At 58.7% G+C, this 922,746-nt stretch carries 831 protein-coding genes, 2 tRNA genes, 2 other RNA genes, 19 pseudogenes and 1 riboswitch (2 of these 855 running past the window's edge); of the genes and pseudogenes, 360 read left to right on the forward strand and 494 right to left on the reverse strand.

The annotated features are described in order from the left end of the window. Together msub_RS10510 and msub_RS10515 are read right to left on the reverse strand one after the other, a co-directional pair. A protein-coding gene (locus msub_RS10510; protein ID WP_048495974.1) for a monovalent cation:proton antiporter-2 (CPA2) family protein crosses the window boundary here: on the reverse strand, positions 1-1,858 show its 5' portion. It extends 35 nt beyond the left edge of the window; the window shows 1,858 of its 1,893 coding nt (coding positions 1-1,858); the start codon lies at positions 1,856-1,858; the stop codon falls past the left edge of the window. Positions 1,859-1,927: 69 nt separating this feature from the next. Continuing rightward, positions 1,928-2,788, reverse strand: coding sequence for a LysR family transcriptional regulator (locus msub_RS10515; RefSeq protein WP_048495975.1), 861 nt, complete (start codon positions 2,786-2,788; stop codon positions 1,928-1,930). A 191-nt stretch (positions 2,789-2,979) separates the two neighbouring features. On the opposite strand from msub_RS10515, the gene msub_RS22125 reads away from it, so the two are divergent. Then, positions 2,980-3,255, forward strand: a complete 276-nt coding sequence (locus tag msub_RS22125; protein WP_227506698.1) for a hypothetical protein — start codon at positions 2,980-2,982, stop codon at positions 3,253-3,255. A gap of 433 nt (positions 3,256-3,688) precedes the next feature. Beyond that, positions 3,689-4,159 carry a hypothetical protein gene (locus msub_RS10525; protein ID WP_048495977.1) on the forward strand — a complete coding sequence of 157 codons (471 nt, stop codon included), beginning with the start codon at positions 3,689-3,691 and terminating at the stop codon, positions 4,157-4,159. A gap of 49 nt (positions 4,160-4,208) precedes the next feature. Here the strand turns inward: msub_RS10525 and msub_RS10530 are convergent, their stop codons facing one another. Beyond that, the gene (locus msub_RS10530) at positions 4,209-4,844 is read right to left on the reverse strand and encodes a pyridoxamine 5'-phosphate oxidase family protein (protein ID WP_319803316.1); all 636 of its coding nucleotides are present in this window, start codon (positions 4,842-4,844) and stop codon (positions 4,209-4,211) included. Between the two features lie 77 nt (positions 4,845-4,921). On the opposite strand from msub_RS10530, the gene pdxR reads away from it, so the two are divergent. Continuing rightward, a complete protein-coding gene (gene pdxR / locus msub_RS10535; protein WP_048495979.1) occupies positions 4,922-6,355 on the forward strand; it encodes a MocR-like pyridoxine biosynthesis transcription factor PdxR in 1,434 nt (477 codons plus the stop codon). A 21-nt stretch (positions 6,356-6,376) separates the two neighbouring features. Here pdxR and msub_RS10540 read toward each other — a convergent pair whose 3' ends face one another. Continuing rightward, positions 6,377-6,772 carry a DUF2784 domain-containing protein gene (locus msub_RS10540; RefSeq protein ID WP_048495980.1) on the reverse strand — a complete coding sequence of 132 codons (396 nt, stop codon included), beginning with the start codon at positions 6,770-6,772 and terminating at the stop codon, positions 6,377-6,379. An 82-nt stretch (positions 6,773-6,854) separates the two neighbouring features. On the opposite strand from msub_RS10540, the gene msub_RS10545 reads away from it, so the two are divergent. Both msub_RS10545 and msub_RS10550 read left to right on the forward strand, forming a co-directional pair. After that, positions 6,855-7,592, forward strand: a complete 738-nt coding sequence (locus msub_RS10545; protein ID WP_048495981.1) for a maleate cis-trans isomerase family protein — start codon at positions 6,855-6,857, stop codon at positions 7,590-7,592. Positions 7,593-7,748: 156 nt separating this feature from the next. After that, positions 7,749-10,319, forward strand: a complete 2,571-nt coding sequence (locus msub_RS10550) for a GcvT family protein (protein ID WP_048497060.1) — start codon at positions 7,749-7,751, stop codon at positions 10,317-10,319. 26 nt (positions 10,320-10,345) lie between these two features. Here the strand turns inward: msub_RS10550 and msub_RS10555 are convergent, their stop codons facing one another. Further along, complete coding sequence (locus tag msub_RS10555; protein WP_048495982.1) at positions 10,346-11,728, reverse strand: L-serine ammonia-lyase; 1,383 nt, start codon at positions 11,726-11,728, stop codon at positions 10,346-10,348. A 309-nt stretch (positions 11,729-12,037) separates the two neighbouring features. Between msub_RS10555 and gbdR the strand changes: the two genes are divergently transcribed. Continuing rightward, complete coding sequence (gene gbdR, locus msub_RS10560; RefSeq protein ID WP_048495983.1) at positions 12,038-13,162, forward strand: choline metabolism transcriptional regulator GbdR; 1,125 nt, start codon at positions 12,038-12,040, stop codon at positions 13,160-13,162. Here the strand turns inward: gbdR and msub_RS10565 are convergent. The 8 genes from msub_RS10565 to msub_RS10600 all read right to left on the reverse strand — a co-directional run bounded on the left by msub_RS10565 (position 13,154) and on the right by msub_RS10600 (position 20,011). Further along, on the reverse strand, positions 13,154-14,890 hold the full coding sequence (locus msub_RS10565; RefSeq protein ID WP_048495984.1) for a formate--tetrahydrofolate ligase: 1,737 nt from the start codon (positions 14,888-14,890) through the stop codon (positions 13,154-13,156). The two genes, gbdR and msub_RS10565, sit on opposite strands and share 9 nt — an antisense overlap. Continuing rightward, positions 14,887-15,801, reverse strand: a complete 915-nt coding sequence (locus tag msub_RS10570) for a methylenetetrahydrofolate reductase (RefSeq protein WP_048495985.1) — start codon at positions 15,799-15,801, stop codon at positions 14,887-14,889. The genes msub_RS10565 and msub_RS10570 overlap by 4 nt, the downstream gene beginning before the upstream one ends. Before the next feature lie 66 nt (positions 15,802-15,867). After that, positions 15,868-17,229: a glycine cleavage T C-terminal barrel domain-containing protein gene (locus msub_RS10575; protein ID WP_048495986.1), complete on the reverse strand. Its 1,362-nt coding sequence runs from the start codon at positions 17,227-17,229 to the stop codon at positions 15,868-15,870. Between the two features lie 116 nt (positions 17,230-17,345). Next, positions 17,346-17,801, reverse strand: a complete 456-nt coding sequence (locus tag msub_RS10580; protein ID WP_048495987.1) for a DUF4112 domain-containing protein — start codon at positions 17,799-17,801, stop codon at positions 17,346-17,348. A 12-nt stretch (positions 17,802-17,813) separates the two neighbouring features. Then, entirely contained in the window at positions 17,814-18,461 is a 648-nt protein-coding gene (locus msub_RS10585) for a DsbA family oxidoreductase (RefSeq protein ID WP_048495988.1), read from the reverse strand. A gap of 11 nt (positions 18,462-18,472) precedes the next feature. Then, positions 18,473-18,805: a DUF2252 family protein gene (locus msub_RS22135; protein WP_048495989.1), complete on the reverse strand. Its 333-nt coding sequence runs from the start codon at positions 18,803-18,805 to the stop codon at positions 18,473-18,475. After that, positions 18,786-19,091 (reverse strand): DUF2252 family protein, encoded by a 306-nt coding sequence (locus tag msub_RS22140; RefSeq protein WP_048495990.1) that lies wholly within the window; start codon positions 19,089-19,091, stop codon positions 18,786-18,788. The genes msub_RS22135 and msub_RS22140 overlap by 20 nt, the downstream gene beginning before the upstream one ends. A gap of 56 nt (positions 19,092-19,147) precedes the next feature. After that, positions 19,148-20,011 carry a LysR substrate-binding domain-containing protein gene (locus msub_RS10600; protein WP_048495991.1) on the reverse strand — a complete coding sequence of 288 codons (864 nt, stop codon included), beginning with the start codon at positions 20,009-20,011 and terminating at the stop codon, positions 19,148-19,150. Positions 20,012-20,122: 111 nt separating this feature from the next. Between msub_RS10600 and msub_RS10605 the strand changes: the two genes are divergently transcribed. Then, complete coding sequence (locus msub_RS10605; RefSeq protein WP_048495992.1) at positions 20,123-21,025, forward strand: DMT family transporter; 903 nt, start codon at positions 20,123-20,125, stop codon at positions 21,023-21,025. 19 nt (positions 21,026-21,044) lie between these two features. On the opposite strand, the gene mtgA is transcribed toward msub_RS10605, so the two are convergent. Together mtgA and msub_RS10615 are read right to left on the reverse strand one after the other, a co-directional pair. Continuing rightward, the gene (gene mtgA, locus msub_RS10610; protein ID WP_048495993.1) at positions 21,045-21,737 is read right to left on the reverse strand and encodes a monofunctional biosynthetic peptidoglycan transglycosylase; all 693 of its coding nucleotides are present in this window, start codon (positions 21,735-21,737) and stop codon (positions 21,045-21,047) included. A 28-nt stretch (positions 21,738-21,765) separates the two neighbouring features. Beyond that, positions 21,766-22,635, reverse strand: a complete 870-nt coding sequence (locus tag msub_RS10615; RefSeq protein ID WP_048495994.1) for an NAD(P)-dependent oxidoreductase — start codon at positions 22,633-22,635, stop codon at positions 21,766-21,768. Positions 22,636-22,774: 139 nt separating this feature from the next. Between msub_RS10615 and msub_RS10620 the strand changes: the two genes are divergently transcribed. The 6 genes from msub_RS10620 (at position 22,775) to msub_RS10645 (ending at position 29,392) form a co-directional block, all read left to right on the forward strand. Next, on the forward strand, positions 22,775-23,080 hold the full coding sequence (locus msub_RS10620) for a 2OG-Fe(II) oxygenase (protein ID WP_048495995.1): 306 nt from the start codon (positions 22,775-22,777) through the stop codon (positions 23,078-23,080). Between the two features lie 14 nt (positions 23,081-23,094). Beyond that, complete coding sequence (locus tag msub_RS10625; protein ID WP_227506699.1) at positions 23,095-24,342, forward strand: polyhydroxyalkanoate depolymerase; 1,248 nt, start codon at positions 23,095-23,097, stop codon at positions 24,340-24,342. Between the two features lie 180 nt (positions 24,343-24,522). Next, a complete protein-coding gene (locus tag msub_RS10630; RefSeq protein WP_227506700.1) occupies positions 24,523-24,906 on the forward strand; it encodes an SDR family oxidoreductase in 384 nt (127 codons plus the stop codon). A gap of 25 nt (positions 24,907-24,931) precedes the next feature. After that, positions 24,932-26,839, forward strand: coding sequence for a PHA/PHB synthase family protein (locus msub_RS10635; RefSeq protein WP_048495996.1), 1,908 nt, complete (start codon positions 24,932-24,934; stop codon positions 26,837-26,839). 79 nt (positions 26,840-26,918) lie between these two features. After that, complete coding sequence (locus msub_RS10640) at positions 26,919-28,409, forward strand: M17 family metallopeptidase (protein ID WP_053077950.1); 1,491 nt, start codon at positions 26,919-26,921, stop codon at positions 28,407-28,409. Positions 28,410-28,435: 26 nt separating this feature from the next. Next, entirely contained in the window at positions 28,436-29,392 is a 957-nt protein-coding gene (locus tag msub_RS10645) for a DUF6635 family protein (protein ID WP_048495997.1), read from the forward strand. Positions 29,393-29,432: 40 nt separating this feature from the next. Here the strand turns inward: msub_RS10645 and msub_RS10650 are convergent, their stop codons facing one another. After that, on the reverse strand, positions 29,433-30,071 hold the full coding sequence (locus tag msub_RS10650) for an SDR family oxidoreductase (RefSeq protein WP_048495998.1): 639 nt from the start codon (positions 30,069-30,071) through the stop codon (positions 29,433-29,435). A 67-nt stretch (positions 30,072-30,138) separates the two neighbouring features. Further along, entirely contained in the window at positions 30,139-30,594 is a 456-nt protein-coding gene (locus tag msub_RS10655) for a GatB/YqeY domain-containing protein (RefSeq protein WP_048495999.1), read from the reverse strand. 132 nt (positions 30,595-30,726) lie between these two features. On the opposite strand from msub_RS10655, the gene msub_RS10660 reads away from it, so the two are divergent. The 5 genes from msub_RS10660 to msub_RS10680 all read left to right on the forward strand — a co-directional run bounded on the left by msub_RS10660 (position 30,727) and on the right by msub_RS10680 (position 34,535). After that, on the forward strand, positions 30,727-31,620 hold the full coding sequence (locus msub_RS10660; RefSeq protein WP_048496000.1) for a patatin-like phospholipase family protein: 894 nt from the start codon (positions 30,727-30,729) through the stop codon (positions 31,618-31,620). Positions 31,621-31,760: 140 nt separating this feature from the next. Next, positions 31,761-31,919, forward strand: a complete 159-nt coding sequence (locus msub_RS22530) for a PEP-CTERM sorting domain-containing protein (RefSeq protein WP_082146457.1) — start codon at positions 31,761-31,763, stop codon at positions 31,917-31,919. Between the two features lie 90 nt (positions 31,920-32,009). Beyond that, positions 32,010-32,204 carry a hypothetical protein gene (locus msub_RS10670; RefSeq protein WP_048496002.1) on the forward strand — a complete coding sequence of 65 codons (195 nt, stop codon included), beginning with the start codon at positions 32,010-32,012 and terminating at the stop codon, positions 32,202-32,204. Between the two features lie 802 nt (positions 32,205-33,006). Further along, complete coding sequence (locus tag msub_RS10675; protein WP_048496003.1) at positions 33,007-33,819, forward strand: hypothetical protein; 813 nt, start codon at positions 33,007-33,009, stop codon at positions 33,817-33,819. A 290-nt stretch (positions 33,820-34,109) separates the two neighbouring features. Continuing rightward, on the forward strand, positions 34,110-34,535 hold the full coding sequence (locus msub_RS10680; protein WP_048496004.1) for an OsmC family protein: 426 nt from the start codon (positions 34,110-34,112) through the stop codon (positions 34,533-34,535). Positions 34,536-34,570: 35 nt separating this feature from the next. On the opposite strand, the gene msub_RS10685 is transcribed toward msub_RS10680, so the two are convergent. Further along, entirely contained in the window at positions 34,571-34,999 is a 429-nt protein-coding gene (locus tag msub_RS10685) for an organic hydroperoxide resistance protein (RefSeq protein WP_048496005.1), read from the reverse strand. 40 nt (positions 35,000-35,039) lie between these two features. Continuing rightward, positions 35,040-35,534, reverse strand: coding sequence for a MarR family winged helix-turn-helix transcriptional regulator (locus msub_RS10690; protein WP_048496006.1), 495 nt, complete (start codon positions 35,532-35,534; stop codon positions 35,040-35,042). Between the two features lie 179 nt (positions 35,535-35,713). On the opposite strand from msub_RS10690, the gene msub_RS10695 reads away from it, so the two are divergent. The 5 genes and pseudogenes from msub_RS10695 (at position 35,714) to msub_RS10705 (ending at position 38,156) form a co-directional block, all read left to right on the forward strand. Beyond that, positions 35,714-35,917 carry a hypothetical protein gene (locus msub_RS10695; RefSeq protein WP_048496007.1) on the forward strand — a complete coding sequence of 68 codons (204 nt, stop codon included), beginning with the start codon at positions 35,714-35,716 and terminating at the stop codon, positions 35,915-35,917. 81 nt (positions 35,918-35,998) lie between these two features. After that, positions 35,999-36,097 (forward strand): annotated as a pseudogene (locus msub_RS21530) (zinc-binding dehydrogenase); the annotation flags it as partial. 193 nt (positions 36,098-36,290) lie between these two features. After that, positions 36,291-36,416, forward strand: coding sequence for a PEP-CTERM sorting domain-containing protein (locus msub_RS22535; protein WP_227506795.1), 126 nt, complete (start codon positions 36,291-36,293; stop codon positions 36,414-36,416). An 87-nt stretch (positions 36,417-36,503) separates the two neighbouring features. After that, positions 36,504-37,283 (forward strand): sterol desaturase family protein, encoded by a 780-nt coding sequence (locus msub_RS10700; protein ID WP_048496008.1) that lies wholly within the window; start codon positions 36,504-36,506, stop codon positions 37,281-37,283. A 204-nt stretch (positions 37,284-37,487) separates the two neighbouring features. Beyond that, the gene (locus msub_RS10705) at positions 37,488-38,156 is read left to right on the forward strand and encodes a glutathione S-transferase family protein (RefSeq protein WP_048496009.1); all 669 of its coding nucleotides are present in this window, start codon (positions 37,488-37,490) and stop codon (positions 38,154-38,156) included. A 51-nt stretch (positions 38,157-38,207) separates the two neighbouring features. On the opposite strand, the gene msub_RS10710 is transcribed toward msub_RS10705, so the two are convergent. Beyond that, positions 38,208-39,887, reverse strand: coding sequence for a methyl-accepting chemotaxis protein (locus tag msub_RS10710; RefSeq protein WP_082146458.1), 1,680 nt, complete (start codon positions 39,885-39,887; stop codon positions 38,208-38,210). A gap of 305 nt (positions 39,888-40,192) precedes the next feature. Here msub_RS10710 and msub_RS10715 point away from each other — a divergent pair, with 305 nt between their 5' ends. Further along, positions 40,193-41,017 carry a hypothetical protein gene (locus msub_RS10715; RefSeq protein WP_048496011.1) on the forward strand — a complete coding sequence of 275 codons (825 nt, stop codon included), beginning with the start codon at positions 40,193-40,195 and terminating at the stop codon, positions 41,015-41,017. A 34-nt stretch (positions 41,018-41,051) separates the two neighbouring features. On the opposite strand, the gene msub_RS10720 is transcribed toward msub_RS10715, so the two are convergent. Next, positions 41,052-42,194 (reverse strand): iron-containing alcohol dehydrogenase, encoded by a 1,143-nt coding sequence (locus msub_RS10720; protein ID WP_048496012.1) that lies wholly within the window; start codon positions 42,192-42,194, stop codon positions 41,052-41,054. 138 nt (positions 42,195-42,332) lie between these two features. Here msub_RS10720 and msub_RS10725 point away from each other — a divergent pair, with 138 nt between their 5' ends. Then, on the forward strand, positions 42,333-43,325 hold the full coding sequence (locus msub_RS10725; RefSeq protein WP_048496013.1) for an MBL fold metallo-hydrolase: 993 nt from the start codon (positions 42,333-42,335) through the stop codon (positions 43,323-43,325). Between the two features lie 79 nt (positions 43,326-43,404). Here msub_RS10725 and msub_RS10730 read toward each other — a convergent pair whose 3' ends face one another. The 3 genes and pseudogenes from msub_RS10730 to msub_RS10740 all read right to left on the reverse strand — a co-directional run bounded on the left by msub_RS10730 (position 43,405) and on the right by msub_RS10740 (position 45,987). Beyond that, positions 43,405-44,139 (reverse strand): J domain-containing protein, encoded by a 735-nt coding sequence (locus tag msub_RS10730; RefSeq protein WP_048497064.1) that lies wholly within the window; start codon positions 44,137-44,139, stop codon positions 43,405-43,407. Between the two features lie 46 nt (positions 44,140-44,185). Next, positions 44,186-44,882: pseudogene (locus msub_RS10735) on the reverse strand (VWA domain-containing protein). 115 nt (positions 44,883-44,997) lie between these two features. Then, the gene (locus msub_RS10740; RefSeq protein ID WP_048496014.1) at positions 44,998-45,987 is read right to left on the reverse strand and encodes an aldo/keto reductase; all 990 of its coding nucleotides are present in this window, start codon (positions 45,985-45,987) and stop codon (positions 44,998-45,000) included. A 48-nt stretch (positions 45,988-46,035) separates the two neighbouring features. Between msub_RS10740 and msub_RS10745 the strand changes: the two genes are divergently transcribed. Next, a complete protein-coding gene (locus msub_RS10745) occupies positions 46,036-47,064 on the forward strand; it encodes a substrate-binding periplasmic protein (RefSeq protein WP_082146459.1) in 1,029 nt (342 codons plus the stop codon). A 69-nt stretch (positions 47,065-47,133) separates the two neighbouring features. On the opposite strand, the pseudogene msub_RS10750 reads toward msub_RS10745, so the two are convergent. The 5 genes and pseudogenes from msub_RS10750 to msub_RS10770 all read right to left on the reverse strand — a co-directional run. Beyond that, positions 47,134-47,400, reverse strand: a pseudogene (locus msub_RS10750) (zinc ribbon domain-containing protein YjdM); the annotation flags it as partial. Beyond that, on the reverse strand, positions 47,384-48,298 hold the full coding sequence (glsB, locus tag msub_RS10755) for a glutaminase B (RefSeq protein WP_048497065.1): 915 nt from the start codon (positions 48,296-48,298) through the stop codon (positions 47,384-47,386). The gene glsB and the pseudogene msub_RS10750, both read right to left, overlap by 17 nt. Positions 48,299-48,369: 71 nt before the next feature. Beyond that, positions 48,370-49,839, reverse strand: coding sequence for an alanine/glycine:cation symporter family protein (locus tag msub_RS10760; protein ID WP_048496017.1), 1,470 nt, complete (start codon positions 49,837-49,839; stop codon positions 48,370-48,372). A gap of 288 nt (positions 49,840-50,127) precedes the next feature. After that, the gene (locus msub_RS10765) at positions 50,128-51,537 is read right to left on the reverse strand and encodes a sigma-54-dependent transcriptional regulator (RefSeq protein WP_048496018.1); all 1,410 of its coding nucleotides are present in this window, start codon (positions 51,535-51,537) and stop codon (positions 50,128-50,130) included. Positions 51,538-51,590: 53 nt separating this feature from the next. After that, positions 51,591-53,237 carry a transporter substrate-binding domain-containing protein gene (locus tag msub_RS10770; protein WP_197083814.1) on the reverse strand — a complete coding sequence of 549 codons (1,647 nt, stop codon included), beginning with the start codon at positions 53,235-53,237 and terminating at the stop codon, positions 51,591-51,593. Between the two features lie 819 nt (positions 53,238-54,056). Between msub_RS10770 and glmS the strand changes: the two genes are divergently transcribed. From glmS to msub_RS10800, 6 genes are read left to right on the forward strand one after another with little or no spacing between them, the layout of a single operon-like run. Beyond that, positions 54,057-54,515 (forward strand): methylaspartate mutase subunit S, encoded by a 459-nt coding sequence (gene glmS / locus msub_RS10775; protein ID WP_048496020.1) that lies wholly within the window; start codon positions 54,057-54,059, stop codon positions 54,513-54,515. Beyond that, positions 54,512-55,897, forward strand: coding sequence for a glutamate mutase L (locus msub_RS10780; protein WP_048496021.1), 1,386 nt, complete (start codon positions 54,512-54,514; stop codon positions 55,895-55,897). The genes glmS and msub_RS10780 overlap by 4 nt, the downstream gene beginning before the upstream one ends. Further along, the gene (locus msub_RS10785) at positions 55,851-57,377 is read left to right on the forward strand and encodes a methylaspartate mutase subunit E (protein ID WP_227506703.1); all 1,527 of its coding nucleotides are present in this window, start codon (positions 55,851-55,853) and stop codon (positions 57,375-57,377) included. The genes msub_RS10780 and msub_RS10785 overlap by 47 nt, the downstream gene beginning before the upstream one ends. Before the next feature lie 33 nt (positions 57,378-57,410). Beyond that, positions 57,411-58,667 carry a methylaspartate ammonia-lyase gene (locus msub_RS10790; RefSeq protein ID WP_048496023.1) on the forward strand — a complete coding sequence of 419 codons (1,257 nt, stop codon included), beginning with the start codon at positions 57,411-57,413 and terminating at the stop codon, positions 58,665-58,667. A gap of 3 nt (positions 58,668-58,670) precedes the next feature. Next, positions 58,671-59,861, forward strand: coding sequence for a CaiB/BaiF CoA transferase family protein (locus msub_RS10795; RefSeq protein ID WP_048496024.1), 1,191 nt, complete (start codon positions 58,671-58,673; stop codon positions 59,859-59,861). Beyond that, positions 59,858-60,730, forward strand: a complete 873-nt coding sequence (locus msub_RS10800; RefSeq protein ID WP_197083816.1) for an HpcH/HpaI aldolase/citrate lyase family protein — start codon at positions 59,858-59,860, stop codon at positions 60,728-60,730. Before msub_RS10795 ends, msub_RS10800 begins: the two co-directional genes overlap by 4 nt. A 6-nt stretch (positions 60,731-60,736) precedes the next feature. On the opposite strand, the gene msub_RS10805 is transcribed toward msub_RS10800, so the two are convergent. Further along, positions 60,737-61,672 (reverse strand): LysR family transcriptional regulator, encoded by a 936-nt coding sequence (locus tag msub_RS10805; RefSeq protein WP_048496025.1) that lies wholly within the window; start codon positions 61,670-61,672, stop codon positions 60,737-60,739. A gap of 153 nt (positions 61,673-61,825) precedes the next feature. Here msub_RS10805 and msub_RS10810 point away from each other — a divergent pair, with 153 nt between their 5' ends. Both msub_RS10810 and msub_RS22540 read left to right on the forward strand, forming a co-directional pair. After that, on the forward strand, positions 61,826-62,215 hold the full coding sequence (locus msub_RS10810) for a hypothetical protein (protein ID WP_048496026.1): 390 nt from the start codon (positions 61,826-61,828) through the stop codon (positions 62,213-62,215). Positions 62,216-62,332: 117 nt separating this feature from the next. Continuing rightward, positions 62,333-62,629: pseudogene (locus msub_RS22540) on the forward strand (ABC transporter substrate-binding protein); the annotation flags it as partial. Positions 62,630-62,687: 58 nt separating this feature from the next. Here the strand turns inward: msub_RS22540 and bla are convergent. The 3 genes and pseudogenes from bla to msub_RS10825 form a co-directional block, all read right to left on the reverse strand. Further along, positions 62,688-63,587 (reverse strand): class A beta-lactamase, encoded by a 900-nt coding sequence (gene bla, locus msub_RS10820; RefSeq protein WP_082146461.1) that lies wholly within the window; start codon positions 63,585-63,587, stop codon positions 62,688-62,690. A 78-nt stretch (positions 63,588-63,665) separates the two neighbouring features. Continuing rightward, positions 63,666-63,752, reverse strand: a pseudogene (locus msub_RS22160) (RidA family protein); the annotation flags it as partial. An 18-nt stretch (positions 63,753-63,770) separates the two neighbouring features. Beyond that, on the reverse strand, positions 63,771-64,250 hold the full coding sequence (locus msub_RS10825; RefSeq protein WP_048496028.1) for an FKBP-type peptidyl-prolyl cis-trans isomerase: 480 nt from the start codon (positions 64,248-64,250) through the stop codon (positions 63,771-63,773). 118 nt (positions 64,251-64,368) lie between these two features. Between msub_RS10825 and msub_RS21545 the strand changes: the two genes are divergently transcribed. Next, positions 64,369-64,704, forward strand: coding sequence for a hypothetical protein (locus msub_RS21545; protein WP_048496029.1), 336 nt, complete (start codon positions 64,369-64,371; stop codon positions 64,702-64,704). Between the two features lie 37 nt (positions 64,705-64,741). On the opposite strand, the gene msub_RS10835 is transcribed toward msub_RS21545, so the two are convergent. The 5 genes from msub_RS10835 to msub_RS10855 form a co-directional block, all read right to left on the reverse strand. Further along, entirely contained in the window at positions 64,742-66,853 is a 2,112-nt protein-coding gene (locus tag msub_RS10835; protein WP_048496030.1) for an FUSC family protein, read from the reverse strand. 10 nt (positions 66,854-66,863) lie between these two features. Then, on the reverse strand, positions 66,864-67,727 hold the full coding sequence (locus msub_RS10840; RefSeq protein ID WP_048496031.1) for an efflux RND transporter periplasmic adaptor subunit: 864 nt from the start codon (positions 67,725-67,727) through the stop codon (positions 66,864-66,866). Between the two features lie 3 nt (positions 67,728-67,730). Then, positions 67,731-67,937, reverse strand: coding sequence for a DUF1656 domain-containing protein (locus tag msub_RS10845; protein WP_048496032.1), 207 nt, complete (start codon positions 67,935-67,937; stop codon positions 67,731-67,733). Between the two features lie 118 nt (positions 67,938-68,055). Continuing rightward, positions 68,056-69,825: a DEAD/DEAH box helicase gene (locus msub_RS10850; protein ID WP_048496033.1), complete on the reverse strand. Its 1,770-nt coding sequence runs from the start codon at positions 69,823-69,825 to the stop codon at positions 68,056-68,058. A gap of 41 nt (positions 69,826-69,866) precedes the next feature. Then, positions 69,867-70,322, reverse strand: coding sequence for a CopD family protein (locus msub_RS10855; protein WP_048496034.1), 456 nt, complete (start codon positions 70,320-70,322; stop codon positions 69,867-69,869). A gap of 378 nt (positions 70,323-70,700) precedes the next feature. Here msub_RS10855 and msub_RS10860 point away from each other — a divergent pair, with 378 nt between their 5' ends. The 9 genes and pseudogenes from msub_RS10860 to msub_RS22360 all read left to right on the forward strand — a co-directional run. Beyond that, a complete protein-coding gene (locus tag msub_RS10860; RefSeq protein WP_048496035.1) occupies positions 70,701-70,907 on the forward strand; it encodes a cold-shock protein in 207 nt (68 codons plus the stop codon). Between the two features lie 235 nt (positions 70,908-71,142). Next, entirely contained in the window at positions 71,143-73,596 is a 2,454-nt protein-coding gene (locus msub_RS10865) for a sensor domain-containing protein (RefSeq protein WP_048496036.1), read from the forward strand. Positions 73,597-73,782: 186 nt separating this feature from the next. Then, positions 73,783-75,774, forward strand: coding sequence for a hypothetical protein (locus msub_RS10870; protein WP_048496037.1), 1,992 nt, complete (start codon positions 73,783-73,785; stop codon positions 75,772-75,774). Between the two features lie 120 nt (positions 75,775-75,894). Next, positions 75,895-76,206, forward strand: a complete 312-nt coding sequence (locus msub_RS10875) for a TIR domain-containing protein (RefSeq protein ID WP_048496038.1) — start codon at positions 75,895-75,897, stop codon at positions 76,204-76,206. Between the two features lie 233 nt (positions 76,207-76,439). Further along, the gene (locus msub_RS10880; protein WP_227506704.1) at positions 76,440-76,988 is read left to right on the forward strand and encodes a hypothetical protein; all 549 of its coding nucleotides are present in this window, start codon (positions 76,440-76,442) and stop codon (positions 76,986-76,988) included. A gap of 36 nt (positions 76,989-77,024) precedes the next feature. Continuing rightward, complete coding sequence (locus tag msub_RS10885; protein ID WP_048496039.1) at positions 77,025-77,639, forward strand: PEGA domain-containing protein; 615 nt, start codon at positions 77,025-77,027, stop codon at positions 77,637-77,639. Between the two features lie 353 nt (positions 77,640-77,992). After that, positions 77,993-78,946, forward strand: a complete 954-nt coding sequence (locus msub_RS10890) for an MBL fold metallo-hydrolase (protein WP_048496040.1) — start codon at positions 77,993-77,995, stop codon at positions 78,944-78,946. A 290-nt stretch (positions 78,947-79,236) separates the two neighbouring features. Next, the gene (locus msub_RS10895) at positions 79,237-80,205 is read left to right on the forward strand and encodes a magnesium and cobalt transport protein CorA (RefSeq protein WP_048497069.1); all 969 of its coding nucleotides are present in this window, start codon (positions 79,237-79,239) and stop codon (positions 80,203-80,205) included. Between the two features lie 64 nt (positions 80,206-80,269). Then, a pseudogene (locus msub_RS22360) lies at positions 80,270-80,383 on the forward strand (DUF3010 family protein); the annotation flags it as partial. Positions 80,384-80,451: 68 nt separating this feature from the next. Here msub_RS22360 and msub_RS10900 read toward each other — a convergent pair. Then, on the reverse strand, positions 80,452-80,712 hold the full coding sequence (locus msub_RS10900) for a hypothetical protein (RefSeq protein WP_048496041.1): 261 nt from the start codon (positions 80,710-80,712) through the stop codon (positions 80,452-80,454). Positions 80,713-80,900: 188 nt separating this feature from the next. Here msub_RS10900 and msub_RS10905 point away from each other — a divergent pair, with 188 nt between their 5' ends. After that, positions 80,901-81,272, forward strand: a complete 372-nt coding sequence (locus tag msub_RS10905) for an SDR family NAD(P)-dependent oxidoreductase (RefSeq protein WP_227506705.1) — start codon at positions 80,901-80,903, stop codon at positions 81,270-81,272. Positions 81,273-81,420: 148 nt separating this feature from the next. Continuing rightward, on the forward strand, positions 81,421-82,167 hold the full coding sequence (locus msub_RS10910) for an NYN domain-containing protein (protein WP_048496042.1): 747 nt from the start codon (positions 81,421-81,423) through the stop codon (positions 82,165-82,167). A 181-nt stretch (positions 82,168-82,348) separates the two neighbouring features. Here the strand turns inward: msub_RS10910 and msub_RS10915 are convergent, their stop codons facing one another. Together msub_RS10915 and msub_RS10920 are read right to left on the reverse strand one after the other, a co-directional pair. Beyond that, positions 82,349-82,633, reverse strand: coding sequence for a PepSY domain-containing protein (locus msub_RS10915; protein ID WP_048496043.1), 285 nt, complete (start codon positions 82,631-82,633; stop codon positions 82,349-82,351). 38 nt (positions 82,634-82,671) lie between these two features. Then, a complete protein-coding gene (locus tag msub_RS10920; protein WP_048496044.1) occupies positions 82,672-83,211 on the reverse strand; it encodes a cytochrome b/b6 domain-containing protein in 540 nt (179 codons plus the stop codon). Between the two features lie 240 nt (positions 83,212-83,451). On the opposite strand from msub_RS10920, the gene msub_RS10925 reads away from it, so the two are divergent. Then, complete coding sequence (locus msub_RS10925; RefSeq protein WP_082146463.1) at positions 83,452-83,847, forward strand: MOSC domain-containing protein; 396 nt, start codon at positions 83,452-83,454, stop codon at positions 83,845-83,847. Here msub_RS10925 and msub_RS10930 read toward each other — a convergent pair whose 3' ends face one another. From msub_RS10930 to msub_RS10945, 4 genes are all read right to left on the reverse strand, one after another. Continuing rightward, the gene (locus msub_RS10930; RefSeq protein ID WP_048496045.1) at positions 83,848-84,138 is read right to left on the reverse strand and encodes a hypothetical protein; all 291 of its coding nucleotides are present in this window, start codon (positions 84,136-84,138) and stop codon (positions 83,848-83,850) included. A 177-nt stretch (positions 84,139-84,315) separates the two neighbouring features. Further along, the gene (locus msub_RS10935; protein WP_264750649.1) at positions 84,316-84,804 is read right to left on the reverse strand and encodes a hypothetical protein; all 489 of its coding nucleotides are present in this window, start codon (positions 84,802-84,804) and stop codon (positions 84,316-84,318) included. A 70-nt stretch (positions 84,805-84,874) separates the two neighbouring features. Continuing rightward, entirely contained in the window at positions 84,875-85,516 is a 642-nt protein-coding gene (locus msub_RS10940) for a DUF1294 domain-containing protein (protein WP_048496046.1), read from the reverse strand. Further along, positions 85,513-86,565 carry a nuclease-related domain-containing protein gene (locus msub_RS10945; protein WP_048496047.1) on the reverse strand — a complete coding sequence of 351 codons (1,053 nt, stop codon included), beginning with the start codon at positions 86,563-86,565 and terminating at the stop codon, positions 85,513-85,515. Before msub_RS10945 ends, msub_RS10940 begins: the two co-directional genes overlap by 4 nt. A gap of 264 nt (positions 86,566-86,829) precedes the next feature. Here msub_RS10945 and msub_RS10950 point away from each other — a divergent pair, with 264 nt between their 5' ends. Further along, positions 86,830-87,174, forward strand: a complete 345-nt coding sequence (locus msub_RS10950; RefSeq protein WP_048496048.1) for a PBPRA1643 family SWIM/SEC-C metal-binding motif protein — start codon at positions 86,830-86,832, stop codon at positions 87,172-87,174. 29 nt (positions 87,175-87,203) lie between these two features. Continuing rightward, on the forward strand, positions 87,204-87,638 hold the full coding sequence (locus tag msub_RS10955; protein ID WP_048497073.1) for a DUF3010 family protein: 435 nt from the start codon (positions 87,204-87,206) through the stop codon (positions 87,636-87,638). A gap of 57 nt (positions 87,639-87,695) precedes the next feature. Here the strand turns inward: msub_RS10955 and msub_RS10960 are convergent, their stop codons facing one another. The 6 genes and pseudogenes from msub_RS10960 to msub_RS10980 all read right to left on the reverse strand — a co-directional run bounded on the left by msub_RS10960 (position 87,696) and on the right by msub_RS10980 (position 91,355). Further along, the gene (locus msub_RS10960; RefSeq protein ID WP_227506707.1) at positions 87,696-88,271 is read right to left on the reverse strand and encodes a hypothetical protein; all 576 of its coding nucleotides are present in this window, start codon (positions 88,269-88,271) and stop codon (positions 87,696-87,698) included. A 26-nt stretch (positions 88,272-88,297) separates the two neighbouring features. Further along, positions 88,298-88,693 carry a hypothetical protein gene (locus tag msub_RS10965; protein WP_048496049.1) on the reverse strand — a complete coding sequence of 132 codons (396 nt, stop codon included), beginning with the start codon at positions 88,691-88,693 and terminating at the stop codon, positions 88,298-88,300. Next, entirely contained in the window at positions 88,686-89,630 is a 945-nt protein-coding gene (locus msub_RS10970) for a hypothetical protein (RefSeq protein ID WP_048496050.1), read from the reverse strand. Before msub_RS10970 ends, msub_RS10965 begins: the two co-directional genes overlap by 8 nt. Then, entirely contained in the window at positions 89,627-89,965 is a 339-nt protein-coding gene (locus msub_RS10975; RefSeq protein WP_048496051.1) for a type VI secretion system PAAR protein, read from the reverse strand. Before msub_RS10975 ends, msub_RS10970 begins: the two co-directional genes overlap by 4 nt. Positions 89,966-90,070: 105 nt before the next feature. After that, positions 90,071-90,184 (reverse strand): annotated as a pseudogene (locus msub_RS22475) (5'-nucleotidase); the annotation flags it as partial. Between the two features lie 274 nt (positions 90,185-90,458). Next, a complete protein-coding gene (locus tag msub_RS10980; protein ID WP_197083818.1) occupies positions 90,459-91,355 on the reverse strand; it encodes a GGDEF domain-containing protein in 897 nt (298 codons plus the stop codon). 186 nt (positions 91,356-91,541) lie between these two features. Between msub_RS10980 and msub_RS21560 the strand changes: the two genes are divergently transcribed. Next, a complete protein-coding gene (locus msub_RS21560) occupies positions 91,542-91,682 on the forward strand; it encodes a hypothetical protein (RefSeq protein WP_227506708.1) in 141 nt (46 codons plus the stop codon). 46 nt (positions 91,683-91,728) lie between these two features. On the opposite strand, the gene msub_RS10985 is transcribed toward msub_RS21560, so the two are convergent. Then, a complete protein-coding gene (locus tag msub_RS10985; protein WP_156182811.1) occupies positions 91,729-92,670 on the reverse strand; it encodes a TerC family protein in 942 nt (313 codons plus the stop codon). A gap of 438 nt (positions 92,671-93,108) precedes the next feature. On the opposite strand from msub_RS10985, the gene msub_RS10990 reads away from it, so the two are divergent. The 3 genes and pseudogenes from msub_RS10990 to msub_RS22365 form a co-directional block, all read left to right on the forward strand. Continuing rightward, complete coding sequence (locus msub_RS10990) at positions 93,109-93,603, forward strand: DUF2628 domain-containing protein (protein ID WP_048496053.1); 495 nt, start codon at positions 93,109-93,111, stop codon at positions 93,601-93,603. A 336-nt stretch (positions 93,604-93,939) separates the two neighbouring features. Further along, positions 93,940-94,152 (forward strand): hypothetical protein, encoded by a 213-nt coding sequence (locus msub_RS21815; protein WP_048496054.1) that lies wholly within the window; start codon positions 93,940-93,942, stop codon positions 94,150-94,152. Between the two features lie 143 nt (positions 94,153-94,295). Then, positions 94,296-94,400: pseudogene (locus msub_RS22365) on the forward strand (PBPRA1643 family SWIM/SEC-C metal-binding motif protein); the annotation flags it as partial. A 241-nt stretch (positions 94,401-94,641) separates the two neighbouring features. Here the strand turns inward: msub_RS22365 and msub_RS11000 are convergent. The 4 genes and pseudogenes from msub_RS11000 to msub_RS11010 form a co-directional block, all read right to left on the reverse strand. Then, positions 94,642-95,730 (reverse strand): ice-binding family protein, encoded by a 1,089-nt coding sequence (locus tag msub_RS11000; RefSeq protein ID WP_319803324.1) that lies wholly within the window; start codon positions 95,728-95,730, stop codon positions 94,642-94,644. Between the two features lie 106 nt (positions 95,731-95,836). Next, positions 95,837-95,932, reverse strand: a pseudogene (locus tag msub_RS21100) (type II toxin-antitoxin system HigB family toxin); the annotation flags it as partial. Positions 95,933-96,033: 101 nt separating this feature from the next. Continuing rightward, a complete protein-coding gene (locus msub_RS11005) occupies positions 96,034-96,342 on the reverse strand; it encodes a hypothetical protein (RefSeq protein ID WP_048496055.1) in 309 nt (102 codons plus the stop codon). A 564-nt stretch (positions 96,343-96,906) separates the two neighbouring features. After that, positions 96,907-97,242, reverse strand: a pseudogene (locus msub_RS11010) (LysR substrate-binding domain-containing protein); the annotation flags it as partial. Between msub_RS11010 and msub_RS22545 the strand changes: the two are divergent. Then, complete coding sequence (locus tag msub_RS22545; RefSeq protein ID WP_082146546.1) at positions 97,208-97,453, forward strand: DUF1127 domain-containing protein; 246 nt, start codon at positions 97,208-97,210, stop codon at positions 97,451-97,453. The pseudogene msub_RS11010 and the gene msub_RS22545 sit on opposite strands and share 35 nt — an antisense overlap. A 580-nt stretch (positions 97,454-98,033) precedes the next feature. On the opposite strand, the gene msub_RS11015 is transcribed toward msub_RS22545, so the two are convergent. The 14 genes from msub_RS11015 to urtA form a co-directional block, all read right to left on the reverse strand. Continuing rightward, positions 98,034-98,450, reverse strand: a complete 417-nt coding sequence (locus msub_RS11015; protein ID WP_048496056.1) for a helix-turn-helix domain-containing protein — start codon at positions 98,448-98,450, stop codon at positions 98,034-98,036. A 433-nt stretch (positions 98,451-98,883) separates the two neighbouring features. Continuing rightward, complete coding sequence (hepT, locus tag msub_RS11020) at positions 98,884-99,300, reverse strand: type VII toxin-antitoxin system HepT family RNase toxin (RefSeq protein WP_048496057.1); 417 nt, start codon at positions 99,298-99,300, stop codon at positions 98,884-98,886. Beyond that, a complete protein-coding gene (mntA, locus tag msub_RS11025; protein WP_048496058.1) occupies positions 99,282-99,695 on the reverse strand; it encodes a type VII toxin-antitoxin system MntA family adenylyltransferase antitoxin in 414 nt (137 codons plus the stop codon). Before mntA ends, hepT begins: the two co-directional genes overlap by 19 nt. Before the next feature lie 262 nt (positions 99,696-99,957). Then, positions 99,958-101,313: a S41 family peptidase gene (locus msub_RS11030; protein WP_048496059.1), complete on the reverse strand. Its 1,356-nt coding sequence runs from the start codon at positions 101,311-101,313 to the stop codon at positions 99,958-99,960. Between the two features lie 36 nt (positions 101,314-101,349). Beyond that, on the reverse strand, positions 101,350-101,508 hold the full coding sequence (locus msub_RS21570) for a hypothetical protein (RefSeq protein WP_156182750.1): 159 nt from the start codon (positions 101,506-101,508) through the stop codon (positions 101,350-101,352). Positions 101,509-102,061: 553 nt separating this feature from the next. Next, complete coding sequence (locus msub_RS11035; RefSeq protein ID WP_048496060.1) at positions 102,062-104,656, reverse strand: DEAD/DEAH box helicase; 2,595 nt, start codon at positions 104,654-104,656, stop codon at positions 102,062-102,064. A 5-nt stretch (positions 104,657-104,661) separates the two neighbouring features. Further along, positions 104,662-105,609: a Hachiman antiphage defense system protein HamA gene (locus msub_RS11040; RefSeq protein ID WP_048496061.1), complete on the reverse strand. Its 948-nt coding sequence runs from the start codon at positions 105,607-105,609 to the stop codon at positions 104,662-104,664. 126 nt (positions 105,610-105,735) lie between these two features. Further along, complete coding sequence (locus msub_RS11045) at positions 105,736-106,428, reverse strand: DarT1-associated NADAR antitoxin family protein (protein ID WP_048496062.1); 693 nt, start codon at positions 106,426-106,428, stop codon at positions 105,736-105,738. Next, complete coding sequence (locus msub_RS21115) at positions 106,428-107,060, reverse strand: DarT ssDNA thymidine ADP-ribosyltransferase family protein (RefSeq protein WP_197083819.1); 633 nt, start codon at positions 107,058-107,060, stop codon at positions 106,428-106,430. The genes msub_RS11045 and msub_RS21115 overlap by 1 nt, the downstream gene beginning before the upstream one ends. A 480-nt stretch (positions 107,061-107,540) precedes the next feature. Continuing rightward, positions 107,541-108,239 (reverse strand): urea ABC transporter ATP-binding subunit UrtE, encoded by a 699-nt coding sequence (gene urtE / locus msub_RS11050; protein ID WP_048496063.1) that lies wholly within the window; start codon positions 108,237-108,239, stop codon positions 107,541-107,543. After that, positions 108,239-109,063, reverse strand: coding sequence for an urea ABC transporter ATP-binding protein UrtD (urtD, locus tag msub_RS11055; protein ID WP_048496064.1), 825 nt, complete (start codon positions 109,061-109,063; stop codon positions 108,239-108,241). Before urtD ends, urtE begins: the two co-directional genes overlap by 1 nt. Next, complete coding sequence (gene urtC / locus msub_RS11060) at positions 109,060-110,199, reverse strand: urea ABC transporter permease subunit UrtC (protein WP_048496065.1); 1,140 nt, start codon at positions 110,197-110,199, stop codon at positions 109,060-109,062. Before urtC ends, urtD begins: the two co-directional genes overlap by 4 nt. Before the next feature lie 3 nt (positions 110,200-110,202). After that, positions 110,203-111,807: an urea ABC transporter permease subunit UrtB gene (urtB, locus tag msub_RS11065; RefSeq protein ID WP_048496066.1), complete on the reverse strand. Its 1,605-nt coding sequence runs from the start codon at positions 111,805-111,807 to the stop codon at positions 110,203-110,205. 86 nt (positions 111,808-111,893) lie between these two features. Beyond that, the gene (gene urtA, locus msub_RS11070) at positions 111,894-113,192 is read right to left on the reverse strand and encodes an urea ABC transporter substrate-binding protein (protein ID WP_048496067.1); all 1,299 of its coding nucleotides are present in this window, start codon (positions 113,190-113,192) and stop codon (positions 111,894-111,896) included. A gap of 359 nt (positions 113,193-113,551) precedes the next feature. Here urtA and atzF point away from each other — a divergent pair, with 359 nt between their 5' ends. The 3 genes from atzF (at position 113,552) to msub_RS11085 (ending at position 120,331) form a co-directional block, all read left to right on the forward strand. Continuing rightward, on the forward strand, positions 113,552-115,399 hold the full coding sequence (atzF, locus tag msub_RS11075; RefSeq protein WP_048496068.1) for an allophanate hydrolase: 1,848 nt from the start codon (positions 113,552-113,554) through the stop codon (positions 115,397-115,399). Between the two features lie 152 nt (positions 115,400-115,551). Continuing rightward, on the forward strand, positions 115,552-119,184 hold the full coding sequence (gene uca, locus msub_RS11080; RefSeq protein WP_048496069.1) for an urea carboxylase: 3,633 nt from the start codon (positions 115,552-115,554) through the stop codon (positions 119,182-119,184). A gap of 463 nt (positions 119,185-119,647) precedes the next feature. Next, the gene (locus msub_RS11085; protein WP_227506709.1) at positions 119,648-120,331 is read left to right on the forward strand and encodes a GntR family transcriptional regulator; all 684 of its coding nucleotides are present in this window, start codon (positions 119,648-119,650) and stop codon (positions 120,329-120,331) included. A gap of 93 nt (positions 120,332-120,424) precedes the next feature. Here msub_RS11085 and msub_RS11090 read toward each other — a convergent pair whose 3' ends face one another. From msub_RS11090 to msub_RS11105, 4 genes are all read right to left on the reverse strand, one after another. Next, positions 120,425-121,168, reverse strand: a complete 744-nt coding sequence (locus msub_RS11090) for a SapC family protein (RefSeq protein ID WP_048496071.1) — start codon at positions 121,166-121,168, stop codon at positions 120,425-120,427. Positions 121,169-121,203: 35 nt separating this feature from the next. Continuing rightward, entirely contained in the window at positions 121,204-122,862 is a 1,659-nt protein-coding gene (locus msub_RS11095) for a ShlB/FhaC/HecB family hemolysin secretion/activation protein (protein WP_048496072.1), read from the reverse strand. Beyond that, positions 122,843-139,561 (reverse strand): leukotoxin LktA family filamentous adhesin, encoded by a 16,719-nt coding sequence (locus msub_RS11100; RefSeq protein ID WP_048496073.1) that lies wholly within the window; start codon positions 139,559-139,561, stop codon positions 122,843-122,845. Before msub_RS11100 ends, msub_RS11095 begins: the two co-directional genes overlap by 20 nt. Before the next feature lie 219 nt (positions 139,562-139,780). Then, positions 139,781-140,563, reverse strand: coding sequence for a helix-turn-helix transcriptional regulator (locus msub_RS11105; protein WP_048496074.1), 783 nt, complete (start codon positions 140,561-140,563; stop codon positions 139,781-139,783). A 641-nt stretch (positions 140,564-141,204) separates the two neighbouring features. On the opposite strand from msub_RS11105, the gene msub_RS11110 reads away from it, so the two are divergent. Continuing rightward, the gene (locus msub_RS11110; RefSeq protein WP_048496075.1) at positions 141,205-141,474 is read left to right on the forward strand and encodes a ComEA family DNA-binding protein; all 270 of its coding nucleotides are present in this window, start codon (positions 141,205-141,207) and stop codon (positions 141,472-141,474) included. A gap of 40 nt (positions 141,475-141,514) precedes the next feature. Here the strand turns inward: msub_RS11110 and msub_RS11115 are convergent, their stop codons facing one another. Then, positions 141,515-142,330 (reverse strand): helix-turn-helix domain-containing protein, encoded by an 816-nt coding sequence (locus msub_RS11115; RefSeq protein WP_048496076.1) that lies wholly within the window; start codon positions 142,328-142,330, stop codon positions 141,515-141,517. Between the two features lie 178 nt (positions 142,331-142,508). Between msub_RS11115 and msub_RS11120 the strand changes: the two genes are divergently transcribed. The 7 genes from msub_RS11120 (at position 142,509) to msub_RS11150 (ending at position 150,404) form a co-directional block, all read left to right on the forward strand. After that, complete coding sequence (locus tag msub_RS11120) at positions 142,509-143,987, forward strand: alanine/glycine:cation symporter family protein (RefSeq protein WP_048496077.1); 1,479 nt, start codon at positions 142,509-142,511, stop codon at positions 143,985-143,987. 63 nt (positions 143,988-144,050) lie between these two features. Continuing rightward, positions 144,051-145,466, forward strand: coding sequence for an aspartate ammonia-lyase (locus tag msub_RS11125; RefSeq protein ID WP_227506798.1), 1,416 nt, complete (start codon positions 144,051-144,053; stop codon positions 145,464-145,466). Then, positions 145,463-146,494 carry a type I asparaginase gene (locus msub_RS11130; RefSeq protein WP_048496079.1) on the forward strand — a complete coding sequence of 344 codons (1,032 nt, stop codon included), beginning with the start codon at positions 145,463-145,465 and terminating at the stop codon, positions 146,492-146,494. Before msub_RS11125 ends, msub_RS11130 begins: the two co-directional genes overlap by 4 nt. Positions 146,495-146,585: 91 nt before the next feature. After that, positions 146,586-147,365 carry a (Fe-S)-binding protein gene (locus msub_RS11135; RefSeq protein WP_048496080.1) on the forward strand — a complete coding sequence of 260 codons (780 nt, stop codon included), beginning with the start codon at positions 146,586-146,588 and terminating at the stop codon, positions 147,363-147,365. Further along, positions 147,362-148,801: a LutB/LldF family L-lactate oxidation iron-sulfur protein gene (locus tag msub_RS11140; RefSeq protein WP_048496081.1), complete on the forward strand. Its 1,440-nt coding sequence runs from the start codon at positions 147,362-147,364 to the stop codon at positions 148,799-148,801. Before msub_RS11135 ends, msub_RS11140 begins: the two co-directional genes overlap by 4 nt. After that, on the forward strand, positions 148,798-149,451 hold the full coding sequence (locus msub_RS11145) for a LutC/YkgG family protein (protein ID WP_048496082.1): 654 nt from the start codon (positions 148,798-148,800) through the stop codon (positions 149,449-149,451). Before msub_RS11140 ends, msub_RS11145 begins: the two co-directional genes overlap by 4 nt. Beyond that, positions 149,448-150,404 (forward strand): DMT family transporter, encoded by a 957-nt coding sequence (locus tag msub_RS11150; RefSeq protein ID WP_048496083.1) that lies wholly within the window; start codon positions 149,448-149,450, stop codon positions 150,402-150,404. Before msub_RS11145 ends, msub_RS11150 begins: the two co-directional genes overlap by 4 nt. A gap of 23 nt (positions 150,405-150,427) precedes the next feature. Here the strand turns inward: msub_RS11150 and gloA are convergent, their stop codons facing one another. Then, positions 150,428-150,976: a lactoylglutathione lyase gene (gene gloA, locus msub_RS11155; protein ID WP_048496084.1), complete on the reverse strand. Its 549-nt coding sequence runs from the start codon at positions 150,974-150,976 to the stop codon at positions 150,428-150,430. A gap of 232 nt (positions 150,977-151,208) precedes the next feature. Here gloA and msub_RS11160 point away from each other — a divergent pair, with 232 nt between their 5' ends. The 4 genes from msub_RS11160 (at position 151,209) to msub_RS11175 (ending at position 156,666) form a co-directional block, all read left to right on the forward strand. Further along, positions 151,209-152,234 (forward strand): DUF6160 family protein, encoded by a 1,026-nt coding sequence (locus msub_RS11160; protein ID WP_048496085.1) that lies wholly within the window; start codon positions 151,209-151,211, stop codon positions 152,232-152,234. 65 nt (positions 152,235-152,299) lie between these two features. Then, positions 152,300-153,358, forward strand: coding sequence for a lysylphosphatidylglycerol synthase transmembrane domain-containing protein (locus msub_RS11165; protein WP_048496086.1), 1,059 nt, complete (start codon positions 152,300-152,302; stop codon positions 153,356-153,358). Further along, positions 153,355-155,598, forward strand: coding sequence for a glycosyltransferase (locus msub_RS11170; RefSeq protein WP_048496087.1), 2,244 nt, complete (start codon positions 153,355-153,357; stop codon positions 155,596-155,598). The genes msub_RS11165 and msub_RS11170 overlap by 4 nt, the downstream gene beginning before the upstream one ends. 120 nt (positions 155,599-155,718) lie before the next feature. Then, positions 155,719-156,666: a YbgA family protein gene (locus msub_RS11175; protein WP_048496088.1), complete on the forward strand. Its 948-nt coding sequence runs from the start codon at positions 155,719-155,721 to the stop codon at positions 156,664-156,666. A gap of 20 nt (positions 156,667-156,686) precedes the next feature. Here msub_RS11175 and msub_RS11180 read toward each other — a convergent pair whose 3' ends face one another. The 3 genes from msub_RS11180 to msub_RS11190 form a co-directional block, all read right to left on the reverse strand. Next, complete coding sequence (locus msub_RS11180; protein ID WP_048496089.1) at positions 156,687-157,418, reverse strand: DUF481 domain-containing protein; 732 nt, start codon at positions 157,416-157,418, stop codon at positions 156,687-156,689. Positions 157,419-157,438: 20 nt separating this feature from the next. After that, on the reverse strand, positions 157,439-158,458 hold the full coding sequence (trhO, locus tag msub_RS11185; RefSeq protein ID WP_048496090.1) for an oxygen-dependent tRNA uridine(34) hydroxylase TrhO: 1,020 nt from the start codon (positions 158,456-158,458) through the stop codon (positions 157,439-157,441). 136 nt (positions 158,459-158,594) lie between these two features. Further along, the gene (locus msub_RS11190; RefSeq protein WP_048496091.1) at positions 158,595-159,326 is read right to left on the reverse strand and encodes a DsbA family protein; all 732 of its coding nucleotides are present in this window, start codon (positions 159,324-159,326) and stop codon (positions 158,595-158,597) included. A gap of 127 nt (positions 159,327-159,453) precedes the next feature. Between msub_RS11190 and msub_RS11195 the strand changes: the two genes are divergently transcribed. Continuing rightward, positions 159,454-160,428: an NAD(P)H-dependent flavin oxidoreductase gene (locus tag msub_RS11195; protein ID WP_048496092.1), complete on the forward strand. Its 975-nt coding sequence runs from the start codon at positions 159,454-159,456 to the stop codon at positions 160,426-160,428. Between the two features lie 58 nt (positions 160,429-160,486). After that, the gene (locus tag msub_RS21575) at positions 160,487-160,660 is read left to right on the forward strand and encodes a DUF6435 family protein (protein ID WP_156182752.1); all 174 of its coding nucleotides are present in this window, start codon (positions 160,487-160,489) and stop codon (positions 160,658-160,660) included. Between the two features lie 11 nt (positions 160,661-160,671). Here the strand turns inward: msub_RS21575 and msub_RS11200 are convergent, their stop codons facing one another. Further along, on the reverse strand, positions 160,672-161,016 hold the full coding sequence (locus msub_RS11200; protein WP_048496093.1) for a chaperone modulator CbpM: 345 nt from the start codon (positions 161,014-161,016) through the stop codon (positions 160,672-160,674). A 13-nt stretch (positions 161,017-161,029) separates the two neighbouring features. After that, positions 161,030-162,001, reverse strand: coding sequence for a DnaJ C-terminal domain-containing protein (locus msub_RS11205; RefSeq protein ID WP_048496094.1), 972 nt, complete (start codon positions 161,999-162,001; stop codon positions 161,030-161,032). Positions 162,002-162,228: 227 nt separating this feature from the next. Here msub_RS11205 and msub_RS11210 point away from each other — a divergent pair, with 227 nt between their 5' ends. Further along, positions 162,229-163,437 (forward strand): MFS transporter, encoded by a 1,209-nt coding sequence (locus msub_RS11210; RefSeq protein ID WP_048496095.1) that lies wholly within the window; start codon positions 162,229-162,231, stop codon positions 163,435-163,437. 2 nt (positions 163,438-163,439) lie between these two features. Here the strand turns inward: msub_RS11210 and fba are convergent, their stop codons facing one another. From fba to tkt, 4 genes are all read right to left on the reverse strand, one after another. Beyond that, positions 163,440-164,504 (reverse strand): class II fructose-bisphosphate aldolase, encoded by a 1,065-nt coding sequence (gene fba / locus msub_RS11215; RefSeq protein WP_048496096.1) that lies wholly within the window; start codon positions 164,502-164,504, stop codon positions 163,440-163,442. Between the two features lie 220 nt (positions 164,505-164,724). Continuing rightward, on the reverse strand, positions 164,725-165,885 hold the full coding sequence (locus msub_RS11220) for a phosphoglycerate kinase (RefSeq protein WP_048496097.1): 1,161 nt from the start codon (positions 165,883-165,885) through the stop codon (positions 164,725-164,727). A 149-nt stretch (positions 165,886-166,034) separates the two neighbouring features. Continuing rightward, positions 166,035-167,069 (reverse strand): type I glyceraldehyde-3-phosphate dehydrogenase, encoded by a 1,035-nt coding sequence (gene gap / locus msub_RS11225; protein ID WP_048496098.1) that lies wholly within the window; start codon positions 167,067-167,069, stop codon positions 166,035-166,037. Further along, entirely contained in the window at positions 167,069-169,069 is a 2,001-nt protein-coding gene (gene tkt / locus msub_RS11230; protein ID WP_048496099.1) for a transketolase, read from the reverse strand. The genes gap and tkt overlap by 1 nt, the downstream gene beginning before the upstream one ends. A 236-nt stretch (positions 169,070-169,305) precedes the next feature. On the opposite strand from tkt, the gene msub_RS11235 reads away from it, so the two are divergent. From msub_RS11235 to msub_RS11270, 8 genes are all read left to right on the forward strand, one after another. Continuing rightward, complete coding sequence (locus msub_RS11235) at positions 169,306-170,307, forward strand: metalloregulator ArsR/SmtB family transcription factor (RefSeq protein WP_048497077.1); 1,002 nt, start codon at positions 169,306-169,308, stop codon at positions 170,305-170,307. A gap of 149 nt (positions 170,308-170,456) precedes the next feature. Further along, a complete protein-coding gene (metK, locus tag msub_RS11240; RefSeq protein WP_048496100.1) occupies positions 170,457-171,647 on the forward strand; it encodes a methionine adenosyltransferase in 1,191 nt (396 codons plus the stop codon). A gap of 456 nt (positions 171,648-172,103) precedes the next feature. Then, positions 172,104-173,498, forward strand: coding sequence for an adenosylhomocysteinase (gene ahcY, locus msub_RS11245; protein WP_048496101.1), 1,395 nt, complete (start codon positions 172,104-172,106; stop codon positions 173,496-173,498). Positions 173,499-173,510: 12 nt separating this feature from the next. After that, the gene (gene metF / locus msub_RS11250) at positions 173,511-174,380 is read left to right on the forward strand and encodes a methylenetetrahydrofolate reductase [NAD(P)H] (RefSeq protein ID WP_048496102.1); all 870 of its coding nucleotides are present in this window, start codon (positions 173,511-173,513) and stop codon (positions 174,378-174,380) included. 299 nt (positions 174,381-174,679) lie between these two features. Continuing rightward, positions 174,680-175,438, forward strand: a complete 759-nt coding sequence (locus tag msub_RS11255; protein ID WP_048496103.1) for a transporter substrate-binding domain-containing protein — start codon at positions 174,680-174,682, stop codon at positions 175,436-175,438. Positions 175,439-175,527: 89 nt separating this feature from the next. Further along, positions 175,528-176,199: an amino acid ABC transporter permease gene (locus msub_RS11260; protein WP_048496104.1), complete on the forward strand. Its 672-nt coding sequence runs from the start codon at positions 175,528-175,530 to the stop codon at positions 176,197-176,199. Positions 176,200-176,212: 13 nt separating this feature from the next. Further along, a complete protein-coding gene (locus tag msub_RS11265; RefSeq protein ID WP_048496105.1) occupies positions 176,213-176,959 on the forward strand; it encodes an amino acid ABC transporter ATP-binding protein in 747 nt (248 codons plus the stop codon). Between the two features lie 142 nt (positions 176,960-177,101). Beyond that, on the forward strand, positions 177,102-177,461 hold the full coding sequence (locus msub_RS11270; protein ID WP_082146466.1) for a type II toxin-antitoxin system Phd/YefM family antitoxin: 360 nt from the start codon (positions 177,102-177,104) through the stop codon (positions 177,459-177,461). Between the two features lie 175 nt (positions 177,462-177,636). Here the strand turns inward: msub_RS11270 and msub_RS11275 are convergent, their stop codons facing one another. From msub_RS11275 to msub_RS21130, 7 genes and pseudogenes are all read right to left on the reverse strand, one after another. Continuing rightward, entirely contained in the window at positions 177,637-178,395 is a 759-nt protein-coding gene (locus msub_RS11275) for a substrate-binding periplasmic protein (RefSeq protein ID WP_197083820.1), read from the reverse strand. Between the two features lie 192 nt (positions 178,396-178,587). After that, the gene (locus tag msub_RS11280; RefSeq protein WP_082146467.1) at positions 178,588-179,520 is read right to left on the reverse strand and encodes a formate/nitrite transporter family protein; all 933 of its coding nucleotides are present in this window, start codon (positions 179,518-179,520) and stop codon (positions 178,588-178,590) included. A gap of 234 nt (positions 179,521-179,754) precedes the next feature. Continuing rightward, positions 179,755-179,859: pseudogene (locus msub_RS22175) on the reverse strand (PIN domain-containing protein); the annotation flags it as partial. Between the two features lie 150 nt (positions 179,860-180,009). Beyond that, the gene (locus msub_RS11285) at positions 180,010-180,318 is read right to left on the reverse strand and encodes a hypothetical protein (RefSeq protein ID WP_197083821.1); all 309 of its coding nucleotides are present in this window, start codon (positions 180,316-180,318) and stop codon (positions 180,010-180,012) included. A 199-nt stretch (positions 180,319-180,517) separates the two neighbouring features. Further along, positions 180,518-180,952 (reverse strand): ABZJ_00895 family protein, encoded by a 435-nt coding sequence (locus msub_RS11290; RefSeq protein WP_048496107.1) that lies wholly within the window; start codon positions 180,950-180,952, stop codon positions 180,518-180,520. Between the two features lie 699 nt (positions 180,953-181,651). Next, positions 181,652-182,002, reverse strand: coding sequence for a hypothetical protein (locus msub_RS22180; RefSeq protein WP_048496108.1), 351 nt, complete (start codon positions 182,000-182,002; stop codon positions 181,652-181,654). 71 nt (positions 182,003-182,073) lie between these two features. Beyond that, positions 182,074-182,466 carry a type VI secretion system PAAR protein gene (locus tag msub_RS21130; protein WP_082146468.1) on the reverse strand — a complete coding sequence of 131 codons (393 nt, stop codon included), beginning with the start codon at positions 182,464-182,466 and terminating at the stop codon, positions 182,074-182,076. A gap of 42 nt (positions 182,467-182,508) precedes the next feature. Here msub_RS21130 and msub_RS21820 point away from each other — a divergent pair, with 42 nt between their 5' ends. The 5 genes from msub_RS21820 (at position 182,509) to msub_RS11325 (ending at position 187,814) form a co-directional block, all read left to right on the forward strand. Next, positions 182,509-182,925, forward strand: a complete 417-nt coding sequence (locus msub_RS21820) for a type I restriction enzyme endonuclease domain-containing protein (RefSeq protein ID WP_048496110.1) — start codon at positions 182,509-182,511, stop codon at positions 182,923-182,925. A 112-nt stretch (positions 182,926-183,037) separates the two neighbouring features. Beyond that, entirely contained in the window at positions 183,038-184,390 is a 1,353-nt protein-coding gene (locus msub_RS11310) for an adenosylmethionine--8-amino-7-oxononanoate transaminase (RefSeq protein WP_048496111.1), read from the forward strand. A gap of 30 nt (positions 184,391-184,420) precedes the next feature. Further along, the gene (locus tag msub_RS11315; protein WP_048496112.1) at positions 184,421-185,155 is read left to right on the forward strand and encodes a 16S rRNA (uracil(1498)-N(3))-methyltransferase; all 735 of its coding nucleotides are present in this window, start codon (positions 184,421-184,423) and stop codon (positions 185,153-185,155) included. 270 nt (positions 185,156-185,425) lie between these two features. Continuing rightward, positions 185,426-186,655 carry a DUF445 domain-containing protein gene (locus msub_RS11320; protein WP_048496113.1) on the forward strand — a complete coding sequence of 410 codons (1,230 nt, stop codon included), beginning with the start codon at positions 185,426-185,428 and terminating at the stop codon, positions 186,653-186,655. Positions 186,656-186,764: 109 nt separating this feature from the next. Continuing rightward, positions 186,765-187,814 (forward strand): HDOD domain-containing protein, encoded by a 1,050-nt coding sequence (locus tag msub_RS11325; RefSeq protein WP_048496114.1) that lies wholly within the window; start codon positions 186,765-186,767, stop codon positions 187,812-187,814. Here msub_RS11325 and msub_RS11330 read toward each other — a convergent pair. Both msub_RS11330 and msub_RS11335 read right to left on the reverse strand, forming a co-directional pair. Then, the gene (locus msub_RS11330) at positions 187,797-189,158 is read right to left on the reverse strand and encodes a YihY/virulence factor BrkB family protein (RefSeq protein WP_048496115.1); all 1,362 of its coding nucleotides are present in this window, start codon (positions 189,156-189,158) and stop codon (positions 187,797-187,799) included. The two genes, msub_RS11325 and msub_RS11330, sit on opposite strands and share 18 nt — an antisense overlap. 139 nt (positions 189,159-189,297) lie before the next feature. Further along, complete coding sequence (locus msub_RS11335) at positions 189,298-190,233, reverse strand: D-2-hydroxyacid dehydrogenase (protein ID WP_048496116.1); 936 nt, start codon at positions 190,231-190,233, stop codon at positions 189,298-189,300. Positions 190,234-190,312: 79 nt separating this feature from the next. On the opposite strand from msub_RS11335, the gene tmpT reads away from it, so the two are divergent. The 5 genes from tmpT (at position 190,313) to msub_RS11360 (ending at position 198,074) form a co-directional block, all read left to right on the forward strand. Next, on the forward strand, positions 190,313-190,966 hold the full coding sequence (gene tmpT, locus msub_RS11340) for a thiopurine S-methyltransferase (protein ID WP_048496117.1): 654 nt from the start codon (positions 190,313-190,315) through the stop codon (positions 190,964-190,966). Between the two features lie 376 nt (positions 190,967-191,342). Then, positions 191,343-193,265, forward strand: a complete 1,923-nt coding sequence (locus tag msub_RS11345; protein WP_048496118.1) for a PrkA family serine protein kinase — start codon at positions 191,343-191,345, stop codon at positions 193,263-193,265. A gap of 39 nt (positions 193,266-193,304) precedes the next feature. Next, entirely contained in the window at positions 193,305-194,594 is a 1,290-nt protein-coding gene (locus msub_RS11350; protein WP_227506800.1) for a YeaH/YhbH family protein, read from the forward strand. After that, positions 194,591-196,150: a SpoVR family protein gene (locus msub_RS11355; RefSeq protein WP_048496120.1), complete on the forward strand. Its 1,560-nt coding sequence runs from the start codon at positions 194,591-194,593 to the stop codon at positions 196,148-196,150. The genes msub_RS11350 and msub_RS11355 overlap by 4 nt, the downstream gene beginning before the upstream one ends. Then, on the forward strand, positions 196,095-198,074 hold the full coding sequence (locus msub_RS11360; RefSeq protein ID WP_156182813.1) for an alkaline phosphatase D family protein: 1,980 nt from the start codon (positions 196,095-196,097) through the stop codon (positions 198,072-198,074). Before msub_RS11355 ends, msub_RS11360 begins: the two co-directional genes overlap by 56 nt. Here msub_RS11360 and msub_RS11365 read toward each other — a convergent pair whose 3' ends face one another. After that, positions 198,075-198,821, reverse strand: coding sequence for an LrgB family protein (locus tag msub_RS11365; RefSeq protein ID WP_048496121.1), 747 nt, complete (start codon positions 198,819-198,821; stop codon positions 198,075-198,077). Then, a complete protein-coding gene (locus msub_RS11370) occupies positions 198,814-199,194 on the reverse strand; it encodes a CidA/LrgA family protein (protein ID WP_048496122.1) in 381 nt (126 codons plus the stop codon). The genes msub_RS11365 and msub_RS11370 overlap by 8 nt, the downstream gene beginning before the upstream one ends. A 194-nt stretch (positions 199,195-199,388) precedes the next feature. On the opposite strand from msub_RS11370, the gene msub_RS11375 reads away from it, so the two are divergent. Further along, a complete protein-coding gene (locus msub_RS11375) occupies positions 199,389-200,867 on the forward strand; it encodes a WS/DGAT/MGAT family O-acyltransferase (protein ID WP_048496123.1) in 1,479 nt (492 codons plus the stop codon). A gap of 22 nt (positions 200,868-200,889) precedes the next feature. Here msub_RS11375 and msub_RS11380 read toward each other — a convergent pair whose 3' ends face one another. Further along, complete coding sequence (locus msub_RS11380) at positions 200,890-201,516, reverse strand: TetR family transcriptional regulator (RefSeq protein ID WP_048496124.1); 627 nt, start codon at positions 201,514-201,516, stop codon at positions 200,890-200,892. Between the two features lie 194 nt (positions 201,517-201,710). On the opposite strand from msub_RS11380, the gene msub_RS11385 reads away from it, so the two are divergent. Further along, positions 201,711-202,814 carry a ferredoxin reductase gene (locus msub_RS11385; protein ID WP_048496125.1) on the forward strand — a complete coding sequence of 368 codons (1,104 nt, stop codon included), beginning with the start codon at positions 201,711-201,713 and terminating at the stop codon, positions 202,812-202,814. Positions 202,815-202,868: 54 nt separating this feature from the next. Continuing rightward, on the forward strand, positions 202,869-203,942 hold the full coding sequence (locus msub_RS11390; protein WP_048496126.1) for a fatty acid desaturase family protein: 1,074 nt from the start codon (positions 202,869-202,871) through the stop codon (positions 203,940-203,942). Here the strand turns inward: msub_RS11390 and msub_RS11395 are convergent. From msub_RS11395 to msub_RS11410, 4 genes are all read right to left on the reverse strand, one after another. Then, entirely contained in the window at positions 203,932-205,767 is a 1,836-nt protein-coding gene (locus msub_RS11395; RefSeq protein WP_048496127.1) for a sensor domain-containing diguanylate cyclase, read from the reverse strand. The genes msub_RS11390 and msub_RS11395 overlap by 11 nt on opposite strands. A gap of 116 nt (positions 205,768-205,883) precedes the next feature. After that, complete coding sequence (locus msub_RS11400; RefSeq protein ID WP_048496128.1) at positions 205,884-206,321, reverse strand: RrF2 family transcriptional regulator; 438 nt, start codon at positions 206,319-206,321, stop codon at positions 205,884-205,886. A gap of 29 nt (positions 206,322-206,350) precedes the next feature. Next, positions 206,351-206,743, reverse strand: coding sequence for a YbaN family protein (locus tag msub_RS11405; protein WP_048496129.1), 393 nt, complete (start codon positions 206,741-206,743; stop codon positions 206,351-206,353). A gap of 23 nt (positions 206,744-206,766) precedes the next feature. After that, the gene (locus msub_RS11410; protein ID WP_048496130.1) at positions 206,767-206,982 is read right to left on the reverse strand and encodes a hypothetical protein; all 216 of its coding nucleotides are present in this window, start codon (positions 206,980-206,982) and stop codon (positions 206,767-206,769) included. A 166-nt stretch (positions 206,983-207,148) separates the two neighbouring features. Here msub_RS11410 and msub_RS11415 point away from each other — a divergent pair, with 166 nt between their 5' ends. After that, complete coding sequence (locus msub_RS11415) at positions 207,149-207,634, forward strand: hemerythrin domain-containing protein (protein ID WP_048496131.1); 486 nt, start codon at positions 207,149-207,151, stop codon at positions 207,632-207,634. Positions 207,635-207,747: 113 nt separating this feature from the next. Continuing rightward, on the forward strand, positions 207,748-208,740 hold the full coding sequence (moaA, locus tag msub_RS11420) for a GTP 3',8-cyclase MoaA (protein ID WP_048496132.1): 993 nt from the start codon (positions 207,748-207,750) through the stop codon (positions 208,738-208,740). 145 nt (positions 208,741-208,885) lie between these two features. Here the strand turns inward: moaA and msub_RS11425 are convergent, their stop codons facing one another. The 10 genes from msub_RS11425 to rlmE all read right to left on the reverse strand — a co-directional run bounded on the left by msub_RS11425 (position 208,886) and on the right by rlmE (position 219,300). Then, entirely contained in the window at positions 208,886-209,416 is a 531-nt protein-coding gene (locus msub_RS11425) for a nitrous oxide reductase accessory protein NosL (protein WP_048496133.1), read from the reverse strand. Positions 209,417-209,431: 15 nt separating this feature from the next. Continuing rightward, the gene (locus msub_RS11430) at positions 209,432-210,262 is read right to left on the reverse strand and encodes an ABC transporter permease (RefSeq protein WP_048496134.1); all 831 of its coding nucleotides are present in this window, start codon (positions 210,260-210,262) and stop codon (positions 209,432-209,434) included. Continuing rightward, positions 210,259-211,191: an ABC transporter ATP-binding protein gene (locus msub_RS11435; RefSeq protein WP_048496135.1), complete on the reverse strand. Its 933-nt coding sequence runs from the start codon at positions 211,189-211,191 to the stop codon at positions 210,259-210,261. Before msub_RS11435 ends, msub_RS11430 begins: the two co-directional genes overlap by 4 nt. Then, a complete protein-coding gene (locus tag msub_RS11440; RefSeq protein WP_048496136.1) occupies positions 211,188-212,456 on the reverse strand; it encodes a nitrous oxide reductase family maturation protein NosD in 1,269 nt (422 codons plus the stop codon). Before msub_RS11440 ends, msub_RS11435 begins: the two co-directional genes overlap by 4 nt. A gap of 225 nt (positions 212,457-212,681) precedes the next feature. Further along, positions 212,682-214,580 carry a TAT-dependent nitrous-oxide reductase gene (gene nosZ / locus msub_RS11445; protein ID WP_048496137.1) on the reverse strand — a complete coding sequence of 633 codons (1,899 nt, stop codon included), beginning with the start codon at positions 214,578-214,580 and terminating at the stop codon, positions 212,682-212,684. Positions 214,581-214,644: 64 nt separating this feature from the next. Continuing rightward, positions 214,645-216,744, reverse strand: coding sequence for a transcriptional regulator NosR (gene nosR, locus msub_RS11450; protein WP_048497081.1), 2,100 nt, complete (start codon positions 216,742-216,744; stop codon positions 214,645-214,647). A 151-nt stretch (positions 216,745-216,895) separates the two neighbouring features. Beyond that, positions 216,896-217,297 (reverse strand): hypothetical protein, encoded by a 402-nt coding sequence (locus tag msub_RS11455; RefSeq protein ID WP_048496138.1) that lies wholly within the window; start codon positions 217,295-217,297, stop codon positions 216,896-216,898. Positions 217,298-217,332: 35 nt separating this feature from the next. After that, on the reverse strand, positions 217,333-217,719 hold the full coding sequence (locus msub_RS11460; RefSeq protein ID WP_048496139.1) for a putative zinc-binding protein: 387 nt from the start codon (positions 217,717-217,719) through the stop codon (positions 217,333-217,335). Positions 217,720-217,761: 42 nt separating this feature from the next. Beyond that, positions 217,762-218,511: a Crp/Fnr family transcriptional regulator gene (locus msub_RS11465; protein WP_048496140.1), complete on the reverse strand. Its 750-nt coding sequence runs from the start codon at positions 218,509-218,511 to the stop codon at positions 217,762-217,764. Between the two features lie 165 nt (positions 218,512-218,676). Then, complete coding sequence (rlmE, locus tag msub_RS11470) at positions 218,677-219,300, reverse strand: 23S rRNA (uridine(2552)-2'-O)-methyltransferase RlmE (RefSeq protein ID WP_048496141.1); 624 nt, start codon at positions 219,298-219,300, stop codon at positions 218,677-218,679. Between the two features lie 163 nt (positions 219,301-219,463). Between rlmE and msub_RS11475 the strand changes: the two genes are divergently transcribed. Both msub_RS11475 and msub_RS11480 read left to right on the forward strand, forming a co-directional pair. Beyond that, the gene (locus msub_RS11475) at positions 219,464-221,110 is read left to right on the forward strand and encodes an NAD(P)/FAD-dependent oxidoreductase (RefSeq protein ID WP_048496142.1); all 1,647 of its coding nucleotides are present in this window, start codon (positions 219,464-219,466) and stop codon (positions 221,108-221,110) included. Continuing rightward, entirely contained in the window at positions 221,107-221,847 is a 741-nt protein-coding gene (locus msub_RS11480; protein ID WP_048496143.1) for a TrmH family RNA methyltransferase, read from the forward strand. The genes msub_RS11475 and msub_RS11480 overlap by 4 nt, the downstream gene beginning before the upstream one ends. 9 nt (positions 221,848-221,856) lie before the next feature. On the opposite strand, the gene msub_RS11485 is transcribed toward msub_RS11480, so the two are convergent. The 6 genes from msub_RS11485 to msub_RS11510 all read right to left on the reverse strand — a co-directional run bounded on the left by msub_RS11485 (position 221,857) and on the right by msub_RS11510 (position 231,018). Beyond that, on the reverse strand, positions 221,857-222,663 hold the full coding sequence (locus msub_RS11485) for a peptidylprolyl isomerase (protein ID WP_048496144.1): 807 nt from the start codon (positions 222,661-222,663) through the stop codon (positions 221,857-221,859). Positions 222,664-222,863: 200 nt separating this feature from the next. Continuing rightward, a complete protein-coding gene (narI, locus tag msub_RS11490; RefSeq protein WP_048496145.1) occupies positions 222,864-223,541 on the reverse strand; it encodes a respiratory nitrate reductase subunit gamma in 678 nt (225 codons plus the stop codon). 20 nt (positions 223,542-223,561) lie between these two features. Continuing rightward, positions 223,562-224,302, reverse strand: coding sequence for a nitrate reductase molybdenum cofactor assembly chaperone (narJ, locus tag msub_RS11495; RefSeq protein ID WP_048496146.1), 741 nt, complete (start codon positions 224,300-224,302; stop codon positions 223,562-223,564). Between the two features lie 10 nt (positions 224,303-224,312). After that, entirely contained in the window at positions 224,313-225,887 is a 1,575-nt protein-coding gene (gene narH / locus msub_RS11500; RefSeq protein ID WP_048496147.1) for a nitrate reductase subunit beta, read from the reverse strand. Next, positions 225,884-229,627 carry a nitrate reductase subunit alpha gene (locus msub_RS11505; protein ID WP_048496148.1) on the reverse strand — a complete coding sequence of 1,248 codons (3,744 nt, stop codon included), beginning with the start codon at positions 229,625-229,627 and terminating at the stop codon, positions 225,884-225,886. The genes narH and msub_RS11505 overlap by 4 nt, the downstream gene beginning before the upstream one ends. A gap of 122 nt (positions 229,628-229,749) precedes the next feature. Beyond that, positions 229,750-231,018 carry an MFS transporter gene (locus tag msub_RS11510; protein ID WP_048496149.1) on the reverse strand — a complete coding sequence of 423 codons (1,269 nt, stop codon included), beginning with the start codon at positions 231,016-231,018 and terminating at the stop codon, positions 229,750-229,752. A 183-nt stretch (positions 231,019-231,201) separates the two neighbouring features. Here msub_RS11510 and msub_RS11515 point away from each other — a divergent pair, with 183 nt between their 5' ends. The 3 genes from msub_RS11515 to ubiT all read left to right on the forward strand — a co-directional run bounded on the left by msub_RS11515 (position 231,202) and on the right by ubiT (position 234,394). After that, entirely contained in the window at positions 231,202-233,061 is a 1,860-nt protein-coding gene (locus tag msub_RS11515; RefSeq protein WP_048496150.1) for a histidine kinase, read from the forward strand. A gap of 17 nt (positions 233,062-233,078) precedes the next feature. After that, entirely contained in the window at positions 233,079-233,735 is a 657-nt protein-coding gene (gene narL, locus msub_RS11520; RefSeq protein ID WP_082146469.1) for a two-component system response regulator NarL, read from the forward strand. A gap of 89 nt (positions 233,736-233,824) precedes the next feature. Beyond that, positions 233,825-234,394 (forward strand): ubiquinone anaerobic biosynthesis accessory factor UbiT, encoded by a 570-nt coding sequence (gene ubiT, locus msub_RS11525; RefSeq protein WP_227506712.1) that lies wholly within the window; start codon positions 233,825-233,827, stop codon positions 234,392-234,394. A gap of 35 nt (positions 234,395-234,429) precedes the next feature. Here ubiT and msub_RS11530 read toward each other — a convergent pair whose 3' ends face one another. Next, positions 234,430-235,272: an iron-sulfur cluster assembly protein gene (locus msub_RS11530; RefSeq protein ID WP_048496152.1), complete on the reverse strand. Its 843-nt coding sequence runs from the start codon at positions 235,270-235,272 to the stop codon at positions 234,430-234,432. A 585-nt stretch (positions 235,273-235,857) separates the two neighbouring features. Here msub_RS11530 and msub_RS11540 point away from each other — a divergent pair. The 3 genes from msub_RS11540 to msub_RS11550 all read left to right on the forward strand — a co-directional run bounded on the left by msub_RS11540 (position 235,858) and on the right by msub_RS11550 (position 237,519). After that, a complete protein-coding gene (locus msub_RS11540; RefSeq protein WP_048496154.1) occupies positions 235,858-236,610 on the forward strand; it encodes a Crp/Fnr family transcriptional regulator in 753 nt (250 codons plus the stop codon). Between the two features lie 97 nt (positions 236,611-236,707). Continuing rightward, positions 236,708-237,235: a cytochrome c oxidase subunit 3 family protein gene (locus tag msub_RS11545; RefSeq protein ID WP_156182814.1), complete on the forward strand. Its 528-nt coding sequence runs from the start codon at positions 236,708-236,710 to the stop codon at positions 237,233-237,235. Between the two features lie 23 nt (positions 237,236-237,258). Continuing rightward, positions 237,259-237,519, forward strand: a complete 261-nt coding sequence (locus msub_RS11550; RefSeq protein ID WP_048496156.1) for a cytochrome C oxidase subunit IV family protein — start codon at positions 237,259-237,261, stop codon at positions 237,517-237,519. Here the strand turns inward: msub_RS11550 and msub_RS11555 are convergent. The 6 genes from msub_RS11555 to msub_RS11580 all read right to left on the reverse strand — a co-directional run bounded on the left by msub_RS11555 (position 237,503) and on the right by msub_RS11580 (position 243,035). Next, complete coding sequence (locus msub_RS11555; RefSeq protein ID WP_048496157.1) at positions 237,503-237,811, reverse strand: cytochrome C oxidase subunit IV family protein; 309 nt, start codon at positions 237,809-237,811, stop codon at positions 237,503-237,505. The two genes, msub_RS11550 and msub_RS11555, sit on opposite strands and share 17 nt — an antisense overlap. A 4-nt stretch (positions 237,812-237,815) precedes the next feature. Then, a complete protein-coding gene (locus msub_RS11560; protein WP_197083822.1) occupies positions 237,816-238,433 on the reverse strand; it encodes a cytochrome c oxidase subunit 3 family protein in 618 nt (205 codons plus the stop codon). A gap of 11 nt (positions 238,434-238,444) precedes the next feature. Further along, positions 238,445-239,221, reverse strand: a complete 777-nt coding sequence (locus msub_RS11565; protein ID WP_048496158.1) for a CbbQ/NirQ/NorQ/GpvN family protein — start codon at positions 239,219-239,221, stop codon at positions 238,445-238,447. A gap of 13 nt (positions 239,222-239,234) precedes the next feature. Beyond that, entirely contained in the window at positions 239,235-241,064 is a 1,830-nt protein-coding gene (locus msub_RS11570) for a nitric oxide reductase activation protein NorD (protein WP_048496159.1), read from the reverse strand. Positions 241,065-241,160: 96 nt separating this feature from the next. Then, positions 241,161-242,573, reverse strand: coding sequence for a cbb3-type cytochrome c oxidase subunit I (locus msub_RS11575; protein WP_048496160.1), 1,413 nt, complete (start codon positions 242,571-242,573; stop codon positions 241,161-241,163). A 15-nt stretch (positions 242,574-242,588) separates the two neighbouring features. Then, positions 242,589-243,035 carry a c-type cytochrome gene (locus msub_RS11580; RefSeq protein WP_048496161.1) on the reverse strand — a complete coding sequence of 149 codons (447 nt, stop codon included), beginning with the start codon at positions 243,033-243,035 and terminating at the stop codon, positions 242,589-242,591. Positions 243,036-243,348: 313 nt separating this feature from the next. Here msub_RS11580 and hemN (msub_RS11585) point away from each other — a divergent pair, with 313 nt between their 5' ends. Then, positions 243,349-244,728, forward strand: a complete 1,380-nt coding sequence (gene hemN, locus msub_RS11585; RefSeq protein WP_048496162.1) for an oxygen-independent coproporphyrinogen III oxidase — start codon at positions 243,349-243,351, stop codon at positions 244,726-244,728. Between the two features lie 16 nt (positions 244,729-244,744). On the opposite strand, the gene norR is transcribed toward hemN (msub_RS11585), so the two are convergent. Next, entirely contained in the window at positions 244,745-246,322 is a 1,578-nt protein-coding gene (gene norR / locus msub_RS11590) for a nitric oxide reductase transcriptional regulator NorR (protein ID WP_048496163.1), read from the reverse strand. Positions 246,323-246,435: 113 nt separating this feature from the next. Between norR and msub_RS11595 the strand changes: the two genes are divergently transcribed. Then, positions 246,436-247,107 (forward strand): hemerythrin domain-containing protein, encoded by a 672-nt coding sequence (locus tag msub_RS11595; protein ID WP_048496164.1) that lies wholly within the window; start codon positions 246,436-246,438, stop codon positions 247,105-247,107. Here the strand turns inward: msub_RS11595 and msub_RS22550 are convergent. Beyond that, positions 247,084-247,398, reverse strand: coding sequence for a DUF6522 family protein (locus msub_RS22550; RefSeq protein WP_406564695.1), 315 nt, complete (start codon positions 247,396-247,398; stop codon positions 247,084-247,086). The two genes, msub_RS11595 and msub_RS22550, sit on opposite strands and share 24 nt — an antisense overlap. Before the next feature lie 19 nt (positions 247,399-247,417). On the opposite strand from msub_RS22550, the gene msub_RS11600 reads away from it, so the two are divergent. Continuing rightward, entirely contained in the window at positions 247,418-247,726 is a 309-nt protein-coding gene (locus tag msub_RS11600; protein ID WP_048496165.1) for a carboxymuconolactone decarboxylase family protein, read from the forward strand. 57 nt (positions 247,727-247,783) lie between these two features. Here msub_RS11600 and gdhA read toward each other — a convergent pair whose 3' ends face one another. The 5 genes from gdhA to gnd form a co-directional block, all read right to left on the reverse strand. Then, complete coding sequence (gdhA, locus tag msub_RS11605) at positions 247,784-249,124, reverse strand: NADP-specific glutamate dehydrogenase (RefSeq protein ID WP_048496166.1); 1,341 nt, start codon at positions 249,122-249,124, stop codon at positions 247,784-247,786. Between the two features lie 75 nt (positions 249,125-249,199). After that, positions 249,200-251,992, reverse strand: a complete 2,793-nt coding sequence (gene acnA, locus msub_RS11610) for an aconitate hydratase (protein WP_048496167.1) — start codon at positions 251,990-251,992, stop codon at positions 249,200-249,202. An 18-nt stretch (positions 251,993-252,010) separates the two neighbouring features. Further along, on the reverse strand, positions 252,011-252,250 hold the full coding sequence (locus msub_RS21135) for a hypothetical protein (protein ID WP_156182754.1): 240 nt from the start codon (positions 252,248-252,250) through the stop codon (positions 252,011-252,013). A 155-nt stretch (positions 252,251-252,405) separates the two neighbouring features. Next, positions 252,406-252,669: a hypothetical protein gene (locus tag msub_RS11615; protein WP_048496168.1), complete on the reverse strand. Its 264-nt coding sequence runs from the start codon at positions 252,667-252,669 to the stop codon at positions 252,406-252,408. Beyond that, on the reverse strand, positions 252,666-253,643 hold the full coding sequence (gnd, locus tag msub_RS11620) for a phosphogluconate dehydrogenase (NAD(+)-dependent, decarboxylating) (protein ID WP_048496169.1): 978 nt from the start codon (positions 253,641-253,643) through the stop codon (positions 252,666-252,668). The genes msub_RS11615 and gnd overlap by 4 nt, the downstream gene beginning before the upstream one ends. Before the next feature lie 413 nt (positions 253,644-254,056). Between gnd and msub_RS11625 the strand changes: the two genes are divergently transcribed. Further along, positions 254,057-254,515, forward strand: coding sequence for a hypothetical protein (locus tag msub_RS11625; RefSeq protein WP_048496170.1), 459 nt, complete (start codon positions 254,057-254,059; stop codon positions 254,513-254,515). A gap of 40 nt (positions 254,516-254,555) precedes the next feature. Here the strand turns inward: msub_RS11625 and msub_RS11630 are convergent, their stop codons facing one another. From msub_RS11630 to msub_RS11640, 3 genes are read right to left on the reverse strand one after another with little or no spacing between them, the layout of a single operon-like run. Next, the gene (locus msub_RS11630) at positions 254,556-254,783 is read right to left on the reverse strand and encodes a hypothetical protein (RefSeq protein WP_048496171.1); all 228 of its coding nucleotides are present in this window, start codon (positions 254,781-254,783) and stop codon (positions 254,556-254,558) included. Between the two features lie 15 nt (positions 254,784-254,798). Then, a complete protein-coding gene (locus msub_RS11635; RefSeq protein WP_048496172.1) occupies positions 254,799-256,499 on the reverse strand; it encodes an NADPH-dependent assimilatory sulfite reductase hemoprotein subunit in 1,701 nt (566 codons plus the stop codon). Continuing rightward, the gene (locus msub_RS11640; RefSeq protein ID WP_048496173.1) at positions 256,499-258,298 is read right to left on the reverse strand and encodes an assimilatory sulfite reductase (NADPH) flavoprotein subunit; all 1,800 of its coding nucleotides are present in this window, start codon (positions 258,296-258,298) and stop codon (positions 256,499-256,501) included. The genes msub_RS11635 and msub_RS11640 overlap by 1 nt, the downstream gene beginning before the upstream one ends. Positions 258,299-258,588: 290 nt before the next feature. Here msub_RS11640 and msub_RS11645 point away from each other — a divergent pair, with 290 nt between their 5' ends. Further along, positions 258,589-259,827 carry an NAD(P)/FAD-dependent oxidoreductase gene (locus msub_RS11645; protein ID WP_048496174.1) on the forward strand — a complete coding sequence of 413 codons (1,239 nt, stop codon included), beginning with the start codon at positions 258,589-258,591 and terminating at the stop codon, positions 259,825-259,827. A 121-nt stretch (positions 259,828-259,948) separates the two neighbouring features. Here msub_RS11645 and aceF (msub_RS11650) read toward each other — a convergent pair whose 3' ends face one another. Together aceF (msub_RS11650) and aceE (msub_RS11655) are read right to left on the reverse strand one after the other, a co-directional pair. Further along, on the reverse strand, positions 259,949-261,280 hold the full coding sequence (aceF, locus tag msub_RS11650; protein ID WP_053077954.1) for a dihydrolipoyllysine-residue acetyltransferase: 1,332 nt from the start codon (positions 261,278-261,280) through the stop codon (positions 259,949-259,951). 10 nt (positions 261,281-261,290) lie between these two features. Beyond that, positions 261,291-263,960 carry a pyruvate dehydrogenase (acetyl-transferring), homodimeric type gene (gene aceE / locus msub_RS11655; RefSeq protein ID WP_048496175.1) on the reverse strand — a complete coding sequence of 890 codons (2,670 nt, stop codon included), beginning with the start codon at positions 263,958-263,960 and terminating at the stop codon, positions 261,291-261,293. 468 nt (positions 263,961-264,428) lie between these two features. Between aceE (msub_RS11655) and argC the strand changes: the two genes are divergently transcribed. Further along, positions 264,429-265,364: an N-acetyl-gamma-glutamyl-phosphate reductase gene (gene argC / locus msub_RS21140; RefSeq protein WP_082146471.1), complete on the forward strand. Its 936-nt coding sequence runs from the start codon at positions 264,429-264,431 to the stop codon at positions 265,362-265,364. A gap of 23 nt (positions 265,365-265,387) precedes the next feature. On the opposite strand, the gene msub_RS21145 is transcribed toward argC, so the two are convergent. The 10 genes from msub_RS21145 to msub_RS11700 form a co-directional block, all read right to left on the reverse strand. Then, positions 265,388-266,023 (reverse strand): Crp/Fnr family transcriptional regulator, encoded by a 636-nt coding sequence (locus msub_RS21145; RefSeq protein ID WP_197083823.1) that lies wholly within the window; start codon positions 266,021-266,023, stop codon positions 265,388-265,390. 337 nt (positions 266,024-266,360) lie between these two features. Beyond that, positions 266,361-266,558, reverse strand: a complete 198-nt coding sequence (locus tag msub_RS22555; protein WP_082146474.1) for a GreA/GreB family elongation factor — start codon at positions 266,556-266,558, stop codon at positions 266,361-266,363. Between the two features lie 86 nt (positions 266,559-266,644). After that, positions 266,645-267,400, reverse strand: a complete 756-nt coding sequence (istB, locus tag msub_RS11665) for an IS21-like element helper ATPase IstB (RefSeq protein ID WP_036202190.1) — start codon at positions 267,398-267,400, stop codon at positions 266,645-266,647. Between the two features lie 14 nt (positions 267,401-267,414). Beyond that, on the reverse strand, positions 267,415-268,959 hold the full coding sequence (gene istA, locus msub_RS11670) for an IS21 family transposase (RefSeq protein ID WP_197083768.1): 1,545 nt from the start codon (positions 268,957-268,959) through the stop codon (positions 267,415-267,417). Positions 268,960-269,152: 193 nt separating this feature from the next. Then, positions 269,153-269,416 carry a hypothetical protein gene (locus msub_RS21585; protein ID WP_156182756.1) on the reverse strand — a complete coding sequence of 88 codons (264 nt, stop codon included), beginning with the start codon at positions 269,414-269,416 and terminating at the stop codon, positions 269,153-269,155. A gap of 127 nt (positions 269,417-269,543) precedes the next feature. Next, positions 269,544-270,221 (reverse strand): metallophosphatase domain-containing protein, encoded by a 678-nt coding sequence (locus msub_RS11680; RefSeq protein WP_227506713.1) that lies wholly within the window; start codon positions 270,219-270,221, stop codon positions 269,544-269,546. A 78-nt stretch (positions 270,222-270,299) separates the two neighbouring features. Beyond that, a complete protein-coding gene (gene ovoA, locus msub_RS11685) occupies positions 270,300-272,453 on the reverse strand; it encodes a 5-histidylcysteine sulfoxide synthase (protein WP_048496178.1) in 2,154 nt (717 codons plus the stop codon). 109 nt (positions 272,454-272,562) lie between these two features. Continuing rightward, positions 272,563-273,279, reverse strand: coding sequence for an RNA polymerase sigma factor (locus msub_RS11690; protein ID WP_048496179.1), 717 nt, complete (start codon positions 273,277-273,279; stop codon positions 272,563-272,565). Positions 273,280-273,291: 12 nt separating this feature from the next. After that, complete coding sequence (locus msub_RS11695; protein ID WP_197083824.1) at positions 273,292-273,735, reverse strand: plastocyanin/azurin family copper-binding protein; 444 nt, start codon at positions 273,733-273,735, stop codon at positions 273,292-273,294. Between the two features lie 376 nt (positions 273,736-274,111). Further along, positions 274,112-274,525, reverse strand: a complete 414-nt coding sequence (locus msub_RS11700) for a hypothetical protein (protein ID WP_048496181.1) — start codon at positions 274,523-274,525, stop codon at positions 274,112-274,114. Between the two features lie 705 nt (positions 274,526-275,230). Here msub_RS11700 and msub_RS11705 point away from each other — a divergent pair. From msub_RS11705 to msub_RS11720, 4 genes are read left to right on the forward strand one after another with little or no spacing between them, the layout of a single operon-like run. Continuing rightward, a complete protein-coding gene (locus msub_RS11705; protein ID WP_048496182.1) occupies positions 275,231-276,838 on the forward strand; it encodes a cbb3-type cytochrome c oxidase subunit I in 1,608 nt (535 codons plus the stop codon). Continuing rightward, positions 276,835-277,440, forward strand: a complete 606-nt coding sequence (locus msub_RS11710) for a cbb3-type cytochrome c oxidase subunit II (protein WP_048496183.1) — start codon at positions 276,835-276,837, stop codon at positions 277,438-277,440. The genes msub_RS11705 and msub_RS11710 overlap by 4 nt, the downstream gene beginning before the upstream one ends. A gap of 8 nt (positions 277,441-277,448) precedes the next feature. Further along, a complete protein-coding gene (locus tag msub_RS11715; RefSeq protein WP_053077955.1) occupies positions 277,449-278,045 on the forward strand; it encodes a c-type cytochrome in 597 nt (198 codons plus the stop codon). Between the two features lies 1 nt (position 278,046). Next, a complete protein-coding gene (locus tag msub_RS11720) occupies positions 278,047-280,245 on the forward strand; it encodes a heavy metal translocating P-type ATPase (protein ID WP_048496184.1) in 2,199 nt (732 codons plus the stop codon). Positions 280,246-280,412: 167 nt separating this feature from the next. Here msub_RS11720 and msub_RS11725 read toward each other — a convergent pair whose 3' ends face one another. Then, positions 280,413-281,480, reverse strand: a complete 1,068-nt coding sequence (locus tag msub_RS11725; protein WP_197083825.1) for a tellurite resistance/C4-dicarboxylate transporter family protein — start codon at positions 281,478-281,480, stop codon at positions 280,413-280,415. Positions 281,481-281,673: 193 nt separating this feature from the next. On the opposite strand from msub_RS11725, the gene msub_RS11730 reads away from it, so the two are divergent. The 4 genes from msub_RS11730 to msub_RS11745 all read left to right on the forward strand — a co-directional run bounded on the left by msub_RS11730 (position 281,674) and on the right by msub_RS11745 (position 285,314). Further along, positions 281,674-282,402, forward strand: a complete 729-nt coding sequence (locus msub_RS11730) for a succinate dehydrogenase iron-sulfur subunit (protein WP_048496185.1) — start codon at positions 281,674-281,676, stop codon at positions 282,400-282,402. Positions 282,403-282,408: 6 nt separating this feature from the next. Beyond that, positions 282,409-283,605 (forward strand): trans-sulfuration enzyme family protein, encoded by a 1,197-nt coding sequence (locus tag msub_RS11735; protein ID WP_048496186.1) that lies wholly within the window; start codon positions 282,409-282,411, stop codon positions 283,603-283,605. Between the two features lie 99 nt (positions 283,606-283,704). Beyond that, a complete protein-coding gene (locus tag msub_RS11740) occupies positions 283,705-284,868 on the forward strand; it encodes a cytochrome P450 (protein ID WP_048496187.1) in 1,164 nt (387 codons plus the stop codon). Positions 284,869-284,987: 119 nt separating this feature from the next. Beyond that, positions 284,988-285,314 carry a carboxymuconolactone decarboxylase family protein gene (locus tag msub_RS11745; RefSeq protein ID WP_048496188.1) on the forward strand — a complete coding sequence of 109 codons (327 nt, stop codon included), beginning with the start codon at positions 284,988-284,990 and terminating at the stop codon, positions 285,312-285,314. A gap of 97 nt (positions 285,315-285,411) precedes the next feature. On the opposite strand, the gene msub_RS11750 is transcribed toward msub_RS11745, so the two are convergent. From msub_RS11750 to msub_RS11800, 11 genes and pseudogenes are all read right to left on the reverse strand, one after another. Next, positions 285,412-285,723, reverse strand: a complete 312-nt coding sequence (locus tag msub_RS11750; protein ID WP_197083826.1) for a hexameric tyrosine-coordinated heme protein — start codon at positions 285,721-285,723, stop codon at positions 285,412-285,414. A 150-nt stretch (positions 285,724-285,873) separates the two neighbouring features. Beyond that, positions 285,874-286,962: a methyl-accepting chemotaxis protein gene (locus tag msub_RS11755; RefSeq protein WP_048496189.1), complete on the reverse strand. Its 1,089-nt coding sequence runs from the start codon at positions 286,960-286,962 to the stop codon at positions 285,874-285,876. 115 nt (positions 286,963-287,077) lie between these two features. Next, complete coding sequence (locus tag msub_RS11760; RefSeq protein ID WP_048496190.1) at positions 287,078-287,440, reverse strand: DUF488 domain-containing protein; 363 nt, start codon at positions 287,438-287,440, stop codon at positions 287,078-287,080. 36 nt (positions 287,441-287,476) lie between these two features. Beyond that, positions 287,477-288,181, reverse strand: a complete 705-nt coding sequence (locus msub_RS11765; protein ID WP_048496191.1) for an anaerobic ribonucleoside-triphosphate reductase activating protein — start codon at positions 288,179-288,181, stop codon at positions 287,477-287,479. A 1-nt stretch (position 288,182) separates the two neighbouring features. Next, entirely contained in the window at positions 288,183-288,329 is a 147-nt protein-coding gene (gene nrdD / locus msub_RS22370; protein ID WP_048496192.1) for an anaerobic ribonucleoside-triphosphate reductase, read from the reverse strand. After that, a pseudogene (locus tag msub_RS11775) lies at positions 288,322-290,070 on the reverse strand (ribonucleoside triphosphate reductase); the annotation flags it as partial. The gene nrdD and the pseudogene msub_RS11775, both read right to left, overlap by 8 nt. 150 nt (positions 290,071-290,220) lie before the next feature. Then, positions 290,221-290,423: riboswitch (cobalamin riboswitch) on the reverse strand. Positions 290,424-290,525: 102 nt separating this feature from the next. After that, positions 290,526-291,065 carry an iron transporter gene (locus msub_RS11780; RefSeq protein WP_048496194.1) on the reverse strand — a complete coding sequence of 180 codons (540 nt, stop codon included), beginning with the start codon at positions 291,063-291,065 and terminating at the stop codon, positions 290,526-290,528. A 42-nt stretch (positions 291,066-291,107) separates the two neighbouring features. After that, on the reverse strand, positions 291,108-292,295 hold the full coding sequence (locus msub_RS11785; RefSeq protein WP_048496195.1) for an FTR1 family iron permease: 1,188 nt from the start codon (positions 292,293-292,295) through the stop codon (positions 291,108-291,110). Further along, complete coding sequence (locus msub_RS11790; RefSeq protein ID WP_048496196.1) at positions 292,292-292,705, reverse strand: hypothetical protein; 414 nt, start codon at positions 292,703-292,705, stop codon at positions 292,292-292,294. Before msub_RS11790 ends, msub_RS11785 begins: the two co-directional genes overlap by 4 nt. Positions 292,706-292,743: 38 nt before the next feature. Then, a complete protein-coding gene (locus tag msub_RS11795; RefSeq protein ID WP_053077956.1) occupies positions 292,744-294,177 on the reverse strand; it encodes a 4Fe-4S binding protein in 1,434 nt (477 codons plus the stop codon). 90 nt (positions 294,178-294,267) lie between these two features. Next, a complete protein-coding gene (locus tag msub_RS11800) occupies positions 294,268-295,287 on the reverse strand; it encodes a sodium:calcium antiporter (protein WP_048496197.1) in 1,020 nt (339 codons plus the stop codon). Positions 295,288-295,501: 214 nt separating this feature from the next. Between msub_RS11800 and msub_RS11810 the strand changes: the two genes are divergently transcribed. From msub_RS11810 to msub_RS11825, 4 genes are all read left to right on the forward strand, one after another. Continuing rightward, positions 295,502-296,140 carry a TetR/AcrR family transcriptional regulator gene (locus msub_RS11810; RefSeq protein ID WP_048496199.1) on the forward strand — a complete coding sequence of 213 codons (639 nt, stop codon included), beginning with the start codon at positions 295,502-295,504 and terminating at the stop codon, positions 296,138-296,140. Next, positions 296,124-297,452, forward strand: a complete 1,329-nt coding sequence (locus msub_RS11815) for an efflux RND transporter periplasmic adaptor subunit (RefSeq protein WP_048496200.1) — start codon at positions 296,124-296,126, stop codon at positions 297,450-297,452. The genes msub_RS11810 and msub_RS11815 overlap by 17 nt, the downstream gene beginning before the upstream one ends. Next, positions 297,449-300,544: an efflux RND transporter permease subunit gene (locus msub_RS11820; protein WP_048496201.1), complete on the forward strand. Its 3,096-nt coding sequence runs from the start codon at positions 297,449-297,451 to the stop codon at positions 300,542-300,544. The genes msub_RS11815 and msub_RS11820 overlap by 4 nt, the downstream gene beginning before the upstream one ends. Positions 300,545-300,652: 108 nt before the next feature. Beyond that, positions 300,653-301,123 (forward strand): cytochrome c, encoded by a 471-nt coding sequence (locus msub_RS11825; RefSeq protein WP_048496202.1) that lies wholly within the window; start codon positions 300,653-300,655, stop codon positions 301,121-301,123. Between the two features lie 6 nt (positions 301,124-301,129). Here msub_RS11825 and msub_RS11830 read toward each other — a convergent pair whose 3' ends face one another. From msub_RS11830 to hemN (msub_RS11840), 3 genes are all read right to left on the reverse strand, one after another. Beyond that, positions 301,130-302,020: a U32 family peptidase gene (locus tag msub_RS11830; RefSeq protein ID WP_048496203.1), complete on the reverse strand. Its 891-nt coding sequence runs from the start codon at positions 302,018-302,020 to the stop codon at positions 301,130-301,132. 13 nt (positions 302,021-302,033) lie between these two features. Further along, positions 302,034-303,029, reverse strand: a complete 996-nt coding sequence (gene ubiU / locus msub_RS11835; RefSeq protein ID WP_048496204.1) for a ubiquinone anaerobic biosynthesis protein UbiU — start codon at positions 303,027-303,029, stop codon at positions 302,034-302,036. Between the two features lie 401 nt (positions 303,030-303,430). After that, entirely contained in the window at positions 303,431-304,840 is a 1,410-nt protein-coding gene (hemN, locus tag msub_RS11840; RefSeq protein ID WP_082146477.1) for an oxygen-independent coproporphyrinogen III oxidase, read from the reverse strand. Positions 304,841-305,099: 259 nt separating this feature from the next. On the opposite strand from hemN (msub_RS11840), the gene msub_RS11845 reads away from it, so the two are divergent. Continuing rightward, a complete protein-coding gene (locus msub_RS11845; RefSeq protein ID WP_048496206.1) occupies positions 305,100-306,632 on the forward strand; it encodes a cryptochrome/photolyase family protein in 1,533 nt (510 codons plus the stop codon). Positions 306,633-306,635: 3 nt separating this feature from the next. Here the strand turns inward: msub_RS11845 and msub_RS11850 are convergent, their stop codons facing one another. The 7 genes from msub_RS11850 to msub_RS11880 all read right to left on the reverse strand — a co-directional run bounded on the left by msub_RS11850 (position 306,636) and on the right by msub_RS11880 (position 314,711). Then, positions 306,636-307,754 carry an ABC transporter ATP-binding protein gene (locus msub_RS11850; RefSeq protein ID WP_048496207.1) on the reverse strand — a complete coding sequence of 373 codons (1,119 nt, stop codon included), beginning with the start codon at positions 307,752-307,754 and terminating at the stop codon, positions 306,636-306,638. Positions 307,755-307,772: 18 nt separating this feature from the next. Then, the gene (locus tag msub_RS11855) at positions 307,773-308,642 is read right to left on the reverse strand and encodes a carbohydrate ABC transporter permease (RefSeq protein ID WP_048496208.1); all 870 of its coding nucleotides are present in this window, start codon (positions 308,640-308,642) and stop codon (positions 307,773-307,775) included. After that, a complete protein-coding gene (locus tag msub_RS11860; RefSeq protein WP_048496209.1) occupies positions 308,635-309,561 on the reverse strand; it encodes a carbohydrate ABC transporter permease in 927 nt (308 codons plus the stop codon). The genes msub_RS11855 and msub_RS11860 overlap by 8 nt, the downstream gene beginning before the upstream one ends. Positions 309,562-309,625: 64 nt before the next feature. Further along, the gene (locus msub_RS11865) at positions 309,626-310,885 is read right to left on the reverse strand and encodes an ABC transporter substrate-binding protein (RefSeq protein ID WP_048496210.1); all 1,260 of its coding nucleotides are present in this window, start codon (positions 310,883-310,885) and stop codon (positions 309,626-309,628) included. Positions 310,886-310,920: 35 nt separating this feature from the next. Further along, positions 310,921-312,381, reverse strand: a complete 1,461-nt coding sequence (locus msub_RS11870) for a carbohydrate porin (RefSeq protein ID WP_048496211.1) — start codon at positions 312,379-312,381, stop codon at positions 310,921-310,923. 124 nt (positions 312,382-312,505) lie between these two features. Further along, on the reverse strand, positions 312,506-313,876 hold the full coding sequence (locus msub_RS11875) for an ATP-binding protein (protein WP_227506803.1): 1,371 nt from the start codon (positions 313,874-313,876) through the stop codon (positions 312,506-312,508). Positions 313,877-313,994: 118 nt separating this feature from the next. After that, positions 313,995-314,711, reverse strand: coding sequence for a response regulator (locus msub_RS11880; protein ID WP_048496212.1), 717 nt, complete (start codon positions 314,709-314,711; stop codon positions 313,995-313,997). A 121-nt stretch (positions 314,712-314,832) separates the two neighbouring features. Between msub_RS11880 and msub_RS11885 the strand changes: the two genes are divergently transcribed. Further along, positions 314,833-316,092 (forward strand): transporter substrate-binding domain-containing protein, encoded by a 1,260-nt coding sequence (locus msub_RS11885; RefSeq protein ID WP_048496213.1) that lies wholly within the window; start codon positions 314,833-314,835, stop codon positions 316,090-316,092. A 6-nt stretch (positions 316,093-316,098) separates the two neighbouring features. Here msub_RS11885 and msub_RS21160 read toward each other — a convergent pair whose 3' ends face one another. Next, positions 316,099-316,284, reverse strand: a complete 186-nt coding sequence (locus msub_RS21160; protein ID WP_082146479.1) for a hypothetical protein — start codon at positions 316,282-316,284, stop codon at positions 316,099-316,101. 165 nt (positions 316,285-316,449) lie between these two features. On the opposite strand from msub_RS21160, the gene thpD reads away from it, so the two are divergent. Further along, complete coding sequence (gene thpD / locus msub_RS11890) at positions 316,450-317,355, forward strand: ectoine hydroxylase (protein ID WP_048496214.1); 906 nt, start codon at positions 316,450-316,452, stop codon at positions 317,353-317,355. Positions 317,356-317,362: 7 nt separating this feature from the next. On the opposite strand, the gene msub_RS11895 is transcribed toward thpD, so the two are convergent. Then, entirely contained in the window at positions 317,363-319,051 is a 1,689-nt protein-coding gene (locus tag msub_RS11895) for an HAD family hydrolase (RefSeq protein WP_048496215.1), read from the reverse strand. Between the two features lie 65 nt (positions 319,052-319,116). On the opposite strand from msub_RS11895, the gene msub_RS21165 reads away from it, so the two are divergent. Both msub_RS21165 and msub_RS11900 read left to right on the forward strand, forming a co-directional pair. Continuing rightward, positions 319,117-319,260, forward strand: coding sequence for a DUF2256 domain-containing protein (locus msub_RS21165; protein ID WP_082146552.1), 144 nt, complete (start codon positions 319,117-319,119; stop codon positions 319,258-319,260). Then, positions 319,257-320,774 (forward strand): FAD-binding domain-containing protein, encoded by a 1,518-nt coding sequence (locus msub_RS11900; protein WP_048496216.1) that lies wholly within the window; start codon positions 319,257-319,259, stop codon positions 320,772-320,774. Before msub_RS21165 ends, msub_RS11900 begins: the two co-directional genes overlap by 4 nt. 65 nt (positions 320,775-320,839) lie before the next feature. Here the strand turns inward: msub_RS11900 and msub_RS11905 are convergent, their stop codons facing one another. From msub_RS11905 to msub_RS11920, 4 genes are all read right to left on the reverse strand, one after another. Further along, positions 320,840-323,248, reverse strand: a complete 2,409-nt coding sequence (locus msub_RS11905; RefSeq protein WP_048497091.1) for a phosphoketolase family protein — start codon at positions 323,246-323,248, stop codon at positions 320,840-320,842. Between the two features lie 120 nt (positions 323,249-323,368). Beyond that, positions 323,369-323,755, reverse strand: a complete 387-nt coding sequence (locus msub_RS11910; protein WP_048496217.1) for a DUF302 domain-containing protein — start codon at positions 323,753-323,755, stop codon at positions 323,369-323,371. Between the two features lie 31 nt (positions 323,756-323,786). Continuing rightward, positions 323,787-326,141, reverse strand: a complete 2,355-nt coding sequence (locus tag msub_RS11915) for a heavy metal translocating P-type ATPase (RefSeq protein ID WP_048496218.1) — start codon at positions 326,139-326,141, stop codon at positions 323,787-323,789. Beyond that, positions 326,134-326,361: a membrane protein gene (locus msub_RS11920; protein WP_048496219.1), complete on the reverse strand. Its 228-nt coding sequence runs from the start codon at positions 326,359-326,361 to the stop codon at positions 326,134-326,136. The genes msub_RS11915 and msub_RS11920 overlap by 8 nt, the downstream gene beginning before the upstream one ends. Before the next feature lie 819 nt (positions 326,362-327,180). Between msub_RS11920 and msub_RS22190 the strand changes: the two are divergent. Continuing rightward, positions 327,181-327,327, forward strand: a pseudogene (locus msub_RS22190) (helix-turn-helix domain-containing protein); the annotation flags it as partial. Positions 327,328-327,333: 6 nt separating this feature from the next. Here the strand turns inward: msub_RS22190 and msub_RS11925 are convergent. The 4 genes from msub_RS11925 to msub_RS11940 form a co-directional block, all read right to left on the reverse strand. Continuing rightward, entirely contained in the window at positions 327,334-327,819 is a 486-nt protein-coding gene (locus msub_RS11925) for a winged helix DNA-binding protein (RefSeq protein WP_227506716.1), read from the reverse strand. 146 nt (positions 327,820-327,965) lie between these two features. Then, positions 327,966-329,270 carry a TRAP transporter large permease gene (locus tag msub_RS11930; RefSeq protein WP_048496221.1) on the reverse strand — a complete coding sequence of 435 codons (1,305 nt, stop codon included), beginning with the start codon at positions 329,268-329,270 and terminating at the stop codon, positions 327,966-327,968. A gap of 4 nt (positions 329,271-329,274) precedes the next feature. After that, on the reverse strand, positions 329,275-329,814 hold the full coding sequence (locus msub_RS11935) for a TRAP transporter small permease (protein ID WP_048496222.1): 540 nt from the start codon (positions 329,812-329,814) through the stop codon (positions 329,275-329,277). Positions 329,815-329,854: 40 nt separating this feature from the next. After that, positions 329,855-330,829, reverse strand: coding sequence for a TRAP transporter substrate-binding protein (locus msub_RS11940; RefSeq protein WP_048496223.1), 975 nt, complete (start codon positions 330,827-330,829; stop codon positions 329,855-329,857). Between the two features lie 295 nt (positions 330,830-331,124). Between msub_RS11940 and msub_RS22380 the strand changes: the two are divergent. The 6 genes and pseudogenes from msub_RS22380 to msub_RS11970 all read left to right on the forward strand — a co-directional run. Then, positions 331,125-331,412, forward strand: a pseudogene (locus msub_RS22380) (ATP-binding protein); the annotation flags it as partial. Positions 331,413-331,484: 72 nt separating this feature from the next. Next, positions 331,485-332,390, forward strand: a complete 906-nt coding sequence (locus msub_RS11950; RefSeq protein ID WP_048496225.1) for a cation diffusion facilitator family transporter — start codon at positions 331,485-331,487, stop codon at positions 332,388-332,390. A 75-nt stretch (positions 332,391-332,465) separates the two neighbouring features. Further along, positions 332,466-333,308: a cytochrome c oxidase assembly protein gene (locus tag msub_RS11955; protein WP_048496226.1), complete on the forward strand. Its 843-nt coding sequence runs from the start codon at positions 332,466-332,468 to the stop codon at positions 333,306-333,308. Beyond that, the gene (locus tag msub_RS11960; RefSeq protein ID WP_048496227.1) at positions 333,305-333,928 is read left to right on the forward strand and encodes an SCO family protein; all 624 of its coding nucleotides are present in this window, start codon (positions 333,305-333,307) and stop codon (positions 333,926-333,928) included. The genes msub_RS11955 and msub_RS11960 overlap by 4 nt, the downstream gene beginning before the upstream one ends. Before the next feature lie 43 nt (positions 333,929-333,971). Beyond that, a complete protein-coding gene (cadR, locus tag msub_RS11965) occupies positions 333,972-334,430 on the forward strand; it encodes a Cd(II)/Pb(II)-responsive transcriptional regulator (RefSeq protein ID WP_048496228.1) in 459 nt (152 codons plus the stop codon). An 85-nt stretch (positions 334,431-334,515) separates the two neighbouring features. Continuing rightward, a complete protein-coding gene (locus msub_RS11970) occupies positions 334,516-335,175 on the forward strand; it encodes a cation diffusion facilitator family transporter (protein ID WP_048496229.1) in 660 nt (219 codons plus the stop codon). Here msub_RS11970 and msub_RS11975 read toward each other — a convergent pair. Then, a complete protein-coding gene (locus tag msub_RS11975) occupies positions 335,172-336,089 on the reverse strand; it encodes an AEC family transporter (protein WP_048496230.1) in 918 nt (305 codons plus the stop codon). The genes msub_RS11970 and msub_RS11975 overlap by 4 nt on opposite strands. A gap of 236 nt (positions 336,090-336,325) precedes the next feature. Here msub_RS11975 and msub_RS11980 point away from each other — a divergent pair, with 236 nt between their 5' ends. Further along, entirely contained in the window at positions 336,326-337,033 is a 708-nt protein-coding gene (locus msub_RS11980) for a Crp/Fnr family transcriptional regulator (RefSeq protein WP_048496231.1), read from the forward strand. Between the two features lie 139 nt (positions 337,034-337,172). On the opposite strand, the gene wrbA is transcribed toward msub_RS11980, so the two are convergent. Beyond that, complete coding sequence (gene wrbA / locus msub_RS11985) at positions 337,173-337,772, reverse strand: NAD(P)H:quinone oxidoreductase (protein ID WP_048496232.1); 600 nt, start codon at positions 337,770-337,772, stop codon at positions 337,173-337,175. A gap of 190 nt (positions 337,773-337,962) precedes the next feature. Between wrbA and trhA the strand changes: the two genes are divergently transcribed. Further along, entirely contained in the window at positions 337,963-338,628 is a 666-nt protein-coding gene (gene trhA / locus msub_RS11990) for a PAQR family membrane homeostasis protein TrhA (protein WP_227506717.1), read from the forward strand. Here the strand turns inward: trhA and msub_RS11995 are convergent, their stop codons facing one another. Continuing rightward, positions 338,629-339,192: a Yip1 family protein gene (locus tag msub_RS11995; protein WP_048496234.1), complete on the reverse strand. Its 564-nt coding sequence runs from the start codon at positions 339,190-339,192 to the stop codon at positions 338,629-338,631. Positions 339,193-339,265: 73 nt separating this feature from the next. On the opposite strand from msub_RS11995, the gene msub_RS12000 reads away from it, so the two are divergent. After that, positions 339,266-340,423: an NnrS family protein gene (locus msub_RS12000; RefSeq protein WP_048496235.1), complete on the forward strand. Its 1,158-nt coding sequence runs from the start codon at positions 339,266-339,268 to the stop codon at positions 340,421-340,423. Positions 340,424-340,681: 258 nt separating this feature from the next. After that, the gene (locus msub_RS12005; protein ID WP_048497092.1) at positions 340,682-342,274 is read left to right on the forward strand and encodes an MFS transporter; all 1,593 of its coding nucleotides are present in this window, start codon (positions 340,682-340,684) and stop codon (positions 342,272-342,274) included. 38 nt (positions 342,275-342,312) lie between these two features. Here msub_RS12005 and msub_RS12010 read toward each other — a convergent pair whose 3' ends face one another. The 3 genes from msub_RS12010 to msub_RS12020 all read right to left on the reverse strand — a co-directional run bounded on the left by msub_RS12010 (position 342,313) and on the right by msub_RS12020 (position 345,531). Continuing rightward, the gene (locus msub_RS12010; RefSeq protein ID WP_197083828.1) at positions 342,313-343,395 is read right to left on the reverse strand and encodes a DUF2157 domain-containing protein; all 1,083 of its coding nucleotides are present in this window, start codon (positions 343,393-343,395) and stop codon (positions 342,313-342,315) included. Between the two features lie 124 nt (positions 343,396-343,519). Beyond that, the gene (locus tag msub_RS12015; RefSeq protein WP_048496237.1) at positions 343,520-345,022 is read right to left on the reverse strand and encodes an MFS transporter; all 1,503 of its coding nucleotides are present in this window, start codon (positions 345,020-345,022) and stop codon (positions 343,520-343,522) included. A gap of 47 nt (positions 345,023-345,069) precedes the next feature. Continuing rightward, positions 345,070-345,531, reverse strand: a complete 462-nt coding sequence (locus tag msub_RS12020) for a universal stress protein (protein WP_048496238.1) — start codon at positions 345,529-345,531, stop codon at positions 345,070-345,072. A 308-nt stretch (positions 345,532-345,839) separates the two neighbouring features. Between msub_RS12020 and msub_RS12025 the strand changes: the two genes are divergently transcribed. After that, entirely contained in the window at positions 345,840-347,183 is a 1,344-nt protein-coding gene (locus msub_RS12025) for an MFS transporter (protein ID WP_048496239.1), read from the forward strand. 96 nt (positions 347,184-347,279) lie between these two features. Here the strand turns inward: msub_RS12025 and msub_RS12030 are convergent, their stop codons facing one another. The 3 genes from msub_RS12030 to msub_RS12040 all read right to left on the reverse strand — a co-directional run bounded on the left by msub_RS12030 (position 347,280) and on the right by msub_RS12040 (position 350,649). After that, positions 347,280-347,723: a YtoQ family protein gene (locus msub_RS12030; protein WP_048496240.1), complete on the reverse strand. Its 444-nt coding sequence runs from the start codon at positions 347,721-347,723 to the stop codon at positions 347,280-347,282. A gap of 51 nt (positions 347,724-347,774) precedes the next feature. Further along, a complete protein-coding gene (locus msub_RS12035; RefSeq protein WP_156182760.1) occupies positions 347,775-349,232 on the reverse strand; it encodes an NAD-dependent succinate-semialdehyde dehydrogenase in 1,458 nt (485 codons plus the stop codon). Between the two features lie 109 nt (positions 349,233-349,341). Beyond that, a complete protein-coding gene (locus msub_RS12040; protein ID WP_048496241.1) occupies positions 349,342-350,649 on the reverse strand; it encodes a M24 family metallopeptidase in 1,308 nt (435 codons plus the stop codon). Between the two features lie 204 nt (positions 350,650-350,853). On the opposite strand from msub_RS12040, the gene msub_RS12045 reads away from it, so the two are divergent. Next, entirely contained in the window at positions 350,854-351,909 is a 1,056-nt protein-coding gene (locus tag msub_RS12045) for a LacI family DNA-binding transcriptional regulator (protein ID WP_197083829.1), read from the forward strand. On the opposite strand, the gene msub_RS12050 is transcribed toward msub_RS12045, so the two are convergent. From msub_RS12050 to msub_RS22560, 6 genes are all read right to left on the reverse strand, one after another. Beyond that, complete coding sequence (locus msub_RS12050; RefSeq protein ID WP_082146480.1) at positions 351,906-353,462, reverse strand: sugar ABC transporter ATP-binding protein; 1,557 nt, start codon at positions 353,460-353,462, stop codon at positions 351,906-351,908. The two genes, msub_RS12045 and msub_RS12050, sit on opposite strands and share 4 nt — an antisense overlap. Then, the gene (locus tag msub_RS12055; RefSeq protein WP_156182761.1) at positions 353,459-354,409 is read right to left on the reverse strand and encodes an ABC transporter permease; all 951 of its coding nucleotides are present in this window, start codon (positions 354,407-354,409) and stop codon (positions 353,459-353,461) included. Before msub_RS12055 ends, msub_RS12050 begins: the two co-directional genes overlap by 4 nt. A 28-nt stretch (positions 354,410-354,437) precedes the next feature. Beyond that, positions 354,438-355,439, reverse strand: coding sequence for an ABC transporter permease (locus msub_RS12060; protein ID WP_082146481.1), 1,002 nt, complete (start codon positions 355,437-355,439; stop codon positions 354,438-354,440). A 66-nt stretch (positions 355,440-355,505) separates the two neighbouring features. Beyond that, complete coding sequence (locus msub_RS12065) at positions 355,506-356,480, reverse strand: sugar ABC transporter substrate-binding protein (RefSeq protein WP_048496244.1); 975 nt, start codon at positions 356,478-356,480, stop codon at positions 355,506-355,508. A 120-nt stretch (positions 356,481-356,600) separates the two neighbouring features. Continuing rightward, positions 356,601-358,202, reverse strand: coding sequence for a chaperonin GroEL (groL, locus tag msub_RS12070; protein WP_048496245.1), 1,602 nt, complete (start codon positions 358,200-358,202; stop codon positions 356,601-356,603). 31 nt (positions 358,203-358,233) lie between these two features. Then, entirely contained in the window at positions 358,234-358,518 is a 285-nt protein-coding gene (locus tag msub_RS22560) for a hypothetical protein (RefSeq protein WP_156182762.1), read from the reverse strand. Positions 358,519-358,681: 163 nt separating this feature from the next. On the opposite strand from msub_RS22560, the gene msub_RS12080 reads away from it, so the two are divergent. The 9 genes from msub_RS12080 to msub_RS12120 all read left to right on the forward strand — a co-directional run bounded on the left by msub_RS12080 (position 358,682) and on the right by msub_RS12120 (position 368,353). Beyond that, a complete protein-coding gene (locus msub_RS12080) occupies positions 358,682-359,485 on the forward strand; it encodes an SDR family NAD(P)-dependent oxidoreductase (protein ID WP_048497096.1) in 804 nt (267 codons plus the stop codon). Positions 359,486-359,990: 505 nt separating this feature from the next. Continuing rightward, a complete protein-coding gene (locus msub_RS12085) occupies positions 359,991-361,061 on the forward strand; it encodes a hypothetical protein (RefSeq protein ID WP_197083830.1) in 1,071 nt (356 codons plus the stop codon). A 178-nt stretch (positions 361,062-361,239) separates the two neighbouring features. Next, positions 361,240-362,220: a sialic acid TRAP transporter substrate-binding protein SiaP gene (locus tag msub_RS12090; protein ID WP_048496248.1), complete on the forward strand. Its 981-nt coding sequence runs from the start codon at positions 361,240-361,242 to the stop codon at positions 362,218-362,220. Between the two features lie 26 nt (positions 362,221-362,246). After that, positions 362,247-362,765, forward strand: coding sequence for a TRAP transporter small permease (locus tag msub_RS12095; RefSeq protein WP_048497097.1), 519 nt, complete (start codon positions 362,247-362,249; stop codon positions 362,763-362,765). A gap of 10 nt (positions 362,766-362,775) precedes the next feature. After that, on the forward strand, positions 362,776-364,050 hold the full coding sequence (locus tag msub_RS12100; protein WP_048496249.1) for a TRAP transporter large permease: 1,275 nt from the start codon (positions 362,776-362,778) through the stop codon (positions 364,048-364,050). 23 nt (positions 364,051-364,073) lie between these two features. Further along, positions 364,074-365,114 carry a thiamine pyrophosphate-dependent dehydrogenase E1 component subunit alpha gene (locus tag msub_RS12105; RefSeq protein ID WP_048497098.1) on the forward strand — a complete coding sequence of 347 codons (1,041 nt, stop codon included), beginning with the start codon at positions 364,074-364,076 and terminating at the stop codon, positions 365,112-365,114. A 10-nt stretch (positions 365,115-365,124) separates the two neighbouring features. Further along, the gene (locus tag msub_RS12110) at positions 365,125-366,123 is read left to right on the forward strand and encodes an alpha-ketoacid dehydrogenase subunit beta (protein ID WP_197083884.1); all 999 of its coding nucleotides are present in this window, start codon (positions 365,125-365,127) and stop codon (positions 366,121-366,123) included. Next, positions 366,113-367,447, forward strand: coding sequence for a biotin/lipoyl-containing protein (locus msub_RS12115; RefSeq protein ID WP_048496251.1), 1,335 nt, complete (start codon positions 366,113-366,115; stop codon positions 367,445-367,447). The genes msub_RS12110 and msub_RS12115 overlap by 11 nt, the downstream gene beginning before the upstream one ends. A 21-nt stretch (positions 367,448-367,468) precedes the next feature. Further along, a complete protein-coding gene (locus tag msub_RS12120) occupies positions 367,469-368,353 on the forward strand; it encodes a 2-oxo acid dehydrogenase subunit E2 (protein WP_048496252.1) in 885 nt (294 codons plus the stop codon). Between the two features lie 104 nt (positions 368,354-368,457). Here msub_RS12120 and msub_RS12125 read toward each other — a convergent pair whose 3' ends face one another. Continuing rightward, positions 368,458-368,832 (reverse strand): SirB2 family protein, encoded by a 375-nt coding sequence (locus msub_RS12125; RefSeq protein WP_048496253.1) that lies wholly within the window; start codon positions 368,830-368,832, stop codon positions 368,458-368,460. Positions 368,833-368,958: 126 nt separating this feature from the next. On the opposite strand from msub_RS12125, the gene msub_RS12130 reads away from it, so the two are divergent. The 3 genes from msub_RS12130 (at position 368,959) to fabB (ending at position 372,140) form a co-directional block, all read left to right on the forward strand. Continuing rightward, positions 368,959-370,143: an NnrS family protein gene (locus msub_RS12130; RefSeq protein ID WP_048496254.1), complete on the forward strand. Its 1,185-nt coding sequence runs from the start codon at positions 368,959-368,961 to the stop codon at positions 370,141-370,143. A 264-nt stretch (positions 370,144-370,407) separates the two neighbouring features. Next, positions 370,408-370,917, forward strand: coding sequence for a bifunctional 3-hydroxydecanoyl-ACP dehydratase/trans-2-decenoyl-ACP isomerase (gene fabA, locus msub_RS12135; protein ID WP_048496255.1), 510 nt, complete (start codon positions 370,408-370,410; stop codon positions 370,915-370,917). 11 nt (positions 370,918-370,928) lie between these two features. Next, positions 370,929-372,140, forward strand: a complete 1,212-nt coding sequence (gene fabB / locus msub_RS12140) for a beta-ketoacyl-ACP synthase I (RefSeq protein WP_048496256.1) — start codon at positions 370,929-370,931, stop codon at positions 372,138-372,140. Between the two features lie 6 nt (positions 372,141-372,146). Here the strand turns inward: fabB and msub_RS12145 are convergent, their stop codons facing one another. Beyond that, positions 372,147-372,503: a helix-turn-helix transcriptional regulator gene (locus tag msub_RS12145; protein ID WP_048496257.1), complete on the reverse strand. Its 357-nt coding sequence runs from the start codon at positions 372,501-372,503 to the stop codon at positions 372,147-372,149. A gap of 159 nt (positions 372,504-372,662) precedes the next feature. On the opposite strand from msub_RS12145, the gene trhP reads away from it, so the two are divergent. The 8 genes from trhP (at position 372,663) to msub_RS12185 (ending at position 380,945) form a co-directional block, all read left to right on the forward strand. Then, complete coding sequence (trhP, locus tag msub_RS12150) at positions 372,663-373,982, forward strand: prephenate-dependent tRNA uridine(34) hydroxylase TrhP (RefSeq protein WP_048496258.1); 1,320 nt, start codon at positions 372,663-372,665, stop codon at positions 373,980-373,982. Positions 373,983-374,459: 477 nt separating this feature from the next. Continuing rightward, positions 374,460-375,908, forward strand: coding sequence for a Fe-S cluster assembly protein SufB (gene sufB, locus msub_RS12155; RefSeq protein ID WP_048496259.1), 1,449 nt, complete (start codon positions 374,460-374,462; stop codon positions 375,906-375,908). A gap of 208 nt (positions 375,909-376,116) precedes the next feature. Beyond that, a complete protein-coding gene (sufC, locus tag msub_RS12160; RefSeq protein ID WP_048496260.1) occupies positions 376,117-376,902 on the forward strand; it encodes a Fe-S cluster assembly ATPase SufC in 786 nt (261 codons plus the stop codon). A 15-nt stretch (positions 376,903-376,917) separates the two neighbouring features. Further along, entirely contained in the window at positions 376,918-378,216 is a 1,299-nt protein-coding gene (gene sufD, locus msub_RS12165) for a Fe-S cluster assembly protein SufD (RefSeq protein ID WP_048496261.1), read from the forward strand. A 6-nt stretch (positions 378,217-378,222) separates the two neighbouring features. Then, the gene (locus msub_RS12170; protein WP_048496262.1) at positions 378,223-379,476 is read left to right on the forward strand and encodes an aminotransferase class V-fold PLP-dependent enzyme; all 1,254 of its coding nucleotides are present in this window, start codon (positions 378,223-378,225) and stop codon (positions 379,474-379,476) included. A gap of 13 nt (positions 379,477-379,489) precedes the next feature. Continuing rightward, entirely contained in the window at positions 379,490-379,843 is a 354-nt protein-coding gene (locus msub_RS12175; RefSeq protein ID WP_048496263.1) for a HesB/IscA family protein, read from the forward strand. 88 nt (positions 379,844-379,931) lie between these two features. Then, entirely contained in the window at positions 379,932-380,474 is a 543-nt protein-coding gene (sufT, locus tag msub_RS12180) for a putative Fe-S cluster assembly protein SufT (protein WP_048496264.1), read from the forward strand. Further along, positions 380,475-380,945, forward strand: a complete 471-nt coding sequence (locus msub_RS12185; RefSeq protein ID WP_048496265.1) for a SufE family protein — start codon at positions 380,475-380,477, stop codon at positions 380,943-380,945. Between the two features lie 13 nt (positions 380,946-380,958). On the opposite strand, the gene msub_RS12190 is transcribed toward msub_RS12185, so the two are convergent. Further along, entirely contained in the window at positions 380,959-382,170 is a 1,212-nt protein-coding gene (locus tag msub_RS12190; protein WP_048496266.1) for a flagellar assembly protein T N-terminal domain-containing protein, read from the reverse strand. Between the two features lie 9 nt (positions 382,171-382,179). Further along, positions 382,180-382,722, reverse strand: a complete 543-nt coding sequence (locus msub_RS12195; protein WP_048496267.1) for an LPP20 family lipoprotein — start codon at positions 382,720-382,722, stop codon at positions 382,180-382,182. A gap of 462 nt (positions 382,723-383,184) precedes the next feature. Here msub_RS12195 and msub_RS12200 point away from each other — a divergent pair, with 462 nt between their 5' ends. The 4 genes from msub_RS12200 to trmL all read left to right on the forward strand — a co-directional run bounded on the left by msub_RS12200 (position 383,185) and on the right by trmL (position 386,852). Then, positions 383,185-384,306 carry a tRNA nucleotidyltransferase gene (locus msub_RS12200; RefSeq protein WP_048496268.1) on the forward strand — a complete coding sequence of 374 codons (1,122 nt, stop codon included), beginning with the start codon at positions 383,185-383,187 and terminating at the stop codon, positions 384,304-384,306. 21 nt (positions 384,307-384,327) lie between these two features. Next, on the forward strand, positions 384,328-385,074 hold the full coding sequence (locus msub_RS12205; protein ID WP_048496269.1) for a pteridine reductase: 747 nt from the start codon (positions 384,328-384,330) through the stop codon (positions 385,072-385,074). A 129-nt stretch (positions 385,075-385,203) separates the two neighbouring features. Continuing rightward, positions 385,204-386,382 carry an acetyl-CoA C-acetyltransferase gene (locus msub_RS12210; protein WP_048496270.1) on the forward strand — a complete coding sequence of 393 codons (1,179 nt, stop codon included), beginning with the start codon at positions 385,204-385,206 and terminating at the stop codon, positions 386,380-386,382. Between the two features lie 5 nt (positions 386,383-386,387). Next, on the forward strand, positions 386,388-386,852 hold the full coding sequence (gene trmL / locus msub_RS12215; protein ID WP_048496271.1) for a tRNA (uridine(34)/cytosine(34)/5-carboxymethylaminomethyluridine(34)-2'-O)-methyltransferase TrmL: 465 nt from the start codon (positions 386,388-386,390) through the stop codon (positions 386,850-386,852). Positions 386,853-386,934: 82 nt separating this feature from the next. On the opposite strand, the gene secB is transcribed toward trmL, so the two are convergent. Both secB and msub_RS12225 read right to left on the reverse strand, forming a co-directional pair. Beyond that, positions 386,935-387,438: a protein-export chaperone SecB gene (secB, locus tag msub_RS12220; protein ID WP_048496272.1), complete on the reverse strand. Its 504-nt coding sequence runs from the start codon at positions 387,436-387,438 to the stop codon at positions 386,935-386,937. Positions 387,439-387,572: 134 nt separating this feature from the next. Further along, positions 387,573-387,989, reverse strand: a complete 417-nt coding sequence (locus tag msub_RS12225) for a rhodanese-like domain-containing protein (RefSeq protein WP_048496273.1) — start codon at positions 387,987-387,989, stop codon at positions 387,573-387,575. 147 nt (positions 387,990-388,136) lie between these two features. On the opposite strand from msub_RS12225, the gene gpmM reads away from it, so the two are divergent. The 4 genes from gpmM (at position 388,137) to msub_RS12245 (ending at position 393,151) form a co-directional block, all read left to right on the forward strand. Next, a complete protein-coding gene (gene gpmM, locus msub_RS12230) occupies positions 388,137-389,684 on the forward strand; it encodes a 2,3-bisphosphoglycerate-independent phosphoglycerate mutase (RefSeq protein ID WP_048496274.1) in 1,548 nt (515 codons plus the stop codon). Positions 389,685-389,704: 20 nt separating this feature from the next. Beyond that, positions 389,705-390,838 (forward strand): murein hydrolase activator EnvC family protein, encoded by a 1,134-nt coding sequence (locus tag msub_RS12235; protein ID WP_227506718.1) that lies wholly within the window; start codon positions 389,705-389,707, stop codon positions 390,836-390,838. 97 nt (positions 390,839-390,935) lie between these two features. Beyond that, complete coding sequence (locus msub_RS12240; protein ID WP_048496275.1) at positions 390,936-392,339, forward strand: S41 family peptidase; 1,404 nt, start codon at positions 390,936-390,938, stop codon at positions 392,337-392,339. Beyond that, positions 392,336-393,151: a divergent polysaccharide deacetylase family protein gene (locus msub_RS12245; RefSeq protein WP_048496276.1), complete on the forward strand. Its 816-nt coding sequence runs from the start codon at positions 392,336-392,338 to the stop codon at positions 393,149-393,151. The genes msub_RS12240 and msub_RS12245 overlap by 4 nt, the downstream gene beginning before the upstream one ends. Before the next feature lie 42 nt (positions 393,152-393,193). On the opposite strand, the gene hisF is transcribed toward msub_RS12245, so the two are convergent. The 5 genes from hisF to msub_RS12270 form a co-directional block, all read right to left on the reverse strand. Then, positions 393,194-393,970, reverse strand: a complete 777-nt coding sequence (gene hisF, locus msub_RS12250) for an imidazole glycerol phosphate synthase subunit HisF (protein WP_048496277.1) — start codon at positions 393,968-393,970, stop codon at positions 393,194-393,196. A 7-nt stretch (positions 393,971-393,977) separates the two neighbouring features. Continuing rightward, positions 393,978-394,715 (reverse strand): 1-(5-phosphoribosyl)-5-[(5-phosphoribosylamino)methylideneamino]imidazole-4-carboxamide isomerase, encoded by a 738-nt coding sequence (hisA, locus tag msub_RS12255; RefSeq protein ID WP_048496278.1) that lies wholly within the window; start codon positions 394,713-394,715, stop codon positions 393,978-393,980. Continuing rightward, complete coding sequence (gene hisH, locus msub_RS12260; RefSeq protein ID WP_048496279.1) at positions 394,709-395,350, reverse strand: imidazole glycerol phosphate synthase subunit HisH; 642 nt, start codon at positions 395,348-395,350, stop codon at positions 394,709-394,711. Before hisH ends, hisA begins: the two co-directional genes overlap by 7 nt. Before the next feature lie 57 nt (positions 395,351-395,407). Then, complete coding sequence (hisB, locus tag msub_RS12265) at positions 395,408-396,001, reverse strand: imidazoleglycerol-phosphate dehydratase HisB (protein ID WP_048496280.1); 594 nt, start codon at positions 395,999-396,001, stop codon at positions 395,408-395,410. A 116-nt stretch (positions 396,002-396,117) separates the two neighbouring features. Continuing rightward, a complete protein-coding gene (locus tag msub_RS12270) occupies positions 396,118-396,579 on the reverse strand; it encodes an SRPBCC family protein (protein ID WP_048496281.1) in 462 nt (153 codons plus the stop codon). A gap of 194 nt (positions 396,580-396,773) precedes the next feature. On the opposite strand from msub_RS12270, the gene msub_RS12275 reads away from it, so the two are divergent. The 4 genes from msub_RS12275 to msub_RS12290 all read left to right on the forward strand — a co-directional run bounded on the left by msub_RS12275 (position 396,774) and on the right by msub_RS12290 (position 400,587). Next, positions 396,774-398,975: an AsmA family protein gene (locus msub_RS12275; protein ID WP_048496282.1), complete on the forward strand. Its 2,202-nt coding sequence runs from the start codon at positions 396,774-396,776 to the stop codon at positions 398,973-398,975. Continuing rightward, on the forward strand, positions 398,975-400,042 hold the full coding sequence (mutY, locus tag msub_RS12280; RefSeq protein WP_048496283.1) for an A/G-specific adenine glycosylase: 1,068 nt from the start codon (positions 398,975-398,977) through the stop codon (positions 400,040-400,042). Before msub_RS12275 ends, mutY begins: the two co-directional genes overlap by 1 nt. A 75-nt stretch (positions 400,043-400,117) precedes the next feature. Beyond that, a complete protein-coding gene (locus msub_RS12285; RefSeq protein ID WP_048496284.1) occupies positions 400,118-400,390 on the forward strand; it encodes an oxidative damage protection protein in 273 nt (90 codons plus the stop codon). 121 nt (positions 400,391-400,511) lie between these two features. Continuing rightward, positions 400,512-400,587: transfer RNA gene (locus msub_RS12290), tRNA-Phe, on the forward strand. A gap of 77 nt (positions 400,588-400,664) precedes the next feature. Here msub_RS12290 and msub_RS12295 read toward each other — a convergent pair. The 14 genes from msub_RS12295 to msub_RS12360 all read right to left on the reverse strand — a co-directional run bounded on the left by msub_RS12295 (position 400,665) and on the right by msub_RS12360 (position 409,121). Further along, positions 400,665-400,844, reverse strand: coding sequence for a hypothetical protein (locus msub_RS12295; protein ID WP_048496285.1), 180 nt, complete (start codon positions 400,842-400,844; stop codon positions 400,665-400,667). A gap of 299 nt (positions 400,845-401,143) precedes the next feature. Beyond that, the gene (locus msub_RS12300; RefSeq protein WP_048496286.1) at positions 401,144-402,109 is read right to left on the reverse strand and encodes a phage integrase; all 966 of its coding nucleotides are present in this window, start codon (positions 402,107-402,109) and stop codon (positions 401,144-401,146) included. Next, positions 402,106-403,371 (reverse strand): hypothetical protein, encoded by a 1,266-nt coding sequence (locus msub_RS12305; RefSeq protein WP_048496287.1) that lies wholly within the window; start codon positions 403,369-403,371, stop codon positions 402,106-402,108. Before msub_RS12305 ends, msub_RS12300 begins: the two co-directional genes overlap by 4 nt. A gap of 117 nt (positions 403,372-403,488) precedes the next feature. Continuing rightward, positions 403,489-404,652 carry a zonular occludens toxin domain-containing protein gene (locus tag msub_RS12310; protein WP_048496288.1) on the reverse strand — a complete coding sequence of 388 codons (1,164 nt, stop codon included), beginning with the start codon at positions 404,650-404,652 and terminating at the stop codon, positions 403,489-403,491. 21 nt (positions 404,653-404,673) lie between these two features. Next, the gene (locus msub_RS12315) at positions 404,674-404,937 is read right to left on the reverse strand and encodes a DUF2523 family protein (RefSeq protein ID WP_048496289.1); all 264 of its coding nucleotides are present in this window, start codon (positions 404,935-404,937) and stop codon (positions 404,674-404,676) included. 2 nt (positions 404,938-404,939) lie between these two features. Further along, the gene (locus tag msub_RS12320; protein ID WP_048496290.1) at positions 404,940-405,917 is read right to left on the reverse strand and encodes a hypothetical protein; all 978 of its coding nucleotides are present in this window, start codon (positions 405,915-405,917) and stop codon (positions 404,940-404,942) included. A gap of 345 nt (positions 405,918-406,262) precedes the next feature. Continuing rightward, entirely contained in the window at positions 406,263-406,505 is a 243-nt protein-coding gene (locus tag msub_RS12325) for a major capsid protein (protein WP_048496291.1), read from the reverse strand. A 5-nt stretch (positions 406,506-406,510) separates the two neighbouring features. Beyond that, positions 406,511-406,720, reverse strand: a complete 210-nt coding sequence (locus msub_RS12330) for a hypothetical protein (protein ID WP_048496292.1) — start codon at positions 406,718-406,720, stop codon at positions 406,511-406,513. Positions 406,721-406,746: 26 nt separating this feature from the next. Continuing rightward, positions 406,747-407,043 carry a hypothetical protein gene (locus msub_RS12335; RefSeq protein ID WP_048496293.1) on the reverse strand — a complete coding sequence of 99 codons (297 nt, stop codon included), beginning with the start codon at positions 407,041-407,043 and terminating at the stop codon, positions 406,747-406,749. A 333-nt stretch (positions 407,044-407,376) separates the two neighbouring features. Next, positions 407,377-407,643: a hypothetical protein gene (locus tag msub_RS12340; RefSeq protein ID WP_048496294.1), complete on the reverse strand. Its 267-nt coding sequence runs from the start codon at positions 407,641-407,643 to the stop codon at positions 407,377-407,379. Next, on the reverse strand, positions 407,640-407,969 hold the full coding sequence (locus msub_RS12345; RefSeq protein ID WP_048496295.1) for a hypothetical protein: 330 nt from the start codon (positions 407,967-407,969) through the stop codon (positions 407,640-407,642). The genes msub_RS12340 and msub_RS12345 overlap by 4 nt, the downstream gene beginning before the upstream one ends. Then, on the reverse strand, positions 407,966-408,295 hold the full coding sequence (locus msub_RS12350; RefSeq protein ID WP_048496296.1) for a hypothetical protein: 330 nt from the start codon (positions 408,293-408,295) through the stop codon (positions 407,966-407,968). Before msub_RS12350 ends, msub_RS12345 begins: the two co-directional genes overlap by 4 nt. After that, positions 408,292-408,921, reverse strand: a complete 630-nt coding sequence (locus tag msub_RS21825) for a hypothetical protein (protein ID WP_197083832.1) — start codon at positions 408,919-408,921, stop codon at positions 408,292-408,294. The genes msub_RS12350 and msub_RS21825 overlap by 4 nt, the downstream gene beginning before the upstream one ends. Next, positions 408,918-409,121 carry a hypothetical protein gene (locus msub_RS12360; RefSeq protein WP_048496297.1) on the reverse strand — a complete coding sequence of 68 codons (204 nt, stop codon included), beginning with the start codon at positions 409,119-409,121 and terminating at the stop codon, positions 408,918-408,920. Before msub_RS12360 ends, msub_RS21825 begins: the two co-directional genes overlap by 4 nt. A gap of 116 nt (positions 409,122-409,237) precedes the next feature. Between msub_RS12360 and msub_RS12365 the strand changes: the two genes are divergently transcribed. After that, positions 409,238-409,504: a hypothetical protein gene (locus msub_RS12365; RefSeq protein WP_048496298.1), complete on the forward strand. Its 267-nt coding sequence runs from the start codon at positions 409,238-409,240 to the stop codon at positions 409,502-409,504. A gap of 342 nt (positions 409,505-409,846) precedes the next feature. Here the strand turns inward: msub_RS12365 and msub_RS12370 are convergent, their stop codons facing one another. The 5 genes from msub_RS12370 to msub_RS21830 form a co-directional block, all read right to left on the reverse strand. Further along, positions 409,847-410,830 (reverse strand): hypothetical protein, encoded by a 984-nt coding sequence (locus tag msub_RS12370; RefSeq protein ID WP_048496299.1) that lies wholly within the window; start codon positions 410,828-410,830, stop codon positions 409,847-409,849. Then, complete coding sequence (locus msub_RS12375; RefSeq protein WP_053077957.1) at positions 410,820-411,977, reverse strand: ParB/Srx family N-terminal domain-containing protein; 1,158 nt, start codon at positions 411,975-411,977, stop codon at positions 410,820-410,822. Before msub_RS12375 ends, msub_RS12370 begins: the two co-directional genes overlap by 11 nt. Before the next feature lie 23 nt (positions 411,978-412,000). Next, positions 412,001-412,939, reverse strand: coding sequence for a DNA cytosine methyltransferase (locus tag msub_RS21180; protein ID WP_082146483.1), 939 nt, complete (start codon positions 412,937-412,939; stop codon positions 412,001-412,003). A 479-nt stretch (positions 412,940-413,418) separates the two neighbouring features. Further along, a complete protein-coding gene (locus msub_RS12380; protein WP_048496300.1) occupies positions 413,419-413,808 on the reverse strand; it encodes a diacylglycerol kinase in 390 nt (129 codons plus the stop codon). Between the two features lie 46 nt (positions 413,809-413,854). Next, the gene (locus tag msub_RS21830; RefSeq protein ID WP_197083833.1) at positions 413,855-414,010 is read right to left on the reverse strand and encodes a hypothetical protein; all 156 of its coding nucleotides are present in this window, start codon (positions 414,008-414,010) and stop codon (positions 413,855-413,857) included. A gap of 188 nt (positions 414,011-414,198) precedes the next feature. Here msub_RS21830 and msub_RS12385 point away from each other — a divergent pair, with 188 nt between their 5' ends. After that, complete coding sequence (locus msub_RS12385) at positions 414,199-415,167, forward strand: calcium/sodium antiporter (RefSeq protein ID WP_048496301.1); 969 nt, start codon at positions 414,199-414,201, stop codon at positions 415,165-415,167. Between the two features lie 3 nt (positions 415,168-415,170). Continuing rightward, entirely contained in the window at positions 415,171-415,791 is a 621-nt protein-coding gene (gene rhtB / locus msub_RS12390; RefSeq protein ID WP_048496302.1) for a homoserine/homoserine lactone efflux protein, read from the forward strand. Positions 415,792-415,798: 7 nt separating this feature from the next. On the opposite strand, the gene msub_RS12395 is transcribed toward rhtB, so the two are convergent. The 8 genes from msub_RS12395 to dctP form a co-directional block, all read right to left on the reverse strand. Then, positions 415,799-416,227: a DUF4124 domain-containing protein gene (locus msub_RS12395; RefSeq protein WP_227506719.1), complete on the reverse strand. Its 429-nt coding sequence runs from the start codon at positions 416,225-416,227 to the stop codon at positions 415,799-415,801. 138 nt (positions 416,228-416,365) lie between these two features. Next, positions 416,366-417,577 carry a glycolate oxidase subunit GlcF gene (gene glcF / locus msub_RS12400; protein WP_048496304.1) on the reverse strand — a complete coding sequence of 404 codons (1,212 nt, stop codon included), beginning with the start codon at positions 417,575-417,577 and terminating at the stop codon, positions 416,366-416,368. Between the two features lie 2 nt (positions 417,578-417,579). Next, positions 417,580-418,647, reverse strand: a complete 1,068-nt coding sequence (gene glcE / locus msub_RS12405; protein ID WP_048496305.1) for a glycolate oxidase subunit GlcE — start codon at positions 418,645-418,647, stop codon at positions 417,580-417,582. Next, entirely contained in the window at positions 418,640-420,112 is a 1,473-nt protein-coding gene (locus msub_RS12410; protein ID WP_048496306.1) for an FAD-linked oxidase C-terminal domain-containing protein, read from the reverse strand. The genes glcE and msub_RS12410 overlap by 8 nt, the downstream gene beginning before the upstream one ends. Positions 420,113-420,168: 56 nt before the next feature. Then, complete coding sequence (locus msub_RS12415) at positions 420,169-420,591, reverse strand: GlcG/HbpS family heme-binding protein (RefSeq protein ID WP_048496307.1); 423 nt, start codon at positions 420,589-420,591, stop codon at positions 420,169-420,171. Between the two features lie 19 nt (positions 420,592-420,610). Continuing rightward, complete coding sequence (locus msub_RS12420) at positions 420,611-422,149, reverse strand: TRAP transporter large permease (protein ID WP_048496308.1); 1,539 nt, start codon at positions 422,147-422,149, stop codon at positions 420,611-420,613. After that, positions 422,146-422,859, reverse strand: coding sequence for a TRAP transporter small permease subunit (locus msub_RS12425; protein ID WP_048496309.1), 714 nt, complete (start codon positions 422,857-422,859; stop codon positions 422,146-422,148). The genes msub_RS12420 and msub_RS12425 overlap by 4 nt, the downstream gene beginning before the upstream one ends. 100 nt (positions 422,860-422,959) lie before the next feature. Then, positions 422,960-423,976: a TRAP transporter substrate-binding protein DctP gene (dctP, locus tag msub_RS12430; RefSeq protein WP_197083886.1), complete on the reverse strand. Its 1,017-nt coding sequence runs from the start codon at positions 423,974-423,976 to the stop codon at positions 422,960-422,962. A 373-nt stretch (positions 423,977-424,349) separates the two neighbouring features. Here dctP and msub_RS12435 point away from each other — a divergent pair, with 373 nt between their 5' ends. The 6 genes from msub_RS12435 to msub_RS12460 all read left to right on the forward strand — a co-directional run bounded on the left by msub_RS12435 (position 424,350) and on the right by msub_RS12460 (position 429,611). Next, positions 424,350-425,108, forward strand: coding sequence for an FCD domain-containing protein (locus tag msub_RS12435; RefSeq protein WP_048496311.1), 759 nt, complete (start codon positions 424,350-424,352; stop codon positions 425,106-425,108). Between the two features lie 155 nt (positions 425,109-425,263). After that, complete coding sequence (locus msub_RS12440) at positions 425,264-426,034, forward strand: ABC transporter ATP-binding protein (protein ID WP_048496312.1); 771 nt, start codon at positions 425,264-425,266, stop codon at positions 426,032-426,034. Positions 426,035-426,136: 102 nt separating this feature from the next. Next, positions 426,137-426,889, forward strand: coding sequence for a transporter substrate-binding domain-containing protein (locus msub_RS12445; RefSeq protein WP_048496313.1), 753 nt, complete (start codon positions 426,137-426,139; stop codon positions 426,887-426,889). A 68-nt stretch (positions 426,890-426,957) separates the two neighbouring features. After that, entirely contained in the window at positions 426,958-427,662 is a 705-nt protein-coding gene (locus msub_RS12450; protein ID WP_048496314.1) for an ABC transporter permease, read from the forward strand. Between the two features lie 15 nt (positions 427,663-427,677). After that, on the forward strand, positions 427,678-428,400 hold the full coding sequence (locus msub_RS12455; RefSeq protein WP_048497102.1) for an ABC transporter permease: 723 nt from the start codon (positions 427,678-427,680) through the stop codon (positions 428,398-428,400). A 149-nt stretch (positions 428,401-428,549) separates the two neighbouring features. Further along, the gene (locus msub_RS12460) at positions 428,550-429,611 is read left to right on the forward strand and encodes a succinylglutamate desuccinylase (protein ID WP_048496315.1); all 1,062 of its coding nucleotides are present in this window, start codon (positions 428,550-428,552) and stop codon (positions 429,609-429,611) included. 50 nt (positions 429,612-429,661) lie between these two features. Here msub_RS12460 and msub_RS12465 read toward each other — a convergent pair whose 3' ends face one another. Further along, positions 429,662-432,688, reverse strand: coding sequence for an efflux RND transporter permease subunit (locus msub_RS12465; protein WP_048496316.1), 3,027 nt, complete (start codon positions 432,686-432,688; stop codon positions 429,662-429,664). Further along, positions 432,688-433,767 (reverse strand): efflux RND transporter periplasmic adaptor subunit, encoded by a 1,080-nt coding sequence (locus tag msub_RS12470; RefSeq protein ID WP_048496317.1) that lies wholly within the window; start codon positions 433,765-433,767, stop codon positions 432,688-432,690. The genes msub_RS12465 and msub_RS12470 overlap by 1 nt, the downstream gene beginning before the upstream one ends. Positions 433,768-433,932: 165 nt before the next feature. On the opposite strand from msub_RS12470, the gene msub_RS12475 reads away from it, so the two are divergent. Then, positions 433,933-434,568: a TetR/AcrR family transcriptional regulator gene (locus tag msub_RS12475; RefSeq protein WP_048496318.1), complete on the forward strand. Its 636-nt coding sequence runs from the start codon at positions 433,933-433,935 to the stop codon at positions 434,566-434,568. On the opposite strand, the gene astB is transcribed toward msub_RS12475, so the two are convergent. From astB to msub_RS12505, 6 genes are all read right to left on the reverse strand, one after another. Then, positions 434,565-435,905 carry an N-succinylarginine dihydrolase gene (gene astB, locus msub_RS12480; protein ID WP_048496319.1) on the reverse strand — a complete coding sequence of 447 codons (1,341 nt, stop codon included), beginning with the start codon at positions 435,903-435,905 and terminating at the stop codon, positions 434,565-434,567. The two genes, msub_RS12475 and astB, sit on opposite strands and share 4 nt — an antisense overlap. 14 nt (positions 435,906-435,919) lie before the next feature. Beyond that, positions 435,920-437,395, reverse strand: a complete 1,476-nt coding sequence (gene astD, locus msub_RS12485; RefSeq protein WP_048496320.1) for a succinylglutamate-semialdehyde dehydrogenase — start codon at positions 437,393-437,395, stop codon at positions 435,920-435,922. Next, a complete protein-coding gene (gene astA, locus msub_RS12490) occupies positions 437,383-438,483 on the reverse strand; it encodes an arginine N-succinyltransferase (RefSeq protein WP_048496321.1) in 1,101 nt (366 codons plus the stop codon). The genes astD and astA overlap by 13 nt, the downstream gene beginning before the upstream one ends. A 64-nt stretch (positions 438,484-438,547) precedes the next feature. Continuing rightward, positions 438,548-439,567: an arginine N-succinyltransferase gene (locus tag msub_RS12495; RefSeq protein WP_048496322.1), complete on the reverse strand. Its 1,020-nt coding sequence runs from the start codon at positions 439,565-439,567 to the stop codon at positions 438,548-438,550. A 9-nt stretch (positions 439,568-439,576) separates the two neighbouring features. Then, positions 439,577-440,791: an aspartate aminotransferase family protein gene (locus msub_RS12500; RefSeq protein ID WP_048496323.1), complete on the reverse strand. Its 1,215-nt coding sequence runs from the start codon at positions 440,789-440,791 to the stop codon at positions 439,577-439,579. 99 nt (positions 440,792-440,890) lie between these two features. After that, the gene (locus tag msub_RS12505; RefSeq protein ID WP_048496324.1) at positions 440,891-442,351 is read right to left on the reverse strand and encodes an exonuclease domain-containing protein; all 1,461 of its coding nucleotides are present in this window, start codon (positions 442,349-442,351) and stop codon (positions 440,891-440,893) included. A 163-nt stretch (positions 442,352-442,514) separates the two neighbouring features. On the opposite strand from msub_RS12505, the gene msub_RS12510 reads away from it, so the two are divergent. After that, the gene (locus tag msub_RS12510) at positions 442,515-443,639 is read left to right on the forward strand and encodes a DcaP family trimeric outer membrane transporter (RefSeq protein WP_048496325.1); all 1,125 of its coding nucleotides are present in this window, start codon (positions 442,515-442,517) and stop codon (positions 443,637-443,639) included. Positions 443,640-444,087: 448 nt separating this feature from the next. On the opposite strand, the gene aceF (msub_RS12515) is transcribed toward msub_RS12510, so the two are convergent. Beyond that, complete coding sequence (gene aceF, locus msub_RS12515) at positions 444,088-445,776, reverse strand: dihydrolipoyllysine-residue acetyltransferase (protein WP_048496326.1); 1,689 nt, start codon at positions 445,774-445,776, stop codon at positions 444,088-444,090. 10 nt (positions 445,777-445,786) lie between these two features. Next, on the reverse strand, positions 445,787-448,450 hold the full coding sequence (gene aceE, locus msub_RS12520; protein WP_048496327.1) for a pyruvate dehydrogenase (acetyl-transferring), homodimeric type: 2,664 nt from the start codon (positions 448,448-448,450) through the stop codon (positions 445,787-445,789). A gap of 661 nt (positions 448,451-449,111) precedes the next feature. Between aceE (msub_RS12520) and msub_RS12525 the strand changes: the two genes are divergently transcribed. Further along, positions 449,112-450,476, forward strand: coding sequence for a KamA family radical SAM protein (locus msub_RS12525; RefSeq protein ID WP_048496328.1), 1,365 nt, complete (start codon positions 449,112-449,114; stop codon positions 450,474-450,476). 72 nt (positions 450,477-450,548) lie between these two features. Here msub_RS12525 and trxA read toward each other — a convergent pair whose 3' ends face one another. After that, the gene (gene trxA / locus msub_RS12530; RefSeq protein WP_048496329.1) at positions 450,549-451,412 is read right to left on the reverse strand and encodes a thioredoxin; all 864 of its coding nucleotides are present in this window, start codon (positions 451,410-451,412) and stop codon (positions 450,549-450,551) included. Between the two features lie 211 nt (positions 451,413-451,623). Here trxA and lon point away from each other — a divergent pair, with 211 nt between their 5' ends. Together lon and msub_RS12540 are read left to right on the forward strand one after the other, a co-directional pair. Then, entirely contained in the window at positions 451,624-454,074 is a 2,451-nt protein-coding gene (lon, locus tag msub_RS12535; protein ID WP_048496330.1) for an endopeptidase La, read from the forward strand. Positions 454,075-454,217: 143 nt separating this feature from the next. Then, on the forward strand, positions 454,218-455,477 hold the full coding sequence (locus msub_RS12540) for a PQQ-dependent sugar dehydrogenase (protein WP_082146484.1): 1,260 nt from the start codon (positions 454,218-454,220) through the stop codon (positions 455,475-455,477). A 12-nt stretch (positions 455,478-455,489) separates the two neighbouring features. Here msub_RS12540 and msub_RS12545 read toward each other — a convergent pair whose 3' ends face one another. Then, positions 455,490-455,984, reverse strand: coding sequence for a MarR family winged helix-turn-helix transcriptional regulator (locus msub_RS12545; RefSeq protein ID WP_048496331.1), 495 nt, complete (start codon positions 455,982-455,984; stop codon positions 455,490-455,492). A 232-nt stretch (positions 455,985-456,216) separates the two neighbouring features. Between msub_RS12545 and msub_RS12550 the strand changes: the two genes are divergently transcribed. The 9 genes from msub_RS12550 to msub_RS12590 all read left to right on the forward strand — a co-directional run bounded on the left by msub_RS12550 (position 456,217) and on the right by msub_RS12590 (position 465,622). Continuing rightward, positions 456,217-457,101, forward strand: a complete 885-nt coding sequence (locus tag msub_RS12550) for a tetratricopeptide repeat protein (protein ID WP_048497104.1) — start codon at positions 456,217-456,219, stop codon at positions 457,099-457,101. 74 nt (positions 457,102-457,175) lie between these two features. After that, complete coding sequence (locus msub_RS12555) at positions 457,176-458,288, forward strand: branched-chain amino acid ABC transporter substrate-binding protein (protein WP_048496332.1); 1,113 nt, start codon at positions 457,176-457,178, stop codon at positions 458,286-458,288. A gap of 162 nt (positions 458,289-458,450) precedes the next feature. Next, the gene (gene livH, locus msub_RS12560) at positions 458,451-459,377 is read left to right on the forward strand and encodes a high-affinity branched-chain amino acid ABC transporter permease LivH (protein WP_048496333.1); all 927 of its coding nucleotides are present in this window, start codon (positions 458,451-458,453) and stop codon (positions 459,375-459,377) included. Next, positions 459,377-460,648 carry a high-affinity branched-chain amino acid ABC transporter permease LivM gene (locus msub_RS12565; RefSeq protein WP_048496334.1) on the forward strand — a complete coding sequence of 424 codons (1,272 nt, stop codon included), beginning with the start codon at positions 459,377-459,379 and terminating at the stop codon, positions 460,646-460,648. The genes livH and msub_RS12565 overlap by 1 nt, the downstream gene beginning before the upstream one ends. Before the next feature lie 6 nt (positions 460,649-460,654). Then, the gene (gene livG, locus msub_RS12570) at positions 460,655-461,410 is read left to right on the forward strand and encodes a high-affinity branched-chain amino acid ABC transporter ATP-binding protein LivG (protein ID WP_048496335.1); all 756 of its coding nucleotides are present in this window, start codon (positions 460,655-460,657) and stop codon (positions 461,408-461,410) included. A 9-nt stretch (positions 461,411-461,419) separates the two neighbouring features. Next, the gene (locus tag msub_RS12575; RefSeq protein WP_048496336.1) at positions 461,420-462,121 is read left to right on the forward strand and encodes an ABC transporter ATP-binding protein; all 702 of its coding nucleotides are present in this window, start codon (positions 461,420-461,422) and stop codon (positions 462,119-462,121) included. Between the two features lie 230 nt (positions 462,122-462,351). Next, entirely contained in the window at positions 462,352-462,816 is a 465-nt protein-coding gene (locus msub_RS12580; RefSeq protein ID WP_048496337.1) for a DUF3015 domain-containing protein, read from the forward strand. 92 nt (positions 462,817-462,908) lie between these two features. Further along, positions 462,909-464,774, forward strand: coding sequence for an Lnb N-terminal periplasmic domain-containing protein (locus tag msub_RS12585; RefSeq protein WP_048496338.1), 1,866 nt, complete (start codon positions 462,909-462,911; stop codon positions 464,772-464,774). Further along, a complete protein-coding gene (locus msub_RS12590; protein WP_048496339.1) occupies positions 464,744-465,622 on the forward strand; it encodes an alpha/beta hydrolase in 879 nt (292 codons plus the stop codon). The genes msub_RS12585 and msub_RS12590 overlap by 31 nt, the downstream gene beginning before the upstream one ends. A gap of 150 nt (positions 465,623-465,772) precedes the next feature. Here the strand turns inward: msub_RS12590 and pnp are convergent, their stop codons facing one another. The 13 genes from pnp to ftsH form a co-directional block, all read right to left on the reverse strand. After that, entirely contained in the window at positions 465,773-467,908 is a 2,136-nt protein-coding gene (pnp, locus tag msub_RS12595) for a polyribonucleotide nucleotidyltransferase (RefSeq protein WP_264750620.1), read from the reverse strand. A 400-nt stretch (positions 467,909-468,308) separates the two neighbouring features. Next, entirely contained in the window at positions 468,309-468,578 is a 270-nt protein-coding gene (gene rpsO, locus msub_RS12600; protein WP_048496340.1) for a 30S ribosomal protein S15, read from the reverse strand. A gap of 77 nt (positions 468,579-468,655) precedes the next feature. Continuing rightward, complete coding sequence (truB, locus tag msub_RS12605; protein ID WP_048496341.1) at positions 468,656-469,597, reverse strand: tRNA pseudouridine(55) synthase TruB; 942 nt, start codon at positions 469,595-469,597, stop codon at positions 468,656-468,658. Further along, positions 469,594-470,019, reverse strand: a complete 426-nt coding sequence (gene rbfA / locus msub_RS12610; protein WP_048496342.1) for a 30S ribosome-binding factor RbfA — start codon at positions 470,017-470,019, stop codon at positions 469,594-469,596. The genes truB and rbfA overlap by 4 nt, the downstream gene beginning before the upstream one ends. A 25-nt stretch (positions 470,020-470,044) precedes the next feature. Further along, complete coding sequence (gene infB / locus msub_RS12615) at positions 470,045-472,594, reverse strand: translation initiation factor IF-2 (RefSeq protein WP_048496343.1); 2,550 nt, start codon at positions 472,592-472,594, stop codon at positions 470,045-470,047. 18 nt (positions 472,595-472,612) lie between these two features. After that, on the reverse strand, positions 472,613-474,106 hold the full coding sequence (gene nusA / locus msub_RS12620; protein ID WP_048496344.1) for a transcription termination factor NusA: 1,494 nt from the start codon (positions 474,104-474,106) through the stop codon (positions 472,613-472,615). 54 nt (positions 474,107-474,160) lie between these two features. Then, positions 474,161-474,622: a ribosome maturation factor RimP gene (gene rimP, locus msub_RS12625; protein ID WP_048496345.1), complete on the reverse strand. Its 462-nt coding sequence runs from the start codon at positions 474,620-474,622 to the stop codon at positions 474,161-474,163. 319 nt (positions 474,623-474,941) lie between these two features. Further along, a tRNA-Leu gene (locus msub_RS12630) sits at positions 474,942-475,026 on the reverse strand. A gap of 7 nt (positions 475,027-475,033) precedes the next feature. Beyond that, positions 475,034-475,414, reverse strand: a complete 381-nt coding sequence (gene secG / locus msub_RS12635) for a preprotein translocase subunit SecG (protein WP_048496346.1) — start codon at positions 475,412-475,414, stop codon at positions 475,034-475,036. 24 nt (positions 475,415-475,438) lie between these two features. Then, positions 475,439-476,197 carry a triose-phosphate isomerase gene (gene tpiA, locus msub_RS12640; protein ID WP_082146485.1) on the reverse strand — a complete coding sequence of 253 codons (759 nt, stop codon included), beginning with the start codon at positions 476,195-476,197 and terminating at the stop codon, positions 475,439-475,441. A gap of 75 nt (positions 476,198-476,272) precedes the next feature. Beyond that, entirely contained in the window at positions 476,273-477,616 is a 1,344-nt protein-coding gene (gene glmM / locus msub_RS12645) for a phosphoglucosamine mutase (RefSeq protein ID WP_048496348.1), read from the reverse strand. Beyond that, positions 477,616-478,446 carry a dihydropteroate synthase gene (gene folP / locus msub_RS12650; protein WP_048496349.1) on the reverse strand — a complete coding sequence of 277 codons (831 nt, stop codon included), beginning with the start codon at positions 478,444-478,446 and terminating at the stop codon, positions 477,616-477,618. Before folP ends, glmM begins: the two co-directional genes overlap by 1 nt. 94 nt (positions 478,447-478,540) lie before the next feature. Continuing rightward, positions 478,541-480,484: an ATP-dependent zinc metalloprotease FtsH gene (ftsH, locus tag msub_RS12655; protein ID WP_264750622.1), complete on the reverse strand. Its 1,944-nt coding sequence runs from the start codon at positions 480,482-480,484 to the stop codon at positions 478,541-478,543. A gap of 382 nt (positions 480,485-480,866) precedes the next feature. Here ftsH and msub_RS12660 point away from each other — a divergent pair, with 382 nt between their 5' ends. Further along, positions 480,867-481,178: a YhbY family RNA-binding protein gene (locus msub_RS12660; RefSeq protein ID WP_048496350.1), complete on the forward strand. Its 312-nt coding sequence runs from the start codon at positions 480,867-480,869 to the stop codon at positions 481,176-481,178. Positions 481,179-481,297: 119 nt separating this feature from the next. On the opposite strand, the gene greA is transcribed toward msub_RS12660, so the two are convergent. The 7 genes from greA to grpE all read right to left on the reverse strand — a co-directional run bounded on the left by greA (position 481,298) and on the right by grpE (position 491,275). Continuing rightward, complete coding sequence (gene greA, locus msub_RS12665) at positions 481,298-481,777, reverse strand: transcription elongation factor GreA (RefSeq protein WP_082146486.1); 480 nt, start codon at positions 481,775-481,777, stop codon at positions 481,298-481,300. Between the two features lie 4 nt (positions 481,778-481,781). Then, entirely contained in the window at positions 481,782-484,997 is a 3,216-nt protein-coding gene (gene carB, locus msub_RS12670) for a carbamoyl-phosphate synthase large subunit (protein WP_048496352.1), read from the reverse strand. 79 nt (positions 484,998-485,076) lie between these two features. After that, positions 485,077-486,207, reverse strand: coding sequence for a glutamine-hydrolyzing carbamoyl-phosphate synthase small subunit (carA, locus tag msub_RS12675; protein ID WP_227506722.1), 1,131 nt, complete (start codon positions 486,205-486,207; stop codon positions 485,077-485,079). A 424-nt stretch (positions 486,208-486,631) separates the two neighbouring features. Continuing rightward, on the reverse strand, positions 486,632-487,432 hold the full coding sequence (gene dapB / locus msub_RS12680) for a 4-hydroxy-tetrahydrodipicolinate reductase (protein ID WP_048496354.1): 801 nt from the start codon (positions 487,430-487,432) through the stop codon (positions 486,632-486,634). Positions 487,433-487,457: 25 nt separating this feature from the next. Continuing rightward, on the reverse strand, positions 487,458-488,582 hold the full coding sequence (dnaJ, locus tag msub_RS12685; protein ID WP_048496355.1) for a molecular chaperone DnaJ: 1,125 nt from the start codon (positions 488,580-488,582) through the stop codon (positions 487,458-487,460). Positions 488,583-488,659: 77 nt separating this feature from the next. After that, the gene (gene dnaK, locus msub_RS12690; protein WP_048496356.1) at positions 488,660-490,585 is read right to left on the reverse strand and encodes a molecular chaperone DnaK; all 1,926 of its coding nucleotides are present in this window, start codon (positions 490,583-490,585) and stop codon (positions 488,660-488,662) included. A 90-nt stretch (positions 490,586-490,675) separates the two neighbouring features. Further along, complete coding sequence (grpE, locus tag msub_RS12695; protein WP_048496357.1) at positions 490,676-491,275, reverse strand: nucleotide exchange factor GrpE; 600 nt, start codon at positions 491,273-491,275, stop codon at positions 490,676-490,678. A 273-nt stretch (positions 491,276-491,548) separates the two neighbouring features. On the opposite strand from grpE, the gene recN reads away from it, so the two are divergent. Further along, positions 491,549-493,228, forward strand: a complete 1,680-nt coding sequence (gene recN / locus msub_RS12700) for a DNA repair protein RecN (RefSeq protein WP_048496358.1) — start codon at positions 491,549-491,551, stop codon at positions 493,226-493,228. Positions 493,229-493,327: 99 nt separating this feature from the next. On the opposite strand, the gene fur is transcribed toward recN, so the two are convergent. After that, the gene (gene fur / locus msub_RS12705) at positions 493,328-493,738 is read right to left on the reverse strand and encodes a ferric iron uptake transcriptional regulator (RefSeq protein WP_048496359.1); all 411 of its coding nucleotides are present in this window, start codon (positions 493,736-493,738) and stop codon (positions 493,328-493,330) included. A gap of 122 nt (positions 493,739-493,860) precedes the next feature. Between fur and msub_RS12710 the strand changes: the two genes are divergently transcribed. Beyond that, the gene (locus msub_RS12710) at positions 493,861-494,187 is read left to right on the forward strand and encodes an outer membrane protein assembly factor BamE (protein ID WP_048496360.1); all 327 of its coding nucleotides are present in this window, start codon (positions 493,861-493,863) and stop codon (positions 494,185-494,187) included. 2 nt (positions 494,188-494,189) lie between these two features. Here msub_RS12710 and msub_RS12715 read toward each other — a convergent pair whose 3' ends face one another. The 3 genes from msub_RS12715 to msub_RS12725 form a co-directional block, all read right to left on the reverse strand. Further along, positions 494,190-494,468, reverse strand: a complete 279-nt coding sequence (locus tag msub_RS12715) for an RnfH family protein (RefSeq protein WP_048497107.1) — start codon at positions 494,466-494,468, stop codon at positions 494,190-494,192. After that, complete coding sequence (locus msub_RS12720; protein ID WP_048496361.1) at positions 494,468-494,914, reverse strand: type II toxin-antitoxin system RatA family toxin; 447 nt, start codon at positions 494,912-494,914, stop codon at positions 494,468-494,470. Before msub_RS12720 ends, msub_RS12715 begins: the two co-directional genes overlap by 1 nt. A 71-nt stretch (positions 494,915-494,985) precedes the next feature. Next, positions 494,986-496,611, reverse strand: coding sequence for a sodium-dependent transporter (locus tag msub_RS12725; protein ID WP_048496362.1), 1,626 nt, complete (start codon positions 496,609-496,611; stop codon positions 494,986-494,988). Positions 496,612-496,787: 176 nt separating this feature from the next. Between msub_RS12725 and smpB the strand changes: the two genes are divergently transcribed. From smpB to msub_RS12740, 4 genes are all read left to right on the forward strand, one after another. Beyond that, positions 496,788-497,267 (forward strand): SsrA-binding protein SmpB, encoded by a 480-nt coding sequence (smpB, locus tag msub_RS12730; protein ID WP_048496363.1) that lies wholly within the window; start codon positions 496,788-496,790, stop codon positions 497,265-497,267. A 179-nt stretch (positions 497,268-497,446) separates the two neighbouring features. Then, complete coding sequence (locus msub_RS12735) at positions 497,447-498,865, forward strand: WS/DGAT/MGAT family O-acyltransferase (protein WP_048496364.1); 1,419 nt, start codon at positions 497,447-497,449, stop codon at positions 498,863-498,865. Between the two features lie 90 nt (positions 498,866-498,955). Continuing rightward, positions 498,956-499,320, forward strand: a transfer-messenger RNA (tmRNA) gene (gene ssrA, locus msub_RS21185). A gap of 175 nt (positions 499,321-499,495) precedes the next feature. Further along, a complete protein-coding gene (locus msub_RS12740) occupies positions 499,496-500,698 on the forward strand; it encodes a tyrosine-type recombinase/integrase (RefSeq protein WP_048496365.1) in 1,203 nt (400 codons plus the stop codon). On the opposite strand, the gene msub_RS12745 is transcribed toward msub_RS12740, so the two are convergent. Beyond that, positions 500,665-501,552: a hypothetical protein gene (locus msub_RS12745; protein WP_048496366.1), complete on the reverse strand. Its 888-nt coding sequence runs from the start codon at positions 501,550-501,552 to the stop codon at positions 500,665-500,667. The genes msub_RS12740 and msub_RS12745 overlap by 34 nt on opposite strands. A 410-nt stretch (positions 501,553-501,962) precedes the next feature. Here msub_RS12745 and msub_RS22565 point away from each other — a divergent pair, with 410 nt between their 5' ends. Both msub_RS22565 and msub_RS12755 read left to right on the forward strand, forming a co-directional pair. Continuing rightward, positions 501,963-502,400 carry a helix-turn-helix transcriptional regulator gene (locus msub_RS22565; RefSeq protein ID WP_406564696.1) on the forward strand — a complete coding sequence of 146 codons (438 nt, stop codon included), beginning with the start codon at positions 501,963-501,965 and terminating at the stop codon, positions 502,398-502,400. Between the two features lie 191 nt (positions 502,401-502,591). Next, positions 502,592-503,494: a protein rep gene (locus msub_RS12755; protein ID WP_197083834.1), complete on the forward strand. Its 903-nt coding sequence runs from the start codon at positions 502,592-502,594 to the stop codon at positions 503,492-503,494. Positions 503,495-503,559: 65 nt separating this feature from the next. Here the strand turns inward: msub_RS12755 and msub_RS12760 are convergent, their stop codons facing one another. From msub_RS12760 to msub_RS12780, 5 genes are read right to left on the reverse strand one after another with little or no spacing between them, the layout of a single operon-like run. After that, positions 503,560-504,402: an HNH endonuclease gene (locus msub_RS12760; RefSeq protein WP_048496368.1), complete on the reverse strand. Its 843-nt coding sequence runs from the start codon at positions 504,400-504,402 to the stop codon at positions 503,560-503,562. Next, positions 504,392-505,999, reverse strand: coding sequence for an ATP-binding protein (locus msub_RS12765; RefSeq protein WP_048496369.1), 1,608 nt, complete (start codon positions 505,997-505,999; stop codon positions 504,392-504,394). The genes msub_RS12760 and msub_RS12765 overlap by 11 nt, the downstream gene beginning before the upstream one ends. A 9-nt stretch (positions 506,000-506,008) precedes the next feature. Further along, positions 506,009-506,440: an EcoRII N-terminal effector-binding domain-containing protein gene (locus msub_RS12770; protein WP_048496370.1), complete on the reverse strand. Its 432-nt coding sequence runs from the start codon at positions 506,438-506,440 to the stop codon at positions 506,009-506,011. 2 nt (positions 506,441-506,442) lie between these two features. After that, on the reverse strand, positions 506,443-508,350 hold the full coding sequence (locus msub_RS12775; protein WP_048496371.1) for a DEAD/DEAH box helicase: 1,908 nt from the start codon (positions 508,348-508,350) through the stop codon (positions 506,443-506,445). A gap of 38 nt (positions 508,351-508,388) precedes the next feature. After that, on the reverse strand, positions 508,389-508,691 hold the full coding sequence (locus msub_RS12780) for a hypothetical protein (RefSeq protein WP_048496372.1): 303 nt from the start codon (positions 508,689-508,691) through the stop codon (positions 508,389-508,391). Positions 508,692-508,877: 186 nt separating this feature from the next. Between msub_RS12780 and msub_RS12785 the strand changes: the two genes are divergently transcribed. From msub_RS12785 to msub_RS12805, 5 genes are all read left to right on the forward strand, one after another. Then, positions 508,878-509,111, forward strand: coding sequence for a helix-turn-helix transcriptional regulator (locus msub_RS12785; RefSeq protein WP_048496373.1), 234 nt, complete (start codon positions 508,878-508,880; stop codon positions 509,109-509,111). Positions 509,112-509,326: 215 nt separating this feature from the next. Continuing rightward, complete coding sequence (gene dcm, locus msub_RS12790; protein WP_048496374.1) at positions 509,327-510,580, forward strand: DNA (cytosine-5-)-methyltransferase; 1,254 nt, start codon at positions 509,327-509,329, stop codon at positions 510,578-510,580. 31 nt (positions 510,581-510,611) lie between these two features. Continuing rightward, positions 510,612-511,061 carry a very short patch repair endonuclease gene (locus tag msub_RS12795; RefSeq protein WP_264750653.1) on the forward strand — a complete coding sequence of 150 codons (450 nt, stop codon included), beginning with the start codon at positions 510,612-510,614 and terminating at the stop codon, positions 511,059-511,061. Further along, positions 511,042-512,256 (forward strand): type II restriction endonuclease, encoded by a 1,215-nt coding sequence (locus msub_RS12800; RefSeq protein ID WP_048496376.1) that lies wholly within the window; start codon positions 511,042-511,044, stop codon positions 512,254-512,256. Before msub_RS12795 ends, msub_RS12800 begins: the two co-directional genes overlap by 20 nt. Continuing rightward, positions 512,253-513,266: a hypothetical protein gene (locus msub_RS12805; protein ID WP_048496377.1), complete on the forward strand. Its 1,014-nt coding sequence runs from the start codon at positions 512,253-512,255 to the stop codon at positions 513,264-513,266. Before msub_RS12800 ends, msub_RS12805 begins: the two co-directional genes overlap by 4 nt. Before the next feature lie 80 nt (positions 513,267-513,346). On the opposite strand, the gene msub_RS12810 is transcribed toward msub_RS12805, so the two are convergent. Next, entirely contained in the window at positions 513,347-514,198 is an 852-nt protein-coding gene (locus msub_RS12810; RefSeq protein ID WP_048496378.1) for a hypothetical protein, read from the reverse strand. A 215-nt stretch (positions 514,199-514,413) separates the two neighbouring features. Between msub_RS12810 and msub_RS12815 the strand changes: the two genes are divergently transcribed. Then, positions 514,414-514,650: a helix-turn-helix domain-containing protein gene (locus tag msub_RS12815; protein WP_048496379.1), complete on the forward strand. Its 237-nt coding sequence runs from the start codon at positions 514,414-514,416 to the stop codon at positions 514,648-514,650. Here the strand turns inward: msub_RS12815 and msub_RS12820 are convergent. The 7 genes from msub_RS12820 to msub_RS12850 all read right to left on the reverse strand — a co-directional run bounded on the left by msub_RS12820 (position 514,629) and on the right by msub_RS12850 (position 524,329). Next, the gene (locus tag msub_RS12820) at positions 514,629-515,558 is read right to left on the reverse strand and encodes a recombination directionality factor (protein ID WP_048496380.1); all 930 of its coding nucleotides are present in this window, start codon (positions 515,556-515,558) and stop codon (positions 514,629-514,631) included. The genes msub_RS12815 and msub_RS12820 overlap by 22 nt on opposite strands. A gap of 62 nt (positions 515,559-515,620) precedes the next feature. Beyond that, positions 515,621-516,616, reverse strand: a complete 996-nt coding sequence (locus msub_RS12825) for a YqaJ viral recombinase family nuclease (protein ID WP_227506807.1) — start codon at positions 516,614-516,616, stop codon at positions 515,621-515,623. Between the two features lie 92 nt (positions 516,617-516,708). Further along, on the reverse strand, positions 516,709-517,674 hold the full coding sequence (locus msub_RS12830; protein ID WP_048496382.1) for a DUF932 domain-containing protein: 966 nt from the start codon (positions 517,672-517,674) through the stop codon (positions 516,709-516,711). Positions 517,675-517,705: 31 nt separating this feature from the next. Then, on the reverse strand, positions 517,706-518,056 hold the full coding sequence (locus tag msub_RS21195) for a hypothetical protein (RefSeq protein WP_082146487.1): 351 nt from the start codon (positions 518,054-518,056) through the stop codon (positions 517,706-517,708). A gap of 446 nt (positions 518,057-518,502) precedes the next feature. Beyond that, positions 518,503-521,625: an efflux RND transporter permease subunit gene (locus msub_RS12840; RefSeq protein WP_048496384.1), complete on the reverse strand. Its 3,123-nt coding sequence runs from the start codon at positions 521,623-521,625 to the stop codon at positions 518,503-518,505. Further along, a complete protein-coding gene (locus msub_RS12845; protein ID WP_048496385.1) occupies positions 521,622-522,917 on the reverse strand; it encodes an efflux RND transporter periplasmic adaptor subunit in 1,296 nt (431 codons plus the stop codon). Before msub_RS12845 ends, msub_RS12840 begins: the two co-directional genes overlap by 4 nt. 5 nt (positions 522,918-522,922) lie before the next feature. Further along, the gene (locus msub_RS12850) at positions 522,923-524,329 is read right to left on the reverse strand and encodes a TolC family protein (RefSeq protein WP_227506724.1); all 1,407 of its coding nucleotides are present in this window, start codon (positions 524,327-524,329) and stop codon (positions 522,923-522,925) included. 128 nt (positions 524,330-524,457) lie between these two features. Between msub_RS12850 and msub_RS12855 the strand changes: the two genes are divergently transcribed. Both msub_RS12855 and msub_RS12860 read left to right on the forward strand, forming a co-directional pair. Beyond that, positions 524,458-524,742, forward strand: coding sequence for a hypothetical protein (locus msub_RS12855; protein ID WP_048496386.1), 285 nt, complete (start codon positions 524,458-524,460; stop codon positions 524,740-524,742). A gap of 149 nt (positions 524,743-524,891) precedes the next feature. Beyond that, positions 524,892-525,131 (forward strand): hypothetical protein, encoded by a 240-nt coding sequence (locus msub_RS12860; RefSeq protein WP_048496387.1) that lies wholly within the window; start codon positions 524,892-524,894, stop codon positions 525,129-525,131. A 161-nt stretch (positions 525,132-525,292) separates the two neighbouring features. Here the strand turns inward: msub_RS12860 and cadR (msub_RS12865) are convergent, their stop codons facing one another. Then, positions 525,293-525,700, reverse strand: coding sequence for a Cd(II)/Pb(II)-responsive transcriptional regulator (gene cadR, locus msub_RS12865; protein ID WP_004364961.1), 408 nt, complete (start codon positions 525,698-525,700; stop codon positions 525,293-525,295). Positions 525,701-525,795: 95 nt separating this feature from the next. On the opposite strand from cadR (msub_RS12865), the gene msub_RS12870 reads away from it, so the two are divergent. The 3 genes from msub_RS12870 to msub_RS12880 are packed head-to-tail and all read left to right on the forward strand — an operon-like array spanning position 525,796 to position 528,519. Beyond that, complete coding sequence (locus tag msub_RS12870; RefSeq protein ID WP_004574643.1) at positions 525,796-526,692, forward strand: cation transporter; 897 nt, start codon at positions 525,796-525,798, stop codon at positions 526,690-526,692. A 3-nt stretch (positions 526,693-526,695) separates the two neighbouring features. Next, complete coding sequence (gene lspA, locus msub_RS12875) at positions 526,696-527,208, forward strand: signal peptidase II (protein WP_004863699.1); 513 nt, start codon at positions 526,696-526,698, stop codon at positions 527,206-527,208. A gap of 21 nt (positions 527,209-527,229) precedes the next feature. Further along, a complete protein-coding gene (locus msub_RS12880) occupies positions 527,230-528,519 on the forward strand; it encodes an ISL3-like element ISPpu12 family transposase (RefSeq protein WP_048496388.1) in 1,290 nt (429 codons plus the stop codon). Positions 528,520-529,006: 487 nt separating this feature from the next. On the opposite strand, the gene msub_RS12885 is transcribed toward msub_RS12880, so the two are convergent. The 8 genes from msub_RS12885 to msub_RS12920 all read right to left on the reverse strand — a co-directional run bounded on the left by msub_RS12885 (position 529,007) and on the right by msub_RS12920 (position 537,358). Further along, a complete protein-coding gene (locus msub_RS12885) occupies positions 529,007-529,636 on the reverse strand; it encodes a c-type cytochrome (protein WP_454786187.1) in 630 nt (209 codons plus the stop codon). A gap of 72 nt (positions 529,637-529,708) precedes the next feature. Continuing rightward, positions 529,709-532,069 (reverse strand): heavy metal translocating P-type ATPase, encoded by a 2,361-nt coding sequence (locus msub_RS12890; RefSeq protein ID WP_048496389.1) that lies wholly within the window; start codon positions 532,067-532,069, stop codon positions 529,709-529,711. Next, the gene (locus tag msub_RS12895) at positions 532,062-532,289 is read right to left on the reverse strand and encodes a DUF805 domain-containing protein (RefSeq protein ID WP_048496390.1); all 228 of its coding nucleotides are present in this window, start codon (positions 532,287-532,289) and stop codon (positions 532,062-532,064) included. Before msub_RS12895 ends, msub_RS12890 begins: the two co-directional genes overlap by 8 nt. 27 nt (positions 532,290-532,316) lie before the next feature. Next, complete coding sequence (locus tag msub_RS12900) at positions 532,317-533,672, reverse strand: APC family permease (RefSeq protein ID WP_082146488.1); 1,356 nt, start codon at positions 533,670-533,672, stop codon at positions 532,317-532,319. 11 nt (positions 533,673-533,683) lie between these two features. Continuing rightward, the gene (locus msub_RS12905; protein WP_048496392.1) at positions 533,684-534,037 is read right to left on the reverse strand and encodes a hypothetical protein; all 354 of its coding nucleotides are present in this window, start codon (positions 534,035-534,037) and stop codon (positions 533,684-533,686) included. A gap of 151 nt (positions 534,038-534,188) precedes the next feature. Beyond that, positions 534,189-534,938 (reverse strand): copper resistance protein B, encoded by a 750-nt coding sequence (locus msub_RS12910; protein WP_048496393.1) that lies wholly within the window; start codon positions 534,936-534,938, stop codon positions 534,189-534,191. Then, positions 534,935-536,740: a copper resistance system multicopper oxidase gene (locus tag msub_RS12915; protein ID WP_048496394.1), complete on the reverse strand. Its 1,806-nt coding sequence runs from the start codon at positions 536,738-536,740 to the stop codon at positions 534,935-534,937. The genes msub_RS12910 and msub_RS12915 overlap by 4 nt, the downstream gene beginning before the upstream one ends. A gap of 84 nt (positions 536,741-536,824) precedes the next feature. Further along, the gene (locus msub_RS12920; RefSeq protein WP_048496395.1) at positions 536,825-537,358 is read right to left on the reverse strand and encodes a cupredoxin domain-containing protein; all 534 of its coding nucleotides are present in this window, start codon (positions 537,356-537,358) and stop codon (positions 536,825-536,827) included. 200 nt (positions 537,359-537,558) lie between these two features. On the opposite strand from msub_RS12920, the gene msub_RS12925 reads away from it, so the two are divergent. Next, on the forward strand, positions 537,559-538,224 hold the full coding sequence (locus msub_RS12925; RefSeq protein ID WP_048496396.1) for a response regulator transcription factor: 666 nt from the start codon (positions 537,559-537,561) through the stop codon (positions 538,222-538,224). Then, the gene (locus tag msub_RS12930) at positions 538,211-539,545 is read left to right on the forward strand and encodes an ATP-binding protein (protein WP_048496397.1); all 1,335 of its coding nucleotides are present in this window, start codon (positions 538,211-538,213) and stop codon (positions 539,543-539,545) included. Before msub_RS12925 ends, msub_RS12930 begins: the two co-directional genes overlap by 14 nt. 90 nt (positions 539,546-539,635) lie before the next feature. Here msub_RS12930 and merA read toward each other — a convergent pair whose 3' ends face one another. From merA to merT, 4 genes are read right to left on the reverse strand one after another with little or no spacing between them, the layout of a single operon-like run. Continuing rightward, positions 539,636-541,090 carry a mercury(II) reductase gene (merA, locus tag msub_RS12935; protein ID WP_206769573.1) on the reverse strand — a complete coding sequence of 485 codons (1,455 nt, stop codon included), beginning with the start codon at positions 541,088-541,090 and terminating at the stop codon, positions 539,636-539,638. Further along, the gene (gene merF, locus msub_RS12940; RefSeq protein ID WP_454786188.1) at positions 541,032-541,355 is read right to left on the reverse strand and encodes a mercury resistance system transport protein MerF; all 324 of its coding nucleotides are present in this window, start codon (positions 541,353-541,355) and stop codon (positions 541,032-541,034) included. Before merF ends, merA begins: the two co-directional genes overlap by 59 nt. Then, complete coding sequence (gene merP / locus msub_RS12945; RefSeq protein ID WP_048496398.1) at positions 541,303-541,605, reverse strand: mercury resistance system periplasmic binding protein MerP; 303 nt, start codon at positions 541,603-541,605, stop codon at positions 541,303-541,305. The genes merF and merP overlap by 53 nt, the downstream gene beginning before the upstream one ends. A gap of 15 nt (positions 541,606-541,620) precedes the next feature. Beyond that, positions 541,621-541,977 carry a mercuric ion transporter MerT gene (gene merT / locus msub_RS12950; RefSeq protein WP_011783480.1) on the reverse strand — a complete coding sequence of 119 codons (357 nt, stop codon included), beginning with the start codon at positions 541,975-541,977 and terminating at the stop codon, positions 541,621-541,623. Positions 541,978-542,050: 73 nt separating this feature from the next. On the opposite strand from merT, the gene merR reads away from it, so the two are divergent. Then, on the forward strand, positions 542,051-542,485 hold the full coding sequence (merR, locus tag msub_RS12955; protein WP_011783479.1) for an Hg(II)-responsive transcriptional regulator: 435 nt from the start codon (positions 542,051-542,053) through the stop codon (positions 542,483-542,485). A 218-nt stretch (positions 542,486-542,703) separates the two neighbouring features. On the opposite strand, the gene msub_RS12960 is transcribed toward merR, so the two are convergent. From msub_RS12960 to msub_RS21600, 8 genes are all read right to left on the reverse strand, one after another. Beyond that, positions 542,704-543,291, reverse strand: a complete 588-nt coding sequence (locus tag msub_RS12960; RefSeq protein WP_048496399.1) for a hypothetical protein — start codon at positions 543,289-543,291, stop codon at positions 542,704-542,706. Between the two features lie 12 nt (positions 543,292-543,303). Continuing rightward, positions 543,304-544,329, reverse strand: a complete 1,026-nt coding sequence (locus msub_RS12965; RefSeq protein WP_048496400.1) for a hypothetical protein — start codon at positions 544,327-544,329, stop codon at positions 543,304-543,306. Then, complete coding sequence (locus msub_RS22570) at positions 544,313-544,594, reverse strand: IS3 family transposase (protein WP_082146489.1); 282 nt, start codon at positions 544,592-544,594, stop codon at positions 544,313-544,315. The genes msub_RS12965 and msub_RS22570 overlap by 17 nt, the downstream gene beginning before the upstream one ends. Before the next feature lie 108 nt (positions 544,595-544,702). Next, positions 544,703-546,268: an IS66 family transposase gene (tnpC, locus tag msub_RS12970; protein WP_048494322.1), complete on the reverse strand. Its 1,566-nt coding sequence runs from the start codon at positions 546,266-546,268 to the stop codon at positions 544,703-544,705. A gap of 75 nt (positions 546,269-546,343) precedes the next feature. After that, the gene (tnpB, locus tag msub_RS12975) at positions 546,344-546,679 is read right to left on the reverse strand and encodes an IS66 family insertion sequence element accessory protein TnpB (protein ID WP_048494323.1); all 336 of its coding nucleotides are present in this window, start codon (positions 546,677-546,679) and stop codon (positions 546,344-546,346) included. Further along, a complete protein-coding gene (tnpA, locus tag msub_RS12980) occupies positions 546,676-547,041 on the reverse strand; it encodes an IS66-like element accessory protein TnpA (protein ID WP_048494324.1) in 366 nt (121 codons plus the stop codon). The genes tnpB and tnpA overlap by 4 nt, the downstream gene beginning before the upstream one ends. Positions 547,042-547,136: 95 nt before the next feature. After that, positions 547,137-548,552, reverse strand: coding sequence for a UvrD-helicase domain-containing protein (locus tag msub_RS12985; RefSeq protein WP_048496401.1), 1,416 nt, complete (start codon positions 548,550-548,552; stop codon positions 547,137-547,139). Beyond that, positions 548,549-549,835: an ATP-dependent nuclease gene (locus msub_RS21600; RefSeq protein WP_197083837.1), complete on the reverse strand. Its 1,287-nt coding sequence runs from the start codon at positions 549,833-549,835 to the stop codon at positions 548,549-548,551. Before msub_RS21600 ends, msub_RS12985 begins: the two co-directional genes overlap by 4 nt. 303 nt (positions 549,836-550,138) lie before the next feature. Here msub_RS21600 and istA (msub_RS12995) point away from each other — a divergent pair, with 303 nt between their 5' ends. Next, positions 550,139-551,683 carry an IS21 family transposase gene (gene istA / locus msub_RS12995; RefSeq protein WP_197083768.1) on the forward strand — a complete coding sequence of 515 codons (1,545 nt, stop codon included), beginning with the start codon at positions 550,139-550,141 and terminating at the stop codon, positions 551,681-551,683. Positions 551,684-551,697: 14 nt separating this feature from the next. Continuing rightward, positions 551,698-552,453: an IS21-like element helper ATPase IstB gene (gene istB / locus msub_RS13000; protein ID WP_036202190.1), complete on the forward strand. Its 756-nt coding sequence runs from the start codon at positions 551,698-551,700 to the stop codon at positions 552,451-552,453. Positions 552,454-552,525: 72 nt separating this feature from the next. Here the strand turns inward: istB (msub_RS13000) and msub_RS13005 are convergent, their stop codons facing one another. Further along, positions 552,526-552,933 (reverse strand): ATP-dependent nuclease, encoded by a 408-nt coding sequence (locus msub_RS13005; RefSeq protein WP_048496402.1) that lies wholly within the window; start codon positions 552,931-552,933, stop codon positions 552,526-552,528. 547 nt (positions 552,934-553,480) lie between these two features. Between msub_RS13005 and msub_RS13010 the strand changes: the two genes are divergently transcribed. Both msub_RS13010 and msub_RS13015 read left to right on the forward strand, forming a co-directional pair. Continuing rightward, positions 553,481-554,077 (forward strand): exopolysaccharide biosynthesis protein, encoded by a 597-nt coding sequence (locus msub_RS13010; protein WP_048496403.1) that lies wholly within the window; start codon positions 553,481-553,483, stop codon positions 554,075-554,077. A 182-nt stretch (positions 554,078-554,259) separates the two neighbouring features. Next, entirely contained in the window at positions 554,260-555,147 is an 888-nt protein-coding gene (locus msub_RS13015) for a chemotaxis protein (protein WP_048496404.1), read from the forward strand. Here the strand turns inward: msub_RS13015 and msub_RS13020 are convergent. From msub_RS13020 to mqo, 5 genes are all read right to left on the reverse strand, one after another. Next, a complete protein-coding gene (locus tag msub_RS13020) occupies positions 555,144-556,007 on the reverse strand; it encodes a hypothetical protein (protein WP_048496405.1) in 864 nt (287 codons plus the stop codon). The two genes, msub_RS13015 and msub_RS13020, sit on opposite strands and share 4 nt — an antisense overlap. Positions 556,008-556,053: 46 nt before the next feature. Continuing rightward, positions 556,054-557,724: an acetolactate synthase large subunit gene (locus tag msub_RS13025; protein ID WP_048496406.1), complete on the reverse strand. Its 1,671-nt coding sequence runs from the start codon at positions 557,722-557,724 to the stop codon at positions 556,054-556,056. A gap of 48 nt (positions 557,725-557,772) precedes the next feature. Further along, entirely contained in the window at positions 557,773-559,797 is a 2,025-nt protein-coding gene (locus msub_RS13030) for a hypothetical protein (RefSeq protein WP_048496407.1), read from the reverse strand. A 52-nt stretch (positions 559,798-559,849) separates the two neighbouring features. Then, the gene (locus tag msub_RS13035; RefSeq protein ID WP_048496408.1) at positions 559,850-561,082 is read right to left on the reverse strand and encodes an ATP-grasp domain-containing protein; all 1,233 of its coding nucleotides are present in this window, start codon (positions 561,080-561,082) and stop codon (positions 559,850-559,852) included. 156 nt (positions 561,083-561,238) lie between these two features. Beyond that, positions 561,239-562,720, reverse strand: coding sequence for a malate dehydrogenase (quinone) (gene mqo / locus msub_RS13040; RefSeq protein WP_048496409.1), 1,482 nt, complete (start codon positions 562,718-562,720; stop codon positions 561,239-561,241). Positions 562,721-563,041: 321 nt separating this feature from the next. On the opposite strand from mqo, the gene nhaD reads away from it, so the two are divergent. Both nhaD and msub_RS13050 read left to right on the forward strand, forming a co-directional pair. Continuing rightward, positions 563,042-564,292 carry a sodium:proton antiporter NhaD gene (nhaD, locus tag msub_RS13045; protein ID WP_048496410.1) on the forward strand — a complete coding sequence of 417 codons (1,251 nt, stop codon included), beginning with the start codon at positions 563,042-563,044 and terminating at the stop codon, positions 564,290-564,292. Positions 564,293-564,301: 9 nt separating this feature from the next. Further along, a complete protein-coding gene (locus msub_RS13050; protein ID WP_197083838.1) occupies positions 564,302-565,285 on the forward strand; it encodes a calcium/sodium antiporter in 984 nt (327 codons plus the stop codon). Between the two features lie 52 nt (positions 565,286-565,337). On the opposite strand, the gene msrB is transcribed toward msub_RS13050, so the two are convergent. Then, on the reverse strand, positions 565,338-565,763 hold the full coding sequence (msrB, locus tag msub_RS13055; protein ID WP_048496412.1) for a peptide-methionine (R)-S-oxide reductase MsrB: 426 nt from the start codon (positions 565,761-565,763) through the stop codon (positions 565,338-565,340). A gap of 10 nt (positions 565,764-565,773) precedes the next feature. Next, positions 565,774-566,427: a peptide-methionine (S)-S-oxide reductase MsrA gene (gene msrA / locus msub_RS13060; RefSeq protein ID WP_048497111.1), complete on the reverse strand. Its 654-nt coding sequence runs from the start codon at positions 566,425-566,427 to the stop codon at positions 565,774-565,776. A gap of 289 nt (positions 566,428-566,716) precedes the next feature. Between msrA and msub_RS13065 the strand changes: the two genes are divergently transcribed. After that, complete coding sequence (locus msub_RS13065) at positions 566,717-567,691, forward strand: metallophosphoesterase (RefSeq protein WP_048496413.1); 975 nt, start codon at positions 566,717-566,719, stop codon at positions 567,689-567,691. Here msub_RS13065 and msub_RS13070 read toward each other — a convergent pair. The 16 genes from msub_RS13070 to pedF form a co-directional block, all read right to left on the reverse strand. Next, positions 567,688-568,176: a CDP-archaeol synthase gene (locus tag msub_RS13070; RefSeq protein WP_227506726.1), complete on the reverse strand. Its 489-nt coding sequence runs from the start codon at positions 568,174-568,176 to the stop codon at positions 567,688-567,690. The genes msub_RS13065 and msub_RS13070 overlap by 4 nt on opposite strands. 24 nt (positions 568,177-568,200) lie before the next feature. Further along, complete coding sequence (locus tag msub_RS13075; RefSeq protein ID WP_048496414.1) at positions 568,201-569,577, reverse strand: class II fumarate hydratase; 1,377 nt, start codon at positions 569,575-569,577, stop codon at positions 568,201-568,203. Between the two features lie 74 nt (positions 569,578-569,651). Further along, positions 569,652-569,936 (reverse strand): hypothetical protein, encoded by a 285-nt coding sequence (locus tag msub_RS13080; protein WP_048496415.1) that lies wholly within the window; start codon positions 569,934-569,936, stop codon positions 569,652-569,654. A gap of 60 nt (positions 569,937-569,996) precedes the next feature. Continuing rightward, positions 569,997-571,796: an ATP-binding protein gene (locus tag msub_RS13085; protein ID WP_048496416.1), complete on the reverse strand. Its 1,800-nt coding sequence runs from the start codon at positions 571,794-571,796 to the stop codon at positions 569,997-569,999. Then, complete coding sequence (ercA, locus tag msub_RS13090; protein WP_048496417.1) at positions 571,780-572,943, reverse strand: alcohol dehydrogenase-like regulatory protein ErcA; 1,164 nt, start codon at positions 572,941-572,943, stop codon at positions 571,780-571,782. The genes msub_RS13085 and ercA overlap by 17 nt, the downstream gene beginning before the upstream one ends. 44 nt (positions 572,944-572,987) lie before the next feature. Continuing rightward, entirely contained in the window at positions 572,988-574,829 is a 1,842-nt protein-coding gene (locus msub_RS13095; protein ID WP_227506727.1) for a S9 family peptidase, read from the reverse strand. Positions 574,830-574,878: 49 nt separating this feature from the next. Beyond that, positions 574,879-576,042, reverse strand: a complete 1,164-nt coding sequence (gene pqqE, locus msub_RS13100; protein WP_048496418.1) for a pyrroloquinoline quinone biosynthesis protein PqqE — start codon at positions 576,040-576,042, stop codon at positions 574,879-574,881. Beyond that, positions 576,039-576,314 carry a pyrroloquinoline quinone biosynthesis peptide chaperone PqqD gene (pqqD, locus tag msub_RS13105; RefSeq protein WP_048496419.1) on the reverse strand — a complete coding sequence of 92 codons (276 nt, stop codon included), beginning with the start codon at positions 576,312-576,314 and terminating at the stop codon, positions 576,039-576,041. The genes pqqE and pqqD overlap by 4 nt, the downstream gene beginning before the upstream one ends. Beyond that, positions 576,314-577,069 carry a pyrroloquinoline-quinone synthase PqqC gene (gene pqqC, locus msub_RS13110; protein WP_048496420.1) on the reverse strand — a complete coding sequence of 252 codons (756 nt, stop codon included), beginning with the start codon at positions 577,067-577,069 and terminating at the stop codon, positions 576,314-576,316. Before pqqC ends, pqqD begins: the two co-directional genes overlap by 1 nt. Then, entirely contained in the window at positions 577,066-577,995 is a 930-nt protein-coding gene (gene pqqB / locus msub_RS13115; RefSeq protein ID WP_048496421.1) for a pyrroloquinoline quinone biosynthesis protein PqqB, read from the reverse strand. Before pqqB ends, pqqC begins: the two co-directional genes overlap by 4 nt. Positions 577,996-578,050: 55 nt before the next feature. Next, positions 578,051-578,122 carry a pyrroloquinoline quinone precursor peptide PqqA gene (gene pqqA / locus msub_RS13120; RefSeq protein ID WP_007153157.1) on the reverse strand — a complete coding sequence of 24 codons (72 nt, stop codon included), beginning with the start codon at positions 578,120-578,122 and terminating at the stop codon, positions 578,051-578,053. Between the two features lie 333 nt (positions 578,123-578,455). Continuing rightward, the gene (exaC, locus tag msub_RS13125; protein WP_048496422.1) at positions 578,456-579,976 is read right to left on the reverse strand and encodes an acetaldehyde dehydrogenase ExaC; all 1,521 of its coding nucleotides are present in this window, start codon (positions 579,974-579,976) and stop codon (positions 578,456-578,458) included. A gap of 167 nt (positions 579,977-580,143) precedes the next feature. Continuing rightward, the gene (locus tag msub_RS13130) at positions 580,144-581,043 is read right to left on the reverse strand and encodes a bifunctional transcriptional activator/DNA repair enzyme AdaA (protein WP_048496423.1); all 900 of its coding nucleotides are present in this window, start codon (positions 581,041-581,043) and stop codon (positions 580,144-580,146) included. A gap of 142 nt (positions 581,044-581,185) precedes the next feature. Beyond that, positions 581,186-582,961 carry a PQQ-dependent methanol/ethanol family dehydrogenase gene (locus msub_RS13135; RefSeq protein ID WP_048496424.1) on the reverse strand — a complete coding sequence of 592 codons (1,776 nt, stop codon included), beginning with the start codon at positions 582,959-582,961 and terminating at the stop codon, positions 581,186-581,188. Between the two features lie 195 nt (positions 582,962-583,156). Beyond that, complete coding sequence (locus msub_RS13140; protein WP_048496425.1) at positions 583,157-584,113, reverse strand: substrate-binding periplasmic protein; 957 nt, start codon at positions 584,111-584,113, stop codon at positions 583,157-583,159. A 76-nt stretch (positions 584,114-584,189) separates the two neighbouring features. Further along, the gene (gene pedF, locus msub_RS13145; protein WP_048496426.1) at positions 584,190-584,618 is read right to left on the reverse strand and encodes a cytochrome c-550 PedF; all 429 of its coding nucleotides are present in this window, start codon (positions 584,616-584,618) and stop codon (positions 584,190-584,192) included. 260 nt (positions 584,619-584,878) lie between these two features. Here pedF and msub_RS13150 point away from each other — a divergent pair, with 260 nt between their 5' ends. Genes msub_RS13150 through msub_RS13165 form a run of 4 tightly spaced genes read left to right on the forward strand, consistent with a single transcriptional unit; the run spans position 584,879 to position 588,608 of the window. After that, entirely contained in the window at positions 584,879-586,063 is a 1,185-nt protein-coding gene (locus tag msub_RS13150; protein ID WP_048496427.1) for an ABC transporter substrate-binding protein, read from the forward strand. A 42-nt stretch (positions 586,064-586,105) separates the two neighbouring features. Continuing rightward, a complete protein-coding gene (locus msub_RS13155; protein ID WP_048496428.1) occupies positions 586,106-587,080 on the forward strand; it encodes a YVTN family beta-propeller repeat protein in 975 nt (324 codons plus the stop codon). Further along, on the forward strand, positions 587,077-587,799 hold the full coding sequence (locus msub_RS13160; protein ID WP_048496429.1) for an ABC transporter ATP-binding protein: 723 nt from the start codon (positions 587,077-587,079) through the stop codon (positions 587,797-587,799). Before msub_RS13155 ends, msub_RS13160 begins: the two co-directional genes overlap by 4 nt. Positions 587,800-587,801: 2 nt before the next feature. Further along, a complete protein-coding gene (locus msub_RS13165; RefSeq protein ID WP_048496430.1) occupies positions 587,802-588,608 on the forward strand; it encodes an ABC transporter permease in 807 nt (268 codons plus the stop codon). 210 nt (positions 588,609-588,818) lie between these two features. Here the strand turns inward: msub_RS13165 and msub_RS13170 are convergent, their stop codons facing one another. The 3 genes from msub_RS13170 to msub_RS13180 are packed head-to-tail and all read right to left on the reverse strand — an operon-like array spanning position 588,819 to position 591,278. Then, positions 588,819-589,490 carry an ABC transporter ATP-binding protein gene (locus tag msub_RS13170; RefSeq protein WP_048496431.1) on the reverse strand — a complete coding sequence of 224 codons (672 nt, stop codon included), beginning with the start codon at positions 589,488-589,490 and terminating at the stop codon, positions 588,819-588,821. Further along, on the reverse strand, positions 589,483-590,259 hold the full coding sequence (locus msub_RS13175) for an ABC transporter permease (RefSeq protein WP_048496432.1): 777 nt from the start codon (positions 590,257-590,259) through the stop codon (positions 589,483-589,485). Before msub_RS13175 ends, msub_RS13170 begins: the two co-directional genes overlap by 8 nt. After that, complete coding sequence (locus msub_RS13180; protein ID WP_082146491.1) at positions 590,256-591,278, reverse strand: ABC transporter substrate-binding protein; 1,023 nt, start codon at positions 591,276-591,278, stop codon at positions 590,256-590,258. Before msub_RS13180 ends, msub_RS13175 begins: the two co-directional genes overlap by 4 nt. Positions 591,279-591,543: 265 nt before the next feature. On the opposite strand from msub_RS13180, the gene msub_RS13185 reads away from it, so the two are divergent. Further along, positions 591,544-592,221 carry a response regulator gene (locus msub_RS13185; protein ID WP_048497115.1) on the forward strand — a complete coding sequence of 226 codons (678 nt, stop codon included), beginning with the start codon at positions 591,544-591,546 and terminating at the stop codon, positions 592,219-592,221. A gap of 129 nt (positions 592,222-592,350) precedes the next feature. Here the strand turns inward: msub_RS13185 and msub_RS13190 are convergent, their stop codons facing one another. The 4 genes from msub_RS13190 to msub_RS13205 all read right to left on the reverse strand — a co-directional run bounded on the left by msub_RS13190 (position 592,351) and on the right by msub_RS13205 (position 598,696). Further along, positions 592,351-594,612: a hybrid sensor histidine kinase/response regulator gene (locus msub_RS13190; RefSeq protein ID WP_048497116.1), complete on the reverse strand. Its 2,262-nt coding sequence runs from the start codon at positions 594,610-594,612 to the stop codon at positions 592,351-592,353. Continuing rightward, on the reverse strand, positions 594,590-595,759 hold the full coding sequence (gene nosP, locus msub_RS13195) for a nitric oxide-sensing protein NosP (protein WP_082146557.1): 1,170 nt from the start codon (positions 595,757-595,759) through the stop codon (positions 594,590-594,592). The genes msub_RS13190 and nosP overlap by 23 nt, the downstream gene beginning before the upstream one ends. A gap of 238 nt (positions 595,760-595,997) precedes the next feature. Then, positions 595,998-597,101 carry a porin gene (locus msub_RS13200; RefSeq protein ID WP_048496433.1) on the reverse strand — a complete coding sequence of 368 codons (1,104 nt, stop codon included), beginning with the start codon at positions 597,099-597,101 and terminating at the stop codon, positions 595,998-596,000. Positions 597,102-597,292: 191 nt separating this feature from the next. After that, the gene (locus msub_RS13205; protein WP_048496434.1) at positions 597,293-598,696 is read right to left on the reverse strand and encodes a WS/DGAT domain-containing protein; all 1,404 of its coding nucleotides are present in this window, start codon (positions 598,694-598,696) and stop codon (positions 597,293-597,295) included. A 322-nt stretch (positions 598,697-599,018) separates the two neighbouring features. Here msub_RS13205 and msub_RS13210 point away from each other — a divergent pair, with 322 nt between their 5' ends. Next, positions 599,019-599,942: an alpha/beta hydrolase gene (locus msub_RS13210; protein ID WP_048496435.1), complete on the forward strand. Its 924-nt coding sequence runs from the start codon at positions 599,019-599,021 to the stop codon at positions 599,940-599,942. A gap of 90 nt (positions 599,943-600,032) precedes the next feature. Then, positions 600,033-600,782 carry an FFLEELY motif protein gene (locus msub_RS13215; RefSeq protein ID WP_048496436.1) on the forward strand — a complete coding sequence of 250 codons (750 nt, stop codon included), beginning with the start codon at positions 600,033-600,035 and terminating at the stop codon, positions 600,780-600,782. Positions 600,783-600,803: 21 nt separating this feature from the next. Here the strand turns inward: msub_RS13215 and msub_RS13220 are convergent, their stop codons facing one another. Next, entirely contained in the window at positions 600,804-601,082 is a 279-nt protein-coding gene (locus msub_RS13220) for a polyhydroxyalkanoic acid system family protein (protein ID WP_048496437.1), read from the reverse strand. 124 nt (positions 601,083-601,206) lie between these two features. Here msub_RS13220 and ubiE point away from each other — a divergent pair, with 124 nt between their 5' ends. The 9 genes from ubiE (at position 601,207) to msub_RS13265 (ending at position 607,404) form a co-directional block, all read left to right on the forward strand. Beyond that, positions 601,207-601,998, forward strand: a complete 792-nt coding sequence (ubiE, locus tag msub_RS13225; protein ID WP_048496438.1) for a bifunctional demethylmenaquinone methyltransferase/2-methoxy-6-polyprenyl-1,4-benzoquinol methylase UbiE — start codon at positions 601,207-601,209, stop codon at positions 601,996-601,998. Next, positions 601,998-602,639 (forward strand): ubiquinone biosynthesis accessory factor UbiJ, encoded by a 642-nt coding sequence (locus tag msub_RS13230; protein WP_048496439.1) that lies wholly within the window; start codon positions 601,998-602,000, stop codon positions 602,637-602,639. The genes ubiE and msub_RS13230 overlap by 1 nt, the downstream gene beginning before the upstream one ends. After that, a complete protein-coding gene (ubiB, locus tag msub_RS13235; protein ID WP_048496440.1) occupies positions 602,636-604,279 on the forward strand; it encodes a ubiquinone biosynthesis regulatory protein kinase UbiB in 1,644 nt (547 codons plus the stop codon). Before msub_RS13230 ends, ubiB begins: the two co-directional genes overlap by 4 nt. A gap of 27 nt (positions 604,280-604,306) precedes the next feature. Then, positions 604,307-604,723: a phosphoribosyl-AMP cyclohydrolase gene (gene hisI, locus msub_RS13240; RefSeq protein ID WP_048496441.1), complete on the forward strand. Its 417-nt coding sequence runs from the start codon at positions 604,307-604,309 to the stop codon at positions 604,721-604,723. A 12-nt stretch (positions 604,724-604,735) separates the two neighbouring features. Further along, a complete protein-coding gene (locus tag msub_RS13245) occupies positions 604,736-605,065 on the forward strand; it encodes a phosphoribosyl-ATP diphosphatase (protein ID WP_048496442.1) in 330 nt (109 codons plus the stop codon). Positions 605,066-605,154: 89 nt separating this feature from the next. Continuing rightward, positions 605,155-605,391 carry a Sec-independent protein translocase subunit TatA gene (gene tatA, locus msub_RS13250; RefSeq protein ID WP_048496443.1) on the forward strand — a complete coding sequence of 79 codons (237 nt, stop codon included), beginning with the start codon at positions 605,155-605,157 and terminating at the stop codon, positions 605,389-605,391. Between the two features lie 11 nt (positions 605,392-605,402). Next, positions 605,403-605,906: a Sec-independent protein translocase protein TatB gene (tatB, locus tag msub_RS13255; RefSeq protein WP_082146494.1), complete on the forward strand. Its 504-nt coding sequence runs from the start codon at positions 605,403-605,405 to the stop codon at positions 605,904-605,906. Further along, positions 605,903-606,688: a twin-arginine translocase subunit TatC gene (gene tatC / locus msub_RS13260; RefSeq protein WP_048496444.1), complete on the forward strand. Its 786-nt coding sequence runs from the start codon at positions 605,903-605,905 to the stop codon at positions 606,686-606,688. The genes tatB and tatC overlap by 4 nt, the downstream gene beginning before the upstream one ends. Further along, a complete protein-coding gene (locus tag msub_RS13265) occupies positions 606,685-607,404 on the forward strand; it encodes a 16S rRNA (uracil(1498)-N(3))-methyltransferase (RefSeq protein WP_048496445.1) in 720 nt (239 codons plus the stop codon). Before tatC ends, msub_RS13265 begins: the two co-directional genes overlap by 4 nt. A gap of 6 nt (positions 607,405-607,410) precedes the next feature. On the opposite strand, the gene msub_RS13270 is transcribed toward msub_RS13265, so the two are convergent. From msub_RS13270 to msub_RS13290, 5 genes are all read right to left on the reverse strand, one after another. Then, on the reverse strand, positions 607,411-608,328 hold the full coding sequence (locus msub_RS13270; protein ID WP_048496446.1) for a DUF808 domain-containing protein: 918 nt from the start codon (positions 608,326-608,328) through the stop codon (positions 607,411-607,413). 73 nt (positions 608,329-608,401) lie between these two features. Then, positions 608,402-609,625, reverse strand: a complete 1,224-nt coding sequence (locus msub_RS13275; protein ID WP_048496447.1) for a UbiH/UbiF/VisC/COQ6 family ubiquinone biosynthesis hydroxylase — start codon at positions 609,623-609,625, stop codon at positions 608,402-608,404. Further along, positions 609,618-610,901 (reverse strand): 2-octaprenyl-6-methoxyphenyl hydroxylase, encoded by a 1,284-nt coding sequence (ubiH, locus tag msub_RS13280; protein ID WP_048496448.1) that lies wholly within the window; start codon positions 610,899-610,901, stop codon positions 609,618-609,620. The genes msub_RS13275 and ubiH overlap by 8 nt, the downstream gene beginning before the upstream one ends. 6 nt (positions 610,902-610,907) lie before the next feature. Beyond that, positions 610,908-612,227 carry a Xaa-Pro aminopeptidase gene (gene pepP / locus msub_RS13285; protein ID WP_048496449.1) on the reverse strand — a complete coding sequence of 440 codons (1,320 nt, stop codon included), beginning with the start codon at positions 612,225-612,227 and terminating at the stop codon, positions 610,908-610,910. A 26-nt stretch (positions 612,228-612,253) separates the two neighbouring features. After that, a complete protein-coding gene (locus tag msub_RS13290; RefSeq protein WP_048496450.1) occupies positions 612,254-612,853 on the reverse strand; it encodes a UPF0149 family protein in 600 nt (199 codons plus the stop codon). A gap of 219 nt (positions 612,854-613,072) precedes the next feature. Between msub_RS13290 and msub_RS13295 the strand changes: the two genes are divergently transcribed. From msub_RS13295 to msub_RS21835, 5 genes are all read left to right on the forward strand, one after another. After that, complete coding sequence (locus msub_RS13295; RefSeq protein ID WP_048496451.1) at positions 613,073-613,279, forward strand: TIGR02449 family protein; 207 nt, start codon at positions 613,073-613,075, stop codon at positions 613,277-613,279. Beyond that, positions 613,279-613,575, forward strand: a complete 297-nt coding sequence (locus msub_RS13300) for a cell division protein ZapA (protein ID WP_048496452.1) — start codon at positions 613,279-613,281, stop codon at positions 613,573-613,575. Before msub_RS13295 ends, msub_RS13300 begins: the two co-directional genes overlap by 1 nt. 61 nt (positions 613,576-613,636) lie before the next feature. Then, positions 613,637-613,818: non-coding RNA, 6S RNA (gene ssrS, locus msub_RS21215), on the forward strand. Positions 613,819-613,822: 4 nt separating this feature from the next. Beyond that, positions 613,823-614,458 carry a 5-formyltetrahydrofolate cyclo-ligase gene (locus tag msub_RS13305; RefSeq protein WP_048496453.1) on the forward strand — a complete coding sequence of 212 codons (636 nt, stop codon included), beginning with the start codon at positions 613,823-613,825 and terminating at the stop codon, positions 614,456-614,458. A 63-nt stretch (positions 614,459-614,521) separates the two neighbouring features. Continuing rightward, positions 614,522-614,686 (forward strand): hypothetical protein, encoded by a 165-nt coding sequence (locus msub_RS21835; protein ID WP_197083839.1) that lies wholly within the window; start codon positions 614,522-614,524, stop codon positions 614,684-614,686. Between the two features lie 104 nt (positions 614,687-614,790). On the opposite strand, the gene ilvA is transcribed toward msub_RS21835, so the two are convergent. Then, positions 614,791-616,326 carry a threonine ammonia-lyase, biosynthetic gene (gene ilvA / locus msub_RS13310; protein WP_048496454.1) on the reverse strand — a complete coding sequence of 512 codons (1,536 nt, stop codon included), beginning with the start codon at positions 616,324-616,326 and terminating at the stop codon, positions 614,791-614,793. 151 nt (positions 616,327-616,477) lie between these two features. On the opposite strand from ilvA, the gene rpiA reads away from it, so the two are divergent. The 3 genes from rpiA to ppa all read left to right on the forward strand — a co-directional run bounded on the left by rpiA (position 616,478) and on the right by ppa (position 619,505). Further along, positions 616,478-617,158: a ribose-5-phosphate isomerase RpiA gene (gene rpiA / locus msub_RS13315; RefSeq protein ID WP_048496455.1), complete on the forward strand. Its 681-nt coding sequence runs from the start codon at positions 616,478-616,480 to the stop codon at positions 617,156-617,158. 120 nt (positions 617,159-617,278) lie between these two features. Further along, entirely contained in the window at positions 617,279-618,445 is a 1,167-nt protein-coding gene (locus tag msub_RS13320) for an acyl-CoA dehydrogenase family protein (RefSeq protein ID WP_048496456.1), read from the forward strand. Between the two features lie 532 nt (positions 618,446-618,977). Beyond that, positions 618,978-619,505, forward strand: a complete 528-nt coding sequence (ppa, locus tag msub_RS13325; protein WP_048496457.1) for an inorganic diphosphatase — start codon at positions 618,978-618,980, stop codon at positions 619,503-619,505. Positions 619,506-619,586: 81 nt separating this feature from the next. Here the strand turns inward: ppa and msub_RS13330 are convergent, their stop codons facing one another. Both msub_RS13330 and msub_RS13335 read right to left on the reverse strand, forming a co-directional pair. Next, complete coding sequence (locus msub_RS13330; protein ID WP_048496458.1) at positions 619,587-620,639, reverse strand: DUF2333 family protein; 1,053 nt, start codon at positions 620,637-620,639, stop codon at positions 619,587-619,589. A 7-nt stretch (positions 620,640-620,646) separates the two neighbouring features. Then, complete coding sequence (locus msub_RS13335; protein ID WP_048496459.1) at positions 620,647-622,647, reverse strand: bifunctional diguanylate cyclase/phosphodiesterase; 2,001 nt, start codon at positions 622,645-622,647, stop codon at positions 620,647-620,649. Between the two features lie 195 nt (positions 622,648-622,842). On the opposite strand from msub_RS13335, the gene msub_RS13340 reads away from it, so the two are divergent. The 12 genes from msub_RS13340 to msub_RS13395 all read left to right on the forward strand — a co-directional run bounded on the left by msub_RS13340 (position 622,843) and on the right by msub_RS13395 (position 636,465). After that, positions 622,843-624,453, forward strand: a complete 1,611-nt coding sequence (locus msub_RS13340) for a diguanylate cyclase (protein WP_048496460.1) — start codon at positions 622,843-622,845, stop codon at positions 624,451-624,453. A 271-nt stretch (positions 624,454-624,724) separates the two neighbouring features. Then, positions 624,725-625,165, forward strand: coding sequence for a type II 3-dehydroquinate dehydratase (gene aroQ / locus msub_RS13345; protein WP_048497119.1), 441 nt, complete (start codon positions 624,725-624,727; stop codon positions 625,163-625,165). A 27-nt stretch (positions 625,166-625,192) separates the two neighbouring features. Next, positions 625,193-625,651 carry an acetyl-CoA carboxylase biotin carboxyl carrier protein gene (gene accB / locus msub_RS13350; protein WP_048496461.1) on the forward strand — a complete coding sequence of 153 codons (459 nt, stop codon included), beginning with the start codon at positions 625,193-625,195 and terminating at the stop codon, positions 625,649-625,651. A gap of 18 nt (positions 625,652-625,669) precedes the next feature. Continuing rightward, positions 625,670-627,016: an acetyl-CoA carboxylase biotin carboxylase subunit gene (gene accC, locus msub_RS13355; protein WP_048496462.1), complete on the forward strand. Its 1,347-nt coding sequence runs from the start codon at positions 625,670-625,672 to the stop codon at positions 627,014-627,016. A 2-nt stretch (positions 627,017-627,018) separates the two neighbouring features. Then, positions 627,019-627,915, forward strand: a complete 897-nt coding sequence (gene prmA, locus msub_RS13360; RefSeq protein ID WP_048496463.1) for a 50S ribosomal protein L11 methyltransferase — start codon at positions 627,019-627,021, stop codon at positions 627,913-627,915. Between the two features lie 61 nt (positions 627,916-627,976). Continuing rightward, positions 627,977-629,197, forward strand: coding sequence for a DUF3426 domain-containing protein (locus msub_RS13365; protein WP_048496464.1), 1,221 nt, complete (start codon positions 627,977-627,979; stop codon positions 629,195-629,197). Positions 629,198-629,421: 224 nt separating this feature from the next. Further along, the gene (gene dusB, locus msub_RS13370) at positions 629,422-630,420 is read left to right on the forward strand and encodes a tRNA dihydrouridine synthase DusB (protein WP_048496465.1); all 999 of its coding nucleotides are present in this window, start codon (positions 629,422-629,424) and stop codon (positions 630,418-630,420) included. Beyond that, entirely contained in the window at positions 630,417-630,734 is a 318-nt protein-coding gene (gene fis, locus msub_RS13375; RefSeq protein WP_048496466.1) for a DNA-binding transcriptional regulator Fis, read from the forward strand. Before dusB ends, fis begins: the two co-directional genes overlap by 4 nt. 48 nt (positions 630,735-630,782) lie before the next feature. Then, positions 630,783-632,363: a bifunctional phosphoribosylaminoimidazolecarboxamide formyltransferase/IMP cyclohydrolase gene (purH, locus tag msub_RS13380; RefSeq protein ID WP_048496467.1), complete on the forward strand. Its 1,581-nt coding sequence runs from the start codon at positions 630,783-630,785 to the stop codon at positions 632,361-632,363. 110 nt (positions 632,364-632,473) lie between these two features. After that, positions 632,474-633,760, forward strand: a complete 1,287-nt coding sequence (gene purD, locus msub_RS13385) for a phosphoribosylamine--glycine ligase (protein ID WP_048496468.1) — start codon at positions 632,474-632,476, stop codon at positions 633,758-633,760. Between the two features lie 104 nt (positions 633,761-633,864). Further along, positions 633,865-634,800, forward strand: coding sequence for an alpha/beta fold hydrolase (locus tag msub_RS13390; RefSeq protein WP_048496469.1), 936 nt, complete (start codon positions 633,865-633,867; stop codon positions 634,798-634,800). Positions 634,801-634,890: 90 nt separating this feature from the next. Next, positions 634,891-636,465 (forward strand): cation:proton antiporter family protein, encoded by a 1,575-nt coding sequence (locus msub_RS13395; RefSeq protein WP_048496470.1) that lies wholly within the window; start codon positions 634,891-634,893, stop codon positions 636,463-636,465. 15 nt (positions 636,466-636,480) lie between these two features. Here msub_RS13395 and senA read toward each other — a convergent pair whose 3' ends face one another. Next, complete coding sequence (gene senA, locus msub_RS13400) at positions 636,481-637,845, reverse strand: selenoneine synthase SenA (RefSeq protein ID WP_082146559.1); 1,365 nt, start codon at positions 637,843-637,845, stop codon at positions 636,481-636,483. Between the two features lie 369 nt (positions 637,846-638,214). Between senA and msub_RS13405 the strand changes: the two genes are divergently transcribed. After that, positions 638,215-639,591, forward strand: a complete 1,377-nt coding sequence (locus tag msub_RS13405) for a sigma-54 dependent transcriptional regulator (RefSeq protein WP_048496471.1) — start codon at positions 638,215-638,217, stop codon at positions 639,589-639,591. A gap of 13 nt (positions 639,592-639,604) precedes the next feature. Beyond that, positions 639,605-640,666: a transporter gene (locus msub_RS13410; RefSeq protein ID WP_082146495.1), complete on the forward strand. Its 1,062-nt coding sequence runs from the start codon at positions 639,605-639,607 to the stop codon at positions 640,664-640,666. Positions 640,667-640,678: 12 nt separating this feature from the next. Here the strand turns inward: msub_RS13410 and msub_RS13415 are convergent, their stop codons facing one another. The 6 genes from msub_RS13415 to dauA form a co-directional block, all read right to left on the reverse strand. Continuing rightward, a complete protein-coding gene (locus msub_RS13415; RefSeq protein WP_048496472.1) occupies positions 640,679-641,176 on the reverse strand; it encodes a hypothetical protein in 498 nt (165 codons plus the stop codon). After that, a complete protein-coding gene (locus tag msub_RS13420) occupies positions 641,176-641,868 on the reverse strand; it encodes a C39 family peptidase (RefSeq protein WP_048496473.1) in 693 nt (230 codons plus the stop codon). Before msub_RS13420 ends, msub_RS13415 begins: the two co-directional genes overlap by 1 nt. Before the next feature lie 12 nt (positions 641,869-641,880). Further along, complete coding sequence (locus msub_RS13425) at positions 641,881-642,231, reverse strand: hypothetical protein (protein WP_048496474.1); 351 nt, start codon at positions 642,229-642,231, stop codon at positions 641,881-641,883. 55 nt (positions 642,232-642,286) lie between these two features. Next, positions 642,287-643,237 carry a hypothetical protein gene (locus tag msub_RS13430; protein ID WP_048496475.1) on the reverse strand — a complete coding sequence of 317 codons (951 nt, stop codon included), beginning with the start codon at positions 643,235-643,237 and terminating at the stop codon, positions 642,287-642,289. Positions 643,238-643,613: 376 nt separating this feature from the next. Beyond that, entirely contained in the window at positions 643,614-645,206 is a 1,593-nt protein-coding gene (locus msub_RS13435) for an isocitrate lyase (RefSeq protein ID WP_048496476.1), read from the reverse strand. A gap of 233 nt (positions 645,207-645,439) precedes the next feature. Next, entirely contained in the window at positions 645,440-647,176 is a 1,737-nt protein-coding gene (dauA, locus tag msub_RS13445) for a C4-dicarboxylic acid transporter DauA (RefSeq protein ID WP_048496478.1), read from the reverse strand. A gap of 137 nt (positions 647,177-647,313) precedes the next feature. Between dauA and msub_RS13450 the strand changes: the two genes are divergently transcribed. The 3 genes from msub_RS13450 to msub_RS13460 all read left to right on the forward strand — a co-directional run bounded on the left by msub_RS13450 (position 647,314) and on the right by msub_RS13460 (position 649,424). Then, positions 647,314-647,493 (forward strand): hypothetical protein, encoded by a 180-nt coding sequence (locus msub_RS13450; RefSeq protein ID WP_048496479.1) that lies wholly within the window; start codon positions 647,314-647,316, stop codon positions 647,491-647,493. Positions 647,494-647,581: 88 nt separating this feature from the next. Beyond that, entirely contained in the window at positions 647,582-648,526 is a 945-nt protein-coding gene (locus msub_RS13455) for a ChaN family lipoprotein (RefSeq protein ID WP_082146496.1), read from the forward strand. 187 nt (positions 648,527-648,713) lie between these two features. Continuing rightward, positions 648,714-649,424: an SIMPL domain-containing protein gene (locus msub_RS13460; protein WP_048496480.1), complete on the forward strand. Its 711-nt coding sequence runs from the start codon at positions 648,714-648,716 to the stop codon at positions 649,422-649,424. A 9-nt stretch (positions 649,425-649,433) separates the two neighbouring features. Here msub_RS13460 and msub_RS13465 read toward each other — a convergent pair whose 3' ends face one another. After that, a complete protein-coding gene (locus msub_RS13465; protein ID WP_048496481.1) occupies positions 649,434-650,501 on the reverse strand; it encodes a beta-N-acetylglucosaminidase domain-containing protein in 1,068 nt (355 codons plus the stop codon). A 126-nt stretch (positions 650,502-650,627) separates the two neighbouring features. Between msub_RS13465 and msub_RS13470 the strand changes: the two genes are divergently transcribed. The 6 genes from msub_RS13470 to msub_RS13495 all read left to right on the forward strand — a co-directional run bounded on the left by msub_RS13470 (position 650,628) and on the right by msub_RS13495 (position 656,929). Next, the gene (locus msub_RS13470; RefSeq protein WP_048496482.1) at positions 650,628-651,086 is read left to right on the forward strand and encodes a hypothetical protein; all 459 of its coding nucleotides are present in this window, start codon (positions 650,628-650,630) and stop codon (positions 651,084-651,086) included. A 145-nt stretch (positions 651,087-651,231) separates the two neighbouring features. Continuing rightward, positions 651,232-652,308, forward strand: a complete 1,077-nt coding sequence (locus tag msub_RS13475; RefSeq protein ID WP_048496483.1) for a TRAP transporter substrate-binding protein — start codon at positions 651,232-651,234, stop codon at positions 652,306-652,308. A gap of 100 nt (positions 652,309-652,408) precedes the next feature. After that, entirely contained in the window at positions 652,409-652,954 is a 546-nt protein-coding gene (locus msub_RS13480) for a TRAP transporter small permease subunit (protein ID WP_048496484.1), read from the forward strand. Beyond that, positions 652,951-654,246, forward strand: a complete 1,296-nt coding sequence (locus msub_RS13485; protein ID WP_048496485.1) for a TRAP transporter large permease — start codon at positions 652,951-652,953, stop codon at positions 654,244-654,246. The genes msub_RS13480 and msub_RS13485 overlap by 4 nt, the downstream gene beginning before the upstream one ends. A 245-nt stretch (positions 654,247-654,491) precedes the next feature. Beyond that, entirely contained in the window at positions 654,492-655,805 is a 1,314-nt protein-coding gene (locus msub_RS13490) for an SAM-dependent methyltransferase (RefSeq protein ID WP_048496486.1), read from the forward strand. Next, positions 655,805-656,929, forward strand: a complete 1,125-nt coding sequence (locus msub_RS13495) for an NAD(P)/FAD-dependent oxidoreductase (protein WP_048496487.1) — start codon at positions 655,805-655,807, stop codon at positions 656,927-656,929. Before msub_RS13490 ends, msub_RS13495 begins: the two co-directional genes overlap by 1 nt. A 189-nt stretch (positions 656,930-657,118) precedes the next feature. On the opposite strand, the gene msub_RS13500 is transcribed toward msub_RS13495, so the two are convergent. Then, on the reverse strand, positions 657,119-658,561 hold the full coding sequence (locus msub_RS13500; protein WP_048496488.1) for a dihydrolipoyl dehydrogenase: 1,443 nt from the start codon (positions 658,559-658,561) through the stop codon (positions 657,119-657,121). A gap of 188 nt (positions 658,562-658,749) precedes the next feature. On the opposite strand from msub_RS13500, the gene msub_RS13505 reads away from it, so the two are divergent. Continuing rightward, on the forward strand, positions 658,750-659,421 hold the full coding sequence (locus tag msub_RS13505) for a LysE family transporter (protein WP_048496489.1): 672 nt from the start codon (positions 658,750-658,752) through the stop codon (positions 659,419-659,421). Here msub_RS13505 and msub_RS13510 read toward each other — a convergent pair. Beyond that, positions 659,366-660,418 carry a 3-deoxy-7-phosphoheptulonate synthase gene (locus tag msub_RS13510; RefSeq protein ID WP_048496490.1) on the reverse strand — a complete coding sequence of 351 codons (1,053 nt, stop codon included), beginning with the start codon at positions 660,416-660,418 and terminating at the stop codon, positions 659,366-659,368. The genes msub_RS13505 and msub_RS13510 overlap by 56 nt on opposite strands. Before the next feature lie 356 nt (positions 660,419-660,774). On the opposite strand from msub_RS13510, the gene msub_RS13515 reads away from it, so the two are divergent. After that, complete coding sequence (locus tag msub_RS13515) at positions 660,775-661,563, forward strand: secretin N-terminal domain-containing protein (RefSeq protein WP_048496491.1); 789 nt, start codon at positions 660,775-660,777, stop codon at positions 661,561-661,563. Between the two features lie 2 nt (positions 661,564-661,565). On the opposite strand, the gene msub_RS13520 is transcribed toward msub_RS13515, so the two are convergent. Continuing rightward, positions 661,566-662,072: a DnaJ domain-containing protein gene (locus msub_RS13520; protein ID WP_048496492.1), complete on the reverse strand. Its 507-nt coding sequence runs from the start codon at positions 662,070-662,072 to the stop codon at positions 661,566-661,568. A 333-nt stretch (positions 662,073-662,405) separates the two neighbouring features. Here msub_RS13520 and msub_RS13525 point away from each other — a divergent pair, with 333 nt between their 5' ends. Both msub_RS13525 and msub_RS13530 read left to right on the forward strand, forming a co-directional pair. Further along, the gene (locus msub_RS13525; protein ID WP_048496493.1) at positions 662,406-663,506 is read left to right on the forward strand and encodes an efflux RND transporter periplasmic adaptor subunit; all 1,101 of its coding nucleotides are present in this window, start codon (positions 662,406-662,408) and stop codon (positions 663,504-663,506) included. Next, complete coding sequence (locus msub_RS13530; RefSeq protein WP_048496494.1) at positions 663,506-666,601, forward strand: efflux RND transporter permease subunit; 3,096 nt, start codon at positions 663,506-663,508, stop codon at positions 666,599-666,601. Before msub_RS13525 ends, msub_RS13530 begins: the two co-directional genes overlap by 1 nt. 65 nt (positions 666,602-666,666) lie before the next feature. Here the strand turns inward: msub_RS13530 and msub_RS13535 are convergent, their stop codons facing one another. Both msub_RS13535 and msub_RS13540 read right to left on the reverse strand, forming a co-directional pair. Beyond that, entirely contained in the window at positions 666,667-667,632 is a 966-nt protein-coding gene (locus tag msub_RS13535) for an AraC family transcriptional regulator (RefSeq protein ID WP_048496495.1), read from the reverse strand. A gap of 100 nt (positions 667,633-667,732) precedes the next feature. Further along, positions 667,733-669,412 carry a putative bifunctional diguanylate cyclase/phosphodiesterase gene (locus msub_RS13540; protein ID WP_048496496.1) on the reverse strand — a complete coding sequence of 560 codons (1,680 nt, stop codon included), beginning with the start codon at positions 669,410-669,412 and terminating at the stop codon, positions 667,733-667,735. Between the two features lie 93 nt (positions 669,413-669,505). Between msub_RS13540 and msub_RS13545 the strand changes: the two genes are divergently transcribed. The 5 genes from msub_RS13545 to msub_RS13565 all read left to right on the forward strand — a co-directional run bounded on the left by msub_RS13545 (position 669,506) and on the right by msub_RS13565 (position 673,850). Beyond that, positions 669,506-669,868, forward strand: coding sequence for a hypothetical protein (locus msub_RS13545; RefSeq protein ID WP_156182768.1), 363 nt, complete (start codon positions 669,506-669,508; stop codon positions 669,866-669,868). Positions 669,869-669,939: 71 nt separating this feature from the next. After that, on the forward strand, positions 669,940-670,254 hold the full coding sequence (locus tag msub_RS13550) for a DUF3301 domain-containing protein (protein ID WP_048496498.1): 315 nt from the start codon (positions 669,940-669,942) through the stop codon (positions 670,252-670,254). A 129-nt stretch (positions 670,255-670,383) separates the two neighbouring features. After that, on the forward strand, positions 670,384-671,310 hold the full coding sequence (locus msub_RS13555; protein WP_048496499.1) for an esterase/lipase family protein: 927 nt from the start codon (positions 670,384-670,386) through the stop codon (positions 671,308-671,310). Between the two features lie 7 nt (positions 671,311-671,317). Then, positions 671,318-672,421, forward strand: coding sequence for a lipase secretion chaperone (locus msub_RS13560; protein ID WP_048497123.1), 1,104 nt, complete (start codon positions 671,318-671,320; stop codon positions 672,419-672,421). Between the two features lie 79 nt (positions 672,422-672,500). Next, complete coding sequence (locus tag msub_RS13565) at positions 672,501-673,850, forward strand: sensor histidine kinase (RefSeq protein ID WP_048496500.1); 1,350 nt, start codon at positions 672,501-672,503, stop codon at positions 673,848-673,850. Here msub_RS13565 and msub_RS13570 read toward each other — a convergent pair. Further along, on the reverse strand, positions 673,819-674,478 hold the full coding sequence (locus msub_RS13570) for a response regulator transcription factor (protein WP_048496501.1): 660 nt from the start codon (positions 674,476-674,478) through the stop codon (positions 673,819-673,821). The two genes, msub_RS13565 and msub_RS13570, sit on opposite strands and share 32 nt — an antisense overlap. Before the next feature lie 207 nt (positions 674,479-674,685). Here msub_RS13570 and msub_RS13575 point away from each other — a divergent pair, with 207 nt between their 5' ends. The 3 genes from msub_RS13575 (at position 674,686) to msub_RS13585 (ending at position 678,337) form a co-directional block, all read left to right on the forward strand. Continuing rightward, entirely contained in the window at positions 674,686-676,008 is a 1,323-nt protein-coding gene (locus tag msub_RS13575) for a substrate-binding domain-containing protein (protein WP_082146497.1), read from the forward strand. A gap of 152 nt (positions 676,009-676,160) precedes the next feature. Next, positions 676,161-677,456 (forward strand): pyridoxal phosphate-dependent aminotransferase, encoded by a 1,296-nt coding sequence (locus tag msub_RS13580; protein ID WP_048496502.1) that lies wholly within the window; start codon positions 676,161-676,163, stop codon positions 677,454-677,456. Positions 677,457-677,512: 56 nt separating this feature from the next. Further along, the gene (locus tag msub_RS13585; protein WP_048496503.1) at positions 677,513-678,337 is read left to right on the forward strand and encodes an inositol monophosphatase family protein; all 825 of its coding nucleotides are present in this window, start codon (positions 677,513-677,515) and stop codon (positions 678,335-678,337) included. A gap of 472 nt (positions 678,338-678,809) precedes the next feature. On the opposite strand, the gene slmA is transcribed toward msub_RS13585, so the two are convergent. The 9 genes from slmA to msub_RS13630 form a co-directional block, all read right to left on the reverse strand. Further along, positions 678,810-679,397 (reverse strand): nucleoid occlusion factor SlmA, encoded by a 588-nt coding sequence (gene slmA / locus msub_RS13590; RefSeq protein ID WP_048496504.1) that lies wholly within the window; start codon positions 679,395-679,397, stop codon positions 678,810-678,812. Positions 679,398-679,517: 120 nt separating this feature from the next. After that, on the reverse strand, positions 679,518-680,327 hold the full coding sequence (locus msub_RS13595) for a thiazole synthase (RefSeq protein ID WP_048496505.1): 810 nt from the start codon (positions 680,325-680,327) through the stop codon (positions 679,518-679,520). Between the two features lie 74 nt (positions 680,328-680,401). Continuing rightward, positions 680,402-680,602, reverse strand: a complete 201-nt coding sequence (gene thiS, locus msub_RS13600) for a sulfur carrier protein ThiS (protein ID WP_048496506.1) — start codon at positions 680,600-680,602, stop codon at positions 680,402-680,404. Between the two features lie 24 nt (positions 680,603-680,626). Then, positions 680,627-680,986 carry a DUF423 domain-containing protein gene (locus msub_RS13605; protein ID WP_048497125.1) on the reverse strand — a complete coding sequence of 120 codons (360 nt, stop codon included), beginning with the start codon at positions 680,984-680,986 and terminating at the stop codon, positions 680,627-680,629. Between the two features lie 43 nt (positions 680,987-681,029). Then, positions 681,030-681,830, reverse strand: coding sequence for a symmetrical bis(5'-nucleosyl)-tetraphosphatase (locus msub_RS13610; RefSeq protein ID WP_048496507.1), 801 nt, complete (start codon positions 681,828-681,830; stop codon positions 681,030-681,032). Next, on the reverse strand, positions 681,823-682,656 hold the full coding sequence (gene rsmA / locus msub_RS13615) for a 16S rRNA (adenine(1518)-N(6)/adenine(1519)-N(6))-dimethyltransferase RsmA (protein ID WP_048496508.1): 834 nt from the start codon (positions 682,654-682,656) through the stop codon (positions 681,823-681,825). The genes msub_RS13610 and rsmA overlap by 8 nt, the downstream gene beginning before the upstream one ends. After that, positions 682,653-683,663 carry a 4-hydroxythreonine-4-phosphate dehydrogenase PdxA gene (gene pdxA / locus msub_RS13620; protein ID WP_048496509.1) on the reverse strand — a complete coding sequence of 337 codons (1,011 nt, stop codon included), beginning with the start codon at positions 683,661-683,663 and terminating at the stop codon, positions 682,653-682,655. Before pdxA ends, rsmA begins: the two co-directional genes overlap by 4 nt. Continuing rightward, complete coding sequence (locus msub_RS13625) at positions 683,663-685,003, reverse strand: peptidylprolyl isomerase (protein WP_048496510.1); 1,341 nt, start codon at positions 685,001-685,003, stop codon at positions 683,663-683,665. Before msub_RS13625 ends, pdxA begins: the two co-directional genes overlap by 1 nt. A 62-nt stretch (positions 685,004-685,065) precedes the next feature. Then, positions 685,066-687,372, reverse strand: coding sequence for an LPS-assembly protein LptD (locus tag msub_RS13630; RefSeq protein ID WP_048497126.1), 2,307 nt, complete (start codon positions 687,370-687,372; stop codon positions 685,066-685,068). A gap of 261 nt (positions 687,373-687,633) precedes the next feature. Here msub_RS13630 and msub_RS13635 point away from each other — a divergent pair, with 261 nt between their 5' ends. From msub_RS13635 to msub_RS13645, 3 genes are read left to right on the forward strand one after another with little or no spacing between them, the layout of a single operon-like run. Beyond that, on the forward strand, positions 687,634-688,686 hold the full coding sequence (locus tag msub_RS13635) for an aminoglycoside phosphotransferase family protein (protein WP_048496511.1): 1,053 nt from the start codon (positions 687,634-687,636) through the stop codon (positions 688,684-688,686). Then, positions 688,683-689,363: an N-acetylmuramate alpha-1-phosphate uridylyltransferase MurU gene (gene murU, locus msub_RS13640; protein WP_048496512.1), complete on the forward strand. Its 681-nt coding sequence runs from the start codon at positions 688,683-688,685 to the stop codon at positions 689,361-689,363. Before msub_RS13635 ends, murU begins: the two co-directional genes overlap by 4 nt. A 4-nt stretch (positions 689,364-689,367) precedes the next feature. Next, positions 689,368-690,126: a DnaJ domain-containing protein gene (locus msub_RS13645; RefSeq protein ID WP_048496513.1), complete on the forward strand. Its 759-nt coding sequence runs from the start codon at positions 689,368-689,370 to the stop codon at positions 690,124-690,126. 8 nt (positions 690,127-690,134) lie between these two features. Here the strand turns inward: msub_RS13645 and msub_RS13650 are convergent, their stop codons facing one another. Further along, a complete protein-coding gene (locus msub_RS13650; protein ID WP_227506729.1) occupies positions 690,135-691,082 on the reverse strand; it encodes a DUF3530 family protein in 948 nt (315 codons plus the stop codon). A gap of 116 nt (positions 691,083-691,198) precedes the next feature. On the opposite strand from msub_RS13650, the gene rpe reads away from it, so the two are divergent. From rpe to trpC, 6 genes are all read left to right on the forward strand, one after another. Beyond that, positions 691,199-691,885 (forward strand): ribulose-phosphate 3-epimerase, encoded by a 687-nt coding sequence (rpe, locus tag msub_RS13655; protein WP_048496514.1) that lies wholly within the window; start codon positions 691,199-691,201, stop codon positions 691,883-691,885. After that, positions 691,882-692,571, forward strand: a complete 690-nt coding sequence (locus msub_RS13660) for a phosphoglycolate phosphatase (RefSeq protein ID WP_048496515.1) — start codon at positions 691,882-691,884, stop codon at positions 692,569-692,571. Before rpe ends, msub_RS13660 begins: the two co-directional genes overlap by 4 nt. 232 nt (positions 692,572-692,803) lie before the next feature. Next, complete coding sequence (trpE, locus tag msub_RS13665) at positions 692,804-694,291, forward strand: anthranilate synthase component I (protein ID WP_048496516.1); 1,488 nt, start codon at positions 692,804-692,806, stop codon at positions 694,289-694,291. A 16-nt stretch (positions 694,292-694,307) separates the two neighbouring features. Continuing rightward, on the forward strand, positions 694,308-694,889 hold the full coding sequence (locus msub_RS13670) for an aminodeoxychorismate/anthranilate synthase component II (protein WP_048496517.1): 582 nt from the start codon (positions 694,308-694,310) through the stop codon (positions 694,887-694,889). An 11-nt stretch (positions 694,890-694,900) separates the two neighbouring features. Further along, positions 694,901-695,929 carry an anthranilate phosphoribosyltransferase gene (gene trpD, locus msub_RS13675; RefSeq protein WP_048496518.1) on the forward strand — a complete coding sequence of 343 codons (1,029 nt, stop codon included), beginning with the start codon at positions 694,901-694,903 and terminating at the stop codon, positions 695,927-695,929. Between the two features lie 162 nt (positions 695,930-696,091). Then, a complete protein-coding gene (trpC, locus tag msub_RS13680; RefSeq protein ID WP_048496519.1) occupies positions 696,092-696,913 on the forward strand; it encodes an indole-3-glycerol phosphate synthase TrpC in 822 nt (273 codons plus the stop codon). A gap of 134 nt (positions 696,914-697,047) precedes the next feature. Here trpC and msub_RS13685 read toward each other — a convergent pair whose 3' ends face one another. From msub_RS13685 to msub_RS13700, 4 genes are all read right to left on the reverse strand, one after another. Continuing rightward, entirely contained in the window at positions 697,048-697,662 is a 615-nt protein-coding gene (locus msub_RS13685) for a DUF4202 domain-containing protein (protein ID WP_048496520.1), read from the reverse strand. A gap of 409 nt (positions 697,663-698,071) precedes the next feature. Beyond that, positions 698,072-698,689 (reverse strand): glutathione S-transferase family protein, encoded by a 618-nt coding sequence (locus tag msub_RS13690; protein ID WP_048496521.1) that lies wholly within the window; start codon positions 698,687-698,689, stop codon positions 698,072-698,074. A 90-nt stretch (positions 698,690-698,779) separates the two neighbouring features. Next, positions 698,780-699,514, reverse strand: coding sequence for an alpha/beta fold hydrolase (locus tag msub_RS13695; RefSeq protein WP_048496522.1), 735 nt, complete (start codon positions 699,512-699,514; stop codon positions 698,780-698,782). A 1-nt stretch (position 699,515) separates the two neighbouring features. Beyond that, the gene (locus tag msub_RS13700) at positions 699,516-700,616 is read right to left on the reverse strand and encodes a M14 family zinc carboxypeptidase (protein WP_048496523.1); all 1,101 of its coding nucleotides are present in this window, start codon (positions 700,614-700,616) and stop codon (positions 699,516-699,518) included. A 285-nt stretch (positions 700,617-700,901) separates the two neighbouring features. On the opposite strand from msub_RS13700, the gene msub_RS13705 reads away from it, so the two are divergent. The 4 genes from msub_RS13705 (at position 700,902) to msub_RS13720 (ending at position 704,992) form a co-directional block, all read left to right on the forward strand. After that, positions 700,902-701,870: an ABC transporter substrate-binding protein gene (locus tag msub_RS13705; RefSeq protein ID WP_048496524.1), complete on the forward strand. Its 969-nt coding sequence runs from the start codon at positions 700,902-700,904 to the stop codon at positions 701,868-701,870. Between the two features lie 97 nt (positions 701,871-701,967). Continuing rightward, positions 701,968-703,002 carry an ABC transporter permease gene (locus msub_RS13710; protein WP_048496525.1) on the forward strand — a complete coding sequence of 345 codons (1,035 nt, stop codon included), beginning with the start codon at positions 701,968-701,970 and terminating at the stop codon, positions 703,000-703,002. Between the two features lie 10 nt (positions 703,003-703,012). Further along, positions 703,013-704,071: a betaine/proline/choline family ABC transporter ATP-binding protein gene (locus msub_RS13715; protein ID WP_048496526.1), complete on the forward strand. Its 1,059-nt coding sequence runs from the start codon at positions 703,013-703,015 to the stop codon at positions 704,069-704,071. Between the two features lie 180 nt (positions 704,072-704,251). After that, complete coding sequence (locus tag msub_RS13720; protein ID WP_227506731.1) at positions 704,252-704,992, forward strand: substrate-binding periplasmic protein; 741 nt, start codon at positions 704,252-704,254, stop codon at positions 704,990-704,992. Here msub_RS13720 and msub_RS13725 read toward each other — a convergent pair. Then, on the reverse strand, positions 704,968-705,942 hold the full coding sequence (locus msub_RS13725) for an META domain-containing protein (protein WP_048496528.1): 975 nt from the start codon (positions 705,940-705,942) through the stop codon (positions 704,968-704,970). The genes msub_RS13720 and msub_RS13725 overlap by 25 nt on opposite strands. 144 nt (positions 705,943-706,086) lie before the next feature. On the opposite strand from msub_RS13725, the gene msub_RS13730 reads away from it, so the two are divergent. The 6 genes from msub_RS13730 (at position 706,087) to modC (ending at position 710,650) form a co-directional block, all read left to right on the forward strand. After that, positions 706,087-706,833 (forward strand): glutathione S-transferase family protein, encoded by a 747-nt coding sequence (locus msub_RS13730; protein WP_048496529.1) that lies wholly within the window; start codon positions 706,087-706,089, stop codon positions 706,831-706,833. Between the two features lie 111 nt (positions 706,834-706,944). Next, complete coding sequence (locus msub_RS21225; protein ID WP_227506732.1) at positions 706,945-707,175, forward strand: hypothetical protein; 231 nt, start codon at positions 706,945-706,947, stop codon at positions 707,173-707,175. Then, positions 707,141-708,103: an alpha/beta hydrolase gene (locus tag msub_RS13735; protein ID WP_048496530.1), complete on the forward strand. Its 963-nt coding sequence runs from the start codon at positions 707,141-707,143 to the stop codon at positions 708,101-708,103. Before msub_RS21225 ends, msub_RS13735 begins: the two co-directional genes overlap by 35 nt. Before the next feature lie 56 nt (positions 708,104-708,159). Beyond that, on the forward strand, positions 708,160-708,891 hold the full coding sequence (gene modA / locus msub_RS13740; RefSeq protein ID WP_048497128.1) for a molybdate ABC transporter substrate-binding protein: 732 nt from the start codon (positions 708,160-708,162) through the stop codon (positions 708,889-708,891). Continuing rightward, a complete protein-coding gene (gene modB / locus msub_RS13745) occupies positions 708,891-709,571 on the forward strand; it encodes a molybdate ABC transporter permease subunit (protein WP_048496531.1) in 681 nt (226 codons plus the stop codon). Before modA ends, modB begins: the two co-directional genes overlap by 1 nt. After that, complete coding sequence (modC, locus tag msub_RS13750) at positions 709,568-710,650, forward strand: molybdenum ABC transporter ATP-binding protein (protein ID WP_048496532.1); 1,083 nt, start codon at positions 709,568-709,570, stop codon at positions 710,648-710,650. Before modB ends, modC begins: the two co-directional genes overlap by 4 nt. Before the next feature lie 62 nt (positions 710,651-710,712). Here the strand turns inward: modC and crp are convergent, their stop codons facing one another. Beyond that, complete coding sequence (gene crp / locus msub_RS13755) at positions 710,713-711,354, reverse strand: cAMP-activated global transcriptional regulator CRP (protein ID WP_007153756.1); 642 nt, start codon at positions 711,352-711,354, stop codon at positions 710,713-710,715. A 272-nt stretch (positions 711,355-711,626) separates the two neighbouring features. Here crp and msub_RS13760 point away from each other — a divergent pair, with 272 nt between their 5' ends. The 3 genes from msub_RS13760 (at position 711,627) to msub_RS13770 (ending at position 714,089) form a co-directional block, all read left to right on the forward strand. Continuing rightward, the gene (locus msub_RS13760) at positions 711,627-712,049 is read left to right on the forward strand and encodes an OsmC family protein (protein ID WP_048496533.1); all 423 of its coding nucleotides are present in this window, start codon (positions 711,627-711,629) and stop codon (positions 712,047-712,049) included. A 260-nt stretch (positions 712,050-712,309) separates the two neighbouring features. After that, positions 712,310-713,104 carry an adenosylmethionine decarboxylase gene (gene speD, locus msub_RS13765; RefSeq protein ID WP_048496534.1) on the forward strand — a complete coding sequence of 265 codons (795 nt, stop codon included), beginning with the start codon at positions 712,310-712,312 and terminating at the stop codon, positions 713,102-713,104. Between the two features lie 136 nt (positions 713,105-713,240). Next, positions 713,241-714,089 carry a pirin family protein gene (locus tag msub_RS13770; protein ID WP_048496535.1) on the forward strand — a complete coding sequence of 283 codons (849 nt, stop codon included), beginning with the start codon at positions 713,241-713,243 and terminating at the stop codon, positions 714,087-714,089. 12 nt (positions 714,090-714,101) lie between these two features. Here msub_RS13770 and msub_RS13775 read toward each other — a convergent pair whose 3' ends face one another. Beyond that, positions 714,102-714,968 (reverse strand): phosphoribulokinase, encoded by an 867-nt coding sequence (locus msub_RS13775; RefSeq protein WP_048496536.1) that lies wholly within the window; start codon positions 714,966-714,968, stop codon positions 714,102-714,104. 18 nt (positions 714,969-714,986) lie between these two features. Continuing rightward, a complete protein-coding gene (locus msub_RS13780) occupies positions 714,987-718,742 on the reverse strand; it encodes a DUF1631 family protein (RefSeq protein ID WP_048496537.1) in 3,756 nt (1,251 codons plus the stop codon). 225 nt (positions 718,743-718,967) lie between these two features. Here msub_RS13780 and msub_RS13785 point away from each other — a divergent pair, with 225 nt between their 5' ends. Further along, positions 718,968-719,993 (forward strand): aminopeptidase, encoded by a 1,026-nt coding sequence (locus msub_RS13785; protein WP_227506812.1) that lies wholly within the window; start codon positions 718,968-718,970, stop codon positions 719,991-719,993. Here msub_RS13785 and argA read toward each other — a convergent pair. The 7 genes from argA to coaBC all read right to left on the reverse strand — a co-directional run bounded on the left by argA (position 719,967) and on the right by coaBC (position 729,332). Continuing rightward, positions 719,967-721,274, reverse strand: coding sequence for an amino-acid N-acetyltransferase (gene argA, locus msub_RS13790; protein ID WP_048496539.1), 1,308 nt, complete (start codon positions 721,272-721,274; stop codon positions 719,967-719,969). The two genes, msub_RS13785 and argA, sit on opposite strands and share 27 nt — an antisense overlap. 188 nt (positions 721,275-721,462) lie before the next feature. Next, on the reverse strand, positions 721,463-722,632 hold the full coding sequence (gene argE / locus msub_RS13795; RefSeq protein WP_048496540.1) for an acetylornithine deacetylase: 1,170 nt from the start codon (positions 722,630-722,632) through the stop codon (positions 721,463-721,465). 26 nt (positions 722,633-722,658) lie between these two features. Next, complete coding sequence (locus msub_RS13800; protein WP_048496541.1) at positions 722,659-723,909, reverse strand: hypothetical protein; 1,251 nt, start codon at positions 723,907-723,909, stop codon at positions 722,659-722,661. Positions 723,910-723,933: 24 nt separating this feature from the next. Then, complete coding sequence (argB, locus tag msub_RS13805; RefSeq protein WP_048496542.1) at positions 723,934-724,830, reverse strand: acetylglutamate kinase; 897 nt, start codon at positions 724,828-724,830, stop codon at positions 723,934-723,936. 58 nt (positions 724,831-724,888) lie between these two features. After that, positions 724,889-727,531 carry a phosphomannomutase/phosphoglucomutase gene (locus msub_RS22480; protein ID WP_048496543.1) on the reverse strand — a complete coding sequence of 881 codons (2,643 nt, stop codon included), beginning with the start codon at positions 727,529-727,531 and terminating at the stop codon, positions 724,889-724,891. Between the two features lie 96 nt (positions 727,532-727,627). Further along, positions 727,628-728,089: a dUTP diphosphatase gene (gene dut, locus msub_RS13815; protein WP_048496544.1), complete on the reverse strand. Its 462-nt coding sequence runs from the start codon at positions 728,087-728,089 to the stop codon at positions 727,628-727,630. A gap of 40 nt (positions 728,090-728,129) precedes the next feature. Further along, entirely contained in the window at positions 728,130-729,332 is a 1,203-nt protein-coding gene (gene coaBC, locus msub_RS13820) for a bifunctional phosphopantothenoylcysteine decarboxylase/phosphopantothenate--cysteine ligase CoaBC (protein WP_048496545.1), read from the reverse strand. Positions 729,333-729,516: 184 nt separating this feature from the next. On the opposite strand from coaBC, the gene radC reads away from it, so the two are divergent. From radC to rpmG, 3 genes are all read left to right on the forward strand, one after another. Next, positions 729,517-730,191 (forward strand): RadC family protein, encoded by a 675-nt coding sequence (radC, locus tag msub_RS13825; RefSeq protein ID WP_048496546.1) that lies wholly within the window; start codon positions 729,517-729,519, stop codon positions 730,189-730,191. A 228-nt stretch (positions 730,192-730,419) separates the two neighbouring features. Continuing rightward, positions 730,420-730,656: a 50S ribosomal protein L28 gene (gene rpmB / locus msub_RS13830; RefSeq protein ID WP_048496547.1), complete on the forward strand. Its 237-nt coding sequence runs from the start codon at positions 730,420-730,422 to the stop codon at positions 730,654-730,656. A gap of 11 nt (positions 730,657-730,667) precedes the next feature. Continuing rightward, on the forward strand, positions 730,668-730,823 hold the full coding sequence (rpmG, locus tag msub_RS13835; protein ID WP_008173465.1) for a 50S ribosomal protein L33: 156 nt from the start codon (positions 730,668-730,670) through the stop codon (positions 730,821-730,823). Positions 730,824-730,896: 73 nt separating this feature from the next. Here rpmG and msub_RS13840 read toward each other — a convergent pair whose 3' ends face one another. The 3 genes from msub_RS13840 to msub_RS13850 form a co-directional block, all read right to left on the reverse strand. After that, positions 730,897-731,757 carry an endonuclease/exonuclease/phosphatase family protein gene (locus tag msub_RS13840; RefSeq protein WP_048496548.1) on the reverse strand — a complete coding sequence of 287 codons (861 nt, stop codon included), beginning with the start codon at positions 731,755-731,757 and terminating at the stop codon, positions 730,897-730,899. 63 nt (positions 731,758-731,820) lie between these two features. After that, complete coding sequence (locus msub_RS13845) at positions 731,821-732,456, reverse strand: thiol:disulfide interchange protein DsbA/DsbL (protein WP_048496549.1); 636 nt, start codon at positions 732,454-732,456, stop codon at positions 731,821-731,823. 144 nt (positions 732,457-732,600) lie between these two features. Then, positions 732,601-733,209, reverse strand: a complete 609-nt coding sequence (locus tag msub_RS13850; RefSeq protein ID WP_048496550.1) for a c-type cytochrome — start codon at positions 733,207-733,209, stop codon at positions 732,601-732,603. A 177-nt stretch (positions 733,210-733,386) separates the two neighbouring features. On the opposite strand from msub_RS13850, the gene yihA reads away from it, so the two are divergent. After that, a complete protein-coding gene (yihA, locus tag msub_RS13855) occupies positions 733,387-734,010 on the forward strand; it encodes a ribosome biogenesis GTP-binding protein YihA/YsxC (protein WP_048496551.1) in 624 nt (207 codons plus the stop codon). Positions 734,011-734,014: 4 nt separating this feature from the next. Here the strand turns inward: yihA and gntR are convergent, their stop codons facing one another. The 6 genes from gntR to msub_RS13885 all read right to left on the reverse strand — a co-directional run bounded on the left by gntR (position 734,015) and on the right by msub_RS13885 (position 739,547). After that, positions 734,015-735,013 (reverse strand): gluconate operon transcriptional repressor GntR, encoded by a 999-nt coding sequence (gntR, locus tag msub_RS13860; RefSeq protein WP_197083840.1) that lies wholly within the window; start codon positions 735,011-735,013, stop codon positions 734,015-734,017. 50 nt (positions 735,014-735,063) lie between these two features. Then, entirely contained in the window at positions 735,064-735,582 is a 519-nt protein-coding gene (locus msub_RS13865) for a gluconokinase (protein ID WP_048496552.1), read from the reverse strand. Position 735,583: 1 nt separating this feature from the next. Next, positions 735,584-736,900, reverse strand: a complete 1,317-nt coding sequence (locus msub_RS13870) for a TRAP transporter large permease (protein WP_048496553.1) — start codon at positions 736,898-736,900, stop codon at positions 735,584-735,586. Next, complete coding sequence (locus msub_RS13875) at positions 736,893-737,495, reverse strand: TRAP transporter small permease subunit (protein ID WP_082146499.1); 603 nt, start codon at positions 737,493-737,495, stop codon at positions 736,893-736,895. Before msub_RS13875 ends, msub_RS13870 begins: the two co-directional genes overlap by 8 nt. 61 nt (positions 737,496-737,556) lie before the next feature. Further along, positions 737,557-738,567, reverse strand: a complete 1,011-nt coding sequence (locus tag msub_RS13880; protein ID WP_048496554.1) for a TRAP transporter substrate-binding protein — start codon at positions 738,565-738,567, stop codon at positions 737,557-737,559. A 293-nt stretch (positions 738,568-738,860) separates the two neighbouring features. Continuing rightward, on the reverse strand, positions 738,861-739,547 hold the full coding sequence (locus tag msub_RS13885; RefSeq protein WP_048496555.1) for a TetR/AcrR family transcriptional regulator: 687 nt from the start codon (positions 739,545-739,547) through the stop codon (positions 738,861-738,863). Between the two features lie 187 nt (positions 739,548-739,734). On the opposite strand from msub_RS13885, the gene msub_RS13890 reads away from it, so the two are divergent. The 4 genes from msub_RS13890 to coaD all read left to right on the forward strand — a co-directional run bounded on the left by msub_RS13890 (position 739,735) and on the right by coaD (position 744,389). Then, positions 739,735-741,180, forward strand: coding sequence for a coniferyl aldehyde dehydrogenase (locus tag msub_RS13890; RefSeq protein ID WP_048496556.1), 1,446 nt, complete (start codon positions 739,735-739,737; stop codon positions 741,178-741,180). A gap of 194 nt (positions 741,181-741,374) precedes the next feature. Then, on the forward strand, positions 741,375-742,010 hold the full coding sequence (locus msub_RS13895; RefSeq protein WP_048496557.1) for a hypothetical protein: 636 nt from the start codon (positions 741,375-741,377) through the stop codon (positions 742,008-742,010). A gap of 23 nt (positions 742,011-742,033) precedes the next feature. Beyond that, positions 742,034-743,623, forward strand: coding sequence for a GMC family oxidoreductase (locus msub_RS13900; protein ID WP_048496558.1), 1,590 nt, complete (start codon positions 742,034-742,036; stop codon positions 743,621-743,623). 283 nt (positions 743,624-743,906) lie between these two features. Further along, positions 743,907-744,389 carry a pantetheine-phosphate adenylyltransferase gene (gene coaD / locus msub_RS13905; protein WP_048496559.1) on the forward strand — a complete coding sequence of 161 codons (483 nt, stop codon included), beginning with the start codon at positions 743,907-743,909 and terminating at the stop codon, positions 744,387-744,389. A 47-nt stretch (positions 744,390-744,436) separates the two neighbouring features. Here coaD and msub_RS13910 read toward each other — a convergent pair whose 3' ends face one another. The 5 genes from msub_RS13910 to msub_RS13930 all read right to left on the reverse strand — a co-directional run bounded on the left by msub_RS13910 (position 744,437) and on the right by msub_RS13930 (position 750,530). Further along, a complete protein-coding gene (locus msub_RS13910; RefSeq protein WP_156182770.1) occupies positions 744,437-745,726 on the reverse strand; it encodes a DUF945 family protein in 1,290 nt (429 codons plus the stop codon). Positions 745,727-745,748: 22 nt separating this feature from the next. After that, positions 745,749-747,890 (reverse strand): polyphosphate kinase 1, encoded by a 2,142-nt coding sequence (gene ppk1, locus msub_RS13915; protein ID WP_048496561.1) that lies wholly within the window; start codon positions 747,888-747,890, stop codon positions 745,749-745,751. A 68-nt stretch (positions 747,891-747,958) separates the two neighbouring features. Continuing rightward, complete coding sequence (hemB, locus tag msub_RS13920; protein ID WP_048496562.1) at positions 747,959-748,975, reverse strand: porphobilinogen synthase; 1,017 nt, start codon at positions 748,973-748,975, stop codon at positions 747,959-747,961. A gap of 141 nt (positions 748,976-749,116) precedes the next feature. After that, positions 749,117-750,148 (reverse strand): lipase secretion chaperone, encoded by a 1,032-nt coding sequence (locus msub_RS13925; RefSeq protein WP_048496563.1) that lies wholly within the window; start codon positions 750,146-750,148, stop codon positions 749,117-749,119. 160 nt (positions 750,149-750,308) lie between these two features. Then, complete coding sequence (locus tag msub_RS13930) at positions 750,309-750,530, reverse strand: hypothetical protein (protein ID WP_048496564.1); 222 nt, start codon at positions 750,528-750,530, stop codon at positions 750,309-750,311. A 270-nt stretch (positions 750,531-750,800) separates the two neighbouring features. Here msub_RS13930 and msub_RS13935 point away from each other — a divergent pair, with 270 nt between their 5' ends. The 4 genes from msub_RS13935 (at position 750,801) to panP (ending at position 755,496) form a co-directional block, all read left to right on the forward strand. Then, complete coding sequence (locus msub_RS13935; protein WP_048496565.1) at positions 750,801-751,433, forward strand: TetR/AcrR family transcriptional regulator; 633 nt, start codon at positions 750,801-750,803, stop codon at positions 751,431-751,433. A gap of 2 nt (positions 751,434-751,435) precedes the next feature. Then, the gene (locus msub_RS13940; RefSeq protein ID WP_048496566.1) at positions 751,436-753,136 is read left to right on the forward strand and encodes an isovaleryl-CoA dehydrogenase; all 1,701 of its coding nucleotides are present in this window, start codon (positions 751,436-751,438) and stop codon (positions 753,134-753,136) included. A gap of 144 nt (positions 753,137-753,280) precedes the next feature. Continuing rightward, positions 753,281-753,625 (forward strand): DUF503 domain-containing protein, encoded by a 345-nt coding sequence (locus msub_RS13945; RefSeq protein WP_048496567.1) that lies wholly within the window; start codon positions 753,281-753,283, stop codon positions 753,623-753,625. Between the two features lie 194 nt (positions 753,626-753,819). Continuing rightward, positions 753,820-755,496 (forward strand): pyridoxal-dependent aspartate 1-decarboxylase PanP, encoded by a 1,677-nt coding sequence (gene panP, locus msub_RS13950; protein WP_048496568.1) that lies wholly within the window; start codon positions 753,820-753,822, stop codon positions 755,494-755,496. 171 nt (positions 755,497-755,667) lie between these two features. Here the strand turns inward: panP and msub_RS13955 are convergent, their stop codons facing one another. Then, positions 755,668-755,934 (reverse strand): hypothetical protein, encoded by a 267-nt coding sequence (locus tag msub_RS13955; protein WP_048496569.1) that lies wholly within the window; start codon positions 755,932-755,934, stop codon positions 755,668-755,670. A gap of 97 nt (positions 755,935-756,031) precedes the next feature. After that, positions 756,032-757,591 (reverse strand): inorganic phosphate transporter, encoded by a 1,560-nt coding sequence (locus msub_RS13960; protein ID WP_048496570.1) that lies wholly within the window; start codon positions 757,589-757,591, stop codon positions 756,032-756,034. A gap of 203 nt (positions 757,592-757,794) precedes the next feature. Between msub_RS13960 and msub_RS13965 the strand changes: the two genes are divergently transcribed. The 3 genes from msub_RS13965 (at position 757,795) to msub_RS13975 (ending at position 762,090) form a co-directional block, all read left to right on the forward strand. Further along, on the forward strand, positions 757,795-758,898 hold the full coding sequence (locus msub_RS13965; protein ID WP_048496571.1) for a GGDEF domain-containing protein: 1,104 nt from the start codon (positions 757,795-757,797) through the stop codon (positions 758,896-758,898). 94 nt (positions 758,899-758,992) lie between these two features. After that, positions 758,993-759,439, forward strand: coding sequence for a flavodoxin (locus msub_RS13970; RefSeq protein WP_048496572.1), 447 nt, complete (start codon positions 758,993-758,995; stop codon positions 759,437-759,439). Positions 759,440-759,537: 98 nt separating this feature from the next. Next, complete coding sequence (locus msub_RS13975) at positions 759,538-762,090, forward strand: EAL domain-containing protein (protein WP_048496573.1); 2,553 nt, start codon at positions 759,538-759,540, stop codon at positions 762,088-762,090. A 26-nt stretch (positions 762,091-762,116) separates the two neighbouring features. On the opposite strand, the gene msub_RS13980 is transcribed toward msub_RS13975, so the two are convergent. The 3 genes from msub_RS13980 to msub_RS13990 all read right to left on the reverse strand — a co-directional run bounded on the left by msub_RS13980 (position 762,117) and on the right by msub_RS13990 (position 764,462). Beyond that, positions 762,117-762,971 (reverse strand): acyl-CoA thioesterase, encoded by an 855-nt coding sequence (locus msub_RS13980; RefSeq protein ID WP_048496574.1) that lies wholly within the window; start codon positions 762,969-762,971, stop codon positions 762,117-762,119. Positions 762,972-763,101: 130 nt separating this feature from the next. Further along, positions 763,102-764,256 carry an NAD(P)/FAD-dependent oxidoreductase gene (locus msub_RS13985; RefSeq protein WP_048496575.1) on the reverse strand — a complete coding sequence of 385 codons (1,155 nt, stop codon included), beginning with the start codon at positions 764,254-764,256 and terminating at the stop codon, positions 763,102-763,104. 38 nt (positions 764,257-764,294) lie between these two features. Next, positions 764,295-764,462 carry a rubredoxin gene (locus msub_RS13990; protein ID WP_048496576.1) on the reverse strand — a complete coding sequence of 56 codons (168 nt, stop codon included), beginning with the start codon at positions 764,460-764,462 and terminating at the stop codon, positions 764,295-764,297. 267 nt (positions 764,463-764,729) lie between these two features. On the opposite strand from msub_RS13990, the gene msub_RS13995 reads away from it, so the two are divergent. The 5 genes from msub_RS13995 to phoR all read left to right on the forward strand — a co-directional run bounded on the left by msub_RS13995 (position 764,730) and on the right by phoR (position 768,951). Then, on the forward strand, positions 764,730-765,287 hold the full coding sequence (locus tag msub_RS13995) for a hypoxanthine-guanine phosphoribosyltransferase (protein WP_048496577.1): 558 nt from the start codon (positions 764,730-764,732) through the stop codon (positions 765,285-765,287). After that, positions 765,268-765,852 carry a chorismate--pyruvate lyase family protein gene (locus tag msub_RS14000; RefSeq protein WP_197083841.1) on the forward strand — a complete coding sequence of 195 codons (585 nt, stop codon included), beginning with the start codon at positions 765,268-765,270 and terminating at the stop codon, positions 765,850-765,852. The genes msub_RS13995 and msub_RS14000 overlap by 20 nt, the downstream gene beginning before the upstream one ends. Positions 765,853-765,921: 69 nt before the next feature. Continuing rightward, positions 765,922-766,809 (forward strand): 4-hydroxybenzoate octaprenyltransferase, encoded by an 888-nt coding sequence (ubiA, locus tag msub_RS14005; RefSeq protein WP_048496578.1) that lies wholly within the window; start codon positions 765,922-765,924, stop codon positions 766,807-766,809. Between the two features lie 76 nt (positions 766,810-766,885). After that, complete coding sequence (gene phoB, locus msub_RS14010; protein ID WP_048496579.1) at positions 766,886-767,578, forward strand: phosphate regulon transcriptional regulator PhoB; 693 nt, start codon at positions 766,886-766,888, stop codon at positions 767,576-767,578. Positions 767,579-767,631: 53 nt separating this feature from the next. Then, complete coding sequence (gene phoR / locus msub_RS14015; RefSeq protein ID WP_048496580.1) at positions 767,632-768,951, forward strand: phosphate regulon sensor histidine kinase PhoR; 1,320 nt, start codon at positions 767,632-767,634, stop codon at positions 768,949-768,951. On the opposite strand, the gene msub_RS14020 is transcribed toward phoR, so the two are convergent. Next, on the reverse strand, positions 768,948-769,823 hold the full coding sequence (locus msub_RS14020) for a response regulator (protein WP_048496581.1): 876 nt from the start codon (positions 769,821-769,823) through the stop codon (positions 768,948-768,950). The two genes, phoR and msub_RS14020, sit on opposite strands and share 4 nt — an antisense overlap. A 229-nt stretch (positions 769,824-770,052) precedes the next feature. Here msub_RS14020 and msub_RS14025 point away from each other — a divergent pair, with 229 nt between their 5' ends. Both msub_RS14025 and msub_RS14030 read left to right on the forward strand, forming a co-directional pair. Next, positions 770,053-771,303 (forward strand): lytic murein transglycosylase, encoded by a 1,251-nt coding sequence (locus tag msub_RS14025; RefSeq protein WP_048496582.1) that lies wholly within the window; start codon positions 770,053-770,055, stop codon positions 771,301-771,303. 30 nt (positions 771,304-771,333) lie between these two features. Next, on the forward strand, positions 771,334-772,026 hold the full coding sequence (locus tag msub_RS14030) for a pseudouridine synthase (protein WP_048496583.1): 693 nt from the start codon (positions 771,334-771,336) through the stop codon (positions 772,024-772,026). Positions 772,027-772,028: 2 nt separating this feature from the next. Here the strand turns inward: msub_RS14030 and msub_RS14035 are convergent, their stop codons facing one another. The 3 genes from msub_RS14035 to ilvD all read right to left on the reverse strand — a co-directional run bounded on the left by msub_RS14035 (position 772,029) and on the right by ilvD (position 775,255). Beyond that, positions 772,029-772,508: an asparaginase domain-containing protein gene (locus msub_RS14035; protein ID WP_048496584.1), complete on the reverse strand. Its 480-nt coding sequence runs from the start codon at positions 772,506-772,508 to the stop codon at positions 772,029-772,031. An 18-nt stretch (positions 772,509-772,526) separates the two neighbouring features. Beyond that, positions 772,527-773,477: a D-alanyl-D-alanine endopeptidase gene (gene pbpG, locus msub_RS14040; RefSeq protein WP_082146500.1), complete on the reverse strand. Its 951-nt coding sequence runs from the start codon at positions 773,475-773,477 to the stop codon at positions 772,527-772,529. Positions 773,478-773,566: 89 nt separating this feature from the next. Next, positions 773,567-775,255: a dihydroxy-acid dehydratase gene (gene ilvD, locus msub_RS14045; RefSeq protein WP_048496585.1), complete on the reverse strand. Its 1,689-nt coding sequence runs from the start codon at positions 775,253-775,255 to the stop codon at positions 773,567-773,569. A 170-nt stretch (positions 775,256-775,425) separates the two neighbouring features. On the opposite strand from ilvD, the gene msub_RS14050 reads away from it, so the two are divergent. After that, on the forward strand, positions 775,426-777,843 hold the full coding sequence (locus msub_RS14050) for a phosphoketolase family protein (RefSeq protein WP_048496586.1): 2,418 nt from the start codon (positions 775,426-775,428) through the stop codon (positions 777,841-777,843). On the opposite strand, the gene msub_RS14055 is transcribed toward msub_RS14050, so the two are convergent. Both msub_RS14055 and msub_RS14060 read right to left on the reverse strand, forming a co-directional pair. Continuing rightward, on the reverse strand, positions 777,824-780,550 hold the full coding sequence (locus msub_RS14055; protein ID WP_082146501.1) for a cation-translocating P-type ATPase: 2,727 nt from the start codon (positions 780,548-780,550) through the stop codon (positions 777,824-777,826). The two genes, msub_RS14050 and msub_RS14055, sit on opposite strands and share 20 nt — an antisense overlap. 327 nt (positions 780,551-780,877) lie before the next feature. Beyond that, on the reverse strand, positions 780,878-781,975 hold the full coding sequence (locus msub_RS14060; RefSeq protein WP_048496587.1) for a DUF2156 domain-containing protein: 1,098 nt from the start codon (positions 781,973-781,975) through the stop codon (positions 780,878-780,880). 281 nt (positions 781,976-782,256) lie between these two features. On the opposite strand from msub_RS14060, the gene msub_RS14065 reads away from it, so the two are divergent. Further along, on the forward strand, positions 782,257-783,210 hold the full coding sequence (locus msub_RS14065; protein WP_048496588.1) for an alpha/beta fold hydrolase: 954 nt from the start codon (positions 782,257-782,259) through the stop codon (positions 783,208-783,210). 153 nt (positions 783,211-783,363) lie between these two features. Here the strand turns inward: msub_RS14065 and msub_RS14070 are convergent, their stop codons facing one another. From msub_RS14070 to ald, 11 genes are all read right to left on the reverse strand, one after another. Then, on the reverse strand, positions 783,364-783,975 hold the full coding sequence (locus tag msub_RS14070) for a Yip1 family protein (protein WP_048496589.1): 612 nt from the start codon (positions 783,973-783,975) through the stop codon (positions 783,364-783,366). Between the two features lie 155 nt (positions 783,976-784,130). Beyond that, the gene (locus msub_RS14075; RefSeq protein ID WP_048496590.1) at positions 784,131-785,084 is read right to left on the reverse strand and encodes a carbohydrate kinase family protein; all 954 of its coding nucleotides are present in this window, start codon (positions 785,082-785,084) and stop codon (positions 784,131-784,133) included. A gap of 32 nt (positions 785,085-785,116) precedes the next feature. Continuing rightward, complete coding sequence (locus tag msub_RS14080; RefSeq protein WP_048496591.1) at positions 785,117-786,166, reverse strand: LacI family DNA-binding transcriptional regulator; 1,050 nt, start codon at positions 786,164-786,166, stop codon at positions 785,117-785,119. A 31-nt stretch (positions 786,167-786,197) separates the two neighbouring features. Then, entirely contained in the window at positions 786,198-787,334 is a 1,137-nt protein-coding gene (locus msub_RS14085) for an ABC transporter ATP-binding protein (RefSeq protein WP_048496592.1), read from the reverse strand. A 70-nt stretch (positions 787,335-787,404) separates the two neighbouring features. Continuing rightward, complete coding sequence (locus msub_RS14090; protein ID WP_048496593.1) at positions 787,405-789,021, reverse strand: alpha-amylase family glycosyl hydrolase; 1,617 nt, start codon at positions 789,019-789,021, stop codon at positions 787,405-787,407. Between the two features lie 15 nt (positions 789,022-789,036). Beyond that, the gene (locus tag msub_RS14095) at positions 789,037-789,834 is read right to left on the reverse strand and encodes a carbohydrate ABC transporter permease (protein ID WP_406564706.1); all 798 of its coding nucleotides are present in this window, start codon (positions 789,832-789,834) and stop codon (positions 789,037-789,039) included. A 56-nt stretch (positions 789,835-789,890) separates the two neighbouring features. Then, on the reverse strand, positions 789,891-790,883 hold the full coding sequence (locus msub_RS14100) for a carbohydrate ABC transporter permease (RefSeq protein ID WP_048496595.1): 993 nt from the start codon (positions 790,881-790,883) through the stop codon (positions 789,891-789,893). 6 nt (positions 790,884-790,889) lie between these two features. Further along, entirely contained in the window at positions 790,890-792,161 is a 1,272-nt protein-coding gene (locus msub_RS14105) for an ABC transporter substrate-binding protein (RefSeq protein WP_156182772.1), read from the reverse strand. 29 nt (positions 792,162-792,190) lie between these two features. After that, positions 792,191-793,597, reverse strand: coding sequence for a carbohydrate porin (locus msub_RS14110; protein WP_048496596.1), 1,407 nt, complete (start codon positions 793,595-793,597; stop codon positions 792,191-792,193). Between the two features lie 233 nt (positions 793,598-793,830). Continuing rightward, positions 793,831-794,403, reverse strand: coding sequence for a glutathione S-transferase family protein (locus msub_RS14115; RefSeq protein ID WP_048496597.1), 573 nt, complete (start codon positions 794,401-794,403; stop codon positions 793,831-793,833). A gap of 22 nt (positions 794,404-794,425) precedes the next feature. Next, on the reverse strand, positions 794,426-795,544 hold the full coding sequence (ald, locus tag msub_RS14120; RefSeq protein ID WP_048496598.1) for an alanine dehydrogenase: 1,119 nt from the start codon (positions 795,542-795,544) through the stop codon (positions 794,426-794,428). 177 nt (positions 795,545-795,721) lie between these two features. On the opposite strand from ald, the pseudogene msub_RS14125 reads away from it, so the two are divergent. Next, positions 795,722-796,174 (forward strand): annotated as a pseudogene (locus msub_RS14125) (dienelactone hydrolase family protein); the annotation flags it as partial. 52 nt (positions 796,175-796,226) lie between these two features. On the opposite strand, the gene msub_RS14130 reads toward msub_RS14125, so the two are convergent. The 6 genes from msub_RS14130 to cysZ all read right to left on the reverse strand — a co-directional run bounded on the left by msub_RS14130 (position 796,227) and on the right by cysZ (position 804,153). Beyond that, positions 796,227-796,922: a lysophospholipid acyltransferase family protein gene (locus msub_RS14130; protein ID WP_048496599.1), complete on the reverse strand. Its 696-nt coding sequence runs from the start codon at positions 796,920-796,922 to the stop codon at positions 796,227-796,229. Between the two features lie 170 nt (positions 796,923-797,092). Beyond that, a complete protein-coding gene (locus msub_RS14135) occupies positions 797,093-797,299 on the reverse strand; it encodes a cold-shock protein (protein WP_044389091.1) in 207 nt (68 codons plus the stop codon). A 238-nt stretch (positions 797,300-797,537) separates the two neighbouring features. Beyond that, positions 797,538-797,918: a fluoride efflux transporter CrcB gene (crcB, locus tag msub_RS14140; RefSeq protein ID WP_048496600.1), complete on the reverse strand. Its 381-nt coding sequence runs from the start codon at positions 797,916-797,918 to the stop codon at positions 797,538-797,540. A 17-nt stretch (positions 797,919-797,935) separates the two neighbouring features. After that, positions 797,936-800,386: an acyl-CoA dehydrogenase gene (locus msub_RS14145; RefSeq protein ID WP_048496601.1), complete on the reverse strand. Its 2,451-nt coding sequence runs from the start codon at positions 800,384-800,386 to the stop codon at positions 797,936-797,938. Between the two features lie 139 nt (positions 800,387-800,525). Further along, the gene (rapA, locus tag msub_RS14150) at positions 800,526-803,387 is read right to left on the reverse strand and encodes an RNA polymerase-associated protein RapA (protein ID WP_048496602.1); all 2,862 of its coding nucleotides are present in this window, start codon (positions 803,385-803,387) and stop codon (positions 800,526-800,528) included. A gap of 16 nt (positions 803,388-803,403) precedes the next feature. Continuing rightward, positions 803,404-804,153 (reverse strand): sulfate transporter CysZ, encoded by a 750-nt coding sequence (cysZ, locus tag msub_RS14155; RefSeq protein WP_048496603.1) that lies wholly within the window; start codon positions 804,151-804,153, stop codon positions 803,404-803,406. A gap of 97 nt (positions 804,154-804,250) precedes the next feature. Between cysZ and msub_RS14160 the strand changes: the two genes are divergently transcribed. Beyond that, positions 804,251-804,655, forward strand: coding sequence for a VanZ family protein (locus msub_RS14160; protein ID WP_048496604.1), 405 nt, complete (start codon positions 804,251-804,253; stop codon positions 804,653-804,655). 422 nt (positions 804,656-805,077) lie between these two features. On the opposite strand, the gene msub_RS14165 is transcribed toward msub_RS14160, so the two are convergent. Then, positions 805,078-805,290 (reverse strand): hypothetical protein, encoded by a 213-nt coding sequence (locus msub_RS14165; protein WP_048496605.1) that lies wholly within the window; start codon positions 805,288-805,290, stop codon positions 805,078-805,080. Between the two features lie 56 nt (positions 805,291-805,346). On the opposite strand from msub_RS14165, the gene mnmH reads away from it, so the two are divergent. From mnmH to msub_RS14190, 5 genes are all read left to right on the forward strand, one after another. Further along, positions 805,347-806,450: a tRNA 2-selenouridine(34) synthase MnmH gene (gene mnmH / locus msub_RS14170; protein WP_048497136.1), complete on the forward strand. Its 1,104-nt coding sequence runs from the start codon at positions 805,347-805,349 to the stop codon at positions 806,448-806,450. Between the two features lie 141 nt (positions 806,451-806,591). Further along, a complete protein-coding gene (locus msub_RS14175; protein WP_048496606.1) occupies positions 806,592-807,428 on the forward strand; it encodes a mechanosensitive ion channel family protein in 837 nt (278 codons plus the stop codon). Positions 807,429-807,590: 162 nt separating this feature from the next. Then, entirely contained in the window at positions 807,591-808,148 is a 558-nt protein-coding gene (locus msub_RS14180; RefSeq protein ID WP_048496607.1) for an aminoacyl-tRNA deacylase, read from the forward strand. 82 nt (positions 808,149-808,230) lie between these two features. Continuing rightward, entirely contained in the window at positions 808,231-809,526 is a 1,296-nt protein-coding gene (locus msub_RS14185) for an FAD-dependent monooxygenase (protein ID WP_048496608.1), read from the forward strand. Between the two features lie 42 nt (positions 809,527-809,568). Next, positions 809,569-809,934, forward strand: a complete 366-nt coding sequence (locus msub_RS14190) for a histidine triad nucleotide-binding protein (protein WP_048496609.1) — start codon at positions 809,569-809,571, stop codon at positions 809,932-809,934. Positions 809,935-810,013: 79 nt separating this feature from the next. Here the strand turns inward: msub_RS14190 and phoU are convergent, their stop codons facing one another. The 5 genes from phoU to msub_RS14215 form a co-directional block, all read right to left on the reverse strand. Further along, positions 810,014-810,736 carry a phosphate signaling complex protein PhoU gene (gene phoU / locus msub_RS14195; protein ID WP_048497137.1) on the reverse strand — a complete coding sequence of 241 codons (723 nt, stop codon included), beginning with the start codon at positions 810,734-810,736 and terminating at the stop codon, positions 810,014-810,016. Between the two features lie 33 nt (positions 810,737-810,769). Further along, positions 810,770-811,657 (reverse strand): phosphate ABC transporter ATP-binding protein PstB, encoded by an 888-nt coding sequence (pstB, locus tag msub_RS14200; RefSeq protein WP_048496610.1) that lies wholly within the window; start codon positions 811,655-811,657, stop codon positions 810,770-810,772. An 11-nt stretch (positions 811,658-811,668) separates the two neighbouring features. Next, complete coding sequence (gene pstA, locus msub_RS14205; RefSeq protein ID WP_048496611.1) at positions 811,669-812,943, reverse strand: phosphate ABC transporter permease PstA; 1,275 nt, start codon at positions 812,941-812,943, stop codon at positions 811,669-811,671. Continuing rightward, the gene (gene pstC / locus msub_RS14210) at positions 812,936-814,324 is read right to left on the reverse strand and encodes a phosphate ABC transporter permease subunit PstC (RefSeq protein ID WP_048496612.1); all 1,389 of its coding nucleotides are present in this window, start codon (positions 814,322-814,324) and stop codon (positions 812,936-812,938) included. The genes pstA and pstC overlap by 8 nt, the downstream gene beginning before the upstream one ends. A gap of 144 nt (positions 814,325-814,468) precedes the next feature. Beyond that, positions 814,469-815,521, reverse strand: a complete 1,053-nt coding sequence (locus msub_RS14215; protein WP_082146502.1) for a substrate-binding domain-containing protein — start codon at positions 815,519-815,521, stop codon at positions 814,469-814,471. A 194-nt stretch (positions 815,522-815,715) separates the two neighbouring features. Here msub_RS14215 and msub_RS14220 point away from each other — a divergent pair, with 194 nt between their 5' ends. After that, positions 815,716-816,120 (forward strand): acyl-CoA thioesterase, encoded by a 405-nt coding sequence (locus tag msub_RS14220; protein ID WP_048496614.1) that lies wholly within the window; start codon positions 815,716-815,718, stop codon positions 816,118-816,120. 2 nt (positions 816,121-816,122) lie between these two features. Here the strand turns inward: msub_RS14220 and msub_RS14225 are convergent, their stop codons facing one another. The 7 genes from msub_RS14225 to msub_RS14255 form a co-directional block, all read right to left on the reverse strand. Continuing rightward, on the reverse strand, positions 816,123-817,115 hold the full coding sequence (locus msub_RS14225; RefSeq protein WP_048496615.1) for a dihydroorotate dehydrogenase-like protein: 993 nt from the start codon (positions 817,113-817,115) through the stop codon (positions 816,123-816,125). Beyond that, entirely contained in the window at positions 817,108-820,701 is a 3,594-nt protein-coding gene (gene nifJ, locus msub_RS14230) for a pyruvate:ferredoxin (flavodoxin) oxidoreductase (protein ID WP_048496616.1), read from the reverse strand. Before nifJ ends, msub_RS14225 begins: the two co-directional genes overlap by 8 nt. 109 nt (positions 820,702-820,810) lie before the next feature. Beyond that, positions 820,811-821,932: a tRNA-queuosine alpha-mannosyltransferase domain-containing protein gene (locus tag msub_RS14235; protein WP_048496617.1), complete on the reverse strand. Its 1,122-nt coding sequence runs from the start codon at positions 821,930-821,932 to the stop codon at positions 820,811-820,813. A gap of 2 nt (positions 821,933-821,934) precedes the next feature. After that, on the reverse strand, positions 821,935-823,008 hold the full coding sequence (gene corA / locus msub_RS14240) for a magnesium/cobalt transporter CorA (protein WP_048496618.1): 1,074 nt from the start codon (positions 823,006-823,008) through the stop codon (positions 821,935-821,937). A 105-nt stretch (positions 823,009-823,113) separates the two neighbouring features. Continuing rightward, the gene (locus tag msub_RS14245) at positions 823,114-824,289 is read right to left on the reverse strand and encodes an MFS transporter (RefSeq protein WP_048496619.1); all 1,176 of its coding nucleotides are present in this window, start codon (positions 824,287-824,289) and stop codon (positions 823,114-823,116) included. Next, positions 824,286-825,083 carry an ABC transporter permease gene (locus msub_RS14250; RefSeq protein WP_048496620.1) on the reverse strand — a complete coding sequence of 266 codons (798 nt, stop codon included), beginning with the start codon at positions 825,081-825,083 and terminating at the stop codon, positions 824,286-824,288. Before msub_RS14250 ends, msub_RS14245 begins: the two co-directional genes overlap by 4 nt. After that, entirely contained in the window at positions 825,070-825,678 is a 609-nt protein-coding gene (locus msub_RS14255; protein WP_048496621.1) for an ABC transporter ATP-binding protein, read from the reverse strand. The genes msub_RS14250 and msub_RS14255 overlap by 14 nt, the downstream gene beginning before the upstream one ends. Positions 825,679-825,865: 187 nt before the next feature. Here msub_RS14255 and msub_RS14260 point away from each other — a divergent pair, with 187 nt between their 5' ends. After that, positions 825,866-826,393 (forward strand): hypothetical protein, encoded by a 528-nt coding sequence (locus msub_RS14260; RefSeq protein ID WP_227506735.1) that lies wholly within the window; start codon positions 825,866-825,868, stop codon positions 826,391-826,393. Positions 826,394-826,400: 7 nt separating this feature from the next. On the opposite strand, the gene arsJ is transcribed toward msub_RS14260, so the two are convergent. Beyond that, positions 826,401-827,594, reverse strand: a complete 1,194-nt coding sequence (gene arsJ / locus msub_RS14265) for an organoarsenical effux MFS transporter ArsJ (RefSeq protein ID WP_048496623.1) — start codon at positions 827,592-827,594, stop codon at positions 826,401-826,403. Position 827,595: 1 nt separating this feature from the next. After that, positions 827,596-828,600, reverse strand: coding sequence for an ArsJ-associated glyceraldehyde-3-phosphate dehydrogenase (locus msub_RS14270; RefSeq protein ID WP_048496624.1), 1,005 nt, complete (start codon positions 828,598-828,600; stop codon positions 827,596-827,598). 171 nt (positions 828,601-828,771) lie between these two features. Here msub_RS14270 and arsB point away from each other — a divergent pair, with 171 nt between their 5' ends. From arsB to corA (msub_RS14285), 3 genes are all read left to right on the forward strand, one after another. Beyond that, entirely contained in the window at positions 828,772-829,842 is a 1,071-nt protein-coding gene (gene arsB / locus msub_RS14275) for an ACR3 family arsenite efflux transporter (protein ID WP_048496625.1), read from the forward strand. Positions 829,843-829,970: 128 nt separating this feature from the next. Then, a complete protein-coding gene (locus msub_RS14280; protein ID WP_048496626.1) occupies positions 829,971-830,771 on the forward strand; it encodes an undecaprenyl-diphosphate phosphatase in 801 nt (266 codons plus the stop codon). Positions 830,772-830,880: 109 nt separating this feature from the next. After that, the gene (gene corA / locus msub_RS14285) at positions 830,881-831,834 is read left to right on the forward strand and encodes a magnesium/cobalt transporter CorA (protein WP_048496627.1); all 954 of its coding nucleotides are present in this window, start codon (positions 830,881-830,883) and stop codon (positions 831,832-831,834) included. 72 nt (positions 831,835-831,906) lie between these two features. Here the strand turns inward: corA (msub_RS14285) and uvrD are convergent, their stop codons facing one another. Together uvrD and msub_RS14295 are read right to left on the reverse strand one after the other, a co-directional pair. Beyond that, a complete protein-coding gene (uvrD, locus tag msub_RS14290) occupies positions 831,907-834,072 on the reverse strand; it encodes a DNA helicase II (RefSeq protein ID WP_048496628.1) in 2,166 nt (721 codons plus the stop codon). A gap of 390 nt (positions 834,073-834,462) precedes the next feature. Further along, positions 834,463-835,914, reverse strand: coding sequence for an NAD-dependent succinate-semialdehyde dehydrogenase (locus msub_RS14295; RefSeq protein ID WP_048496629.1), 1,452 nt, complete (start codon positions 835,912-835,914; stop codon positions 834,463-834,465). A 171-nt stretch (positions 835,915-836,085) separates the two neighbouring features. Between msub_RS14295 and msub_RS14300 the strand changes: the two genes are divergently transcribed. Beyond that, entirely contained in the window at positions 836,086-837,099 is a 1,014-nt protein-coding gene (locus tag msub_RS14300) for a histone deacetylase family protein (RefSeq protein WP_048496630.1), read from the forward strand. A 4-nt stretch (positions 837,100-837,103) separates the two neighbouring features. Here msub_RS14300 and thiI read toward each other — a convergent pair whose 3' ends face one another. Continuing rightward, a complete protein-coding gene (gene thiI, locus msub_RS14305; RefSeq protein ID WP_048496631.1) occupies positions 837,104-838,558 on the reverse strand; it encodes a tRNA uracil 4-sulfurtransferase ThiI in 1,455 nt (484 codons plus the stop codon). Between the two features lie 110 nt (positions 838,559-838,668). Between thiI and ppnN the strand changes: the two genes are divergently transcribed. After that, positions 838,669-840,051 carry a nucleotide 5'-monophosphate nucleosidase PpnN gene (gene ppnN, locus msub_RS14310; RefSeq protein ID WP_048496632.1) on the forward strand — a complete coding sequence of 461 codons (1,383 nt, stop codon included), beginning with the start codon at positions 838,669-838,671 and terminating at the stop codon, positions 840,049-840,051. 31 nt (positions 840,052-840,082) lie between these two features. On the opposite strand, the gene msub_RS14315 is transcribed toward ppnN, so the two are convergent. After that, positions 840,083-840,418 (reverse strand): c-type cytochrome, encoded by a 336-nt coding sequence (locus tag msub_RS14315; protein WP_048496633.1) that lies wholly within the window; start codon positions 840,416-840,418, stop codon positions 840,083-840,085. 227 nt (positions 840,419-840,645) lie between these two features. Here msub_RS14315 and msub_RS14320 point away from each other — a divergent pair, with 227 nt between their 5' ends. Next, positions 840,646-841,749, forward strand: coding sequence for an enoyl-CoA hydratase/isomerase family protein (locus msub_RS14320; RefSeq protein ID WP_048496634.1), 1,104 nt, complete (start codon positions 840,646-840,648; stop codon positions 841,747-841,749). A gap of 17 nt (positions 841,750-841,766) precedes the next feature. Here the strand turns inward: msub_RS14320 and msub_RS14325 are convergent, their stop codons facing one another. The 3 genes from msub_RS14325 to msub_RS14335 all read right to left on the reverse strand — a co-directional run bounded on the left by msub_RS14325 (position 841,767) and on the right by msub_RS14335 (position 844,870). Beyond that, a complete protein-coding gene (locus tag msub_RS14325) occupies positions 841,767-842,264 on the reverse strand; it encodes an ankyrin repeat domain-containing protein (RefSeq protein ID WP_048496635.1) in 498 nt (165 codons plus the stop codon). 72 nt (positions 842,265-842,336) lie between these two features. Continuing rightward, positions 842,337-844,493, reverse strand: a complete 2,157-nt coding sequence (locus msub_RS14330) for a tRNA(Met) cytidine acetyltransferase TmcA (protein ID WP_048496636.1) — start codon at positions 844,491-844,493, stop codon at positions 842,337-842,339. Further along, positions 844,493-844,870: a DUF2237 family protein gene (locus msub_RS14335; protein WP_048496637.1), complete on the reverse strand. Its 378-nt coding sequence runs from the start codon at positions 844,868-844,870 to the stop codon at positions 844,493-844,495. The genes msub_RS14330 and msub_RS14335 overlap by 1 nt, the downstream gene beginning before the upstream one ends. Before the next feature lie 194 nt (positions 844,871-845,064). Here msub_RS14335 and msub_RS14340 point away from each other — a divergent pair. The 3 genes and pseudogenes from msub_RS14340 to msub_RS14350 all read left to right on the forward strand — a co-directional run bounded on the left by msub_RS14340 (position 845,065) and on the right by msub_RS14350 (position 849,131). After that, a pseudogene (locus msub_RS14340) lies at positions 845,065-847,387 on the forward strand (ATP-dependent helicase). Positions 847,388-847,550: 163 nt separating this feature from the next. Beyond that, a complete protein-coding gene (locus tag msub_RS14345; RefSeq protein WP_048496639.1) occupies positions 847,551-848,756 on the forward strand; it encodes an OmpA family protein in 1,206 nt (401 codons plus the stop codon). A 75-nt stretch (positions 848,757-848,831) separates the two neighbouring features. Further along, on the forward strand, positions 848,832-849,131 hold the full coding sequence (locus msub_RS14350) for a hypothetical protein (protein WP_048496640.1): 300 nt from the start codon (positions 848,832-848,834) through the stop codon (positions 849,129-849,131). Here the strand turns inward: msub_RS14350 and msub_RS14355 are convergent. Then, positions 849,088-850,362 carry a methyltransferase gene (locus tag msub_RS14355; protein ID WP_048496641.1) on the reverse strand — a complete coding sequence of 425 codons (1,275 nt, stop codon included), beginning with the start codon at positions 850,360-850,362 and terminating at the stop codon, positions 849,088-849,090. The genes msub_RS14350 and msub_RS14355 overlap by 44 nt on opposite strands. On the opposite strand from msub_RS14355, the gene msub_RS14360 reads away from it, so the two are divergent. Continuing rightward, positions 850,361-851,083 carry a tRNA/rRNA methyltransferase gene (locus msub_RS14360; protein WP_048496642.1) on the forward strand — a complete coding sequence of 241 codons (723 nt, stop codon included), beginning with the start codon at positions 850,361-850,363 and terminating at the stop codon, positions 851,081-851,083. The two genes, msub_RS14355 and msub_RS14360, sit on opposite strands and share 2 nt — an antisense overlap. A 156-nt stretch (positions 851,084-851,239) precedes the next feature. Here msub_RS14360 and msub_RS14365 read toward each other — a convergent pair whose 3' ends face one another. Further along, positions 851,240-852,688: a D-amino acid dehydrogenase gene (locus msub_RS14365; RefSeq protein WP_227506814.1), complete on the reverse strand. Its 1,449-nt coding sequence runs from the start codon at positions 852,686-852,688 to the stop codon at positions 851,240-851,242. Further along, positions 852,622-853,380, reverse strand: a pseudogene (locus msub_RS14370) (polyphosphate kinase); the annotation flags it as partial. The gene msub_RS14365 and the pseudogene msub_RS14370, both read right to left, overlap by 67 nt. Before the next feature lie 111 nt (positions 853,381-853,491). On the opposite strand from msub_RS14370, the gene msub_RS14375 reads away from it, so the two are divergent. Together msub_RS14375 and msub_RS14380 are read left to right on the forward strand one after the other, a co-directional pair. Then, the gene (locus msub_RS14375) at positions 853,492-854,301 is read left to right on the forward strand and encodes a TatD family hydrolase (RefSeq protein WP_048496645.1); all 810 of its coding nucleotides are present in this window, start codon (positions 853,492-853,494) and stop codon (positions 854,299-854,301) included. Continuing rightward, positions 854,298-855,506 carry an HD-GYP domain-containing protein gene (locus msub_RS14380; protein WP_048496646.1) on the forward strand — a complete coding sequence of 403 codons (1,209 nt, stop codon included), beginning with the start codon at positions 854,298-854,300 and terminating at the stop codon, positions 855,504-855,506. The genes msub_RS14375 and msub_RS14380 overlap by 4 nt, the downstream gene beginning before the upstream one ends. Positions 855,507-855,598: 92 nt before the next feature. On the opposite strand, the gene msub_RS14385 is transcribed toward msub_RS14380, so the two are convergent. The 7 genes from msub_RS14385 to msub_RS14415 all read right to left on the reverse strand — a co-directional run bounded on the left by msub_RS14385 (position 855,599) and on the right by msub_RS14415 (position 862,797). After that, positions 855,599-857,872, reverse strand: a complete 2,274-nt coding sequence (locus tag msub_RS14385; protein WP_048496647.1) for a PhnD/SsuA/transferrin family substrate-binding protein — start codon at positions 857,870-857,872, stop codon at positions 855,599-855,601. Next, positions 857,869-858,828 (reverse strand): ABC transporter substrate-binding protein, encoded by a 960-nt coding sequence (locus tag msub_RS14390; protein WP_048496648.1) that lies wholly within the window; start codon positions 858,826-858,828, stop codon positions 857,869-857,871. The genes msub_RS14385 and msub_RS14390 overlap by 4 nt, the downstream gene beginning before the upstream one ends. Before the next feature lie 106 nt (positions 858,829-858,934). Next, positions 858,935-859,843 carry a lysine exporter LysO family protein gene (locus tag msub_RS14395; RefSeq protein ID WP_048496649.1) on the reverse strand — a complete coding sequence of 303 codons (909 nt, stop codon included), beginning with the start codon at positions 859,841-859,843 and terminating at the stop codon, positions 858,935-858,937. A gap of 28 nt (positions 859,844-859,871) precedes the next feature. Further along, entirely contained in the window at positions 859,872-860,243 is a 372-nt protein-coding gene (locus tag msub_RS14400) for a PA4575 family protein (protein ID WP_048496650.1), read from the reverse strand. A 12-nt stretch (positions 860,244-860,255) separates the two neighbouring features. Further along, positions 860,256-860,576, reverse strand: a complete 321-nt coding sequence (locus tag msub_RS14405) for a DUF2288 domain-containing protein (RefSeq protein ID WP_048497138.1) — start codon at positions 860,574-860,576, stop codon at positions 860,256-860,258. A 91-nt stretch (positions 860,577-860,667) separates the two neighbouring features. After that, complete coding sequence (locus msub_RS14410; RefSeq protein WP_048496651.1) at positions 860,668-861,039, reverse strand: response regulator; 372 nt, start codon at positions 861,037-861,039, stop codon at positions 860,668-860,670. 66 nt (positions 861,040-861,105) lie between these two features. Next, a complete protein-coding gene (locus tag msub_RS14415) occupies positions 861,106-862,797 on the reverse strand; it encodes a diguanylate cyclase (protein WP_048496652.1) in 1,692 nt (563 codons plus the stop codon). A 106-nt stretch (positions 862,798-862,903) separates the two neighbouring features. Here msub_RS14415 and msub_RS14420 point away from each other — a divergent pair, with 106 nt between their 5' ends. Together msub_RS14420 and msub_RS14425 are read left to right on the forward strand one after the other, a co-directional pair. Continuing rightward, positions 862,904-864,697 (forward strand): ATP-binding protein, encoded by a 1,794-nt coding sequence (locus msub_RS14420; protein WP_048496653.1) that lies wholly within the window; start codon positions 862,904-862,906, stop codon positions 864,695-864,697. Further along, positions 864,684-866,360: a GAF domain-containing protein gene (locus msub_RS14425; protein ID WP_082146561.1), complete on the forward strand. Its 1,677-nt coding sequence runs from the start codon at positions 864,684-864,686 to the stop codon at positions 866,358-866,360. Before msub_RS14420 ends, msub_RS14425 begins: the two co-directional genes overlap by 14 nt. A 47-nt stretch (positions 866,361-866,407) precedes the next feature. Here msub_RS14425 and msub_RS14430 read toward each other — a convergent pair whose 3' ends face one another. Further along, positions 866,408-866,947 carry a ferritin-like domain-containing protein gene (locus msub_RS14430; protein ID WP_048496654.1) on the reverse strand — a complete coding sequence of 180 codons (540 nt, stop codon included), beginning with the start codon at positions 866,945-866,947 and terminating at the stop codon, positions 866,408-866,410. A 100-nt stretch (positions 866,948-867,047) separates the two neighbouring features. Further along, positions 867,048-869,810: an aconitate hydratase AcnA gene (acnA, locus tag msub_RS14435; protein ID WP_048496655.1), complete on the reverse strand. Its 2,763-nt coding sequence runs from the start codon at positions 869,808-869,810 to the stop codon at positions 867,048-867,050. Positions 869,811-870,309: 499 nt separating this feature from the next. Here acnA (msub_RS14435) and msub_RS14440 point away from each other — a divergent pair, with 499 nt between their 5' ends. Continuing rightward, entirely contained in the window at positions 870,310-871,764 is a 1,455-nt protein-coding gene (locus msub_RS14440; RefSeq protein WP_048496656.1) for a hypothetical protein, read from the forward strand. A 43-nt stretch (positions 871,765-871,807) separates the two neighbouring features. On the opposite strand, the gene msub_RS14445 is transcribed toward msub_RS14440, so the two are convergent. After that, a complete protein-coding gene (locus tag msub_RS14445; protein WP_048496657.1) occupies positions 871,808-873,256 on the reverse strand; it encodes a rhomboid family intramembrane serine protease in 1,449 nt (482 codons plus the stop codon). A gap of 324 nt (positions 873,257-873,580) precedes the next feature. On the opposite strand from msub_RS14445, the gene msub_RS14450 reads away from it, so the two are divergent. Further along, entirely contained in the window at positions 873,581-874,021 is a 441-nt protein-coding gene (locus msub_RS14450) for an OmpA family protein (RefSeq protein WP_048496658.1), read from the forward strand. 76 nt (positions 874,022-874,097) lie between these two features. On the opposite strand, the gene msub_RS14455 is transcribed toward msub_RS14450, so the two are convergent. The 5 genes from msub_RS14455 to msub_RS14475 all read right to left on the reverse strand — a co-directional run bounded on the left by msub_RS14455 (position 874,098) and on the right by msub_RS14475 (position 878,180). After that, positions 874,098-874,499 (reverse strand): MAPEG family protein, encoded by a 402-nt coding sequence (locus msub_RS14455; RefSeq protein WP_048496659.1) that lies wholly within the window; start codon positions 874,497-874,499, stop codon positions 874,098-874,100. Positions 874,500-874,501: 2 nt separating this feature from the next. Then, entirely contained in the window at positions 874,502-874,744 is a 243-nt protein-coding gene (locus msub_RS14460; RefSeq protein ID WP_048496660.1) for a GlsB/YeaQ/YmgE family stress response membrane protein, read from the reverse strand. A 95-nt stretch (positions 874,745-874,839) separates the two neighbouring features. Next, on the reverse strand, positions 874,840-875,538 hold the full coding sequence (locus msub_RS14465; RefSeq protein WP_048496661.1) for a lysophospholipid acyltransferase family protein: 699 nt from the start codon (positions 875,536-875,538) through the stop codon (positions 874,840-874,842). A gap of 48 nt (positions 875,539-875,586) precedes the next feature. After that, on the reverse strand, positions 875,587-876,183 hold the full coding sequence (locus tag msub_RS14470) for a class GN sortase (protein WP_048496662.1): 597 nt from the start codon (positions 876,181-876,183) through the stop codon (positions 875,587-875,589). Then, positions 876,180-878,180, reverse strand: a complete 2,001-nt coding sequence (locus msub_RS14475) for a marine proteobacterial sortase target protein (RefSeq protein ID WP_227506816.1) — start codon at positions 878,178-878,180, stop codon at positions 876,180-876,182. The genes msub_RS14470 and msub_RS14475 overlap by 4 nt, the downstream gene beginning before the upstream one ends. A gap of 337 nt (positions 878,181-878,517) precedes the next feature. On the opposite strand from msub_RS14475, the gene pdsR reads away from it, so the two are divergent. The 3 genes from pdsR to msub_RS14490 are packed head-to-tail and all read left to right on the forward strand — an operon-like array spanning position 878,518 to position 882,578. After that, the gene (pdsR, locus tag msub_RS14480; protein WP_048496664.1) at positions 878,518-879,219 is read left to right on the forward strand and encodes a proteobacterial dedicated sortase system response regulator; all 702 of its coding nucleotides are present in this window, start codon (positions 878,518-878,520) and stop codon (positions 879,217-879,219) included. 3 nt (positions 879,220-879,222) lie between these two features. After that, positions 879,223-881,253, forward strand: a complete 2,031-nt coding sequence (locus msub_RS14485; RefSeq protein ID WP_048496665.1) for an ATP-binding protein — start codon at positions 879,223-879,225, stop codon at positions 881,251-881,253. A gap of 17 nt (positions 881,254-881,270) precedes the next feature. Continuing rightward, positions 881,271-882,578, forward strand: a complete 1,308-nt coding sequence (locus tag msub_RS14490) for a DUF3422 family protein (protein WP_048497140.1) — start codon at positions 881,271-881,273, stop codon at positions 882,576-882,578. 6 nt (positions 882,579-882,584) lie between these two features. On the opposite strand, the gene msub_RS14495 is transcribed toward msub_RS14490, so the two are convergent. Next, positions 882,585-883,370 (reverse strand): ATP-binding protein, encoded by a 786-nt coding sequence (locus msub_RS14495; RefSeq protein ID WP_048496666.1) that lies wholly within the window; start codon positions 883,368-883,370, stop codon positions 882,585-882,587. A gap of 85 nt (positions 883,371-883,455) precedes the next feature. Between msub_RS14495 and msub_RS14500 the strand changes: the two genes are divergently transcribed. Together msub_RS14500 and cysK are read left to right on the forward strand one after the other, a co-directional pair. Beyond that, on the forward strand, positions 883,456-883,899 hold the full coding sequence (locus msub_RS14500; RefSeq protein ID WP_048496667.1) for a methylglyoxal synthase: 444 nt from the start codon (positions 883,456-883,458) through the stop codon (positions 883,897-883,899). A gap of 135 nt (positions 883,900-884,034) precedes the next feature. Further along, entirely contained in the window at positions 884,035-885,006 is a 972-nt protein-coding gene (gene cysK / locus msub_RS14505; protein WP_048496668.1) for a cysteine synthase A, read from the forward strand. Positions 885,007-885,045: 39 nt separating this feature from the next. On the opposite strand, the gene msub_RS14510 is transcribed toward cysK, so the two are convergent. The 30 genes and pseudogenes from msub_RS14510 to tssF form a co-directional block, all read right to left on the reverse strand. Next, positions 885,046-885,624: a porin family protein gene (locus msub_RS14510; protein ID WP_048496669.1), complete on the reverse strand. Its 579-nt coding sequence runs from the start codon at positions 885,622-885,624 to the stop codon at positions 885,046-885,048. 209 nt (positions 885,625-885,833) lie between these two features. Next, positions 885,834-886,688 (reverse strand): DNA ligase, encoded by an 855-nt coding sequence (locus tag msub_RS14515; RefSeq protein ID WP_048496670.1) that lies wholly within the window; start codon positions 886,686-886,688, stop codon positions 885,834-885,836. A gap of 77 nt (positions 886,689-886,765) precedes the next feature. Continuing rightward, positions 886,766-887,215, reverse strand: a complete 450-nt coding sequence (locus msub_RS14520) for a DUF4124 domain-containing protein (protein ID WP_227506737.1) — start codon at positions 887,213-887,215, stop codon at positions 886,766-886,768. Positions 887,216-887,311: 96 nt separating this feature from the next. Beyond that, positions 887,312-888,328 carry a hypothetical protein gene (locus msub_RS21605; RefSeq protein WP_156182774.1) on the reverse strand — a complete coding sequence of 339 codons (1,017 nt, stop codon included), beginning with the start codon at positions 888,326-888,328 and terminating at the stop codon, positions 887,312-887,314. Further along, positions 888,312-891,725 carry a hypothetical protein gene (locus msub_RS14530; RefSeq protein WP_156182775.1) on the reverse strand — a complete coding sequence of 1,138 codons (3,414 nt, stop codon included), beginning with the start codon at positions 891,723-891,725 and terminating at the stop codon, positions 888,312-888,314. The genes msub_RS21605 and msub_RS14530 overlap by 17 nt, the downstream gene beginning before the upstream one ends. Positions 891,726-891,740: 15 nt before the next feature. Further along, complete coding sequence (locus tag msub_RS14535; RefSeq protein WP_082146503.1) at positions 891,741-892,373, reverse strand: DUF4123 domain-containing protein; 633 nt, start codon at positions 892,371-892,373, stop codon at positions 891,741-891,743. Between the two features lie 9 nt (positions 892,374-892,382). Continuing rightward, the gene (locus tag msub_RS14540) at positions 892,383-893,396 is read right to left on the reverse strand and encodes a hypothetical protein (RefSeq protein ID WP_048496674.1); all 1,014 of its coding nucleotides are present in this window, start codon (positions 893,394-893,396) and stop codon (positions 892,383-892,385) included. Positions 893,397-893,503: 107 nt separating this feature from the next. Continuing rightward, entirely contained in the window at positions 893,504-894,490 is a 987-nt protein-coding gene (locus msub_RS21610; RefSeq protein WP_156182776.1) for a hypothetical protein, read from the reverse strand. Positions 894,491-894,696: 206 nt separating this feature from the next. After that, a complete protein-coding gene (locus tag msub_RS14550) occupies positions 894,697-895,716 on the reverse strand; it encodes a hypothetical protein (protein WP_048496676.1) in 1,020 nt (339 codons plus the stop codon). Beyond that, complete coding sequence (locus msub_RS22575; protein ID WP_048496677.1) at positions 895,713-896,399, reverse strand: type VI secretion system baseplate subunit TssF; 687 nt, start codon at positions 896,397-896,399, stop codon at positions 895,713-895,715. The genes msub_RS14550 and msub_RS22575 overlap by 4 nt, the downstream gene beginning before the upstream one ends. 147 nt (positions 896,400-896,546) lie before the next feature. After that, positions 896,547-896,899 (reverse strand): annotated as a pseudogene (tssE, locus tag msub_RS14560) (type VI secretion system baseplate subunit TssE). A gap of 3 nt (positions 896,900-896,902) precedes the next feature. Further along, positions 896,903-897,195: pseudogene (locus tag msub_RS14565) on the reverse strand (type VI secretion system contractile sheath large subunit); the annotation flags it as partial. After that, positions 897,116-897,400, reverse strand: coding sequence for a DUF4124 domain-containing protein (locus msub_RS21230; RefSeq protein ID WP_082146562.1), 285 nt, complete (start codon positions 897,398-897,400; stop codon positions 897,116-897,118). The gene msub_RS21230 and the pseudogene msub_RS14565, both read right to left, overlap by 80 nt. A 95-nt stretch (positions 897,401-897,495) precedes the next feature. Further along, on the reverse strand, positions 897,496-898,809 hold the full coding sequence (locus msub_RS14570; protein ID WP_156182777.1) for a hypothetical protein: 1,314 nt from the start codon (positions 898,807-898,809) through the stop codon (positions 897,496-897,498). Positions 898,810-898,811: 2 nt separating this feature from the next. Further along, positions 898,812-899,375: a hypothetical protein gene (locus msub_RS14575; RefSeq protein ID WP_048496680.1), complete on the reverse strand. Its 564-nt coding sequence runs from the start codon at positions 899,373-899,375 to the stop codon at positions 898,812-898,814. Further along, positions 899,372-900,565: a hypothetical protein gene (locus msub_RS14580; protein WP_048496681.1), complete on the reverse strand. Its 1,194-nt coding sequence runs from the start codon at positions 900,563-900,565 to the stop codon at positions 899,372-899,374. The genes msub_RS14575 and msub_RS14580 overlap by 4 nt, the downstream gene beginning before the upstream one ends. A 110-nt stretch (positions 900,566-900,675) precedes the next feature. Continuing rightward, positions 900,676-904,146 carry a toxin VasX gene (locus msub_RS14585; RefSeq protein WP_156182778.1) on the reverse strand — a complete coding sequence of 1,157 codons (3,471 nt, stop codon included), beginning with the start codon at positions 904,144-904,146 and terminating at the stop codon, positions 900,676-900,678. Further along, positions 904,139-905,068, reverse strand: a complete 930-nt coding sequence (locus tag msub_RS14590; protein WP_197083845.1) for a DUF4123 domain-containing protein — start codon at positions 905,066-905,068, stop codon at positions 904,139-904,141. The genes msub_RS14585 and msub_RS14590 overlap by 8 nt, the downstream gene beginning before the upstream one ends. Beyond that, positions 905,061-907,142 carry a type VI secretion system Vgr family protein gene (locus tag msub_RS14595; RefSeq protein WP_048496684.1) on the reverse strand — a complete coding sequence of 694 codons (2,082 nt, stop codon included), beginning with the start codon at positions 907,140-907,142 and terminating at the stop codon, positions 905,061-905,063. Before msub_RS14595 ends, msub_RS14590 begins: the two co-directional genes overlap by 8 nt. 116 nt (positions 907,143-907,258) lie before the next feature. Continuing rightward, positions 907,259-910,852, reverse strand: a complete 3,594-nt coding sequence (gene tssM, locus msub_RS14600) for a type VI secretion system membrane subunit TssM (protein WP_048496685.1) — start codon at positions 910,850-910,852, stop codon at positions 907,259-907,261. Between the two features lie 32 nt (positions 910,853-910,884). Beyond that, positions 910,885-912,330 carry a type VI secretion system protein TssA gene (gene tssA, locus msub_RS14605; protein ID WP_048496686.1) on the reverse strand — a complete coding sequence of 482 codons (1,446 nt, stop codon included), beginning with the start codon at positions 912,328-912,330 and terminating at the stop codon, positions 910,885-910,887. Positions 912,331-912,364: 34 nt separating this feature from the next. Next, on the reverse strand, positions 912,365-913,012 hold the full coding sequence (gene vasI / locus msub_RS14610; protein ID WP_048496687.1) for a type VI secretion system-associated protein VasI: 648 nt from the start codon (positions 913,010-913,012) through the stop codon (positions 912,365-912,367). Then, entirely contained in the window at positions 913,009-914,580 is a 1,572-nt protein-coding gene (locus tag msub_RS14615; protein WP_048496688.1) for a sigma-54-dependent Fis family transcriptional regulator, read from the reverse strand. The genes vasI and msub_RS14615 overlap by 4 nt, the downstream gene beginning before the upstream one ends. Positions 914,581-914,755: 175 nt before the next feature. After that, on the reverse strand, positions 914,756-917,389 hold the full coding sequence (tssH, locus tag msub_RS14620) for a type VI secretion system ATPase TssH (protein ID WP_227506741.1): 2,634 nt from the start codon (positions 917,387-917,389) through the stop codon (positions 914,756-914,758). Between the two features lie 10 nt (positions 917,390-917,399). Continuing rightward, positions 917,400-918,227 carry a type IVB secretion system protein IcmH/DotU gene (gene icmH / locus msub_RS14625; RefSeq protein ID WP_048496690.1) on the reverse strand — a complete coding sequence of 276 codons (828 nt, stop codon included), beginning with the start codon at positions 918,225-918,227 and terminating at the stop codon, positions 917,400-917,402. 3 nt (positions 918,228-918,230) lie between these two features. Next, positions 918,231-919,565 (reverse strand): type VI secretion system baseplate subunit TssK, encoded by a 1,335-nt coding sequence (gene tssK, locus msub_RS14630; protein WP_048496691.1) that lies wholly within the window; start codon positions 919,563-919,565, stop codon positions 918,231-918,233. Then, complete coding sequence (gene tssJ / locus msub_RS14635; protein WP_048496692.1) at positions 919,565-920,098, reverse strand: type VI secretion system lipoprotein TssJ; 534 nt, start codon at positions 920,096-920,098, stop codon at positions 919,565-919,567. The genes tssK and tssJ overlap by 1 nt, the downstream gene beginning before the upstream one ends. Then, entirely contained in the window at positions 920,095-921,405 is a 1,311-nt protein-coding gene (gene tagH / locus msub_RS14640; protein ID WP_048496693.1) for a type VI secretion system-associated FHA domain protein TagH, read from the reverse strand. The genes tssJ and tagH overlap by 4 nt, the downstream gene beginning before the upstream one ends. Before the next feature lie 17 nt (positions 921,406-921,422). Further along, positions 921,423-922,439, reverse strand: coding sequence for a type VI secretion system baseplate subunit TssG (gene tssG, locus msub_RS14645; protein ID WP_048496694.1), 1,017 nt, complete (start codon positions 922,437-922,439; stop codon positions 921,423-921,425). Next, positions 922,403-922,746, reverse strand: the end of a protein-coding gene (gene tssF, locus msub_RS14650) for a type VI secretion system baseplate subunit TssF (RefSeq protein WP_048496695.1). The gene runs 1,429 nt beyond the window's last position; 344 of the gene's 1,773 nt are visible here — the last part of the coding sequence; the start codon falls outside the window, past its right edge; its stop codon occupies positions 922,403-922,405. Before tssF ends, tssG begins: the two co-directional genes overlap by 37 nt.

The following is a 922,746-nucleotide window of genomic DNA, read 5'->3' on the forward strand; positions in this document are numbered from 1 at the left end:
GCACATCCTCCTGCTTCGGCTCGTCCCAGTCCCGCTGCATGGCGCTGCTCAGCGCCTCTTCCAGTTTCATGAACAACTCACCGTAACGAGGGCTGAAACTGATGCCCTCCTCGATTTCTTTCCAGGCGTCGAACAACTCGTCCTCATGGGCCTTTTCATTGTCCAGAAACGCCCAGGTCATCTGACGGGCACGCATCGGGTGCACGCCCATTGCAGTCAACGCGTGGCCGCCGAGTTCAAGCGCCGAGTGATAGGTTTCGCTTACCACGTCATCCGCCCCCGCCTCTCTCAAGCGGTATCCGTGGCCACGGTCAAAGGCGCGGGCAAGCACCCAGACGCCGGGGAAGAACTGCTTCACGTGTTCCACCATCTGCACCGAGCGGTCGCGATCATCAATGGCGACGACCAGCAGGCGGGCCTGCTCGATGCCGGCTGTTTCCAGCAAATCCGACCGGCTGGCATCGCCGAAGAAACTCTTGATATTGATCTGTCGAAGGTTCTCGATCTGTTCTATCTCATGGTCCAGGGCGACGATTGGAATGCTGTTGGCCCGTAACAGACGGCAGATTATCTGGCCGAAACGACCGACACCGGCGACAATCACCGGCGCCTGCTCATCAATGGTGTCGGCTTCCCGATCGTCGTTTTTTGAACGTCGGTAACGTGGCAACACGACCCGGTCGTAGGCGATGAACAGCAATGGTGTCAGAAACATGGAGAGCGCCACCACCAGCGAAAGAACCTGTGACGTCTCCACCGGGATGACGTTGTTCTGAACGCTGTACGTGAGCAGGACAAAGCCAAACTCGCCGGCCTGTGCCAGGCCCAGCGTAAACAGCCAGCCGTTACTGCCACGAACCCGGAAGACCAGTGCCAGGACAAGAAGAATGGCCGCTTTCACAACAATAACGGCCACCGCCAGAGACACCACCGTGCCCCACTGCGCTGATAACACATCAAAATTGATGCTGGCGCCCACGGTGATAAAAAACAGGCCCAGCAGCAGCCCCTTGAAGGGCTCGATGTTCGCTTCCAGCTCGTGGCGGAACTCACTGTTGGCCAAGACTACGCCCGCAAGAAAGGCACCCAGCGCCGGTGAAAGACTGACCAGACTCATGAGAGCGGCGATCCCGATGATCAGCATCAGGGCGGTGGCGGTGAAGACCTCCCGTAATCCGGACTGCACCACATACCGGAACAGCGGCCGGCTGAGGTAGTGGCCGCCGACAACGACCGCTGCGATGGCTGCAACCACCACCAGCCCATGCGCCCAGCCGGGCAGGCTGGCCACCAGACTCAGGCCGCTTTCGTGGTCAGCCGAGGTGCCCGTTCCATCCATCAGTTCCGGTAGAGCCAGCAGCGGAATCAGCGCAAGCATGGGAATAACGGCGATGTCCTGAAACAGCAACACCGAGAAAGCACTTCGCCCGCCCTCGGTTCTGCCCAGGCCTTTCTCGTTGAGAGTCTGCAGCACAATCGCGGTGGAGGACAGCGCAAAGATCAGACCGACAGCAAGCGCCGTCTGCCACTGTAGCCCAAGCCAAATGCCCACGCCCGTACCGGCTGCCGCTGTCAGTACGACCTGAAGCCCACCAAGCCCAACCAGCCGGACCCGCATGGCCCAGAGCGCCTTGGGATCGAGTTCCATACCCACCAGGAACAGCATCATCACCACGCCAAACTCGGCAAAATGCTGGATGGTATTGGCCTCCTGGCCGACCAGCCCCATTAGCGGGCCAATCACTACGCCCGCCACCAGGTAGCCGAGTACGGAGCCCAGACCCAGCCGCTTGGCCAGGGGCACCGCGATCACCGCCGCAACGAGGTAGATAAACGCCTGAACAAAGTAGACTGTCATTGATTGTTCTCTTTATCTGAAACCAGACCGGCTGCAGCCCCGGCGGCCCATCGCCCCCGGCAAATCTGTTCAACGCAGGCTCTGGAAAGCACCTTTTACATGGGAGGCGAGAGCATCGGTCAGCGGGTCCGAACCCCGACGCACCAACGCCAAATGATAAACGCCGATCTCCGGCAGGCTGTCGCCGGCAATCTCTTTCAGGGGCGGGCGTACCAGGCTTTTCGGGAACGGTGCCACGGCAAGATCCGCCAGCATGGCAGCCTCCTGCCCGGAGCAATGCTCACAGGTGTAGGCAATTCTATAGGCTATGCCCGCTGTGTCGAGCGCCCGTAACGTCATACGGCGCCAGGCACAATCTTCATGGGCCATGGCAATCGGCAATGGCGAACGCAGGTACGCCGAGGCTCCTTCACGACCCGCCCAGACAAGAGGCTCTTCATGAACCACCTCACCGCGGGTAACAGCGCCCTCATCCGCCACGGTTACCAGGGTCATATCCAGTTGGCCAGCGTCCAGACGAGCCAGGTTCTGTTTGCTGGAGCCAACAACCACATCAACCAGTACGGCGGGATAGGATCTGGCGAACTCCGCAAGCACCTCCGGCAGAATGCGGGTGCCGACATCGTCGGAAGTTCCGATACCGACTTTTCCCTCAAGGATTGGTGATATGAAATGCTGGACGGCTTCTTCATTAAGGCGCAGCAACCGCCGACCGTAATCGAGCAGAATTTCACCGTCTGCCGTCAACGTGACCCGCCGCGGTTCACGGATGAACAGCGTTTTGCCCAGGTTCTTTTCAAGCTGCTTGATCTGCATGCTCAGGGCCGAGGGCGTACGATGCACCACTCGTGCTGCACTGGTGAAAGTGCCGCATTCAGCGATCGCGACAAAGCTCCTCAGAACTTCGTTATCAAGCAGTGGAATCTTCACTGAAAACCCTCGTGAGTCAGATTCTGGCCGGAAACTGACTTAAGCATAACTGAACGAGAACTTAAATTCTTTTCGTTTGATTGAAGGTATCGAGAGGACCACACTAGGCTCTGCGAGTATCCGTATGCGAGTTACACGATGTCTCCACGCGAGCCGCTGCAAGCCATTCACCAACCGTCGGGGCCGTAGATATGTTGAAGAGTACAGAGCACCACGCAACCGCGGCAATGCTGCCGGTCACCTCCTGGCTGGAAGGGTATTCCAGGCGTCAGCAATTCCGCCGTATGGCGCAGTCGCTGCTGAAGGAAAAGGATGACATACTTTCGGATCTCGGCTACGACCGACATGATCTGGAAGGCGCCCTGCACCTTCCTATCCGCAACGACGCCATGCAGTACATTGAAGCGTGTCGCTCCAAGCGCGCCATGGAAGCACGGCGGACAAAAAGTCCCCAACTTGCCGGCTAAGGCAGAAAAGCGCACCAATTCATAGTCGTCTGACAGCACATCGGCCAGATGGCGGATGTGCTCAGGTGTAATTTCACAGCAGCCACCAACGACGCTGGCACCATCCCCCAACCACTGTTTCACCTGAATTGCATAGGCCCCGGGGGAAACGTCCGGCCAGCTCAGGCATTGCCTGCAAAATCACCTCCGGATCACAGGGTTTTGAGGGGATCTTCGGACATTGGCTCCGGTTCGTTCTGAGGGTTGTCATCTCTACTCAAGAACAGCCATGGTAGCCCAATAATCGCTGACGGCGGAACCTAAAGGCCAACTTCCAGGACAAGCCAAACCTCACACGGACTGGATTACCAGAGAATGAGCAATCCTTAAGCGAAATCATCCGTCCTTACTTGTAGCCTGCGCCTGAATTGATCAACGCTGAGGACTACCCGACATGATCAACATGCTGGCAGCAATCCCGGTCAGGGCGTTATTTGCCCGACTGTTTTCACTCGTATTTTTTCTGTTGGCCTTCACCCTCGTCAGTACCACGGTCATGGAAGTTGTCAGGCACCTTCAGTCCGGGCAACAGCTCATGGAAGCGCTTATCAAAGGCGTCAACGGTAGTATCATAGCGCTGGCGGTTTATGAGCTGGCAATGGTCATCCGTTCCGAATATAGCGGACGATCAGAGTCGCACGACGTCATCACCATGATGAGACGAACCCTGCCACGCTTCATCGGAACGGTATGCGTTGCAATGTCGCTTGAAGGGCTGATTATGATCATCAAGTACAGTCAGCTTGATCTGGCCGGCAACCTTTATTATCCCGTCGCCATCATTAGCAGCACCGCGCTCCTGCTCGCGGCACTCGGGGTGTTTCTGAAGATGGCGCCCAGCGAGCAGAAAAACTCCTGTGAATGAAGCCTCCGAATCGCCGGCAGGGCCAACGATACGCTCAGAAATCAAGGGGTCATCGGCCTCCTGCCGGCAGGGTTCCACGCCAAACCGGCAGCGCCAGATCCTCCGGATCGTCATTCGGACCGCCGGTGCGACTTTTGAACGCGCCTTCTTCAATCGGTATCCGGAATAATGCCGTTGCCTTTCGCTCCTTGTCATTCGGCGCCCTGACCTGCTCCCACCGCCCTGGCTCAATCTGGTTGATGATGGCGCGGAACGCGGCATCAAAGGCCGCATCGTCGGTTACCGGCACAGCCCGGCCGTACAGCACCAGTGACTCGTAGTTAGCGCTGTGATGGAACGCTGATTTTGTCATAACCCACTCATTCGTCACCGCAAACGAAATGCAAAGTAATGCGCCAGAGCCGAGACGCCGGGACAACCGTCCGCCGTTGAGTGTGTGAAGGTAAAGATCATTACCAAGCCGCCATGCGGTGATCGGAATAATGCGAGGCTCGCCATCTTCAACAAATCCCACATGCGCCGTTTTGAGCCGATCAATCAGCCGGTATGCTGTTTCTCTGTCATAGCTGGCTCGCTTTACCGCCCTCTGCACCCTGCTGCGTGGACAGGAAGTCAGGGGTGATGCGGTGGCTCCTGTCGCGTCAATCGTTGTCATCAAAAGCTCCTGAATAGTCCCGTACTTCATCAAATATACGTCTATTGAAAGGCAGTTCTGATACCATCAAAAGATCCAGATTGTGAATTTTTATAGGACCAGTTGATGTGATTGACGATATCCGGCTGGACGGCGAGCATCCCCTGCAACACCAACTGTATCAACGACTGTCCGAGCGGATACTCGACCAGCGATACCCACCCGGGCGCCAGCTGCCACCCAGCCGCCAGATGGCTCAGGATCTCGGCATCAGCCGCAATACGGTGAACGCCGTTTATGACCAGCTCAAAGCGGAGGGCTTTCTTCAAAGCCGAGCGGGCAAGGGTGTCTTTGTCCATGAAGACATTAAATCAGCGGTGAACCCCTCTGGGCCGGGCCTGAACAAATCTGGTGGCGTGTCCATGGAACTGCCACCGCTGCCTGCACTGCCACGGGGGAAGTCGAAGCCTGTTGAAGACGCCAATTTGCCATTTCAGCCGGGCCTGCCGGATCTGGACGCGTTTCCCATCCGCAGCTGGAACCGGATCCTGCACCACCAGGAAAGCCGGCGGACACTGAGGGGATATGACAGCATCCAGGGATATCAGCCCCTGAGACGCGCCATCGCTGCGTACGTGAGAACCTCCCGCGGTGTTCGCTGCGAAGAACATCAAGTCATCATCACCAACGGCGCACAACAGGCGCTCTCGCTTATTGCCGACGCTTTTCTGCAGCGTGGAGACAGTGTCCTGTGTGAGAATCCAGGCTATCGTGGCGCCCGAAACGCGCTGGGCCGTTTGGGCAATCCACTGATTCCAATCCCCCTTAAAAACCAGGTCCTGGATGTTGAAGCACTGCAAGGCCTGAAGCCTGCCAGGGCCAGACTCCTGTTCTGCACACCCACGCACCAATACCCCATGGGCGGCATTCTTGATCTCTCCCAGCGCATGGCGCTTGTTCAATGGGCCCAGAAAAACGGATGCTGGATTATCGAGGACGACTACGACAGCGAGTTCCACTTCTACAACAAACCCTTCGCCGCCATTCAGGGCATGTTCGAAAACGGACCCGTGCTCTATATGGGCAGTTTCAGCAAAACTCTGCTGCCCGCATTACGCGTCGGCTATCTGGTGGTCCCGGAGACGGTGGTCGAACCCTTGCTCTGGGCAAAGCAGATTAGCGGTGGCGAGACGCCACTTCTTACCCAGGCAACCATCGCCGAATTCATTGAGAGTGGCCAGTTCACACGCCATCTGCGGCGCATGCGCCAGCTATACCGGGACAAGTGGCAACTCTTCCAGCGCGAGGTTACGGAAAAGCTCGGCGGTCTTGCTCAACCGGTGGCGGAAAGCGCCGGGATGCATCTGGTGCTTGAAGGGGATTTTGACGATTTAGCGCTCAGCCAATGGTTGAAGACCAAGGGGTTTGGAAGTACGCCACTGAGCGCACATTTTCTCGGAGAGGAAACAAAAACTGGCCTGGTTATGGGCTTTGCCAGTGCCAATGACCGCGAGATCGTTCATTGCGTGGCGACATTGCGATCAGGACTGACGAAACTATGAGTTCAAAGTAACTCCACCGTCTCAACGACGGGCAGGTCGCACCAGAAACCAGCTGGCCAGGACCAGCGCGCCGAACACCGTGTAAGCCAGAATAAACACCCAGTCCGGCGCACTGTAATACAGGAGGGACTGCAGCCAATGCTGGATGAACGATCCCTCGTAGCCCGCCTCCCCGGCCTTTGCCCGAAGCGCCATCTCCCAGGTCGTAAGCGGGCAAAGCACACCCAGCCAGGATTGCAGAACCACGATAGCGATCACAACCAGATGGCTCAGGCGGAACCAGAAATTACGGACCCACCGCCAGTGCAGGAAATAGCCAGCGAACGTTGCCATCAGGCCCAATATGACGAAGGCCACCAGCATCGTGTGCAGGATCAGGAGTGCATCAGCAAAGATCAGGAACCAGTGGGCGTCCATCGCGAACCTCCAAAGACTGCGGTATTCCCAGTTTTCGTCTATTGTAGAGGCACGTCAATCACTGCCAGAGAGGGAGCGATCAATGAACCACGCACCACCTCCAGCCAGGCTCGGATTCCTCTACCCGGGTCACGCGGCCGAAGACGATTATCCCCTGATGGGTTCCATGGTACAGCCCCCGGCTGAGGTCACCCTCATCCACACCGAATTCCTGGAAGACGCCCATACCGTTGAAGCCCTCAGTGAGATGGGCAGCGTCGGCCGACTTTCGCAAGGCGCGGAAGCGCTGGCCGGCTCAGAGATCGAATCGGTGATGTGGACCTCCACCAGCGCCAGCTTTGTACTCGGCCTGGAGGGCATTCGCCAGCAGATCGATGCCCTTGAGAAACTTCTCGGTGTACCCGCGTCCACGACGGCAATGGCGTTTGCCAGAGCGGTTAAAACCATTGACGCAAAACGGGTGGCCATTGCTGCCACCTATCCGAAAGACGTCGCACAGCGATTCCGGGAATTCCTCCAGCATTTCGATATTGAAGTGGTGCACCTGGCAAGTCGCGGCATAATCACGGCGGCCGAGGTGGGTACTCTGGGGAAGGACGAGGTGATCAACTTCGCACTGGCAAACACAAGGGAAGACGCCGATGCGCTGCTCATTCCCGACACCGCCCTCCACTCTGCCGCCTGGCTGACCGATCTGGAACAGGCCACCGGAAAACCGGTGCTAACCGCCAATCAGGTCAGCTTCTGGGAGGCCCTGAGACTATGTGGCAAGCTGACACCTCAATCAGGGCTTGGGCATCTGTTTGAAGAAGCCCCCTGACACCAACACAAAACCCGCACTCCCGGCCCTGCCGTTTTTGGACGGCTCGGTGTCGTATTGGATTTACCTGCCCTGAGCAATTAGAGCCACATTGACTATAGGCCCTGCCCGGTATGCGGCATGGTGGCGTTCATTGCAGGTAAAGGGGATCCAAACATGGCACAACTACCGAAACGGGCAAAAGTTGTCATCATTGGCCAGGGCGGTATCGTTGGCTCGTCGGTAGCGCACCACCTGATCGAGCAGGGCTGGGATGACATCGTGGGTCTGGAAAAATCCGCCATTCCCTCAGATATCAGTTCCACCTCCCACGCTTCGGATTTCTGCTTCACCACCTCCCACGACAAGCTGAACATATACACCACCAAATACAGCCAGGCGTTTTATGAAAAACGCGGCAATTACGTGAAATGCGGCGGCATGGAAGTGGCCCGTTCTGATGACGACGAGCGAATGGACGAGCTTCGTCGCAAGGTGGGTTCCGGAAAAGCGTTCGGCACCAATGTCAGCATGATCTCGCCCAAACAGGCAAAGGAGCTGTTTCCATTACTGGACGAAAGTCAGATACAGGGCGCGATGTGGGACCCGGATGCCGGGCTGGTGGTGCCCCGCTCCCAGAGTGTTGCCGGCGACCTGGTGGAAGAAGCCGTGGCCACCGGCAAACTGCAGGCCTTTGCTTACACACCGGCCATCCGCATTGATGTCCAGGACGGCCGGGTGCGCGGCGTTGAGACCCACAAGGGCTACATTGAGACCGAGTACGTGGTTCTCTCCATGGGCATCTGGGGGCCCCTGATGGCCAACACCGCCAACGCTCCCCTGCCCCTGATGCCATTGGAGCATCCGTTGCTGTTTTTCGGCCCCTACGAAGAGCTCAATGGCACCGGCAAGCAGATCGTTTATCCGTTGTTCCGCGACCAGGGCAACTCCGCCTATGTGCGGGACACCGGCGACCCAACCACCACCGAAGGCGGCCGTATCGAATGGGGCTATTACGAAGCGGAGAACCCACGGCTGGTATACCCCGGTGCCATTGCGGAGCCCGGTGATGCGCGGATGTCCCCCTCAATGCGGGATCTTTCACTGGACCAGGTCATGGACGCCTATGAAAAGGCCATTGAGATGACTCCGATCCTCGGCGAGCTGGGGTGGGAGGAGAAACACTCGTTCAATGGTCTGCTCTCGGTCACGCCGGATGGCGGTTCACTGATGGGCGAATCCCCGGAAGTTAGAAACCTGTGGTTCTGTGAGGCAGTCTGGGTCAAGGACGGTCCCGGAGCCGGCAAGATACTGGCGGACTGGATGACCCATGGCTCCCCAGAGATGGATCCCCACAGTATCGATATCGCCCGCCATTACCCACTGCAGAAAACCCCGGACTTCGTGTACAACCGCTGCTACGAAACGGCGAAAAAGATCTACACCCCTGCGGTTCACCCGCGGGAGCCCTACCTTACCGGCCGCAAGATGCGAACCAGCCCGTTCTACCTGCGAGAAGTCGAATTGGGCGCCTACTTCATGGAGGCCGCTGGCTGGGAGCGTGCCCACGGGTATGCGGCCAACGAGTCTACTCTGCTGGCGAAATACCGCGACCGAATACCAGTACGAGAGCACGAATGGGACGCCCGGCATTTCTGGGAGGTTTCCAACGCCGAGCAGTTGGAGATGAGCGAATCCGTGGGCATGATCAATCTCTCCCATTTCGCCATTTTTGACATCTCTGGCGACGACGCGGAATCGCTGCTGGAATACCTGTCGGTCGCCAAAGTAGGTGACACCACGCCCCACGGCAAAGGTGTCTACACCCACTTCCTCGACGGCCGCGGGGGCGTGCGCTCAGACCTGACGATCATTCGGCGGGGCGAGAAAAACTATCGAGTCGTCTGCGGCGGCGATACCGGCCACCGGGACTACTGCTGGATCACCCGCATGGCCCGGGAGAAGGGGCTAGACAACATCCAGTTGCGGGACCGCACGGATGATCTGGCGACCCTGGGACTCTGGGGCCCCAAAGCCCGGGAGACACTGGCGCAGTTTGTTACCGACCCGAACCAATTGTCCGCAGACAACTTCCCATTCGCCACTGCACAGGACCTTAACATCCAGGGCGTTCCGGTCTGGGCCTTCCGGATATCCTACGTTGGCGAGCAGGGCTGGGAGCTCTATTTCCCGTTCAGCTATGGTTTGAGAATCTGGGACCTGCTCTATGATGCGGGCGTTACGCCGGTGGGCATCGAAACCTACGCCAACACCCGGCGCCTGGAGAAAAGCCTGCGGCTACAGAACGTGGACCTGGAAACAGAATACAACCTTTACGAAGCGGGCTTGCAACGGCCCAAGGTCAAGGAAGCGGATTTCCACGGCAAAACCGCTTACCTGGAACAGCGGGGATTATCCCGGCAACCGGCCTACCTGTGCACCATGACCATGGCAGAGCACAGCGATGCAAATGGCGTTCTGCGCTATCCGGTCGGCCAGTGGCCGATTCTGGATCCGCAAACCGGTGAAGTGCTGGTGGATAGCCACGGGCGCCGGTCCTACAACACCAGTGTGGCCTGGGGGCCTTCGGTGGGCAAGATCATCCTGCTGGGCTACATCCCAGCCGAGTACGCCCAGGAAGGCCGTGAACTGACCCTGGAATACTTTCAGGAACACTACCCGGTCCGCATCGAAGCGGTGGGTTACCGGGCGCTGTTTGATCCGGACAACGAACGGGTCAAATCCTGACCGGATTCAGCGAAGAGGCGCGACGGTCAGCACTCGATGATGTTGACCGCAAGGCCTCCCCTGGAGGTTTCCTTGTATTTATCCAGCATATCGCGACCGGTTTCCCGCATGGTGTGCAGCACCTTGTCCAGGGAAACGTAATGCTTGCCGTCTCCCCTCAGGGCCATGATGGCGGCATCGATAGCCTTCACCGAGGCCATGGCATTGCGCTCGATGCAGGGAATCTGCACCAGCCCACCGATGGGGTCGCACGTCATGCCCAAATGATGCTCCATGCCGATTTCCGCGGCATTTTCTACCTGTTCCGGTGAGCCGCCCGTCGCCGCTGCGAGTCCGGCTGCGGCCATGGCACAGGCCGACCCCACCTCGCCCTGGCAGCCCACCTCGGCTCCGGATATGGACGCATTTTCCTTGAACAGCACGCCAATGGCGCCAGCAGTGAGCATAAAACGCACAATGCCGTCTTCGTCCGCCCGGGGGCAGAACCCCCAGTAATAGTGAAGTACCGCCGGGATAATCCCTGCGGCGCCATTGGTGGGCGCTGTCACAATCCGCCCGCCGGCGGCGTTTTCTTCGTTCACGGCCAGGGCATAAAGATTCACCCAGTCCAGCGCACTCAGGGAGGGTGAAATCAGATCCACCCGCTGCTTGTCCATCAACGACCGATACAGGGACGCGGCCCTGCGCCGAACCTTGAGGCCACCGGGCAACTCGCCCTCATGCTGAACGCCCTTCTGCACGCACTCCCGCATGACCTGCCATAGTGCCAGGATGCCACTACGCACCTCATCTTGCGTGCGCCAGGCCTGTTCGTTGGCATACATGATGTCGGCGATGGCCAGCTCGTGTTCCCGGCACAGCGCCAGCAACGCCCTGGCACTGCTGAAAGGGTATGGCTGCGGGGTGGCATCCTCGCGAACTTTAAGGGTGCCGTCAGCGGTTGCATCCACCACGAACCCGCCGCCTACAGAATAATAGGTCTTTTCGTACAGACACTGTCCATCCCGGCCGAACGCCTGACAGGTCATGCCGATGGGATGTTCGGGAAGTGATTTGCGGCGGTAGTAGACCAGATCGGTATTTTCACGGAACCGAACGGCCCGCTGCCCTTCAATGGAGAGGGTTCCACAGTTGCGGATCTGCTCAATGCGGGCCGGCATTACCTCGGGGTTAATCGTGTCTGGTCGCTCACCTTCCAGCCCCATCATTATCGCAGGGCCGGTGCCATGCCCCTTGCCGGTAGCGCCGAGCGACCCGTAAAGGGACACCTTAAGCCGGCCAACGGAAGAAAGCAGACCTTCCTTCACAAGAGTCCCGGCAAACCTTCTGGCCGCTTCCATGGGCCCCACCGTGTGCGAACTGGAGGGGCCAATACCAACCTTGAACAGCTCAAACAGACTGACTGCCACTGTGAGTCTCCTGTTGAAGAACGTGATTCAACAGTAGCGCTAATCGAGGCCAATCACATGCTTTGTGGCGACACGGAAACGATGATTTCCGACAGCGGGACAGGTCGCGCTGAGTCCATCCTGGCGTGCTCCGTGTCGCATGTGGACCATCCGCATATCCGCCCCCATCATAGAATGAAAGAAGTATAGAACTGATCACTTATTGCACGACCCAGATACAACAGCTAGTGTTCAGGTTGTGGTGGTCGGTACGGACATCCCGGGTATTGGCCGGCGCAACTGGCCCAGGCAGGGCAAAGGGGGTTGTTTATGACCACTGATACCGGCTCGCAATCGGACAGGCCCAGCCAGCAGCCCTATCGGGTCGGCTTCCTGCTGATTGACAACTTTACCCTGATTGCCCTTGCCACTGCGGTTGAACCCCTGCGGGTGGCCAACCAGTTGGCGGGCACCGAACTCTATTCCTGGAAGCTGCTTACCGCCGAGGGCGGCTACGCCCGCGCCAGTGACGGCATCACCATGGTTCCGGATGCCTCCCTTCAGGAGGAGCACAGCCTCGACCTGGTCATTGTTGTTGCCGGCATTGATGTCACCCGCAGTTTTTCACGCCATGAAGTCCAATGGCTTAAACAGATGGCGCGGCGGCATGTCCTGATGGGGGCGGTCTGTACCGGGCCTTACGTACTGGCCAGTGCCGGATTGCTGGACGGTTATGCCTGCAGTGCCCACTGGGAATGTCTGGAAGCCATGCAGGAAGACTTTCCAAGGGTTCAGACCAACAACCACCTGTTTACCGTCGAGCGTGAACGCATGACCTGCACCGGTGGCACTGTACCCATGCACATGATGCTCAGCTTCCTGGGCCGGCGGCATGGCCAGGAACTGAGCAATGCTGTCTCCCACATGTTTGTCTGCGACCGGGTCCGGGAGGAACGGGAACAACAGCCCATGCCCATGCACCCGGGCCTGGCCCGGGCGCAACCCAAGCTGGCGGAAGCGGCCCAGCTTATGGAAGCCAATATCGAAGAGCCGATTGAACTGCATGAAGTGGCAACCCTGGCCGGAATCTCTCGCCGGCAACTGGAACGACTGTTCCTGAAGCATATGGGGTGCACGCCCTCGCGCTATTACCTGCGGGTGCGCCTGAACCGGGCGCGCCGGTTGCTCAAGCAGACGTCCTGTTCCATTGTCGAGATTGCCTCCATGTGCGGCTTTGTCTCCGCCACTCACTTCAGTCGCTGCTACCGAAAGACCATGGGGCGGGCTCCCAAATATGAACGGATGGAAACCTTCGCGCCGGTCAGCTCTGATGGTCCGCTGACCGACACCATGGCCAGCCTGCCGTCTGCTTCCCTGCAAGCCCTGAAACGGGCCCGGACCGAGCCCACCTACGGAACCTTTGAGGATTCCCCCGGGCACCCGGTCTCAGGTTAACCCCACCACGAGGCCGTTGTCGTCCAGGGCAATGTCCAGAGCGGCAGGCCGCCGCGGCAGCCCCGGCATGGTCATGATATCGCCACAGACCGCCACCACGAATCCGGCTCCGGCCGCCAGCCGCACTTCCCTGACAGGCAGCATATGCCCGGACGGGGCGCCCTTTACCGACGAGTCCACCGAGAAGCTGTACTGGGTCTTGGCAATGCACACCGGCAGGTGGCCGAACCCCAGGCTCTCGTATTCCTCCAGCTGTCGTTTGGCGATCGATGTAAACTCAACGCTTCCGGCATGGTAAATACGGGTGGCAATGGTCCGGATCTTGTCCGCCAGGGGCAGGCTGTCCTCATAGAGGAATTTCACCTCCGGTTTGCCCTCATCCATCTGGTCCAGCACCGCCTGGGCCAGTTCGGTGGCGCCCTCGCCACCGGTTGCCCAGTGGTCGGCCGACACTGCCCGCACGCCCAACTCCTCGCTGATGGACTGGACCAGTGCCATCTCTTCCTCGGCGTCATCCGGGAAGCGGTTGATGCACACCACCGGAGTCAGACCAAACTGCTGCAGGTTGCGGATATGCCGCTCCAGATTGGCAGCCCCCCTGCGCAGCGCCGCCAGGTCGGGAATCGCCAGTTGGCTGCGGGCAATGCCGCCCTGCATTTTAAGGGCCCGAATGGTGCAGACCACCACCGCGGCATCCGGGCGCAAGCCCGTGTGCCGGCACTTGATATCAATGAACTTTTCCGCGCCCAGGTCGGCGCCGAATCCGGCCTCGGTAACCACCACGTCATTCAGCGCAAGGGCAGCGCGGGTTGCGGTGACGGAATTGCATCCGTGGGCGATGTTGGCAAAGGGGCCGCCATGAATAAACACCGGATTATGCTCCAGACTCTGCACCAGGTTCGGGTGTAACGCGTCCTTCAACAGCACGGTCAGCGAACCTTCCACGCCCAGGTCACGGACGGTCACCGGCGACATGTCAGGCCGCCGGCCAACGATAATATTTCCCAACCGCTGCTTCAGATCCGCACGTCCGTCCGCCAGGCACAGAATCGCCATGATCTCGGAAGACACAGTGATATCAAACCCGGTCTCCCGGGGCACGCCATGGGCGGCGCCGCCCAGCCCGGATACCACGTTGCGCAGGGAACGATCGGTCAGGTCCAGAACCCGTCGCCAGCTCACATGGCGAGGATCCAGGCCGGCTTCGTTTCCCCAGTGCATGTGGTTATCAATCAGCGAAGCCAGGAGATTATGAGCGGTTGAAATGGCATGGAAGTCACCATTGAAATGCAGATTGATGTCTTCCATTGGAATCACCTGGGCCCGGCCTCCGCCGGCAGCCCCACCCTTCATGCCAAAGCAGGGCCCCAGGGACGGCTCCCGCAGACACACGGAGGAGCGGACACCCAGCCGGTTCAGGCCATCGTTCAGCCCGACACTGGTTGTGGTTTTCCCCTCGCCCGCCGGCGTCGGTGTAATGGCGGTCACGAGCACCAGTTTGCCTCTGGGGGCAGAGTCGGACGTATCCACATACGCCATGTCCAGCTTTGCCTTGTAGTGGCCAAAGGGCACCAGGCTCTCTGCCGGCAAGCCAAAACGCTGCTGCGCCAGCAGAAGTATCGATTGGGGCTGGACCGAACGGGCAATCTCGATATCCGGAGTACCCGGCGGCAGAAACTCCGCCGGCGCTGGCGTGTCGGGTGTCAGTTTATTGTACTGAAGACTCATGGCACTGCCTCCCTCTTGTCCTCAAAGGACCCACTGTGATCCCGAATCCATTGCGCTGACTGGCGCAGGCCTCCGAACGGAAACAGATGAATGCCGCGCAGTAGAGTCTCCGGATTTTCCAGGCAATACCGCACCAGTGCCCGGACCAAATCGTCGGGTTTCCAGGCACCCAGCATCCGGGCACTGCCAGGGCGACGAAGCAGCATACGTGCGGATGCGCCTACCCCACACATGGCTGCATAAGCGATAAGCGTTTTAACCCGCGTTGGGCCCGCCATGCCGATATAGACAGGCACCTCTTCGAGCACGTTGCCCAGGCCCTGCAGCCAGTCAATCACCACCTCGGCATCGAAGGTGAACTGAGTAACCACCCAGAGTCTCGTGGCGGTCGTACGGGCGTAGTCACGCTTGATGCTCAATGCCTGTGTCAGGGTTGCCCGATCTGCCATGGGATGCCCGTCCGGATGAGCCGCAACCCCGATACCGTGGAACCGGAACTGGGCCAGCAACCCCGATTCGAGCACGGCCAGGGTGTCGGGGAAAGGCCCGGCCACCGCATCGCTGTCGCCCGCAATCAGCAGCAAACGGTCCACCCCGCTTTCATTCAGTTGGGCCAACCAGTCCCGCAGCTGCTCTCGGCTCTGGGCCATTCGGGCAGGCACATGCGGCACTGGTTGCATACCCAGAGCCAGCAGACGACGGGAGGCTTCCAGCGTGTCCCTGAACTGCCCCCTGGGCAGGAAGGGTACGTAAACGCAGGTGCGCGCCGGCAGAAGGTCCGGCAGATGCTCTGTCGTCAAGATCTGGCGGGGTGTCGCCTCGATGGACGCCGAGCGCACCAGATCACGAAACCGTTCTGCTGCCTCCTCATCGGGCCGATTGAATGCCTGCCTTTCGCTCACCAGTGTCATAAACCGCGCACCCCATTGCCAACGGTGTTTACCCGACAGCTGCTATCGCCGGCTCTTCCCGTTCTGTTAATCGGCGAAGTCGATTCCCTTGGCCCGGGCTCTTTCGCGGGCGTTGGGATTCACCGAGGGCCGGAAGGGTACTTCCACCACCTCCGCCTCCACAGCGGTTGAGCCGTCCGCGGCGGCGTATTCCACCGGAAGATGCACGGTCAGCCGCGTGCCGACAGCTCGAAGGTCAAACGGCACGTAAGCCAGCGCGATGTTGGTCTCAAGTTCCGGCGAGTACCAGGGGGAGGTAACATAGCCTTCCGGTTCGCCGCCATCCGGGCCGCTGATCAGCCAGAAATCATTGGAGTAATCGGTCACCTTGCTACCGCCAAAGCGGATGCCCACCATGATGTGGCTGAAAGGCGGACGACCGGCATCCAGCTGCTCACGGACCTTCTCAAGCTTTTGCTTGCCGATGTAATCGGCCTCCTTGTTGCGCGGCACCTGGTAGGCCAGGTTGCACTGGAACGGCAGGGTTTCCTGATCCACATCCTGCCCCCAGGACAGAATGCCCGCGGCAATCCGGCGATGGTGGGCAGGCGCTATAACCCGCAGGTTGTGGGGTTCGCCGGCGGCAAGCACGGTGTACCACAGATCCTCGGCGTATTTGGTCGCCTCCTTGAGGTAGATCTCGTAGCCTTTCTCTCCGGTAAAGCCGGTCTGGGAAACAATCACGTCGTGGCCGGCCACCTGGCCTTCCATCAAGCCGTAGTAGGGAATGCCCCGAACCGCTTCGCCAAACAGATCGGCCATGAGCGCTTCGGACTTGGGGCCCTGAATCTGCACCGGTGCCACATCAATTTCCGCGATGGTGACATTGAAGCCCATGCCGATGTTTACGCCCCGCATCCAGAGCTCCAGATCGCTGTCAGAAAGCGAGAACCAGAACTCATCTTCGGCGATCCGCAGTAGAACAGGGTCATTGATGATGCCGCCCTCTTCATTGCACAGAATGACGTACTTGCCACGCATGGGCTTGATTTTGGTCGCATCCCGGGTGATCACGTAATTCACGAAGCGTTCTGCATCCGGGCCTTTGACCTGGATCTGACGCTCAACCGCCACGTTCCACATGGTGACGTCGTGGATCAGCGACTCGTACTCCAGCATGGCACCACCGTCTTCGGGTCGAACATAGCCCCGGGGATGGTACATACGGTTGTAGACCGTCGCCCGCCAACAACCGGCCTCATAGGCCAGATGCCAATACGGCGACTTGCGGACCCGCGTGGAAATCAGCATCTCCACCGGAGTGGGGCCAGATTGGCGCAGGTTGATGGGAACACGTCGATCAGACTGGTCGACGCTGTCAGGGTGGCGTGCAGCACCGGCCCGTTGTTGTGGATAATCCAGAAGTGCTTGCTCGAATTTAACAGCCATTGCTATCTCCCCCTTGCCGGGTTGTTGATAGCCCTAATGTGGCCGTCTTTGAGTTTTAAGGAAGGAACCAATACGACACTGAGTCGACTAAAAGCGTCAGAGGAATCCCGGCCGCTCTATAGAACCAGCGCCAGCCCACCCGTAACAACAGCGAACAGAATCGATAGCCAGATTACGGTCATCCAGGGGAAAGGCGGTGGGGGTGGCTCAATCGCCAATTCCTTTTCCAGGTAGTTTCTCAGCAAGCGGGTGTTACGGGTGTTGGCTTTGTACACGGCATCAAAGGCATCGCCCACCACCGGCAACAGGCCACCGACAAAGTCGATGCCCATATTGCGCAGCATCTGTAGCTTCACCGCCTTACTGGCGCCGGCCCGCTGCGCCTCAAGCAGCACATAGCCGGACAGGATCAGACCGGCCGCATCACCCACCACCGGCAACAAGCCGATAACCGCGTCCGCACCAACCCTAATCCTGGTAAAGGGGATACCGATGCTGCTCTCCGTCAGCCGGCTGAACTTGTCGAGCCGCGCCAGTCTGGCCCGCTGTTGGACTTCGGAAGGTTTCGGCATGACGTCTCCAGTTCACTCGGACTTTGTACCAATTTCCTCAAACGCCTGCACCAGTGTATCCGGTTCCTGGGCTCCGGAGATGAGATACTTGCCGTTAATGATAAATGCCGGCACCGCCGAAACACCCGCCTGCTGGTATGTGAGTTCGTCTTCCCGCACCATTTTGGCGTAGTCATCCGACTTCAGCACTTCCCGGGCTTTTGCCGAATCCAGCCCCAGGCCGTCGACGCATCGAATCAGGTTCTGGTGGTCTGAGACGTCCTCGGCACGGCCGAAATAGGCGTCAAACAGTGCCTGTTTCATCTCCGTTTGGCGGCCTTGTTCGCCGGCCCATTTCACCAATCGATGGGCGTCAAAGGTGTTGCAGGTGAAGCGCTCCTGCATTCTTTCAAAGTTAAGACCGAGATCTTTCGCAATGGTCATCATCTGGCTCTGGGTCGCGCGCATCTCCTCCTCACTTCGCCCGTATTTTCGGGCCAAAGCGGGAAGGATCGGCCCTCCTTCTCCACTGTGATCCGGGTTCAGTTCAAACGCATGCCACTGAACACTAAACTCATATTCAGAGGCCAGCTGCTCCATGGCTCGCTCCAGGCGGGCATAGCCAATGGCACACCAGGGGCAGGCAATGTCGGAAACAATGTCGATGTGGATCTTCTTCATGTCGAATCCTGTCAGTTGGTGGACGGGGCAAAGGCGTCAAGAAATGTCTGGAAATCCTGCGCTACACATTCCGAATAGTGGGTGGCAATCGCCGACACCAGGGTAACGAATTCGCTTTCCCGGTCTTTTGTCAGCTGTTTCAGGGTCTGGTCAAACAAAAAGGGCTCATCCGGATTAACTGAGCGGCTGGCGCGCTTGTGCTCGGTGGCCAGAACCTCGCCCCAGGTGCCTGCCATTTTCAAAAAGTGCTTCTTCTTGTCAAATTTGTCGGTCGGAAAGTCATCTTTGAACGGCGACCGTTCCCTGACCGAGAAGACTGCACCGTCAAGTTCCAGCCAGCCCATAAATCACCTCGCCGTCGTGATTGGCGAAGGCGCCGAAGTTACAGACATGGGCATCACCCTGTATCCAGGTCTGGGTGCCGGCCACCCCGCCAAACAGAGCAAACCGCCAATCGTTATACATGTCCTGCCAGAACAGATGGCTGGTACCACGGAAAAACCGGTAGGGCGCTTCAGCCATTGCCGCAAACTTTTTCTTGCGGGCCGGTGCATCAAGCTCGGCGTTGTTCTCGTTGATCGCTTGAATGACCTGTTGATCGCGATTATGAAGCGTCAGCTCCTTGATCATATTCAGCTCTCTTGGGAAGTTTTCGCACATTAAATCCAGCCTAACACGGAGGCCGGTCAGGCATCTCCCGCAAGATGTTCCCGAATCAGCTCCGCCATCTGCCGGGCAGGTTCAGTGGGGCGGCCCGATGGCCGGTGCAGGGCCATCTCGATGGATTGCAGGGCCGGCATACCGCTTCTCTCGTCCAGGACACGTAACTGGGGGGTGAGCATGTCGCGGGTTACCGGTACTACCGCCAATCCGGCCACAACAACAGGCATCAGCCCGGTCATGGACTGGCTGGAATAAGCCAGACGCCATTGCCGGCCCGCAGCAAGCAGGGCCTGCTCGGCCACCTCCCGGAAAACATCGGCACCCGGGGAGTAAAGCGCGAGAGGAATCGGATCGGTCAGGGATGGCTGTTTCTCTGCACCCACGGCCCAAACCAGTGGTTCCCGCCGGATAACCTCGCCACCGGGAGAGCGGGTCTGACGGGTCACAACCGCCAGATCCAGCTCACCGGCCTGCACCTGCTCCAGCAGCCTGACACTGGAGCCACAGATAACCTGCAGCTGAACCGCCGGAAATAGCTGGCTGAAGTGGGAAAGAACGGAGGTCAGTAAAAACGCATAGTCTTCCGGAATGCCCAGACTCAGTTGCCCCGAAACCCGGCGCTGCCGCAGAGAATCCAGTGCCTCGTTGTTCAGGGCCAGCATCTTCCGGGCGTAGCCGATCAGCTGCTCACCCTCTGAGGTGAACCGTATACGCCGGCCCTCTCGCTCGTGGAGGGGCACCTCCAACAAGGCTTCCAGGCGATGCAACTGCATGCTTACGGTTGACTGGGTATAAGCAAGCCGGTCAGCCGCCGCGGTAACCGTTCCGGTATCGGCAATGGCCACCAGCGTTTGCAGCACGTTCAGATCGAGAATCCGGGGACGCAAATCATCACCTCCTGTGATGTTTTTGATCAAAAACTGTTGTTTTTGTGATGCTTAAACCGAGTATATCCTCCCACTGTCAGATCGCAACACACCAGCAAAAGAGGACTGCCCATGAGGATTCTTGACGCGACCATCCGTCTGCCCAACATCCTGAGCATCATCGCGGCTCTGGTTGCCGTTGTGCTTTGGGCGATGGCCCCCTTGCTGGTCGATGCAGCCCAGTCCATCCCGCCCTTCCAGCTTACGACCATCGCCCTGATCAGTGGCGCACTGGCCGTGCTGCCCATGAGTTTCCGGGGCCGCGAAGCGCACAGATCCGTGAAAGTGTCCTGGCAATGGAAACTGGTGATTTTCGGGCTTGTGCCGTTGCTGGTACTGGGGGCAGTCGGCGCCTATCTGGTAGGTTTGAGCATTGCGCCTACTGCAGAGGCATCACTGATCACCTATACCTGGCCGGTCATGTTCATCCTGATCAGCCAGTGGGCTTTCCATCGGCGGATTGCCCTGCCGGTAATCGCGGGAGCGTTGATCGCCTTTTCCGGTGCGGCCTTATTGCTGGGTCCGGAAGTTCTGAGCAATGGTTCCTCAGGCAACCTGACCGGCTACGGGCTGGCTCTTCTGGCCGGGGCCTGCTGGGCCCTGTATTCGTGGATCTGCCAGGCAACACCCGTGGCGATCGCGCCGGTAATGCCGGGCCTGTTCCTTCTGGCAGCCGCCGGAGCGGCAGCCGCAGATACCGTTTCCGGCTCTGCCCATGCGCTGCCTTCAGGAACCGCGCTCGCCGCTGGTGTCGCCCTGGGCCTGGGGCCATACGGCCTCGCCATGGTGGCCTGGGATCTGGCGTTGAGGAAAGGCCCTACGGCCCTGGTGGGCAGCCTCGCTTACGCGGTGCCAGTGCTGGCCGCTCTGTTCCTGGTATTGGCCGGCATTGCCGCGCCAGACTGGCGGCTTCCGCTGGCGGCGATGCTGGTGGTTCTGGGTTCGCTGGTGGCATCCAGCCGCCGGCGGGCCTGAACCGGACACGGACAAGACCCTAAAGATCCCGCAGATACCCCGCCCCCAGCTGCGCCATCTGCTGCCGAATCCAGCCTGTACGCTCCAGTACATAGGAAGAAGGCGAGGCCACGCTCAAAACCTTGGGATTCGGGAGCACAGCCGCCAGCAGGGCGGCCTGATACTCAGAAAGATAGCGGGCGGGCTTGCCGAAATAAGTCTGGCTGGCTGCCTCAACCCCGTAGATGCCGGGCCCGAACTCAGCGATATTCAGGTACACCTCCAGCACCCTCTGTTTTGGCCACAGAAAATCCAGCCCCAGAGCCATCGCCGCTTCTATGGCCTTGCGGATAAAACTGCGGTCATTCCAGAGAAAGAGGTTCTTGGCGGTCTGCTGGGTAATGGTGCTGGCCCCTCGAAGCCCCTCGCCAGCCCGATACTCCGACAGCGCCTGTCGAATCGCAGCAAAATCCACGCCCACATGATGCGGAAACCGTTGATCCTCGCTGGCGACCACCGCCAGAGGCATCCAGAGCGAAATGCCGGACATGGGCACCCACTCATGGGCCACAGAACTCTGGGAATGCGACAACTGGTAGCCCAGGATAAATGCCGAAGTAGGCGGATTCACAAACCGGAACAGCAGCATCACCAACAGAATCAGCGCTATCGCGCCACCGAAGATCAGCAAGAGGTAGTGCAATAGTTTTCGAAAACCCGAAGCCTTGGCCACTGTTCAGAATCCGCTCTCTATCAAAAACCTAATGCAGCTTTTCCAGGTATTCGAACACCGCTGCAAAATCATCGCGGCCACGCCCCGCGTTGTTGGCCTGACCATAGACTGACTTGGCCAGACTGGCCAGGAATAGCGGCTGTTTGTGTTCGTAAGCCGTTACATCCAGCAACTGTAAATCCTTGAGCATCAGTTCCAGAGGAAACTGCGGGTCATAATCACCCTCTTTGATGAGTTCGGCCTTACCCTTGAGAAAAGGCGCAGTCACCGGCAGGTTCGGCAGCGTATCCATCAGGAAATCCCGACTGAATCCAAGTTTCTCACCCAGCAGTGCGGTTTCGGAATACACGAGCATGCTCTGGGCAAGCAGCGCATTCACCAGCATTTTGAAAGCACTGCCCTGGCCAACTGGCCCCACATGAAGAATTTTCTGGCCCATATGATCAAGCAGCGGCCGAACCTCCTCCACATCAGCCGATTCCCCACCGAGCAGAAATGTCAATTCACCGGTTTCGGCCGGCATTTTTGTTCCTGCCACAGGCGCATCCAGGAAACGCAGCCCCCGGTCGTCGGCGCGCTCCGCACACTCCCGGGTGTAGGAAGGATTTACCGTAGAACAGTTAATCCAGAGTGCGCCTTCACCCATCGCATTAATGAATCCACCATCACCAAAGGCAACTTTTTCAACCACTTCCGGTGCGCTGAGCATGGTGAATACCATGTCTGCATCAGCCACCGCCTGCCGGGCAGAATCCGCAGCCTGTGCGCCCGCTTTCCTGAGTGGCACCATGGCTTCCGAAGACCGGTTGAAGACTGTCAGCGTGATCCCTTCATGCTTGAGCAGATTGGTGGCCATGCGGCTACCCATAATGCCAAGGCCGATAAACGCGACGTTCATTCGATTCTCCTTTTTGGTCCCGAACAAAGAGTGTAGTTCAGCCAGATTTGCGGAAAAACCCGTTTGGAGCAAGATTGACCGCTGCACAACAAACCACGCAGACTGTCAGTCAAGTCCTTGAGGAGCAACCACGCCAACAATGCCAGCGAACGTGAAAACCCGGGTCCTGTTTCACTCCAGGCGCCTGAACATCTACCTGGTGCGATACCCTGAGGGGCACAAGGTTGGGCCGCACCTGGATATGATTTCCGAGGGCCGCCTATACAAGCTCAATTGTGTGCTGGTGAAACCCAAAGCCGGTGGCGAATTCATCTGCGACAAGAACATTTTCAACCTGTTCGGGCGGGTTTACCTGTTTCGCCCGGATCTGCATCAGCATCGGGTCTCAAAAATCGAGCGCGGAAATCGGTGGCTCTTGAGTTTTGCGTTAATCTCCGGCCCTTGAAGTGAAGTGTGCTAATGTGGACGGAACTCAAGCAGGACAGTGCCATGATGTATTTTGCCCACGAAATGAGCCGCGCTGCGTTGATGCCCTTGCGTATGGCGACAGACGCACAGAGTAAACTGCTCAGACATCCACTGAGCCCCCTGTCCCATCTGCCAGGTGCTCGCAGCATTGCTTCCGCCTATGGCGTATTCGGCGACTTGACCCGGCGCTACCCGAAACCAGCTTTCAATCTGCACTCAACAGTGTGCGACGGAGAGCAGGTCGACGTCAGCGAAGTCATCATCCAGCGCAAACCCTTTGCCCAGCTCAAGCATTTCCAGCGCAGCGTATCGCGGCCCGATGACCCGAAACTCCTGATCGTTGCGCCGCTGTCCGGGCATTTTGCCTCACTGCTTCGCGGCACCGTCAAGGAAATGCTGCCAGACCACGACGTCTACATCACCGATTGGCGCGATGCCAGTCGGGTGCCCTTGTCCGCTGGCGACTTCGGGCTGGACGACTATATCGATTATGTTATCGATTTTATTGAACAGCTCGGGCCTGACACCCATGTATTGGCGGTTTGCCAACCTGTCGTGCCGGTGCTCGCAGCTACCGCCCTCATGGCCGAAGATAAAAATCCGGCGACGCCTCGCTCACTGGCTCTCATGAGCGGCCCCATAGACGGACGTATCGATCCCACCGCACCCTGCGAACTGGCCACCAAACACAATCTGGCCTGGTTCCGGCGCAACCTTGTTCACCCGGTACCGGCGCCCTACCCGGGGGCCATGCGGAAAGTGTATCCAGGATTCCTGCAACTGACCGGATTCGTGAACATGAACTTCGACCGCCACGTTGACGCCTACCGGGGCCTGTTCAAATCCATGCGTGACAAGGAAGTCGACAAGATCAGGCGTCATCGTGAGTTCTACGACGAGTACCTTGCGGTCATGGACCTGCCGGCCACCTATTACCTGGACACTATCCAGCGTGTCTTCCAGGAGTTTCACCTTGCCCGGGGCTGCTTCATGCACCGTGGCCGAAAGGTGAATCCCGCCGCTATCGAAAAGACAGCACTGATGACGATTGAGGGTGAAAAGGACGACATTTCCAGCCCCGGGCAAACCCGGGCAGCCCATGACCTGTGCGTGAATATCCCCGACGCCAGACGCCTGCACCATCTGCAACAGGGTGTTGGCCATTACGGTGTCTTCAATGGCAGCCAATGGCGCGAATCCATTGCGCCCCGGCTCAAGACATTCATCCGCGAAGCGTGACAGGCTTCACATTTTCTTGTCGCAACTCAGGTGCTCTGCTAGCTTGAATGAGGTGATCAATAATAAGGAATAACGAATAGAGCGGGCTACCGCTCCCGTCAGCCTGAGGGCGACGAAGTTGCCAGGGAAATCGAGGCGACCGGCGTCCGGGCACTTGCCTTCAAAGCAGACCTGTCAAAAATGCCGGAGGCACCGAGCCTGGTGCGTCAGGTTCAGGAACAGTGGGGCCGCATCATCAACATCACTTCTTTCGTCGGGCAGGCCGGCAACTTCGGGCAAGCCAACTTTGCGGCCAGTAAGGGCGGCATTATCGCGTTTACCAAGACCGTGGCACTGGAGATGGCAAAGCACAACATTACGGTCAATGCCATTGCCCCGGGCTTCACCGAAACCGAAATGCTGGCACAGGTCCCGGAGAATATTCGAGAACAGATCATTGCCCGGGTTCCAATGGGTCGTTTTGGCAAACCGGAGGAAATTGCCCGCGCCGTTGTTTTTCTGGCCGCAGAAGGAGATTACATCACCGGCCAGCAGATCAACGTTAACGGCGGCGTTTACATGTAACACGTGAAAGGCAGAGGGTGAAAACATGGCTGATAAACCAATAACAAAGCAATCACCGCCTGAATTCGAACCCGACGTGGTAAGCCGCTCACTGGCACGAGCGAGCGTGCATGGTGGTCACCTGATCAAGCGCTCTATCATGCGCCGTTTACGCGGCGGCTCGCCAAACCCCACCAGCATTCAAAGCATGGCAAAACCGTTTGTCACCATGACCGGCAAGCTTGCCACCCAGCCGGACACGCTTCTTTTCGCGCAGATGCGTCTGGCCCGAGACGCCACGCGGTTCTGGTCTGGCTTGCTGACCAGCAGTATCGGCAAGAAACCACTGGCCGTGGCCGAGCCGGAACCCGGCGACCCCCGCTTCCGGGACCAGGCATGGAACGACGTCATAGCCTTCAATGCCGTCAAACAGGCCTATTTGCTGTCAACTCGCTGGGTGATGGACACCATTGACGATGTCAGGGATCTGGACGATCACAATAAGCGGAAAGTCCGCTTTTTTACCAGCCAGATGACCGATGCCCTCGCCCCGAGTAACTTCATCCTGAGCAATCCGGAAGTATTGCGCACAACCGTCAAGACACGGGGCAAAAACCTGCTGCGAGGCCTGGCGAACCTGCTTCGTGATCTGGACGAAGGCAAGGGCCCGATGCCCTTCCGCATGTCTGACCCGGACGCCTTTGAGGTGGGCGACAATCTGGCCAACACCCCTGGCGACGTCGTGTTCCAGAACGATCTGATGCAACTCATCCAGTACCGGCCGACGACCGACAGCGTCCATCGCCGACCTTTGCTGGTGATCCCCCCCTGGATCAACAAATACTACATTCTTGATCTTGGTGAGAAAAAGTCGTTCATCCGCTATTGGGTGGAACAGGGGCATACCGTGTTTGTGGTTTCCTGGGTAAATCCCGGGCCGGAGCTGGCGCATAAGAGCTTTGAAGATTACATGCTCGAAGGTCCGGTCGCCGCCATGGATGCGATCGAGCAGGCTACGGGCGAGAGAGAAATCAATACCGTCGGATACTGCATCGGCGGAACCCTGTTGGGTTGCACCCTCGCCTGGCTGGCCGCTCGCGGCGATGCCCGCGTAAAAAGCGCGACTTTTCTCAACAGCTTGATGGATTTCTCGGAAGTCGGCGACCTGGAGGTCTTTATTGACGAGGACTCTATTGCCAAAATCGAGAAGGCCATGAACAAACAGGGCTATCTTGAGGGTGCCTCCATGGCAACGGCCTTCAACATGCTGCGGGCCAACAGCCTGATATGGTCGTTTTTCGTCAACAATTACCTTCTCGGGCGCGACACGGCACCCTTTGACCTGTTGTACTGGAACTCGGACGCCACTCGCATGCCAGCGACCATGCACAGTTTTTACCTGCGCAATATGTATCTGAACAACCGGCTGCGCGAACCCGGTGGTATTACCCTCGCAGGCACGCCGATCAATCTGGGAAAGGTCAAAATTCCAAGCTACTTCGCATCCGCTATCGAGGATCACATCGCGCCCTGGATTTCCTGCTACAAGGGAGCCCGTAATCTGGGTGGACCACTGCGTTTTGTCCTCGGCGGTTCGGGACACATAGCCGGCATCATCAATCCACCGGAGAAGAAGAAGTACGGTTATCGTCTGAACAAGGCAAACCCACCGGATCCCGACGACTGGCTGAAAGACGCCAAACAGTTTGAAGGTTCCTGGTGGCCCGACTGGGTGGCATGGGCTGAACAGTTCGGTGGCGGCGAGGTGGCGGCCCGCAATCCGGGAGAGGGAAATCTGCCCGTGATAGAGCCCGCGCCCGGAGCCTACCTGCGCAACGAGCCGGCACCTCCAACCCCGGCAATCCGGAGGCGACGGCAACCGCCACGAAGGAAATCGGCTTCCGGTAAGCAGGGCAAGCAGAAAGCCCCGGCACCCGAGAAAGTCCCCCAGTGAGCCACCTGCGGAGTGCGAGTGCAGTTCTGGAACTGTCTCCTCCGCCCATTTGTACGAAAACTTCGCAAGGAAACCACCTATGACGCCTGAACTCCCGGAATTACATAAGATACGGATACAAAGCGAGGAAGCCACCCCCGCCTCCTGGGAATTCGAGCCGACAACGGGCATTGTCATTCTGCTACCGAATGCTGATCGCAGTGCAATCGCATCGACACCCTGGCGTGATTTTCTGACCCGGATGCTCTCAAGGTATCCGGAAACCGAGAACCCGGTACATTTCTCCACCCCTCACGGGGGGCGTGCCGCGGCTGTCTCTGTCTCAGAGAGTGTATCGACTTTCAAAGCTCTGACGCTGGCCCGCAAAGCGATCGGACCGTTGCTGGCTGAGCGCCCGTCAGAGCTGACCGTTATCTCCCTTTTGGATGATGAACATGCTGCTGGCGTTATGGGAGAGGCACTGTTGGCGGCAATTCACGCCGGCCTGTTCCAGCTGCCTCGCATTTCGGGCACCTCCCCGACGCCAAAGACGCTTGAGGCCATCCACTTTTACGGCACCGGTTTTAAACACGCAGACTTCAAGCACGTTGAAGCAACCGCAGAAGGCAACAACCTGGCCCGATGGCTGACCCATTTGCCAGGCAACTACCTGACGCCAGGCATTTATCGGGATTTGGCCGAATCCCTGGCACAAAAGGAAGGCTGGGAGACCCATTTTTACGACCTGGATGAACTGGAAAAGCTTGGTGCCGGGGCATTCCTCTCCGTTGTACAAGCCAGCCCGGTCAGGGACGCGGGCATACTGCACCTGAAGTACCGCCCCGACGGCGCTCAGGGCAAACCACTCGCCCTGGTAGGCAAAGGGATCTGTTTCGACACCGGTGGCAGCAACCTGAAGGTAAGCGGCAGCATGCTCGGCATGCACGGCGATATGCAGGGCAGCGCCGTTGCGCTTGGCGCCTTTCTGGCCATAACCCGCCTGAAGTTGTCCCAACCGGTGGATTGCTGGCTCGCGCTTGCCGAAAACCACATCGGGTCCCGGGCCGTTAAATGCAACGATGTCGTTACTGCCCTGGATGGCACCACCATTGAACTGATCAACACCGATGCCGAGGGAAGAATGGTTCTCTCCGATACGCTGGCACTGGTGTCCCGAGGCAAACCTCGGGCAATCATTGACTATGCAACGCTTACGGGTGCGGTCGTAGCCGCGCTGGGGCAGCGGATGGCCGGCGCCATAACCAATCGCCGTGACTGGGTGGAGCCCATAATCCAGGCCGGGGAGCGTTGCGGAGAGCGAGTCTGGCCGTTTCCGTATGAAGACGATTACGACGAAGACCTGGAATCAAAAGTTGCCGATACCCTGCAATGCCGAACAACAGGCCCCGGCGATCACATCTATGCAGCGCGCCTGCTAGGGCGTTTTGTGGATAAAGACATCGGTTGGATACACGTCGATATGGCGTCCTCCGGCACGCATAAGGGCGGGTTGGCCCACATCCCGACAGACTTGCAAGGTTTTGGTGTACGCTTCGGAGTGGAATGGTTCAAAAGGCTGATCGAAGAATAACAGTGCTGAATTCGATGTAACCAACCATGCCCGAAACGCAGGAACAAACCGCTTCCGAAGCCGAGGTAGAACAGGCACTCCGGTCAGCCGTCGAGCGCTACTTTGACGATTGCCGGGCCCGGATACCAGCGTTCATCGACCGACATTTCCATTATCCGGGTGCTATTGCAACCAATCGGAAGGCGCTGGGATGGGACATGCTTCGGGCGCCAATCAATCTGCTGTGGGCGCCGGTATACGCTCTCGCCTGCGTGCTGAAAATGCTGCTCCCAAAGAGTTCAGGCTTGAGCTGGTTCCATAGACTGGTCAACCGCGTGCCCGCCGGTCTTACCACCCGGGTACAGCAGCATATCTCCCACCTGATCCTGGTAGAGCTTTTGAACAATGGACACGAAAAAGCTTTGCTGGAGAGCTACCTGATCGAAGAGCTGGAAGCTGTCTATCAGCGCTCTGACTGCGACCCTATCAATCACACGCAATTCAAAAAGCTGATTGGACCGCTGGTAGCTGACACGCTCAGTCAGTATCGCGTAACCCGCACGGCTTCCGCCGATATTTCCAACAGCATTACCTGTACGGTGTTGGGCGCATTTGCCTTTCAGAAGTTTACCCCGGGAGGCATTGGCCTGGGCGTAGTGCTCGCATCCATGCTGGCAAAAACCCTGGCCGCCAGGGACTTCATCCTGGGCGAAACCATCGGCGGCTGGTACTACAGCCTATTTCCACCGGAGCCTTCATTGGCAACAACCGCTGGCGTTATGCTTGCCGTCATGGCCGCATTGGCTGCGTTTGCAGCTTTATCCGGCGTGATTTTCGATCCCGTTCAGGCTGCGGTGGGGTTGCACCGAAGGCGACTGCACAAACTGCTTGATCATCTACAAAAAGACATTACGCTCAGCACCCAAAGCAGCTTCCGACCAAAGGACCAGTTTGTCGCGCGAATTCTGGACACGTTCGACATGATCAGATCGAGTCTGCTCTAGCGGTCCGAATTCCAGACTGGCTATTGCTGATAGGTGGAAGTTACAGTTTTGCCATAGCCTCGGGTACCGGCGTATCGCCCGACACCACGTCAAATACCCGGTTTGCGGTATTATCTGAATCCAGCACTGCCAGCAGTACCCGTGCAACATCCTGGCGTGGAATCTGGCCGAAGTTCTCCAATCCCGCACTCACCGCAACCTTGCCAGTGCCTTCATCATCTGTCAGCCGGCCCGGCCGAACAATCGTGTAAGTCAGACCACTGTTCTTCAGGTGCTCATCAGCATTGTGCTTGGCCTGAAGGTAATGACGAAGTTTCTCCGGCCCCTTCTCCGGCGCTCCAGCCCCCATGCTGCTCACCATGATAAAGCGCCTGATCCCCATGGCGCAGGCCGTATCCACCATCCGGATGGCACCGTCCTGATCGACATCGATGGTCTTATCAGGCCCGGTATGAGGGCCTGAGCCCGCGGTGAAGATCACCGCATCGCAACCTCTCATGGCCTCACTGCAGTCCTGTTCCAGATCGCCCAGTACCGTTTCCGTAGCGCCCAGTTGCTGCAACTCAGGGCCCTGATCCGGATGACGTACCAGAGCCCGGGCCTCATGACCACTCTCTGCCAATTCCCGCAACAGATATTGCCCGATTTGCCCGTTGGCGCCGGCGATGAACACATGCATGGTGGTTCTCCTGGTTAGCTGATTGGCGTTTACTTCCTGTTACAGCTGAAGGTACCGCGCGTGAATTTCAACCCGCCAGCGCTTCCCGCACCTTCTTGCTAAGATGGCCCATATCAACCCGGCCAAGTACCTGGGGCTTCAGTTCGTTCATCACTTTACCCATATCCTGCATACCCTGGGCGTCGGTTGAGCTGATCGCCATGCGGATAAGGCCATCCAGGTCATCCTCGTTCAGGGCGGCGGGCATGAACTCTTCGATGATCACCATTTCCGCCCGTTCCTTGTCACCCAACTCCTCACGACCGGCATCGTCGTACTGACTGGCGGCATCGCGGCGTTGCTTCAGCATTTTGTCCAGCACCTTCAGAACGTCCTCGTCATTCAGCTCGCGGCGTTCATCAATCTCGATCTGCTTTACGGCAGACTGGGCCATGCGCAAGGTTACAAGCCGGGTTTTATCCTTGTTCCGCATTGCCTCTTTCACTGCGTTGTTCAATTGTTCCTTGAGTGTTGGTGCCGTCATTGTCGACCTCCTGTTTTGTGGTTTATATCTGATTCATGGGGACGAAATGCGAATATTACAAAGGCCAGGCATTCCATGCTGCATGCCGAACGGTAGAATGGAGTAAATCAGTCGATTCATCAGGGCCCACGCATGAAGCTCAACCCGTTTAACACCCGTATCGGCCTGGCTCTGGGAGGCGGTGCGGCCAAGGGCATTGCCCACATTGGCGTACTGAAGGCCTTCGAAGAAGAGCAGATCAGGATTCATTGCATTTCCGGCACCAGCGCGGGCGCACTTATCGCCTGCTATTACGCCTTCGGCCGACCGGCAGAGTCCATACTTTCCATTTGCTCGACGCTGAACCTGTCGAAAATTATCAATTTCACGCTTGAGCGTGGAGGCCTGTTCAGCACCAATGCCATCCGGGAGATGATCCATCGCGATCTTGGGGATGTCCGGATCGAAGACGCTGAAATCCCGCTGGCCATCTGCGCAACGGATATCGAAACCGGCGAGCAGCTCATTTTCAGAGAAGGGAACCTGGCGGATGTCGTCTGCGCCTCCATGGCAGTACCCGGCCTGTTTGTGCCAGTGGAGATTGATGGCCGGATTCTGGTAGATGGCGGGCTGGTTGAGAACGTCCCGATTTCACCCCTGGCGAAAATGGGCGCAGGGATTACCGTCGCCATCGACCTGAGCCATGTCAGCCGGTACCCGAAACCGGAGAGTACCTTTGATGTAATCACCAACGCCATCAACATCGGGATCGACTTCAATACCCGCAAGCAGCTCAAAAACGCTGACATAGCCGTGCCTCTGGATTTAAGCCATTACAGCCTCACCAACAACGCCGATCGCGTGGAAGAGCTTTATCTGGAGGGCTATCACCCCATGAAGAAGAAGATACGCACGGTGCTCTGGTACAAGCGAATGAATGCCATTATCAGCCTGCTGAAAGCAGTCAGGACGCTGCTGCCCTTCAAAGTACCCGAGATTCTCCAAAGCCTTAAACACCATACTTTTACCGCGCGCAATCGAAGTTAGCGACTCCCCCTTCAAACCGCCGGATATCTTTACACCTGTGCATTTGCCCAAAATCCAGGTCATTGATTGCGCAGGTTTCAGCATCCCTGGCCTGAAAAATGGCATGCCCATTGTGAGCCCACAAAAATCGAAGGTTCACTATGAAATACATTATCACTGGACTGATTCTCTCAACCCTCTCTGCGACTGCGCTGGCAGGTATAACAGGCCCAGTCACCCCGGTTCCCGAGCCCGGCATGCTGGGTTTATTTGCAGCCAGCGTGGCGGCGCTGTTTGTCGTCAGGAAATTCCGGAAATAATAGTAGGTTGCAGTAAAGCAAACCTTTACGGACATACAGGGACGAGGAAGCAGTGACGCTGCAGTTCCATAAACGCCCGAACAAAGTTCTATGGCAACCTATCAGATACTTTACCTGCTCAGCATTCCGCTTATTTTGGCAGCCCAGTACCGCTTCGCCCGGAACGAACTTCTCCGGGATCGGTATGACCGCTGGTTCAATAACCTGAGCCTGGGCTTTATCAACGAAGCCCTTCTTCTGGCTCTGGATTTGTCCGGCTACTGGCTCACGCGAATATCCGCCTGAACTCCCGTACAGAGTCCCTGATCAATCTGCTTTTTGTGACACCGGGCACGCATCAGCAGCTTGGCGCGCTATTGGCACTGCCACTTCGAACCTTCAGGAAAGAAAAAGTCAGCCGGTCTGAATAGGCTGCTTGTACGTCCCCGCCTACTCCCTCTGAATGTGGCCGAATCGATATGATCAAGCCCACCGAAGCATTAAGGTAGGCGCCTCGCTGATGCTAACTTCCCGGTTCACCGAAACCTGATCAAACCTTCCGGCGGTGAACCAAAAACCCCGTTTGAAGACTATTCTTCACACCCGACCATTTTCAATGCGAACGGAGCTTGCGCATGATTACAGTTCACAAGCCAGTGGCCAAAGGCATTTCCGGCGACTACGATTTTGCCTGAAGAAGCAAAATCGCTTTGCTCAGTTGTATCCGCTGCTTTCGCTGTCAACCTTGAAACCGGATCGCCTTACCGGTAGCCATCCATACTGGTGAAGAGGGGGTCTTCTCCCCCTTAGTACGGTAGCGAACAGACAGAACCTCACTGACACGCTAGCCTGAAAACGTTACAAGCCGCTAATCGGTAGTATGGCTATGAACCCACACAGAACCTTTCCTCAAGGCGGTTTCGCCCCACGCGACGGCCGATCTTTCTTAAGAAGCCAACGATCTGTCCGGCCTCTGCACGGTTTCCGGATGTCCAACCCCCATCAGCGTTGTGCGCGAGAGCAATGCTCTCCCTCAAGTAATGGTGATAGCTGTCCCCTGAAAACGGTAAAAGCAGATTTCCCAAAAGATGTTTAGAGGGAGTGCATTATGTTTAAAAGGACTTTTAATTCAGGTCTTGCTGCAACAGTACTATGCGCCAGTGTATTACTGAGTGCCTGTGGCGGAGGCGGAGGCTCTGGTAGCTCCGGTGGCTCTGCCAGTCCTGCCAGCTCGGATGGAGATGCCACCACGCTGAAAGCCGGACTCTACAAGGCAAAAGTACTGTACCTTAATGGAAATCCTCAACAAACCGCTACCATTTACCTCAGCCCGACAGGCAAGTTTGCAGCTGTCTTCGGAGGGAATTCGGGACTTACGCTTGGAAATCTCGACTTTGCTAACACGAGAATCACCGGGACCAGTAGTGACTACCGCCAACCGGATCCTAAAGGTTTTTTTGAAGATAAGGGCGTTGAGGACGGAACGATAACCGGGACTATTACCTCACAAGGGTCTGCAACGTTTTCTACCTCTGACGCAAAGGGTCAGGTTGATACGAACGTCACGCTGCAGCGGCAAAATGCTCTCAGCGATTTGGGGATCTCGCTGGGGAGAGCTTCTGGTACTTATGTAGCTTCACCTGATGTATTTCTGAACATCTCTAGCGACGGATCACTCTATGCTGAGCACTATACGCTGGAGACGGGCTGCCGATTTGAAGGAACCGACAGCGTCTCCGTGCCTGATGCTTCAATCAACGTCTTTAATATCACCTACACAATGTCCAACTGCAACGACGACAATCACAATGGCGAATACTCCGGCGTCGGCTTTTTCGGCCCGGCACCAGATGGGCGAATGCAAATGATATTCGCAGCCCACAACGGCATCGTGGCGATGAAATTCGAAGGCATCAAATAAGAGGCCCGCATTGAGCGCCATCAAGGCGAAGCGCGTTCACTCCACGGCAGGACCGCAGGAGCTACCCCTTTGGCATCTGGTTCCTGAAGTATCTCTGGCTGGCAATCTGTCATCCGTGGAAACGGCCAATGCCCCATCCCCTGGTCGGTAACGCCGAAATGGATTGTCGCCCTGTTGACGAGGTTTAGATCCCATGTTTAAGTCAGATAGGGTTTATTGTGCGCAGCCTTTTTAGCCGCGCCAATAAATCCGGAAGCTCATACAGCAATCTGAAATGGCAAGGAGACACCATGAAACGCAATGCAAGCGCACACTGGGAAGGCAGCCTGAAGGATGGCAAGGGTACAGTTTCCACAGAAAGTGGCGTACTTTCAGAGCAGCAGTATTCCTTCAAAACCCGTTTTGAGAATGGCAAGGGAACCAACCCGGAGGAGCTGCTCGGCGCTGCCCATGCAGGCTGCTTTTCCATGGCATTGTCCATGATCCTGGGTGAGTCCGAGCATGTACCTGACAGCATTGACACCAAGGCCAGTGTGACTCTGAGCCAAGGGAGCGACGGCTTCGAAATATCAGCCATCCATTTTGACGTTACTGCAAAAGTACCCGGAATTGGGCAGTCAGAATTCCTGGAGGCGGCCAACACCGCCAAGATGAACTGCCCGGTATCAAAAGCTCTGAAATCTGACATCACCATGGACATTCATCTGACCGAGTAGCCCTGTCCGGTCCTTTAATCCATGGAAACCCGGTGTCAGTCGACCCGGTTGAGAGTTACATAGATGTTGCCACGGGTAGCGTTGGAATAGGGGCACACCTTATGGGCTTCATCAATCAGCTGCTTGGCCTGGGCATCGTCCATGCCCGGCAGGCTGATACGCAGCTCCACTTCAATACCGAACCCGCCGGGAATCTGACCAATACCGACAACGCCTTCAATAGAGGCATCTTCCGGTATTTTCAGCTTGTCACGGCCCGCCACAAACTTCATTGCCCCGATGAAGCACGCGGAGTAACCGGCCGCAAACAGCTGCTCCGGGTTCGTGCCTTTGCCGCCGGCACCGCCCAGTTCTTTGGGCGTCGACAGCTCAACGTCCAGAACGCCGTCGGAAGAAATGGCCCGGCCATCACGGCCGCCGGTTGCTTCTGCGTAGGCACGATATGCAACTTGTTCGATAGACATAATGCTCTCCTCTTTGCTTGGTTCAGGCGAGAGCGCCCGGTCAGGCGATCTCTTCCAGATGATTGTCCAGATGACTGTGCAAGCGGTTCCTCAGGGCACAGAGCTGGGTTTTCAGGTCTTCAAGTTCGGTCAGTGAGCAACCAGAGGCGCTCGCTATCCGCTCAGGAATCCGCCCTGCCACTTCCTGCAGGCTCCGTCCTTTCTCGCTAAGTCGAATGATCACCTGCCTCTCGTCCTCAGGTGACCGATGCCGCTCCAACAACTTCTGTTTCTCCAGGCGTTTCACAAGCGGCGTCAGGGTGCCGTAATCCAGGAACAGACGCTCCTTGAGACCAGAGACCCGGATGCCGTCCTGTTCCCACAACACCAGCATCACCAGATACTGGGGATACGTCAGCCCCAGCTCCGACAACAACGGCTTATACAGCTTGGTCATGGCCAGCGACGCGGAATAGAGGGCGAAACACATCTGCCGGTCCAGCGTCAGCAGGTCGGCTCCGCGCTCCAATAGTTCTGAGGATTCAGGCTCTGGCATATAACTCGCTCACGATTACCTTGTGCACGATTTAAATTAGCGCAGTAAACTGCCGGATGCAACCCCAGTGCGATGAAACCAACGAGGGCGGAGCATGAATAGTACAAAAGGTATAAAGTTCATGATGAACCCGAATCCGGGCGACATCCGGGTCGCCTTTAGCCGGAGATAATCACGCTATGGAAACCGCCAACCTGTTTTGGGGACTGCTGTTCAGCTCCATCGGAATCGGTTATTTCATTTACGGGCGAAGGCAGTCAAACCTGGTCGCCCGTTACTGCGGGATAGCCCTGATGCTGTACCCTTACCTGGTAACCAATACCCTTGCCCTGGTGGCTGTTGGCATTGTGCTGATGCTAGCGCCCCGGTTTATTGATATCTGATGATCACACTTTTGGAGGCCACAGCATGATTGTCGTCACTCTGTCGCAACCAGGCGGATTGGATAATCTTGAGATCATTGACCGGTCATTGACCACTCATTCGCATTGAAAGATATTGCGGATGCATTCCGCTACGAGGAGTCTGGCAAGCATTTCGGCAAGATCTGTCTGGAGTTTTAGGGCGGGAACTCGCCGATGCCTGCCATCCGACGTCGACCCGTCGAATATTTTTACAGCTGAAAATTTGCAAAAAATCCAGGTTATTGATTCCCGTAGCTTCGGTGCCATTGGCCTGGAAAATGCTTCATTCATAATGAGCCCACAACATGGAAGGTTCATTATGAAATACCTCATCACTGGATTGATCGTCTCAATGCTCTCTGCAACTGCTCTCGCCGGTATCGTACCACCTCCGGTTTCGGTTCCGGAACCCGGCATTCTGGGATTATTTGCAGCGAGTGTGGCAGCACTCTATGTCGTCAGGAAGTTTCGTAAGTAGTGCTTTTCCACAACAAAACCTTTTACAGGTAGCAGGGACAAGGAAAGCAGGGACGCTGCAGTTCCAGAAGGGCCCTAATAAAATGCCATGGCCGCTTATCAGATTCTGTACCTGATCAGTATTCCGCTGGTTGTTGCAGCGGAATATCGCTTCACCCGAAACGAGCTTGTCCGCGATCGTTACGATCGCTGGTTTAACAACCTGAGCCTGGGCTTTATCAACGAGGCCCTTCTTCTTGCCTCTCCGGTATGGATTTCCCTGTTTCTGCTACCAGCGTCACCTTCTCCCCGCCTAAACCCATTGCTGGCGGCCCTGATTGCTTTCCTGGTTCTGGATTTGGTCAGCTACTGGCTCCACCGCGCATACCACCACTTCAGCGCGCTCTGGCGACTGCATCGCGTGCACCACTGTGACCTTGAACTGGATTATTCAACGACCTTTCGTCACCACCCAGGGGAAGTCCTTGTCAGTTTGCTCGTTATCTATCTGCTGATGGCAACACTGGCCCTGGCACCCAGTCAGGTCATCCCCTATGTGATTGCAGTCAAGGCCGCTCAGCTTCTGGCCCACTCGAATATCCGCCTGAACACCCGTGCAGAGTCCCTGATCAACCTCTTTTTCGTGACACCGGGCACGCATCAGTATCACCACTCAAGACAACAACCCGAGACCGATTCCAACTTCGGGGAGGTTTTGACTGTCTGGGACCGGCTGTTTGGCACCTATACCTGCCCTCTTTGCTCCCCGACGCCTTCAGGTTTTGGCCTGAACGAGTTTTCAGAGGCCAGCGACCAGCAACTTGGCGCGCTACTGGCAATGCCCGTAAGGCCCTTCAGGAAAAAAGGAACCGGTAGCAGGCATGGGTAGGTTGCTTATAGGCCCCGCTCTTTCCGCTCCGAATGTGGCGGAATCGATATGATGAAGCTCCCTGAAACATTAAGGTAGACCCTGAGCCTGTGACTAATTTCCGGTTCACCGAACTCTGACCAGACCTTCCGGCAGTGAACCAAAAACCCATTTCCAGACTACTCTTCCTACCTGGCCATTTTTCAATGCGAACGGAGCTTGCACATGATTACAGTTCACCACCTCAACAATTCCCGCTCACAACGCATTCTCTGGATGCTGGAAGAGCTCGGCGTGCCCTATGAGATCAAACGCTACGAGCGTGACCCGAAAACCATGCTGGCACCGGAGAGCCTGAAGAAGGTTCACCCGCTGGGCAAATCCCCGGTGATTACCGACGGTGATCTGGTGGTCGCGGAATCCGGTGCCATTATCGAATACCTTGCCCACACCTACGGCAAAGACACCATGCTGCCGGAGGATGGCGGCCAGGCGTGGCTCGATTACACCTACTGGTTGCATTACGCCGAAGGGTCCCTGATGCCGCCGCTGGTGATGCGCCTGGTGTTCGAGAAAATAAAAACCAGCCCCATGCCGTTCTTCATCAAGCCAGTGGCCAAAGGCATTTCCGACAAAACCAATGAGACCTTCATCGGACCGATGATCAAGACCCACCTCGATTTTGTCGAAGACCATCTGGCAAAAAACACCTGGTTTCTGGGAGACAACCTAAGCGCGGCGGACATCCAGATGAGCTTCCCGCTGGAAGCCTCCGTAGCCCGCGGCATCGTCGGCAGGAACCGGCCCCATATCACCGCCTGGGTGGAACGGGTGCATGCGAGGCCGGCCTACCGGCAGGCACTGGAAAAGGGCGGAAAATACGATTTTGCCTGAACCAGCGAGCCGATGATACCGACCGCAAAGTACCGAAACTGATGAGGGCAGCTACCTGTTACCCGTCAGTAGAAGATCCGGATTAAAGCCCATGACCACCGCGCCCCAGTGCTTGCCGTTCACATACACGGGAATCGAGAGATCATTCAGAATTTCTCCCGTATCGCGGATATAGGTCTGCAGCAGGAACCGTTCGGTGTGGCTGGCTCGCCGTTGTTCCGTTTCGTTGCTGTTATAGAGCCGCTGATCACGGCTGAAGAGAAGGTCTTTTTCACGATCACCGGTGATTGGCTGCGACGTTGCTTTGTGGTGAACCGGAATGTAACCATTGGCGTCCAACAACAGGCTGTAAATCGTACCGTCAAAGCGCTCTTTACTGCGGTCGGTCAAATCCTGGAGCGCCTGTTTGAAACGATCGACGAATCGGGTCCGGTACTTTTGTGGCCAGGTATTCGGCACCGGTTCATAACGGCGGTCAAAGATGTCAACGCCTTGCTGGGCCAGCTCATTGAGCCTGTTCTCGAATTCTGCCGCCAGCGCCTGACGCTCTTCCAGAATTTCCTCGAACGCGCCTCGCCCGATTCGGTAGCGGGCCAACAACGCCATTGAGGCCTCGGTAGCCTTGCGCAGTTGCTCGGAGTAGGCGTCCGATTCGGCGATTTCCCTCGCCAGTTCACGGCCAAGTTGATGAATCTGGTTGCCGTGCTCGTGCACCTGACGATTGGTAATACTGACCTCCTCCACTGAGGAGGTAATCGAGAGCAGCTCTTCGTGCGCCTGCTCGATGTACTGCAGCATGTCGCCAAACTGGGATGCTGTCGAGGTGACGTCCTTGCGGGCCTGATCGGTGTGCTCCAGCAACTGTGCGGTGTCCTTTTCGGTGCGAACAACCCGGGAATCCATATCGCTGATGATCTGATTCACGTCACCCGTGGCCGACGCAATCTTCTGGGCGAGTTGGCGCACTTCATCGGCCACCACAGCAAAGCCACGACCGGCCTCGCCCGCGCGGGCCGCCTCGATGGCGGCATTCAACGCCAACAGATTGGTCTGGTCTGAGAACCCCTGCACCATCTCCAGAATCTTGCCGATTTTACCCGCGCTCTCGCTGAGGCCTGCCACCGTCTCGCGGAAGGTCAGCAACTGGTCATTAACCTGCCGGATTTGTTCCGCCACCTGAGAAAGCGCCTGATTGGACTGCCGCACGCCGTCAAGATTCCGGGAATTGAGCTCCGAAACCGATCCGGTTCGCTGGGTAATGTCCTCCAGGGCGGTGGCACCCTCGCCACTGGACTGGGCAATCAGCTCCGAGACTTCTTCCTGCTTGCTGGCGCTCTGCTGTGCCTCGCCGGTGAGCTTGCGCAGCCGCGCGGACTGCACCGCCACCTGCACCGCATGATGGCGCAGATCTGACAGCGCGCTCCGCATGCTGACCAACAGCTCATTGTGCTCTCTGGCAATCCGCCCTGCCTGGCCGGAGCCGACTGGCTGGTCCCTGGATATATCGAGCACCCCCTGGCCCGCGCCGGAGTCCGTCTGCGTTTCGGCACTGGCCGACCGATCACGGCCCAGCCACCAGGCCAATCCCGTTATCAGAAAAGCCAGCCCAAACCCGATCAGGGCAAAAGCCGGCACCACCACAACCAGTGCAAACAGGGCCAGAACCAAAACGCTGCTGACGCGGCATGCCCAGGGTTGCCATAGACGACCTTCTGAAGCGACTGCATTCATTGTTGTTTTCACTCTCTGCAGGAAACAGTATTTTTTGGTTATCGGCAGGGCTCACCAGAACTTCAGCGCATTTTCGGCTCCACCACAACTGCAAGCCGAGTAGCTTCTGGTGGAATGGCCCGGAGGAAATCAATCAGTCCCGGTTGGCCCTGGTGTCGATATGCTTCACACACCCTCGACCTCAACCTGTAAACAAAAATTCCAAGCCGCTGAATCAAAACAAAAAATTAATCTTGGCTCTGATATTGCGGCATTACAGAAGACCGACAAACTACCTTACGGTTGTCGCGTCACGGAGGTGTGCAATGCTAAGAAGGACGCTGTACCCCGGTTTTGCAGCAATAACCCTATGCACCAGTCTAATTTTGAGCGCCTGCGGGGGCAGTTCGAGCAGCACCACTACCACCTCAGGTGGTGCCCCTACCACACTGAAAGCCGGTCTGTATGAGGCGAAAATACTGTACGTAAATGGCGCCCCTCCGAAAGCCGCGACCACTTATCTGAGCCCTACGGGAAATTTTGCCGCTGTTTTTGGAGGCAGCGCCGGGCTTACTCTTGGCAATCTCGCCTTTGCTAACATGAGGATCAGCGGGACTAGCCATGATTACCGCCAACTAGATCCTGGCCAGCCAGATCCTAAAGGCTTTTTTGAAGATAAGGGCGCCGAGCAAGGAGTCATAACCGGGACGATCACCTCTCAGGGGTCGGCTACCTTTTCGACCGCCGACGCTTCGGGCCAGGTGAATACCAACGTCACCTTGCAGCGAATAAACTCGCTCAGCGATCTGGGCATCTCTCTGGGCACAGCCTCCGGCACTTATGTCTCTAGAGAGGAGGGGCAGCCGGATGTATCCCTGACTGTGGATGGAAACGGCTCTTTGTACTCTGAGTACTACAAGCAGGCTACGGGTTGCGTCCTTCAAGGAACCGAAACCGTTTCAATCCCCGATACTTCGATTAATGTCTTCAACATCACCTACACGATGTCCAACTGCAACAACGATAACGTTAATCGCAATGGCGAGTACTCCGGCGTCGGATTTTTTGGCCCGACGCAAGATCAAAGAATGCAAATGGTTTTCGCAGCTGATAACGGAACGGTGGCCATGCGGTTCGATGGCGTCAAATAGATCCAGGCTGCACCAGCCTTTCAATCGAGTTTGATCAAAGCGACTGTCGCATGATGCTTTCTATGGCTTCGGTTGATAACTCAACCGGATTGGCCTTCACGGAGGAGGAGCTGGCTGCCGCCTGCGAGGCAGACATAATGTGATCTTCGGTCACACCAATCGACGCAAGCCCGGGCAAACCGTTCCGGGCAATCCACTCGCGAAAGCGTGGCAACGCCTGGTCCGGGGACGCCTCAAATACCTCAGCAATCCAGCCAATCACCTGCTCAATACGGGCCTTCTGGCCAGCGTCAACCACGCTATCCCGGTTTGCCGCAATTCCGGCCGGCAACAGGGCGCCGCAAATGGCGCCATGGGGCGCGCCACATAAACCGCCCAGCGGCCCGGCGATGCCATGCACGACACCCAGCCCCGAGTTGGCCAGCGCAAGCCCGCCAAACAGGCTTACCTGGGCCAGGGCGTCACGTGCCTGCCTGCTTTCACTCTCCATCAACTGCTTCAGGGCCAGAAGCCCCTTGGGAATCGCCTCTTTACATAACATGTCCGTGAACAGGTTTGCGCGCGACGAAAGGTAGGGCTCGATGACCTGGGTGATCGCATCCAGCCCGGAATGCAGGCTGACGTGCCTGGGGCAGTTGTCAGTAAGTGACGGGTCCACCAGAGCAAGGTCAGGCAGTAACTGGTTATCCCTCAGGCTTACCTTGCGACGGGCTTCCGGAATATCGATCACAGCGTTCCGGGTAACTTCGGCCCCGGTTCCCGACGTGGTGGGAACCAGGATCAGAGGCAGTCGCCTGGCGGCTAATGGCAGGCCGTCGCCGACCACCTCCAGATGCGCCATCAACTCGGTCTGCCCTGGCAGCATGGCCGCAAGTACCTTGGCTGAATCCATCACAGAGCCGCCGCCAATGCCAAGGACCAGGTCGACACCCAGTGATTTGCCCTGAGCAATAGCGGCAATCAATGTCTCCAGGTCCGGCTCCTTTCCAACCGACAGTGTCTGCACGATATCGACTGCCGTAAGCGACTCGAATACCCCAGCGAGCCTTGCGGGATTGCTGCCGTGCACAACCAGAACCCGGCCACCAAGGTTTGCGGCCCGTCTGTTAAGTTGGGCTATCTGACCCCGCCCGAATACAATCTCGGTGGGGGTGACCAAATTGAAAGCACCTGACATAGAACAATTACCCAGCGGATAGGAACAGATGCCCACTTTATTTCAAGCAGACACTCAAATCGAATTACGGTCAAAATCCGGCATGTCTACCCTGGTCGTGCAGCGATTCCGGCTCTACCCCGCTAGCGAGCCCCATTCATGACCATAGACCGTGAACGCCTTGCCGCCCTTGCGGCAGAACCTCATTTTTACCAGGGCAAGTATCGCAATCTGGAGCCGGTGCCCCGCCATGGCCTGGGGGATTTCCTTCGCTGGCAACTGGCTCCCCGCCGGCGTTTTCCGCCGGGTAAACGCTACACACTTCTGCGCCCGGATGGCCACTTGCTGGCGCACCCGCCATTAGTGCCGCAACTGGTCTGGCTCGGGCATGCGTCGTTCCTGTTCCAGTACCGCGGCCTGAACGTACTGACTGACCCGGTGTTGTCGGACCGAGCCAGCCCCTTCCGGTTGGTCGGGCCGAAGCGGTTTACGCCACCAGCCCTGACGGTCGAGGAAATGCCGCCTATCCACCTCGTACTGATATCCCACAATCACTACGACCATCTCGACGAAGCAACGGTGCGCCGGTTGCACCAACGTTTCGGGGACAACCTGCGCTTCTGTATTCCCATGGGCATGCGACGCTGGTTCGAAAAGCGCGGTATCCATAACCTGGTGGAACTGGACTGGTGGCAATCCGCGCCCCTGGCGGGCGATACCGAAGTGTTCTGCCTGCCAGCGCAGCACTTCAGCGGACGAACCCCTACCGACACCAACACCGCGCTCTGGTGCAGTTGGCTGCTGGAGATAGAGGGATTTCGGTTCTATTTCGGTGGGGACACAGGTTATGGGCAGGTTTTTCAAACGATTGGCGAGCTGTTCGCGCCTATTGATCTGGCGCTGCTACCCATCGGCGCCTACGACCCGCGCTGGTTCATGTCGCCGGTACACGTAGCACCGGAAGAGGCCGCCAGGATTCACCAGGATATTGGCGCCCGCCAGTCAGTCGCCATGCACTGGGGCACCTTCGTGCTCACCGATGAGCCCATGGACGAGCCTCCCCGGCGCCTGCGGCTGGCGCTGGAGAAACAGGGCATCAGTGAGTCGGATTTCCGGGTGATGCAACACGGGGAGGTGTGGTCGCCGCAATAATGAAGAGCAGTGACAGGCAGAATACTTAGCCCCTTTTATTCCCCTTAACCTTCCCCAGGGGCTCAGTTACAGAATCTACCTAAGACCCCAGCAGACATTCTTTGGCCTCATTGATACGCGCCGCCAGGTAGTTGCTGCCACCACGATCAGGATGAAGTTTCTGCATCATCCGTCGGTGGGCCTGGATAATATCTTCCCGGCTGGCACCGGGCGCCAATCCGAGGATATCCAGGGCTTCGCTTTCGGTCAGAGGGCCGCCGGCGCCCGCAGAACTGCCACGGTCGCCGGCGTTTCCAGTGTCCGTGTCAGCCTGGTCATCAGCACGCCAGGAATCCCCGAAACGACGATCAAGGTAAGTTTCCAGCAGCCTGGCAGAGTCCTCATCCTGCTCCCGACAATACCGCAGCAGCTCGATAAATTCGCTCTCGCTCAGATCTGCCAGTGCCCGGCCGGCCATGGGGCCCTTCAGGATCTCACCACTCATGGTTCCGGAGTCATGGTCCAGGCTCATCTTGAGAATGTCGCTGGAGACGTGGGACTGGTTGCCCGATGAGGCTGTCGCGTCGCCTTTGCCCAGCCCCGACGCGCCGCCCATCAGCAGAGCCGGCAATACCCGGCGCAGCAGTGGGAACAGCAGCACTAACAAGGCGAACACAAAGTGCAGACGGCCGGTAACGGCCAGCAGGGCCACCATTGTCACGCCAGCGCTCAATACCAGTTTGAGTATGGCGGCCTTGCGCTGGCTGGCCGGCTGGTTACGCACCCAGACCCACGCGACAACCGACAGGAAGATAACCAAAAGCGTTAATGGCACTGAGATACCCCGGGCTGGTTGGCCCATCAGTGGATTGTTACAAGCGCTAGCGGATCTGCCGGGTCAGGCGCTTGACCTCCGGGGAGTTGCGGCGGGAAAAATCCCGTAACGCCCGTGCGCCCCCGGAAGCATAGACCGCGACCGCGGCCATAAGATCCTTGAGAACCTGCGGGCTGTTGCGATCAAAGGGCGCGTAAGCGCCACCGGAGAGTTTGCTGACCTGCTGGAACACCGCTCTGGCATGGGCGTCTTCGCCCTCATGGAACATGAACACGGGGGTTCTCAACATGCCCAGTTCTCCGGCGGTATGACAAAGCTCATCCACCGGCTCTTCGCAGCAGTCTCCGATAAACACCACTGCCTTGACGGGTTTTGCGCGGGTTTCTCTCACCGCGTGGGCCAGCACCCGGCTGATCTGGGTGCGACCACCGAGGCAGGAAACGCCGTTCATCAGCTTCAGCAGTTGGCCGGTCCCGGTGACAAACCCCGTGGCTTTGAACTCGCCGAAACCGCGATAGTAACAAAGCTGAATGGCCAGCCCGCCCATATCCCGGGTCGCCACAAACAGCTCACTCTGCAAGTGGCAGGCCTGATCCCAGGTCGCCTCGCGGCTTGCGGTCGCCCTCCAGCGCGAAAATCAGCCGCCCCTGCCCGCCGCCATGTTTGGGCAGGGTGCGAACCTCGTTAATAAACTGATCGATCGCCTGTTTGTCGGATCGGTTGCGTAGCTCTTTGTCGGACATGGCCCCCTGAAACCGCCTGAATTCGCCAGTGATTCAGTAAAAGCTTAGGGCAAAGCCAACGTAATTCACAGGAGCCGGCCAGAGCAACATATCCCGACTTGAGCCTGACCACACATTACCGAGTCGGAGGCGCCATAAACTCGGGCCCGACGGGATCGTCAATGTACCTGTCCAGGATGTCATCAATGGCGGCCATTGCCTCCTTATCGAGCGACCAGCCTTCGATGTCATCCACTGGATCCAGCTGTTCCGGCCTTCTCGCACCCCAGAGCGCGGTGGTAACACCGGGCTGATCCACCAGCCAACGAAGCGCCAGCGCCAGTACATTTTTCTGATAGCGCTCTTTGGCAAATGCATCCAGCTCAGCCACCGCATTCAGGTATTGGCGATAACGATCACCCTGGAACTTCGGATCGTTCTTGCGCAGATCGTCACCGGTGAACTGCGTATCTTCCCGCATCTTGCCGGTCAGCAGGCCGCGGCAAAGCCCACCATAGGTAATGGTGGCAATGCCGTTTTCCCGGCAGTACGGAAGGATTTCCTGCTCGATATCCCGTTCGAACAGGTTATACGGGGGCTGCAAGCTGTGCAGCGGCACACTCTTCTGCAACTCGTCCATTTGTGAGGGTGTAAAGTTGCTCACACCAATGGCCCGGATTTTCCCGGCCTGATAGAGCTTTTCCAGCGCCCGGGCAGTTTCTTCCATGGGCGTCTTCGGATCCGGCCAATGAACCTGGTAAATGTCGATCCTGTCCGTCTGAAGGCGTTTCAGGGAATCCTCGATCTCACGCTCTATGCGCGAGGCAGTGGAATCCCGCCAGACTTTGTCGTGATCGTCGCTCCAGTTAAGAGCCACCTTGGTGGCCAGGGCAACCTTATCCCGCCGGCCATTGGCAAGGGCTTTGCCCACAATCTCCTCGGAGCGCCCGAAGCCATACACCGGCGCCGTATCGATCAGACCAATGCCTTTGTCGATAGCCCTGTGGATGGTATCGATGGACCGGGCTTCGTCCGTTCCGCCCCACATCCAGCCACCAATGGCCCAGGTGCCGAGCCCGACAGGGGTTACCTGAATGTCCGTGTTTCCGAATGTTCGCTTATCCATGCTTTCTCCCGTTGCCTTGAAAATTATCTGGAAAATTCAGCTCAGTGAATGTTTCGTACTAATAGACATGCGAGGGTGGGCGCGAGATTTCAACCCCAGGAGTCTCATGCGCTGCGTTCAACGCGTTCGGCATTGGATAACCAAAAAGGCGTTCGCACTTTCGTTCTGTTACAGACATTTATTTTCCGGCTCGATATTCTGAAGCAGCATGGGCACAGGCCGTTACGATACGATGGCTGGCGGGTTTCCGGGATAAAGGGTTTGCGAATGGTTTGGAACTACCGTTTCAGTGGAACGATTCTCGCGGGAATGCTGCTAATCAGCGGGCTTTCCAGCGCCCATGCCTGGGGCGAACCGATCACTGTCGTGACCGAGCACTCGCCTCCCGGTGAATACTTCGATGAAAATGGCCGTGTAACCGGCCCTACCGCCGAACTTGTCCGTGAATTGATGCACCGTGCCGGCGTGCCGGGTGACATTACTCTGCTTCCATGGGCCCGGGGCTTTATGCTGGCCCGGAGAGGACCCAATATTGCATTGTTTGAAACCACGCGATCAGAAATACGGGAACACCAGTTCAAGTGGGTTGGTCCAATCAAACGCATCACTGGCGGTCTTTTTGTCCGTCGCCAGGATGATATTTCAATAGAGACATTGGACGACGCGCGCGCCCTTGATGGCATCTGCGCTTATCGCGGCAGTTCCGGCGGACAATCACTGGAAGCTCGGGGCTTTACTAATCTGGAGCAACCCACCCTGTCGGAGCAGTGTCTGGAAATGCTGATGCACGGTCGTGTCGATGCCTGGATGACCAGCGACATTGCCCGTTTGCCGATATTTGCCGAAACGGGTTATTCAGAGGACGAAGTCAGACTGGCCTATGCCACCTCGACGAAATATCTGTACATTGCGATGTCCCTGGATACGCCGGATGCGACTGTCAATCTTTGGCAAGCAACCCTTGACCAGATGAAACTGGATGGCACGCTTGCACAGTATTACCGGGGCATCTACCCCGATGAAATGATCGAAGCACTCAGCCAGCCGGGACATCCCGATATTCCCTGGCTGGACTAGGGCAAAGCCCGCCTCGTGCGATGCCAGCCGAGAAAACTATCCAGAAAATAAACCAGTCCCGGTTGTTCATCAAACCTTCTTCACAAACTCCGACGTCAGCTTCATGGCGCCTATGCTGTCGATCTTACAATCGATGTCATGGTCGCCACCTACCGGGCGAATGTTTTTCACCTTGGTGCCAACCTTGACCACCGAACTGGAACCCTTGATTTTCAGATCTTTGATCACGGAAACGGTGTCGCCATCCTGCAGCTCGTTGCCGTTAGCATCACGAATCACGCTCGCCGCTTCTGCGGCGGCCGCCTCAGCTTCGATCCACTCATGCGCACGCTGAGGATACAGCGAGGCTTTCCGACAGCAGCTCCAATGCATACTGGGCCACCACCGAATTGCCGTTATCGTCGAGCGCTGGCGACCAGGCGCAGACGGAGAACTGGCCCGGCACTATCGCCACAATGCCACCACCGACACCACTCTTGGCCGGCAGGCCAACACGGTAGGCAAACTCGCCGGCAGCGTCATACATGCCGGAGGTGAACAGCAGCGAGTTGATCCTGCGTGCCAACTCCGCTTCCACGAACTGCTCGCCCGCCTGGCGGGAATAGCCATCTGCTGCCAGGTAATTCAGTGCCACCGCCAGATCGACACAGTTCATGCTTAACGAGCAGCAAGCGAAATAGGTGTGGAGCACATCGTCAACTTCGTTATTAATGTTGCCGAATGCCTTCGTTAAATAAGCCATCGCGGCGTTCCGCGAACGGTGTTTCCATTCCGAGGCCAAGACGTCACGGTCGATCAGTATGGACGAATTGCCAGACAGACGCCTCGCTGTGTCCTGGATGACCTGTACCGGCGTCGCGAAAGCGCTGACCAAAGAGTCGGCGACAACAATAGCTCCAGCATTGATGAATGGGTTGCGCGGTTTGCCGCATTCCGCCTCAAGCTGTATCAGGGAGTTGAACGGCATGCCGGAAGGGTTGAGCCCGACCCTCTCCCAAAGTGTGTTACCGAAGACTCGCAGCGACAGGGTCAGCAGGAATACCTTCGATATACTCTGCACCGAGAACGGCTCCCGGGCATCGCCAGCGGCGTAAACGCGACCGTCGTTGGTACAGATCGCGATACCAAACCGGTTCGCGTCCTGTTTTGACAGCGCCGGAATATAGCTTGCAACCTTCCCCTGGCCGAGCCGTGTACTTGCCTGGTGGCGGATTCCTTCCAGCCACTCCTGCACACCTTCGACAGTCGTCGATGAAACACCCGGGCGCGAAGACCCCTTCACGCCCGGGTAATGCGCCAGCAGATTCATCGTGTCGCTGCGGCACTTTCAGCAACGAACCGGCCGGTCCCTTGACGATCTTCAGGTTCGATCTCCCAGGCGGTCGCATCGATGTTGAGATCCACAAAGTTGGCGGCATCGAACACTGGCCGCGGGATACCGGCCTCAACCTGATCGTCAAAGTCGCGCAGGATCCTCAGCCCAGGCCGCATCAACATAATCAATGCAAGCAGGTTCGCCAGTGCCAGCAATCCCATCGTCACGTCTGCAAATCCGAATACAGTACTGAGATCCGTCGTCGCACCCCAGCCACACAGGACAATAACTGCAACGCGGAAGGCGTTGAACAGCATATGATTTCCTTCACTAAAGAAGTTGAGGCTGTTCTCGCCCAGGTAGTAGTTGTAAATAATGGTGCTGAAACCGAAAAGCATTAATGCAATGCTGACGAATTCGCGCCCCCATTCACCGACATGAGTGGCCAGTGATGCCTGGGTAAGGGCCACCCCGCCGACATCGGTACCCAGAGTCGGGTCATAGGCGGTACCCAGCAGGATAATCAGTGCGGTGCAGGTACACAGCACAAGGGTATCGATAAACACCGAGAGCGCCTGCACGCCACCCTGGTTTACCGGGTGCGGCACATAGGCTACGGCGGCGACATTTGGCGCGCTGCCAAGCCCTGCTTCGTTCGAGAACAGGCCCCGCTTCACCCCCATCAGTATGGCGGCGCCAATACCACCGCCAACTGCAGGCTCAAGGCCGAACGCACTCTTGACGATCAGCGCCAGCATGGTCGGCACTTGCTCGAGATTCATCGCCAGCACCACCACCGCGATCGCCAGATAGCCAAATGCCATAACGGGCACCAGTACCTCAGCCGTTCGGGCGATGCGTTTGACACCGCCAAATATGATGACCCCGACAGCAATCGCCATCGCGATTCCGGTGTAGATCACGGGAACCCCGAAAGCATCCTCAAACGACGTCGCAACGGAGTAGGACTGCAGTGCGGTGAAACCGAATCCGAAGGTCACCAGCAGCAGAAATGAATAGACAACCGCCAGCCACTTCCAGTTCCGCCCCAGCCCGCGTGAGATGTAGTACGCAGGACCGCCGCGATAAGTACCATCCGGCTCGGCCGTCTTGTAGGCCTGGGCAAGCGTACACTCCAGGAAACTGGTGGCCATACCCATCAGGCCCACGACCCACATCCAGAATATGGCACCGGGCCCACCGAGGGTGATGGCGACTGCCACACCCGCGATATTGCCGCCACCGACCCGGCCGGCAACGGACAGCAGCAACGCCTGGAACGAGCTCAGGTGGCCGTGCTTGTCACGGCTGAACGCCTGGCCCGCACCAAAAATACGGAACATTCGGCCGAAGTAACGGAACTGTACAAAGCGTGATGCGACGGTAAAACCAATACCGACCGCGATCAGCATTGCGATCAGGAGCTTGCCCCAAAGAAAGTCGTTGAGTAGTTCCAGCATCGGGAACCTCCACGTTTGTTGTTGTGAGTGTGTGGCGCCCATCCAACGACAGCGCCGCCACGACTAGAGCAAGCACTGCGCCAATCCTTCGGAATTCTCCTAACCACTTGTTGCAAAAGGATAAATAAGGGATTTAATGCGGAAGCCGTGTAGGCGGAAGGGATATAACCTGAAGCGCAAGGGGGCAGGTAATATCAGGATTAATCTTTAAATATCCGTTAGATACAAGATAAAAACGAGGTTATAGCTGTCCAAAAGGTTATAGGGGTTCAAACGGCCCTATGACACTCAGGACTGCAGTTTTTTCATTCGCTTGCTCAACGCAGGCTGGGAAATGTCCAGCAGTCGAGATGCAATGGACTGATTGCCGTCGGCACGCCTCATTGCCTCCTGCACCAGCAAATCCGCCACATCACGCAGCGCCGGCAATGGTTCATCGGCGATGAAAACAGAGCGGTGCTCGACAGGCGCGCGGGTGGTTTCCGAACCACTGAAATCGATGGCCCGCTTGAACACAGACATCGACAGCATGCGGGAGCGATGGACGCCCACGGCGTCATACACCATGGCACGCAACTCCCGCACGTTCCCGGGGAAGTCGTAGTTGGACAAAAGTACCGGCAGCTCCGCAGGTACGACCGGTCTGGTTTTCCCCATCTCCTCGGCAGCCTTGGCGAGAAAGTGCTCCAGCAACAACGGTATATCCTGCTTGCGGTGCCTTAACGGCGGTATCCGTACATGGTGGGTGCGCAGGCGGTAGTATAGGTCCTTGCGGAATTCCCCTGCTGCCTGCTTCGTTGCCAGGTCCTGATGGGTGGCAACCAGCACCCTGGCCCGTAGCTGTTTTGGCCGGTCGCTACCCAGGGGATAGTATTCCCCCTCCTGCAGTAGCCGCAGAAGCTTCACCTGGGACGCCATACTAAGATCACCAATCTCGTCGAGGAACAGGGTTCCCTCAGCGGCCTGCTCGATCATGCCGGCGCGCGCCGTCTCGGCCCCGGTAAAGGCACCACGCTGGTGGCCAAACAGCGTATCGGCGAACATGTTGTCATCAAGCCCGGCGACATTGACACAAACCAATGATCCCGGGCGTTTGCTCAGGGTATGTGTAGCGCGAGCGATCAGCTCCTTGCCAGTCCCGCTTTCGCCGCAGACCAGGATCGGCTCGCGGCTCACCGCGACCGATTCCAGATACTGGAACACCGACCGCATGCCCTTATCCCCCGTGACAATAGGCGCAAACACCTCGGGATGATCCAGAGTGTCGTTGAGGACATGCCGGCGTAGCGCCTGGTTTTCCTGCCGCAACTCCTGCAGCCGGATAGCCCGCTTGATACCTTCGATCAACCGGTCCTGCTCGTCAGTTTTGACGAAATAATCGAAAGCGCCGAGCTTGATGCAGTTGACGGCTGTTTCTACCTGATTCAGTCCGCTGATGACGATCACCCCAACCTCCGGGTGTTCCTCAACAATCTGATGCAGCAGTTCCTCACCACCAACGTGCGGCATGGTCAGATCAAGTGTGACAAGACCGATATTCTCCCGCGCCAGTATCCCCATCACGTCACGGCTATCCTGACAGCGGTGAAGATGGGTGATACCACCGCTGCGTTCCAGCGCAATCCCGAGACTTCGCAGGAACGAGGGCTCGTCGTCCACCAGCAACACACCAAACGTGGGGTACAGGCTCTTCGTCATCGAACGTGGCTCCGGTCTCGTCTGCGAATATTCACGGGGTTTTGTTGGCATTCTCAATCAGTCTGTCGTGCGGGCTGCAGTGCTGGCAGGGCCAGCCGAACGGTGGTTCCCTCGCCCACTTTGGAATCGAAGGTCAGCCGCCCCCGGTGTTCATTCACGATACCGGCCGACACCGACAGCCCGAGCCCCGTACCGCCACTCTCGCGTTTGGTGGTAAAAAACGGATCGGTCAGACGGCCGATGACGTCGGGGTCCATACCACAGCCCTGATCCCTGACCTCCAGCAATACCTGGGGCCGCCCCATTTTATCAGTGTCAGTATAGGTTCTTAGAAATATACCCTGCTGCGGGTTTTCCAGCGCCTGGCAGGCATTCACGATAAGGTTGATCACTACCTGCTCGATCCGCTGGACGTTGCCCCTGACAGCCGGAAGATCGGCACCGTATTCAACCTCGAAATGCCAGGTTGCTTTGCGGATTGAGGTGTCCACCAAGCGGATTGCCGTCACAACGACTGCGTTGAAATCCGGGATCTCGCTCAGGTCCTTACTGCCATGGCGAGAGAAGTCCTTGAGGTCGCCAACAATGCGTTTGATACGGCGGCTGCCTTCCAGCATTTCCTCGAGCATAAGGGGAATCTCATCCCGCATACGCGAGTACTCGAGACCTCCAAGCATGAAGTCTCCATGCTCGCGATAGTGAGCATCCAGTATGTCCAGGCAATCCGCGTAGGCCTCCTGCAACACCGGCAGGTTAAGCAGCAGGAGGCTGCTTGGATTGTTGATCTCATGGGCCACACCGGAAACCAGGACACCCAGCGACGCCATCTTGTCGGCCTGGATCAGTTGCTGCTGATGCTCACGTAAAGACCTGGAACGGCTGTCCACTTCCCGCTGTAATGTCCGGTTCCAGATCACAATACTGCCCAGAACCAACAGCAGTGTACCAGACACCGCCGCGCCGACCTGGCCGATCAGCTTCCATGGAATACTGCCAGCCTCTTTAAGCGGCCCCAGCCACTTGTCGTAAATCTCCTGATAACGGCCGGTATTCTTGAGAATCGCCAGCCCCTCGGAAAACTGGGCCAGCAGGTCGGACTGGCCGTTCCGGACAGCGTAGCCGTATGACAACGAGAAGGGTCTCGCCACTGGCACAATGTTAGTCAATCCCAGTTGCCGAGTCAGGTAGAGCGCCGGCAGGTTGGCAACCAGCGCATAGTCTCCCTTTCCGGAAGACAGCAAGCGCAGCGCATCGGCATGGGTATCGACGGGAATCAGCTTGGCGCCGACCTGATGCTCAATCAGGTAATCCTCCATGATGTCACCGCGCTGCACCACGACCTCCTTGTCCTTCAGGCCGCTCACATCAACAACCGGATCGCCACGTCGGGCAAAGATTGATTGATGCACAATCGCATGGGGTGGGGAGAAGTCGAAGACCTTGGCGCGCTCATCGGAATACGACATCCCCTGAAGCACATCAATCTCGCCGTCGACAAGCTTTTTACGCATCTCGGACCACTCGCCAAGTTCGATCTTGACGTTAATCCCCATGACCTCGGCAATCGCCCGGGTCAGCTCAACATTGTAGCCAGCGGGCTCGCCGTTCTCGTCGATATACTCATAGGGAGGATGATAGTGGTCTCCGCCCACAATGACCTGCAACTTGCTGCGCTCAGGCGGGGCTGCCTCAATCGACAATGGGGTCACCACACACAACAGTATTGCCAGCAATTGCGGCCACCGTATGGCGGCCCGATCTGTCAAGAATAGCTGTACTGATTTCATTGCCGGTGTCAGCCCCGTGGATGAAAAGGCGCCGGGTGGGCTCAGGGAACGTTACTTTACGCAATGGAAATCGGTAAATGCAATTTCCGGGTTCTGAGTTTGCCGGGATGGTGGGGTTATTTCCCTTGGGAAAAGAACTCGCTGCGCTCAGACACCTTTTCCTGGCGGGAAATAACCCCACCACCCCACTCTTAGGGGCCAAACAGGTTTCTCTTGAGTGTTGCAGGGTCTGGCTTCGCTTTGTCTGAAAAGCCGGATGTACAAACAAGCTTGCAGGCAACCCCAGGTAAAACCAGGGAAAATAGTTGCGACAACTGGAGGTTCATAAGGGTATGGGGGTGGTTTAGATTTTGGACAGGTAAAGGTGTCTGAGCGCAGCGAGTTCTTTTCCAGCCCAAAATCTAAACCACCCCCGTGCCCCTCCACCGAACCAACCAGTCCTACCCAATACCCGCCACCCGCACCAAAAGAGTACTCCCACAAAATTCAGGGAATGCCGGGCATTAGACGAATTGATGAGTTGACCCAACTTCCGTTTATCCCCTCGACTTTCTGCCAACAAAATCAGTGCATTGCATCAGACTGGGCTGATCTGCCTCATTACCAGTAAGAAATAATTACCTTTTGATAATTGCAAATAAATCTTTCTTACCTATTATTGTTTCCCAACGTTACTCCACCGCAGCCCGAGTGGCTGCCTCTATCACTTAAGCAGGGAGAATGGGAGCTAAGATGAACGCCGCAGCAAAGCACTACAAGGTCGTCCTGGGTGTGATTGGGTCTGATTGTCACGCCGTTGGGAACAAGATCATCACCAGCGTGTTGGAACAGGAAGGCATCGCCGTCGTCAATCTCGGGGTAATGGTCAGCCAGGACGAGTTCATCGACACCGCCATTGAGACAGGGGCCGATGCCATCCTGGTCTCTTCCATCTATGGCCACGGTGAGATTGACTGCGCGGGTTTTCGTGGCCGCTGCATCGAGCGTGGTGTGGGCGACATCCTGCTTTACGTAGGGGGCAACCTGGTCATCGGAAAACGCCCTTTCAGCGAGGTCGAGGCCCTGTTTCGCGATATGGGATTCGATCGCGTCTGTTCACCCCGCTCTGATTTGGTCGACATTGCCGCAACCCTGAAGGACGACATCCTCGAGCGGCGGTATGCCGGGGAGCCAATGCGGATAACGGCATGATTATCACCGCTATCGATATCGGTTCAACCTGGACCAAGGGCGCTGCGTTCCAGTTGGATGCCAACGAAACGCTGCGGTTGCTTGCCCGTGAAGCGCGGCCCACCACGGTCCATAACCTGGCGGAAGGTTTTTTCCAGGTGCGCGATGCGCTGGACCAGCAAGCCGGCTCCGGCACCCTGGTGTATTCCTCCTCCGCCAAGGGCGGGCTGGCGGTGGCCGCCCTTGGCCTGGTGCCCGACATCACTTCCGAGATGGCCAAGATTGCGGCCTATTCGGCGGGCGCCCGGTTGAGCCAGGTCTATTCCTATCGCCTGACCCGTGCCGACATCCTGGCACTGGAGCAAAACCCACCGGATATCCTGTTATTCGCCGGGGGCACCGATGGCGGCAATGCCGACTACCTGTTGGCGAACGCCGACGCCCTGGCCAGGTCCAGCCTGGACTGCCCCATTGTCTATGCCGGTAACCGCTCGGTGCGCGACGAGCTGGCGGAACGGTTGCAGGGCCGGGACGTGCGTTTCGTCGACAACCTGCTGCCCGAGATCGGCCGCCCCAATCCGGAACCGGCACGGGCCGCGCTGCGAGACCTGTTCCTGGACCGGATCGTTACCGGCAAAGGCCTGGATCGCATCGTTGCCGCTACCGGCGTCGAGCCTGTACCAACCCCTTACGCGGTCTATGAATTCGCCCGGCTGTTAAAGGCCCATCAGCCCGATTGGGACGAGTTCATGCTGATCGACCTGGGTGGCGCGACCACGGACGTCTACTCCTGCCACGCTGAGCAACCCGTTGCCGGCACCGTGCACCGTGGCCTGCCGGAACCGCCCCTGAAGCGCACCGTCGAGGGCGACCTGGGCATGCGGGTTTCCGCCGGGGCAGCGGCCGTGTCGGGCCGGGCGTTAATTGACGAAGGGCTGGGACGTGCGCCGGAGCGGCTGGACGCCTTTGCCGGGCACGTGGAAAGGATCTCCGCCAATCCGGGGATGCTGCCGGATGACGCCACCAGCCAGCAATTCGACGCCGTACTTGCCGGCGCCTGCCTGGCCGAGGCCTGCAGCCGCCATGCCGGCCGCATGCATGAAGTCAGCACCGTCGATGGATTGGTCAACGTGCAGACCGGCCGGGACCTGAGAGGTGTCAAGCGCATCATCGGTTCGGGCGGTTACTTGGCCAGCGAGCCGCAGTTCGACCCCAACCCCTGGCTGCAACGGGTACGGTTGGACGAGCGCAGCCACCAGATACTGGCGCCCCAGTCCGTCCAGTACTACCGCGACGAGCACTACCTGGTTCCGTTGCTGGCCAACGCCGCCCGCCATTGTCCAGAGGCGGCGGCCCATGCTGCCGGCGTTCTCCTGCAACCTGTCACTCACCAAGCCTCCTGAACCGAGACCGACGCCCATGCCCTTTGATGCCACGTTACCACTGGAAAACAAAGCCTTGTCCCGCGACGCCTTCGAGCAGGAACGGGAACAGACCCTGGGTGGCTGGCCCACCGGCGCGGACGTCAACTTTGAGGAGGGGGTGCGCTATCAGCTCGACCTGCCTCCCGAGAAGCGCTTCTCGGAGGCGATGCGCAAGGCGGACGAGACAGGCGCGACCCTGCTGCAGCCACGGGCCGGGGTGGCGCTGCTGCAGGAACAGATCGAACTGCTCACCGGCTTGCAGGATGTGTGCGATGTATTGCCGACCACCATTGATGCGTACACCCGCCACAACCGGTATCAGGAGGCCGATGTCGGTATCGCCCGCTCCAGGGAGGCCGGGCGTTCCCTGATGAACGGCTTCCCCGCGGTCAACCACGGCCTCCGGGGCTGCCGCGAACTGGTCGAGGCCCTGAGCAAACCGGTGCAGGTACGCCACGGCACGCCGGATGCCCGCCTGTTGGCGGAGATCACCCTGGCGGCCGGCTTCACCAGCTACGAAGGTGGTGGTATCTGCTACAACATCCCCTACGCCAAGAGCGTGCCGCTGGCACGAAGCATTCGCCACTGGCAATACTGCGATCGCCTGGTCGGTCTCTACGAAGAGGCCGGGGTGCGCATCAACCGCGAACCCTTCGGGCCGCTGACAGGCACCCTGGTGCCACCGTTCGTGTCCCACTGCGTGATGATCCTGGAAGGCCTGCTGGCGCTGGAACAGGGGGTGCGCTGCATCACCCTCGGTTACGGCCAGGCCGGCAACCTGGTACAGGACATCGCCGCGATCCGTTCCCTGCGGGAACTGGGGGAGGAATTTTTCAGTGCCGCCGGCTATGAGGGCTACCAGCTGTCGACGGTGTTTCACCAGTGGATGGGGGGGTTCCCGGAAGAGGAATCCAAGGCCTATGGGGTGATCTGCCTGGGTGCGGCGGCGGCTTCACTGGCCGGCGCTACCAAGGTCATTGTAAAGACCCCACACGAGGCGGAGGGAGTGCCGACCCTGGCCGCCAACCGGGACGGCCTGAAAGCCACCCGCCAGATGATCAACATGTTGAGCGAGCAGGTCAAACCCACCAGCGCCGAGATCGAACTGGAAACCGATATGATCAAGCGGGAAGTTCGCGCCGTGTTGTCCAAGGTGTTCGAGCTGGGTGAAGGCAATATTGCCGTTGGCACGGTGCGGGCGTTCGAGTCCGGGGTCATGGACATTCCCTTCGCCCCGGCGCAGGCCAACGCCGGCGTGCTGATGCCGGTGCGGGACGACCATGGCGCCCTGCGCGTGCTGGAGAAGGGCAATTCACCGCTGCCGGACGACGTGCTCGCCTTCCACCGCGACAAGATCGACGAACGCGCCCGCTCCGAAGGGCGCGAAGCCAGCTTCAAGATGGTGGTTGACGATGTGAACGCCATCTCCGACGGTCGCCTGGTCGGCCGGCCCAAATAATTCGATAACCGTACGACGGGAACGCTTAGCGATATGAAAATCAAGAATGCCTATTTCGTCGGGGGCCTGTCCTCTTTCTATTTCGACGACCAGCAGGCCATCAAGGACGGCGCCGGCCTGGACGGTTTCACTTACCAGGGGGCGGCGGTGACTTCCGGCTTCCAGGCCATCCGCCAGGCCGGCGAGTGCGTGTCCGTCATGCTGGAGCTGGATGACGGCAGCATCGCCCTTGGCGACTGTGCGGCGGTGCAGTATTCCGGCGCCGCCGGGCGTGATCCCCTGTTCCGGGCGGACGCCTTCGTGCCGTTTATGGAAACCCACCTGCGCCCTCTCCTGACAGGAATGGACGTCCGCCGTTTCGATGTCAACGCCCGCTATATAGACGGCCTGGTTATTGATGGCAAACCGCTTCACACCGCCATTCGTTACGGTGTTTCCCAGGCGTTGCTGGATGCCGCGGCCCTCGCAAGGCGTTGCCTGAAAACCGAAGTGATCTGTCGTGAATACGAACTCCCGGTGGTGGCGGAGGCGGTGCCGCTGTTCGGCCAAAGCGGCGACGACCGCTATGGTGCGGTCGACAAGATGGTGCTGAAAAAAGCCGACGTCCTGCCCCACGGCCTGATCAATAACATTCCGGACAAGCTGGGTGACCAGGGCGGCCGCCTGATCGAATACGTTGACTGGCTGGTGCACCGCATACGGCACCTGAGCCAGGGCAATGATTACCGGCCGGATCTGCACATCGACGTCTACGGTACCGTGGGGATGATCTTCAACCAGGACCCGACGCTGATCGCGGATTACCTGGCCCGGCTCGGTGACGTGGCCGGGGAGCTTCCCCTCTGTATCGAAGGGCCGGTGGACGCGGGTGGCAAGGGCGCCCAGATTGAAGCCCTGGGTGGCATCCGCCAGCGGCTTGATGCCCTTGGCGCCAACATCCGTATCGTCGCGGACGAATGGTGCAACACCTACCAGGACGTGGTCGATTTCGCCGATGCCCAATGCTGCCACATGGTGCAGATCAAAACGCCCGACCTGGGCAGCGTCCACAACGTGGTCGACGCCGTGCTCCACTGCAACCGCAGGGGCGTCCAGGCCTACCAGGGCGGAACCTGCAACGAGACTGACATTTCCGCCCGCACCTGCGTACACCTGGCCCTTGCCGCCCGCCCGATGCGCATGCTGGTCAAGCCCGGCATGGGTTTCGACGAAGGCATGACCGTGGTGGGCAATGAGATGCATCGCAGTGTTGCCCTGCTGAAAACCCGGCAACACCCGGAAAGAGGATAAGACATGATTAACGAACACCCTGACAACAACCGTTCGCCCCAGCCCTACGAGGGCCTGTTGGTGGTCACCATCGAGCAGGCCGTGGCGGCACCGCTGTGTTCCTGCCATTTTGCCGAAGGCGGGGCGCGGGTGATCAAGATCGAACGCAGCGGTGGCGATTTCGCACGCAAGTACGACAGTGTGGTGAAGGGGGAATCCTCCTATTTCGTGTGGGCGAACCACGGCAAGGAATCCCTGCAACTGGACATCAAGGACCCGAACGACGCCAGCCTGTTGCACAACATCCTGGCCAGGGCCGACGTCTTTATCCAGAACCTGGCTCCCGGCGCCATCGGCCGTGCCGGTTTCGACACCGACGAACTGCGCGCCCGCTATCCCCGACTGATCACCTGCGACATCAGTGGCTATGGTGAGAGCGGCGACTACCGCGACATGAAAGCCTACGACTTCCTGGTGCAGTGTGAGAGTGGCCTGGTGGCCATCAACGGCTCCCCCAAGGGCCATGGCCGCATTGGCGTATCCATCTGTGACATCGGCGCCGGTATGAACGCGATCATCGGCATCCAGCGGGCGCTGTTTCAGCGCGAGCGCAGCGGCCTGGGCTCGGGAGTGAAGGTTTCGCTGTTCGACACCGCGGCGGACTGGATGACAGTACCGCTGATGCATACGGTCTATGGTGGTAAGGCGCCGCAACGGGTGGGCCTGCACCATCCGTCCATCGCCCCCTATGGCGGCTATGAGACCCGGGATGGGGAGATATTGGCGATTTCCATCCAGAACGAACGGGAGTGGCTGCGCTTCTGCAGCGAGGTGCTGCAACAGCCAGAGGTAGCGACCGACGAACGCTTCAACCAGGCCGAGGCGCGGGTACGCAACCGCGCCGAACTGGACACCTACATCGAGGCGGTGTTCTCAGCCCGCACGCGCCAGGAACTGGAGCAGACCCTGAAGAGCGCCGACATCGCCTACGGCGCGGTCAACTCGGTGGAAACCTTCGCGCAGCACCCCCAGCTGCGCTACCGTTCGGTCACCTTGCCGGACGGCGCCGAGGCTGAACTGGTCGCACCGCCGATCCGTACCTCGGATGACGCCGGGACTAACAGCTACCGCCCGGTACCAGCGTTCGGCCAGCACAGTCATATCATCCGTGAGGAGTTCGCGGAGCAGCCATCATTCCGGAGAGCCACGTCATGATGAGCCCGTTACCGGAAAAACTGCCACGGTGGCGTTCCGTGCTGTTCGTGCCGGCCCAGGTCAAACGCTACGTTGACGCCGCCCACACCCGGGGTGCGGACGCCGTCCAACTGGACCTGGAAGACAGCGTTCCACCGGATGGCAAGGAAGCCGCTCGGGCCGGGCTCGGTGCGGCCATCGCGCAGATTGGTGAACACCCGGTGGACGTTCTGGTCCGTATCAACCGCGACCTGCGCAACACAGTCCGGGACCTGGAGTGCGCCGTTGTCGCCGGGGTGTCGGCCATTTCCCTGCCCAAAGTGCAGGGCGCCGACCACCTGAGGCTGATCGACGAGCTGATGACCGAACTGGAGCGGGAGCGCAGCCTGCCGGTTGGCGGTATCCGGCTGATCGCCATGGTGGAAACGCTGGACGCGCTGGCTGGCATGGTGGACATCGCCCGTGCCTGCCCTCGCCTGGCTGGCCTGACCCTGGGCAGCGAAGACCTCAGTGCCGACGGCGGTTTCGAACCCACCCCGGACAACCTGTTCCACCCTTGCCAGCGGCTGGTATTCGCTGCTAAGGCGGCAGGTCTACAGGCCTATGGCTTTCCGGGCAGCATTGCGGAGTTTGGGGACTTGGACGCTTATCGCCAGCAGGTACAGCAGGGCCGGTCGATGGGCTTTGAAGGTTCCTACTGCATCCACCCCAAGCAGGTCGACATACTCAACCAGGTGTTCCAGCCTACCGCAGAGGAAGTCGCCCAGGCCCAGCGGGTGCTGGCGGCCTATGAGGTGGCAATGGCCGAGAACCGGGGCGCGGCCACCCTGGATGGCAAGATGATTGACCTGCCAGTGGTGCAGCGGGCACGGATGGTACTGGGCCGTTAGCAGTCCTCAATAACCGCTGCCAAAGAACTCGGCCATAAACGCCGGCCCTTCGCTTTCCACGAACTGCTTGAACTGGGCAGCGGCCGAACTCAGTTCCTTGTCCTTCAAGTGGACCACGTACCAGGTGCGCAGCTCCGGCATGCCCTGGACGTCCAGCTCGACCAGGCGGCCAGTGAGCAGTTCCAGGTGGAAGGTGTGCTTGGAAATGACCGCCAGGCCCATGTTGGCCATGACCGCCTGCTTGATGTTCTCGTTGCTGGACATTTCCTGGATGCGGGGCATGTCCAGGCCCCTGTCCTCGAAGAAATGCTCCAGCACCATGCGGGTGCCAGACCCGGACTCCCGTGCCAGGAAGGTTTCTCCGGTCAGTTGCCCGGGCTCAATCCCCCGGCTCTCCGCCAGCGGGTGGTTGGGGCTGGCAATAATGACATAGGGGTGCTTGGCAAAGGGCGCCACGTCTACTTCGATCCGGTGGGGCGTTCGGCCCATCAAGGCCAGGTCGACCTGTTCATTTTCCAGCAGGTCAATCACATTGCGCCGGTTGGCGATACTGATGTCCAGCTTCGCCTCCGGGTGATCGGCCTGGAACTTGGCCACCAGGTGAGGCCCGAAATTGCGCGACGTGGTCACCATGGCCACCTTCACCGTGCGGCGCTCCACCCCTTGCAGTTCCTGTATGGCTTCGCTGGCTTCTTTCAGTGTCTGAGTGATACGCCGGGCATAGGGCACCAGTTTTTCGCCGGCCACAGTGAGCACTATATGGCGGCCCTTCTTCTCGAACAGGGCGGCGCCCAACTCCTCCCCCAGGCTACCCATCTGCATCGATACCGCCGGCGGTGTCAGTTCGAGGATCTCAGCCGCACGCAGGAAGCTGAGTGTCTCCGCCGCCACCAGGAAGATCTGGAGTTGGCGCAGGGTAACCTTGTGGAGTTTGTCTTGCATTTGCTCTATCCGTATTCGTGCGCCTACAGCGGTGCGGGAATGTTACCACTTTCGGGGAAAACCCGGGAAGGCGTCTGCAACGGCGCCTTCCCCTAAAAATTGTTATGATATAACATTTCACTCACCTGTTATTCAGCGTGAATCCATTTCAACATGATCAAACGATTTACACTGTATTTGCTGACCGCACTACTCATCACCCCGATCATCACTCCGGCGGCATTCGCCCAGCCCACGCCGGCCAACACCCTTTCAATCCAGGCGGCGTTCGAATTCTTAAGCCTGGATCCTTCACGAAGTGGTTATGTGTTCACCCGCATGCAGGTGCTGGAAACCCTGTTGAATGTCGATGCCTCGGGGCGGCTCACTGACGGGCTGGCGAGTGAATGGCGGATACGTGAACAAGGCAGGGCCTGGGAACTGACCCTGCGGCCGGGGGTTAAATTTCACAATGGCAGCGGCCAAACCCGGCCCACTCCAGAAGGTGCCACTCAACAACATCTCAGCCACCGGCGACAACACCATCCTGATAAAACTGGATAGCCCTTACCGGCCACTCTGGGCAATTCTCGCGCATTATTCCACCGCCATACTGGCGGCCAGCGCGTTCGACGACAACAAGCAGGTGGTGGAACTGGTGGGCACCGGGCGGAAGCCCGGGTGCTGCAGGCCCGCAGCGGCCAGGCGGATATCGTCTTTGGCCTTGATCCCGCGGCCGTTCCCATGCTCAAGCGTTTGCCGAACTTGGAGATTATCAGTAGCGACCTGCCCCGCTCGCTGGTCCTCAAACTCAACCTCGGTCATCCGTTCCTCAAGGACAAGGCAACCCGCCAGGCCCTGAGCCTGGGTATCAACCGCAAAGGCATTGCCACTGCCATCCTCCACAGCCCGGACTCGGCCAGTGGGCAGCTCCTTCCGCCGTACATGAGTGACTGGTACCTGGAGGACGTTTCTGCCCAACAGGATACAGAGGAAGCCGCACGCCTGCTGGAAGCAGAGGGCTGGAAGTCGCAACTCAGACTTTCGAAGCCATTGCCCCTATCATGGCAATCACATCGTCCCGCTGCTCTTTTGATGCCTTGGGTCCGAAGGTATAGGCAACCGCAACTACGGCGCCACGATCAGCAGGCCAGGCGATGCCAATGTCGTTGGCATTGCCTACTCCGTTAGTCCCCGTTTTTTCCCCAATCAACCACGAAGAGGGCATGCCTGCACGCAGCCGGGCATCCCCCGTCTTACCCTCTATCATCCATGCGGCGAGCTGATGCCGTGAGGAAGGCGAAAGTGCCTCTCCAAGCAGTAGCCGCTGCAACGTTTTCATCATCGCCAGCGGCGTCGTGGTGTCTCTTTTATCGCCCTCATGATCGTGCTCATTGAGCTCTGGTTCGTAACGATCCAGCCGGGTGACATCGTCACCAATGGAACGCAGGAAGGCAGTGACCGCTTCGGGCCCACCAACGAAGCGCACCAAGACATTCGCGGCGGCGTTGTCGCTCCATGCCACCACTGCCTGGCATAGCTCAGCAACGGTCATCCCCGGCTCTCCCAGATGTTTTTCCGTAATCGGTGTCCAGCCCCCAAGGTCCGATTCACTCACTACAAGGCGGAGATCAAGCGCAGCGTCACCGCGGTCTACCTGCGCCAGCACCGCCGCCGCGATGAAGAGCTTGCCGGTGCTGTTGAAAAGGAACCGCTCATCGCCTCGATGGCTGGCGACTGCACCCGTGGAGCAGTTCATCAATGCCACACCCAGCCGACCTCCATATTGGCTCTCAAGCTGCCGTAGTTGGTTTGAGATGTCCTTCGACGTATCTCGCGAAGGTGGTGCACCAGCGAAAGCGGGAACCGGAAGAGCAATGGCAGCACTGGCTGCCGTCATTGATGCAAGAATCTGGCGGCGTGAGAACGTCGACATAGAGTTACCTGAAGTAGGTTATCGGGACTGGGAACGTTGCCAGAGGCAATGGTAACGACATACCACGATCGCTCCTGATTACTCGGGTAATTTTGCAATGACTTTGATTTCGAAATCAAAGACCACCAGCCATGCCACGCCGACTGCCTTACAGTTCGGGTAAGGCTCACTGATGCAAATCCTTCAGTGATGCCCACCCGGCCCATGCACGTGGCCGTGCGCCAACTCTTCCGGATCGGCGGCGCGCACGTCAATGATTTCGATATCGAAGGTCAGGGTTCTACCGGCCATCGGATGGTTGGTGTCGACATCGGCAAACTTGTGACCAACCTTGGTCACAACCACATGGCGCGGGCCCTGCTCGGTTTGCACCTGGGCGATCATGCCCGGTTTCCAGCGTTTGGCCCCCATCAAATGTTTGATCGGTACACGCTGCACGGCATCGGCCTTGCGCGGTCCGTAGGCTTTATCCGGAGTGACGGTGGCGCTGAACGTATCGCCGGGTTCACGACCTTCCAGAGCTTCCTCCAAGCCTCGGATAATACCACCGTGGCCATGCAGATAGGCGTTCGGCTCACCGCCACGGGAGTCTTCAACAACGTTGCCTTGCTCATCACGCACACTGTAGTGAAACAAGACCACCTGATTCTTTTCGATTGGCATAGGGTTCTCTGCGACGATTGAGGGTAAAAGGTACGCCATTATAACCAGCTTCGACCTTGACTCTCATTACACCTCAGCCGTGCCAATAAGCCTTACTGCGCTCATCCATCGGAAAGAAATGCTCGATCCGCAAATTCTGAGCGGTAACATCCAGGGGCGTACCGATGGTTGCAATGGTGGAAAAGATTCTGAGCTATTGATCCCCCAGATTCAGGGTAAAAGGAATCGCCGGGTAATCCAGGTGTTCCACCACGTGGCAGGCGATATTCTGCCAGTCGCCCACGAAGGGTTTGATAACAGGCGCTTGGTTCCGGCCAAGTCCGTTTACAGCATCTGTGCTAAATGCAGAACCATGCCTTTGCTGGGCTGGCTGCGGCCAGTTTCCAGAAAACGGATGTGCTTTGACGACACCTCGCATGCAAGGGCGAAACCCAACGACAAGGTGGCCGGTTGAAGGCGGGTCAACCGCGAGGGCTTGCAGGCGTTTAGCTTTATGATCGGCCCGAGACCACGGCGGCGCCCTGCCCTCTCTTCGATTGTGGAGCCGGTTTGCCGGTCGTTTCCGCCACGGTGCGAGCGGTGCGTTCAAATGTCAGCGCCAGACGCTCAAACATGCCTTCGATGATGGCGGTCTGCTGGTTGGGTTCACCGGCCTCTTCAATCGCACGCAGCAGATTGGCGCTGGCTTCCCTGAAATCCGGATGGAACTGGCCCTTCGAGCTTTCCAGATAGGTTTTCGACAATGCCTTCTGCCATTCCAGCAGGCGCAGGTTGACCGATGCGGAACGGTGTTTCTGGATCAACCGGCGCAGGCGGATGGACACATGCCCCAGGTTCAGCCCGGTGAAGCCCAGGTCAGTCATGTAGCGGTCGCTGGAACCGGTGCCCTGATCGAAATTGGCGATCCGCAGCAGGCGCTCCCCCATGCGGCCATTGAACCAGTTCTCCGGGTGTTCGTGATTGTCGATGTCCAGCAGATCCCTTGCGGTGGCGTGGATCAGACGACGTTGCAGCAACTGGCTGTCCGGCGGTGAAATGAGCCTGAACACCCAGCATAGCACGCTGATCCCGACAAACAGCCCCAGCGCCGTACTGACCGCCGTGTCGGCGTTGAAGGTCATGTTGTTGCTGGGTTGGGTGATGATGGTAAACGGAATGCAGAAGCCCAGCCCGTATGGCAGCGTGGGCCGGCTCGCCAATACCAACAGGCCGACAAAGTAGGGCCCGGCCAGGACCAGCACCAGCATCTCGAAGTCGCCGCTGCTGCGGGACAACAGGCCCAGACCGAACAGCAGTGCCACGGGAATCGACACCATGGTGCCGATCAGTACCCGCGGCAGGATGACGGACAGGGCAACGAGCGAGAAACGCGAGAACATCACCGAGAAGACAACCGGCATGATCATCAGCATGATTGCAGCCTGGCTGGCCGTCTGTACCCATACGATGGCTCCGATCAGGAACACCGCGGCCGTCCGCAACCCGTTGACGGCGCCCACCAGCGGATCACGATGGGTCTTCAGGCGCGGCGCATTGAGCAGTGTCTGGTCGCGATTCTCCAGCGCATTGTAGGCGCGCAGTACCACCACCAAATCGCCCACCATTTCCAACGCCGTCTGGCTGAGGCGTGAAACGATGGCCTCCTCCCCTTCCTGCTGGTCACGCAGCTGCTTCAGTTGGCGGCGCAGTTGCTGGGCCAGGCGATAGCCCTCTTCGTAACTGTCGGTCTCGGCGATTTGCGCGAGCTGCCGGCGCATGAGTGCGAGCAGCTCGGCAAAGGCGGGCGAGACCAGTTCCGCATGATTGCGGCGGAAACGACCGATAATCTGCGTCACCGCCAGCAGGGACAGGATGCGGTTACACAACAGGCTCGCGGCCCGGCCCCGCCCCGGCCCTTCGGGGCCTTCGTACGCCACCGCGCTGGAGTCGTCGTTCACCGCCACCAGGGTTTCCAGAATCTGGTCGGCATGTTTGTGGCGTTGCTCGTGGGAGCTGTCCGGATCCAGCTCCACTGTGATGTATTCCAGCGTGCCGTTGATGGCCGATCGGGCCTGCGCGCGCAGGCTGTCCTTGACCTTCAGCGGCCACAGCAGTTGGCTGACCAGCATGGCGCAGATGGCCCCCACGGTAATCTCGCTGATACGGGCCTGGGCGATGGCAAACACCGCCTGGCTGTCGGCGGCACTGGCATTAGCCATCACCAGCACGACCACCAGGCCGGCGGTCATGCCCGCCATGGCAAAGGCATAGATGTAGTTGATGCTGTGGACCATGGACGCCGCGGCCGAATTGAGCCCGATCCACACGGTCAGACACCCCAGCGCCAGCACCGGATAGCCCGACAGGAACGCCAGGATCAGGATACCGACCCCACCCCCAACCACCGATCCGACGATCTGGCAGATGGCCTTCTCGATCACCAGGCCGCTCTCGGGCCGGATCTGCAGGAACACCGCCGAGACCAGCGCCCAATAAGGCCGGTCCAGTTGCAGGTACATGGACACAAACAGCGCCAGGGCCATCGAGATCACCCCTTTCAGGGCAAAGATGACCGCACGCCGCTCCGGCATCAGCAACTGGGCGAGGGCGGGATGCAGCGCCATGGGCCAGGCCCTACTGGTCGTCGCCGAGGTAGATGGAGACGGTCATCCCGGCGCTGATATTGACGTCGTCCGGCACCGGGTCCAGGGCGATATCGACCGGAATACGCTGGGCCAGCCGCACCCAGTTGAACGCCTGCTGAACCTGCGGCAGGAGCTGGTTGTTGCTGCTGGTGTTGCTGTTGGCAATGCCCCTGGCGATGCTGGTCACGGTGCCGGTCAGGGTTTCGCCGCCGCCCATCAGCCTGATCCGGGCCTCCTGGCCGGGGTGTACCCGCTGCAGCTTCGTTTCCTCGAAATAGCCGGTCACGGAAAAGGACCCGGACTTGATCAGCGAGATCACGGGATTGCCCCGGGTCACGTAATTGCCTTCCCGCAGGCTCAGGTTGCTGATGGTGCCACTCTCCGGCGCCACCACTTCGGTGCGCCCAAGATCGATCTGGGCGGTATACAGCTGGGCCTGGGCCAGGTTATAGGCCGCCTTGGCAGACTCCGATTTGATGCGGTAGGTTTCCAGGTCCTCTTCACTGATGGCCCGACGCCCGGACAGCTGCTGACGCCGCTTGTACTTGTGTTTGGCCAGTTCCCAGGCAATCCGCTTCTGATCCACCCTGGCCTTGGCCTCTGTGACGGCCGCCTTGTAACGGGTGTTGTCGATGTGGAAGAGCACCTCGCCTTGCTTCACCGTCTGGTGATTACGGACGGCCAGATCTGTGACCCAGCCGGACACATCTGGCGCAATGGTGATGACGTCCGCCTGAATCCGGCCATCGCGGGTCCAGGGTGAATACAGGTAGTGGTTCCAGACCCAGGTACCGGCGGCGATTGCCACAGCGACCACCAGAAGGGTCGTCCCTACACGTAACAGCTTTACCATGTGTCAGGTCCATTTTCCGTACAGAAAGACAACCGCCGCCAGGAAACAGACGAAAAGCCCGACGTCGAACCACGCTTCCTTCCAGATCAGTCGACGCAGGTCCAACTGGTGAAGAACCAGGCGTGTGGCGAACGTCAGCGCAAAGGCGATGGGCACAAACACCACCAGTGGGCTGAACAGCATTCCACCAAAACCCAGTTCATGCAGCATGGGCACCGGATCTCCATCGTTACCGGAAGAAAGTCAGAGCAAATCACCCGAAACACACTCTCGGCGATCGGAACTCCCCTGGAAGGATAGTTGAAGCCGTCGAATCCTGGGGGACGAATTATGCCTCATTCGCCTTCCGATACTGCCCCCGATAATCAAAAATCCGCTCCTGAACCTGCCAATAATGCTTCTGCTTGCGGGCAATCACAAAATCCGGGGCCGACAGTAAGGCCTGGCTTTCAAGCACCTCATCCGTCTTGCTGAACGTTCTTGGCGCCTGGCCATTCGCGAAACGACGCCCGAACAGTTTATTGAAGACTGTGCGCTGCGCGGGCTTGCTGAAATCAAACGACTCGCCGAGTTCTTCCCCATCTTCACCGTGATAGGTAATCCTCAGTTTGCTGTCATTAACGCCTAACGTGATCCCGGCACAACGGATCACCATGGCATCCTTGAGTTTCAGAGCATCTCTGAGCTGATCGTCCGGGTCGATAATGGCTTTTTGGCACTGATGGCAGTTGCGGGCCGCGATATCATTCTCGCCACCGCAGTGTGGGCACTCCTTGAACCGGAACCGGTAATCACACTGTTGCGGGCGCCCGTTCTGCCCGGCAGCTTCATCCCCGTCCGCAGGTTCCAGCAGCCCCTGGCAACGGCGCCCGTAATGCTCAACTACACGGCCATCACTGTCGATTTTGCCCCAGAAGATGTTGGCAAACCCACAGTCCGGGCAGAACACCTGCACCGGTTCACTGTCGGGGTTCGGTTTCGGCTCCCCTACCTCCGGGTGATGCAGATTCACATGGTTACCCGCGTAATCAATCACCAGGCAGTCCTGTTTGCCTTCGTCCAGGCGTAAACCGCGGCCCACGATCTGCTGATACAGGCTCACCGACTGGGTAGGACGCAGAATGGCAATAAAGTCCACATGGGGCGCATCAAAGCCCGTGGTGAGCACGGACACATTCACCAGATACTTCAATTGTCGCTGTTTGAAGCGCTGAATCAGCAAGTCCCGATCCTTCAGATCGGTCGCACCGGTCACCAGGGCGGCCTGATGTTCCGGCAGATAGCCGGTGATCTCCCGTGCATGCTCCACCGTCGCCGCAAAGATCATCACGCCCTGGCGCTCTGCGGCCAACTCCATCACCTGTTCGATAATGGCCCTGGTTACCCGCTGATGTTTGCTCAGCAGCTGGTTGACGTCTTTCTCCGCATATTCGCCGAAGCGGCCCTGAGCCAGCGCGGAGAAATCGTATTGTGCCACCGCCGCATTCACCAACTCGGGCCGGGTGAGATACCCCCGATTGATCATGTAGCTCAACGGCAGTTCATAGATGCAGTGCTGAAAGGGCTTATCCTCTTCACTTCGAACAAAACCCCGGTAGTGATAACGATAGATCCAGCCCATGGCGAGGCGATAGGGTGTGGCGGTAAGCCCGAGCACCTTGAGGGAATCGTTCTGTTGCCGCAGCAGCTCGATGATCCTCTGATACTGACTGGTTTCCTCGCCGCTGACCCGATGGCACTCATCAATGATGACCAGCGAGTATTCATCCCGGAACTGATCCAGATTCGCCGATACCGACTGCACACTGGCAAAGGTCACCTGATGCCGGTTTTCCTTACGCCTCAACCCGGCGGAGAAAATGCCGCCCGCTAACCCATAGCTCTGGTATTTGGCGTGATTCTGCTCCACCAGCTCCTTTACGTGGGTCAGCACCAGAATCCTGCGCCGGGCAAGGCGGGCCAACTCGGCAATAACCAGGCTTTTGCCGGCGCCGGTGGGCAACACGATAACGGCGGACTCATCCGATTTGCGGAAATGACTCAGCGTGGCGGCAACGGCTTCCTGCTGGTAAGGGCGGAGCTTGAAAGGCGCGTTCATTTTGTTACGAAAGCAGGCTTTGTCGTCGTTTTCCAGTTGGCTTACAGATAGCGACCGCCAGCACCGACCACCACCACAACCAGCCCAAGAATCAGGTTGGTGCCCACCAGCTTGCGGATCTGAGCCACCTGGCGCCCGCCCTCCTGGGGATCCTGGTTGGCAACTGCCTGCTTCAGCCGCCGGAAGGGGGCAAAATAGACATGGAAAAAGAGCAGCATCATCACGATCCCCAGCGCCTGCATCACATGGATATGCCAACCGGCACCCGCCATGCCACCGAACACACCGAAGACCATCCAGTAACCGGTCACCAGTAACAGGATCACCGCTGCCCATACCCACCGGAAAAATCGGGACAGAGTACAACACCAGAGCGCGCCCCGCTGCGACGCATCAATCACCTCAACCACCGCCGGCCGCATGGCCATGTAGGCGAAAAACATGCCGCCAACCCAGATCACGGCGGAGAGAACGTGCAGTGCAATGGCCAGACTCATAAACCAACTCCGGAACAAAAATGTGTGCGATGAGCATAAGCTGCACCCGCCTCAAAACCAACTCTGTCGATCGCTGGCCAATAACGACGCAGCAAATCCCGATAAAGCCATTCAGCATGACCATGTCGCTGCTCCGGTTCACAGGAAAGGTATTTCCCCAATATCCGAAACTTTGCTATGCAGGGCCTGTTAATTAGCGTACCGTCTCTTTCGTTGGAAAGATTTAGCAAAGCATTTCACGAATAAGACCTCTTGTGTTACCACACCTTTTGTCCTGTTTTTGATCCTGCACGTTTTTTTGTTTCCCGCATATCGCTGATCAAAGATCACAACGATCTTTTGGCGGCACCTTATTGATTAATTTCAGGATAGCTATTTATGTCTACAATTACCGGTAACGTTAAGTTCTTCAACGAAGCAAAAGGTTTTGGCTTTATCACTCGTGAAGGCGGCGCCGACGTCTTTGTTCACTACAGCTCTATTCAGGGTAGCGGTTTCAAAACTCTGGCCGAAGGCCAGGAAGTTGAGTTCTCCGTGACCCAGGGCCAGAAAGGCCCGCAGGCAGAGAACGTTATTGGCCTGTAAATAACAGCCAATACGTCATGAAGAAAGGCAGCCTCGTGCTGCCTTTTTTTATGGAAAATCGAAAACCCGACTCCAAATGCGTCCGCCAGCTAACGGCATGGTGAGCTCCGATTACGTTTGAGCTTTTCTGCTATGATGCCTGCAGGTTGCAAAGACGCTGGCCGACACACTGGAAAGGCTTGCTGCGTAGAACGGCATCTGCCTGTTTGCATAAAGGGATTTTGAGGACTGGTTTATGACAGGGACGTCAGATAAACACGAGATTTTCACTGATCTCACTGAAGCACTGGCCATGGCTTTCTCAGTGATCTGTGTGGCGGTCATCGTCAAGGACGGAGATTCCCCGAGCCATCTCATCGGCGATCCGGAGACAGCGCAGCTGCTAATGACGTTGGACAGCGTTCAGGCGACATTGGCTGACGGGCTCTCCAGAACCGAAGTGCCACCACCAGGCACAGCCCTGGAAGCAGCCGCCTTCATTGCTGTTGAACCCCTGAACATTCCTCACCAGGAATCCGTGGCCACGGTGGTCGCATTCGCAGGCAAACACCTGGATGATTGCGAGCGCGCAGTTGCACTTCTGCACTCACTGGTGACGGAAACGCTCAATGAGTTAATGTTTCTGAGGCAAACACCCTTTCTGGCAGCTGCTTTTGCGGAAATCGAATGTGGTGTAACAATCGCCGATCCCAATCTGGAAGACACGCCTTTAGTCTATGCCAACGCCGCATTCGAGCGTATGACGGGGTATTCAAAAGCGGAATTATTGGGTCGTAATTGCCGCTTTCTTCAGGGTGATCTCCAAGACCAGCCCAGTCTTCGCACTATTCGCAATGCGCTTGCGCGTGGCACAGACTGTACTGCCGTAGTGACTAACTTCCGCAGTAACGGTGAGTCGTTCGAAAACCGCCTCAAACTTCGGCCCATCCGGGCGCATGACGGTAAGATCTCTCACATAATTGGTATTCAGCTTGATGTCACAAGAGAACACTCCGCTCTCGAATCTCTGGCGCTGCAAAAACGCCGCTATGAAAGTCTCATTGAAACGCAGTCAAGCTACATCTGGCTCATGGATGCAGACGGAGAGCTTAAGAGTGTGCCCGAGAAATGGCTAGAGCTTGCTGGTCTTCCACCCTCGAGCGACCCGCCAGAGCTGCGGGCGATCCGCAGTGTCCTGACTCCGGAGGCAGCACAAGCTTTCCATGAGGGGTGGAGCAAAGCCCTCAGCAATCTGACACCGTTTGAAGTGATCTATCAGCTGCCGGCCCAAACCCTATCCCCCAGGTGGTTTCTGGACCGCATTACGCCGGTGCGCGATGATGAGAACAGACTTCTTGAGTGGATTGCCTCGTCTCAGGAAATCACTGAATTGATACGCGCCGAAAAGGAAATTGAGCGTGCCGCGTATGAGGACCGTCTGACTGGTCTACTATCGCCGGAAGGCTTTGCCCAGCGCCTTGACGAGCATCTCAGAGCGCGGGATCTGCACCCGGCCAGCCCGGTGGTAGTAGTCGACATCAGAGCCCTTAGAGAAATCAATAACACCCGTGGTTATGACGTTGGCGATGAAGTCCTGAGGGAGGTCGCCCGGCGACTGACCTCCGAGTTGGGGCCAAGCGCACTGGTGGCGCGCACCGGCGGTGACGAGTTCACCGTGCTTGCACCACTTGAAAATCAGCGCACTCGGCGTCAATTGCGAAAATGCATGGCAGCCGTCTTCGGTGTCCCTTTTGAAATCAGAGGCTTTTCCTTCAACGTGGAAGCATCTTTCGGCTACGCCCGGATCCGCAGCAGCGCCGGGGACGCCCGGAAGCTTATGACCGATGCGGCATTGGCGTTGCACCTGAGCCAGTTGAATCCGGCGTTGACCTGGTCCCAATACACAAAAGCGCTCGAGCGTGAAACGCGCAAAACCGTGGAACTCACAACGAAGCTACGCCACGCTCTGGAAGCAGAGCAACTGGAACTCTATTACCAACCTCAGGTTGATCTCGAGAGCGGGCGCATCATCTCGGCGGAATCTTTGCTGCGATGGAATCATCCGGAGATGGGTTTCATACCGCCAGACCAATTCATCCCTCTGGCGGAACAAAGTCAGCTCATCGGGCCGATAGGAGATTGGGTTCTGCGCCGAGCCTGCCGGGACCTCAAGGCGTGGAAAGATGCGGGCCTGGGGACCTGCCCGGTGTCGATCAATGTATCCCTGATCCAGTTCCAACTGGGGTCTATTCCAGACACAGTGCGCCGGGCATTGACTGACTTCAACGTCGCACCGGAGGAGTTGACCCTGGAGATCACAGAAAGCGTCTTCGAGCAGCACGGCAGGGCCTTGAAGCAGGATCTGGAAGCCCTCAGTGCGATGGGAATTCGGCTGTCCCTGGACGACTTTGGAACAGGCTATTCGTCTTTGGGCCATTTAAAAGACTATCAGTTCAATGAGATCAAGATAGACAAAAGCTTTGTTAGCCAGTTGGACGAGGGTGATTACGCACAAGCGATCGTCAAAGCAACGATCTTCATCGCCGCAGCACTTGGTGCAGATGTCGTTGCCGAGGGGATTGAAGCATCAGAGCACATAACGACTTTGCGGCAACTTGGATGCACAAAAGGCCAGGGTTACTATTTCAGCCGGCCTGTACCCGAACCCATTTGGCATCAATTGCTTATCAACAAAAAAGTGCTTCCCTGACGGCCGGGAGGTTGGGTGGCGGCATGCGCCAGGATGTCGACCGGTTGCTAAGTGCTATCCGGCGGTTACAACGCCATGCGCGGGCATGGGGGTATTAAATGCGGTTGACTGCCATGAAGAAGGCGGTCTGAAAAAACAAGACGATCAAAGTTGACACAGTTCAAGGTTCGCTCAAGGATGATTGTCATGACCAGATCTAAAAATGACATCGAAAACCAGAGCAGCGGTACGCCAGCAAACCTTGTAACGGCCTTTGAAGACGCCGTCAGCCGCCTGGCTGAAGTCAATGCCGTGGAGGGTGTTTCGCCCGTATTCGAAGTGATTGAAGCGGCAAAGTCCCTGGTGCTCAGCCCCGAAGGGCTGGAGGCAATTTACCAACGTGTCCCGGCCATCGAATCGGCCGGGTTCTTTGGTGGCAGCGATTGGGACTTTCCCCAGACACTGGTGCCCTCCCTCGCTGCACGCACGGTTCGACACGGTGAGCCAACCGAAACACTGGTCGAATGCCTGAGCCAGATTCGCCTTTTGGCGGTGGCCAAAGGCGACTGCATACACGCCTCAATCTCGGCGGAACATGCCCATCATTTCCTCGCCCAGGTGATGGCGATGAACCTTGATCTGGTGGTCAGTGACGACCTGCAGGAAAGTGATCGGCTGCGGCCCGATCAACTCGGCCATGCCGTTCAGAACCTGTACCACTTCCTGCTTCAGCATCTGGGTTATGAAAACCTGCTGGAACACCTGGTGGCTGAAGTCTGGCGAATTCTGGAGCAACGCCCGGTGCAGGTTGAGGGCGTCAAACAGATGGTGACCCAGATTGCCGTCTGCCTGAAAAAACCGGACGCCCTGGGCGGTGAAGTCAGCGACGACGCCCTGCAACTGATCAACGCCCTGTTCAGCCCCACCGAAGGTTGCCGTGAAGACCCCGGCTTTGAAGTCTATTCCGAACGACTGGCGGAAATGGACGACGCCACCCTGATGCGAGAGGCCATCGCCTTTGCCCGGGCCATGCACAACACCGGCCTGGTGTCCGCCTATATGCCGGTGTTCATTCGGTACCTGCGTGACCGCTGGAATGCCCTGATTCCCACAGCCCTTGGGCTGAGTTACACCGGTGCCGATGCGTTTCACTGCTACCCCGCGCTGATACACCGCCTGATTGACGACGCCGTATTTCCCGAAACCAGCCAATGCACCTATGGCCTGGCCATGATGCTGGAACGGGGCATTCTCTACTCGCCCCCAGTGGCGCCATCCCTGTGGCGCCAGATCCGCATGACGCTCTGCGACGCCGCAGCCGAGAAAATCGCGACCGTCTTCGGCGGGGCTCGCTCACCCGAATGCGTCTTACTCGCCGACGTACTGAACGTACTGGGACGGCCACTGGGCGTCGGCCAGGGCAACTACCCTACCTGCCAGTCCACCCGCGCGCTGTCCATGTGGGCCTACAACATGCCCGCAGAATTACTGCGTATCCTTGCCTGGGCGGCGCGGGACGATGAAATCGTCATGCGGTTCGAAGGCAACAGCATTTCTTCACGGGAGCTCGGTGCAGGGCTGGCAACCGAGCCACCCGTTGATGTCGATGCCGTTTCCCTGCTGACCGTGCCGCATCTGGACCGCATCTATTTTGAAATGGGGCGACGCAGCGTTGGCCGAGGGGAAGACCCTCATAAATGGGTCAACGCCGAATTTCACGGCGACCACGTCGGCCACGGATTTCGCATCGCCGTAGACGTTTTTACCGGCGGCCTGAAAGACTTCGAAGGGTTTGTCCGGGATTTCTACGCCGCCTATCACCCCTTCTATAACGGCAACATTCCCGTGATCAATCCGCAGCCGGCCGGCATTGCAGTAACTGACAGCGCCACACGCTTTCTAGGCTGGCACGCCATCACCATCCAACGGCTCGCAATGGATAAAGACAAGACCATGCGCGTGTACTTTTTCAACCCCAACAACGACAGCGGGCAGAACTGGGGCCAGGGCGTTATTACCTCAACCCACGGCCACGGCGAACTGTTCGGCGAAGCCTCCCTGCCCGTCGCCGAATTCGCCTCCCGGCTGTACGTGTTCCACTATGACCCGATGGAAAAAGGCGATCCGGATGATGTCCCGGCCGATGAGGTTAACCGGGCCATGGAACTGGCCCGGGGCAGTTGGGCCTCAGCCCGGTAGTCAGCGACTCCTTGCTTTCCATGCCGGATGTGTACTATGCCAACACAACTCCAAGCCTTGAACCTATTACTGTGAGCACCCTCCATCGACGTGAAAAAGGCCACCCAACACTGCCCCCCCATGGCAAAGCCAAAACGAATCTACCTAGCCGGCCCGGAAGTCTTCTTCCCGGCTGAAGAACACCAGGCCATCGTGGCCGAGAAAAAACGCCTGTTTCAGGACTACGGGTTCGAGGGCATCGACCCACTGGACCGCCGACACTACCGGGAACGGACGAGCTCAACCGGTCTGGACGAACTGGGCCACACCATTGAGGACTTTGAGATGAGCGACAACCTGATGTCGGCAGCGCCTTTGTCGATCGCGTATATCAAGAAAGTAACAAAGCCGAAGCCCTTGGCGTCATTCCATGAGGTGAGTGAGCCCTTTTGATTCACTGGCGGTTCCCTGCATAGTCTATTTTCGGCGCCTGGCAGGAGTATGCTGCCTACCTGACAAGAGATTCGGCCGAGTTCCTCCAAGCGATTTCACGAGATTTTACTCCGCTTACCCCCTCAGTCCGTAGCATGGTCACCAGCGCTCGGCTACCATGGCCCGCTGCCGCTGAGCCTCCGCTCAGCGGTAGGCAATACTCAAAAAAACAGATAAGTAAAAAGGAACCGACTGTGCGAAACGCAAGGATTCTGGCGGTGCTAGCCGCTCTGCTCTACCTTACCGGCTGCGCCTCCGGCGCCCAAATGGGCAACATGGTGTATGACGGGCCAGTGAAGGCCTACGACACAGCCCTGGAAAACAATGTGGATGTCACCAGCGTATCGGGCGGCGAGAAAACAAACCCCGCATGGACCTCCGAGATCGACAACGACGCCTTCGCGGGCGCTCTGAAACAAACCCTGCAGAAACAGGGACTGCTCTCCGGCTCTGGCCGCTATCAGCTCGAAGCTCTCCTGCTGGAAGTTGACCAGCCTATGTTCGGGCTGGACTTCGAGGTAACCACCCGCGTGAAGTACATCCTGACCGACCGCGACAACGGCGCAGTTGTCTTGAATGAAACGATCGCCGCACCGTACACAGCCACCGTTGGCGATGCCTTCGTCGCCATCAAACGCCTGAGGCTGGCCAACGAAGGATCCGGAAAAGCGAATATCCAGGGTCTGGTTGAGAAACTCTCCGAACTGCAAATCCAACCTGGCGACATCTCCCTCGCGCAATAACTTTTCTGGAATTCAGCACTACTACAAGGAAGCACCATGAAGTATCCGCTACTACTCACACTGGCCGCCATCGCGTTTCTGTCTACCGGTTGCGCATCGGTGGTCTCCGGAACCGACCAGAAACTTACCTTCAACAGCGAGCCTGAAGAAGCTACCGTTACGGTTTCCGGCCGTGTACTCGGTAAAACCCCACTGACTGTGCCGGTGGACCGGGGCTCCAACCAATCCATTACCTTTGAAAAGGAAGGCTACGAGACCTACACCGCTCAGCTTTCCACCACAACCAACCCGTGGTTCTTCGGTAATATCGTGCTTGGCGGCCTGGTGGGTTCCACTACCGATGGCGTCTCCGGTGCCATTCACGAGTTTTCCCCGGACCAGTACTTTGTCACCCTGCAGCCAAAGACACCCACCGGCGTCTCAACCTCCAGGCCGCGACAGATCAAGGAAATCATCATCGCGTTCAGCGGAGAGTTTCGCCACCAACTGGCCGCCGGTGGGGGTGAAAAAGTGGACACTGTCGTGCACTTGCTGGGTATCGACGCCTCACAGAAAGGCACCACCGTGCGGGCGCTGAACCAGCTTGCATTGGCGAACGAGAACGACCTTGAGCTGGCTGAAATGATTATTGAGGTTTACGACGTTCAGTAACGGTTCACTCTCGAAAACCGGGGCGGGCGGGTTCCGGTTTTCCTGGGCTTTTGGTCAGTTACCAAATAAGTGGCTGCAAAGACTTCAACAAGTCAAAGCCCAGTTGCTGACACCAACTCATCGCCTCCGGCGCCACCAGCCTGTCCTAACCCGGATCCTTCGCGTAATCAAAGATCATTCGCCGCTCCCCTGTTTGTTGTTATTGTGTGTACGTTAAGACCCGACCACGCTATCACGTCCGGCCGCGATGTTCGCCAAAGGACCTGAACAAGTCCAAACCGGGTTTTCATACGAACCATACACTCTCGATCAATCGTGTATCTTTCCCAAAACAAGGAAACGGAGTGAATACTATGCCTTTGACGATCAAGTGGTTCCTTTCCGTAATCACGGCATTAACGATGGCCAGTGCCGCCCAGGCGGAAGCGCCGCTTAAAAAGGAGCAGGCGCCGGGCTATCACCGGATCATGGTGGGTGATTTTGTTGTGACCGCCCTGTCCGATGGAACAGTTGAACTGCCCGTGGATGACCTGCTGCTGAACACCACCAAAAAGCATGTGCATGAAACCCTGGCCGAGAATTTCCTTTCCGCGCCCCTGGCCACTTCGGTGAACAGTTATCTGATCAACACCGGCGAAAAACTGGTGCTTGTCGATACGGGCGCCGGCAGCCTGTTCGGCCCGACTCTCGGTTTCCTGGTCGAAAACATGAAGGCAGCGGGCTACACCCCCGACCAGGTGGATGAGATCTTCATTACCCACATGCACCCGGACCACGTCGGTGGCCTGGTGTCCGAGGGCGAGATCGTGTTCCCCAACGCCACGGTCCGCGCCCATCAGCAGGACGCCGATTATTGGCTCAGCGAAGCCAACCTGGAAGCAGCGTCGGAAGAGGCCAAAGGCTTTTTCAAGGGCGCTATGGCGTCGGTCAATCCTTACGTGAAGGCTGGCCAGTTCAAAACCTTCAAAAAGAACCAGGAGCTGGTTCCGGGCATTTCTTCTGTAGCGGCAGTGGGCCACACTCCGGGGCATAGCATGTACAAGGTGGAAAGCCAGGGCCAGACCATAATGCTGTGGGGCGATCTGATCCACGTGGCTGCCGTGCAGTTCCCCGAGCCTGACATTGCGATTCAGTTTGATGTGAACAGTGAAACCGCTGTAAAAACCCGCGCGGAAGTCTTTGCCGATGCACGGGAGAAGGGCTACCTGGTTGGCTCTTCACACCTTTCATTCCCCGGCCTTGGCCACCTGACAGGGGCGGAAAGGGGCTATGAGTTCATTCCGGTCAACTACGACAGCGAGCTTTAACACGCTACGCCCCTGCCGTTGCCACAACGTTCAGGGGCTGGTTTTCCAAGGGCCCGGTTTTCGAAGTTTAACAATTCATCACCAAGCAAATAGGCAGTACCCGAAATCACTGCTAGGCTCGTTCAGATAGCCGCAGACAGCGTAAGAGCACAGAAATCCGCCTCCGTTTTTCTCACCGGCCTCCGATCTGCGCCAGTACCTTGTGACATCCATGAACGTTCGCGTCGGAACCAGCACTACCCTGGAAGCCCAGACAGAAGCAGTTTTCCAACCCCCGGGAGTCTATGACCATGTTGATCAATTGCGTCGCCTACCAGGACGGCAAAAAACTCCGGGACATCGGCGTTGCCGAAATCCACGAATACGCCGACAAACCCGACTGCTTTGTCTGGGTGGCGCTGCGGGATGCGGACGCCGAGGAACTGGAGCAGATGAAGCACGAATTCGGCCTGCACGATCTGGCCGTGGAAGATGCCCATTACGAAAACCACCAGCGCCCTAAAATCGAGGAATATGGCAATACCCTGTTTGCTGTCATGACGACCCTCGACGTCGTAAACGGCGAAATCCTCCAGGGGGAAGTCGATGTATTTGTTGGTGAAAACTATGCCTTATCGGTCCGCAACGACAGCCAGCAGGGGTTTCTGGGTGTCCGCGAACGTTCCGAGCGGGAGCCCCAGCTCTTGCGCAAAGGGCCCGCGTTTGTTCTCTACGCACTGTTGGATGCGGTTGTCGACCGCTACTTTCCGATCATGGAAATGCTGGAAACCGAGATTGAATCGCTGGAGGAGCAGATTTTCATACGGGGATCAGAGCGACGCAACATGGAGCGGCTTTACGCGCTCAAACGCAAGGTCATGTTGCTGAAACACGCTGTAGGGCCGCTGATGGAGTCGGTGGGGCATCTGCACGGCGGGCGCGTACCGGCTCTGTGCGCTGATACCCAGGATTACTTCCGTGACGTCTCGGACCACCTTGCACGCATCAATGCATCGATCAATACAGTGCGCGAGACCATCACCACGGCGATTCAGGTCAACCTGTCCATGGTCGCGATTGAAGAAGGCGAAGTGAACAAGCGCCTTGCTGCCTGGGCCGCCATTTTTGCGGTCGCCACCGTGCTGGCCGGCATCTGGGGCATGAACTTCAAGCACATGCCGGAACTGGATTCGGCGTACGGCTATCCGGCAGCCCTGTTGACCATGGTCTGTGCCTGCGGCTTTCTCTACTACCGGTTCAGGAAAGCGCGCTGGTTATAAGTCAGGTTCCTGGTCCCCGTCGACCGGGCGTCCAACCAATCGATTAGCTTTGAGAAGGAAGGCTATGATTGTATGCGGAGTTGAGCTGACTGGCAGCGACGCGGTGGTGTGCTTGCTGAATATGGACAGGGGTCAGTTCAACCTGCCGGAGTGCAAGGTGCGCAAACTGTCACTGCCTATGCGGGGCACCTGCAGGGTCAGCGTAGCTGACGGCCTGGTCTGCAATTTTCCGGCACCCCAGGCGGATCAAGTCCCGGCGGCCTGCTCCACCGCGGCGTCTATTTTCTCAATGGCTTGATTGAGAACCTTTTCAGACTCCTTGTGGTTGCCCGCCTTGTGGAGCGCTTCTCCTTTTGCACGGAGTTTCTCAACCTCAGCCCTGGTGGTTGCATCCAGCTCCGCTGACTGAAGCTGAGAATCGACCTGTTTCATAAGCGTGGGGCACTGATTACTGAACGCCGGTGATGAAAAAAGCAGCATTGCGAGTAAAACGAAAAGATAGCGCATGGGTATTCTCCTTTTTATCCATCCGTCCTCTTAACAGCATAGTCGATTCAAATCGGAAGCGGGAACTATTTCGAAGGTCAAGCAGCGCGAACAAGGCGCGTGCCATGAGCAGGAACCGTTCTGCGTTACAATATCGCGGAAGCTCCTCAAAGAGCCCACGCATCAAGATCAGAAAGCAGGAGCATTCAATGACGTTTGATTTCCACGGCCGGCGCGTAATCGTCGCTGGCGGCAGTAAGGGTATTGGCCGAGCCATCGCATTGGGATTTGCCCATACCGGTGCCAGCGTTTCTGTATGCGCACGCGGACAGACAGCCCTGGACGCACTGGCGGAAGAAGCGGAAGGCGAAGGGCTGTCGCTACATGTGGCCGCCTGCGACATCGGCGACAAAGCTGCGCTGGAGACTTATCTGCAGAGCGCCATGGGCGAGCTGGGTGGCCTGGACGTGCTGGTCAATTGCGCCTCGGCGTTCGGGCGGGAGGACAACGAAGAAGGCTGGCTGAGCAGCGTTGAGGTGGATCTGATGGGCACGGTTCGCGGCGGCCAGGTTCTGTCCTGAACCATGGCACAGCAGCCAGGTAACAGGCATGGCCCAAACTTTCCAGCCCGCGAACATCGGAAAGCGTGGCCGGGTCTGGTCTAAGCACCTCCCTTGCGTTAAATGCTAGGATTCATCCAACCCATGGAGACAAGGACATCTCAGAGACATGAACACCAACTACAAGATCGCCCTGCTGATTGATTGCGACAACGTCAGCAACCAATCCATTGAGGGCGTGCTTCAGGAACTGGCCAAATACGGAGCCGTCAACGTGCGCCATGCGCATGGCAACTGGAATGGCCCGCAACTGGGTGGCTGGATCGAAAAGCTGCATGCCAACGCCATTCGCCCCGTGCAGCAATTCGCCTACACCACCGGCAAGAACGCCACCGATGCCTCCATGATCATCGACGCTATGGACCTGCTCTACAGTGGCAACGTCAATGCCTTCGCCCTGATGACCAGTGATTCCGACTTTACGCCCCTGGTGATGCGCATTCTGGAGGCAGGGCTACCAGTGTTTGGTTTCGGCGAACGCAAAACCCCAATGCCGTTTGTGAACGCCTGTTCCCAGTTCATCTACACGGAGAACCTGCGCGAAGAGAGCGAAGAATCGGATAACAGCGAGACTGGCGGGCCTGCCAAACCCAAGCCCACCGCCAAGCGAACGCGCAAAGAGCTTCGGGGCGACACGGTTCTGGTTCGGACATTGCGCACGGCGGTGGAGCAAACCGCGGATGACGACGGCTGGGCGCACCTCGGCGCGGTTGGCACCTACATTTCCAATAACAGCTCCTTCTCCCCCGTTAACTACGGGTACAAGAAGCTGAGTGATCTGGTCCGGGCCAGCGAGCTGTTTGAGATGAGTGTTCGGGACAAGAATACCCTCTACATCAAGAGCCCGGAGAAATAGGTCGCGGCTCATTTCCGAACGGCGATTTATCGACCGGCTTTTTAGCCTGCCATCACCCGCTTCCTCCCTGCTGATAGCCTGAGCCAGGCAAAGGAAGCGGATAATCGAACTCACAGAATAATACGCTGTTCCTCTCAGAGCGTTTCACCCTGTACATCAAATCGTCTGCCAGTCGGCTCGATCAGTCGCCGATTTCTTCCTTCACGGGCTTGCCGTTAACCGGATTGTAGTAGATTTCTACACGCTTTCCGTCTTTCTGCCAGCCATAGATTTCATAACAGTTGGTGTCAGTCACGTTGAAGCGCTTGATCTTGTAACCCTGCTCCTCCAGGGATTTACGAAACATATCCTGATCCTTCCAGGAGGACTTGGGCGCTTCGGTGCATTGCGGATCAGCCAGGGCCATTCCGGACACGGAGGTAGCAACAACAAGGGCCAGTGCTTTGGTGATAGTCTTTGCTTTCATGGTCATTCCTTTTTTGAGTGATAAACGAAAGGTCACGCTCAGGCCAGGTCATCCCCGGACGCAGCGCGTTTTTTGCCGGTAATCATGGCGCGCGGCAGGTTTTCACCGTGACGCCGACTGGCTACAAACACCCCGGCCAGGTGTGCAACCACAAGAACCATGACGCCGTCCGCCAGAAAGCCATGAGTCTCTTCCATCCATTCCACACCCCAGAACATGTCGGTGGTCTGGAGCCAGCCGCTGAATGCCGTTGCTGCCAGCGCAATCATCAGCAGAATCACCATGGCACCACCGGCCGGGTTGTGGCCCAGGTGGCGACGTTCGCGTTTGGCGGCGATATCACCCAGGTAATTCAGGACGGTTTTAGGGCCATGGACGAAATGGTGGAAACGGGCATAGTGAGAGCCAATCAGGCCCCAGATCACCCGGAAGGTCAGCAGCCCGGCGATGATGTAGCCGGAGATTTCATGGGGATCATCCCATTCGCCCCCGGTAATCCAGGAAAACGTGAAACAACCGACCAGGGACCAGTGAAAAATACGGACCAGCGGATCCCACACGCGAACGGATTCAGGCATTGTCTGTTCCTTCAGGGTATTGATTGGTGCCGGTGGAATTCGAATTCACCGGAATGCAGTCATGGGTCCTGACTTTAGAGGTTCTTTCTTAAGTGAGCCTTAACGCAGGTCGCCTGAAAACTTAAGGCGCTCCTAAGCTCTCTGTCAGGTCAGCCTAAGAGTGGTTTGAGACGGTTTGCAATCAAATCCAGTAGCGCCAATCATTCCAGTCATGACATCAGCCCCGCCCGTGGCGAGGCCATGGAAGCACTCCAAAGCGTGGCGGTCACACCCGGAAAAGGCCTGGAAGGCGACCGATTCAAAGGCCGCGAAACCAGCAAACGGCAGGTCGCCCTGATCCAGCAAGAACACCTGCAAGCCATTGCGTCCTGCCTTCAACGTGAAGCCATCGCACCCGAGCTTTTCCGACGCAACATTGTGGTGTCTGGCCTGAACCTGCTGGCCCTGAAGGGCAAGCAATTCCGAATCGGCAATGTGGTGCTGGAATACACAGGGCTTTGCCATCCCTGCAGCAAAATGGAAACGTCACTGGGGCCCGGCGGTTACAACGCCATGCGCGGGCACGGAGGAATCACAATGCGGGTGGTTGAAGCGGGTGAGCTTGCCCTTGGGGACGACGTCCGGGCCTGTCTGTAATCAAGTTTCACTGAGAGTGGAAATACCGTTGACCTCAATCACCGTTTTGGCACCCGCCCGCTCAATGATTTTCAGGAGGGTGGACTGAATGGTTTCGTCTTCCCGGGCGTCACCGCCACTCACAAACGTTTGCTTCTGGGGTTCCGCGCCCTCTTCCTCGGTAAATGAAATCACAACCTCGCTGGCTGAATCCGGCGTTTTACCAAAGTACTCCAGCGAAACTAACGGATAGCCGTGAAAGCCCTTCTTAACCTGCTTTGCAATACGCTTCTTCGCTTTATCCACGTGCATAATCGGAGCCTTTCGCTGCGTTTGTTATCTGGGTGCGCATGAGCACCCAGATCAAAACACAAAACCCTATTTTTCGGACGTTGTAAACGCTTTTGTGAATACGCTCAGGCCGCGTTTGGAACGGTTAAGTTCGAGTCCCGACTAAGTGCAAAAATGCCTGGCTCTCAGAGCTTAATGTCACTGGTTCTTCAAATCGCGATAAACCTCACAAGCCTTATCTCGCTCTCGCGCCAACTGGGGGTCGCTATTTCCCATAGCAGCAACCGTCGCCGCATTACACGCCCGCCGGGCCTCTTCCAGCCCGGAGAGCGTTTGTGCGGAACCGATATTGGCAACAATAGGTTTGAAAGACACCGCAGCATTACAGTACATATTCTGAACCTGCACCTGCCGCAAGCCTTCTACCCCTGATTGCTTCAACTCCAGACAAAGGGCATTGAATAGCTTTGAGGCCTTAACAGTGCATTTGGAGAACTTGCTGATATTTTGCTGGTAATTCGCACATACACTTTCCGGACGCACTCGCCATAGCTGATGCTGGTATGAGACAGGCGTACCCTCGTATTCGACAACGACGGGAGTAATCTCAAGGTTTCTGGTTTCATTGAAATGATTCGATACCGTCGTCTGCACGGTATTCAGGTATGCGGAGAACACCAAACTCACCGGGTCCAAGATTTTATGCTCCGAAATTAATCCAGATTCGGAAAACCGATAAAGGCTTTTCCGTTGTCTACTACCAGATAAGCGGCTGCAACGACTTCGACAAATCAAAGCCCAACTGTTGACGCCAGCTCATTGCTTCCGGGGCCACAACTAGCCACCCCAGAGCGCCAAGATTGGACAAGACCGCCAGCCAGAAAACGAACTGATAGCTGCCCTTCCGCGTCTTGTGCCGAAAAGCCTTCTGGGCCACCAGTGCACCGGGCCAGCCACAACACAGTTCGAAAAGATGCAGCGTGTTCTCCGCGATGCGTTGGCCACCCCGCTGCGCCGCCTGCTTATCGATCCAATACATCACAAACAACACCAGACTCACCCCACCGTAGGCAGCCAGAATAGAGACAGGCAGATACCTCTGATAGAACAGTCCAGCCAGAGTGATGAAAAACAACAGCACCACTGCAGCCGCCACCCAGAACCCCGGGGCCATGCTGGCGCCAACCTTTGCCGCTCCAGCGTATTGAAAGCGCCCTGCCCTTGGCCGACCCTGAGCATCCGTCGCAATGCTGTATGTCACCTTGCGATTGGAAACCGGCCGGCCCCTGCCGGCATAACTGCTGATATGCGCAAAGACCCGTTCACCACCGACCTCCGGCGTAATAAAACCAAACCCCTTGGCGTCATTCCACGCAGTGAGTAACCCTTTCTGATTCAAAGCACTTCTCCTTGCAGAACCTTATACCGAGTACACGCTTTATCCCTGTCTCTGAGAAGGCGCGGATCCCGATTGCCAATCGCGGCAGCGATTAAGGCGTTACATTCCTGCCGTGCCAGAAACAATTCCGAAGGAGGTTTGTGAACACGCTGAACCACAGTGCCCGAAGTAGTCGCCGGCACAACAGCTCTCGAATCAGTGCTGTGTTCGTTGACCGATTTACGAGGAACAGGCTGAGGTGCGACCTGAACCTTGTTTTCAGCGTTCCTTTTAGTGGCTATTGCCATCGCCCCAGAGACAAAGTTCGAATAGGCATTCACTCCAATCACACCGACTCCCAGCATCAAGACCGGGAATACCAGCAGCTTGAGACGCCACCTGCTCCGCCGACGGGGCACGTGACCGTAGCGCTCGGCCACCAAGCCTCTTACATGGCGAGCATGGGCCTGATCGGTGGCGAACGATGCCTTTAGGCGACCGGACGCCACCTTTTCCCGGACCTCCGCAACTTGCTCCGGGGTCAGCACCAACTCCCGGTGGGATTTTATAAAGCGGATATACCCGAGCCCCTGAGTCACGTTTTCCGGCATAGGCGTTTTGAAGGTGCTGTCCCCCACGAACACCACCACCGAATGCATCTGATGGTCACCCAGCCCGAGTAGCGTCTGCAGTGTTCTAACGTGCTTATAGTTCTGGTGCAGCGGGTTCTGGAACTTGTGGTTGGACCGATAAATCTTCTGAGTCCAGGTGCGCTTATGAGCGCCACCGAAGATCCAGCCCCTCATGTTTTTGGTCTCGACAACGAAGACCCCAAACTCCGAAATCAGAACATGGTCGATTTGGGTGGTGCCATCTTCCGTGGCGAAGGTAACGTTCTTGATGAGATGGTAGCGGGACTTATCCAGGAACCACCGCGCAGAGAGGTTCACCAGAAACTCGCCAAACTTGCCTTTGAACAAGGGCGACTTGATCAGGCCCGCTATGATGGCAAGAGGTAACAGATACCAGACGGCAGCAATAAGAGGCTGGTAAACCGGGCTCAAATCCATTTCTCAGACATCCTTGTTTCGCATCCTTCAAACAATCCAATCTGAACGATAAATCAGTCTTTACTTCAGTGCCTTAGGATTTTTGTAACGCCTTTTGGAGGAAACCCAAGCCATTATGGCCTGGAAACCAGATCTTTCCCGTCTCTCCTGGTCCCGGCTTTCTCGATTCAAAAAACTATATCTGCTTATATCCCCGTTCCCGCAACCATGCTAAAAGACTCCACCCGGCAGTAGCCCGGGCATTCTTCCCACCAGGATCTCAGCATGTCAGACAAATTTTTCTTCAAGGGCCGGCAGGATGCACGCCAGCACCACACCGCTTACGGCGGCTTTCAGACCAACGCCAGCCAGAAGAGTGGCAGCCTGAAGTATCCGCTCACGCTGGTGGTTACCAGTGAAGCACGCAAGCAGGAAGTTGAGGCTCAGGTGGCCGGGGCGAAGCTGCACGCGAGTATTTCGGTTGATACCAGCGAGGGCGCCGTTGAATCTATCAACGAGCTCACCGCTATCCTGAATAAAGGAGGAACGGTCACCACGGTAAAACCGCCCTCCCGCAACGACGTCTGCAATTGCGGTAGCGGACTCAAATTCAAGAAGTGCTGCGGCTAACGACAGCCGGGGCATAGAGGGCAATGGCTATGATTGTTTGCGGAGTTGAGCTGACTGGCAGCGATGCGGTGGTGTGTTTGCTGAATATGGACAGGGGGCAGTTCAACCTGCCGGAGTGCAAGGTGCGCAAATTGTCACTGCCGAAAAACCATAGCCGTGAAGATCTGCAGCGGTTTCAGGCGGCCTTTGCGGAGTTAATGGCCGAGTACGGCGTCAGCAGTGTCGCGATCAAAGAACGGATGCCCAAAGGCAAATTTGCCGGCGGCGCCATCAGCTTTAAAATGGAAGCGGCCATTCAACTGATCAGCAGTGTTGAGTTGACGGTGACCATGCTGCCCCCGGCACTGATCAAGTCCACCCTGGCAGCCAACCCGCTGCCCATTGCCTTTGCCGACACGGGGTTGAAGGCCTTTCAGGAAACTGCTTTTATCGCTGCTTATGTGGGGCAGCTGCATGGTCGTTGAAGCTGTCAGCGTAGACGGCTTAAATTTTTCTCCGACAACTGTAAAAACCGGGTTTAATCAGTTCGAGACCCCGGATGAGAAACGCGTTTGATGAGCATAGGCTTCAAGCTCTCTCCGGACGTCTCGATAAGCCTCTTGATTCCGCGACTCCAAGAACGCGGCAAACTCGAAAGCGTTAAAACCGTGGAAAGCCTTTTCGGGGCTATCAATTGGTAGTTCCGGATCCGCTCCCAGGCGTAGCAATGCATGTAGGTAGTCATTATTGGCGTTCAGTACCGCCTCATGCACCGGTGCAAGCCCGTGGTAATAGCCGTTAACGGGCTCTCCCCTTGCCGCAAAATGTCGAAGCAACGCGTAACCACGTCTCCTCATGATCGAATCAGCATCGTGTGTATCTAACGATGCGCCCACGAAATTGATCAGGGGTTGCGAACAGCCGCCCATCGCGCTCATCGCTTTTCCGCATCGCTCATATGGCCAGTCGGAATGCGTTAAAAGCCAATACGCTACTGCAGGCCTGATCGCCAGGCTATCAGAGTCGAAAGGACTCCACGGCATTTCTTCAGGATCAAGAAGCGCGAAAACTGTGAGCCCCCAGGCATCCGAGCCGAAAGCCCAGGTATGATAGATCATCGGGAACGAGGCCCCGAGCACCTTCTCTAGTCATATGCTCCCAGGTACCAACCGGTGAAAAAGAACAGAACCATTAGGACCGCATACACGGAGAAAGGCAAAATCACCCACATTTTCAGCGAAAGCGGAAGCGGTTCATTCTCGTCACCCATTCTGGCTTCGATCCGGGGCCCGATTCGTGGCAGGTTTCGGAATAGAAAAAATATGTAAACATGCGAAATTCTCATCCAACGACCAATTGGGCCGTTCCCCCAGATGATGCGAATGCTATCCAGTTGTTTGCCCGGCGTTGCAATTCTCCGTTCAACTTCCTCGGTTTTTCGGAAAAAAAACGTGACCATCAGGAACATCAGAATGATGCCAAGCCCCAGAGAAGCAGCACCTGTGATGGCCGCTAACTCTGTCCATTGCTCCTCACTCATGAAAAACCTCCCTGAGGTTTTCGCCAATGGCCTCACCAGTGTTTCCACCAGCTTGGCCACCAGCCGCTGCGCCGAGCCCTCCAGCGATGACGGCACAAGCAATACCACCTATTCCTGCGGTAGTCACAGCGAAGACTGTGCAAGCCGAAACTGCAACGGTTGCACCAATACTGCCTCCAGCATGCGAACCAGCAAATTTACCTCCCTCCTGATAAGCAACGACCTGACATTCGCTCTCGCTTCCAGTGGTGCATGCTTCTTTGATTTTTGACGCCGAGATAGTCGCATCCAGAGCAATCCCCACATAGCCGACGTTTCGGGCATATCGGGCACCTTTTGCCAGTCGCTCATAGTACGTGGTGTAACCTGGAATGGCACCAACCCCTGAAGTCTTCCAATGATGCACGATACTCTTGGATGACAACCCAAGCGCCCGTTTGAGCCTTTCATCGCTGTCTATTGACATACCCTTGCGTGCGACACTACCCAGAGCGAAATCCAGTTTCCTGAAAAGTGCCCGCCGTCTCTCGAAAAACCCGGAATGATTAAGATGCCCATACTTCCGGTAACTGTCTTGGTATAGCCGCTCAATGCTTTTCAGTGTCTTTTCAATGCTGCCAATCTGCTTCGAGACCATCACTGCGCCAGCCCCCAAACCCGCCGACCCTGTCGAAGTGACCGCTTCCAGCAGATCGTAGTAATCGACGATAAACTGCGCCTCGCCTGGATCGAGCGCCCGAACCTGAGCATTTACTTGTGCCGCCACCTCCATCAGATCAGCTTCTTCCGTGGTGCACGCCTTTCCTTCCGGGTCACCCAGGACAATCATCTCTCCCGGCAGAACCCTGTCGCCGAGGCCCGGGTTCAACCGATCAAAGTGATCCGGCTTTGCGGATGCGTCTCCGTACAATGCAGTCAACAACTGCGTTCTGCTCATCGGGCTCCGGACCACATGGTAGCCAGGTTCGACGGTACCTTCTGCGTATCCCCAATCACAACGCTGCCACTGCCGATGGTCACACCCCCGCATGAAATGGAACCGCCAGTCACCGCTGCGGGAATGCCATTGATCAGCACCGTTGCCGAACCTGAGGCAATGGCTCTGGGGTGGGGAGGGTGTTTGGGCTTGGAGTGAGGCGCGAGGGAATCGCCAACGCGGGCGACGGGCTTGCCGTCAATCAGCACATTGGGGGAGCCGGCGATAACGGGTGTGGGAGGGAAACACTCATGATCGGTGCCCATATCACCCAACAATACGACTTTCTTGCTCATTCCTTTATTCCTTCCGTCCTTGAAGGTTTATCCATTTTATATGGCTGCCGTCACTGGCAACCTGGTCCGCAATAGTAAACAAAGAATCTACAATGCCCAAATTCTCTATTGTTTCTCAGAATCCTTCAAAGGCGACCCGGACCTGTAAGGCACCTTCCCCGCAGGGGTATATCTGGCAGCTGGCTCCAGGTACACATCCTGATCATCGAAGAAGATATGCGCCCTGAACGTCCCCCGGTAAGTTCAGCGGCTTTGATCTGGATGCCATCATTCTCTCCAACACCTATTGCGAAAGCGCTGCTTGTACTGCCGGCCTGGTTGGGCTGAGCGTCTTTGACTACTCACCAGCAGGCACACTTTTTAACCCCGGCACCCAGCGACCGCCAGCCAGGCAAGAGTCAGTTGCTATTCCTCCGCGCCCCGTAATCAGTCGGAGCCAGATAAACTTGGACCATGACGCCAGCTAAAACCGGGGCACCCATTAACCTGTTGACTACAACTGGCTAATGGATGGCCCGGTTTTCACGGTGTTTTTGGCCTCTACGTCGAATTCAGAGAATAAGACACTATTCCGCTCAGAGCGTTTCACTTTGTACATCAGGTCGTCTGCCAGGCGAACAGCTTCGTCGGAATTCAACGGTGGAAACGGAAACACGGCCACCCCCACGCTGAATCCTATGGGCCAGTTGTTACTCTCGGCCAAATCCAAAAGAGCTGCGTGCAGATCTTTAAAAAAGCTGCGTGCGCCGAGCATGCTGGTTTCAGGCAGCAGTATGGCGAATTCGTCGCCTCCCAGCCGGGCGCCCAGATCGGAGACCCTGAGTCTCTTGGTCAGAGCACAGCCTACAGCCTTCAGAATTTCATCACCGGCACTGTGGCCAAACGAGTCGTTGACACCTTTGAATCCGTCTATATCGATATAGCCCAGCGCCGAACTGTGGCCATGGCGGCGGGCAATATCGAAAACCGATGCAGATGCCTGCCCGAACGACCGGGCATTGTGAAGGCCGGTCAGACTATCCATCTGCGCAAGTGCCGTCTGGGTTTCCAGGAGCTGTCGAATTATCGACATGAGATAGACCGTCAGAGCAAAAAAGCTTAATCGAACCAGGGCGTTCCAGAACGCGATTGCCGGGTGGCTATACGACTGACCGGACGTGTGGTCGACCAGCAGCCAGACAATAGCGGCCGCCAGGGCCATCAGGAAGGCTACTCGTCGGCTCAGGTACCAGGCCGCAATGGCGACGGGAATCAGATAAAAAAGTGCCAGCGCAATTTCGTTCCCTGTCAGCTGATCGATAACACCAATAACCAGTAAGATCAGCGCGCAAAGAAGGCCAACTCGCAAGGCAGACTGGGAAGAGAGTAATGCATGAATATGATCGAGCATTGGCAGCGCACCCTTCATGAATGCACGTGATAGCCAGGGGGCATACGGTCCCGGTTTCCATGAACGAAGGTCATGTTCAAGAGATGTTACCTATCTTCTTCCTCTTGTTCCCCGGTTGCCAGTGATACTTTATTAACCTCCACCATCAATTCATCTGGCGGCGAACCAATATGAAAGCCCACGTCCTTGCACGGGCCTTTTGAGATGAGCGAGGGCGGCATCTACGGTTCCGGTGGCCAGCTATTCGTGGCAGAGCAACCGGGCGAACACCGGTACTTCTCGGCAGAGCTGTTCCGCCGTTGCGTGAGGGCGCTGGCTCATGCCTGACCAGTGCCCAAATAATAAATCTGTCCCGGTTTTCCCTTCAGGCGTGTCAGCTTTCCTGATGCCGGTCCGTCCAGTACCAGCTGATCAGCATGGTTGCCGAGATGATGACTGCCACCGTTGCCAGCGACCAGCTGATGGGAATGGTGTACCAGTGTTCGATCAGCAGCTTGATGCCGATGAACACCAGTACCAGCCCCAGCCCATAATCCAGTAGTGAAAAGCGGTCGGCCAGGCCGGAGAACAGGAAATACATGGCCCGCAGCCCCAGGATTGCGAAAATATTGGACGTCAGGACAATAAACGGATCGCGGGTGATCGCAAATATCGCGGGGATGCTGTCGACGGCAAAAATGAGATCGGATATCTCCACCATGATCAGCACAACCAGTAACGGCGTCGCCCACAGACGGCCCTGCTCCCGAACCAGGAAGTGATGCCCGCGCAGTGATTTGGTAATGGGAATATGGCCCCGAATCCAGCGCAGAAACCGATTGTTCTCGACATCGGATTCCTTGTTCGCCGCCCAGGCCATCTTGATACCGGTGAATACCAGAAACGCGCCGAAAACATACAGAATCCATTCGAAATTGGTCACCAGCCAGGTGCCCATCAGGATGATGCCCGTACGCATGATCACGGCGCCCAGAACGCCGTAGATAAGAACCCGACGCTGGAGCTCGGCGGGAATTCCGAAGAAGTTGAATAACGTCAACCAGACAAACACATTGTCGACAGAGAGGGATTTCTCGATCAGGTAACCGGTCAGAAAGGCGGTCGCCTTTTCGTTGGCAACCTGGATGCCCTCAGTGCTGTAAAGGTATGCCCAAAGGCCGGCATTAAACAACAGAGAGACAAGAACCCACACTGCCGACCAGATCGCGGCTTCTTTCATGGAGACCTTGTGCACGCTTCCGCGCACGAACAGATCCACGGCGAACATGATCAGGATAAAAGCCGCAAAAACCGCCCAGATCCACCAACCTGCCATTGACTGTATCAAAGAGTTCCTCCCTTTCTTTCACTGAGTTTTACAGTCTAGCAAAGTAGAACTTCTACCCGCATTCTATAGTTTGCCGGCAAGCCGCCGGAATCCGTTAACCAAGGTATGGCTGCCATCGCCTAAGAGGCACTGGAAGAAGCTCAGAGTTGCTCTGCCGCTGTGGATTTTGTACGTCGCCCCATCGCAGGTCGCCCAGGCGGCAAGTTCAGTCACCTTGTCTGAATAGTTCATTGGGCCTCCGTGTTCCGGAAAACTCCGGAATATGGAGGCCAATATCAGCCGTCCTGCGGATCAGGGTAGTGACGTGGATCAGACCTGGAACCCGGAATGTCCCGGTTTTTATAGGGTCCGTTGCACGGAACCTTCGGCACGTTCTACAATTGTCGCCCCGTCAGGAAGGCGGGCCAGGGATCCTGAAAATTATTGATGCTGATCCCTGAAGTAACGTCCCTCAATTTTGAAAGGAATCAATTTGCCATGTCCTTGCATACCTTCAACGTTTACCAACACGCTGATCGCTCAACCAAAGCCGTGAAAGTGGGCTTCTCCTGGCCCTGCCTTTTCTTCGGAATTTTCTGGCTTGGGGCCAAGCGCCTTTGGGCATTATTGGGCTTTCTCGTTTCTCTTACAGCTATAAGCTACCTGGTTGAAGGCTTGGTCCACGATGCTCTGCCTACCTTTGAGGCAGGGGTGTTTTCATTGCTCCTCAATGTGGCTTTTATGGTGGGTTGGGTGGTTTTTTCCAATTATGCCAACGGGCTGTGGGCATCAAGCCTTGATGAACGCGGATACGAACTGTTAGCGACGATCGAAGCTGCCCATCCCGATGCTGCGATCAGCCAGGCTCTGTCCGGCAATACTGACCAGCAACAGGGCTCCGCGGTCGTATCAACTTCTTCGTCCGGCAACTTTTCCGCTTGATCCCCATGCTCGCCAGGACTGAACTCAACTGGCGAGCCAAGTCCCTCGCTTCCGCAGTATTATGAAATCAAGGGTAGACTGAAATCTGGAGGAAATTCGACAAACTTTTCGTCGCCAGTCAGCTTCCTGCTAGTGAGCGCCGCCCGATTCGATTCATCTGCCGGAAGCCATGGCCCTGGCTCCTAGTTTCAACTCCGAGAAAACAGCTCTGTCCTGGCTTTTGCAGGCAAGTCAGCTTTCCTGATGCCGGTCCGTCCAGTATCAGCTGATCAGCATGGTTGCCGAGATGATGACTGCCACCGTTGCCAGCGACCAGCTGATGGGAATGGTATACCAGTGTTCAATCAGCAGCTTGATGCCGATGAAAACCAGCCCCAGCCCAGTTCGGACGCGGGCGTCTGGAAAATCGGGGATCGAGCCTATTATTACTTCTTGTCTGATTCAGAATCCTCGTTTGTATTCTTTCAGTCCGGCAACGATAACTTGATCAAGCTGGAATCTGACTTTCTCGATTCTGATGGCTTTCGAAGAGTGCTTGGGGATATTTAGATAGGTGAAAAGCTGTGTCAAAAGCATAGTATAGGGACAGGAAATCAGCCCCTCCCGGTTTTCCCTATATCTCCGTTCCCACAACCATACTAAAAGACTCCACCCGGCAGTAGCTCGGGCATTATTCCCATCAGGATCTCAGCATGTCAGACAAATTTTTCTTCAAGGGCCGGCAGGACGCTCGCCAGCACCACACTGCTTACGGCGGCTTTCAGACCAATGCCAGCCAGAAGAGTGGCAGCAATCAGGACATTACTTTCCTGCGCAATGAACCATAAAAAAAGGCAGCCGAAGCTGCCTTCTGTCGATCGAGCTGTCTGGTAATGAGGGCCCCGCGAAAGGCAACGGGCAATACCTGACTCTGTAGCTCCGGTTGTTCAGACTGTTAACACGACTGAATGGGTGTGCCGTTTTAACAATGCTGTCCTGGTTTCATCCTTTTTATCGGGCATCCATTTTATGGCGCTGTAATGGTGTTCATTTCCAGGGTTACAGCAGTCTGCCGTTAACCGTTGCGCTTGTTTTAACCGTTACGCCTTTCTCGGCGAGCACAATGCCTTTGAAACTTGCACCTGTATCAAGTACCACACCGGTGCCGCCGCCAACCTGCCAGAACACATTCTCCGCCACCGCCCCGCCTGATAAAAGCACTTGGGTATTACTTGCCTGAAGTACATCGCCGGCTACCTGGAAGATCCAGACATCGTTGGCGCTGCCCGCAAGCGTCACGCTCGTATTGATCAACACGTTTGTACCCCATTTATAAAGACCTGGGACCAGTGTCTTGCCGCTCACATCACCTGCGTGCAGTTCAGTAAAGTCAGGGGTGGTTCTGCCTGCTGCGTCAGTGTAGGCCGTTCCCATGTCGAGTACCGCGTTGGCAACCAGTGTGTTGTCTGGTGCTGTGCCGGAAAAGCACGCTCTGCCACCAGCACTGGCGACATAGGCGTCATCAGCGCCGTAGATGATGCCAGTTATTTCATCGCAAGAAACACTGTTCATGGCCGCCGCAGTGATTGGGCTGGCACCGATGTTCCCAGTGATAGCGGATTGAAACACGTTGGTAATACCGGTTTTAGTCAGTATCACAAAATCTCCGGCGGTTCTGAGATTGACGGGTTCCGGACCAGTCGCGACGGTGTCTCCGGTCTCAAATGTCCAGCTGTAACCGGCTGCAAGCGCATTGGCCGCGAGATCTGTTACCGCCGTTGTCAATGTCGCGGTATAGAGGGTGTTGGCAGCAAGATTGTTTACGGGGTTAAAGGTCACCAGCTTGTTCGAGTAGCTGACGCTACCTTGTACGGCTGTTCCACCCATGCTCAGAGTGAAGCTGTCTGAATTAACGCTGGCAGGATCCAGTATTTCGCTAAACACCGCATCAATGTTTCGGTTGAGTGCAAAGCCTGTCGCTGCACCAGTCGGGTCTGTAGAGACTACCGTGGGAGCGTCAGTGTCAGCCGCGATCCCGCTTCTGAACTGCCAGACGTAGTCGTTTGCCAGTGACTTACCGGATAGGCTTTTTGCCGCTGCGGTAATGGTAGCGGTGTACGGCGTATCGGCGGTGAAACCGGGACAGATCTATTTTCGCACACATTCTGTGCCTACAGACCCAATGTTAACCGAAGTGCTGAACAGGTTGGTAGCAGGCCAAATCTCTGCTGCACCATTAAGGAAACCACGAGAATTAATCCCGAAATTCAATGAAGGCAACCATCCTCAAATGATTGCCGCCGATGTCGATAACCCACCATTTGTCCCGATACTTGAAATTGTCCAGTGACGGGAATACCTGGCTGCATCGTTAAACGGCTACCTCTTACTTCTCTTTACTGACAGGCAGGTTGTCACCAGCCCGATCGGCCGGTGACAACCTGCCGGCCATTACATTGCCCCCTTCTCCTCGTCGGACATCATGTCCTTTTCCATCGCTTCCTTGTCCATGTTTCCCTTCTTCATGCCATCCTTCATTTCATTGTGCATGCCGTCATCCATCATGCCTTCATCTTTCATCTCGTCAGGCATGGTGTCGGCCTGCTTTGTGTCCTTGTCCATGCCGTCGTCTTTCATGTCAGCCTGCATCATCTTCTTTTCCGCACCCATGTCGTCCTTACCCATTTCATCCGCATGGGCCGGGGCCATCATGGCCAAGGCGGTGCCAAGGGCGAGCAGTGTGGCTGTCAGGGTTTTCATTATGCATTCTCCTTATTGGAAACATTCACTGTTCGACGTCGCTGAGCCCATGGGCAACACACCGGCGGCGTCAGAATGCAGAGTGCAATGGCAAGGTCACAGGGCCGTCACGGCCCGGTCAAGACTCTATAGAGGAACAGTCACAAAACCCTCACGGCCAAGGCGCCTCGTTCTGGGCAGGCCCGAGCCTGGGCTTAATCATTTCGGTCCCGGTCTTCGTTCCTTTGCAGATCGACAGGACCCTTTAATCCGAAGGGGACTTTTCAAGCAGAGCTCTAACGTCACTCAGCGAGTATGACCACGCTGCACCATTTCGGCTACCTCGAAAATACTGGATGGAAGTATTCTTCCCCGCCACTGAACATCAGGCCATTTTGGCCGAGAAAAAGCGCCTGCTTCAGGAATACGGACTGGAGGGCATAGATCCGCTGGATACTGAACTGGCACTGTGCGCCAACGAGGCGGAATCTACAGTTCCGGTGGCCAGCTCTTCGTGGCAGAGCAGCCCGGAGAACACCGGTACTTTTCGGCCGAACTGGTCTGCGACTGGTACAAAAAATGACTTCAGGAAATCTCGGAGGAAATCCAGGACACAAAGGCTCTGACCTTTTCGGTTCTGAACTTGGCCTCCGGGGCGACCAGATAATAGTGATACTCCGCGGGCATCGAAAAGTTGATCGGCCGGATCAGGAGACCGGCTTCCAGCATATCGGCGACCAGAGTGTGACGAACCAAAGAAATGCCACGCCCGGCAAGGACCGCTTCTACCTGCGCAGATGCCTCATTCACGGCCAGTTTGATAGCAATGTCAGGAATATCAATGCCCAAGGCCTTCTGAAACTCGGTCCATGAGCCCTGCATATCAATGGATTCATCAAGGAGCCAAGGCACATCAGCAAGGTCAGCCGCTTCCTCCTCTGCTCAGGCAGCCAATTACCTTCACAGCAGTAAAGCCGTTAAAAACCGTCTGATTCATAAAATCAGCCGATGGCATATGAATTGGAGGACTCGCCGACAACTTGCCTGCCTATCTGACTTCATGCTGAAAGACATCGGTATCTCGAGAATCGATGCCGAACAGGAAGCCCGAAAGCCTTTCTGGAATGAGTGACACCTACACCTTTGCCGATGTGAGAACTGCAACTTCAAAGACGCTAAGCAAAAAAAGGGGCAAGGTTATGGGCAAACACAGGGACCATGGTGAAAAGGGCTCATCCGCGACATCGTCAGAAGCGCGGACTCAAACACGCTCGACAAACCGTGCAGATCGACTCAAAACAGGCATCTTTGCTCTTTTGAGGACATTGCAAAGCCGACGGAAAGCTAAAGAGGAGCTTCGTTGTCTCTCAGACCATATACGAAGAGACATTGGCATGTAGCCTCAGAATCGATCACCGGAGGGCGATCGCATTAGGGCACTCCTCCCGGCGAGTTCCGGTTAAAGCTTACCAGCGATGATCGCTGACCAGCAGTCTGACCCGACGCGGGCATCGTAATTTGATGAGAGAGTGTGAGTGAAAATCGGGCGTGGACGGATTTATGAAATACGAACACGCCATTGTGAAATTTGAGGGAGACGTTGCCATCCTGCTCTGCAACGGCTGCGGCATAACGATCTCAGAGGGCCTGCGAATGACAGAGAAAGCCAGGTCCGAAAATGTGACCAGAATGAGTGAACCACTACAAAAATCTCAGAAAAAAAGTACCGGAGGCACTCCAAACCGCTTTCCTAGTGCTTCCATATGTTTGCGGGTCAGTTTTTTTCCTTCAGCACCGTTGAGAATTTTGCTCACATTGCCTTTTGATCCCAGCTCCGGCAGATCCGCCACCCCAAGACCGTGTTGAGCCATCAGGGTTTTAAGTACAGCAACCCCCCTGTCCGTTGCCGCGACAGTGGCATTAAAGCCGGAAAACTCAGCAGCCTGGTCCTCCCAACGCTGAATGCTGGCAGCCAGAATCTCAATGAGCAGTTTGTTGGCGTCATAGTCGTCCACCAACTGATCCATCATCTCCAACGCTTGCTGATAGTCATCCTGAGTCTCAATATGAGCCACGAACGGCACCTGGGCCAGCGCATCTCTTATCTCAACAAAAGCAGGCGATAACATAGGCCTCACTCCTTTTTACGACGGTACTTGTCAGTCAGCCGGTCGTAGAAACCTGCCGGCAACGAGTCGCAGTGAACTTCCGCAACAAAATGGAATTGGCAAAACAAGGATTGTGATATGAAAAGCCCCGCCCCGCTAATCGCTTTGACTTTTGCCTCTCTCTCGGCCTGCGCTCAAACTGACCAATACATTACTGCCGCCTATGATGGTATGAAATTCCAGGCGCCTGCCTCTCCGGTTATCGTTGGGTCATTACCGATTAGGTGCGAACAATGACATTCTCCTGGTCAAATATTCCGACACCGTTGGCAAGCAGTACATCAGTTCTGGTACCGAAAACACCCTCGAAACCGGAGGCTGCGGATGGTCGGACTTTCTCGATTCTGAGGGCTTTCGAAGGAGGCTCGGGGACATTTAAGTTGGTGAACGCACGCTACGCCATTAAATCCGAAAACACCTTGGCAAAGGCCCGAAAATCGCCGAGATGCCTGGTGCAGATGGCGTACACAATCTCCCAGTTCACATCGTCATAGTTGTGAACCATGACATTCCGGAACCCGACGGATTTGCGCATGCGAGCAGCCAGTTCGATATCGATAACGCCGGACTGGGCCAGCGCTTCAAACGCCTGCCCCATGGTTTTTGGCGCCGTGGCTTCGGCGTGCTCTGCAAGCCAGTGTGAGGCAATATCAACGCACATCTGCACGGCACGGGTGAGGTTCAGCGAGATAATATCCTGCGCATCCAGGTCAACCAGCAGAGCATCCAGGCTTTCGGGTAGTCGGGATTCCACCCGCTGAATGCACCGCCTGAGGGACTCCAGTTTCTGTGCTACGAGTTGCTCATCCATGCCTTGCGCCGGCCTTCCAGTATGCGTTTTTGATAGGGAACAAAGTCTTCATTTTCCATGATATTGCGATAGATCAGATCGCCCCATTGGTGGCGCGTTCCGATCACCTGTACCGCAGTGCTGACAATCTGGTCCAGTAAAGGCTGGCCCACTGTGCGCAAGTCCACCAGATCAACCGGGCGGTTGAAAGCCAGCGCAATGGCTTCTGTTATCGCAATACGCTCATCCGCGCTGAGTTCCTTGTCCGCCTGGACGGCAACATCAATATCACTGTCTGGCCGGGCCGCACCACGGGCCATGGAGCCGAAGAGAGCGGCAAGCCGGATGTGTGGAAAACCGGCGAGTAGCTCGCTGATTTTCTCGATATCAGGATGTTTGGTTACATCAGGTGACATGGCGCTCGCCTACGGGGTTTACGTCTTGAGTGTATCAGAAAGCGCCAAGGCGGGTGGCAAAACGACATAATAGTGAAAGGCCCCAACGTCATACACCCCCTTCCTTGGCGCAAATCAAGCGCACCTATTTAGGTACGCAAATGCCAGCCATCTATTCTTCTACTGATCCATTTTTCTAAAACCGGCGAAAACCGGGACAGATCGATTTTTTAGATCTTGTAGCGTCCTTCCCAGAGGGAGCCACTGCGTTTTTCGAGGGCATTCACAAAACGGGTCTGTCGACCAGCTTAATGACCCGCTCCAGCATCGGGTCTTTGCCTTCCTCGCGCCCTTTTCGGCCAAGGTACTTGAGACGGATGTGTGGCGGGATGCCGACATCTTCATATATCTCACCGTCGTAGGCCCGGTAGATTTCATTGGACAAGGTCAGGTGCCAGCCATTTGGCAGATGGCGCTCGAGCGTGTCGGAAAGGATGCCCTGGGTAGGCTCGCCAATAAGGGTGAGACGGGGATGCTGCAGCAGGGAGAGCACGAAGATTTCTGCGGCACTGGCCGTTAGCTCGCTGGTCAGCACAAACAGGTTGCCCTGGTAAGTCTCATTGGCAGGCGTGACATAGACAGACTGCTTTCCGGTAAATCCATTGCCATGACGGGCTGACTTGGTGAAAGCCAGCCGTTTGCGATCCATCAGGTACGCTGCAAAGCGCAGTGCGACACCATCGTACCCCCCACCATTATTGCGAAGATCGATCACCAGATTGGGGAGCTCGCCAACATCTGCCAGCACGCTCTTCATCACACTATCGACCGCACTGAGATCCGCAGCCGGTTTGCCTGACTTGCCGCTTTGGCCGGCCATGGCCCGGATGTTCAGGTAACCGATGAGGTCATTAAGGCGCCCCCACTCCACCAGCCGGTTGCCGCCATGGCTAACGGCGCTTGCGAGATAATCCTCATGGATCACGTCACGCGCCGACTCTTTGAGATCGCCCAGGTAGCTGGTGAGCTCCCGGTCATCATTGGCGTCTTCAAGTTCCTGTGTCAGCCGCCTGAAGAGCGCCGGCTGGGCACCTGCGCTGTAATGACCCCAGGGTGAATGCAGACGAATATGGCCATCCTTCAGGGGCCGTAGCATCGCAACCATGATGACAAAGAGCGTTTCCTGTGATGTGTTCGCGTTAATCTGGGGAAGATAGTCATGATGCGCCCGGTCCCAGGCCACGCCCTTGAGTTCAAACAGGGCGTATTGCTCGTGAAAGGTTCGCCAGAAAACGTCAAAGTTGTATTGCGGATCCTTTGCCCTGTGCCTGTGACTTTCAGTGACACTGGCGGGCAATCCTTTCAGGCGACGGAATCTGATGCGTGCTACGCCAGTTACCCGATGGGCACTGAACGCCTGGCCACCAGGGGATACCGCCAAATCTTCGTAATAGTGGCCAAGTTCTTCAATACTGCCCGCATGAATCTTCAGGCAGCTGATGCTGGTTTCTTCAAAAAGGGTGTACCAATCCTCCTCGATCAGCAACACATTGCCGTAACCCCGGGAACGCCAGACCCCGTGCAGGCGCGCAAAATCAGGGCTGGAAAGAGAACTGCCACGGCGTTGGGCGGTTTTCATAGAGGACTCCAGGTCCACATCTGTTGTTTTCAGACGTCAGGTTACAGTCCCGGGGTACCGGATGTTCAGGTTTTTATCAGGGTAGACCTCGCTGGCATCCAGCTTGCGGTAATCCGCCCGAACCTCCTCCAGAAAAAGTTGAATAAAATTACCGCGAAAGGGCAGGCCCCAGTAATAGAGTTCGTAGTCCTGCATTGTGACTCCCCCACTCTGACAGTTGAGAAGATAACTGTTGTCTGGAAGTGTAGCGCACAGGAAAAGACCCGATCCGAAAGCCAGTTCTATTCAACTCAATACCGCTGGTTTAGCAACCTGATTTCAAAAGCCGCCAATGTTAGGGAAAACCGGGGCTGAAAATAGATCTGTCCCGGTTTTCTGGAGTCATAATCCTAGCAAAACCGGGACGGCTCTAATTTTCCAAGCTCATCCATGAATGTTACTGCCGGTCCGGAGGAATAAATCTGTCCTGGTTTCGGAGGATACGAGGTGGCCGCCGCAGCGTTCGAACCGTCATGTTCATGGCCATACTCTCTTCCATCCAGTGCAATCCTGTCTTCAAACACTTTTGCGAGCGCCTGAAAACCTGGCGGGAATCCCGAAAGCAGCCTTGATCGCCTGGATGAGAAAGATGATTGTGGTGCTCAATACCACGATCAGAAACCAGGATTCATGGCGGGGTAATATTGCTTAAATTATGGAACTGACACCACAGTCACTTGTTAGATTGAGTAACAGAGTACTTCGCCAACTAGTATCCAGCCTTCATCAAATGCCTTTTAAAGATGTTAGGAAGTTTATCTTTATTGATAGTAGCGAGTGCTTTTTCAGCAGAACCCCCTACCTTCTTGATCTTGCTAGCAATTGAAAGTGCAACAGATCTGTTTATTCCACAGCTCATTAGTTCTAGAACAACAGGGTCGTAGCTGCCCATTTCAAGCATAGAATGCAAATTTAGGATGTAGGCATTCTCTTCAATTTCTTCTTCGCTCAAGAAGTACGAAACCATATCAGACCAGAGCATAAGGTACTTAACAGAAATAAACGTTAAGTTAGTGCTGATGTGACTAGTAACTCTCCTCGCTGCCTTATCGACTTCTGCCTCATCATTAATGTTTTCTCCGATAAGATCGAGGATGAAGAATTTATGTTTTTTTCCAGCCATCCAACGATGGGCATCTCTTACAAGCCTTCCTATATTAACGTAATTGTCTTTCGCATAACCATTGTTATTGAGTTCATATTCTATATTGAAAATTTCATTGAGCCTGTCGAAAACACTCCATAGCTGAAAGTAATAACTTTTTTCCTGGAACGTTACGTAATCCAAATCACTACCGCCTTTGGTCATGGGCTTCTTGCTAATCAGCCAATTTCCAATACCTTCGGATTGAATCGCTTCGAAAAGCTTATTTTGCAAAATAGGATCAATAAACGGATTTTTTGCTATAAGTTCCTGAGGCATAGTAATACATTTGTACATAGCCTCTAACTTTTTAGAAAAATCTTCAGCGCTTTCTATCGAAATCCCTGAGCTTGATAGAATCCTATCGAAGTGATTTCTATCAGTTCTAAAGATCGACCTTAAATATGATAGATTGCTGTAAATATCTTTATCATCTGTCATATCACGTATCTGATCTTCTGACATATCAGCAATTTCTGATAGGTGATCTTCATTCTTCTGAAGGAAAAGGTTCGAAGATGTATCAACAGTTTTGTTTACCTCAGCTTCAAGTTTCTTGCTTCCCCATTCATCATCAACAACATCAATACAGTAGATTTCACCGTAAAGCTTTGTATTGGCTCTGCCTGCGCGACCAAGAAGATTAAGAAAATCAAAGGCCGGCATATCGTGAGAATTCACTTTAGGGCTTATGACAATGAGTCTGTCCGCTGGCAAGTTCACACCCTGTAGCAAGGTGGATGTGCAAACAATATTCTTGATAATAGACTCCGAATAGAGCTCCTCTACCTCTTGCCTTGCAATATCTGGAAGCCCTGCATGGTGATAAGCAACTCCGAGCCTGAGAGTTCGTATTAGAGAGTAATCTGGATGCACTTCTTCAGATAAGAAATCGATTAAATCTTTAACTCTAGAATCGGCTGCTTCGATAATTTTTGGGTTCTTTAAGGCGATAATAGGAGCAATTTTGTTCGCCCATTTCTCTGCAAGATTTTTCTTCGGAGCATAATAAATATTATGGTCCTCAGGAGAAAAAATATCCGCAATAACCTCTAGCGCCTCCCCTTTATTTGTTTTAATTTTCGAATACAGGGATTTTTTCAGTTTAATCTCGCCTGATAGAGTTCGTCCAGTTGGGCTCGATATTTTGTATCTAGCAATTTTTTTGATTGGAAAAAAAGTAAGCGCTGATCGGACTTGAAACACTGGTGAAGAGAGTGTTTGATGATCAACAATAGAGATATTACAGATTTTCTTAATGCTATCTGAAAGTGAGCTTATGAATGGCCCTGCAACGACAATTTGGGTAGAAGCCCAAATAGAGATCACTCGATATAGGATGTTCTCAAATATAACTCCTCTAGAACCAGCTTCAATATTATGCACTTCATCCATGAACATCAGTTCCGGTGCTGCCACATTTTTATCTTGTAGAAGTTTCAAACATCTCTCTGGAGTTAGCACATAGATAGTAGCTAGATCATCTTTCTGATTTTCTATGTAGGTCGTATATACATGCGCTTTTTCGTGGAGCTGGCTCTTTAGTACATTGCTCACTTGGTTTATCAGTGCTTTAGTGGGTACTATGAAAACTATATTCTTTGCGCCACTTTCTACTAGCTCCAGAATATATTTTTTTATGATGAAAGATTTACCCGCAGATGTTGGGGCCGAGATAGCTATGTTCTCTCCGGAGTTAAGGGACTCCCAGAGTTTTTTCTGAAACTCAGTGAAAAAAATCTTTGTCTCATCTGAGAATTCATGCTCTAGCAGTGCCCTGTGAGCCGCCAGCTCGAAGTTTAGTAACGTTCCATATTCGCTAAGAGTGTTATCTTTGTGGAAGAGTTTGGGTATATGGCTGCTGGTTATCAGATTTCCAGTTCTTGATTGGAGGATATAGCATGCACGCTTGTATATTTCATTTTCTCTATCGGTCAGATGAAGTAGCGCTCCAAACGCATTTGCCATATTGCGCTCTTTGTCATCGTCACTAAGAGCAGCTATCGAAGCAAGCCAGGTAGCTTTTTTGATCTCTTCATTATCAAGATCAACCTGTACATTATCTGTTACTTTGTCCTCTAGAAATAGCTTTTCCAATAGCTTGTCAAAAACTCGAACAAAGTCTTCATGATTTGCTGCCTGAGAATATATCTGCGTCATATCATTTATTTTTCATTTGATACATAGTCTACGCCGTGAATTTCTCTATAGAGCGCGTTTTTGAACTTAGATACATTAGTCAAAGGCACAATAAATACATCGATGTATATCTTCCTTAACTCTGGGTATTTATTTAACTTGTCATCTAGAAGATTTTGTATTTCTTTTGATCTGCTAGTAAGCCATTCGCTGAACATCTTCTCTGCTTCGTCTTTATTTTTGGCCTTCTCTTCAATCGTACTAATTTTACTTGATTCGAAAACCAGAAGAACGGGGTGCGCCTTGACGCAACCTTTGTACTGTTCAGTGCCCGGGGTGAACGCTTTATAAAGATTCTCGGCATCATCTAATGATGAAAAATTCTCCGAAATATTTGATCGAGCAATGAACATCTCATGCCCTAGTTGACCGGAACTATAGTTGTCGTAAAATCTATCCAGTGACTCTAGTGCGTCTTCCATGGCCCCCGCAGCTCCCTGGTGAATCTTGGACTCCCCTATTAAAATAGCTAATTCATCTTTATAGTCACCAAAAAAAATACCATCACCGCCTTTGACTTGATCGTTCGTATTTGTAATAAGAGATAGTTTGTGGCTCACAAGAGGTGTGTGGAGAAATTTTTCTGTTAGAAGATACAAGAGAAGTTCTCCGTACTTACCATCCATATCTGGATTTGTCTTTCCGAAGAATCTCATCGCCTTTTGGAATGGAACTTTTCCTTCTTTGTGGAAGCTCGCTAGCTGCTTCTTATCAAAAACATAGTGTTCGATTGATTCAGCCAGTGACTCGGTTAGAGAAAGCATCTCTTGCTGAGTGCCTGAAAAGTCCAGTGAGAAGAATCGACAAACGGTTTTCTTGTCCTCAAGAACGGAGTGTACTTTGAAATGATCTTCAATCCATGAATGCTTGCCAGCTACTAGGCTTGGCCAATTAATCGCCTTTAATTTTTCCATATTGATCACTTTTATATTTATTACTTCCGCCTCATTAGCAGGACAACCTAACACTTTGCTCACCGGAAAATTAATATGAACCTGCGTAGCGGCAGAAAATCCGACAACATGCGTTTGTTAGGCAACTTATACAAGGCTATCTTGAACCCCTATATTTCTTCGCTGATTATCATAATGCTCTTTAGTGAATCTCAGAAAAGACTCAGGCGATTCCAATGCACCCTCTAGTAATTCAAGATTAAAAAGGCTTAGGTACAAGGCAACTGCGTGAGCTTGGCAGTTTATTGATTTTTTTGGATTAAACTCAATGTCTGTAAAACACTGATAACTTTTAACCTCATCTGATAAAGAAACATTCCGGTGAAGGGCATTTATATAAATCCAGTCATAAAAGTATGTGCGAGGAATCAACGGAAATTTCTTACCAAAAAACTCAAACCCAACTAAATTTCCAGACTCTTTAAGCCGGATGTCTTTTTTCGCAGCGCGTGAATCTAGGCCAAAGAGATCTTTGTATGGCCCTCCTCGTTCAAACACTTTACTCCCCTGGAAAGCGGTTTCGACGGTGAACTCCTTTCCATATTTTCTAGTCTTTATTTTCAAGTTAAAGGCACTTAAATTAACACCCAGTTCAATTTCGGACTTACTTGATATTTCGAGCACTCTCTTGTAGCCCAATTTATGAACTACAGAATGCAGAGCTTCAATTGACCTTTTCTTCTGTGATGCGGATAGACCGGGAAACCACTGAAAATCAATTAGCTTTTCAGTGACTCCTACAAACTCTTCGTTTGGAATAAAAAGGGGTCGAACAGCCATTATTGATACTTCCGCTTGTAAGATCTTGCAGCATAGTATCCTTTATTTTCGGCATGAATTTGTGCCTGCATATCGCCCAACAGCTCTGAATAATTTTTCTTGGCTTGACGGCTAGGAAACACTACACCTATAAAATCTGACAAATCGATAGAATCAATTACTAAAACTTCTGCCTGTACATCTGTCGGATCATAGATCTTCAAACACTGATCAGATCTTGATTCATGTCCAGGAATTTCATCATACATACCCTTTAAAGCAGATATTCCGGCTAGATCACTAATCGGTATTCCACTTATTCTGGCATCTGCGGCGTTGTGTTTACAGAACAGGCAGTCCTGACTCCATAGGACTCTAGGGTGGATGCCTATTACACACCAATCTCCCCCTTTTTCCCTTCTGTATTTATAAAACATCTGGCTGTTTGGATGGGCGATAGATAACGAGATCGTATTCGTGTGATTATCCAATCTTAGCTCATCATTAATCCCTGGCGGGTTTGCTAAGCCCGCAATCCGATCACGTGATAGCAACCCATCCGTCAATATGCTTTCCAAATTTGAGAGCTGCGTAAAATGCAGTAAACAAGGCAACTTTAGCTCTTTTACATAACTTTCTATTTCAACCGACATAAAGATCCCTAGTCGATATTCTATCTGCATAACAGTGATTGGGCTGAGCGCTTCGTTTCCGCATAAAGTTGACGTCCACAAACCACCTACACGACACTTATCGAAATGTGATTTTTATCTATTTAATCAGTGCTTTAAATAAATACCACCATAACCTTCCTCGTAATCATATGACGACTTCATGATCGAAATAACGAAGCTGTCAAAATTCTCCAATCGCGAAGGCCAAGCACAGCTTTTGACGGGAATCGAAACACGAAAAGGCAAGAAAAAGGCCCAAACAGCTTAGACAGGCTCATCGGTCGTCATCCCTAACTATCGGTGTGTGCGTAGCGTATAGGTACCTACCTTAGCCCAACTTGGCACCGAATTCCTGTTGAGGTTACAAAAAAACAAAAACTCTGCGCCAAGCATCGCTCAGCGCAGAGTTCTGAAAGATAAGTCTTTTAGTCTTGTCAGGACAGGAGAGTACCTACGCGGTTACACAGTCAGGTGCTTTTTGATCAACTCATCCGTCAACCCAGCAATCTCATCCTCAGCAACCCTCCTCCCCCGATCCAGAATCGCAAACCGATCCGCATACTTCCGCGCAAACGGCAGCTTCTGCTCAACCAGCAGCACTGTAAGCCCATCCTCTTCGATGAGTCGTCGAATAACCTCCCCAATCTGCGCCACAATATTCGGCTGAATCCCCTCACCCGGCTCATCCAGAATCAGCAACCTGGGCTCGATCACCAGCGCCCGCCCAATGGCCAGCTGCTGTTGCTGACCACCCGAGAGGTCACCGCCTCTGCGGTGCCGCATTTCCTTCAGCACCGGGAACAGCTCATACACCCGCTCGGGAATTTTCTTGCTGCCGTCCTTGCGTACGGCCAGGCCGGTGCGAAGGTTTTCTTCCACGGTCAGCAGGGGGAAGATCTGCCTGCCCTGGGGCACGTAGCCGATGCCCAGTCTTGAGCGGTCTTCAATTTTCTTCTTGGTGAGCTCCACGTCGCCGGCGAATTCGATGCTGCCGCTCTTGGTGGTTTCCTCGCCCATGATGCATTTCATCAGGGTGGTTTTGCCCACGCCGTTGCGGCCCATCACGCAGGTGCACTGGCCCTGGGGTACATCCAGGGCCAGATCCCAGAGGGTGTGGCTTTCGCCGTAAAACTGGTTGAGCTTCTGGATCTTCAGCATTACGCCTCCTCCCCCAGGTAAACCTTGATCACTTCCGGGTCGTTGGAGACCTGGTCCATGGTGCCTTCGGCCAGCACGCTGCCCTGGTGCAGCACGGTCACTTGGCGGGCGATGGAGCGCACGAAGCCCATGTCGTGTTCCACCACCACAACCGACTGCTTGCCAGCCAGGCTGGTGAGCAGTTCCGCGGTTCGCTCCATTTCCTGCTCGGTCATGCCGGCTACCGGTTCGTCCACCAGCAGCAGTCGGGGTTTCTGCATCAGCAGCATGCCGATTTCCAGCCACTGTTTCTGGCCGTGGGAGAGAATTCCGGCGAGGCGGTCCCGCAGGTCCTTCAGGCCGATCATTTCCAGCACTTCGTCGATGCGGTCGCGGTATTCGGGTTTCATGATGGCGGTGAGCGTGGGGAATACCCGCTTGTCCGCCGCCATGGCCAGTTCCAGGTTTTCGAACACCGTGAGGGCTTCGAACACCGTGGGTTTCTGGAACTTGCGGCCGATGCCCAGGGAGGCGATGTCCGGCTCGTTCATGGTGAGCAGGTTGTGGCGGCTGCCGAACCACACGGAGCCGGTATCCGGCCGGGTTTTACCGGTGATTATGTCCATCATGGTGGTTTTGCCCGCACCGTTGGGGCCGATGATGCAGCGCAGCTCACCGTCGTCGATGGTGAGGTTGAGGTTGTTGATGGCCTTGAAGCCGTCAAAGCTCACGTTCACGTCTTCCAGGTACAGGATCGGGCCGTGGCGCACATCCACCGGCGATTGCACCTGGGTAAGAAACTCAAATACATGCTCGCGGTCGGCCAGTTCCTGAAAAATGCTCATGCGGTGGCCTCCTGCCCGGTGGGTGTGTCGTCATCGGGTTGGGCTCGGCGGCGTTTCTGCAACAACCCGGCAATGCCCTTGGGCAGGAACACGGTGACCAGCACAAACAGGCCGCCGAGGGCGAACAGCCAGGCGTCCGGCATGATGCCGGTGAACACGGTTTTGGCGTAGTTCACCAGGATGGCACCGATCACCGCGCCATAGAGGGTCGCGCGGCCACCCAGGGCTACCCACACCACGATCTCGATGGAGAACAGCGGCGAGAATTCACTGGGGTTGATGATTCCTACTTGAGGCACGTACAGCGCCCCGGCCACGCCCGCCAGCATGGCGGAGACCACAAACACGAACAGCTGCACCCGCTCCACCCGGTAACCCAGGAAGCGGGTACGGGCCTCAGCATCCCGGCAGGCCACACTCACCCGGCCCAGCTTGCTGGTCACGATGCCCCGGCAGATCACGTAGCCGAAGGCCAGGGCGATTCCGGTGGCGATAAACAGCCCGAGGCGGGTAGCGTCGGTGCGCAGGTTGAAGCCGAGAATGTCCTTGAAGTCGGTGAGGCCGTTGTTGCCGCCAAAGCCCATCTCGTTGCGGAAGAAGGCCAGCATCAACGCAAAAGTCAGCGCCTGAGTGATGATGGAGAGATACACCCCGGTTACCCGCGAGCGGAAGGCCAGGAAGCCGAACACCAGCGCCAGCAGGCCCGGGGCCAGCAGCACCATGAGGAAGGCAAACCAGGCCATGTCGAAGCCGTGCCAGTACCAGGGCAGCGTGTCCCAGTTCAGGAACACCATGAAGTCCGGCAGGATCGGGTCACCGTACACGCCCCGGTCGCCAATCTGGCGCATCAGGTACATGCCCATGGCGTAGCCACCGAGGGCAAAGAAGGCGCCATGGCCCAGGCTGAGGATGCCGAGGTAACCCCACACCAGATCCACAGCCACCGCCAGCAGGGCGTAGCACAGGTATTTGCCCAGCAGGGTGACGGTGTAGGAACTCACGTACAGGGCGCTGTCCTGGGGCACGAACAGGTGCAACGCGCTGACGATGATCAGGGCGGCAAACAGCACGCCCAGGAAGATTTGAGTGGAACGCTCCTGAAACGGCCGGAGCAGCCAGTTCTGTGATACCGCCATAACTCAGCCCTCCGCCGCTCGGCCTTTCTGGGGGAAGAGCCCCTTCGGCCGTTTCTGAATGAACAGGATGATGATCACCAGCACAATGATTTTCGCGAGCACGGCGCCGGCCCAGGGTTCCAGCAGCTGGTTGATGGTTCCGAGGGAGAGGCCCGCCAGCAGGGTGCCCCAGAGGTTGCCCACGCCACCGAACACCACCACCATGAAGGAATCGATGATGTAGTTCTGGCCCAGATTGGGGCCCACGTTGGTGATCTGGGAGAGCGCGACACCGGCCAGGCCGGCCACACCGGAGCCCAGGCCGAAGGTCATGATGTCCACTTTGGTGGCCTTGATGCCCATGGAACGGGCCATGGCACGGTTCTGGGTTACAGCGCGCACTTCCAGGCCCAGGCGGGTCTTGCGCATGATCAGCATGAGGCCGGCGAACACCACCAGGGCGAAGCCGATCACGTACATGCGGTTGAGCGTTAATGAGAGTGCCTCGTTGATCATCACCGAGCCGCTCATCCACTCCGGGGTAATCACGGTGCGGTTCAGCGGTGAAATCACGGTGCGCACCAGTTGCTGCAGGATCAGGCTCACGCCGAAGGTGGCCAGCAGGGTTTCCAGCGGGCGGCCTTTGAGGTGCTGGATCACGGTGCGCTCAATGGCAATGCCCGCCAGCGCCGCCACCAGGAAGCCGGCGGGTATGGAGAGAACCAGCGCCAGGCCGGGCTGGCCCGGCAACAGTTGCTGCATGCCCCAGGTGGTGTAGGCGCCGAGCATGATCAGCTCGCCGTGGGCCATGTTGATCACGCCCATCACGCCAAAGGTGATGGCCAGGCCAATGGCGGCGAGTACCAGCACCGAGCCCAGGGAGAGCCCGAAATACAGGGTCTCGGCGGCGCGATTGAGTTTGAGTTTCTGGTCGATGCGCTCCATGGCGGCTTCAGCGGCGGCGACCAGTTCCGGGTTGTCGCTGCGCATGGCGGTCAGCAGCGCGGCCCGGGCCTGGCTGTTCAGGCTGCCGGAAAGGGTCGCCACGGCGGCCACATCGCCCTGCTCTTCCACCCGGTAGATGGCCAGGGCCTCAATAAGATCGGCCTGTACCGATTCGCTCTGCTCGGCGTCAATCAGTTCCGGCAGGCGCTCGGCCAGGGTGTCGTCCACGCTGCCTTTGAGGGCGCGGGCGGCGGTGAGTCGGTTGTCTTCGTCGGGGCTTTTCAGGTCGATCACCGAGAGGATGCTTTCCAGCTCGGTGCGCAGGGCGTTGTTCACCCGGATGGTGTCCAGGTCCCGGCGGGAGATTTCACCCAGGTTTTCCCGGGTCAGGGCATTTTCCACGGTCCAGTCCCGGCCGCGGTTTTCCAGGATAACGATGAACTGACCACTGGCCTCGATGCGGCCGAGTTTGTTGGCGGCAAAGGATTCCAGCCAGTAGCGGGCGCGTTCATCGCCGCTGTCGGCGATACGGTTGACCACCTGTCGCTTTTCCGCAAAGGAGGCGTCGGCCAGCGTGGTGAGCAGTTGCTGTGCTTCTGAATCCGCCACCTGGGCCGAAGCCACGGCTGGCCAGAGCAGGCAACAGATAAGCAGAAGCTGGCTGAGCGATCGGCTGATGCCCATGGGTGCGTCCTGTCCTTGAGAGTGAATGTGGAGCTGGTTCACGAGGGGGCGGGGAACTGGCCCCGCCCCGCACGCTCACGATGGTGTTACTCGGAAGCCACTTTCGCAGCGCCGCCACAGGTGCCGGCAACCACGTTGAAGTTTCCGCAGAACAGCGGCTTGCGCCAGTCACTGATCAGGTCTTTGGAACCCGGCAGGAAGTCAGACCAGGCATCGCCGGCTACGGTGGACGGGGTTTCCCAGACCACGGAGAACTGGCCGTTGTCCTGGATCTCGCCGATCAGCACCGGCTTGGTGATGTGGTGGTTGGGCATCATGGTGGCGAAGCCGCCGGTGAGGTTGGGCACGCTCACGCCGATGATGGCGTCTTTCACCGCGTCCACGTCGGTGGTGCCGGCTTTCTTCACCGCTTCCACGTACATGTTGAAGCCGATGTAGTGGGCTTCCATCGGGTCGTTGGTAACGGCGTCTTCCTTGCCGGTGTATTCAACCCAGGCGTCGATGAAGTCGTAGTTGGCGTCGCTTTCCACGCTCATGAAATAGTTCCAGGCGGCCAGGTGGCCCACCAGCGGCGCGGTGTCGATACCGGAGAGTTCCTGTTCACCCACGGAGAAGGCCACCACCGGGATGTCGGCAGCGTCGATGCCCTGGTTGGCCAGTTCCCGGTAGAAGGGCACGTTGGCATCGCCATTGATGGTGGAAACCACGGCGGTTTTCTTGCCGGCGCTGCCGAACTGTTTGATGTCGGAGACGATGGACTGCCAGTTGGAGTGACCAAACGGCGTGTAGTTGATCATGATGTCTTCGGCGGCCACGCCCTTATCCTTGAGATAGGTCTCGAGGATCTTGTTGGTGGTGCGCGGGTAGACGTAATCGGTGCCCGCCAGCACCCAGCGCTCCACGCCGATGTTGTTCATCAGGTAGTTAACCGCAGGAATCGCCTGCTGGTTGGGTGCGGCGCCGGTGTAGAAGACGTTTTCCGAGGATTCCTCACCCTCGTACTGTACCGGGTAAAACAGCAGGCCATTCAGCTCTTCCACCACCGGCAGCACGGACTTGCGGGACACCGAGGTCCAGTTGCCGAATATGACGTCCACTTTTTCCTGGGCCAGCAGCTCCCGGGCTTTTTCCGCGAACAGCGGCCAGTTGGACGCGGGGTCCACCACTACCGGCTCCAACTGGCGGCCGAGGATGCCGCCGGCGGCGTTCTGCTTCTCGATTAGCATCAGCATGGTGTCTTTCAGGGTGGACTCACTGATCGCCATGGTGCCGGACAGGGAATGCAGGATGCCCACCTTGATGGGGTCTTCCGCGGCAACGGAATTGAAAGAGATGGAGAGAGCGAGTGCAGAGAGGCCCAGTTTCACGTGTTTTTTGAGGTTCATGTTGCGCGTCCTTTTCTTGAGTCGGGTCTTGGATTGAAGCTTGCAGTTCGTCATGAAACGCACCAGGGCCTCTGCATCTGCTGTTCCACATTCCCTATATATCCCGCCAAAACAGTTAGTTATCTAGTATACAAGCCGGCCGAGCACCATCAGGCACACCATAACCAGCTCCCAAACCCCTGTTTTCCGGTTCAGTTTTGGTGCGCCCGCACCGGCGCTGGGCAGGCGCCAAGGCCAGGCTTTTATCCGATAAAACCCTAACCAACTGTTTTTACTCGCTTATCAAGAAATTTCCGCAAATGGCACAGGCATTGCCATTCCACATGTATACAAGTTGATAACGCACATGAGGACGAGCAATGCCTTCGACACTCGGATGGACCATAAAGGACTGGCAAAGCGCCTATAGAGAAGGTGCAACGCCGGCGGCGCTGCTGGGTGAGCTGCTGACCGGCCTGGATAGCAAAGACGTGGCCTGGATTTCCCTGCTGGATGGCGACGGCCTGGCCAATGCCCTGGCAGAACTGGAACAGACCCTGGAAGCCGCCGGCGGCGACAAGGCCGCGCTGCCGCTCTATGGCGTTCCGTTCGCGGCAAAAGACAATATTGATGCGAAGGGCCTCGAAACCACGGCTGCCTGCCCGGCTTTCGCCTATACCCCGGAAGAAGACGCCACCACCATCGCCCGCCTGAAGGCCGCCGGCGCGGTAGTGATCGGCAAGACCAACCTGGACCAATTTGCCACCGGCCTGGTGGGTACCCGCTCGCCCTACGGCGCGGTGCCCAACAGCTTCAAGCCGGACGTGGTCAGCGGCGGTTCCAGTTCCGGGTCGGCTTCCGTGGTGGCCCGGGGCCTGGTGCCGTTTTCCCTGGGCACCGACACCGCCGGCTCCGGCCGGGTGCCGGCAGGGCTGAATAACCTGGTGGGGCTGAAGCCGACCAAAGGCCAGTTCAGCATTCGGGGTGTGGTGCCGGCCTGTCGCTCCCTGGATTGCGTGTCCATCTTTGCGCTTACCGTCAACGATGCCGGGCTGGTGTCTGAGGTGATGACCGGTTTCGACCCCGGCGATGCCTTCTCCCGCAAGGCACCTTACGCCCTGCCCCTGAACGGCCCCGCCCTTCGCCGACCCGGACCGATCAGACGGCTCGCCATTCCGGAACGTCCGCAGTGGTTCGGTGACCAGCAGGCCGAAGCGGCCTGGAACACCGCCATCAGCCTGTGGCGCGGGCTGGATGTGGAGCTGGTTCCCATGGATTTCAGCCCCATGCTGGAACTGGCGGCGCTGCTCTACGAAGGCCCCTGGGTGGCCGAGCGCCATGCCGCTGTGGAGGCGTTCATGGCCAGCCACGCTGATGCTATGAACCCGGTGGTTAAAGGCATTATCAGCAACGCCGGCAAGTTCAGCGCCACCGACACCTTCAAGGCCCAGTACCGCAAGGAAGAGCTGGAGCGCCAGATCGATGAGCTGCTGGCCGATGTGGACGCCCTGCTGGTACCCACTGCGCCTACCGCACCCACCATTGCAGCGGTCAACGCCGACCCGGTGACCCTCAACAGCCAGCTGGGCACCTACACCAATTTCGTAAACCTGGCGGACATGAGCGCCCTGGCGATCCCCGCCGGCTTCCGGGACGACGGCCTGCCCTTTGGCGTAACCCTGATCAGCGGCGCCTGGAAAGACACCGAACTGCAGCACCTGGCCTGCCAGTGGCTGAACGCCCACCCGACGCCCTTGGGCGCCACCGATAAAGACCGCCCGGAAGAAACCCCGGGCGCGGCCATTTCAACGCCCACGGTTCAGGTGGCGGTGGTGGGCGCTCACCTCAGCGGCATGCCCCTGAACAGCCAGCTCACCGAGCGCTTCTCGGTGCTGCTGGAGCAAACCACCACCTCCGCCAATTACCGGCTCTACGCCCTGCCCAACACCACACCGCCAAAACCCGGCCTGAAACGGGTTGCTGCAGGCCAGGGAGAGGACAAAAAGGGTGAGCAAATCATCGTGGAAGTCTGGGAAATGCCCGCCTCCGCCTTCGGCTCCTTTGTGGATCTGATTCCCGCACCCCTGGGCATCGGCAACGTGGAACTGGCCGATGGCCGCTGGGTAAACGGTTTTATCTGTGAAGGCTACGGCTTCGACGGCGCCCGGGATGTCACCGACTTCGGTGGCTGGCGCGCGTTTATCACCGCTGAAAGTGGGGTCAGATGAAGTTGGGGTCAGATGAAAAGGGGGTCAGATGAAAAGGGGGTCAGATGAAGTTGGGGTCAGATGAACTTTTCATCTGACCCCATTTTAAACATTCGAAAAGGGGTCAGAAGAAAGCGTTCTTCTGACCCCGGGTTCACAGGAGATTCCAGACCATGTTCTCTAAAGTACTGATCGCCAACCGGGGCGAAATCGCGGTCCGCACCATTCGCACCCTCAAGGCCATGGGCGTTGGCAGTGTTGCTGTCTATTCCCACCAGGATCGTCATAGCCTGCATGTAACCCTGGCCGATGAGTCCGTGGCCCTGACCGGTAACGGCGCCAGCGAAACCTATCTGGACAAGGCCCAGATTCTGGCGGCCGCCAGGCACACCGGCGCCGAGGCGATTATTCCGGGGTATGGTTTTCTCTCCGAGAACGCCGATTTCGCCGAAGCCTGCGAGGCCGATGGCATTGCCTTTATCGGCCCCACTCCGGAACAGATGCGCGAGTTCGGCCTGAAGCACCGGGCCCGGGAACTGGCGGAAGCCGCCGGTGTGCCCCTGGCGCCTGGCAGCGGCCTGCTGGACAGCCTGGACGAAGCCCTGCAAACCGCCGACCGGCTGGGCTACCCGGTGATGCTGAAAAGCACCGCCGGCGGTGGCGGCATCGGCCTGACCCGCTGCAACAGCGAACGCGAACTGCGGGACGCCTTTGACACCGTGCGCCGTCAGGGCCAGAGCTTCTTTAACGACAGCGGTGTGTTCCTGGAGCGCTTCATCGCCCGGGCCCGCCATGTGGAAGTGCAGATGTTCGGTGACGGCGCAGGCAATGTGGTGGCCCTGGGCGAACGGGATTGTTCCCTGCAGCGCCGGAACCAGAAAGTGGTGGAGGAAACCCCGGCCCCGAACCTGCCGGCCGCCACCCGCCAGAAGATGCTGGATGCCGCCGTCTCCCTCGGGCAGTCGGTGAATTACCGCTCCGCCGGCACCGTGGAATACATCTACGACGCTGATCGGGACGAATTCTACTTCCTGGAAGTGAATACCCGCTTACAGGTAGAGCACCCGGTCACCGAGTCTGTCACCGGCCTGGACCTGATCGAATGGATGCTGAAGATCGCCGCCGGGGAAAGCCCGGACCTGGCCGGTTTCGAGCCAGAACTGAACGGCGCGTCCATGGAAGTGCGCATCTACGCCGAGGATCCGTTGAAAGACTTCCAGCCCTCCCCCGGCGAACTAACCGACGTGCACTGGCCGGAAGACGATGTGCGGGTGGATACCTGGGTGGAAAACGGCAGCGAAGTGTCCGCCCACTACGACCCCATGATTGCCAAGCTGATCGTGCACGGCAAAGACCGGCACGACGCCCTGGCCAAACTGAAAGCCGCCCTGGCGGAAACCCGGCTGATGGGCATTGCCACCAACCTGGATTACCTGCGCCAGGTGGTGGCCCAGCAGAGTTTTGCCGATGGCATTATCTCCACCCGCGCACTGGAGAGCTTCGAGTTCAAACCCTCGGTAGCGGAAGTGGTCAAACCCGGCACCTACACCACGGTGCAGGACTACCCGGGCCGCGTGGGTTACTGGAACATCGGCGTGCCGCCCAGTGGTCCGATGGACGATTATGCCTTCCGCATTGCTAATCGCATCGTCGGCAACCATCACGAGGCCGCGGGCCTGGAGGCCACGCTGATCGGCCCCAGCCTGAAGTTCCACAAGGATTCCGTCGTCGCCCTGACCGGTGCCCTCACCGAAGCCACACTTGACGACAAGCCGGTGGAATTCTGGAAACCCATCACCGTAAAAGCCGGCCAGGTTCTGGCGGTGGGCAAGGCCATCAAGGGCTGTCGCACTTATCTGGCCGTGCGCGGTGGCTTTGATGTGCCGGTTTATCTTGGCAGCCGCTCCACCTTCGCCCTCGGCCAGTTCGGCGGCCACGGTGGCCGGCCCTTGCGCCCCGGCGACATGCTCGGCATCAGCCAGATCAACCTGCCGGCCTGCACCACCACGGCACCGACACACGATCCCGCCCCGGCGGATCCAGACCTGATTCCGAACTACCCGGATCACTGGGAAATCGGCGTGCTCTATGGCCCCCACGGTGCGCCGGATTTCTTCACCGAAAAGTCCATCGAGAAATTCTTCGAGCAGGACTGGGAAGTGCACTACAACTCCAACCGCCTGGGCATCCGCCTGAACGGTCCCAAACCAGAGTTCACCCGTGCAGACGGCGGCGAAGCGGGCCTGCACCCGTCCAACATCCACGACTGCGAATACGCCATCGGCTCCATCAACTTCACCGGCGACATGCCCGTGATCCTCACCAAGGACGGCCCCAGCCTGGGCGGCTTTGTGTGCCCGGTGACCATCGCCAAGGCGGAGCTGTGGAAAGTCGGCCAGGTAAAACCCGGCGACACCATCCGGTTCGTGGCCATTGATAACGACACGGCCGTGGAACTCTCCGAACGCCAGGAACTGGCCATCAAGAGCCTGATGGCACCGCCGGAAGTGGCTCTGGTGAAACCGGACCTGGCTCCGGTAAACGATCTTTCCGCGACCATCCTCGCCCATCTGGAAGAAACCGACGGCCGCCCGGAGGTCACCTATCGCCAGGCCGGCGACCAGTACATACTGCTGGAATACGGCCCCAACGTGATGGACCTGGGCGTCCGCCTGCGCATCCACGCCCTGATGGAAGCCATCGCCGACGTGCAACCCAACGGCCTGCTGGAACTCTCGCCGGGCGTGCGCTCCCTGCAGTTGCGGTACGATGCCCGCATCCTGCCCCAGGCGGCGTTGATGGAGTATTTACTGGATCTGGAAGCCACCCTGCCGCCCACCGACGAGCTGAAAGTGCGCAGCCGGTTGATTCACCTGCCCATGGCCTTCGAAGACAGCGCCACCCTGGAAGCCGTGGACAAATACCGCCAGTCGGTCCGTGAGACCGCGCCCTGGCTGCCCAACAACGTCGACTTCATGCAACGCATCAACGGCCTGCCCAGCCGCGAGGCCGTCCGCGACATCCTGTTCTCGGCCCGCTATTTGGTGCTGGGCCTGGGCGACGTCTACCTCGGCGCCCCCTGCGCCGTGCCCCTGGACCCAAGGCACCGGATGCTCACCTCCAAATACAACCCGGCCCGCACCTACACGGCCGAGGGCACCGTGGGCATCGGCGGCGTGTACATGTGCATCTACGGCATGGACTCCCCCGGCGGCTACCAGCTTGTCGGTCGCACCCTGCCGATCTGGAACAAGTACCTGAAGAACCCCCAGTTCGCTGAAGGCGCCCCGTGGCTGCTACGGTTCTTCGACCAGGTGAGCTACTACCCGGTGACCGAAGCCGAACTGGACGAAATGCGCGACCAGTTCCGCGCCGGCCAGCTGACCGTAAAAATCGAGGAAGAAACCTTCGACCTGAAATCCCACCAGGCCTTCCTGGACGCCAACGCCGACTCCATCGCCGAGTTCCGCGAACTGCAGCAGGCGGCCTATGCCAAGGAAGTGGCCCTGTGGAAAGACAGCGAAGCGGCGGAACTGGATAAACTGGCCAAGGCGCCACCGAAAGCGGATGTCTCCGACCTGGCGAAATTCGGGGAGCTGGTGAGTGCGGAGATTGCCGGTAACATCTGGAAGTGCCTGGTGAAGCCGGGTGATACCGTGGCCGAGGGTGATCCGCTGGTGATCGTGGAGGCTATGAAAATGGAGTTCGAGATAAACGCGACCCAGGCCGGGGAGATCAGTGCCATGCATGTGGAGCCCGGCAAGGCCGTTACTCCCGGGGAGCCTTTGTTGAGTATCAAGATTTAGGCCTGGGAGTTTGGCCTCCTCTGGCCGCTTGCTCGGGTGTTTAGCCGATGGGGGCAGGCCTGTCACAGACACGCCGTGAACCCATCCATGGGGGCTTGAGCGCAGCATCCCTGCTGCGCACAGTCTGTGACAGGCCTGCCCCCATCGGCTTCCAGACATAAGGTGATTGCGGTTTGAGAAAAAGAAAGGTGACTTGGTTGCCTGACGGGCAAAGTAGGTCTGATCTTTCAAAGTAAAACCGTCAAAGTGCCGGTATTGGTTTCTGGCAGGCAACGGGAGTCGGGGACGGATGGTGGGGTGAGGGTTTCAAAAGTGTGCGCAGCAGGGATGCTGCGCTCAAGTCCCCATGGATGGGTTCACGACGTCTTTTGAAACCCTCACCCCACCAGCCGGCCCCAGCGCCCAACTCCAAACAAGAGGAATAACCGGGAAAATGGCAACAAACACCAAAAGAAAAGAGTCCATGGCAGACAGGGTTTACGAAGCCCTGAAGGACGACATCTTTGAGTTCCGCCTGATCCCTGGAGACAAATTCAGCGAGGGCGATGTGGGAACGCGCCTGCATGCCAGCCGCACACCGGTTCGGGAGGCATTGTACCGGTTGCAGCGGGAAGGCTACGTGGAGGTGCTGTTCCGCAGTGGCTGGCAGGTGAAGCCGTTTGATTTCCGGCAGGTGGAGGAGCTGTATGACCTGCGGATTACCCTGGAACGGGCGGCGATGCACAAAATCTGTGCCCTGGATGAGGAACCGCAGGCGATACGCACACTCATTGCCATCTGGAACCCGGATCATCCTTCCGAGCGAGCCGTGGGCAGCACCGTGCGGGCGCTGGATGAGAGTTTTCATTGCGACCTGGTGGCCGCCGCCGGCAACCGGGAGATGACGCGGATTCACCGGGAGATCACCGACCGGCTGCGGATTGTACGCCGGCTGGATTTTACCCGGGAGGATCGGGTGGATGCGACCTACGTGGAGCATGCAGCGATTCTGGACGCGCTGCGAACCAATTTGGCCAGCGACGCCGCAGATCGCCTGACCCAACACATACGCGCCAGCCAGAAAGCGGTTCGGGAGATTACCATGGAGCGGATTCGGGAAGCGGCGGAGGCCCACCGGCGGGTGGCCACGGAAGCCGGGGTCAGATGAAATTTTCATCTGACCCCGGAGGCAGTGAGTTTGCCAACTACCAGCCTGCTCCGGATGACGGATCATGGGAGGCGGCCGACTGGCCGCATAACTTCAACCTCGGGAGATTTCCGCTTCGCCTATGTCCTGGCGCATGTACTGCGGGAATCGGCTGGCGTTTCCGATCGACATGAGATGGGCGTATATCCAGCCCAGATACCCGTCCCGATTCAACTGCCCGAGCACGCCGTCGTCGAGTTCACGCAACCTGGCTTCGTCCACGATCTTCAGGTCCCGGAGCAGGAAGTTCCTCTGTTCACGGTTGGAAACCCGGATTTCCCGGGTAACCAGCAGGTCCAGTTCCTGCAGCTTCTGTGCAAACTGCAGTGTCCTGTCACTTTCCGCCAGGTAACCGTTCAGGAAATTGATGACGTTCTTAAGGTACTCGGTATCGTTACCTTCACCATCAAACAATGGCTCCCCCTCTTCCTCTGAAAAGGCATGGAAACTGTCGTCCAGACACACTGTATAGTCGCCATCCTTGCCGCCCCTGGCCAATACAAACGGATAGCGCCGCACGAATGCCGGCACATAGCAGCCGGCGCGCCAGGCGTTGTTCTCGTCGAGAAACAGATTCTCGTTCTGGCGCAGCCCCAGCAGCGCCACCGCGCCCAGTTCCCCGGCGGATTCACCGGCAAAAACAATGGGGTAGTCCCGGGCCGCCTGGAAGAATTCACTGCCGGCCAGCGGCACGTAGTGGGTTTCTTTGGCGAATTCCGCCGTCCCCAGGCCGGTTTTGAGCTTCAGGTTACGATGATTGTCCCGGTTCAGGGGCACAATGTGCTGGTAAAAAAGCATGAAAAGTCCCTTCTTGTCTTGGTCTTGGTTCTGGTTCAGAACTGGTAGCTGATGCGGGCCAGCAGTTTGCCGGCGTCCTGGTCTGGCACCACGTCCCGGAGGGTCTGGCCCCAGTATATCTCGCCGTTCAGATGATCACCGTATTGCCAGCGCAGACCCAGGCCAAGGCTATACAACTCCTCGTTGGACGGGCTGATATCTTCAACCTTGCCATAGTCTGCGAACACGAAGGGCTCAAGGCCGTCTCGCCATCGGTAACGGCCTTCGACGCTGGCAAACAGGCCATCGGCGCCGGCAACCGCACCGGAGGGATAACCACGGACACTGCCCGAGCCGCCAGACTGGAACAGCAGGGTTGGCGGCACGGTATCGTCTTCTGAAAACTGCCAGCCGCCACGGAAAAATCCGAGAAATCCTCCGCCCAGCGCCTGCACCCAGGACGCATCGCCGTCGTAAAGGGTGTAGTCCTCACTGGCTCCGAACACATTCTCCACGTCCGCCTGCACGGCGCCCTGGCGAAAGCTCCAGTTGGCCGTTCCCAGGTACCCGTTGACTTGCGCGCCCAGCGCCCAGCGATCCACGTCAAACTCGCTGACCGCCTCGCCCTCAAGTTCCGTGGTGGACTTGATCGCGGCGTTCTCGAGGTAGCTCTGAATCAGGACCGTATCACCGGAGTACCAGGGCTGGTCCCAGCGCAAGGCAATTTCCCGGGAGTCACCGGTAACGTTCAGGGCTTCGAACGGGCCTTTGACAATTTCGATATCGCCCTGGCTGAACCGCACGCCCAGTCGGCCGCCCCAGCGATTCACCGGCGCATCGTAACTGAACAGACCGTTCACCGAACCTTCCGAGCCCACTGCAAACAGGGTCAGGCGGTCGTCGATCCTCAGTGGTCCGTTCACCACCAGCGAAGCGCCAAGACGTTCCTCGCCGGTGCTCTCCGAGCCGGCGTTGTCGGCAAAAACCTGCCCGATGAGCCGCGGCTGCTCGTTGATGGTCAGGCGGATATCGGTTTCTCCGGATTCCTCGCCTGCGGCCAGCGCCGCCCTCAGGCTGAAGTTGGCGGTGCGGTTGATCCGGGTCAGGGCCGGTCGTAATGTTCGCACATCAACGACTTCACCGGTCTCCACCGGCAGTCCCCACAGCACCACCGGGTCCCGCGTGTAATGCTCGTTGGCGATGATCACCTTACCCAGGCGGCCCTCCACCAGTTGCAACCTGAGGACGCCGTTCTGTATCTGTTGCGGCGGCACCAACGCACGGGCGTTAACCAGGCCCTCGCCGGCATACAGCTCGTTAATGGCATTCACCAGCTTGTTGATGTCGCCGAACGTGACGGTCCGGCCCTCGTAGCCGGCAATCAGCTCGCGGATCTGTGCCATGGGCAGTAATTCGGAATTATTGATGCGAACCTCGCGAAGCTCGAAGGTCACGCCGGATTCCGGCAAACCGCCCGCTCCAATGGCAGGCGGTGTTTCGAGCGGGTCCTTCTCGAGTTCCCGGGGTTGTTCCCGAAAATACTCCTCACTCTGAAGGGTTCTCTCCTGTTGCAGCGCCGGGTCAAGGATTCTCAGGTCCGGGGCTGGCGCCTGCTGGGCGGCGACCAGGCCGCTGCCCACTGCCAGCCCGACACCCGCCAGATACACCCGGCCCTTTCGGGCCATCGGCGGGTGATCAGACTTCTTTTTCGTCATCCGTGCTCTCCATTGTTGTTGTGGCCTGGCGATCGTCCAGGTTGACAGCGCTTCCCTCAATACCACCGGCCGATTCCAGAGCCGGCGCAACCGGGCCCGAGAAGTCCATGGGCACGGTGAGGCTGCGCAGGATCGCGTCGGTACCACCCTGCAGCGTTCGGTCCGTATTCCGGGCTACACTGGCGCCGTTGACTTCCAGGCCGGTGTCCTGACGGCTCTCGTTGTAGTTCGGGCTCTGCACATCGTGGCCCGGGCGATAGTGGGAGACATAGGCGTCGGTCCAGGTCCAGCCATCGCGCATGCGCAGGCTGAACCGGGTATCCGGCTCGAATAGCTGAACATCCACGTCCCGAACCGCGGAACTGCGATTGTTCATGTACAGGGTATTGGTGCTGGTGATAACCGACAGATCCGTGCCCACCCAGCCGGAATCAATCGCAAAACGGTCCGTGGTGGTGGCAACGGTGGCCTGCTCGGCATGGAACTGTGCCATTTCAATGCTGCCGCTGCTGTCGATACCGAGGGACACGACATCGGCGAGATTGCCATCCGCGCCGGTAACCACGCCATCAAGCCGGGCTCCGGTATGCTCGATGTCCGTCGCGATGGTTCGGCCCTGCAGGCTGATCCGGGCCGGCACGGCAATCCTGTCACCGGAAATGGCGTCACCGGCCAGAACAGCGACTGGTCCGCCAGCGGTCAGCCGAGCGAAGTTGACGTCGTTGCCCGCCGCCAGCGACTGCCCGCCCGCAGACTCGATAACATCTACAAGGATGGTGTCTACCGCCCGCAAACTGACATCCGCCCCGGAAGAAACCGCATCCAGCATGGAAATACTGGCACCGGCCTCCGCCAGAACGCCGCCGCCCACATCCACGGAATCCGCCACGGTGATATTGCCACCGGCACTGGCGGCAAAGTCACCACCGGCAAGCACGTCTCCGGTAATATCCAGCGCGCCGGCGGCCGTCAGGGAGACACCGGTACCGGCGTTCAGGCCATTGCCGAGGCTGATGCTGCCGCCAGCCGTGGCAATGATGTCCTGCCCCGCCTCGATGGTTCCGGAAGTGGCAACCCCATCCCCTTCATAGCTGGCAATCACGATGTCTCCGGCAGCATCCAGGTTGACAGTGCCGGTTTCAGCCAACAGGCCGCCCAGCAGGATATCGCCGTCAGAACCCTCCACACCCAGGGTAGAGAGATAGATGTTGCGGCCGGCTTCCAGCGACCCCGAACGGGAATCGAAATCGCCGCCGATGGCCACGTTGATGTCCCGCGCCGCCCGGATGGTATAGCCTCGGCCGGCGTCAATCCGCTCGAGAAACAGCTCGCCGCGCAAGGCGCGGGTGATCACATCCCGACTTGCCTTCACCAGGTTACCGGAAATGTCGCCATTCGAGGATTCCAGGAAGGCATCACCACCAAGGTCCGGATCGTCGGTTTCCTTGCCCACCCGGATTTCGCGGAATGTGATGTCGCCATCGGCAATCAGTTCTACCAGACCATCGGCGCTCAAGTACCCCCCCGCCTCCGGGTCCTTCTGGCCATGGCTCTGATTGCCGGTGGTGTGGATGCGGATCTCGGCATCGGCGCTGTCGGCATTGGCAAACTCCACGGCAGCATCCGTCGCGTCCACCACGATATTGCCACTGAGGGATTCGAGCCGTCCGAGTTCCGCCGTCTGGCCGGCATCCACCACCAGGTCGTCCCCGGCGGACGCCTCGCCAACGCTGACATTGCCATCGGCCACCAGGTTGATGACGGTGCCCGCATTGGCGCTGCCAACCTCCAGGTTGCCGTCGCTCGCCAGATCCACGTAGGTGCCCGCTTCCACCGAGCCAAGGGAGCCGTTGCCACCGAAGCTGCCGACAATGTCGCCGTCGTTGGCCAGCACGCTGTCCAGCGTCACATCCGCCAGGCTGTCGAACCGGATAATGCCCTCCAGTGCGGCCAGGCCGCCACCGGTCACCGTATCGAGGAATGAGAGGTACAGGGCGCCGGTTTTGCTGAGCACTGTCGGCTCGGCCGAGGCAAGTTGCAGACTCTGGTCGGCACTGCCGATATCCCCCACGGCAGTGAGCGTCAGCGGGCCACCGCTGGCAATGCGGTGTGCGTCGCCATCACCCTGAATGGTAGCGCCCTTCAGCGCCATGGCGCCGGTCGATTCGGCCTGGCCGATGAGCAGGTCATTGGCTTCGACACCCAGCCAGACGTCGCCGCCAGCCTGCAGGTTCAGGGCCTCGCCATCGCCCGTCAGGACATTCAGGCTTTGGGTCGCGGAACCGATATTGCCATTCACGTTCAGGTTCACCGCCCCGCCCTGGATGATATTGATCCCGGTGTTGTCATAGGCGCCGACCAGATCCCCCCCGGCGACCGACAGCCAGATGCTATCCCCGGCAAAGGCCCGGCCCAGGCTCAGGCTGCCCTGCTGGTACAGGTACAGGGCATTGGCCGCCCGGGCACTCAGGTCACCGGTGATCGCGGTCTGGATGGGTGCCTCGGCGGTGCCGATGTTGCCGCCGGCCGACTCGAGGATCACATCGGTACCGCTGACCACGGTCTCGCCGGGCCGCGCGGTGGTGATGGAGCCGTCGGTCAGCACGCGAACGGCGCCACCGTCTACGTTGTACAGGTTGAAGTCGGTTTCGCCGCCGAGGAAGATGTCGCTGTCTGCCGTGGCCGTTATGGTGCCACTGGCCTGAACATCCAGGTCCTCCCGCTGGGTCACCCGGATGATCCTGGCGTTGTCTTCGTCAAAGCTGACGTCATCAAACTCCGCCGATGACAGCGCCAGGAGTTCTTCGTCGCTGACCCCATCAAGGCCGCTGGTGACGTCAATCACAACATCATCCGCCAGAGTGCGGCCTATGTTACCGGCGGCCAGGGATACGTTCTGGCCAATAATGTTGGCCTCTTCGTTAACCAGCGATCCGCCCGCGTCTTTCTCGATCAGCGCTTTCGAAATGCTGTTGCGCAGCTGGCTTTCGGTCCATACGGCACCGGATGCCACCTGTTCACCAGTCGCCTCCGACAACTCGAACTGGAAGTTCTCGTCGTAGGCGCTGCCGCCAAACTCGGCATGCAGATCGTGGTAAGTCCGGGTCTGCTGCTGCTCGTAGGCGGCTATCTCGGCGTCATCCCAGCCGTTGCTGTCGGCCAGGAAAGCCCGCTCCGAATCGCTCAGGCTGTACTCGAAGTCCGCATCGTAGGCATCGGTAACGATGTTGCCTTCAGCATCCCGGCTCAGGCCGCGCAACTGCCAGTAGCGGTTGTACCGGGCCTCACCGGCAGTCACTAATGCCTGTTTCTGCTGCTCCAGCGAGGCTTCGGCACCCGCACCCAGCAGGTTCATATCGTTCCAGAGGTTGAGCAACTCATCCGCCCGGCGCTCGTCACGAACGTCGTTGGTGTTCACATCCACCAGATCGCCATCAGCGACCGCAACAGTCACATCACCGCCGCCCTGGATCTGCCAGACGTTCAGGTCACCACTGGTTTCCCGCACGCCCACGTCCTGCTGGGCGTTGATAATCACCCGGCCGTCCTGCGCCACACCGCTGTTGAGGCCCAGCATCGCGCCGGCCGCGCCAACCGAACCCTGGCGGGCGGTGAGTACGAGATCGTTACCCTGCACCAGCGCACTGGCATTCAAGGCGAGTATGCCGTTCTGGGAGCTCAGGTTTACGCCACCATTGCCAGTGGTCACTGCGTCCACCCGCAGATCGCCCCGGATGCCGTCAATCGAGACATCACCGGCCACGGTGGATGCATCCAGGCCTCCATTACCAACGGCAACAGACAGCGGGCCCGGGCCACCGATGCCGCTTGTGGCCTCCAGCTCAAGCCGATCCGCGTCAATCAGTACATCGGAGTTGCTGGCCGTGATGCTGCCGTTGGAGGTATCCAGGCGGATTCGGCCCGCGGCATTGCGAAGGTCGCCCGAGAGCCGGAGGTCGGCATCGGTGCTCACATCCAGGTCGCCGGCATCGAAGCCGATGAAGTTGATGGCAATGTCTTTGTCCGCGTCGGCAACATTACGGGTGATCTCGAAGGCGCCCCGGGTCGAGCTTTGCTTCTGCCAGTAGCGCACTTCAAGGCACACAATGAAGTGAGCCTCACAGGTCGTCCAGGTCTGTGGCTCAGAGAATACCGGGTCATCAATGCTGAAATCCTCAGTGCCCGGCGTTGCATTGAAGCCCACGTACTCGGCATTTTCCATGGGGTTGGCATCGCCAGAGGGCAACCAGCCGGTATCCGAGCTGATAGTACCGCTACCGCTGTCGATGAAGCCGATGGCAGTATCCGAATAGCGCGTCACGGTGCGGGTCTCAGAGAACTCCTGCCCTTCCAGCCAGACAAAATCCAGCCCTTCGCTCGGAGAGTAGCTGGCCGACCGGGTGTTGCTCCGGGTTTCGTCCAGATAGGCGCTGCTGCGCTCAATCTCATCAGAGCGGCCACGGTAGACCTGCACATCATCACCAACGCGGGTGTAGATCGTGCTGTTGAGGACGGTAGTCTCGGATGCCGTGCCCCGGTTAAGCAGGTCGGTGTCATTGATGCGCAGCACGCCTTCAATGTCATCGCCCAGGCTGATGTCGGAGAGCTGCAGGGCCTTGCCGGTGGTGTTGTTGATCTTCACCCGGCCATAGCCGTCGAGGACGTTGATCTGGCCGTTGCCGGTACTCATGATCTCACCGGTCAGCTCCATGTAGCCGCCGGCTACGTCCACCTCGTCCAGCAGGATCCGGTCGGCCTTGGCATCGTAGCGGTAGCCGATAATGCCATCGCTCGGGTCGGAATCCGTGATGCGCACAATTTGTTCGCCCACATTGTCCCTGTAGTTATCGCGCGCGTCGTCCATCGCGGCTTTCGCGGCGTCATCAATGGTCACTTGCCAGTCGGCGATGCCTGACTGCACGGTGCCATTGATGTTCAGATAGCGGGCACTGGCCACCAGGTTGTTGCCGGCAATGTAGTTGCCCGGGTCGTAGCCTTCGGCATTGAAGTCGGCACCCCGTGGGTCGTTGCCGACGTGGCGGAAGGCGTCGATATAGCTGAGCAGGATATCCGCACCGGCACCAATATCGAGGGAGTTGCCGCGGATATCCGCCTGGATGTACAGACTGCCCTTGGTACTTTCCAGATCGACACTGCCGCCCAGGTTGAGGATATCGCCCTGCACAAAAATGTCTGTTGGCAAAAGTCCAGCGAACGGAGAGTTTACGGAATCGGAACGATCACTGAGATCCGGCAGCGTTACGTCGGACGGGTTAAAGGTATTGGCGACCGTAATCGATGGTGCCGGCGAGTTGGCACCACTGACGACGCTGCTGAATCCGGCACTGCCATGATCGCCGCTGTTCAGCGCCCCGATGTCAGAGGCACTGGACACCAGTGAACCGTTGAGGGTGATATCACCCACCGCATCGTTGGGAATTTCCAGCCCTTCCAGGCGGAGGAACGCAGGCGTCGGGTTATCGATGGTGATACTGGCATCGCCGGGGGCATCCAGTACGCCACTGCCGACCAGGGCATCGCCGGTGACGCTGATGTTGCCGCCACGGGCAATCACCGGGTCCACTTCCACGATCTTGATGGGCAGATCCCGGGGTGCGAACAGTTTACCGTCCTTGACGATATCCTCCCGCGCGTAGCCTAGCTCATCCACGAAGAATCCGATCAGCGCTTCTTTCAGCAGATTGATTTCCGCCTGGAAGGCTCGTTTCTCGGTTTCCGAGGCCGCGTACTCCGCCTGCATCGCATACAGTTCGTCAATCCGCTCGGTAATGGTCTGGTTGTAGCTGCCGTCGACAACGCGGTAGGAAATGCCGTCGGTTTTCTGCACTTCCTCGATCACTACCTGGTCGGTGTCGGGGTCAAAACGATAACCGAGTTCCAGAATTTCCTTGTTGTGCACGCCGGCTTTGAGGGCGCCGTTTACGGTGACGACCTCGTTGGAGGTACGGTGGGTATCGCCGGAGATGGTCTTCAGTGACACCTCCTCGGCACCCACCAGGTCGGCCAGGCCATTCACTATGCCTTCAACAGCCTGCTTTGCCAGATCCGTTGCCGTGCCACGGGCGGTGAGGTCCTGATTGCCCGGGCGGGCATTGATGAAAATGTCGCGAACGCCATGCACTTCACTGCCAGAGGCAATGGTCACCTTGCTGTCGTTGTCCAGGGTGGTATTGACCACCGCCGGGCCGCTCATGGCGAAGGCCGTGTTGTTCCACAAGTCCATCCGCCCAGTGAGCTGGTAACGGCCATCGTCGCCCGCCGCACTCATACCGGCATTCAAGGTGACATCGCCATAGCCTTTGAGGAAGCTGCCGGCCGCCAGGTTAACGGTGTTATCCGCCGTCATGGTCAGGTCGGTGGTGCCATCCGCGGCACCGGCAAGGCCATAGGTCTTGACGTTACCCGCCACTTCAGCGACCGCATCGGTGCGCGCACCGATCGACAGATCACCCACCGACGTGATGCGGGCACCCTCGCCCACCGACACATCAGTGTTCGATGTCAGGGTCATAAAAGCATCACCGCGGGCGATCGGCAGGCCACCGCCGGCATCAATGCGCAGGCGGTCCTCCAGATCGAACTTCGCCTCGGCATTGATCAGCAGGAAGCCGGGGTCGCGCCAGTCGCCGGTCGCCTCAAGGGCCGCGTTCTGGCCGATGTCCACCAGGCTATCCAGGGTGACGTCCGTGGTAATACTGGCTGCGGCCGCGTTGGCAATGCCACCGGCGCCGGAGGTGAGGCTGTATTCCCGGCCTTTTTTGGTCGCTTCCGCCAGACTGCGAATTTCAACATTCCGGGCGTCCACTTTGGCGCCGTCAGCCACGTTGACTTTGGCCTCTGCGTCCACGTCATGGCGGGTAAAGCCCCCGCTGGCACCGAGCGCCGAGGCCTGAACCGTATTCAGGTTGGCATTGAAGTCGCTCACATGGGTAGCGCTCAGGTTCAGATCGGCCAGCGTGGCGGTTCCGCCGTTGGCCAGGTTGGTCGTCGTGGTGCTGGTGTCTTTGGTGACGGCAGTGGTAGAGGCACCGGCAATGATGCCGCCGCTGCCCGCTTCGGCGTCCACCCGGTTTCTGGTTTTGCTGTCTGCCATCACCGTCAGTGAATCCCGACGGGTGTCGGTCATGGTGGCGCTGAAGGTGGCAGTTGTGGTGCCCTCGGCGGTTGCCGTGCCGGTGTTGCGGCCGTCAGAGGCTGCGCCCACGGCAAATCCATCCGCCCTGGCATACTGGGCACTGGTGTTATCCGCCGATACCCGAACGTCACCGGCCAGATCCAGGGAACCCGCGGCCAGCGCGGTTGCATCAGAGGCGCCTTTGGCGGTTGCCGACGTGGCGCTGATGCCAATCACCAGGCCGCCGGAGGAACCCTCGGCTTGGGCATCGGCACTGTTATCGTTGCCAGAGGCTTTCGAAACGGTGGCGTCAACATTCAGGCCGCCGCTGCCGGAAACCGAGCTGCCTTCATCCAGCGTCGCTGTTACCGTGGTATCCGTCCGGGCGTCCGCGATGGAGGCACCAATGGACAGGCCGCCGGATACAGTCCAGCCCTGGGCAAAGGCCGTTGCGTCCGGCGTGGCTTCGGCGAGAACATCCAGGCCGCCATAGTTCACCTTGAGGGCGCTATTGTAGACACCGGCATCAATTGTCGAGGTGTCCAACGCGGTCGCTACCGAGCCGCCGCCGGCCGCACCAAGACCGCCGGCCGCGGCAATGGTGTGTACATCCACCGCGCCGGAACCGTCGGCTTCGATGCGAGTGGAGAAACTGTCGTTGAACGTGGCCCCTTCAATGCGCGCATCCACGCCACTGTCTTTAGCGGCCGTGGCGACGACCACGCCAACGGCGCCGGCGCCAAAGGCGGCACCAATCGCATCGGCCTCGATGGAGGTGGCGTCTTCAGCCTCCACAGAGGTGTATTGCAGGCTGGGGCTGTTCGGGCCGCTGGTCAACGAACCACTCAGGCCCGCGTTCACGGCATTATCGATGCGACTGTCTACCACCGCCGCACCGAGCCCCACGATACCGGCACCGCCGGCCACGGCATCCGCCTCAATGGCGTCGCCACCGTCGCCGTTCAGGGCATAGGCGCCAATATCAAGATCACCGGTCAGGGTCAGGCTGGAGCTGCCAGCCACCTGGGCGGTGACGGTGTTGTAGACCCGGTCGATAATTACCGAGCCTCCCGCACCCAGGGTCCCGCCGATACCCACTGCCCCGGCGGTGCTCTTGAGGCGGGTTTTGTCCGTGGCTTTTACCGTTACGTCGGCAGCGGTGACACCGGAATCCGCTATCCTGGCCGTCGTCGTATCGGCGAGGCTGGCGTCCGTGGCCGCCCGCAGGTCGTAGGTGCCCGCCGAGTTGATGGCGGAGACCTGGTCGCCGTCAAGTTCATCGGCGGCATCACCGGTGCGGTCCGCGTTGGCCAGCGAATCCAGTTCGCTCAGGGTACCGGAACCGCCCTTGTCGAGTTCCTCGTTGGCATCGCCGCGCTCACCGCTGCCAATGAAGGTCACCGACAGGGCACCGGAAATGCCGAGGGTGCCACCGCCGCCGGCGGCCACACTGGTGGCGTCAATCTTCGAGTCGCTCAGGGCGTCGACGGTGACATTCCCCGTTGTGCGCAGGGTCGAATTCTCCACTGTGGCACCGACACTGGAATGCAGCACAGACACATGGCCGCCGGCACCCAGCCCCATGCCTGCCGGGGATGCGCCAATGCCGATTGCGCCGGCGAAACTGCTGAGATCCGCCGAATCCGCCGCCGTCACTTCAATATTACCCGTGGTATTCTCGTTACCAAGGTCAACACCGCTGGCCCGGGCAATGGTCCGGTTTTCGGCCACGTTTGCCGTCACCGAACCGGCCACCCCGGCGGCACCGGCGCCCGCCGCACCAACCGCCCAGGTGTCGATTTCGCTGCCGGTACGGGCATTGATCCGGGTGTCTCCGGTGACCGATAGAATGCTGTCGGAATCACCGGCACTGCCGTCCCGCTTGTCACGATCCACCGTGGCTTCTGTGGTCAGAGAGCTGATGGCCAGGTTCATGGCACCGGCCGCTGCAGATCCGCCTGCCACCCCGATAGAACCAGAGGCCAGCAGCAGTTGGTTGTCCGTTGCAGCGTCAACAATCAGGCCGCCCGCGGTGACATCGGTGCCGTTATCCAGGTAGGCCAGAGTGGTGGCATCGTGCAGGGCAAAGGTACCACTACCGGCAGCCACCCCACCCGCGCCGCCGGCCGCACCGGCGGACATCACGGTGGTACCAAGGCCAGTGTAGGCATCCACCGTTACATTGCCTTTGGCCCGGGCATCCACGCCACTCAGGAAGGCCTCAGTCTGGCGGTTAACCACATCCACCACCAGCACCCCGGCACCGGCACCACCAGCACCGCCGGCAAGGCTGATGCCCATGTTCGAGGTGTAGGCGTGGCTGGAGCCATTCACATCCAATTGCTGGGCGGCATTGGCGCCGTCCGCTGTATTGATGGCCGCGCCGGTGATTCCGGCGCGGGTGGCACCGCCGACAATATTGGTGGTACCCGTGAGGGCACCGGCGGCCGTGCCCGCACTGAAGCCAGCCGTAACGGCAAAGGTCGAAACGCTTTGCAATGACTGGGCATTGACCGCAACACCCCGTACCGATTTACGGTCGCTCTGCAGATCCGTAGCGGTGATATCAACGAGATCTTCCAGGCGGGTGAGCTCTGGCGTGCTGATGAGATCTCCGGTCGCCACATCCAGAACACTGCCGCTGTCTCTGGCCAGGGCACTGACCTGCGTACCGCTGCCGCTGATCAGGGCCTCGGTGCTGGCCAGCATGTGGTTCACCACCAGGGAGGCGCCGCCACCGAAGGAGCCGGAGCTGACGCCGGCGGCACCGGCAAACACTTCCAGAACGTCGTTATTGGCGGCCAGCACACCAACGTTGTTCTGTGCCGTAACATCGGCATCGTCCCGAATCTCTGAACGGGTGCTGGTATTCAGAAGGTTGACGGACACCGAACCGGAAACGGCATCACCGCCACCGGCAGACAAACCGGCGGAGACAGTGCCAATACGGGCCTGGGAATCGGCATCCAGAAGCACATCGGCTACATTGAACTGGCCACCGGACAGCTCGGCCACCACGTCGTTACCGATGCGATTAACGGCAACCGAGGCACCCACAGCCGTGCCCCCGACCTGAACCGCACCCGCCAGGCTGTCGATGGTGCTGTTGTCGGCCGCGGTAATCTCGACATCCGCCGCGGTGTTGTCCAGGTTCACATCCGTGGCTTTGGCGCTGAGGGTGTTCTCGGTAAAGCTGTTGGCGCTGGACACACCCGCAGAGACCAGGCCCGCCGCTCCGGCGGAGGCCGCCAGCGTCTTGATTTCAGAATAGCTGGTGGTATTGACCGTCAGGCTGTCGGTGCCGATCAGCTCCGTGCCTTCAATTCCGGCTGTGTAGCCGCCAGTGATGGTATTGACGGAGGCGGCCAGCCCGCCGCCCACGGAACCGCTGCCACTGATAACGCCAGCCAGGGACCAGATACTGGCCCGATTGGCCGCGGTGCCAGTGCCCACGGTAGCCGACACATTGCCGGCTGTGATGCTGCCGGCGTTGATCAGGGCGTCGGTCTGCAGCGTCATCAGGTTGATACTGGAAGACCCGGCCAGGGCAACGCCCTGGGTACCGTCGCTGACGGCGCCGGCAACGGCAATGGAGGCAATATCCGCATCCTGGGTGGCCTTGACGGTCACCCTGCCCTTGTCAGCGGCAGCGCCGCCGTCGGTCACTGTCGCCAGCCCGCCGAGTTCGGCAGACACGGTACCACCAATGTCGTTATAGCTTGCCGCAGCGCCGATGGCCGCCTGGCCACCCACGGTGGCGGAAAGACTGCCTGCCAGGGAGAAGAAATTGCCGTCCGCCCCGGCGGTGACGGAAACATTATCGGCATTGAGGCTGGAGTTGCCCAGAACCCGCGCCGCCACATCGGTACTGCTCAGGGTAATGGCGCCGGACCCGAGAGCCGAGAACCCGTTGCCACCCGAAACGCTGGCGCCGGCCGCAATACCGATCGCCTTGCGGGAGTTCAGGGCAGAAACGTCCAGGTCGCCATCGGTGGCGGTCACGGACGAATCACGAATCTCCGCCACATAGCTGCCCTGGAGGTCGGTAAAGCCAACGGCCGCTCCGGCCGCCGCGTTGCCAGCACTGATCGCGAGCGACCCGGCGAAACCCACGACCGTCTCGCCAGAAGCAAATTCCTCATTATCGAGTGTCAGCCCGGTCTGGCTGGAATCCACATCCGAAAGCGCGTTGGCGTCGAAATCGCCCTGTGCGCCGGCAGTGTTATCCCGGAACAGATTATCCGGGTCGGCGGTGTCGGCGGTGCTGCGAGCCGTCACGGTCACGTCACCGGCCGCTTCCACCGTCGAGGCCGTCACCAGGTTTCCATAATCCACCACTTCCGGCGTTGCCGCGTCGCCGTCGTCATCTTTGGTGCCGTACTGGCCGGTAATGCCGGCCTGCAGGTCGCTGTCCACTGTCATGATGTAGACCGAACCGGCGCCGGCAAAGGAACTGCCGGTGGCCGCGCTGCCACCGAAGGCGCCCGCCAGGATTCGGGCCGCGCCCAGGGCACTGACATCCACAGTGTCGAAGCCGGTCAGGCTGCTGCCCCGGATGAAGGAGCTGACATCGTTATCAATCCGGGCGTACGTGGCGGCAAGGCCAACGCTGCCGCCGGAACCGCCCCCCAGGCCCAGGGCCAGGGAGCCGCCGCCCGTAAGAATGCGGGAACGGTCGTAGCCGGTCACATTGGCGGTGCTGCCGGCGCCAGAGCCAACCAGCTCACTGTCCTCAATCTCGGCCTCGTAATCGGAGTCGATGGCCGCCACCGAGACGGAACCGGCTCCGGCCGCGCCGGCGCCACTGGAGGAGCTGGCTGCCAGGGCGACGCCGATGGAGAGGATATCGCCAGAACCCGCCGCGAGAACATCAAGCAGATCCACCCTGCCATCCACGTTGTACAGGCCGGCACGAACGCTGTTGCTGATATCATTCACAGCCACCGCGGCGGCAATGGCTGCCGCACTGCCACTGCCTCCGCCGGCTATGGAAATGGCCGCGGCACCGGAGGCGCTGATCTGATCGACATCGCCGATAGCGCGAACGTTCACGCTGGTGGCAGGGTCACCGGTCCCCTGAAGAAGACTGGTGTCGCGCACTTCCGCAACGGTATCCATTTCCGCCAGGTTCAGTGTGATGGAACCGGCTCCGGTCAGGCTGCTTCCGGGCTGTTTGCCGGCCGCTCCGAAGGCGCTGCCGGCCTCGCTCAGGGCTGCCAGGAAGCTGCCGTTCTGAGCTTTGGTCTGGGTAGGTGTTGGAGACGGCGCCGTGGGCGGCGGAGTTGCGCCGCCCGGGGAATTGACAGCAACCGCACCCGCAGCGCCAATCACGCCGACCGTGCCCTGGCTCACTGCATCCACCGTCAGATCGGCCGTCCTGATTCCGGCGGCCTCACCCGATGCCACAGCCGTATCCGCCGGAGGCGTTTCCGGGGACTCGCCCTCTTCCAGGGCCCGATCCTCGCTGTTATCGCCCACATAGGCACGGGTATCGCTTTTCACATCGTTATAGGCGAAGACCACGCCAATGGCGGTTTTTGATCCACCGTCGCCACCCGGTGGCGCAAGTGCCACGGCACCGCCAACGGTCCACAGGTTCATGGAATAGTCCGCGCCGAGATTGACGGCGTCGGCCACAACCCGTGCGCCGCTGTGAATACTGGCGTGGGTGGTGGTATCGGTGTTGGCGTAACTGAGGATGCCATTGCCCGCAACGCTGGAACCCTGGCCGGCAGAGGGCGCCACCACGTACATCAACTCACGGGTTGAGGCATCCACGTTCAGGGCGTGGGTCTGAACCACGGCACCGTCACCAATGCCGGCAATAGTGCTGCTATCGAATTCGGTCCAGCCAATGGCACCGCCACCGGCGTTGTCCGAGGGCGCGGCCCGGGAAGTCAGGTAGGTCAGCAGTGACAGGTTGCCGGTAACGCTGGCTGTTTCCATGGCGGTGCGGGCATCCACGTCCACGCCGCCGGACCACTGCCAGGTGAGATCGGTATTGATATCAAAGCTGTCTTCGCCTTCAGGGGGCTCGAAGGTAATGGCAAAGTCGCTGTCCCAGGTGTCATCGGCACCGGTAGAGACCAACGTGGCGCCCTCGCCCACCCAGGCACGGGTGTCGTGGCTGACAAACGTGCCGTTGAAACTGCCGTACACGGCGGTGGTGGTTTCCGAACTGCCGCCGGCACTCTGGGCAAACGCATTGGAATAGCTGGTCAGCAGGTAGTCCGGCAGGCCGAAGGTTTCATAGGCCTGCCCGTCCGGCGCCAGGTACAGGCCAACGATATTGTTGACCGTGGCCAGGAAATCGTCGGGGCCATCCCATTCGGCCGGGTTGAACTCTGCAATAAGCTCGTCGTAGTCATAGTCCAGCGGCAGCTCGCTGCGGGCTCCCACACCGATGTTCCTGGCGGTAATGGAAACACCATCGCCAATAATGGCCTGGCTGGAGTGCAGGTAATCAGCATAGGCAATGGCAACGCTGCCAGAGACTTTGGCGCCGTCCTTTTCCGAAACCGAGTTCACCCGGCTGTCGGCAATGCTACGAACCCCCTGGTCCACCACCCGGGACCGTACCGAGACGTTGCCATTGGCAAGATCAACGGTGGCACCACCACCAATGATCGCCTTGGCATACTGTTCACTGAACGTAAGACTGGCGCCGGCGGCCAGACGAACACCGGCCGGTTTGCCGGTTGCGCTCAACTGGCCCTGAATAAAGCTGTTGATGGCGGAGGAGCGCTGACGGCGGCTGCCTACCAGGTAATCGAAAACGTTGTTGCCATTCTGGACGACGGCCTTGGTCACCCGGGTATCGCTCATGTTCTCCGCCACAACGTCCAGCGCGGAAGACGCGGCATCGGATGACAGGTCAGCGTTGAACGACGCCAGAGCAGAGGTGTTGAAGTCGGAGATGGCCAGGGTAAGGGCACCCTGGGAGGTCGCGGGCGCCTTCGGATCCACGAAGGCGAGGCTGGCGGCTTCCGTGGTCAGGCTGTCCATATTGCTGGCGCGGACTTCCACCGAATCCGCCGTCAAAACAACGTCTTTTCCAACAACGGCTTCGGTGTTCACACGGGCGCGCCCGATTCCCAGGGCGAAAGCCGCAGCCGTATTACCGGTATTACCAGTCTTGGCCCGGGACACCTCGGCCTCCGCAGATACTTCCAGCTTGTTCCTGCTTTCAGCAACCACGGAGAGACCCGTTGCGGTGACCTGGGCATCGTCTGAAATCCGTGCAGCTGTGGTACCGGATACCTGCCCGTAAATCACGCCAAAACCGGTCGCAGGCAGAGACCCATTTGCCAGACCGCCGGTGGCACCTCGCACCATACGCTCAGCGTTGGCTTTCACGGTGACATTGCTGGCAGCATCCAGCTCGGCACCCGCGCCAACGGTAACCGTTGCATCGGCAATGGCCAGCCCGGCAGTGATCGGAAAGCCCAGGGCCAGCAGTGAGGTCAGATCCGTCGGGTCATCGAAGCTCTCAATGGCATTGTCCTGAATCTCCGAGGACTCCAGGCTGGCCATCTGTTCCATCACCGTCAGGGGGCCTGTTGGGTCCGCTGGGTCCAGGCCGGCCAGCCACGCGAAATCCACCTCGGCAATGGCCTCGGCGGAAATGTCGATGTTGCCGCCCTTGATGGCGCCGTTCACCGTGACATTAGCCTCAGCATCCGACCAACCGGCTATCTGGACATCCGAGGCACGGGCTTTTAGTGTGACATCGCCGTCTGCTCCGGCAGCACCGGTATAGCCCGCCCTCTCAACGTAGCGGGCATCAATGAGTGCGCCGTTCTCGACATTGATAGCGACATCGGCCGTTTGCGCCAAACGCACGCTATTGGTCACATTACCAACGCTGGTGAAGTAGTCACCAGGGCTGGTGGACTGGCAGATATTACAGGTGAAGTTGTCGCCGGAGGTGAGCGTGATATCGCCCGCGTTGTAGCCATCCGTGGCGAAGGTGAGAATGCTGGCGCCATCCTTGACGGTGATATTCGGCGCCTGCAGGGTCACACTGCCGGAGTCCCCTTCGGAGGCCACGGTGTAGAGATCCGCACTCGCCGCATCAGCCAGTCCCGCCGGGTTATCAGAAAGCTGACTGGCAGGATCAATAGTAACCGCGGTTTTACTGCTATCAATCCGGCGGGTGTTGATCGTGGCACCGGCATCAATGGTCACCGAATCACCGGCGTTGATCAGTACATCGCCGCCGTTCGTGTAATAGGCGGTCGATTCCATGGTCACATTGGCGTTACCCACCAGGAACTGGCCATCTTCACCGCTGGTACCGCCGGACAAATCGGCATTCAGGCCGGCCAGTGTCAGATCGTTACCGGTGGTCTCGAGGGTACCACCATCGCCGGTTGAACCGGCCGAGGCATCAAGCAGCGCGCTGCCGGATACTGCGGTGGTGCCTGTTGCATCGAGCAGAAGCTCGCCGCCGTCACCGCCCTGATCGGCGCCGGCCACGCTGACCGCTGCGGTATCGCCGATTGTCAGATCCTGATCGGACCGTAGAGTGACCGAGCCACCGTTGTGCGGGGTGGCATCCGGAGACTGGCCGCTTGCGCTGATCGTGCCGTCAACCTGCAGATTTGCGCCCGAAGCCACATCGATACGGCCCCCGTCGCCACCGTCTGAAGCACCATCAGCCAGCACACGGCCGCTGGTGGCAATGGTCACATTACTCTCTGCGGCCACGGACACCTGGCCACCTCGGCCTCCGGTCTGCGCGGAACTGGCATCCAACAGCCCGGACACGGCCGCGTCTTCACTGGCCCGAATAGTAATACCGCCATCCACCACGGCCACAGCGGTGCCCGCCTGCAGTCCTTCGGTATTCACCGTGGCCTCGAACAATGCCTGCCGGGCTTCATCGGTCGCCGACCGTAGCGAACCAGTCACCGCCACATCGGTGCCATAAACGGCAATAGCAGAGGCGCTGTTCACCGTGCCTTCAATACTGATGATGCCGGTGGCGGACTGCGGGGCGTTACCGGCCAGAAGGTCACCCACGGCTTCATCACCAATCACACCTTCAGGGCTGATCAGCGCATCCATGAAATCGGAAGTGGGCGTGGCGAACAACAAGCTGCCAACGTTCAATACACCCTGGGCGCCAACAACAATGCCATGGGGATCAGCAAACACGATGTGGCCACCGATCTTTTCGTTGAGCAGGCCGTTCAGGGTGCCGTTGATCACCGCCTGGGAATCGTGCACCAGATTGATGAGATTTCGGGTTTCTGCGGGAAGATGGAGGTTAACGGTGTTACCGGCCGCCACCTGGAAATGATTGAAGCTGTTGAAGCCGCTATCACCCTTGACCGTTGTGGTGCGGATGTCCGTGAAGGTGCCGTTGATGTCCAGCGTGGTGTCGGTCCGGCCGCTGACTTCAATGGTATTGGACGCCGCCTGGGCAACCGGTGCAATACCCAGCGCCGCCACAATCGCCGACGTCAGGGGATGCTTGACCAGAGGAAGGTCGAGCCTGCCAACCCGCCGGCCCTCCCGTTTTTGTTGGCGGGTGGGGAGGTGCCTGGAGCGTACATTCATGGCGCAAGTCCTTTACTGCGTTAACCCTATCAGGCGCCCCGGCGGCAATTTTGGGTACTGCATGTCAGCACTGCAGAAATACAGCCAACGCCCCTGTCATCATTTGTCAGGATGACTTTTAATATTTCCGAATGTTAATGCTTGTTAACAAAACTTTACACCCCCTGATCAGGGGGTATTTGCCATCAGGCCGGGAAGGACGCAGAAATTGGGGAAGGGTTAATCATGGCCGAGCCAGAGGGCAGTCAACGCCGCACGACTGCGCACATTGAACTTTCGGTAAAGGGTAACCACGTATTGGTGGGTGGTGTTCTGGCGCTGGTTGAGCTCGCTGGCAATTTCCTTTTCCGACATCCCCGTCAACAGGCAGGAGAGAATATTCCGCTCGGTAGGCGTCAGCGGCTCACCCGCCACCAGAACCCCAAAGCTCAGCAGCACCTGCCGGAAATACCAGACCAGTGAGCGAAGTGCGAACTCGGCGACCTCCAGGTCCTCCTTCGTATAGGAGGGAGCGTCCCCCAGCCGGTGCAGAGCGACGTATACTTCGCTGTCCTCATTGACAGGCGCAACCACAAACAGGGTGTCTGAAATCCCGCGTTCCCGGTAGAACTTCCGATAATGCTCACTATCAAAAAACTCCTCCGTGACATGATCACGAATCAGCGTGGCGCGGAAACGCCCGGCATTGCGGATGTGATTCAGGGAACTCTGGTCGGGTTCGCCATTGTTCATGGCACGGGCCGCCACCCGGTAAAGCTTCCGGTCGGCTTCGGTCCCATTGAAATAGAACATCGGCCCGGCCCGCCAGCCTTGCATGGGATCGTTTTCTGGCCTGTTGCTCAAGCGCATGGCAGAGAGAACATAGCCTCCGCCGGCATTAACCATTCTGGCAAGGCGCTCCATCAGGTGCTGCAGGGATGCTTCCGCCTTGGAGGCAGGAAAGGTGGATAGCTCATCCCACAGATCGTAGATCGCTTCTCGGGTCTTGACATCGATGTTCATCGCGCGCCCTGTCAGTAACAGTTGGTCTCGGGAGACCCGATTATTTAACTTTTGTCAAAAAGAAGAAAAAGTAGGAAATCCGGCAATAAGAATCAAGTTTGTTGGAGCTCTCCTCTGAGACACTCACTCATTGTTCTCAGCGGTCGTTTGCCAACCGCCCCGCTGCTCCGATTGCCAGACCATGGGTGGGAGCGGTGCCGACCTTTGGGGTGAGCGTGAGAGTGAACCCAGGTTCATTCTGGCAGCTGCTGAAATGCTTACAAACCTGTAAGACATATCGCACAAAGCCCGGAGCGATTCTCCGATAGGTACGAATTCAATCCCCAGTAAAATGGTCATTGTCAGGGATGACAAGCCAGCAAGGAACGTTGGCTCAAGGATGAGAACTCCACGGATCAGGAGTTGCCCGAGGGATCAGGGCTTACAGGGATGGCAACAAGGATGACGCGCTCAGGATGAGTCGCACGCCTGACGGAACGGGCAGGGGTCAGCCACGGAATTTGGGATCACACGGAACGTGGTCCCGTCCGTGCACTTCTACCGCTCACCGCACATTTCTGCTCTCCCCCAACATTTCGCTCCTGCTGCTTTGCGCCCTGGCACAACACCAATAACGCAAATTAGCCTCAGGAGCTTATACCATGAAACGCACGCCCCTCTTAGCCACCCTCGTTCTGCTGTTCAGCCTGGTGACCGGTTTTGCCTACGCGCAAGATGTCGCCGTCAATATCAACACCGCCGATGTAGCCACCCTCGCAAGCCTGAACGGCATTGGCCAGAGCAAAGCCGAAGCCATCGTCGCCTATCGGGAAGCGAACGGTCCTTTTGCGGTAACCGCAGACCTGGCGAACGTGAAAGGCATTGGCGAGCGGACCATTGAGAAGAACGCAGAGCGCCTGACCGTCAAGTAATACGCCGGGCAGTGGCGCACTGCCGCTGCCCTGTTTTACGCTAGTGACGAGCTCGGAAAAGATACTCTTCTGGTGACATATCGTTACCAACTGCATCGCGAATAGCAAGATCGATCCGGTCGCTGCTCAGGTCATGTAACCCGCAATTGGCCAGAGCCTTTCGGACAACGACATTCTGCCCAAGGTATTCGTAGAGCACCCTGGCGCAACAGGGCATTCGCTCGCTGTTGTCGGAAACCCCTATCTTAAGCCCCGTCAACCGGGTAACCCGGTTACGAAAACTGGGAAAGAGAATAGTCTGCGTAATCTCGTGCCGGTTGAGTGTTTCATAATCCACCAGGAACAGCCGGTCCGTCAGCAAATAAGCGATACCCTGATACCGATTGTGGCATGGCGGCTCATTGCTGGTCGCCCGCATTCGTTCCGTACGCTGAAAAACCACCCGGTTGCCTCGGCGCTCCAGACACACCAGATTCTGAAGCACCTTCCCGGGCGCCGACATGGACTGGTAGTACTCGTAGTAGTATCCCAGGTAACTATCAATATCCCCCCGAGCGTCATGATCAAGTCGATCAAGGTGCTCCTGGACGGAATCCTCGCCCTGGCTTGGCTGGGCCTTGATCTTCGGGCGTACATCCACGATGCGTCGGAACTGGCCGTGCGGCAGAAGAATTTCCTGCTCTTCCACACCAAAAAACTCGCACATGCGGCGCAGTGTATTCGCCGAGGGCTTGTGCTGGCCGCCCAGGTATCTGTTGAATTGCGGTCGATTGATCCCAAGGCGGCGGCAAACCTCCGCAATGGACTTGTAGTAGCTGCAAAGCAGCCTGAGATTCTGAGCCAGGTCCTGATGCATTCGATGAATCGCTCGCAGTTTCGTCCAGAAGCCCGGTGCGCCAAGTCGCGATAGCGCTAGTTGACGCTATAACTGCGCCAAATCACGCCAATCAGGCAACAGTTCGCAAATTCTAGCAGGCGCACTCAATTGATTAAATAGCAACTTCACACAACAACAATCGTCATCGGAGTTGCTTATGTTGGAGTTTCTGAACGAATTACTGTGGGGCAAGGTTCTGATTGCCCTGCTGGTCACCGTCGGTATTGGATTCACCGTCGCATCCCGCTTCGTACAGTTCCGCTATTTCGGGCGCATGTTCCGGATTCTCAGCGCCAGCCAGGCTTTTCAGAAAGACAAACACGGGCATCTGAGCTCGTTTCAGGCGCTTCTGCTTTCCGTAGCCGGTCGTGTTGGCGGCGGCAATATCGCCGGCGTCGCGGTTGCGATTACGCTTGGCGGCCCCGGTGCCGTGTTCTGGATGTGGGTTGTAGGGCTGATGGGCATGGCCACCAGCTTTCTGGAATGCTCCCTGGCCCAGACCTATAAAGTGGCTGAACCGGACGGCACCTATCGCGGTGGGCCGGCGCACTACATCTCCCGTGGACTTGGTGCCCGCTGGAAGTGGATGGCAGGGCTGTATTCGATTCTGTTGCTGTTAACTTTCGGTTTTGGATTTACGGCCCTGCAGTCCTATGCGGTAGCAACATCTGTCGATGATGCATTCGGGATCCCCGTGTTCTATACCGGCATTGCCCTGGCGATGGTTGTAGGCCTGATTATCTTCGGCGGCGTCCGTCGTATTGCCCGGGTTGCTGAATTCCTGGTTCCAATCATGGCAGGCAGCTATCTGCTGATCACTGCCGTCGTTCTTGCCCTGAATATCGAACAGATTCCGGATGTCTTCATGCTGATCGTCAACAGCGCCTTCGGCCTTGAGCCAGTTGTCGGTGGCGGTATCGGCGCGGCGATTCTGATGGGCGTCAAGCGCGGCCTGTTCTCCAACGAAGCAGGACTGGGCAGTGCGCCCAACGTCGCGGCTGTCGCCTATGTACCCCATCCCGCAAATCAGGGCGTGGTTCAGGCGTTTTCCGTCTTCATCGACACTCTGATTATCTGTTCGTCCACGGCCTTTATCATTCTCCTGAGCGGTATCTATGACCCGGCTGGAATGAGCGATGTTGGAGGTGTGGCTCTCACGCAGTCAGCGTTGGCAGATCACGTTGGTGACTGGGGGCGCAGCTTCGTGAGCTTTGCCCTGATGCTCTTTGGCTTCAGCACTATCCTTTACAATTACTACCTCGGCGAAAACAGCATCAATTTCTTCAGCACCGAGAATCAGAACTTCTTCAACACCTTCCGCGTTGCCATCATCGGCCTGGTTTGCTGGGGCGCAACGACTGATCTTGGCACTGTATTCGGTTTTGCAGACGTAACCATGGGCCTGCTTGCTCTGGTAAACCTGATTGCGCTGATCGCCCTGTTCAAGCCAGGCCTTCGCATCCTGAAAGATTTTGACGACCAGATTGCCGAGGGTATCGAACAGCCGGTTTTTGATGTTGCACGCTTCAAGGATCTGAATCTGGATGCCGCCGCATGGGAAATCGAACCGGAGGACATCGAGCGCGTTCGATCTCGCGGCGGCCGGAGCAGCCAACCCGCCACTGAACGTTCCTGAACAAACCTTAGCGGCCCCTCCCGGGGCCGCCTTTAACCAGACTTGTTGCCTGACTTCAAGGAAATATCCCGTAGCATGAACACTCGCATTGAACATGATCTCCTTGGCGATCTCCCCGTTCCGGCCGATGCCTGGTACGGTATTCAGACCCAGCGCGCCCTGGATAACTTTTCAATCACCGGCGTTCCCATCAGCCATTTCCCTGACTTTGTCCGGGCATTGGTCATGGTGAAAAAAGCGGCCGCGATGGCTAACCGCGACTTGGGAGCTCTGGCGCCCCGCAAAGCCGAAGCCATCATGGCCGCATGCGATGACATCATCGCCGGCCACTTACACGACCAGTTCGTAGTGGACCTCATTCAGGGCGGCGCAGGCACCTCAACCAACATGAATGCCAACGAGGTGATTGCAAACCTGGCCCTGGAGAAACTCGGCCATGGCAAAGGCGAGTACCACCAGCTTCATCCGAATGACGACGTCAATCGCTCGCAGTCCACCAATGACGCCTACCCCACCGCAGTGTGCCTCGCCGTGCAGTTTGCCGCGGAACCGCTGGAGCAGGTCATCACTGACCTCAGGAAAAGCCTTGAACAGAAAGGACGGCAGTTCTCGGAGGTGGTCAAGATGGGGCGCACCCAGTTGCAGGACGCTGTACCGATGACCCTGGGCCAGGAGTTCGAGGCCTTCGCCGTCAACCTTGGCGAAGATATCGACCGCCTGCACGAAGCCAGTCGATTGCTCTGCGAAGTAAACCTTGGTGGAACCGCAATTGGCACGGGCATCAATACCCATCCTCGTTACCAGGCTCTTGCGGTCAACTACCTCGCTGAAATTTCCGGAAAACCCCTCGTTTCTGCGAGCAACCTGGTGGAGGCGTCATCCGACATGGGTGCCTTTGTGCTGTTTTCCGGCATCCTCAAACGCTTTGCGGTGAAGCTGGGCAAGATGTGCAACGACCTCCGGCTGCTCTCCTCGGGCCCCCGCACGGGCCTGGGAGAAATCTTCCTGCCTCCCATGCAGCCGGGCTCCTCCATCATGCCTGGCAAGGTCAACCCGGTTATCCCCGAGGCGGTGAACCAAACTGCCTATCAGGTGATTGCCAGCGACCTGGCCGTGACCCTCGCAGCCGAAGCCGGACAGCTTCAGCTCAACGCCATGGAGCCGTTGATCGTCTACAACCTGCTCAACTCCATGAAAATGCTTGGCTCTGCCTGCAGCATGCTCGACGAACGATGCATTAAAGGGATTCGCGCCAACACCGAGCAATGCGCACGGCATCTGGACAACAGCATCGGGATTATCACCGCTCTCGTTCCGAGGCTCGGATATTCCAACGCCACGCGAATCGCCTCGAAGGCGTTGAATTCCGGCTCCACGGTAAGGGAACTGGTGCTGGCAGAAGGCCTGCTGGATGCCGGTGAGCTGGACCGCCTGCTCAGCCCCCGGGCCATGCTTGCACCTGCCGGCGACGACCTGTGAACCCCCGGGTAATGGTGCTCTACACTGGAGGGACCATCGGCATGGTCTCCTCCAACGGTGTTTATGTTCCGGGCCCGGATTTCAGCGCACGACTGGCCCGCCACCTCGGACAAAGACGCAGCGAATTACCGCAGTTCGATGTGGTCGAACTGGACCAGCTCATCGACAGTGCAAACCTGACACCTGCAAACTGGACGACCATGGCGCGGGTGCTTGCAAAGAACTGGGATCACTATGATGGCTTTGTGGTGCTGCATGGCACGGACACTATGGCCTTCACCGCCTCGGCCATCTCCTACATGCTCAATGGCTGCAACAAGCCGGTCATCCTGACCGGGTCGCAGATCCCGCTTGAGCAGTCCCGTACCGATGCTCTGGACAATGTCATCACCTCGCTGATTCTGGCGTCGTCCTCAGAGATTGCAGAAGTTTGCCTGTACTTCCGCGGTAACCTGCTCCGGGGCAACCGTGCCCGGAAACTGAAGACCAGTGAACTGGATGCGTTCGATTCCCCCAATGCGCCCCGGCTTGGCCAGGGTGGCATCGACCTGGACCTGCGGCACGATCTGCTCCTTGCCCCCGGGAAGCCGGATTTTCAGATACCCACGTTTAACCCCCGGTCCGTGGCGGCCCTTACACTGTACCCGGGCATGCCCGCCGCCCTCGTTGAAGCGACCCTGGCATTACCAGAGTTGAAAGGGCTTATTATCCATAGCTATGGTGCCGGCAATGCTCCGGACGCGGACACCAGTCTGGTCCGGGTTTTAGCGCAGGGGATAGGGCGCGGCATTGCGGTTCTGAATGTCAGTCAGTGCCTGCAAGGCCGGGTGGCCCAGAAGGCCTATGCCTCCGGCGCGGCTCTGGACAGGATCGGGGTCGTTCCCGGTGCAGATCTTACCCCGGAAGCGGCCTTCGCCAAGCTGCACTTTCTGCTGGCTAAAGGGCTCTCAGGCAATTCTCTCCGACAGGCGCTGCAAACACCTTTGAGCGGGGACTCAAAGCTGGCTTCAGTTAAAGGAAATGACTGACATCCAAGTGCCCCTAAAGTCGCCTAGCAACAACGCGTTCGCCACCCTATGATTACCGGATAACAATTCAAATTCCGTTGAGTGTTGGCACATGGTTGATCCCATCAAGGTTTACCCATCAAAACCTGCGAAAGTCTATTTCTACGGCACCTGTCTGGTGGACATGTTCTACCCGGATGCGGGTATTGCCGGAGTGGAACTGCTGGAGCGGGAAGGCATTGAAGTGCTGTTCCCGCAAAACCAGACCTGCTGCGGCCAGCCGGCCTACACCTCCGGCTACCATGACGAGGCCCGTTCGGTGGCCAAAGCCCAGTTGGATCTGTTCCCGGACGACTGGCCGATTGTGGTGCCCTCCGGTTCCTGTGGCGGCATGATGCGCAAGCATTACCCGGCCCTGTTCAAGGACACAACGGACGAAGTGAAAGCAGCCGGCATTGCCGGGCGGGTCTGGGAACTCACCGACTTCCTGCTCAACGTCTGCCACATCAAGCTGGAAGATCTGGGCGAGCCTACCACCGTGGCGATGCACACCTCTTGCTCTGCCCGCCGTGAAATGGGCGTGGCGGAAGTAGGTCCGAAACTGCTGGGCCAGTTGAAGAACGTGAACCTGGTGGAGCAGATCCGCCCGGAGGAATGCTGCGGCTTCGGCGGTACCTTTGCCGTTCGCCACCCGGAGATTTCCGGGGCCATGGTGAGCGAGAAGGTGGACACCCTGGTGGACACCGGCGCCAAAGAGTTTGTCACCACCGATTGCGGCTGCCTGATGAACATTGCCGGCTACGCCGAGAAGAACCAGAAACCCCTTGAGGGCCAGCACATTCTCAGTTTCCTTTGGGCGCGAACGCAGGGCAAAGGGGGGCAGCAGTCATGAGCGAAACAGCCGAGCACACTGGCCATCACATTGACGTAAAACAGTTCCACCCCCGCGCCCAGGCGGCCATTCAAAATCCGAAGATCCGCAAGAATTTCCGCAGCGCCATGGACGGGCTGATGGCCAAGCGCAAGGCGGCATTCGAGGGCTGGGATCTGGAGACCCTGCGGGATCTGGGTGCCAACATCCGTATGCGGGCGCTTGCCAACCTGCCGGATCTTCTGGAGCAGCTTGAGGCCAAGCTCACCGAGAACGGAGTCAAGGTGCATTGGGCAGTGGACGGCGATGAAGCCTGCCGGATCGTTACCGCTATCTGCAAGGCCCGGGATGCCAAGACGGTGATCAAGGGCAAGTCCATGGTGTCCGAGGAAATGGAACTGAACCATTACCTGGAGCACGAGGGTATCGAGGCACTGGAATCGGACCTGGGAGAATACATCGTGCAACTGGCCGATGAAACTCCCTCGCACATCATCATGCCGGCGATTCACAAGAATACCGGTGAGATTTCCCAGTTACTGCACGACAAAACCGGCACCGATCTTTCCAACGATGTGGAATACCTCACCGCCAGCGCCCGCCTGCAGCTGCGGGAAAAGTTCATGAACGCGGATGTGGGGGTTTCCGGAGTCAATTTTGCGGTGGCGGAAACCGGCACCCTGTGCCTGGTGGAAAACGAAGGCAACGGCCGGATGACCACCACGGTCCCCAAATGCCACATTGCCGTGACCGGTATCGAGAAGGTGGTGCCAACCCTGGAGGACGTCACCGGCCTGCTGGCCCTGCTCACCCGTTCGGCCACCGGCCAGCACATCACCACCTATTTCAACATGATTTCCGGCCCGCGCAAGGCCGAGGAGCTGGACGGCCCCGAGGAAGTCCATCTGGTGCTGGTGGACAACGGCCGCTCGTCCATCTACCAGGACGACGAGCTGCTCGACACCCTGCGCTGCATCCGCTGCGGCGCCTGTATGAACCACTGCCCGGTGTACACCCGGGTGGGCGGCCATACCTACGGCACCACCTATCCGGGCCCGATCGGCAAGATCCTGATGCCACACCTGATTGGTCTGGATGAAGGCCGCCACCTGCCCACCGCGTCCAGCCTGTGCGGCGCCTGCGGCGAAGTGTGCCCGGTAAAAATCCCCATCCCGGATCTGCTGGTGCGGCTGCGCCAGGAATCGGTGGACGGCGACAAGCTGCACCCGGCCAAGGTCCGGGGCCACGGCGCCAAGCGCGGGACCATGGAAGCCATGATCTGGAAAGGCTGGGCCTGGATGCACGCCAGCCCCGGGTTCTACCGTTTCGGCACCGGTGCCGCCAGCAAACTGAGAGCCCTGCAGCCCGCCAGTGCCGGGGCCTGGACCGACTATCGCACGGCGCCAAAACTGGCCGCCAAAACCCTGCACCAACGGATGAAGGAGCGCGGCCAATGAGTTCCCGGGAAACGATTCTGCAGCGCCTGCGCAACCGCACTGGTGGCGAGCTGACGGTACCGGCGTGCGATTTTTCCGTGCTTGAGCGGCCAGACTGGTCCACGGAGGAGCGCATTGAACGGTTCGAGAAAATGATCGAGTCGGTCCATGGGGAAGTTCACCGCTGCACCGAAGATAGCTGGATGGATCGCCTTGCCGAAATCCTGTCCACCCGGGGTGCCCGCAACCTGCTGGTGGCGAAGTCTCACGACATCGGCCAGTCGCTGCGTAATGCCGGCCGTAACGATCTGCCGGAACTGCTGATCTACGATGAGCCCATTGAAAGCTGGCAGGCGCATCTGTTCAATGAAGTGGAGGCCAGCATCACCTCCACCCGGGGTGGGATTGCCGAAACCGGCTCGCTGATCCTCTGGCCGACGGTCGATGAACCGCGGCTCATGAGCCTGGTACCGCCCGTGCACATTGCTATCCTCAAGGCCTCGGAACTCTATACCACCTTCCATGAGGCCATGAAGGCGCAGAACTGGGCCGCTGGCATGCCGACCAATGCCCTGTTAATCTCTGGCCCTTCCAAAACCGCCGACATCGAACAAACCCTTGCTTACGGTGTTCACGGCCCCAAAGAGTTGATTGTACTGGTTATTGAATGATCCGAGGCGCCCTGCTCATCGCCCTGGCTGCCCTGCTCTGGGCGACCACGGGTATTGTTGCGAAATTCCTGTTCACCGGCACCGCACTGCAGCCCATCACCCTGGGCTTTCTGAGGCTGGTGGTGGCGTTGCCGTTTTTCTGGCTGCTGATGCGGCGGGAGCAGGCTCGCCTTGAGCGCGCCAGCCACGGCAGCATGGTGCCGGGCAGCTCACTACGAAGCCTGACGCTCAAAGCCCTGCTTCCGCTCGCCGCTCTGGGACTGTTCCAGGCGTTCTACCAGGGCAGCTACCTGCTGGCGGTAGACCTCACCGGTGCCGGCATTGCCACCCTGATTGCCCTCTGTCTGCCCCCGGTGCTGGTGGCCATTCTTGCCGCGCCCCTGCTGGGGGAAAAACCCGGTATGCTTACGGTTCTCTCACTGATCGCGGCCATTGCCGGTACCGCCATGCTGGTGCTGAGCGATATGGACACCAGCGGTACCCTGCGCCTTGCCGGCATCATGATGGCGTTGCTGGCCGCCAGCGTTTACACCGGCTTTACCCTCACCAGCCGCTACAGTTCCGCCGGCACGCCAGTGTTTACCACGGCGTTTATCTGCTTCTTTACGGCAGCATTGATCCTGTTGCCGGTGGTGGCACTCAGTGGCGGGTTCGAAGGCCTGGGCAGCCTGGAGTTAAGACACTGGCTGATGGTGGGCTATATCGGCGTGGTGCCGACCTGCATTGGCTATGTGAGCTTCTTCAGCGGCATGAGAACCACACCGGCCACGCTCTCGAGCATCATCGTGACTCTGGAACCCCTGTTCGTGGCCCTGCTGGCCTGGGTGTTCCTGGAGGAGATACTGGGGCCTATCGGCATTGCCGGCGCGTTGATCCTTACCGTAGCGGTGATCGTCGCCTCCCGCTACGGCAGCAAACCCGCGTCCGGCCCGGAGGAGACCGGTGCGGACTGAGCAGACCCGGTTGGCTTTGAGGATCAGCTCTCTTTGCGCTGCTTCTCAAGCATGTCGGGCTGCAGGATTTCGATCCAGTAGCCGTCCGGGTCCTTGATAAAGGCCAGGCCTTTCATCTTGCCGTCGTCCGGCTTTTTCACGAATTCCACACCCAGCCTTTCCAGGCGATCGCAGGCGGCGTACACATCCGGTACCGCAATACCAATGTGGCCAAAGCCCTGGGGCTCGTCGTTGCCATTGTGATAGGCGAAATCGTTGTCGTCTTCGGTGCCCCAGTTGTGAGTGAGCTCGAGCATGGCTTCGCGGCCGAAGGTGTACGTGGTGCGGTGGGCGTCATCATGGGGCACCAGGCCGGCCTGGCGGTCATCCAGGTAACCCAGGAAATACAGGGTGAACTTCATCTCCGGAAAGTCCAGTTTGCGAACCAGGCGCATGCCCATCACTCGGGTGTAGAAGTCCATGGAGCGCTCAGGTTCCTTGATGCGCATCATGGTCTGGTTGAATACGTAACCCTCGGTCTCGGGTACCGCTTCGTCATGGAGGCCGGGGGCCTGTTCGAAATGCTTGGGCATTTTGGTTTTCCCTTTTTTACGCAGGATTCAACCATTATAACTGTGTTCGTTTCAGCGGGATTTCAAGGGGGGATTGTGATCCCGCTCACAGACCTTTGTCCCCCGGCGGCTTATCGTAACAATCTGTAACAAGACTCAGTTGCTGCTGCATTGGTTGTGCTGTCCCCCTGCAGCCCGGTGAGTGTTTTAACGCTCTCCGCTCACAATAATAAACCGTACTTTTGGGGCCACCATGACTCAGTCACACACCTGCCACCGAATAAAAGCCACGCCTGCTGCGCTTTCAGCCTGGGTTCTCGCCCTGGTCCTGCCGTTGCCGGCGATGGCGGAGTTCCAACCGATGAACGATGGCGCCCTGGCCGGTATTACCGGGCAGGCGGGGGTGACCATTGAGCTGGAAACCAAACTCAGCATTGACCGGCTGAGCTGGACCGACGAGGGTTCATTGAATGTGAACGGGCTGCGGTTATCCGGTCAGAACGATACAGTTCTGGACAACATGAAGCTGACTATTGATATTGCCGGCGATGGAGAGGTGCTTGAGCATGGGTTCTCCGAGATAGCCCGCCGAGCCAATGCGGGGTTGCTGGACCCAACCAATCCGGATGTGGCCGATGCTCTGGCAAAGTATTCTGTCGCCGGCTCTTTTGGCAAGCAGTTCGGGAGCGGTGATCTGGTGATGCACCTGGGTGCGACCAGTTACGGCGACCCGACCAGCCTGGACGACTATCTGCAGGCGGTGGATTTTGAGCTCGCCGTGGATAGCGTGACAAGCACCGGCAGCGAAGGTTCGGCCACGCTGTTTTCCGATATTCTGCTGCAGGGCTATATCGGCCCTACCGACCTGGTGATCCGTAACGGTGGCAGCTCCACCCGCACCCTGGCGAACGGTAATCAGGTGTCCGGTTCGGAACTGCAACTGGACACCCACTTCGAGATAACCAACGGCAGCCTGAACTGGGATGCCGCTGATGTGATTCTCCTGTTCAACTTCGCCGCGGTGGGCATTGAGGGGCTGCAGATTCATAACCGCCGGGGCGACGACACCCTGGGGCATTTCGGGATGGCCAGTGCAACGGCGAAACTGTCGCGGGGCACCAGCGCCGCATCTGGCAACGAGGGCCTGTCGGTGCACGAGGTGGAGTTCCGGGCGGATATCGATATGCCCGTATTCAAGATAGGTGGCACCAGTATCGGTAGCGTGCAGTTCACAGACTTTGCCATCACCGATACCACCATGATGGTCTATGGCCACTAGTCCGACACTGGACACCAACCATACCCTACCCTGTAAACTGCCCGTCTTACTCTGACGGGCAGCCCATGACCGAAACGACAGACATCAACTACTCCAGCGGCACCTCCTGGCCACGGCTGGCGGTGTTCAGCCTTTTGTTCGTTGGGCTGACCGCCGCCGGCCTGTATACCGTGTACGACCAGTTTGCCGGGCGCAGTATTACATTTGATCCCCGGCTGATCCGGCCGGCGGCGGTGCTTTCCATCATCGGTCTTTTGCTGATCTACTTCATGTCAGACGGTCTGCGCCTCTACTTCACGCTCAGGGCACTCGGCCACCGCCTGCCCTTGCCGACCATGTTCCGGCTGGTGTTCATCAATATCTTTTTCTCCAACATTACCCCTATGGCGACGGGGGGCGGCTTCGCGCAGATCTGGTATCTTCACAATCGCGGCATCCCCGTGGGAACAGCCACCGCAGCCACCACCATCCGGACGGTTCTGGCAGTCATATTCATCTTCTCCCTGACGCCGGTATTTTTGCTGACACTGGATGCGCTGCAGGACCACGCCATCACCGGAAGCGTCGGCACGGCCCTGGCGATCTTTATCCTCATCTACCTCGGGTTCTTCGCCGTTCTGCTGTTCCAGACCCAGTGGCTGATCGGCCCACTCACCCAACTTCTGAGCACGGCCCGCCGGATGCACCTGATCAGCGAACCCCGCCACCGGCGCTGGCAGTTCAAGGCCCGGCGAGAGATGCTGCGATTCTCCGGCAGCTTCAGCGACTACCTTCGCGGCCGGCCGCTGTTCGTGGTTCTGTCCATTCTTTTTACGGCGGTTTTTCTGCTCAGCCTGTTCAGTTTTCCTGCGCTGCTGATCTACTGGCTGGGCTATAGTGTGGATTATCTGATTTCCCTGGGGCTGCTGGTGGTCACCACGTTCATCATGTATTTTTCCCCCACGCCCGGTGCTTCCGGCATTTCCGAGGGTGTTTTCGGCAGCTTCTTCCAGGATATTCTCTCGGGTAATCACCTGATACTGGTGATTGTCGGCTGGCGTTTGCTCACTATCTACCTGGGCATGATAATCGGGCTGGTGGTTTTCCAGAGGGAGCTGATCGCCAATCGCAGGAGCGCCGGATGATTTTCCGAAACCCGCTGAAACTTCTGTTCTACCTGTGCCTGCTGGTGGTCGTTCTACTGGTAGGTTACAAGGTTTACCTGAATCTGTTCACCGAGGATTTTGAAGGGATTCATACCGAGCAGGTCGAGCGGATTGATCGCCAGATCGAGCCCGGCAAGCCCTTCAGCTTCGCCGTGGTGGGCAACATCAATAACTCGGTGGGGGTGTTTGAAGATCGCATCATTCCCGAGCTGAACAATTCCGGAATCGACTTACTCGTGTCTGCCGGCAATGCCGTCAGCGGTGGCGGTGAGGACAAGTACCGCGCCCTGTACGGCACACTGAGCCACCTGGATATTCCCTACCTGCTTACCTTCGGAGCCCACGAATACGAGGATTTTGGCAGTTTCCGGTTCTATGACCACTTCGGCCCACACTTTTTCAGCATTCAGGCGGGTAACGCCCGGCTGATATTCCTGGACAGCACCGGCAAGACACCCTGGCGATGGCAGATGCGCTGGCTGAAAGAACTGCTGGAGCGGGACACGTCCGAGGCAAGAATCCTGTTTATCGGGCATCCGCCCCTGCACCCCGATAAAGACGCCCCCTTTGACCAGAAAGAAGACTATCTGGCGCCGCCCGAGTTCCGGGACGCACTGCTCAAGACCGCGAAAACCCACGACATCGATCTGGTATTTTCCGCCAACCTGTCTTTGTACTCGGAACAGGCGGTAGGCGGCACCACCTTCATAACGACCGGAGGCGCCGGCGGCCTGGTGATGAATAACGACATCAGTTTCTACCACTACGTGCGGGTGAATGTGGGCGCCAATGGTGAGGTAAGCCATAGCCTGCAGCGCGTGACGGTGGGCCAGCACCCGATTCTCAAGCGCCTGGAGAGCCTCTGGTTCTTTATCTACTCCCTGTTCTACACCGGCTACCTCAATTTTCTGCTGATTGTTGCGGTGTTTGCCGCCCTTGCGATCAAGCTCTACGGCGCCATTTTCATCGGCAAGGACTATTATCCGGATTACGACCTGGATCCGGCGCCCTGGCTGGAACGCCAGCTTCGAATCGCCATGTTTACCAACAACTACCTGCCCTTTATCGGCGGCGTACCCATTTCAATTGAACGGTTGCGCCGGGGTCTCGAAGATCTCGGGGACAAACTGCTGGTTGTGGCGCCCCGCTACAAGGGCCAGCCGGAGACCGAAGCCCACGTGCTCCGGGTGCCCTCGCTGCTTGCCATGGGTGAGGACCGGGAGTTCCGGCTGGCCAACATTTTCCTGGGCCGGATCCGTAAACGGCTTCGCGCCTTCAAGCCCGATATTATTCACCTGCACCACCCCTTCTGGCTGGGTTCCCTGGGGTTGTTTGTTGCCCGTCGGCTGAAGGTGCCGGCTATCTACACCTATCACACCCGCCTGGAGCACTACGCTCATTTTGTGCCGCTGCCGGGCATGCTGTTCCGAAACCTGATCTCCCACGCCCTGATCAAGCGCTTTGCCAACAAGTGTGACGGCGTAATCGTGCCGACCTACTCCACTGAGGAATACCTGCGGATGATCGGGGTGAAAACACCGACGTTCGTGCAGCCCACCGGCATTGAATACCAGCGCTTTCAGGATGTTCGCCCGGAGGAGATGGATCAGCTGCGGAACAGGCTCAATCTGGGCGACGAGAAAGTGTTTATCAGCGTTTCCCGGTTATCCAACGAGAAAAACATCGATTTCATGATTGAGGCGATTGACGCCCTCCGGCAGGAGACTGATGTGCCCTTCCGGTTCCTGATGATCGGCGATGGCCACCAGAAAGAGCGCCTGCAAGCGAAGATAGAGGAACTGGGGCTGCAACAGCATTTCACTCTGGTGGGCGCCGTTCCCCCGGAAGACATGGCCACCTGGTACCGGTTGGGTGACGCCTTCCTGTTTGCCTCCAAGTCCGAAACCCAGGGTATGGTGATCCTGGAAGCAATGGCCGCCGGCCTGACGGTGGTGGCCGTGCGCTCCAGTGGCATAGAGGATGTGGTACGGCACGGATTCAATGGCTTCAAGACGCCGGAGAAGCAGGACCAGTGGCGGGCACAGGTAAAAAGACTCCTGGAAGACGATGAGCTGCGGGAGAAGCTGGCTGCGCAGGCGCTGGATTTCGCCAAAGATTATTCCGTGGAACAGTTCGCTGCCGATGTGCGCACCATTTACGCCACCACCCTGGCCATGTTTGCCAAGAAGCGGAACCGGACTGGCAGCAAACAGGCATAGGTATGGTTACAGTTTTCGCCATCACCGTGATCGGGCTAGACTGAATTCACGTATTACAGAAACCGTTTTAGCCATTGGACCGACTCTTTGATCGGGCCGGCTTCCTTATCGGAGAGTAACGTGAGCGGCATCCCCGTCGGAATCAGCACCTGCCTGCTGGGCAAGGAAGTTCGCCATGACGGCGGACACAAGCATTCCCGCTACTGCACCCAGGTGCTGTCAAAGCATTTTGAGTTTCGTTCCATCTGCCCGGAGCTGGAAGCGGGTCTGGGTGTGCCCCGCCCCGCCATTCACCTGCGCGAATACAGCGATGGCCTGCAGCTGATTGAAACCAAAGGCACGGCGGATCACACGGACACCATGCAGGGCTTTATCCACCAGGTTCTGCCCACTCTGGCGGATCTTCGGGGTTACATCCTGATGGCCAAGTCACCGAGTTGCGGTATGGAGCGCATCAAGGTGCACAACGAGAAAGGTCAGGTTACCCGCCGGGACGGCCGCGGGATGTTCGCCGAGGCACTACTGAATGCCTATCCGCTGATGCCGGTGGAAGAAGAAGGGCGCCTCAATGACGACATGCTCCGGGAAAACTTTATTGAGCGGGTGTTTGCCTACGATGACTGGATGCAGAATGTCGCCAGCGACAAGCTCTCAGCCAGGGCGTTGATTGAATTTCACACCCGACACAAGTTCCAGCTTCTGGCCCACTCAGAGAAAATTTACCGGCAGCTCGGTCCCATGCTTGGAGACCTGAAATCGGAGCCGCTGGAAGATATTGCCGGGCGCTATATCCACCTGTTCATGGAAGCCATGAGCCAGAGGGTCAGCCGGGGTTCGCACATGAACGCCATGCAGCACGTGATGGGCTACCTGCGGGGTTCCATGGGCGATGAGGACCGCAAGGTTCTGATGGAGCAGATGGAGGCTTACCGCAGAGGAGAGGTGCCACTGGTGGTGCCCATGACCCTGCTGCGCATGGCCCAGCGGCGGGAGCCGGTAGATTACCTGCATGCCCAGCAGTACCTCACGCCTTACCCGGACGAACTGGGGCTTAGAAACAACGTCTGACCCCAAGTCCACGCGTTCAATCAGAAACCGTAGAGGAGCGAGAGCGAGGTTTCGGTATCGGTGCTTTCAGAGCCCGCCGGAGGATCTGACCGGTGCTTCACCCGAAACGCGGCCTTCATGGAAAGATTGCCCACCACGTTCGCCTGCAGTGACGTTTCCGACTCGGTCACACGGTTGTTGTCTTCCAGGCCGATTTCCGTGCTGAGCTTCTGTTGAAACAGGGAGTTGGTGGACAGGGCATAATTAAACTGGCCTGCCAGACGGGCAATCGCCTCATCTTCGGTATCTTCACCCCGGGCGTTCACCATTTCCAGCTTGTTGTAGCGGTAACCGCCACCGATGGAGAGATCAAGAAAGGAACGCTCGCCAGAGGTCCAGACCCGGTGGCCATAACCGGTGGAGACCGTGGACTCAAAATCGTAGCCGGAAAAGCGATCGTCCACATAAGAGCCCCGGAGAAACCAATACTGGTTCTTAGCGAATTTGTAATTGGTCTCCAGGGCAGCCTGATATTTTTCGGCGGTGGTTTCGTCTTCGGTCTCGGAATAATTAGCCCGGAATTCACCGGTGTTACGCCAGGTTTCGACTTCATGGATCAGGCCTAGGCGGCCTTTGATATTGGTCTCTTCGGTATTGCCTGAAGTAATCAACACGCCCAGCTCGGTTTCGCCCTGCCAGTTATCGGCCTCTTGCCCATTGGCCAAAGGTGCGATAGCTACTGCGGTAATGGCTACAGCCTGTCGTAAATCCATGAGGTCTCCTTTCGGGTTGGTCAGGCCCCTTCGGTGCTTCTCGCCCTCTCGCCATCCAGGCTTTTCCGGGCCTGACGTTCTCTTTCCGCCTTTTTCCGGGCCTTGCGCTCAGCAATGATGCGCGCGGCCTCACCGCCAACGTGGGCCTCGCCGCGCTGCTCGGCCAGACGCATCTGCCGCTCACGCTCGGCAAACCGGGCTTTCTGCGCTTCGGTCAGTGAATCAATGCACTGATGACAGCTGACACCCTGCTCATACTCCGGGCGCTGCTTGTCCTCTTCGGTGATCGGCCGGCGGCAGGCATGGCACTGATCAAAATCACCTCGCTCCAGCCGGTGGTTGACAGTTACCCGGTCATCAAACACGAAGCACTCCCCGTGCCACAGGCTCTGCTCTTCGGGCACCTCCTCCAGATACTTCAGGATGCCACCCTTGAGGTGATACACCTCCTCGAAACCCTGCTCCTTGAGATAAGCCGTGGATTTCTCGCAACGGATCCCGCCGGTGCAGAACATGGCCACCTTCTTGTGCCTGGAGGGATCCAGGTTCTGCTTCACGTATTCCGGGAACTCACGGAAGGTATCGGTAGCCGGGTTGACGGCGTTTTTAAAGGTGCCGATTTCCACTTCGTACTGATTGCGGGTATCTACCAGCACCACGTCCGGATCGGAGATCAGATCGTTCCATTCCTTCGGCTCCACATAGGTGCCAACAATGCGCTTCGGATCGATTCCGTCCACCCCCATGGTGACGATCTCTTTCTTGAGCTTTACCTTGGTGCGTTTGAACGGCTGGATGTCCACGAAGGACTCTTTGTAATCAATGCCGTCAAACCGCTCGTCGCTGGCGATCCACGCTTTCACCGCATCAATGCCTTCGCGGCTGCCGGCGACGGTGCCGTTGATGCCCTCCCGCGCAAGCAGCAACGTGCCGTGCACGTCTTTCTCGAGCATCAGGTCCAGCAGGGGCTGGCGGAGGGATTTGTAATCATTCAGGACTGCGAACTTGTACAGTGCGCAGACAACAACGTTGTCGCTCATCATCTTCTCCTGCGGGCCGGACCGTAAATCCGGGGCATGGGTTCGGGGCTTATTAAAAGATCTCAGAGGCCAGAGCCCGAGAGGGCGCAAATTTTAACCATCTCAGGCTCACGATCAAGTGCGGATTATGCGGCCATCAATCTGTCTCGCTGGCGAGCTCACGCTCCACAACCGCTGAGAGCTGCCCCCAGCCAGGACGCGTGAGGCGGATGTTATCCACCAGAACAGTCGGAGTGCTGGTTACCCGCAATTGCATGGCCACCTGACGGCTCTGCTCCACCGCCTCCCGGTGAAGCTCCGTGGTCATGCAGGTCCGGAAGCGGCGTTCTTCCAGACCGAGGTCAACCGCGTAGCGAGTGAAGGTGGCCACCGGATCATTGGAGCCACTCCATTCTGTCTGGCTCTCGAACAGGCGATCATGCATCTTCCAGTAGGCATTCTGGTCTCCTGCGCAACGTGCCGCCTGGGCGGCCGGCATGGCATTGGCGTGCTGCTGCAGTGGCAGGTCGAAGTAGACAAAGCGGACCTTGCCGGTGTCCACATACTTCTCTTTCAGCTGTTTGCTCGCTGAGTAGAAGCTGCCACAGGCCGGACACTGGAAATCCGCAAACTCGCGTACCACAACCCGGGCGTCTTCGGGCCCGACAGCGACCCCGTACTGGTCCAGCTGCGCCGGGAAAGGCGCGGCATCAGCAGCAGCCACCGGCAATTCGTCTGAGGTTGGATCCGGTGACGCTGTCAGGAACGCCATTCCGAGGCCTATGGCCACAAGCACGAGCACGACGATGCCGGTATAAAGCGGCTTTTTCGATTTCGACCTGGCGGGAGGCGGCGCTCCGGTTTCCTTGCGACGTTTGGCTTCACCCATTGAGGGGCTCCTTGTTATGGTTCTGGACTTCCCGAATTAAAAAGCTGGTGATCGTTTCTGGAACCAGCCCGGCACGCTAAGATCATTTATATCCTACAAAAGTTCCAAGGAAAATGAAGGTATCGTCATGCCATTGCCCGATTCCCTGCAAGACACGCTTACCCTGCCCCTGGTTGCCGCCCCCATGTTCCTGATCTCGGGGCCAGAGCTTGCCCTGGCCTGCTGCAAGCAGGGCATTATCGGGAGTTTTCCGGCCCTGAACCAGCGCACCAGCGAAGGTTTCGAGGACTGGTTGAGCCAGATGAACGAAGAGCTGGCTGCATTTCGAAGCGCGAACCCGACTGTAAAAACAGCGCCCTATGCCGTAAACCTGATTGTTCACCGTACCAACCCGCGCTGGCAGGCGGATCTGGAGCTGTGTGTGAAACATCAGGTGCCCATCGTTATTACCTCCCTGGGCGCCGCCAGCCAGGTGGTGGAAGCGGTTCACGGGTACGGCGGTTTGGTATTCCATGATGTGACCAACCAGAAGCATGCCCGCAAGGCGGCGCAGGCTGGTGTCGACGGCATCATCGCCGTGGCGGCTGGCGCCGGCGGCCATGCCGGCACCATCAACCCGTTTGTGCTGGTGCATGAAATCCGGGAAGTGTTTGACGGCACCATCCTGTTGGCCGGCGGGCTCTCCCATGGCGAAGACCTGCTGGCGGCACAGGCCCTCGGCGCAGACCTCGCCTACATGGGCACCCGGTTTATCAACACCCGTGAGTCCCAGGCGGACGATGCCTACCGGAACATGATCATCGAGGCGGTCTCCGGTGATATTATTCACACCCCGGCGGTGTCCGGCATACCCGCCAGCTTTATGCGCCAGAGCCTGGAAGCTGCAGGCTTCCCGATGGACAAGCTGAACCAGGCCGGAGAAGTCAACTATGGCGAAAAGCTCAAGCCCATTGCCGATGAAGCCAAGGCCTGGAAGACCGTCTGGTCGGCCGGCCAGGGCGTGAGCCAGATCCACGACGTGCTGAGCGTCGCCGATCTGGTGAAGCGGCTTACTGACGAATACCACAATGGCCAGGTACGCCTGGACCAGGCGCGTTTGTGAACTTTCTGGCGTAGCAAACGTAAATGCTTGAACAGTCTGCCAAAACAGGTTCAGAAACATGCTGGGATTTTTGAAGGGTGATCCGAAAAAAAAGCTGCAGAAGGCCTATGAAGACAAACTCGCCAAGGCCCTGCACGCCCAACGCAACGGCGATTTGAGGACTCACGGAACCCTCATGGAGGAAGCGGAGAAAATCTACGCCGACATCCAGGCGCTGGAAGAAAAGAAATAACCGGGGGAGTTCTACTCCCCCATCAACTGCCGTATCCGATGATTGAGCCGCGCCACTTCCCGGCGCATGTCCTCAACCTCATCAAGCAACTCCAGCGACATGGCCAGGCCGGGCAGGTTCATCTTCAGGTCCCGCTGCAATCGCTGGGCTTTGCGCAACCGGCTCAGGGCGGCGACATTGAACTGCCACTGCAGGGCTTCCGGGGTATCCTCCAGCGGCGCAATAATGCCGTAGTCGACCAGCTTGATAACAAACTCGGCATGGCACTCGCCACGCTCACAGATTTCACGCAGGGTGAAGGTGCTGCCATCCTGGTCAATCACTTCTACCGTAAGAATATGATCTTGCTCACTCATTCCCTACTCCCGCTCACACGTGAAGCTTGCTGCGTGGATTGAAGTTTTTCTCGGCTTCGGCCAGTTGCTCATAGAGCTTCTCCGCTTCCGGGCTATGGTTCTCGGGCATGGTCACCTGCAGAACCACGATCTGATCACCAGGATGCTTACCGGGGAAGCCCTTGCCCTTGAGCCGGAGTTTGCGGCCACTGGTGGAGCCCCTGGGCACTTTCACATTCACCTTCGAGCCGACCGTAGGCACGGTTACCGTTGCCCCGAGAGCAGCCTCCCAGGGTGCCACTGGCACGGTGACCAGGACATCACGGCCTTCAACAGTGAAATGCGGATGCGGCGCGAATTCCACTTCAATGAACAGATCACCGGGCTCGCCACCGCCCACACCGGGCGCCCCCTGGCCTTTCAGGCGGATATGCTGGCCCTCACGCATGCCGGCGGGAATCTTCACCTTCAGGGTCTTCTGCCGCGGAACCACCCGGCCATGCTGGTCCGCTTCATGGACGGTAAACGACACCTGTTTGTCGGAGCCATGGAAGGCCTCTTCCAGGAACAGTGCGATCCTGGCATGGACGTCTTCACCGCGCATTCTCATGTTCTGACGGAAACCGCCACCGCCAAAGCCGCCGGCGGATGCACCGCGACGCCCGCCACCGAAGATCTCCTCGAAGAAATCGCTGAACTGGCGGGCATCCGCTTCGGTGTAACCACCGCCACCAAAGCCGGAGGCACTCTGCCAGCCGGGGGGCGGCTCAAACGAGCCATCCGCTTTTGCGCCGTATTTGCGCAGTTGATCGTATTCCGCCCGTTTCTCGGGGTCTTTCAATACCTCGTAGGCTTCACCAAGATCCTTGAACTTGGTGTCGGCGTCTTCCTCTTTGCTGACATCCGGATGGTATTTCCGGGCCAGCTTGCGGTAGGCCTTTTTGATTTCCTCGGCGGAGGCAGACTCGCTCACACCGAGTACGGCGTAATAGTCCTTGAAGTCCATGGCACTCCTCATGACTGATCATCATCGCTGATCACTTGTTGATCCCTGATACCTATAGTTGACGCTAACGCCAGAATTACAAGCTCGGCGAGTTCCGCTGTTGCGCCAGATCAATCCTTGCGATTGACCAAAAATTGCCGCCACCGTGGTAATTCGTATGGCGAATCGCCCGGGTTGGCGTCACACTTCAGGGTTTCATCCGCCTTGTCGGCCACAGGGAGAGACTTTTGACCAGCGTACCAACAACACGCTTCCGGATTTTCCTGATCGAATTCGCCCTCGCCCTGGGCGGCTTTGCGATCGGCACCGGTGAGTTCGCCATCATGGGCCTGATGCCCAATGTCTCGCAGGATCTGGGCGTGACCGAGCCCCAGGTGGGACACCTGATCAGTGCCTATGCGCTGGGAGTCGTCGTGGGTGCGCCTTTGCTGGCAGTGATCGGGGCCCGTTTTTTCCGGCGCCAGCTACTGATCTGGCTGATGGCTTTCTACGCGGTGGGCAACCTGGCGAGCGCGCTGGCCGAAGACTACACCGGCGTCATGATTGCACGTTTTGTGGCCGGCCTCCCTCATGGGGCGTATTTCGGCGTGGCCTGCTTGGTTGCGGCGTCCCTGGTGCCAGTCCATCAACGGGCGAAAGCAGTGAGCCGGGTGATGATGGGTCTGACACTGGCGCTACTGCTGGGGAACCCCATGGCGGCCTGGATGGGGCAGTCACTGGACTGGCGTTACGTGTATATATTCGTGGGCCTGATTTCCGTGATCACACTGACCATGGTGATCTGTGTGCTTCCGGTTGACCGGAAGGAAGAGCGCCGGGGATCGTTCAGCGAAATCCGCGCGTTCAATCGCGCCGGCATCTGGTTCGCCCTGGCCATTGGTGCCATCGGCTTTTCCGGTATGTTCGCCGTGTTCAGCTACCTTGCGCCCACACTGCTGGAAGTGACGAACGTTCAGAAATACTGGATTCCGCTGGCAATGGCGGTATTCGGCCTGGGTGGTTTTACCGGCAATCTGCTGGGTGGCTGGCTGTTCGACCGGCTGGGGTTCCGGGCTGTTGGCGTGATTCTGCTGCTGAGCGCCGGCATTCTGCTGGCGTTTCCCTCCACCACCGGTTCTCTGCCGGCAATACTGGTCGCCTGTTTCCTGGTCGCCATGATGGGTTCTCTGGGCCCGGCACTGCAGACGCACCTGATGGATGTGGCCCATGGCGCCCAGAACCTGGCGGCCGCCTCGCACCATGCTGCCTTCAATGTCGCCAATGCCCTCGGGCCCTGGCTGGCCGGTATGGCCATCACGGCAGGCTTCGGCTGGTCATCGACCGGTTACGTGGGGGCCACCACGGCAACCATCGGGCTGGTGATTTTCCTGGCAGCCTGGCGCCACAACGAGAAAGGCCTCCGGGATACGGAGGCCAATCAGGTTTCGGTCTCTTAAGCTTACTTGACCTTGGGGTCCAGCTCGCCAGAAGCGTAACGCTCGAACATACGCTCAAGGTTAACCGGCTTGATCTTGCTGGCATTGCCGGCACAGCCGAAGGCCTCGTAGCGTGCGATGCACACCTCGGTCATGGCCTTCATGGTTTCCTTGAGGAATTTCCGCGGGTCGAACTCGGCCGGGTTTTCGGCCAGGAAGCGACGGACCGCGCCAGTGCTGGCCAAACGCAGGTCGGTGTCGATGTTGACCTTGCGCACGCCGTGCTTGATGCCCTCTACAATTTCCTCGACCGGTACGCCGTAGGTTTCCGGGATCTCACCACCGTATTCGTTGATGATCTTCAGCCACTCCTGGGGTACGGAGCTGGAGCCGTGCATGACCAGGTGGGTGTCCGGGATGCGGGCGTGGATGGCTTTGATCTGGTCGATGGCCAGGATGTCGCCTGTGGGCGGGCGGGTAAACTTGTAAGCGCCGTGGCTGGTGCCGATGGCGATGGCCAGGGCGTCCACGTGGGTTTTCTTGACGAAATCCGCCGCTTCTTCGGGATCGGTCAGCATCTGGCTGTGGTCCAGAGTGCCTTCGGCGCCGATGCCGTCTTCTTCACCGGCCTGGCCGGTTTCCAGGGAACCCAGGCAGCCCAACTCGCCTTCCACGGAGACACCGCAGGCGTGGGCCATTTCAACGGTGCGACGGGTCACGTCGACGTTGTATTCGTAGTCGGTGGGGGTTTTACCATCTTCACCGAGGGAGCCGTCCATCATCACGGAGCTGAAGCCCAACTGGATGGAGCGCTGGCACACGGAGGGGCTGGTGCCATGGTCCTGGTGCATGACCACCGGGATGTGCGGGAATTCTTCGATGGCCGCCAGGATCAGATGGCGCAGGAAGGGAGCGCCGGCATATTTACGAGCACCGGCGGAGGCCTGGACAATCACCGGGGAGTCGGTTTTGTCGGCGGCTTCCATGATGGCGCGCATCTGTTCCAGGTTGTTGACGTTAAAGGCTGGCACACCGTAACCATGCTCGGCGGCGTGATCCAGCATTTGCCGCATCGAAATCAGGGCCATGGGTCGTCTCCTTCATTTGGACTTTGGATGTTTGAATTCTGTTTTGTTGCAGACTCCTGTGGTCAGGCTTGGGAGTCTGCTTCGGCTGGCGGAGGGGCTGACTGCCCGGAACACGCCGTGAATACGTCCCTGTAGGCTTGAGCGCAGCATCCATGCTGCGCACAGTTACGGGCAGCCAGCCCCTCCGCCAGCCTCGCGAATCTAGCTAAAGAAAAACGCCTTACGCGCCACGCTCCTCCAGTACCGCTACTGCCGGGAGCGTTTTGCCTTCGACAAATTCCAGGAAGGCGCCACCACCGGTGGAGATATACGAGATTTTGTCAGCAACACCGTACTTGTCAACGGCGGCGACGGTGTCTCCGCCTCCAGCCAGGGAGAAAGCATCGCTTTCGGCGATGGCGTGAGCAAGCGCCTTGGTGCCATTGCCGAACTGGTCGAATTCGAAGACGCCGACCGGGCCATTCCACAGGATGGTTTTGGCGTTCTTCAGCAGTTCCGCGAACTCGCCGGCGGTTTCCGGGCCTACGTCGAGGATCATGTCGTCGTCGCTGACGTCGGAGATATTCTTGACGGTTGCGGTGGCGGTTTCGGCGAATTCGCTGGCAACCACCACGTCGACCGGCAGGGGGATTTCAACGCGGCTGGCGATCTCTTTGGCGGTGTCGATCAGGTCGTGCTCACACAGGGATTTGCCGACCGGGTGACCGGCTGCCGCCAGGAAGGTGTTGGCGATACCGCCGCCCACGATGATGGAGTCGCAAACCTTTTCCAGTGCATTCAGCACGTCCAGCTTCGTGGAGACCTTGGAGCCGCCAACAATGGCAACGACCGGCTTGGCTGGGTTATCCAGGGCTTTGCCCAGGGCTTCGAGTTCGGCGGCCAGCAGGGGGCCGGCGCAGGCTTCGGGGGCAAATCTTGCCACACCATGGGTGGAGGCCTGGGCGCGGTGGGCGGTGCCGAAGGCGTCCATCACGTAGACATCGCACAGGGCGGCGTACTTCCGGGACAGTTCTTCGTTGTCTTTCTTCTCGCCTTTGTTGAAGCGGACGTTCTCGAACAGGACCACTTCGCCGTCAGCGACTTCAACGCCATCGAGGTAGTTCTTGATCAGGCGCACTTCCTGGCCGAGGACTTTGGTGAGGTGATCGGCGACGGGCTTCATGGAGGAAGCTTCATCGTAAACGCCCTCTTCCGGGCGGCCCAGGTGGGACATCAGCATGACTTTAGCACCGGCGTCTCTGGCAGCCTTGATGGTGGGCAGTGACGCACGGATACGGGCATCGCTGGATACCTTGCCGTCCTTGACCGGGACGTTCAGGTCTTCGCGGATCAGCACTCGCTTGCCGGCGAGGTTGAGGTCGGTCATTTTCTTGATGGCCATAACAATCTTCCCTATGTCTGCATGAACATGGGGTCAGATGAAAGCGTTCATCTGACCCCGTTTTCAGTCTTTTCCAGCCAACTGTCGGATTTTCACTAGGTTCAATCCGACCTACGGTAGGTCGGTTCGAGCGCAGCGATAACCGGCAATCAGGTTTTGTGTTTCGTCAGCCAGCTTTTGCTGACATCGAGCATCCGGTTCGCGAACCCCCACTCATTATCGAACCAGCACAGCACTTTCACCATGGTGCCGCCGGATACCCGGGTCTGGCCGCCGTCCACCACGCCTGAGTGGGCGTCGTGGTTGAAATCGGAGCTGGCCAGTAGTTCGTCGGTATAGCCGAGGATACTCTTTAACGGGCCGTTTGCGGCCTCTTCTAACAGTTTGTTAACCGTTGCCACGTCAGTAGGCGTACGCACGTTCACCACCATGTCGATGGCGGAGACGTTCATGGTCGGAACCCGCATGGCCACCGAGCTGAATTTGCCCTCCATGTTGGGCAGCAGCCGCTCAATGCCTTTCGCAAGGCCGGTTTCTACCGGAACGATATTGTGCAGGGCGCTGCGGGTTCGGCGCAGATCCTGGTGATGGTAGGCGTCGATCACCGGCTGGTCGTTCATGGCGGCGTGGATGGTGGTGGTGCTGCCCTGCTCCACGCCGAAGGCTTCGTCCAGAACCCTGATCACCGGCACCAGACAGTTGGTGGTGCAGGAGGCGGCGGCGACAATGACATCGTCTGCGGCAAGATCGCTGTGGTTGACGCCGTAGACCACGGTGCGGTCGACGTCCGACTCAGCAGGCTGCGAGAACAGCAGGCGTTTGGCGCCGGCATCGATGTGTTTCTGGGCCGTGGCGCGATCAGAGAAGGCGCCGGAGCATTCAAGCACCAGATCCACATCCAGCAGGCGCCAGGGCAACTCCGCCGGATCAGCGTGGCGCAACACCCGGATAGCATCGCCATTGACCACCAGATCCTGGCCCGAGACGGAAATCTCACCCTGAAACCGGCCATGGGTGGAGTCGTATCGGGTCAGGTGGGCAATGGTGGCGATATCCGACAGCTCGTTGATCGCGACCACCTGAAGATGGTCACGAAAGCCGTTTTCATAGAGCGCACGCAACACGCACTGGCCAATCCGGCCGTACCCGTTGATGGCAATGCGAAAAGGCGCGGAGTCTGTCATCAGGCGTCCAGCAGTTCCGCAGCCACTTCCAGGACATTGTCGACGGTAAAGCCGAACTCCTTGAACAGCTCACCCGCAGGCGCAGACTCACCAAAGGTGGTCATACCGATGATGCGGCCGTCCAGGCCCACGTACTTGTACCAGTAATCGGCGATGCCGGCTTCAATGGCGATGCGGTTGGTCACGTCGAGCGGCAGTACCTGCTGCTTGTACTTAGCGCTCTGGGCATCGAACACGTCAGTGGAGGGCATGGAAACCACGCGAACCTTTTTGCCCTGCTCACGCAGCTTGTCGGCCGCATCCTGGGCCAGACCGACTTCAGAGCCGGTGGCAATCAGGATCAGATCCGGGGTGCCTTCGCTGTCTGACAGGACATAGGCGCCCTTGGCCACGTCCGCCAACTGCTGGGCATTGCGCGGCTGGGCCGGCAGGCCCTGCCGGGAGAACACCATGGCGGTCGGGCCATCGGTGCGCTCAAGAGCGGCTTTCCAGGCCACTGCGGATTCAACGGTGTCCGCCGGACGCCACATGCTCATGTTGGGCGTGGTGCGCAGGCTGGCCATCTGCTCGATCGGCTGGTGAGTCGGGCCGTCTTCGCCCAGGCCGATGGAATCGTGGGTGAACACGAAGATGGAGCGCTGCTTCATCAGCGCGGCCATGCGCACGGCGTTACGGCAGTATTCCATGAAGATCAGGAAAGTTGCGCCGTAGGGCACGAAACCACCGTGCAGGGCGATGCCATTCATGATGGCGGCCATGCCGAATTCACGCACGCCATAGTAGATGTAGTTACCGCTCGCATCTTCTTTGGTCAGCCCCTTGGTGCCAGACCAGATGGTCAGGTTGGAACCGGCCAGGTCGGCAGAGCCACCCATCAGTTCCGGCAGCAGCGGGCCGTAGGCATTCAGAGTGTTCTGGGACGCCTTGCGGGAGGCGACGGTCTCGCCCTTGTCCTGGCACTCCTGGATATAGGCCTGGGCTTTCTCGGCAAAATCGGCGGGCAGGTCACCGGCCATTCGGCGCTTGAATTCTGCAGCCAGCTCGGGCTCGGCCTTCTCGTAGGCGGCGAACTTCTGCTCCCATTCGGACTGAGCTGCGGCACCTTTCTCACGGGCATTCCAGGCTTTGGCAATGTCGGCCGGGATCTCGAACGGGCCATACTGCCAGCCCAGTTGCTCTCGGGTCAGGGCGATTTCGTCATCACCCAGCGGCGCGCCGTGGCAGCTTTCCTTGCCCTGTTTGTTGGGCGAACCAAAGCCGATGATGGTCTTGCAGCAGATCAGGGTGGGCTGCCCGGTATTGGCACGACCTGCCTCGATGGCTGCGCGAACGGCCTCCGGATCGTGGCCGTCGACTGCAGGAATCACCTGCCAGCCATAGGACTCGAAGCGCTGCGGCGTGTTGTCGGTAAACCAGCCGTCAACTTCGCCATCGATGGAAATGCCGTTGTCATCATAGAAGAGGATGAGCTTACCCAGGCCCAGGGTGCCGGCCAGGGACGACACTTCGTGGGAAATACCTTCCATCAGGCAGCCATCGCCCAGGAACGCGTAAGTGTAGTGGTTAACAATCTCGTGCCCCGGACGGTTGAACTGCGCGGCCAGCGACTTCTCGGCAATCGCAAAGCCCACCGCGTTGGCAATGCCCTGGCCCAGGGGACCGGTGGTAGTTTCAATGCCCGGCGTGTAACCGTACTCGGGATGCCCCGGGGTTTTTGAGTGCAACTGGCGGAAGTTCTTGATGTCGTCAATGGAAACGTCGTAACCGCTCAGGTGCAGCAGCGAGTACTGCAGCATGGAGCCATGACCGTTGGACAGCACGAAGCGGTCCCGGTTGGCCCACTGAGGGTTGGCCGGGTTGTGGCTCAGGTAATCGTTCCACAGAACCTCGGCGATATCCGCCATACCCATGGGCGCACCCGGGTGGCCGGATTTGGCTTTCTGAACCGCATCCATGCTCAGCGCGCGAATGGCGTTGGCGAGATCTTTACGAGACGGCATTGACGTTTCTCCAGTGTTTTGCAGGAAAAGAATTCGTAGTGATTAAAGGACGATCAAAATAAGGCGCGTATTTTCGCCGATTACTGTGTGCCGGGGCAAATCGGCATGCGACTCTTTCACGATTGTTTGCCTGACGGTTGCCGAAACGGACCGATTTCAAAGAACAGGAAATCTATATCAAAGTTTTTTGATATGGCTATTGATTGACCACCCAAAGCCACTTAAACTCCTCCTCCATGACATCTCTGAACGCACACGCAAACAACCTGGCCTCCGTGGACGCACTGGCTCCGATCTTCAAGGCGAGCGGAGACCCCCTGCGCCTGGAGATCCTGCGGGTGCTGAGGCGGGATACTTTTGGGGTGCTTGAACTCAGCCAACTGTTTGATATGCGCCAGTCGGGCATGAGCCACCACCTGAAAGTGATGAACAAGGCCGGCTTGCTTGAGCCCCAGCGAGAGGGCAATGCAATTTTCTATCGCCGCCCCCTGCACCTGGACAGCGACAAGCCCACGGACCAGACCATCCGGCAGATTTTCGAAGCGGTTGACCGGGTGCCCCTGCCAACGCAGTTGCAGGAAAAGATTGAAGCCATCCGCAACCAGCGAGCCGACCAGTCCCAGGCGTTTTTCTCCCGGCACTCAGAGCAGTTCCGGGAGCAGCAGGAACTGATTGCCGCCTTTGAGCTATACGCCGAGCCGGTCGCAGAGCTGATCCGCAAGCGGTCACGGAAACACCAGTGGCAGACGGCCCTGGAAATCGGTCCCGGCGAGGGTGCGTTTCTGCCGGTGCTGTCAGGATTGTGCGAGCACGTTGTGGCCCTGGATAACAGCCGGGACATGTTGGCCAAGGCCACCCGCACCTGTATCGACGAACGGCTGAACAACATCGATCTGATCGAGGGCGTCACCGATACGCTGCTCGCCCGGGGCGATGCCTTTGACCTGGTGGTTGCCAACATGGTGCTGCACCACGTACCCAGCCCGGCCGACATTTTCCTGGATGCGGCGGCGCTGATGAACAACGGCGGCTGCCTGGTCATCAGTGACCTGTGCAGCCACGACCAGGACTGGACCAAGGAGAACTGCGGCGACCTGTGGCTCGGCTTTGAGCCGGAAGAACTGACCGCCTGGGCCTCCGATGCGGGCCTGAAGGCCGGAGAGCAGCTGTTTATCGGCCTGCGCAACGGCTTCCAGATTCAGGTTCGGGAATTCTGGAAGGACAGCGGGCAGATTTGATGCTGACCGTCTCAATATCAACAAATTTTGATATACGGATACGTAGTTTTACGTATTCTTACACTAACCAACAATCCGGTGACTGGAAGGCACTTTAAGAACATCACTTACCGGTCTGAATTTGAAACGCTCACAGAGGAGCACGCTTTATGTCTGACTACAACATCTTCACCTCCGAATCGGTCTCTGAAGGCCACCCGGACAAACTGGCTGACCAGATCTCTGATGCTGTCCTGGATGCCATCCTGGCGGAAGACCCCCACGCCCGGGTTGCCTGTGAAACCATGGTGAAAACCGGTGTGGCCATTGTCGGCGGAGAGATCACCACCAGCGCCTGGGTCGACCTGGAAGACCTGGTTCGCGGTGTGATCAAGGACATCGGCTATACCTCATCCACCGTGGGCTTCGATGGCGACACCTGCGGTGTGATCAACATCATCGGCAAGCAGTCCGTCGACATCGCCCAGGGCGTTGACCGCCAGAAGCCGGAAGACCAGGGTGCCGGGGACCAGGGCCTGATGTTCGGCTATGCCAGCAACGAAACCGACGTGCTGATGCCGGCGCCGATTACCTTCTCCCACCGTCTGGTTCAGCGCCAGGCGGAAGCCCGCAAGAGCGGCCTGCTGCCCTGGCTGCGCCCGGACGCGAAAAGCCAGGTCACCTGCCGCTACGAGAACGGCCGGGTTGCCGGTATCGACGCCGTGGTTCTGTCGACCCAGCACGACGAAGACGTGACCCAGGAAGACCTGAAAGAAGCGGTGATGGAACTGATCGTCAAGCACGCGCTGCCGGCAGAGCTGCTGCACAAGGATACCCAGTTCCACATCAACCCGACCGGCAAGTTCGTGATCGGTGGCCCGGTGGGCGACTGTGGTCTGACCGGCCGCAAGATCATCGTCGACACCTACGGCGGCATGGCGCGCCATGGTGGCGGCGCGTTCTCCGGCAAGGATCCGTCCAAGGTTGACCGCTCCGCCGCCTACGCCGGCCGTTACGTGGCCAAGAACATTGTCGCCGCCGGTCTGGCCGACAAGTGCGAGATCCAGGTGTCCTACGCCATTGGCGTGGCGCAGCCAACCTCGATCTCCCTGAACACCTTCGGCACCGGCAAGATCAGCGATGACAAGATCATCGAGCTGGTGCGCCAGCACTTCGATCTGCGGCCGTACGCGATCACCAACATGCTCGACCTGCTGCACCCGATGTACCGGGCCACCGCAGCCTACGGCCACTTCGGCCGTGAGCCTTATGAGATGACCGTCGGTGGCAAGACCTTCACCGCGTTCCCATGGGAGAAGACTGATCGGGCGGCGGCTCTGAAGGATGCCGCTGGTATTTGAGTAGGGTTCTGACATTGGAGTCAGGCCCGCTTTGATTCAGCCCGCCACCTTGTGGGGGTGGCGGCGCTGAGGTAGGTCCTTCAGGGACACGCTCGAGCCATCCATGGGCGCTTAGCTTCGGCCATCCATGGCCGAAGATAGTCCCTGAAGTACCTACCTCACCACCGCTCCCGACGTCTGGTGCGGGCTTATCGGAATAAAAGCGTCCCTCTCTCAAAGAGTCAGAGAGCCACAGAAGATTTAACGGCGTATCCATGACGGCATACGCCAAAGGTTTGAACAAGGAGGTGGGGGACTGCCCCGCGGAATGCCGAAGGCCATGGATGGCCTTCGACAAGCGCACATGGATGTGCTCGTAGCGGTTCCGCGGGGCAGTCCCCCACCTCCGATAACACCGAATTAGCGGTACCGGATACCAAACTCCGAGGCCGAAAAACACTGACAGGAGAACACCAAATGAGCACTCCGGCAGAGAAACTGAACAATTTTGACGACTACAAAGTCCGCGATATCTCCCTGGCCGGCTGGGGGCGGAAGGAAATCAACATTGCAGAGGGCGAAATGCCCGCCCTGATGAAGCTCCGCGAGAAGTACAAGACCGAGCAGCCGCTGAAAGGCGCCAACATCATGGGCTGTATCCACATGACCATCCAGACTGCCGTGCTGATCGAAACCCTGGTAGAACTGGGTGCCAACGTGCGTTGGTCCTCGTGCAACATCTTCTCCACCCAGGATCAGGCCGCAGCTGCCATCGCGGCACAAGGCATTCCTGTGTTTGCGTGGAAAGGCGAGACCGATGAAGAGTACGACTGGTGCCTGGAGCGCACCGTGGGCGCCGACGTCGACGGCTGGGCACCGAACATGATCCTGGACGACGGCGGTGACCTGACCGCTCTGCTCCATGAAAAGTACCCGGAAATCCTGGCCAACTGCCACGGCGTGACAGAGGAAACCACCACCGGCGTGCACCGCCTGCAGGAAATGCTGCGTGAAGGCACTCTCAAGGTGCCGGCCATCAACGTGAACGATGCGGTCACCAAGTCCAAGAACGACAACAAGTACGGTTGTCGCCACAGCCTGAACGACGCCATCAAGCGCGCCACCGACCACCTGCTTTCTGGCAAGAAAGCACTGGTCATTGGCTACGGCGATGTGGGCAAAGGCTCCGCTGCTTCCCTGCGCCAGGAAGGCATGATCGTGAAAGTCACCGAAGCTGACCCGATCTGCGCCATGCAGGCCTGCATGGACGGATTCGAAGTGGTGTCTCCATACATTGACGGCGTGAACACCGGCACCGAGGCTGGCGTTAACCGGGCCCTGCTGCAGAACACCGACATTCTGGTGACCACCACCGGCAACATGAATGTGTGCGACGCCCACATGCTCAAGGCGCTGAAGCCTGGCGCCGTGGTGTGCAACATCGGCCACTTCGATAACGAGATCGATACCGCGTTCATGCGCAAGAACTGGGAATGGGACGAGGTGAAGCCGCAGGTTCATATTGTGTACCGCGACAAGGCCACCAACGACCACCTGATTCTGCTCTCCGAAGGCCGTCTGGTGAACCTGGGCAACGCTACCGGTCACCCGTCACGGATCATGGACGGCTCCTTTGCCAACCAGGTGCTGGCACAAATGTACCTGTTCGAGCGCAAGTTCGCCGACCTGCCGGAAGACGCGCGGCAAAAAGGTGTGTATGTACAGGTTCTGCCCAAGCACCTGGACGAGGAAGTGGCTCGGGCCATGGTGGAAGGTTTTGGTGGCGTGATCACCAAAATGACCCCGGAGCAGGCCAAATACATCGGCGTACCGGTCGAAGGCCCGTACAAGCCGGAAAGCTACAAGTACTGATCGGGTATCAAGATGCAATCCCAGAAACAGTTCAGGCGCCGTTTCAGCTTTGAGTTTTTCCCGCCCAAGACCGACCAGGGCAAGGAAAAGCTGCAGAACGTGCGCAACCGGCTGGCCGAGGTGAATCCGGACTTTTTCTCCGTCACCTTCGGGGCCGGTGGTTCCACCCGGGACCGCACCATTGAGACCGTGCTCAACCTGCACCAGCAGGGCATTTCCACGGCACCGCACCTGTCCTGCGTCGGGGGCACCCGCGAGGGAATCAGCGAGCTGCTGGATGTGTACAAAGAAAACGGGATCAACCGGATTGTCGCCCTTCGGGGCGACATGCCCTCCGGTATGGGTGCGGCGGGCGAGCTGCGCTACGCCAATGAGCTGGTGGAGTTTATCCGCGAGCACAGCGGCGACCATTTCAACCTGGAAGTGGCAGCCTACCCTGAGTTTCATCCTCAGGCCCGCAATGCCGAGGAAGATCTGCAGAACTTTGCCCGCAAGGTGAAGGCCGGCGCCAACAGTGCCATTACCCAGTACTTCTTCAATGCAGACAGCTACTTCTATTTCATTGACCGTCTGGAGAAGATGGGCGTCACCATTCCGGTGGTGCCGGGCATCATGCCCATCGTCAACTTCTCCAGCCTGGTGCGCTTCTCCGACATGTGCGGTGCGGAAATCCCGCGCTGGATTCGCAAGCAGCTCGAAGCCTACGGCGACGACAGCGAATCCATCCGCAAGTTCGGTGAGGAAGTGGTAACCGACATGTGTGAAAAGCTCCTGAAGGCCGGTGCGCCGGGCTTGCATTTCTACACCCTCAACCAGGCAGAACCCAGCATCAGCATCTGGAAGAACCTGGGCATCAGTGAGCGGGAAAAGATCGCTTTCTGATAAATCTAGTGGTGTCGGATTACGGCCCTGTGGGCCTAATCCGACCTACAAATATTCCTCTACAGCTGCGAGTGAACCCCGGGGTCAGATGAACGCCTTCATCTGACCCCTTTTTCATCCCCCTCCGGTCAAACCTCCGCGCCAAGCATTTGATTTTCTGTGTGCATCTGCGTAATAGTCTAAAGTGTATGTGATGCAGTTCCATCCACGCTCCCCGGAGATCGCAGTCAACAGCCGCGGTTGGTCCGGTCTGCCTTACCGGGCAAATGGAGCCTCACAAGAAAGAAAAAGGAGAAAGCATGAGCACGAAATGGCTGAAAACAGTAGGTGCCACCCTGGCCCTGACCGTGGCAGCAGGTACCGCCAGCGCAGAAACCCTCAAGGTGGTCACTGACCCGAGTTTCGTTCCGTTTGAAATGATGGACGCGGAAACCGGCAAGATGATCGGGTTTGATATGGAGATCATCCGCGAAGTGGCAGACCGTGCCGGCTTTGAAATCGATCTGAACACCATGGATTTCAACGGCATCATCCCGGCACTGCAATCCGGTAGTGTCGACATCGCCATCGCCGGCATCACCATCACCGACGAGCGCGAGGAAATCGTTGATTTCTCCAATCCGTACTACGATTCCGGTCTGCGTCTTCTGGTGCGCGAAAGTAACGATGAGGTCAAGGAATTCGATGATCTGGAAGGCAAAAAGATCGGCACCAAGATCGGCAGCACCAGCTACGACTACCTCATGAAGAACCTCGAAGCCGATGACGGTGTTACCCCCTACCCGGGCAGTGCCGACATGTACATGGCGCTGATGTCGGGCGCCGTCGACGCGGTCTTCTACGATGCGCCGAACGTGGGCTACTTTGCCCGCACCAAGGGTGAAGGCAAGGTGAAAACTGTTGGCCCCCTGTACGAAGGTCAGCAATATGGCATCGCCCTGGTTGAGGGCAGCGAATGGGTAGACGAGGTGAACACTGCCCTGGCCTCGATGAAGGAAGACGGCACCTACAAAAAGATCTACGAAGAGTGGTTCGGCGCCATGCCGGATGACATGTAAGAGCTGAGAAGCACCTACTTACCACTCCCGGCGCCGGGGCCTCTGAGCCCCGGCTTTTCTGACCTCATCATCCTGTGGAGACACTTACAGTGGAATCCCAGTTTCAGTTCAGCTGGCAAGCAGCCTTAAATTCGATCCCCATTCTGATTGAGGGGATCCCCTACACCCTGATGATTTCGTTTGGCGGCCTGCTCATTGGCTTTATCCTGGGCATCTTCTTCGGCTTGCTGAGTATCAACAAATATTGGTTCCTGAAGTGGCCGGCGACCGCGTACATCGAAATTTTCCGTGGTACGCCCATTCTCGTTCAGGTGCTGTTTATCTTCTACGGTCTGCCCGACCTGATCGGCACTCCCATTAACCCGTTAACCGCGGGTATTGCAGCGATCGCATTGAATTCCGGCGCCTATATCTCGGAAGTGGTCCGCGGGGGCGTTCAATCCATCGACAAGGGCCAGACCGAAGCGGGCCTCTCCCTCGGCCTGTCACGCACCCAGACCTTCTGGTCGGTCGTCTGGCCCCAGGCTTTCCGGCGCATGGTTCCGCCCCTCGGTAACCAGGCCATTGTCAGCATCAAGGACACCTCCCTGTTCTCGGTGATTGGCGTGGGCGAACTGGTTCGCCAGGGCCAGATCTACATAGCAACCACCTTCCAGGCGTTCGAGGTGTACTTCATGGTTGCGCTCCTGTATCTCGCGATCACCCTTTCACTGTCCCTGATTCTCCGCTTCATCGAGCGGCGTGGACTGGTCTCCGTCTGAAGGAAAGCGACTCATGACTGATATCGTCAAAATGAAGGGCATGAACAAGTACTTTGGTAAGCTGCATGTCCTGAAAGATATAGACCTGACCGTTGCCAAGGGCGAGGTTGTGGTGATTATCGGCGCCAGTGGCTCCGGCAAGTCCACCCTGATCCGCTGCGTGAATGGCCTGGAGGAATTCGAATCCGGTCAACTGGAAGTGGATGGCCATCCGCTGGCCCCCAAGAGCGGCAACCCGAAATCCCTGGCCGATATCCGCAAGGAAGTGGGCATGGTGTTCCAGCAGTTCAACCTGTTCCCGCACCTGACGGTGAAAAAGAACATCATGCTGGCGCCGCGGAAGGTCAAGGATGCGTCGGAAACCATCGCCAACGCCACCGCGGAGCGGCTGCTCAACCGGGTAGGCATTGCCAGCCAGGCCGACAAATACCCCAGCCACCTGTCCGGCGGCCAGCAACAGCGGGTCGCCATCGCCCGGGCCCTGGCCATGGAACCCCGGCTGATGCTGTTCGACGAACCCACCTCAGCGCTCGACCCGGAAATGATCGGCGAAGTGCTGGACGTCATGCGCGAACTGGCCAAAGAAGGGATGACCATGATGGTCGTGACCCACGAGATGGGCTTCGCCCGGGAAGTGGCCGACCGCGTGATCTACATTCACGAAGGTCAGATCGTTGAACAGGGCAAACCGGACGATGTGTTCGACAACCCGCAGAATGAACGCACCCAGGCGTTCCTTTCACGGGTGCTGGCGCACTGAACCAGGCCAGTTCCACAAAGCCTCCGCTTGCGGGGGCTTTTTTCTTGAATGCCCGCCACCAAATCGCAACAACGCCCCACAAAACCGATTAACCCACCGGCGATGTGCAAACGCATGGCCGGACAAGAATGCAGTAACCCCCATGGCCAAAGCCCCCTGCAAGAAAACCAACAAAAGCTTCGAACAGACCCTCTGGGACACCGCCGACAAACTGCGCGGCGCCCTGCCGGACAACTACTTCTCCCGCCTGGGCATCGATGTGAGCAAACTGGCGGAGAAATCCGTAAGCATCTCTGCGTTACGCAACAATCCTGCGCAGCATTTTGGCGATCAGCCCATTGCCGTTCTGAGCCACAACAAGCCCGCAGGCTATGTGCTCGGCGCGGAACTGTTCGAGGAAATGATGAAACTGATAGGCGACAAGGAAGCCGCTTGCGGAGCTGGTTTCACGGGGTCGGATCAGCTCCTGAAACAGGCCTTGTTGTCGTTACGGAAGCGGTGATTGTATTCAATAACCACAAGCCGCTGCATTTCCTACAAGTATGCGCTTACGCTACCACGATTGAAGATGTAGAAATGAAAGGGAATTCTTAATGACAATACATGGAGTTGTGCCTGACTGGACAACGTTTGAGCAAAACCGGGACTATTTCTCAGGTTTTCAACAGGGCTGCCCCTCACTCTGAATACCGTTCCGGAACCTGCGAGGGTGCCAGAGCGTCACTCAGGCCATAAGCCCGCAGTATTTGCCCATACTCCCCATTGAGCCGGATTATATTGAGTCCCCGATTGAAGTGTTCCAGCAGCTCTTCGCTGTGGGGTTTGCCTCTTACCACGCCGAAGTACAGGGGCTGCATGAGCAGCGGGGCTGACAAGCGAACCTTACTCTTCACGGTGGGGTTGGCCTCGACAAAGGCCTTGGCGACCAGCTTGTCTTCAATACCCGCATCGACCCGGCCCTTGGCGACCATTTGAACGACGTTTGAAATTGTGCCGACAGGCAGTTTATTCAGGGTATCGGCCTGATCGAAACCGGCCCCGAAGCGCGCCCCCTCCCGATAAGCAATCCTTAGCCCGGCAAGATCGTTGACGTGCCGGGGGGCCAGATCGGTTCCTGCAGGTAAAAGAGCGACGATCGGGCTGAGAAAGTAGGGCTGGCTGAATGCTACCAGTGCTTCACGCTCCTTTGTATGCCATATGCCGACCAAGCCGTCTGCTGCCTGGTTACGGGCGTTCCACATGACCCGTCGCCAAGGCTGGAGTCGTACCGTAATATTGTCATAGCCTGACGCTTTCAGGGCCGCTTCCACAATCTCGGTGGCAAAGCCTTTGTGGGAGTCAGTATCGTCCAGATAAGGTGGCCAGGGTGGGCCTACCAACAAGAGCTCGCGACCGGCAACAGGGAACGCCAAAGAGAGCAAAAGCGCCAGCGACACAACAAGCCGCCTTGCTCGCGAGACAGGGCCGCCCAGCCGCCAACCAGAAAGAAAAAAGACCGTTAACATTTTTTTTGCACCCTGCCCTGCTCCTATTGATCAAACGATAGCATTGATCCTCTTGGCAGGATCGTAATTCAGAAGAACTCGACGACTCCTTCTGATCTTACAGGCCACCAGTTTCTTGAGGCATCACATTTCTTCATGAACCTGGCCGTAGGCCAGCATCGCGAACAGGCCGGTACCGCCGATAATGTTGCCGATGAGTACCGGCGAAATATGATAGATCAGGGCGTTGAAGAAACTCATTTCCCCACTGAGCACCAGAGTGAAGATCTCGTTTGACCCGGCAATCACATGGGTAAAGTCACCCGCCGCAATCAGCCAGGTAAACATGACGATAACCAGCACTTCGGATCTCTTCGCCGAAGGCAGCATCCACACAATAGCCGCTATGAAAAAGCCTGATGGAATGCCGCGCAAAAGTGTCTCGGCCGGAGTCAGCGTTGCCAGGTGGCGCGACATCTCCACCATCGCCGCGAGGATGTCGGCGGGAAGGATGCCTCCGTGGACGCCGATGGCGGCGGTAATAAACGTGCCACACAGATTGGCCACTAGCACAATTCCCCAAAGGCGGGCGGTACAATAGAACCGGTTACGCGTCGGCTGGGCCAGAACCGGCAGCACGACGGTGATGGTGTTCTCGGTGAACAGTTGAAGCCGGCACAGGATCACGAGGACAAACCCGAACGAGTAGCCCAGGCTTTCGATCAACGTCAGGTAGGGGTGATCTGAGCCCAGATTGGAGCGGATAATTCCCTCGACGAGGACCGAGGTCGAAATCCCCAGCCCCGCTGCCACACCGGACCACCAGAGCGAAATTTTAGGGCGCTTTAGCTCCTCTTCGCCCTCGCGCAGGATGATGGAGTAGACCGTCAGCGACGATAGATTGCGATGTTCGGCTACGGTCTCACGTTCCTTCGGAGTCAGTGACTTTTCGCTCGAGGTCGGTGTCTGTTCGCGGGATTCGCGATCCTGGACCTTGGCGCGAGACTCTTGCTCGTCCGCAACCTCCTTGGCTTTCTTTTCGGAGGTGGTATCCCGATTGGCTTCCCCGTCACTCATTCAGCTGTCCTTTAGCCATCCAGAAACGCGTGTGTTGTTGCAAGATTGAAACCGCCGGAAAGTTGTCTTTGGTATCTATGATAGCTTAGATGCTTTAATCGAAAACCGGGACAGATTTATTTTTCCACATTTACCGCCATGTTCGATGATGGCCGTGGAATCGGTCTGCCCCAGGAACAGGGGTTTAATCACCCGGATCGCCTCGTTGTCGTTACGGAACGGTGATTGTATTCAATAACGAGCTTTGAACAGATTCGTGAGTGCCGGCCGCATTAACGTGTCTCGCAAAGGCGCGGGATAGAGAACGCAGGCATCGTAAACCACGGTAAATTTGCTCATTGGCGCTCAGTATGCCATGCCCTCATCCTGGGAGAACGCGGTCAACTCTGCCAGCGTTTCACGTCTCTGTCGGTCGATACTCTCTTTGTAGGTGAGCACATCGGTCAGCAAGACCCGCCTGTGAACACCGACCTTGCGGAACGGGATGTCTCACTTTTCGAGCAGGCCGATGAGATAAGGGCGGCTAACGTTAAGCACATTGGCAGCCTCCTGCGTGCTCAATTCCTGATGATGGGGTATCAGACTGATGGCGTTCCCCCGAGACATCTCCGAGAGCACATCCAGAAGAATCTGGATCACATGGCCCGGCAGCGCCAACTCGTCGGTTTCACCATTGCTTCCCCGCAAGGACATCTGAACCCGATCGACGTTTGCATACTTCGCCAACGTTCGGCTGGATATTTTTGCTTGTTCCATCTCTGCCTGAGTCGGCAAATGAACTACTTTCTGGACCGTCATGGCATTCGTCTCCGCAAAAATTCCGAGTTAGGTTTGTTGAATTAAAGCTTGCCACAAACGAAATAACCGAAAGCAGTGAAATATTCGAAACGGAATTGTGGCGCCAAAGAATTGAAGTGAATCACCAAACGCTCCCGCCGGCCGCCGGCTATTTTGACGAAGCCTCCGGACACCGATTCAGGCAACACCTTCTCGCTCGCTAAGCCAGATTCAGCTTCGTGATATACCGACGCGCCACCTTGCCAAAGATCAGCAAGCACACGAGGGTCTGCAATAGAATGGCAACCACAAAGCCGATCATCAGAATGCCCAGCGGAAGCTCTGAGACAACCAGCATGACATCACCAATCGCAGGGGCGTCGGCTGAAAGGAATAGAAGGGCAATGAGGGAAATGAACGAGACGACCAGCGCACTGATGTTCACAGAGACAGACATTATCCAGTTCTCCCGGAGCGTCGGCGCCCTGCCAAACGCCGAAACCGATGCGGCCATTGCGCCATAGGCGGCACCGATCATCGCCCCGATCTGCACGCCGGAATTCATCTCGATGTTGAATACTTCACCGATCGTAATAATGCAGAGCTGGAAGGCTGCGTAGAGGCCGGTAAAGTTGAGGATGGTCTTTGTAATCATGTTTAAGCTTCCTTGCTTTTTCGGTTTTGAAGTTGTTGACACGTTCTAAAGAACTTCGAAATCTTGGACACTCGCATCGCGGCAGGTGCAGGCAAGCCTCGCAGTTTGCCTTCAGCAGGAGCGTTTCATTCAGACTGCATTAATACACCTGCCACCAGAACAACCGCGAGCGTTCCATACATCGACAGAAAAGGGACAAGACACCACGTTTGCCACAACTTTGGCAGCGGAACATCTGGGTCACCCAACGTCGATGCTCGCTTGTGGCAGAAACGAGACGACCGACAAGCGCCTCTGACCAGATCTGGCTGATACTGGAAAGACTGCCAGAATGTGTCGCGACTCGTTGTTCTATCTTCTTGGCATAACGAAAGCCCGTGGTCACTATCATAAGGATGAAAAACAGGCTTAGCAGGATACCTCCTGCCACCACATACGCTGCGAAGATTCGCCATTCCTCACTCACCGTTGCGCACCTCGTATATCATTTCTCCCGCGGCCGCTCCCATATCCCCGATTGTTTTTCCACCGATGGCGCTGCCCACTCCTGCAGCTATGATTCCACACGCTACGCCGCCCACCCCAGCAGTGCCGATGCCTACTGCCACGCAGAGTAACGGAGCTACCAAGGCTCCCGCCGTGCCGACCGCAGCTGAGCCAGCAAATCGCAAAGACTCGGTTAGCCCAACTTGCTCACATTCATTCGCTCGCCCAGTCGAACACGCCTCGTAAATCTTGTACCCAGCCAGCCCGGCATCCAATACCACAACCAATCGCCCGGCGTTGCTCGTAAAATTCCGGAACGTTCAGCCTACCGTGTTTTCTGAAGGTATTCTGATACAGCGCCTCAATGTCCTTCAGTGTCGCGTTAATGCTCTTGATCTGTTGGCCAATCATCGCCGCGCCTGCACCCATGCCGGTTGCGGCATTCACCGTCATCAGTTCCCCTGGCAAAACTCGGTTGCCCAGCCCCGGATTCAGACGCTCAAAATTGTCAGGTTTCGCAGATGCATCACCATAAAGCCGAGACAACAGCTCGTTGCGGCTCATTGGTTCGTGAACAACATGGAATCCGGGCTCACTCAGATCCCGATTGTCGTCGGCGTCAGGATGAGTTGTGCTTACCTCTCTGGCGTTGCCTGAACAGACTCCCCGGCAGTCGCTGAAGATACTGTTGCTTTCGGGGTGACGGGGGATACTCCCGAAAATGGCGCAGGCGTGTGAGTATCACCAATCACCACAGACCCCGACCCAATCGTCACGCCACCACAGGAAATAGCGCCACCGGTCACGGCGGCCGGCTTGCCATTGATCATGACCGTTGCCGAACCACCGGTGATAGTCCGGGGATGGGGTGGATGCTTCGGTTTGGAGTGGGGTGCCAGCGGGTCGCCCACGCGGGCAGCGGGCTTGCCGTCAATCAGTACATCCGGGGAGCCAGCAATCACTGGCGTGGGCGGAAAACCTTCGTGGTCGGAGCCGAGGTCTCCGAGCAGGACGATTGCTTTACTCATGTCGCTTCCTTTGCGTTTGGTTGAGCCTTCCTGGCTCTGTGAGTGGACAGGCGCAGTTTATACGGAAGCGCTCGCCCGGCCAAATGCTGTGTTTACATCAACGGCCTGCCGCTGGTGGTGTTCGAGTTCAAAAGCGCCACCCGTGAGAACGCCACGATCCACGATGCCTGGAAGCAGCTGACCATTCGCTACGCCCGGGGTATTCCGGAACTGATGAAGTACAACGCCCTGTGCGTGATCAGCGATGGGGTCAACTCCCGCCTGGGCTCCCTGTTCGCGCCCTACGAGTACTTTTATACCTGGCGCAAGGTGAAATACACCGACTGGAACCAGCGGGAGGATATCAAGGCCGAATTGAAAGTGGACCTCATCCTGCTATTGGGAAAGCATGGGTACCCGCCCGTCGACCGGGACGAGGTCTACAAGGAAATCTTCGAGCAGGCGGAAAACTTCAAGTAATACCGGGCAAGGTCGACCTGAAACCGATTGGCGGCCACCCGCTGTTAACTGTAATATCCGCACAGGTTAACCGCCAACCATCAAGAACCTGACCGTCTGACGGAGATTTATCATGCGCAATGCCGACCTCGTCGCCCGCGGCCTCAAGACCGTATGGCACCCCTGCACCCAGATGAAAGACCACGAAGGCGCTGTGCCGCTGGTACCTATCAAGCGGGGCGAAGGGGTCTGGCTGGAAGATTTTGAAGGCAACCGGTTTATCGACGCCGTAAGTTCCTGGTGGGTCAACCTGTTCGGCCACGCCAACCCCAGAATCAACGCCGCCATCCAGAAACAGATTGGCGAGCTGGAGCATGTCATCCTGGCCGGCTTTACCCATGAGCCGGTAGTCAACCTGTCCGAACGGCTGATCGAGGTTACCCCGCCCGGCCTGAACAAGGTGTTTTACGCCGACAACGGCTCCTCCGCCATTGAGGCGGCACTCAAGATGAGCTTCCACTACTGGAAGAACCAGGGCAAACCGGCCAAGAAAAACTTCGTGAACCTGAGCAACAGCTACCACGGTGAAACCCTGGGCGCCCTCGCTCTCGGCGATGTCTCGCTCTACAAGGACACCTATCAGCCGCTCCTGATGGAAGTACTGACAGCCCCCTCGCCAGACGCCTACAACAAGGAACCGGGCGAAACCGACGAAGTCTACGCCCTGCGCCAGTTCGAGGCCATGGAGAAGCTGCTGGCGGAAAAGCACGACGAAATCTGTGCCGTGGTGGTGGAACCACTGATCCAGTGCGCCGGCGGTATGCGCATGCACCACCCCATCTACCACACCAAACTGCGGGACGCCTGCGACCGTTACGGGGTGCACCTGATTGCCGATGAGATCGCCGTCGGCTTCGGCCGTACCGGCACCCTGTTCGCCTGCGAACAGTCGGGTATCACGCCGGATTTCATGTGTCTCTCCAAAGGGCTGACCGCCGGCTACCTGCCGCTGTCCGTGGTGCTAACCACCGATGAGGTCTACAACGCCTTCTACGACGACTACGAAACCCTCAAGGCCTTCCTGCACAGCCACAGCTACACCGGCAACCCCATCGGCTGCGCCGTGGCCCTGGCCACCCTGGACATCTTCCGGGACGACAACATCATCGAGAGCAACAAGCGGCTGTCCGCCTGCATGGCCGACTCGGTCGCCCACCTGGCGGACCACCCCAACGTGGGCGACATCCGCCAGCACGGCATGACCCTGGCGGTGGAGATGGTGAAGGACAAAGCCTCGAAAACCCCGTTCCCCTGGCAGGAGCGCCGGGGCATCCGGGTTTATCAGCACGCATTGACGCGCCAGGCCTTGCTTCGCCCCCTGGGTAATGTGGTTTACTTCATGCCGCCTTACGTGATCACCGAAGAACAGATTCGCCACCTCGCCCAGGTTGCAACAGAAGGCATAGAGATCGCGGTTCGGGACTGAGAACCGCCCCGTAAACCGAGAGATCCGCCCATGCGCCTACCCCGCATCTACACTGATTCCGCCCTCAACGAGGGCGGCACTGCAGCACTTGATGACAACGCCGCCCAGCACGTAGGCCGAGTACTGCGCATGCAGCCGGGGCAGGAACTGCGGCTTTTCAACGGCGATGGCAACGACTACCCCGCCACCATCACCAGCGCCAGCAAAAAGAACGTGGAAGTCCAGGTGGGCACTCCGCAGGCCAACGCCACCGAATCCCCCCTGGAAATCGTCCTCGGCCAGACCCTCTCCAAGGGCGACCGCATGGATTACGCCGTGCAGAAAGCCGTGGAAATGGGCGTCACCCGCATCGTTCCGCTGACCACCGAACGCTGCGACGTCAAACTGAAAGGTGACCGGGAAGACAAACGCCTGCGCCACTGGCAATCCGTCGCCATCAGCGCCGCCGAACAATGCGGCCGCGCCCGCGTACCCGTAATCCTTCCGGTGATGACCATTACCGAGTGGCTGGAACACACCCGGGATTGCGAGGTGCGCCTGGTCCTGCACCACCGCACCGAGCAGGCCCTGAAAGCCATCACTCCTCCCGAACGCGTTGCCCTCATGATCGGCCCCGAAGGCGGCCTTTCCCCCGAGGAAATCGCCCAGGCCGAAGACAAAGGCTTCCTGCCGGTCGCCCTCGGCCCACGGGTTTTGCGCACCGAAACCGCTCCGGTGGCGGCCATGGCGCTGTGCCAGTGGCTTTGGGGTGATATCGGCGGCTGACCCTCACCGACCGTACCGCCGTCTCGTGCTGGCACCCAAGTCATTGACATACAGGGGGGCGAACAACATTATCCTGTTCGGTTTACACGCGGTTGAAGACAACTCTTCATTCGGGGGCTGGGTTTCGGAGGGGGCTCTCCAAAACTGTGCGGAGCCATGGATGGCGGAGCCCAAGCGTCACAGGGACGTGCCGCCAGGAGCGTGTTTTGGAGAGCCCCCTCCGAAACACAGCGAACTCCCAAATACCAGAAAATAAACGCGAGTATCAGGATGACAAGCCTGCTAAGCACCCAAGAATTCTGGCAATACCTCAGCATCCCGGTGATTGCCGCCCTGATTGGCTGGAGCACCAACTGGCTTGCCATCAAGATGACCTTCTACCCCCTGGAATTCATCGGCAAACCACCGCTCCTTGGCTGGCAGGGCATCATCCCGTCAAAAGCCCGAAAAATGGCGGCCATCAGCGTTGACGCCACCATCGCCAAAATCGGCACGGTACGGGAAATTTTCCAGCAGATTGATCCGAAAGTCCTCGCCACCCACATCGTCTACTCGGTCGACCCACGCATCGAAGAATACGTGGACGAAATGATGCTGAAGGAATACCCCACCTTCTGGGAAAACCTGCCGGCCTCTGCCCGGAAAATGGTTTACGACCGGGTGCGCCGGTCCACGCCGCAACTGGTGGACAACCTCGTTGAAGACGTGTCTGACAACATCGAGGACCTGCTCGACATCAAGGGCATGGTGATCGAACGCCTGGCCAGCGACAAAAGGCTGCTTAACAGGATTTTCCTCGAATGTGGCGAAGTCGAGTTCCGGTTCATCATCAACTCCGGCCTCTATTTCGGTTTCCTGTTCGGCCTGGTTCAAATGGCTGTCTGGTATGTTTACCCGATGTGGTGGGTGCTGCCCTTCTTCGGCCTGCTCGTGGGCTGGGCCACCAACTGGATTGCCCTCAACGTCATCTTCCGCCCGCTACACCCCAGAAAAGTAGGCCCCTTCCGGATTCAGGGCCTGTTTCTGAAGCGTCAGCCTGCGGTGGCGGAATCCTTCTGCCACATTGTTACCCACGAAATTCTAACCGTTGGCAACATCATCAACGCCATTCTCGAAGGCCCCAAGGGCGACCGTGCCCGCAACATGGTGAAGAAACACATCAAGCCCCTGGTGGACGAAACCGCCGGCATGGGCAAGGCGTTGACCCAGGTAGCCTTTGGCCCCACCGGTTTTGCCACCCTGAAAAACCAGGTGGGCGAGAAAGCCATCGAAATATCCCGGACCTCCTTTAACAACCCGGTCTTCGAGAAAGACCGGGCCCGGGCGGTCGAATCCATCATGGTGGAGCGAATGGTTGCCCTTTCCTCAGAGGAGTTCCAGGATCTGCTCCGGCCCTGCTTCCAGGAAGATGAAATCAAGCTTATCCTGGTAGGCGCGTTCCTCGGCCTGGCCGCCGGTATCTGCCAACTGGTCTTCGTGTTCGGAGAATCCTTGCTGTAAATTCCCGCGTTAATTCCCGGGCTTAATCTGTGCAAGGGTGCGTCGTACATCTATACTCACCGCGTACCGGTGTTTCATTTTTCACGACGGCTTTACGCGGAGGCAACGGATGCCAGGTTTTCTCTCCTGGATTTCAGGATTATTCACTACCGCAACGCCCACACCACCCGCCCCGGAGGCGCGATTGTTCAATCCGTCGCAGGAGACTCCGTCAGGCGATAACCAGGACAGGGCCCCGGAGCTCGCCCAGCAGCTTGAGGAACACCTGTTCTGCTGGTTGCTGGATGCCGAACCTTCCGCTCTGAGAACCGACTTCTCCGCCAGTGAGGACATACTGGAGGAACTGCACCAGCGTCTGTCCAATAACCGCATGGACGAGCTCCCCAGGCAGCCAATGAGCCTGCCAATGCTGATGCGGGCACTGTCTGACGAGTCCACAGACCGGCAGCGGCTTACCGACATCATCCTGGGAGACCCCTCCCTGACTGACCAGCTTCTTCAGATTGCCAACAGCCCCTACTTCCGCCCGGGCGATCATGCCATTGAGTCGGTGGACCAGGCGGTGTTTGTGCTCGGCGTGGATGGTATCCGGAATGTCATAGCGGCTGCGGTAATGCGCCCGATGATGGCCGCCAGGAACAGCCGGGAAGCGCTCTTCGGCCAGCGTGCCTGGCGCTGGGGCCTGACCTGTGCGCGGGCATCGGAACTGATTGCGAGAATACATGGTGAGGACACCAGCGCCCATTTCATGGTGGGACTGCTGCCTTCGCTGGCCTACATTACCATCCGGCGGGAGTTGCAGCGGATCTGTCGGTCCCGGACAACCACCGGAGAACCCGAGCCAGCCCTGATTCGCCACGCGCTGGCCCGCTACCAATGGGCCACCTGCCAATTGCTGGCCAACGAGTGGAATCTGCCGCCCAAGTACCACGCCTACCTTCTGGCGGCAGAACGCCCTGCCCCGAGACAGAAACACACACCGCTGACCGATGGCATGATCATCGGTACCCGGGAAGTTCTCCGGCACGCCAACCAGCGCAATCTGGCGGAAGAGGCCCTGCCCAAGGTTCTCCGGCTGACCGAAGAACAGATCAGCAATGTCCGCCGGGCACTGCAGACCATGCTCCGGGAGGGTGGGCGCTCAACTGTCCGGAACTGATTCCGTTTCGGGCGGTGGCGTGCGGCTCGTCTCCGGCAGGCTGCGAGTTCCGCGCAACAGCTCGGCGAAAGTCCGGCTCTCATCCGCTCTTTGCGTGCCAAGAAGGTCTGCCGGCACCGCTGCCGGAATCCGGTCAACAATCCGGTCCTCGTCGTGGCGCACGACCTTCAGAACCTCGCCTACGGTAATCAGGTCCAGCGCCCGCCCGGGCACCAGTTTGTCACCCTGCCTCCCGGCCAGGGACAGCAGGCCGGCCCTGATGAGTTTGTCACTCAGGGCACGGGTAACCTCTCCCGGCACTCTCAGATGGTGCTCCATTACTTCCTGCTGTGGTGCCGGTTTGCCCTCACTGAACGGTTTGGCAACCATCCACATGATGGCCAGCCCCACCCGCTCCTGTAATTCCGGGGCCAGTTGTACCTCCCGGCGCTTCGCCACCGATCCGGGATTCTGCAGATAGAACGCCAGGCTGGCGCCCAGCAGCAGGATCATCCAGTTCAGGTAGATCCAGATCAGCAGGATAATGCCGATCGCAAAACTGGAATAAATGGCCGCGTATCTGGCGGACCCGGCCACAAAGGAGGCAAACAGCATGCCCGCAGCCTGCCAGGAGACCCCGGCAATCAGGCCGCCAATAAAGGCATAGCGCAACTTGACTCGGGTATTGGGCATGAAGATATAAACAAAGGTAAAAGCACCGACCACCAGGAAGAACGGTGTGAAGCGGCTGACGACCAGAATCAATGAACCAAAGGGCTCGATCTCAATCAGCGCCTGCACAAAGGTCGACGAGAAAATAGTGGCGCTGATACCGATCGCCGAGACCATCAGCAGTGGCCCCACCATGATCACACTCAGATAGTTGCTGAAGCGCTGTGCCATGGAACGCATATCCGGCACGCGCCAGATCATGTTGAAGGAGCGTTCGATCTTCTGCAGCAGGGAAACCACCGTGTAAACCAGCAGAGCAAGGCCCACCGAACCCAGCACACCCACTTTCATGTTGTCCACGAATCCGAGAATCTTCTCCGCCAGGTCGACGCCCTCGGCCCCCAAAGGCTGGAAAAACTGAAACAGGAAAGGCTCCATTTTCTGGTGCACCCCCAGAGCCTTGAGCACCGAAAAGCTCAGTGCCAACAGCGGCACAACGCTCAGCAGCGTGGTGTAGACCAGACTCATGGCATGAAGGGTCAACTGCCCACTTAACACATCCCTGGCCATCGCATAAGCGGTACGGCCTACCTTGTACAACCAGGTCCAGGGCCAGCTCTGGGGCGGGTTGGGGTTGGCCAGAATCCAGCTCTCTGCAGCCTGGAGCCGTTCTTTCAATTGGAATGAAGCCACTATAGGTCCTGTCGTTCCTTGTTTTATTCAGGTTATCAGTCAGATATCCAGTCTCAACCAAGTATGGCTGATTCGCGAGTGATTGCGACACCCGCGTCCACAACAGGACCGGCAGGGGTTCCAGAAACTATCGCGTTTTTCAGGTAACCGATGCGAGATTGGCGGCAGTAATACCCACAATCCGCTGCCGCGCCTCGCGGCTTGCCCAGGCAGAGTGCGGAGTAATGATCAGGTTGGGAATATCGTCCGCCAGCAGGGGGTTGCCGTTTCGGGGTGGCTCCGCGGTGAGCACGTCGAATCCCGCACCACCGATTTCCCCGGCCCTCAGGGCATCCGCCAGCGCCTGTTCGTTCACCAGTCCACCGCGACTGGTGTTGATCAGCAACGAATCCGGCTTCATCATTTTCAGCTCCCGGGCGCCGATCAGATCACGGGTTTCATCGGTGAGCAGGCAATGCAGTGACAACACATCCACCCGGGGCAAAAGCTCGTCCAGAGGCATCCGGGGGTAACCATCAACGGTTCCCGCCCCCTGCCCCGGCCGGGCGCCCAGCATCACTTTCATGCCAAAGGCCGCCGCCCGTTCCGCCACCCCCTGGCCCAGATCACCATAGCCCACTATTCCAAGCGTACGCCCCTCCAGCTCCATGATCGGATGATCCATCAGGCAGAACATCTTGCTCCGGCCCCAACGCCCGGCCTGCACATCCCGGCTGTAATCCAGCAGACGGGTTGCCAACGCCAGCATCAGTGCCATGGTGTGCTGGGCAACAGTGGAACGACCGTAGTTGGTGACGTTCATAACTTTGATGCCGTGCGCCTTTGCGGCGGCCTGGTCAATGTTATTCAGCCCCGTGGCCACCACGGCGATGGTTTTCAGCTCCGGACAGGCCTCAAAATGCTCCCGGCCAAGCACCACCTTATTAACGAGAACCGTATCAAAACCCCGAATGCGATCCAGCACCGCCTCTGCAGGCGTGGTGTCATGCTTTTCAAGCGCACCGGTTACCGACTCAATCGGGGACAGATCCACGTCATCGCCAAGGGTTTTGGCATCAAGGAACACCGCTTTCATACATTTCTCCTGAATCCAGATAGCCAAAGATTAAGTTAGACTGACACAAACGTCCAAATGTCCGAGAGGGGAGGCAACCATGGAACACGAATTCTGGCACGAACGCTGGGCCAAAAAGGAAATCGGATTTCACGAGGGCACCGTTAACCAGTACCTCTATGACCACTGGCCCGATCTGGCCGGCAAGAGTAACGAAACGGTCCTTGTCCCTCTGTGCGGCAAGGCGCACGACATGTGGTGGTTGCATGACCGGGGCCACCCGATCATCGGCGTGGAACTCAGCGACATCGCCTGCAAGGACTTCTTCGAAGAAGCCGGCGAAAAAGCCAACGTCCGCCCGGGCGAGCCCTTCACCACCTTCAGACACGACAACCTGCAACTCTGGTGTGGTGATTTTTTCCAGCTGGTTCCCGAAGACCTCAAACACATCCGCCTGGTCTACGACCGCGCCGCCCTCATCGCCCTGCCCCCGGAAATGCGCAAAGGCTATGTTGAACACCTGACGGCCGTCATCCCGGATGGCACCAGAATACTGCTGATCACCCTGGACTACGACACCGAAATCAAGGGCCCGCCGTTCAACGTCAGCGACAAAGAAGTCCGCGAGCTCTACCAGAACGACTATAAAATCGAACACATCCTGACCAACACCCTGGCAAAGGATCATCCGTTTACCAAGCGAAAAGGTCTGGAAAACGCCTCGGAAAGCGTGTTCCGTTTAACCAAACTGTAGCGCTCCGGCGACTCACCTCAAAGGCCTGACCGGAGTGTATCGGGGGTCTTTCCGAAAACGAATTTGATGTCTGAGCGCAGCGAGTTGCCAATTCGTTTTCGGAAAGACCCCCGGTGCACTCCAGCCCGCAAGCTACAAAAACCCCACACCGCTCTAACATAATTTAATGAACCTTAACCACTCACCCACTGTCCAACTTCCCAACCGTGAACTAAGCTCAAAGTAAGCAAGCCGCCCGCGACAAGTTCGCGCACAGGCTTGTAAGTATCCATTCCTTCCACCCATAACTAAATAAACCGCCCGGACGGGCGGAGCCAACTGCAACGGGGAAATTGCGTGAACTGAAAGCTGAAGATACAGCGAGCGAGGGCGATCTATGAGCATACTGCAGCACTTCAAAGACCGGTATGAGAGTACCCAGGAAGAAGAATACACCCTGGAGGAATACCTGGAGATCTGCAAAAAGGACGCAACGGCCTATGCCACGGCCGCTGAGCGAATGTTAATTGCCATCGGCGAACCCGAACTCGCCGACACCTCCCGTGATACCCGGCTGTCACGCATCTTTTCCAACAAGGTCATCAAGCGCTATCCCGAGTTTTCCGAGTTCTATGGCATGGAAGATGCCGTGGAAAACATCGTCTCCTTCTTCCGCCACGCCGCCCAGGGCCTGGAAGAGAAGAAACAGATTCTTTACCTGCTTGGCCCGGTGGGCGGCGGTAAATCCTCCCTGGCGGAAAAACTCAAGTCACTGATGCAGAAGGTGCCTTTCTACGCCATCAAGGGTTCGCCGGTGAACGAGTCGCCGCTGGGCCTGTTCGACCCGGCCGAGGATGCCCAGATTCTGGAAGAGGAATACGGCATCCCCGCCCGCTACCTGAAGAGCATCATGTCGCCCTGGGCCGTCAAACGCCTGCACGAGTACGGTGGCGACATCAGCCAGTTCCGGGTAGTCAAGAAATACCCCTCCGTGCTCGACCAGATCGGCGTCTCCAAGACCGAACCTGGCGACGACAACAACCAGGACATTTCCGCCCTCGTGGGCAAGGTCAACATCCGCATGCTGGAAGATTTCTCCCAGGATGACCCGGATGCCTACAGCTTCAGTGGCGGGCTGTGCAAAGCCAACCAGGGCCTGATGGAGTTTGTGGAAATGTTCAAGGCGCCGATCAAGGTGCTGCACCCGCTGCTGACCGCCACCCAGGAAGGCAACTACAACACCACCGAAGGCATGGGTTCCGTGCCCTTTGACGGCGTTATCCTGGCCCACTCCAACGAATCCGAGTGGCAGACCTTCCGCAACAACAAGCACAACGAAGCCTTCCTTGACCGGGTGTACATCGTCAAGGTGCCTTACTGTGTGCGGGTGACCGAAGAAATCGAGATCTACAGGAAGCTGCTCAGCAACAGCTCGCTGGAAGGCGCTCCCTGCGCGCCAGACACCCTGGACATGCTGGCCCAGTTCTCGGTGCTGTCCCGGATCAAGGAGCCGGAAAACTCCAGTATCTTCTCGAAAATGCGGGTCTACGACGGCCAGAACATCAAGGACACCGACCCCAAGGCCAAATCGATCCAGGAATACCGCGATGCCGCCGGCGTGATGGAAGGCATGGACGGCCTGTCCACCCGGTTTGCCTTCAAGATCCTGTCCAAGGTGTTCAACTTTGACACCACCGAAGTGGCGGCCAACCCGGTGCACCTGCTCTATGTGCTGGAAAAGCAGATTGAACAGGAGCAGTTCCCGCCCGAAACCCATGAGAAATATCTCCGGTTTATCAAGGAGTTCCTGGCACCGCACTATGTGCAGTTTATCGGCAAGGAAATCCAGACCGCGTATCTGGAAAGCTACAGCGAGTATGGCCAGAACCTGTTCGACCGCTACGTCACCTATGCCGACTTCTGGATCCAGGACCAGGAATACCGCGACCCGGAAACCGGCGAAATTCTCGACCGCTCGGCCATCAACGACGAGCTGGAGAAAATCGAGAAGCCGGCAGGCATCAGCAATCCGAAGGACTTCCGCAACGAGGTGGTCAACTTTGTCCTGCGGGCCCGGGCCAACAATCAGGGCCGCAACCCGTCCTGGCTCAGCTATGAAAAGCTGCGCAGCGTGATCGAGAAGAAGATGTTCTCGAACACCGAGGACCTGTTGCCGGTGATTTCCTTCAACCCGAAGGCCAGCAACGAGGATCAGAAAAAGCACAAGCAGTTCGTCGAGCGTATGGTCGATCGAGGCTACACGGAGAAGCAGGTTCGGCTGTTGGCCGAATGGTATCTGCGGGTACGCAAGTCTCACTAAGTCGGTGACCACTCACTGAGCTGGAGTTACGCCATGGGAATGACCCACATAGTCGACCGGCGACTGAACGGTAAGAACAAGAGCGCGGTGAACCGGGAACGGTTCCTGCGCCGCTACCGCCACCATATCAAGCGTGCGGTGGCGGATGCGGTGCAGAAGCGCTCGATTACAGATATTGAACGGGGCGAGAACGTCAGTATTCCGTCCCGGGACATCGAAGAGCCCATTTTCCACCATGGCCCGGGCGGCAAGCGGGAAGTGGTGCATCCGGGCAACCAGGAATTCGTGGCCGGGGATACCATACCCAAGCCCGAAGGCGGCGGAGGCCAGGGTTCCGGACAGGGGCAGGCCAGCCCGGATGGCGAGGGCATGGATGAGTTCGCCTTCCAGATTACCCAGGAAGAATTCCTGGATTTTCTGTTCGACGATCTCGAACTGCCCAACCTGGCCCGCAAGAAGCTGAAAGACACCGAAGCGTTCAAGTATGTCCGCTCCGGTTTCAGCACCCAGGGGGTACCGGCGAAACTGGATGTGGTGCGCTCATTGCGCGGCGCCCACGCCCGGCGTCTGGGCCTTGGCGGCGCCCGCAAGAAGAAAATCCGGGATCTGGAGAAACAGCTTGAGGCCCTGAAATCGGCACCGGAGGATCTGGACCCGGCCTTCAGCCATGAAGACCAGATTCAGGTTCTGGAAGAGGAAATCGCCCGGCTGAAGGCCAATGTGAAGCGCATTCCCTTCATTGATGAGATCGACCTGCGCTACCGTCAGCATCTCAAGCAACCGCAACCGGCCACCAGCGCTGTGATGTTCTGCCTGATGGATGTGTCCGGCTCGATGACCCAGATGCACAAGGACATCGCCAAGCGCTTTTTCATCCTGCTATATCTGTTCCTGAAGAAGAACTACAAGAAGATCGAAGTGGTCTTCATTCGCCACCACACCAGCGCCAAGGAAGTGGACGAGGAGGAATTTTTCTATTCCCGGGAGACCGGTGGCACCATCGTCTCCAGTGCCCTCAAGCTGATGCACAAGATCATTGAGTCCCGTTACTCCCCGGCTGAATGGAATATCTACGCGGCCCAGGCATCCGACGGCGACAACTGGAACGACGATTCCCCGGTCTGTGGCAAGATTCTGGCCGACAGTATCCTGCCGCTGGTCCAGTACTTCGCCTATGTGGAAATTACCCCGCAGGATCACCAGATGCTCTGGTACGAATACGAGAAGATCCAGGAGCGCTTCCCCCAGAGTTTTGCCTTGCAGCAGATCGCCGACCCCGGCGAAATCTACCCGGTGTTCCGCCAGCTGTTCGAGAGGAAAGCCGCATGACCAATCTGATGGACCGCCCAAGCCCGCCGGACAATGATCAGCCCAGAGCCCGGGAGCCGATTTCCACGAGCTCCGAATGGACTTTTGAGCTGATCCAGAAATACGACGACGAGATCGCCAAATGTGCTGCCGAGTTTGGCCTGGACACCTATCCGAACCAGGTTGAGGTGATTAGCGCCGAGCAGATGATGGATGCCTACAGCTCCGTCGGCATGCCGGTTGGCTATCATCACTGGTCCTTCGGCAAGCAGTTCCTGAGCACCTCCAAGGGCTACCAGCGCGGCCAGATGGGGCTGGCCTATGAGATCGTCATCAACTCCAACCCCTGCATCGCCTACCTGATGGAGGAGAACACCCTGCCGATGCAGGCGCTGGTGATTGCCCACGCCTCTTACGGCCACAACTCCTTCTTCAAGGGCAACTACCTGTTCCGCACCTGGACCGACGCCAGTGCCATTATCGATTACCTGGTATTTGCCCGGAATTACGTGGCCGAATGCGAGGAGCGCCATGGCGTGGATGCCGTGGAGCAAATCCTCGACTCCTGCCATGCCCTGATGAACTACGGTGTGGATCGCTACAAGCGGCCGGCGCCGATCTCCGCCTCGGAGGAAATCCGCCGGCAGAAGGAGCGGGAGGAATACCAGCAGCGGCGCATTAACGACCTGTGGCGCACGATCCCGAAGCTGGATGAAGATGACGACACGGTGAACCGCCGCAAGCGCTACCCGGAGGAGCCCCAGGAAAATATCCTGTATTTCATCGAGAAAAACGCGCCACTGCTGGAAACCTGGCAGCGGGAGATCATCCGCATCGTGCGCAAGCTGGCCCAGTATTTCTACCCCCAGCGCCAGACCCAGGTAATGAATGAGGGCTGGGCCACCTTCTGGCACTATACCCTGCTGCACCGCATGTATGACAAGGGCCTGGTAAACGACGGTTTCATGCTCGAGTTCCTCCAGAGCCACTCGGCAGTGGTGTATCAGCCGCCGTTCAACAGCCCCTGGTATTCGGGCATCAACCCCTACACTCTCGGCTTTTCGATGTTCACCGACCTGCGCCGGATCTGTGAGAACCCGACCGGGGAAGACCGCCACTGGTTCCCGGACATCGCAGGCAGTGACTGGCTGGAGACCCTGCATTTTGCGATGAAGAACTTCAAGGACGAAAGTTTCATCCAGCAGTTCCTGTCCCCGAAGGTAATGCGGGATCTCAAGCTCTTTGCGATCCAGAACGACGACCAGGAAGACGTTTACCGCGTGACCGCCATTCACGACGACCCCGGCTACCGGGATCTGCGTGAAAAGCTGGCCCGCCAGTACAACCTCAGTTACCGCGAGCCCAACATTCAGGTCTGGAACGTGGATGTGCGCGGTGACCGTTCCCTGACCCTGCGCCACATTCCGGTGGATCGGGTGCCCCTGGGCAAGGAAACGGAAGAAGTGCTGCGCCATGCGCACCGGTTGTGGGGCTTTGATGTGCACCTTGAAAGCGTGGATGATGGCACCACTGTTCAGGAATACTACTGCCCGCCCAGGGAACTCGAGGAGGATTGATCTGGACCCGACTGGCACTCTCGGGCCGGTTTTGGCTGGCCCGATACTGCGCCATACTGCACCAGACTCGCTGGTGTTCTGGTTGGCAACCAGCGAGAATCCATCATTTTATGTCCGGGTGTTCGACGGCGATGCAAGCCTGCTCGACCGCCCGGTAAACGACCAGGAGGTCACCCGGCTCAGGATCGGTGCCCGCGCCTGGGTGAACCTCCTGGTCATCGAACCGGACACCACGTTACCCGGGAATACCCGGCTTGAATACGACGTCGGCCTGGGCTCGGATGCCGGTCTGGAACCGGAATGGATCCGGGACTGGGCGCCTCACCTCTGCCCGGAGGGCCGCGAACGGCCCGGCTTTACCCTGAAAACAAAACTCGACCGGATTCTTCACGGTTCCTGCCGCAGGCCCCACCATCCTGCCCCCGATGGTCTGGTTCGTGTGGATGAGGAACTGCACGGGGCAAACCGGCTGGAAGATACCCCCTCCCTGTTACTCATGACCGGCGACCAGATCTACGCTGACGATGTGGGCGGCCCGATGCTGCACGCCATCCACTGCGTGATCCACCAGCTCGGCCTGTACCAGGAAGTCCTCGAAGGGGCCTCGCTCAGCCACAGCCGTGAGCTGGCGTCGATGACGCCGGCCTACTATCACCGGGATGCCTTGTTGCCGGAAACCGAATCCAACGAAGACCTGACCGACCGCTTCTTCGGTGGCGTCCGGAAGCCCGTGTTTACCACCGCCAATGCGGGCAATCACCTGATTTCCTTCGCCGAGGTGATGGCCATGTACCTGCTCGTGTGGTCGCCTGAGCCCTGGCGGCTTGTAACGGCATCGGAGCCGGTCAGCAACCCGGACGAACTGGCCCGTTACCGTAGTGAACAGAAGGCCATTGATGCATTTCGGGAGAGCCTCCCCCGGGCCACCCGGGCGATGGCCAACGTGCCTGTGTACATGATTTTCGATGACCATGATGTGACCGATGACTGGAACCTCTCCGCCCTGTGGGAAACGACCGCGTACGAGCATCCGTTTTCCCGGCGGATTATCGGCAATGCGTTGCTGGGGTATCTGCTGTGCCAGGGCTGGGGCAACCAGCCGGAGAACTTTAGCGCCATCATCGAGCACTGCCAGCAGTTGCTGGATGCCGAGAAGGACCAGAACGAACTGGACAAAACGGCCCATGACGAGCTGATCGACCGGTTGTTTCACTTTCACCATTGGCATTACAGCCTGCCCACGTCGCCGCGTCTGGTCGTGCTGGACACCCGCACCCACCGCTGGCGCAGCGAGATCCGCCGGAGCCACCCGTCCGGGTTGATGGACTGGGAATCGCTCACCGATTTTCAACAGGAGGTTATGGGAGAGCAAGCAGTGGTAGTGGTCTCACCGGCCCCCATGTTCGGGGTTAAGCTGATCGAAATGATCCAGCAGGTGTTCACCTTCTTTGGCAAACCCCTGCTGGTGGATGCAGAAAACTGGATGGCCCACCGGGGCGCCGCCAATGTCCTGCTCAATATCTTCGGGCACCCCCGCACGCCGCGGCACTTCGTGATTCTCTCCGGGGATGTGCACTACTCGTTTGCCTATGATGTGCGGCTGCGCCATAAGAAAAACGGCCCCCACATCTGGCAGATCACCAGCAGCGGTATCAAGAACGAGTTTCCCAACACCCTGCTGGAATGGATGGACCGCCTCAATCGCTGGCTGTTCGCGCCCTGGTCGCCCCTGAACTGGTTCACCAAACGGCGGCGGATGTGGATTTCCCCCAGGCTACCCGAAGGCCGGGAGGCTGGCGAGCGGCTGTGGAATCGCTCCGGCATCGGCGATGTGAGGCTGGACGAAGAAGGTGCGCCTACGGCCATCCGGCAACTCAACGCCGGCGGCGGGGGCACCCTCTTTCAGCAACACGAAGACGACTGATCAGGCATTGACGGAGGGCAGCCAGGCTGCCAGCAGATCGACCAGCCAGGGCACCAGCAGGGCCGTTGCAAAGGCGGAAAGCGCCATCGCCAGACCGGAGAACGCCCCCATCTGGGGGCTTACCTGGAAGGCCCGGGCGGTGCCTATGCCGTGGGCTGCAACACCCATGGCAATGCCTTTGGCGGTGTCATCCCGCACCCGGATCCAGTCGAACAGCTTGGTGCCCAGCACTGCACCGGTGATCCCGGTGATCACTACCAGTACCGCCGTCAGCGAGGGCAGTCCGCCAATTTTTTCCGAAATCCCCATGGCCACCGGTGCCGTGGCCGATTTCGGCGCCAGGGACATCTGGATCTCCAGGGAGCCGCCCAGCATCCGAGCCAGGCCAATGGAGCTTCCGGCCGCGATCACCACACCGCAGAACAGTGAAATGGTGACCGGCAGCCAGAGCTGGCGCAGCCGGGAAAACTGCTGATACAGGGGCACCGCCAGAGCCACAGTAGCCGGCCCCAGCAGGAAATGAACAAACTGGCCACCGGCAAAATAATCACTGTACGAGGTGCCGGTCGCCAGCAGCAGGAGAATCAGCATCGCCACCGACGTGACCACCGGGTTGGCCAGTGGATTGGAATTGGTTTTCAGGTACAGGCGATAGGCCAGCCCGTAGGCTACCAGGGTGATGGTCAGCCCCAGCAACGGCGAGGCAGACAGGTAAACCCAGATATCTCTCAGGCCCGGCTCATTCATCCTGCTGCCCCCTCTCGGCCAGGGGTTTGGTAAACCAGCGGGTGGTCACCTGCATGATCAGGGCGGTGGCGACCATGGTAATCACGGTACTCAGAAGCAACGCCAGGGTGATTGGCACCCACTCGTCGGCAATGCGGCCAAAATGCGCCATCATGCCCACACCGGCGGGCACAAACAGAAGCGACAGGTGGCTGAGCAGCGCGCTTGACGCCTGGTCAACGGAGGCCGGGGTCCGCCCCCGGATCAACAGGGTTATGAATAGCATGACCATGCCAAGTACCGGCCCGGGAATGGGCAGGCCCAGCAATCGAACCGTTATTTCACCCACCAACTGGTAAACCAGTAGCAGGGTAATGCCGTTGAGGAACTGCATGGGTAGTCTTCCAGTCATTCAAACATCTGGATTATTGTTGTTAAAACGGCTGTTACAAACTGTACTTCTACATCGCACACAATAGCTCAAAACCGGGGAACTTTCTGACCGGGAAGATCGTGTACCGGAGCAGTTATCAGTATACTTGCACCGCACAACTAAAATACCTGGACAATCGTGGAGAGACACAAGGAATGAAACGCCTGGGAACCCTGGATGCCTCCTGGCTGGCGGTAGAATCAGAAGACACCCCGATGCACGTGGGCAATCTGCAGATTTTTTCGCTGCCTGAGGGCGCCCCTGAAACCTTTCTTCGGGACATGATCACCCGTATGAAAGAAACCGGGGATGTCGCACCCCCTTGGTGCTACAAGCTTGCCTGGTCCGGCCTGCTGGGCCGGGTGCTGGCGCCGGCCTGGAAAACCGATAAGGACATCGACCTGGACTACCACGTCCGCCACTCTGCCCTGCCCCGCCCGGGCGGTGAACGGGAACTGGGCATCCTGGTATCCCGCCTGCACTCCAACCCCCTCGATTTCGCCCGCCCGCTCTGGGAGTGCCATGTCATCGAAGGGCTGGAGAACAACCGCTTTGCCCTGTACACCAAGATGCATCATTCAATGATTGATGGCATCAGCGGTGTGCGCCTGATGCAACGGGTGCTGACCACAGACCCGGACAAAACCGGCATGGCGCCCCCCTGGTCGGTTCGGCCGGAACGCCGGCGCGGCAGCAAAACCGACTCCGAAGCCAGTGTACCCGGAGCTTTTTCACAGGCCATGGATGCCCTGAAGCTGCAGGCGGATATGGCACCGAGGCTGTGGCAGGCCGGCAATCGGCTGGTCCATTCGGTCCGCCATCCAGAGGATGGCCTGACGGCGCCTTTCACCGGGCCGGTGTCGAAGATCAATCACCGGGTCACCGGCCAGCGCCGGTTCGCTACCCAGCATTACCAGCTGGATCGGATCAAGGAGCTCTCCCGGGTTTCCGGCGGCTCCCTGAACGACATCGTGCTGTACCTGTGCGGCACCGCCTTGCGACGTTTTCTGCTTGAGCAGGACGAGCTTCCCGACACACCGCTCACGGCAGGCATACCGGTCAATATCCGGCCCTCCGATGACCAGGGTACCGGCACCCAGATCAGTTTCATGATCGCCTCCCTGGCCACCGACGAAGCGGACCCGCTGACGCGACTTCAGAACATCAAGAGCTCGAGCCGGCGGGCCAAGGAGCATCTGCAGAAGCTGCCCAAGAGCGCACTGACCCAGTACACGATGCTGCTGATGTCACCCTACATCCTCCAACTGATGTCCGGGCTGGGCGGGCGCATGCGCCCGGTGTTCAACGTAACCATCTCCAACGTACCCGGCCCCCAGAGAACGCTCTACTATGAGGGCGCCCGGCTGGAGGCCATGTACCCGGTGTCACTGATTACCCACGGTGGCGCCCTGAACATTACCTGCCTGAGTTACGCCGGCTCCCTGAACTTCGGCTTTACCGGCTGCCGGGACACACTCCCCAGCATGCAGAAGCTGGCGGTGTATACCGGGGAGGCACTGGATGAACTGGAACGTCTGATTTTGCCGCCGCCGGCAAAACCGGAAGCCGCTGAAAAGCCCCCAGCAACCACGAAGCCACGGAAACCACGCAAGAAGCCGGCGCCGAAAAACTGAAGGTGCATGCCCGGGCAGCCGTTCAACCCGGGCTTTTCCAGTTGGCCGCGCCGACAAAAATCAACTGAAGAAAACGAGTGGTCCGCTTCCGGATCTGCTCGATCTGGTAATCATCCTCCGGTGAAACACCCAGCAGATCGGTCAGGCTGAAAGCCACACTCCGGACCGCCAGATCACAGGTCATAACCAGATCCTGGTCGGTCAGGTGCTCCGCCAGTCTCAGTCTGCGCAAGTCGTTGGCCAGCTCACTGGCAAAAAACCGCATCTCGCTGCGTATGCCTTCCTGCACTGCCCGGCTCTCCCCCGTCAGCCCCTGGGCCATGAACAGAAAAAAGCTGCGGTTGGCCTGGGCATGGCTTATAAAAATCGCCACGGATTCTTCAATCAGTTTGTCCGCCTGCAGCACATTGGCCCGGGCCTCTCGCATCATCCGGCGCAACACCAGCCCCAGCTCATCCACCAGCTGCAAGCCCAGATCATCCATATTCCGGAAATGACGATAGAACGAGGTTGGCACCACGCCCGCCTGTCGCGTTACCTCCCGGATGCCCAGACTGGCGAAATGCCGCCCCTTACCCACCAGTGTCAACGCCGCATTCATCAGTTTCTCGCGGGTTTCACCGGGCTTTCTTCGCTGTTTTTCCGCCATTGCCTGCCCGTACTGCCTGCCGTTGATCAATGGTTGACAAGTGTACACATCCGGAAAAATAAAAGTACAGAATCTCTGTCATTTCAGGCCAACGCGCAGTCCCCCATTGCCACCCCCAAAACGCTTGTGTACATTCGTACACATTAGTGTACAACTGTACACGGTAAGAATGACATTTACGGGAGACAACGACCATGTTAGCGAGACAGACCCAGAGCCGGACGCTGCATTGGCTTGGCCGGCAGCTTTTTAACCGGGATGACCCGGCTGCATTCTTCGATCCATTGCTTGAGCGCATCAATCCAATGTGGGTACAGGCGTACACACCGGCTCGGGTGGAGCAGGTCATTGAGGAAACTGCGGATACCCGGACCCTGGTCCTCAGGCCGTCCCGGCGATGGTCAGGCTTCAAGGCCGGACAGCATGTAAACATCTGTGTTGATGTGGGTGGTGTTCGGCGCAACCGGACATTCAGCCTGTCCAGTTCGCCGATCCTCTGGCGGGAACAGGGGCGGGTAACCCTCACCATCAAACGCCTGCCGGGCGGGCGGGTGACCAACTGGATACACGATGAACTCCAGGCCGGCATGGTCATCGGGGTGGGCGAGGCCTTCGGTAACTTCCTGGTTCCCGAGCCCGCCCAGCCGGTTTTGTTCATTGCCGGCGGCAGCGGGATCACCCCGGTGCTGAGCCAGCTTGAAACCATGGCCGCCACCGATTACCGGGCACCGGTCACCCTGCTGTATTTCGTGCGGACAGAAGCCGATGTGATCGCCCGGGAAAAACTCCAGGCCCTGGCCGCACGCTACAGTGCGCTGACCGTGACCATCATTACAACCCATGAGGGCGCATCACCCCGGTATCTGTGCGCTGCGGATTTTGACCGAATACCCGGAATCCGGGCACGGCAGGTCTACCTTTGTGGCCCGAAAGGGTTGATGGACCTGGCCCGGGACCTGCTCCACCAGCGCGACATCGACGACACCGACATCCACAGCACGTTCTTTTCGGTGCCACAGGCAGACCTCGGCAAGGAGGCCCTGGGCGGCCAGGTACGATTTGCCGAAAGCGGCATCGACGTCGGCTCCGAGGGCGATGCCAACCTGCTGGACATCGCCGAAGCCGCCGGCCTGACACCGCAGCATGGCTGCCGGATGGGCATCTGCCATCAGTGCAGCTGCCGAAAAACCTCCGGCACCGTGGTCAATCGCCTGACCGGCCAGGCCTCCGGCCCCGGCGAGGAAACCATCCAGATTTGCATTTCGGTGCCCCGGGGCCCGGTTGCCATCGACCTCTGATCACCGACAACCAATGACATCGCGGGACGCCAAAGCCCCGCAGGGAGCAACACCATGAAACACATGACCGAAGCACAGCTTTCAGAGCTCGAAAAGGAACTTGACGCCATCCGGGATGAGGTGATCGCCGATCTCGGCGAACGGGATGCCCGATACATCCGCCGTATGGTGCGCCTCCACCGGATGCTCGAAGCGGGCGGCCGGGTGATGATGCCGTTCGGCTTCATTCCACCGGTCTTCGTTGCAGCAACCGCAACTCTGGGGGTTGCCAAGATCCTGGAAAACATGGAGATCGGCCACAACGTGATGCACGGCCAGTACGACTGGATGAATGACCCGGCCCTGCACTCGCAGACCTACGAATGGGACACCGTCTGCACCGGTGATTCCTGGCGCCGCACCCATAACTACGAGCACCACACCTACACCAACATCATCGGCAAGGACCGGGACTACGGCTACGCGGTTCTCCGGCTGAATAATGACGAACCCTGGAAGCCCCGGCATTCCCTGCAGTTCATCAACTACCTTCTGCTCAGCGTGTTCTTCCAGTGGGGCGTGGGCCTGCATGAACTGGAAACCGAGAAGCTCCAGCGCCGGGAGATCAGCCTGCGTGACAAGCTGCCGTTTCTGAAAGAGTTCGCCCGCAAGGGGGGCCGACAGGCGTTCAAGGACTATGTGTTCTTCCCGCTGGTTACCTTCCCGGTGGCGCCCATCGTGCTGGCGGGTAATATCGGCGCCAACCTGATCCGCAACCTCTGGTCGTCAACGGTGATTTTCTGTGGTCATTTCACCCAGGACGCCGAGACCTTCAGTGAGCAGGAATGCGAGGGCGAGAGCAAAGGGCACTGGTACCTGCGCCAGCTCACCGGCTCCTCGAATTTTACCGGCGGGCGCTGGCTGCATATCCTGAGTGGGCACCTGAGCTACCAGGTGGAGCACCATGTGTTTCCCGACCTGCCAGCACACCGCTACCCGGAAATCTCCGGGAAGGTACAGGCGGTCTGCCAGAAGCATGGTATCCACTACAACACCGGCAGCTTCGCAAAGCAGTACGGCACCGTTGTGAAGCGGGTACTCCGATATTCCCTGCCGGAGCGGCTCACGGGCACGGTGACTACGGCGTAACTGGCTCGCCGGCTTCAGGGCGCAGGTTTCCGGGGGGATGGACAGTTACCCGGTTCCTGCCAGCCTGCTTGGAGGCATAGAGCGCTCCGTCAGCCGCCGCAATCAGCTCGCCCGGCTCCACGGAACGGCCGCCGGGAGCCATTGCCACGCCGACGCTTACGGTGACAGGAACCGGCCGGCCTTCCCACTCAAACCGCAGGTCACGCTCAACCGTCAAACGAACCGTCTCTGCCAGTGTGCTGGCCCCGATGGCGTCAGTGTAGGGAAGGATAATGGCAAACTCTTCGCCGCCGTAACGCGCAACAATGTCAGTTTCCCGCCGAACGACCGCTGTCAGGGTGTCAGCGAGGCGTTGCAGGCAGGCATCGCCGGCCTGATGCCCGAAATTGTCGTTAAATGATTTGAAGTGATCCACATCGATCATGATCAGAGCCATAGGTCCCTGCCGCCGGCAACGGGCGGATTCTTCTTCCAGTCTGCTATCGAAAAAGCGGCGATTAAACACGCCGGTTAACCCGTCCGTGGAGCTCAGGGCTTCCAACTGCCGGTTGGCTGCCTCCAGCTCGGAGGTTCGCTCAGCCACCCGCGACTCCAGTTTTTCAGTCATTTCCTGCTGCACCTGCTGGTTCTTGAGCGCCATGTGCCGCAAACGATCGGCGAGCGCGATAGACAGAATTATGACCTCGAATGCGGAACCAATCTGAATACCGAACTCGGTGATGAAATTGGCAGGCACCACGGCAAAGGTCTTCAGGGTGTACAGCAGCATACCCGACAGCAGCGCCGTCCAGGCCAACATAAAGTACCTGGCCGGCCGGAAACGGCGATACAGGCAAAGCCCACCAGCCAGAATGACAAACCCCACCGCCACGGCCGCCGCAAACGTGTTCACCCTGATAACCAGGCCGTAGGCCGGCCAGAACAGTGATGCCGCGCCGGTTACCACGAAAAATACCATGAAGGCCAGAAAGACCTTCTCCAGCCTCGGGGCGTTCTCCCGCAATGCCAGAAAGGACCGGGAAAACCCGAGAACGCAACACATGCCGGTGGAGATCAGAAATCCCACGGCGCGGTTGTTCCACCAGGGTGATTCCGGCCAGAGATGCTCAAAGGCCAGGCCGTTCAACGTGAACTGCAGTAACCCGTAAGACAGAATATAGGAGACGTACCACAGATAACTGGTGTCCCGGATAGAGACGAAAATCAGAAAATTGAAAATGGCCATACAGACCAGGAGTCCGTAGTAGAGCCCGAGCAGGAAACGCTCCTGATGATCCGCCGAGCTGAACCTGTCCGAATCCCACAGCAGGGTTCTCATCTGCACTGCGCCCGAAGTCTGTACCCGGAAAAACACATCAACGCTTTGCCCGGAAGACAGTTTCAGGAAGAAATTGATATTGTGATGATCCCTGAAACGCAGCAGGAAGGGAACGGAATCTCCGGCTGTCTGCCTAGCAATACTGCGGTCTGCCTTGACGACAAACATCTCCATTCGATCAATAATCGGGTAGAGACCCTCGATGATCCAACGGTCATTGGGGCTGGACTGATTGGTTACACGGGTATGGAACCAGTAGGTCGAATTGCTGAAGCCGAAGTTGTAGGCTTCCTCCGGCATTCCTTCGGATGCGATCTTCGGCCACCGATCCATAATCTCGGAAATGTTCAGGCGGGAGGAGGAATCTTCGTAGTAGGTTAGATGCCTGGAAATATCAAGGCGCCCGGTGTTTTCATCCAGAACAACGGGGAAACTGTCTGGTATACCGACCGCGGCCGCACCGGTCGAATACAGAGCCAGCACGAAGAAAAAAGCAAAATGAATCACTCCCCGCCGAACCCCCCTTGTTATTGTTTAATGCCTGGGCTCCATACTATCGGACCCGGCGAACCGCGGGCAGTGATATATGTATTTGATTGGTAAGTTTCTGTATCGCCTTCCGGTCAGGCGATCTGCAGAAGCCTCAGCAACTGGGGTCGATGCTGGTCCTGGATGATATCGGCCAGAGTGTATTTATCGAGCACTTCCAGGAAGGCGTTCAGGGCCTCACCGAACATCGACTTCAGGCCACACACGGGGGTGATCTTGCAGGCATTTTTCGAAGAGAAACATTCCACAATGCTCAGATCCTGCTCGGTTTCCCGCACCAGAATTCCGATATTGATATCAGAAGGGGCCATGTGCAGACGCATGCCTCCTTTCTTGCCACGGATGGTCTCGATATAACCCTTCTTGTTGAGCTGGTGTACCACCTTCATAAGGTGGTTCTTGGAAATATCATAGCTGTCGGCAATTTCCTGAATGGTTGCCAGACGATCACCCTGAGCTGCCAGATAAATCAGTACGCGAAGCGAGTAATCCGTGTAACGGGTGATATGCATTCAATACTCCAGTTGTTATCACAATTCAGTCAGTAGGATGGCCGCGTCAGCAGGTAGCAGGCGGTGCCGCACAGAAACACGCCGGAAAGCGCCAGCACCAGCCCGGAAGCCCCCAGCACGACCAGCAACCCCCAGCTCAGTGCCATCATGCCACAGGCCAGAGCCTTGGCCCTGGCGGGAATCGCCCTGCGGGTCCGCCATTGATCGATCGCGGGACCAAACCTGGGGTGGTCATCAAGCCACCGGGCAAATTCGGGCGACCCCTTGCTGGCAAAAAACGCCGCCAGCAGAACAAAAGGCGTTGTTGGCAAAAGTGGCAATGCTATTCCTGCAATTGCCAGTGTTGCGGATATATACGCAAGAATACGAAATCCGGTTTTGCCGAAACGGTCGCCCATCACCGGGGCCTCACTAAGGTTCATAACTACATCTATTCTACCGGGATTCAGTGGACAGGTCTGCCCAGGCGGCTGAGAAATACCAGCCTGGCAATGTACGAAACCTTGATACCTACCGCGAACAGCAGGGTTCCCACGTGGGCGAGAACCTGAACGGCCATGGGAACGTAGTGCGCCAACGGATAGGCCAGCACGATCGACAGTACCAGCCCCAGCAATGACCAGACCATCCCGCTGTTCGCCGCGATTAACCGATTTTCCATTTGAAACCTCCTGAATACATCTTTAATATGTATTTTATAAACTTCTTTTCATGGAATTTCAACTGCCAAAATCTTTAATTATCAATACAAGGGGGGACGTCCGGAACAGGACACCTGGGAAAATAACTAAAACATTTATTTTTTATATACCTAAAGGAGAAGTGCGATGTCACCACAAACCTGGCTTGAAACAGCTTCAGAGGAAGAGCTGATTGAACACATCCTCAACCGCTATCACGACACCCACCGGGAGCAACTGCCCGAAATGATTCGTCTGGCCCAGCGCGTGGAAAGAGTGCACGGAAGTCATCCTGACTGTCCTGCTGGCCTGAGCGCCCACCTTGAGGCCATGCAGGAAGATCTGGAGAACCACATGGCCAAGGAGGAGCAGATACTCTTCCCGATGATTACCCGCGGGATCTCGGGCATGGCACGGGGGCCGATCTCGATTATGCGCAACGAGCATGAAGACCACAGTGCGGCGCTCGCCCGGCTGGGGGTGCTCACCAACAATCTGGCCCTGCCGGAAGAGGCGTGCGGCACCTGGAGGAAACTCTATGAGGACATTGCCGTCTTTCAGGCGGACCTGGCTGCCCATATCGCGCTGGAAAACAGTGTGCTGTTTGCACGGATAGACGGCCTGACGGCCTAGTGTCCCGCCGGGCTGACGTGCTTACCTCCCGTGGGGTATCGGAAAAATTGATCCAATCTGCAATACTTGGCCTATACTCAGTGCAAAAAACAAGCGGTAACAGGATCACCCCGATGCCCCAGAGTAAGCTGACAGACCGTTTTGGCCGAACCGTCAATTATGTGCGGCTGTCCGTCACTGATCGCTGCGACTTTCGCTGCGTGTACTGCATGGCCGAGGACATGACGTTCCTGCCCCGGCAGCAGATTCTCACGCTGGAAGAAATTGCCCGGGTTGCCCGCAATTTTGTCTCCCTGGGTACCGAAAAAATCCGCCTGACCGGCGGTGAGCCTCTGGTGCGCAAGGACATCCTGGAACTGGTCAAGGAAATCGGCACCTACGGGCTGCGTGACTTTGCCATGACCACCAACGGCAGCCAGCTGACCACCATGGCCGAGCCGCTGCGCAAGGCCGGCATGCACCGGCTGAATATCAGCCTCGATTCCCTGGATGTCGAAAAATTCCGCAACATCACCCGCACCGGCAATCTCGGCCAGGTTCTGGATGGCATTGATGCAGCTCGCGAGGCGGGCTTCCGTGGCATCAAGCTCAATACCGTGGTCATGAAAGGCCGCAACGACCAGGAAATCCCGGAGCTGATTGAATTCGCCCGTAAGAAGCAGGTGGACATCAGCTTCATCGAGGAAATGCCCCTGGGCGAGATTTCCGAGCACGACCGGGGGCTGGCCCTGTGTACCAGCGAAGAGGTGCGGGATATCATCCGCCAGCACCACGAACTGGTGCCCGCCACCGAGGATTCCGGCGGCCCTGCGCGCTACTACCGGATGCCGGACAGCAGCACCAAAGTTGGGTTTATCTCGCCGCACTCCCACAATTTCTGCTCGACCTGCAACCGGGTACGGGTCACCGTCGAGGGCCGACTGCTGCTTTGCCTGGGCAATGAGCATTCGGTGGATCTTCGCCGCGTTCTGCGCGGCAATCCGGTGACGGACGACAAATTGCGCCAGACCATTATCAATGCCATGGACCTGAAGCCCGAGCGGCATCATTTCTCGACCAATGGGGATGTGCAGATTCTTCGGTTCATGAATATGACCGGCGGTTGACCCCCAGCCCTTTGACCTTTCCAGCCTATTGAGCGTGGTGCAGGAGCGGGTGTGGCCGCCTTTTCCAAAACACGCTCCTTGCGGCACGTCCATGTGACGCTTGGAAGCAAAGGGGTCAGATGAAAGCTTTCATCTGACCCCATGTTCACATCCCACTCATCTGCCCCATCGGCGCGCCGGCAGTCAGATGATCCAGGGTGATTTCACTGTACTTCAGAACCTTCCCGCCATATTCCTTCATGAACTCTTGGGCAGCACTTTCGGTGGCGAATGAAGCCAGTGTCGGCCCCATGGCGCCTTTTCGATCGGAGCCAACCACATAGAACGCATCCCTGGCGTCGATCAGGGCGGTGTCGTTCGGGTTTTGCCAGTCTGTCTGGGCCATGTCGTGGACGTACAGGGTGTGATTACGGTTGACGTTTTCCGGCTGCAGCAGCCAGGCGAACATGTCCCTGGTGGAACAAAACTTTCGGACCTTCTGGTCTTTTTCAGTGATGGCCTGGCCCTTGGGGCCCGGGAAGCCTTCGATGATCATGCCACAGACGTGGCATTCGTCGCCGCTTTCGAAATGGACCGGATCGGGTCTGGCGGTGGTCTGCTCTTCCTCGCCGGAGCAGGCTGTCAATGTGAAGACGGCCAGGGCGGCAAGGAGCCAGTTCAGTTTGTTTTGTTTCATCAGGGTCAACTCCGGTCAGATACGGCGGTTTCGGAAAAGTAACAGGGCTCCCACCAGCGGGATGACACACCAGAGCACCAGGCCAACCCAGAGGCCGAAGGCACCGATGGGCAGGTCGGCGCCGAGACTGAGGACGCCGCTGAGTTGCGCTGCGCCATCGAAGGCCACGATGTTGAGCAGACGGTAGATGTCGGTGGGATTGAGCATCAGCAGCCAGGGCAGCAACCCGGCGCTGAACTTGCCCTCGCTCGCCACCAGGGTGCCGAGCAGCAACAGATCAAAAATGAGCACGAAGAAGAACCAGATCGCCAGGGCCAGACCGGCGGCGATGGGCTTCTCACTGACCCGGACGCTGACCATGTAGGCCAGCGCAATAAAGCCCCAGCCCAGCAGCACCGTGGAGACAATAAAGCGGGCCATGGCAACGGCCAGGCTGGCAATGGCCACATCCTCCACCAGCATCGCGATCGCAACACCGGCAACGCCAAAACCGATCAGCGTGGCCAGCGCCAGAGTCAGGCCGTGGCCGAGGAACTTGCCCAGCAGCAGTTGGCTGCGGCTGAGCGGGTAGGTCATCAGCAACAGTAGGGTGCCGCCCTCCTCTTCCCCGACAATGGCGTCGTAGGCCAGCAACAACGCGATCAGGGGGATCAGGAAGATGCCCAGGCTGGCGAGGCTGGCAATGGTGGCTGGCGTAGAGGCGTAACCCACCTGACCGGACGCTGCGGCACCGAACCAGGCGATGCCCAGCGCGAGGGTGGCGAACACCAGTGAAATGGCAACCAGCCAGCGGTTGCGCAGGCTGTCGCTTAGTTCCTTACGGGCAATGGTCCAGATGCTGTTCATTGGTTGCCTCCCCGATGGGCCAGGCCACCGGAGCCGATAAAGTGCACGTAAATATCTTCCAGGCTGGGCTGATGAATACTGACATCCGCCACCTCGCCCGATGCCATCACCGCTTTCAGCAAGGCCATTTTCTCCCTGGGTTGAACGTCTACCCTCAGGCGTCCGTTGTCGGTTTTGATCATCGTCCCACTGTTGGTGGTCGCCTTATCGACGACCCTCTCCAGCGCAGAAATACTGTTAGCCGGGTCCAGCGACAGAGTCACCGGCATATTCGCCTGCCGCCTCAGGGCTGCCAGGTCTCCCACCGCCTGCAACGCGCCCTCGGTGAGAATCGCGGCCCGATCGATGTAAGGCTCGACACCGGGCAGAACGTGGGAACACAGCACAATGCCCGCACCTCCGTCCCGCAGGTCCCGGAGCAACCGGTACAGGTCTGCCGTCGCGACCGGATCCAGCCCCACGGTCGGCTCATCCAGCATCAGCAGCTTCGGCCGGCCCAGCAACGCCTGGGCCAGGCCAAGCCGCTGGCGCATACCCTTGGAGTAGGTCCTGGTCCGGGCATCCATGGCATCACCGAGGCCCACCTGCTCAAGCAACCCGGGCACCTGCCGCAGTGCGGCACCCTTCAGCCGCGCAAAATGCCTGAGGATCTCCCGCCCGGTCAGCTGCGGATAGAACATCACGTTCTCCGGCAGGTAACCGATGTGCTGGGTAACCTGAGGATCGCCGGCGTGGCCACCGAGTACCGACACCGTGCCCTGGGTCGGCTGCATCAGCCCCAGAATCAGCTTGATGGACGTGGTCTTGCCAGCCCCGTTATGGCCGAACAGCCCAAGAATCTCACCCGGCTCCAGACGCAGATCAATACCCTGCAGCACCGGGCGCTTGTCGTACCGGTAACTCACATTCTCAAGACGGAAACAGCTCATCGGATCTCCGGTTTCAGATCGGCGGGAATTCGCATCAACGGATAGGAGTCGGCAACCCCGGCGTCCTTCACCACCGGAAAGGCATCCTGCACCCAGCGCAGGGTATCCACCGCCGGGCTGAACATCAGGATCTTCGCCTCCGGATACTTCCAAAGCAGCCGGTCGACATTGTCATTTGGCTCATAGGGAACATCCCCAACCCCGTCCTGGTTCCGGTCCCAGCCCAGGTAGTCACTCCAGTAATTCCCCCGCCCGTCTTCCGACCACTCCTGAGTGCGGGTGGCAACATACTTCACCTGCCGCTGGTTATTCACAAAGGCATTCCCGAATACCTCGTTATCCTCGGAGCCGGCCGTCAGATGAATCCCGATGTTGCTGTCCGCAAACAGATTGCCCTCAAAGACGTTGTACAGCGAGTTATAGATAAACACCGCCTTGCCTTCGGCCCCATCAATCACCACCCCCCCGGTCCGGCCCTGGGACACCCCGGTCACCACATTGCCCCGCAACTCCGACTGGGTAATGAAATTCATCAGAATGCCGTAGTTTTCGTCATTTACCGACCGGTTATTGATCACCCTCAGCCGCTTACTCTGCATCAGCGCATAACCGGTTCGGGTATTACGCGTGACATTGTTCTCGAGCAGATTATCCATCGAATACATGTAATGGATACCGTAGCGCAGATCGGCCATCACATTGCCCCGGATAACGTTGTGATTCGCGGTCTCGATATAGATCCCATCCCGGGTCTGACGGATGTCATTGCCCTCGATCAGCGCCCCGGTGGTATTGTAAAGATGAATGCCGTTACCCCGGTCGTTCGGGCGCATACTGGCATCGCCGCGAATCGTATTGTTGCGCACCGTCACATCCGGCGTGGCATCCAGCCAGACCCCGAACGCCGGCCCCTGCAAACGGTTGTCCGCAACCACCGCCCCCCGGGCCTCCCGGGCGACAAAAATCCCCGCATCCAGCTCATTCAGATTGCTGCCCCAGTTGCGCACGGCACAACCAGAAAAGGTCACCTCCTCGGCAACAATATCCACCGCATTGCCCTGCCCGCCCGGATCAATCACCGTGTCAGGGTGGCAAGACACCGTCACACCGGGCACCCGAATTGCCAGAGACGAAATTTGCTCAGGGGGAAGCTCAAAGGTCGCCCCCGGTTCCAGGGCATCAAGCTGTGCTTGCAGGCCCGCGTTCGCGGTCAGCGATAACAGAGCGACTGACAGGGCCACCCCATAACGCAAAAGTGAATACATCAAGTTCTCTCAAAGAAAGGAAATATCCGAGGCCAGCACCAAGGTGCGGCAAGCCAAGAGGAAGGCCCTTTCCAAAACTGTGCGGAGCCAAGGATGGCGGAGCCCAAGCGTCACATGGATGTGCCGAAGGAGCGTGTTTTGGAAAGGGCCTTCCTCTTGGCTTGCTACTCCAAAGATACAAGGCTGGGGCCCCAGTAACGGAGCCCCCGCCAAGCAAAAGACCTATCAGGCCTTCTCAACAAGCATACGACCCCGCATCTCCATATGCAGCGCATGACAGAACCAGTTGCAGTAGTACCAGTGAACCCCTGGCTGATCCGCCACGAAAGTCACCGAAGACGTCTGCTGCGGACTGATCTCCATGCTCACACCATGGTTCACCATACAGAACCCGTGAGTCACATCCTCAATGGTGTCCAGGTTGGTGATGAACACCGTAACCTCATCGCCCTGCTTCACCTTGAACTCAGTCGTCCCATACATCGGTGCCACCGACGTCATATACACCCGCACCTTGTTACCGTCCCGGATGACCTTGTTGTCGGCTTCCAGAACAATGCCATCCTTCTTGGCCTGCTCCCGGGCAGACGCAAAGAAAGGATCGTCACGAGTATAGATCTTCTGCGTCTTGATCTGATCACGGCGCACCAGGATGCAGTCATGGGGCTCGGCAAACGTCGGGCCATCGTGCACCAGCTTCATTTCCTCGCCGGAAATATCGATCAGCTGGTCATTTTCCGGGTGCAGCGGGCCGACCGGCAGGAAGCGGTCCTTGGAGAACTTCGACAGCACCACCAGCCACTTGCCATCCGCGTCCCGGGACTCGGTCAGCGAGGCGTGGTTGTGGCCCGGCTGGTAATGCACATCCAGTTTCTGGCGGATGTAGTCCACCTTCTCGCCATTGTAGTGCTTGATGGCGTCCGCAATGTTCCACTTGCACACCTGGCTGTCGATAAACAGCGTGGTGTAGGCATTGCCACGCCCGTCATAGGTGGTGTGCAGGGGCCCGAGACCCAGCTCCGGCTCGGCAACCACCACATCGCGCTCATCCTTAAGTTTGCCGGCAAACAGATCATCCAGCTTGTCGATGGCGATCACCGTGCAGGTCGGGGACAACTTGCCGTTGGCAATAAAGTACTTGCCGTCCGGAGAGGTATTCAGACCATGCGGGTTCTTCGGAACCGGAATGTAGCGGGTCAGTTCCGAACCGGCACGACCATCCAGAACCGGCACCTTGGAGTCGCCCAGGGTCTTGAAGTCGCCGTTCTTGACCGCCTGCTCGATGCGCTCGATATTGAACACCACGGCCCAGTCGCGGTCGTTACGCATGGTACCGGCCAGGTCCAGCGCTTTCTCGGAGTTGTAGCAGGTAGAACAGGCGTATTTGCCAGTGTAGTCCGCATCGGTATTGTCCAGGTTACCGTCAACGATGACCTGGAAAGCCACCTCCATGGTCTCCGCGTCCACCGCATTGAACATGGTAAAGCTGTTCTCAAGGCTGGTGTCGCTGCCATCGTTCGGATGCGGGATCACATACTCGGCGTTACAGAAGACGTATTTGGTTTTCGGCACCTTCTGCAGACGCAGGCCATGAATCGCCTGAACATTGGGAATGGTGGTGATCTTGTCGCACTTCATGATGTCCAGCCGGATCCGGGCAACCCGGGTATTGGCCTTGTCGTTGATGAACAGGTATCTGCCATCGTAGCGGCCGTCCGTCATGGAGATGTGCGGGTGGTGGGCATCGCCGTTGGAGAAGCGGCTGCTGTCGCCCAGCACTTGCTTACTCTCGTTGGTGATCCCCCAGCCGGTGGCGGAATCCACGTTGAACACCGGAATCCGCATCAGCTCCCGCATGGAGGGAACGCCCAGTACCCGGACTTCACCGGAATGGCCGCCACTCCAGAAACCGTAGTATTCGTCCAGCTCACCCGGATGCACAACCCAGTTATTGCGGGCATCCTCGGCGGCAGCCGCGAACGCCTCCCTTGACATCACCGCGGCACCAAGGCCGGTAGCCCCGGCAACACCAGCCAGTGCCGCTGCACCCATGAACCGGCGGCGGCTCTGACCACTTTCCGGAAGCTCCGGGGCATCCTTGGTCAGATCATCTCGTTTTTTCATAGCATCCAACTCCGTTATTGGTAATGGCGGTTTTACTTCTCATGCTTTCTTTTTTTGGAACTATTCAAGTGACCTGTACCACGGGGATTTCCTCCGGGTGGCCCGGGGCGTTATGGCCACGGCGCTTGCCGCGACGCTTGACGATCAGCGGCGGGCACTTGTGGTCGTCGAAATAGGTCATCTGGCAATCCAGGCAGTAATGGCACTCCATGTAGTTGATGTGCCCGTCCGGATGGATGGCCTGCACCTCACACTCGTGATCACACAACCGGCAGGGGTTGCCACACTCCTTGCGCCGCTTGAGCCAGTCGAACACCCGCAACTTGCTCGGCAACGCCAGCGCTGCGCCCAGCGGGCAGAGATAGCGGCAGAACACCTTGCGGGTAAACAGATTCACCACCAGCAACGCAACGGCATAGGTAACAAAGGGCCAGCTGCGGTCAAACTTCAGGGTGATTGCTGTTTTGAACGGTTCCACCTCGGCCAGCCGCTCGGCCGTTGCCATGGAGTCCAACGACAACCCGAACAGCACCAGCAGAATGATGTACTTGATGGCCCACAGCCGCTCATGAACGGGAAATGGCACGGTGTACTGGGGCACCTTGAACTTGCGGGCGATTTCATTCAGCAGCTCCTGGAGCGCCCCGAACGGGCACAGCCAGCCGCAATACACCGCCCGGCCCCACAGCAGGATGATGCCGGCGACCACGGCCCAGAGAATGAAAATCACCGGATCGATCAGGAAGGTGTTCCAACTGAAGCCGCTGATCAGGCTGTTAACAAAGGTCAGCACATTCACGATGGAAAGCTGCCCCAGGGCGAACCAGCCGATGAAAAACAGGGTGTAGGTCAGGAAGGCGTGGCGAATCCAGCGCATCATCTTCGGCTTCTTCACCAGCCAGTCCTGGAAAAACAGGATGAACAGCAGCACGCCAATGCCGATGCCCAGCACCACAATCTGGAACTCCCGCTGGTACCACATCTGTACCCACATGGGCTGGTCCGCCAGCATGTCCTCTTCGGTCATCACCGGTTCCGGGCGGGTGTAGTACTGATCCGGCAACTGGTATATCAGGGGGAACACCTGGAACTCGCTATCCAATGGCCCGGTCTGGCGCTTGACGGTAAGCTCCAGCGTCCACTCCGAGCCGGGATCAAATTTATACTGCTGCCGGATTATGAAAATCGCCATCTCATTGAAGTCCGGCATGCCCTCGGCATAGACATCGCTCAGCCGGTAATAATCGAGATCCCGGAAGTTGAAGGTGTCACCGAACTGGCGGATCTGAATGCGGTCGAAAATACCGCCACGGACGTAACCGGAGCCCTTGAAGGAGTAGTCGCCATTGGCCATGACGGCGATGGCGTGTTCGCCCTCCTTCAGCTCGCCGGTCAGCCACTGGAATTGTTTTTGCCCCAGCAGATTGCGGCCGATGGTCGGCACATCCAGGTAGGCGGCATAAAGATCAATCAGGGGCTCGTCACGCTGGTCCTGGGGCGTGGTATCTATGCCTTCCGCATCTGTGCCCTTGAAGGCATCATCCACTTCGCCCCGGGTCAGCTTCAGCCGGCGCACCGAGCCTTCCCCGAGCAGAGTCTGCCAGCTCTTGTCCTGGAAGCTGTCGGTCTGGATGTTGGCCATTGGCGGGCGGGCGTCGCTCAGGCTTTCAACGAGCCCCAACTCTGCGGCAACCCGGTGGGCCGACTTCATGATGACCTCATTCACCACCATCACCGTGACCGTCGCGCCGGACAGACCGTCCACGGCCACCTTGTGTTCCGATGATGTGCCACCAACGGTTACCCGCTGGTCTGCCTTGAGCCCCAGGTACTGATCGGTGAATTCGTGCAGTTTGCGCTCGGGGATGCCAACCAGCAGGATCGGCTCGTGGTGCTCGATAACCCTGGCCCCGACGATTTTCCCTTCGGTACCAAGCACCACCACAATGTTCAGAGGCTTGCCGGAATAGGCCGGTGTCTGGACGAAGTCCAGACTCTGGTAGGCATAGCCCTTCAACTCATCCCCGGCATAGAGTTCCTGGATGGCGCGGTTACTCTCCCTCGGCACCACGGCGGACACCGCCGGAAACGCCTTCTGGATGACCTGCCGGGCAGCGACCGGCTGATACTCGCTGAGCGGCACTGCGTGAAGGGCCCCGGCCATGAGCGACAGAAGAAGCAGGAAAACCAATCGGAAATATGCGGTCACTGAGGGCTCCAAAAGAAAAAACTCTTACTGCCAAGCCTAGGCAAACTTGAGGGAAATCAAATACCCCTTTTTGCATACACCAGGCGGAATTTGGGGATAGGCGCTGTCAGCCCAGGCTGACAGCGTTTCCCTCTGCATCGAGGGGCAAGTAGTTTCCGATATGCCCAAGGCGGATCGACTCCACCATCATGGTCAACGGCTGCTGCGCTTCGTCGGTTGACGGCGCCATGCCGCCCCGGCCGGACATGGCAGCGACAAACACCACATCCCAGTTCTGCCCGGTGGATCGGGATTGCTCGACAAGCCCCCCGAAATCGGGCGCCTCGTCCGGTGTCTTGTCCACGCAGATCACCGGCGTCAGGGCTCCGCCTTCCCCGCGCTCGAAGGCGGCCTGTTCGTCTGCGGACGCCTCGTCGGGCAATTCGGCCCGGCAGAACACGAATAACAGGCGCTGGGCTTCCTGCTGGCTGCGGGACGCCTGAATCAGGTCACTGTAACTGCTGATCATCGGGATAATCCTTGCTGGTAACGGGCCGCGGCAGCTTACGCCTGCCGGGCAATTAACTGGCCGGACAGGGTGAGCCGGCGAACGTCGTCGCAAACCTCTTCCACGGCGTCATCGCCGTAACTCTGTCCGTAATGCTTCTTGAAGCCGAATTCGTAGAGCCGGACATGCTCGTCCGGCTCGACACCGATGTTCTCAAGGCAGGCCCGGGCGCAGTGCAGCGGGCAGCCATCAATCACCGTGATCGGACGACCGGACCGGGCGGTTTTCACCAGCGAAGGCACCTTGCCGCCCACTCCTGAGATACACGACATTTCAAATTCCCCGGCGTGGTCGAGCCGGACTGCGACGTTATTGGCCAACTGCGCAACATCGGAGCAGCCGGAGCATGAGTAGATCAGTGGGCGTTGCTTTCTCGCGGTCACTTTTCCTCCTTTCCAAAGAGCCTGGAGGCTGAACAGGGTTGATCACTGGCTGATTTCGATAAGCCGCTGGGGGTCTGAAATGAACAGCCGGCTGCGGTTGACCCGCACCAGCCCATTGGCTTTCAGATCGGCCAGAATCCGGGAGAAGGTCTCCGGCTGCATGGCCAGCCTGGAGGCCACCAGACACTTGGGCAGTGGCAACTCCACCTCTCCGCCCTCTTCCGTCCCGTTGGGCAGCAGATCAATCAGATAACGGATCAGCCGGTCCCGGGCGTTCTGTACGGTCATGATTTCCAGATCGTGAAACCGGGAAACAGCCCTTTTGGCGTAGTGCCGGAGCGCGGCCTGGGCATACTGTGAATTGCTTTCGATCATGTCCTGATAGGCCTTGACCGGAATCATCAGCACTTCGCTGGATCTCAGGGCTTCCGCGTAGCAGGCATATTGGGGAGGGTCGGCGTAGATCATGACTTCGGCGAAGCAGTCGCCCGGGGCGATGCTGTCCAGGGTACGGTCAATCCCGGAGGAGTCGAGGCGGTACAGACGCAAGCGGCCGGTAATCACGAAGAAGAAATGGTGCGCAGGCATGTCCTGGCGATACAGCAACTGGTGATGCCCCAGACGCAGCCGGCGGGATTGCTGGACCAGGTGCTTCAGGTCTTTGCCATCGAGCTCCGAAAACAGGGGGTGGCTCCGCAGGGTCCTCAGGCCGTCATCATCGTCAAACGGTTTATTGACGGCAACAAGGACGGGTTTGGTGTAGCGGGTTTCAGCCGTTTGTGTGGGCACCATTGATGTATCCCTCTGCATATTCATGCATCCAAAATCATGTTTTAGATACTAGAAGGATACTGGTTGAAAGTCGCTCCCCCCATGGGGGTAGTACGGGGGTTATTCGGGAGTAATTGACCTAACTCAAAGATTATCATTACTAACCAGTTTCGTGGCCGCGAGGTATCAGTTGCTCCGGAATCCCCTGGCCACCAGATACACTTCCCGGGAGCGCGCCCTTGAGGAGTCGGGCTTGCGCACCACCACCTTGTCGAAGCACTCACGCACGGCTTTGACATAGGCGTCGTAACCTTCGCCGTGGAACACCTTGGCGACGAAGCTGCCCTTCGGCTTGAGCACCTGGCAGGCCATGTCCAGGGCCAGCTCCACCAGGTACATGGACGCGGCCTGGTCCGCCACATTCACGCCACTGATGTTCGGTGCCATGTCAGAGATAACCACGTCTGCGCGGGCACCATCCAGGGTGGCCATGATTGCGTCAAACACCGTTTGTTCGGTGAAATCCCCCTGGATGAACTCCACCCCGGCGATGGCGTCCATCGGGAGAATATCCGACGCCACCACACGGCCCTTATGACCCACCAGATTGGCAGCCACCTGGGACCAGCCACCCGGCGCGGAACCCAGATCCACCACCAGCGCCGCGGGTTTGATCAGGCGATCCTTGTCGTTGATTTCCAGAAGTTTGTAACTGGCACGGGAGCGGTAGCCGTCCTGCTGGGCCTGTTTCACAAAGGGATCGTTGACGTGCTCTTCGAGCCAGCGGTTACTGCTTTTGGAACGGGCCATGGGCTGCCTTCTGTTCACTGCGGGGAAGCCCGCATTGTACGCTCCCCCATACGGCACCGCAAAAGCAGCCTGGCGGCCTGACAAGCCCCCTGCACGACAGTACAATGGGCTCACTTTGCCAACCGCAACCTGCCGGGCCATGATCCGGCGGCCAGGAAATCCCATGATCCGCGTTACCGAACTGGCATTACCCCTTGATCACCCGAAGGACGCCCTGCGGGCCGCCATCCTGCAACGCCTGCAGCTCCGTGACGAGGAACTGCTGCACTTCACCGTGTTCAAGCGCAGCTACGACGCCCGCAAGAAAAACAGCGAGATCAAGTTCGTCTACATCATCGACCTGGCCGTGCAGGACGAAGTCGCCGTGCTGGACCGATTTGCCGGCGATGCCCATGTTCGCCCGGCGCCGGATACCACCTACCACCCGGTCGCTGAGGCACCCGCAAACCTGGCCGAACGACCGATTGTGGTCGGGCTCGGGCCTTGCGGGCTGTTTGCCGCCCTGTTGCTGGCCCAGATGGGCTTCCGGCCCATTGTTCTTGAGCGCGGCAAGGATGTCCGCCGCCGCACCAAGGACACCTGGGCCCTGTGGCGCAAAAAGCAGCTGTCCCCGGAATCCAACGTCCAGTTTGGCGAGGGCGGGGCCGGCCTGTTTTCAGACGGCAAGCTCTACAGCCAGATCAAGGATCCGAAGTTCTACGGCCGCAAGGTCATGGCTGAGTTCGTCAGGGCGGGCGCCCCGGAAGAGATTCTTTACGTCAGCAAGCCGCACATCGGCACCTTCCGCCTCACCGGCGTGGTATCCCGGATGCGGGAGGAAATCATCAGTCTGGGGGGCGAAATCCGCTTCGAGCACAAGGTCACCGACCTGCTGGTTGAAGACGGCCAGGTCCGGGGCGTGCAACTGGCCAGTGGCGAGCAACTGATGAGCCGCCATGTGGTGATGGCCCTGGGCCACAGCGCACGGGATACCTTCCGCATGCTGCACGGGCGCGGTGTGTTCGTTGAAGCCAAGCCCTTTGCCATCGGCTTCCGGATCGAGCACCCGCAAAGCCTGATCGACCATGCCCGGCTGGGCAAATACGCCGGCCACCCGGCCCTCGGTGCGGCAGACTACAAGCTGGTGTACCACGCCAGCAACGGCCGCGCGGTGTACAGCTTCTGCATGTGCCCGGGGGGCACCGTGGTGGCCGCCACGTCGGAACCCGGACGGGTCGTAACCAACGGCATGAGCCAGTACTCCCGCAACGAACGTAACGCCAATTCCGGCATCGTCGTCAATATTGATCCGGCAACGGACTTTCCCGGCGACCCACTGGCGGGTGTGGAACTGCAGGAAACGCTGGAAGCCCATGCCTACGTTCTGGGCGGCAGCGACTACTGCGCGCCGGCGCAACTGGTTGGCGACTTTATTGCCGGCAAACCGTCAGAGAACCTTGGCGACGTTATGCCCTCCTACAAGCCTGGCATCCGCCTGGGCGACCTCGCGTCTTCACTGCCGGATTACGCCATCGACGCCATCCGTGAGGCCCTGCCGGCCTTCGGGCGACAGATCCGGGGCTTTGACCGGGCCGATGCGCTGCTGACCGGCATCGAGACCCGCACCTCATCCCCGGTGCGCCTGACCCGCGACCGCGAAAGCCTGCAAAGCCTGAACACCCGAGGCCTGTACCCGGCCGGTGAAGGTGCCGGATACGCCGGCGGCATTCTTTCCGCCGGCGTGGACGGCATCAAGGTCGCCGAGGCGGTCGCCACCGCAATGCTGGCAGACCTTCAGTCAACCGGTGCAAACCGGGGAGCCGAACTGTGAAGCTGGAGGACATCAGGAAGCTGCACCAGAAGAAATACCGCCAGTCCCTCGGGCACTTTCTGGTGGAAGGCGAGCACCTGGTTCTGGAACTGGAAAAAGCGGCAGCAGCCAACCCCCACTGGCGGCAGGCCCGGCTATTGGTCACCAGCACCTATCAGGACTGGCCCAGCCGCTGGCCCCGGCAACTGATCAGCGACCGGCAAATGGCGCAACTGGCGGACACCAAGACCCCGCAAGGCATACTCGCGGTTGTACCCTTGCCAGCGCCGGTGACCAGCCAGCCTGTTGCGGGAGAAAAAACCGTGTACCTGCACGAAGCCCAGGACCCCGGCAACCTTGGCACCATATTGCGGACCCTGGCATGGTTTGGCGGCATGCGCTGCCTGCTCAGCCCCGGCAGCGTTGATCCCTATAATCCGAAAGTGGTGCGCGCCAGCATGGGGGCCATCTTCCATGTGCCGGTGGAGACCGACGTCAGCCTCGATACACTCGCCAGCCGCTACCCGCGCATTGCCTGCCTGGACATCGGCGGCGAAACCATTGCCCGCCCCGGGTTCCGGGACCACGACTGCTACCTGTTCGGCAACGAAGCCCGGGGCGTCCCTGCCGAAGCACTGAGCAGCCTGAGTGCGCGGCGCTTCACCATCCCCGGCGCCGCAGCCATTGAATCCCTGAATCTGGCCTCGGCCGTCAATATGGCGGTGTATGAGCTGAACCGGGGTAGCCCATCTGCTTAAGTCCTTGATCTATTGCATCAGGGGCGAATCCGGTAATTCGAGATCAACACCCTCCACACCGGTTTCCGCCGCCAGCACCTGTAAATACTGGCGGAAGGCTCGTCTGGTCACGCTTTCGCTCAGGTATTGGCGAATCTGCGGCTTTACGTGCTCATAGGGCAGCGATTCGCCGTCGATTCGCTGGTCGACTCGCACGATATGCCAGCCGTACCGGCTCTCGATCAGTTCCGGGTTCAGGCCTTCCTGCAGGCTGAGAACCGGGCGTTCGAATTCTTCCACGGTCTGGCCTTTGCTGATCTGGCCCAGGCTGCCGCCCTGGTGGCGGGATTCGCAGGCAGAGTACTGTTTGGCCAGGTCGGCGAAACGGGCACGGCCATTGAGCAGAGAGGATAGCAACTGTCGGCCGGCCTCTTCCTGGCGCATGCGTTCCTGGGCGTCGTCCGGGGCGGCCGCGAGAAGGATGTGGCTGACCGCCATCAGGGTCGGACTGCGGAAGCGGGCCGGGTTGGCGGCGTAGAAGCGCTCGCAGTCCTGCTCGGTGGGCTCCGGGACGTTGAGTTCCAGTTCCAGCACGCGGGCGATGCGGTCTTCTTCGTCGGCGATGTCGCCCAGCTTGAGGCGGCTGGCCTGCTGCAGGAGCAGTTCGCGGATCACAAGGCTTCTGGCGGCCTCGTGCCAGGCTTCGGCGACTTCTTCAGCGGGGTGGTGCTGCATTTCCCGGGCAATGTCGTCCTCAAAGATGAGGGTGTCCCCCACGTAGACCGGGGGGAACTGGTTTCTGGGCTTTTCGGCTTCGCCAACAGGGATCAGTTGCATGATGGTTACCTTTTGATCTGGTTGTCGGATTACGCTTCGCTAATCCGACCTACGTGTATCCGGGGGCTGTATGGGGCTTTGTCGGATTACGGCTTCGCCTAATCCGACCTACGTTCCTGCTTTCGGGCTCAGGTAGGTCGGATTAGCGTGGCCCCGCCACGCGTAATCCGACACCTTCACTGTCGCCTCAATTCACACCATTACGCCCGCTTGCGTACCACCTGATACTTCCGCCCGAAATACTCCACCGGCACGCTGAGCATGTGCACCAGGCGGGTGAACGGGAACAGCACGAAGATGGTCAGCCCTAGCAGGATATGAATCTTGTAGATCCAGCCCATGCCCAGCAGGTTTTCCGCTGCATCGCCCTGGAAGGTGAAAATCCCCTGCGCCCAGTTTGCCAGGCGCAGCATATTGCCGCCGTCCAGATGGCCCAGGGTTGGCGGGATGGTCAGCAGGCCCAGGGCCACCTGAATCACCAGAACCACAATGATCATGTTGTCGGCGAAGGTACTGCTGGCCTTCACCCGTGGGTCCGTCAGGCGACGGTAGGCGAGCATGCCGCCGCCAACCAGCGTCATCACGCCGGCGATACCGCCAACTACGATGGCCATCACCTGTTTCTGCCCGGCAGAGATCAGCCATTCATACGCCCAGTGGGGCGTCAGCAGGCCAACCAGGTGACCAAACAGAATCACCAGAATACCGACATGAAACAGCACGCTGGCAATGACCATGTTTTTCTTGCGCAGCATCTGGCTGGATTGCGCCCGCCAGGTGAACTGGCCCTGATCATACCGGGCCCAGGTGCCTATAAACAGGACGACCAGCGCGAGGTAGGGATAGATTCCGAATAACAGTGTATTGAGATAGGACATGGCTGTTTCCTCCTGTGCCCTCAGGCACGCCCGGCCTGACGGGGCGTGGCGTCCGTCATCAGTTGATCACTCAGGTGAATGGTCTGGGTCTGCTCCAGTTCGCGGCGGCGCTGGCCGACAACGCCTCCAGTACTGCAGGAACTGCCCTGATCATCGACAAACTTCACCATTTCCTCTTCCCAGACTTTGTCCAGGGCCTCCGGGGTGTCGTCACGCTCTTCCGAAGCAACGATCCGGGCCAGTTCCTGGCGGTTTGCGGTACGGCCAGACAACACCAGCAGGGAGTCCATCATCACGTGATAGAAGCTTTCCCGCTGGTACAGGCGCTCGCCCAGCAAGCCGAGGATATGGTGGATATCCTCCAGCCAGTTCCGGATTTCGTCCCAGGGCCGAGTGGATAGGTATTCCAGGAACAGGGGCAGATAGTCCGGCAGTTCCCGGGCATCAATCTCCAGACCGTTGGTGCGGTATTCCTCCATCAGGTCCACCATCGCCTGGCCACGATCCCGGGATTCCCCATGCACGTGCTCGAACAGCAGCAGAGAGGTAGCCCGGCCCTTGTCGAACATGCCCACGTAGTTCTCCTGCATGTCCAGAAGGTCGCCATCGCACAGCATGTCCACGCAGCGCAGCAGTTGCTCCTTGTTCTGCCGGGGCAACCGGCTGTCCTCCAGGACAGCGGCAATCAGGGCATCTTTGGAGGCCTGGAGTTCGTCGGTCGGGTACTCAAGCACCCGTGCCAGTACTTTTAAAAGTTGCATCTTGGCCTCCTTATTCCTGCAGTTGTTTCGGGTCGACCTGCTTCACGGTCGACAACTTCTGGACCATGCTGGTGGTCTGTTTGCGGCCACCGAACATGTTGAATTTGCTGTCGCCGTTGCAGCCGTCGCCGAAGCTGAAGCCGCAGCCGCCGCGCTCGCCGTGGGCGGTCGCGTCGGGGAAGGCTTCCTTCGCCAGCTCGCGATGGCTGGTGGGGATCACAAAGCGATCCTCGTAGTTGGCGATAGCCAGGTAGCGATACATTTCGTCCGCCTGGGCCTTGGTCAGCCCGGCTTCCTCAAGGGCACGCAGGTCTTCCTTGCCTTCCACGGTCTCCGCGCGCTTGTACAGACGCATGGCCATGATCCGCTTGAGGGCCCGGACAATCGGCTTCTCGTCACCAGCGGTGAGCAGGTTGGCCAGATACTTCACCGGGATCCGCAGGCTTTCGATCTTCGGCAATATGCCGTCAAATTCGACCTTGCCGGCTTCCGCCGCGGACTGGATCGGGCTCAGGGGCGGCACGTACCAGACCATGGGCAGGGTGCGGTATTCCGGGTGCAGAGGCAGGGCAAGTTTCCAGTCCACCGCCATCTTGTAGACCGGGCTCTGCTGGGCGGCTTCGATGACATTCATCGGAATGCCGTCTTTCTTGGCCTGCTCGATTACTTTGGGGTCGAACGGGTCCAGGAAGATTTCCAGCTGTTTCTCATACAGCTCGTGCTCACCGGGAACGCTGGCCACTTCCTCGATGCGGTCTGCGTCATACAGCAGAACGCCCAGGTAGCGAATCCGGCCCACGCAGGTCTCTGAGCACACGGTGGGCATACCGGCTTCGATACGCGGGTAACAGAAGATGCACTTCTCGGACTTGCCGGTTTTCCAGTTGAAGTAGATCTTCTTGTACGGACAGCCGGAGACACACATGCGCCAGCCACGGCACTTGTCCTGGTCGATCAGCACGATGCCGTCTTCTTCCCGCTTATAGATGGCACCACTCGGGCAGCTGGCGACACAGGCCGGGTTCAGGCAGTGCTCGCACAAGCGCGGCAGGTACATCATGAAGGTGTTTTCGAACTGGCCGTAGATATCCGCCTGTACCTGGTCAAAGTTCTTGTCCTTGCGGCGCTTGGCGAACTCGGTACCGAGTATTTCCTCCCAGTTCGGGCCCCATTCGATTTTCTGCATGCGCTGGCCGGAGATCAGCGAGCGCGGCCGGGCAATCGGCTGGTGCTTGGTATCGCCGGCGGTATGCAGGTGTTGGTAGTCAAAATCAAATGGCTCGTAGTAATCGTCAATTTCCGGCAGGTCCGGGTTGGCGAAAATGTTCGCCAACACCCGGAAACGGCCACCGATCTTCGGGCGGATCTTGCCGGAGCTGTCGCGCATCCAGCCGCCTTTCCACTTGTCCTGGTTCTCCCACTCTTTCGGGTAGCCGATACCGGGCTTGGTCTCGACGTTGTTGAACCAGGCGTACTCCATGCCTTCACGGCTGGTCCATACGTTTTTGCAGGTCACTGAACAGGTGTGGCAACCGATGCACTTGTCCAGGTTCAGCACCATGCCGACTTGGGAACGGATTTTCATTTTACAGCCTCCTGAACAGTGTCATTGCCTTCGCCATCGAGCCAGTCGACGTTGTGCATCCTGCGAACCACCACGAATTCGTCGCGGTTGGAGCCTACGGTGCCGTAGTAGTTGAACCCGTAGGAGAACTGGGCGTAACCGCCGATCATGTGGGTAGGCTTCGGGCACACCCGGGTCACGGAGTTGTGGATACCACCCCGGGTGCCGGTGATTTCCGAGCCCGGAATGTTCACGATCCGCTCCTGGGCGTGGTACATCATCACCATGCCGGGCATCACCCGCTGGCTCACCACCGCCCGGGCCGCGATGGCCCCGTTGGCGTTGAACAGTTCGATCCAGTCGTTGTCCTCGATGGCCAGTTCTTTGGCGTCGTCTTCACTCAGCCAGACGATCGGACCACCCCGGGACAGGGTAAGCATCAGCAGGTTGTCGCTGTAGGTGCTGTGAATCCCCCATTTCTGGTGCGGGGTGATCCAGTTCAGCGCTTTTTCCGGGTTACCGTTACTGCGCTGGTTGAGCATGTGAGACACGGTTTTGGTGTTGATCGGCGGGCGGTACACCAGCAGGCTCTCACCGAACGCCCGCATCCACTCGTGATCGAGATAGAACTGCTGGCGACCGGTGAGTGTGCGCCAGGGGATCAGCTCGTGCACGTTGGTGTAGCCGGCGTTGTAGGACACGTGCTCGTCTTCCAGGCCAGACCAGGTCGGGCTGGAGATGATCTTGCGCGGCTGCGCCACGATATCCCGGAAGCGGATCTTCTCCTCTTCCTTGTTCTTGGCCAGATGGGTGTGATCCAGACCGGTAAACTCGGACAGCGCCGCCCAGGCTTTTACCGCGACCTGGCCATTGGTTTCCGGAGCCAGGGTCAGGATCACTTCCGCCGCATCAATGGCACTTTCAATCTTCGGGCGGCCAGCGTTGGCACCGTCGATATGCCTGAAGTTCAGATCCCCCAGGAACTTCACTTCTTTCTCGGTGTTCCAGTTGATGCCCTTGCCACCGTTACCCAGCTCGTCCATCAGCGGGCCAAGTGAGGTGAAACGGGCGTAGGTGTTCGGGTAATCCCGCTCAACGGTGATGAAGTTGGGCGCGGTCTTGCCCGGGATCAGGTCGCACTCGCCGCGCTTCCAGTCCTTCACATCGAACGGCTGGCCCAGTTCGGCCGGCGCATCGTGCAGCAGCGGCAGGGTAACCACGTCTTTCTCGACACCCAGATGACCTTCGGTGGCCTTGGAGAACGCCTTGGCAATGCCCTTGTAGATTTCCCAGTCACTGCGCGCTTCCCAGGCCGGATCGGTGGCGGCGGTCAGCGGGTGGATGAACGGGTGCATGTCGGAGGTATTCAGGTCGTTCTTCTCGTACCAGGTGGCCGTCGGCAGAACGATGTCTGAATACAGACAGGTGGTGGACATGCGGAAGTCCAGGGTCACCAGCAGGTCGAGCTTGCCTTCCGGCGCCTCGTCGTGCCACTTGACCTCTGTCGGCTTGGCGCCGCCCTCGTGCCCCAGATCCTTGCCTTGCAGGCCACTGCGGGTGCCCAGAAGGTACTTGAGCATGTACTCGTGGCCCTTACCGGAGGAACCCAGCAGGTTGGAGCGCCAGATAAACATGTTGCGCGGATGGTTCTGGGGCGCTTCGGGATCTTCGCTGGCAAACGCCAGGGAACCGTCCTTCATGGATTGCGCCACGTAGTCCGAAACTTCCATTCCGGCATTTTCCGCCTCTGCGGCGATGCCCAGCGGGTTGCGGTTCAGCTGCGGAGCCGACGGCAACCAGCCCATGCGCTCGGCACGCACGTTGTAGTCGATCAGGCTGCCACCGAATTTCGATTTGTCCGCCAGCGGCGACAGGATCTCGTCCACACCCAGTTTTTCATAACGCCACTGGCCGGAGTGGGCGTAGAAGAAGGAGGTGGAGTTCATGTGCCGGGGCGGACGCTGCCAGTCCAGGCCAAAGGCCAGCGGCTGCCAACCGGTCTGCGGGCGCAGTTTCTCCTGGCCTACATAGTGCGCCCAGCCGCCACCGCTCTGACCGATACAGCCACACATGATCAGCATGTTGATCAGGCCGCGGTAGTTCATGTCCATGTGGTACCAGTGGTTCATACCGGCACCCACGATGACCATGGAACGGCCCTTGGTCTTGTCGGCGTTGTCGGCAAATTCACGGGCAATGCGGATCACTTTGTCGGCGGGTACGCCGGTGATCTTTTCCTGCCAGGCCGGGGTATAGGGTTTCACCTCGTCGTAAGAGGTAGCGCCGTCGTCGTCACCCAGGCCACGGCTGATGCCATAGTTGGCCACCATCAGATCATAAACGGTCACCACACGACCTTCGGAGCCATCCGCCAGTTGCACTTTGCGGGTCCCCAGCTTGTGCTTGAGGATGTCCTTGATTTCCACGTGCTTGAAGTAGTCGTGTTCGATACCACCGAAGTACGGGAAGGCAACGTCCACAACGTCGTCGTGCTTCTCGACCATGGATAGCTGCAGGTTTACATCGGAGCCTTTGGCGGTCTGCTTCAGGTTCCACTTGCCCTTCTCGCCCCAGCGATAGCCGATGGAGCCATTGGGTGCGGTCAGCTCACCGGATGCTTCGTCAATGGCGATGGTTTTCCACTCGGGGTTGTTCTCTTCACCCAGTCCGTCCACCAGATCGCTGGCGCGCAGGAAGCGGCCCGGCACGAAGCTGCCGTCGTCCTTCTCTTCCAGCATGACCAGGTAGGGCATGTCGGTGTAGCGGCGTACGTAGTCGGTGAAGTATTCACTGGGCTTGTCGACGTGGAATTCTTTCAGGATTACGTGGCCCATGGCCATCCCCAGGGCTGCGTCGGTGCCCTGCTTGGGATTCATCCACTCGTCGGACAGCTTGGAGACTTCGGCGTAGTCCGGCGTGATGGCAACGGTCTTGGTGCCCTTGTAGCGCACTTCGGTAAAGAAGTGGGCGTCCGGCGTACGGGTCTGGGGCACGTTGGAGCCCCAGGCAATGATGTAGCCGGAGTTGTACCAGTCGGCGGATTCCGGCACGTCGGTCTGCTCGCCCCAGGTTTGCGGGGAGGCCGGCGGCAGGTCGCAGTACCAGTCGTAGAAGCTCATGCAGACGCCGCCGATCATGGACAGGTAACGGCTGCCGGCGGCGTAGGAAACCATGGACATGGCGGGAATCGGCGAGAAGCCAAGCACCCGATCCGGGCCATACGTCTTGGCGGTGTACACGTTGGACGCGCCAATCAGCTCGTTGACTTCGTCCCAGTTGGAGCGCACAAAGCCGCCCATGCCACGGCGAGGCTTGTACTCGGCGGTCTTCTTCGGATCTTCGACAATGGAAGCCCAGGCATCCACCGGGTCCTTGTGCTCAACCTTTGCCGCGCGCCAAAGCTTCATCAGGTGCTTGCGCATCAGCGGGTACTTCAGGCGGTTGGCGCTGTACATGTACCAGGAGTAGCTGGCGCCGCGGGGGCAACCACGGGGTTCGTGGTTGGGCAGATCCGGACGGGTACGGGGGTAATCGGTCTGCTGGGTTTCCCAGGTCACCAGGCCGTTCTTGACGTAAATTTTCCAGCTGCAGGAGCCGGTGCAGTTGACGCCATGGGTGGAACGCACGATCTTGTCGTGCTGCCAGCGCTGGCGGTAGCTGTCTTCCCACTCGCGGCTGACCTCGTGGGTTTCGCCGTGGCCGTCGGCGAACGGCTCGCGCTTCTTCCTGAAGTAATTCAGTTTGTCGATCAAATGACTCATGGTCTCTCTCTCCGTCTTCCGGATCGTTTCTCCGATTTGAGACCATTGTGCGTGAGAAAAACCGCAAAATCTGCGTGGTTACTACCTCATAACCCACCTCTACCACCCTGGGGGTAGATCGCTTATATCCCCGGGTGGAGAAGGCTTTCGCGCTCGTGCCGGCGACTCTCCCGGGCAAACAGGAAGAGGCAGCTGATGAGTAACAGGAAGATGATCATAAAGACCGCGCTGCGCACGCCCAGCCAGTGGTTGACGCTGCTGAAGATCACCGGCAGGACAAAAGCCACGGAACAGGCACCCACCAGCAACAGACCGGCAACGAACGCCGCCACCGGGCGGTTTTCAATAATCACCATCCGCTGCAGACTGGCCATGGTGCAGCCCATCGCCAGGCCCAGGGTCACTATGAAAAATCCCTCCACCGGCATGGGCAGGGCAAATTCAACACGAATGGTCGCATCAACGCCCTGGATAAACAGGGTCATGGGTGGGTAGGACAGCAGGAACAGGGCCACAAGGCACACCATCAGCGCACGGCTGACAACCCTGGCGCTGCCATACCGATCCGAAAGCCCGCCTCCGACAATCTGGGCCAGGGCACCGGGAATAACAAACCATTGTGCCAGGCGGGCGCCGGAGTCCACCGGCAGGGCAAACTGGGCCGATAGGTAGTCTGGCAACCATAACGCCAGGGCAAAGAAGCTGCCCGCCACAACGCCAAAATAGCCGCACAACTGCCAGGCGCGCCTGTGCTTCATCTGGCGCAGCAGGACCCTGACCGAGGTTTCCGCCGCCGGATCCGCTGCCGCGTCCTCGGGATCAGTGAGAATCAGCAGGAGCGCGAGAACCAGTGCCAGCACAATCAGGTAAGCCAGCGGAACCCCGTGCCAGGAGAATGCCTGGTGAAACAGCGGCACCAGGTAATAATTGAAACCGGCCCCGGTAACTCCGGCACCAAACACTCCCAGTACCAGCCCGAGCCGCGATGACTCGCAATGGCTGGTGACGAACTGCAGGCCGGCGCTGTAGAACCCGCCGGCCAGGCCAAGCCCGCCAGCCGCCACCAGATAACCCGGGAAGGTATCGGTGGTCAGCAGAATCACCATGCAGGCGGCAAGCCCTGCCAGACAGATCAGCATTACCCGGCGGGCACCGAACTTCTGGGCAGCCAGCCCGGCAGGAACAGCCAGCGCCGCACTGACCGCCATGGGCATTGCCAACAGGAACCCGAATTGGAGATTGCCGAGGTTCAGCTCGGAGCGCAGGTGTACGCCCACAACCGCAAACAGGGTCCAGCACCCGGCCGCAATGACAAAGCCAGCCACTGCCAACGGCAGCACCACTGCCAGTGACGCCAACCGCTCGTCTGTTCGATCCGCCTCGGACTCCATTACCGTCACTCTGTAAAATAAACCTGTCTTTAAGTTTCATCTTTTGCTCCCGAAACGGTCAAAGATTATGATGGGATATCAACCATTGGGGTAATTGACTATCCTCAATGAGGTATCACGGAACTACAGGCCCGGGCATAACCTGACCCGGTCACCCCGACGCTTTGATGTACATGAGACCTGATGAAATCCAGAAGCCCGCTTGTTAACCGAATCGCCATTGTCGTTGGCGCCGTGGTGCTGACAGCACTTGTCAGCATGGCGACCACGCTCGCGGTTTCAAAAAGCATTGAGGGCAATGCCACAGCAATCAATCTGGCGGGCGCCCTGCGCATGGGCGCATTCCACATGCTGGCCCGCACCGCCGGCCCGGTGGCGGCGGAATCCGGGCCCGGGTCCATGTCACATATGCTGGACAGCTATGACGCCAGGCTGACTGACAACGGTATCACCTCGGCCATTCCCGCGTCCGGCGACCACCCCCTGAGCACCCAGTACCGCGCCATACAGGAGTCCTGGACGACAACGCTCCGGCCGTCGCTTCAGGAACACAAACAGGGCACACCTATCACCGACAGCATGCTGGCGGTCACCCGCGACTACGTGAATAAGGTAGACCAGCTGGTGACCATGCTGGAGCAGCGGACTGAAGCCCGCATCGATCTGTTGCATCTGATCCAGGTGATCAGCCTGGTGTTTTCCATCCTGATCATCGTAGCGCTGTTTATTGACCTGAAAAACCGCATTCTGCGGCCGCTGCGCAAACTGGTCAGTATTGCCATCGCCGTGGGCGACCAGGACTTCTCCCGCAAGGCCCATCTCAGGGGCTCCGATGAACTGGCAAGGCTCGGCCAGGCCTTTGACCAGATGACCAGCGAGCTGGCCCTCACCTACTACGATCTGGAGGAGCGGGCCCGGCTCAAGACCGAAGAACTGGAAAAGAGCCACACAGCCCTTCAGTTGCTCCACTCCGCTAGCCGGGATCTGTTTGCCAAACATGACCTGTGCCACGGGGCCATTCCCATGCTGCAGGAGCTGGAGCAGTTGCTGGGCATTGGACCCATCCGCCTATATCTCCATGACAAAGAGTCCGCAGAGCCCGTGGAAGCCATTGCCACGGCCTCCCGGGAGCGGCCCTTTTATTGCCGTGACCATCACTGCAACGCCTGCCTGGTAACCCCTGAGGTGTACGACGAGCTTCCGGTAGAAGATAACGATGGGCGTCGGCTGCTGCTGCCCATCCGCACCCCCGGGCAACTACTGGGAACGCTGGAAGTCTGGTATCGCGCGGATGTGGGCCTGTCAGAAACCTCGCGGCGCTTGCTGGAAACCCTCAGCGACCAGTTGGCCACTGCCATTTTCCTGGAACGGCAGATTACCGAGGAGCAGCAACAGACCCTCGCCGAAGAGCGCACGGTCATCGCCCGGGAGCTGCACGACTCCCTGGCGCAGTCACTCTCCTACCTGAAAATGCAGGTGGCCCGGCTGCGCCGTCTCAATATTGACGGCGAACAGAAGCAGACCCATGAGGCCATTCTGGATGAACTCAGCACCGGCCTGAACAGTGCTTACCGGCAACTGCGGGAACTGCTGGCCACCTTCCGGCTGAAGCTGGACACACCGGACCTCGCTACCGCTCTGCGCAAGACCATTGAGGAATTCTCGGAACGGCTGGGCAAGCCGGTTGAGCTCACGTACAACCTGCCACCCCAGACCCTGTCGCCCAATGAAGAAATCCATACCCTGCAGATTGTCCGGGAAGGCCTGGCCAATGCCGTCAAGCACGCCGATGCCACCGACATCACCGTGGAGGTGCTGTTCGAGTCACCCCAGGTACGGGTAAGAATCCGCGACAACGGCAAGGGCCTGCCCGGAGGCGACCAGCCGGTCAATCATTACGGCCTGATCATCATGCAGGATCGTGCCAGGACCCTCGGTGGCCAGGTCAAAGTACAGAACCGGGATGAGGGCGGCGTTGAAGTCACGCTGCTGTTCGTGCCCAAAAGCCGGAACCTGATTCCCACGGAAGTTTCCAATGCCTGATGACAAGAGAGAACACGATGTCTGAATCGCCCGCCAGTATCCTGCTGATCGACGACCACCCCCTGCTTCGACAGGGCATCAAGCAGCTCATCGAGATGGAAGACGACATGGTTGTTGCCGGTGAAGCAAGCAATGCCGCCGACGGCATCCGCCTGGCCACCGAGCTGGAGCCGGACCTGATCCTGATGGACCTGAATATGCCGGAAATGGATGGCATTGAGGCCCTGAAGAAGCTGCGGGAACAGAACATCAGCTCCCGCATCGTGATGTTTACCGTGTCAGACCAGGAAGACGACGTGGTAGCGGCCCTGCGGGCCGGTGCAGACGGTTATCTGCTGAAAGACATGGAACCCGAGGACATGATCACCCAACTGCACCAGGCGGCGGTCGGCAAGATGGTCATCAGCGACCGGCTGACCACCCTGCTGGCCCAGGCACTGCGCTCCAACAAACCCCAGCAGACCTCACGCCCGGATTTCGACAGCCTGACACCCCGGGAAAAGGATATCCTGCGCCTGATTGCCGAAGGCCTGTCCAACAAGATGATTGGCCGCAAGCTGGATATCAGCGACGGCACCGTGAAGGTCCACGTGAAGCACCTGCTGAAAAAGCTGAACCTGCGATCGCGGGTGGAAGTGGCCGTATGGGCCGTAGAGGAAGGCCTGCACCGCTGAAAAACTGAAAGTGGGGTCAGATGAAAACGGGGTCAGATGAACTTTTCATCTGACCCCGTTTTCATCTGACCCCGACTTCACCGGCGCTTATGAGTTATATCAAAGCCCTGCGCCCGGCTTTCGCCTACCCTGCTCCGGTCTCACCAAACACGGAGCTGACCATGCACCTGTCGCTGCCCAAGTTGCCCTCATTCGCCCTGCACTCACCACTGCTCGACCAGACTCTCTCGGTACTCAGCGAATACCTCCCCTCGCCTACCCCGGCACTCGGCGCGCTGGACCGACGCATCCCCATGCCCTTCAAACAGATAGCGGCGGAAGCCCCTCTGAATCGTCTCTTTGCACAAGCTATTCGTGAGGGCGAATTTGAAGACTTCGAGGGCCGGCGCATCCGGTTGGAAGTGAATGGTGGGCAGCCGGGCATCACTCTGGGCTTCTGGGCCGGTCGGCTGCGGGTGATTGACGGCCCGGGAGAGGCGACCATCCGGGGTTCCCTGGCGGCCTTCAAGACCCTGGCAGAGCGCCGACAGGATCCGGACCAGCTGTTTTTTCAGCGGCGCCTGATTATTGAGGGAGACACGGAGCTGGGCCTGGGACTAAAAAACCTGCTGGACAGCCTGGAGTGGCGGTTCAGTATTCGCCAGCTGTTTTCAAGCTGACGGGTTCCGGGTTCGACCCTCACCTGTGTGCTGGCTCAAATCAGCCCCAATTCCAGGCGAGCCTCTTCATCCAGGCTGTCATAGCTCCAGGGTGGATCAAATACGATATCCACCTGGCTGTCTTCAACGTGCGGAACCTGCAGTAGCTTGCCTTTCACATCCCCGGCAATGATGTCGCCCATACCGCAACCGGGTGAGGTAAGGGTCATTTCCACGCGGACGGACTGGCGTTCCTGGTCGATCTCCAGCTTGTAGATAAGCCCCAGGCTGACGACATTCACCGGAATCTCGGGATCGTAGACCAGCCGCATCGCATCCCAGCATTGCTGTTCGCTGATCAGGCCATCCTCCGGTGGCTCGAACAGGATGACATCCGATTGAAAGCCCAGGTTTCGCGTGACCTCTGGCGACAACCGGTACAGATTGCCCTCGTAGTTGACGGTAAAGCTGCCACCGAGTGCCTGGGTTATCGAAACCGAGGCTCCCTCCGGAAGGGTGACAGAGTTTCCGTAGGGTACCCGCAAGGCTTCACAGTCTTGCGACAACGTGAAGGTTTTGGGGGGAGTTGCCGGCTTTTTCGAGTTCGGGGCCTTGATGGTCAGGGTCTGGAGACTGCCCTCGCCATGCAGCCCGATCTCCATCTCCTGAAGGTAAGGCACACTCGCCGCCTCGAAATACAGGGTCAGGTCGTCGAAGTCTTTCCTGATATCCTCCCCGGACTCCTCACCCGGCGGGCAAAAAGCCAGGCAGGTCTCGGCCTGCTGGGTACCGCCCTTCTCCACATAAACACGCGCCGCCATTCCTGGAACTTCCTGCTTGGCCAGCAGGGAGAGCAGATAGTTACGGGCTTCCGGTGTCACTTCAGCATCAATCTTCACGATCCGTTCACCTGTTCCTCTTCAGAGAAAATGCACATTATCCAGGATGATTGTTTGCCTGGGCCGACGGCCGGGCAACGTCCTTCGGGCTCCGTTCCCGGGCCCCGTCGCCACGCCTTTCACGTTCCCGCTTCAACTGGTTGGATTTACATTCGTTACTCACAAGATCGAGCCACCTCAGGTGCTGGTCCCAGATCTTTTCCTCAATGTGTTCGGGCTTATTGCAAACCATCGCTATTTCCTCACCAGGCTGACAGGTCTGTTTAACCAAAGATGGTCGGTTATGACAAGGGGAGCAAATATCAAGCCTCACAGAAAAAATCTCTGTAAATACAAGCGACCAGGAATTGACGGTCTCCATTGGCACGGTCGTATTTCGCGCCATCACAGACCGACACTGTCATGATGACAGCAGTGAACCCGGAGAAAGGGTGTCTGCATGACAACAAGGCTGGCGTTAACTTTACTGGAACTGAGCCTTCCCTTTATTTAACAACACCTTACAACCTGGCACACCGAATGCTAGACCTTGCCTGTAACGACGCTCCAGGCGTCTGAAACCAAAGTGCAAAAGGTCCTCTGGTCATGCTGGATATAACCGATTCCATCGATTCCCCAACCTTCGGCAACATCGCCGCAAACCGACCGGCAAGCCTGGACGAAACCGGCTCCGGAACACCGGCGGCCGATTCCTCCTGGAACACCTGGGATCTGATCGCCCTTTCCGAGCTATCTACCTTCTTCCAGGCGGGGGAGCTGGTTACCCGATTGAACGACATGCCAGAGTCACTGTATGTCGTGGGCAGTGGCGCGGTGAAAAGCTTTTATCTGGACGCCCAAGGCAACGAATGCATCACGGCATTCTATCTTCCAGGTGAGATCTTCGGGCTTGAAGGATTCAACCGCACCAACCTGTCATTTGCCCACCAGATGCTGAAAACGGGATATTTATACCGGATACCGTATCGGGAAATTTTTCATGCCCTCAATAAAGACGTGGATTGTCAGAAATATATTCTGCAACTGCTCAGCCACGAGATGTTCGAGGCTCAGAGAATGTCGGTCATCAATGGTCATTACACGGCGGAAGTCCGGCTTGCCTACTTCCTGCTGAACCTATGGCAAAGACTAAACCCGAAGGAAAAACAGGGCGCGGTCTTCAGCCTGCCCATGACAAGAGTCGCGATCAGCAATTTTCTCGGGCTGACACCCGAGACCATCAGCCGATGTTTCGCCTTGTTCAAAAGGAATAACTGGATCGAAGCCGCAGGAAGCAAAATAAAGCTGACGGATATTGAAAGCCTGAGTCATCTCGTAACGGGAATCCCCACCCGATAACCGGGGCCTCACCAGGATTATCGCAATGTCAAATGAGTATTTGCTAACCGACAGCGTCGCGGAACCAGGCGGTGTAGATCTGCCCGGTGATGTTGCCATGTGGTTTTTTATCCTTATGGAATTAACCGTCTTTGCAATCTTCTTTATCGGATTTGCAACCACGCAGAACTTCTATCCGGACATGTTCACGGCCGGCAAAGCCTCCCTGCATTCACTGGCAGGTCTGATTTGCACGTTGGCCCTGATCACCAGCAGCTATTTCGTCGCGCTGGCAGGGATTCGGTTACGGCAGGGGAATCAATCGGGCTGCAGCCTGTTTTTGCTGGCGGCATTAATGACCGCAACGGTCTATCTGGTCACAAAATTCTGGGAATACTCGCAACTGATCGAGGCCGGGTACAACCTGTCTTCCAATACGTTCTACACACTCTATTTCTTTACTACGTTCTTCCACCTCATGCACGTTGTCCTGGGCATGGTGATTCTGGGTTACATGCTGCGACGCACCCGCCAGGGCGCTTATGCAACCGGGGAGCACTCGGGTTTCGAGTCCGGAGCCTCTTACTGGCACATGGTTGACCTGGTGTGGATTGTACTTTTCCCGATCATTTACGTGATCCACTAGAATGCGAAGACCGGAGTGACTGTATGAGCACACTGACGTTCAAGGCAACCGGTTCCTGGTTGCTTCTCATTGCCCTGACTCTGCTCTCAGTGGCTGCTTCCGAATCGGTGAGGAACCCGGCGGTGATGATCCTGATCGTCGTTCTGGCCGTGATCATCAAGGGCCAGAGTATCGTCGACGTTTTCATGGGGCTGCAGTCCGCACCCGCTCTCTGGCGCCGGCTCCTGCTCAGCTACGTTATCGTGGTTCCGGCAACGATCGGAGCCGTTATTGTGTGGCTGTGAACTGCAGGTAACCCAGGGAAATTCCGACCATGGAAGTCATGGCCAGGAAATAGCCCGTTACAAGCCGGCGGGTCAGCGGTGCTGCGTTACGCAACCCCATAAAGTCCTGAATGATCCAGCGGCCCTTCATGAGCGTGACCGAGCAGACGATAACGATGGCCACAAGCGAGGGCCGGCCGGACTCACCAACCGCCGCGCTGAGCAGCGTCAGGCTGATCAGCCCCAGCCATACCAGGCGCGTCCTGTCCCATGTCCGCTTTCCGGTTTCCTGGCTTTGTTGTGTCTGCTCCATGGATTTACCTCAAGATGTAGATCAGTGGGAAGATTAGAATCCAGACCATATCAATCATGTGCCAGTAGCTGGCGGCCCCTTCCAGGCCTTCGTGGGACTCCGCCGAATAGTGACCCAGTGCGGCCAATACAGCGGTTCCAAGAATGGTGAAGGTACCGATGACAACGTGAAGGAAGTGATTGAACATCAGATAGTAGTAAGTGGCGAAAAAGTAGTTGGTACGGGCGGTGATGCCCCTGGCTTCATTCCACTGGTATTCCCAGGCCTTGATCAGGCAATAGGTGACGCCGGCAGCCACCGTGCAAAGCAGCCAGATCACGGTCTGGCGTCGGGCGCTCCGCTTGATTGCCTGTACCGACCGGGCGACACAGAAGCTGCTGGTGAGTAACACAAGGGTATTGAGGAAGCCAGCCAGGGTGTTGAGCTGTGGCGGCCCCTCGCGGAATTCCACCGGAAAGTAGAACTTTGCAATCAGAAAGGCGAGAAAGAAGAAGGCGAATTCGGTCAGCTCCGCATAAATGAAAACCCATACGGCGATGCTTCCCGGTGTGTGGCCCTTTTCGTTTCCCGTTCCCTTTGCGGTGGCAAACTCCGGGTCACCGACCATCTCAAGCGTGGTCATTGTGCCGGCCGTCAAAAGTGCGCATCGACCAACCGAAGCAGCGATTGCCGGGTTGTCGGCTCATCGGTCAGTGGTTCGATCACGCAATACAGGCAGGCTTTGCGGGCGGGACAGCCACTTTTGAGCATCTTCCCGGCGTAGATCAGTAAGCGGGTCGAGACCGCTGCCGTGAGATCGATATCAGTCAGCCGGCGAATATCCGTCGCCAGTTTCACCAGTTGCCCGGCGCTGGCCTCATCAATACCGGACTCATGGGCAATGATCGACGCTTCAACCGAAGCCTCCGGATAGCCAAAACTCATGGCAACAAACCGTTGCCGGGTGCTGGGTTTCAGGCCCTTGATCAGATTCTGGTAGGACGGGTTATAGGAGACCACCAGCATAAAGTCCTCATGGGCGGTCAGGGTTTCGCCGGTGCGCTCCAGGTGCACGGTTCTGCGATGATCCGACAGCGAATGCAAAGCAACCGTTGTGTCCTTCCGAGCCTCGATAATTTCATCGAGATAACAGATTCCGCCCTCACGGGCAGCCCGGGTGAGCGGGCCGTCCTGCCAGTAGGTTCCGTCGGGGCCGATGAGGTGCCGACCCAACAGATCGGCAGCGGTCAGGTCATCGTGACAGGAAACGGTGTACAGAGGGCGTTCCAGTTGCTCCGCCATGTACTCGACAAAGCGCGTCTTGCCGCAGCCGGTCGGGCCTTTGATCAGCACTGGCAAACGATGCTGGACCGCATGTTGGAATATTTCATATTCATCATTCTGAATCTGATAATAACTCTGGCTATTCATGACTACCTCAAAATCAGTGCGTTGAAACGTTCAGGTAAATCCGTGGCAGTACTCTCGGGAGCTGGGTGGGATCACTGACCACGGCAAAGCCATCGCGGCCAAACAGGTAGGGCAGGTAATCGTGGCCGCACTCATCCACCGTAACGCAGTAGGGGGTTATGCCCAGCTGCCGGGCTTCGATAATCGCCTGGCGGGTATCTTCAATGCCGTAGCGCCCTTCGTACTGATCCAGATCGTTGGGCTTGCCGTCACTGACCAGCAACAGCACCCGGTGGGCCTGGGGCTGCCGCTCCAGAATCCGGCTGGACTGTCGGATTGCCGCGCCCATACGGGTGTAGAACCCCGGTTTGATTCGGGCAATGCGGCCACGGACCCGATCACTGTACGGCTCGCCAAAGTTTTTCATCAGCTGATAGCGGACATGACTGTTGCGCACGGAGGAGAACCCGTAGATGGCGAAATCATCCCGGGTCTGGTCCAGGCCTTCGGCCAGCACCATCAGACTGTCGCGGATGACATCAATCACCTGGCAGTCGTCACTCACATAGCCTTCGGTCGACAGGGACAGATCGGCCAGGATCAGGCAGCAGAAGTCACGATGCGTCTTGCGCTGATCCAGAAAAAAGTTCTGCCGGGCGGTATCCCTGAGCGGTTTGCTGTACTCATCGATCCAGGCATCGAGATCAAGGTCCTGGCCGTCTGGCTGGCCCCGAAGCCGGGTATTGCCAAGCCCCACCAAGGCGAACTTGCGCCTGACCTCCTCACTGGTCTGCCGGAGATGTGCCGGTAAACTGACTGGCTCTGCTTCATCCGCCAGAAGTGGCTGCAAGAGGCAGACGTCCGGCCGCAAGCGGCCTTTCCGGTAATGCCACTCCGGTAAACGGATTCCCGGCCCCAGGCACAGTTCATCGTTTTCTGCGGCGGGCAGATCCAGGTCAAACTTCACTTTTGCCGCCGTGGCTTTGCGCTGGCGTGACACCGTAATCAGGTCGATGTCATTGGCGATCTGCTCGAAATCATCATCGCTGTCGTCATCCTGACAGCGGTCAAGATTGATCTGTTCGGTCCAGCTCATGAGGCTGTCGGGCAGAAACACCAGCAAGCCATCCGTTTCATGCTCATCATCGATTCGCTGCGCCTGTTTGCGTTGCTGCAGGGTTTGTTGTTCGGACGAGCGCTCTCCCGCCTCCAATTCCGGCCCGGACCCGGTGGTTGCGACCGGCACGCTGAACAGCGTCGGCGGTTGGGGGTACAACCATAGCCAGACCGGAAAGCAGTCAAATGCCGATGAGGGCAGATCTGCCAGCAGGCCAGGCTCCCGCAATGCCTGGGCAACCGCCAGTTCACGCCGCCGGAGATCCTCGGGAATATCGTCAACTGGCGGTCTCAAAGCCATCAGTTCAGCCACCAGCTCCTTATACTGCCTGTTGAGGCCGGGATACGACGATGTCAATGCCAGGGCGGCCTGCTGATTGTCCCGAAACCAGTTGCTTACCTGTGGAAGGCGGGCGGCCATCGCCACCAGCCAGTAATAGAGCGATGTATTGAGCCGGGGGGACGAGAATACCGCCAGTGACGCCGGCAAACGCACACTTCGGTCGTCCTGCCATGGCAGGGCAAAACGCTGATGGCTGCCGGCAACACGCTGCATACCCGTTCGCCTGAGCCGGACCTTTCGGGCATCGGCAGGCTCCAGGGTTTTGCCCGGCGCGCCGCCCAGCGCCCGATAATAGAGCGTAAGCTCCGCCTGCAGATCCGTGAGATTGACTGATGCGCTGGTAAAATCCGAGGTTACCTGCCGGGTAAGCCAGCGATCCCAGATCTTGCCGATAAATTCTTCCATAGTTGCTCCCGGATAGTTGGGCTGCCCCTCGCCCGAGCCCGACCCGGGTAGACAGGGCGCAAGCGGAGGCAGCGAGCCGTTTATCTGATCAGATCACTATGAAGTTTGCGGCATAGCCGCACCGGCTTCAGCGCGAACGGTTTCTCGACCAACGAAGAAGCTGGCAAAATAAGCGACAAGTCCGAGGGCGAATATGACACCAAAGCCAAGCCGAACCCAATATACGCCCATCAGTTCACCTTGGGTGGCCATGAAGCTGAGCGCCTCGCCTGACTCGGGAATTCGCTGCATTGCGACCTGCCAGGCGCCGGCGGCTGTCAGAGCCAGGGTAATACCGATCATGCTGATACACATGGCCCAGAAGCCGAATTTCTCCACTCTTTGGGCAGCCAGTGGGTTTCCCTGAGGGCGGCCCCGCAGAATCGGCATGGCATAGGAAATAATACACATCACGATCATCGCATAGGCACCAAAGAACGCCAGGTGTCCATGGGCAGCGGTTAACTGCGTGCCGTGAGTGTAGTAATTGACCGGAGCCAGAGTATGAAGAAAGCCCCAGACCCCGGCGCCAAGGAAGGCCATCACCGAGCAGCCCAGAGCCCAGGTCACGGCGACCTGATTATGGTGCGAGCGGCGGCGCTCTTTGACCACCTTGAAAGCAAAGAGCACCATCATGAAGAAAGGTACCGGCTCCAGAGCGGAGAATACCGAACCCATCCACAGCCAGTACTCTGGCGCGCCAATCCAGAAGTAGTGATGGCCCATCCCGATTAATCCGGAGATCAGGGCCATGGCGATGATCAGGTACAGCCACTTTTCAATGTATTCACGATCCACGCCGGTGACCTTGATCAGTACAAAGGCCAGAATCGCACCAAGGATCAATTCCCACACACCTTCTACCCAAAGGTGTACGACGAACCACCAGAAATACTTGTCGAGCGCCAGGTTGGCCGGGTTGTAAAACGAGAACAGGTAGAAAACCGCCAGCCCGACCAGACCGGTGATCAGAACCATGTTTATAACGGTCTTCCGTCCTTTAAGAATGGTCATTCCGATATTGAAGACAAAAGACAGACAGACAATCACGATGCCAATCTTGGTGATGGTGGGCTGCTCCAGGAATTCCCGGCCCATGGTTGGCCACAGATGATTCTTGGTGATTCTTGCCAGTTCCGCATAGGGGACGAGGAGGTATCCGAGCACTGTTACAACACTGGCCACAGCAAAAATCCAGAAGGTAATTCTGGCCAGCCTGGGACTGAAAAGCTCGGTTTCAGACTCCTCTGGAACCAGGTAGTAACTCGCCCCCATGAACCCAAACAGTATCCAGATGATCAAGAGGTTTACGTGAACCATCCGCGCAACATTGAAAGGGATGGCAGGGAATCCGATATCGCCATTGATATACTGGATGCCCATCAAAAGGCCAAAGGCAATCTGCGCGGCGAACAGTACCAATGCAAAAATAAAATAGGGTTTTGCAACCTGCTGAGATGTGTACTTCATCATTGTCTTCCTGCCTCAACCTTCAACATTGGGTGGCCAGTCGTTGTCATCGATCCTGGAGGTCCAGATCAGGAACTCCGCCAGGGCATCAACTTCTTCCTGAGTGAGATTGAACTGGGGCATCTTGCGTCGGCGCGGGTTATCCATGGGCTGTGCCGCAAGCCAGGACTGCATATAGCCCTTAAAGGCTTCTTCATTTCCCACACCTCTTCGATCAAAGACGTTAGCCAACTCAGGCGCATAGTAAGCACCCTCACCCATCAGGCTGTGGCACCCGATACAGTTGTTGGTTTCCCACAGCTCCTTGCCATGGGCTACTTCAGGGGTAATGTTCTCACTGCGGCTTCGCTCCGGAAGTTGCCGTACGGTATCAACGGTCAACCCCAGGAGGAGCAACAGAAAGAAAAAGCTACCGCCGTAGTAGATGTTCCTGGCCATACCTTTGGTAAATTTCTCAGCCATAGCTGACTCCTGTTATGCATTGGTCGTTCAAACTGCGACCCTCACAAGCAATTGACGCGCCAACACTTCATCCAATTGATTTAATTAGACTTTTTAATGCATACAGGAAGTTCGTGGTAGGAAGGACAACGCCAAATTCAGGTTGATTTGATAGCGGGTGTCAGAGTGACACCGGGCATTCGGGCAACTGCCCTTAACGAAAATCTTTTCATTGGGAAACAGTGAGTTGAAGATCTGGCCCCGGAATTGCTGTGGTAATGCGACAGACGAAACAGCCAGCAATCCAGATACCCGGGACAATGAGGAGTGCCCCATGACAGTCGATTTCAATGCGGATCTTCTGGTGAAATATGACACCTATGGCCCGCGCTATACCTCGTACCCAACTGCCGTGGAGTTTTCGAGCGGTTTTGGCGAAGCCGAATACAGGCATGAGCTCGAGCAAAGCAACCAGCGGCGGACGCCCCTGTCGCTTTATTTTCACATCCCCTTCTGCCAATCCCTCTGCTTCTATTGCGCCTGCGCCAAGATTATTACCCACAAGCAAGAACGCAGCATTCCCTATCTTGAGCGGATTCATACCGAGATTGCACGGCAGGCGGAGCTGGTCGATCCGAATCGGGAAGTCAGTCAGCTTCACTTCGGAGGCGGTACACCCACGTTTCTACATGATGAACAACTCTCGGCGCTGCTGGGGGAAATCCGCAGGAACTTCACCCTGGCGCCTCCAGAGTCCCGCGAATTTTCGATTGAGATCGACCCGCGGGCGGTACGCAAAACCACGATCCCGTTACTGCACGAGCTTGGCTTCAATCGCATCAGTCTGGGTGTGCAGGATTTTGATCCCAAGGTTCAGAGGGCGGTGAACCGAATTCAGTCGGTCGAACAGACGTTCGCTGTAATCGATGCAGCGCGGGCCGCTGGCTATCGGTCAACCAATGTGGATCTGATCTATGGCTTGCCACACCAGACGGTTGAGAGCTTCAGTACCACTCTGGATACCGTGCTCTCGAAACGGCCAGAGCGTCTGGCCATCTATAACTATGCGCATATGCCTGACAAGGTCAAAGCCCAGAAGCTTATCAATGATGATGACCTTCCATCGCCCGAAACCAAGCTGGCCATCCTGGAGATGACCGTTGAGCGGCTGCAGGACGCCGGTTATGTCTATCTCGGCATGGACCACTTTGCACTGCCTGACGACGAGCTGACCCTGGCCAAACACAACGGCCAGCTGCAAAGGAATTTCCAGGGTTATTCCACCTACGCCGACACGGATCTGATCGGAATTGGCATGACCTCCATCGGTAAAACGAATCACAGTTTCAGCCAGAACATTCGACAGGAGGACGATTATTTTGCCGCCATCGACAGTGGCTCTCTGGCTATCGCCCGAGGTTACCAGCTGTCTCTCGACGACCGGATCCGACGTGATGTGATCCAGTCTTTGATGTGTCAGAACGAGGTGGTTTACGAGACAGTCAGCGCACGTTATGGCATCGATTTCTTCGATTATTTTTACCGGGAGATGCGACAGCTTGCCGGGATGGCCATGGATAACCTCGTTGTTATCAGCGCTCACCGGGTGGCCGTCACACCGACCGGGCAATTACTGCTACGGAACATAGCCATGGTATTCGATGCATACCTCCACCCAACCGAAAGCAAGCATCAGTTTTCCAAGGTTATCTGATCCATGAGGGGTTTCTTCAGGGGCTGCTGGTCAAGCTTTTGAGACCAAGCCGCTTGGCCATTCGGTGCAGGTTGCCCCGATCCATGCCCAGGGATTTTGCAGCCTGTGACCAGTTCTGGTTGTTTACGGCCAATCGCTCCGAAATGAGTTTTCTCTGAAAGTCCGCCAGCGCATCGTTCATGGCGGTATCCGAAGAGCTTTTCGGTTCCGGAGAGGTGTCTGGCTCGAAATCACGGGTAGGCCGAAACGTTATCGGTTGAACCTCGCCACCATCGATAAGGTCACAATGCCGGGATTCAATTGTGGCAATACCCCGTTGCTGCTCCGACCTCGCCCTGAGAGATGCCCGGCTGATCACGTGCTCCAGCTCGCGGACGTTGCCGGGCCAGGAATAGCCACCCATCTGGCTCAGCGCTTCCGGGGCAATACGGAGGCTCTTCAAACCGAGCTTGAGTCGCATTTTTTCGGCAAAGTACCCGGCCAGTAGCGGAATATCTCCATGACGGCGCCTCAAGGGGGGCACTTCCACCGGAAAAACACTGAGTCGATGGTAGAGGTCGCGACGGAACTGACCGTTTTCAACATCCTGTTTCAGGTCCCGATTCGTAGCCGCCAGTATGCGAACATCGACACGCCGGGTTTTATCCGCCCCCACCCTCTGAACCTCACCATTTTGCAGGACCCTTAACATCTTGGCTTGCAGGAGCGGAGACAGCTCACCGATCTCGTCAAGGAACAGAGTGCCGCCGTCTGCCAGCTCAAACTTACCGTCCCGATCCGAGGTGGCGCCGGTGAAGGCGCCCTTGGTATGGCCAAAGAGCTCGCTTTCGGCAAGAGACTCCGGCAGCGCCGCGCAGTTGATATGAACCAGCGGCTGATCGCACCGCGATGACAACAGGTGAATGGTCCGGGCTACCAGCTCTTTGCCGACGCCTGTCTCACCACCAATCAGAACAGACAAGTCCGACGCTGCTACCAGTTCGAGTTCTTTGTTGAGGTGCTGCATTTCAGCACTTTTTCCGATGAGTTCTCCGCCATCCCGTTTCAGCGCCTCACTAACCAGTTCCTGTGCCAACAGGTTCTTATGTCTGGCTTGCTGCTCCAGCCATTCAATCAGTAAAGCCGAGCGCATGGCAGCCGCCGCCAGGGCTGAGAATGCCGACATGGTCTGATCATCAACACCATCGAACATGCCCGGCGTCAAACCATCCAGTGTCAGAATGCCAAGCAGCTGTTGATCAACATAAAGGGCACAACCCATGCAGGCGTGAACTTCCAGGTTGCCTTCGTGCCCCAGCACCAGTCCGTCATAGGGGTCGGGCAAATCGGAATCGGCAGGAAAGCGCACCGGTTGCTCGGACGCAATAATCTGCTGGAAGCGCGGATGCTGGCGCGGATCAAACCGCCGCCCGAGAGTGTCGGTCGACAGACCGTCTATCGCTACCGGCACCAAGAGCTCATTTTCATACTTGAGCAGCACGGACGCATCACATGGCATAACCCGGCGCACCGCACCCAGCAGCCTCTGGTATCGATCCTGCGCTGACAGATCTTTTGTCAGATCGACAGCAATATCGAGCAATGCCTCAATCATTTTCACCCTCCAGATTCATGGCGTTGATGATGCGCCGAGAAAATAAGAACAATTCTTGACACCCATTAAAATGTATTCTATATATATCTTAAAGCAAGAGAGGAGGATCAGCAATGAACTATCAGGACATTCTCGGCAACTGCAGTGAAACCACCGTCGGCCAGTTGGTCGGTCGATGCCCCCAGACTCTGGACGTATTCAGAAAGCACGTCCCGGAAATCGAGGCCCACCGCCTGACAACCGTCGACATCGTCGCATCCATTGCCGGTGTCGAGCCGAAGCGGTTGTGTCAGGAATTGTTTGATACGGTAATGGAACAGACACCGATTGAGGAACTGGACACAGATGTGCTGCTGGAGCTCATATCAAGAGGCTACGATGCCCGGCATATAGAAAAACTTCCGGAAATTCACCGGCTCGCCCGCAAGATCGAGGCAGTACACAGGGCAAACCCTGACGTCCCCAAAGGCATCACACTGGCCGTCAAAAAGCTGGAACATATGCTCACTGACCACATTGAGCGGGAGAACGCCTACGTGCTGAAGCGAATGGAGCATGACCAGCCGCCCCGGCCTGACACTCCGATCGCCCAGATGAATGAGGAGCACTCCCTTATCAAACGGCAACTGAACAAGCTACGCCAGATGACCCGGAATTACCGGGCTCCGGATTCAGCCTGCCGGTCCTGGCAGCGGTTTTACCAGGAGCTCAAAGCGCTGGATTTCCGGTTGTCTGAGCAGATCTATCTGGAGAAGGAAGTGTTATTCCCGAGATTCCAGTTCTGATGATGGATTGATATGTCTGAAAGGCCCGGTTCCGCACGACTGCCAGAAGAAGGTTGGTGACCTCGGTCGATCTACAGGTGATAGGCCCGGGAGGGACATCCCGGCTCGCATCAACGTCAACCGTATCCGGCCCAAGTCCTCACCCTCACCGTTTTCGACCAGCGTGCGGACGTCGCCGTCACTCATCGCTATTCTCAGCGAAGCCACGGACAAATCCAGGCACGTTGGGAGCAGTTCGGCATCAACAAGGAAGATCATCAATACACAATGACGATTCCACAATTTATCCATTTACTGGGAGTAATCTATTATGACCACGCAGACCCCGGGCCAAAGACGCAATAGCCTTACCCCTGACATTGAGAAGGCCTGGCGCGAGTTCAGCGGCGCCGTCTTTAAAGACGGCGCCCTGGACAAGCGAACCAAACAGCTCATTGCAGTGGCGGTGGCCCATGTAACCCAGTGCCCCGACTGTATTCAGGGACATGCGCGCGCTGCTGCCCGCGAAAAGGCCACTGAGGAGCAGATCATGGAAGCCATCTGGGTTGCGGCAGAAATGCGCGCGGGTGGTGCCGTTGCTCACTCAAGGCGAGCGTTCGAGGCCTTGGATCGTGGCTGACCTGACTTCGGGTTCAACCACGCCGTTACAGACTATTGGTTTACTCGGTCTGTCTTGCTAGACCACGCCTTGCTGAAGCATGGCCTGTGCTACCTTGATAAAACCGGCGATATTAGCGCCCGCAACATAGTCGATGGTCGACTCACCCTTCTGACCGTATTGCTGACAGGAATGGTGGATCGAGATCATGATGTTATGCAACCGTGCATCCACCTCCCCATCAGTCCAGTGCTGGCGCATAGAGTTTTGCGCCATTTCCAGTCCGCTTACGGCAACACCGCCAGCATTCGAGGCCTTGCCCGGTGCATAGAGAATGTCAGCTCCCTGGAAGCGCTCCACCGCCTCAAGGGTTGAGGGCATGTTGGCGCCTTCGGCAACACAGAAGCAGCCATTACCCAGCAACGCTTCGGCATCAGCAGTATCCAGCTCATTCTGGGTAGCGCAGGGCAGTGCGATGTCACAGGGAAACACCCATGGTTTTGCTCCGCGCTCAAAAGCCAGGTCAAACCTTTCCGCAAGCTCAGAAATACGCCCGCGCCGGTTGTTCTTCAGATCCATGAGATAATCCCATTGGCTCTCAGTGAAGCCATCTGGATTGTAGACAGTTCCTTCTGAGTCCGAAAAAGTCACCACAACTCCATCCAGGTCCATGATCTTCTCTGCGGAATATTGAGCCACGTTACCGGATCCGGAGATCGCGACCCGCTGACCGGTCAGAGTTTTCCCGCGGGTTTTCAGCATTTCCTCCACAAAATAAACCAGGCCATAACCGGTTGCTTCAGGACGAATGAGACTTCCTCCAAAGCTCCTGCCTTTACCGGTGAAGGTGCCAGTCACTTCATTGGCAAGCTTGCGATACATACCGTAGAGGTAGCCGATTTCCCGTTCGCCGACACCAATATCCCCCGCAGGAATATCACGGTCAGGGCCGATATGCCGGTGCAACTCTGTCATCAGGGACTGGCAGAAACGCATGACTTCGCCATCACTTCTGCCCTTGGGGTCGAAGTCAGCCCCCCCTTTGGCGCCACCCAGCGAAAGCGTTGTCAGAGCATTCTTGAAGACTTGCTCAAAGGCGAGAAACTTGAGAATGCTCAGATTCACTGAAGGATGAAAACGCAGGCCGCCTTTAAAAGGGCCAATAGCGCTGTTCATCTGCACCCGATAGCCCCGGTTAACCTGAACCTCGCCCCTGTCGTCAACCCAGGGAATACGGAACTGGATGATCCGCTCCGGTTCCAGCATACGATCAAGCAGCCCATGCCCGGTATATTCAGGATGTTCTTCGAGGAACGGCCAGAGACTGACCAGCACCTCCTCAACCGCCTGATGGAACTCGGGCTGGTCTGGGTCACGTTGGCGGACCCGATCTAAAACCTCATTGAATGACACTTTCATGTACTCGTCCTCCGGACTATCTTTTGCCTCTTGCCAACTCTTTCAATTGTTCACGGCACATAACAGCAATCTGGTCTATTCGGCCAATACCTGCCTCAGAACGTAAGGCAGAATACCGCCATGCACGAAATAGCCCTCCTCTGCAGGGGTATCAATTCGGACTGTCGCGGTGATTTCCCGCACCTGGCCGTCAGACTCAACCTGAACAGTGACCGTACGGGGTATGCCTTCCCTGCTTTCGAGGCCGATAACAGAGAAGGTTTCCCGCCCCGTCAGACCGAGCGTCTCTGCGGACTCACCGTCCTGGAATTGCAGCGGAAGCACACCCATGCCGATCAGGTTGGATCGATGAATCCGTTCAAACGACACTGCCAGCACAGCCCGCACGCCTAACAGCGCAGTACCTTTTGCCGCCCAGTCCCGGGACGAGCCGGACCCATAGTCGGCCCCGGCAAGAACGACCAGCGGCACACCCTCTGATGCATAACGGGTTGCCGCATCAAAGATGCTCAGCTGTTCCCCATCCGGCCAGTGCCGTGTCACTCCGCCTTCCGTACCCGGCACCAGCTGGTTGCGAAGCCGGACGTTGGCAAAAGTACCGCGGATCATGACGTTGTGGTTGCCGCGTCGGGAGCCGTAGGAATTAAAGTCCGCGGGCGCAACACCCTGCTCCGTCAGGTAGCGACCGGCGGGTGAGTCCTTCTTGATCGCACCTGCGGGAGAGATGTGATCCGTGGTCACCGAATCCCCGAGTAACGCCAGTACTCTGGCGCCGATAATATCGCGGACCGGGGCCGGCTCACGACCAACGCCATCGAAGTACGGCGGGCGCTGGACATAGGTGGAATCCTCATCCCAGGCAAAGCGGTCACCTTCGGGAATGCGCATTCCGCGCCAGTTATCATCACCGTGGTACACGTCAGCATAACCTTCGGTAAACATCCGTGTCTGGAGGTTGGCGTCGATCACTTCCTTTATCTCAGTGTTGGTTGGCCAGATATCACGTAGGTAGACCGGTTTGCCATCCTTGCCGGTTCCCAGAGCATCGTTCAACAGATCCGTCTGCATGGTTCCGGCGAGGGCATAGGCAATCACCAGCGGTGGTGAAGCCAGAAAGTTCATCTTTACTTCGGAATGAATACGGCCCTCGAAGTTGCGGTTTCCGGAAAGTACGGCAGCGACGGAGAGGTCATTGGCGCCCACAGCGGTGCTGACTTCCGCGATCAATGGGCCGGAATTGCCGATGCAGGTAGTGCAACCATAACCGACCAGGTTGAAGCCAAGTTTTTCGAGATAGGGGGTCAGACCGGACCGGTTGTAGTAGTCGGTAACAACGCGAGAGCCCGGGGCGAGGCTGGTCTTGACCCAGGGTTTGCTGTCCAGACCACGCTCGACTGCCTTTTTGGCGAGTAGCGCGGCACCGATCATCACTGAAGGGTTGGATGTGTTGGTGCAGGACGTGATCGCCGCGATGACGACGGCACCGTGGTCGATGCTGGTGGACTTGCCGTCCAGTACCAGTTCAGTGGGGGCCGATGGCCAGCTGGCTGCCGGCTCTGAGCCCGTGTACTGATGAGGTGGAACGTCCTGGTTCATCGACGGACCGACGGCAATAGGATCGCTGGCCGGAAAAGACTCATCCGATGCTTCGTCAAGCCCGCCCAGAACCGCGACCTCGTGGGATTCGCCGGCTAACAGAGAGCGCACGGCACGTTGGGTGCTGGCCAGGGGTATCCGGTCCTGGGGGCGTCTGGGTCCGGCGATGGATGGTTTTATAGTGCCCAGGTCCAGTTCAACGACCTGGCTGTAATCCGGTACGTGTTCGGGGTTATTCCAGAGGCCCTGCTCCTTCGCGTAGGCTTCCACGAGTCTGATCTGATGCGCATCGCGCCCGGTGAGCCGCAGGTAGTCCAGGGTTTCATTATCAATCGGGAAAATGGACCCCGTCGAGCCATATTCAGGACTCATGTTGCCCAGCGTCGCCCGGGTCGCCAGCGGCACATTGGCCACTCCCGGGCCGAAGAAATCGACAAACTTACCAACCACCCCGATTTTGCGCAGAAGCTCAGCAACCGTGAGCACCAGGTCAGTTGCGGTCGTGCCCTCAGGCAGTTCCCCGCTAAGTTTCAGCCCTATTACCTGCGGGATCAGCATGCTCATCGGCTGACCGAGCATGGCGGCTTCCGCTTCAATGCCACCAACTCCCCAACCCATTACGCCGAGGCCATTGACCATGGGTGTATGGGAGTCTGTTCCCACCAGTGTATCCGGGTAAGCCTGCAGCCCGTTGGGACCTTCCCGGGTAAATACGACGCGGGACAGGTATTCGAGGTTGACCTGATGACAGATACCCGTGTCGGGTGGCACTACCAGAAAATCATCGAAGGACTGCTGGGCCCAGCGTAACAGCTGATAGCGCTCCTGGTTACGTTTGAATTCAAGCTCTGAATTAGTCCCGAATGCATCCGCCCGGCCGAAGACATCGACAATCACCGAGTGATCAATGACCAGTTCCGCCGGAATCAGCGGATTGACCTTGCGCGGATCTCCGCCCAGTTCGGTGATAGCATCACGCATGGCAACAAGATCGACAACACAGGGAACGCCAGTGAAGTCCTGCATCAACACGCGAGCCGGGGTGTATTGGATCTCCGCGTTGATAGCAGATTCCGGATCCCACTGTTGCAGTGCCCGAACCTGGTCAGCCGTGACCAGACGGCCATCTTCATTGCGTAGCAGATTCTCCAGCAACACCTTCAAACTGTAGGGCAGACGGGAAGATCCCTGGACCCGGTCAATTCGGTAGATTTCATAGGATTGATGGTCAACAGAAAGGGTATCCCTTGCGTTAAAGCTGTTCAAAGTCATGGTTATGGTCCTTTTCTGTCAGATTTCTGCATAATGTCGCTTGCGCGACGTCTTTCCGATACCGGGATTGAAAGTGTTGGTGGGATCACACGCGCAGTAATGTGCAGCAAGCCCCGGCTTGGCAGTAAAGAGATGGCCGACATTGTGTTCGGCCGGATATTCCGCACCTCGCGCGTCGAGCCGTTCCATCATTGCTTGTTTAAGCGCAACAACATCTGCAGCGTTTAAAGAGAAATCGCCAGCATCCAGCCGCGTCAATACAGGATGAGCCGATCACCGAATGCGGCTGCCTCCCCAGTGGTGCGCGCAGCTTTTCCAGCTTGAACAGTGTGGCGCCAGCCAGCCCAACCACCTGTTGCCCCTGGTTGATGGTGTGAATCACGTCTATCCGCAGGGCGTTGATGATCACCGCCTCACGGGTCGTACCGCCCTTTCGGCGTCGAGCCCTCTGTCAGGCCGGTATTGGCCGCCTGCATAATGATGATTTTGTCGGCGTGAACGCATGCGTCAAGCACCCGCCAAAGCTCAAGCAATGTGCCGGGGCGCACGACGGCAAGCGCGGCACCTTCGCCCGAGCGGTAGCCCTTACGAAAGCGTTCCGTCGACCGCGCCCCGGTCAGGACATGGCGAGGCCCGACAATGCTTTCCATCGCACTCAAGAATCTGGCATCTGTCATTGTGGCGTTTCCGTATGACCACCGAAGCCGAAGCGCATTGCTGACAGCAGCTTGTCGCTGTAGGTTGTCTCGCGCCGGCTGCGGTAGCGGGCAAAGAGGGCGGCGGACAGAACATGGGCAGGCACCGCTTCTTCCATCGCAGCGTCAATTGTCCACTGGCCTTCCCCCGAGTCGGATACACTTCCCGAGTATTTCTCAAGGTGAGGGTCATCGATGAGCGCTGAGGCGCAAATATCCAGCAGCCAGGAAGAGATGACGCTCCCTCGTCGCCAGACCTCCGCCACATCCGCCACATCAATAGGGTATCGCTCCTCCGGCGGGAGCTTTTCCGATGCCCGACCTTTAAGGATGTCGAATCCTTCGGCGTAGGCCTGCATCAATCCATATTCGATGCCGTTGTGAACCATTTTGACAAAGTGGCCCGCTCCTGCGGGTCCAGCATGAATGTAACCGCTCTCCACTCTGTTATTCGGACCATTGCGACCGGACGTCCGGTTCAGTGCGCCAAGCCCCGGCGCGAGAGTTTCGAACACCGGTTCCAGATGACTGATCGTCGACTCGTCGCCGCCAATCATCATGCAGTAGCCGCGTTCCAGTCCCGGTACTCCGCCTGAAGTGCCTACATCGACGTAATGGAGATTGTTTGACGCACAGAGTTTTGCCCGGCGTATGTCATCCTTGTAGAAACTGTTCCCGCCGTCGATGATGATGTCACCGGACCCAGAAAGTGAAATCAGTGCTTGAATCGTGTTTTCTGTGGGTTGGCCCGCAGGTAGCATTACCCAGAAAACACGCGGCGGTGTCATCGTTGCTACCAGCGCGTCGATGGACTGCGCCGCCGTTGCTCCCTCGGCAGCAAGAGCGGCGGTCGTCGCTGCATCGTGATCAAAGCCCACAATGTCGTGCCCGCCACGCATCAGTCGACGAGCGATATTGGCTCCCATTCGTCCGAGACCGATTACTCCTACGCGCATTACTGCTCTCCTCACGTGACTCTTTCATCTTGCAGACGATCAGGCTTTTCCTGGTGACTCTTCTCTACGTCTTTTGCGGGCCCGCTTGATCTGGTTGGATTTGCATTCGTTGCTTATGAGCTCCAGCCACCTCAGGTGCTGATCCCAGACCAGGTCTTTAGTTTGCTCGGGCTTACTGCTAGTCATTGTTGCCTCTCCATGCACCGAGAAAATGAGAATAGTTCTTGACACCACTTAAAATGTATTCTATCTATATCTTATACAAAGAAAGGGAGATCAGCAATGAACGATCAACAAGCATCGATTGAAGAGCTGGATATAGACGTGCTGCTCGAGCTCATATTGAGGGGCGGCCTCATCTGAACCCAAACCTGCTGCACTCAGGGGTTCAGTTCCAAGCGGAGGAAAGGATCATGGCATTCAAACAACTAAAAGACCTGATTGAATGGATAACCGAATACCACGAAATGCTGGAAAAGCAGTATGAAACTCTTGCTGGCAGCCAGAAAGATGAGCGCATGCAGATGGCCCTCAGCTTCCTGGCCAGCCGTGAGCATCATCTGGCGGAAATGATGGAGGATTTTCTCCAGGATGCGGATGACGATCTGATGGACAGCTGGCTGGTGGATTCACAGGAGTTCGATATCCGAAAGATTCCGTCCCACATACCGGAATGTACTGGCTGCGCGGACATACACGATGTGCACAAGAATATCCTGCAGGCCCATAAGACCCTGACTGACATGTACGAGTTGCGGTCACAACTAGCCCAGAATACCCGGGAGGCAGATCTCTTCCGGGAGCTGGCCGCCAACCAGCAAGCAGAGGCCCGTCTGCAATCCAGGGATATTGGGCGGCTGGAGATGTATTAGTGGAGCACCACCAACGTTCACCGCCTGCATGAAACCCCGGTCAAGCCGGGGTTTCGTTTTTCTGAAGATACTCCCGGTATACCTGGATGGAGGCCATCAGGCTTTCCCGATAAGCGGCACCGTATTGATTGCCACAGGAATCCGATTCCCGAATGGCAGACTCGTACTGGGCAATACCCTGATGAGCAAAGACCAATGCCGCTGCCCTACCATCACGGTTCTCAACAAAGGCCAGCCTTTGCCATTCCCGACTCTCCGGGGTATCCATTGATCATCTCCAGAGTTATTTCACCGCTTCATGGAGCATAGCCGGTGTACGCTCGGCTTCAACCACCCCGGTGCGCACCAGAAAATCACCAAAGTACTCCGCAGCCTGGCGTTGCTCCCGGTAGGCACGGAACAGCGGCCGCAATTCGGTCAGAACCGTGTCAACATCAATGTTTTCCCGGTACAGCCGGTTCATCCGCTGGCCGGAAAAGTCGGCTCCCAGATACAGGTTGTATTTACCAATGGCCTTGCCGGTGAGCGCAATCTCGCCCAGATAGGGCCGGGCACAGCCGTTGGGGCAGCCAGTGATCCGGATGTTAATGGCATCGGGTTCCAGTCCCTCATCGGCCATCAGCCGTTCGATCTGGTCAATAAACCCGGGCAGAAAACGCTCGGATTCTGCCATGGCCAGCCCGCAGGTCGGGAAGGCCACACAGGCCATGGAATGCTGGCGCAGGGGTGTGCTGCGATTGCCAGCGTCCAGGCCGTATTCCTCCACCAAAGCATCAATGGCGGGCCGCTGCTCGGCGGAGACCCCGGCAATCACCAGATTCTGGTTGCAGGTAATCCGGAAATCGCCCTGGTGGAGCTCGGCAATCTTACGCAGCGCTGTGCGTATCTGGCCGCCCTCTTCTGTATCCGCCACCCGGCCCGTGGGAATCAGCAGGGTCAGGTGTTGCAGGCCGTCCTCGCCCTCTACCCAGCCGAAACGATCGCCATTACTGGTCAGGCTGAAACTGCGGGGCTTTTCAAAAGCCTGGCCATGGTATTCCTGAAATTTTTCCCGGAACCAGTCCATACCGCGATCATCAATGGTGTATTTGAAGCGGGCGTGGGCTCGATTGGTGCGATCTCCGAAATCCCGCTGGATGGCACAGATGGCCTGACAGGCATCTACTATCTGGTTTTTCGGCACATACCCGGCCATGGTCGCCAGCCGTGGGTAAGTCGCCGGATCGCCATAGGTGAGTCCCATGCCGCCACCAACCACCACGTTGAAGCCCTCTATCCGGTTATCCTCGACAATGGCAATCAGGCCGATGTCGTTGGCGAACACATCGCAGTCATTCTCCGGCGGAATGGCCAGGGCTATCTTGAATTTCCGGGGCAGGTATTTGTAGCCGTAGAACGGCTCTTCCTCTTCCCCCAGGGCTGCCACTCGTTCTTCGCCCAGCCAGACTTCCCCATAGGCACCGGAGCGCCAGCGCAGACGGTCACTGATCGCCAGGGACAGTTCGTGAATCTCCCGGTGCAGGTGCGACAGCTGCGGGTTGACATTGCTGATCACGTTGCGATTGACGTCGCCGCAAGCCCCCCGGGTATCCAGCCCCAGGTCGTTGACCATTCTCATGAAGGTCTGCATTTTTTCCTTGAACACACCGTGAAACTGGAACGTCTGGCGGGTGGTCAGGCGCAGGGTGGCGTTGGCGCACTCATCGGCAATCCGGTCCAGACCCAGCCATTGCTGGCTGGACAGCACGCCTCCGGGCAGGCGCAGGCGCACCATGAACTGGTACAAAGGCTCCAGCTTCTGGCGCCGGCGCTCGTCCCGCAGGTCCCGGTCGTCCTGCTGGTAGCTGCCATGGAATTTGGTCAGTTTGGTGTCATCCTCCGGCAACGCGCCGGTGGCCCGGTCCCTCAGTCCCTCCAGGATGGTGCCGCGGAGGTAATCACTCTCACGTTTGATAATCTCGGCTTCTGGCAATTTCTTACTCATCAGTACACATCCCGCTGGTAACGTTTATCCCGGTTCAGTTGGCGCAGGTAATCTTCAGCCTGGTCTGCAGTTTTGCCGGCCTGCTCACAGACAACGTCGAGCAGGGCCTGGTGAACATCCGGCGCCATATGCTCGGCATCGCCACAGACATACAGACTGGCGCCGCGCGCAAGCCAGGCCCAGACGTCCGCCCCCTGTTCCCTCAGGCAGTGCTGAACGTAACGTTTCTCATCCTGATCCCGTGAGAAGGCCACGTCCAGCCGGGTCAGCAGACCCTCCCGGCGCCACTTCAGCCACTCACTCTGGTACAGGAAATCGCTGCGGAAGCGACGGTCGCCGAAAATCAGCCAGTTATCACCCGTCACCTCCCGCTCTTCCCGCTCCTGCATGAACGCCCGAAAGGGTGCCACGCCAGTGCCGGGGCCGATCATGATGACCGGTACCTCATCGTTGTCCGGCAGTGCAAAGTTCTTGTTCGGATCGATGTAAACGGGCACGGTAGCGCCCTCTTTCAGCCGGTCTGCCAGCCAGGTGGAGGCCACGCCTTCGCGATTCCGGTCGTGGCTCTGGTACCGCACGGCGGCCACGGTAATGTGGACTTCGTCTTCCTCGGCGGCCTGGCTGGAACTGATGGAGTAAAGCCGCGGAGGCAGCTTGCGTAGCAGGTTCACCAGTTGCTGCGGCTGCAGTGATGGCATCGGCCAGCATTGAACCAGATCCAGCAGATCCCGGCCCTCCATCCAGTCCCGGAGTTCGCCGGCATTGTCGGCCAGGGCGCTAAGCTCTTCCTGGCCCGCCAGTTCCGCCCACTGCTTGATCAGTGGCGGGGTCAGCAGCGTGATCTCACGGTGCCGGGCCAGGGCCTCGCCCAGAGTACCGGCCTCGCCATTGATATCCACGGGCGCTTCACTGTCGAAGGCCAGTGCCGACAACAGCTGTGACACCAGTTCCGGGCTGTTTTCCGGGCACACCGCCAGGGCATCGCCCGGCTTGTACTGCAGCCCCGAATCTTCCAGGGACAGCTCGATATGTCGTACTTCTTTGTCCGAGCCCTGGCCGCTCAACAGCTGGTTGGTCAGGATCGTCGCCTGAAACGGGTTCTTGCGGCCATAGAGCGATGCTGCTGCCGAACCAACAGCCGTTGAGGCAGAGGCTACCGGCTGGGAGGCGCCGGCCTCGGATGCCACGGCCTCAAGCACCCGTTCAATCCACTGTTCTGCCAGGTCTTCATAGTCCACATCACAGTCAACCCGCTCGGCCAGACTGGAGGCACCCAGCTCTGTCAGACGCTGGTCAAAATCCTTACCGGTCTGGCAGAAATGCTGGTAGCTGGAATCCCCGAGTCCCAGAACGCTGTAGCGCAACTGGCCCAGTTTCGGGGCCTTCTTGCCCATCAGGAATTCGTAAAAATCCAGCGCGTTGTCGGGGGGATCGCCCTCGCCCTGGGTTGATGTCACCAGCGCCAGGAACTGTGCCTGCTTGAGCTGTTTGGGTTTGTAGTCCGCAAGATCAACAACGTTGGCGGCTACGCCTTTCTCCGCCGCCCGGACCGCCAGCTGTTCCGCCACGCCCTCGGCGTTGCCGGTCTGGGAACCGAAGAGGATGGTCAGCTCGCTCCCGTTCTGGGCCGATGCCGAAGTTGCCGGAAAAGCCTGAGCCGTCGAACCCGAAGCTGCACAGAAACCTGCCAGGTACCCGACAAGCCAGCTCGTCTGGCCCGGGTCGAGCTCAGCCAGCAACTGGCTGAGACGCTGCTGCTGATCCGCTGTAAGCGGAGATGCTAGGAGAGTGTTTTTCATAGTAAGCCACCGCAACACAGTGTGAAGGGCCGTGCCGGAAAGTACTCCGGGCGCGGCCACAATGTCACAGGCACTCTAGGAATCAAACGCAACACTTATAAATCAGATTATATTTATTTTATTTATCACTAAAACCGATAAACTACTTAACTATATGATATTTAGGCGCTTTATGCTTATTCGAAAATATTCGATGGTAGATGATCTCGATCATTTCATGTTTTTTGGTTTTAGATCTAACATTCCTACCAAACTTTTAATTCTATAAAACACCCAGAAGGAGCAGGCCCATGGCCAAAACAGAGACTACCCAGCATCACACCGTCGTTGTCATCGGCGCCGGAGCCGCAGGCACCAGCGTTGCCGCCTCTCTGCTGCGGCAACGGCCGGGGCTTGATGTTGCCATTGTTGAGCCAAACGACGTTCACTACTACCAACCCGCCTTCACACTGGTGGGTGGCGGCGCCTATTCCCTCGCCAAAACGGCCAGGCCACAAGCCGAAACTCTGCCCTCCAAGGCCCGCTGGGTAAGGGCCGCCGTCATTGAACTAGAGCCAGATAGCCAATCGGTAACCCTATCGGATGGCCGCAGGCTGGCCTATGATGTTCTGGTGGTGACACCCGGGCTCAAGCTGGATTGGGATGGCGTGGATGGCCTGCAGGATACCCTCGGGCGCAACGGTGTCTGCAGTAACTATGAGCCGTCACTGGCGGAATACACCTGGCAGTGCCTGAAGACATTCAAGGGCGGCAAGGCATTGTTCACCCAGCCACCGGCACCCATCAAATGCGCCGGCGCACCCCAGAAAATTGCGTATCTCGCAGCGGACTACCTTCGTAAAAAAGGCCTGGCCGTAAGCAGCGAACTGAAATTTTTTGCCGCCGGCGGTGCCCTGTTCAGCGTACCGGACTTCGTACCGCCACTGACCCAAGTGGCGAAGCGCCACAACGTCGGTTTGCTGATGAACCACAACCTGGTTGCTGTGGATGGCGACAAAAAAGTTGCCACCTTCCGCTTCACCAACAGAGACGGCGAAACCAGCGAGGTAAAGGAAAGTTTCGATTTTCTACATGTCACGCCGCCACAATGCGCCCCGGACTTTATCCGGAACAGTGCCCTGGCAAACGCAGGTGGCTGGGTAGATGTGGACCAGCATTCCATGCAGCATGTCCGCTACGAAAACGTGTTCAGCCTGGGGGACGCCAGCTCGCTACCAACCTCTAAAACTGCGGCGGCCATTCGCAAGCAATCACCAGTGGCCGTCGCCAATATACTTGCCAGGCTGTCCGGTAACAGTCTCGACGCCAGCTATGATGGCTACACTTCCTGCCCCGTGGTTACCGGCTACGGCAAAGTTATGCTGGCAGAATTTATCTATGGCGGTAAGGTGACCCCGACACTGCCCCTGAGCCCATTCAAGGAATCCCGATTCTATTGGCACGTGAAAAAACGTGCTCTGCCAACCTTCTACTTTGATTACATGCTCAAAGGCAAGGAACGGGATATTGCTCATAAACCACTGAAATGAGATGTCGGCGGTGAATGCAATCGTCTCATGCTTCCATAGTTTCTGGAGCATCGGAAAATTCGGGAGGTCGGGCTCGCATTTGGAACCAGTCCAACTGGCGGCTCGACTGACGCGATGTTTTTCAGAGTAACAATCTCCTGAGGTCAGCCAGCAGGTCACCTATTAGATTGACAAACTTACCACCGTCCACCCCATTCACCGCCCGGTGATCGTATGACAGCGACAGCGGCAGAATCAGCCGTGGCTGGAAATCCGCGCCGTCCCAGACCGGCTTCATCGCCGCCTTGGAAACCCCCAGAATCGCCACCTCCGGTGTATTCACGATCGGCGTAAATGCCGTGCCGCCAATACCACCCAGACTGGTGATGGTAAAACAGGCACCCTGCATCTCTGCCGGCTTCAGCTGCTTGGCCCGGGCCTTCTGGGCCAGCTCGGCACTCTCGGCAGCGAGCTCCCAAAGGCCCTTCTTGTCCACATCGCGGATCACCGGCACCATCAGCCCGTTGGGCGTATCCACCGCAATCCCGATGTGAATGTACTGCTTGCGGATCACCTCCTTGCGATCCATGTCCAGCGACACATTAAACTGCGGCAGTTCCGCCAGAGCCGTGGCACAGGCCTTCAGCAGGAACGGCAGAGGCGTCATCTTCACGCCCTTCTTCTCGCCGGCCGCCTTCTGGGCCTTGCGGAAATCCTCCATATCGGTGATATCCGCATCCTCGAACTGGGTCACATGGGGCACGTTCAGCCAGCTGCGCTGCATATTGTTCGCCGTGGCAAACATCATGCGGGACATGGACTCCCGCTCGATCTCGCCGAACTGACTGAAGTCCGGCAGTTTGATGCCGGGAATACCCGCGCCGCCGCCACCGGCCACCGTGCTGCCCTGCTGCGTCTGCTGAAGCTGACCTTTCACATAGGCCTGAACGTCATCCTTCAGAATACGGTGCGTGGGACCGGAACCCTTGATCCGGGTCAGGTCCGCGCCAAATTCCCGGGCCAGCTTACGAACGGCCGGACCGGCGTGCACTTTGGTTCCCGGGGCCGGCGGTTCATAGGTGGTCGACCCCACGTCCGGCTTCGATTCCCGTTCTCCAGAGGCCTTCTCCGGCGTTTTTTCCTTACCGGACTCCGACGAATCCTGGCTGGCTTTCTGATCGTCTTCTGCCGCTTCGGGCTCTTCCGTTTCGCCCTCATCGCCGCCACCGGCATCATCACTGGCCTCCATCATGCCGACCACGTCACCTTCCTTGACCTTGTCACCCACCTTTACGGTGATTTTGGTCATCTTGCCCGCGCCCGGTGAAGGCAGCTCCACGGACGCCTTGTCGGACTCAACGGTCAGAATCGGATCCTCCGTTTCAACGGAATCGCCCTTGCTGACATGAACTTCAATAACTTCAACCTCGTCTGCACCGCCGAGATCGGGAACTTTTATTTCCTGTTCACTCATGACGGTCTCCTTAAGCCAGCACCGGGTTCATTTTGTTCCGATCGATTCCGTATTTGCGCATAGCCTCGAGAACCACCTCATTCTTCAGTTCACCGTCACGGGCCAGAGCCGCCAGCGCCGTCACCGCAACGTAGTAGCGATCCACCTCGAAGTGGTTCCGCAGTTTCTCGCGGGTATCACTGCGGCCGAAGCCGTCGGTGCCCAGGGTCAGGTAGGTCTTGGGAATATAGGCACGCACCTGCTCGGACAACAGCTTGATGTAGTCCGTGGACGACACCACCGGCCCCTGCTGTTTTTCCAGGCACTGGGTGGTGTAGGCCTTCTTGGGCGTGTCGTCCGGATGCAGGCGGTTCCAGCGTTCAATGTGCAGACCGTCCCGCGCCAGTTCGTTGAAACTGGTCACGCTCCAGACATCACTGGCAACACCAAAATCGTCCTTCAACAGCTCGGCGGCCGCACGCACCTCGTTAAGGATAGCGCCGGAGCCCATCAGCTGAACCCTGGGAGTCTTCTCGCGGGCCTTGGTTTCGACGGAATCCAGCAGGTACATTCCCTTGATGATCCCCTCTTGCACCTTCTTGCCTTCAGGCATGGCGGGCTGCTCGTAGTTTTCGTTTTCGATGGTCAGGTAGTAGAAGACGTTCTGGTTGTCTTCAAACATTTCCTTGATGCTATGCTGGACTACCACGGCGATTTCGTAACCGTAGGCCGGGTCGTAGGCCTTACAATTGGGAATGGTCTGCGCCAGGATATGGCTGTGACCGTCCTGGTGCTGCAGGCCTTCACCATTAAGCGTGGTGCGCCCGGCAGTGCCGCCTACCAGGAAACCGCGGGCCTGGATATCGCCGGACGCCCAGGCCAGATCCCCCACACGCTGGAAGCCGAACATGGAGTAGAACATGTAGAACGGCACCAACGGGAAGTTGTTGGTACTGTAGGACGTCGCCGCCGCCATCCAGGCCGCCATGGAGCCCGCCTCATTGATCCCTTCCTCAAGAACCTGGCCTTTCTTGTCTTCCTTGTAGTACATGATCTGTTCACGGTCTTCCGGCACGTACTTCTGGCCTTCCGAGCTGTAGATACCCAACTGGCGGAACATGCCCTCCATGCCAAACGTACGGGCCTCATCCGGCACGATGGGAACGACACGCTTACCGATACGCTTGTCTTTGGTCAATGCCGTCAGCAGCCGCATGAACGCCATGGTGGTGGAGATCTCGCGGCCATTGGAGCCTTCGATCACTGCCTTAAAAGTGTCCAGTGGCGGCGCCTGAAGCGGCTGGCAGTCCTTGCGACGCTTGGGATAGAAGCCCCCCAGCTCCTGCCGCCGCTTATTCATGTAGACAATTTCCGGGCTGTCCGGCGCCGGACGGTAGTAAGGCACGTCCTTCAGTTCTTCGTCTCTCAGCGGCACCGCAAAACGGTCACGGAAGGCTTTGAGCTGCTCAATATCCAGCTTCTTCAGGGAGTGCGCCGTGTTCTGGGCTTCGCCCGCACTGCCAAAGCCGTAACCCTTGATGGTGTGTGCCAGAATCACCGTTGGCCGACCGTCATTGTTGTGGATGGCGTGGTGGTAGGCCGCGTAAATCTTGTAGGGATCGTGGCCACCCCGGTTGAGCTTGTTAATGTCCTCATCGCTGAGGCTGTCCACCATCTTGGACAACTCCGGGTACTTGCCGAAGAAATGCTTGCGGGTATAGGCCGGACCGTTGCTCTTGAAGTTCTGCAGGTCGCCGTCAACGACTTCGTCCATGGCGCGCTGCATGAACCCTTCTTCGTCTCTTTCGAACAACGGGTCCCACTGACGACCCCAAACCACCTTGAGGACGTTCCAGTCGGCACCGCGGAAAACACCCTCCAGTTCCTGAATGATTTTGCCATTGCCCCTCACCGGGCCATCCAGACGTTGCAAGTTGCAGTTGATAACAAAGATTAAGTTGTCAAGCTTGTCCCGTCCTGCTACACCAAGGGCACCCAGGGATTCGGGCTGGTCGCACTCACCGTCGCCCAGAAAGCACCAGACTTTGCGATCCCCCATATCGATGAGCTCGCGGCGGTGCAGGTACTTCATGACGTGAGCCTGATAGATGGCCTGAATCGGCCCGAGACCCATGGACACCGTCGGGAACTGCCAGTAATCCGGTAACAGCCAGGGGTGGGGATAAGAGGGAAGCCCATTGCCGTCCACTTCTTCCCGGTACTTGTCCAGTTGCTCCTCGTCGAAACGACCTTCCAAATAGGAGCGGGCATAAATACCAGGCGAAGAATGACCCTGGAAGTACACCAGATCCGATTCCCGCTTTTCGTCGCCGCCATGGAAGAAATAATTGAACCCCACGTCGTATAGGGTAGCGGCAGAGGAAAAGGAGGATACATGGCCGCCGAGATCACCTGGTTTCTTATTCGCCCGCAGTACCATGGCCATCGCATTCCAGCGGATCAAAGAACGTATACGACGCTCCATGAAAAAGTCACCAGGCATCTGCGATTCCTGTGCGACCGGTATGGTGTTGCGAAAGGGAGTATTGATCGTGAAGGGCGCATCTGCACCTTCTCGGCTTACCCGCTCGGAAAGCCGACTCAGCATATACTGAGCTCGACCGACACCTTCAACCTGCATAACGGATTCCAGCGCTTCCAACCATTCACGGGTTTCTGTCGGATCTTCATCTTTATACATGAGCCTCTCCTTCAGTAGTCAACGCCAGTCAAAGCGATGTTCAACATCCGAGCACGCCGGGCTATACCTATGCAGTGCGTCGATTTGTTTCCATCTTAAGATCGGTTGGAGAATTTCACTCACGACCTGAATCAAGTCCACGAAGCACGCGGTTATTGACAAAAAGAACGTTTGGTTTTTTTTGCGTGTTTGCTGGATTTCAGCGCCGTTGCCCTTTTAGCTCAAAGATTGCTGTTCCACAGATGCCGATCTGCATATCCAAAAAAAGAGGGCCACTCGCAGAATCGAAATCGAGAATCATCGCATCTGAACCACTCTCGACATCCCAGCATAGTTAATGCGTGATTAGTTCAGACGCTTGATGATTAAGATCAATTAAAACGTTGTAAAACCAGGGCCAAAGGAGTCACATTAAAAAAGGAGCACCCCAATTTATAGGCCATTATCTCGACGGAGTTACCGACGTTTATGACAGTAAAAATTTTTATTGACGGTAATGAAGGAACTACCGGCCTTCAATTATCAACGCTACTGAATCAACGAAATGATATTTCACTAATCTCAATTGATCCTGCTTTGCGAAAGGAGCCTGTCGAACGGCAATATCGAATGAATTCGGCAGATGTAGTTTTTCTTTGCCTACCGGACGACGCGTCGAAAGATGCTATGAACTTGATCTCAAGCCCTGACACCTGCGTTATTGACACTAGCAGTGCCTTTCGAGTGCATACCGACTGGGTGTATGGTTTGCCGGAATTGGAGAACGAACAGCGTAGTCGAATTCAGAATAGTAAACGAATAAGCAACCCCGGGTGTCACGCTACTGCATTTATATTGTCCATACGACCATTAGTTGACGCTGGCTTACTGCCAAAAAATTACCCGATTTCGGCTTTTTCCTTTACTGGATACAGTGGTGGGGGTAAAACAATGATCGATTCATATGAAGCTTTGGGCGCCAATCCTCCACCAACTCCACAGCCATACGCACTGAATTTGGAGCACAAACACTTACCAGAGATCGTTTTTTACGCTGGCTTAACGAAAACGCCCGTCTTTATTCCATCTATTGGATCGTTCTACCAGGGGTTGTCAGTATGGATACCAGTAATAGTTGAAGGGGTCTCGCCTCAGAGTATTTACGAAGCGTACCAAGATCGCTACAAAACAGAGAGATTTATTCGTGTTCATGAGCCTAACAGTCACGATTTAAGGCCTGACTATTTCTTTGATGTCGAGGGAAGTAACTATACGAACAGAGTAGACATATTTATAATGGGGAACAGCGTTCGGCAATGCATCGTGGCCCGAATCGACAACCTAGGCAAGGGGGCGGCCGGGTCGGCAATCCAAAACTTAAATATTTATATAGGAGCACCGGAAAATTATGGCTTAAAAGATTAAACTCTTACACTAAAGGAGTTTTTTTACTTTAATTTAGAATACTTTTTTCTTGACAACTTCATTCTTGAATAGGTTTCAGGCGCAACTCCTATATACGACGCCAAGTATTTGTCCGGAGCTTTACTTATTAAATCCAGATCCTCAGTCATTAAAATATCATACCTTTCTTTGGCATTATATGATTGAAAAAAATATTCTCGCATGGAGACAACTTCCTCAAATTTCTTAAGAAAGTGAATCTTAAGATAATCCCACAAACTATTATTACATATGCTATTTCTTTTAAAATTTTCTATTTCAACACTCCAAACAACACAATCCGACACCGCCTGAAGAGAGAGTCTACGAAATTGAGTACTGAGCTCTAAAAATGGAATAAATACAAACTCTCCACCTGAGACAAAAAATAAGGTGAATGATTTTTGTCCAGATATTTTTAGAAATAATCTAACAAGTCCGGACTCTAAATAGTACATCTTGTTAGGCTTTAAATTTTGATCAACCAGTACAGTTCTCGAGGACACCTTTTCTCGACGGAATTCTTTGGTGATTATATTATTAATGCATCCGTTATTTATACAAGATACCTCGGCGTCAACTAGAATACTTTTGAGTCTTTTTGCTATAATCTTTCTATTTTCACAATGATATTTTTCCATGGCATGACCTGCAATATGAAATATCTTAGTTCCTTGATTCTCCATGCTATTGATGAAAAAACCAATAGATCTAAATCATTAATTGACTTCGATCATTTATTTCATTTGCCTCAGAAAAGTTCTTCGGGGTTACCTTCGTTTCAAAAAATTTCCTTTGGAGGGCACCAGCGACAGTCTGCACAGCAAGACCTTCACTTGATTTTGGACGAACAGATCGACTCATAAACTCCAGAACTTCCAGAACAGCCTGGTGAAACTCTGGCTCCGCAGGGTTTCTCAGGACCACCTGCTCGCAAAGTTCTTCGAGGGCGTCTTTTTGGTCGTAGGCCTTTTTCGTTTAGTTTGCATGAGTCACGCGGATGATTTTCAGACTGAGCGTTTTCTTGCCAGCCAAAGGCCAATCAATACGATCACCTACCCGAAGCCCCAGCAGGGCCGCACCAGCGGGAGCCAAGACGGATACATGCTCCTCATCTACCTCTGCCTGCCTCGGATAAACCAGCCTGAGCTTAGACTCGACGTCGTTGCTGCGTATTCCGGCGAACGTGACCGGTCATTCCGGGGATCGTGACCGATTTTCACACGGCCATCACACTGGAGTGGGTTTTGTACTCTGAGCGGTCACGATGGGTCAACCGATTCCGGTTTTTGTGCTTTCGCTTTTCGCAATGATTCCCCCTTTAGATTGAGTCGGTGAGCGCCGTGCAGAAGCCGATCCAGGATGGCGTCTGCCAGCGTGGCGGAGCCGATGTAATCGTGCCAGTGTTCAGTCGGTAACTGGCTGGCAATGAGGGTCGAGCCCCGGCCATGGCGGTCCTCAATCACTTCCATCAGATCCTGTCGTTGTTGCGCGGTCACCTTTTGCATGCCCCAGTCGTCCAGGATCAGCAGATCGGTTTTAAGCAACTGATTCATTAGTCGGGCATAGCTGCCATCGCCATGGGCGATGCGCAGTTGTTCGAACAGGCGCGGTACCCGCAGGTAACGAACCGAGAGGCCCTGCCGGCAGGCCTGGTTACCCAGGGCACACGCCAGCCAGGTCTTGCCACAACCTGTCGGGCCGGTGATGCACAGGTTCAGGGATTGGCGGATCCAGTCGCAGCTGGCCAGACCCGCCATGCGAGAACGCTCCAGCCCTCGTGGGTGGCGGTAATCGATGTCTTCGATGCAGGCCGGCACACGTAGACGGGCGGCCCTGAGCAGCCGCTCCAGTCGCCGGCTTTCGCGGTGCAGCACTTCACGATCCACCAACAGGGCCAGTCGTTCCTCGAACGCCAGGTCGTGGGTCTCAGGTTGGGATCGTTGTTGTTCCAGCGCATCGCACATGCCCGTCAGTTTGAGTTGGCGCAGGATGTCGAGGGTGTTTTGAGTCAGCATCAGTCTCTCCGGGATCAGTGGTAGTAGTGGGGGCCACGAACGTTGGTGTGAACAGGCAGATCGGTCAGTTCCGGCTCTTCCTCAGCTAGGGGCAGCGGGAGTTGATCCAGCCCCTGCTTTAGGATCGAGGTGATGCTCTGGTAACTGGCCGAGTTGATAGCCAACGCCCGGTCACAAGCCTGCTCAAGGCGGTCACGGCTGTAGCGACGACTGAGGTTCAGCAGACCCAGGCAGGCCCGGTAACCATGTTCCGGATGCGGCCGATCCTTGAGCTGTCCCTGCACCACATCCAACGTGGCGGGGCCGATGTCCTTGGCCCAGTTCAGGAAGCGTCCCGGTGACCAGTTCTGATGGGCCTGATGCGACTTGGGCATGTGTTCGGTCAGGGTCACGAAGCGGCTCTTGCCGTGGCGAGAATGCAAGGCTACCCGTTGTCCCTTGTGCATGACCTCAACGGACGTATCGGTCACCCGAACATCCAGCTTCACACCCACCAGGGCGTGAGGCACGCTGTACAGCCGTTTGTCGATCTCGATGTGGTAGTCAATGCCCGGTCGCGCTTTGCACCACTCGGCATAGACATAGGGTGTTGCGGGCAGAGGTCTCAGAGCTGGGCGATCCAGTGACTCGAACAAGCTCTGGCGGCTCTCGGAGCGCCCCTGGAACGGGCGCTGGTTCAGCGCCGGCAACAACTGGGCAATGGCCGAGTTCAGTTCGGCCAGGGAGAAGAACATCCGGTGCCGTAACCGGGCCAGTATCCAGCGCTCGACCAGCAGTACGGCGGCTTCAGCTTTCGCCTTGTCCTTGGGTTTGTAGGGGCGTGCCGGTAATACGGCAGTCTGGTAGTGGGCGGCCAGTTCGGCGTAGGTCTCGTTGATCTTCGGGGTATATCGATCGGCCTTGGTGACCGCTGCCTTGAGGTTGTCAGGAACCAGCAATTCAGCTACACCGCCGTAGAACGCCAGCATCCGTTGGTGGGAGGCAATCCAGTCCGGCAGGGACTGGCTCCAGGTAGCCTCGGCGAAGGTATAGCTGGACGCTCCAAGCACGGCGACAAAGACCTGAGCCTTACGCATTTCACCGGTGGAACGATCCACCACTGGCACAGTGGGGCCACAGTAATCGATAAAGATCTTCTCACCGGCTCGATGGACCTGGCGCATGCTGCGCCGCTGCCGGCCACGCCAGAGCCGGTAATGGTGGCAGAACTGGCTGTAGCGATAGGCCTTGTCGCTGTGGCGTTCTACGTACTCGGCCCAGAGCAGTTGCAGGGTCACGCCCTTGGTCTTCAGTTCCTGGTGGACCTGGAAGTAATCAGGTTCGGCAAAGCGTGCAGGTGGGGTCTTAGCCGGGAACAGCAGCGCTTCCAGTCGTACCTCATCAACATCCTCTGGCAACGGCCAGGTCACATCATGGGCCTGGGCAAGATTGACGTACTTGCCAACCACACCTTTGGAGAGACCGCAGGCGCGGGCAATGCGCTCATGGCTCAGGCCTGCTTCGTACTTGAGGCGCAAGACCTCGATAATCTGTCGCATGGAAATCCTCGCAACCGGCATCCGCTCTTCCTCGTGATAAAAAGGAAGGGGGTATGCCGGATTAAGTTGAAGAATTCCAGCGCTTTGGCAGTGGTTCCGGGGGAACGTGACCGATGATTCCGGCATCGTGACCGGCGATTCCGGAAAACAACCCGAAATCGGTCACGATAAAACGGAATGAGCGGTCACGATCGCCCGGAACAGGCGGTCACGTTCAAACGGAATGGGTGGTCACGATGGCGCGGAATACGCAGTTGCCCTCATTCATGAAATGGACCAGAGAATTCATGGGCACGGTGCCAGCAGGAAGCTTTTCGCTATCAACCAGAGTGGCTCTATCAAGCTCCTGCAAAAGCGCTTCGGGTGTAGCTTTGAACTCTTCAATTTCACTCGCGACCTCAAGCGGCTCGCCAGTTAGCTTTTGAAATGGACAGAAGCATCTTCTAGCGCCGCAAAGTCTGTTTTGCTGTGAAGTCATGATCAATGGTCAAACTCAGCAAAAGCGCGTGCGCTGACGTTGGGACAGTCCTTCGGGAGCAACAGGCTGATCGTAATGTTGGCGACGACCATATTATCGCCAGCTTTGAGACTTATTCAGAGCCTCGCTAGATATCGATAACAACAGCAGAACGAACCGGCTTGAATCGTTCACTGCATATGCTTGCGTTCACAAAAAGCGGTGTTGCCCTCGGCATCAACTCGCACATACCCCAGCATTCGTGGATGTGCCCAAAAATGTGCGCTTTGAGAGAGAGTTTCTGTACACGTTTCCATAAATCCTCGCATCCAACATTGAGGAACCGTTTCCGACCACACACCATGTCCAACACGCCATGGGGTGGACCATGAGTAATCAAAACATCTGTATTCTGAAGGATTAGGTCCCAGTGTTCGGCGATATCGCTTCCGCGTTCTTTATTGAAGGCCCAATTGAGGTGGGCCGGTGTATAGGGACTTCCCCAGAACCGCAAACCATCCAGCTCGACACCGCTGTCCCGCAGATAGACAGCATTGGTCACGACGTTTTTCGCCTGTTCTGGTTCTCTCTCGAAACACCAGTCATGGTTACCCGCGATGAGAATTTTGTGGGTATGATTCTGACGGCCAAACCAGGCATCAAGCTGCTCCAGTTCCTCCAAAGTGCCGCGTCCAAGAGCATCTCCGGCGTGTATCAGCACATCACCATCAGGAATAGAGCCAATGTGTTCATGAAAACCATGCGTATCGGAAATGCACACCAATCTCATAAGCCTCTCTTCCCTTGTTGCACCAAACTGGCTCATCAGCTCGCTTTACCGAATTCCGGGGGTGCGAATTTTAGATTTATTTCGATATCCATTGCGGCATGGTCTGCCGACGAGTCAGGAACCAACCACCCGCTGCTTCCAGATCGTCAGTTCGCAGTAGCCAAACTGAAAACGATTTTGGGTTTCCCGCCGAGCGAAGGGGATCTGCTGAGGTTGGTTAATGAGCTCGAACGACGGCTGCAGTGCTTGTTTGAGTCCTTCGAGGGTAGTCAAGGACTCGCCGTCTTTCTTGAAACCGCCTAACCAGTTTTTTCTCGGTGTCAGACGGTGATCCCAATCGTAGGATGAGGCAATCACAAGGATGCCCCCTTCATGAAGACGCGTGGACATGTCTGTCAGAAACTGCACGGGGTCATGAATACGATCGATCACGTTCACGGCCAGTATCAGGTCAAAACCAACCAACGATGCCCTAAGGTTGGACGCATCGCTCTGGCTGAAGTGAACCCTTGACGCGGTTTCGGCAAGGCTCAGCTGATTCAGATTGGCTTCCCGGTAATCGACCAGGTCGCCTTCAGTAGGGACAACATAGCGGACCTGTCCGGTTTCGGCGATCTGCCAGGCCTTCTGAATGTAATTCGCGGAGAAATCCACGCCCTCCACTGTTTCGAACAGTCGTGCGAGCTCGAAACTGGACCGACCACACGAGCAACCGATGTCCAACGCCCTGCCGCGTCGTTCTACAAAGGGGAGCAACTCTTCAACAATGTTTTGATGAAAGTTGGAAACTTCCAGATAGGTTGGACCGTAGTGGAAATCCAGTTCCTTTGAGACTGAGTTTTCGTGCTCGTAAGGGACGTATTGCTGTTTCGGCTTGGCATTCGAGGCTACATACCGGAAACCAGCATGCTGGAAAAAATGCGCCCGGAATGCGTACCGAGATGACAGTCGTGCTTCGTTTCCCGTTGAGATCCAGGACCCGCCTTTCATCAGCATGTGCTGGTTATCAAACGTAGGCGTCGTGAAATCGTCGTACAGCGGGTGGACCTTGAAGCCTTCGAAGGGGTAAGTCGGAGTTTCAGTCCATTGCCAAACGTTGCCCACCACATCAAACCAGGCACCGTGTTGGAACCAGTTGACCGGACAGGAAGACGCCCCATAGTCCAGGTGCAGATTACTCTTGGCGCGCTCATCCGCGAGTTCCTTTACACCAGCCTCGTCGACCAGTCGATACCACTCATCTTCCGTTGGCAGGCGAATCGGAGATCCGGTTTTCTCTGACTTCCAAACACAAAAGGCCTTGGCTTCGTGAAAGTTCACCTCGACGGGCCAATCCCATCTCATCGGAACCTCTTCAGCTAGCAGGCGTAAATGCCACTCACCACGCCAGACCCAAAACGTAGGATGGGAAACGTTCGAAAATTCCCGCCATTGCAGCCCCTCCTCAGACCAATACTTATCGGTGAGGTAGCCGTTATCCTTGAAGAACTCGAAAAATTCCCGATTGCTGACAAGGTACTTCGATGCCTCGAAGGATTCGACTTCGGCCTCGTGTGTCCCGTATTCGTTGTCCCAGGCGTAATACTCGGCCTGGTTATCAATGCCAAGGGTAACTGTGCCGGCAGACACGGGAAGAAGCTCGTTGCATGGCGCGTTTCCCGAATAGGGCACCGACGACCAAAGAGTATGCTTCTTTACCCGGGAGAGTTGGTGTTGACGAATCAGAACCGACGATGTTTCGAGATGAATGCGTTCGTGATCAATCCCCATGAGAATGGGCCAAAAGGCGCTATCCCAATCAATCGGCAATGACATTGGAAGGCTTCGGATGACGTTGGCGACGGTTCTTCGGACCATTCTCCGATAGGCCATCACTTCCTCCAACGGCGGCCAGTAGTAATGGGATTCGTCGAGATCGTCCCAGCTCATCTCGTCAACGCCAACCGCAAACATGGATTCAAACTTCGGATTGATTCGTTTTTCGATTACCTTCGCCAATAATAATTTATTGATGAAGAATACGGCGGTGTGACCGAGATAAAAGATTAGAGGGTGTCGCAGCTCGATGGGTTTCTCATAGAACGCCTGTTCGTCTTTCAAAAGGGTGAACAGGGATTCGTACTTGTCAAACGTTTTCAGGAACGTGTAAAGAATTTCCTTTCTCTTGGTGTCCACATGTCCTTTCACCAAATTCACAGATCTCGGGAAGAAGTCACCGTTCATTTCGGACTGAATCAAAGCACTAACTTTTGGAGCAATGGAGTTCATCGACACTAACACCTCAAAAATGTGACAGTGGCTGCCCGTCGGAAGAATCAGCATTGGACAACGACAAAAAGGCAGTTAAATCTTCAATTGAGTCGGAATGGGACCGTCACTAACTGGGAGGACGGATAAAATCAGCAAGCAGCTCAACAACGGAATCCGCCATATGGGCGCAGCGAGCGCCATCAAATGGATAGACCGTTTCAAACCCACCCTTGATACGCGACTCCAGTAACGTCTTAAGGTGTCGTCTGGAGCGGAACAGGCGTGTCTTGACGGTCATTACGGTAATACCGAGGTCAGCCGCAATGTCGGCCAACGCCATCCCTTCTGCCTCTCTGAGGACAAACACAACCCGAAGAGGACCGGGCAGTTCAGAGACTGCTGATTCGACCCATTCCCGGAACTGCGCAACACCATGTTCGTTCTCGGGAGAACGTTGCCTGGCACCTGGAAACGCTATGACGGATGCTTCCTGATGGAATTCTTCAGAGACCGAGTCGTATTCTTCGGTCGGATGACGTTTTCTCAATCGCATTCGGGCAGCATTTAACGCGATTTTGGTGGCCCAGGTTGAGAGTTTGGCATCCCCACGAAATTCGCCAATTCGGGAAAAGGCAATGAGGTAGGTTTCCTGGACGATCTCCTCGGCCTCGGCATCGTTATCCATAATACCTCGGGCGATACGAAACAGGCGTGGATTAAGCCTTCTGATTACCTCTCGCACGGCCGTTTCATGACCCTGTTTTGCGAGTTTGACAAGCTCATCTTCAGGGGTCTGTGGACCAATGGTGGACCTGGACGATAGGGAGTCGATCGAAATTTTCATAACACGACCTTGTTAGCTTGCATTAAAAATATCGCGAATCGAAGGGAATTGAGTCATTACATGTCCACTCACTCCGCCCGCACGCAGAGCAGAACTATCCCAATCCACCATTTCAGGCGTTCCAACGACGATCCGCCCAACCATAGCCGCCATTTCATGCGGCACGCAGTAATAGTCATAAACGCCAGGAACCGTCAGGGTCAGACTGAATGTCTGGTTCGGAAGCAAATAGCCACTGTCGAACGGTTTGGCAGCCTTTGGCATCCGCCGCACCCGATCAAAATACTCAGGGTGGTACGCGGTCACCGTGTGGGAATTCCCGGGGTCCTGATTGATGAAGGTGATTGTCGTGCCCGGGGCTACGGCAACGCCCTTTGGATCAAACCAAACCCTCTCACCCCTGGGTGTGCCTTGCATCTTGATAACGACCTGGCTTTCGCCAACAGCCTCAGTCACACCACTACTCAGAAGTAATAGCGAGCCTGACAATTCCAGCAATCTACGCCTTGAGCAGTTCATAGTCAGATACCCGACGGGTCGATCTAATCGGTACTTGAAAACCGTCTTACTGATCAGATGCTGTTATTTCGAAAAGGTTACACAACAAACCTACAAATATTTTGAAGCCCTACGGTCACCCTCGGCATCTCCCTGCATAACAAGGGAGGTATGCCTCAACACCCAGGCTGAGCCGGGGTTGGTTTCGCCTACTTTTCCCGTTCCATTCAAACCCAAGTAAGCGCTCTGCCTGCGATCCCAACCCAGTTCAGCCGTGTTATGCCATAGACCCTCCTTGTGCTCTCAGACAACCAAAAGGGCGACAAATCGCCGCCTATTTGGCCAACCGATCTTTGGCGCCCTTGTCGTGAAACAGCACGACATGAGCGTGCGGACTTTCCACGCCGGGATGCCCTGCGTTGTAGTAGATGTCAACAGCCGTCACTTCATGAGATCCAATAGCCAAGTCGTCGTAAGCGACACCGTTTTTCAACTCCTCAAGGGGCGTCATGTAGACAGTAGCCGACAACTTTCCATCGTGGTCATAGCTCAAGAACGGACCGGCGGGCAAAGTGTCCGGATCAACGAAAAGTGTCCCCAGACCCGGCAGGAATGCAGGCAGCGGCAACACATCACTCACCTGCACATAGGGTCCCTCCGGCGGCATTTGGGCAACCTTGTCCTCGTCATGGGCCAGTGCGCCGGCCGCCAGACTCATACCCAACAAACCGATCAGTAACTTTTTCATAGCCATTCCTCGTTCGTGATTAATTAATGTGGCAATGAACCAGATGCAGCTCTGACGAAAAGGTTTCAGGCTTTTTTGTCGGTAGCGCCATCACAGAAATGCATTAAAGCGCCCCCTCATCGTCCGTAAACGGAAGTAAAGGATGTGTCCAATAACGCGCTTGGAAAGAGCTTTGGATGGACGGTTGGGGCAACGGAACGCCCGGAAACCCTTGCGCTCGGAAAAAAGATATCCGCTATCACACATTTGGAGATGAGCGCTTCTGGACAGTCAAGCACCCTCATTAAATTCACGACGGTTGTAACCAGGGTTTGAGCACTATTTTCGCGGCAAACGACTGCCGTCTGAAATAGGTCATCTAAAGCTCCTTTCTCTCATCACTTGCTATTTGAACATCCTGCAGAAAACCCGGTAGTGGGGGATCACTCGTACTGTTCCGCCATTCTTCATCGCACTTGCTATGATACATTCAGAATAAATCTTAAAAGTGGCAACAATTATCAGCAAATCACCGAAGCTCGACGCCAGCTTTAGGTAAATTGAAAAATTGACCTGAATCAATTAGGCGCTCGATCCCTATCTCTATTGGCTTTATTGTTAAACAGGAATTTCACCGGAGCGAGCCGGGGTTGCGATCCCATTTTATTCACCTTCATTGCAATTGATTAATTAATACATTACAAATGTTTCTTTATCGGAAAACCTATGACACCCACCATTGCCGTTCTACTGATTATTACCTTTCTGCTCTCGACAGTGGGGCTGTTACTACTGATCTGGTCAATTGCCAACAACCAGTTCAGTCACGGCCAAAAATCCGCCCGAACGATTTTTTCACCGGGCGAAGAAGGTATCGGCGAAGATCCTGCAGAAGCACCACAACGACAAAAGCAGGAGCTTTCGGATGCCGAATACCGGGCGCGATATGATGCTGATCTATCGTCCAGATTGCCGACCCTCAGTTGGCTGTCTTCCAGTGTCTTCTGGCTTCTGCTTGGTTCTGCATATGGCCTGTTATCCTCTGCCAAAATGCACATGCCGGAACTACTGGCCAACAGCCAGTTTCTGACCTTCGGCCGGGTCCGCCCAATGCACCTTAATGCGGTCACCTATGGCTGGGCTTCCATGGCCGGTATTGCCATCGCGCTATTCCTCATTCCACGATTGTTCAAAACCCGTCTTGCCGGCGGGCGATTTGCCATTGTCGGTGCCGTACTCTGGAATATCGGGCTGGTACTTGGTCTTGGCGCCATCAATTTGGGCTTGTCCGACGGCAAGGAGTGGCTGGAGTTTCCCTGGCAAATCGACCTGCTGTTTGTTGTTGGGGGCGCCCTTGCGGCGGTTCCGCTGTTGCTGACGGCCAAGCTGCGCAAGGTCTCCCATCTTTACGTTACCAGCTGGTATTTTCTGGGTGCGTTGGTGTGGTTCCCCTTCCTGTTCCTTATCGCGAATCTGCCCTACACCTTCCCGGGCACTTCCGGTGCGACCGTTAACTGGTGGTTCGCGCACAACGTGCTCGGGCTCTGGGTAACGCCCATTGGCATTGGTATCGCCTACTATATGATCCCGAAAATACTGGGACGGCCGATCATTTCCTACCAACTCTCGCTGATTGGGTTCTGGTCCCTAGCGTTATTCTACAGCCAGGTGGGCATCCACCATCTGGTAGGAGGTCCGATACCTACCTGGTTGGTCACTTTGTCGATTGTCCACAGTGTGATGATGTCTATCCCCGTAATCACCGTAGGCATCAACCACCACGGCACCATGATGGGCAATTTTCATCGACTGAAAGACTCCCCTACCCTGCGGTTCGTGTGGATCGGCGCCCTGATGTACACAGTATCCTCGCTGCAGGGATCCATGGAAGCGCTGCGCAGCGTGAACGTAATTACCCACTTTACTCACTACACCGTAGCCCATGCCCACCTGGGCATGTACGCCTTCCTCAGCTTCATCCTGTTCGGTGCGGTGTATTTCATCATGCCCAGGTTGATGAATTGGGAATGGCCCTGGCGCTGGCTGATCGCCCTGCATTTCTGGCTAGTGAGCATCGGCATACTGATATATGTGGTCTCACTCACCATTGGCGGTTGGAAACAGGGCGTGGAGTTGCTGACGGCCGATACCCCATTTATGGATATTGTGCGAATGACCTTGCCTTACCTCGAGGCAAGAACCGTTGGCGGTAGCCTGATGACCGTGGGCCATATCGTTTTCGCCATCCACTTTGTTGCCATGCTGAAGCGCAAAGGCCAACTGCGGGATCAGCCCACACTCTTTCGTAATCCGGCTCGGGAGGTAAACCAATGAAGCGCGCTTTAGCAATCATGGTAGGGGCAGCGCTGATTCTGTTGCTAGCTACACTTACTCTGGTGGTTATGCCTTACCTGCAGATGTCGGCCGAAGCCGTACCGCCGGACCTCCAACCCTACACCAAGCGGCAGCTGGCAGGGCGGCAACTGTACATCGCCAATGGTTGTGTATACTGCCACAGCCAGCAGCCCCGGGACCCATCGTTCGCCAGTGGAGACAAGGACCGGGGCTGGGGCCGCCCATCGGTGCCTGGCGATTATTTCTACGACACGCCGCATCTGTTAGGCACCATGCGCACTGGGCCAGATCTGTTCAACATCGGCGCCCGGCAGCCCAGCAAGGACTGGCATCTGATCCACCTCTATAACCCGCAGGCAGTCGTCAAGGACAGCATAATGCCGCCCTACCGGTTCCTGTTCCGCTGGGTCCGGTCGGTTGGTGAAGATGATCCCGTCGTCCGACTGCCAGAGCCCTACGCCCCCGAAGAAGGCTACATCGTGGCCACCGAACAAGCGTTGGCGCTGGTGGATTATCTGCTGGCCCTGGATCACACCTATCCGGCGCCGACACTGCCGGAACCTGAAAACACCCAGGAGTAACTGCCACCGTGACAACCAACAACGAACATGCACGCCAAAGGGAGAATCCAGAACCCGAGGAAGGGCTCCGGAAAACGCCGATTATTGTCCTTTTGTGGATCGCAATACTAATTGTCTGGGGTGTGGGCTATTACGCCTACAACATTGGCAAGCCATTATTGGGGGGTGACAGCCGCTCAGCACCAGCGCCCAGGACCAGCATCGAAGGAGACGGCACCGAAAGCGGAATCAACGGTAAAACCGTGTTCAATGCCCAATGCGCCGCCTGTCACCAGGCCAACGGACAGGGCATACCGGGGACTTTCCCGCCACTTGCCGGCAGCGAATGGGTGGTTGCCACGCGGGATATTCCCATTGCCATTGTCCACGATGGGCTTCAGGGCCAAATCGACGTAAAAGGTCAAACTTACGACGGCATGATGCCCGCGTTCAAGGGCACTCTGAGTAATGAGGAGATCGCCGCAGTGCTCAGCTATGTGCGCCAGGAATGGGGCAACCAGGCCGAGCCGATCACGGGCAAGCAGGTGGGAGAGCATCAAGCCCGCGTGGGCGAGCGAGGCCCCTGGTCAGCCGGCGAACTGAAGGAGACCTACCAGGCACCTTGATGTGAACACGGCAAACGCGGCAGATAATCAACAACCAGACGAAACGATCCTATTCGTACGGGGCATGTACTGCGGCAGCTGTGCAGCTGCCGTTGAAAGTCTGCTAAAGCGTCAGCCGGGGGTGCTGGATGCGGCCGTCAACTTTGCGGCGGGCACCGCTCTGCTGCGCTGGGATACGGCCAGAACCGGCACACAAAAGCTCGCCAAGGTAGTTCGTAGACTCGGCTACCGTCTGCATCAGGCACCACCGGATGCCAATAGTCAGGGCGTCGACCAGGCCAGAAAAAAGCTCCAGTGGCGCCTGGCCACCGCCGTGGTGTTTGGTATGTGGTGCATGATGCCTGCATTGCTGGTTTATCTGGCACCGCTGGGGCTGGTAGAACCGGAAGCCACCTGGCCATTAGCTCTGGCCAGCGGGGTGTTTGCCTTACCTGTCATCACTTATTCCGGCTCCCATTTTTACCGGGCGGGCTGGCGTACACTGAGGATGGGCGTGCCAGGCCTGGATACCCTGATCACCTTCGCCGTTGCGGCGGCCACCCTTTTGTCGGTCTGGCGCCTGATGCAGGGTGAGAGCCACGTCTACTTCGATGCCGCTGTCATGCTGGTCACCTTTCAGCTGGTCGCACGATTGCTGGATACCAACGTGCGACGGAAGGCCACGGACGTTATCCATCACTACCTGGCCAGGAGTAATGGCCGTCTGGTCACCCTGGATGACGGCTCCAGCCGGAAACTCCGAGCCGATGAAATTGCCCCGGGAACCCGAATCATTCCCGAAGCCGGACAGCCGCTGAGCCTGGATGGCTACGTCGAGGCCGGCAAAGGGTTGGTGGACTTCGCGCTGATGACCGGCGAAAGCGAACCTCAAGTGGTCGGGGCCAGCGACCAGCTTTTTGCAGGCTGTGTTCTGATTGAGGGAGACCTCCGGCTTCGGGTGACCGCCAGCGTCGGGCAGCGACGCCTCGACAGCATTACCCGCTCCATCCACAGTCTGCTCTGCCGGAAAACAGCCTTGCAGAGATTAACCGACCGCATCGCCAGGGTACTTCTGCCGACCGTTATCCTCGCGGCTCTGGCCTCTATCCTGCTGGCCGAATTTCAGGGTGAGTCAATCACCGAAGCACTGGCCCGAGGGCTGGGAGTACTCATCATCAGTTGCCCCTGTGCCCTGAGCCTGGCTATTCCGCTAGTCATCATCATAGGCTATGCCAGACTAACGAATCGGGGAATACTTTTGCAGGATCCCGCCGCATTTGAGCTGGCAGCAGATATCCGCGTGGTGGTCTTCGACAAAACCGGGACACTGACTACAGACCGACCAACCATTGCCGCACTAATTCCTGAACCTGGCTGGTCCCGGCAGACTCTATTACAGCTAGCCATCAACGCACTGCAGGGGTCATCCCATCCAATCGCCCGCGGTCTGGCCTCTGAGGGCACGCCCAGTCTGCCACCATCAATAGGGACTCGATCAACAGTACATGGTCAGGGTAGCTGGTGGCAGCTGGGCGACCACAGTGTGCTCGCAGGCCGCAGCGAATGGTTGCAGAATCAGGGCGTTCCCATACAGGATCCACCAGACAGCGGTATGAGCCTTCATATGGCACTTGACGGACGATATGCAGGACGGATTGATTTTCGGGAACGATTAAATCCCGAAGCGCTCGCACTGGTTCAGAAGTTAAAAGCCAGCGGAATTGCTGTTTATCTCTTAAGCGGTGATACCCGCAACTCTGCCCTGAAGCTCGCTGAGCACCTTGAGATACCGGCATCAAGAGTGATGTCGGAATCCTCGCCGGAAAAGAAACTGGCCTTTATCGAGAATCTGAAACGCTATTACCCAACTGCCTTCATTGGCGACGGGTTCAATGATGGATTGGCACTCAGCTCTGCGAGTATCGGCATCGCTATTAACTCGGCAACCGAGTTAGCCCAATCTGCTGCGGCTGTAAAACTGACTGGTGGCCTCAGTGGGGTAGCCGACATTATTGACTTTGCCAGGAATGCCAAAAGGACAATGCGTCAGAATTTAGTCTGGGCCCTGGCCTACAACGGCCTGGCGTTACCGTTAGCAATCACCGGCCTGGTTCAGCCTGTTATTGCGGCAATTGCGATGTCGTTAAGTAGCATTTGCGTGCTGGTCAATAGCTCTCGTTTAACGATTAGCGATACATCATGGTATTCGCGGGAGTCTTGAAGCAAGCTTTAAGGTTGAGCCCTTTGATTCGACTCCACAGGTCATCACACCCAACAGTCGCCTGACTATATGGGCTAACCTATATCCATGTCAGCAACGGCGACAGCTTCCTGCTCCAGGACCGTACCGGGCTCTTTGGCTTCCTAGACCGCGTCGTTATCGACGCGTTAACCGGGCGGGCTCTTGAGTACCAGCCCGGCAAAATGGCGCCACATGCCCAGACTAGTAAAGAGCCAGCTAGCCAGTGCCAGCCAGAATGTCACGGCGGGTATTGCCAGGAGAAACGGGGTTCCCAGGGCATCAACCAGCCGAAGAGTACCGGTGGTGTACATGGCCAGTGGGAAGACCATGCTCCACAGTTGCGGCTCATACTGCAGCCGGTGACGCTTCATGATATGTCGCCAGAGCATGAGCCCTATCAGGAGGGGAATCCACCAGGTGGCGATAGACCAGAAAAACAGAGTGAATCCGCGAAGAAACGGCAGGAAATCCGCCAGCAGGGTCCCCTCCTGCCCCCGGATGATCAGTGTGGAGCCGGCCAGGGTGGTAATCGCCACGGCACCCATATTGATCCAGTAGGGTGGTCCCAGGGTTTCAGCACTCAGGCGGAGGAACGTCAGCCGGTAGAAAATCAGAGTGATAATGGCCAGGTAAAGCATGCAGCCAATCAGGAACATGCACAACGCAAAGAACAGCCGGAGGTCCTCCGGCCCGGTCCAGGGAACCAGCGCCGTCAGAATTGCCACGGCCTGGGTACTGACTGCGGCAAGCAACCAGGCACCGTTGATGCCGACATCCAGGGTCGGCTTGTTTTCCCGGGTGGTAATCGCGAGAAAGAACAGATACATGACCAGCACCCAGAGCACCACCCCAATCCACCAGAACGCGGCAGAGGCCATGCTCCATCCCAACAGCATCTGGAATTCCACACCGAGGATGCAGTTGCCCGCCACCAGGGTAAAAAAGCCGGGCCCCCTGGCGTGGTCCATCATATCCATGACAATCAGCCGCGGGTACCAAATAGCTCGAATCGCCGTTAACAGAAACAGGACGCTGTACGCCAGACAATTGGAGGCCAACAGCAACAGCGCCAACACCCGGTAACCCAGCATATCGGCGGCCACGGAAGTGGCGCCGGTGGCCATCACAACGGCGAAATACCCCGGAAAAAGCTCGGCGGCGGCGGTCTGAATCAGTCTCCGCAGCCGGAGGGCGCCCTGGAATTTTGTGGTCACCTCAAATCCTCAGCCATCCGGATACAGAGTTCGGACAGCGGTCTGTGGTTGGCGGAATTGATATAAAATAGCACATGGCTTGCGACGCCCGGAGTCCATGTTCTATTCTAGGATTAAGATATACAACAGATACTGCTTAAAATACCAGGCCCTTGCTACTTTCTGACCTGACGTTTTCCAAAGGGAGACAAACATGAAACAGGACACAGCGAAGGAATTCACAGTCAGACTGTTGCGATACAATCCGGAACAGGATGAAGCCCCTTACAACCAGGATGTCACGGTGGGCTCCGAGTTCCGGAACCGCATGGTACTGGACGTACTGGAGCATCTGAAAACGCGCGATACGACCCTGTCTTTCCGGCGCTCCTGTCGGGAAGGCGTTTGCGGCTCCGATGGCCTCAGCATGAATGGCCGCAACGGCCTGGGCTGCATCACCCGGGTATCCGACATCCTGGGTAGCCGGGACACCCTGGAAATCCGGCCATTGCCAGGCATGCCGATCATCCGTGACCTGGTCGTGGACCAGTCCCTGTTCTTCAAACAGTACGAACGGGTACAGCCCTGGCTGATCAATGATGACCCCGAACCGGCCATTGAGCGCCTTCAAAGCCCGGAGGACCGGGCAAAGCTGGATGGACTTTATGAGTGCATCCTCTGTGCCTGCTGCACCTCCGCCTGCCCGTCATGGTGGTGGAATCCGGAAAAGTATATCGGGCCATCGGGATTGTTGCAGGCATACCGGTTTTTGGTGGATTCACGGGACACTGCCACCCGCGAGCGCCTGGAGAAACTTGAAGACCCGTTCAGCGTATTTCGTTGCCGGGGCATTGGCAACTGCACGGCATACTGCCCCAAGGGACTCAACCCGATGAAGGCCATTGGGCGGATCAAAGCCATGCTTGTTCGTGAACAGGTATGAATATTTATGGCCGATAACCGCTCAAAAGCGCAATCCACGCGTATTATTCATAACCGTCGCCACCGGGATGTCTTTGGCAGTCCCTATTCCCCGGTCTATAACACCACCACCTACCGCTTCCGCGACAGCGAAGCGCAACTGGACGTTATCGAAGCGCGAAGGCCGGGCCATCTCTACACCCGGTGGGGAACCAATCCGACCATTCAGGAGCTTGAGCAGGGCCTGGCAGCGCTGGAGCTGGCCGAGGCAGGACTGGCCTTTGCGTCTGGCATGGCAGCCATTTCCGCAACCATCCTTGCTCATGGTCAACGCGGAGTTGTCTGTGTTGGTGATGTCTATGGCGGCACTCAGGAGCTACTGGCCAATCACTGCCGGCCCCTGGGCATCCCGGTCACCTTTCTTCTTCAGGCCAATGCAGAGGAACTCAAGGCCTCGTTAATCAGGCCCGGCATGCTTGTGTTCTGCGAAACACCAGCAAACCCCACCCTTGCCATTATTGATCTCCGGGCCATAGCGAGGATTGCCCACGAACAGGGGGCATTGCTTGCCGTTGACAACACCTTTGCCTCACCCATAAACCAACGGCCGCTGGAACTGGGTGCGGACATTGTTGTTCACAGCGCGACCAAGTATCTGGGTGGTCACAGTGATCTTACCGCCGGTGCCCTGATGTCGACGGCACCATTGAGTGAAGCTGTTGCCGCCTGGCGAAAAAACCTTGGCCAGTTACTCTCACCGGAGACGGCAGCTCTGCTCTCCCGGAGCCTCCGCACCCTGCCCGTGCGAATCCGGCAACACAATGAAAATGCCATGACGGTTGCACAGGCTTTGGATGGGTACCCCGGCGTCACCCGTGTTCTCTATCCTGGTCTACCATCCTTCCCGGGACACCAGCTAGCAGCCGAACAGATGAGTGGCTTCGGCGGAATGATGACAATCGAAGTCACTGGCGGAGGGGAAACAGCCACAGCCGTTGCCGATAACCTGCAAATTTTCCTCCTGGCAACCAGCCTTGGTGGCGTAGAAAGCCTGGTCAGCCAACCTTCCGTTACCAGTCATCATGATATCGGTAAGGCAGAAAGGGAGAAACGGGGGATCACCGACGGCATGCTTCGACTATCCATTGGCCTTGAAGATCCCTCAGATCTGATTGCGGACCTGCAACAGGCTATAGCCACTGCCAACAGCTCGATGCCGCAATGATTTAAATCATTACACCAGGCACCAGTTGATTTATCTTCAAGAACACAAACCTGCGCTTTGTTAGCCTGAAAAGACATGTTTTCTTTTCGAGGATGAGCGATGGCAGACGATCCCCACAGCCCTGACTGGGACCCCCGGTCTGATGAGGTTCTGAGTGACCAGATACGGGCCTATGATACCATGCGCGCCCAATGCCCCGTTGCCTGGAGCGATTACCAGCACTGGACGTTATTCAGGCATGAGGATGTTATGCGGGTACTGGAAGATCACCAGACATTCAGTAGCGCGGCATCCAGCCATCTTTCCGTCCCCAATGGCATGGATCCGCCCGAACATACCCCCTATCGAAAGGTCATCGAGCCCTATTTCTCTCAACAGGCAATGAGCCAGTTTGAACCAGCCTGTCGCAATATTGCGCGTATCCTTGTCAACAATCTGCCTGACCGCCAGCCATTCGATGTGGTCGAAACATTCAGCAGAGCCTTTGCCCTGCAGATACAATCCACGTTTATGGGATGGCCCGACTCCCTTCATGGACCATTGAGAGAATGGGTACTGAAAAATCACCGGGCCACCCTTGCCAGTGACCGACAGGCCATGGCTGAAGTTGCCCATGAGTTCGATGGCTATATTCACGATCTGCTGGAAACCCGACGCCAGGCCGGAGCCAACGCCCCAAGAGACGTTACCACTTCATTGATGGAAGAGACCGTCAATGGTCGACCTATGAGCGATGAAGAACTCACCAGCCTGATGCGCAACTGGACTGTAGGTGAACTGGGCACCATCAGCTCCAGCGTATCGATTCTGCTCAGTTACCTGGCAGAACATCCGGACCTGAGACAAAGCCTTGCCAACGATACCGTTGCCCTGCCGGACGCGATCGATGAAATACTTCGCATTGATGCGCCCCTGATATCTAACCGCCGGATTACCACCCGGTATGTGGAGATTGACGGAAGACCTATTCCCACAGGGGAGAAAATCACAATTCTGTGGGCGTCCGCCAACCGGGACGAGAAAGTTTTCGGCGACCCCGATGCGTTTTGCCCACATAAGAACCGTGACCATAATCTGCTTTATGGCGCAGGCGTTCACGTCTGCCCAGGGGCACCTCTGGCCAGGATGGAGCTCCGGGTGCTGATGAAGGAGTTTCTTCGCGCTGTCGACACACTGGAGCCTGCGCCCGGGGATCGGCCTGAACGGGCGGTTTTCCCGACTGGAGGTTTCAATTACCTGCCGATGGTCATCCGTAAACGATAAGCCAGGCCAGCGGAAGCAGCGCCATGGAAGGGTGAATTGCTGCATCTGCGGATTCTGTAATTCTCCAATTTGGGGTAAAGTTCTGGTTCAAGAGCGGAACCCACAATCGAGGAAATCCGATGGATAAACATGACAGCGAACTCCCCAAAACCTTCGTTGCCTTCAGCGAACGATTTCCAGAGCTTCAACAAGCGCACAAGCAGCTCGGCAAAGCCCTTGCCGATGCCGGCCCTCTGGATGAAAAAATGCGCGCTCTGGTAAAGCTGGGCGTTTGCGTGGGTGCGGGTCGTGAATCTGCGTTGAAATCCCACGTTCGACGAAGTCTGGAACTCGGCCTCACACGCGAGGACATAGAACACGCGCTGGTGCTGGGTATGAATTCAACAGGCTTTCCAGCGACGGTCGCCGCTTGGCAGTGGGCTCAGGAAGCGCTCAGTCAAGAATAACGTTTTTTTCAACAGATCAAGCGGCTCACGATCGCTTGGTCTTGACGACATGCGATCAGGTGATTCCAGGCGGCTCTTGAGGGCCGCCATCACACATTTATTTCCAGTAGTCGTTGGCCTCGGCCACGGTCTGAAAATGCACAGCAATTACCTCGGAGGCATGAATAAGTGCCTTAGCATCCTGCGAATACTCGGCACGCTCACGGAAGAGTATCTCTTTATTAGGCTGCGTACTTTTCACTCCCATCCTGGATAGTTTGATGGCCAGCTCAAAACCTTCTTGAGGTGTATCAGTAACCAGACTCGGCAGCCACGTGTCTGCCTTCTTATTTTCTTCCGCTTGTGCCGCAAACGGCATACTCAGAATCAGGACTGCACAAACTGCCAGAATCCGTTTTCCTGGTTTCATTACAATTATCTCCTTGGCCCTCATCAGTTTGTTGGCCTCTTTACGAGGCTCTTCCAGTAATGAACCACATAATACATATATTTTCAATGACTCTTTCAGGGCGAAAAAGCTTCCCCAGGGAAGCAGTCGCTCTCATGCCCCCCAGACTGACTATACAGAGACCAGCCGCCTCAACCGGCTCATCACATCCAGGTTGTTGGCTTCCATGGCCTCCAGTGCTTTCAGCGCCTCTTCCGGGCGATTACCGTGGTGCGCCTTTACGGCTTCAATAGCATACACGTGCACCAACCGGTGAGGCTCCTCAATGGCTTTGAAATCCATTCGGCCGGCGTACTGTTGATTACCGTCGCCCTGGTAGTACCACTGGCCGAGCCGGCATTCGGTTTCTGATGGCAAGGTATCCGCGGTTCGGTCGGATAACCCGGCCAGGATCTGATACACCGTGAGTTTGATTTCCAGTTCTTCCAGGTTGGCCAGTTCAATTTCCGCCATCAGGGCAGCGTTGCCCAGAGCCGTGGATGAATTGCCCGCAAGATCGATTAACGACATCAAACGGTCCCGGGCGGCTCCGGCTTCTTCGGCAAGCTTGTTCATCTCTTCACTGCTGGCCTTGCTGGCTCCGGAAACTGCGGACGTCTGACCGCGGATTCGACCGATAGCTTCGTCGATTTCCCGGGTGGCTTCACCGGCCCTGAACGCAAGATTGCGAACTTCCGTTGCCACCACGCTAAATCCCCGGCCATGCTCGCCGGCCCGGGCGGCTTCGATACTGGCATTCAGGGCAAGAAGCGAGGTCTGGTCAGAGACGCCGTCAATGACATCCACCAGTGAGGTTATACTTCCGGTTTCTGCCTCCAACGCTTCCATCTGCCCCGCAGAATTCACTACCCTCTGGCGGGCGCCATCCAAACGCTGAACCAGCATTGTCATGCCATCCCGCACACGGGCGGATTCATCGCGGGTTTTCAGGGCTTCACTGCGGCGGGAGCCTAGCAAATCTGATAGATCACTGAACGAACCCTTGAGCTCAGTCAGCGACGAACCGAATTGGCCGAGACCGGCCAACAGCCGGTGGCCAAGCATAAGTTCCGAGCGTGTTTCTGTCAGTGATCTGCGCTCCTCCTCCAGCTCTGCTTCCAGCCTGCGGTTTTGCTCACTGGCTTCTGCAAATGCCTTGTTTAATGCCGACAGCTCCGCTTCCAGCGCTTCCGCACGCTTTGTGGACGGCCAAAAACCCATACTGCTGCTCCAATCCTTCATATTCATTTATATTTTATACATGTTTTAGACTGAAGCAGTAAGGATTTGTAACAACAAACCCTCAGAATGCCGTCAATGCCGAGCATGGACGGGGTTAGAGCTGGCCGTCCAGGATATAATCCCGCAGCGCTGCAGCGTTGTTGTGCTCGGTATCCTTAGCAGCAAACACCAGCGTCATGCGCTCGTGTTCATCAAGCAGCTGCCGGAGTGTGCGCAGATCCTCCGCGGCATCATCGGACTGAAGCTCTTTCAGGTAGCGCTCGCAGAACTCCGGCCATTTATCCGGATCGTGACCGAACCATTTCCGCAACTCAGTAGAGGGCGCCAGCTCTTTCAGCCAGTGGGCAATGTCGGCATCTTCCTTGGCCACACCCCGAGGCCAGATGCGATCCACCAGTACGCGAGGGCCGTCTGAGCGGGCGGCGGTGTCATAGGCTCTTTTCAGGCGAATTTCCATAGGCACACTCTCCGATGTGTAAGTGGACTTCCCAGCCTACTCCCGGATATCCAGGGTTTCAAAGAATGGCGTGAGTGTATTCTGTACCCACTGCTTGTCTTTCGCACTCAGGCGCCCTGCCCCTATGGCGTCATTCAGCATCTGATCACTGCGGGCGATCTGCACCGCAAACCGGCGCACGCCCTGCTCCGCCAGCCGCTCCCCCACGGCAATCACCTGCTCCGGTGACTGCAGGGCACCATGCCAGGTCATCCGGCATTCGAAGTCCACGCCGGCCTTTTGCAGTGCGGAGATAGCCGCCCAGCTCTCCTGCCCGGAATGGCGGTTGGTGGTGGTGGTTTCATAATCTAAAGGCAGCGCCTTGATATCCAGTCCCACCCAGTCCAGCCAGGGCAACAGCGGCTCCAGCAGCTTCAGGTGCGGGGCACCGGTGTGCAGTCCGTTGCGAAAACCCAGTTCGCGGGTTTGCTGCACGGCCGGTAGCAGGGCTTTCTGGATAGTAGGTTCGCCGCCGCTGAATACCACTGCGTCCAGTAAACCCTGCCGGCTTTTCAGGTGCCGGTGGGCTTGTTGCCAGGTCATTTTTTCATCACCGGCTTCCAGTGGTATAAGATGAGGGTTATGGCAGTAATGGCAACGCCAGGGACAACCCTGCAGGAACAGGGTTGCCGCTAGGTGTTGCGGATAATCGACGGTGGAGAAGGCGGCCATGCCTCCGATCACCAGGTTATCCGCAGTCATTTCAACGCTCCCGGAAGTGGGTGCGTTCGCGATGCTCGGATTGCTTGCCTTTGTTAAAGGCCGAGACCGGGCGGTGGTAGCCCATTACCCGGGTCCACACTTCGCAACGCTGGCGTTGGCTGTCATCGGGAAGTTTCTGGTTATCCATGCTGAACTCCTTCTTTGCTTCTTGGGGAAGTGCCGGACGTTGCCGGCAGTGATTGCCCGGCCAGCAACAACTCGTCGCATTTCGGGCAGAATTCGTGCTCTCCGTTCAGATACCCGTGCACCGGGCAGATGGAGAAGGTGGGCGTTACTGTGATGTACGGCAGCCGGTAGTTCTCCAGCACTGTTTTCACAAACCGGCCGCAGGTAGCCGCATCGCTGATGCGTTCGCGCATATACAGGTGCAGTACGGTGCCACCGGTGTAGCGGGTTTGCAGTTCATCCTGAAGATCCAGGGCTTCAAACGGATCGTCGGTGTAGCCCACCGGCAGCTGGCTGGAGTTGGTGTAATAGGGGGCATCCGGTGTGCCTGCCTGCAGGATGTCGGCAAACCGTTTTTGGTCTTCCTTGGCGAACCGGTAGGTGGTGCCTTCGGCCGGGGTGGCTTCCAGATTATAGAGATGGCCGGTTTCTTCCTGGTATTGCTTCATCCGCTCCCGCACATGATCCAGCAGTTCCAGTGCAAAGGCCCTGCCCTGCTCGCTACTGATATCTTCCTGATCGGCAGTAAAGTTGCGGACCATTTCGTTCAGGCCATTCACTCCAATGGTGGAAAAGTGGTTTCTCAGGGTACCGAGATAACGTTTGGTGTAGGGGAACAGGCCTTCCACCATCAGCCGGCCGATCTCCTGGCGCTTGGTTTCCAGGCTGTCCCGGGCCAGGTCCATCAGTTCATTCAGGCGGGCATAAAGCGCCGGTTTGTCCCCTTTATACAGGTAACCCAGCCGGGCGCAGTTAACGGTGACCACACCCAGCGACCCGGTCTGCTCCGCTGAGCCAAACAGGCCATTGCCCCGCTTGAGCAGTTCCCGCAGGTCCAACTGCAGGCGGCAGCACATGGAGCGCACCATGTTGGGTTCCAGGTCGGAATTGAGGAAATTCTGGAAGTACGGCAGACCGTAACGAGCGGTCATTTCAAACAGTCGCAGGGCGTTGTCGGATTCCCAGTTAAAGTCCCGGGTGATGTTGTAGGTGGGAATCGGGAAGGTGAACACTCGGCCCTTGCTGTCACCCGCCGTCATCACCTCGATGTAGGCCTGGTTGATCATGTCCATCTCGGCCTGCAATTCGCCATAGCTGAATGGCATTTCCTCACCGTCAACAATCGGTATCTGTTCCCACAGATCGTCCGGGCAAACCCAGTCAAAAGTGATGTTGGTAAACGGCGTCTGGGTGCCCCAGCGGGACGGCACGTTCAGGTTGTAAACAAACTCCTGGATGCACTGGCGCACGGTGGCGTAATCCAGTTTGTCCTTTCGGATAAACGGCGCCAGATAAGTGTCGAAAGAGCTGAAAGCCTGGGCCCCAGCCCACTCGTTCTGCAGGGTGCCAAGAAAATTGACCATCTGGCCGATGGCACTGGACAGGTGCTTTGGCGGGGCGGCTTCCACCTTGCCCGGCACGCCGTTCAGGCCCTCGTGCAGCAGAGTACGCAAAGACCAGCCGGCACAGTAACCACTGAGCATGTCCAGGTCGTGAATGTGCAAATCTGCCTGCCGGTGGGCCTGGCCGATTTCCGGGGTATACACCTCGTTCAGCCAGTAGTTGGCAATCACCTTGCCAGCGGTGTTCAGGATCAGGCCACCGAGGGAATAGCCCTGGTTGGCATTGGCGTTCACCCGCCAGTCGCTGCGGTGCAGGTATTCACCAACAGTGGCGGAGATATCCAGCAAGGCCGGATCAACAGGGTGCGAGGTGGTGTGGGCAGACATCAGGTTCCTCCTGGAAGCGCGTCAGGTTGTCGCAATAGGTGCAGCAACGTTCGCGAATACAGGAGGCCAGGCACGGGCGAGTGCCCGAGACATGATCAGCTGTTCACCCTGAGTCGCGAAGGTGCAGTGCTTGTTGCCCTGGCAGGTCTTCGGACTCAGGGGCGTGAGCCTTCCGGCTCTGCCTTACGTGGCGACTTCCCGGCTTGCGCCAGTGTCATCATGCCACGCTCGTTCCCCAATACCGCTGCGCGTCAGTTCCGGACTCTCACCGGATTCCTCGCCACAAACACAACATGTTGTGGCTTACCAAGACAAAATCACTATATACGCTGCGAAAACCAGATTCAAGGAAAACAGATATTTATTTTACTTGAATAACAGGCAGGATCCGCCTGCGCAGCATTTGCTCCACAGGCGGCAGAAATCAATCAGTAACCGCCCTTCTTACCGGTACCGACAAACGCAAATTCCCACTCGACATCAAACGGTGACCACCATTTGCCAACGCCGGTTTCCTTATCCTTGTGGCGGTAGAAGCCCTGATACGGAGGCGGATCGATGTGGTAGGTCACCTGGTACTTGCCGGGACCATCCAGCTTGATATTGGCTCCGTAATGGGGGCCGTCAGAGGCAACCATCGGCATAAAGGCACCGGTCGTTGACCAGTCCGAGCCTTCCTTGGTCAGGGTATAGGTGACGCCCAGATAGGGCACCCAGGCGCCAGCGCCAAACCCGTTGTTGTTGCCGGGCAGGGCCACCACATCGGCTTCAAGATGGATATCCTTGTCGCCCATGCCGGGCAGTTCCGGAGTCATCATCACCGGTTGCAGATATACGGCGCCGATTTCCATGCCGTGCTTTTCCACCGGCTCGCCGATCATCACCTCACCGGCCAGGGCAGAACCGGCCACACTCAGGCTGCCAGCCAGCAGGGTGGCCGAGGCCAGGGTTCGGGTAATTGCTTTCATCGCATTGCTCCTTCTTTCATGGGTAAACTTGTATGACGTGCCTCAGGCCTGCGCCGCCGCCCGGCGACGCAACCATAACCAGCCACCGGACAGGATCAATGGCAAGAGCACCACAGCCTGGGCCAGCAGGGTTTCGAGGGTTGGATAGACACCCAGCCAGGCCAGCCGGGGAATGCCCGGCAGCGGGGTAATGTCCACCCAGCCGGCTTCCTGAAGTTCAAGGATGCCGGTACCGACAAAACTGAAGGCGAGATAGAACAGCAGCGCTGCCGTGGCACTGAAGAACAGGGGTAACGGCAGTCGCAAAGACGCGGTGCGCATTATCAGGAAAGTCACCACCAGCGCACCGGCGGCTCCCGCTGAACCCAGCAGCATGGGTAAGGCGGCGCTCTCCGCCTGCCCCGCCAACGCGTAATAGAACAGGGTGGTCTCCGCCCCTTCCCGGTAAACCGCCAGGAACACCGCCAGCCCCAGCGCCCACAGCTGACCGTTGGAAAGAGCGCGGTCCACCTTCCGGCGGATATAGGCCTGCCATTTGTCGGACTGTTGCTTGGCCAGCAACCAGTGGCTGACGTACAGAAGCACAGCCGCGGCAAAGAGCATGGTGATACCTTCCAGCGCTTCACGGGCCGTACCGGAGATATCAAACAGAATTTTCATGCCGTAAGCCGTCAGCAAGCTGGCCACCAGGGCCAGACCTACCCCGGCATACAGCGACGACATACCACGGCCGCCGGCGGAACGGCGTAAGTAGGCGGCCAGGGCCATGACCACCAGCATGGCTTCGAAGCCCTCGCGTAACAGGATCAGGAAAGACTGCAGAACCAGTCCGGTAAAACTCAGGTCCTCATCGGCAAACAGGTTGGCGACATCGGTAGTCAGAGCCCCCTTGAGTTTCAACCAGGCCCCGGACACCTCGCCTTTCGGAGCTCCCTTGGCGGACAGGCCAATCACCTCACCGAACCGGGATTCCACCCGGGTTTTCAGGTGCGGATCTTTCATGCCAACGACGGTTTCCAGGCCCTTGCCCTCGAAGACATCGAAATACAGGGCCGAAAACCGGTCCATGGTATCCATGCCATTTTCCGGCTCGTAGGCCTGTAAGGCAGCATCACCGCTAGCCACCAGTTCACCGATGACAGCATCGGCATCCACTTTCTGTGCGGCGGCATTGGCATTAGTGCCCCCCCCGAGAGCCATCAGCAGAAACAGCAGACACCGGGCAATCATTGGTTTACCTCGTACACCGAACGGGGAACACCTGCCTCATTGAGCTGTTCTGCGTGATCTTTCAGGGCCTGTTTAAGCTCATTGACTGCCAATGCCACCTCCTTTTCCGGCGCCCCGCTCTTGATGTCCTTGCGAATAGCACCGAACTGGCGCTCAAGCAGAAAAGCCGGCTCAATGCCCAGATGACTGCGGATGGCTGCTTCCATCTTTTCTCCTTCAAACGGACCGAAGTAAGCCTGGATGACCTCCCTCCGGGCGGCTTTGGCATCCCCTGCCTGATAACTGGTCAGGGCGGTATCCAACTGTTCGATGACCTGATCGGCCACCGGCATCCAGTCTTCATCCGCTGCCTGCGCCACCCAGGCTGCCGACATCGCCAATAACAGAAACAACGCACGCGCTACCAACATCAGACTCTCCGTATCGGTTCAGATATGAGTAAAAAGGCTCAAAGCACCGCCAGCCACCAGGCAGCGGCCATGGCGCTGCTGCCGGCCGCACTCGGTAACAGCGCCAGCCAGCGGCCACGGTCAACACCCAACCCCTGCAGAATTCGCCAGGCTAGCCAAACGCTCCAGAGCAACCCGAAAAGAATCATCGCGGCTTTCACGTCATTCACCTGTGCGGTGGTCATGCCCAGACGCACAAAGGGGGTAAACAGTTCAGTCGCAAGGCCAATCATCAGAGCCATGAGCGCCACAGGGGCCTGGCTATAGCCAATCTGGACGAAGGCCTGGAACAGGCTTTCCCCACTGCCCCGCCACCTGGCAAGCCCGGCGCTAGCCAGGGATGCCATACTCAGCACCAGGGCGGACAACGCCATCACCGTCACCATGGTGCCGGTGATCATGAAGAAGTCGAGCCAGCGAAAGACCTCCCGGCGCTCCGGGTGCACACTCATCAACCAGGCCGGCCCTGGCTCGCCAATCCAGTACTGGCCCTGCTCGATAAACCACCTGCCCAGCGCCTGCCGCCAGTCGTTGTAAAATGGCAGCACCAGCCACAGGAATCCCCCCAGAGCCACACCGGCGCCCAGGAAGATAAACAGGGTTTCCCAGACATCCGGGGCATGATGCCGAATGGCCTCCAATTCCTGACCCGGGCGGCGGAAGGACACTGCCAGACCGGCGGTATGCCCGGGCAGGATGCAGCGCAGGCATTCAATGCAGTGGCGGGCGGCCTGCTTGCGGGGCAAATCGATGTAGGTGGGGCAAATGGTTTTGTCGGTGAGTTGATCCGGGCCGGACTTCCTCTTTCGTGGAGAAAGATGCACCGCACCCAGGCGGGCGAATACGCCCAATAGCAAACCGATGGGGCACAGGTGGCGACACCACACACGCTTGTTCCGGCCCCAGAGCCACCCCACGATGACCGCCATTACGAAGGTGCCACCAAAGATCTCCAGAGCCGCCTCCGGGTGGTCGCGTGCGCCGGTGGTCTGGCCCAGCAGGGTGATAATGATAAAGCTGAGGATGGGCGTGCCTGGCCATCGAATCCACGCGGGCGTCTGCCTTTTCAGCCCATGGCGGTTGGCCAGTTCTGACGCCGCGCCCATGGGACACAGGAAGCCACACCAGCTTCTACCGGTGATCACCACCGAGAAAAACATCAGCGGAAACCACACACCCCAAAGCAGATAATTGGCCAGCTCCCGGCCATCATCCAGAAACGTTGCCTGCTCGGATGATTCCGGGAGATAGACCGGCACCACCAGAACCGCCAGGAAAACCAGAAACATGCCCACATGCACCCAGGGAAGCCATGAGCGCAGCCGGACCAGGCGACGCTCCAGACTCGAATGCCTCGAAGCAAAATCCGCCCCCCCAACAAAGCGTGATGGAGCCGAGGCTTCACTGATGTCTTTTGCGGGAATAATATGCATTGCGTGATCCTCTCCGAACCACGCAAACCTTAAAGCAAAATGACGCGAATAATAATGATTCTTATCAAGATGCAGGCTTTGATTTAAATTTTACGTTTCAGGCGGGAAGTTAACCAGCAGATTCGTAACATTAAAGGACTCCATGGCGATCCAGGCCACGAATCCCCCATAGATCAGCAACAGGCTCCAGGATTCTGCCCGGCTCACGATCATGTGGGTGCGCATCATCAGAAACAGGATCACAGTCGCGAGGGTCAGAACCGCCATCATCGGCGCAGCTACTGAATAATTGATCACCGCCGTTCCTGCGATAAGAACCCCTATGGGAATGCAGCAGAGCAAATCGAAGATGTTGCTCCCCAATACGTTAGCAGTGCTGGTTATGCCCTTGCCATTGCGAGCGGCACGTACGGAAACAAAGGCATCGGGAATCGAGGTGCCAGCGGCAACAATCGTGATACCCCACAGGAAGCTGGGCGTGCCCAGAATATCGCCGAAATTGACAGCGGCCCGGACCAGCCCCTCGACGCCCACGAGGATCAGCGCCAGCCCCGCCGCCAGCTTCGCCCACTCGCGCCCTGGCCGGATATGGGAGACATCGGCATCGGACTCATAGTCCATGGTGTCCTGGTACTGAACAAATATGTACACCACATAAAGCACCAGTGGCAGGAATGCCAGACCACGGCTCAGCTCGCCCCGCAGTTCGCCATCAGCGGATTCAACCGGGTTGTAGATGACCGCGAACGAGAAAGTCAGCAGCAGGGTTGCCACCGCAATCATGTAGAACTGGGCTTCCTTGTAGACAAGGTCGCGGTTGGTGGTCAGCTGATCCTTTGCGACGAGACCACTGAGGGCAGGAATAACCATGATGTTGAACAGCGCGGAGCCGACAATGGCCGCCACCCCCAGCTCAAACTCCCCATGAACCAGGGTAGAGACAACCACAGTCGCCAGTTCCGGAAAGCTTGAACCAATGGCAACGACAATCGCACCCTGGACGATCTCGGGCAGACGGTAATACACCGACAACCGCTCACTGCCGGCTTCCAGAAGCCCGCTGCCTTTCCAGACCACCGCGGTACCGACGACGGCAACCGCCGCCCACATCAGAAGCTGAAGGATATGCCCTCCTTGCTAAGCGTGTTGCTATCCAAGAACAAATATCTGTAAGTCCTGCGACCGTGATACCACAATTTCAACCCTTCGTGATCCCGCACCATCATTTGAGTCACGCATGGGAGAATTCCGACCATAGCCAACCTTGCAAATTCAGGAATCGACAGCCAGAATAAAGCAATCAATTACTTTCTTCTTAAATGCCATGTCTGAGAATTCTGAAACCACCAAACGGGCTTACCACAGCACCGAGCACCGCCAAACCGCCACCATCGAGGCGGTCGTCGAGCTTTGTGCCGAGCAGGATCCTGCCACCCTCACTACCGCTCGGATTGCCAATAAAGTGGGCTTGTCGCAAGGAGCCCTGTTCAAGCATTTCCCCAACAAGAGCCGGCTGTGGGAATCGGTGGCCGGCTGGGTGTCGGCGCAGCTCACCCAGCAGGTCTTCAGCGCCGCCGACCGGCATCAGCTGGCAGACCAGGCACTCGAAGCCATGTTCCTGGCCCATGTGGGCTTTATCGCCCGGCACCCGGGTATTCCGCGCCTGATGCTGGGAGAGTTGCAGAAGCCCGGCAACGGTCCGGCGAAAGCCATCATTCGCCAGACTCTCGCCCGCTACCGCAAGAAGGTGACCGGGTTACTGGAGTTTGGCATCCAGCAGGGGCGTATCGCCCCCGGTATCGATACCGAGGCTGCGTCGGTACTGTACCTCGGTGCCATCCAGGGGCTGGTAGTTCAGGCCATGGTCAGCGGCGATATGCATACCCTTGAGCAGGCGGCACCCCGAATTTTCAAACTGTACAGCGCCAGCTTTCAGGAGAAGCCCGATGACCCGGCAAAATAAACTCACGCTGGCTCTGGCACTGATCGCCGGCATCGCCTTTGTGGTGGTGATGGTCAAGCTAAAACAGCCGCCGGAACGGGCAGAGGCGCAGGCAGCCGCCACTCCGGTGCGGACAATGACAATCACGCCCCGGGAATTTCGTACCGAAGCCCGGGGCTATGGCCAGGTGCTGCCAGCCCAAAGCTGGAATGCCGTCGCCAACGTTGGCGGGCGGGTTGTCTGGAAACACCCGGAGCTGGAGAGCGGCAACCTGATCGCCGCGGGTACCCGGCTTCTACAGATCGACCCCACCCGTTATGAACTGGCCGAGGCCTCCGCCAGAGCGGACCTGGCCGGCATTGAAGGCGAATTGCGACAGCTGGAGCAGGAAGAGCGCAATACCGGTGAGTTGCTGAAGCTGGAAGAGCGTCGGCTGACGCTGGCCAGGCGGGAACTGGACCGGGCAAGAACCCTGGCCGAGCGGGGCGCCCTGTCTGAAACCCGGTACGACGAGCAACAGCGGGCGACCCTTCAGCAGGAGCAGGCGGTCCAGAGCCTTAGAAACCAGCTGAACCTGATTCTGGTCAGGCGGGATACCCTGGAGGCCCGCAAGGCCAGAACGGAATCGGCCCTGGCCAGTGCCCGGGAAGACCTGGAAGACACCCGTTTTGAAGCGCCGTGGGACCTGCGGGTCCATCAGGCCGATATCGACATCGGCCAGCATGTCAGCCCGGGCCGCACCCTGTTCATTGCCGACAACATTGCCCGGGCCGAGGCAACGGTGCAGCTGGAAGTGGCGGAACTGCGCCGGGTGCTGTCGCAACTTTCGGACGGCAGCCTACCGGGACCCGGCACCGGCACAACCAGCCACTTCACCAATTTTCATGAACAAATACCTCTGGGTGATCTGGACGTCCGGGTAACGCCAACCAACGTGCCGGACGCACACTGGCCCGGAGTCCTTACCAGGGTGACCAGTAGTCTCGACCCGGCGACACGCACGGTTCAGGTCGTGATTCTGGTGGAAGAGCCTTATCGTAATGCCAATCCGCCGGCCCGTCCGCCACTGGTGCGAAACATGTTCGTGCAGGCCACGATTGCCGCCCCTACTCCCGAGCCGGTTATCGTGATCCCGGCCAGCACCGTCCACCAGGGCGTGCTGTACCTTGCTGATGAAGACAATCGCCTGCAGCGCAGGGAGGTCACGGTCGCCTGGCAACAAGGAGACAAGGCGGTGATCAGCGAAGGCCTGGCACCAGGGGATCGGCTGGTGCTGGATGATCTGGTGCCCGCCATAGACGGCACCCTGCTGGCACCGGGAGACCAGCCATGATCCGCTGGTTCGCCGGCCACCCCACGGCAGGTAACCTGCTGTTGATTCTGATACTGGCGGCGGGGCTGTTTGCTGCACCTAACCTTACCCGCGAGACCTTCCCGGATTACCTGCCCCCCGAAGTCAGCATCACCATGGAATACCGGGGTGCCACGGCGGCCGATGTGGAGGAGGCCATTTGCCAGCGTCTGGGTGAAGCCCTGCAACGAGTGGACTATATGCAGGAGATTACCTGCACTGCCCGGGACAACCAGGCCCAGACCATTGCCAGCATGGGACCCGGTGGCGACATGGGTCGGTTTCTGGATGATATCCGCACCGAGGTTGAAGCCCTGACGGACCTGCCTGAAGAAGCCGAAGATCCGATCATCCGGGAGCTCTACCGCACCGACCTGGTCGCTGCCATCGCCGTCACTGGCCCCATGAGCTTTGCCCACCTGGAAAGCTACACCAAGCAGCTGGAAGACCGCCTGTTTGCCATCGACGGTGTTGCCGATGTGGTACCGGTGGGTCTGTCCCAGCGCCAGTGGCAGGTGGAGATATCCCAGGACCGTTTACGTCAGTACGGCCTGGGCGTGCGGGATATTGCCCGGGCCATCGGCAACCAGAACGTCGACATGCCTCTGGGCACCCTGGAAACGGACAGCCAGTATATCCAGCTGCGCTTTGTGGATGAGCGGCGCTCATTGCAAGCTCTCGCCAGCCTGCCCGTGCTGGGCGGCCAGGCCGGTGCCGTGCTTACCCTTGGCGATATCGCCACCCTGTCTGAAACTTATGAACGGGAGGAGGAACGGGCTGAGTTCAATGGTCAGCGGGCAATCATCCTGGAAATCCACAAGAACCGGGGTGATGATGCCCTTCGAGTGATGGATGCGCTGCAGACGTTCATTGCCGAAGAAACTGCCCGGCGGGATGGCACCGTCAACTTGGAAATCACCCAGGACATGACCTCTATTGTCAGGGACCGCCTGCAGATGCTGGTCGGCAACGGCATTACCGGTCTGCTGCTGGTGGGGCTGGTGATGGCCCTGTTCTTCCGGCCCCGGCTGGCCTTCTGGGCGCTGTTTGGCCTGACGTCAGCCTTTGCCGGCGCCTTCGTAATGATGGCCCTGACCGGGCTGTCCCTGAACATGATCACCCTGGTAGCGCTACTCATGGCCATTGGTATTGTGATGGATGATTCGGTGGTGATCACCGAGAACATTGCCCGCCATGCCACCGAAGGCGCTACCCCGCTTCAGGCCGCCGCCCAGGGCACCCTGGAAATCCTGCCGGGCGTGTTGTCCTCGTTTCTGACCACCGTCTCCGTGTTTTTACCCCTGGCGTTTCTGGCCGGCGAACTGGGATCGGTTCTGGAAGTCCTGCCGGTGGTTCTGATCGCCGCCCTCGCCGCCTCCCTGATCGAAGCCTTCTGGATTTTGCCCCACCACCTGAAAAGTGGTTTGGGCAAAGGCCGGGACAAACCCCCTTCCCGCTTTCGTGCGCGGTTTGACCGGGGCTTTGAAGCAACCCGGGAAAAGGTAGGGCAACTGACCGATGGAGCCATCCGCGTTCGCTATGGGGTACTGGCCGGCATACTGATTGTCCTGCTCGGCTCTGTCGGCCTGATGGCAGGCGGCCACGTGCGCATGGAAGCCATGCCGGAAATCGACGGCGATGTACTGGAAGCCCGGGTACTCATGCCCCAGGGCACTCCACTGCACCGGACCCGGGAAATCACCAACCGCATTACCGAAGCCATGCTCCGGTTGAACGAGGAATACAGCCCGAAGCAACCGGATGGCCAGGCTCTGGTACGCAACCTTCAGACCCGCTTCAACCAGCACGCCGGTGCCGGCGAGAAAGGCGCCCATGTGGCTACCGTGATGGCCGACCTGCTCACCGCAGAAAACCGCACCGTCGATCTGGCCACCCTGACCGATCGTTGGTATGAAGAAATCGGTGACATTCCCGGCCTGGTCGCGCTGAACATTCAGGAGCCGGGCTTTGGTCCGGCAGGCATTCCCATCGAAATCCGCCTGCAGAGCAGCGACCTGGATCAACTGAAAGAAGCGGCCCGCTACCTGGGCAACGCAGTGGCAAGCTATACGGGCACCTTCAACGTGCTGGACGACCTGCGCCCGGGCAATCCCCAACGCATCCTGACACTCAAGGACAGCGCCCTAGCACTGGGCCTGACCGCCAGCGATGTCGCCGGCCAGATCCGCACCGGTTTGCTGGGCGATATTGTCGATACCGTTCAGATCGGCGACCAGCACATCGAGATTCTGGTGCGCCAGAGCAGCGCCGAGCGCACCACCCGGGCGTTTCTGGAAGACACGGTCATCACCGGCAAGAACGGCCAGATGATTCCGTTGCGGGAGGTCGCCGACATTACCGACGAACGCCATTGGGCCCAGGTGACCCGCATTGACGGCCTGCGCACCGTCACGGTGTCGGCGGATGTGAACGGCCGGGAAACCAATGCCGATGCCATCGTCACCGACGTGCAGAATAGCGTGTTTCCGGAGCTTCGCGAACAATGGCCGGAAATCACGATACAGGTGGAGGGCCAGACCGCGCGCTCCCGGGAAACCGGCCAGTCCATCGCCCGGGGCCTGCTGATCGGCCTGCTGGGCATCTTCCTGATTCTCTCCTTCCAGTTCCGCAGCTATCTCGAGCCGATCATCGTGATGCTGTCGATCCCGCTGGCGTTCATGGGAGCAATCTGGGGCCACCTGCTCATGGGCTACAACCTGTCCATGCCCTCGCTGATCGGCGCAGCGTCCCTGGCCGGCATCGTGGTGAACAACGCGATCCTGCTGGTGCAGTTCATAAAGTCCTATCGGGAACAGGGCATGAGCACTGCCGACGCTGCCGGTGCCGCCAGCCGGAACCGGTTCCGGGCCATCCTGATCACCACCAGCACCACCATAGCCGGCCTGTTACCCCTGCTTGCGGAAACCAGCACCCAGGCCATGGCGGTGATTCCACTGGTGATTTCCGTGGTGTTTGGCTTGCTGGTCTCCACCATCATCGTGCTACTGGGACTGCCGGCGCTCTACGTCATCCTGGAGGATCTGGGCTGGTCCGCTTCCGCCAGGTCCCGATAGGCGGGAGGATTCGACAGACGACGGACAATTAACATATCTCAACAGGCTTGTTACCCAACAGTGGTAGCCTGCATGACGCTCACCATTCATTGATAGAGGGGCACCATCATGACAAAAACGAGCGGATCGCTTCTGGGCATACTCCTCCTGAGCCTAACCGTGTCATTCGCTGCCACGGCTGCCGAACCGGTCACGCCCAAGCTGACCGAGAAACTGGATCGTCTGTTGCGTGAAGAGATGCGGTCCATTCAGACGGCGATGGGGCAGATTCATTCGGCCATCGTTATGGGCCAGCATGCCAAGGTTGCAAAGCAAGCCCAGGATATTCACGACAGCTTTATCCTGCAGCAGTCACTTACTGAACAGGATCGTAAAGATCTGATGTCGGCGGTACCGGAAGGCTTTATCCAGCTGGACAAGGAGTTTCATCAACTCGCGGCATCGCTGGCAGAGGCCGGCAGGAATGACGACACGGCGAAGCAACACCAGCTGTTCGGCAAAATGACAGGCAACTGCATCCAGTGCCACAGCACGTATGTGTCTGACCGTTTTCCCGGCGTCAAACCTGTTCGGGACTGATCGGTCTCAGCCGATCAGATCCATCCCCGGCTTGCCATACCAGTACCCGTTGCACGGTGGTGCCTCCACCAGCTGCAGCGGGTCGGTGGCCGGCACTTCCCCCCGGCGTACCTGATCAAAGCGTTTTACCACTTCCTCCATGCCCTGATGTTCCGGGCTCAGGCGCACCGTGTTCACGCCCATCCGCTCCATCTCCGGCAGTTCACGCATCAGGTCGTAGCGGGAACCCGAGAGTGTGGAAATGCCGTTCAGGCGGAACAGCTCCTGGGATTCCCGGGAACGTAACTCCATGCCGTCCGGATGCTGCAGACAACGGAACTCGCAATTGTCCTTGGGCAGGTTGTAGTGGCGGGCGGTGAAACAGCGGGACGACCAGGCCAGGGGCAGGAAGCCCCAGGAAAACACTTCGGCTGGCAGATCCAGGCCTTCCTGCTTCAGGCCGGTGATCAGCTGCTCCAGGGTGTCCTTGCCCAGCTCCACCGGCAGGTTCCAGCCTTTCAGTCCCTGCTTTGCCAGCACCTTGAGGGTTGCAACGTTGTAGATGTTCATGGAAGGGCCGGTAATAAACGGAATCTGATGGCGGCTGGCCACCTGCACCGCGCTCTGATCGTTGGCCTCCACCAGGAACTCATTCTGATCGCAGATCCGGCGCAGGCGACGAAGGTCGGCTTCCGACTCGATCAGGGTTTGGGTGGAAATCACCACCTCCTTGCCGCAGGCTTTCAGGTCCCTGGCCAGGTCAAACCAGTCATCCGGTTTCAGTTCACGGCGCCGGGAACAGACCGCCTCACCCAGGTAGATAGTATCCACCGGCCATTCGGCCGCCTTGGCGTAGAAATCGAACACGGTCTGCTTGGACCAGAACCACAGGATGGGTCCGAGAGAAAGTTTCATCATGATTGGCAGAACCTTATTTCCACTTGCGGTGATAGGCGCCCAGGGTGGTCAGGCCGCCTTCGGAAAGCCCGGACAGGGTGTTGCGCCAGTCATTCTCCACGGTGAACATGCCCGGAGTTCTATCCAGGTTGTCCAGCGCCTGGCGCCAGGTGCGAGCCACATCGGCAATGTAGGCCGGGCTGCGCTGGCGGCCTTCGATTTTGACGGCGCTGATGCCCAGCTCCTGCAGCTCCGGCAGCAGGTCCAGCGTGTTCAGGCTGACCGGCTCCTCAATGGCGTGATAGACGCTGCCTTCCACCTCGAACCGGCCCTTGCACAGGGTCGGGTAGCCGGCGGATTCACCCTGGCCGTAACGGTCGATCAGCACGTCGTTCAGGCGCGACTCCAGACCCTGGGGCGTTTCCTGCCAGCGCACGGCCTTGGCGGGTGAACAGGCACCGCGGGTGTTGGGAGATTCATCCGTCAGATAGGAGGACAGGTAGCAGCGCCCTTCGGCCATGATGCACAGGCTGCCGAAGGCGAACACCTCCAGCTCCACCGGGCTGTGTTTGGCCACGCCACGCACCTGGTCCAGGGACAGCACCCGGGGCAACACTGCCCGGCGGATGTCGAAGTTGTCCTTGTAGAAGGACAGGGCCTCATAGCTGGTGGCCGAGCCCTGTACCGACAGATGCCGGGGGATGTCCGGATAACGATTCGCGGCATAATCGAGCAGGCCCATGTCGGCGAGAATGATGGCATCCACCCCCAGGCCCGCGGCGCGGTCGACCGCAGCCTTCCACTGTTCCCAGCCATCCGGTTGCGGGTAGGTGTTGATGGCGCAGAACACGCGGCGGCCTCTGGAGTGAGCGTAATCGATGCCCTCGGCGGCGCGTTTGTCGTTGAAGTTCAGGCCCGCGAACTGGCGGGCGTTGGTGCTGTCGCGGAAGCCGATATAGACCGCGTCGGCACCATTATCCACGGCGGTTTTCAGGGCCGGCAGACTGCCGGCCGGGCACACGAGTTCCATGGGTTTCTCCGCTGGAATTGGGTAGTTAGAGGGTATCGGCTGGGGGGCCGGGGTGCCTTGACCTTTGTCAGCGGAGTGGCGTGGGGAGTGAAGTTGGGATCAGATGAAAGCTTTCATCTGACCCCGTCTTGGAACCTGGCTCGGAGTTTGGCGCTAACTCGGGGTCAGAAGAAGGCTTTCTTCAGACCCCTGGGGGGGGGAGTGGAAAGGGGTCAGATGAAGGCTTTCATCTGACCCCGTCTTGGCGTCTGGCTCGGAGTTTGGCGCTGACTCGAGGGTGAAAATGGGGTCAGAAGAAAGCTTTCTTGAACCTGGCTTTGGGAATTGGCGCTAACTCGGGTGTGAAAATGGGGTCAGAAGAAAGCCTTCTTCTGACCCCGTCTTGGAATCTGCCCCGGCGCTCAGATAATCCGCGAAAACCGCTGGCTGGCCCCTTCCTTCCGATACAAGTCGAAGATCTGGCAGATGGCCCGAATCAACAACCGGCCGGCAGGCTGGACCTGCAGCACCTGGCCCTCGTCGGCCACCAGTTCGTCCTTGATCATCGGGTGCAGGCGGTTGAGCTCGTCGGCGAAATAGCGGTCGAAATCCTCACCCCAGGCGTCGGCGAACTGCTGGCGATCCAGGCGGAACTGGCAGATCAGCTGGCCGATGACCCAGCGGCGGATGCGGTCGTCGCGGCTCAGGCTCACGCCACGGACCGTGGCCAGCTGACCGGCGTCGATGGCCGCTTCCCAGGCCGGCAGATCATGGTTGTTCTGGAAGTAGGCATCGTCGGTCTGTCCGATGGCGGAGACACCGAGTGATACCAGGTCGCAGTCCGAGTGGGTGGTGTAGCCCTGGAAATTCCGGTGCAGGCGGCCTTCCCGCTGGGCCACGGCCAGGCTGTCGTCCGGCTTGGCAAAGTGGTCCATGCCGATATACTCGTAACCGGCCTCCAGCAGGCGGTTGATGGTGTTGTGCAAAATGGTGAGCTTCTGCTGCGGGCTCGGCAGTGTCTCGGCCTGGATCCGGGTCTGGGGATAGAACCGGTCCGGCAGGTGCGCATAGCTGAACACCGAGAGACGGTCAGGGGACATCTCGATCACCGCTTCCAGGGTCTCGGCGAAGCTCTCCGGGGTCTGGTACGGCAGGCCGTAGATCAGGTCCAGGTTGATGGATCGGAAACCGATCTTCCGAGCTTCATTCAGTACCGCCTCGGTCATGTCCCGGGGCTGGATGCGGTTGACCGCTTTCTGCACCTCGGGGTTCACGTCCTGAACGCCCAGGCTGATACGGTTGAAGCCCAGGTCCCAGAGGGTCGGCAGGGTGTCCTGGTCCACTTCCCGGGGATCGATCTCCACACTGTAGTCCCGGTCGTCGCCGGTCTGCAGGTTGAACAGTTCGCCGTACCCTGCCATCAGGTGCTGCATTACATCCTTTGGCAGGAAGGTGGGCGTGCCACCGCCCCAGTGCAGTTGCTGGACCGGGCGATCGGCGCCGAACAGCTTCGACTGGATCGCCGCTTCCTTGAGCACCCGCTCCACGTAAGGCATGGCCTTGTCACGCTTCTTGGTGATCACTTTGTTGCAGGCGCAGTAGTAGCACAGGTGCGCGCAAAACGGCAGGTGGGTGTATAGCGAGATCGGGCCACCCGCGGCCTTGCTGCGCCCGGCCGCCTTGACCATGTCCTCGACCCGGTAGTTCGGGGTGAATTCCACCGCCGTCGGGTAGGAGGTGTAGCGGGGTCCGCTGAGGTCGTAACGCCGGATCAGGGCGTCGTCCCAGATGAAGGCGGGGAGGTCGTTTTTGGTGGCGGTGTTGGAGGCCATAAGTAACTCGGGTTTGGTCGGTGAAGTCGGGGTCAGATGAAGGCGTTCATCAGACCCCAAGTTTACTCCGGGGTCAGAAGAAAGCCTTCTTCTGACCCCTTTTTCAACGGCATTATCTCTGACTCCAGCCCCGAAGGGTTTGATGCGGGTCAGCTGATCATGACTTCAAGTCTAGCATCCCCCGCGCTGAACCACCCTTGCGCCCTTGGCGTATTCTGGCTACCTCTTTGGTGTAACCCGCAACTGCCGGAGTCCGTTCATGGCCAACCTCATTCTCATCCTGGGCGATCAGCTCTCCCCCAACCTCAGCGCCCTCGATGGAGCCGATCGCAACGAAGATCTGGTTGTCATGGCAGAAGTGCACGACGAGGCCAGTTATACCAACCACCACAAGAAAAAACTGGTGCTGCTGTTCAGCGCCATGCGCCACTTTGCCGACCACCTGCGGGAGGACGGCTGGCAGGTGCATTACCAGCGCTACCACCCGGACAACCCGCACCAGAGCCTGGAAGCGGTGGTGGCGGATCAGGTTCGGCAGCTGAACGCGGACAGGGTGATCACCACCGAATGCGGCGAGTGGCGCCTGCATGAACAAATCAGCCAGTGGCATGATCGTCTCGGTGTGCCAGTGGAGATCCGGCCGGATACCCGGTTCATCGCCAGCAAAGAGGAATTCGCCGATTGGGCAAAGGGCCGCAAACAGCTTCGAATGGAGTTCTTTTACCGGGAAATGCGCAAGAAAACCGGATTATTGATGACACCGGAGGGAGAACCGGAAGGCGGGCAGTGGAACTTCGATGCCGACAATCGCAAGAAATGGACCGGCAAGCCGCCGGCACCCGCGCCGTTCCAGGTGGAGCCGGATGCCACTACCCGGGAAGTGATCAAGCTGGTGGACGAGCATTTCAGCGATCACTTCGGCACCACCGACGACTTCCATTTTGCGGTGACGGCGGAAGATGCCCAAGCGGCCCTTGAACACTTCATCGACTTCGCCCTGCCCTGTTTCGGCGATTACCAGGACGCGATATCAGATACCGAGGACTGGCTCTTTCACTCCATTCTCTCGCCCTACATCAACTGCGGGCTGCTGGATCCACTGGCGGTGTGTGAGGCAGCGGCTCAGGCCTGGTATGCCGGCCGGGCGCCAATCAATGCGGTGGAAGGCTTTATCCGGCAGATCCTGGGCTGGCGGGAGTTTGTCCGAGGCATCTACTGGCTGAACATGCCGGCCTATGCACAGGAAAACCGCTTGGGCAACACACGCGCCCTGCCCTGGTTCTACTGGACCGGTGACACAAAAATGCGCTGCATGCACAAGGCTATTGACGCCACCCGGCGCAACGCATACGCCCATCACATCCAGCGGCTGATGGTCACCGGTAATTTCGCCTTGCTGGCCGGCATCAGACCCGAGGAGATCTGCGACTGGTATCTGGCGGTCTACGCCGATGCCTATGACTGGGTGGAACTGCCGAATGTGCTGGGCATGGTAATGCATGCCGATGGCGGCTACCTGGGCTCAAAGCCCTACGCCGCCAGCGGCAAGTACATCCAGCGCCAGTCGGACCATTGCAGCAACTGCCACTACAAGGTGAACAAGGCCACGGAGGACGATGCCTGCCCGTTCAACGCCCTGTACTGGCATTTCATCGACCGGCACCGGCATGAATTTGCGGGCAATCCCCGCATGGGTATGATGTACCGCAACTGGGACAAGCAGAAACCGGAAAGGCGGGAAGCGCTGCTCCGGCGCGCCGAACATCTGCTGGCGAACCTGGAGCAGCTTTAAGCATCAGTGGGGAGCAATCCGCTGTTCCGTCTCCGGATCAAAGAACACCACTTTTTTCATATCGAACATCAGCTCGGCGGTCTCGCCCCAGGTCACCGGGTGCTCCGGATCAATCCGGCAATGCACGTTGGTGTCGTTGAGCTGGATCAGCGCGATCACATCCGGGCCCGTGGGCTCGGTCACCTCGATGGTGAACTCGCCCTTGGTGACCAGGGTCTGATCGTTCTTCTGGTCCCGGGGCTGGGTGATGTGTTCCGGGCGAATGCCGAGGATCACCTGGCGGCCGACACGGTCGGACAGGTAGTCCGGTAACGGCAATTCAAGTTCGCTACCGTTGTTGCCCTGCACCTGCGCGTACAATCCCTGTCCGCCCTGCTCCACGGTGACCGGCACAAAGCTCATGGCCGGCGAGCCCATGAAGCCGGCCACGAACAGGTTGGCCGGTGTGTTGTACACCTCTTTCGGTGTACCCAGCTGCTGCAGCTCGCCATCCTTGAGCACGGCAATCCGGTCCGCCAGGGTCATGGCCTCGATCTGGTCGTGGGTCACGTACACGATAGTGGTTTTCAGGCGCTGATGCAGCTTCTTGATCTCGGTGCGCATTTCCACCCGCAGCTTGGCATCCAGGTTGGACAGTGGCTCATCGAACAGGTAGATGCTCGGCCGGCGGGCCAGGGCGCGGCCCATGGCGACCCGCTGCTGTTGTCCGCCGGAGAGGTTTGCCGGCTTCTTGTTCAGCAGGCCGGAGATCTGTAGCAGATCAGCCACCCGCTCCACCTCCTGATCAATCTCGGCTTTCGGCCGCCGCCGGATCTTGAGGCCAAACGCGATGTTCTCCCGCACGGTCATCGTGGGGTACAGGGCGTAGGACTGGAACACCATGGCGATGTCCCGGTCTTTCGGCTCCATGTTGGAGATGTCCTTGCCGTCAAGGACAATCGAGCCGTCGGTAATGGTTTCCAGGCCGGCAATAGTGTTCATCAGGGTGGATTTGCCGCAGCCGGAAGGGCCGACAAGAATGATGAATTCCCCGGACGCGATGTCGATGTCGATACCCTTGAGGGTCTCCTCGGCCACGCCCGGATAGGTTTTGCGGATGCTCCGCAGTTCCAATTGAGACATTGTTGTTATCCTCTCAGATCAACCTTTGACAGATCCGGCGGTCAGCCCCCGGATGAAATATTTGCCGGCGACGATGTAGACCACCAGTGTGGGCAGCGCAGCAATCATGGCCGCGGCCATATCCACGTTGTATTCCTTTACCCCGGTACTGGTGTTGACCAGGTTGTTCAGCGCCACGGTGATGGGCTGGCTGTCGCCACTGGCAAACACCACACCAAACAGGAAGTCGTTCCAGATCTGGGTGAACTGCCAGATCAGCGACACCATGAAGATCGGCGTCGACATGGGCAGCAGGATGCGGAAGAAAATGGTGAAAAAGCCAGCGCCGTCCAGCCGGGCCGCCTTGATCAGGGCATCCGGAATAGCCACGTAGTAGTTTCTGAAGAACAGCGTGGTGAAGGCCACGCCGTAGATCACGTGCACCAGCACCAGACCGGTGGTGGTGTTGGCCAGACCCAGCTGGCCGAGCGTCGCCGCCATGGGCAGCAGCACCACCTGGAAGGGCACGAAGCAGCCGAACAGCAGCATGCCGAAGAACAGGTTGGAGCCCTTGAACTTCCACTTGGACAGCACGTAGCCATTGAACGCGCCCAGCAGGGTGGAAATCAGCACGGCAGGCACGGTCATCTTGAACGAGTTCCAGAAGTAACCGCGGATCCCGCCACAATCCACACCGGTGCAGGCCTCGGACCAGGCTTTGGTCCAGCCGATGACGGTCCAGTCCGTGGGCAGGGACATCAGGTTACCGGTACGGATATCCATGGGCGTCTTGAAGCTGGTCACCAGCATGATGAACAGGGGAATCAGGTACACCAGGGCGGCCAGAAGCAATACACCGTAAACGGCCACGCGACTGGGACGAAAGCCGGTACGTACGACATCAGTCATGGCGCTTCTCCCTCAGTTCGGAATACAGATAAGGCACCAGCAGAGCGAGGATGGCGCCCAGCATGAGCATGGCGCTGGCGGAGCCAAGGCCCATCTGGCCCCGGGTAAAGGTATGGGTGTACATGAATACCGCTGGCAGGTCGGTGGAATAGCCCGGGCCACCGGCGGTCATGGCCATCACCAGATCAAAACTCTTGATGGCGATGTGGGCCAGTACCATCAGCGCGCTGAAAAATACCGGTCGCAGGGACGGCAGAATGATCTTGCCGTAGATCAGCGGCAGGCTGGCGCCATCCACTCGGGCTGCGCGGATAATGGAGGAATCCACACCCCGAAGTCCGGCCAGGAAAAGGGCCATAACGAATCCAGAAGCCTGCCAGACCGCCGCCATGACAATGGTGTAGATGGCCATGTCGGACTCCACCAGCCAGTCGAAACTGAATGAGGTCCAGCCCCAGTCGTGCATCAGCTTCTCCAATCCCAGGCTGGGGTTGAGAATCCACTTCCACACGGTACCGGTCACAATCATGGACAGCGCCATGGGGTAGAGGTAGATGGTGCGGATGGCACCTTCCTGGCGGATTCTCTGGTCCAGGAATATCGCCAGAAACACACCGATCACCAGGCAGCTCAGGATAAACAGGCCGCCAAAGATGCCCAGGTTAATCGAGGCGGTGAGCCAGCGATCGTTGGTCATCAGCTTGGCGTACTGGTCAAAACCGATGAATTCATACACCGGCAGAAAGCTGGAACTGGTGAACGACAGGATGCCAGTCCAGATCATGAAGGCGTAGATACCGACACCGACCAGCACGAAGGTCGGAGCAACAACCAGCTTCGGCAGCCAGCGCTGCAACGCGTCGAGAAAACGCGAGTGCGACCGGGCCATCCGGGCAGGTTGGCGTTGAATGTGTTCCATGAAATATCTCCCGAAAGGATCGGGGGCCACTCGCCATGGAATCTGGCGAGTGGCCCCCGCCGGATCACATGGCGGCCTTGATCGCGGCTGCCAGCTGATCGGTTGCCCGGGCGGGATCCTTGTCGTCGGTGTTCACGAAGTTGGTGACAACGTCAAAGATCTGGCCCTGGATATAGCTGGTGGTCGCCAGGCCGTGAGCAAAGCTCGGCACCAGCCCGCCATTTTTGGCACTGCTCTTGAAAGCATCCATGGAGGCCTGGGCACAGGCATCAAAGTTCGACATATCCATGTCGGTGCGCACCGGGATGGAGCCCTTGGCCTTGTTGAACACCGTCTGGAACTCCGGCTCCAGGATGGTGCGGGCCAGGTCCTTCTGCGCTTCGGTGTTCTCGTCGTCGTCCAGGCTGAACATGGCAAAGGAGTCCACGTTGAAGGTGAACTCACCGGCGGTGCCCGGTGCCGGCGCGCAGATGTAGTCCTCGCCCGGCGTCAGGCCGGCGGCAGTGAACTCGCCCTTGGCCCAGTCACCCATGATCTGCATGGCCGCGTCACCCCGGATCACCATGGCAGTGGCGGTATTCCAGTCCCGGCCGGCAGCGTTGTCGTCGACGTAGCTCATCACCTTGGCAAACTCGGAGAACACCTTTTCCATCATCGGGCTGTTGATCACCTCCATGTCATGCTCCACAAAGGCTCTGGCGTAGTCCTCCGGCCCCATAACGGCCAGAGCCACGGCTTCAAATACGGTGGCGTCCTGCCAGGGCTGGCCACCATGAGCCAGGGGAATTACCCCGGCGGCCTCCAGTTTTTCGGCAGCCTTGTAGAATTCATCGAGCGTCGTGGGCACCTTGACGCCGGCCTTTTCCAGCACATCCGGGTTGGCCCACAGCCAGTTCACCCGGTGCACGTTGACCGGCACCGCCACATAGCTACCCTCGTATTTCATGACATCGGCAATGACCGGCGGGATCAACTGGTCCCAGTTGTTGGCCTCGGCGACATCATCCAGGCTGGTGAGAAAACCCAGCTTGGCCCACTCCTGGATATCCAGGCCCTTGATCTGGGCAGCGGCGGGCGGATTACCGGAAACGGCACGGGTCTTGAGCACGGTCATGGCGGCCTCACCGCCACCGCCGGCCACGGCAAAGTCTTTCCAGGTGTGGCCCTGTTCTTCCATCATTTCCTTCAGGGCGGCCGCGGCGCGGGCTTCACCGCCGGCGGTCCACCAATGCAGCACTTCCACTTCACCAGCCTGGACAGCAGTGGCCGGCAACAGGGCAGCCGAGATGGCTGCGGCAGTCAGGGTTTTCTTCAGGATATTCATAGTCATTCCTTCCTGTTTTGTTGTCTTGATCAGGTTCAGAACCAGATTTCCATTTGAGTACCGAAGGTCCACTGGGCGCTCTCGAAATCACTGTCGGCACCCAACGGATCGCCGGCTGCGTAGCTTTCAAGCTTGTCGTCCCAGGTGGAGTAGCTGGCGAACACCCGGATCTCCGGGCGGTTCCAGAAGCCACCCACCTGGGGTTTGAAAGTCGGCGCGATGGTGAAACGGCTGTAGTCACCATCGACGGCGTTGCGGCCATCGTAGCCCATGGTCTTGAGATCCATGGTCTGCCAGGACGCCTCATACTGCATCTCGAAATTGGCGGTAATCTCGTTGGCCAGCCGGGCGTTGAAGGTCAGCCACTGATACTCGTCTCCCTCGAGGTAACGGTCGGTGCTGGTTTCCGCCATGATGGCCGGGGCAAAGCGCCAGGTGTCCGTCAGATAGGTGGTGCCATAGGCGGCGACCCGGGTGCTGCTCGCGTCTTCATTCAGGTTGCCGTCGGCGCCGAGGTTCTTGGTCTCGGCACCGAGGCCCTGCCCGTGCAGCACGGCCACCTTGAAGGTGCCGTCAGCCATGCCGAAGAAGCTGTCGCCATGGTAGGCGAGCATGGTGTGAATACCGGTTTCGGCGGCCGACGTATTGGTGCCATTCACCAGACGCTGGTCATTGTCCTGGGCTTTCATGCCACTGAGGGTCCACTGCCAGTTGCCGAAGTAGTTGTCGGCGGTCAGGATCAGGTTATCGGTGCTGTAGCTCCCGGAGGGCACAAAGTCGGTATCCGCCGGAAAATCTATAAAACTGCGGCCATACAGGGAGAAGTTGGATTTCACATTGTCGCTGAACCTGACGTCGTAGATCCCGGCACCCAGGCCACCGAGAAAGATGATATCGCTGTCCAGCCAGTGGATGTCGAAGTTGAGATCCCGGTCAAAGCGTTTGCCGGCCCAGATTGACGAGTCCTCGAAGATGCCAGAGAAACTGGCCAGATTGCTGAACTCGACATAGGCCTGGCGCACATTCAGGGCGCCATCACCGGCGGTCCAGTCGTTCGAGGACGTGGTGGAATCGGCAATCATCAGGCGGTAGTGGGATTGAGTCCCATTCTCCGCCACCTGTTTGTAGTTCAGGATGGCCTCTAGATAGGTGTCCGGCTCGTTACCAAGGCGGCCCACCGGGCCTCCCACCGAACCGGCCGGCGTCAGGTAGGGACCACCCGGCACGCTCTGCAGGTCACCGCCGAGCAGCAGTCCGGAGCGGGCGTAGGTGTTGAAGGAAAAGCCTTCCAGGCCGTTGGCCTTTGGCTCAACGTCGGCCAGCCTGGCTTCAAGGGCTGCCAGACGTTCCTCAACACTCTGAGCTTCCTGGTTTTGATCCTGGGCCTGGGCCTGTCCCGCCATCAGTCCCAGCGAAACCAGGCTGACGGCAACGGCAAGCAGATGCCCTTTGGAGATGGTTTTTACAGACGTGGTGCCATACGTAGTGTTGAACATTTTGACTCCTTGTTTTTGTTGTATTGGCAACTCTGGAGTCTATGGCAGGAAACCGAAACACTAAGTATCAAACAGAAAGCCCCATGTAACAGCGTTGTTACATGGGCAGTGTTACATGGGCAGTTCAGTGGCGGGGCAGCGTGAGCGTTACGTGCAGGCCACCCTCGGGCCGATTGCTGATCTCCAGCTCGCCGCCATGGCTCTGGGCAATGTTCCGGGCGATGCCCAGGCCCAGGCCAAAGCCCTGGCGCTGGTTGTCATCCAGCCGGTAGTAGGGCTCGAAGATGCGTGCAAGCTGGTCTTCGGAGACCCCCGGGCCCTCGTCTTGCACATGGATGGCCAGCCGGCCCGGCCCGTCTTCAAGGCGAACCAGCGCCTTGTGTCCATACTTGACGGCGTTATCCACCAGGTTGCCGAAACACCGCTTCAGGGCCAACGGCTTGCCCCGGTAGGGCCGGCAGTGGCCCTGCACCGTGACACGACCCGAGGCCTCTCCCTGATAGGCTTCCGCCATGCCTTTGAGCATGCGCTCCACATCCACGGGCTCGGCATTCTCGTGTATGTCGGTATCCTTCATCGACTGCAGGGCGTTTTTGGCCAGCAGCTCCAGTTCCTGGAGGTCCGCCTCAAGCCGCTCACGCATCACGTCGTCGTCGATCAGATCCACCCGCAACCGCAGCCGGGTAATCGGGGTTTTGAGATCATGGGAAATGGCCCGGAACATCTGATTCCGGTCGCTGATGTAACTCTGCAGCCGCCGCCGCATGGTATTGAAGCTGCGAGTAACCGCCAGGATTTCCGCACTGCCCTGCTCCGCCAATGGAGGCTGGCTGTCATCCAGCGGCAGGTCGCGGGCGGCTTTGGCCAGTTTGCGCAAGGGCCGCGTCTGTTGCCGTATCAGCCAGGCAAGTACGGGGAACAGAATGGCGATCATCACCACCAGGAACAGGATCTGCTGCCCCGGTATCCCCTCGTCCTCGAGCGATACATAGGGCGCCGGAAGCGCGGCCGCCAGGTACAGCCATTCGCTCTCCGTCACTTCGATCTGGGTAACCAGAACCGGCGGATTCAGCGGCTCCAGCGTCAGGGCATAATGGGCCCAGGAGGGCGGCAGGGCATCCAGCGGCAACTCGGTATTCAGGATGCGGACATTATCAGGGTGCACGAACTCGACGTGCAGATTGATCTGGTTGCCAAGGCGCTTGCGCAACTCCGACTCCACGACCTCAGTCACCAGCCGTTTGCGCTCGGTATCAGGTAATGAGGTCATCTTGATCAGATTGTCATTGAGCGAGACAAAAAACCGGGTGCCACCCATGTCGCGGAGCTGGTCCAGCACAATGTGCCGGTATTCCTGGGGCAGTGAGTTGAAGAACTGCGCCGTTGCCGCTGCCGACTGGGCCAGGTTACGGGTGGTAGCAACAAGCCCCTGCACCTGTTGCGCCCTGAAGGTGGCGATCCAGGCGACACTGGAAATGACCTGGGCACTGGCCATTGCCAGCAGGGTCAGCAGCAGTACCCGACCCAGGAGCGAGGAAGGGAACCAGCGGATGGAGGCAAACCAGCGCCTCGAAGGAAAGCCAGGGCGGGATGCGGGCCGGAGCTTTCCGGAATCACTCGGGGGCATGAGTCACCGTTGCCGCCAGAAGGTAGCCCGAGCCTCGCACGGTCTTGATCAGTTTCGGGTCCCGCCCCTGATCCCCAAGCCGCTGGCGCAGCCGGCTGACCGCCACATCCACCACCCGGTCCAGGGGCATGGACTCCCGGCCCCGGGTAACGCCCGATATGGTATCCCGGTCCAGCACCTCGTTGGGGTGGGCAAGAAACAGCTGTAATAGAGCGAAATCGGCCCCCGAGAGCGGCGTTCGCTCGCCAGTGTCGTTCAGGAGCTCGTGGGCCAGGGTATCAAGGCGCCAACGATCAAAAAGCACAAATCTGGGGTTGCCTGCCACCGCGAAGCGCGCCCGGCGCAGCAGGGCCTTGACCCTGGCCTGAAGCTCCCGGGCGCTGAAGGGTTTGGCCAGATAGTCATCGGCCCCCAGCTCAAGCCCCACCACCCGGTCGGTTTCGTCGGAACTCGCGGTGAGCATGATGATCGGTACCCGGGAGTGCTCCCGGATTTCCCGGCAGAGGGTAAAGCCGTCGTCGCCCGGCATCATGACATCCAGCACGATCAGATCCACCGGGCCGGCTTCAAGCTGCCGGCGCATGGCATCGCCTTCTGCCGCAGTGCGTACATCATAGCCGACCCGCGACAGGTGCTCCTGCAACAATTCGCGGATGGCAGCGTCGTCGTCAACGACCAGCAGGGAGGATTTTGCATCTGTCATGGGAGTCCATTTTGTTGTTGTTTGTCATTACTAGAATATGTCCTAAAGTTGGGAGGTAAAAGGCCCTGTGGCCTGTTACTCTCATGGAACTGTCCAACTTAACAAGGATGCCAGGGTCACCATGCATTTCCGGCCACGGGGCGTGGGTCTGGCGGGCCTGCTTGTGCTGTCCTCTGCAAGCGCTCAGACACCCACCCCACAACTTGATCTTTACACCTTTCCGGCGCCGCCTTATCAGGTTACCGGGCCCAGCCATAACGCGCTGGACCACGTAGCCGGCGAAACCGTGGAGACCGTCGACTGCGCCGCCGGCCAGATTGGCTGGTCCACCCGTATCCGGCTTGCACCGCCCAACCGGGGCCTGCACTCGCTACGACGGAACCTGATCGACGGTTACTTTGCCATCGACCCATCGCCGGAACTGGACGCCGTGGCGGATCACAGTGATCCGCTGGCTCTGGAGAAATGGTATTTCTTCTCCCGTAAGCAGGAGCCAAACCCGGAGCCATCACGGATTGGCGTGGTGTCCGGCAGCAATGAAGAAGCCTGGCTTCTGGCCAATGGCTACCCGGTGTACCTGAGTGTCGCCTCTCCTGAACAGTTGCTGGCCCTGCTGCGACGTGGCCGCATTGATACCGCCCTGATGGACGAGCGGGTCATGGCCAGCCTGCAACAGAGGGCCCCTGAAAGCCAGGCCGAGCTGCAGGCCGACTTCGTTCGCTACGCGCCGCTCCACCTTTATCTCAGCGCAAACTTTACCGCAAAGCACCCGGACTTTCTGACTGACTTCAACCGGGCTCTGCCGGACTGCATGGCGGCCCGCCTGAAACTGTCCGAGGAGGAAACAAGGAAAGTTCAGAAAATAGCCTCGGCGCTGATGCAAGGGCTGAACCAGACCCTGGACCTGCGCGAGGCAATCAAGGAAGGCCCGCATGTGGCGAACGTCACCAATGTGCTGACCATCGATGCCAAATGGCGGGCCCTGGCCCCCGGGATCGCATCACCCATGGCCGAGCAGATTCTGGGGCTGCCCGGTTCCCGGGCTCTGGGAGACTGGCGAGTTGCGCAAAACGGCATGATCACCGAAATACTGCTGATCAATGAGGCCGGTACCCTGGCAGCTCTCACCAGCCTGTCAACCGATTACTGGCAGGGCGATGAAGCCAAGTTCCAGAACGCAATGCCGCCACTATACAGCGAACAGATCGAGGGTCGGGTGGCGTATGTATCACCCATTCACTACGACGCTTCAACGGGCCGGTTCCAGATCACCGTGAGCCATCCGGTTGTCTCCTGGGACGGCTCGGAAGTCGTGGGCGTGGTCGCCATGGGGCTGAATATCGAATCGGTGCTGAAAAAGGCCGACTCGGGCCAGCCCTGAACGAGGCTAGCGAAACCGGTCGCCATGGCTGCTGGCCTGGACGGCGAAGTCCACTGGAGAGAAAGGCCCGGGACGGCCCCTGGCCTTGAGAAAGGGGCTTCGGGCACCATCAACGAGATAGACCTTGCGCGGGCGGTTCTGCGCTCGGGCGTTCGAACTTCTGCGCGTTTTCTTTGCCTGGTGCTGTGCCATTGAGATCCCTCCATCGGCATGTAATAAGGCATAGTAATTACCCCTATTACTATAACTCTGGCCTCTTTCCCCGATGTTTCAAGGCCGAACCCACCCCTTTCGGGGTTGAAATAGCTCTCTCTGTAGCTACGGTCAAAGGAGTATCAACAACACAGGAGGTAAGTCATGGCACGTCACCAAGACCTTTTCCCAACCCGCCTTGAACGCAAACTGAGCATGTTCGAGCGGCTCGACCCGGTAGTCCATACCCCCGAAGAGAGGCTGGGAGAGGGTCCATTATCGGAAGACCAGGTCCGGGAATTTGATGAACGTGGTTTTCTGTTTTTCGACTCTTTTTTCGATAAAGCAGAGATGGAGAAATTCATCGAGGAGCTTCAGGAGTACGAGGAAGATGAAGACCTCAAGCTCTCCGAGGGCACCATTCTGGAGCCCGGAAAGGAAGAAATCCGGTCCATCTTCGGAATCCACGAAATCTCCAAACGTTTTGACCGGCTTACCCGGGACCCGCAGCTGCTGAAGATTGTCAAGCAGCTGCTCGACAGCGATGTTTATATCCATCAGTCCCGGATCAACTACAAGCCCGGGTTCAAGGGCAAGGGCTTCAACTGGCACTCGGATTTCGAGACCTGGCACAGTGAGGACGGCATGCCACGCATGCGCTGCCTGAGCTGTTCCATCGTGATGACCGACAACAACGAATTTAATGGCCCGCTGATGCTCATCCCCGGCTCCCACAAATACTTTATTCCCTGTGTTGGCCGGACACCGGAAGACAACTACAAGGAATCCCTGAAAATGCAGGATCTGGGGGTACCCGACGGGGCGAGTCTGACCAGAATGATGAATGAAAACTCGATCGAAGCGCCGAAAGGCCCTGCCGGCTCGCTGATCATTTTCGAGTGCAATACGCTGCACGGCTCCAACGCCAACATGTCCTGCTGGCCGCGAAGCAACCTGTTCTTTGTCTACAACAGCGTGCACAACACCCTGACGGAACCGTTCTGCGGCAATAAACCAAGGCCGGAATTCCTGGCCAACCGCAAGAGCTGGGATCCGCTCAAACCGGTCTGAACCGGACTCAGGGTGGCCCGATCTCGCAGGCCAGCACCAGGGCCCAGAATTCCGAGAAATCGTTGACCACCACATCCGGCCTGTCCGGGTGTTTGTGGGTGCCGGGGAAGATCCGGTTCAGCCAGGGCTGATCCCACTGGGCGCCGTTAAAAAACACCGAGGTCATGCCCGCCCGCTTGGCAGCAATGACGTCCGTGGTGCTGTCCCCGACGTACCAGACGCTTGGGCCCGGCGGGTAATCGAGCTTCTGCACCGCCAGCAGCAACTGATCCGGATGGGGTTTGCGGAGGGGCGTGTCGTCTCCGCAGACGTCGACGTCAAAGAGAGGGGTCCAGCCGGTGTCTTCCACCGCAGCCAGTTCGTGTTCGAAAAACTCCCGGTCCCGGTTGGTGATTACCCCCACCTCGATGTTCAGCCGTCTGAGGCCTTCCAGCACCTCACGCACCTTGGGCTCAAAGGCCTTGACTGTGCCGTAGTGCTTCCGATAATGGTGGTTGAACGCTTTATGGGCGATTTGCTTGGCTTCCTGGTTTTCCCCGAACAGCACTTCGAAAATGTCGGTGCGGGAAATCTTCCGGTCGGCTTTTACCTTCGGGTGCAGCCTCGCAAACTCGCGTACATAGGCCACCAGCTTGACGTCTTCCGGCGTCTTGCTGTCCTCGGGGGCCACCATCCGCTCCATCAACCCGAGCCTGTGAAAATCCGGCAGCATGTCATCAACGGCGTGGTACATGGCGTCCAGCGTATCCACCAGGGTGGCGTGCCAGTCGAACAGGATCACCGCAGGCCGGATCAGTTTAACCACGGCCGGGTGCCAGTCCGGTTCTATGCGAGGTTCTGGCCGTCGGGGCGGCGGGAAGGGCCGGGGTCGGACTTCAGCAGGCGCCTGGCGGAAGGCTTCCGGCTGGTGCCGTTCCAGCAGGGCCAGCAGATCCATCAGGTCTTCGAAACTGTCCAGAATGGCTGCGGGCGCATCCCGGTATGAGAACCAGCTGTCGATCCGGGCCGGATCCCAGCAGGCACCATTGTAGAAAACGCCGGATACGCCGGCCCGGTTGGCGGTGAGCATATCCACGTAACTGTCACCCACATACCAGGCGCGCTTATCGGCCGGCAGGCCGAGTTTCTCAAGGGCTTTGAGAATAACCTCCGGATCGGGTTTGTACTCGGTGACATCATCGGCGCAGACCGTGGCGTCAAACAAATGCTGCCAGCGGCCTTCGTCTACCGTGCGCAGTTCTTTGTCCAGGAACTCACGGTTGCGATTGGTGGATATTGCCAGCCGGATCCCCATGGCTTTCAGGGCCGACAGGTACTCGTAGGCGCCGGACTGGAAGGGTCTCACCTGGCCGAAATACCGGCGATAGGCCGCGTTGTACGCCTTGTGAGCAATCAGCCTGGCGTCTTTGTCGTCGCCAAAGATAGCGTTAAAAATGTCGGTCCTGGACACCCTGCGCTCCGCCAGGATGCGCGGATGCAGGCGCCGGAAAATCCGGATATAGCGCACCAGGCGAGCGTCATCTGCCGTGCGGCACTGGTCTTCCGGCAGCAGCCGCTCCACCAGCCCCAGCTCCTCCAGCTGCGGCAGCATGTCTTCCATGGCGCTGAACATGGCATCGTGAGTGTCGACAAGCGTACCGTGCCAGTCAAAGATCAATACCGACGGCGCCGGCAAATGGTCGCTGAATCGGGCCATGAACAATCCTTTGGAGTTTCAGGAACGTACAAGTTTTCACTTTCAGTAAAAACCATTTTTTGCCAATGCACAAAAAACCCCATCTCCCCGAGAAAATCTGCCCGGCCTGCAACCGGCCCTTTGCCTGGCGCAGGAAATGGGCGAAGGACTGGGAAAATGTCCGCTATTGCAGCGAACGTTGCCGACGTGCCCGGAGTAGCCCGCGATGACAACAATTGTCTGGTTCAAACGGGACCTGCGCACCCGGGACCACGCACCGCTGGTGGCTGCCACCGCACTGGGCGAGCCGGTCATTCCGTTGTACGTGATGGAGGACGACTACTGGCAGCTACCCGACACCAGTGGTCGCCAATGGGGCTTTATCCGGGACTCGCTTGAGGATCTGGACCAGCAATTGCGAAACGCCGGAAGCAAGCTGCTGGTGATGCGTGGGTCCGTGGTTGAAGCCCTCAAGCAGCTACGCGCCAGCCATGGTGTTGATCGCGTGTTCTGCCACCAGGAAACCGGCGGCAGCTGGACCTTCAGGCGTGACAAGGCGGTTATTGAATGGTGTGTGGAAAATCAGGTGGCCTTCCGGGAATGGCGCCAGTTCGGCGTGGTTCGCCGGCTGCGAGACCGGGATGTCTGGGACCGGGCCTGGACCGACCTGATGCGCGCATCACCCCTGGAAGCCCCACCGTTCATTCCCGGCACTGGACTGATCACGACCACCGGGCAACACCACTCACCCAGGGAGTTCGAACTGGCGGATCGCTGCCCGGACCGCCAGGCCGGTGGCAGCCAGCGCGGCGAGAAACTGCTGACCTCATTTCTGGAGCGACGCTGTGTCGGCTACCAGTACAATATTTCCAGCCCTGTTACTGCCGTTCGCGCCTGCTCCCGGCTTAGCTCACACATTGCGTACGGCACGGTGAGCCTCCGGGAAATCTATCAGCAGGCCAAGGCCACCGGCAATCACCGCAACACCCTGCCTCGCAAACAGAGAAGCCTGACCAGCTTCCGCTCGCGCCTGCACTGGCACTGCCATTTTATGCAGAAACTGGAAGACGAACCGGAGCTGGAATTCCGCGCCATGCACCGGGAGCTGGAAGCACTCAAAACCGGGCCCAACAATACCGAACGGCTGCAGCGCTGGGAGGAAGGCCAGACCGGGTGGCCCCTGGTGGACGCCTGCATGCGCTCCCTTGACCACACCGGCTGGATCAACTTTCGTATGCGGGCGATGCTGATGGCCCTCGCCAGTTACCAGCTATGGCTGCACTGGCGCGATCCGGCGCTGCATCTGGCCCGGCTGTTCACCGACTTTGAGCCGGGTATCCACTACGCCCAGGCCCAGATGCAATCCGGCCTCACCGGCATTAATGCGTTACGCATCTACAACCCGGTGCTGCAGAGCCGGAAGCTGGACCCGAAGGGCGAATTTATCCGCCGCTGGATTCCGGAACTGGCCGGCGTGCCGGCAGAACTGATTCACACCCCCTGGCTGATGACGCCAACGCAGAAGGACCGGTTCGGCGGCAACACCTACATTGCCCCGATATGCGACCACGAGCAGGCCGCCCGCGCCGCCCGCAAGGCCATCGGCGACTTCCGGAGCAACCATGTGAGCCGGCCCGAAACCGACCGGGTATTGCAGCGACATGGCAGCCGGAAAGGCCCGGTTCAGAAGCGACCCACAGTGCCATCGGGGAACCACTCCGATCAGCTATCGCTGTTCGACTAGTCAGTCACCGCCTGTCTCCTCCGGTTTCGGGACAGGGATCAATTCCGGTTCAGTTGCCGATCTCTTCAGCCTGCCGCTGCCCCCCATTGCCACTGAATCACTTCCGGCATATCCACGCCGTGCTCGATGATGTAATGCTGATGATCTATGAGCCGGTCCCGCAGCCACTGTTTCAGGTAGGCGGCCCGAGCCCCCAGTTGCGGTACCCGGTCGATCACATCTGCCGCCAGATGGAAACGGTCCATGTCGTTGAGCACCACCATGTCGAACGGCGTGGTGGTGGTGCCTTCCTCCTTGTAGCCGCGCACATGCAGATTCTTGTGGTTGGTGCGCCGGTAGGTCAGGCGATGGATCAGCCAGGGGTAGCCATGGTAAGCAAAAATGACCGGTTTGTCGGTGGTGAACAGGGTATCGAAGTTCTTGTGCGACAGCCCGTGCGGGTGTTCCGCCTGGTCCTGCAGAGTCATGAGATCCACCACATTGATCACTCGCACCCTGAGCTGGGGTAGGTGGTAGCGCAGGATATCCACCGCCGCCAGAACCTCCAGGGTAGGCACGTCGCCGGCACAGGCCATCACCACATCCGGCTCACTGTCCTGATCGTTGCTGGCCCACTCCCAGATGCCGATACCTGCGGTACAGTGCTTGATGGCCGCGTCCATGCCGAGCCACTGTGGCTCAAGCTGCTTACCGGCCACGATCACATTCACGAAGTTGCGCGAACGCAGGCAGTTGTCGGTTACGCACAGCAGGGTGTTGGCATCAGGTGGCAGGTAGACGCGAATAACGTCGGCTTTCTTGTTCACCACATGGTCGATAAAGCCGGGATCCTGGTGTGAGAAGCCGTTGTGGTCCTGGCGCCAGACGTGGGACGTCAGCAGGTAGTTGAGTGAGGCGATGGGACGACGCCAGGGAACCTCGCTGCCGGCAACCTTGAGCCATTTGGCATGCTGGTTGAACATGGAATCGATGATGTGAATGAAGGCCTCGTAGCAGGAAAACAGCCCATGCCTGCCGGTCAGCAGGTACCCTTCCAGCCAGCCCTGGCAGGTGTGCTCGGAGAGGATCTCCATGACCCGGCCGTCCGGCGCCAGGTGGTCGTCTCCCGGCAGGGTCTCGGCCATCCAGGCGCGGTTGGTCACCTCGAACAGGGCGCCAAGGCGGTTGGAGCTGGTCTCATCCGGCCCCATCACGCGGAAGTTCCGCGTCTGGGTATTCAACTGCATGACGTCGCGCAGATAGGTGCCCATTACCCGGGTCGATTCCGCCTGTTCCGTGCCCGGGCTGGTGACGGCAACCGCAAATTCGCGAAAGTCGGGCAGTTGCAGATCCCTGATCAGCAACCCGCCGTTGGCGTGCGGGTTGGCGCCCATGCGCCGTTCACCTTTCGGCGCCAGGGCGGCCAGCTCCGGTCTCAGGGCTCCGTTCGGGTCGAACAGTTCTTCAGGGCGGTAGCTTTTCATCCAGTCTTCAAGCAGTTTCAGATGCTCCGGATTGCCCGCCATCGCCGAGATGGGTACCTGATGCGAGCGCCAGGTCCCTTCACTCTTCAGGCCATCCACTTCTTTCGGGCCGGTCCAACCCTTCGGTGTGCGCAGGATAATCATTGGCCACCGCGGGCGGGAGGTCGTGCCCCCGGTGCGGGCTTCCTGCTGGATCGCCCGGATCTCGGCCATGACCGTATCAAGGGTCGCCGCCATACGCTGGTGCACCCGCGCTGGCTCGTCGCCTTCAACGAAATAGGGCTGGTAGCCATAGCCGATGAACAGGCTCTCCAGCTCCTCACGGGGAATGCGCGCCAGCACGGTGGGGTTGGCGATTTTGTAGCCGTTCAGATGCAGAATCGGCAGTACCGCGCCGTCCCGGGCGGGGCTCAGAAACTTGTTAGAGTGCCAGGCGGTGGCCAGCGGGCCGGTTTCAGCCTCACCGTCACCGACCACGCAGGCGGCTATGAGGTCCGGATTGTCGAATACCGCGCCGAAGGCATGGGACAGGGAGTAACCGAGCTCGCCGCCTTCGTGGATGGAGCCCGGGGTTTCCGGCGCCACGTGGCTCGGTATGCCACCGGGAAACGAGAATTGCCTGAACAACCGCTGCATGCCCGCCGCGTTCTGCGGAATGTTCGGATAAAGCTCGCTGTAGCTGCCTTCCAGCCAGGTATTGGCAACCAGACCCGGCCCTCCATGTCCGGGGCCGGTGATGTATAGGATGTTCAGATCCTGCGCTCTGATCATCCGGTTCAGGTGTACGTAGATAAAGTTCAGCCCCGGGGTGGTTCCCCAGTGCCCCAGAAGGCGTGCCTTGACATGTTCCGGCGTCAGCGGCTCGGTGAGCAGGGGGTTGTCGCGCAGGTAGATCTGCCCCACCGAGAGGTAGTTGGCCGCCCGCCAGTAAGCGTCCATTCTGTGGAGTTCATCCGGCGCCAACGGGCCCGGTTCGACACTGCTTTTTTCCGCTGGCATAGGCTGTTTCATGATCAGATCCTCCACGGAATCCTGCATGAATGTGTTCCAGGCATGGGCCGCGCGCGGACATAAAGATTACTGACGCCCGTCGCGGCCGCTGGCCGGAAATACCGCTGATTCCGGGGTTAATCAGATCGCCTGAACAACCTCCGAAAGCATATCCCTGACTTTCCCGGCGACCTGCTTGAGCTCGTCGTTATCAATGGCGGACATGGAGGAGACGGGATCGACCGCGCTAACCTCAACTCCCTCCGACACCTCACGAAGAATAACGTTACAAGGCAGCATGGCACCGACGCGAGGCTCCAAACCGATTGCCTCCCAGGCCATAGCCGGATTGCAGGCACCGAGAATCCGGTAGGCGGGCATGTCCTTGTCCAGCTTCTTCTTCATGGTGGCCTTGACGTCGATTTCCGTCAGCACCCCAAAACCATGATCGGTCAGCGCCTGACGCGTTCTCTTGTCCACGCCCTCAAAATCGGCATCTTTGATAATTCGATTGATCGTGTACGACATGGCTGGCTCCTATGATTCAGACAGTTAACGATCATTCACCGAGCTTGACCACCCTCAAGCGCAGTGCATTCGTGATCACGCTTACCGAGGACAGCGACATGGCAGCGGCTGCGATAATCGGCGACAGCAGTACGCCGAAGAACGGATACAGAACCCCGGCGGCAATAGGCACACCGGCGGCATTGTAGATGAAGGCGAAAAACAGGTTCTGCCGGATGTTGCGCATGGTTGCCGAAGACAGTCGACGTGCCTCCACAATCCCCATCAGATCGCCCCGCAACAAGGTTATACCGGCACTTTCGATGGCGACATCCGTGCCGGTGCCCATGGCAATGCCGACATCCGCCGTTGCCAGGGCCGGCGCATCGTTCACACCGTCACCGGCCATGACCACAATGCGGCCTTCGTCTTTCAGGCGCTGGACGATTTTGCCCTTGTCCTCCGGCAGGACTTCCGCCTCCACTTCGTCAATGTGCAGTTTGCGGGCAACCGCTTCGGCCGAGGTGCGGTTATCGCCAGTCAGCATGACGACCCGGATGCCGTCTTTCTGCAGGGCGGCGATGGCCGCTCCGGTGGTTTCCTTGACCGGGTCGGCAATGGCGAGAAGGCCGGCCACTTTGCCGTCAACGGCGGCGAAAATCACCGTGGCGCCGTCCTTTCGGAGCTGATCGGCTTCCTGTTCAGAGCCGGAGATATCAACGCCTTCGGCTTCCATCAGCAGACGGTTGCCAATCAAAACCTGCTTCCCCTCGATCTTGCCGGTTACGCCTTTGCCGTTGGGCGAGTCAAAGCCTTCAGCGTCGGGCAGGGTCAGGCCCATGGCCTCCGCCTTGTCGAGAACCGCATGAGCCAGCGGGTGCTCACTGCCCTTCTCCAGGCCGCCGGCAAACCGCATCAGGTCTTCCTCACTGAATCCCTCGGCCGGGACCAGCTTTGTAACCTGAGGTTTGCCCTCGGTCAGCGTACCGGTCTTGTCCACCACCACGGTGTCCACTTTTTCCATGCGCTCAAGGGCTTCCGCATCGCGGATCAGCACCCCGCTCTGGGCGCCCCGGCCGACACCCACCATGATCGACATGGGCGTGGCCAGCCCCAGGGCACAGGGGCAGGCGATGATCAGCACACTGACCGCCGCGATCAGTCCGAAGGCCATGGGTGGCGTCGGCCCAAAAACGGACCAGACGATGAAGGCAATGATGGCGATCAGGATCACCGCGGGCACAAAATAGCCCGCCACCTTGTCCGCCAGGCCCTGAATCGGTGCCCGGCTGCGCTGGGCGCTGGCCACCATCTGGACGATCTGGGACAGCATGGTGTCGCGGCCTACCTTGTCGGCCCGCATGATGAAGCTGCCCTGCTGGTTGATGCTGCCGCCGATCACCTGATCGCCCGCTTTCTTGCTGACCGCCAGGGGCTCGCCGGTGACCATGGATTCATCCACGTTCGAGCTGCCCTCCAGCACCTCGCCGTCCAGCGGCACCTTGTCTCCGGGCCGAACCCGCAGGCGGTCGCCAACCTTGACCTGGTCCAGCGACACATCGGACTCGCCGCCCTGGTCGTCCAGCTTCCGGGCGGTCGCGGGCGCCAGGTCCAGCAGGGCCTTGATGGCACCGGAGGTTTTCTCCCGCGCCCGCAATTCCAGCACCTGCCCCAGCAATACCAGCACCACGATGACCGCCGAGGCCTCGAAATACACGGCAACCGAACCATCGGCCTGGCGGAACGCCGCCGGGAAAATACCGGGTGCCAGTGTCGCCACCAGGCTGTAGATGAGGGCGACGCCGGTACCAATGGCAATCAGCGTGAACATGTTCAGGTTTCGGCTGACCACGGATTTCCAGCCCCGGACAAAGAACGGCCAGCCACACCAGAGCACCACGGGCGTGGCCAGCACCAGCTGGATCCAGTTGGACGTCTGGGGGGCCATGATGTGGTCAATCCCGAAAAAGTGCCCTCCCATTTCAAGAATAAATACCGGCAGTGCCAGCGCCAGGCCGATCCAGAAGCGCCGCGTCATATCCTTGAGTTCTTCCGAGGGGCCGTCATCCAGGCTGACCTGCTCCGGCTCCAGAGCCATGCCGCAGATGGGGCAGTCGCCCGGTCCCTGCTGGCGAATTTCCGGATGCATGGGGCAGGTGTACATGGTGCCCGGCGCTACCGGCTCTCGCGGCTTCTGCTCTTCACCAAGATACTGTTCCGGGTTGTCATCGAACTTGGCCTGGCAGTGTGACGAACAAAAGTACCAGGTTTTGCCAGCGTGCTGGCTTCGATGCTCCGCGCTGTGGGGGTCCACCGACATGCCACAGACCGGGTCCTTGGCCGCATGCTCGCCGGATTGCCCGTGATCGTGATGATCATGGTTATGGGCGTGTTGGTGCTCAGCCATTTCGGCCTCCGGTTCTGTTTGCAGGCCAGTCGGCAAACGCAATGAAATAGAGCAGGACAAGATTAACGAGGGGAATCAGGATCAGCAGCCCCATCCACCCCGGGAACCCGGCACGTTGGCAAATACGCCAGGCCGGGATGACCAGGATAATGGCAATCACCAGCATCCACAGCCAGTGCCCTGTCCAGAGTGCATAGCCAGACATGTCACCTCCCATCATGATCGTTACCTTCGTTTATTACTGGCTTCCGTAGTGGTGGGTATGAGACGCCTCATGGCCGGAGCCGCGACCCGCGACAGTTTGAGGAAGGCGGTCAGCACCAGGCCCATTACCAGAGTGTAGACCAGAGTGTGCTCCTGGATGCTGCCCGGAGAGTCCCGGGCCCGTTAAACGGCGGGGTCAGCGCCGGCAACAGCAGGCCGGCAAAGCCGCCTATCAGGCCTTTCTTCATCGTATCTACCTTAAAAGGTACGGCTGGAGAGTACGGGCCGGCCCTGGAACCGCCAGCCCGGGATACTCTGTTCAAGTGGCAGGGCTCAATCAGTTAAAGTTGACCTCGCCATACATGCCGGACTGATAGTGGCGGGGCACGTTGCGGGCAATCTCGATGTCGGCTTGCCGGGTGAACTTCGAGATCACTTCCCTGCTCTGTCCCGGCCTGCCAACGTTTGCGCCATGCCCGCCACTGTGAGCACACCCGCAGCAAACACTGTCGCAGACACCGACATTGCAGAGACTAAAGCCAAAAGCATGGATACATTCATCCGGTCTTCTCCCGTGAAACGGTTTGGGCTTGAGCGCCCCCTTGATTCGCTCTGAAAATTGAGCAATACCAGTAAACGGTTGATACAGTCGCGCATCAACCTGAACTCATGCTGAAAATGACAAACTATTTAGCATTCAGGCAGGATTGCGCTTACTGCTCGTCGAAGATGACCGTCTGTTGGCTGAGGGACTAGGCAGCCAGTTGCAGAACGCGGGCTTCAGCGTGGACACTAGCCATACCGCCAAAGATGCGCTAGTCCTGGCTGAACAGGAAGACTGATGGAACAACTCTATAACCTGAACGACAGCCCGAGCGAAAACGTCATTGAGGCTTATATCCGAAGGCTCAGGAAGCTGGTGGGCAGTGAGGCCATCTTGACACGGTGGGGCCAGGGGTATCTGTTCAATGAAATCGTTTAAAGAGACCTATAGCGATGCTGCCGAGCGGGCAGCCTGATCATACAGGCCCGAGATACCCCGTAAAAAGCTCGCAATGGACCCAAGGTCGGTATTCGAGAACCCAAGAGTCCGGAGTGAATCCACCAGACAGCTTTCCCGGATTTCGGCGTAGGCATCACACACAAACGTACCTTTTTCTGTGATCGAATAGAAGGTTTCCTTGCCCCGGCGCTCCGATATCACCACTTCGTGCTTCAAGAGCTTTTTCAGTGCGTAAGTGACCGTGTGGGTATCCTCCACGTTGAGCACCAAACAAATGTCTGCGGATTTCTTTGATCTCCCGCGGTGATTTACGCTGTGCATAACCAGAATATCCAGCGGACTGAGGTCCGGAAGCCCGGCCGCGTTCATGCACCGCACCATCCAACGGTTGAACGCGTTACCCGCGACAATCAGCCCGAATTCGAGCTCCGAGAGTTCCGCAGCACTGCCGGACAGATGGGCCGAAGACACAATCGGCCCAATGCTTTTCCCTCCAGATGTCTGGGTGCTGCCTTGCCTCGGCGGTTTATTGCCTTCGTCTTTTATCATTAGCCCACCACGACAATCCTGTTCGAGTTTACGATGCCCTCCCTTACTCTGGGCGGGCCAGGGTTCTATCAATTTCCCATCTGATTGGGAAGGAACGTCACAATCTGTGGGAAGACCGTTATCAGCATTACCCCAGCGAGTAACAGCAGGAAATAGGGTAATGCCGCCAGAGCCACCCGGATTATATTTTCCCCGGTCAGCCCCTGAATGACAAACAGGTTAAACCCGACTGGCGGTGTAATCTGGCTCATTTCCACCACGATCACCAGATAGATCCCGAACCACATGGGATCAATGCCAGCCGCCTCAACCATCGGCAATATAACCGACGTAGTCAGTACAACGACGGAAATACCATCCAGGAAGCACCCAAGCAGAATGAAGAACAACGTCAGCGCCAGCAGCAACATGCCGGGCGATAAATTCAGAGTGCTGATCCACGACGCCAGCTCTCTGGGAATGCCAGTAAAGGCCATGGAAACCGTCAAAAAATGGGCACCCACAAGAATAAACGCGATCATGGTGGAGGTTTTTACCGTCCCCATCAAAGCCTGGACAAAGGTCTCCCCGGTCAGGGAGCCGCCACGCCAAGACAACAGGTGCGCGAGTGCGACACCCACCGCCGCAGACTCTGTTGGTGATGCAAATCCGCCATAGATTGAGCCGATCACCCCTACAATCAGCAACACAACCGGTATCAGGGGCTTGCTGCGCCTTACCTTCTCAGCCAGTGGAAGGGCTTCTTCTTCGTCGGCTGGAACACCTGACGGATTCAGCTTGGACCAGATTACGACGTAGCCGGCAAAAAGAACCATCAGCAGCAAACCAGGAAGAATACCCGCCACGAACAGTCGGGCAATGGACTGTTCAGTGGCAACACCATAAACAATGAGAATGATCGATGGGGGAATCAACAGGCCCAGGGTCGCGGAACCGGCCAGGGTGCCCAGGATTTGCTTGCGATCGTATCCGCGTTGAGTGAGCTCAGGTATCGACATCTTCCCGATGGTCGCTGCCGTAGCCGCCGAGGAGCCGGAAATCGCCGCGAAGATACCGCAGCCGATAATATTGGTATGCAGCAGGCGACCGGGAATCCGGCCGACCCATGGAGCGATACCGGTAAACATTTCTTCGGACAACCGGGATCGGAACAGAACTTCCCCCATCCATATAAACATAGGCAACGCCGCAAGCTCCCAGGACACGCTGGCGCCGTAAAATGAGGTCGCCAGGCTGGTACCAACCGGAATATTGCTGAAGAAATGCAGCGCAGCCAGACCGGTGGCGGTCAGGGCAAAAGCCACCCACAGCCCCGCCGCGAGCAGGATCAGAAGCCCAGTCAGCAACAGCAGGCTCATTGAAATCATGTCCATGGCTCTACTCCAGGGGGGCTTCGTCTTTGAGCTGGGTAATGCGACCGGTGATCAGGCCACTCAACACATCAAGCAGGGCGATCAAAAGCCAGGCCAACCCGAGAACCATCACCGCCTGCGGCATCCAGAGCGGAACCGGAACCATGCCAATCGACACATCGCCAAAGTCGTAGCTGTCAAAAGCCAGTAAAACGCTGAACCAGGTGCCATACCCGGTAATCGCCAGCGCAATTAGCGTAACCAGGATATCCAAAGCTCGCCGGGCGCTGGCTGGCAGAGTTCTGTGCAATAGGTCAACACGGATATGGCCACCCACCGTCAGGGTATAAGCCAACCCGGTAAAGGTTGCCCCCAGCAGGAGGAACCCCGCCAGCTCAGCCAATCCGGGCACCTGGAGACCCAGGGGTTCCATCCGTAGACCCAGCAGTGCAGCATCGAGAAGCCGCCCCAACACTTGTAGCACCACCATCAACATGATGAACACGAGCTGGAATGCCGAGACGTAACCGCCAAAGCGGTACATAGAATCCAGAAACCTGCGCATGGGAATGCCCCCGGGTGGATCTTGTCAGTCCCGCAAAGAATCAGCGGGCACGATAAGCCTCAACGAGCGCCTTGCCATCCTCACCGGCACGTTCCAACCACTCCTGCTCCATCATTGCGCCGACTTCTTTCAGTCGTTTAACCAGAGCGTCACTAGGCTCGGAAACCACGATACCATTGTCTTCCATGATTTTGATCTTGGCTGCGGTTTCCGCCTTACTGGCTTCCCATCCGCGCTTCTCAGCCTCGGCGGCGGCGATTTCGATGGCGCTCTGGACGGACTCTGGAAGCCCCTCGAAAGCCTGCTTGTTAACAATGACCATGTTCTTTGGCAACCACAGTTGGGCATGATTGAAATGACTCAGATAATCCCAAGCTCGGGTATTCGCGCCCGTGGACGGAGATGTGATCATGGCGTCAACGCGCCCCGTGCCGAATGCAGTGGGGATATCAGGTACTTCAACCTGGGTCGGTATGGCACCCAGAAGCTCGGCAAGCCTCTCGCTCGATTTGTTATAGGCCCGCATTTTCACGCCCTGTAGTTCGTCGCCCGTTTTTACCGGGAAGCGGGTGTAAATACCCTGGGGAGGCCAGGGCACCGCAAAGAGAAGCTTCAGGCGCTGTTGCTCGAGACGTTCAGAAAGCAGGTCGCGGGATGCCTGCCACAGGTCCCAGGCCTCCTCGTAGTTGCTGGCCAGATAGGGAACTGAGTCCACCTCGAATAACGGATCCTCATTTGCCAATCGCGACATAATCAACTCGCCGATCGGAACCAGACCACGGCGAACCGAGTTCTTGATCTCCGGATGTTTAATGAGAGAGCCACTACTGTGAACCGTAATATTCAGCTCCCCGTCGGTGGCTTCACGCACATCTTCGGCAAACTCGCGAATATTGACAGTGTGAAAATTTGAATCCCCGTAGGGCGTCGGCATATCCCAACTAGTTTCCGCTTGGGCGTGACCAAGGGTCACAGAGAGGGCAATGGCAGTCAGGTGCTTCATCGTTATTTTCATGTCTTCCTCCTTTGCCGGGGAACTTGTCTCCAGGCAATTCACCAATGATTGTTTTTATAAGCCATGCAATCGATACCAACTCACGCACGCACATTGAAGATGTGTGCTTTTTTTAACCAATCTAGTGATGAAAAAAAGTCAGGTCAAACAATTTGCCTTAATTAACTCCACATTTTTTCATGGATATATCTACGTTTTATCAATAATTTATTTCCGTCGATCTTTAATGAGACGGCTGCCAGGTTATGAGATTTTTGGCACCCGGCCCTTAAGCCTAGGTGGCATGAGCGGTGCAATACTGGGCAACCTTCTCGACAACGCCGGCAAATGGTCCACACGGTGCGTGGAACTCTCGCTCAAGCAAAGCAGTGATATGATGCAAATCATGGTGACAGATGATGGCGCCGGTGTTGACCCAAAGGCAATGGCCAACCTGGGCCAGCGTGGGTTGAGGCTCGACGAATAAACGCCCGGTCACGGTCTGGGGCTCGCCATCGTCCGGGATATCGTCGACCGCTATGGCGGGCAGATCCGCTTTTTAGGCGGATCACATGGTGGCCTGCAAGTGGTGATTGAGTTATAGCGGCCGCTCTTGACCCTGTAGTAACTACAACGTTTAAAAAGTGCACCCAGGTTCCTTACGACAGAGGTAACAATGCACAGTCACGACCATGGCCATGATCACAGCCATCACTTCGACACCCATCACCGGTCCTTTGCCATCGCGGTGCTGCTTAACACGCTGTTTGTGGTGATTGAAGCGGTGTATGGCCTGTTGTCAGGCTCCCTGGCTCTACTGGCTGACGCCGGCCATAACCTCAGCGATGTCCTCGGGTTGATCATGGCCTGGGCGGCCAGTTGGCTGGCCAGCCGGGCCGCAACCCACAGCAAGACCTACGGTCTGAAAAAGACCACCATCCTTGCGGCCCTGTTCAACGCCCTCATTCTTATCGCCGCGGTGGGCGGGATTACCTGGGAAGCCATCCAGCGCCTGACAGACCCCGCCGATGTTGCAGGGCTGACCGTGATGGTGGTTGCCGGCATCGGCGTTCTTGTCAACGGAGCCACCATGATGCTGTTTATAAAAGGGCAGGAAGGCGACATCAATATCCGGGGCGCCTTCCTGCACATGGCCGCCGATACCGCGGTATCGGTGGGCGTGGTGATCTCGGGCATCGTTTTGATGTACACCAGCCTGGACTGGATAGACCCGGTGGTCAGCCTGGTCATTGCGGCGGTAATCTTCCTGGGCACCTGGCAGTTGCTGAAGGACTCGGTCAACCTGGCGGTCGATGCGGTACCCAGGGGAATCGATCCCGCTGCGGTCCGCCAACGCCTGGAAGGGCTGCCCGGGGTGCGCTCGGCCCATCATCTGCACATCTGGGCCCTGAGCACCACCGAGAACGCCCTCACCGTCCACCTGGTGAAGCCGGATCCCCAAGGCGATGACCGCGTCATCAACGATGCGTCGGAGCTGCTGGCAAAAGAATTCAACATCCAGCATACGACCATTCAATGGGAGCGGGATGATTGCGAATGCCCGAACGCCAGCTACTGTTAACGCTGTATGCAGGTGAATAGCCGGGCCACGCGGGCTCCGGCAAAACAACAAGATCACCCTTGATCCGGCAACCCTATGACACTGCTTGATTACCTGAAGCCTTACGATTTCTCACCGTTGACGTTGCTGAGCTTCATGCTCGCACTGGCGTTCTACGGCATCGGGCTGTTACGGATGCCTGAGGAGGACAGACCCGGGCCGGTCAGAATCGTTGCTTTCGTTCTCGGCGTTATGATCTGTTACGGGGTGATGCAGACCCGCTTTGACTACTACTCCCAGTACATGTTTTTCGTCCATCGCGGCCAACACCTGATACTGCATCATCTCGGGCCGATCCTGATTGCCCTGTCCAACCCATTGCCGGTCATGCGGTTCTGGTACCGAAAAATGAGTCCTGGCCTGAAAAGCGGGCTGCGGCCCCTGGGGTGGGTGTATCGATTTCTTCAACACCCCCTGATCGCCTCCGTACTGTTTGTCGGGCTGATCTATTTCTGGTTATGGCCGCCCATTCATTTTGATGCCATGCTCAGCCGAAACCTTTACTGGGTCATGAACTGGAGCATGCTGGTTGACGGGATGCTGTTCTGGTGGTTGATTTTTGATCCCCGCCCACCGGCCATCACCTCGTCGCTGGGATACGGCAAGCGCATCCTGCTCCTGGCGCTGGTGGCGATACCGCAGATGATACTCGGCGCCATGATCGTGTTTGCCAGGGATATGGTCTACGACGTTTACGAGGTCTGTGGCCGGGCCTGGCCCATGGCACCGGAAACCGACCAACTGCTGGGCGGCCTGCTTACCTGGATTCCGCCAGCAATGATGAGCATCCTGGGCATCCTGATTATCCTGAGACGCGCCATGCATGAAGATGGAAGTATCACCCGCCGTTCCAGCCAGATGAGGGAGACCATGCCATGAGTAACAGCCCCTTCCGGACACCGGCCCGTAAGTTGCGGCTGTTCACCCTGATTCTGACCACATTGTTGCTCGGTGGCTGCTCGGGCGGCAATGAGAGCTGGAACGGCAAGGACATCAGTGGCCTGATGCCCACCCTGGCGTTTGAATTAACAGACAGCCAGGGCCGGACGGTGACGGCGGCGCAGTTTGACGGCAAGGTAAGGCTGCTGTTTTTCGGTTTCACTTCATGCCCGGACGTCTGCCCTACCACGCTGCAAAAACTGAATCAGGCCACCAAAGGTCTCCCTGAGGGACTTGAGGACGACGTCCTGACCCTGTTCGTCAGCGTTGATCCGGAGCGGGATTCCCCGGAACGCCTGGCGTCCTATGTCAGCTTTTTTGGTGACGGGATCGTCGGGCTTACCGGCACGGAACCTCAGCTTCGCGAACTGGCCAAACGCTATCGAACCACTTTCGGTTATGAGGAACCGGACAACAGTGGCAACTATGCGGTTTCTCACAGCAGTGCGGTTTACGTTTTTGACCGTGAAGGCAAGGCGCGGCTGCTGATCCGTCCGGACCTTGGCGTAAAAGCCATTCGCCAGGACCTGATCGCCCTCGCCGGAGCGGAGACGGAATGACCGGCCAGGATCGTCCCGGCATATATTCTGGGGAGCACACAGTTTGAAAATCGGCGAACTGGCACGCATCACAGGCGTGCCATCAGAAACCATCCGCTACTACGAAAAAATCGGGCTTTTGCCGGAACCGGACCGGGACAGCAGCGGCTACCGCTCTTACCACCCCGGCCATCTGGAGCGGCTGCTGTTCATCAAACGCTGCCGCAACCTGGATATGGCCCAGGACGAAATCCGCGAACTGATCCGGCTGGCCGATCAGCCGGAGGCGGATTGCCGTGGTGTGGATGCGCTGCTTGCAAACCACCTGAACCATGTCCGGGAACGCCTGAAGGAGCTGGAGAGCCTTGAACACACTCTGGTGCAGCTGCAGAAGGCCTGCTCCGAGAACGGCACGGTCCGGGAGTGCGGCATTCTTGGCGGGCTCAGTTCAGAACTCGAAAGCCTGGAAACTGAGGACCGGCACAATCATGTGCCTGGCACCCACGGCCCCGGTCAGAGCTGAACCGACAGCGAAAGCGAAGGAAAGCGCTTGACCCTGTAGCAACTACAGGGTTTTCAATAAGATCATCTGAACACAGGAGGTCTTTATGGCGTGCAGTTGTTCTGCCCCCGAACCCAAGTCCCCGGCTCCGGGCTTCCGCAGGGCGTTGTGGATTGCCCTGTGGGTCAATCTGGCGATGTTCGTTGTCGAAGGCCTGGCCAGCCTCTCGTCCGGATCGGTTTCCCTCATGGCGGACGCCATCGATTTCTTTGGTGACAGCGCCAACTACATACTGTCCCTCACCGTGCTCTCCATGGGCATGCTGTGGCGCGGACGCGCGGCCATGGTCAAGGGCATCACCATGACGGCGTTCGGCCTGGTGGTCTGGGCCAGGGCGGTCTGGGTGGTTCAGGCGGGCATCACACCGGATCCCATGACCATGGGTGCCGTGGGCCTGCTGGCCCTGGCTACCAACGTCAGTGTCGCAGTCATGCTTTTCCGCTTTCGGGATGGCGACTCGGACATGCGCTCGGTCTGGCTGTGCAGCCGCAATGATGCCATCAGCAACATCGCCGTTATGGTGGCAGCCCTGGGCGTGTTTGGCACAGGGACTGCCTGGCCGGATCTTATGGTCGCCGCCATCATGGGTACGCTCGCCATTACCGCCGGCGTCAGCGTGATACGCCATGCCCGCAATGACATTGCCGGTGCCAAAGCCGGCCCGGTTGAGCTGACACCGGAAGTGTCGAGCCCGCAAGGCCATTAAAACGCCAGGGAAATCATCACCGGAATAAACGCCAGGGCAAACAGCGTGGTCAGCAGCACCGTACCCGCTGCCTGCCTTGGCGAGGTATCCAGCAGGGTGGCAATAACCACGGTATTGGCGGCAATCGGCGTGATCGAAATCAGGAACATGGCCTTGTGAACGGCGGGCTCATAAATGCCCAGCACGGTTGCATCCAGCCACCAGAACACGATGGCCACCAGTGGCCAGACTACGAACTTCCCGAAGAACGCCAGTGCCGTGAAACGGACGTTGCCGGCCAGCCCGCGAAAGCTGGTAATGCTCATGCCAATAATCATCATGCCCAGAATGCTGTAAGCCCCCCGCAGGTTGTCGAACAGCGGCACAAAAATATCCGGAATGCCGACCCCCGCCAGATTCAGCGCCACGGCAGCCAGAAAGGCATATACCGAAGGCAGCTTCAGAACCCGTATCAGAGCATCCCGGATGCTGTACCGTCCCCGTGCCGCCAAATAGAAACCCACCGAGTTCTCGAACAGGGTGGTGCCCAGCATGCACACGATGTAGAGCCCCAGCCCTTCCTCCCCGAACAACAAGAGCGCCACCGGCACCCCGAAGTACCCGGTATTCCCGGAACCCACGCACAGAGGAATGATGTTGGCACTGCCGTCAGTGAGCACTTTTTTCGCCAGCGTCATCTGAGCGATGCCAAGCAGCGATGCCAGCCCGAATACCAGAAACGGCAGCATGATGACCTCGGCGGAGAGCGGCGCCGCCATTACTCCGGAGAACACCACCGACGGGGTGACGATGTACAGCATGATGCCTGCAATGTGCCGGCCACTGGCCTCAAGATACCGGCCGGCCACCCAACCCAGAACCACCGTTACATAAAGCGGAATCAGCTTGAAGAACAGAGCAAATGCGGCAGCCATCGGCACTCCAATTGAGCAAGTGGGTTCTGAAGGACAAGCCGCGCAGTCTACCACCTACCTACCCGGAGGTAACTCTCCTACTTAATGGTGGGAATTCGGGCAATGCTTGATATTCAGTAACCCCGGGAGTCAGGATGATTAATCGACGGAATGAAAAAGCGTTAATGATTTAAGTCATTTCCGAAGATTCTTTTTTGATACGATAATTGGCCTACAGTTCAAACAGAGTCAACGCCATGAATTCGGTTTTCAGGCCAGACGCATCCTCGCCCCCCTGCATGCTGGGAGAAGACAACCCGGACATCATCCATCAGGAGGCCGCGCCCAGCTCGACGGCGCTGCTGAACGGTCTGGGCCGGATATTCGGTGTTCGGGTGGCAGGCCATGAGGACGATCCCGGCGTGCGGTTTCTGGCAGACCTCGCCCGCCTGTTCCATCAGCGCCGGGTAGACGCGGACACCAACCTGGAGAAACACGACTCGCCCTGGGCCAACGTCTACCTGATCCAGTACGGCATACTCCGGCTGTTCCGTGAGGCGCCCAACGGCAAAATCTCCGTCCACCACTTTTTCTCCGAGGGCGACATGGTGTGGCCCGTCTTTGGCCGCACCCGCACCGTGCGCAATACCCTGTGCCTGACGCCCAGCACGCCGGCAACACTCTGGGTTGCGGACTTCTCATCCTTCAGATCCGCCATTCAGTCTCATGGGGAGGGGCTGTGGCCGAAATTCGCCCTGGCCCTGACCGAGGAAATCGCCGAACTGACCAGCATGAGGGAGTTCCGGAAGCACACAATGCCCGCCCGGGACCGATACCAGTTGCTGCTGGAAGAATACCCGGAACTGGTCAGGCGTGTGCCGGACAATCAGTTGGCATCCTGGCTGGGTGTCGTACCGGCAACCTTCTCCCGACTGAAAACCGGCGCTGCCGCCAAGCAGCTGTAATTCGAGGTGCAAGGCCGGACGCCGCCGTAAAGGGAGGCGTTATAGAAGAGGGGCGCAGGACAAAAAAAGGGCAGCAAGCTCTCGCCCACTGCCCTGAAAACGCTCAACGCTTACTCAATACTTACCTCAGTACTTGCTGCTAGCCGTTCAGTTTCACCGCCAGCTCTGCCACATGCTTGCCCTGGAAACGGGCAATCGTCAGTTCTTTCTCGCTCGGTTGCCGGGAGCCGTCACCACCGGCAATGGTCGACGCACCGTAGGGTGTTCCGCCATTGAGTTCGGAAATGTCGAAAAATTCCGGAATACCATAACCCAGAGGCACCAGTACCATGCCGTGGTGCGCCAGCGTCGTCCAGAACGAGCTGATGGTATGCTCCTGACCACCACCGGTAGCGGTGGAGGTGAACACGCTGCCCAGCTTTCCGTGCAGCTTGCCTCCCGCCCACAGGCCACCGGTCTGGTCCAGGAAGGTGCGCATCTGGCCCGACATGTTGCCGAACCGGGTCGGCGTGCCGAAGATGATGGCATCGTATTCCGGCAACTCTTGCGGGGTTGCCACGGGAGCCTCCTGGTCTGCCTTGCCGCCGGCACCGAGGAACGCCTGATCCGACATGGTTTCCGGCACCCGCTTGATGGTTACCTCGGCACCGTCCACCCCTTTCGCGCCTTCCGCAATGGCTTGCGCCATCGTCTCAATATGACCGTACATCGAGTAGTAAAGAACCAGTACTTTTGCCATCGGTGGAACCTCCTCTGTTTTTGATTCAATAACCAGACCTTAGCTGGCAACGGAGGACAGTGAAACCGGAAGTTTTCCGGCAGGTCGTTCAGTTTTTCTGAACAGGGTCACAGGATGTTCATCGCGGGCCATTGCGTACACCTGTACGCTCAAGTACCTTGTCTGCATGACCAAGACGGAAGACCTTTCGATGACAACAGCCCCCTCCCCTGCCAACAACATTCATCATCGCATCGAGGAATGGCTGAACAGCGCCACCCATGGTCTGGGCGCCCTGCTCAGCCTGATCGGAACCATCGCCCTGATCATTGGCGCCAGCCAGCTCGGTGACGTCTGGAAGATTGTCAGCTTCAGCATCTTTGGCGCTTCCCTCATTCTGCTGTACCTGGCCTCGGCCCTCTATCATGGTGCCCGGCGGCCGGAGCTGAAAAGGGCCTTCAAAACCCTGGACCACTGCGCCATCTTCCTGCTGATTGCGGGTACCTATACACCGTTTCTTCTGGTGAACATGCGCGGCAGCGTAGGCTGGACACTGTTTGCGGTCATCTGGTCGCTGGCGATCGCCGGTATTGTCCTGAAGGTTATTTTCAGGAACCGTTTCAAGCTTGCCCGTGTTGGTATCTATGTCGCCATGGGCTGGCTGATCACCGTCGCCGCCTCCGACCTGGCTGCCAGCCTGAATGACACGGCGCTGTACCTCACCATCGCCGGGGGCGTTCTTTACACCGCCGGCGTCGCCTTCTATCTGGCAGACCGCATTCCCTACATGCATGCCGTCTGGCACCTGTTCGTGATTGGCGGCAGTGCCTGCCACTTCAGTGCAGTCTATTTCGGCGTTCTGCCCTACACGGTCTGATCAGAACCCCCACACCATCGCCATCAGTACACCCCAGGCGAGCAGGGACGCGGCCATAACGGTGTAGGTGGCTGACATGACCTCCACGTCATTGTCCGTCCGCCCACAAAGGGAGCGAACGCCCTGGTACACCAGGGCACAGGACAGGAACAACCCCGCAAACACCGCCACCACACTCACCGCCAGCGCCGGCACCAGCAACGCCAGTGACGACAGCCAGAGCGGCAGCGGCGCAATCGCCGCGAGCAGATAGGCATCCCGGTAACTCATCGTGAGTTGCTGGCTGTTCATCACCGCGTGGATCAGCCAGCCCATCACGAAAAACGTGAGCAATTCGGCCAGAAACAGGATGGTGGTGATAAACCGCCATTCCTTCTCACCAAAGCCCTGAACGAAGCCATCGCCATAATGGGTGCCTGCGTAGTAAAGCAGCACCGGCGGCAGAAACGACAAAGGAACCACAACAACCCAGGCCAGGAACGGAATGGAAAGATCCAGACGCCGCAACTCCGACCAGGCGCCATTACCGGAAAAGGGCAGACGGGCAAGCTGTGTAATATTCATAATGCACCTTTACAATGTGTCCCATGTTACTTTTACTGATAGCTCCGGGACGCGAGCCGGTCAAGGATACAAGATGACTTCGGACAACCCGGGCAAGCCCCGCAAAAACCTTCATGCATTCTGGTTGTTCTTTCCCGCCGCCTCGGTTCTGGCCGCACTGGCGGTGCCGCTGTCGGTTTACGCCGTCCTCTCTGGCTCTGGCTGGCCTCCGGGGCTTCTGGGTTCCGGCCATGGCCATGAACTGATTTTCGGATTTGCCCTGGCACTGATTGCCGGCTACACCCTGGGGCCCCAACCACGCCGGGTGCTCACCTCGCTGTTCGTGTTATGGCTTCTCGCCCGGCTCAGCTGGTTGCTGGCTCCCGAGAGCCTGGCCGCACAAATCCTCAGCCCGGCGTATGCCCTGTTGCTCGCCCGCCACGCCGTTCCCCGATTTCAGGCCGCCAAGAAGTGGCGCAACCGGCTTGCCGGCCCGCTGATACTGGTGCTGTGTCTGCTGTCGGTGGTGTTCTGGCTGGCCAGGGGGCCCCTTGCCGGGTCTATTCCGGCCGCACCCGACGCCCGCCGGGTGATGACCGCTGCCATCATTGGCCTGTTGCTGCTGATGACGTTTATCGGGGGCAGGCTCATAGCGCCGGCGGTGGCAGGCACCCTGGAAAAGCGGGGCATTGGCCTGGAGGCACGGGTACAACCGAGGATTGAAGGCGCATTGCTGATCATGCTTCCGCTGGCCCTGGCTCTCACCTTTGTACCATTCGCGGCGCCGGCCGCCGGGCTGTTGTTGATGCTCTCGGCCGTCCTGATCGGGGTTCGGGCCATCCGCTGGAAGCTCTGGCATTGCCGCAACCGGCCTGATCTGCTGGTTCTCGCCCTCGGTTACCTCTGGCTGGCGGCGGGCGCCGGCGCCATCGGGTTCAACCTGCTACAGGGTTCCAATCCAATACCCTCGCTGCATCTGGTCACCGTGGGCGCCCTGGGCACACTGTCCACCAGTGTCATGCTCAGGCTGGCCTGGCAGCGTGCCAGGCGAACGACACCCCCTGCCTGGCAGGTGCTAGGTACGGCTATCGCCATGGCTGTTGCAGCCCTGGCCCGGTACGGGGCGGGCATAACGCCTTTTGCAGAACCCGGCCTGCTCTGGTTGTCGGCGCTTAGCTGGTCCGGCACCTACGCGCTGGTTGCCCTGCAGCTGGCTGGGCTGTTCCGGCAAAGCCTGAATCGCCGGAAATGATTGGCTACCTCTACTGCGCCGTTGGCAGAAACGCCTACCCATTTCGGGATATCACCAACGCATCCTATTGAAATTGCGTATTTTTTAAGCCGAAAAACAGGGTGCAAACACAGCCTGAAAACCGGGAACATCGGATAGCGATCTGTCCTTGAGCAATATCAAGAATGACTCCCCGCCCTGCTTTGCACAATGGTACCGAGAAGCCCGGATGCCGCCCGATTTGCGGCCAGGGGCATGTTAAACGAGGGAGTCAAAATCATGGCCAAAACCAACGCAGACATCGAACACTGGGATGTCGAAAACGAAGAATTCTGGGAGCAGGAAGGCAAGCGCATCGCCTCCCGCAACCTGTGGATTTCCATACCCAGCCTGCTGATGGGCTTTGCCGTCTGGCTGATGTGGGGAATGATCACCACCCAGATGAAGAATCTGGGCTTCCCCTTCAGCATTGAGCAGCTTTTCACCCTCTCTGCGATCGCCGGCCTGTCCGGCGCCACCTTGCGGATCCCCGCCTCATTCATGATCAAGATTGCCGGCGGGCGCAACACCGTGTTCCTGACCACAGCCCTGCTGATGATTCCTGCTGCCGGCACCGGCATCGCCCTGATGACCCCGGGTACGCCTTTTATCGTGTTCCAGGCTCTGGCACTGCTCTCGGGGATCGGTGGCGGCAACTTCGCCTGCTCCATGAGCAACATCAGCACCTTCTACCCGAAAAGCAAACAGGGCTATGGCCTGGGTATGAACGCCGGGCTGGGTAACTTCGGCGTGACCACCATGCAGGTGGTGATTCCGCTGGTGATGACGGTGGGTATCTTCGGCGGCCTGGCCGGCGACCCGATGCAACTGCAAAGCCCCAGCGGCACGCTGATCGGCCGGATTGAGGCGGGCACCGACACCTGGATCCAGAACGCCGGCTTTATCTGGCTGGTGTTCCTGATCCCGCTGGCATTTGCCGGCTGGTTCGGCATGAACAACCTTAAGGTGGTTACGCCGGAGCCCGGCAACCCGATGTCGGCCTTTGGCAAGATTCTCGGGCTCTATGGCGTTGGCATACTGACCTCCATCGCCGGTGTCTGGGCCCTGAGCGTGCTGAACATGTGGCTGGCCCTGCCCCTGACCATCATCCTGACGGTGGTACTGCTGCGCCTGATCCCGGGCAAGATCCAGCCCAACATCAAGAAGCAGTTCGAGATTTTCAGCAACAAGCACACCTGGTCGATGACCGTGCTCTACATCCTGACCTTCGGCTCCTTCATCGGTTTCTCGGCAGCCCTGCCGCTGTCTATCAGCGTAATCTTCGGAAACATGATGGACGTTGCTGCCGACGGCACCATGACCCGGGTGGTGAACCCTGATGCCCCGAGCGCACTCACCTGGGCCTGGATGGGCCCCTTCGTGGGCGCCCTGATTCGCCCGGTCGGCGGCTGGATTTCCGACAAGGTCGGCGGCTCCATCGTTACCCAGATCATCTCGGTTGTGATGGTTGGCGCCTCGGTGGCTACCGGCTATGTGATGATGCTGGCGTACAACTCCACCGATCCGAATGCCTACTTTGCGCCCTTCCTGATCCTGTTCATCATCATGTTTGCGGCCAGCGGCATCGGCAACGGCTCCACCTTCCGGAGCATCGGCTTCATCTTCAACCAACAGCAGAAAGGCCCGGTTCTGGGCTGGACCTCCGCGGTTGCCGCCTACGGTGCATTCATCGCCCCCAGGGTGATGGGCCAGCAAATCCAGGCCGGGACTCCGGAAGTGGCGATGTACGGGTTTGCGGTGTTCTATGCGCTCTGCCTGGTGGTTAACTGGTGGTTCTATCTGCGCAAGAATGCGTATATCAAGAATCCCTGATGCTCAGACGTTGAATAAGGCCTCCTTCCGGAGGCCTTCTACTTTCCGGACCGGTCAGGTTTCTCTGAGTCAGCCCCAAGGTGCGAAAAGGCTTCAAGCTGCCAGATCTTTTCTGCACGACTGCCCAGGTACCAGAAACTCACCGCCAGAATGCCGAAGAAGAGCGCCTTGTGCGTTTCATCCCAGAAATACTCGAAAAAACGGGTGTACAGGTTGATAAACAGAAACGTGAGTCCGAATCCCCGCGTCATGCCATCGTCGTAACGAAGCCCATGATAGATGGACGCCACTGCTGCCAACCCGAACAAGACCGACCAGTGCAGCAACTCCAGATGGCCGGCACGCTCCCAGTTCTCGATATCGCCGTAGTTTCCGAAAATCGACATGATCCATAGCGCGACAAACAGATACAGCAACCCAATGGCTTTGGTTGGGCCCAGAAACGCGCGGTGATCCCGCCAGCGGGTAAACAGCCAACTGCCGACAGTCAGCAACAGCAGCCCGAAAAACACGAAACGCAACGGCAGGTTCATGCCCAGGTAATAGGCGCCCCAGCCGGACAGATACCCGGTTTCTGCACCGAACCAGCTGCCCAGCGACAACAGCGAAAACACCCACACAAGAGTGGACGGAAACCAGAGCCCGAGCAGCCCATACAGAATAGCGGCCAGCAGTAATAGCAATGAGAAATGATCTGACCCGGTACTCATGGCTTCACCAAGAAACCCGATAGCGGCCGCCGTGGCAACGACACCGAAAAAGAAGATCGCCTCATTGGTGAATTTGCGGCCGGGTAACCGCCTTTTCCGCCTCAGCCCTGTGTTGTAGAGCACCGCAGCTATCACCGTAAAAGCTGCGCACTTGACCCAGGGTGATGCCGAAAAGACCCGCTCTAAAAGCGTCATCAGCCATTCGTCAGCAAGGGCCGCCGTGATTGCAACAAGTGTGCAGGCGATGGAAACCCAAAGGGCATATCGGGCAACCCGCCTCCAGTCGAGCACATGGACCTGAACGGAATTGTTCAGCTCCCGAGCCTGAGCAGCCGACAACATTCCATCCGCTTGCCATTGATCAATTGCTCTCTGGATCAGTTGGCCTTCCTTGCGTGACACTCTCATCATTCTTCCCTCCGATTGAACAAATGTCGGGGGACGATCATGCCACGGCCTCAGACATTTGTCCTGCCAACAAAAAAGCCCGCAGGGATCACTCCAAGCGGGCTTGTGGGCTGTGTGTTTCTGGGTATCAGGTCGCCACAGCGGCCTTCCGGCGACGCTCCTCTTCTTCAATCTGCCGATCCACGGAGGACAGCTGGTATTCCTCGGAGAACCCGCTTTCCGGCTCTTTCAACCACATCATGCACAGCAGCCAGCTGATAAACGCGCCGCCAGCGATAATGTAGAAGAACTGGGTCGGGGTTACGAAGGTGAAGATAGTCAGATAAACCACCGCGCCCACGTTGCCATAAGCCCCGGCCATGCCAGAGATCTGGCCGGTGAGACGGCGCTTGATGGAAGGGATGATTCCGAAAGTAGCACCCTCGGCACCCTGCACGAAGAACGAAGTGAACACGGTGATGCCCACGGCAATGATCAACGGCCAGTTGGAGTTCAACAGGCCCATCAGCCCGAAGCCCACGGCGATGCCGAACATATAGCTGAGCATAACGAACCGGCGATTGCCCATGCGGTCTGAAACCAGGCCGCCCATCGGGCGTGCCACCAGGTTCACGAAGGCGAAGGACGCAGCAATCAGGCCTGCCGCGGTGGCACTCAGGCTCCAGGTTTCCTCGAAAAACATCGGCAACATGGAGACCACGGCCAGCTCGGCGCCAAAGTTGGCAAAGTAGGTGCTGTTGAGCGCTGCCACGCTGTTGAACGGGTACTTGTCATCCTCCGGCACGCCTTTTTTCAGAATCGGCACGTTCACCCGCAGGATCTGGATAATCTGGTAAGCGACGATGGCCACAATCACCGCGTAACTGATGACCGCCCCCGTGGCACTCAGATAGCCCATGTTCTCGATACGCCAGACCAGGATGCCCAGAACGCCCACCAGGGGAATGGTCCAGAGGATCAGTTTGATCATGTCACCCCAACTGCTGACTTCCAGCGCCACCGCCTTGCGCGGCTTGCGATGAACTGTGCCCTCAGGGCCGTCGGTAATGGCGAACCAGTAGTAAACGCCATAGGCTGCCATCACGATCGCGCTCTGGGCAATGGCCCAGCGCCAGCCATCCTCACCGCCATACATCTGCAGGGCGATGGTGGGCAGGGTGATCGCCGCAGCGGCAGAGCCGAAATTGCCCCAGCCGGCATAGAAGCCTTCGGCAAAGCCGATGTCTTTCGGCTTGAACCACATGGCGGTCATGTGGATGCCCACCACAAAGCTGGCACCAATGGAGCTGAGCACCAGACGGCTGACCAGCAACTGGGTCATGGTGTTGCCGAAGGCAAACACCAGGGCCGGGATGGACATCAGGACCATCAGCACCGAGAACACGCGACGCGGGCCGAAACGGTCCAGGGCCATGCCGACGATGATCCGGGCCGGAATGGTCAGCGCCACGTTGCAGATGGCAAACAGGCGAAGGTCATCGGCGGTGAGCCAGTCGACGCTCTTTAGCATGCTCGATGCCAGCGGCGCCATGTTGAACCACACGTAGAAGGTTATAAAGAATGCGATCCAGGTCAGGTGCAGCGCCCTGATCTCCGGATTCTTGACGTGAAAAACGTCTGCGACTTTCATGTCAGCCTCCCTGGGCTATCAGCTACCGAAACAGTTTTTGGCCAGACTCAACGGCTGGGCAGGATAAGCAGCGGGCACTGGATGCGGCGGGCGAGGAAGGAACTCACGCTGCCGAAGGTCATGTAATCCAGTTCGTCCACGAAATAGGTCAGAGAGCGGGCAATAAAGCCGCCGTCAGGCTCATGGCTGTGGCGGGCGATCACCAGCATGTCGGGGTGAATCTTTTTCTCGGCCGCGAACAGCAACATCTTTCGGGCATCGCCTTCCAGAAGCATGTTTTCGGCAGATATCTGTTCCTGTTCACATACTTCCATGGCCTCGGCGATGTGCTTTTTCAGATCGGCCACCTCTTCCTGGAACATGTCCTCATTTCCGGAGGTGATGTCGCGGGGGTTTTCAGCCACCGCGACCAGGGTAATCACGGGTTTGAGATCGCGGAACATGGTGATGGTCTGGGCCAGTGCCAGCCTGGCATTCCGCGAGCCGTCGTAGGCAATCATGATTTTCATCTGTGGGTTCTCCCGAAGGCGTTTTCGGCGCCCTTTCCACGCACACCTGAAAGGGCAGCCATTGATATCTGTCAGCATTAGCCCACACTCGGATACCGCCCATAATTGATGTAAATCAACGCTTACCGCGCCTACCCCACGAGAGAAATCGACGGCCTACCCCCTGGCTGAAAAAACCTCCGGTTGCGTACCCCCAGCGCACCCAGCAGGAGGTACCTCCAATGCCCCGCACCGAAAAACCCTGTTCTTGGTAAGGTTTAAAGAACCTTTTCAGACGCCATTCGATAACCATCCGGAGGGAGCGGACCATGGCGAGCAACCCGTCAAAGCCAGAGCAATACCGAGCACTTGGCCTATCCACCTTCGCCTTCACCCTGTGCTTTGCCGTGTGGACCATTTTTTCCATCATCGGCATCCGGCTCAGTGAAGATCTGGGGCTTTCGGATACCCAGCTTGGCCTGCTGATGGCAACGCCCATTCTCACCGGCTCCATCAGCCGGCTGTTCCTGGGGATCTGGACAGACCGCTACGGCGGCCGCTGGGTGTTTGGCATCCTGATGCTCACCACCGCCGCCTGCGTGTACCTGCTCACCTTCGCAACCACCTACATCATGCTGCTGGTGGGCGCTCTGGGTGTTGGTCTGGCCGGCGGGGCCTTTATCGTCGGTGTGGCCTACACGGCGGCCTGGTTCGAACCGGAACGCCAGGGAACGGCCCTGGGGATTTTTGGCGCGGGGAATGTGGGCGCGGCAGTGACCAACTTCGGGGCCCCGTTTCTGCTGGTGGCCTTTGGCTGGGAGAGCACGGCACAGATCTATGCCACGGTGCTGGCGATTATGGGGGTGGTTTTTCTGCTGCTGGCCAAGCCAGACCCGATGGCCGCGGAGCGGGCCGGCGACAAGGCCAAGACCTTCATGGAGCAGATGGAGCCTTTGCGCGAGCTGAGGGTCTGGCGCTTTGCCCTGTATTATTTCTTCGTGTTCGGGGCCTTCGTCGCCCTGGCGCTCTGGCTTCCACACTTCCTGATCGGCGTCTACGGCCTGGACATCAAGACCGCAGGCATCATTGCCGCGCTCTACACCATTCCCGCGTCCCTGTTCCGGGTTCTGGGGGGCTGGCTGTCGGACCGCTTCGGCGCCCGCCGGGTGATGTACTGGACTTTCGGCGCCTCGGTGGTGTGTGCCTTCCTGCTAAGCTACCCGCCCACCGATTATGTGATCCATGGCATCGACGGCGATATCCGCTTTACCCTGGCCATGGGCCTGCCGATGTTCGTGGTGCTGATTTTCATTCTGGGCTTCTTCATGTCGCTAGGTAAGGCTGCCGTGTACAAGCACATTCCTGTCTATTACCCGATGCATGTAGGCGCCGTGGGAGGCGTTGTCGGGATGATTGGTGGCCTGGGGGGCTTCATTCTGCCATTGACCTTCGGTGTGCTGAACGACCTCACCGGGGTATGGCAGAGCTGCTTTATGCTGATGTTCGTGATCGTCGCGGCCGCCCTCGTCTGGATGCACTATGCCATCCGGTCCGCTGAGCGGGTTGAGTGGGCGGCCAATGAAGAACGAACCGATCTGCCGGAACTGGCCTCGCCCCAGCTGTTCTATCCGCTCAACCGCAAAAAGACTCAGGATCCAACGGCCGGGCGCTGATGCCACCGCTTGTTTGATTGCGCCTCATTGCCCCGCACTGCGGGGCTTTTTCAGTACAGTCTCCCGGTGCAGCGAGGGGGTGTGGCAGGCGGCCCCTCACCGGGCAGTGGTTACATACCTCAGAACCTCAATCACCTGCTCCGGCGTTTGAGCCCATGCCATGGCGGCGGCATCCACCTCCTTCAGGGGGTGCACCAGGTCTTCATCATGCAATGTGATGTAGGGCCTGCCCAGCGCCGCACAGTAGCCCGCATCGAAAGCGGCATTCCATTGCTTGTATTTATCGCCGAAACGGATCACGGCCAGATCGCATTGTTCCAACAGGGTCTTGGTGCGAATTCCATTGACCTTCGACGACTGATGATCGCGCCAGAACTGGACTTCCGGTACGCCCAGCATATCTCCAGCAGCATCACTCGCTTCGTGGTTGGTCACGGGGCCCGTAAACTCGACGGGCAACCCCAATGCTTCCACGCCCGCCTGAAGCTGTTCGCGCCAATCCGTGTGGATTTCTCCAGAAAGATACACTGTCCAATTCATTACTATCTCCAGATTTACTGTTGACCATTCGTCGAGGATACCCGGGGCTGGTTACCAAGACGTAGCTATATATTGGGTTTCCAGAAATTCTTTTATGCCGTCCTGGGCGCCCTCCCGGCCAATACCACTTTCTTTCATGCCACCGAAGGGAGCCGCCGGATCGGATACGAACCCCCGGTTCACGCCCACAATGCCGGCGTTCAGCCTTTCTGCGATCTTCATTGCATTACCGACATCCCCACTGAACACATAGGCAGCAAGGCCGTAAGGCGTGTCGTTAGCCTGCCGGATAACCGCTTCCACATCGTTGAAACGGACCAGTGGCGCAATGGGCCCGAAGACTTCCTTATCGAGAATCCTGGCTCCCGGCTCGACGTCCCTGAGTACGGTTGGCGCGAAGAAAAAACCCTTCTCGTGCAGTGTTGTGCCTCCGGTCGCGATGGTGGCCCCGTCTTCCACTGCCTCACCAACAATGGCCTCCAGCTTGTCCAGCTCCTTGCGGGAAATGATTGACCCTACATCGACAGCCGGATCCAGCCCATTGCCGACCTTCAAGGCCTCAAACCGCGCCACGAGTCTGTCGCAGAACTCGTCGTAGACAGAGTCGTGGACGTAAAGTCGATTTGCAGCAATGCAAGACTCGCCGGCGTTCCGCATTTTGGCTACAAAGGCGCCCTCAATGGCGGTATCGATGTCCGCGTCATCACAGACAATCAGCGGGCCGTTTCCACCCAGTTCCATGGATGTGTTCAGAACCCTGTCTGCCGCCTTGCCAAGAAGCAGTCTCCCGACCCCAGTGCTACCTGTAAAGGAGATTTTGCGCAGACGAGGATCGTTGGTCAGCGCCTCAGTGAGCGTGCCCGCATCATCGGTCGTTAAAACGTTGACAAGACCATCAGGAACGCCGCATCGCTGCATCAATTCAGCCAGGTACAGGGAGGTAAGCGGGGTTTCTTTCGGTGGCTTGACGACAACACCGCACCCGGCGGCAATCGCCGGTGCAATCTTTCGGGTGATCATCGCTGCCGGAAAATTCCAGGGCGTAATCAACAACGCGGTGCCTACCGGCTGATGCGTGACCACAATCGTGTGTTTGCCACTGGGAGACTGTCGCATTTCTCCGCCCAGGCGCAAGGACTCCTCTCCGTACCAACGGAAAAATTCCGATGCGTAATCGACCTCGCCACTGGACTCCTTGAGGGTTTTGCCTTCCTCAAGGGTAATCAGCCTGGCTATGACCTCTTTTTCGTTCTGCATCGTGTCGAAAATGGCCCTGAGGACCTCCGACCGCTCCCGTGGCGTTCGCGACAGCCACTCCGGCACCGCCCGGTCGCAGGCATTCATAGCCATGGTTGCATGCTCGGAAGTGCAGCTGGGAACCGTCGCGATGACTTGTTCCGTCGCCGGGTTGAGCACATCGAACTGTTTGTCGGCCCCGGTGATCCACTGGCCATTTACAAACAGTCCGACCGGTACGTTTTTTCCAACTTCTTCAATATAGAGATTCACAGCGAAGACTCCGATGTCCCGAGTTAAGAAAGGTCTGCGGCAGGTATAATGAGGGCATAAAAACGGTGCTGGACGCGCGGCACAGCACCGTCTTCAAGCCAGGCGTTAATCAGTACTTGTTGGCAATGAACAGCTCTTTGGACGGGAAGAGCGTGATGACCTGACACCCGTCCGGAGTGACAACAACCTCTTCCTCGATGCGAGCCGCACCGTTACCGTCAGCGGCAGGGCAGTATGTCTCGAGGGCAAAGACCATCCCTTCCTGCAATTCAAACGGACTGTCAAAAGACACAAGCCGACTGATGATTGGGCGCTCATGGAGGGCCATGCCCAACCCGTGGCCAAACTGCAGACCAAAAGCCTCCATCTCATTGGCAAACCCGAAGTCCGTCGCCTTGGGCCAGACGGCCGCAATTCTGTCGGTGGTCATGCCAGGGCGAACCAGCTCAATGGCTGAGTCGATCCATTCACGGGCCTGTTTGTAAGCGTCTTCCTGGGACTTGGTGGAACTGCCGATGTTCAAGGTGCGGTAGTAACAGGTGCGATATCCCATAAATGCCTGGATAACATCAAAGAAGGCCTGATCGCCCGGCCGGTACATGCGGTCTGTAAAATTATGGGGATGCGGACAACACCTCTCGCCTGACACGGCGTTGATGGCCTCAACGTCATCCGATCCGTTGTCGTAAAGGAATTTGTTGACCAGCGCGACCATCTCGTTTTCACGAGTACCGGGGCGGAGCTTTTCCGCCAGGTGGTCATAGGCGCCATCGACCATCGTCGCCGCCATGTTGAGCAGCGTGATTTCATCCTGGCTTTTTATCTGACGCGCATCCAGCATGACCTGCTGCACGTCTCGTATCTCCAGCCCGGCTTCCTGGAGCGCGAACAACATGGGCGGCTCGCAAACATCCACACCGACTGGCATATCTGCAACGCCCTCCGCCTTGAGGATATCCCGGATCTCTTCCGCCGCTCGCTTGAAAAGACCAGCTTCCTGGCCGATCGACCCTCTGAGGCCAAGCATGCCAGCGCGACAACGGTCCTGCTTCAGCCAGGGCGCGTAGATCCTATGGTGTGCGGCCGCGGATCCGAAATCCCACAAGTAGGGATCGGAATTACCCGTAAACAGGGCGTAGCGACAAAACTTGTCCCGGGTCCACTCGCCAATGACTGAGCTGGTCAGGTAGCGAATGTTGTTGTTGTCAAAGCACAGAATGGCGCCGAGATCGGAATCCGCCAGAGCGTTGCGCGCCCTCCCCGTCCTGTAGCGATGTAACCGGTCATAGTTCACACGCTCCTCGAAATCCACATGCATTCTGCCAGGCGCCGGTATGGGACGCCCCCAAACCCAGTGTGGGTCGACGTCTTCCGAGCGAACGATGGTTGGCTCGCTGGGTTTCACTGTTTTGGCCATGATTCCTCCTGGTGCATCGGCAAAGAAAAGCCTGGTTCTTGTTCGAGAACTAACGGTAAACACTTTAGTGCAAACGTTTGCGTAAATCAATTTTAAATTGCCGGGCAGTCACAGGTTCACCGGTTATGTATACTGTTGTCGTAGAATTTGAAGTTTCAGCACACCATCCTCAGCCAGTTTTCAAGTCTCCGTCGGGTTTTTGCTTTGATACAGAAAAAACGGGTTACGCTTCGCGATCTAGCGGAACATCTGAACATCAATACCTCCACGGTTTCGCGTGCGCTCAGTGAGAAATCCAATGAAATGATTTCTCCCGAGGTAGTGAAACGCGTACGAAAAGCCGCCGAGGAGATGGGTTACAAACAGAATGCCGCCGCATACGCACTCAAGATGGGCAGCACCAAAACCATTGGTTTGATTATTCCGGACCTGATGAACCCGGTCTTCCCGCCTATCATCAGAGGCATACAGAGCGTTCTTGACGAGTATGGCTACACGGCATTTCTGGCTTATAGCCAGAACAATGAGCAACTTGCCCGTACTGAGGTAGAGAGACTGATAAGCCGTGGTGTGGATGGCATCATTTACGCCGCAGCTTTCCGCGAAGACAGCGTGGTCGATTTATGCAAAAAGCAGGGTGTGCCCCTGGTACTGGTGAATCGCGTGGTCGACAAGGGCGATGTTGATACGGTAAAAGTCGACGACACACTGGGTATAAGAATGGCGGTTGATCACCTGGTCGATCTCGGCCACCGGAAAATCGGGTTTATTGCAGGGCCCAAGAATATATCCGTTTCTCATATTCGTCTGGGCGCTTTCACCCAAACCATGGCCGACCTTGACCTGCCGGTGCAGTCACAGAGAATTGTCGAGGCGCACGCCCTTTCAGAAACTGCCGGCGAAGAAGCAATGTCGCTGTTTCTGAAGAAAAACCCGGACGCAACGGCGGTGATTGCTTCAAACGACCTCATTGCTCTGGGCTGCCTCACGGCTATGACACAGTTTGGTTATACCTGCCCGAAGAGAATGTCCATCGTTGGTTTCAATAACATGCCTTATCTCGACTGGTTTGCGACGCCGCTGACAACAGTGGCAATTCCGCATTTCCAAATGGGAGAACGATCCGCCGACCTGCTCCTGAAGCGGATCAAGTCCGGTAACGCTGACTTTCACGAGGAAGTGTTATTAAAGCCCAAACTTGTCATTCGGAAATCGACGGCCGCCCCCACTAAAACCCGAAAAAAAGCCCGGGCCTCCTAAGAGGCCTCGGAAACCTGCCCGGTTATCGCCCGTATCAGAAGATCCTCGGTCACTTCGCTGCGATCAAAGCATCGGGTTATATGACCGTCATACATCCCCACAATACGGTCGCTGACCGTCAGGACCTCCGGCATTTCGGAGCTAACCACGACCACTGCCAGGCCCGATCTGGCAAGCTCCCTGATCAGGTGATGGATCTCTGACTTGGAACCAACATCAATGCCCCGGGTAGGCTCATCCAGTATCAGAATCTTCGGCGATGTGCTCAACCATTTACCAATAACGACTTTCTGCTGGTTACCGCCGCTTAAATTCTGGGTTGAATAGTCCGAGCCAGGTGTCTTGATCCGAAGCATTTTCATATAGCTGTCAAAGGTGTCCTTTTCAGCTGCGGTATCCACCCAGCCTAGCCGGGTAAAGTCTCTGAGATGGGCAAGCGTGATGTTTTCCTTGCAGCTCATGCCCAGCACCAGGCCCTGCTCTTTCCGGCTTTCCGGCACCAGCCCAAGCCCGTGATCTATGGCATCGGAGGGCGAGTTGATTCCCAACTGCTCGCCATTGATTATGATTTGGCCGGAGTTTGCCTTACGCAGTCCAAAGATGGTTTCCATCACCTCCGTGCGACCAGCCCCTACAAGCCCGTAAAAGCCAACCACTTCGCCGATGCGGACGTCGAAGGAAATATCCGAGTAATGACCTTCGAGGCTCAGATTGCGGACCTCCAGGGCTTTCTCGCCAAGTTCAGGGGGTTCGTGGGTAATGTCGGAATCAAGGTCCCGGCCAATCATCCGCTGTGTCACTTCGTCTTCGGTGGTGCGCGCCGTCTCAAAGGTTTCCTGATAGACCCCGTCGCGAAGTACAGAAATCCGGTCAGACAGCGCGAAAATCTCATCCATACGGTGGGATATATAGACAATCGCCGTACCACTTTCCTTGAGCTCCCTGATGACATCAAAAAGCACCACTTTCTCAAAGTCCGTCAGCGAGGCCGTTGGCTCATCAAATACGACGACCTTGGGTTTGAAAACCAACGCGCGGGCAATTTCGACCATCTGTTGATTGGCGATGGACAGACTACCTAGCCGTTCCGTCGGCTTGAATTTGCATTTGAGCCGTTCAAGGATTCCTTCGCACTGCCGGTTCAAAAGGCTATTGTTGACGAACCATTTGGCCGTTCTGGGCATGTTCCCCAGAAACACGTTCTCCCCTACCGTCATATCGGGCACAAGAGACAATTCCTGATGAATCAGCAGGACGCCATGATCCTTCGCCTCCAGTGGTGTTCGCATCCTGACCAACTGGTCCTCGAGCACCACCTCACCGGTGTCCGGCTGATAGATACCCGCCAGTATTTTCATCAAGGTGGATTTTCCGGCGCCGTTCTCACCGAGCAGCGCATGAACCTCTCCCGCCCGGACATCAAGGTCCACGCCATCCAGCGCCTTTACACCCGGGAAGGACTTGCTGACATTCTGCAACTTCAACAAGGGTTTTGGATCTGGCTGCACCGTTGCCGAATCGCTTTTCCCACCAGCCTCAATCTGCCCACTCATGCCTTTACTCCTTGACCCTGCGGTTCCCCGAATTGCTTATCGAGAAAAAGGACCGTGATCAAAATAGTCCCGAGTACAATAAGCACGTAGAATGATGGCACCTGAAGCATGTTCATGCCGTTCCTCAGTATTGCGATCGCAAGAACCCCGCCAAGCGTTCCGATTATGCTTCCGAAACCGCCTGTGAGTCGGGTGCCTCCCAGCACGACGGCAGTGATCGTCCAGAGCTCGTAATTGCGGCCGAGATTCGGCGTTGACGCACCCATTTGCGTCGATAGCAAGATGCCTGCTAGCGCCGCCAGGAACCCGACCAAAATAAAGTTCAACAACATGTGGGGCCCGACGCGGATGCCAGCCTCCTTGGCGGCGTCCCGGTTACCGCCAACGGCGAAAACGTTGCGTCCGTGGATCGAATACTTCAGGACGAGGTGCAAAAGGATGGTGAGAAGTATGAATATCAGCGCCAGCACGGGCATTCCAAACAAGGAGCTGGCGCCAAAATCGGAATAAGCCAGGTCGTAGGCGTAAAAAGACTGCTCGTCGGTGTAGACAAACACCAGGCCTCTGACCCCTATCATTGCGCCAAGGGTAACAATGAATGCATCCACACCGGTTTTCCAGGCAATTAGTCCATTAAGCCCACCGATCAGAATTCCCGAGAGCAAACCTATGCATACCGCTCCGGAAATTCCCACTTGGTCTTGTAAACCAACGGCGAGACTGGCAGCAAGCGCCAAGGTTGCGCCGACCGACAAATCAATATTGCCATTGATCATGACATACGTCATACCCAAAGCAATCAGGCCGATGGTCGACGCCTGGACAAGGATATTTGTGAAATTATCAATATCGAAAAAATAGGGCGATGCAAAACTGAAAAACACAAAACACGCTATAACAAATATCCATATAGGCTGTGTTTTAACCATGGAAAATATACGATTCATTGTCATTATCCCCGTTATATTTCGGGTTTCAGTAAGAACTAAATAATTTGCCACGCTTGGCTGCAATATCGAGCCAGACAGCAACAATAATAACGACCCAGGTAACGAGCCACTGAGCGTAGTACGGATACCCCAGCAGCAAGAGTCCGTTCTGGATCAGCGCAAGGATAAGCACCCCTATCACTGTTCTTACAATACTTCCGGATCCACCCAGCAGGCTCGTACCGCCAAGAATGACACCCGCGAGTACCAATAGCTCATAGCCTTCGCCCACGTTATTTTGTGACCCCATCACTCGGGAGCCAAGAATCAGCGCAGCACAGCCTGTGGTAAACGCGGATAACAGATAGGTATTGAATACAAGGCGGTTTCTCCGAAGGCCAGAGAACAAGGCTGCCGTTCCATTACCGCCAATCGCAAATATCTTTCGCCCAAAGCCGCTCTTCAAAAGCACTATTTGTAAAATAATACCCAGAACAATAAAGATCAGCGCTGGCACCGGAACGCCAAGGAGCTCATCCCTGCCAAAAAATGAAAACCAGGTACTTTGCTGATCTGATATATCGACATTCTTGCCACCCGTGTAGACAAGAGTAATACCCTGAATGGCCGACAACATTCCGAGAGTGACGATAAGTGAGTTGAGGCGCAAATAGCCAATCAAGTAGCCATTGATAGCACCAATCAACAACGTAAAGATGAACATCAGCGGAATTGCCATCCCCGGCCCCACCTTATCGTGAAGGTCAACCACCAGAACCGTTGCAAAGGACAACAGAGAACCCACTGACAGATCCAGATTTCCTCCTATCACTACGAAAGTCACGCCAAGCGCGATGGTTCCGATAATGGAGGCCTGCATCACCACGGTCAGAAAATTATCGGTACTGAGGAATTTATCAGTCGTGAGCGAGAAAATAGCAACACAGAGGACGAAAACGACTGATATTCCGTGTTTCCCGAAAAACTGAAGCGGAGATACCCCTCTGCTTGCTAACCCTGGTCTGAAAGAATCCGGCAAAGCTTTCATGATTTGACTCCACTAACCGGGGGCCTGTCAGATGACGGCCCCCGCGTATTGCTAGGTTTCCCCGTTTCAAAAAACAGGCTTTTCAAATTCGTCCATGTTTTCAGGGGTAATCTTTGGAGTCTCGAAGTAGCTCATCTTTTCCACGTCTTTGCCTTGAGCGGCGGCAATCGCGATTTTCAGGGCATTGCGGGCATCCTCTCGGGGAGACTGGTATACCGAACCATGGTATTCACCCCGAGCCATGGCCTCGTAACCGACCGCAAAATTGGTCGCGCCGATGAAAACAATCTCGTCGGCCCGGCCAACAGATTTTGCCGCATTCAGGGCGCCCACACCCATGTTATCGTCAGCCGCGTAAACGCCGTCGATGTCTTCATAGCGGGTCAGAAAGCCTTCCATCACGCGCTGTGCTTTCGCGCGGTTCCAGTCACCCGGCTGGGTATCCAGGATTTTTACATTGGGGCATACCTCGGGCAGGCGGTCTTCAAAGCCCTTTTGCCGTTCTATGGCGGTTGTATATCCTGGCTGGCCGGTAATCTGGACAATCTGGCCTTTACCGTCGAGCTGGTTACACATCATTTCGGCGGCATAGGCGCCCTGCTGGATGTTATTGGGGCCAGAGAAGGCCGCGATGAATGGCTGGCCGGCTTCAGCAATATTGGAGTTTGTTACAACGACCGGTATACCCGCCTCTTTGGCGCGTTTGACGACCGGCACAACCGCCCGACCATCCGTTGGCCAGATGATAATCACGTCAACCTGTTGCTGGATCAGATTCTTCACTTGTGAGATCTGGCGGGCAACATTACCACCGGCATCAAGAACCACGGCCTCAACGTTATCTGCCTTTGCAGCAGCCTCCTCAAACGCCTGCTCATAGGTCGTCTGATAACTGTCCACGCCGACGTTGTTCTGAGTAATACCAACCTTGATGGGCTCCGCCTGGGCCATCCCGGAAAACACCAGACTGAATGATCCGGCGAGCAGAAACGCCTTTCCGATTTTCTGAATAGTACGAATTGAACTTACCTGAACTTTCATCGCTTTGACTCCGTTGTTTGTTTTTGTCGGAACAGAGGTATTTGAAATCCTCACCTCTAATCGTTGCAGAGTGCAAGACATAATGCAAACGTTTGCACCATTTATCCGTCAGCACTGACCTCAGTGTTGATGGCCCTCCTCAACCTGGCCCTTTTCAACAAGCAGGACCTCTGTAGTGATCAAAAGTGTGGCCAGTGAAGCCGCAGTCTGAACGGCCAACCGGGTAACTTTTGTGGGATCAATAATTCCTGACTCAAACAACTGCTCGATTTCCCCCGTTGCAGCGTTCAAGCCCCAGTCGAGACTGCCTCCGCGGATGTTCTCGATAATCACTCCAGGCACCAGCCCGGCATTTTCCGCAATGGTTGAGAGCGGCGCCTCCAACGCCCTGACGGTAAGAGCGTACCCGGCAGCTTCATCGGGCGTGAGATCATCAGGTGGGCTCATTCTCTCGATTGCCCGCACAAGTGATACACCGCCTCCCGGCACATATCCTTCTTCGACCGCCGCACGTGTAGCCTGGATAGCATCCTCAATTCGATCCTTTCTCTCTTCCAATTCTACTTCTGTCGCGGCACCCACCTTGATAACCCCGATGCCACCGGAAAGCCTCGCTTTTCGTTGCATCAGCTTTTCACGGTCATAGTCTGAGAACGCATCCGGAATCTGCTGTTTGATCTGGTCAATTCGGTCCGTGATCGCATCCGGGTCACCAGCCCCATCGATAATGGTGCAGCTGTCCTGGGTGATCACGACTCGCCTCGCGCTGCCCAGGTCAGATTCCTGGAGATCCGCAATGGTGACACCGAGTTCGCTGGATACGAGCCGGGCCCCCGTCAGGATTGCAATATCCGCGATCATGTTTTTACGCCGGTCACCAAAACCTGGCGACTTTACAGCCGCAACTTTTACTCGCCCCTTCATGTGGTTAACGATCAGCGTTGGCAGAGTGTCATGCTCAAACTCTTCGGCAATAATCAGAAGCGGGCGCCGATCCCGTCCGACGGCTTCCAGTAACGGAACCAGATCATTGAAGGAGTCAAACTTGCCATCAACGGCCATAATCAGAGGATTTTCGAAGTCCACTGACATCGTCTTATGATCGTTAATGAAATGAGGCGAGGCATACCCACGGTCAAACTGCATCCCCTTGACCAACTTAAGTTCCAGATCAAGACCTGTGCCGTCCTCGACCGTGATGACTCCTTCGCTGCCAATCTCATTCATGGCATCCGCGATCAATTGACCCACCGCGCGGTCTCCGTTGGCGGAAATCGTCGCGATGCGACGGATGGATTCCGGTTCGCTGCAAGGCCGTGACATGCTATCAAGCGCGCTCACAGCATCTCTTGTCGCCTGCTCTATGCCCCGTTTGATCGCCACTGGACTCATATTCGCGGCTACTGCCCTCATTCCCTCGTTCATCAGGGCCTGAGCAAGAACCGTGGCCGTTGTGGTTCCGTCACCAACTTCTTCATTTACTCTTGATGCGACGTTACGTGCAAGGCGCGCACCGGTGTCTTCAATTTCGTCTTCCAGTTCCGTTTCCTTCGCAACCGATACACCATCTTTTGTTACGTAGGGCAAACGGTCTTTCTTACTGACCACGACATGCCGGCCACAGGGGCCAAGCGTTGCCTTTACTGCATCACCGAGCGTGTTGATTCCGCGCAATAGTGAATTCCGGGCTTCTTGATTGAACTGAATATGCTTGGCTGACATAAGCACTGAACTCCTGGATATCGGTTAATGGTTAGCTTGCTTGCTCACTGACCCATGCCAGCACGTCGCCAAGGTGAACGATCACCCTGTTGACACCTTCTACGACGACCACCTCACCCCGTCCGGGAGCAAAGAATACAGTGTCGCCTCTCTGCATACCTTCAAAACGGGACCTGGCGTCATAGCCAACTTCAACGACACGCCCTTTCGGTGACTCTGCGGAACTTCTGTTAGACATGACAATGCCGTGAGCAGACTCGTGTCGCTGCTCTATTAACTCCAATACAAGGCGATCGGGAGCGGGATGCAACGTCATAATAAGACTCTCCAATTGGTAAACCTGTTGCGTTTGCTTATAGTTATTTCGGTCCGATGAACACTCGGAATTTAATGTAGCGCAATCGTTTGCATTTGTAAAACGTCTTGGCTAGACTGGGATTTCCACTCGACATCAAACAAAGACAAATTGCGGGGAAATGATGGATAAGACACGCTTGCAAGGTAAAAACTGCCTGATTACCGGTTCAGCCCGGGGCATGGGCGCCGCCGTCGCGGAGTACTACGCCGAGCAGGGCGCAAAAGTGTGCGTTGCGGATATCAACATCGACGGCTGCGAGCAAGTCGCCGCCCGTATTCGCGAAAAAGGCGGCGAGGCCATCGCAGTCTCACTGGATGTTACCAAACGCGATCAGATGAAGGCTGCAGTAAAAGCCACCGTTGACGCGTTCGGCAGCCTGAACGTGATGGTAAACAATGCCGGCATCAACAAGCCGCTGATGTTTATGGATATCACGGAAGAAAACTGGCACCAGATCATGGACGTTAACGCTCTCGGATGCCTGATAGGCATGCAAGAGGCGGCGAAGCAGATGATCGACCAAGGCAAGGAAAACGGTCCGTACAAGATCATCAACGTGGGCTCCATTCTCAGTCGCCAGGCCTTTGATGACGTGGTTCCCTATTCGTGCAGCAAACATGCGGTGCTGGCCATGATCAATGGCGGCGCCAAAGCGCTGGTCCAGCATAACATTACCGTGAACGGCTACGGCCCGGGTGTTGTCAGGACGGAGCTGTGGGAGCAATTGGACAAGGAACTCGTGGCCATCGGCAAGTTTGAGAAGCCCGGTCAGTCCATGGATGAACTGGCCGAAAACATGATTCTCATGAAGCGCTACTCCTACCCCGAGGACGTCGTAGGCACAGCAGCTTTTCTCGCCAGTCACGAGTCCGACTACATGACGGGGCAGCTGTTGATGATCGATGGCGGCATGGTAATTCAGTAATACCGCAATAAATAGCCCGGTCTGGATCGATCGATCCAGACCGGGCTACAGGTCTGCGTCCCTGCCATACGCTGACTTGTCATTGGCATTGCGTTGTTGTGGATGACCTACCCCCTCCCTTTAATAGGGAGCTTGCGCCAGCTTTAAGCTGGCGCCTTTTTAGATTCCCTGGCAAGAAACTTTTACACATGGAAAACATAAATCCAGTCAGAGCAAGACTATAAATTTTGATGCAAACGTTTGCGTTATTGTGGTGGTTTTGCTAAACACTACATGTGCACCAGCACGTATCCTGTCAACAAGAAAAAACTGGAGAGAACCGATGAATAGCTTCACAACAGAGCTTGGGCTCAAAGCCAAAAAGCTCCCGCATCTCGCTGCTTTTTACGCAATCCTTTGCGCTTCTCCCGTCCTCGCCCAGGAAATGCCGAGCGATCAGATAAAAGATATCCAGGATCGCCTGGCTGATTTGGAGAACAACGTACCTCTGAGATTCGGGGTTGGTGTGGAAACACTGTACATATTTGCCGACCACTCGGAATCAAGCCGGGAAAAAGCCGGGAACTATTTTCTCGACAAATTCGAACTGATCGTCAGCGGGGACTTCGACAACGGCCTTTATTACCGTTCCCGATGGGACTACCAGGTTACGCAGCAAGCATTCTTTCCCGCTTGGACCTACGTGGGCCTGAACCACAGTGATACCTGGTCTACCGAGCTTGGCGTGATCAACCAGCCGCTGGGTGCCGGTGTCGACGGCTCGTACTACGACAACAGCTTCCTCAGTGACGTCCCGCTCTGGTTGGGGCTGGCCAATAACCCGGACGTCGGGATCAAGACCCAGTACAAGGGCAGCAACTGGCATCTTGTCGGAGCCTTCACCAAGAATGCGGAATTTAGCGGGGGCAACCCCAATGCCCGTTTCCGTCCCGATGTCGTGGCACAGGGCGACATCACCCCCCGCGGATTTGCCAACGAGACGTTTTCGGCTGATGTAGAACAGACCAACACCTTTCATGCCAGCGCAGCCTACACCTTCGACCTTGGGGGCGGATCCTCACTACAGTTAGGTTCCAACGCACAGTTTGGTGATTACTACAACACCGTCACTAATAGCAATGGCGGCGATCATAGCGCGGCAGCCGCGTTCGCAAATTTCAGGTCCGGAGGTTTTGCGCTCACGCTCCAGGGCATCAGCTACCAGCACAATGTCGAAAATGCGCCGGGTGTAAACCAGACAGAGGACTCCATCGCCCTGTCAACCGGCGCGTTGATTCCTGCGGAAGGCGAGGTGTATTCAACCCGTGTTTCCTATTCCATGCCCACCTCCATTGGCATTTTCGAAAACGTGAAGTTCTATCACGACTATGACTTCCTCTCGAGCGGCAGCAATGACCAGTTCACCTCCCTGGACACCCAGTTCAGCATCGTTGGCGTTCATCTCTCAAGGGGTGCGTTTAACACCTGGGTAAGCATGCTGACGTCCAAAAACGCGAACTTCGCAAACGGCGGGCCTGCCAGGAACGATGACGAATGGCACTCACAATTCAACATCGTGGGCGCTCTTTATTTCTGATCAAGCCGGGCAATAGCAGCTCAGGCAATGGGTTGCCCGGGCATTACGCAAACTATCAGAGCGAGCCCGCCGGCACTTCTGCAGGCGGGTTTTGCTCAGAACAGCATTGAGTGATGTAGAGCGTTGAAAGAGCGGGTTTCCATCGCTTTCCAAATCTACCAACTCCATTGGAGGAGAAATGAACAAGATCTTCAGTATCCCGGCGGCGATTGTAGCCAGCATTCTCGCCATGACCGGATCAGGAAGCGCCCTCGCGCAGACAGAGCTTAGATGGGGCCATGTCTACGAACCACAGTCGCCTTATCATGAGTGGGCCGAATGGGCAGCCAGAACTTTTGAGGAGCGCACTGACGGACGGTATGCGATTGAGGTTTTCCCGTCCTCTTCTCTGGGCAAGCAGACTGATCTGGCCGAAGGCCTGGAACTCGGTACGGTCGATATCATCTATGACGGCCAATTCTTCGCCGGCCGCCGCTATGGACCAATGGCGATTGGCAGCGCCCCGTTCATGTTCCGGGACTTTGCTCACTGGCAAGCCTACCGCGATTCGAAGCTTTTTCAGGACCTGTCCGCAGGATACACCGAGGCCACGGGCGACGACATCGCCGGGCTGGTGTACTACGGCCAACGCCATGTGACGTCGAATACTGAAATCAAGGTGCCCGCCGACATGGAGGGCATGAAAATCCGGGTTCCCAATGCCTCACTCTACAAAATGTTCCCTGAGGCGGTTGGCGCCAACGCTACCCCAATGGCATTTGCCGAAGTTTATCTGGCACTCCAACAAGGCGTCGTGGATGCTCAGGAGAATCCACTACCTACTATCAAGTTCAAAAAGTTCCACGAAGTCCAGGACTACATCACCCTGACCGGGCACATCACCGATGCACTGCTCACAATCGTTGCAGGTCGCATATCAGACAGCATGTCGGAAGAAGATTATGCAACGCTGATGGCCGTGCTGAAGGAAGCCGCCGCAGGGGCCTCGAAGGATATCCGCAACTCTGAACTGGAGTTGGTGAAATGGTTCAGGGACCAGGGCATCACTGTAAATGAAGTGGATCGTGCGCCGTTCCGTGCTGCCGTCGCTGAAAACCTGAATGGTCCAGAGGCGACCTGGGATCGCGAGACCTTCGACAGGCTGCAGGCCCTAGAGTGACCAGGCAGGCCCACGAGGATTTCGATATGTCCGATCTTGGTAGCAAACCCGACAGCAGTGCAGAACGGTCTCGCATTCCCGCGCTCGATGCTGGAGTGGTAATGGTTCTTTTCTGGCTTCTGGCGCTCGTGGTTTTCGCTCAGTTCTTCACGCGCTATGTGCTTAATGATTCGATTGGCTGGACCGAAGAACTCGCCCGCTATCTGTTGATCGTCGTTACCTTTGCCGGAGCCTGTATTGCAGTGCGGCGAAATACTCACATTTCGGTCGAGTTCTTCTATCGCTATTTGCCGGCCGGCGCCGCACGGGGTTTATCAGCCGTAGTGGATCTTCTGAAGACCAGTTTTTTTGCGGTGCTTACCGTTCTTTGTGTTCAGCTGGCAGGTAGTACAGGGCAGATGATGACCTCAATCGACATGCCGAAATCACTGCTATACGGGTTTGTCGCCGGCTGCTTTGCGCTCATGACACTGTATTCGGCAATTCTTGCCTGGAGACACCATGTCAGCGGGAAGACGGACATAACCACCGGACCAGGAGAGTAGGGGGAACGTTATGCTTATCCTGTTCGGAACGCTCGCATTGCTGCTGATCATCGGCATGCCTGTTGCCCTGTCGCTGGCCGGTGCCTCTCTGGTTTTTCTGCTCCTGGAAAGCCCGATGCCGGCCGTCGTCGTTGTGCATCGAATGATCAACGGTGTGGACAGCTTTCCACTGCTGGCTGTGCCCTTCTTCATTCTGGCCGGCAGCCTGATGAATCATAGCGGAATCACCGATCGCATTTTTGCCTTTGCCAAAGCCCTGGTTGGCTGGATGCGAGGCGGGCTCGGCCATGTGAACGTCGGCGCGTCGGTTCTATTCGCTGGCATGTCGGGCGCAGCAATCGCCGACGCCGGCGGCCTCGGGACCGTTGAGATCAAAGCTATGCGAGAAGGCGGCTATGATCCGGACTTTGCCGTAGGTATTACGGCGGCCTCGTCCACGATCGGACCTTTGATTCCGCCCTCCCTGCCATTGATCGTGTATGGCGTTGTGTCGTCAACCTCCATCGGTCAGCTCTTTGCCGCAGGTCTGCTGCCGGGGCTACTGATGGCCGTGGCACTGATGATCATGGTTGCCTGGTATGCAAAGGTGCGCGGCTATGGCCGCGACGCGGGTTTCGCCTGGAAGGTTCTGTGGACTACATTCCATCGGGCGTTTCTGTCACTGCTAACTCCGGTGATCATAGTCGGCGGTATTCTGGCGGGCCTGTTTACACCGACCGAAGCGGCCATTGCTGCCTGCGCTTACGCTCTCTTCCTCGGGGGCGCCATCTACCAGACTCTGGACCTGCGCAGCATCAGGGCGATTTCGATGGATACCATCGAAACCACCGCCATTGTGATGATGATCGTTGCTGCCGCCTCCATTTTTTCCTGGATCCTCACCTCCAATCAAGTCACCGAAATGGTGGCAGATGCGATCCTCAGCCACACACAAAATGTGTTTCTGGTTTTGCTGCTGATCAATCTGGTGCTTCTGGTCGTCGGCCTGTTCATGGAGCCGGTGGCGGCTATCACCATCCTTACCCCGGTTCTGCTGCCGGTAGTGACAGCGCTGGGCGTGGATCCTGTTCATTTCGGCATCATGATGATTCTGAATCTGATGCTGGGATTACTGACACCCCCCGTAGGCATGGTGCTCTACGTGCTCGCACGGGTCGCCGATATCAAGTTTGAGAGTGCCGTGCGCGCTACCGCACCGTTCCTCATTCCCCTGGTAATCGTGCTCCTGCTAATCACTTACGTTCCGGCCGTGTCCATGTGGTTGCCGGAACTGCTCTATCGCTAACCGCTAAGAACGGGATGACTGACATGACTTCAAAAACCGGAACCAAGGCAAAATCCAAGGCCAAGCCGAGCCTGGCCAAGGAAGAATATATGCGGATGTATACCCAGATGGTGCGCATCCGGAACTTCGAGGATAACGCCAACCAACTCTATCTGTCCGCCAAGATGCCCGGCCTGACACACATGTATTCGGGTGAGGAAGCCGTTGCCGTCGGCATCTGTGAGGCGCTCAAAGACAGTGACCGCATCACTTCCACCCATCGCGGGCACGGGCACTGCGTGGCCAAGGGGGCCAATTACAACGAGATGTTCTGCGAACTGCTCGGTAAACAAGAAGGCTACTGCCGGGGTAAAGGCGGCTCCATGCACATTGCCGATCAGAGCCATGGCAACCTGGGTGCCAACGCGATCGTGGGCGGCTCCATGGGCATGGCCACCGGCTCAGCACTGCGCTCGAAGTTACTGGGCAAGGATGACGTCACCGTGTGCTTCTTCGGGGATGGCGCCACCGCACAGGGCCTGCTTTATGAAGTCATGAATATGGCTGCACTGTGGCAACTTCCGGTTATCTACGCCTGCGAGAACAACGGGTACTCGGAATACACCAAAACCGAAGAAATTGCCGCCGGCTCGATTACCGCCCGGGCGGAGGCCTTCGGGATCGAGGCGTTCCAGGTGGATGGTCAGGATGTACTTGCCGTTAACGAGCTGACCCGAAAACTTGTTGAAAGATGTCGCAACGACGAAGGGCCGTTCTTCGTTGAACTGATGACCTACCGCTACCACGGCCATCATGTGGGCGATATCAACCGCGAATACTATCGATCCAAAGAAGAAGAATCCGACTGGAAAAACAACCGCGACCCAATCATTCGGATGCGTGCCTGGCTGGTCGACCAGGGCCTGGCTACGGAAGACGAGATTGAATCGCTGAATAATCAGATCAAAGACGAGGCGAAGAAGGCTGTCGCTTACGCTGAAGCCGCCCCCTACCCCGATACCTCGGAAGTAGACATGCATGTCTACGCCGAAACCGACCCAGCCACCCTACGCGTCGGTGGATGAAGGAGACCTAATCATGAGAGAAATCACCCTGTCCCAGGCGGTTAACGAAGCACTTGCCGAGGAAATGCGACGCGACCCCACCACCTTTATTCTTGGCGAGGATGTCGCGGAAGCTGGCACACCGTTTAAAGTCCTGTCCGGGCTCGTCGAGGAATTCGGTACCGAGCGTGTGATCGACACGCCCATTTCCGAACCGGGCTTCCTCGGTATCGCGGTGGGTGCTGCCATGACCGGCGCGCGCCCCATCGTGGACCTGATGTTCGGCGATTTTCTTTACCTGGTAATGGACCAGCTCTGCAACCAGGCCGCCAAGCAGCATTACATGTCCGGCGGCAAATTGAGCGTCCCGATGGTGGTGCGTACCAATCTGGGCGCTACTCGCCGGTCTGGCGCACAGCACAGCCAGTCGCTCCATGCGCTGGTGGCGCACATTCCCGGCCTCAAAGTCGCCATGCCCTCATCCGCCTACGAGGCCAAAGGGCTGATGAAAACCGCCATCCGCGACAATAACCCGGTGGTGATTTTCGAAGACAAACTGATGTACCAGGACAAGGCCCCGGTACCCGAGGAGGAGTACCTTATTCCCTTTGGCGAAGCCAACATCAAGCGCGAGGGCTCCGACATCACTCTGATTGGCACGTCCTCAATGGTGCAGGTAGCCGAGGCGGCAGCGAAAATCCTGGAAGCCAAGGGCATCAGTGCCGAGGTCATAGACCCACGAACCATTGTGCCGCTTGATGAAGAAACCCTGCTGAACAGTATCCGGAAGACCAGCCGGGCCATTGTCATCGATGAGGGCCATCAGAACTACGGCATTACCGGCGAGATTGCCAGCCGCCTGAATGAGAAAGCCTTCTACTATCTGGATGCACCGGTCCTACGCATGGGAGCAATGGACGTACCAATTCCGTTCAGCCCTGTGCTGGAAGATCTCACTGTGCCAACGCCCGAGGGCGTCGCCGAAAACGCTCGCAGACTCTGCGCGGGGGAGATGATACATGCCGCTTGACGTCATTATGCCTGCCCTCGGAATGACGCAGGACACTGGCGTCATTCTTACCTGGCACAAAAAGCCCGGCGATCCCGTATCCGAGGGGGACGCACTGTTCGAAGTGGAAACCGACAAAGCCGCGATGGAGGTAGAAGCCCAGGGCTCCGGTTATCTGACCAATGTGACTGCGGAAGCCGGCGACGAGGTTCCGGTAGGACAGGTGCTGGCACGCATTTCCGAGACGCCCGAGGGCTCCGAAGATGCGCCAGACCACTCGTCTCAGCCGCAATCCGACACCGGAACGCAGGAGGCTGATCCGCAGGACGACGCCGTTCCCGAAGGCGAAACGGTGATTATGCCAGCCTTGGGTATGGCGCAGGATGCAGGCCTCATCGTTGCCTGGCACAAGAAGCCGGGGGACGCTGTGGCGGCCGCTGACGTCCTGTTTGATGTGGAAACGGACAAATCGGTTGTGGAAGTGCAGGCCGGGTACGATGGTTTCGTGGCGGCTCTGTTGGCCGAGCAGGGCGAAGAAGCCCCGGTAGGCGATGTCATTGCCATTATCTCCCGGGAAAAACCACAGACGCCGATCAGCCGTAGCGTGAAAACGCGGAACGCTCGGGTCGAAGCCTCTTCAGCGCCAGAAAAGCCAACAAAGCGAGAGGAGCCAGCTTCCGCACCCAGAAAAGATCCGCCCAGGCAGCCTACACGAGTGCCGGTGCCGGCCAGCGGACGAATTCTTGCTTCGCCAAAAGCTCGACGACTGGCCCTCGAGCAGGGTTTGGACCTGTCTCGGCTCGCTGAACAAGGACATCCACAGCCATACCATGTCAAGGACCTGGAGGTTCTCGAAAAGCTTGCCAAAGCGCCAGATTCCCAGGGTTCAGCCCTATCCGCCGGCCGCTACCTATCCGCGGAAATAAGCTCGGATGGCTTCGATGCGTTTGCCGCCTGGGCAGCCCAGGAGCCAGGCCTGACCGACGCCAGTGCCTTACTGGCCGGATTTGCCGCAACGAGCCTCAATCGCAGAACCGCCAATGTCGCCTTGGAGGCATTTGGGGAAACCCGTATCTACAGCATTCGCGGGCGCCGATTAGGCAACTTGACCCAAACGGAAGATGACACGACACCGGATATCAGGCTTCGGGATCTCCGATTCGGGCGACTGACATCTGCTCAGACAGGCCCGGAAGACATACCGGTCATTAGCATTCTGGCGACGGAAAAAGGCTTCAAGCTCACTCTCGAGTGTCGTTCCGAGCAACTGGATGCCTCGGCCGCAATTAACCTGCTTTCGGATTTTGCAGGCCGGATGGAGCAACCGCTCCGCCACCTGCTCTGAGCTAAACAGTGGAAGAGAATCATGACCGATATTATTGCACCGCCCTCAGTCCGGGCCCTCGCCCGGGAAAAGGGCATTGATCTCAAGAAACTCGCCAGCGATCTGGGAAGGACGAACATTGTGCGCGAAGACCTCGATACCAAAAAAACCGCTGCACAGCACTCGCCGGGCGGAGACACCTCCTATTGGAACGTCGATCATGCCATGTACGGTCCGGTGAGCGAGGAGCCTCTCAGCCGCTTTGCAAAAGCAGCCGCCGCAAACCTCTCGGCAGCCCAGTCCCTGATTCCCGCGGTCACCCATCACGAGTATGCCAGCATTGATGCCGTTGAGGATTTTCGAAAGGAACTGAAACCTGAGGCCCAGGCTCGAGGCATAAAACTGACGGCGCTTGCATTCAATGTGGTTGCACTGGCTCGATGCCTGGAGGAATTCCCCCGCTTTAACGCCTCCCTTTCAGCTGATGGCCAGACGCTCGTCCTCAAACAATACGTGCATATCGGAATCGCCGTTGATACGCCCCACGGCCTTATGGTTCCCGTGATTCGAGACGCAGACACCAAGGGTCTATGGCAAATTGCCGCCGAGATCACTGACCTGGCCACCCGGGCGCAGAAACGCCAGCTCGGAGCTGACCAGATGGGAGGCGCTTCCATGACCATCACCAATCTTGGTGGTATTGGCGGCGTGGGTTTCACACCGATTGTAAACCCCCCTGAAGTTGCAATTCTGGGATTTACCCGGCCTGAGATGACTCCAGTCTGGGATGGTGAATCGTTCCAGCCGAAGCCGCGAGTCTCACTGGATCTAAGCTACGATCACCGAGTGATCAATGGCGCTGACGCCGCACGTTTTTGCACTCGGTATTCATCACTGCTGTCTGATCCACGCCGAATGGTGGTGTAAGCTGCGGGTCAGCCCGCCAGCTTCGGGCCCTTCAGGTACAATGGACACCGCTGGCCGGGCTGGTCGCTGACAGGGATACGGAATCGCGCCAACGCTCGAGACCTTCAGAAGACCGGCTTGTTAATAGCCAGATGGAAAATGGCGGTGACCTGCACCAGCGCCAATACCGCCGCTGTTATGCGGACCGGCGTTGTAAGCGTTGTCCGAAGAGCAAACAGACCGGCGATGATGTAACCAACCAGCAGGAAGATCTTGGCGGTCAGCCAGCCATCCACGAAGGGCATCCAGGGTGTTACAAACAACAGCCCTATGGCGGCAGCCAGCAGCACGGTATCGTTGGCATGGGGAATCCACCGCAGCGGTGTTTGCCGCCAGCCGGGCCGGCCAACAGCATCCAGCAGCAGACGCAGGGCGAACAGCACAACGGTCAGAAAGGCCGTAGTCACGTGCAGGTGCTTGAGAATCAGATAGGCACTCATAACTCTTCCTGTTGTGAATCAAAATGGTAGCGGCATTGTACGCAAAGATACCCCCAACCGGGTATGTTCTTTCTACCGGCTCGCGTATAACATGTACTGAAATTATATGTATAAGCGGAGACAACCATGCAGGCGATCCCCACAAGCCGTCAAACCGAAGCCGCCAGCATCAGTCAGCTGTTCAGCTATCCGTTCCGGATTTTCTTTCTGTCCATGGCGGTATTGGCACTGCTTGCGGTTCCCCTATGGGTCATGCAGGTGACCGGTATTATCAGTCTGCCCCTTGCCCTGCCAGGCTTGCTCTGGCACCAGCACGAAATGCTGTTCGGCTTCCTGTCGGCCGCCATCGCCGGCTTCCTGCTCACAGCCGTGTGCGTATGGACCCAGACAGAACGTACCCATGGCATCAGGTTGGTACTGCTCTGGGGAGTCTGGCTGGCTGGCCGGCTTATGCTTGCCTTCGGCGCCGGATTGCCGGACTGGCTTGTCCATACGGTGAACCTGGCGTTTCTGCCGCTGGTCATGCTCGATGCCGGCTGGCGGATATGGCACGCGCGGCAAAAGCGCCAACTGCTGATTCTGCTGGTTCTGGGCCTGCTATGGCTGATGCAGGTGGGGTTTGTCACCCGCCTTGACATGACCTTCAGCTACGGCGCCCTCATCATGGCCATGGCATTGATCAGCATCATCGGCGGACGTATCACGCCAGCCTTCACCACAGGCTGGCTGCGCCAGCGGGGGCTCGACAGCACCGCCGTAAAAACCGTTCCGGCGCTTGATATGGCCACCCTGTTCAGCCTCATCCTGCTGTTGGCCTCGCTGGTCACCGGCTGGCAAACCGTTACCGGCGTGCTGGCCATTGTTGCGGGCACCCTGATGCTGGCCCGGCTGATCGGGTGGAAAGGCTGGCTGGTGCGCAAAGAACCCCTGCTCTGGATTCTGCACCTGTCCATCCTCTGGGTGCCCGTGGCCCTGTTCCTGCTCGCCGGCACATTGCTGGCCGGCTGGCCGTCCAACGCCTGGGCCCACGCCGCCGGCACCGGTGCGGTCGCCTGCCTGGTCATCGGCGTCATCGCCCGGGTGTCCCTCGGCCACACCGGCCGGCCACTGGTTCTGCCCCGCGGCATGGTGGCCGCGTTTGTTGCCATTCACCTGGCAGCACTGATCCGGGTACTCACCGCCTTTGAGGTCATCCCCTGGCATCCGGGCATAGGCACCAGCGCCCTGCTGTGGCTGTTTGCCTTCGGCATGTTCCTGTACCGCTACACCGGTGTCCTTGCCAGCCCAAGGCCCGATGGTAAAACCGGCTAAGGCCACGGAAAAGTTCCGGGCCAGACGCCGGCACCCCCTCTCCAGAACTGTGTGTTGCCAGGGATGGCAACACCAAGCCCCCCAGGGAAGGGTTCACGGCGTGTTTTTGAGAGGGGGTGCCGGCGTCTGGCTTGCACAATCCTTCATCCGACCCATATCTCGATTTCCCGCAAAAACCCCAATCATCCACTAATGGTCAATACCCGAACGCCAAATTCGCGCTAAAGTATGAGGAAATCATTTTGTAACAGAGACACTGGCACTATGAACCCGGATCATTTTGATAAAGAAGACCTGATCAAGTGCGGCCACGGCACACTCTTCCCAGGCTCCATGCGTCTGCCCATTGATGAGATGCTGATGTTTGACCGCGTCACTCACATCGCAGACGACGATGGCCTGTTTGGCAAGGGCAGCCTGGTGGCGGAACTCGACATCAACCCGGACCTCTGGTTCTTCAAGGTTCACTTTGTTGACGATCCCGTTATGCCCGGATGCCTCGGCCTGGATGCCATGTGGCAGCTGGTAGGTTTCTTTCTCGCCTGGGGTGGCGGTGAAGGCAAGGGTCGCGCGCTCGGTGCCGGTGAAGTGAAGTTTACCGGCCAGGTGCTGCCCACAGCCAAGAAGGTGACTTACCGTCTGGACCTCAAGCGCGTGATCAGGCGCAAGCTGACCATGGCAATCGCCGATGGCCGGATGGAAGTGGATGGCCGGGAAATCTATACCGCCAAGGACCTCCGGGTTGGCATGTTCACCTCGACCGATGACTTTTAGGAGTTAACAGGATGCGTCGCGTTGTAATCACCGGTATGGGCATTGTTTCCAGCCTTGGTACCAACCAGAAGGAAGTTGCCCAGTCCCTGAAGGAATCCCGTTCCGGCATCGGTTTCAGTGAAGAAGCCCGGGATAGCGGGCTGCGCAGCCATGTCTGCGGGCAGATCAACCTGAACCTGCCGGAACTGATTGACCGCAAACTCTGGCGCTTCATGTGTCCGGCCTCAGGCTATACCTACCTCGCCATGCTGGAAGCCATTGAGCAGTCAGGCCTGACGGACAAGCACATCAAGGCTGACACCACCGGCATTATTTTCGGCCAGGGTGGTGCCTCTACCGTGGAACTGCTCGATTCCATCGACACCCACCGTGATCGTGGCATTCGCCGGGTTGGCCCCTACCGGGTGCCCCGCACCATGGGCAGCGCCATCAATGCCTCCCTGGCAACCGGCTTCGGCATTCGCGGTGTCAACTACGGCATTACCTCGGCCTGCGCCACCAGCGCACACTCCATCGGCCATGCCGCAGACCTGATTGCCCTCGGCCGCCAGGACGTGATGTTCGCCGGCGGCGGTGAAGATATTCACTGGACGCTGAGCCTGCTGTTTGACGCCATGGGCGCCCTGTCCACCAAGTACAACGACACCCCGGAACTGGCTTCGCGCACCTACGATGCGAACCGGGACGGCTTCGTTATTTCCGGGGGCGGCGGTGTTCTGGCCCTTGAGGCCCTGGAACACGCCGAAGCCCGGGGCGCGAACATCCTGGCGGAGATCGTTGGCTTCGGGGCCACCTCAGACGGCGCCGACATGGTTGCGCCCAGCGGCGAAGGTGCCGTACGTTGCATGAAGCAGGCCATGAAGAATCTGGACGGTGATATCAGCTACATCAACACTCACGGCACCAGTACTCCGGCCGGCGACATCACCGAGCTGAAAGCGCTGAAAGAGACCTTTGGCGACAAGATCCCGCCGCTGAGCTCCACCAAACCCCTGTGCGGTCACGCCCTGGGTGCGGCAGGCGTGCATGAGGCCATCTACAGCCTGATCATGCTGCGCGACGGCTTCATCGCCCCGTCGGCCAACATCCAGACACTCGATGAAGGCGCCGAGGGTTACCCGATCGTGCGGGAGCGCATGGATAACCAGAAGCTGGACCTGGTGATGAGCAACAGCTTCGGCTTCGGCGGCACCAACGCCTCGCTGGTGTTCAAGAAGTTCTGAACCGGATCAGGACAGCCTGACCGAACGGTATTCAGCCGGGGATGTCCCCATCCAGCGCTTGAAAGCCCGGCTGAATGCGCTTAACTCCGAAAACCCGAGCTGCTCGGCAATTTCCACCAGCGGCTTGGTCTTATCCTGCATGTAGGTCAGTGCCTGCCGGCGGCGAACGTCCTCAAGCAGACGGGCAAACGTCAGCCCCTCCCGCTTCAGTTTCTTGTGCAGCGTGTAACGACTCATGTGCAGCTGCGACGCCACCACTTCAACACCTACCTTGCCACGGGCAAGCTGTACGCTGATCAGGGAACTTACCCTGACGCTCAGCGAAGCCCGCGCCACCTCTGGCGTCAGAGGCTTTGATCCCATCTCGAACTCCTTCTTCGTGTTGCCCTGGCCCATTCGGCCGAGGATGTGAGCGTACACATGTTAGCCGAAAACAATCAATACGACCTTTGCGCAGGGTCAAGGGAACGCCCGCCCACATCCGGCAGAATGGCCCGTTTCCAGACTCACCCGGAGCCCCCCATGAACACCCCGGAACTGCTCGCCCCCGCAGGCACCCCTGAACACCTCGAAACCGCCTTCGCCTATGGCGCCGATGCGGTATATGCCGGCCAGCCCCGCTATTCGCTGAGAGTAAGGAACAACAGTTTCAAAGACGTTGCAGCCCTGGGAGCCGGAATCGCCCGGGCCCACGAACTGGGCAAGCAGTTCTACCTTGTTTCCAACATAGCACCTCACAACGACAAGGTGCGCTCCTACCTGAAAGACCTGGCCCCGGTTCTGGAACAAAAGCCCGACGCCCTGATTATGTCCGATCCCGGGCTCATCATGCTGGTAAGAGAGAAATGGCCGGACCAGCCCATCCACCTCTCGGTGCAGGCCAACGCCGTTAACTGGGCCACCGTTGAGTTCTGGCGCCGGCAGGGCATCAGCCGGGTCATCCTCTCCCGGGAACTGGCCCTCGACGAAATCCGCGAGATCCGCAACCGGGTCCCAGGCATGGAACTGGAAGTCTTCGTACACGGCGCCCTGTGCATGGCCTACTCCGGCCGCTGCCTGCTGTCCGGCTACATGAACCACCGGGACGCCAACCAGGGCGCCTGCACCAACGCCTGCCGCTGGAACTACAAGGAAGTCCGGCACAGCCACGACCAGACCGGCGACCTGATAGCCACCTGCGGCAGTGGCGGTGTGCAGGAAGTGGAACCAAAGGAAATCCTGCTGGAAGAGCCAAACCGCCCGGGCGGCTTCATCCCCGCCTACGAGGACGAACACGGCACCTACATCATGAATTCGAAGGACCTTAGGGCAGTCCAGCACGTAGCAGAGCTGGCCAAAATGGGCGTCCACTCCCTGAAAATCGAGGGCAGAACCAAAAGCACCTACTACGTCGCACGCACCACCCAGGTCTACCGCCGCGCCATCGACGAGGCAGTGCACGGCAAACCTTTCGACATGGGCCTGATGGACGAACTGGAAGCTCTCTCCAACCGCGGCTACACCGAAGGCTTCCTGCGCCGACACCTGCCCCGGGAATACCAGACCTACGAACAGGGCTCGTCGTTCCTCGGCACCCAGCAGGTGGTGGGAACGATCGTCGATATGGATGACCGGTGGCTGACCATCGACGTCAAGAACAAGTTTGCCCCCGGCGACCAACTGGAACTGGTCAACCCGGCCGGTAACACCCGTTTCTCAGCGGATATCATGGAAAACCGAAACGGCCAGGCCATGGACTATGCTCCGGGCAGCGGACATATCGTCCGCATTCCGAAACCGGCAAATCTTCCACGATCTCTGGAGCACAGTTACCTCACCAGAATCCTGCCTACCAGCGACTAGCAATTAGTATGAAGCGCCAGGCGGGAGTGCCTCCCAAAACCGTGCATGGCCATGGATGGCCATGCCGAGCCCCCACGGACGGGTTCACGGCGTGTTTTGGGAGGCACTCCCGCCTGGCGCCAACCTCGAAACTCCCAGTCCTGCAACAACCAGACTATCAGCCTCATTGCCAGCCCCTTAGTGCCCCAAAGGCTGATTAAGGTATAATCACGCCACGCACAAATTAATACCTGACTAATTTACTCTGGTATTGTACAATCACCGACCAGAAGCGACGGATTCAGCCTGCTTTTATGCTTATTTATCAGCACCAGGCCACCAGAATCCGTCATCCAAAAAGCGATTGCAGGGCGTACTCACCGGATGAGCGACCACTGCAACACCCAAACTGATGACATCCGATCGACAGCCCGCCTACGAGGCTGCCGGCGACACCAGGGGCGCAAGCCCACGATGAGAGAATACGGAGCGACGATCATGGCGACCACCGACACCGAGGTGAACGAGCTGATCAAACGGGAATACGAGTACGGATTTGTAACAGACATTGAATCCGACACGTTCGAACCCGGCCTTAATGAAGACGTTATCGCCCGCCTTTCCGGCCTCAAGAAAGAACCGGAATGGATGCTGGAGTGGCGCCTGAAAGCCTACCGTCGCTGGCTCGAGATGGACGAGCCGGACTGGGCCCACGTGGGCTACCCGAAAATCGACTACAACTCGATTTCGTATTACTCCGCGCCCAAGCGCCCCGAAGACATGCCCCAGAGCCTGGACGAAGTGGATCCGGAACTGCTGAAAACCTACGAAAAGCTGGGTATTCCCCTGCACGAGCGCGAAAAGCTGGCGGGCGTGGCTGTAGATGCAGTATTCGATTCTGTTTCCGTGGCAACCACGTTCAAGGAACCACTGGCCAAGGCCGGCGTGATCTTCTGCTCCATCTCCGAAGCCATCCAGGATTACCCGGAGCTGGTCAAAAAATACCTGGGCTCCGTCGTGCCTGCCGGCGACAACTTCTTCGCCGGCCTGAACTCGGCGGTATTCTCCGACGGCACATTTGTGTACGTGCCCAAGGGCGTCCGCTGCCCCATGGAGCTGTCCACCTACTTCCGCATCAACGCGGCCAACACCGGCCAGTTCGAGCGTACCCTCATTATCGCCGAAGACAGCAGCTACGTAAGCTACCTTGAAGGCTGCACCGCGCCCATGCGGGACGAAAACCAGCTGCACGCTGCGGTTGTTGAGCTGGTTGCCCTGGACGACGCCCAGATCAAGTACTCCACGGTACAGAACTGGTACCCGGGTGATGAGGAAGGCAAAGGCGGCATCTTCAACTTTGTCACCAAGCGTGGCGCCGCCATCGGCAAGAACTCGAAGATCTCCTGGACCCAGGTCGAAACCGGTTCCGCGGTCACCTGGAAATACCCGAGCTGCATTCTGCGCGGTGACAACAGTGTCGGTGAATTCTATTCCGTGGCGCTGACCAACAACTACCAGCAGGCCGACACCGGCACCAAGATGATCCATCTGGGCAAGAACACCTCCAGCACGATCATCTCCAAGGGCATATCCGCCGGCAAGAGTTCCAACGCCTACCGTGGCCTGGTGAAATTCGGCCCCGGGGCGGAAGGTGCACGCAACTTTACCCAGTGTGATTCACTGCTGATCGGCGACCGCTGCGGCGCGCATACCTTCCCGTACATCGAGAGCAAGAACAAGTCGGCCATTGTCGAGCACGAGGCAACCACCTCCAAGGTCAGCGACGAGCAGATGTTCCTGTGCCGCCAGCGCGGCATTGAGCCGGAACAGGCGGTATCCATGATCGTGAACGGCTTCTGCAAAGAGGTGTTCAAGGAGCTGCCGATGGAGTTCGCGGTTGAGGCTGGCAAGCTGCTCGAGGTAAGCCTCGAAGGGTCCGTTGGTTAAACATCTTTGCCCCGCTGGCCTCGAGGAGGTCAGCAAGCGGGGGAGCTTTCCGGGATACGCTGTGAATACGTCCCTGTATGCTCGACAAAATCATCCATGATTTTGACGATCCCGGAAAGCTCCCCCGCTCACTGCCCCGAACGTTTTTCGGGCACCGAAAGGGTCTAAATTTACAGACAGAATTTCAGAGATAGAGAGAAGCCTACAAATGCTGAGCATCAAGAACCTGCACGCATCCGTTGAGGGCAAAGAAATCCTCAAGGGCATCAACCTGGAAATCAAGGCCGGGGAAGTTCACGCCATCATGGGCCCGAATGGCTCCGGTAAGAGCACCCTGTCGCAGGTGCTGGCAGGCAATGAGGCATTTGAAGTCACCGAGGGTGAAGTCACCCTGAACGGCGAGAACCTGCTGGAACTGGAAACCGAGGAACGCGCCCGCGAAGGTATCTTCCTGGCATTCCAGTACCCGGTTGAGATTCCGGGCGTCAGCAATCTGCAGTTTCTGCGCACCGCGGTGAACGCCATGCGCCACCACAAGGGTGAAGGCGAGATGAACGCGGCCGAGTTCATGAAGCTGGCCAAAGAAGTTTCCAAACAGGTGGATCTGGACCCGGCGTTCCTCAAGCGGGGCGTCAACGAAGGTTTCTCCGGTGGCGAGAAGAAGCGGAACGAGATCATGCAGGCTCTGTTGCTCCAGCCCAAGCTGGCGATTCTGGACGAGACGGATTCAGGGCTGGACATTGATGCCCTGCAGGTGGTCTCCAACGGTGTGAACGCCCTTCGGGCGGATGACCGGGCCATCCTGATGGTGACCCACTACCAGCGCCTGCTGAACCACATTGTGCCGGATTACGTGCACGTGCTGGCGGGAGGCAGGATCGTGAAATCCGGCGGCCGTGAGCTGGCGCTGGAGCTGGAAGAACGCGGCTATGGCTGGCTCGGCATCAAGGATGAAGAAACAGCCGACAGCCCAGCTAACAGTTCTGCCAACTAAACCGGAGCTCGCGGAATGAAACCAGCACCCACTTTATCGACCGCGTTCCTGCACCCGGCCGGGCAGTCCCTGCCGGAGCCGCTGACTGCCCTGCGCAAGCAGCGCGGGACGGCTCTGGTGGATATGCCGCTGCCGACGCGGAAAACCGAAAACTGGAAGTACTCCAGCAAGTATCTCAAGCTCACCGACGAGATGGCGATCTCCCTGCCGGCCGAAGGTAAAACCGGCAGCAGCCTGGCGGTGCCCGGCTACAAGGTGGCGTTCCTGAACGGCGTGATGATGCCCGAGGCCAGCGAATACCCGGACCTGGACGGCATCCAGATCCAGAGCTTTGGCGATCTGAGCGACGACGAGGCCACCGAACTGGCCGGCCGGCTCGACAGCACGCTCGACCGTTATTCCGACAAGCGGGCGGTGCAGATGGCACGCCTCAATTCCGCCCGGTTTGAAGATGGCCTGCTGATTCGTCTCAGACCCGGTGCGGTGCTGGAGCAGCCCCTGTTCATCATTCATGAGACCAGCGCTGACGCCAGCGGCTCCGCCTACCCACGTATCTATGTGGATGCCGGCGCCAACAGCCAGATCACCCTGGTGGAAGAATACATTTCCAGCGGCACCGAGCCTGCGATGGTAAACACCGTCACCGAGCTCAATCTGGCAGAAGGCGCCAACGTCACCAGCATCCGCCTGAACATGGAAGGCGCGAATGTCCAGCATATTGGCTCTACCGGTGTCCTGCAGCAGCGCAGCTCCCGCTTCGAGAGCCACTGCGTCGGCTTTGGCGGCCCGTTGCGCCGGCATGATCTCCAGGTCAGCCTGGAAGGTGAAGGCGCCGAGTGCAGGCTCAACGGCGTGGTGGTAACCCAGGGCAAGCAGCACTACGACAACCACACCACCATCGAACACGTGGCGGGCCACTGCAACAGCGAAGAGACCTATCGCAACATCGCGGCAGACCAGTCCCATGCGGTGTTCAACGGCCGGATTCATATCCACCGGGACGCCCAGAAGTCCAATGCGGATATGAACAACAAGAACCTGTTGCTGTCCAATGGAGCAGAGATCGACACCAAGCCGGAACTGGAAATCTATGCCGACGATGTAAAGTGCGCCCACGGCGCCACCATCGGCCAGCTTGACGAAACGTCCCTGTTCTACCTGGTGTCACGGGGTATCGGCCGGCGTGAAGCCAACGTGCTGCTTACCATGGCTTTTATCAATGAGCTGGTAGAGCAGATCCCGATTGAAGCGGTGCGGGAAACGGTCCAGGGCCGCCTGAACCACTTCTTCGATCAGACATTCCAGGAGGCGTAACCGGTTATGACCGATCTGTCCGTGGCAAGCACCGCCAAGCGCACCACCTTCGATGTGGAGGCGATTCGCCGGGATTTCCCGATCCTGTCACAGCAGGTAAACGGCAAACCCCTGGTGTACCTGGACAACGGTGCCTCGGCCCAGAAGCCAGTTGCGGTTCTGGATGCCATGGATCGCTACTACCGGCAAATGCACTCCAACGTTCATCGAGGCGCCCACACCCTGGGGGACCGGGCCACGGCCGCCTTCGAGGGAGCCCGTGAGACGATTCGCAACTTCCTGAATGCCGAAAGCACCCGGGAAATCATCTGGACCCGTGGCACCACCGAAGCCATCAACCTGGTGGCCAACGGCCTGGCGCCCCGCCTGAAAGCCGGCGATGAAATCCTGGTCAGCCAGATGGAGCACCACGCCAACATCGTGCCCTGGCAGATGGTTGCCGAGCGTACCGGCGCCAAAGTGGTGCCGGTTCAGGTGACTCCGGACGGCGAGCTGGACCTGGAATCCTTCACCAGCCTGCTCAATGACAAAACCCGGATTCTGGCGATCACCCATGTTTCCAACGTGCTCGGCACGGTGAACCCGGTGGCGGCCCTGATCGAACAGGCCAAGGCCCATGGCATCATTACCCTCGTAGACGGCGCCCAGGCTGTGCCCCACTACCAGCCGGATGTCCGGGCCCTGGGCTGCGATTTCTACGTATTTTCCTCCCACAAACTGTTTGGCCCCACCGGTATCGGTGTTCTGTATGGCAAGGCCCAGTTGCTGGAGGAAATGCCTCCTTACCAGGGTGGCGGCGAGATGATCGAACGGGTCTCCTTCGAGCGGACCACCTGGAACACCCTGCCCTACAAGTTCGAGGCCGGCACCCCGGCCATCGCCGAGGCGGTCGGACTGGGCGCGGCCATCGACTATCTGAACGGCCTGGATCGTCCCGCCATGGAGGCGGCCGAGGCCGCTCTGCTGGAGCGGGCCAACCAGTTGGTGGAAACCGTACCGGGCATGCAAATCATCGGCACCGCCAAACAGAAAGTGCCAGTCATGTCCTTTAAAATCGCCGGTCTGCACCCCAGTGATATAGGTACACTGCTGGATCAGCAGGGCATCGCCATCCGCACCGGCCACCACTGCGCCATGCCGCTGATGGATTTTTACGGCGTTCCCGGTACAGCCCGGGCGTCATTCGCGTTCTACAATACCCTGGACGAGGTGGAAACATTGTTTACCGCCCTGCAGAAAGTCCAGCGACTGTTTGCCTGATGGAGGTGGAATCATGACAGCCGAAGTCTTCACCCCGACCGTTGCCGTCACCATGACGCCCAGCGCGGTCAAGCACGTGCGCAAGCAACTGGACAAGAAACCGGACGCCCACGGTATCCGGCTCGCCATCAAGAAGAGTGGCTGTTCAGGCTTCAAGTATGAAACCCACTGGGTGGATGAGCCTGCCGCCGACGACCGGGTGTTTCACATTGATGGCGTCGACGTTTTCGTCAAAGAGGAACATTTGCCGCTGGTAAACGGCATCGAGATCGACTTTGTCACCGAGGGCGTGAACTCCATGTTCCAGTTCCGCAACCCCAACGCCACCGCCGAATGCGGTTGCGGCGAGAGCTTTACCGTCGTCTGAAAATGGGGTCAGATGAAAATGGGGTCAGATGAAAAGTTCATCTGACCCCGACTTAACAAACACAGCATTTAGCGAGGCCAGTCTGGGCATGCAAGAACGGGAAGTGGTGCTGACCAAACGTGAGGTGGAAGCCCGCCTTGTTCCTTCCGGAACTGAAATCATGATTCCGTCGGACACCTTCGTGACCATCACGCAGTCACTGGGCGGCACCTTCACCGTCGCGGTTAACGGCAACCTTGCCCGGATCGAAGGCCGCGATGCCGACGCCCTCGGCAAGCAACCCCTGGAAAGCAGCTTCGAGACCCCGCAAGACGGCACCGTCAATGAGAACCAGGTCTGGGAAGCGATGCGCAATTGCTACGACCCGGAGATTCCGGTCAACGTGGTGGACCTCGGCCTGATCTACGAGTGCAAGATCGAGAATGGCACTCCGGAGGGCAACCACGTGTACGTCAAGATGACACTGACCGCCGCCGGTTGCGGTATGGGGCCGGTGATCACCGATGACGTCCGGCGCAAGCTGGAGCATGTGCCCAATGTCGACAAGGTAACCGTGGACCTGACTTTCGATCCGCCCTGGAGCAATGACATGCTCACCGACGAAGCCAAGCTTGAACTGGGAATGCTGTAAATGACTGCCAGCAAAGAAACCTTTCTGACCAACCCGCTCGGCAAAGACACCACCCTGGAAGACGTCCTCGACGGCTTCGAGTTTCTGGACGACTGGGAAGAGCGCTACGCGTTCATCATCGATCTGGGCAAACAACTGCCCTCGTTCCCGGATGACGCCCGCATTGAAGAAAACTACGTGCACGGCTGCCAGAGCCAGGTCTGGCTGATCCATTACTACGATGAAGCCAGCGGCAAGCTGTTCCTGTTGATCGACTCAGACGCCATGATTGTACGCGGCCTGGCCGCCATCATCCTGGTGGCCCTGAACGGCAAAACCCCGAGAGACCTGCTTGCAACCGACATCGACGAGCTGTTCGAGCAACTCGACCTGTTCCGCCACATTTCCCCCACCCGGGGTAACGGCCTGCGCGCCATGGTGGGGAAAATCCGCGATATTGCCGCCGCCGAGATTGCCGGCGCCGGCAACTGAAGGGCTCGCTGGCCTACCAGAGAATGGCGATGTCATCCCGCTGGATATTCACCAAACCACCGAGCTGCTGCATGCTTCCACGGCTGAACCGGGGCTGAACCTTTTCGAGGGTCACCGATACATGGCTGTCCTGCAGCTCAGGTGCGTCACCCAGCGAATCAAAATAGCTCGCACTGCGATACAGCTTCAGCTCGTCCCCTGGCCGGAGCCCGGCAGTGGCCCCTGATTCCAGAGTCACCGAGTAGCCATCCACCCGTGCGATGCGAGTCATGAACGGCTGACAGACCAGGGCCTCGGTGACGGCCGCCGCCATCGCCTCGACAACACCACTGACTGATTGGCCATAGGCGGTTTTCTGAAACCCTGCCGAGCCGAAACCGGCGACGCCTCCCGGGCCGGCATTCCAGTCCGCCACGGTTTCAAACCGCTGCCGGTAGACCGGCGCGCCACTGAAGCCATCAAACACTATCAGATCTGCCGCAAACCGGCGGCGCTGATCCACTGTGCCAAGCCCGCGCTGCATTCTGTCGAGTACCGACGTGCCCCAGGCGGACGGATCGGCAACACCCAGATCCCGGATAACCCCGGTTACCACAAACTGCACGCCCATTTCCCGGGCGAGCTGCAAGACGTTGGTCAGCCGGTTGTCGCCCTGCTGCACCGTCGGCGCGTTCAACAGGTCGGAAAACATCCTGGAGGTAGTCGCACCAAAAACCTGAAACCCACCCTGCTCTATCAGCGCCTGCTGGAGCTGCTGCGGCAAAATCTCGCCGGCATCGTCAAGCCCTCCGATCCTGGCCTGGTCCGGATGCAGCAGCGGAAAGCCGGTAACAGCAACCCGCTTTTTCAGCCGACTCGCCTCACCGGCACTGCACTGGTCGCGGCTCTCGCTGATATCGCCACGCACCACCACCCGGAGCAAATTGCCGCTCTGGTATTCATCGATGATCCGGACGTTTCTTGCCCGCGTGTTGGAGGCCAGGCGAACCTGTGATTCGGTAATCACGCCATTTTCCATGGTATCGCGGGTGCTCACCTGGGCTTCATACTGCAGCGACAGATCCCTGATCGCAGCCTTGCGGGCCTCCGCACGGGCAGCCTCCAGATCTCCGTTATAGATGCTGGCGTGGCCCACACCTTCCAGAACGACAGCCTGCGCCCCGGTCACGTACACCAGCGAAACAGCCAGAACCCACAGTAATAGTGATGACGACAAGCGCTTCATAACTTTTGATCACTCAAGGTAATACAGGGAATCGACGCCCTTGCTCTGGATATCACCAACGCTGTCATTCTCCTGCGGCAGGGGGATCGGGCAAAGATCCCGAACCTGACTGTCGGCGACCCTGGCAACGCAGGCCCGGAAGCGTGGCTCGAGCTTCAGTTCCATGACGGTTTCAAACACCCCGTCGCTGTGCTCATTAACCGCGACCAGCTTGGCGCCGCGAATATAGCTGTCGACATAGGTGCGGAAGGTGTCGTTGCGCAGCACAAAGTCGTTCACGGTCGAACTGCCGTAAACCACGGTTCCGTATACCCGTTCAACCAGGTTGCGGTAAGCGTCGAGCTGGGACGCCCGGCGGGCCATCAGACGCTTGCGGGTGTTCGAGCGGTCGGCACCGACATCCTCGTAGGTCCCCAGCCCGCTGACCCGAACGGTGATCGGCTCCAGCAGGGTGTCCGCCCGATTACCGTCACCGCCCCGGTAACTGCCAACCGGCGCACAGGCAGCAAGGCTCGCCACCAGCAAAGGGATGAGTATCCAGCGAAGGGTCATTGCGTGTCTCCAGAAAATCGTCATTTCCGGTTTCCATGAAAAAATTGCGCCAGTTTTGATAACCCGCTGATATTCAACATAACGGCCGAAATCAGCTCATCCGGCAAATGCGCGGGCGGCAAAAACCTGCCTCCGTTTACACATTAAAAACAAACCGTTACCCCTTGTGTCATGTACCGCAAAAGCAACCAAACAGGATAGGGCTTCACCTTTCAGTAAAGCGCGGCCCCTGCTCAAAATCGGCTGAGCACGCGATCAGCCGCTGAAAATGGGGTTGAAAATGGGGTCAGATGAAAAGTTCATCTGACCCCGATCTCGCCTCCCGTCTCTGCCGCCCCTCACCCGCGAATTTGCGAACCTTCTACTCAAGTCGGATAATCCGCTGAATCCGGGGTCCGATGAAAGCCATCATCTGACCCCACTTTCACGCACCAATCATAGAACCGGGAAAAAGACCTCTTCATGCAGACCTATCTGGTTGGCGGCGCTGTTCGCGATGAATTACTCGGCCTTGCGGTCAAGGACCGGGACTGGGTCGTGGTGGGCGCTACGCCAGAGGAAATGCTTGCCCGGGGTTTCAAACAGGTGGGGGCCGACTTTCCTGTGTTCCTGCACCCTCGAAGCCGCGAGGAATATGCCCTGGCCCGTACCGAGCGGAAGCAGGGGCACGGCTACCACGGGTTCACCGTTTACAGTGCGCCGGATGTCACCCTGGAAGACGATCTCAAACGCCGTGATCTGACCATCAATGCCATGGCCAGGTCCGAGGGCGGCGAACTGGTGGATCCGTTCCACGGCCTGGCGGACCTCAAAAATCGCACGCTGCGCCACGTCTCCGGGGCCTTTGCCGAGGACCCCCTGAGAATCCTGCGAACCGCGCGGTTTGCCGCGCGTTTCCAACCTCTTGGCTTCACCGTGTGCGACCAGACCATGAACCTGATGCGCAAAATGGTCGATGACGGCGAGGTCGACCACCTGGTGCCTGAGCGGGTCTGGCAGGAAGTACAGCGGGCCCTGCACGAGCAGGCACCGGACGCCTTCTTTGAGGTGCTCAGGGACTCCGGCGCGCTTGCCGTTCTGATTCCGGAACTGGACGCAAACGGGATATTTACCCCAGCGATGCAGGCGCTTCGCTGCATACAAAAAGTCTCGGAGACCAGCACGGAGGAGCGGTTTGCCGCCCTTCTCTCGCCGCTGGCAGAAGACCAGGCCCGTTTACGGGCAAAAGCCCTGAAGGCGCCCAACGACAGCCAGAACCTCGCGCGCCTGGCCACCGCTTTCCGTGCCAGACTTCAGAACATGCACTCCGGGACGCCCGATGCCGGTTGTTTGCTCGGGCTGCTCGATGAAGCGGATTTCTGGCGCCGCCCGGCGCGTTTCTCGCAGTTGCTTCGGGTACTCGGGTGTGCAGTCCGGGACGCCGACGAAAGCCTTGAACGGCTTCGCACAGCTTCCCGCGCCGCCAGTGGTGTTGATCCGAAAGCGCTTCTGGCCAAGGGTTACGAGGGCAAAGCTCTCGGCGAGGTGATCCGGACCGAGCGCCTGACCCGTATCGACCAGGCCATACACCGATCCGAACCATGATCCGAACCATGAGGAGTCCCGATGTCCGCTGATGCCCCCGTTGCCCTGATCACCGGTTCAGCCCACCGCCTCGGCGCCCAGACAGCCACAACCCTGCACCAGCGAGGCTGGAATGTGGTGATTCATTATCGCAGCAGGGAGCAACAGGCGACAGAATTGGTCGAAAGCTTCAACCGAGATCGCCCGGACTCGGCCTGTGCGATTCAGGCAGATCTCAGCGTCACAAACCAGATCTACTCCCTTGCCGATGACGCCATTGGCTGCTGGGACCGGCTGGATGCACTCGTCAACAACGCCTCGGTGTTCTACCCCCACCCCACCGAGTCGGCCACCGGGGAAGACTGGGACACCATCATGCACACTAACCTGCGTGCCCCCTTCTTTCTGCTGCAGGCCTGCCTTCCGGCGCTTCGGGAAAACGGCGGCAGTGTCGTCAACATGATCGACATCTACAGCGAAAAGCCCCTTGCCGACCACCCTCTTTACTGCGCCGGCAAGGCCGGTCTGGCGTCACTGACACGCTCCTGGGCCAAGGACCTGGCACCGGATGTGCGGGTAAACGGCGTCTCACCAGGCGCCATTCTCTGGCCCGAGGGAGACGGTAAAATGGACCGGGATCAGCAGCAGGCCATACTCGACAAGACGCCGCTCAAACGCACCGGCGAGCCGGACGACATCGCCCGAACCATTGCCTTCCTGATCTGCGATGCGCCATTCATTACCGGGCAGATCGTCTCGGTCGATGGTGGCCGCAGCCTGAATATGTAGCCAGCCAGCCGACGCTTCCAGCCTGAGGGTTTTGGCCAGGTGCAGCTTTGGGGATACAATGCCGGCAGCTTTCAATCCTGCATGCACGAGCCCCAACCTTCTCGTGCACCCCTTATCCGGAGAATGCCCATGCGTGATGTCGTTATTGTTGCTGCCCGCCGTACTGCTATCGGAACCTTTGGCGGAGGTCTTGCCAGCCTGAGCGCAGACCAGCTGGGAACTGCCGTCATAAAGGCCCTGCTGGAAGAAACCGGGGTCGCAGGCGACCAGATCAATGAAGTGGTGCTTGGCCAGGTCCTCACCGCCGGCTGCGGCCAGAACCCGGCTCGCCAGTCCGCCATCAATGCCGGCATTCCGGCATCGGTACCCGCCATGACCATCAACAAGGTCTGTGGCTCCGGCCTGAAAGCGGTTCATATGGCGGTACAGGCCATCCGCTGTGGCGATGCCGAGATGATGATCGCAGGCGGCCAGGAAAGCATGAGTCAGGCGCCTCATGTACTGCCCAACAGCCGCAACGGTCAACGGATGGGCAACTGGTCCATGGTCGATACCATGATCAAGGACGGCCTGTGGGACGCGTTTAACGATTACCACATGGGCATTACTGCCGAGAACATTGTCGAGAAATACGGCATCAGCCGGAAAGAGCAGGACGAATTTGCCGCCGCCTCGCAGCAGAAAGCCTCTGCCGCTCGCGAAGCCGGCTATTTCGATGGCCAGATTGTCCCTGTCTCCATTCCCCAGCGCAAAGGCGACCCGATTGTGGTTGACCGCGACGAAGGCCCGCGCGATGGCGTGACTGCCGAAGGACTGGGCAACCTCCGCGCAGCCTTCAAGAAGGATGGCACGGTCACTGCTGGCAATGCCTCATCGCTGAATGATGGTGCCGCTGCCGTGATGGTCTGCAGTGCCGAGAAGGCCAAAGAACTGGGGCTGGCTCCGCTGGCCACTATCAAGGCTCACGCCAACGCCGGTGTGGATCCAGGCATCATGGGGACCGGCCCGATTCCCGCCAGCCAACGCTGCCTGAAGCGCGCCGGCTGGAGTGTTGACGATCTGGATCTGGTGGAAGCCAACGAAGCCTTCGCCGCCCAGGCCATTTCCGTAAATCGCGATATGGGTTGGGATATCAGCAAGGTGAACGTAAACGGTGGTGCCATTGCCCTGGGCCACCCCATCGGCGCATCCGGCTGCCGCATCCTGGTCTCCCTGCTGCATGAAATGGTTCGCCGTGACGTTCACAAGGGCCTCGCGACCCTGTGCATCGGTGGCGGCATGGGTGTTGCCCTGGCCGTCGAGCGCTGAGTTTCATGCTCCACGTTGTGCTGTACGAGCCGGAGATACCGCCGAATACCGGCAATATCATCCGGCTGTGCGCCAACACCGGTTGCCAGTTGCACCTGATTGAACCGCTGGGGTTTAGCCTGGAAGACAAACAGATGCGGCGGGCCGGGCTGGATTACAGTGAGTACGCCACTGTCAAGGTTCATCAGGACTACCAGAGCTTTCTGGCCAGCGAGCAGCCCGGACGGCTGTTCGGGCTGACCACCAAGGGCAGCCACCCCTACCATGAAGTGAGCTACCAGGATGGGGACTACCTGATGTTCGGCCCGGAAACCCGGGGCCTGCCTGCCGACATCCGGGAAAGCCTGGCACCCGGCCATCGCCTGCGGGTGCCCATGCGCCCCGAGAGCCGGAGCCTGAATCTCTCCAATACCGCCGCGGTAGTGGTTTACGAAGCCTGGCGACAGCTGGGATTCAGCGGCGCGTTATAAAATCGGGGTTGAAACAGGGGTCAGATGAAAATGGAGTGGAAAATGGGGTCAGATGAAAACTTCATCTGACCCCATTTTTACTTCAGTGAGTCTGCTGTTCTTCCTTTGCCTCGCCTGCCGCCTCTTCCTGCTTGCGCTTCAGCGCCTGGGCATAGATGGCGTCGAAGTTTACCGGTGCCAGCATCAGGGCCGGGAAGCTGCCCTTGTTGACCACACCGTCGATGGCTTCACGGGCGTAGGGGAACAGAATCGTCGGGCAGTAGGCGCCGAGCATCTGGCCCAGTTGCTGGCCTTCAATGCCCTGCACCAGGAATACACCGCCCTGCTGAATTTCGACGATGTAAGCAACCTTCTCGCCCACTTTGGCGGTTACTGTCAGCGAAAGCACGACCTCGTACTGGTTGTCGCTCACTTTGTTGTGGGAGGTGTTGAGGTCGAGGTTGACCTGCGGCTTCCACTGCTCCTGAAACACCACCGGAGAATTGGGGGATTCAAAAGACAGGTCCTTCACATAGATCCGCTGAAGGGCGAACTGGGGTTGGTTCTGGTTGTCACTGCCTGCTGCGGCTTGCTGATTCTCAGCCATGTTCAGTCCTTTCGTTCTCGATCATGGGCTCATGGCCCGTTGTTATGGAGTGTGCTGCCGGAACATTCTACGTTGGGGCCGGGCCGGCTTATGTGAAACAGTGCGGCAGAATGACCTTCAGATCAAGGGCCGCTCTACTTCTTCACCAGCGGAAGATTGCTGGCTCTCCAGTCAGCAACGCCACCATTGAGGCGTACGACATTGCTGAAGCCTTCCGCGTTCAGTTGTTTGACCGCCATGGCCGAGTGCTGGCCCATTTTGTCGGCAACGATAATCTGCTTGTCCTTGAACTTGCTCAGTTCGTTCACCCGGCTCTTGAGGCTGTTCAACGGAATATTGATGGAACCAGTAATCCGGCCCTCGCCGAATTCCTTGCGGTCGCGGATATCCACCACGATGGCCTCGTCCCTGTTGATCAGGTTGACCGCACCCTGGGCCGAGATCTTGGCACCGCCACGGCGGGACTCCAGAAAAAGGATGGCCAGGAGAAAGGCCACGAACAGCGACACGAGAATGTAGTGGTTAACGACAAATTCAAACAACCGGTCCATGAATTTACCCTGATAATGAGTTTGGCGGGATTATACACAGCCTGCTCCCCGGACAGAAGGTGACGAAACTGGCCAGTAAATGCGAAAATAGATAAACTCCATTTTCGTTTTAGTAAATTTACTAACATTTTGCTTCCGGACTGAATGATGACTGCAATGCGCAAGCCGACTGCACTGATTATCCTGGACGGCTGGGGCTATCGCGACCCGGCTGAAGACAACGCAATCAGCAACGCCAACACCCCGTTCTGGGACAAACTCTGGCAGAACCAGCCCAAAACCCTGATCAACACCTCGGGCATGTTTGTCGGCCTGCCACAGGGTCAGATGGGTAACTCGGAAGTCGGCCACATGAACCTTGGCGCAGGGCGGGTGGTTTATCAGAGCCTGACCCGGATTGACAAGGATCTTGAAGACGGCAACTTCCAGAACAACGAAGTGCTTTGTGCCGCGATTGATAAAGCCGTTCAGAACGGACGGGCGGTTCACCTGATGGGCCTGATGTCCCCCGGCGGGGTCCACAGCCATGAGGATCATATTCTGGCCGCCGCCGACCTGGCTGCTGCCCGTGGCGCCAGGGAAGTTTACATCCACGCCTTCCTGGATGGTCGTGACATGCCTCCGCGCAGCGCCAAGGCCTCCCTGGAGAAAGCCGCAGCCAGGCTGAAGAATCTCGGCGTTGGCCGCGTTGCCTCCATCGTTGGCCGTTACTACGCCATGGACCGCGACAACCGCTGGGATCGGGTTGAAGCCGCCTACAACCTGATGACCCAGGGTACCGCCGAGTACGCTGCCGCCGATCCGGTTTCCGGCCTCGAACAGGCATACGAGCGTGGTGAAAACGATGAATTCGTCACCCCGACCCGCATTCACGCACCGGGGGAACCGGAAGGCACCATCAACGACGGCGATGCGGTTCTGTTCATGAATTTCCGGGCCGACCGCGCCCGGGAAATGACCCGGACCTTCGTCGAGAAGGACTTCGATGGCTTTCAGCGGCGCAAGCACCCTGAACTGGCGGATTTTGTGACGCTGACTGAATACGCTGCAGACATCAAAGCCGCCTGTGCCTATCCGCCCGAGCAGCTTACCAACGGTCTTGGCGAATACATGGCCGACCAAGGCAAGACCCAGCTCCGGATTGCCGAAACCGAGAAGTACGCTCACGTCACCTTCTTCTTTAATGGTGGCCTGGAAACGCCCTTCAAAGGCGAAGACCGGATTCTGGTGCCCTCTCCGAAGGTCGCCACCTACGACCTTCAACCGGAGATGAGCGCACCGGAGGTAACCGACAAACTGGTGGAGGCCATCAGGAGTGGCAAATACGACCTGATTGTCTGCAATTACGCCAACGGCGACATGGTTGGCCATACCGGCAAACTGGACGCTGCTATCAAGGCCGCCGAGTGTCTTGATGAGTGTGTCCGGCGAGTGGTTGAAGCACTGGATGAGGTGGGTGGTGAAGCCCTGATCACCGCCGATCATGGAAACTGCGAGCAGATGACCGATCCGAGCTCCGGCCAGGTTCATACCTCGCACACCATCGGGCCCGTACCGCTGGTTTACACCGGCCATCGCAAGGTTGCCCTGGCGGATGACGGCAGCTTGAGCGACGTGGCACCTTCGCTGCTGGCACTGATGGGGCTGGCGCCGCCCAAGGAAATGACCGGGCACAGCCTGGTCAGGATCGGTTGACCCAGGCCCGGAACCAACCGTTGCTACGCTCCGTTATTCTGGCGCTCGCCCTTGCCCTGGGCGCAGCGCCCGTGCACGCCCAGCAGGAGGTCACGCCAGCTCAGATTGAAGACCTCAAGGAACGCATTGAGGACATCAATGACTGGCTGGCTGATGCCGAGGATGACCGCTCCGCCCTGGAACAACAGCTTGCCGAGACCGAGCGCACCATCAGCCGGCTGGCGAGGGAACGCCGCTCCCTGCGCGAGAAGGCGGAACAACAGCAACAGCGGCTCCGGGAACTGGAGAAAGAGGAGCAGGAGCTTACCCGCACACTTGACCGCCAGCGGGAAAGCCTCAAGAAGCAGATCCGGGCCGCGTGGATGGAGGGTGACGCGCCGGCTGTTAAAGTTCTGCTGAATGAGATTGACCCGGACAGGATTGCCCGGACCATGACCTACTACGAGTACCTCAGCAAGGACACGGTCACCCGCCTGGAGGCGTTCAGCGAAAGCCTGAAGAAGCTCAAGAATACCCGGGATGCCGTTCAGGCAACACGAGTGGAGCTGGCCCGCACCGAGGAAAGCGTTGCCAGGCGCCAGCAGGAACTGGCGGCATCCAGAAAACAGCGGCAGCAGACTCTCGCCGCCCTCAATGCCGACATCAAGAGCCGGCTCAGCGAACGGGAAGAACTGGAGTCTGACCGAAAGCGGCTGGAAAAACTCCTTGCCGAAGTGCAGCAGGCGATCAACAACATTCCCTCGCCCAATGAATCCCGCCCTTTCGCCTCACTGCGTGACAAACTGCCCTGGCCGGCAAAGGGGAAGGTCCTGAGCGGCTATGGAGACAGCTACGCCGATGGCAAGTTACGGCGTACCGGCCTGCTCATCCGTACCGGGGAGGAGGCGGAAATCCGCGCGATTCATTATGGCCGCGTGGTCTTTGCCAATTGGCTTCGGGGCTTTGGCCTGATCACCATCATTGATCATGGGGATGGCTACATGACACTCTATGGCCACAGCAGCAGCCTGTTTACCAGTCCCGGAGACTGGGTAACAGCCGGCGAACCCATCGCCCTGGCGGGGCGAACCGGCGGCACAGATTCGCCGGCCCTGTATTTTGAGATCCGACATAACGGCAAACCCGACAATCCGAACCGGTGGCTGGCCGACTGACCGGCCTCCGAAGGGCTGACAAATGCCCCGGGTGGCGCCATACTGTCCGAAATCAGGAAAACCAGTCCAACTATCGGAATAAAAACGGGATATGTGAATGAAACGGGTCAGAAACACACTCCATGCCTTTCCATTACGCAGCATTGCCCTCGCTACCTGTTTCGCCACCGCATCCGGGCTGGCCTGGGCCCAGGAGCAAAACCCCGCCACCGAAAAACTGCTCGAAGGCATCCAGAACGGCGAACGGGTTGAGATCACCCTGCCGGATCCGGAAAAGCAGCTGCCCCTGGACGATCTCCGGAAATTTACCGAGGTGTTCAGCCGCATAAAGGATGCCTATGTGGAAGAGGTCGACGATCGCCAGCTGCTCGAAAGCGCTATCAAGGGCATGCTGTCGGATCTGGACCCGCATTCCACCTACCTGGCTCCCAAGGATTACGAAGACCTGGAGGAAAGCACCTCCGGAGAGTTTGGCGGCCTGGGTATTGAAGTGGGCATGGAAAATGGTTTCGTAAAGGTCATCGCCCCTATCGATGACACCCCGGCACAGAAAGCGGGCGTGCAGGCGGGCGACCTGATTATCAAGCTCAACGAGAAGCCGGTAAAAGGCATGAGCCTGGAAGAAGCTGTGCAGCTGATGCGCGGCAAGCCGGGCACCATCCTCACGCTGACCATCATGCGCGAGGGCGAGACGGGCCCCATCGAGATCAAAGTCGAGCGGGATATCATCAAGGTCACCAGCGTGAAATCCCGCATGCTGGAAAACGGCTACGGCTATGTCCGGATTACCCAGTTCCAGGCCGATACCGGCTCACAGTTCAGAGATGCGCTCAAAAAACTTGAAAACAAACACGGCGGCAACCTTGATGGCCTGGTGATTGATCTGCGCAACAACCCGGGTGGCGTCCTGCAGGCGGCCGTGGAAACAGCGGATGTACTGCTTGATGAGGGGCTGATTGTCTACACCGAAGGCCGCATCCAGAGCTCGCGCCTGCGTTTCAGTGCCACTGAAGGCGATGTCATGGAAGGCACACCGATTGTGGTGTTGATTAACGGTGGCTCTGCCTCGGCTTCCGAAATTCTCGCCGGCGCCCTTCAGGACCATGAACGCGCCGTGATCATGGGCACCAAATCCTTCGGCAAGGGCAGCGTTCAGACGGTCATCCCCCTGGATGAAAACCACGCCATCAAGATGACCACCGCGCGCTACTATACGCCGAATGGTCGCTCTATCCAGGCAACGGGCATCAAACCGGATATTGAAGTGCGCCCGGCCGAGCTCAAAGAGCTGGACAGCAAGCCGTTCTTCACCGAGGCCGACCTTACCGGGCACCTCAAGGGCAAGAACGAGAAAAAGCAGGACCAGGAAGCACCGGCGCCAGACGACACCGCCTCTCTGGCGGAGCAGGATTACCAACTGCGCTCGGCGCTCAACCTGCTCAAGGGCATCCATATTCTGAACCCGCAGGACAAAGCCAAGGCTCAAGGAAGCGGCCAGTGAGGGCAGTAAGCTTCCTGCTGGCGTGCGCCCTCTCGGCGACCACCAGCCTGGCAGCGGCAGAGCCTGAGCAACAGGCCCTGCCCCCGACCATCGCCATCATCATTGATGACATGGGCCACGACCTTCACGAGGGTAAGCGACTGATCAGCCTGGATCAGCCACTGACCCTGGCTTTCCTGCCATACCGCAGGTATACCGACACCCTGGCCCGGCTTGCCCACCAGCACAACAAGGAAATCATGCTGCACGCGCCGATGGCCAACACCCACGATTTCGGGCTGGGGCCGGGGGGCCTGACCACCGATATGGACGAGCAGAGCATGGTGACCACGCTCCGCCGCGCGCTCCGCTCCATTCCATTTGTCCAGGGCGTGAATAATCATATGGGCAGCCTGCTCACCCAGCAACTGCAGCCGATGGACTGGGTAATGAAGGAGCTCTTCCGTTACCCGGTGTATTTTGTCGACAGCCGAACGATTGCTTCAACCGTTGCCGGAGATGTGGCTGCTGCGTACCGGATTCCCACTCTTTCCCGGGACGTGTTTCTCGACCATGAACAAACCGAGGAATTCGTCGACAGGCAGTTCAAACTGCTGATCCAGCGCGCGCGGGAGAACGGCAGCGCCATCGGAATTGGCCATCCCCATAAAGTCACGGTGGACTATCTTGAGAAGCACCTGCCCGAGTTGGATGAGCAGGGCATCGCCATTGCCACAGTGAGCGGCCTGTGGGCCATGCGTAACAGCAATCGGGAGATGTTTGCCGAGGGAGAGAAGCAGGCCATTCAGCCAGCCTTTGCAAAGAAGCAATGAAAAAGGGGTCAGATGAAAAACTTCATCTGACCCCTTTTTCACTCACTGGTCTCGGACTTCTATACCCTGCGCCTTCATAAACGCCTTGGCTTCCGGAATCGTATGCTGGCCAAAATGGAAGATTGACGCCGCCAGCACCGCATCGGCCCCGCCACGGGTGACGCCATCGGCCAGGTGCTGCAACTCGCCAACGCCGCCGGAGGCGATCACCGGCACAATCACCGCATCACTGATGGCCCTGGTCAGCCCCAGATCGAATCCGATCTTGGTGCCGTCACGGTCCATACTGGTCAGCAGCAATTCGCCAGCGCCCATTTCCACCATCTTGCGGGCCCATTCGACGGCGTCCAGCCCGGTCGGCTTGCGGCCACCGTGGGTAAAAATCTCCCAGCGGGGTTCCTCGCCTTCCTCGCTGACCCGCTTGGCATCAATGGCCACCACAATGCACTGGCTGCCGAAACGGTCCGCTGCCTCGCGCACGAATTCCGGATTGAACACGGCTGCCGTATTAATGGAAACCTTGTCGGCACCGGCATTCAGCAGCTTGCGGATATCATCCACGGTGCGCACGCCACCGCCCACGGTGAGCGGGATGAACACTTCGGCCGCCATCCGCTCGACGGTTTCATAGGTGGTGTCCCGGCTTTCATGACTGGCGGTGATGTCGAGGAAGGTAATCTCGTCAGCACCCTGGTCGTTGTAGCGGCGGGCCACTTCCACCGGGTCACCGGCATCCCGGATATCCACGAAGTTCACGCCTTTGACCACGCGGCCTTTGTCAACATCGAGACAGGGAATGATGCGTTTTGCCAGAGCCATGCTTTGCTTACCCCTTAAGGCTGTCACAGAAGGCCTGGGCCTCGGCTACATCGAGGGTGCCTTCGTAGATGGCACGGCCGGTAATGGCGCCGAGAATGCCCTTGTCGGCCACGGTGGCGAGTCGCCTGAGGTCGTCCATGTTGGTAACGCCTCCGGAGGCGATTACAGGGATACCGCCCTCTTCCGCCAGCGAAGCGGTGGCTTCCACGTTCACGCCCTGCATCATGCCGTCACGGCTGATATCGGTGTAGACGATGGCTTCCACGCCATCATTGGCAAAGCGTTTGGCCAGGTCGGTGGCCATCACTTCAGAGACTTCGGCCCAGCCGTCGGTGGCCACCCGGCCGTCTTTGGCGTCGAGGCCAACGATGATATGGCCCGGGAATTTCTTGCACATTTCGGTGACAAATTCCGGCTCTTTGACGGCTTTGGTGCCAATGATGACCCACTGCACGCCGGCTTTCAGATAGGCTTCAATGGTCTCCGCAGAGCGGATGCCACCGCCGATCTGAATCGGCAGATCCGGGTATTTGCGGGCGATGGCCTGGACGATCTCGCCGTTAACGGGTTCGCCGGCAAAGGCGCCGTTCAGGTCGACCAGGTGCAGGCGGCGGGCGCCGGCTTCCACCCAGCGGGTGGCCATGTCGACGGGATCGTCACCAAACACCGTGGAGTCGTCCATCCGGCCCTGCCGCAGGCGTACGCATTTGCCGTCTTTCAGATCGATCGCGGGAATTATCAGCATTTTCCAGTCCAGTTTGTAAAATTCTCAAGCAACTGCAAACCTGCCCGGGCACTTTTCTCCGGGTGGAATTGCACAGCAAAAATATTGTCTCTCGCCACCGCAGCCGCCAGATCAACCCCGTAGTGGGTACGGCCGGCCATATCGACATTGCCCTCGGCTTCGGCGTAAAAACTGTGCACGAAGTAAAAACGGTCAGCATCAGGAATGTTTTGCCACAGAGGGTGATCAACGGTTTGATGTACCTGGTTCCAGCCCATATGTGGCACTTTCAGGCGTTCGCCGTTTTCGGTGAGGTGGTCACCAAAATAGCGCACTTCCGAAGGGAACAGGCCAATGCAGTCAACGCCACCGTTTTCTTCGCTGCGGGACATCAGGGCCTGCATGCCAACACAGATGCCGAGGAAAGGCCGGTCTTTCGAGACTTCACGTACCAGGGTATCAACGCCCAGGCGGCGGATTTCGGCCATGCAGTCGCGGATGGCGCCGACGCCGGGCAAAATCACCCGGTCGGCTTCGCGGATTTTGTCGGCGTTGTCGGTGACCAGTACGGTGGTGTCCGGGGCGACGTGCTCTACCGCTTTTTTGGCAGAGTGAAGGTTGCCCATGCCGTAGTCGATTATGGCAACGGTTTTCATGGTTGTTGCGGTGTCCTCGGGTGACCGGTTACAGCGAGTCTTTCTAAAACAAGCGGGTTATAGCGAACCCTTGGTTGACGGAGTAATACCCGCCATGCGCTCGTCCATTTCGATGGCCATGCGCAGGGCACGGCCGAAGGCCTTGAACACGGTTTCAATCTGATGATGGGTGTTCTTGCCCTTCAGGTTGTCAATGTGCAGGGTCACCATGGAGTGGTTCACGAAGCCGTGGAAGAACTCCTCGAACAGGTCGACATCGAAGCCTCCCACAGCGCCTCGGGTGTAGGGTACATCCATCATCAGGCCGGGCCGGCCAGACAGGTCGATGACCACCCGGGAGAGGGCTTCATCCAGCGGCACATAGGCGTGGCCATAGCGGCGGATGCCTGTTTTGTCGCCCACGGCCTGTTTGAAGGCTTGGCCCAGGGTGATGCCGATGTCTTCCACCGTGTGGTGGTCATCAATGTGCAGGTCGCCCTTCGAGACGATGTTCAGATCCACCAGGCCATGGCGGGCGATCTGGTCCATCATGTGCTCCAGGAAAGGCACACCGGTGTCGAAACTGGATTTGCCGGTACCGTCGAGATCGATCTCAACGGTAATCTGGGTTTCAAGGGTATTTCGTTCTACCCGAGCCTTGCGTTCGGCCATGGGGACTCCGTGACAATTGGGCGGCAGCACGCCGGAAAAATTCGATCCGGCGATTATACCTTTTATGTCCGCCTGAGTCCCACAACCGGTTTAATCGCTTCGATAGCGCAATGCGGTTAAAACGCCTTCTTGAGGTTATTCATATAGGTATCCACGAGGCCGTTGAACTCGTGCTTGATTACCGGGCTGATTGCCAGTTTCAGCAGGCTCGGCAGCGGCAGGGTCAGCTCGGCACTGGTGTGGAATTTCACGGCAGTGGCCTTGTCGCCTTTCGCCTTGATGGCCCAGGAGCCGCGCACAACGCCGTTGCCCTCCCCCTTCACCGGTTCCCAGGTAATCTTGCCGGCCTCTTTGTCTGAGGAATATTTGCAGGCATACACAGACTGGATCGCGTGCTTGTCGACGCCGACTTTCTCCATTTCCCAGCGGTAGGCGTTATCGCCCAGATCGGTCAGTTTGTGGACCTTGGGAAAGTGGCTGGCCGAGCGCGGCACATCCGCCAGCAGATCAAACACCTCGTCGTAGCTCCCCGGTATTTCAAGTTCCCGGTTCAGCTCAATCGCAACGGTAATAGCCACAGCCAACTCCTTTTAGTGTTTATAGGTTTCAATGTAGTCAGAAAATAAAGGACATGCATTCTGGCCCAACACTACCGCATTGTCATACTCCCGCGCTGTTAATTTGTTAACCCTGCGTTATCCTTTAGGTTATTCGCGCCAGGATTCGCCTCGAATGCCTGCAAGCTCCCAACGTCAGGAAGGAAGCCTTAAACATGAAAGCCGTACGTTATGTACTGATCGCCATCGTTGCGCTGATCATCCTCGCCGTGGCCGCCGTTGCCATCGCCATGGCCGTGATCAACCCCAACGACTACAAGCCCCAGATCGAACAGGCTGTTGAGAAGCAGACCAACCTCGACCTGATCCTCGAGGGTGATATTGGCTGGTCTTTCCTTCCTTTGGGCCTGGAGCTCAATAACGTTGCGGCCAACCTGGAGGGCGAACGCCTGGTTGCCATGGAGAAGCTGGTGGCACAGGTAGATTTCTGGTCGCTGATTGCCATGTCCCCTCAGGTGGACACCTTTGTACTGGATGGCCTGGACGCCCGCCTGGTGGTGAATGAGCAGGGCGTGGGCAACTGGACCCGGATCATGCCCGAACCTGCCAAAGGCGGTGAAAAGCAAGCCGCAGGCGCCGAAACCGCGCAGGCCCCGGAGCCAGCCGGACAACCGGTTGAGCAGGCCGGCGGCGCAGAGCCGCTGAACTTCAACGTGGAAAACGTCCAGGTCAGCAATGCCGAGGTAAAATACATCGACAAAACCACCGGCCAGACCGTCACCCTGGAAGACTTCACCCTCAGCGCCAGCGATATCTCTCCTGGCTCCCAGTTCCCGCTGAACGTGGGGTTCCGTGTGGTCACGACTGACCCGGTGTTTGAGGTGGATGGCACGATCGATGCCAAACTTGGTCTCAACGAGGCCCTGAACGAGTTTTCGGTGGCGGGCCTGAAGGCAGTATTTGACATGACCGGTGCGCCCTTCGGCACCAAAACCGTTACCGCCGAACTGGCCGGCTCCGCCAGCGCCAACCTGGAGAACGAAACCGCCACCCTGAGCAATTTCAGCGCCAGCCTGGCCAATCTGACCCTGAACACCACGCTGAACGTGAAAGGTTTTGGTGACAAACCGGCAATCGACGGCACCCTGGCCATCAACGAGTTCTCCCTGAAGGCTCTGATGGAAAACCTGGGGCAGCCGCCTATCGAAACCCGTGATCCGGACGTACTCAAGGCACTGGCCTTCTCTACCGGCATCGGCGGCCCGGCCGGCAAGGTCGAGTTGAGCGATGTGAACCTGAAACTCGACGACACCACGTTCACCGGTTCCGGCAGTTACACCCTCGCCAACGGCGGCGTTGTGTTCAACCTGCAGGGCGACAAACTGAATGCCGATCGCTACCTGCCGCCAAAAGTGGAGGTAACCGCCGCAGAAACCGTAGAAACCGATGCCGCCAAGGCACCAACAGAGTCTGCAGCGGCTGCGGCTCCCGAGGCCGACCTGCTGCCACTGGAGACCCTGCGCTCCCTGTTGCTGGATATCGATTTCGGGCTTGGCCAGCTGATCGTCAGTAACCTGTCCATTAACGAGATCAAGGCCAGCACCACCGCCAAAAATGGCCTCCTGAAAGTGGATGAGTTCAGCGGCAAGCTGTACGAAGGCAGCTTCGGCGCCAATGCCACCATCGACGCCAGAACCGACAACCCCAAGTGGACCGTGGCTTCAGACGTTTCCAACGTGCAAACCCTGCCACTGCTCGCCGATCTGGCGGAAGTGACCATGCTCGCCGGCGGCGCCAACCTGAAAGTGAACGCCTCCACCACCGGCAATCGCATGTCCGCCCTGCGCAGCAACGCCGATGGCAAGGTGAGCTTCAACCTGGCAGAGGGTGAGTTCCGCAAGTTGAACCTCACCCGCATGGCCTGCCAGGGCATTGCCCTGGTCAACCAGGAGGAACTGACGACCACAGACTGGGGCGCCACCACACCCTTCAATGACATGCGAGGCACCTTCGACATCAATGGCAACATCCTGAACAACACCGACCTGGTGGCCTCACTCGCTGGCATGAAACTGGAGGGTGAGGGAACCGTCGACCTGAGGCAGAACCTGCTGGACTATGAGGCCGGGCTTCGCATTGTCGGAGAGATTCACCGGGATAACGCCTGTCGGGTGACCGAATACGTAAAAAATGCGGTGATACCGGTGGAGTGCCGCGGCAACTTCTCTGAAGAGCCGGCCAGCCTGTGCTCCTTCGACGGCTCCCGCTTCCGGGACACCCTGCAGGCCATTGCCAAGAACGCTGCCCGGGCCAAAGTCGAAGAGAAAGTGGACGAGGCCAAAGCCAAAGCTGAGGAAAAGGTAAAGGAAAAGCTCCAGGACGAATTGGGCGACAAACTCAAAGGCCTGTTCAACTGATGCCCGACAGCTTCGCCGAAAAGCTGCTGCACTGGTACGACAGCCATGGCCGGCATGACCTGCCATGGCACCACAACCGGGACGCCTACCGGGTGTGGGTCTCGGAAATCATGCTGCAGCAAACCCAGGTCATCACCGTTATCCCCTACTTTGAAGCGTTCATGGAACGTTTCCCGGACGTCCATGCCCTGGCCGAAGCCCCGGTGGATGATGTGCTCAGCCACTGGTCCGGCCTGGGTTATTACGCTCGGGCCCGCAACCTGCAGAAAGCCGCGCAAACGGTGGTTCGCGATTTCGATGGCGAGTTTCCACAAACCCGGGAAGAGCTTGAATCACTCACCGGGATCGGCCGCTCCACCGCAGCCGCCATACTGGCCCAGGCCTTCGGCATTCGCGCCGCCATACTGGATGGCAACGTGAAACGGGTACTGGCCCGTTACCACGCCATTCCCGGGTGGCCCGGCCAGACCGCCGTACTCAACCAACTGTGGCAAAGGGCCGAAGAACACACCCCGGAACACCGGGTGCGTGACTACACCCAGGGCATTATGGATCTGGGCGCCATAGTGTGTACCCGCAGCCGTCCGGCCTGTGACAGCTGCCCTCTACAAGAGGGCTGCAAGGCTTACGCCCAGGGTGAAACATTACTCTACCCCGGCTCCAAACCGAAGAAAGCCAAACCGGAAAAGACCACGTGGATGGTAATCCTTGAAGACCGGGAAGGCCGCATCCTTCTGGAGCGCCGCCCGCCAAGCGGTATCTGGGGCGGCCTCTGGAGCCTTCCGGAACTTGACCCGGCCTACGGGGTAGACGAACTTCAGGAAGCATGCGAGCAGAGCCTGGGGCTGGATTGCGCAGAGCCGGAGCTGATCAGCGGCTTTCGGCACACCTTCTCCCATTACCACCTGCACATTCAGCCAGCCCGCCTGAGCGTAACGGGCGGAGCCAACACCGTTGCAGACAAGGATCACCTGAGGTGGCTGCATCGGCATGAAGCGCTGAATCTCGGGCTACCGGCACCGATTCGCTCGCTGCTCACCGAACCGGAGCAAGCCGTCCTGCTTTGAGATGGCCCGCTTGCGCCTTCAGTCGCAACGATCTGTTATCATCACCGCCAGTACCATTTGCCAACAGGAGCCACCATGAGCCGTACCGTTTTCTGCCGCAAGTACCAGAAAGAACTGGAAGGCCTGGACTTCCCGCCCATGCCCGGCGCCCGCGGCCAGGACATTTTCGAGAACATCTCCAAACAGGCCTGGGAAGAATGGCAGGCCCAGCAGACCATGCTGATCAACGAAAAACACCTGAGCCTGATGGAGCCGAACACCCGCAAATACCTGCAGGCGCAGATGGAACACTTCTTCAACAACGAACCTTTCGACAAGGCCGAAGGCTATGTTCCGCCGGAACAATAGCGCCGTATTGATCAAAGCCTGAGCACGCCTGAAAAGATTCAGAAATTTTTCCGGCTCAGCCTTGACTCAAAACATCGAAACCGGTTTAATAGCGCCCCGTTGCACAGCAGACGCGCAACATGCCCGGATAGCTCAGTTGGTAGAGCAGGGGATTGAAAATCCCCGTGTCGGTGGTTCGATTCCGCCTCCGGGCACCAAGATTCAACGACTTAGCCCGCTTCGTGTGGGCTTTGTTGTTTCTGGTGTCCATGAAGTGTCCACAGAGATCTCAGGATCACTTCAGAGACTTCGGGCCTTCCCTGTAGTGGCCTGTTATGCCACCGAATTCGTCGATGACTCTGTGCTCCGCGTCTACCCATTCTTCACGATCATCAAAGTCACCAGATTCACGATACTTTTCCAAGGCATCTGACCTCTCAACTTCAAGATCGTAAATCGTCTTATCACTACTCATAACCACCTCTTTATTCCGTTGCTCAGCGCCACCAAATCAACCATACGGGCTTTGATTGGTAGGCTTAAGTGAAACACCAAGTTCAGAAGCCCTGGAATAAACAGCTGACTCTGTCCTTCCAAGCTTGAGACCAATGACTCGAGTCGGGGTGTTTTCTCTTGCTAGCTTCCTCAACTGCGCATCATCTGCAGAAGTCCATGCATTTCCGGAATTACGCGTAGATTTACTCATCGTCTTCGCCCTCATGAAATCGCACATATAGTGGCCAGACAACAAAACATGCCCACATATAGACATTATCACACTGGCGAAAATTTGACCACCGCATCAAAATGGCTTGGGCTGAGATGGGCATATCTCATCGTCAATTTAATATCAGAGTGGCCGAGGATTTTCTGGAGAGTGAGAATGTCTCCGCCCTTCATGATGAAGTGGCTGGCGAACGTGTGCCGGCATACGTGAGTAAGCTGGCCCTTGGGTAAGTCTATCCCGGCCCTTTCGATTGCTTTCCGGAATGCAGCGCTGCAGCTGACGAATGGCAATTCTTCTATTAGCTCGCCATAGAGCTGCTTCGAGATTGGGACGCTCCTGGACTTGCCGGACTTTGTGTAGTTGTAGGTGACCCGGTGAGGCGTGAAGTTTGACCTGGTTACGCCTTCCGCTTCCGACCACCTGGCGCCAGTGGCCATTGCCAATCGGGTGACGTGGTAAAGGCTGGGGTTGGAGGATGCTTTGCACTCTTCCAGGAGGCGGGTAATTTGTTCCTGGGAGAGAAACGCCAGTTCCTGTTCATCCAGCTTGAACTTCCGAAGCTTTTTTAACGGGTTTTCGTATGCCCATTCGCCTTGCCGGATCAGCTCGTTAAAGACTGCGCTCAGGTACGTATGTTCGTGATTCAAGGTGTTCTCCCCTACCCCATCCTTTTCCATTCTGAGACGGCGATAAGTGGCGAAATCCGATACCTTGAACGACGTTGCCCTTGGGTTGCGTAGCCGATCGGCCATCGCATCCAGTTTGCGCTTTCGCATTTCTCCATCTTTCAGAGTGTGGCCGTGGGCGTCGTACCACTGCTGAATGAGATCCTTCAGACGCCGGCGATCCTTAGAAGGATTCCAGACCTGGTCTTCGGACTTCCGAAGCAGCAGGTGTTGTTCATAGCGCTTGGCTTCGGCCTTGCTGTCAAAGCTTTTTCTAATGCGTTTGGATCCGCGCCCATCCTGGCGGATATCGACCTGCCATCGTCCCGACGGTAGCTTCCTGATCATGCGGCCACCTTGGTCAGTAGTCGTCGTTTTATCAGTCCATCCTGGACGAGCTGGAACAGCTCGTTTTCATAGATCTCCCGTCGTCGGTAGTAGGCGCACAGGTCCTCCCAGAGTCCGGATTTCTTGAGGCAGTCCCAAGCCTGGCGTGGGTTAAAACGGTTGCGTGCATAAATGGACAAGAGATTGCCAAAGGCCAGGGAGACGTTCTTTTCGTTGCCGCAACCGGGTTCCTTTTTTGCGCGTTTGTACATGAGATCCGGGGCGCTGTAGCCGAAGCCGATGTCTTCGCGGAGCTTGGTCCAGATGGGGTGTACCCATTCCCGTTTTACCTCGTAGCGGTTGCCCTGGAGGGCGTATTGCCAGAGGCCGGTCAGGTGCGGTACCGCGTCCATGTAGGTATAGATGGGCTTCATGTTGGGCGTGCCCTGGGAGATCTCGTTCACGATCCGGTGATGGAAGCGGATTTCCAGGCGCCAGACGGGCTTGTCCGGGTCATAGCAGGTGTCCGGAAAGCAGTCGTCGTTACTGGCGCATTCCCAGATGGATTCCATGAAGGCGCGCTTGTCAGAAACGTCGATCTCTTTGGATTTGTCGTAGAGGCAGACTTGCAAACTGTTAGCCTTTCCGAAGGTGTAGGTTTCGCCTCGTCCGTTGACCGTTGAGCCTTCCAGGCCCTGGAAGTGGAAGTCGCTCATACCGTTGTGGACACTGATGGTTCGGGCCCGGGTGACAAAGTGCTGGGCGAAGTCCTGCGGGGGTTCCCAGCCCTGGAAGTCCACGGCCAGGTGTAACGCGATGCCGACCGGTTTGATGTTTGTCAGGAAGTGCATGCCCCACTCGGCCAGCTCGTCGTGGATCTGCTGGCTGGAGCGTTCGTAGAGCCACCTGGGGGAGGTTTCTATCTTGACGTGCGTGCCAAGGGTGTCGGCTTCGGCGTAGAAGTTCTGAAGCAGGATGGTTAGGCCGTATTCCCGGTTTTGCAGGATGTACTTGAAGCCACCGCGTCTGCCGGACTGAAGCCGGAACGGGATGTTCTTGATGGTGAGGGTGGCGTCGTAGCCGGATTCGTATTCCGTGGCGATGTCCGCGAGGATTTCCGGTTTCAGTCGTCCCTGGAACAATTGCCGGACGGTATCAACGCCGGTCCAGAGGACATTGACGTTTTTCAGGTTCACCTGTTGGCCTTCGGGACCGATAAACAGGTTCCCTTTGCCGATTTCACCGGTTTCTACATCGATGCGTTCAAAGTCTTTGATTTTCATCCGTGGCTCACTGTGGTTCTAAGTGGTTAAAAATCGACTACCGTCGTTTTCTATGAGACGTGTTACAGGGACGTCTCTTGCGGTGGCGGCGGCGCGTGGCGGTCGCTCCGCTCGCGCTCACGCGCCGTCGCCCTCCTGCTCTGGCATCACGGTTTGCAGGTAGGAGGAGCGGGGTTGTTCCTCTTCCTGGATCCGCTGGGGCTCCCGGTAGCTGTAGTAGGTGACGAGCTTGCCCTGGATGACGCAGTAGGGTTCCCCGGTCTTGAGGAAGGTTGCGCAGTTCCTGGAATGGATTTTCCGGGTGCCGCGTTCGCCCCAGATCCAGTAGATGTCGTTGACCTGGCCGACGATCCGCCATTGATCGGACAGGGGAAGCCAGCCGGGTTCGATTTCGTGTTTGACCTGGTACGGCGCCCTGCCCTCCAGATTGGCTTTGACCGCCCGGGTTGCCCTTAGTGTTTGGGCGCTTCGGGTGGTGGTGATCGGTTGCGGGCTGGCGCCGGGTGTTGTTTGATGGCCGGACGGGGTTGTGGGGTCTGTGGGCTCTTCAGCGTTGAAGTAGCCGATGACCTGGTAGACGCCGAAGACCATGATGGCGATGGCCACGGGGATACCGACTTTGATGAGCGGGTGTTTAAGAACGTTGGCGCGGTCGTCGGCCTTTTCTTCCATGCCGGCGGCGAAGTCGGTTTTGTTGCGGGTGTGACTCTTGTAGTACTGGTAGATCTCGGGCTTGTAGGAGCCGTAGAGCTGGCGCATGGGTTTGCCGGGTTTCTGGCCGGTGGCGGCGCCCATAAAGACATCCACCCGGTATTTGTTCTTCTGGCCGATGGCGGTGAGTTTCACGGCTCGGTAGGTTTCTTCGACCAGGCCCCGGACGAAGGCGCAGAGCTGGGCCAGGTCCTGGGTGACGAGGACGATTTCGTTGGTGCGTCCATCCGGGCCGACGTTGTGGCGGTGTTCGGTGAAGAACTCTTTCTGGCATTGCGGGATGTTGGTGGCTTTCATGCCGCTTTTCCAGAATCGCCAGGCTTCGTCGATGATCCAGATGACGCCGGCCGGGTGGCGTTCCAGGTCGAAGAAGGTGGGGTCGTCTTCCGCTTCTTTGTTGTCGAACAGGGTGACGTTGCCCTGGGGATAGTCGTCGCTGAGTCGTCCGAGCTTGAGCGGGATGTTGGTGATGATGTGTCTGCCGGCTTCCAGGGACGGGATGACGACGTTTTCGACGACGCCGTAGCTCTTTCCCGATCCTGGCAGGCCTGAGTATCCAACGATGGACATGGTTGACTCTGACCTCTTTTTTTATCCGATGAACGGGATTCGTCGGAGGATGAAACGGGCGGTGAGCGCGGTCATCATGGCGGTCAGGCCGTAGTCGAATTCGAAGACGGTGAGGAAGTACAGCAGCTGGCCGCCCAGGCCGTTGAAGATGCTTTGCAGGTCGGCGATCTGGATTTCAGGTATCCAGGTGAGCATGAGCTCCACCGCATCGACCAGGAGGCCGAACAGTTGGCGCGGTACCCAGAGAATGATGCTGATCAGTGCGTCGATGAGTTTCTGGATCATGGTCAGGCCCTCAGGAAGACGAAGACGGCGGCGATGGTCCATACGGCGATGAAGAGCATGGAGAGCAGGCCGCGGTTCTGGTTGAGTATCTGGCAGTGGCTGTCGATCGGCATGGCCGACCAGTAGTCGGTAGCCGGGATGGTCCACACCGGGCAGGTGTTGTTGCTGGCGATGTTGGGGATGGTGGTCACCGCCTGGATGGTCGGGTGGTTGCTGATGCTGTTCTGCAGGCGCTGGCTGCTTTCGGTGAACGTAGGCGCATCGCCGAGGCCGTCGGTGTTGTAGCCATCAGCCGGGCCGTCGAGTTTGGTGTTGATCTGTTCGAGGGTCTGGTTGGCGGTGCCCAGGCCTTCGTTCAGGTTCTCGTTCACGCTGTCGAGGGCTTCGCCGACTTTGTCCAGGCGGTTGTTGGTGCCCTCGAGCTTGGTGTTGGTGTCGCTGATGCCGTCCCGGACTTTATCCAGCCCCTTATCGACGCTGGTGGGGTCGTTGGCCCGGTCGTACTCGTCGGGCTGGCCGTCACCGTCGGTGTCGGTGTTGGGCTCTTCCGGGGTTTCCGGCTCTTCCGGGGCGTCGTTGACGGATTCGCAGACGAAGCCGTATTCGTCGATGACCAGGGCGCCGTCTTTTGGGCATGTCGGGGGGCCGTATTCGTCCGGGATGCAAGCCGGGATTCCGTTGACCACACCAAAGGAGCCACCTTCGCATTGCATGTTGGAAGTGCAGAGGTTGTGCTTGGTGGCGCCGTTGCCGATGAAGCCTTTGTAGTCGGGGGAATCGGCGTTGCATTCGTCGGCGTTGTCGCCGGTGTCCTGGAGGCAGACGCCGTTCAGTTGGCCATTGGGGCAATCAAGGACACAGCGGCCGTATTCGGCGTCGTAGATCTGGCCGTTTTCGTAGCATTCTTCAGGTTGTTGTGGGGCGCGGCATTCGCCAGTGTCCGGATCGATGAATTTTGGAGCTAAACAAGGCTGAGGCATATCAGAGGTACAGGTATTACCAGATGAAGCCGAGCAATCAACAGCGTCCGCAGGAAGATCACCGCTCCAGACATAACCATTATGGCGGTCATAGCTGGTATAGCCGGGGCCGACATAAGCCGGCACACCTTCTGATTCCCACCTATCCAAAAAATCATTAATCGTAGAAGCGGGGCACGGATTAGGTCCGTATACACAAAGGGTAGTGTAATGAACCCAATTGGCAGAAGCGGTAGAGGCAAACAGGCAGAGCCCCAGGATCAGACATCCTTGAACAAGTAGACGCACAACGCGACCCCCATCATGAAGAATGTCCAGTCCCAGAGCTCTGCCATTTCTGCCCCCTTACTTGAGCATGCTCAGGAGCAGGCGGGCGCCTTTGCGGACGACGTAGAAGCCGGCCAGTACACCCACAATCGCGGTGACGGCGGTGATTTCACCGCTGAAGTCGATGGCACCGGTGACGGTGGTCCAGTCGGCGGCGTTGGCGGCGGTAGCGCCGAACAGGGATACCAGGGAGGTACCTGCCATGGCGGACAGGCGGCGGAATTTGCGAGCCTTGGCGGCTTCGTATTTCAGTGCGTTCATAGTGTTTACCTCAGCATTTTCAGGACTTGACGGCCGCCCCATGCGACCGCCATGAGTGGCAAGGTCACGGTGAAGCCCTGGAAGAGGGCTTCGGTGATCATTGCCGGGGTGTACTCGACGGGGATCGTGTACACCACCTGGGTGATAGCGCCGGCGCAGTCCCAGCCTGTGGCTGTCATTGTCCAGTCGCCGTCACACAGGATTGCTTTGCTCACCGGTCAGTCTCCTTTTCTCTGCCCGGTTAAGCGGATTTCTTGATGGGTTCCTGGGGCTTGAGCTCCAGGGCCTTGAAGGTGATCTTGCCGCCCTGCCCGGCTTTCATCTGGGCCTTGACGGTGAACATGGCCGGGAGGCGTTCGGCGTGATTGCGCAGCTGGTCGATGTGTTTCCAGTCGCACGCGATTTTCATGACTTCGTTGCCGACTCGGTTGTCGTCGTCGGCTTCGGCTGGGGAGTAGGCCCACAGGGAACCGCCCCGGTTGCCGTCGATGTCGTAGCGGGTGGCGCCGATGATCATGAGGTTCAGGTAGTTTTCCATTGCGTGTGTCCTCTGGTTTTGGTTTCGGGTGTTGCTGTTGCTTGGGTTGTGATTCCCGGGTGCTCCGGGAGGCTTAAAACTGGGTTCTGCGACCCCTTACGGGGCGGGCTCTACTCGCTGCGCTCCTGGGCACTAAGGTGCCCACCCTTACGGGTGACGATCCCTGTCGCCTGCCGCGCTCCGCTTGCCTCTTGTGCTCATGGTTCGGAATCAAGGGGCGGCCGTCCTCCCCCGACATCCTCACCACTCCGGATGCGCACTGTGGACCAGCCAGAGCCCGCCACAAGGCCAGGGGGCCTGCGGCCCTGGCGCTGCGCGCCAGCCTTGTAACGGTCACTGTCCGGCCCCCTTTTCGTGCGCGAGTGGTGACGATGACGGGGGCGGACTCGAAGGCTTTTCAGGGGGTTGGTCCTGAGTGCCAAAGGTCGGGCAGCCAGCCTCCAGCCATGCGGTCAGGACGGAACCTCCGAGGGTCCAGAGGTCGGTGCCTCGCTGGATGGCTTCCTGTTGGAGCTGGAGGTAGATGGAGGACGGGGCGCAGACATAGAAACGGCGCTCTTTGTCTTCCACCTGGTCTTTTCGTGGTGGGATATGGCTCATGGTTGCGTCTCCGTGACGGTGGGAAGATCCAGGTGGCCGCAGTCCCAGGCGTCCCGCAGTTGTATAAGGCGGTCAAAGGCCGGGCTGTGATGGCCGCTGGCTTCCAGTTCGTGGATCAGGGCGTCGGTGAAGCCGGCTTTGCAGCGGGCCATATAGTCGCACGGGTAGTCGGTGCGGACTTCCTGCAGGTGGCTCAGGCGCTGCAGGAGATTGTCAAAAAGGCCTTCCAGAGCCTGGGCAGTGAGCGCAGAGGACGGACGAGGGCCCTGGAAGGCAAAACTGGCCGTATTGATGGCTTTGCTGGTGTCGTGGCGGTGGTATCTCATGTCGGGACCCCCATGCCGTCGAGCTTGTACCGGGGAAATTTAGGGTGGTCTATGCAACCGAGTTCCAGCCAGATCGGGTTGAAGTACTGGAGGCTCTTATCCAGGAATTGCTGGAACACTTCCTCTTCGGTGGCATACATGGGCACTTTCATCGGAAGGCCGTAACGCCAGCCGCAGGGAACAGACACGAAGTACTCCACTTCGTTATTGCGGAAGTCCCGATAGCCGGTGCGGTTAAATTGCAGGTACACGCGATTGTGTATCCGGGCAAAGGCACCGGGAGCCGTGGCATTGTCGAACAGGTCCAGGGTTTCGGCGGTATTCATGCGGCGGCCCCTTCTGACTTTACCGTCCACACCCAGTTCCAGGCAGTGGCACCGTGGTAGGAGTCGCCGCCAATCGCGAGGTATTGGTTACCGCGACGGTCTACGGCTATACAGCACGGCTCCCATTCTTCAGGGCTTCGAAGTTCATTCATCCAGCCCGAGACCTGACCTTGAAACAGGACGACCACGCCTCGGCCCTGGAGCTGGGGGCGCTCGTCCAGGTACTTGCTTGCCAATTGGCGGTTCTGGGCGGCCAGTGCCGGGTCCACCGGAGACTGGGTGGCTTTGGATGCGTGTTCCGGGGCAGGTTTGATGGTCAGGCCCTGGAAGGGTTTAAAGGCTTGACCCAAGGCCCAGGCTTCGAAATCCACAACGGTGTGCTGGAGCGTGAAACGGGACAGGGCGTTTACCCAGTCCATGGTGTAGTTGTAGAGGCCGTCGTCCAGGCCGCTGAAGGCGGCAGCCATGCCTAACAGCTTGGTGATGCTGTCGCAGTACAGTTCCCATTGGCCGCTCTTGTAGAAGTCGAGAGCGCCTGTCACGACCACCCGGATTTCCTGGAACTTCTGCTCGCGAAGGTCCGGCGCGATCAGGCCGGGAAAGTGGTTGTGAAGATCCCAAGTCATTGCCAGTCCTCCTGGTCCAGGGCCTGCTGAGACAGGGCGGCAATGTTGACCATGCGCACCCGACCGATCTTGAGTGAAGGCAGATGTCCTTTTTCGATCTGGCCCCTGACCTGCCCTTCCGTTAAGCCCGTTAGCTGGGCGTCGCGGTCCTGGGTCATGACGGGGGTTGCGATCAGAATGATTTGCTTTTGCTCGTCCACTGTTTTGCACTCTGCTACACTGAAATCCACTTATTCACTCAGTAACTTCGACTAAGTACTGAGTACTTTTTACTTACTCTAGCAGAGTGAGTACATTTTACTATTTTAAGTTAACTATGATCAGAGAACGGATAATAGAAATCTTCGATGTACTCGACCTGACCTCCAAGCGAATGGAGGAGCTGACCGGGATCGACCGGTATAAATGGGGAAACATTCGAGGGAAAAAACAGAAGGTGAACGAAGATTACCTGGAAGCTCTAAACCAGGTATTCCCGCAGTTTTCCTTCTGGATCATGACAGGACAAACAATCCCGGAAGCCGGACAAATTAGTCCGGAGATGGAGAAAGCACGGAAAGAGAACAGCCTGAAAACAGGATAGGTTTCAGCCTGGCGGCAAGAATCGCCAGTTCCTGGTATGGAGACCGACGAGGGGAACGACAAGAACAAAAGGGCTAGCCGTCGTAGTGTGTGGTGACGGCTTCAGGCGACAACAAATCAACCGAATAGAACTAAGGAAATCGGAATTGTAAATCAGCTGACAACAGTTTAGATTTTAACCATGAATTAAAAACTGTAGACCGGAAACCAAGTTGGTCAGATGAAAATCACTAATAAAGGCTCTAAACGAATAACGATAAAAAACCTAATACTTATATTTTAATAAATTTTCAAGCCTCAAAAATTGAAACAAATCAGAGACTCTAAAATTTATAAACAAAAGTCACTGAAACTTGATTTGATACTTATAAAAAATCTTTTCAAACTCCAAGAACCATTCTGTACGAACAATATCGCCGAGACAACTGTCATCGTCAATCAAGTTCAACAAACGCTTTCTATCCAAAAGAACATTACCACTTACACCCCTAATATTTTTCCACTGGCCAGTAGAATCCCGATAGCAGATAGGAATGAACACAACATTAAGTGGATTCTGTGATAACGAGAAAAAAGGTCTAAAACTCTCTGGGTGAGCTTCGAATGTTTTAGACGGCCAATCATCTTCTCTAGCAGCACACTGACCAAAGAATGCCATAGTGCTGGGGGCCTCGTCTGGAAAAGGATAAACCCCAACAACATCCAGCCCACCATCTCCTGCGTGGCTCTGATCTCTACAATACTCTTCGTGAACACTTAAAGCCTTTAGCAACCCACCAAGACAAATCAAAGCTTCTCTAGCATCTGTGCCAAAAACAGTTTTACGATCATTTGAATTCGCGTCAAAATTAAATATCGACCACTCCCCAGGGAGCATGAAGCGACTAGCCAGCACACATATTTCGGTGAAACAAGCGGCCCACTTCCCTCTGTGGGATCTTTGAAACGACCGCAACCTGGAACAAGCTAAAAGAAAGGTATAAGCCCGATGCGAATTTTCGAGTTGAGGCTTCAAGCGAATACTCCTACCTGAAACCAGAAAGGGATAGGAGGCCCCGAAATGCGCTTCCCGGAACTCAAAATGAGTCCAGAGATCCTCAATTCGCCTCTGTTTATGAAGCTTTTTCTCCGCATCGTCTTCTAGAGAATCGAGTTCTTCCTCGTCCTTGATTTCTTCAGGATGAATAGCACTATCGCGAATCAAATCGTCTACATCTGCGGGCGTGTAACCAACGTAAGCGCCACCAGAAACCAAGAGGATCAACTCAACGACATCTGCTAGCAAATGAGGAGTACCGGGATGTAACTCTCCAAGCTCAAAACGCATCGTCATCCTCAGACGCTTGTCTTTGCTTATCTTTTAAGGTATTCCCAATTAACTTGATATTTTCTCGCATACTTCGAGCCAATTCCAAGAGCTCATCCTCATATCTTACATGCGCGACAACAGAGGCAGCTTGAGATATAAGAGCTTCGGCTTCATACAAAGACTGTTTCAAGTCCTCAGTCACGCCCTCAGTTTGCCTGTGAGCGTATTCAAGGCTTGCGCCATCTATCAATATCTTCGTTGCTTTTTCGTTCTTTAGAACATGCGAAAGCTGCCTGATATTTCTTGACTCACCTAAAACACTCTTACCATTTTCCTTCTTCTCATATATCCACCTACAAAGCTGATATAAGTTACGAACATCTATAACACCTTGATTTATTATCGGATGGACTGGAAAAAAATCGCCGTTATCATCCTCTTCACAAATCCCAACATAACGACCAATATTACTGTCATTTATGGCCGTCATTAGTACGCCAAACTTTATAGATGACTCACTTAAACCAGGAATTCCAAAATAGCCGTTTTCCTCAATGACTCTATACGCAGCCAATGCATCCAAGTTACGCTTTATATGATCGTAACGGGAACCGATTTGCTTCGCCACAAACCTGTAACGATCTTCGGGAGAGTCAGCCTCACTGGAGAGAACAAACAATTCAAATATATACCTAGCTTTTGCAAGAGGCTCCCACTCTTTAACACCAGTAATGTGCCTATAACCTAAATAAGGTATTACTGCCTCACGAGAGTCACGCACAATAACCGGGATGGTGCTAGGACGATGAATCGCATTATCGTATATTTCACGTAGTCTTAAACCCGGATGCTCAATTATATCTATATCTTGAAGTATTTTAACTGCGGTCAATCGCCGATTACCCTCAACAACCACGTATTTTTGAGTATCATCACCGCCTTCTTTTTCTGAGCCAGAAGGATGCGGAACAGCGATAACCGGCTCGCCGGCAAAGTAGCCGTTTTGAGCAATAGCGCTTACCAAGTCTTCAATACTTGTCTGGGACGCCATATAGCCCAAGATTTCCCGATCCGTTCTCTCTATAGACTCAGGTAGCCTCGGATTCCTCGGATCAAGCAAGAGGTCATTGATATCAACATATTGAATCTCATGATCTTGAGACATAAGGAAACGATCCCACGAACGAATTAATTAATTATATCAACTATTTTTCGACTGACAGACTCGAAGAGTTGAGGAGGAACAGCATTGCCCACGACTCTATACTTTTCCCGCAATGATGCCGTTTCAGGAAAAACCATTGACTTAGGAAACCCCTGGAGCCTCGCCGCCTCTCTGAAAGAAAAGCGTCTTGCAGGCCGATCTTCGGACCAAACCCACTTATCAGTGTGAATTCGCGTAAGGCTCGGACTGACAGGGTGCAGGGGCATATGACGAGGGTGACTGACTATAGTTTTGCTCGTTTCGCCCCAGTCTCTTCTTCTGTTTCTAGATAGGTAATACCAGTGAAAAGGCTCCGTCCAATACTCCCCTTCAGGCCAATCGGGTAAATCACCTATAGCTTCCCTTATCGTTACGTACCCACTCTGTTTCTTCGGACCGTGGGTCGCCTCGGGAAAAACGAAGGGGCAGCCAATGTCAGAGCGAAGGCCGACAATGAGAATTCTTTTTCGCTCCTGCGGAGTTCCGTAATCCGCCGAGTTCATTATTTCCCAAGACACCCGATAACCACAAAAGCGAAACTGTGTGATCTGGGCACGCAGAAGATGAGAAAAATCCGCTCTTTGCATTCCAGAAACGTTCTCGACAACAAAGGCTTTGGGCTTTATTTCTTTAAGTGCCCTTACGAATTGCCGGTAAAGGTAATTGACTTTACGATCAGCCTTTCTGGCGCCACCTTGGCTAAACCCTTGGCACGGATAACAACCAACTAAAAGATCAGCTTTCGGAAAGGATTCTATATCAGCGACATCATTTACCTGATAATCCGTTTCGGGAAGGTTTGCGAGGTACACGTCTCTCGCGTATGGCAGAACATCGTTCGCAAACTTTACTTCCACACCGGCCTGGTGAAGTCCAAAGTCTGAACCTCCACAACCAGTAAACAGTGAAACCGCCGTAACCATGGATAAGCGCCCTAAACCTATGATATTTCGATATTATAGACTACAACCGCCAAAACGGCCAGTCCGAGACAGGTAGCGTAGGCGAGACCAGCATACGGAATAAACGGCAAAACCGAAACTTGAATTCAAAAAAGCGAATATTGGGCAAAAACGTCAACACCAGTCCAGTGTTTCTGATTAAGCAGACGACGTTAGAGGTTGACTCAGCATCAGCGGACTTTGAAGCGTTCTGGCACCGAATACCGTGGAACATTTAGATGCACCGGTGTCCTCAGAGTGTCCACGCCCTTGCGCTTTTAAGTGGTTATGTGTGGCACTGTTTTTCCGTAAGTACCTGATTGTGCAACCATGTGGAATTTTATGACGGTCTAGCATAGGATTGAAAATCCCCGTGTCGGTGGTTCGATTCCGCCTCCGGGCACCAAGATTCAATAACTTAGCCCGCCCTTGTGCGGGCTTTGTTGTTTCTCGGGCTGCATCTACACAAGAATAACCAGCCACGCCACCACAATCATCACGAGCCCCACGAACTGGGCCGCACTTCCCATGTCCTTGGCATCTTTGGACAGCGGGTGAAGGTCCAGGGAAACGCGGTCCACCGTGTTTTCAATGGCGGTGTTCAGCAGCTCGATTGCCAGCGACAACAGGGGAACCACCATCAGAATGGCGCGCTCGGCCCGGGTAATATCGAGCGAAAGTGCAATAGGCTGCAGGATAACGTTAATCAGCACCAGCTGCCGAAACGCGGCTTCTTTGAGGAATGCCGCTTTGAAGCCCATCATGGAATAGCTGGTGGCCCGCAGAATGCGGAGCACACCTTTCTGACCTTTCAGGGAGGATGCATTCCCGGAGTTGAGTAAATCAGACATAAACGATGAAAACTCTATAGAGGAAGGATTTTCGTAACACCACCCATCAGGCAGCCTTGCGAAAATCCTCCATCCGAACGGTCTTGTCGCGCTGGCGGCGGTACCTGGTTTTATCCTCGACCACTCGCATCTGATATTTGGGAGTCTTCAGATCACGCTTGATAGCGCTTTCCTGTATGGGCTTTGCCCGCTTTCTGGCCATGGGATGTCTCCTTGTGGCAGGTTTTAACAACTGAACCCGGATTCTATCAGGTTATAGAACTATTTTTCCGCCGGCATTATCCGCAATACCGCTCACTCAGCCAGCGCATTTATACCTATTGCCGGAACCTGTGGCACCATTGATTCTTGTGTCGCCGGAACGGCGGTTAATCATGAGGAGTTACTGAGATGTTAATGGCCATCGGGGCAATTATTGCGGGTCTGGTGCTGCTGGTATGGAGTGCCGACAGGTTCGTGGAAGGCTCTGCAACCACCGCCAATCATTTCGGCATGCCGCCCCTGCTGATCGGTATGATCGTAGTCGGCTTTGGCACCTCGGCGCCAGAGATGGCAGTGTCCGCCCTGGCCGCATCCCAGGGCAATCCAGGGCTGGCGCTGGGCAATGCCTATGGTTCGAACATCACCAATATTGCGCTGATTCTCGGCATTACCGCGTTGTTGGCGCCGATCGCGGTGCATTCCCAGGTGATGCGCAAGGAACTGCCCATTCTGATTCTGGTGACCGTATTTGCCGGCTGGCAGCTCTGGGACGGCGAGCTGTCCCGCCTGGATGCCATTGGCCTGATCGTGGTTTTCATGGCGCTGCTTGGCTGGAGCATCTACCAGGGTATCAGGCAGCCCGGAGACACCATGGCCAGTGAGATGACCGATGAGCTTAACGCCCACGCCATGCCACTGCGCAAGGCAATACTGTGGCTGGTGGTTGGTCTGCTTCTGCTGATCGCCAGTTCCCGCATTCTGGTTTGGGGGGCGGTAGACCTGGCAACCGCATTCGGCATCAGTGATCTGGTCATCGGGCTGACCATCGTAGCGGTTGGCACATCCCTTCCCGAGCTGGCGTCATCGGTGATCGCGGCCCGCAAGGGCGAGCATGATCTGGCCCTTGGCAATATTCTGGGCTCCAATCTGTTCAACACCCTGGCGGTGGTAAGTATTGCCGGTTTGATAGCACCGATGCCGGTCGCGCCGGAGGTACTCGCCCGGGACTTCCCGATCATGGCAACGCTCACCCTGGTTCTGTTCGCAATGTGTTACGGGTTCCGTGGGCCGGGGCGTATCAACCGGTTTGAGGGTTCCGTCCTGCTGCTTGCCTTCGCGGCTTATACGGTGTATCTCTTGGGATTTTCTGGGGCGTAAGTTATGTCACTGGCAGCCTGGCTCACTTTCCTTGTCGCAGCTGTACTGATCAGCGTTTCCCCCGGTGCAGGGGCGATCAATACCATGAGTAATGGCATGCGTTACGGTGTTCGCCGTTCGTTACCGGCGATCATGGGGTTGCAGCTTGGTTTCGGAATCCAGATTCTCCTGGTGGGTGCCGGGCTGGGCGCCATCGTTGCCTCCTCGAACCTCGCCCTGTCGGTCATCAAGTGGCTGGGTGTTGCCTACCTGATCTGGCTGGGCATCTCCAAATGGCGCGAGCCGGTGATGGAATCGATGGAGGATGACCGCCAGCCGGTTAGTGGACAAAAGCGGTTCTGGAACGCGGTGTTCGTGAACCTGACCAACCCCAAGGCCACGGTTTTTCTGGTCGCCCTTTTCCCCCAGTTCCTGGTGGCTGATGCGCCCCATGGCCCTCAATTGATCACGATGGGGACCACACTGATTCTGGTGGATTGCCTGGTCATGCTTGGCTATGCCCTGCTCGCCAGCCAGCTGTTCCGGTTCATGACTACGGCCCGGCACCAGCAGCAGATGAACCGGGTGTTTGGCGGCCTGTTCGTCACCGCCGCCGTGGCACTGGCCAGCTTCAAGCGCAGCTAAGGTCTCGTTAACCCAGGATGCATTCCCGGCTCAGTTTCTGGCTTAGTGTCCGGCGCTGTCGCCTGAGCATATTGCCCCTGTCGTTGCTGTAGCCGGCGCGCAATCGGGACTGAATATGATCCAGCTTGCGCCGGTATCCTGCGCAGGTTTTCTTCAGCTTGGCGTCAGCCCGGTCTTGCCTGCTTTTTCCCGGCTCCGGCCTCTCGGAGGACGACAGCAGCTCATTCACTTCCTCTCGAATGCCAGAAATGCGCCTGCCCTGCCTGAGGTTTTCCGCCATCGGCACGGTGACAGGTTCCTGCAACTGAACCTGGCTGTGGGGAATTTCCCCGGGTGGATAATCGGAAAAGTGCGCTATGCCCCGGCTGTCTATCCAGGTGTAGACCTCAGCGTGGGCCGCTGCGGCAATCGAAAAGAATAAAATGAGGCTCGCCATGATCCTTGGCATACGATTCCACTCCCTGTGGGTCGGTAAATTGCCGGGGCAGTCTAACAAAAAGAATCATGAAGTTGGGGTCAGATGAAAACGGGGTCAGATGAAAAGTTCATCTGACCCCGTTTTCAGACCCGTTTCTCAGGTCCGGTCCAGGAGCTCGATCCAGTGCTGTACCGGCACCGGGGATTTGGTTTCGAGGTGCATCTGGCAACCGATGTTGGCGGTTACGATGCGATCGGGGTTATCGATGGTCAGGGCCTTGAGCTTGTTGCCAAGCAGCTTCTGGCTCATCTCCGGCTGGGTGACCGAGTAGGTTCCCGCAGAGCCGCAGCACAGGTGCTTGTCCCTGGTGGCTGCCAGGTTGATCCCGGCCCTGGTCAGCACCTGCTCGACCACGCCGCTCTGCTTCATGGCGTGTTGCAGGGTGCAGGGGCAGTGGAAGGCCACCTTGCCCGGGTTGCCTTGCAACTTGAGCTTTTCCAGGTCCTGTTTCAGCAGGAAGGCACCCAGGTCGATACAAAGCTCACTGACCTTCTGCGCCTTGGCAGCATAGACCGGATCGTCCTTCAGCAGGTGACCGTAGTCCTGAACCATGGCACCGCAGCCGGACGCGGTCATGATAATCGCTTCGGCACCGGCATCAATGGCGGGCCACCAGGCATCAATATTCTGACGCATTCTTTCCAGGCCCTTCTCGTGCTCGGAAAGATGGTAATTGACCGCGCCGCAACAGCCGGCTTCAGGTGCTTCGACCATGGTGATGCCGAGCCGGTCCAGTACCCGTGCGGCGGCTGCGTTGGTATTGGGTGTGGCGGAAGGCTGCACGCAACCGGCCAGTGCCAGTACGATCCGGCTGTGGCTGGCGGCCGGCCAAGGGCTCGCCTGTTTTCTGGGCGGCACCTTGGTGCGCAGTTTTTCCGGCAGCACCGGGCGGAATATCTGCCCCATTCGGAGCAGTAAGCCGAACAACTGGCTGTTCGGAATCACCCGGGCCAGGGCCCAGCGCAGCCATTTGTCTTTCGGTTTGCGGGGCAGCTCCTGATCGATCAGGCCGCGACTGATGTCCACCAGCCGGCCATACTGGACCCCGGAAGGACAGGTGGTCTCGCAGCTGCGACAAGTCAGGCAGCGATCCAGATGCTCCCGGGTTTTCTCGGTCACTTCTGCTCCTTCCAGGAACATTTTCATCAGGTAGATCCGGCCCCGGGGGCCATCACGCTCGTCGTTCAGTTCCTGATAGGTCGGGCAGGTTGCAGTACAGAAACCACAATGCACACAGGCCCGCAGGATGGACTCGGCTTCCTGGCCTTCCTTGGTGTTGGCAAATTGTTGAACCAGATTCGTTTGCATAATTACAACCAGCTGTATAAACGACCGGGATTGAAGATGTTATCCGGATCGAAGGCATTTTTGAGTCGACGCTGAATAGCCTTCAGAGCGTCCGGCTGGTGGTGCATCACCTCGCCGCTGCGATCACCTCCCCGGAACAGGCTGACCTGGCCCCCGGCAGCGCGGGCGGCGGGTTCAAGATCCTTCAGCTCACCGGCACCCCGGAACCAGCGCTGGGAACCTGCCCAGTCGATGAACCAGTTGCCTTCCAGCTTCGGCGTAGCCGCCGTTGACCCCACAGAGAAGCGCCACAGGGGCACGTCATTACCGGCAAAAAATTCATGCTGCATGTCCTGCACCTGTTGCCAGAACTGGTCGCCCTGCTCCATCACCTCACCGGACCACTTTCCGGCGGTCGCTTCGACCGCGGATTTTGCTCCGGATAGGCGCAGGTACACCTTGCCATCCACCCAGCAGGCGGCGGTAATGGGTTTGGGCTCGGCGGCGCGGCTGTTCATGTAATGAATCACCTCGTCCATGCCCATGTCCTGCACCAGGGTCAGCGAGGCAGCTGGTTTTGGCATCACTTTCATGCTGATTTCAGTGATGAGACCCAGGGTGCCCAAGGCGCCAGCATGAAGGCGTGATACATCATAGCCTGCCACGTTTTTCATCACCTGGCCGCCAAAGCGAAGGTGTTCGCCCTTGCCATTGAGCAGCCGTATACCCAGCACCTGGTCCCTCACCGAGCCAGCCCATGGGCGTCCCGGCCCAGAAAGGTTACAGGCCAGGGTGCCGCCGATGGTCGAAGCTGCGCCAAAATGCGGCGGCTCGAAATGCAGGCACTGGCCCTGTTCGGCGAGAGTGGCCTCGATTTCGCTCAGCGAAGTTCCGGCCCGCACGGTCAGCACCAGCTCCACCGGGTGATACTCCACGATACCAGTATGCTCGCCCACGTTGAGGGTTGCGGCATCCGGCGCGGCATCACGGCCCATGAAGGCCTTGCTGTCACCGCCGACAATGTTGAGTTTGTGCCCGCTGTCCCGGGCCTGGAGCACCTGCTCTTTCAGTTGTTGGTAACTATCAGCCATGGGCGGCTTCCGTATGGTCATGCGTGTGTAATTTGTGTTCAAGGGAGCGGTATTCCTGGCAGAACTTCAGCGCAGGCACGCCCTTGCCCGGGTTGAGAATGCCGGCGGGGTCGAAGGCCGCTTTCACGTCGTGAAACTGCTGCAGCTCCTCGTCGTTGAACTGCACGGCCATCTGGCGGATTTTCTCCACGCCAACGCCATGCTCACCGGTAATGCAGCCCCCCACTTCCACACACATTTCCAGGATGCGTGACCCGAAGGCCTCGGTGCGCTCGAATTCGCCGGGCACGTTGGCATCAAACAGGATCAGCGGGTGCAGGTTACCGTCGCCGGCGTGGAACACGTTGGCCACACGCAGGCCAAATTCCTCGGACATCTTCTCCATTTCCGTGAGAACGTGGGCGATCTCACGACGGGGAATAGTGCCGTCCATGCAGTAATAGTCCGGCGAGATCCGGCCCACCGCCGGAAACGCAGACTTGCGCCCTTTCCACAAAAGCGCTCGCTCTTCCTCGCTCTGGGACGTACGCACCGACGTTGCTCCGAGCTTGCGGAACACTTCCTCGGCCTGGGCAATGTGCTCATGCACCTCTTCCTCGGTACCATCCACTTCGCACAGGAGCAGCGCCTTGGCATCCCGCGGATAGCCGGCCTGGGCGAAGTCATCCGCCGCGACAATCGCGTGGCCGTCCATCATTTCCAGACCACCGGGGATGATGCCGTGGGCAATGATGCCACCCACGGCGTCCCCGCCTTTCTGGACATCATCAAAACCCGCCATGACCACCCGGGCCACTTCCGGCTTGGGCAGAAGCTTTACCTTCACTTCGGTTACCACACCGAGCAGGCCCTCCGAGCCTGTCAGCAGCGCCAGCAGATCCATGCCGCAGCTGTCCAGCCCGTCGCTGCCCACATTAACCACATCACCCTCAGCAGTGACCATTTCAACGCTGAGGATGTTGTGAACGGTCAGACCGTACTTGAGGCAGTGCACGCCACCGGAATTCTCCGCCACATTGCCACCGATGGTGCAGGCAATCTGGGAGGAGGGGTCCGGGCCGTAGTACAGGCCGTACTGGGCCGCCTCTTCGCTGATAGCGAGGTTGCGCACCCCGGGCTGAAGCCGCGCCGTTCGTGCCAACGGATCAATCTTGATGATGCGATTGAACTTGGCCAGCGACAGAACAACGCCCTCTTTATTGGGCATGGCACCGGCACTGAGTCCGGTTCCGGCACCACGGGCCACTACAGGTACTGCATTCTCGTTGCAGATGCGCATGACCCGCTGCACCTGCTCGACGGTCTCTGGCAGAACCACCAGCAACGGCATCTCGCAATACATGGACATGCCGTCGCATTCGTAGGGCTTCATGGTCTCGTCATCGGTGATGACGTAGTCCGGGTCAATGAACGCCCGGAACTGTTCCGCCAGCTCGACTTTGCTGACTTTCGGCTTGGTAGTCATAGCATTCTCTGGGTTTGAATTACGTCAGGTGTGACAGTCATCAACCGCGTTTTGTTTCAACGTTTCTTTTCAAAATGGTCGATGCCAGCCTGGGCACAGTCCATATCCTGCTGGGGGGTACCGGAACTGATTCCGATACCGCCCACCACTTCACCGTCAACAATCACCGGCAGGCCACCACCCACGGAACTGATGCGCCCGCCCACTTCGGTGTGAATACCGAAGGCCAGGCTTCCGGGCACATTCACCTTGTTGTAGTCGTGGGTCGCCTTCTTGGCCGCGGCGGCCGTAAAAGCCTTGTCCTGGGCGATGGTTACGCTGGTTATCTTGCCGCCATCCATACGCTCGAAAGCGACCAGGTTGCCGGATTCATCAACGATGGCAATGCACATGGGCACGCCGATCTCACGCGCCTTCTCGGCGGCGCCTTCGATGAGAATCCTTGCCTCAGCCAGATCCAGCCGGTTGATTGTCAACATAACAATTTACTCCTCTGTTTTAGCCGTAAACGAGATTGGGCAGCCAGGTTACAACACTCGGTATCAGTATGCAGATGAACAGCCCGAATGCCTGGATAGCCAGGAACACCAGGGAAGACTTGAAAATCGTTCCCATGCTGATCTCCGGCGGGCAAACACCGCGAATGTAGAACAGGGCATAACCAAAAGGCGGGCTCAGGAACGACATCTGCATGTTCACCAGGTAGAGCACACCGAACCAGAGCACCACATCCTCACCCGGAACCGCCGGGAAGCCTAGCAAGCCCGGGAAAGACAGGCTCTCGACGATGGGAATGAAAATGGGCACCGCCAGCAGCAGGATACCCACCCAGTCAAGGAACATACCCAGCACCACCAGCAGCACCATCAACAGGAACAGCACGCTGTAGGCTGAGAGGCCAATACCCAGGATGGATTCCGTGATGAAGTCCTGGCCACCCTGCAGGATGTAGAAACCTACGAACACCGAGGCCCCGAACATGATCCACAGAACCATGGCGGAGGCCTTGGCGGTGGTCACTGAAGCGTCACGCAGGGTTGCGATGGAGAACACCTTGTGCTTCATGGCCACCAGAATGGCGCCGAAGGAGCCGATACCGGCCGCTTCCACCGGCGTAGCGACGCCACCGAACAGCAGGCCGAGCACCAGGAACACCAGAATCAGCGGCGCAATCAGGTCCTTCAGAAGCAACATCTTGTCTTTGAAGCCGATGCGCTCCTCCTCCGGTACCGGTGGTCCCAGCTTGGGGTTCAGCCAGGAACGAAAGCCCACATAGAGCACGTAAAGACTGGAGAGCAGGATGCCGGGAATTACCGATCCCAGATAGAGTTCACCGACCGACTGCTGGGCAACCACGGCATAAAGGATGGCCAGGATCGAGGGCGGGATCAGGATGCCCAGGGTACCGCCGGCCATGATCGACCCGAGGGCGATCTTGTGGTCGTAACCCCGCTTGAGCATCGCGGGCAGTGCGATGATGCCCATGGTGACCACGGCCGCACCGATAACACCCACCATGGCTGCAAGGATAGTCGAGGCAATGATGGTGGCAATGGCCAGACCACCACCGAGGCCACCCATCCACTTGTAGACCACGTTGAACATCTCTTCGATCAGCCCGGCCCGCTCAAGCATGGATGCCATGAAGATGAACAGGGGTATCGCCGCCAGATCCGAGTTGGTCATCATCGGGAAAATACGGCTGGGAATGATATTCAGCATGAGCGAATCGCCCACGAGATAGACGAAGGCCACCCCGAGACCACCGGTCACGAAGGCCAGCGGCAGGCCCATCATCAGAGCCACCAGCAGCGAGCCGAACATCAGGTAGGTCAGCGTACTGATCTTGATGCCCGCCAGACTCCCGGCAAGCTTGAACAGGAAATGCTCGTCGCTGAACGGGTCGTAGAACAGAATGTTGATGATCTCCACCAACATGATAAACGCCAGAACGGCCGTGGCGATGATCATCAACCAGGTGCCCAGCTTGCCGGTGATATTACCGGTATTTTGGGTATTCACAGTGCCTGAACTCATGCTTTCTGCTCCCGGCCAAGATGGATAAACAGCGCGATGTCTTTAATCAATTTGGACATCCCTGCCAACAGAATCAGAACCGAACCCAGCAGCATCATGCCTTTCACCGGCCAGTACTGGATGCCCCAGGTTTCAACGGTTCGTTCATCCATCGAGTAGGAGTTCTGGAAAAACGTCCAGGACGTGATCACCAGTGCGAAGGCAAACATGAAGAAGAACATGGAGGTGAAGATATCCATGCCAATCCGGCCTCGCACCGGCAGGAAGTTGTACACCACATCCACACGAACGTGCGCGCCATGCAGCAGGGCAAACGCCCCCGCCAACAGGTATTGCATACCGAACAGCAGGAAGCTGGCCTCATGCACCCAGATCGTGGGCTGGTTGAAAAGGTAACGCATGATCACTTCGAAGAAGTAGAACACCACGGCGTTTACCGTCCAGAAGGAAATGAAAATGCCGGATTTCTCGCTGATCCAGTCCACAGCCATGGTGAACCAGTTCACCTCATGGCTGTAATCAATTTTCTGCTGCAGCTCATCCTCTATTTGCTTGAGCTTCGCATTGGCCTCAGCGTTCTTGTCAGCTGCCTGCACGCCGCGGCCGGTCGCCCACCGGTCCCAAGCCATCATCAACAGCGGCATGATGGCCAGCCAGCCCCAATAGAACCAGTGGGGCATCACGAAGCCGAATTCACTCAAATCAGACATGTTGTTACCACCTGAATCGCGGCGCGGGGAAGGGAGAAAGCGCTTACTGCGTAGCGCTCCCTGCCCTTCCCCGCTTATTGTTTATTGTTGATATGAAGGCTTACAGGCCCTTGATGTCTTCCTCGTCGATGTAACCGACGGTTTCGTTCATCATGTATTCCAGTTGCAGATCCAGAACCCTCTTGGCGTCTGGGTCCTTGTTGGCCCAGTTGAACCAGATGGGAATGGCCGCTTTCCGGAATTCCACCAGATCCGACTGGCTCAGGCGGGTGACCACATCGCCGTCAGCCTTGAACTTCTCCATCGCTTCAATGTTGCGCTTCTGGATGGTGAGGTAATGGCGCTGGGAATAGTTACGTACTTCTTCCTCAACAAGCTTCTGGAGTTTCGGGTCCAGCGCATTCCAGGCCCGCAGGTTCACGGTCAGGTCCATCAGATCCACTGGTTGGTAGATAGACATAACCCCTGGAGGTCCGAACATGATGTAGTCAGTCACCTGGGAGAAGCCCAGTTCGTAGTTCACCGCCGGGCCAACGTAGTCAGCCGCATCAATGGTGCCTTTCTCCAGCGCCGGGAAAATGTCCGAGCCCGGCAGGCTCACGGTGGACACACCGAACTGCTGGAACACTTCCGCCACCATGCCGCCTGGCACACGCATTTTCAGGCCTTTAAGGTCTTCAAGGCTGTTGATCGGCTTTTTGGAGTGGATAATGTTGGCATCGTGCTGGATCGGTCCAACGTAGAACAGACCGTATTTCTTGTAGATGTCCCGCGCCACCTCCAGCATGCCCATGGAATAGAACATGGTATCCCACTGGTGAGGCTGGTCGGGACCGGCCGGGTAGGATGACAGGAAGACTGTCGCGGGAATCTTGCCGGACCAGTAAAGGGTAAACGGGTTCATGCCCTGCAGAACGCCGTTACGGACCGCCTCGAACAGTGCGTTATTGTCGGCTGCAACCGACTTGGCCGGGAACGGCTTGATGATCAGCTCGCCGCCGGATTTTTCCTTCATGCTGTTGGCCCATTCTTCGAACAGGTCGTAGCCTACTGTGCCCGCATCCCATACCGACTGGATCTTCCAGGTGGTTGCCGCCTGGGCCTGGCCTGCACCCATCAGCATCGCGCCGGCGAAGGCTGCGCCTACCGCCGCTGTCTTGAGGAAACTTCTGCGAGGTGGAGTCTCGCCTGTGTCACATAAATTCCGGATGTTATTCTTCGAATTCATCGAAACGTCTCCGTTGGCATTGTTGTTATGAGCGTCATAGCAACACCGGCGCTCGCCGGCATTACACTGATATTCGTAGGCAAACGGGATTTAGTCCAGTTTCAAGACCACTGGTCTGACCAGTTTTTGAAGTATCAAAAATGGACGAAATACTCGGAATCGGCCATATTTAACGGGCTCGGACGCGTAACGGTTGGCAGATTATCCAACAACAATCAGAACCACTGACTGGTCAGACCACAGAGCATACACAGGCACCCAAATGGCAATCTCCCAGGAAATCTCATACCGGCTGGAACGGCTAATCCTTGATGGCGGGCTCGCTCCGGAGCAAAAGATACCCTCCGAACGGCAACTGGCAGCGCGGCTGGGCGTTTCCCGGGCGGTCATTCGCGAAGCCCTGCATGAACTTCAAGGTCGGGGGGTCATCGAGACCCGTCATGGCAAAGGATCGTTCGTGTCCAGCATGGTGCCCGGCTCCAACGACATTGCAGAACAGGGCCCACTCATGCACCTGTTCGAGGGCCACCCCCGGACCCTGTTCGATCTTCTCGAGGTACGGGAGCAGCTCGAGGGCCAGGCCGCCTGCCTGGCTGCGCAGCGGGCCACCCGGCTCGACCGGCACCGGATCACCAAGGCATTCCGGGCTCTGGAAGAGACCGATCCCCTGAGCAACGCCCGGCCAGATCACGGGTTTCACCTGGCGATCGTGGAAGCTTCTCACAACCCGATTCTGGTACACGTACTCAACAGCCTGAAAAAGATGATGCTGTTGACCGTCCAGGCGTCGGTTGCCAACCTGAACCCGCGGGAGGAGATGCGTAAGAAAATTGTCCGCCAGCACCGGCAGTTATATGAAGCGGTGATTTCTGGCAAGGCCGCCAGCGCCCAGAAAGCGGCCATGGCCCATGTGCGGTTTGTCAGCGAAGCCATGCGGGAAATGGAAAAGGAAGGCAGTACCCTCATCCGCCTGCCCCTCGGGGCCGAGGCCGGATCCCAGTATCCACAGGCCATGGCCTGAAGATGCCAAAAAACTTGCTTTGATCACTCATTTGCCCACAATGATGTGCAGCGAACGGCTGTAAATTGCGGTAAAACACCCTCCTCAGGGTATTGATTTCCGAATACACAGTCCGTAAAACATGCGCCTTTGAATTTCAGCTTCGGGAGTCACCCATGGCGGACCAAGCGCCTTTGATCTGCAGGGACGTACACAAGACCTTTGATCAACTTGAGGTTCTCAAGGGTATTTCACTGGAGACCCGCAAAGGCGACGTGGTTTCCCTGATCGGAAGCTCCGGCTCCGGCAAGAGTACCTTCCTGCGTTGCATTAACCTTCTGGAAACGCCCACCTCCGGCGACATTATCGTGCACGGCGACCCAATCCGGTTCACCACCAACCGCAAGGGCGAGCGCATCCCGGAAGACAACAAACAGGTTGAGCTGATCCGGGCCAAGCTGTCCATGGTGTTTCAAAGCTTCAACCTCTGGTCCCACATGACCGTGCTCGAGAACATCATCGAGGCCCCGGTCCATGTCCTCAAGGTGCCGAAAAAGGAAGCCATTGAACGCGCCGAAGCCTACCTGAACAAGGTCGGCATCTACGAGCGAAAGGACTACTACCCGGCGCAGATGTCCGGCGGCCAGCAGCAGCGCGCCGCCATTGCCCGCGCCCTGGCCATGGAACCGGAAGTGATGCTGTTCGACGAACCCACCTCGGCCCTCGACCCGGAGCTGGTGGGCGAGGTTTTGAAGGTCATGCAGGGCCTGGCCGAAGAAGGCCGCACCATGATAGTGGTGACCCACGAGATGGCGTTTGCCCGGGATGTGTCCAGTCAGGTCCTGTTCTTGCATCAGGGCGTGATCGAGGAGCAGGGAACGCCCGATAAGGTGTTTGACCACCCCGATTCGGAACGCATGAAGCAGTTCCTGGCTCCCAACTTCTGACACTCGGTGCTATCTTGAACCGGTGTGGACAGGAAAATGTCGGATAAACCAATATCCACAGAAAAATAAAGCCCACAAGGCAAACAACTGGAGAAGTGACACATGAAGAAACTGATTGTTGCAGCAAGCTGCGTCCTCGCCCTGATCGCCGGCGCCGCGCACGCCCAGGAGCGCAACCTGCGCATTGCGTTCGACGTGCCCTACGAGCCATTTGAATACAAGGCCGATAACGGTGAACTGACCGGTTTTGAAGTCGAACTGGCCGAAGCCATGTGTAAGGAAATGAAGGCAAACTGCGAATTCGTCATCCAGGCATGGGACGGCATGATTCCGGGCCTGCTGGCGCGCAAGTTTGATCTGATCATGTCCTCCATGTCCATTACCGACGAGCGCGCGGAGCGTGTTCTGTTCTCCGAGCCGTACTACAACACTCCGGGTGGCTGGTTCGCCCGTGACGGCTTCAGCACCGACGTGACCGACATGGACGCGATGAAAGGCAAAGTGGTAGGCGTTCAGCGTGGCACCACCATGGACACCTACGTTACTGAAAACATGGGCGGCATTGTCACCATCAAACGTTATACCACCGCGGACGACATGGTACTGGACCTTGAGGGCGAGCGCCTGGACGTGGTCTTCGTGGACTATCCGGTCGGCGAGCAGACCATCCTGACCAAAGAGGGTTTCCAGGAAGTGGGTGAGCAAGTGAAGCTCGGCCAGGGTGTCGGTGTTGCCATGCGCAAGCGTGATACCGATCTGGCCAAGGACGTCAACGCAGCCCTGGCGACGCTGAAAGAAAACGGCACCTACGACGAGATCATGAAGAAGTACTTCAATTACGACATCAAGATGTAACTCCCTGCTCAGGGGCGGCCTTTCGGGGCCGCTCCTGATTACCGGACCTTCGATTACCGGGCACTCCCATGATTGATCTGAAAGGCTATGGACCGGAACTGCTGGACGGGGCGGTGGTCACCCTCGAACTTGCGCTTCTCTCCCTGGTTCTTGCATTGGCCCTTGGCCTGATAGGCGCGTCTGCCAAACTTTCCGGCAACCGCCTGGCCACTGGCATTGCCACCACCTACACCACACTGATCCGGGGTGTTCCCGACCTGGTGATGATGATGCTGTTCTATTACGGCGGCCAGATGGTTGTTAACATGATTTCGGATTTCCTCTGGGCCCAGTATGGTATCGACTTTTTCTTTCAGTTTGATCCCTTTCTCTCAGGCACCATCACGATCGGGCTGATCTATGGCGCCTACATGACAGAAACTTTCCGGGGGGCTTTCCTGGCGGTGGATTCCGGCCAGATAGAAGCAGCCCGGGCCTACGGTTTTACCCGGATGCACACTTTCCGCCGCATCATGGTTCCACAGATGATGCGCCATGCCCTTCCCGGCATCGGCAATAACTGGCAGGTGCTGCTCAAAACCACGGCCCTGGTCTCCATTATCGGCCTGACCGACATGGTGCGCGTGGCCGAGGAGGCCGCCAAGGCCGAGCGCATGCCGTTTCATTTTTTCATCCCGGTGGCGTTTGTCTATCTTTCGCTGACAGCCATTTCCGAGCTGTTTATCAAGTGGCTCGACAAACGCGCCAATGTCGGCGTGGTCCAGGAGGGGTAAGGAATGCCTGAATTTATCCCTGACTTTATTATCCAGTGGCTGAACCAGAACGAAATATTCACCGCCATGACCCTTATGGAATACTGGAAGGGCCTGGTGAACACGGTTCAACTGGTGTTCCTGTCGCTGATTATCGGCCTGTTCTGTGCAGTGCCACTGGCCGTTCTTCGTACGATGAAAAACCCGTTCATCTCCGGCCCCGTGTGGCTGTATACCTATCTGTTCCGCGGCACGCCGCTGCTGATTCAGCTCTACATCATCTATTACGGCATTGCCCAGATTCCTGGCATCCAGGACACCTTCTGGTGGGAAATCTTCCGGGAACCCTTCTACCCGGCCCTGCTGGCCTTTGTTCTGAACACCGCCGCCTACACCACGGAGATCATCCGGGGGGCAATTGTCTCGACACCCCACGGAGAGATTGAGGCCGCCAAGGCCTATGGCATGAACTGGTTCATGCGGATGCGGCGTATCGTGCTGCCCAGTGCCGCCCGGCGGGCGGTTCAGGCGTATTCCAACGAAGTGATTTTCATGCTGCACTCCAGTGCCATCGCCAGTGTGGTTACCATCGTTGACCTCACCGGGGCGGCAAGGAACATCTATTCGCGGTTCTATGCGCCATTTGACGCCTTCATCTTCGTGGCGCTGTGCTACATGGTGCTGACCTTTATACTGGTGTTTGTGTTCCGCAAACTGGAAAACCATTTGCTGAAGCACCAGAGGCCGGTTACCTCCTGATTCGGACTTCGGTGCCCGGGCAGGCAGGGTATTGCCTCCCGGGAGACGCTACAAGCACGTCCATGTGCGCTTGACTGAAGCCATCCATGGCTTCAGACACTCCCGGGAGGCAATACCCTGCCCGCCCCCAGACATTGCTCGGGGATTCTATGCAGGTGCGATACGACCTTTTCGGAACATCATTTGACTGGCTGTCTCACACCCTCGACAACGCCGGCTTGGACCTTCCGGAAGCCCAAACCCATCTTCCGGATGGAACCGGCATATGCCGCAAAGCCGTCGGGGTTCTGGACATCGTTCCGCCCGCCGGCCGTGATAACCCGAACAATGACGCCATCATTGTCTCTGCAGGCGTGCACGGCAATGAGACCGCGCCGATTGAGGTGCTGAATGGCCTGGTCTCCGAACTGCTCGCCGGAGAGTGGCAAGCCGCCTGCCCGTTGCTGCTGATTCTGGGTAACCCACCGGCGATGGTCGCCGGGGAGCGATTTACCGAGGTAAACCTGAACCGGCTGTTCAGTGGCGCCCACGGGCGAGACGAGTATGACGGGCTCGCGGAAGCAGCCCGGGCGCGATTCCTCGAAGAGGTTTGCGGGCAGTTTGCCGCCGCCAACCCGGGGCCTTTATCCCATTACGATCTGCACACGGCTATCCGGCCTTCCCATCGGGAGCGGTTTGCGCTCTATCCCTTTGTCGCCGGCCGGCAGGTTCCCGCAGAGCAGTGTGATTTCCTGCTGGAGGCAGAGGTAGACACCCTGCTGCTTCAGCACAAATTCGGCACGACCTTTTCCTCGTTTTCCTCGTCTTCGCTGAACGCGGAGAGCTTTACCGTGGAGCTGGGCAAGGTGCGCCCCTTCGGGCAGAACGATCTGACGCGCTTTGCCGGTATCCGGAACGCCTTGCAACGTCGCTTCCGGGGCCGGCGTGCACCGGCGCGAAAGCCGCCGTTCGACCAGCTGACGGTATTCGAAGTCGTCCATGAGATTCTCAATACCGGCAAGGACTTCCGGTTCCACATCCCCGACGATGTGGCCAACTTCACCGAATACCGGCCCGGCACCGTGATCTGGGAAGACGAAGACACCTGCTACCGGGTAGGGTCTGCGCCTGAAGCCATTGTGTTTCCCAACCGGGATGTTCCGGTGGGCCAGCGGGTTGGCCTGATGATCCGTGCGAAGAAATTGGGGTCAGATGAAAATGGGGTCAGATGAAAAGTTCATCTGACCCCATTTTCATCTGACCCCGTTTTCAGGTTTCCACTTCATGCCGGTGCGTTCGCCGGCTCCGGCACCTTCTCGCGAATCACCTGAACACACACCGCCGGGATCACCAGCAGGGTCAGCGCGGTGGACGCCAGCAGGCCGGAGATAATGGCCCAGGCCATCGGTGGCCAGAGTGTGGAGCTGGAGAACGCCAGGGGCAGCAAGCCGGCCACGGTGGTGGCGGTGGTCAGCAGGATCGGGCGGGTGCGCTGCTCCACTGCACTGCGCACGGCATCCCGAATCGTGCTTCCTTTTTCCAGCTCCCGGTCCATCACATCCAGCAGTACGATGGCGTTGTTCACCACAATACCCACCAGGGCGATCACACCAAGCAACGACTGAAAGCCAAAGGGCGACCCGGACAGCACGAGCCCGGGGAAAATGCCAACGGTCGCCAGCGGTACTGTAAGCAATATGATTCCTACCCGGCGAAAGGAATTGAATTGCAGCAGCAGGAAGAACAACAGCAAAAGAATGCCAATGGGTGCCGCCGTCAGTATCGCGCCGTTGGCCTCACCGGAGCCTTCGGCATCGCCGCCCATCTCCAGGCGGGTGCCGGGCGGCAGGGGCGTTTTTTCAAGCGCAGCGTCAAGCCCGTCAAGGGCCTGGCTGAAGCTGTAGCCGGTTTCCAGGTTGGCGGTGACCGTATTCATGCGTACGCCGTCCCTCAGGTAGCGAACCGCTGGCTCCCAGGTGGTCTCCACGCTGGCAATCGCTGCCATCGGCACAGCATCGCCACGATCGTTGTAGATGTTGACGGACAGCAGGCGGGACAGGGATAGCGAGGTGCCTTCACGGGACCTGAGCACCAGGGGAATGGGGTCGTCTTCCTGCCGGTAACGCTCAGCGACAATGCCGAAGCTCTGGCCGTAGAGGCTGCGGGCAACGTCGGCCCGGGTCAGGCCGTAGCGGGCGGCGCTGGCGTCGTCCACGTTGATCGCGATGCTGGGCACGCCAATGTCCAGATCATGGCGGACATCCACCGTACCTTCAACGGCCCGCAGGATGCTGAACACCTGCTCGACCGCCCTGGCCCGGGCGTCCTCGCTGGCGTGATAGACGCGCACCACCACGGGAGCAGCCCTGGGTGGCCCCTGCCCCAGAACACCGACAGTCACATCCAGCTCCGGCATCTGCTCCTGCACATGGTCGCGGATCCAGCGGATCATCCCGGTGGTATCTTCCAGGGTGGACGTGGTCACCACCAGCCGGGCCCGGTTGGGCGCCTGGGGTGCCCGCTGGAGGTTGTAGTAGAAAGCAGGCCCGGTGTAGCCCACGAACCGGTGCACTTCCAGGGCATCGGGCCGGGTTCGAATTGCTTTCTCAAGCCTTGCCGTTGCTTCGGCGGTACGGGACTGATCGGTGCCCTCCGGCAAATACACTTCCACGATGACTCTGGGCCGATCGGCATTCGGAAAGAACTGCTGGGCCATGAACGGTGTCATGGCGAGACTGAGCGCCACCAACATGGCGCCGGTGATAATGATCCGGCCAGGATACCGGGCCACCAGGCCGCCCAGGTACCGGGCCAGGCCGATCAACCGGTCTGCGCCGGCATTGCGCCTCGGCTTGAGAAACTTCGCCGCCAGCAAGGGAACCGCGGAGATGGCCAGCAGGTAGCTCACTGAAAGCGTCAGCATGATCATCACCGGCACGCCCCGGGTAAAATCGGCAGCACCGCCCTTGGACATCAGCAGCGGCGCAAACGCCGCCAGCGTGGTTCCAGTGGACGCCCCAAGAGGGCCAGCCAGTTCACTGACCGCCGTGCGCAGCGCATCCAGCCGGCGCATGCCCTCATCCAGATGTCCCTGGATGTTCTCCACGATTACAATGGCGTTGTCGATCAGGATGCCCAGGGAAATCACCATGCCGATAACGGCAATCTGGTGCAGAACACCACCGCCGAGATCGTAGAGGCCGACGCTGATCAGGGCCACCATGGGCAGAATGGAGGCGACCAGCAGGCCCATGCGCAGTCCCATACCGGTGAACACCACTACCACAATAATCAGCACAGAGAACACCAGGCTCCAGGCCAGGCTGTCCAGCCTTTCCTCTACCTTGTCAGGCTGGAAGAACATTTCCCGGATGTCGTAGGGCTGGAAATCACTGCGAATCCGGTCCACTCGCTGCCGTACCCGCTCGCCAAACCGGATGGCATCGGTGGTACCCTCTTCCATCACTATTGAAACCAGCACCACCCGCTCACCATCAAACCAGGTTTCGGGCTGGCGGGGCTCCGCCGGGCCTCGCCAGACCTCGGCCGCTGCCGCAAGCGGTACCTGCGAACCATCGGGCAGTTCAATGGGCGTGGCCCGAATGGCATCGATATCGGCGAATTCGCTGTTGGGCAGCACCGACAACCGGCGACCGTTCACCACCACGAAGCCACCGGGAATGGTCTGATTGCGCATGGCCAGGGTATCCATCACCCGGGCCGGCGCAATTCCCAGGCGAAACAACGCGGCATCATCCAGAGCCACGGTGATCTGCTCGTCGGCATCGCCTTCCAGCTCAATCCGGGACACGCCGGGAATGTCCGACAGGTTCTGCTTGAGCCGCTCGGCCACTTCCGACAATTCTGTCACCGATGGTGAGCCAGCCACCGCCAGGACAATGGCGGGAATATTGATCAGGCGGTCATTGAGCACCATCCGGCCCACATCGTTCGGGAAATCCTGCTTTGCCCGATTCATGGCCTGGCGCACGCGATCCCAGGCCGGGTCTGTGTCGTAGATGGTGTCGTTCAGGCGCAGCCGGACGATGGCCACGCCGGTACGCGCGGTTGCCTGGGAGAAGTCCACTTCCTCCACCTGGCGGAGTTCGTCCACCAGCGGTTGCAGCACCAGCCGCTCCACCGCATCAGCGCTGGCGCCCGGGTAGCTAATGCTGATCAGCCCTGCCCGGTAGGGGAATGAGGGGTCTTCCTGGCGCGGCATGGTGATGTACGCGGCAACCCCCAGAAGGCAGAGCATGGTGACCACCATGCCCAGAAGACGCTGGCAGTTGAGCAGCCGGCGAGTCATCAGCGCACCTCCACGGCATCACCGTCTGCCAGCCGGGTCATGCCGGCGTAGACCACCTGATCCCCCGGGGCCAGTTCAGCGGAACTGACCACAACCCGCTCACCCACAACCCGGTCTACGATCACCGGAATCCGGTTGGCCAGGCTGTCACGAACCCGAAAAACACTCGTGCCATCGGCATGACGGACCACCGACAGCAGCGGAACCGTGATTTCCGCTTCGCGCACCGGCGTAATGCCCACCTCGACCGGCTCCCCCGGCTCCAGGGTGTTGGCCGGCACGCTCACCAGCACGGGATGCAGCTCGCCGCGAATGGCACCGGCCTGGGCAATCTCGACCACGGTTCCGGGTTGCGCCGGCAGGCTGCGATCCCGTGCCGACCAGACCGGCAGGCTCTGCGCCAGTTGTACCTGATCCAGCAGATACGCCGGCACCCGTACTTCCACCTCCCGGCCTTCCGGGGAAGACAGACGCATCACAGGCTGACCGGCGGCAACAAATTCATCCGGCTCCACCAGCAGGGCCTCGACCCGGCCGGAGAATGGCGCCTGCAGGGTACTTTCCGCCAGCATTTGCGTGGCCTCCGCCAGCGCCGCGCGGGCCGTGGCAACACTGGCACTCAGCGAATCGCGCTGGGCTGCCAGACGCTCAAGGGACTGTTCGGATACCATGCCACGCTCGTGCAACTGGCTGGAACGCTCCCACTCACGCTTTGCCTGCTCGTACCGGGTGGTCAGCTCCGCCAGCCTGGCCCTGGCAGAATCCCGTGCCGGCTCCAGGGCCGGATTGTAAACCCGGGCCAGGACCTCTCCGGCGTGAACCTGCTGACCCAGCTCCACCGCCCTTTCCTTCAGGGTGCCACTGACCTGAAAGGTCAGGGTTGCCCGCTGGGTGGCACGGACAATGCCGGAAAACCGCAGCGGCTGGTCCTGGCTTTCGCCACCGGTCACCTCGGACACGCGCACGGATACCGCCTCTCGGGCGGGCTCCGTCGACACGTCACTGGCTTTACAGCCAGCCAGGAGCAGTGCCAGGAACAGGAAGGAAACCAGGGTCATGGGCGTACGAAGTGGGTTCATGATTTATCCTTTCATCCATGCTCATAGTGTTGGCGAGGCCCGGTCCGTAGGCGCCCCGATGATTGTTATCGACATAATGTCATTCTTTGACATTTTGTCAATAATCGGGTTTGATCCGGTTTCAGGTATCATGTGCAGGCCGTTGCCACCTAACCGGATGATTGAATGAGCGAACCGCTGAAGACCCGCCGGGAGCGGGAAAAACAGGCCCGTTACGACACCATTCTGGATGCCGCCGAGCTGGTGTTCTCAGAGAAGGGTTATGAGCGAACCTCGATGGACGACATTGCCCGCACCGCCAGCCTCAGCCGGGCGCTGCTGTACGTGTACTTCAAGGACAAGGCGGCGATTCAGCGGGGCATCATGCTCCGGGCCGGGCACAGCCTGTTCCGCCGCTTTGAACAGGCGCGGCAGACCACCGATACCGGCCTGGCGCAGATCCGGGCCATGGGGGAATCCTATTACCGCTTCTATCTGGAAGAGCCCGACTACTTCTCGGCCCTGACCAAGGCCTCGACAGCCATGGCCGAGGCCGACGAGAGCCAGGCCGAGGAGATGCTGTGCTCAAAATCAGACCTGATGGCGCTGATGGTGGGGGCGATTGAACTGGGCCTGGCGGACGGCACCATGAACCGGAGCCGGATTACCGACCCGGTACTGACCGCACTGTACCTGAGGGGCGCACTCCATGGTGCGATTCTGCTGTGCCAGTCCGAGATGGGCGACGGCGACCCGGAATTTCCCGCCGAGCAGTTGATCCGGCACACCATGGATATGCTGACGTCGTCGATTGCCGCCTAGAGCTGGAAATCGTAGATCGAACCGAGCCCGAGAATACCGGTCAGTTCGTCCAGGGCCTTGCGAACCTCCTGCAGCAGCATGGGGTCTGCCAGGTCATCCTGGCCCAGCTCATCCCGGTAATGGGCTTCCACCCAGGTGGTGAGGCGGTCATAAAGCTCATCGGTGAGAATCACGCCCCGGTGCATGGCCTTGAGTTCATCATCATCCAGAGCCACCCGTAACCGAAGGCACGCCGGGCCACCGCCGTTGCGCATCGATTGTTTGACGTCGAACACTTCCACCGAGGTAATCGGCCCTCCGGATTTCACCAGATCGTCCAGATACCGGCTCACCGAAGCCACTTCGCGGCACTCACCGGGCACCGCCAGCAGCATGCCGTCGGGCGTGTTCAGCAACTGGCTGTTGAACAGGTAGGAGGCCACCGCATCCTCAATGGGTACCTCGTCCCGGCTCACTCGCACCGCTTCAAGCTCAGCGCCGGTAAGACGCTGCCGGATATCCGCCAGCACCTGCTGTTCGTTCAGGAACGCCATCTCGTGATAGAACAGGGTGTTGCCGTTGCCCACCGCAATCACATCGTTATGGAACACGCCGGCATCAATGGCCGCCGGATTCTGCTGGGCAAACACCACATGCCGGTCCTTCAGGCCATGCCGGCGGGCAACGGCCTCCGAGGCTTCGAGGGTCTGCCGGGCGGGGTACTTTTTCGGGGCCGGCGCCTGTTCGTTGAAGGCAACCTGGCCATAGACAAACAGCTCGACACCCGGGGCGCCATAGCCGGCACACAGCCGGGTGTGGTTGGCCGCGCCCTCGTCACCAAACTGACTGACCGAGGGCAGCGCCGGGTGATGGGCAAAGTAGCTCTCATCCGCGAAGATGGCCTTCAGCGAACGACCGGTAACCGTGTGTTCAATGGAGCGGTGAAACTTCGCGCTCAGGTTGGCCGGGGTGAAATGCACCCGGTGATCGGCAGTATCGGCGCTGGGCGAAACCGTCGCGGCGTTGGCGGTCCACATGGACGACGCCGAGGACGCCGCCGCCAGTATCGACGGGCTGGCTTTCGCCGCCTGCGCCAGTACGCTGGCATCCGCCCCCTCAAAGCCAAGTGCCCGGAGGGTTGGGAGATGCGGCCGTTCGTGGGGTGGCAGAATACCCTGCACATAGCCCCGGTCCGCCAGCCGCTTCATCTTGGCCAGCCCCTGCAAGGCCGCCTCCTTCGGACTGGACACCGAGCGCACGTTGGATTTGGACGCCACGTTCCCCCAGGACAACCCGGCGTAATTATGGGTGGGGCCCACCAGGCCATCGAAATTTGCCTCTACCGCGTGTTTCACCATGGCTGTCGGTTCCGTTAATCGAAGTTCAGGCCGGGCGCCAGACTCTCTGGCAACTCGCTTTTTCCGGCTTCCAGGGAGGCCATGGGCCAGGCGCAGTAGTCGGCGGCATAGTAGGCACTCGGGCGATGATTGCCACTGGCGCCCACGCCACCGAAGGGCGCTGCGCTGCTGGCACCGGTCAGCGGCCGGTTCCAGTTCACAATGCCGGCGCGGACCTCTTCCACCAGCCGGTTATAGAGCTTCCGGTCATCGGTCAGAATACCGGCCGAGAGACCAAAACTGGTCGCGTTGGCCAGCTCCAGGGCATCGTCAAAGCTCTTGTAGCGATGAACCGTCAGCAGCGGGCCAAAGAACTCCTCGTCGGTCAGGTCGAGCCCGGTCACGTCCACAATACCGGGCGACAGCAAGCCGGTATCCGGCTGCAGAGACTTCATTTCCAGCAGTGACTGGCCGCCTTTCTCCAGCATGCTGGCCTGGGCTGCCAACAGTTTTTCGGCCGCTTCGGCGGAAATCACCGAGCCCATGAACGGTTGCGGATCGGCATCAAACTCGCCCACTTTGATTCGGGCAGAAACCGCCGCCAACCGGTCCAGAAAGGCATCGCCTTTCTTGCCCTTGGGCACCAGCAAACGGCGGGCGCAGGTGCATCGCTGCCCGGCGGAGAGAAATGCCGACTGCAGCGCGTGGTGAACGGCACCGTCAATATCTGCGACATCCTGAACGATCAACGGATTGTTGCCGCCCATTTCCAGCGCCAGGATTTTCTCCGGCTGGCCACCGAACTGCTTGTGCAGCAGGTGCCCGACGGTGGAACTGCCGGTAAAGAACAGGCCGTCGATCAACGGATGACTGGCCAGGGATTTTCCGGTTGTCGAGGCGCCCTGCACCAGGTTAATCACACCATCGGGAATGCCGGCTTTTTCCCAGAGCTTAACGGTCAGCTCGGCAACCCCGGGCGTCAGCTCACTGGGCTTGAACACCACGGTATTGCCCGCCAGCAGGGCCGGCACAATGTGGCCATTGGGCAGATGCCCCGGGAAGTTGTAGGGCCCAAACACAGCCACTACGCCATGGGGCCGGTGCCGCAACACCGCATGGCCGCCGGCAACGTCTGATTCGGAATGGCCGGTGCGGTCATTGTAGGCCTTCACCGAGATACCGATCTTGCCGATCATCGCAGCCACTTCGGTGCGAGACTCCCACAACGGCTTGCCGGTTTCCAGGCCAATCTGGTGCGCCAGCTCTTCCTTGTGAGCCTCAAGCAGTTCGCCGAAGGCTTCTACCACCGCCTGGCGCTCGGCAAAACTTTTCCTCTGCCATTTCAGGAAGGCATTGCGGGCCTCACGCACCGCCGCGTCCACATCTTCCAGGTTGGCACTGTCGCCCTCCCAGACCGTTTCGCCGGTCACCGGCTGGACCGATTCGAAGGAACCCCCATGGCCCTGAAGCCATAGGCCGTCAATCAACAGTTCGCCTGTCAGCTTTGCCATTTTGATGCACCTCCCGGTACTGAGCTTCTAAATCCATGTTTGGTCAGCATGCCCGAATCTTTCAAGGGGGCCAGGCGAATCGGATCTCCGGATTCCACCTGCAGGGCCTCGGCAACGTCGGGCGGCAAACTGACGGTATCCGGGCCGATGCAATCCATGGGCAGGGTTGTGACCCGGAAATCCCGGAACGAGCGGTTCGAGACCATCACCCGCTGATCGGCGGGCACATCCAGGTTCACCGGCTTGCGGGTGACCATGGCATGCCGGTTGATGGCCTCCCGGACGGTCCGGATGTTGTTTATGAAAGCCTCCACCACCGGCCCGCCATCAAAGATGTCCACCAGGCCGTTAAAGTTGAAACCTTCCGACTGCAGCATGCGCAGCGCAGGCGCGGTGTTATCGTGCACCCGGCTGATCACGGCCCGGGCCGAATCCGGCAGCATGGGCAGGTAGATCGGGTACTTGGGCATCAGCTCGGCAATGAACGATTTGTTGCCAAGCCCGGAGAGCATGTCCGCTTCGCTGAATTCCATATCAAAAAACTTGCTGCCCAGGGCGTCCCAGAGCGGGCTGCGCCCCTGGCCATCGGACACACCGCGCATCTCGGCAAAGATCTTTTCCGAGAAATGCTTGCGGAAATCGTCCAGATACATGAACCGACAGCGGGACAGCAGCAGCCCGTTGCCCCCACCCTTGTACTCATCGGACAGCAGCAGCGAGCAGATCTCGCTGGTGTCGGTCATGTCGTTGGACAGGTGCAGCGTGGGTGTCCGCACATGCACGCCCAGCTCTTTGGACGCATTCACGGTGACGCTCAGACGGTAGTTGTAGAACACCTCATCCAGACCGACCCGGGCCTGGATACCGCTGATGCCGACGGTCTTCTTGCGCTGGATATCCTCCAGGGCAAACAGGTACAGCCCGGCTTCCGGCGCACAGCGCTGGTTGAAGGTATCCCGGGCGTGATTGATCTTCTTTTCCAGTAACTCCCGGTCCGCCGGCAGCGTGGTGAGCCCCTTGCCGGCGTTCTGCGCCATGGTGTACAGGTCGTCCAGGTCATTTTCCTGCAGCGGGCGAATTACCAGCATGGTGTCGCCTCCCTGTTGCCCGGGACTGGTTGAATGGCGGTCGGAATCTCTATCTCAATCGCTGTCATAACGGCGCAATCCTTACCCGGTCACCGGCAGTCCTGTTCAGAATTTTCCAGGTGTTCACCGGCACCTTGAGGGTGTCCTCCAGAGTCTCGGCAACCGGTGTCAGGGTGCAACGGAACCGGTCCCCCTCCCCGGCTGCAATCAGACAGGTTTCCCCGAGGTTATCGTTGGAGCCGTGCAAGGCTTTCGCGTGACTGGTCACCAGGGTTTTCAGGCCGTCGGTGCGCGCCTCCAGCACCGGCCCGGCGTCAAAAATATCCAGGTAGTTGCCCGGCTGAAAACCTTCGCGCTGGAGCAACTCGTAGTTCGGCACCGTGACCGGGTGCGGCTGGCCCAGGGCCTGCTGGGCGGCGTCACTCAGCAGGGTGACGTAAATCGGGTTGGGCGGCATCAGTTCGGCAATGAAGGTTTTGCTCAACTGGCCGGAATACTGGTCTGCGGTTTCAAAATCCATATCAAAGAAATGCCGGCCCAGACTGTCCCAGAACGGAACGCTGCCATCGTCCAGTTGAACGCCCTGGATTTCCACCGCCACCCGCGCTGTAAACCAGTCCCGGTGATCGGCAATGAACAGGATCCGGGCCCGGGACAACAGTTCGAAGGCATCGGTGCCACTCAACTCCGGCCGAATGGAAAACGAACACAGGAGAGTGTTATCGGTCAGCGAATGGGAGGGGTACAGCACCTCCACCCGCCTTGATACGCCCAGCTCATGGGAGGCATGGATCAGGGCATCGCGCCGGTAATTGTAGAATGGCTGGCCATTGCCGGCCCGGGCATCGATCCCGGCCGTGCCGACAACCTCGCCGGTTTCGGTGTTCTCCAGCACAAAGAGAAATCTCGGCGGTTCATCGTCCGCTCCAATCCGGCCGGCAAAGGACGCCTGGGAATGCTCTATCTTGTAGGCGAGGGCATCGCCCTGTTTGGGCAGGGTGGAAGAGAGGCGGGCACTCTGGGTGCCCGCGATGGCAAGAATCTGGTCCAGATCATCCGGCTGCGCCGGACGTACCAGCCACATAGGAACTCCTTAGGCTGTCAGTTTTTTTACCGCTGCCTCGAACCGCTCGAGGGCTTCATCAATATCCGATTCCGGGATAATCAGCGACGGTGCCAGGCGAATGACGTTCGGGCCAGCCACCAGAACCATCACGCCCTCATCGAGACCGGCGTTAAGAAAATCCTTGGCCTTGCCCTGCCATTTCTCGGTCAGAACACAACCGAGCAGCAGACCGGCCCCGCGAACCTCGCTGAACACGCCGTAACGCTCGCCGATGTCCATCATGCCCTTGCGCAGCTTGTCAGAGCGAACCTTCACACCCTTGAGAATCTCCGGCTGGCTGACGGTATCCACCACTTTCTGGCCCACGGCGCAGGCCAGGGCGTTACCCCCATAGGTGCTACCGTGGGTCCCCACGCCCAGACTGGCAGCCACTTTCGCCGTGGTCAGCATGGCCGCCACCGGGAAGCCACCGCCCAGGCCCTTGGCAGTGGAGAGAATGTCCGGTACCACGTTGTACATCTGGTAGGCGTACAGGTAGCCGGTTCTCCCGACGCCGGACTGTACCTCATCGAACACCAGCAGAGCGTCGTTGTCGTCGCACAGCTGGCGCAGCCCATCAAGGAAGGCCTGATCGCCGGGCATAACACCGCCTTCGCCCTGAATGGGCTCGACGACCACGGCGCAGGTCTTCTCTTTGGAAATCAGCTTTTTCACCGATTCCAGATCATTGAACTCGGCGTGGTGAATGCCCCCCGGCGCCGGCTCGAACCCCTCCAGGTACTTGGGCTGGCCACCGACACTGACGGTAAACAGGGTGCGACCGTGAAACGAGTTCCTGAAGGAAATGATCTCGTTCTTCTCCGGGCCGAAGTGCTCCCAGGCGTACCGGCGAGCCAGCTTGAAGGCGGCCTCGTTGGCCTCTCCTCCGGAGTTGGCGAAGAACACCCGCTCGGCAAAGGTGAGATCACACAGGGTTTTCGCCAGACGCAAGGCGGGCTCGTTGGTCATCACGTTCGACAGGTGCCAGATTTTCTCGGCCTGCTCTTGCAGCGCCCCGACCAGGCCCGGGTGCGAGTGCCCGAGACAGGTCACCGCAATCCCGCCCTGAAGATCGATAAACTCGCGGCCTTCCTGGTCCCAGATCCGGGAGCCCTCGCCTCGCACCGGAATGATGGAACCGGGCGCGTAGTTGGGCACCATGACTTTATCGAACAGTTCGCGGCTGACGGGTTCTTTATTCATAGATCTCTCTCGGGAAAGCGGCTAAACGTTTTAAAATAGTAGAGTTACCGAACAGGGCAAGTACGTACCTGTGCGGATCCTTGCCCCATAATACGCCACTCACGGCATAAGAACATCCGGTTGCCCGATTGCCGGCAGCTCGATGATCCGGTGCTGGCGCCGGCTGCCCCTGCTCCGGTCCATCAGCGCACTGATCAGCAGCTTGTAGGAATCCAGATCAAAGGTCACCGCCTGGCCCCGCAGGGAGAGATCCTGAAGCTCATCTTCATGGTGAAGGGTGGCCACATGCATCCAGTTGTAGACCACCAGGATGTCTGTGCGGCCGGTGTGGGCATCCTGTTCGACAATGCCCACCGGCCCTTTCCAGGGCCAGGTTTTCAGGCGCAGGCTGTGGAAAGCAATCTGCACCCGCAGGTTGTACCGCCCGACGTCCTCAAGCGCCTCGCAGGCGCCCTTGCAGCGCCCAAGGGCACGCTGGAAACAGGGGCCCTCATGCTCCGGCTCCAGGCCGAGCAGTTTGTTGCACAGGTCATTCTTTGCCGCGATGCCACCCAGCGCCCGCTCCGCATCCCGCCTGCTGCGGAACAACCCGAAGTAATCGCCGAGCCGGTGCGGCTCAATCTCCCGCACCAGCCGCGCCTGAAGATAGCCCGCCCGGTTCGCCGACAGTTCGATACTCACCAGGTTCTTGGCGGCCCGGGACCGCCGGTTGAACAACGGCTTCAGGCCCTTGATCTGCTTCAGCTCCAGCAGCAGCGCCCCCAGCTCACCGGCGGTTTCGGTACACTCCACCCGGCGCAGGCTCTCGGACATCCGCACACCCCGGGCGGAGTTATGGTCCCCGGAGAAATGCGACGCCACCCGCTGGGCGATGTTGGTGCTCTTGCCCACGTACAGCAGCACATCATTCTCACCATAGAACCGGTACACCCCCGGCCCCCGGGGCAGATCCTGCAGCGTATCCGGCGGCAGATGGGAGGGAATACTCGGGCGCTGCAGCAGCTCGCCGATGGCGGTTTCGAATCGCTCATCGCCTTTCTCGCCCCGGGCATGCTCAAAAAACGCCAGCATCGCCGCGACATCGCCCATCGCCCGGTGCCGCTGGACCTGCGCCAGGCCATGCCGGGCAATCAGCGCATCCATGTTGTGCCGCCGGAACTCCGGGTACAGTCGCCGGGAAAGCTTGACCGTACACAACACCTTCGCGGAAAACAGCCGCCCCAGACGACGAAATTCAGCCTTGATGAACCCATAGTCAAACCGGGCATTGTGGGCCACAAAGATGGTGCCCCGGAGCCGCTCTTCCAGCTCATCCGCAATCGCCTCAAACACCGGCGCGCCGGCCACCATCTCATTGGAAATGCCCGTAAGGTTCTCAATAAACGGCGAAATCCGCGTTTCCGGGTCCAGCAGCGTCTGCCACTCCCCCACGGTTTCACCGGCCCGCCAGAACCGGATACCAATCTCGGTAATCCTGTCCCGGGCTGAATTGCCGCCCGTGGTTTCGATATCCAGAAACGCAAAAGTGGCCTTATGGAGGTATGTACTTTCGGAGGTCATAAAACAAGTCTACGCCACAAGGGCAACCGCAGATGCCTGACTATGAACGAAAAGCTGCTATAGACATTCGTCTAATTCATGCACGAATTTATTTGAATTGTCACAGATTCGTAACTACCTTGTTTTTGGGTCCAACAACAATAAGTGTGTGGAGACAACAACGATGCAAAGCAACAACAAATTAAGAATGGCAATTCGTGCGACGGCAGCTGTGGCTGTTTTCGGTGTAGCCGGGCAGGCTGGCGCGGTCAGCTTCACAGCTGGCGACTATGAAATGGCGGTCTACGGATATGCTCGCTTCAATGCCAGCTACGATATTGATGAGAACGTATCAACGTCTACACGGTCATTCGACTACGGCAAAATCAATGTCGGCGCCGCTGAAGATAATGAAGCAACCGGTTACTTCGGCGCAGATGCAGTCCAGAGCCGGATCGGGGTCAAGGCCACTTCCCCTGAAGGCGTGATGGTCAACATTGAAGGTGACTTCCGTCCTGGAAATCTCAGGCTGCGTCACGCTTACGGTTCCTACAACGGTGTCCTGGCTGGCCAGACCTGGTCTAACTTCACAAGCTTCGTAGGCAACACTTCAACCCTGGACTTCGATTCCTTGCCTGGCGCCGCAGGCTACCAGAGCCGCACTCCTCAAATCCGTTACACCACTGGTGCTCTGTCGTTCTCGGCAGAGGATCCAAAGAACTCAATCGCTAACGCGGGCGCTGCCGCCAAAAATGGAATGCCGGCGCTGACCGCACGACTGGAAGATTCGGCCGGCGGCTTGTCATATTCCGCAGCTGTTCTTGCGCAACAGGTTGGCTATGATACCGGCACTGCGGACGGAAGTTCGTTCGGATTTGGAACCTTCGTAGCCGCCAAAATGTCCCTGACTGACATGATCACGATTCAGGGCGCGCTGAGCTATACCGACGGTGCGAACAGTTACCTGTATCGCTCTGCTGCTGACAGCGCATACATTGGCACCAACGGAGATGTCGAAACCATCTCCGGGTATGGTGGGACCATTGGCACCGGCATCAATCTCGGTGGTGGCCGCAGCATCAACGTTGGCTACGGCATGACTGAAGTTGACCTGGATGACGCGGTTGCCGCTGGAGCTTACACGGACGACCCCACACAGTCGATCGCTGCTTTGATGGCAAACTACAAGTGGACTCCGGTTAAAAACGTCATGATGGGCGTCGAGTACAAATACGCTACTCGTGAAACCCAGAGTGGTGACGACGGCGATGCCAGCAGCGTGGCATTTGCTGCCCAGTACAACTTCTAATCCCTTTTAGAAGTTAGCTCAGCAGAAACCCCGGCTCCGGCCGGGGTTTTTGTTTTAGCCGTTCAGTGTGATAGCAGTCCTGATCAGGCGCACCCCTCTTACTCACCCCACGCGCAACCTCCAAACGCTCACCAGCACCTATCAGGCTCAGGCCACTCGCAAGAATGGGGCCAGAAGAAAGCGTTCTTCTGACCCCTGATTGGCCACTAAGGCGTGAGCTCGAGGCCATTAGTCAACCTTGGCACAGGCACATGACATCAATTTGGATGCGAATACCAGGGAGCCAAAACGACAAAGGCGGGCATACCTTTTCAGAACTGTTGAGGGCCAGGGACGGCCCGAAACAAGCCCACATGGATGTGCTTGTAGCGTGTTCTGAAAAGGTATGCCTGCCTTTGTTGCCCCTCAGCCCGAAGGCTGGGAGGATACACAGCACAGGGCTAAACGGTTACAGCAGCAGAGTCCGAATGTCCCCAAGAAGCTGACTGAGCACCGAAGTAAACCGTGCCGCATCGGCCCCGTTCACCGCCCGGTGATCGTAAGACAGCGACAACGGCAGCATTAACCGGGGCTGGAACTCTTTGCCATCCCAGACCGGCTTCATCGCCGCCTTGGAAACCCCCAGAATCGCCACCTCCGGCGTATTCACGATCGGCGTAAATGCCGTGCCGCCAATACCACCCAGACTGGTGATGGTAAAGCAGGCACCCTGCATCTCTGCCGGCTTCAACTGCTTGTCCCGGGCCTTCTGGGCAAGCTCGGCGCTTTCGGCCGCCAGCTCCCACAGGCCCTTCTTGTCCACATCCCGAATCACCGGCACCATCAGCCCGTTGGGCGTATCCACCGCAATCCCGATGTGAATGTACTGCTTGCGAACCACCTCCTTGCGCTCCATGTCCAGCGACACATTGAACTGAGGCAGTTCCGCCAGCGCCGTGGCACAGGCCTTCAGCAGGAACGGCAGCGGCGTCATCTTCACGCCCTTCTTCTCGCCGGCCGCTTTCTGGGCCTTGCGGAAATCCTCCATATCGGTGATATCCGCATCCTCGAACTGCGTCACATGAGGCACGTTCAGCCAGCTGCGCTGCATGTTGTTGGCCGTGGCAAACATCATCCGCGACATGGCCTCACGCTTGGTTTCACCAAACTGGCTGAAGTCCGGCAGCTTGACCCCCGGAATACCAGAGCCGGTGGCAACGCCTCCGCCTTGCTGGGCCTGTTTGAGCTGGCTCTTCACATAGGCGTGGATATCGTCCTTGGTAATCCTGCTCTTCGGGCCGGAGCCCTTGACGCGGGTGAGATCCGCGCCCAGCTCCCGGGCCAGCTTGCGCACCGCAGGGCCGGCGTGAACCTTGGCCCCCGGTGAGGGCGGCTCATAGGTAGCACCCTGGGGCTCAGGTGCAGACTCCGATTGCTTCGGCTCGCGCTCGGCGTCCGGCTGGGGCTTCGCCTTCTGTTCCTTGTCTTCCTTTGCTTCCTGGCCGGAATCCTCAGAGGCTTCTTCCTCGCTGCTACCGTCTTCCTCAACGGTCATCTCCAGCAGCTTGTCGCCTTCGGAGAGCTTGTCGCCTTCAGACACCAGGACCTTGCCCACCTTGCCCGCGTAGGGGGAGGGAATTTCCATGGTGGCCTTGTCGGACTCCACCATTACCAGTGGATCATCCACCTCAATCGTGTCACCTTCGGAAACGTTGATCTCGATAACCGGAACATTGTCAAAGCCATCCAGCGCCGGCACCTTCACGGTTTCCTTGCGGGAGCCGCCGCCAGCCTTCTTCTGCGCCGGCTTGCTCTCTTCAGACTTGTCTTCCGGTTTGGCCTCGTCCTTTTCCTCGGCTTTTGCTTCGGACTTTTCCTCGGCCTCGTCGTCGCCGGAATCGTCAGAGCCACCAGCGTCATCGCTGGGCTCCATCATCCCGACCACATCGCCTTCCTTCACCTTGTCACCCACTTTTACGGTGATCCTGGTGATTTTGCCAGCGCCGGGCGATGGCAGCTCAACGGAAGCCTTGTCTGACTCTATGGTCAGAATCGGATCCTCTGCTTCAACGGTGTCCCCTGCACTGACGGTGATTTCGATGATCTCGACCTCATCCGCACCGCCGAGATCCGGAACCTTGATTTCCTGTTCACTCATGGCGGTCTCCTTAGCTCAGCACCGGGTTCGTTTTGTTGCGATCGATTCCGTACTTGCGCATGGCTTCGAGAACCACATCGTTCTTCACCTCACCGTCCCGGGCCAGGGCTGAAAGCGCCGTTACGGTTACGTAGTAACGGTCCACCTCGAAGAAGCTGCGCAGCTTCTCGCGGGTGTCACTGCGGCCGAAGCCGTCGGTGCCCAGGGTCAGGTAGGTTTTGGGAATAAACCCTCTCAGTTGCTCAGAGTGCAGTTTGATGTAATCGGTGGAAGAAACCACCGGGCCCTGGTGCTTCTCCAGCATCTGGGTCACATAGGCCTTTTTCTGTTTGTCTTCCGGATGCAGGCGGTTCCAGCGCTCCACGTGCTGACCTTCGCGCGCCAGTTCGTTGAAGCTGGTTACGCTCCAGACATCCGAGGCGACGCCCCAGTCGTCTTTCAGCATCTGGGCGGCGGCACGCACCTCGTTCAGGATGGCACCGGCACCGAGCAGCTGAACCCGGGGCGTTTTCTTGTTGCCCTTGGTCTCAACGGACTCAAACTTGTACATCCCCTTGATGATGCCGTCTTCACAACCTTTGGGCATCGCCGGCTGCTGGTAGTTCTCGTTCTCGATGGTCAGGTAGTAGAAGACATTCTTGTTGTCCTCGAACATCTCTTTCATGCCATGACGAATCACCACCGCCATTTCATAGCCATAGGCTGGATCATAGGCCTTGCAGTTGGGAATGGTGTTGGCAAGCACATGGCTGTGGCCATCCTGGTGCTGCAGGCCCTCCCCGTTCAGGGTGGTCCGCCCGGCGGTTCCGCCGATCAGGAAGCCGCGGGCCTGGATATCACCGGAGGCCCAGGCCAGGTCACCGACCCGCTGGAAGCCGAACATGGAGTAGAAGGCATAGAAAGGAATCAGCGGGAAGTTGTTGGTGCTGTAGGACGTCGCTGCTGCCATCCAGGCCGCCATGGAGCCATCCTCGTTGATACCTTCCTCGAGAATCTGGCCCTTCTTGTCCTCCCGGTAATACATGATCTGTTCACGGTCTTCCGGAACGTATTTCTGGCCTTCCGCCGTGTAGATACCCAGTTGGCGGAACATGCCTTCCATACCGAAGGTACGGGCTTCGTCCGGCACGATTGGCACCACGCGCTTGCCGATGCGCTTGTCTTTGGTCAGCGCGGTCAGTATCCGGACAAACGCCATGGTGGTGGAGATTTGCCGGTCGCCGGAGCCATCCAGTACCGCCTTGAAGATATCCAGCTCGGGAATCTGCATTGGCTGACAGTCCTTGCGGCGCTTGGGATAGAAGCCACCCAGTTCCTGGCGGCGCTTCTTCATATAGATGATTTCCGGGCTATCCGGCGCTGGACGATAGTAGGGAACGTCTTTGAGCTCATCGTCCTTCAGCGGCACTGCGAACCGGTCGCGGAACGATTTCAACTGCTCGATATCCAGCTTCTTCAGCGAGTGCGCCGTGTTCTGCGCCTCACCGGCCTCGCCAAAGCCGTAGCCCTTGATGGTGTGGGCCAGGATTACGGTCGGGCGCCCGCCGTTATTGTTGATGGCACGATCGTAGGCCGCGTAGATCTTGTAGGGATCATGGCCACCTCGGTTAAGCTTGCCGATCTCCTCGTCGGAGAGCCCCTCAACCAGCTTCGCCGTTTCCGGGTACTTGCCGAAGAAGTGCTTGCGGGTATAGGCAGGGCCATTGCTCTTGTAGTTCTGCAACTCACCATCGCAGACCTCGTCCATGATCCGCTGCATCATGCCTTCCTTGTCCTTCTCGAACAGGGGGTCCCAGTGACGGCCCCAGACCACTTTAAGCACATTCCAGCCGGCGCCCCGGAAGATACCCTCAAGCTCCTGGATGATCTTGCCATTGCCGCGTACCGGCCCGTCCAGACGCTGCAGGTTGCAGTTAACCACGAAAATGAGGTTGCTGAGCTTTTCCCGGCCGGCCATTGAAATGGAGCCCAGGGTTTCCGGCTCGTCGGTTTCACCGTCGCCGACAAAACACCAGACCTTGCGATCGCCCATCTCCACGAGCTCACGGCTGTCCAGGTATTTCATCACGTGAGCCTGGTAGATGGCCTGGATGGGGCCAAGGCCCATGGAAACCGTCGGGAACTGCCAGTAATCCGGCATCAGCCAGGGGTGGGGGTATGACGACAGGCCCGTGCCGTCCACTTCTTCCCGGTATTTATCCAGATCCTTTTCGTCAAAGCGGCCTTCCAGGAAGGAGCGGGCGTAGATGCCCGGCGAGGAGTGACCCTGGAAATAGACCAGATCGGATTCGCGCTTTTCGTCGCCGCCGTGGAAGAAGTAGTTGAAGCCAACATCATAGAGCGTGGCAGCCGAGGAGAAGGAGGAAACGTGGCCACCGAGATCTCCGGGGCGCTGGTTGGCCCGCATTACCATGGCCATGGCGTTCCAGCGGATCAGGGAGCGGATTCGGCGCTCCATGAACAGGTCGCCTGGCATGGGCGCCTGCTGGGAAACCGGAATGCTATTCCGGAATGGCGTGGTGATGGAATAAGGCAGTTCGGTGCCATCGCGGCTGGCCCGCTCGGACAGCCTCTCAAGAATGTATTTGACCCGGTCTATGCCTTCGTTCTCGATCAGAGATTCCAGCGCGTCCAGCCATTCACTGGTTTCAATGGGATCATCGTCCTGGTACATCAAACCCTCCCCTTGGCATCAAAAAGTGCAGCGAGACCACGATCAGCAGTCTGGCGCATTGCGGTGTTGAAAAGCTGCGATGAAATGCAGTGTGTTGTTGTGGGTATTTTCAGCCTGACAGGTGTACCGGCTCCCGGTACACAGAACCTGTATAAAGCATAGAACAGCTTTCACACTTTTCCTGCCTGATCGCCCCGATTCATGGGCTTTTGGCCTCAGGTTGACCGGCATTCTGCGGAAGTGCGTGGATTTGCCCACCCGGCTTTGTAGTATTTTTACTACATTTTGACCGTTAAATTCAATTCAAACTGCTTTTACACCCATTTATGGCAGCCTGCTTGCGGTTAGTTACGGAAGAATGACCGTTTTCAGACCACCAGACAAGCAGACTGCGACCAATGTCGTAGCATTCCTATCAACTTGCAATTTAATTACCACGCTAAACGATGAGTTTTCTGAAACTGGCCATTATTTCCGGGCTTTTTGCGCTTGTTATTGAATTTTAAGCCAGAGTCGTTACTGCTCCCGCCTGAGTTACCACGACTTTTTCGTTAGACCTGAAAATAAATTTATATTTATGTATACTCGCCTGCCTGATTTTTAACCATCTAAAAAGTGGTCCGACCACTTTTTTGTCATTAACACCAGCAGAGGGCGATCCATGAACTCCATCGTCACCTTTCCGAACCGGATTCCCACCACAGAATTCGAGGAACGGCGCTTCAAGGTCTACACCGACCGCCAGCTCGACAAGATTGACATCATCCAGAATCTCCCCGAAGAGACCCTGTTTGAAATGAAGGTGGTCGCCAGCGTACTGCCGTTCCGGGTCAACGAATATGTGATCAACGAACTGATCAACTGGAACAAGGTACCCAACGACCCGATCTATCAACTTGTCTTCCCGCAAAAAGGCATGCTGAAAGACGAGCATTACGAGCGCATGGCAAAGCTGCATCGGGAAGGTGCCGACAAGAAAGAGATACAGGCCGTCGCCAAGGAAATCCGGGACGAACTGAACCCGCACCCGGCCGGGCAAATGGAAATGAACATGCCAGAGCTGGACGGTGAAGTACTGGACGGCGTGCAGCACAAGTACCGCGAAACCGTGCTGTTCTTCCCCGCCCAGGGCCAGACCTGCCACTCCTACTGCACCTTCTGTTTCCGCTGGGCGCAGTTTGTCGGTGACAAGGATCTGAAGATGTCCAGCACCGAAGCCGAGAAGCTTCATGGCTACCTGCAGGAGCACACCGAGGTGACCGATCTGCTGGTAACCGGCGGTGACCCCATGGTGATGAAGACCAAGAACCTGGTGCAGTATCTGGAACCGCTGCTGCAGCCGGAGTTCGATCACATCCAGACCATCCGCATCGGCACCAAGGCCCTCACCTTCTGGCCGTACCGTTTTGTGACCGACAAGGACGCCGATGAGCTGATTGATCTGTTCGCCCGTCTCGTGGACGCTGGCAAGCACTTGGCCATCATGGCCCACTACAACCACTGGCAGGAAATCACCACCGAGATTGCCGAAGAGGCCATCCGCCGCATCCGCGCGACCGGTGCTGAAATCCGTGCCCAGGGCCCGCTGATCAAGCATGTCAACGACAATGCCGACGCCTGGGCCAGGCTGTGGAAGAAAGAAGTACAGCTGGGCATCATCCCCTACTACATGTTTGTCGAGCGGGACACCGGCGCCAAGAACTACTTCGAAGTGCCGCTGGCCAAGGCGTTCCAGATCTACCGCGAAGCCATGAAGCAGGTCTCCGGCCTGGCCCGCACCGCCCGCGGCCCCTCCATGAGCGCCGGCCCCGGCAAGGTGGAGATCCAGGGCATTACCGAGATCAAGGACGAGAAGGTGTTCGTCCTGCGCTTCCTGCAGGGCCGCAATCCGGACTGGGTACAGCGCCCGTTCTTTGCCAAATACAGCGAGACGGCCACCTGGCTGCATGAGCTGGAGCCGGCCTTCGGGGAGGAGAAGTTCTTCTTTGAGGATGAGTATGAGCAGATGAAGAGGGGTAACGGCTAAACGTTCGTTACCCTACCCCTCGCAGGGACGACGGGGTCAGATGAAGGCGTTCATCTGACCCCGGGTTCACACTCAGTGCATCAGGGTGTAGAGCTTGCGCCGATAGGTCCGCACATCCGGGTTGTTGTTGCCCAGCTTGTCGAACAGCTCGATCAGGGTGGTTTTGGCCACTTCGTCCTTGTACTTGCTGTCCACCTGCATCAGTCGGATCAGCAGGTCCATCGCTTCAGCGTTGTTTTCCTGTAATACGTGGTGCAGGGCCAACTGGTGCAATGCGTTCGGGTCTTTCGGATCCTGCTCCAATGCCATCTCCAGGTCCTTGATCGGCGGCAGCTCTGCCGACTGTTTCAGGAATTTCACCCGGGCTGCCAGCTGCTTGGCCTGGTGCTGCATTTTCTCTTCCGGCGGCAGGCTTTCGAGTACTTGCTCGGCCGTTTCAAGGTCGCCCATTTCCACCTTCAGCTGCGCCAGATCAATCAGCACTTTGAGGTTCTCGGGGTCTTTCTGGTTCATATCAGAGAGGATCGCCAGGGCACCTTCCACATCCCCCGCTTCCCAGATCCGGTGGGCCTGGTCGTAGGGGTCTTCCTTCGGGGCTTCAACGTGCTTATCCAGCACCGCACGAATCTCGCTTTCCGGCAGGGCGCCGTTGAAGCCGTCCACGGCCTGGCCGTTTTTTACCAGAATCACCGTCGGCAGGCTACGCACGCCCAGGCTGGAGGTGAGCTGTTCTTGCTCGTCAGCGTTGACCTTCGCCAGCACGAAGGCGCCCTGGTACTCATTGGCCAGCTTTTCCAGCAGTGGCATCAACTGTTTGCAGGGCGCGCACCACTCGGCCCAGACATCCACCAGGACGGGCGTGCTGGCTGATGCTTCCATGACCTTCTGCTGAAAGTTGTCCATGGTGGCTTCAAAGATGTACGGAGAGTCGCTCATGCAGGGCACCTGATAAAAAGTCGAATGAAATCGTCGCGAATTGTCAAAGGACATGGGGCCGAACGCCGGAAAATCAAGCGCTATCCGGTGAAAGCCAACTCCTTGAAATAGCCGTATCTGCCGTCACATTAGCTATTAAACGCTGTTCCGGGGAACGGCGCTGACAGCGCCCCGGACAACTCACAACCTTTCCGGATGGACACTTCACGGCATGAATGACGACCCAAGCAAAGATTCACTTGAGGAATTCGAAGAGGACGTGACCGAATACATTGGCAAGGACGAGCACAGCAAGAGCCTCGCCCTGCCGCAACAGATGATGCCCCGGCGGATGTATGTTCTGCCGGTGTCCAATCGCCCGTTCTTTCCGGCCCAGGTACAGCCTGTGATGGTGAACCAGAACCCGTGGCAGGAAACTCTCAAACGAGTGGGTGAAACCGACCACCGGGTGTTGGGCATCTGCTTTGTGGAAAACGAGGAGGCCGAAGACGGCATACCCGCCAGCGAACAGCTGAAGACCACCGGCTGTGCCGTGCGCGTTCACCACGCCCAGAACGAGAGTGGCAAGATCCAGTTCATTGCTCAGGGCCTGCAACGCTTCCGGATTGTCCAGTGGTTACGCCGCAAGCCTCCCTACCTGGTGGAGGTTGAATACCCGGCCGAGCCGGAAGAAGATTCCGACGAGCTCAAGGCCTACACCCTGGCCATCATCAGCGCGATCAAGGAATTGCTGCGCACCAATCCGCTGTATGGCGAGGAGGTGAAGCAATACCTGTCCCGCTTCGGGCCAGAGGACAGCTCACCGCTGGCCGATTTCGGCGCTTCCATGACCAGCGCTCCCGGCCGTGAATTGCAGGACGTGCTCGATACCGTGCCCCTGTTGCGCCGCATGGAAAAGGTATTGCTGCTGATGCGCAAGGAGCAGGAAGTGGCGCGGCTGCAGTCGGAAATCAGCGAGGAGGTCAACGCCAAGGTGCAGAAGCACCAGCGGGAGTTTTTCCTGAAAGAGCAGCTCAAGGTCATCCAGCGCGAACTGGGCATGGCCAAGGACGACAAGACCGCGGATGTGGAGCGGTTCGAGGAGCGGATGGCGCATCTGGATCCGCCCGAAGCCGTGCGCGAGCGCTTCAACGATGAAGTCCAGAAGCTGCAGGTGCTGGAACAGGGCTCGCCGGAATACGGCGTTACCCGCAATTACCTCGACTGGCTGACCCAAGTGCCCTGGGGCGTGCACTCCGAGGACCATTTCGATCTGGCCGAAGCCCGCCGCATCCTGGACCGGGACCACGATGGCCTGGACGATGTCAAAGACCGCATCGTCGAGTTTCTGGCCGAAGGGACCTTCAAGGGCGAAGTGAGCGGCTCCATCCTGTTGCTGGTAGGCCCGCCGGGGGTAGGCAAAACCTCTATCGGCCACTCCGTCGCCGATGCCCTGGGCCGGAAGTTCTATCGCTTCAGCGTCGGCGGCATGCGTGACGAGGCTGAAATCAAGGGTCACCGCCGCACCTACATCGGAGCCATGCCGGGCAAGTTTGTCCAGGCGCTGAAGGATTCGAAAGTGGCGAACCCGGTGATCATGCTGGACGAGATCGACAAGATCGGCGCCTCCTACCAGGGTGATCCGGCGTCAGCGCTGCTCGAAACCCTGGACCCGGAACAGAACCGGGAGTTCCTGGATCACTACCTGGATGTCCGCATGGACCTGTCCAAGGTATTGTTTATCTGCACCGCGAACCAGTTGGATACGATACCCAGGCCACTGCTGGACCGGATGGATGTGATCCGCCTGTCCGGTTACATCGGGGAAGAAAAACTGGCCATCGCCAAGCATCACCTGCTGCCAAGGTTGCTGAAACGGGCGGGCCTCCTGAAAAAGCAGTTCAATATCACCGACGCCGCCATCCGGCAGGTGATCGAAGGCTATGCCCGGGAATCCGGTGTACGGAATCTTGAAAAGCTACTGCACAAGATCCTGCGCAAAGGCATCGTTAAACTGCTGGAAAATCCGGGCCATCCGGTAAAGGTGGGCGTTGCCGACCTGCAAGCCTACTTGGGCCAGCCCTCATTCCGCAAAGAGAAGTCGCTCCGGGGTACCGGCGTGGTCACAGGCCTCGCCTGGACCGCCATGGGCGGCGCCACACTCAGCATCGAGGCGTCACGTATCCACAGCTCCCAGCGCGGCTTCAAACTGACAGGTCAGCTCGGGGATGTGATGAAAGAGTCCGCCGAAATTGCCTACAGCTACGTGTCGTCCAACCTCAAGCGCTTCAGGGGCGACCCGACCTTTTTCGACAAGTCGTTCGTGCATCTGCATGTGCCTGAGGGGGCCACGCCGAAAGACGGCCCCAGCGCCGGTGTCACCATGGCCACCGCCCTGCTGTCCATCGCCCGGAAGGAAGCACCGCAGCAGAATCTCGCCATGACCGGCGAGCTGACACTGACCGGCCAGGTACTACCCGTGGGTGGTATCCGAGAAAAGGTGATTGCCGCCCGGCGCCAGAAAATCGGCAACCTGATCCTGCCGGAGGCAAACCGGGGAGATTACGAGGAACTGCCGGACTACCTGAAGGAAGGCCTGACGGTGAATTTTGCCAAACACTATAACGATGTGTTTCAGGCATGCTTCGCCAACAAACCCCGGAAAGGCTCCAGCGTCCACTGAATTAAATGGTGTAACGAGTGGGCGATAACGTTGACGCCCACTGGGCTCTTGTCTTTACTCGATCTGACACTGACGGAAAAGTAACCGGCGGGCGGACTCGGAATTGCCGGCTCCTGCTCGCTGGTGAAGAGAGCCTAACGACAATGAACACAAAAGCCTCGATGCTGTGCGTGGCCGCTGGCCTCGCGATCGTCCCTTACGCCCATAGCCAGTCTGACAGCACACTCAAAACACTGGGCAATTTCCAGACCACCGGAAAAGCCGAATTCACCGTCATCGACCAGAACAGCGACAGAGCCGACGCCATCCGCAAAACCCTGGAAACGATCCGGTTACCGGAAGGCTTTGAGATCAGCCTGTATGCACGGGTTCCGGATGCCCGCCACATGGCAGTCGGGCCCCAGGGCGTGGTGACCTTTGTCGGCACCCGGAAAACCGAGGTCTGGGCAGTAATCGACCAGGACAAAGACCGGATTGCTGATGAAGTGAAAAACTTTGCGCCCTCGCTCGCCAAGGCAGTGCCGAATGGCCCCTGCTTCTCATCGGACGGCGTGCTTTACATCGCCGAGCAGAACCGGGTACTGGCCTATCCGGCCGCCGAGTCCTTCTATAAAGGGGGCGATGTGATGGCCTACGAGGTGATTCCCCGGGGCACGCTGATCCCGAAACAGTTCGTGAGCTACAACCATACCGCCCGGGTCTGCGATATCGGGCCGGACGACAAGCTGTACATCTCGCTGGGCCAACCCTATAACGTGACCCCGCCGGAATACATCGATACCTTCGGAAAACTCGGGATTGGCGGCATTATCCGGCTCAATCGGGACGGCACCGGACGCGAGGTGTACACCCGAGGGATCCGCAACTCGGTCGGCCAGGACTTCCACCCCACCACCGGCGACCTCTGGTTCACCGACAACCAGGTGGATGGTATGGGAGATGACATTCCTCCCGGTGAAATCAACCGGCAAACGGCCATGGGCCAGCACTTTGGCTACCCCTGGTATGGTGGAGGCGATGTCCGCACCAATGAATACAAGGGTGAGAAGGTGCCGGTGGAGGTGGTATTCCCGGTTTCCGAGACCGTGGCCCATGCCGCCGACCTGGGAATGATGTTCTACACCGGAGATATGTTCCCGAAACCGTACCAGGGCGGCATTTTCTCGGCTCAGCACGGCTCCTGGAACCGGACGACACCCATCGGCGCCCGGGTGATGTTCACGCCGGTGGATGCCGACGGCAACATTGCCGGGGAAACCGTGCCCTTCGCGGAGGGCTGGCTGGCTGACAACGGCGAGTATCTGGGCCGGCCGGTGGATGTGGCGCAGCTCAAGGATGGTTCACTGCTGGTCTCTGACGACCTGGCGGGCGCCGTCTACCGGATTGCCTACACCGGGCCCTGACTTCCTTCTCTTTCAGGCCTTTTCCTTCCAACCATCGTCCTTCAGTACCGACCCCACTGTCAGCACCGGCGAGGCATCAATATCGTCGGCATCCATCATGTTGGCCACCCGCTGCAGCGAGGCCAGAATCATGGTCTGCTCCCACTCCGCAAGGCTCTGGAATTTCTGGATGAAATCCTCCTGCAGCGGATTTGGCGCCCTGGCAAGGAGCTCTGCGCCCTCGTCAGTCAGATGGGCATGCACCTTGCGCTTGTCCTGTGTGCTGCGTACCCGGTAGACCAGCTTGCGGTGCTCAAGGCGGTCCAGAATCGTTGTCACCGTCGCCTGGCTGAGGCTCACCTTGTCAGCAATCGTGCCGATGGTGACTTCACCAAGGTCCCGAATCGTTCTCATGATCAGCAACTGCGGGCCGGTAAGCCCGGCGTGTTTGCTGAGGCGTTTGGAGTGCAGGTCGGTTGCCCGGATTACCCGCCGAAGTGCCACCAGTACGTCTTCATAACTGTTCACAGCCTTACCCCGACTCGGAAATCAATAATTTGTTTATACCACTAACTATTAGAGGTCTTTGCACCGAAGAATGCAAGTCAGGGAGAACCCCTGCAGTTTTTTTGCCAGACACTATGCTAAGGTTCTGGATTTTTACCAGACCGAAAACGGAATCAGCATCATGAGCAATCGATTCTTTCGCCGGCTCCTGCCGTTTCTGGGCCCATTGCGCACCGGTGTTGCCCTTGGCCTGATGACGGTGGCAGGCGCTGCATTCGCCCAGGGCACGAATGAGCCACCCCCCAATGAACAAGACATTACCTCGGAAGACGTGGCCGCAACGCTCTCCGATCTGAAAGAGCCGATGTATACCCCGTTTATCGAGCTGTACCTGCTTGAAGAAACCAAGGCTCTGCGCAAGGAAATGATGAATACCCGCGCCGAGCTGATTGAAAAGGTGGTGGACAAGGAGCTGTCCGTTGCTGACAAGACCATGTCCTACGCCACCGACACGGTCACTTACTTCTTTTACCTGATAGCAGGCGCCACCTCCATCCTGGTGGTCATCGGCTGGAACTCTATCCGGGACATGCGCAACCAGCTCACCAGCCTGGCCGAGAAGCGGGTGAACGAACTGGTGGTGGAGTACGAAACCCGCCTTGAGTTCATTGAAGACCAATTGAGGCAGAAATCCGACATCATCCAACAGAACCAGGCCGAGATTGAACGCACCAATGAAGTGCATTCCCTGTGGCTGAAGGCCAGCCAGGAAACCTCCCAGCAGAACAAGATCGCCGCCTACGACACCATCCTGGACCTGCGCCCGGATGACGTGGAGGCACTGAGCTATAAGGCGGACGCGGTCCTGGAGATGCAGGAGCCGCTGTGGGCCATCAGCCTGTGCCAGCGGGCCCTGAAACTGGCACCGGATAATGGCCATGCGCACTACCAGCTCGCCTGTGCCTACGCCGAGATCGGCCGCTGGGATGACGCCGTCAGCACCCTGCAAAAAGCCATTGATATCTCCGAGGCATACCGTGACGACGCCTCTGTGGACGTCAGTTTCGAGCAGCTTCGGGATCACGACAGCTTCCGTGCCCTGGTGTTTCCGGATCAGGACGACGGGACCGATGCTTGACAAGCCGCGGGGTGTAGTGTTTGTTTAACCATCTGAGAACATAAGAATAACCCTGAACACACAGGATAGACCTAATGAAAACGTCAATTAAGAAACTGGTAACCGCTGTCAGCACCACCGTCGCCCTGATGGGCGCCGGCCACGCCGCCGCCGAAATCAAGATCGGCATCGCCGGCCCCATGACCGGCCCCGTCGCCCAGTATGGTGACATGCAGTTTTCCGGCGCCCGCATGGCCATCGAGCAGATCAACGCCAATGGCGGCGTGATGGGGGAGGAACTGGTCGGCGTTGAATACGATGACGTCTGCGATCCCAAGCAGGCCGTCAGTGTCGCCAACAGCCTGGTCAACGATGGCGTCCGCTTTGTCGTCGGCCATCTGTGTTCCAGCTCCACCCAGCCTGCTTCTGACATTTATGAGGACGAAGGCGTCCTTATGATCACACCGGCCTCCACCAGCCCCGCAATCACCGACCGTGGTTACGAGCTGGTGTTCCGCACCATCGGCCTGGACAGCATGCAGGGCCCGGTGGCCGCGAATTACCTGGCCAGCCTGAACCCCGGGCGCGTGGCCATCATCCACGACAAGCAGCAGTATGGTGAAGGCATTGCCACCGCCGTGCGGGATACTCTTAAAGAAAAGGGCGTGGAAATCGCCATGTTTGAGGGCATCACCGCAGGCAGCAAGGACTTCTCTGCCCTGGTAAGCAAGCTCAAGCAGGCCGATGTCGATTACGTCTACTACGGCGGCTATCATCCCGAACTGGGCCTGATTCTCCGTCAGGCACGCCAGGCCGGGCTGGAAGCCACGTTCATGGGCCCTGAAGGTGTGGGCAACAAAGACATCAACACCATCGCCGGCGAAGCCGCGGAAGGCTTGCTGGTGACTCTGCCGCCGGCCTTTGACCAGAAAGCCGAGAACCAGGAACTGGTTAAAGCATTCGAAACCAAAGGCGAAGACCCTTCCGGCCCGTTCGTGCTGACGTCCTACACAGCGGTGCAGCTCATCGCGGAAGGCATTGAGAAAGCACAATCCACGGATCCGTTCGAAGTGGCTGAAGCCCTGCGCAGTGGCACCTTCCAGACACCCATTGGCACTGTCGAGTACGACAAGGCCGGTGACCTGAAGTCCTTCGACTTCGTTGTCTACGAATGGCATTCAGATGGAAGCAAAACTCCGTTAAAATGAGCCGACATCGTTAAAAAACGGTAATATTGAGAGCACCTTCTCACCGCGATCCGGGAGAAGGTGTTTTTCTAGGCTCCTGTTGATCCTTCCCCGCTGGCGGACCGGTTATCCCGGGCTGTGCAGTGAGGTCGCGTAGGGGGCAGGCTTTCGGAGTTACAAACAATGTCAGAAGCTTCCCTGTATTTTATCCAGCAGATTATCAACGGACTGACAATCGGCAGCGCCTATGCGCTGATCGCCATCGGTTATACGATGGTTTACGGCATCATCGGCATGATCAACTTTGCCCATGGTGAGATCTACATGATCGGTGCCTATACCGCACTGATTGCCATTACCGGCCTGGCAACCCTCGGGGTAAGCTGGCTGCCACTGATCCTGATCGTTGCACTGGTGTGTGCGGTGATTGTGTCCAGTGCCATGGGCTGGGCGGTGGAAAGGGTGGCCTACCGGCCGGTTCGGGGTCGCCACCGGCTGATCCCACTGATTTCCGCCATCGGCATGTCCATCTTCCTGCAGAACTACGTTCATCTCGCACAAGGCTCACGCAACGTCGGCTTCCCCCTGCTGATTCAGGGCGGCTTTGACTTTGGGGCAGAAGATACCTTCCAGGGTTCTATCTCCTACATGCAGATGACGGTCTTCGCCACCACGCTGGTCTGCATGACGGCCCTGTCCCTGTTCATCTCCCGCTCACGCCTTGGCCGGGCCTGCCGGGCCGTGGCCCAGGACCTGGGCATGGCGAACCTGCTGGGCATTGATACCAACCGCATCATCGCCGCCACCTTCGTGATCGGGGCGGCGCTGGCGGCGGTCGCCGGGCTTTTGCTGGGCATGTACTACGGCTCCATCGACCCGCTGTTTGGCTTTATCGCCGGCCTCAAGGCCTTTACCGCCGCCGTTCTGGGTGGCATTGGAAGCATCCCTGGCGCCATGCTCGGCGGGCTTATCCTGGGGGTATCCGAGAGCATGACGTCCGGCTACCTGAGTGGTGCCTACAAAGACGTCGTCTCGTTTGGCCTGCTCATACTGATTCTGCTGTTCAAACCCACCGGCCTGCTCGGCAAACCGGAGGTTGAGAAGATCTGATGGCTGCCCAAAATTTGAAACATGCGCTCTTCTGCGCTGTGATCACCCTGATTATTTCCTACCCGATTCTCGGGTTTAACCTGGTGGCCCATGGCATTGACGTCACCCTCACCGGCGCCCAGGCTTCCACCATCGTGATGGTTTTTCTGGCCGCCAGCGTGGTCTTCCTGTTCCAGCTGTTCCGTGACCACATCATGGCAACACTGAAGAGCATCCCGAATCCGCTGCCAGAGAGCCAGAAAGCACCGATGGCGGAAAACAAGCGGGCGAAAATCGAGTCCTGGGTGATTACCGGGATTGTAGTGCTTGCCCTGTTCTGGCCGTTCTTCGTGTCACGGGGCTCGGTTGATCTGGCAACCCTGGTACTCATCTACATCATGCTGGCACTCGGTCTGAATGTGGTGGTTGGCCTGGCAGGCCTGCTGGATCTGGGTTATGTCGCCTTCTATGCCGTCGGCGCGTACACCTTTGCACTGCTTTCCGAGTACTACGGCATTTCCTTCTGGATGGCATTGCCCATCGGGGCAATGCTTGCAGCCCTGTTTGGCCTGGTATTGGGGTTCCCGGTGTTGCGGCTGCGGGGCGACTACCTGGCAATCGTTACTCTCGGTTTTGGCGAGATTATCCGCATCCTGCTCAACAACTGGACCAGCCTGACCGGCGGTCCCAACGGCATAGGGGGCATCCCCGAACCCACGCTGTTCGGCATGGAGTTCGGCCGCCGGGTCAAGGAAGAGGGCAACGTCTCCTTCCATGAAACCTTCGGCATCGCCTACAGTGGCGAAGACAAGGTGATCTTCCTCTACCTGATTGCCCTGATGCTGGCGGTTTTCACGGCGCTGATCATCCGGCGCTTCATGCGCATGCCGGTAGGCCGCGCCTGGGAAGCATTGCGGGAGGATGAAATCGCGGCTCGCTCGCTGGGCCTGAACCGGACCGCTGTCAAGCTCACCGCTTTTACCATCGGGGCGTTCTTCGCCGGCTTTGCCGGCACGGTGTTCGCCTCCAAGCAGGGGTTTATCAGCCCTGAATCCTTCGTTTTCCTGGAATCGGCCATCGTCCTGGCCATCGTGGTACTCGGGGGCATGGGTTCCCAGCTCGGTGTGATTCTGGCGGCGATTGCCGTCACTATCCTGCCGGAACTGGCCCGTGAGTTTTCCGAATACCGCATGCTGATCTTCGGCGCCGCCATGGTGCTGATGATGGTCTGGCGCCCCCAGGGCCTGCTGCCCATGCGCCGCATTCATATTGAACTGAACAAGCAGGAGTGACGGACGATGCTTGAAGTACAGAATCTGTCCATGCGCTTTGGCGGCCTGCTGGCAGTAGACCAGGTGTCCCTGGACGTTCAGGAACGGGAAATTGTATCCATTATCGGCCCCAACGGAGCTGGAAAAACCACAGTATTCAACTGCATGAGTGGCTTCTACACGCCGACCGGCGGCAAGATACTGTTTGAGGGCGCCGAGATTCAGGGCAAGCCCGATCACAAGATCTCACGGCTGGGTATGGTTCGCACCTTCCAGCATGTGCGCCTGTTTAGCCAGATGACCGTGGTGGAGAACCTGCTGGTGGCACAACACCGGCACCTGAACACTAACCTGATTTCTGGCCTGCTGAAGACCCCCGATTACCGGAAAAGGGAACAAAAATCCCTGGACCGGGCGGCCTACTGGCTCGACCGCGTGGGCCTGCTGGATCTGGCCAACCGGGAAGCCGGTAACCTGGCCTACGGACAGCAGAGGCGCCTGGAAATCGCCCGCTGCATGGTCACCGAACCCAGGCTGCTGATGCTCGACGAGCCGGCTGCCGGCCTCAACCCGGCGGAAACCAAGGAACTCAACAGGCTGATTGTCAGCCTGAAAGAGGATTACAACGTTTCCGTTGTGCTGATTGAGCACGACATGAGCCTGGTAATGGATATCTCCGACCGCATTGTTGTCATCAACCAGGGGCGCCCCCTGGCCAGTGGCACGCCGGAGGAAATCCGCCAGAACGACGACGTGATCAAAGCCTATCTGGGCGAGGCCTGAGGGAAAATCATGCTAGTACTAGAAGATGTTCATACCCATTACGGCAAGATCGAGGCCTTGCACGGGGTTTCAGTCGAGGTAAAAAAAGGCGAGATCGTTTCGCTGATTGGCGCCAACGGCGCGGGCAAAACCACACTCCTGATGACCGTGTGCGGCAATCCCCAGGCCAGCTCTGGCCGGGTTATCCTGAACGACCGGGATATCACCCGGGACCCCACCTCCCAGATCATGCGCTCGGGCATTGCCATCGTTCCGGAGGGTCGCCGGATCTTTTCCGGCCTCACGGTGGAGGAAAACCTGCAGATGGGCGGGTTCTTCAATACCAAGTCGGAAATCCGCAAGAGCCAGGACCACGTTTACCAGCTCTTTCCCCGCCTCAAGGAGCGTGAGCACCAGCGGGCCGGCACCATGTCCGGGGGTGAGCAGCAGATGCTCGCCATCGGGCGGGCGCTGATGAGCAAGCCGAACATGATCATCCTTGATGAGCCCTCCCTTGGCCTGGCGCCACTGGTGATCAAGCAGATCTTCGAGATCATCGGCCACCTGCGCGAGGAAGGCATCACGGTTTTCCTGGTTGAGCAGAACGCCCACCAGGCACTGAATTTGGCCGACCGGGGTTACGTGCTGGAAACCGGGAAGATTCGCCTGCACGATACCGGCAAGAACCTGCTGGCCAATCCGGATGTCCAGAATGCCTATCTGGGCGGTTGAGTAGCCACCCCCTTGAAACCGGAGCTTGATACCCACAGCTCCGGTTTTTTTGGGCCAAATCAAATACTCACCAATCTGTAAACTTGCGCTGACAGGATATGAACTATACTCAAGCCAACGGTCATCCTGTCTCCACAAGACCAGTCAGGGCCGTTTTCCCAGTGCTGGCCTGCGTCAGGGGCAGCACTGTGTATTGCGACGAGAGCTTAAACCAAAGGAAGGAGTGAATAATGAAAAAACTGATCGCAGGTGCAATTCTTCTGGGCGCATCCTCTGTGGCCTTTGCCCAACCCGGCTGTGGCGTAGGCGCCATGATCTGGGAAGGACAGTCAGGTATCGCCCCCCATGTCCTCGCGGCAACCACCAACGGTACGTTTGGTAACCAGACCTTCGGGATGACTACAGGCACCCTCGGCTGCCAGACCAATGAAGCGGTTCAGTCCATGGCGATGTACATGAACAACAACATCGACAAAGTGGCCAGGGACATGTCCCGCGGTGCTGGCGAAAACCTCGACACCCTGGCGGTTCTGCTGGGCGTAGACCAGGCTGACCGTGACACCTTCCGCAAGGTGCTGCAGGACAACTTCGCTACCATTTTCCCGAGTTCTGACACCACGTCCGGCGAAGCCGTCAACGCCATTGTTGCGCTGATGGAGAAGAACGAGTCGCTCAGCAAGTACGTAGCGGCCTGATTCTGGTTCCGTAAAAAAAGGATATTCGTGCGCCAGGGACGGCGCACTGCTCCACCCTCTACCCTGTTCACCCCCCGGATACAGCAAAACCCATGGGCAATAAGCTTCGCATTGGGCCAGCGTTGATCTGGCTCGCAATCAGCCTGCCAACCGCGGCAGAGGTAATTACCAGCCGGCCCAGTCTGTACCTTGATCCGGCGTGGCTTACCCTGATCCACTACCAGCCTGACGCCTTTGGCGATGGCTACACCAGCCAGGCCGACGATCCGGCGTTTTTTCTGAGCAAGAACGGCAAACACTCTCCCCGGGCTGAGCTTGCGGCAACCCTCAAAGCTATCCAGCAGCCCGGCGGAGGCAATGACCATGCCCGCTGCCAGTTTCCTGCCCGGACCGCCTGGCTCCGACAGAAACTTGACCTGTCACTGCCGGAGATCAATTGTCCCGGTTACCAGCAATGGTCCGAAACCCTGAATACTGAAACGGTCACCCTGGTGTTCGCCGCCTCCTACCTGAACAGCCCGTCGTCCATGTTCGGCCATACCTTCCTTAGGCTGGACCCGCCCCAGGAGGACGAGGAAACCAACCTGTTGCTGGCCAGCACGATCTCCTACGCCGCTGATGCCGCCGCCCATGACAGCGAGATCTCATTTGCCTACAAAGGCATCTTTGGCGGTTACCCCGGAATAACCACGATTCAGCCCTACTACGAAAAAGTGCGACTGTATTCCGACATCGAACACCGCGACCTGTGGGAATACCGGCTGAACCTTACTCAGGACGAAGTGGACATGATGATCGCCCACGCCTGGGAAATCCGCGACCGGAACTTCGATTATTATTTCTTTGATGAAAACTGTGCCTACCGCCTGCTCGCCCTGATTGATATCGCGCGCCCGGGCACCAACCTGCTCGGCGAAGTGAACACTCACGCCATCCCCTCGGACACCGTGCGCTGGGTCGTGGACAAAGGCCTGGTTAGCGACGTGTATTACCGGCCGTCGGCAGCCACTTCCGTGGCCTACAGCCTCACCAATCTGCCCGACGGCCAGCAGACCCTGGCGGCGGCCATCGCCAATGGTTATATCGCCGCCGATGCGAGCGAAGTAACCTCTCTGCCGCCCCGACAGCGGGCCCATGTCCTGGATGCCACCTACGATTACGTCCGCTACAAAAGTGAAGCCGACGGCTGGCCCCGGGAAATCGCCGCGCCCCTGTCCCACGACCTGTTGCGCGAACGCAGCCGCATCGAGGGTATTCCACCTCCTGAAAAGCCACCGAAGCCGGAGGTGAGGGACGACCAGGGCCATGATACTTTCCGCCTGAGCCTGGGTGCCGGGCAGCAGGCACACCGGGAGTTTGCCCAGTTCACTCTGCGGCCCGCATACCATGACCTGCTGGACCCGCCCGCCGGCTATCGCAGCGGCGCGCAGTTGCAATTCCTGAGGCTGGACGCCCGCCTGTATACCGACAACAACGAACTCCAGCTGGAACAGCTGACCGGCGTGGAAATCCGCTCACTGAGCTCCAGAAATGCCTTCTTCACGCCGCTATCCTGGCAGGTCGGTTTCGGCGCTCGCAGAACCGACACCGGAGAAAAGCGGGTGCTGGCCCCCTACCTGGAAGGCGGCGCCGGCGGAAGCTGGCGCCTGGGCAGCCATACCCAGGCTTTCGCCATGGCCACCGCCGATCTGGAAATCGATGACGATCTGCGCCACGGCTACGATGCCGCCCCGGGCGCCGACATCGGACTGCTGCACCAGAACAACCGTTTCAGCGTGCTGGCGGGCGCCAAAACCAAAGCCTGGATCGTCAGCAGCCGGGACCGGCAGGATCAGCTATACGCCAGGGCCAACTGGCACTTGGGCCGCGAATTCAGCCTGTTTGCCGAATTCACCCGGGAAGACCACTTCGACAGGTACCAGAACCTATGGCAAGCCGGACTCCACGCCTACTTCTAAAACCCGGCGCAGCCCGCCTCGCCGGGCTTGCGCTCGCACTCCTGCTGCTGCCCGGTTGCAGCAGTCTGTTCTTCTATCCGGACCGGGTCACCTACATCACCCCGGACCGCCTGAATCTCGCCTACGACGATATCTACATCGATACCGCCGACGGCGAGAGGCTCCACGGCTGGTGGCTGCCCGCAGAATCGCCTGAAAGCCCAGCCAGGGGCACGGTTTACTTCCTCCACGGCAATGCCCAGAACATCAGCAGCCACATCCTCAACGTCGCCTGGTTGCCGGAAAATGGCTACAACGTCTTTACCATCGATTACCGGGGCTACGGCAAATCCACCGGCGACCCGAACATCCAAGGCGCCCTCCACGACGTGGAAAGCGGGCTGCGCTGGTTGGGGAGCCAACCAGGAGTGACAGGCAAACCGGTCTTCCTGCTGGGCCAGAGCCTGGGCGGTGCTCTCGCCCTCCCGCTGGCCAGTGAATGGGTCAAACGCCAACAACAGCCCCGCCTCGATGGCGTGATACTGGACAGCACCTTTGCCGGCTTCCGTAAAATTGCCCGGGAGAAGCTTGATGCCTTCTGGTTAACCTGGCCGTTCCAGATTCCGTTGAGCTGGACCATTCCCGCGGAATACGAAGGCGTGGCGCGCATCGACGACATCAGCCCGGTTCCGGTGATGGTTATTCACAGTGTCCGGGATGGCATTATTCCGTTTCACCATGGGGCAGCTCTGTACGAAGCTGCGGAGGAGCCGAAAGAGTTTTTGCAGACGGATACGCCGCATGGGGCGACGTTCGTGATTCCGGGGTATCGGGAAGAGGTACTTCGTTTCATGAATACGGCTGAATAAAGTTTCGGCTTTGTCGGATTACGCCTTTGGCTAATCCGACCTACGTTCGGCAGGCTCGGGATAAGCCCAACAGTCGCTTGCACCCAAACCAAAAACAAAAAAACCCGCCAATCCAGAGGAAAGGCGGGTTTTTATCAGGCCCGAAAGCTATCAGGCAGAGAAATCGGTCGGCTCGTCGCCTTCCTTGATTTCCTTCATGGACAGCTTGACCCGGCCACGGTTATCCACGTCCAGCACCTTCACCAGAACTTCCTGACCTTCGCTCAGCTCGTCAGTCACGTTCTCGATGCGGCGATCAGAGATCTGGGAAATGTGCACCAGACCATCCTTGCCGGGCAGGATGTTCACAAAGGCACCGAAGTCGACAATGCGCTCAACGCGGCCCTTGTAGATAGCACCTACCTCGATTTCCGCCGTGATTTCCTTGACCCGGTTGACGGCCGCCTGGGCCGCTTCCTGGTTGTCGGCGTAGATCTTCACGTTGCCATCGTCATCCAGATCAATGGAGGCACCGGTCTCGTCACAGATCGAGCGAATCATGGAGCCGCCCTTACCGATTACGTCACGGATTTTCTCCGGATTGATCTTGATGGTGGTGATGCTCGGTGCACGGGCAGACAGCTCGGCACGGGGTGCAGAGATGACCTTGTTCATCTCGCCCAGGATGTGCAGACGCGCTGCGTGGGCCTGCTCAAGGGCCAGTTCCATGATCTCGTCGGTAATGCCGTTGATCTTGATATCCATCTGCAGGGCGGTTACACCCTCCTGGGTACCGGCAACCTTGAAATCCATGTCACCCAGATGATCCTCGTCACCCAGGATGTCGGTCAGAATCGCGAACTTGTCGCCTTCCTTGACCAGGCCCATGGCGATACCGGCAACCGGTGCCTTGATCGGCACACCGGCGTCCATCAGCGCGAGGCTGGAGCCACAGACCGAGGCCATGGAGCTGGAACCGTTGGATTCAGTGATCTCGGAAACAGAGCGAATAGCGTACGGAAACTCTTCCAGGGTCGGCATGACCGCCAGAACGCCGCGCTTGGCCAAGCGACCGTGACCGACTTCACGACGGCCCGGTGAGCCGACACGGCCCGCTTCGCCTACGGAGTACGGAGGGAAGTTGTAGTGGAACAGGAACGGATCCTTGCGCTCTCCTTCCAGGGCATCAATGATCTGCACATCGCGGGAGGTACCCAGCGTGGTGGTCACGATGGCCTGGGTCTCGCCACGGGTGAACAGGGCTGAGCCGTGAACGCTGGGCAGGATACCCACTTCGATTTCGATCGGACGCACAGTCTTGTTGTCGCGACCGTCGATCCGCGGTTTGCCTTCGATAACCTGATTACGGACGATGGACTTCTCCACCTTGCCGAAATACTTCTTGACGTCATCGGAAGACGGCTGGCCTTCCTCTTCACCGGCGAGCTTGTCAACCAGTGCGGTCTTGATTTCGCCCAGACGCGCGTAGCGCTCCATCTTGTCGCGGATGCTGTAGGCTTCCTCAATGGCGGCAGAGGCTTCGGACTTCACGGTGTTCAGCAGATCGGTGTTTTCCGGCTCCGGCTGCCAGTCCCAGCGGGGCTTGCCGATTTCAGCGGCAAATTCCTTGATCGCGGCAACGGCCACCTGCATTTCCTGGTGGGCATACAGTACACCGCCCAGCATCTGGTCTTCGGTCAGGCCCTTGGCTTCGGACTCCACCATCAGAACTGCGTCTTCGGTACCGGCAACAACCATGTCCAGCAGGGAGGTTTGCAGTTCTTCGAAGGTCGGGTTCAGGAAGTAGCCACGCTCGTTGGTGTAGCCAACCCGGGAAGCACCGATGGGGCCGTCAAAGGGGATACCGGAAATGGCCAGCGCCGCCGAGGCAGACAGCATCGCAGCAATATCCGGATCCTGGTTCTTGCTGGACGACATAACCGTGGTGATGACCTGGACTTCGTTCATGAAGCCGTTCGGGAACAGCGGACGAATCGGACGGTCGATCAGGCGGGAGGTCAGGGTTTCCTTCTCGGAAGGACGACCTTCACGCTTGAAGAAGCCACCGGGGATTTTGCCCACGGCGTAGGTCTTCTCGAAGTAGTTTACGGTCAGCGGGAAGAACGGCTGACCCGGCTTGGCTTCCTTGGCGCCGACAACCGTACCGAGAACGGAAATGTCATCAACGGTGACCAGCACGGAACCGGTCGCCTGGCGGGCGATACGTCCGGTTTCCAGAGTGACGGTCTTGCCGCCAAGCTCAAATGATTTCTTGAAAGGTTTCAGATCCACAAAAAACTCCTGCATTATTTCTTCAATTAAACCCGATATGTCGCGAAGACGGGATCGCAAGCTTCGAAAACGGGGTCAGATGAAAGCTTTCATCTGACCCCAGGTTCATGCCAGACCCCAGGTTCACGCTGTTCCGCAGGTGTTGTCGTGATCCAAAAGGCAACCCGTCTGAAAGCTAACAGGCTGTTGCAAAACCCCGATCAGTGGTGCGGCAGTTACGTCAGCCGCCCGGCCCGGGTTTTTCAACAACCTGCTATCAATTTCGGCTTTCCATTACGACAGGGAATCCTTCGGTACCACGGACATTCCAACTGCAGTTTGAGACAAGCACAACCAGCAGACCCCGCAAAGGGCCTGCCGGTTGACGGCTACCCCGGAAAATACCGGTGCAGCCTTCAGGTCGTAACGACCCGGATCAGCGACGCAGACCCAGACGCTGGATGAGCTCCAGGTAACGGTCAGCGTTCTTGCGCTTGAGGTAGTCCAGCAGCTTACGACGCTGGTTTACCATCCGGATCAGACCACGGCGGGAGTGGTGATCCTGCTTGTTGGCCTTGAAGTGATCCTGCAGTTTGTTGATGTTGGCGCTGAGCAGTGCAACCTGAACTTCAGGAGAACCGGTGTCGCCTTCACCCTGCTGATAATCATTAACGATCTGTGCTTTCTCATTGGCAGAAAGTGCCATAACTCACCTCATTGTTGCGATGCTTTCGTATCCGGCCGAACCGCGCATCTCTACAGCCCGGCTAAACAGCGTTGCGCCTAACGCTTACCGCTGCTTTTCACCAGTCGGCGCGGGACCAGCATGGTCTCCTCGCCTTCCGGGAATGCTTCTGCCAGCCCGACAAAACTTTCGTTAGCGTTCTCCTTTGCATAGAGACGCAAGAAACCTTCATGGGACTGACCCGGTATTCTAACCGGTTGTCCGTTCAATATCGACACCAGCGCCACCCCGGCCAAGTGGTGCTCCGGGAACATCGACAGCGCGGCATCCGGGGCCACCAGCAGGCCATCCAGACTCTCGCCCCGCTCACGCGTGGCTTCCAGATCGCTGACCACATGGGCATTGGCAAGAGTAAACCCCGAGGCCATGGTGCGGCGCAGGGCGGTGACATGGGCACCACACCCGAGGGCATCGCCAATATCCTCCACCAGTGAGCGAATGTACGTACCCTTGGTACAGCTGACAGCGATATCCAGCTCATTCTCCCGAATGTCCAGCAATGTCAGTTGGTAGATGGTCACCGGCCGGGCCGGGCGCTCCACTACAATGCCCTCCCGGGCATACTCATAGAGCGGGCGGCCCTTGTGTTTGAGCGCCGAGTACATCGAGGGAATCTGCTGGATCTCGCCGCGGAACCCGTCCAGCACCGGCTCCAGAACATCCGCGGTCAGACCAGCGGGTACCGGCTTCTCGGCAACGATAGCGCCCTCACTGTCACCGGTTTCGGTACGGATGCCGAGCCGAGCCGTGGCAATGTAAGCCTTGTCGCTGTCCAGCATCATCTGGGAGAACTTGGTGGCCTCGCCGAAACACAGGGGTAAAACCCCGGTGGCCAGCGGGTCGAGCGCGCCGGTGTGGCCGGCCTTGGCCGCACCATAAAGGCGCTTCACCTGCTGCAGAATGCCATTGGAGGTGACACCCGGCGGCTTGTCGATCACCAGAATACCGTTGACGTCACGGCCCTTGCGTCTGCGACTCAAGCGTTACGCTCCGGATCGTCCTGGTCTTCGTCCCCGTCACGGTCCACGGCAGGCCTGTCGCCAACCGCTTCGCGAATGAGGCTGTCAATCTTGCGGCTGTAGCCCTGCAGGGTGTCAAAATGGAACCGTAGTTGCGGTACAACCCGCAGTTTCATGGCTCGCCCTACCTGCCCGCGAAGAAAACCAGCCGCCTTGTTGAGTACGGCAATCGATTCTTTGACCTCCGGAGATTCTTCCGTCAGTTCTTCGGTGGAAAGCAGGGACACATAGATGTCGGCATAGCCAAGGTCACGGCTGACCTTGACCGCGTTGACCGTGACCATGCCCACCCGCGGGTCCTTGACTTCCCGCTGGATGAGCTGGGCCAGTTCCCGCTGCATCTGATCGCCGATGCGATCAATCCGGCTGAACTCTCTTGGCATCAGGCTTCCTTTAATCTCAGGCGCATCACGCGCCGGTGGACTCAAGCTTGCGCTCGACCCGGACGCGATCGAACACTTCGATCTGGTCACCGACCTTCACGTCGTAACCCTTGACGCCAATGCCGCACTCCATGCCGTTACGGACCTCCGGTACGTCATCCTTGAAGCGACGCAGGGATTCCAGCTCGCCTTCAAAGATAACCACGTTGTCCCGCAAGACACGGATCGGCTTGTTCCGGTACACCGTACCTTCGATGACCATACAGCCGGCGACCTGGCCAAACTTGGGTGAACGGAACACGTCGCGGACGTCGGCGATGCCGACAATGTCCTCACGGAATTCCGGAGCCAGCATGCCGGTCAGGGCTGCCTTCACATCATCAATCAGGTTGTAGATGATGCTGTAGTAGCGAAGATCCAGGCCTTCCTGCTCAACCAGACGCTTGGACGCCGTGTCGGCACGAACGTTGAAGCCGAAGATAACGGCGTTGGTCGCCATGGCCAGGCTGACGTCGGTCTCGGCAATACCACCCACGCCAGAGGACACGATCTTCACCTGGACTTCATCATTGCCAAGGTCCTGCAGGGCCTTGGTGATCGCTTCCAGGGAACCACGCACGTCGGTCTTGAGCACGACATTGAGGGTCTTGACCTCGTCCTTGCCCATGTTCTCGAACAGGTTCTCAAGTTTCGCCGCCTGCTGGCGCTGGAGCCGCTGCTCTCGCTCGCGGGTCTGGCGGAACTCGGCCAGTTCCTTGGCCTTCTTCTCGTCGGCCACGGCGAAGAACTCATCACCAGCATCCGGAGTGCCGTTCAGGCCGAGGATTTCGACCGGGATTGACGGGCCGGCTTCCTTGACCTGCTTGCCGGCTTCGTCGGTCATCGCACGGACCTTACCGAAGTAGGCACCGGCAACCACCATGTCACCCTGGCGCAGGGTACCGTTCTGAACCAGAACGGTGGCAACGGAGCCACGGCCACGTTCGAGGCTGGACTCGACCACAACACCCTTGGCCGGTGCGTCGGTTACCGCCTGCAGCTCCAGGATTTCCGCCTGCAGCAGCAGCGCCTCCAGCAGATCGTCGATACCCTCACCGGTATGCGCAGACACCGGCACGAACTGGACGTCTCCGCCCCAATCCTCGGGAATCACTTCCATTCCGGCGAGTTCGGTCTTGATGCGATCCGGATCCGCCGCTTCCTTGTCCATCTTGTTCATGGCAACAACAATAGGCACACCGGCTGAACGCGCATGCTGGACCGCTTCCTTGGTCTGGGGCATAACACCGTCATCGGCGGCAACGACCAGCACCACGATATCGGTGCACTGGGCACCACGGGCGCGCATCGCAGTAAATGCGGCGTGGCCCGGGGTATCCAGGAAGGACACCATGCCGTGCCCCGTTTCCACGTGATAGGCACCGATGTGCTGGGTAATACCACCGGATTCGCCCGATGCCACCTTGGTGCGGCGAATGTAGTCGAGCAGTGAGGTTTTGCCATGGTCGACATGCCCCATCACACTCACAACCGGTGCGCGCTTGGTTTTCTCGCCACCCTCGAAAGCGAATTCACTCAGAACCTCCTCTTCGAAGGCATCGTCGCTCACGGTCCTGGCTTTGTGACCCAGCTCTTCAGTAACCAGAACAGCAGTTTCCTGATCCAGCGCCTGGTTGATGGTGGCCATAACGCCCATTCCCATCAGGGTCTTGATAACGTCACCTGATTTGACCGCCATACGCTGAGCAAGATCGCCCACGGTAATCGTTTCCGGAATCTCTACTTCTCTGACCATTGGTTTGGTCGGCCTCTCGAAGCCATGACGCTTCTCTTTGGGTTTCTTTTTCGCACGTAGCGGCTTGCGCAGCGTGGTATCTTCCTCATCTTCAGAGATAACCAGCGGCTCTTCCACCGGACGGCTGCGGGGACCACGATGGCCAGCCTGCTTCTTCTTGGGCTTGCCTTCTTCGGTCTCGTCGCCACGCTCGCGAACTTTTTCTTTCTTCTTCTTCGGCTTGCGGTCCTTGCCTTCGCCCTCGGGCGGCGGCATCGGCATATCTTCCGGAGCAGGAACCGGCTCGGGCTCTGCCGCTTTCGTGGGCTCTGCGTCTTTCTTGGGCTCAGCCGCTTCCGGTGCCGTCGCCTCTTCCGGTGCCGGCTTTTCAGACCCTGCCTGCGGAGCCTGCTCGGCGGCCACTTTCGGCGCTTCCTCTGTCGCCGCCTGTTCCGGCGCCCGCTCAGCAGCAAGCTCTTCCGGTTGCTGCGCTTCCGCTTCAGGCTGCAGTTCAGCCCGTTTGATATAGGTGCGGCGCTTGCGAACCTCGACATTGACGGTTTTCGCCTTGCCCGCCTTGAGCGTGGTGGTTGTCTTACGCTTCAGGGTAATCTTGCGCGGCTCGGCATCAGCCTCACCGTGGGTCTTTCTCAAATAGGCCAGCAACTGCTGCTTCTCATCGCTGGAGACAGCGTCGCCTTCGGAGCGGGCCTTCAGGCCAGCTTCCACAATCTGCTTGAGCAAACGATCCACGGGAGCGCCTACGTCTTCGGCCAGTTGTTTTACCGTTACTTCAGCCATACTGGTCCTCCTCCCGAATTAAGCCTGGTCTTCAAACCAGGGGGCACGTGCGGTCATGATAAGTTGACCGGCACGCTCTTCATCCATACCGTCGATTTCGAGCAGGTCGCCTACCGACTGCTCTGCCAGATCTTCCATGGTGCGCACACCCATGCCGGCCAGTTTGAAGGCCAGGCCACGGTCCATGCCGTCCATACCCAGAAGATCCTCTGCCGGCTCGGCACCCTCAAGTGCTTCCTCGCTTGCCAGCGCCTGGTTCAGCAGGACGTCCTTGGCACGACGGCGCAGTTCAGTGACGGTCTCTTCGTCAAATCCTTCGATCGCCAGCATCTCTTCCATTGGCACATAGGCCACCTCTTCGATCGAGGTAAACCCTTCCTCAATCAGCACACCGGCGAACTCTTCATCCACATCCAGATTACCGGTGAAATGCTCGACAAGCCGACTGTACTCCTGCTCCTGACGCTCACCGGCCTCTTCCTCGGTCATCACGTTCAGGGTCCAGCCAGTCAGCTCGGTCGCCAGGCGAACGTTCTGTCCGTTGCGGCCGATAGCCTGTGCCAGGTTGTCTTCCGCCACAGCCACTTCCATGGTGTGCCGGTCTTCGTCCATGACGATGGACGCAACTTCCGCCGGAGCCATGGCGTTGATCACCAACTGAGCCGGGTTGTCGTCCCAGAGCACGATATCGACACGCTCACCGCCAAGCTCGTTGGACACGGCCTGAACGCGTGAACCACGCATACCAACACAGGCGCCAACGGGGTCGATACGGCGATCATTGGTTTTCACTGCGATCTTGGCCCGGGAGCCGGGATCCCTTGCAGCGCCACGGATCTCGATCAGTTCTTCTGCGATTTCAGGAACCTCGATTCGGAACAGCTCGATCAGCATCTGCGGCGCAGTACGACTCAGGACAAGCTGGGGGCCGCGGTGATCGGTACGGATCTCCAGAAGCAGCGACCGCACCCGGTCGCCCATACGGAAGGTTTCCCGGGGAATCAGGTGCTCCCGGGGCAGCAGTGCCTCGGCGTTACTACCCAGATCAACAATAACATTGTCACGAGTCACTTTCTTGACCGTACCAGACACCAGCTCACCAACACGGTCGCGGTAGCTGTCGACGATTTTCATCCGTTCAGCTTCACGAACCTTCTGGAAGATAATCTGCTTGGCCGCCTGGGCGCCGATCCGTCCGAACGCCTCGGATTCGATTTTCTCTTCGTGGATATCACCTGGCTTCAGCGCTTTGTCAATCTCCTCGGCTTCCTGCAAGGTAAGCTCTGTGCCCAGCGCAGGAACCGCATCGTTGTCCACAACCAGCCAACGACGGAAGGTTTCGTACTCGCCGGTTTTCCGGTCGATCGACACCCGGATATCCGCTTCTTCATCATCAAAGCGCTTTTTGGCAGCGGTGGCCAGTGCCAGCTCGATCGCTTCAAAAATCACATCCTTCTCGACACCTTTCTCGTTCGAGACGGATTCAACCACCAGCAAGATCTCTTTACTCATTGGATTGCCCTGCCCTCAACATAAACTGTGCGTCCACTGACTTTTTAATGTCGTTCATTCGAATACCGGTACGATGTGGGCCTTCTCGATGCTGTCGAAAGGCAACAGATATTCGTGGTCATCGACGACCACCACCACATCATCTCCTTCAACGCCCTTGATCAGCCCCTGGAACTTCCGGCGCCCCTCAAAAGCCATCCGGAGACGGATCTGAACCTGGTGGCCGGCAAAGGCTTCGTATTGCTCCAGACGAAACAGCGGGCGATCCATCCCAGGGGATGAAACCTCCAGTGTGTATTCGGTCTGAATGGGGTCTTCCACATCCATCACACCGCTGATCTGGCGACTGACTTTTTCGCAGTCCTCGATACCGATGCCATTTTCAGCATCATCAATAAACACTCGCAGCAGGGAATGATGGCCCTGTGAGCGGAATTCAATGCCCCAGAACTCATACCCCAGGCCCTCAATTACAGGCCGAAGAATGTCTTCCAGTTGCTTAAGCTTGGCTGACAAGTTACGCCGTCTCCGTTATCAGATTTACCGGGCCCAAAAACAAAAAAAGGGCTGTTTTATCAGCCCTTTTTATGCACCAGGGCCCTTTGCGCCAGGCCCCTTAATCAAAAAGCCCCGAACGATGGGGCCTTTTGTTGCAAGAACTCGCAGGAAACAAAACGGTGTACCGCTTCCTGCTGACAGACACCTGGCCTGCCAGAAACCTGCCAGCACCGCGCGGCAGATCCCAATATCCGCCGGAGTATAGAGACGCCAGGCAGACTGGTCAAGGACTGACCAAAAAAAACGGCCTGGATACTCCAAGCCGCTTTTTTCAATATGGTGCCCGGGGCCGGACTCGAACCGGCACGGCTTTCGCCACTACCCCCTCAAGATAGCGTGTCTACCAGTTTCACCACCCGGGCAACAACCTTACTCGAGAGTGGGGAGAGTTGACTCCCCGCTCCCGGTTTCTCCGGTGGACGCTTTGCCACTTTCAGCGGCCTTGTCAGCCGGCGCTTTGGCAGCGGATTCCTCAACAACAGGAATACCCGCTTGCCCGGCCAGCTCGGCCCGCTGCTTGGCAAAGACAGCCAGAGAGAAACTTGTTACAAAAAAGATGATCGCGAGCAGAGTGGTAAAACGGGTCAGAAAACTGCCACTGCCCTGGCTGCCAAATACTGTCTGGGACGCGCCACCACCAAAGGCGGCGCCCGCGTCGGCACCCTTGCCCTGCTGAATCAGCACCAGACCCACCAGCGTCACCGCAATCACGACGTGCACAACGACTACCAGCGTTTCTACCCAATCCATAACGATTCTCGCAAACCTTTAAATTCAGGTACCCGCCGGAACAGCCCGGCAAATACTCACAAAATCTTCTGCTACCAGAGACGCGCCGCCGATCAGACCGCCGTCAATATCCGGCTCGGCAAAAAGCGCGGCTGCATTATCCGCTTTTACACTGCCCCCGTAAAGCAGGGATATGTCTTCTGCTGGCGCGCCCATCTCAGACAGCACCTTCCGAATTGAGGCGTGCATGGCCTGAGCGTCCTGCGCAGTGGCTGTTTTGCCGGTACCTATGGCCCATACGGGCTCGTACGCTACCACAATGCAAGACCATTGATCCCGACTGACCGCCGCCAGACCATGCCGGACCTGATCAGCAACAACCGACTCTGCCTTGCCAGCTTCACGCTCTTCAAGCGTTTCACCGACACAGACAATGGCATTCAGCTTGTTACCGACGAGACGCGCCACTTTGGCGGCTACCACATTGTCGGTTTCACCAAAGATCTGCCGTCGCTCGGAGTGGCCGACCAGAGCGTAACGACAACCCTGATCGCCTGCCATCTCTGCAGAGATCTCGCCTGTGTAGGCCCCGGACGCCCATTGCCCTACGTTCTGAACCCCGAATGCCAGGATGTCATCGGCGCTCTCAGCCACGTCCCCGACATAAATTGCGGGCGGGACAATAACGACCTCGACACCGTTATCCAGGCTGGCGACCCGGGATCGCACATAGCTCACCAGCGACCGGGCCAGGTCTTTCGACCCGTTCATTTTCCAGTTTCCGGCTACGATCTTACGACGCATGACACTTCCCGAACGTTAGGGAGGCCGAACTATACAGCACTCCCTCCCGGCAGACAACCGCCTGAAAACACAAAATTAAGCGGTGGAATTCTCGACCACTTTCGCCAGTTCCTCGACAACCCGCAGGATATCGTCGGCGTCCTGACCCTCGGCCATAACCCGGATCAGGGGCTCGGTTCCGGAGGCCCGGAGCAGAACCCGCCCGGAAGTGCCAAGGTCGGATTCGGCCTTCTGCACCGCAGCCACGATATCGGCCCGGCTGAACGGATCAAAGCGCTGGGCCACCCGCACGTTAATCATCTTCTGGGGCAGCTTGCTCATGCCCTGGCGAATCTCGTGCAGTGTCTTCCCGGATTTCCGGATAGCCAGCAGGGCCTGCAGTGCGGAGACAATCCCGTCTCCGGTACTGGTGCAATCACGAATCACCATATGGCCCGAGCCCTCACCGCCGAGCACCCAGTTATTGGCGATCAGGCGCTCCACCACGTAGCGATCACCGACCTTTGCACGCTCGAACTCGATCCCGATTTCATTCAGCGCCAGCTCAACCCCCAGGTTGGTCATCAATGTGCCGACAACGCCACCTTTCAGGCGACCCTCTGCAAAGCGCTGGGAGGCAATCACAAAGAGCAGCTCATCCCCATCCACTTCGGAGCCGTCACTATCCACCATCAGCACCCGGTCGCCGTCGCCGTCGAACGCAATGCCAAGGTCCGCACCCTTTTCAACAACCGCGGCTTTCAGCGCCTCCAGGTGGGTTGAGCCCACATTCAGGTTGATGTTCAGGCCATCGGGGTCGGCACCAATCACCGACACCCTGGCACCAAGCTCACGAAACACTTTGGGGGCCACGTGGTAGGTCGCACCATGGGCGCAGTCCAGTACGATTTTCATGCCATCCAGGGTGAACTCGTTGGGCACGGTACTCTTGCAGAATTCCACATACCGACCCGGGGCATCATCCACCCGGAAGGCCTTGCCCAGCTCCGCCGGCTCACATACCTCGATCGGCAGGTCCAGCCAGCGCTCGATCTCTGCCTCCAGGGCGTCATCAAGCTTGGTGCCTTCAGCCGAGAAAAACTTGATGCCATTGTCCTGGTGCGGGTTGTGGGAGGCACTGATCACGATGCCCGCAGAAGCCCGGAACGTGCGGGTAAGATAGGCAATGGCCGGGGTGGGCATCGGGCCCAGCAGTTTGACATCGACCCCTGCGGCCGAAAGCCCGGCCTCAAGGGCTGACTCGAACATGTAGCCGGAAAGCCGGGTATCCTTGCCGATCAACACGCTGTTGCGACGACCTCCCCGCTTGAACGCCTGGCCGGCTGCCCAGCCCAGCTTAAGCATGAATTCCGGGGTAATGGGGAATTCTCCCACGCGACCCCGAATACCGTCCGTACCAAAGTATTTTCTCTCGGACATTAACCTGCCTCCTTGACGGCCGTCACCACACGGACGGCGTCCACAGTTTCCCTGACATCGTGCACACGAATGATGCTGGCACCTTTCATGGCCGATATTGTCGCGGCCGCAAGGCTTGCGGGCAACCGTTCATTCACATCACGGCCGGTAATGTGGCCCAGCATGGACTTTCTGGACATCCCGACCAGCAGCGGATGACCGAGAATGTGCAGCTGTTCAAGGGCGGCCAGTAGCTGGAGGTTGTGCTCCAGGCTTTTGCCAAAGCCAAACCCCGGATCCAGAATGATATTCTCCGGGCGAACGCCCGCCAACTCGGCGACCCGCATGCGCTCAGTGAGGAACGAACTTACCTCCCGGCGGACGTTCCGGTATGCCGGGTTGTCCTGCATGCTGTCGGGCTCGCCCTGGATGTGCATGATACATACCGGTACCGACGCTTGTGCAGCAGCCTCCGGCGCACCTTCCCGCTGAAGTGCACGGACATCGTTAATCAGGCCCGCCCCGAGTCTTGCCGCTTCTGCCATCACCTCAGGCGCGCTGGTATCCACAGAAATCACCACATCCAGTTCCCTGGCTACCGCCTCCACCACCGGGCAGACCCGATCCAGTTCTTCCTGAACCGATACCGGCGCTGCGCCCGGACGGGTGGACTCACCACCGATATCGATAAAGGCGGCGCCATCAGCCACCATCTGTCTGGCCCGCTCGAGAGCCACATCAGGCCGGTTGAACTTCCCGCCATCAGAGAACGAATCGGGCGTGACATTGACAACCCCCATTACGTGGCAGCGGGTCATATCCAGCTCCCGCCCGGCAAAATTCATTTTCATGGCAAACCTTTCCAGACTGACAAAAACAAACGCCGCCCGGGGTCCGGACGGCGCAGGGAACTACACGGTTTTTCTTGGCGCGAGACCGAAGGGCTTAGTGCTCCCCGGCTGGCCGGCCAACACCGGGATGGCGGCCGTCATCGGAGGCCTTCGGCTCTGGTGCCACGTCCGGCTCATCGGCCTTCACGCCTCCGGCGGGACCACTGTCTCCCCAGCCTTTCGGCGGGCGCGGCGTCCGGCCTTCCATAATGTCGTCGATCTGATGGCGATCTATGGTCTCGTACTTCATCAGGGCGTCGGCCATCATGTCGAGCTTTTCCCGGTTATCGATCAGGATCTGCCTGGCCTTCTCGTAACAGCTGTCAATAATGTTCCGAACTTCCTCATCAATCCGCTGCGCCGTTTCCGGAGAGTACACCGTCTGGGACTGACCGGCAGACCGGCCAAGGAACGGCTCTTCGCTGTCAGTGTCGTACTGCAGCGGCCCGAGCTTTTCGGACAACCCCCAGCGGGTCACCATGTTCCGGGCCAGACTGGTTGCCCGCTCGATATCGTTCGAGGCGCCGGTGGTTACACCATCAAAGCCCAAGGTCAGCTCTTCCGCAATACGGCCACCGAACAGACTACAGATGGAGCTGATCAGGAAACGCTTGCTGTGACTGTACTTGTCCTCCTCAGGAAGGAACATGGTCACACCCAGCGCCCGACCCCGGGGAATGATGCTGACCTTGTAGACCGGGTCATGCTCCGGCATCAGCCGGCCAACGATGGCATGGCCAGACTCGTGGTAAGCGGTATTCCGCTTTTCCTTCTCGCTCATCACCATGGACTTGCGCTCGGCGCCCATCATGATCTTGTCCTTGGCAAGCTCGAACTCTTCCATGGACACCAGTCGCTGGTTACGGCGCGCCGCAAACAGGGCCGCCTCGTTCACCAGATTGGCCAGGTCTGCACCTGAGAATCCGGGTGTGCCACGGGCAATCAAGGAAGGCTCAACACCATCAGCGAGGGGAACCTTCTTCATATGCACCTTGAGGATCTGTTCACGGCCGATGATATCCGGCAGACCAACCACAACCTGACGGTCAAACCGGCCCGGCCGCAATAGCGCCGGATCAAGAACGTCCGGACGGTTGGTGGCGGCGATCACGATCACGCCTTCGTTACCCTCGAAGCCGTCCATCTCAACCAGCAACTGGTTCAGGGTCTGCTCACGCTCGTCGTGGCCACCACCCATTCCGGCGCCACGGTGACGGCCGACCGCATCAATCTCGTCGATAAAGATAATGCACGGGCTCTGCTTCTTGGCCTGCTCAAACATGTCGCGAACACGGGACGCACCCACGCCGACAAACATTTCCACGAAATCGGAACCTGAGATGGAAAAGAACGGCACCTTGGCTTCACCCGCAATCGCCTTGGCCAGAAGAGTCTTACCGGTACCCGGCTGCCCCACCATCAGGACGCCCTTGGGAATGCTGCCACCAAGGCGCTGGAACTTGCTGGGATCCCGCAGGAAATCAACGAGCTCCTTGACGTCTTCCTTGGCCTCATCAACACCGGCCACATCGCCGAAGGTTGTCTTGATCTGGTCTTCACTCATCAGACGGGCTTTGCTCTTGCCGAAGGACATCGGGCCTTTGCCGCCGCCACCTCCCTGCATCTGACGCATGAAGAAGACGAAGAGTGCGATGATGATCAGTATCGGGAAGGCCGCCACCAGCAGCTGTGTCCACAGGCTTTGGCGTTCTGGCTGCTTGCCGATGACCTCGACGTCGTTCGCAAGAAGATCGTCCATCAGCTTGATGTCAGATACCTGCGGGCGGATTGTCTGGAACTGGGAACCGTCATCGCGGGTACCCTGGATTTCCAGCCCATCGATTGTGACCTGACGGACCTGCCCTTGCTGGACCATCTCCACAAACTGGGAATAGTTGACTTGTTGGCCGGTGGTGGTGGGAGAGAAATTCTGAAACACCATCAGCAGCACGGCGGCTATAATTAGCCAGAGAACCAGATTTTTTGCCATATCGTTCAAGGATCGTCACCTGTGAATTGAAGGGCTAACCTCTCGCGAAGCACCCTTTTCTGACACCTTACACCAATTGTACGCCCGTCCACCAGAAACGGCCCATCCGTATCGGCCACAGCCCCGCAGGTTTCAGGAAGCATAAGGACGCCTTACAACACATAGTGGGTGCCATACCTGAAATTGCAACAGCGACACAGCACACCCACTATTTTCCTGTAACCTTTCGACCCGGGCGCCATCGAAACGTTCCCCACAGCACCTGGGGCCCGATAGGTGTTAACGGCCATTTTTACCGTAGGCGGATCTGTTACAATTCGGCGATTATACGTTCATGTCAGCGCATTCGCCGCTGACCTTTTGTTAATTGCACCGATAAAGAGATCCGATCATGAGTCTTTCACCGGAACAGCGCCGAGAATACCGGGCCATAGCCCACAATCTGAAGCCGGTCATCATCGTTGGTGATAAAGGCCTGTCCGAGGGGTTGCAGGAGGAACTGGAGCGCGCCCTGAACGATCACGAGCTGATCAAGATCAAGGTGGCGAGCACCGATCGCGACGCACGCCAGGAAGCCATCACGGCCCTCTGCGAAAGCTCCGGGGCGGACCTGGTCCAGACCATCGGCAAAATCGCCGTGATCCTGCGACGCGCCAAGAAGCCCAACCCGAAACTCTCCAACCTGCTGCGCCACAAGCATTGAGCGGGCGAGAACCCGAGTAAAAGCAAAAGCCGGCTGGGGCACTCCCGAGCCGGCTTTTCGCTTGAACATGGGGTCAGATGAAAGCTTTCATCTGACCCCGCCTTCACCATAACGCTTGATCAGACGTACTCCACTTCCTCAATCTCGTACTCCACGGTACCGGACGGTACGCGAATCGCGACCACGTCGCCCTCACTCTTGCCCACCAGGGCGCGGGCAATGGGAGATGAAATCGACAGCTTGCCGGCTTTGATGTCCGCTTCGTCCTCACCAACAATCTGGTAAACAACCTGTTCGTCGGTGTCCATGTTCAGAAGATGGACGGTGGTGCCGAAAATCACCTTGCCAGTGTTCTCCATGGTGGTGACATCAATCACCTGCGCGCCGGACAGCTTGCCTTCGATTTCCTGGATACGGCCCTCGATGAAGCTCTGCTGCTCACGGGCAGCATGGTACTCGGCGTTTTCTTTCAGATCGCCGTGCTCGCGGGCGTCGGCAATCGCGGAGATCACCCGCGGACGGTCTTCGGACTTCAGCTTCTGAAGTTCCTGGCGGAGGCGGGCTTCCCCCTCCCTGGTCATCGGTACTCTGTCAGCCATAGTCTCACTTTCCTGCGTGAAGATCCTGGAGGCGGCGTACAGTGCGCTCCGGGCCAAACTTGATAGCCCGGCAGAAGGCTTCGCCGCCTGCCAGAGTCGTGGTATAGGTTACCTTGGTCTGCAATGCCGACTGGCGGATCTGGGCCGAGTCGGAAATTGCCTTGCGACCCTCGGTGGTATTGATGATCAGCTGAACCTGGCCATTCTTGATGGCATCCACGATGTGCGGACGACCTTCGCGGACCTTGTTCACCCGGTCAACCTCGATTCCGGCCTCTTTCAGGGCCTTGGCCGTGCCGGTCGTGGCAACAACCTTGAACCCGGCTTCAACCAGATCACGGGCAACTTTCGCGGCGCCCGGCTTGTCGACATCCCGTACGGACATGAACGCCGTACCCTTGGCCGGGAGGCGCTCGCCAACCGCCAGGGCCGCCTTGGCAAAAGCCTCATCGAAGCTGTCACCCAGGCCCATGACCTCACCGGTGGACTTCATCTCAGGCCCCAGGATTGGATCCACCGCCGGGAACTTGTTGAACGGGAACACCGACTCCTTCACCGCGTAATAGCGGGGGATGATTTCCTGAGTGAACTCCAGCTCCTTCAGGGTCTTGCCTGCCATGACGCGAGCCGCCACTTTGGCAAGGGACACGCCAATAGCCTTGGAGACGAACGGCACGGTGCGGGACGCCCGCGGGTTCACTTCGATGACGTAGATCACGCCGTCCTGCCAGGCCAGTTGCACGTTCATAAGGCCGATGACGTCCAGCTCAATGGCCATCTTCTTGACCGCATCGCGCATCTCGTCCTGGACGTCTTTGGGCAGGCTGTAAGGCGGCAGCGAACAAGCGGAGTCACCTGAGTGCACGCCGGCCTGCTCAATATGCTGCATGATGCCACCAATGACCACGTCGGTGCCGTCGGAGATGGCGTCGATGTCCACCTCAATGGCGGCGTTCAGGAAGTGGTCCAGCAGCACCGGGCTGTCATTGGACACCAGCACCGCGTTGCGCATGTAGCGCACCAGTTCTTCCTCGTCGTATACGATTTCCATGGCCCGGCCGCCCAGTACATAGGAAGGACGCACCACCAGCGGGTAGCCGATTTCGCGGGCTGCCAGGATGCCTTCCTCGTGGCTGCGCACGGTGGCGTTCTCCGGCTGCTTCAGGCCCAGGCGGGTAATCATCTGCTGGAACCGCTCACGGTCCTCGGCACGGTCGATCGCGTCCGGGCTGGTGCCGATGATGGGCACGCCGGCCGCTTCCAGGCCGCGGGCCAGTTTCAGCGGGGTCTGGCCGCCGTACTGGACAATCACACCCTTGGGTTTCTCGACGTGGATGATTTCCAGCACGTCTTCCAGGGTGATCGGCTCGAAGTACAACCGGTCGGAGGTGTCGTAGTCCGTGGACACAGTCTCCGGGTTGCAGTTGATCATGATGGTTTCATAGCCGTCCTCACGCATGGCCAGGGCCGCGTGCACACAGCAGTAATCGAACTCAATGCCCTGACCAATCCGGTTGGGCCCGCCACCTATGACCACGATTTTCTCGCGGTCGCTGACATCTGCCTCGCACTCTTCCTCATAGGTGGAATACATGTAGGCCGTGTCGGAGGCAAATTCGGCGGCGCAGGTGTCCACACGCTTGTACACCGGGCGGATGCCCAGGTCGTGGCGGAGCTTACGCAGGCTCACTTCAGAAAGGCCCAGCAATTTTGCCAGACGGCCGTCCGAGAAGCCCTTGCGTTTGAGCCGGAACAGGGCGGCCTGATCGATATCGGCCTTGCCCGCTGATTTCAGGGCCTGCTCCTCTTTGATCAGATCTTCGATCTGGACCAGGTACCAGGGATCAACGTGAGTATTGGCGAAGACCTCTTCAACGGTCATGCCGGCACGGAAGGCGTCGCCGATGTACCAGAGCCGTTCCGCGCCTGGCACGTTCAGCTCCTGGGTGAGGGTTTCCTGCCCGTCAGTCGTGGCCAGGTCCACCTTTTCTTCAAAGCCTTCGGAGCCTACCTCAAGGCCACGCATGGCTTTTTGCAGGGATTCCTGGAAGGTCCGGCCGATGGCCATGACCTCACCCACGGATTTCATCTGGGTAGTCAGGCGGGCGTCGGCCTGAGGGAACTTCTCGAAGGTGAACCGGGGAATCTTGGTGACCACGTAGTCGATGGACGGTTCGAACGAGGCCGGGGTGACACCGCCGGTGATTTCGTTGCGCAGCTCATCCAGGGTGTAGCCCACGGCCAGCTTGGCGGCGACCTTGGCGATCGGGAAGCCAGTGGCCTTGGAGGCCAGGGCGGAGGAGCGGGACACCCGCGGGTTCATCTCGATGACCACCATGCGGCCGGTGTCCGGGTTGATGCCGAACTGGACGTTGGAGCCGCCGGTTTCCACACCGATCTCACGCAGCACCGCCAGGGAGGCGTTGCGCATGATCTGGTATTCCTTGTCGGTGAGGGTCTGGGCCGGGGCAACGGTGATGGAGTCACCGGTGTGCACGCCCATGGCATCAAAGTTCTCGATGGCACAGACGATGATGCAGTTGTCGTTGCGGTCCCGGACAACTTCCATCTCGTACTCTTTCCAGCCGATCAGGGACTCGTCGATCAGCAACTCGTTGGTGGGCGACAGGTCCAGGCCACGGGTACAGATTTCTTCGAATTCGTCGCGGTTGTAGGCGATACCGCCGCCGGAGCCGCCCATGGTGAAGGACGGACGGATGATGCACGGGAAGCCGATGTCATCGGCGACTTTCCAGGCTTCTTCCATGGAGTGGGCGATGGTGGCCCGGGGGCACTCCAGGCCGATTTTCTTCATGGCCTTGTCGAAGCGGTCCCGGTCTTCGGCCTTGTCAATGGTGTCGGCGTTGGCACCGATCATTTCCACGCCGTGTTTTTCCAGGATGCCGTGGTGTTCCAGGTCCAGGGCGCAGTTCAGTGCGGTCTGGCCGCCCATGGTCGGCAGCAAGGCGTCCGGCTGTTCCTTCTCGATGATCTTTTCAACGGTCTTCCAGGTGATCGGCTCGATGTAGGTGGCGTCAGCCATCGCCGGGTCGGTCATGATGGTGGCCGGGTTGGAATTAACCAGGATCACCCGGTAACCCTCTTCGCGCAGCGCCTTGCAGGCCTGGGCCCCGGAATAGTCGAATTCGCACGCCTGCCCGATCACAATGGGGCCGGCGCCCAGGATCAGGATGCTCTTGATGTCGGTACGTTTTGGCATGTCTTGGTAAACCTGTCAGCAACTTTTGAATTCTGGCAGCGCAATGCGCGGCGCCCGTGAGTCGTGCATGCGATCAGCCTCAGGCCGATCGCGCCTCCATCAGGCGGATAAACTCGTCAAACAGGGGAGCCACGTCATGGGGGCCAGGGCTGGCCTCCGGGTGGCCCTGGAAGCTGTAGGCCGGCTTGTCGGTCCGGCGGATGCCCTGCAGCGTGCCGTCAAACAAGGACTTGTGCGTCGCCTCAACGTTTGCGGGCAGTGTTGCCTCATCCACAGCAAAGCCGTGGTTCTGGCTAGTAATCATTACTGTGCCCCTGGCAATGTCCTGCACCGGGTGGTTAGCGCCGTGATGGCCGTGGCCCATTTTCATGGTTTTGGCACCACTGGCCAGGGCCAGCAACTGGTGGCCAAGGCAGATACCGAATACCGGGATCTCGGTTTCCAGAACTTCCTGGATGGCGGTGATGGCATAGTCGCAGGGCTCGGGGTCACCCGGGCCATTGGACAGGAAAACTCCGTCCGGATTCATCGCCAGCACGTCGGAAGCCGGGGTCTGCGCCGGCACTACCGTAATATCACAGCCCCGGGAGGCAAGCATGCGCAAAATGTTGAACTTGACACCGTAATCCCAGGCGACAACCTTGAAGCGGGCTTGCTGGCGCTCGCCATAACCTTCGCCCAGGATCCACTCGGTTTCGCTCCAGGACCAGACCTTGTCTGAGGTCACCTCTTTGGCTAGATCCATGCCTTTCAGCCCCGGAAAGGCTTTGGCCAGCTCCAGGGCCCGCTCGGCGCTGGCGTTCTCGCCGGCAACGATGGCGCCGTTCTGGGAGCCCTTATCGCGAAGGATCCGAGTCAGGCGCCGGGTGTCAATGTCCGCAATTCCAACAATGTTGTTGCTTCGCAGGTAGTCGTCCAGGCTTCCCTTGCTGCGCCAGTTGCTCGCCATCAGCGGCAGATCGCGGATGATCAGGCCGGCAGCCTGCACGCGGTCTGATTCGATGTCTTCTTCGTTCACTCCGGTATTGCCGATGTGCGGATACGTCAGGGTGACGATCTGGCGGGCGTAGGACGGGTCGGTCAGGATTTCCTGGTAGCCGGTCATGGCGGTGTTGAACACCACCTCACCGCTGGTTTCGCCGTCAGCACCAATGGCGCTGCCGTAGAACAGGCTTCCGTCTGCGAGTGCAAGGATTGCTGGTGTGCTCAAGGCTTGTATCCTCATCGAGTGGCGTATCGGTTCGTCACGAACAGGAACGCAAGCGCAAATTCAGGTTGCAAAAAAGCGAGACGGAGTCTTGGCTCGGTCCCGCTTTCTTATAAACTTTTTAATAGGTACGCTTGGTGCAGTTAAACCGCCTTATTGTAGGAAATTTGGCGCTTTGTGTCCACGGGAAATACCGTCGACTCTGTGCGCTAATGAAACACCGGCGGGGGTTGGGGTTCCTTTTCCGGAAAACGCTACGAGCACATCCATGTGCGCTTGGCTTCGGCCATCCATGGCCTCAGACATTCCCGGAAAAGGAACCCCAACCCCCGCCTTAGAGGATGGCGTCAGGCACTTGGGTCGGAGCACCCCACTTCAGCATGTAGGTCGGATTAGAGGCACCAGCCTCGTAATCCGACACCGCCCCTCACTTAAGATCAAGAACATCCTGCATATCATAAAGCCCCGCAGGCTTATCCTTCAGCCACAACGCCGCCCGCATGGCACCCTTGGCAAAGGTCATCCGGCTGCTGGCCTTGTGGGTCACTTCGATACGCTCACCCTCGGTGGCGAACAGGACGGTGTGATCGCCCACCACGTCACCGGCACGGATGGTTTCAAATCCGATTTCCTTGCGTGTGCGCTCGCCGGTAAAGCCTTCACGGCCATAGACAGCACACTCTTTCAGGTCGCGACCGAGGGCATCGGCGACGACTTCACCCATGCGCAGGGCGGTGCCGGAGGGCGCGTCTTTCTTGTGGCGATGGTGGGCTTCGATGATTTCCACGTCGTAGTCGTCACCCAGCGTCGCGGCGGCCGTGCGCAGCAGGTTGAGGACGACGTTGACGCCTACGCTCATGTTGGGCGCGAACACCACCGGGGTGGATTCGGCGGCCAGGGCCAGTTGCTGTTTCTCGGCGTCGGACATGCCGGTGGTGCCGATCACAAGCATCTTGCCATTGGCTTTGCAGAATTCGGCGTTTTCCAGGGTCAGGTCCGGGAAGGTGAAATCGATAAGGACATCGAAATCACCCTTCACATCGGCCAGGCTGCCGGCCATTTTTACGCCGGTTTTGCCGATGCCGGTCATTTCGCCAGCATCGGCGCCGATCAGGCTACTGCCCGGCTCGACGACGGCAGCTCCCAGCTCCAGGCCCTCGGTACCGTCCACCGCTTCGATCAGGACTTTCCCCATGCGCCCGGCGGCGCCGATGATTGCTACCCTCATGCTCGCATTCCTTTTTTCGGGCCGATCAGAATTTCATTTCGTCGAAGAAGCTTTTGACGCCTTCAAACCAGGAGGTTTTCTTCGGGCCATGCTCTGTGCCGTTGCTGCCATCCAGAGTTTTCTGGAATTCTTCCAGCAGTTCTTTCTGGCGCTTGGTAAGATTCACCGGTGTTTCCACGACTACACGACACAACAAATCACCCGCCGGCCCACCACGAACCGGGCTGACACCCTTGTTGCGCAGGCGGAAGAGTTTGCCGGTCTGGGTTTCCGGTGGAATCTTCAGCTTCACGCGGCCATCCAGTGTCGGGACCTCCAGCTCACCACCCAGGGAAGCATCAACGATGCTGATGGGCACTTCGCAATAGAGGTTACGACCATCGCGGGTAAAAATGGAGTGCTCACGCACGGCGATCTGCACGTACAGGTCTCCGGGAGGCCCGCCATCAACGCCCATTTCGCCTTCACCGGAAAGCCGGATGCGATCGCCGGTGTCCACGCCGGGCGGCACTTTAACGGAAAGGGTTTTCTCTTCCTGAACCCGGCCCTGGCCATGGCAGGCCTGGCAGGGGTTCTTGATGATCTGACCAGAACCACGGCAGGTCGGGCATGCCTGCTGCACGGTAAAGAACCCCTGCTGCATACGCACCTGCCCCATGCCTTTACAGGTACCGCAGGTCTCCGGGCGGGATCCTTTTTCCGCGCCACTGCCATCACAGACTTCACATTCGCGATGTCCGGGAATCTTGATCTGGACGGTTTTGCCCTTGACGGCTTCTTCCAGATCCAGCTCCAGGGTGTAACGCAGATCAGCGCCACGGGTGCTTCGGCCACGGCCGCCACCACCAAAAATGTCGCCAAACACATCGCCAAAGATGTCGGAGAAGCTGGCTCCGCCGCCCCCGAAACCACCACCGGCCTGGCCATCCACGCCGGCATGACCAAACTGGTCGTAGGCCGCCCGCTTGGACTGGTCTGCCAGTATTTCGTAGGCTTCGCTGGCCTCTTTGAACTTGTTCTCGGCGTCCGTGTCGTCCGGGTTACGGTCGGGGTGGTACTTCATCGCAAGCTTTCGATAGGCTCGCTTGATTTCCTTCTCGTCCGCATCCCGGGAAATTCCGAGAATTTCGTAATAATCGCGCTTGGCCATGCTTTAAAACCCTGTTTTTAAACGCGGAAAACGCGGGGAGTTCCCCGCGTTTTCCAACTGCCTGATGTACGTCAGATTTATCGCTTGTCGTCGTCTTTCACTTCTTCAAACTCGGCATCCACTGCATCGTCAGCCTGCTTCGCCTGAGCATCGTCCTGCCCACCGGCCTGCTGCGCCTGATCAGCCTGATCTGCATACATCTTCTGGGCCAGCTCGGAAGAGACTTCCGTCAGCTTCTGGGTCTTGGCCTCAATATCTTCCTTGTTGGAGCCTTCCAGAGCTTCCTCCAGCTCTTTGATGGACGCTTCAATTGACTCTTTCTCACTGGCACTGACCTTGTCGCCGGCATCTTTCAGGGTCTTGCGAACGGCGTGTACCATCGCATCGCCCTGGTTCCGCACCTGAACCAGCTCCTCGAACTTGCGATCCTCCTCGGCGTTGGCCTCGGCATCGCGCACCATCTTCTCGATTTCGTCATCGTTGAGGCCGGACGAGGCCTTGATCACAATGGACTGTTCCTTGCCGGTGGCCTTGTCTTTCGCGGACACGTTCAGGATGCCGTTGGCATCGATGTCAAAGGTGACTTCGATCTGCGGCACACCGCGCTGGGCCGGCGGAATGTCAGCCAGGTCAAAACGGCCCAGTGACTTGTTCTGGGCAGCCTGCTTGCGCTCACCCTGAACCACGTGAATGGTGACCGCTGTCTGGTTGTCATCCGCCGTGGAGAAGGTCTGCGACTTCTTGGTCGGGATCGTGGTGTTCTTCTCGATCAACGGTGTTGCCACGCCGCCCATGGTTTCGATACCCAGGGTCAGCGGGGTTACGTCCAGCAGCAAAACGTCTTTCACATCGCCAGACAGCACGGCCGCCTGGATGGCAGCGCCCACGGCAACGGCTTCGTCCGGGTTAACGTCCTTGCGGGCTTCTTTGCCGAAGAACTCTTTGACCTTCTCCTGCACCAGCGGCATACGGGTCTGACCACCGACCAGGATAACCTCGTCGATTTCCGACGTTTTCATGCCGGCATCCTGCAGGGCCACTTTACACGGCTCAAGGCTGCGCTGGACCAGGTCTTCCACCAGGGATTCCAGCTTGGCCCGGGTCAGCTTCACGTTCATGTGCTTGGGACCGGACGCATCCGCCGTGATGTAAGGCAGGTTCACGTCGGTCTGCTGGCTGCTGGACAGCTCGATCTTGGCCTTCTCACCGGCTTCCTTCAGGCGCTGCATGGCCAGGGAATCGCCACGCAGGTCGATACCGCTGTCCTTCTTGAACTGGTCTGCCAGGAACTCGATGATTTTCAGGTCGAAGTCCTCACCACCCAGGAAGGTGTCGCCGTTGGTGGCCAGCACCTCAAACTGGTGCTCGCCGTCCACATCGGCAATTTCGATGATGGACAGGTCGAAGGTACCACCACCCAGATCATACACGGCTACCGTGCGGTCACCGCTCTTCTTGTCCAGGCCATAGGCCAGGGCTGCGGCGGTGGGCTCGTTGATGATGCGCTTCACTTCCAGACCGGCGATGCGGCCGGCGTCCTTGGTGGCCTGGCGCTGGCTGTCGTTAAAGTAGGCAGGCACGGTGATGACCGCTTCAGTCACTTTCTCGCCCAGGTAATCTTCTGCAGTCTTCTTCATTTTCTTGAGAACTTCTGCAGACACCTGCGGCGGCGCCATCTTCTGGCCTTTCACTTCCACCCAGGCGTCACCGTTGTCCGCCTTGGCGATCTTGTAAGGCACCATCTTGATGTCTTTCTGAACCACGTCGTCTTCAAAGCGACGGCCAATCAGACGCTTGATGGCGTACAGGGTGTTGTTCGGGTTGGTCACCGCCTGACGCTTGGCTGACTGGCCAACCAGGGTCTCGCCATCGTCAGTGTAGGCGATGATGGAAGGCGTGGTGCGATCGCCTTCGGCGTTTTCAATAACCTTGACCTTGTCGCCATCCATGATGGCTACACAGGAGTTGGTCGTTCCCAGATCGATACCGATAATCTTGCTCATTGAGTCACTCCGATTCTTCTGAATGCTTTACCGGAGGCCCGGCCTCCGCTGTCGCTATTTACTGGCTATATTGGCGCTTTAATCGGCTTTTCAAGCCTGCTCATCAATTTTTGGTGCATCTTCGGCCTTGGCAACCATCACCATGGCCGGCCGAACCACACGACCATTCAGCAGATAGCCCTTCTGAACCACGGCAACCACACTGTTAGGCTCGGCATCTGGGGCCGGCACCATGGACATGGCTTCGTGCTGCTGGGGATCGAAGGGTTCGCCCACAGGGTCAAGTTGCTCAACGTTGAATTTTTTCAGGCTGGACATGAACAGGCCCAGCGTCATTTCCACACCCTCGCGGATGGACGCCACCAGCTCGCCGGAATCACCCTTGCCTTCGGTACTTTCAACCGCTTTTTCCAGGCTGTCGGCAACCGGCAACAACTCCTTGACGAACTTTTCCAGGGCAAACTTGTGGGCTTTTTCGACATCAATCTCAGCCCGGCGACGCACATTCTGCATCTCGGCCTGGGAGCGAAGCATCTGCTCCTGGAATTCCTGAACCTTTGCTTTCAGAGCATCCACCTCGGAGAGCTCGCCCTCGCCAGACTCCTGATCGGCGGACTGGGCCTCCTCTTTGGCAGCCTCGAGGGCTTCGTTCAGTTCCTCGTGCTCGTTGCGGTTCTCGTCAGTGCTCATGGCTACTCCTGCTTGGTCTTCAGCGGCCTTTTTCGGTGGCCGGTTGAACGTGGGCTCCGGCCGCAGCGTGCCGGAATAATGTCATTGCGAACGGATATGGGGCCCCGCACGCAGGTTTCAACCATCGGTGCCTGCATTCCTGAATAAAATCACATTGCCGGGTTTGCAAACCGGTAAAACCCTGTATATATTCACAGCACCTGTATGCATTCACAGTGTTGAGTGGCGTCAAAACCACTCGCCCGGTTTCAGAAAGTCGCGGAGGTTATCTGCATGCTCAATCAGCTAACGGTTTCCAATTACGCCATCGCCGAACGGGTGGAACTCCAGTTCGGCAAAGGTATGACGGCACTGACCGGCGAGACCGGCGCCGGCAAATCCATCGTGCTGGACGCCCTCGGCCTGGCCCTGGGCGGTCGCGCCGATGCCGGCGCGGTGCGCCACGGAGCCAAGCGCGCCGACATCACCGCCACGTTTGATGTCGCCAGCATCCCCGAGGCAACCGAGTGGCTGGCAGAGCACGAGCTGGATGACGAGAATGACTGCATCCTTCGCCGTGTTATCAGCAAGGACGGGCGCTCCCGCGCCTATATCAACGGCCAGCCCTGCCCACTGAATCACCTCAGGGAACTCGGCGGCCTGCTGATGGACATTCACAGCCAGCACCAGCATCAGTCCCTTCTGCGCAAGGAAACCCATCGCAAGCTGGTGGACGAATTTGCCGGTGTCGAGGCACTGGCTACTGACACCCGGGAGGCGTGGAAGGCCTGGAACCGGATTCGACAGCGCCTGACCGAGCGGCAGCAAAACGCCGATGAAGCCGAAGCCAAGCTTCAGTTGCTGCGCTACCAGGTGGAAGAACTGGAACGACTGGCACTGGCGACGGGCGAGCACGAACAACTGGAACAGGAGCAGGCACAGCTGAGCCAGGCAGACACCGTTCTGCATAACAGCCACCAGGCTGCGCTGCTATGCACCGAAGACGAGACCAGCGCCGCCGATATGATCCGACAGGCACTACAACAGCTCGAACAGTTGCCGGTAGACGTGCCAGCGCTGGCCGACACCATCCAGATGCTGAAAGAAGCCCAGATCCAGATTACCGAAGCCGGCGACAACCTGCGCCACTTTGTAGAGGATTACGAGGCCGATCCCGCCAGGCTGGCAGACGTTGAAGAACGGCTGAGCGCCATCTACCAGATGGCCCGCAAGCACAGGGTTACCCCGGAAGAGCTGCCCGAGCTGCATCAGCGCCTGAGCGCCGAGCTGGCGGAACTGGACGGCGGCGAGGGCAGCCTGGAGCAGCTGGAAGCCGACCTGGCGAGCCAGCGCGGCCGATTCGATGAACTGGCCGGCCAACTCTCACAGGCTCGCGCCAGTGCGGCCGCCGAGCTTGACCAGCGCGTGGCAGTAGAACTTGCGCAGTTGAGCATGCCCAACATGCAATTCATAACCCACCTGAACCGCAATACCGGTGAAGAGCCGGCGGCCCATGGCCTGGAAGACATCGAGTTTCTGGTCAGCGCCAACCCCGGGCAACCGGCACGGCCACTGGCCAAGGTGGCCTCCGGCGGCGAGCTGTCACGCATCAGCCTGGCGATTCAGGTGGTGGTTGCCCAGACCTCAACCACACCGACGCTGGTCTTTGATGAAGTGGATGTCGGCATCGGCGGCGGCACGGCGGAAGTGGTTGGCCGGCTGCTGCGCACACTGGGAAGCAATGGCCAGGTGCTTTGTGTTACCCACCTGCCTCAGGTGGCCGCGCAGTGTCATCAGCACCTCTTCGTCAGTAAATTCACCGAACGGGACGCTACCTTCTCGAAAATCGAGGCGCTGGACGATCAGGGACGTATCAGTGAAGTGGCGAGAATGCTCGGGGGCGTCGACATGACCGACCACACGATCGCCCATGCCCGAGAAATGTTTTCAAAGGGGCAGGCAACCCACCACTGACCCGGAAAGAAGAAACCACTACCCCTCTCGATCCTGAGAGCTGTTGGGGCGGGTTCAAACACCCGCCCCTTTTTTTGGCAGGTGTTGCCAGGGCAGGACTCAGGACTTGATGGGTTTGACGTACAGAATCAGGCTGTGATCCACGATTTCGTAACCGTGCTCCTGCGCAATCTTCTTCTGGCGCTCTTCTATTACTTCATCAAAGAACTCGATCACCTCACCGGTCTGGGTGCAAACCATGTGATCGTGGTGATCATCACCGGCCATTTCGAAAACAGCATGACCGCCTTCAAAATTGTGGCGCAAGACCAGCCCCGCCGCCTCAAACTGAGTCAGTACCCGGTAGACCGTCGCCAGCCCCACGTCATCGCCCTGTTCCAGGAGCTTCTTGTACACATCTTCGGCACTCAGATGATGCTCCTCAGCCGTCTCCAATATATTGAAGATTTTCACTCTCGGCAGAGTCACTTTCAGACCGACTTTACGTAATTCGGCGTTTTCAGACGACATGCTACTATTCACCCTTTGGTGTGCCTCACGGCTTCCGGTATGATGAAGCCGCCTTTGAACGGTTGACCCGTATCACACCTGCCCCTGGCAGGCGATTTCAAGATAGAGGATTTCCCCCGGCGATGCAAAAGCTCACAGCAGTCATTCTCACTCTCGTTCTTTCCGGTTGCGTTTTCCCGGGCGTCTACAAGATCAACGTCCAGCAGGGGAACATCGTTACCGAAGAGGATCTGTCACAGCTTGCCGAGGGGATGTCCCGCAGCCAGGTGCACGCCATCATGGGAACACCGCTGATGCTGAATCCCGTAGATCTCTCCCGGGAATATTATGTCTACACATTTCAGCGGGGCGGCGGCGACATCAAGGAACAGCGAATCATTGTTTACTACGATGGCGACCAATACGCCCATTATGAGGCCAAGCTACTTGAAGAAACCCCGGCTTACTGAAGTCAGGCTTTTTTCTTTGCCCGGTTCAGCCTTGCCTGCTTGGGATCTATCTTGAGCGGCCGATACAGCTCCACCCGGTCACCCTGGCGGAGCTCGTGGGCCGAAGGGTCCTTGATCACCTTCCCGAAGACACCCATATCCGTCGCGTCCAGATCCAGCTCCGGAAACACATCCACGATACCCGAGAGTCTGGCGGCTTCCAGCGCCGTCGTCCCTTCCGGAACCGTTACCGGGACAATCTGCTGTTTGTCCGGGCGCGCGTAGGCCACTTCAACCTCCATCATGCACCCTCCTTCTGATAAAGCTGATCCGCCCGACGGCAGAAGGCATCCACCATGGTCGTCGCCGCCTGGTTAAACACCGGCCCGAAGGTCATCCGGGACAGGGAGCCTGAAAACTCGAATTCAAGCGAGAGGATGACCTTACAGGCGCTGTCATTCAGGGGCTTGAAATACCAGCGACCGGTCAGGTTCCGGAACGGGCCGTCCACCAGGTTCATCTCGATGGCCTCGGGCATTGACAACTGATTCCGTGTGGTCAGCCTGTGCCGCATACCGCCCTTGGCGATTTCAATAGATGCAGTGATCTGATGAGCCCCCTGCTCATGAATCTCTGCCCCGGCACACCAAGGAAGGAACTCGGGATAGCGGGCGATATCGTTCACCAGGTGGAACATTCGCTCTGCAGAGTGCATTACCAAAGCTGTCTTGTCGATCTGTTGGGGCATTTGAACCGGTTGTCCTGCATGCAAAAGCGCTTGAAAAAGTTGCAGACGTCTGGCGAGGAGTACAGCCTGACTCACACGCTATGATAAAGGATATCGTCGTCTTTTTGGGCTTTTTCCCCCGCCCCCTCTGTATTGCCATCCTCCCTTGGCGGCAACGGCGCGGCAGCCGGCGCGGTTTTGCGGACTGCGGATTCGGCACCGGGCGATGTCGCCGGAGCCTCTGCGGCTTCCGGCTTTTCCGCGGCCGGTGCCCGACCGCCGGAAAGCAGGGTTCCCGGCTGGTCGCACCACACCGCCGTGCTGCCGGTGTCACAGAGATTGGCCAGCGAAAACGCCGTATACTGCACACCAATCCAGGCAACCACCAGCGGCAGCACAAGCCGCATCACCCAGAACCAGATTCCGGAGAATAATCTCGGAGCCGCACCCAGCATTCTCCCGGCAAGGTGCCGGGTCAGGCACCAGCCGGTAAACAGCGCAATCAGTATGGCGACCAGCGGAATCAGGAAGCCACCGGTCACCAGCTCCAGCCACCGGAACATGGTGGCACCGCCAAAACGCTCCTGCGCCAAAAGATTGAACGACAACAGCGACGCCAACCCGGCCAGCCATACCGCCAGGCCAATCAGCACTACCGACAAGGCCCGCGGCGCCCCGGTCCATTCACGGAACCAGCCGACAATCGGTTCAAGCAGGTTCAGCGATGTGGTCCAAACCACCAGCACCACCAGCAGGAATACGGCGGCGATCACAAACTGGCTTGCCGGTAGCTGGGCCAGGGTCACGGGCATGGACACAAACAGCAGGCTGAATCCGCGCTCGCCATCAAAGCTGTTGCCATCCGTGGCGATGGCGAAAATCATCAGGCCGGCGAGAATCGCCACCAGAGTATCCATCAGAACAACGGCCAGAATCGAGCGCTTCAGCCGGGTGTCGGGCGCGGCGTAGGCGCCCAGGGCCGCCCAGACCCCCATGCCCAGCCCGAGCGTGAAAAATGCGTGGAACAATGCCGCTTTGAGGCTTGCCCAGGTGAAATCGTCAGGGTGCATGGCCAGGATGTGTCCGGCCGCATTGTCGATACGTCCCTGCCATGCCGCCAGGGCAAATAGCGCCAGCATCAAGACCAGGGTGCCAGGCACCACCACACGCAGCGACCGTTCAAGGCCTTTTACAACCCCCTGGGCCGATACCCAGATCACCAGCACCAGGAAAAAAATATGCCAGCCCATAAACACCCGGTACTGACCAGGGTCTGAAACCAGCCCTGCCAGGATCGCCGTCGCCTCCGGGGCTCCCGCTCCGGAGAACCGCCCCAGGGCCCCAAAGAAGATATAAGCCAGAGCGATCGCCCCGAACACCGCGGTAAACGACAGAACCAGGAAGGCGGCAAGAATGCTCAGCCGGCCTACGGCCATCCAGGCGCGGGACCGTTTGGCACTGCGGATCAGCCCATCCATCGCCAGCACGATGCCGTGCCGGGCATAGCGCCCAATAACCGCCTCGGTGATCATCAACGGCAGGGTGACCAGCAACAGACACGCCAGGTACAGCACAATGAACAGGCCGCCACCGTGCAGGCTGGCCAGATAAGGAAACTGCCACAGGTTTGCCAGGCCAACGGTAGCGCCCACCGCGGCCCAGAAGAACGTTGATTTTCGGGTAAAGGACCCGATATGTGTCTGATACGGCGTAGGCATTCGCGACCCTGAATCTGTCTGGCCCCGTATTGTAGCCGATGGATCCGGTCGCGCACGAACCGCCGGACATCGCCGTTGCGATTTCGTGACCGGCCCGGCACTCCTGGGCTACAATGCGTCTTTTTCCGGCTCAGAGGCCGGCCCGTTCATTCGTCCGACCCCGGATTCACTGATTCATGAGCAAGAAAAAACCCGGAACGCCGAGCAGTACGATTGCGCTTAACAAAAAGGCGAAACACGAGTATCACATCGAGGACCGCTTCGAGGCAGGCCTTGCCCTGTTGGGCTGGGAAGTAAAATCCCTGCGTGCCGGCAAGGCCCAGCTTGTGGACGCCTATGTACTCCTCAAGGACGGCGAAGCCTGGTTGCTCGGCTCCCACATCACGCCCCTGATCGCCGCCTCCACCCATGTGATTGCCGATCCGACCCGGACCCGTAAGCTCCTGTTGCACGCAAAAGAAATTGCCAAGATTGTAGGCAAGGTAAACCAGGCGGGCTATACCTGTATTCCACTGGCACTGTACTGGAAAAACAACAAGGTGAAGTGCGAGATTGCCCTGGTAAAAGGCAAGAAGCAGTTCGACAAGCGCGCCACCGAGAAGGAGCGGGACTGGAACCGCCAGAAACAGCGTATCTTGCGCGACACCAATCTGTGATCGCGCCGTCGCCTCGGCCGTTTATTCACTGCCTCCCGATCACCTTTCCGCAATAACCAGCGAATACCTGACGCCGGTCATGGGCGGCGCCAACCGGTGTGTCGCATACTCACTCTCTTTGCTCAAATTATCAACAGGCCTATACTCGGGAGTCCCGGTGCATGGCAAAGGGAGCGCTTATGTCACCCAAACAGATACCCATGTCCGCTGTTGATCGCGCGTGGCTACGGATGGACACGCCGGAAAATCCCATGATGATCTGCGGGATACTGGCCCTTGATCGCCCCATCTCCATCAACCGCCTGAAACGGACACTGGAAGAGCGGTTCCTGTGTTTCGACCGCTTCCGCCAGCGGGTGGTAGACCACGGCGACAAGGCCTACTGGCAAGAGGACCCGCTGTTCCACCTGGATAACCACCTGCATCAGATCGCCCTGCCGGGCAAGGCCGACAAGGCCGAACTGCAGAGGCTGGCCAGTGACCTTAACAGTACCTCCCTGGATTTCCGCCGGCCGCTCTGGCAGATGCATTACGTCGACAACTACGAGGGCGGCAGTGCCCTGGTGGTGCGCATTCATCATTGCATTGCCGACGGAATCTCGCTGGTGCGGGTCATGCTCTCGCTCACCGACAAAACACCGGAGGTCAAGCTCAAGCGGGTCTCCTCCAAACCGCAAGCCAGGCGTAAACCCGCCTCCACGCTTCAGAGTGCGCTGCACCGGCTGGTCGACAGCGCCCAGGTGGCAAGGGACCAGGCCCGGCTGTTCATTCAGTCGGCACGCAAAGAGCCCAACTACCCGATCAAGCTCGCCGCTACGGCCGGCAGCGTTGCCATGGACCTGCTCAAACTCGGCCTGGCGCCCTTCGAGCCGAAAACCGGCCTGAAAAGCCCGCTCTCCGGCCGCAAGCAGGTTTCCTGGGGCGAGCCGCTGGATCTCGACGAAGTGAAGGCCTGCGCCAAAGCCCTGGGCGGCACCATTAACGACGCCCTGCTCTGCGCCACCACGGGCGCACTGCAGCGGCATTTTGCGGCCCACAACGAAACCATTCCGGAATGCGGCATCCGGGTGGCGGTGCCATTCAACCTGCGCCCGCTCAACCAGCCCATTGAAACCCTCGGCAACCAGTTCGGCATGGTTCTGGTGACACTCCCCGTGGAGGTGCAGGACCCGATCATGTGTTTCCGGCAGGTGCAGGAGAACATGAACCGGCTCAAACGCTCCTACCAGGCCCAGGTAACCTATAGCCTGCTTGACCTGTTCGGCCGTGGCCCCGATATCCTGGAACGTCGCGCCCTGGACCTGCTCAGCAACAAGGCCTCCGCGGTACTGACCAATGTGCCGGGCCCCAGGAATGCACTTTACCTGGCGGGCAGCAAGCTGACCCAACCCATGTTCTGGGTTCCCCAGAGCGGCACCATCGGCATTGGCATCAGCATTTTCAGCTATGCCGGCACCGTACAGTTCGGAATTACCGTTGATAAGGCCATCCATGCTGACCCGCAGGCCGTGATGGACTACTTCAGGGAAAGCTTCCAGGCCCTGAGCCACGCGGCCCTGGCCGGCAGGCACGGCGGCCATGAACGCAAGGCTGGCTAGGCCGGTAGGTACATCTACCGGCCCCGGAGCACAAAACAGCAACAAACAACCCTTGAAGTCCGGCGAACCGGACACATATACTGAACCTGAGGGGACGACATGGCTTCGACGCTGGTGGCGATCCCTTGAGTGCATGTCGAGATGGCAGCGAATCTCGTTAATCCAAAGCTGCAACGCAATAGTCGCAAACGACGAAAACTACGCACTAGCAGCGTAAGCTGCTAGTCGTCCTGACCGGGTCGCCCGTAGCCCGGAAGCAACATCTCAGGACGTCATCGCTTACGGGATGCTCCGTTATCCAGAGTTCACTGGCTAACGGCTAAGATTCAAAGAACTCGGTTCTTGCACCCTGGCTCTCGGGTCGCTTGAACTTAAATCAATAGAGAGACGCTAAACATGTAGACCTCAAGGCTGAGTACTGGCGGACGCGGGTTCAATTCCCGCCGTCTCCACCAATCAAGAGTTTCAGGGGGTCCAACGAGACCCACTAGAACACCCCAAAGCCCCGGAAACGGGGCTTTTTTATGCCCATCGAGTCCATACTCATCCACTGGCTTCCAAGCAAGTATGTGGGTAACATTGCGGGTAACACCACTTTTCCAGATCTCGTTACCCACAAACTGGACAGTCATGGCTCGCCAAACCAACAAGCTAACCGCTAATGAAGTGAAAAATGCCAAGGGTTCCGGCAAGGTACGAAAGCTGGCGGACGGGGGCGGCCTGACATTGGTTATCAAAGGCGAGTCCAAGTACTGGTGGCTGCGATACCGCTTTGCGGGCAAAGAGAAGACACTATCACTGGGAGGTTACCCGCAGATCTCTCTCGCAGCCGCACGCCAGGCGCGGGATGATGCCTTGGTATTACTCCGACAGGATATTGATCCCAGCGCCCACAAACAGCGAGAGTCCACGCAACGCGTATCCGACGGCGAAAACACCTTCCGCACGCTCTGTGAAGACTGGTACCAACAAAAGCATTCTGTAGAGGTAACAGAGTCGCACGCGGTGCGGAACTGGCGCAGACTAGAGATCTACACCTTTCCGCGACTAGCCAGACGCCCAATCCGCTCCATTCAACCGGCAGACATACTGCAGGTCCTGGATGGAATCGTACGAAAAGGCAATATTGAAACTGCGCACAGGGTCAAAACCCTAATCAGCTTGGTTTTCCGGTATGCCGTGGCAACCTCAAGGGTCGACTCAGACGTTACCAGAGACCTGACCGGCTACCTTCCGACAACCCAAGTGAAACATCAGCACGCCCTAGTTCGTCCTGGCGAAGTTGCTCAACTCCTCAGAGATATCCACGCATATCAGGGACACTTTGCGACTTCCGCCGCCTTGAAACTTGCTCCCCTGGTATTTACTCGCCCAGGTGATACAAGGCAGATGCTTTGGGAACAGGTTGACTTTGATAAGGCTCAGTGGGAGCTGCCGACAACGAAGAACGGAGCGCCATTAATCGTACCCTTATCGCATCAAGCGATTAAAATATTGAGAGAAGTAGAGCCGGTAACTCGGCACCGAAGCCCGTATGTCTTTCCAAATGCAAGGGATGCCAAACGACCAATGAGCAACGTCGCAATCAAGGCCGCCCTGGACAGGATGGGATATGGAGGAAAAATGACCGCCCATGGATTCAGAGCCATGGCCCGAACACTGCTCCAAGAGGAGCTAAAATTCCCTGTACACCTTATAGAAATGCAGCTAGGCCATCGCGTTGCCGACATGCATGGGCGAGCCTACAACAGGACCGAGTTCATCAATGATCGATGTGAAATGATGCAAGCATGGGCCGACTATCTGGAGCTGCTCGTTTCCAGAGCGCCCTGAGCCTCTTTTCTTTTTATTTCTTCAGTTACCAGAAACTCGACATATTCTCCCATTTTGACCCCCTTATCTTTCGCTAACTCTTTAATTTGTTCCTTTATCATCGGGTCAACATTGAGGTTACACTGAACCTTTCTAGCTACAGCCTTTTTGTTCTTTTTGTCCCACTTTGACTTGAGGTCTTTTAAGAACAGTTTTTTAAACTGTAATGGAAGACCCGACCTATCCAAAGCGTTAACGGCTATCAGGAAACGATCCTCACTGGAAACAGGGGACGGCAAATTAAGAGAAACCCACGAACCAATATCGCTTTGGAGCACCGCCTCGACCACCCATCTGCACTGCTCGTCATCGCTCTTGCGAATCCAGTCCAACGCGGGATCAATTTCGATATTTGAAGACCATTCGCGACGAAGTTGCGACATGACCCATTGCTTTATTCCGACAGGTGCATCTCCTAAATCAAACGTAAGCATCACCTGATCTGGATAGCTCAAAACAGATTGATTAAACGGCGGCGCATTCACCCCAAGCTGCTGGCCGTAACGCGAAAGCGCTTCGATGATCCAGTGTTTCAGCCTTTCATTGCGGGGCTGTATCCAGCTGAATTCGGACGCAGCCAGCTGTCGAGAGAAGCACTCGTTTCGGTATTCACGCAATGTACCCACAGTCTCATGATCGGAATCGTGAAGATGCTTTATTACGTGCCTCGCTCTGCTTTCCTCATCACCTACGAAATCTGCATTAAACTTGTACCCTTCTACGGTAAGCCTACACCAAAGCCAAAGCATCTCCCTGTCTTTAAACCCCTCCAGACCTACCGGCCTAATATCCTCCCAATCTCGCGTCACTCCCATACTTAGCAACCTACTGTATTTTATTGCACATCAAATGTGTATCGTTAACCTAGCGAAATTATATTTACAATATACCAGAATAATAGGTCTATATAGTGCAATAGTAGTATTTTTATAGGTACTAATTTCTGTCGTTGATCCCCGCAAGCAGCCAGATTATGGTCATATTTCGTTACTCTTCTGCCTCAGAGAAACGCCAAATCGTCGAGGCCAGGCCCCAAAATCAAATCTGAGAGGTTTCAGACTCTATTTCCCCGACGCAGCCATACAGGCCGGGCGTAAAATCCGTCGGCGTTGCTATCGAAAGAAATAACCGCTGACGAACGTCACCAAGTTCATCCACAGCCTCAGGCGATGTAATTGGTTACAGGATTGGACGATCTTCTGAAACACAACCAGGAGATCGAATCATGCGCATACTCAGGCTGAAAGCAGTAATTCACAAGACAGGTTTAACGCGCTCAACCATCACCCGCTTGATTGCCGATGACAGCTTCCCTCCTTCGCGTCAGATTGGAAGAAGGTCAATTGGATGGGTCGAATCGGACATCAATGAATGGCTCCTGGAAAGGATTGAGGAACGAGATATTGCAAACGGCGGGGTCTGTTCCAATGAGTCCTTCAATCCGTCGCAGGATCAAGACATCACAATCCTTAGGCTAAGTCAGGTGATACACGTTACCAGCCTAGCCCGTTCAACAATCTACAAGCTCATGTCATCAGGGCTATTCCCCAAGCCCATTTCGCTCAGTGAAAGAACAGTCGGCTGGGTGGAGGCAGAGGTAGATCAGTGGATTGACTCCCTTACGGATGGCTGTAGATTCCGCCATCAAATAGCCCAGTACTGAATGTCCAACCCCAGCAACGCTCCTCTTATTATTTAATACATAGACAACAACTCTGGATCTGCACGCCACTTTAGTTCTACTCAATTCAACAAAAAATCACCGGCGTTCTTCTGCAGAACCAACCTCTACAGGCGAATCCAACGCCCAGCCAGACGATAAATCACATATCCCACCAAATGGAGACCGAGGATATGCATAAGCCGGAGCACGAAGCCGCCCACCTTGAAAACAGGAGCGAGCTTAAAGCATCGAGCGTAATAGTGGCACAACACTTCCTCGCCGACGACGCCACAAAGAAGGATGGAAAGAAGATTCTTGATTGCGCTCACCACCTGAGATCACGGTCCAATAACGGATACGATGCTCAAATCGACACGTGGTACTGCAAACATCCTCAGTGTCCGACATGCCAATCACGCAGAGCGCTTCGATGTTGCAGTAAGATGCACCAGTTATGTGACCAGAACCCCACGCTGACGACTGGTAAGTGGATTTTCCTGACACTAACCGTCCGTAACTGTTTCGTCGAGGAGCTGCGAACAACCATTGCAGCAATGAACCGAGCGTTTGGCAGACTCAAGCAGCGAGCGTTCTGGAAGCAACACGTATATGGGGGTATCAAATTTATGGAAGTGACACCCGGAAGGAGCGATGTGGATATGGCGCACCCGCACTTCCACTGCCTGCTGCGGATAACCCCGTCAATGTATGAAGGCAATAATTACATTTCGATGAAGCGCTGGGCCCGGGAGTGGCAACAGGCACTCCAAGTTAGTTACACTCCAGTGGTTGATTGCAAGCGGCTAAGCGGAGTCGGGGACGATTTGCGACGTCAGATCGTGAGTTACACACGATATTCCATGAAGCCGCATAAGCCCACAAGGAACCGCTTCTGGTTCATGCGAGTGGCATTTGAAACAAAGGACCTTCACCGCTTCCAGCCCTTCGGCCAAATTAAGGTTCTGCTTGCTCAGTGCAAGAAAGAGCGATCCCTGACTTCCCCAGATGAAGCGAAGGACACCGCAATCCGCGCCACCGAATCGATTTGGACGTGGGACGCATGGAGCGGCAAGTATCGATTAAGAGGCGAGTAAACCCCGGGGAGCGGCTCCTTCTCCGGCACCCCCCTAGAAAGAGCCGCGGGACCCAAACCATAGACTTACCTGTTGTCTATCAGGTGTCTTATCTCGTCAACAGAGAACGGCGGCGAGCGTCGGTGGGCGACTGCATGGCAGTTTGGGCACAGGGGAACGAGATCTTTCGCCGGATCAATCAAGTATCCTGCCCCAAGTTGTGAAACAGGAGTCACGTGGTGAATTTCAATAAAGCCCTGCGCGACACCCCCATAGACACTTCCCATCTCGATACCACAGGCGAGACATGAAGTTCCATGTATCGCAATCGCCGCTGCGCGATTACGTCGGTCACGCTCAAATCGGTTAGCCTGAACGGTTGTTAACGCTCCCTCTGGATAGCCACGCATTTCTTCATCAGATGACCCAGCTTCCTCAAGAGGCAAAATCGCGGTTACAGCAGCGGCAAAACGTCCTGTCCATCGGCAGACAATATCTGCATCAGCCTCTCCATCTTCAACGCCAAGCTCCAGCTGCCCCTTGCTCAAATGGAGTGCAAAGCGGCTCCAAGGTTGCCCCCAGGGCTCATCACTCGTGAGATGATAGGGCTTACCATTTATCCGATAATCTATTTCGGCGCCCCGAGCCTCGCAGTCAGCCAGAATGGAGCGGAACGCGGATCGACCAATCTCATCCGCATGCGACATCCGCTCCAGCAACTCTCCAGCAAACTTACCCGGCTGAAAGCCGATACGGATACGTCGCCAGTCAAGCGCTGCGCGAATACAGAAAGCGTGATCCCTGGAGACGTCGCGAGGCCAAAGTTCGAACCAGGACTGCTTTTCCTGATCGACCCCACTAGCCGCCTCAAAGGCCAGACCTGTCTCCAGGGAAACAGACTGTTCGAGATCCCTTGCTTTAAGGTGCATCACTGTTATCGTCCGTGTCAGGTTCCGGCAACCCCTCTACCAGCTTACGAAGGATTCGAGTCACCTCGTAACGCATGTCCCTGAATGCCTCAGCAGTCTTATCTGTCGTCGCGCTGAGTTCTGCAGAGCAGATTGCCCAGATTAATGAGTCCATACCCTGAATGGTGACGCTACTGTTCAGGTTGGGGACATACACTTTGTGGTAATAAGGATGCTGAGTATTGATTCGAACAGCCTTATGTTGTTCGATCATGGCCGGCTCGAAAAGAAGTCCGTCGGCTACATCCTCAGCAGGCTGAACATAGACCTCACCAGGTTTCGATGCCGAACTGATCTTGAGGATCGTTTTAAATGTGCCTTGTCCGTTCGTTACGGTCACCTCGCCCGTATCCGGGTTAGTCACATTTACCCGGGCACCCCCAATTTCAGCTTCTTTATTTCGTATCGAGTTGTTGGAAGCGTCATGCGCATCCTTAGATCTTTTAGAGATCTCTTTCTTTTTCCCTTGACGATAACGACGATCAGCCTCTCGACGGGGCGCTGTCAAAAACTGATCCTTGAGCCAGCCCCACAAATCCTCATTAAGGATGATCTGGGACTTCTTGATATCGAGATGAAATGCGTCATCTAGTTTGTGGTCGAACGAGAACTCAACCCGAAGCAAGGTTCCATGGGGCTCCTTTTGATACATGCCAAGCCAGTCCGCCGCATGGATCAATCGTTCTTCCCTGTATATGTACAAACCCTGCATTCCGGACGAAAGCTTGGCAGCCTTGGCCTGTTCGTCGTCAGGGAACTCTTCGCGGCGAGGCAGTATGTAGGCCCTCACCTGAAATCCGGCTCCAGAGCCCTCGACACGCGGTGAGTCCTCGGCAACCAGTTCAGACAGGCCTTTCTGGAATGGGTCCCAGGCTAGAACAGGCTTACCATTCAGCCTGATTTCGACGTCGCGCGCACGCTTGTCATTAACGTCGAGAAAACGCTGATAGATCATTGCAAGGTGCTCTCTGAGCTCGCCACAGCGTTTATCCAGGGCTTTACGAGCAGGAGCTCCAGTGGGGTCTTGATAATTTTTTAGTAACCGATCAACCTTGTCCCAGAGCACTACTGTACCGGAGCTCCCGGGAGCCACGTCGTCCAGCTTCTCCAAGCCCTCGCTGTCAACCTCTTCCGTCATCTGAAGCAGCCATTGGCGATTGTCGATGACGTGGTCAAGATCCCATGTAGCCATCAGGGCAACAGCCCCGCCAGAGGGGCGTGAAATCAAAGAGAGGCGACGGCAGAAAGCAGTTGAAGCCGTCTTCAAGCCAAGCCCGAACTTACCGAGACTCGCTGGATCTGGACGTCTTGGAGATCCGTACTGCATCGCCTGGACAAGCCCCTTCTTGTCCATGCCAATACCGTTGTCCGAAATCAGAAGCCGGATGTTACCGCGAAAGTCTCTAGCCACCTGAATATCAACTTTGGTGGCTTCCGCAGCTATCGAGTTATCTACGAGGTCGGCAACGGCTGTTTCAAAGTTATATCCAGTGTCTCGCAGACCTTCCATTGTCCTTCCGGGATCTGGGATAGAGACAATGCTCTCGATATCAGACATATTTACTCCTTATAGATCAATAACTTTCCAGCCAGACCCAAGCTGCAGAACAGTTCCACCTTCTGCCTGCTCAGCAACTGGAACTCCATATGCACGCCGATACGAGATAGCGTGACTGCCATCTAATAACCGTTTGAGTATCACCTCGTCGCCGGTCTTTAATCCCGCCTCGCGAATGTACTTCGTCATGCGAGTCAGCCGGTATTCGTCTCGGGTACCACCGAACAGTTTGTTATTGTAGTAAATGAACGCAAACTCCCAATGACGCCCTTCATCATCTTCAAAATGAAGGTGGGCTCTCGGGTTATGCTGACTTCGGTCAAGCCTAGGGAAAAAAGAAAGGATTTCTTCTTTTCGAGGGATTAAAAGGCCCGCCTGATGGCCGCCAGTCTCTCCCGTATCGTTTGCGCTCAATACCTTGACGATTTTATGTTGAGCCATAGCTATTCGGTCCTCCGAGCCAAGGGAGAGCGCTCCAGAGCGCCGAGTATGTCTGCATAGTCTTCGTCCTGCCCTCCACTCCCGATAATCGCAGCTTCGGCAATATGCCTTTTGCGCTTCAACCGCTCAGCTATGACCTCCTCGACTGTTCCCGCGTAGATGAGGCTTCTGACCGTCACGGGCAATTGCTGTCCCCGCCGATAAGCACGTGCCGACGCCTGATCCTCCAATGCCGGATTCCACTCGGGGTTGTAATGAATAACGTGGTTCGCCGCAGTTATGTTCAATCCCGAACCTCCAGCGCGAGGATTGAGCACCAAGACTGCCGGACCGACATGGGCAGAGAAACCGTCAATCAATCCCTGCCTTTCATCTATTGCAAGGCGGCCATCAAGGGTTGCGGCAAGCACCTGAAATCGTGCAGCGGCCATTTCGCGAATCAGGTCTGCAATTTTTGTATAGGACGTAAACACGAGGGCCTTTTCCCCTCGCGAGAAAATCTCCTCAAATAGCTCCTTCAACCGTTCAAACTTTGAAAACGAAAGATTAATGTCACTGCCGTACCCTTCGATTGCGCCGGGATGTGCACAGAATTGTCTTAATTTACCCAACGAGACGAGATTGGCAGCAGCACCATACTCTTGAAAGATCTCTTGGCGCACGACCTCATAGGCGGTAGCTTCGTGTTCGCTCATTTCAAGAAATTCGGGAATGTCTATCCGCTGGGGCAAGTCTGTTGCTACGTCAGCAACCCTTCGCCTTAACATGAGGGGCGAAATAAGAGGCTCCAGACTCGCAGCTGCGTCCAAATCGTCTGAATAGCGTGCTTCGAATTCTTCAAGGTCCCCGAGGTATCCCGGCACTACGAAATCCATAATCGACCACAGATCAAGCAACCGGTTCTCAACAGGAGTACCAGTAACTGCCAGACCTACCCGGCGATTTATTTCTTTTACTGACTTGGTGCGCAGTGCCTTCGGGTTCCTGATGTTCTGAGCTTCATCAAGAATGACGACATTCCACTCGATCATCTTGAGGAGAGACAGATCTCTGGTGACAGTATCGTAGGAAGTAACAACCACATCGACCCCCTGCAGGTCTGCAGGACGACCAGTGCGAGATGAACCCTGATGCTTGTATGTCGTAAGATCCGGAGAGAATTTTGCTATCTCGCGCACCCAGTTTTCGAGCAGCGATCCGGGAGCAATAACCAGGGCTGCACCCGCGGCACCATTCCCACCCGGGTCACGCAAGGCACTTATGATCTGCAGGGTCTTGCCCAAGCCCATCTCATCAGCCAGCAGGCCACCAAGCTGTTCGCGGATTATAAAACCTAACCAGCGCCAGCCATCGCACTGATAAGGATATAGCTGAGCTCGAATGCTCTCTGGTCCGATAGCCCTCTCAGGCTCTGAGAGAAGATACTTGAGCGCATCCCTGCCCAACTCATCAACGACGGGGCCGCCCTCACTGGCGATTTTTTTTAGGTGCAGGATTCCTCTCAGGGTTGGCGGCATGCCACCATCATCTGTGTACCCAACCTCCCTCATCAAGTCGATAACGCCCTCAGCGGCACCGGGAGCGGCTGGGTACCATGTCCCGTCATGTACCACATGCCCTCTTTCCAGCGCCCTGTTAGAAATAGGGAAGCTGGCTCCTATATGGGTCTGCGCGATCGTGCTTAGGGTTGGTTTACCAGTAATTTCATCGGCAGATATGCGAAGCTTCAGAACAATTGGATAACGAGAAAAGCTGAGCTCCTGCGCTGCTCCAGTTTTACCCGGAATCAGATCCTGCCAAACTGCCCCCCCCTCCAACACAGATTGATAGACCTCCTCCGCGCTGGCCGGGATGCGATTTTCGCCCTCGGCAATCTCCAGAACATCTCCACGGAGAATCCAGATCTTCATATTAAGCTTGCTCCTGCGACTTCCTGTATCAGGACAACTCAGACCAACTCCAGCCCTTCTTCAAAACAGAGCTCTGCATATTTGCCACCGACGGCATCACGATGCTCTGACTCAAGCTCAGACGGGTTCAGTGAATCATTAAGGTAAGAGACGACGCTGCCTTGTTCATCCACTTGCACTTGATGGGAGCGCTCAGCCTCCATGCGTTGAGTGTAGATGGATTCAGCTGTTTTTATGGCAGAGTCTCGTTCCTGTCCATGGACCACCATTTGAACTGCAGCTTCATAAAGCACCATTGCACGCTCGTATTCAGCATCGTTGGATTCATTCCCCAAACTCATGATTCCACCACCCCAAACCTTCGTTAGTCATCGTGGCTACTGAGACAAGCCACACGTCCCGAAAGGTTACACAAAGCAGGCTAATTGAGAAAGCAAAGACGGTGATTTGACAGGTAGATCCCGAAGATAACCATAATCGATGCTAGTCGACTGCAGATACTATGGTGGAAGTCAGGAGACGAGAACATGAGGGTACTAAGAATAGAGGAAGTCAGAGCAAAAACCGGCCTCGCAAAATCAACTATCTATAAATACGCTGACAGAGGCATATTCCCAAGACCAATACCGCTGGGAGGACGGGCCGTCGGATGGATAGACTCCGAAGTCCACGAATGGCTGCAGGAAAAACAGGTTGACCGGGATATGACTCATGGCGCTCGCCGAGGCTGGGGCACGCAGCTGACTCGAGATTTTAAGTAGGCTTCACTGCCCCCCAACAAATTGCACACTCAAGATCGTTCTTCCCGAGCGTGGCCCGCATCCGCAGTGAAAATGCGCTTGGGGCCATCGGTCGTCTTCACAAAATGAAATCAAAACTTTACTGTATAAATATCCATAAAACCCTTGCCACCCGCAATATCCTGGGCTAACCTAAGACACAATGTCAAAATAATTCCCGCCGCAAGGATCGACACATGAACGAATTTGCATTCCTCAGGGAGCAGGCTGGCTACACGATAGAAAGACTCGCTGCTGATTTGCAGATCAGCGCACGCACAATCTATCGGTACGAGAACGGCGAAGTGGCGCCCAAGAAAATTTATATTGACCGTCTGAAAGACATGGCCCAAAGACGATATGGTGACTCCAACACTCCGTCTTTCCGATTCATTGATCTCTTTGCGGGAATCGGTGGGCTGAGACGTGGTTTTGATGCTATTGGCGGCAAATGCGTATTCACCAGCGAATGGAACAAATACTCTCAACAGACTTACCTTGCCAACTTCGCCTGTGATCACGACATAGCAGGTGACATTACCAAGGTCATGGCGGCGGACATTCCCGAGCACGATGTGATGCTCGCTGGATTTCCATGTCAGCCGTTCAGCCTTGCGGGCGTCTCGAAGAAGAATTCCATGGGCCGGGATCATGGCTTCAGGTGCGAAGCCCAGGGAACTCTATTTTTCGATGTCGCGAGAATTATCGAGCATCATCGCCCGCAGGCGTTTCTCCTGGAGAACGTCAAGAACCTTGTTAACCATGACAGAGGCAAGACCTTCCGAGTAATTCACGAAACTTTAACAAAGGAACTCGGATACAACGTTGCCTACAAGGTAATTGATGGAAAATCGTGGGTCCCCCAGCATCGAGAACGCATTTTCATTGTTGGATTCAGGGATCACGGCAACTTTTCTTTTGACGATATGGCAATCCCAGATGTAAAGGATGGCCCTAAGCTGGACAGTATTCTGCACAAAGAGGATGGGTCTGAGCCGCTGAACGACACTAACTCCAAGTATCTTGACGATTACGGACGAGTGCTCGACAAGTACACCCTGTCGGACAAGCTATGGGCTTATCTACAAGCATATGCTGAAAAACACCGCCAGAAGGGAAATGGTTTCGGCTGCAGCGTCGTGGGCCCCAATGATACCGCGAGGACACTCTCGGCTCGGTACCACAAAGATGGCTCTGAGATTCTGATTGATCGAGGAATCGGACTGAACCCCCGTAGACTCACACCTCGTGAGTGCGCCCGGTTGATGGGTTTCGACAGCCCCGGGCGCAGTGGGATGGTAATCCCGGTATCCGATACTCAGGCTTACCGTCAGTTTGGGAATGCTGTGGTCGTCCCAGCCGTGGAGGCAATCGCACGCCACATGGCGCCCCACATTGCCATGTCAAAGGCAGAAGACATCATGCAACAAGACCTCTTTAACGTTGCCTGACATCGTTGACAGGAAAACCCGAAGCCGGATGATGTCCGGCATTCGGGGCAGGAACACCAAGCCTGAAATGCTTATCAGGTCCGCCTTGCATGGCAGAGGATTTCGATTTCGTCTGCCACCCCAAAAAAAGAAAAATCAGCTCCCCGGTAATCCAGACATCAAGCTCCCCAAGCATAACGCTGTCATTTTTATCAATGGATGTTTCTGGCATGGCCACAACTGTCATCTTTTTAAATGGCCCTCTACTCGCGAGGATTTCTGGCGCCAGAAAATTGAAGGGAACATTGCACGGGACAGACAGGCCATTCAGACACTGTCAGAACAGGGTTGGAGAATACTTATCATCTGGGAGTGCTCCATTAGAGGACGTACACGCTTTGACTTCAATGAGTTAATCGCTATCGTTACCGAATGGCTGATTTCTGACGATAGTCTTTTGAGCATTGAGGGAGAAGGCGAAAATGGAGATAACAGTCTCTGAGTGGATGGATGAAACTTTTGGACCGGGCATCGTGTGGTTTGTCAAAAGGCTTTCAGGCAACGACACACTTGCGAACGAGTCCCACCAGGCTGGGCCGTACATTCCCAAGGAGTTCCTGTTCGGCCTTTTTCCGGAAATCCATCGACCAGAGGCAATAAATCCCGATACTGAAGTTAGCTTGGCAATTGAGAGTGACGCTGATTATCGAGACATCCGTGTAGTCTGGTACAACAGTAAAGTTCGGAATGCAGGAACGCGAAACGAAACAAGGTTCACCAGACTGGGCGGCATGGCGTCAACACTACTCGATCCGGAATCGACCGGCGCCTTGACCGTATTTGCCTTCCACTTGAGGCCTGACGGTACAGCGGAACACATCTCGGTTTGGGTTTGCCGCAGCGAAATAGAAGAAGATCTGGTCGAGGAGGTCATAGGACCTATCAATCCCGGACAATGGCGAATCTGGTCGGCCACCTCGGTAACTGATGCGGATGAATTAATCCGACAGGATTGCTGGCTTTGTCAGGAGGACATACCTGACGAGTGGAAGCAGTCGTTTCCCTCCGGTGCCGAAATTGTTGAAAAGGCGGTTTCGATGCGACGCGGTGATCAACTGGATGTGGATGAGCGCCTCACTACGAGACGGGTGTGCGAATTCGAGATTTTCAGAAGCATCGAAGAAGCCTTCGAGCTTGAGAGAATTAAACAGGGATATAACTCCATAGATCTTTTTGTCCAGCATGCCCAGACCATCCTCCAACGCAGACGTTCTCGGGCCGGCCGATCCCTTGAACTTCATTTGAAGGCAATCTTTGAGGAAGAAAATCTCGTTGAAGACACGGATTTCAGCTATCAGCCAGAGACTGAGAACGGGAACACTCCAGACTTCCTGTTCCCCAGTTTGAATGCCTACAGAGACAGTCAATTCAACGAGGGCCGCCTGAAGATGCTTGCGGTAAAGACTACTTGTAAAGACCGATGGCGGCAGGTGCTAAATGAGGCTCAGCGAATAAATAAAAAGCATCTTTTCACCCTCCAGGAAGGCGTCTCCAAGAAACAGTTCCACCAAATGCAGGAGGCAGGCCTGACACTTGTCGTACCAAAGGGCATTTTCAAAGCTTTTCACAAAGACATTCGTCCTCATCTGATGAGCCTTGAGAGTTTTCTCGGAGATGTGCGGCTGCTGAAATTATGAATTCAACCTACCGACAACTGCTGGTCGAACATCAGAAAGATCTCACGTCACAGCTCAATTATCTCATGTCCCTGAAAGCGTCCCGCGTGGAAGGGATGATCATTGAACATGAAGCGGAATCGGCGTTCTTCAATTCGTCGCTGCAGAAGCATGGGTGGCGCAAATTCACTTCTAGAGTGCTTTTTTGTGGTGGCCGTATCGATGGTTCATATCGGCAATGGTTTTCAGTTGTCTTTGACGAATCAGCTGACAGTAGTGACTGCAAGCTGGTCCAACAGGCACTTGCAAAGTCTGGTTATCCGGTGCGATTACTGGATGTGCGTGGAGAGAATCCAATTTACCGGCACGATATCCATGGGTCTAAGCTGACCAACCCCGCCACTCTATTTTTTTCTGAGACCGAGCCGGCCGATGAGTCGGTTCTGGATGAAGCTAAAGTGAAGAGCGTCTTCTGGGGATACGCGATCCACAACCCCGATCTGGTTAATCGCTTTGTCTCCGACACAATTCTCAAAGACCACTATGTTTCTGAAGGGCACTCTCGAAATGGCAAACCGAACGTGTTCATTTCCGACGTTGACGCATTGCTGATCGGGCCAGAAGACAAAGTGGCGATAATCGAAATCAAGCATAAGCACAAGAGCAATGATGCCATGATCGGTTTAAATAATGCGCCCAGCAAGATGGCCTTGGCTCTTGTTGAGAACCAAATGCAGTTTGTCTATCTGTTCCTGGAGAAGCCCCACCGGGACCTGAAAAGCACCATGTATCTGTATTTTGATCGAGAAAATCGTCAGCAGGCGAGATGGCTGGCCTGCGGCTTACAAGTGGAAGACCTGAATGGCCAGACCAAGGATGCGCCTGCTCACACAGCAATTGGCGGTAGACAGGGCGTTAGCTATGTTCCAATTCCTTACAACAGATTTAACCCACTTGGAAACAACTACGAGCATAGCTCAAAATTACAGGCACCTTTCGTTGATCTATTGATGAGGTCAGGCAAAAAATAAAGGAGCAGCGGCGATTAACAATAGAATAGACAAAAAACCGGCAGCAGCCTGCCGGTTAAGAGTAGAGTCCTTGAATCACGCTAGAGCTTTGACATCACCGCCTTGGCAGTAGGAACAGCCTCTCTGGACTCCGCGAGATCAGCGTAATCCCGAAACTGGTCATCGAGGGTGTCTTTCAATGCCCGCTCCATAAAATATTCTAACCCTCCTCCATCTCGCATGTATGGAAAGTGAATATCTGGATGATCGTCAAGTTTCAGGGTTACACCTCCTCCATGATAATAAATCATATCCTCACTCAAGATCCATTTGAATACTTCTGTTGCGGATTCTATGCCCACCACACGAGACTTGCTTTCAATTTGTTGCTTATATTCAGCTATCTCTTTCTCATTATTTTCAATAGTAGATTTTTCGAGATCGACTTTTTCATCGAGGCACTCGCGGAGCTTGGCAACTTTATCCTCAGAATAACCGCTAGAGGAAATTCCACAGTCATAGGGTGAGAAACGATACCGAACAAACATAAAGCTTTCGAGACGGTCAGTATCTTTGAATTGTTTTATCGCCTCTGACGTAATGCTCGGAGCCTCATCGAGCTGGGCCTTTATCCATTTAATCTCTTTCTCCAGCTCCTGAACTCGATATCCCAATGAACGCGAAAGCGCCTGATCGACTTCATCCTTAGTTTGTGAAAAATATTCACTTACACCTCTAATATCACAACGATACTCAACAATTACTCGTCCACGACTATCCTCATATTCTTCCCATGAATGGTCAGAACAAATAGACCGTCCATCAAGTGCCTGCGCAACTGTGTAGGTATCATCGACAATAAATGCACTCTCTTTGACGAGATCTATATTTGAGCTTCCACAACCAGCGACGAGAAGGCACAGCCCAAGCAATACCGAAATCTTCATTTTCATAGCAATAATCCATAATAAATTATATTTGTCTGAGAATTCGCCCCACCCCTTTTTTAGGGTCGAACCTCAGCCGGCAAATAACAAAGTCCAATTTCCTCTTGTTGAGAATGAATGGGCTCGATACTTCAGAGCTGATCGTATCGAAATGGGTAGTATATGCCGTGGAGTGATTAACCTCAAAAACTCATATTCGAGCCAACTAAATGGGGCTGAATATGAGCGAAAAGTTAAACACTGCTCTTGGTAGGCGGCTTGTGGAAATTCGGAAAGCGAAAGGGTTCACGCAGGAACAGCTGGCGTACACTTCCGGCATTGACAGAAGCTATGTGGGCAAGATCGAGCGAGGCCAGGTAAACCTGACCATAAAGAAGCTCTACATCATTGCCCACTGCCTTGGCTGTCGCCCTTGCGAGCTGTTACCGGATATTGATCAGCCCGGTGCCGATTGCTGACGTGGGAGGTTCGTTTTGCCTCTTCCGCCAGCAAGCTCGCGCTGAATCGCTCGCAGATGGCTCTGGGGGCTATTATCAGAACCGCTGGTCTCAGGCTTGGCGGCATCAGAGCTGAAAAACTCCTCAATAACGTCACCCGATTCCTCTCCCAGTTCTTCAAACAGACTGTTACCAAATCCACTTTCTGCGGATCGCTCCAGCGCCGCCTGGTCATAGCCGGCTTCCTGAAACTGGTGTGATTTGTCCCGGGCATGAGTGATTGCTTCTATCAGGCTCATACCGTCCCGGACAACCAGATCCACGTAGTACACCGGGGTTCCATGGCTCTGCCGAGTGCTCTTGCCCCGAAGCCTCAGCTCCAACGGCATGAACGCCAATAGACCACCAGAGACTGCCTGGTAGTAGCTCAGCCTGGCCGCAAGCGTTCGGATGCTGTTGTAGCCGGTTGTGCGGAAAATAAAGGTACCGAGGTCATCGTCATCCCCTACCTTCACATTCAGGCGTCCATAGGGCTTACACAGGCCGCCTTTGCCGAACTCACACAGCGTCGGACCCGGGCATGGCAAAGACTGTACACCCGATTGCGTCAGGCGCTGACAGGTGTCGCCATTACCCACACACATGGGGCGTCCACTTTTTCGGTCAAACATGGTGTATTCAGCCCGGAGATTGAGGTCCGCATCGTTGAACAGCATCCGCACCGGTATGGTCCGCAGCTTGCTGCCTGGGGATTGCTTCCGCAGTTCCTCGTCGAGTGGATGAGGAACCCATCCGTCTTTCTCCTGGACCTGTGACGTGATGGTGAACTGGTCGTCTTTCTGGGGCAGCCGGATTCCGTTCTTCTCGATTACCCGACCGATACTGATACGCCCCAGCACCGGAGGCGTAATGGCCAAACCTTTGATCATGATGACTCTCCTGAAAAAAGGGCCACGAGGCGCTTTTTACGCCAGCGTGGCCAATGGGGTATTCATGCCTGGATGAGGAATCGCCGGCTACCCGGCTTTTTCAGTGGGTATTGATCCAGAAGCTCTGGTTGATCCTTCAGCAGTTGCTTCACGTTGAGCCCGATGGAGTCCTTGCTGCGCTTCCAACTGACGATGCCGTTGGGGAACGTTGCTTTTGAGGCTTCGCCCATCTGGCTTTCGATTCGCTGTTTCAGAAGGGACTCAGTGGCAATGAGGGCTTCCATTTCCTTACGGATGGCCAGCAGCTCGTCAAACGTGTCGGACAGCTCCCTGCTTTGGCTGAAATCCAGGGCCTCTCCTCTGTCTACCGGATACAAATGGCGCAAGGCACGTTCAGCGGAGTCGGTCCCATCGACTGGTGGTGGGGTATCTGTCTCCACGAAATCCCAGAACTGGCGCTCCAGCACGTAAAGCGCCCCGATGAGCTCCTCGTTCCGTTCAATGCGGTAGATCTTCAACTCCTGGCCACACAGCAGAACGCACACATCCGCAGCCTGTTTGCCGGTGACAGCCAGTTGGTGCTGAACCTGGCACTGGATGTAATCCGGCACGCCCTCTTTCCAGAGACGAGACCCGAACTCCCCTGCCGTTTTGCACTCCAGGATCTGCACATCGTCATCGGCCACCACGGAATAATCGAGGTTGGCCAACATCCAGTGCTTGTCAGGATCGGAGTGCTGTAGCACTGCATTAACCCGTCGAACCTTTCGGCCTGTTTGTTGGCTGTACTGCTCAGCCACAATCGGTTCCAGGATATGGCCCCAGTAGACTGGCGAGGTGGGATCATTCGAGTCCGGTTTCGGCAACCCGCCATCTCTGCCGGTCTTCACCATCCAGAGCTCCAGTTGGGATTGATAAGGGTTCATACCCACGGCTGCAGCAGCATCACTGCTACCAATGCCCTGCTTCCGTACCCTCAGCCATTCATCCCGGCTGAGGCCCTTGGTGGAGACCAGGCGCAATGCCGGTCGCTGTTTCTGAATGGTGTTTGCACTCATGCTCATGGTGTTTTCCTCCAGACATAAAAAAGCCCACCAGAGCATCAGGCTCCGGCGGGCTTTATGGCGGTTTTGAAATTTGCAGTCGTGGCTCAGTACACAAGTGACATCGCCTGTTCCAGTGCACGATTCTTGATGACGGCACCTGTTCCGAACCAGGCAGAATCCAGCCGATGGTCTGTAGTTTTGGCTCGGCGTTGGTGGTCTATGAATTCAGTGACCGCGTTCAGTAAGCCATATGCAGTTCCATCAGATGAAGCCAGCCCTGCCCCCCTGCCTTCTCCTTTGAATAGTGAGAGGGACTTGGCAACGGAACGCTCCCCGGTCCTGCCACCGCCGTTCGCCGCATCACCCGTGAATACCTTCTGGAAATAATTCGATGCCTCGCTGGGTGTTACCCTCCGTTCACTCAGAGCTTTCATGCGATACATGAAATCGTCCCAGGCAGTTACAGAAATGCCAAGACGCCGCTTAACCAAATCAGCGTTGAAGTCAGTGTTGTGTTTCACACGGACAGCGCTACCAGTAAACCCCTTCACCGCAACTGCCAGCGTGTTATTGCACACCACGCGGATGCTCGTGAACTGAGCAGTCGTTGCCATGGTTCCATCACAGGCAGTGGCCAGTAAAACGTAAGCATTGGTCTTGTCGTTGCCTTTGAGCATTCCTGATTGACCGGTGCGGGCCAGTGCCCACATTTTCCGGCCGCCTTTCAGAACACCTGCTGTTTCCAGTTCGAAACCGGAAACCTCAGTAAGGTCTCGGTAAAACTCAAGGATCTCTTCCGGCTGAACCACCTTAAAGCGATTGCCAACGACAGACAGAGGGGCCTTGGTATCGGAGCGGTAAAGCACCTTGGAATCTGGATAAGACAGGATTTCTCCCAGTGCACCGCGGCCGTTGTTGGTGACATAGCGAACAGGGCTTTCCTCTATCTCCCAGTCGAGGCCCGCCTGCTTTGCCCAAACCTCAAGAGGCTGGTTGGACGTCAGTTCATTGCCGAGGCCATGCCACGGGGGTTGGCCAACGTAGGCCATTTGCTCGATGAGATGAGCCATGGTTTATCTCCTATGGAAGTTGCGTGGGGAATTAGCAAATATCATCGCGAGAATCAGGATCAGTGCTAAAGGAGTAGCCACAATCCAGACAGCGGAGGTTGTCGACCACGCGCTTGTCCAGAATTTCGCCAAGAATCACGCCGGCAGACGCGCCTGAGGCTCCCCCCAAAAGCGCAGCAATTACAGCACCGCCAATGCCGGCCACCGTTGCGCCTCCGGGACCAGCAACGATCCCACGCTTCACACCCGCATGGACACCGGCTGTGGCAGCGGAATAGCCACCGAAAGTGCCTGCAGACGCACCGACTAAGCCAGCGGCTTTCTTTCCATAGTTTTTCTTACCAATCCGCCGGGACAGGCAGTTGGGGCATTGTTCAGACATTTGAAATTACCTCTGTGGATTGGAGAAAAGGCACTATCAGTGCCTAGGTTCACAGGGGTGATATAGGTTTCAAATTCGATGGAATCATGAAATGGATAAAGACATCGATCCCGTTGGTAATGAAGCCAAATCTCTCGCCCCCTTCGGTCCGAATGAACCTGAGGGAAATCGACTGCTCGCAAAAAAGCCAACGATAATGCTGTGTCATTCAGAGCTGACTAACCAAAGCGAGGACCGAGATCTGGCGACAGGTTCCTGTCCGCCAGCGGTCTACCGGACGATCTACTCGGCAAAATGCGCACGCTTGGGTCGCAAAGCGAACGTTCAGGCAAATAGATTTTGGAATATGCGCAGTAGACGGGTAGGCACCCTGCGAATGATCGTGATAACCGGTAAAGACGTGATAGCAAGGTGCCAGGCCGAATCCTGGCACCTTGCTATCGGCGTCACTCACTAAGAGTTCGCTGTTTCCAGAGATAAAAGAGCACAGGAATCACTAGCAACGCCAGAATGACGGCGGAAATCATACCGCCCACCATGGGTGCCGCAATCCGGCTCATCACCTCCGACCCTGTACCGGTGCCAATCATAATGGGCACAAGCCCCCCGATAATGGCGGCCGCTGTCATCATGATCGGCCGAACCCGCATACCGGCACCGTGTAGTACGGCATGGCGGAGGGTTTCTCGCCTTGGCGTCAGCCCTTTGTCATCACACGTTTCCAGCATTGCGTTATAAGCCTGATTCAAATACACCAGCATGATCACCCCAATCTCTACCGCAACGCCGGCCAGCGCAATGAAACCGACACCGACGGCTACCGAAAAATTATAACCAAGCAGATACATCAGCCAGATAGCACCGATCATCGCAAACGGTAGCGTGCCCATAATAATTCCCACTTCGGCAAAACGGCGGAAGTTAAGAAACAGCAGGATGACGATGATGGCCAGCGTTAACGGCACCACATAGGTCAGTTTTTCCTTCGCACGGAGCATGTACTCATACTGACCAGACCAGTTGATTGAATAACCGGGAGGTAGATCCAGCTCTTCACTCACGGTAACCATGGCCTGTTCAACATAGGTGCCTACGTCGACACCCTCAATATCCACAAAGGTCCAGCCGTTCAGGCGGGCATTCTCACTCTTGATGGCCGGCGGGCCATCCTCCACACCGATATCCGCCACATCTGCCAGGGCAATGCGCTGGCCGGATGCAGTCACGATGGGCAGTTGCTCCAGCTTCTCGGGCGAATCCCGGTAATCTTCCGGATAACGAAGATTAATGGGATACCGCTCAAGTCCCTCGATGGTTCGGGAAACGTTGATGCCACCAATCGCCGAGGCCACAACCTGTTGAACATCTGCGATATTCAGCCCATACCGAGCGGCACGCTTACGATCAATATCCACCTTGATGTAGCGGCCCCCAGCAACCCGCTCAGAGTAAACAGACGCTGTGCCGGGGATGTCGACCATGACTTCCTCAAGGCGTTTACCGATATCCTGAATGACGGTAAGGTCCGGGCCGGCAATCTTGATGCCCACCGGCGTTTTAATGCCAGTTGCCAGCATATCGATGCGCGTGATGATCGGCATAACCCAGGCATTGGTTACCCCTGGGAACCGAATCAGAGTATTGAGCTCCTGCTTCAGCTTTTCGGTGGTCATACCTTCCCGCCATTCATCCCTTGGCTTGAGCTGGATAAAAGTCTCGATCATCGTCAACGGCGCCGGATCGGTAGCGGTATCCGCCCGCCCCACTTTGCCGAACACGGTTTCGACTTCGGGTACGGTGGCAATCAGCTTGTCGGTTTGCTGCAACAATTCCCGTGCCTTACCAATGGAGATGCCCGGGTAGGTCGTGGGCATGTACATCAGGTCACCTTCATCCAATGGCGGAATGAATTCACTGCCGATTTTGGTGGCTGGCCAAAGGCCCACAGCCAATACCAGCAACGCAGCAATAACCGTCGTTTTCGGGAAGCGTAACACCAGCTTCAGAACCGGCATATAAACGCCAACAAGCAAGCGGTTCACGGGGTTCTTGTGCTCTGGCAGCACCTTGCCGCGAATGAAATATCCCATGAGCACCGGCACCAGGGTCACCGCCAGAGCGGCACTGGCTGCCATGGCATAGGTCTTGGTAAAGGCCAGGGGCGCAAACATCCGGCCTTCCTGTGCTTCCAGTGCGAAAACGGGCACAAAACTGACGGTAATGATCAGCAGGGAGAAAAACAGGGCAGGCCCGACCTCGGAAGCGGATCGGGTTACCACTTCCCACCGGTTTTCCGGCGTTAACGGCGTCCGCTCCATGTGTTTGTGCATGTTCTCGATCATAACAATGGCACCATCGATCATCGCCCCGATCGCAATGGCAATACCGCCCAGTGACATGATGTTGGCGTTGATTCCCTGCCAGTGCATGACAGTAAAGGCCGCCAGAATACCCACGGGAAGACTGAGAATCGCCACCAGCGACGAGCGCACGTGGAACAGGAAGACGATGCACACCAGGCCCACCACCAGAAACTCTTCAAGCAGCTTGAAGCCGAGATTATTGACCGCCCGCTCAATCAGACCAGAGCGATCGTAAACCGTCACCACCTCGACGCCTTCAGGCAAGCTGGATTTCAGGTCTTCCAGTTTCGCCTTCACGCCATTAATGGTTGCCTGAGCGTTCTCACCAAAGCGCATCACCACAACCCCGCCGACGGTTTCACCTTCCCCATTCAGTTCGGCAACCCCACGCCGCATCTGCGGGCCAACTTCAACGGTGGCCACATCTTTCAGCAATATGGGGGTACCGTTGTCATCGAGTCCTAATGGAATCGACAGAAGATCCTCACGGGACTTTATATAGCCAGACGTGCGCACCATGTATTCCGCCTCGGCCATCTCGATGACGGAGGCGCCCACTTCCTGGTTGCCTCTCTTAATGGCATTCTGGATGTGAGCCAGAGGAATTCCCAGCGCCCTGAGTTTTTCCGGGCTGACCTTGACCTGGTACTGCTTCACCATACCGCCTAGCGCAGCCACCTCAGAGACACCCGGCACCGTTTGCAGTTCGTACTTCAGGAACCAGTCCTGCAGGCTGCGCAACTGGCTTAGGTCCTGGTTCCCAGTGCGGTCTACCAGCGCATACAGGTAAACCCAGCCAACTCCGGTAGCGTCTGGCCCGAGCTGAGGCCTTGCAGAGTCTGGAAGGCTGGGCGCAACCTGGGACAGGTATTCCAGTACCCGGGAGCGGGCCCAGTACATGTCGGTGTCTTCATCGAAGATCACGTAAACATAGGAGTCACCGAAGAACGAGTATCCCCTGACCGTTTTCGCGCCCGGTACCGAGAGCATGGCTGTCGTCATCGGGTAGGTCACTTGGTCTTCCACCACCTGCGGCGCCTGGCCCGGGAAACTGGTTTTGATAATGACCTGCACATCGGACAGATCCGGCAGAGCATCCACCGGCGTTTGTTTCAGCGAATAAAGGCCGAGCCCTGTGATAAGCAACGTCGCCAGCAACACCAGGAAGCGGTTACGAATAGACCAGTGAATAATAGCGGCAATCATGACTCGCCCCCGCCATGGCTCATGGTGCTGTGATCCATGCCTTCATGATCCATCCCCTGCTCATCCATATCCTGAGGGGATGACATCCGTTGGAAGTCCGAGGTTTTGCTGGATTCCGAATCGATCAGGAACTGGGCGGATGTGACCACCGTGTCGCCTGGCGAGAGGCCATTGAGTATTTCCGCATACTTGTCGCCGACGCGCCCAACGTTCACGTTAACCGACTTGAAGGCGCCCTCTTCCATCGACAGAACCAGTCGATCGCTCTGTCCGGTGCGGATGACCGACTCCCGTGGCACCAGAAACTGCCGCTGTCCCCGTTCGCCCTGAACATCCAGGCGAGCGAACATGCCTGGCATCAGAACACCATCATCGTTATCAAAGCGCATCCGCACTTGCGCCGTCCGGGTTTTCGGGTTCACTTCGGGGTAGACGTAATCCACGTTTCCGCGCCACTCGCGACCGGGCATGTAATCCAGCGTCATCTGCACCCGATTACCAGCCTCTACGGCGGAAAGCTGGCTTTCAAACACTTCGCCGATCACCCAGACCTCATCCAGTGCGGCAATCGATAAAACCCGGTTTCCGGGCTTGATGAACATACCCTCACGAACATTCAGATTCTCGATCACCCCGGAACCCGGAGCGTAAACCGTCATGGTTCTCTGGACTTCGCGCTTCTGGCGCAGTTGGCTGATCAGACTAGCCGGTACGTTCAGCGCCAACAATCGCTCGGTAGCAGCATCAACCAGTCTCTGATTGCCACGGTTCATCGCGAGAAGCAGTTCTTCCTGCGCATTCACAAGGGTGGGCGAGTACAGCGTGTACAAAGGCTTGCCTTGCTCAACAGGCTCGCCCTCGGCTTTGACATAAAGCGCTTCGATCCAGCCTTCAACACGAGGGTGCACGTGGGCCATCTCGTCTTCGTTGTACTGCACGTAGCCTACGGTAGTAATGTTGTTAGGCAGGCGCCCCTGAATCACCGGCTCCGTTCGAACCCCAAGGTTGTTGACGACCGTTGGTGAAATTCGGACCGTGCCGGCTGGATCCTCAGCTGACCCACCCTCCTCGTATACGGGGATCAGATCCATCCCCATCGGGGATTTTCCGGGTTTGTCACTTTTGAAATTGGGGTCCATCGGGGCTACCCAATACAGCGGCTCCTTTGGGCCAGAAGCGGTCATTTCAGCTGCAGGCGTCGAAGTCGCGTCAGTGTCAAGCCAGTACGTGGCCCCTGCACCGGCGAGGCCGCCGAGCAATACAAAGCCCAAAGGGCGAGCAAAATTAGCCATGATGGTCAGTCCTGGTAACGATTCAGTGAAAAGGAAGGTATGTCGGAAGTGTCGGACGTCAGATAACGGAAACTCGCCAGATTCTTGGCCCGCTCGGCCATCATCTGTATCAATTCAACCTGGGTATTAAGCTCTGCAATTCGCGCTCGTACCGCTTCGGCGAAGTCGCCGTCATCGTTGTTGTAAGCAGTCAATGCTGCGCTTGCCTGCGCCTCCATTTGCGGCAGCAGGGTCTGTTCATAGAGCTCTATGCGGTCATCCAGTCGTTCGATCCGGGCCACGGCCGCACGGGCTTTGGCCTGAAGTCCCCGGATCTGCAAAATACGTTCTGTTTTTGCCGCCTCCAGTCGCGCCACTGATGCATTCAGTTTTCGATCCTGCCGGTTGCCTGTAAAGATCGGGAGATCAAAGCCAATGCCTACAGAAAACAGGTCGGCCCTGTCCTGACCGTTTGGTGCCCGCTCCCTGTATCCATATTGTGCAGATACTGACCATTCCGGCTTGTAGGCCTGGCGAGCCAGGTCAACGTCAACACTCTGGGCATCAATCAGCTGATCAGTCGCGCGGATTGACGGATGACGGATCAGTGCCTCTGCGGATGTTTCAGCCCAGCCCAGAGGAAACACTCTCAGCAACTCGTTGGGTACATCTTTACTGACAGCCAGCTTGGCCTGGTCCGGGCCTATCCACTCTGCCAGCTCCGCGCGGTTCGATGCCTGTTGCGAATGCAGCACCGTCAGCCGGTCCTCAAGTCGCGTCAGTTCCAGCGAGGCACGGATAACATCCTGCTGCCTGGAACCCATGCTTGCTGAGGTATACCCAGCCTCTGCGACATCCTCTAACTGTTGAAACAGAGCACGATTATCTTCAATCAGTTCGATGCTTTGCTGGGTTCGCCAGACCTCAAGCCAGAGATGCGCTACCGATTCCATGACCTGCGCCCGGCGGTTCTCGCGCCGAAAAGGCTGAACGCCTGCCATTTCCTGCTTTTTTTCACTGGCCAGCTGACGGCTATCACCTCGCGGAATTCGCTGGGTAAATCCAATGGTGGCCTGAGTCATTGCCTCCTGTCCGGTATCGAAAGTATCCGTGGGCAAATTCGCGGCACCAAGCGTCATTCTCGGATCCGGCAGGGCGCCATCGGCAATCGACTCTTCCAGAAGCGCATCCTGAATCTGGACACTCTGGCGAAGCCAGGGATCGTTCTCGATGGCCGCATCAATCGCGCCGGTTAACTCAAGTCTGGGTGCCGTCCAAGCGGGCAAACTGGTCAAAACCAAAGCACCGAGAAAGGCCGGCTTTATAAGGTGAGGAAGAATGGACAATGTTATATCTCCATTGAAATGTTTCTGAATCGCAATCTTATAGCGCTTATCTGAAACCAAACTGAAATGCAGAACGAAAATGCACAATTTGATTTATATCAAGATACTGTTATTCCTGAAAAAAGTTACTTTATTTTAAATTGTTTTGTTTCTTTCAGGATCAATTCAGAAACCGATGTTTTAATTAACTCATCAACCAACTAGGAGGTGTAAAAATGAAAAATTTACTTATATTTGCAGCAGCAGTTACTGTTTCAACGTCCGTACTCGCCGGCAACATGTCAGACAATAAGGACATGAAGGCCATGCACAGCCAAATGATGGAAAAATCATCCATTGAAGAAATACTTAAGAATGAAGGGATGCAGCGCTTACACAGAGACATGACACGTAATGCGATGTCCGAAGGGGGCTTTGAGGCTCGCGTGCAAATGATGACGAAAGAAGGCCGGGCTTATCACAAAGCTCTGAAACAAAGGCAAAAAAATACCGCAGGGTAATCCCTGCGGTAAAGTCAACTCGTGGAGACGCAAGCGTCGGCTGGCTCGGGCTTCGAGCAGTCGACGTCCTGATCACGCTCAAGTAAATCACAGAAATCTGAAACTGAACTGAATTTCTTGAACGGTTTAAGGCAATTAAGGAGAACATCATGAAAAAAATCATTATCGCTGCCGCAGCTGCCACTTTATTTTCTACCATGGCCACTGCCAATTCAGGATTGGCCGATCGGATTAATGAAGCGCGCACTTACCCGAACAAAACAGTCGACACGAAAACCAGAATGATGACCTGCATGAAAGACATGCAATCTCAAAAAGATATGAAGGGGTCCAATATCAATAAACAAGAAATAAGATCAGGAAGCAATACACGTCACAATCATACTTAAACAAATACAGAAAGTCAGATTAAAATCAATAGTCGACTGTCTCTTAGAACGACAATCGACTATTTATTCAATTTGGGTAAGCGGATTAAATGGTTGATCTTACCTTTGCATGAGAGTGAGACAGACCGGCATCTCATCGGATTATCTGGTTGATGCTTCACCTACTGCTGGTGCATGTTTCCTTCGCTAATTCCAGCAAGAACCCCACACGCCTCAACTTCCCGGTCATCGTTGCAACTCGCTCTCAGTGAAACGAGTTGTTTCTCAAGCGCTTGCAGAGCGGTTATCTGCGACCGCACATGAGAGATGTGATCATCGAGCAAGGCGTTGACGGCGGTACAAGGCTGATGAGGGTCGTCCTGATAGCTCTGTAGTTCGTGAATCTCAGCCAGTGACAGGCCCAGGATTCTGCAGCGACGGATGAAGGCCAGCCCCTCACCATGCTTCTCGGTATAGACACGGTAACCGTTGTCCTGCCGATCAGGCGGCGGCAACAAGCCCTGCTGTTCATAGAAGCGGATCGTCTGTGTTTCGACCCCTACCAACTGCGCCAACTGACCAATGCGCATCAGCCTCCTCCCCAACGGATTCTTTACTCTGTTGACCTTATAGTAGCTTTATAGTTTTAAATGGTACCACAACATTGTTCAAGTGGAGTCGTATCATGAGCAAATCCTGTGGTGGCGCCTGTGGCGGTGATGCAACGTCCGCAGCGGATACCGATATACAGGCCTCCTCCGAGGCGCCAGGGAGATGGGTCAGTGTTTATGCCGTGCCGAAGATGGACTGTCCATCAGAAGAACGAATGATTCGCCTAGCCCTGAACGGCTTTGAGGAGATTCGGGCGCTGTCCTTCGACTTGTCGAACCGCCGGCTGAAGGTCGTGCATGACGGCGAGGTCGAGCCCGTCACCTCGAAACTGAAGACCTTGGGGCTAGGCGCCTCGCTTCAGGAAACCGTCGCTGCAAATCCGGAGACCATCAAGGCCGCCGAGTTTTCGGCAGCTTCTGCTAAGCAAGAATCCGGGACCCTGCGCTGGTTGCTCGGCATCAATGCACTTCTGTTCGTGGTGGAAATGACTGCCGGTCTGATCGCCCAGTCCACCGGCCTGATTGGAGAATCCCTGGACAATTTTGCCGATGCGGCGGTGTACGGGCTTGCCCTTTATGCGGTTGGACATAGCGTGAAAATGCAGGTACGTGCCGCGCATCTTGCTGGTGTACTGCAACTGATCTTGGCTGTGGGCGTGCTCGTAGAGGTGGTGAGACGCTTTGTATTCGGTAGTGAGCCTGAATCGCTGGTGATGATGGCTATCGCATTCGTCGCATTGATTGCCAATACCAGTTGTCTGCTGCTCATATCCAAACATCGGGAAGGCGGGGCGCACATGAAGGCAAGCTGGATATTCTCGGCCAACGACGTGGTGATCAACCTGGGGGTCATCACCGCCGGCGCCCTGGTCGCGTGGACCGGTTCCAATTATCCGGATCTGATTATCGGCACCATCGCGGGGGGCATTGTACTTAACGGTGCCAGACGCATTTTGGCGTTGAAGGGTTAAATAATGCTCATTATTGGCAAAAAGCTCTCGCCGTATGCCCTATTGTCCATATCGGGCCTGCTGGCAGCGTCTGATCAGGCTGTAAAGTGGCTGGTGCAGCAATCAATGGCCTATGGCGAGTATGTTTCGGTGACCCCGTTCTTTAACTGGGTGCACCTATGGAACACCGGTGCCGCATTCAGTCTTTTTGCGAATGGTGGAGGCTGGCAGCGCTACTTTTTTATCGGAATCGCGGTAGTGGTCTCGATTTTTCTGATCAAGCTGATCCTTGAAAATCGTCATAAAGGAGAAGCCATCGCTTACAGTCTTATCCTCGGTGGCGCCATGGGCAACCTGATTGACCGGGTCTTTCGCGGCTATGTTGTGGATTCCTTTGATTTCTATTGGCGAGACTGGCATTGGCCGGCCTTCAACCTGGCTGATATTGCAATTGTCCTCGGTGCCTTACTTTTCGTTTCCAGCAGCTTGTTGGGTAAAAAAGCAAACACCAATGCCGAGCCGGATGGATCTGACTGACACCTACGCCTATACAACACCATGACCGAACTTCCCGACAACATCCTTCACCTGCCGCAATACCAAGTACTGGGCTGCAAATCAACCGACGACGAAATGCACTTCCAGGTGGACGTGCCCGATCCCATCGCCTGCGAGGAATGCGGCGTGCAGGGTGAGTTCGTACGGTTCGGCAAGCGTGACGTTCCCTATCGTGATCTGCCCATCCACGGCAAGCGGGTCACTCTCTGGGTGGTCCGCCGCCGATACACCTGCCGGGCCTGCAAGACAACATTCAGGCCCCAGCTACCGGAGATGGTGGACGGATTCCGTATGACACTGCGGCTGCATGAGTACGTGGAGAAGGAATCCTTCAACCACCCCTACACCTTTGTGGCGGCACAGACCGGCCTGGACGAGAAGACGGTGCGCGACATCTTCAACGCCCGCGCCGAGTTCCTGGGGCGCTGGCACCGCTTCGAGACGCCCCGCATCCTGGGCATTGACGAGCTATACCTGAACAAGCGCTACCGCTGCATTCTGACCAACATTGAGGAGCGAACCCTGCTCGACCTGCTGGCCACCCGCCGCCAGGACGTGGTGACCAACTACCTGATGAAGCTGAAAGACCGGCAGAAGGTCGAGATCGTCAGCATGGACATGTGGAACCCCTACCGGGCAGCGGTCAAGGCTGTGCTGCCCCAGGCCCGTATCGTGGTCGATAAGTTCCATGTGGTGCGCATGGCCAACGATGCCCTAGAGAGAGTGCGCAAGGGCCTCAGAAAGGAGCTGAAACCGTCCCAGAGCCGGACTCTCAAGGGAGACCGGAAAATCCTGCTGAAACGCGCTCACGAAGTCTCAGACCGGGAGCGCCTCATCATGGAGACCTGGACAGGCGCGTTCCCGCAACTGCTGGCCGCCTACGAGCACAAGGAGCGCTTCTACGGCATCTGGGACGCCACCACACGGCTCCAGGCAGAAGCCGCCCTGGACGAGTGGATAGCCACCATCCCGAAGGGCCAAAAGGAAGTCTGGAGCGATCTGGTCAGGGCAGTGGGAAACTGGCGCGAAGAGACCATGACCTACTTCGAGACGGACATGCCCTTCACCAACGCTTACACGGAGTCCATCAACCGACTGGCCAAGGACAAGAACCGTGAAGGGCGCGGTTACTCCTTCGAGGTGATGCGGGCACGAATGCTCTACACCACGAAGCACAAGAAGAAGGCACCGACTGCGAAGGTCTCTCCTTTCTACAAGAAAACCATCGGTTACGGACTGCCGGACTTCGCAGAGGAACTCAACTACGGAGTCGATCTATCAACCATCTGAGGGTGGTATCAGATTGATGGGGTGAAGGTGCCCCATCAACCATTAAATCCGTATACCCTTCAATTTTTAACATCCAGAAGATACTTTATTTCACTTCCACGGCGCTGCTTTATTTGGCTCTCAGAGTCAACCACCCAAGAAACATCCATTTGACAACCAGGACCGTTATCAGTGGCAAGAAAACCCATTGTGCAAGAGGAAGTACCCCTGTGCCTGTCCATGTGACTACCGACGATAACTCGCTATAATTCCATCTTAAACCTGCCGAACCATCCAGGCCTCCAAGTCCAGAATTCGGTTTCGATACGTATGGTGAAACGGCCGTGGTTGCTGTCCGACCACAGGGTGGCCTCCATCCCCCTCAAGCAATGATTCCGCCGAGGGCGCACCACCCAGCGCACTGCCCGGAAAAACACTTAGAAAAGCCACCACCCATAAGCATTTCATACGCTGCCTCCTTGAGTTAACGTCTGATTACCCAGAGAAATCAGAGCCCACTCCTTTCAGACCATGCCTCATAGATCCGCTTGTCCCATTTGCTCTGGAAATAGGCGATAGCGGCTTTTTGATCGTCCCTGGAGAGCTCGTCTGCGAAGGCCGGCATTTTCCCACCCATGGGGGCGCCACCTTGACTAATTGTACCCATCAGCGTGTCGAAGGAATGGTGCCAGGCATGACCTGTTCCGTTGAGCGGTGGCGGCGGGTAAGAGCCATCCTTCAGAGTCTTTTTCCAATTGAAAGCGCCTTGGGCATTGCCGCCATGGCAGCTTGCGCAGTTGTCGTCGAACACCACTGCGCCGCGCTCGACCTCAGCCTGTGTGTACCAGCGGTCATCCACCGTCTGTTTACCGCAGCCGCTGATTAGTGCGACTGCAAGAACGCCTACTGAGATAGTTGCCCCATGCATCATTCTTGTTCCTCGATTTCCTTGCGCCTCAAATTCCTCAATCGCGGAATACACCGATGGCTTCCCAGGCCATGCCAGGATTGCAGGCCCCGAGAATCCGATAGGCCTGCATATCCTTGTCCAGCTTTTCTTCATGGTGGCTTTGACATCAATTTCTGTCAGCACACCGAAGCCGTGATCAGTGAGGGCCTGACGCGCTCTTCTGTCCACGTCCTCGAAATCGACATCTTTGATAACTCAATCGATTGTGTATGACATAGCTACCTCCAATGATTCAGAAGTTCATTGCTTTGACCCGAGTTTCACCACCCTCAAACGCAGCGCATTCACGATCACGCTGACCGAGGACAGCGACATGGCGGCCGCTGCAAAAATGGGCGACAGCAGTATCCCGAAAAACGGGTACAAAACCCCTGCCGCTATCGGAACACCGGCGGAGTTGTAAACGAAGGCGAAAAACAGGTTCTGACGGATATTGCGCATGGTCGCCAGAGACAAACGGCGCGCCTCGACAATGCCCATCAGGTCGCCGCGTAGCAGCGTAATGCCGGCGCTTTCGATGGCGACATCGGTCCCGGTGCCCATGGCCACACCGACATCCGCCGTTGCCAGTGCAGGCGCATCGTTTACGCCGTCACCCGCCATCACGACAACACGGCCTTCGTCTTTCAGGCGCTGGACGATCTTGCCCTTATCTTCCGGCAGGACTTCCGCTTCCACTTCGTCGATATGCAGTTTTCGGGCAACTGCTTCAGCTGAAGTGCGGTTATCGCCGGTCAGCATGACCACCCGGATGCCGTCTTTTTGCAGCGCGGAAATAGCGGCTTCGGTGGTTTCCTTGACCGGATCGGCAATCGCCAGCAACCCTGCGACGTTTCCGTCGACAGCAGCAAAAATCACGGTAGCACCATCTTTTCGGAGCTGGTCGGCGTCGCCGTCAAATCGCGTGGTGTCGACATTTTCCGACTCCATGAGAAGGCGGTTACCAAGTAGCACCCGCTTGCCGTCTATTCGACCGGTAACCCCTTTACCATTCGGAGAGTCAAAGTCTTCCGCATCCGGAAGCTTCAGGTCCATGCCCTTGGCTTTATCGAGTATGGCGTGAGCCAGTGGGTGCTCACTGCCTTTCTCCAGGCCGCCTGCATAACGCATGAGACTACTGTCATCGAACCCGTTGGCCGCGACAAGCCGGGTGACTTGCGGCTTGCCCTCTGTCAGCGTGCCGGTTTTATCCACCACCACGGTGTCCACCTTCTCCATACGCTCCAAGGCTTCCGCATCGCGAATCAGAACGCCACTTTGAGCACCGCGTCCGACACCCACCATGATGGACATGGGCGTCGCCAAGCCAAGTGCGCAAGGGCAGGCAATGATCAGAACACTGACCGCTGCAATCAGCCCGAACGCCATAGGCGGCGTGGGCCCGAAGAATGACCAGGCTATAAAGGCGATAATGGCGATCACGATCACCGCAGGCACAAAATAACCCGCCACCTTGTCGGCCAGGCCCTGAATGGGCGCGCGGCTGCGCTGGGCGCTCGCCACCATCTGCACAATCTGGGACAGCATGGTGTCACGGCCAACCTTGTCGGCCCGCATGATAAAGCTGCCCTGCTGGTTGATACTGCCGCCGATCACCTGGTCGCCGGATTTTTTGCTGACTGCCAAAGGCTCACCGGTCACCATGGATTCATCCACGTTGGAGCTGCCTTCAAGCACCTCGCCGTCCAACGGCACCTTGTCTCCCGGACGTACCCGCAAGCGGTCACCGACCTTGACCTGATCAAGCGACACATCGGATTCGCTGCCATCGTCGTCCAGTTTTCTGGCCGTCGCCGGTGCCAGATCCAGCAGGGCCTTGATGGCACCAGAGGTTTTCTCTCTGGCGCGCAATTCCAGCACCTGCCCCAGCAGCACCAGCACCACGATGACAGCAGCCGCCTCGAAGTAGACGGCGACCGACCCGTCTTCCTGCCGGAAGGCGCCTGGGAAGATCTGCGGCGCCAGGGTCGCCACCAGGCTGTAGATCAGCGCGACGCCGGTACCAATGGCAATGAGCGTAAACATGTTCAAGTTACGGCTAACCACGGATTTCCAACCCCGGACGAAGAAGGGCCAACCGCACCAGAGCACCACAGGCGTTGCCAGCACCAGTTGAATCCAGTTGGACATCTGCGGGGCTATAATGTGATCGAGTCCGGTGAGGTGCCCACCCATCTCCAGTACCAGTACAGGCAGGGCCAGCACCAGGCCGATCCAGAATCGGCGGGTCATGTCTTTGAGTTCTTCCGAAGGCCCGTCGTCCAGGCTTACCTGCTCGGGCTCTAGGGCCATGCCGCAGATTGGGCAGTCCCCTGGCCCTTGCTGCCGAATCTCGGGGTGCATGGGACAGGTATACATAGTGCCCGGCGCTACCGGCTCTTGCTGTTTCTTTTCCCAATCGAGGTACTGCTCAGGGTCCTCGTCGAATTTGGACTGGCAACGCAACGAGCAGAAGTACCAGGTTTTACCGCCATGCTGGCTGCGGTGTTCCGCGGTATGCGGATCGACTGCCATGCCGCAAACCGGATCCTTGGCGGTGTGCCCGCCAGGTTCTTTATCGGCGTGGTGATCGTGGTCATGGGCGTGATGGTGCTCAGCCATTGCGATCTCCTGTTTTGTCGGCGGGCCAGTCTGCAAATGCAATAAAATACAGCAGAACCAGATTGACGATGGGGATCAATATCAGCACACCCATCCACCCCGGATACCCGGTGCGCTGGCAAATACGCCAAGCCGGAATGACGACCACAATGGCAATCACCAGCATCCACAGCCAGTGGCCTGCCCACATGGTGTTCCCGAACATGTTATCTCCCATCATGGCAATAGCCTCTCTTCCAGATTCTGGTTAATGGTGACGATGCGCGTGACTCTCTTCCTGTTTCGCTTGCGCCGATTCCGGTGATCTTTTAAGGAAAATCTGCTCGGATACTGCAATCACGATCATGGTCACGACTGCCACGCTGATGACGAACGGGTCCGTATTAAGCTTTACCCAGACGAAGCCGCCCAGCGCCAAAAGATCCAACAAGATGGCTGTTGCTGGCACCCAGGTGTTGGCCTTAATGTCTTTGCGTAGATAACGGAGCACACCCCAGTGAATGGCAATGTCCATAATCAGATAAAACACGATACCCAACGCAGCAATGCGTGACAGGTCAAAGAAGGCGGTCAGAATCAGACCCAGGACAACGGTATACACCAGTGTGTGCTTCTGAATGCTGCCGGGCATCCCGAAATGCCGATGAGGAACCAGTCTCATCTCCGTCAGCATGGCCAACATGCGGGACACAGCAAATACACTGGCCAGAATTCCTCCCGCCGTGGCCATCATGGCAATCGCAACAGTAAACCAGACGCCGTATTCGCCGAGAGCGGGGCGTGCAGCAGCGGCGAGAGAGTAATCCTGCGTTTCGATAATTTCAGCCAGAGATAGATTGCTGGCGACCGCAAATCCCACCAGCGTGTAGATCACCACACAGGCGGCAATGGAAATCACGATGGCGCGCCCAACGTTTCGCTTCGGGTCGATGACATCCGAGCCACTGTTGGTGATGGTCGTAAAGCCTTTGAACGCAAGAATGCCCAACGCGGTCGCGCCCAAGAAGTTGCCCAGCGTTCCGGCTTCACCGGGCTCCGAAAAATCAACCGAGATTGAGTCGGCAATCCAGACCCCGACCAGACCGAAAATCAGTATGCCGCCGATTTTCAGGATCCCGATAAAGGAAGCCACCCCTTGAATCATCCGATTGCCCAGCAGGTTGATCAGAAAGGCCGCAAGAATGAGCGCCACGCCGAGAATGGGCACCATGCGGCCACTGTCATCCCCGCCGAAAAGTTGCATGGTGTAAGAGCCAAAGGTCCGGGCCAGGAAGCTCTGAGCGATGACCATGGAAAAATACATCAACAGGGCGTTGAAAGCCGTTGGCAGCCGGTTTCCGTAAGCCTTGTGCAGGTACATGCCGATACCGCCGGCGGACGGGTAGGCATTGGAGATCTTGATGTAGGAATAGGCGCTGAAGCTGACAATCACCGCCGCCGCGAGAAAGGCCAGCGGGAAAAGAACGCCGGTCATCTGCGCCATCTGCCCGGTCAGAGCAAAAATACCGGCGCCAATCATGACGCCGGTACCCAGCATCACCGTCCCTGGCAGAGTGAGACTACCTTCCTGGTAGCGAGTGCTTCGATCTTCCTCCTTGCTCACTCAATCTCCTCTTATTTTTTCATGGGTGGAATCTTGGAACAGCAGAACGGCTCATGCTTGGCATTTGCCCGGACGTTGTCGTCGGTAAACCGGTACCAGGCCAGTTTGCGCCGGGTCCACCATCCGGTTTTCAATCGGCCACCGTAAGCCTTGATCAGTTCCAGTAATTCATCGACGGACCAGTGGGTTCCATCGTACGTCACCTGCAATGTGCCATTTGGCTTACGCTCGGCGAAATCAACGCATGGGTGGTGATTCAGATCGTGGATGAGCCCCTCCCACTGATCCTCTCCAAGCCCCTCGACGGTCATTTTTCGGCGCAACAAAAACTGCTCCTGGTTGGTTGCTTTGTGTGCTTTGGTCATGGGGTGACACCTCTCTTCCTGATGACTTCTCCCTGTATCAAAACACTTCAACCTGAACTGCGACTGAAAATGGACACATGCTTTCGGTGGATTTGAGTTACATCAAATCATAGACGAAAAAAGGCCATGGGTTTCCCATGGCCCTTCAGCATCAGAATGCGATTCGAGCGCCGATTACGGCAAACCAATCTTCTGTGCCGCCGCCGCTCGCCTCGGCCAGGTCGGCACTATCGCCATACTTACGCTCGTGCACCACACCCACATAAGGCGAGAACGCACGGTCTATCAGGTCGTAGCGGAGCCGGAGGCCGGTTTCGGTGGAAACCAATCCTTTGCCGACACCAATCTCTTCATCCTCACTGAACGCTACCGAGGCATCCAGAGTTGCCGCCAGGATCCAGTAATTGGTGAACAGCAATTCGTACTCAGCGTCCAGTTCGGCTGACGTATCACCATCGTTGCTGACGTACAGGTTTGCATCGATCTCAAACCATTGGGGCGCCAGGCCGGCGACACCGAGAACGGCGTATGTCCGGTCCGGCCCTTCCGAAGTATCGAAACGCACGCCCGCTTTGGCGTCGAAGAACTTGGAAATGGGGATCTGGCCGACCAACTGGTTTTCCAGCGTTTCGTAGGCCTGCTCCTCTATTTCGTATTCGCCGGTTGTGAGCAACCGGACTTTAAAATCGTCAGTGCCATAGAAGGCATCCGCATTCCAGACGCCCAGCTCCTCGTCATCGTCGCTGTAGCGGTACTCAAATTCCTCGAATTGAACACCCCAGGTTGTGAGCGGCTGTTTTCGAGCGGTCGTGTCGGAGATCATTTCCTGAGCTGTCACCGCCGTTGAGACACCAATAGAGGCAAGGAAGCTGACTGCGACAATTGATCGAATACAGCTCATACCTCACCTCCATCTTTGGCAATCGCGTCTGTCTTCGCCTGGGTTGAATCCGGGCCACCTTCGACAATCACCTTACGAAACATTCCGGCCGCTGCGTGATAAGACAAATGGCAGTGAAACGCCCATTGGCCTGGCGCATCCACCTCGGTTTCCATGTAAACCGTAGTGCCTGGATTCACGCTCACTGTGTGCTTGATGGGATTCCACTGGCCGGCGCCAACGTCCAAAATCGACCACATGCCGTGCAGGTGCATGGGGTGAGTCATCATGGTTTCGTTAACAAACTTGAAGCGGACCCGCTCACCGTATTTCAAACGAATCGGATCGGCGTCTTCATACTTGACGCCATTAATGCTCCAGATATAACGCTCCATATTGCCGGTCAGGCGAAGTTCGATTTCCCGAGTCGGTTCGCGGTCTTCATACAGCGGATCCTGAGCCTTCAGGTCAGCGTAAGACAGAAATTTACCGCCATTAGCCGCCGTGGGCGTAAGGCCGCTGCCCTTGGCATAGAAGGGATCTGTTGGGCCTTCTTTTCCCATCGTCATGGAACCATGATCCATACCGGACATGCCCGAATGATCCATACCTTCCATGTTGGAATGATCCATTCCTTTCATATTTGAGTGGTCCATGTTGCTCATGTTTGCGTGGTCCATTCCCTCCATCGAAGAATGATCCATTCCGGACATACCTTCTGAGCTATTCATATCCATGTCGCCATGATCCATACCAGCCATGCTGCCATGGTCCATACCGGGCATGCCGCCCATATCAGCCATGGTCAGGCGCGCCGGTTCGCGTAGTTGCGGCACGGCCGCTTCCATACCCTCTTCTGGGGCCAGTGTCGCTCTGGCATAGCCCGAACGCCCCATGGATTCAGCGAAGATGGTGTAGGCCTGCTCATCTTTCGGACGGACGATCACATCGTAGGTTTCCGCCACACCGATCCGGAACTCGTCCACACTAACCGGCTGAACGTTGTTGCCATCAGCCTGCACAACCGTCATGTCCAGACCGGGGATCCGGATATCAAAGTAAGTCATCGCCGAAGAGTTGATAAAACGCAGGCGAATACGCTCGCCAGGTTCAAAGATCCCGGTCCAGTTCTGGTCCGGTCCCTTGCCATTGATTAACCCGGTAAAACCTTGCAAGTCTTCCACGTCCGCCTTCATCATGCGCATGCTGCCCCAGGCCATACGATCCTGGACAGTGTTCATCAGGCCGTTTTCCGACACCTCAGAGAAAAAATCACCCACTGTCAATTGCTGGCGATTGTAGTAATCCGCCATCATTTTCAGGTTGCGCATGATGCGGTCACCGGAATGGGGATGCTTGTCAGTCAGCTGCACCACGTATTCACGATCGTAGCGGAATGGCTCACGGCCCTCGGGCTCGATGACAATGGCACCATAGGCGCCGTCCGGCTCCTGAAAACCAGAGTGGCTGTGGAACCAGTAGGTGCCTGCCTGCTGGATAGGAAACTCATAGGTAAAGGTTTCACCCGGCTTGATGCCCGGGAAACTGATACCAGGCACACCGTCCTGGTTAAAAGGAAGGATCAGGCCGTGCCAGTGAATGGACGTCATCTCATCCAGGTTGTTGGTCACGTTGATCCGGACGTTCTCGCCTTCCTTGAAACGCATTACCGGTCCCGGAGATGCGCCGTTGTATCCAATGCCTTCCTTCACAAAATCGCCGGTATCAATTTTTACCCGGTCGACCGTAAGGTCGTATTCGCCGGCCAGAACCATGGCTGGCATCAGCAGGCTCAAAAGCCCTGACAAAAAGCGTGTTTTCATCTGTGTTACTCCAAACTACACGTCATTGAAGCCGGGCCGAGAAACGTGTCTCAGCCCCGCGCTTGCGGACCTCAGTTAAGCGAGTTACTCGAAATTGACCTCACCGTACATCCCGGCCTGATAGTGGCCCGGAACGTTGCAGGCAAATTCGATATTGCCTTTATCAGAAAACTTCCAAATCACTTCTTTGCTTTGGCCGGGTTCCAGCAACACGCTGTTCGGGTCGTCATGCTTCATGGAATGGCCATTCCCCATATCCATATTCATCATGTCGTGGTTCAGCTTGCCGCCCTGGATGATGCCATGCTCAACCATCATCATCATTTCCTCTTGATGAGCTTCGTGCATGTCGGGAGTGCCAACATTGAACTCATGCACGAGGTTTCCTTTGTTCTCCACCACGAAGCGAACGGTTTCACCAGGCTTTACACTGATTTCTTCGGGTTCGTAGTAGTTGTCGTACATCTCGACAGTTATGGTTCGGCTGGCCTCCGACGCTTTGCCAGGTTCACCGCTTGTAGCGCCGTGCCCGTGGCCACCATCATGGGCGCCAGCCGCAAACGCTGTTGCCGACATTGAAAACGCCATACCCGCTACGAATAGTTTTGATGCATTCATCCTTTTATCCTCTGTAAAATAAAAATCGCGAAAACACTGCTGGATTGAGCCCCAATCTTGAGCAATGTCCAGAATCGGTTGTTACCTTCTCTCACTAACCTGAATTCTTTCTGAAAAACTCGAACTATTTTCCGTTCAGGCTGAATTCAGGTTAATCAGTCACACTTTCGACTGCGGACCATACAGAGAAGGAAAGACTCATGCGTTTACTGCTCGTCGAAGATGACCGCTTGCTTGCTGAGGGTCTGGTCAGGCAGTTGGGAAAAGCAGGTTTCAGCGTTGATACAACTCCCAGTGCCCGAGAAGCCGTTGTTCTGGGTGAGCAAGAGGATTACCGTGCTGTTGTTCTGGACCTGGGTCTACCTGATGGCAACGGGCTGGACGTATTGAGAAAGTGGCGAACGAATCACGTCAGCTGTCCGGTCTTGATTCTGACCGCGAGAGGCGATTGGCAGGATAAGGTTAACGGCTTAAAAGCCGGGGCAGACGATTATCTGGCAAAACCTTTTCAGACAGAAGAGCTAATCGCACGCCTCAACGCACTCGTGCGTCGTAGTGAAGGAAGAGTCCTTGCTCAGGTTAAAGCCGGCCGCTTTGAACTGGACGAAAACCGCCAAAGCCTCAAGATGGACGACGGCGTGGAACATACACTTACCGGAACCGAATTCCGGCTGCTACGTTGTTTGATGAGCCGCCCTGGCCACGTCTTTTCCAAAGAACAACTAATGGAACAGCTTTACAACTTGAATGATAGCCCGAGTGAAAACGTCATTGAGGCGTATATTCGGAGGTTAAGGAAGCTAGTGGGCAGCGAAACCATCTCAACACGACGCGGCCAGGGGTACATTTTTAATGCGATTCCTTAAAAAGCCTGCGTCCGTAAAAGGAACCTTGCTTGCGCTGTTACTGCCCGCCGGAATTGGTCTAATGGGGGTAGCGTGGTTGGTCCATGGTTTGCTACTCGACCGAATGTCCCGGGAGTTCGTTGAAAGCCGACTGAAAGATGAAGTCGCTTTCCTTGAACACCAGATTCGCGACGCGAATGGTGAAGTTGACACTCTCCAGACGGGCGATTATTTCCAGGATGTTTTTCATCATGCCTTTGCCATACATACACCCGAACAGACCATCATTTCACCCGATACTTGGGAGCCCTTGTTAACGCCTCTGATTGAAAACGAAGAAGACGGAACCGTTCGCGTAGAAGATGCCGAAACCACTGATACTCCCTTAGACATCCTCGCCTACCGAAAGTCTTTTCAGGTCGGTGAAACACCCATCGTCGTAATCGTTTCTGAAGATCTGGGTGCGCTGAAACGCAGCCAAGCTGCACTTCATGCCTGGACCGCCGTAGTATCAGTTCTGTTGATTATGCTCTTGGTCGCCGTGCTCTGGTTCGGTATCACGATGTCCATGCGACCGGTTGTCACACTCAAAGCCGCATTAAAAAGACTCCAGGACGGAGAGATCTCCCGAATCAACGTTCAGTCGCCAGAGGAGTTCCACCCGCTGGTTCTTCAACTAAATCAGTTGCTGGACTCCTTAGATCAGCGACTGGAGCGCTCCAGGGACGCTCTCGCAAACCTGTCTCATAGCGTCAAAACTCCCATCGCAGCCGTCCGGCAGATACTGGAAGACGACACACGTCCTCTCGACACCAATCTAAGGCGCCAGATGGTGGAGCGACTAAGCGATATCGACAGGCAATTAGAAGCTGAAATGCGTCGAAGCCGTTTTGCAGGGCCCCAGATTGGAAAAAGCGCCTACCCCATAAAACAGGCACGGGATCTTTTGTGGATGCTCGGTCGTTTATATCCGGAAAAGTCGTTTGAACTATCGAGTTCTCTGCCTGAAGACAGCCGATGGCCGATAGAAGAACATGATCTAAATGAAGTATTGGGCAACTTACTCGACAATGCTGGCAAATGGTCTTCGAGATGCGTAGAGCTCTCTGTGGAACAAGGCAGCGGCTTCAAGCGAATAGTTGTTGCTGATGATGGCCCAGGGGTTAATCACGAGGATTTAGCCAGTTTGGGCCAAAGGGGTCTGCGGCTAGATGAGCAAACACCTGGGCACGGTCTCGGCCTTGCTATCGTTCGAGATATAGTGACTCGCTATGAAGGTAAAATCAGCTTTTCGACTAAGTCCTGTAGCGGTTTACGCGTTTCTATCGAATTATTAAGATAAAATCGAATGTTCGCTTTTGTTTAGCTGCTACGGTCGCAAAGCGAACGTTCAAATTTTGGACAGTGCTCGCGTTGACCAGAGCCGGAGCGATTAACCGGCACAGCAGGACAACTGCTTTACATCCTTGGTGAACGTTTGCGCACAGAGTTTGAGTCCTTCAACCATGGTCAGATAAGGGAACAAGTCATCGCCGATTTCCTGAACGGTCAAACCTGCTCGTAACGCCATCACTGCCGTTTGGATAATTTCACCGCCTTCCGCTGCGACAACCTGCACCCCGAGCAAACGGCCTGTGCTGCGCTCTGCTACCATTTTAATAAATCCATGGGTGTCAAAGTTTACTAGCGCACGCGGCACGTTTTCCAAGTCGAGCAGCCTGGTGTCCACGCTATAACCCCGAGCAACTGCTTCGGCTTCAGTGAGGCCAACGGTGGCGACTTGAGGATCGGTGAACATGACCCCGGGCATGGCACTGAGGTCGAGTTTGGCCTCGCCTCCCGTCATGTTGACGGCGGCTCGGCTGCCTGCGGCAGCTGCGACATAGACAAACTGCGGTTGATTGGTGCAGTCACCAGCAGCGTATATTCCGGTGACCGTGGTTTGCAGATGCTCATCCACCTGAATTGCGCCGCGTGAAGTTTCCACGCCAATGCTCGCCAGGTTCAGGGCCTCGGTATTGGGCGTTCGACCGGTCGCCACCAGTAGTTGGTCGGCTCGCAAGGTGCCGGCAGGCGTCTCGACGATAAACTCGTTGTCGCTATAGTCCACGTTGCTGGGCGTGGTCTGGCGAAGCACCTCAATCCCTTCCCGTTTAAAAGCCGCCTCTATGGCCTCTCCGATCGTAGGATCTTCGCTGGACAACACACGGCTCCGGGCTAAAACGGTAACCTTGCTGCCGAGTCTGTCGAATGCCTGAGCCAATTCCAAGGAAACGAAACCGGCACCAATCACGATCAGCCGTTTGGGAACGGTATCCAGCGCCAAGGCACTGGTTGATGTCAGGTAAGGAGTGTCTGCCAGCCCCGTTATTGGCGGCTCTGCCGGTCTGGCTCCGGTTCCAATAAAGGCGCGATCAAAATGAACCGGTTTTTCACCACCCTCAGCCAGCGTGACTACCAGGCTATTGGTATCGACAAACCGGGCCTCACCGTTCAGGACTGTGATGTCCTTGTGTTCTCGAAGTATCTTTTCGTACTTGGTGTCACGCAGCTCCTCCACTCGTGCCTGCTGTTGCTGAAGCAGTTTTGCTCGGTCTACCTGAGGAGCCTCAGCACTGATGCCCGCGTCAAACGGGCTTTCTTTTCGCAGGTGCGCGATATGTGCTGCACGAATCATAATCTTCGAGGGCACGCAGCCAACATTTACGCAGGTGCCGCCGACAGTCCCACGTTCAATCAGGGTGACGCGGGCACCGCGCTCTGTTGCCTTCAGGGCAGCCGCCATGGCGGCACCACCACTGCCGATTACCGCAATATGCAGTTTGTTGTCATTTTTCACTCGGGAAACTCCTTGGAGCTTTGAAGTTGCTCTCGTAGCTGGCGTCATAGTGCTTTTTCCGCCAGAACGCATAAACCGTCAGGCCGATGAATACCGCCAGTGCCGGAAGAAGCACATAGTCGAGATAGCCCGTCAGGGCGGCCAGTCCCACGGTGGCCATCAAAATGACCAGAATCGGTGTGAAGCAGCATAGTGCAACCAGAATAGTCCCTACTATGCCGACCCTGAGCAGCCGACCCTGAGCAGGTTCTTCGGATTCTTCATTGCCCCTCCGGAGTCGCCTCTGAGGCCGTGGGAGTGGAGGGGTAACCAGCGTCGCTCGTGGCCTCGGTGAGCGCCTCTATGGAAGTGAGCGCATCGTTAAAGGTGACGACGGCTTCTCGATCAGGGTAGCTCACGGAAACTTGCGACACCCCTTCCACCTTACTGAAGGCCAACTTGACGGTGATCGGACACGCGGCACAGGTCATGTCAGGCACCGAGAGAGTTACTGTTTGAGACGCAGCCCAGGAGGACATGCTGAGCAAAGTGAGGAACATGGCAAGTACAAACTGTTTACGCATGAGAAAAATCTCCGTTTAGTAGAATAGAGGCAAAATGTAAGGGAACACTAATGCGACCAGTACCAGAGCCGTAACTACCCAAAAGATCACCTTATAGGTCTTTCGGACTTGAGGGATCGCACACGTTTCACCGGGTGAGCATTGCTCTACAGGGCGATAGATTCGTCGCCAGGCAAAGAACATGGCGACGGTGGCCGCGCCAATGAACAGCGGTCGATAGGGCTCCAAAGCTGTCAGGTTGCCGATCCAGGCACCGGAAACGCCCAGAGTGATAAGTACCAATGGCCCGAGACAGCACGCCGAGGCAAGAAGTCCAGCCATGCCCCCGACAGCGAGAGAAGCACCTCCGGATTTAGATTTGAATTTCGACATGACGCTGACACCTGTTGCCCATGGACTCGATGCGATAAGGTTACTTCCGTAGTCAAGTACGGAGTCAAGCAGTATGTCGGTTAAAGCCAGTTCACTGACTATTGGCGGCTTGGCCAAGGCGGCCAATGTAAATGTCGAGACGATCCGCTATTACCAGCGGCGAGGTCTGTTGTCGGAACCCAAACGACCTCTAGGTGGTATTCGACGCTACGGTTCCGCCGATATTGATCGGCTGACATTTGTTAAAACGGCGCAGCAGCTGGGTTTCAGTCTCGACGAGGTCGGCGACCTTTTAAGGTTGGAAGATGGCACTCACTGTCAGGAAGCCAGTGCGCTCGCCGAGCACAAGCTGAAGGATGTGCGTGAAAAGATCGAAAGGCTGGTCAAAATTGAGAAGGCTCTGAGCGACATGGTCAGTCAATGCCACGCACGGCCGGACAGCATCGCGTGCCCGCTCATTGCATCTCTACATGAGGGAGACATTGGAACAAAAAGCCAAAGGGATTAGCTTCTGAACCAATCGACCTCTTGAGGCTCTACCCCGTCACTGCGGACACTACGAAAAGATAGGCAGATTTATCGAACCGAGGTGCGCGAACGTTCGCTTTTGTTTAGTGAGCCTGGGATACGGGACGGTCGCGAAGCGAACATTCAAAACCAACCACCGTTTGAGGCCGGCGATGTCATGTTTGTCAGGTTAAGTCCATTCTGTCTCATTTTGTCACCCTAGCGAGCACCGTTGTATGAAACCGCCGCCTTGTTGATACCTATATCGGCTCTCATTGAGTTCGTGAGCTTGAGTGCTGCTTCTCGGATATTCGCCCAAGTCGTACCTTTTCCGTCATATATCAAGGCAAGGAGCATATCTATCAAATTGTCGTTCGCGTCCATTACTTCCTGAGGAGCCAGCATCGCCAAATATGCATAAAGCCGTAGCCTTTCAGTCTCGAAAGCCTCTTGTTCTTCAGCTGTTAATCCCGCTCGTTTACCAAGCGCCGTCAATTCTATTTTTGCTAGGAGAGAGGCAACGATATCCAAGCAAGCTCGATAGATGAGCAATTTATCGTTGTGCTCTCTGAGGTGAGTCTCCTTAAAAATCTCATAGTCCTTTCTGATGGAAACCAGTTGTTCATCATTTTTTGCACGAAGATTGGATCGTAACTCTTCCAATTCCTGCTGATGGCTATGCCGCTGATTGTCCATGAGCCGAGTAGCCCACACTTTTCCCAGCCAGCTTGAAAGGGCGACTACAATAAATCCTGCTCCTCCGAGTGAGCCGAGGATCCAGGCAGTCAGGCTCGCATAGTGCTCCATGCTCTTGCTCTCCTAGCGATGCAAAACCATTTCAGAAATATCTTCTAGCGAGCCAAGCTCGACGAAAAACGCTTTAAGCTCGACCTCCTCTTTTCGCCTTCGTCGAAGAACGCAACGGTGCTCCTTTTGGTAAGAGAAGGAAATGTGCTTCCAAAACTCCTGATTCATATCTTTAGGGATATCGTTGAAAGGGTCGTAATAGTAGACATTGCCCTCCAAGAACTCCCAGTCCGGATATTGCTGAGTGAATGCTTTCCGCAAGCGATCTATGAATGCCTTTTTGTCTTTAATGATGAGAGCCGCATCTGCTTCGAAATCGGTTGGCATGCGACGACTGATGTCTGTACATGTGCAGAACAAAAAGTAGTCATCCATCATGAATTTCAAGTCAACCGTTCCTTTTTCAATGGGAAGTGCATGGCCCTGAAATTTAACGCTAGTCTCACCGTCCATGGCCTCTGTAAAAGCTTTCAGCTTATAAGGTCTTGCTGTTTCAAGATCCTTAACGGCTCGGAGATGGCTCCCTTTTGCGTATTCGGACGCAGGCGATATGCGCAACCTGCCGTGATGAAAGGCGTCTTTGATGTACTGTTTCTTTGAGAATTTCACCAACCAATCACCTTTAACCTCTGCTCTTCCTTCAAACATTTTCACGCCAGGAGGAGTTCCGTCGGAGAAATAGGCGTTCAGTTGCTCTAGACCTTCTGACATGGAATCTTTAGTCAGAATGCCACGCCAGTTCGTTTCTTCGATAATTTCTGTGAATAGTCTGCCTAGGCGATTATCGTTTGCTAGCATAGGCGTCGGCATGATCTGACCCTTGTGATTGAGGTCGAGTCCATTCATAAACACGTCCCTGAACCTCTCCAATATGGCTTCATCAGACTGGAGCAACAGGTAGGGCTGCTTGTAGTAAGACAGCCTCCATAGATCATGCAATGCTAGTTTCCCGTCGTTTTGGCTAGCTTCATGATGTAGCTCTTGTTCGCGCTTTTTGAACCAGTCGTAAGTGGCAGCAGCTCTATAAGACAGAACCATATCGACGCTCTCCCTCGAATGCTCTGATGGTCAGATCAATTGATTCGGGTTCTACCCACGAAAAGTAGACACTCGGTAATGCACATCTGCGCTCATATTCTACCGGACCGAGATAGCACAAAGCGGAGTGTCGTCTTTTTCGGTTATAAAACACTTCGATGTACCCGAAGGTAGCGGATTTGGCTACCGCGATCGAATCAAAAAGCTCGGCGTAGATCAGCTCCTCCTTGAGGCGACTCAAAACGAAAGCGTCCGGTGATCCCATCTTGCGCCTGTCGCTGGATCCCCTTTCCCTTGAGGCAACGACAAACGTGCCTAAATTTGGAGACTGATGAACATTGCTACGATTAGTATGAGCGTAAGCGTCCGGGCATCACACCTTGTCAGGTATAGCCGGCTTCCAGTTGTGGGGCAATAGCTCGTCGATGGCGTTGTTTTTCTGCGTCGGCAGGCGGGTCAGCACATCTTTGAGGTAGGCATAGGGATCATGCCCGTTCAGCTTGGCTGACTGGATCAGAGTCATGACCGCCGCAGCACGCCGGCCACTGCGTAGTGATCCCGCGAACAGCCAGTTGGAACGGCCCAGCGCCCAGGGCCGGATCTGGTTTTCCACCCAGTTGTTATCGATGGGCACAGCACCATCGTCCAGGTAGCGCGTCAGCGCTTCCCAGCGTTTGAGGCTGTAATCCAGGGCTTTGGCTGTGCCGGAGCCATCCGGCACTTTCTGTCGGTGGGCCAGCATCCATTGATGCAAGGCGTCAGCAATCGGTCGGGCTTTTGTTTCCCGGATCTCCTGCCGTTTGTCCGGTGGCAGGTCTTTGGTATCCCGCTCGATCTCGTAGAGGGTACCGATGTATTCCAGGGCTTTGGCCGCCAACTCACTCTTGTTGGCTTCGTGCAGGTCGTAGAACTTGCGTCGGGCGTGGGCCATGCAGCCGATTTCGATGATGCCGTTGCCGAACCCGGCCTTGTAGCCAGCATAATCATCACACACCAGCTTGCCCGGCCAGTCGCCCAGGAAGGTGCGGGCGTGTTCGCCCGCGCGGCTGGGCGCGAAGTCGTAAACGGTGGCTTTCAGATCTGAGAACGGCGTGGTGCAGTAGGCCCAGACGTAGGCTTTGTGGGTTTTCTTCTTGCCCGGAGCCAGCATGCTCACCGGGGTTTCATCGGCATGCAGAACGTTGTGTTCCAGCAAGGTGTTTCGCAGTGCATCCGCCAGGGGCTGCAACTGCACACCGCAGGCACCGACCCATTCGGCCAGAGTGGAGCGCGGGATTTCCAGGCCGGCACGGCCGAAGATGCGTTCCTGGCGGTACAGCGGCAAGTGGTCGGCGTACTTGGCCACCAGGACCTGAGCCAACAGACCGGAGGTAGGTATTCCCTTATCGATCACCTGCGCCGGTACCGGTGCCTGGATCAGCGTCTCGCATTTGTCGCAGGCCCACTTGCCCCGGATGTGGCGCTCCACCGTGAACTCGCCGGGGACATAATCCAGCTTCTCACTGACGTCCTCGCCAATGCGCTTGAGCTGGCAGCCACACTGGCATTGGGTATTGTCCGGTTCGTGGTGGATCAGGGTACGGGGCAGTTCCGGTGGCAGCGGTGTACGCTTGGGCTTTTGCTTGGGCCGGGCAGCCTTCTGCTCCTCGGTCATCGCCTGGTCCAGCTCGGCTTCGATCGCCGCCAGGTCGCTGTCGATCAATTCATCCAGCAGCTTGCCCTGAACGGCGTCCAGTTGCTCGCTGCGCCGGGCGTACTTGTGGCGCTTGAGGATGGCTACTTCGTGAGTCAGCTTCTCGATGATGGCGTTGCTGCGCACCAACTCTCGCTCCTTCAGGCCCAAGACTTGATCCTTGGCGTCTAGAGAGTCCATCAGTTCCGTCGCCAGGGCACGGAGCTGATCGGCAGAGAGTTGGTTGATATCGGGGCGCTGAGTCATGCCGCCTAGTATGCCAAGTCCCTGTGCGGCAAGCGATTCGCGGTTCTGGCTATAGCAGCATTACGGCACTTGTGGTTACAGGATGGAGATGACGCCTTCCGCGCCAAGGCGCTGCCAGGGCAGGCCCTGAACCAGAGCGGACAACTGTTCCTCGGTCAGGCGCAGTTGGTCACCGCGCCAGGTTTCACCCCAGTGGAACTTGCCCCGGTTCAGCCGGCGGGCACACAGCCAGATACCGAGGCCATCGTGGATCAGCACCTTCATCCGGTTGCCGCGTTTGTTGGCGAACAGATAGGCGCAATGCGGCCTGGCCGAACCAAACACCTGGATGACTCGCGCCAGCGCCTTGTCCGGCCCCGCCCGCATATCCAGTGGTTCGGTGGCCAGCCAGATCTCGTCGATACGGATCATCCCAACAGGCCCCGGAGCAAAGCAGCACATTGATGCGCCTGCTCCGCAGGCCACTCCACCACAACCGCACCACCGGCGCGGGGAATCTCGATACGGATGGTGCTACGCTTGTCCGAGACCGACGGGTTGCTCGGTGCTGAGGTTGCCGCTGGCAGTTTGACCGGTACAAATTCCGGCGTTTTATCCGCTCGCTGCGCTTCACTCATCCAGCGCCGGACCATGTTGGCGTTGAGGCCGTTATCCAGGGCGATCCGGGAAACGGAGGCACCAGGTGCCAGGCATTGGGCGACAATCTCGGCCTTGAATTCGCGGGAAAAGCGGCGACGGCGCTGGTAGGGTTTGGTTACGCTTAAGTCGTTCATGTTAAGTGTCCACTAGAAAATAAGTGGACACTATCCTGACGGCGGCAGCGCCTGACTCAAGATGGGATTACCGGCCGCTTACGTATGAGCGCCGATTAGTCTCCGACAATATTGCTTCTTGCGAAAACGGTAATCGACTTCGCACCTCTAGAGAGGGCAACGTAGAGGTGTTTAGAGTTCATGTCGTCAGCATCGAGTATCAGACTGTGATCACATTCGAGGCCTTTTAGCAGAAGGGTAGAGCCAATGGCCCTAGATGGAATTCGCTTATCACCTTGGTGCCGTCTTTGTTCCCTGATCTTTGCAGCCGCATCTCGAATTGAAAGCTCCGGATCATCGACCGCCTTTTGCAGAGCGTCCTTTAGTGCGTTGAAGGCGGCTTTCCTGTAAACCCTGACTCCCGCTTTATTCTCAACTTGCCTCAAAGCTTCCAGCAAATCCTCACGCCTCCCTTCTTGGGCAAGACGCATGAGAAAAAACTCAACCGGATTAGGGGGTGTTCTATTTCTCCCGGACTGAATCGTATCGAGTCTGCCCATCGTCTTTTCCGTTTCCACATTAGTCATTATGCCAGAGCATGCTTGTAGGAGGTTGCGAACCAAGTGACTGCCATTCGAGCGATCGAATCTGGATGCGGCTTCGATCACATCGCGTAGATCGACAGGCTCAACAACATCTAAGCCTCGTGTCTGCTGAGCGAAGTTATGCCTAGATGTAGGGTTTTTGGAGTTTCCCAAAACGAGAATCGAGTCGTTTGGGTTATCTTTAAGCAATGAGTAGTGTGCACCGCGTTGGCTTTGACTATCAGTGGAAGAAACGCCTGTAATTTCATTAAATCGGACAAGTTTAGGGCACGAGTTGAGGTCAATTTTTTGGCCCGCCAATAGTGCCTCCCTGCATTGCAGTATCCAGCTGCCGAGCTCCAGCGTGCCGGTGTTATGCCAGCGCCAAGGGAAGTCTAAGGTTTTCAGCACCGGGAAATACTCCCGAACATCTTCGTTCCACCTTGGCATCGGCCCACCAAAATTAAAGATACATTGCATGGGGTCCCCAAAAACCACCGACGGCAATGCGCTGGATAATGCCTGGATCAATTGATGTTGATCCATGTTGCAGTCTTGATACTCGTCCACGAGTATGCGGGAATAGGAAGCCTTTATGATGTCTTGAATTTGACCAGTCCCAAGGGCGGCGAGAACGGTTCTTCTCAGTTCAGGGTAAAAAGCTTTGGGCTGCTCAGGCTGAGATTTAAGTGGGCATAAGCTTGGGAAATAGCTGGCTAGTCTCAATGCCCAACCATCAATAGTTGTCACGACGTAATTCTGTGGCGGTACCAACAGTCGTCTAAGTTTTTGTTTGAGAGCTGCTACTCCAGCTGTCGTATGTGTCAAAACCAGGTATGGCTTTTTTGGCGTAACAGCGAGCGTGTCGGTTATAAGGTGTGTTTTGCCGCAACCTGCGGGCGCAACAATAAGGCCACGTTGCGCCTCCAATACAGCTTCCACGCTCATCTTTGGTCTCCATTGCGACCAGCCCAAGCATACAGACTATCGATAATAGAGCGAAAACGCTGGTCAAACATTCGAAGATTTGGACCAATAATATTCCGTGCCAATTGTTCGGCCTTGTCGATATTTTTGAACCACTTGTATGTGCCAGCAGCATTCGCCAACGACTGACGCATGTCGTCAACGGGCAATTTTGAACATGAATCAAAGTTAAATTGATTTCCAGAGCAATTTAATATGTGTTGCTCCACTTCTTGCTGACCGTTCAGAGTAGCGGCTAGTTGAACAAGACTTGGGATAACCTCCAGCGGACACCAAAGGAAAGTGGCGGTCTCAGTTGAATGCCCCTCGCCCCACTCAAGAATCGTAACTCCTTGCTCTCGACAATGCTGTGTTTGCCGTGCATGGGCGGGGGTAGCTATGTCGGAGTCTTTTAAAAGCACCGTGGAGTATCCGAGGCTCGCGAAAACTTCGGCGCGCTTGAAACATTTGTCGCCACCGCCCCCGTCAGCCCACGCCAAGCCCCGGTCCTGAAAAGCGGCAGCTGAAATGCTTTTGAAAAACAGATCGAATCCCCGAACAATTCCAACCTCTGTGCTTCCCTCACCCACGATTACTGCCTTACTAAAAAAAGCTTCGGCGCAGGCACGAAGTGTTGCTTGCTCTTCATCGCCGCCATTCAGGCTATAGACGACGTGGGAAAGGTCAGGCGTTGGCTCCTGGCCATCAACGGAGAGTTTCTTCAACACGTGTAGCTGCCTCGCTTGGAGCTCTCTCAGCACGTAAGGTGAATGCGTAGAAATGAATACCTGTTGCGAGGGCACGCGCTCCTTGGAACCAAGCTCATATAGGAGGCGACTAATCCTATACGGCTCAAGCCCATATTCAGCTTCGTCCACAATCATGATTTGGGATTCACTTGCTACTTTTTGAATGCCGCTAATCAAAAGTCGGGATGAGCCGGTACCCATTTGTCGTAAAGGCGTATTATCGCTGTTGTGAAGGCTAATGGCGCCGTTGGATAGCGAAACTCCTTTGACGTCCAGCAGAGCTTTCAGGTCTCCTACAGGAACTCCTAAGTCATTTGCGATAGTGCGGACTAGACCCAGTACGTCAGAGAGTTCAGAAGGGGGCTGTTCCAAGAAACTTTGACGTGTTTGTCGACTAAGATTATTCAGAGACGATGAAGGATCAAATGTATCTTCGGACAGTTTGTTCAGTAAAGAACGACTGCCCCACGCTAGGTGATGATGGTTTGTCGCGCCAAGCCTTGTCGGATTGATCATCTCCCGATACTTCCACCGCAAGTGCTTTTCTACCCCGCTTTGATAGGCTCTTTCGGAGTATAAAAGCCATTTGCGTATTCCGCGCCATCGTGACCACCCATTCCGTTTGAACGTGACCGCCTGTTCCGGGCGATCGTGACCGCTCATTCCGTTTTATCGTGACCGATTTCGGGTTGTTTTCCGGAATCGCCGGTCACGATGCCGGAATCATCGGTCACGTTCCCCCGGAACCACTGCCAAAGCGCTGGAATTCTTCAACTTAATCCGGCATACCCCCTTCCTTTTTATCACGAGGAAGAGCGGATGCCGGTTGCGAGGATTTCCATGCGACAGATTATCGAGGTCTTGCGCCTCAAGTACGAAGCAGGCCTGAGCCATGAGCGCATTGCCCGCGCCTGCGGTCTCTCCAAAGGTGTGGTTGGCAAGTACGTCAATCTTGCCCAGGCCCATGATGTGACCTGGCCGTTGCCAGAGGATGTTGATGAGGTACGACTGGAAGCGCTGCTGTTCCCGGCTAAGACCCCACCTGCACGCTTTGCCGAACCTGATTACTTCCAGGTCCACCAGGAACTGAAGACCAAGGGCGTGACCCTGCAACTGCTCTGGGCCGAGTACGTAGAACGCCACAGCGACAAGGCCTATCGCTACAGCCAGTTCTGCCACCATTACCGGCTCTGGCGTGGCCGGCAGCGGCGCAGCATGCGCCAGGTCCATCGAGCCGGTGAGAAGATCTTTATCGATTACTGTGGCCCCACTGTGCCAGTGGTGGATCGTTCCACCGGTGAAATGCGTAAGGCTCAGGTCTTTGTCGCCGTGCTTGGAGCGTCCAGCTATACCTTCGCCGAGGCTACCTGGAGCCAGTCCCTGCCGGACTGGATTGCCTCCCACCAACGGATGCTGGCGTTCTACGGCGGTGTAGCTGAATTGCTGGTTCCTGACAACCTCAAGGCAGCGGTCACCAAGGCCGATCGATATACCCCGAAGATCAACGAGACCTACGCCGAACTGGCCGCCCACTACCAGACTGCCGTATTACCGGCACGCCCCTACAAACCCAAGGACAAGGCGAAAGCTGAAGCCGCCGTACTGCTGGTCGAGCGCTGGATACTGGCCCGGTTACGGCACCGGATGTTCTTCTCCCTGGCCGAACTGAACTCGGCCATTGCCCAGTTGTTGCCGGCGCTGAACCAGCGCCCGTTCCAGGGGCGCTCCGAGAGCCGCCAGAGCTTGTTCGAGTCACTGGATCGCCCAGCTCTGAGACCTCTGCCCGCAACACCCTATGTCTATGCCGAGTGGTGCAAAGCGCGACCGGGCATTGACTACCACATCGAGATCGACAAACGGCTGTACAGCGTGCCTCACGCCCTGGTGGGTGTGAAGCTGGATGTTCGGGTGACCGATACGTCCGTTGAGGTCATGCACAAGGGACAACGGGTAGCCTTGCATTCTCGCCACGGCAAGAGCCGCTTCGTGACCCTGACCGAACACATGCCCAAGTCGCATCAGGCCCATCAGAACTGGTCACCGGGACGCTTCCTGAACTGGGCCAAGGACATCGGCCCCGCCACGTTGGATGTGGTGCAGGGACAGCTCAAGGATCGGCCGCATCCGGAACATGGTTACCGGGCCTGCCTGGGTCTGCTGAACCTCAGTCGTCGCTACAGCCGTGACCGCCTTGAGCAGGCTTGTGACCGGGCGTTGGCTATCAACTCGGCCAGTTACCAGAGCATCACCTCGATCCTAAAGCAGGGGCTGGATCAACTCCCGCTGCCCCTAGCTGAGGAAGAGCCGGAACTGACCGATCTGCCTGTTCACACCAACGTTCGTGGCCCCCACTACTACCACTGATCCCGGAGAGACTGATGCTGACTCAAAACACCCTCGACATCCTGCGCCAACTCAAACTGACGGGCATGTGCGATGCGCTGGAACAACAACGATCCCAACCTGAGACCCACGACCTGGCGTTCGAGGAACGACTGGCCCTGTTGGTGGATCGTGAAGTGCTGCACCGCGAAAGCCGGCGACTGGAGCGGCTGCTCAGGGCCGCCCGTCTACGTGTGCCGGCCTGCATCGAAGACATCGATTACCGCCACCCACGAGGGCTGGAGCGTTCTCGCATGGCGGGTCTGGCCAGCTGCGACTGGATCCGCCAATCCCTGAACCTGTGCATCACCGGCCCGACAGGTTGTGGCAAGACCTGGCTGGCGTGTGCCCTGGGTAACCAGGCCTGCCGGCAGGGCCTCTCGGTTCGTTACCTGCGGGTACCGCGCCTGTTCGAACAACTGCGCATCGCCCATGGCGATGGCAGCTATGCCCGACTAATGAATCAGTTGCTTAAAACCGATCTGCTGATCCTGGACGACTGGGGCATGCAAAAGGTGACCGCGCAACAACGACAGGATCTGATGGAAGTGATTGAGGACCGCCATGGCCGGGGCTCGACCCTCATTGCCAGCCAGTTACCGACTGAACACTGGCACGATTACATCGGCTCCGCCACGCTGGCAGACGCCATCCTGGATCGGCTTCTGCACGGCGCTCACCGACTCAATCTAAAGGGGGAATCATTGCGAAAAGCGAAAGCACAAAAACCGGAATCGGTTGACCCATCGTGACCGCTCAGAGTACAAAACCCACTCCAGTGTGATGGCCGTGTGAAAATCGGTCACGATCCCCGGAATGACCGGTCACGTTCGCCGGAATACGCACCATTCGGGATCTAGATCCTCTCGCACTATCAATTGCAGGGTTAAAACAGTCTCATCGCCAGCCAATGGCTCATCATGAATTTGCTGATTTGCTTGGTCAAAGCCCCGCAGAAAAAATCCAAAAGCCTCGAGGTCCTTGAGTTCGTCACTCAACTCACCCAGCGTCGCCATTATGCTTATCGGACGATTCGTGTTCATCTGATGGAAGTCAGCATCACTGAAGGCAAATGATCGTCTTGCGCCCAAAGCCAAATCTATCGCATCAAGGAGCGTTGATTTTCCAGAATCACCCGGGCCAATCAAGCAATTGAGGCCAGGGCGTGGGTACCATTCCGCTTTCTTTATCGAGCGAAAATTATCTATCAGGAGGTGCCTGATCACAGCCATTTATCGAATTCCTCAAATTAGATGATGTGATTCAATGTAGGCGAGTAACGCTGAGCTTGCTAGGTATGGCCTCTTTTTGGAGGGTTGGAGACCGAAAGGTAAGGAGCGCAAGTGTCCGCTTTTGTTTAATAGCCTAAACTACTCGGACCGCCTGAAAAGGCTTGCAATCGACCATTTCGGCCTCCAAACGGCTTCGTTTCGAAAACAAACGAGAGCCACGCCAGTCGGATGTGCTAAATTCGATAGTTGAGATGACTTATTCCAGTTGTCCTTGAGCTGTAGCCCGATACGCAATGCAGTGGGTAATATTGAGGGTAACCTAATAAAATAATTAAATAAATACTTAATAAAAACAAGATCTTAAAAAGGTTATTAGAGTGACGCCGTCTCCACCAAACAACCGCAAAAAAGCCCCTGCTTTCAGGGGCTTTTTTCGTTACAGCCCGAACCTTGCCACCTCGTCATCCTGCCCACATGTACTGGCGGCCAAATCAAGGTACTGTTTCGTCAGACTTTTAACCGGAGCTCCCTTTATTTCCTTCCTATCATGAACTCCCCGAACGACCCAGCCAGCCTTACCGAGCTCCTGCACCGCCTTCGAACAGAAACCGAGGGCATGGACCAGGTCTCAGTGGCCGATATTCTCAATGCGGTGGGAGAACGCTCTTTCGGGCCGCTCGTTCTGATCGCCGGCATTATCACCCTGGCGCCGCTGATCGGGGACATTCCGGGGGTGCCCACGCTGCTGGGGCTGGTTGTGCTACTGACTCTGGGGCAACTGATTTTTCACCGGCGCTCAATCTGGATCCCCGGCAAGTTGGCGCGGCGAAACATCGGGAGGCAGAAACTGATCAAAGGTCTGGACTGGATGGATAAGCCGGCCCGGTTCATGGATCGCTGGACCAAACGACGGATGGCCTGGCTGGTCAGCGGTCCGGGGCAATACCTCATGGCCATCCTGTGTATGCTGGTTGCCGCGGCAATGCCGCTGATGGAGATCGTACCCTTCAGCGCCAATGGCGGTGGTCTCGCACTGACGGCCTTTGGCCTGGCAATTATTGCCCGCGACGGGCTGCTTGCCCTGTTGGCGATCCTCGCGACCGGAGGCACCGCCTGGTTCATACTCACTCACCTTCCCTGGTGAGCGATGAAGGATTCTGTCACCATTTGAAACAAAGCTCCTGAATCCCGCCTCACCCGAAAACTGCTACTATTGCTACAGATCGTCAGACACCGGGCTGTGCAGCTTCCGGCACGCACCACTGAACCAACCCCTTGAAAAGTTCCTGCCGGCAGGGGCTTTTGTATGTAACAGGATCCGGCTATATGTCCAGCAAAGCGAAGCAGTCCCAGAAACTTCTGCTGTTCCGTCTCTCCGGCGAGCGTCTTTTCGGAATCGGCACCCTGAAGATCCGGGAAATCCTGCCCTTCATGCGGTTGACCAAAATGCCCCACAGCCACCACGCAGTGATCGGCACTGCGACCTTCCGGGGCTCCGCTGTCCCGGTGATTGATATGGCCGCTGCCGTGGGCTATCCGCCGCTGACCCGGGAAGAGCAGGCAAAAGCGTCGATTATTGTCACGGATATCCAGCGCCAGGAAATCGGTTTCCTGGTGCGCAGCGTCCAGCAGATTGTCGAGACCGACTGGAAAGAGGTGATGCCACCGCCCAAGGCCCTGGGCAGCAAGGCGTTTATTACCGGCCTGCTGGATATTGACGGCGACATTATCCAACTGCTGGACGTGGAGTTACTGCTGGCCAAGGTGTACCCGGAATCGCTGAATACCCAGGATGTGGTGCTGACCGATGTTCAGAGCGAGACCCTCAAATCCCTGAACATCCTGATGGTGGATGACTCCCAGGTGGCCCGCAAGCAGTTATCAGACGTGCTGGACAGCAAGGACATCCCCTACCAGGTCACCTCCAACGGCGATGATGCCCTGCAGATCCTGCTGAGGGATGACGAGCTGGGCCGGCCCACGGACATTCTGGTCAGCGATATCGAAATGCCGGGGCTGGACGGTTACGAACTGACCTTCAACGTGCGGGATAACTCGGCGCTGAAGCAGCCCTACATCATCCTGCACACCTCTCTGAACAGTGAGATGAGCCTGAGCTACGCCAACCAGGTGGGGGCCAACGAAGCCTTGACCAAGTTTGATGCGGAGGAATTGCTACAGGCGATGCTCAGAGGGGCAGAGCAGGCCCGCTAAGGCTTGAGCTGGGCGAGAAAGGCTTGCGCATCAGCGCGCATCTCGGCCAGCTTCAGCTCCCACTGTTGCCGGTAGCGATCCAGGGTTTCATCACTGAGGCGGGCCAGGCGATCGCCGGTCTGGGCCACTGTCCGGCTGGCGTTGGCCAGGGATTCCATGGTCGGCTCGCCCAGCTTTTCCGCCTGCTTACTCAGGTTCCGGGCAGCCTGTTCCAGGATCACCCGGTCCTCCGGTGGTGGTGCCTTCTCGTCTTTCAGCGCGTCTTCCACCGACTGCTCAAGCTCCCGCATCGCCTCTTGCAACTTCTGAGCAAACTCGTCCATTGCGCTTTGGGCCTTTTGCCCCAGTTCTTCCGAGTAGTTTTCCAGTTCCCAGGCCAACTGGTCCATTTGCTGCTCCAGCTCGCTGGAGGACGAAGACAGGCTGTCACTGAGCCTCTGCCCCAGCCGAGTGAGCTCGCCCATGATGCCGCGCAACGGCGACGGGTTCAGGATGGCTTCGCCCGTGCGGTCGTAATCCACCAGCCAGTGACCATCAAAACGCACGAGGTAGGTAATCAACTCCAACCGCTCGCCCTCGGTACCGGCCTCGGCGGGCAGGCGGGTGACGATGGTGGCCTCACGATCTTCGATAATGACCCGGCCGAAGGAGGGTACCGCGTCGGTCCAGCTTCGCTTGTAGCCGTCGAAACCGGCGGAGTCGGCCAGAGTGGAGTACTCCGCCACGTCGCCGGCATCATTCTCGGCCATGGCCTGCCAGAAGGCTGCCGCCACTTCCTGCGGGGACTCAGGGTTACTGCACCCGGCGAGAGCGAGCAGTGCGAAGGCGGCAACCAGGCCTTGAAAACAGGAACGGATCATTACTGTAAAACCTCCGGTTGGTAATCCGGCACGCATGATACACCGCTTACAGACTGCAGGTCAGTTTACCCAGCTCTTCGTCAAACACCCGCCGGTTTTCGCTGTAATCCACCGGCACCTCTACCAGGTGAACACCGCCTTCGGCCAGGGCATTTTCCAGCGTCGGCCGCAGATCCTCCGTGCGGCTGATATGGTGCCCTTTTGCGCCATAGGACTGGGCGTAGGTAACAAAGTCCGGATTGCGGTAATCCAGCCCGAAATCGGTGTAGCCTTCCTGTCCCTGCTTCCACTTGATCATGCCGTAGGCACTGTCGTTGATGATCAGCACCACCAGGTTGAGGTTCAGGCGCACGGCAGTTTCAAGCTCCTGGCTGTTCATCATGAACCCGCCATCGCCGCACACCGCCATCACCTTGAGATCCGGGTACAGCATGGACGCCATCATGCCACTGGGCAGGCCGGCGCCCATGGACGCCAGGGCGTTATCCAGCAACACGGTATTGTTGTCATAGGCCCGGTAATTGCGGGCAAACCAGAGCTTGTACATGCCGTTATCCAGCGTAATGATGCCATCCTCCGGCATCACCTGGCGCACGTCGTTCACGATCCGCTGGGGAATGACCGGGAAGCGTGGGTCTTCCGCCCGTTCCTGCAGGTGAGCATCGATCGCCTCCTTTACCTCCATCAACCGGGTGAAATCGTGGTTGGCGCACTGGCCACAGTTTTCGGCCATGTATTCCACGCTGTTGGCAATATCGCCCACCACTTCGTGTTGGGGGAAATACACCGGGTCCACATCGGCGGCGCTAAAGTTCACGTGAATGACTTTCTTGCCGCCGGGGGTCATGAAGAACGGTGGTTTCTCCACCACGTCGTGGCCGACATTGATCACCAGGTCGGCGCGGTCAATGGCGCAGTGAACGAAATCGCCCGCAGAAAGGGCAGCATTGCCCAGGTAACGGGGGTGCCGTTCATCCACCACACCCTTGCCCATCTGGGTGGTGAAAAACGGAATACCGGTCACGTTCACCAGGTGCAGCAGTGCCTGGGACACCCGTTTTCGGTTGGCGCCGGCGCCGATCATGATCAGTGGGTGCCTGGCCTCGCGCAGCATTTCGCAGGCCATGTCCAGGCTCTTCTGGCTGGCTGTGGGCCGGCGGGCGTCACTGGGTTTGAAGATATGCGTGTCGGCATCCGGGACCTCTTCGGCAATATCCTCCGGCAACTCCAGATGCACCGCTCCGGGCCGCTCTTCGGCGGCCAGCCGGAAGGCCTCGCGCACTTTGGCGGGGATGGTATTGGCGTTGCTGATCTGCCGGGTGTACTTGGTCAGTGGCCGCATCAGATCCACCACATCCAGGATCTGGAAAAGGCCCTGCTTGGAGGATTTGATGGGCTTCTGGCCGGAAATCATCATCATGGGCATGGCACCCAACTGGGCATAGGCCGCGGCAGTAACGAGATTGGTGGCACCGGGCCCAAGGGTGGAGAGGCAGACGCCCACCCGGCCGGTGAGTCGGCCATAGGTGGCGGCCATGAAGCCGGCAGCCTGCTCATGGCGGTTGAGCACCAGGGTAATACTGGAGGTTCTCAGGGCTTCGAGGAAGGCGAGGTTTTCCTCGCCCGGTACCGCAAAAATGTATTGAACGCCTTCATTTTCCAGTGCCCGGACAAACAGCTCGGCTCCGTTGCGGGCAGGATGATGTTCGTTAGCCATGGATTTCCTCTTGATCAATGATTTCCAGGTGATGAACAGGTTACCGGGTCAATCGTTTAGAGGAGGCTCCGCCTGCAGGGCATCGGCGGGCAGCCGATCTTCACCCCAACTGCGATAGACACCCTCTGTTACGCGACGAAGCTCGTCATCGCTCACTCCTGCCGGCTCACCCCGTTCCAGTGGATCGTAATGGAAGATGTAAAGCCGTGAGGTGAACATTTCGAAAGGCAGTGATGACTCGCCGAAACGCTCGCCGCTACCGGAGGTGCTTACCCGCACACCGTCGCCCCAATTCTGGCCGCTGTCGTTGTTGGGGTTGAAGAAATACACCCGCATCTCACCTTCCGGATCCAGCGTCACCCGGAGAATGGTAATGGCGTGCCAGCCGATAAAACGGGCGGCACTGTCGGTTACCGCGATGCCCGCCGGCTGAGGGTGTATCAGCGGCTGGTTGCCATTGTAATAGGGATGGTAACTGGCGTAGAAATGCCGGATGAACCCTTCCAGATCGGAGAGCTTGCCGGTGGCCACGTCCACGTTGATGGCAAACCCGCGGCCGGCAGACCAGCCGTGGAACTCGGGGTTCACCCATTTGTGGGGGTCACCCTCACGGCCGGCACACAGGCGCCCCATCTCGACGTAAATCCGGTCAAGGTGCGGGACCACCACCAGGGACACCGGGTCCAGGTCCAGGGTCACTTCCGAGGCCAGGCCACCGGCACTGCACGCCGAGGAAACCGGCTGGCCCTCGAAGTGCATGATGATTTCATTGTCCCGGGCCGCCCAGGCAACCATCTGCAGCAGGTAATCCGGATCGTTGTAGGCCCACATGGAAAGTGCACGGGCAGACTGGCAGGTGGGATTGTTGCCCTGGCCAACGCCCAGGGGCTGCCCCAGCATGTTCAGCACGCCCTGCATCAGCCAGGCGGCGGGCCGGGGCTGGTAGCCATAGGCAAACTGCAGACGCTCCCGGGCTTCCGGGCAGACCGAGAGGCGCACCTGGCGCCACAGCGCCGGCGCCACCGGCGGCTGGTAGAGAATGCCCCGCTCCAGCAGCAACGCGAGGCCGTAAAGACCCTGGGCGGTCTCGGGGAAGATGGCTTCCTCGATCAGGGTACGCACCAGTTCACTGTAGCAAAGCAGGCAGTCCCGCCCGGTGCTTGAAAGGCCGAGGGCGTCACTGAGCAGGGAATCCCGATCTTCGAGGATAAACCGGACAAAAGAAGCGTGGTAGGGCGACACCAGACCGGTGTCGTGCATGGAGCGGGCGAATCCGGTGGCTTCGTTCTGTAACGCAGCGCCGTCCATGGATTCCAGACGTTGCTGGTATAACGCGGTACCCGGATCTTCACTGCAGGCCCGGGTGGGGCCGTAGAGGCTGGAGATCAGCCGGTCTGCGCCCCGGCCGGCACTGCCCAGATCGGCGTCCGGGTCCGCCCGGCAGATCGCTATCTGGGTAATCATGCGGCGTATGTCACTGACACGAATGGGCCGTTGCTCAAGGATGCGCCAGATCTCCTCAATCAGGCTGTCGATGACGTGTTCGTAACCGATATGGCTGGCCACGTACTGAACCAGCGACTGACTGATCCGGGACAACTTGCCCTGCTCCCGTTCTGCCTCTCCGGTCATTCCGAACAGCAGCCCGAGGTTTATCGCCAGTACCTGGGTCAGGTAATGATGGGCCTGCTCCGCTGAGACACTCGGATGCCGGTAACTGCCACGGGCCACCCGCAGAAGGCGCAGCTCACTGATCGCCTCGATTACCACGGTGTCGGCATTCTGGCTTTGCAGCGAGTGGGGGGTGAGCGAGGGCAGAAGAATGGCTGGGTCCGCCCAGTCGGTGCCTTCGAATACACCAGCCTCTTCCAGCCGCTGGGCCCGCGCGTCAATTGCCTGACACCCATCCGGCTGCAAAAGCACACGCCGGGCAGTATCAAACAGCCTGGGGAGTTTGCCGGCCTTGGCGAAAGGCCGGCTTTCCTCCAGCGCCACGATGGACTCGTCCAGTTTTTGCACCAGCTTGTCGAAGTTGACCGCCGATGCCTGACTGGCCGATTGCTGTTCACTCAAACGTGATTCCTCAGGGTCTGCATCAAACCCTTTGTGTTAATGCATCCTCCGATTATACATAGAAATCGAGTTCTTCCTGATGTTTGAGCAAATCACGCATGACATAGGGGTCATCGCCGAAGAAATAAACCAGCCCCCAGTGGGTACCGAAGGCGGTACGCTTGGTGACCGTCTCTTCCAGTGGCGGTGTCAGTTCATGGGATTCGAAATACTCGTGGTTTTCGGTCTCCTCGGGGATTTCCAGCTTGCTGACTACCCGGCGGCGCGGATACACGCCGAAGCAACCGGCATAACCTTTCGCGTCCACCACTTCCGTCGGGAAGAAGGCCTTGATTTCCGCTTCGGTGGTTTTCGGATCGAAGGCCAGGATCATGCCCTGGTAGGCGTTAAAGCCGTAGGCACGCTCGAGCAGCTCGAACACCTTGAAACCCGGCGGACGATACGCCACCTCGCCAAAGTACATGGTCCGGTCGCTGGTCACGAAGTATTCGGGATGAATGAACCCGAACTCGATATCGAAGGTCTTGATCAGCTTCTCGATCTCACCCCGGATCTGGTCGCGGTACTTCTCCAGGTCCGGTGTTGCCGGAACAAACACGGAGTAACCCAGCGTCACGTACTCGGAAATATTGAGGAAGGCAATCTTGCCGTTGTGGATCCAGGCCTCGACGGCAAACTCCCAGCCATCCAGGTGCGATTCCATAAGGACCGGGAACTCTTCTTCCGGAATGGTATCGACCTCGTCCGGCGTACGGATGACCCGGTGGCCCAGGCAGCCTGCCTTGTCAAACGCCTTGAGGTGGATCGGGTCATTGGGGTCGCCGTCCAGCTTTAGCAGGGTCTGGTTCACCCGCTTCAGGAACCGGATAACGTCGCCTTTGTCATGGGCTTCCTCAAAAATACCCACGCGGATACCGCCGAGCTGGGCGCGACGCTTCATCAGGGCCTTGTCACGCAGCAGCATGGCCTGGCCGAACAGACGTGGCTTGTCCATCAACACCGAGTTGATGGCACCGGCCCACTCCACCGTCTCCTCAAACAACGGGATGGCGACATCAACGCCCATGTCCTTGAGGGTCTGCGCAATCTCCACAGAGCGGTCATTCAGGCGTTCAAAATTCCAGGGTACATAGGGAATATCGTGCTCCTGGCAGTAGGCTTCAGCCCAGTCCGGCGCCACGACAACATACCGACGATCAAACTTGTCGGCCGCTTCAACCGCATTCAGGCTCCAGCCCAACAGTGCGATGTACCCTTTCTCAGGATTGTACTTTTGCTCACTCACGGGCTCTCTCCTTTGCTAAGGGTTTCCTTATAACCCTACGCATAAGCTGAGAAATCGCAAATTTCGGCACCCTCCGAAACGCAAAAAGCACCGCGACCGGCTGGAGCGAGTCCAGCAGTCGCAGTGCCTTGCAGTTTCTTAGATCGTTTGGGAATATCAGCCCAGTTTCAGGGTCGACAGGGTCCTTTCGCGCACTCTGGTGAGCAGCGCTTCGTCGTCCACCAGGGATTGACCGTAGGACGGCACCAGTTCTTTCATGCGCTCCTGCCACTCCGGCGTTCTGATTTTTTCCGGGAAACAACGCTCGATCACATTGATCATGGCATTGGCGGCAGTGGATGCACCGGGAGAGGCCCCCAGCAGCGCGGCCAGGGTACCGTCTTTGGCGGCCACAATCTCAGTGCCGAATTCCAGCTTGCCGCCGCCACCCTCTGCCTGCTTGATGATCTGTACCCGCTGGCCCGCCATGCGCAGCTCCCAGTTTTCCTCTCTCGCGTCCGGGAAAAAATTGCGCAGCGATTCAACCCGGTCGGTATGCGACTGGAACACTTCGCCAACGAGGTAGCGGGTCAGGTCCATGTTGTTCTTGCTCACCGAGAGCATGGGCTTGAGGTTGTTGGGCTTCACCGAGCCGAACAGATCGAAGACCGAGCCCTGCTTGAGAAACCGGGTGGTAAACCCTGCGAAAGGACCGAACAGCAGAGCCGGTTCACCATTGATGATGCGGGTATCCAGGTGTGGCACTGACATCGGAGGGGCCCCGATCGGCGCCTTGCCATAAACCTTGGAGTGGTGCCTTTCAACGACGTCCGGCTTGCGACAGACCAGCCACTGGCCGCTGACCGGGAAGCCACCGTAGCCCCGGGCCTCCTCAATTCCGGATTTCTGCAACAGCGGCAGGGCTCCACCGCCGGCCCCCAGGAACACAAAGCCGGCTTCCAGCTTGGTCAGTTCACCGGTTTTCTGGTTTTTGACTCGAACCTTCCAGCGGCCATTTTCACGCTGGGCAAGGTAGTGCACGGGGCAACTGGTCATCAGCTCGAAGTTAGGCTGGGTTTCCAGCCACGTCACCATGCTTCGGGTGAGCGACCCGAAATCCACGTCCGAGCCGTGCCTGACCCGCGTGGCCGCCACCCGTTGCATCGGGTCGCGGCTGGACACCACCAGCGGCATCCACTCTTCCAGATCCTGCGCCGACTCGGTGTATTCCATGTCACGGAACAGGTGGTGCGCGCTCAGCCGTTCAAACCGGCGCTTCAGGAAGGCGACGTCTGCCTCGCCCCAGACAAAGCTCTGGTGCGGAGTGCGGTTAATGAATGTGGCGGGCTCCGGCAATATGCCCTGCTCCACCAGGTACGACCACAACTGCAATGACACCTCGAACTGGGCGTTGATGTTCAGGGCGCGCTCGATCGCCACATCACCATCGTCGGTTTCGGGGGTGTAGTTAAGTTCGCAATAGCCGGCGTGGCCGGTGCCTGCGTTATTCCATCCGTCGGTGCTTTCATGGGCAACGTGGTCAAGACGCTCCACCATGACGATGTCCAGGGACGGATCCAGTTGCCTGAGCATCATGCCGAGAGTGGCGCTCATGACGCCACCGCCGACCAGCACTACATCTGCCTGTCTAACGGCCATTGGTTTTTACCCTAGCTAGTGTTGAGCTGTTTGCCCCCTCACGATCAGCAAGGAGGCCTGTCGGAAGCCGGCCAGGCGCGAGGTAAACGACGCCGCCGTCTGCTTCCGGTCTGAAATTGCGCGCAATTATCCCGATTTTCGCCGAAAGAATAAATTACCATTGTCAATCATCCGCATACACGTCCGCCTGCCGAGATGACCTGGCTCAACTTCGGGAAAACACGAACACTGGCCGGGCTCCTGCCAAAGGTCTAAAATCCTGCTCCACTTTGCCATGGGCCGGCCCCTGCCTTGCCCCAAATACCTATACGGAAGGTCCCGATGTCTTTACTGGATACCGCTCTTATCATTCTCGCCGTCGTGGCGCTGCTAGGCGTCATTTTCGAAGAAGTCACCCGTATCAATAAAGCCAAGGTCACTCTGTTTTTCGGCACCCTGAGCTGGATCCTGCTGTTTCTGGCCAGTGATAATGACAGCGAAACCAATGCGGTTTCGGCAGGCCTGTCCGAAAGCATTGCCGAAATTGCCGGCCTCTGGCTGTTTCTGGTTGCAGCCATGACCTTCGTGGCCTACCTGAACAAAAAGGGAATGATCGAAAACCTGATCTACATGATCATGCCGAAACAGGTGAGCGAACGACGACTGTTATTTTTGACCGGTTTGTTTTGCTTCATTTTCTCCTCCCTTGCAGACAATATCACCGCCACTTTAGTCTCATGCTCCCTGATTCTGTCCCTCGATCTTGACCTCAGAAAGCGCATCCAGTTCGCAACACTGGTGGTCTTCGCGGTGAATTCCGGCGGTGTTTCCCTGATTACCGGCGACGTGACCACACTGATGATATTCCTCGCCGACAAGGTGGAAATCCTGACTCTGCTGACTCTGGCGGTGCCGGCCTCGATGACCGTATTCATCCTCGCCATCTTCCTCTCCCGCGGCCTGGACGGCACCGTCACTATGCGCTCGCACAGCCACACCGTCCGGCCAGTGGACGCCGTCATCGGCGCCCTGTTTTTGTTAACAATCCTTTGCACTATTGTCGGCAATGTCCTGTTCAGTGTTCCGCCGGTACTCACCTTCCTGTTTGGCATGTCCGTGATGTTTCTGGTGTCGAGGTTCATGAGTGATGACTCCGAACTGGACCCGATCCTGGAATACATCCGCATTATCGAGTTCGAGACCCTGCTGTTCTTCCTGGGCATTCTGTTGCTGGTCGGCATGCTTAAAGAAATTCACGCTCTGGATTCACTGGTGGCAATCTACAATGTCATGCCGCCGGTTTACGCCAATTACCTGATGGGCCTGTTCTCTGCGGTGATTGATAACGTGCCCCTGACGGCAGCACTGCTCAAGTCCGGCATCAGCATGACAGAGGGCGAATGGATGGGGCTGACCTACGCCGTGGGGGTTGGCGGCTCATTGCTGGTGATCGGCTCCGCAGCGGGCATCGTAGCCATGAGCAAAATTCCGGGGCTGACCTTTGCAGCCTATATGCGGTATCTTGGCCACCTTTGGGCAGCGTATACCCTGGGCTATGCCGGGGTATTCATGCTTGGACGTTTCATCAATTGAGGTTTATCTATGTTAATGGCAATTGCCGCCATTGTTGCCGGCCTGGTCCTGCTTGTCTGGAGTGCTGATAAATTCGTCGAGGGCGCGGCCGCCACCGCAAAACATCTTGGAATGCCAACACTGCTGATCGGCATGGTAATTATCGGCTTTGGAACGTCAGCCCCGGAACTGGCGGTGTCCGCCATGGCCGCCGCCGATGGCAACCCCGGCCTGGCGCTGGGCAATGCCTATGGCTCCAACATCACCAACATCGCCCTGATCGTCGGCCTGACGGCGATCATTGCGCCGATCGCAGTGCACTCCCAGGTCATCCGCAAGGAGCTGCCCCTGCTGGTGGTCCTGACCCTGATTGCCGGCGCCCAACTGCTGGATGGCGATCTGTCACGGCTTGACGGATGGATTCTGCTGGGCGTATTCGCCGCGGTGATGGGCTGGTCCATCTATCAGGGCATGAAAGGCAGGGGCGACCCCCTGGCCGGTGAGACCGATGCGGAAATAATCGCCCACCCCATGCCCCTGAAAGCCGCCATCATCTGGCTGGTGATCGGCCTGATCCTGCTGATTGTAAGCTCTCGCATGCTGGTGTGGGGCGCCGTAACCATCGCCCAGAGTCTGGGCGTCAGCGATCTTGTCATTGGCTTGACCATCGTGGCCGTCGGCACCTCCCTGCCGGAACTGGCCTCGGCACTGGCGGCGGTCAAGAAGAACGAACACGACCTGATCCTCGGCAACATCCTCGGTTCGGGGATTTTCAATACCCTGGCCGTTGTCGGCTTGGCCGCCGTGATCCAGCCGTTGGCGGTCGACCCGGAAGTGCTCTATCGCGACTGGACGTTGATGCTGGCGTTAACGGTGGGGCTGTTCCTGATGGGCTTTGGCCTCACCGGCTGGCGCAGACTGGTCAGCCGGCTTGACGGGGCTATCCTGATGCTTGTCTACCTTGCCTACACCGGCTACCTGTTCTCTACCGTCGTGGGCGCGGCAGCGGCCTGAAGCCAGGCCTCAGGCAAACGCAACAGGGGGCGAGTGCCCCCTGTTGCGTTTTTTAGCTATTTTCCTGGAACACCATTGCCACCGAATTAAGGCAGTAACGTTGGCCAGTCGGTGGTGGGCCGTCCGGGAAAACGTGTCCCAGGTGACTGTCGCACCGTGGGCACCGTATTTCCGTGCGGGTCATTCCCATACTGGTGTCCTCGATATAACGGAGGTGGTCAGAGTCAAAAGGCTGGAAGAAACTCGGCCAACCGGTTCCTGAATCAAACTTGGAATTCGAGCTGAACAGTGGCAGATCACACAGCCGGCAGTGGTACACTCCCTCTTTCTTGTTATCCAGCAATGTGCCGCAGAATGGATGCTCGGTACCATGCTCGAGCAACACCCGCCGTTCATCAGCGGACAGATCCGCGGCCTTCTCCTCAACCTGTGCTTTGGTCAGTGGTGTCAGGTCATAACCTGCAGCGGAAACTCCCATGTGCGCCTCCTCAGGCCGTATTGCCTGTGTCATTGTCGGTGTATTCCGGTTTCAGGCGATCACCATAACTGCCCACCAGCTTCTCCATCTTCGGAGCAGCGACTGCCATAATGTAGGGCTGGTGCGGATTCCGGGCGGCAAAGTTCTGATGGTAATCCTCTGCCGGGAAAAACGCGTCCAGCCGCTCCAGCGTGGTTACAATCGGATCCGGATAGACACCGGCCTGATTGAGCTGATGGATGTAGGCCTCGGCCACCCGCCGCTGCTCCGGAGTTTCGTAGAAAATGGCGGAACGGTACTGGGGGCCACGATCATTACCCTGGCGATTGAGCTGGGTAGGGTCGTGCGCTACCGAGAAAAACACCTTGAGCAGCTCACCAAAACCGACCCTGGCCGGATCATAGTGGACATCCACTACCTCGGCGTGGCCCGTGGTGCCGGTGCACACTGCTTCGTAGTTGGCCGAGCCCGGATGGCCACCGGCATAGCCGGAAACGACCCTGGTTACTCCGTTGATGGCAAGAAACACGGCCTCAACGCACCAGAAACAACCACCCCCCAGCACAATCCGCTGTTCGCCCTGGCTCGCGGGGAGATCCTGTTCCGGATCCGGAAACCGGCTTCGGGGCACGTTCAGGCCCGGGATACTGCACGATGTTGTCATGGTGACCTCTGCGTTCAATTTACTCTGCCTGTAGAGCCACGATTGTGGCTGGAAAACGGCGGCTTTGCCACCTGCCGTTCGCGTGTCAGCCGATCCGTCACAGGTTTACGCTGGCCAGGGCTTCAGGATCACTCGCCCTGATCATTAACGGCTTCTTCGGTGTCCTCTGCATCAAACATGAACATTGTGTCGTTTTTGTTGCATCCCCCGGGGGCCCAACCATAATGGAAGACAGGGTTTGCCACTTTGCACATCGGCCATGCCCGGCTCGGCATATAAAGGAAGAAAAATGACGGCAAGGGCTCGCTCACCGGATAACCAGGATGAACTCCTGGAATATCGCCTGAGCCTGAGACTTGGCCCCGTTCATGCCCGCCAGAGGCTCGGCATAGAGCGGGAAGCTGAAGCGAAGGTCTTCGGGCAAGATCACAGCTCCTTCCATCTGGAAAACTGGGCCACGGCGCCCGGCTTTATCCGTCTCTGCCTGAGAATGGCCGGCATGTGGGGGCGCGGGCAGAGCAACAGCCGGCGCCTGCGCACCGTGCACAACCGCTTTCACCTCACAAACCTGCCCGCCGCCTTTGAAGGCTATCGCATCCTGCACCTGACGGACCTGCATGTGGATATGGACGAAGCCAACCTCCAGGCGGTTCTGCGCGAGATTGCGCCCCTCGACTACGATCTGTGTGTGCTGACCGGTGACTACCGCAAGCTCACCTGGGGCCCGATCGAAGAGGCCCTCGATGGCATGGCCCGGCTGCGCGATGGCATCCGGGGCCAGGCCTACGCGGTGCTCGGTAACCATGACAGTGTGCGCATGGTGCCAGCACTGGAAGACATGGGCTACCGGCTTCTGATGAATGAAATGGCACCCCTTGAACGGGAGGGCCAGACCCTCTATCTGGCGGGCGTGGACGATGCCCACTTCTTCAAGGTACACAACCTGCACCGGGCCGGGGACGAGATCCCGGCCGGGGGAACCAGCGTTCTGCTCAGCCATACCCCGGAGATCTGGCGCGAAGCCTCCCACGCAGGCTATGACGTGTTTCTCTGTGGCCATACCCATGGCGGCCAGATCTGCCTGCCCGGCGGCATTCCGGTTACCCTGGACTCTGATTGCCCACGCGCGCTAGGGCGTGGTTACTGGCGGATGAATGGCATGCAGGGCTATACCTCGCCCGGCTCCGGCACGTCGGTGGTGAATGCCCGGCTGAACTGCCCTCCGGAGGTGACTATTCACACCCTGACGCGGGGGCCGGATTAATGGGGCTGACGGCGAATGCCGAGGCGGTAGAGCAACGGTGAGGCGAAAATGTTCGACAGGGTGAAAAGCACCACCACCACAATTACTCCCCAGACACTGACGGGCAACCACCACATGGCCAGCAACATCGGCAGTAACGCTTCGGGGATCTGATCCAGGCCCACCGCCCGGGCGCTCGACGCCAGACCCAGCCGGCGCTTGATAAAACTGCTCAGCATGTCGCCTACGAGCCCGAGCACGCCGAATACTCCCCCGAACACAAACCCCAGCCCTGTAGCCAGGGAAAACAGGCCGCAGGCCAGGGAGCCGGATACCACCCCCCGCCAGGTCTTGCTTTCACCGAGCACAGGGCGACCGTCCTTCCACAACCGGCCGCCATCGACGGGCTCCGACCAATGCGCCTTGAACAGACCGGCCGCAACCACCGGGGCTCCGTTGGCGAGCACCAGCATGACAAACAGCTCCAGGCATAGCAGCAAGCGCATCGGCTCCCTCTGAGTAAAGCCCGGTCAGGCCATTCCACCCCGGGTCAGCTTGAGCGGGTCCATGAGCCCTTCCAGCCTGCTTCGGCTCAGGCCGCTGCGCTCCTCGGCAACGTCAATCACCGGTCGCCCGGTGCGGTAGGCCTCCTTGGCAATATCCGCCGCCAGGTTATAGCCAATTTCCGGGTTCAGGGCGGTTACCAGCACCGGATTGCGGCCCACCCCGGCGTTCAGGTTATCAGCATTGACCGTAAAGCCCCGGATCGCCTTGTCCGCCAGTACCATGGCCGCATTGGACAGCAGGTCCGCCATGTCCAGCAGGTTGCCGCCCACCAGCGGCAGCATCACATTGAGCTGGAAGTTTCCGGATTGCCCGGCAATAGCCACCGCGCTGTCCAGGCCCATCACCTGGGCGCCCACCATGGCCACCGATTCGGGAATAACCGGGTTTACCTTGCCCGGCATGATACTGCTGCCCGGCTGCAGGGCTGGCAGACTGATCTCGGCCAGGCCGTGGATCGGCCCGCTGTTCATCCACCGAAGGTCATTGGCAATCTTGGTGAGCACAATCGCCAACCCCCGCATCTGGGCAGAGAGGGCCACCGGAGCATCCACCGCACTCTGGGCGGTGAACTTGTGCTCCAGTGAGGTGAAGGAATACCCGGTATTGGCCCGCAGAAACTTGACGAACTGGCCTGCGAACTCCGGCAGCGCGTTGATCCCGGTACCCACGGCGGTCCCGCCCTGGGGCAACGCCAGCAGCTCGTCCGCAGCCGCCTCCAACCGCTTTTCCACCGCCAGAATCTGTTCCCGCCAGGTTCTCAGTTCCTGGCCCAGGGTAACCGGCATGGCGTCCATCAGGTGCGTTCGCCCGGTTTTCACCTGGTCCGAGAAGGCCGCCTCCTGCTCGTAGATCATGCCCCGCAAGTGGGAGAGCGCGGGTAACAGTTTTTCATGCACGGCGGCAACGGCGCTGACATGAATCGCGGTTGGAATCACATCATTGGAGCTCTGGCTCATGTTGACGTGATCGTTCGGATGCACCTCGTGGCCGGCCTTGAGCGCGATGGAGGCAATGACCTCGTTGACATTCATGTTGGTGCTGGTACCCGACCCGGTCTGGTAACGGTCCACCGGAAACTGGTCGGCATACTTGCCGTCAACGAGGTTCTGGCAGGCCTCTGCGATGGCGTCCCGCCGATCGTTATCCAGAAGTCCGAGGCTGGTGTTGGCCTCCGCCGCCGCCCGTTTGATCTGTGCGACCGCGGCAATAAACGCCCGGGGCATCGGCTGGCCGCTGACCGGAAAATTCTCGACCGCGCGCTGGGTTTGCGCGCCCCAGAGCGCGTCCGCAGGCACCCGGACCTCGCCAAGACTGTCGGTTTCGGTTCTGTATTCGCTCATGCTCCCTCCTGTTCGTCCTTTTACACGTTGGGCCTGCCAGCGTATACCCAGCGCCTCCGGCTATGTCTTGTCTCTCAGCCGTTATCCGGCGATTTCAGCCGGACATGGTCGCAAATCCCGGTGACCTGTTCAAAATCCAGGATCAGGGTATGCACGGTATTGGTGTAGGTGTCGTGCAGGTGAAATTTGTACCTGCGCTGCTTTTCACCCTGCAGGAAACCATCGTATTCACGCACCAGCTCCCGCACATCGCCCCCGGAATCCTGGCTCCAGGTGGCGTTGAATGGCCCGAGAACGGCACCGCCGGCCAGGCATATGGTGACTTCGTGGTTGGTCAGGCTGTTTTCCGGAACACTCATGGCTACCCTCCCTTCAGGTCTGCCTCAGGTAAGTTTAGTTCAGTGTAGTCCGGCGCACCGTTATTTGTGTGGCAAGCCCGGGTCAGCCACCGGAGATTCTGCGGCCGAGGCAAGAAGGCTCGTCATCAGGGCCCTGAGCCGGTTGGGCTTGACCGGCTTGTTCAGGATGGGAAGGTACTGGGCCCGCAGCAGATTGCGGGTATCGTCACTGCGGTCGGCGGTGACAATGGCAGCGGGGATGTCCTGTCCGAGGAAGCGGCGCACCCCGTGAATGGCGTCGTAGCCGGTCAGCTCGTTGTCCAGGTGGTAATCGGCGATAATGAGGACCGGCCTCCGGCCGGCGTGCGCCAGTACCTCCAGAGCCTGGGCCTTGCTGCCGGCGGTCAGCACCTCACAGCCCCAGCGCGCCAGCAGGACCTGCATGCTCTCAAGCACCGCCGGCTCATTATCGATGATCAGAACCGGCACACCGTCAAAGCCATCGGAATACCCCGGAAGCCCGCCGGCGCGGGGCATTTCCTGCCGAGCCCGGGCCGGCTCCAGGGGCAGCGTCAACACAAACCGGGAACCGCGCCCGGGCCTGGACGACACCGCAATGTCATAACCCAGAATCCGGACCATTCGCTCAACGATGGCAAGCCCGAGACCCACGCCCTGGCGGCCGCCAGTTCCCCTGGGCAGCAACTGATGGAATTCGGTGAAGATGTCCCGGAGCTTGTCTTCAGCGATGCCCACACCGGTGTCCCAGACCTCGATCCGGAGTTGCTCGCCCCGGGTTCTCAGGGCCATGACCACCCCACCCTTGCGGGTGTAGCGAAAGGCGTTGCTGAGCAGATTACGGAGAATGCGGGTGAGCATGCGCTGGTCGGTTCTGACCACCGCCGGGACGGTGCGAATCCGGAAGGCCAGCCCCTCATTGGCGGCAACCGCCTCAAACTCTTCTGCCAGGGCCCTGGCCAGGGCGGCTACATCGGTGTATACCAGATCCGGTTTCATCGCCTGCTGGTCGAGCTTGGAGATATCCAGCAGATCCGCCAGCAGGTCCTCAGCGCCTTCCAGTGCCCGGTGCACCTGATGCACCATCCTGGCTTCCGGCGCCGGCAACCTGCTTTCCTGAAGCGCAGAAACCATTAACCGGGCAGCGTTCAGCGGTTGCAGCAGGTCGTGGCTGGCGGCCGCCAGGTATTTGTCCTTGCCGCGGTTGGCCTCTCTTGCCGCCTCCATGGCGACAACCAGCTCCCGTTCGACCTTCTCGCGCTCTTCAATCTGGTAGCGCAGGCCTACGTTGGCGTTCTGCAGCGCCTCGGTGCGCTCCTCCACCCGGCGTTCAAGTGACGCGTTCAGTTGCTCCAGCTTCTGCCGCGCCAGCACCCGCTCGGTGATGTCGGCCACGAACGCTTCCACCACTTCGGGCCCGAGATCGGGCCGCCGCAACAGCGTAACGGCGACATGGACCGGCTTGCGGTCGGCCCGCTGAAAGCGGGTTTCCCGGGCGCTCAGGCTGCCCTCGTCAAGCAACTCCTGGCGAATGGCATCAAATTCACTGGCACTGCAGAACAGTTGCTCCCGCAGCCGAATCACCCGCTGTTTCAGGTCCTCGGCACTGTCATAGCCGCAGATTCTTGCCATGGCCGGATTACAGGCCAGAAAGCCGCCGCGAAGGTTGGCCTGAAAGATGCCGTGCAGGGCATTCTCGAACAGCCACTTGTAGCGGTTGCGCTCCTGCTCCAGCTCGTCTATCCGCTCCTGCAGGGCCGGGTAGTAGTTCTTGCGGACGGACTGGCTGCCCAGCCCCAGAAGATCGCCGACTCCGTAGCCGGTGTCGTGGTCATCTTCCGGAACGTCAGAGTGCTTCTTCATAGACAACCTGGACATCCCGGAGCGACGACTTGCGGGGATTGGTAAGAATGCAGGGGTCCTGCAGGGCAAAACCGGACAGATAGGGAATGTCGGAAACGCTGACGCCCAACTGCGCCAGGCGTGCCTCCAGGCCCACCTTGCGCTTCAGCTCAACAATCCGGTTCATCAGGCGTTTCTTGATTTCCGGTTTGCTCATGCCCCGGGTATCAATGTCCATGGCCTCGGCCACCCGGCGGAAACGGTCTTCCGCAGACTGGAAGTTGTAGGCCACCACATGCTCCAGCAACAGCGCGTTGCACAGCCCGTGGGGCAGATCGAGAAACCCGCCCAGGCTGTGGGACATCGCATGCACCGCCCCCAAAATCGCATTGGAGAACGCCAGGCCGGCCTGCATGGAGGCCAGCATGATCTGCTCCCTGAGGTAAGGGTTGGCGATGTTTTCCACCAGGGGCTCCAGGTTCCGGTTGATCAGCCGGATGGCTTCCAGGGCATGGGTGTCGGTCAGCGGCCCGCTGCCGGTAGACACGAACGCCTCAATAGCGTGAACCAGGGCATCCACGCCGGTGCAGGCGGTCAGGTAGGCATCCATGGTTTCGGTGACTTCCGGATCAATCAGGGAGACGTCCGGCACCACGGCCTTGCTGATGATGGAGAACTTGAAGCGGCGGGTCGGGTCCGAAATAATCGCAAACTGCGATACATCCGCCGAGGTGCCCGCAGTGGTCGGGATGAGGATGAGCGGTGGCGAGGGGTTGGTGATGGTATCTACACCCTCGAATTCCAGGATATTGCGGCCGTGGGTGGCCACGATACCGATCCCCTTGGCGCAGTCCATCGGGCTGCCGCCGCCTATGGCAACAATGACATCGCACTCGCTGGATTTGTACAGCTCCGCGCCCGCCATCACCTCATCCACCTTGGGATTGGGTGACACCCCCGTGAAGACCGTGGAGCGGATGCCCGCGTCGGTCAGCAGCGTTACGATCTCATTGACCCAGCCGGCGGCAGCCACACCCGGATCAGACACCAGAAACACATGCCGGGCACCGAAGTTACTGGCGAAGTTGGCCACCGACTTCCGGGAGCCGGCGCCGAAAACAATTTCCGGTGATACGAACTTTCGCAAGGTGGATATATCGTGGCTCATCAGACTGAACTCGACCGGTTGTTGTTATAGGAATAACCGAGAGTTTAACTCAAGTTCTCCACCTGTTCATTGGCCTTTCGGCTATGCTTCCGGTAAAAGCTGAACATCCATTCAAGCATGCCCGCCTGGTTGGCCTGCTGCCGGAAACCGTGGCCCTCCTGCTCGAACCAGTGCAGCTCCGGCTCGCGCCCAGCCGCTTTCATGGCATCGATCATGGCCCGGGTCTGCTCCGGCACCACCACCTCGTCTTTCCCGCCCTGGAAAAAGATCATCGGGGCGGTAATCCGGTCGGCATGGTACAGCGGGGTTCTCGCCCGCCAGCGCTCGGGAAAAGCCTCCGGCGGGCCCAGCAGCCAGTCCAGGTAGCCGGATTCAAAACGATGGGTCATCGCCCGCAACCGCAACGGATCCGTCACGCCAAACAGGCTGGCGCCCGCGGTAAATCTCCGGCTCCGGATCATCGCCATCAGCACGGTGTAACCGCCGGAGCTGCGGCCCTGGATAAACACCCGGCGGCCATCCACCAGGCCAAAGGAGGCCAGGTGATCCGCGGCCCGCTCCATATCCTCAACGTCCACCTCACCCCAGCGACCTTCCAGGGCCAGCCGGAAAGCCCGGCCAAAGCCACTACTGCCCCGGTAATTGACCTCAGCAACGGCAAAGCCTCGCTGGCACCAGTACTGGACTTGGGGGTTGAACGCCGGATAGGCGGCAGACGTCGGCCCGCCGTGGGCCACCAGGATCAGCGGCGGCAAATCCGGCGATGCCAGCCGGGGTGTGTAGAAGAAACCATGAACCGGCCATTCGCCGTGGTTGAGGGCCGGCACTTCAATGTCCAGTGGCAGCGCGGGCTTCAAGCCCGGCATGGGATCCTCCCCACCCGCCAGAATACGGAACTGACCGGTTCTCGCTTCAATTGCCAGGATCGCATCCAGTCGGGTGGCAGAGCGGGCAACGCAATACAGGTAGTCACCGGAAGCCCGGAGGTGCCGGAAATCGCTGAAATCCCGGGCGGCCCGAAACGCAGCGGCGCCGTCGGATGGCAGCAACCACAATTCTCCCGTGCCGTTGCGATACTGCACCCGGGCCCAGCCACCGCCGGCGAGCGGGCAGTGATGCAATTCCCCCAACTGCCAGGGTGCGTTAGCGTGGTCCAGTTCCGCCGACTGGCCCGAGTACCAGCGACCATTACCGGCCAGGGTATCGAGGTACCAGGGCTGCCACCAGCCGGCATGATCAGAGAGTACCCACAACCGGGTGCCGTCGAAAACCGGTTGTTGAACGGAGGCTTCCGTGGGCGTTGGCCAGGGACGACAGTGGTCAAGACCACCGTCATCGTTCACGCCGGCGGTCCATAGCTGGCTGCGCACCCAGGGCATGTCCGGCAGTTGCCAGCTAGTCCAGGCCACCTTGCGACCATCGGCAGACACGGCGGGCGCACTGTAGAAATCCTGGCCGGCGTGCAGGACACGGAGCTCACCATCGAGTGAGACCGCAACCAGTTGCTGTGCGCCGCCGGCCTCACGAACAGCCAGCACCCGATTCCGGGCGTTGTCGGCAACCAGCCCCCCGAACGCCGCGCCGGCATCGTCGGTCAGTGCAATGCAGGTGTCGCCGCGCAACCCGAGAAACCGGATCTGCTGGTCCTCCGCAACCACGAATACGCCGGTATCGGAGGCCGCAACCGCACCGCCCCCGTAACCATTCACCCCGCTGCGGATCCCCAGGTGATCGGGCCCGAAGCGAACCGGCCGCTGCTCTGACAGGTGCCAGAGGGTATTACAGCCTTCGGTGGGATCAGTTTGCAGCCAGAACAGGCCAGCGGAAGACACCGTCAGGTCACCACGCTGGATATGTGCCGCGCAGGCCTCATAGGCGCTCAGCAATGTCGGTTCGGAGCCAGATGCTTTGAGAGCAGGAACAGGAACGAGGCTTTCAGCCCCGGAAGAACAGTCGCGAGTTGTCCGCATTTCGGTAAACCAGTCCAGTCAGGCCGGCCGTGGCGTGATCGGCAGCTTTCCTCGCTGCCAGTATACGACCATGATACGACGATTTGCTACATACTGGATCTGCGTTATCGGCATTACCGGTCAACAAATAGGCCTGGCAACGACAGCCGCCGAAGTCTTTTTCCTTCTCATCGCAGGAACGGCAGGGCTCCGGCATCCAGCTGTCGCCCCGGTAGTGATTGAACCCCGGGCTGTCGTACCAGATGCCTTGAAGATCCATGTCCCGGACGTTGGGGAAGCCGATGGGCAGTAACCGGGCGCTGTGGCATGGCAGCGCGGTGCCATCCGGGGCCACGGTGAGGAACAGGTTGCCCCAGCCGTTCATGCAGGCTTTTGGCCGTTCCTCGTAGTAATCCGGGGTGACGAAGATCAGCTTCATGGCCGAGCCGGATTGCTGCAGCCTTTCGCGGTACTCGTTCACTTCCTGTTCGGCCTTGACCAGTTGCGCTTTGGAGGGCATCAGCCCTTCCCGATTCTCAAAGGCCCAGCCGTAGTACTGGCAGGTGGCCAGCTCGACGTAATCGGCCCCCAGGCGCTGGCACAAGGCCATGATGTCGTTCATCTGGTGGATGTTGTGGCGGTGGATCACGAAGTTGAGCACCATCGGGTATCCGGCTTCCTTCACCGCCCGGGCCATGGCCAGCTTCTGGTCAAAGGCCTTGCGGGAGCCGGCCACGGCGTTGTTCAGCTCGGGGTCGGACGCCTGGAAGCTGACCTGGATATGGTCCAGCCCGGCCTCGGCAAAGGCATCCACCTTGGCCTCGGTCAGCCCCAGGCCGGAGGTGATCAGGTTGGTGTAGTAGCCCAGGTGCCGCGCCTCGGCAATCAGCTCCGCCAGGTCCTGGCGCACCAGCGGCTCACCCCCGGAGAAGCCCAACTGGGCGGCGCCCATTGCCCGGCCTTGGCGCAGCACACTCACCCACTGCTCGGTGGTCAGCTCCTGTTCGGTCTGGGCAAAGTCCAGCGGGTTGGAGCAGTAGGGGCACTGCAACGGGCAACGGTAGGTGAGTTCCGCCAACAGCCACAGGGGCGGCCCGGCGTTGTGGGGGTTGGCCGGCCTGATGGGTTCGGAGGCATCGAAGTGGGTCATGACAGTTCGATCCAGTGTTGGTGCCGGGCGTCCTGCAGAAACTCACTCACGTCCGTCTTGAGCGGCCCGGCGTCCGGGAACTGCTGTTCCAGACTGGCGACGATATCGGCCACGGTGCTCTGGCCGTCCACTTCCTTGAGAATCGCACCGGCGCTGCCGTTGAGCTTCACCATGCCTTCCGGGTACAGCAGCACATAACTGTCCTGGGCCGGCTCCCACTGGAACCGGAACCCCCGGCGAAAACGCGGTACCTGATGCATGGCAACCTCCATTACAGCCCCCGGTGCCAGACCTGGTCATCGGTCACGGAGTGGTACGGCGGGGTGTTGTGGCTGTAGGCCATGGTCATGGCATCCAGCATGGTCCAGAGGATATCCAGCTTGAACTGCAGGATCTCAAGGGCCCGGGTCTGCTGGGCCTCGGTGGTGAAGTGATCCAGGGTAATAGTCAGGCCATGTTCGACATCCCGTCGGGCCTCCGACAGGCGCTTGCGAAAGTAACGGTAGCCAGCTTCTTCAATCCACGGGTAGTGCGCCGGCCAACTGTCCAGCCGGGACTGGTGGATCTCCGGGGCAAACAGTTCGGTCAGGGAGGAGCAGGCGGCTTCCTGCCAGGTCGCCCGGCGGGCGAAGTTCAGGTAGGCGTCCACCGCAAAGCGGACACCCGGCAGCACATGGCGCTGGTCAATCACCTCTTCCCGGGTCAAGCCCACGGCCTCGGCCAGGGACAGCCAGGCTTCGATGCCGCCAACATCGCCATCGTGGCCATCATGGTCCAGAATCCGCTGCAGCCAGAGCCGGCGGACACTTGCGTCCGGGCAGTTGGCCATGATCGCCGAGTCCTTCTGGGGAATCCTGATCTGGTAATAATACCGATTGGCCACCCAGCCGCGGATCTGTTCCGGCGTGCATTGCCCGCCGTACATGGCTTTATGGTACGGGTGGTGGATGTGGTAGTACTGGCCCTTGGCCCGCAGGGCCTGTTCAAAATCCGTGCGGTTCATGGCGGAGTTGGCTTTGGCATTCATGGCGTCCCCGACAGGTCGATGTGCATGCCGTCCCAGGACACCTCAATGCCGTGGCGGGTTAGTTCCGCCCGCTCCGGCGAGTCCTCGTTCAGGATCGGGTTGGTGTTGTTGATGTGGATAAGAATCTTGCGCTGAGCCGGCATGGCATCGAGCACCTCGATCATGCCGCCCGGGCCACTCTGGGCCAGATGCCCCATGGCCTGACCGGTCTTGGTACCCACTTCCTGGCGGATCATTTCGTCGTCGTGCCAGACGGTGCCGTCGACCAGCAATACATCCGCTTTGTTCATCCAGTCCAGAATGCGCTGGTCCGGCTCGCCGAGCCCCGGCGCATACAGCACGGTCTGCCCGGTGCGAGTGTCCTTGAGGAAGATCCCGATGTTGTCGCCCGGGTGGGGATTATCCCGGCGCGGTGAATACGGCGGTGCGTTGCTCAGCAGCGGAATGGCAGTCAGCTCGATGGACGGCGCGCAGGGAATGGTAAAGGGCGTTTGCCCGGACGCCTCAATGCAGCGCCAGTTCAGGCCACCGCTCCAGTGCTTGAGCATGGTAAACAGGGGGAAGCCACCACTGAGATCCTCATGCACCTGCTCGGTACACCAGACATCCATCGGCAGCCCCTCGCGCAGGGAAAGCAGGCCGGTGGTGTGGTCCACCTGGCTGTCCATCAGCAAAATGGCATCAATACCGGTATCCCGCAGGGCCCTTGCCGGCTGCATGGCATCAAAGGCCGCCAACTGGGCGCGAATGTCAGGGGAGGCGTTGAACAGGATCCAGTGCTCACCGTCTTCACTGATGGCAATGGAAGACTGAGTGCGGGCCCGGGCGTTCAGGGTGCCCTTACGAAAACCGTTGCAGTTGGCGCAGTTGCAATTCCACTGGGGAAAGCCGCCGCCGGCGGCGGAGCCAAGAACGTGAATCAACATGGCGGATCACTCCGGAAGTAAAACGGCCAGCTTCTGGCGCTGGCCGCTTCAGCTCTCAGCGGTTGGCGAAGTACATGGTGACTTCGAAACCGATGCGCAGATCTTCGTAGGCTGGTTTGGTCCACATAATGCTCACCTCTATTGTCATGATTGTTAGCGCATTGCGGGTGAATCAACGACATTGCCGATAACCCAGTTCCATCCTAATCGACGGAGGTAATACATCAATATGGTACTTTGGGACTGTTTTGGTGCCTCCATAGGTCGCACAATTCTGTGCCGCCGAGGCTACATTGGTCTGAAACGAAAAAAGGCCCTGGTAAGGGCCGAAAGAGAGTGACCGAAGCACCCGAACTCTCGTCGAGAGTCGCCCCGGCCAGATGCCGGGACTGAAGATACACATCCGATGTGCTGACTCACAGGCGGGCCCGTGTGGGAGGCCCGCTTACCGCTCATGGAATCAGAAGAAACCCAGCGGGTTGGTGTCGTAGCTCACCAGCATGTTCTTGGTCTGCTGGTAGTGCTCAAGCGCCATCTTGTGGGTTTCACGGCCAACACCGGACTTCTTGTAGCCCCCGAAGGCGGCATGCGCCGGGTAGGCGTGGTAGCAGTTCATCCACACCCGCCCGGCCTGGATGGCACGGCCCATGCGGTAGGCACGGTTGGTGTCGCGGGTCCAGACGCCGGCACCCAGACCAAACTCGGTGTCGTTGGCGATGGCCAGGGCTTCCGCTTCGTCCTTGAAGGTGGTCACACCCACCACCGGGCCGAAGATTTCTTCCTGGAACACCCGCATCTTGTTGTCGCCCTTGAACAGGGTCGGCTGGATGTAGAAACCGTTGTTGAACTCCACCCCGAGGTCTTCACGGTCGCCACCGGTCAGCACCTGGGCGCCTTCTTCCTTGCCGATCGCCAGGTAGGACATGATCTTGTCAAACTGTTCCTTGGACGCCTGAGCACCCACCTGAACGTCGGTATCCAGCGGGTTGCCGCGTTTGATGGCCTTGGTGCGCTCAACAACCTTGGCCATGAACTCGTCATACATATCTTCCTGCACCAGCGCCCGTGACGGACAGGTACAGACTTCGCCCTGGTTGAAGAACGCCAGCACCAGGCCTTCCACGCACTTGCTGATGAATTCCGGCTCGGCCTTCATGACGTCGGAGAAGTAGATGTTCGGCGACTTGCCGCCCAGCTCCACGGTAGACGGAATGATGTTCTCCGCCGCGCACTTGAGGATGTGGGAGCCAACCGGCGTGGAGCCGGTGAAGGCAATCTTGGCAATGCGCTTGCTGGTGGCCAGGGCCTGGCCAGCCTCAATGCCGTACCCGTTGACGATATTAAGGACACCCGGCGGCAGCAGATCACCAATAATTTCCATCAGCACCAGAATGCTGGCCGGCGTTTGCTCGGCAGGCTTCAGTACGGTGCAGTTACCGGCTGCCAGGCAGGGGCCCAGCTTCCACGCGGCCATCAGCAGCGGGAAGTTCCAGGGAATGATCTGACCAACGACACCCAGTGGCTCGTGGAAATGGTAGGCCACGGTATTGGCATCAATTTCACCCAGATGACCTTCCTGGGCACGCAGGCAGCCGGCGAAATAACGGAAATGATCCGCCGCCAGAGGAATGTCGGCATTCAGGGTTTCGCGCACGGCCTTGCCGTTGTCCCAGGTCTCGGCTACCGCGAGCTTTTCGAGATTGGCCTCGATACGGTCGGCGATCTTGAGCAGGATGTTGGAACGCTCCTGGACAGACGTCTTGCCCCACGCAGGTGCGGCCTTGTGCGCGGCGTCCAGGGCAAGATCGATGTCTTCGGCACTGGAACGCGGAATTTCACAGATAACGTCACCGGTAACCGGTGTGATGTTCTCGAAATACTGACCTTTTACCGGGGCAACCCACTCGCCACCGATGTAGTTCTCGTATCGGGATTTGAAAGAAACGACGGAGCCATCCTTTCCTGGTTGTGCGTAGATCATGATCTCGACCTCTTGTTGTGTTTGTCGCAGGGCAACGCAGCCTTTCGCGTTTACCCATTCAATGTAGACGCCAAACCCGGATAGTTGAATGATGCGATAGGGGCGAAAAACTCATCCCTTGGTAGTAGATGGCGGTAACGGCTTGTCTTTCGTGGCAACTTCAGCTGTCAGCTGTCTGAAACTGCCGCTTCTTTCTCAAGCAGGAGCTGCTTTCGGTTCAGGCCCCAACGATAGCCGCCGAGGGAACCGTCGCTTCGCAACACCCGATGGCAGGGAATGAGCACGGCGATTCGATTGCGGCCGCAGGCCGAAGCTACAGCGCGAACGGCTTTGGGCTCGCCCAGCCGCCTTGCCAGTTCCGTATAACTGACAACCTCGCCCTCTCGAACGCTTAACAGGAGTTTCCAGACCCGGGTCTGGAAAGCAGTGCCGCGGATATCCAGAGGGACGTCCGGGCGCGGGCGGTTCTGGCTGAGGTGGTCATCCAGCGCAGTCATCCAGGCGTCAAGCTCCGGAGAGTCAGTGGCCACTGAGGGGAGCAACCGGGCTTTTGGGAATTCCTTTTCAAGCTGCGCACGCAAAGACGCTTCATCAGCGCCGAATTCCGCGAAACACACGCCTTTATCGGTGGCGGCCATCATCAGCAGGCCGAGGCTGGTCTCCCGGCAGGCATAGGCAATACTCTCGTCTTTACCGCCCTTCTGGTAGCGTGTAGGCACCATACCAACCTTTCGTTCCGGCGTTCCGTATACCCGGCTGGAGGAGCCAAATCCGGCATCATAGATGGCATCAGTAACGCTCTGACCGGTTCGCAGCGCCTGCTTGAAGGCGCGCATCCGCAGGGCATCCTGATAGACTTTCGGGGATACCCCGAAAGCCTGCTTGAAAGCCCGTTGCAAACGGGAGGCGGAGAGGCCTGCTACGGCGGCAAGGTCGGCCAGCCGAAGGGGCTCCTCCGGGCGTGTCTCTATGTACCGGGCTACCGCCACCATCCGCTCGGCAACCGTCGAAGTCAGTTCGCGATTGCCAGTCGACGTTGGCTGGGGTCGGTGCTGTGATCTCGGCATGGTCTGTGTCCTTTTATATCGCCCCACCGCTCACACTATGCCGCGATCCACCGGGTGCCGCCATCCGTTTGTTGCTGCTATAAAAAAGGGGCCACCCGCAGGCAGCCCCTTTCAGGCCGGCAGAAACCGGCTGCTTTATGGATCAGTTGCTGGCAACCCGATCCTTCGGCAGCTTGAAGGTCCAGACCATACCGCCCTGGTTGAACTCCTTCACCACCCGGGCGACCTCACCACCCCAGAGCGGTACCGCACCGCCCCAGCCGGACGCGACGGAGACATACTGCTCACCGTCCATGGACCAGGTGACCGGGGTACCGACCACGCCGGAGCCTGTGTTGAACTTGTACAGCTCCTCACCGGTCCTGGCGTCAAAGGCCTTCAGGTAGCCTTCCGGTGTACCGGTGAAGACCAGGTTGCCGGCGGTGGTCATCACACCGCCCCACAGGGGTGCGGTGTTCTCGTAACGCCAGACTTCCTTGCCGGTTTTCGGGTCCATGGCCCGCAGAACGCCAATGTAGTCATCGTGGGCCGGCTTGATGGTAAAGCCGGCACCCAGGAAGGCGGCACCTTTCTTGTAGGATACCGGCTCATTCCAGATCTCCATGGACCACTCGTTGGACGGCACGTAGAACAGGCCGGTTTCCTGGCTGTATGCCATGGGCATCCAGTTCTTGCCACCCAGGAACGCGGGCTGAGCAATCACCGGCTCGCCTTTGGTGCCCTGGGTGGCAGAAGGATCGCCCGGGCGACCACCCTCGGCGTAGATCGGGCGGCCGGTCTCCGGATCCAGGCCCTTGGCCCAGGTGATCTTGTCGACAAACGGGAAACCGCGGATAAAGTCGCCATTCTCACGGTTCAGCACGTAGAAGAACCCGTTACGGTCGGCAGTGGCCGCTGCCTGGATGGTTTTGCCGTTTTCCTCGTAGTTGAAGGAGATCAGCTCGTTGACACCGTCATAGTCCCAGCCGTCGTGGGGCGTGGTCTGGAAGTGCCACTTGATGCTGCCGTCGTCCGGATCAATCGCCAGACGGGAAGAAGAAAACAGGTTGTCGCCCGGGCGCAGATGCGAGTTCCAGGGCGCCGGGTTGCCGGTGCCGAAGAACAGGGAGTCGGTGCTCGGGTCATAGGTGCCGCCCAGCCAGGTGGCGGCGCCGCCGTTCTTCCACATGTCGCCGGGCCAGGTGACGCCGGCCTTGCCGCCGGAAATGCCGTTCTCGATGGCCTTGCCATCCTTGTAGACATAACCCATGTGGCCTTCAACCGTGGGACGGGTCCACAACAGCTCCCCGGTATTCGGATCGTAGGCCTCCACCTTGCCGACAATACCGAACTCACCGCCGGAAACCCCGGTAATCAGCTTGCCCTTAACCACGATGGGCGCGGCTGTGATGGCGTAGCCGGCCTGGTAGTCAGCCACCTTCTTGATCCACACCGGTTTGCCGGTGTCCTTGTCCAGGGCCACCAGCTTGGCATCGAGGGTGCCGAAGATGACCTTGTCGTCGTACAGGGCAACACCCCGGTTGACCACGTCACAGCAGGGCATTATGCCATCCGGCAGGCGGGCATCGTACTGCCAGATTTCCTCACCGGTCCTGGCGTCGATGGCGTAGACGCGGGAATAGGACGCGGTTACATACATCACGCCATCCTTGATCATGGGCTGGGACTCCTGGCCGCGCATTTTCTCGCTGCCGAAAGAGAACGCCCACACCGGCTGCAGGTATTGGATATTGCTGGTATTCAGGTCGTCCAGGGTGCTGAAGCGCTGGCCCTGGGTACCCATGCCGTAACTGACGATATCGCCCGGCGTCTTGTGGTCGTTCATGATGTCTGCGTCGGTAACCGCCTGGGCTCCGACCGATACCGCCAGCGCCAGGGTGCTGGCGGCAATGCGAATCCCGAACTTGTTGGTTCTCATGGTTGCGCTCTCCAAATTCTCTTGTTTTCGGTTCTCTTGGTACCGCTTCTGGGCGAACCGGGAAGGTTTCCCGCCTCTGTTACGATTCTTCGCCCTGGGGGAAATACCAACAATTACCCCCCCGAACAGGTTTTCTCATCACTTGGTAGTACGACCCGAAAAGAAAGCACCCGCATGGACTGGCGGGCAGCCGGGTCAGAGGTCCCCTTCGGCCCGGGCAATGGCTTGGTCATCAAGAAACTCGCGGTAGTAATCCGGTACGCTGTAACGCAAATCCTGATGGGCAAACAGCTCGTCGAGCTCGCCACTCTTGACCAGCCGATCGACGATCGCTTCCAGGGCATAGCCCAACTGCCGGTGGCTGTTCTTGACGGCCATGCCGACATCCCACACCTGTTTGCCAATGCCTGGAAACCCATTTCCCGCGGCCCTGAACTCCGCGTTTTCAGGCTTGGCCAGCTCATGGTCGATTTCGGCCCGCATGCCCATCACCGCGCTGACCTTACCCTCGCGCATGGCACCAAAGGCCTCCCGCACGTTGGCGTAATGCCGCACCTGTTCCCGCATGCGGCCGCGCAGACCGGAGGTCAGATAGAAATCCGGCAGGGTATCGATCTCCACGCCAATCGGGTGGTACTGGAACACGGCGACGGTCTCGACTGAATCGAGGGTGTCCGGATTGTAGGCAATCTGCCAGGTTTCCTGCTGGTAGGGGCCGAACAGCACCACCTGCTCGTTGATGTACTCTCCGGTGGAATCCTGCATGTAGGCATATTGCTTGTCGTAGGGGACACGCAGCATGACATCGGCCAGCCGTTGCCTGGCCAGATAGTGCCCTTTCCAGACGTTGTTGCGAAGGTCATCCCCCAGAGTCTCATCGGGCACAATCCAGTGCACCTTGAATTCGACACCCATCGCCTTCGCAATCCGCCGCCCCAGCTCGATATCGATTCCGCGGGGTTCGCCGTCGACCTGATAGGAGTACGGGGGGAAGTTTTCATACACCCCCACTTTCAGATAGCCGGACTCAACAATAATGTCGTAGGTCCGGTCCGTCGGGCGGTTCAGGAGGGCATTGCCGTCATCAACTTCCTGGGCAATCGCCATTTGCGCAAACAGGATCAGGGCAAGGATTCGAGCCAGTATTTTCATTGTTATCTCCCAACGACGACGGGCCGGCGCAGGGCCGGCCCGGATTCATGGGCCTGAACCTCGTGGATGCCCGGCATCACTGAGGCTTGGGCAGTGATTCCACATAGGTGCGGATGGCCCAGATGGCGTTCTGGTCCAGCGTCTTCTTCCAGGACGGCATGCCCCGGTCGGTGCCGTTACGCACGCGGCCAATGTAGTACTCGTCATCCCATTCGGTGAGCTCGCGAAGGTCTGGCGTGAGCCCGCCGGACATGGCCCGGATGCCATGGCAGCCGGCGCAGTTGCCGGCATAGGCGCTCTCGCCAATCTTCACCGCCTGGGCGTTGAATTCGTCATACTTGTTGCCTTCCCGGAACGGGTTCTGGGTAAGAACCTCTTCGCCAAGCTTGGGCAAGTTGCCGGTATCCACCGGCTGGGGGGTGACATTTCCGTGGGCGAAAACGATGCCGGCAAGGCCGAGCATCGCTGCGGCCAGCGTTACGTTGAGTGAAATGGACCTTGCCATTGGTGCTACCTCTTTTTTTGGATTCCCCGTGGTTGGCTATTGGATTTGTCAGTGGCCAACTCGCTGAACACCAGTCTAGGAAGCCACCCGCCTGATCCGAATGCCACTTTGGGGTTTCTGGCCTAGTTCCTTGGTAGTAGATGGGAGGTCTCGGGGCGGAAAACTCATCCTTTGGTACTGGCTGATTGCGACTTTGTGAATATTCCCGGGGCTTTTGTCGTTCTCTAAGCTGAAGCCACAACAACAACGCGGAGGAGCCCATGGCTTTTCTAACCCACACAGCGGCCGCGACCGTGATTACCCTGGCTGCATTGGCGGTTGCCTCGGCACCCATCCATGCCGAATCGCTGAAGGTGCCCATCGGCTACCTGCAATGGGTTCCGGACCGGGGCCCGGTGCTTTCCAATGTGATCCCTGAGCCGGACGACGCCGGCCTGCGCGGCGCCGAACTGGCCATTGCCGATAACAGCACCACCGGCAAGTTCCTGGGCCAGAGCTACTCTCTGCAGAGTGCGGTGGCGGAATCAGAAGCGGCGGCCATTGCGGCATTTGACGCCATGCGCCAGCAGGGGATCGAGCTGTTCGTGGTCAATGCGCCAGCCCGGACCCTGAAAACACTGATCACCAGGTCCGGGGACACCACCCTCATCTTTAACGCCGGGGCCAGAGATGATGCCCTGCGTACCACCCAGTGCCACACCAACCTGCTGCACACCCTGCCCAGCTACGCCATGCTCACCGACGCCCTGGGCCAGTGGCTGAGCCAGCGACGCTGGAAGGAAGTATTCCTGATTACCGGGCCAACCGACGCCGACAAAGGCTGGGCGAACGCCTTCCGCCGCTCCGCCAGGCGCTTCGGCCTGGAGATTGTTGAGGACAAGCCCTGGACCTTTGATGCCGACCTGCGCCGCACGGCCTCCAGAGAGTTGCCCCTGTTTACCCAGGCCGATGAATACGATGCCGTGGTGGTGGCCGATGTGCGCGGCGATTTCGGCGAGTACGTGCCATTCAACACCTGGCTGCCAAGGCCGGTGGTAGGCACCCAGGGCATGACGCCGGTGGCCTGGCATTTCGTGGTTGAGAATTGGGGTGCCGCTCAGTTGCAATCCCGGTTCCGGGATCTGGCCGGCCGGGAGATGAACAGCGAGGACTACGCCGCCTGGGCGGCTATCCGCTCCATAGGCACCGCGGTAACCGCCATTGCCAGCGCGAACGCCGCCGACATCCGCCAGTTTCTGTTCAGCGACGACTTCCAGTTGGCCGCCTTCAAGGGCCGCAAGCTTACCTATCGCGACTGGAACGGCCAGTTGCGCCAGCCAATCCCGCTGGTGCATCCACGCGGGCTGGTGGCGCGGGCGCCGTTCGAGAGTTTCCTGCACCCGACCACCACCATGGACACTCTGGGCTTCGACCGGCCGGAGAGCCAGTGTCGGATCAACGGCTGAACGCCTCTCAAGCGCTTTTTCAAAACAGGTAGGACTTACGCCATGACACCTCTGTTCAAGCACACGGCCCTGGCCGCCATGATTGCCCTCTCCAGCCCGGCAATGGCCAGCCTGGCCTATGTCTCGAATGAGAAAGACAACACGCTGTCAGTGATTGACACCGAAACCCTGGAAGTCGTCGACACCATTGACGTGGGCGCCCGGCCCAGGGGCATTTTGCTGTCGAAGGATCACACCAGGCTGTACATCTGCGCCAGTGACGACGACGCCGTGCAGGTTCTGGACCTGGCCACCCGCAAGATCATCGATACCCTGCCCTCGGGCGAGGACCCGGAGCAGTTTGCGCTGCATCCGAACAACCGACACCTGTACATTTCAAATGAAGACGACGCCATCGTGACCGTGGTCGACGTGAGCAGCGAGGAGGTGCTGGCCCAGATCGAGGTGGGGGTCGAACCGGAAGGCATGGCCGTGAGCCCGGACGGCAAGTGGGCGGTGAACACCACGGAAACCACCAGCATGCTGCACTGGATCAACACCGAGACCTTCAAGATCGAGAAAAATATCGTTATCGGCCAGCGCCCGCGCCACGTGGAGTTCAGCAAAGACAGCAAGATCGCCTGGGCGTCGGCAGAAATCGGCGGCACTGTGCACATCATTGATGTGGACAACCTGAGGCAGATCCATGAGCTATCTTTCAAGGTGCCCGGGGTTAACCAGGACCGGGTCCAGCCGGTCGGCATCGAGCTGACCTCCGATGGCAGATACGCCTTCGTGGCCCTCGGCCCTTCCAACCATGTAGCGGTGGTCGATGCCAGGACCTACGAGGTACTCGATTACCTGCTCGTGGGCGCCAGGGTCTGGCAGCTGGAGCTGGACAAGGACGAGAAGCACCTTTTCACCACCAACGGTGTCTCCGGTGATGTGTCTGTGATTGATGTGGAGGACATGAAGGTGATCAAATCCATCAAGGTCGGCCGCTACCCCTGGGGTGTGGTCATTGATCCGTCGTCATGACCATTGAGGCTCGTGACCTCAGCTTCCGTTACGGCGACACGCCAGTGCTGCGGGAGGTCAGCTTCACGCTGCTCTCCGGCGGTTTCCACGCCCTGCTCGGTCCCAATGGTGCTGGCAAGTCCACCCTGTTCGGTCTTTTGACCCGGCTGCTGGCCTTGCAGCAGGGCGATATTCTGCTCGACGGCCAGTCCCTGAAAAAACAGCCCGCCGAGGCCATGCGCAAGATCGGCGTGGTGTTCCAGCAGAATGCCCTGGATCTGGACCTGACCGTGCGCCAGAATCTGCAGTACCACGCCGCCCTGCACGGGCTGTCCCGCCGGGAAGCGCGGTTGCGGGGCGACCGGGAGCTGGAGCGCTTCGGGCTGCTGAACCGGGCCAGGGATCCGGTCCGCCAGCTCAATGGCGGGCATCGGCGCCGGGTGGAGATTGCCCGCGCCCTGCTCCATGAACCGTCCCTGCTGTTGCTGGATGAGCCAACGGTTGGCCTGGATGTGGCCAGCCGCAAGGCGCTGAATGAGCACGTGCGCAGGCTGTGTGAGAAAGACGGCCTGACGGTACTCTGGGCCACCCACCTGATTGAAGAGGTTCGCGAGGACGACCGGGTGCTGATTCTGCATCAGGGCCAGCTGCTGGCCAACGGCGCCGGGCATGACATCTGCGAGGCCGAAGGCACCCGGGATCTGGCCGAGACCTTCCACGCCCTGACCGGAGCCGGATAACCATGAAAGCTGCGCATTACTGGCACTGTTTCGTCGGTATCCAGACCCGGGAGTGGCTGCGCTTCTGGCAGCAGCGCACACGGTTCGCCAGTGCCCTGGTGCGACCATTGCTGTGGCTGGTGGTGTTTGCCGCCGGCTTCCGGGCGGTACTGGGGATTTCCATCATCCCGCCCTATGAAACCTACATCACCTACGAGACCTACATCGCGCCCGGGCTGTGCGGGATGATCGTTCTGTTCAACAGCATGCAGGGGGCCCTGTCGATGGTGTACGACCGGGAGCTGGGCAGTATGCGGGTGCTGCTGATGAGCCCCCTGCCCCGGCCGTTCCTGCTGGTGACCAAGCTGCTGGCGATGGGTGTGGTGTCGGTTGGCCAGGTGTATGTATTCCTGCTGCTGGCGCTGCTGGTGGATGTGGAGCCGCCGCTTTGGGGGTATCTTGCGGTGTTGCCGGCGCTGGTTCTGGCCAGTCTTATGCTGGGCGCCCTGGGCCTGCTGATCGCCACCTGGATCAAGCAGTTGGAGAACTTTGCCGGGGTAATGAACTTTGTCATTTTCCCGATGTTTTTCATGTCCTCGGCGCTGTACCCGCTCTGGAAAATGAATGAAGCCAGCCCCTGGTTGTACTGGGTGTGCCAGTTCAATCCCTTCACCCATGCGGTGGAGGCGATCCGGTTCTCGCTGTACCTGGAGTGGAATCCGATGGCTTACGGGATTACCGCCGGGGTAACGGTGGTTCTGGCATTGCTTGCCACGGCAGGCTTCCGACCCCAGCGTACTAGGATACTTGGGACCTCCAAGCCGGCTTGATTTGGTGTTCGTGGGCAGCGGGGAGAAGGTTTCCAAAACACGCTCCTTACGGCACGTCCATGTGACGCTTGGGCTCCGCCATCCCTGGCTCCGCACAGTTTTGGAAACCTTCTCCCCGCTGCCCACCCGTATTCCATGCAAGCCTCAAATCTTTGTAGGTCGGATTAGCAAAGCGTAATCCGACAGACGCCCGGACACCCGTCAATCAACCTAAGAGCCCGTCAAATCCAGACCACGAAGCCGCCCAAGCAATCCATCGACCAACCCGGGTTCGCCCACCAGATCATCCCACTGCAGCCGGGCGGGCTTGCCATCCAGGTACCACAACCGATTCGCCAGGATCTCTGCATCCCCACCATCATGGGTAACACAGATCATCGCCATATTCGGATGCGAATCCAGAATCCCGGCAATCAGCGCTTTGAGCTCACTCGCCATTACCGGATCCAGCGAGGCAAACGGCTCGTCCAGCAACAGTAAATCGGGCTTAACCGCCAGGCAGCGGGCCAGGGCCGCCCTTCTGGCCATGCCCAGAGAAAGCTGGTCGGGGAAGTATTGGCCGTACCCGGAAAGCCCCACCTGACGCAGAAGAATCTCGGCCTCCCTGTCGCTGGCGCCGACCAGGCGCAGATTGGCACTCAAGGTTCGCCAGGGCAGCAGGCGGTGTTCCTGGAACAGATAACCCACCCGAAGTTTGTCACGTCCGATGACCGCTCTGTCCGGGACGGTTTTGTCGAGGCCGGCAATGGCGTTCAGCAACGTGGTTTTGCCGATGCCGGAAGGCCCCAGCAGGCAGATGTGGTCACCCTGGTTTATGGTGGCGAAGATTTTCCCGAGCACCGGCTGGCCGAAGTCGCGGCCGGTGAGTCTGAGTTCAAGCATGGGCCGTCTCCGGCTGGCGCCAGCGGCTGGATCGGCGTTCGAGGGGCTGGAGGATGGCCAGTTCGATCAGCTGGACAACGGCAATAAACGCCAGGCTGTAGGCGAGGATGGCGGCGACGTCGAACACCTGGAAAGCCATGTGCAACCGGAAGCCGACGCCGCTGGAGCGGCCCAGCAGTTCGACCACCAGGACGATTTTCCAGATCAGGGCCAGGCCGCCCCGGATGGCGGCCATGAGGTAGGGAAACAGTTGCGGTACCCAGACTTCACGGAATCGCTGCCAGCGGGTGAGCTCATAGACGGTCGCCATTTCTTCGAGCCGGTAATCGAGGCTGCGGGCGCCTTCCCGGACGGTCACGGCGACGTTGGGCACTTTGTTGATGACCACGGCCATCACGGCGGCCACTTCCACCAGGCCGAACCAGACGTACATCAGGATGATGGTGACCAGGGCTGGCAGATTCAGTAACAGCACCAGCAGGGGGTCGAACAGGGCGTTGGTGGTTTGCGACCGGCCCATGACAATGCCGATGGTGGTGCCGAGCAGCATGGAGAGGATAAAAGCTACGACGACGCGCCCGAGTGTCGCGCCCAAATGGTGCCAGAGGTCGCCGGAGGCGGATTCCCGCAGCAGGGTATCCAGTACGTTCAGGGGTGTGGGCAGCAGGGGCGATTGAATCAGCCAGGCAATCAGCGACCACACCAGGACAAACGACGGCAATACCACCCAGTAGCTCCAGGCCGGCGGGCGACCTGAGCGAATACTCATGGCTGCCTCCGGTACAACAGGCGCGCCGGCATCAGGTTGCCCGGGTCCGCTCCGGTAAGCGCCAGCAACTGCTGCAACTCGGCAATGCGTCGGTCGTTGAGCGGCGCAGGTGTGCCGGCAACAAAGCCTTCCCGCAGCGCGGTAAAAACGCCTTCTGCCGGGTCGCCCATCAGGGGCCGCAGCCGCTGCCAGTGGGTTGGGTTGTCGGCCAGTTCCTCTTTCGCCTGCTGCAGCGAGTTGGCAAAGCGGTCGATGAGTGGGCGATGGTTCCCGGCCCAGCCGGCCGGAAACACATAACCCAGAACCGGCAGGTTACGGTCCAGATCCATGGCGCTGAGCAGGTCCGCCATGCCAAAAGCGGAGCGCCAGCCGCCCGCCCCCTTGAGGCGGGCCGCAAAATGCCAGTAGGTAACGATGACATCGACCTGGCCGCGCTTCAGGGCCTGGCTCAACAGGGGTGGCGCCGCAAACTGTACGTCGGTGGCAGCTGACAGATTTATGCCCTGCCCGGCGGCAACCTTCTTCAGCAGTATCCAGCCCTTGCTGTCCGGCCCGCCGGCGACACCAATGCGCTTACCGGCCAGATCGGCCACTGAGCGGATGCCGGAGTCCTCGGCCACCACGATATCGCCAATTTGGGAGGAGAATGGCACATAGAGATAGGGCGTGCCGGCCCGGAACCGGGACTGCGCCCACAGCAGGTCTGCCACCGCGCCGTTCACCGATCCGCTGGTCACCGCGAGGCGGGAGGCGGGCAGATTGGCGACGAGCGTCAGCTCGAGCCGGTAACCGTTCTTACGATCCAGCCCACGATGCAGGATGTGGTTCAGTTCCCAGTGCGCGGTGCCGAACTGCAACACGCTGACAGACAGCGCTGGCAGGTTTCCGGGATCACCGTCACTGCTGTGTGCCGGAGCGGCCAGTACAGGCAGCAGCAGAAGTGCAACACCGATCCGTAAGAAACGGGCCACGGGCAGGAAGGATTGCAGAACGGTCTTTATTATTGGGTGCTGGTTCATCCTTCCACGATACGAACCCGCCCGCCGGGCAAGAATAGTACTTTGGTGCCTGTTTTTTGGTGCGATGGTCGCATTCAACCCGGGATGCAGATGGCGTGTAATGGAATCATCACAATAATAAACAGAGGATCGGAACCGACTCCGGTGATTCTCTGCACAGGAGGCCGCCATGCTGAACGAGCTCGATGCCGCACTCTCTTCCGAAACCCGCTATCATGATTCGGAAGCCATTCCCGACACTGAAAACAGACAGGTAGAAACATCCATGGAGCCGGCTTACAAGATTCTGATTGCCGACGACCACCCGCTGTTCCGGGAAGCCATCAGCAGCGTGATCGCTTCCGGTTTTGCCGGCAGCGAAATCATCGAAACGGCGGATCTGGACAGCGCCCTGGAACTCACCCGCGAAAACGACGACCTGGACCTGATCCTGCTGGACCTCAACATGCCCGGCATGCACGGGCTGAACGGCCTGATCACCCTGCGTAATGAAGCACCCACCATTCCGGTGGTGATCGTGTCTGCCGAGGAAGACAAACAGGTGGTGCTGCAGGCCATCACCTACGGCGCCTGTGGCTTCATCACCAAGTCCTCACCCCGGGCCCAGATGACCGAGGCCATCCAGCAGATCCTCAACGGCAATGTGTACCTGCCATCTGACATCATCCGCACCGGCAAGGAAAGCAGCAGCCGACGCAGCCGGCACGAAGACAACCCGATCTCGCCGGAACTGCTCAACTCCCTGACCCGCCGCCAGTTGCTGGTGCTGGAGCGCATGTCCAAGGGCGAATCCAACAAGCAGATCGCCTACAACCTGAACATCGCCGAAACCACGGTAAAGGCCCACGTCTCGGCCATCCTGCGAAAGCTCGGGGTGCACAACCGGGTGCAGGCGATTCTCTCGGCCAGCGATGTGGATTTCAGCCAGTATTTGAAGCGTTAAGGTAGCGTATTTGTCGGATTACGCCTTTGGCTAATCCGACCTACATTGCTAATACGACCTACCTTTTGAGCAATCATCCCCGCGTAGGTCGGATTAGGCGCAGCCGTAATCCGACACCCATTGTCAATCTCAGCTTCTCAGCAAATGACTCAGCGCGCTGCGCAGCTTCAGCGGCTTTACCGGCTTGTTCATCAGTAGATGCCCGAGTTCCCGGATGTGCTGCTTGAGCTCGTTGGTGTAGTTGGCGGTAATCACCACCACCGGTGCCGGATAGCGGCGTCGACCGTTAATCCGGGCCACCAGGTCCACGCCATTCTCGTCGTTATCCAGGTGGTAATCCGCCAGAATCAGGTCCACGGCACTGCGGGCCGGGTCAAGCTGGCGCTCGAGGTCATCCAGCGACACCGCGGTCACCACCTGGCAGTCCCAGCCTTCCAGCAGGGTTTTCATGCCCTGGCAGATCGCCCGGTCGTTGTCGATCACCCAGATCCGCGCGCCACCCAGGCCGCTGTCGAAGGAAACCGTGCGATTCTGATCCGACTCCGGTCGTCTGGGCTGCAGTCGGCCAATGGGCACACGCACGCTGAACACGGAACCCCGGCCTTCAACGGAAGATACCGTCACTTCATGGCCGAGCATGCGGGATATCTTGTCGACGATGGCAAGGCCGAGACCAAGCCCCTTGTCCGGTTGGGAGCCGGCCGGACGGATCCGTTTGAATTCCTGGAAGATCTCGGTGAGTTTGTCTTCGGGAATGCCGGGGCCGGTATCCCACACCTGCAACAAAACATGATCACCACCGCGTCGGCAGCCCAACAGAATCCGGCCCCTCCCTGTATAGCGGATGGCATTAGTCAGAAAATTCCGGAGTATCCGCGCCAGCAACTGGGAATCCGATTTCACGATCGCAGAACTGGCAACAAAATCCAGCCGGAGTCCCTCGGCCATGGCCATTTGCCGGAACTCCCGGGCGATATTGTTGAGCAGGTCCCGCAGGTCAAACGCCGTGACATCGGGCTTGATCACACCGGCGTCCAGCTTGGAAATATCAACCAGAGTACCCAGCAGGTTTTCCACATCATCCAGGGAGGTGCTGACCGAGCGCACCAGGCCCTCGGCCTTGGGCCCGAAAGACTGCTCCAGCAGGGCACTGGTAAACAGTCGCGCCGCGTTAAGAGGCTGCAGCAGGTCGTGGCTGACCGCCGCCAGAAACTTGGTTTTGGACAGGTTGGCCCGCTCCGCTTCCAGCTTGGCGTCTCTCAGTCGCGCCTCCACTGCCGCCCGCTCGGTGATTTCCTGGCGCAGCTGGTTGTTCAGGCCGGTCAGTGCCGCCGTGCGTTCTTTCACCCGGCGCTCCAGGTTATCGTAGGCCTGCTCCAGGGCCAGCGCGGTCTTGCGCCGGTCGGTAATATCACGGATCAGCACGAAGAAACCGATGATATCGCCCTGCTCGTCGAAATTGGGCACGTAGGAGCGCAGCATGTAACGCACCCCGCCCTGCTCCCCGGTTTCCTCGAACTCGAAGGTGACGTTATGGCCATCCATGACATCCAGGATCTGGGGCAGCAGGCGCTGGTACAGCTCTGGCGAGTGCACATGATCCAGGCGCTTGCCCAGGGGCGACTCGCCCTTGCGGCCGTACCAGGCCTCGTACACCTTGTTGCAGAAGTGGATGGTCATGTCGGCACCGACGTAGGCAATCAGCGCCGGCACGTGGTCGGTGACCACGCGTATCCAGCGCTCACTCTCTTCAAGCGCCTTGATGCGGCGGGCCATTTCGCTGTTCTTGACCTCGGTGATGTCGGAATAGAGCACTACCAGCCCGCCTTCCCGGGTGGGTCTCTCTGTCATCTGCACCCAACGGCCATTGGACAGCAGGAACACCACGCCTTCGGAATCGGGGTGGCTGTGTTCTTCGGCAATCAACCCGGAGACAACCGCCTGGGATTTGACCTCGGCGATACTGGTACCGGGCCCGGGTACTGCCAGCCCGGCCTGGCGCCAGTAACTGCGGAACCGGCTGTTGCTCTGGATCAGGCAATGCCGGTGGTCAAACAGTACAAAACCGTCCGCGATGCTCTCAATGGCGTCACTCAGGCGCTGGCGGGTGGTTTCGGCTTCCTCCCTGGCGCGACTCAGGGCCTTGTTACTGCCCTTCAGTTCCTCCATGGCCTGGTTCAGGGCCTCGGTGCGCTCGCGCACCTGTTCGGCCAGCACCACGGAATGCTCGAACGCCGCATAGGGCTCGGGTTTATGGGCCGAGCCGGACTCCACCCGCACGATCAGTGCATCGCGAATCCGCCGCAGGCGCTCATTTTCCGCCTCAAGCTCGGCAATGCGCCGGTCCCGGTCGTCTGTCTCGGGGATGTCAGTCTTGTCCGGAACGGACATCAGGCTGGCCAATGACCACCCCCGTAAACGTCTGGTTTATGTGCATGCCGTCAAACTGCTCGCCGTAGGTGTTGAAGCCAATCACCTTGTGATGGCGCAGGAACTCCGAGACCGCTTCCACCTCCCCGGTCAGCTCCGCTTCCAACCGGCGCAGGAAGCAGTCGCAGCCAATGGTCACCAGCGGTGGCCCCACCACCCGTTCGGCCGCCTCGATCTGGCTGCGCACGCTGTCGAGCAGGGATTCCGGCGCCATGGCCGTCATCACGATGCCGGTTTCCACCGCGCAGTAGAACGTCAGGCTCTTGTCCGGATTGACCCGCTGCACGGAGCGGACAAAATAGTGGCCGCCGATCTTTACCCCCATGGGCCTGAGCGCGAAGATTCGGCGATCCAGGGCATCCACATCCACGCCAACGGCCCGGGCATAGGCCTCGGCGGCAGGTTCCGCATTCAGTTCGTATACGGTCCGGCTTGCCGGGCAGGCCTCGGTCACCACCAGTTTTTCACTGCGCTCGACCATGTGGTGGGTGGAAAACACCCGGAAATCCAGCGGCGTGTTCACCAGCAACACGGTGGCCGCACCAGTATGGAACTGGCCGTCATAAAACACATGGGTATTGGCCAGGCGCTCATCATCGCCGGCCGAGCCGCCAAACTGGGGAATGCTGCCGAGGGCCGAGTTGAGGGTAGCCAGAACCAGTTCTTCGCGGCTCGACAAGCCATCCAGCAGCGTGATGGCAAAGGTGTTGCCCTTGACCGGTGCCAACCGGGCATCCCGGCAGGTGGCAAGCAGGTCGTCGATCACCCCCTGGGCATCCTGCAGGGTGAAACGTTCCAGCTCCCGGATCAGCGCGCAGTCGATGGCAAAGTAACGCCTATCAAACCCGATGGCGGTAATGCATCCGCGGCCGTAACCCTCCGGCGTGATTTCTCCGGCGGATGTGCAGCCGCAAACCCGCACCCCCGGGAAGCTGTGCTCAAGGGCCTCGCCCAGCCAGCCCAGATCGTATTCCGCCGAACAGAAAAACAGCACACAGCCGAGATGCTCATGGCTGAGCTGGCTGGCAAGATTGGTGGCGGCCAACATCGGATCGCGAACGCTGGAGCTCGCTACCCGGACCGCGGGCAGGGTCGTCGCTGGCTTCATAAACGCGGATCCCGGAAACGGATGACTTTTCACCGATTCTACGGCATCCGCAAACGCAGCCAATGCGACTTCAGTGCTTTTAATCGGCGCGCCAAAATGATCGTAAGCCATTGATTGAACTGCCTCCTGAATCAATGTCTGGTGGCGCTGCCGGTTTCCATGGGCGCAAACCGGCACTTTAGTCTTAGGCAGACCGGCGCCAGGGGGGCTTCCTGGCTCCCCGGGCACCAGTCAATGCTCAGAACATGACGATGGCGCCGAGGGCGATGGTGTCGGCCTCGGTGGTGGTTGCGCCGGTGGTGCTGTTGCTGTCTTGGTACATGTTGTATTCGGCAACCAGCTTGAAGTTGCTGTTTACATCGTGGAAGAACCCGAGCGTTGTGCTTTCCGTTTCCAGGTTCAGAATTTCAGCGTCGGTCTCGCCGTAGGACAGCACAACGCGATTGGGGCCAAAGGCGTAGGAGCCCTGAACCAGGAAGCCGTCCGCGTCGTCCTCGGCCACTGCGCCGTTGACGATCAGAACCGGGTTGTTACCTGTGGAGCTGAAGCCGGAAGCGGCCAGGGTGAGCCCGGCAACCGATGCTTTCACACCATAGCCCAAGCCCGTGCTATCAACGGTGGTTGCGCCGTTCTCCGCGGACTGGTAACGGCCATTCACCCAGCCGGTCAGCGCCACATTGTTGAGCTTGGCGTTGTAAGTCACCTCGGATTCAAAGCGCGGTGTAGGGTTTTCATCCGCCGGTGTTCCGGTAACCGTATCGGCCGGGTCCAGCACACCGGCTGCCACCTTGAGGCCACTCATATCCGGCGAGCGGTAGGTGATCTGGGCCGAGGGCGTGGGGTATGGATAGCCCGCGCGGATATTGCCGAAAGACACGCCACCGGCCAGGCCCGGGGACCCGAAGCCCATCAGGATCTCATCCAGGAAAATGTTGGAGCGGGCGTAGAGGCCGAAATCCTTACCGATCAATACCTGGCCGAAATCGCCGTCCACCGTGGCGTAGAACTGCCGCACATCGATTGCAGTGGCGGTCGGTGAATCCAGGCTGTCATTGATGGTGGTCCAGAACGAAGACCGGCCACCCAGGGTCAGGTCCCCCATGTCCTTGCTGAAATTGAAGCCGATGGTGTTGGGCAGAAAGCCCATCTTGATACGGGAATCACGGGTATCCGCCAGCTTGTCTTCGCGATTGACATAGAACGCATTGAAGTAGCCATCCACGGAAAAGCTGGTGCCATCCTGGTTATACAGTTCAACAGCGGCGTTGGCGCCGGCACTCGCACCCATGGCCGCGGCCATGGCAAGCGCTAACCCTGACTTTCTGAAATTATTGTTGTTCATAGTTCCCCCGGTTGTTTTTGGAAATCTGGGATCAGAGCAGCGGGTTATCCCGGCGCTCCAGGCGTGGTCTGTCGCCTGAATTCCATGGTCGGTGATGGAGGGAAAGGGGGAAATGCGCCCAGGGAGCAGGTTTTCTGCTTATTTGGGAGGCATTGAAAATCAAACTTTGGGATTACGACCAGCCGGAAAGATCACCCGGGGAACTGGGCCAACTCCTGCAGGCAGTCGTTCAGGAAGTCTTCCGGGTCAGTCATGACGGCTTCATCCGCAACCACGCCAAACTGAACCTGGCCGGCGTAGCTGACAATACTGATGCCCAGGCCGATATCACCGGCCTGGGGCACCCAGAACATCTGTTCGGTTATCCGGCAACCGGCAAGGTACCGAACGTCTGTGGTACCGGGCACGTTCGACACCACCGCACTGGCCTTGCGGTAGAACACATCGGCAACGGGGGTACGCCAGGTTTCCGGAATCACCGTGGCACTGGCCGCAAGCCCCCAGGCGATACCCGGCTGCCAGCTTTTCTTGAGGCGGCGGGTTTCATGCTTGATGCGGTACAGGCGCTCCAGCGGGCTTTCGCCATCCACCGGCAGGGGCACAAACACCGTCCCAAAATAGTTTCCCAGGGCGCCGGGTTCCGGTTGCAGCTCGGCTGGCAGTCGGCTGCGGATATCCACAGGGACCGCCGCGTGCAGAACCGCCTCGTCCAGCTCGTCACCCTCAATACCCAGCCGCACCCGAACCGCCGCGGCCACACAACTGAGCAAGACATCGTTGATGGTGACATTGGTGGCCCGGGCAATCGCCCGAAAACGGTCCAGCGGTACCGGATCGGACCAGCGACAGTGCCGCCGCCCCAGCAGCGGCCGCCGGAGATCCGTCACCGTATCTTCCGGCTCCACCAGAAACTCAGAGAATTCATGCACCAGCTTCAGGCTCTTCTGGGCAACCTGCTCCAGTAAACGGCCTGCGTCCTGCCATTGATTGCCGCTGGCGTCACCGGCCCCCGGATCGCCACCGGGCACGTCCCGGGCAGGTTCGGTTGCCGCCAGTTGGCCCAGCCAGGCCCTGGCTGCGGAGGTCCAGCGGGCCAGCTCGGCGGTTTCCGGCGCACCGTAAAGGGCAGGATGCTGCTGGGGAGAGGGCGGGCACAGGCGATCAAAAATGCCCAGCAGGGACAAACCGTCGGCATAGCAATGATGAAGGCGCAGCAGCAATACCGCGCCACCCTCGGCATTGGGCGCCAGCCAGAATTTCCAGCGCGGCCGGTACATGGGCAAAGGCTGGTTCAGGCGCACCGATACCCAGTCCTGAAGCGTTTCCGGTGTGAACGGGTCGACCACCACATCGAGATGGTGCCGGACATCAAACATCGGGTCCGGTTCCCACCACCAGGCGGGCGAGCGCTTGACCGGCATGTACCGGAAACGCTCCCAGGCCATCCAGTAAACCCTGAGGAATTCGCGAAAGCGCGGTGCCGTGAGGCCATCCACCCGCATCATAACGGTTATGGTCATGGGGTTTTCCGGGCGCTCCAGGGCCAGCCAGGCCGAATCCGCAGGTAGCAGGAGGTGCGATTGCTGGTGACTCAAACCCGAATGTCCCCGGAAGTATGGTGGTGGTAAGTAAAAACCGAACCCCGCATTGTGCCAGACAAGCCCAGCCGGCTCCATAGAAGGCACCGGCTCACGGTGTTACAAAAAATTACACGTGCGTAACTCTTCACTTCTATACTGGTTATAAGCCTTAATGCAATGGTTATTAAACAACCGGATCCGTCATCGATTGGCCCTGACCGTTCGTAAATACAGTGTCCAGCGCCAATAACTCAATGGTCCGATCGGGGTACAAAAGAGTCACCAGCACACTCAGATTCCCATAAAAGGCCATTGCCGTGCTGGGGGGAGAGCAGTAATGAAAGCGAGCCATGTACGCAAGCTGATAAAACCGATTGAAAGCGCCTACTCGGAAATGTTTTCCGGGCAGGTCTATCGTGTCGGCAAAGGCGCTGTTTCCGTTCGCAATCACAGCGGCAAGGCGGAACAGACGGTTGTCGGGGTGCACGGCTTCCTGGAAAACCACTGTTATTTCACCCAGGCCTATGAAGCGCCCACCACCGAACTGATTCTGCTGACCTGCAGCAATTATCATATTCCGGTAAACGGTGTGACGCCGGAAGTCCCGGGCTGGGAGCTGCCAATCAAGCAACTGGAAGGCACCATCGAGTACGATGCCTGCATTCTGAACCAGGCGTTGTCGAACCTGCCCACCACCGATAACATTCGGGTGCATGGCCACTCCCGGGGCGGGGCGGTGATTCTCGAGGCCATCAAGCAATGGCCGGCGCTCTACGAGGATGTGGAAGTGGTGCTGGAAGCGCCGGTTCTGCCACAGGGCAAGCTGCACGCGCTGGTCACCACGCTGCTGGAGCCTGTCAGCCATGGCATGTGGCCCTGGCTGATCCGTCTGATCAACAGTGCACCCTCTTCAGCCTATGGCCAGACCTTCTTTGGCAAGATGAACCCGCGCAAGAAGCAACTGCTGAGCAAGCTGTTTTCCGCCACCAAGGACCACCTGACCATCGTTCGCAACATCGAGAACATCATGGACTGGATGGCGCGCACCGATACCGGTATCTACAACGATGTCCGCCAGGGCACCTTCCTGATTCCGGCGGTGGACCGCATTCTGGATCGTTCCTCCATGCTGGCCAGTGCCCGCCAGAGCCCGACCACCATGCGAATTGTGGAAACCGAGGCGCCAAGCCATTTCATCACCCTCGACAGCAGGGAGTGGGTACCCGGCTTTGAAACACTGCCGGCGGCCGCCCAGGGATAGCGCCCGGCCCGACCTTACTGCAAGACCTGACGAGCTCCGCTAAACTACGCCACTTTCCTCCGTTCTATCAGGTTTAGTGGAGCCAGCCCCATGTACCGTGAGCGCCTTGTCGCTACCGAAGCCCGCTCTGAAAGCGCTCGCCGGCTGCAGCAGCTGTTGCTGGACTATCACGATTTCCGGCAGCTGAAAGCGGCGCACCCGTTACTGGACACCACCTTCCTGGTGGCCGAATGGCAGGCACAGCGCCTGAAGGCAACCCACTCTGACCTGCACCAGCACCCCGGTTATCACCACGGCCTGGAGTTCCTGCTGACCGATCTGTACGCGCCTGCCGGTATGACCCGCCGGGACGACAACATCGACCGGGTTTTTCCCAAGATGGTGAAGTGGTTGCCGGACAACCTGCTGGACACCTTCGCCGGGCTGGTCGAGCTCAACCTGATTACCCAACAGCTCGACCTGGAGCTGACCGAGCTTTTCCATAAGCAGGGCATCGCCGCCGATTCGCTGAGCACCGAACACTACTGCGCTGCCTACCGGGCCAGCGAGCGGCTCGATCAGAGGAAAAAGCAGATCACCCTGGTGTCGGAGGTCGGCCATCAGCTTGACCATTACGTCCGCAACCGGACGCTCGGCTGGTTACTATCCATGAGCCGCACCCCGGCAGAAATGGCCGATCTCACCGATCTGCACAGTTTCCTGCACCGGGGCTATTCAGCGTTCCGGAAAATGGAGGACGTAAACCTGCTGATCAACCGGCTGGTTACCCGGGAGCAGCAGGTAATGCGCAATATACTGAGCGGTCACCCGGAGCCCTTCAGCCTGCCGGGTGACCTGTAGGCGACTCAGGCAGCCTTTTGCTCAGGCCTTGCTGATCTGGTCCAACTGGGAATGGATTTCCTGCTCGATACGGGATTTGAAGGGCCGCAGCATCATGCCCAGCTCGAGATGGATATGCAGATCCGTCGGGGTGATATTCAGGTGCCCCTTGACCCCGCTGCGTTTGAATTTCAGGTGATCGCCTTCCCACTGGTAATGCACGTCGAACTGTCTGGACAGATCCTGTGCCAGGGTTTCAGCAGCCTGCCTGGCATGGTCTTTATCCAGGGTATGCGGGCGGTGTACATCAATGACAGACATGAATCAGTTTTCTCTCGGATTTGGACAGATTTACAGTTTAGGGGGCTATTTAACTCACCGCCACCCTTGTAGCAACCCCGTCAGCGGTTAGAATACGGGGTTCAGATTCTGACAGGACACCCCCATGAGCGAGCAGCAAACGCCAGCCAGCCCGGCCGCAAACAACAACGGCCAGGACGACGTCACCCACTTTGGTTTCCGCAATGTACCCAGGAGCCAGAAGGCAAGCCAGGTGGCCGAAGTTTTCCACAGCGTGGCCGGCAAGTACGACCTCATGAACGACCTGATGTCCATGGGCATCCACCGGCTCTGGAAACGCTTTACCATCGAGCTTTCCGGGGTACGGCCCGGCCACCAGGTGCTGGATATTGCCGGCGGCACCGGGGATCTCACCATGAAGTTCTCGGACCTTGTGGGCCCCTCCGGCAAGGTGGTGCTGGCCGACATCAATGCGTCCATGCTTCAGGTCGGCCGCAGCCGGCTGACCGATCGCGGCTACGCCGGCAACATCGAGTATGTCCAGGCGGATGCCGAACACCTGCCCTTCCCGGACAACAACTTCAACGCGGTATCCATCGCGTTCGGCCTGCGCAACGTTACCGACAAGGATCAGGCCCTCCGGGATATGACCCGGGTTCTCAAACCCGGTGGCAAGCTGATGATCCTGGAATTCTCCAAGCCGACCAATCCGCTGCTGAGCAAGGCCTACGACACCTACTCGTTCTCCGCCCTGCCGCTGATGGGCCAGCTCATTGCCGGCGACAGTGAAAGCTACAAGTACCTGGCCGAGTCCATCCGCATGCACCCGGACCAGAACACCCTCAAGGGCATGATGGAAGACGCCGGCCTGGTGAACTGCAAGTACTACAACATGACCGGCGGCATTGTCGCCCTGCACGTGGGAATCAAGCCCTGATGTTTCCCGGCCCCACCCTGCTGTCTGACGTTACCGCCATACTGGAAAGTGCCCTGAACCGGGCCCTGGAACTGGATCCGGCGGGACAGCGTGCATTGATGAAGGCACTGGCGGGCCCGGTACAGCTCAACATTACCGATCCGGTTCCACTGACCTGCACCCTGGACCGCGCCGGCAGCCGCATCCGGGTGGGCAGTCAGCCAGCCGAACAGCCGGCTCTGGAGATTACCGGCAAAGCCATTGCCTTTGCAGCCCTGGCCACCGGTGATGATGGTGTCTTTGCCGGTGGCCGCCTTGAGGTAACCGGCGACGCCGCCCTGGCGCACCAGCTCCAGCGCGCCCTGAACCAGCTTGAGCCCGACTGGGAAGCCGCCATGGCCCGGCATATTGGCGATGTGCCCGCACACTTCCTGGGCCAGCGTGTTCGGGGTGCCATTCGCTGGAGCCGGCAGGCGTTTCAATCCCTCAACGCCAATATCGAAGAGTATGTGCACGAGGAAAGCCGCACCTTGCCCGGGCGACGGGAACTGGAAGCCACCTTCGAGGACATCGACGAACTGAACCTGCGCACAGAACGGCTGGAGGCCCGACTGAACCTGATGGAAAACCGTGGCACGCCTGACCAACCGGAGAACCTGTGACCCGCCTGCAACGCCTGTTCCGTATTGTCTGGGTATTCTGCCGCTACCGGCTGGACACTTTCCTGCCAATTGCCGAACTCCCCGCGCCCCTGAAGGTGTTTTTCCTGCTGGCTCCGTGGCACCTGTTCCCACAGCCAAAACTCGATCGGGGCGATCGCCTGCGGCTGGCACTGGAAGAGCTTGGGCCGGTATTCGTAAAGTTTGGCCAGATACTCTCTACCCGGCGGGACCTGCTGCCGGACGATATGGCCGAATCCCTGAAAAACCTTCAGGACCGTGTGCCGCCGTTCCCGAGCGCTGAAGCCCGGAGCATTATCGAAACCTCCCTGGGCGCTCCGGTCGCGGAGCTGTTCGCCGAATTCAGCCCGGACCCGCTGGCCTCCGCGTCGGTCGCCCAGGTGCACGCGGCAACGCTGCGCAACGGCCAGAAAGTAGTGGTGAAAGTGCTGCGCCCTGGCATCGAAAAGGTGATCCGCCAGGACCTGGCCCTGATGTACCTGATGGCAGGCCTGCTTGAAAAATACTGGTCCGAGGGCAAGCGTCTGCACCCGGTGGACGTGGTTGCCGACTACGATTCCACCATCCACGACGAGCTGGATTTACAGCGCGAGGCCGCCAATGCCAGCCAGCTGCGCCGGAATTTCGACAACTCCTCGCTGATCTACATCCCCTTTATTGACTGGGACTACACCCGCAAATCGGTGCTGGTCATGGAGCGTATCCACGGCATTCCCATCGCCGATACCGCCGCCCTGAGAGCCGCTGGCGTCGATATGAAAGTGCTGGCCGAAAAAGGCGTCGAGATCTTTTTTACCCAGGTGTTCCGAGACAGCTTCTTCCACGCCGACATGCACCCGGGTAATATTTTTGTGGATATCTCCAACCCCGCGGACCCCCGATATATCGCCATCGATTTCGGCATTGTCGGCACCCTGGCACCGGACGACCAGAGCTATCTGGCCCGCAACCTGCTGGCCTTTTTCCGCCGTGATTACCGGCAAGTCGCGCAGTTGCACATCCAGTCCGGCTGGGTTCCACCCGATACGCCAGTGAATCAGTTTGAGGCAGCGATTCGTACTGTCTGCGAGCCCATATTCGAGAAGCCCCTGAAAGATATCTCCTTCGGTCACTTCCTCTTGCGCCTGTTCCAGACGGCGAGGCGGTTCAATATGGAGGTGCAGCCCCAACTGGTGTTGCTGCAGAAAACCCTGCTGAATGTGGAGGGCCTGGGCCGACAGTTGTACCCGGACCTGGATCTCTGGAGTACTGCCCAGCCGTATCTGGAGACCTGGATGCGCAAACGCATTGGTCCCTCGGGCCTGATCAAGTCTCTGCAATCCCACCTGCCCTCGTGGCTGGAGCAGTCACCGGAAATGCCGCAACTGGTGCACGATGCCCTGCTGCAACTGCGACAAGCCGGGCCCACCGAGCCCCAGAACCGGGCGACACTGGAGTTGCTCCGCGAGCAGCAGGTTCGCACCGAGCGGCGCTGGCGACGGGCTACACTTGCAGTGCTGCTGATTGTGGGGGGCCTTTTGGGCACCCAGCCGGAGAGCCGGCAGTGGATTGAAAGTGTGCCTGCCTGGAGCTGGGCACTGTTTGCCATTGCCGGCGGACTGATGCTCCGGGGCAGCCGATAACCGATAAAGATTTCAGGATTCACAAAAATGCAAAACAGCTCGGATAACGTCGAGAACCCTGACTGGCTCGAGACCATTCGCTGGACAGAGGAGGGCCTGGTGCCGGCTATCGCCCAGGATGCAGAAACTGGCGAGATTCTGATGATGGCGTGGATGAACCGGGAGTCACTCCGGTTGACCGCTGAAGAAGGCCAGGCCGTATACTGGTCCCGTTCGCGGGGCAAGCTCTGGCGCAAGGGCGAAACATCAGGGCACCAGCAGGTGATTCGGGACATCCGGCTTGACTGCGACGAGGACGTCATCCTGCTGAAAGTGGAACAAAAAGGCGGCATTGCCTGCCATACTGGCAGACGCAGCTGTTTTTACCGGTCTCTGAAAGACGGTCAGTGGGTCAGTGTCGACCCGGTGATCAAGGATCCCGATACCATTTACGGCAGCAACTGAGGAGCACGGACGGTGAGCGATGTACTGGAAAACCTGGCCCGGGTTCTGGAAGCCCGCAAGGAAGCGGACCCGGAAACCTCCTATGTAGCCAGCCTGCATGCCAAGGGCCTGAACAAGATTCTGGAAAAGGTGGGCGAAGAGTGCACAGAAACCCTGCTGGCGGCCAAGGATGCGGAACACTCCGGTGAAACCCGGGACGTGGTCTATGAAACCGCCGACCTGTGGTTCCACAGCCTGGTGATGCTGTCCAGTCTCGGGCTTGGCCCGCAGGATATTCTGGACGAGCTGGCCAGCCGGTTCGATCTGTCAGGTCTGGAAGAAAAAGCGTCGCGGAACAAGTAGCCGGAAGTACCCCTAACGGGGGTTTCCGAAAACCGGTTCTGGTAACGTACAATGTCATCAAAGAGAAACATTAAAACGAGGACCCCGTAATGGGTATCAGCATCTGGCAACTACTTATCGTACTCGGCATTGTCATTCTGTTGTTCGGAACCAAGAAACTGCGCAACATCGGCAGTGATCTGGGCGGCGCCATTCGCGGCTTCAAGAAGTCCATGAGTGATGAGGACTCCAAGGCCGATGAGACCAAGGAGCCCCTGGAAGACAAGGCCAACGAGCAGCCGCAAACCACGGCTGAAGACAAGCCCCGGGACAAGTCCCACAGCTGAGACCAGGCTGAATGTTCGATATCGGCTTTCTTGAGCTGCTGGTCTGCGGCGTTATTGCCCTGTTGGTGCTCGGTCCTGAGCGCCTGCCCACGGCTGCCCGCGCGGCCGGTCGGTGGGTGGCGGGTGCCCGGCGCATGGTCAGCCAGTTCACCTCGGAACTGGACCGGCAGTTGAAAGCCGATGAACTCCGCGAAGAGCTTCGCAAGGCGGGGGATGTCGGTCTGGACGACGTTCAGAAAACCGTGCGCGGCGCTCTGGATGAAGCCCGGAAATACGAACACATGGTCCTGCCGGAGAACGAATCCACAAAGTCCCGGTCCGCTCCGGCAACCCGGCGGGTGGCCGCCAGCCCGAAAGCCGGCGCCCCCGACGGCTCCGCTCCACCCGATAGCGGCAGTGCTTCGGCAGCCGGCCCTGCAGGTTCGGGCGAGGCTTCAAGCGCCTCAGGTGCCGGAGAAACGCACACTACCGAGCAGCCAGACACCCCGCAAAGTCCGCCGGATAAATCTTCATGAATGCAAAGCCCGATGGCGATCAGATGCCTCCGGAACATCAGGAGATGCCGCTTATCGAGCATCTTCTCGAGCTGCGTAACCGCCTGCTGAAAATGGTGTTGGCGGTTGTTATCTGTTTTGCTGCGATCTACCCCTTCGCCAACGAGCTGTATCTGTGGCTGTCCGAGCCTCTCCGGAGCCTGTTACCGGTCGGCCAGACCATGATCGCAACCGACGTTACCTCGCCCTTCTTCGCACCTCTCAAGCTGGCACTGGTGCTGTCGGTGTTCGTGGCCATACCGATCATTCTCTACCAGCTCTGGAGCTTCGTCGCCCCGGGCCTGTATGCCCATGAGAAGCGGCTGGCGTTCCCGCTGCTGTTTACCTCCGTGTTGCTGTTTTACATGGGCGCGGCTTTTGCCTATTACGTGGTGTTCCCGCTGGTGTTCGGTTTTTTCACTGCCATCGGACCGGAAGGGATCGTTGAGCTGCCCGACATCAGCAGCTACCTGAATTTCGTGCTCAAGATGTTTTTTGCCTTTGGCGTGGCGTTCGAGATTCCCATCGCCACCATCCTGCTGATCCTGACCGGCGCTACTACGCCGGAGGATCTGGCGGAAAAGCGGCCTTACGTGGTGGTGGGCTGCTTTATCGTTGGCATGCTGCTGACCCCGCCGGATGTCATATCCCAGACTCTGCTAGCCGTGCCCATGTGGATCTTGTTCGAGATCGGCATTCTGTTTGGCCGGCTGGCAAGGCGTGAAGTGGACGAACGGGACAGCGACGAGCCTGCCGGCGAATGAATCTGGCGTTACTGTTCGACGACGATTTTGTCAGCCCGGACCGGGTGATCCTGCGCGGCCGCCGCCTCAGCCACTTGCAGTCCGTTATCAAGGTCGCCGAAGGTGACGCCATTCCGGTTGGCCGGGTTAATGGCGACATGGGCAGTGGCGAGGTTCTGAGACTTACCGATACCGAAGCGGAACTGCTGATCCGGCTGGACCAGGCCCCCCCTGCCCCGCTGGCGCTGACATTGATCCTGGCCATGCCCCGGCCAAAGATGTTTCGCCGCATCCTGCAAACCTGCGCGACCCTGGGCGTCAAGGACATCTGGCTGATCAACAGCTACAAGGTGGAGAAAAGCTTCTGGCAAACCCCCTGGTTGTCCGACGAACACCTGCGGGAAAATCTCACACTGGGGCTGGAACAGGCCATGGATACCCGGATGCCCCGTGTGCAGGTCCGGAAGCTGTTCAAGCCGTTCGTGGAGGACGAACTGCCGGCCCTGCTGGCAGGCAAACAGGCGCTGGTGGCTCACCCCGGAACCAGCACCCCCTGCCCGGTGCACCTGAACCGGCCGGCAGCCCTGTGTATCGGCCCGGAAGGCGGCTTTACCCCCTACGAAGTCGACAAACTGGAAGAGGCCGGCTGCCTGGGCGTTCACCTTGGCCCGCGCATCCTGCGCATGGAAACCGCCGTGCCGGTGCTGGTCAGCCGGCTGTTCGACGCCTGCCTCTGACGCCCCTCAGGCGGATGATCGTGTCTGCCACCACCGGGTCAGCGGGGTAATCAATGCAACCAGAATGGCCCCGGCCAGAACGCCGAACAGCCCGTTGGCAACGTTTGGTATCAATGCCTCAGCCATGCCGCTGAATTGCTCGGCAAAATGATGGATGGCGTCGTAAACCGGCGTGAATCCGTGCGTTAGAATACCGCCGCCCACCAGGAACATGGCGAGGGTGCCGAGCACGGAAAGCGTTTTCATCATGTACGGGGCCAGCCAGAGAATGCCGCGGCCAAGCCTCTGCAGCATCGGGCTGTCGGTCTGAGTCATATACAGCCCGGCATCGTCCAGCTTGACAATGCCTGCAACCAGACCATAAACCCCGACGGTAACCAGCACCGCCACCAGCGCAAGAACCATGAACTGCGTACTGATGCTCTCGGTGGCTACCGTGCCCAGGCTGATGGCAATAATTTCGGCCGAGAGAATGAAGTCGGTCCTCACCGCGCCCTTGATTTTGTCCTTTTCCACCGCTCGCAGGTCGGTCTCGGGGTTCTCCAGAGCCTCGTGCAGTTCTGCCCGGTGCTGCTGATCCTCCTCCCGGTGAAGAAACTTGTGCACCAGTTTCTCGAACCCCTCGAAACACAAGAATGCCCCGCCCACCATCAGCAGGGGCGTAACGAGCCAGGGCATGAAGAAACTGATGGCCAGGGCCGCCGGCACCAGGATCGCCTTGTTGACCAGCGAGCCCTTGGCCACGGCCCACACCACCGGCAGTTCCCGGGCGGCTTTTACGCCGGACACCTGCTGGGCATTCAGTGCCAGGTCATCACCCAGGACACCCGCGGTTTTTTTGGTGGCGGCCTTGGTCATCAGTGAAACATCGTCAAGCATGGAGGCGATGTCATCGATCAGTAAGAGCAGACTGCTTCCCGCCATGGGTCATTCCCTTATGTTGGCAATTCAGATGTTGGCAATTCAGGTCATAAAAACGTTAGAGCAGGGCGCCGGATCAGGCCTTCAGCCCCATGGCCTCTGCGGCAATACGGTTTTTCACCGGGCCAAGCTGATCGAGCCAGCGCATGCCGGTATTGCGCAACCACCGCACTGGCAATTCGTCACGGCCAAAGAGCTGCTTGAAGCCTTCCATGGCCGCCATCATGGTCAGGTTTTCACCTTTGCGACGGCGCTGATAACGCTGCAGAACCAGCTCGTTGGACGGAGACAGACCCGCCTGTCGGGCTCGTGACAGCTCCTCCAGCAGTGCGCGGACATCGCCATAACCCAGGTTGGCGCCTTGCCCGGCCAGCGGATGTATGGTGTGGGCGGCATCCCCCACCAGGGCGAAGCCTGGCGCAATATAATCCTTGGCATGGCGCTGGCGAAGCGGAAACGCGAACCGGCGGGAAACCGCCTCAACGGTGCCCAGCTCCCGCTCTATGGCCTGCTCAAGTTCAACTGCAAACGCCGCATCGTCGAGCGCCATCAACCGGCGGGCCTCTGCGGTATCCTGGGACCAGACAATGGAGCAGAAATGGTCGTCGCCGGATTCGTTCAGCAGCGGCAGAAACGCCAGCGGCCCGGTCAGCGAAAACCGCTGCCAGGCCGTAAACCGGTGGCTCTGGCTGGTTCGTACCGTGGCCACAATGGCCTGCTGATCGTAATCCCATTCCCGCGTCGGCAGGCCGACCCACTGACGCAGGCGGGAATTGGCGCCATCACAACCAATCACCAGCGCGGCAGACACGACCCGGCCTCCCTCCAGCTCGAGGACCGAGTGATCGCCAGGTCGCCGGCACCCGGTTACGGCAGCGCCATCGATCAGTTCCACCTGGCTTTGCGCCAGGGCCGAGAACAGGGCCCGCACGATGCCGCGGTTCTCGATAATGGTGCCCAGGGCCCGGGCCTGGAGCTCGGCCGCGTCAAACTGAATGCGGCCGGTGCCGTCGCCATCCCAAACGGTCATGGTCTGGTACGGACAATGGCGCCCGGCGGTAATATCCGCCCACACCCCGAGCTGCTCGAGAAGTTTCTGACTGGCCACCGAGATGGCGCTGACCCTAGGCTCAAAGTCCGCCACTGTGTCCGCCGGATCGGGCGCCTGAACCAGCGTCTTGCGATCAAGGCCTTCAACCAGGCCCACCTGCCAGCCCTGCCGGGACAGGCCCAACGCCAGTGCCGACCCGATCATACCGCCACCGGCCACCAGAATATCGAAGCTTTGCGACTCACTCATGGCGTGTCACTTCCCTGTTCAGTTGACCCGGCCGGCCTATGGCTGCCCGCCGGCCGCCCAGCCCCATGGCTTTGCGGGCAAACCAGCGTTTTGCGCCGGGCAGAAGATCCAGACCAACCAGCCCGGCATCCCGGGCGGCCGTAACCGGTGGCATGGACTGCCCGAACAGACGCACCAGGGAATCGGAAAACCGGACGGTTTGCTGCCAGTCTTCCCGGTGCCGCTTCTGATACTCGCCCAGCACCTCCAGATCACCGATCGACCTGCCCTGCTCCGCCGCCAGCCGGAACTGTTCGACCAGCGTCATCAACCCCCGCAAGGCGAGATTGAAGCCCTGCCCCGCCACCGGGTGAAGCGCATGTGCGGCATTGCCCACCAGGGCAACGCCGGGCCGGACCGGCTCGGCCACCGTGGTCAGTGTCAGGGGGTAATGATGGCAGCTGCCGATTCGGGTGAACCGCCCCAGGCGCCAGCCAAACCGCTCCTGAAGCCGACGGCATTTGTCCTCATCCGACAGCTCCAGAACCTCTGCCAGTGCCTCGTCGGCCAATGTCCACACCAGTGCGGACTGATGGCTGGCGCGGGATGGCGAGCCATGGGGCAACAGCGCCATGGGACCGGCCTCGGTGAATCGCTCAAAGGCCGTGAAGCCATGGCTGTCGCTGGTAGAGACGTTGGCAATCAGGGCGTTCTGGCCGTAGCTCTGGTAGCTCGACTGGAAACCGAGTCTCTCACGCAATCCGGACCGGCCGCCATCGGCTACCACCAGGCAACGGGCGGTCAGTTTCCGGATGCCGTTTTCACCGGAGGCCAACTCGACCTGAACGCCGCCGGGCATCGGAGTCATGTTCCTGACCTCCGCCGGTGCCTGCCACTGCACATTGGTAGCCAGCAGCTCCCGCATCAGGCACAGGCCCATCCAGCGGTTATCGGCCACATAGCCCAACGCTTCCTGGCCATGCTCCGAGGCGTGCAACCGGGTCGCCCCGAAGTGGCCCCGATCAGACACATGGATATGGTGGATCGGCGTTGCATGCTCCGCCAGCCGATGCCAGAGCCCAAGTTCCTCGAAGATCAGCCGGGAGCCCCAGGCCAGCGCCGTGGAGCGGGCATCGTAGCTGGGCTGGTAGCTCTCCGGCAGGGCGTCGGGCGAGAGCGGGAATGCCTCCACCACCGTCACCCGAAGCGAAGGCACCATCCGGGCCACAGCAAGGGCAAGCGTGGCCCCGGCCAGGCCACCACCAGCAATGATCAGATCGGTATCGGGCTTGGTCACTGGTTGTCAGTCCGCCATCAGCGCTTCAATATCGGCAATGGTTTTGGGAACCGCATCGCTCAGAACCCGGCAACCGTCTCTGGTCACCACAACATCGTCTTCAATGCGGATACCGATACCACGCCACTTTTCATCGACTTCGGTGTTATCCGGTGCAATATACAGCCCGGGCTCCACGGTCAGAACCATGCCAGGCTCCAGCTGGCGCCAGGCATCGCCTACCTTGTAATCCCCCACGTCATGAACGTCCAGCCCCAGCCAGTGGCCGGTGCGGTGCATGAAGAAGGGCTTGTAGGCCTCATTGGCAATGGCATCCTCCAGGGAACCGGACAACAGCCCCAGATCGATCAGGCCCTGGGTCAGCACCTTCAGCGCTGCCTCATGGGGCCGGTTCCAGTGGTTTTCCGGCGAAACCGCTTCAATGGCCTGATACTGCGCCGCCAGAACCACTTCGTACAGGGCCCGCTGCTCGGCACTGAACTTGCCACTGACCGGAAAAGTCCGGGTGATGTCGGAGGCGTAGCACTGATACTCGCATCCGGCATCGATCAGCACCAGGTCGCCTGCCTTCAGCGGAGCGCTGTTCTCGATGTAATGCAGAATGCAGCCGTTGGCGCCGCCACCAACAATCGACGGATAAGCCGTTGACCGCGCCCCGTGCTCCATGAAGGTATGGATCAGTTCGGCCTCCAGATTGTATTCGAAGCCGCCTTTACGGGCGCGCCTCATGGCCCGGCAATGGGCTTCGGCACTGATTTCACCGGCCTTGGCCATGATCTTGATTTCATTGGCGCTTTTGTAAAGCCGCAGATCATGAAGCAGGTGCTCCAGGGCCACGAACTCACCGGGCGGGTGGGCCCCACTGCGAACCTTGCTGCGAATCATCTTCACCCAGTCCATCACCCGGGCATCGAAATGGTCGTCCTTGCCCAGCGGGTAATAAACCCGGCTGCGCCCCTCGATCATGCCCGGCAGAATGTCATCGATGTCGGAAATCGGGAAGGCATCGTCCAGACCATAACGCTCAATCGCCCCCTCGGGGCCCACCAGAAAGCCGTCCCACAATTCTTTTTCCGGATTCCGCTCCTTGCAGAACAGCACGGACTCGCCGTGCTCGCGCCCGGGAATCAGCGCCAGCACCGCCTCCGGCTCAGCAAAGCCGGACAGGTAGTGAAAATCGCTATCCTGGCGAAAAGGGTGCAGCACGTCCCGGTTGCGCACACGCTCGGGCGCTGCCGGAATGATGGCAATGCTGTCCGGCGCCATCCGTTCCATCAACTTGCGACGGCGCTCGGCAAATTCCTTCACGGGTATCATGGAGGTCATACACTCTCCTGCAGTCATTGGCCTGCTCAGTGCAGGGTCGGCGCTTCAGACGCCGGCTTCTCCGGAGCATTGAATTCGGTAAACACCGCCAGCGCTCCCAGTCGAATATATTCGGTAATCTCCAGCAGTTGCTGTTCGCTCTCGTCATCCGCGTCTTCATCGCTGGAAAGCTGGCTGATCGCCACCATATCCTCGATCAGCTCGCGAATCTCGTCCGGAGCCTGCCCCAACGATTCGCCGGCAGACAGGGCCATCCCTTCCAGGAACCCCCGCACCCAGGCAACCAGGGCCTCAAGGCGTTGCTCAATGGCATAATCGTCGTCGGGCAGTAAAGGATGGAAACTCATGTCTGCCGATTTCAAGAGCGCCAGGGTCTGTTCGTACGCTTTATTCATGAACGGGGCGAGATCGTCCGAGTCTTCGGCGGCGCTTTCCGGCAAGCCCATGTGCTCACAGGCCATTGCCAGCCAGTCCGGTTCGTCAATGCGGGATCCCGCGGCCAGCCGACCGCACAGGGCTCCGTGCAGTTCGGAGGGGTGGCTGAACGCCTTGTGGGCAGTAAAGACATTGGCCCAGCGCTCGAATTCAGCGGCCCGGGCGGCACCGGAAGTGTCGGTTTCTGACATGAAACAGGCGAATCCTGTGTTGTTGAATGAGGTCTCTATCCTAGCATTCAGGCGCCCCCAAGGCACTTGTTGATGTGGCTGGCAGGACCGGGTTGGGGGTGATGGGCAATGAGTGATCTGCATCACGCGGGCGCCGCAATGACAACCCTGTAAATTGACCGACTTAGAGTCCACACTTATAGTTACTTGCAATTACCTCAAACCACTGTTGGGCACCTCATGGAACAGTCCGAAGTACAGGCATTAGCGGACAAGCTGGACAGGCTGATAGAGCACTGCCAGAAACTGGAGCGGGACAACGCCATACTGCGCGACCTGCAGGATGACTGGAACAGGGAACGGGCCCAGCTAATGCAGAAAAACGATCACGCAAAACACAAGATCGAAGCCATGATCAGCCGCCTTCGGGCCCTGGAGCATCACTGATGGCACAGCAATCCACCACCCTCGAGGTGAAGATTCTCGACAAGGAATACCTGGTTGCCTGCCCTGAGGAAGAACAGGAGGCCCTGATCAGGGCCGCACGGCACCTGGACAGCAAGATGCGGGAAATCCGCTCGGGCGGCAAGGTATTCGGCACCGAACGCATCGCGGTGATGGCCGCCCTGAACATCACCCATGAAATGCTTGAGCGGGACACCATGTCCGACGCCACCAGCACAATACTGCGAGCGATGGACAACAAACTGGACGGCGCCCTGGGCAATGGCTCCGGCCAGTAAATCCGCAGAGAATCTCAGACAGGTGTTGCAATCGGCCCCGACCCTGCCCGTATAATGGATCAACTTCCTGGGCTGTTCGCTATGGTCGGATACGTCCTCGAGCCGATGCGCATTACCCAGGTGGCTACTTCAGGGCATTGTGAGCACGTCCCCGTCAGGGGAAAGCCTAATATGTCACAGCGGCCACCGACCTTGAACTTTGGGTTCAAGGGCAACATCCGATAACGGCAGCCCGGGAAGCTTTATTTTGAGCCAGTTTATCGAGCCCCAACCGTTTCAATCCCATCCGGACACCCTCTCACGCAGTGAACTTCGCAAACGTCTGCGCCAGCACCGACGCGCGCTAAGCTTCGAGCAGCAACAGCAGGCCGCCGAGAACCTCGCCCTGAACCTGCTGAAGAACCCGGATCTGCACCGTGCCCGGCACATTGCCCTCTATCTGCCCAATGACGGCGAGATTGATCCGCACGTTTACCTGGACATCGCGCGGCGCAAGGGCATCCAATTCTACCTGCCGGTCCTGCACCCGATTCACGAAGGCAGGCTGGTGTTCAGCCCCTACTACGACGACGTGGAACTGACCGCCAACCGCTTCGGCATTCCCGAGCCAGCATTCAGCAAAGGCCTGCGACGCCCGGCATGGGCTTTGGATGCGGTACTGTTTCCGCTGGTGGGTTTTGACGAGCAGGGCGGAAGGCTGGGAATGGGCGGCGGCTTCTACGACAGGACGTTCGCCTTCAGCCGCATACGGCCAAGGCTGGCGCCCAAGCTGATTGGTCTGGCCCACGACTTCCAGAAGCTAAAAAGGCTGCCGGTGGCGCCCTGGGATGTGCCCCTGCACAGCGTGGTCACCGATAAGCAGCGCTACCGGTTCAGGGGCTGATTCGCCACCTGGGCGGAGCCAACAACGGCGTTATTGCTCGCCGCCTGGTCGTCAGGAGCGCGAATGGATGTGAAACCCGTTATCACAAGGCCTATCGCAAAAATCAGCATGATAGCGCGAATGATATCCGGCTTGCCGCCCATGACGCATAATCCTGTTTCAGATGAAGGTAAATATCAGGTAAATCAGAGAGCTATTCTTGACATCAAGAATCAGACGAAAGACTAACACCTATCCGGGTTTTTACAATTTTTGACAGGTTAAATTTCAGTAAGCTTTTGCAAGACTCACCGAACCGGGGAGGCAGGCCCCTCCCCGGTTCCCGCACCCAACTATGACGACCTGGCGTTGCCCTGCCCCAGAAACAGCTGATAAGCCTCGTTGTCCGTCATGTTCTCGTAGCGGAAACCGACCTTATCAAGCATCTTCTCAAAGTCCGATACCTCGTCATCCTCGACCTGGGCACCCAACAGGACGCGGCTGTACGCCGCACCATGATTGCGGTAGTGGAACATGGAAATGTTCCAGCGGGTGCCCAGTGACATCAGGAACTTCAGCAACGCCCCGGGGCGCTCCGGGAACTCGAACTGGAAGACCTTTTCGTTGGTGATGCTCGGGGCGTGGCCACCCACCATGTGGCGTATGTGCTGTTTGGCCATATCGCTGTCGGTGAGGTCGACCACCGAATAGCCCGTTTCGCGCAGGTCCTGGACCAGTTCCTCACGGCCATGGCCGCCCGCCGCAATCTGGATACCGACAAAAATGGTGGCATTGCTGGCATCGGCATAGCGGTAGTTGAACTCGGTGATACTGCGCTTGTGCAGGGCATTGATGAAGGTCTTGAACGCGCCCGGCTTCTCTGGAATGGTCACCGCCAGGATGGCTTCACGCCTCTCACCCACCTCTGTGCGCTCAGAAATATAGCGCAGGCGGTCAAAGTTCATGTTGGCACCGCTCAGGGTGGCAACCAGGTTTTCGTTCTCGATCTTCTCCCGCTCGATGTACTTCTTGATGCCTGCCACACCCAGCGCACCGGCCGGCTCAGCAATGGAGCGGGTATCCTCGAACACATCCTTGATCGCCGCGCAGATTTCATCGGTGGAGACGGTGATCACCTCATCCACATGGTCCTTACAGATTTCCCAGGGGTACTTGCCGATCTGTTTGACTGCCACGCCGTCTGCGAAGATGCCCACTTCGTCCAGCACTACCCGTTTGCCCGCCTTCATGGCAGCCTGCAGGCAGTTGGAATCCTCCGGTTCAACGCCGATCACCTTGATTTCCGGGCGAAGATACTTGATGTAGGCCGCCATGCCGGCAATCAGACCGCCACCACCAACGCAGATAAAGATGGCGTGGATCGGCTTGCTGAACTGCCACATGATCTCCATGGCCACCGTGCCCTGGCCGGCGATCACATCCGGGTCATCATAGGGCGGAATATAGGTATAACCGTGTTTCTGGATCAGCTCCTGGGCATGGGCGGCGGCTTCGTCAAAGGCATCGCCCCTGAGAACCACCCTGGCACCATGATCCCGCACCGAGCGCACCTTGATTTCCGGCGTGGTCTGGGGCATCACGATCACCGCCTTGATGCCCAGTTTTTTCGCCGCCAGAGCCACGCCCTGGGCATGGTTGCCCGCCGAGGCACAAATCACGCCCCTGGCTTTCTGCTCTTCGGAAAGCTGGGCAATCCGGTTGTAGGCGCCGCGAATCTTGAAGGAAAACACCGGCTGAAGGTCTTCGCGCTTGAGCAGAATATTGTTGCCAAAGCGCTTGGACAGACTACGGGCTTCAGTCAGGGGTGTTTCGATGGCCACGTCATAGACGCGCGCATCGAGTATCTTCTTGATGTAGCGTTGCGGCATAACAGTTCCGGCTTTTGGTTGATTTGTGGTTGATGGTCGGCTGGGAAAAACCCACAGTGTAGAAAGTTTGCACGGCAGCCGTCTATAAGCATACTGCCCGATAGCGCTATAATGAGTAACACACCAGCCAGAATTGCAGAGGGAACTTCCCATGACTCAGGACGAACTGAAAAAAGCCGTCGCCAAAGCCGCCATTGACTACATCGCGCCCCGCCTTGATAGCGACAGCATTATCGGAGTTGGCACCGGAAGCACGGCCAACTTTTTCATCGACATGCTCGCCGACCTGAAGACCGACTTTGACGGCGCCGTGGCCAGTTCCGAGGCCAGTGCCCAGCGCCTTAAAAGCCATGGCATTCCGGTATACGACCTCAACAGCGCCGGCAACCTGGAGTTCTATGTGGATGGTGCCGACGAAACCAACGAACGCCTGGAGCTGATCAAGGGCGGCGGCGCTGCACTGACCCGGGAGAAAATCGTGGCGGCGGTGGCGAAAACCTTCATCTGCATTGCCGATGACTCCAAGATGGTGGGCATTCTGGGCAAGTTCCCCCTGCCCGTGGAAGTCATCCCCATGGCCCGCAGCTATGTGGGCCGGGAGATCGTCAAACTCGGTGGCGACCCGGTCTACCGCGAGGGTGTCACGACCGACAATGGCAACGTTATTCTCGATATCCACAACATGGACATCTCCCAACCGATCCGGGTTGAGGAAAGGCTGAACAACATAGTCGGCGTGGTCACCAACGGGCTGTTCGCCCGCCGCCGCGCTGACTTGCTGTTGCTGGGCACCAAAGACGGCGTCAAGAGCATCAGCGCCAGGGGCGCCTGATCCGCCAGGAAGACAGGAATCGTCCGGCAGAGCTGGCCTTTCGGGCCAGCTTTTTTATTGCCTGAAGACTTACATACCAAGCGCTTGCTTGGTGCCAGAAATTGCGCGACACTGCTCCCAATGATTCCGATCGCAGGGAGTTTCACCGTGTCCGATTACTTCAACGAAACCCACGAACAGGTGCGCCAGGCCGCCCGAAAGTTCATCGGCACTCATGTTCTGCCCCACATCGACGACTGGGAAGAAGCGGGTGAATTCCCCCGGGAGCTCTACAAGAAGGCCGGTGACGCTGGCTTGCTGGGCATCGGCTTTCCCGAGGCCCTGGGAGGCATTGGCGAAGGCGATATTTTTCTGAAGGTGGCCGTTTCCGAAGAGCTGATGCGCTCCACGTCGGGCGGTCTGGTTGCCGGCCTGGGCTCCCTAGATATTGGCCTGCCGCCAGTCGCCAAATGGGCAAAACAGGAAGTCCGCGAGCAGGTGGTCCCGCCCGTGCTGAGGGGCGAAAAAATCGTGGCCCTCGCCGTCACCGAACCCGGCGGCGGTTCCGATGTGGCCAACCTCAAAACCCGGGCCGTGCGGGAGGGCGATCACTACACCGTCAACGGCAGCAAGACGTTCATCACCAGCGGCATGCGCGCCGATCACTACACCGTTGCCGTACGCACCGGCGGCGAAGGCCATGGCGGCATCAGTCTGCTACTCATCGACCGTGACATGCCGGGCTTCTCCAGGGGCCGGAAGCTCCGGAAAATGGGCTGGTGGGCCAGCGACACCGCCGAGCTGTTCTTCGAGGATTGCCGAGTCCCTGCAGACCGCCTGATCGGAGCTGAAAACGCCGGCTTTATCGCCATTATGAGCAACTTTCTGGCCGAGCGCCTGAGCCTGTCCATCATGGCCTACATGACTGCCCAGCTCGCCTACGAGGCCGCTCTCGACTACAGCAAGCAGCGCCAGGCCTTTGGCCGGAGCATTGCCGGCTTCCAGGTGACGCGGCACAAGCTGGTGGATATGGCGACCCAGATCGACATCGCCCGGGAATACACCTACCGTTGTGCCGCCCTGATGCAGGCCGGCACGAACCCCATCAAACAGGTGGCCATGGCCAAGAATTTCTCAGTGGATGTCTGCGAAAAGGTCACCCGGGAAGCCGTGCAGCTGTTCGGTGGCATGGGGTATATGCGGGAAACCGTGGTTGAACGGCTCTACCGGGATGCCAGGATTCTCTCCATCGGCGGCGGCACCACGGAGATCATGAAGGAGCTGATTGCCAAGCAGCTCCGGCTGTAGTTGCTCTGCCTGGGAGATATACTTGGGCGCTGATAGCCCGATAGCTTCGAGTATGGGACTGTCGGGAACCTCTCCCAAAACACGCTCCTTGCGGCACGTCCATGTGACGCTTGGGCTCCGCCATCCATGGCTCCGCACAGTTTTGGGAGAGGTTCCCGACAGTCCCCTGATGAGCTCTCGACATGATTATCCAAAAGCTCAGGATTGACACCTTCCCAGGCATCAGCAAATTACAGTAATCAATCGGTTCGCATATCTCATAAGTTCGGGCGGGTATCTGGCAGGGCTTTCCGAAAACGTGGAGCGCCAGGGATGGCGCGACCGAGCCCTACACGGACGTATTTATGGGCGTTTTTCGGAAAGCCCTGCCAGATAGCCGCTTGCACCAAACTGAAAGACCAACCGATACCGGCAACAAAGCCAAAAACCAACGACCAAGGTTTAGTTTCGAACTGCAGGATACTCCCGTATAATTGCGCCCACTTTTTAACCGCAGTTAAACGTACCTTTAACGTACAAGGAAGGATCGCACATGCAATTCGACAACATCCCCGCAGGCAAGAACCCGCCTGAAGACATCTACGTTGCCATCGAGATTCCGGCCAACAGCTCCCCGGTCAAGTATGAGCTGGACAAGGACATGGGCGCCCTGCTGGTAGACCGCTTCATGGCCACGCCGATGTTCTACCCGGCCAACTACGGCTTCATTCCCCACACCCTGGCCGACGACGGCGACCCCCTGGACGTGCTGGTGGTTACCCCCTACCCGGTACAGCCCGGCTGCGTGATTCGCTGCCGCCCGGTGGGTGTTCTGAACATGGAAGACGAAGCCGGTGGTGACGCCAAGCTGGTGGCGGTTCCTCACGACAAGTTGACGACCACCTACCACAATGTTCGAGAAATCACCGATCTGCCCGAATTGCTGCGCGACCAGATCAAGCACTTCTTCGAGAACTACAAAACCCTCGAGCCGGGCAAGTGGGTCAAGGTTCAGGGCTGGGACAACGCCGAAGCGGCCAAAAAAGCCATCGTGGATTCCGTGAACGCCTACAAGGGCTGAACCGGACATTCCACGGCAGAAAAAACCGGGCATCACCGCCCGGTTTTTTTTATGCCTGTCCACCCGGGGGCAAGCGACGGTTCAGCCGCGAGACAGCAGGTCGCGCATGTTGCTCACTGCAGCGCTGGCACGGGAGATATAGGCCGCCATGGTCAACGAATGGTTGGCCAGCACGCCAAAGCCACTGCCGTTGAGAATCACCGGGCTCCAGATCTCCCCCAGGGCGCCCTCCAGTTCAATGATGACCTGCTGCACACTGGCCGTGGCGTTCTTGTCCTGGAGCACCGTCCGGAAATCAACTTCGATAGCCCGGAAAATGTGTAGCAGGGCCCAAGCGCTGCCACGCGCCTCGTAGAACACATCATCAACTTTCGTCCAGGGCGTTTTCACGTCGGCACCCTCGGTTTCCTCGACCATCGGATCACCTGCATCCATGTTCACCACAGCGTCAGATACCGTGGCCTTGCCCACGCTCTCACCAAGGGTGCGGGACAGGCTGCCCAGCCGGGTTTCCAGATCGGCCAGCCAGTTGTTGAGGTTATCGGCCCTGGCGAAGAATTGGGCATTGGCCTGCCCCGGGTTCGACAGCCGGTTGAGATAGCGCTTCAGGGCTGCGATACCGCGGCGATATTCCGCCTCGGTGGAGGGAATGGCCCAGCTTCCGCTGTCAAAATGGAACTGCGGCTCGGCAATGGTCAGGTCCGGATCTTCTGCGGACTGGCTCTGGGAGCGGGCGATATCGCGGCGCATGGCCCGGGACAGGTCCCGCAGTTGCACCAGCACGCCGAATTCCCAGTTGGGCATGTTATCCAGCCATACGCCCGGGGGAAATATGTCGTTGGAAATGTACCCACCCGGCTTTTCAAGCAGGGTCTCGGCGATACGGATCATGGTCACCGTGGTGGCAAAACCGGTAACGGGTTCGCGCTCCATGGCGTTGGCCACGGATCGGGTATAGTCGCGCACCGAAAAGGTATCAGGCTCGCTGCTCCAGTAAATACCGACGACAACCGAGACCAGGAGGTACACCACCAGCAGCGCCAGGATGAACTTGCCAATGAAACCGCTGCCGCCGGCATAATCCTGAACATCGTCTTTCCTGTCCCTGAAATACTGTCTGATTTTGCCTGGCATATGACTGTTATTCCCCTGTCAGTTGATTGTCGGCAGCAAACGGCCGTCCAAGATGGTAACCCATGGCCCCGTCGATACCCAGCTCACAGAGTACCGAGTATTCCGCCGCCGTTTCCACTCCTGTGGCAAACACCCGCACACCCCGGCTGTGGGCAATGGCCACCACCGACTCCAGATAGAAACGGTTATCCTCGTGGCTGTCGATGTTGTGAACGAAGCTGTGATCGATACGCACGCCCTGAAATCTCAGATTTCTCAGGTAGCTGAATGGCACGCCCCCGACGCCGAAGCGATCAACCAGTACTGGCACGCCCAGCCGTCCCAGCGCCCGGACCAACAAGCCGACGGCCGTGCGATGGTGGTGGATCGCCAGTTCCGAGATTCCGATCCAGAGATTGCCCGCCAGCGAACCGGCCCGCTCCAGTTGCGCCAACAGATCCGAGCGGAAGGTTTCGTCGGCAACGGAAGCGTTGCCCAGAGAAATCGACAGAGGCCGATCCGGAAATTTTGCCAGCCGCTCCAGCACCCTCTGCACCAGTAGCCGATCGAGATCCGCAATCAGGCCGAAGCGCTCGGCCAGGGGCACGAAGATGCCCGCTTTGAGCGGCCCTTCCGCAGACTCGATCCGGGAGAACACCTGATGGTAAAGCGGCAAAAGGCGACTCTCATTCACCATGGGCTGCAGCCAGAGCGACAGATTCTGCTGACGGATGGCCTGGCTGATGATCACCCGCCAGGTTTCCAGGTTATGGTGACCGTCTTTTTCCGGATCCGCCAACTGGCAGCCAGACTCCCCACCGCCCTGGGCATTGCGCAGCGCCTCATCGGCGGCGGCCATCAGGTCCTTGGCGCCCCGGCCTTTGCGGGTTTTTGCCAGACCCGCGTGCACCGCGGTTTCCCTGGTCGACGCCAGATCGGCGTATACGCCATCCAGCTCGGCGACCAGATCCCGGCACCAGACACCGGCATCCGTCGGCATCGCGGCGGGCAGGAAGATGGCGAACTCCGCACCGGTTCGCCGACCGGCGAAGGCGCCGGAATGCAACGTGACAAAATCGGCAATGACACTCGCTACCCGGAGCAACAGGCGGTCCGCATCGTCTCTGCCATAGGCCTGATTGTAGCCAAGGAAATCCGCCAGCTGGATCAGTATCAACACCCCGGGGGCCGCCTTCTCTTCGGTTTCCACCTCCACTTTCAGGCGCTGATCAAATGCACTCCGGCTGGCGAGCCCGGTCACAGGATCTTCATTGTTGATCCGCCTGAGGTGCTGGATGAGCCGGGCCTGCCCCTCGAATAATTGCCCCAGGTCATCCGCCATCTGGTTCATGGCATCGGTGACCCGATTGATCTCCCGGGTCGACTTGATTACGACACGTTTGCGGAAATCCCGTTGGCCGAGAGCCTGGGCCTGGTCTTCCAGCGCATGAAGCGGGCTCAGGGTTCGGCGAAGCAGGACAAAGAGCGCAAACAGGCCCATGCCGCCAATAACCGCGGTACTCGCCGTGAGACCGATGGTGATTCGCCAGAGATCCCGGTAAGCGCGGCCCGGGTGACTGATAACCTGCACGGTTCCCAGGCGGCTCCAGCCCCGGACCACTTCCGCTTCGGCAACCGGCAGTGGCAGGTCTGCAAGCGACCGGAACCAGGCCGGCACCCTGACCTCGTTAAGGGTCATGGCCCGGCTGGCGATCGGCTCACCCTGGAAGTTCAGATAACTGATCGACAGGTAACGCCCGCTATCGAACACCGCGTCGATCAGCGACGCCGAGGCAACCGGATCGCGGCCATCAATGGCGTTCGACAGCGACAGGCCGATGGCCGTTGCCCCGTCCCGGGCGTGGCCGGCCAACTGATCCGACACATAATTTCGGAAATAGCCAAAACTGGTGATAAACACGGCCACCAGAAGAATCACCAGCAGACTGCCGGTGAATACCAGAAGAATCGTCCGCAGAGTGGCCATGCCCCGCTGCTTCCGGTTCAAGGTGTTTTGCTTCCTTGCCATGGGGAGCTGCTCCGGATTGGCTGTGAGCCAGCCGGCCAGGTGACTGTGACCTGCACCGCAGAGTTGACAAACATTTACAGTGCACAACCTACGCCGACAACAATAAACACTATAGACTCTGCAAAAGGACTAAGGTTGAAAAATCGTCCGCACCGGGGCAGGACGACCAATAACGAAAAAGCAGGCCGGAGCAGCATGAACGACGAAAGCCAGAAAGAGAAACTCAGGCAGCATTTTGCGCGCCGGGTAACAACCCAGGCCCGGGTTGTTCTGGATACCTGGCAAAAAATTCACGAAGACCGTGAAAAAGCGGCAGTTCATCGCGGCGAATTCATCGCTGCAACGGACAAACTCGTTCGTTACGCACAGCGTTTCGAAATGGCCGGCCACGCCGAGGCAGGCCAGGCCATACTGGAGTTGACCAACCACTGGGAAGCCGGTTCAATGCTGGATGAGTCCCTGGAGCGGAAACTCCGGGATGCCATCGAAACCCTCTCCCAGAGCACCCTGCGCCGCACGGACTTCAACAACTCCGAGACACCCCACCAGTTCCGGCGAACGCCCGTTTACATTGCGCTGGCCAACCAGGAAATGGCGGGCCGCCTGATCCGGCAGCTGGAGTTTTTCGGCTTCCGGGCCTCGGCCTTTGCCACAGCCCAAGACCTGACCGAAGCCTGTGCACTCCACAAACCGGAAACCATTCTGGTGGATGTCAACTTTGGCGGCACGCCCAATGCCGGGATTGCCACCATTGAACATCTGCAGGAGCGGCACGACACCCCTATTCCGATCATCTTCATGAGCGACGAGGACGGGTCCATCGAGACCCGGCTGCAGGCGTCCCGGTGCGGCGGTGAAGAATTCTTTTTCCCGGCGGTTGATCCCGGACAGTTAATCGAGAAGATTGAAACCTACACCCACGGCAATACGGTCGAGCCCTACAAGGTACTGGTTCTGGATGACTCCCGGGCCCAGGCCAAATACATGGAAACGGTGCTGAAAAAGGCAGGCATGGTTGCCCACATCATCACTGACCCGATGCAGATCATTCATGCCCTGGAAGAGTTCTCTCCCGAGATCATCATCCTGGACATGTACATGCCAGGCTGCACCGGCATGGAAATCGCCCGGGTGATCCGCCAGCAGGACCGGTTTCACAGCGTGCCCATTATTTACCTGTCCGCGGAAGAGGATGTCAGCAAACAGCTCCATGCCATGAGCCTGGGCGGCGACGACTTCCTCACCAAACCGATCGACCCCAAGCACCTCATTGCCACCATCCATAACCGCGGACGGCGCGCGCGCTCCCTGCTGGCTCTGATGATCCGTGACAGCCTGACCGGGCTGTTCAACCACACGCACACCCTGCACCTGCTGGACCAGGAAATCGTCCGCTCGCGGCAGAAAGACCAGCCCCTGTGCTTTGCGATGATCGACATCGATTTCTTCAAGAAAGTGAACGACACCTTTGGCCATCCGATTGGTGACCGGGTGCTGAGAAGCCTGTCGATGTTCCTCAAACAGCGCCTGCGCAAAACCGATCATATCGGGCGTTATGGCGGGGAGGAATTCGCCATCATCCTGCCCAACACCCGTCCGAGTGATGCCCGCAATGTCCTGAACGAAATCCGCGAACGCTTCTCCGAACTGCAGCAACCGGCGGGCGACCGGGAGTTCCATGTCACCTTCAGCTGCGGCATCGCCGCCTGGAACTCGGAATCATCCCAGGCCCTGTGCGAGCGCGCAGACCGGGCGCTCTACACGTCCAAGGAACACGGCCGCAACTGCGTCACGCTCGCGGATTGATGGTTCGCCCTCGCCGGGCCGGGCCCAGGCCCCGCCCGGCACCCGCCAGTTATGAAACCAACGTCGTATAGAAGTTCCCGCCAGCGTTGACGACAATGATTGTCATCAGCGGAAAGAACCCGTTTCGATGCATTTGCCGTCTTTTTACGACCAATGGACAACAGGGAAGATTGTCAAAAAGTGTTGATCTGAGGAAAACAAGCACGCACCATTGGGGGAACATGCTGTTAAATTCGGCGATCCTGTAAAAAACACCAAGGCAGACGGAACCATGTCGACAATTCTCGTGCTCCACGGCCCCAACCTGAACATGCTCGGCACCCGCGAGCCGGAGGTCTATGGCTACGAGACACTGGCCGACATTGACGACCGGCTGCACTCGCTGGCGGCGGAAAAAGGTCATCACCTGTTACACCTGCAGTCAAACGCCGAGTACGAACTGATCGAGCGGGTGCACGAAGCCCGGGCCGAAGGCGTGGATTTCATCATTATCAATCCGGCGGCCTTCACCCACACCAGCGTTGCCCTGCGGGATGCCATACTGGCTTCGGCAATCCCCTTTATCGAAGTACATCTTTCCAACGTGCATGCCCGGGAACCTTTCCGGCATCACTCCTATTTCTCGGATATCGCCGAAGGCGTTATCTGTGGATTGGGCAGCCAGGGGTACGAACTCGCACTCCAGGCCGCCCTGAAACGCATACACCGATAGATCTGACAAAACGGGACTGGACTGACTATGGATATTCGCAAAATCAAGAAACTGATCGAGCTGCTCGAGGAATCTGATGTCGAGGAACTGGAGATTCACGAAGCGGACGACTCCGTGCGCATTTCCCGCCGCCGCGAGCCGGCCGCCGCGCCCCAGTATGTGAGCCATTACCCGGCCCCGGCACCACAGGTCGCAGCTCCTGCAGCCCCGGCTCCGGGCGCGGAAGAAGCCTCGGCACCGTTAGCCCCGGCCGGTCACACTGTGAAATCCCCCATGGTCGGTACCTTTTACCGTTCACCCTCTCCCACCGCCAAGTCGTTTGTGGAAGTGGGCCAGACCGTCAATGTCGGTGATGTCATCTGCATCGTGGAAGCCATGAAGATGATGAACCAGATCGAGGCGGACAAGAGCGGAACCATCACGGAGATCCTGGTCGAAAATGGCCAGCCGGTAGAGTTTGACCAGCCCCTGGTCGCCATTTCCTGAACGGGGTAACAGCTACTCATGGCCATGTTAGAGAAAGTACTGATCGCAAACCGGGGTGAAATTGCCCTCCGGATTCTGCGCGCCTGCAAGGAACTGGGCATCAAGACTGTGGCAGTGCACTCCAAGGTCGACCGTGATCTGATGCACGTGCGCCTGGCAGACGAGTCGGTCTGTATTGGCCCCAACAGCCCGACCGACAGTTACCTGAACATCCCCACCATCATCAGTGCGGCAGAAGTCACCGATGCCGTGGGTATCCACCCCGGCTACGGCTTTCTTGCCGAAAACGCCGATTTTGCCGAACAGGTCGAGAAAAGCGGCTTCCGCTTCATCGGGCCGAAGGCCGACACCATTCGCCTGATGGGCAACAAGGTGTCTGCCATCAACGCCATGATCAAGGCGGGCGTGCCAACCGTACCCGGGTCAGACGGCCCACTCGACGATGATGAAGAGCGCACCCTGCGAATTGCCAGGGAGATCGGCTATCCGGTGATGATCAAGGCGGCCTCCGGCGGCGGCGGTCGGGGCATGCAGGTGGTGCATTCGGAAGCGGCCCTGCTGAAGGGTGTGCAGATTACCCAGACTGAGGCCAAGAACGCCTTTGGCGACCCGACGGTCTACCTGGAGAAATTCCTGGAAACACCCCGGCACGTCGAGGTTCAGGTGCTGGCCGACATGCACGGCAACTGCATTCACCTGGGCGACCGTGACTGCTCCATGCAGCGCCGGAACCAGAAAGTCATCGAAGAGGCGCCGGCGCCGAACGTCAACCCGGAATCCCGGGAACGCACCCTCAAGGCCTGCACCGATGCCTGCAAGGAAATCGGCTATGTTGGTGCCGGCACCTTCGAGTTCCTGTACCAGGACGGCGAGTTTTATTTCATCGAAATGAACACCCGTGTCCAGGTCGAGCACCCGGTGTCCGAGATGGTGACTGGTGTCGACATCGTCCGCGAACAGCTGCGCATTGCCAGCGGTCTGCCGCTGCAGTACACCCAGGATGACATTCGCATCTCCGGCCACGCCATCGAGTGCCGGATCAACGCGGAAGACCCGAAAACCTTCGTGCCGAGCCCGGGCAAGGTCACCCACTTCCACGCGCCCGGCGGTAACGGCGTTCGGGTGGATTCGCATTTGTACAGTGGCTACACGGTACCGCCGTTCTACGATTCCCTGATCGCCAAACTGATTACCTGGGGCGACGATCGTGAGATCGCACGGCGGCGCATGAAGAACGCGCTGGACGAGCTACTGGTCGAGGGCATCAAGACCAACCAGCCCCTGCACCGGAAACTGGTACGCGACGGTGGTTTCAAACAGGTAGACTTCACCATCCACTACCTCGAGAAACTGATGCGGGAATAACCATGCCCTGGATACAACTCCAGATCCCGGCTGATCCGGACAATGCGGATCAGTTGGAAGATCTGCTTATGGAGATGGGCTCTGATGCCGTCTCCATGGAAGATGCAGCCGACCAGCCGCTGTACGAGCCGGACCCCGGCACCACCCCTCTCTGGAGCCAGACCACTGTGACCGGCCTGTTCGATTCCGACCGGGATATCGAACAGTTGTGCGCGGATATTCGTGATGCCTGGCACCAGCAAAACCAGCAGGCTCTGCCAGAGATTGAGATAACCCTGGTGGAGGACAAGGACTGGGAGCGGGCCTGGATGGACGATTTCCAGCCCCTGAAATTCGGCGAACGGCTCTGGATAGTCCCGAGCTGGCACGACGCTCCAGAGCCGGAAGCCGCCAACCTGATGCTGGACCCCGGCCTGGCCTTTGGCACCGGCACCCACCCGACCACGGCGCTCTGCCTGGAATGGCTCGACGGGCAGGATGTGCAGGGCAAGCAGGTGATTGATTATGGCTGCGGCTCGGGCATTCTTGGCCTGGCGGCCCTGTTATTGGGCGCTGACCATGTTATTGGCGTCGACACCGATCCCCAGGCTCTGGAAGCCAGCCGGGAAAATGCCCGCAGGAATGGTGTCAGCGACAGCCGGCTGGATCTTTTCCTGCCGGAAAACGAGCCCGATACCCGGGCGGACATCACCCTGGCAAACATCCTGGCCCAGCCACTGATCGGCCTTGCCCCTCACCTCGCAGCCAGGACCAGACCGGGCGGCGACCTGATTCTGTCGGGCATCCTGTCGAGCCAGGCCCGGGAAGTGATGGCGGCCTACGAGCCCTGGTTCGTGATGGACGAGCCCGAACGCCGGGAAGAATGGATACGTCTCACAGGACGGCGCAACGACAGATGACGAATCCGGTCTTAACGACTAAACTCCGACACTCGTAGCCCAGTCGCTTTCAGGAAGTAGAATGACCCAAAGCAGCCTGCAGACACAGTGCCCGAATTGCCAGACCCGCTTCCGGGTAACCGAAGAGCAGCTTGGCATTGCCAAGGGCAAGGTGCGCTGCGGTAACTGCATGAGCGTGTTCAATGCCATTGAGCACCAGGTCATCCCCGCCAGTGGCCGGAAGACGGAAGAGCCAAAGAGCCCTGAAAAACCGTCGGCCAGGGCGCCAACCCCGGAATCGTCAGGTGTCAGTGAAGAAGATTTCGTGTTTGCCGACAACCCGGAAGAGGACGCGGCGGAAGGCCATTACGCCGGCAGCAAACTGACCTTCTCCGACGACGAACTCAGCGACAGCTTCCGGAGCTTTGACGAACGCGAATCCAGTGACTTCAAGGATGGCGACACCAGCTCCGGCGCGGATACCCCGAGCAATGCGGTGGATGAAAGCTGGGCTGAAGAGATTCTGAAAGAAGATGAGCCCGGATCAAGGGAGCGGACTCCCGCTCCTCGCCCCCAACCAAAACCCCGACCCGAACCGGAACCCGAGCTAAGCCTCGAACCGGACCCGGCCCCAGGATTCGCAGCAGCAAAGCCGGCAGCCCAGCCGGACAACGCCCGGGCGGATGCTCCCTTTGACAGCCTCGATGACGGGACCAGCCCTGGTGCTGGCCGGGCGGACCCGGTCGGGTCATTGCATGCCGAGCCGCCATTCAGCGATCTGCGACGGGATCCGGTTGCCGTTGGTGCCGGCAAAGGTGGTGGTGCCCGGACCCTGATCTGGAGCCTGATTGTCCTGGTGCTGGTCGGGGTTCTGGCCGCCCAGGTTACCTGGTTCCAGTTTGATCGCCTGTCGGCCATCCCGGAGCTCCGGCCGTTTTACGAGAAAGGCTGCGAACTTGTGGGCTGTAAGCTCAAACCCCTGGTTAACGTTGATGCCATCCAGAGTCGCAAGCTGGTGGTTCGAACAGACCCGGATAATCGCTCCCAACTTGTTGTTGATGCGGTAATCATCAATCGGGCCGACTTTGAACAGCCGTTCCCGGCCATTGCCCTGACCTTCTCCAACCTGAACGGTGACGTGGTCGCCCAAAGCATGTTCACACCCGACGAGTACCTCGCCGGGGAAGGCAAAAAGCTGGCAGCCATGCCATCTGACACCCCCGTGCGAATTGCCATCCGCATCCAGGATCCGGGCCGCGATGCCGTGAACTACAACATCCAGTTCCGGCCATATTCCCCCTGAGATCGCTGGCAGATTCCTGCTCGACAGCCACGGCCGGAAGCCACCCCACAGCACAAAAGTCAACCAGAAAGCGCGAAAAATAATCAGTTTTTTCACGCTCCGGCCCCTTCAATCAAAGTCTGCCCGGCGGTATCATTAGCGCCCTCCGGATGCTTGATCGGTTATTTATTGAACAACCGCTCAGCTCCGACCTTGCTTAACCCGCTGTGACACGGACTCAGATCATGCTGCCAACGGCAAAAATCGGGCCGTACACCTTGCCCAATCCATTGATCGTTGCGCCCATGGCAGGCGTAACAGATCGCCCCTTCCGGCTACTATGCCGGAAACTGGGCGCCGGCCTGGCCGTATCGGAAATGGTGATAGCGGACAGCAAGCTCTGGCATACGCGCAAGTCCAGGACACGCCTGAACCACGAAGGTGAGCCCGAACCTCGCTCGGTGCAGATTGCCGGCGGTGATCCGCAGATGTTGGCCGACGCCGCCCGTCAGAATGCGGCATTTGGTGCCCAGATCATCGATATCAACATGGGCTGTCCGGCCAAGAAAGTCTGTAACAAGGCCGCCGGCTCGGCCCTGATGAAAGATGAGGCGCTGGTGCGTGAGATTCTGGAGGCCGTGGTCAACGCGGTCGACGTTCCCGTGACCCTGAAGATGCGCACCGGCTGGGACCGGGACAACCGCAATGCACTGGTTGTTGCCCGGATGGCGGAGGATGCCGGCATCCAGGCGGTGGCCATCCATGGCCGCACCCGCACTGACAAGTACGAGGGCCATGCGGAGTATGACACCATCGCCGATGTGAAATCCCGCATTGGCATCCCGGTGTTTGCCAACGGTGACATCACCTCGCCGGAAAAGGCCCGGGAAGTACTCCGGCACACCGGCGCCGATGGCTTGCTGATCGGCCGGGCCGCCCAGGGCAGCCCCTGGATCTTCCGGGAAATCCAGCACTTTCTGGAGACCGGCCAGCACCTGCCGGCACCGGCCCTGGACGAAGTGGAAGAGATCCTGAGCGAACACCTGCAGGCCCTTCACACGTTCTATGGCGAGACCATGGGTGTGCGCATTGCCAGAAAACACGTGGGCTGGTACCTGCAGTCCCACGACCCGGGAAAACAGTTCCGAAAAGGCTTCAACGCGATCACCGATGCGCTGGAGCAGAGAGACGCAATTCAACAGCATTTTGCAGGCTTACGAAATGAAGAGGTATTCGCAGCATGAGCGCTGAGACTTTGGCAAACGATAACCTGAGTACCCCGGCCAACGATGATCTCCATCAGTTGCAGACGGTGAACAGCAGCGGCAACACGGTCACCCTGCGTGACAGCGTTGAAGTTGCCCTGAAAAACTACTTCGCCCAGCTGGATGGCGCCCCGGTCACCGAGGTCTATCAACTGGTGCTTTCCGAAGTGGAAGCCCCACTGCTGGAGCAGGTCATGAAATACACCCGCAACAACCAGACCAAGGCTTCCACCATGCTTGGGCTGAACCGCGGCACCCTGCGCAAGAAGCTGAAGCAGTACGGTCTGCTATAATCCAGACTCCCTGACTTACTCGTTCACCTCCAGCGAAAAAAGTGACCCATGGCAAATCAGGCTAACACCTCCGTCCGTCGCGCACTGATCAGCGTGAGTGATAAAACCGGCATCGTCGAATTCGGACGAGCCCTGACAGATCGCGGCGTCGAGCTGCTCTCCACCGGTGGCACCTACCGCCTCCTCAAAGAAAACAGCGTTCCGGTAACGGAAGTCTCCGACTACACCGGTTTCCCGGAAATGATGGATGGCCGGGTAAAAACCCTGCACCCGAAGATCCATGGCGGCATCCTCGGGCGCCGTGGCACCGACGATGCGGTGATGGCCGATCATGGCATCAGCCCGATCGATATGGTGGTGGTCAACCTTTATCCGTTCGAACAGACAGTGGCCAACCCGGATTGCGATCTGGCTACCGCCATTGAAAACATCGATATCGGTGGCCCGACCATGGTTCGTGCCGCTGCCAAGAACCACAACGATGTGGCGATTGTGGTGAACGCATCCGATTACAGCCGGGTTCTCAAGGAGCTCGACGCCAACGATGGCCAGTTGGGTTACAGCACCCGTTTCGATCTCGCCGTGAAAGCTTTCGAGCACACCGCCGGCTATGACGGGGCCATCGCCAACTACCTGGGTGGCCGCACTCCGGACAACGACAACGCCGACTTCCCGCGTACCTTCAACGCCCAGTTCGTGAAGGTGCAGGACATGCGCTACGGCGAGAACCCGCATCAGCGCGCCGCGTTCTACACCGAGCGCAATCCGAAAGAAGCCTGCGTGGCCACGGCGAAGCAACTGCAGGGCAAGGAGCTGAGCTACAACAATGTGGCCGACACCGACGCGGCCCTGGAATGCGTGAAGCCCTTTGCCGACCCTGCCTGCGTGATTGTCAAGCACGCCAACCCCTGCGGCGTGGCTATCGGTGCAGACATTCGCCAGGCCTATGATCTGGCCTTTGCCACCGACCCCACCTCGGCGTTCGGCGGCATCATTGCCTTCAACCGGGAGCTGGATGCAGAAACCGCCAAGGCCATTATCGAGCGCCAGTTCGTGGAAGTGATCATTGCGCCCACCATCGCACCGGAAGCGGTGGAACTGGTGGCCGCCAAGAAAAACGTGCGCCTGCTGGCCTGCGGCGAGTTCGACGGCGAGCGTGCCCGGGCCATGGACTTCAAGCGCGTGACCGGCGGCCTGCTGGTGCAGGACCGGGACCTGGGCATGGTGGCCATGGAAGATGTCAAGGTGGTCACCGAACGCCAGCCCTCCGAGCAGGAACTGAACGACCTGCTGTTCGCCTGGGAAGTGGCCAAGTACGTCAAGTCCAACGCCATCGTCTACGCCAAAACCGGCCGCACCATCGGTGTCGGCGCCGGCCAGATGAGCCGGGTATACAGTGCCAGGATCGCGGGCATCAAGGCTGCTGATGAAGGCCTGGAAGTGAAAGGCTCGGTGATGGCTTCCGATGCTTTTTTCCCGTTCCGGGACGGCATTGATGCCGCCGCAGCAGCGGGCATTACCGCCGTGATCCAGCCTGGCGGTTCCATGCGCGACCAGGAAGTGATTGATGCCGCCAACGAGCACGGCATTGCCATGGTCTTCACGGGCATGCGCCATTTCCGGCATTAACGCGTGAACATGGGGTCAGAAGAAAGCGTTCTTCTGACCCCGGGGATTGGATGAAATTGGGTTCAGAAGAAAGCCTTCTTCTGAACTCGGCTTTAACAAGGTAAAAACTCATGAACATTCTGGTAATCGGCTCCGGCGGACGCGAACATGCCCTGGCCTGGAAAACCGCCCAGTCCCCCGAGGCGGATCGTGTGTTTGTCGCGCCGGGCAATGCCGGCACAGCCCGGGAAACGGGCCTGGAAAATGTCGATATCGACGTGATGGACCTGGACGGCCTGGCCAACTTTGCCGCAACCAACAACGTGGGCCTGACCATCGTCGGCCCGGAAGCCCCTCTCGTGGCCGGCATCGTCGACCTATTCGAGGAACGCGGTCTACGGGTCTTCGGCCCCAGTGCTGGCGCCGCCCAACTGGAGGGCTCCAAAGCCTTTACCAAGGATTTTCTGGCCCGCCACAAGATCCCAACGGCCGGCTACGGCAACTTCACCGACGTCGACGAGGCCCTGGCCTACGTTCGCCAGCAGGGCGCCCCGATTGTGGTCAAGGCCGACGGCCTGGCAGCGGGCAAGGGCGTGATTGTCGCCATGACACTCAATGAAGCAGAGGATGCCATCCGCGACATGCTGGCAGGCAATGCCTTTGGCGATGCTGGCAGCCGCGTGGTCATCGAGGAATTCCTGGAGGGTGAAGAAGCCAGCTTTATCGTGATGGTAGACGGCGAGCACGTGCTGGCCATGGCCACCTCCCAGGATCACAAACGGGTTGGAGACGGCGACACCGGCCCAAATACCGGTGGCATGGGTGCTTATTCGCCTGCCCCGGTGGTCACTGCCGAGGTGCACCAGCGCATCATGGACGAAGTGATCACGCCAACGGTGCGCGGCATGGCGTCTGAAGGCCATCCGTACAAAGGCTTCCTCTATGCCGGCCTGATGATCGACAACAGCGGGGCGCCGAAAGTCATCGAGTTCAACTGCCGCTTCGGCGATCCCGAGACCCAGCCGATCATGCTGCGGATGAAGTCGGATCTGGTGGAGCTCTGTGGTGCTGCAATTGACGGCAGGCTGGATCAGTGCAGCTCTGACTGGGACGACCGCGCCTCGGTCGGTATCGTTCTGGCCGCCGGCGGCTATCCGGGCAGCTACAACAAGGGCGACGTGATTTCCGGCCTGCCCGAGAACGACACCGAGGGTGAAAAGATTTTCCACGCCGGCACCCGCCTCAATGGCGATCAGGTCGTAACCAACGGCGGGCGGGTACTCTGCGCCACCGCCCTGGGCAATACCGTGACCGAGGCCCAGCAGCGCGCTTATCAACTGGCTGCCCGGGTCCAGTGGGACGGCGCATTCTACCGCAAGGACATAGCCTATCGGGCCATTGCCCGCGAACAGGCCTGAACTGGTACACGGAATCAAAACCCGGTCATTGACCGGGTTTTTTTATGGAGTAAGGTAGCTTCCCGGCAGAGGATGCCACGAACGCCGCCAGCCAGGAGCCCCTTATGCACCGCCCGATACACGTGAACCTCGTGTTCGTTCTGATTACCGCGCTGTCGATGACGGCCTGCTCGCGCCAGGCCATCTACGAGACCGCCATCGGCCTTGAACGGTCATCAGCAGGCCTGGAACCCGCCACCGTGGAGGTTGGCAATCTCGATATCGCCTACCTCAGGAACCAGCAGGCCGTTGACGGCGACACCATCGTCATGGTCCATGGCTTCGGCGCCAACAAGGACAACTGGACCCGCATGGCCGGCTATCTGACCGACGACTTCAATGTCTATGCCATCGACCTGCCCGGTCATGGCGGCAGCAGCAAACCGCTGGATATCGGCTACCGCCTGGAAGACCAGGCCGGCTACCTGGCCCGGATTCTGGAAGCACTCTCCATTGGCGAGGCCCACATCATGGGCAACTCCATGGGTGGCGCAATTAGCGCACTCTATGCCGCCAATCATGCGGACAGGGTCAAATCCCTGGTACTGTTCGACCCTGCCGGCATTCTGGAATACCCGAGCCCGTTGGTGGACCTGGTCAGCGACGGCAACAACCCCCTGATACCAAAACAGCCCGGAGACTTTGAGCGGCTGATGGACTTCGCGCTGGAAGAAGAACCGTTCGTGCCCTGGCCCATTCTGAGCGTGATGGAAGATCGGGCCATCGCCAATCAGAAGGTGAACGAGGTGATCTTTGCCGCTATCCGCGATGCCGGTTTCGAGGCAGATTTCCGCAATGCCATCGCCCGCATCAAGGCACCGGTGCTGATTATCTGGGGCAGGCAAGACCGGGTAATCAACTACCGCAACGGTGAAGTCTTTGCCCAAGCGATCCCCGATGCCCGGCTGGAGGTCATGGAAGGCATTGGCCATGGCCCCATGATCGAGGCGCCGGAGGCCTCAGCGGAGCTGTTCCTGGAGTTTATCGGCCACGAGCGCTGAAAGCCGGCTGCCACTTTCAGCGACTACAAGAGCGCACCGAAACAGGGTAGCCTGTCAGCATTGTGCCCTGCAGCCCTGAACCGGTAACTCATGCCTGAAGCGATATGGATTTCCTTTGCCTTTGGCCTTGGCCTGCTGGTCAAGACCATTGGACTCCCTCCCCTGATCGGCTATCTGGCCGCCGGATTTGTCCTTAGCGGGCTCTCGGCCTCGACCGGTATACCCATTGAGGCAACGGACGCGCTCGGCCATATTGCGCATCTGGGCGTATTACTTCTGCTGTTCACTGTCGGGCTAAAGCTCAAGCTTCGTTCTATCGTCAGCGCCGAAGTGATCGGCGGCAGCCTGCTGCACTTCGCAATAACCTGCGCCATCTTCACGCCCGGCATTTACCTGCTTATGGAGGTGCCCTGGAAGACCGCCCTGATGCTCGCGATCGCGCTCTCGTTCTCCTCCACAGTGCTGGCGGCCAAGGTACTGGAATCAAAACGGGAGCTGCGGGCGTTCCATGGCCGGGTCGCTATCGGCATTCTCATCATGCAGGATCTCATTGCCCTGGGCGCGATGAGCCTGGCCGCCGGACAGATACCCTCGCCCTGGGCACTGGTTGTGTTTGCGCTGCCGCTATTGCGTCCGCTGCTTTTCCGCTTGCTCGATGCCAGTGGTCACGATGAGCTGCTGGCGTTGCTCGGCCTTCTGCTGGCCCTGGTACTTGGTGGCTATGGCTTCGAATCGGTTGGCCTGAGCTCGGAACTCGGCGCGCTGGTGTTCGGCGCGATGCTGGCCAGCCACCCCCGCGCCCAGGAGCTGTCAAAGTCGCTGTGGAGTGTGAAGGAAGTCTTTCTGGTGGGCTTCTTCCTGCAGATTGGCATTGGCGGTCTGCCAGGCACCGACGCGCTGCTGTTTGCGATGATTGCCGGCCTGATCCTGCCCTTCAAGGGCATTCTGTTTTTCTTCCTGCTGCTGGCGTTCCGGTTACGGGCCCGCAGCGGTTTTCTGAGCTCGCTGGCCCTGACCAACTACAGCGAATTCGGCCTGATTGTCGCCAGCATTGCCGTGCCGGAGTGGCTGGTGCCGCTGGCGATTTCAGTGTCATTCTCGTTCCTGTTTTCCGCGCCCCTCAATCGGTTCTCGCACACGCTTTACGAGCGCTTCGCGCAGAAACTGACCCGCTTTGAGAGCAGCAAACATCACCCCGACGAGCAGCCACTGTCACTCGGAGATACCCGTGTGCTGATCATGGGCATGGGGCGCACCGGCACCGCCGCCTATGACTGGCTGAGCGACGAACAACCGAAACTGATGGGCCTGGATTCCGACCCGGCCAAAGCCAGCCAGCACCAGAAGCAAGGACGCAACGTGGTATTCGCCGACGCGGAGGACGCGTCCTTCTGGAACGGCCTGCACATGCCCGCCGTGGAATCGGTGATCCTGGCGATGGGCGATATCGAGGGTAAGCTCATTGCCGCCAGAATGCTGAGGAAACTGGGCTTCAAGGGTTTTATCGTTGCCCACACCATGTTTGAGGATGAGGCGAGACAGATCCGCGAAGCGGGCGCCGACGAGGCCTACCTGACCATGAGTGAAACCGGTGTTGCCCTGGCCAGCCACCTGAGCGAAAAGGCGCCCGCCAAACCGTCGCTGGCAACAGGCCACTCTGGCTGAGTGCCAAGTGTGGCACTAGGTTCCGAGCGCGCAGGTTCTGAAACCGGTGTAGACATCACTCCGCTGGGGCAGATAGGCCTGGCGGTAGGTTCCCCGGATCAGGCATGACGAGGTGGCGCAACTGCCGCCCCGGGTGACCCTGTGGTCGCCGAACTGAAGTGTCGACATGAAGGGGTACATATCCACCTTGAAGCCGTCGTAGGGGAAAAACTGGCTGCTGGTCCACTCCCAGACAGTGCCTGTCATCTGGCGGCAACCAAAGGGGCTGTCACCTTCAGGAAAATCGCAGACCGGGTTCCGGGCCATGGCACGGCCATTCAGGTCGGCATGCCAGTCATCCGGTGCCACGTTGCCCCATGGAAAACGCCGGAAGGGCTCGCCCGGCCGGTTACCAAGCGCCGCGACTTCCCACTCAAATTCCGTCGGCAGACGACGCCCCGCCCAGCGACACCAGGCCTCCGCCTCCCAGAAAGTCACGTGGGTGACAGGGGCGTCCGGCTCAGGTGCCCGCCAGCCATCGAACACCCGTTCCTGCCAATGCTCATCATGCCAGCGCCAGTAAAGCGGATGGCGTGGCAGGCGCAGCAATGGCTCGTTACTGCCATGCACCAGAGCCACATCGGATTCGGTCTGCAGCCACTTCCGCCCACCGAACGACCAGAGCTCGGGCCGACGATAGCCACCATCCTCAATAAACTCGATGAACTGGCGATTGCTGACCAGGCACCTGGAAACAGCAAACTGATCCAGGTGCACGGTAAACCGGGGTTTCTCATTGTCGAAGGCAAAGTCCTCCCGGGCATAATCCCCGGACTCACCGGGCATGCCGATCAGCCACTCCCCTGCGGGAATCAGGGCATCGCCGTCGTGCTGTTCGCCTGGCGCCGGGCGGTAAAAATCCGTCCCGGGAGGCGCCGGGTAACCCACCGTCTGCCGGCACCAGATCAGTGATTCGATATGCATGTTCTGGTGGTAAATTGCGTAGCGGTAAAGGTATAGCGCCTGGTCGGTCAGAGGATCCGATTCAATTCGCTGCGCCACCCGATCATAGATGGTATTGAAATACTCGAGGGTTTGCGCTCGCCCCGGAAACAGATCCCGGTTCCAGCGATCCCGATGATCAATATGGAAGGAGTCCCAGAGATCGTCCATGGACGGGTCATAACTGGGCGTACCATCAAGGAGGTTGAAAACGAATACCTCGTAGAAGAAGGCAGCATGGCCCATTTCCCAGAGCGGAGGATTGACGCCCGGATGCCAGGGTACATCCAGTTGCGCCTCGGGCAGAGAGCACACCAGAATCTCCGTGCGCTTGCGCGTCCAGTCCAGTTGAGCCAGCAACTCCGCCCTGGCCTGATCAACTTGATCCATTGTCGTCATGTTGCCCATCACTCACCTCACCGTGTTCAAGCATCAGCCTACCAGAGAGAAAAAACCAGCGCGGAAACGGAAGCTATGCGGTATCGGGTCCCGCCCGGGCACTCACAACCCTGTCAGATTTGACACATCTGTGTCGGCAAACTTTACAGACTTTTCGTCGCTGCAACCCGCCAGAGCTGCAACCCTCTGAAACGACTACAAGTCTATAAGCTGGCATACAATCTGAATGTCTGCCAGCAGGATTTTCGCCTGTTTCCCCGAGCCGTATACGGTCACAGGGTAGTGATCGGATCGAGCAGTTCCGGTATTACCAGCATTTACTGAACATCAGGCAGTTCGTTTTCCCGGCAGTATCTCAGGAGAGTTGTCATGCAGGAAAAACGACCGCTCGTTTGGTTGTCAGCGGTGTATCCGGTTCTCATCACCAGCGAGCCCTTATTGAGGGACTGGCAGCTGATCCATATCGCCCTGGCAGGGCGTCCGCCGGCCAATTTAAAGTCCTGCCAAGGGTCGCGAGTAGGCGTGTTCGACCTCGCTTCAATGAAAAAGGATCAACTGGCCTGTCTGCCCGAATGGCTGGATGCCATTCCGGTCCAGCATTGGGTGGCCACGCTGGAATCTCACCAGGTTCACAACCCCGATATCTGTGCGCTGATCAACCGCTATTGTAAGGACTACCACACTCTGCCGCTTCAGGCTGATCGGCTCCATGCCATCCTTGGCCACCTCTGGGGCATGTCCGAACTGGAGGCGAGGGTCTCACTGTCCAGGCCTGGCAGCTATCACGACTTCGCCCTCGAAGGTGACTCCCCCGCCATCCGGCAGGTCAGGACTTTATTGACAAAGTTTGCCCGCACCGAAGAGCCGGTACTCATCTATGGTGAAAACGGGACCGGCAAGGAGACCGCGGCCAGGTTTATCCACGACCACTCAGCTCGCAAAAACAAGCCGCTGGTGGTGGTGAACTGCGCAGCCCTGCCCCGTTCCCTGACCCAGAATGAGCTCTTCGGCCATGAAAAAGGTGCGTTCACCCATGCCATGAGTGCCCAGAAAGGCCGCATTGAGGCCGCCAGTGGTGGCACACTCCTGCTGGTTGGCGTCGACGAGCTGTGCGAGGAGCAGCAGTCGGCTATCTTGCGTTTCCTCCAGGAAGGCCAGATAGAACGCCTCGGATCCAACAACCCGATCAGCGTCGACGCCCGGCTCATCGCCACCAGTACCAGACCGCTTGAACAATTGGTGGAGACCGGTGCTTTCCGCAGTGATGTCTTTTACCGGCTTGGCAGCCTGCACGTGCTCTTGCCGCCGCTGCGGGACCGGAAGGAAGACATTCCCGCGCTGGCCAACAGGATCCTCTCGGCCACGCCCTCGGCCCAGGGGCCCCGCCGCCTCAGTGGCGCTACCCTCATCTGCCTTGCCGAACACCCCTGGCCGGGTAATCTCAGGGAACTGCAGAACCGGCTGCGCCAGGCCCTGTTGCTGGGCGAAGGCCCAAAGATCGAGGCGGAAGATATGGGCTTCGCCGCTGCCCCGGCAGGCAGCCAGCAGCGCAGCCGTGAGCTGTCACTCGACGCTTTCCGGTCCCGGGCCGACCGGCAGGCCATTTCGGTCAGCCTCGCCCTCACCCACAACAATGTCTCGGCCGCCGCTCGGCTTCTCAACATTTCCAGGGTTTCACTCTATCGGCTGATGGAAAAGCACCGGCTCCCCCACGGTGCCTCCGCCAGGTCACCAAAAAATAACTGAAGGAGCTCCCCCCATGAATAAAAACAGACTCTGGCTTCTCCCGGCACTTAGCCTGATTGCTCCCATCGCTGCGATGGCCGCCCAGGCGGACACGGATACCGCAGGCCCGGCTGACGGAGCCTCTCAGGGCAACAACGCGTCTACCGACATCGCATCAATCACCGCCGACCGGGGCATTGTGACCCGCCCGGGGCGCTTCATAATCGAGCCCTCCTTCTCCCATGCGCACAGCAACTCAACGGCGGTCGCCGTGGAAGGTTACACGGTGATACCCGCCCTGCTCATCGGGCTGATCAATATCTCAGAGATCCAGCGGGACATCTTCGTCGGGGCGATGTCCCTCAAATACGGCTTCACCAGCAAGCTTGAAGCGGCCCTTCGGGTCCCCTACCTCAGTATCAGTGAGGACCTGAGGGAGCGTCAGGTGTTCAAGGGTACTCCGGTGGATACGTTAAGGGAGTCCTCGGGCGAAGGCCTGGGCGATGTCGAACTCTCCGTTCGTTACCAGCTAACCGATGGTTATGACGGCTGGCCCTACATCATTGGTGCAATGCGGGTGAAGGCACCCACCGGAGAGGGCCCCTATGACGTGGACCAGAGAGTCATCCGGGACAGCGAAGGCAACCAGATCGGCATTGAACTGGAGAGCAGGCCCACCGGCTCCGGTTTCTGGGCATTCGAACCAGGCCTCTCATTCATCTATCCGTCAGACCCGGCGGTGCTGTTCGGAAACCTGAGTTACGTCTGGACACAGAAAGAGGAGCAGGGCTACGAAAACGGCAACACGGTCGACCCTGGAGACATAGTACGTTTTGGCTTTGGTATGGGGTTTGCGTTTAACGACCGCACGTCGTTCAGCCTGGGCTACGACCATTCCGTCATCCAGAAAACAACCTTCGAACGGGATATTGATCTTTTTGCAGCCAGCTTCGACAGTATCCAGATCGGCTCACTGTCGTTCGGCTTGTCCCACCGCCTGAGCCAGTCCACAAGCCTGAGCCTGACGGTGAGCGTCGGCGTTACCGAAAATGCGCCCAACAGCGAAATTACCCTGAAGCTCCCGATCAGTCTCTGATGTTCCCTTTGATCAGCGGCCAAGCAGCTGAATCAACTGATCACTGAACCGAGCCGGGAACTGATTCCCGGCGCCCAGATTGCTCAGCTCGATGTTCAGCTGATGCATGTTCTGAATCACCGTGCTATCGAGGTTATTCTGAACCACCGTCATCCAGCCGTTGGGCCCTGCCATCTGACTGGACACACGGGTGCTGCCGCTCCGGTTCGCACTGATCACCTCGAGTACGGTTTCCGCATGATGGTCCACCACGCGGTCATTGGCGGCCTGGTTGAGGTTGGGAATGGTCAGTCGATTGATCACCAGGGTATCACCGTTAATACCGACGATCTGCTCCAGACCAATGCTGATCTCGAGATCATCCATCAGGAAACCGCCCCGGTATTCAGACAGCTCCTGGTCACTCAGTGGCTCAAAGCCAAGCGCGAGCTCTGACTGGACAGGAAACGCCAGGGTTGCAAAAGACGTGGCCAATAACGCAATAACGGGCATCCGGACCATCATGATCATCACCATTCCCTTGAAGAGGGCCAGTAGGGCAATGTGTGCCCGAGCGAGGGACCGTTCAGGCCTTTCTCTGTCGGCGCCCTGGCCACCTGGGGCCAATGTCCGCCGGCGAGAAAACCGTCTCGCCCCTGCTTGAGGTGGCTGCGAATAACAAAGGCAGTGCCGTTCCAGTATTCGCTGAAATGTGCGTAGGGATAGATCTTCAGGCCCCGGGCCGGATCCCCCACCAGGACTTCATCCTCGCTGATGCCCTTGATCAGTACAAAATGTCGGAAGCCATCAATGTTCAGCAGCACGATCGTAGGCAGGCGCACTTTGTCCCGAAGACCCGCCAGCGACATGCGAAAACCATCGGCCTGGTAGCCCCTGGCCTCCAGATAGTGTTTCATATCCAGCATGGAGAAGCCTTCCCGGCGCACCTTCTGCTCGTCTGCCAGGGCGAGCATTTCAAGGAAGACATCGTGCTCCGTGACTCGGTCTTCATAGTGGAAGGTCAATAACGAAGCCACGGCTGCCGAGCCGCAACTGAAGTCGTACTGCTGGCGCATGACGCTGTCAAACCGCCGGTTTTCGAAACTTTTGACGTCCAGCCGGAAATCACCGCCAATACCCGGCACCATGACCGTGCCGGCAAATGCAGTGGACCATAGCAGCCCGGCACTCGCGCAGATCGCAACAAGAACCTTTGCGACCATGGCCCACCTCCGTCAATGATTAATCAGTATGTTGATCTGGGTACTGTCCTGAATGACCACCTGGTTACCGGTATTCTGGATCACCGTGGCAATGCCGCTCATGTTGCCGAACGCGTTGTCGGAAATCCGGTTGTCACCGGTGACAACATTCCCTGACAACAGGTTGCCGGACACATTCGCGTTTTGCTGGTTATCGTTAACCTGTAACTGCAGCGGAACGCCCTGGCGACCGCTGGAATCCGCCAGTTGATCGGCCGACAAGGGCACCGCATCCAGCCACTCCTCGGCGGATACCAGTCCCGTTGCCCCGAGCATTAACCCCAGCAAGGCAGCCTTCAGTTTCCATCTGATAACGCAACCCATGGCAGTTCTCCCGGAATAACCGGGCCGCACCCGTAGAAGGTGCGGCCAGGGTTCCTTACTCGGTGCCGCCCGCGCCGCTACCGGTGGACAGGTTGGACATTACACTGACATTAGCCTGTGTAACGCTGCCATTGCCTGCATTCTGGGCAAAGGCCCCGACACCGGTGAAGTTCGCTGAGCCACCGGAGATTTCGTTGCTGTTGCGAACCTCGGTGTAGGAGCCGTCAGCGCTGACGCTGCCGTAGGTGGTTGCAGTACCGGATACGGTGCCGCTCAACTCGGCGCTGTTCAGGAACACGTCCAGATCCAGTGCCATGGAGTTATCGGAACTGTCGTTGCCACTGTCAGACACGGTAGTGTTGCCACTGTCCGCAATATCGGTGGAATTGTCAGAGTTATCCGAATTATCGGAATTATCAGAGTTATCGGAATTGTCCGAGTTGTCTGAATTGTCCGAGTTATCGGAGTTGTCGGTCTGCGCGGTATTGCCGCTGTCCGCGACGTTGGTGCTGTTGTCCGAGTTATCATTACCGCTATCGGCAATCTTGAACGAATCGCTGACATCGGTACTGTTGTCGGAACTGTCGGAGTTATCCGAGTTGTCCGAATTATTGGAGTTGTCGGTCTGTGCAGTATTGCCACTGTCCGCAACGTTGGTGCTGTTGTCCGAGTTATCGGAATTGTCGGAGTTGTCGGTCTGCGCAGTATTGCCGCTGTCCGCAACATTGGTGCTGTTATCCGAGTCATCGGAATTGTCCGAGTTGTCCGAATTGTCCGACATGTCGTTGCCACTGTCGGCAATCTTGAACGAATCAGCCACGTCCGTGCTGTTGTCCGAGCTGTCGGTAGTGGTGGAACTGTCATTGCCGGAATTATTGTTGGCAGTGGATGTATCGTCCGCGTTGGTGTTCGGATCTCCGTCTCCTCCCAGGTCTGCCAGGGCAGTTCCGGAAATACCCAGGCTCATGGCAATTGCAATCGCTAGCATGCTTTTTTTAGTATTCATGATGTCATTTCCTTTGAGGTTGTTGGCTTCGAGGGGATCCGACCCAACCCGCTAGCCTTCGGGTAAGCCAAGGTCCAGTCCCGCGTTGAGATAGGGAGCGATTCTCGTGCCACAATTGGGAAACGATACCTAAGTCAATATTTCAGAAGGGGTTTTTTGTTCACCACGTGAACGGGGGCCCTTGGCGGGGCGCAGGAACTGTTTCAGGGCTGAAACAGGCAGAGCGGGCTGAAAACGTCCGAACGGCGATTTGTGCCGCAGTTTCAGACACATACACAGCAACGACAGTGTCAGAATAAACAAAACCCCGCACAGGGCGGGGTTTCGGGTTTAAAGCGGGCCATCAAACCCGCTTCGACTGCATCTGAACCGTCGATTAACCGAACTGGTTCATGGTGTTGTCTTTACCACCGGCCTTCAGGGCCGCTTCGCCGGCAAAGAATTCCTTGTGGTCGTCACCGATGTTGGAACCCGCCATATCCTGGTGCTTGACGGTGGCGATCCCCTGACGGATTTCCTTGCGCTGAACACCGGCAACGTAAGCCAGCATGCCTTCGTCACCGAAGTAGCCCTTGGCCAGGTTGTCGGTAGACAGGGCCGCCGTGTGGTAGGTCGGCAGGGTGATCAGATGGTGGAAGATACCGGCTTCGCGTGAACCGTCACGCTGGAAGTTACGGCACCACTCGTCAGCCAGCTGACCCAGCTCGGTGTTGTCGTACTCTTCGCTCATCAGCTTGGCACGCTCGTAGGCCGATACGTCCTTGCCTTCTTCCTTCCAGGCATCGAATACCTGCTGACGGAAGTTCAGGGTCCAGTTGAACGACGGGCTGTTGTTGTAAACCAGCTTGGCATCGGGCACCACTTCCTTGATGCGGTTAACCATGGCCGCGATCTGGCCAACGTGCGGCTTCTCGGTCTCGATCCACAGCAGGTCGGCGCCATTCTGCAGGCTGGTGATACAATCCAGAACCACGCGGTCTTCGCCGGTACCCGGCTTGAACTGGAACAGACCGGAAGCCAGACGCTTCGGACGAACCAACTGGCCGTTCTGCTTGATCACAACGTCGCCGTTGTTGATGTCTTCGGCTTTCTCGATCACTTCGCCGTCGATGAAGCTGTTGTACTGGTCACCCAGGTCGCCCGGCTCGTTGGTCACGGCGATCTTCTGGGTCAGGCCGGCGCCCAGGGAATCGGTACGGGCAACGATCACACCGTCATCAACACCCAGTTCCAGGAACGCCAGACGAACGGCGTTGATCTTGGACAGGAAGTCGGCATGCGGAACGGTTACCTTGCCGTCCTGGTGACCACACTGCTTCTCGTCGGATACCTGGTTCTCGATCTGGATGCAGCAGGCACCCGCTTCGATCATCTTCCTGGCCAGCAGGTAAGTCGCTTCGGCGTTACCGAAACCGGCATCGATGTCGGCAATGATCGGCACGATGTGAGTCTCGTGGTTGTCGATCTGCTTGATCAGCTCGTCGGCCTTGGCGTTGTCACCGGCATTCTCGGCTTCTTCCAGGGCACGGAACAGATGATTCAGTTCCCATGCGTCCGCCTGACGCAGGAAGGTGTAGAGCTCTTCGATCAGACCGGAAACGGCAGTCTTCTCATGCATGGACTGGTCAGGCAGAGGACCGAACTCAGAACGCAGGGCGGCAACCATCCAGCCGGAGAGGTACAGGTAGCGACGCTTGGTGGTACCGAAGTGCTTCTTGATGGACAGCATCTTCTGCTGGCCAATGAAGCCGTGCCAGCAGCCCAGGGACTGGGTGTACTGGGCGGTGTCCTTGTCGTAGTTCGCCATGTCTTCACGCATGATCTTGGCGGTGTACCTGGCGATGTCCAGACCGGTCTTGAACTTGTTCTGGGCGCGCATACGGGCAGCGTGCTTCGGGTTGATGGCGTTCCAGGTCGGGTTCTGCTTCAGCAGGGAAGCAATCTGGTCAACGTCTTTTGCGTAGGGCATGGTCTCAATCCTTTCTACGTTGGTTTTCTATGTAGCGTGGAGAAGCGTACTGCAACTTCCGAAGCCAACAACCTGCTCACTTTTTGAGCTAAGCGCTGACGTTGAGGGTTACTTTAGTGGTTTCAAATTTATAATTGAAATTTATATGATCTATTTTCGGCATTTTTTTGATGAATACCCAAGGGCCACCGGAATGTCGACTTGAACCCCGGCCAATCCGGTGCCGGAGCCGTTCAGGCAGGGGACTGGCTCTGGCTGACCAATTGCAAGGCGTCTTCCAGTGACGGGCTGAACGAGCTGACGCCCGCCACCGGCTTGACCCCGGCCCGGGCCAGAGTCTTCAATGGCTGGAACTGCAGGTCGGCCAGGACGATCTGGGTGCCATCCCGCTGACAGGTGGCGATCAGCTTGTTCAGTGCCGAGAGGCCCCCGGCATCCAGAATGGTGACTCCATCCATATAGAGGATAAACCCACGGGCGTTCCGGGACAGGTCCGCCAGCTCTCCGAAAATGCGGTCGGCCGCAGCAAAGAAAAGCGGGCCGTTGATCTTGAACACCTGCCAGCCTTCGGGCAGGCCCGCATCCGCTACCCGACTGCTCGCAGTGATATCCGTCACTCTGGTCATCTGGGCCATTTCACGCATGAACAGCACCGCCGCCAGAAGGATGCCGGTGGTAATCGCAATCACCATGTCGAGTGCCACCGTGAGCGAGAAACAGGTGAGGAAAACCAGGATGTCACTGCGCGGAGCGGTTTTCAGCAGATGCACAGACTTGGGCGCCTCGCTCATGTTCCAGGCCACTACCATCAGCAACGCAGCCATGGCCGGCATTGGCAGGTAAGCCAGAAGGCCCGCCAGCGACACCAGTGCCAGCAGTACCACCAGCGCATGGACCATCGCCGATACCGGTGATTCAGCACCGGCCCGGTAATTGGCCGCAGAACGCGCAATGGCTGCGGTGGCCGTGATGCCGCCAAAAAACGGCGTGAGGATGTTGCCTATTCCCTGCCCCATCAACTCGCTGTTGGCGCTGTGGCGTTTGCCTGTCATGCCATCGAGTACCACCGCACACAACAGGGACTCGATGGCCCCGAGCATGGCGATGGCGAAGGCCGCGGGCAGCAACTCCCGGGCCAGATCCCAGGACAGCCCGATCGGCTCGCCGGAAGCCCCCATCTGCTGCCAGGGCCAGGCGAACTCCGGCAAAACCGGCGGGATGCCCGCGCCCACGCTGCCGTCCGGCATCAGGTAACTGAACCGCGAACCGATGGTTTCGACAGCGGCGCCGTTGGCATTGAACCACAGGGCAAGCAGGCTACCGACAATGACCGCCGGGAGGTGCGGTGGCACCGGGGTTTTCAGCCTTGGCCAGAGCAACATCAAGGCAAGGGTGACTCCGGCCACCAGCGTACTTACCCCATCAAGCTCCGGCAGTGCGCCGGCCAGCAACACCAGCTTGCCCCAGTAGTGTTCGGGCATGGCGCCAACCGGCAGGCCAAAAAAGTCCCGTATCTGGAGCGTAGCGATCACCACCGCAATACCACCGGTAAAACCGAGGGTTACCGACTCGGGAATGTACTCGATAAACCGGCCCAGCCGCATCAGGGCCATAATGATCAGCAACAACCCCGACATCAGGGTTGCCAGCAGCAAACCACCCAGCCCGTAGTTCTGGGCGATCGGGTAGAGAATAACCACGAAGGCGGCGGTGGGGCCGGATATACTGAAGCGACTGCCGCCGGTCAGGGCAATCACAAAACCGGCAATGATGGCGGTGTACAGCCCGTATTGGGGCGCAACCCCACTGGCGATGGCCAGGGCCATGGCCAACGGAATGGCAATGACCCCCACCGTGACTCCGGCCATGAGATCACGAAAAAACCGTCGGCCGCTGTAACGCTCGTCGATACAGGCTTCGCGTAAAGCGTGGGCCAGCCGGAGGGAAAACAGGTGGGCGCGATGGGGCATGAACGTCTCGGTGATTGCAAACTGTACGCTTAGATTATATGGTCACCCCATCCGCATTCAATGTTAATCTTATTAACATGCCTGAAAGAAATGGTAAGACCATTTCAGACAAAGAATTTCAGAGAGAAACGCGCCCCATGGAAAACCGTACCGCACGCCTGACCCTGTTGATCGACCCGGAAAAAAAGGCCATCTTTGAAGAACTCTGTAAACAGGAAGATGTGACGCCGTCCCAGAAAGTTCGCCAGTTTATCCGGGAATACGTGGAGGAAAAGCTGGGGCCGGACTGGCGCGAAGAGCGCAAAAACAGATCCTGACAGCGGCCGCACCGTAATAACTGTTATGAAACCACTCGCCCCTGCCCTGTTGTTGTTCCTCCTGTTTGCCATGAACGGATGCACTGCCATGCCCTCGACCAGCTCCCCGGAAGACCTGACCAGGCCCCAAACCCAGTATGACGCCCGGATCGTTGACCCGGAAAGCGGCAGCGCTCTCACCGTGGAACAACTGGCCCAGAGACTGGCCGGTACGGAGGTGGTGATTGTCGGCGAATATCACGGCCATCATGGCTCCCATCTGCTGCAATCCCGGCTCCAGACTGCACTCTATCGGCAACAGCCGAGCCAGGTCCTGTCGATGGAACAATTCAACCTGGATCATCAGGCTGAACTGGACCAATACCTCAAGGGACAAATCGGGGAAGCCGAAATGATTGAGGATGCCGGCGCCTGGGACAATTACCGGGCCTCCTACCGGCCCCTGGTGGAATTTGCACGCCGGCATCACCTGCCGGTGATCGCGGCCAACGCGCCGGCGGATATTGTCCGCTGTGTCGGTCGCAAAGGCCCGCCCTATCTCGACAGGGTTCCCGAACCTGTCCGGCAGGCGCTGCCCGCGAATCCCTTCATGGACACCCCCGCTTACCGTGAGAAGTTCGCCGATGCCATCGGCGCAAGCCACCGTGGCGACAGCACCATGAACGAGCGGATGGAGAACACCTACAAGGCCCAACTGCTCCGGGATAACACCATGGCAACCCGAATCCTGGAGGCCCGGGCCAGATTTCCGGGGCATCAGGTGCTGCACCTGACCGGCACCTTCCACAGCGAAGACGGCCTGGGAACCGTGGCCTTGCTGAAAAAGCGGGCGCCGGATCTCTCGGTTGCCGTTATCAGCCCGGCATTCTGGCCGGCAACGGACAGCGCACCACCGCTGGAGCAGAATCGTACGAACGGCGACTTCCTCTATTTTATCCAGCCATTGCCCGACGAATTCAAAGACCCGGAGCGGGAACGTGAAGCCATGGCCGCCCGCTTCCAGCGCTCCAGCAGTAAAACCTGTGACGAATGAGGCTCCGCTACGCCCGGCCTGAAAGCCCCTTTTCGCGCTCAAGCGCTTCCCGGAACACTGAGAGGTCCTGATCACTGAACAGAGCAAACCGGATAAGGCGCACAGAGTGGAGCGCTAGCCTTGTCCCTGACTCCAATAATAGCAGCCGGCCCGCGGACGCTCCGGCAAACCATAAAGGGAAATAGCCATGAAACTTCTTGCCGCTCTGATTCTTGGCATCAGCGGGATCATTTCCGCCTCGCTGATCGGTGACGGACTGACGGACCTTCGCACCGGCGACCGCTATGTGACCGTCAAGGGCGTGGCCGAGCGGGAAGTGAATGCCGATCTGGCGTTGTGGCCCATCCGGTTCGTCGCCACCGGGGACTCCCTGGGCGAGGCCCAGAACAAGGCCAGGAGCAGCCGCGATGCCATCATGGCGTTTCTGAAACTGCAGGCCATTGACGAAAGTGCCGTTGAGCTTCAGCGCCTGGACGTGACCGACACCCGGGCGAATCCCTACCAGGGCACCAATGGCGAGCAGCAATTCATCATCAGCCAGACCCTGATGGTACGCAGCACCGATATCGGCAAGATCCGCCAGGCCGCCCAGGGTGTCAGCGAACTGGTGGATTCCGGCGTGGTGCTGAGCTCGGATTATGGCCCCTCCGGCCCCACGTATCTGTTCAACGGACTGAACGATATCAAGCCCGAGATGATTGCCGAGGCCACCGCGGCAGCCCGGGAAGCGGCAACCCAGTTCGCCAGGGACGCCAAGGCCGAACTTGGGGGCCTGCGCCGGGCCAACCAGGGGGTATTCCAGATCCTGGCCCGGGACCAGGCGCCCGGCGTGATGGAAGGGCAGCAACCGGTGAAGACCGTTCGGATCGTCTCAACGGTGGAATACTACCTCCGGTAGCCGGCGGGGTTACTGGGTTGCCACCATCTCGTCAGTCACCCGGTATTCCCCGGCCAGCCAACGCAGAATCTCACCAGCGGCAGGATGATCAAAGGCATTGTAGGTACGCTGCAGGCTCTGCCGCTTTTCCTCACTGATTCGGCCCAGACCGGCGTCCTGCAGCACCAGCAGGTCGGCGTGAATCTGCGCCGCAAGCTCTACCCCGACCACTTCCCGGGCTGCATGCCGGAACGCCTGCCCGTACTGGTAAGACGGGCCGAGGCGGTAGGATTCGGCCAGGGTGATCGCCGGGATGGCGGTCAGGGCGGGTTGCAGGGCCGGATTGATACCATGGCCGGCCAGGTGTGCGGCATTGGCGGCGGGTCTTCCGGTAAAGCCGCGCAGATGCAGATGTTGTGACATCCGGTCGCCATCGTTGACCGGGTAATTGTCCCAGAGCACCGGCTTGCGACCGAGCAGGTCACCGATCCGCTTCAGGTGGCCGGGGGAGACCTCCCGGGAACAGACTTCCTCGCCGGTCCAGAATACATTCACCGCATGGTCCAGCTTGCGTCCGAGCGTCTCCAGGTAATCAGCAGGGCGCTCGCCAAAGACACGATCCAGCACCGGGTCATCGGAATAGTAGCTGGGACACACGCTCAGGTGGCCGATGGACGTGCGTTCACGAACCCAGTGCACGATCTCCACCTGGGTGCCGGCAAGATCGGGCGTATCGGCCCGCATGTCATCAAACAGGATAGCAAGCTCATCAACGCCCATGCGTTCCAGCAGCGCCAGTTTGCGCGCCAGGGCCGCTCGGGCCTCGTCGTCAAACCGGTTGAAGATTTCAAACGGGCTCAGACCCACTCCAAAGCGAACGCCCTCCTGCCGGCAGAACCGGGCAAACCCCGCCAGTTCCGACGCCATGGCCGGTGGGTGGGGCTGCTGCCACTGGCGGCGCAGGAAGCCATCGGCTTTCGGGGCATACAGATAGAACCCGTAACCGTGGGGCACCAGGGTTCGCACCAACTGCCGGCGCTCCTGCCAGGTCCACATGGGGCCGTAGAATCCTTCAATGATTCCCAGTGTCGTTGTCATGGTGCATTCCATCTCATGTTGCCCGGATCTCAAGGATCTGATCCACGCGCTGATTAATCAACAAGTTTGACTAGACTGAAGGTGTCTGCCAATTATTCATCCAACATTCCTGCCCGGAGCAATGCCATGGAAATAAAAACCTTCGAGGATCTGATTGACTGGACCCGCCAGCTTCACGCGCACCTGGCCCGGTGCCTGCACGAGTCTGCCAGCCTTAACAAGGACGAACGGGCCAGCGCCCTGCTGGATTATCTGTCCAGCCATGAAAGCCTGCTGGACAAGACCGTCCGTGAATTTGAAAGACAGGCCGATCCGAAAGCCATGAAAACGCGCCTCTACGACTATCTTAACCACAAACCGATCACCGCCAGCAGGGCTTCTGACACCCATTACGCTGACATGGCCTTCAAGGACATTGCGCGCGAAATCTTCCAGTTCCATGACCAGGTAATGGACCTTTACACGTCCCTGATCGGCAAGGCGGAGATTCCCGAGGCCAAGTCGCTGATGGAGGATCTGCTCGCGCTGGAGGAGCACGAGGCCATGCGACTTTCCAGCCAGATAAACAGAATGGATGACCTCTGATCCCATGTACGACCTATGTCGTAAACGGGGCGTTTTTGATTTCGTTTGTTAACGATAATTGCTAACGTAAACTACACCTATGAGTGGTTTGGCCCCACAAGGGTGAACCCTCATCTTACAAAAACGATAAGAGGAATAAAGAGCAATGAAGATCCGTTCTGTTCTTTCCGCGGCTTTGCTGGCTGTGGCAACCACCTTTGCCTCTACACAGGCGCTCGCCCAGGAAACCTATACCCTCCGCCTCGCAGAAACCTGGGGACCAAACTTCCCGATTTTTGGCGATACCACCAAGCGCATGGCCGAACTGGCCGAAGAAATGTCCGGTGGCCGTCTGCGTATTCGCATCGACTCCGCCAACAAACACAAGGCCCCGTTTGGCATTTTCGACATGGTGAAGGCCGGCCAGTACGATATCGGCCACTCCGCGTCCTACTACTGGAAGGGCAAGGTTCCTGAAACCCTGTTTTTCACCAGCATGCCGTTCGGCATGACGGCGATCGAGCAGTATGCCTGGTTCTACCATGGCGACGGCATGGAGCTGATGCAGGAAGTCTACGCACCTCACAACATGCTGTCGTTCCCGGGTGGCAATACCGGCGTTCAGATGGGTGGCTGGTTCCGCAAGGAAATCAAATCCCTGGAAGACCTTCAGGGCCTCAAGATGCGCATCCCCGGCTTCGCGGGTGAGGTCTTCGCCGAAGTTGGCGTCAGCCCCACCAACATCCCGCCGGGCGAACTGTACACCGCCCTCGAGCGCAACACCATTGATGCGGTTGAGTGGGTAGGCCCGGCACTGGATCTTCGTCTGGGCTTCCAGCAGATCGCTGATTACTACTACACCGGCTGGCACGAGCCTGCGACCGAGCTGCAGTTCCTGGTGAACAAGGACACCTGGGACAAGCTGCCGGAAGACCTGCGGGCGATTCTGCGCACCGCCATGCGCGTCTCTGCGTATGACATGCTGGTGCAGTCGCAGCACGCCAACGCTGAGGCATGGGCCAACATCAAGGAAGAGCATCCCAACGTCCAGATCAAGCAGTTCCCCAAGGATGTGTTCCAGGCCATGTACAAGGCCAACAAAAAGCTGCTGAAAGAAGCTGCCGAGGGTAATGAGCAGGCTGCACGTATCATCGAGTCCCAGGAGGAGTATCTCCAGAAGACCCGGGCCTATACGGACATTTCGACCCGCGCCTACCTCAACACCATGGCCGAAGTCGAGTAAACTAGCGGCTGTTACGGAGCCGGGATCGCTCTCAGAGTGATCCCGGTTTTGTCGTTTATAGCAATTGAAAATCGCCAACCAGGTTGGCGGAGGACCTGTAATGCGCTGGATTATCAAACTGGACGAGGGCCTGGCCCGAGTGTCCGATCTCTGCGGCTGGGTAGCCTGTGTTGCGATGGTACTCATGACCGCCAACGTCTTTTACGATGTCGTGTCCCGCTACGCGTTCAACGAAGTCTCCATCGGTATGCAGGAGATGGAGTGGCACCTGTACTCAGTGGTCTTCATGCTGGGCATCCCTTATGCCATGCGCACCGATGGCCACGTTCGCGTGGATGTTCTGTATACCAAATGGAGCAACAAGACCAAAGCCTGGGTTAACCTGGTGGGGGCATTCATTTTCGTGATTCCGTTTGCCTACCTGATAGGCACCTACGGTTACGACTATGTCCTTGACTCCTACCAGATGGGGGAAGTCAGCCCCGACCCCGGCGGCCTGCCCTATCGCTGGATCATCAAGTCGGTGATCCCGCTCACGGCATTTTTCATTGCCGTTGCCGGACTTAACATGGCGACCTTTGCCTTGCGCGTCATGACCGGTGAGAAATCCTACGAAGTGGAGCACAGCGGGGGAGGTCTCGCATGATTGGCATGATTATGTTTATTGTGGCCCTCTTCATGCTGATGGTGGGCTTCCCGGTGGCCTTTACCTTTGGTGGTGTCGCCCTGTTCTTCGGGGTCTTTGCCGAGGGTATGGACCTGTTTGCCTTCATGCCATTCCGCATCTGGAGTGTGATGCAGAACAAGGTGCTGATGGCGGTTCCGCTGTTTATTTTCATGGGCGTGGTATTACAGCGCACCCGGCTGGCAGAGCAGTTGTTGACCTCCATGGGGCGTCTGTTCGGCAGCCTGCCTGGCGGCCTGGCCATTTCCACGATTCTCGTCGGCGCCTTGCTGGCCGCCTCTACGGGTGTGGTCGGTGCAAGCGTGGTGGCCATGGGCCTGATCTCCCTGCCCGTCATGCTGGCACACAATTACGACAAACGCCTCAGCACCGGCACCATCTGTGCTTCGGGCACCCTGGGGCAGATCGTGCCACCGTCGATTATTCTGATTATCCTCGGTGACGTCATCGGCCTGCCGGTCGGAGACCTGTTCCGGGCTGCCGTGTGGCCCGGCGTCGCCCTTATCGTGCTCTACATTGTCTACATCCTGATACTGACCCGCCTGAAGCCGGAGATGGCGCCGGCGATGCCCGAGGATCCCACCCGCTCCCGGCAACAGGAAATCGGCTCGGCACTGCTGGCCATCATTCCCCCGCTGGCGTTGATCGTTGTCGTCCTGGGCTCCATTTTCACCGGTATCGCAACGCCAACGGAATCATCGGCCCTCGGCGGTGTCGGTGCAGTGGTCCTGGCCATCATCTACCGGCAGTTTTCCTTCCAGATGGTGTGGGACGCCTCCAAGGACACCGTAAAGGTCACGGCCATGGTCTTCGCCATCCTGATCGGCGCCACCGCCTTCTCCATGGTGTTCAGTTACACCGGCGGTGATTACCTGCTGGAGGACTGGCTGCACATGCTGCCGGGGGGCGAGTGGGGCTTTATCATCCTGGCCATGCTGGTGATCCTGATCCTCGGCTTCTTCATCGACTTTGTGGAGATTTCGTTCATCATCGTGCCGATCCTGGCACCGATTGCCGAAGCGATGGGCATCAACATGCTCTGGTTTGCGATCCTGATCGCGATGAACCTGCAGACCAGCTTCCTGACGCCCCCGTTCGGGTTCGCGCTGTTCTACCTGAAGGGCGTGGCACCCCCGGAGGTCCGGACCATGGATATCTATCGGGGTATCGTGCCCTTTATCCTGATCCAGATCCTGGTGCTGGCCCTGATTGTGGTTTTCCCTGGGTTGTTCGGGATGAGCGCTACCAACTGACAACCATGGCAAGGCCGGGCCCCCAGCAGGGCCCGGCAATCCTTGCACTGCAAAGGCCCCCACGTTTCTCTGCCCGCTTTTCCAACCGGTAGCTCCTCTCTATTTACCCTCCACCTGACAAAATCCGACAGTTTTCTATACTGAACGGACTAGCGGCGGTTTCCGGCCCGGTACCCGGGAACCGTGGCGCATGCATGTCGTCGAAAAAACATTGATGTTGAGGTTACCAAGGGAGAGCGGATTCCATGAACCAAAGTACGGCCCAAAAAACTCCTGAATCGGGAGCCGAACAGAAAAGCCACGTTCTTACACTGCCACTGGAAAACTCCCATGTTGACCGGTCGCCCCACACCTACGAACGCTGGCTGGTAGCCAAGCTTGTGCGCATGGCCGGTGGCCCGTCGGTCCGGTTCCGGCTCTGGAACGGAGACATCATCGAACCGGAGGGGCAGCAGGCGGAATTCACCCTGCACCTGACCGACCCCAAGGCCCTGTATGCCCTGGTCACCAACCCAAACCTGGCCTTTGGCGATCTGTACAGCGCCGGGCGGCTGGAGGTGGAGGGGGATTTGCCCGATCTGATGGAGGCGCTTTACCGCGCGGTTCATCAGGCCCGCCAGAAGTGGCCGAAGTGGCTGGAGGCGCTGTGGCGCAACCACAATCCCCGGTCTACCGGCATTTCCGAAGCAAAGGAAAACATCCACCACCATTACGACCTGGGCAATGAGTTCTACCGGCTCTGGCTGGATAACGCCGAAATGCAGTACACCTGCGCCTATTACGAAACGCCTGACCTGACCCTGGAACAGGCCCAACTGGCCAAGCTGGAACATGTCTGCCGGAAACTCCGGCTCAAGCCCGGCATGACCGTGGTCGAGGCTGGCTGTGGCTGGGGCGGGCTGGCCCGCTACATGGCCCGTAACTATGGTGTCAAGGTCCACTCCTACAATATTTCCCGGGAGCAGCTGGCCTATGCCCGGGAAGAGGCTCACAAACAGGGCCTTGATAATCTGGTTGAGTATGTCGAGGACGACTATCGCAACATCAGCGGCCAGTACGATGCCTTTGTCTCCATTGGCATGCTTGAACATGTTGGCAAGGAAAACTACCAGGCCATGTCTGAGCTGATCAAACGGTGCCTCAAACCCGATGGCATCGCGTTGCTCCACAGCATCGGCCGCAACCGCCCCATGCTGATGAATGCCTGGATTGAGAAACGCATCTTTCCCGGCGCCTATCCGCCGAGCATCGGCGAATTCATGCAGATCTGTGAGCACAGCGATTTCTCGGTGCTGGATGTGGAGAACCTGCGCCTGCACTACGCCCAAACGCTCAGCCACTGGATGGAGCGGTTCACCGAGAACGAGGACAAGGTGTCCACCATGTATGACGAACACTTTATCCGGGCCTGGCGCATGTACCTGGCCGGCTCCATGGCTGCCTTCCGTGCCGGCTCGCTGCAACTGTTCCAGGTGGTCTTTACCCACGGCGACAACAACACCCTGCCCCGAAGCCGGCAGGACCTCTACAACTTCCCCGCTGCCCCCGAGGAGGCCTGATGGACTACTATGATCTGATCATCGTCGGCGCTGGCCCCGCCGGCTCCACCCTGGCCGGCGCCCTTGCGAACAGCGGCAAGCGGATTCTGATCATCGACAAGCAGGATTTCCCCAGAGACAAAACCTGCGCCGGCTGGGTCACACCCGCCGTGATGGACACCCTGAAGATTGATCCCCAGGAATACGGCACCGGCCGAACGCTCCAGCCAATTCGCAGGTTCCGTATCGGCATGATGGGGCAACCCCCGGTGGAAAATGACCACGGTGATGTCGTCAGTTACGGCATTCGCCGGTGTGAATTCGATGACTACCTGCTCCGCCGGGTGAGCTGCCCGAAACAGCTTGCCACTCCGGTGAAAGCCATTGTCCGCAAGGACGGTAACTGGGTGATCAACGACACCTGGGAAGCGCCGCTGGTGATCGGGGCCGGCGGCCACTTCTGCCCGGTGGCAAGGCTCCTTGGGGAAGGCCCCGGCGGGCATGAAACGGTGGTTGCCGCCAAGGAAGTGGAATTCGAGATGACACCGGAGCAGGCATCCGCCTGCCAGGCCCGGGGCGACACACCGGAACTGTGGTTCTGCCGTGATCTCAAGGGCTATGCCTGGGTGTTCCGCAAAGGCAATTACCTGAATATTGGCCTGGGCCGGGAGGACAACCACAAGCTGACCGATCATTTGCACGCCTTTGTGGAGGAAATGAAATCCGCAGGACGTATCCCGGCCGACCTGCCCGGACGATTCAAGGGTCACGCCTACCTACTTTATGCCCATGCCGAACGGCCGCTGGTGGATGACGGTATCCTGTTGATCGGCGATTCCGCCGGGCTCGCCTATACCCAGAGTGGTGAAGGCATACGGCCCGCGGTCGAATCTGCCCTGATGGCGGCCGACGTCATCCACCACGCCCCGGACTACTCCGCCTCTTCCCTGCAGGTGTACGGTGATGCCATTGCCGAACGCTTCGGTAACCGGGCAGCAGACCTGGAGGAAGGCTGGCAGGTTCCGGATTGGGTGAAGAAGCCCCTGGCCAGCACGCTCATGCGGTCACACTGGTTTACGCGGAAGGTCGTCACCGAGAAGTGGTTCCTGCACCGGGAAGTGCCACCGTTAAAAGCCGCAGTCTGACGGAAGATGTAATCACTCATCGGCGCCACGGTGCCCTCGTCGTCTGAATCATCGGCAAGGCTCAGGAGCTCACGCTGTTTGCCAATGGGTTTCACGAAGCTTTCCACAATGTTCGCCATGGTTTCCTTACCTGGAAGTTCAGTTCGCCAATGTCTTCGATAGTACGCCTTCAGGCGTACCGGAGTCGGATCAGCCCCCCGGCCCACAATCGGTGCAGTCATCCACTGGCGCCGGCCCGATGCTGAGATTGCGGTTCAGGTCCTTCAATGCCGTTCTAAGCCCCTCCTCGATGACCGGATGGTAAAACGGCATTTCCAGCATCTCACTCACGGTGAGCCGTCGCTGGGCTGACCAGGCCAGCAGGTGGGCTATGTGCTCGGCCGCCGGGCCGAACATTTCCGCGCCCATGAACAGGCCACTGCCATGCTCGCCATACACCCTGAGCAGGCCGCGGTTCTTGCCGATAACGCGGCTGCGCCCCTGATCCTCGAAGGACACCTCACCGACGGCAAAGCAACCTCCGCAACGCTCGTCCACCTGCTGGATGGTCAGGCCGACCGTGGCAATCTGCGGGTCGGTGAAAACCACGGCCAAAGGCGTGCGCCTCAGGCCGACCCGGACATCAGGGTAAGCGGCGGCATTGTCGCCGGCGATCCGGCCCTCATCAGCCGCTTCGTGCAGCAGGGGCAGGCTGTTATTGGCATCACCAGCGATAAAAATGTGGCTCTGGCCACAGCGCAGGGTATGGGGATCAAACAGCGGCATCCCCTTCTCGTCCAGTTCGATACCGGCATTCTGGATATCCAGACCATCGACATTGGGCCGGCGCCCGGTTGCCGCCAGCAGGTAATCGAAAACCTCGGTGCGTTCGCCGGCCTCCCCGTCCATGAATGTAACGGCCACGCCCCCATCGACCCGTTCGACGTTTTTGACGTCCGCGTCCGGGTCCAGCGGGAATTCGTCCTTGAAAGTCTCCAGGGCATAGGCACGAATCGAGTCGTCCCGGATCGGACCAACGGCGCCACCCACTCCGAACATGCGTACCCGGACACCGAGCCGACTGAGGGCCTGTCCCAGCTCCAGGCCGATCACCCCCGGGCCGAAGACCACCACCGACTGCGGAAGCGTCTGCCACTCGAAGATATCGTCATTCACCACCAGTCGGTCCCTGGCCTCTTCCAGGAAAGCGGGAACGCTGGGCCGGGAGCCAGTTGCGATGATAATTCGCCGGGCGTCAACCTCCAGGTTATCTCCGACCACCAGATCGTTCGGGCCAGTGAATCGGGCCGGGCCCATGAGCCGGTGCTCCTGCGGAAATTTCTCAACGGACCGGATCACCGAACCCACGAACCGGTCCCGCTCGGCCCGCACCCGCTCCATCACCCGCTTGCCATCCACCCTCATGTCTCCGGCAGAGACACCGAACAGCTCACCAAGCCCCATCTGATGAGCATTATCAGCGGCCGCGATCAGCAGCTTGCTGGGCATACAGCCGACTCGCGCACAGGTCGTTCCGTACTGGTCAGCTTCGATCAGTACCACTTTGTCAGTGACTTGGCGCACCCGCTGGTAGGCCACCATCCCAGCGGTTCCAGCACCGATAATGGCAACGTCTACGTCTCGTTTTTTCATACAGCGGCCTCCTGACGGGCACCCCGGCTCCCGGAAACAGGGCCAGGTTCGGTCGAGTGTGACCTCAGTATAGAAGCTGCGGCAAGTTCCCGGGGTATCGGGACAAACACTGCGTCGTGAAAAAATCTCCGTTTCCGCCTATGCTGTCAGGCGTCCGAAACCTCGGCGAACACATCGGAGGCAGGAATATGCAGAATTACTGGCCGGAATTTCTGACAGTCGCACTGGTTCATCTGCTGGCGGTTGCAAGCCCGGGGCCGGACTTCGCCGTGATGCTCAGGCAGGCGCTGTTCCAGAGCCGCAGGAATGCCCTGCTGACTGCCATTGGAATCGGAGGCGGCATCCTGGTGCATGTTTGTTACTCGCTGCTGGGTATTGGCCTGCTGATCCAGCAATCCGTGCTGTTGTTCAGCATGCTCAAGGTGCTCGGCGCACTGTACCTCACCTGGATCGCCTTCCAGTGCCTGCGGGCCCGGGCCGGCGGTATTCATGTGGAAGCCACACCACAGACCAGCCAGTCGGGGCGTGCCGCTCTCCGCCTGGGTTTCCTGACCAATGCCCTGAATCCCAAGGCAACCTTGTTCTTTGTCTCGCTGTTCTCTGTGGTCATCAGCCCGGGCACACCCATTGCCCTGCAGGCCGGCTACGGTATCTACATGGCGCTGGCCACCGGGCTCTGGTTTGCCATGGTTGCGGTTTGCTTCACCCTGCCGCAGGTACGCAGGGGCTTCAACCGCTTCGGCCACTGGCTGGACCGGCTGATGGGCGGCGTGCTGTTGTTGCTGGCCGGCCAGTTGCTGCTGTCTACAGTGAGCGGATCAGAGCCTCCGTCTGCGCCCATCCCAGGCACGGATCGGTAATCGAGCAGCCGTAACGCAGGTCCTCACCATCGTCCTGACGGCCTGGTTCCAGGAAGCTCTCAAGCATTAACCCGCGAATATGGCAATTGCCGGCATCGCGCTGGGCCATCACCTCCCGGGCGATATCCAACTGGCGCTCCGCCTGCTTGCAGGCGTTGTCATGACTGCAATCGACCATCACCGCCGTGGACAACCCGGCCGTTTGCAGCGCGCTGACCGCCCGGCCAATACTGTCGGCGTCGTAGTTGGTAATACCGCGGCCGCCGCGCAAAACCAGGTGGGTGTCCGGGTTGCCCCGGGTGGTAATCATCACCGGCGCCCCGGTCGCCGACACGCCCAGGTGGTGGTGGGGATGGCTTGCCGATTTCATGGCATTGGTGGCCACGGCGATGCCGCCATCGGTGCCGTTCTTGAACCCGGTGGGCATGGGCAGGCCACTGACCATTTCCCGGTGCACCTGTGACTCGGTGGTGCGTGCCCCGATGGCGGTCCAGCTTACCAGATCGCCCAGGTAATCCATGGCGAACGGGCTCAATGCTTCCGTTGCCAGAGGCAGGCCCATGGCTGTCAGATTGAGAAGCAGTCGACGGGAACGGCGCAGCCCCTCATTCAGATCACCCGCCCCGGTGCGTTCGGGGTCGTACAACAGCCCTTTCCAGCCAACAGTTGTCCGGGGCTTTTCCAGGTACGCGCGCATGACAATCAGGAACCGGTCGCTGACGGCATCGGCCAGCGCTTTGAGCTTCTCCCCGTATTCCAGGGCCGCCACCTCGTCATGGATGGAGCAGGGCCCCATCACGATCAGGGTTCTGTCGTCGGTACCCTGCAGGATCTGCCGGATCGCCTGTCTCTGGTCGCTGACCTGCCGGATGACAAAGTCACTGGCTGGCATCTCCTGCGTCAGTTCCGCTGGCGTGGGCAGGAGGACTTCCCGGCGATGGCGGCCCACAGCCTCCGTGGTAGCGTCTGTCAGTTCGGTGTTCAAAGGCATGTTCATATCAGTGTTCCCGTTTCCCTGCGTCAGAATCAAAAAAGCCCCGGCTGGGCTACCAGTCGGGGCTTTTCGAGTCCGGTGGCAGCCTGGGTTTTCTGCCGGGCTGCCTTCCTCGTTATTCGTTCGATGAAGATCCTATGGGCGGCCCCGGCTCTGGCTAAAATAAAAGCCATAACCAAACCACCAGAAAAACACAGCAGCGACTGCCGCCGCCGGCTTGGCGCCGAAAGCTTGCAGAACATTCAATTGACAGGTCGCGTGTGTCGTCTTCATGCTTTTCAATATATACCCCCGGTTTTCAACTTGGCAACCCGTGCGACGGAGTTTTTTCAGCCCCGCATCGAGGTTGGGAGCAAACAATGACCACCATGTCCCGACGCTATCCTCTATACCTGGCGCTGACCGCCCTGCTCTGCCTGCTTTCAAGCCACGTGCTTGCCCAGACTGAAACCCGGGCCTACCAGCTCAATAACCGGCCCGGTGAGGATGTGGCTGCCCAGATCCGGCAGCTCTACCAGGGCTCACCTGTAACGGTTACCGCGCGCGGCATGCAACTGGTGGTGCGTGGCGAGCCAGAGCTTCTGGATGAAATTGGAACGCTTGTTGACACCCTGGATGTGGCACCGGTTCAGCTCAGGATCACCGTTCGCTCCATCACGGATATCGGTGGCAAGCGCTCGGGTGCCGGCCTGTCCGCTTCCGGGGGGCAGGCCGAAATCTCGGCACAACACCGCGTGATCAGCACGGCCAGCACCCGGGAGAGAACCCTGGTAATGCAGGATGGTCAATCAGCCCATATTACCTCAGGCCAGATCCGGACGATTCCGGTTGCTATCCAGGGCGGCCGAAACCCTGCCGCCTTTCTCGAACAGGTTGAAACCCGGAGCGGATTTCTGGTCAGCCCCCGGGTCATTTCCGACCGGGCCGTTGAGCTGAACATTGTGTCGTTTGAAGAGGACCCGGCCAGCCTGGAGGGCTACGAAACCGAAGCCCTGGTCACCGTTCGCCGGGTTGAGCCTGGCCAGTGGGTCACCCTCGGCAGCACCGCAACCAGCGCGACCCGTGAGCGCAGCGGAATTACCTATCAGGTAAACAGCAGCCGGTCCGACAACCAGCGCTTTGAAGTCAAGGTCGAGCTTTTGCCCTGAGCTCAGGCCCTGCGTTTGCCCAGCAGAACCTGCTTGGCTTCGTTGAGCTTTGCGGCGAGATAATCGCTGCCGCCCCGGTCCGGATGCAGCTTTTGCATCAGCCGGCGATGGGCCATGACGATGTCCTCTTCAGAACAGCCGGCTTTCACCCCGAGAATGTCGCAGGCTTCACGCTCCGACATCTGGCCATTCAGGTTGCTGCCCGGCCCGGAGTGCTGGCCTGTCTGCCCGCCGGTATCCTGCTGCGGCCTGTCTGCGAACATCCGGTTGATGGCAGGGGCATATTTCAGCAGGGCAGGCAGTTTGCGCAGCAGCGGGATAACCGCGGCGACGGCGGCGGTCAGCACATGAATCCGGCCGGTAAGGACCATAAAGACCAACAGGGCGCCACCCACCACCAGCACAACCTTCCAGGTGGCCGCCTTTTTCCTCTCGGCCGATAGCGCGCCCCACTGTTTCAGAACCACAAATACCGCGGCTGCCAGCGCGATTCCCAGAATCCACTGCATGGTTGATCCTTAGCTTGATTGTCGTCGTAATTCTGTCATCGCATCCTGCCACATTGCCAGTATCGCAGCACTGAAAACCGGCAGGCAGGAAAACTGCCATAAGATCCGTCAAAATAGGGCAGTGAGGAGCCTAGCTATTAGTACCTATAAACCGGTGACAACAGCGACCTGGATTTTGTAGGATGCTATTCTTCGCCAAATATAAATGATTCCCGTATTCAAACAGTCTGTCGTCGTGCAAAGGATCGGCAAGGGACCGCAGATCGCCAGCCTCCCTTGTCTCACCCCTAGTTGCTTCACCCAGACAGGACATTGATTTCCAGGACCTGAACTATGCGCATTGCTTCCCGCTTTCTGATCGTCATCATTTTCCTAGGCGTGGTGCTCGGAGGCATCTTCGGCTACAAATTCTACCAGTTTGGCCAGATGCAAGAGCAGATGTCCAAGCCCCAGCCGCCAACCCTGATTTCCGCAACCAAATCCGTTACCGAGAGCTGGACTCCGGCCATCAAGGCGGTGGGCAGTATCGAAGCCGTGAATGGCATTCAGGTTGCGAATGAGGTTCCCGGCGTTGTTGAAGAAATCAACTTTGAGTCCGGCGACACCGTTAACAAGGGTGACGTACTGATTCGCCTGAATGCGGAAATTGACGAAGCCGCCCTGCGCACCCGCCGGGCCGAGGCCCAACTGGCGGAGCAGGAATTCAAGCGGATCGCCGACCTGCTTCCAAAGCGCGCGGTATCCCAGTCCCAGTACGACGAAGCCAAGGCCAACTTTGACGCCGCCCGTGCACGGGTGAACGAAGCCGAGGCGCAGTTGAGCAAGAAAATCATCCGGGCGCCGTTCGACGGCACCCTGGGTATCCGGATGGTGGATCAGGGGGAGTATATCCCCACCGGCACACCGATTGTCGAAATCAACATGCTGAATCCGATCTACGTTGACTACACCCTGTCGGAGAAGGATCTGCCACAGGTGGCCACCGGGTATCCGGTGGTGGCCACCGTGGCCGCCGTTCCGGAACAGACTTTTGAGGGCAACGTCAGTGCCATCAACACGTCGGTCAACCCCCAGACCCGCACCGTGCGCATCCGCGCCACTCTGGACAACCCTGAAAACCGCCTGCGGCCGGGCATGTTTGCGACCATCCAGACCCGGCAGCCGCAAGACCGCCAGGTGGTCACTATTCCGCGCACCGCGATTTCATACAACACCTACGGTGACTTCGTGTTTGTGGTTGAAAAGAACGACAACGGAGACCTGGTGGTCGACCGCCGCACCATCGTTGCCGGGGAAACCCGCGACGCCCGGGTGGCTGTCATATCCGGCCTGAAGGCCGGTGAAACCGTGGTTGCCAAGGGTCTGCTTCGTCTGCGTGCCGGCCAGAAGGTCGAAATCCAGCAAGACGGCCAAACCCAGGAGGCGTCCGAGTAATGCGATTCACCGACATATTTATCCACCGCCCGGTTCTGGCGACGGTGGTCAGCCTCCTGATACTCCTGCTGGGCGCACGGGCTGCAATGGAAATGGAAATCCGACAGTATCCGGAGCTGGAAAGCACCACGGTAACTGTCACCACGGCCTACCCGGGGGCCAGCTCGGACCTGATCAAGGGCTTCATCACCACGCCCCTGCAGCAGGCCATTGCCGAAGCCAGCGGAATCGACTACCTGACTTCTACCAGCTCACAGGGTTCGTCCACCATTGAAGCCAAGATGGAGCTGAATTACGACGCCAACGCAGCACTCGCTGAGATTCAGGCCAAGGTGGCCAGCCAGCGCAACGTGCTTCCCGCCGAGGCCCAGGATCCGGTCATTACGTCCACGACCGGTGACTCCACCGCCTTGATGTACATTGCCTTCTACAGTGAGGAAATGGCGGTTCCCCAGATCACCGATTACCTTTCGCGGGTGGTCCAGCCCAAACTGCAGGCGCTCTCCGGCGTAGGCAAGGCCCGCCTGTTCGGCCGTCAGTTTGCCCTGCGGGTCTGGCTGAATCCTGAACGTCTGGCAGCTGTGGATATGACGCCTCAAGAAGTGATAGCCAAACTCCGCGCCAACAACTACCAGGCGGCCGTTGGCAACACCAAGGGCACCTACACAGAAATCAGCATGACCAGTGACACCGATGTTGCTGATCCGGACAAGTTCCGGAACCTTGTGGTCAAACAGTTTGAAGGCTCACAGATCCGCCTGCAGGACATTGCCCGGGTGGAGTTGGGCTCCCAGACTTACGACCAGTTAGCCCTGTACAAGGGCCAGCCGGCCACCTATGTGGCCATCGAGCTGGCGCCGGGCGCCAATCCGCTCACTGTTGCCAGTCTGGTGAAAGCAGAACTGCCCGAGATCAAGAACCAGTTGCCCTCCGGCCTGAAGGCGCGGCTGGCTTACGATGCCTCCAGTTTCATCGAGGACTCGATCAATGAGGTCATCAAGACGCTGCTGGAAGCGCTGGTTATTGTACTGGTGGTGGTGTTTCTCTGCCTGGGCTCCCTCCGGGCCGCCATCGTGCCCTCGGTTGCCGTACCCCTGTCGCTGATTGGTGGTGCGTTTGTCATGCTGGCGTTCGGTTTCTCGCTCAACCTGCTGACGCTGCTGTCCATGGTGCTGGCAATCGGCCTGGTGGTGGATGACGCCATCATCATCGTGGAAAACGTGCATCGGCACATCGAGGACGGCGAATCCCGGTTCGAGGCAGCTATCAACGGCGCTCGGGAAATGGCCGTTCCCATCATCGCCATGACCACTACCCTGGTGGCGGTCTACGCCCCCATCGGTTTCATGGGCGGACTGGTCGGCTCCCTGTTTACCGAATTCGCATTCACTCTGGCCGGCGCGGTGGTGATCTCTGGCATCATCGCCCTCACCCTTTCACCGATGCTTTCCGGCAAGGTGCTCAAGCCCCATGGCAATCCGGGGCGTTTTGAGCAGATGGTCGAGCGCACGTTCAACGGCCTGTCACGCGGCTACAAGTCCGCGCTGTCCTCACTGATGCAGACCAAATCCGTTGTGGTGTTCTTCGCCGTGGTGGTGTTGGGCTCGATCTATTTCATGGTGATGATGAGCCAGAGCGAGCTGGCGCCAACCGAGGACCAGGGTATCCTGTTCTATCAGGGGCTTGGGCCGCAAACCTCGACACTGGAGTATCTTCAGGAGCATGGCGACGAAATCCAGAACCGGATGTCGACCGTGCCAGGCTATGAAGAGGACTTCATGATCATCGGCATCACCAGCCCGAATGCGGTCTTCGGCGGCTTCAAGATGGCCCCCTGGAGCCAGCGGGAGATTACCCAGTTCGAGGTCCAGCCCAAGCTGGCCGCCGAACTGAACAAGGTGACTGGCCTGCAGACCGCGGTATTCCCCCGACCGTCCCTGCCCGGTTCCGGTGGTGGCCTGCCGTTCCAGTTCGTGATCACGACCGGTAACAGTTACGAGCAGCTGAACCAGGTGGCGGACGAATTGCTGGGCAAGGCCATGGGCAGTGGTAACTTCATGTTCCTGCAGAAATCCATCAACTTCGACAAGCCCCTGACCCGGATCAAGGTCGACCGAGACCGCGTTGCCGATCTTGGCCTGTCCATGCAGGACATCGGCCAGACACTGGCCAGCATGCTGGGTGGTGGCTATATCAACCGGTTCAACATGGAAGGCCGGTCGTACCAGGTGATTCCCCAGGTCGACCAGCAGTTCCGGCTGGATGAGCAGAAGCTGAACGACTACCAGATACGCACCGATACCGGTGAACTGGTACCGCTGGGCAGTGTGGTGAGCTTCACCCACGATGTGGAGCCGTCCAACCGGACCCAGTTCAACCAGCAGAACTCCCTCACTCTGCAGGGGGTTGTCAAGCCGGGTGTGGCTGCGGGTACCGCCATGGATTACATGGAAAAGACAGCAGCCGAGGTATTCCCCCAGGGCTTCAGCTACAACTACACCGGCCAGACCCGGCAGTTGGCGACCCAGGGCAATGCACTGGTAGTCACCTTCTTCCTGTCACTGCTGGTGATCTATCTGGTGCTGGCAGCCCAGTTCGAGAGCTGGCGCGATCCGTTCATCATTCTGGTCTCGGTGCCCATGTCGGTGGCCGGTGCCATGGCGTTCATTGTGCTCGGCTTCGCCACCATGAACATCTACACCCAGGTGGGCCTGATCACACTGATTGGCGTGGTCTCCAAGAACGGCATTCTTATTGTCGAGTTTGCCAACCAGCTACAGAAGAGCCGGGGGCTGAATAAGGTTGAGGCTGTGATTGAAGCTGCCGCTATCCGGCTGCGCCCGATCATCATGACCTCCCTGGCCCTGATCTTTGCCATGGTGCCGCTGCTGATTGCCATTGGACCGGGAGCGGAAAGCCGCTTCGCCATTGGCCTGACTATCAGTGCGGGTCTCGGCATCGGTACGCTGTTCACCATCTTTGTACTGCCGGCGTTCTATATCCTGCTGGGCCGTGACCATCACGGCTCAGCCGCCGACGAGTATGCCGACGAGCCTGATGACAACGGGGACGGTCGACCGGCAACGGCGCACTGAAACCGCTAACTGAAAAAGCCCGGCCACTGTCCAGTGCGCCGGGCTTTTTCATGGCCATTCAGTACTCAGCCCAGCGCCAGGGTCGTCCCGGAAACCGCCTCCCTTTGTTGCAGGTTGTGCCGCCATTGCACGGTTTCACTGGGCAGCTCACCGAAGTGTTCGCGGTATAGAGCCGCAAACCGGCCAAGGTGGGAAAAGCCCTCGTCGGCAGCGTACCAGGAAATGTGCGGCACCTCGCACCGGCAGTCCACCAGCCGGTGCCGTACCCGCATCAGCCGGTTACGCTGATATAACCGGTAGGGCGTCATACCGGTTTCCCGCTTCATCAGGTAGTAAAGATTCCGCTCACTGACGCCAGCATGACGGGCCAACTCCTGCAGGTTGAAGTCCCAGTCCGGCTCCTGCCTGATCTTCTCGATCGCCCTGAGTAGCCGGCGATCGAGCTCGGGGCACTGGCAGGGCGGCCTCGCCTCGTTTCCAGCAGACGCTGCCAACTGACGGAAAAGCTGACGGGTCATGGCCCTGGCATGCGCATCGTCGCGAAAAAACGCCGAGCGGTGCAGATAGCAGGCGATCAGATCCTCCCAGACCGGGAGCTTGTCGCTCAGGTTGTTCCAGTCCGGGCATCCCGGCATGCCCGCCGCCGGTCTGAGAATGACGATCTGGCTGCCCTCGTGCAGGCGCAACCCAAAGCGATCGCTCGGGCGACCAACCACCAGATGTTCCAGTGGCTTCCAGGGACCATTGCGAACAGACATCTCGACGATTCCGGCTCTGGGCAGCAGAAGAACCGGCCCCGCCGACTGGCAGCCTGTGATGTCCATGCCCTGGCTGGCATGGACACAAACCACCGTTCCGCTGTCTGACTCAAGTGCCGACAAGGCCCCCACCGGACCGGCGCCGCTGCGCGGCCTGCAAAGCATGTCATCACAACCGGAAATCTCGCGAATAGCGGTAAGCCACTCACCGAGGGACGCCCGGTTGAGTCGCAGATAAGCATCAAGTTCCAGATCCGGCACAGTGTTTTGCATAAGGTTTCGGGGCAGTGATTATCGCCCCACTTTCAGGGCAATACCTCCCTTTCACCTAGCCAGATATTGCAAAACCGCGCCGGCGCCGTGTTTGTTTCAGCTATTCTTGATGTTGGTCAATCAGGGCGCCATTCAGTGAATGCCAGGATGCCGGCCGGGCCATCAGATAGCCCTGTCCCCGATGGCATTTCAGCTCACGCAGCTTCCGGTACTGCTCTTCATGCTCGATGCCCTCGGCCACCACCTCGAGCTCCAGGGCATCGGCAATGCCGAGAATCGCCGAGACAATCCGCGAATCCCGGGATTTTTCGCCCAGGCGCTGGATAAACTGCCGGTCAATCTTGAGCACGTGAACCGGCAAGGTATGCAGGTACGCCAGCGAAGAGTAACCCGTTCCGAAATCGTCAATCGCAACGATCACCCCCTGCCTACCAAATTCCCGTAGCCGATCCAGACATGGTACGGACAGATGCATCAGGTGAGTTTCGGTGATCTCGATTTCAGGGAGCCAGCCAATTCCGCCAATACGCTGGAAAAGCGGCTTGAGGAGGGCTTCGAGACGGGAGTCGGTGATCTGGCGGGCGGAGATATTGATGGCCAGGCGAAGACCTGGCAGTAAACGCCCGGGAGACTGCGGGAGGTCAGCGAGCAGACAGCGCACCAGATGCCCGGTCAGCTCGTGGATATGGCCACGATGCTCGGCAATCGGAACAAAATCTGACGGCGACACAGAGCCGAACTCAGGATGATCCCAGCGCAGTAACGCTTCCAGACCGGCTATCTGGCCGGAGGCAAGATGGTACTGGGGTTGATAAACCACACGGAACTCTTCCGGTGCGGTCTTCAGCGAGGCAATCAGGGCTTCCGACAAACGTTGTTGGTAGCGTCCCTGCTCGGTATCTGCGGCGCAATATATGCGATAGCAGGCCCGCCCCGCCAGTTTTGCGGTGTACATGGCCCTATCAGCATTCTGCAGCAGCTCCGTACCGCTTCGGCCATGATCCGGATACACCGCCGCGCCGACGGAAGCGGAGAGAAAATATTCACGCTGATCAACCACCACAGGGGCCCGGAAGATCTGTGTCATGCGCTGGCAGACACCGTCCAGGTCATCATCGCACTGCAACTCGATGATCGCCGAGAATTCGTCGCCCGAAAGCCTCGCAACCACATCGCCCCGTCTCAGCACGCTCTGGATACACAGAGCCGCCTGCTGTAACACCCGATCGCCACAGTCGTGGCCATGCAGGTCATTGACGGATTTGAAGAAATCAAGATCCACATAGAGTACCGCGAAACGGCGACCGTCCGCATCCCGCTGAGATACGCGGGCCTTGAGGAACTCCTGGAACAGTGAACGATTGGGTAGTTCGGTGAGCGGATCATAATACGCCAGTGACGCCAGTTGCTCATTGCTGGCGGCAACGTCACCCACGTCCATGAACACGCCGGCATAAAGCCGCCGGTTGTCGTGCTCCACGGGGTAGATCGTCAACCACTGCGGATAGGTCTCACCATTCTTGCGCCGATTCCATATCAGGCCTTCCCAGCGCCCGTGACGCTCCAGACTGTCCCACATGGCGTGGTAGAACTCGGGCGAATGCAGCCCTGAACTCAGAAGCGAGGGCGTCTGGCCAATAACCTCCTCGGCCTGGTAGCCAGTCACTGACTGAAACATTCGGTTGACATAGGCAATTCTGGGCTCTGTCGTAGACAGTATGATGGCCCTGGGATGAGTATCCACCAGGGCTCTGAAATCTTTTTGTTGTAATGCCTGCATGCTCTGCTCACTCCTTTTCAGCCGTCCCTGAACCTGGTCGGACCAGCCCCATAAACCAGCATAAGGAGTATCTCTCGCCAACCTAGCCATATATTGCAAAACCACAGCGGCTACGACGAAAGCACAAGAAATGGTGGGAAAATGTTCAATTATTGCAATAACCGGATATCGGATGGTCGGGATGCAGTCGATAGTGATCTGACAATCAGAAAAACAACTGTCCATGCGCTGGCTTCCGCCATTCTTGCATTCGGCCTGACCGAACTTACCCTGCCTCACCTGCTGGTTATTCAGGGGCTCGTGCTGTCAGTCTTCGCAATTCTTTTCTGGCTTACCCTGCCCATGATACGCAGCGTCCGGGCAGCCTGCTGCGAGGCCCAACCGCTGACCAGCCACTTCCTGCAAATGCTATGTTATCGATTGCTGCCGGTTCAGTCGGCAACGGTCAAAGGATGATTCCCCGGGCCAGTGCAATAAGGTAGTCTGGCGGTCTAACCCCTGAATGACTCTGGAAGATCGCCGTAACCGTGACTCTTGGAACCCTGTTCTGGCTGTTTGTGGCCGGATTCGCCATCTGGTACTGGTGGCGCGCCAAAGCCATCAAGGATTCTGTGCTTCAGGCCGCAAAGCGTTATTGCAAGAGCATGGATGTCATGCTGCTGGACGACGCGGTGTTTCTTCGCGGCCTCTGGTTCAAACGCGATGACCAGGGCCGGCTCCGGGTCTGGCGCCGGTTCCTGTTCGATTTCACCTCCACCGGCGAAGAGCGTTACACCGGCCGGATCATCATGCTGGGCCAGCGTATACAGCATATGGAGCTGGAACCTCACCGGCTTCCCTGAGTCCGCCGCCTGACTGGCCTCACCCATTTGGGCGATTCCTGCCTACGCGTTTTGAACGAATAATCGACCACGCATCGACGACCGTCGGCTGCCTTGTGCCGTCGTCAACAAAAACAACAGGAGTCAACCATGCGTAACCGATTCACCACAGCAATCATGCTGGGGCTGGTCTTGCTGTCCGCCTCATTTTCCAGCCACGCCGGCTACACCCAGACCCGCTATCCGATTGTGCTTGTTCATGGCGTTACCGGATTCAACACCATCGGCGGGCTGATCAACTACTTCCACACCATTCCCTGGAACCTCGAACGCAGTGGCGCCAAGGTCTATACCGCCAGCGTTTCCTTCGTAAACAGCAGTGAACAGCGCGGCCAGCAACTGGCCAACTACATCAACAGCCTGGGCTACGCCAAGGTAAACCTCATGGCCCACAGCCAGGGGGCTCCCACCTCCCGGGTGGCTGCCGCACTGGTTCCCCAGCGGATTGCGTCTATCACCTCCATCGACGGCGTGAACAAGGGCTCCAGGGTGGCCGATGTGGTCCGGGGCATCCTGCCGCCGGGCAGCTACGTGGAGGGCGGGGCAGACGCCATTGCCAACGCGCTTGGCGACCTGATCAATGCTCTGTCCGGCGCTGACAATCCGCAGGACGGCCTGGCTGCCCTGGAGACCCTGACCACACCCGGCACCATCGCCCTGAACGATGCCCTGGGCTGGAAAGGGGTCAACCGGAACGCCTGCGCCGGTACCAACGAGGACGTGTGGATCAACGGCAACCGCATCAAGTTCTTCTCCTGGACAGGCCGCGGCGTCTGGACCAATGTCTTTGACATTACCGATCCCTTCCTCGGCATTACTGCCCTGGCCTTCGGCAGTGAGCCTAACGACGGCCTGGTTGGTGTGTGTTCCACCATGATGGGCAACGTGATTGGCACCCATTACGACATGAACCATGTGGATGCCATCAACCACCTGCTGGGCGCACGCTCCCTGTGGACCAACCCGGTCACGCTCTATCGCGCCCAGGCCAACCGACTGCAGAACCGCGGCCTCTGAGGTGACCATGACACGGACACCCACCGCAACCCCTCGGTGGCTGTTCCCCGGTGCACTGTCGGCCGCGCTGGCCGGCGGTGCTCTGTGGTATGGCCTGGCCCAGACGACCCAACACACGACCAGTGCCCCGGCTCCGGTTGCTGAGCAGGCGGGCGCAACTCCGGAGTTCTCCGGGTACCCTTCAGAAGCCGGCACCTCTCTGGCCTCGGCTGAGACCAGGCAACCGCCGGACAACGCCACAACGCCCAAAACCCTCGGGCCACAACCGTTCGCGCCCTCACTGGCCGGTACCGACATCGACGGAGCCCTTCGAGCAGACGAAGACGGCCGCTTGGTGATCAACCTGCAGGTGCGCGACTTCTTCGACTATTTTCTCAGCACCGTGGGGGAAGTCTCGCCGGAGGTGGCCATCGGACAGATTCAACAGATGGCCCAAAAGTACTTGCCGGAGCCGGCTGCGTCCCGGGCGTTGGCCCTGCTCGACCAGTATCTGGCCTACAAACAGGCAGCCCTCTCTGTGATGCAGACCCGGCTGGATCCGGCCCGGCAATCAGACCCGGCCTATCAGCTCTCGGCTCTGGGCGATGCCCTGACTAAACTGAAAAAGCTCCGCCAGTCCACCTTCGACCCTGAGGTGCACAAAGCCTTTTTCGGGCAGGAAGAGGCCTATAGCGAATACACCCTGGCGACATTGGCCATCCGGCAGCGGCAGGACCTGAGCAACCAGGGCAAGCAGGCCCTGATCCAGTGGCACCGCAACCAGTTGCCAGAGGCCATGCAGGCAACCGAGGAACAGCTGCTCGCCAGCAGCCACCAGCAACAGGAGCGGGTAGCCGCCATCGGCTCGGCCAGTTCGCCCGAGGAGGCCGGCCAGCGGCTCTCGGAGCTGGGGCTGGATTCCGAAGACGCCACCGAGGTGGTGCGTTACCTGAAAGATCGTGAGCAATTCGCCCAACGCTTCCAGACATTCCAGGACGCATTGAGCCAGCAGTCAGCCTCTGGGCTGGCAGAACAGGAGCGTGAGGCGTATCAGGATGCCCTGCTGCAGCAATATTTCCCGGACCAGCAGGAGCGAACCTGGGCCCGCCTGAGAATGCTGGGTAACAGCTGACCGGAATGTGCCCGGGCTCGCGAAATCGCCGGCCCGGGCCCGGTACAATCCGGAGACTTGCCCGCTACCGGACACGGTCATGAACGCCGAGCAGATCAGACAACAACAGGCAGCCGGTTTTCTCAACCTGCGTTTTGCGCCCTCCCTCGAGGACACCTACAAGCAGAACCGGGCAGCGCTCATCCGCCTTCGCGCCCGGCCTGTCTCGGTGGCCGGCCTGGCCCTGTTCCTGGTCTATGCCGCCATGGACATGCTCACCTTACCCACCGAACTGGCCAGGATCACGGTAACCATCCGGCTGGCCATTACCTGCCCGCTGATTGCCCTGGTGGTCTGGCTGGCCTATCGCCCCACCCCCTCCGACAGACACTTTGAGTGCATCTACACCCTGGCCTATTTGCTCGGCGGGCTCACGGTAGTGGCGATTATCGGCGCCGCCCGGCACCTGGCGTTCCCGCTGCCCTACGAGGGTATGATCCTGATACTGATGTTCGGCTACTTTGCCATGGGCCTGCCCTTTTTCAGTGCCTCGGTGGTATCCATGGTTCTGGTCATCAGCTATCTGGTGACCGAGCTCTGGAGCGGCATGGCGCCCGCCCCGATTCTGAGCAACCTGTTCTTCCTGATGACCGCAAATGCCATCGGCATGATTGGTGCCTGGACCAGCGACTACCGCCACCGGGCGCACTTTCTGGACCGCCAGCTGCTGGACCTGATGCATCAGGCTACCCGGGATGAAAGCCGGCGGAAAACCGAACTGATCACCGCCGCCAGCCATGACCTGCGCCAGCCACTCAATGTCATCGACATAACGCTGGAGAGCTTCTCGCCGGCCGATGGCCCGCACCCCGCCACGGGGCAGTTGCAGGACATGATCCGGCATTTGCGGCGCCTGCTCGGCACGGTGTTTGACAGCGCCAGGCTGAACGAAGGCATGATCCGGCCGGACATTCAGGCGGTATCGCTGGCCGCGGTTTTCCGGGATCTGGGAGATATGATGAACGATGCCCTGGGGCATCGGGATATGGCCATCCGGATCAACCATGAATCCGGCCAGTTTCAGGTGTTGGCGGACCCCGGCCTGCTGCTTCGAGTGCTGCAGAACCTGGTATTCAATGCGGTGGAACACAGCAGCGGCACGCTCGTTCACCTGGCCGCCGAACGCGTCGGCCGTCAGGTACGGATAGGCGTCTCCGATAACGGCACCGGAGCTCCGGCGGTGCTCAAAGACACGCTGTTTTTGCCCTATGTGCGAGGGCGCGGGCCAAATGACCGCCCCGGCCTCGGGCTCGGTCTGACCATCGTGAAGGAATTCACCACGCTGATGCAGGGCAGTTACGGCATGGACACCGAAGCAGGCCGGGGCTCGACATTCTGGGTGCAGTTTCCTGTGCCCGTCACAGCCAGCCCTGGACCCGGGCCAGATTGACACACTCGGTCCGGTTGTGAACACCAAGCTGGCTGAAAATTGCCTTGAGGTGGGTTTTCACCGTGTGCTCGGTCAGGTCCAGGCTCTGGCAGATGCGTTTGTTCGGGAACCCCTGGGCGAGCAATACCAGCACGTCCATCTGCCTCGGGGTTAATGGCAGCTGCTGCGTCAGAGGCCGGACACCCCCGGGGAAATAGCCCTCGCCCCGAATGACCGCCCGAACCATGGTGACCAGAGCGGACCGGCCAGCGGATTTGGCGAGAAAGCCACTCGCCCCGGCAGCCCTGGCGGCCCGCACCGTGCTCTCATCCTCACTGCTGGAGATAATGACAACCGGAGGCGTTTCCCGGTGGCTGGCCAGCCTTGGCAACAACGCGAGGCCGGTTTCGCCATGCAGGGCGATGTCCAGCAAGACCAGCTCAAAACCGTCGTCATGGGCCAGAAGGTCGGCGGCAGACTCGACCGTTGCAACCGTGGTAACGGATTCGGCCAGGCCCTCCTGATGCATGAGACCGGCCAGCCCCTGGGCGAACAGTGCGTGGTCGTCGACCAGAAGGACCTTCGCCAGCGGCAGTGTTCGAACCGACCCCACTTGCGGCCGTTGTGGCTCCGATATGATGGCACCCATGTTATGCCTCTCCCCGCTGTGTTTATTTTTGTTACCGCGGAGGCACCACTATAAGGCAGCAGCCTCCGGCACTCCGCGGCCTGATTAACATTTTTTTACATGAACGCCGGTTTTCCGGACCACCTCCCGCCCGGCTGCAACACAAATGTCACATTCCTGAAGCATTCTCCTCTTTCCAACCATTTGTCTTGCATAGGTTTTTCGAAAATGGCCCGACACACACGGAAGATTACCCAACTAACCGGACTTTTCATCGCCAGCCTTCTGGCGCTCCCGGTGCCCGCCTATGAACTGGAGATTCACGGTTCCAACACCATTGGCGCAGCGCTCGCCCCCATGCTGGTTACGGGCTACCTCAAGGAAAAGACCACAGGCGCCGTTTCCGCGAAAGGCACCGGGCAGGAAAATGAACAGATCCTGGCAGCCCGGGTGAACAACCGGCTGACAGACGTTCTGGTTGCAGCGCACGGATCCAGTACCGGTTTCAAGGCCCTGGCCGCCGGCCAGGCGGATATCTGGGCCTCCTCCCGCCCGGTCAAACCGTCAGAGGTGGAGCAGTTCCGCGCCCGGGCCGACCTGACAACCCTGGAAAGCGAGCATGTCATTGCCATTGATGGCCTCGCAGTTCTGGTTCATCCGTCAAACCCGGTCAGCCAGATGAGTATCGGGACCCTGGGCAAGATCTTCTCGGGCCAGATCCGGAACTGGTCTGAGCTGGGCGGGCCGGATCGCCCGATTAATCTATACGCACGAGACGACCGTTCCGGCACCTGGGACACCTTCAAATCCCTGGTTCTGGGCAAGCAATACACCCTGGACGGGAATGCCAGGCGCTACGAATCCAACGACCAGCTGTCTGATGACGTCAGCCTGGATCCCGCGGGCATCGGTTTCTCCGGCCTTGCGTCGGTGCGCAACAGTAAAGTGCTGGCCATTTCCGAAGGTAATGCTCCCGCTCTCAAGCCCAATCAACTGACCGTCGCGAGCGAGGATTACCCGCTCTCCCGACGCCTGTTCATGTACACCCCCGGAGACCGGATGCCACCGCTGGCTGCGGGGCTGATCGACTTCGCCCTTGGCCAGAAAGGCCAGGCCCTGGTGGCAGAATCCGGGTTCATTTCCCAGAACCCCATTGCGGTAAAGCCGGAATTTGACAACTCGACGCCCGAGAGTTTTCGCCGCCTGACCGGCAATTACCAGCGGCTGACGGTCAACTTCCGGTTTTCCGAGGGCCGGACCAGGCTCGACAACAAGGCCCTCAGGGATCTGCAGCGGGTACAGCATTATCTGGAACAGCACGGCCGGACGGCCGACGACCTGCTGCTGATCGGGTTTGCCGACACCCAGAGCCATGAACTCCGGGCCCAGATGATCTCGGAACTGCGGGCACTGTCCGTTCGCATGGCCCTGGACAAAACCGGTGTCCGGGATGTGGCCTACACGGGCTACGGGCAGTACATGCCGGTCGGCGGTGCCGGCAGTCCGCGCAATGGCCGGGTGGAGGTCTGGATCCAGACCCCCAGGCACTGACCGCCACCGCAGGGGAGAGGGTAAGTGCGCGCAGGTTTTTTCCTGAACTGCGGTAATCACCTATCCACTCCCCCACCACAGATATGGCCGTGTTTTCTATACTGAGGAGGTCACGCTAACCAACAGCCACCTTCCACCAATAGACAGGGCCCATGGACATCCAGAACGACCACCGTTTCGCGATCAACCTCAACGTTAGGGGCATCCAGCCCTCGGCCACCCTCCGTATCAACGAGCTCAGCAACCAGCTCAAATCCGAAGGCAAGGACATTATCAAGCTCGGGCTGGGGCAATCGCCCTTCCCGGTTCCCGATCGCGTGGTGGAAGCGCTCAGGCAGCACGCCCATGAAAAGGATTACCTACCGGTCAAGGGCCTGAAGGGTCTCCGGGAGGCCATCGCCGGTTACATCAACCGCAGCGAGCGGATGCGCTGCACCTGGGAGGATGTGCTTATCGGCCCGGGCTCGAAGGAGCTGCTGTTCATGCTGCAGCTGGCCTATTACGGCGATCTGCTGATTCCCCGCCCAAGCTGGGTATCCTATGCGCCCCAGGCACGGATTATCGGCCGTTCCGTGCACTGGTTGCCGACCCACGCCGAGAACAACTGGCAGCTCACCGCCGAGGAGCTGGACATTGTCTGCCGCGACGACGCGTCGCGGCCCCGGATCCTGATCCTGAACTACCCCTCCAACCCGACCGGCTGCACCTACACCGATGACCAGTTGCTGGCCATCGCCAACGTGGCCCGCAAATACAGACTGATCCTGCTGTCCGACGAGATCTACGGTGAGGTGCACTTTGAGGGCAGGCACAAGTCCATTGCCCGGTACTACCCGGAAGGTACGATTATCAGCACCGGCCTGAGCAAGTGGGCCGGAGCCGGCGGCTGGCGCCTGGGTACGTTTATCTTTCCAAGGGAACTGCGCCCGCTGCAGGACGCCATGGCCATCATCGCCAGCGAAACCTACACCGCCACCAGCGCCCCCATTCAGCATGCCGCCATTACCGCCTTCAACGGCGGCGACGACATCGAGGAATACCTGAAACAGTCCCGCCGGGTTCTGAAGGTGGTGGGCGAATACATGCATCGCCGCCTGACCGAGATGGGCGCGGTGGTGCAGAAACCCGAAGGCGCATTCTACCTGTTCCCCGATTTCTCCAGCTTCCGTGACCAACTGGCCAGGAAAGACATCAAGACCAGCCAGGCCCTCTGCCAGACCCTGCTGGAGAACACCGGCGTGGCCATATTGCCGGCCAGCGACTTCGGTTTCGTACCGGATCATCTGGCAGCCCGGCTGGCCTTTGTGGATTTCGATGGCGCCGAATCCCTGCAGCTTGCCGGTGGCGACTATGCGGATCAGGAGCTGGGCGATGACTTCGTGCAACAGGCCTGCCCCCGACTGGTGAAAGCCATGGACAAGATGGCGCAGTGGCTCAGCAGCCTCTGATTGTGCCGTGTTAGACTGGCGCCCTCATTCTCTTACGGGATATCAACGGGGGCGCCATGTCTGATTCTGTCTCTCTACTCGAGATTACCGACTTTGCCGAAAACCTGGCTCATGAAGCCGGCAAACTGATCCGCCGCGAGCGCGACGGCAATGCCCTGCGCACCGACTACAAGCACCAGACCGAGCTGGTCACCCACGCCGACGTCATGGCCGATGAGTTCATCACCGGTGCCATCCGCAAGCGCTTTCCCGGCCATCGTATCCTGTCCGAGGAAACCATGCCGGACCTCCGCCAGGCCGAAGAGCTCGACACGCCCCTGTGGATTGTCGACCCGATCGACGGCACGGTGAACTACGCCTATGGCCACCCGCAGGTGGCTGTGTCGATTGCCTATGCGGAAAAAGGTCGGGTTCAGGCCGGTGTGGTGCACGCGCCCTTCGTCGGGGAAACCTTCCGGGCCACTCGCTCCGAGGGCGCTACCCTGAACAATCATCCGATCCGCCACAGCGGCGCTACCGTGCCTCGTGATGCCCTGTTCGCGACCGGCTTCCCCTACACCAAGGACGCCCTGGAACCTCTGATCAAACGCCTGGATGCCATGATTCACCAGTGCCGCGACCTGCGCCGGATTGGCTCAGCAGCCCTGGATATCTGTTGGGTCGCTTGCGGCCGCCTGGACATCTACTACGAGAACGTCAGCCCCTGGGACTTCGCCGCCGCCCGCCTGATCGCCCTGGAGGCGGGCGCCACTGCGGGGCATTTCAGCGAAGTACCGGACGGCTACCCCGCAGACCTCTGGGGCCGCGATATCCTGATCTCGGCGCCGGCGGTCTGGGAACCGGTTCGTTCCATTCTCCGGTCGGCTTCGGGGTATGAGTGAGGTTTCGGAATCCGCCTCTGTTACGCAGCCTGCCGGTTTCGGAGGCAGGCAGGGGATGGGAGCCTTCTTCCCGGAACCGCTACAAGCACATCCGTGTGCGCTTGACTCCGGCCATCCATGGCCTCCGACATTCCGGGAAGAAGGCTCCCATCCCCTGCCGACGTTACTGAAGTGATATTGGAAACCTGAACAAGGCAACATTGTAGGTCGGATTAGGCAAAGCCGTAATCCGACAATTGCGGGGTTTCCCAATGGGCATTGTTGGATTACGGCTTCGCCTAATCCAACCTACGGCTGACATATCTGCTGAGTCAGAAGGGAGCGGCGGGATGGCTCTGCACAGAATGTTGAAGGCCAGGGATGGCCGGAAACAAGCGCACATGGACGTGCTCGTAGCGGTTCTGTGCAGAGCCATCTCGCCGCTCCCTTGCACCAGAACCAGCCGGCTACCAACCGGAAGATAACTCCAGGCTCAGCCCCAAACACCCTCGGCAACCAATCCCCAACTCTCGTCAAAGTCGGTTGAGGGCAACCGCGAAAACGACGACCGGATGAACCGCTGGATCCGGCCTTCAACGAAGACCAGGACATAATCGGCGCCCCGGGCGGCACTGGTTCTGGGCCGCAGACCCTGGCGGATTTCGCCTTCTTTCAGGGTCTGGCGTACCTGGGTTTCCAGACGTTCGAAGAACTGGGAGGCCCGCTTTCGCAGGTTGTCGTTTTCGCCCATCAGGGCATCGCCGGTCAGCACGCAGCACAGGCCCGGGTTGCGTTCGGCGAACACCAGCACCAGGTGTACCAGTTGCTGAAGGCGAACACGCACGTCCTCCTGCTCCTGCAGGATCACCTGGCAGCGGGAGAACACCGCGTCTTCGGCGAACTCGATAAGCGCCTCGAACATTTTCCGTTTACTGGGAAAGTGGCGGTAAAGGGCCGCTTCAGTAACGCCCACGGACCGGGCGAGGCCGGCGGTGGTGATGCGGGCGCCCGGATCGGTCTCCAGGAGCTCCACAAGGGCATGGAGAATCGCCTCGCGGCGACTGGGTTTCTGGTCAGTCATGGCAGGACAGCAGCGCTCTGATTTATCGTTGTCGGGGCCGGTCGTTCGGTGCCGACCCTCGTTTATATTCAAACATAGGGTCAGATGAAAGCGTTCATCTGACCCCGTTCTCAGCTTTTTTCAGAAAAAGGTGCCATCAATCGGCGAGGATGCGCTCGCATAAAGTTTCTTGGGCATACGGCCCGCCAGGTAGGCTTCCCGGCCCGCCTCGATAGCCAGGCGCATGGCGTTGGCCATTTTTATGGGGTCTTTGGCCTGGGCAATGGCCGTGTTCATCAGGACACCATCGCAGCCCAACTCCATAGCAATCGTCGCGTCTGACGCAGTGCCCACCCCGGCGTCGACCAGAACCGGCACGTTGGCATTCTCGACGATCAGGCGGATATTATAGCGGTTCTGGATCCCCAGGCCTGAGCCGATGGGTGCGCCTAACGGCATGATCGCGATGCAACCCATTTCTTCAAGGCGTTTAGCGAGCAAAGGGTCGTCAGAGCAGTAAACCATCACCTTGAAGCCGTCCCTGATCAGCGCTTCTGCGGCCACCAGGGTTTCGGTCATATTCGGGTATAGCGTCTTCTCCTCACCCAGCACTTCCAGCTTGACCAGATCGTGGCCATCCAGCAGTTCCCGCGCCAGTTTGCAGGTGCGTACCGCATCCTTGGCGGTGTAGCAGCCAGCGGTGTTCGGAAGAATGGTATAGCGCTCCGGGGAAATCACGTCCAGCAGGTTCGGCTCATCCGGGTTCTGGCCCAGATTGGTCCGACGTACTGCAACAGTAACAATCTCCGCGCCGCTGGACTCAATGGCATGGCCCGTTTCCATCATGTCGCGATACTTGCCGGTGCCGACCAGCAACCGGGACTGGTACACACGCCCGGCGATTTCGAGGGGTTTGTCTTCCGGGAGCTGAAGTTCGGATGTCTCTGTCATAGTGGTCCTGAATATTTTGAATACTGGAGAATGGAAACTGCCGCCGTCGGTGGATGGGTGACGGGCCGGATGACTCAACCGCCGCCAATGGCGTGAACGACTTCAACGCGGTCGCCATCGCTCAGGGTAAAGTCCGGATGCTGGCTCCGGGGCACGATGTCCTCATTAACCTCGACGGCCAGGCGTTTGCCCGTAAGGGCCATTTTCTCGATCAGCATGGCAATGGTCGCACCTGCCGGCAACTCCATCGCATCACCGTTTACATCAACCTGCATGAGCTTCTTCAACCTCTGTCGTCATCACCTGTTCCGGTTTATGCCGGAGATTATTAATAGCACCCAGCCCACCATGAAACACGCGCCACCAACCGGCGTGACCGGACCAAACCAGCGAACGTCGGTCAGCACCAGCAGGTAAAGACTGCCACTGAAAAGCGCAATGCCGGCCAGATAGAACCCGGCAGCCCAGCCCAGCAGTTTTCTGGACAGCCCCATGCCCGACAGCAAGGCCACCATGACCAGGGCAATCGCGTGATACATCTGGTAGGTAACGGCCGTCTGGAAAACTTCAAGGTCGCGCTCACTCACCAGGCCGCGCAAACCGTGGGCACCGAAAGCGCCGGCCATAACCGCCAGCAACGCCAGACACCCACCGGCAATCAGCGGCCATCCCGGAACCCGGTTTGCGAACGATTGTACGGATTCAGCAGTCACAATGGATCCTTTCTCCGGAATCCAGGTTCATCATGGTCAGCGCACCGCCCCAGACACAGCCGGTGTCCAGACCAATAAAGCGCTCAATACCGGTTTTGCCTTCCAGCGCTGCCCAGTGCCCGAACACCACCCGCGTATCATCGCGGCGGGGAAAGCGGAACCAGGGCGCAAAGCCCTCCGGTGCGTCATCCTCGGATTCCTTGGTGGCCAGTTCCAGGGTGCCGTCCTCGGCGATGAACCGCATGCGGGTAAAATAATTGGTAATCACCCGCCACCGGTCCATGCCCGCCAGGTGGCCATCCCAGCACTCCGGCTGATTGCCGTACATGTGGGTAAAGTATTCTTCGGCGGCCGGGCCACGGATTACCTCTTCCACCTCACGGGCATAGCCCATGGCCTGGTCCACGGACCAGATATGCGGCAGACCGGCGTGCGCCATGACAAGATTGCGGGCCGGATCATGAATGCACAGGTTCTGTTGGCGGAGCCAGTTGACCAGCCTGTGGAGATCAGGCGCCTCCAGAATGTCACTCAAGGTGTCTTTCCGGCGGGTCTCGTGGCCACCCAGAGCAACCGCCATCAGGTGCAGGTCGTGATTGCCCAGTACCACCACCGCAGAGGTGGCCAGGCTTTCGATATACCGCAGGGTTTGCAGCGACGAAGGGCCCCGGTTGATCAGGTCCCCGGCTACCCACAACCGGTCGCGCGACGGGGAGAAGTCCACCTTGGCCAGAACATCCCGGAGGCGGTCGTAACAGCCCTGAATATCGCCAATGGCGTAGTCAGTCATCACTTACCTCTTTAACAGCGTCGGTCACATGGCCCTTTTCTTCCACCAGCAGGTCTGCGATGGCGACATAATCCGCCAGCCCCAGGTTTTCCGGGCGCAGGCCATCATTGATTCCCAGGCTCTGCAGCTGCGCGACAGAGACCATCCCGCCCAGGGCCTTGCGCAGGGTCTTCCGACGCGCGTTGAAGGCAGTCCGAACCACGGCCTGAAGGGTTGTCAGATCCCTGGCAGGGTGCGGCAAGGTCTCGTGGGGCACCAGCCGGACAATGGCCGAATCCACCTTGGGCGCCGGCCGGAAAGCGCCGGGGCCAACTTCAAACAGCGGCTGAACCCGGCAGAAATACTGGGTCATGATACCAAGGCGGCCGTAATTGTTGTCACCCGGTACCGCCGCCATCCTCTGCACCACCTCTTTCTGCAGCATGAAGTGCATGTCCTGCACCACGCCCGCCTGCGCCAGCAGGTGGAAGATCAGGGGCGTGGAGATGTTGTACGGCAGATTACCGATAATCCGCAGGGGCCGGTCCACCATCAGTTGGCTGAAGTCGAACTTGAGCGCGTCTGCCTCGTGAATCCGGAATTCCGGGTAGTTGAAGAACTTGGTCCGCAGCACCGGAATCAGATCCCGGTCCAGTTCCACCACCTGCAGCCGCGGGTTCACCGCCAGAATTTCCTCGGTTAGCGCGCCCAGGCCGGGGCCAATTTCCACGATGGCGTCATCGGGCCTGGGGTTGATGGCGCGAATAATCTGCTCAATCACGCCCGGGTCGTGGAGAAAATTCTGGCCAAATCTTTTTCGGGCCTGGTGGCCGGCTTTATTACTCACGAAAGCGTCTCTTGATTGGCGGATTTAAGACAGCGGGCCATGTGCCCAGCCACTCCGATCGCCGCGTGCAGACTGCCGGAATCGGCCCGACCGGTGCCGGCCAGATCCAGGGCCGTGCCATGGTCGACAGACGTCCGGACAATCGGCAGGCCAAGGGTAATGTTCACAGCGCGCCCGAAACCCTGGAACTTCAGTACCGGCAATCCCTGGTCATGATACATCGCCAGAACGGCGTCGGCCTGATCGAGCCAGTGCGGCGTGAACAGGGTATCCGCCGGCAGCGGCCCGGTCAGCACCAGGCCTTCGGCCCGCAGTTTATTCAGGGTTGGCTCGATGATGTCAATTTCCTCACGGCCAAGGTGACCGCCTTCGCCGGCGTGCGGGTTCAGCCCTGCCACCAGAAGCCGCGGCTGCTCGATGCCGAAGAATTTTTTCAGGTCGGCATCAAGAATCCGGGCCACCTGGACCAGGCGCTCTGGCGTAATCGCGGCAGAAACGTCCTTGAGCGGTAAGTGGGTGGTTACCAGCGCCACACGCAACTGCTCGGTGGCCAGCATCATCACGACCCGTTCAACCGCGCACAGCTCCTGCAGGAATTCGGTATGGCCACTGAATGGGATACCGGCCTCGTTGATTACCCCTTTGTGCACCGGCGCCGTGACCATGCCGTCAAAATCACCCTGCAGGCAGCCTCGACCGGCGATCTCCAGGGTTCTGAGCACGTAGGCACTGCTGGCAGGGTCGAGCGTCCCCGCCTCATGGCTGGCACAGCCTTCCACATGCAGTACGGACAAATGGCCAGCCTCCACCCGGGGCAGGTCGCCCGGGTGCCAGGGATGCAGGATGACCGCCAACCCCAGTTGCCGGGCCCGGGCTTCCAGCAGTGCCTGGCTTGCCACCACCACAAGTCCGACGGTTCTGGGCTCTTGGGCAAGTTGCAGACACAGCTCCGGGCCGATACCCGCCGGTTCGCCCGCGGTCAGTGCAAGAGCCAGGGGGCCGTCCATCACGACGCTGGCTGTTGTTCTGCGGGCTCGTCCTTGGCGTACTTACCCTTGAACTCAACAAAGGCCTCGTCGCGGATTTCCCGGAGCCAGTTCTGCAGTTCGGTATCGAACTTGCGGCGGTAGATGGCCTGGCGCGCCTCGGATTCCCGGACCTGATCACTGATGTCCTTCTTGCGGCGCTCCTGAACCTGCAGGATGTGCCAGCCAAACTGCGAGCGGAAGGGCCCCTTGAATTCACCAACATCGGCCTCGATCATCGCCTGTTCAAACGCCGGCACCATCTGGCCCGGGCTGACCCACCCCAGGTTACCGCCGTCGGAGCCAGACACCGGGTCGTCGGAATACTTCTTGGCCAGGGCACTGAAACTGGCACCATTCTGAAGCTGCTGGTAGATATCCCGTATCCTGGCTTCCGCCTCGCTGTCGGTCATCGCGTCAGACGGTCGAACCAGGATGTGGCGCACGCGGTGCTGTTGAATCACCTGCTGCTGTTCTCCGCCGCGTTTATCCATCACCATCACCATATGGAAGCCGCTGTTGTTCTCAAGCACGGGGGAAGGCTCTCCCACCGCCAGCTCCGGCACCACCGGGGCAACCAGCGACGGCAACTGACCCTCGGCGCGCCAGCCCATGTCGCCACCCTCAAGGGCATTGCTGGCATCAGACTCCGCGACTGCCACCTCGCGGAAATCGCGGCCTTCGACGATTTCCCGGCGCAGGCTCTGAGCCTTTTCCCGGGCGGCGGCCACTTCCGCCTCATTGGTGGGGTCGTCAACACTGATATAGATATACGCCAGCCGGTATTCGGCAACGTTGCTCCCGCGCGCCTGCTGGGCCTCCAGGTAGTTCTCAACCTCCCGGTCCGTCACCCGGACCCGGTTACCCACCTGCCGCTGCTGCACCCGGCTGGTCAGCATTTCCTTGCGGATCTGCTCACGTGCCTGGTTGTAGGTCACCCCTTCAGACGCCAGTTGCGCTTCAAACTGGGCCAGGGTCATACCATTGCGTTCGGCAATATTCGCCATGGTCTCGTTCAGCTCGTTATCGCTGATGCGCATGCCGGCACGATCCGCCAGCTGCATCTGGATGGACTCGGTAATCAGTTGCTCCAGCACCCGCTCCTGAAGCACCTGCCTTGGTGGCAACCCGGTACCCTGGGCTTCGAGGCGACTGGTAATGGTGTCCACTCTGGCTTCCAGCTCACTCTGCAGAATGACGTCGTCCTGCACGATGGCAACTACCTGGTCCAGCAGCTTCCGCTCTGCCTGCACCGTCAGCGGTGCCACAATCGCAAGAAAAACCAGTAACATCTTTAAACCATGGCGAAGAGTCGCCTTCATAATCACCTCTGCAAATAGAAGATAAGCCTGCGCACCGGTAAGGGCCTTAGTCCCGCTCCCGGTCAGGGAGTTCCGTACCGGCGACGCTCCCTTTCGTCAAACCCGTAAATCGCCTCGGAAATCTGCGCTGAGGCGCCGCCACTGCCACCCAGGCCCTTGAGCTGAACCTGGAACAGGATGCGGTTCTCAAGCTGCTGGTCGTCGGTCAGGTAACCCTGGTGCACCATCTGGACACTCCAGCAACAGTTGTTGTATTCCAGGCCCGCCAGGCTGCCCACCGTGCGATCCAGCTCCGAGTCGTAGACCCAGCGGCCAATGACACTAACACGATCCGTCACCGGGAAAACCGCCCCGACGTCCGTTTGTTCCAGCTGGTCCTGGCTGTAGGTATGGCCCAGCGTCGCCAGGTAACGGTAGTCAGTTGAATGGAAGGTCAGCAGGCTGCGGCCCTCTTCGGTATCACCGGTATCAGGATCCCACAGGCCGGACGACCGGATTTCCAGGGTGTCCAGCGGGTTCAGCACCACCTCGCCCGCCAGTGGCGAGCGACTCCGGGTCCCGGCTCCCGCACCGAACAGCGTGACCTCACGGTCCTCAAAATACTGCACCTGGCCAATGCTGAACCGGGCGCGCTCGGCGCCTGTTACCAGGTCATTGAAACGGCTGGTCAGGGCCACGGTCAACTGGTTGGTATCCGCCACCCGGTCGCCGCCGGTAAACCGGCCGGGTTGGAACAGTTGGTCAAAGCGAAAGGTCTGGAGCGCGGTGTCGAAATCCGGAATGTCGTTCTGGTCGGCATCGGCATCGGCCCAGGCGTAATACAGCCTGGGCTCGAGGGTCTGGTTGTAGGGTACATCAAACAGGCTGCCCTGGCGGTCGAAATACAGGCCGTTGTCCCACTCGGCAATCGGTACGGTGCGATCAAACGAACCATCACCCAGCACGTAGTCTTCCAGCTCATAACGAGTGTAATCAACGCTGAACGAAGGCCGGCTGAAGCCCCAGAGGGCTCTCATCGGCAGCGCCAGTTCCGGTCTGGCACGGAACCGCTGGCCATTCGCCCGCTCCAGGCCGGTCAGGCCCTCGTTATCCCGGTAGAAGTACGTGTACTGGCTCTCCACACTGGTCTCGAACACGCCAGCCTCCGCCTGACCCGCGTAGATCACTTCGGGTAGCTGGGCGTAGGGTTTGTTGGCGTTACTGATGCGCTCACTGATGGTCTGATAGTCATTCAGGTAGGCATCGAAATACTGCTGGGCACTGCGGTAGCTGAAGCCGCCTTTACGCTGCAGGTGCGTTGCCTGGTTGATGGCCAGGCTGCGATTCAGGTCACTGAGATAGTCGTTATCACTCACGGCGGAGAAATCTCCGTAGCCCCGCCAGCCACTGCGGAAATCCGCCTCGGTGGTAAAGTCCAGGCCCCAGCGTTCGCCCGACTCGCCGGGGTTCGTATCGGCGAATTCCGAATCATTGGCAATGTAGCCCACTTGCAGGACTGTCTCGCCAACCGAGCTCAGATACCGGCCCTCGGCCTCGTTGAACAGGCCGCGGCCATGGATGTACTGGGGCGTGAGCGTGGCATCATAGTTCGGTGCCAGGTTCAGGTAATAGGGCACCGAGAGGAAGCCACCACTTCCGGCACTTGAGGAGCCGAACTGGGGATACAGAAAACCGGATTTCCGGCGGTCATCTATGGGGAAGCTGGCCCAGGGCCAGTAGAAAACCGGCACATCAAGAACCTCCAGGCGGACGTGCCTTGCGGTGCCAAAGCCTTCGGCACGATCCAGCCGGATTTCCGAGGCCACGATGGCCCAGTCGTTCTGCCCCGGGCCACAGGTGGTCAGCAACCCGTCCTGAATGACCACCTGTTGCTCGCTGATCCGTGCCAGACGGCTGGCATGGCCACGCATCTCCGGGCCATGGAGCAGGAAGGTGGCGGTATTGACGTCAAGGCGCCCGGTCTGGACGTTATAGTCCGCGTCATCACCGGTCAGCAGGAAGCCGGAGCCCCGGCTGACCAGCGGCCCCTGAACCGACACCGCGCCTTCGGTCTGATTGTACAGTGCTTGCGAGCCGCTCACCTGGAACTGGCCCTGGCGAATGCGCACGTCGCCCTGAAGAAGCAGCTCCTGGTCTATCTCGTAGCGGGCATTCAGGCCACTGGCCTCCAGCGGCAGGTCGGCGGCAGCTCCGCCGGCCAAGGCGCTGGCGACACCCTCTGCCGGGCCGGAGGGCAGGTAACCACCCTCACAGAACGGGGGCAGCGCCTGGCGGGCATCCTCCGGCAACTCAGCCCTCGGCCGCCAGTCAATCTCGGCCGCCGAAGGCGGAGTCTGGGCGTGGCCATTGGCACCTCCCAGCCCCAGCATGCCCGCCAGCAGCAACCGTCCATACCGGCGCTGCCACCGGGGGTTCGGCGACTGCAATGGGCGTTCGGGACATGACACGGTCGCTGGATCCTGTTCCGGGTGAATATGAGGTCGGGCATCGTTAACAGCCGCCTAGTTTACACGTGCCCCCAGGGGTTGTTAACGGAAACTCCCCTGCAAAACCGATTTACCCTCTTTATACTCGTCTGTTAACTTTCTCTGTCAGCAACAATTTAACCTTAAAGGATCGCGCCCCGAACTATGGACACCCGCCTGCAGTTGCTGACCCACTGGATCAGACAGTTTCCCGGCTTTGAGCTATGTAAGGCCGAACCGGTTTCCGGCGATGCCAGTTTTCGCCGTTATTTTCGGGTCTGGCAACAGGCGGGCGCCCACGGGCACAGGCCTTTCATCGTGATGGATGCGCCGCCGGAGCACGAGGATTGCGGACCCTTCGTCGCCATCGCCCGACACTGGCACAGGCAAGGCGTGGCGGTACCGGACGTTGTCCAGGCAGACCTCGACCAGGGCTTTCTGTTGCTGGAAGATTTCGGTGACAGCCTGATGCTCGGACAACTGAACGATGACTCCGCCGACCGGCTTTACCGGAATGCCCTCGAGGAACTGACCCGGATCGCCCGGCAGACCTCACCCGCCGACTACCCATTACCGCCCTACGACACCACCCTGCTTGAGCGGGAGATGGCACTGTTCCCGGACTGGTTGCTGGAGCAGCAGTTGGGGATGAGTCTGGAGAACAGTGAAAGAGCCCTGCTGGACACGACATTTGCCATGCTCCGGGAAAGCGCCCTCGCCCAGCCGGAAGTCACCGTCCACCGGGACTATCACTCCCGCAACCTGCTGGTGCGTCCGGGCGAGGCCCGCCCCGGGGTGATCGATTTTCAGGACGCGGTCACCGGGCCGGTGACCTACGACGTGGTTTCACTGCTCAAGGATTGCTATATCCAGTGGCCGGAAGGCCGCATCTGCGGCTGGCTGGAGGCATTTCGCCAGAGCAGCCTGGAGGCCGGACTGCACCGGGCAGACCCGGAAACCTTCCGGCAGTGGTTTGAGCTGATGGGCATGCAGCGCCATCTCAAGGCCGCCGGGATTTTCGCCCGGCTGTCCATCCGGGATGGCAAACACGGGTACCTGAAGGATATCCCGCGCACGGTCCACTACCTGATCCTGGCCAGCAGCCGGCAGCCGGCCTTGCGGCATTTTCACGAGTGGCTCAGCGACCGGGTCATGCCGCTTATCGAGGCAACTATCGGCCCGGCGCCGAGGCAGCCCCGGGAGCGCTCACTTCCGTGAAAGCCATGATTCTCGCGGCGGGCAAAGGTGAACGCATGCGGCCGCTGACCCTGACCACGCCCAAGCCGCTGCTTTGCGCTGGCGGCAAGCCGCTGATCGTGCATCATCTTGAGCACCTGCGCCGGGCCGGCTTCGGCGAGGTCGTCATCAATCTCGCCTGGCTGGGCGACCAGATCGAGGAAACCCTGGGCAATGGTGAGCACTTTGGCCTGTCCCTGCGCTATTCCCGGGAAGGTGAGCCGCTCGAGACCGCCGGGGGGATTGTCCGCGCTCTTCCCCTGCTCACCGAGGGCGAATCCGACTGGTTCCTGGTGATCAACGGCGACATCTGGAGCGACTTCGATCTGGCGAAGCTGGTACCACCGGCACAGTCAGATGCCTTGCTGGTGGTCACCGATAACCCAAGCCACCACCCCGGGGGTGATTTTTGCCTGGGCCCGGAAAGCCGACTGGCGGAATCCGGCCCCGAACTGCTGACCTTCACCGGCATCAGCCTGTTGCACCGCCGGCTGTTTGACGGCCTGACCGATCAGGCAGGCAAACTCGGGCCTGTGCTGCGCAAGGCCATGGGCAGGGGCCGCGTGGCAGGCCTCTATCACTCGGGCCAGTGGGTAGACGTGGGGGCCCCTCAACGGCTCACGGCGCTGGACCGGCAACTGTGCGACAGGGAGCACTGATACCATGGCAGGCACGAACAAACACCCCGAACTGCCGGCCCGGCTAGAGGCCGAGTTTGCCAGCCTGATGCGGGAACTCTCGGCCTGTGGCCACCAGGCACCGGCGCTGATCGAGCGGGCCCGGCTTCCCCGCTGGTGCCGGCGCCCCCTGTTCTTTTTCCTGGGTTACATTGCCAGAGCCGACGGGCGGGTCACCGAAGCCGATATTGGCCACGCCGAATCCCTGATCAAGGCCATGAAGCTCTCGGGACGCCAGCGTCGGCGCGCTATCGGCTGGTTTCAGCAAGGCAAGGCGGCCGGGCAACTGCCGTTTATCCGCGGCCTTGCCCTGAGGCTGTCCCGCAGGCCCTGGCCGGCGCCGGCTCTGAAAACCGCCATCTGCCTGTGCCACGCCACCCAGCTCAATGGCCGCCCCGGCAAGCCCCGGCGCTACCGCTGCGAGGATGCCATCGATCAGATTGGCCTGCCGGTCAGTATCAGCGACGATATTTTTGACAGCTACGCCAGCAAGGTGTGGGCAAGGCATACCACAAGCGTCGCCAGGCCAACCAGCTACCAGCAGGCCTGTGAGGTGTTGGGCGTTACCCGGCGGGACTCCCTGGAAATCATCAAACGGGCCTACCGGAAAAGAGTGTCCGAATGCCATCCCGACAAGCTGGCACAGTTGCAGGTCAGTGCCAGTGAGAAAGAGCTGGCCAAGGAGCGCCTGCTGACGTATCAACAGGCCTGGGAACTGATAAAACGCCACCACACGGCCAGTTGAGCCCTATTTCAGAGGGATTCCAGCCAGGCCGCAGCGCGGCTGGCGATAACATCACCCAGGGTTGCCGATGGCGGACTGAGCCAGGGGATCGGCTGTTGCTGGTAGCTCTCAACGCCTGCCCGAAGGAGCCTTTCACCGGGGCTCCAACCGGGCGCGCCGCGCCCTGAATCTACCGGATGAAGATCCAGCAGGGGGGTGCCGAGCGACGCCAATCGCTCCGGCAAATCCGCGCGATCAACCGGATAGAACCGGGGGGCGACCCAGATCAGGGCCGACGCGTTCGCGCCGTCCAGGACTCGGCCGGCCACATAGATACTCGCCTGACCAATCCCCAGCAGTGCCGGGCGCTCGTAGCCCCGCTTGACCAGCTCCGCCAGCCCTGCCTCCAGGCCCTGGCTGATCCGGTTGCGGTAGCGGGCTTCCAGATCATCGGCCTTTTCCGGCTCAACCACATCGATCATCACGGATTCGGCAGGCGCCCCCTTCGCATCCGGCCCGGACTCCGGCGCGCCTGCCACGGGCCTGGCCAGTATCCGCTGCAGGGCGGGAGACGGCGCCTCCAGACCAAGCGCCAGAACCGCCCACCCCCGCGAAGCCAATGCCCTGGCCAGCGAACCGGCCAACCCGGAGGCCGCGGTGTCGCCCTCGTCGGCCAGAACCACCACCGCACCCCGGGCCGGCAAGCGGGCCTCAGGGTAATACAGACCCAGGGCGCGACCGCCGTCTTCAAGCTCCAGCCAGACCGAAGCCTCAGGAAAGGTCTGGCTCAGCCCTCGCTCACCGGTGCCTGTCGAGGCCAGGGGGCGATTGCCGGTTTCCGCGCCCGTAGCTGACGGCTCCGGCGCCTGCTCCGTCGGCTTTTGTTCCTGGGAAAGCGCTGGCAGCGCCACGGCAAGTAACACAGCGGCCGCAAAGAGCCGCCTCCGGGGATATCCACAAACCTCGATTCCAAGCACAGTTCCTGACCCTTTGACTGCGAAAAACACGGCCGAGCTGTTAGACTAGCACTCGCTTTGACTTTGCGGCAGGGACCGCTGACCACGCCATTATCCATTGTTGTGAGAGAGCCGTCATGAACCCTTACCTGATTGCCCCATCCATCCTGTCCGCCGATTTTGCCCGCCTGGGCGAAGAAGTCGATAACGTCCTGGCCGCCGGTGCCGATGTGGTGCACTTCGATGTGATGGACAATCACTACGTTCCCAACCTGACCATCGGCCCCATGGTATGTGAGGCCCTGCGCAAACACGGCGTGACAGCGCCTATCGATGTCCACCTGATGGTCTCGCCGGTGGACGACCTGATCCGCATGTTCATTGATACCGGCGCCAGCTACATCACCTTCCACCCGGAAGCATCCAACCATATCGATCGTTCTCTGCAGTTGATCCGTGAGGGTGGCTGCCAGGCCGGCCTGGTGTTCAACCCCGCGACACCGCTGCATTACATGGATCATGTGATGGACAAGCTGGACATGGTGCTGCTGATGTCGGTCAACCCGGGCTTCGGCGGCCAGAAGTTCATTCCCGGCACCCTGGACAAGCTGCGGGAAGCCCGCCGCCGCATCGATGCCAGCAACTACAACATCCGGCTGGAAATCGACGGCGGCGTCAAAACCGACAACATCCGGGAAATCGCCGAAGCGGGTGCCGACACCTTTGTGGCCGGTTCCGCCATCTTCAACACCGACGACTACAAGGCGACCATCGACGCCATGCGCGACGAGCTGGAGCAGGCCCGGAAGGTCATTGGCGGATGAGTCTCAAAGGTCTGTTCAATACCCGATGGCCCGGTGTTGCCCTGTTCGACCTGGACGGCACTCTGGTGGACAGCGCGCCGGATCTGGCAGCCGCGGTCGATCAGATGCTGGAACACCTGGGCCGGTCCCCGGCCGGCATTGACCGGGTAAGGCAATGGGTCGGCAATGGTGCGGGCATTCTGGTGCGCCGTGCCCTGGCCGGACAGGTGGATTGGGAGCCGGCACGACCCAAAGACGACGCCCTGTTCCAGGATGCCCTGGCGATCTTCTACCACGCCTATGGCCAGATCAACGGCCGGCACTCGGTAGTCTACGCCGGTGTTGAAGCCTGCCTGACCCACCTGAAGAACCAGGGTTGCCGGCTCGGTGTGGTGACCAACAAACCGGAACAGTTTGTTGCGCCCCTGCTCAAGCAGATGGGCCTCGAGCACTGGTTCGACCTGAGCCTTGGCGGCGACACCCTGCCGGTGAAAAAACCCGATCCGGCGCCGTTGCTCCATGCCATGGAGGCGCTGGGCGGAACCCGCGGCACCACGGTAATGGTGGGCGATTCGGCAACGGACATTAACGCCGCCCTGGCCGCCGGCATTCCCTGCGTGGCGGTCCGCTACGGTTACAACTATGGCCCTTCGGTCGATACGCTCGGCGCCGACGCAGTTGTTGATTCGCTGGCCGAGCTTTTGTAATCTCACAAGGAACTTACATTGAGCACTTCTTTACGGGAGATTCCTGCCGTGCAGGGACTGAATCTGATCGCAGCGCGCGGCATCCTGACCACCCGCGCAACACGATGGTGGCGATGGCGCACCGGCTGAGCTAGCCCGGCGGCTGACTGGCACCTGCCTGTCGAGACCGCAGCACCTGATGAAAGTACAGGCTTTCGTCCACAATGCAGATCAGATTTCAGGAAACCGTACCATGACACCCGAGCAATTCTCCGAGCTCGCCAGCGCCGGCTTCAACCGTATCCCCGTGTACCGCGAGGTGCTGGCCGACCTCGACACACCCCTGAGCACTTACCTCAAACTGGCCAGCGGGCCATACTCCTACCTGTTTGAATCCGTTCAGGGCGGGGAGAAATGGGGCCGTTACTCCATTATCGGTCTGCCCAGCCACGAAGTGCTGAAGGTCTTTGACCACCGCGTGGAAATCAGCCGCGGCGGCGAGCTTGTCGAGGCGGAAGAGGTGGACGATCCCCTGGCTTTTGTTGAGGCCTACCAGAAACGCTTCCATGCGCCGGACCTGGACACACTGCCCCGGTTCAACGGTGGCCTGGTGGGTTACTTCGGCTACGACACCGTGCGCTATATCGAGAAACGTCTGCGCAAGAGCTGCCCGCCGGACAAAATCGGCACCCCGGACATCCTGCTGATGGTGTCCAACGAGATCGTGGTGTTCGACAACCTGCGGGGCAAACTGCATCTGATTGTGCATGCCGATCCGTCGGTCGAAGGCGCGTTCGAACAGGCCCAGGCCCGCATTGATGAGCTGGAAAACCGGTTGCACCGGCAAACCGTCGATGCCCCCCGCACCCCCGAACACCTGCGCGGCAAAACCGTGGACGAAAGCGACTTCATCTCCGGCTTCACCCAGGACAGGTTCGAAGCCGCGGTGGACAAGATCAAGGGCTACGTGCTGGACGGCGATGTCATGCAGACGGTGATTTCCCAGCGTATGTCGATTCCGTTCGAGGCGCCGCCGCTCAACTTGTACCGGTCCCTGCGGGTGCTGAACCCGTCGCCCTACATGTACTTCCTGGACCTGGAGGACTTCCACATTGTCGGCTCGTCCCCGGAAATCCTGGCCCGGGTGGAGGATGAGGAAGTGACCGTGCGGCCCATCGCCGGTACCCGCAAGCGCGGCGCCACCGATGCCGAAGATAACGCCCTGGAAGCCGAATTGCTGGCCGACCCGAAAGAAATTGCCGAGCACCTTATGCTGATCGACCTGGGCCGCAACGACGCCGGCCGGGTGTCGGAAACCGGCACGGTCCGGCTGACCGACAAGATGATCGTGGAGCGCTACTCGCACGTGATGCACATTGTCTCCAACGTCACCGGTCGGCTCAAAGACAACACCAGTTGCCTGGACGTGCTGCGCGCCACCCTGCCCGCCGGCACCCTCAGCGGTGCACCCAAGATCCGGGCCATGGAAATCATCGACGAGCTGGAACCGGTCAAGCGCGGGGTTTACGGCGGCGCCGTGGGCTATCTGTCGTTCAACGGCAACATGGATACCGCCATCGCCATCCGCACTGCGGTGATCAAGGACAACACCCTGCACATCCAGGCCGGCGCCGGCGTGGTGGCCGATTCGGTACCCCGCCTCGAGTGGAAGGAAACCATGAACAAGGGCCGCGCCATCTTCCGCGCGGTGGCCATGACCTACAACGATTTCGACCACTGAGGCGGAGGAAAAGATTATGTTGCTGATGATCGATAACTACGATTCCTTCACCTACAACGTGGTGCAGTATCTGGCCGAACTGGGCGCGGACGTGCAGGTTTACCGGAACGATGAAATCACCATCGAACAGATTGAAGCCCTGAACCCGGAGCGCCTGGTAATTTCTCCCGGCCCCTGCACGCCCAATGAGGCAGGCATCTCCATGGACGCCATCCGGCATTTCGCCGGCAAGCTGCCGATCCTGGGCATCTGCCTGGGCCACCAGGCCATCGGCCAGGTCTACGGCGGCGACATCATCCGCGCCGGCCGCGTGATGCATGGCAAGGTGTCCCCGGTGTTCCACAAGGACACGGGCGTGTTCCGGGGCCTGAGCAATCCACTGCAGGCCACCCGCTACCATAGCCTGGTGATCGACAAGACCACCCTGCCCGACTGTCTGGAAGTGACCGCCTGGACCCGCAACGACGATGGCTCCATCGAGGAGATCATGGGAGTCCGCCACAAGACGTTGCCGATCGAGGGCGTGCAGTTCCATCCAGAGTCGATTATGACCGAACAGGGCCACGAGCTGCTGCGCAACTTTCTGAGAACCCAATAAGAGGCCGACACATGGACATGAAAGAAGCACTCAACCGCATTGCCTCCAACCTGGACCTGTCCCGGGAGGAAATGAAGGACGTGATGCGCATCGTCATGAACGGCGAGGCCACGGACGCGCAGATCGGCGCGTTTCTCATGGGGTTGCGCCTGAAGAGCGAAACCATCGACGAAATCACCGGCGCCACCGAAGTGATGCGGGAGCTGGCCACCGGCGTCACCGTTAACGCCGAGCCACTGGTGGATATCGTCGGCACGGGCGGCGACGGCGCCAACCTGTTCAACGTGTCCTCGGCTGCCTCTTTTGTGGTGGCGGCCGCCGGCGGCTTTGTCGCCAAGCATGGCAACCGGGGTGTGTCCTCCAAGAGCGGAAGCGCGGATCTTATCGAGAAAGCCGGTATCAATCTGAACATGAAACCGGAGGAGGTGGCGCGCTGCGTGGAGCAGATCGGGGTCGGGTTCATGTTCGCCCCGGCGCACCACGGCGCCATGAAGCATGCCATTGGCCCCCGCAAGGAGCTGGGCTGCCGCACCATTTTTAACATTCTCGGCCCGATGACCAATCCGGCGGGCGTGAAACGCCAACTGATCGGCGTGTTCACCCGGGAATTGTGCCGCCCGATGGCGGAGGTGCTGCAACGATTGGGCGCGGAGCATATTATGGTGGTGCATTCCAAAGACGGGCTAGATGAAATCAGTCTGGCCAGCGCCACCCACGTGGCCGAACTGAAAGACGGCAAGATCAGCGAATACGACATCACACCCGAGGATCTCGGCATCAAAAGTCAGACGCTGGTCGGTCTGGCAGTGGACTCCTCGGAGGAATCCCTGAAGCTGATCCGGGCCGCCTTCGGCCGTGGTCACGACGAGATGGCGGAGAAAGCCCGGGATCTGATTGCCCTGAACGCTGGCGCGGCGATTTACGTGGCGGGCCTAACGAAGACGCCGAAAGAAGGCGTGGATATGGCACTGGATGCTATGGGTTCTGGTCTGGCGGCGGGCAAGATGTCCGAGTTGGCTGACTTTTCTCAGTGTTTTTGATCCCGGCCTGCTGAGATTGCAGCCGGACGAGCTGGTGGGGCGTCCCTTCCGAAACACGCCCGTGAATACATCCCTGTAGGGCTTGGCTGCAGCCATCCATGGCTGCAGACAGTTTCGGAAGGGACGCCCCACCAGCTCTCGCATACTTTTTACGGGCCTGATATGACTGACAGACATTTGGATAAGACACCCACGATTCTTCGGAAAATTGTTGATCGGAAGTGGGAAGAAATCGACGAGCGCAAGACCAAGGTCAGCATCGACGACTTAAAGGCCAAGGCGGGAGACCAGCCGACGGCGCGAGGCTTCGCGAATGCCTTGCGTACGCGGATTGAAATCGGAACGCCCGCCGTCATCGCCGAAATCAAGAAGGCCTCGCCCAGCAAGGGCATCCTGCGGGATCCGTTCGAGCCGGCCGCTATTGCCGAGAGTTACGAGAACGGCGGCGCCGCCTGTTTGTCCGTGCTCACCGACAAAGACTTCTTCCAGGGCCACGAGGACTATCTGGTCGCCGCCCGCAACGCCTGTAGCCTGCCGGTGATCCGAAAGGACTTCATGGTCGCGCCCTACCAGGTTTACGAAAGCCGGGCCATCGGCGCCGACTGCATCCTGCTGATCGCCGCCTGCCTGACCAGGGACCAGATGCAGGAACTGGAAGGCATTGCCCATGAAATCGGGCTGGATGTGTTGGTCGAAGTGCACGATGGTGAAGAACTGGACGATGCATTGACGCTGACGACCCCTCTGGTCGGCATCAACAACCGGAACCTGCACACCTTCGAGGTGTCGCTGGACACCACCTTTGATCTGCACGAGCGGATTTCCGCAGACCGCCTGACCATCACCGAAAGCGGCATCATGACCAGGAATGATGTGGGCGCCATGACCGGCCGTGGGATTTACGGTTTCCTGGTGGGGGAATCTTTCATGCGGGCTGAAGAACCAGGTCAGAAATTACGGGAGCTGTTTTTCCCCGCAGGCTGACTCCTTCAGATGGGGTGAGTCGGCGGGCAAGGCTTGCCAAAATCGTGCGGAGCCAGGGATGGCGGAGCCGAGCGTACAAGGATGTATTCACAGCGTATTTTGGCAAGCCTTGCCCGCCGACTTACATGCACCCATCATACATCAGGGTCGGCCAAAGCCTCCTGCAACAACTCCAGTAAATGCGCCGGCATCCCCTCCGCCAGCTTGAGCGCCGCCTCATGCCCGCGGGGCGACATCTTGCCCCATGTGCGGCGCACGATACGCAACCACTTGTCCCGGTCGTAGTCCGCCTTTTCCTCGTAGAAATCCGCGAAATAGCGCTCAAGGAACACCATGCAGGCAACGTCCTCGAGAAGTTGAGTGTCCTCATCCTGCCTCAGCTCCCGCTTGGTCAGAATGGTTTCCACCCGCTGGCACTCCTCCGCGGGATAACCACAGCCCGCCATGATCTCGGCGGCTCGCCGGCCGTGCATCCGTCCGCAGGCCTGGCGCCATTGATAATAAGCCTTGCGCCCTTCGGGATAATCCTTCCGGGGCATGGTCCAGCGCTCGATGTGCTGGGCCCGGCAGGCAATCTGCAGGCGTTCGGAAGGCTCCGGCTCCAGCGCAAAGAGCCAGCGGGTCATATGCTGGCTGTAGGCAAATTCCTTGGGCAGCCATTGCTCGCCCACCTGTTCCTGGTTCGGGTCCGCCCGATTGGCTATGTCAATTGCTTCCAGAGCGCATTCCAGGCGCGGGGATAGTTGCATGAGGGGTCACCTGTTACGAGAGTGGGCTACCGTCTGGCCCTGAACGGGCGGCCGTTCATTCTAGCGTTTCAGCTACAGCACCTCTACCACTGGGGACAGACGCGTCTAACTCCGGAGGGGGCAGCACTTTACGGCATTGCTCAACAACGCTATGCAGTTCAGATTTATAGATACCCAAAACCACAACAGAGTTTCCCGGGATATTGTATTCACCGCCAACTGTACCCGAGAAGTTGCAATCCGCTTATGAAGCCCATATTCAGTCGGTGGAGCGAAAAGTGGCTGTGATTGCCCCCTGGCTTTTTCTGGCAACCAACATGGTCTACCAGTTTTCCCATGGAATCCGCCAGGGCCAAAGCTCCGGACTGGCGGCTGCATTGCGACACTCCAGCCCCGGTGAGCCAGTGCCTCAGGCCTGGGCGGAAGGCCGCGCCTTGATGCGGTCGTACCAGGCCTGGAGGTTGGTCTGCTCCGGCTTGATGCGGATGTTCACCACCCGGGCAAACGCCACCGTGGTGAAGGCATTGATGTCCGCCGCGGTGAATCGCTCGCAGCAGATGTACTCCTTACCTGTCAGATGCTTGTCGAGAAAATGCATGAACTTCTCGACATTCTTGCCGCACTCCTCACCCCATTCCTTGATCGGGGTCATCCGGTCCTTGAAATAACCGGTGGTGTGCTGGAAACACATGCCGGTGGGCATGAAGAAGAACAGTTCAACCCAGCGCAGCCACTGTTCGAGCTGTGCTTTTTCCAGCGGTGTGTCACCCAGCAGGCTGGGCGTGTCCGGGTGGCTCTCCTCAAAGTAGCGGCAAATGGCCATGGTTTCGGCAATGCTGGTGCCGTCGTCCAGTTCCAGCACCGGTACTTTTTTCATCGGATTTCTGGCAACAAACTCTGCAGTCAGGTTTTCGCCCTTCTGCAGGTCGATTTCGACAAATTCCACTTCATCAAGCAGGCCCTTTTCGGCCAGGAACATCCGCACACGGCGGGGGTTGGGGGCGGTTCTGGTTTCGAAGATCTTCATTGTTGTCAGCTCCATTGCTAATCAGCGAAGGCTTTGGCGTTTGAAAACCAGAAGACTGACCGGAAAGAACGGTTGCGTCAAGCAACCAGGCTAACGGGGCAGCCAGTTGCGGATCTGCTGGATAATCCAGTCAGGCTCGTCCAGCGGCAGGTCATGTCCGGCATCGGGGTGGAGTTTCAGGGTCCATTGCCAGCGTGCCTCCAGGGCCGCACTGCAGCGCCAGTGCACGATGCGGTCACCGCGACTGGCCAGCACAAGGGCGTCGGCCAACGGGCGCTTCTGCGCCGGCGTATAGCGCGCAGCGGCGGTTAGCTGCCTGATGGCATTACGGGAACTGACCGGGCGCTGGCGCTGGATGCTGTACCACTGTTTGGCCAGCGTTAACGGAACCTCTCGGTTCGAGGTCAGCCTGAGAAGATCCCGCTCCCGGTCAAACAGTTCCCGGCGACCCAGAAGCCTCAGAATCCAGGGCCAGGCGCCCGGGCGCATGCGCTGCCAGGGCGGGCTGAAGCCTGAGCTGGTGTTGATCAGAATCAGGTTCTGGATTTCACCTTCCATGGCATTCTGGGCCCAATCCAGCGCAACCATCCCCCCCATGGAAAGCGCCAGGATATTGAGTGGGCCGGGAACGTGGCGAACCTGTTCGCGAACTTTTTTACAAATCCCGGCGACCCGTGCGGGGCTGTCTTCCCGGTAACGCACTCCTGTGCCGGGCAGATCGACCGTGTGAAAGCGGTCGTCCGGAAAAGCATCGCGCAACCGGGTGGCAAAGCTGCCCCAGTGTGCCTGTTCCCGTGTCAGACCCCGCAACAGAATCCAGTGCATGTTATTGAGAATCCCGATACCAATGCATGATGGCGGCTTCTCTCAGCATGGACTCCTCTTCCCGGGCCGGCAACCAGTTCTCATGGCTGGCGGCGGCGTTGACCAGGAAGTCGATCCAGCTCAGGTGGCTGCGCAACACCCGCTTGTGCCTGTGGGGCACCAGCGGGTTGAAGAAACCCTGCAGCCTGAGCAACTGGCGAGGGCGCTTGCGAATCCAGCGCCAGGAACCCATTTCCAGGGTCAGTGGCAGGAAGACCCCGGCGTTCTCGCGGTTCACCAGCTTGTAGAAGTAGTCCCACAAATCGCCGTGAGTCAGATAATGCCGGGACTGGGGCTCGAACCGGTAATCGTGGTTCGGGTAGGCCTGTTCCCAGATCAGTTTCAGGGCCATCACCGAGGCGATGCGGCGCATCGGCCGCCGCCGGTAGGCATAGGGAAACCAGATCTGATCCTTCATGCCAAACCCGGAATGGCAGTCCAGTGCCACACTGAACGGTCGCCCGGGCAGCAGCTCCTGGATCACCGATTCCAGCGCACGGTTTTCCGGCTCCATACCCTGCTCCGGGTCTCCGGTGTACCAGGGCAGGCACGGTGAAAAACGCTGCCCTCCCAGCAGGAACGCACTGCGGTCCTGGGCGGTGATCGGCGCATTGCGCATCAGGTCCACCCCGTTGGGGTTGCTGCGCTGGTTCAGGTACATGCCTCCGGGATTGAGGATGGGCAGCAGCGTTATCCGTACTTTCTGAAGCAGGCCAGCCAGATTCTCATCCCAGGTGACCCTGGCCAGCAGGGTCTGCAGCCAGGCCAACACCACCTGACTGCCAATCCGCTCCAGCCCGTGCACGCCACCCACCAGTAACACCACCGGGACATCCGGCCGGGATGAGCCGATGTCCGCCCGGTAGATGGGAAGCGACAGGTCCTTCATGTTCACCCGGTCAACCACCCGGGTGGTGATCGGCTCCGGCGCCTCGGCCAGCATTCGCTCGAGGCTCACCAGCTCCGGCAGGAAGGTGCGCAACAGCCGGCGCTGCCGCCCGTCCCGGGCAGCCTGCTCGCTGGCAATGGCAGTATGGGGCGTCAGGTCGCGCAATTCGGTCATGACAATCTCCGGCGTTGGGGTGAGCGGAGTCTAGCCATGAATTGCTACAGCTTGTTGACCATCGAGCAGGAAAATATGCCTCCATTAAAGACGTATTTTGAATTCATCCTTGTAACTGAGCACAGGTTCGTTATCCTAAAGATACGCATTAACCGAGACCCGCTGGTTTGTCGTATCACACTTGTGAACCGAACATCGCGATTTTCCCGATCCGCATGGATTGCGGCCTCTTAGTACCCGAAAGACCTTCCAAACCTCACAAACCCTGAATAAGGAGAAGTGACTATGCGAAAGCTTACGTCTGCTGCAATGCTTTGCGCGCTATCAATACCCGCCACGGCCCTGGCCGATTGCGGAGAAGTGTCCATCACCGAGATGAACTGGGCGTCCAACACTGTGGTAACCAATGTGGCCACGTTCCTGATGGAACAAGGTTACGGCTGTGACGTCACCATTGTTCCCTCCGACACCGTGCCGGCGGTGACCTCGGTAGCTGAAAACGGCGAACCGGATATTGTCACCGAACTCTGGCTGAACTCCGCGGGCGAGGCCTACCTGAATCTTGAAGAACAAGGCAAGGTAGAGCGGCTGGGCAAGGTGCTCGACCCCGGCGGCGTTGAAGGCTGGTGGATTCCCACTTACCTGGCGGAAAAGCACCCCGAACTGAAAACCATTGAGGGCGTGATGGCCAATCCGGAACTCGTCGGTGGCATGTTCAACAACTGCCCGAGCGGATGGGGCTGCCGGGTTGTCAATGACAACCTGATTCGCGCCCTCGACCTGGAAGAGTCCGGCATCGAAGTCTTCAACCATGGTTCCGGTGAGACCCTGGCATCGTCCATGGCGTCCGCGGTCCAGAACAAAGAACCCTGGTTCGGTTACTACTGGGGGCCCACAGTTCCCCTCGGCAAATATGACATGACCCGGGTCGATCTCGGCGAGGTCAAGCCGGAAGTGCACCAGAGAAACCAGACTCAGAATGTCGACAACCCGGGTGTCTCCGACTTCCCGCCGGCAACGATTCTGACGTCGGTGACCACCGACTTCAAAGAGCGCGAGCCGGAAGTCGCCAAGATGCTGAGCAAGCTGACGTTCAAAACCGACACCATGAGCTCGATTCTGGCCTGGAAGGACGAGAACAACGCTTCCGGCAAGGAAGCCGCTGTCTATTTCCTGAACAACTATAGCGACGAGTGGTCCACCTGGCTGAACGATTCCGCCAGAGAAAAACTGACCGCCATTCTCGGAAACTGATTCGCCTGCCCCCGCCCGGGACGCTCTTCCTTTCATGTCCCGGGCAGTTTCCTGAACCACGAACCAATTCCAGATGCGCAGGAGAGACTGACCGCCCATGGCAACCTACGATTCCCTGTTTTCAACACTGGGCCTCAAGGAATGGTGCTCACAAGGCGCAAGCGACGGCCCGATGTCGATGGCCGATTTGCTGAACAAGACCAAGGGAGAAAGCGCCGAACCTGCCTCAATCTGGGAACTGCCGTTCCCGTCCATGGACGCCCTGAACGAATCCTGCGCCGCTTTTCCCCAGTCCCGGGAGCTCACCAAGGGCCTGGAGCAAGGCTTCCTGGCCATCAAGGACAGTCTAAGCCTGGTGCTCGATCCATTGACCCAGCCGCTCAGCTGGTTCCTCGACGGTGCGCTTTACGCCATGCTCAACACGCCCTGGTGGATTGTGATTCCATTGTTGCTGGCGGTGGTTTACCTGGTCACCAAATCCTGGAAGCTGGTGCTTTTTGTCGGCGGCAGCATCGTTCTGCTGGCATTCATTGATTACTATGCCTACGCCATGCAGACACTGGCGATCATTCTTGTCTGCGCCTTCCTCTGCGTTCTGCTCGGGGTCCCCATCGGCATTGGCATGGCCCGCAGCGACAAGCTTCAGCGGATGACCATACCCATCCTGGACATGTTGCAGACGCTACCTCCGTTCGTGTACCTGATCCCGCTGATCTTCCTGTTCAGCGTTACCGAATCGAAACTCTACGGCATCGCGATCATCCTGTACGCCATTGTTCCGGTGATCCGCTTGACCAATCTGGGCATCCGGCTGGTCGACAAGGACGTCATTGAAGCCGCCGATGCCTTCGGCATGACACCCCGGCAAAAGCTCTACAAGGTCCAGATCCCACTGGCACTGCCGAACATTATGGCCGGGGTGAACCAGACCATCATGATGAGTCTTGCCATGGTTGTCATTGCATCCCTGGTATCCGCCCCCGGGCTTGGCGTACTGGTGCTCAGGGGCATACGCAACCTGGAACTCGGCGTTGGTCTGGTTTCCGGCCTGGGCATCGTGATCCTGGCGGTTATCCTTGACCGGGTAACCAAGGCGTCACTGGCACGCATCAATGTCTCGCAGAAGCAGTGAGGAACGCCCCATGGCAGAAAACATAAAGATTTCGATAAAGAACCTGTACAAGATTTTCGGCCCGACCCCCGATGTGGCGCTCGAACATGTCCGCAAGGGCATGAACAAGGCCGACCTGCTGGAGCAGCAGAGGCATGTTCTTGGCCTGCGGGATATCAATGTCGACATGCGGGAGGGCGAAATCACGGTGATCATGGGGCTCTCCGGCTCCGGGAAATCGACCCTGATCCGTCATCTGAACCGGCTGATTGAGCCCACGGCGGGGGAAATCCGGATCGATGGCGAGGACGTGCTCAGTTTCAACGAGGACCAGCTGCGCAAGCTGCGCCGGGAAAACATGTCGATGGTGTTCCAGAAATTCGCACTCCTGCCCCACAAGACGGTGCTTGAAAACGCCGGCATGGCGAAGAATATCCGGGGTTACACCATTTCCGATTTCGAAGCCGATGCCCGGAAATGGCTGGCGCGGGTCGGCCTGGAGGGCAACGAGCATCAGTACCCGCACCAGTTGTCCGGTGGAATGCAGCAGCGCGTTGGGATAGCCCGTGCGCTGGTGTCCGATGCCCCCATCATGCTGATGGATGAAGCATTTTCAGCCCTGGACCCGCTGATTCGCTCCGACATGCAGGACCTGCTGCTGGAACTGCAGGACGAGCTGAAGAAAACCGTCGTATTTATCACCCATGACCTGGATGAAGCCCTCAAGCTGGCCGATCATCTGGTCATCCTCAAGGACGGCGAAATCGTGCAGCAAGGGGACCCCCAGGAAATCCTGCTCAATCCGGGCGACCCCTACATTGTCGATTTCATCAGTGATATCAACCGGGCACGGGTGCTCAGGGTGCGCTCGGTGATGAGCGCCCCGGATTCTGGCGAGTCCACTTACGCCGGTGACATCTCTGAGAAGGAAAACCTTGAATCGGTGCTCCTCAAGTCCGGTGGCGACATGTCCCTGAATTTCCGGGTAATGAGGCGAGAGGAGCATGTGGGCACCCTCCATATGAAGGATCTCGCCCTTGCACTGGTACCCACACAGGCTTCACAGGATCGCAGTAAAAGCGCGGCATAGCGGCCTTAAGGGGGGGGATTACAAAACACCAGACAGGGTTTATCATTCAGCTAAAGCCGACTCCTTCGGCAACCCGGTTTCCCGACCATGCCAAGAATACTGGTTTTGTGCTTTGCCTGGCTGCTGGTTGCCTGCTCGCAACCGGAAGACCCACCGTTGCAGGGTCCCGGAACGGCCGCCATGACAACCGAATCGGATCTTGTGGCGCCACAAGCTGCCCGGAAGGTCATTATTGCCGCAGATCCCTGGTGTCCCCATAACTGCGTGGCAGGTTCCGACCGTGAGGGTTACATCGTCGATATTGCCCGGGAAGCCTTTGCCATGGCTGGCATTGAGGTCGAGTATATCAATATGAGCTGGGCCCGGGCGCTCCAGCAGGCGCGGGATGGCTATATCGATGGTGTTGTCGGAGCCCTGCCCGGCGATGCGCCGGACTTCATATTCCCGGAAGAAGCCGCCGGCCATACAGAAATTGCCCTCTACACTCACCCTGACAGCACCTGGCATTACAGCGGCATCGACTCGCTGGAGGGGCTCAATCTCCTGGCCATCAATGGTTATGCCTACTCACCGGAGCTTGATGCCTATATCGACAGGCATCGCGATGACCCCAAAAAGGTATGGATACTGTCCGGGCCCGCACCCCTGGGCCGGGCCATCGGGCTTCTGGGCAGGCACCGGTCAGATGTCTTCCCGGAAGACCGTTTCGTCATGGAATGGCAGTTGGCGCAGCACAGCAATGCCGTGGCACTCAGGAGAGCAGTCATAATACACAAATCACCGGTTTATATTGCATTTTCGCCCGCCCGAAGCCAGTCCATGGAGCTTGCAGAGCGCCTGTCACAAGGAACGAAAGTCCTGAGGGACTCCGGGCGGATCAAGCAGATTCTGGCCAGTTACGGGCTTTCATGGCCGGACTGAAACGCCCGGATCAGGTCACCGCCCGGCGTTGAAAGGCGCAGCTCCCCCTGTCGCCCGATGGCCACTGAAGAAACCTTTCCAAGCAGCTCCAGGAAACGCACCTCCTGATCCATCAGCGCCGGCGCACAGGCCATGCGGGTTGTCGCCAACTGCCCAAAGGCGATCCCTTCACTGCCTAACCGATAGTGACCGGTGTAACGATTGCAGGAGGCACGTCCGGCGACCCGGTTGTCCTCAAGAAATTCGATGGTAATCCGGGAGCGATCAATGATTCCGCTGCCGGCCAGGTCCTCAACAACCCATTCCGCGCCCCGGAAGAGGCGCAGCCGGTCGCCACCACAACCGGCAAAAGACTCACCACCCACCGTCAGCCGAACCTGCGCCGGGTACTGGGCACCCGACATGCTGTTCTCGCACAACTGCCGGGCAACGGCAAGGGTTACGGGCAGATCCTCGAGCGTCGCGACGAATTCCCGGCCGTGCCGGTTGGCGGTGGACAGTTCAACCGGAATACGTCGGGTCTGATCCTGTTCGTAGGGCCTGGTGAGGAAAAGCTCCTCACCGTCAATCGTCACATGCCAGAAGGGCTCGTTGCCACTGGCCTCAAAGGGCATCTCCACTCCCCCCGGTGGCAAACACTCGGGATAGGTCTGCCCCTGGATGGTCAGGGTAGCCCGCTCACCCTTGCTCCAGAATCGGGTTTTCTCATCGCCGGGCGCAACATACAGGGCGCCCGAGGCACTCTCCGCCGGCTTCAGCAAAATGCCCCGATCAAGATAATCGACGCTGATCAATTCACTGTCGTCGGCGCCGGATACGGCAATCTCGAGCTGCCCGCACGAATAGGCCCCGAAAACCGGCTGGGGAGTTTGCGGCAAGGAGGAGCAGGCAGAGGCAAGGAGCCCGGCGAAGGTGACGACGGACAGCGTAAAAACTCGTCGTGAGTACATGGTCAGTTCCCTTGAAGATGTGTATCAATGAGCACAGTTTAAAACCCAACAGCCGCTATGGCCAACTTCCGTGAATCCCTCGGCAAGGCTTCTTAAACCGTGCCGCCGCCAGTATGCTGGAGAATCTGATTCAGGAGACAGGCCATGGCGCTGAAACTATACCAATTTGCCATTTCCCATTACTGCGAGAAAATCCGCTGGGCCCTGGAATTTAAAGGGCTCAATTATGAATCCGTAAACCTGCTGCCTGGCCAGCATGTAAAAACCATACGAAAACTGACGGGCCAGGCCTCGTCCGTTCCGGTGCTCGACCACGATGGCCGGATCGTCCAGGGTTCGGCCGGGATTCTGGATTATCTTGACGAGATTTTTCCCGAGCGCCCCCTGACGCCGACCGATCCGGACCTGCGAGCGCAGGCGCTGGCCTGGGAACGGCGGCTGGACGACGAAGCCGGCCCCGCCATTCGCTGCTATTCCTACCACCACTTTCTGCAGCGGCCCAAAATCGTGGTGCCCATGCTGGCCGCCGGCACGCCCTTCTACAACCGGATACTGCTCAGCCTGGCCTTCAGCCGCGTTAACGAAGTCATGCGCAAATGGATGCAGATCAATGACAAAACCGCGGACAGATCCCGGCAGGTAATGGAGACGCTGCTGACTGAACTGGCGGGCATATACCGGGAACAACCGTTCCTGGTTGGCGACCGGTTTTCCCGCGCCGACCTGACGGCCGCGGCACTGTTTGCTCCCTTGTTCCTGCCTCCGGAGTACCCGGTGCCCTGGCCCAAGCCGGCGCGTATTCCAAAAGAGATCGGTGCCTGGCTGGAACAATGGCAACCTCAACTACAGACCCTGGAAACCATTTACGCAAACAATCGCCGGGCAAACTGATACCGGGGGCTTGTCGGAAATCGCCAGCCAGACTGGCGCAAACCGACACTCACTTCCACCGGCTCCATGCCACACTGTTGCCTGCAGCACAGAAGAACCGGCAGGAACCCTATGGCTTTGACCGACATGATGCGGGCCGTAATTGAAAACAGCGGCCTGATTGTGCTCTGGACTCACGAATCCGTGGACCTGTTCCGCGACATGGCACAGCCAGGCGGATTATTGTCTCGCCTCAGACATTTATGGAAACGGCCGGAGTGGCAACGCCCGGCAACGGACAAGAATAACAAGGACCCGGGCAGGCACCATGAACGAACATCCCCTGACGCTGAACGCACCTGATGGCCACACCATAACCGGCACTGTGTTTATTCCGGCGGAGCCTGCCGGCATTCTGGTTATCAGCCATGGCATGGCCGAACACGGCGACCGTTACCGGGCACTGGCCGAATGGCTCAGCCAGCGCGACATGGTGGTTGTTACCTTCCACCATCGGGGCCACGGCCCCGGCTGGCCTTCCGAAAGCCTCGGGCACTATGCCGACCAGAACGGCTGGGCCCGCGTGGTCGCCGATCTGCACCGGGTAGTCCAACACAGCCGTTCGCAGTTTCCGGGCCTGCCACTGCACCTGCTGGGCCACAGCATGGGCTCGTTCATCGCCCAGAGCTATGCCCAGAAACATGGCGACAGCCTGGCCACCCTGATCCTGAGCGCCACCAACCGCATTGATCGTGGCCAGCTGTTCGCCTCCAGGGCCCTGGTCGGCCTGATCCGCCTGGTTCGCGGCAAGCGACACCGGAGCCGGCTGGTGACCCGTATGACCTTTGAGCAGTTCAACCGCCAGTTCCGCCCGAACCGGACAGGCTCCGACTGGTTGAGCCGGGATCAGGAACAGGTCGACCGGTATATCTCCGATCCCCTCTGCGGGTTCGCCTGCACCGTGGGTTTGTGGTGGGACTTCATCGGCGGGATGCTGGGCATTTCGCCCTCTGCCTGGCGCAAGGACCTGCCGGTGCACCTGTTCTCCGGCACCGCGGACCCGGTGGGTGAAATGGGCCGGGGCGTAAGACAACACTTCCAGACCATTCGCGAAGCCGGCGTTCAAAGCGTTACCCTGCGATTGTTCGAAGGCGGCCGACATGAGATGCTCAACGAGACCAACCGGTATGAGGTGTGGGAATACCTCCATTCTCTGTGCTTCGCACCGGATTCATCCGTAACGGCAGCACACCCGGAAATGTCACCCCGGACCCAAGCCATTATTGATTGAACCTGTAAGGACGTTGTATGGGTTACTGTAGAACCCGCTGTCTGTTCCGGACCATCATGCTGTTTCTGTCTGGCGTCGCCATGACCCAGGCTGTCGCGGGCGAAGTCAGCCTTGGCGTCGCTGCCAACTTCACCGAGACCGCCGATGACCTGGCTGAACGCTTTGAAGCCGACACCGGCCACCGGGCCATCGTCAGCACCGGCTCAACCGGCAAGCTGTACGCCCAGATCAGGAACGGCGCGCCCTACGATGTATTCATGGCTGCGGACGCCCGCAGGCCGGCGCTGATCGAGCAAGCGCAAGCCGGAGTCACCGGCACCCGCTTCACCTACGCGCGGGGCAAACTGGTGCTCTGGAGCCCGGCCCCGAACGCCTTCGAAAATGCCGAGGACTACCTGAGCCGACAGCCTTTCGCCAGGCTGGCCATGGCCAATCCGAAAACCGCCCCCTATGGTCTTGCAGCGCAACAGGTTCTGGAAAACCTGGGCCACTGGCAGGCCCTGCAGGGCAAGCTGGTCCGGGGTGACTCCATCGCCCAGGCCTTTCAGTTTGTTGTCAGTGGCAACGCCCAGGCCGGATTTGTCGCCCTGTCTCAGGTAAAATCCTGGGACGACGACGAAGGCACATTGTGGAAGGTGCCCCAGGCCTATTACCAGCCCATCGACCAGCAGGCCATCCTGTTGAACCGCGGTGCCGGCAATGAAGCGGCCAGGACCTGGATGGACTTCCTGAAATCCGACACCGCCATCGCCATTATCCGGGACTATGGGTACGACACTGCCGACTAATGTTTGAAACATACTGGGATCCGGTCTGGCTGACGCTCAGGCTGGCGACGATGACCACACTGCTGCTGTTGCTGATCGGCACTCCCATCGCCTGGTGGCTGGCCCGCACCCGGCACTGGCTGCGGCAGCCAGTCGCTGCGGTGGTTGCCCTGCCTCTGGTACTGCCGCCAACAGTCCTCGGCTTCTACCTGCTGCTGGTCATGGGGCCGGAGGGCTGGGTTGGCCAGGCCACCCAATCACTGGGGATCGGCCTGCTGCCCTTCACCTTCGAAGGTCTGGTGGTGGCGTCCGTCGTCTACTCCCTGCCGTTTACCGTTCAGCCCCTGCAGAACGCCTTCGAAACCGTCGGTGACGGTTTCATGGAAGTCGCCTCCACCCTGCGTGCCGCGCCCTGGGACCGCTTCCTGTTCGTTGCCGTGCCGCTGGCCCGCAACGGCTTCCTGACCGCCGCGGTGCTGACCTTCGCCCATACCATCGGTGAGTTTGGCGTGATCCTGATGATCGGCGGCAACATTCCCGGGGAAACCCGGGTGTTATCCGTGGCCATCTACGATCACGTGGAATCCCTGGAATACACCCAGGCACACTGGCTGTCCGCCGGCATGGTGGTGTTCTCCTTTGTGGTGCTGGTGAGCCTTTACGCGCTAAACGGCAAGGCCCGTTCGAGGGCTCTCGGATGACTGCGACCGATACCATCCGGGCGCGCTTCCAGTGTGCCTTTCCGGGATTCGACCTGGATGTTGACCTGACCCTGCCGGCCACCGGCATCACCGCCCTGTTCGGGCATTCGGGCTGCGGCAAGACCACCCTGCTCCGGTGCATGGCGGGCCTGCAGAGTGCCTCCGGCACCATGACCGTGTTCGGTGAATCCTGGCAGACTGACGATATCGTCCGCCCCGTGCACCAGCGGCCGCTGGCCCTCGTGTTCCAGGAAACCCACCTGTTCCCCCACCTGAACGTTCGCAAGAACCTGGAGTTCGGCTACCGGCGCATCCCCGCCCGCGAGCGGAAGATCGGGTTCGACCATGCCGTGCGCTGGCTTGGCCTGGAGTCTCATCTGGCCCGAATGCCCGCGGGCCTTTCCGGCGGTGAACGACAACGCGTCGCGATTGCCCGGGCCCTGCTGACCAGCCCGAAGCTGTTGCTGATGGACGAGCCCCTGTCGGCCCTGGACCTTGCCAGCAAACAGGACATCCTTCCGTACCTCGAGCGGCTGCGCGACACCCTGGCGATTCCGATCGTCTACGTCTCGCATTCCACCGCGGAGGTTGCCCGGCTGGCGGATCACATCGTGATGATGGAAGCGGGCCGGGTGGTGGCACAGGGGCCGCTGCGGGAAACCCTGGCGGGCACCGACAACCCCTTCCGGCTGGAGGGTGATGCCGGAGTTCTGCTGGAAGGCCACATCACGGATCTGGACGAGCCGTGGCATCTGGCCCTGTTCAGCTTCGACGGTGGCCAACTCTGGCTGCGCCGGGACGACAGGATAAACCCGGGTGACAGTGTGCGGGTACAGGTGCTGGCCCGGGATATCAGCCTGGCGCTGGTGGAACATTCCGACCAGAGCATCCAGAATCTGGTGCCGGCAACCATTGACCGAATCGATCCGGATGTCGACCCGGGGATCAGCCTGGTTCGGCTTTTGGCCGGCCCGACGCCGTTCCTGTCTCGGCTCACCACCCGGGCGGTAGACCGGCTTGGCCTTGAGCCGGGCAGGAAGGTGTGGATGCAGATTAAGTCCGTTGCCCTGGTCAACTGACCCAACGCAAAAAGGCCGCTGGTATCAGCGGCCTTTGCGGTATCGGGTGCACTCGGCCAGGCTCAGCGAGTGCCGTAAACCACCATGGTCTTGCCCTTGACCCGCACCAGCCCCTGATCCTCCAGTGTCTTGAGAACCCGGCCGACCATCTCTCGGGAACAGCCGACGATGCGGCCGATTTCCTGGCGGGTGATCTTGATCTGCATGCCATCCGGGTGCGTCATGGCATCCGGCTCCTTGCACAGGTCCAGCAGAGTCCTTGCCACCCTGCCTGTAACATCCAGGAACGCCAGATCACCCACCTTGCGGGTAGTCTGCCTCAGTCTCGAGGCCATCTGCTCACCGATGAAATACAGAACACGGGGGTCCTGCTGGGCGATCTCCCGGAACTTGGTGTAACTGATCTCGGCCACTTCGCATTCGGTCTTTGCCTTGACCCAGGCACTGCGCGAATCCATGTTGTCGAACAGCCCCATTTCGCCGAAGAAATCCCCGGCATTGAGATAGGCCATGATCATCTCGCGACCGTCGTCATCCTCAATGATGACGGTTACCGAGCCTTTGACGATATAAAACAGGGAGTCGCTCTTGTCCCCGGCGTAAATGATCGTACTCTTGGCGGGATAGCGCCGACGATGGCACTGCGACAGGAAATAATCCAGATGCTTGGTTTTCTGCTCAACCGGCTTGACGATAGTGGCCATAATGCGAGTCGTGCCTCCTCAAATACTGGCGGGTTCCATTGTTTGTTATTCACCCGGCTTTCCGTGCGGGTTCGTTCTTTTTTCTTGCAAATCTGCGCAACTTATAACAAGAAGGTCGGTTTCGGGCAACCGGAAAGAGTATACAACATGTATCCGGAGCGAGCCTCGCCGCTGCTCCGCCTTGCCAGTTGTGCTAGCATCCGGCCTCATAGCATCGCGATCAGCGCCAGGGGCTACAGCGGCCCTGAGCCACCACCAGGGAGAAGCACCTCATGAAAGCAACCGTCGACTGGACCGGCAACGCCAGTTTCAAAGTCACCAGTGGCAGCGGCCACAGCGTTCAGCTCGACGGCCCACCCGACCACGGCGGCCAGAACCTGGGCCCTCGCCCGATGGAAATGCTGCTGATGGGCCTGGGCGGCTGCTCGTCTTTCGATGTGATGAGTATTCTGGGCAAGAGCCGGCAGGACGTGACGGCCTGTCATGCCGAGCTGGAAGCAGAGCGGGCCGATGCCGTTCCCGCGGTCTTTACCCGCATTCACCTGCACTTCGTGGTCACCGGTAACCAGTTGAAGGAAAATCTGGTCAAACGGGCGGTCAGCCTTTCCGCCGAAAAGTATTGCTCGGCGTCGATCATGCTTGAAAAGGCCGGCGTTGAAATCACCCACAGCTACGAAATTCGCGAGGCCGAATAGTCCGGCGCACAGAGGTCTCACGGATTCGCCCCATGGCCCGCCCGGGGCCAGGGTCGGCAGGCCGGATGCAGCGGATGTCACGGATGCTAAAATGTCATTGCAAATACTATTCAACGTCACTTGCGGTGTGCATAATACGCACCCTCTCCGCCGGTCTGCGCAAAAGGTGAACAACCCGGTCAGTAGTCGGTGGCGGCCTCGGCAGAGCGCCCAAAAGCAGCTCTGCAGTCATTCATCTCCATGATCCGGAGGGGCTGAGCATGGAATCAAAACTCCAGCTGCACGGTTTTAACAACCTGACCAAATCCCTGAGCTTCAACATTTACGACATTTGTTACGCGCAGACCGAAGAGCAACGCGAGGCGTACATCGACTACATCGATGAGATGTATAACGCCGAGCGTCTTACCCAGATCCTGTCCGACGTGGTCAAGATCATCGGCGCCAACATCCTCAATATTGCACGCCAGGATTACGAGCCCCATGGTGCGTCGGTCACCATGCTGATCGCGGAGCATGAGCTCAACAATGGCCAGGAGCCGGATAACGAAGAATCGCCGGGGCCGCTGCCGGACACCATCGTGGCGCACCTGGACAAAAGCCACGTAACCGTCCACACCTACCCGGAAAGCCATCCGCACGATGGCGTAAGCACATTCAGGGCCGACATCGACGTGTCCACCTGCGGGCTGATTTCACCCCTGAAGGTGCTGAACTACCTGATCCACAGTTTTGACTCGGATGTGGTCACCGTGGACTACCGGGTTCGGGGCTTCACCCGTGACGTGGACGGCACCAAGCACTACATCGATCACGACATCAACTCGATCCAGAACTATCTGACCGAGGACACCCAGAACTCGTACCAGATGATCGACGTGAACGTGTACCAGGAAAATATGTTCCACACCAAGATGATGTTGAAGAACTTCAACCTTGATAACTACGTGTTCGGCGTCAATGCCAGCGATCTCGGTGCGCAGGAAGCCCAGTCCATCGAGGACCGGCTGCGCCGGGAAATGCTGGAGATTTTCTACTCCCGCAACGTGGAGTAAGGGGTCACCGGTGGCGTCCTGAGCGGGCCGCCACCAGTCCTTCAGTTTTTTTGATGTCTCCCGCCAGATTTCTGCGTTTTATACTTGTCCCTCCTCCCGCTTTAATAGAAACGTGAGCAACCGAGAGGAGAACACCATGACCCTGCGCTCCCTGAAACAGATTATTCCCGCATTGGAAACATCCGATGGCGCCGGTGTGCGTATAAAACGCTCCATCGGCCAGCAGCCGAGTGTTCGCCTGGATCCGTTCCTGATGCTCGACGAGTTCGGTTCGGCCGACGCCGCTGACTACATTGCCGGCTTCCCGTCCCATCCCCACCGCGGTTTCGAAACGGTGACCTACATGATCGAGGGGCACATGCTCCACGAGGATCACCTGGGTAACCGGGGTAACCTTCGCAATGGCGGCGTGCAGTGGATGACCGCCGGCCGGGGCATTATCCACTCGGAGATGCCCCAGCAGGAGGAAGGCGTCATGCGTGGGTTCCAGCTATGGCTGAACCTGCCGGCTGCCGACAAGATGACCAAAGCCGGTTATCAGGACTTTCAGCCGGAGCAGATTCCCGAAATCGGCTTCGAGGGCGGCACCCTCAAGCTGATTGCCGGTTTGGTGGTGGTGGTGGACGGAAAGCCACATCAGGGCGCGGTATCGGAGCGCAGCACCCGGCCGCTCTATGCCGACATTCACCTGGACGCCGGGGGCCAGCTTTCACTGCCGGTTCCAGCGGGCCATAACGGCATGCTGTACCTGTATGAAGGTGGCGCCAGCCTGGGCGATGTCGCCCTCAAGAAAAGCGCCGCCAACATCCTGGGCGATGGCGACAGTATCACCATCACGGCTGGCAGCTCCGGTGCCCGCATACTGCTGATTGCCGGCAAACCGATCGGAGAACCGGTGGTTCAGTACGGGCCTTTCGTCATGAACACCAAGGAAGAGATCGAACAGACGCTTCGTGACTACCGGGATGGCCGCCTGACCGCCTGAAGCCGGTCTCACTCAGGCGAAGGGCTTCCGGGCCATCAGCCGCTGAACCATGGGCCTGACAATCAGGTCCATGGCCAGCGGCATTTTTGTGCCCGGAATCACCAGGGTGTCATGGCGGGACAGACTGCTGCCGGAAATCACCTGCAGCAGGTAGGAAAACTCCACGTCCGAGGGATCCCGGAACCGGATCACCAGCATGCTCTCGTCCTCCGTGGGCACGTCCCGGACAACAAAGGGGTTCGAGGTGTCCACCAGGGGAATGCGCTGGAAGTTGATATGGGTGTGGGAGAACTGCGGCACGATGTCATGCACATAGTCGTCCATGCGGTTGATGATGGTTTCCACCACCGCGTCCTGGCTGTAGCCGCGCTTGTGGGTATCCCGGTGGATCTTCTGGATCCATTCCAGGTTCACGATCGGCACGACCCCGATCAGCAGGTCCACATACTGGGCAATGTTGCAGGTTTCGCTGACCACACCGCCATGCAGCCCTTCATAGAACAGCAGGTCCGTATCGGCGGGCAAGGGCCCCCAGGGCGTGAAGGTGCCGGGCTTGTGGCCAGCCGCCGCCAGATCCCGGTCCTCATCATGGACATACTGCCGGTATCGGCCGTTGCCGGTGTGGCCGTAGTCGTAGAACAGCGCTTCGAGCTTGTCGATGTGATTGGCCGCCAGGGCAAAATGGTTGCGCTCGCCGAACTGTCCCTTGGCCGCCAGCCGCGCCATCTGCTCCCGGTTATAGCGGTGAAAGCTGTCGCCACTGACCATGGCGGCCCGGAGGCCTTCACTGGCAAACATCCGGCTGAAAATCTGGCCGGTGGTGGTGGTGCCTGCGCCGGATGACCCGGTAACCGCGATAATGGGATGACGTTTCGACATAGGAGCAGCGTGCCGGAATCAGGTGAGGCTGTCGAGCAAACGGGGCTTTTCAACCACGAAGCCCTGGGCATAATCCACACCCAACTGGCGGAGCATATCCAGGACATCCCGCGACTCAACCCGGGAAGCAATCACTTCCCGGTTCATGTAATGTGCCATATCCACCATCGAGCGCACCATCGCACGGTCTGTTTCGCTGGTTAACAGCTGGCCGGTAAAGGCACTGTCGATCTTGATCAGATCCACGGGCAGTGAGCGCATCAGCTCGAACGAACTCGGGCCACTGCCAAAATTGCCCAGGCAAAACCGGCAACCCAGCTCCTTCATCTCCAGAATGAAATCGGCCACCGACTGGACATCGTTGATGGCCGAGGCCTCGGTGAGCTCGAACCACAGGCGTTCGATGGGCGCGTCCTTTTCGCTCAGCTTTTCATAGATGAATTCCAGCAGCGACTGGTCATTCATCGAGTAGCCGGACAGGTTGATGCACACTCCGCCGAACTGGCGGGGGTCCGGCGCCTGCTCCCTGAGCCAGTCCAGCATATGCCCGACCACCCAGCGGTCAACCGCCTGCATGCGGTCGTAGCGCTCGGCCATGCGAACAAAATCCCGGCCGGTTATCAGGTTGCCGTCATCATCGTACATGCTGATCAGCACTTCGTACTGGGCCGCCATGGACGCTTTGGCGTGCAGCGGGATGATTTTCTGGCACCGCAGGAGCATGCGCTCTTCATTCAGGTTGCTGAGGCTTGCCACCTTGGCGGCGATCTGCTCTTGGCGGGCCTCATCCTCGGCGCCCAGGGCATATTCCGACATCCTGCCATGGCCCTGCTGCCGGGACGTGGCCAGCGCCTGTTCCGAGGCCCTCAGCCAGCGCTCGGCACTGACCAGTGCCGGCAGTGTCGGCACCACACCGACATTGGCAGAAAGCCGGTAAGACCGGCCGCCGAAGGCAAACTCGGCTGCCTCGACCGCCCGAATGATGGTTTTCGCCGTCTCAGTGGCACTCTCCGAGGCCACCAGCATGGCAAACTCGTTGCCGGCAAGCCGGGCAATCGGCATTCCGTCAGCCACATGGCTGCGCAGAATATCCGCGATCCGCTTCAGGGTTTCATCACCGGCCTGGTAACCAGCGGTGTCGTTCAGCAGGCGGAACCGGCGAAGATCCAGCCTCACCAGGGAGCGCTCGTCTTCCCGCCGGGCCAGTTGCTGGTCCAGCATGCGCTCGAATTCACGGCGGCCCAGAAGCCCGGTCAGCTCGTCATGGGTGGAAGCCCAGGACAGCTGGTCATAGACCTTGCGAACCATCCGGTCGATACTCTCATCCACCAGCGGCCGCTCGTACTGGCTGTCCGGCACAATAATGCCTTTGCGCATATGCCGGGCCAAGGCTTCAAGCTCCAGCTCCACCACCCGCATCCCCTGATGGTTCACAAACACAAAACGGCTGAACCCCCGGGCGACCCACACCAGCCGGATATACTGCGGCTCTTCCGGTTTTTCCTGATCCCGGAGCCAGTCCCCGGTGCGCAGTTGCTGGGCCCGGTTGATCCAGCGCTGGAGGCTGCGCTGTTCGCGCTCAGACATCGTTTTGCTGCCGGCCGGCTCCGGCGTTGCCGGCGGCATTTCCACCAGCTCGGACGGTTTGTCCGGGCTGCGAACCAGAAACTGCTTGAGCTCGTCGCGGATCTGCGAGGACGGCATATGATTGCTGGAAATGGAGGCAAGGCCCTCCTGGATTACCCGCAACAGCTCCGGCAGGTTGATGGCACCGTCCGGATCGGCGGCAAAGGCAAGCAGGGAGTCGATCACCGCCAGGTAGTCCTGCCAGAGCTGGCTGTCCGGGCCCTGCCGAATCCAGGTCAGCGACAGCAAATCCCGCCAGCCACCGTCCAGCAGGCTCAGTACCGCCTTTGGCACCTTGCGGCCCGCCAGTTTCTGATCCAGCACATCGGCCACGGCCTTCTTCGATTCCGCCACTTTCTGGGCACCCTCGGCCGCCGCGGTCACCCGTTCGACGTTCCTGCGATACACCAGGTTCTGGCGGTCAATCAGGGTGTCGAGCTCATGAACCGTCTGCTCGAACACACCGGTGTCCTGCTCGAAATCGGTGGTAATACGCTGAACCAGCTCGTCCACCCGGCGCTGGACCACAGGATTGATCCGGCCGCCCTTGACCCCCAACTGGGCCAGGCGGTTCATCACGCCACGAACCGGGCTGTCCTGGTCGTCGAAAAACGCCGGATCCCGCATGACCACCTTGAGCACCGGGACTTCAAGTTGCCGCATACGTTGCTGGGCGTAGTCACTGAGCTTCGGGCTTTCCACCACTGACCGGAAAAACCGGTCCACCACATCCAGGGTGCCCTGCTGTTCCTCGTTCAGTCGACTGTCACCGCTTTCCTTCACCTTCTCGACAACCCTTTCCCTGAGCGGCACCGGTTCTTCGCCGGCAGCCACCGGCTGCACCTGCAACTGCTGCAGTTCACGCTGCAGTTCGCCAGCAGAAAGCGGGCGGGCGTTGGGCGGAAAGGCCAGGGGCTCGGGATCGCCCCGCGCCACACGGCTTGCGGTCAGGGTATTAAGCAGGTTCCGTACCGTTGCAAACGCCGTCTGGGCTGCCTGGGCATAACCCCGGAACTCGCCACCGAGCAGGCCGGGTTTGCTGCGGCTGGAGCCTGCCATGGCGCCAGCCGTGTCAGGCTTCGTTGCCGCCGGTGCCGGCGCCGCTTCGGCCTGCGGTTCCGGCTTGGCGGCCGGTTCTGCTTCCGGCTTTGCGCTGGCCTGTTCAGTCAGGTACTTGCTCAGATCCAGATCCGGCAGCACGCCATGGCGAATGAGGATGTTGTTCAGTTCCTTGTAAAGCGCGCCAAGCTGTTGCAAGACCGCTTGCTCAAAGACCTTCAGGCAGACCTTCTCCACCTCCCGGGATGCCTTGAGCTGATTCAGACCACTGTGGAACGCCTCACACACCAGTGCCGGCCCGAGGGGGTTGTGATGCCCGGTGGCATTGGCAACGCCCAGATTGTCGAGACGCAGCTTGAGCTGAAGCAGATCGCCCCGGTACTGGGTATCAGCCTTGGTGACCATCACCCGGATGGTCAGCCAGTCTTCAAACTCCCCCTTGTCGACCACCGACAGCTCGGAGCCGGGGAAACCTTTGGGAGCCGGCTTCAGCGGCGATTCCAGGCTGCGCGCCATCTGGTGCCAGATAACCCGCTGGCGGGCCAGGAGTTGACCTGAGGCATCCATGTATTCGTTCGCCTGCTGATCACTGGAGGCCTTCTGGGCGGCGAGCTTGAGGCCCGCCACCATCTGTACGAAACAGGCATCCATGAGCGGCTCAATGTACTGGGTCACCGCTTTGGCAGACTGATGCAGGACAAACTGGACCCGGTCACTGGGCGCGCGCAGGGACGACCGGTCCTGGTTTCGGGAACTGCTGCACTGCTGCAGCATGGCATCCACCGCGGCCGGACTCGGCCGGGTGAAGTTTACTCCCATCGCTCCGTCGATACGCCGGACGACAGCAACATGCAGTTCATGGCGGCGGGCACCGTCCAGGCCCCGGAAGCGCACGATCAGCTCCGGCGGGGTGCCGGCGGCAAAGGCCCGGTCAAGTTTTCGGGAGGTTTCACCGGAATAGCGCACGAACAGGCCTTCCGGGCAAAAGTCGGCAATCTGGCACGGCCAGGTCTCGCCGGTTCCCAGGTCAATCTGGGCGGCAAGCTTGATGGGTTGGCGGGGGCTGCTACGACGTTCTCTCGGATCCATGAACTACCTGATATCTCGCAAAGCCGGCGTAGTCGCCGGACACACTGCCCGCCACCGACTCACGTCCCTGAAACGGTGGCAAATGCCACCTGCTGCTATGGGAATCATGACTCTATCCATGATTGTACTATAGTGGCCAGACCCCCACGGGCAAACCAACACACTATAACACCCTGACCCATGAAACAGCTTAGTCAGATCTATCTACTTTTGCTACTGGTAACAATGCTTAACGGGTGTACGACCATTGGCTACTATTCACAGGCAATAAGCGGTCACCTGTCCCTTATGACCTCAGGCCGGCCGGTGAGTTCGGCCATCGCTGATGAAAGCACACCAAAGCAACTCCGGGACAGCCTTGTGGTATCCCGCCAGGCCCGTAAATTTGCCGCCCGGCGGCTTGCGCTGCCGGTGGGCGAGGCCTTTCGCGAGTACGTGGATCTTGACCGCCCCTGGGTTGTGGTCAACCTGGTGGCCGCACCGGAATTCTCACTGCAGCCCCACCGCTGGTGCTACCCGGTCCTCGGCTGCCAGGCCTACCGGGGCTACTTCAGCCTTGAGGATGCCAAGAGGGAACAGGCCCTGTTTCGCGCCCGGGGCTTCGACACCTTTATCGGAGGGGTAACCGCCTACTCAACCCTGGGCTGGTTCGATGACCCCCTTCACACGGGATTTACCACGTTACCGGAAGACCGGATGGTTGCCCTGATGTTCCATGAACTCGCCCACCGGGTGGTCTATATTTCCGACGACACGGCCTTCAACGAGAGCTTCGCAACCGCCGTCGAACTGGAAGGCTTGAGGCTCTGGTTATCCGCACAGGGCAAACCAGGGCAGTTTCAACGAGCACTGGAGCGCCTTGCCCGCCGGAACCAGACCCAGGCCCTGGTGGCGGATTTCACCGACCGGCTGGAAGCCCTCTACCAACAACAAGGCACCGTGCCGGACGACCGGCTTCGCGCCCGCAAGGCCAACCTGCTCAACCATCTGGCGCAGGCCTACCGGCAACTCTCCGTCAACTGGTCCGGACCGGGCCCCTTCGGACCGCCACCGGTCACCCTGAACAATGCCAACCTGGCACTGTTCAGGCAGTACAACCAGCACGTACCGGCTTTCCGACAGCTACTCCGTGACAATGACAACGACTTTTCCGCCTTCTACCACGCGGTCCGCGAGCTGGCAGAGCAACCGGAGTCCCAAAGATCTGAGCGCCTGACTGCCCTGTCAGAGCGGTTTGACGAACACCTTTGAGTTGCGCTGGGTGTTGTATGAGGCCAGCTTGGGCCCGGGGAGCGCCTGCACGCTCGAGGGCTGAAAGCCCCGCTCGCGGAACCAGTGTTCGGTCTGGGTAGTGAGTACAAACAGTTTCTGGAGGCCCTGGCCCCGGGCCAGTTTCTCGACCATGGCCAGGATCTCATCGCCCCGGCCCGCACGCCTATAGGACGGGTCCACCGCGAAACAGGAAAGCTCTCCCGCGCTCTCATCCGGGTAGCTGTAGAGTGCGGCGCAACCCACAATCGTGCCATCACGCTCCGCTACCACGAAACGGTCGATTTCAGTCTCCAGCATCTCCCGCGACCGGCGCACCAGGATACCCTGCTCCTCCAGCGGCTGAATCAGCTCCAGCACACCGCCAATATCCTCAACCCGGGCCTGGCGGATCTGCTCGTAGTGATCGCCACTGACCAGGGTGCCGGAGCCATCCCGGGTGAAGAGCTCCTCGAGCATCGCACCGTCGTCGACATAGCTGATGATGTGCGCCCGGCGCACCCCTTTTACACAGGCATCACAGGCTGCTTTCAGCAGGTCTGCGTCATGACCGGTGACCACACCGGCCGCGAGCCGCTCGGACGCCTGGCGCGCTGAAAGCTCCCGGATCAGGCTGCCATCCTCATCCAGCAGGCCGGGGTCATCGATGAACACAATCAGTTTTTCCGCCTGCAGCGCCGCTGCCACCTGGCTGCCCACATCCTCGTACGACAGGTTGAAGGCATCCCCGGTTGGCGAATACCCCATGGGCGGCAGAAGCACAATGTGACCGGTCTCCAGCAGCTTCTCGATGCCAGCCACGTCGACCCGGCGAACCTTGCCGGTGTAGCCGAAATCAACACCGTCCAGCACCCCAACCGGCCTGGCCGCCACATAGTTGCCACTGCTGACCCGAATACGGGCGTTGTGCATGGGCGAGTTCACCAGCCCCATGGACAACTGGCTCTCGAGGTACGCCCTCAGACCGCCAATGGCCTCCATCACCATGGCAAGCTGGTCTTCCGGGGTTATCCGCAGGCTTCGGGAAAACGACGATTGCACGCCCGCACTGTCCAGGCGCGCCTGGATCTGCGGGCGGGCACCAAAGGCAACCACCAGTCGCACACCAAGACTGCTCAGCAGTGCAATGTCATGGATGATGTTGATGAAATTGCCGTGTTCTATGGCATCCCCCGGAATGGTCAGCACCACCGTGCGCCCGCGGTGGGCGTTGATGTAGGGGGATGAGTGGCGAAATCCATGCAGCCAGTCGTTTGATTTCAATTCGAATACTCCAAGCTTTTTTCTTTACGCGGCCTGCAATTAAGTCGGACGAACACTGTCGGGAGCCCTCTCCAAAACCGTGGAGCGCCAGGGATGGCGCGACCGAGCCCTACAGGGATGTATTTACGGGCGTGTTTTGGAGAGGGCTCCCGACAGTGTTCAGCCCCCTATTTGACCCGGACTCCGGCCTAAAGGCAAAACTGCCGGATAAGCCCGCGCAATATTTTAACCGTTGGCTCCAACTGGCACAGCTCGATAAATTCATCCGGCTGGTGCGCCTGATCGATGGATCCGGGGCCCATAACCAGGGTTTCGAGACCAAGTTTTTGCAGCCAGGGAGCTTCCGTGGCGAACGCAACGGCGTGGGCGGTATGCCCGGTCAACTTTTCGCAGGCTTTGACCAGCGCCGCATCGGCTGGAGTTTCGAACGGAGGAACGCCGTCAAAGAGCGGTTCGAATTCCAGGGACAGTTCCCGGCGTTCTGCGATCGGCTGGACCTTGCTCAGGATGGCCTGGCGCAGGGTTTCCATGTTCATGCCGGGCAACGGGCGCAAGTCGAAGTGCAGCTCGCACTGGGCACAGATGCGATTGGGATTGTCACCGCCGTGGATACAGCCCAGATTCAGGGTCGGTACCTGCACCTCAAAATTCGGGTTCCGGTACTGTGCCTGCCAGGCTGACCGGAGCGCCAGCAACTCGGTGAGCGCTTCGTGCATGCCTTCCATGGCATTGCGGCCCAGGGCCGGATTGGAGGAATGGCCAGACTGGCCCTCAAACTTGAGGCGCTCCATCATGATGCCCTTGTGCATGCGCACCGGCTTCAGGCTGGTGGGTTCACCGATCACCGCGTAGCGGGCCTTGGGCTTGCCAGCCTCGGCCAGCGCCCGGGCACCATCCATGGAACTCTCTTCGTCGGCGGTGGCCAGGATGATCAGGGGCTGCTTCAGGTCCTCGCCGACAAAGGCCCTGGCCGCTTCTATAGCGAGCGGGAAGAAGCCCTTCATGTCGCAGGTGCCCAGCCCGTACCAGCGGTTATCCCGCTCGGTCAGGGTGAAGGGGTCACTCTGCCAGCGCTGGTCGTCGAAAGGCACGGTGTCCGTGTGGCCAGACAGCACCAGACCGCCGGGGCCACTGCCCAGGGTGGCAATCAGGTTGAACTTGCCGGGCATGCCCGGTAATTCCAGGATTTCCACCGAGAACCCCAGGGCTTCCAGCCACTCCGCCAGGGTTCGCACCACCGGCTCGTTGCTGTGATCCCATTCGGCCGAAGCGCTGCTGATGGACGGCATGGAGACGAGCCGCGCCAGCATGTCACGGATGCCCGGCACCACGGTGGTCTTGCTATCGGACTGCGACATAGTTTCCTCTCAGATTCCGGATGGAATCATTGTGCGCGGCCGCGCCGCCACACTTCAAAGTTGGTAATGGCCCGGGTCATCATCGGGTAGGCCACTTCGCCGCCGGCAACTACCCGCGCCACCTCCAGTTCGTTATCGCTGACACTCACCAGGCGACCTTCCACGACATTTTCGTTGGAGAGTGTCACCCTGACCCTGTGATCAATCCACTGGCCGGCAGCCGCCAGATCGGCCGGATGCCAGCCTTCAACATTCGGGACCTCCCTGGGCACGACCGGTTCCACGGCAATATCCGGCGTCTCCGGAATCACCGGTTTGGCTTTGCTGAGGTAGACATCGGGGACACGGGCGCCGTTATAGGTCACCGACCAACCGGGATCGGCCCGCCCCGTCCCGTCGGCTGTGACCGGAATGCCAAACAGCGGTTGTTCGGGCTGAAGACTGACGGTGAGCTCACCGCCTTCGAGCAACCACTGCCGGTACAGGGCCTTGAGTTGATCACTCGGCTCGAGCCCCCGGGCCCTGAGACCAGCCACCAGCGCATCCAGCGAGCGCCTGGCCCATTCACCGGGCTCAACGCCCGCCTCACGGGCGCAGTAGGCGGTGATACGGCGCATCAGGCCAGCATCCCTGAGGGTCAACTGCAATGGCTCTGAGCCGACTGGCACCTGGATTTCCGAGTCCTGGAAACGGACTCTGGCCGCTGGCCAGTCCAGCTCCAGACTGCCCGTACTGATGGTGTTCAGCTCGGCATGGAGGCCTTCCGGCGTCTGACGGAGAAACGCCTCCCCCGCCAGGGCCGTGATTCCCATCCGGATCAGATCGCCGCTACCAAGCTGCTGACGCGGGTCCGGCGCGCAGGAAAGCAGAAACAGGGCCTGCTCGCCTTCGATGTTGGCACCCTCGGCGGTCACCCAGTTACGCAACATTGTCGGGTCGAGGGTCAGGCTGAGCCCCTCCAGTCGCAGCGTCCACCGGGCCGGCAGGCTGGAGGGGTTCGCCAGACTTGCCAGCAAGCTGATTGGCGACCCGGCGTCAAACTCGGCCCGGGCGATGTTCACGGGCTGGGTCAGCTCAAAATCCTGCCAGCTGGCCCCGTTAAGAACCAGGCGACCTTCAACCCCGGAACTGATGTTACCCCGGTGCAGCACGCCATACTCTTCCAGGGCCTGGCGGGCGTCCGCCAATCGCTGGTCTGCCAGCCACCAGAGGCCTGCCTTGAACGTGGCCAGGGCGACCAGAACCAGTACTACCAGCGTCGTTAACAGGCGCTTCATCCGGGAACTCCCAGTCAGGGGCCGTCAGTTACGGGAAATCAGGGTGCCGACACCCTCATCGGTGAATATCTCCAGCAGGCAGGCATGGGCAACCCGGCCATCGATAATATGGGCGGTGCGCACGCCATTCTCCACGGCACTGAGGGCACAGCGGATTTTCGGCAGCATGCCACCGTGGATGGTGCCATCCTCAATCAGATCGTTGACCTGCTTGGCCGTCAGGCCGGTCAGCACCTTATCCTCCTTGCTCTTCAACCCGGCCACATTGGTAAGCAGAATCAGTTTTTCGGCCTTCATGGCTTCGGCCACCTTGCCCGCCACCAGGTCCGCATTGATGTTGTAGGAGGCGCCGTCCGGGCCCACGCCGATGGGCGCAATCACGGGAATCAGATTGCTGCGGGTCAGCATGTCAATAACGTCCACATTGACACTGGCGACCTCGCCCACATGGCCGATGTCGATGATTTCCGGCCGCTCCAGCTCCGGAGAACGGTTGACCACCTCAAGTTTGCGGGCCCGGATCAGATTGGCGTCCTTTCCGGTAAGCCCTACTGCCATGCCACCGTGGGAGTTGATGAGCGAGACGATCTCTTTGTTGACCTGGCCCCCGAGTACCATTTCCACCACGTCCATCGTCTCGGCATCGGTGACCCGCATGCCGTTGACGAAGCGCGACTGGATGTTCAGCCGTTCCAGCAGCTCGCCGATCTGGGGACCGCCACCGTGCACCACAATCGGGTTGATACCCACCAGCTTCATCAGGACCACGTCGCGGGCAAAACTGCTCTTCAGATCCTCGTTCTCCATGGCATTGCCGCCGTATTTGATCACCACGGTCTTGCCGGTAAACCTTTGAATATAAGGCAAGCCCCGGCTGAGCACCGAAGCCACCTGCATTGCTGTTTCACGATCCAGCGCCATGTTTATGCCTTACTAATCCTGAGTTAAAACCACCAGCGGAATCCGCTGCCAATCCTGTTCAGAAGTCCGCCACCAGATCCGGCGCCGCCTTCTTCAACTGATCCCGGAACACCGCCTTGATACGCTCCAGGGCCTCTTGCGTTTCTGCCTCAAACCGAAGCACCAGCACCGGCGTGGTGTTGGACGCCCTGCACAGGCCCCAGCCATCGGCGTAATCCACCCGAACACCATCAATAGTGCTGATGTTTCCGTCGCCAAAGTCTCCGGCCTCGGCCAGTCGCGCAATGATGTCGAACTTGGTGCCTTCCGTCACCTCGACGTTCAGCTCGGGAGTACTGATGTCTTCCGGGAAATCCTCGAAGACCTCGTCACTGTGACGGTCTTCGATACCCAGAATTTCCAGCAGGCGGGCGGCGGCGTAGAGGCCGTCATCAAAGCCGTACCAGCGCTCCCGGAAAAAGATATGCCCGCTCATTTCGCCGGCCAGCAGGGCACCGGTTTCCTTCATTTTTGCCTTCATCAGGGAGTGGCCGGTTTTCCACATGATTGGCCGGCCGCCGGCTTCGGAAATCACACCCGCCAACTTTCGGCTGCACTTCACATCGTAGAGAACGTCGGCACCGGGGTTCCGGGACACGACGTCCCGGGCAAACAGCATCATCAGGCGATCAGGCCAGATAATCTTGCCGGAGTTGGTCACTACACCGAGGCGGTCGCCATCGCCATCGAAGGCCAGCCCGATATCGGCTCCCTCCGATTTCACCCGCGCGATCAGATCTGCAAGGTTCTCCGGCTTGCCGGGATCGGGATGGTGGTTCGGGAAGTCCCCGTCTACCTCGCAGTACAGAGGAATGACTTCGCAGCCCAGCTCTTCAATCAGCATGGGCCCGAGCTCACCGGCGATACCGTTGCCGGCATCCACCACGACCTTCAGCGGCGCGGCTACCGCGATATCACCAACGATCCGGTCCAGATAGGCACGGCGCACATCCTCGGACGACTGGCTGCCCTGCCCCATGGCGAAATCACCGGTCTGAACCCGCTGGTACAGCTTCTGTATGGCCTCGCCTGACAGGGTTTCACCGCCCAGCATGATCTTCAGACCGTTGTAGTTGGCCGGATTATGGCTTCCGGTCACCATCACGCCAGAGCCGGTCTGCAGCTCGTGGGTGGCAAAATAAAGCACCGGCGTGGGCACGGCGCCCACCTGGATCACGTTGCAGCCGGTGGCCATCACGCCCCGGGCAAGCGAGCCAGCCAGCTCCGGGCTGGAATGGCGGCCATCGTAACCGATGCACAGGCTGCCGACCCCGCGCGCGAGGGCCTCCGAACCGATGGCCCGACCAATCACCTGAACAATGTCCGGGGTCAGGGTTTCACCCACAACCCCCCGGATGTCATAGGCCCGGAAGATATCCCGGGACAGTTCCACCTGGGGCATAGCCACTTCGTCAACCTCCGGGGCGCCACCGGAGCCAAAGACCGTATCGTCGCCGCTACCAAAGCCCAGAACATCTTCATCGCCATCCAGCATGTCGATGTCGGGCATATCCTTGCTCTGAAAAAGCGGCTCCTCGGCGTCGTGGGAGGCGCCAGCGACGGGTTTGCCGGTACTGGCCGGCTTCGGCTTGGCGCTCTCACCGGCTTTTGCAACTCGCTTCTCGACCACCTGGGACAACCGGTACAGCACCTCGCCGGTCGAAGCGACCATGTCCCAGCGAAAGGCCGGCAATTTGGCCCGTTCGCCGCCAAACACCTTGTGGGCCCACTGAATCAGCGCCGTCACATCCTGGCGCAGCCCTTTCTGGGCACCGCCAAGCAGAACCCAGACAGCAATCGCAGCAATCAGAACCGGGATACCGACAAGCAGCGCGATCATCACAATATCAACCGGGGCGACCGCTACTCTGGCCGGCGTATAGGTGACTGTCCAGGCCGGGTTAAGGAGCGTTCGGGATTCGGCATTACCGGATCCGCTGCCCTTGCTGGCCACAGTCCGGGAGGCTCCCTGGACGGTCTGGACCAGCGCGAGCTGGCCACCAAGGCTGGAATTGACCACCTGCAACAGCGGCTGAAGCTGCGCAGTGTCAAAAATCATCAGCAGGCTACCGACCACGGCATTGCTTGCCGGGTTACGAACCGGGGCCGCCATCTGCACAAGCCACTTGTTATCCAGAGGAAAGGCATCGGGATACAGCTGTTGCCCGGTCTCCGCGCGCCGGGCCAGTTCCAGGCCGGAGAAGCCCAGGGCCGCCTCTCCGCTCGCCGTGCGGGGAACCTCGCCATAGGGGAACAGGTGCACGGCCACGACACCGGGCAGGGAACGCGCCAGTTGGGCTTCCACAGCCGGTATCTCGCTGGTATTGCCAAACGCCTGGGTCACATAGGGTTGCGTGGCGAGGCCATCGACACTGTTCTGGACCTGCTCGAAGTACTGATTCAGGCGCAGGGCAGCGGCATCTGCTTCCAGGGCTTTCAGTGAGGCCAGGCGCTCGGTGGCCGCCGGCTGCACAACCAGAAACTGAAGCAGCACAACCGCCACAGCACCGGCCAGAAGAACCACCAGCGACTGGCCCACAGCTATGGAGTTCAGTCGCTTGAGCTTTGGGCCAGCCGCTTTACCCTTGTCCTTACTGGTTGCTTTCTTTGCCGGCTTTTCATCAACGGACGCGTCGGCAGTCTTCTTTTTACCCAGCTTCATAGTCCATCCTGCAGTTGTATTTTTTTTGGTCTTGGACAAGCGGTTATCCGCGAAGTATAGACACCGGCACAGGGTTTTGCGTGGCCGGCAGCGCAATCATTGGCTTCCTGTGGAGCCGAAACCGCCCTCACCCCGGGCGCTGGTGTCAAACTCGGTAACCACTTCGAAATGGGCCTGGACTACCGGCACCAGCACCAGTTGGGCCAGCCGCTCACCGATATCCACGGTAAAGCTGGTGCGCCCCCGGTTCCAGCAGGACACCATCAGCTCGCCCTGGTAATCCGAATCAATCAGCCCTACCAGGTTACCCAACACAATGCCGTGCTTGTGACCGAGCCCGCTGCGGGGCAGGATCATGGCTGCCAGAGACGGGTCGGCAATGTGAATCGACAGGCCGGTTCCTATCAGCCGCGTATCGCCCGGCTCCAGGGTCAGCGGCTCATCGAGGCAGGCCCGGAGGTCAAGGCCGGCAGAGCCTTCGGTGGCATATTCGGGAAAGGGAATCTGGTTGCCGATACGGTCATCCAGAATGCGTACCTGAAGATTTTTCCTGGTCATGAAAGATCCTGTTGGTTAAGAGGGCTTGCCCGACACGGCTTCAGTCAGCCATTTTGCCAAGCTGGTCGCCAATCATCGCCACAAGCCGCCGGGCGATGCTGGCTTTGCTGTCTGGTCCGATCGACTCCTGACCGCCGGGCCAGAACACGGTGACCGCGTTATTTTCACTGTTGAAACCCAGCCCGGGGGCCGACACATCGTTGGCCACGATCATGTTGAGCTTCTTGCGCTGCATTTTATCGGTGGCATAACGGGCCACCTCGGTTGTTTCGGCGGCAAAGCCGACGGTGAAGGGCGCATCGGCTCGCCCGGCAATGGTCGCCAGAGTGTCCGGGTTGCGCACCAGCGACAGTGACATGGCTTCACTGGATTTCTTGATTTTGTCGCCGGCGCAGGTGTCCGGCCGGTAGTCGGCCACCGCTGCGGTAGCGATAAACAGATCACAGCCCTCATCCACCGCGGCGCTGGCGGCCTTTAACATGTCCTCCGCGGTTAACACCGGGCGTACCTCAACCCCGGAAGGGGCCGGAAGGCTGACCGGGCCACTGACCAGAACTACATGGGCGCCCGCCGCCCGGGCTGCACCGGCCAGGGCGTAACCCATTTTCCCGGAACTGTGGTTACTGATGTACCGAACCGGATCAATCGGTTCCCGGGTCGGTCCTGCGGTAATCACCACCCGCTTGCCCGTCAGCGATGTGGGAGTCGATCCCTGGTCCAGCAACCTGAGGATCGACTCCGGCTCCAGCATCCGGCCCGGGCCGGTATCGCCGCAGGCCTGGGCACCCTGATCCGGCCCCCACAATTCGACCTGCGGGTCCTCCTCGAGCAACCGGATGTTTCTCTGGGTGCGGGCATTGCCCCACATGGCCTGATTCATCGCCGGCACCACAGCAATCGGTGCCACTGTTGCACAACACACGGTGGTGAGCAGGTCATCGGCCATACCCTGGGCCAGCCGGGCAATGAAGTCTGCGGATGCGGGAGCAATAATCACCTGATCGGCCCACTTCGCCAGCTCGATATGGCCCATGCCCGCTTCCGCTTCGGGGTCCAGCAGGGAAGTCCGTACCGGCTCGCCGCTAAGGGCCTGGAAGGTCAGCGGTGTTACAAAGGCTTCCGCCCCCCGGGTCATCACCACTCTGACCTCGTGGCCGGCCTTTTTCAGCAGGCGCACCAGTTCGGCACTCTTGTAGGCGGCAATACCACCGGTTACTCCCAGAAGAATTCGTCTGGCGGCCATAAAGGCTCCGTTTCCACATAAAAAGAAAGGCTTATAAGATAGCATGCTCTCGCGGTACCGACAGCCCACCGGCACCGACATCCGTTTACCGTTTGTTACTTTTTAAAGTAACCTTTGTAACCCTGAGATCGCTGTCCCGGTGCAGGATGCACCCGATCACACTTACCAACGCAAGGAAGCCAACATGACTGATCCCGCCTGGCCCACGGACGAACGCCCGAGGGAACGCCTGCTCGCCCACGGGGCGCAATCCCTGTCCGACGCCGAACTGCTCGCCATTTTTCTGCGCACCGGCACCACGGGCATGCCGGTTATGGCACTGGCCCGTTATCTGGTCACCGAATTCTCGGGGCTGCGAGGCCTGTTAACCGCCTCCCGGCGCCAGTTCTGCGAGGTGAAAGGCCTTGGCACCGCCAAATACGCCCAGGTCCAGGCCGCCATGGAAATGGCCCGCCGGGTCATGGACGAGCCTCTGCGCCAGGGTGACCCGCTGCGCTCCCCGGAAGACACCCGGCGATTCCTCACCAGCCGCCTGGGAACCTACCCCCACGAAGTCTTTGCCGGTCTGTTCCTGGATAACCGCCACCGGGTCATCCAGTACCGGGAACTGTTCCGCGGCACCATCGACGGTGCCGCCGTATATCCCAGGGAGGTAGTGCGGCAGGCGCTGGAGGACAATGCAGCCGCGGTTATTTTCGCACACAACCACCCCTCGGGCGTAGCTGAGCCGAGCCAGGCGGACATTTCCCTGACCCGTCGCCTGAAGGAGGCCCTCGGCCTGGTGGATATCAGGGTTCTTGACCATATGGTTGTCGGCCATGGTGAGGTAATATCGCTGGCTGAACGGGGGTTGATGTGAAGCCTGGTTTCAGACCGTGAACGTCAATGCCGGAAAACTGGCCAAATTCCCAACAATTTTTTGCGTTGGGGGGCCAGTTCTGGTATAAAAGCGTCCCTTTCTGGCGGCGTCTGGCGAGCAGCGTTCAGTTTAGAGGCGCGAACGGGGGTTTAACGGCCCCTTGGCAACCAGAGACGCATTAAAAACGAATTCGTATTATTGAGACCATTGCTCAGGTCGGAGGCAAGTATGTCCAGAGTTTGTCAGGTTACCGGTAAGCGCCCGCTGGCCGGTAACAACGTTTCCCACGCGATGAACCACACTCGTCGTCGTTTTCTGCCGAATCTGCAGAACCATCGTTTCTGGGTTGAGTCCGAGAAGCGTTTCGTGAAGCTGCGCGTATCCACCAAGGGCATGCGCATCATCGATAAAAAAGGCATTGACGCTGTGCTGGCCGATCTTCGTGCCCGCGGCGAGAAATTTTAAGGAGCCGCATCATGCGCGAGAAAATCAAGCTGGTTTCATCAGCAGGTACTGGTCACTTCTACACGACCAAGAAGAACAAGCGTAACACCCCGGAAAAGATCGAGATCAAAAAGTATGATCCGGTTGTCCGCAAGCATGTTGCGTACAAGGAAGCCAAGATCAAGTAATTCCTGATCCGGCATCCACGAAAAAGCCCGGCCAATGCGCCGGGCTTTTTTTGTGTGGGGGAAACGTCCAGTTTCAGAATTTCTCCAGATAGCCCTCCGGCAAGGCGACATCCATCGCAATGGGCAAATGGTCCGACATCGGATAGCTCACCACCTCCGAGCGGCGGATTTCCAGTGACGGGCTCACCAGAATGTGATCCAGAGCCTTTTCCGGTCGCCAGCTGGGAAAGCTGTGGGCGGTGTCCGGCAGCGGCACCAGATTGGTCTCTTTCAGCGGTGTCTGGGTCAGTAGCTGCTCGGCATGGGCATTCATATCCCCCATCAGAACCACATGCTGGTAGTCCGCAATCAGCTCCCGGATGTAACCCAGCTGTCGTTGCTGGGCCGCCTTACTCAGGGACAGGTGCATCAACACCAGCACCAGCGGGTCGTGCTCGGTGCCGTAACGGGCAATAATGGCGCCCCGGCCCGGTATCAGCCCCGGCAACTTATGTTCGGTAACGTCCAGCGGCCGGTACCGGCTGAGCAGGCCATTGCTGTGCTGGGCAAATTGCCCCAGGTTGCGATTCAGCTGCTGATACCAGTAGGGAATACCGGCGGCCTCGGCCAGATACTGCACCTGGTTGATATAACCACTGCGCAGGCTGCCACCATCACACTCCTGCAAGGCCACTACATCGTAGTTGCGCAATAGCAACGCGATACGATCAAGGTTTTCATTGCGGTTGCGATGAGGCAGGAAGTGCTGCCAGCTTCGGGTGAAATAGTGGTGGTAGGAGGAGGTATTGATTCCCACCTGGATATTGAACGTCAGCAGGCGGATGTGCCGGTTGGCTTCGAACTCCGGCACATGCTCGGTGCCGGAGCAGGCACCCCTGGGCCCGCCGGCTGGCCGCAGGATACCATTCAACTGCTTTCGGATGTGCTTGTACATAAAAGCGGTCTCAACCGGCCAGCGACTCCGGGCATTCGGGAACCGGCCCCCGATAAAGGAACCTTATTCCGCGTTCGCGTGCTCTTTGGCAACCAGGTAGTCCAGTACCTCAAGAACGGCCTCATGGCTGCCGGCCATGGAGGCACTGGTTCTGTACTTGCCATTTACCAGCATAGTCGGTGTTCCGGTGACCCGCGCACCACGGATCTTCGCCTGGGCCTTCTGCACCAGCGCATTTACGCCAAAGCTTTTATAATTGGCCAGGAATTCTTCCCGATCCACACCGTAGCCTGCGACAAAATCGGCCAGCGCTTCCGGGGTATTCAGCGGGCGGTGCTCGCCAGCCAGGGCATCAAACAGGGCATCGTGTACCTTGTCCAGCTCACCCATGGTCTGCAGAGCATAGAAGGCATAGGCATGGGGCTCCCAGCTCCGCCCGAGCGCTGCGGGGATCTTGACAAAATTGACGTAGTCCGGGGCATTGGCTTCCCAGTTCTCGATCAGGGGCTTGAAGTTGTAGCAATGCGGGCAGCCATACCAGAACACCTCTGCCACCTCGACTCCGGGCTCGTTGCTTGTGGGTACTGGCGTTTCCAGGCGTTCGTAGTGCGTCCCCTCTATCCACTCTGCGGCACTGGCGAAGCCAGAAACAGACAGAGCCAGTAGGAGCACGACGGCCGTTCTGAAGGATCGAAACATGGAAAATCTCCGGTTATATGACTATCGGTTTAGCGAAATTATGACCCAGCGTAGCCGAAAAGTTCCACACGCTGGTGGTTACATAATTGAAAGGGACAAAAAACCCCGCACCGGGCGGGGTTTTCGGGGCACTGAACCGCTGAATCAGTTCAGGCCGGAAATATAGCTTGATACCGCCTTGATCTCGGCATCGGTCAGCTTGGCCGCCACATCGATCATGATGGCTGAGTTGGGACCAATATTCCGGGTGCCTTCGCGGTAGGCCTTCAGTTGCTTGGCCAGATACTCGGCATTCTGGCCACCCAGGGCCGGGAAGCCGCCCGGCTCATTGCCGTTGCCCCGGGGGTTATGACAACCCGCACAGGCCGGCACATTGGTGGCCAGGTTGCCGCCGCGGTAAAGAGCGGCGCCCTCATCAACCAGATCCGGATTAGCCTGGCTGACAATCATTTCCTGGCTGTCAAAATACGCAGCCAGATCCCGCAACTCCTGTTCGGACCGGTTATCCAGAATGCCGGTCATTTCAGGAACCACACGATTGCCCGACTTGATGGCCACCAACTGGTTAAAAAGGTACTTCTCGCCCAGACCGGACAGCTTCGGGTAAACCCCCATCACCGGCTTCTGGCCACCCTGGCCATGACAACCGGCACATACTGCTGCGTTCTGTTCGCCTGCCTTAGGATCTCCCGCCCCGTGAGCCACCGCTGTTAGGGCAACACCGAGAACCACTCCTGCGATCAGTTTTTTCATGCTCGCTCCGCTTCTCTCATCTTTTTAAGGGTATTCTTCGTTGTGCAGCCGGCAGGCACTGACCAGTCAGGCTCAAGACCGGGGCTGACAGCGGCCGCGCTCAGCGCGCCGCCCGGAATTGGTGTAGCATTATACATTAATCCCTGATAACTGAAATCCAAAGGAAAGCCAACCGCCGTGGACCCTGATCTGACTCAAAAAACCGTCTCTTTTAACAGTGCCCGTTTCCTGGTCAGCGCCTCCCGACTGGACGAATGCCCGCCGGATATCGGCGCGGAAGTGGCCTTCGCCGGCCGCTCAAACGCCGGCAAGTCCAGCGCACTCAACGCCATTACCGTCAACGGCAAACTGGCAAGAACCAGTAAAACCCCCGGCCGTACGCGCCTGATCAACTTCTTCTCCCTCAACCGGGAGCAGTGCCGACTGGTGGACCTGCCCGGTTATGGCTATGCCAAGGTGTCCCGGGACATGAAGGATGACTGGCAACAGCATCTGGGGCACTACCTGAACGACCGGCGCTGCCTGCGCGGCCTGGTGCTGGTAATGGATATCCGCCACCCGCTTACCGATTTTGACCAAATGATGGTGGAGTGGTGCGAGCATAACAACCTGCCGCTGATGATTCTGGCCACCAAGGCGGACAAACTTAAATTCGGCCAGGCCAAGACTGCCATGCTGGGGATAGCCAGAAAACTCTCGGAGTTCCAGTGCGTCGAACACCTGATCATGTTCTCGGCAACCTCAAAGCGTGGGGTGGACGAATGCCGGGAGGCACTGACCGACTGGCTTGAGGCCGAATAGCCGATCAAAGAGTACCGCCAGGCTCGATCCGATAGCCCAGGTCAATCACCCGCTCCTCTACCGCTGCGCCGGACAGTCGTGCAAGCAGGGTCTCGGCCGCTCGCCGGCCCACCTGTTCCCGGGGGGTAACGACACTGGCCAGTGTAGGTACCATCACCTGTCCGACGTCATGGCCATGAAAGCCGGCGATGGCCATCTGCCCGGGTACTGCGATACCCCGGCGCTGGCATTCGAAAAAGGCACCGATGGCGACGTCGTCGTTGGTGCAGAAGATGGCGTCGGTGTCCGGCGCTTCGGCAAGGATGCGCTCCAGCAAGGTGGCCCCGACACTGAATGATGAACGCTGCTCGCTGCGCAGGGTCACCGGGGTAAGGCCCTGCTCTTCCATGGCCCGGGTATACCCCTCCTGGCGCTGCAGGGTACGGGCATCCAGCCGAACCGCCAGGTACACTACATGGCGGCGACCGCGCCGAATCATTTCCCGCACCATGTCGTAGGCCGCAAGCACGTTGTCAAAGCCCACCGCCTGCTCAAAGGGCGGCGTGTGGGTATCCATGATTTCCACCGTGGGCACGCCCGCAGTCCCCAACATTCTCAGGGTACGGTCGGTGTGCTGGCTCTCGGAGAGAATAACGCCGTCAACGTTGTAGGAAAGCAGCGATGCCAGGCTACGCTCTTCCACCTCCCGGCTGTAGCCATAGTGGGCCAGCATCAGGTGATAGCCTGCCGGCTCGGTCACCGACTCGATGCCCTTGATGACGTCAGCGAAGACCTGGTTGGTCAGGGACGGCAGCAATACCCCGATGGCATGGCTGGTGGATTTGGACAGCAGGTCGGGCGCCCGGTTCGGGATATAGCCCAGGGCTTCAGCCTCCGCGAAAATCCGCTCGCGCATGCGCTCAGACACATTATTACCGCCCCGAAGGCACCGACTCACGGTCATTTTCGTGGCACCGACCCGATCGGCGATATCCTGCAATGTGGGGCGTTTCTTCTTCACCATTCGATTTCCCGGCCTCAGTCAGTGCCCCATCATACGCGAGCTGGTGCCATTCAGCTTTCCCTCGTCCGGCCCGGAGCGCCCAGGGCCGACAGGCAGCGCGCGACAATCCGGTGCGGCTGCTCGGCGACATCCACGGTAATGGCTCCCTCCTCCGGGTCCGGCTCCTGCAAGGTGAGGAACTGGCTTTCCAGCATGGCCCGACCGTTGAAATAGTGATCCTCACGACTGCAATGCCGGGACCAGATGGTCTCCATATCGCCCTTGAGATAGACAAACTGCAACGACGGGTTGCCCGCCCGCAGGCGCTCACGGTAGGCCCGTTTCAACGCCGAACATGCCAGCACCAGACCGCCCTGCTCCACTCGGACCCGCTCCGCGAGCTCGGCCAGCCAGCCGCTGCGATCGGCATCCGTCAGCGGAACTCCGCTGGCCATCTTGGCCACATTGGCGGGGCTGTGGAAGTCATCGGCGTCGAAAAACGGCACCCCAAGGCGCTCCGCCAACCGGGTACCAATCAGGCTCTTGCCACACCCGGACACCCCCATGACGATGACTTTACAGGTGCTCATATCACTGCCACCACAAGGCCAGTTGCGGGAACGCAATCAGCAGGGCAAGCGCAACAATCTGCAGGGCAATAAACGGCAATAACGAGCGGAAAATCTCGCCGAGGGAGATATCCTTGGGCGTCACGGTCTTCAGGTAAAATGCGGCGGGGCCAAACGGCGGTGACAGGAAGGACACCTGCATGTTCATGCAGAACACCACGCCGAACCAGATCGGGCTGTAGCCCAGCTCTGTCACGATAGGCACGAAAATCGGCATGGTCAGCAGCGCCACCCCGACCCAGTCCAGGAACATCCCCAAAATCAGCAGGATCAGCATCATGAACAGAATGGTGGTCAGCCCGTCGCCGCCGCTGACGGCAAAGACCATTTCACGAACAAACTCGATACCGCCCATCAGGTTGTACACGCCCACCAGGGCCGTGGCACCGATACCGATCCAGATGATCATGCCACACACCCGCAGGGTGCTGATGGTGGCCTTGCGCACCATGGCCAGGGACAGTTCGCCGCGGATCCAGGTGCTGATGGCAATACCCAGCACGCCCAGGGCGGATGCTTCGGTCACCGAGGCTATCCCGCCGTAGATGCTGCCCAGCACAACCACTACCGAAAGGATCGGGAACAGCAGGGCCTTGAAGAAGTTCGGCGCGGGCGTGTCCGGCTGATCCTGATCAGAGGGGATGGGGGCCATCTCCGGCTTCAGCCAGACCCGGACCAGCACGTAGCCCATGTACAGCAAGGCCAGGATCAGCGCCGGCAGGAACGCGCCCTTGAACAACTCACCGATCGACACGTTCGCGGTCAGGCCATAGATGATCAATACAATGCTCGGCGGCAGCATGGTGCCCAAAGCGCCACCGGCGCAGGTAGTGCCGATGGCCAGCCTGCGGTCGTAACCGAGGCGCAGCATCTGCGGCAGGGCCAGAATGCCAAGAAGCACCGTTTCGCCGCCGATCACCCCGGACATGGAAGCCAGGATCACCGCCACCACCAGGGTCTGGAGGGCGACACCACCACGCAGCTTCCGGCCAAAGCGGGCCATGGCATCGAACAGGTCCCGGGCGATGCCGGAATGATCCAGCAGCGACGCCATCAACACGAACATCGGCACCGCCAGGAAAACGTAGTTGCCGATAAAACTGTACAGGCGACTGCTGACAATCGGCAGCGCCTCCGGGCCAAACCAGCCCAGGGCGAAGACCAGGGCCACCAGTCCGGTGGCGAAGGCCAGCTGCATACCGGTCAGCAACAGCACGATCAGCATCAGCAGCATCAGCAGGCTGCCGTAGCCAATGCCGAGGGAGGCCAGCTCAAACATTGTCTTTCTCCCCTGCCGACGCCGGACGACGCAGATCACGAATCAGGTGCAGGACAAACTGGGCGGTCATGATCACGATTGCCAGCAGGATGATCACTTTCAGAAAGGCGGGAAACGGCGGGTTCCAGGCCGACCCGGAGGTCTCCAGCCGCCAGCCGCCCCAGGGCGCCCGGACAGCGCCCTTGGCCATGAACCAGCTGGCATAAAGCATCATCCCGCAGAACGCCAGACCAAGCAGATGGTGAACCACCCGCAGCCAGCGCTGAACTCTGGGTGACACCGCATCGTAAAGCAGCACAATACGTACGTGGCGATCCGTCGCCAGGGCATAGAGCCCACCCAGCACAAACAGGCTGGCACCGGCGAAGGTCACCGATTCATGAACCCAGAGCGTGGGTGAATCGAACACATAGCGCCGGACGATCTCATAGAACGACACCAGCACGATCACGGCGAACACCAGACTCAGTTTCTTGCCCAGCCAGACGATGGCCCGGTCAAGTCGGGTAAAGCCGATATCCTCGTCGGATTCAGGCATCAGGTCACCGTGGTCCGGAGCAGGCTCCGGCCCGGAGGAAAGGTTTGCAGCAGACATAATGAACTCCGCGCACCGGGCAGGCCGCGCCTGCCCGGTTACTGGTTACGGGGCATCGTTCTCAGAGCTGGCCCTGGGATTCCAGGTAGCTGGTTATGGACCGGTAGACCTTCTCGGCATTGGGAGACTGCTCAGCGTATTTCTTCCACTGATCCCGGGCGATGGTCCGGAATTTCCGGCGCTCCTCGGCTGACCAGTCATGCACGGTGATATCGGGGTTGGCCCGTGCTTCCTTGACAGCCTTCTTGTCCGCCATGGCCAGCTGGGTGCTGATGTCCTGGGCAAAGTCCCGGGCCGAGACGGTCATGATCGCCTGGATGTCCTCCGGGAGTTTTTCCCACTCTTCGAGGTTCATGGCAATTTCAATCAGCGGCAGGGAATGGAAGCCCGGATAGACCGGGTGCGGGGCAATCTCGTGCAGGCCGGCTTCGTGGTTGGTGGAAAACACTGTGTAATCGGCAGCGTCGATCACGCCCTTGCTCAGCGCGGTGTAGACTTCGGAACCGGGCAGGTTAACCGGCGCCGCGCCCGCGGCGGCAAACACCGACTGCACCAGGCCTTCCGGCGCGCGCATCTTGAGCCCCTTCAGATCTTCCACACCGTCGAGCGGCACCTTCGAGACGAACGACTCCAGGCCGGTACCGCCACCACCGACAAACTTCACACCATAGGGAGCGTAGAGTTCGTTCATCAGCTCATAGCCACCACCGTAGTAGATATAGTCGAAAAGCTGGTCCGGGCTGGACCAGGCACCCACGGTGTTGCCAATAAGCCCGAATGCGGGATCCTTGCCGGAAAAGTAACCGGTCACGGACACATGGCCGTCGAGCACCCCCATTTTGATGGCGCCCAGGGTTTCGGTGTGGCTGACCGCGCTGCCCACCGGCAACAGATCAATGGCCACGCGGCCACCGGTCATTTCCTCCACGCGGTCGGCCCACTCCTGCTGGATCTCGAAATTCTTTACCCCCGAAGGGTCGGAAGACTGAAACTTGAAGTTGTAGTCCGCCGCGAAGGCGTTGGCGGCAAATGTGGCTGCCAGAAGGCCGGCAGCGAGTCGGGTCGGGAACATAATCGGGTCTCCTGATTGTTTTTGTGCCGGCGGATGTTACCGGTAACATCTGAAGCCTATCGAATTCGGAAACCACTTACAAGGGTGTTTTCGGGGTAGGGAACAGCAGGGGAATGAAAAAACCGGCCTGCCAGTTAGCAGACCGGTGAAACGTCAGGGTTTGCGACGTGCTAAAACCTGAGATCGCACTCAGGAGACGCAAGGAATGTCCGGATTCCCAACGTCATTTACTTTGAGTGGCCGGCGCCCCAAAAGTTCCGGAGCCGTTTATTTTTTGATCAGATTTTCGGGTTTCACTTACACGGCTCGGTATTCGAACCCGCAATACCCGCCTCAGAAAGCGTAGGGCGGTACTTTTCTCTCAGCGCCATCACCCGGTCCCGGTAGCCGGGCGTCAGATAGGGAAGCTCCAGGGTCAGCACCTGGTAAATGCCCTGCTTTAGTTCGGTCAGGGTCAGGCTGCCCGACTCCTCGGCGGCATGGGCTGTTTTCAGGAACGCCATCCAGTTGGTAATCACCAGCCAGACATTCAGCGACATGGCCGCGCGCAGGCTTTCTTCCTGGGGCTGGATAATCCCGGCTTCCGCCAGCTTCTCGAAAATGCGACTGATCGATGTCAGGCAGCGATTGGTGAAATCGCGGTAGTCCCTCCGCAAGCGCTGGTCGCTGTCCAGCAGGTACTCCAGGTCCCGATGGAAGAAGCGGTAACTCCAGAGGCCATCAAACACCGACTCCAGATAGAAGGTCATGTCGTCGAGTGTCATGGCCCGGTCTTCGGGAATATCCAGGTAGAAATCCACCAGCTTTTCGTATTCCAGGAAGATCTCGTAAATGATGTCTGACTTGTTGCGAAAGTGGTAATAGAGGTTGCCCGGCGAAATCGCCAGGTGGGCCGCGATATGATTGGTGGTGACGTTACGCTCACCCCGCTCGTTGAACAGCTCGAGGCTGGAGAGCAGTATTTTGTCTCTTGTCTTCATAAACTCTTCGGCGTTTGTTGGGTAACGCACAGATGGCCCGATTCGCCAGCCACCGTCGCTTGACTACCTAGAGTATATACTCTAATAATACCCCGAGACGCAAATTGAACATTTTTTCGCCAACGTTGAAACCCGAACAGACAGGCTGCCGGCCGGCCAGGAGCGGCGCCTCACAGGAGAAAGCACCATGGGAGCTACCGTCGTCCAGCTCACCGAGAGCAAGAAACAGATCCAGCACACCCACCGGGTGTTTGAGGATCAGAAGAAGGCGTTCCGCAACAATCCCATGCCTTCGCTGACCGAGCGGCAGGAAAACCTGAAGCGCCTCAAGCGGGTGCTGCTGAGTAACCAGGACCGCCTGCTTGATGCCATTGACCGCGACTTCAGCTGCCGTTCGAAGGACGAGTCGCTGATTGCCGAGGTGATGCCGTCCATCCAGGGCATCAATTACACCCTCAAGAACCTCAGTGGCTGGATGAAGCCATCTAAACGCCATGTGTCGGTGCTCTTCCAGCCCGCCAGCAACAAGGTTCACTACCAGCCCAAGGGCGTGGTCGGCGTGATCGTACCCTGGAACTATCCGCTGTACCTGGCTGTCGGTCCGCTGGTGGCTGCCCTGGCAGCGGGCAACCGCACCATGATCAAGATGTCGGAATACACCCCGCACACCTCCGCGCTGTTCAAGGAGCTGATCGAAGCCAGCTTCCCGGACGATCTGGTGTCGGTGATCAATGGCGAGGCCGATGTGGCGGCGGACTTTTCTTCTCGTCCCTTCGACCACCTGCTGTTTACCGGCTCCACCTCGGTGGGCAAGCTGGTCATGAGAGCTGCAGCTGAAAACCTGACTCCGGTGACCCTGGAGTTGGGTGGCAAATCGCCGGCCATCGTCTCGCCGGACGTGCCCATGGAAGACGCGGCCCAGCGGATTGCCTTCGGCAAGGCCTTCAATGCCGGGCAGACCTGTGTGGCGCCGGATTACGTGCTCTGTCCCGCCGACCGGGTTCAGGCCTTTGTCGATGAATTCCGCACCCGTTTCTCGGATATGTACCCGAGCCTGAGGGATAACGATGATTACACCGCAATCATCAATGAGCGCCAGTACGATCGCCTGCAGGGCTATCTGGAGGATGCCAGGGACAAAGGCGCCGAGCTGATCGAGATCAACCCGGCCCGGGAAACCATGAAGGACGGCACCCGCAAGATTCCGGTCACGCTGGTTCTGAAAACCACGCCAGACATGAAGCTGATGCAGGATGAGATTTTCGGTCCGATTCTTCCGGTGGTCAGTTACGGCAGCCTGGATGAAGCTATCCACTATATTAATGACCGTCCGAGCCCGCTGGCGCTTTACTTCTTCGGATATGACAAGGCGCAACAGCAGCAGGTTGTGGATAACACCCAGTCTGGTGGCATGTGCATCAACGATTCGCTGATGCATGTGGCTCAGGATGACCTGCCGTTTGGCGGTATCGGGGATTCCGGCATGGGGCATTACCATGGTCGGGAGGGTTTCCTGACGTTCTCCCACCACCGGGGGATTTTCACCAAGCAGAAGTTCAACAGCGGCAAGTTTGTCTATGCGCCTCATGGCTCGGCAGCGCACAAGATGGTTTATAAGTTGTTTATCCGCTAGGGGCCTTGCCCATCGGCTTTGGGGCCGGCAAGGGCGGTGAGTAACGTCCGGGACACGCCGTGAATACGTCCCTGTAGGCTTGAGCAAAACATCCCTGTTTTGCACAGTCCCGGACGTTACTCACCGCCCTTGCCGATCAAAGCTCACTCGGGCACATAGGAAAATGAACAACCAAAATAACAAGAGATGAATGCATGAACGATCACCCAGCCTCTCCAAACCCTCACGAATTCACCAACCTGGACCGCCGAAGCTTTCTGAAAACCGGGCTGGGCGGCGCCCTGTTTCTGGGCACTGTCAGTGTCACCGCCGGCCTGAGCGGTTGCGCCACGCAGCCGGCCGGCCGGTTGAGTGCCGTCGGCACCCGGATGGACGCCAGCTATCAGTTCCGTTTCCTGACCCGGGATGACATCACCCTGTTCGAGGCGCTGTTGCCGGCGATCATTGGCCCTGGCCTGCCGGAACAGCCGCAGGCCCGGAATATCGCCATCGCCGGGACCATTGAACGGATTGATGCCGGCATCCACAAGTTTGGCCCGGCCAACCAGAAGGAGTTGCGCCGGTTGTTTGATCTGCTGAACTTCGGGCTGACCCGGATAACCGTTGCCCGGGTCTGGCCCAGCTGGCCGAATGTGACTACCGCGGAAGCGGACGCGTTTCTGGAGCGCTGGCGCACCAGCGGTATCGGGCTGTTCAACAATGGCTACATTGCCCTGACCAAGATCAGCAACGTGGCGTTTTATGGCTACCGGGATTTCTGGCATCTGTCCGGCTATCCGGGGCCGCCACAGCATGCAGTCGATGCCCTGCCTCAATTCAAAAACGCCTGATTGCCAGCGTGACGGAGCCAACCATGTCATTAACTGATCGTATTGCCCAGGGCCTGGAATCGGGCTGGAAAGTTACCGATGGCGCCAGCCTGACCGACAACCTGACTGCCGAAGCAGATGTCGTGGTCATCGGCACCGGCGCCGGGGGTGGTACCACCGCGGAAATTCTTGCTAAAAGCGGGCTGTCGGTCATTCTCGTGGAAGAAGGCCGGCTGTATTACCAGAAAGATTTCAAAATGGACGAGCTGACCTCCTACGCCAACCTGTACCAGGAAGGCATGAGCCGGGTGACCCGGGACGGTGCCATCGCCATTCTTCAGGGCCGCTGCGTGGGCGGCTCGACGACTGTGAACTGGACCAGCAGCTTTCGCACCCCCGAGCCCACACTGAATTACTGGGCCGAACACTTCGGCCTGGAGGCACTCCGGCCGGATGCCATGGCCCCCTGGTTCGAAGGCCGGGAAGAGCGCCACTCCATGGCACCCTGGCAGATGGACCCGAACGTTAACAACGACATTCTGCGCCAGGGCTGCGAGAAGTTGGGTTACAGCTGGCACATCATTCCCCGCAACGTCAAAGGCTGCTGGAACCTGGGTTACTGCGGTGTCGGTTGTCCCACCAACGCCAAGCAGGGCGCGCTGCTGACCACCATCCCCGGTGCCCTGGACAACAACGCCCACCTGTTCCACAGTCTGAGAGCTGACCGACTGGTGATGAACCAGGACCGGATCGACCACCTCCAGGCCACCGCCTTCGCCAGCGACGGCATTACCCCAACGGGGATCCAGGTGACCCTGAAAGCCAGACACTTCGTGGTCGCCGCCAGCGCCATCGGCTCACCGGGCCTGCTGTTGCGATCCGACATTCCGGATCCTTACGGGCGCCTCGGCAAACGCTCGTTCATTCATCCGGTCAACGCCTCCGTGGCCCAGATGCCCCAACGGGTCGACCCCTTCTACGGTGCCCCCCAGTCGATCTATTCCGACGAGTTCAACTTCCGCAATGGCGTCGACGGCCCGGTCGGCTACAAACTGGAAGTGCCACCCCTGCACCCGGCCATGTCCAGCGGCGTCATCCCCGGGCACGGCGAAGCCCAGCTCAACAACATGGCCGGCCTGCCCCACATGCAGTCCGTTATCGCCCTGCTCCGGGACGGCTTCCACCCTGAAAGCCCCGGCGGTACCGTCTCATTACGCGACGATGGCAGCCCGGTACTGGACTATCCGGTGACGGACTATCTCTGGAGCGGCTTGCGCAACGCCTTCCACACCATGGCCGAAATCCAGTTCGCCGCCGGCGCGGAAAAAGTCCGCCTGATGCACCTGGATTCCGACTGGTACAGCTCACTGGCCGAGGCCAAAGCCGCCATCAACAAGCTCCCCATGGAGCCCCACCGGGTCCGCCTGTTCACCGCCCACCAGATGGGTGGCTGCGGTATGGGCAGCAACCCGCAGAACTCCGTGGTCAATGGCTTCGGCGAACACCACCAGGTCGGCAACCTCAGCATCCACGACGCCTCGGTGTTCCCCACCAGCATCGGTGCCAACCCCCAGTTGTCGGTCTATGCTCTCGCGGCAAGAAACAGTGCCAGACTGGCGCAAAGACTAGGATAACAACCGTTCCAAATTGTTGGTTAACGGGCCTGGTGGACGCTCTCATTCGGGGAGACTGGCGCGGAGATCGACTGGCCGGCTGGAAGGGTTGATCCGGGAATGTGCGAAGCCATGGATGGCTTCGCTCAAGCGCACATGGATGTGCTCGTAGCGTTTCCCGGATCAACCCTTTCAGCCGGCCACGCCCGCATCGTCACCAGGCGGTTCAGCGCGCCCCGGCCGCCACCTACAGAAAGCCCGGAAATGCTGCTATCCTAGCCGCTTGCGAAGAAAGGAGCTGTGCATGTCCAAAGTCATCTATCCGGGCACTTTCGATCCGATCACCAACGGCCATACCGACCTGATCGAACGGGCCGGCCGCATGTTTGACGAAATCGTCGTCGCCGTCGCGTACAACCCGAAAAAACAGCCACTGCTCAATCTGGAAGAACGCTGCGAACTGGTGCGCCAGGCCACCAGCCACCTGTCGAACGTCAGCGTCACCGGCTTCAGCAACCTGCTGGCCGATTTTGTCCGCGAACAGGGCGCCACCGTGATTCTGCGCGGGTTACGTGCGGTTTCCGACTTCGAATACGAATTCCAACTGGCCGACATGAACCGTCGCCTGGCCCCGGAAGTGGAAAGCGTGTTCCTCACGCCCTCGAACCACCTGTCCTACATCTCCTCCACCCTGATCCGGGAAATTGCGTCCCTGGGCGGCGACGTTTCCGAATTCGTCGATCCCGCCGTCGAGGCGGCCCTGAAACAGAAGTTCAGCCAGGCCTGAGAGCGCAAAAGCCCCGATATCGGGGCTTTTCAATGACGGCTAATGGCTCAGAGCACCGGCGGTAGCGGAATCTCCACCCCGTTGACATCCACCACCAGATCTTTCATCTGCGCATCCAGTACCAGCCTGTCGCCTTCCTGCACCAGCAAGCCCTGCTTGATCAGCGGCGCCAGTTGCAGCCGTAGCTCGGGGTACTCCTCCGCCAGCGCCAGCGGGAGACTCAGGTTCATCTCGCCGGTCAGGCGCTGCATCACCAGCAGCATCTGGGCTTTCTGATCTTCAGACAGCTCCGGATGAGAGATCCGGGCACTCCCGGTTACCGCACCCTCCGGCGTTGTCAGGTACAGCTCGGGGAAGCCGATGGAAAAACCCGCCGCAGCCAGCTCCCGGACAGCGGTATTCATCCTTTGCATCGCAGCCATCTGCCGGTCAAACCCCTCCCGGGCTACGGATGCCCGGGCAGCCGCCCCCGCTTGCATCGCCGACAGGCTCTCGGCCAGGTCATTCCAGGCCGCCACATCCAGGCCGTTGAGAGCGAATGTCAGCCGCTGGGGACCATAGGTTTCGTCGGACAGCGTAAGACCATCTACCGCCAGAGCGACCCGGGAGTCCAGGCGCTCGCCTTGGCTGACCGCCTCGCTGTGACTCTGAACGGAAATGCCCTTGAGAGTAACCGGCGGCTTCTGATCGGGGGTGACCGACAGCAATTCCGCCAGAACCTTGCCAGAGCCGGTCCAGACCTCTCCGACCAGGTGGCTCATGGTCTGCTCGACCCGCAAGTCACTGACCCGGACAGCCCGGTCCGGGCCAGATAACGCCAGCGCCGGCCAGACCACCAGAAGCTCGGCACTCGAACCCGCGTCACTGATCTCGACCCTCGCCAGGCCGCCACTGGTGGTGAGTGACTCGCCAGACCCGGCGTCTGCCATCGACATCGCGGGCATGGCCAGCTCCAGGACAGCCGTGCCCCAGAGCCGGGTTTCCAGGGTCAGCGCCGGCTCCTGCTCGGGAAACCAGTCCGCTCCTTCTGGCGACCAGCCGTCTGTGGGCTGAAAATCCATCAGGCTGCCCGTCACCCCGTGGGTCACGTCCGCCTGGAAGGCAACCTGGCGGGATTCGCCGGTATCCGGATTCAACAGGCGCACCGTACCACTCAGCTCAGAGCCCAGAATGCCGCGCTGATACGCCTGCGTTGTTACCTGCAGGAAAGGCTGGGCACTGTTAACCTCTGCCGTTGCCTGCTGCCACTGCTGTTCGGTGACATAGCCCACCCCCCATGGCAGGCCACCGGCGACAAGCAACATGCCGGCACCGGCCATCATCCATCTGGCTTTCAAAATGCGTTCTCCCTCCGGGAAATCAGGTTTTTCCAGTCAACCGGTCCAGCAGCACCAGCTGGGACGCCAGGCGCTCCTCACCCTCGGCCGGCTGGTTCTGGATATAGCTGCCGTCCGGCTGCAACACCCAGGACTGGCAGTTGTCCGCCAGGTAGGTATCCAGATCTTCCCGCACCCGGGCTGCAAGCTCCGGATCATCGAGCGGAAACGCGGTTTCCACGCGGCTGAGCAGGTTGCGCTCCATGCCGTCGGCACTCGAGCAGTAGACATCGGGCCGGCCGTTGTTGCCGAAGTAATACACCCGGGTATGCTCCAGGAAGCGACCGATAATCGACCTTACCCGGATGTTGTCGGAGAGCCCCGGCACTTCCGGGCGCAGGCAGCAGATGCCGCGGATGATCAGGTCAATTTTCACGCCGGCCTGGGAGGCCCGGTACAGGGCCTTGATCATCTGGATCTCGGTCAGGGCATTGAACTTGATGATGATCCGACCTTTCTCGCCAAACTCGGCTTCGCGTTCGATCAGGCTGAGCATACGCGAGTGCAGGGTGAACGGGGAATGAAACAGCTTCTTGATCTTCAGGGCCTTGCCCATGCCGGTCAGCTGCTGGAACAGCTTGTTGACATCGTCACTGATGGATTCATCACAGGTCATGAAGCTGTAATCTGTGTAGAGGCGGGCGTTGCCGGCGTGATAGTTGCCGGTACCCAGGTGCACATAGCGCCGCAATCGACCTTCCTCCCGACGCACGATCAGGATCATCTTGGCATGGGTTTTATAGCCCACTACGCCATACACCACGATCACCCCGGCTTCCTGCAGCCGGCTCGCCAGCTCAAGGTTCTCGGCCTCACTGAACCGGGCGCGCAATTCAATCACGGCCGTCACTTCCTTGCCGCGCCGGGCCGCGTCCGCCAGTGCTTCCACCATCTCGGAGTCCGCCCCCGTGCGGTACAGCGTCTGGCGAATTGCCAGCACATGGGGGTCTTTGGCGGCCTGGCGAAGCAGGTCCACCACCGGGCTGAAGTTCTCGAAGGGGTGGTGCAACAGAATGGGTTGCTTGCGAATGGAGTCAAACATCGATTCCTTGCTCCGGATCTGCTTGGGAATCGATGGTGAGAAGCCGGAATAGGTCAGGTCCGGGCGGTCCACCAGACCACCCACGGCCATCAGCCGGGTCAGGTTCACCGGGCCATGAACCTGATACAGATCGCGTTCGGTGAGACCAAACTCGGCCAGCAGGAACTGCACCAGCTCCTGAGGACAGTTATCCGCCACTTCCAGCCGCACGCCGTCGCCAAAACGGCGGCTCAGCAGCTCGCCGCGCAAGGCCGACGCCAGGTCTTCCAGGTCGTCCTCCAGCTCAAGGTCGGCGTTACGGGTCAGCCGGAACTGGTAGCAGCCCTTCACTTCCATGCCCGGGAACAGCTCGTCGGTATGGGCGTGGATCATGGAGGACAGAAACACCAGGTTCTCGCCACCGTCACAGACATCATCGGGCAACCGTACCAGGCGCGGCAGCGACCGGGGCGCCGGCACAATGGCCATCCCGGTTTCGCGGCCGAAGGCATCCTTGCCGTCCAGCTCGACAATAAAGTTCAGGCTCTTGTTCACCAGCCGGGGAAACGGGTGCGAAGGGTCCAGCCCGATGGGGCTTACCACCGGCAGGATTTCATCCTCGAAGTAGTTGCGAACCCATTCAGCCTGCTTTGGCGTCCACTCCCGGCGGCGCACGAAATGGATATTTTGCTGTTCCATTTCAGGAATCAGCACATTGTTGAGGATGTCGTACTGTTCGTGAATATAGTCGTGGGCAACACGGCTGATTTCCGCCAGCGCCTGATCCGGCATCATCCCGTCAGCGCCGATGGTTTCACGGCCATACTTCATCTGCTGGCGCAGACCGGCAACCCGGATCTCGAAGAACTCATCCATGTTGCTGCTGAAAATACAGCAGAAAATCAGGCGGTTGATCAGCGGGTGGGTGGTATCCAGAGCCTGCTTGAGCACCCGGTAATTGAACTGCAGCTGGCTCAGTTCCCGGTTGAAGTAGTTTTCATTGGCGTCCAGGTTCATCTCTTCCCCAACCGGGGGAACTTCCACGGGCGCCGGAACACTCAGCTCTCCGCCCGCGGTCTGATTCTTGGCCGTTTCCGTTGTCATGCTTCCTCGGTTCCAGTCTTGTTCGCCGGCGTGCCCCTGCCCGCCGGCGATGGGTGTGTGTCGGTTGATCAGCCCTGCCGGTCCCGCATCAGGCGGGCAGCACGCACCGCAAAATAGGTCAGGATGCCGTCTGCACCGGCCCGGCGCATGGCCATCAGGCTTTCCATCATCACCGCCTCACCATCCAGCCAGCCGTTCTGCGCGGCGGCCATGTGCATGGCGTACTCGCCGCTGACCTGGTAAACAAAGGTGGGCACCTGCAGCTCGGTCTTCACCCGGTACACGATATCCAGGTACGGCATGCCAGGCTTGATCATCACCATGTCCGCGCCTTCTGACAGATCCATGGCGACCTCGTGCAAGGCTTCGTCGCTGTTGGCCGGGTCCATCTGGTAGGTGGCCTTATCGCTCTTACCAAGATTGGCTGCCGACCCCACCGCATCCCGGAACGGCCCGTAATAACTGGAGGCATACTTGGCAGAATAGGCCAGGATTCGGGTATTCACATAGCCGGCATTTTCCAGCGCGTCCCGAATGGCACTGACCCGGCCATCCATCATGTCCGAGGGGGCCACCACATCGGCCCCGGCATCGGCGTGGGACAGCGCCTGGTTGACCAGCGCCTCGACGGTCACATCGTTGAGCACATAGCCCTCGCTATCGATGATCCCGTCCTGACCGTGGGTGGTGAACGGGTCCAGTGCCACGTCCGTAATCACCCCCAGGTCCGGATGCGCCTTCTTCAGGGCGCGGACCGCTCTCTGGGCCAGGCCGTCGGAATCCCATGCCCCGGAACCGGACAGGTTCTTTTTCTCGGCAGCCACCACCGGGAACAGGGCGATCGCCGGAATTCCCAGTTCCACCAGTTCGGCGGCCTGCTCCACCAGAAGATCGATACTCAGCCGTTCAACCCCCGGCATGGAAGGCACCGGCTCCCGCTGATCCTCGCCTTCCAGTACGAATACCGGATAGATGAGGTTGTCCGGCGTCAGCTGGTTTTCCCGAACCAGGCGACGGGAAAAATCGCTGGCCCGGTTGCGGCGCAGGCGGGTAGCTGGGAAAGCACGGGGAGTCGGAATCGGCACGGACAACCTCCTGAGTGGCTCGACAAAATGTCTGATGGATAACCCCGGCGCCGGTCGGGCGCCTGTTACGCCATCATACACCGCCAGGGCCACCGGTTGCAGAACCCCTCAGCAGGTTAATTCGAATTGATGACAGCCTGATTACCGGATGGAGTCCAGCGCTTCGGCGCGGATCCGTTCGGTTTCGTTGAAATGGCGGGCCCTGAGGCGGTCCAGCGCGGCCTCCCGCTCCGGTGCCGCCAGTCCGGAGGACAGCAGGCGATCCCGCTCCCGGGCGTATGCCTGCCAACGCTCGTCCCACGCCTGCTGATCCCTCTCAAGCTGTGCCAGTCGGCCGGCTGCGTCCGCCCCGAACGTTTCCCGCCGCCAGGCCTCAAGGGCCCGGGGATCATCGGCCAATTGCTGGCGAATCTGCTCATACTCGGCAAACTGGCGGGTCTGCTCCCGGGCCTTGCGCAGCGGTTCCGGCAATGCGGACTCCGCCTGGCGCAGGGCCTCGGCCTGCTCCTCCGCCGTCAGGCTGTCGTTCGCGGCAATCCGGCGTTTTTCCAGTTGCAAACGGTCGATCGCTTCATCGGCGGCAAAAAATACTTCCGCGGTCTCGGCATCCAGCCAGCTCCGGCGCAGGGCATGGATTTCCGCCATCCGCCGCTGCATCTCCTCAGGCCCCATCGGGGCCGCATCGCCATAGCTCTGTTCCAGCTCCGACACCGCCAGTTTGTAATCCAGGTAAGCCCCCAGGGTGACCACCGCCTGGGATCGCGCCGGCTCCTCAAGCACCGACAGCGTTGCCTTAATACGACCCACCAGTTGCTCCAACGACTCTTCCCCCAGCGCCGACAGGAAGTACTCGAACATCTGGCGCAAATGCGGGGTGGGTATCAGATTGCCCAGGCGATCCGTTCTCGCCCACCCCCCAGGAACAGAGGTACCAGTCAGTGACGGTGGCAACGATTCCGGGGCGGCGTTGCTGGAGACCTTGCTGACAAGATCGGAGGGAGCCGGCATGGGCCCCGACCTCGCAGTCGCAGGAGCCACCGCCAGTTGCTCAGTCGCCACCGGGTTATCGGCAGTGGCGCCGGTTTGCTGCGGGCCGGCGTTCAGCAGCCAGAATGCAATACCAGCTGCTATGATCAACGGCAGGGTCAGGCAAAATCGGATCAGGTATTTCATGGCCAAGGACGGTCCGGAATATCATCGGGTGACTGGCACCTTGCCCGGGCTAACAGGACAGGATGAGTTTGAACGAGGATAGACCAGGCTGGCAGGCCATACCGAGACAGGCATCAAAAACAGAGCCGGGGCAAATTGCCCCGGTCTGCCGGGCCAGCGTTCAGAGGGAGCGGTTGTTGAACCCGACTTCCACTTTGCGCGGGGAATCAGATCGGAGAGTGGTATCAACTTCCTGGATCTTGCCCCCATGGTTCAGAAAAGCATCAATGTCTGCCTGCAACTGGGCGCGGATGCGCGCACGGCCGGCAATGGAATGGTTGTCGTCACTGTCGCCAGCCCAGCTTCCGGACTGCTCCAGATTGCTTTCGTCGAATTCACTCATGATGTTTTCTCCATCAACGAAAACAGATAGGCGAGTGCTGCACCCTCAGGGAGCCGCACCCCGTGTCGACGAACGACCGCTGGGGGCTTCGTCTTGGCGTCTTTATAATCTCCTTTTTGTGGCCACGCCATTTACTGGCAATGCCTTTTTTGTAACGTTTTGTAATCGTGTATAACTTTATGAATTTAAAGATTTAATTTATTATCTGCAGAAACCAAACCAGATTGACACAAAGATTGAATAATGATTCACTACTTATAGGGAGCAGTAATGGCCTATCGGGAAACGGAAAAGATGCGCCAACGGAAGGCCGAGGCGCGACAACGGATCGTTCAACGCACCTACCAGTGCGTTGAAGAGGGTGGCTTCCGCAGTGCACGAGTGACCCGTATTGCCGGTCTGGCCGGCGTCGCCACCGGAACCATTTACCGGCACTTCGAATCCAGGGAAGATCTGTTTGCGGAAATTTTCCGACTGGCAACCCAGCGGGAAGTGGACAAGGTGGCCGAAGCTCTGGCCACACCCGGAAACGCCGCGGAAAGACTGGAGCGTGCCCTGAGACAGTTCGCCGAACGGGCGCTGAAAGGACCCATGATGGCCTGGTCCCTGATCGCCGAACCGGTAGACCCGAAAGTGGAAGAAGAACGGCTTGCCTACCGGAAGGCCTACGCCAACCTGTTCGAGAAAGCCATCCGGGAGGGCATCGAGGAAGGCTGCATCCCGGATCAGGACGCCCGCCAGAGCAGCACCTGCCTGGTCGGCGCTATCGCAGAAAGCCTGGTTGGCCCGTTATCGCCGACCCAGACCAGCCAGCCGGCCTGCGCAACAACGGATAACCATGACTCGCTGGTCAACTCCATCATTCGCTTTTGCATGCAGGGGTTGACCGGCGCCAGGAGGTAGCAATGAGCGCGCGGCAATCCCGGCCCGACCGGCCATTAACCGACCAGAACGACCGTTACCTGGCCGCCACCCACCAGGTCTTCAACCAGCCCCCGGCCCTGGAGAACTACAACCTGTTCGAGCAGGACACCGCTCTGCAGGAAGCCGTCCTTCGGGAAGGCGCCGGCAAAGCTGCGGAGGATCTCAAGGCTCTCGGCGCCCTGGCCGGGGCCGCTGAAACCATCGACCTGGGTTTCCGCGCCAACGCCAACAAACCGGTATTCAACAGCCACGACCGGTTCGGCCATCGCATCGACGAAGTAGACTTTCACCCGGCCTACCACGAACTGATGCGCATCGCCTTCGAAAACGGCCTGCACAGCAGCCCCTGGAGCCAGCCTGACCAGGGCGCTCATGTGGCCCGCGCGGCCAAATATTACATGCACTCCCAGGTCGAAGCCGCCCACTGCTGCCCGGTGACCATGACCTTTGCCGCCATCCCCTCAATCCGCAAACAGCCGGAGCTGGCCGCCCAGTGGGAGCAGAAAATACTGGCCAACCGTTACGACCCTCGTAATATGCCACACACCGAGAAAACCTCGGTCACCATCGGCATGGCCATGACCGAGAAACAGGGCGGCAGCGATGTCCGGGCCAACAGCACCAATGCTTATCCGGTGGCCGCCAAAGGCCCCGGCCAGGCCTATGAGCTGGTGGGCCATAAGTGGTTTGTCTCCGCCCCCATGTGCGACGCCTTCCTGGTACTCGCCCAGACACCGGGCGGTCTGTCCTGCTTCCTGATGCCCCGCTGGCGTCCCGACGGCAGCAAGAACCCCTGGCAGATCCAGCGCCTGAAAAACAAGATGGGCAACGTCGCCAACGCCTCCAGCGAGGTGGAACTGCGCGGCGCCCTGGCCTGGATGGTCGGTGAAGAAGGCCGCGGCGTTCCCACCATCATCGAAATGGTGGCCATGACCCGGTTCGACTGCATGATCGGCAGCTCCGCCGGCATGCGCCAGGCCATCGCCCAGGCCAGTCACCACTGCCGACACCGCAGCGCTTTCGGTGCCCGCCTGATCGATCAGCCCCTGATGCAGAATGTCCTCGCCGACCTGGCCCTGGAAAGCGAAGCAGCACTGGCCTACACCATTCGCATCGCCCGCGCCCTGGACAACCAGGACCAAGAGCACGAACGCCTGCTGGCCCGCCTGGCCACCCCCGTGGGCAAATACTGGATCTGCAAACGCACGCCGAACCATGCCTACGAAGCCATGGAATGCATCGGCGGCAGTGGCGTGATGGAAGACTGCATCATGCCCCGCCTGTTCCGGGAATCGCCGGTCAACGCCATCTGGGAGGGCAGTGGCAACGTCCAGTGCCTCGATACCCTGCGCGCCCTGCAAAAAGAGCCTGAAACCCTTGATGCCTTCTTCCGGGAAGCCGCCGAAGCCAAAGGCGCCGACCGCCGCTTCGACCAGTTCCTGGCGCAACTGCAACACGACTTCGCCGACATCAGCGATTTCCAGTACCGCGCCCGCAACCTGGTCGATCGGATGGCCCTGGTCCTGCAGGCCTCCCTGCTGCTCCGCCACTCCGACAAAGCCGTGGCCGACGCCTTCTGCGCCTCCCGCCTGCAATCCGGCGGCGGTATGAACTACGGCAACCTGCCTTCGGGCACCGATCCGGTAGCCATTATCAAACGGGCGACGCCTGTAGTAGGCTGAGTGGTTGCTGTTAGCCAGACCTGTCGGATTACGCCTTCGGCTAATCCGACCTACGGTTAACTTATTACTCGGACAAGTAGGTCGGATTAGCCGAAGGCGTAATCCGACATCTTTTCGGCCCATTTAAACCCTGGCGAACCAGACATGTCAGAAGCCCTGAGAAAACTCCTGAGGGAAGGCAATACGCCTCAACAAACGGTGATCACGCCCCACGTAGGCGTACTGACCCTGCACTTCCAGCTCTATGGCTGCGAAGACCTCAAAGCCAAGCGCAAAGTGTTCACCGCGCTCAAAGCCGTCTGGGGCAAGGAACCCGACCTGGCCGTGGCCGAAACCGCCGACCAGGACGCCCTGGACTGCGCCACCTGGACCATCGCTGCCCTCGGCACCTCCTCCCAGCAGATCACCCAGCGCCTCGACCAGGTCGAAAAAGCCATCGCAGAACGGGTGGATGCTGCCATACTGGACATACACCGGGAAATACTCTGACAGGGGCCCGGCAACCGGAGCCGTTGCCGTGTGGCGTAACCTGTCGCCACGCCGTATACTACGGCCCCTCAGGGATGCCAGTGCACCCGCCAGAAGCGGGTGAGACGTAACCAATGCCGGACACCATTGCCGGCCGTATCCGCAGGGCATCCGGAACCGGCCCTTCGGATGACCACTGAATGTGAGTGGCGCCTATGACCGGAAAGAAAAAATCCGCCCAGGCCTCCGTTGAGGCCATGTATCGCGTGTTCACGGTGCCCGAGGCACCGGAATCGACGCTGAGCCGGATTGACCAGAATATCTCCCGCAACCTTGCAGGCTTCCTGCAGGAGCATATCGTTGCGGTCGAGCGGGACCTCTCGGATGTGGAGAAAGACTTCTCCGACTACAGCATCCCGGAAAAGCCCGTCTTCGTCTCTGAACAGGCCCAGTTCCTGCTGGACAAACTGGTGGCCAACTCCGTTCACACCGCCTCACCGGCGTTCATCGGGCACATGACCTCAGCGCTGCCATACTTCATGCTGCCGCTGTCGAAAATCATGATTGCCCTGAACCAGAACCTGGTCAAAACCGAAACTTCCAAGGCGTTTACCCCCATGGAGCGCCAGGTACTGGGCATGATTCACCGCCTGGTGTACCAGGAAGACGGGGCCTTCTACCGGAAATGGATGCACGATCCCCGCTACGCCCTCGGCGCCATGTGCTCCGGCGGCACCGTCGCCAACCTGACGGCCCTGTGGGTCGCCCGAAACCGGGCCTTCCCCGCCGAAGGCAGCTTCCGGGGCCTGCACCAGGAAGGCCTGTTCCGGGCCCTGAAATACTACGGCTACGAAGGCGCCGCTATCGTCGTCTCCCGCCGCGGCCACTACTCCCTGCGCAAGGCCGCCGACGTCCTCGGCCTGGGTCGCGAATCCCTGATACCGGTGGATACCGACGACGAAAACCGCATCAATACCGATGCCCTGCGGGACAAGTGCCTGGAACTGCAGCGCCAGAAAATCAAGGTCATGGCCATCTGCGGCGTCGCCGGCACCACCGAAACCGGCAACGTCGACCCGCTGGACGCCATGGCCGACATCGCCCGGGAATTCGGCGCCCACTTCCATGTCGACGCCGCCTGGGGCGGGCCAACCCTGTTCTCACGCACCTACAAACACCTGCTGCGTGGCATCGAGAAAGCCGACTCGGTCACCTTCGACGCCCACAAGCAGCTCTACGTGCCCATGGGTGTCGGCCTGGTGGTATTCCGCGACCCAAGCCTGGCCAGCGCCGTGGAACACCACGCCCAGTACATTATCCGCAAAGGCTCCCGCGATCTGGGCAGTACTACCCTGGAAGGCTCCCGGCCCGGCATGTCCATGCTGATCCACTCCGGCCTGAAAATCCTGGCCCGGGAAGGCTATGAGATCCTGATTGACCAGGGCATCGAAAAGGCAAAAACCTTCGCGGACATGATTGAGGCGGAGCCGGATTTCGAACTGATCACCCGGCCGGAACTGAATATCCTGACCTACCGCTACTGCCCGGAAAAGGTGCGGGAAGCACTGGCCATTGCCGACCCCCTGCAGGCGGAAAAACTCAACACCTGCCTGAACCGGATCACCAAGTTCATCCAGAAAACCCAGCGGGAACGGGGCAAGGCGTTCGTCTCCCGGACCCGGCTGGAACCGGCCCGTTACTTCAATTTTCCGTGCATCGTGTTCCGGGTGGTATTGGCAAATCCGTTGACCACCAAGGAAATTCTGACGGACATCCTGGTTGAACAAAGGGAATTGTCACGGGATGAGGGAATCGAGGATGAGATCAGCATCCTGCACCAGATGGCAGATGCAGTGTTGAGACAGACCACTCCAAGCGCGAGACAGGCCTGAAGGCGATTCAACAAGTCTGGCGAGCCAGCAGGGTGGACGTTTCGAAAACTGTGCGGAGCCATGGATGGCGGAGCCCAAGCGTCACAAGGACGTGCCGCAAGGAGCGTGTTTTCGAAACGTCCACCCTGCTGGCTCTTTCCCGAGGCTTGAGGCCCCGAGTTCAGGGCTACCTTAGTAAAGCGCCTCTTCATCATCCAGAACGTCATGGATGATATCCAGGAACATCTTGTCCGCCTCACTCCAGTTCTCCGGAATCCGGATGTTTGTGTTGGCACTGATTTCCCGGGCGATAACCTCATCGGCATTCGGATCGCTGCGGTGCTTTCGGGCAATTTCCATGGATTTCACCGCAATGGTGGGATCACTCAGAACCTTCTTGATAAACACCCGCAACTCATCAATCATCCTCGCCTGCCGGCTTTCACTCGACGTACTCATACTTCACTCCCCGGACCCATGAACGCTCGGGGGCAACCACCCCCGGTGCAATCTGCATAGTATGGTCAAACTGACCCGTTACAGCCAGCCCCGGCGCTCAGACCAGAAGGCCGCGCAGGGTAAAGAACAGGATCGCCGCCATGATTGCGGATGCCGGCACGGTGATGATCCACGCCGCCGCAATCCTCACCAGGTGGGAGCGCTTGACCATTTCCTCCCGGTAGATCTTCTTCAACCGCTTACGTTCGGACTTGGACAACGGCACCTGCTTTTTCTTCTTCGCCTGTTTCAGCAGTTTTTCCATTTCCTCCACCGAGGCATTACGGAAGTCATCCAGGAACGGCTTCAGGCGCGCCTGCTCTTCCGGATCATGGTGTTCCATGATCTTGTGCAGCTGTGTCGCATAATTCGACTTCAGGTATTCCCGGAGGAACCCGACGCCAAACACCCCGCCAATCGCAATATGCGTGGAGCTCACCGGCAGGCCCAACTGGGAAGCGACAATGACAGTCAGTGCGGCGGACAGAGCAATACAGAAGGCGCGGGTCTTGTCCAGTTCGGTAATTTCACTGCCAACGGTCTTGATCAGACGCGGGCCGAACAGCACCAGACCAACGGCAATGCCCAGGGCACCGACCATCATGACCCACAGAGGAATGCTGGCTGAGGTAATCACCGTGCCGGCTGACAACGCATCGTTAATCGCCGCCAGCGGTCCGATGGCATTGGCGACATCGTTGGCACCATGGGCGAAGCTCAGCAGGGCGGCGGCAAAAATCAGCGGCCAGGTAAACAGGGTGTTCACCCCGGCGGAGCTGTTCTCCATGGTGGCGGCCATACGGCCCACCAGCGAACGCATTGCAAAAAACACCAGTACCGCTGCCGCGAACCCGATCAGGGTGGCGTCCAGGAAATCCACCTTGATGATCTTCTTGACCCCCTTGATCATCAGGTAGGTGCCAAAGGCCCAGGCCATTATGGCGACCAGCCACGGCACAAACGTGCGCGCCGCCGGTATGAGGTCCTTGCGATACAGCACCGTTTTCTTGATAGCGAACAGAAACACGGCCGCCAGGGCTCCGCCCAGCACCGGCGAGATCACCCAGCTGGCGGCAATCTTGCCCATCACAGCCCAGTCGGCAATACCCCAGCCACCAGCCGCGATACCGGCGCCAAGAACGCCACCGACGATCGAGTGAGTGGTCGAGACCGGCGCACCCATCCAGGTGGCCAGATTCAGCCAGAGCGCGCCAGCCAGCAGAGCGGCTGTCATCAGCCAGACGAAAGCCCGGCCATCATCCAGGCTGGAGGGATCAATAATTCCCCCCTTGATGGTTGAGACCACGTCACCGCCGGCGATCAGCGCGCCACCCGCCTCGAAAACAGCAGCAATGACAACAGCCGCCCCGAGTGAAAGGGCGCCGGAGCCAACCGCCGGCCCCACATTGTTGGCCACGTCGTTGGCGCCGATATTGATCGCCATGTAACCACCGATGACGGCCGCGGCCATCAGCAACATGCTGTTCGGTATTCCCTGGCTGAATGATCCGACCGTCAACCAGATTCCCAGCAGGAAAAGCAGGCTGATGCCGACCCTGTATCGTTCCGTGGCAGGGCTTGTGAGGAGGGTGTCAAGGAATCCGCTCGAACGGGCCATATCAGATCTCGTCTGGTCTGTCAGAAATGGGAGCAATGGTTACTGCGCCGCAACTATAAAATCTCTGACATGAAAATGAAATAAAACGGTCCTGTTTCATGCAGGCCAACCCCATCACAGACCAAAGCGCAAAACTCCACTAAGTTAGGTCCTAATCCGGACTAACAGCGTCAAAACTACAAAAACATCCAGGCAAGACTTCCATGTCCCAACCAGCTTCCTCCGGCCAACGTGCGGCCGGCGAACGGGAAGACGCCCAGGTTGCGCGCCTGCTCACCTGGCTGTCGGCAACCGCCATCGGCTTTCTCATCGGAATCGGCGCCAAGGCCTGGTTCGCGGGTCATACCACCCATGCCTGGGTATTATGGTGCTTTATCGGGCTGATCGGCCTGAACATGCTCAATTTTGCGCGCACCGGAAACCGGGTACGGCAAAAAGGCGGGCTGATTGTCATTGTCGGCCTGCTGTTCACCTATCTGATTGCCTCCGGTGGTGAGAGCAATACCGGCCCACTCTGGTTCTATGTGTTTCCTCCACTGCTGTTCTACCTCACCGATCTGAAGACCGGCACGGCGGTTTTGCTGTTTTGCTACCTGGTCGCGGTGGTGGTGTTCCAGTTTCCCGATCTGCCGCTGGTGGCCGCGGAATACACCACGGATTTCAAGATCCGCTTTTTCGCCACCCTCACCTTCGAATCGATTTTCTGTTTTGTGCTGGAAGCCGGCCGCCTGAAGGCCCGCAACGAACTGGTCGCCCTTGCCGAAGCCCACGAGCATGCAGCCCGGACTGACGAGCTTACCGGGCTGTCTAACCGCCGGGATATGCACAACCGCCTCGCCACGGAGTTTTCCCGCTACCAGCGCTCCGGGCACCACTTCTCGATCGCCCTGATTGATCTGGATCTGTTCAAGAACATCAACGACCGGTTCGGGCACGATGCCGGCGACGAGGTACTCCGGGAGTTTGCCGCACTGGTGAAGACCCTGATCCGGCAGACCGATGTGGCGGCCCGATGGGGTGGCGAGGAATTCCTGGTACTTCTCCCCGACACCTCGGTGCTCCAGGCCCTGGCCTTTGCCGAAAGGCTTCGCTTCGAGGTGGCCGGAAAGACCTTCGGATTCCGGAGCGAGGCGCTGCCCGTGACCATCAGTGCTGGCGTCTGCTCCATTGCCAAGGCCGGATCCCTCGACGACCTGCTCAAGCAGGCCGATGTCAACCTGTACAGTGCCAAGGAATCCGGACGCAACCGGGTCGCCCCCCGGGTTCGCAGGCAGGAGACTGGCCCGACGGTAGCGTCCGGCCGGTAAACCCGCCAGTTGAGCCAGGTAAACGCTCCCGTTATGATCGTGCGCCACTGAATGACCGTATGGTCTGAACCCATTGCACTGAACAGGTAAACCAATGACAGCCATCCGTATTCTGGTGGGCAGCGTGTACGGCGGTGCGCTACTGACCGCCCGGGCCATCAAGAAGGAACTGGAAACCGAAGGACATCAGGCCACGGTGCTGGAAAACCCGGTTCTGGAGGACATCACCTCAAACGAAGAGCCTCTGCTTGTGTGCACATCCACCACCGGGCAGGGGGAACTACCCGCCAACCTGTTGCCGTTTTACCTGGCGCTGCGGGAGCAGTTGCCGCAACAACCGGGCCGGCCGTTCGGTGTGATCGTGCTGGGTGACAGCTCCTACGGCGACACATTTTGCGGCGCCGGAGAACTGATGACCGAGGCCCTGTACGAAACATCCGCCCGCAAGGTTGGTGACACTCTGCAAATCGACGCCCTGGAAACCATGGAACCTGAGGCCGAGGCATTGCCCTGGGTCCGGCAGTGGCTCGGCCAGGTCTGACCCGGGTTGCACAAATTTTCCAAACAGGCCCTGGCCCGACTTGAGCCGTTAATGGCGACACGCCATACTCAAAAAGACAACGATATAAGCGGTACACCGTGGCACCCACACAATGGCTCCGTTTGCTGGTCGCACTGACCCTGCTGTCAGGCCTTGTAGCCCCTTCCCACGGGGCTGGGACTTCCTATATCCCGCGCGTTGAATACCTCCGGGCGGCCCCCGACAGCGACCTCACCGCGCTGGAGGCTCTGGCCGCCGACAATTGGCAGCTTCTGGAAGAGCAGAGCCCGAATTTCGGTTATATCCGGGACACGGTCTGGCTTCGGTTCCCGGTCACCAGCCCGGCGACCATCAATCTTCTGGCCATCAGCTATGCCCAGCTCGACAGCGTGACTTTCTACCTGCTGGAGAACGGCCACATTGCCAACCGGGTAGAAACTGGCGACCGGGTTCCTTTTACCGACCGCCCCATCCTGCACCGGTATTTCCTGTTTCCGTTTGACCAGAGCATTGCCAGCGAATACCGGATTCTGCTGAGGGTCAGCACCCAGGGCGCCATGCAGATCCCGCTCAGGCTCTGGAACGCCCAAGCGTTTTTCGAACACACCTCCGCCGAGGACCAGCTCCACGCCATCTACTACGGCATTCTGATCACCGTTATCTTCTTCAACCTGTTTATTTTTTCCGCCCTGCGGGAGCCGGTTTACCTGCTCTATGTGCTCTCCACCCTGAGCTACCTGCTGCTGATCAGCAGCCTCAACGGCACCAGCTTCCAGCTTGTCTGGCCAGACAGCCCGGCCATGCACAATCAGATGATGCTGCTCTCGGTGCCCCTTGCCATGCTGTTCACCCTGTTGTTTTCCCGTTCGTTCCTCAGGCTGAAGAGCACCGGGCCCACGCTTGACCGGCTGGTGGTTATGACCATCACTCTGAATGCCGTGGTTGCCACTACCACCTTCTTCGTGGATTACAGCACCGGCAGCCGCCTGACCGTTGCGCTGGCCATACCCAGCTGCCTGCTGCTCACCAGCCTTGGCCCGCTGCAATGGGCCAAGGGCAACCCGCAGGCCAGTTACTACACCCTCGCCTGGGGCGCACTCACACTCGGCAGCGCCATTACCGCGGCCAACAAATACGGGCTGCTGCCCAACAACTTTGTCACCATCTACGGCATGCAGATTGGTTCCGCCCTGGAAGCCATTCTGCTGACCCTGGCACTGGCGGCCAGGCTGTACCAGGAGCGGCAGGACAAGGTAGAGGCCCGGGAGGCCGAGCTCAGGGCAATGGCGGCGCGGCGCTCGGCCGAGCTCAAGCTGATGGACCACGCCCTGCACAGCCCGCTGACCGGGCTGCCCAATCGCAGCAGTTTCGAAATGGTGCTGAACGATCTGATGATGCGCCACCCCGATCAGCGATACGGGGTTGCCATCATTCATCTGAACAACCTGCAATCCGTGACCAAGACACTGGGCCACCGCAACTGCGACCTGATTCTGGAACTGGCGTCCAAACACTACAACGCCGTTATCCGGGAGCTGTCGGGCGCCATGCCCGTGGAACAAAGCGATCAGCGCAACTTTTTCCTGGCCTCGCTGGAACCTCAGACGTTTGCGTTTATCGTTGATGCCGATGCGACCGGCTCTGCGCCCCGGGCGGTTCTCAGTGGCCTGGATGGCATCCGTAATCCGATTGATTACCTGGGCATGCAGGTCCCGCTGGAGCCACGGCTGGGCGTGGCCATCTTCCCGGAGCACGGCATGGACGCCAACACCCTGATCCGTCGGGCGGTGATCGCCGAGGGGTCGGCCGGCGAACGGGGCATCGCCTATTACCAACCGGCACGGGATTCCTATAGCGCTGACCGGCTTACCCTGGTTTCGGAACTGCGCCAGGCCCTGGCGAATGACGGGCTGGCGCTTTTCATGCAGCCCAAGCAGTGCCTGAAAACCAACCGGATTGTGGGCCTGGAGGCGCTGATCCGCTGGCCGGGGCGGGCCCAGCCGATTGCGGCAGACGAGACGATCAACCTGGCAGAGCAGACCGGGCTGATCAGACCGCTGACCCGTTGGGTGCTGGAGCAGGTCCTGGAAATGCGTTCCCAGCTACTGGACCGGGGCTGGCCCCTGAGCATTTCCGTCAACGTCTCCCCGAATAACCTGCGGGAGCCGGATTTCCCGATTTTCGTGCAGCGATTGATGGACCGCTACCCCAACCATCAGGGCGCGATCATTTTTGAAGTCACCGAAACCTCGATGATGCAGGACCCGGCCAATTCCCTGAAAGCCCTGAATTCCCTGAATGCCAGCGGCATTCCGGTTTCCATCGATGATTTCGGCTCCGGTTATTCGTCGCTCTCCTACATCAAGCAGTTACCAGCCAGCGAGATCAAGATCGACCGGTCACTGGTGACGGAGTTGGCCACCGAAGCGGAAGACCGGGTCATTGTCCAGACCACCATCGAGATGTGCCACAGCCTTGGCTATCGAGTCGTCGCCGAGGGTGTGGAGGATCATGGCACGGCAGATCTGCTGCGGGAAATGGGCTGTGACATGATCCAGGGTTATCTGCTCACGCCACCCCTGCCCTTCGGTGAACTGCTGGAATGGCTGAACCAGTCCAACCAGCCACAGGATCATCGCAGACTCGGCTGAGAATGACTCGCAGACCTGGCGGGACACTAGCGCTGACGAATCAGCGCTTCCTGGGTGGTGGATGCCACCAGTGTGCCGTCCTGTTTGAAGAAATTGCCACGATTGAATCCCCGCCCGGCCGAGGCGCTGGGGCTGTCCTTGTCGTACAGCAGCCAGTCATCCATCCGGAACTCCCGGTGGAACCAGATGGCATGATCCAGGCTGGCCACCTGCAGGTTCTTGCTCATGAACGTGAGGCCATGGGGATTCATGGCGGTGCCAAGGAACTGGAAGTCGGAGGCATAGGTCAGCAGGCAGCGGTGCAGTACCGGATCATCCGGCAGCGGCCCCTGGGCGCGAAACCAGCTTTGCTTATGGGGCGGGCGTTTTTCGGGCTTGAGCGGATTGACCGGGTCCACGGGCCGGATCTCGATCGGGCGGTCACGGGTGAGGGTTTCGCGCATTCGCTCCGGCATCTGGGGTGCCAGGATTCGGCCCCACTCCTGCTCGGAACGGAGTGCGTCCGGCCCCGGCGCGTCGGGCATCGTCAACTGATGCTCGAACCCCTGCTCCGCCACCTGGAACGACATCGAGCCGGTCAGGATTTCCTTGCCATCCTGGCGGGCGATGACGCGGCGAACCGAAAAGCTGCCACCGTCCCGAACCCGCTGGACCTCGTAATCAATCGGCATGCTGTGATTGCCAGGGCGCAAGAAATAGGCATGCAGGGAATGGCAAAGCCGGTCCTCAACGGTACGACTGGCCGCCATCAGTGCCTGCCCGAGCACCTGCCCGCCAAACACATTGGGAAAGCCCAGATCCTCGCTGTCGCCCTGGAAATGATCGGCGCCGATGGGTGAAAGATCCAGTAATTCCACCAGCTTCCTGGTTACCTCAAGCATGCCTGCTCCTGTAATTTCGTTAGCACACGACGGAGTTTTCTACCGTAAGCGGGCGGAATTGGCAATGAAAAGCCGCGAACGACAGAAAAAAGGCCCTGAGACATCGGGGCCTTTCAGTCAATGCGCAGGGTTACCCGTGTATTGCCGGCACTTCCCGGGATAACGCCTGTTTTTCCATCGCAAAGCGGCCGGTGACCGCAAACCCGAGCAGATCGCCGGCCGGGCTCTTGAACAGCGCCTTCACGTCAGTGCCGTCCTGCTCGATGGCCCAGCTTCCTTCAGCCTCCGGGGGCGGCGGGCAGACCGCGGTCGGGCAGCAGGGCGTCTTGATCATTACCGGCATGGTGCCGTAGCTCACCTCGGCCCGCTCACCGGTCAGGGTTCTGGCGAGAGCCCGGGCGCAAGCCATCAGGGGAAGGACATAGAGCAGAACATGGCCGTCCACCTCGGCGCAGTCACCAAGGGCGTAGACGTCCGGCGCCGAGGTTTCCAGGGCGCGATTGACGACGATGCCACGGCCGGTCTCGAGGCCAGCCGACCGGGCCAGCTCGATGCGGGGCCGCAGTCCGACGGCCGACAACACCAGGTCGGCGGCCAGCGTCTCGCCATTGGCAAGGCTGACGTTAACGCCATCGCCGGCCCGATCAACCCGGTCCACCACGGTGCCGAGGTGAAAACGCACCCCGAGGTTTTCCAGTTCCTGCTGGACCGCGTTGGCGGCAACTTCCGGCAGCAAGCCTGGCATCACTACATCCGAGGGCGCAATCACATCCACCTCGTAGTCACCATTGCGCAGGTCATTGGCGAACTCGCAACCGATCAGGCCGGCGCCCATGATCGCAACCCGCTTGCCTTCGCCAAGGGCCTTGCGGAACTCGCGGTAGTCCATCAGGTCGTTGACCGAGAACACGCGCTCCTGGCCATCCCCCGCGAGGCTCAGCCGGATAACATCGGCGCCCCAGGCCAGAACCAGCTTGCTGTAGACCAGCCGCTCGTCGCCCAGAACCAGCTCGTGGGACCGGGTATCAATGCCGGTCACGGTGCTGAACGCCCGGATCTGCAGATTCAGCTGTTCGGCCATGGTGTCGGTTGTGCCCTGGGCCAGACCGTCGGCATCCTTGCCCTTGGAAAAGCCGGTGGAGAGCATGGGCTTGGAATAGCTCACCCCATCATCGGCGGTCACCATAATGACCGGGATGTCTTTGTCCTGCTTGCGGATCTCCCGGGCCAGCGAATAGCCGGACAGCCCGGTTCCGACGATAACGATGGGGGCCTGCTCAGTCATAACCACATTCCTTGATTTAACGGCCGTGCCGCTTGCTATCAGCTAATCTCGATCATCTCAAAGTCTTCCTTGCCGACCCCGCAATCGGGGCAGACCCAGTCTTCCGGTACGTCTTCCCATTTGGTGCCCGGCTCAATACCGTCCTCGGGCCAGCCTTCCGCCTCATCGTAAATCAGTCCACAGACCACGCACTGCCACTTCTTCATCAAATCTCTCCCGGGTTGATCAAGCGCCATGATAATTGTCAGACAATAAGGCGCCAATAGGTTTCATTCAGTTAACAGATACGAACCATCCTTGAATCAGGCCATCATACCCATCGCCCCTGCATTCACCAATGCCAGTGTCGACGCACGACACCGGGGTTTTCTGCCAATCGCCATAGACAAACACACCGGATGAACCGGGACCGCCCCTCCCTTCCGGCGACCCTCTCCGGTATAATCGCCCGTTTTACGACAGGACCGACCGATATGACCGATACCGTCGCCGAAATGAACCAGGTTATGGCCGAAGCCGATTGCCTGGTGGACGAACAACAGGTGCAGACTGCAATTGACAACCTGGCTGACGATATTACCGAGCGCCTGAAGGACAGCAACCCCCTGCTGTTCTGTGTGATGAATGGCGGCCTGATCCTGACCGGGCAGTTGCTGCCCCGGCTCCGGTTCCCGGTCCAGGCCGAGTATCTGCATGCCACCCGCTATCGTCAGGAAACCACCGGCGGCATCCTGGAATGGAAGCTTCAGCCAGAGGTCGAGATGAGCGGCCGCACCGTCCTCATTGTGGATGACATTCTGGATGAGGGCACCACCCTGTGCGCGATTGCCGATTACTGCCTTGCCCACGGCGCCAGCGAAGTGCTTACCGCTGTGCTGGTCGACAAACAGCACGACCGCAAGGCCCGCCCGGACCTGAAAGCGGACTTCACCGGCCTGGAAGTGGAAGACCGCTTCCTGTTTGGCTACGGCATGGATTACAAGGGCTACTGGCGCAACGCGCCCGGCATCTATGCGGTCAAGGGCCTCTGATATCAAACGCCAACCGAGCGACATCAACAGTCACCTGAGCATTCCGCCAACCGCCTGGTATCGCTCGCTGACCGCGGCCGGACTGCGCAATCCGCAAGTGCACGGCTGCGCCCGCTACTGGCTGCGGGTGGAGGGCTCGTTTACCCGGGCCCTCCAGAAACAGTGCACCCGTTCCTTTGATGTTGAGGTTCGCCAGGAAGGTTTCGCGCCGCCGAGCCTGGAAGAATCCCGGCGCCTGGACATTCCGCCGCGGCAGCACGCCTGGATACGGGAAGTCCGGCTGTGTGGGGACGGAGAGCCCTGGGTGCTGGCCCGCACCGTGATCCCGCTGAGCTGCCTGGAGGGCGAGGGCCGACGCCTGCTCCACCTGGGCAACAGGCCCCTGGGAGCCTACCTGTTCAGCAGCCCACTCTGGCAGCGTGGCCCCCTGGAAACCGGGGTCTGCAATCCCGCTGTCGCAGGCCAGCCGCAACTGGCCCGACGCTCCCTGTTCAGCGGCCACAACAGCTCCCTGCTGGTGGGCGAATACTTCCTGCCGGCGCTGTTCGGCCGGAACGCGCTTTAACCGGTGTCCCGCCACTGGCTATAATCTCTTGCAATTGCTGAATTCGCAGACCACCAGACGGACGCCGCCATGCTGCTTGATGCCATGCCAGACCATATCCGGAGCCGGCTGGCCGACTACGCCAGACTGCTCAGAATCGACCGCCCGATTGGCACCCTGCTGTTGCTGTGGCCGACCTACTGGGCCCTGTGGCTGGCCGGAGAGGGCAGTCCCGGGCTGGGCAATATTGTCATTTTCACCCTTGGCGTATTCTTCATGCGCGCCGCCGGTTGCGCGATCAACGATTTCGCCGACCGGGACTGGGACAAACACGTCAAGCGCACCCAGGACCGCCCGCTGACCGCAGGCCGGGTCAAACCGGGGGAGGCCCTGGCACTGTTTGCCGGGCTGTGCCTGATCTCCTTGCTGATGGTGGTGCTGTTCACCAACACCCTCACCCTGTACCTGTCGTTCGGCGGCGCTGTGCTGGCGTTCATATACCCGTTCATGAAGCGCTATACCCACCTGCCACAGCTGTTTCTCGGGGCCGCGTTTTCCTGGGCGATTCCCATGGCGTGGGCGGCGGAAGCCGGTGAACTGAGCCAGCTCACCTGGCTGCTGTTCACCGCCAATGTGCTCTGGACGGTCGCCTACGACACCTTCTACGCCATGGTCGACCGGGACGACGACCTGAAGGTGGGTATCAAGTCCACCGCGATCCTGTTCGGCGATGCCGACCGGGCTATCATCGGTATATTACAGACCATGGTGGTGCTGATTCTGCTGTTGGTGGGCCACCGGGCAGACCTGGGCACCTTCTACAACCTGGGCGTACTGGCCATGGCCTGTCTCTTTATCTACCACCAGTTTCTGACCCGGAACCGGGAGCGTGAAGGGTGTTTCAAGGCCTTTCTCAATAACAACTGGGCCGGGTTCGCGGTTTTTGCCGGCCTGGTGACAGACCTCCTTATCGGCTGAGCCTGTCATATACTTGTAACAGCAAGGCGTTGTAATGAGGCGGCAACAAACCAAGGTCTGACACAGGTTAACGCTCATGAACGGAAAAACTGTCCTGATCGTCGATGACGAGGCACCCATTCGCGAGATGATCGCCGTGGCCCTCGAAATGGCGGACTACGACTACTTGGAGGCAGCGGACGCCCGGGAAGCCCATGCCCTGATTGTCGACAAACACCCGGATCTCGTGCTCCTCGACTGGATGCTCCCCGGCACCAGTGGTGTGGAACTGGCCCGCCGCCTGAAAAAAGAGGAGGCAACGTCCGACATTCCCATTATCATGCTCACTGCCAAGGTTGAGGAAGATAACAAGATTCAGGGTCTGGAAGTTGGTGCCGACGATTACATCACCAAGCCGTTCAGCCCCCGGGAGCTGGTTGCTCGCCTGAAGGCAGTTCTGCGGCGCGCCACACCGCCCGGCGTGGACAGCCCCATCGAGGTGGAAGGCCTGACCCTGGACCCTGTGGGCCACCGGGTGACCACCAATACCGGCGCGCTGACCATGGGCCCGACTGAATACCGGCTGCTTCAGTTCTTCATGACCCACCAGGAGCGGGTATATACTCGCTCACAGCTTCTGGACCAGGTCTGGGGCGGTAATGTCTATGTAGAAGAGCGGACGGTGGATGTTCACATCCGCCGGTTGCGTAAGGCTTTGGGCGACCAGTACGATCATCTGATCCAGACGGTTCGGGGAACCGGTTACCGTTTCTCGACCAAAGCTGCGTAAGTAACTCCGGCCAGCTGCGCGTCAGGCCCGGATTGGACATAAGGCAGTTCTTGATGCAACACAACTGGTCGCGGTACCTGCGCTACATCCTCGGCGGCCTGCTCGGCTGTACGCTGGTGGGCCTCTACTTTGGCGAGCCGGTTTACGGGCTCACGTTCGGGCTGGTGATCTACCTCTGGTGGACACTGGTTCAGGCCAGGCGCATGTACCAGTGGCTGGCCAACCCGAGCGCTACCGACGAGGCGCCCCAGAGTGTCGGGCTCTGGGGCGATATCTTCGACAACCTCCACAAGCTGCACCAGAACCATCTGAGAACGCAGGATCGCCTGCGGGCGCGGATCAACCGGGTGCAGGAATCCACCAATGCCATGCGCGATGGCGTCATCATGACCGACTCCCGGGGTGCCATGGAGTGGTGGAACGGCTCCGCCGAGTACCTGCTCGGGTTCAGGCGCACCACTGATCAGGGCCAGTACATACACAACCTGATTCGCACACCGGCCTTCAAGACCTATTTTGATTCCCGGGATTACCGCGAACCGCTGGAAATCCATTCGCCGGCCAAGCCCCACATCCACCTGCAGATCCAGATCAGCCTGTTCGGCGACGACGACCGGCTGCTCGTCGCCAAGGACGTAACCCGCCTGTATCAACTCGAGCAGATGCGCCGAGACTTCGTGGGCAATGTGTCGCACGAAATGCGGACACCGCTGACCGTGATCAGCGGCTACCTGGAAACCCTGGTAGACAACGCGGATGATTTGCCGCCGAAATGGCGCCGGGCGATTAATACCATGGCCGCCCAGTCATCGCGCATGGAGGCCCTGATTACCGACCTGATCCTGCTGTCCAGAATTGAAACCGGCGAACAGACAGTGAATGACACTCCCACCGACGTGGACCAGCTTATCAGCCAGATCAGCCATGATGCGCGGGCACTCAGTGGTGAGAAACAGCATGAGATCACCGTTCAGATCAGCGACCACCGGCTGCTTAAAGGCGATGAAAGCCAGTTGCGCAGCGCCTTCTCCAACCTGATATTCAATGCGGTCAAGTACACACCCGCCGGCGGCAAAATTACGGTGTCCTGGTCCACCAACCGGGAAGGCGCCCACCTGTCGGTAAAAGACACCGGAATCGGCATTGATCCGGTCCATATTCCCCGCCTGACGGAGCGCTTCTACCGGGCTGACCCGAGCCGGCACAAAGACACAGGCGGCACCGGTCTTGGCCTTGCCATCGTCAAACACGTTCTGCTGAACCACGATGGCAGCCTGGAGATACGCAGCCGGATTGGCGAAGGCAGCGAATTCATCTGTCACTTCCCGAGGGAGCGACTGGTGGAGCGGGTACCCGAGAAGGCGGAAGGTTAAGGGGTACCGGCCCGGAACCGGGCAATAAACCGGGACAGGTCCTCCAGTTTTTTCGGGTCCTCATCGACAAAGCGGATGGTCACGCTGACGAAGTCGGTATCCTGGCGCTTGTCCACCGCCTGCAACTGATGCACATAGCCGTTCAGCCGGGCCATCTGCCCCTCGCCGGTTTCGATATCTACCACCGCCTGGTCAAGAATGCCGGGAAACACCTGGTCCCGTTTGGCAATCACCCGCACCTCCGTGAGGTTGATGTCCTTGACCACCGATTTCAGGGTGCTCTCGGCGAAGCGCACCGAGGCAAGGCTCATCGTTCCCCGGCCCGCTGCCGGTCTGGGGGTGGCCGCGTTGCCCGCGGCCGGCGGTGATGACGGCTCAGACACTGGCGGGGTGGCGGCAGGCTCCGGCTTGCGGGTCAGCAGGGTGGCAGATTCCTTGAACGCGTCCGCCGGGCTGGCCATGGACTTGCCGCTGTGATCCATGGCGTCTTTCAGCTTTCGCCCCATCACCTTGATAATTTTCTTGCTCAGACCTTCAGGGCTGAACGGCTTGCCCAGGTATTCCGACACGCCGCCCCTGACCGCTTCGATCACATGGTCCTTGTCACCCCGGCTGGTAATCATGATGAACGGTACTTTCTCGTACTGCGGCTGCGCGCGCATCCACTGAAGCAACTCCAGCCCGGACATTTCCGGCATTTCCCAGTCGCACAGCACCAGGTCAAACGCCGTCCGGGACATCAGGGATTGTGCCCTTCGGCCATTCTGGGCATCCATGGTTTCGATCACCGGAAACCGCTGGCGTACCGTGCGCTTGACCAGATCCCGTACAAAGCTGGCATCGTCTACCACCAGCGCTTTCAGCATTGCCATAGTTACGACCTTCCGCTCTCAACATCCGCACTTTATCGTGCAACTATAGAACAAAGGCCGGTGCCGGAAACCGGTCGGCAACAAAAAGACGACAAATGCCATTTCAACGGAACCTGCAGGTTAAAGAATTGTCACTCCAGTTGGGTTCCGGCGGTGTTTCTCTGGCGGGAAAACGCGCTACTATGGGGCCCAAAACATCTCACCATCGTTACCCTGATAGAGGTTCTGTGTGCTGACCACACCTGCAAGGATTCTGCGCCCTCGCCGGCTTACCTGCGGCTTACTGGTTTCCGGTTTTCTAACATGCCTGTCACTGCCCGCCACCGCCCAGGAGAGCGCGGCGGTGGCCCCCGCCGGTTTTGCCGAGTGCAAGGCCCGGCTCGAGGAGCAGGCCATTGAGGCCGGAGTCAGCCGCAATACCGCAAACGAGGTGATGGCCGGGGCGGAATACCTGGGCCGGGTAATCGAACTGGACCGCCGCCAGCCGGAATTCACCACCACCTTTGCCGATTACCTGAACCGGCGGGTGAACGACGACCGGGTCAGTAAGGGCCGTGAATTGCTGGCAGAGCATGAGCAACTGTTGGCCAGGGTGACCCGGGAAACCGGTGTTCCGGCGCCCTACCTGGTGGCTTTCTGGGGTCTGGAGACCAACTTTGGCAGCTATTTTGGCAAGATGCCGGTGCCCAGTTCACTGACGACCCTGGCCTGTGACCCCCGCCGCAGCAGTTTCTTCACCACCCAGCTGATTGCCGCTCTGAGAATCATTGACGAAGGCGCCATTCCGGCCGACCAGATGGAAGGCTCCTGGGCCGGCGCCATGGGTCATGTGCAGTTCATGCCCACGGTGTTTCTCAAGCACGCCGTGGATGCGGACGGTGACGGGCGCCGGGACCTCTGGCACAGCCTGCCGGATGCCATGATGTCGGCCGGCAAGTTCCTGCAATCCATGGACTGGAATGGCGACTATCGCTGGGGCCGTGAGGTGCTGCTGCCGGACAACTTCGACTACTCGCTGGCAGACGGGCGACAGTTGCCCCTGGCTCGGTGGCGAGACATGGGCATTACCGACGCCTTTGGCAAGCCCCTCGCCAGGGAGCCCATTGAAGCCTCCCTGGTGGTGCCCGCCGGGCATGAAGGCCCGGCCTTTCTGGCCTATCACAACTTCCGGGTGATCATGGGCTGGAACCGTTCCGAATTCTACGCCATCGCCGTTGGCCATCTGGCCGACCGGATTGCCGGTGCCGGAAAGCTACAGAACCCGCCACCGGTAGACGCGCCGACCCTGTCCCGGGAAAATATCATTAACCTCCAGCAGGCCCTGAAGCAAAAAGGTTATCAGCCGGGTGAAGCCGATGGCATCCTCGGCCCGGCAACCCGGTCAGCCATCCGGCAGTTCCAGGCCTCCGCCGGACTGATTGCCGATGGTTACCCTGGTGAAACCGTGCTGGCAAAACTGGGCATCCAGGCCGCGCAGTAATCCGACACCCGGCAGGATCTGCTGATTACCATGCGACTGGACCAGTTTGTTGCTACCAGCTCCGGGCTCTCCCGCAAAGAGGCCAAACGGGCGATTACCCGAGGCCGGGTCACGGTTGATGGGCAGGCCTGCACAGCCGCCAACAGGCACCTCTCCCCGGAGGCCCGTGTCGTATTGGCAGGAGAGCCCCTGGCCTTGCCGGGCGAGCGCTATCTGATGATGAACAAGCCGGCGGGTGTGGTAAGCGCGACCAGCGACAGCGATCATCCGACAGCACTCGACCTGCTGCCCGCGGAACTGACCCGCAATCTCCACATTGCCGGCCGACTGGATGCGGATACCACGGGGTTACTCTTGCTGACCACCGACGGCCAGTGGTCGCACCGGGTGACCTCGCCGCGAACCGATTGTCCCAAGACCTACCGGGTGACAGTAAGCGAACCACTGACCGCCGCCTCGGTGAAGGCACTGGAACAGGGCCTGCAACTGCACAATGATCCACGACCGACACGGCCGGCCCGGGTGCAGGTGCTGGAGGGGAGGATCATCGATCTGACGATTTCAGAGGGCCGATACCATCAGGTCAAGCGCATGCTGGCAGCGGTCGGCAACCACGTTGAGGACCTGCATCGGCTGCAGATCGGCGCGGTTGTGCTCGATCCGGATCTCGAGCCGGGGGGCTACCGCGAACTGACCGATGCCGAGAGAGACAGTCTGGGCTGAGCTCAGGTGCGCTCAAAGCGCTGGGCATGCAGATTCTTCCGGACCGCGCCGGCTTCGAACACTTCCCCATTCATGACAATGTAGACACCGGGCGGCAACAGTTGCACCGCGGCCCAGGCAAAACCGACATTGAACACCGCATCGGTCCGGCGCATGCGGGCCGGCTGCATGGCGCCGGTCAGCACAATGGTCTTGTCACTGAGGCCAGCCAGTACCGCGGCGGTATCGGCCATGGTGTCGGTGCCATGGGTAATGACAATGCGGGCACAGTCGCACTCCCTGGCTGCTTGCAACACCAGCTGGCGATCCGAATCCGTCATTTCCAGGCTGTCCTTGCGCAGCAGTTCCCGCAGCCGGTAACCCTCATGAATGTTGGATTCCGACAGCAGCTCCGGCAGCAGGCTGTGGCCCACCTCGAATTCGCTGTTGGCATCGAAGTACACCTTGTCGATGGTGCCGCCGGTGGTGAAGATCTGGATCATGCGGTGATTCCTCGAAGATCAGTTCACACTGACCGTGTTGTTGCCAGCGGTCGCATAGGCCGCGTTTTTCTGCTGCTCGTACCGACGGGCGGCAGCAGCCACCGAGCCGCGGGCACCGGTGTCCAGCCAGCGTTTGATCCGGCCGGCATCGCCCAGGGGTGACAGAGTTCCGAGGGAATCCAGCAGCACCGTGATTACCCGCTTGCCGTTCATCTGCGAAATCATCACCAGACACCGCCCGGCTTCCGAAAGATAGCCGGTTTTGCTGAGGGACACGCCCCAGCTGTCCCGGTGCACCAGGGCGTTGGTGTTGCCGAATGACAGGCTGTAACGGGGATTCCGGAATCTGGCCCGGAAATAGTCAGTCGTGGTGTACTCATGGATCTCAGGGTAAGCCGCTGCCGCATTCACCAGCCTGACCAGGTCGGACGCAGTGGACACGTTGTTGGCTGACAGCCCGGTCGGATCCACGAAATGGGTACCAACCATGCCCAGTTCCCGGGCCTTGGCATTCATCGCGTCAATAAACGCATCAAATCCGCCCGGGTGACTGCGCGCCAGGGTGTACGCAGCAAAGTTTTCCGACGACATCAATGCGATCCGCATGACATCGGCGCGGCGCATCTCTGAATCAATGCGGATCCGGCTGTAGGCGTTGGCCGCCGCCGGCGTGTGGCGCTTCCGGAAGGTCAGCCATTCATCCAGGGACTGGCCGGACTCCAGTACCACCAGGGCGGTCATCAGTTTAGTGATCGAGGCAATGGGCACCGAGCGATTGGCATTCTTGCCGAAAATCAGCTCGTCTTCCCCGGCAACCGCCACCGCGGCATTCACCGAGGCGAGGTTGGGCCCGGCCTTGCCGGATGAGTTTGCTTCCTTTGAGGAATCCGTCTGCTGATGGGCCTGCAGGTTCCAGGACGCCAACGCCAGCAAAACCACCCAGAAAACCGCCATGCTCCGGTTACGCATGCGTCAAAACCTCTTCTCTTGTTATCTTTCCCGGCAGAAACTGCCGCACCAGCGCGAAATTGTACCAGCGATCCGGCCCGGCCAGCGGATCATGGCAGATCGGTAATGGCGCCTCTGGACGCCGAACTCACCGTGCGCGCGTACTTGGCCAGGACACCCCGGGTGAATCGTGGTGGCGGCGCCTGCCATCTCTGGCGCCGTTGCTCCAGTTGGTCATCCGGAACATCCAGTTCGATCCGGTTGCTGACGGCATCAATGGTAATGGTGTCGCCGTCCTCCACCAGCGCGATGGGACCGCCTTCGGCCGCTTCCGGGGTGATATGGCCAACCACAAAGCCGTGGCTGCCACCAGAAAAACGGCCATCGGTGATCAGCGCCACGTCATTGCCCAGCCCCTTGCCCATGATCGCCGACGTCGGGCTGAGCATTTCCCGCATGCCGGGACCGCCCCTGGGGCCTTCATAGCGAATAACCAGCACATCACCGGCCACCACGGTGCCATCCAGAATCCGCTCCTGGGCCTCCTCCTCGGAATGGAACACCCGGGCCCGGCCGGTAAAGTGGGTGCCTTCCTTGCCGGTGATCTTGGCCACCGCCCCGGTGGGCGCCAGGTTGCCGAACAGGATGCGCAGATGGCTGTCCGCCTTGATGGGGTTATCGAAGGCATGAATGATGTCCTGCCCCGCCGGGTAAGGTGCCACATCGGCCAGATTCTCCGCCAGGGTCTGGCCAGTCACCGTCAGGCAGTCGCCATGCAGCAGGCCGCGATCCAGCAGCATTTTCATCAGCGGCTGGATACCGCCAATGGCCACCAGCTCCGACATCATGTAATGCCCGCTGGGGCGGAGATCCGCCAGTACCGGCACCCGCTTGCCAATCTCGACGAAGTCCTCAAGCTCCAGATCCACGCCCACCGTACTGGCCATGGCCAGCAGATGCAGAACCGCATTGGTGGAGCCGCCCAGGGCGATGATCACGGTGATGGCATTCTCGAAGGCCTCCCGGGTCATGATGTCACTGGGCTTGATGTCCTTCTCCAGAAGGTTCAGCACCGCCGCCCCGGCACCACGGCAATCCGCCGCCTTGGTATCGGACACCGCATTCTGTGCCGAACTGCCCGGCAGGCTCATGCCCATGGCCTCGATGGCCGACGCCATGGTATTGGCCGTGTACATGCCGCCACAGGATCCCGGCCCGGGAATCGCGGTTTCCTCGATCTGTTTCACCTCGATCAGATCCAGGTCACCCCGGGCGTGGGCGCCAACGGCCTCGAATACCGAGATGATATCGGTATGGTTCTCGCCCGGCATGATGGTGCCGCCATAGACGAACACCGACGGCCGGTTCAGGCGCGCCAGACCCATCATGCAGCCGGGCATGTTCTTGTCACAGCCCCCGATGGCCACCAGGCCATCGAAACCCTCGCAACCGGCCACGGTTTCAATGGAGTCGGCGATGACCTCCCGGGACACCAGGGAATACTTCATGCCCTCGGTACCGTTGGCGATACCATCCGATACCGTGATGGTATTGAAGATCAGCGACTTGCCTCCTGCCTCATCGGCGCCGGCGGCGGACTCCTCGGCCAGCTGGTTGATGTGCATATTGCAGGGCGTGAGGTTACTCCAGGTAGACGCAATACCGATCTGGGGCTTCTGGAAATCCGCATCGGTAAACCCCACCGCCCGCAGCATGGCTCGACTGGCGGATTTACCAATGCCGTCCACCACCGGCGAAGAATATTTCCGGCGTTTGTCCTGATTCGTGTCTTGCGTCATGGGAGTCTCCTTTTCAAATGCTCTATCCGATCAGACTCTCAGAAACCATGGCATTCGGCAACGGGCAGTCCACTTCCCAAGACAGATGCTGTTCCGACTGACCTGCATCAATGGCCGCTCTCAGAGGCAGTTTTACAATCCTCTGACACTCTGGCGCCATGGAGGCCCCCATGCCATCACCCATTCCATCAGTAACGGCAGATAACACCGCTTCGGACTGCCCGGATTACCGGCGCTGGTGCGAGGGTTATGGCGTTGTCCACCATGGTGAAGCGACCAGACAGCGGGCACAGGTTCTGGCAGAGCAACTGGTAGCCTGCGGGCTCCAGCCGGATACGGCTGCGGTCTATCGCCAGCTCGCCGACCTTGACCGGCTGGCCAGTGCCGGGCTGTGGCTGGTGGTCCACATGACCTATGCGCGGCGGGTGGATGTCGCCGGGCAGCCACTGGCGTCCCAGGATTTCAAAACCAGCCCGGAAGGCCATACCGGCGGTGCCCTGAACATGGTGCCGGCCTATGCGGCCTACCTGGCACTGAATAATCTCACCAAGCGCACCCGAAGCTGGTTGATGGGCCAGGGGCACTGCGTGGCGGCGGTGGATGCCCTGAACGTACTTACCGGCAACCTGCATCCGGAACAGAAGCAGCGCTATCAAGGCCCGGACGGGCTCTCCGCACTGGTGGCCGATTTTTACAGTTACCGGCAGAACCCGGACGGAACCATGGCCGCGCCCCTGGGCAGCCATGTCAATTCGCACACCGCCGGCGGCATCCTGAAAGGCGGCTACCTGGGTTTCGCCGAGCTCCAGTACGCCCATATGCCACTGCCCGGCGAGTCGCTGGTGGCGTTTCTGTCTGACGGTGCTGCCGAGGAACAGCGCGGCAGCGACTGGATACCCCGCTGGTGGCGGGCCGAGGACTGTGGTGCGGTGATGCCGGTGATGATTGCCAACGGCCGCCGCATCGAACAGCGCACCGAACTGGGCACCCGGGCCGGCCTTGAACGCTTTGAGGCGCACCTGGAGCACCGGGGGTTCGTGCCCTTCCGGTTTGATGGCCGGGACCCGGCGGCGTTTGTCTGCGCCATCCATGAGATGGAGCGGGCACTGGCCGCCAATGGCGAGGCAGCCCTCAGAGGCGATGGTGGCTACCCGATACGGGTGCCCTATGGCATTGCCGAGACGGTCAAGGGCTACGGATTTTACGGCGCCGGTAGCAACGCCGCCCACAACCTGCCACTTCCGGGCAACCCCCGCATGGATGCCCGCGCCCGGGAGCTGTTCAATGAGCATGTGGCCCGTTTATGGGTCGCCCCGGATGAACTTCAGCACTGCATGGCCCGGCTGAATCAGCACCTGCAGCAGGCCCGCCCGCTGGAGCGGGATCACCCTCTGGCAACCCGGAATCCGCCGGACCCGGTGATTCCCAAACTGCCCGCCAACGCGGACCGGACCTCGCCGATGAAGGCGGTGGACGACTTTTTTCGGGCGCTGGTGGCCGAGAACCCCGGCCTCAGGGCAAGGGTGGGCAATCCGGACGAGCTGGCGAGCAACCGGCTTGGCGGGGTGCTGGAGGTCCTGAAACACCGGGTCACCGATCCGGAAAATGATCAGGAATCTGTCAATGGCAGGATCATCACCGCGCTCAACGAGGAAGCGGTGGTGTCCGCCTGCCTGGCTAACAAGGCCGGTCTGAATCTGGTGGCCAGTTACGAGGCCTTCTGCGTGAAGATGCTCGGCGCCGTCCGCCAGGAGCTGATCTTTGCCCGACACCAGAAAGAGGTTGGCCGGCCCCCGCGCTGGCTTGGCCTGCCCGTGGTTGCCACCTCTCACACCTGGGAAAACGGCAAGAACGAACAGTCCCATCAGGACACCACCTTCTGCGAGAGCCTGCTGGCGGAGATGAACGATGTCTCCCGGGTGCTGTTTCCCGCCGACTACAACAGTACCCTCGCCTCGCTGCCGTCGGTGTTCAGCGAGCGGGGAAAGATAACCTGCATGGTGATCCCCAAGCGCGACAGGCCCTGTGTGTTTGATACCCGGGAAGCCGAGCAGCTGGCCCGGCATGGCGCCCTGGTGGTGGACGAAGACACCTCGGCCGGCGAACCACTGCTGCTGATGGCCAATGGCGCCTACCAGCTGTCTGAGGCTATCCGTGCCTGCGAGCGCCTCCGGGAAACCGGCACACCCTTCCGGCTGGTCTACATCCAGGAACCCGGACGATTCCGCCAGCCGAGAGACGCCATGGAGGCCGACACCTGCCTGTCTGAATTTGAACGCGAGCGGCTGCTCCCCCATCGCATTCACCACCGGGTCGCCCTCACCCACATGCGCCCGGAAGTGTTCCGCGGGCACCTGTATCCACTGTTCCCCGTGCCGTCGCGGGCCCGGGTTCTCGGCTACATCAACCGGGGCGGTACGCTCAATGAGGCGGGCATGCTGTTCGCCAACGGCTGCTCCTGGGCCCATGCCCTGGCCGCCTGCGCCAGCGTCATGGACAAGCCGCCCGGCGAGTGGCTGTCCAGTGCCGAACTGGCAGCGGTGGAAGGCCGGGGCGACCCGGCTGTGGTTACCCGGGGTCTGCCCTGAGCAGGCGCTTTCTCAGTGCGGTCTCGATTTCCAGAATGACCAGAAGCACTATGCCGGCGCCGACCGCAAAGGCAAGCATGCCGGGGCTCAGCGCCGCGCTGCCAAAGGTCGTGTTGAACCAGGGCAGGTAGGTAAACAAAAGCTGCAGCAGGACAACGGCGGCCACCGCCAGCAACACAACCGGAGTACCCAGCACACCGCGCAGCGTGATTGATGCACTGTCGAGGAACCGGACCGCAAACAGATAAAACATCTCCATCGCCACCAGGGTGTTGACCGCCAGGGTCCGGGCCGTGGATTCACTGTCGTCGTGATGCATGGCCCAGTACCAGGCGGCGAAAATGCCGGCCAGAAACAACAGCGAGACAAAGGCAACCCGCCAGATCACAAAGCCCCGAAGCAGGGATTCATTGCGGACCCGCGGGGGATGCTTCATGACATCCGGCTCTGCCGGCTCGAACGCCAGGGTCATGGCCAGGACCACCGAGCTCACCATGTTGACCCAGAGAATCTGCAGGGCGGAAATCGGCAGGGTCAGGCCCAGCAGCAAGGCCGTGATCAGGCTGATGGATTCACCGCCATTGATCGGCAGCATGAAGGCAATGGCTTTTTTCAGGTTGGTGTAAACGGTGCGGCCCTCGCGCACGGCGGCAGCGATGCTGGCAAAGTTGTCATCCAGCAAGACCACGGAAGACGCCTCCCGGGCTGCTTCCGAGCCCTTGCCCCCCATGGCGATGCCCACATCCGCCCGCTTCAGCGCCGGCGCATCGTTCACGCCATCACCGGTCATGGCCACCACACCATGCTGGGCCTGGAGCGCTTTTACCAGCCGGAGCTTGTGCTCCGGACTGGTTCGGGCGAAGACATCCACCTCGCCGACCAGTTCACGGAGCTGGTCATCGTCGAGCCGGTCCAGTTCCTTGCCGGTCAGCACCCGTGCGGTATTTTTCAGGCCCAGCTTGCTGGCGATCGCACCGGCCGTTATGCCGTGGTCGCCGGTAATCATCTTGACCCGGATCCCGGCATCGTGGCAGTCGGCAATGGCCCGGATCGCCTCCTGCCGGGGTGGGTCCAGCAACCCGACCAGGCCCAGCAGCTCCGCGCCCTCCGCCAGATCTTCAATGGCCAGTTCCGTTACTCCCCGTGCTGCCGGTTTCCGGGCCAGGGCCAGTACCCGCAGCCCCTCGGAGGCCATTTCGGTGATGACCTGATCCCAGAAGGCCCGGTTCAGGGCCACGACCTCGCCGGCGCCGGTTACCTCGCCGGCACACATGGCAAAAATCCGTTCCGGGGCCCCTTTGAGGTAAATAGCGCTGTGGCCATGGTGATCGTGATTCAGTGTGGCCATGAAGCGACTCTGGGTATCGAAGGGAATTTCATCCTTCCGGGGCCAGGCAGCAGCGCTGCCATCCACATCAAACCCTGCCTTGCGGGCAAATACCGACAGCGCCGCTTCCATGGGATCGCCATTGATACGAACCCGGCCGGACTCGTGGTGCACCTGTGCGTCGTTACAAAGCGCGGCGGCGCGGGCCAGTTCGTCGAGCAGTACAGACTCGGCTGGCTGGCCGTTGTCGCCGTTCACCGCGCCATCAACGTCATAACCTTCGCCGGTTACCGCCAGCCGGGCGCCCGACAGCACCGCCCGGGTGACCATCATTTCATTACGGGTCAGGGTGCCGGTTTTGTCCGAACAGATGACCGACACCGCACCAAGGGTTTCGATTACCGGCATGCGCCGGACCACTGCCTTGCGACGGGCCATCTGGCGCACGCCAATGGCCAGGGTGATGGTAAGGATCGCGGGCAACCCTTCGGGAATAGCCGAGACAGTCAGCCCGACGACCGCCATAAACAATTCCCGGAACGGCAGGCCACTGAACGCCAGCCCGCCAAAAAAAATCGCAACGCCGGTGAGAATAACGACGATGGACAGCCCCCGGGTGAACCTGTCCATCTGCTCCAGCAGCGGCGTTTTCAGGGTTGTGGTCTGGGCAAGCAGGCCGGATATGCGGCCAATTTCGGTATCGGCCCCGGTACGAACCACGATGCCCCGACCGGTGCCGGTGGCAACCATGGTGCCGGAGAAGGCCATTCCGTCCTGGTCCCCCAGGGCCGCATCCTCCGCAACGGTCTCGATCGATTTTTCGACGGTCTCGGATTCGCCGGTGAGGATGGATTCGTCAATTTTCAGGTTGTGGGATTTTTCCAGACGCAGATCGGCGGGCACCCGGTCGCCGGGTTCCAGGAGAACGGTATCGCCGGGAACCAGGTTCGCGGCATCGATCTGATGCTGACCGTCGGCCCTCACCACCCGGGCCTTGGGCGCGAGCATATGGCGAATCGCCGACAGGGCCTCTTCGGCCTTGCCCTCCTGGATGAACCCCACCACGGTCTGTACCACAACAACCGCCGTAATCACCCCGGCGTCCATCCAGTGGCCGAGGCTGGCGGTAATCACCGCCGCTGTTGCCAGTACGTAGATCAGGAAATTCCGCAGTTGCCGACCCAGCCTGGCCCAAGGGGTCCGGGCGTGCGCTTCGGCCAGCGCATTGCGGCCATGCCGGGCCAGCCGGCGTTCGGCTTCCTCTGCAGGCAGCGGGCCCGCTGCCTCAAGCCGTTCCCTGACAGCCATCGGCTCAAGCCGGTGCCAGGTAATGTCCTGGCGATCCGACTCGCCGTTTTTCCGTTCTTCGGGCTCCGCCATACCGTCATTCCTCCCTGTCCCTGCGGTAGCACCATTAGACCCCGGAATGCCTCCGGCATGGCTTGCCTTGCATCAAGGACTCAACCGCTAATCCCTCGGCAAGCGTTCCCCGCAAATCGGGATAGGGGTAACCAATAGGTTCCGCACCGGGCGGTTCGAGAAGTTGAGGTATCACGAGAGTCGAGGCACACCCAACCGATTGAAGTAGGCAATGGTTAGCACATTATGGAGCGCAGAGCGACTGTTGTGCAGGCGGGCAATATTGCTGCCGAAACAGGCCACGATGACCCGGCCCGATAGCACGGCGGTCAGCGAACCGGAAGCCGGTCAGGGGGTTTCGGTCGCCGGCAACGGCTTACCGGCGATGGGTTCCCGGCCGCTGCGGACCAGCGGCGGCTGTCCGACAATGCCGGTGCCCCGAAGGATCGTCCAGGCCACCGTCAGCACCGAGGTGTCCTTTACCGCCATGTACCAGGTCGCTTCGTCACCGCGGTAACGGGATTTGTGATAACTCAGTGTCTTGAAGGCATAAAACCGGTTGCCACGGGCATACAGCAACTGACAGATGCGGCGGATCAACGGCTGGTCACCCGCCCGGGGACGGACGTTATACAGGGGTGAAATACCCAGCGACATGCGCTCCACACCCTCTCGACGAAATCGCGCCATGGCTTCAATCACAATGTAATCAAGCAGGCCACTGGGGCTGTTGTCCATGTCCTGGCGCAAGACGTTGGCGGTGTAGCCGACGATGCGGCCGTGTTTGAAGTAGGGGTCGAAAAACACATAGCCCAGTAGTCGCTCTCCCTGATAGCAGTAGAACTTCCGCACGCCCCATTCGTCGCTGAATACGGGGGGCCGAGTCAGCAATCGCAGCTCATGCTGCTTGACCGCCTTGTGCTGCCGCCAGTCTTCGGAGAGTCGTCGGGCATCGGCCTGGTTGACCTCAGCGGCCGTCTGCTCCACGACCCGCAGATTGTGCCGGCTGCCGAGATTGGCCGCATGTCGTAGCTGCTTCTTGCGCTTGCCCGCCAGACTGAACTCCGGCACCGACACCGAAAATTCGGCGCCCATCTCATTGACCGTGTAGCCCAGCGCGGCCAGTTCCCGCGCCACCCTGTCATCGATACCGGTGAACACAACCCGCCCCGGGACCCGCTGGAAAAGCGCTTTCAGCAGCCAGCTGAGAGCCTGGTCCGCACACACCGGATTGACAAACACCAGGTTAACGCGGCCAAGCAACGTTTTTACCGGGGCATAGGCCACAAAGCCGACACCGTCCACGCCGAAGCGCCGGACATCATCCTGCAGAGCGAAATAGGCGCTGGATTGCCGACCAAATTTGGCCATCAATTCGCGGCTGTGACTTTCGCCCAGATGATCGCGGTAGCGGATGGCAGCGCCTGAAGGCAGTGCGCTGGTCATGGTGGATACTCCTGTCAGGGTTCAGTGCCGGATTGTTGTTATGCCCTGGATTCGCGGGTACAACGGACCGCCGTTACACTCGTATGCGTTAAGGTTACGCACTGTTACAGAAAGCAGTAGTGGCAAACGTACAAAATGTGAACAGGCGCTAACACGCTCGCCGGGTTCCATGAAACCCATCACAATTTCCGCCCAAGCACCTGATTAAACTAGGAAACTCGAATGTCGAACAATCCTATGTAAAGGTTGAGGCGCGTCCAGCTTTAGGTCAGGATAAGGACATGACCTATTCCCCCTCTCCCAGCCACGACCTCTGCACCCTCGTCCTCGAAGACGGCAGGCGGCTGGCATACAGCGATTACGGTGCACCCTCGGGCTATCCGGTTATCTTCGCCCACGGCATGCCCGGGTCACGTCTGGAAGGGCGGTTTTTCGATGAGCAGGCCCGGGCCGCCGGCTTCCGTATCCTGGCACTGGATCGCCCCGGAATTGGCGCGTCGAACTATCAACCAGACCGGCGCCTACTGGATTACAGCGACGACGTCGGGCAATTCGCCGACCAGCTGGAACTTGCCTCCTTCGTGCACATGGGCTGGTCCAGCGGCGGTTCCCGCACCCTCGCCTGCGCGTACAGCCTGGGAGACCGGATCAGCCAGGCCGTCGTCCTGTCCGGCTATACCCATTTTGCCGAACTTCCCGACAGCCATACCCTGCTGTTGAAAACACGCTGGCCGGGGCCGGTACTGGCTGAGCTGAGCACGCCACTGTTTCGGGCCGTAGTTGATGTGGTGGTCTGGATTTCCCGCCGGCGACCCGGCATTTATTTGCGCAAGGCGCGCTCAATGGTCAGCGAACAGGACCGGCAACTGCTGGAGGATGAGACACTGCGGCACTATTTTCGGGAGGACCAGATTGCCTGCCTGGACAGTGGCGGTCGGGCAATTGCCACGGACCTGCTGACCGAAATGACGGACTGGGGATTCCGACTTGCGCAGGTACCGGTACCGACGCTGATTTATCAGGGCCAGCAGGACCCGTTTGTGCCGGAACGCTTCGCCCACCACATGGCCGAACACATCACCGGGGCCGACCTCAACCTGCTGCCGGAGTCCGGCCATCTGTACCCGCTGGATCCGGGGTTTCAGGCAGGTCTGTTCCATCGACTTCAGGACATACTCGGCCTTGAGGCCCCGAACGGCACCCGGACCCGGGCCAACGAAGCGAACCCGGTTTAATCCGGACGGGTAAATGTTCGGGATAGGGGGGCAACCAATAGGATCCGCACCGGGCGGTTCGAATGGTGCGAACATTATGGATGGCAGAGCGACCGTTGTGCCATCAGCGACGGCTCAGCGCCGCCACCGATTGAGCCAGACGGGACATCATGTCTAGCCGCTGATAAACACCGGCCCTACACCGAAGTTCCAGAGGATGACGGAGCCAACCCGGGTGGAGACCAGGATCACCAGGGCAACGGTGAGCAACGCACCGACGTACATCACCGCCCGCTCCTTCTCGATCCCCATGACGATCGGCAACCCGTCGTACATCAGCCAGGCGCCGTAACAGACGGCAACAAGGAAGACGATGGCGTTGAACCAGGGTACCGGGTATAGCAGGGCAAATCCGGCCAGGAACAGGGGAGTACAGGAATAGGCTGCCAGGGCAATGCCGTTGGCCGGCACATGCTCTTCTTTGGCACCGTAGGTTCTCGCCATCCAGTTGATGGCGTAGCCGAGGGCAAAGACACCGACCAGCATCGCAAGGTAGGTCAGCACACTGAGTTGCAGTGCACTGATTTCGGTCAGCTTGATCAACCGCTCGTTGCCGACTGTCCAGCCAAAGTAGGCGGTGGAGATATACGCACAGACTGGTGCGATGGCTGCCAGGACAAGGACATAGGCGACATACAGTCGGCGCGGTGTTTCATGTTCTTTTCGAATGGAAGCCCATTCTTCATCAGGATGAGTGAAGAGACCGAAAGCATGTGACAGGAGCATGGACAACCCCCTTTCTTTGCTGTTGTTGGTATTTTGAAGTACGGAATCCGGGCACCGTCAGATCAGCAACCGCTTCCTGTTCTTAACTATAGTCAAGAACCACCACTGCGAAAGAAAAATTGACCAGAATCTGGCCAGACCTGATGTCGACTGGATCACAGTGCTTGCAGATCAGCCATATCGGGTAACGCATCAAACGCGCCGAACCGGGTTGCGGCAACGGCGCCACACCGGCTTGCGAACGTCAGCGTCGACTCCAGATTCCCGGTCTGATCAAGCCACGCACCAAACTGATCCTTGCTCACTCTCTCCGCCGCCAACCGGTAGAGCAAACCGGCTACGCAGGCATCGCCAGCGGCGGTCGTATCCACGGCCTGCACCGCCGGAGGCGTAATCTGGCGCAGTCGCTCGCCTGCCCAGGCCTGGAGGGTATTGGGGCCATCGGAAACCAGCACCAGTGAAACACCCCTGGCCCGGAGTTCGCGGGCCAACTCATCGCCCCGGTTGCCGAAGAGCGCGGTCAGTTCCTCCCGGCTGAATTTCACCAGATCGGCCTCCACGGCCATGGCGCGGATCAGCTCCGGCGCCACCCTCCGGTCCGGCCACAATGATTCCCGGTAATTGACATCAAAACTGACCAGGCAGCCGGCCTTTCGGGCCCTTCTGACCAGCTCACGGGTTACCTCCAGGATTGCCGGCTCGGTGAGCGTGTTGGAGCAGAAGTGAAAAATCGGTTGCCCGGACAGCGCCGCGTCTGGCAACTGGGCTGACTGATACAGCAAGTCTGCCGTGGCCGTGCGATAGAAGGAGAAGCTGCGCTCTCCCGAGTCATCCAGGCCAACCAAGGCCATGGCTGTATTGGCATTCGGTGTCTGAACAAGCAGGGAAGTATCGACACCGAACCCGGACAGCGCAGCGACAATCTGGTTGCCGAACAGATCAGCACCGATCTGGCCGGCAAACCGGGATTGTCCGCCGAGCCGGGCGACACCGACCGCCACATTGGCCGGCGCGCCCCCGGGTTGGGGAACAAACCGGGTGTATCCGTCGACCCGCTCACCGCGCATGTCGATCAGTGCTTCACCGAAGCAGAGTACGTCAAAGTTCATGTTGTCGGGCTCTTTCAGGGTTTGGCCGTGGCTCAGGGGCAGCTTTCGCGCACCAGCAGGCAGGTTGGTAACAGCACGTTGGCGTCTTCCTGTTCACCCAGGAAAATCCGGGCCGCAATACGTCCTTTTTCCGCGCTCTGCTGGTAGACCGTGGTCAGCGACGGGTGAAGATTGGCGCCCTCGGGGATGCCGTCAAAACCGACAATCCGCACGTCCTCGGGCACTCTCAGCCCCATCTGCAATGCCGCCTGAATGGCGGCGAGGGCAATCCGGTCACTCATGCACAGCAGCAGATCCGGGCGGGGATTGCTGGTCAGCGCTTCCCGGGCTGCCTGGTAGGCGTCCTGATGGGTGTTGGTGGGCGTTGACCAGATACGTTCGGCGGGCACGCGGTAACCGGCCGCCTCCAGGGCATCGGTGTAACCGTGCAGGCGGCGCACGGAAATGGCCCGGGCTTCGTTGAACAGTTCCCGGTCGCGAATCCGGCAGACCCGGTCCGTGTCCACCAGGCGCAGGCCAAGTATGGCGACGTTTTCCGGCGGTTGGCGAAGCGCATGTTCGGCACTTCGGCTCGCACCCTCGTAGTTGTCGATGTTGACCCAGGTGCAGCCCTCCAGATCAAAATCCACCGCCACCATGGGCTTGCCATGTTGCAGCAGCCGCTCGTAGGTCCGGCCCTTCTTCAGCCAGCCATACACGATAAAGCCGTCCACCATGGACTCCTGCAGCCGGCTGCGATGTTCGTCATCATCCCGGCTTGAGAGCAGTAGCATGTTCATGTGCCGTCGATCCAGCACCTCCGCCAGGCCATGCAGGAACTCACTGGCAACCGGGTCGGTCAGGCTGTAGGCCAGATTGTCCGCCAGCATTACCCCGACGTTGCCTGTTCGGCCGGTGCGCAGGCTGCGGGCGGCGGCGTTGGGGCCCATGTAGCCCAGGCGTTTGCACTCCTCGAGAATCCAGCGGCGCCGGGCGTCAGACAGCTGGTCCGGCCGGTTGAAGGCGTTGGAGATGGTGGCGGTAGAGACATTCAGCTTCTCCGCCATCAACTTGACTGTCAGACGTCTGGACCTGTCGGTCATGGGTGTTTCTCCCGCCCGTTTTCCCGGGGTTTCATTGCGTCGCGGCACTCACCGGCCCGGCCGCTTCCGCCGCTGCCTTGAGCGGCCCCAGCGCCTGCCCGCTGCGATCGAACACATGGACCAGTTCGGGGCTCGTGGCCAGTGCCACCCGCTGCCCGGTCTGAATCTCGCAGGGCACCGGCTGGCGCACAACCATCAACTCGTCCATCCCGGGCAGTTCCACATAAACGTAGGCTTCATTGCCAAGATACTCCACGTTGACCACTTCCAGGCCATGCTCCGGCCCCGACAGCGCCAGGCTGAAATGCTCCGGGCGGACACCAACGGTCACCGGGTCGCCGGCGTTCAGGGCCGAGGTGTCCCGGTTAACGATAATGTCGCCGAGGCCCGGAACGTCAATTGCGGTGGTGGCACCGCCGGTCTGGCCCGCCACCCTGCCCGGCATCAGGTTCATCTTGGGGGAACCGATAAATCCGGCCACGAACAGGCTGGCCGGTGTCTCGTAGAGCTCGAACGGGGAGCCGACCTGTTCGATGTTGCCACCATTGAGTACCACAATCTTGTCCGCCAGGGTCATGGCCTCCACCTGATCGTGAGTCACATAGATCATGGTGGACTGCAGACGGTCGTGGAGCTTGGCGATTTCGGTACGCATCTGCACCCGCAGGCTGGCATCCAGATTGGATAGCGGCTCGTCGAACAGCATGATCTTCGGTTCCCGGGCCATGGCCCGGCCAATGGCGACCCGCTGGCGCTGGCCACCGGAGAGCTCGCGGGGCTTGCGGTCCAGCAGTTTTTCCAGTTGCAGGACTTCGGCGGTCTTCTCCACCCACTCCCGGATTCTGCTCTTGTTGGCCTTGCCCAGCTTGAGACCGAAGGCGATGTTCTCATAGACCGACATATGCGGATACAGGGCATAGGACTGGAACACCATACCGACACCCCGCTCCTTGGGAGACAGGTCGGTGACCACCTCACCATCAATCTCGATGTCCCCGCCCGTGGGGTCTTCCAGCCCGGCAATCAGCCGGAGCATGGTTGATTTACCGCAGCCCGACGGGCCGACAAAGACCACGAATTCGCCGTCTTCGATGCGCAGGTTCACGCACGGCAGTATTTCAATCTGCCCAAAGGTCTTGTTGATATTTTTCAGTTCCACACGTGCCATGGTGGAGACTCCTCTGTTGATCGCCCGGTCGGTTCCGGGCGCTCCGCTTTTATGAGAGCTCTGCAGAGTTTTACAACTCGGCAAAGAGGGCCTGGTAGGGCGGCAGCACCAGATCACCGCCATCGATGTAACCGGAGAAACCCGGCTCGGTAGTAACCCGGCTGATCTCGCAGGGTACCTGCGTACGGACTTCCCGGCCGGTCACATTCAGTGCCACCAGCAGGGACTGACCCTCTGACCGACGAATCCAGCAGAGCGCATCGGCGGTGTTTTCGATCAGCTCGAGCTCTCCGCTGACCAGTGCCGGTTGCTTCTGACGCCAGCGGATCAGGCGCCGGACGCTGTTCAGGGTGGAGGCCGGGTCATCGTCCTGGGTCTGCACCGACAGCTCCAGGTGGTGCCGGTCCACCGGCAACCAGGGGGTGCCATTGGTGAACCCGCCATGGGTGCCCGGAGTCCAGGGCATGGGGGTACGACACCCGTCACGGCCCTTGAACTCGGGCCAGAACTCGATGCCGTAGGGGTCCTGCAGTGCCTCGAACGGCACCCATGCCTCCGGCAGCCCCAGTTCCTCACCCTGGTACATCGAGACACTGCCACGGAGGCTGAGCAGCAACGCCATCAAGACCCGGGCGTAGGCATCGGGATCCTGCACGCCAGCACCCCAGCGGCTCACCACCCGCACCACATCGTGATTGCTCAGGGCCCAGCACGGCCAGCCATCGCCCAGCCCCTGCTGGAACTTCCGTACCACATCCCGGACCCACTCGGGGCCATGCTGGTCGGAAAGCAGGTCAAAGGAATAGGCCATGTGCAGGCGGTTGCGGCCCCGGGTGTACTCGGCCATTCGCTCCAGTGGCCTGTCGTCTCCGATCTCGCCCACCAGGGTGGTTTCCGGGAACTCGTCCATCAGCCCGCGCAGGTCCTCCAGGAACGCCAGGTTTTCCGGCTGGCTGAGATCGTACACGTGGCGCTGATAGGTGTAGGGGTTGACGCCGTTGGCCACGAAGGTCTTGTTCTCGCCCGCCGGTACCGCCGGGTTATTCTCCAGCCCCTGGCTGTGGTAGTAGAAATTCACCGTGTCGAGGCGGAAGCCATCGGCACCCAGCTCCAGCCAGAACCGCATGTTATCGAGCTGGGCCCGGCGCACCTCCGGGTTGTGGAAGTTCAGGTCCGGCTGGCTGGCCAGGAAGTTGTGCAGGTAATACTGGCCCCGGCGACTGTCCCAGGCCCAGGCGCTGCCGCCGAAAATCGACAGCCAGTTGTTGGGGGGCGTGCCGTCGGGCTTCGGGTCGGCCCAGACGAACCAGTCGGCCCTGGGATTGTCCCGGCTCGAACGGCTTTCCTCGAACCAGGGATGATTTTCTGCGGTGTGACTGAGCACCTGATCAATGATCACTTTCAGGCCCAGGCGATGGGCTTCGGCCACCAGGGCCCGGTAGTCGTCCATGGTGCCGAAGATCGGATCCACGCCCCTGTAGTCCGACACGTCGTAGCCGAAATCCTTCATGGGCGAGGTGAAAAACGGCGACAGCCAGATGGCATCCACACCCAGAGAGGCAACATAGGGCAGCTTTTGGGTAACGCCCTTCAGGTCACCGATACCATCCCCGTTGCTGTCGAGAAAGCTTCGGGGATAGATCTGGTAGATAATGCCACCTTTCCACCAGGGCTGTGACTGGGTCATACAAACACTCCTCAATTAACCTTTCACCGCACCCGCCGTGAGGCCGGATACGATACGACGTTGGAAAATCAGCACCAGCACCACCAGGGGCACGGTCACGATGACCGAAGCGGCCATCAGGTTGCCCCAGGGCAACTCGTGCTGGGAGCCGCCGGTGATCAGCGCAATGGCCACGGGCACCGTCCGCTCGCTGTTGGTGAGCGTGAAGGTGAGCGCAAACAGGAACTCGTTCCAGGCGGCAATAAACGCCAGCAGTCCGGTGGTGGCCATGGCTGGCCACATCAGGGGAATGAACACCCGGAACAGGGTGGTCAGTGGCGAGGCGCCATCCACAATGGCGGCTTCCTCGAGTTCCTTGGGCAACTGCCGCATGAAGGTGGTCAGAATCCAGACCGTGAAGGGCAGCGTGAAAATGGTGTAGGAGAAGATCAGCGCCAGCGGATCGTTATACAGGTTCATGGCGCGGATCACCTCGAACAGGCCAGAAAGCACCGCCACCTGCGGGAACATGGACACGCTCAACACGATCATCAGCACCGCACCCCGGCCGCGAAACTGCACCCGGCCCAAGGCATAGGCCGCGGTCAGCCCGAACGCCATGGCAATGACCACCGTGGAGAAGGAGACGAACACCGAGTTCCAGATGCTTTGGAGAAAGGACTCCTGGCTCAGGACCGAGCGGTAGTTCGCCAGGTCGAAGGAGGAGAACCAGTACTCGACCGTGAACAGCTCCGAGCCACTCTCGAACGAGGTCAGGATGGCGTAGTAAAACGGGAACACCGTGAAAATCAGGATGACCGCCAGCAGGATCATGAAGGCGATCTTGCTGATCAGTGTTTTCGCCAGTTTCCGGTTCATGGCTCGGCGTCTCATGACTCACCTCCGATCTGCTTGCGACCCAGGTACAGGTAGGTAATGGTCAGCAGGGCGATGATCAGGAACAGCACGGTGGACGCTGCCGAGCCGTAGCCCACGTCCTGGAACTGCACCAGCTGCTGCCGGGCATAGACCGACATGGACATGGTGTCCTCACTGTTGGAGGTGAGCACATAAATGACATCGAACACCCGCAGCGCATCCAGTACCCGGAAGATAATCGCCACCATCAGCGCCGGCAGGATCAGCGGCAGGGTGACTTTGAAAAACACCCGCACCGGATGAATGCCATCCACTTTCGCGGCTTCATAGCAGTCCGAGGGCAACATCTGCAGGGCGGCCAGTGTCAGCAGGGCCATGAACGGCGTGGTTTTCCAGACATCCACCATGATCACCGCCCACATCGACAGATCCGCGTTGGCGGTCCAGTTCAGGGGCTCGGCAATGATGCCCAGGGTCAGCAGCATGTCGTTGATGATCCCGAACTGGTCGTGCAGCATCCAGCCCCACATCTTGGCCGAGACAATGGTGGGCACCGCCCAGGGAATCAGCGTGGCTGCCCGGATCAGGCCCCGGCCCCGGAACTGGGCGTTCAGGGTCAGGGCAATGATCAGCCCGAGCACCGTTTCAAGGCCCACGGAGACCACGGTGAAAAACAGGGTGTTCCATACCGACTGCCACCAGGCGGGGTCGGCCAGCACGCCGAACCACATGCCATCGTCGTAGACCAGGTAGTTGTCCAGCCCGACCCAGTTGTATTCACTGATGCTCGCGAAGCTGGCATCGGTAAAGCTGAACCAGATGGTGCGCAACAGGGGCCAGCCCGCCACGGCAGCCAGCACCAGCAGCATGGGAATCAGGAACAACCATGCCGCACGCAGGCGCTGGCGGTGCACTCGGCTGGGCCGCCGCCGTGCGGGAGACGAAGCGGTCGGCGATGTGCCGAGCGCTTCGGTTTCTGCGGGTGCCGGAGTTGAGTGGGTCATGACGGATTACCAGCCCCGACGGCCCAGACGGCGGAGCTCCCGCTCCAGGCCACTCAGCGCCTGCTCCGGTTCCGCCTCACCGGACAGCACATCGTGCACGCTGTTGAAGAAGGCGTTGGAGACCCGGCCATAGCTTTCACCAGTCACCGAGGACGGGCGCGGAACGCCGTTCTTGAAAGTTTCGAACAGCTCGCCGAAGAACGGCACTGCCGCCAGCACTTCCTCGTCCTTGTACAGGGCGGGAATGGTCGGGTTATAGCTGCCTTCGATGGCCCGTCGCTTCTGTTCCTCGTAACTGGTGAGATAAAGCACCAGATCGGCAGCCAGGGCCGGGTTCTCGGAATACTTCGACACCGCCAGTTGCCAGCCACCCAGGGTGCCGGCATGGCGACCGTCCTCACCACCCTTGGGCAGGGCCACTACGCCGACCTTGCCTTTCACCGGGCTGTCCGGGCTCTGGGCCAGGGCCCAGGCGTAGGGCCAGTTGCGCATGAACAGGGCATTGCCGGACTGGAAAACCCCGCGGGCCTCCTCTTCGGTGTAGTTCAGCACGCTGCGCGGGGAGATGGTGTCAATCCAGCTACTGGCGAGCGCCAGCGCTTCCCTCGCCTGCGGGTTGTTGATGGTCACCTCGCCCTCGGCATTCACGATGGTGCCGCCGTTGTGGCTGGCCACCCACTCCAGGGCATCGCACGTCAGGCCTTCATAGGCCCGGCCCTGCCAGACAAAGCCCCAGAACTTGTCATTACCGGCTTCACGCTCCGCCTTCATGACGGTCTCGGCGGTTTCGGTAAGCTGTTCCCAGGTTTTCGGCACCTTTTGGTCGTATTTCTCGAGAAGATCCTTGCGGTAATACAGCACGCCGGCATCGGTAAACCAGGGCATGGCCACCAGCCGGCCATCCACGGTGTTGTTGCGGATCAGCGACTGGAAATGTTTGTCCTCCGCACCCTCAGTGTACTGTGAGAGGTCAATCATGTGATTGGCGAGCATGCCCGGCCAGACCACGTCGATCTGGAACACATCGACATCGCCGGACTGGGCGGCAAGCAACTGCTGGTAAAGGGAAAGACGCTCTGTAGCCGAGTTGGGCGTGGACACCACCTGCACCTCGTGGCCGGTTTTATCTGACCAGGCCCGGGTGCCTTCTTCGCAGAGCTGTCGCTCAGCGCCCACGGCTCCGCAGGAGATGGTGATGGTCTTGGCCTGCAGACCGCCAGCCAGCAGGCAGGCAGCCGCACCACCGAGGACCAGATGTCGGATTGTAAAACGGGACATAATGTTCACCTCGTGTTGTTGTTATTGGTTCAGAACCAGATTTCCATTTGCGTGCCAAAGGTCCACTGGCCACTGGCAAAATCGCTGTCTACGCCCAGGGCATCGCCACTGGCATAGGTGTCCAGCTCGTCATCCCAGGTAGAATAGCTGGCAAACACCCGGATCTCCGGCCGGTTCCAGAAACCGCCTACCTGGGGCTTGAACGTGGGCGCGACGGTAAACCGGCTGTAGTCGCCATCCACCGCGCTGCGGCCTGAATAGCCCAGCGGCGTAATGTCCATGGTCTGCCAGGACGCCTCATACTGCATCTCGAAATTGGAGGTGATCTCGTTGGCCAGCCTGGCATTGAAGGTCAGCCACTGGTACTCATCACCCTTGATATAACGGTCTTCACTGGTTTCTGCCAGAATCGCCGGCGCCAGCCGCCAGTTCTCGCTCAGGTAGGTGGTGCCGTATACACCCACGCGGGTACTGACGGCATCCTCGTTCAGATCGCCATCGGCACCAATGCTCTTGGCTTCGGCACCCAGGCCCTGGCCATGCATCACGGCCACCTTGAAGTTGCCCTCGGAGACACCGAAGAAGCTGTCGCCGTGGTACGCCAGCATGGTGTGGATACCGGTCTCGGCCGCTTGCTGGACACCGCCGACCACCCGCTGGTCGTTGTTCTGGGCCTTCATGGCATTGATCATCCACTGAAAGTTGCCAAAGTAGTTGTTGGCGGTAAGGATCAGGTTGTCGGTGTCGGAGGTGATGTTCTGGTCCTGGGGATCGGACGGGAACTCCAGAAAGCTCCGGCCATACAGGGAGAAGTTGGACTTGACGTTCTCGGTGAATCTGACGTCGTAGATACCGGCGCCCAGGCCTGCCAGGAAGACGAAATCACTGTCCAACCAGTGGATATCGAAGTTGTCCCGGTCAAAGCGCTTGCCGGCCCAGATTGATGAGTCTTCAAAGATGCCGGAGAAGCTGGCGAGGTTGCTGAACTCCACATAGGCCTGACGTACATTCAACGCGCCGTCACCCGCGGTCCAGTCGTTGGAGGAGGTGGTGGAATCGGCGATCATCAGGCGGTAGTGGGATTTGGTGCCGTTCTCGGCTACCTGCTTGTAATTGAGAATGGCCTCAAGATAGGTGTCGGGCTCATTGCCCAGGCGGCCCACTGCGCCGCCCACGGAACCCGCGGGGGTCAGGTAGGGGCCACCCGGTGCACTTTGCAGATCGCCGTTGAGCAGCAGGCCGGAGCGGGCATAGGTATTGAAGGAAAAGCCTTCCAGCCCGGTCGCCTTCGGCTCCACCTCGGCCAGCTTCGCCTCGAGCGCCGCCAGACGCTCTTCAACACTCTGGCCGGCCTGGGCCATCAGGGGCGTGCTGGCCAGCGTCAGGGTAATGACGGTGGCCAGGGGATTGCGAATGGATGCTTTAGCAAAAATCATCTGTCGGAACCTCATGTTGTTTTTGTAAGGTCTGTTTTTGGTGCATTTGACGGATAACTTAATGCATTAAGTTCAATTACGGAAAAAACCGGGACTGAGCCCGGGGAAAGAACTTAACTGATTAAGTTATGACCAAAGATAAAAGCACAGGGTAGCTTCCGCAACCTTTCAGGGGGCTTAATTTCAACTTAATTTACGCAGACAGGCGACCGGCGCAAACCGGCCGCCCGGCATCAGGAATTGCGGGGATCTGTCTGGGCAACCCAGGGCTTGTCCTTGTGGCTGTCACGGAACGCCAGCAGGCTTTCGACACCGGCGAAGTCCTCCAGATTGCGGAAATCCAGCCAGTCAATCAGGCAATAGAGGCAGATTGCCGGGTAGTTCCATTCCTCGAACTTGCCTTCCTGGACCATCTCCGCCAGTACCTTGAGCGTGGTGGCAATCCGCTCCCGCTGCAGTTTGTGGAACATCACGTCCTGGTGAGTGTCGATACCCGACTTTTCCGACAGTAACAGGGTGACGGCCGAGTCGTTGGCGCCGTCGATCATGGTGAGCTGGTTCTGCTGATCCCAGGTCAGCGGATCACGGCCCTGCTTGGCACTGACGTAGCGGGCGATAATCCGCGAATCGTAGATTTCCTGGCCTTCGTCTTCGAGAACCGGGATTTTCAGGGTCGGGTTATTACGCCTGAGTTCGTCCCGGCCTTCACCATAGATGTCGAGATTGATGAATTCATAGCGCTCTTCATCAAGCAGAATCCGGATGCGCCGGACATAAGGTGAAGTGGTGGATCCGATCAGTTTCATGGTGTCTCCGAGTGTTTCCCGCTCAGGATCCCAACAGGGATTCAGGGTTGGTGTATGGGTGCCCGGTAGCTTCCGCCACTTCCCTGTAGGTCACCTTGCCGGCCGCGACATTGAGCCCGGCCCGCAGGTGCGGATCTTCCTTCATTGCCCGGTCCGGGCCCTTGCTGGCCAGCGCCGCCACAAATGGCAGGGTCACATTGTTCAGCGCCAGTGTCGACGTACGCGCCACAGCACCGGGCATGTTAGCCACGCAGTAATGTACCACACCGTCAACAATATACGTCGGATCATCATGGGTGGTTGCCCGGGAAGTCTCGGCGCAGCCACCCTGATCAATCGCCACGTCCACGAGCACGCTGCCCTCGGGCATGCGCCGGATCATGTCGCGGGTGATCAGCTTGGGTGCCGAGGCACCGGGAATCAGCACGCTGCCAATCACCAGATCCGATTCCGTGACTGCCTGTTCGAGGGTCTGGGCGGTGGAAAACAGCGTCGTGATCCGGTTGCCATAAAGCTGATCAAGGTGCCGGAGAACTGCCATATTCCGGTCCAGGACGGTTACCCGGGCACCCAACCCAACCGCCATGGCCACGGCATTCTGGCCAACCACGCCACCGCCGACCACAGCAACCCTGGCCGGGCTGACCCCGGGAACACCGCCCAGCAGCACACCCCGGCCCCCCAGCGCCTTTTCAAGACAGTGGGCGCCGGCCTGAATCGACATGCGGCCGGCCACTTCAGACATCGGCGCCAGCAGGGGTAAATGGCCGGCGTCGTCGGTCACGGTTTCATAGGCGATACAGGTGGCGCCGGACTTCACCAGATCATCGGTCTGGGCCTTGTCCGGTGCCAGGTGCAGGTAGGTAAACAGGGTGTGATCCGGGCGCAGCATGGCCCGCTCCCGGGCCTGGGGCTCCTTCACCTTGACAATCAGCTCCGCGGTGGCAAACACCTCGTCTGCCCGGTCCAGAATCTGCGCTCCCGCCTGGCGGTAATCCGCGTCGGAAAATCCGATCGCCAGGCCGGCCCCGGTTTCCACATACACCTCGTGGTTATGGCCGCACAGTTCGTGAACCGCCGCCGGAGTCATGCCCACCCGGTATTCACGATTCTTGATTTCCTTGGGTACTCCGATTTTCATTCACAGCCTCCAGAGCGTCTGCGGATTCGTGCGCGTCTTCATCCAGTGTAGTCAAAAGGCTCTATACTGGAGTGGCAACTGATTGCATCGGTTTACCGGTTCCGGACGTAAGGCTCCGGACCGTAAACATCCGAACCAGAAGGAGCAGGAACTCTCATGATCACCCGGAAAGCCGGGGCCGCCGCGGGCTACACCGCGTTCGCCCTGGATATGTATGGCTCGGGCAAGCAGGCGGATCACCCGGACACCGCCCAGAAATTCATGCAGGAAGCCACCAGGGACATGGACCAGGTCAAGGCCCGGTTCATGAAAGCCATGGACATCCTGCAGAACCATGAAAGCGTCGATGCCTCGCGCATTGCGGCCCAGGGCTATTGCTTCGGCGGTGCCGGGGTTCTGAACATGGCCCGGATGGGCGTGAATCTGGCTGGCGTGGTCAGTTTCCATGGTGCGCTGGGCAGCCCGATTACCGCCCAGCCGGGGGCAGTGAAGGCCAGGGTGCAGGTATACACCGGTGGTGCCGACAAGGTCGCCGCAGAATTCGGTATGCCCATAGGCTACGATGAAGCGGCAGCCACCCGTTCCTGGGAGGGCGCCATGCGGTTCTACGGGGAGATTTTTGCCCTGTAACCCGGTTCAGCCCCATTCCAAACCCGGCATACGTGCCGGGTTTTATTTTGTCTCAGAGCGAAGACGCTATGCTGTTCCGGACGTCCGTCAAGAGGGCATCCAACGGCAGATCCCCGCTGGCCATCGGAGGATGGATGACGATTTCAATCTCGCCCCGGGTAAAGGCCGCGTGTCCCTTGGGCAGCCGGGCGTGGGAGCCGCGAACAGTCACCGGCAGGATCGGCAACTGACCATCCCGGGCGATGACAAAACCACCCTTCTTGAACGGCAGCAGCTTTCCGTCCCATGACCGGGTACCCTCGGGGAAAATGAGTATGCTGGTGCGGTCCGGCAACTGGGCCACGCCCCGCTTGATGCTTTCCAGGGCATCACTGCCCCGGGACCGGTCAATAAACAGATTGCGGGAGGTCTCCAGTGCCAGTCCGAACAAGGGCACCCTGCGCAGCTCCTTCTTGATCACCCAGCGGTACTGAAAGCCGAGGGCCAGCACCAGGGCCGGCGGGTCAAAGTAAGAGGCGTGATTGCTGAGAATCACATAACGCTGATCAGGTTGGACGTTTTCCCGGCCACGAACCCGCAGCCGAACACCGCAGACTTTCAGAATTCCCCAGGCAAAGATCTGAGTGCCGTGAAACGCCGCGTCACCGCGCTTTCCGCAAAGCGCGGCAATCACGATCGGCAAGAACAGAATCAGGGTAAGCAATGCAGCCCAGAACAAGATCCAGGCAGCTTTAAACGTTCGGAACATGAAAGGATTCCTGCAGGCCTCGACGTCCGCTTTAACGAGCAACAGGGGAACAATGATTATACATCGCGGGAAAAATCACAAAGCACAGAGCCGGATGCCGATAGTTTCATTCCATGAAAAAAGGCAGCCGAAGCTGCCTTTTTGGCGGTTATTCCTGCATCCATCAAGGATTACAGCGGAACAACGTTCTCCGCCTGGGGACCTTTCTGGCCCTGGGTAACGGTGAACTCAACCTGCTGGCCTTCTGCCAGAGTCTTGAAACCGCTGCCCTGAATAGCGCTGTAGTGAACAAAAACGTCCGGGCCGCCTTCACGAGTGATAAAGCCAAAGCCTTTTGCTTCGTTGAAGAACTTAACAGTACCGGTAGTAGTAGACATACTTAAACTTCCTGAAATCAATCATAATATCTGCCGCCATACACCGTCGTGGTGCAAGGTCGACGTTTTACGGAAATACAGAACTCGCGGAATCAAAAACAGGACGGTCACTACTAACTGCGGAGTACGTCTTATTCATGAAATGCTTTGCTGAATCTTTCCTACGCCTTTCACTCTACTCTCGAATCAAAAGCTTGCCAAGAGTAATTTCAAGAAATTATGTAGGTAGTGCTACCCATCATCCCCTCACCAGCCCGAAAGAATAAATACCCAATGCAGTCATAAGGATGGAACCGACAACGTGGGCCAGTATGCCGGTGATGGCCATGGCCCATTTGCCTTCCTGAAGGGCGGCAAACATCTCCAGGGAAAAGGTGGAAAATGTCGTTAGCGCGCCACACAGTCCGGTAATGGCAAACAGTCGCCACTCCGGAGCCAGGCCGCTGCCCTGGCTGAAATAGCCGATCAGCAGGCCGATCAGCCAACCACCACTGAGGTTGGCTACCAGCGTGCCGTACGGGATGGCATGGTAGGTAGTGTTCAACCACAACCCGAGGGCCCAGCGCAGATTGGCGCCGATGACGGCGCCAAGACTGACGGCCAGAAAAGACAACCACATCTCAGCGTACCTCTGGATCAGGCCGGGTTGTGATCAATGACCGACTCCTTGTTTTGCGCAAAGGCGTTGAACGCGAAGTCGTCAACGGTCAGCATGTCCAGCACTCCGGTTTCGTACTGGCGCATGAAGTCCGCCTCTTCCTTGGTATAGACGCCGGCCTCCAGGGCCGCTTCGAAGCGCTCTTCCGGATGCAGTGCCGTCATCGGCAACTCACCCTTGGCGTAGGCCTTGGTGACTTTACGGTAAAGCTGTTCGGCCTTGTCGTAATCCTTCAACAAACCGTTGTAGCGAGCTACCGGGTTTTCCACCGTGCCCTCGCCATCGGTGGTCCACACACTGGCAATCAGCTTGTTGCGGATCGGCGTATCGGTGGAGATTGAGCGCGCCAGCTTGCGGGCCAGATCGTCCCCGGGGCTGCCCCAGTGCCGGCCCAGGGGCAGGGTAAAGGCACGCAACACCAACGCCACAGCGCGGTTGGGCAGGTTTTGCAGGAACTCCTCCAGAGCATTTTCAGTGCGATGCAACAGCAGGCCAAGACTGTATTCCATGACCTCTTTCTCGCCCTCCACCGGCTGGGTCTCATGCCAGTGCTTGAGCACCATGGATGCCAGATACAGATTGGACAGCATATCGCCCAGGCGCGCCGAAATCAGCTCGCGCATTTTCAGCTCGCTGCCCAGAGTGGTCATGGCCGCATCGGCGCACAGGCCGAACGCGGCACTAAACCGGGCCACAGCCTGCGCATAGCGGCGGCTGGCACCATCAAAAGGCACGTCGGCACGGCCAAGACCCAATGCCTGGGTAAAGGCGCGCGCCGTGTTGCCGAAGATCAGGCCGGCATGGCCGAAGAAGGCATCGTCAAAGGCCTGGATGTCGTCGTTATCCTTGGCCGCCAGCTCCCTGAGCACATAGGGATGACAGCGAATCGCGCCCTGGCCGAAGATCATCAGGCTGCGGGTCATGATGTTGGCGCCCTCAACGGTGATGGACACCGCCGCGCCACTGTAGCCGATGCCGAGATAGTTGCGGGGGCCAAGCGTCACGGTCTTGCCGCCGTGAACATCCATGGCATCGGTAAGGATGCCACGCTGAAACTCGGTCAGGTGGTATTTGAGGATGGCCGACGGCACCGCCGGCTTCTCGCCCTTGTCGATCATGTTGGCGGTGTGATTGACCGCCGCCTGCGCGATATAGGTCTTTGCGGCAATCCTGGCCAGGGGCTCCTGAACACCTTCCATATCCGCCACCGGCGTGTTGAACTGCCGCCGGATCCGGGTAAACCCGCCGGCGGTACCTACCGAGTGGGCCGCCGCACCGGCTGCGCCAGAAGGCAGGGTAATACAGCGGCCCACCGACAGGCACTCAACCAGCATGCGCCAGCCCTGGCCGGCCATATCCACGCCACCGATGATGTAATCCAGCGGGATAAACACATCCTTGCCCTTGATGGGTCCGTTCAGGAACGGGCTGCCAATCGGGCAATGGCGACGGCCGATTTCCATGCCCTTGGTATCCCGCGGGATCAGGGCACAGGTAATGCCGTAATCCTTGGTCTCGCCCAGCACGCCGTCCGGATCGAACATGCGGAATGCCAGGCCAACCACCGTGGCGATCGGCGCAAGGGTAATCCAGCGTTTCTCGAAATTGAGCCGGATTCCCACCACTTCCTTGCCGTTCACTTTCTGCTTGCAGACGATACCAGTGTCCGGCAGGGATGTTGCGTCCGACCCGGCTCTCGGGCCGGTAAGCCCGAAACAGGGTATCTCGCGGCCATCGGCCAGCCGTGGCAGGTAGTGATTCTTCTGTTCTTCCGTGCCGTACTTGACCAGCAGCTCACCCGGGCCGAGGGAGTTCGGCACGCCCACGGACACCATCAGCGATTCGTTGGACGCCAGTTTCTGAAGTACCGCAGTCTGGGCCTTGGCGGAAAAGGCAAGGCCGCCGTACTCCTTGGGAATGATCATGCCGAAGAACTTCTCTTTCTTGAGGAAGTCCCAAAGCTCCTGGGGCAGATCAGCCCGCTCAACTGCCACATCCCAGGCGTTGCACATGGAGATGGCCTGGGTGCACTGGTTGTCCACGAAAGCCTGCTCCTGCTCGCTCAAGCCGGTATAGCGGTTGGCCAGCAGGTTGTGCCAGTCCGGACGACCGGTAAACAGCTCGCCATCCCAGCCCACGGTGCCGGCTTCCAGGGCCACTTTTTCAGTATCGGACACCTTGGGCGCAACTTTCTTGAACATGGCAAAGATGCGCGGCGTCAGCCAGCCCTGACGAAAGCCGGGCAGACCGGCGGCCGCGGTGGCCACCGCACCGAGAAACAGCACCAGCGCCAGCCAGCCGGAGGCGAAAATCAGTGCCAGCACCCCGGTGACCACCATCACGCCGATGGCGGACATCGCACCGGACTCACGCCGCATCACAATCAAAAGGCCGGCCAGTGCCACTAAAAACAGAAGGAAAGTCATCATAGGTTTTCTCTGTCGTCCATGGTTCGAAAATGTCGAAGACTAATGAGCTCTGAATTGGTTACGCTCACCGTACCCCATCAGATGAGGGCTGACCAGCAAATGCCGCACAGTCAGCCAGTTACAGCCGTCACATCATGGCTTACGCAGTGACAATCACCCGGATACCTTCCAGGGCGAGACTGGCATGGCCGATGGCCTGCCGCGCCGCCTCAAACTGGTTCCGCAGATAGTCGATTTCCTCGTTACGGATCGACGGGTTCACCTTCTTCAGCGCTTCCAGCCGGCGGATCTCCGGTTCGAAGGTGGCGGCCAACTGGTCAAGTGCCTGCGCCTTCAGGGGAGCCAGGTGCGGGCCGGACAGCCGTTCCACATGATCCACCATGGTTTCAACCTGCGGCCGGATCTGCGGCACGATCGCCTGGGCGGTGCGCCGCCGGATGTTGGAGCAAAGATCGTTCAACCGGTCGTGGGGCAGCGCGCCTGATAACTCCTTGCCGTTCACATCCACCAGCAGCCGCAGGGGCGAGACCGGCAGATAGCGGGTCAGCTCCAGGGCATCCGGTGCGGGACAGTGCACCGTGAACAGCGCCTCCATGAGCAAAGTGCCTGCCGGCAGCGCCTTCACCGACAGACTGGCCAGGGCCGCCTTGCCAAGGCCCGAGCTGGTGACCGAATCCATCACACCGGTCACCATCGGGTGCTCCCAGCTCATGAACTGCAGATCTTCCCGCTCCAGGGCATTCTGCCGGTCCCAGGTCACCGTTATGCCGTCCTCGGGCAACCCGGCCACATGGCCGGCCTGGTATTGCTCCCCCGGGCGCAGGATATCCGAGTGGTCGGCGTGATCTTCCACTTCCACCCCGAGAATATCAAAGGCTTCCATCATGTAATCCCGCACCTGGGCCTCACCCTCCTCTTCCTCGATGGCCGCGATCAGCTCATTGGCCACCTCCGGGCGGCAGGAATTGAGCTCAATCAGCGCATCACGGCCATTCTGGAGCAGTGTTTTCAAGCGCTGCGACTCCTGCGCGGAGGCCACAACCAGCTCGTCAGTAACGCCGGCATCGCCTTCAAGGGCCTTTTGCCATTGCGAATGCACGGCCTCCTGCACCGCCACACCCACGGCACAGCTTTCGGTAAAGGCATTCAGCCCCTCGTGGAACCAGCGGAACTGAATTTCCTGGCTGGTACCCTGCAGATACGGAATGTGGATATCGATGGTGTCAGTCTGGCCGATCCGGTCCAGACGCCCGATGCGCTGCTCCAGCAGATCCGGGTTGGCAGGCAGATCAAACAGCACCAGGTGGTGGGCAAACTGGAAATTCCGGCCCTCGCTGCCAATCTCGGAACAGATCAGCGCCTGGGCGCCCTGTTCGGTGTCCGCGAAATAGGCCGCCGCCCGATCCCGCTCCAGCAGGCTCAGGTGTTCATGAAAGGCAGCACTGCGGATACCGGCACGAAGCTGGAGATAGTGCTCAAGAGCCATAGCCGTTTCAGCACGAGCGCAGATGACAACCACCTTGGCGGGGCGCAGGCTCGCCAGCTCTTTCTCCAACCAGTCGACCCGGGGATCCTCTGCCAGCCACTGTTCCTCCAGCACCCGCCGTTCCGGCGTCAGTCCCGGCATCCCGTAAGCCTGCCCCTGGTACATTTCGGGGCACGGCAAGGGTACGGGGGTCGGCCGGCGTTCCGGGAATCCCTGAATCGCAGCCCGGGTATTGCGGAACAGTACCCGGCCGGTTCCATGGCGATCCAGCAGGGCATCGATCACGGACTGACGCGGGTCATAGCCGGCCAGTAGCTGGTCCAGCTCATTGCCGAGCCAGGCCTGCAGCAGCTTCCGATCGTCGGCGCTGATCTCCGAATCGTCATCCTGCAGCCGGCGCACCACGCTGTTGATCGATTCGTACTGCTGCTCTTCCTCCCGGAAGGTCTCCAGGTCGTGAAAGCGCGCCGGATCGAGCAATCGCAAGCGGGCAAAGTGGCTGGCCACCCCGACCTGCTCCGGGGTCGCTGTCAGCAGCAACAGGCCACGGCTGATCCCTGAAAGCTCCTCGACAATCTGGTACTCGGCACTGGCATGCTCCGGGCTCCAGGCCAGGTGGTGGGCTTCGTCGACAATCATCAGGTCCCAGTCAGACCGGAGCGCATCCTTACGGGCCTGATCGCTGTTCACCAGGAAATCGAGACTGCAAAGCACCAATTGATCGCTCTCGAAGGGATTGACTGAGTCATCGCCACCAAAAATGTGGCTCACCAGTGCGTCGACATCGCTCTGTTCGTCTTGCAGGGCGTCGTATCGGCTCTGGTCCACGATCGAAAAGCGCAGATTGAAGCGCCGGAGCATTTCCACCAGCCACTGATGGGTCAGGGAATCCGGCACCACAATGAGTGCGCGTTTTGCCCGCCCGGTGTGAAGCTGGTAGTGCAGGATCAAACCGGCCTCGATGGTTTTGCCAAGGCCCACTTCGTCCGCCAGCATCACCCTCGGCGCATGGCGCCTTGCCACCTCGTGGGCAATGTAGATCTGGTGCGGCAGGTGCTGGGTACGGGCACCAATCAGGCCTTGGGCCGCAGATGCGCGCAGGCGATTCATGTGCTGGAGCGTGGCGAACCTGAGGCGAAACGCGCCATTACGGTCGAACTGGCCGGCAAACAGCCGTTGGTGGGGCGCGGAGAAATTCACCGAGCCGGCCAGTTTCACTTCGGAAATCTCGTGCAGATCCGTGCCATCATCGGCGTGATACATCAGCACGCCGCCGAGATTATCCACGGCACGGACGATGTACCGCTGGCCGTCATAGGTCTCGATTTCCTCGCCGATCTGGTAAACGATGCGGGAAAGGGGCGCGTTATCAATGGCGTAGGTACGCTCTTCGTCGGCCGCAGGAAATCCCAGGGTAACCCGCCGGCCCGAAATGTCGGTGACGATCCCGAGTCCCAGGCCTGTGTCACTGTGGCTGACCCAACGCTGACCAATAACAAATTCTGATGTATCCAAGAAACCTCCAGACCGATTAATTTCTGGTCGCGCCCTTCTCGCGCACCCAGTAAGCCGTGGCACCACAGACCGCTGCCGGCACCACGAACAGGTTCAGGACCGGCACCATGGCGGCCAGCGCCACCGGCAGGCCAAAGCCGAATGCCGACAACCGGGTATCACCCAGCAGGCGACGCAACGCCGGAAAGCTGACCTTGTGGTTGTCTGCGGGATAGTCGACATACTGCAGCGCCATCATCCAGCTGTTGAACAGAAACCACAGGACAGCGGCAACCAGGTTAACCACCGGAATCAGGCCGATAATGAGCAGCCCGATGGCCCTGGGCAGGTAATAGAGAATTTTCTGGACCTCACGCCAGAGCGCCCTCGGGATGTCCTTGATGATCGAGGCCCAGCTGTCGTCGGTGTTGACCTCCTGGCCGGTCAGGTGTTTTTCGGTCAGTTCGGCCAGGTAGCCATAGAATGGGGAACCGATCAGATTGGCCACGATCACAAAGCCGTAGGCCAGCATCAGCAGAATGACTGCGCCATAGAGAATCCAGAACAGCCAGTCCAGGGACTGGAGCCAGGTCCAGTCCGGCAGCCAGGCCATGGCGGCCGCAACCAGGCCGGCAAAGAGTTCTCCAAGAAAGAAGAACAACACGCCGAAAAGCAGGATATTGATAACAAGGGGGATAACGACAAACAGCCGCAGGCCAGGCTGACGAATCAGGCGGAAACCTTCCCCCAGATAGCCCAGTCCACGAAAAAAATTACCCTTGAGCATCGCTGGCAGGACCTCCGCTTCCATGACAATGACGGGCCGCAAAGCATATCATGTTGGCAACATTCACACAGCCCGAGAGCTTTAGCGGACTTTCCCCATGGCATCATTGCAAACTCAACTGGCCACCCTGCTGAATTACCGCGCCCTGTGGCGCGTGGCGTTTGTGATCTCGGTGCTCGCCATCGGATTTCTGGCAACCACGGATAACCCCTACCCCATTCCGTCGTCGTCCAGTGACAAGGTGAATCATCTGGTTGCCTTTCTTGAACTTACCGTCCTGACCCGCCTCGGCTGGCCTGGACTTCGCGCCGTCTGGTATGCGCCGGCCCTGCTGGCCTTCGGCCTGGGCATTGAGATCACTCAGGCAAACCTGCCCTACCGGGATTTTTCCCTGGCCGATCTGGCGGCAGATGGGGCCGGCATCGCCATCGGGCTACTGCCCTGGCCGGGTATCCGACGCACCGAAAAACCGGATTTGCGAGATTCGCCCAAATCCTTGTGAGATATTTCGCACAAGCACGTGCGATCCTGCAGTGATATCGCGTACGTAGCGGCATCGCCGGTATCCAGAAAAACTCTATCCATTTGATATAAAAGCACTAATATTTAAGCGCCCGAATTTATCTGCGGCGGCACGCGCAGACTTCACACTCATGTCAAAATCCAGTTGCTATAGTGGCTCCATCAAGGATGACAGGGAAAAGGACGACGCACCGGACGCACCCCGGCAGGGACTGCAGGGAGAGGCAAGGACACAGGGACGCCTCGCTTAAGGGACAACTATTCGGAATGCCGGCTCGGACGCCGGCACCATGGAGCGGCTCAAGGATCTGGCAACACGGCTGTTGCCCAATGCGCAAGGATGCGCCGACCTGTTCCGACAAAGGGTAACCTGAGGGTTGCCCTTTATTTTTATGGGTCGAATCAATTCCCGCCGGCTTTTCCGGGGCAGGCCTCTGCCAGATAAATCCGCACCCGGTTGAACTCCTCGAATTCGTTCAGATCCGGCCAGGTTCGCGCCTCACAAACCGTCCGCTTCCGATAGGCATCATCTCCCAGAACCTTCACCCGGGAATCGGCCAGCAGAACCGTCGGTGCCGCCGTACGGAAAGCTTCCAGCAGTGGTCGGCTCGGCAACCACGGCCGCTTCCGTTATACTGCCGCCTTCATCTGGCAACCGGTTAAACGCTGAAATGGCAAGCAGACCCGACACCGACGACTACCTTTCCCTGTTCCTGAACGACGTGCCCCTGATGGACGTCCGGGCGCCGGTTGAGTTCGACCGGGGCAGCTTTCCGAATACCGAAAATGCTCCTCTGATGAACGACGAGGAGCGCCATCGCGTTGGCATCTGCTACAAGGAAAAAGGCCAGGACAGGGCCATAGAACTGGGCCATCAACTGGTATCCGGCGACATCAAGGCCCAGCGCATCGAGGCCTGGAAACGCTTTGTGGCCCGCCACCCGGAAGGCTACCTGTTCTGTTTCCGGGGCGGTTTGCGCTCCCGGCTCACCCAGCAGTGGATTCGCGACGCCGGCATTGACTACCCGTTGGTCAAAGGCGGCTACAAGGCCCTGCGCCGGTTCCTGATCGACAGCCTGGAAGCCCGGATCGAATCCGGCGACTTCCGCATCCTCAGCGGTCGCACCGGAACCGGCAAGACCCGGGTTCTGAAACAGCTCCCTAATCCGGTGGACCTTGAGGGCCTGGCCAACCATCGCGGTTCCAGCTTTGGTCGCCAGGTTACACCGCAACCATCGCAGATCGATTTCGAGAACCGGCTCGCCGTGGCCATGCTCAAGGCCCATCATCGCATTGGGGGGGCGGTCTACCTGGAAGATGAAAGCCGCCTTGTCGGGCGCTGCGCCCTGCCCGAATCTCTCAGGGCACGGATGGCCGAATCCCCCCTGATGATCCTTGAACAGCCGATGGATGAGCGCATTGCCATCATCCGGGAGGATTATGTTGAGGGCATGGTTGCGGACTATATCGATCGGGATGGGCAGGACGCGGGCTGGCTTAACTTCCGCGACTATCTTCTGAGTGCGCTCGACCGGATCCGCAAACGCCTGGGCGGCGAGCGGCACAAACAGCTTCGCAGCCTGATGGAACAGGCGCTGGATGAACAGGCAACCAGTGGCCGGACCGGCGCCCATAGTGCCTGGATCGGGGCCCTGCTGCAGGACTATTACGACCCGATGTACGACTACCAGTTGAGCCGGAAAGAAGGCCGGATTCTTGTCCGCGGGGGCCCGCAGGCCATTGTCGACTGGGCCAGATCCGCCCCGGCTACGTAGTCAATCTCTCTGATACCCCGGGTGTGATATACGCCGGTCAGGTTTGTCTGCTATATAAATGTGTAGTTAAACCGGGCCATGCCGGGATTTTTCCAGTTAATCCGATAGTTATGAAAAACACCAATGAACAAGGAGTCCACTATGGAAGACCTGCTTGGCGCTAACGGACGCGCTTCAGAGCTGATGGATCAGGCAATAGGCCTGGTCATGACCTACGCGCCGAAAGTGTTGCTGGCCATTGTCACACTGATTATTGGCCTGTGGCTGATCAACCGGTTTGTCGGCGTACTCGACAGCAAATTGGGCAAAAAGGATCCGACCCTCAATAAATTCCTCTGTGGCCTGATTGGCGCGATTCTCAAGATCCTGCTGTTCATCTCCGTTGCCTCCATGGTGGGCATCGCCACAACCTCGTTCATTGCCATTATCGGTGCTGCCGGCCTGGCAGTGGGGCTGGCCCTGCAGGGCAGTCTCGGAAACTTCGCCGGCGGTGTTCTGATTCTGATTTTCAAACCCTTCAAGGTCGGAGACACCATCGAGGCCCAGGGGTACCTTGGGGCCGTCCGGGAAATTTCCATTCTCTACACCATTGTCGACACCTTCGATAACCGCCGCATCGTTATTCCCAACGGCAGCCTGTCCAACGCGACGCTGGTGAACGTCAGCTTTTACGACACTCGCCGTTGCGACATGACCTTCGGCATTGCCTACGGCGATGACATCGACAAGGCGCGGGCCGTGATCAAACAGTTGCTGGACGAGGACGACCGGGTTCTTGCTGAGCCGGAGCCCAGAATTTCCGTCGGCTCCCTGGGTGACAACTCGGTCAATATTATTGTCCGGCCCTGGACCAAAACTGATGACCTCTGGCCGGTCTACTGGGACATGCACGAGCGCGTGAAAAAAGCGTTCGACAAGGAAGGTATCACCATCCCTTTCCCGCAACGCGACGTGCATGTTTATAACCATGCGGAGTGACCAGCGTCTCATTGATACATCTGGTTACTCGCAAACTGCGCAACCTCAACTAAGCTGACCTTTAATGGCGGGGTTTAATTACCCCGCCAGGCCATCGGGGCCCTGGCAGGTCGAGTTTCACAGGCTCCGGAACGCTGTCATTGCTGGTAGGAGGTTGTCACTATGCCGGTACAGCAGTTGAAGGAATTCCTCGATGAGGCAGGTGTCGAGTACATGTGCCTCTCCCACCCCCCTGCGTACACCGCCCAGGAATTGGCTCACCACGTCCGGATTGCCGGTGACCGGGTGGTCAAGACCGTGATCGTTGAGCTTGACGGCAAAATGGCGATGCTGGTCATGCCGGCTACCTGGCGCATTCGCTGGGACAGGCTGTCCCGGATTCTCGAGACCGACTTTCTTGACCTTGCCGATGAACAGGAATTCCAGGACCGCTTCCCGGATTGTGAGGTCGGCGCCATGCCACCCTTCGGCAACCTGTTCGGAATGACCGTGTATTGTGCTGAGGCGCTCACCAGCCAACCCGAACTGGCGTTTGCCGCCGGCAGCCATACCGAATCGGTGCACATGAAAACCGCGGATTTCCTGACCCTGGTGCAGCCCATGGTGCTGAACCAGGGCTTCACCAGACCGGGCGCCCAGAAACCCGCCTGGCTGATCAAGAGTCGGCGCCAGCCGGACAGCGCCTCCAAGCAGCGGGTATCAGGCCTGGCAGGGTACTGACACTTTTCCGGTGGGCTTGACCCCAATCTCTTGTCTGACCGCCGTCATCGCGTAAACTGAGGGCCTCAGACAGGAAACCGATATGACTCAAGCCTTTGATATTGTAGTGGTGGGCGCCGGCATGGTCGGTGCCGCCCTGGCCACTGGCCTTGGCCAGGCCGGCTTCAGTGTTGCCCTGGTTGATCGTGCCCCCCCGCCCGTCTTCGATCCGCAAGCCAGCCCGGATATTCGGGTGTCCGCATTGAGCGCCGGCAGTGAGCGCTATCTCGCAAGCCTGGGGGCGTGGAACAGCATTCTTGGCATGCGGGCAACACCTTACCGGCGACTGGCGGTGTGGGATGACACCCGGCATCCACTGCAGAATATTGTGCCCCGCAAACTGACCGAGGTTGAGTTCGATGCCACACAACTCGGCGCGCCGCATCTCGGCCATATCGTCGAGAATTCGGTCACCCAGCAGGCACTGTGGCAGGCCGCAGAGGCTGAACCACAGGTTAGCCTGATCCACGGCCTTGGCGTTTCGTCGCTGACCCAGTCCGGTAACGAAGTAACCGTGAGGCTGGATGACGGGCGTGAACTCACCGCGGCCCTGGTGGTTGGCGCCGACGGTGCAAGGTCGCGGGTGCGGGAACTGGCCGGCATCGGCACCAGCCGGAACCAGTACAGCCAGCAGGCCATGGTGATTTCCTTGCGCTACCAGGGCCCGGTGGAGGACATTACCTGGCAAGGTTTCCACCCTTCCGGCCCCCGGGCTTTCCTGCCCCTGCACAGTGCTGGCCCTGACCATCCGGGCGAAAGCTGGGCATCGCTGGTCTGGTATGACTCGCCGGACGAACTGGCCCGCCTGAAAGCGCTGGGCGAAGACGCCCTGATGGCGGAGATCCAGTCGGCCTTTCCAGCCTGCCTGCCACCGCTGAGCCATATCGATGCCCGGGCCTCCTTCCCCATTGCACGCCAGCATGCCCGGCACTATTTCGCCGGCAGGGTGGTTCTGGCCGGCGATTCAGCCCACACCATCAATCCCCTGGCCGGTCAGGGTGTTAACCTGGGCTTCCAGGATGCCCAGGCATTACAGGCCATGCTGAGGGAAGCCAGGCGCGCCGGTGATGACCTGGCCAGCAGCCATTGGCTGGATCAGTATGAGCATCAGCGCCGCCCGGCGAACCGCCGGATGATGCTCACCATGGACCTGTTCTACCATTTGTTCAGCAACCAGGTGCCGCCCGTACACCTGCTCCGGAACCTGGGCCTCGGCGCCGCCCGCGCCCTGCCCTTCGCCCGCAACCGGGTGGCCCGCTATGCCATGGGCATTGATGAGGAACTGCCGGCCATGGTGAAGCAGATCACCGCCCGAATTCCCGGACTGAATCAGCTTTAGAACGCAACCATCACCTTCCGGAAAACGCTAAAAGGAGCCACCATGTCAGACACGATTTTTACCAAGATCATCAACCGGGACATTCCCGCCGACATCATCTATGAGGACGATATCAGCCTGGCGTTCAGTGATATCAACCCCCAGGCACCGGTGCATTTCCTGGTGATCCCGAAAAAGGCCATCGCCACGATCAACGACATCACCGAAGAAGATCGCGAACTGGTGGGGCATCTGTACCTGGTTGCAGCGAAGATTGCCCAAGAGAAGGGGTTTGCGGATGACGGCTATCGAGTGGTCATGAACTGCGGCGATAACTCCGGGCAAACGGTGTTTCACATCCACCTGCACGTATTGGCCGGCAAGCCGCTGGGGTGGCCGCCTTATACCGACAGGATGAAACAGGCCTGAGTGACAAATGGTGAACGCGTAAACATGGGGTCAGATGAACGTGTTCATCTGACCCCGACTTCATGACCCGGGGCTCAAGTCAGGGGCCGACGACTCTCTCGGCCTCTTCCAGCGGCGTATGACGAACGTCCTCGCCTTTGACCATGAAGATCACGTTCTCGGCAATGTTACAGGCGTGGTCACCAACCCGCTCCAGAGCGCGAAGTACCCACATCACCGACATGCACCGTGAGATGTTTCGGGTATCCTCCATCATGAAGGTCAGCAGGGTGCGTGCAGCCGCCTGATACTCCTCGTCGACCCGTTTGTCTTCCTTCATGATCCGCAATGCCTGTTCGGAATCCAGCCGGGCGAAGGCATCCAGGGCGTCATGAAGCATGGTAAGCACGTGGGTGCCGATGTGGCGTACCTCCACGTAACCGCGGGGGGCCTGACCTTCCTCGGTGAGTTTGATGGCAAGCTTGGCGATTTTCTTCGCTTCGTCACCAACCCGCTCCAGATCAGCCACCATCTTGATGACCGAGATCACCAGGCGCAGATCCCGTGCGGTGGGCTGACGTCGGGCGATAATCAACGTCGCTTCTTCGTCGATTTCCACTTCCATCCGGTCAACTTTCTTGTCATTGGCGCGAATTTCGTCGGCCATATGGCCGTCGCCGTCCACCAGGGCCTGAATGGCATTCTCGACCTGTGCTTCAACCATACCGCCCATTTTCAGGAACTTGGTTTTGAGCTCCATCAGTTCGTCATTGAACTTGTGGGAAATGTGATCCCCGTAAACGTCGTCCTTCTTGGTAGGCATACTGTTCTTCTCCAAAATTCCTCAGATCCGGCATCAGCCGAAACGACCGGTGATGTAGGATTCTGTCAGCTTATGTTCCGGCGAGGTGAATACCTTGTTGGTTTCATTCACTTCCACCAGGTGCCCCAGGTGGAAATAAGCCGTGCGGTGCGATACCCGGGCTGCCTGCTGCATTGAGTGAGTCACTATCACGATAGTATAGCTCTCGGACAGCTCGGCAATGAGCTCTTCCACTTTCGCAGTGGCAATCGGGTCCAGTGCCGAGCAGGGCTCGTCCATCAGCACCACTTCGGGGCTGACGGCAATAGCGCGGGCGATACATAAACGCTGCTGCTGGCCACCGGACATGCCGGTCGCGGTCGCGTCCAGGCGATCCTTGGCCTCTTCCCACAGGCCCGCCTTGCGCAGGCTGTTCTCGACAATCTCGTCCAGGTCCGACTTGCGGTTTGCCAGCCCGTGGATCCGGGGGCCATAGGCCACGTTATCGTAGATCGACTTCGGGAACGGGTTCGGCTTCTGGAAAACCATGCCGACCCGGGCACGAAGTTCAACAACATCCCGCTTCGGATCATAGATATCGTGATCATCCAGTTGCAGAGACCCTCTGACCGAACAGATATCGATGCTGTCATTCATCCGGTTCAGGCAACGCAGAAAGGTCGACTTGCCACAGCCAGAGGGACCAATGAACGAAATGACTTCATTGCGGGCAATATCCAGGCTGATCTTCTTGATGGCACGGGTATCACCATAAAACACGTCGACATCGCGGAGCTTGAATTTTGCATCCTCGACGTAGGGCTTTCCGACGGTCTTACCTTCCTCGATAACGGTTTCGGCCGGCTTCTCTTCCTGAACCGGAACCACAGGCCCGTCCGGCTGGGACGCTTCACTGGTGATGGTGGGATTTATGCTATTCATTAACTATCTCCTTACCACCGGCGTTCCAGACGCTTGCGCATCCAGATCGCCAATGCATTCATACTGATCAGGAAGGTCAACAGCACCATAATGGCCGCTGATGCACGTTCAATAAAGGCCAGCTCAGGACTGCCTGCCCAAAGGAATACCTGCACAGGCAAAACGGTTGCGGAGTCGAAGAAGCCATTCGGTACATCGACGATGAACGCAACCATACCAATCAGCAGCAGTGGCGCGGTCTCTCCGAGTGCCTGGGCCATGCCGATAATTGAGCCGGTAAGCATACCGGGCATGGCCAGCGGCAACACATGATGCAGAACCACCTGCATCTTTGACGCGCCTATGCCTTCGGCCGCTTCACGAATGGAAGGCGGCACGCTCTTGATAGCGGCGCGACTGGAGATGATGATGGTGGGCAGTGTCATCAGGGTCAGTACCAACCCACCCACTGCCGGGACCGACCGCGGCATGCCAAACAGGTTAATAAACACCGCCAGGCCCAGCAGACCAAAGATGATCGACGGAACCGCGGCCAGGTTGTTGATGTTCACTTCGATAAAATCGGTCAACCTGTTCTGGGGCGCAAACTCCTCCAGATAGATGGCCGCCGCCACTCCGATCGGAAACGACAGTACCAGGGTAACGAACATGGTCAGCAACGAGCCCACGATCGCCCCCAGAACGCCCGCTTTGGAGGGATCCCTGGAGTCGCCGTTGCTGAAGAACACATCATTGAAGGCGGTATCAATCACGCCCCGCTCCAACAACTGATCCACCCAGGCCTGTTGCTGCTCGGAGAGCTTGATCGAATAGGCATCATCATCGCCGTGTTTGACATACACGTCGACATCCGTGTGCGCCAGGAAGGTCATGGTCCGGGTCGTGCCCAGCCAGTCCGGGTTGGCTTTCAGGGCATCGCGCAGGGTAATCGAGGCGTAAGGGTTGATGAGATCCCGCACCGCATCCCGGTCCGACTCGGTGGCCTCGGGAATTTCCTTGAGCAGCGCCTGGATCAGCGGTTCCACGAAATCCGCCATCTTGAGCTGACGCTCATCGGTGGCATCGTCGAGGTACATCATCTCACCATCCAGCTCCACATCCAGTGTAACGGTGGTCTTGATGAAGCCGGTATAGCCCTTGCCAATGATATCGGCGAACAATACCAGCAGCGCCGACAGTGCAATGGCGATGGCAATGATGCCGTAGGCACGGAACCGGCGTTCCTTGCGGTAACGGTGCTTGAGTGACTGGCGGACAATCTCCGCCTGTGAACGTTGATCAGTCATACTGTTCCCGATATTTGCGTACGATTTTCAGGGCAATAACGTTGAGCAGCAGGGTTGCCAGGAAAAGCATGGCACCGAGGGCAAACGCCGCCAGCGTTTTGGCGCTGTCGAATTCCTGGTCACCGGTGAGCAGGGTTACGATCTGAACCGTTACCGTCGTCACGGTTTCCAGCGGATTGGCCGTGAGATTCGCGGCCAGTCCTGCGGCCATGACCACAATCATGGTTTCGCCGATAGCGCGGGAAACCGCCAGCAATACGCCCCCCATAATACCCGGCAGTGCTGCGGGGAAAATGACCTTTTTCATGGTTTCCGACTGGGTGGCACCCAGCGCCAGGGAGCCGTCCCTCAGGGTTTGCGGCACCGCATTGATCACATCATCCGACAGGGAAGACACAAACGGGATGATCATGATCCCCATTACCCCACCGGCCGCCAGGGCGCTCTGGGAAGAAGCATCGATTCCAAGTGAGGCGGCAAAATCGCTGATAAACGGCGCCACTGTCAGCGCCGCGAAAAAGCCGTAGACCACAGTTGGAATTCCGGCCAGCAACTCCAGAAGGGGCTTCACCACACTGCGAACGTGCTTGTTGGCGTATTCCGAGAGGTAAATCGCCGACAGCAGTCCCACCGGTACGGCAACCACCATGGCGATGGCCGAAATCAGCAGGGTGCCGGTGAACAGCGGAATCATGCCAAAGGCACCTTCAGCGGCAACCTGATCCGCTCTCAGCGCCGTCTGCGGACTCCAGTTGGTGCCAAAGAAGAATTCAATGAAGGAGATTTTCTGGAAAAAACGGAAGGTCTCAAAGGCCACCGAAAAAATAATGCCGATGGTGGTCAGAATCGCCAGGGCGGCACTGGCAAAAAACAGCCACTTCAGAATGGACTCCACCTGAACCCGGGCATTGAGCCGCGGCTGTATCCGCAACCAGCCCAGGAAGCCGGCCAGCACCGACACCGAAATAACCAGCACCGACATCAGCAACTGACTCTGCTCCCGCAGGGCCTTGAGCCGTTCCGCCGCCTCAACGATGGGTGGCTCAACGAATCCCGGTGGCAGGGCACCACTGGCCACGTTACTGATCTGGCTTAGCAACAGGCTTGCCCGGCCCTCGGTGTCAGGAATCAGCTCCGGCGGCAGGGAACCGATTATCAGGGCCTGGATGACCTTGTCCTGAAACGCCGCCCACAGGGCCAGCACCAGTATTGCCGGAATCACGCACCAGAGTGCAGCCCGGGCGCCATAGTAAAACGGCAGGGACTTGAGATGACGTATTCCCCCCAGCGGCATCGCCAGTGCCCGAGACCGGGCATAGCCCAGTCCGTAAGCCACCAGGGCCAGGACGAGGGTCAGTAGAAGGAGAGTGGATGCTTGCATGAATTTTCCCGTCTGACACTTCAAGTAGGCAACAAGTGTAAAGATTTAACGCGGGTTTCGCACTTGGCGCTTTTTACGGACAAAAGGGTGCGGGCCTTTTCAGGCCCGCACCCTTGTCGGTTATACCCTGGCGGGATAACAGTTTTACATCAGTTCTTCTTTTGTCAGGTTCGGCATGTTGGCCGCTTTGTCCTGCAGATCCATCAGCGCATCGCGCGTCGGAACAATCAGGCCAACATTCTTGAGGTAGCCGTTCGGACCCATGGCGGCCGGGCTGACAAACTCATCAACATACTCGGTGATACCCGGGATAACGCCAACGTGCGCTTTCTTGACGTAGAAGAACAGGGAGCGGGCAACCGGATACTCGTCCTTGGCGATGGCTTCGATCGTTGGCTTGACACCATTCAGAGTGGCAGCCTGGAGACGGTCGGCGTTCTCTTCCAGGAAGCTGTAACCGAACACACCGTAAAGGCCAGTGTCATCAATCAACTTCTGGACGATCAGGTTGTCGTTCTCGCCCGCTTCGATGAAGGCGCCGTCTTCACGGATGCTCTGACAGACCGCTTCCATGTCGTCCTCGCTCATGTCAGCAACGGCCGGCAGGTCTTCACAACCACCCTGCAGAGCCAGCTCATTGAAAGAGTCGCGGGTACCGGAAGTCGGGGGAGGTCCCATCACACGGATAGCCACATTCGGCAGGTCAGAATCGATCTCGCTCCATTTCTTGTAAGGGTTCGGGATCAGTTCTTTCTCGTTTTCAGGGTTCGGCACTTCCTTGCCCAGAGCCAGGAACAGCTGCTCAAGCGTCAGATCCATATTCTGGGCTTTGCTGGAGCTGGCGATTACGATGCCATCAGAGCCGATTCGGAACTCGGTGATGTCCTTGACGCCGTTACTGGCGCACAGATCGAACTCGGAGGTCTTCATGCGACGTGAAGCGTTGGTGATGTCAGGGTGCTGGGTACCAACACCCTGGCAGAACAGCTTCATGCCGCCGCCGGAACCGGTGGATTCCAGTTTCGGGGTGGGGAAGTCAGTCTTGGTACCAAAACGCTCGGCCACAACGGTAGCGAACGGATAAACAGTGGAGGAACCCACAATGCTGATGGTGTCACGAGCCATGGCCGGTGCGGACATGGCGGCTACCGAGCCAGCCAGCGCAACAGCTGCGAGTGCTTTGTTCAGTTTCATCACGTCAAGTCTCCATTATTAGGTTTGGACGTTCTGTCGGATGTGTTTTACCGATGAATGCAGACTAATGGCACTCTGTGACAACTTTGTTACAACTCCTGAAATATAGTCAGGAATGTTCTATTTTGCTTGCAGCGGCGCTACAGCCCGTTAACATGCGGGTTAAAACAATTACCAGTCTCGCTAAAGGCAGTACTATGACCGCGTATGATGACGACAAACCCACGCCCCGTGGTGAACTGACACTTCAGGTAGTCCCGCTCCCCGTTGACACCAACGCCAATGGCGATGTGTTCGCCGGCTGGCTGGTCAAACAGATGGACATTGCGGCTGCCACCATGGCCGGTCGCATTTCCCAGGGCCGCAATGCGACCGTCGCCATGGACCGGATGGAGTTTCTGTCGCCGTTACGGGTGGGCTCCCAGGTGGGCTGCTATTGCGAGCTGGTCGATATCGGGCGCAGTTCGATGAAAATCAACGTGGAAGTGTGGACTCTGGACCGCACCGCGAAGAACCCGCGCAAGGTGACGGAAGGCCTGTTTGTTTACGTTGCCATTGATGAACACGGCCGGATCCGGGAAGTGCCCGAACAAAGTCTCTGAATTCATTTCCAGCCGTGTAAAAGGCGGGCGTAATTCAAGCGTTCCCAGGCCCGGACATTCGGAGCGCTCGCCATGGACAGGACACCCCGGGCTTCGGCCAGCGAGCTGTACCCCATCCTGGAGAGCCGGTCATTCATCTCCCGGGTAATTCTCGCCAGGGCAGCAGGGCCTTCGGCCAGCAGCGCAGAAACCACCTGCACAGCCGAAGCGCCGGACAGGATCGCCTTGGCCGCATCATCCCCAGTGTGAACGCCACCCGAAACGACCATCTCCAGTGAGGTCTGGCCATAAAGCACGGCCACTGCGTGCAAACGCAGCGGCAGCTCGGCACTGGACGAAAGCACCACCTCGCGGCTCAGCTCCAGCTCGTCCAGATCCATATCCGGCTGGTAAAACCGGTTGAATAGCACCACCCCATGGGCGCCAGTCCTTTCAATCCCTGCCACAAACGCCGGTAAGGCGGAATAGAAAGGTGATAGCTTGACGCTGACCGGGATGCTCACCTGCTCCACCACAGACCGGACTACGGCCAACTGGCGCTGCTCCAGCGAGTCCGCCGTGTCGGTTGGATCCGAGGCCAGGTCGTAGAGATTCAACTCAATGGCCTGGGCGCCTGCCGCCTCCAGATCCCGTGCATACTGGGTCCAGCCGCCAGGGGATATGCCGTTGAGTGAGCCAATCACGGGGACATCCAGGGCACGACGAAGCTGCTCCAGGCGCCGGCAGTAACTACCAGAGCCAATCTCGAAGACCTCGGACTCCGGAAAAAACGAGCGTGCCTCGGCGTCTATGTTGGTTCGGGAATCAATAAACCGGTGGGCGGCCATCTGCTCCTCCACCAGCTGCTCCTCAAACAGCGAATGCATGACCACGGCACCGGCCCCTGCCTCAACGCAGGCTTTCAGGGCGTCCAGGTCATCGGTCAGCGGGCTGGCGCCAACCACGAGGGGCGAACGGAGTTCCAGCCCCAGCCAACGGGTTGCCAGCTCAGTCATGACGTTCACCCTTGTCGTTGTCAGTGTCGGAAGATTCGTGGGGCTCAAAGTGGATCCCCGCCAGCTGCTTGTAGAGTTCACGCTGTTCGGTCGCCGCCTCCGAAGCTGCGGCCACCAGCTGTTCGTAGCGCTGGGGGTCTCTCAGCTCCAGCATCCGGAACCGGGCTTCTTCCTGCATGTAGGCTTTCATGGTGACTTTCTGTCGCAGGGAGTCCAGCTGCAGGGGCGGCAGCCCTTCGTGGATACGGCGGGGGTCAAACCGGTACAGCGGCCAGGCCCAGCTGTCCACTGCCCGCTTCTGCTGTGCCGGTGAATGCACCAGGTCGTAACCATGGGCAATACAGGGGCTGTGGGCGATGATCAGTGCCGGACCATCGAAACTCTCCGCTTCCTGCAGAGCCTTGGTGGTGTGGTTGCTGTGGGACTGCATGGCGATCTGGGCCACGTAGACGTGGCCATAACTCATGGCGAGCAGGCCCAGGTCCTTCTTGCGGGTTGCCTTGCCGGCGGCGGCGAACTTGGCAATCGCACCCATGGGAGTGGCCTTGGATTGCTGGCCGCCGGTGTTGGAATAGACTTCGGTGTCGAGTACCAGCAGTTTCAGGTTCTGGCCCGAGGCCAGGGCGTGGTCCAGACCGCCATAGCCGATGTCGTAGGCCCAGCCATCGCCGCCAATCACCCAGACACTCTTCGGGCACAATTCGTCGGCCAGGCCGTCGAGCTCCCGGGCCTCCGCTCCCGGCTGGTCCGCCAGCCAGCTGCGAAGCTGTTCTATGGCTGCGCGCCTTGATGCCATAGCCGTCTCATCGGTGGTGGTGCAGGCACAGGTCAGATCGGCATAAAGCCCCTCAGGCAGTTGGCCCTGCAATTTATCCAGCAACTGCCGGGCCCGACCCACGAGCTTGTCCAGACCCAGACGCATGCCCATTCCCAGTTCCGCCGCGTCTTCGAACAGCGAATTGTTCCAGGTGGGTCCCCGTCCGTCGGCATTGACCGTGTAGGGCGTGGTCGGCAGATTGCCACCGTAGATCGAGGAACAGCCGGTGGCATTGGCAATCAGCAGCCGATCCCCCACCAACTGGGTCAGCAGCCGGATATAGGGTGTTTCGCCGCAGCCGGAACAGGCGCCAGAATATTCGAACAGCGGAATCAGCAGCGGCAGGGATTTGAAATCCCGGGGAATACGATCCCTCGGGACATCCGGCAATTGCCGGAAAAACGCCAGGTTGTCCGCCTCCACCTCACGGTGCTGCTCGATTGGCTGCATATTGATGGCTTTGCGTTTGGGCTGGGTCCGGTCCTTTGCCGGGCAGACCTCGACACACAAGCCACAGCCGGTGCAGTCGTCGGGGGCCACCTGTATACGGTAATCGAGACCCTCCAGCTCCGACGTGTGGGTTTCCGGCACCACCTCGAACGCCTCCGGCGCACCCTTGACCGCCTCCGGCTCAAACACCTTGCTGGTGATCGCGGTGTGCGGACAGATCATTGCGCAGAAGTTGCACTGCACGCACAGGTCGGATTCCCAGATGGGTATTTCCAGGGCGATGGTTCGCTTCTCGTACTGGCTGGTTCCCGTTGGCCAGGTACCGTCCGGTGGAAAAGCACTGACAGGCAGCTTGTCCCCCTGCCCTTCCAGTAACAGGCGAGTGACTTTCTGCACAAAGTCCGGCGCATTCTCCGGCACTCTCGGCGGTCGGGTGCGGGTTGCCGTCACCTTGGCCGGTACCGGCACCTCGTGCAGACTGTCCAGCGCCGAATCCACCGCTTCCACGTTGCGGCGCACCACTTCCGGCCCGCGGCGGCCCCAGGTTTTGCGAATGGACTCCTTGATGTAGGCAATGGCCTCATCCCGGGGCAGGATATCCGCCAAGGCGAAGAAGCAGACCTGCATTACCGTGTTGATCCGCCGTTCCAGCCCCGCTTGTTCCGCGACCTCGGCGGCATCGATAACAAAAAGCCGGGCCTTACGCTCAACCAGCGCCCGCTGGACCTCCACCGACAGCCGGTCCCAGACCTCCCCTTCTGGCCAGGGCACATTGAGCAGCACCGTCGCGCCCCCGGCGGCATGTTCCAGCACATCGAACCGCTCCAGGAACTGGGGCGCATGAATGGCCACGAACTGGGCCTTGTTGATCTGGTAACTGGAGCGGATGGGCAGTGGGCCGAACCGAAGGTGGGATACCGTGGTGGCGCCGGATTTCTTGGAGTCATAGACGAAATGCCCCTGGGCATACAGGTCCGTGCCCTCGCCCAGAATCTTGATACTGGCCTTGTTGCTACTGACGGTGCCATCTGCGCCCAGACCGAAGAACAGCGCCCGGCGGGTTTTCGGGGACTCAATATCCAGTTCGCTATCCACGTCCAGCGAGAGATGGGTAACATCGTCCCTCACGCCGACAGTAAAACGGGTTTTCGGCGCTTCGGCTTTCAGTTCGTCGAAAATGGCGCGCACCATGGCCGGGGTAAATTCCCGGGAAGACAGACCATAGCGGCCGCCGATCACCCGGGGCAGCACCTTGCGCTCGCCCCCACTCCAGGCTTCCATCAGGGCGCCACTGACCTCCAGCAGCAAGGGCTCACCCTGGGCTCCGGGCTCCTTAGTGCGGTCCAGCACCGCCAGATGCTCGACGGTATCCGGTAAAGCGTTCAGGAAACGGTTCGTGGCAAAGGGCCGGAACAGGCGCACCTTGAGGACCCCGACCTTATCGCCCTGCTCCAGCAGCCACGCCACTGTCTCATGGGCGCATTCGGCCCCGGAACCCATCAGGATGACCACCCTATCGGCCTCGGGGTGGCCGACATAGTCAAACAGCCGGTATTGGCGGCCGGTAATCCCGGCGAACCGCTCCATCACCGTTTCCAGCATGCCCGGAAACGCCTGATAGAACGGATTGGTGGCCTCCCGGGCCTGGAAGAAGGCGTCGGGATTCTGGGAGGTGCCCCGAACCACTGGCCGGTCCGGCGTCATCCGGCGGCTCCGGTGAGCCTCCAGTCCTGCGTGCGGCACCAGAGCTCTAAGATCGTCATCGCTCAGGGCGGCGATTTTGGAGATCTCATGGGAGGTGCGGAAGCCGTCGAAGAAGTGCATCACCGGCACCCGGCTTTCCAGGGTGACGGCATGGCCGATCGCAGCCATATCCTGGGCTTCCTGCACCGATCCCGAAGCCAGCAGGGCAAAACCGGTACCGCGGGCACTCATGACATCGGAATGGTCGCAGAATATGGATAAGGCGTGAGTGGCAAGGCTGCGGGCGGCAATGTGCATGCACAAGGGCGACAGTTCACCGGCAATCTTGTACAGATTGGGCAGCATCAACAGTAGCCCCTGGGACGCAGTAAAGGTGGTTACCAGAGAACCGGCCTGCAGCGCCCCGTGCATGGCCCCGGCCGCACCGGCCTCGGACTGCATCTCCACCACACTGGGCACCTGCCCCCAGAGATTGGGTTTGCCCAGAGCCGCCCAGTCATCAGCGTGTTCGCCCATCACCGAGGCGGGCGTAATCGGATAGATGGCAATGGTCTCGCTCAGGCGGTAAGCCACCGAGGACACAGCTTCATTACCGTCGAGGGTATGGAACTCCATGGCCACGACTCCCTGTGGTGAGGCCGGCAGACAGTTCTGAGTCTAGTCTCGGGCGGCGCAACCGCAAGGGTGCAGGGTTGATCTGAGACAGGTTTGGCGAAGAAACTGTTCAGGAGCTGCCTGATCCTGCGTTGATCAGGTGTTGAAACAGGGACCGGTAGTCCCCGGACAGGCTGGATGCCCGCCAACCTTCTGGCGGGCAGGTTGAATCCCCTTTTTCCAGCATGCCTTCCAGGCTGTCGGCGGCAGCTCCAGCCTCTCGCTCCGCATTCTGTTCATGGCTCTTATAGCGACAAAGGGCCGGAACGTATTCCCGATAGGCCAGCCGGTCCGGCGCCAGAGGCAGGCAACCTGAAGCCATGGCCTCGAGCATCGACAAGCCCTGGAAATCGTGCAGTGCCGTGGAAACAACAATATCCGCCTGGCGCAGCAGATGATCGTAGTCTTCACGGCTTTCCAGGAACCCCCAGTGTTCGATGCAACGATCAAACTGTTCGCGGATCCGGTCAAATGCCTTCGGATAACTGCGAAACCGCTCGCCCACCACGCTCAACCTGAACGGTACCGAGCGCTGTTCCAGCACTTGCAGGAATTTCAGCAGACGGTCGGGCCCTTTGTCGTATTCCCACCGATGGTTCCAGAGCAGATGCGGACAGGTCCTCTCCACCAGTGACGGGCGATCAGCAAATAACCGGTCTTCAATTGGCACCGGTATCACCCGGGACTTATCACGCAGAGTGTCGATCAGACCCTCGGGCACTCCGTCAGGCAGCTTCTGGCAGAACGAATCGACACCATCCAGAAAACTGTCCCGATTCCAGCCACTGTTGAACACCACACAATCGGCCGACATGGCGCTGTAGAGGTTCACCATCTGAGGGTCGGCACTGGCGTTCTGGCCACTGGATACCGGAAAAGCGAACTGGTTTTCATGCATGTAGAGCAGGGAGGGGGTATCGGCAAGACGTGGGTGCAGACCCCGCAAAGTTGCCAAATCTACCATGGATGTCGCGATAATCAGATCCCAGCGTTCCTGCAACAGCGGCTCGTTCAGCCAGCTCAATGGATTGCCGCGGATCCGCCAGCGGAAAAACCTGGGCGGCAGGACAAGACTGGCCCAACTGAAATCGGGCAGCAAGTCGATGAGTTGTTCACGCCAACGCCGATGGCTGGCGGCATCATAGCCTGAAAGCAACAGGATTCTCTTGGTGGCTTCGCCGGCATTCTGCATGACTACATCCAGCCACGCCGCCGGAAAAACCAGATCAGGCCACCGGTGATCGCAATCATCACGGCCCAGACCATCGGATAACCGTAGTACCAACCCAGTTCCGGCATGGCCCATGGGCTGTCGGCGTGCTCGAAGTTCATGCCATAAATACCCACCACGAACGTCAGCGGGATAAAGATCGTCGCAATGATGGTCAGCACCCGCATGGTCTCGTTGGTACGTTGGCTGATGCTTGAGAGATAGATATCCAGCATGCTGGTGGCCATTTCCCGGAAGCTCTCCAGCAGCTCAATGATCTGGACACTGTGGTCATGGCAATCCCGGAAGTAGACCTGGGTGTCGGCGTTGATCAGTTGATCCTCGGTTCGCATCAGGCTGGTGAGCAGCTCACGCTGTGGCCAGAGCACACGCCGCAGTACCAGAAGCTCCCGCTTCAGACCGTGGATCTGGGCCAGCGTCTGCTGGTTCGGGTTCTCCAGCAGATCGGTTTCCATCTCCTCCAACTGGTAGCCGAATTGCTCCAGCACGGGAAAGCCGGAATCTGTGATCAGATCCAGCAGCGCATAGAGCAGGTAGTCGATACCCCGGCTGGAAAACCGCCGATTATTGGGCATGCGCATGCGCTTGCGAACCGGCTCAAAAGGGTCCTCGTCCAATGGGCACAGGCAGATCAGGTAGTTTTTACCGACAAACAGGCTGATCTGGACGATCTCCAGGTTCTCGCCGTCATAGAACGGCATGGCGGCAATAAGGAACAGCTGGTCATCGTACAACTCGACCTTGGGGCGCTGCCCGGTGTTGAGGACATCCTCAAGGGCCAGGTCATGCAGATCGAACAGATCCCCGAGATTCCGCAGGGTGTCGGGATCGGCCTGCCCGTTGACCTGAATCCAGGTTTTCGACTCTCTGGCCAGATACTCCCGGCAGTCAGCCGCGCTGGCCAGGCTAACCTCCTCCACGTGTTCCTCGGTGTAATCCAAGAGGTGGAGGTTCACCGGCCGCCTTGACTCGGTCTTGGCGACCAGGGTGCCGGGCGCGGTCCCGGGGTTGTGGTAATGCTTGCTGAAATACGCCATGTCAGGTCCTTATGCGCCTTTCGTTCCGCCAATTACTCGATGCAAGCAGAGCATAGCTCATATCACCGGAAACCCGGGAAGCACGATTTTAGCTAAGCGTCCGTATCAGGTTTGAAGCCGATATCGGGCCAGGGACCACAGGCCGAACACGGGGCCGGGGAACAGCAACAGAACCACCCAGACATTCAACTGGCCCCATAATCCACTGGTCAGCCAGATGGCTGGCAGCGTCAGACCAAACCCGACCGCATTCATCACCGCCAATGAAGAGCCCACCGATTCCCTGGGCGCCGTTGCCGAGGCCAGCGCCGAGAACTGGGGCGAATCGGCGACCACAGCAATCCCCCAAACCACCAGCAAGAAAATCAACAGGACCGGAGCCAGCCCATTCAACCAGGGATACACAATGCAGAATGTTCCCGAAACCATCAGCGCCCGCCGGGCCACCCACTCACTGCCCAGGGTTCGGCTGAGCCGCCCACCGGCAATGCAGCCAGCCGACCCGATACCGATCACGGCAAACGACAACCAGGGAATCAGCGCCTCACCCTCGCCCAGACGCTGCAGTTCCCGGCCGATCAGCAGCGGCGTCAGCGTCCAGAAGGCATAGAGCTCCCACATATGGCCAAAGTAGCCACCGGCCACCGCCCGGAACCTCGGTATCCGCAGCGCCGCCAGTCCCTGGCTGAGGGGTAGCCGACCACTGCTTTTGGGCAGATGCGGCCCGTCGCCCAGCAGGAAAACCAGCAGCCCTCCGGCCAGGGCGAGACAGGACGCCGCCATCAGCGGCCACTCCCACGGCATGCCGAGCGTTGCGCCGCGCATCAGATGCGGCAGAGCTGTTCCCAGGGTAAGCATTCCCACCAGCCAGGCCAGTGCCGAACCGGCGTATTTCGGGGTCCAGGCAATCACCATTTTCATGCCCAGCGGATAGATACCGGCCAGGCACAGACCGGTAGCAAATCGCAGGAGGAAATCGATCGGTGGCACACCCGCCGCGAAAATAAATCCGCTATTTACCAGTGCTCCCAACAGGCTCGACAGCGCAAAGATCCGACTGGCGCCAAAGCGATCGGCCAGACCGGTCACCGCGATGGTCAGGGTACCCGCGATAAACCCGGCCTGCACCGCCAGTGTCAGCCGACCCAGATCACTTTCCGTCAGGCCCAGCTCACCGGCCAGCGACAGCCAGACACCGTTGATACTGAACCAGAGTGAGGTCCCGAACAGCTGGGCAAGAACAATGACAGGCAGGGGATAGCGTCTTAGCAGGTCGTTCATGATTTCACCAATCGATCCAGTCGCAAACGCTGCCGGTCGTCGAACAGTTTGCGACCACCCCAGGAAACCGCCATCAAAGCGCCGAAACCGGTACCGACGGTGATGATCAGCATCACCAGGATCTGGTATTTCACTGCCACCGCTGGCGGACTACCTGCAAGGATCTGGCCGGTCATCATGCCCGGCAGACTGACAATGCCCGCCGCCGCCATGGCGTTAATGGATGGCATCATGCCACTGCGCATCGCGTCCCTCCGGATATCCTCCAGTGCCTGTTGCCAGGTCTGGCCAAGCATCAGGCGATTCTCGATGACCGCCCGCTGACGCCAGACCGACTCATTCAACCGATCCAGCGCCAGGCTGACACCGGTCATGGTGTTGCCAAGCATCATGCCCAGTAAGGGGATGGCGTACTGCGGGGCGTACCAGGGCTCGGGGCCAATCACCACGGTCAGGGCCAGAACGGTCACCGTGAAGGACGACACAAACATCGATCCTGTGCCGATACTGAATGCCCACCAGCCCTGTAAACGTCGGCCCTGCCGTGCAACGACCTCCCGACCGGCAACCAGGAGCATGACCAATGCCAGCAAGGCAATCCAGTAAAACCCGGATGACGCAAACAGTGCCTCCAGCACCAGACCGATCAGCGCCAGCTGAATGACCGTGCGGAGTGCGGCTATCAGGAGGTTTCGGGTAATGCCCAGACGGGCAAGATAGCCCGTCGCGGCCAGGGCAAGTACCAGAAGCGCCGCCAGCCCCAACTTCCACCAGGCCAGATCAATCACTTCCATCTGCACGCTCCAGCCTGGTGCCAAGGACGCGGTAATGGGCATCAGCCACCCGATGGATCTGGCCCACATCATGGGCGACCCAGAGCACTGCGATCTGCCGCCTCCGGATTTCCTCAAGCAGCCAGGTTTCAATGACTTCTGTGCTGTCGTTATCCAGATTGGCGGTGGGTTCGTCCAGCAAAAGCGCTTCCGGCTGAAGCGCCAGGGCTCGCCAGAGCGCCAGCCGCTGTCGCTCACCTGAGGACAGTCGACTCACCGACCAGCCCATCACTTCGGTCGGGAAACCCAGAGCTGAAGGCAGTCTCGAACCCGCATCGTCCGGAAAGTGTTGCCCGACTTCATCAAACCACCACTGGCTGTCTGCCGGCACCATCATCACCCGGCTTCGCCACTGATGAGCTGGCATATCCTGCTGGCACGTATCACCCAGAGACACCCTGCCACCGTGGGGCTCCAGGTCTGCCACGGCCCGTAGCAGCCGAGTCTTGCCACTGCCCGAAGGTCCAGACAGGCAGACAACCTGCCCACCCGGCACGGTCAGTGACACATTACTCAGAGTGCCAACGCTGAGATTTTCCAGCAAAAGATCTGTCAAGATAACATCACCAGGACTCGCCAACGTTTGTAACGGCTATACCATTACACAGTGTTCCGCCAACAACCAGCCACAGGGCCAAGGACGTATGCAGCTTCGATCCCCTATAGCATTCACACTGGCCTCTGTGCTGATTGCTCCATCAGTTGCCGCCGATGTCAGCCTGGCGCCTTTCGCAGGATTTCGCATGAGCAGTTCGGTGGATATCGAGACTGCCGGGGCCAGTACGACCGATCAGATCCAGTTCCGGGATTCCCCGAGCCAGGGACTGGTGTTCAATTTCGACCTGCCGGAGCCGGGCAAACAGGGGGAGCTTTATTTTGGCCGGCAGCGCACCTCGGCCCGGCTCGACAATGGCCTCTTCGCCCCGGGTGTCAACGCCATCGACCTGACGATCTACCAGCTCCAGTTCGGCGGGCTGTATTTCCCGGGAGGCAACAACCACGGCGGATTTGTCTCCGGCGTTCTCGGGTTGACCCGCCTGGAACCGGACGATTCAGGCTATGAAACCCACCACCGGGCAGCGCTGTCTCTGGGTGGCGGCTATCAGTTCTTTCTGACTGAACAACTGCGCCTGAGGCTGGATCTACGCGGCGTCTACACCGCCCTGAACTCGGGAGGTTCAGCCTTCTGTTCCGGCGGGTGCGAATTCAGGTTCGACAGCAGCGGCTACTTGCAGGTGGAAGCGGGCGCCGGGCTGGTCATTCGGTTTTGAGGCCCGCTCAGGCCGTCACTGGCCGCCGATCGGGCAACATCGTGGATAGCAGCGCAGCCGTCGCCACCAGTCCGGACGATATCCACAAGCAGGCCTCCAATCCGTAGGCCTGATATACCCATCCGGACAGAATGGTGCCCAGCAAACGTCCGGCAGCGTTCGACATGTAATAGAAACCCACATCCAGCGACACGCCATCGCCACGGGCATAGCTAACGATGAGATAGCTGTGCAGGGATGAGTTAACGGCAAACAGCACGCCAAACAGCAGCAGGCCGCCGGTAATCACGAACTGGGGTGACCAACCCGCCGTCAGGCCAATGGCAATCGCTGCCGGAACCAGCGCCAGGGCGGCCGCCCAGAGTACAGCAGGCTGTTTGCCTTCCATGTTTCCGGTGATGCGCGGGGCAATGGTCTGGATAAAGCCATAGCCGATGATCCAGGTGGCCATAAAGCCGCCCACTTTCCAGGAGTCCCAGCCAAAGACCGTGTGCAGGTAGACCGGTAAGGCCACCACAAACCACACATCCCGGGCCCCGAACAGGAACATGCGGGCCGCAGACAAGACATTGATGGCCCGGCTTTTGGACAGGATCTCGCTGAACTTCGGCCTGGCCTTGCTCTTGCCCAGATCCTGTCCCAGCAGGAACAGGCTGGCCAGCCAGACCAGTCCCAGCGCCACCGCCATGATAACGACCGCGCCCGTAAAGCCAGCAGCCATCAGCAGGACACCACCGAGGAAAAAGCCGACACCCTTTAGGGTGTTCTTGGAACCGGTGAGAATCGCCACCCACTTGTACAGGGTGCCCTGCTGCCCATCCGGCACCAGCAGCTTGATGCCGCTCTTGGCGGACATCTTGTTCAGGTCCTTGGCAATCCCGGAGAGCGCCTGCGCCGCCATCACCCAGGGCACCGTGAGCATGGCCGCCGGTACCGCCAGCATGCCCAGCGCCACAATCTGAAGGAACAGCCCGATGTTCATGGTGCGGTTCAGCCCCATGCGGGCGCCCAGGTAACCGCCGACCAGATTGGTCACCACCCCGAAGAACTCGTAAAAGATGAACAGCAGGGCAATTTCCAGCGGCGAGTAACCCAGCTGGTGGAAATGCAGCACCACCAGCATCCGCAGGGCGCCATCGGTGAGGGTGAAGGCCCAGTAGTTGCCGGTGATCACCAGGTACTGTCGGATGGCCGCCGTCATATCAGGCAGAACCCACCCTGCGCGCCAGTTCCGCAGTGCGGTTGGCGTAGCCCCATTCGTTGTCGTACCAGGCGTAGATTTTCACATGGGTGCCGTTGACCACCAGGGTGGACAGGGCGTCAACGATGGAGGAACGCGGATCAGTCTTGTAATCGATCGACACCAGCGGTCGCTCTTCGTAACCGAGGATGCCTTTGAGCTCACCTTCAGCGGCTTCTTTCAGCAACTGATTCACCGCCGCACGATCGGTCGGTGTCTCCACCTCAAACACGCAATCGGTCAGCGACGCATTGGTTAGCGGCACGCGCACGGCATGACCATCCAGACGGCCTTTCAGTTCCGGGAATATCTCGATAATCGCCGTTGCTGAACCTGTGCTGGTGGGAATCAATGAGCTGCCACAGGCCCTCGCCCGGCGCAGATCCTTGTGGGGCGCATCGATGATGGTCTGGGTGTTGGTGAGGCTGTGAATGGTGGTGATGGAGCCGTGCTTGATGCCCAGCTTCTCATGAATCACCTTCACCACCGGCGCCAGGCAATTGGTGGTGCAGGAGGCGGCAGTGACAATGCGGTCGTTGGCCGGATCGAAAATATCATCGTTCACACCGAGGACGATGTTCTTGGCCCCGGCCTCCTTCACCGGTGCCGTCACCACGACCCGTTTCACGCCCTGGTCCAGGTAGGCCTGCAAGGCACTGACCTTCCGGTTCACACCACTGGCCTCGATCACCAGATCGCAGCCAGACCAGTCGGTTTCACCGATGGTGCGATTGTGAGTCACGCGAATGCGCTTGCCCTCGACGACGATATCCGTTCCATCCGCGGTTGCTTCCTGGCTCCAGCGGCCATGAATACTGTCAAAATTGAGCAGGTGTGCCAGGGTGCCGGCATCCGCCCCGGGGTCATTGATGGCGACAAATTCCATGTCCGGCCACTGCCAGGCAACTCGCAATACCAGACGACCAATGCGGCCAAAGCCGTTAATGCCTATCTTTATCTTGCTCATGGTTCGCTCCTGAAAGGTTCCTTCAATCCATTAAACAACAGGATGGTGACAGATACTGGACAGTCGGACGGCGTTTCATCTTCGATTTCCCACATCGACAGTTTCATGGCTATCTTACTTGGCGCACAATAGGCGCAACAATGCGGCGAGTACAGGATTCCCACGATCACGATGAGTACCAGCACTGGCCTAAAAACCACGGATTCCGGCTCCGGCGGCATGGACCTGTTCGGAAAATACCTGTCGGTCTGGGTAGCCCTGGCCATAATTGCCGGCGTAGCCCTCGGACAGTTCGCACCTGGGGTGCCGGAAACCCTGTCCCGTTTTGAGTACGCGCAGGTCTCCATTCCCATCGCCATTCTGATCTGGGCGATGATTTTCCCGATGATGGCGCAGATTGATTTCAGCGCCGTGGTGGGCGTACGAAAAGAACCGAAAGGGCTGGCCATTACGACCGTTGTGAACTGGCTGATCAAGCCCTTCACCATGTTCGCCATCGCCTGGTTCTTTCTGATGGTGGTGTTCGAGCCATGGATCGCTCCGGATCTGGCCAGCGAATACCTGGCCGGCGCGATCCTGCTGGGTGCGGCGCCCTGCACCGCCATGGTGTTCGTCTGGAGCTACCTGACCAGAGGCGATCCCGCCTACACCCTGGTACAGGTATCGCTGAACGACCTCATCATGCTGTTCGCCTTTGCCCCTATTGTGGTGTTCCTGCTGGGCATTTCCGATATACAGGTGCCCTGGGATACCGTGCTGCTATCCGTAGTCCTGTACATCGTGATTCCGCTAACTGCCGGCTATCTGACCCGCCGCGCCCTGATCTCCCGCCACGGCCAGCAGTGGTACGACGACGTCTTCATGAAGCGGCTCAGCCCGGTCACCCCGGCGGCGCTGATCGTCACCCTGGTGCTGCTATTCGCCTTCCAGGGCGAAGTGATCCTGAACAATCCCCTGCACATCGTGCTGATCGCCGTCCCCCTGATTGTTCAGACCTTCCTGATTTTCTTCCTGGCCTACGGCTGGGCAAAAGTCTGGAAAGTGCGCCATTGCATCGCCGCACCCGGTGCCATGATCGGTGCCAGCAACTTCTTCGAACTGGCCGTGGCCGCGGCCATCGCCCTGTTCGGCCTGCAATCCGGCGCCGCCCTGGCAACCGTGGTTGGCGTTCTGGTGGAGGTACCACTGATGCTGGTGCTTGTTCGAATTGCCAACAAGACCCGGAACCGGTTCCCGGTATAGCTCCCGGCAGCCAGCACCGGGTATTGACCACGGCGCCGGCATCGTTCGCATCATCTGTTCAGCCTATCGCCACCCTGCTAATATCGCGCCCACATTTCTGACGCTCTGAATCCAACGGGACCCATGCAATGGACGTTTTCCACGCTCTCTTCCTTGGCATCCTCCAGGGACTGACCGAATTCCTGCCTATCTCAAGCTCTGCCCACCTGATACTCACGCCGAGCCTGCTGGGCTGGGACGATCAGGGCGTCGGTTTCGATCTGGCGGTGCACGTGGGCACCCTGACGGCGGTGGTGCTGTATTTTCATCGCGACGTACTGGGCCTGACCCGGGACGGCGTCCAGTCCCTGGTCCATCGCCGTTTTATCGGCCGGGGCAACCTCGCCTGGTTCCTGGTCATCGGCACCATTCCCGCCGGTCTCGGCGGGCTTGCCCTGCTCGACCTGATCGACAATGAGCTTCGTTCGGCCAGCATCATCTTTGTAACCACCCTGGTCTTTGGCCTGTTGCTCGGCTGGGCCGACTGGCGGCCCAACAAGGGCCGCGCGATCGAATCCCTGACCTGGAGAGATGCCCTCCTGGTTGGCCTGGCCCAGGCGCTCGCGCTGGTGCCCGGCACATCCCGCTCCGGCGCCACCATTACCGCCGGCCTGTTTCTGGGGCTGAGCCGCGAGGCCGCTTCCCGGTTCTCTTTCCTGCTCGCGATTCCCATCACGGCCCTGGCTGCCGCGGCCAAACTTCTGGAGGTAGCTGCGTCCGACGTTGCCGTGGACTGGACCGGCTTTCTTATCGGAGGTATCACCTCCTTCGTCATGGCCATTACCGCTATCCATTTCTTCCTGAAATGGCTGAACCAGGTAGGTATGTGGCCCTACGTAGTGTATCGAGTAATTCTTGCTGTAATAATCTACGCGGTGCTTATGCACTAGACTGTTATGGAATCTCTGAATAAGCCCCGGCAAAACGGCAAAGCCAGCACGAAGTTACCGGGGTTTATTCAGAGGCTCCGAGAACCGCCATCCATTCGGAGATATGCCCATGCTGAGACTCTTCAAGATCGTCAACGGCCTGATCAAGGAGCTGGACGTTCCGGACACGGACATCCGCAAACGGCTGAATGAAGCCGACTGGATTGACGCCCACGAGCCCACCGAGGACGAGCGACAGATCCTCCAGGGACTCCTGAAAACCGACATTCCCGAGTTTGATGACGTCGAGGAAATCGAAGCCTCCGCCCGCTGTTTTGTTGACCAGGCCGGGGTACATGTTCACTCACTTTTCCTGACCCAGAACGAAGGACGGTTTTCGACTGTATCAGTAGCCTGCATTCTTCAGACACACACCCTGATCACCGTTCGCGAGGGTGAACTGGCTGATTTCAGATTGCTCAGGATGCGCGCCCGGCGGGGCCAGGTCGAGGCTCAGGACGCTGCGGAGCTTCTGGTGACGCTGCTCGAACAGAAAGTGGAAAACCATGCTGACGGTCTGGAAGACCTGCACCGGCAGCTTGAAGACGTCAGCTACCTGGTACTCGAAGACGAAGAGGCCGAGCTGGACGAGGCCATCAACCGCCTGGCCAAGCTGGAGGACAGCAACGGGAAGACCCGCCTGTGCCTGATGGATACCCAGCGCAACATCTCGTTCCTGCTCAGACACCTCCGCAAGGAAGGCGAGCTCCGCGAAACGCTCCGGGAAATCAATCGGGACATCGAAACCCTGATGTCCCACACCACCTTCCTGTTCGACAAGATCAACTTCCTGATGGACTCCACCCAGGGCTTCATCAACATCGAGCAGAACCAGATCATCAAAATCTTCTCGATTGCCGCCGTGGTATTCCTGCCACCAACACTCATCGCCAGTATTTACGGCATGAACTTCGAGCATATGCCGGAGCTCAAGTGGTTACTCGGCTACCCCTGGGCCCTCGGCCTGATGGTGCTGGCGGGTATCGCGCCCTACTGGTACTTCAAGCGCAAGGGCTGGCTGTAATCAATCCGGGGTCAGATGAAAACGGGGTCAGATGAAAAGTTCATCTGACCCCGTTTTCATCTGACCCCATCTTCAACACGCCTCCAGCGGCGCATAGGCCAGCACCAGCCACTTGGCGCCCTCATCAAAGTTCACCTGTACACGAGTGTGATGCCCGGTACCCTCGGAGTTCATTACGATGCCTTCGCCGAATTTCGGGTGACGCACGCGCTGCCCCAGGCTGAACCCGGACTGCTGGGCTGAATCCTGCGCGAACAGGCTCTCATTGGGCCGTGCCACCATGGCTGGACGGGTCACCGTATTGCGCAAGCGCACTTCCTGAAGACAGTCACCGGGGATTTCCCGCACGAACCGGGACAGGGCGTTGAACTTTTCCTGGCCGTACAGACGGCGGGATTCAGCGTAAGTGAGCACCAGTTTTTTCATGGCCCGGGTAATGCCCACATAGGCCAGGCGGCGTTCTTCCTCCATGCGACCCGGTTCTTCCAGGGACATGCCGTGGGGGAACAGGCCCTCTTCCACTCCCGCCAGAAACACCAGCGGAAACTCCAGGCCCTTGGCAGAGTGCAGGGTCATCAACTGAACGCTGTCTTCATGGTCTTCCGCCTGGGATTCACCCGCGTCCAGGGCCGCCTGGGCGATGAATTCTGACAGGGGATCAACGCCGTCTTCCACTTCATAATCCGAGAGGGCGTTAACCAGCTCCTCCAGGTTTTCCACCCGGGCCTGACCTTTCTCGCCTTTTTCGCTGGCGTGGTAATCCTTCAGCCCACTGTTCTCAATGGTCTGTTTCATCAGGCCCTGCAGCGAAGCATCGCCCACCATTTCGGACAGGCCTTCGATGATGGCGATAAACGACTGCAGTCCGGTTTTGGCCCTGCCTTTCACCTGCCCGGCTTCCAGCAGCCGTTCGGCGGATTCCCACAGGGAAATGCCCTGTTCCGTGGCGTATTCCCGAAGCTCAGCCAGGCTCTTGGCGCCGATGCCCCGGGGCGGGACGTTAACCACCCGCTCGAAGGCTGCGTCATCGCGCCGGTACTGTACCAGTCGCAAATACGCCAATGCGTTACGGATTTCCTGGCGGTCATAGAATCGCAGGCCGCCGTAGACCCGGTAAGGAATGCCCTGGCGCATCAGGGATTCTTCCAGCACCCGGGACTGGGCGTTGGACCGATACAGGATGGCCGACTCACTGCGCAGGTTGCCGTCCTGAACCCAGGCGGAAATGCTGTCGGCAATGTAATTGGCTTCGTCCTGCTCGTTGAAGGCGGCGTACAGGCTGATCGGCTCGCCTTCCGGACCATCGGTCCAGAGCTCCTTGCCGAGCCGACCCTGATTGTTGGCGATCACCGCGTTGGCCGCCTTCAGGATCATCTGGGTAGACCGGTAGTTCTGCTCCAGCCGCACCAGCCGGGCATTAGGGAAATCCCGCTGGTATTGCTGGATGTTCTCGACCTTGGCACCCCGCCAGCCGTAGATGGACTGATCGTCGTCCCCCACCACCGTCATTGGCACCCGATTGCTGGCGAGCACCTGCAGCCAGGCGTATTGAATGGTGTTGGTGTCCTGGAACTCGTCTACCAGAATGTGCTGGAACCGGCTCTGGTAATGGGCCAGAAGCTCCGGCCGGTGCAGCCAGAGCTCGTGGGAACGCAACAGCAGCTCACCGAAATCCACCAGGCCACCCTGCTGGCAGAGCTTCTCGTACTGGCGATAGATCTTCAGCATGATCGACAGGAAATGGTCGCCCGGGTTTTCCTGGATGTGATCGGCCCGCAACCCCTCGTCCTTCTGGCTGTTGATAAACCACTGGGCCTGCTTCGGCGGCCACTTGCTCTCGTCGATCTGGTTTTCCCGCATCACCCGCTTGATCAGCCGAAGCTGATCGTCGCTGTCCAGCACCTGGAAGTTCTCCGGCAGGCCGGCGTCTTTCCAGTGTGAACGCAGCAGACGGTGAGCGATGCCATGAAAGGTGCCAAACCAGAGGCCACGGGCAGGAATCTGCATCATCTGCTCGATGCGGTAGCGCATTTCCTTGGCGGCCTTGTTGGTGAAGGTCACCGCCAGGATACCGGTGGGGGGCACACGATCTACGGTCATCAACCAGGCAATCCGATGGACCAGGACGCGGGTTTTGCCACTTCCGGCGCCGGCCAGAACCAAAAGGTGGTCGTTCTGGGCAGTGACAGCTTCACGTTGGGCATCGTTCAACGGATCGATGATGTGGGAGACGTCCATAAAGAATCGGTTCGCTACTGGTTAAATAAACAGGTCTGAGAGTATAACAGGAGAAATGCGGGATTTCCGGGTGGGGATATTTTCAGCTGGCTTGTCGGATTACGCTTTGCTAATCCGACCTACTCATGTCAGGCGAGAAGATTTGATAAACCCTCACCCACTGTCAGAAAGAGCGCGGGGGAGGTTCCCCTTCAGGACTGTCTGTGGCCATGGATGGCCACAGCCAAGCGCACATGGGTGAGGCCGAGCGCTTATGAAGCGAAGCTTCATGCGACAGCCGAACGACTGCAATCTATGATTGCAGGCTGGACCCGCATGCGGGTGCTCGTAGCGTGTCCTGAAGGGGAACCTCCCCCGTGCGACACCCCCACAGGGACGAGGGCTTTTCTTTTAGAAACCTCTCGGCACGGTTTGGGCTTCCACAAACTCGAACAGACCTTCCAGGCCGCCTTCCCGGCCAATACCAGAAGCCTTCATGCCACCAAACGGCGCTTCCGGCGTCGGGCCGGTGCCAGTGTTCCAGCCGCAGTGGCCGAAACGCAGGCCGGCAGCCACACGCTGGGCGCGCTCGGCATCGCCGGTGAACACGTAGGAAGCCAGGCCGAACTCGGTGTCGTTACCGGCATCGATGACTTCCTCCTCCGTGCGGAACAGGGCCATGGGCACCAACGGGCCGAAGGTCTCTTCCTGGTAGCAGTACATGTCGCGGTTGATTCCCTGAACCACCGTGGGCGGGAAGAACAGGTTGCCATTCAGATCGCCAGGCTGCTTGCCGGCGACCAGCTTCGCGCCTTTATCGAGAGCATCCTCAAGGTGACGCTTCACTTTGTCGAAGCCGGCCTGGTTGATCAGCGGCCCGAGATCCACATCGCCGTTGATGCCGTCACCGACGGTCATCTTGTTGACCCGCTCGGCAAGCTTCTGGCCAAAGGCATCGGCTACCTTCTCGTGCACGAAGATCCGGTTGGCGCAGACGCAGGTCTGGCCGCCACCGCGGAATTTGTTGGCGATCAGGTTGTCGGCGGCCGCGTCCAGGTCGGCATCGTCAAAGACGATGAACGGCGCGTTACCACCCAGCTCAAGGGCCAGCTTCTTGACCTGCTCGGCGGTGTCGACGAGCAACTTGCGGCCCACTTCGGTTGAACCGGTGAAGCTGAGCATGGGTACATCGGGACTTTCGCACAGCACCTTGCCGATCACACTGGCCTTGCCCATCACCAGATTGACCATGCCGTCCGGCATGTCGGTGTGTTTGTCCATCAGGGTGAACAGGGCAATCATGGTCAGCGGGGTTTCACTGGCCGGTTTGATCACGGACGGGCAACCTGCCGCCAGTGCCGCTGAGAGTTTCTTGGCGATCATGCCGATGGGGAAGTTCCAGGGCGTGATCAGGCCGGCCACACCGATCGGCCGGTAATGCACAGTCCAGGTGCAGTCCTTGGGCTTTTCCGGGATGGTGTGGGCGTCCAGTGCCTGTATGTGCTTGGAGCAGTAGTCGAAAAAGCCGGCCGCGTAATCCACTTCACCCTGGGCTTCCTGCAGCGGTTTTCCATGCTCCATGCAGAGAATCCGGCCAACCTCTTCCTTGTTGGCTTTCAGGGCGTCCCGAATGTCTTCGAGCCATTTTCGGCGGGTTTCAATCGAATACGGACTGGTCAGTTTCAGGGCTGATTTGCCGGCAGCCACAGCCGCCAGAATGTCCTGCTCCGGCATTGACGGTACTTTCGCGATGACTTTACCGGTGGCGGGATTGTAGACATCAAAGGTATTGCCTTCAGCAGTGTCTGTCCAGCGACCGCCAATGTAGCCAGTCATTTTTTCCAAAAGTGGTGACTCAATCATCTTGGCTCCTTTTCGGTGTTTGGCGGCGTCCCTTGCGGGACGGCATTGCGTCATTGGCTTATGTCTTTCATAGTGAGTGTTGTGGCTGAGCCTGTAAAGTCAAGGGCCGGCTATTGATCATCCTCCGACCGTGCCTATACTCGGAGAACCAGACATCCAGGAGGCCAGGCCATGAAAGCATTTTTCCATCCTGCACAGGACCAGCACATTCCCAAGACCTACTTCACGCGGGGCCAGATGCGCCAGCCCCAGGAAGTGCCGGACCGCACCGAGCAGATGCTGAATGGCCTGAAGCAAATGGGTGTTTCCGTGCTTCAGCCGGCCGACCAGGGCGCCGGCCCCATTTCAAAGGTTCATGATCTGGGCTATCTGCGTTTCCTGGAATCCGCCCATCGCCGCTGGAAAGAAATGGGAGACTGGGGTGACGAGGTGATGTCGAACATCTTTGTCCGCTCGCCCAACCATCTCACCGGCATTCTGGCCGAAGCCGCCCGATACCAGGCGGATGGCAGTTCGCCGATTGGCGAGAACACCTGGCACGCCGCCTACTGGTCTGCCCAGACGGCGCTCGGGGCCGCCGACGCCCTGATTGCCGGTGAGCGCACTTCCTACGCCGTGTGTCGCCCGCCCGGGCATCATGCCCGCAGGGACGCCGCCGGGGGCTTCTGCTACCTGAACAATGCCGCGATTGCCGCCGAGCACATGAAAAGCCGGTTCCCGAAAATCGTGATTCTCGACACCGACATGCACCACGGCCAGGGTGTTCAGGAGATCTTCTACGACCGGAGTGATGTGCTCTATATCTCCATCCACGGCGACCCCACCAATTTCTACCCGGTGGTCACCGGCTATGAAAACGAACGGGGCGAAGGTGACGGTTTCGGCTACAACATCAATATGCCCATGCCCCATGGCTCATCGGAGGATGATTTCTTCGCGAAACTGGACGAAGCCCTGGCGGCCATCAAACTGTTCCAGCCCGATGCGCTGGTTCTCGCGCTCGGTTTTGACATCTACAAGGACGATCCCCAGGCCAAGGTGTCGGTGTCTTCGGAAGGCTTTTGCAAGCTCAGTACCCGGGTGCGCCAGTTGGGCCTGCCGATGCTGGTGGTCCAGGAAGGGGGTTATGATCTGGACACCCTCAGCGAGAATGTCCAGCAGTTCTTCAAGGGGCTGGAAGGCTGAAATCTCAGAGGGCGGGCGCGTATACCTTGACGTTTTCGTGCCCCTCGGCTTTCAGGTGCCCCGCATGCATCCGGCTCATGGTGCCGTGATCGCAATACAGCAGGTAATGGCGATTTCCGGGCAGGCCTGACATCTGCTGGTTCAGTTCGTAGAAGGGTATCTGCAGGATTTCATTGCTGGTCAGCTCCAGCGGCGACAGTTCGCCCTCCAAGGGATGGCGCACGTCGATGATCACGTCATCGACCGCAGGTGTCCTCACCAGTTCGATGTCCTCCGGCGTAACCTTGGTGTCAAGCAACCGGTTCACCGGCGTTTCCTCCCGGGTTTCAATGGCGGTTGCCAGCACCGTGGTGTCCATCCGGGCTTCATCTTCCTCCACCCGATGCAGTCTTGCGCGGGTCGCCGGCTTCCGGGAGATCACGCCGCAGTATTCGGGCATGGTGCGGGCATAGGATTCGGTGCCGATGTCCCGGGCAATCCGGATAATGGATTCCTTGTCCATGGACACCAGCGGGCGCAGAACCACTTCGTCGCTGGCACGGTCCACGACGTTCAGGTTGCTCAGGGTCTGGCTCGACACCTGGGCCACGGCATCACCGGTGACCAGGCCAAGCGAATTATTCTTGCGGGCAATCTCCGCCGCTGCCTTGAGCATCTGACGTTTCAGCACCACGCCCCAATGGCGATGACTCACCGACCGCATGATCTCGGCCACCACGCCCTCAAACGGCACGGAGATAAACTTGGCACTGTGCGAGGCGCCATACCGGTCCCAGAGGTAATACACCACCTGGCGCACGCCAACCTCGTGGGCAGGGCCACCGAGGTTGAAAAACAGAAAGTGATTGCGAAGCCCCCGCCGCATCATCAGGTACGCCGCTACCGAGGAATCGTAGCCTCCGGAAATCAAAGTAAGCACATTTTCGACACTGCCCAGGGGATAACCGCCCAACCCCCGGTGCTTGCGATGGGCAATATGGAACTGATCGCCCTGGACTTCGATGCGCACCTCAACCTGCGGTGATTTCAGGTCAACCCCGGCAGCGCCGGATGCCTGCATCAGTGCAGCACCGACGGTCCTCTCCAGATCAATGGAGCGGAAGCTGTGCTCGCCGTGGCGCCGTGCCCTGACCGCGAAGGTCTTGCCGGCCAATCGCCCTAAGAATGCTTCGACTGCCTTTTGCGCAACGTCATCAAGGCTGACCAGCGGAAACACACCGATTTCCTGAATGGTGGAAATGCCCGGAATGCGCAACAGGGCATCGACCACCGGCCCGGACAGCCCGCGGCCATCGGGCACCTGCACATCCACCCGGTCCCAACTGCCTTCAACCTGGATTTCCGGGTCGAGCCGGGCCAGCAACTTGCGGATGTTCTGCCGCAAATGGCGCATCTGTTGACGGCGAACGGGCTTGCTTTTGATGGCTACTTCCGGAGCGGGACGAATCAGCAGTTTCATAAATCGGAATTTTGTCGGGTGGCGTATGAACGTGAAAGCGCTTAGTGTAACGTTTTGACTCCTTGCCTCAAAATCAGGCATTGCCGCAACATTCAGGAGCGTTACCGTTAATGCAGGAAATGACCATCAATGCCCTGGTTTCCCCTGAGGGCAGCCTTGAAATTCTTTCCAACCACGAGGTCAACCGGCTCAAGGATCGCAGCGAGGGTGGTCTCTATCGCCTCTTCCGCCAGTGTGCGCTCGCGGTTCTGAACACCGGCATAGAAACCGACGACTGCAAGACCCTGATGGAATCCCATGCCGACTTCGATGTCCGGCTGGTACCGCAGCCCCGGGGCCTGAAGCTGGAACTGATCAATGCCCCGGCCCATGCCTTTGTGGATGGGGAAATGCTGAGGGCATTCCGGGAGCACCTTTTTTCGGTGCTCAGGGATATCATTTACTCGCACTCCATTCCCCAGTCGGCCGCTGGCTTCCAGCGCGATGACCCGGAAGACATTACCAATTACGTTTTCCACATCCTGCGCAATGCGCGGGTGCTAGAGGCCGGCCGGCAGCCCGACCTGGTGGTGTGCTGGGGCGGCCACTCGATCGGTCAGGAAGAATATCAGTACAGCAAGGAAGTGGGCCACCAACTGGGCCTGAGATCCCTGAGCATCTGCACTGGTTGCGGGCCGGGCGCGATGAAGGGCCCCATGAAGGGTGCCACCATTGGCCATGCCAAGCAGCGGGTAAAGAATGGCCGCTACATTGGCATCACCGAGCCCGGCATCATCGGTGCCGAGGCGCCGAACCCCATCGTGAATGAACTGGTGATCATGCCGGACATTGAAAAACGCCTGGAGGCGTTCGTCCGCTGCGGCCACGGGGTGATTGTGTTCCCGGGCGGTGTCGGTACCGCTGAGGAAATTCTTTACCTGCTGGGCATTCTGCTGCACCCGGACAATGTTGATCTGCCCTTCCCGGTGGTCTTCACCGGCCAGCAGGAGAATGCCGAGTATTTCGAGATGATCGACCGGTTCATCCGCAACGCGCTGGGCGACGAGGCAGCCAGCAAATATGAAATCATCATTGATGATCCGGTGCGTGTCGCACAGACCATGAAAAAAGGCATGAAGGAGGTGGAAACCTTCCGGCGCGCCATGCAGGACGCATATTATTTCAACTGGATGCTGAAAATCGATCCGGTGTTCCAGTTACCCTTTGAGCCGAATCACGACAATATGCGGGCGCTTGAGCTGCACCGGGACCAGCCCGTGCACCTGATCGCCGCCAACCTGCGCAAGGCCTTCAGCGGTATCGTTGCCGGGAATGTCAAGGAAGGAGGAATCCGCCAGGTTCAGGAGAAGGGACCGTTTGAGATTGCCGGTGACCCGAGCCTGATCAGGCCGCTGGAAGCCATGCTGGAGCAGTTTGTTGCGCAGAACCGGATGAAGCTGCCGGGCTCTTCGGCCTATCGACCCAGTTACCGGATTGTCAGCGGAGCGACCTGAGCCGCACCACTGACCGGTAGGTCAGAGCGGCTTACTTGCCGCCGCCTGCAGGGAGGCTGGACCAGTATGCCGCCAGGTTGGCAATGTCTTCATCGCTCAGGGCAGCCGCCTGGCCCTGCATGATGACCGCCTGGCCACCAGTGCGCTGCTTGTTCTTGTAGGCCTTGAGTGCCAACACCAGGTATTGCTCGTTCTGGCCGGCCAGGTTCGGGTAGGTTGGGATCTGTGCGATGCCATTGGCGCCGTGACAGGCAGCGCAGACAGCCGCCTTGGCTTTACCGGCAGCAAGATCAGCCGCCGAAGCTACCGCAGGAAGCGCAGCGCCGAAGGCAAGAATTCCCGCAACAGCGTAGTGTTTCAGATTCATGGTTCATTCCCTCTCATCTTTTTACGATTTTTGGCCGGCAGCCGGGACCGGCCAGTAAACTGACTAGAACTTATAGCACACAGCCCCGGAACCTCAAATGCGATAAATCAAGGACCCTCCTTCGACGATCGTCCTCTTTATCTGCGCAGGCGGTTGGGGTGCCATTAGTGAGATAGTACGGCCATTTCGGTACCAAAGATTATTTTCATTGTCCGGAGATACACTCAATGCCTGTAGAGGCCCAGGAACTTGTCTGTCGCGAAGGTCACATTGGCCTGCTGACACTGAACTCACCCGGCGCCCTGAACGCCCTTTCCGAGCGCATGTTTGAGCAGGCCCAGGAGGCACTGGTCCGCTGGGCCGACGACGATCGGATCTGCCTTGTTGTCCTGCAGGGCGCCGGTGACCGGGGATTCTGCGCCGGCGGTGATATCCGGGAACTGTACCATGCGCTGCAGGACCCCACCGATCCCGGGAAGCCCGCCCGTGTCTTCCGCCAGGAATACCGGTTGGATTACTGCCTCCACCGGTTTCCCAAACCCGTTGTTGGGCTTGCCCACGGTATCGTCATGGGCGGTGGCCTGGGCCTGCTTGCCGGGTGCCGGTACCGGCTGGTGACGCCGGATCTGACGCTTGCCATGCCAGAAATCAGCATCGGCCTGTTCCCGGATGTCGGGGCCAGTTGGTTCCTGAACCGGCTTCCCGGCCGACTGGGCCTGTTCATGGGATTGACCGGCGCCCGCCTGAATGCCGCGGACAGCCTTCGCGTCGGCCTGGCCGACCTGGCCATCCTGCCGGAGGATCGCACTGCCCTGCTGGAACGGTTGCAGGGCGAGCGCTGGACCGGCCAGGCGGCGGCCGATGACAATCGCCTGTTCCGGCTACTCAATCAGCTCCAGGCCCCGGATTACCGGGCGCTGCCGGCAAGCCAGCTGGAGCGGCATGAGCAATACATTGCCCGGCTCAGCGCCGGCGACGAGCTACCGGAGGTCATTGATCAGCTCCTCTCGGCCGAGGTGGACAGCGAGTGGTGGGCCAGTTGTATGAACACCCTCAGAACGGGATGCCCGGTGTCGGCATGGCTGGTGTGGACACAATTGAAAAAGGCCCAGCAGATGCCCCTGAGGGATATTTTCCGGATGGAACTGGCCATGGTCTCGGAGTGCATCCGCAGGCCCGACCTGCGCGAGGGCATCCGGGCCCTGGCCATCGATAAGGACCGCCAGCCCCGGTGGTCCTATGATCGGCTTGCCGATGTCCCCGAGGCGGTGGTTGCCGCCCATTTCGTGCCGGAATGGGACGACGAAACCGACCCGATGGGACTGGAATAGCCTGTCGGCCGCTTTTGCTAGAGTGACGCGCCGGCCTGGACCAGCAGCATCTCCAGGTCCCGGCTGTTGTTGGCGCGGGCGACATCCAGCGCTGTCTTGCCGCTGGCTGAGCGGTAATTCACGTCGGCGCCGGCGGACAGCAGCATTTCGGCGGTTAGCAGATCGCCGCCGGCGACAACTTTCATGAGCAGGGATTCCCCACCCTGGCTGACATTGACGTTGGCACCGGCCGACAGCAACACCTTGACCACCGACAAATGCCCGTTCGCCGCGGCGCGCATCACCGGGGTATAGCCCTGCGAGTCCCGGGCATTGACTCTGGCGCCCGCCGACAGGAGCAGTTGCACTCGCCGTTTTTCACCATTGGCTGCGGCTGACACCAGAAGTGCATCAGCCTCGGCCAGGTCCTGCGGTGAGAGCTTTACCGGCTGTTTCTGGGACGCGCATGCGGAGAGAAAGCTGAGCAGAACAAGCACGATCAGCGCAAAACGGTGGGAGCCGGTTCCATTGGCCATAACGAACAATCTCTGTGAATGGATAAGTGGGCCTATTCTGGGCAGCCCGCGCACGGAATTAAATCGAGCGGTTCACAACTCCGGCCCGTTTTCCAGCAGATCCCGAACCAGTTGCCGCAAACCGTCCTCACCGTCTTTTTGCCCAAGACACAGCCGCTCTGCCTGAATTCGCTGCCATGACCGGCCCTGCAGTACCGCGCGACACCAAAGGGCAAGCGGCTCCTGATGCAGCAGCCACGCCATGACCCCCGGTACCCGGCTCAGTTGTCGCAGCACCGGAACCGTCATCCGGAAGCCGCGGTGGCCGTTGGCGAAATGGTGCAGATCCCTCAGGTCGTCGCTATCCGGCCGCGGGCCCGGAGGCAGGTCTGCGGTGATGCCCGCCAGCAGGCTCGGTTCAAGCTCGGGCCAGTTCTCCGGTGCCAGTGTCAGCCAGTGGCGGGCCAGCCGGCTCCGGATGCGCCCGGCCATTTCCCGCCCGGATGAACTCAGGCCCAGAAGCATCTGCAGCGGGTATTCGCCACTGGACGCCTCCTGGTGCAGACCGGTCCGCACCACCTGCAGGCCGCAGCCCTGCCAGAACGCCAGCAGATCGGTACTGCCACCAAAGCTGGTGCCGAGATAATCCAGGCCCTGGTGGCTGGCGACATCCCGTGCTGCCTCGACCAGGCGATGACCGATACCCAGCCGCCGGGAATCCGCCGCCACGGCGATTCGGACCACGCGCAGGCACCGCAGGGAGGCGGCCTCCGGGTAACCGCTATGGCTGGCCAGGGACTGCGGCAGCAGGTGACCCCGGATACGCCGGGTACCGAGGCTGATCTGGTCCGCAAGCGCGGGTGCCAGGCCGCCTTCGAGGGCACACCAGAGCACACCAACAGTTCGGTCGCCGATCCGGGCCCGCCAGCTATGAGCAGCGGGATCGTCCAGCCACTGCCGAAGGTCCGCGGGGGAGGTGCGGTAATGGGCGTCCACCAACAGGCCGAAAGCCGCGGACAATTCCGTATCAGTGGTCCGGGCCGGCTGCCAGGGCTCGATGATCAGTTGTTCGCCAGGGCCAGACGTTTCTGTGGGCTCACCTTCGTCCGCCGCCAGCATAAACAGTTCCGAAATCAGGGCTTCCAGCGGATCGCCTTCGGCCCAGCGCACCGGCTGGGCCAGAGTCAGTGCTTGCCAGTGGGGCGTCCACTGATCCAGCACCCGGCGAAAGCGAATGGCGAAGCCCCTTCCGGCGCCTTCGTAACCGTGCACGGTGGTGGCAAAGGCCACTCTGGGCCAGCCCAGAAGTACGGCCTTGAGCAGCGGTGCCGGAATGGCGGCGGCCTCATCCACCATCACCACCTCGGCTTCCGGCCCAGCCGCCAGCATGTCCCGGATCGGCAGATACTTCAGGCAGCACCCGGCCCGGGTCGTCAGCTCTCCGGGGCTCTCGTTTTCCAACTGATCGCCCAGTGTTTCGCGGGCATGCCGGAACAGGGTTTCGACGTTATGGTGCGCCGGCGCCGACACAAGGATGTTGCGCCTGCCCTGTTGCAGCAGTTTCGCCGCGGCAATGCCCAGGGCCGCCGATTTGCCCCGGCCCCGGTCAGCAGTGACCACAACCGGGCGGCGCCGACGGCCCAGGCCAAACCGGACCAGCCGACCGATCAGATGTTGCTGGTCACTGGTGGTTTCAACACGGAACCCGGTCTCGGGCAAGGCGGGAACGGGCAGGCGCGGCAGCGCTGTCTGGTCCGGAAACACTCGGATAACCGCCGGGTGATCGGAAACCAGCCCGGCCATGCGGGCGGCAAAAGGATGTCCGCCGTCATGGTCCAGGCCGGTCCGGCCGTAATCCGGGTCGGCAAAACGCCGCCACTGGTGCAGGGGCGGCATCAACCAGAACAGCAGTCCTCCGGCGGTGAGCGCGCCGGACAATGCCGCAAAGGCGTCCGGCGGATTGCCCTGCCAGCCATCCCAGGCGATGACCGAGAGTTCCCGGCCGAGCCATTTCCGGGCTGATGACGGCACCAGCTGGTTCAGCCGGTGGTCCGGGGAGTCTTCAGCGGGGCCGGTCCAGACACCGGTCGTCATCGCCAGGCCCGGCAACAGGGCGGCCAGCCACTGAACGGCGGCATCGCGGTCGCCTTCCAGCAGGACCAGCCGGCGTTCGCCGCTGGTCGCAAGGCTGCGTTGCAGGCGTTGCCAGGCAGCAAGATCTGGCAGCTGATCAGACCCTGCGTGGCGCATCAGCTAAGGTCGGCACCGTGGGCCTTGAGGTCGTCAAGGGCGCACTTTTCCAGAGCGGCCTGGTGGGTGGCCCGCAGGCGCACTCTTGGCGCGCAGCCGGCTTCGAAAGCTTCCTGCCAGCGGGCGGCGCACAGGCACCAGCTGTCGCCGGCTTTCAGGCCTTCGAAGCCGAACTCGGGTCTGGGGGTGCTGAGGTCGTTGCCCCGGGCTTTGGAGAATTCGAGGAAGTCGTCGGTGACCACGGCACAGACGGCGTGCAGGCCAAAGTCATCGGGGCCGACGTTGCAGCAGCCATCGCGGTAGAAGCCGGTAATCGGGTCTTTGCCGCAGGCTTCCAGTTTTTCGCCTAGTACATTTACGGATTCTGACATTTCCATTATTCAGACCTTTTGGTTTGGGAGTTAGCGGGGTCTGGGCACACTTTCCAAAACACGCTCCTTACGGCCCATCCATGGGGCGCTTGGGCTCCGCCATCCATGGCTCCGCACAGTTTTGGAAAGTGTGCCCAGACACCGCCGTCAAACTTGGGAGCTGGAGTCTTCAATTATCGCTAATTGCTCTGAAATCAATTATGCGGGAGCGGTATCCGCTCTACCAGCAGAGCCGTTACAATACCGGCCATGCCGACCGAACCCCAAATTCCTGATACCACCAACCTTCCGGATTACCTCACCGATGAGCAGCGGGCGATTATTACCGCGGGCTTCGAGCATGCGGTGATCACCGCTGTGGCCGGCAGTGGCAAGACGTCGACCCTGGCCTGGCGAATTCGCTATCTGCTGGAGCAGGGGCATGATCCGGACCGGGTGCTGGTGTTGATGTTCAACCGGAGCGCCCGGGTGGATTTCGAGCGCAAGCTGCAGGGGGTCTGCTCGCAGACCGGGCTGGCGCTGCCGGAGATCCGGACCTATCACGCCATGGGTCTGCGGCTGTACAAGCGGTTTGTCCGTGAGGGCTACCTGCCGGGGTTTTCGGAGAAGATTCTGACCGAGCAGGAGATCAGTTTTCAGGCCTGGCAGTTAACGCGGAGGCTGGCGCCGGAGGATCTGGCGGACGAGATCCGCCGCAACAAGAAGGATTTTGTCGAAACGGCGACGGGGTTTATTGATCTGGTAAAGACGACGCTGTCGCCGGCCGAGATTGTGTTTGACGAGCTGGGGTATTCGGACAAGCACAAGTATCTGGTTGATTTGTTCCACAGCTTTGAGCAATGGCGCAAGGGCCAGGGGCGGATCAGTTATGCGGATATGCTGTATGAGCCGGTGATGGCGATTCACCAGAACCCGCCGTTGCAGCGGCTGGTGGGCAACAAGATGGACCTGATTCTGGTGGATGAGTACCAGGATACCAATGAGATCCAGCATCTTTTGCTACGGTACGTGGCCGGTGACAGGGCCCGGGTGACGGTCGTCGGGGACCCGGACCAGACCATCTACGAGTTCCGGGGCGCGAAGCCGGAGTTTATTCTCAAACGGTTCAGCGATGAGTTTGAAAGCCCACTGGAGCAGACGCTGAGTTACACCTTCCGTTACGGCCATCGGGTGGCGCTGCTGGCCAACCATCTGATCTGTCATAACACCGGGCGCAAGAATGTGCTCTGCCATGCGCACCCTTCCACGCCGCCGACGGAGATTTCCCTGCACCGGGCCGAGAGTGATGCGGATACGGTCCTGCAGATTCTGACAAACCAGTCTGAGACGGACCTGACAGGCACGGCGATTCTGTTCCGGGTCTGGAGCCAGAGCGTACCCATCGAGCTGCAGCTGCTGGCCCGGCAGATTCCCTATCGGATCGATGCCGGCAAGGGTGCGTTGTTCAGCCGGGAGGTGCAGGCCATTACCGCCTTACTGGTGGTGGTTACAGGTAAACTGGAGAAGCTGCCGGACGAGGACCGGCTGGAGCTGGCCAGGCAGCTGTTGCGGTTTCCCCACGTCGGGCTGAAGGAGCCGGAGCTGGAGCAGCTGGCGCGATTTCTCTCGGGGTTTGCCGGTGGCTGGCACGAGCGATTGCTGGCGCTGGATTTTGACGCCCTGGCGCCGATGGCGGCCCGCAAGCTTCGGAAACTGGGCGAGGTGCTGGCCCAGCTGCGCAGTTATGGCGGGCCAGTGGCGGGGCTGATCAGCGTTTACGCCGAACATACCGATCTCTATGAGGGCATTCGGAGCCTGGCGTTAACCCACGAAAGCGCCGAGGAACGGATCGATACCGTTCAAGGGTTCCGGCAGTACCTGAAAAGCCTCAATGTCACCGCAGACGGTGCCCTGGCGCACCTGAACGCCCTGAAGCAGCAGGCCGGCACCAAACAGGCCGGCGGTGTTCTGTTGTCGACCATCCATCGCACCAAGGGGCTGGAGTGGCCCACAGTGATCATTCCCGGCCTTCAGGAGAAGTATCTGCCCTACACACCCCGGCCCCAGGACAATGCGCGAGCGTTCCTGGAGAGTGAACGGCGGTTGTTGTATGTGGCCATGACCCGCACCCGCCAGCACCTGCATCTGATCACCCGGCCTGGTAGCAATCAGCCCCACCTTGATGGCGACCAGGGACCCAGCCGTTTTGTCGAGGAATGCTGTTTTGAACTGGCCGGGGAGTTCGGGCAATGGCTGGATCAACGCAACCCCGCCGACACCGCCAAAGTGAACATCAGTGCACCGCTGACCCCGGTCAGCCAGCGTTATGCCAGCCGGGAAAATGTCATCCTGGAAGGCGAATCCGCGGTATCCGCCAGTTCGATGGAACCCCTCTGGCACCATACACGTCTGAGTCACGCCATTTTCGGCCCCGGGTCAGTGGTGACCGAGGACGAAAACTCGTTTGAAGTGCATTTCGATAACGGCGAGACCCTGAACTTCAGCAAGAAAAGTGCGCACCTGTACTTTACCGCTCTGACCTGAATTGGTTCCGGGCACGTATGGAATGGCAAGGTACAATTGCTTACGTAACAACGTGTATCAATTTTTTGTTTTTTTTGGCTTACTGGCCTAAATTCGCAGTAAACAAGCACTTTTTATAAAAAGAGAGTGCAGCTCCACATCAATCATGAACAGGAGGTTCTGCATGAACGTCATGCGTCCGATTACCCTGGCTGCCCTGGCCACTGTCCTGGCAACTCCCGCTCTCGCAGATCGTCAGGAAACCATCTACATCAACCCTTTCGCCGGCTACCAACTGTTCGACGATGAGCGTGACCTGAGCGAAACCGGCACCTTCGGTGTGGGCGTGGAATACCGCTTCCAGCCGAACTGGGCGGTGGAAGCACTCTATTCACGGGCCAACGCTGACCGGAAGTACGTGCCCGGCACCTCCGAGTTTGATGAAGTGCGAGTCGATGGCACCTATTACTTTGCCGGCCCGGACGAAGCCTGGAACCCGTATGTGTCCCTGGGCGCCGGCCAGGCCGATTTCGGAACCGACGCCGCCAGCGGTGTGCGTACCGCCGGCACCAATCACGATGAAACCCGGGTCAATGTGGGTACCGGCTTCCGTTACAACGTGAGTGACTCGATTTCTCTGCGGGGCGATCTGCGTGAGTTCCACGGAATTGATGAAAGCACCTTCGACACCCAGGTATCCCTGGGCATCAGCCTTGCGTTTACCCGTACGGTGGCGCAATCGACCGTCAGCATGCCTCAAGACACCGATAATGACGGCGTCCCTGATGCCCGGGATCAGTGCCCGGCGACTATGGCCGAGCGTATTGTTGACGCCAGTGGCTGCGAGCCGGACGCCGATATGGACGCCGTGGCCGATGCCCGCGACGCCTGCCCCAACACACCGCAAAACGTTGATGTAGACGCCCGTGGCTGTGAGCTCGACAGCGATAACGACGGTGTGGCCAACAGCAGCGACGAGTGCCGCGGTACCGCCGCCGGTGTCGAGGTCGAGGCCAATGGCTGCGAGGGTGTGGTCGAGACCATCCAGACGTTTGAAATCGAAGTACAGTTCCCGACCAACAGCTCGGTCATCGGTAACGCCTTTGACAACGAAATCCGCCGGGTCGCCGAGTTCATGAAGGCAAATCCGGAAACCGTCGTGGAAATCGCCGGTCACTCCGACAGCCGCGGTGAAGCTGCCTACAACCAGCTCCTGTCCCAACGTCGTGCCGAGGCTGTTGCCAGCCGCCTGACCGGGCCTCTGGGGATTGATCCGTCACGCGTGAACGCCGTAGGTTATGGTGAGATGCAGCCGGTTGCCTCCAACGACACCGCCGAGGGTCGTGCAGCCAACCGTCGCGTGGAAGCCCGCATTCAGGTTCTCCGCTGAGCAAGGGAGTATCCTGAACCGATGAAAAGGCGCCTGCGGGCGCCTTTTTTCGTTCCGGCTAGAGGCGAGAAACCGATGGTCCAGGCCATGGCCCTGATAACGACTTTGCTGTTGCTGGCAGGACCGGAGCAGGCCGAAGGCACCTGCCGGTTCATCAATTCCACCGATCTGCGCCGGTATCTGGTGCGGGAGCAGGTCGTCCGGGGCATGACCCGGGAACAGGTTCGCCGGGCCTTTGGCAACCCGCCGGAAACCTACATCAACCCCCGGGAGGTCTGGATCTACCAGACCCGCTATTATGGCGCGCTCTACGAACTGACTTACGTTTACTTCAGGGACGGCTGTGTCGAGCGGGTGGAGTACCGCAAACCCTGACCGCGTCCAGCAGCAGGTTGCGTGGCGTCAGCGACCGCTGGCAAAACGCACCCAGCCGGACCCGATAGCCCTGCTCTTCCAGAAAAACCGCATAATCCCGTACCACCCACAGTTCGAGTGGGCGCCGGAACAGATGCCGCACCAGCTCGTAGCGACGAACGCGCTCGAGCCGCCGTTCTCCGAACGCCAGCCAGGCATCAAAGTTGATGTGATCGGGCAGGGTCAGGCGCTTTTTATTGGCCGCCCAGCGGCAGAACGCCGGGAACCCCTGGCTCATCAGCCGCGCCGGGTGGGGCGGTACCGGCAGGTAGGTGTCCTGGCCACGCAGTTCGCGCTGAAGACCGTCAAAGCCCAGGCGCCACTGGCTGACGATGCGGGTGTGCTCCCGCACCCTGGCCGGTGCGGTGACGGTTTCCTGAACCGCCAGCCGCAGATCGTTGCGGTCCAGCTCAAGCCCGTCAGGGTGCGCCTGCGCCCGCGCTGACAGCGGCCGATAGGTCTGCTGGTCGGTAAGGTGGTAGCAGCAGGGCGAGAGACTCAGCCGTGGCAAACCCGACCGGCTGCCCTGCGCCAGCAGGCGCCGGTGCAGATCGCCACAGGCATGCAGGGCGATGCCATGGCGATCGCTCGCAAGCGCCAGACCGGGCGCCATGACATCCTGGCAACGGATCGACACCCGATCCCCGAAGTGCCGGGCCAGTCGGTTACCATCGGCCACCAGTTCCGGGTTCCACTCAAGCCCCTGAACCTCCCCGGGGCAGAGCGGCGCGAGGGTCCGGGAGAGGTGCCCCTTGCCGCAACACCAGTCCAGGGCCGGCTCGGTGAGAGGCACCAGCGCCGCGGCAAAGGCGCCGGCCTGCTGTCGTTTACGGCCGGGCATATCCGTCGCCCGGATTTCCGGCAGAGTGGCTGCCGCGATGTGCCCTGGCGACGGTGACAGCTCGGGCAATTCAACCCGTTCAGAATAATCCGCCAGCGAGGGCAGCCAGCGGGATGCCCGCTCTGCCAATACCTCCGGGCATTCATCGAGGCGGTTGCAGTCGTCATCGGACAGTTCCGCCACAAGGGTCGCCAACTGCGGGTAACGCTCAGCCCAGGCCGGTTCCGGTGTCATGAACGGCGCCGGTTGCCAGAACTCCCGGTGCTGCACCAGCCAGTCGTTCAGCTGCTGCCATCGCTGGTAAAAAGATTCCGCGCCGTGGTGTAAACTCGCCGCCGGAGGTAACGTCATGCAACTGGCCTTTGTACTTGTTGAACCCAAGGTTCCGGAAAATGTCGGAGCGGCCGCCCGCGCCCTGTGCACCATGGGCTTCCGCGAGCTCTGGCTGGTCAATTCGGACCTGCACACCCGCCCGGAAGCCCACTGGCTGGCCCATGGCAGCGACCACATCCTGGACAATGCGCGCATTTTCCCCGATCTGGCTGCGGTAAGAAACTCCGTAGACCTGCTGATGGGTACCTCCGCCAAGACCCGGCACCAGCGCCAGGACTGGCACTCGCCCTCACGCCTGCGGGACGTGCTGGCTATCAAGGGTTCATCCGCAGCCACGGCAGCACTGGTGTTTGGCCGCGAGGACCGGGGGCTGTCCAATGACGAACTGGCGCTGTGCGATCTGCTGACCGGCATTCCCATGAAGGTCGCCTACCCCTCCCTGAATCTTGCCCAGTCCGTGATGCTTTACGCCTGGGAAATGTCCGGGCTTTCCGAAGCTATGGATAACCCGAGTGAGCCTGCCGATGACTATCGTCTTGGGGCCCTCCGCAGCCGGCTCGAAACTCTGCTACCGGAGCTGGACACACCGCCCGGGGGAAAGCTGTCCCACTGGGTTTTCGAGCGGCTACCCTTGTTGTCTGATCGGGATATCGGGTTTGTTCATACGCTGTGCTCGAACATTGAGCGTCAGCTTGGCTCTCAGGCGCGCTCGGCTTCTGAGAAAGAGCCGAACGAATAAGCCCTCCCGGGATACTCCAACGCCCGGGAGTCGGTCTCGTGGCCCTTTCCGGGATTGTCGAAAACCAGGGATGGTTTTCGCCAAGCGTACAGGGACGTATTTACAGCGTATCCCGGAAAGGGCCACCAGACCGGCTCACGCACCGAGTTCGCCGATTTATTCGGAAAACCTCCCAGGCCTGAAGGCATCGAGGCAAATGGCCGGTTCCTCGCCCTCGATTACCTGGGCAATGACATCGGCACTGCCGGCGGACAGGGTCCAGCCGAAAGTGCCATGGCCAGTGTTGAGGTAAAGATTGTCTCGGGGACCTCGCCCAATGATCGCCGGCCCATCCGGTGTCATGGGGCGGAAACCGGTCCAGGTTTCGGCGGCATCAAGATCCGCGCAGCCGGGGAACCGTGATTCTACCGATTTGCGGATCGTCGCCAGCCTCGCCTCTGGAATATCTCTATTGAAGTCCGCCAGTTCGACAAAGCCGGTGGCGCGCAGCCGATTACCCAGGCGGGTAGAGACAACTTTGTAGTTGTCGTCATGGATGGTGGACGTCGGGCCTCGTTTCGGGTCTATCATCGGGACGGTAAGGCTGTAACCTTTCACCGGATAGATGGGCAACTCCAGGCCCAGGGGCTGCACCAGATGATTTGACCAGCACCCGGCGCTGATCACGAAGGCATCCGCTTCCAGGGTCTCCATGATGCCGTCGTCTGTTCTCAGGGTGATGGCACTCACCTGCTGGCCATCGGCAATCAGTTTTTCCGCTTCCACGTTGTAGCGCACCGTCACTCCTTTTGTCTCGCACGCCTTGGCGAGCGCCCGGGAGAACTGGTGACAGTCGCCAGTGCCGTCAGTGTCGTAGCTCAGGGCGCCGTAGAGCGGGCCATTGCCGACCATGCCGGGCTCCGCTTCGCGGACCTGTTCCGGGGTGAGCAGCCGGGAGGGGATCCCCAGCTCGTTCAACAGGCTGTGGGTGACCCGGTAATTTCCCAGAGCTTCCCGCGTGCTGGCCAGGTGCAGCAGGCCCCGGTGGTCGCCATCAAAACTCAGGTCCAGCTCCTGTTCCAGAGCAAGGAAGCGCTCCCGGCTGTGGATGCCGAGGCGCAGCATGGCCCGGCGATTCAGGCCGAACAGGCCCGGAGACCAGGCGTAGCGGAGGGTGGCGAACATGAATTTCAATGTTTCCACGGAGGGCGGAAACCGGAGCTTCAGGGGGCCGTCCGGCTTGAGAATCCAGGGTATGGCCTTGAACACTATGGCCGGATCGGCCCAGGGGTAGACCACACCGTAGGATCGCTGGGCCGCATTCGCCTTGCTGGTCTCGTTTCCCGCCACGCTGTGGCGCTCCAGTACTGTCACCGCATGGCCCCGGCGATTCAGTTCATAGGCGGTGGTCATCCCCACGACGCCACCACCGACAACAACAATGTGCATGTGCCTCTCCATCGAGTTTACTTCACGCCACTTTCGGCCAACAGCCTGCGATAATCGTCGAGTACGGCCTGATCCTCCCTGGGATACTCCGGGGCCAGGTGTTGCAACTGCTCTGCCAGCAACGCCGCCACGATGGCCCGGGCCTGGGGTTTCCGGTCGCCCGGCACCACGAACCAGGGCGCCTGCTCCGTGTGGGTGGCCGCCATGGCCTCTTCGGCAAACACCTGATACTGATGACGTTTTTCCCAGCCGTCGATGTCAGACTTGTCGAACTTCCAGCGTTTTCGCGGCTTGTCCAGACGCTTGACAAGGCGTTCGCGATGCTCGTCTTCCGACAGATTGAGCCAGATTTTGACCAGTGTGGTGCCTTCCTCCACCAGATGATTCTCGAAATTCCGGATCGACCGGTACCGGTTATCCCAGTTATAGCTTTCAGGCGCATGCACCGGCCAGACCCGCTCGGCAATGACCGCCTCGTGGTGACTGCGATTGAACGCCACCATCTCTCCGAAACCCGGCAGGAAGGGCGTCACCCGCCAGAGAAAATCGTGCCGGATTTCGGCGCCCTGTGGCCGGCTGAACGACCAGGCGTGGAAGCCGGCAGGATCGGCGTAGGTCGCCAGGGTGCGGATCAGGCTGTCCTTGCCACTGGTATCCGGGCCGTGGGCGACCAGCAATATCGCCCTGGCCCGGTTGGCCCACAGCCGGCGCTGGTATTCACCAATCTGGCCCAGGCTGGATTCCAGCCCGGGCAGGGCCTTGTCGTCATCATCCAGTTGGGTCGGGTAATCCCGGAACCGGGGCTTCTTCGGGTCGAACAGGAAGGAACTGGCAAATGCCGATAATTTCATCAGGGTGCTCCGTGCCATTGCCTATGAAGGTAATGCAGGTCAACAATCGTACAAGCTGGTAGACTTGCGTGACCAAATTCTCAGAATAGCAGCCAAAACGCTGGTTGCGATGGAGTGTAGTAGCTGGCAATGAGTAAAAAACGTCGCGAGATTCCCGTATTCGATCACCCGATCATCGAGACCCACTGCCACCTCGATTACCTCAAGGATCGCCCCCTGGAGGACACCCTTGAGCAGACCCGGGGCGTGAACATCGAAAAAGTGATCACCATTGCGGTGTCTCCGGACAACCTGGCCCGTGTCCGCGAACTCAGCCAGATTGCACCCTGGATTTACGGTACCCAGGGGATTCATCCCCATGATGCGGAAGGCTATTCCGATGAGGTCGAGGTCGAAATCCGCGCCCATGCCGGTGACGAGAAAATCGTCGCCGTGGGTGAAATCGGCCTGGACTATTTCTACGACAACGCCGATCGCGAAATTCAGCGGGAGGTGTTCCGGCGCCAGCTGCAGATCGCCTGCGATACCGACCGGCCGGTGGTCATTCACAGCCGGGAAGCGGACGACGACACCATCGCCATTCTCGGTGAGTTTGAAGACAGCCTCAAACGCCGGGGCGTGATCCACAGTTTCACCTCCGGACCGGGGCTTGCCCGCTATGCCCTGGATCAGGGCTGGTGCCTGGGCTTCAACGGCATCACCACCTTCAACAAGGCGGAGAATGTTCGGGACATCGTGCGCATGGCCCCCATCGAGCAGATCCTGCTGGAAACGGACTCGCCCTTCCTCACCCCGGTTCCCTACCGTGGGAGGGAAAACGCGCCCTTTTACCTGCCCTTTGTTGCCGAGAAAATCGCGGAGGTGAAAGCACTGCCTCTGGACGAGGTGATTGGCATGACCTATCAGAACAGCTTAAGGACGTTTTTCCCCGGCGAATGATCAAGCGCGTCCCTATCTCGGCACTGAAGGTTGGCATGTACATCGCCGACCTGAACAACGACTGGATTCCTCATAACGCCCAGCGCAAGCGCGGTGTGATCAAAAAAGACGAAACCATCGAGAAAATCCGCCGGATGGGCGTGCAATTCGTCTATATCGACGCCTCGAAAGGCATTGATACCCAGGATGCCGAAACCGCCGCGGAAGTGGATCGCAGAAACGAATCAGCCCTTCAGCGGGCGGGCGAAAAGGCACCGGGCCTGCGGCCGCATGTTCCGCTTGCCGAAGAAATCGTGATTGCCCAGCGGATTCACAGCCAGGCCCAGGGGCTGGTGGGCGATTTCATGACCAACGTCAAGATGGGCACTGCCATCGACATTGCGCCGATTCATGGGCTGGCCCAGGAGCTCCAGCATTCGGTGTTCCGCAATGCCAACGCCCTGAGCTGTCTGGGCCGCATCCGGGAAAAAGACAATTACCTGCTCGAGCACTCGGTCAATCTCAGCGTACTGATGTCCCTGTTCGGCAATCATCGCGGGTTGTCGGCCGATGTGCTGCACCAGACCATCGTGGGCGCCCTGCTCCACGACCTCGGCAAGATCCTGACCCCGGACGAGATTCTGCACAAACCGGGGCGCCTGAGCCCGGAAGAGTTCGAGGTGATGAAGCTTCACGCCCGGCATTCCAGGGACATTCTCGCCACCACCGAGGGTATTGGCGAACTGGCCGTGATCACCGCCGCCCAGCACCATGAGCGCCTGGACGGCACCGGCTATCCCGAAGGCCTCAAGGGCGAGGAAATTTCCGAGTATGGCCGGATGGTTGCCATTACCGATGTCTACGACGCCATCACGGCGGATCGGGTCTACCACAAGGGCATGACTCCGACACAGGGTCTGAAAAAGCTGCTGGAGTGGAGCGGTGATCACCTGGACCCGCTGCTGGTCCGGCAGTTTATCCGCTGCATTGGTCTTTACCCGGTCGGCTCCATGGTGCTGCTGGAAAGCGGCCGGCTAGGCGTGGTGGTGGAAACCAACGAGGCCGACCAGCGATTGCCGACGGTCCGGGTGATGTACCATACGAAGTTCCGGATGCCGATCACGGTAGAAACCATTGAACTGGCGAAACCCGGCACCCAGGATCGCATCCTGCGGGCCGTGGACCCGGACGAATACAGAATCGATGTCCGGAAATTTCTGGTCTGATCACCGGGCCGGACCAGTATCCTGCCGGTGATGCTGTGGGTTGTTGCACTATTGACAAAATTGAGTGGGAGTCCGGCGGCGGATGGAGCGGATCAGGAAGCGGTGTCGGTAAATCGCAAGTAGCGATTACGGCCTTCACGCTTGGCCTGGTACATGGCCTGGTCTGCCTGGCGCAGTAATTGATCGCCGTCCAGGTCAGTGGCTTGCGGGAACAGCGTGTAGCCGGCGCTGGCCGACACCTCGACGCTGTGGTCCGCCACCCAGGCCGGCTCGGCCACCCGGGCAAGCAGACGTGCCAGCAGGGCCTCAAGTAACGCCTCATCCGGCACGTTCATGATAATGGCCGCGAATTCGTCACCACCCAGCCGGGCCAGGGTGTCCTCTTCCCTCAGTGTCGTGCGCATGCGTGCGGCAAGCTCGACCAGCAACTGGTCACCGGCCTCATGGCCGAAGGCGTCGTTGACCGGTTTGAACTCGTCCAGATCAATATAGACCACCACCAGCTTGCCGCCCTGCCGCCGGGTCAGGGCCATGGCCTGCTGCAGCCGGTCGGCAAACAGAACCCGGTTCGGCAACCCTGTCAGGGCATCGTAGTGGGCCATCACCCGGAGTTTCTGCTCATTTTCCTTGAGTCGGGTAATGTCACTGAAAATGCCGACAAAATGAGAGACATTGCCATGATCGTTACGGACACTGCTGATGGTCATCGACAGGGCCAGCGGCTCGCCGTTGTGCCGCTTGCTGGCAAACTCACCGGTCCAGAAACTCTGGCTGCGGGCACTGGCAAAGACAGAGCTCCCCTCATCCAGCGGCAGCGGCGGCAAACGGCTGATCGCCCGACTCCGCGGCCGGCCGGTGATGGCAAGATAGGCGTCGTTTACATCGATCACCATGCCGTAACTGTCGGTTATGAAAATGGCCTCCCGGGCGTATTCGAAAACGCTGGCGGCAAGACGCAGGCGCTGCTCGGCCTGTTTTCGCCGGGTAATGTCGTACCAGGAGCACAGGATAAAGGCTTCCCGTTCACCCTCACCGTGAACCGGCGCCATGGTAATTTCGACCCAGACCTCGGAACCATCGGAGCGGTTGAGCACCCATTCACATTGTTCGACGTAACCATCGCCTGTCCGGGTAATGATTTTCTCCATCTTGTGCCGGGATGTCTGCCCATCGGGCTGGAGTTCTGGAGAGAAAACGGCAGGACTCTTACCGAAAATCGACGCACTGGAGGTATACCGGAGCAGTTCGACAGCGGCCCGGTTGGCATCGAAAAACACACCATCCTTTATCAGCAAGGCCGGCTGCGGCCAACCGGAGACCAGCCGCCTCAGGCGCTTCTGCTCCGAGGCAAGCTGGCGTTTGCTGCGGGCCAGCCAGAGCGAACTGGCAAGCAGCAGGGTGAGCAGAACCGCGATGGTAAATACCCAGAGGCGATACTGGTGCAGAACATCCATCCAGGTAACCCTTGGCATCTGGTCGTAGGGCGCCACGCGCAGGGTCCGGGCCAGGTACTCCACGGACTGATAATCCGCCGGCGGGGAAAACCCGGTAATGCCGGCCGCCACCGCCACTTCGTCTTCCGGTTCAATGGCAAACAACGCCGACGCAACCTTCCGGATAACCCGCTCATTGACATGCGGCAAAGCCACCACCGGCCATTCGGGGTAAAGCCGGGTAGAGACCGCATAGGGAAAACCGGCCAGTTCCTGGCGGTTGAGGATTTTGATTTCACGAAACAGATCGGGGTTGTCTTTGGCCATTTGCTCGAGGATGCCGGTGCGCACAAACCCGACGTCGGCATCGCCAGCCAATACCGCCCGGACCACCCGGTCATGGGTACCGAGAAACCGCACCAGGTTCACCTTGCGAATATCAATACCGGCATCCTGCAATTCCAGGACCTGGGCCTGGAAGCCTCCCAGAAAATGCATGCCCGGTGAGGCGATGCTTTTGCTCCGCAGATCGGCGAGGCTGTTGATATCCTGGCGCTGGGCACCGGTGAAAATGACGCCGCCCAGACTGGAGGTGGAGTCATCGCCGGAACGTCGAACCAGCGTCGCCAGGACACCGGTCAGGCTTCGCTCACTGCGGATCAGCAGGAAGTGGCTCGGATTGGTCAGAAAAAAATCAAGCTCATTGGCGGCCACGGCGCGGTTCATGTTGTCCTGGCTGAGCACTTGCAGCTTTACCTCTGCGCCCAGCTCGCGGGAGAGATAACGGGCCAGGGGCTCAAAGCGCTCGCGGACAATGTTGTCGGGCCGATAGGCAAAAACGCCGAATGTCAGGGTTTCCCGGGCGCTGGCCAGGCTGGCGGCGAGGCTCCCGATGACAGCCAGCAGGATCAGGAGGCAGCGGCGGAGCTTCACGGCAGGCTCCCTGGGAGAAATGACGGATCACACAAACGCCGGAAACCCGGCTCCTTCCGGATCATCCCGGTTCTTAGCATCAGTTCCGATAACGAACGGGCCATGGCTTCCACCCGGCCGGCTCCGGAAAGATAGCGCTGATTCGCGGCCAGATCCGGCAGCATCACGGTCGCCAGAGCGCTCCTGACATCCTCTGGCCGGACCCCCTGGTGGCTTGCCACCCGATACACCGAATCGTGCATGCTACGAACCAGATGCCGTAACCCTTTGAAGTGGGCCATCACCAAGTCCCGAACCGCAGCCGGATTTGCCTCCGCTGTATCCCGGGTTACTACCAGCAGGTCAAAAATGGTTTCCGGCATATCACTGCTGTCAAAAAGCCGGACACCCCCTTCCCGCTCCAGTTTCGTCGCGATCGGCTCATAGCTGACCGATGCATCGACCTCACCCCGGGACCAGGCCCCAACATGCTCGTTGACCGGCAGATCGACCGGGACCATATCGCTCCGGGCGAGACCGGCCAGCTCCAGAATCTTCAGCAACATGATGCCGGAGACCCCGTTTGTTTCGACGGCAATCCGTTTACCCCGAAGTTCCGACAGGTCAGTGATCGAAGGCCGGACGATCAGGGCATCCGCGCCGGCAGAGACATCGGCCACGGCGACCGCAACCAGCTCCTTGCCTTTTGACCAGACCCGGATGGTTTCATCGAGCGTGAGCGCGGCACCCTGCAGTTTGCCGGACAGCAGCCCGGCCATGGAATCTTTTGACGAGGCGCCGGAGCTCAGAATCACCGACTCCGGCAACCAGCCGAAATCCTTGGCCAGATACAGCGGTTCGTATCCGATCCACGGGTGGATCCCGAACGCCAGGGGCACCGGTTTGCTGCAACCGGGCAATCCGGCTGCAGAGAGGCCGGCGGCGACCGACAAACCAAGAAAGTCACGACGCTGCATCGGTATTACCGGGCAAAGAGGGGAAAATTAACTTTTATCAATCTGTATTAGTTTACTGTGAGACATATTACCGGGAAAACCGCAATTTGCCTTGCATCGCGTCAATTTATCCCAGAGACAGAAAGATCCCCATCAGCACCGGCGACAGGAACGACAGCAGAAAACCGGAAGCAATGGCCACGGGCACGCAAGCCAGGCCACCGCTGCTACGGATCACCGGCAGGGTGAAATCCATGGCGGTTGCGCCGCCATAGCCAATGGCCATTGCCGGCCGGCCGGATATCAGGACGGGAATGATGGCCAGGGCGACAATTTCCCTCAGAACGTCGTTCAGGAAGGCAACCCCGCCCCAGGCCGGCCCCAACGCATCCCCAATCACAATGCCGGACAGCGAATACCAGCCGAAACCGGACGCCAGCGCCAGGGTGTCGTGCCAGGGCAGGCCCAGCCAGGGCATGAGTGCGACCCCGGCCACCAGGGAACTGAGGGTCAGAGAGAGCGCAATACCCAGACCTTGGCGGTTCATCAGCAGTTTGCGCAGTGACAGGCCGGCGTTGCGCAACTGCAACCCGATGAGAAAAAGCAGCAGCATCAGGGCCCAGGTTGCCACCTGCTCCGCCATCGGCATGTCGGGCAACAGGTAATACCCGGCAAGCAGGCCGGCCACCACGGCCAGCAAAGGTTTGAGGCCGGCGAGAAACAGCCTGCGATAACCCGGGCTGACGTCGCCCTCCGGGCGTTCAAGCTCCAGCGGCTGCCAGCGGTGAAACAGCCACAGGCCGACCATGTTTGCCACAAACAGCGCCAGTACCAGAGCCAGCACCTGCCCGGCCATGCCGCCAAGCTGGGACGCCAGCCCCTCCATCTGGCCGAGACCAAGGCCGAGCAATGCCAGGATGAAATAAACCAGGGCCTCGACCGTGTAATGAATCACGGTAATCAGTCTGCGGTTTTCAAGGCACAGGGCGAACCCCAGAAACAGGGGTGCCAGAATCAGCAATGCACCGGTCAGCATGGTGTCCTCGAATCAGGAAAAGGGGAAGTCAGACCAGGGGTTGGAACGGGTCAGCGTCGGCGTCAGGGGTGACCGCCTGTGCCTCACCGGCGGCTCCGATGGTGCGCGCCAGCCGCTGGGCGACAACGGACCAGACTACATAGTCACCGGGACAGGGCTCGTACCCCTTGCCCATCATGGTGCCGGCCACACTGCGCAACACCGATTCGGCGCGGGCCTGGGTTTTCCAGGGCCCCCGGCAGAACTGGCCGTCGGGCCGGCCGCGCTCTGGCCCCGCCAGCGCCACCAGCCCCCAGAGACCCTCGCCGACGGGCCGAATATGCAGCTCAATGCGGTGGTCCTCCAGAGCCATCACCAGCTCCCGGAGCGGGCCGCGGCCGTGGAAATAGTGCAGTTTCATGGTAATGGGCGGTCAGTGCAGCACATGGCCGGACCGATCCTGAACGAGAATCCAGGGCGCGATAACCACGGCCCACAGCTCGGCATTGCGATCGTACCATCCTTGCGCGGTGTCGGGTGCCACCTCGCCTACCCGGCCGTCCTTCATCCACTGCTCGAAACGGGTTTTGTTATCAGCCGCCAGCTCGGTCGCAACATCCAGCAGATCCAGCTCCGGCGCCACCCTGACAACCTGGCCCCGGGCAAAATAGGTTTGCAGGTCGTGCCATAGGATGCGGGAAGTCTCAAGATTCAGCTTGGCTTTCAGTTCGTCCCGGGACGGGGTGGATGACATGGTTACCTCTTTCATCAAACGATGGCTCAGGCCCGCCAGACTACCGCAAATCGCCCTCTGCCGCATCTGTTCAGGACCTGCCTGAACCTGGCTACAAGCACGTCCGGGCCCGGGTCAGAATTTCTGCGATCTGCTCGGAGAGGGTCATGGGATCAAACGGCTTCGGAATGACTCCCACGGCCCCCAGCGCCTGATACTCCTGAATTTCCGAGCGCTGCAGGCGCGCAGTCATGAAAATAACCGGCACCGTCTCCAGGCCCGGCAATTGTCGTAATGCACGCATCGTGGAGGGACCGTCCATGCCCGGCATCATGACATCAAGCAGCACCAATTCCGGATCAAAGCCCGGGGCAACCTCCAGCGCCCGCGCGCCCGACTCGCAAAGCGCCGCCGTAAATCCACCCACATCCTGCAGGGCAATCTCGGCAATGGCACGAATGTCGGGATCATCTTCCACGTACATGACCCGTTGGGGCAATCCATTCTGTTCAGATGCCACTGACTGACTCCTAATGATTGTTTTCGGGGTCTACCGCTGTGCCGGAGACACGTGAACCGTAACACCGTTCCGACCGGCGCGCTTGCGCTCGTAGAGCGCCCGATCGGCAGCCTCCAGGGCCTGATCGCCCCCTGTGAAATCATTGATGGCCGCGACGCCGGCGCTGAGAGTAACCTGGAAACCCTGGTCGCCGGCCGAAAAAATTAGCTCACGGAAGCTTCCGGCGATCTCGCCGATCAGCTCGGCTGCCTCCTGCGCCGGGCAATGGGGTAGCACCAACAGAAACTCCTCACCGCCATAACGGCCGATCATATCGGTCTCCCGCAGACGGTTCCGCAGCAGGTTCGCGAGGGTCCGGATAACCATGTCTCCATAGCGGTGGCCCCAGGTGTCGTTCACCTGCTTGAAATGATCCAGATCCAGCATCACCACACTCGACGGGTGTCCATCGCGGCGACATCGCGCCAACTCCTTTTCCACTTCCTGTTTGATCAGGGAGTGCTTGAGCAGGCCGGTGAGACTGTCCCGGTTCATCAGCTCGGACAGCTGCCTTGCCCGGTAACACCGTATGCGCACCGACCGCACCAGGTAATCGTCCGAGATCGGTTTCATCAGGAACTCGTCCGCGCCCTTGGACAGCGCTTCAAGCTGGTTATCCGGGTCATCCTCGGACGAGAGATAAATGATCGGCAGGCTCAGCCACTGGGGCTCGAAACGGATCAGGCGGGCCAGGGTAACACCCGAATAGTGGCCGATCTGGACATCCATCAGGACAATATCCGGCTGGAACACCGACAGCTCCGGCATCAGGTGCAAAGGATCCGATACCGTCCGTGCGTCGATGCCGGCGGACTGCAGCACCAGGCAGTAGTGCTCAGCCAGTTCCGTATCATCCTCAACGATCAGTACCCGCCCCTCGACCCTGGAACTCCGCTCGATGGCGAGCGATTCGACACGCTCTGCCAGTTCCGGAATATCCACCGGTTCCGGAAAAAAGGCGAACGCCCCGAGTTTTGCCACATCGTATTTGTTGCTGAACGAATCATCCCGGCCAATACAGATGACCGGCAGGCGGCGACGGGAACCTTTCGCCAGCGACTGGTCGCGGAGCAGGATGACCTCAGCCAGTGCGGAATCCCGGCACAGGATGGCCGAGGCCCCTGGGGTTTCATTCAGGATCTTGCCGACCGCCGCGGGATTGTCCCGGTTGACGGTGTCACACAGGAAGCCATAGCGCAGCAATTCGGCAGAGGGCAGGCGTTCGTTACCGTTGTCCATGACAATCACGCTCACCTGCATACCATGACTGCCTTCGAACATTTCGCCGGGCGCAGCCACAGCGGGCTGCGCCACCGTGCTGTCAGCCTTGACTTCAACCAGCTGGGCCAGGGCATCAATCCCCTCGGCAAGGCCGTCAGATACCTGGACAGACTGGTGCAGCGTGGCCGTCTGATCGGTGAGCGTTTCGGCCTGAACTTTCAGGCGTTTCTCCAGTAACCGGGCCGCTTCCCCCAGTTCCGGCAGCCCGAAGGTGCCGGCGGAGCCGGACAGGCGGTGCAGGCACTGATAACACCGGATCAGCCCCTCCGCGGTCAGCTCGCCACGACGGATCAGATCCGCCTGGACGGAGAGATCCTCGATATCATTTTTCGCGCGGGCCAGGAACTTGTACCTCAAAACTTCGAGCCGCGTCGAAACATCGCCGTTTGTCTGCGAAGCCACCCCGAATCTCCTGATAAATGTTATTTGCCCGACTTACAAATTCCACTATTCTCCAGCCAATGAAACCACGATTACGCCCGCCCGGCCATGACCGGAAGGAACAATTTTGCGGAATTTCTCCCTTGGCACCCGTGTCGCCCTGATTGCTGTCTTCAGCAGCATTGTCACCGTGCTTGTCTTGCTGGCCACAGCCTATAACGGGCTGGTTCGGGATTTCGAGACTGTGCTGACCCAACGGCAACTGATCGAAACCGAAACCCTCGCCAGTAAAGTCAACCAGGATCTGCAGGTTCGTCTGCGGGCAGTCGGAGCCTTTGCGTCGCTCCTGACCGATGGCGAAAAGCGCCTTGCGCTCCCCCGCATCCGGAGCCTGCTGGGTCGCCAGCCAGCACTGGAAAATTATTTCGGAGAGGGCCTGGTGGTGCTGGATGAGAATGGCGTTGCGATTGCCGAAAGCATCCATGTGCCCGGACGGCTTGGCACCTCCTATGCCGACCGGGCGCATTTCCGGCAGGCGATGGCCTCCCGTGAACCGGTCATCAGCCATCCGATCATCGGCCGGGCCACCGGCCTTCCACTGCTGTCGTTCCTGGCGCCGATCGAGAGCGATAACGGCGACCTGCTGGGCTTTGTCGCCGGTATCATCAATCTGGCGGAAACGAGCATCATTCCAAGGCAGGCTGACAATGACCAGGACACGCTCTTCAAGGTGCTGGATACCGGGCACTTTATTCAGGTCGACACGCTCTCCGTAGCCAACCCGATGCCCGACATACCCGTGCCGGGGGAAAACCTGATCATCGATGCGGCCCTCTCGGGGGTGCCATTCGGTGTGGTGGCCGACCGGGCCGGGAAAAAATGGATCTACGCGACCCGTCACCTGGAGCGTGTGGGCTGGCTGTTTCTCCGGGCTGTGCCCTACCAAAAGGCGATACAGCCGGCGTGGTCATCCTTCAACGCGTTTCTGGTCGCCAGTGTGCTGGCCATGCTGATTCTGGCGGCAACGGCGCTGGCACTGGCGCGGGCGGCCACCCGGCCACTGGAAAAAATGTCCGCCAGGCTCCGCTCCATGTCCCGTGACGGTTTTACGTTCGCCCGGCTGTCGCCCACCGGGCCACCGGAGATCCGCAGCGTCGCCCGGGCCTTCAATACGCTGATGGAGGAACGCGAAGCTCTCGATGATCTCAAGGACCAGTTTGTCTCTACCGTGAGCCACGAACTGCGCACACCCCTTACCTCGATCAATGGCTCCCTCAAGCTGCTCAGCTCCGGCGCGGCGGGCGAACTGTCGGGCAAGGCGGCCAGCATGGTGGATGTCGCCCTCCGGAACAGTGAGCAACTGCAACGGCTGATCTCCGACCTGCTTGACTTCAACAGGGTGCTGGCCGGTCAGATGCCCATTCATCCCGAGAAAGTCAGCCTCAGCCAGGCGATCAGGGCGGCCAGTGAGGGCAACGCGGCGATGGCACAGCACTATCGCATCCGGATCAGCGCCGAACTTGCAGAAGAGTGGTTTGCAATCGCAGACTCCCTGCGGCTCCGGCAGATACTGGATAACTTCATCAGCAATGCCATCAAGTTCTCGCCGAGCAAAGGGTGTGTTGAAATCCGGGCGGAATCGCCAGCCCCCGGCCGTATCCGGATCACTGTTTCGGACCAGGGCAAGGGTGTTCCGGAAAGCTTCCTGCCCCGCCTGTTCCAGCGCTTTGCCCAGGCCGAAACCGGTTCCGCCAGGGCCAGAGCCGGCACTGGGCTTGGGCTGGCCATCGTCCGGGAGCTGGCAGAGCTCATGGAGGGCGAAGTGGGCTACTATTACCAGCAGGGCGCGCACTTCTGGCTGGAGCTGCCCGCCGCCAAACCTGATGTACCGGACCGCGGAGGCCCACATGAAACCCCCTGAACTTCCGCCCGATGAAGCCCACCGCCTGTCTGCGCTCGACGAGCTGGCGCTGCTGGACACGCCTCCGGAAGAGCGGTTTGACCGGCTGACCCGGGTCGCGGCACGAACCTTTGGCGTGCCGATCGCGCTGGTGTCCCTGGTTGACCGCAACCGCCAGTGGTTCAAATCCCGGCACGGGCTGGACGCGCCGGAGACCGCCCGGGACATCTCTTTCTGTGGCCACGCCATTCTCCGCGATGAACCCCTGGTTATCGAAAACGCCCTGAACGATGAACGGTTTGCCGACAACCCGCTGGTCACCGGCAACCCCAGCATCCGGTTCTACGCCGGTGCACCCCTGCGCGACCGACGCGGCCATCGGGTGGGCACGCTCTGTATCATCGATAATGAGCCCCGAACCTTTTCCGAGCAGGACAAAGCCACGCTCCGCGACCTGGCCGATATGGTGGAGCGGGAATTCGGCCTGGGCGAACTGGACAACTACTACGACGAGCGCAACCAGGCCCTGAACATTCTGACCGAAATCTCGCTGGATACTGACGGCGATGCCGACCAGCGTGCCACCCGGGCACTGGAAATCGCCTGCGACTACCTCGGCCTCGAAACCGGCGTCGTCAGCCGGATTACCGGCACCGCCTATACCGTCCACTGGCACTTCACGCGGCTTCCGGGAACCCTCGCCAACGGCAACACCCTGCCACTTGAACGCACTTACTGTTCGTTGATGGTGCAGAGCGGCCAGGTTCTCGCCATCGATAACATGGGCCAGTCACCCTACAGTAGCCACCCGTGTTACCAGGCCTTCGGACTGGAAAGCTATCTCGCCGCCCCGGTCTGGATCGACGGTGAAATCTTCGGAACCATCAACTTTTCAGCCCGGAATCCCCGAAGCCGGCCCTTTACCGCAACGGAAAAAATGTTTGTCACCCTGCTGGCGCGGTGGGTCGCCGATGTGGTCTACCAGCAGCTCAACGCGGAAACCCTGAACAAGCTGGTGACCCAGATGCCCGGCATGCTCTACCAGTACCGGCTCTGGCCCGACGGGCACAGCACTTTTCCCTATACCAGCCCGGGCAGCCAGGTTATCCATGGGGTTACCGCGGAAGAAGCGGCCAGAGACGCGTCTCCGGTGTTCGAGCGAATCCACCCGGACGATGTTGCGGGGGTATCAGAATCGATTCACGCGTCCGCGGCCAGTCTCGAGGACTGGCAACACCAATACCGCATTCAATGCCACACTGGTGGCTGGCACTGGGTGGAGGGGCAGGCGACGCCGGAGCAACTGCCCGACGGCAGTATTCTCTGGCACGGCTATATTGCCGACATTCACGAGCGCCACAGAATCGATGAAATCAAGAACCGGTTCATCTCAACCGTCAGCCACGAACTGCGTACGCCACTGACGTCGATGTCCGGGGCTCTGGAGCTGGTACTGGGAGGCGCAACCGGACCGCTCACAGAAAAGACCATCCGGCTGCTGGAGATTGCCCGGCGTAACAACGACCACCTTCGGGGCCTGATCGAGGACCTGCTGGATATTGACGCGCTGGTCAATGGCACCCTGCCGCCGGACGCCCCGGCCAGGGAGCGCGAAGCCCTCGCCCGCAAGGCACTTGAAGAAATCCTGCCGCTGACCCGGCCAGATGGCAATAACGCCACCTGACCCGCAGCGGCTCTTCACCGGGCATCCAGGCCACCGGAAGGGATGGTTCAGCTACCCAGGCCTTCCAGCAGGCCGGCCATATCGTCGGCGTGCTCCTCTTCCTGGGCCAGGATCTCCTCGATGATCCGCCGTGAGGTGGGATCCTGGTCGCCCAGATAGCGGGCGATTTCGCGGTAACTGTCAATGGCGATCCGCTCCGCCACCAGGTCCTCAACCACCATCTCCCGGAGCGTCTCTCCCTCAACGAACTCCGCGTGGGACCTCGTTAACAGGCCCTCCGGCGAGAAGTTGGGTTTGCCACCGAGCTGAACAATGCGCTCGGCCAGCCAGTCGGCGTGCTGCTGCTCCTGGTCCGCGTGCTCCAGGAACTCCTGGGCCGCGACGCTGGCGTTGATGCCTTCGGCACGGAAATAGTGGCTCTTGTAGCGCAGGGTGCAGACAATTTCGGTGGCCAGAGCCTCGTTGAGGATCTTCACCACATTGTCGCGGTTGGCACCATAACCTTCGGTGAGCGCCCCCTGCTCAATGTGCATGCGGGCTCTTTCGCGAAGGGTTTTGACGTCCGTCAGAAACGGTTGATCAGTCATAGTCTCTCTCGTATCTCTCTAGATGGAATTTGGCTTGAATTCGGCAAGATGGATGAATCCGGCATAGCGGCGGGCCGCCATGCCGTCTCAACCAGTGCCTTCAGGCAGTACGCAGCATTTCCCTGACAACGTAGTGCAGGATACCGCCATGCCGGTAATAGACCGCCTCGTTGGCGGTATCGATCCGTGATTTCAGGTCACAGGTCTCGGTGGAGCCGTCCTTGTATTTCACGGTCATCTTCAGGGTCTGGCCGGGTTTGATGTCGCCGGACAGGCCTTCGATGCTGATGGTTTCCTCACCGGTCAGCTTGAGGCTTTTGCGATCCGTGCCTTCCGGGAACTGCAAAGGCATCACGCCCATGCCGATCAGATTGGAGCGGTGAATACGCTCGTAGGATTCGGCCACCACGGCTTTTACACCCAGCAGGCGGGTACCCTTGGCGGCCCAGTCCCGGCTGGAGCCGGTACCGTATTCCTTGCCCGCGATGACCACCAGGGGCGTGCCCTGCTCCTGGTACTTCATGGCGGCATCGTAGATGGCCATCTGCTCGCCGGTAGGCACGAATTTGGTGAAGCCACCTTCCACGTCGTCGAGCATTTCGTTCCTGATGCGCACGTTGGCGAAAGTGCCGCGCATCATCACCTCGTGGTTCCCCCGACGTGAACCGTAGGAATTGAAGTCTTTCGGCTCGACGCCATGGGCCTGCAGGTATTTACCGGCAGGGGTGTCCGGCTTGAAGGAACCGGCCGGGGAGATGTGGTCGGTGGTCACCGAATCGCCCAGCAACGCCAGGATGTTGGCGTCCTTGATGTCCTCAATGGCGTCAGGCTCTTCGCCCATGCCCTCGAAGAACGGCGGATGCTGGATGTAGGTGGACTTGTCGGACCACTCGTACACCTTGCTTTCCGGTACCTTGATGGACTTCCAGGTGGCATCGCCGTCAAAGACTTCCGCGTATTCCTTGCGGAACATGTCGGTCTTCACCTTCTCCACGGCGTCGGCAATTTCCTGCTGGCTGGGCCAGAGGTCTTTGAGATAGACCGGATTGCCATCCTTGTCCTTGCCGAGGGAATCTTTGAAGAGGTCCACCCGGACGTTGCCGGCAAGTGCGTAGGCCACCACCAGGGGCGGCGAGGCCAGCCAGTTGGTCTTCACCAGCGGGTGCACCCGCCCCTCGAAGTTGCGGTTGCCGGACAAGACCGAGGCCACCGTGAGGTTGCCATCGTCGATCGCTTTCTCCACCGCCTCCGGCAGCGGGCCGGAGTTGCCGATGCAGGTGGTGCAGCCGTAGCCCACCAGATTGAAGCCCAACTGGTCCAGATCGTCCTGGAAACCACCCACTTTCAGGTAGTCGGTAACCACCTTGGAACCGGGCGCCAGGGAGGTCTTCACCCAGGGTTTGGTTTTCAGGCCTTTCTGAACCGCCTTCTGGGCAATCAGGCCGGCGGCCATCATCACGCTCGGGTTGGAGGTGTTGGTGCAGGACGTGATGGCGGCAATCACCACCGCCCCCGGGTCCAGACGGCTTTTCTCACCGTTCATTTCCAGCGGCTGGCTGGCGTGATGCTTGTAGCTGTCGTCCACGCCGACGGCGGTCTGGCCACCCTCGGATTCCAGATTGGCCTCCCGGCCCTCCTCGGCGCCCCCTTCTTCGGTCTCCATCAGCAGTTCGAAAGAAGCCTTCATGTTTTTCAGGGCGACCCGGTCCTGGGGGCGCTTGGGACCGGCCAGGCTGGCCTCGACTTCGCCCATATCCAGTTCGAGGGTGTCGGTATACACCGGCTCATGGCCGGGCTCGCGCCACAGGCCCTGGGCCTTGGCGTAGGCTTTCACCAGCTCCAGTTGCTCGTCTTCGCGGCCGGTCAGGCGCATGTACTTGATGGTCTGCTCGTCCACCGGGAAGAAACCACAGGTGGCTCCGTATTCCGGCGCCATGTTGGCGATGGTGGCCCGGTCTGCCACCGGCATATCTTTCAGACCGTCACCGTAGAATTCCACGAATTTACCCACCACGCCTTTCTTGCGCAGCATTTCGGTCACCGTGAGCACCAGATCCGTCGCCGTGATGCCCTCCCGCAACTTGCCGGTAATCTTGAAGCCCACCACTTCCGGAATCAGCATGGAGACTGGCTGACCCAGCATGGCGGCCTCGGCTTCGATGCCACCCACACCCCAGCCGAGGATACCCAGGCCGTTGATCATGGTGGTGTGGGAGTCGGTACCCACCAGGGTGTCCGGATAGGCAATGGTCTTGCCGTCCTGGTCTTTGTGCCAGACCGTCTTGCCCAGATACTCCAGGTTGACCTGATGGCAAATACCGGTGCCCGGCGGCACCACCCGGAAGTTATCGAAGGCCTGCTGGCCCCAGCGCAGAAACTCGTAGCGTTCCTGGTTGCGCTCCATCTCAATGGCCACGTTGTCCTTGAACGAGGAAGCATCGCCGAATCTGTCCACCATCACCGAGTGGTCGATCACCAGATCCACCGGTGACAGCGGGTTGATCATGGCCGGGTCCTTGCCGGCGGCCTTCACCGCCTCGCGCATGGCAGCCAGATCGACCACACCCGGCACACCGGTGAAATCCTGCATCAGCACCCGGGCCGGGCGGAACTGGATTTCGGTCTCGGAATGGCGGTCCTTCATCCACTGGACCATGGCATCAATGTGGCTGCGCTCGACCGTGGTGCCATCTTCGTTGCGCAGCAGGTTCTCCATCAGGACTTTCAGGGAGAATGGCAGGCGGTTGAGGTCGCCGAGAGTGTTCGCAGCCTTGGGCAAGCTGTAATAGTGGAAGGTTTTACCGCCAGCATCGAGGCTGGAAAGGGTATTCAGGCTGTCTTTGCTGAGACTTTGATTCGACATGTGGTGCCTCCTTTTCGTCGTTGTCCGCGTGTTCCGGAAGGCTCTGGTGAAGCCCTTTCATCAACGTATCGACCGGGAAAGCGATTCGGAACCGGACACCAGACTGATGGAAGGACTCCTGAACGTGAAACCACCTTTAACTATTGCAGCAAATGATGAGAGTTCAACCGCGGCTTGATGAATGTTCGGCATCACTGCGGTGAATGTCAGACCAAGGTCGGAGAATGCGGGGGCACCGACCCGACTTTCAGAGGGGTTAGATGCGATAGAGTTTTACCAGTTCGTCGAGCTTTCGGTAACCCCCTCGAGACTGGCGGCATCAATGCGCCATTCATATTGTATGGCGTGGTCACGCACGTTGCGGGCGCGGTCGATCAGCAGGCGCGAATGGCTGCAGGGAGCTGACAATAGTCTACCTGTTAACGGATTTGCTGCGATCAACACCGACATCTGTCATCATTAGCCACCGATTTTCTGATGGACCAGGATACACGCTCCAGTGAAACACGATTGTCACTACCACCCCGGCGACCCCGCCAAATGGCATTGCGGAGACTGCCAGACTCACTACTGCAGCCGCTGCATGCCCGATGCCGATACCCGTCAGCGCCGCGCGCTCTGCCCCAACTGCAGCAAGGCCATGCGCTATCTGGGAGCGGCTACAGAGGTGGTGCCCTTCTGGCAGCGGCTGGGTGCGTTTTTCCGCTACCCGTTTCATACCGATCCCCTGATCGTTGTCGCCATCTGCACCCTGGTGCCGCTGGTTGCCCCGGCTAACCTGATCGGTCTCCTGATCTGGCTGGTGCTACTGCTGGCGCTGTTCAAGTACACCTATGCGGTGATCAATCACACGGCGGAAGGTCATCTGAAACCGCCGCCGGTGGCCGTTGCGTTCACCGGCAGCGGCTTTGGCATTGTTATTCTGCAGTTGCTGGTGTTCGTTCTGATGGGCGGGCTGGTCACTGCGGCGGCCATGCTCGGCGGCCCGATCCTGATGATGCTGGCCCTGGCCTTTGTGGTGCTTGCCCTGCCGGCGAGCATCATGGTGCTGGCCATGGAGCGCTCGGTGGGTGCGGCGATGAACCCGATGAATCTGGCGGTGCTGATCTCACGGATCGGCACCCCTTACTTTCTGCTGTACGGCTACCTGATCCTGCTGACCCTGGCCTCCGGCGCCGCCCAGGACTTTGCGGTGAATCACTTCCCGATGTGGGTGGCCCAGCCTCTGGCCGGCTTCCTGAACAGTACCTTCACCCTGATCCTGTTCCACATGCTGGGTTACCTGCTTTTCCAGTATCAGGAAGAACTGGGATTCGCCTCGGACATCCAGGATGAGTCCGTGGGCCAAGATACCCATCAGCGCGATCGAACTGCGCGCTTTGACGCCGACATCGACATGAACCTGAAAAACGGCAACTACGACCGGGTGCAGAGCATGCTGAAGGAGGCCCTGAAGCGCGACCGGGACAACGCCCTGCGCATTGGCCAGCTGTATCAGCTGCTGACGGCCCGGCAGGACACCGACGAACTCTACCGTTATCACCCTCGCATCCTGGGCTGGCTGGCTGATCGCAACGATGGCGAAGGCATCGCAGGCATGCTGAATACACTTCAGGAGGCGGAACCTGGCTTCAAAGTCGATGATCCCGAACTTGCAGTACGCTGCGCCCGGGCCCTTTACCACCGGGGCCAGTTCAAGCCGGCCCTGAGAGTGCTGCAGGATTTCCACAAGCGCTTCCCGGACAACGAACAGCTCGCGCCGGCCTACCTGCTGGTGGCCCAGACCCTGGCCAATGGTCTGTCCCAGTGGGAAAAGGCGACGGCCTTCCTGACATTTATCCAGAAGCAGTGCGTGAATCATCCGCTGCATGAGCAGATCACGGTTTATCTCGAGCAGGCCCAGAATAAGGAGCCGCTGAAGGGGCCAAAAGCTACGTTTTCCGTGCAGGACTGAGGCAGGGTATGGGAGGGGCTTCCCATACCCTGCCTCCCCGAAGCTAGCCGGCCTGTAAAAGTTGGCGATAATGACGAGCCTTCGGCGCCATCTGGCGCTTTTCAAACTCTTCCATCAATAACCGGCAGGCCTCGGTCGTCAGCAGCTCATCGCCGGTGCTTCTGAGCCGCTCGAAAGCTTTCTCGGCGGATTTGAAATCATGTTGTTTCAAACTGGTGAACAGCACACGGTTGTGGTCTTCCGCCGTCAACGGCTGATAGCTCTCCCCCTTGCCCAGGTACTCCTGCCAGATGGCTATCATCTGTTCCGGCTGGTGCCGGCTGAGGGCGTCGGTCATCAACTCCCGGGCACGGTCGCGGTAGTGCGGCAGATCCGGCCGGAGTTTGGCCAGCTGGTAGAGGTGTTCCAGCAAAATCGGCCGCTCCGGGTAGTGCGCGCGCAGGGCCTCGAACTGGCGGCGGGCCAGCTCGAACTCCATCCGGCCTAGGCTGGCCATGGCCTGGGCGTAGCCGGTGGTGAAGCGGGCATCCTGCTCGTCTTCCTCCGGCTCGAAGAACTCTTCGCGAACCTGCAGCCAGCTTTTGCCGAGCAGCCAGACCAGACCGGCACCGGCCAGGAGCCCGCCGGCATGGGCCATGTAGGCGATGCCGGTGGCACCGGCAAACCAGTAATCGTAGATTTCCTTGCCCAGCCACACCGGTAGTATGGCAATGGCCGGCGCCCGAAAGTAGTTGAAATAAACCCCGAGGAAATAGAAAAACCGGATTTTCTGTAACCCGTAAATGGCCACATACATGCCCATCAGGCCCGATATCGAGCCCGACGCACCCACCAGAGGAACATGACTGCCGGTGGAGAACGCGGTAAACACCAATCCGGACAGGGCCCCACACACCAGGTAAGCCAGCAAGAACTTGCCGGGCCCGAGGGCTTTCTCAACAGTGAACCCGAGCAGGAACAGGAATACCAGGTTGCCGATGATATGACCCCAGCCCCCGTGCAGAAACTGGTAGGTAATCAGGCTGTAAAGTGACAAGTCCGCCGGTGTCAGCCCGAGCTGGTGGGCGCTCAGGGTATGGATGTATTGTTGCTCGATCGCAACGCGCCATTTCTGCCAGTAGGCCCGTTCCGCCGGGGCCCAGAGCAAATCCTGATTCTGCAGCAGATACTGGTAGAACTCCCGGTCCATCAACAGGTTGACGGCCAGCCAGTAGCGCTCGTTTTGCTCCCGGAGCTGCTGGAATTGCTGAAGCTCATACACTCGGCTTTCCTCGCCTTCCAGGCGGATCCGGCGTTCCAGGTAGTCTTCGTAGGCCGGGGCTTCCAGGAGCTGGAGCTCGGCATCCAGGTATTGCTCCACCGCCTGATCAAGTTTCCGGCTGTCGTCACCCTGGTAAAACAGGAAAACCAGCAGGCAGGTCAGCATCAAACCCAGGGTGATCCAGGGCGGGCGTTTCCAGTTAACGGCGTTCTCGGCGGGGATAATCAGCATGGGCGGTCACAATTCATCATAATCTGTCCCTGAAAGGGTGTTTTTTACCACAACCACGCCTTCTTTTCGCGCTCAAATGGAATCCGGCGCAGAGGTCTCACCGGGTCAATGCCGGAAATGTGCACCGCCCCACAGAGCCGGTATGGCTATCGGTACCACCCGGGGCTGTCATTCCATCGTCACAGAAATGACATTAAATCGGTGCCATCGAGGGAATGAGCCGGGGCTCTTATCGACCATTCGCCAATTGCCGTTATTCCGGCTCCCACCAATAGTGAGCGGGAATAACAAGAAAAACCGGACACTGAAACAAGGATTCTGCACATGACCGTACTCGTACTGGACAGCCCGGAGCTGATTGCCACAGCGGCAATAGCCGCCGGTTTTAACCCTGCGGCATTCGAGGCTGGCAGCCAGCGCCCGCACCGGATGAAGTTTCACTATGGCTTTAACAAGCATTCACTGGCCGCTGAGGACATCGGGTTCCTGCAACAGCATGCCGCGTACCTGAGACAGCACCCTTCGGTCAGCATCAGGATTCACGGCCACTCGGACAACTTCGGCGCGGAGGACTATAACGGGTTCCTGTCCCGGTTGCGGGCCAATGCGGTTGCCCGGATTCTGATGCAGGAAGGCGTGCCGGAATCCCGGATTCTTATGGCCCACTGGGGATCAGCGCGCCCCCTGGCCAGACCGGAGGACCACGCCGCCAACCGGCGCGTTGAGCTGGAGTACCTGACGCTTGATATGGCCAGGGCGCTCTAGACGGCTGTTGGCCACGCACCGAAGCAAAAAAAGGGGGCCAGGCCCCCTTGAACTTGATAACTCCGCGCCCGGCGACTCAGCCGTAGACCTGCCAGACATTCCACAGCAGTAACAGAGCGGCAACGAGTATGGCCAGCCAGGTCAGAAGAATGCCGATCATCCGGGCCCAGTGGGTACTGCCACGACCATTGATCATGCCGAAGGCATGGAGAATGCGACCGACAACCAGGCCCATACCTGTCCAGTAGATCAGCCCGCTGGCTGCGCCGTTCAGCTCGGCAATACCCAGCATGATCAGCCCCATGGGCGCATATTCCACCAGGTTGGCATGGGCCCTTACCGCGGCCTGGAAATCCACATCATCGGTTGTACCCAGCCCCTTGCGGTACTTCAAGCGGAACTTCACGACCTGGGCCGACAACACCAGCAAAAGAATGCCAATAACCGCGGCAAACACTCCGGTTACGGGTACGATCATGCTCAGCCCTTCTTGATTGCGCTGACAATGGCCAGCAGCAGGATCGCACCCACCGTTGCCGTCACCAGCTCACCGACAGCACCCTGGGCCGCCAGACCCAAAAGCCGGAAAACAAAGCCACCGAGGAACGAGCCAACGATACCAATACCGATGTTGGCCAGTACCCCGAAACCGCGGCCCTTCATGATCAGCCCGGCCAGCCAGCCGGCAACACCACCAATAATCAGAAACAGAATCAGATTCATCTCTTGCCTCTCCCTGAGGGTCGTTGAACGAAATGATCAGTCCCGCAAAGACTGCCCTGTTTCTGCTGGTGCTTCAAGCAGTTCCGGTGCTGGTGTCAGAGGCTGGCAATGGTTTCCGCCATTTGCCGGTGGCAGCGGGCCATAAGCTCGGGAATGTCGTCAACGGTCAGGCCCTCGGTTTCGACTGGAGGCAGAATCCGGACCGCAACCGCCTCACGCCGGCCGCTCCAGCCGATGGCTTTGTCCTGGTACTCCTGAGCACACACCATGGTAATGGGCGCGCCGGACGCAACGGCAGCATGAAAGGCGCCTTTCTTGAATTTTTGCAGACCCCGGCCCCGGCTCCGGGTGCCTTCCGGAAACACCCAGAGGCTTTTACGGTCCCGCACTATGGCGCTGCTGGTGGCCTGCATCACGGCAATGGCTTTGTGGGAACGGCCCCGGTTGAGTATCACGTTGCCCCCGAGCCAGAACACCTGGCCAAAGAACGGCACCCAGACCAGCGACGACTTGCCGACGGTCACCGTGCGTGGTGGCAGAAGATCGCCCACCACAAACAGGTCGTCGTTATGCTGATGGTTGGCAATGACCACGGTCGGACGGTCTGCCGGAATGTGTTCACGACCCTCAAGGGGCCTCTCCATGCCAAGAATCGCCCGGCCTGCCCGGGCGACCGTTGCACCCAGCAAACGGTTGTTATCCGGGTTGAATGGCCGGGCAATATACAACACCAATGCAAACAGACAGATCACCGGCACACTGAGCCATGCCAGGAATTTTCTTACAACGCCCATGTAACAAAACTCTGCAACCAAATTATGGCGCACAAGTGTACGCCAAAGTTATAGCCCGGCAACAGTATCAATTTGTTCCCGCGGGCCACCGGTTGCGGTCGCCCGGGCCTGCACCACATATCGGAGCGGGCCGCCGGCATCGACACTGTTGAACGGATAGCAGGTCACCAGTAACAGGGTGCCATCCGGCAACTGCCGGGTGTCAATCAGCTCTAAACGGCTGTCCACCACCCGGACATTTTCGACGCGGTAATTGCGCCAGCGGCCACTGCGGTTCTGGAGTCTGATTTCATTGCCAGTCTCCAGAGCCTCCAGGCCACGAAAATGCGTGTCCCGGTGACCGGCGATAACCACGACGCGGTGGTCGTCTTCATCGCCCGCCAACCGGCCCGGCCCGAACGCCAGGCTCTCGCCGTGCGCGCCCTCCAGAACGATCATCGAGTCGTTCAGTTCCGGTATCGCCAACCGGGCGACCGGCCAGGTATCCGCCCAGGGCCAGGGCCGTGATTCGGCCTGCCGGGCCTGGCTCTCGGCCCAGGCCAGCTCCAGCATTTCCTGGGCAAGCACCGCCTTCAGCGGAATCCACAACCCGAATACCAACAAAGCAGCAGAGCTGGTGAGCAGTGTGAGGGAAAACCGACTCATTGAAACGCCCTCCGCTGCAGCAGCATCAGCGCCACGGAAAACATCAGCCCGACCAGCCCGAGGGCGATCAGCAGGGGCGCTGCCGTGGCAGTCTGCGGGTACCGGAGCATCCCGGCCTGGCTGCCGGCAGGCAGCAGTGTCGGCAGGTTCTCCTTGGCCAGTGGCGCTTCCGCCGCTCGTGCAGGTGTGGCATCCACGGCCACAAAACTGGTGTAGGCCGACATCAGTCCGTGTGCCACCGCCAGCCTGGTAATGCCAGCTTTGTCCGGCGCCTGGCCGCTGACCGTGGCTCTGTCCTGGAGGCTGTCGATCTTCTCCCGGGCCCAGTGGCGATGAAGCCCGGTACCCGGCGCCGCCTGCTGCAGATCCAGGGTTCGGCTCCAGCGTTCACCACCCGGCAGCCGGCCCGACACCTTGAGCTCACCCATGGCCGGAACACCCCGGGCTACGTGAATCAGCGGCTCCCCCTGAAACAGATCCCCTGCCCGCCGGGGAAAGCTTTCAACACCCTCGTCCTGCCCCGGCCATTGCACCCGGATATCGGCCAGAACCGGCGCCGACATCGCCGAGAACAGGGCGCGCAAAGGGCCGCTCACATCCGACGTGGAGTGAATGGCGGTATAGGTGCCCCGCCCCCAGCGAGCGGCTTCACGCATGAAGTGCCGGTTCGGGGCGGAACCGATGCCCACGGTAAACAGCCGTTGATCGCCCAGTTGCTGGTGAATCTGTTGAAACAGCGCGGTTTCATTACCCACCGCACCGTCAGTGATAAAAATCACCTGTCGCACCCGTTCGGCCACGTCACCAGGGCCAGAACGATGCTGCAGAGCCAGCGATAGTGCCGGCGCCATTTCAGTGCCACCGTCGGCCGTCAGGTCGTCCACATACTGCCGGGCACGGGCAAGGTTATTCCCGTTAGCAATCTCCGGCTGCATGAACAGGGCGTGGGTCTGGCTGTTGAACTGGATAATGTTAAAGCTGTCCCGGGGCGTCAGGGTTTGCAGACCTGCCTTCAGGGCACTGCGGGCCTGGCGTATGGATTCCCCCGCCATGGAACCGGAGGTATCGATGACAAACACCAGCTCCCGTGGCAGAACGCTGTGGCCGGTCTGACCCGGCACCAGCAAGGCCAGCAGGTAATCCTCACCCTGCCAGGACTGATGGAAGACCGCCGCCGAAGGCTCCCGCCCCGCCAGCGGCCGCCAGCGCACGACAAAATCCCGGTCCATCAGAATTTCACCCGAAGCCGGGCGCACCGTGACCGCCTGGCCATCCCGGCTGGTTGCCAACTGGTGAGAAGGGCTGGAGACCTCCTCCAGCGGCAGACCGGCATCAATCCTCACCTCGATCGACGCCCGGTGGCTGTCATCGGCCACATCCCGAGGGTTGACGGTAAAGGGGCTGATGGCATCAGCATCGGCCACCCGATTCGTTGGCAGCGACCAGCCATCTTGCCACTGGTCCGCGGATGAACCCGTGAGCGCGCCCGGCACATAACGCGGTGTCAGCGTGGTGGGAATGCTCAGCTCGAACACCCCGGCCTGATACCGGACCGGCTGCTGGTACTTCAGCTCCACAGACACTGTGTCCCCCGGCGGAATATTCGCCACCCGGGCGGTGAACAGATTCGGCCGCTGCTGCTCAAGGTTAGCCGCCTGCTGCCCCGCGCGCTTCGCCGTTTCATAGGCCTGATGCGCAGCCTCCCTCGGCTGAACCCGGCCCTCGATGGTCCGCTCCCCCACCTTCATGGTCAGGCCATACACACTGGCCTTTTCCGGCAACGGGAACACAAACACCCCTTCCCGCCACTGGTCACTGGTGTTCCGGAAGCTGCGCAGAAGCCGGGTGTCGGCAATCAACCCGCTGACGCGGATGTCGAAGTCACTGCCCAACACCAGTGCGGGTTCCTGCCAGTGCCCCTGGCCGTCGACGAAGTGCAATTGGCCTAAGGTGTCTGCCTCACTAGCTTCGGCATAGAGTGGGTGAACAAACAGCATCAGCAAGATAGCGAACCAGAGGCTTACCCCCTCCCAAACACGCCTGGAGTTAAATTTCTGAAAGCGCGTAAAAGGTGAAGAAAGTGCGCGGCTCTTTTCGAAAACGGGGGAGTAAAACCGTAAAAAGGCGTTAGAAAGCAGCATGGCGGAATCCTTTTGACTGCATGACTGAGCGAAACACCCCCATTTCAGCAATCCGGAAAGGAACTCCCGTGGCAGAAAGCGACAAACCGCCCTCAAAAAATGATGAATTATGGCAACAGGCGCACACGCCCTTGTTCTGAACCCCTGCCGTGGTTAAATAGACACTCACCGGCCAGGGAAAACCGCCGACACCATGAAAAAACACATTGTTCTGATCGAAGACGAACCCGCCATCCGCGACAACTACCGCGCCGCGTTTGAACGCCGGGGCTATCGCGTAACGGCCCACGGCGACCGGGCATCGGCGTGGCAGGTACTGCGACAGTCCCTGCCGGATCTTGCCATTATTGATGTCGGCCTGGGCGATGAGCCGGAAGGCGGCTTTGCCCTGTGCCAGGACCTGCGCTCCGTGTCCCAGACCCTGCCGATCATCTTCCTGACCGCCCGGGACAGCGACATCGATTCGGTCCACGGCCTGCGCCTGGGCGCCGACGACTATGTAACCAAAGACATGAGCATGGATCATCTGCTGGCCCGGGTCACCGCCCTGCTGCGTCGGGCCGATGCCTGGGCCGAGGCGCTCCAGAAGCCGGATGAGGTTCTGCAGCGCGGCCAGCTCAGCCTCAACGTCGACCGCATGACCGTCGCCTGGAACGACGCCCCAATCGACCTGACTGTGACCGAATTCTGGATGCTCTACTCGCTGGTTCAGCACCCGGGCCACGTCCGCAGCCGGGATCAACTGATGGAAGCAGCCAGCACCGTACTGGACGACAACACGGTTACCTCCCACATCAAACGCATCCGCCGCAAGTTCCTGCAACGCGACGATACCTTCGATGGCATCCAGACCGCCTACGGTATGGGCTACCGCTGGAATGCCCGTGAGGTCTGAGCCTTGAACCTGAAGCGCCAGTTGCTTGTTGCCAGCCTGCTGATGCTGCTGATTCCCTGGGCGGGCCTGCAGTTCGTTCTGGAGCTGGACGCTGCCCTCCGGCAACAGGCACGCCAGCAACTCCAGGACCAGGCCGGCCGACTGGCCGAGACCGCCGGCGACCTGATGATCGGCCTGCCGGCGGTAGCCCCTGGAGAGCCCGCGATTTACGTTGAACCACTGACCGGCGCCATCAACCTGGACGGCTATGGCGACGACTGGCCGGGGTACCGCGAAGAGGATCCCCTGAGTAACTGGCAAAGCATCTCCACGCCAGACTCCGGCGGGCCAACCCTGTACTGGCAGGCTGCAACCGACCAGCAACACCTTTACCTGCTGATCCGGGTCAGTCCCCGCCGGGCAGTGTTCTTCAACCCCGGAAACGCCGAACAGCCCCACGACCGACTCCGGCTGTGGCTGAAGCCCGACACCCAGAGCGTTGCACCGGACGAGTCGACCCTTTCCTGGCTGATTCGCACCCCCGCTCCGGGGCAGCTGTATGGGCTGATCGAATCGTCCATGAAGCCGGACTACCGGGTCTCCGGTTTCTGGCAGAGTACCGGCGATGGCTGGCAGGTTGAGCTGAAGCTGCCGATGCCAGCGGGCCGCAGCCGCCTGGGCTTTGCCGCCCGCTGGGGTGACAGTCCGGAGATGGCGGTGGCAACCCCGACCCGGCCGCTGCCGATAATGCTCAGCCGCAATCTGGTGCTGGAGCGGCAACTGGAAGCTCGCCTGAATCCGGGCCAGCGCGCCCGTCTGGTGGAGCCGGCAGGCTGGGTGATCGCAGCACAGCGTTTGGCAGCCACCGCCTCCGACCCCGAATTCGATAGCCTCAGCCCGCTTCAGGTGATTGAACAGATCAGTCTCAACGCACTTCGGGGACTGATCCGCATTTATCTGCCTGAACCCACCACTCTCACAACCGGCAGCCATCGCATCGACATCACCGGTCTTCCCCGCGAAGGGCTGGTCAGTCACCCGGACGACAGCATCTGGCTGCTGACCACCCGGCCGGTGTTCGGCGGCCGCACCCTGATCCTCGAGCAGTCTCTGGACCAGCTACTGACCCTGTCCGGCTCCACGCTCGGCTCGGTGATCGCCCGCAGCACACTCATTATTGTGGCCCTGACACTGGTCCTGCTGGGGTACGCCAGTTGGCTGTCCTGGCGCATTACCCGGCTGCAACGGGCTGTCAGCGCGAGCATCGACGAAGATGGGCGAATTACCGGGACGGTTCCGGATTCCCGTGCCAGGGACGAACTGGGCCAGCTGCAGCGGCATTTCAGCCGGATGGTGGACCGGCTCCATGGCTACAACCGCTATCTTGAAAGCTTTTCACGGCGCCTGTCCCATGAGCTGAAAACACCGGTTGCGGTGGTGCGTTCATCTCTGGAAAACCTCAGCCACTGCGAATCGGAAGACGAGCGCCGGCAGTATATTGAGCGGGCGGCCTCAGCCACGGAACGCCTCCGCCAGATTCTCCACGGGATGAGCGAAGCTGCCCGGCTGGAACAGAGTCTGGATCTTGCGGACAAAGAGCCATTTGATCTGGCAGAAGTGACCGCCGAGGCCACAGCTGCCTATCAGGCTCTGGATAGCAACCATCAGATCCGCTATGCAGGGCCAAAGACCGGCTGCCCGATCACCGGCTCGCCGGAACTGATGGTGCAACTGCTCGACAAGCTGGTGGACAACGCGCGGGATTTCACACCGGAAGGCGGTCTCATTGAGGTCGGGCTGGAACACACAACGGACGGCCTCTGCCTTTCGGTTTTCAATCAGGATTCCGCCCTGCCGGAGACTACCGGGACAGACATCTTCAGCCCGTTTGTGTCGCTGCGGGAAGGCCAGGCGCAGGGACACCTGGGCCAGGGTCTGCTGATCGTCAGTCTGATTGCCGACTACCATGGTGGCCGAGTGGACGCAGAGAACCGCACCCAAGGTGGCATTGACGGCGTGTGCTTCCGGGTTATTATCCCCCCAACCCATTCTTGAAACAGGACAGCACCGCCGTGAGCGCACGACTGGACTCCCTCAACATCCATCCGCTTCGGCACGAGCTCTATTACGAGTTGCACTCACGTCCCTTTCAGGTGCTGCCAACGCCGGCCCAGGTCACCCATATGGCGGTGCTGACCACCCCGGAGCAACGCCAGCAGCAGTTCCGGCACCTGCAGGAGCTGCACCGAATGCTGGGCCAGCCGGTGCCGGAGCAGGAGATAGGCTGTTTTGAGCACACCTTTGGCTCGCTCCGGGTGCGGCGTGAAATGCACATGGAGTTCGCCTCCTACACCTTCATCAACCTGGCCGCCAGCGAAGAGACCCCGTTCACCGAAACCGGCATTACTCCCCTGCCGGAAGGCTGGCTCGAACAGCTGGCCGGCACCGTGATAGCCGCCTTCCACCTGGAGATACGGCCGGCCGCAGACGGAACCGGAGGTGATCTGGACTATGTTCGCAAACACTTCGAAGGCATGCGCCTGATTGGCAGCAGTCCCCAGGAGGGCGCGGCCCGGGTGTGGGGGACGTTCAGACTGCACAGCGACGGCTTCGGCCGGTTCATCGTGATGAACCACCACATGTCCGACAGCCAGCTCGGGCGCCTTACCCAACGGCTGATGGAGATTGAAACCTATCGCCTGATGTCGCTGCTGGCGCTGCCCGTGGCCCGGGGAATCACCCCTGCCCTGAACGACATGGACGAAAAACTGGCGGTGATCACCCAGTCTCTTGCCGAAAACCAGGACGTCGATGAAGAAAATCTCCTGGCTCAGTTGACCAATATCGCCGCCCGCATCGAGGCCTTCCGGGCTCACTCCACTTTCCGTTTCTCCGCCACCCGGGCCTATCACCGGCTGGTGCTGACCCGGCTGGAGGAACTGCGGGAAGATGAGCTCTCCGGCCACCTGACCCTCACCGAGTTCATGACCCGCCGGCTGACGCCGGCGGTAAAAACCTGCGAGGCAGTCAGCGAACGGCTCGAAGATCTGTCACGCCGGGTAGACCGCGCCTCCGACATGATGCGGACCCGGGTAGAGCTGGCCATTCAAAGCCAGAACCAGCAGCTGCTCAGCTCCATGGACCGGCGTTCCAAAATCCAGCTGATGATGCAACACACCGTGGAAGGCTTCTCGGTGGTCGCCATCACCTACTACCTGATCGGCCTGCTCAAGTTCGGCCTGGATTCGGTTTACGAGGCAGGCTTTGAGTTCAACAAGACGATGGTACTCGGTATCGCCATTCCCGTGGTGATGGCCCTGGTGTTCCTTGGGGTCCGGGTGGTTCACCATCACTTCATCCGGATGGCGAAACGGCAATAACCCCGCCTAACGCCCGCCCCCCTCGTCTCCGGCAAACTGCCGGTAAAACTGCTGGGCCGTGCGGCCATTGCGGACACCCTTGGCGGTGGCAAAACGGATCGCCTCCCGGTGCAGGCTGTCACGGTCTGCCACTTCCGGAAACAGCGCATCCACCGCCTGCAGATAAACCTCCTGGGAAAATGCATAGAACGATAACTGCAGGCCAAAGCGATCCGCCAGGGATACCTGTTCCTCGATGGCTTCCGCCGGATGCAGTTCACCGTCGCGCATCTCGCTCTTGAGGTTGTCTGACATGAATTCCGGCATCAGGTGCCGGCGGTTGGAGGTGGCATACACCCGGACATTCTCCGGCGGCAGCTCCAGGGAACCCTCCAGCACACTTTTCAGGGCCTTGTAGCCGGTCTCCCCGGCATCAAACGACAGGTCATCGCAGAAGATCACGAAGCGGAATGGCAGGTCGCAGATGTCATCGACGATTTCCGGCAGGTTCACCAGATCGTCCTTGTCCACCTCGATCATCCGAAGCCCACTGGCCTGGTAACGATTCAGCAGCGCCTTGATCAGCGATGACTTCCCGGTGCCCCGGGAGCCCCAGAGCAGCGCGTTGTTGGAGGGCTCGCCGGCCAGAAACCGTTCGGTATTGCGGGCCAGGGCCTGCTGCTGCCGGCTGATACCGGTGAGATCCTGCCATTGCACCGGATCCAGCCGGCGAATGGCCCGCAGGCCCGAGCGGTGACGGCGCCAGACCGCCGCCGGCGTGGTTTGCCAGTCGATAGCTACAGTTCCGGACATACACCTCTTTCCTATTCCGTCCTGTGTCAGCCTGTGAAACACTGAACACACTTGATAACCGGTTGAAAAGGAGACTTTACCCCAAATGGCCGTAAAATCCGTTGCTTTGGTGGCCCACGACAACAAGAAAAAGGAACTGGTGGACTGGGTCGCCGACAACCGCACCCGTTTTGCGCCCCTTAAACTCTATGCCACCGGCACCACCGGCCGGCTGCTTCGGGACAATCTGGAGCGGAATGACATTCATTGCCTGCTCAGTGGCCCGTTAGGGGGCGATCAGCAGATCGGTGCCAAGATCGCCGAGGGTGAAATCGACCTGCTGGTGTTTTTCTGGGACCCCCTCGAGCCCCAGCCCCATGACCCCGACATCAAAGCCCTGTTGCGGATCGCCGCACTCTGGAATATTCCCGTGGCCTGCAACCGGGCGACGGCGGAGTTCATCCTGACCTCCGCTTACATGACCGATGACCGGCACCAGCCGAAAAAACCGGATTTCTCGGATTACACCGGCCGTTCGGTCAGCGCCTGAGGCGGCTGGATATCGCTATGGTTCTGACTGCACTTGCTTCGGCCTTTTTGGAAGTACCGGTCCGGCTTGAAGGGCGAGCGGAAAATTGCCCGGTGGTGCTAAGATTCATCAAAAGACAAGGATAAGGAGAACGCCATGGCACGTATTTACGAGGACAACTCACTCTCCATCGGCAATACCCCGCTGGTCAAGCTGAACCGCGTCAATGACGGGGCGACCATCTGGGCCAAGATCGAAGGCCGCAACCCGGCCTATTCCGTCAAATGCCGGATTGGCGCTGCGATGATCTGGGACGGCGAGAAGCGCGGCACCCTGAAGCCCGGCATGACCATTGTCGAGCCCACCAGCGGCAACACCGGTATCGCCCTGGCCTTTGTGGCCGCCGCCCGGGGCTACAAACTGATTCTGACCATGCCCGCCTCCATGAGCCTGGAGCGGCGGAAAGTTCTGAAAGCCCTGGGAGCTGAACTGGTGCTCACAGAGCCCGCGAAAGGCATGCCGGGCGCCATCGCCAAGGCGGAAGAAATCTTTTCCTCCGATCCGGACAACCACTTCCTGCCGCAGCAGTTCCAGAACCCGGCCAACCCGCGCATTCATGAAGACACCACCGGCCCGGAGATCTGGAACGACACCGACGGCAAAGTCGACATTTTCGTGGCCGGTGTCGGCACCGGCGGCACGCTGACCGGCGTCTCCCGATACATCAAGGGCACCCGGGGCAAGGACATTACCACCGTCGCCGTCGAGCCAACCGATTCGCCGATCATCACCCAGGTAATGAACGGGGAGGAGCCCAAACCGGCACCCCACAAGATTCAGGGTATCGGCGCGGGCTTCGTGCCCAAGAACCTGGATCTGGACCTTGTGGACCAGGTGGAAGCGGTAACGAACGAGGAGGCCATGACCATGGCCCACCGGCTGATGCAGGAGGAAGGCATTCTCTGTGGCATTTCCTGCGGGGCGGCTGTGGTCGCCGCAGTCCGGGTGAGCAAACAACCCGAACACCAGGGCAAGAACATCGTTGTGGTGCTGCCGGATTCGGCAGAGCGCTATCTCTCGTCCGCGCTGTTCGCCGACCGGTTTGGCGAGCTGGAAAACGTGCAATAGGTGGCAAGAGGCGCAGCCTGAGGCCGCGCCCTGCCTGCATCAGAACTGGTACTTCAGACCGACACGGCCGGTATCGAATTCCGGCCCGCTGTTGGTTACCTGACCGTTAAAATCTTCCTCCTCAACGTCGACGCTGTAGCGATTGTACTCCGCGAACGCGGTCAGTTTCGGCGTTACCCGGAAATCCACGCCAGCGCCTACAAACGGCGTCACCTCATCGTAGGTTTCGCTCTCGTTGAAGGCATCTACATCAAAAGCCGAGGCGAGTACACCGACTTTACCGTAGACCCCGAAACTGTCCGTCAATGGCAGCCGGCCAATGGCACCCACGCCAATCCCCTTGAGCTGTCCTTCCACGTTATCGTCACCGAAATTCCCGAAATCGATGTACTCCGCTTCCGCCGCAAAGAACGGATTGAACTGGTAGCCAAGAGCCGCCCCGAACAGATCATTTTCATCCTCGAATTCGCCGCCGTGAGCCTTGTAGCCACCGTAGCTGCCGCTGATGTACGGGCCGGACTGATCACGATCAACCGCGCCCTGGGCCCAGGCTGCAGGCGCTGCCAGGGCGGTAGCCGTAAGAACTGTGGCACAGGCAATTCCAGCTTTGTGGTTCATAACGCGTTCCTCTTCGTCGGTTAGGTGTCCGTTCATACCTTGCACAATCGCCAGCCAAGCTTCGCGATTGCCTGAACTCACCCTAACCCGAGACACGCATCAGGGGGGTTAAAACCGGAATACGATTTATTCACCGAATGTTCATGCCCTGAACCCCGGCGGCTGCCCGAATGTTGACCCCCGTCAACCGCCCGTGTTGATTCGCCGGTTCAGCGTGGCGGCTCATCGTCCCGCACGCGCAGAAAGCTGGCAAATCGCGGCAATCCCGTGGCGGTATGGCCATAATACTTGAACGTAATGACGGCCCCGATCTCCGGCGGAGACGCTCTCTCGGCATCGCTGAACCCGGAACCGATCCGGAAGCGACGGCCGTTTTCCAGTTCCACCAACAGCGACCCCATCATCCCCTCGTATTTGCCCTCGCCCGGCAACTGCCGGATCACCACCGCTTCGGCATCGCGGTAGTGCTTGACCTTCAGCAGATCATCGGAGCGGCCGGCATGATAGACGCTGCTGCCGCGTCGCAGCATCAAGCCCTCCGCACCCGCCCGCACGATCGCGTCCAGGCGCGCCATCAACGCCTCATGGGTGGTCGCCCGTTGTTGCCGGACAACCGCCAGAAACGGTGAGCCGACCCTGGCAACCGTTGCCTGAAGACGCAGTAAGCGCTGGTCAAAGGGCATACCGCTGACAGGGAAATCAAACACCATAAACCGGATTTTACGCCACTCCTGATCAACCGGAACGAGCTTGCGAACTGCCCCGGATAACTCCGCAAACCGGCCCCGCCCCATCCATAGTTCGCCGTCCAGCGGATGCTCCGGAAAGCCCCTGGTGAACCACGCCGGGGCCCGGTATTCATGGCCACCGCGAGAGATCAATCGGTTACCCGTCCAGTATGCTCGTACCCCGTCAAACTTTTCGCTGACCCAGTAGCCTTCCAGCGGCATGCCCTTCTGGTACACCTTGGCCAGTGTCAGCTCGGGCGGCTTTGCTGCGGCCACCGCGGAAAACAGAAGGGAAACCAGCACCGGCAGAGCGGTGCTGAGCAATCGAAAAGTCATGGCAATTCCTTTGCTCTCAGTTGTTTTGTTGTACGGAGACCAGAGATTCCGTTCCAGCCTTAATCATCGACAGAGCGTTATTCGTTTCCGCAGGTGCGCTTCACCTTCTGCCGGAAATCCGCACGAATTCGAGCATTCTCCGCCTCATTCACGAAAACCCGCTCGCCCTGATCATTGAGGTTATAAAAGGTTGAAACGCTGGCCAGAAACTTCAGGCGCGCCTGAAGTTTTCTGCAAACCTCGGCTCGCTTCGCGGCCCTCTCCTCTACCTGGGTATCAGCGGCTTGTCGGGCTTTACGTTCCTCTTGCAGTTGCTCCAGAAACTCGGTCATTTTCAGGTGCCGCTCCCGGGCAACTGCATCCACGCTGGCCGGAGCGGCCTTCACCGCGACTTCACTTGATGCGGCTTTAGCCGGTGGACGATCGCCGAAATGGGTCTGGCCGTTGGCATCGACCCATTTGTAGACACCGGCGTTTGCGTAAAAGGGGATAAAGCAGAGGAATATCAAAACCATGGATGCTTGCACAAAGAACTCCTTTTCATTCTGTTAGTTCCCTGGCGCCTTTCACAGAGGCAGACCCTCTGCCCTTTTGAACAGCCAGTCAGCCAGGATCATCGAGGCCTACGCCATCGCTGCCTCGTTCAAATTCGGCACGCTGTACTGCATCTGGTCCTCCAGCGTGTGCCATGGGAAATTCCGGATTTTTTCCATATGGGCGGGGTAGCCCTCTTTCTCCCACCACTCCAGATCCAGCGTGGCCCAGTAATCGGCAGGGCGTTGGCGTTTGCCCGCCGCGTCATACTCGGAAGTGGTGGGGTCCAGCTGGCGGTAGGGTTCGAGCGCCGGGATATCCGGCAACGGCTGGCTGACGTCCATATAGCGCTGAAGTTCGTCCCAGTGGGCGTAGAGTTCCACTTTCTGTGTGCTGTGCACTTCGGCAACAGCCGTTTGCCAGCCGCTGTAGCGGTGGCGAAGCTGTAGCTTGTAGCTCACAGGACCTTTGGGCTGAACGTGGTAGGAAATGTAGGGGTCAAACTCGATAAACGGCGCCTCAAAGGTTTCCTCCCGCCAGGTGCGGAATTTGACCATTCCCGTGGGACGGAAGAAGCCGCAGCCCAGGTCTTTGACGATGAAATCGGGGTTTCGCTCTAGGAACCAGGTGAAGGGGTAGCGAAAGAAGAGGTGTAAACCCACAAGCCAGAACAACCAATGAAGGCCAACGAAAATCCCTTCAGTGCCAAATTTAAAAGCGGTTATTGATATCCCTGCGACTAAAACAATTAACATCCATTTGAATAAAGAATAATCAGCAAACGACCCGGCCAGCATCAGCAATAACTGCCAACGAGTCTTGATTAAATCTTTGGGTTTCTGCTTGTGTGTCCAGGCTCGCCCCTCCGGCAACCGACGGCCATTCTGCTTTCGGGATTGATGGGGTTCCACATATTTTGGGCGCACATGAATATTTAAATTGCTATAGCGACCCCAAGGCAATCTCTCAATCAGATCGCTTCCTTCCAGTGATTTTGCGAAGCTACCCGGGTTCTCAAGAACGGGTTGTTTCGGAATATTATCGGCATGAAACGCCGTGTCTTGATATTCGCTCATCGACTCCGACTGACTATCGCTGCCACTCAACGTCCAGATCCTCCATCGTATGAGTCACTTCCTGCGCTTCGTATTCCTCTGCGTCTCGTTGCCATACGTCAACCGTAAAGGTCAGCGAAAGGCTTTTCACCCGGTAACGGGTTTCCACACGCTCATAGTCCGATTGCGGCACAAAGTCTGATAACTGCGACTTGCCGATCATGAAGTTGATTGACTGACTCTGCTCGTCAAAGTTGTTTTCAATGCCCTGACGGATGATTCCCGATTTTCTGGCAATGGTCCCTGTCTGCCAAACTCCGGCCGGGTTCGGACCGAGTATGCGATAGTGTTCCTGTTCGTACGATAGCACCAGTTCTATGTCGGCGGGCTTGCCGGTGATAGCCAGTGCTGGGCTGGCGAATGATAGAACGGCCTCTGCTTCGTTTTCCCAGGCCGTCAATTTTCGCGCCTGGAGCCATTCCACCATGACACTCTCTGGAATGCGTTTGAGTGATACCGGCGTCATCGCTTTTATCAAAGCAATGTAAGCGTCAGATTCCGAGGCCAACTCGTCAGTCTGCTCATCAGGGACACCGGAAAATGGTCCCGCGCGAAGCCATTCGCTGACTGCATCGTCCCTCATCCGGTAGTAAGCAATCTCACCTACTACGTAAATCGCAAAGCCCAGTGCAGTGACATAACCCGATGCGACGGTTCCCGCCCATCGAGCAGCGGAAGGCATCAGTCGTCCGATGGCTGCCTGTGCAGCTTGAACGGATGTGCGTTCAACCGCTCGACGACCAACCGGGGTAAGTAGACGAGCGGCGATGATATCAGCATTGACCATAGTAGCCACTCCGCCAGCCTTTATCAGTTGTGCCGAGCCGCTGCCCCATCGACCATTGGCAAACAAAACAACTGCGTCGCTAATCATAATGGCGGTAGTAAACATACCCGCTACCCAACCTGCTGCTTGTAGTTTGTTTCGAACAATCTCTTCCGCCATTTCATCTGCAACATTGACTTTGTTTGTCATTGCCGAAAACCACCTGGCTTCTTGCTTCAAGTTCTCAACTGCTGGGGCAAGCCACTTGGATCGCGTCGGTATCAACGAGACAACGTGAGCCGAACTTAAACCTAAGTCTGCAAGTGCGCTGACCGCTCCAGCTAAATACCGTCCGGTTCCGGCATTGGCATTAATTGCGCTCTGCAAATTCCAAATATCAAAAACCACTAACACACCCGGCAATCCGCCCGGATGCGCCGTAACCTGATGCATAAACCGCTTAACAGGTTGCTGCTTAACCACCCCGTCAAATGCGTCAGCATCACCCACCTTCAGACTGGCCGCTACCACAGCCCCAGAGGTCAGCGTATTGCCCTGTTCGTCCAGCACCTCCAGAACAATGTAGGTACGCCCTTCGTCCGCCCCTTCCAGCTGCAAGGCGGTTCTGCCAGGGATGGCGGCTTCGGCAAATCCTTCAAAGGCACTCTTGATTCGATTGATGTCAGCCGTGAATGCTGCCCCCCGCTGAGTCAGTTCAGTCTGAACCTGAGTGAGCCACCACTGGGAAATTTCACCGGCAACACTGGAGAAAGCCGAAGCCCCGCGACCAACGAATCCCGCTATCGCCTGTCCATCTGGCCCCCTGGTTTGCTCCTGGTGATCCGCCATGCTGCGCAGGACATTGGGCTCCAGCACTCGCATGTCCTGGCTGCGGTCTTCCAGTGCTTCGACCAGGAATTTCAGATTGAGCAGAGTTGCATCACCCACCTGGCATTCGGCCGCGCTGCTTTGGAACGGCAACAGCATGACACCCAAAGGATGCTCGCCTGTGGCAATCTTCAAGGCCAGTTTGGCAGCCTCCCCATTACCGTTAGCGTCAGATTCCTGCGGCAGTATCAATGGGTCGGCGCGGTGCGCTGGCAAGGAGAGCACCTGCAGCAACGGCCCGGCCTGGACATAGCCCGCGGCCGCATTGCCCGATTCCAGCGCGAACAGATCCCGCAACGTGGCTGTCAGGTTTTGTGGACGCTCGTCGTTCAGCAAGCGCACGAGTGCCGCTTGAGCTTCTGTGAGAAAGCCCCGTAGAGCCGCTCTTTCCACATCATAAAGTGTGCGCTGGAGTCGACCGTCTTCACTGTCGTCGATTCGGTTATCAAACCAGCCCCCATCGATATATAGAGGATTGGCTGAACCATCGGGTAGGGTTTCACGGCGAAAGTTGTTATGGAACAACTCAGCAGTGACACCAAACGGACGTTTCTTTACGTTATCCACCAGCGCCAGCATGAGCGCCAGTGCAGCGTTCATTTGCTGGGCCAGGTGGCGCGCGGACTGCAGTGAATCTCTCAAGTGCAATGTGACCAGCTGCCGGCCCCGAAGCGCGCTGAAGACATCGGTGCCAGCCTGGATTGTCGGTAATGGCTCGTTTTGCAGATGAAGTTGGCGCCAGCGCGGATAAAGCGACGGCGTTTCAACGAAGTAGTCTGCGTCCACCACATGCTCATCCGCTTCGATGGCATCACGCTGCGCAATTAGCGCGTCTTGCGCCTGCTGCGACTTTGCGCCATCGACGTCGTGTAACCATTGCCCCGGGAAGGTAAAATCGCTTTCTATCGCGCTGTCACGGGCTCGCATGGCCGGCATTTCGTCAAGACGTTTCCAGTCGCCATCCAGGCTCGGCTGCCCCTCAAGAAAGGCCCGGATCGCTCTGGCGGATCGGCAGCGCGTTGTTATGAGACCGCTGTCCTGCTCAAGCGCGCTGATGTACTCCCACGACCACTGCGTTTCGCTGAACGCGAGATAAACATCGCTATAGACATCCGCACCATTCAGGCGAGCAGGTACTTGGATAACGTCTAACTCGGGACCAGTTGCTTTGCGATCATTGGCCGCTTCGAGTGATGCTGTGCGAGCTTGCGCGAGAGGAGTATCGCGCAGAACCGGCGCCGCATCCTCACTTGTCACAACCGAGAGCTCCCGCCAGAGGCGCCCCCTGAAAAACACGTAGATCCAGCCGGTTCGGAGCGGTGCGCCGAGGGCTTCCTCATAGCCACTCATGGGTCGCGGATGCGTCAATTCTCCCGCATCGCAGAAAAGCGTCGGATGAACCGACACCATGAGGCTATCCTGATACTGTCGCTGAGGGGCTTTAAGGGCGTATGGACCAATAGACTCTTGGTGGATAATAGGGACGTTTATTGTCTCGTCCCCCTTTAGCTGCAGGATCAGCGAGCGTTTTTTTGGATGTTCAACATGGCCCGCGAGTATCGGTCCATTACGACCATTGTGTTTCTCACAAGTCTCAATGGGCGTGACAACTTCATTGCCGTCGTCGCCGATTTCGCTCAGAACGTATTCATGACCGGCAAGTGACTGCTGACCCGTCAGTTCCAGCCAGAATGTCTTTGAAGGGGCGCAGGAAGGTGCTTTAACCGCTGACATGCTTTGAAATCCTTTTCATGAAAATTCGCCAAACGCTGTCCATTGCGTCTCAAGCTCCACTGATTGATCATCCCAGGCCAACCCTGAATGCCATTGACTGACGATAAAGCGAGTGAGCGTCGTGGCATCTGCATGCCGATCCCCGGCTACATAGGACAAGCAGGCAGGCCAGCCAGCTACCCAGCTCAGCAGGCGTTCAAAGTCACGCCCCTTTTGGGTTTTGGTCTGTTGAGCCGCGCCTGATGCCTGAAATCCTGACCACTGCACATGACTCAAGAGATCGACAGACCATATCCATGTACTGTCGGCAGTGGCCAATTCCGCCATTTGCTCGGGTTGACAGGCTGATAACACCTGAAGAAATCGCGTGTCATAAGGTCTGAGCAGACACGGGCCAGACGTTTCCAGGTCAACCGACAGCATGCCGCGCAAACCGGCAACGGCTTTATCAACGTCACTTTCGGTAAACAGAAACAACAGCCCCTTCTCAGCCCATTGTGTCAGGGCATGTCGACAGAAAGCACCGTCAGCCACCGTATCAATGACGATTGGCCCTGCATCTGCGAAGGTTTCTAATGGGCTATTCTCAAACAGCCAGCACCAGCAGAGGCGCCGACAGGAAGAATCGAGGGGGCATGGGCATAGCAGTTCCTTTGCTTAAAATGAGCGGCTCACCAAATCTGTCCGGTTGCGGCGTTTGTAGGACTCGTAGTCTTCTTCGCTCATGTTGCGCCAGTAGTGCGGGACCCGGCCGATTTTCTCATCGTGGGCGCGGGTAGTCGGATCCAGGTACCGCCAGGCCTCGAATAAGGGAATGTCTGGCAGTGGCTTGGTCACATCCATGTACTGTCGGACCAGGTCCCAGTATGCGAACACGTCCGCACGGTTGGTGGTGGCGGCTAGCAATTGGTTCATTGGCAAGGCCCACTCCTGGGTCTTGTGAACAAGCACCAGCCGATACCAGATATTACCCTGGTGGTCGGGCAGGCTGAGCAGGTAACCGTCCCATTCATGAAATGGGGCCTGGCCGCGGATTTCGCCGGACTGGCCTTCCTTCTCCGGATCCTTGAACAGGGTCACCATGCCCGTGCGGCGGTTGAGCTCCCACAGCGGGCCCTTGGGCTCCTGATAGACGACTTTTGGGTATTTCTTCTCCAGGAAACGGCCGATGCCCCAGCACAGGAGCATGGGGAGGAAGAAGTAGGCAAGGAAGGGGAAAATGCCGTCCCAGAAGAACGACTTAAAAGTCTCGTTTTCTCTGACCTGGAACCAAAGGATTGCCATGGCGACTGCGAAGAGCGGTAGCAGCCACGTAAACAGTAAGCGCCCTCCGTGCTGCATCCAAAGCAGGGCCCAACTGACCCTGGGCAAGGTGGCGTAGCGCAGGCATTCCTCATCCAGTCGACCATGGTAGGTGTGCCGCTCTTCGAGCTCGGTAATGCCTTTGCGCTCTTCAATTTCTTCATACTGCCGCAACCGCTGGGGGTGCCAGGTTTCCAAAAACCCGGGTGGAACGAGCCCGGATAATTTCCCCTTTGGCAGCGGCTGCCCCATGGTCCAGCTTTTGCGGAACAGCGCGCTCTGCTGAGGGCTATCGGCAGGTTCCGGGGTCTTGCGGTTGCTACGGTAGGCTGTAGAGGCGTAGCCGGCGTTCTCCAGAGTGGCCGTCATGTGGTTTCCCCTGCTTTATGAGTCTGTTCATCGGCTCAGAACAGTTGGCTGTTTTACATCCTTGGGTCAGCCCCCGGTGCATTTGGTTGGCTGAAATAGTTTGAGGCCTACGCCATCGCCGCCTCGTTCAGATTCGGCACGCTGTACTGCATCTGGTCTTCCAGCGTATGCCAGGGGAAATTCCGGATTTTTTCCATATGGGCGTGATAGCCCTCTTGCTCCCACCATTCAAGATCCAGCGTGGCCCAATAATCGGCAGGCCGTTGGCGTTTGCCCGCCGCGTCGTACTCCGCGGTGGTGGGATCCAGATGGCGGTAGGGTTCCAGGGCCGGGATATCCGGCAGGGGCTGGCTGACGTCCATATAGCGCTGAAGTTCGTCCCAGTGGGCGTAGAGTTCCACTTTCTGTGTGCTGTGCACTTCGGCAACAGCCGTTTGCCAGCCGCTGTAGCAGTGGCGAAGCTGTAGCTTGTAGCTCACAGGACCTTTGGGCTGAACGTGGTAGGAGATGTAGGGGTCGAACTCGATAAACGGCGCCTCAAAGGTTTCCTCCCGCCAGGTGCGGAATTTGACCATTCCCGTGGGACGGAAGAAGCCGCAGCCCAGGTCTTTGACGATGAAGTCGGGGTTACGCTCCAGGAACCAGGTGAAGGGGTAGCGGAATAAGAGGTGGAGGCCAATCATCCAGGCAGCTATTTCAAAAAATGGCGTGAATGCAGTCCAACCATCTAAAACCCCAACAATTATTGCTGCGAGAAAATTACATACGAAAAAAAAGCCGAAAATTGAATAATCTGCAAAGGCCCCGGCAACCATTAAAAGAAGCTGCCAACGAGTTTTAATTAGATCTTTAGGTTTCTGCTTGTGCGTCCAAGCGCGCCCTTCCGGTAACCGACTGCCATTCTGCTTTCGGGATTGATGGGGTTCCACATATTTTGGGCGCACATGAATATTAAAATTGCTATAGCGTCCCCAAGGCAACCTCTCAATCAGATCGCTTCCTTCCAGTGATTTTGCGAAGCTACCCGGGTTTTCAAGAACCGGTTGTTTCGGAATATTATCTGACTGAAACGCCGTGTCTTGGTAGTTGCTCATCGAATCTCGCTGATTATTGCTGCCACTCAACGTCCAGGCCCTCCATCGTATGGGTCACTTCCTGCGCCTCCTATTCCTCTGCGTCTCGTTGCCAGACATCAAACGTGAATGTCAGTGAAAGACTTTTACCCTGTGACGGATTTCAACGCGCTCATACTCCCTCTGCAGGTGCCTCAGGACCGGGTTTTCAGGGATCGTCCAGTTATCTAGAACGAACTATTGTTTAGATCGGTCCAGTTCCGGCGCTTGTAAGCCTCGTATTCTTCCTCGCTCATGTTGCGCCAGTAATGTGGGTCTCGACCGTTTTTCTCATCATAGGCTCGGGTCGTAGGGTCCAGGTGGCGCCATGCCTCAAACAGGGGAATGTCCGGCAACGGCTTGGACACATCCATGTACTGCCGGACCAGATCCCAGTAGGCGAGCACATCTGCACGGTTAGTCGTTACGGCCAACAACTGGTTCATGGGCAACGCCCACTCTCGGGTTTTATGGACAAGTACCAATCGGTACCAGATGTTCCCCTGATGATCCGGCAGGCTGAGCAGGTATCCGTCCCATTCATGAAACGGGGCCTGACCGCGGACTTCACCGGACTGGCCTTCCTTCTCCGGATCCTTGAACAGGGTCACCATGCCGGTGCGGCGATTGAGCTCCCAAAGGGGGCCTTTGGGCTCCTGGTAAACCACCTTGGGGTATTTCTTCTCGAGGAAACCGCCGATGCCCCAGCACATGAGCATGGGGAGGAAGAAATAGGCAAGGAAGGGGAAAATGCCGTCCCAGAAGAACTCATGGAAAGTCACGTGATCATGCTCCTGAGTCCAAAGGAACGCCATCGCCAGTCCCCAAACCGGCAATAACCAGGTGAACAGAATACGTCCACCGTGCTGCATCCAAAGTAATGCCCAACTTACCTTGGGCAGGGTGGCGTAACGGATACTCTCCGCATCAATCCAGCCCACTGGATTGAACGACTCGCCTCCGGCTTCTGCCTCGGCCCTAAATCGACGAAGATTCTCTTCATCCTCCCGGACCTCTTTGGGTCCCCAGGTTTCCAGAAAATGGGTCGGATAAACGCCGGATAGCTTACCTTTAGATAACGGTTTTCCCATAGTCCAGCTTTTACGGAAAACAGCACTCTGCTGATGATCTTCTGCTGGTTCGTGTGTTTTGCGGTTGCTTCGGTAGGCTGTCGAGGCGCAGCCCGCATCTTTTAAAGTGGCGTTCATATCGTCTCATCCGGTCTATGACTTCGCTCATTCGCCCAGAACAATTGGCCGGTTTCAGTGAAGTCCGGCTCGCCGTGGGTATCCCGATTAAAGGCCGTGCGATCATGAAGTTCTGGCGCAGGGACCACGAGAGTCTCACCGATGCCGTCAATCGCAACAGAGGCCCACCATTGAGCCCTGATCAGTAATTCATGGGTTGTCACGGCTTCTTGCCCGAAGAAGGTCTCAAAGGTTTGGCTGGGCGGCATGGCTATGTATAAGGCCTTACCGTTGGTCAGAGGCTGTTCGATCAGCGCCTCGGGTGCCTCTGCCAGAATCTCCCGAGCCGTTCTGAGCCCCCGGCGTGTTGGCGTCCGGGTGATACGTACTGGACGCATTGTGATAATCAATGAGGCGCTGTCCAGCATTGCAACAAGATTGTTCTCGACTCGGACCACCGTGTTGATGCGTGCAAGATCCCTCTCATCCATGGCGTTAACTTCGTAACCATGGAAGCGCATGATGGTGCAGATCGGGACCGGCCTCAGGTAGTTCGGCCATAGCATATTCAGCAGTGAGTGGGTGATCTCCGGGAATTCGTCTTCCACCTTTTCCCGCAGCTTGTCGGTCAGGAAGGCGAAGCCTTCCAGAAGTCGTTCCACATCCGTGTCGGTGCTCTGCTCGGACAGGAAGCGGGTGAGCATCCGCGAATTCCCGGCTCTGGAGCCGCAGAAAACTTAATTCGTCCCTGTAGAATCGATTCAACTTCATAACTGCTGCACCCAGTCTGGCTCCGAGCAGAGGACGGGAGCGCCTCCCGCCCCCTGCTCTCATCCTTGCTTGCAAACTATCTACATCACTCTGTAGTAGCGCTTGTCGTCCAATAACAAATCAATGGTGTCTTGTCGTCTTCCGAACCCACTCGCAGATAGACCGTCACCTGAAACCGCAGCTGCAGCGGGTCGGGCCCCTGGGGCAGATTGACCACATCCACCCGCCTCACCCTGGGTTCGAACTTTTCAATGCACTGCCGGATCGCGCCGCGGGTCTGAACGCTCAGATCGTGGGTCCCCAGGGTGGCGTCGTTGAAGTCCAGCAGGCGCAACAGGTGGCGCTTGATGGACTCGACCACATGGGTGACCTCTCCCATGCTCTGACCGGCCGGTTCCGGCCTGCGATCCGTCGCTGGCGGGTGCGGGAACACGGATCAGTCCTTTCCCAGCCGGCCAACCAGTGCGGTTCGAAGTTGGCACCCATGTACTTGAAGTGCGGACGCACGGCCAAGGACACCTAGTACCAGCCCGGATCACCGTCCACGTCGGAAACGGTCACCTGGGCCGCACGGAGGGGGCGACGGCTGCGAACTTCCGCCGGCGGGTTTTCCTGGTCGGCCACGTACTGGCGAATCCAGGTGTTCAGTTCAGGCTCCAGATCCTGGCGCTCCTTCCACGAGCCGATCTGTTCCCGCTGCAGCACTTTGATGAAGTGGGGCTTGGCGTTCCGCCTGTTGCTGCTCCACGAATTCGGTCATTTTCTGGTGGCGTTGACGCGCCGTTGCATCCACCTCTGCCGGCTTGGCATCAACTGTCACTTCACTGGAGGCCGCCTGCGCGGGCGGTCGATCGCCAAAGTGGGTCTGGCCATTGGCATCCACCCATTTGTAGACGCCGGCGGATGCCGAGAGAGGAATTAGACAGACCGACATTAGCAGCAGGATTGATCTCACGCAGAACTCCTTTTCAATGTTCTACTCACTTCGGCTCCTCCAGAGAACGAGACAGAAGACGGCGCCCCAGGCACTCAAGCCCGGAATCGACCTCTCCCCCGCTTTTGTTGTCGTTTTTCCTCACGACCCGCTTGCCATTCGGAAACAGGTCCCATCTGGGTAAACTTCAGGCCCCGCTCATAAGCGAAGGTGAGTTGTTGATTCAGGCCCTGAAGTGCCTCGGATGGCTTGGCCCACTGCTCCTTGGGCAAGGGCGCGGACCAGGCGTTCAAGTCGTCTGGCAGGCTTTTCAGGGCGAGGGTCTTGATGCGGCGTTCGGTGATGATGTGGGCCAGGTATCGCTGGAAGAACCAGTCCCCCACTTTCTTGCCCAGCCAGGGCAAGACGGACATCTCTTTGCGGGCCTGGCGGCATTTGGCTTTGTAGTGGGCCAGGGTTTCATCTTCTTTCGGGTCCGGACAGGCCTCGGGGCCGTTCTCCATGAACTGGCGAATACACTCCCATTGGGCCAGGCCGGCCGTTTCATGCCCGACGTTGATGCTTGCAGCGGCCAGGGCCGATTCCGGGTCGTCTGGCTTCGGAATTGCCAGGGTGAGTACCGTATGTGTGGCCATCAGGCCGGGGCCGATGTCCTGACGGGTTTCGATGTAGGCGACCAGTTTTTCCCAGGGGTAGATTTCGTAGACGAGTTTGGGGTCGTATTTTTTCTTTAGGCGGAGGGCAAAACATAGATAGGTGCCGATGACCAAAAGCTCTATGCCCAGTAACACCAACCCTTCCAAAACCAATGAATTTCTGTACTCAGTGGACGAGTATTCATTCATAAACGGGGTCAGAGCCCATCCTATGGTGAACAACACCCCAATGTACGTAAACCCAGCAACTGTGTCATTCCACAGCGGCAGTTTGAACTCCTTGCCTTCCGTCCAGCGCGGCAAAGCCACTTCCCGGCGCTGTCGGTTCAGTCTCACCGGAGGCGTTTCCTTCACCGCCTTGTTGCCCAGGAAATGCATGTACAGTCCCCACGGGACCGTAATCAACAAATTCATCCCCCCCAAACCGAGCAATGGTATCCAAGTGAATTCATTGTGCCCAAGATAATAGTCCACTGTCATAGCGAGCCCACCCATCATCACGAGAACGGTGAGACTCAAAAACATCAACGCAAATTCGGCCCCAAACAAAAGGTTACCATGCTGTAAATCCAGCCACCCTTCGGTTTTTCGTCGAATCCAGGAATTCACGTCCACCGCCCGCGCTCCTGTCGTTACCGGTTTCGGACTCAGGGCCAGTAACCGACCATCTTTTGTCGTGCGGCGCACTCCGGCTTCCCAATCGGATTCACGCGATGTCTGTGTTGATGACGGATTCTCGTTGTCTTTGGTCATAGTCACGACTTAGTGGGGTCACTTATAAGCGTATGATATTTGATAATCAACGCGGTCAATCGAGTGTCCGGTGCTTCCAGTGGTGTTACGGCTTGCCATTGCTTCGTTTCGTTGGCTCCGACCATCGGCACATTACCCTGCTCGTGCAAGGTCAGCCTGTAGTGGTACGCCTTGTCTGTCTCTGGTAACCAGTTGGGGGAATTGGCTGCCTTGTAACGGAAGGCCAAATAGAACCCACCGGCCGTATCCAGGTCGGCTCCGGTCAGGGACAGCTCCAAGGCAACACCCGCCGCGCCCATGTTCGTGGTAGTAAAGGCCTGATTCCAGTAGTCGTGATCAGGATCCCAGGCCGTCCCTTCCTGCCGCAGAATTGCCCATTCCATGTTATCTACTTCCAGCGAACTCAGCCCGGGCAATTCCAGGCGGAAGGCGCAATAACTTGTGCGCCCATCCAACGCGGATTGTTCTGCCTTCACTGACAGAGTGGGTTGGTAAATGACCTTGGCCAGTTCATGGCGCTGCTGATTCGTATCCCAACCCTTGGCGTCATTGCCCCAGGCACTCAAGCCCGGAATCGACCTCTCCCCCGCTTTTGTTGTCGTTTTTCCTCACGACCCGCTTGCCATTCGGAAACAGGTCCCATCTGGGTAAACTTCAGGCCCCGCTCATAAGCGAAGGTGAGTTGTTGATTCAGGCCCTGAAGTGCCTCGGATGGCTTGGCCCACTGCTCCTTGGGCAAGGGCGCGGACCAGGCGTTCAAGTCGTCTGGCAGGCTTTTCAGGGCGAGGGTCTTGATGCGGCGTTCGGTGATGATGTGGGCCAGGTATCGCTGGAAGAACCAGTCCCCCACTTTCTTGCCCAGCCAGGGCAAGACGGACATCTCTTTGCGGGCCTGGCGGCATTTGGCTTTGTAGTGGGCCAGGGTTTCATCTTCTTTCGGGTCCGGACAGGCCTCGGGGCCGTTCTCCATGAACTGGCGAATACACTCCCATTGGGCCAGGCCGGCCGTTTCATGCCCGACGTTGATGCTTGCAGCGGCCAGGGCCGATTCCGGGTCGTCTGGCTTCGGAATTGCCAGGGTGAGTACCGTATGTGTGGCCATCAGGCCGGGGCCGATGTCCTGACGGGTTTCGATGTAGGCGACCAGTTTTTCCCAGGGGTAGATTTCGTAGACGAGTTTCGGGTCGCGTTTTTTCTTTAGGCGGAGGGCTATATAAAGGTAGGCGCCCAAAACCAAAGTTTCGACCGCTAATGCCGTGGCAAATATAGTTACCAACCATCGGACATATTCCGCCGTCTCGCCTTCCAACGTAAAAGGGACAATTACAGCGGCTATAGTGCCAATATAAGTTATGTATGCGACACCGCCAGCACTATCATTCCAAAAAGGCAGTTTGAACTCCTTTCCTTCCGTCCAGCGCGGAATGGCCACTTCTCGACGCTGTCGATTGAACCTCACTGGTGGTGTCTCTTTAACGGCTTTGTTACCCAGGAAATGCATGTACAGCCCCCAGGGAACGGTAATCAATAAATTCATACCCCCCAAGAAAAGCACCGGATCCCAATTTAATCTACGATGTCCGATATAGAAATCCACCATCATAGCCAGCCCCCCCATCATCACCAGAATAGTGAGGCTCAAAAACATCAACGCAAACTCGGCGCCAAACAATATATTACCGCCCTGCAAATCCAGCCAACTGTCAGTTTTTCTCCGAATCCAGGCGTTGACGTCGACCGCCCGCTCTCCGGTCATGATGGGCTCGGGACTCAAGGCCAGTATGCGACTATCCCTGATCGTCCGGCGTGCCCCTGGCTCCCAGCTTGGCTTGGATGATGGATTTTTTTCATTGACTGTAGTCATATTCAAGATGTCTTAGGTTCTTTTGCTAGGGCATGGTAGGTGGTGATCAATGAACTCAATCGATGGTCCGGGCTGTCCAGTGCTTTTACCGGCTGCCACTCTTTCCTCTCATTAGCTCCAACGCTCGGCAGATTGCCCGGCTCATGCAAAATGAGTTTGTAGTGATATGCCTTATCCATTTCTGGTAACCAGTTGGAAGAATTGACCGCCTTGTAACGGAAGGCCAGATAAAAACCGTCAGCTGTCTCCAGATCCACTTCAGTTAAGTACAACTCCAAAGCAACACCGGCCGCCCCCAGACTTTTAACCGTAATCGCTTGATTCCAATAATTCTGGTCGGGGGCCCAGACGGTTCCCTCCTGCCTCAGTATCGCCCATTCCATATTATCGGATTGCAGTGAACTCAGTCCGGGCAACTCCAGGCGAAAAGCGCAGTAGCTGGTGCGTCCGTTCAACGCAGCCCGTTCTGCCTTCACCAACGCAATGGGCTTATAAATGGCTTTAGCCAGTTCGTGGCGTTGCTGATCGGCTTCCCAGCCATTGTTAGCGTTACCCCAGATACTTTGTTCGCACCATCGCTGCACGTCTGTACGTTTGAAATAACTTTGTACCCAGTTGCCAATACAGACCAGAATCGTACCCACCCAGAGCCAGGCGTTCAGGCCCCGAAATAGACCTCCGGCCAAGTCCAGCATCTTCCCATTGCTCGCTTTCCAGCTAAGCAATTTGCCATTTTCCGGCTTCCAGACAACACCCCGTGCGTCCACCAATCGGTGAAACAGGCCAACAGTCCCTGTTTTTGCCATTTTCCAACTTCCATAAGCCAGCATGCTATCACCGACTAAAGTGACACCAGCCCCTGTCCGGGTTCCGTTATTGCTTCCAGACCTAACCATTACAGCGAGTTGCTTAAACCAGTCGGCACCCGCTGACAGAAACCCAGCCCAAGCCGCAACGGTCCCACCCCACACATTCATCCGAGCCAACCGTGTCAAAACCTCATCCGCCTGAGAAATGGCCAGGTAGTAATAGTTCAGGCGGGCACTGCCAACGATAGTCAAGATACTAGCTGCCGCACCAATCGTTCCGGCAGCGCTGCTCGCAAAGGTCAACAGTTCCTCTGTGCTGCCATCTTTATCCCACTTGTTAAATGCATCCCAAGCACCGACAGCCCCAACCATTCCCATAAACGACACCAATCCCATGCCGCCAATGCGTTTCGGCAAATCCAGAGTGTCCTGTCCGTGGATCATACCCCGGCCATAATCCATCATCCGTGTGAGCCCACCGCGGTCTCTCAGGCGTTTCAATTCATCGACTTCTGATTGCACCGCACGGCCATAGGCGGTTCGGGTTAACCCGCCGATCAGAAGGGCTCCGCTGTGGTTTTCCCCCTCAAGCGGGGACGTATCTATCAGTTGAAAGCCTCGTTCGCGGAGCTGATGCGTCAGCTCGTTCTTTTGAGCACGGATGGCCCGGATCTGTTCATCATACTCTCGTTTGTATCGGCGTCGGTCTCGGGTAGTGGCCTCACTGTGCCGCTGCTGAAGGCGGCTTTCCTGGTTCAGAACCTCCTCACGCAGCGTGGCCAGCCGTTCAATTTCCTTCACAAGAGATTCATGCCTGGTTAGGCTGTCGGCATCGGCAATCTCCAGGTCAATCTGGTACAGCCTCTGGTTCTCGAAGATGTGGGCCCGCAGCCCGGGGTCCATCCGCTCAAACACTTGCTTCAGGCGGCCATGCAGATCGGCGGCATCCGCCGCTTGCACCAACTCAAACAACGCCAATCGACCGGTAATGTTGAGCTGGGCCAGGTGGTGGCTGAGTTGTGCAGCAGCGCCCTCCGAAAGAGACGGATATTGCAAATAGGCGCTCTGTTCAACCAGCTGAACCCATTCCTTGTAGGCCGCGGGCGCTTGCCTGGCATTCATAATGGCTTTCAAGCCGTCGATTAGGTCCTTTAGCGCGCCCGGGATGATCTCGGGCTTCAGGTCCAGGGAGATCAAATGCTGGTGTCCGATTTCCTCAAAGTAGAATCGCTTCAAAAAGGAGAAATCACCTGACGATTGCGCCCATTCCGTCAGTACTGTCATCAAGGCGTTGTCCAGGGTCAACAACGCCATGTAGCTGCTGTCACTTTCCCGGTCATACAGGTGACCATGCAGGTAAAACGTAGCCAACAACGACTGGATATCCGTGACAATCCGCCGTTTTTCGTCGGAGAATGTCGATAGCTGATGCTGAGCCTGTTCGAGATAGACATTCATCTCGTCGAGTTTCACCAGATCCGCAATACCTTGCTCGCCACTAAAATCGGAGCCGTCAACAAGGTTGGACTGATAGTCGGACATGGATTCGACGATACTGAGCAATTCGCGCTGCGAAAGTCCCAAGTCCGTTGCCAGCGCGTCACTGCCGTCCCGCATTCTGGTGACCCGCTCATGGTCCGACGGCATATAGTTATAGGTGCTGGGGCCGGCGACTTTTCGGGCGCTACGCTGATATTCCGGGAAATCTTCGATCAGCTCTTTCAACTGGGCATGTTGGACCCGGCTTCCCCGGGCAACCTTTTCAAACAGGTCCTTGGCATCGTCATCTTCAACCTGCTTCGAAAACGCGCGGGCCAACTCGGCTACTCGCTCGTCATCCAATCGAATCAGATCGCTGATGAAGCGTGCCGGGTAGTATTTCGCGTCCTCTGCCTCCAGCCATGCGTTATGGTTGGTATCCACGATGGCCCAGGCATCCAGCAGGTCGTCGATGTGACCCATAAGGTCATCAACTACGAGATACGCATGGTCCAGATCATAGGCCGCCAATCGATGGGCGAACGGCTCAGAACCTTTATCCAATGTGTTTTGTGCCCAATACCAGGAGGGTAGATGGGCTTTCCCATCCATGGGCACGGCTTGCTCGGCCGGGTGAGTCAGCAGCGATTCCAGACTTGTCTTGCTCAACAACTGGGGCTTGCCCTTGATGGGGCAATAGCCAGACAAGCTCACCCGCTGCATCACCTGGCGACGATAATCCTCCCAGCGAATAAGCATGCTGCACTTTTTCGCGGTCAGCTGCGTGGACGAGAAAAACGCATCGACGTGCCCACGGCGAGGCACCACGATAGCCGGAGTATCGGGGGTTCCGGTACGCTGATCCTGGGCGGCTTCATTACCTTGCCATAAACGCTTGCTGACCGCGCCGCCGTCTTTGACTTCGTATTCATGCAGAATGTCGGGCGCATCGGAATGGAACAGGTACAGGTAGCCATCCCGTATCTGGCGGATGCCAATTGGCTGAAATTCGAGGTTGAACCGGGGCTCCAATGAGGGGTGTTCCGCCGCCTCATCGGCATAAGCGTATCGTACCGGGATCAACTGAATATCGGTCCGGGTCAAAGGGCAAGCGCCTTGAGCCGTGGTGCTTGCCAGGCTTGCGCGGTCAGCGGCGACTATGGGGTTAGTGAGTTGCTTACCCATGGATAGGCTCTCCTTGCACTTGGGTTTCCGCCGAGGACATGGCGATCATCGCCGCTTCTCTCGCCTGAGCTTCAGCGGCCGTTCCTGGCCACCGATGAAGAAGGTCATAAACGTTCGGGGCTGCCGTTTCCCACAGCGACAACGCTCCCTGATACCCATACACGGTACACCAGTGAAGCAAGGCCTGTAGCGATTCATAGCCATGGGCCACCGCCCGCTCCATGATGGCCCGAAGGTCCCTTATCACAGTCTGCCTTGCGTTCGACGCAACTCTACTCGGGAAATAGGTCTCAAGGTGCTGCATCAATTTGACCAGCGTTGCCCGTCGGTCCGTGTCCGTTAAAGCGTTGAGGGTGAGTTCATCCAGCCGAGATGAAGCTCTACCCCCCGTGTGCCTTCCAACGCCAACCTCTGGCAACCAATGCGGGCGTGTATGAAGATGCCAGCCATCCCATAAGGCGTCCGGTAGCTTTGCCGCAGCAAAAGGAGACCCGTAGTCGGGCACCCCGCCATCACCGGAAGCAGCCAACAGGACCCGTGCTACGGTAGGGTCGGCGAACCGCAACATGACGTCGTATCCCAAAGGATGGCGTACCGTAATGAACCGGCGTAGGTGATCAGCTAACGCGTCCAAAGGTTCATCGCTGGCGATCGCGTAGCCCCACTCCAGCGAATTGCCCTCCAGAGACAGCCGCTCAAGCAACGGGTTGCCCCGTTCAGTACGCACCACTATGGGTGAAACGGCGCGAAGCGATGCCCACTCAGTACCATCAAACAGATTACGATAGTCCGGTGTGTCGACAAGCTCGTACAGCCAGCGTTCCGCCTCTCCGCGTTTGCTGCCATCCAGCAGGACATAGTTGAAATGCATGTCCTGAAGTTCCGTGCTGGCTTTTGAAGGCGCTTTGAAAACATCAAGCATCGGACCCATCTCCCGATGTGTTCTTGTCGGCCTCGCAAATTAAGGTCAGGGCTTTGCCTTCCTGCAGTGCACGAACCTGGGCATCCGGTTGCGCATTAGTTCTCTGGCCGATCGTGGCGAGGGCAGCGGGCCGTGTAGAGACGCCGCCATTAACCAACCCCGGCCGCTCCGGCACCTGCACCTTCTGCCCACTCCCCTTACCCGGCGCACCACCCGCATTCATCTTGATACTCGCCCCACCCATGGCCACGCCACTGGGATCAATTTTCACAAAACTGCCGCCAGCCTTGAGGGTGATTCCCGCACCCGCTTCAATCACGACCTTTTGACCGGCCTTGATGTGTAATTCCGTGCCGGACTCGCTGAGCCAGGCGTTGCCAGCCTTAAGGTGCAAGGTGCCCGAGACGTGAAAGCTGTGGTCCTTGCCGGTTTGTTCGCGCTTTTCGCCATCCACGGTGTGGTGGCTGTTGCCTTTGGTGTGGCTGAAGCGGTTGTTTTCCACCGTCAGGTGGCTGTCGTTCCGGATCACCTCGGTGCGGTTGTGTTCGGTGAGCAGGTCCAGGTCTTTCTGGGCGTGCACGTAGATCTGCTCCTGATCCGCTTCGTCCTCAAACCGCAGTTCGTTGCTGCCCTCGCCCTTGTGGGTCTTGGTTTTTAATGTGGTGCGGGTTTTATGTTCCGGCAGCGCATAGGGCGGTGTGTTGGTGGCGTGATGGGTGCGGCCGGTGATGATCGGCTGGTCCGGGTCGCCGTCCAGGAAGCTAACGATGACCTCATGGCCAATCCTGGGCAAGGCGGTAAAGCCATACTGGCCACCAGCCCAGCCCTGGCTGACTCTCAGCCAGGCGCTGCTGTGTTCGTCGTTCTTTGAGTATCGGTCCCAGGGGAACCTGACTTTCACCCGGCCAAAGGCGTCACAGTGGATCTCTTCGCCTTCCGGGCCGGTCACCAGGGCCATCTGCGGGCCGTCCATCACGGGTTTGTGATTGCACCGGGGGCGCCAGGTGCGGTCCGCCGGGATGGCGTTGAAGTGGTTGCGGTAGGTGGTCGGCTCGCTGCCGCCTTCTTCTTCCAACGCCTGGGGCTGGGTGCCGGTGTGGGTGATGGCGGTGAGCAGCCAGTCCCGGTTGAGGGGGTCGCTGCTGTGGTCGGTCAGGGCGACTTTGGCACCGGGGATGAAGTCCGGGCGGTTGCTCTCGCCGGTGGCGGTGCTGGCGTCGTTGCGCAGGGCGTCCAGCCGGGTGTCGGTGAAGGGCTGGCCGCTGGCGTCCTGTTTGAAGCGGCCCGGGTAATCGTAGTGCTGGTAATCCTCCCGGTGCGACAGTCCGGCCCCGGCCTGTTGGTGCATCAGGGCGTAGGCGGGGTTTTTGAAGGTGTAGTCCTTGAGGGCCACCGAGGCCACGCTGACCCGTTCCTGGTAGCGGAAACGGTAGACACAGGGCTGCCGGGTGCTGCCGCCGGCCTTGGTGTTGCAGGTGACCGGGTCCAGGGTCGGGGCATCGCCGTGGTGGTCGGCAAACACCAGGGCCGGGGGTTCGCTGCCCTCCACCGCTCCGTGCTGGTAGCGGTAGTGCCAGCCTTCCTCGGCGGCCAGGCGTTCGATGAACGCGAGATCGCTTTCCCGATGCTGGACGCCGTATTCCCGTTCTTGCGGGGGGCGTTTCAGGTCAAAGGTGGTGTCGATGATGCCCCGCTCTTCGAGCAGGGTGCGCACGATGGCGTCGGTGCGTTGCGTCTGGAAGATGCGGCTGTTGTGCATCAGGCCCAGGCGCCAGAGCGGCGGCTGGATGACCACCTCATAGCGGGTGCGGCGGTGGCCGGTGTCGCCCCGGGCGAATTCACGGACCACACCGGTGAATCGGCGAAGAGCTGTGCCGTCCTGCCAGACGACGAGGTCCACCGGCTGTTCCAGAATGTCCGGCGCCGCCACCGACGGATCCGTACTGGCCAGTTCCAGGCGACCATGGAACAGCTCAGACAGCCGTTCGGTCAACGCAAAGCCGACAACGGAGAAGTGATCAGAGGGGAAATCGCCAATAGTGGCGGTGAACTGCAGTCCGCTTGCCTGGGGCATGTCTTCGATCCCTGAAGAAGAAAAATATCGGGGCTTCGCACGATCCTGTACGAAGTCGCACTAAACAAGGCGCGGCCCTGGCGAAAACATCCCGCTCGCACCAAGGCCAGACTAGTCTAATACAAGCTACGGGGTAAACGGTACCCTGCCAGCAGCTCCTGTGTGAACGGGTTGGTGTTACTGGCCGCATGCAGGCGATAGCGCATGCTGCCATCGTCCACCTGGAAGCGCACGTCAATGGCGCTGCTGCTGACACCCGTGATATCGGCCTTGTCCAGCAGCCTGAACAGGGCCCAGGGGCCAGTCTCGGAAATGCTGCGCGGCGAGCGGTTCACCTGCACCGGCACCAGGGTGACCCGGCTTTCCACCGAATCCCTCAGGGTGTTGGGCCACACCAGGGGAATGCTCTGGCCCGGTCCGTGGCTGAATTCCACCAGCTGGCCATCCAGATTCACCACGCTTCGGCGCTTGTTGGCGGACAGGTTGAGTGGCTCCAGGGCGAACTCCACGTCCAGGGTGCCACTGCGGGTAAAGTACGCCCGGCGAATCCTGTCGGCCTTTTCCAGAGACGCCAGAACATCTCCGCGCACCAGCCCCGCCCGGCGCGCATCGCCAACCTGCTCCGGGTGATCTTCCAGGAACAGCTTCAGGTTTTCTTTGTAGAACGTCTCCAGAATGCCGTCCGGGGCAAAGAACCGCTCAAAGTCCTGCAGCGCCACGTCCCGGCCGGCGTCGGGGTTAAACGGGTAATGCCGGGCCAGATTCTGCTGAAATGGCTGGTACACCTCCCGGTACCACTGCCGCTCGAGTTGGGCAACCGCCTGGTCCAGCACCACACGCCAGCTTTCGGAGGCCAGCCGGTCAAGCAACCGGTTGAGGGGCTGGGGCTGGTTATCGGCCATGCGCCTGAGGGTGAAAATCGGATCTGCGCCCTGCAGCCCCATACGTGCCCGGGCGGCGTTCAGGGCCGCCTTGCCCGTGTCCGGAGCCTCCTGGATGTTGCGCATGTACTCGTGCAGCTCACCCACAACCACCATAATCTGGTCCAGGCCATTGGGCTGATCACCCTGTTTGCGGGTGAGCTGGTTCAGGTCCGCGAACTGTCGCTCGATTTCCTGCAGCATGCGAAAGTGGGGCGACTGCTCAAGCAGTTCCCTCGCCGCCGCAGTTTCGCCCTCGGCCGCCGGTATCAGCCGGGTATTCCGGCGCACCAGCTCCAGCAGCCGGGCCAGTGGCTCATGCCCGCTGGTGAGGCTTTCCAGCAACCGGACCCCATGATTGAGATCCTCAAACCGGTGTATGTCCACTCCCGCGAGTACCGAGCGCCACGCATCGGCATAGTGCTCAGCATACAGGGTTTGCAGGCTGGTCCGGAGTTCCGCCTCATCCGCCTCACTGAAATTGACGTCCTCCCGGCGCCCCAGTACCCAGGCATCAATCAGTGCCAGTTCGGTTACCGAGCCGGACTCCTTCATGAACCATTTCTCCAGGCCTTCGCGGGTCAGGAGTGCGGGAACACGCAACGGGTCCTGTTCGGTGGGCAGTGCTTCCGGCACCGGCTCACCAAACTCATCCACCCGGGTGAAAACCGCACTGAAGGCCGGCCCTGAGGCGCGGGCAATGTCCAGCGGTGCCTGGAATTCTCTCCCGGCCTCGGTTTCCAGATCCCGGTAAACCCGCTCCGGCGTCGGAATTCGCCCCAGTTCGTGCTGGGCCCACTGCACACTGCTGCGGAAAGGCGCCAGTGCCAAATCGGCCGTGACATCCCCATTACCAGCCATCCGGGCCAGATCGGTGTGGGCCATGGCGTATTCCAGGTGCGCCATCAGTCGCTGCTGCATGTCACTCTGGCCCGGGAACCTTTGCTGCCAGTACGCCTGCATGTAGTTTTCGACAATATCGCTACGGCGGCCGCTGGCGTCATACAGCATCCTCAGCACCCGCAGGTGGTCCAGCCTTGCCATGCCGTCATCGGGGGCCTGGCCCATCTCGCCCATCACGCCTAACATCAGCGCCGGAAGGTATTGATAGGCCAGCATGTCAAGGTAGGACGCCTCCACTTCCGGGCCGACCTTATGGCCCTGGTATAGCCCCATATCGCTGATCAGCGGCCACTGTTTGCGGTGATTGCCAAACGCCAGGGTGGCCTCCCGCAGCTCGTCCAGTGGCTGCAGCAGGTTACTTCCGGTCACATCCGGCTCATAACCCACCGGCTGCCAATTGTTGAGGAAGCTCTCGACCCGGGTTTCCACGGCGGTGGCCGCTTCCGCGTTCTTGATGAAATAGTGCTGCCATCCGGCGGTCATGCCGGCCCCGGCGCACACGGCGATCATCGCCGCCACCGCTGCCCGCCGCCGGCGGCTTCGGATTACCCGGCGGTTGTCGCCGGCCAGGCCGGCTTCCGGATAGATAACCCTGGTAAACAGCGTCCGGGTGAACAGGCTGGCTGACTGGCCGGCTCGCTGGGCCGGCTGGATCGGCGCTGCCACCTCATAATTGGCAGCGGCGGCCGTCACGAAAGCATCTTCCGGCACCCCCTCCTGATACACCGAGGTGAAGTAGGTGCCCCGCACCAGGGCCGGGGTGGAGAACGCGTCGGCCGAGAGCAGGTCGGTTAGAAACTGCTCCAGCACCGGCCCCAGGCCAGCCAGTTGGCGGGTGAACGAATAGGCCGCGGCACGGTCTTCGGCGTCCCGGGTGCTGGCCAGCACATCGGGCAGGCGGTCGCTCAGTCTGGTCACGAGGCCGGCGAAGCTGTCGGAAAACTCGGTCAGCCAATCGTCGTGGTCCAGCCCTCCGTCCAGCTCGAAGGTAAAGCCCAGCGCCTGCTCTTTTTCCTGTTTGCCCAGGGTGCTCACAAACGGGCCGAAGCCATAGAGCAGGTCCATTTTGGTGAACGACACATACACCGGCAGGCGCGAGCCAATCTGTTCCATCAATTCGCGCAGTCGGGTGCGCAGAAGAATCGCCTGGGCCTGGCGCTGTCCGGCGTTGGCCATGCTCAGGCTGGCCAGATCCACCGCCAATACCACGCCGTTCAGCGGCCGTTGTGGCCGGTTCCGCTCAAGCCACTGGATAAAATGCGTCCAGAGCCGGTGCTGAAGATCGGCCGAAGAGCCTTCTCCCTGGTTCTGGCTGAGCAGCTCGCCGTCCGGATCGATCAGCACACCGTCATCGCCGATCCACCAGTCAAAGCCGAAGGCATTCCGGTCGGAACGATGGTTGCGGGTCACGTTGGTCAGGGTGTAGGTCTGGCCAGAGCGCTGGATGAGACTTGTTTTACCAGCGCCCTCAAGCCCCATCACCAGATACCAGGGCAAACGGTACAGCCCCTTGCGACCCGGCAGGTTGCTTTTCAGGGCGGCCAGCTGGCGATCCAGCAGTCGCTGCTGCTTGCGCTCCAGCGGAAGAATCGGGTCTTCCTGCTCGCGCTGCTCTTCCGCCTTGGCGACATTCACTTTCCTAAGCCGGCGCGCCAGCGCCAGGCCCCACATCATGGCCATGACCAACACCACGCCCAGTGTCACCAGAGCCCGAGTCTGCCAGGGTGCCAGGGGGAATCCGCCATCGATCTCCCAGCTCGGCCCCAGCCACCAGGTGGCCACCACCAGCGCTATCAGTCCCAGCACCAGTACAACCGGGCCAGCACTGCGTATGAAGGGCAGAAGCCGACGGCCAATGAGTAATGCGTATCTCCACATGGTATCCATTCCTGCTGTTAGTCCTTGGTGTGTTCCGGGAATCAGCCCAGCTTTTCAAGCTGCCTGATCAGGGCGGGTTCCCAGTCCTCAAGAGCCCGCCCGTTGACCTGCGCTTGCAGGTCCTTAATCTGCTGCGCGGCCAGTGCTTTGAAGCCGGCATCTTTCAGCAACCGGGCACTGGCGAGACGCCAGTAGAACTGATCTCTCGGTTCCCGTGCCTCTTGCAACCCGTCTTCCAGAAGCTGCATTGCCTCCGCCAGGCCCCGCTGGGCGACCAGTTCCCTGGCCTTGTCATAGGCCTGCTCCCAGGCATTGGCGGCACTGCCGGTTCCGCCACTGGCCGGGGCGCTCCAGAGCCACTCCTCAGCCTCCGTGGACAAAAACGGGGTTCCGTCATTGAAGGTAAGTTCAGGCAACTGGGGCAGCCGTTCCAGATAGGCCTTGACCGCAACCCGGATAGCCTCGGCACAGGCGGTATTGCCCAGCGCCATCGCCGTCCGGGCGCTTAACCAGTGCCCGTCCAGCCAGAACGGGCTGACTGACAGGCTTTGCTCAATCCGTTGCAAAAGCTCCAGATCCGGTTTTTTTTCCAGCGCTTCGCGGTAGTCCGCCACGCGATCCGCACTGACAGCCGCAAGATCCGTGCGCTGCCCGTCCCGGGTCGGTGGCACCGCGGTAATGCCGTGCCAGATGGCATGACGACGCAGCTGATAGCCGAGGGGCTGGTCCGGATCCGTTTCGGTGAGCATATCGGCCACCTTTAGCAGGCTTTGGCGGGTAGCCCGCTCGTTACCCGGGTCGAGGGTCAGCGACCCCAGCGATGCCGCCGCCTTTGCCGGTTTGTTGTCCTGCGCACCGCCGGCCGGCAGCGGATCGGTGGGCGATGAGGCGGGCGAGGATTCCGGCCGCTCCGGCGCTGCCGTGGCGTCGTTTACCTTCGGCAGCTTGGTGATTGACCGTTTCAGATCCACCAGTGAATCGTCAGGCAACTCCCGGCTGATCGCCTGCTCCGAGAGCCTGTCCAGGAGCTCAAGGCAGAACTCCCGACCGTCGCCGACGCTGCCATCAAACGCGAGGTTATCCACGCTCTTGCCGGCGCGCTGGAGCATCTGGGTGAACATCATCCTGCGGGCCCGCTTGCCACTTTCTCCGGGGTAGGGCCAGGCCTGCTCCCACCAGGCCTCCAGAACCCGATGCAGCAGGTACAGTGACAGGGCGAACCGTTCGCCATCACCACCGCGTTGCAGGGAAATCAGCAGAAAGCCCAGTACTTTCAGATCTTTGCTCCGGTCCGAAAGAATGCTCAGGGCGTCGCTTTCGACCTTGCTCCAGTCGATATCGGTATGGGCCAGCGAGCCAACCTTCATGACCTCGTTTTCCAGGAACTCGAGCGTTGCATCGTCTCTGAGTGCCTCGCCCACGGGCGATTCACCAGGCAGCGTTGAAACGACCTGGTCAACATAGGGATGCTGTTCAATGATCTGCATGGTGCTGTCCTGACTGTTCTGGTTCTGCCTGCATTTACCAGCCGCAAGCGTCTCGTAAGGGTTGGATCGCGACGCGGAATCCGGAGAGGTCAAACAGCAGGCCAGCGATGCGACTGTTGGTGGATTCGATGCGTGCCTCGCTGCTGTTGATCATGGCTTTCACCGTTCGAATAGCCGGCAACCCCCGACCGCCGCTGAGTACAAACCCGTTATCCCGCACCCGCCATATGGCCTGCCCCAGTCCGAACCCCAGTTGCACCCGCTCCTCACTGAGAGCTTCCGGCAGCATCAGGGTGAGTTCCGTAATGTTGTTATGGCATTGGAGAGCCAGCAGCGGCCTGGGAGGTTGCACGCCCAGCGCCGGAACCGTCACCAGTTGGCCTGCGAGCCGCCCGGTATCCCGGTAAACCACCTCGGTGCCGCCATTGCGCTGGTCCAGGCCGGCGTAGGCCTGGCGCCAGCGTTCGGATCGCCGGGCATCGGGTGCGGAGCGTTCGGCTGAGGGTTCCGCCAGCGGCGTACCGAAAACCTCGTCAAAACAGGCCAGCCGCTCAAGCCGCTGAGGCTCGGTTGTGCAGAGCCTGGCCTGATCAAGCTGACCGGCCATGGCCTGCGGCAACAGGAAAACCGGCAGCAGTGCGATGAGCAACCGGGTGGGCAAAGGGACTGTCCGGGAAATCATGAATCCGATACCTGATATTTCAGACATTTATGAGCCAGGGTGCGCTTGGGCAAGCCCAGGCTTTCTGCCGCCTGGGCGCGGTTGCCACCATACTGGCGCAGGCGTTCACGGATTATTGCCGCTTCAAAGGCCTGGGATGCCGCTTTCAGATCCCGGATCTCGTCCACGGCAGGCATGTCTACGGCGCCGCCGTCTTCGACATGGCAGGGTGGGCGATTCCAGGCGCCGGGTTCGCCGAAAAGATCATTGAGCCTGAGGACTTCCGGCTGGATATCATCGCCGCCAGGGGTCTGAAGGCACGCCAGTTCTATGATGTTGCGCAATTCCCGAACGTTGCCGGGAAAGTGGTAACCCGCCAGAAGGTGCAGGGCGTGACTGGAAATGCCCATGGGGCCAGCACCCTCACGTTGGGTGTACAGCCGGATAAAGTGACGGCTCAGGGCTTCGAGGTCGTCGGGCCGTTCCCGCAAGGGGGTGATTCGCAGCGGGAACTGGCTCAGACGGTAAAACAGGTCGCGCCGGAAGCGGCCCTCTTCAATACCCGTCTGCAACGGCTGGTGGGTTGCTGCCACCAGGCGAAAATCCGAGCGCTGTTCTTCCCGGGCGCCCAGTGGACGGAACTGCCGGCTTTCCAGCACCCGGAGCAGCTTCGACTGAAGGGCCATGGGCATGTCGCCGATCTCGTCCAGGAACAGGGTACCGCCATCGGCCTGGGCCAGGAGGCCCTGTTTGTCGCTGTCCGCACCCGAGAATGCGCCTTTGGTATGGCCAAAGAGTTCGCTTTCCAGCAGGGTTTCGGGGATAGCGGCGCAGTTGACCACAACCATGGGGCCCTCGGCCCGGTCGGACAGTTCATGAATACCGCGGGCCACCACATCCTTGCCGCAACCGGTTTCGCCCTGCACCAACACCGACAACTGGCTGCCGGCAGCCCTCACGATCTGCCCCCGCAGCCGGGTTATCGCCTCGGAGTTGCCTACCAGTGTTCGCGCCAGCTGTTGGCAGCGGGTGCGGACCGTTTCGGCGTCATTCAGGTGGTCCAGGGAGCGCTTCAACAGGCGGCGCTGCCAGATCTGGTCGCGGCTTTGTAGCTGGCTGATCCATTGATGAACGAGTAGCTGCCGGAGACCCGAATACAGGGGCTGGCCGGTAATCCCTTGCCAGTCGGGTTCATCCCGGCAAAGCACGAGCACACCGAGGGTTCGGCCATCATCGCCCTTCAAGGGTTCGAGCCAGAGCGACCGCGGGCGGTCACTGGCATCGAACAGGGCCTGGAAGCCGCCATGATCCAGGCGGTAGCTGGCGGCACGGGTCAGTTCCCGGGCTTTGCCGGTTTGCAGCACGTGGGCAAAGGGGTGGCTGAAGTCGCCGCAGTCGAATTCGCCCAGTCCGTCGAGGCCGCTGCAGTGCAGGGTTCGACCACTGAGGTCGAGTTCGAGAGCCCAGCAGCGGGTCAGGCCGAAGGTGTTTTCCAACTGTCGTGTGGCGGTGTTAAGCAGATCCGGCAGGTTGTCCTGCTGGATCAGGGCCACCGCCAGGTCGATGCCGGTGTGCAGTTCCATCTGCATCCGTCCCATTCTTCCTTTCCCTGTTAGGTTGTTGTGGAGTTCGCCGACCGCGCAGCCTGCGGGGTGGCTTTCCAAAACACGCTGTGAATACATCCTTGTGCGCTCCGCTCCGCCATCCATGGCTCCGCAGGGTTTTGGAAAGCCACCCCGCAGGCTACGCTACGCTTCAGTTGCCCTAGGCAACAGTGCCTACGAATCGATGCTCATCGACCCCCAGAGTCACCTTTTTCACCGGCTCCCTCGCCGCCAGTTTCTCCAGCAACGCCAACGAAACCGGCGGCAACAGCTCACCTTCTATGATCGACTCAAGCATCCTTGCGCCGTTTTCACTTCTTGTCGCACGGCTGCGGATGGCTTCGATCAGGCCGTCCTGCAGTTCCACTTCGGTGTGGTAACGGGCCTTGATCTGGTCCGCCAGCCGCTGGAGTTTGTCGCCGACGATGCGGTTGAGGGTTTCCTCTCCCAGAGGCAGGTAGGGCACCACTTCCATCCTTGCCAGCAAGGCCGGTTTGAAGAAGTTGGCCAGTTCCGGATAGAGGGCTTCTTCCAGGCTGGCCGGGGACTCGGCGTGATTGACGATGGTCTGGTAGCCAAGGTTGGAGGTAAGGAAGAAGACGACGTTTTTGCAGTCGATCAGTCGGCCTTCGCCGTCAGCCAGTTCGCCCTTGTCGAACGCCTGGTAGAACAGGTTGAGGACTTCCGGATGGGCTTTTTCGACTTCGTCGAGCAGGACCACGGAGTAGGGTTTCTGGCGGATGGCTTCGGTGAGGATGCCGCCTTCACCGAACCCCACATAGCCCGGGGGCGAGCCGATCAGCCGGGAGACGGTGTGTTTCTCCTGGTATTCGGACATGTTGATGGTGGTGAGGAACTGACGACCGCCGTAAAGCAGTTCGGCCAGTTGCACCACGGTTTCGGTTTTACCGACGCCGCTGGGACCCACCAGCAGGAAAGCGCCCATCGGCCGGCCGGGCCTTCGAAGGTCGGCACGGGCGGTGAGCAGATGCTGGTGCAGGCAGTCGATGGCGCTGTCCTGGCCCTTGATGTGGGTCTGGAGGTACGCCGGCAAGTGGGTGATTTTTTCCAGTTCGTCGGTGGTCATGCGGTTGACCGGGATACCGGTCCAGTCGGCGATCACTTCCGCCACCTGGCGGCCATCTACCCGGGCGTGCACCAGCGGTTCGTCGGACTGAAGTTTGGCCAGCTCCTGTTCAATGGCCGCCGCTTCGCTTTTCAGGTCCGGACGTTCTTCGTTGTCGGCTTCCGGGTCCAGGCCTTCAATGGCATCGGCATTTCTTTCACCGGCCAGCAACTGTTCACGCAGGGCCACCAGGCGGGTAACCAATTCGCGCTGGTCGTTCCAGCTCTGTTCCAGTTCTGCGATCTCGTCTTTCAGCGCGGCGATGCGGACTGCCAGTTCGCTTTCCCGCTCGGTATCCACGGCCTGGCCGAGGGTGTGTTCGCGGCTAAGCAGGTTCTGCTCCATCGCCAGTTGGTGCAGCACGCTGCGCACGTGGCTCAGGCGCCGTGGTGGGGTACTCAGGTTCAGGCTCACCCGGGCGCAGGCGGTGTCCAGCACATCGATGGCTTTGTCCGGTAACTGGCGGCCAGCCAGATAGCGGGCGGACAGGTCGGCTGCGGCTTTCAGGGCGCTGTCGGCGATCAGTACCTCATGGGCTTTTTCGTAGACGGTGCGCAGGCCGCGGAGAATGTGGACGGCCTCGCCGGGGGTTGGCTCGTCCAGCGCCACCGGCTGGAAGCGACGGCTCAAGGCGGGGTCTTTTTCGAAGTACTTCTTGTATTCGCGCCAGGTGGTCGCCGCGATGGTGCGCAACTCGCCCCGGGCCAGGGCCGGTTTCAGCAGATTGGCGGCGTCGGATCCACCCTCGCTGTTGCCGGCACCGATCAGGGTGTGAGCTTCGTCGATAAACAGGATGACCGGCGTGGCGGACGACTTGACGGCTTCGATCACGCCTTTGAGGCGCTTCTCAAATTCACCTTTGACCGACGCACCGGCCTGCAATGCGCCCATGTCCAGCGTCCACAGTTCCACGCCGGCCAGGCGTTCCGGCACTTCACCGTTGACGATGCGCAGGGCCAGGCCTTCCACCACTGCGCTTTTGCCAACTCCGGCGTCACCGACCACGATGGGGTTGTTCTTGCGGCGGCGGCAGAGGATATCGATCATCTGGTCGAGTTCGGCGTCCCGGCACACCACCGGGTCCAGCCTGCCTTCCCGTGCCAGTCTGGTGAAGTCGGTGGCATAGCGCCTGAGTGGATCCAGGTTGGTGTCCGCCAACGCCGGCTTCGGCTCACCCGGCTCCAGCTCCGGCCGTTCGGTGGACCCGGCGGTCAGGGTATCGAACTGGCGGCGCAACTGCTCCCGGTTGATGTCCCGGAGCGGCTGGCTGACCCGGGGCATCAGGTAACGGTCTGCGTTCAGCAGCAGGGCCAGAAACACCGCCCCGGAACGCAGTTGCCGGTGACCCAGTTCGGTGGATGCCAATAACCAGGCGTCCTGCAGCAGGTCGACCAGCAGCGGCGAAAACGATGGGTAGGGCTCCGCGGTCTGGGGCTCGCCGTTGAGGCTCTCGCCCACCAGGGGCTGAAATTGCTGGTAGTTGATGCCGGCATGCTCGAGAATCTGGCGCACGTCGGAAAACGGCGTTTCCAGCAGCTTGAACAGCAGGTGGGCCGGAGTGATTTCCGCACCCTGGCGGCTGATGCAAAGGGCCGCGGAGGCTTCCAGCCCCTGACGGCAGATGTCGTTGAGGCGCCCGATCAGCGCCGGCAGTTCTACCCGAATCACAGTGATATCCTTATTTAGGCAGTTGTTCCAGAACGCGGAGCACATCCCTGATGCGATCATCCAGCGCCATGTTGTAGAGGGTGTAGATTCCGGCCATGGCGGCGATGAACAGCCCACCAATGCCCCAGAGGGGCAGGCCATTGCGCAACCGGTTTCGGGCCGGTGTCACATTTGCCTGCGCGTCCGCCAGCATGGCTGGCTCCTGGTCCTCGCGCAGGGCCTTCAGAAGATCATGGAGCCCCCGCAGGATCTGCTCGTATTCGTCCCGGCCGTTGTCCATCACCTTGTAGCGTCCTTCGAAGCCCAGGCACAGGCACAGGTATATGAACGACAGCATGTCCCGGTAGCGTTCCGGCTCCTTTTCCATGCGCGCCAGGATGGCAAATACCTTCTCACCGCCCCAGGTTTCGTTGTGAAAGCGGGACAGCAGGGAATGTTGGGACCAGACACTGTGGGCGCCCCAGTCGGTGCCCAGCACCGCTTCGTCAATGAATGCACAGAGCACGTAGCGGTAGGCCACCACCGTGGGCCGCTCATAGCCCTGCTCCACCAGCTCCCGGTCGATGGCCGCCACGTCATCGACCACTCGCTCGTAGAGGTTCTCCACGTTCCGGAAATCCGCCAGCCGGCGTACCCGGATCACCAGTCCCAGCAGGGGTGTGGCGGCGTCGATGAGCCGGTTGTCCTCCAGCCCCCGAAGCTGGAACGGCTCATCGCCAAAATCCTGGCCAGGTGCTTCGCTCCGGCCGGCCTGACCGGCAAACATCAGTTCACTGAATGCACTGCTGCCGGCGTGCCTGCTGCCATTGGGTAAATCCATTACCTGTGCATCTGCCATGATCTAACTCCTGATTGCCCAGAACTGCATTTCCATGCCCGGGAAACTGCCGGCCACGTGGAAGGCAAAGCCGCTGGCATTGTCGAGCATCTGCCAGGCCTGGCTCTGGTCGTCGAGCCGAAAGTACACGAAGCCGGCGTGATACGGTAGCTGCCGGGGCGCCACCGGCAGTGCCGACAGCGGTATACCCGGCAATTGCAGGCTGATGAGATCCCGTATTTTCTCCACCGAGGCGACCTTGCACTGCTGGGTGAACTGCTTGCGCAGGTCGTCCAGGGGCATGTCCGCTTTCACCGCCAGGATGAACTCGGCGCCACGAATCAGTTGGCCGTCCTGTACCGGCGCCACCGTCAGGCCGTACTGGCGTTGCTGCAACTGAATGGCCAGTGCCCGTGGCTCCAGCACTGTGCTGAGCGACTGTCTCAGAACCTGCATCAGTGGCGTGAAGCAGTCTTCCGGCAAGTCATGGTCATAGGCGCCATACTCCCTTGGCAGGCGGCCCTCCTCGGTAAAGGTCACCAGTTCGCCGCACAGTTCCAGCAAGGCCTCGTAAAGCCGCTCCGGATGCAGTTGCCGCAGGCGGGCCAGGTGCAGGAACCTCGGATGGGCGCGGTTCAGCATCTGCAACAACATGAAGTCAGCCACGTCGGCAACGCCACCCTGCCCCGGTGCTCCAACGCGTTCAGCGATATTGCGCGCACGTTCTCGCATCAATCCGGCCATTTCACCGACAAACCGCTGCAAACGCGGCGCCGACCGCACGCTCAGCATGGTCGGCATGAAGTTCGGGTCCATCACCAGACTGCCGTCCGGGCGCTTCTCCAGAATCCGCCCGATGGCCAGTGCCGCATAGGCGCTGCGGTCGTCCCGCTCCAGCATCAGGCGGGGAGCCACCCGGGCCACATCAATGGTATGGGCATCGCCATCCACCGAATGCAGATCGCGGATCTCTGTGCTCTGGGCCCGAAACCGGCCGGCCACCGGGGCCTCCGGCCACTCCACCTCAGCCAGGCTGTCGCTGCCCAGGGGCAGGGCCAGGTAGACCACCTGGTTGGCCACCGAGGCATCGGCAATTTCCAGGGGCTCCGGCATCGCATCGTCCTGGGGCAGGTTGAAGCGGGTGCCGTCCGGAAACAGGCCCGTGGCCCGCACAAGGCCCACGCGACCGAAACTCAGGTACTCGGCGTTCAGCTCCAGATCGCTGAAACCATAGAGGAAATCGGAGACCGCCAGGGCCCGCTCGTTAATCTGGTGCTCCAGATATCTCTGCTGTTGCTGGAAGTGCTGGGGCTTGATGAACAGGCCGTCACTCCAGACCACTCGATTGGTTACCGCCATCAGGTGTCATCCGAATGCTTGAGTTGAACTTCCCGCGCCCGCAGATTGACCAGCAGGTTGTAGTCGCCGCCGATGGGATCAACCTTCACCACCTTTTTCCACTGGGACAGGTTCGGGTAGGCATAGAAGGCAATTACGCCGATAAACCGGGTGTCCGCGCTGATTTCAAACGGTTCGATAAACTTGAACTGGCCGGGCACCAGGGAATAATCACTGTGATCCACGTAGTTCTGGCCCAGTGCCTCCTCCAGGTTATTCAGTAACTGGTCGAAATCGCCCGCCATCAGCAGCGAACTGTCGCGCATCTCAATCACCTGGAAAGCGATCGGCGTGGGCGCCAGGGATTCGTTGGGGTTCACATCCGGCTCCGCGACCATGGTCAGCCCCACCCGGCTGGGCAGATCCTCGGGGTAGCCCACGGGAATATCGGGGTCCCAGAGCACCTTGGCGGTTTTGGTCACCGCGTTGTATGGCGTGCTGCATCCGGCAAGCACAAGTACGATAGCCAGCAAGCTCCATTTGCAGGTCTTCACAACAGATTCTCCCTTTGTAGTTGGCGCAGGTGTTGGTCGTAAGCCTGGTCGAACACCTCCTGGAACAGGCGCTCGAAACCCTGTTGACGACTGGAATTCAGTTCCCGGTAGTAATGCTGGTACATGTCCCAGGCCCAGCGGCCTTCATCCTCATGCTGCTGGAGGCCCCGGCGATAGCCGTGAAAACGGCGCAGCAGGGCGTCCGGAGAAAACGCGTGCAGGATGGCTTCCAGGGCTTCGCGGATGGCGGCCCGGGTGGCCAGTTGATGGTGGTTCAGGCTCTGGAGGCTCTCCCGCACGGCCGCCGGGGCAGACAGGTGCACCGGGCTGCGTTCGCTGGCGAACAGCGTTTGTACCGTCTGTTGATAATCATCCCCCAGGCGCAACGGGTTGTCCTCAATGGGCTGCAAACGGGTGCGCAGGGCCTGATGCCGGCTGTCCTCACCCTGGTGCAGCGCCAGCAGGCCTTCCACCGTAGCCTTCAGGGTCTGCCCTGCTTCCTCCAGAAACACCTTCATGTCGTCGCTGTCCGCAAACGCCAGTTCAGTCGCCATGCCCCGCATCAACGGGGCGCCGCTGATGTGCGTGCGGCTCTGGTCCGGGCTGGCCGCCCGGTGGACAGCGCCGGTTCGTGACTCAGACATCCTGTTCCGTTCTCCCTGTTTGACCGGCAGACCCACCGCAACATCACGGTTGTCCCGGTATTCATCGGTTACGTCCGCCTCGGCGGCAAACCAGGACGATTCACTCGCCATCAGCGCCTTCTCCTCGCATGTGTTCCCCGGGTTGGCAGTCGGCCACAGGGACATCGGATCGTCACTGACCACTTCCCCGGCGGCCGGCGCCAGCCCCTCCAGGGGTTCCGCGGCGGCGATGCCCAGCTCCCTGGCCCGATCAAGAGCCCCCTCGGGCACGTCCACAAGGCTGCGGTCATCGGCGGCAGCCTCTTCCAGCGGTAACTCCGGCGGCGCCTCCGTCAGTTCGGCACGGATGCGCAAGCGGCCAATACTGACGGTATCGCCATGGTTCAGGCGGGCCCGGCGCCCCCGGCCCACAGGCTGACTGGCACTGTTGATAAAGGTCCTGCCACTGCGATCGATCAGGCAGAACCCGCCGTCCAGGAACCGGATTTCGGCGTGTCCGGCAACCGCGCCGGTGCGCTGTGCCGACAGACGCCAGGTATCGTTGGCGGCGGTACCGATGGAACCGCCCCTCGGCCCGAAACGGTGCTCGACACGTTCGCCACCCCGGGTAGTGGTCGGGTTGGTTACCGTCAGCTTCAGGCTGACTGCTGATTGCTCATCCATACTGGGTCCTGCCCTGTTTACCGGCGAATCTGAAGTCTGACCGCTGGGCGGTGACGGGCCTTGCCGGGCGTTACAAAAGAATTCCAGCCCAACCGGACATCCTCACCCAACCGCATGGGCCGGATGTCCTTCGGGCGCATCTGCAGCTCCAGGTCGTAGGCCAGTTGTTCCCGGGTGGTGAACTCCACCAGTTTGACCAGGCGCTGGTGATCCCGGCCATTGGGCAGAAAATCGGCAAAACGCCGGCGGCTGAGATTGCGCAGGCGCAGGATAAACTTGCCGCTGCGATCACGAATGGTGGAGCCGACCAGCGTGTCGTTACCCAGGCTGGCATTGGACCGGCCCAGGCGGGTTTGCTGATCATCGGCAATGCGGACCTTGCGCAGCACCCATTGTTCGATGCTGACATCGTCCAGGTCGAAGCAGTGGCAGACGATGCCACTGACCACCTCCGGCGACCGGCTGCGGCCCGCCATCAGCCCCGCGTAGGCCAGCATTTTCGACCAGTTCACCGGCGTGGCTTCCCGGAGCCGGTTGTCGCCCAGACCAACCAGCGCAAACACCAGCTCGGAAAACCCGTCGGAGGCGCCAGGCTGGAAACGCACGTAGTAACGGTACTTGCGCCATGCCCGGTGAAACAGGGTTACCAGCCGGTGGTTGAAGAAATCGAGAAAGTGACGGCGGATGCCCAGATTCTGGCCCGCTTCCCAGGCCAGATCCTCCAGGTAATAGCCTGGCAGCGGCGACTGGGAACCGTGTAGTCCCAGGAAGCTGACTTCCATCTGGTAGGGCGCATGTTCGTGCTCCGGCGACAGGGCCGAAACCACGTCGCTACCCGGGAATCCCAGGCCGGCCGAGGCAGAGAAGCGTATACGCTCCTGGCGGGGCTGATCATCACGGTTCCGCTCGAGATCATCCCCATGATGCCGGTGAATCAGGTCCACCAGCTGGAAAAAACTGTATCGCCGTGCATTGCCCAGGACGGGTTGCAGCTCGGCTACATCAGCGGCTGCTGACCTTGCTGTAACGTCCATGTGTAGCGTTCCTGATTGTCGGTATTCACCACTTCCAGTTGGTGAAATGCATTGATACTTGCATAAAGTGCAAAGAACTGGCTCAGAACCGTACCGAACAGGTAGAGATCGCCCTCCGAGGCGAACGCCTGCTGGTCCAGCTTCAGCACGGAGCGGATGCCTCTCACCGGCAGCCCTTTCACCATCCGGTCCACCGGGTTCGTCTCGATGCCGGTGATGCCGGCCATCCGTTTCTGGGACACCCGCTCGGCCTGGCGATCCACCAGGGCCCGGAAATCATAGACTCGCAGCACCGTTCGCAGGGCAT

The organism is Marinobacter subterrani, from assembly GCF_001045555.1.
Classification (GTDB): domain Bacteria; phylum Pseudomonadota; class Gammaproteobacteria; order Pseudomonadales; family Oleiphilaceae; genus Marinobacter; species Marinobacter subterrani.

Excerpts from the sequence above, each read along its gene's own strand:
- msub_RS22125 (WP_227506698.1), top strand. The coding sequence starts at position 2,980 with ATGTTGAAGAGTACAGAGCACCACGCAACCGCGGCAATGCTGCCGGTC.
- msub_RS10525 (WP_048495977.1), top strand. The coding sequence starts at position 3,689 with ATGATCAACATGCTGGCAGCAATCCCGGTCAGGGCGTTATTTGCCCGA.
- msub_RS10530 (WP_319803316.1), bottom strand. The coding sequence starts at position 4,844 with ATGAAGTACGGGACTATTCAGGAGCTTTTGATGACAACGATTGACGCG.
- msub_RS10540 (WP_048495980.1), bottom strand. The coding sequence starts at position 6,772 with ATGGACGCCCACTGGTTCCTGATCTTTGCTGATGCACTCCTGATCCTG.
- msub_RS10545 (WP_048495981.1), top strand. The coding sequence starts at position 6,855 with ATGAACCACGCACCACCTCCAGCCAGGCTCGGATTCCTCTACCCGGGT.
- msub_RS10550 (WP_048497060.1), top strand. The coding sequence starts at position 7,749 with ATGGCACAACTACCGAAACGGGCAAAAGTTGTCATCATTGGCCAGGGC.
- gbdR (WP_048495983.1), top strand. The coding sequence starts at position 12,038 with ATGACCACTGATACCGGCTCGCAATCGGACAGGCCCAGCCAGCAGCCC.
- msub_RS10565 (WP_048495984.1), bottom strand. The coding sequence starts at position 14,890 with ATGAGTCTTCAGTACAATAAACTGACACCCGACACGCCAGCGCCGGCG.
- msub_RS10570 (WP_048495985.1), bottom strand. The coding sequence starts at position 15,801 with ATGACACTGGTGAGCGAAAGGCAGGCATTCAATCGGCCCGATGAGGAG.
- msub_RS10575 (WP_048495986.1), bottom strand. The coding sequence starts at position 17,229 with ATGGCTGTTAAATTCGAGCAAGCACTTCTGGATTATCCACAACAACGG.
- msub_RS10580 (WP_048495987.1), bottom strand. The coding sequence starts at position 17,801 with ATGCCGAAACCTTCCGAAGTCCAACAGCGGGCCAGACTGGCGCGGCTC.
- msub_RS10585 (WP_048495988.1), bottom strand. The coding sequence starts at position 18,461 with ATGAAGAAGATCCACATCGACATTGTTTCCGACATTGCCTGCCCCTGG.
- msub_RS22135 (WP_048495989.1), bottom strand. The coding sequence starts at position 18,805 with ATGGGCTGGCTGGAACTTGACGGTGCAGTCTTCTCGGTCAGGGAACGG.
- msub_RS22140 (WP_048495990.1), bottom strand. The coding sequence starts at position 19,091 with ATGATCAAGGAGCTGACGCTTCATAATCGCGATCAACAGGTCATTCAA.
- msub_RS10605 (WP_048495992.1), top strand. The coding sequence starts at position 20,123 with ATGAGGATTCTTGACGCGACCATCCGTCTGCCCAACATCCTGAGCATC.
- msub_RS10615 (WP_048495994.1), bottom strand. The coding sequence starts at position 22,635 with ATGAACGTCGCGTTTATCGGCCTTGGCATTATGGGTAGCCGCATGGCC.
- msub_RS10620 (WP_048495995.1), top strand. The coding sequence starts at position 22,775 with ATGCCAGCGAACGTGAAAACCCGGGTCCTGTTTCACTCCAGGCGCCTG.
- msub_RS10625 (WP_227506699.1), top strand. The coding sequence starts at position 23,095 with ATGTGGACGGAACTCAAGCAGGACAGTGCCATGATGTATTTTGCCCAC.
- msub_RS10630 (WP_227506700.1), top strand. The coding sequence starts at position 24,523 with ATGCCGGAGGCACCGAGCCTGGTGCGTCAGGTTCAGGAACAGTGGGGC.
- msub_RS10635 (WP_048495996.1), top strand. The coding sequence starts at position 24,932 with ATGGCTGATAAACCAATAACAAAGCAATCACCGCCTGAATTCGAACCC.
- msub_RS10640 (WP_053077950.1), top strand. The coding sequence starts at position 26,919 with ATGACGCCTGAACTCCCGGAATTACATAAGATACGGATACAAAGCGAG.
- msub_RS10645 (WP_048495997.1), top strand. The coding sequence starts at position 28,436 with ATGCCCGAAACGCAGGAACAAACCGCTTCCGAAGCCGAGGTAGAACAG.
- msub_RS10650 (WP_048495998.1), bottom strand. The coding sequence starts at position 30,071 with ATGCATGTGTTCATCGCCGGCGCCAACGGGCAAATCGGGCAATATCTG.
- msub_RS10655 (WP_048495999.1), bottom strand. The coding sequence starts at position 30,594 with ATGACGGCACCAACACTCAAGGAACAATTGAACAACGCAGTGAAAGAG.
- msub_RS10660 (WP_048496000.1), top strand. The coding sequence starts at position 30,727 with ATGAAGCTCAACCCGTTTAACACCCGTATCGGCCTGGCTCTGGGAGGC.
- msub_RS22530 (WP_082146457.1), top strand. The coding sequence starts at position 31,761 with ATGAAATACATTATCACTGGACTGATTCTCTCAACCCTCTCTGCGACT.
- msub_RS10670 (WP_048496002.1), top strand. The coding sequence starts at position 32,010 with ATGGCAACCTATCAGATACTTTACCTGCTCAGCATTCCGCTTATTTTG.
- msub_RS10675 (WP_048496003.1), top strand. The coding sequence starts at position 33,007 with ATGTTTAAAAGGACTTTTAATTCAGGTCTTGCTGCAACAGTACTATGC.
- msub_RS10680 (WP_048496004.1), top strand. The coding sequence starts at position 34,110 with ATGAAACGCAATGCAAGCGCACACTGGGAAGGCAGCCTGAAGGATGGC.
- msub_RS10685 (WP_048496005.1), bottom strand. The coding sequence starts at position 34,999 with ATGTCTATCGAACAAGTTGCATATCGTGCCTACGCAGAAGCAACCGGC.
- msub_RS10690 (WP_048496006.1), bottom strand. The coding sequence starts at position 35,534 with ATGCCAGAGCCTGAATCCTCAGAACTATTGGAGCGCGGAGCCGACCTG.
- msub_RS10695 (WP_048496007.1), top strand. The coding sequence starts at position 35,714 with ATGGAAACCGCCAACCTGTTTTGGGGACTGCTGTTCAGCTCCATCGGA.
- msub_RS22535 (WP_227506795.1), top strand. The coding sequence starts at position 36,291 with ATGCTCTCTGCAACTGCTCTCGCCGGTATCGTACCACCTCCGGTTTCG.
- msub_RS10700 (WP_048496008.1), top strand. The coding sequence starts at position 36,504 with ATGGCCGCTTATCAGATTCTGTACCTGATCAGTATTCCGCTGGTTGTT.
- msub_RS10705 (WP_048496009.1), top strand. The coding sequence starts at position 37,488 with ATGATTACAGTTCACCACCTCAACAATTCCCGCTCACAACGCATTCTC.
- msub_RS10710 (WP_082146458.1), bottom strand. The coding sequence starts at position 39,887 with ATGAATGCAGTCGCTTCAGAAGGTCGTCTATGGCAACCCTGGGCATGC.
- msub_RS10715 (WP_048496011.1), top strand. The coding sequence starts at position 40,193 with ATGCTAAGAAGGACGCTGTACCCCGGTTTTGCAGCAATAACCCTATGC.
- msub_RS10720 (WP_048496012.1), bottom strand. The coding sequence starts at position 42,194 with ATGTCAGGTGCTTTCAATTTGGTCACCCCCACCGAGATTGTATTCGGG.
- msub_RS10725 (WP_048496013.1), top strand. The coding sequence starts at position 42,333 with ATGACCATAGACCGTGAACGCCTTGCCGCCCTTGCGGCAGAACCTCAT.
- msub_RS10740 (WP_048496014.1), bottom strand. The coding sequence starts at position 45,987 with ATGGATAAGCGAACATTCGGAAACACGGACATTCAGGTAACCCCTGTC.
- msub_RS10745 (WP_082146459.1), top strand. The coding sequence starts at position 46,036 with ATGTTTCGTACTAATAGACATGCGAGGGTGGGCGCGAGATTTCAACCC.
- msub_RS10760 (WP_048496017.1), bottom strand. The coding sequence starts at position 49,839 with ATGCTGGAACTACTCAACGACTTTCTTTGGGGCAAGCTCCTGATCGCA.
- msub_RS10765 (WP_048496018.1), bottom strand. The coding sequence starts at position 51,537 with ATGACGAAGAGCCTGTACCCCACGTTTGGTGTGTTGCTGGTGGACGAC.
- glmS (WP_048496020.1), top strand. The coding sequence starts at position 54,057 with ATGAACGCCGCAGCAAAGCACTACAAGGTCGTCCTGGGTGTGATTGGG.
- msub_RS10780 (WP_048496021.1), top strand. The coding sequence starts at position 54,512 with ATGATTATCACCGCTATCGATATCGGTTCAACCTGGACCAAGGGCGCT.
- msub_RS10785 (WP_227506703.1), top strand. The coding sequence starts at position 55,851 with ATGCTGCCGGCGTTCTCCTGCAACCTGTCACTCACCAAGCCTCCTGAA.
- msub_RS10790 (WP_048496023.1), top strand. The coding sequence starts at position 57,411 with ATGAAAATCAAGAATGCCTATTTCGTCGGGGGCCTGTCCTCTTTCTAT.
- msub_RS10795 (WP_048496024.1), top strand. The coding sequence starts at position 58,671 with ATGATTAACGAACACCCTGACAACAACCGTTCGCCCCAGCCCTACGAG.
- msub_RS10800 (WP_197083816.1), top strand. The coding sequence starts at position 59,858 with ATGATGAGCCCGTTACCGGAAAAACTGCCACGGTGGCGTTCCGTGCTG.
- msub_RS10805 (WP_048496025.1), bottom strand. The coding sequence starts at position 61,672 with ATGCAAGACAAACTCCACAAGGTTACCCTGCGCCAACTCCAGATCTTC.
- msub_RS10810 (WP_048496026.1), top strand. The coding sequence starts at position 61,826 with ATGATCAAACGATTTACACTGTATTTGCTGACCGCACTACTCATCACC.
- bla (WP_082146461.1), bottom strand. The coding sequence starts at position 63,587 with ATGTCGACGTTCTCACGCCGCCAGATTCTTGCATCAATGACGGCAGCC.
- msub_RS10825 (WP_048496028.1), bottom strand. The coding sequence starts at position 64,250 with ATGCCAATCGAAAAGAATCAGGTGGTCTTGTTTCACTACAGTGTGCGT.
- msub_RS21545 (WP_048496029.1), top strand. The coding sequence starts at position 64,369 with ATGCTCGATCCGCAAATTCTGAGCGGTAACATCCAGGGGCGTACCGAT.
- msub_RS10835 (WP_048496030.1), bottom strand. The coding sequence starts at position 66,853 with ATGGCGCTGCATCCCGCCCTCGCCCAGTTGCTGATGCCGGAGCGGCGT.
- msub_RS10840 (WP_048496031.1), bottom strand. The coding sequence starts at position 67,727 with ATGGTAAAGCTGTTACGTGTAGGGACGACCCTTCTGGTGGTCGCTGTG.
- msub_RS10845 (WP_048496032.1), bottom strand. The coding sequence starts at position 67,937 with ATGCTGCATGAACTGGGTTTTGGTGGAATGCTGTTCAGCCCACTGGTG.
- msub_RS10850 (WP_048496033.1), bottom strand. The coding sequence starts at position 69,825 with ATGAACGCGCCTTTCAAGCTCCGCCCTTACCAGCAGGAAGCCGTTGCC.
- msub_RS10855 (WP_048496034.1), bottom strand. The coding sequence starts at position 70,322 with ATGAGTCTGGCCATTGCACTGCACGTTCTCTCCGCCGTGATCTGGGTT.
- msub_RS10860 (WP_048496035.1), top strand. The coding sequence starts at position 70,701 with ATGTCTACAATTACCGGTAACGTTAAGTTCTTCAACGAAGCAAAAGGT.
- msub_RS10865 (WP_048496036.1), top strand. The coding sequence starts at position 71,143 with ATGACAGGGACGTCAGATAAACACGAGATTTTCACTGATCTCACTGAA.
- msub_RS10870 (WP_048496037.1), top strand. The coding sequence starts at position 73,783 with ATGACCAGATCTAAAAATGACATCGAAAACCAGAGCAGCGGTACGCCA.
- msub_RS10875 (WP_048496038.1), top strand. The coding sequence starts at position 75,895 with ATGGCAAAGCCAAAACGAATCTACCTAGCCGGCCCGGAAGTCTTCTTC.
- msub_RS10885 (WP_048496039.1), top strand. The coding sequence starts at position 77,025 with ATGAAGTATCCGCTACTACTCACACTGGCCGCCATCGCGTTTCTGTCT.
- msub_RS10890 (WP_048496040.1), top strand. The coding sequence starts at position 77,993 with ATGCCTTTGACGATCAAGTGGTTCCTTTCCGTAATCACGGCATTAACG.
- msub_RS10895 (WP_048497069.1), top strand. The coding sequence starts at position 79,237 with ATGTTGATCAATTGCGTCGCCTACCAGGACGGCAAAAAACTCCGGGAC.
- msub_RS10900 (WP_048496041.1), bottom strand. The coding sequence starts at position 80,712 with ATGCGCTATCTTTTCGTTTTACTCGCAATGCTGCTTTTTTCATCACCG.
- msub_RS10905 (WP_227506705.1), top strand. The coding sequence starts at position 80,901 with ATGACGTTTGATTTCCACGGCCGGCGCGTAATCGTCGCTGGCGGCAGT.
- msub_RS10910 (WP_048496042.1), top strand. The coding sequence starts at position 81,421 with ATGAACACCAACTACAAGATCGCCCTGCTGATTGATTGCGACAACGTC.
- msub_RS10915 (WP_048496043.1), bottom strand. The coding sequence starts at position 82,633 with ATGAAAGCAAAGACTATCACCAAAGCACTGGCCCTTGTTGTTGCTACC.
- msub_RS10920 (WP_048496044.1), bottom strand. The coding sequence starts at position 83,211 with ATGCCTGAATCCGTTCGCGTGTGGGATCCGCTGGTCCGTATTTTTCAC.
- msub_RS10925 (WP_082146463.1), top strand. The coding sequence starts at position 83,452 with ATGGAAGCACTCCAAAGCGTGGCGGTCACACCCGGAAAAGGCCTGGAA.
- msub_RS10930 (WP_048496045.1), bottom strand. The coding sequence starts at position 84,138 with ATGCACGTGGATAAAGCGAAGAAGCGTATTGCAAAGCAGGTTAAGAAG.
- msub_RS10945 (WP_048496047.1), bottom strand. The coding sequence starts at position 86,565 with ATGGATTTGAGCCCGGTTTACCAGCCTCTTATTGCTGCCGTCTGGTAT.
- msub_RS10950 (WP_048496048.1), top strand. The coding sequence starts at position 86,830 with ATGTCAGACAAATTTTTCTTCAAGGGCCGGCAGGATGCACGCCAGCAC.
- msub_RS10955 (WP_048497073.1), top strand. The coding sequence starts at position 87,204 with ATGATTGTTTGCGGAGTTGAGCTGACTGGCAGCGATGCGGTGGTGTGT.
- msub_RS10960 (WP_227506707.1), bottom strand. The coding sequence starts at position 88,271 with ATGATCTATCATACCTGGGCTTTCGGCTCGGATGCCTGGGGGCTCACA.
- msub_RS10965 (WP_048496049.1), bottom strand. The coding sequence starts at position 88,693 with ATGAGTGAGGAGCAATGGACAGAGTTAGCGGCCATCACAGGTGCTGCT.
- msub_RS10970 (WP_048496050.1), bottom strand. The coding sequence starts at position 89,630 with ATGAGCAGAACGCAGTTGTTGACTGCATTGTACGGAGACGCATCCGCA.
- msub_RS10975 (WP_048496051.1), bottom strand. The coding sequence starts at position 89,965 with ATGAGCAAGAAAGTCGTATTGTTGGGTGATATGGGCACCGATCATGAG.
- msub_RS10980 (WP_197083818.1), bottom strand. The coding sequence starts at position 91,355 with ATGCTCGATCATATTCATGCATTACTCTCTTCCCAGTCTGCCTTGCGA.
- msub_RS10985 (WP_156182811.1), bottom strand. The coding sequence starts at position 92,670 with ATGGCAGGTTGGTGGATCTGGGCGGTTTTTGCGGCTTTTATCCTGATC.
- msub_RS10990 (WP_048496053.1), top strand. The coding sequence starts at position 93,109 with ATGCTGATCCCTGAAGTAACGTCCCTCAATTTTGAAAGGAATCAATTT.
- msub_RS11005 (WP_048496055.1), bottom strand. The coding sequence starts at position 96,342 with ATGAAAACCCTGACAGCCACACTGCTCGCCCTTGGCACCGCCTTGGCC.
- msub_RS22545 (WP_082146546.1), top strand. The coding sequence starts at position 97,208 with ATGGATTCATCAAGGAGCCAAGGCACATCAGCAAGGTCAGCCGCTTCC.
- msub_RS11015 (WP_048496056.1), bottom strand. The coding sequence starts at position 98,450 with ATGTTATCGCCTGCTTTTGTTGAGATAAGAGATGCGCTGGCCCAGGTG.
- hepT (WP_048496057.1), bottom strand. The coding sequence starts at position 99,300 with ATGGATGAGCAACTCGTAGCACAGAAACTGGAGTCCCTCAGGCGGTGC.
- mntA (WP_048496058.1), bottom strand. The coding sequence starts at position 99,695 with ATGTCACCTGATGTAACCAAACATCCTGATATCGAGAAAATCAGCGAG.
- msub_RS11030 (WP_048496059.1), bottom strand. The coding sequence starts at position 101,313 with ATGAAAACCGCCCAACGCCGTGGCAGTTCTCTTTCCAGCCCTGATTTT.
- msub_RS21570 (WP_156182750.1), bottom strand. The coding sequence starts at position 101,508 with ATGCAGGACTACGAACTCTATTACTGGGGCCTGCCCTTTCGCGGTAAT.
- msub_RS11035 (WP_048496060.1), bottom strand. The coding sequence starts at position 104,656 with ATGACGCAGATATATTCTCAGGCAGCAAATCATGAAGACTTTGTTCGA.
- msub_RS11040 (WP_048496061.1), bottom strand. The coding sequence starts at position 105,609 with ATGGAAAAATTAAAGGCGATTAATTGGCCAAGCCTAGTAGCTGGCAAG.
- msub_RS11045 (WP_048496062.1), bottom strand. The coding sequence starts at position 106,428 with ATGGCTGTTCGACCCCTTTTTATTCCAAACGAAGAGTTTGTAGGAGTC.
- msub_RS21115 (WP_197083819.1), bottom strand. The coding sequence starts at position 107,060 with ATGTCGGTTGAAATAGAAAGTTATGTAAAAGAGCTAAAGTTGCCTTGT.
- urtE (WP_048496063.1), bottom strand. The coding sequence starts at position 108,239 with ATGCTGAAGATCCAGAAGCTCAACCAGTTTTACGGCGAAAGCCACACC.
- urtD (WP_048496064.1), bottom strand. The coding sequence starts at position 109,063 with ATGAGCATTTTTCAGGAACTGGCCGACCGCGAGCATGTATTTGAGTTT.
- urtC (WP_048496065.1), bottom strand. The coding sequence starts at position 110,199 with ATGGCGGTATCACAGAACTGGCTGCTCCGGCCGTTTCAGGAGCGTTCC.
- urtB (WP_048496066.1), bottom strand. The coding sequence starts at position 111,807 with ATGGGCATCAGCCGATCGCTCAGCCAGCTTCTGCTTATCTGTTGCCTG.
- urtA (WP_048496067.1), bottom strand. The coding sequence starts at position 113,192 with ATGAACCTCAAAAAACACGTGAAACTGGGCCTCTCTGCACTCGCTCTC.
- atzF (WP_048496068.1), top strand. The coding sequence starts at position 113,552 with ATGCCTTCGACACTCGGATGGACCATAAAGGACTGGCAAAGCGCCTAT.
- uca (WP_048496069.1), top strand. The coding sequence starts at position 115,552 with ATGTTCTCTAAAGTACTGATCGCCAACCGGGGCGAAATCGCGGTCCGC.
- msub_RS11085 (WP_227506709.1), top strand. The coding sequence starts at position 119,648 with ATGGCAGACAGGGTTTACGAAGCCCTGAAGGACGACATCTTTGAGTTC.
- msub_RS11090 (WP_048496071.1), bottom strand. The coding sequence starts at position 121,168 with ATGCTTTTTTACCAGCACATTGTGCCCCTGAACCGGGACAATCATCGT.
- msub_RS11095 (WP_048496072.1), bottom strand. The coding sequence starts at position 122,862 with ATGACGAAAAAGAAGTCTGATCACCCGCCGATGGCCCGAAAGGGCCGG.
- msub_RS11100 (WP_048496073.1), bottom strand. The coding sequence starts at position 139,561 with ATGAATGTACGCTCCAGGCACCTCCCCACCCGCCAACAAAAACGGGAG.
- msub_RS11105 (WP_048496074.1), bottom strand. The coding sequence starts at position 140,563 with ATGAACATCGATGTCAAGACCCGAGAAGCGATCTACGATCTGTGGGAT.
- msub_RS11110 (WP_048496075.1), top strand. The coding sequence starts at position 141,205 with ATGAAACGCACGCCCCTCTTAGCCACCCTCGTTCTGCTGTTCAGCCTG.
- msub_RS11115 (WP_048496076.1), bottom strand. The coding sequence starts at position 142,330 with ATGCATCAGGACCTGGCTCAGAATCTCAGGCTGCTTTGCAGCTACTAC.
- msub_RS11120 (WP_048496077.1), top strand. The coding sequence starts at position 142,509 with ATGTTGGAGTTTCTGAACGAATTACTGTGGGGCAAGGTTCTGATTGCC.
- msub_RS11135 (WP_048496080.1), top strand. The coding sequence starts at position 146,586 with ATGGTTGATCCCATCAAGGTTTACCCATCAAAACCTGCGAAAGTCTAT.
- msub_RS11140 (WP_048496081.1), top strand. The coding sequence starts at position 147,362 with ATGAGCGAAACAGCCGAGCACACTGGCCATCACATTGACGTAAAACAG.
- msub_RS11145 (WP_048496082.1), top strand. The coding sequence starts at position 148,798 with ATGAGTTCCCGGGAAACGATTCTGCAGCGCCTGCGCAACCGCACTGGT.
- msub_RS11150 (WP_048496083.1), top strand. The coding sequence starts at position 149,448 with ATGATCCGAGGCGCCCTGCTCATCGCCCTGGCTGCCCTGCTCTGGGCG.
- gloA (WP_048496084.1), bottom strand. The coding sequence starts at position 150,976 with ATGCCCAAGCATTTCGAACAGGCCCCCGGCCTCCATGACGAAGCGGTA.
- msub_RS11160 (WP_048496085.1), top strand. The coding sequence starts at position 151,209 with ATGACTCAGTCACACACCTGCCACCGAATAAAAGCCACGCCTGCTGCG.
- msub_RS11165 (WP_048496086.1), top strand. The coding sequence starts at position 152,300 with ATGACCGAAACGACAGACATCAACTACTCCAGCGGCACCTCCTGGCCA.
- msub_RS11170 (WP_048496087.1), top strand. The coding sequence starts at position 153,355 with ATGATTTTCCGAAACCCGCTGAAACTTCTGTTCTACCTGTGCCTGCTG.
- msub_RS11180 (WP_048496089.1), bottom strand. The coding sequence starts at position 157,418 with ATGGATTTACGACAGGCTGTAGCCATTACCGCAGTAGCTATCGCACCT.
- trhO (WP_048496090.1), bottom strand. The coding sequence starts at position 158,458 with ATGAGCGACAACGTTGTTGTCTGCGCACTGTACAAGTTCGCAGTCCTG.
- msub_RS11190 (WP_048496091.1), bottom strand. The coding sequence starts at position 159,326 with ATGGGTGAAGCCAAACGTCGCAAGGAAACCGGAGCGCCGCCTCCCGCC.
- msub_RS11195 (WP_048496092.1), top strand. The coding sequence starts at position 159,454 with ATGCCATTGCCCGATTCCCTGCAAGACACGCTTACCCTGCCCCTGGTT.
- msub_RS21575 (WP_156182752.1), top strand. The coding sequence starts at position 160,487 with ATGCTGGGATTTTTGAAGGGTGATCCGAAAAAAAAGCTGCAGAAGGCC.
- msub_RS11200 (WP_048496093.1), bottom strand. The coding sequence starts at position 161,016 with ATGAGTGAGCAAGATCATATTCTTACGGTAGAAGTGATTGACCAGGAT.
- msub_RS11205 (WP_048496094.1), bottom strand. The coding sequence starts at position 162,001 with ATGGACTTCAAGGACTATTACGCCGTACTCGGTGTGAGCGAGTCTGCC.
- fba (WP_048496096.1), bottom strand. The coding sequence starts at position 164,504 with ATGGCCCTGATTTCGATGCGGCAAATGCTGGATCACGCCGCCGAGCAT.
- msub_RS11220 (WP_048496097.1), bottom strand. The coding sequence starts at position 165,885 with ATGGCCATCAAGAAAATGACCGACCTCAACCTCGCCGGCAAGCGAGTG.
- gap (WP_048496098.1), bottom strand. The coding sequence starts at position 167,069 with ATGACAGACTCCGCGCCTTTTCGCATTGCCATCAACGGGTACGGCCGG.
- tkt (WP_048496099.1), bottom strand. The coding sequence starts at position 169,069 with ATGCCGTCTCGTAAAGATCTCGCCAACGCCATTCGCGCGCTGAGCATG.
- msub_RS11235 (WP_048497077.1), top strand. The coding sequence starts at position 169,306 with ATGACATCTCTGAACGCACACGCAAACAACCTGGCCTCCGTGGACGCA.
- metK (WP_048496100.1), top strand. The coding sequence starts at position 170,457 with ATGTCTGACTACAACATCTTCACCTCCGAATCGGTCTCTGAAGGCCAC.
- ahcY (WP_048496101.1), top strand. The coding sequence starts at position 172,104 with ATGAGCACTCCGGCAGAGAAACTGAACAATTTTGACGACTACAAAGTC.
- metF (WP_048496102.1), top strand. The coding sequence starts at position 173,511 with ATGCAATCCCAGAAACAGTTCAGGCGCCGTTTCAGCTTTGAGTTTTTC.
- msub_RS11255 (WP_048496103.1), top strand. The coding sequence starts at position 174,680 with ATGAGCACGAAATGGCTGAAAACAGTAGGTGCCACCCTGGCCCTGACC.
- msub_RS11265 (WP_048496105.1), top strand. The coding sequence starts at position 176,213 with ATGACTGATATCGTCAAAATGAAGGGCATGAACAAGTACTTTGGTAAG.
- msub_RS11270 (WP_082146466.1), top strand. The coding sequence starts at position 177,102 with ATGGCCAAAGCCCCCTGCAAGAAAACCAACAAAAGCTTCGAACAGACC.
- msub_RS11280 (WP_082146467.1), bottom strand. The coding sequence starts at position 179,520 with ATGAGTGACGGGGAAGCCAATCGGGATACCACCTCCGAAAAGAAAGCC.
- msub_RS11285 (WP_197083821.1), bottom strand. The coding sequence starts at position 180,318 with ATGACGGTCCAGAAAGTAGTTCATTTGCCGACTCAGGCAGAGATGGAA.
- msub_RS11290 (WP_048496107.1), bottom strand. The coding sequence starts at position 180,952 with ATGATTACAAAGACCATCCTCAACTTTACCGGCCTCTACGCAGCCTTC.
- msub_RS22180 (WP_048496108.1), bottom strand. The coding sequence starts at position 182,002 with ATGAGCCGCAACGAGCTGTTGTCTCGGCTTTATGGTGATGCATCTGCG.
- msub_RS21130 (WP_082146468.1), bottom strand. The coding sequence starts at position 182,466 with ATGAGTAAAGCAATCGTCCTGCTCGGAGACCTCGGCTCCGACCACGAA.
- msub_RS11310 (WP_048496111.1), top strand. The coding sequence starts at position 183,038 with ATGCGCAATGCCGACCTCGTCGCCCGCGGCCTCAAGACCGTATGGCAC.
- msub_RS11315 (WP_048496112.1), top strand. The coding sequence starts at position 184,421 with ATGCGCCTACCCCGCATCTACACTGATTCCGCCCTCAACGAGGGCGGC.
- msub_RS11320 (WP_048496113.1), top strand. The coding sequence starts at position 185,426 with ATGACAAGCCTGCTAAGCACCCAAGAATTCTGGCAATACCTCAGCATC.
- msub_RS11325 (WP_048496114.1), top strand. The coding sequence starts at position 186,765 with ATGCCAGGTTTTCTCTCCTGGATTTCAGGATTATTCACTACCGCAACG.
- msub_RS11335 (WP_048496116.1), bottom strand. The coding sequence starts at position 190,233 with ATGAAAGCGGTGTTCCTTGATGCCAAAACCCTTGGCGATGACGTGGAT.
- tmpT (WP_048496117.1), top strand. The coding sequence starts at position 190,313 with ATGGAACACGAATTCTGGCACGAACGCTGGGCCAAAAAGGAAATCGGA.
- msub_RS11345 (WP_048496118.1), top strand. The coding sequence starts at position 191,343 with ATGAGCATACTGCAGCACTTCAAAGACCGGTATGAGAGTACCCAGGAA.
- msub_RS11350 (WP_227506800.1), top strand. The coding sequence starts at position 193,305 with ATGACCCACATAGTCGACCGGCGACTGAACGGTAAGAACAAGAGCGCG.
- msub_RS11355 (WP_048496120.1), top strand. The coding sequence starts at position 194,591 with ATGACCAATCTGATGGACCGCCCAAGCCCGCCGGACAATGATCAGCCC.
- msub_RS11360 (WP_156182813.1), top strand. The coding sequence starts at position 196,095 with ATGGCACCACTGTTCAGGAATACTACTGCCCGCCCAGGGAACTCGAGG.
- msub_RS11365 (WP_048496121.1), bottom strand. The coding sequence starts at position 198,821 with ATGAATGAGCCGGGCCTGAGAGATATCTGGGTTTACCTGTCTGCCTCG.
- msub_RS11370 (WP_048496122.1), bottom strand. The coding sequence starts at position 199,194 with ATGCAGTTCCTCAACGGCATTACCCTGCTACTGGTTTACCAGTTGGTG.
- msub_RS11375 (WP_048496123.1), top strand. The coding sequence starts at position 199,389 with ATGAAACGCCTGGGAACCCTGGATGCCTCCTGGCTGGCGGTAGAATCA.
- msub_RS11380 (WP_048496124.1), bottom strand. The coding sequence starts at position 201,516 with ATGGCGGAAAAACAGCGAAGAAAGCCCGGTGAAACCCGCGAGAAACTG.
- msub_RS11385 (WP_048496125.1), top strand. The coding sequence starts at position 201,711 with ATGTTAGCGAGACAGACCCAGAGCCGGACGCTGCATTGGCTTGGCCGG.
- msub_RS11390 (WP_048496126.1), top strand. The coding sequence starts at position 202,869 with ATGAAACACATGACCGAAGCACAGCTTTCAGAGCTCGAAAAGGAACTT.
- msub_RS11400 (WP_048496128.1), bottom strand. The coding sequence starts at position 206,321 with ATGCATATCACCCGTTACACGGATTACTCGCTTCGCGTACTGATTTAT.
- msub_RS11405 (WP_048496129.1), bottom strand. The coding sequence starts at position 206,743 with ATGAACCTTAGTGAGGCCCCGGTGATGGGCGACCGTTTCGGCAAAACC.
- msub_RS11410 (WP_048496130.1), bottom strand. The coding sequence starts at position 206,982 with ATGGAAAATCGGTTAATCGCGGCGAACAGCGGGATGGTCTGGTCATTG.
- msub_RS11415 (WP_048496131.1), top strand. The coding sequence starts at position 207,149 with ATGTCACCACAAACCTGGCTTGAAACAGCTTCAGAGGAAGAGCTGATT.
- moaA (WP_048496132.1), top strand. The coding sequence starts at position 207,748 with ATGCCCCAGAGTAAGCTGACAGACCGTTTTGGCCGAACCGTCAATTAT.
- msub_RS11425 (WP_048496133.1), bottom strand. The coding sequence starts at position 209,416 with ATGAAACAAAACAAACTGAACTGGCTCCTTGCCGCCCTGGCCGTCTTC.
- msub_RS11430 (WP_048496134.1), bottom strand. The coding sequence starts at position 210,262 with ATGAACAGCATCTGGACCATTGCCCGTAAGGAACTAAGCGACAGCCTG.
- msub_RS11435 (WP_048496135.1), bottom strand. The coding sequence starts at position 211,191 with ATGAGCTGTTTCCGTCTTGAGAATGTGAGTTACCGGTACGACAAGCGC.
- msub_RS11440 (WP_048496136.1), bottom strand. The coding sequence starts at position 212,456 with ATGTATTCACTTTTGCGTTATGGGGTGGCCCTGTCAGTCGCTCTGTTA.
- nosZ (WP_048496137.1), bottom strand. The coding sequence starts at position 214,580 with ATGAAAAAACGAGATGATCTGACCAAGGATGCCCCGGAGCTTCCGGAA.
- nosR (WP_048497081.1), bottom strand. The coding sequence starts at position 216,744 with ATGGCCGGGGCCCTTCACGCAGTGCCGCTCAGCGAGTATCAGCCGGTC.
- msub_RS11455 (WP_048496138.1), bottom strand. The coding sequence starts at position 217,297 with ATGATCAGCAGTTACAGTGACCTGATTCAGGCGTCCCGCAGCCAGCAG.
- msub_RS11465 (WP_048496140.1), bottom strand. The coding sequence starts at position 218,511 with ATGGTGCCCACACAAACGGCTGAAACCCGCTACACCAAACCCGTCCTT.
- rlmE (WP_048496141.1), bottom strand. The coding sequence starts at position 219,300 with ATGGCCCGTTCCAAAAGCAGTAACCGCTGGCTCGAAGAGCACGTCAAC.
- msub_RS11475 (WP_048496142.1), top strand. The coding sequence starts at position 219,464 with ATGATCCGCGTTACCGAACTGGCATTACCCCTTGATCACCCGAAGGAC.
- msub_RS11485 (WP_048496144.1), bottom strand. The coding sequence starts at position 222,663 with ATGCAACTGATCCCTGTTGGCGAAGCCGAAAAGCCCAGAAACCAGTTC.
- narI (WP_048496145.1), bottom strand. The coding sequence starts at position 223,541 with ATGTCCTATCTCAATACACTGTTATTCGGAATCTATCCCTACCTCGCG.
- narJ (WP_048496146.1), bottom strand. The coding sequence starts at position 224,302 with ATGCAACTTTTAAAAGTACTGGCACGGGTGCTTGAGTACCCGACCGAC.
- narH (WP_048496147.1), bottom strand. The coding sequence starts at position 225,887 with ATGAAAATCCGTTCCCAAGTCGGCATGGTGCTGAACCTGGACAAGTGC.
- msub_RS11505 (WP_048496148.1), bottom strand. The coding sequence starts at position 229,627 with ATGAGTCATTTGATCGACAAACTGAATTACTTCAGGAAGAAGCGCGAG.
- msub_RS11510 (WP_048496149.1), bottom strand. The coding sequence starts at position 231,018 with ATGGAGTCCGAGGCGGATCGAACAGACGAGCGGTTGGCGTCACTGGCA.
- msub_RS11515 (WP_048496150.1), top strand. The coding sequence starts at position 231,202 with ATGAAATCCAGAAGCCCGCTTGTTAACCGAATCGCCATTGTCGTTGGC.
- narL (WP_082146469.1), top strand. The coding sequence starts at position 233,079 with ATGTCTGAATCGCCCGCCAGTATCCTGCTGATCGACGACCACCCCCTG.
- ubiT (WP_227506712.1), top strand. The coding sequence starts at position 233,825 with ATGAGTTATATCAAAGCCCTGCGCCCGGCTTTCGCCTACCCTGCTCCG.
- msub_RS11540 (WP_048496154.1), top strand. The coding sequence starts at position 235,858 with ATGCTGGATATAACCGATTCCATCGATTCCCCAACCTTCGGCAACATC.
- msub_RS11545 (WP_156182814.1), top strand. The coding sequence starts at position 236,708 with ATGTGGTTTTTTATCCTTATGGAATTAACCGTCTTTGCAATCTTCTTT.
- msub_RS11550 (WP_048496156.1), top strand. The coding sequence starts at position 237,259 with ATGAGCACACTGACGTTCAAGGCAACCGGTTCCTGGTTGCTTCTCATT.
- msub_RS11555 (WP_048496157.1), bottom strand. The coding sequence starts at position 237,811 with ATGGAGCAGACACAACAAAGCCAGGAAACCGGAAAGCGGACATGGGAC.
- msub_RS11560 (WP_197083822.1), bottom strand. The coding sequence starts at position 238,433 with ATGACCACGCTTGAGATGGTCGGTGACCCGGAGTTTGCCACCGCAAAG.
- msub_RS11565 (WP_048496158.1), bottom strand. The coding sequence starts at position 239,221 with ATGAATAGCCAGAGTTATTATCAGATTCAGAATGATGAATATGAAATA.
- msub_RS11570 (WP_048496159.1), bottom strand. The coding sequence starts at position 241,064 with ATGGAAGAATTTATCGGCAAGATCTGGGATCGCTGGCTTACCCGGCAG.
- msub_RS11575 (WP_048496160.1), bottom strand. The coding sequence starts at position 242,573 with ATGAAGTACACATCTCAGCAGGTTGCAAAACCCTATTTTATTTTTGCA.
- msub_RS11580 (WP_048496161.1), bottom strand. The coding sequence starts at position 243,035 with ATGGCTGAGAAATTTACCAAAGGTATGGCCAGGAACATCTACTACGGC.
- hemN (WP_048496162.1), top strand. The coding sequence starts at position 243,349 with ATGACAGTCGATTTCAATGCGGATCTTCTGGTGAAATATGACACCTAT.
- norR (WP_048496163.1), bottom strand. The coding sequence starts at position 246,322 with ATGATTGAGGCATTGCTCGATATTGCTGTCGATCTGACAAAAGATCTG.
- msub_RS11595 (WP_048496164.1), top strand. The coding sequence starts at position 246,436 with ATGAACTATCAGGACATTCTCGGCAACTGCAGTGAAACCACCGTCGGC.
- msub_RS22550 (WP_406564695.1), bottom strand. The coding sequence starts at position 247,398 with ATGGATAAATTGTGGAATCGTCATTGTGTATTGATGATCTTCCTTGTT.
- msub_RS11600 (WP_048496165.1), top strand. The coding sequence starts at position 247,418 with ATGACCACGCAGACCCCGGGCCAAAGACGCAATAGCCTTACCCCTGAC.
- gdhA (WP_048496166.1), bottom strand. The coding sequence starts at position 249,124 with ATGAAAGTGTCATTCAATGAGGTTTTAGATCGGGTCCGCCAACGTGAC.
- acnA (WP_048496167.1), bottom strand. The coding sequence starts at position 251,992 with ATGACTTTGAACAGCTTTAACGCAAGGGATACCCTTTCTGTTGACCAT.
- msub_RS11615 (WP_048496168.1), bottom strand. The coding sequence starts at position 252,669 with ATGACAGATGCCAGATTCTTGAGTGCGATGGAAAGCATTGTCGGGCCT.
- gnd (WP_048496169.1), bottom strand. The coding sequence starts at position 253,643 with ATGCGCGTAGGAGTAATCGGTCTCGGACGAATGGGAGCCAATATCGCT.
- msub_RS11625 (WP_048496170.1), top strand. The coding sequence starts at position 254,057 with ATGGCATTCAAACAACTAAAAGACCTGATTGAATGGATAACCGAATAC.
- msub_RS11630 (WP_048496171.1), bottom strand. The coding sequence starts at position 254,783 with ATGGATACCCCGGAGAGTCGGGAATGGCAAAGGCTGGCCTTTGTTGAG.
- msub_RS11635 (WP_048496172.1), bottom strand. The coding sequence starts at position 256,499 with ATGAGTAAGAAATTGCCAGAAGCCGAGATTATCAAACGTGAGAGTGAT.
- msub_RS11640 (WP_048496173.1), bottom strand. The coding sequence starts at position 258,298 with ATGAAAAACACTCTCCTAGCATCTCCGCTTACAGCGGATCAGCAGCAG.
- msub_RS11645 (WP_048496174.1), top strand. The coding sequence starts at position 258,589 with ATGGCCAAAACAGAGACTACCCAGCATCACACCGTCGTTGTCATCGGC.
- aceF (WP_053077954.1), bottom strand. The coding sequence starts at position 261,280 with ATGAGTGAACAGGAAATAAAAGTTCCCGATCTCGGCGGTGCAGACGAG.
- aceE (WP_048496175.1), bottom strand. The coding sequence starts at position 263,960 with ATGTATAAAGATGAAGATCCGACAGAAACCCGTGAATGGTTGGAAGCG.
- argC (WP_082146471.1), top strand. The coding sequence starts at position 264,429 with ATGACAGTAAAAATTTTTATTGACGGTAATGAAGGAACTACCGGCCTT.
- msub_RS21145 (WP_197083823.1), bottom strand. The coding sequence starts at position 266,023 with ATGGAAAAATATCATTGTGAAAATAGAAAGATTATAGCAAAAAGACTC.
- istB (WP_036202190.1), bottom strand. The coding sequence starts at position 267,400 with ATGCTGACTCAAAACACCCTCGACATCCTGCGCCAACTCAAACTGACG.
- istA (WP_197083768.1), bottom strand. The coding sequence starts at position 268,959 with ATGCCGGTTGCGAGGATTTCCATGCGACAGATTATCGAGGTCTTGCGC.
- msub_RS21585 (WP_156182756.1), bottom strand. The coding sequence starts at position 269,416 with ATGACTTCACAGCAAAACAGACTTTGCGGCGCTAGAAGATGCTTCTGT.
- msub_RS11680 (WP_227506713.1), bottom strand. The coding sequence starts at position 270,221 with ATGAGCCAGTTTGGTGCAACAAGGGAAGAGAGGCTTATGAGATTGGTG.
- ovoA (WP_048496178.1), bottom strand. The coding sequence starts at position 272,453 with ATGAACTCCATTGCTCCAAAAGTTAGTGCTTTGATTCAGTCCGAAATG.
- msub_RS11690 (WP_048496179.1), bottom strand. The coding sequence starts at position 273,279 with ATGAAAATTTCGATCGACTCCCTATCGTCCAGGTCCACCATTGGTCCA.
- msub_RS11700 (WP_048496181.1), bottom strand. The coding sequence starts at position 274,525 with ATGAAAAAGTTACTGATCGGTTTGTTGGGTATGAGTCTGGCGGCCGGC.
- msub_RS11705 (WP_048496182.1), top strand. The coding sequence starts at position 275,231 with ATGACACCCACCATTGCCGTTCTACTGATTATTACCTTTCTGCTCTCG.
- msub_RS11710 (WP_048496183.1), top strand. The coding sequence starts at position 276,835 with ATGAAGCGCGCTTTAGCAATCATGGTAGGGGCAGCGCTGATTCTGTTG.
- msub_RS11730 (WP_048496185.1), top strand. The coding sequence starts at position 281,674 with ATGAAACAGGACACAGCGAAGGAATTCACAGTCAGACTGTTGCGATAC.
- msub_RS11735 (WP_048496186.1), top strand. The coding sequence starts at position 282,409 with ATGGCCGATAACCGCTCAAAAGCGCAATCCACGCGTATTATTCATAAC.
- msub_RS11740 (WP_048496187.1), top strand. The coding sequence starts at position 283,705 with ATGGCAGACGATCCCCACAGCCCTGACTGGGACCCCCGGTCTGATGAG.
- msub_RS11745 (WP_048496188.1), top strand. The coding sequence starts at position 284,988 with ATGGATAAACATGACAGCGAACTCCCCAAAACCTTCGTTGCCTTCAGC.
- msub_RS11750 (WP_197083826.1), bottom strand. The coding sequence starts at position 285,723 with ATGAAACCAGGAAAACGGATTCTGGCAGTTTGTGCAGTCCTGATTCTG.
- msub_RS11755 (WP_048496189.1), bottom strand. The coding sequence starts at position 286,962 with ATGGGTTTTTGGCCGTCCACAAAGCGTGCGGAAGCGCTGGAAGCGGAG.
- msub_RS11760 (WP_048496190.1), bottom strand. The coding sequence starts at position 287,440 with ATGGAAATTCGCCTGAAAAGAGCCTATGACACCGCCGCCCGCTCAGAC.
- msub_RS11765 (WP_048496191.1), bottom strand. The coding sequence starts at position 288,181 with ATGACTGCGGATAACCTGGTGATCGGAGGCATGGCCGCCTTCTCCACC.
- nrdD (WP_048496192.1), bottom strand. The coding sequence starts at position 288,329 with ATGGATAACCAGAAACTTCCCGATGACAGCCAACGCCAGCGTTGCGAA.
- msub_RS11780 (WP_048496194.1), bottom strand. The coding sequence starts at position 291,065 with ATGAAAGCAATTACCCGAACCCTGGCCTCGGCCACCCTGCTGGCTGGC.
- msub_RS11785 (WP_048496195.1), bottom strand. The coding sequence starts at position 292,295 with ATGATTGCCCGGTGTCTGCTGTTTCTGCTGATGGCTCTCGGGGGGGGC.
- msub_RS11790 (WP_048496196.1), bottom strand. The coding sequence starts at position 292,705 with ATGTTGGTAGCGCGTGCGTTGTTTCTGTTATTGGCGATGTCGGCAGCC.
- msub_RS11795 (WP_053077956.1), bottom strand. The coding sequence starts at position 294,177 with ATGCATATTATTCCCGCAAAAGACATCAGTGAAGCCTCGGCTCCATCA.
- msub_RS11800 (WP_048496197.1), bottom strand. The coding sequence starts at position 295,287 with ATGTGGGCGGCGGTTGCCGTCGTCGGTACCGCGGTGGTCTGGAAAGGC.
- msub_RS11810 (WP_048496199.1), top strand. The coding sequence starts at position 295,502 with ATGTCTGAGAATTCTGAAACCACCAAACGGGCTTACCACAGCACCGAG.
- msub_RS11815 (WP_048496200.1), top strand. The coding sequence starts at position 296,124 with ATGACCCGGCAAAATAAACTCACGCTGGCTCTGGCACTGATCGCCGGC.
- msub_RS11820 (WP_048496201.1), top strand. The coding sequence starts at position 297,449 with ATGATCCGCTGGTTCGCCGGCCACCCCACGGCAGGTAACCTGCTGTTG.
- msub_RS11825 (WP_048496202.1), top strand. The coding sequence starts at position 300,653 with ATGACAAAAACGAGCGGATCGCTTCTGGGCATACTCCTCCTGAGCCTA.
- msub_RS11830 (WP_048496203.1), bottom strand. The coding sequence starts at position 302,020 with ATGATGAAACTTTCTCTCGGACCCATCCTGTGGTTCTGGTCCAAGCAG.
- ubiU (WP_048496204.1), bottom strand. The coding sequence starts at position 303,029 with ATGGAACTCGTGTGCCCGGCCGGCAGTCTGCCGGCCCTGAAAACCGCC.
- hemN (WP_082146477.1), bottom strand. The coding sequence starts at position 304,840 with ATGGCCTCCAACACCGCCACCAAAAACGACCTCCCCGCCTTCATCTGG.
- msub_RS11845 (WP_048496206.1), top strand. The coding sequence starts at position 305,100 with ATGGCCAACCTCATTCTCATCCTGGGCGATCAGCTCTCCCCCAACCTC.
- msub_RS11850 (WP_048496207.1), bottom strand. The coding sequence starts at position 307,754 with ATGTCTCAATTGGAACTGCGGAGCATCCGCAAAACCTATCCGGGCGTG.
- msub_RS11855 (WP_048496208.1), bottom strand. The coding sequence starts at position 308,642 with ATGACTGATGTCGTACGTACCGGCTTTCGTCCCAGTCGCGTGGCCGTT.
- msub_RS11860 (WP_048496209.1), bottom strand. The coding sequence starts at position 309,561 with ATGGAACACATTCAACGCCAACCTGCCCGGATGGCCCGGTCGCACTCG.
- msub_RS11865 (WP_048496210.1), bottom strand. The coding sequence starts at position 310,885 with ATGAATATCCTGAAGAAAACCCTGACTGCCGCAGCCATCTCGGCTGCC.
- msub_RS11870 (WP_048496211.1), bottom strand. The coding sequence starts at position 312,381 with ATGTTCAACACTACGTATGGCACCACGTCTGTAAAAACCATCTCCAAA.
- msub_RS11875 (WP_227506803.1), bottom strand. The coding sequence starts at position 313,876 with ATGGCCAGTGCCCAGGTCATTTCCAGTGTCGCCTGGATCGCCACCTTC.
- msub_RS11880 (WP_048496212.1), bottom strand. The coding sequence starts at position 314,711 with ATGACAGATGCAAAATCCTCCCTGCTGGTCGTTGACGACGACGCTGCC.
- msub_RS11885 (WP_048496213.1), top strand. The coding sequence starts at position 314,833 with ATGCATTTCCGGCCACGGGGCGTGGGTCTGGCGGGCCTGCTTGTGCTG.
- msub_RS21160 (WP_082146479.1), bottom strand. The coding sequence starts at position 316,284 with ATGGCACAGCACCAGGCAAAGAAAACGCGCAGAAGTTCGAACGCCCGA.
- thpD (WP_048496214.1), top strand. The coding sequence starts at position 316,450 with ATGGCACGTCACCAAGACCTTTTCCCAACCCGCCTTGAACGCAAACTG.
- msub_RS11895 (WP_048496215.1), bottom strand. The coding sequence starts at position 319,051 with ATGGCCCGATTCAGCGACCATTTGCCGGCGCCGTCGGTATTGATCTTT.
- msub_RS21165 (WP_082146552.1), top strand. The coding sequence starts at position 319,117 with ATGCACAAAAAACCCCATCTCCCCGAGAAAATCTGCCCGGCCTGCAAC.
- msub_RS11900 (WP_048496216.1), top strand. The coding sequence starts at position 319,257 with ATGACAACAATTGTCTGGTTCAAACGGGACCTGCGCACCCGGGACCAC.
- msub_RS11905 (WP_048497091.1), bottom strand. The coding sequence starts at position 323,248 with ATGAAACAGCCTATGCCAGCGGAAAAAAGCAGTGTCGAACCGGGCCCG.
- msub_RS11910 (WP_048496217.1), bottom strand. The coding sequence starts at position 323,755 with ATGTCGTACACGATCAATCGAATTATCAAAGATGCCGATTTTGAGGGC.
- msub_RS11915 (WP_048496218.1), bottom strand. The coding sequence starts at position 326,141 with ATGGCTGAGCACCAACACGCCCATAACCATGATCATCACGATCACGGG.
- msub_RS11920 (WP_048496219.1), bottom strand. The coding sequence starts at position 326,361 with ATGATGGGAGGTGACATGTCTGGCTATGCACTCTGGACAGGGCACTGG.
- msub_RS11930 (WP_048496221.1), bottom strand. The coding sequence starts at position 329,270 with ATGGACATGATTTCAATGAGCCTGCTGTTGCTGACTGGGCTTCTGATC.
- msub_RS11935 (WP_048496222.1), bottom strand. The coding sequence starts at position 329,814 with ATGCGCAGGTTTCTGGATTCTATGTACCGCTTTGGCGGTTACGTCTCG.
- msub_RS11940 (WP_048496223.1), bottom strand. The coding sequence starts at position 330,829 with ATGAAAATAACGATGAAGCACCTGACTGCCATTGCCCTCTCTGTGACC.
- msub_RS11950 (WP_048496225.1), top strand. The coding sequence starts at position 331,485 with ATGCACAGTCACGACCATGGCCATGATCACAGCCATCACTTCGACACC.
- msub_RS11955 (WP_048496226.1), top strand. The coding sequence starts at position 332,466 with ATGACACTGCTTGATTACCTGAAGCCTTACGATTTCTCACCGTTGACG.
- msub_RS11960 (WP_048496227.1), top strand. The coding sequence starts at position 333,305 with ATGAGTAACAGCCCCTTCCGGACACCGGCCCGTAAGTTGCGGCTGTTC.
- msub_RS11970 (WP_048496229.1), top strand. The coding sequence starts at position 334,516 with ATGGCGTGCAGTTGTTCTGCCCCCGAACCCAAGTCCCCGGCTCCGGGC.
- msub_RS11975 (WP_048496230.1), bottom strand. The coding sequence starts at position 336,089 with ATGGCTGCCGCATTTGCTCTGTTCTTCAAGCTGATTCCGCTTTATGTA.
- msub_RS11980 (WP_048496231.1), top strand. The coding sequence starts at position 336,326 with ATGAATTCGGTTTTCAGGCCAGACGCATCCTCGCCCCCCTGCATGCTG.
- wrbA (WP_048496232.1), bottom strand. The coding sequence starts at position 337,772 with ATGGCAAAAGTACTGGTTCTTTACTACTCGATGTACGGTCATATTGAG.
- trhA (WP_227506717.1), top strand. The coding sequence starts at position 337,963 with ATGACAACAGCCCCCTCCCCTGCCAACAACATTCATCATCGCATCGAG.
- msub_RS11995 (WP_048496234.1), bottom strand. The coding sequence starts at position 339,192 with ATGAATATTACACAGCTTGCCCGTCTGCCCTTTTCCGGTAATGGCGCC.
- msub_RS12000 (WP_048496235.1), top strand. The coding sequence starts at position 339,266 with ATGACTTCGGACAACCCGGGCAAGCCCCGCAAAAACCTTCATGCATTC.
- msub_RS12005 (WP_048497092.1), top strand. The coding sequence starts at position 340,682 with ATGGCCAAAACCAACGCAGACATCGAACACTGGGATGTCGAAAACGAA.
- msub_RS12010 (WP_197083828.1), bottom strand. The coding sequence starts at position 343,395 with ATGATGAGAGTGTCACGCAAGGAAGGCCAACTGATCCAGAGAGCAATT.
- msub_RS12015 (WP_048496237.1), bottom strand. The coding sequence starts at position 345,022 with ATGAAAGTCGCAGACGTTTTTCACGTCAAGAATCCGGAGATCAGGGCG.
- msub_RS12020 (WP_048496238.1), bottom strand. The coding sequence starts at position 345,531 with ATGAAAATCATGATTGCCTACGACGGCTCGCGGAATGCCAGGCTGGCA.
- msub_RS12025 (WP_048496239.1), top strand. The coding sequence starts at position 345,840 with ATGGCGAGCAACCCGTCAAAGCCAGAGCAATACCGAGCACTTGGCCTA.
- msub_RS12030 (WP_048496240.1), bottom strand. The coding sequence starts at position 347,723 with ATGAATTGGACAGTGTATCTTTCTGGAGAAATCCACACGGATTGGCGC.
- msub_RS12040 (WP_048496241.1), bottom strand. The coding sequence starts at position 350,649 with ATGGCCAAAACAGTGAAACCCAGCGAGCCAACCATCGTTCGCTCGGAA.
- msub_RS12050 (WP_082146480.1), bottom strand. The coding sequence starts at position 353,462 with ATGAGTGGGCAGATTGAGGCTGGTGGGAAAAGCGATTCGGCAACGGTG.
- msub_RS12055 (WP_156182761.1), bottom strand. The coding sequence starts at position 354,409 with ATGAATCGTATATTTTCCATGGTTAAAACACAGCCTATATGGATATTT.
- msub_RS12060 (WP_082146481.1), bottom strand. The coding sequence starts at position 355,439 with ATGAAAGCTTTGCCGGATTCTTTCAGACCAGGGTTAGCAAGCAGAGGG.
- msub_RS12065 (WP_048496244.1), bottom strand. The coding sequence starts at position 356,480 with ATGAAAGTTCAGGTAAGTTCAATTCGTACTATTCAGAAAATCGGAAAG.
- groL (WP_048496245.1), bottom strand. The coding sequence starts at position 358,202 with ATGTCAGCCAAGCATATTCAGTTCAATCAAGAAGCCCGGAATTCACTA.
- msub_RS22560 (WP_156182762.1), bottom strand. The coding sequence starts at position 358,518 with ATGACGTTGCATCCCGCTCCCGATCGCCTTGTATTGGAGTTAATAGAG.
- msub_RS12080 (WP_048497096.1), top strand. The coding sequence starts at position 358,682 with ATGGATAAGACACGCTTGCAAGGTAAAAACTGCCTGATTACCGGTTCA.
- msub_RS12090 (WP_048496248.1), top strand. The coding sequence starts at position 361,240 with ATGAACAAGATCTTCAGTATCCCGGCGGCGATTGTAGCCAGCATTCTC.
- msub_RS12095 (WP_048497097.1), top strand. The coding sequence starts at position 362,247 with ATGTCCGATCTTGGTAGCAAACCCGACAGCAGTGCAGAACGGTCTCGC.
- msub_RS12100 (WP_048496249.1), top strand. The coding sequence starts at position 362,776 with ATGCTTATCCTGTTCGGAACGCTCGCATTGCTGCTGATCATCGGCATG.
- msub_RS12105 (WP_048497098.1), top strand. The coding sequence starts at position 364,074 with ATGACTTCAAAAACCGGAACCAAGGCAAAATCCAAGGCCAAGCCGAGC.
- msub_RS12115 (WP_048496251.1), top strand. The coding sequence starts at position 366,113 with ATGCCGCTTGACGTCATTATGCCTGCCCTCGGAATGACGCAGGACACT.
- msub_RS12120 (WP_048496252.1), top strand. The coding sequence starts at position 367,469 with ATGACCGATATTATTGCACCGCCCTCAGTCCGGGCCCTCGCCCGGGAA.
- msub_RS12125 (WP_048496253.1), bottom strand. The coding sequence starts at position 368,832 with ATGAGTGCCTATCTGATTCTCAAGCACCTGCACGTGACTACGGCCTTT.
- msub_RS12130 (WP_048496254.1), top strand. The coding sequence starts at position 368,959 with ATGCAGGCGATCCCCACAAGCCGTCAAACCGAAGCCGCCAGCATCAGT.
- fabA (WP_048496255.1), top strand. The coding sequence starts at position 370,408 with ATGAACCCGGATCATTTTGATAAAGAAGACCTGATCAAGTGCGGCCAC.
- fabB (WP_048496256.1), top strand. The coding sequence starts at position 370,929 with ATGCGTCGCGTTGTAATCACCGGTATGGGCATTGTTTCCAGCCTTGGT.
- msub_RS12145 (WP_048496257.1), bottom strand. The coding sequence starts at position 372,503 with ATGGGATCAAAGCCTCTGACGCCAGAGGTGGCGCGGGCTTCGCTGAGC.
- trhP (WP_048496258.1), top strand. The coding sequence starts at position 372,663 with ATGAACACCCCGGAACTGCTCGCCCCCGCAGGCACCCCTGAACACCTC.
- sufB (WP_048496259.1), top strand. The coding sequence starts at position 374,460 with ATGGCGACCACCGACACCGAGGTGAACGAGCTGATCAAACGGGAATAC.
- sufC (WP_048496260.1), top strand. The coding sequence starts at position 376,117 with ATGCTGAGCATCAAGAACCTGCACGCATCCGTTGAGGGCAAAGAAATC.
- sufD (WP_048496261.1), top strand. The coding sequence starts at position 376,918 with ATGAAACCAGCACCCACTTTATCGACCGCGTTCCTGCACCCGGCCGGG.
- msub_RS12170 (WP_048496262.1), top strand. The coding sequence starts at position 378,223 with ATGACCGATCTGTCCGTGGCAAGCACCGCCAAGCGCACCACCTTCGAT.
- msub_RS12175 (WP_048496263.1), top strand. The coding sequence starts at position 379,490 with ATGACAGCCGAAGTCTTCACCCCGACCGTTGCCGTCACCATGACGCCC.
- sufT (WP_048496264.1), top strand. The coding sequence starts at position 379,932 with ATGCAAGAACGGGAAGTGGTGCTGACCAAACGTGAGGTGGAAGCCCGC.
- msub_RS12185 (WP_048496265.1), top strand. The coding sequence starts at position 380,475 with ATGACTGCCAGCAAAGAAACCTTTCTGACCAACCCGCTCGGCAAAGAC.
- msub_RS12190 (WP_048496266.1), bottom strand. The coding sequence starts at position 382,170 with ATGAAGCGCTTGTCGTCATCACTATTACTGTGGGTTCTGGCTGTTTCG.
- msub_RS12195 (WP_048496267.1), bottom strand. The coding sequence starts at position 382,722 with ATGACCCTTCGCTGGATACTCATCCCTTTGCTGGTGGCGAGCCTTGCT.
- msub_RS12200 (WP_048496268.1), top strand. The coding sequence starts at position 383,185 with ATGCAGACCTATCTGGTTGGCGGCGCTGTTCGCGATGAATTACTCGGC.
- msub_RS12205 (WP_048496269.1), top strand. The coding sequence starts at position 384,328 with ATGTCCGCTGATGCCCCCGTTGCCCTGATCACCGGTTCAGCCCACCGC.
- msub_RS12210 (WP_048496270.1), top strand. The coding sequence starts at position 385,204 with ATGCGTGATGTCGTTATTGTTGCTGCCCGCCGTACTGCTATCGGAACC.
- trmL (WP_048496271.1), top strand. The coding sequence starts at position 386,388 with ATGCTCCACGTTGTGCTGTACGAGCCGGAGATACCGCCGAATACCGGC.
- secB (WP_048496272.1), bottom strand. The coding sequence starts at position 387,438 with ATGGCTGAGAATCAGCAAGCCGCAGCAGGCAGTGACAACCAGAACCAA.
- msub_RS12225 (WP_048496273.1), bottom strand. The coding sequence starts at position 387,989 with ATGGACCGGTTGTTTGAATTTGTCGTTAACCACTACATTCTCGTGTCG.
- gpmM (WP_048496274.1), top strand. The coding sequence starts at position 388,137 with ATGACTGCAATGCGCAAGCCGACTGCACTGATTATCCTGGACGGCTGG.
- msub_RS12240 (WP_048496275.1), top strand. The coding sequence starts at position 390,936 with ATGAAACGGGTCAGAAACACACTCCATGCCTTTCCATTACGCAGCATT.
- hisF (WP_048496277.1), bottom strand. The coding sequence starts at position 393,970 with ATGGCTCTGGCAAAACGCATCATTCCCTGTCTCGATGTTGACAAAGGC.
- hisA (WP_048496278.1), bottom strand. The coding sequence starts at position 394,715 with ATGCTGATAATTCCCGCGATCGATCTGAAAGACGGCAAATGCGTACGC.
- hisH (WP_048496279.1), bottom strand. The coding sequence starts at position 395,350 with ATGAAAACCGTTGCCATAATCGACTACGGCATGGGCAACCTTCACTCT.
- hisB (WP_048496280.1), bottom strand. The coding sequence starts at position 396,001 with ATGGCCGAACGCAAGGCTCGGGTAGAACGAAATACCCTTGAAACCCAG.
- msub_RS12275 (WP_048496282.1), top strand. The coding sequence starts at position 396,774 with ATGAAAGCCGTACGTTATGTACTGATCGCCATCGTTGCGCTGATCATC.
- mutY (WP_048496283.1), top strand. The coding sequence starts at position 398,975 with ATGCCCGACAGCTTCGCCGAAAAGCTGCTGCACTGGTACGACAGCCAT.
- msub_RS12285 (WP_048496284.1), top strand. The coding sequence starts at position 400,118 with ATGAGCCGTACCGTTTTCTGCCGCAAGTACCAGAAAGAACTGGAAGGC.
- msub_RS12295 (WP_048496285.1), bottom strand. The coding sequence starts at position 400,844 with ATGAGTAGTGATAAGACGATTTACGATCTTGAAGTTGAGAGGTCAGAT.
- msub_RS12300 (WP_048496286.1), bottom strand. The coding sequence starts at position 402,109 with ATGATCAGGAAGCTACCGTCGGGACGATGGCAGGTCGATATCCGCCAG.
- msub_RS12305 (WP_048496287.1), bottom strand. The coding sequence starts at position 403,371 with ATGAAAATCAAAGACTTTGAACGCATCGATGTAGAAACCGGTGAAATC.
- msub_RS12310 (WP_048496288.1), bottom strand. The coding sequence starts at position 404,652 with ATGTCCATCGTTGGATACTCAGGCCTGCCAGGATCGGGAAAGAGCTAC.
- msub_RS12315 (WP_048496289.1), bottom strand. The coding sequence starts at position 404,937 with ATGATCCAGAAACTCATCGACGCACTGATCAGCATCATTCTCTGGGTA.
- msub_RS12320 (WP_048496290.1), bottom strand. The coding sequence starts at position 405,917 with ATGCCTCAGCCTTGTTTAGCTCCAAAATTCATCGATCCGGACACTGGC.
- msub_RS12325 (WP_048496291.1), bottom strand. The coding sequence starts at position 406,505 with ATGAACGCACTGAAATACGAAGCCGCCAAGGCTCGCAAATTCCGCCGC.
- msub_RS12335 (WP_048496293.1), bottom strand. The coding sequence starts at position 407,043 with ATGGAAAACTACCTGAACCTCATGATCATCGGCGCCACCCGCTACGAC.
- msub_RS12340 (WP_048496294.1), bottom strand. The coding sequence starts at position 407,643 with ATGAGCCATATCCCACCACGAAAAGACCAGGTGGAAGACAAAGAGCGC.
- msub_RS12345 (WP_048496295.1), bottom strand. The coding sequence starts at position 407,969 with ATGAGATACCACCGCCACGACACCAGCAAAGCCATCAATACGGCCAGT.
- msub_RS12350 (WP_048496296.1), bottom strand. The coding sequence starts at position 408,295 with ATGAATACCGCCGAAACCCTGGACCTGTTCGACAATGCCACGGCTCCC.
- msub_RS21825 (WP_197083832.1), bottom strand. The coding sequence starts at position 408,921 with ATGACTTGGGATCTTCACAACCACTTTCCCGGCCTGATCGCGCCGGAC.
- msub_RS12365 (WP_048496298.1), top strand. The coding sequence starts at position 409,238 with ATGATCAGAGAACGGATAATAGAAATCTTCGATGTACTCGACCTGACC.
- msub_RS12370 (WP_048496299.1), bottom strand. The coding sequence starts at position 410,830 with ATGCGTTTTGAGCTTGGAGAGTTACATCCCGGTACTCCTCATTTGCTA.
- msub_RS12375 (WP_053077957.1), bottom strand. The coding sequence starts at position 411,977 with ATGTCTCAAGATCATGAGATTCAATATGTTGATATCAATGACCTCTTG.
- msub_RS21180 (WP_082146483.1), bottom strand. The coding sequence starts at position 412,939 with ATGGTTACGGCGGTTTCACTGTTTACTGGTTGTGGAGGTTCAGACTTT.
- msub_RS12380 (WP_048496300.1), bottom strand. The coding sequence starts at position 413,808 with ATGTCTGATTTACTCAACTCCGGGAATGCATCCTCCCTGAAAGGTCAG.
- msub_RS21830 (WP_197083833.1), bottom strand. The coding sequence starts at position 414,010 with ATGGCCAGAAAGCGGGCAAAGCCCATACAGGAAAGCGCTATCAAGCGT.
- msub_RS12385 (WP_048496301.1), top strand. The coding sequence starts at position 414,199 with ATGTTAATGGCCATCGGGGCAATTATTGCGGGTCTGGTGCTGCTGGTA.
- rhtB (WP_048496302.1), top strand. The coding sequence starts at position 415,171 with ATGTCACTGGCAGCCTGGCTCACTTTCCTTGTCGCAGCTGTACTGATC.
- msub_RS12395 (WP_227506719.1), bottom strand. The coding sequence starts at position 416,227 with ATGGCGAGCCTCATTTTATTCTTTTCGATTGCCGCAGCGGCCCACGCT.
- glcF (WP_048496304.1), bottom strand. The coding sequence starts at position 417,577 with ATGCAAACGAATCTGGTTCAACAATTTGCCAACACCAAGGAAGGCCAG.
- glcE (WP_048496305.1), bottom strand. The coding sequence starts at position 418,647 with ATGGCTGATAGTTACCAACAACTGAAAGAGCAGGTGCTCCAGGCCCGG.
- msub_RS12410 (WP_048496306.1), bottom strand. The coding sequence starts at position 420,112 with ATGACTACCAAGCCGAAAGTCAGCAAAGTCGAGCTGGCGGAACAGTTC.
- msub_RS12415 (WP_048496307.1), bottom strand. The coding sequence starts at position 420,591 with ATGTTGACAATCAACCGGCTGGATCTGGCTGAGGCAAGGATTCTCATC.
- msub_RS12420 (WP_048496308.1), bottom strand. The coding sequence starts at position 422,149 with ATGAGTTCAGGCACTGTGAATACCCAAAATACCGGTAATATCACCGGC.
- msub_RS12425 (WP_048496309.1), bottom strand. The coding sequence starts at position 422,859 with ATGTCTGATTTGAGTGAATTCGGCTTCGTGATGCCCCACTGGTTCTAT.
- dctP (WP_197083886.1), bottom strand. The coding sequence starts at position 423,976 with ATGGGTGCAGGCCAGGCCCAGGCGGCAACCACCTGGAAGATCCAGTCG.
- msub_RS12435 (WP_048496311.1), top strand. The coding sequence starts at position 424,350 with ATGGCAATCTCCCAGGAAATCTCATACCGGCTGGAACGGCTAATCCTT.
- msub_RS12440 (WP_048496312.1), top strand. The coding sequence starts at position 425,264 with ATGGCGGACCAAGCGCCTTTGATCTGCAGGGACGTACACAAGACCTTT.
- msub_RS12445 (WP_048496313.1), top strand. The coding sequence starts at position 426,137 with ATGAAGAAACTGATTGTTGCAGCAAGCTGCGTCCTCGCCCTGATCGCC.
- msub_RS12450 (WP_048496314.1), top strand. The coding sequence starts at position 426,958 with ATGATTGATCTGAAAGGCTATGGACCGGAACTGCTGGACGGGGCGGTG.
- msub_RS12460 (WP_048496315.1), top strand. The coding sequence starts at position 428,550 with ATGCAGGTGCGATACGACCTTTTCGGAACATCATTTGACTGGCTGTCT.
- msub_RS12465 (WP_048496316.1), bottom strand. The coding sequence starts at position 432,688 with ATGACTCGCCGGCTGCTCAACTGCCAGCGTCTTCTGGGCATGGTGGTC.
- msub_RS12470 (WP_048496317.1), bottom strand. The coding sequence starts at position 433,767 with ATGAACCCACTTCGTACGCCCATGACCCTGGTTTCCTTCCTGTTCCTG.
- msub_RS12475 (WP_048496318.1), top strand. The coding sequence starts at position 433,933 with ATGAGCGAACCGCTGAAGACCCGCCGGGAGCGGGAAAAACAGGCCCGT.
- astB (WP_048496319.1), bottom strand. The coding sequence starts at position 435,905 with ATGGTGAAACACGCGGTAGAGGCAAATTTCGATGGCCTGGTGGGCCCC.
- astD (WP_048496320.1), bottom strand. The coding sequence starts at position 437,395 with ATGGCAAAGCTGACAGGCGAACTGTTGATTGACGGCCTATGGCTTCAG.
- astA (WP_048496321.1), bottom strand. The coding sequence starts at position 438,483 with ATGCTGGTAATTCGCCCGCTGCAGGAAAATGACCTGGACGACCTGTAC.
- msub_RS12495 (WP_048496322.1), bottom strand. The coding sequence starts at position 439,567 with ATGTGGCTGGTACGTCCGGCGCAGCCGGATGATCTGGACCAGATTCTT.
- msub_RS12500 (WP_048496323.1), bottom strand. The coding sequence starts at position 440,791 with ATGAATAAAGAACCCGTCAGCCGCGAACTGTTCGATAAAGTCATGGTG.
- msub_RS12505 (WP_048496324.1), bottom strand. The coding sequence starts at position 442,351 with ATGACCTCCGAAAGTACATACCTCCATAAGGCCACTTTTGCGTTTCTG.
- msub_RS12510 (WP_048496325.1), top strand. The coding sequence starts at position 442,515 with ATGCAAAGCAACAACAAATTAAGAATGGCAATTCGTGCGACGGCAGCT.
- aceF (WP_048496326.1), bottom strand. The coding sequence starts at position 445,776 with ATGAGTGAACAGGAAATCAAGGTTCCGGATCTCGGCGGTGCGGATGAG.
- aceE (WP_048496327.1), bottom strand. The coding sequence starts at position 448,450 with ATGTACCAGGACGATGATCCCATTGAAACCAGTGAATGGCTGGACGCG.
- msub_RS12525 (WP_048496328.1), top strand. The coding sequence starts at position 449,112 with ATGAACTCCATCGTCACCTTTCCGAACCGGATTCCCACCACAGAATTC.
- trxA (WP_048496329.1), bottom strand. The coding sequence starts at position 451,412 with ATGAGCGACTCTCCGTACATCTTTGAAGCCACCATGGACAACTTTCAG.
- lon (WP_048496330.1), top strand. The coding sequence starts at position 451,624 with ATGAATGACGACCCAAGCAAAGATTCACTTGAGGAATTCGAAGAGGAC.
- msub_RS12540 (WP_082146484.1), top strand. The coding sequence starts at position 454,218 with ATGAACACAAAAGCCTCGATGCTGTGCGTGGCCGCTGGCCTCGCGATC.
- msub_RS12550 (WP_048497104.1), top strand. The coding sequence starts at position 456,217 with ATGACGGTGGCAGGCGCTGCATTCGCCCAGGGCACGAATGAGCCACCC.
- msub_RS12555 (WP_048496332.1), top strand. The coding sequence starts at position 457,176 with ATGAAAACGTCAATTAAGAAACTGGTAACCGCTGTCAGCACCACCGTC.
- livH (WP_048496333.1), top strand. The coding sequence starts at position 458,451 with ATGTCAGAAGCTTCCCTGTATTTTATCCAGCAGATTATCAACGGACTG.
- msub_RS12565 (WP_048496334.1), top strand. The coding sequence starts at position 459,377 with ATGGCTGCCCAAAATTTGAAACATGCGCTCTTCTGCGCTGTGATCACC.
- livG (WP_048496335.1), top strand. The coding sequence starts at position 460,655 with ATGCTTGAAGTACAGAATCTGTCCATGCGCTTTGGCGGCCTGCTGGCA.
- msub_RS12575 (WP_048496336.1), top strand. The coding sequence starts at position 461,420 with ATGCTAGTACTAGAAGATGTTCATACCCATTACGGCAAGATCGAGGCC.
- msub_RS12580 (WP_048496337.1), top strand. The coding sequence starts at position 462,352 with ATGAAAAAACTGATCGCAGGTGCAATTCTTCTGGGCGCATCCTCTGTG.
- msub_RS12585 (WP_048496338.1), top strand. The coding sequence starts at position 462,909 with ATGGGCAATAAGCTTCGCATTGGGCCAGCGTTGATCTGGCTCGCAATC.
- msub_RS12590 (WP_048496339.1), top strand. The coding sequence starts at position 464,744 with ATGGCAAGCCGGACTCCACGCCTACTTCTAAAACCCGGCGCAGCCCGC.
- pnp (WP_264750620.1), bottom strand. The coding sequence starts at position 467,908 with ATGCAGGAGTTTTTTGTGGATCTGAAACCTTTCAAGAAATCATTTGAG.
- rpsO (WP_048496340.1), bottom strand. The coding sequence starts at position 468,578 with ATGGCACTTTCTGCCAATGAGAAAGCACAGATCGTTAATGATTATCAG.
- rbfA (WP_048496342.1), bottom strand. The coding sequence starts at position 470,019 with ATGCCAAGAGAGTTCAGCCGGATTGATCGCATCGGCGATCAGATGCAG.
- infB (WP_048496343.1), bottom strand. The coding sequence starts at position 472,594 with ATGGCTGAAGTAACGGTAAAACAACTGGCCGAAGACGTAGGCGCTCCC.
- nusA (WP_048496344.1), bottom strand. The coding sequence starts at position 474,106 with ATGAGTAAAGAGATCTTGCTGGTGGTTGAATCCGTCTCGAACGAGAAA.
- secG (WP_048496346.1), bottom strand. The coding sequence starts at position 475,414 with ATGGATTGGGTAGAAACGCTGGTAGTCGTTGTGCACGTCGTGATTGCG.
- tpiA (WP_082146485.1), bottom strand. The coding sequence starts at position 476,197 with ATGCGTCGTAAGATCGTAGCCGGAAACTGGAAAATGAACGGGTCGAAA.
- glmM (WP_048496348.1), bottom strand. The coding sequence starts at position 477,616 with ATGTCCGAGAGAAAATACTTTGGTACGGACGGTATTCGGGGTCGCGTG.
- folP (WP_048496349.1), bottom strand. The coding sequence starts at position 478,446 with ATGAAAATGAATTTTGCCGGGCGGGAGCTGGATATGACCCGCTGCCAC.
- msub_RS12660 (WP_048496350.1), top strand. The coding sequence starts at position 480,867 with ATGAGTCTTTCACCGGAACAGCGCCGAGAATACCGGGCCATAGCCCAC.
- greA (WP_082146486.1), bottom strand. The coding sequence starts at position 481,777 with ATGGCTGACAGAGTACCGATGACCAGGGAGGGGGAAGCCCGCCTCCGC.
- carB (WP_048496352.1), bottom strand. The coding sequence starts at position 484,997 with ATGCCAAAACGTACCGACATCAAGAGCATCCTGATCCTGGGCGCCGGC.
- dapB (WP_048496354.1), bottom strand. The coding sequence starts at position 487,432 with ATGAGGGTAGCAATCATCGGCGCCGCCGGGCGCATGGGGAAAGTCCTG.
- dnaJ (WP_048496355.1), bottom strand. The coding sequence starts at position 488,582 with ATGGCCAAGCGCGATTATTACGAAATTCTCGGAATTTCCCGGGATGCG.
- dnaK (WP_048496356.1), bottom strand. The coding sequence starts at position 490,585 with ATGAGCAAGATTATCGGTATCGATCTGGGAACGACCAACTCCTGTGTA.
- grpE (WP_048496357.1), bottom strand. The coding sequence starts at position 491,275 with ATGAGCACTGACGAGAACCGCAACGAGCACGAGGAACTGAACGAAGCC.
- recN (WP_048496358.1), top strand. The coding sequence starts at position 491,549 with ATGCTCAATCAGCTAACGGTTTCCAATTACGCCATCGCCGAACGGGTG.
- fur (WP_048496359.1), bottom strand. The coding sequence starts at position 493,738 with ATGTCGTCTGAAAACGCCGAATTACGTAAAGTCGGTCTGAAAGTGACT.
- msub_RS12710 (WP_048496360.1), top strand. The coding sequence starts at position 493,861 with ATGCAAAAGCTCACAGCAGTCATTCTCACTCTCGTTCTTTCCGGTTGC.
- msub_RS12715 (WP_048497107.1), bottom strand. The coding sequence starts at position 494,468 with ATGGAGGTTGAAGTGGCCTACGCGCGCCCGGACAAACAGCAGATTGTC.
- msub_RS12720 (WP_048496361.1), bottom strand. The coding sequence starts at position 494,914 with ATGCCCCAACAGATCGACAAGACAGCTTTGGTAATGCACTCTGCAGAG.
- msub_RS12725 (WP_048496362.1), bottom strand. The coding sequence starts at position 496,611 with ATGCCTACGCCGTATCAGACACATATCGGGTCCTTTACCCGAAAATCA.
- smpB (WP_048496363.1), top strand. The coding sequence starts at position 496,788 with ATGAGCAAGAAAAAACCCGGAACGCCGAGCAGTACGATTGCGCTTAAC.
- msub_RS12735 (WP_048496364.1), top strand. The coding sequence starts at position 497,447 with ATGTCACCCAAACAGATACCCATGTCCGCTGTTGATCGCGCGTGGCTA.
- msub_RS12740 (WP_048496365.1), top strand. The coding sequence starts at position 499,496 with ATGGCTCGCCAAACCAACAAGCTAACCGCTAATGAAGTGAAAAATGCC.
- msub_RS12745 (WP_048496366.1), bottom strand. The coding sequence starts at position 501,552 with ATGGGAGTGACGCGAGATTGGGAGGATATTAGGCCGGTAGGTCTGGAG.
- msub_RS22565 (WP_406564696.1), top strand. The coding sequence starts at position 501,963 with ATGCGCATACTCAGGCTGAAAGCAGTAATTCACAAGACAGGTTTAACG.
- msub_RS12755 (WP_197083834.1), top strand. The coding sequence starts at position 502,592 with ATGCATAAGCCGGAGCACGAAGCCGCCCACCTTGAAAACAGGAGCGAG.
- msub_RS12760 (WP_048496368.1), bottom strand. The coding sequence starts at position 504,402 with ATGCACCTTAAAGCAAGGGATCTCGAACAGTCTGTTTCCCTGGAGACA.
- msub_RS12765 (WP_048496369.1), bottom strand. The coding sequence starts at position 505,999 with ATGTCTGATATCGAGAGCATTGTCTCTATCCCAGATCCCGGAAGGACA.
- msub_RS12770 (WP_048496370.1), bottom strand. The coding sequence starts at position 506,440 with ATGGCTCAACATAAAATCGTCAAGGTATTGAGCGCAAACGATACGGGA.
- msub_RS12775 (WP_048496371.1), bottom strand. The coding sequence starts at position 508,350 with ATGAAGATCTGGATTCTCCGTGGAGATGTTCTGGAGATTGCCGAGGGC.
- msub_RS12780 (WP_048496372.1), bottom strand. The coding sequence starts at position 508,691 with ATGAGTTTGGGGAATGAATCCAACGATGCTGAATACGAGCGTGCAATG.
- msub_RS12785 (WP_048496373.1), top strand. The coding sequence starts at position 508,878 with ATGAGGGTACTAAGAATAGAGGAAGTCAGAGCAAAAACCGGCCTCGCA.
- dcm (WP_048496374.1), top strand. The coding sequence starts at position 509,327 with ATGAACGAATTTGCATTCCTCAGGGAGCAGGCTGGCTACACGATAGAA.
- msub_RS12795 (WP_264750653.1), top strand. The coding sequence starts at position 510,612 with ATGTCCGGCATTCGGGGCAGGAACACCAAGCCTGAAATGCTTATCAGG.
- msub_RS12800 (WP_048496376.1), top strand. The coding sequence starts at position 511,042 with ATGGAGATAACAGTCTCTGAGTGGATGGATGAAACTTTTGGACCGGGC.
- msub_RS12805 (WP_048496377.1), top strand. The coding sequence starts at position 512,253 with ATGAATTCAACCTACCGACAACTGCTGGTCGAACATCAGAAAGATCTC.
- msub_RS12810 (WP_048496378.1), bottom strand. The coding sequence starts at position 514,198 with ATGAAAATGAAGATTTCGGTATTGCTTGGGCTGTGCCTTCTCGTCGCT.
- msub_RS12815 (WP_048496379.1), top strand. The coding sequence starts at position 514,414 with ATGAGCGAAAAGTTAAACACTGCTCTTGGTAGGCGGCTTGTGGAAATT.
- msub_RS12820 (WP_048496380.1), bottom strand. The coding sequence starts at position 515,558 with ATGATCAAAGGTTTGGCCATTACGCCTCCGGTGCTGGGGCGTATCAGT.
- msub_RS12825 (WP_227506807.1), bottom strand. The coding sequence starts at position 516,616 with ATGAGTGCAAACACCATTCAGAAACAGCGACCGGCATTGCGCCTGGTC.
- msub_RS12830 (WP_048496382.1), bottom strand. The coding sequence starts at position 517,674 with ATGGCTCATCTCATCGAGCAAATGGCCTACGTTGGCCAACCCCCGTGG.
- msub_RS21195 (WP_082146487.1), bottom strand. The coding sequence starts at position 518,056 with ATGTCTGAACAATGCCCCAACTGCCTGTCCCGGCGGATTGGTAAGAAA.
- msub_RS12840 (WP_048496384.1), bottom strand. The coding sequence starts at position 521,625 with ATGATTGCCGCTATTATTCACTGGTCTATTCGTAACCGCTTCCTGGTG.
- msub_RS12845 (WP_048496385.1), bottom strand. The coding sequence starts at position 522,917 with ATGGCTAATTTTGCTCGCCCTTTGGGCTTTGTATTGCTCGGCGGCCTC.
- msub_RS12855 (WP_048496386.1), top strand. The coding sequence starts at position 524,458 with ATGAAAAATTTACTTATATTTGCAGCAGCAGTTACTGTTTCAACGTCC.
- msub_RS12860 (WP_048496387.1), top strand. The coding sequence starts at position 524,892 with ATGAAAAAAATCATTATCGCTGCCGCAGCTGCCACTTTATTTTCTACC.
- cadR (WP_004364961.1), bottom strand. The coding sequence starts at position 525,700 with ATGCGCATTGGTCAGTTGGCGCAGTTGGTAGGGGTCGAAACACAGACG.
- msub_RS12870 (WP_004574643.1), top strand. The coding sequence starts at position 525,796 with ATGAGCAAATCCTGTGGTGGCGCCTGTGGCGGTGATGCAACGTCCGCA.
- lspA (WP_004863699.1), top strand. The coding sequence starts at position 526,696 with ATGCTCATTATTGGCAAAAAGCTCTCGCCGTATGCCCTATTGTCCATA.
- msub_RS12880 (WP_048496388.1), top strand. The coding sequence starts at position 527,230 with ATGACCGAACTTCCCGACAACATCCTTCACCTGCCGCAATACCAAGTA.
- msub_RS12890 (WP_048496389.1), bottom strand. The coding sequence starts at position 532,069 with ATGGCTGAGCACCATCACGCCCATGACCACGATCACCACGCCGATAAA.
- msub_RS12895 (WP_048496390.1), bottom strand. The coding sequence starts at position 532,289 with ATGATGGGAGATAACATGTTCGGGAACACCATGTGGGCAGGCCACTGG.
- msub_RS12905 (WP_048496392.1), bottom strand. The coding sequence starts at position 534,037 with ATGACCAAAGCACACAAAGCAACCAACCAGGAGCAGTTTTTGTTGCGC.
- msub_RS12910 (WP_048496393.1), bottom strand. The coding sequence starts at position 534,938 with ATGAGCTGTATTCGATCAATTGTCGCAGTCAGCTTCCTTGCCTCTATT.
- msub_RS12915 (WP_048496394.1), bottom strand. The coding sequence starts at position 536,740 with ATGAAAACACGCTTTTTGTCAGGGCTTTTGAGCCTGCTGATGCCAGCC.
- msub_RS12920 (WP_048496395.1), bottom strand. The coding sequence starts at position 537,358 with ATGAATGCATCAAAACTATTCGTAGCGGGTATGGCGTTTTCAATGTCG.
- msub_RS12925 (WP_048496396.1), top strand. The coding sequence starts at position 537,559 with ATGCGTTTACTGCTCGTCGAAGATGACCGCTTGCTTGCTGAGGGTCTG.
- msub_RS12930 (WP_048496397.1), top strand. The coding sequence starts at position 538,211 with ATGCGATTCCTTAAAAAGCCTGCGTCCGTAAAAGGAACCTTGCTTGCG.
- merA (WP_206769573.1), bottom strand. The coding sequence starts at position 541,090 with ATGACGCCAGCTACGAGAGCAACTTCAAAGCTCCAAGGAGTTTCCCGA.
- merP (WP_048496398.1), bottom strand. The coding sequence starts at position 541,605 with ATGCGTAAACAGTTTGTACTTGCCATGTTCCTCACTTTGCTCAGCATG.
- merT (WP_011783480.1), bottom strand. The coding sequence starts at position 541,977 with ATGTCGAAATTCAAATCTAAATCCGGAGGTGCTTCTCTCGCTGTCGGG.
- merR (WP_011783479.1), top strand. The coding sequence starts at position 542,051 with ATGTCGGTTAAAGCCAGTTCACTGACTATTGGCGGCTTGGCCAAGGCG.
- msub_RS12960 (WP_048496399.1), bottom strand. The coding sequence starts at position 543,291 with ATGGAGCACTATGCGAGCCTGACTGCCTGGATCCTCGGCTCACTCGGA.
- msub_RS12965 (WP_048496400.1), bottom strand. The coding sequence starts at position 544,329 with ATGGTTCTGTCTTATAGAGCTGCTGCCACTTACGACTGGTTCAAAAAG.
- msub_RS22570 (WP_082146489.1), bottom strand. The coding sequence starts at position 544,594 with ATGGGATCACCGGACGCTTTCGTTTTGAGTCGCCTCAAGGAGGAGCTG.
- tnpC (WP_048494322.1), bottom strand. The coding sequence starts at position 546,268 with ATGACTCAGCGCCCCGATATCAACCAACTCTCTGCCGATCAGCTCCGT.
- tnpB (WP_048494323.1), bottom strand. The coding sequence starts at position 546,679 with ATGATCCGTATCGACGAGATCTGGCTGGCCACCGAACCACTGGATATG.
- tnpA (WP_048494324.1), bottom strand. The coding sequence starts at position 547,041 with ATGAACGACTTAAGCGTAACCAAACCCTACCAGCGCCGTCGCCGCTTT.
- msub_RS12985 (WP_048496401.1), bottom strand. The coding sequence starts at position 548,552 with ATGAGCGTGGAAGCTGTATTGGAGGCGCAACGTGGCCTTATTGTTGCG.
- msub_RS21600 (WP_197083837.1), bottom strand. The coding sequence starts at position 549,835 with ATGATCAATCCGACAAGGCTTGGCGCGACAAACCATCATCACCTAGCG.
- istA (WP_197083768.1), top strand. The coding sequence starts at position 550,139 with ATGCCGGTTGCGAGGATTTCCATGCGACAGATTATCGAGGTCTTGCGC.
- istB (WP_036202190.1), top strand. The coding sequence starts at position 551,698 with ATGCTGACTCAAAACACCCTCGACATCCTGCGCCAACTCAAACTGACG.
- msub_RS13005 (WP_048496402.1), bottom strand. The coding sequence starts at position 552,933 with ATGGCTGTGATCAGGCACCTCCTGATAGATAATTTTCGCTCGATAAAG.
- msub_RS13010 (WP_048496403.1), top strand. The coding sequence starts at position 553,481 with ATGAACTCCCCGAACGACCCAGCCAGCCTTACCGAGCTCCTGCACCGC.
- msub_RS13015 (WP_048496404.1), top strand. The coding sequence starts at position 554,260 with ATGTCCAGCAAAGCGAAGCAGTCCCAGAAACTTCTGCTGTTCCGTCTC.
- msub_RS13020 (WP_048496405.1), bottom strand. The coding sequence starts at position 556,007 with ATGATCCGTTCCTGTTTTCAAGGCCTGGTTGCCGCCTTCGCACTGCTC.
- msub_RS13025 (WP_048496406.1), bottom strand. The coding sequence starts at position 557,724 with ATGGCTAACGAACATCATCCTGCCCGCAACGGAGCCGAGCTGTTTGTC.
- mqo (WP_048496409.1), bottom strand. The coding sequence starts at position 562,720 with ATGGCCGTTAGACAGGCAGATGTAGTGCTGGTCGGCGGTGGCGTCATG.
- nhaD (WP_048496410.1), top strand. The coding sequence starts at position 563,042 with ATGTCTTTACTGGATACCGCTCTTATCATTCTCGCCGTCGTGGCGCTG.
- msub_RS13050 (WP_197083838.1), top strand. The coding sequence starts at position 564,302 with ATGTTAATGGCAATTGCCGCCATTGTTGCCGGCCTGGTCCTGCTTGTC.
- msrB (WP_048496412.1), bottom strand. The coding sequence starts at position 565,763 with ATGGGAGTTTCCGCTGCAGGTTATGACCTGACACCACTGACCAAAGCA.
- msrA (WP_048497111.1), bottom strand. The coding sequence starts at position 566,427 with ATGACAACATCGTGCAGTATCCCGGGCCTGAACGTGCCCCGAAGCCGG.
- msub_RS13065 (WP_048496413.1), top strand. The coding sequence starts at position 566,717 with ATGACGGCAAGGGCTCGCTCACCGGATAACCAGGATGAACTCCTGGAA.
- msub_RS13070 (WP_227506726.1), bottom strand. The coding sequence starts at position 568,176 with ATGCGCTTGCTGCTATGCCTGGAGCTGTTTGTCATGCTGGTGCTCGCC.
- msub_RS13075 (WP_048496414.1), bottom strand. The coding sequence starts at position 569,577 with ATGAGCGAATACAGAACCGAAACCGACAGTCTTGGCGAGGTCCGGGTG.
- msub_RS13080 (WP_048496415.1), bottom strand. The coding sequence starts at position 569,936 with ATGAGTGTTCCGGAAAACAGCCTGACCAACCACGAAGTCACCATATGC.
- msub_RS13085 (WP_048496416.1), bottom strand. The coding sequence starts at position 571,796 with ATGAAGAAGCACTCTGACGTTCCGGAAGATGACCACGACACCGGCTAC.
- ercA (WP_048496417.1), bottom strand. The coding sequence starts at position 572,943 with ATGAGCCACGATATATCCACCTTGCGAAAGTTCGTATCACCGGAAATT.
- pqqE (WP_048496418.1), bottom strand. The coding sequence starts at position 576,042 with ATGACCCACTTCGATGCCTCCGAACCCATCAGGCCGGCCAACCCCCAC.
- pqqD (WP_048496419.1), bottom strand. The coding sequence starts at position 576,314 with ATGGAGGTTGCCATGCATCAGGTACCGCGTTTTCGCCGGGGGTTCCGG.
- pqqC (WP_048496420.1), bottom strand. The coding sequence starts at position 577,069 with ATGAATGCCAAAGCCAACTCCGCCATGAACCGCACGGATTTTGAACAG.
- pqqB (WP_048496421.1), bottom strand. The coding sequence starts at position 577,995 with ATGTTGATTCACGTTCTTGGCTCCGCCGCCGGCGGCGGCTTTCCCCAG.
- exaC (WP_048496422.1), bottom strand. The coding sequence starts at position 579,976 with ATGATCTACGCACAACCAGGAAAGGATGGCTCCGTCGTTTCTTTCAAA.
- msub_RS13130 (WP_048496423.1), bottom strand. The coding sequence starts at position 581,043 with ATGCCGAGATCACAGCACCGACCCCAGCCAACGTCGACTGGCAATCGC.
- msub_RS13135 (WP_048496424.1), bottom strand. The coding sequence starts at position 582,961 with ATGAGAACCAACAAGTTCGGGATTCGCATTGCCGCCAGCACCCTGGCG.
- msub_RS13140 (WP_048496425.1), bottom strand. The coding sequence starts at position 584,113 with ATGAAAATACTGGCTCGAATCCTTGCCCTGATCCTGTTTGCGCAAATG.
- pedF (WP_048496426.1), bottom strand. The coding sequence starts at position 584,618 with ATGGCAAGGTCCATTTCACTCAACGTAACGCTGGCCGCAGCGATGCTC.
- msub_RS13150 (WP_048496427.1), top strand. The coding sequence starts at position 584,879 with ATGGCTTTTCTAACCCACACAGCGGCCGCGACCGTGATTACCCTGGCT.
- msub_RS13155 (WP_048496428.1), top strand. The coding sequence starts at position 586,106 with ATGACACCTCTGTTCAAGCACACGGCCCTGGCCGCCATGATTGCCCTC.
- msub_RS13160 (WP_048496429.1), top strand. The coding sequence starts at position 587,077 with ATGACCATTGAGGCTCGTGACCTCAGCTTCCGTTACGGCGACACGCCA.
- msub_RS13165 (WP_048496430.1), top strand. The coding sequence starts at position 587,802 with ATGAAAGCTGCGCATTACTGGCACTGTTTCGTCGGTATCCAGACCCGG.
- msub_RS13170 (WP_048496431.1), bottom strand. The coding sequence starts at position 589,490 with ATGCTTGAACTCAGACTCACCGGCCGCGACTTCGGCCAGCCGGTGCTC.
- msub_RS13175 (WP_048496432.1), bottom strand. The coding sequence starts at position 590,259 with ATGAGTATTCGCTCAGGTCGCCCGCCGGCCTGGAGCTACTGGGTGGTA.
- msub_RS13180 (WP_082146491.1), bottom strand. The coding sequence starts at position 591,278 with ATGAACCAGCACCCAATAATAAAGACCGTTCTGCAATCCTTCCTGCCC.
- msub_RS13185 (WP_048497115.1), top strand. The coding sequence starts at position 591,544 with ATGGAGCCGGCTTACAAGATTCTGATTGCCGACGACCACCCGCTGTTC.
- msub_RS13190 (WP_048497116.1), bottom strand. The coding sequence starts at position 594,612 with ATGTCCGTTCCGGACAAGACTGACATCCCCGAGACAGACGACCGGGAC.
- nosP (WP_082146557.1), bottom strand. The coding sequence starts at position 595,759 with ATGAAGCCAGCGACGACCCTGCCCGCGGTCCGGGTAGCGAGCTCCAGC.
- msub_RS13200 (WP_048496433.1), bottom strand. The coding sequence starts at position 597,101 with ATGAACAACAATAATTTCAGAAAGTCAGGGTTAGCGCTTGCCATGGCC.
- msub_RS13210 (WP_048496435.1), top strand. The coding sequence starts at position 599,019 with ATGAAAGCGAGCCATGTACGCAAGCTGATAAAACCGATTGAAAGCGCC.
- msub_RS13215 (WP_048496436.1), top strand. The coding sequence starts at position 600,033 with ATGTACCGTGAGCGCCTTGTCGCTACCGAAGCCCGCTCTGAAAGCGCT.
- msub_RS13220 (WP_048496437.1), bottom strand. The coding sequence starts at position 601,082 with ATGTCTGTCATTGATGTACACCGCCCGCATACCCTGGATAAAGACCAT.
- ubiE (WP_048496438.1), top strand. The coding sequence starts at position 601,207 with ATGAGCGAGCAGCAAACGCCAGCCAGCCCGGCCGCAAACAACAACGGC.
- msub_RS13230 (WP_048496439.1), top strand. The coding sequence starts at position 601,998 with ATGTTTCCCGGCCCCACCCTGCTGTCTGACGTTACCGCCATACTGGAA.
- hisI (WP_048496441.1), top strand. The coding sequence starts at position 604,307 with ATGCAAAACAGCTCGGATAACGTCGAGAACCCTGACTGGCTCGAGACC.
- tatA (WP_048496443.1), top strand. The coding sequence starts at position 605,155 with ATGGGTATCAGCATCTGGCAACTACTTATCGTACTCGGCATTGTCATT.
- tatB (WP_082146494.1), top strand. The coding sequence starts at position 605,403 with ATGTTCGATATCGGCTTTCTTGAGCTGCTGGTCTGCGGCGTTATTGCC.
- tatC (WP_048496444.1), top strand. The coding sequence starts at position 605,903 with ATGAATGCAAAGCCCGATGGCGATCAGATGCCTCCGGAACATCAGGAG.
- msub_RS13265 (WP_048496445.1), top strand. The coding sequence starts at position 606,685 with ATGAATCTGGCGTTACTGTTCGACGACGATTTTGTCAGCCCGGACCGG.
- msub_RS13270 (WP_048496446.1), bottom strand. The coding sequence starts at position 608,328 with ATGGCGGGAAGCAGTCTGCTCTTACTGATCGATGACATCGCCTCCATG.
- msub_RS13275 (WP_048496447.1), bottom strand. The coding sequence starts at position 609,625 with ATGAGTGAGTCGCAAAGCTTCGATATTCTGGTGGCCGGTGGCGGTATG.
- pepP (WP_048496449.1), bottom strand. The coding sequence starts at position 612,227 with ATGACCTCCATGATACCCGTGAAGGAATTTGCCGAGCGCCGTCGCAAG.
- msub_RS13290 (WP_048496450.1), bottom strand. The coding sequence starts at position 612,853 with ATGTCAGAAACCGACACTTCCGGTGCCGCCCGGGCCGCTGAATTCGAG.
- msub_RS13295 (WP_048496451.1), top strand. The coding sequence starts at position 613,073 with ATGGAACAGTCCGAAGTACAGGCATTAGCGGACAAGCTGGACAGGCTG.
- msub_RS13300 (WP_048496452.1), top strand. The coding sequence starts at position 613,279 with ATGGCACAGCAATCCACCACCCTCGAGGTGAAGATTCTCGACAAGGAA.
- msub_RS21835 (WP_197083839.1), top strand. The coding sequence starts at position 614,522 with ATGGATGTGAAACCCGTTATCACAAGGCCTATCGCAAAAATCAGCATG.
- ilvA (WP_048496454.1), bottom strand. The coding sequence starts at position 616,326 with ATGCCGCAACGCTACATCAAGAAGATACTCGATGCGCGCGTCTATGAC.
- rpiA (WP_048496455.1), top strand. The coding sequence starts at position 616,478 with ATGACTCAGGACGAACTGAAAAAAGCCGTCGCCAAAGCCGCCATTGAC.
- msub_RS13320 (WP_048496456.1), top strand. The coding sequence starts at position 617,279 with ATGATTCCGATCGCAGGGAGTTTCACCGTGTCCGATTACTTCAACGAA.
- ppa (WP_048496457.1), top strand. The coding sequence starts at position 618,978 with ATGCAATTCGACAACATCCCCGCAGGCAAGAACCCGCCTGAAGACATC.
- msub_RS13330 (WP_048496458.1), bottom strand. The coding sequence starts at position 620,639 with ATGCCAGGCAAAATCAGACAGTATTTCAGGGACAGGAAAGACGATGTT.
- msub_RS13335 (WP_048496459.1), bottom strand. The coding sequence starts at position 622,647 with ATGGCAAGGAAGCAAAACACCTTGAACCGGAAGCAGCGGGGCATGGCC.
- msub_RS13340 (WP_048496460.1), top strand. The coding sequence starts at position 622,843 with ATGAACGACGAAAGCCAGAAAGAGAAACTCAGGCAGCATTTTGCGCGC.
- aroQ (WP_048497119.1), top strand. The coding sequence starts at position 624,725 with ATGTCGACAATTCTCGTGCTCCACGGCCCCAACCTGAACATGCTCGGC.
- accB (WP_048496461.1), top strand. The coding sequence starts at position 625,193 with ATGGATATTCGCAAAATCAAGAAACTGATCGAGCTGCTCGAGGAATCT.
- accC (WP_048496462.1), top strand. The coding sequence starts at position 625,670 with ATGGCCATGTTAGAGAAAGTACTGATCGCAAACCGGGGTGAAATTGCC.
- prmA (WP_048496463.1), top strand. The coding sequence starts at position 627,019 with ATGCCCTGGATACAACTCCAGATCCCGGCTGATCCGGACAATGCGGAT.
- msub_RS13365 (WP_048496464.1), top strand. The coding sequence starts at position 627,977 with ATGACCCAAAGCAGCCTGCAGACACAGTGCCCGAATTGCCAGACCCGC.
- dusB (WP_048496465.1), top strand. The coding sequence starts at position 629,422 with ATGCTGCCAACGGCAAAAATCGGGCCGTACACCTTGCCCAATCCATTG.
- fis (WP_048496466.1), top strand. The coding sequence starts at position 630,417 with ATGAGCGCTGAGACTTTGGCAAACGATAACCTGAGTACCCCGGCCAAC.
- purH (WP_048496467.1), top strand. The coding sequence starts at position 630,783 with ATGGCAAATCAGGCTAACACCTCCGTCCGTCGCGCACTGATCAGCGTG.
- purD (WP_048496468.1), top strand. The coding sequence starts at position 632,474 with ATGAACATTCTGGTAATCGGCTCCGGCGGACGCGAACATGCCCTGGCC.
- msub_RS13390 (WP_048496469.1), top strand. The coding sequence starts at position 633,865 with ATGCACCGCCCGATACACGTGAACCTCGTGTTCGTTCTGATTACCGCG.
- msub_RS13395 (WP_048496470.1), top strand. The coding sequence starts at position 634,891 with ATGCCTGAAGCGATATGGATTTCCTTTGCCTTTGGCCTTGGCCTGCTG.
- senA (WP_082146559.1), bottom strand. The coding sequence starts at position 637,845 with ATGACGACAATGGATCAAGTTGATCAGGCCAGGGCGGAGTTGCTGGCT.
- msub_RS13405 (WP_048496471.1), top strand. The coding sequence starts at position 638,215 with ATGCAGGAAAAACGACCGCTCGTTTGGTTGTCAGCGGTGTATCCGGTT.
- msub_RS13410 (WP_082146495.1), top strand. The coding sequence starts at position 639,605 with ATGAATAAAAACAGACTCTGGCTTCTCCCGGCACTTAGCCTGATTGCT.
- msub_RS13415 (WP_048496472.1), bottom strand. The coding sequence starts at position 641,176 with ATGATCATGATGGTCCGGATGCCCGTTATTGCGTTATTGGCCACGTCT.
- msub_RS13420 (WP_048496473.1), bottom strand. The coding sequence starts at position 641,868 with ATGGTCGCAAAGGTTCTTGTTGCGATCTGCGCGAGTGCCGGGCTGCTA.
- msub_RS13425 (WP_048496474.1), bottom strand. The coding sequence starts at position 642,231 with ATGGGTTGCGTTATCAGATGGAAACTGAAGGCTGCCTTGCTGGGGTTA.
- msub_RS13430 (WP_048496475.1), bottom strand. The coding sequence starts at position 643,237 with ATGAATACTAAAAAAAGCATGCTAGCGATTGCAATTGCCATGAGCCTG.
- msub_RS13435 (WP_048496476.1), bottom strand. The coding sequence starts at position 645,206 with ATGCCCTACGCAAAAGACGTTGACCAGATTGCTTCCCTGCTGAAGCAG.
- dauA (WP_048496478.1), bottom strand. The coding sequence starts at position 647,176 with ATGCCCCATCGCGCCCACCTGTTTTCCCTCCGGCTGGCCCACGCTTTA.
- msub_RS13450 (WP_048496479.1), top strand. The coding sequence starts at position 647,314 with ATGGAAAACCGTACCGCACGCCTGACCCTGTTGATCGACCCGGAAAAA.
- msub_RS13455 (WP_082146496.1), top strand. The coding sequence starts at position 647,582 with ATGCCCTCGACCAGCTCCCCGGAAGACCTGACCAGGCCCCAAACCCAG.
- msub_RS13460 (WP_048496480.1), top strand. The coding sequence starts at position 648,714 with ATGAAACTTCTTGCCGCTCTGATTCTTGGCATCAGCGGGATCATTTCC.
- msub_RS13465 (WP_048496481.1), bottom strand. The coding sequence starts at position 650,501 with ATGACAACGACACTGGGAATCATTGAAGGATTCTACGGCCCCATGTGG.
- msub_RS13470 (WP_048496482.1), top strand. The coding sequence starts at position 650,628 with ATGGAAATAAAAACCTTCGAGGATCTGATTGACTGGACCCGCCAGCTT.
- msub_RS13475 (WP_048496483.1), top strand. The coding sequence starts at position 651,232 with ATGAAGATCCGTTCTGTTCTTTCCGCGGCTTTGCTGGCTGTGGCAACC.
- msub_RS13480 (WP_048496484.1), top strand. The coding sequence starts at position 652,409 with ATGCGCTGGATTATCAAACTGGACGAGGGCCTGGCCCGAGTGTCCGAT.
- msub_RS13485 (WP_048496485.1), top strand. The coding sequence starts at position 652,951 with ATGATTGGCATGATTATGTTTATTGTGGCCCTCTTCATGCTGATGGTG.
- msub_RS13490 (WP_048496486.1), top strand. The coding sequence starts at position 654,492 with ATGAACCAAAGTACGGCCCAAAAAACTCCTGAATCGGGAGCCGAACAG.
- msub_RS13495 (WP_048496487.1), top strand. The coding sequence starts at position 655,805 with ATGGACTACTATGATCTGATCATCGTCGGCGCTGGCCCCGCCGGCTCC.
- msub_RS13500 (WP_048496488.1), bottom strand. The coding sequence starts at position 658,561 with ATGAAAAAACGAGACGTAGACGTTGCCATTATCGGTGCTGGAACCGCT.
- msub_RS13505 (WP_048496489.1), top strand. The coding sequence starts at position 658,750 with ATGCAGAATTACTGGCCGGAATTTCTGACAGTCGCACTGGTTCATCTG.
- msub_RS13510 (WP_048496490.1), bottom strand. The coding sequence starts at position 660,418 with ATGAACATGCCTTTGAACACCGAACTGACAGACGCTACCACGGAGGCT.
- msub_RS13515 (WP_048496491.1), top strand. The coding sequence starts at position 660,775 with ATGACCACCATGTCCCGACGCTATCCTCTATACCTGGCGCTGACCGCC.
- msub_RS13520 (WP_048496492.1), bottom strand. The coding sequence starts at position 662,072 with ATGCAGTGGATTCTGGGAATCGCGCTGGCAGCCGCGGTATTTGTGGTT.
- msub_RS13525 (WP_048496493.1), top strand. The coding sequence starts at position 662,406 with ATGCGCATTGCTTCCCGCTTTCTGATCGTCATCATTTTCCTAGGCGTG.
- msub_RS13530 (WP_048496494.1), top strand. The coding sequence starts at position 663,506 with ATGCGATTCACCGACATATTTATCCACCGCCCGGTTCTGGCGACGGTG.
- msub_RS13535 (WP_048496495.1), bottom strand. The coding sequence starts at position 667,632 with ATGCAAAACACTGTGCCGGATCTGGAACTTGATGCTTATCTGCGACTC.
- msub_RS13540 (WP_048496496.1), bottom strand. The coding sequence starts at position 669,412 with ATGCAGGCATTACAACAAAAAGATTTCAGAGCCCTGGTGGATACTCAT.
- msub_RS13555 (WP_048496499.1), top strand. The coding sequence starts at position 670,384 with ATGCGTAACCGATTCACCACAGCAATCATGCTGGGGCTGGTCTTGCTG.
- msub_RS13560 (WP_048497123.1), top strand. The coding sequence starts at position 671,318 with ATGACACGGACACCCACCGCAACCCCTCGGTGGCTGTTCCCCGGTGCA.
- msub_RS13565 (WP_048496500.1), top strand. The coding sequence starts at position 672,501 with ATGAACGCCGAGCAGATCAGACAACAACAGGCAGCCGGTTTTCTCAAC.
- msub_RS13570 (WP_048496501.1), bottom strand. The coding sequence starts at position 674,478 with ATGGGTGCCATCATATCGGAGCCACAACGGCCGCAAGTGGGGTCGGTT.
- msub_RS13575 (WP_082146497.1), top strand. The coding sequence starts at position 674,686 with ATGGCCCGACACACACGGAAGATTACCCAACTAACCGGACTTTTCATC.
- msub_RS13580 (WP_048496502.1), top strand. The coding sequence starts at position 676,161 with ATGGACATCCAGAACGACCACCGTTTCGCGATCAACCTCAACGTTAGG.
- msub_RS13585 (WP_048496503.1), top strand. The coding sequence starts at position 677,513 with ATGTCTGATTCTGTCTCTCTACTCGAGATTACCGACTTTGCCGAAAAC.
- slmA (WP_048496504.1), bottom strand. The coding sequence starts at position 679,397 with ATGACTGACCAGAAACCCAGTCGCCGCGAGGCGATTCTCCATGCCCTT.
- msub_RS13595 (WP_048496505.1), bottom strand. The coding sequence starts at position 680,327 with ATGACAGAGACATCCGAACTTCAGCTCCCGGAAGACAAACCCCTCGAA.
- thiS (WP_048496506.1), bottom strand. The coding sequence starts at position 680,602 with ATGCAGGTTGATGTAAACGGTGATGCGATGGAGTTGCCGGCAGGTGCG.
- msub_RS13610 (WP_048496507.1), bottom strand. The coding sequence starts at position 681,830 with ATGACTGACTACGCCATTGGCGATATTCAGGGCTGTTACGACCGCCTC.
- pdxA (WP_048496509.1), bottom strand. The coding sequence starts at position 683,663 with ATGGACGGCCCCCTGGCTCTTGCACTGACCGCGGGCGAACCGGCGGGT.
- msub_RS13625 (WP_048496510.1), bottom strand. The coding sequence starts at position 685,003 with ATGAAGGCGACTCTTCGCCATGGTTTAAAGATGTTACTGGTTTTTCTT.
- msub_RS13630 (WP_048497126.1), bottom strand. The coding sequence starts at position 687,372 with ATGCTGGGGCTGGGAGGTGCCAATGGCCACGCCCAGACTCCGCCTTCG.
- msub_RS13635 (WP_048496511.1), top strand. The coding sequence starts at position 687,634 with ATGGACACCCGCCTGCAGTTGCTGACCCACTGGATCAGACAGTTTCCC.
- msub_RS13645 (WP_048496513.1), top strand. The coding sequence starts at position 689,368 with ATGGCAGGCACGAACAAACACCCCGAACTGCCGGCCCGGCTAGAGGCC.
- rpe (WP_048496514.1), top strand. The coding sequence starts at position 691,199 with ATGAACCCTTACCTGATTGCCCCATCCATCCTGTCCGCCGATTTTGCC.
- msub_RS13660 (WP_048496515.1), top strand. The coding sequence starts at position 691,882 with ATGAGTCTCAAAGGTCTGTTCAATACCCGATGGCCCGGTGTTGCCCTG.
- trpE (WP_048496516.1), top strand. The coding sequence starts at position 692,804 with ATGACACCCGAGCAATTCTCCGAGCTCGCCAGCGCCGGCTTCAACCGT.
- msub_RS13670 (WP_048496517.1), top strand. The coding sequence starts at position 694,308 with ATGTTGCTGATGATCGATAACTACGATTCCTTCACCTACAACGTGGTG.
- trpD (WP_048496518.1), top strand. The coding sequence starts at position 694,901 with ATGGACATGAAAGAAGCACTCAACCGCATTGCCTCCAACCTGGACCTG.
- trpC (WP_048496519.1), top strand. The coding sequence starts at position 696,092 with ATGACTGACAGACATTTGGATAAGACACCCACGATTCTTCGGAAAATT.
- msub_RS13685 (WP_048496520.1), bottom strand. The coding sequence starts at position 697,662 with ATGCAACTATCCCCGCGCCTGGAATGCGCTCTGGAAGCAATTGACATA.
- msub_RS13690 (WP_048496521.1), bottom strand. The coding sequence starts at position 698,689 with ATGAAGATCTTCGAAACCAGAACCGCCCCCAACCCCCGCCGTGTGCGG.
- msub_RS13695 (WP_048496522.1), bottom strand. The coding sequence starts at position 699,514 with ATGCACTGGATTCTGTTGCGGGGTCTGACACGGGAACAGGCACACTGG.
- msub_RS13700 (WP_048496523.1), bottom strand. The coding sequence starts at position 700,616 with ATGACCGAATTGCGCGACCTGACGCCCCATACTGCCATTGCCAGCGAG.
- msub_RS13705 (WP_048496524.1), top strand. The coding sequence starts at position 700,902 with ATGCGAAAGCTTACGTCTGCTGCAATGCTTTGCGCGCTATCAATACCC.
- msub_RS13710 (WP_048496525.1), top strand. The coding sequence starts at position 701,968 with ATGGCAACCTACGATTCCCTGTTTTCAACACTGGGCCTCAAGGAATGG.
- msub_RS13715 (WP_048496526.1), top strand. The coding sequence starts at position 703,013 with ATGGCAGAAAACATAAAGATTTCGATAAAGAACCTGTACAAGATTTTC.
- msub_RS13720 (WP_227506731.1), top strand. The coding sequence starts at position 704,252 with ATGACAACCGAATCGGATCTTGTGGCGCCACAAGCTGCCCGGAAGGTC.
- msub_RS13725 (WP_048496528.1), bottom strand. The coding sequence starts at position 705,942 with ATGTACTCACGACGAGTTTTTACGCTGTCCGTCGTCACCTTCGCCGGG.
- msub_RS13730 (WP_048496529.1), top strand. The coding sequence starts at position 706,087 with ATGGCGCTGAAACTATACCAATTTGCCATTTCCCATTACTGCGAGAAA.
- msub_RS21225 (WP_227506732.1), top strand. The coding sequence starts at position 706,945 with ATGGCTTTGACCGACATGATGCGGGCCGTAATTGAAAACAGCGGCCTG.
- msub_RS13735 (WP_048496530.1), top strand. The coding sequence starts at position 707,141 with ATGAACGAACATCCCCTGACGCTGAACGCACCTGATGGCCACACCATA.
- modA (WP_048497128.1), top strand. The coding sequence starts at position 708,160 with ATGCTGTTTCTGTCTGGCGTCGCCATGACCCAGGCTGTCGCGGGCGAA.
- modB (WP_048496531.1), top strand. The coding sequence starts at position 708,891 with ATGTTTGAAACATACTGGGATCCGGTCTGGCTGACGCTCAGGCTGGCG.
- modC (WP_048496532.1), top strand. The coding sequence starts at position 709,568 with ATGACTGCGACCGATACCATCCGGGCGCGCTTCCAGTGTGCCTTTCCG.
- crp (WP_007153756.1), bottom strand. The coding sequence starts at position 711,354 with ATGGCCACTATCGTCAAGCCGGTTGAGCAGAAAACCAAGCATCTGGAT.
- msub_RS13760 (WP_048496533.1), top strand. The coding sequence starts at position 711,627 with ATGAAAGCAACCGTCGACTGGACCGGCAACGCCAGTTTCAAAGTCACC.
- speD (WP_048496534.1), top strand. The coding sequence starts at position 712,310 with ATGGAATCAAAACTCCAGCTGCACGGTTTTAACAACCTGACCAAATCC.
- msub_RS13770 (WP_048496535.1), top strand. The coding sequence starts at position 713,241 with ATGACCCTGCGCTCCCTGAAACAGATTATTCCCGCATTGGAAACATCC.
- msub_RS13775 (WP_048496536.1), bottom strand. The coding sequence starts at position 714,968 with ATGTCGAAACGTCATCCCATTATCGCGGTTACCGGGTCATCCGGCGCA.
- msub_RS13780 (WP_048496537.1), bottom strand. The coding sequence starts at position 718,742 with ATGGATCCGAGAGAACGTCGTAGCAGCCCCCGCCAACCCATCAAGCTT.
- msub_RS13785 (WP_227506812.1), top strand. The coding sequence starts at position 718,968 with ATGCTTAACGGGTGTACGACCATTGGCTACTATTCACAGGCAATAAGC.
- argE (WP_048496540.1), bottom strand. The coding sequence starts at position 722,632 with ATGTCGCAGTCCGATAGCAAGACCACCGTGGTGCCGGGCATCCGTGAC.
- msub_RS13800 (WP_048496541.1), bottom strand. The coding sequence starts at position 723,909 with ATGAAGCGCCTGTTAACGACGCTGGTAGTACTGGTTCTGGTCGCCCTG.
- argB (WP_048496542.1), bottom strand. The coding sequence starts at position 724,830 with ATGGCGCTGGATCGTGAAACAGCAATGCAGGTGGCTTCGGTGCTCAGC.
- msub_RS22480 (WP_048496543.1), bottom strand. The coding sequence starts at position 727,531 with ATGAAGCTGGGTAAAAAGAAGACTGCCGACGCGTCCGTTGATGAAAAG.
- dut (WP_048496544.1), bottom strand. The coding sequence starts at position 728,089 with ATGACCAGGAAAAATCTTCAGGTACGCATTCTGGATGACCGTATCGGC.
- coaBC (WP_048496545.1), bottom strand. The coding sequence starts at position 729,332 with ATGGCCGCCAGACGAATTCTTCTGGGAGTAACCGGTGGTATTGCCGCC.
- radC (WP_048496546.1), top strand. The coding sequence starts at position 729,517 with ATGACTGATCCCGCCTGGCCCACGGACGAACGCCCGAGGGAACGCCTG.
- rpmB (WP_048496547.1), top strand. The coding sequence starts at position 730,420 with ATGTCCAGAGTTTGTCAGGTTACCGGTAAGCGCCCGCTGGCCGGTAAC.
- rpmG (WP_008173465.1), top strand. The coding sequence starts at position 730,668 with ATGCGCGAGAAAATCAAGCTGGTTTCATCAGCAGGTACTGGTCACTTC.
- msub_RS13840 (WP_048496548.1), bottom strand. The coding sequence starts at position 731,757 with ATGTACAAGCACATCCGAAAGCAGTTGAATGGTATCCTGCGGCCAGCC.
- msub_RS13845 (WP_048496549.1), bottom strand. The coding sequence starts at position 732,456 with ATGTTTCGATCCTTCAGAACGGCCGTCGTGCTCCTACTGGCTCTGTCT.
- msub_RS13850 (WP_048496550.1), bottom strand. The coding sequence starts at position 733,209 with ATGAAAAAACTGATCGCAGGAGTGGTTCTCGGTGTTGCCCTAACAGCG.
- gntR (WP_197083840.1), bottom strand. The coding sequence starts at position 735,013 with ATGGTGAAGAAGAAACGCCCCACATTGCAGGATATCGCCGATCGGGTC.
- msub_RS13865 (WP_048496552.1), bottom strand. The coding sequence starts at position 735,582 with ATGAGCACCTGTAAAGTCATCGTCATGGGGGTGTCCGGGTGTGGCAAG.
- msub_RS13870 (WP_048496553.1), bottom strand. The coding sequence starts at position 736,900 with ATGTTTGAGCTGGCCTCCCTCGGCATTGGCTACGGCAGCCTGCTGATG.
- msub_RS13875 (WP_082146499.1), bottom strand. The coding sequence starts at position 737,495 with ATGTCTGCTGCAAACCTTTCCTCCGGGCCGGAGCCTGCTCCGGACCAC.
- msub_RS13880 (WP_048496554.1), bottom strand. The coding sequence starts at position 738,567 with ATGTTCCCGACCCGACTCGCTGCCGGCCTTCTGGCAGCCACATTTGCC.
- msub_RS13885 (WP_048496555.1), bottom strand. The coding sequence starts at position 739,547 with ATGAAGACAAGAGACAAAATACTGCTCTCCAGCCTCGAGCTGTTCAAC.
- msub_RS13890 (WP_048496556.1), top strand. The coding sequence starts at position 739,735 with ATGGGAGCTACCGTCGTCCAGCTCACCGAGAGCAAGAAACAGATCCAG.
- msub_RS13895 (WP_048496557.1), top strand. The coding sequence starts at position 741,375 with ATGAACGATCACCCAGCCTCTCCAAACCCTCACGAATTCACCAACCTG.
- msub_RS13900 (WP_048496558.1), top strand. The coding sequence starts at position 742,034 with ATGTCATTAACTGATCGTATTGCCCAGGGCCTGGAATCGGGCTGGAAA.
- coaD (WP_048496559.1), top strand. The coding sequence starts at position 743,907 with ATGTCCAAAGTCATCTATCCGGGCACTTTCGATCCGATCACCAACGGC.
- ppk1 (WP_048496561.1), bottom strand. The coding sequence starts at position 747,890 with ATGACAACGGAAACGGCCAAGAATCAGACCGCGGGCGGAGAGCTGAGT.
- msub_RS13925 (WP_048496563.1), bottom strand. The coding sequence starts at position 750,148 with ATGAAATACCTGATCCGATTTTGCCTGACCCTGCCGTTGATCATAGCA.
- msub_RS13930 (WP_048496564.1), bottom strand. The coding sequence starts at position 750,530 with ATGAGTGAATTCGACGAAAGCAATCTGGAGCAGTCCGGAAGCTGGGCT.
- msub_RS13935 (WP_048496565.1), top strand. The coding sequence starts at position 750,801 with ATGGCCTATCGGGAAACGGAAAAGATGCGCCAACGGAAGGCCGAGGCG.
- msub_RS13940 (WP_048496566.1), top strand. The coding sequence starts at position 751,436 with ATGAGCGCGCGGCAATCCCGGCCCGACCGGCCATTAACCGACCAGAAC.
- msub_RS13945 (WP_048496567.1), top strand. The coding sequence starts at position 753,281 with ATGTCAGAAGCCCTGAGAAAACTCCTGAGGGAAGGCAATACGCCTCAA.
- panP (WP_048496568.1), top strand. The coding sequence starts at position 753,820 with ATGACCGGAAAGAAAAAATCCGCCCAGGCCTCCGTTGAGGCCATGTAT.
- msub_RS13955 (WP_048496569.1), bottom strand. The coding sequence starts at position 755,934 with ATGAGTACGTCGAGTGAAAGCCGGCAGGCGAGGATGATTGATGAGTTG.
- msub_RS13960 (WP_048496570.1), bottom strand. The coding sequence starts at position 757,591 with ATGGCCCGTTCGAGCGGATTCCTTGACACCCTCCTCACAAGCCCTGCC.
- msub_RS13965 (WP_048496571.1), top strand. The coding sequence starts at position 757,795 with ATGTCCCAACCAGCTTCCTCCGGCCAACGTGCGGCCGGCGAACGGGAA.
- msub_RS13970 (WP_048496572.1), top strand. The coding sequence starts at position 758,993 with ATGACAGCCATCCGTATTCTGGTGGGCAGCGTGTACGGCGGTGCGCTA.
- msub_RS13980 (WP_048496574.1), bottom strand. The coding sequence starts at position 762,971 with ATGCTTGAGGTAACCAGGAAGCTGGTGGAATTACTGGATCTTTCACCC.
- msub_RS13985 (WP_048496575.1), bottom strand. The coding sequence starts at position 764,256 with ATGACTGAGCAGGCCCCCATCGTTATCGTCGGAACCGGGCTGTCCGGC.
- msub_RS13990 (WP_048496576.1), bottom strand. The coding sequence starts at position 764,462 with ATGAAGAAGTGGCAGTGCGTGGTCTGTGGACTGATTTACGATGAGGCG.
- msub_RS13995 (WP_048496577.1), top strand. The coding sequence starts at position 764,730 with ATGACCGATACCGTCGCCGAAATGAACCAGGTTATGGCCGAAGCCGAT.
- msub_RS14000 (WP_197083841.1), top strand. The coding sequence starts at position 765,268 with ATGCGGTCAAGGGCCTCTGATATCAAACGCCAACCGAGCGACATCAAC.
- ubiA (WP_048496578.1), top strand. The coding sequence starts at position 765,922 with ATGCTGCTTGATGCCATGCCAGACCATATCCGGAGCCGGCTGGCCGAC.
- phoB (WP_048496579.1), top strand. The coding sequence starts at position 766,886 with ATGAACGGAAAAACTGTCCTGATCGTCGATGACGAGGCACCCATTCGC.
- phoR (WP_048496580.1), top strand. The coding sequence starts at position 767,632 with ATGCAACACAACTGGTCGCGGTACCTGCGCTACATCCTCGGCGGCCTG.
- msub_RS14020 (WP_048496581.1), bottom strand. The coding sequence starts at position 769,823 with ATGGCAATGCTGAAAGCGCTGGTGGTAGACGATGCCAGCTTTGTACGG.
- msub_RS14030 (WP_048496583.1), top strand. The coding sequence starts at position 771,334 with ATGCGACTGGACCAGTTTGTTGCTACCAGCTCCGGGCTCTCCCGCAAA.
- msub_RS14035 (WP_048496584.1), bottom strand. The coding sequence starts at position 772,508 with ATGATCCAGATCTTCACCACCGGCGGCACCATCGACAAGGTGTACTTC.
- pbpG (WP_082146500.1), bottom strand. The coding sequence starts at position 773,477 with ATGCGTAACCGGAGCATGGCGGTTTTCTGGGTGGTTTTGCTGGCGTTG.
- ilvD (WP_048496585.1), bottom strand. The coding sequence starts at position 775,255 with ATGACGCAAGACACGAATCAGGACAAACGCCGGAAATATTCTTCGCCG.
- msub_RS14050 (WP_048496586.1), top strand. The coding sequence starts at position 775,426 with ATGCCATCACCCATTCCATCAGTAACGGCAGATAACACCGCTTCGGAC.
- msub_RS14055 (WP_082146501.1), bottom strand. The coding sequence starts at position 780,550 with ATGGCGGAGCCCGAAGAACGGAAAAACGGCGAGTCGGATCGCCAGGAC.
- msub_RS14060 (WP_048496587.1), bottom strand. The coding sequence starts at position 781,975 with ATGACCAGCGCACTGCCTTCAGGCGCTGCCATCCGCTACCGCGATCAT.
- msub_RS14065 (WP_048496588.1), top strand. The coding sequence starts at position 782,257 with ATGACCTATTCCCCCTCTCCCAGCCACGACCTCTGCACCCTCGTCCTC.
- msub_RS14070 (WP_048496589.1), bottom strand. The coding sequence starts at position 783,975 with ATGCTCCTGTCACATGCTTTCGGTCTCTTCACTCATCCTGATGAAGAA.
- msub_RS14075 (WP_048496590.1), bottom strand. The coding sequence starts at position 785,084 with ATGAACTTTGACGTACTCTGCTTCGGTGAAGCACTGATCGACATGCGC.
- msub_RS14080 (WP_048496591.1), bottom strand. The coding sequence starts at position 786,166 with ATGACCGACAGGTCCAGACGTCTGACAGTCAAGTTGATGGCGGAGAAG.
- msub_RS14085 (WP_048496592.1), bottom strand. The coding sequence starts at position 787,334 with ATGGCACGTGTGGAACTGAAAAATATCAACAAGACCTTTGGGCAGATT.
- msub_RS14090 (WP_048496593.1), bottom strand. The coding sequence starts at position 789,021 with ATGACCCAGTCACAGCCCTGGTGGAAAGGTGGCATTATCTACCAGATC.
- msub_RS14095 (WP_406564706.1), bottom strand. The coding sequence starts at position 789,834 with ATGATCCTGCTGGCGGTCATCCTGATTTTCACGGTGTTCCCGTTTTAC.
- msub_RS14100 (WP_048496595.1), bottom strand. The coding sequence starts at position 790,883 with ATGACCCACTCAACTCCGGCACCCGCAGAAACCGAAGCGCTCGGCACA.
- msub_RS14105 (WP_156182772.1), bottom strand. The coding sequence starts at position 792,161 with ATGTCCCGTTTTACAATCCGACATCTGGTCCTCGGTGGTGCGGCTGCC.
- msub_RS14110 (WP_048496596.1), bottom strand. The coding sequence starts at position 793,597 with ATGATTTTTGCTAAAGCATCCATTCGCAATCCCCTGGCCACCGTCATT.
- msub_RS14115 (WP_048496597.1), bottom strand. The coding sequence starts at position 794,403 with ATGAAACTGATCGGATCCACCACTTCACCTTATGTCCGGCGCATCCGG.
- ald (WP_048496598.1), bottom strand. The coding sequence starts at position 795,544 with ATGAAAATCGGAGTACCCAAGGAAATCAAGAATCGTGAATACCGGGTG.
- msub_RS14130 (WP_048496599.1), bottom strand. The coding sequence starts at position 796,922 with ATGTTCCGAACGTTTAAAGCTGCCTGGATCTTGTTCTGGGCTGCATTG.
- msub_RS14135 (WP_044389091.1), bottom strand. The coding sequence starts at position 797,299 with ATGTCTACTACTACCGGTACTGTTAAGTTCTTCAACGAAGCAAAAGGC.
- crcB (WP_048496600.1), bottom strand. The coding sequence starts at position 797,918 with ATGTGGTTGTCTTTTCTGGCCGTCAGTCTTGGCGCCGTCATCGGCGCC.
- msub_RS14145 (WP_048496601.1), bottom strand. The coding sequence starts at position 800,386 with ATGATGACTTTCCTTCTGTTTTTAGTGGCACTGGCCGGCCTTTTGATT.
- cysZ (WP_048496603.1), bottom strand. The coding sequence starts at position 804,153 with ATGCTCAAGGGTAATTTTTTTCGTGGACTGGGCTATCTGGGGGAAGGT.
- msub_RS14160 (WP_048496604.1), top strand. The coding sequence starts at position 804,251 with ATGGCATCATTGCAAACTCAACTGGCCACCCTGCTGAATTACCGCGCC.
- mnmH (WP_048497136.1), top strand. The coding sequence starts at position 805,347 with ATGGCAAGCAGACCCGACACCGACGACTACCTTTCCCTGTTCCTGAAC.
- msub_RS14175 (WP_048496606.1), top strand. The coding sequence starts at position 806,592 with ATGGAAGACCTGCTTGGCGCTAACGGACGCGCTTCAGAGCTGATGGAT.
- msub_RS14180 (WP_048496607.1), top strand. The coding sequence starts at position 807,591 with ATGCCGGTACAGCAGTTGAAGGAATTCCTCGATGAGGCAGGTGTCGAG.
- msub_RS14185 (WP_048496608.1), top strand. The coding sequence starts at position 808,231 with ATGACTCAAGCCTTTGATATTGTAGTGGTGGGCGCCGGCATGGTCGGT.
- msub_RS14190 (WP_048496609.1), top strand. The coding sequence starts at position 809,569 with ATGTCAGACACGATTTTTACCAAGATCATCAACCGGGACATTCCCGCC.
- phoU (WP_048497137.1), bottom strand. The coding sequence starts at position 810,736 with ATGCCTACCAAGAAGGACGACGTTTACGGGGATCACATTTCCCACAAG.
- pstB (WP_048496610.1), bottom strand. The coding sequence starts at position 811,657 with ATGAATAGCATAAATCCCACCATCACCAGTGAAGCGTCCCAGCCGGAC.
- pstA (WP_048496611.1), bottom strand. The coding sequence starts at position 812,943 with ATGACTGATCAACGTTCACAGGCGGAGATTGTCCGCCAGTCACTCAAG.
- pstC (WP_048496612.1), bottom strand. The coding sequence starts at position 814,324 with ATGCAAGCATCCACTCTCCTTCTACTGACCCTCGTCCTGGCCCTGGTG.
- msub_RS14220 (WP_048496614.1), top strand. The coding sequence starts at position 815,716 with ATGACCGCGTATGATGACGACAAACCCACGCCCCGTGGTGAACTGACA.
- msub_RS14225 (WP_048496615.1), bottom strand. The coding sequence starts at position 817,115 with ATGACTGAGCTGGCAACCCGTTGGCTGGGGCTGGAACTCCGTTCGCCC.
- nifJ (WP_048496616.1), bottom strand. The coding sequence starts at position 820,701 with ATGGAGTTCCATACCCTCGACGGTAATGAAGCTGTGTCCTCGGTGGCT.
- msub_RS14235 (WP_048496617.1), bottom strand. The coding sequence starts at position 821,932 with ATGCAGAATGCCGGCGAAGCCACCAAGAGAATCCTGTTGCTTTCAGGC.
- corA (WP_048496618.1), bottom strand. The coding sequence starts at position 823,008 with ATGGCGTATTTCAGCAAGCATTACCACAACCCCGGGACCGCGCCCGGC.
- msub_RS14245 (WP_048496619.1), bottom strand. The coding sequence starts at position 824,289 with ATGAACGACCTGCTAAGACGCTATCCCCTGCCTGTCATTGTTCTTGCC.
- msub_RS14250 (WP_048496620.1), bottom strand. The coding sequence starts at position 825,083 with ATGGAAGTGATTGATCTGGCCTGGTGGAAGTTGGGGCTGGCGGCGCTT.
- msub_RS14260 (WP_227506735.1), top strand. The coding sequence starts at position 825,866 with ATGAGCAGTTCGGTGGATATCGAGACTGCCGGGGCCAGTACGACCGAT.
- arsJ (WP_048496623.1), bottom strand. The coding sequence starts at position 827,594 with ATGACGGCGGCCATCCGACAGTACCTGGTGATCACCGGCAACTACTGG.
- msub_RS14270 (WP_048496624.1), bottom strand. The coding sequence starts at position 828,600 with ATGAGCAAGATAAAGATAGGCATTAACGGCTTTGGCCGCATTGGTCGT.
- arsB (WP_048496625.1), top strand. The coding sequence starts at position 828,772 with ATGAGTACCAGCACTGGCCTAAAAACCACGGATTCCGGCTCCGGCGGC.
- msub_RS14280 (WP_048496626.1), top strand. The coding sequence starts at position 829,971 with ATGGACGTTTTCCACGCTCTCTTCCTTGGCATCCTCCAGGGACTGACC.
- corA (WP_048496627.1), top strand. The coding sequence starts at position 830,881 with ATGCTGAGACTCTTCAAGATCGTCAACGGCCTGATCAAGGAGCTGGAC.
- uvrD (WP_048496628.1), bottom strand. The coding sequence starts at position 834,072 with ATGGACGTCTCCCACATCATCGATCCGTTGAACGATGCCCAACGTGAA.
- msub_RS14295 (WP_048496629.1), bottom strand. The coding sequence starts at position 835,914 with ATGATTGAGTCACCACTTTTGGAAAAAATGACTGGCTACATTGGCGGT.
- msub_RS14300 (WP_048496630.1), top strand. The coding sequence starts at position 836,086 with ATGAAAGCATTTTTCCATCCTGCACAGGACCAGCACATTCCCAAGACC.
- thiI (WP_048496631.1), bottom strand. The coding sequence starts at position 838,558 with ATGAAACTGCTGATTCGTCCCGCTCCGGAAGTAGCCATCAAAAGCAAG.
- ppnN (WP_048496632.1), top strand. The coding sequence starts at position 838,669 with ATGCAGGAAATGACCATCAATGCCCTGGTTTCCCCTGAGGGCAGCCTT.
- msub_RS14315 (WP_048496633.1), bottom strand. The coding sequence starts at position 840,418 with ATGAATCTGAAACACTACGCTGTTGCGGGAATTCTTGCCTTCGGCGCT.
- msub_RS14320 (WP_048496634.1), top strand. The coding sequence starts at position 840,646 with ATGCCTGTAGAGGCCCAGGAACTTGTCTGTCGCGAAGGTCACATTGGC.
- msub_RS14325 (WP_048496635.1), bottom strand. The coding sequence starts at position 842,264 with ATGGCCAATGGAACCGGCTCCCACCGTTTTGCGCTGATCGTGCTTGTT.
- msub_RS14330 (WP_048496636.1), bottom strand. The coding sequence starts at position 844,493 with ATGCGCCACGCAGGGTCTGATCAGCTGCCAGATCTTGCTGCCTGGCAA.
- msub_RS14335 (WP_048496637.1), bottom strand. The coding sequence starts at position 844,870 with ATGGAAATGTCAGAATCCGTAAATGTACTAGGCGAAAAACTGGAAGCC.
- msub_RS14345 (WP_048496639.1), top strand. The coding sequence starts at position 847,551 with ATGAACGTCATGCGTCCGATTACCCTGGCTGCCCTGGCCACTGTCCTG.
- msub_RS14350 (WP_048496640.1), top strand. The coding sequence starts at position 848,832 with ATGGTCCAGGCCATGGCCCTGATAACGACTTTGCTGTTGCTGGCAGGA.
- msub_RS14360 (WP_048496642.1), top strand. The coding sequence starts at position 850,361 with ATGCAACTGGCCTTTGTACTTGTTGAACCCAAGGTTCCGGAAAATGTC.
- msub_RS14355 (WP_048496641.1), bottom strand. The coding sequence starts at position 850,362 with ATGACGTTACCTCCGGCGGCGAGTTTACACCACGGCGCGGAATCTTTT.
- msub_RS14375 (WP_048496645.1), top strand. The coding sequence starts at position 853,492 with ATGAGTAAAAAACGTCGCGAGATTCCCGTATTCGATCACCCGATCATC.
- msub_RS14380 (WP_048496646.1), top strand. The coding sequence starts at position 854,298 with ATGATCAAGCGCGTCCCTATCTCGGCACTGAAGGTTGGCATGTACATC.
- msub_RS14390 (WP_048496648.1), bottom strand. The coding sequence starts at position 858,828 with ATGCAGCGTCGTGACTTTCTTGGTTTGTCGGTCGCCGCCGGCCTCTCT.
- msub_RS14395 (WP_048496649.1), bottom strand. The coding sequence starts at position 859,843 with ATGCTGACCGGTGCATTGCTGATTCTGGCACCCCTGTTTCTGGGGTTC.
- msub_RS14400 (WP_048496650.1), bottom strand. The coding sequence starts at position 860,243 with ATGAAACTGCACTATTTCCACGGCCGCGGCCCGCTCCGGGAGCTGGTG.
- msub_RS14405 (WP_048497138.1), bottom strand. The coding sequence starts at position 860,576 with ATGTCATCCACCCCGTCCCGGGACGAACTGAAAGCCAAGCTGAATCTT.
- msub_RS14410 (WP_048496651.1), bottom strand. The coding sequence starts at position 861,039 with ATGTACGTGGAAGATGATCCCGACATTCGTGCCATTGCCGAGATTGCC.
- msub_RS14425 (WP_082146561.1), top strand. The coding sequence starts at position 864,684 with ATGAAACCCCCTGAACTTCCGCCCGATGAAGCCCACCGCCTGTCTGCG.
- msub_RS14430 (WP_048496654.1), bottom strand. The coding sequence starts at position 866,947 with ATGACTGATCAACCGTTTCTGACGGACGTCAAAACCCTTCGCGAAAGA.
- acnA (WP_048496655.1), bottom strand. The coding sequence starts at position 869,810 with ATGTCGAATCAAAGTCTCAGCAAAGACAGCCTGAATACCCTTTCCAGC.
- msub_RS14445 (WP_048496657.1), bottom strand. The coding sequence starts at position 873,256 with ATGCTGATTATCCCCGCCGAGAACGCCGTTAACTGGAAACGCCCGCCC.
- msub_RS14450 (WP_048496658.1), top strand. The coding sequence starts at position 873,581 with ATGACCGTACTCGTACTGGACAGCCCGGAGCTGATTGCCACAGCGGCA.
- msub_RS14455 (WP_048496659.1), bottom strand. The coding sequence starts at position 874,499 with ATGATCGTACCCGTAACCGGAGTGTTTGCCGCGGTTATTGGCATTCTT.
- msub_RS14460 (WP_048496660.1), bottom strand. The coding sequence starts at position 874,744 with ATGAATCTGATTCTGTTTCTGATTATTGGTGGTGTTGCCGGCTGGCTG.
- msub_RS14465 (WP_048496661.1), bottom strand. The coding sequence starts at position 875,538 with ATGGGCGTTGTAAGAAAATTCCTGGCATGGCTCAGTGTGCCGGTGATC.
- msub_RS14470 (WP_048496662.1), bottom strand. The coding sequence starts at position 876,183 with ATGAGTCGGTTTTCCCTCACACTGCTCACCAGCTCTGCTGCTTTGTTG.
- msub_RS14475 (WP_227506816.1), bottom strand. The coding sequence starts at position 878,180 with ATGCTGTTTGTTCACCCACTCTATGCCGAAGCTAGTGAGGCAGACACC.
- pdsR (WP_048496664.1), top strand. The coding sequence starts at position 878,518 with ATGAAAAAACACATTGTTCTGATCGAAGACGAACCCGCCATCCGCGAC.
- msub_RS14495 (WP_048496666.1), bottom strand. The coding sequence starts at position 883,370 with ATGTCCGGAACTGTAGCTATCGACTGGCAAACCACGCCGGCGGCGGTC.
- msub_RS14500 (WP_048496667.1), top strand. The coding sequence starts at position 883,456 with ATGGCCGTAAAATCCGTTGCTTTGGTGGCCCACGACAACAAGAAAAAG.
- cysK (WP_048496668.1), top strand. The coding sequence starts at position 884,035 with ATGGCACGTATTTACGAGGACAACTCACTCTCCATCGGCAATACCCCG.
- msub_RS14510 (WP_048496669.1), bottom strand. The coding sequence starts at position 885,624 with ATGAACCACAAAGCTGGAATTGCCTGTGCCACAGTTCTTACGGCTACC.
- msub_RS14515 (WP_048496670.1), bottom strand. The coding sequence starts at position 886,688 with ATGACTTTTCGATTGCTCAGCACCGCTCTGCCGGTGCTGGTTTCCCTT.
- msub_RS14530 (WP_156182775.1), bottom strand. The coding sequence starts at position 891,725 with ATGTCAGCGGTTAAAGCACCTTCCTGCGCCCCTTCAAAGACATTCTGG.
- msub_RS14540 (WP_048496674.1), bottom strand. The coding sequence starts at position 893,396 with ATGACGGCCACTCTGGAGAACGCCGGCTACGCCTCTACAGCCTACCGT.
- msub_RS21610 (WP_156182776.1), bottom strand. The coding sequence starts at position 894,490 with ATGAGCAACTACCAAGACACGGCGTTTCAGTCAGATAATATTCCGAAA.
- msub_RS14550 (WP_048496676.1), bottom strand. The coding sequence starts at position 895,716 with ATGAACGCCACTTTAAAAGATGCGGGCTGCGCCTCGACAGCCTACCGA.
- msub_RS22575 (WP_048496677.1), bottom strand. The coding sequence starts at position 896,399 with ATGCTCACCCGCTTCCTGTCCGAGCAGAGCACCGACACGGATGTGGAA.
- msub_RS21230 (WP_082146562.1), bottom strand. The coding sequence starts at position 897,400 with ATGTCGGTCTGTCTAATTCCTCTCTCGGCATCCGCCGGCGTCTACAAA.
- msub_RS14570 (WP_156182777.1), bottom strand. The coding sequence starts at position 898,809 with ATGACCAAAGACAACGAGAATCCGTCATCAACACAGACATCGCGTGAA.
- msub_RS14580 (WP_048496681.1), bottom strand. The coding sequence starts at position 900,565 with ATGACCGGAGAGCGGGCGGTCGACGTCAACGCCTGGATTCGGAGAAAA.
- msub_RS14585 (WP_156182778.1), bottom strand. The coding sequence starts at position 904,146 with ATGGGTAAGCAACTCACTAACCCCATAGTCGCCGCTGACCGCGCAAGC.
- msub_RS14590 (WP_197083845.1), bottom strand. The coding sequence starts at position 905,068 with ATGCTTGATGTTTTCAAAGCGCCTTCAAAAGCCAGCACGGAACTTCAG.
- msub_RS14595 (WP_048496684.1), bottom strand. The coding sequence starts at position 907,142 with ATGCCCCAGGCAAGCGGACTGCAGTTCACCGCCACTATTGGCGATTTC.
- tssM (WP_048496685.1), bottom strand. The coding sequence starts at position 910,852 with ATGGATACCATGTGGAGATACGCATTACTCATTGGCCGTCGGCTTCTG.
- tssA (WP_048496686.1), bottom strand. The coding sequence starts at position 912,330 with ATGCAGATCATTGAACAGCATCCCTATGTTGACCAGGTCGTTTCAACG.
- vasI (WP_048496687.1), bottom strand. The coding sequence starts at position 913,012 with ATGATTTCCCGGACAGTCCCTTTGCCCACCCGGTTGCTCATCGCACTG.
- msub_RS14615 (WP_048496688.1), bottom strand. The coding sequence starts at position 914,580 with ATGCAGATGGAACTGCACACCGGCATCGACCTGGCGGTGGCCCTGATC.
- icmH (WP_048496690.1), bottom strand. The coding sequence starts at position 918,227 with ATGGCAGATGCACAGGTAATGGATTTACCCAATGGCAGCAGGCACGCC.
- tssK (WP_048496691.1), bottom strand. The coding sequence starts at position 919,565 with ATGGCGGTAACCAATCGAGTGGTCTGGAGTGACGGCCTGTTCATCAAG.
- tagH (WP_048496693.1), bottom strand. The coding sequence starts at position 921,405 with ATGGATGAGCAATCAGCAGTCAGCCTGAAGCTGACGGTAACCAACCCG.
- tssG (WP_048496694.1), bottom strand. The coding sequence starts at position 922,439 with ATGGACGTTACAGCAAGGTCAGCAGCCGCTGATGTAGCCGAGCTGCAA.